The sequence below is a fragment of the Chelativorans multitrophicus genome (genome assembly GCF_011317445.1).
GTDB lineage: Bacteria > Pseudomonadota > Alphaproteobacteria > Rhizobiales > Rhizobiaceae > Chelativorans > Chelativorans multitrophicus.
On sequence record NZ_JAAAPL010000002.1, the window covers coordinates 113,194 to 778,588 of the forward strand.

Below are 665,395 nucleotides of genomic sequence, written 5' to 3' on the forward strand. Positions count from 1 at the left end.
GACTAGCACGAGGTCCCGGACCCCAGCTCACATGCCGGTCTGTCTCGGGGTGGCCGACCCCCGGCCGGGCGGAACGCACCAAGGCCAGGATCGCTTCCACAACGGTCTCCGGCACAGGCATCCGGCGGATCAGCATCTGGATTTCCTTGAGCCGAACCGGCGTCAGCACGTTCGCGGGGCGGGCCTCTTCGACACCCGTCGTTTCCAGGAGAATGCGCCGTTCGGCCTCGAGTTCCGGATAGAGAATATCGATCTGCATCAAAAAGCGGTCGAGCTGGGCTTCCGGAAGCGGATAAGTGCCTTCCTGCTCCAGCGGGTTCTGCGTCGCGAGGACGTGGAAGGGCGAGGGCAGGTCGTAGCGCTGGCCTGCCACCGTCACATGATATTCCTGCATGGATTGGAGCAGCGCCGACTGGGTTCGCGGACTGGCGCGGTTGATCTCGTCGGCCATCAGGAGCTGTGCGAAGATCGGGCCGGGCAAGAAACGGAAGGAACGCCGACCGTTCTCGCCCTGCTCCATCACTTCCGAGCCGAGGATATCCGACGGCATCAGGTCCGGCGTAAACTGGATGCGCCGGGCATCGAGCCCCAGCACCACGCCAAGCGTTTCAACCAGTTTTGTCTTGGCCAGTCCGGGCACACCCACCAGAAGCGCGTGACCTCCGGCCAGAAGCGCCACCAGCACACGCTCGACCACTTCCTCCTGGCCGAAAATAACCTTTCCGACCCCCTCTCGCACACGGGCGATGTCTGCCAGCGCAGCCTCCGCCTGGGCCACCATTTGTTCGTCGCTGATTGCCTTCGGGCCGGTCGCATGGTCTCTGGCGATGATGCTCATTCGGCTTGGTCCTCGCGCTCTGCCAGCGTGGCGAGGCTGCAATACTCAGGGCAAGGAATCGCAGCGGGCCACCTCGGAACGAACTTAGATGAGTTCGTATAGCTGACAAGCCGGATAACAGTGACTATTTCGTGACGAGAGCCGAAACCGGGATGGAGCATATGGCGAAAGGCACGATGGCAAAGCCGCAGGGGGCGGAGGCGCTTTCCGCCCTGATTGCCCGTGCGGCCCGCGCCGGGAAGGGGCCTCCTCCCGTCGAGCGCTGGGATCCTCCCTTCTGCGGCGATCTCGATATGGAGATCAGGGCGGACGGCACATGGTACTATCTGGGCACGCCGATCGGCCGTATGCCGCTTGTGCAGCTTTTTTCCTCCGTGCTGCGAAAGGACGAGGACGGCAAAACCTATCTCGTGACGCCCGTGGAGAAGGTGGGGATCCGCGTGGAAGACGCGCCTTTCCTCGCGGTGGAACTCGCGGTAACCGGAAAAGGCGATGCCCAGGCGCTCACCTTTCGCACCAATGTGGGCGATGTGGTCGAGGCGGGGCCGGAGCACCCAATGCGCTTTGCGCAAGAGCCGGGAACGGGAGGCATGAAGCCCTATGTGCATGTGCGAGGGCGGCTGGAGGCGCTTGTCGCACGATCAGTAATGTACGAGCTCGTGGCGCTCGGTGAAGAAATGCATATCGGCGGCAGACGCATGTTTGCTGTCCGCTCCAGGGGCAAGGCCTTTCCCGTAATGTCCATGGAAGAACTGGAGGGCTCACTCGCATGAGCACTCAGGACGTCTCCCTCTTTTCGGCCGAGGACTTCCGGCGGCGGGCCGCGGCCCAGGATCCCGCGCTGGCGGGCGAGGCCTATGGCGACCACCGGCTGAATCCGGATTTGAAGCAGTTTTTCCTGCGCGACGGGCTGCATGACGCTGCCGTGCTTGTTCCAGTGGTGAACCATGCGGGCGGGGCGACGGTCATCCTTACGGAACGGTCGAGCCGCTTGCGGCAGCATTCGGGACAGATCGCCTTTCCTGGCGGGCGCATAGATCCGACCGATTCCTCGCCTGAGGATGCGGCACTTCGCGAGGCGGAGGAGGAGATCGGGCTTGACCGGGCCCTTATCCAGGTCGTCGGGCGCATGCCCGATTATGTCACCGGCAGTGGCTATCGCATCCGCCCGGTGCTTTCGGTGGTGCAATCCGATTTTGCCCTGGTTCTGAACACCGACGAGGTGGAGGATGCCTTCGAGGTGCCGCTTTCCTTCCTGATGGACCCTGCCAATCATCGGCGCGAAAGCCGCATTTGGCAGGAGAGGGAACGCTTTTTCTACACAATGCCTTACGGCGAGCGCTTCATATGGGGAATCACCGCCGGCATTCTGCATATGCTTTATGAAAGGCTCTATGCCCGATGACCACGATCGCCGGTGCTCCCTGGCTCGATCAGCAGGGCCTTCAGCCACTGCTGGAAATCCTCAACGAAGGCGGGGAAGAAGCCCGCATCGCAGGCGGCGCTGTCCGCAATGCGCTTCTTGGCGAGGCGGTGACCGATATCGATATCGCCACCACCAATCTTCCCGACGAGACGATCCGCCGGGCGAAAGCAGCGGGCTTCAAGGTCGTGCCGACCGGCTATGAACACGGCACGATCACCGTAATCGCCAAGGGCACCCCTTACGAGGTTACAACCCTGCGCGCGGATGTGGAAACGTTCGGGCGGCACGCGCGCGTGGTCTTCGGGCGTGATTGGAAAGCGGATGCGGAGCGGCGGGACTTCACGATCAATGCGCTTTACGCGGAGCCCGGTGGCCGGGTGGTCGACCTTGTCGGCGGCCTGGCGGATCTGCAATCGCGCACTCTCCGCTTCATCGGCGAGCCGGAAAAACGCATCCGTGAAGATTATCTGCGTATCCTCCGGTTCTTCCGCTTCTTTGCCTGGTACGGCTCGGGCCGGCCGGATGCGGAGGGCCTAAAGGCCTGCGCGCGGCTGAAGGACCGGCTTTCGGGCCTCTCCGTCGAGCGCATCTGGATGGAGTTGAAGAAACTTCTGGCCGCTCCAGATCCCTCGCGCGCGTTGCTTTGGATGCGGCAGACGGGCGTGCTTACGCAGGTTCTGCCCGAAACGGAAAAATGGGGCATCGACGCGATTCACTCGCTGGTCGAGACGGAGCGGGCGCTCGGCTGGCCGGTGGAGCCTCTCCTGCGGCTGGCCTCGATCGTGCCCCCGGACCCGGAGCGTATCGAAAAGCTCGCAGCGCGACTGCGCCTTTCCAAGGCGGAGGGTGCCGCCCTGGTATCCTGGGCAGAGTCTTCCCAGCCGGACCCGTCGCTGAAGGAGGGAGAGTTCCTGAAGCTCCTTTACCGAAGCGAGGCTGGCGGCATGGCATGGCGGCTGCGGCTCGGCCTTGCTTCCGCCCGGGCGCGCGCTGTCGAGAGCGACAAGGCGCTGATCGAGGCCGCCGGCTACCAACGCCTGCTCGATATTACCGCGCGCTGGGAAAAGCCGGTGTTCCCTGTTCGGGGCAGGGATCTGCTGGAAAGAGGCTTCAAGCCGGGGAAGGAACTTGGCGCAAAGCTGGCCGAACTCGAAGAGAAATGGATTGCCTCGGGCTTTTCGCTTTCGCGCGAAGATCTGCTTTAAAAAACAGAAGGGCGCCTTAGGCGCCCCTTCCTTTGATCTGTTGAACGGCTGTCTACGCAGCGTCCTGCTGCTGGACGATCCGGGAGCGGATCGCCTCGATCATGCTCTCGCGGATGATCGTCTCGCCATGCACCTCGCGCATGTGTTCCACCGCGCGGCGCATTACCTCCGCCTCCTCTTCATGACGGGTATGCCACTCGCAACCGGGGACCAGCGATCCGCAATGAAATTCCTTCATCGTTCAAACTCCTCCGTTCTATGGCATCTCTAACCATACACGATATCTGGGGGCAGTTCCGCCCGGGACAAGATCACGTTTTGTATTTTTCCGGCGGATCTGATGGAGATCTTAAGCGCAAGTGATTGAAATCGCGGTCTCTTAGCGGGCAGTGGCTAATTCATTCCGCCGCCAGCCGGCCCTCCAGAAAGGCGCCGGATTGCCGCTTCCAAAGCTGGGCGTAAAGGCCCTCGTCGCGGATGAGGTCTTCGTGCCTGCCTTCTTCGACAATGCGGCCGTGGTCGAGAACGATCACCCGGTCGAGGGCAGCGATAGTGGAGAGGCGGTGGGCGATGGCGATCACCGTTTTTCCTTCCATCAACTGTTCGAGATTGTCCTGTATCGCCGCCTCGACCTCCGAATCGAGGGAGGAGGTGGCCTCGTCCAGGATCAGGATCGGTGCGTTCTTCAGCATCATGCGTGCGATGGCGATGCGTTGGCGCTGTCCGCCGGAAAGTTTTACCCCACGCTCGCCCACATGGGCATCATAGCCGCTGCGGCCGGCAGGGTCCCGCACGCCCATGATGAAATCATGCGCGCGGGCGCGCTTCGCCGCCGCGACGACATCCGCATCGCTCGCCCCCGGCCGGCCATAGGCGATGTTGTCGCGGATCGAGCGGTGCATCAGGATCGGTTCCTGGCTGACGACCCCGAACTGGCTGCGGAGAGACGCCTGCGTCACCTCGCGGATATCCTGCTCGTCGAGCAGGATGCGCCCGCCCTCCACATCGAAGAGGCGCAGCATCAGATTCACGATGGTCGTCTTGCCGGCGCCTGAGGGACCAACCAGCGCCACGCGCTCGCCGGGCTTGATGTGGAGGTTCAGGCCCTCGATGATGCCGCCCTCGCGACCGTAGTGGAACGAAACATCATCGAAGCGGATGTCTCCCTTGGCCGGCGGCATGGTGCGGGCATCGGAAGCATCGCGGATCGCGGGCGGGCGCGAAATGGTGCCGGTCGCGTCCTGCACCGTGGCGTAGGACCGGATGAGCCCGTTGATGTTGAACATCACATAGCCCGACATCTGGTTGAGCCGGAACATGAGGCCCATTACGGTCGCGATCTCACCGGTGCTGGCGGTGCCGTTCATCCAGCTCGTCACTGAAAGCGCGCCCACGGCCGTGATCATGATACCGTTGATGATAGTGATCGCGGCGCGCACCCGCGTGACCGCGCGCCCCAGCGCCCAGATGGCGTTGAGCAGGTTCATCATGCTCTCGCGCACATAGCCGTGCTCGCGCCTGCCGCTGTCGAAGAGCTTGACGGCCATGATGTTGGTGAAAGCGTCGACCATGCGGCCGTTCATCGCGGAGCGTTCGTCGGCCGTGCGCCGTCCAGCACGCCGCAGAGGCGGCAGCAGAAGCCGCGCCACGGTGAGATAGGAGACAAGCCAGACAAGGAGCACGACCCCCATCAGCGGATCGAGCGTGGCAAGAATGGTGCCGGCCAGCACGAAGAAGGTGAGGAAGCTCCACATGGTCTGTAGAGTGGAGGTGATGAAGTCGCCGGTTGCTTCCGCGCCTTGCAGGATCTTCGTGGCGATGCGGCCGGCGAAGTCGTTCTGGTAGAACTCGTATGGCTGCTCCATCACCCGCCGGAAGGCTTGCCAGCGCACGCGCTGATAGAAGGCGGGGGAGATTACCTGCTGTTCCACGATCGTGTTGGCGACCATCACCAGCGAGCGCACCACGAGGACAAAGAAGGCAAGCGCCGCCAGCTGCGGCCAGTGATCGGAAAGAAAAGTGGCGGGGGAGGAGCGGTCGAGCAGATCCACAAGCCATCCGAGAGCCCAATAGAGCCCGGCGTCCACGATGGCCGCGAGGGCTCCCGCCACCAGAAGCAGGGCAAAGGGCAGTTTTGCCTGTTTCGCGAAGAAGAGGATGAAGTCGCGGGCGTTCTCCGGCAGCACTTCACGGTCGGTGTCGCCGAAGGGGTCGATCACCCCTTCGGCACGCCGCCAGAGCCGGTTGCCGAGATCGCGCCTGAGATCCTCTTCCGCGTTCACTCGGCTGCCTCCGCCGGCTCGAGTTCCAGAAAGCCGCCCGACTGCCGCCGCCAGAGCTGGGCATAAAGACCACCTTTGTCGATCAGTTCCTCATGCGTGCCTTGTTCGAGGATGCGGCCCGCGTCCATCACCACCAGCCGATCCATGGCGGCGATGGTGGAAAGGCGGTGGGCGATGGCGATCACGGTTTTTCCTTCCATCAGGCGGTAGAGATTCTCCTGGATGGCCGCTTCGACCTCCGAATCGAGCGCGGAGGTGGCCTCGTCCAGGATAAGGATCGGCGCATCCTTCAGCATCACGCGGGCGATTGCTATGCGCTGGCGCTGGCCGCCGGAGAGCTTGACGCCGCGTTCGCCCACATGGGCATCGAAGCCCGTGCGCCCTTTGATATCGCGCAGGGCGTGGACAAAATCCAGTGCAGCGGCGCTTTCCGCAGCCCTTCTCACCATTTCGTCATCGGCGTCTGGCCGGCCATATAGAATGTTGTCGCTGACGGAGCGGTGCAGCAGGGATGTGTCCTGCGTTACCATGCCGATCTGCGCGCGAAGCGAATCCTGCGTTACCCGCGAAATATCGGTCCCGTCGATCAGGATGCGGCCGCTTTCAAGATCGTAGAAGCGCAGCAGAAGGTTGACCAATGTCGACTTTCCCGCGCCCGAGCGGCCCACAAGCCCTACCTTCTCGCCGGGCTGAATCGTCAGCGAGAGATCGTCGATGACCCCGCCCTTCTTGCCGTAGTGGAAGCGGATGCTTTCGAAGGTGATCTCACCTTTGGGGACGACGATCTCCTTCGCCTCCGGTTCGTCCTCCACGACGCGCGGCTGCGAGATGGTACCTATGCCGTCCTGCACGGTGCCGATGTTTTCGAACAACATCGTCATCTCCCACATGATCCACTGCGACATGCCCCAAAGCCGCATCACAAGCGCTATCACCACCGCGACCGCCCCGACGGTGACGATCTCGTTCAGCCATAGCCAGAGCGACAGGGCTCCAACGACGAAAAGGCAGGCTGAGTTCAGCATATAGAGCAGGCCGTAGAGACCGGTGATCAGCCGCATCTGGCGATAAGCCGTATCGAGGAAGCCGTTCATGCTCTCGCGCGCATAGGACGCCTCGCGGCGCGCATGGGAGAACAGCTTTACGGTCTGGATGTTCGTATAGCTGTCGACGATACGGCCGGTCATCAGCGAGCGTGCGTCTGCCTGTTGCTGTGAAACCTTGCCCATGCGCGGAATGAAATGCCGCAAAAGCAGGATGTAGCAGACGAGCCAGACCGCAAGCGGGGCGGCCAGGCGGTAATCCGCCGCGGCTGCGATGATCAGCATGCCGGTGAAATAAACCGTCACGTAATTGAAGACGTCGATCAGCTTGATCACGCATTCGCGTACGGCAAGCGCCGTCTGCATCACCTTGGTGGCGATGCGGCCGGCGAACTCGTCCTGATAAAACGCCATGGACTGCTTGAGCAGGTAGCGGTGCACCTGCCAGCGGATGCGCATGGGATAATTGGGCATCAGCGTCTGGTGCAGCAGGAACGAATGAAGCCAGACGATGGCGGGCAGGAAAAGGAGCACGACCAAGGCCATGCCGGCGAGCTTCCAGCCCTCGGTCTGAAGAAATGTTGCCCTATCGTGCTGCGACAGCCAGTCGACGATGTTTCCCAGAAAGGCAAACATCAAGACCTCAGCGATGGCGATCATCGCCGCGACGACGGCGGATGCAGCGATATAGGGCCACGCGCCTTTCGTGAAATGGAGGCAGAAGGCGACGAGAGTCTTTGGCGGCTCCTGCGGCTCTTCTGCCGGGAAGGCATCAAGGCGCTGTTCAAACCAGCGAAACATCATTCAATCCTCGAAGTCTAACGGTGCCCTTTGCGCGGGGTGAGTGGTGCGCCGGGCTTGCTGTTCCTGATCCGGGGTGCGGCCTGTTCCTGGACGGGCGGCTTCCTGCCGCCTGTTTCGGGGGGAGCCTTCGACCCGGGATGACCCAATTGCGGCCTTGTGCCAAGCGCCGCGGCGAAAGCTCCTGACAGGGTCATGGCGGGAGCGCTGCCGACCGTAACCGGAGGAGCGGCGGCTTCGGCCAAAGAGACCAGGTTTTCAGGAGCCTTGGGCTCCTTGGGGAATTTGGCAGACATTTGCGAATCCTTGAGAATTTCCGGAACGGGTTCCGGCGGATTCGCTCTTACGTCTGTGAAGTCTGGAGAAGCTTCGGAACGAAAACCGCCGTCAGGCCGCGTGCCCAAGCCAGGGCCGCGGGCAGGTAAAGGAAATCATTCGGATATCCATGTCTGCCTCCGACGGTTTACGTTTCGGTAGCCGGCGTTATATCCATTCAGGCGCGACATGGCCAGACGCTTTGGCAAGGCAGTGGTGCCTCAACCGCCGGCTGTGGCTTTCGCGTGACAGTAAGGGACAACATGCCGCAACTGGGCTTCCGTATCGCACTTTTCCAGCCCGACATTCCGGGCAATACCGGCGCGATACTGCGCCTTTCGGCCTGTCTTGGCCTGGCCGTCGACCTGATCGAGCCGGCCGGCTTCGACCTTTCCGACCGCGCACTGAAGCGGGCGGGCATGGACTATCTGGAGCTTGCCGCGCTTCGGCGCCATGCCTCGTGGGAGGATTTCAATAGCTGGCGGCACCAGGAAGCGCGCCGGATCATCCTGTTCACGACGGCAGGAACGGTTCCTTACCAATGTTTTTCTTTCCGGGACGGGGACATCCTCATGTTCGGCCGGGAATCATCCGGCGTGCCGGATCATGTCCACAACGCAGTCAATTATCGCCTGGTCATTCCAATGAAGGAAGGAACGCGCAGCCTGAATGTGGCGATGGCCGCCGCGATGGCCTGCGGTGAAGCGGTGCGGCAGGTGCGCTGAGGCTTCCCGCAGGAAGGTATCAATCCGCGCTCGGCAGGCGCCGCATGGTGAATTCGATCACATCGCCCGGACGCTCGGCCCAGCTTTCGATTTCCGTCCAATAGGCCTGCTTGGGCCAGCGCTCCAGCCATTCGCGGGCCTTGGCGCGCGCTTCCTGGCGCGGCAGAGCGAAGGTTTCGCGTACAAATCCGTCGCGCGGCAGGCGCTTGGCTTCGCCCTTTGCGCGCTTTTTGTCGAGGCTGCGCTTAAGCCCTTCAAGCGGTGGTTTGGCGGGTACTCGCACAAAAGAACTCCTTGACCCGGCACATAAGGAGATTAGGGATCGCACCGTGAAATTGCGAGTCATTTGTCGCCGCCAGTGGTCGGGGAGGGCGGCGCATAAGAGGAACGCCATGGAACAACCCCATATCCCGGCGGGACTGCCCGAAGACGTCGAAAACAAGAAGGAAGCGGCGCGGGCGTGGTTCGAAACGCTGCGCGACAAAATCTGCGCCGCGCTGGAAGGATTGGAGGACGAGCTTTCCGGCCCTCATTCGTCCTATGCTCCCGGACGCTTCGAGCAAACGCCCTGGCTGCGCCAGGAGGGCGCGGGCGGGGGCGGCGTAATGTCCATCATGCATGGCCGCGTGTTTGAGAAAGTGGGCGTGCACACCTCAACCGTGCATGGGGAGTTTTCGCCCGAATTCCGCCGGCAGATTCCGGGAGCGGAGGAGGATCCGCGCTTCTGGGCCTCCGGTATTTCCGTTATCGCCCACCCGCAAAATCCTCATGTCCCCACAGTGCATATGAACACGCGCATGGTGGTGACAACCCGGCAATGGTTTGGAGGCGGGGCCGACCTCACGCCGATGCTCAACCGCCGGCGCAGCCAGGAGGACCCGGACGCAATTGCCTTTCACAAGGCAATGCGTTTCGTCTGCGAACGGCACGCAGCGGTGGCCGACTACGAGAAATTCAAAAACTGGTGCGAGGAATATTTCTTCCTGCCGCACAGGAACGAGCCACGCGGGATCGGCGGCATTTTTTACGATTGGCTCAAGAGCCCGGAAGAGAATGGAGGGTGGGATGCGGATTTCGCCTTCACCCAGGATGTCGGGCGCGCCTTTGTGATGGTCTATCAGCACATCGTGCGGAAGAACTTCAACACCAACTGGACCGAGGCCGACCGGGAAGAACAGCTCATTCGCCGCGGGCGCTATGTCGAATTCAACCTGCTCTACGACCGCGGCACGATTTTCGGGCTCAAGACCGGCGGGAATGTCAACTCTATCCTGTCCAGCCTGCCGCCCGTGGTGAAGTGGCCGTAGGCATCAAGCCTTCAGCATTGCGAGCTTGAGCCCAAAGCCGACGAAAATCGCTCCGGTGATTGCTTTCAGCCAGCGCTGCACCCAAGCTCTTCTGCCAACCCCCTTGAATACGGAGAAGAGCAGAACGAGGCTGGAAAACCAGACCACATTTGTGAGTGCGTGGATCGTCACCAATACGAATCCCCATTGGGCTTCCGCTCCGATCGGGATAAACTGGGGGAAGGCCGCCAGGTAGAACATCGAGACCTTCGGGTTCAGTGCGTTGGTGAGGAAGCCTTCCGCCACTGCGCGGGCGAGGGTGCGGCGGCTTTTGGCCGGTGCGATATTCGCTGGGCCAATTCCCTTCCATGCCTGCCAGAGCGCCTTTAAGCCGACATAGCTGAGATAGGCGGCGCCCAGCATCTTGACGATAAAGAAGAGCTCCGCGGACTGTACGAGAATGATTGAAATGCCGAGCACTGAAAGGGTTCCGTGCAGGTAGAAGGAGGCGAAGAACCCGGCGATGTTGGCGAAGCCCGCCGCCCTGCCCGAGGTCGGAACGGTTTTGGCGATCAGAACGCCGTTCGGCCCCGGCGAGAGGACGAGAAGGGCCGCGACGATGGCAAAGGTGACGATCTCTAGCAGACTCATCGGAGATTACCCTTCAAGTGCCGGATATCGACCCGGTTGTTCGGAAGTCGAATTCACGGGAATGATGACATTCGCTCCATCGCGCACCATATTGCGGGTTCGCAATTCCGTCGAGATTTGGTGCGAAAAGAGATTTCATGCTGCGTCCTCCAGGCTCCGGAAACGTCCGTCTTCCGCAAACCGGGATCGGCGCGCTCGACTACGAGCTCGCCGGGGAGATGGCGGTCTCTCTCGGAAATGCCGGAAAACGCGCCGAGGAAAGTCTTGCAAGGCTTGCGGCGCACGCGGGAGGGGAGGCGGAGCGCCGCGATCTTCTGCGTGAAGCTGCAGACGCGGTCTACGCCTATTTTATCCAACGTGAGCTATGTGGCCTGAAGCGGCATGACGACATTGTGCGTCAGATGGCGATCCCGCGCGCCGTTCTGGCGCGGCTTGGCGCTCGTTAAAGCCTTATGCGCGTTTGAATCCGCCCGGTTTGGGTGCCGCGCGGCATTTTCCCCGCGACAATCTGCCCTGTCGTCCAAGGGCGTCTGGACAAGTCCAGGCGTCGAGCATAGAAACCAACGCCAATTGCCGGGGGAACACGTCCGCTCGTCGCGGAGACACTTGATGGGCGCGTGATTTTCCTCGCTTCTTCCGGCAGGCATGAGGTGAAAGGACCACAGTCCCGTGAGCGATACCGATTCGACCCACATCCCGGAACACAGCCGTCGCGATTTCCTTTACGTAGCCACCGGCATGGCCGGGGCCGTCGGTGCGGCTGCAGTCGCATGGCCGTTCATCGACCAGATGCGTCCCGATGCCTCCACGCTCGCTCTGGCGTCCATCCAGGTGGATGTGTCGGCCGTGCAGCCTGGCATGTCGCTGACGGTCAAGTGGCGCGGCCATCCCGTTTTCATCCGCAATCGGACCGAGCAGGAAATTGCGGCGGCACAGGAAACGCCGCTCGATCAGCTCAAGGATCCGGTCGCGCGCAACGACAACCTTCCGGCCGATACGCCGGCGACGGATCTTGCGCGTTCGGCAGGCGAGGGCAAGGAGAACTGGCTCGTCATGATCGGCGTGTGCACCCATCTTGGCTGCATTCCGCTTGGCCAGTCGGGTGAGTATGGCGGCTGGTTCTGCCCATGCCACGGTTCGGTCTACGATACGGCAGGGCGCGTCCGCGGTGGACCTGCGCCGGAAAACATGGCCATTCCGGCCTTTCAGTTCATCTCCGACACGGTCGTTCAGATCGGTTAGGCGAAGGGGGCGCATTTCATGAGCGGTGGACATTCTACCTATACACCCAAGACGGGCTTCGGCCGCTGGATAGACGCCCGCCTTCCGCTGCCGCGTCTCATCTATGATTCTTTCGTGGCCTATCCTGTGCCGCGCAACCTGAACTATGCCTATACGTTCGGCGGCATTCTCAGCCTTATGCTGGCGGCGCAGATCCTGACCGGCGTGGTTCTTGCAATGCACTACGCGGCAAACACCGAGCTCGCATTCGGGTCGGTCGAAAAAATCATGCGCGATGTCAATTCCGGCTGGCTGCTGCGCTATCTGCACGCCAACGGCGCCTCGTTCTTCTTCGTGGCGGTCTATGTGCACATCTTCCGCGGCCTCTATTACGGTTCCTATAAGGCGCCGCGCGAGCTGCTGTGGATCCTCGGATGCATCATTTATCTTCTCATGATGGCGACCGCCTTCATGGGCTATGTGCTGCCTTGGGGCCAGATGAGCTTCTGGGGCGCGACGGTGATCACCGGTTTCTTCTCGGCCATCCCGCTGGTCGGCGACTGGATCCAGCAGCTGCTCCTCGGCGGGTTCGCGGTGGAAAACCCCACGCTCAACCGCTTCTTCTCGCTGCATTATCTGCTGCCGTTCATGATCGCGGGCGTCGTCATACTCCATATCTGGGCGCTGCATGTCACGGGGCAGACCAATCCGACCGGCATCGAGGTGAAGCAGAAGACCGATACGGTGGCCTTCACGCCCTATGCGACCATCAAAGACGGCTTTGCCATGGTCGTGTTCCTGTTCGTGTTCGCCTATTTCGTCTTCTACATGCCGAACTATCTCGGCCATCCCGACAACTATATCGAAGCCGATCCGCTGAAGACGCCGGCCCACATCGTGCCTGAGTGGTACTTCCTGCCCTTCTACGCGATGCTGCGCGCCATCACCTTCAATATAGGCCCGATCGACTCCAAGCTCGGCGGCGTGCTCGTGATGTTCGGCTCGATCGCACTGCTGTTCCTCACGCCATGGCTGGATACGTCCAAGGTTCGCTCCGCGGCCTACCGGCCCTGGTACAAGATCTTCTTCTGGCTGTTCGTTGCGGATGCCATCCTGCTGGGCTGGCTTGGCTCTCGTCCGGCGGAAGGGCTTTATGTGGCGATGGCGCAGATCGGGACTCTTTACTACTACGCCTTCTTCCTGGTCGTCATGCCGGTTCTCGGTTTGATCGAAACGCCACGCCGGCTTCCCAACTCGATCACCGAGGCGGTGCTGGAGAAGAACAAGGCCGGTTCCTTGGCCGCCCAGCCGGTCAGCCAACGCTAAGCGATGCGCAAGGGGATTTTGGAAATGAGAATGTTTCTCCACGCTCTGGGGGCTCTCGGGCTTGGTCTTGCGCTCGCCACCTCAGCCGGGGCTCAGGAAGAAGAAGCGACGCCGCATTATCCGCTGCACCATCCCGAACCGCAGGAATGGTCTTTTGCGGGGCCGTTCGGAACCTATGACAAGGGGCAGTTGCAGCGCGGCTTCAAGGTCTATCGCGAGGTTTGCTCCGCCTGCCATTCACTCGACATGGTGGCGTTCCGCAACCTGGAGGCTCTGGGCTATTCGGATGAGCAGGTGCGCGCCATCGCGGCCGAGTACCAGATACAGGATGGTCCGAACGAGGCGGGCGACATGTTCGAGCGTCCCGGCACGCCTTCGGACTATTTCCCGTCGCCATTCGCCAACCCGGAGCAGGCAGCGGCATCCAATAACGGCGCTCCCCCACCCGATCTATCGTTGATCGCCAAGGCGCGCGGCGTGGAGCGCGGGTTCCCGACCTTCATCTTCGATATCTTCACGCAATACGCCGAAGGCGGGCCGGACTACATCCATGCTCTGTTGACGGGCTATGACGAAGCCCCGCCGGAGGGGCTCCAGGTTCCTGAAGGCACCTATTACAATCCTTATTTCATCAGCGGTCCGGCTCTTGCCATGCCGCCTCCGATCTCCGACGGCCAGGTGACCTATGACGACGGGGCTCCTGAAACGGTCGATCAGTATTCCCGCGACGTCTCGGCATTCCTGATGTGGGCTGCGGAGCCGCATCTGGAGGCACGTAAGCAGACCGGCTTCACGGTGGTGATTTTCCTGCTCCTTTTCGGAGGGCTGGTCTATCTCACCAAACGCAAGATCTGGGCCGAACTGCACTAGCAGTAGGCCTGAAATCGGAACAAAGGGCGCCGAGTGGCGCCCTTTTCTTTGCCGGCAGGAAGAGGCACAAAAGGACAAACGGGGGACTTGGCCTCAATGAAACAGTCGCTTGAAGATACCCTACTGGCCGCCATCCGCACCATTCCCGACTATCCGAGGCCGGGAATCCTCTTTCGCGACATCACTACGCTGCTTGGTGACGCACGCGCCTTCCGCCGGGCCGTGGATGAACTCGTCCATCCCTATGCCGGCGCGAAGATAGACAAGATCGCAGGTATCGAGGCGCGCGGCTTCATCCTGGGCGGTGCCATTGCCCATCAGCTCTCCTCGGGCTTTATCCCCATCCGCAAGAAGGGCAAGCTCCCGCACGAGACCGTGCGCGTCGCCTACAGCCTGGAATACGGGCTCGACGAGATGGAGATGCACATCGATGCCGTCTCGCCGGGCGAGAAAGTCATCCTTGTCGACGATCTGATTGCGACGGGCGGGACGGCGGAGGCTGCCGTGAGGCTCTTGCGGCAGATGGGAGCGGAGATTGTGGCTGCATGCTTCGTCATCGACCTGCCGGATCTCGGCGGCCGTGCAAAGCTGGAAGCGGAAGGCGTGGATGTGCGCACGCTGGTTTCGTTCGAGGGGCATTGAACGGTTCCGGGTTTATTTGGTAACGAGCGACCTATCGACCCAAACGAGAACCGAACTTTTCCGTGTCGGCCGACTTTGGTCACAACAGCATTTGTGACGCGATCGCGGCGATAATGATCCCGATCCGATCACTGCAAATCTGAAACTCGGCCCGCGTGTTCTATACGAAAGGGAGGCGGTTGAGTTACCAGCAGATCTTCATCTTCGCACTGTTGGGCGCGGTGTTCGGCTTTCTGGTGTGGGGAAAGATCCGCTATGACCTGGTCGCCTTTACCGCCCTCATCGTCGGCGTGATGGGCGGTGCGGTCGAGCCCGGCGATGCGTTTGCCGGGTTCGGCCACGAGACAACGCTGATCGTCGCCTTCGTGCTGATCGTCTCGCGCGCGATGATCAATGCCGGAGTGGTCGAGATGATCGCCCGGTATGTCATCTCGGCCTCTCGCTCGCTGTCGGCCCATATCGGCGTGATGGCTGTGATAGGCGCGGCGCTGTCGGCCATCATCAACAATGTCGCGGCCATCGCAATCCTGATGTCGCTCGACATCGAGGCGGCGAAGAAGGCCCAACGCTCTCCCTCGCTCTCGCTAATGCCGTTGTCCTACGCCACTATTCTCGGCGGCATGGTGACGATGATCGGGACACCGTCCAACATCGTTATTGCGCAGTTCCGAGAGCGTGCTCTCGGCGAGCCCTATTCGATGTTCTCCTTCACGCCGGTCGGCCTGGTCGTCGCCGTCGCCGGCATTGCCTTTGTGGCGCTGGCCGGCTGGCGCGTCATCCCGCAACGCGAAGGCCAGGCAACGGCCACGCTCGAACCAGAAAGCGACCTGTTCGTTGCCGAGGCGCAGGTTCCAGAAAACTCCGAGGCGATCGGCAAGACCACCGGTGATTTCGCCGAACTGGGCGACGAGCATGACGTTACCGTGCTTGGGCTGGTCCGCGGCGGCAAACGCCTCGCTGGCTTTGCCAGGCGCGAGACGATCCGCAAGGGCGACTTCCTTGTGCTCGAAGGCGAGCCTGCTGCCGTCGAGGCCTTCGCCGGCGCGGCGAAGCTCGATCTGTCCGGACAGGATGAGCATGGCGGGTTGACGGGTAAGTCGATGAGTCTGGTCGAAGCGATTGTGCCGGAAACGGGCCGCGCCGTCGGCCGCTCGGCAATGGACCTCCGCCTGCTCGCCAATCGTGGCGTGACCCTCATTGGCGTTTCAAGGCGAGGTAAAAGGTTCCGGGAGAGGGTGCGCAAGCTGACGCTCCAGCCGGGCGACGTACTGCTCCTGCTCGGGCCCGAGCGGCGGCTTTCGCAGGCCACGGAATGGCTGGGCGTCCTGCCCCTTGCCGACAGGCAGCATACCGTCATCCAACGGCGCAAGGCGTTGCTCGCCATCGGCATTTTCGTTGCCGGTGTGGGCGCCTCTGTCGCCGGCCTTGTCACGCTGTCAATCGCGCTCGCCTGCGTCGTAGCGGCCTATGCGATGGTCAGCATTGTTAATGCGCGCGAGATCTACGAATCGGTGGACTGGCCGGTGATCGTGCTGCTCGGCTCGCTCATTCCGCTCGGCGTGGCGTTCGACGAGGCCGGCGGAACCGAACTCATCACCGCCGCCATTGTCGGCCAGACTGACGGGCTTCCCGCCTGGATGATCCTCGCTGTCGTCATGATGGTCACGATGGTGCTTTCCGATTTCCTGAATTCGATCGCCACCTCCCTGATTGCCGCTCCGATCGCAGTCGGTGTGGCCCAGGGTGTGGGCGCATCGCCCGACGCCTTCCTGATGGGCGTGGCTGTTGCCGCGACCTGCGGCTTCCTCACGCCGATCGGCCACAAGAACAACACCATCATCATGGGCCCTGGCGGCTACCGTTTCGGCGATTACTGGCGCCTCGGCGCGCCGCTGGAAATTCTCACCATTGCCGTCGCAGTCCCGGCGACGCTATTCTTCTGGCCGGTGTAGAGAAGGCCCATCCGCCGCCTTGAACAGGGTCCTTCTACACGACCTTCAGGAGGACGGCGCTTTCGAATTCCAGTACTGCCTCGCCGCGGCTGTTGAAGGCGCCTCCCTTCTGGGAGACCAGCCGCCATCCCGGCCGGGATGCAAGCGGTCTGTGGCCGAGTATCGTCCGTGTGAAAGTTATCGTGTCGCCGGCATAGACGGGCCTAAGCCATTTGAGCTCGGAGAAGCCGGGGGAGGGGCCGAATTCCGGTCGAGGGCCGGAGCCCGTCCAGGTGACGGCGCTGTCAAGGAACGCGAGATTGTACCGCATCCACATGGTGCATGTGTGCCAACCGGAAGCGCAGAGGCCGCCCAAGAGGCTCTTCCTTGCCGCCTCTTCGTCCATATGGAAAGGCTGGGGATCATATTTCGCCGCAAAGTGCTTGATCTCTTCCGCGGTAAAAGTGTGGCTGCCGAGCGTGACCGCTTCGCCGACCTTCAGGAAAGCATCCAGGTTCATTCGGCAGCTCCGGAATCGCGCAGGCTGAACAGGATCGGATTCTCACATTCCATCACTGCTTCGCCGCGCTGGTTTCTCACCACGTGACGAAAGGTAACGACGCCAATCCAGGGGCGCGATTTCAACCGCCGCCTAGCAAGAACGGTGGAGGTTCCACTCAATATATCGCCGGCCAGAACCGGCTTTATCCAACGCATTCCGGTAATTCCCGGCGAGCCTTGAGACGTTGAATCAAGAAGAAAGGAATCGCACATCATCCGCATGAAGACGGAGCATGTGTGCCAACCGGATGCCGCCAGGCCGCCAAGCAGGCTTTTGCGCCCGGCCTCCTCGTCCAGGTGCATCGGCTGTGCGTCGAACTCGCTCGCAAATTCAATTATTTCTTCGCGCGCCATAACTCGGGAGCCGAGGTCGAACACCCGGCCCTCCGTCATGTCCTCATAGGCCCATTGCTTGGTCATTCGGGAATCCTCGACCAGACCCGGTCTTCGGGAACGTAGCGCGCTTTACACGTTGAATTTGAACAGCATGACATCGCCGTCCTGCACGACATAGTCCTTGCCTTCGTCGCGCGCCTTTCCGGCCTCCCGTGCGGCGGTTTCGCCGCCCAGCTGCACGAAATCGTCATAGGCGATCGTTTGCGCCCGAATGAAGCCGCGCTCGAAATCCGTATGGATCACGCCGGCTGCCTGAGGCGCCTTGGCTCCCTTCTGCACGGTCCAGGCTCGGGCTTCCTTCGGGCCGGCGGTGAAGAAGGTTATGAGGTCCAAAAGCTCATAGCCGGCACGGATGAGCCGGTCGAGCCCGGGCTCATGCAAGCCCATGGCTTCCAGATACTCGGCAGCTTCCTCTTGAGGCAGCTGGGCCACCTCGGCCTCGATCGCGGCGGAGATGATTACGGTCCTGGCGCCCTGTGCCTCGGCCATTTTCTCGACGGCCGATGTGTGAGCATTGCCCGTCGCCGCGTCACCTTCTGCGACATTGCAGACATAGAGCACCGGCTTGGAAGTAAGCAGGTTGAGCGAGCGGAGGATCCGCATTCCCTCCGGGTCGAGCTCCGCCGCAACGAGGCGTACCGGCTTGCCGTCCTGAAGCAGCTTGAGCGCTTCTTCCATTACGGGAAGGATGGACATAGCCTCCTTTTCCTTGCCGGTGGCGCGCTTCCTGACCTGCACGATGCGCCGCTCAAGGCTTTCCAGATCCGCCAGCATCAACTCGGTTTCAACCGTATCGGCATCGGCTACCGGATCGATGCGGCCCTCCACATGGGTGATGTCGTCGTCCTCAAAGCAGCGCAGCACATGCACGACGGCGTCCACCTCGCGAATATTGGCGAGGAACTGGTTGCCGAGCCCTTCGCCCTTGGAGGCGCCGCGCACGAGGCCGGCAATATCGACGAAGGAAATGCGCGTCGGCACGGTCTCCTTGGATGCCGCGATCTCGGCGATCTTTTTCAGGCGCGGGTCGGGCACGGCCACCTCGCCCGTATTGGGCTCGATGGTGCAGAAGGGATAATTCGCGGCCTGGGCGGCAGCTGTCTTGGTCAGCGCATTAAAGAGCGTCGATTTGCCGACATTGGGCAAGCCGACGATGCCGCATTTGAAACCCATGGATTATCTGTCCTGTCGTTTTTGGTAGCCGTTCAAGTAATGCTGGGAGGGGCTATGGGCGAAGGAACCGACCATCGTCAAGCCCGGAAAAGCTTTCAAATCCTGCCTTTGGCCTTCCGGACTTATTCTTTACCGCCGAAGAGCTTCTTCAGCATGGCGGCCATCGGGCCGCTTGATGGAAGTTCCGCCGGCGGCGCCTTTGGCCGCGCCTGGCGGATGTGGCTGCGCCCCTTCTGAGCCGGTTTCTCGCCGGCCATCTCGATGTCCGCAGCCTTACCCTGCACGGCTAGGCTGGCCTTGTTCATGAAGCCGGACTCGTCGCCCGTGATGAGCAAATCGACATTTTCCGCCATCGCATCGAGCAGCGGATCGAGCCAGGCATGATCGGCCTTGGCAAAATCGCCGAGCACATGGGGCGTAACCCGCGCCTTATCACCTGGATGGCCGATGCCGATGCGCACGCGGCGGTAATCCTGACCGCAATGGGCGTCAATGGATTTAATGCCATTGTGGCCGCCGCTGCCGCTGCCGCGCTTCACTCGCACCTTGCCGGGAGCAAGATCAAGCTCGTCGTAAAATACAATTATGTCGGACGGCTGAAGCTTGTAAAAGCGCATGGCCTCGCCGACAGCCTGGCCGGAAAGGTTCATGAAGGTCTGCGGCTTCACGAGCAGCAGTTTTTCGGTGCCGACCCTGCCTTCGGCTACGAGCGCGCTGAATTTTTTCGACCAGGGCGAAAAGGAATGGCGGCGAAAAATAGCATCCGCCGCCATGAAGCCGACATTGTGCCGGTGGTTTTGGTATTGCGGACCCGGATTGCCGAGCCCAGCAAGGAGAAGCATGGATTGCCTCCCATGGGGAGGGGAGGATTACTCCTCGCCCTCTTCCGCCTGTCCCGCTTCTGCTTCGCCGCCTTCGGCTCCCTCGGACTTCAGGCCGGCGGGAGCAGCGACCGTGGCAATGGTAAAGTCGCGGTCGGTGATGGTGGGGACAATGCCTTCCGGCAGCTTCACCGCAGAGATATGCACGGAGTCGCCGATATCGAGCCCGGTCAGATCAACTTCAATGAAGTCAGGAATGGCATTGGCCGGGCAGGTGAACTCTACCTCGTGACGCACGATGTTGAGCACGCCGCCACGCTTGATGCCCGGCGCTTTCTCATCGTTGATGAAGTGAACCGGCACGTTCACTGTCACCACCGTGTTCTTGCCTACGCGAAGGAAGTCCACATGCATGGCGAAGCCGCGGACCGGATCGAGCTGATAATCCTTCGGCAGGACCTGGATCTTTTCGCCATTCAGATCGATCGTAGCGACGGTGGTCCGAAAACCGCCCGCGTGAATACGCAGGAACACTTCCTTGTAGGGAAGGGTGATCGAGAGCGGGGGCTGCTTGTCGCCGTAGATTACGGCGGGAATCTTGCCGTTGCGCCGAATTGCCCGGGCGGACCCCTTACCGACCCGTTCGCGCGCCTCGGCCGTCAGTTCGTATGACTGGCTCATGGCTTTACCTTTTCTTTGCGGAGCGCTTTCGGGCCTGCGAAGCCGCAAACCCCGAAAACGAGAAAGCCGCCTGCAGCGCTCGCAGCGCCCGGCCGGCCTCCATCCGCGCTGCCTCCAAGGGTGTCTGCACGGACCGCGCGTCTATAGCGCAAGCCCTTTGGGGGCGCAAGTCCGGGACTTCTTCCCTTCAATCCTTCCTGAGACGTGCTACCTCTATTGCATCTGTGGAGTATCCGCCATGGCTGTCCGCATCGTCCGTCTGGGGTCATCTCGTCATCCGGGGGAGGGCGTCCGCATCGGCACTGTCCGGCGCCCGCCTCGCGGCGTGCGAAAGGAGCGCTATGCGGCGGATGACTGGTACGATGTCTGGTACCCGGAGCTTTCGCCCAGTCCCGAACTGGTGTCCCGCGCCCAGGCAGCGCTGACGGAAAGCGAATGGAAAGCGTTCTCCCGCGCATTCCGGGCAGAGATGAGCGAACCGGCAGCACGGCACACGCTCGATCTCCTGGCGACGCTTTCAAATAAGGCGGATTTCTCGATCGGCTGCTATTGCGAAGATGAAGCGCGCTGCCACCGCTCCATCCTGCGGTCTCTCCTGGCCGAGCGCGGCGCGGCGATCGAGTAATGTCTTAGTTGAAGAGGCTCGAAACCGATTCTTCCGAAGCCGTCCGCGAGATTGCCTCTCCGATTAGGTCGGCGATCGTTATGGCGCGGATATTATGGGCGGCTTCCACCGACGAGGTCGGCTGAATGGAGTCCGTTATCACCAGTTCCTTGAGCTTCGAACCGGTGATCCTTGCCACGGCTCCGCCCGAGAGCACGCCATGGGTGATATAGGCCGTAACGCTCGTCGCTCCATTGGCGATCAGTGCTTCGGCAGCGTTGCAGAGCGTGCCGCCGGAATCGACGATATCATCGATCAGCAGGCAATCCCGGCCATGAACGTCGCCGATGACGTTCATCACCTCCGACTCGCCGGGACGGTCGCGGCGCTTGTCGACGATGGCGAGCGGGGCATCGATGCGCTTGGCGAGCGCGCGGGCGCGCACGACGCCGCCGACATCGGGGGAAACGACCATCACGTTTTCAAGCTTGTAATGGGCCTTCACGTCACGCGCCATGACCGGCACCGCGTAGAGATTGTCCGTCGGAATATCGAAGAACCCCTGGATCTGGCCGGCATGGAGGTCAAGCGTCAGCACGCGGTCGGCGCCGGCCTGGGTAATCAGATTTGCCACCAGCTTGGCGGAGATCGGAGTGCGGCCCGAAGTGCGGCGGTCCTGCCGCGCATAGCCGAAATAGGGAAGCACTGCCGTGATGCGGCGGGCCGAGGAGCGGCGGAATGCGTCGATCATGATGAGCAGTTCCATCAGGTGATCGTTCGCCGGATAGGAGGTGGACTGCAGGACGAAAACGTCCTCGCCGCGCACATTCTCCTGGATTTCGACAAAGATCTCCTGATCTGCGAAACGGCGGACCATCGCCTTGCCGAGTGAAATGTTGAGGTAGCGGGCAATGGCCTCGGCCAGCACCCGGTTGGAATTGCCCGCAAAAAGCTTCATGGAGTGATCCCGGCCGACGCCACGTTTCAATCCGGGCTTTTAGCGGCGTTGCCAATGATTGCAAGGGCGAATAGCCGATACACACTTCGTTTGGTGCGGCTGAGAGCTCTGCTTGTTCAAATACCACTAACCGTTGGTTGCATTCAGCGGTCGACTAATCGTTGCTCATGTCCGTGTCGAAGTTCCTTGAAGCCAGGCGGCCAGCTCGTCGATCGTCCGATCGGCGACGGCGTTGATATTGGCGGCGTTCACCGCCGTCCAGCCTTCGCCGGTACCGCTGGCCTTCTCCTGTCCCTGGATACGGTGCAGGCGGTTGCCCGCCGGATCAAGCACATCCCAGACGAAAATGATGGTGGTTCCTTTCTCGTCATTGATGGTCGAGAAATATCCCTTCAGAACATGGGTAGCGGCTTGGCCCTCGGAGGAGATGGTAAGGCCGCGCTGCCTCCCGCGCGCGGAGAGGCGGCTGGATAGCGGTTCCAGCGTTTCGGCCGCGGCTCCGATTACCGGTGCGAACTGGATACGGGCATTGCGTGCGATCGCGGCCACTGACTGGCCTGTCTGCGCACCGACGGTGCTTTGGTCCGTTAATGTCGTGGTTGTGGGCGCTGTTGTGCCTGCGCTGCCGGGCGGGGGGAGGGCTTGCGCGTCAGAGGACGGACTGGAGGTCTGAGATGCTACCCGTGCAGCGCCGGCAGTTGAGAGATCGATCGCGTCCGTTCCGCTGCATCCGGCAGTTGCAGCCGCGAGCATCAGAAGCCATGCCCTTGTTTTCCCGCGCACCATTTTTATCCCCGCGATGATAGCCCCCCGAGGCATTCCATCCCTTTCAGCTCCTACTTTATGATTAAATCGAGGCCATGGCGAGAAAGCATTTCCGGTGAGGAGTCGGTTGTAAGATAGGTGCGCCCCAGGCACATGGCGGTGCCTGAATCGGAGTCCATGATGATCATGTGGGCAAAAAGCGTCATGTCCGGCGCAATCGGCTCGGGATTGCCCGCGTAGAACATCTGCGGTTCCATCCATGACGGCGAAAAACGCGCGCCCAGCGAATATCCACAGGCATTCAGCCGATGGCGCGTCAGATCATGCGCTTCCATTACCTTCGCGTGGGCATCGAAAACGTCGCCGAAGGTTTTTCCCGGCGCCATCACCTTTTCGCAGGCAAGAAGCGCGGCCTTTGCGGCCTCGAAAAGCTCCTGATGGCGCCGCGAAGCCTTGCCCGTGAGAACAGTCTGCATCATGGCGGCGTGGTAGTGATGATATACGCCGGCCCATTCCAGCGTCAGCTGGTCGTTTTTGCCGAGTTTCCTTCGCCCGGCTTTATATCGGCACAGCAGCGCGTCGGCGCCCGAGCCGATGACGAATTCATTCCCGGGATAATCCCCGCCGCCCGCCAGGATCGCACCTTGCATCGCGGCAAGGATAGCCGCCTCGTCGCCGCCCTGCTTGATCAGCGGAGCCGCGGCATCCAGAGCCTCGTCGGCCAGCCTTGCAGCGTCCCTTACCTTTTCGATTTCAGCCGGGCTTTTCAACAGACGCAGCCGGGGCACGAGGTCGGACGCATCCTCGATCTTGGCAAAGGTCTGGAGCTGCTCATCTAAAAGCTTGCCGTTCCTGGCGGTCAGCCCGTGCGTGTCATATTCCACACCGATTCGCATGCCGAGCAGGTCGAGGTCGTTCAGGAGGTTCCGCAGATCGAGTGCGGGGTTGGCGCCGTAACGATCGTTCCAAACGATGATATTGTCGATGATGGATGTATGCCGCGCCTGACGCAGATCGGCAGAACGCGTGAGCAGAACCATCGAGCCGTCGGCTTTCACCACCAGGCATTGGAAGAAGCAGAAGCCGAATGTGTCATAGCCGGTCAGCCAATACATGCTGTCCTGGGCGAAGAGCAGCATGGCATCCAGTTTGCGTTCCGACATTTCTATGAGCAGCCTGTCGCGGCGTGCGTCGAATTCGGCACGTTCGAAATGCAAGGCCATCAGGATACCTCCAGGCAAATCGCCGAGATCTGGCGTCCGTAGTCCGGTTCGCCGCGGTGGGCGGCCCTGCGGTAGGAGAAGAAATCGTCCTCCTGCGCATAGGTGCAGCGCCCGAGCGCTTCGGCCTTAATCCCGGCCCGGGTGAGACGGTCTATGGTGTAGAGATTGAGGTCGAACAGCGCGTGGCCGGACTTGCCGGAGTCCCGGAAATAGCGGGCGTTATCCTCGTCCGCCCCGATGAAGCGCTGTATATATTCCGGCCCGACTTCATAGTTTTCCTGGCTGATCGAGGGGCCAAGCACGGCTGCGATATGCTCTCGGCGGGCGCCGAGCCGTTCCATGGCGTCGATCGTGTTTTCAAGTATACCGGTCAAGGCGCCTTTCCAGCCGGCATGGGCAGCACCGATCACCCCTGCCTGCGTATCCGCAAAGAGAACCGGCCCGCAGTCGGCTGCAAGCACGCCGAGCGCAACACCGGGCTTGCGCGTCACCAACCCGTCGGCATTGGGGCGGGAATCGATGGGAAACGGATCCTCGACCGTTACCACTTCCGCCGAATGGCATTGATGGATTGTAACCAGGCGCTCCGCCGGTACACCCATGGCCGCAGCCACCCGGCGCCTGTTTTCACGAACCGCTTCAGGAGAATCGGTCGAGCCGAGGCCGACATTGAGGCTGTCGAAAATCCCTGTGGATACACCGCCGCGGCGGGTAAAAAAGCCATGCCTTACACCCCCGGCACGAGCGCCAAGGAGGGGTGACCGGACGGGCTCCGGTCTGGTCATGTCAAGCATGCGCTGCCTTCCGGTCTGTTTCGGAGCGCGGATCGTGGGGGAAGGAAAGGGGCAATGTCAATCAGGTTTGATCTTGCAGTCTAATGCTCTCGACAGCCAACGCGTGGCAGCTATCTGCAACCTCGCCTAAAATGGCGGCACCTCGATTCCCACCGGCAGAACCGCCATCGCCTTGAACAATTCCCCCATCTCCTGCGGCCCTGCCAGTCTTTCGACCTCACCCCGTATGCGTTGCTGCTCCTCGGCGCTCTTGCCGGCGCCGAGCCGCCCGGCGCGTTCCAAAAGCCCGAGATCCAGCAGGAATTCGCCTTGCGGCATCAGCCTGGTTTCGAGCCCGTGCGTGCGGGCGACACTGCCGAGGGCTGCAAAATCGACATGCGCCGTCAAGTCCGCCTCGCCGGGGTGGGCGAGCGGGTCGTCATAGGCATGGCGCCGCACCGCCTGCAATGTGTCACCCAGCGCGGGATCGCTGTACCCATAGTCGATGAAAAGTCCCGCGCCGAACTGCCGCGACAGCCGCTCCGCGATCACGTCCATCAGCGCCTCGCGGGCGGGTGCAGTCTCGAAGATGGTGCCTTCAGGCGCTTGTTCCGCGTCCTTCGGCAGAAGCGAAGGATCAAGGGCGCCCGGACCGATCCCAAAAGCGAGCGCGCCGTCGTCGGTGTGCCCCACCACGCGCTCGCGCCAACCGGCAGGCGTCTTAACGTACTCCTTTATTGGCACGGCGTCAAAAAGCTCGTTGCCGACGATGAATAGCGGCCCGTCCGGCAGATCTTCCACGCGCGAAAACCAGGCCGGTTTTGCCTGTGCCTCTTCCAATGTCTTCTTCTGAATAGCTGTCAATCTCGGGCTTACTTCGATCATGGCGAAGCGGTGCGTGCTCACGAGCTGTGGATCCAACTTAGAGAGCGTGCGCAGGATATCCTTCATCAGAGTGCCGCGCCCGGGACCGATCTCGGCGAAAAGCGGGCTATCCGGTGTGCCGCACGCCTTCCAGGCAGCATATAGCCATACGGCCACAAGCTCGCCGAACATCTGGCTCACCTCCGGCGCGGTGGTGAAGTCGCCGGCAGCGCCGAAGGGCTCGCGCGTGGTGTAATAGCCGTCATCCGGGTCGAACAGGCAGAGCGCCATATAGGCGTCGATGCCCATCGGGCCGGTTGCCTCAATGAGCCGAAGGATGCGCTCGTGCAGCCTCGTCATATCTCCTGCCGTGCCGGGGCCGGCTTGCGCGCTGTCAGCATGGCCCAGATCCCCGCGGCGACCATCGGTATCGAAAGCACCATGCCCATCGTGAGCCAGCCTCCGAAGAGGTAGCCAAGCTGCGCATCGGGGACACGGAAGAACTCCACAAAGATGCGCGCCAGTCCGTAGCCGCAGATGAATGCCCCACCGATGAAGCCCGGCGTCTTGAGCTTCAGCATTCCATGGGTGAGCACGCGCAGCACGAGGAAAAGAACCAATCCCTCGAGCGCTGCCTCGTAGAGTTGGCTCGGATGGCGCGGCAGCGGCCCGCCATCGGGGAAGATCACGCCCCAGGGCATGTCCGTCGGCCGGCCCCAAAGCTCGGAATTGATGAAGTTTGCGACCCGCACGAGACCAAGGCCTACGGGAGTGGCGGCCGCGACCGTGTCGAGCATGCTCCATGGATTTATGCTGCGTGAAAAGGCGAACAGCACCATCGCGGCAATCGTGCCCAGCATGCCCCCATGGAAGGACATGCCGCCCTGCCAGATCGCGAAAATATCCAGTGGATTGTCGATGTAACGCGGCAGATCGTAAAAGAGGACATAGCCGAGCCTGCCGCCGAGCACTACGCCTGCGGCGGCCCAGAGGACGAAGTCGTCAAGATCCTCAGGCTTCATGGGCGGGACGTTGTTCGCCCAGAGCCTCGGCGTGCTCACGAGGCGCTTGGTGTACCACCATGCAAAGAGGATACCGGCCACATAGCCCAGCCCATACCAGTGCACCGCAAGGGGACCGATCTGGAATATAACCGGGTCGATGTTCGGGAAGGGCAGGGCTGTCAAAGGCAGCAGAAGATAGTCGATCAAGCGTGCCTCCTGTCCTGGTCCTGGCCCCGCGAAGCTATGGGCAAGCATTGCGGCGCGGTCAAGTCCGGCGCATGATGGCTTGCATTCGCGGCTGGCCCGTCTTACGTCAAATATCAACAGGAGCACCGACATGACCAACGGCCCCAACCGGATCCTCGATGAGTTCGCGAAGATGGTGACCGATGCTGCCGGGGCCGCCCAGGGCGTGCGCCGCGAATTCGAGAATCTCTTCCGCGCCCAGGCGGAACGTATGCTCAACTCCATGGATCTGGTTCAGCGGGAAGACTTCGAGACCGTGCGCGAAATGGCCATCAAGGCCCGGGAGGAAAACGTGGCGCTTCTTGCCCGTATCGAGCTCCTCGAAGCGAAGCTGGCCGCCGCCTCGACCACGGATTCTGCCATTGGCGGCGCCAGCGGCTCCACGCGTTCAAAAAAATAGTTATCCTCATCCAGCCTGTGAGCAACGGCAAAAAACGCTGGCGTGAGAGTCGGTTGCGTTGCAGTTTGCATCGAGCTTAGAAGCTTGACTATCCACACAGACCGGCGAGATGGAGAAAAAAGGGCTGGTCAGGCGTTCCACGATCAATAGACTGAATTTGCTTGATGATTCGAATTGATCATCGGTCGGGCTGGGGCGGGCCCTGTCGTGTGTCTTTGCGTGTTCACGCTCCGCTCAAGTGTCGTACTCGGTCGCGTGCCTGAACCGCATGTGTCACATGGCGGGCGTCTGACGGCGCTCCCGAAGAATGGGAAAGCAGATTTATGAGCCTTCTTGAATTCGACATGACCCGTGGCGCCCATCCTGTGGACGTTATCGAGCATGTCGCCCACTCGAACGACTGGAGCTTCGAGCGCAATGGCGACGACGAAATCGCCATTGCCGTGGCCGGCACCTGGACGGATTATCACGTCTCCTTTTCCTGGATGGAAGAGTTCGAGGCCCTTCACGTTGCCTGCGCGTTCGATCTGAAGGTGCCGGAGAAGCGGACGCTAGAGGTCATGCGGCTCATCTCCCTCATCAACGAACAGATGTTGTTCGGCCATTTCGACCTGTGGGAGCGCGAGGGTGTCGTCATGTTTCGCCAATCGCTGGTGCTCGCCGGCGGGCTGGAACCGACGGGCCAGCAGGTCGAGGTAATGCTCAACAGCGCCCTTGAAGCCTGCGAATGCTACTATCAGGCTTTCCAATATGTCATCTGGTCCGGCACGAGTGCTCAGGACGCGCTGAACAGCGTGCTGTTCGAAACCTTCGGCACCGCCTGAGAGAAGCGATGAAGCGGGCGCCTGAGATCGCCTACGCCGATTTCGAAAAGGTCGATATCCGTGTTGGCACGGTTGTCGAGGCCGAGTCGTTCCCCGAGGCGCGAAAGCCAGCCCTTAAGCTGAAGATCGATTTTGGGCCGGATATCGGCGTGAAGAAGTCCTCCGCCCAGATCACCGTCCACTATACGCCACAGGAACTTATCGGGCGGCAGGTGATGGCGGTGTTGAATTTTCCGCCGCGCCAGATCGGCAGGTTCATGTCCGAAGTGCTCACGCTCGGCTTTGCCGATGAAAAGGGAGCCGTTGTGCTGGCGACGGTAGACAAGCGCGTGCCTAACGGCAGCCGGCTGCACTGATCCTGTCGGCAGGTCCAATTCTCCACACCTTCCTTACCAGATGATGCGGGATCGCCCGGCCGAGGGAACGATTTCATGGCCCGTGGCGTTCGTCACCGCATTTAGGAGAGCAAGAGTGGAAACCGCGGTCGAGCTCACAGCAAGCGCGCGTCTCTTCGCCGAGCGGGCAGAGCTTTTTCCACAACTGGGGCGCCTGCAGCTGGACGAATGGGTGTCCAAGGGAGACCTTATCGAAATTCCCTCTTCCAGCCAGGCGGAGACATTCGTCGTGCTTGCCCGCCGAATTCGCATGGCTGAAGATGGAAGCCGCAAGCTCATATTCCTGCTCGATCATCCCATGCGTTCAGCTTAGGGCATCGCCATCTTAAGGCGATCAGGTATGGAATGCATGCCTTCGGCAATATCACCGGCAGCACTCGCCCCCAACGCAAAGGTCCGCCACGCGAAACGCTGCGGGCGGACCTTTGTCAGCTCAGAATAAAGGTTGAGCGCGTCCGAAAGCGGGACGCGGCTTAGCTCCTGCTGGTGCCTGCACCGTTAGCATTGCCGGTTGGTGCATTCGCTGTGGCGGCCGGCTGGTTCTGCTGCACTTGCGGCTGCTGTTGCGGCTGGGCGGTTAGCCCCCTGTTGCGCACATCCCTGACGGTGTTGACGCTATCGGCGGGCTGGAATGCGATTGGGTACAGTCCGGTCGCTGGGCCAATCTTGGGCATTGCTGATTGCCTTCACTGGAGGATTGCCGAAATTGAGATGGGAAAACCTGTCTCAAGCAAAGACTCTCAGATCGAAAGCCAATTGCGGTATAGCTTTTCCAAATCCTCACATGTGCGTGGCTGGAATAGGAACGCGGTATACGCAGTTCAATGGCAATCGTTCTTGCGCATCCTAAGATATGGCGCGGTGGCTTGCCTAGGCCGGTACGCGCACCACGACGCGCAAGCCACCCAGCGGGCTGTCCTCCAGCGTGATGTCGCCACCGTGGCTTCGGGCAATGTCCCGAGCGATGGAGAGGCCCAATCCGGTGCCGCTTTCGTCCTGGTTGCGCGCCTCGTCGAGCCGGACGAAGGGCTTGAAGACCTCCTCGCGCTTGTTCTCGGGGATGCCGGGGCCATCGTCATCGATGGTTACCACCAGCGTCCCGTCAAGGTGGCGGGCATTCACTTCCACGCTCGATGCGTAGCGAAAGGCATTGCCCACCACATTTGAAAGCAGCCTCGAAAAGGCGTTGGGCCGCACATGCACCTCCGGCCTTCCAAGAAGAGATGCCTTGAAAGAGCAGCCGCGCATCTTGGCTTCCTCGTCCATCTTTGCAAGGCAGGAAGCCAGGTCGAACCGGCCGGCTTCCTCCTGCGCTTCACCGCGGGCAAAAGCCAGATAACCCTCCAGCATGAGGCGCATTTCCTCGACGTCCTGATCGAGCGCCTTGATATCGGTTCTGTTGCGGGCAAGCGCGAGTTGAAGCTTGAAGCGGGTGAGGATCGTCCGCAGGTCGTGGCTCACGCCGGTCAGCATGGCCGTGCGCTGCTCGATCTGCCGCTCGATACGCTCCCTCATTTGCAGGAACGCAGTGCCGGCGCGGCGTACCTCCTCCGCACCCCGCGGGTGGAAATCGCTGGTGGGCCTTCCCTTGCCGAAGCTCTCCGCGGCTTCGGCGAGCTGCAGGACGGGGCGGATCTGGTTGCGCAGAAAGGCGACCGCGATGGCAATCAATACCAGCGAGGTTCCCACCATCCAGAGCAGGAAGATGTGTGTGTTGGATGCATAGGCCTGGCTGCGCCGGGCAAAAACTCGCAACACCTTGTCATTCAGCTGGATGCGGATTTCGATGATGTTGGAGTTGCCCACCGTATCGAGCCAGAAGGGCCGGTTGATCTGGCGCGTGATTTCCTGGCTCAGCGTCTGGTCGAGAATGGAGAAGAAGGGCTTCGGCCCGGGTGCGGGGAGGGGACCGGCAGGTTCGATGCTGATCCTCAGCTCCAGCCGCTCCTGGGCAATGCGGATGATGTTCTCGTAATTGTCGCTCTGCGGGTAGGTCTCGATGATGTCTATGATTGCGGCGATATCGCGTGTCACCGCCTCGGAGAGCCGCTGCGTCACCGTCTGCCAATGCCGCTCCATGAAGGAGTAGGCGATCACCGCTTGCAGCAGGATCATCGGGGCGATCATGATAATGAGAGAACGGGCGTAGAGCCGCTTCGGCATATAATGCGAGACGGTGCGCCAGAAACGCCGCCATGCGCGCCGGGTCACTATGATTGCGCGGCGAACGCGTGTGGAAGGGCTGCCGCCTTCTGTGAAGGATAGATCGAATTTCGCCATTTGCACCCTGCGCTGCCCGCTATCTACCCGACCCGGACGCGGCAGTCTAACCGCCTTTGCCTAGAGCGTCACGGCGCAGAAATGGGGCTTGGTGCGTGGCAGGAGACGGCAGGGGAGACTCCGGTCTTTCAACCGGAGTTGCGAGGCTGCCAAAATAGCTTTTCAGGCGGAAACTTGCCTGCCAAGAACCTTCGTCTGACGGGCAGCTATAACGGGTTCCGGGATCAGGATGCCGGTTTTTCTTGCGAATGCGACGAAGGTGCCGCGTGCGGTCTCGGCATCGATCATGCCGTCAAGGGCGGCCCTGCACGCCTTAAGGGCGATCGAATGGGCCCTGTCGCGCCGGCTGTACGGCCATTCGGCAAGTAGAGCATAGCCCTCTGCCACAGACGACACGCTGGTTGGAAACCCAAGTCCCACGAAGATCGTAACCGGTACTTCGAACGAACTGTTCTCCATCCCCTGCTCCTTTCGGATTTGACTTGCCGCCCGACCGCCTTGGCGGTCGGGCTCGACTTTCAAAGCCGCCTCAGGCGGTCGATGGGCGTCCGCGGGCGAACCAGAGTTCCAGACCCGCCAGCACGGCGACGATCAATCCCGCTATAACATGTGCATAGACCGCCGCGGCCACGGTGGCGAAGCCAAGAACCCAGGGTGAGACGATCGCCCAGACGCCGAGAATGAGATTTACCCATTCCTCCCATTCGGCGAAGGCGACGAGCGCTCCTGCGGCGACGAGCGCGATGAGGGCGCCAGCCACCCAGGCATTCCAGGCGGCTGCCGGCTCGCCCGTAAAGCCAAGTATCCATGGCGTCAGCGCCAATGCGATGCCCACAACGAGATTGGCTACATCGAGGGCTGTTTCCTCTGTCTTGCGTGTGACACCGTTCATTTCGATGCTCCTTTTCATCCAGCTTGCAGAACCACAATCCGCACGTACTCGCGGGTAGGGCTTCAGCTTTTGCCGCTAGCCGGGCAAGCCGCCGCAGCGAGGCCCGGGTGTGCCTCAGCCATGGTTCCGCGAGGCTGTCGACCACAGCCTGAAACGAAATTGACGTCAGGAGGACATGAAAGCCGATCCAGGCCGGAGATCGGCCAGGAGAAGGGAAAGACTGCTACCCTCATAGCCACATCCTCCTTGCGAGCAACATGGATACGAGCAACACCGAAAAGCCTGAGACTCAGGCAGCTTGCCGTTCCCGCGAGGCAACGGCTTAAAAAATCTGGGTGCTTTTTCTTCGGCTTTCAAGGGCGGGAGGGCGCTGTGTTCGGCAAGCCGAACGCGCACTGGGCCCGCTTACTCAATGCTCAGGCGATAGCCGATTCCGCGTACGGTCTGCAGCCAGATCGGGTTGGCGGGATCGCGCTCGATCTTGCGGCGCAGCCGGTTGATCTGCACGTCGATCGTGCGTTCGCCCACCTCCGAATCCTCGCCCACCAGCTCGTGGCGTGGAATGGTCTCGCCTGCGCGCTCGGCAAAGATGGCCATGATTTCACGCTCGCGTTCGGTCAGTTTCAATAGCTCGCCGGCGCGTTTCAGCTCTCGCCTGGTGATCTGGAAGGTGTAGGGACCGAAGACAATCTGCTCCAGCTTCGGCGTGGTCGGCTGTCCACCACGGCGAAGGATATTGTTGACGCGCAGCACGAGTTCACGCGGGTCGAACGGCTTTGGCAGATAATCGTCGGCGCCCGCTTGCAAGCCCGTCACGCGGCTTTCGGTTTCGGAAAGCGCCGTCAGCATAAGAATTGGCACGTCACGTTCCTGACGGAGGCTGCGCGTCAGCCCCACGCCGTCCTCACCCGGCATCATGACGTCAAGGACGAGGAGGTCGAAATCCAGGCCGGCAAGCTTTCGGCGCGCTTCGGCGGCATTTGCCGCCACCGTCACCCGAAACCCTTCTTCGGTTAGGAAACGCTTGAGCAGCGTGCGAATGCGCGTGTCATCGTCAACGACGAGGAGATGCGGCGCATCGTCCGCCGGCGCATTCACCTCGGCAACGATGTCCTCACGGGTAATCATGGCTAGGTTCCTCCCTCGCCCGTGCCGCTGCTGGAGTGAGACCGGTCGAGCTGTGCACGCAGCTCCGGATTCACCATCGCTCTAAGGAACCGCTCCACTTCCGCCCGATCCTTGATTCCAGCCTCTTCCAGTGCAGAACGGATGCGGCGGGACTGTGGCAAGGCCAGTTCCACGGCCAATTCGTGGCCTTTTTTCGTGACATATAGCTCCCGCTGGCGACGGTCGCGCGGGCCTTGAACCTGCACAATGTAACCGGTGTCGATCAGCTGCTTCAGCACACGGGCGAGACTCTGCTTCGTGATCCGGAGAACGTCAAGGAGCTCGGCAACCGTGAGGCCCGGCCAGTGATTGACGAAGTGCAGTACCCGGTGATGCGCCCGCCCGAAGCCATAGCTGGCAAGAATTGCGTCCGGATCGGAAGTGAAATCACGGTAGGCGAAGAAGAGCAGCTCGATCAAGGTGACGTCGAGTTCCTCGGTCGTTGCCTGCGGCTCACGATACTCGGTCGACTTTATCGGGCTCTTCATCACACGCCTTTTCGCCTCCACAATTACGTCAGCCATATTGACATATTTAGGGGCCCTTTGTAATTTCTGCCAAGCTTTACGCCTTATAGCGAACAAAAAGAGCGTGTTGAGACTGTTTTTCCGGAACTTTCCTCAGGTTGGGCCAAAACGGTTTGCTACGGGAAGTGATGTTCCGGCATAATCCGGTTTTCGCCCGCACTTGTGGGTTTTTTCCAGGGCAAAGGGCCCGAAGGAGACTTAGGATGGCATCTGTTCCTTTCGATCAGCTGGATGGCTTCATCTGGATGAACGGCGAGTTCGTAGAGTGGGCGGATGCCAAGATTCACGTGCTCACCCACGGCCTGCATTACGCAAGCGCCGTATTCGAGGGCGAGCGCGCCTATGGCGGGCAGATCTTCAAGCTGACTGAGCATTCGGAGCGGCTGCACGAATCCGCGCGCGTCATGGGGTTCCGCATTCCCTACACGGTCGCCGAGATCGATGAGGCATGCCGGCAGCTTCTCGCCAAGCAAGGGCTGCAAGACGCCTATGTGCGTCCGATCGCCTGGCGCGGCAGCGAGATGATGGGCGTTTCAGCTCAGAACAACCGCATCAATCTCGCAATCGCCATCTGGGAATGGCCGAGCTATTTCAACCCCGAACAGCGGCTCAAGGGCATTCGCCTCGATATGGCCGAATACCGCCGGCCGGATCCGCGTACGGCGCCTTGGAAAGCGAAGGCCGCGGGGCTTTATATGATCTGCACGCTTTCCAAGCATGCGGCGGAGGCTAAGGGCTACAGTGATGCGCTGATGCTTGATTGGCGCGGACAGGTGGCTGAGGCCACCGGCGCCAATGTCTTTTTCGTCAAGGACGGAAAGCTGCATACGCCGGCTCCCGATTGCTTCCTGGATGGAATCACCCGGCGCACCGTGATCGATCTGGCGCGCCGGCGCGGCATCGAGGTGGTTGAAAGGGCGATCCAGCCGGAGGAGCTGACGGGCTTTGAACAATGCTTCCTCACGGGAAGCGCGGCGGAGGTGACGCCTGTCTCCGAGATCGGGCCTTATAACTTCCAAGTGGGTGAAATCACTCGCGTTTTGATGGAGGATTACTCCGAGGAAGTGCGCCCGAGGCAGCGTCTCGCAGCAGAATAAGGACGCCTGGTCCGCGCTGATGCGCGCGGGCGGAATCCTCTCCTGATTTGACTTTGATCGAATTCGGCGTTTCATGATGACGCCGGCACAATAAGGTCGGCTATTTAAGGAGAGGGCTAAGATGGAAGCTTTTGTTCCCATCCTTGTTCAGGCTATATCCGGCATCGTCGCCGGTGAAGCGGTGAGCGCGGCGTTCAAGAAGGCCGCGATGAGCCAGTTGCCGATCATCATCAGCGGCATTGTCGGAGGCGTCGGTGGAGGCGCGTTGCTGTCGGGAGTGGGCGGCGATGCGGGCGCACTCAGCGGCACGCTTGCACATGTCGTCGGGGGAGGTGCTGGTGGCGCTATTCTCACCGCCGTCGTCGGCGCTGTTATGAACTCCATGAAAAAAGCCTGAAACGGCCATCATCTTCGGGCGGGCGGCGCAGGCCGCCCGCTTTCAAGGGAGTAAGCGGCTAGAGCAGTAGGGCGGTAGAGGCCTCCCGTTTCGATTGCTAACTACCCTGTTTCCCAAAATTCCCCTTTGCCGCGCCGCGCTGATCCTTTATTCCCTTGCCTATGAGCACGCTCAGAGCCGGCATTGTCCCCGTCACCCCATTTCAGCAGAACTGCACGATCCTCTTCGATGAGGAGGAGAAGCGCGGAATTGTGGTCGATCCCGGCGGCGAGGTAGATCGCATCCGTGCTGCGATCGAGCAGAACGGCCTTACAATCGAAGCGATCTGGCTGACCCATGGTCATATCGATCACGCCGGCGGCGCCATGGATCTGAAGGACGCTCTCGGCGTGGAAATCCTGGGGCCGCACGAGGCCGAACGCGACCTGCTTCTCAATCTGGCCGCCCAGGGCAGGATGTTCGGGCTTGCCGAGCCGGTGCGCGATGTCACGCCGGACCGGTTCCTGAATGAAGGAGATGTGGTCTCCTTCGCCGGCCATTCCTTTAAAGTGTTCCACTGCCCGGGCCATTCGCCAGGGCACGTCGTTTTCTACAATGACGCGGCGAAGTTCGCCCATGTGGGCGACGTGCTCTTTCAGGGCTCGATCGGCCGCACCGATCTTCCGGGCGGCGACCACGCCGCCCTCATCCGCTCCATCAAGGACAAGCTGCTGCCGCTGGGCGACGATATCGGCTTTCTCTGCGGTCATGGCCCCGGCGGGCGCTTCGGGGGAGAACGGCGGACAAATCCGTTTCTCATAGGGCAGTAGCGGGAAGGGCAGCAGGGATGTAAGGGAGCGTCCCTACTGCCTATCGATTGCTGGCCCAGCGGGTCGGCCTCTAGACCGAAGTGCTTTCGGACGCCTGATCTTACCCGATATCGCAGAAGTGGCGACGCCCATCATATCCGAGATAGGTGCCGGAGCTCGGGTCGAAGCTGCGGTAGCGCATGCTGCAGGCCCGGTACCATTCCGGCGTCCAGGGTTCGGCGCCGTAGTAGACCGGGGCAGGGCGATACACGGGCGCTGGCCGGTAATAGCGTGGCGCCGGCGGGTCGATATAGACGCGTTCGGAATAATAGCGCGGCTGTGAAAGAGCTCCGCCTACGATCGCGCCGACGGCAAGGCCAGCCAGGCCGGCCGCGAGTTCGTCGCCGCGATCGCGATGTCGCCGCCAGTGGTCCGCATAGGCCGGAATGGTCACGAGGGTGGTCGCTGCCACGGCGAAACCCAGGATTGTGCTCTTGAGGATCCGGTTCATCTTCATCTCTCCTGTCTAGCGCGATCATCAGATCGAGCGCTTTGCCCAATGTTATGAGTCCGTTTCTGAACGGCATCTGAACGATAAACGCGGCAGGATGTGGGCCGGTTGCCTTTTTCCCGTGGTCCAGCGCACCGGCCAGGGGCTGAATCGGTTCTTGGCAAAGTAGACTTGCGGCGTACTTGAAAGAATGCGCGGCGATGTAAAAGAAGGTGAATGAAGAAGTGGCCCCCGGAAGGGCCACTCTTAAGTGGTGTGCGACTTCAACCGGCCCGGCAAAAATGCCGGCGGCCGTCATAGCCGAGGAAGGTGCCCGACCGCGGATCGAAGCTGCGGTAGCGGAGGCTGCAGGCGGTATACCAATCGCGCGTCCAGGGCGTCAGGCCGTGGTAGGCGGGCGACGACCGGCCATAGAATGGCCTCTGCTGCAGATATTCCACCGTTCGGTAGCCCGGAGCAGGAGCGCGATAGACCGGGATAGGCCGGCGGTAGGCCGGGCGCTGATAATATTCCACCACTCGGTAAGTGGGTGCCGGCCGATAGATTGGGGCTGGCAGCCGGTAGACCGGCGCTGGCCGATAATACTCCACGATCTCTACGGCAGGTGCCGGATCATAACCCAGGGCTGGCCGGGGATTTACCGGGACGGGCTGGTAATAATATGGGGGTGGAGCATAGCTGGGTCGAACATAGACCGGTGCAGGCGGGTCAATATAGACGCGCTGGGGGCGCGGCTGCGCAAGCGCGCCGCCGACAATCGCGCCGATCGCCACGCCTGCAAGACCAGCCGCAAGGGCATCGCCGCGGTGACGCCTTGCCGCTTCGGCGGGGAGGCTCGAAAGGGCGGTAGCAGCAATAACAGTAGATAAAACAGCATTCTTCATAAAACGATTCATATCCATCTCCTTTTTCGCGCGGCTAGGACCGCGCGGTGGAGGCCGGATATGGATTCGGAAAGAGGGCTGGAATGGGGGCGTCCAACTGCACTTTCATTCACATCGCCGTGGGTGGGCCGTGAACAAAAACGCCGGCTCGAAAGCCGGCGCTGAAACCTTTTTGGGCTGCCGTCCGCGGCCTCTTACCGGTCAGCCGATTGTGAGATTAACAGCCTTCGGTCCCTTGCCGCGCTTGTCCGGCTCGGTATCGAAGGTGACCTTTTGGCCGTCCTCCAGACCAGGCAAGCCGGAAGCCTGCACGGCCGAAATGTGGACGAACACGTCCTTTTGGCCATCATCCGGCGTGATGAAGCCGAAACCTTTGGCATGATTGAAGAACTTTACGGTACCGCTCTGGGGCATTGGAAGGGATCCTTTTCTCCCGGTCATCAAAGTCTGCGGACCATGGTTTTCGGCCTATGGCCCAAGTGTCTCGGTCGTTTACTGGGGGAGAAGAAACAGTCAGCTCGCGCGCGATCCCTGCCGGATTTCTTGTGACACGCGACTTCCCGGAAGCCTGTGCCGGGGCATGCTATTCCAGTCTCCGGGCCGGCAAATGCCCGAACGACCAAAAGTTTCCCTCATTTTCACAGTTCCGGCAAGAGAAAGTTTTGGATCGGCAAGGCCCGTGGGTCCCCGGCCGGGTTACTCGACGCTCGAATTCTTGGGCCGACCGCGCAAAGAAAAGGCGCGGTGGTTGCCCGCCGCGCCGCATATCATCGATCGCCGCAGAAGCGGCGGGCCGCTTACGCCGCCGAAAGGTTCACCGCCTTCGGGCCCTTGCCCATACGGTCCGGCTCTACATCGAAGGAAACCTTCTGGCCGTCGACGAGCGAGCGCATGCCGGAGGCCTCGACCGCGGAAATGTGGACGAAAACGTCTTTCTGTCCGTTGTCGGGGGTGATGAAGCCGAAGCCTTTGGTGGCGTTGAAGAACTTAACGGTGCCAGTCTGGGCCATGGGGGGAAACTCCTTTTCCCATTTTAAGTAATGGCGTCTGTGCGACGTGCACAGGTTCGCCGTCGCCGCGAGTTATGATGTCGGGAAAAGGTCGTCCAAAAAAGCGTCCAGTTCTCCGGGTCTGCAATCCCCGGGCGTTTCACCTTATCGCATGAAAACATCTCCTAAGCAAGAAGGCGGCGTCGATGGCCCTCGTTGATCCTGATGACTGTGCCGGAACGGCACACCGCCGCTGGGTCATGCGAAGCGGGCTGCGAGGACGCCTCGCTGGACGATTTCGCCTGTCCATTGGCCCGCGCGGGCGAGGGCGCGCGCCGCAGTGTTGGGCGCGAACTACGCTACAGGACCTGAAATTCCAACCGCAGCGCTCGCACGCTTAGAGCCTGATGTGTCATGGTGGGATCTGGACTTTGAGCGTGCACAGCTTACACATTTCCTTCGGCCCAAGGATATTGGAGCATAAGCACCGCATGTGGGACGTGCAGCCCCGGCGAAAGACAACGGTGATCCCATGATCCTCCCTCTCATTCTCCTGATCGTTTTTCCCGATACCGCTGCTGCCCAGGAGAGCTCCTGGAAATTGGAGCACGGCGCTGCCTTCGCTGCACCGTCAGAGAGCAACAGCAACATCTATCGGCTGGAGATCGGCTGCGGAGAGCCTTACCGCCTTGCCGTCTACACCGACAACGGTCCTGTTCTGACGGCTGACGGGCAGGGTGCGGACGACTATTTCTACAAGCCTCGCCGCATCGAGGCGGAGGTTGATGGCAGCACCTTCCCGTTGGTTGCAGCCGGATCGGATGATGCCGTCGTGCTGTTCGGGGAGGGGACCGCAGAGCAGGGCTTTATGGCAGATCCCGACCCTGATCTGCTTGCGGCAATCCGTCGAGGCGCCGAGCTTACGCTCTTCTTCGACGTTACGTCCGCGCCGAATGGCGAAACCGACTCGCCCTACGAAACCTTTGCCCGCTTCCCGCTTCAAGGATCGGGCGAGGTGATCGCCCAGGCGCTCGCCGGCTGCTGACCTTCCTGACAGCCTCCTGTCAGCAGCAGCGGCATGGAGTTTCCTGCTCGGCCTCCTGCCCCTTTCCATTTGCGCCGCCAACCTCCATATTCGTCGCCATGGCCAACTCTCCGAGAAAGAATACCGGTGGCTTCCGTGAGTCACCCCAGCCCCCGCTGTCAGGCACGCCGCTTTCCGCTTCCATTTCCGATTGGGCGGCCGATATCGCGCGTGAGGCGGAGAAGCCGGCCAAGCCACGAAAGAAGATTCCCGAGCGCTCCGCGGCGCCGGGCAGAACCGGCCGCGGCACCTCAATGGGAGGCGCTGCCTCGGCGCGCGATCGCGCGGCCGCTGGGCTGATGCCCATCGCGGGCCTGGATGTTACACTTGAGGAGGCGGAGCGGATCGCCCCTGGTGGCGTTACGGCCACCGTCGCGGCACTGTCGAACCTTATCGAGGGCGGCGACCCCAACCTGAAATCCGCCTGGGTGCCGCACCGCCCCCCGCGGCCGGAAAAATCCGAGGGTGGTATCCCCTTCCGGATGGCGACGGAATTCAAGCCCTCGGGCGACCAGCCGACAGCTATCCGCGATCTGGTCGAGGGCATCAGCACCAGCGAGCGCACGCAGGTGCTGCTGGGCGTCACCGGCAGTGGAAAAACCTTCACCATGGCCAAGGTGATCGAGGAGACGCAACGCCCGGCGCTCATCCTCGCCCCTAACAAAACGCTGGCCGCCCAGCTCTATGGCGAGTTCAAGTCCTTTTTCCCGGACAACGCGGTCGAGTACTTCGTCTCCTATTACGACTATTACCAGCCGGAGGCCTACGTCCCGCGTTCGGACACCTATATCGAGAAGGAATCTTCCATCAACGAGCAGATCGACCGGATGCGCCACTCGGCCACTCGCGCCCTGCTCGAACGCGACGACGTCATCATCGTCGCTTCCGTTTCCTGCATCTACGGTATCGGCTCGGTCGAGACCTACACGGCCATGACCTTCCAGATGGCGGTGGGCGACCGGCTCGACCAGCGCCAGCTTCTGGCCGACCTCGTCGAACAGCAATACAAGCGCCGCGACGCCGATTTCACCCGCGGCTCCTTCCGCGTGCGCGGCGACACGATCGAGATCTTCCCGGCCCACCTTGAGGATCGCGCCTGGCGCATTTCGCTCTTCGGCGACGAGATCGAGGCTATCACCGAGTTCGACCCGCTCACCGGCAAGAAGACCGACGACCTCAAGTCGGTCAAGATTTACGCCAACTCGCATTACGTCACCCCGCGCCCCACGCTCAATCAGGCCATCCGGCAAATCAAGGAGGAGCTGAAGCTGCGCCTCGTGGAGCTGGAAAAAGCCGGGCGCCTGCTGGAAGCCCAGCGTCTTGAACAGCGCACGCGCTTCGATCTCGAAATGCTGGAGGCCACCGGCTCCTGCGCCGGGATCGAGAACTATTCGCGCTATCTCACCGGACGCAATCCAGGCGAGCCGCCGCCAACGCTCTTCGAATACGTGCCGGACAACGCGCTCGTTTTTGTCGACGAATCCCATGTCACCGTGCCGCAGATCGGCGCCATGTACCGGGGCGACTTTCGTCGCAAGGCCACGCTTGCCGAGTATGGTTTCCGCCTGCCGTCATGCATGGACAACCGGCCGCTGCGCTTCGAGGAATGGGATGCCATGCGCCCGCTCACCGTCGCGGTGTCGGCCACGCCCGGCAATTGGGAGATGGAGCAGTCGGGCGGCGTCTTCGCCGAGCAGGTCATCCGCCCCACCGGCCTTATCGATCCGCCGGTCGAGATTCGTCCGGCCAAGTCCCAAGTCGACGACGTTCTGGGCGAGATCCGGGAGACCACCAAAGCTGGCTACCGAACCCTCGTCACCGTGCTGACGAAGCGCATGGCTGAGGACCTTACCGAATATCTGCACGAGCAGGGCATCCGCGTACGCTATATGCACTCCGACATCGACACGCTGGAGCGCATCGAGATCATCCGCGACCTCCGCCTCGGCGCCTTCGACGTGCTGGTGGGCATCAATCTTTTGCGTGAGGGCCTGGATATTCCGGAATGCGGCCTCGTCGCAATTCTGGACGCGGACAAGGAAGGATTCCTGCGTTCTGAAACCTCGCTCGTCCAGACCATCGGCCGCGCGGCGCGCAATGTCGATGGCCGCGTCATCCTCTATGCCGATCACATCACCGGCTCGATGGAGCGCGCGATCGCCGAGACGAACCGCCGCCGTGAGAAGCAGCTCGAATATAACGCGGCGAACGGCATCACGCCGGAATCGATCAAGAAGAACATCGGCGACATCCTCGGCTCCGTCTACGAGCGCGACCACGTGCGCGCCGAGATCGGCGGCGCCAAGGGCGACGACCTGAACAATCTCGTCGGCAACAATCTCCAGGCCCATCTTGAATATCTTGAGAAGGCCATGCGGGATGCCGCCGCCGACCTCGATTTCGAGGAGGCGGCCCGCCTGCGCGACGAGATCAAGCGCCTGCGGGAGACGGAGCTTGCGCTTCTGGACGACCCCATGTCGCGCGACGCGGGCGTGGAGAACACGCGGGACCGCCGCCGTCAGGCCGCAAAGGGCAGGGGCTCTGCCGCGTCGCCGAAAGGCAGCCCGGATAGGCCTCTCTTCCGCAAGCCGGAACTGGACGAGATGGGCAGTTCGGGAGCCCACGCGGTTCCCGCTGGCCAGACCCTCTTCCGGAAGAACTCGTTGGACGAGATGACCGTGCGGCGCACGGAGAAGCCGGTCGGCAAGACGCTGCCGGCCACGCCTCCCGACGAGGATCTCATCGCGCCCCGCCGGAGCAAGGTCGGCGCAGGTTCCTACGAGGATCCGGCCGACGAGCGCCAGCGTAAGCGCCGGTCACGGAAGACCGGCAGGCCCGGGCAGTAGGCGCGCGGCGCCCCCCTTCGGGGGCGCATAACTCCCGGTTGATTTCTCAATCCTGCCGCGGCGTTCCACGATGCTGCTTTTGAAAGCTAAATGCCGCGGTTTTCTCTTCTCCTTGCGCTGTGGCTGGCATCATTTTCGCCGGCAAACGCCGCCCTCCTGGATATCGCCAAAGCAGGCAAGAGCCTGCAAGAAGGTGTTTCCGCGCCGGCAGGTCGCGAGAGCATGCTCCTTTTCGGTGGTGCCTTTACGTCCGTCGATCTGCGCAACTCTTTGCCATGGAGGGTTCCGCCGTCCTCGGGCGAAGTTTTCCTCGGGGCCGCCTATTCGCGAAACTGGCACAGACTCCCTTTGAAATTCGTCTTGGGCTGGGAACTCGGCGGGGGCTACCGCTTCGGCGGCGGAAGCGCTTCCTCGGCGGAGGCTTGGGCTGGCCTAAGGGTGGAGTATGTTGGGCTGCCTCTCGGTGACTTCACAATCGTCCCGGCCATGACCGCGGGCTTCAGCCTTATCTCCGAAAGGCTCGCCATCGAGAGTATGCGCGAGCAAATCCATAGTGGTTCGGCGCGGTTCCTCGGCTACCTCGGACCGGAACTCTCGTTTCGTCTCAACAGGCAGCCCAATATCGACCTGGTTTATCGGCTGCATCACCGCTCCGGCGCCGGCGGTCTGTTCGGCGGCATGCGCGAGGGTGCGAATGCCAACACGATTGGGATCAGGATCAGGTATTAAAGCAGTTTGAGGAGAGGTGGTGGCCGCTTTTCCGGTCGAAATTGCGCGAAATTATCCAGCTTCAGAAACCGCAGCGGGTCGAAATGAGAGGACCGCGCCTTCATTCCAAGCGGATTATGAAAGGCGCGGCCCCAGTCCCGCAACCTCATTGGGCGTGGGCTGCGGGCCCGCCGCGTCTCGGCGACCCGAGGGGGCCCGGGGAAGACGAGGACCGCGGCAGTCTTGCGCCGTCTGGCCTTGGCGGGGGCTGTAACGGCACTCCTGCCTGCCTTGCGGATTAGCAGGCAGAGAGGGGCCGCGATGCAGTCAGCGGGCACCCTCACAAAATCTCATATCAAAAAATTCGGATGTTTCCTCAAAAATTTCAAAAGATCCCAATTTATTTCTAAATGTATCACCGGGCGCGGTCATTCCTCCGGCTCGGTGGTAAAGAGCAGCGGATAACCCGCTTTCCGGCCTGCATCCGTCGCACGCGTTGCTTTCGTCTCAGCAATATCCTTGGGGAAAACGGCGACGACGCAGGTTCCGCGCCGGTGTGCGGTGATCATGACTCGGTATGCCTGATCCTGATTCAGCCGGAATTCCGCCTTCAGCACCCGCACGACGAATTCGCGGGGCGTAAAATCGTCGTTGACGAGGATCACCTTGTGAAGCTTCGGCTTGTCGACTTTCGGCTTCGTCTTGGTGCGTGGCTTCAGGACGATGTCGCTCATGAAGCACTCCGTGCGGAGTGATGGATCACGCTAACTGCCGCTGAAATTTACCCTCTGCGGTTCTTGGATTTGAACACGACGTCCGGCCTAAAGTCCAGGCGAACGACGGTATGGCGATTTTCGGGGTCGGCAGCCGTGAAGTCACCGATGGCCGCAATCACACAATCCGTTGCCGCCGGAATCAGAACAGCTACGGAGTGTTGAGCGGTTCCGCAGCCTTTCCAACTGAAGTTCAATGCTTTGGTGTCAGGCGGCGCCTTCCAGCCCGGCGTTGACGAGGCCGAGCGGTGTGCGACGGCCCAGGGTCCAGGAGCGGATGACATTGCTTGCCACGCGCTCGCGGCTCGCGATATCCGCGCGCCCGATGCCGAGCTCCTCGCACACAGCTTCCACCGCACTGCAAATTTCCGCCATGTCCTTGGCGTCATAGACGCCATTGCCGGCTGCATTTGACGGAAGCATATCCGTCTCCTTCCCTGTCTGGCGCGCTTCTCGCCTCTTCGGCGGCGCGCACCGCCTTTTTCCTCTCACGGGATGGCATCTCTGCACAATGATGCACAATTATGGCGGATGGATGAAGGTTGATTCGCCGCGTAAGTACGTCAAGCGCAAAAATGCTGGAAGTGTTGCGTCTCAGCATCAATTAGTTTTTCGCCTATTCGCAATCCGTGCTTGAGGCGGCTCGAAGCTTCGCTTTTCAACCCCGCAAGCAGAGGCATAGAATTCCTGTCACAAATAGCGGATAAGCCGCCTAATGATTGGCGATAGAGGTTCGATTCGATGAAGATTGCTGTTCTCGGCGGCGACGGATTTGTCGGCTGGCCGACTTCCCTCCATCTTTCCGCACGAGGCCATGAAGTCCATATCCTCGACAATCTCTCCCGTCGCTGGATAGACACCGAACTCGGCGTGCAATCGCTGACGCCGATGGATTCGATTCAGGAGCGTACGCGAATTTGGCACCAGGAAACGGGTCGTCGCATTCGTTTCCATTTGATCGATCTTGCGGGGGACTATGAGATCCTGAAGCGCTGGCTTGCCGAGCATCGCCCGGACGCCGTCATTCACTTCGCCGAGCAGCGCGCAGCGCCTTATTCGATGAAGAGCGACCGCCACAAGAACTACACGGTGAACAATAACGTCAACGCAACCCATAACCTCCTGAATGCGCTGGTCGAGGTCGGGCTCGATGCGCATCTCGTGCATTTGGGCACGATGGGCGTCTACGGATATTCGAGCGTCGGCGCGGCCATCCCCGAAGGCTATCTGCCGGTCGGCGTCGAGACGCTTTCGGGCGAAACGGCCACGCAGGAAATCCTCTATCCCGCCAATCCAGGCTCCATTTACCACATGACCAAATGCCTGGATCAGCTCCTGTTCCAGTTCTATGCCAAGAATGACGGCCTTAGGATCACCGATCTCCATCAGGGCATCGTCTGGGGCACCCATACGCAGGAAACCAAGCTGCACGCGCAGCTTATCAACCGCTTCGATTATGACGGGGACTACGGCACCGTCCTCAACCGGTTCCTCATTCAGGCGGCGATCGGTTATCCGCTCACTGTGCATGGTACCGGCGGGCAGACCAGAGCGTTCATCCACATTCAGGATTCCGTACGCTGCATTGAGCTTGCTCTGACGAATCCTCCGAAGCGGGGAGACCGCGTGAAGATCTTCAACCAGATGACGGAAACGCACCGGGTCCGCGATCTGGCCGAGCTTATCGCCCGCATGACCGGGGCCAAGGTCGCCTATCTTCCCAACCCCCGCAAGGAAGCGCCGGAGAACGATCTGGTGGTGGAGAACGAGCAATTCCTTAAGCTCGGCCTCAATCCGACAACCCTGGCGGAGGGGCTGCTGTCCGAGGTGGTCGACGTGGCGAAGAAATTTGCTTACCGCGTAGACCGCAGCCGAATCCCTTGCGTCTCGGCTTGGACCAAGGACCTGGCGCCTACGCTCGAACGCGACCCGGAAGGCAAGCGGCTGAAAAGCGTCGGGTGAGGGCGGGTCGAGGGTGGTGAAAGAACGTTCTGCTTTGCCCAATGGCTAAGGAATACGCCTACGTCACCCTCGTCACCAATGCCGACTATGCGATGGGCGCAACGGCGCTGGTGCGTTCCCTTCAGCGCACGAATACGTCCGCCGAAATCGTGGTGATGCATACCGGAGGGGTGGATGCGGCTGCATTGGCGCCGCTTGGCAGGCTCGGCGCGCTGCTGCTCCAGGCGGAGCTCCTTCCCACTTCCGCGGCCTTCAACGAGCGCCATCAGCGCGCGCGGCTTCATTCGAACGCCCCTTTTACCAAAGGCAACAAGCCTGCCTTCCACACGCCGCTCGATAATTTCGCAAAGCTGCGCCTTTGGCAGCTCACGCAATATAAGCGCGTGGTCTTCATCGACGCCGATGCAATCGTCATCCGCAACATCGACCGGCTGTTTTCCTATCCCGAGTTCTCCGCCGCGCCCAATGTCTATGAAAGCCTTGAGGATTTCCACCGGCTCAATTCCGGGGTTTTCGTAGCGCGGCCGTCGGCTGAAACCTTTCGGGCCATGCTCTCCGTCCTTGACCAGCCCGACGCATTCTGGCGCCGCACGGACCAAACCTTTCTGCAGACATTTTTCCCGGACTGGCATGGCTTGCCCGTCTTTTTCAACATGCTCCAATATGTCTGGTTCAATCTGCCGGAGCTTTGGGACTGGAACTCGGTCTCGGTGGTTCATTATCAGTATGAAAAGCCGTGGGAGAGGGATCACGCCAAGGCGGAGGCGCTGAAGCCGCTGATTGACCTCTGGCATTCCTATTATTCCGGTGAAGACATTCCCGAGGCCGGATTGCTGGCCAATCCGCTGAAGCCATGAGCGCAACGCGCAGCTTTGTTTCCGGCGGAACAGGCTATGTCGGCCGCTTCATCGTCGAGGAACTTTTAGCGGCCGGCCACCAGGTCACGGTAATGGGGCGCCATCCACCGTCGAAAGGGTTTTTTTCCGGGCCGGTGAGCTTTCTGCCGTTGTCACTTGAGCCAGCCGGGGCATCGCCCGAGCTTTTCCAAGGGGCGGATTTCTTCGTTCATGGCGCGTTCGACCATTTGCCGGGAAAATACCGCGGCGGCGAGGGTACCGATCCGCAAGCCTTCCGCCGGCGCAATCTCGACGGCAGCATTGCGCTTTTTCAGGCGGCGAAGGCGGCAGGCGTTCGCCGCGTCGCGTTCCTCTCGAGCCGGGCTGTCTATGGGACACAGCCTGCGGGGACATTGCTCGGCGAGGAGGATGAGGCCCGCCCGGATACGCTCTACGGACAAGTGAAGCTTGAGGCTGAGCGCGCCCTGGCCGGTCTTGGTGCGCCGTCTTTCCATGGTGTCAGCCTGCGCATTACCGGCGTCTACGGGCCTGCCGGCAAAGGGAGGCGGCACAAATGGGCGGACCTGTTCGAGAACTATATGGCCGGGCAGGCGATTGACTCTCGCATAGCCACTGAGGTGCATGGGCAGGATGTGGGCCGGGCGGTGCGGCTTGTGCTGGAGATGCGGGATCCGCCCCCCTTCAACCTCAACGTTTCGGATATCCTTGTCGACCGGCACGATCTTCTCGCCATGGTTCAGAAAGGGACTGGCAGCGTCCATCCGCTTCCTCCAAGGGCAGACAAGCAGGCGGTGAACGCCATGCGCACGGAGCGCCTGCGTTCGTTGGGCTGGCAGCCAGGCGGTCTGGCGCGTCTGGAAGAGACGGTGGCAGGTTTTTCAGCGGCATTGACACGGCAGTGACAGCGGAATGTGATTTTACTGCTTCAGAAATTGAGTCAGGATTTTGAGGGATTGATTCCGAATCTTCGCGCAAACTATTGAAAACAAGGAAATTCTTATGGCTGAAACCTCTGCCGCCCCGCGGGGCGAGCTTACGATTCGCACCCAGGCGATGCCCGGAGATGCCAATGCCGCCGGAGACATTTTCGGCGGCTGGGTGATGTCGCAGATGGATCTGGCAAGCGGCATTAGGGCAGCGGAACGGGCGCGCGGGCGCGTCGTGACGGCTGCCGTCAGGGAAATGCACTTTCGCAAGCCGGTTCAGGTCGGTGATACGCTTTGTGTCTATACCCAGGTGACGAATGTTGGCCGCACCTCTATCACGCTAAAGGTGGAGGCATGGGCACAGCGTTACCTGTCCGACGTCATGGACCTGGTCACCATGGCGGACTTCGTCATGGTCGCGCTTGACGGGACCGGCCGGCCGACACCGGTGCCGCCCGAGTTCTGATCCCGTATCAGCCGTTATTGCGATCGAAGCGGGTCCGAGCTTCCTGGATGCGATAGCGATTTTCGCTTACCCATTCCGCAAGCGCCCGGATGGGGATCAGCAGCTCATTGCCGAGATCGGTCAAGCGATAATCCACCCGCGGGGGGATCGTCGGATAGATGGTGCGGGTGACGAAGCCCTCGCGCTCCAGGTTGCGCAGCGTGGTCGTCAGCATTTTCTGCGAGATGCCGTCGATTGCGCGGCGCAGCTCGTTAAAGCGCATGGTGCCGTTGCCGAGGTGTTTCACGACCTGCATCGTCCATTTATCGCCGACAAGGCTCAAGAGTTCGCTGATGGGCCGGCACGCATCCGAATTTTCCCTGTCCACAACCGGCGCGGCATCGGCATCAATGGTTGACTGTAGGTGACCAGGTTTCAAAAAAGTGCCTCCTTGTGCGACCGGCACAGGTTTCCAATATAGCGTGAGTATCCTTCCGATACTAGCCAATCATGAAACGAGGACGGAATAGTGTCAAAGCTGAAGACGGGAATTATTGTTGGATCGACGCGCGAGGGCCGCTTTGCGGACAAACCGGCCCAATGGATTTTTGACCTGGCTCGTGAAAGAAACGAGCTCGATGTGGAATTGATCGATTTGCGTGACTATCCGCTGCCCTTCTTCGAGGACGCGACGTCTCCCGCCTATGGTCCTTCGCCCAATGCAGTTGCTCAGCGGTGGCAGAAGAAGATCAACTCCCTTGACGGGTTCATCTTTACCGCGGCGGAGTATAATCGTGGGCCGACCGCTGTTTTGAAGAACGCATTGGACTGCGCCTATAGCGAATGGAACAACAAGCCTGCCGCCTTCGTGGGCTACGGCGGAACGGGCGGAACGCGCGCCGTGGAACAACTCCGGCTCAATGCAATCGAGCTGCAGATGGCGCCGATTCGGTCTGCCGTTCATATTCTGCTGCCGGATTTCATGGCGGTGCTGCGTGGCGAAAAGACGCTTTCCGAAATGGCGCACTTGAATGCGGGAGCCAACGGCATGCTCGACCAGTTCATCTGGTGGGGGAAAGCATTGAAGGCCGCACGCGCGGCCAGCACGGAGGAAGCACAGGCAGCGTAACGTATTTGCCGCAGGTTCATCTTTGCCCCCGCCTCCTCCGGCTTGCCAGCCGGAGGAGGCGACTTGCTGCAAGTTGATCCTACTCGATGTTTTCGATCCCTGCGGAACCATCGGTCTTGCTGGCCAGCACGCGGTCGACTCGCCGGCCGTCCATATCAACGACTTCGAAACGCCAGCCCATCGTTTCCACCACTGTCCCCGTCACAGGGAGCTCCTGTGTGTATGAGAGCAGGAAACCCGCAAGCGTGCTGTAGCCGCGGTCCTCGGGAAGCTTGATGCTGAGGCGGTCGGCCATCTCATCGGCCGGCATGAGGCCAGGCAGCAGCCAGGAGCCGTCCTCCCGCTGCACGACATCGGCCTCGCCTTCATCGATATCCGCCCGGAATACGCCCGCGATGGCGCCCAGGATGTCGGCGGGGGTGATGACCCCCTCGAACGTCCCGTATTCGTCATGGACTAGTGCCATGGGAACTTCCGCCTGACGCAAGGTTACGAGCACGTCGAGGGCATCGGCGAAATCGTGAACGATGGGGGCGGGCCGGACGAAGCTGGCCGGATCGACTTTTTCTTCCGTCAGGTATGCGACTAGCAAGTCGCGGGTTTTAACGACGCCGATCAGCTTGTCCACCGAACCCTCGGCGGCAGGCAAGCGCGTATGCGGCGTTTCGCGCAGCATCTTCTCGATCGCTTCGTCGGGAGCGAGGAGGTTCAGCCAGTCCACGTCCCCCCTGGGGGTCATGATCGCGCGGGCGTTTCGGTCGGCAAGCCGCATCACGCCGGCGATCATGTGCTTTTCTTCGGTCTCGATCGTCCCCGTATGCTCCGCTTCCGCGATAAGCGTTCTGATCTCCTCGTCGGTGACGCGGTTCGCTTCCTCCGATCCCTGCCCAAGCAGCGCAAGAACGCCACGGCCGGATATGTCCAGCAACCAGACGAGCGGAAGGGCGACCTTGGCGAGCATAGCCATGAAGGGCGCCACCTTTGCCGCTATCGTCTCGGCATGTTTCAGCGCCACCTGCTTCGGCACCAATTCACCGATCACAAGCGAGACATAGGTGATGAGTGCCACGACAATGCCGACACCCAGGGGATTGGCGATGCTTCCGGGCATTCCAAGGCCCGCCAGCCAGGCGGATAGGCGCACGCCGATCGTCGCCCCGGAAAAGGCGCCGGAAAGCACCCCCACGAGCGTAATGCCGATCTGAACGGTGGAAAGAAATCGGCCCGGCTCAGAGGAGAGCTCCAGGGATCGCGCGGCGCCTCGATCGCCCCTGTCGCTGCGGGCCTTCAGACGTGCGGGACGGGCGGATACGACGGCCAGTTCCGACATGGCCATAAAGCCATTAAAGAGAATAAGGGCGAGAAGAATGGCGATTTCAACAAAGAGCATGATTGACTCTGGTTGGGAGCGTGATGGCTCAGCAGAAGCTACCCGCGCCAAGATAGGACATTGCGGATGGTCCTGCTACCTGCAGGCGCGATAGCCGTTCCGCCGAGCCTTTATGTCAAAATGAAAGTGGTCGCGGTGGTCGGCATCATAGCCCGGCCCAAGCACGGTCGTAAAATAGTCGCAGCCCTCGGCGCGCACGGTGTTGAGCAGGCCCCTCTGGCGGAACGCAAAGAAGCCCGGGCGACGGACGTCGATCTCACGGCCGTTCTTGAGCGTAACGCTCATGATGTCGATCGCATTGCCCTTGGAATGCTCTGAAGCCACGGAGGTGCCGCGAATGCGCCGGCAAGAATAGCTTGAACCCTGGTGAATGGTGCCGATGCCGGAGAGATAGCGTCTGCGGGCGGCAGGCGCGAGCTCGTTCTTCGTCCAGCGCGCAACTGTCAGTGCCATCTGGCAGGTAAGTGTGGCGGATGGCTTCAAGGCGACCCCGCCCGAGAAACCGCTGACCGCAACGGGATGCTCGATTTTGCAGCTCCCGCCCTCATCGATTGCCGGAAGATCGCGATAGCTCACCCCTAGCCGCTGCAGTTCCTGACGGCACGCCACTTCCTCGGCGGGCATGAAGGTCATCGCTTCGCCCGGCGGGCTTGCCATCGCTGGCGGCTCGGGCTGCGCCGGCACGGGATAGCTCATCATCATCGGATTGGAGGGGACGAGGTTTTGCAGTCCACCGCCGCTTATGGCGCCGGTCGAGACGCCGACATCCACGTCGGGTCGCAGAACACTATCAACCGAGCAAGCCGAAGCGGCTGCAAAAGCGATGAGCACGAGTGCGCTTCTTGCAACCCGGGGCAGGCGGAAAGGCCACTGACGCCGCCACTCGTACTCGTACACGCTACGCATCTCCGCTTCGGCTCGCCGGTCGAAGTGAAGCTAGTGGGGAATGGTAAACGAATACTCAGCGCCAGCGTGAATCTTGTGGCGAAAATGCGGCGGTCAGCGGCAATAGGCCTTGCGCCTTTTCTTCGTATCGAAGTGGAAATGGTCCTCATGGTCGGCGTTCGTGCCAGGACCGAGCACAGTCGAGAACGGCCCGCACGCGGCTGCGCGCAAAGCTTTCAGAAAGGCAGCCGGTTTTCCACCGTCGCCATATTGCCCCACCTTGATCTCCTGTTTGTCAGAGAAAACCAATCCTGAAACATCCAGCGCCTTGCCGAAAGCGTGTTGAGAAAGATCCTTCCCATCGCCGATTGGCCGGCAGACATAGCCGGACGCCTGCTGCACGGTCTCGATATCCGCCTCGAAGTGCTTGCGGGCCAAAGCCTTTCCTTCCGATTGGAAGAAGCGGGCAGCGGCCAACGCGGTGCTACATTCGAGCAAGGCCGGCGGTTCGAGCCGCATGCGTTTGGACAGCTTTGTCACCTCTATGGGATGGGGAAGGGAGCACCCCCCATCCGCAGTCACATTGGAAGCATCGGTAAATTCAACCCCCAGCGTCCGAAGCTCTTTGCGGCAAGCCTTTTCCGCGGAGGAGAGCGGCGCCTGTTCCTGCCTTTCCTTAGCTGCCTTCGGCAAAACGTCCCCGCGCGGTTGCGGTATCGGCGCCTGGTCTGGAAGCTGGACACTTCCGGCCGCCGCAAAATCGATCGCGAAAAGCGAAGCGTGGAAGATAAGCAGCAGGAGCAGGCGTGGAAGAGCCCTGCACAGGAAGGTTTTCCGCTCAGGCGCCGATGGCGGCAAGTCCATCATCCAGCCAGTCGCCGAGCATGGGCATGCCGAGGAGGTAGCTTGCCAACCGGCTGTTCACCCGCCCTCGTGCATCGGCCACTGCCTGCGCCCATTCCGCTGCCTCAAAATCGCCGCGCCCGATCCAGGCAATCGCCACCAGCTCGGCCGCCTCGTCCACATTGAGATCCGCTACGAGCGAGCGGAACTCCTCTTCCGACTGGTCTTCCTCTTCTTCCTCCGCAAGCCCGTCGTGATGGTGGCCTTCACGTGCATCCTGGCCGAACTCGATCTCGTGCTCTTTTCCGTCTTCGTAATCTTGCTTTACGGCGGCGCTCAAGGCACGAGCCATCTCCGCAAGGCGGCGCACCGTATCGGTGTCAAGCGACAGCTCCCATTCCTTCTCAACCGATTTCTTCATGAGGTGCGCTCCGCAACCCGCTGACGGCGTGCATCATAGCGCATCTTGGGCTGGATGCACCTCAAGCTGCGCGGCCGCTCCGCGACAAAGGTAAAGCGCCGGGCGAGCAGCGGGCTATCGCCCTGGATTTTCTGCGCCGAATAAAAATTTGCGTGAAAATATGGAGTACATTGCTATATTTTACTGGAGTCGAACGAAACGGTTCCGTGGCCCTGGCTTTCGGACCGTTTTCTTTTTGTGTGTCGCCGGCCCGGCGGGCCTATGAGGTCAGGAAGGTGTGAGAAATGAACAAGGTCCCAATGACCCTGGCTGGATACGAGTCGCTCAAGGAAGAATTGCGTTGGCGCCAACAGGAAGAGCGGCCGCGCATTATCGAGGCGATCGCTGAGGCTCGTGCGCACGGTGACCTCTCAGAAAATGCCGAATACCACGCGGCCAAAGAGGCCCAGAGCCTCAATGAAGGCCGCATCAGCGAGCTTGAGGATCTGATCGCGCGCGCCGAAGTCATCGACGTGACAAAGCTTTCAGGCGATACGGTGAAGTTCGGCGCCACCGTCGTCCTCGTCGACGAGGACACCGAAGAAGAAAAGACCTATCAGATCGTCGGCGATCAGGAGGCGGACGTGAAGTCGGGCCGCATCTCCATTTCCTCGCCGATCGCCAGGGCGCTGATCGGGAAGGGCGTTGGCGACTTGATCGAGGTCAACGCGCCGGGTGGCGCGCGTGGCTATGAGGTCTTGCGCGTTCAGTACGGCTGAGCTGGACGGTCATGGGGGCTCATGCCGGTCCGGCTTCCGCCGCCGGTCACCTTAATATCCACGATGTGGAGGTGGTGGCGCCAAACCTGAAGCGCCACCTCTCCGGCGTCACCAGCACGATTGTCCAACTCATCCCGCTTCAGGCGCGGGATCTTGGGATTGCCGCCTTCGGGCCGGGACTGCCTTCCAACCTTCCCAAAATGCGCTGGTGGCAGCTGCCGGCGCTGCTTTCGCGGCCAAAGCGCAGATCCTTCCGGATTTGGCATGCGCGCCGCAATGTCGAGATGGTGACAGGGCTGATCCTGAGGGATATCTTGCGCGCGCCCATGCGCCTCGTCTTCACCTCCGCCGCTCAGCGCCACCATAAGCCGTTCACGCGATGGCTGATCCGCCGCATGGATGCGGTCGTGGCCACCAGCGCGCGCTCGGGTTCATTCCTCGAAGTGCCGCACCGGGTGATTATGCACGGGGTGGACACGGAGCAGTTTCATCCGCCGCGCGGAACGGATGACGCATGGGAATCCACAGGGCTTCCCGGCCGCCATGGTATCGGCTGCTTCGGACGTATCCGGCATCAGAAGGGTACGGATCTGTTCGTACAGTCCATGATCGAGCTTCTGCCGAAATATCCGGACTGGACCGCGGTGGTTCTCGGCCGCGCGACCGTGGAACACAAAGCTTTCGCGGATGAGCTCGAAGCCCGCGTGCGCGCGGCTGGCCTGTCGGAGCGCATTTTCTTCCTCGGCGAAGTGCCGGACGTGCATCCCTGGTATAGACGCCTCAGCCTCTATGTGGCGCCCTCGCGCAACGAGGGCTTTGGGCTGACACCCCTGGAGGCGATGGCATCCGGAACCGCCGTGGTGGCGAGCGACGCGGGCGCTTACGAGGAAATCGTCATATCTGGCGAAACCGGCATGGTGGTGCCCGCCGGTGACGGCGCTGCCCTTACCGCCGCGATCGAGCCCTATCTAGCCGACCCGGCACTCGCCGAACGGCACGGAGAAGCTGGGCGCGCGCATGCCGTGAATAATTTTGCGCTCGCCGGGGAAGCCGCCGCGCTGCGCGAGGTTTATGAAAGCCTCTGGGATGGCGAAAAATGAAGGTCGAGGCGTTCGTCATCCATCTCGCCCGCGCCACGGGGCGCGCGCCCCAGGTGGAGCGTTTGCGCCAGAATCTTACGATTCCGGTCACGGTCATAGACGCCGTCGACGCCGAACAGCTTTCCGAGGAGGAAATTGTCCGGGTGTACCGGCCGGGACTTCACCGGCCCCGCTATCCTTTTCCCTTGCGCCGCACCGAGGTCGCCTGCTTTCTCTCGCATCGCAAGGCATGGCAGACCATCATGGAACGCGGGCTCGATGCGGGTCTGATCATCGAAGATGACGTAGAGCTTCTGCCCGGCGTCCATCATCTTTTCGACAGCGGGCTTGCATGCGCGACGACAAAAGATGTCCTTCGCTTTCCGAAGAAGGCGAGGGAGCGCGGGGCGGCCCTCAATGAAAATGGCGCGAACCGCATTTTTGAGCCTCGTTTGGTCGGGCTGGGCATGCAGGCCCAACTCGTCGGCCGCGACGCCGCGGGTGAATTGCTCGCATTCACGCGTGAATTCGACAGGCCCGTGGACACGACGATCCAGATGCGCTGGCTGCATGGCGTGCGTGTATTGAGCTCTTCTCCCGTCGCAATCCGCGAAGTGGCGGCGGCACTCGGCGGGACCACCGTCCAAGGAAAAGGAAAATCGCACGCGGAAACGCTGTTGCGTGAAATGCTGAGGGCGCGCTATCGGTTTTCCGCCAAGCTGTTCGACGTTCTAAAAAGCGGGCCGAGCAACCGGGTTCGGGAGAGTTGATTCCGCATGGCTAAGAAGAAAAGATTGTTCATCGTTGGCAACGGGCCAATGCTTTTCGACATGACGGAACGCGTGAATGCCAGCGATCACGTCGTGCGCTTCAACGAGCCTAAAACCTCCTTCGGAATGAGCGGCACCAAGACGAACTGGTTGTTCGTCTCCAATACCGGCAAGCCGATGGAACGGCGGCTGCGAAATCCCGATTATCCCACCTCGCCGATCGTGCAGGCGGCAGAACTCGTCTTCCTGGTGAATCACCCGATCACCGCCGACAAATATCTTCAGAAGCCAAAATTGCTTTCCCGCCTGAAGGGACGTCGTGCGGATTATACCTGGGAAGGGCTGATGATGTATGGCAAAGCTGGTAAGACAGTTGCCGTTTTGCCGCCGGCCTTCTACGAAGCGAGCTGCCGCGATTTGGGCATTGAGCCCGAGGATTCAACCAAGCAGCGCATATTCCCCAGCACCGGATATATCGGTATTCGATATGCGCTGGAAAAGCTGCCGGCGGATGAGTGGGAAGTCGAGATCGCAGGCTTCAGCTGGCAGGGCTGGCAGAAGCATGCCTGGGATCACGAGCGGGCGTGGATCGAGCGAAAGGTTGCAGAGCGCGACATTCGCGTTTGGCCTTCAAAGAACGACACCAGACGCAGACATTCGCAAGGAGGGATGATGGAAACGAAACTCGACATCTATATCGGCTGGGATTCACGCGAGCCGATCGCCTATGACGTTGCCAAGAAGACGATCCTTGATCGCGCGAGCGTTCCTGTCGAGGTGCATCCGATCAAGCTTTCCGACCTGGTGGAAAAGGGCGCGTATACGCGCGATATCGATCCGCTCGCGTCCACCGAGTTCACCTATTCCCGTTTCTTTACGCCGTGGCTTGCCGGCTACAAGGGCTGGGCCCTGTTCTGCGATTGCGACTTCCTGTTCCTCGATGATGTGGCGAAGTTGCTTGAATACCGCGATTCCTCCAAGGCCGTGCTGTGCGTGAAGCATGACTATACGCCGAAGGCCACAGTGAAGATGGACGGCAAGGTGCAGACCACCTATCCGCGCAAGAACTGGTCGTCCTTCATGCTCTTCAATTGCGAGCATCCCTCGACGAAGACGCTCACGCCGGAGGTGATCAACCGCGAGACCGGCGCTTATCTTCACCGCATGCAGTGGGCCAAGGACGAGGAAATCGGCGGCATCCCCGAGGCCTGGAACTGGCTGGAGGGCTGGAGCGAGAAGCCGGAGAGCGGCACGCCCAGCGCCATCCATTTTACCAATGGCGGACCATGGTTCAAGGATTGGCAGAACGTCGACTATGGCGATCTGTGGCGCGCGGAGGCGGACAAGGTCGATCCGAACTGGAAGCCGATTTGATATGTTGATGCTATCGGTCGGGTGAATAAGGGCCAGTGTGCTGCATTCCAGATGAAGATCTTCCTCATCAATCTAGACCGGCGGCCCGACCGCCTGCGGCACATGACCGAGATCCTCGACGGGCTCGGCCTGCCGTTCACGCGCCTATCTGCGGTAGACGGTATGCAGCTCCCGATGGAGGAGGTGCAGCGGTTGGGGAGCTTGCTCCCAGGCGCTACGGCTTGTTTTCTCAGCCATAGGGAGTGCTGGAAGCGTGTTGTCGATGAGGCGCTTCCGCATGCAGTCGTCCTGGAAGACGATTTGCACCTGGCGCCGGATGCGGCCTCTTTGCTTAGCCATGGGGAGTGGGTTCCAACGGAGGCTGATGTTGTCAAGCTGGAGACGAGGCTTTGCCGCACTCGTGTTGACAAAGGTGTAGCAGCCGCCATCGGTAGCAGAAGCCTTCACCGGCTGAGAAGCAGTCATATGGGTACGGGGGGGTATATCGTCACTAGGAAAGGGGCGGAAAGACTGCTTGCACTGAGTGAACGCCTGGAGGCTCCGGTCGATCATTTCATGTTCAATGCAGGATTGCACTCGGCAGCTTCGCTGACGACTTTCCAAATGGTCCCGGCCGTTTGTGTCCAGGATTCCTATATTGGGCGGCAGTCGATGGTGCTTGGCATCGAAAGCGACCTGCTTGACGAACGGCCACCCACCAAACCGCGGGGGATCCGCAAGCTCTGGCGGGAGCTAAAGAGGCCGTTTTTTCAGTTTTCAGGGTTTGCCCAAAGACTGGCATCTGGCCTTTTGACGGATAAGAAGTGGGTGTTCGTGAAGTTTGCCTGATCTGCCGCATTCCTGATGCTGGAATACCGGCGCCATCTCGGTTCACCCGATCGCCACCAGTCCTTCGTCCTTCACTTGCCGGATGGTGAGCGCGGTGCGGACGGTGTCGACATTCGGTGCGGAAGTCAGTTCCTCGATAACGAATGACTGGAAGGCGCCGAGATCGGCTGCGACGCAATGCAGCAGGAAGTCCGAATCGCCGGAAACCATCCAGGCACGCCTCACGATGGGCCAGTTGCGCGCCCGTTCGGCAAAGGTCCTAAGCTCCGCTTCAGATTGATGATGCAGCCCTACGAGGCAAAAAGCCACCACGTCGAAGCCGAGCACGGGACTGTTGAGAAGCGCACGGTAGCCCTTGATGATGCCGCCTTCTTCCAGGCGGCGCACCCGGCGCAGGCAAGGCGGAGCGGAAATACCGACCCGCTTGGAGAGCTCGACATTCGTGATGCGGCCATCCTTTTGCAGCTCGCGCAGAATTTTCCAGTCAATGGCGTCGAGATCGGCCTTTAACGGCATTGATAGCCCCTCAGCGCGTTCTCCCGCGCACGAATCTGTCGCAGTTGCGCAACAAATTTACGCCAAGCTCCTGTGTTCGCCAAGCACCGAGGCTAAGGGACGTTCCCATGGATGAGATTTCTTGAAACTTTCCTGTGCGGTATCGCCAAGCTGTTGGCAAACCGTCCTTCGCCTTGCAGAAAGTGGTATGCGATACTTAGATCTACGCAGCTGTATGCCTTTTGCGCTGCATGCCGAACCAGGAAAGGACCCGAGCCATGACCACCCGCCACGCGCCAGTTCTGATAATCGGATCAGGACCGGCCGGCTACACTGCGGCCATTTATGCCGCGCGCGCCATGCTGAAGCCTCTTCTGGTTTCCGGCCTGGAGCAAGGCGGTCAGCTCATGATCATGACGGAGGTGGAGAACTATCCCGGTTTCGCCGAGCCCATTCAGGGCCCGTGGCTCATGGAGCAAATGCGGCTGCAGGCGGAGCATGTGGGCACGGAGATCGTGAATGATCTGATCGTGGAAGCGGATATCCGGTCGCGGCCCTTTCGGCTGAAGGGCGACTCCGGCACGGTTTATACCTGTGATGCTCTCATCATCGCCACCGGCGCAAAGGCGAGATGGCTCGGGCTGCCATCAGAAAATACTTTCATGGGCTTCGGTCTTTCGGCTTGCGCGACCTGTGACGGCTTTTTCTATCGCGGCAAGGAAGTTGTCGTCATCGGAGGCGGCAACACGGCGGTCGAAGAGGCTCTTTATCTCTCAAATCTGGCAAAGCGTGTAACCGTCATCCACCGGCGCGGCGAATTCCGGGCCGAGCGCATCCTGCAGGAGCGGCTCCTGCGGAAGGAAAACGTGGAAATCATGTGGGATACGGTCGTGGACGAAATCCTCGGCGAAACCCCAAAGCCACCTCTGCCGCCATCCGTCACCGGCATTCGCGTTCAAAACGTGCAGACGGGCGAGGTGCGCGACCTTCCGGTGGACGGTGTTTTCGTCGCCATCGGCCACGCGCCTGCCGTCGAGCTATTCGAAGGCAAGCTCAAGCAGAAGCCGAACGGGTATCTCTGGACCGAGCCGAATTCGACCCGCACGGATGTGCCCGGTGTCTTTGCGGCGGGCGACGTTGCCGACGATGTCTACCGGCAGGCGGTAACGGCGGCAGGGCTTGGCTGCATGGCGGCGCTGGAGGCGGAGCGATATTTGGCGGAATTGGAGACGCACCGCGAGGCCGCCGAATAGTCCGGCTCAGCTGCGCGCCTTATAAAAGCGAGGGGATCGGGCGTTGGATTGGGACAAGCTACGTGTATTCCATGCTGCCGCGGCGGCAGGATCCTTTACGCACGCCGCGGAGTCGCTCCATCTGTCGCAGTCAGCGATTTCAAGGCAAGTAAGCGCGCTTGAGCAGGAACTTGGAGTGAGCCTGTTTCATCGCCATGCGCGCGGCCTCGTGCTCACGGAGCAGGGGGAAATGCTCTACCGCACCGCGCACGATGTCCTTATGAAGCTCGAGACGGTGAAGGTGCGGCTTTCGGAGGCCAAGGACCGTCCCTCGGGCGTGCTGCGCGTCTCGACCACCGTCGGCTTGGGTAATGGATGGCTGACGGAGCGCCTGCCGGAATTCGGCGCGCTTTACCCGGACATCCAGCTCCAGGTGATCCTCGACAACGAGGAGCTTGACCTTACCATGCGGCAGGCCGATTGCGCCTTGCGCATGCGGCAGCCGCAGCAGCCGGATCTGATCCAGCGCAAGCTCTTCACGGTCCATTTCCATCTATACGCATCGCCTGCCTATCTGAACCGCTACGGCAAGCCTAACTCGATCGACGAATTGGATCGGCATCGTATCGTGATCTTCGGCGAGACGGTGCCGCCGCATTTGAGCGACATGAATTGGCTGGAGACGGCCGGCAGGCCGGAAGGATCGAAACGCGCCGCCGCGCTCCAGATCAACAACATTCTTTCAATAAAGATCGCGGTACAGCGAGGGGCCGGCATCGCCATCTTGCCGGATTATGCCGTGGGCAGCGACAGCGGCCTTGTGCAGCTTTTGCCGGAAACTGAAGTGCCGTCCTTCGACACGTATTTCTGCTACCCGGACACGATGAAAAATCAGGCAAAAATGCAGGTCTTCAGGGACTTCCTGATTTCCAAATCGAGAGGCTGGATCTACTAGGCCGCGGCGATTCTACAATCGGCTGCGCCGCAGCGAAATTCCGCCGGTTCTAGGACTCACAGGGGACTGTAGATCGCTCAATCTGTGCATCGTGCTTTCCGGGAAGCTGAAAACGGAGAAGAACGACCCGAAAAAGTGCGACGTCTTTGCATCGTCCTTGGCCGCCCTGAATGACGAAGGGGCTGAAAAACCAACGTTTTTTCAAGCCATGCAAGCAATGCATATCTGAATTGCAAAAGTAAGTGGTTGTTATTTGTGCAGCCAATGCTCATATCTCAATCACTCCCTTGGGGCGTTCTCCTCCCATTAGCCCCTGGGTGAGTGTTCCCCTCTGGAGGTTTCGCCTTTATGGCACTCCAACGATTGGGCCGGATCTCTTGATCCGGCCTCTTTTTTTTCTTCATTCAGCTATCAGTTGGCGCCCGCTCTCTCCGCCAGAGTTCTGGTCGTGAGACACGAACCATTCAGGTTTCCAGGCTTGTTCAGGCGGCCTTACCCCGGCTGTTCAGCGCATCGTCGGCCAGCCTTCCCGTCAGCTCCGCCATGTGGTCGAAAGCAGCACGGTATCCTGCCACGCCCGCCGTGGCCGAGCGGAGCTCGATGATGAGGTTTCCCATTTCCGCTTCCGGCACCATGGCTTCGACCACGTCCCATCCCGGCCAGCCTGGGCGTGTGTTAAAGCCCAGAATCTGACCGCGCCGCTGCGAAAGGATCGCCGTCGCGCGCGCCGTGGCATCGGAAGGCGTGTGAACCTCCACCTTAAGAATCGGCTCGAGAAGAACCGGGCCAGCGGCCGCAAGACCCTCCTTCATGGCGAGGCGGGCTGCCTGCTGGAACGCCATGTCGGAAGAATCGACGGTGTGATAGGAGCCGTCCGCCAGATTGACCGAGATGTCGACCACGGGAAAACCCAGCGGCCCCGCCTTGAGGGAATCGCGCACTCCTGTTTCAACCGATGGAATATATTGCTTGGGGACCACGCCTCCGGTGATGGTCTCGGTAAATTCAAAACCGCTGCCGCGGGGCAGGGGCTTGATGTCGAGAACAACGTCTCCAAACTGTCCGTGGCCGCCAGACTGCTTCTTATGACGGCCGCGTTGCGTGACGGCCTTGCGGATCGTCTCGCGATAGGGAATGGAGGGTGGGCGTATCTCGACCGCGACCTGATATTTCCCTTCCAGCCGTTCCCTTGCCATCCGCAGGTGCATTTCGCCCTGGCCTCCCAGGATCGTCTCGGCCGTATCCTGGCTTTGCTGCAAGAGCAGGGAAGGATCTTCCTCCTGAAGCTTCTGGAGCGCGGCTGAAAGCTTCACCTCGTCCTTGCGATCGCGTGGGCTGACAGCCACAACAAAGACTGGATGGGGCGGAGTCGGTTTGGCGAGCTGCCGGGCGGCGCCCTTGCTTGTCGAAAGCGTATCGCCGGTGGTAGCGCCATCGAGTTTTCCGAGGGCCACAGTGTCGCCTTCACCTGCGGAGGCAAGCTTTGTCTGGTCCCGGCCTATGAGGCTGTATATACCCGAAATCCTGCCGGCATCCGGAAGCTCCGTGCCATCATTTATGGTGCCGGAGAGAATGCGGCAGACCGAAATCTTGCCGCCGTGACCGGTATGAATCGTCTTCATCACCTGCAGGGTTGCGCTGCCATCACCATTTGAATGGCCCAGCCGCTTTCGCGTCTCCGTCACGTCGGCCACGTCATGCCTGATCGCCTTTAAAAGCCGCAAGATGCCGTTGCCTTTTTCGGCCGAGCCTATCAGGACCGGCGTGACGGTGCCTTCACGCACATCCGCCGCCAGATCGTCGAAAATCGCATCGCGCGGCGGCTCGATCTCCTCCAATAGCTGCTCCATCAGCTGGTCGTCATGATCGGCCAGCGTTTCCAGCATGGAAAAGCGAGCTTCGATCTCCCGTGCCTTCTCGTCATCGGGGATGGGGGCGATCTCGCTTTCAGCGTGCTCGCGATAGATGTAGGCCCGCTCAAGAGCCAGATCGATGGAGCCGATCAAAAGGCCGTTCTTGCGCAGCGGTATATGGCGCAGGAGCAGCGGCGGACTGCTGGCGGGCTGCAGCGCCTTCAATGTTTCGCGCACGCCAATGGCGCTCTTGTCCAGCTTGTTCAGAAACAGCATGCGGGGAATGCCGATATCGTCCAGCCGGCGCAGGATAAGCTGGAGCATCGGAAGCTTGTGGTCCTCCGCATCGATCACGACCACCGCTGCGTCGGCGGCAGCCAATACCGGCCCGGCCTCCTCGGCGAATTCGATGGAACCGGGACAATCGACGAAGGTGATGCTTTCTCCCATGAAGCTCGTGGTGGCAAAGCTCGCTTCGACGCTCATCGTGTGGGTGCGTGTGTCTGCGCTGGGGCCGCCTTGGCCCGAAATCGCGCCCGTGCGTCGCAGGATGGCTTCAAAAAGCGTTGTCTTTCCGCTGGCAAGGGGACCGAGAATGGCGATGCATTTCGGTCCCTTGAACCTGTCTCCGGCTCGGTTACCCATAGGCCGACTCCTTTCAAGCGTCCTCCCATGAGCGGCGGCCGGCCCCCAACAGCCGTCGCACCGCAGCACCGACTAATGTCGAGGCTGCGCAACTCATCGTCCCACGGGTTGCTCCTATCGGCAAGAGGGAAGGAGAAGTTGTGAATGGATCTGCCAATCCTAGCCGTGCTGCAGATTCAGCTCCCAGGTCTGCCCTACGAGGTCCTTTCCGAAAGAGCGATGCTGTTCTTCCTTCACGAGCCGAAAGCCCGCCGCCTGATAGATGCGGCGTGCCGAGGCAAGGACGTCATTGGTCCAGAGCGTGAGCGTCCGGTAGCCTTTGCTCCTCGCAAACGCGATGCATTCGTCAACGAGCCGCCGGCCGATCCCAAGCCCGCGTGTGGCGGGCTCCACATAAAGCAGCCGCAGCTTGGCGATCTCCTCCGATTGCCTGACGAGAAAGACGGAGCCCACGACCTTGCCGTCCCGCTCGGCGATCCAGGAGGCCTCGGCGTTCGGATCAAAATTCCGCACGAATTCGCCGAGTATCTGCGCCACCAGCGCTTCGTAAGTTTCGTCCCAGCCGTATTCCTGATGGTAAAGAAGGCCCTGGCGGTGAGTGATCCAGCCCACATCGCCCACGCGCAGAGGGCGAAGGATATACGGCACCCTCGGCTCGGGCGCGTTTCCCAGCAGCCGCTCGACCGTTGTCATGGCCTCGACCAGCGTTTCACGCTCGGACGGGGGCAGGGGAGCGAGCGCGGCGATAGCGAGCTCGCGGGCGGCGCGGTCAAGCGGCTCGAATGTGTTCCGGCCGGCTACCGTCAGTTTTAGGTGAGATTGGCGGGCATCATCGGCGGAAGGCGTGCGCTGAAGAAGTCCGCGGCTCTCGAATTTTTTGAGAATGCGGCTGAGATAGCCCGCATCAAGCCCAAGCGTGCTGGCGAGGGCCGTGGCAGTCAGGCCGTTTTTGTGCGCCAGCTCAAACAGAACGCGCGCCTCCGTAAGCGAGAACTCGCTCCTGTACATGCTCTCGGCAAGCACCCCGATTTGGCGGGTGTAGAAGCGATTGAACTGACGAAACGCAGCGAGCTGATGCTCGCTGGGAGCCTGAACGTGCTGCATGGCCTATCCTCCTAATGGTAAGTATCAATTAATTGCTTGATCCAGTCAAATAAATATTTGACATAGTCTACTAGTGGCGGGGAACTTCGGCTCGTCAACAACGTGAGGATGGACGGCGCCGCGATCTGGACAATATTTCCTTCTATCATCAAGCCATTGATAACGTTATGATTTTTGGAGATTTTTATGATATTCGTTGAAAGTGAATTCGCGCCTTTGCGAACGGTGGTGCTCGCCGAGTCACAAATAGCCGCGCCCCAGCAGTTGCCGGATCCTGCCGAACTTGCCTTTCTCAAGCCGGAGTTCCTTGCCTTGGCGCCAGCGATGCTTGGCAAGGATTTCGCCGATGCCTTTCCTGAACGTCAACGTGCCTGGGAAGGGGAGCGCGCGGCATTTGCGGCCGTGCTCGTCAAGCATGGTGTCGAGGTGCTGCGTCCGCGGCGATTGACGCCGGCAGAAATCGCAGCGGCCGCTGGTCGAGGTTATGCCAATTTTTTCGCCCGCGATCCCTTCTTCACAATCGGCGGGTTTGTGATCGAAGGGTCGCTGCGGTTCCCACATCGGCGAGATGAAGTTCTCCCCATCCGTTCGGTCATCTATGAGCGCGTATATTCAGACGACTGCATCTATGTCGCAGCTCCCCGGCCTGAAATATGCGATCCGGACGATAAGAGGCTCGGGCCAGGGCCCTTTATCGAGGGAGGTGATGTCCTCGTGCTCGGCAAACACGTCTTCGTCGGAGACTCAGGGCTTGCGTCCAACGGCCTCGGCGCGCGTTGGCTGAAGAAGCTGCTCGCGCCCCACGGATATGAGGTGGAAGTGGTACGGCTCAAGCCGGATGTACTTCATCTCGATTGCGCTCTGGGCCTTGTTCGAGAGGGCCTTATGGTGGTCTGTCCATCAGCGTTCGTGAGCGGGATTCCGGAGAAGCTGCGTTCATGGAACCGCATCGAGGTTACGGAAGATGAAGCGCGGCAGCTTGCGACCAATGGCTTGCCGCTCAGCCCGGACGTCTATGTTACAGACCCGGAATTCCGCCACCTCGGAGACCGGATCGGCGAATACGGAGTGCAGGTCGAATATATCGATTTCAGCATCTCGCGTGCCTTTGGCGGTGCTTTCCGGTGCAGCACCCAGCCATTGGCCCGCTATGCCTAGCGTTGGCAAAGGCCAGCGCCAGCAATGCACATGCCCTCCCACTCGGGGAGGGCATGTGTTCTAGCGAAGGTTCGCGGTAAAGCGCTGGATGCGGCTGCAGGCCTCTTCCAACAGCGCGTCCGAAGTGGCGTAGGAGATGCGGAAATTGGGGCCAAGGCCGAAGGCCGAACCCTGGACCACGGCAACGCCTTCAGTCTCCAGAAGTTCGGAGACGAAATCGGTGTCGCTTTCGATCAGCTTGCCGGAGGGCGCCTTTTTGCCGATCGTGCCCGCGCAGGAAGGATAGACGTAGAACGCACCTTCCGGCACCGGGCAACTGATGCCTTTCGCCTGGTTGAGCATCGAGACCACGAGATCGCGGCGCTCCTGAAAGACCTTTTTGCTCTGGTGGATGAAGTCCTGCGGTCCGGTCAGCGCCTCCAGCGCCGCAAACTGGCAGACGGTGGCCGCTCCAGAGGTCTGCTGGCCCTGGATCATGTCCATGGCCTTGATGAGCTCGATCGGTCCTGCCGCATAGCCGATCCGCCAGCCCGTCATGGCATAAGCCTTCGAGACGCCGTTCATGGTGAGCGTGCGTCCGTAAAGCTGCGGTTCCACCTCGGCAATGGTGTGATAGGTGAAATCGCCATAGGTCAGGTGCTCATACATGTCGTCGGTCAGAACCCAGACATGCGGATGCTTAAGCAGCACATCGGCCACCGCCTTCAGTTCCTCGCGCGTATAGGCTGCGCCTGAGGGGTTCGATGGCGAGTTCATGATAAGCCACTTGGTTCTGGGCGTGATCGCCCTTTCAAGCACCTCCGGCTGGAGCTTGAAGTTGTCTTCCAGCCGGGTCTCCGCGAAGACCGACGTGCCGCCGCAGATTGACACCATCTCGGGATAGCTCACCCAATAGGGCGTCGGGATCACCACTTCATCACCGGGGTTCAGTGTCGCCATGAAGGCGTTGAAGAGGATCTGCTTACCACCCGTTCCGACGATGGTCTGCTTCCAGTCGTAGTCGAGATTGTTCTCGCGCTTGAACTTTGCGGCGATCGCCTCGCGCAGAGGCTGAATGCCGGAGACGGGCGGATATTTCGTTTCGCCGCGCTTGATGGCTTCGATCGCGGCCTGTTTGATATTGTCCGGCGTATCGAAATCCGGTTCGCCGGCCCCCAGTCCGATGACATCGCGACCCTGCGCTTTGAGCTCCCGCGCCTTCTGGGTGACGGCAATGGTGGCGGAGGGCTTCACGCGTGAAAGAGCATCGGCAAGGAAAGCCATTGGCTGGTTTCTCCACTGGGAATTGATGTGTTCCGCTCGGCTCGCGGGACACGCCTTAATGTCCGATCGCGCGTCAATTCGCAAGGCACCCCTTTTTTGCGCGGTCGCTAAAAATGCAATTAAGTTTTTTAAGGGGGCTTTATAGGACCGGTGCAAATGTCGCGTCAGTGATTCCAAGGCGCAACGGCGCACCGCGCGAAAGCTCTGATTTGCATGATCGGTCTTTAGCTCGGGATGCGTGCTGCGAAGCAAATGACGGACGCATGACTGAAGCGGAAGACCTTGCCCGGCGTATTGATGAGGCCATCCTGGTCGATGAAATCGGGGTCGAGACCGGACGCTATGGCCCTTATCATCTCAAGACGCTCTACCAACCCATATTTGCGAACACTTCGCAGGGTCTCATTCCGTGTGGGGTGGAAGGCCTGGCCGGCCCTCAGAGGGAGGGACAACCGGTCGCCACCCGCGCCTTTTTCGCCGAAGTGAGCGCCGCGGAAGACAGGCTCTTCGTCGAAAGCCTTTGTCATACGCTGCATCTCAGGAATTATCCCAATATCGGCGTGGACGGTTTGATGCTTTTCATCAAATATTATGCGAGCGCCGATCTCGGCCTGGATGCCGCCAAGCGGCAGGTCGCCGAAATGGTCCGTTTTCTGGATGAAATTTCGGTCGATCCCGCGTTGCTCGTATGCGAGATCGCCGAGACCGCCGATGAGGGACTGATGACGCAGATCGCGACGGAGTTGCGTCAGCGCGGTATCCGCATAGCCGTGGACGATTTCGGCGTCGGCCGCTCCACTCTTTCGCGGGTAAGGCTGCTTGATCCGGAAGTAGTCAAGGTCGACGGCGGATGGTTCCGGCGCATCGCAGATGTCGCCATGGCTGCGAAGCTTCTCAACTCCCTGGTGGATGCCTTGCAGCGGGAGGGCCGTCAGGTGCTGATCCAGGGTATCGAGACGGCCGCCCAATTGCGGGTGGCAATCCAGACAGGCGCCGATTTCGTCCAGGGATACCTGCTCGGGCGTCCGAAGCTTGCCGGCGCCATCTTCGATACCAGCCCGTTGCATATCGAAGGCCTGTTTGCCTCCGGCGACAGGGTGGTGCCGTTGTTCGCGGCGCCTGGCCGCTCAGTCTGAGCGGCTCATTTCCAGATCCAAGCCCTCCGATTTCGGGCATCCATTGCCCGATCCTCGCCCACGGCAACAGGCAGCCTCAATGGCTAATGCCTGCGGCAGTGGTCGAATCCCGCTTCCTCAGGCTGCCTTGAAAGACCTTTGCTGCGCCGGCGTTCGTTCCTTCGCCTGCCGCACGATCTCCAGCACCGCATTGAGCTCATCTATATCGACATAGAATGCGTGTGCGAGGCGGATCGGGATCAATTCTTCCGGTATGCCGTGCGCCAGCATCTTCTGGACCGCAATCAAAAGTTGCGCCCGCTCGACAAGGCGGATCTTAAAATTGTCCTCCGAATGGGACCGCATGTTTGCCTCATGGTGACATAGAGGTGGGGCAGCCAGGAAACGACTGCCGTCATCTTCCTAAAACACGCGACAAATACGGACACAGGATGACGTCGCGAAACGCACGCATCGCGAATCACAACCTAAGATTAAGCCTGGGAGGACTCGCGTGCAAGCCGTTAGTGCAAAAGGAGAAAAGGAGCGGATGGGACGAGGCAGTCTGTGGATAGCCTGTTCAAAACGCGAAGGACGCCTGAGCCGGCGGCGCGTTGGGGGATGCAGCTTTTTCCAGCGCGAGCATTTTTTGTTTCGTAGCGGTCCCTCCGGGAGCTGAAAAGCCGCCCAACTTGCCGCCGGCGGCGAGAATCCGGTGACAGGGAATAATCAATGGGACCGGGTTGCGGCTGAGTGCCACACCCGTTTCGCGTGTAGCGTTGGGAAAGCCGGCGTCTGCGGCAAGCCCGCCATAGGTGGTGGTCCGCCCGTAGCCTAGCTGACGCGCCGTCCGATAAATGGCGCGCCGGAAAGCATCGATGCCGTCAAGATCCACCGGATACGCGGAGAAGTCTTCATGGCTGCCCGCAAAATAGCGTTGCGCCGCCGCGACAGCCTCGAGTGCGAAGCCTGAGGGCTGCGCCGCACCGGAAACGGAGAGGCGGCCCATCATGCGCTCCTCCGCCGCTTCGGAAGCGCTCATGGGCAGCATGAAACGGGAGATGCCCCGCTCGTTCCAAGCGATGCCGCAGAAGCCGAATGCTGTCTCAAAGATGTGGTGAAGGGTCATCTGGCGACAGTCCGCAATCGATTGGTGCAAGGAATAGCTTCGTCTCGGGTACAAATCAAGAACAAACACCCCGCGTTGGCGTATTGGTGAAACGCAATTGAACGGGGCTCCCTGATAGGCTATGCAGGTTCGGGGCGCGGAGGCAAAGTGAACGGGGAGCTTGTGGGACGTTGCCATCCATTATCCGAGCCGTAGGCATCTGCGCTTTTCTCTCCATTCCATTTCTTGCAGGATGCAGCAGCACTGGTGAAAGTGCCGCCGCACTCGCGCTGGCCGAAGGCGGAGCGCCGGCGGTGGACAGAGCCGCTACGGAGGACGCCGAGGCCGTTTCCAACAGCCTTGCGGCCGAGCAGCACCAGGAGATTGAGGGCGTAACGGCGCTTGCGACTCCGAGCCCACGGCCCGATAGGGGAGCCATGGCGGCGGTCAACGCTGTTGCCGACGCAAACACGGCCGGCGCCGCAGAGCCGGTCAAGGCGGTGGCCTATGCGAATCCGGGGCGGGACAAGCTTGCGGCCGTAACGGCGCTCGAAGAGAGCGGGAAGGTGCGCCCGGTCGCGGCGCGGAGCCCCGAACTCGATGCCCTGATCGCCCGCTATGCCGCGCTTTACGAGGTGCCGGTGTCGCTGGTGCGCCGTGTGGTGAAGCGCGAAAGCAACTTCAATCCCGCGGCCCGCAATCGCATCTATTGGGGGCTTATGCAGATCCGGCACGATACGGCGCAGACCATGGGCTACCGTGGACCGGCGCACGGGCTGCTCGATGCCGAAACAAATCTCAAATACGCCGTCAAATACCTGCGCGGGGCATATATCACCGCCGGAGGCAATGAGGAACAAGCCGTGCGGTTCTACGCTCGCGGCTATTATTACGATGCCAAGCGCAAGGGGCTGTTGAGGGAAGCCGGGCTCAGGAATTAAGCCCATGCCCTGCCTTCCCAAAGCGGAGCTTAGAAACGTATTTTCAGGCGCGCATCAAAGGTATTCGTTCGAGCGTCTGCGCTGAAACTGCCATTATAGGAAACGCTCATCGTCGCCCTTTCGGCCACGCCAAGATCGAGCCTGACACCTAGAACCGCTTCGTTCCTGACGCGCGGCAGGCCCGTCGTCGTAAAGCTTGGAACACCGTCAAGCTTAAGCTCGGATGTCGGGCTTTTGCCGCCCAGGGCATGCCGCCACCCGACGCTTGCATTGAGCTTTGCAGGAACCGGCAGCTTCTCCAATTCCATAGAAGCGCGAAGCCCTGTGGTTGCTGAGGTCGTGTTGAACGTCTCCCTTTGAGACGAGAGCCCCACAGTGCCGCCTTCGCTGAATGCGCCGGTCCGCAGGGTCACATGAGCCAGATTGACGAACGGCTCGAATTTGAATTCCTCCTTGTCCACCTTCCATGAGACTTCGCCGAAAGCCTGGAACAAGCCGCCGTGATACTCGGCATTGAGCTGTTCCTTCAGCCCGGGAAAATCGATCTTGCGCCAGGTTTCAAGGTTCAGCCAGCTATAGGCCAAGCCTGCGCGGAGACCCAATGCGTTCAAGACCCCGCCGCCATAGAGCCCTAAATGATAGCCTTTCATATCGGTGGTGGAGGATCGATCATCGACCGAATAATCACCCCAGCCCATTCCTGTGAGCATGCCGACCCGCCATCCATCGCCGACCGGCAGGTCGCCGCCCATGAGGAAGCCACCGCTGCCGCTTTCCAGAGCGGCGGCATTGCCGTCGGCATCCAAATGACCCCATCCGCCATAGGCGGCGCTCCAGACGGTAAACCGTTCACTGTTCGACGGGCTCGCCTCCGTGCCGTCCGGCCCATAGGCCAAAATGGGCAGGCTGAGCGCTCCCGCGCCGCCAGTAGCGCTGCGCAAGCGGTCGTTTGCCGCGTCGCGCACATTGCGGCTGCCCTCGACAATGGCCGTTTTCTGGGTTGCATAGATCTCGCCGGAGAGCTGGTCGAAGGCCTTTCGCGCTCCATCCAGGCTCTGTCGGGAGACATGCTTCCATGCCGTTGCGTATGGCGCATGGTCGAGCGCGTTTGCGACAGCTGATTGGTTCGGCGAGGTCGCTGCGCTGGCCAGGGTCGTCCCGTTCGGCACGAAAGAGAGCGTAACGGCATCGCCGTAGAACAGATAGGGGTCGAGGAAAGGGGATATGCTGTTGGTCGTGATCGAGCCAAAAGTTCCGCTGACGCCGTTCTGAGCAGTGATGATGTCGAGTGGAACCAAGGGCGCGAGGCCGTCCTTCAGCCTGATATCTATAGTGCCGCTTTCGAGAGTGACGGAACCCTTTTGCGTGTCTGGATCCTCCCTGAGTTGCGGCATGTCCATGACATTCAGCTGATCCGCCAGGTCTCCCGCCACATCGATGCGGTACGTCGAGGCAGCGGAAAGCGAGACATCTCCATTAACCAGCATCTCGCCGACGTAGCCGTCGGCAATGCCCGGGGCAAGCGTCCCGGACGTCGTCAAGTCCCCGGCGATCATCGAGCGGTCGCCGCGCAGCGTGGCGCCGGTAAGGACCTCAACGTCGGAGCCGAGTGAGCCCAGGAGCGTAAGCTCGCCGCCGAACACTCTTGTGCCGCCGCTATAGGTGTTCACGCCGAGAAGGATCAGGTTGCCTGCTCCGCGCTTGATCAGACCGCCCGGGCCGGAGATATCGCCTTCCCATACCGAGTTGTACCCTCTGGTATTGACATCGAAAGTCGGGCCGAAGAGCGGATCGCCGAAATATTTGGGGCCGAGGACCGCCCGGCCGAGGTCAAACATGCCTCTGCCATAGATCTCTTGCGGACCGATGGGCCGGGCGGTGGTCAGAATCAGTTCGATGATCTGGCGCGCGGTCATATAGGGAAAGGCCTGGCGGAGCACTGCGGCGCCGCCGGCAACTACCGGGCTTGCCATTGATGTCCCGGCTTTCGGGCCGTAATTGCCGCCGGGAAGCGTGGAGATAATTGCGGAGTATTCAATCGTTTGCCCCGGTTTCGGGGAATCACCGCCGGGTGCGGCAAGGCACCATTGCCATGCCAGCCCGCAGCGGTTGCTATAGCCGGCAATGGTTCCATCCCGGCCCGTGGCGACCACGGCGATCAGGGAGCCGGCGAGATCCGAGAGATCGAGATCGTCGAACTCAGGGTCCAGAGGATCGGCGTAGTCATAGGTGTCCGGATCATCTATGTCCGTCGCGTCTATCAAGATGTCGAAGACACCCGCACGCAGATTTTCTGCCGTGATCAGCGGTAGGAAGCCAATTCCTGTTGGGTTTGCCGCCTGGTCCGGCTGCTCCTCGAATTCGTTACCCGCAGCAAAGACGAGAACGACATCGGCATTTGCCGCGGCGCTCACCGCCACGGCGTCCTCCCTATAATCTGTCCCCTCCATGGACTGGACGATGGGGCGCGGCATGACACGATAATTGGGGTTCTCGTTTTCGTCATCCAAGTCCGGGGACGGAAAGGCAGGTGGGCCGTAGCTGCCGTTTATCACCTTCGCACCATTGCTGGCCGCGTAGAAAAGCGCATTGTTATCAGGCGAAACGAATGGTCCTTTCTCGCTCCCGGGCTCCGCATCTCCGATGGCCTTCAAGGCCATGAGTTCTGCGCCATAGGCAACGCCCATATTGCCGATTCCGTTGCGGGCGGCGCCGATTATGCCGGCCACATGCGTGCCGTGGCCGTCCGGGTCGAAAACGTTCAGAGGGTCGATATCCAGGAAGGAGTAGGACAGAGGTGAAATCCGGCCGAAAAATTCGGGGTGGTGAATGTCGAGACCAGAATCGACCACAGCCACGAGTATGCCGCGGCCATCATAGCCCCGCTTATAGGCCGCTTCGGCGTTGATAGCGCTGAGATACCAGCTTGCATCGAATTCGAGCCGATAGGCCTCCTCAGTCTGCGCATGCAGATTGCCGGGGAGAGTCGCAATGCATGCGCAGATTGCGGCAGAGCTGACGCCCTTCGACAGGGTCTCGAACACATTCATTCCAATATCCCCAGTGAAAATGGCTGATGATCCGTGGATGGGGCCAAGATTGAAGCGAAGCTTCGTTATTTGCGACTGACTCCCAGCTTAGCTAAGGCTGGCTTCAGGCCTCTAATCGTGGCACTGGGGTGTTGACGCATTTGAGCCCGGCGTGAGCGCCGCCGGGCTCGCGCCGCTTCAAAAAACGGCTGGACTGACATATGTCTCTGCGGCTTTGTCGGATCAGGCGGGGCTGATGCGTCTTGAAGATGAATTCGCGGCCTGAAGGAGATGGCATGAACGAGACAGTGAAGGAGTTCGTTTCGGCCGAAGGGCATGCGGCGCTCGCGATCTCGGTCCGCGGCCTGGTCAAGCACTTCCGCGATGTCAAGGCCATCGACGGCATCGACCTCGATGTGCCGCGTGGGATGATCTTTGCCATTCTCGGGCCGAACGGAGCGGGCAAAACCACGCTGATCCGGACGCTCGCGACGCTGATTGCGCCGGACGCGGGTTCGGCGAGCGTCATGGGGCATGACCTTCTTTCGCAGCCGCAGGCGGTGCGGGCCTCGATCGCGCTGACCGGCCAGTTCGCCTCGCTCGACGAGGACCTGACCGGGCGCGAAAACCTGATCATGCTCGCCCGCCTCTGGGGCTTTCGCGGAAAGGCCGCTAAGGCACGGGCGGACGAGCTTCTTTCGGCCTTCGACCTCACGGACGCGGCCAGGAAGCAGGTAAAGTCGTATTCGGGTGGCATGCGGCGCCGGCTCGATATCGCCGCGTCCCTCATCGTCACGCCGGGGATCCTCTTTCTCGACGAGCCGACCACCGGCCTCGATCCCACGGCGCGCCAGGGCGTGTGGCGGATGATCAGGCAGCTCGCGCAATCGGGAGTGACAATCCTGCTCACCACGCAATATCTGGAGGAGGCGGACCAACTCGCCGCCCGCATCGCCGTGATCGACCACGGAAGAAAAATCGCGGAGGGGACGAGCCGCGAGCTTAAGGCTGCAATCGGCTCCGGTTTTCTGCATGTGGCGCCGGCCGACCAGTCGCAGCTCGACGAGGCGGCGGCGATCCTTGAGGCGCGGCTTGGCAATGTGGTGCAGCGCAGCGCCGAGGGCGCGCAGCTCTCGGTCGTCGCGGGTTCCGCCAGGGAGGCGAACGAGGCGCTGGCGGCGCTGATCTCGGCTGGCATCGAGCTTTCCGACTTTTCGATGGGCTCGCCAAGTCTCGATGAGGTCTTCTTCGCGCTTACGGGCGCGCCAGCGGAAAATCATGAGCAGAAGGAAGCCGCCCAATGAGCGAGATTCAACAAGCCCTGCTCACCAATGTGCAGCGGCCGACACCACCTTCGGCAATTTCCAACGCGCTCGTCTTCGGCTGGCGCGCGGTGCTGAAGTTCAAGCACGTGCCGGAGCAGCTCTTCGACCTTGTCATGACGCCGCTGATGTTCACGCTGCTCTTCACCTTCGTGTTCGGCGGCGCGCTGGCTGGCTCACCGGGCGAATATCTGCAGTTCTTCCTGCCGGGGATTCTGGTGCAGACGGTGGTCTTCAACTCGGTCTATTCCGGCATGGGGCTTTCGACAGACCTCTCGAAAGGGCTGTTCGAGCGCTTCCGGTCGCTCCCCGTCTGGCCGCTCGCGCCCTTTGCCGGGCTGATGGTGGGCGATGTGCTGCGCCATGTGATCGCGGGCGCCATCATCCTCGGAATCGGCCTCATCCTCGGCTACAGGCCGGAAGCGGGAATCGGGGGCGTGCTTGCCTCCTTCCTGCTCTTGATCGCCATCGGCTTCGGTACGGGCTGGATCTTCATTGTGCTGGGGTTGATCATCCGTACGCCCATGACGGTGATGACGATCGGCTTCACCTTTATCTTCCCGCTGGTCTTCGCCTCCAATATCATGGTGCAGCCGGAAACCATGCCCGGCTGGCTTGCGGCCTTCGTCAACCACAACCCGGTGTCCTTCATGGCTACGGCGCTGCGCGGGCTGATGGCGGGCACGGCGACGGCACAGGAGGTGTTGCTGGCGCTTGCCGCGCCGGTTAGCCTGACGATCGTGCTGGCGCCGGTCGTGCTGTGGCTTTACCGGCGCCATTAAGGCATCCGAAAAAATGCGCCCGCCACGGAGCGTGACGGGCGCAAGTTCCTGAAGGACCATTACTGGCAGTTCGGCTGGCCTGGCGCGCAGGGCATAACCTGGCCGGGCGCTGCTTCCCGGGGCTCTTCCTGCTGGCCGGGGGCAACCTCGTTCGCCGGTGCTTCCTGCTGGCCGGGCGCGAATTCGCTTGCGCCCCTGATGCTGCCGGTGGTGCCTTCGTCCGTTCCGGTGGCATCGTCCTCGGTACCGGCCGTGCCCGTCGTATCCTCTTCGGTATCGACCGTGCCGGTGGCGCCATCGTCAGAAGCACCATTGTCCGCGGTGGCGCCTTCATCCGCCGCCGTTCCGCCGTCCGTTGTGCCCTCGTCGGCAGTACCCTCATCGGCCGCCGTGCCGTCATCGGTGCTTCCGGTGGTCACATCGTCATCGGTCGCGCCGCCGGCTGCCATCTCCTGCTGGACAACCTGCGTCAGCTCCTGCGATCCGGTCACGGCCGCGCAAGAGGCGTCGCCGCTCTCGACCTGTGCTGAAAGCACGCCCACATTGACATCGCAGACATTTGCCGCCACCGACACCGGCAACTGGACGGTCACCGGAATGTTGTTTTCCTCGACATTCAGGTCGACGGCGATGTCCTGCAGGACGTCTTGGATATTGACGTTGACCAGGCCTTCCAGATCGGATTGCGCCGCGGCCGGTCCGGCGCAGAGCGCCAACACGGCAGGAACGACTAAAAGTTTTCTCATTACGTTGCTCCTTGGTAGGTTTCGCGTCCCTCCTGCCAAATGAACAACCGAATCAACCGGTTGTTCCGATCAGGCAAAGAAGGAGAGGAGCGGCGCGTCTGGCCGATTGGCAAAGGCGCTCCTTATTCGGGTCATGCGAGGCCTTCGCGACGTTCGAGAACCAGTCGCCATTCTCGCTTTAGGATAGCGGCCTGTTATGATGTGCGGCGAAAACGAACGGGAGGACGGAATGGAGATCAAACGAAGCGGATCGCAGCCCTCCGGCACGGGCCCAGCGGATTATTTCACCGGATCGGTGCGGCTCGACCCGCTCTTCACCGCGCCGGACCCCGCGCGGGCGGTGGGGACGCTTGTCACCTTCGAGCCGGGCGCGCGCACGGCCTGGCACACGCATCCGCTCGGCCAGACATTGATCGTGATGTCCGGCCTCGGGCGTGCACAGCGCGAAGGCGGGCCGATCGAGGAAATCCAGCCGGGAGACGTGGTCTGGTTTCCGCCGGGCGAGAAGCACTGGCACGGCGCCAGCCCCACCACTGGAATGGCGCATATCGCCATTCAGGAGAGGCAGGACGGCGCGACAGCCGAGTGGCTGGAGCACGTCACCGACGAGCAATATGGCGGGTGAGGGATTCTCTGTCGTAAGGATCCCCTCTCTTGCGACAAGAAATCGCTATCTCCCCCGCGCGAGGGAGATATCGCCGGCATTGCCTCACCGCTGCTCTTCGACGTTGGCGATTGGCAGCGGCGTTTGTGCAGGGGCTTATCTCCCCCCTTGTGGGGGAGAAAGCAAATTCTTGGGTTTGGCGAAGCCAAGCCCTTAGAATTTGCAAGAGAGGGGGATTCTAAACGATCCTCCCCTTCGCCTCATGTAGGATGGTGAGGCAGATGCCGCCGAGGTTCTTTTCCACCTCGTCGTTCCAGAAGCGCAGTGTCTTGAAGCCCCGGGCTTCAAAATGCCTGTCGCGCACGGCGTCTCGTATCGCGCCCGAATGCTGCCCGCCATCGACCTCCAGGATCAGCCGCGCCTCGAAGCAGACGAAGTCGAGGATGTAGCCGTCGAGCGGCACTTGCCGCCTGAATTTTAAGCCTTCGAGTTTCTTGTTGCGCAGCGCTTGCCACAAAAGGTTTTCGGCCTTCGTCGCGTCGGCCCGCATGGTGCGGGCATATGTGCGGTGCGGCGGCGGAACAGCTTGGCGCATGATATTTCTCCCCCTGTGGGAGAGAACAGCGCCGGCGCCCATATCTCTTCCCCTTGCGGGAGAGAAAGCGATTTCAACGTCTTAGGCAAGCCGCAGGCGAGGCTCTAGCGTTAGAAATCGCAAGAGAGGGGATCTTGGCGGTACGCTGAGAGGCACCCCCTCTCTTGTCTTTTCCAAGCACTTGCTCGGGGACAAGCCCGCTCGCAAGTGCAGGAAAAGACTTTCTCCCCCGCCAAGGGGGAGATAGCGCCGGCATCAGCCTTGCTGCCAATCTCAGACGTCTGTGATTTGCGGAAGCGATGGCGCACGCGCCAATCTCTCCCCTTGTGGGAGAGAAAGCAAATTCTTGGGTTTGGCGGAGCCAAGCCCTTAGAATTTGCAAGAGAGGGGATATTCTGCATCGCCGTGGCCCCCCTCTCTTGCGATTTCTAACACTTAGCCTCCGCTTCGCTCCAGCTAAGATGTTGAAATCGCTTTCTTCCCCACCAAGGGGGAGATATCGCTGGCATTACCTCGGCGCCAATCGCGGACGTTGGTGATTTGCGGAAGCGTGAGCACAGAATGCCGGATCGCCCTGTAGGCGCAAAGCGCGCAATATCAGTTGGTGTCAATTCGCAGATGCATTTGGTCACTCGAAAGTCGCTTTCGACTTGTTCCAGTTTAAGCGGCCCAATGTTTCAGCATCACATTAGATAGGGTGTCGCGTGCTGCAACCATGCGCTGATGCCATTCGTTCTCCTTGTCGAGGACGATTGCGCATTCGCCTTCCCTTTTTCCCAGCAAGACTGGGTTGCTAAGCCGCGAGAAGTACCAGGTAGTTGCCGCAGCGTAGAAGATTGTGCGTGGCGAGTGCGCTGACGCCACTCCGAACAAAGCGGGTGCGACCACCTTTTCATCGTCGAGCTTATGGCTCAAAGCCGTCAGTACAGCAGCTAAATAGGACAGGTGTGACGACTGCGAGAGTATCTCATATTCTTCCCGACGCCAGGTCGTCATCATGTCAACAAGATCTTTATCGAGTCCGATCTTCTTCTCAATGGCAATGATTCTCTCATGCAACCTCTTTGGTGAGGCCGTGGAGTGCCAGAAATCCTTTATCCGTGGATCTGAATCGGCAGCGACGTAGGCCTCCCCTAACGCACGATCATGCAATACTGCGATGCAGAGAAACAGCGTCTCGACATATGTGCGCAAGAGAGCGCGAGCAGGTGTGTCCAGTCCGGAAATCACGAGAGATCGGATCGACACACCGAACGACACCGCAGCCCCCGTTAGCGCCCACGCTGCTCGCGTATGCTCGTTCGATGGGCCGGGTTCGTCCGCGGAGCTAAGTGCGATGTGCACATACGAGAGAAACTCCAGGCCAAACTCGAAAATTGCCAAGTGCGGTTGAAATGCTGTCGTCGTGGCAGCGCGCGCCAGAGTTTCAGCTTCTAGCAGAAGCTCATTAAATCCGTCACGAGGCAAGGGATCGCGGTGCATGTCAGCGTAGATCGCGCACCAGCGCTCTTCGATTTCATCGTAAATGCTCACTCGTGCAACACCGCCTTGCTGATCTTGTATGAGCATTCTCGTCAGTAGCTCTGACAGCTAACCGTATTCCCGTATGCTTGGCAGTTGGTCACGGATGGCGGCCGATACTGCTGACCTCGAAATGGAAAGCCAGGCATGCGGCCGTCTGATGGTCCGCATTGGAATGTCATTCCATACCAAGTGACGGGTCCTGGCAGGATATCTGCCACCAAGCCACCAGCATGACTCTCGCTATCCAATACCTGATACGATCTGCCATTGCAGGCCCTGCTGGCTTGCTGAAAGCAAGCCTTGGGCGATTGACTGCACTTAACGGACGTTACAGCCGAACCAGACGGCCCAACGTAGGACTCTTGAGTGGGCGCAACGCAACTCGTCAGCAGAACCAAAGGCAGAATGTAAAGCGGGGTCTTCTTCATTTTCGACATCAGTGACAGATGTCTTATTCGTATCGTGAAGTTCACGACAAGGCCAGAGAGCTTATTATTTCTGATGTTCTTCACACCACCCTTCCGCTCGCAGATCGACCTTCCCTCAAAAAAAGGGGTGGGAGGGCGCTCAAAAATACCCCTGCAGCGGCCTGACCTCTAAACTCCCGGCCTTCAGCGCGGCGATGGCCTCGACCACGGCGTTGGCGCCAGCCATCGTCGTGTAGTAGGGCACCTTCTGCATCAGCGTCGCGCGCCTTAGCGATTTTGAGTCCGAGACTGCCTTCTGGCCGTCGGTCGTGTTGAAGACGAGCTGGACCTGCCGGTTGCGGATCGCGTCCTCGATATGCGGGCGGCCTTCGAGCACCTTGTTGATCTTTTCCGCCTCGACGCCGTTCTCGCGCAGGAAGCGCGCCGTGCCCCCGGTGGCAAGGATGCGGAAGCCGAGATCGGAGAGGCGCTTGACGGCGGGGAGAACGCGCGCCTTGTCCTCGTCGCGCACGGACACGAACAGCGTGCCGGAGCGGGGCAGGTCCACGCCCGCGCCGAGCTGGGCTTTCGCAAAGGCCAGCGCATAGTCGCGGTCAAGCCCCATGACCTCACCGGTGGACTTCATCTCGGGGCCGAGCAGGATGTCGACGCCGGGGAAGCGGGCAAAGGGGAAGACGGCTTCCTTCACCGCGATGTGGCCGAGATCGTTGGCGTTGGGCAGCGAGCCATAGGTGGTAAAGGCCTGCTCAAGCGTTTCGCCGGCCATGACGCGCGCGGCGATTTTTGCGATGGGGCGGCCGATGGTTTTCGCCACGAAGGGCACCGTGCGCGAGGCGCGCGGGTTGACTTCCAGCACATAGACGTCGCCGTTCTTGACGGCATATTGCACGTTCATGAGGCCGCCCACATTGAGCGCCTTGGCGAGCGCGGTGGTCTGGCGTTCAAGCTCGGAAACGATTTCCGGCGAGAGGGAGTGGACGGGCAGCGAGCAGGCGCTGTCGCCCGAATGGATGCCCGCCTCCTCGATATGCTCCATGATGCCGCAGACGAACACCTCCTTGCCGTCGGACAGGCAGTCGACATCCACCTCGATGGCTTCGGAAAGATAGGTGTCGAAGAGGAGGGGGTTTTTCGAAAGCAGCGTGTTGATCTGGCCGGTCTTGTCGGCCGGGTATTTCTGGCGGATTTCCTCCGGCACCAGGCCGGGCACGGTGTCGAGCAGGTAGGTCTGGAGGCGCGCGTCGTCCCAGACGATCTGCATCGCGCGGCCGCCGAGCACGTAAGACGGGCGCACGACCAGCGGGAAACCGAGTTCGCCCGCCACGACGCGGGCCTGCTCGACAGAATAGGCGATGCCGTTTTTCGGCTGCTTGAGGCCGAGCTTCTGCAGGAGCTTCTGGAAGCGGTCGCGGTCTTCCGCAAGGTCGATCATGTCGGGCGCGGTGCCGAGAATGGGGATGCCGGCCTTTTCCAGCGCGTCGGCGAGCTTGAGTGGGGTCTGGCCGCCGAACTGGACGATGACGCCGACGAGCTCGCCCTCCTGTTGCTCGGCGCGCAGGATTTCAAGCACGTCCTCGGGCGTCAGCGGCTCGAAATAGAGCCGGTCGGAGGTGTCGTAGTCGGTCGAGACCGTCTCCGGGTTGCAGTTGATCATGATCGACTCGAAGCCGGCATCGGCGAGCGCAAAAGCCGCGTGGCAGCAGCAGTAGTCGAACTCGATGCCCTGGCCGATGCGGTTCGGCCCGCCGCCGAGGATGACCACCTTGCGGCGGTCGGAGACGCGGGCCTCGTCGGCGGGGGCGCCGGCGAAGGGCGTCTCGTAGGTGGAATACATATAGGCGGTGGGCGCGGCAAACTCGGCGGCGCAGGTGTCGATGCGCTTGAAAACCGGGTGGACGCCGAGGGATTCGCGAATCCTGCGAACCTCTTCCGCGTCTTTCTTCACCAAGGACGCGAGGCGGGAATCGGAGAATCCCATGCCCTTTAGCATGCGCAGATTGGACGCGTCCTGCGGGAGGCCGTGCTCGCGGATGCGCTCTTCCATGGCGACGATGGCCGCGATCTGCTCCAGGAACCAGGGGTCGATGTGGCACATGGCGTGGACATCGGCCACCGAGGTGCCCATGCGGATGGCCTGGGCGACCATGCGCAGCCGGTCGGGCGTCGGCGTGCCGAGCGCGGCGCGGATGGCGTTCTTGTCGTCGGGGCCGTTGTCGCCCAGGCCCGGGATTTCGATCTCGTCGAGGCCGGTCAAGCCGGTTTCGAGGCCGCGCAAGGCCTTCTGCAGCGATTCTGCGAAAGTGCGGCCGATGGCCATGACCTCGCCGACGGACTTCATGGCCGTGGTGAGGACGGGATCGGAGCCCGCGAATTTCTCGAAGGCGAAGCGCGGGATCTTGGTGACGACATAATCAATCGAGGGCTCGAACGAAGCGGGCGTGGCGCCGCCGGTGATGTCGTTCTCAAGCTCGTCCAGCGTGTAGCCGATCGCCAGCTTGGCCGCGACCTTGGCGATGGGGAAGCCGGTTGCCTTGGAGGCGAGCGCCGAGGAGCGGGAGACGCGCGGGTTCATCTCGATGACCACCATGCGCCCGTCTGCCGGGTTGACGGCGAACTGGACGTTGGAGCCGCCCGTTTCCACCCCGATCTCGCGCAGCACCGCGATCGAGGCGTTGCGCATGATCTGGTATTCCTTGTCGGTCAAGGTCAGCGCCGGGGCGACGGTGATGGAATCGCCGGTATGGACGCCCATCGGGTCGAGGTTTTCGATGGAGCAGACGATGATGCAGTTGTCCGCCTTGTCGCGGACGACCTCCATCTCATACTCCTTCCAGCCGAGCACCGACTCTTCGATCAGCACTTCCGTGGTGGGGGAGGCGTCGAGACCCGAGGATACGATGTCGAAGAATTCGGTGCGGTTGTAGGCGATGCCGCCGCCGGTGCCTCCCAAAGTGAAGGAGGGGCGGATAATGGCTGGCAAGCCCACCACGTCTAGCGCCTGGGCGGCGATCGCCATGGCGTGATTTATGTAGCGCTGCTTGCGGTCGCCCTCGCCGCGCTGCCACTCGGCTTCCAGTGCATCAAGGGCGGCGTCCAGCTCGGGGCCGGTGTGTTTCGCGCGCAGTTCCGCGCGTTCGACCTCATGCTTTTTCCGGTCGGCATCCTTCACTTCCGTCGCGTTGGCGAGCATGGATTTCGGCGTTTCGAGGCCGATCTTCGCCATCGCCTCGCGGAATAGGGCGCGGTCCTCGGCCTTATCGATGGCCTCCGCATTGGCGCCGATCATCTCGACGCCGTAGCGCTCGAGCACGCCCATGCGGCGGAGCGAAAGGGCCGTGTTGAGCGCTGTCTGGCCGCCCATGGTGGGCAGCAGCGCATCCGGTCTCTCCTTGGCGATGATTTTGGCGACCACCTCGGGCGTGATCGGTTCGATATAGGTGGCGTCGGCCAGCTCCGGATCGGTCATGATGGTGGCCGGATTGGAGTTGACGAGAATGACGCGGAAGCCCTCCGCCCGAAGCGCCTTGCAGGCCTGGGTGCCGGAATAATCGAACTCGCAGGCCTGGCCGATGACGATGGGGCCGGCCCCGATGATCAGGATCGACTTGATGTCGGTGCGTTTGGGCATGGATGGTCCATTCTCGTGGCGCTTGCGCGGACGACCGGTACGGGCGAGCCCGGCCGGCGCAGCGAAGGAGTTTTTTGTCAGGCTAGGCGCGCCTTATAGGCAAGTCTTCGCGGACAGGGAACCCCTAAAAGAACGGAAGCGCACATGCCTATTTCGACTGAGGCGAGGCGGCATGACTGCACGCATCCTGAAATCCCCCACACGGACCGGTTTTCGCCGGTCGGCTCAGCGCAATGAAGGTGGGGGACGCCGCTTAATCCAGCGTAAAGTCGAAGCGGTAGGTGGCCGAGACGCCGACGCTGAGCTGGTTGGGCGAGCCGCGCCGCTCGACAAGCGGGGAATCGGCCGCCGGGCCCAGCAGGCGCACATATTCGGTAAAGAAGCTCGTGGTGATCTTGTCGGTGGTCTTCCAGGTGATGGCAGCACCGGCGCCGACCGATTTGATGCCGCCGCCCGGCGTGTAGCGGGGCAGGCCCGAGCGCGCGGACTCCCCGGCGCTGACGCCGTAATACGCGTCGAAATAATCGGCGCTCGCAAGGGAGAGGCGCGGGCCGCCGGATACACGAACCGTGGGCGAGAGATCGTCGAAGACATCCACGGCCACGTCCGCCACAACGCCGCTGTGGGAGCGGATGCCCCTCCTCACCTCGCCGCGCAGGCGGACATTGTCGGTGGGATAGACTTCTACGAAGCCGCCGGCCTCCACGCCGAACTTTACCGGGTCGAGACCCTTAAGGGCATCGTCCGTTTCCTCGTCCCGGCGAAAAACGAGCTTGCCGGCAATGCCTGCCCGGAACACACTGGTGTCCACAAAGCCGAAGGAAGCGCTGTCATTGCGCGAGGAGAAACGAACGGCCGAGCCCTGCCGGCCGAGCGAGATGACGGGCGAGACCTTGAAGATCCAATCCTTGGAGCCTTCAAAGCTCGGAGCCACCAGCCCCGCGGCGCCAATGGTCAGCGACCAGTCGCCGGACCAGAAATGGTTTCCGGCCTGCTGTGCTTTGGCCGCCGACGGGAAAAGGATGGAAAGCGCAGCCGCAACGGCCGCCAGACGACGCTTCGACAAAATGGACTCCGAAGACTGCAATAGATTGCCGCCGCATAGTCCGGGGATTGTAAAAATTAATTAAACTTGAATCGATTTGGGGAGGGACCCACGCTTATTTCGCGGTTGCCCGTCTTTTCATCGGGGGCAGGCCGACCGCCGTGGCGATGATCGAGTCAAGGAGGCCGGGAAAGCGCGCGTTGAGATCGGCGCGTCTGATGGTGATCAGCCGTGACGTGCCACGCGGTTCAACCCGCACGATGCCGGCTTCCCGCATCTTGGCGAGATGGTAGGTGAGATTCGATTTGGAGGTGAGGTCGGTAAGATGGGAGCAGGTCAGCGCCTTGCCGTCCTGCCGGGCAAGATCGCCCAGGATGGCTAGCCGCGTGGGGTCGCCCAAAGCAGCGAGAACGGTGGCTAGATTGATCTCCTCAACGGCCGGATGCGGCAACATGGCATCGAAAAGTAATCGATCCAGGCCGCGATGCAAGCCGGACCGACGGAACGACAGGGTAGGCGGGCTACTGCACCCGCCGGGTTTCCGGCGCGAAGGTGCTAAGTCCCAGCCATTGCTGCATGGCGCGCGCGATTTGTGGGTCGCCGATGAGTTCGAGCCTGCCTGCCTCGACCTCCTTGCGAACGATGCTCAGGCCCATCCAGACAGCCGTCATGCTGCGCAAGGAACCCGTCACGAGCAGGTCGACCTCGAAACCCGGATCGAAACCGCAGAGATCCACATTGCCCGCGTCGACCACCAGCCACCAGTTCTGCCGCGAAGGCGGAAGCTCCGGGTACTGAAATTGAATCGTACAGCGTTTCGGCGGCAGCGGCTTGGGATTGAGATTGCGCCGCATGTCCCACATGAGAAGAGACGGGTCTAGATTCTTGAGCGTCAGCTGCGATTCCACCCAGCGCTGGCCCCAGAAGCCGATGCCAAGGATGATCGGGCGCAAATCCTCTCCGGCCTCTGTGAGCCGGTATTCCATCGGGCCGGCCTGGCTCGGCGCCGTGCGGACGATCCCGGCCCGCTCCAACTCTTTGAGGCGCTTGGATAAAAGCGCGGGCGACATGCGCGGCACGCCGCGGCGTAAATCGTTGAAGCGCGTGGTGCCGCACATAAGTTCGCGGATGATGAGTGTCGTCCATCGCGAGCATAGAATTTCCGAGGCCATCGCCACCGGACAGAACTGCCCGTAACTCCCACGATCCTGCGTTGCGGTCACCCTTGGCGCCAACGGCAGAGAATACCGCAAAAGAAGCAGCGCTGGAATGGCTGCAGTACAGTTCGTGAACTAGACCGCCCCGTGGCGCTGCGCGATCCTCCAGGTCTCAAAACCGGAGGAGTAACAATGTCCACTGCTTCAATAGATACAACCGGCGACGGCGCCGCGGCGGTCTCGATCGCGAGCCCGGTCGCCATAGCCCGGGAGCTTTTGCCGACGCTCGCCGAACGGGCGGAGCGTTTCGACGAAACCGACAGCTTCGTCGCGGAGAATTACGCACTTTTAAAGGAAGCCGGGCTGGTGGAGGCCGGCGTTCCCGCCGAGCTGGGCGGCGGCGGCGCCGATGTCGCGGAACTGGCCGAAATGCTGCGCGTCATGGCGCATGCCTGCGGCTCGACCGCGCTCGCATTTTCCATGCACACTCATCAGGTTGCGATTCCGGCCTGGCGGTGGCGTCATCAGCAGGTAGCGGCGGTGGAACCGCTATTGAAACGGGTCGCGACAGAACGGCTGATCCTGCTTTCCAGCGGCGGGTCCGACTGGATCGGCGGTTCGGGAAAGGCCGTCAAGGCCGATGGCGGTTATCGGGTGACGGCGCGCAAGGTTTTCACTTCGGGCGCGGAAGCGGGCGATATACTCATGACCGGAGCCGTCTATGAAGACGAGTACGGGGTGCAGTCCGTCATTCATTTCGGCGCTCCGATGAAGTCTTCCGAAGTGAGGGTGGTGAATACCTGGCGGACGCTCGGCATGCGCGGCACCGGCTCACAGGACGTGGTGCTGGAGGAACTTTTCATCCCGGATGCGGGTGTCGCCTTCACGCGCAAGGCCGGGGAATGGCACCCGGTTTTCCAGATCATCGCCACGATCGCCTTCCCCCTGATCTATGCCGCCTATCTGGGCGTGGCCGAAAGCGCCCGCGATATCGCGATCGATCTTGCGAAGCGCAAGGAGCCGAGGCCCTACACCCTCGATCTTGCGGGGCGGATGGATACGTCGCTCAGGGCGGCACAGCTCGCGCATCGCTGGATGCTGGAGACGGTGGCGAAAAATGCACCGTCGGCGGAAAGCGTCAACGAGGTGATGATCGGGCGTTCGCTCGTCGCCGAACATGCCATCCGCACGGTCGAACTGGCGCTGGAGCTTTCCGGCGGGGCAGGCTTTTACCGGCGCAACGGGCTGGAGCGGCGGTTCAGGGATATCCAGGGCGCACGGTTCCACCCGCTGCAGACGGGACCGCAGGCGCGCTATGCCGGCGCGATTGCGCTGGGCCAGCCGGTGACGCAGATCTACTGAACGCGACGGAAAAGGGGCGGGGCGCTGCCGGTCGCAGCGCCCCGCATTCTATTGCCCGCCGACGAAACGTCCGACGAGTCATTAGTAAGCCCTTGTGCTAAGTGTTTCTTGATGATACTTAGCTTTATGGCTAAGCATTCGGGACATTTGGACGGCATTTTTCAAGCGCTTGCCGACCCTACGCGCAGGGCCGTGCTCATGCGGCTCGGCAACGGCCCGGCCAGCATCGGCGAGCTGGCAGAGCCTTTCGATATGGCGCTGCCCTCCTTCATGCGGCACATCCAGTTCCTGCAGAACAGCGGTTGGATCAACACGCGCAAGGAAGGCCGCGTGCGGATCTGCACCCTCGAAAAACAGCAGTTCGCCATTGTCGAAGATTGGCTTTCGGAGCAGCGCGCACTGTGGAACGCGCGCACCGACCGGCTCGAGCAGTTCGTGACCTCGAAACAGAACAAGGACAATTCTCGATGAGCAATTCCTTCGATCCCGCTCTCGACCTGAAGATCAGCAGGATCATCAAAGCGCCGCGATCAGCGATCTGGAATGCGTGGACGGACCCAGCGAGCTTGGAGCAATGGTGGGTGCCCGCTCCGGCCAAATGCAAGGTGGTTCAACTGGATGTGCGTCCCGGCGGATCATTCGTCACCGAAATCAGCGAAGGCGGCGGTCCCTTCGCGGCACATCTGAATGCCTGCTTCCTTGCCGCCGACGAGCTTGAGCGCATCGTCTTCACGAATGCCCTCGTAGGGGGCTGGAGACCGGCAGAGCAACCTTTCATGACGGCGATCATCACGATGCGGGATCACCCTGCCGGGACCGAATACCAGGCGCATGCGATGCATAAGAACCCAGCCGACCGAAATATGCATGAAGAGCTGGGTTTCTATGACGGCTGGGGCACGGTTACGGAGCAACTCGCGCTAATTGCGGAGCGGCGGACGCAGTAGGAAGAGTGCGGCGTCTCAAGCGATGGGCTTGACCGCCTCGAACAACGCCACGTCGATCGTGTGGCTCCCGTCCGGCTCCGTTTCGTAGTGGCGCGTCGCGATCTCGGAGACCGAGGTCTGCAGGGCGCGGATGGCCTCCACCTGGATTTTCGGCGTGTTCATGCGCTCGACCCACGACTTGAATTCGAGCCGCAGCCGGAAACGGCTGGAGGATCGGACCGGCAGGCCGGCGCGGGCAAGGGCGGCCTCCCATTCGGCGCGCGAATAATTGCGCACATGGGAACAGTCGCGCAGAAGCTCGATCGCCTGGAAGAAGGTGTCGATGATCGGGACGCCAGCGGTCACAGTATCGAGGATGATGACGCTTCCGCCGGGCTTCAGGACGCGCGCTGCCTCACGCAGGCCTGCATCGAGATCGCGCCAGTGATGGGCGCTGAAGCGGCTCAGCACTGCATCGAAGCTGTCGGCCTCGAAAGGAAGGCTCTCGGCCACGCCGCGCGCGGTGGCTATGTTGGCCAGCCCGCGCTCGCGGGCGGTGCGGCCCACCACCTCCAGCATCTCCGGCGACAGGTCGTAGGCGACCACCTCGCGCACCAGCGGGGCGATGTGGAAGGTGACGTGACCGCCGCCGCAGCCGAGATCCAGCACGCGGGCGCCGCTTTTGCCGGCCATCCTGGCGACCAGCGACTGCAGGTCCTCGCCCTGCGCATGGACGGCGCTTTTCAGATAGGCTTCAGCACGCGAGCCGAATTGGCCGCCCACCAAGGCTTCATGGCTCTTGTCACCGGACATGATTTCTTCTCCGCTGTTTGATGTCGCTTCAGTCATAGCAGCAGATTCACACCAGTTTCAGATGCAAAATTATACTGGTATAAGCCGCTACCATGATGACCGGAAGAACAGCGGAGCAGCGGCGGGAAATTGGCGATTTCGTCCGCGCGCTGAGGGAAAAGCAAAAGCCGGCGGATCTTGGGCTGGCCGCGGGCAGCCGCCGCAGGACGCCCGGCCTGCGGCGCGAGGAGGTGGCGCAGCTCTGCGGCCTCAGCGTCACCTGGTACACGTGGCTGGAGCAGGGAAGGGACATGTCGCTTTCCCCGGCGGCGCTGGCGTGATTTGCCAACGCGCTCAAGCTCGGCCGGGCGGAGCGGGCCTACCTCTTCGAGCTCTCTGGAAGGCGCGACCCGGAGCAGGGCGGCAAGGAGAAGGAGCCCATCCCGCCGGCGGTGCTTGCCACGCTGGAGAGGATCGACGCTCCTGCTTACCTGCTTGACCTCACCTGGACAGCACGCGCCTGGAACGGCGAGGCCGAACGGCTCTTCACCGGCTGGCTTGACCGGCCGGGCGACCGAAACCTCCTGCGCTTCATCTTTCTTGAACCCCAAGCGCGCTCTTTGATTCGCGATTACGAAAACCGCGCGCGGCGTGTGGTGGCGGAGTTTCGCGCCGATGTGAGCGCGCATATGGCCGACCCCGCCGTTCGGCACCTCATCGACGATCTCCGGCGGGAAAGCCAGGATTTCCAGCGCTTCTGGAACGAGCATTGGGTGCTCGGCCGCGAGGGAGGCGAGCGGACCTTCAATCACCCGAGAGACGGTTTCCAGCGTTACGAGCAGGCGACCTTCGCGGTCTCCGGCCATCCGGATCTGAAACTGACGGTGCTGATCGGCGCTCGAGACGCTACAGCCAGCCAGGTCGCTTGAAATAGACAAGTAGAACGTTGGGCAGGAAGCGAATATCAGTCCCGGAGGTGCCGAAGTACTTCCATTAATCTTTCATTCGCCGTAGACCATTATCGAAATGCCTCTATATGCCCATGGCGCCAGGGGCCGGATCGCGAAACGGAGAAAATTGCGCATGCGCTGGAGGGGCCGCCGCCAAAGCAGCAATATCGAAGATCGTCGGGGGGCCGGTGGCATGCGGCGGGGCGGACCCATCCGCTTGCCGGTCGGTGGCCGGGCTGGCGGCGGCGGGATCGGCACGATCATTATCCTCGTCATTCTCTTCTTCGGGCTGAGGGCGCTCGGCATCGACCCGCTGCAGATGCTGGAGCAGGGAACGGGACAGGTGACGACGCAGCAGGCCGGCAATGACGAAGCAAGGCAATTCGTCGGCGTGGTGCTTGCCGACACCGAGGATGTGTGGGGCCAGATCTTCCAATCGGAAGGAGCCGATTATGAGGAGCCGCCGCTTGTGCTTTTTTCAAGCCAGGTGAATTCGGCCTGCGGCTTCGCATCGGCCGCGAGCGGGCCGTTCTACTGCCCCGGAGACCGGAAGGTCTATCTCGATCTCAGCTTCTTTAACGAGCTTGCAAGGCGCTTCGATGCGGCCGGCGACTTCGCCCAGGCCTATGTGATTGCCCATGAGGTGGGGCATCATGTGCAGAACCTGACGGGCGTTTTGCCCCGCTTCAACCGTATGCGCGCCAATCTCAGCGAGGGGGAGGCCAATGCCATGTCGGTGCGCGTAGAGCTCCAGGCCGATTGTTATGCCGGGGTTTGGGCCTATCACACCAACCAGCAGGGCCTTCTGGAACAGGGCGACATCGAGGAGGCGCTGAATGCCGCCTTTCAGATTGGCGACGACACGCTGCAAAGGCGCACCCAGGGATATGTGGTGCCGGAGAGCTTCAATCACGGCACGTCGGAACAGCGGAGCCGGTGGTTCAGGCGCGGATTCGAAAGCGGCAATCCCACGGATTGCGATACGTTCAATGGGCCCATCTGAGTTTGTGGCGGCTGTTGATTTTGGCTGATCTTATGGGGGAATCGAAATGGTGAGGCCTGGCACGATCGCCGCCGTCCTGACGTCGCTTGCCGCCGGCATGGCAACATCCCAGGCTCCCGAGTTCGCACAGCAATACAGGCAGCGGCTCGAAGGTGCACGGCAGGAGCTCACCCGGGTGGTGGGCGAGTTCGATGAGGACGCCAGCCGCAATGATCTCGATCGCCAACGGGCGCTGGCGCTCCAGGAAACGTCGCAAGAAGCCTTCATACGTGATCGTGCGCAATCCATGCGCAGGGTGATTGCGCGCGCGGAACATCTCGACCAGCAGGCGGCCAGGCTCGCTGAGCTACCACGCGTCCTCCGACCTGTCGCGGTGATCACTGACCCGGACGGCACGGTCTTCGCGGGCACAATGCGCGATTTCGAGCCAGCCGTGCCGCTCACGAGCCATGGATTGATCTGGACCGCGGTCGGTCTTCTCCTGGGTTTCGGCTTCTTCCGCCTGATCACGTTGCCGTTTCGCAGGCGGCGCACCAAGCCGGCAGAAGCACGCCAGTAAATGGCAAATTCGATTCAAGTTGATCGCCTGCGCTAAGAAGCATTTAAGTACTGTCGGATAGCGTGCCCAGCGCAACGGGAAGTTGTGGGGCTATGCTATCCATCAGAAGGCTTCGTTCGGCGTGTTCTGCCCTCTGCCGGGACCGCAGAGGCAATTTTGCCGTAATTCTGGCTCTGTCCGCGCTGCCGGTTTTCGGCGCTGCCGGACTCGCGGTCGACTATACCAATATGAGCCGCACCCGATCTGAACTGCAGAATGCACTCGATGCCGCCGTGCTTGCCGTGGCCCAGCGCGGGGACAAGATCTCCGATGCGGAGGCCCGCAGCATAGCGGCGTCCTTCCTGACGGGAAATCTCTCCTCCGCCTATAAGAACATGGCGGTGGAGCGGAACGGCACCTCGGTCAAATTGTCGGCTGAGGCAACCATGCCGCTCAGCTTCGGCGGGCTGATCGGCCGGAAGGAGGCTACTGTCGGTGCTTCGTCGACCGCAGATATGGCCTTTGCCTATTATGAAATCGCACTGGTGCTGGATACCACCGGCTCCATGCGCGGTGGCAAGCTGCAGGCCATGAAGGAGGCCGTCAACGGGCTGATCGACGATCTCTCGTCGCGGGTGACCGATAAAGAGCGGCTTAAATTCGCGCTGGTTCCGTTTGCGTCCTTCGTGAATGTGGGGCCGCAGTTCGGGCCGGAGTTCGACAGGAACGGAAGGATTGTGCCCGGGACCGGTGCGGACTGGCTGGATCTGCAGGGGATCAGTCCTATTTCGCAGCTGGACTTGTTGCCGGGCCTTAGCCGCTTTGAAGTTGCTCACCATCTCGGCCAGGACTGGAAGGGCTGCGTGGAGACGCGAATGCCCACAAGTAGCTCCGCCTATGACGTGGACGACGCGCCTGTCGTGGCAACGGACCGGTACAGCCTCTTCGTCCCCACCTTCGCGATCGACGAGCCGGACGGCGGCCGACTCTACGCCAACAACTATATTGCCTCCAATACATCAGCGTTCGGAAACTCGGCCGTAGCGATAGCGCGGAGGCTGCTGAGATATGGGCTCGATGACGCTGCCCAGGCGGCTTTGACCGGCGCGACAAACCTGATCGGCCTCGATATCAGGCCGGAAAGGTGGCGGAAGGTCGAGCATGAGTACAGCGATGGAAGGGGCCCTGCCTATGGGTGTCTCTCACGGCCGATAACGCCGCTTTCAAATGACTATGCTGCCCTGAAAAGGGAGGTCTCTCGGTTCACCGCCGACGGCAACACGAATATCATGGAGGGAGTTGCCTGGGGCATGCGGGTGCTCTCGCCCCGGGAACCCTTTACCGAGGGAAAAGAGCCGGCAAGCGATGTCGAGAAGATCATGATCGTATTGACCGACGGCGCGAACAATATGGGCCTGTCAAACAACAGAAACCACGCGCTCGGCTCTTCCTATTCGAGCTTCGGCTATCTCGTGGAGGACCGTCTTACGCGCGAGCGCAGCCAGCGCCGGGTGACGGAGGAGATGAACAGGCGGACTCTTGCGGCCTGTGAAAATGCAAAGCGGGAATATACGCCCAGCAAGGAAGACGATGTCACCATTTACACAATCCGGCTCGAGGAGCCGGACGTGGCGACCGGCACACTGCTGCAGGAATGCGCGACCGGCCCCGGCTACTACTTCGATTCGCCCTCGCGTACGCAGCTCAACGCCATTTTCAAGGAAATCCGCGACGGGATTACAAAGCTGAGGCTTTCCTTCTGAGGGACTAGGAACCCCTCTTTGCTCAAAACGGCTGGCGATGCGCTGACGCCTATCCTTTAGCCGAAACAAAAAAGGCGGCCCGGAGGCCGCCTTCTTGATGAGAAGTTCGCTCTCAGCGCTCTGCCAGCGCCGGCTCGCCCTTCTTCTCGCGCACCAGATTGATGAATCGGCGGAAAAGGTAATGCGAGTCCTGCGGGCCGGGGGAGGCTTCCGGATGATGCTGCACCGAGAAAACCGGCCGGCCGGCGAGGCTGATGCCGCAATTGGAGCCGTCGAAAAGGGAGACATGCGTCTCCTCCACTCCTTCCGGCAGGCTATCGCTATCGACGGCAAAGCCGTGATTCATGGACACGATTTCCACCTTGCCGGTGGTGAAATCCTTGACGGGGTGATTGGCGCCGTGATGGCCCTGATGCATTTTGACCGTCCTGGCGCCCAGCGCCAGAGCCAACATTTGATGGCCCAGGCAAATGCCGAAAACCGGGGTCTCCGTCTTGAGCAATTCACGGATCATGGGCACGGCGTATGCGCCCGTGGCCGCAGGATCGCCGGGGCCGTTCGACAGGAACACGCCGTCAGGCCGCATGGCCAGAATATCCTCGGCGGAAGCGGTGGCCGGCACGACGGTGACCTTTGCGCCCAGGCTGGACAGCATTCGCAGGATATTGCGCTTCACGCCGTAATCGACGGTGACGATGTGATAGGGCGTCTCGCGGGCCTCGGCATAGCCCTCGCTCCAGACCCAGGGGGTCTCAGTCCAAGTGGACGACTGGCCGGAGGTGACGACCTTGGCCAGATCGAGCCCTACAAGACCACCCCATTCGCTGGCTTCCTTCTTCAGCGCTTCCACATCGAAGCGCCCGTCCGGCGCGTGGGCGATAACGGCATTGGCAGCGCCTTTCTCGCGAAGGAGGGAGGTGAGCGCGCGCGTGTCGATGCCGGCAAGCGCCACGATACCGCGCCGCTTCAGCCAGCGGTCAAGATGCTCTCCCGCGCGGTAGTTGGACGGATCGGTGACGTCGGCCTTGAAGATCGCGCCGACAGCACCGGCGCGCGCGGCGGGATTGAGATCCTCGATATCCTCGTCATTGGTGCCCACATTCCCGATATGCGGGAAGGTGAAGGTGACGATCTGGCCCGCATAGGACGGGTCGGTGAGAATCTCCTGATATCCGGTCAAGGCAGTGTTGAAGCACACCTCGCCCACCGCCGAGCCGGCCGCACCCAGGCCTCGGCCCTCGATCACCGTGCCGTCGGCCAGGACCAGAAGTGCCGTCGGCCTGGTTTCACTCCAAGGCGCGGTTGATGCCATGTCGCTCTCCTCATTACTCTCGCAGGGCTTGAAAAAAGGCCCGTGGCAGGCCATATGGCGCACGAAATGCCGACTGCGACGGCTAAACCGCAACCTTCGCCCGCGCGCCACATTTAATGTCGATGCAGGCGGCGGACAATAGGAAACAGCCGGGATGCGGTCAATTGCCCATCCAACAAGCTCGCGCGATTATTTATCGCAATTCTTCCAGCTACTTAGCCGGGAAGAAAGGGTTTGCCTCGCAAGCATGTCGGCGCTATGGTCGCGCACGCGACGGGAGATATAATGCCATGCGCGAGAAAATCGCTCAGGCGCTAAAAGACGCATTAAAGCAACAGGATAAGCGGCGAATTTCAACGCTGCGCCTGATTCAGACAGCCATCAAGGACCGCGATACCGCCAACCGCGATTCCGGAAAAGATCCGGTCAGCGATGCGGAGATTCTCGATGTTCTGATTCGCATGATGAAGCAGCGGAAGGAGTCCGCGCGGAGCTTCGAGGAGGGCAACCGCCTCGAACTTGCCGAGCAGGAGCGCCAGGAAATCGGGATCATCAACGAGTTCCTGCCCAAGACTCTTGGGGAAGACGATATGAAGAAGGCTTGCGCGCAGGTGGTGCAGGAGATCGGCGCGGGCGGCCTTCGCGACATGCGCCGCTGCATGAACGAGCTGCAGAAGAAATTCCCCGGGCAGATGGACTTGGGCAAGGCGAGCGGCATCGTCAAAGGCATGCTCCAGTAGATTCGAGGGCAGGGAATCCGCCTGCCCATCCCACGGGTGCATGGTTGGTGCGCCGATCCTCTATTGCAGCGGCCAGACCACCATCAGCGTCGGCACCGCGACCAGAATAACGATGATCGAGAGGGGAAGGCCGAGCCGCGGATAGTCGGAGAAGCGGTAGCCGCCGGGACCCATGACCAGTGTATTGCACTGATGGCCGATGGGGGTGAGGAAGTCGCAACCGGCGCCGATGGCGATGGCCATCAGGAAAGCTTCCGGCCTGTAGCCGAGGGTGGTGGCGAAGCCGGCGGCAATCGGCGCCATTACGAGCACCGTCGCGGCGTTGTTGAGGAACGGGGTGACCGCCATGGCCGCCACCATGATGAGCGCCAGAGCGCCGTAGCTGGGCAGAAGCGCGCCGATACCTGCAAGATTCGAGGCTATGATGTCGGTCGCGCCCGTGGCGCGCAGCGTATCGCTGACCGGGATGAGTGTGGCAAGCATCACCAGGATGGGACCGTCGATCGCGCTATATACATTGCGCACGGGGATGACGCGGAAAAGCACCATCATTACGGCGGCCGTGAAGAAGGCGAGATGCACGGGCACAGCGCCGATGGCGGTGGCGCCGATGGCGGCAAACAGGATGAGAAGGGGGACCACACCACGCCGCACACTGCCCAGCAGCAGGGGGCGCTCGGCCAACGGCAGCAAACCGAAATCGCGCAGGAACTCCGGCAGGGACTTCTGGTTGCCCTGAAGCACGACCACATCGCCAAGGCGCAGGGTGATCGTGCCCACGCGCTGGTTGAGGCGCTCGCCCTGGCGGCTCACCGCTAGCAGATTCACATTGAACCGGTCGTAGAGCAGGAGCGACTGGGCCGACCAGCCGATGAGATTTGAGTTTTCGCCGACGACAGCCTCGATGGCCGTGACCTCGAAGGCGGGATCACCGCCATTTGCCACGTCCCTGTCACTCGAAATCTTCAGCTTGGCCTGGGCGATGAGGCGATCGAGCGCTTCGTGCTCGCCTTCCATGAGCAGGATATCGCCGTCGCGCAGCACCGCATCCGGCAGCGGCGCAATGCGCAGGCCGTCGGCGCGCAGGACGTTTGTGATGGCAACGTCCCCGGCCGAGATCTTGAGGAGGTCGCCAAGCGTCTTGTTGACCACCGTGGATTCCTTCGCCACCCGGGCTTCGGCCACGTAATTCTTGATGACGATCGCTTCCTGGAGAGAGCTGTCCTTGCGCTCACGCGTCGGCAGGAGCCAATAGAATAGAATGAGAAAAATGGAACCCGCGATGGTGAGCGCGAAGCCCACCGGCGTGAAATCGAACATCGTGAAAGGCGTGCCGGTGATGTCGCCGCGCAGGCGGGATACCAGGATGTTGGGTGAGGTGCCGATCTGGGTCATCAGCCCGCCCAGCAGGGACGCAAAGGCCATCGGCATCAGGAAAGTGGAAGCGCTGGTATTCGAGCGCCGCGCGAATTGGAACGCGACCGGGATCATGATCGCCAGCGCCCCGATATTTTTCACGAAAGCCGACATGAAGGCGACGGTGAGCACCAGCAGCGCCACCTGAGCGCGCACCGACGTTACTGTTGGTGCATAGCGGTGGATGGTCAGTTCAAGGATGCCGCTGCGCGCCACCGCCGCGCTGACCAGGAGCGCGCTGCCGACAATGATGACGATGTCGTCGCTGAAGCCGCTGAAGGCGCGATCGACCGGCACGATGCCGACCGCAACGCCCGCCAGGAGGGCGAGCGCGCCGACAAGGTCATAGCGGAAGCGGCCCCATATGAAGGCCGCCATGGCCAGGCCGATCACCGTGAAGGAGAGGATCTGCGGCAACGTAAGCATCAGAAGCTTTGTCGATGAGCCATGGAACCAGCATGTGTCATTTCGTTTCTGCCGCCGCAAATACCGTTTAATAAAAAACTGCGCATCTGTCCGCTCGAACTTTGCGACGCCGCATTCCCCGGCTGCTGGTCAGGTCTCGCCAACGTAGAAATCCGAAGAGGGATCCCTTACCACCATGTCACGAATGCGGTTCCAGAGATATTGCCTCAACTCGACATAATCGCGCTGCATCTTGATATCATCGTTCCAGCGCGGCCGCGGCAACGGCACCTCGATCGTTTCGACGATGCGCCCCGGCCGGGGCCCCATCAGAACGATCCGATCTGCCATGATGATCGCCTCGTCGACGCTGTGGGTGACGAAGAGCACAATTCCCCTGCGCGCCGACCAGAGCCGCATCATCTCCATCTGCATCAGCTCTCTCACCTGAGCGTCGAGGCTGGCGAATGGTTCGTCCATCAGGAGGATCTCGGGCTCTGTCGCGAGCGCGCGTGCAAGCGCGGCGCGCTGCTTCATTCCTCCTGAAAGCTCGTGCGGATAAACGTCAGCAAAGCGTGAGAGGCCCACGAGCTTCAGATAATATTCCACGCGGTCGTTCCGCTCGGCCTTATCGATGCCCTGCAGCGACAGGCCAAATCCGACATTGTTTCGGACTGTCAGCCAGGGAACAAGGCGGAACGACTGAAAGACGAAGCCGATGCGCGGCCCCGGCTTCGGCGGCTCCCCAAACACGAGCACACGGCCCGAATCCGGCTGGATGAGCCCGTTGATCATCCTGAGGAGCGTGGTTTTTCCGCAGCCGGACGGGCCCAGCAGCGTAACGAAGCTGTTGGCCGGAAGATCCAGGGAGACGTCTTTGAGCGCCTCCACCGGGGCCAAATCCTTCGCCCGCTGGAAAGTCTTCGATACGCTGGAAACGATAACCGATGGCGCCGGGCTCATGACACCGCCACTGGCCGCCGGGCCCGCCTGATCATCTGACCGCTAGCGAACAGGCTGATCTGCTCCTTCAGCCTTTCCGAGCTTTTGAAGCGCTTCGTCGATGACGGAAAAATCCACCCAATCCTCAAGACTGACTTTCTGCACGCCTTCGAAGTCGGGGCTCTCGTAAGCCCATTGCGCGGTATACTCCAATTCCTCGCGGTTCAGGCCGCCATTGACGCTCCAGCTATCGGTAAATGCTTCGGCGAGCGCTTCCAAGTCGTTCCGGCTGACATCGTCGCGCGCTTTTGCCATGGCATCGACCCATTTGGCGGAATCTGCTGCGAAATCGCGCGAAGCGGCGATGAGGGCCCGGGTTACGGCCACAACCTCGTCTCGGCGCTTTTGCAGCACCTCGTCGGTAACGACGTTCACCTTCTGGACGACCGGCGCCGCCGAGTAGTAGTCATCCTGATCGATCAGGACGTGCAGTCCGTCCTTGTCCGGCAGGGAAAGCCACACGCCGATCGAAATGGTCGTCGCGTCCACCTGCCCGGCGGCAAGCGCCTGAGCGCGGACATTCGGCTGCCCGATCCCGACGAAGCCAAGTCTTTCCGTATTCACGCCCTTGGTTTGCAATACCTTGGTGCTCAGGGTGTGATCCAGGCTGCCAAGCCGCCCGATGGCAAAATTCCGGCCGGAAAGCTGATCCGGCGTTCTGATCTCGGATTTCGAGGCGATGAGAAAAGGAAGCGATTTGTTGGGCGAGACCACCGCCTTGATCCCCAATTGATCCCGCGCGACGAGCTGCAGCGCGGAATCGATCGAAATATTGGCCATGTCGCCTTCGCCGGCACGCAACGCTGCGAGCGCCGACGGCGTCTGCTGCACACGTACCAGCTCGACATCGACGCCCTCGCGCTCGAAATAGCCAAGCTCCGCCGCCAAATCCATCACCGAATTTGGAACGAGCGGCGCCACGAGGTCGGTGACGATCAGGCGAAAAGGCTCCGCCGCAGCACCTTGCGTGAACATCTGAAAAGCCGCCGCGGCAAAAAAAGCCAGCCTTAGGCAACGGTTCGACCTGGGCATTGGATTTCCCCTCCTAGGCAGTAAAGCGTGAACGGCTCAAGCCTCGATAAAACAATCATTGAACTTATGGCAAGCGCCTCGCCCGCAAAATGCAAGCCTCAGTTCCCGGCGGTGACGCGCCAGCGGCCCGACCAGGCTTCGAGCGCCCTCAGGCCTTGGCTCACGAGACCGCCGATGAGCGCCAGCGCCAGCACCACGACGAAATAGCGGGCCATCTGAAACGTGTTTCCATAAAGCGCTAGCAACCCGCCCAACCCGCTGGCGGCCGTGTAGAGCTCGGCAACGACCGTGTTGATCAATCCGATTGTGGCACCGATCCGCAGCCCCATCACCACGAAGCCGAGCGCGCCTGGAAGCATGATGCGCCAATAGATCTGAGAGCGCGTCGCGCCCATCGAGCGCGCCATTTCGATGAGCTCGGCATCGCTGTTGAGGATGCCGGAATAGGTGCCGATCAGGATGGGAATAACGGCGCCGAGAAAGACGACCGCGATCTTGGCCTCAGGACCGAGACCAAGAAAAAGGATGATAAGCGGGATGAAGGCCACGCGCGGGGTCGCCATAAGCGCGCTTACATAGATGTCCAGGGTGCGGCCGAGATCGCGTATGCCGCCCATCAGCATTCCGATTGGAATGCCAACGATGACAGCCAGTAGGTAGCCGGTGAAATAAATGGTCAGGCTGCTGAGCAGCGGCTCGGAAATTTTCCCGTCGCGCATCAATTCGAGCGCGGCCGATGCCGTGCTGAGCGGCGTCGGGACCAGGTTCGGGCCGACCGCGAACGATGCGGCCCACCAGATGAAAAGAAAAAGCGCGAGGGCCAGGAGGCGATAGAGGGTTATCATAAGAGCTGCGAATCCGGCGCGCAGTAGCGCTTTTCAGGCTGCATGAGGCGCATTGAGCAGAAATGCGGTCCATACGTCCAGCTCAAAAGTAATATCGGGCGCGAGCGGCGGGAGATCTGTTTGGCCCCAGGAGTGTTGGTGGCGCAGGTGTCGTTCAGCTGAGGTTGCCGGGTGCGCATCAATGTTCGCCTTTATGGCCGGAACGCTTGACACGGCCTCCAGGTTTGGCTTTCCAAGAAGCGGTGGCGGGCCTGAAAGAGCGAAGAAGAGCCGCGTTGATTAGTCCTGCTGGGCAGGAAAAGGAGTGAAAATGCTGAGGATCGGGACGATTGTGGTTGCTGCGTCTCTTGCAGGGATGGCTTTCAGCCTTCCGGCAGTTGCGGCGGACCACGAAATAAAAATGCTCAACAAGGGCGCGGATGGCGAGGCGATGGCCTTTGAACCCGCCTTTTTGAAAATTGCACCGGGCGACACCGTCACCTTCGTCGCCACCGATAAGGGGCACAACTCGGAAACCATAAAGGGCATGGCCCCCGAGGGAGCCGAGACGTGGAAGGGCAAGATCAACGAGGAGATCAAGGTCACATTCGATCAGGAGGGAGTCTACGGCTTCCGGTGCCTGCCGCATTTCGGCATGGGGATGGTCGGGCTGATACAGGTTGGCGATAATCCCGCCAACCTCGAAGAAGCAAAGGGCGTCAAACTGCCGAACAAGGCAGCCAAGCGGATGGCCGGCTACTTTGAGCAGGTCTCAGCTACGCAGTAGGTGTTTTCGCCTCCCGGCGTGACTACGCCGGGAGGCATTCGCCGGTGACCGCGCTTTGTCGGCTGTCTTTTAGAGCCCAATAGAGTTTCTTTCCTCCCGCGCTAACAAAGCGCCATCTGCCCTGTCCGCCCTTGATGGTGTATGCTGAATTCCCGGCTATCAGGGAGGAGACGATGGCTACCAGCGTTAAGGAATTGATGTCGGCCGCCAATTCAGCGGTTCCGAAGATTTCGGCTGATGAGGCACGTAAGCTTATCTCGGAAGAGAATGCGCTTCTCGTTGACGTGCGTGACGCTCCCGAACTGCAGGCAAGCGGAAAGATCAAGGATGCCCTCCACGTCTCGCGGGGCATGCTGGAATTCCGCGCCGATGCGGACACCCCGTATTACAACGCGGAGTTCAGAAAGGATCGTCCTGTCATTCTTTATTGCGCCTCGGGCGGGAGATCGGCCCTAAGCGGCAAAGCGCTAAAGGACATGGGATACGAGAGAGTTTACAATCTCGGCAGTTTCAAGGATTGGGCCGAGAACGGCGGCGACGTGGAACAGATGTGAACCTGAATTCCGTGGGTTCCTCGGCCGGGCAGGCCGGTGTCTGCTCGGCCATCCTTAGTGAGTCGATTGAGGATCGCGATTAATTGCGGTTTTGATGCTGCAAGACCGGTGCCCCAAAGCACTACCTGCGGATTTTCGCAGTTTCGGCTACGTCCTCTTCCACGACGACCTGACCTTGAGCCGCCAGGAAGTTTCCGACATGGCGGAGCCCGTCGAAATGATCGCAGAAGACTTTCACGACAACCAAAAGGGGCACTGCAATCAGCGCCCCGACAATTCCCCATAACCACGACCAGAATGCCACCGCGATGAAAATGGCGACTGCATTGAGCTCGAGTCGTCTGCCGAGGACGAGGGGCGTTACGAACTGACCCTCAAGAGTGTTGCAGAGCGCCACGTAGAGCGGCGGCAGCATCGCAAAATAAAGACTTTCGAAAGTGACGAGGGAAATGATCGCAACCAAACCGAAGGTAACGATCGCGCCCACATATGGAAGAAAGTTAAGCACGGCAGCCGCAACGCCCCACACCAGCGCGTTGGGCACGCCGAGGCCCCACAGGCCGATTCCCACTGTCACGCCAAGGGCACTGTTGATGAGCGCGATCGTCAACAGGTAGCGCGAAACTTCCCGCTCGACATCAAACACGATGCGCAGCGCCCGCTTCTTATCGCTCAGCGCGCCGAAGGACTGCACGATCTTTTCATAGAACAGGGTTCCCGATGCCAGCAGGAAAAGCGTCAGAACCAGGGTGATACCGACTGTCGTGGCGACCGAAAGCAGATTTCCTGCCGCGCGCGAAATGATGCCGGGCTGTGCGATGACGACCCTCTGAACGCCGGGTTCATCTGCCGCCTCCGTCGCTTCCTTGATCTGCTCGGACGCCTCCATCACATCTTCGAGCGGGCGGCGAAGCTCGGCGACGCGCTGGCGCAGCTCAGATCCGATCCGGGGAGCGTCATCAACCAACTCGATAACGGGGCCGCTCATCGCGTATCCGAGCATGCCAATCGCGCTCCACGACGCGAACACCAAAAGCGTTGCCGAAAGAGCTGCGGGAATTCCACGCTTACCCAAAAAGCGGACGATCGGCGTGAGCGTCATCGCCATGAGAAAGGCGATGACGACCGGCATGAAAAAGTCGCGTGCAAAATAGAGGCCGGCCACAAAAAGGATGAGGAAGACGCCGACGAGCAAGTAGCGGATTGCGCGGGTCTCGTAAGAAGAGTCCCCGTCGTGATCCTGTCCTTCGGTGGCCTTTCCTCCCGAATGGGCCGCCACGAGAACCCCTCCCAGAAACCTGAAGCACGCTGCTTCCGATTTTGCCGAACGCCAAAGCTCGTCGGCAGTTCCAACCGGTGGCGTTGCGCCTTAGGCCGGGAGCTTCGAAGGGTTGCCTCTCCCTTGACGAGCTTAGCGGGCGATCGTCATCAATCGGTGTCGCCTTTGTCCTCGCCTTGCGGTGTTGCCGCATGCCGCTGCCGGTCGATAACGCCTTGCTCTGCCTTGTGGAAATATTGGGAGCAGACGAGCCAGCCTTTCAGGGGCCGGAGCAAAAGCAGGCATGCGCCCACCGTAACCGGCAAAGTGGTGAAGAGATGCGCCCAAATGGGCGGCTCGAAGGTGAATTGGAACCAAAGGGCAAAGGCAAGGGCAGGGACGGCGGCGATGCTCATGGCGAAGAATGCCGGCCCGTCCGCAGGGTCGGCAAAGCTGAAATCCAGGCCGCAGACCTCGCATCGCTGCGCCAGCTTCAAATATCCGTCGAACAGATGGCCTTCCTGGCATCGAGGACACCTTCCTCTAATGCCGGTTATCGCCGGGATCTCGGTCTGGTTGTATTTGGGAGCGCTCATCAGGACACCTGAACCATAACCACTAAATTCGAGTTTTGGTTCCTAGGCCGGGCCGTGTCCATTCTACATTTTGGCGCGCGGCGAATGAGGGAGAGGCATCGATGGCGAAACACCAGATCACGTGTTGAAAACGTTGTTCTGGTGGGCCCGGAGGGACTCGAACCCCCAACCAAGCGGTTATGAGCCGCCGGCTCTAACCATTGAGCTACAGGCCCGGTGACGCTCAATTAGTGGGTTTTCGCGCAAGGCACAAGGCCAGAGAGCCTTGATTGGATCTCCTCCACCGAAACCTTCGAGCAAGGCAATGTCTCGGCGCCGCAATCGGTTCATAATCGGCATTTACTGAGATTCGCATCAACAACTCGAGGAGATTGCCATGACCCGATCCTTCATTCCGCTGGCGCTTGCCGCCTCATTTTTGGCGGTGCTGCCGGCGGGAGCGCAGGAGCAAGACAGAGAGCCGAGAATTTCGGTTACAGGGGAGGGGAAGGCCAATGTCGCCCCTGACATGGCTGTCATCAATCTCGCCGTGGTGCGCGAGGCTGCGACCGCCCGCGAGGCGATGGACGCGAACAACCAGGCCATGGTGGCCGTGATCGCGGCGCTGAAGGAGGCAGGCATCGCGGAGCGCGACCTGCAAACCAGCGGGCTCTCGATCGAGCCGCGTTATGTCTATCCAAACGACCAGAATGGCGAGAAAGAGCCGCGCATTACGGGATATCAGGTGACGAACGGGCTTACCGTGCGCATCCGGGACCTGAAGAGAGTTGGCGAGATCCTCGACCGCTCGGTCACGCTTGGCGTCAATCAGGGTGGTTATATTTCTTTCACCAATGACGATCCTTCCGCTGCGATGAACGACGCCCGCAAGCGCGCGGTGGAAGATGCCATTTCCAAAGCCCGTACGTTGGCGGAAGCGGCAGGCGTGAAGCTGGGCGACGTGGTGCAAATCTCCGAAAACATGGTTGGAACACCGCCGCCCCGGCCGCTCGGCGCCAAGATGATGCGGATGGAAGCGGATCAGGCGGTCTCCGTGCCGGTCGAGGCTGGCGAAAGCACTTATACGGTGCAGGTCAACATCACCTATGAGCTGGACCAGCAATAGGAAACGCTCAAAAAAATCAAAACGCCGCCGGGAGACCGGCGGCGTTTCTCTTTTGAAGCGGCGTCTTCTCAGCGACGGTCAGCGTGCGCGAATCACCGGGCAATGCGGCGCGCGGGCGAAGACGATGCTCCCCCGGTCGTAACGCGTGCGGCCCGTCACGCGAATCGTGTTGCGGTTTGCCCGCTGGACGCGCACATCGCGCAGCCCCATCCGGTATGCCTTTTGCACCGCGTCGCGCGGGCTGCAGGACCTCGCCCGGCGCGGACGGTGGCGATCGCGGCGATCGTGGTCGCGGATATAAATGCCGGCGCGGGCATCTCCGCCGCCAAAGCTGAAATAGATCCCGTCGGCGTGGGCCGCCGCCGGCATTGAAGCCAGGGCACCGAGACCCACAATGGCGGAAAGTGCGGCGATCTTGATTTTTCGAAACATGAGGCTCTCCATTATCCGTGGCAATCGCCGAGGCGAATGAGAGCACAGTGCCAGCGCGCTCCTGAACGGGGAGCCAATCCACCATTCATTTTCGGTTCAGGCTGGGATCAATCCGCCCGAAGCGCCGCCGACAGTCGCGCAGGATCGCAGCAGACCGTGACGCGGGAGATCAGGCCCTCGTCGTCGATATCGAAGAAAAGGCCGGCGGCCATGCGGAAGGGCTGACCGCGCGCAGGGGGAAAGCCAGGAAGGGTGGCAAGGTAAGTGCCGATCAGCGTGAACTCGGCCGCCGCGCGAAAGCCGCCGGCGGCTGTCATGATGGCGATGTCCTTCGCTTCCGCCTGAAGGAAACGAAACAGGTTCGCAAGCTGCCAGCGCGCCTTATCGGCCCCGATCTCACGCGCAGCTGAGGGAATATCGACGGCCACATCTTCCGAAAGGCAGGCCATCATGGCTTCGACGTCCCGCGCGTTGAAGCTTGCGAGGGCGCGGGCGATCAGGGCCCCGGTTTCCGTTGCGCTCATGGCTCTTCCTCCAGAAGATGCTGAAAATATTCTTCCACGTCTGCAAGCTGGTCCTCCAGCGCGCTGACACGGTTACGCATGGATATTCCAGCCTCGTGTACCGTTTCCGCCCGGCCCGAGACGAGCGGATGCCACCAGGGAAGATCCTTCCCTTCCGCCAGCAGCCGGTAGGCGCAGGTGGAGGGAAGCCAGGTGATCTCGCCGACATTTGCGGGAGTGAGGCGCACGCAGTCGGGAACGCGCGCGAGCCGGCCCGCATAATCGGTGCAGCGGCACGTGCCGGCGTCGAACAGGCGGCAGGCTACGCTGGTCCAGTGAATCTCGCCGGTATCCTCATCCTCCAGCTTGGCAAGGCAGCATTTGCCGCAGCCGTCACAGAGGGATTCCCACTCGGCTTCGCTCATCGCCAGGAGCGGCTTGTTTTTCCAGAAGGGTTCCATCGCTTTCGATGTGGCCCTGTGGACGACGAAGGTCAAGCGCGCAATGGCCTTCTTTCTGCCGCTTCCGGGAACCAAGCGGGAAATCGCAGATTTACCCCTGCGGAAGGGACGCCACCAGGAGCAAGAAGAATGAAGAAGTCGAACCGGTTTTGGGCAGGGACCGCTCTATGCCTGCTGATGGCATCGCCGATCGCTGCGAAGGCCGAGATGCGCCTCGCCTCTGGAGTGCGCCCCAGCACGATCAATGCGCCGCTGATGTTGGCGCAGGCCGAAGAACCGGCCGGAGAAGGCCAGGACGCCGGATGCCCGCCCGGAACCGTGGCCGCCGAAGGCGGATGCGTTCCGGAAGAGCAGGCGCCCGCCGAAGAGGAAGAGGAGGCGCCTGCGCCTGAATCAGAGGCCCAGCCTGAGCCGGCACCGGAGCCCGAAGCGGCTCCCGAGCCTGAACCTGAGCCTGAGGCGGCTCCCGAGCCGGAGCCTGAACCTGAGGCGGCTCCTGAGCCAGAGGCCGAGCCTGAAGCAGCTCCCGAGGAAGCTCCTGCAGAAGAACCTCCGGTGATGGAAGAGCAGCCCGCCCAGCCGGCGGAGGAGACCGAGCCAGCCCCCGAGGAGGCGCCGCCCGTCGAGGAAGAGGCACCGGCTGAAGAGCAGGCTCCCGCCGAGGAAGCCGCGCCCGAGGAAGAAGCGCCTCCCGCCGCCGAGGAGCCTGCTGCCGAGGAAGCTCCGGCCGAAGAACAAGCTCCGCTAGAGGAGCAAGCGCCGGAAGAGGAGCAGGCACCCGCGACAGAAGAGGCTCCGGCGATACAGGAAGCTCCCGCAGAAGAAGAGGCGCCTGCCACCGAGGAGGCCCCGGCGACTGAAGAAGCCCCGGTGGAACCCGAGGCAGCACCCGCCGAGGAAGAAGCCGCGCCGATCGAGGAGGAGCAGGCGGAACCAGAAGCGGCTCCCGAGGCGGAGCAGCCGGCGGCAGAGCCCGATGAAACTCTCGAAGACGAGCAGCCAATCGAGGAGGAGGCGCAGCCAGGTGCCGAAGCACCGGCGGAAGATCAGGAAGCCTTGCCTGAAAACGCCGCTCCCGTGCTCGACAGCCAGAAGGAAGCCCAGCCCGCAGGAGAGGCCGAAGAGCCTGCGCAGCAGCCTGCCGAAGGAGAGGCCGCACCCACCGATGAGCCGCAGGAACAGGCTGAGCCCGCGCCGGATGCTGCTCCCGCGCTGATCCCCGAATCGGATGCACAGGCACAGGAAGACCTGTTCGATCCCCAACAGGTGCAGCAGGAAATTCGCACGCTCGTCGAAGAACAGGGCCAACGGATCGAAATGGGCCAGACGCCCGAGGACCGAAGAGTGCGCCGGCGTGAAATCTTCCAGCCGCGCGAGAATGCCCGCGTGGTCGAGGAGTATAATGACAACCGCACGATCATCGAGATCAACAATCAAATCTATGTAGACCGCCCCGATTACGACCGCCTCGTGCGTCGCGACGATACGGTCTATTACGAGGAACTGCGCAACGGGCGCGTGCGCGAGGTGGTGGAGCGGCGTGACGGCACGAGGGTGATCACCGTGCGCAATCGTTATGGCGACGTCATCCGCCGGGTGCGCGTTACGCCGGACGGACGCGAATACGTGCTCGTCTACGTGCCGGAGGACCGGTACGACGACGTGCTGGAATTCCGCGATCCGGGCGCCGATCTGCCTCCGCTGAGACTCACAATCCCCGTCAGCGAATATATTCTCGAGGCGGAGCAGGTGGACGATCCGAACGTCTATTACACGTTCCTCGAGCAGCCTCCGGTGGAGCCCGTGCGCCGCTTGTATTCGCTGGAGGAAGTGCGCTACTCGGCCCGCGTGCGTGACATGGTGCGGCGTATCGATCTCGACACGATCAACTTCGAGTTCGGCTCGGCCAGCATTGCGGAAAGCGAGATCCCGAAGCTGGAGGGTGTAGCCAACGCCATGCTTGAAGTCCTTGAACGCAATCCGGCAGAGACCTTCCTGATTGAGGGTCATACGGACGCTGTGGGTTCGGACGTTGCGAATCTGGCGCTGTCGGACCGCCGTGCAGACGCCGTGGCCGAAGCGCTTTCCAATGTCTTCGGTATTCCGCCGGAGAACCTGGTGACGCAGGGCTATGGCGAGCAATACCTGAAGATCAACACTCAGGAACGTGAGCGGGAAAACCGTCGCGTCGCCATCCGGCGCATCACGCCGCTTGTCGCGCCGGTGGCGAGCAACCGTTAGCTCCTGCTCCTCTGCGGAGCCTGGGATGCTCGGCTGGTTCCCTCCCTCCGCAGGCCGGGCAGACCGTGCGGAAGCCTCGCCAGGACCGCTGGCGAGGCTTCTTTTTTAGGGAATACGCACCTCAGGGGGCGGCGGCTGGATGCTGGGCACCCTCAACTGCTCATCGAGCGGCGGGGGGCGATTTAGCGTCGGCCTGCAATTTGGGAAAACTCCTATCGTTCCTTGCGGGCAGAACGACTGCACGGCCGGCCGGCAAACGGGGTAGGCGCCTATCGTGCCCGGAGGACATTGCTGCTGCACCTCAGGTATCGTGCAGCGACCGTTGACCAGGATCGAACCGATCGGGCAGGTGGGCTGGATCTCGCGGTGGCGCTGGCCACCGCCCAATGCAGGGTTTTGCGCGTAGGCCGCGGTGGAGCAAAGCGTCAGGCTAACGAGCAGTCCCGGCGTAATAAGCCGGCAGATATCCGCCGCGATCGAGCGACATCTTCGCGAAATGCCGAAGGCCATGAAACTTCCCATGTTCTTGATGAATAATGTGCTGTCCCTTGAGGGATAGCGGCTGTTCATGGCGGAATTCAAGCAGGCTCGGCTGCGCCGTACGTTCTTCAGACGAAAAAGCGGGCGCTGTAGACCATTGATTTATGCGCGTGCTTTCGGAAGCCCGGTTCCGGTTTTCAGGCTGATGCGTCAGCGCCCGCGTTCGAAGCGAAGCGAGACCGTCAAGCGGCCGCCTTTGTAGCCCTGGGGCGGACGCGGATAAGGTATGGCGCGTCGCGTCGCAGCCAGGGCCTCCTGGTCGAAAACGGAGTAGCCGGAGCTTTGGGAAATGCGCGCGCCCATGAAGCCGCCGTCCGGGCTAAGCGTGATGGCGATGCCCACCCTTCCGGAAAGACCCTGGCGTTGGGCGCTCTGCGGATAGCGCTTGTAGCGTCCGATATGCCGGATGAGCCGGGCCGTATAAGCCTGGAGCTCGCCGGCCGTCGCGCCGCCACTCCGGCCCCCGTCAGAGCCGGCCGACGAACGGCTTGCAGGCTTACGCGCCGCTGTTGCGGGCTCTTGGGCGGTGGCGGTCTGCTTGCGCGTGGCTACGGGCCGCTGTTGATCGCGTGTCTTCGCTCGCGCGGGAGGCGCCGGCTTTGCTTTCTGCTGCGTGGGCCGCGGCGCCGGAACGGGAATATTCTCGGTCGGCAGGACTACGCTGGCGACCGCCGCAGGTTCGAGGGTTCGCTTTTCCTCGGGCGATGACTGCTGCGGGGATTGCTCCCGCTCGGGGCTCGCCGGCTTTTCGTGCGTTGTCGGCGGCGGTTCGGCGTCCGCTTCCAAGGTCTCCTTGGGCGATGACCGTTCGGGGACGGAAGGCGCGTCCTGCGCCTCCTGCAACGGGGGCGTTTCGTCAGGAGTACCTTCGCTTTGCCGGGCAGAGGCTGCCTGCCGTTGCGAATTGGCGGCTTCAGCCCCGGCAGTCGGAGAGGGCGGTTCCTCAAGCACGATCTCGACGCTGATTGCGTCCGTAGCCGCCTCGGCGCCTGGCCTTGCTAAATGTTCCAGAAGAAATGCAAGTACGCCCGTATGGATCAGCGCCGACAGGCAGAGCGCCAGGACGAGGCCGGCCGAATAGAGCCGGACCCGATGCGGGGCGGCAGGTTCCAACAAGGTGGACAAGGCCGGCCCGCAGTCCTCTGCGGGTTCCGATAGGTCGAGATCCACAGGGGGAGCATGAGTGGAACCAGGGGCAGGTTCTCGCCGCGGCGGCTCGACCGGTTCGGCCTCGGCGTGTTCAGATCTGCAAACGATCTGCGGCCACACAATCATCGTGCAATCGTTAGCCCCGTCGGGGCAAGGATAAGCCCCTCTTTGTCGCGCGCGAAATGGGCCGTGACGCCGTAAATATCGGCGAGGCGTTCGGGGGTCATGACCTCGCCGGGAGAGCCCTCCGCGGCAACCTGTCCTTCCTTCAGCATCACCACGCGGTCGCACCAGCGCGCGGCCAATGTGAGATCATGGAGAGAGACCAGAATGGTACGCCCCTCGCTGGCGAGACGGCGCAAAGCCAGCATCATCATGATCTGATGCGCCGGGTCGAGACCTGAAGCCGGCTCGTCGGCAATGAGAGCGGGCGTGGCCTGAGCAACCGCGCGCGCGATGAGCACGCGGGCCTGTTCGCCGCCGGAAAGCTCGGTCGCGGGCCGGCCCGCCAGCCCTGCGATGTCCATGAGCGCCAGGGCGTCCTCAACAATCTTTTCGTCCGCTTCTGTCGGGCTCACGCCGAAGCGGCGCCAGGGAAGGCGCCCGAGCCTTACGAGATCGCGCACCGAGAGCCGCCAGCCGACGATGCGTGCCTGCGGCAGATAGGCAAGCAGCCTGGCGCGGGCTGCGGGGGACAGCGACGGAAGATCCTCGCCGTCGAGCCGCATCCTGCCCGAGGCCGCGACAAGGCCCGCCAGCGCGCGCATGAGGGTGGATTTACCGGCTCCATTGGGGCCGAGAAGACCCACCACCTCGCCGGCGGCAAGGGCCATCGCTATGCCTCGAAGCACTTGGCGGCCGGAAAGAGCCACATCGAGATTCTCGACCTCAAGCCGCATAGAAGACCTCCCGGCGGGAGCGCACCACCAGCCAGAGGAAGAAGGGCGCGCCGATAAGCGCCGTCAGCACGCCCACATTGAGTTCGCCCGCGGGCAAGACGAGGCGGACGGCCACATCAGCCGCCAGAAGGAGGACGGCTCCGCCAAGGCCTGCCGGGAGCAGGAGGCGGCTCGGCAGGCGGTTCGTCAGCGGCCGGATGAGATGCGGCACGACCAGGCCGACGAAACCAATCGTGCCTGCCACCGCGGTGGCAGCGCCGACACCGAGCGCGGTGCCCATCACGATCAAAAGGCGCGTGCGTTTCATGTGGATGCCGAGGCTTGCCGCCGCCTCCTCGCCAAGCGAAAGCGCATCGATGGCGCGGCCGGACAGGGCGATCAGCAGCCAGCCGGCAGCCATGAGGGGGAGCGCGAGCCAGACATGCTCCATGGAGCGGTCCTTCAGCGAGCCCAGGAGCCAAAAGATGATCTCGTAACTGGCGAAGGGATTTGGCGAAAGATTGAGCACGAGGGAGGTGAGCGCGGCGGAAAGACTGGAGAGCGCCACGCCCGCCAGGATGAGCGTGAGTGTGGAGCCGCTGCGCGCGGCGAGCGCCAGGAGGAGGAGAACGGCCACCACCGCGCCCAGCAATGCGCCGGCGGGGAGGGCATAAAGCGTGCTGCCCGCGAGCCCTGAATAGAAGATAAGGACAGCGCCGAAAGCAGCCATGGCAGAGACGCCGATAATGCCGGGCTCGGCCAGGGGATTGCGCAGAAACCCCTGCAGGACCGCGCCGGAGATACCCAGCGTGAAGCCGATGCCGAGGCCGAGCAAGGCGCGGGGCAGGCGGATCTCGCGCATGATGATCCCCGCCGCCTCTCCGCCGCCTGCGAAAAGCCCCCGCACGCTTTCCGAAATGCCGAGCTCGGCCGGGCCGACGGCCATAGAGGCCACAAAGAGCGCCAGCATCAGCAGGCCAAGAATGATATTGAGGACGGCCGGCCTCATCGCGTTTCTCCGCAGGGTGCGATATCCTCGCGCAAGGATGCCAGCGCCCTGACGGCTTCCATCGTGAAGGGACCGCCGCAGGACCATGTGCCCCTTGGCACGAAAGGTCCAATGCGCGTGCCTTCAAGCGCGCGCAGGGCCGGGTGATAGGGCACCTTCGCCCCGAGGGAAGGTTGATCCTCCTCGCCGGCGCGGGTGATGATGACATCAGGTTTTTGCGGCACGATCAGCTCAATCGGCATCGGCGCCATGCCGGCAATTCCGGCTTCCGCGGCAAGATTGCGGAAGCCCGCCGCGGCTAGGGCGGAGTCCGCCAGTGTGCCGCTTCCGGCGGCAACGCCCCCTTGCTCGAAGGCAATGGCGGTGGGCTGTTTCCCGCATTGGCGTGATTCGATCTGTGAAAGCTCCGCCTCGAAGCCTTTTGCCATTGCTTCGGCCCGTGCGTCCTGCCCGAGAAGCGCGCCCATGCGGCGGATATCGTCGGGAATGGTTTCCACCGTCTGGATGAAGCTGAACTCTTCCACGCGAAAGCCGAGCCGCTTCAGGAGCCCGGTCGTGTTGTGCAGGGAATAGGTGCCGGTGACGACGAGGTCGGGCTTTTCCAGGAACACTTCCTCGGCGCGGCCGTGATTGACGGGGTAGGTTTCCGCCTCCTCGTGCATGGCGGATAGAGACGGATCGCGCGAGAGCAAGGAGATTGAAGTCAACTGGCCCGGCGCAGCGAGCGCCATCGCAAGCTGGTCCGTGCAGAGATTGAGCGACATCACGCGAGCGGGTGCCTGGGCAAGCACGGGGGCGGATGAAAGTGCCAAGGTCATGAGGCAGATCGTGGCCTTGCGTAGCGTTCTTCGCACCCCCCTCTTACCCGCTGTCATCACGGCCCGAACTTCGCCTTGAACCCGGCGAAGGCCGAAATGCCGGGCGATCCGTAGCCGTAGACGGTCTGATAATCCTGGTCGAGCAGGTTTTCCACCCGCAGGTAAAGCTCCGTATCCTCCGTGGGCTTGTAGGCGACCTTGGCGTTCAGGAGCACGTAATCGTCGAGTTCCACGCGCTCATAGGTGCCGAAGCTCGGCGATATGAAATCGACCGTATCAAGCGCGATCTTGGCAGAAGCGGATACGGTCCACTTCTCCGCGGGGCGGGCCTCGGCGAGGAGCCCGATCATATGCCGGGGGATGCGCGGCCGGCGCTCGTCGTCGGCTTCCACCGCGGTGGTGTAGGTGTAGTTCCCCCCAAGGGAGAGCCAGTCGTTGACTTCATAGGCCAAGCCCATTTCGACGCCGCGACGCCTCGTCGTGCCTTCGAACTGGATGTAGGTATCCCTGATGAAATCGTAATCGATGAGGTTATCCGTATCGAGCTGGAAATAGGTGAGGCTGGCCGTTCCCCGCCCGCCCATGAAGCTTTGGTCCATACCGACGTCCCAGGAGAAGCTTTCCTCCGGCTCTAGATCGGGGAGGGGAACCGTCGGATCGTAGCTCACATAGTTGTTCTCGTAGAGGCTCGGGGCGCGAAAGCCCGTGCCGATGGAACTGCGCAGCTTGGTGCCCGTCGACGGGAAGAGATACGCAACCGCGCCGCGATAGGTGGTGTAGCCGCCGAAGCGGCTGTGATCGTCGTGGCGAAGGCCTGCGGTGACCGTCAGATTTTCGATCGGCTCGGCGATCACCTGCCCCCAGATACCGGCGATCCAGTCGGCATCACGGGTATCGGTGCCGTAATTATTGGTGATATGCGCCTGCCGCCTCTCATAATCGGCGCCGAACTGGAGCGTCAGGCGATCGTTGACATCAAAGGCGCCCTGATAATCGAGCTTGCCGCGGCGCCCGTTGAACTCGCCTTCGAAGGGGCCAAAGATACTGACGCTCGAAATATCCCTGTCGATTTCCGACAGCTGACCGGAAACCGTGTTGCGGAACCGGCCCTCCATCAGATCGAAGGAAATGCCGGCCCTGCCAGCCATCTGGCGGGAATGTCCCTCGTTCATCTCATTATCTGTCGGCGGCAGGCCCGAATCGTCGAAGGCGCCCTTGCTGTTGATGAGGAGGCCCGAGCCGAAAATGGTGACATTGTCGCCCATTTGCTGCTCGCCCGCAAAGCTCGCGGTCACGTTCTGATAGAAATCATCCTCCAGGCTGGATTGGCCGGGGTCGATCAGCGGGTTGCCATTGACCAGCGCGGCTGAGATGCCGCCCGTGTAGAGACCGGCGATATCGAGGGACATGCGGCCCGTTTCCGTGACATTGGACAGGCCATAACTTGCCCGCCCCGTCTCGTTCGAGCCGCCCTCGACCAGCACGCGGTGGGTGGTGCCGACGGGATCGTTACGTAACGTGGATATGTCGATGACGCCGGCAACGGCATCCGCGCCGTAAAGCGTGCTCTGCGAACCCTTGAGCACCTCGATATGGCTCACGCCGCCGATCAGCAGATGCTCAAAGGACGGCTGAACCTGGGTGGCGGATGGATCGGAGATATCGATGCCGTTGAACAGGGTCTTGATGTATTTTTTGTCCGCTCCGCGAATGGACAGCGAGGTTTCCTTGCCCACGCCGCCCTGGGTGGCGACATAAAGGCCGGGCAACTCGTTCAGGTAATCGGTGAGCAGAGGGCGGGACTGGGCCTCGATGCTGTCCTCGTCGATGACTTCAACCGTTGAACCGGCCCCGGACAGCGCCGTGGGCGCGCGATTCGGCGTTACAACGATTTCCCCCAGGTCGATGTCCTGAGCGCCGGCGGAGCCCGCCAGAAGGGTGGCAAGCGCGGATGCGCCAACTGTAAGGCTGGATGCAGTGCGTCGTCTAATCATATCGTCCCCCAATACCCCAAGGATGCTGGAGGAGCGGCCTGTCTGCCTGGTTCCCGCCAGCGATGACATCGTTCGCCACCACTGCGAAACCACAGCCCCGGAAGCTGCCCGCATCCGGACGGTGACGACCCAAGGCAGGTTTCCTGGCTTGCGCTTCGACGGCGTCCTCGCCTTCCCAGGCCGAAAGGGCCCAGTGGCATGTTGAGGAAGCCTCAGCGCTGACAGTTGCGGGAGCAGCTATGGCTCGGGCGGAAAATGCCCTTCCATATTCCCTTTTAACCCCGTTTGCGGACGGGGCACCTCAGGCACGGCCGAGACTTATCAATGCGCCATGACCCCGTCAATCGGGATACCATCGTGCCGCGCAATGTATAGGCAAGAGGTTCGCAGTATCGGCCTAGAATGCGGGCAATTAGTCCCATGTTTTCGGCAGTGAAGATCCTCTCCGTGTCTTTGGTCGAGGCAAGTGACAGGGCGCTGTCAGGAGAATAGCGCTTTGACAATGCGGGCAGGGTAGCGGAATGTTAAGGCGTCACCGCGGTCGAGATGGCAGCGATATTCGTATCAAGGGGAGTGCCTATGAAGTTCTTCAGGAGCAACGACGGAGCTGTCCCCACCCGCATAAAAGCTTTGGCCGAGAAGGCACGAGCCGGCCGAATCGACCGCCGGGAGTTCCTGGCCCTTGCCAGCACCTTCGGCGCCACCGCGGCCGGTGCGTATGCGATGGCCGGCCTTACGCTGCCCCGTCCCGCATTGGCGCAGGAGCCGAAGAAGGGCGGCGTGCTCAAGATGGCCATGTGGGTCAAAGACCCCAAGGATCCGCGAACGGCGGACTGGTCCGAGATCGCCAACGCCATGCGGCAGACGCTGGAGCCGCTCGTCAAATATACCGCCGACTTTACGTTCGAAGGGCGGCTGCTCGAAAGCTGGGAGGTGAACGAAGAGGCGACGGAATATGTCCTCCATGTCCGCAAGGGCGTGACCTGGAACAATGGCGATCCGTTCACCGCTGACGATGTGATCTACAACATTGCCCGCTGGTGCGACGAAACCGCCGAGGGCAATTCCATGGCCGCCCGGCTGACGTCGCTGATCGATTCTGAAACGAAGAAGGTTCGTGATGGAGCGGTGGAGAGAGTGGACGACCACACGGTGCGTCTCGTCCTGCAAAAGCCGGAAATCTCCATCATCGCCAGCTTCACCGATTATCCGGCGCTCGTGGTGCACCGGAGCTTTGACGAAACCGGCGCCAATTTCGTCGCCAACCCGATCGGCACCGGCCCGTTCGAGCTCGTCTCTTATGAGGTGGGCAATCGCGTTGTGGTGAAGCGCCGCGAGGACGGTAAGTGGTGGGGCGGGGACATATATCTCGACGGCGTGGAATTCATCGACTACGGCACGGACCCTTCCGCGATGGTTTCTGCCTTCGAGGCGGGCGAAATCCACACCAATTACGAGACCAGCGCCGATTATGTGGAAATTCTGGACGGTCTGGGCCTGGTGAAGAGCGAGGCTCTTACCGCTGCGACGATTCTCGCGCGAACCAATGTCAACAACAAGCCTTACGACGATCAGCGCGTGCGAAGGGCGCTGCAGCTTGCGGTGGACAATGCCACCGTGCTCGCGCTCGGCTATGGCGGGGCCGGCGAGGTGGCGGAGAACCATCATGTCTGCCCAATCCATCCGGAATATGCGAAGCTTCCGACGGTTGCGCGCAATGCCGACCAGGCCAAGCGGCTCATGCAGGAAGCCGGGCAGACCGATTACGAGCATGTGCTTATCACCGTCGATGAGGACTGGCACAAGAACACCGGCGATGTGATCGCCGCGCAGATCCGCGAGTCGGGCTTCAAGGTGAGGCGCGAGGTGCTGCCAGGCCCGACCTTCTGGAACGACTGGATGAAATATCCCTTTTCCATGACGAACTGGGCGATGCGCCCGCTGGGAATTCAGACCATTGCGCTCGCCTACCGCTCTGATGGATCGTGGAACGAGTCCGGCTACTCAAACCCGGACCTCGACGCGCTCATCGACGAGGCGCTCACCATCCCGGATCCGGAGGAGCGCCAGGGCGTGATGAAGAATATCGAGCAGCATATTCAGAATTCCGGCATCATCATCCAGCCGTACTGGCGCAAGGTTTACAACCACTCGGTGGAAGCGGTGAAGAACCACAAGATTCATCCGAGTTTCGAGGTGGATTTCGGAAGGGTGTGGCTGGACGAAGCGTAGGTTACGCTGAAAGGTCTGCCGGCAGAGGCAGCGGAGCGGATATTTGGCAGGCTTCATAATCCGCCGCCTAGGGACCATGGCGCTTGCGATGTTGTGCCTATCGCTGGCGGTGTTTTATCTCGTCGATCTGGAACCCAATCTAAAGCGGCTGGCCATCAGTCAGCTCAATATGCGCTCGTCCACCGAAGAGCTGGAGAGCTGGCTGCAAAGGAATGGCTACCGCCAGAACTTCTTTGTCCGTTACGGACAGTGGTTAGGAGTGATTCCGGAGCAGCCGCGCCCGGATCCGGCGACGGGGAAGGCCATGCCGCGCTTCTCCTTCTGTCCGGAAGGGGGCCAAGCAGGGTATTCGGGCGTCCTGCAGGGTGATTTCGGCTGCTCGACCAAGTTCAAGGTGCCGGTCATTCGGAAATTGGTTCCGGCGCTGAAGGCGACCGGGATCCTGATGTTCTGGGTGATGGCGGTGATGGTGCCTGCCTCGCTCTTCCTCGGCGTTCTGGCGGGCATGCGCGAAGGCAGCCGGACCGACCGCACGCTCTCCGCGGCCTCCATCACCACGGCGGCCACGCCTGAATATATTTCCGGCGTCCTCTTCACCGTCGTTTTTGCCTCCTGGCTCGGCTGGCTCAACGGCTCGGCAGCGTCGGCGACCAATCAGGGCATCAGTTTCTACAATTTCACCCTGCCGGTGATCACCATGGCGCTTTACGGCACTGGCTATATCGCGCGGATGACCAGGGCTTCGATGGCGGAAGTGATGACCCAGCAATATATCCGCACCGCCAGGCTCAAGGGGCTGAGCTTCGGCGCCGTGGTGGTCCGCCATGCGCTGCGCAACGCGCTGATTACACCCTTCACGGTCATCATGCTGCAATTTCCGTGGCTGCTTACGGGCGTGGCGGTCGTCGAGGTGATGTTCCGCTATCAGGGGTTCGGATTTACCCTGGTCGAGGCGGCGGCCAATAACGACATTGACCTGCTTCTCGCCTGTTCGCTCATTTCCGTGTTCGTCGTGCTTTCGACACAGCTTGTTTCCGATCTTGGATACGCGCTGCTCAATCCGCGCATCCGGGTACAGTAGAGAACGCCGATGCAATATGAGACGATCGGCGCTTTCGGCATTCTCATCGGCATCGTCGTGCGATTCTGGCCGGTCTGGATCGCGCTCGCGATCGTCGTCACCTTCAGCCTTACGTTCAGAAAGCGCCTCGGCCTTTACGGCCAGCTTTACGGCAATCGGGCCGGTATCGCAGGCTTGATCCTTTGCCTGTTCTGGCTGTTCACGGCCGTTTTCGCCTCCATGATCGCGCCGTTCGAGCCGCTGCAGCAGATCGCGATCATGAAGGATGCGCCGCCGGGCGCCCTCGATCCGGATACGGGCGCGGTGTTCCTTCTCGGGGGGGACCGGCTGGCGCGCGACGTCTTCTCGCGCATGGTCTTCGGCAGCCAGATCGTTCTCGTCATCGCGCCCGCCGCCACACTCTTTGCACTGATCGTCGGGACAATGCTGGGTCTGCCGGCAGGCTATCACGGCGGCAGGATCGACAATATCCTGTCGTTCCTCGCCAATCTGGTGCTCGCCTTTCCGGTCATCCTGCTTTTTTATCTGCTGGTGACACCCGGCGTTCGGGAAACCTCGATCCCACAATGGCTTGCGGGCTTTTTCCTCATCTTTCCGGTGATCTTCTTCTGCACGCTATTCTGGACGCGCTATTCAAGCCGGCCGGGGCTTCTTGCACCGCTTCTCGCGATCACGTTTCTTCTCGGCGGCTGGCTTTATGCCGGGCTTGTGTTCCGTGCCGATCCGTTGGGGCTGATTTCACTCGCGCCCAACGAACTCAATATCTTCGTGGCGGTGGTGTTTGCCTCGAGCCCCGGCGTGTTTCGGATCGTGCGCGGCCTCACCATGGAGATCAGGACGCGTGACTATGTGGCGGCGGCCCAAACCCGCGGCGAGCGGCCATGGTACATCATGCTATGGGAGATACTGCCGAATGCGCGCGGGCCGCTCATTGTGGATGCATGCCTGCGCGTTGGCTACACGACCATTCTTCTGGGCACTCTCGGCTATTTCGGCCTCGGCCTCACGCCGGAAAGCCCGGATTGGGGGACGGCGATAAAGGAATCAAGCCGGCTCCTGCGTGCCCATGTCCACCCGGCGCTGCCGCCGGTCGTGGCCCTGATGTCCTTCGTGCTGGGCCTCAATCTGCTCGCTGACGCGTTGCGCGAGCAGGCATTGAAGGATTGAGAGCGATGAACGGCGCAGCGCCTATCCTGGAAATCGAAAACCTCTCCATCTCCTTCTTCACGCAGGCAGGGGAGGTGCCGGTGGTCAAGGATTTTTCCAGCGCCATCATGCCCGGCGAAATCATGGGGGTCGTCGGCGAATCCGGCAGCGGTAAGTCCACGCTTGCGCTCGGCATCATGCACGGCCTTTCGCCCAGAGGCAGGATCGTCGGGGGACGTCTTATCTTCAAAGGCCGCGATATGGCTTCCATGAAGGAACACGAGCTGCGGCAGATCCGCGGCAAGGAAATTGCCATGGTCTATCAGGAGCCCATGGCGAGCCTCAATCCGGCGATGAGGATCGGCGCCCAGCTGATGGAAGTGCCGCGCGTGCACGAGCGCGTCTCGCGGCGTGAGGCTCTGGAGCGAGCGCTGGACATGGTGAGGGCGGTGCAGCTTCCCGACCCCGAGCGCATCATGCGGGCCTATCCGCACCAGCTTTCGGGCGGGCAGCAGCAGCGCATCGTCATCGCAATGGCGCTTCTGTCCAAGCCGTCGCTGCTCATTCTGGACGAACCCACCACCGCGCTCGATGCCACCATCGAAGCCGGGATCATCGAGCTCATCAAGGAGCTGGGCCAGAAGCACGAGATGGCGATGCTTTTCGTCTCGCACAATCTCGGCCTGATCCTGGAGACCTGCGACCGCGTTGCGGTCATGTATTGCGGCGAAGTGGTGGAGACCGGCGCAGTGCGCGATGTGTTCGAACGCATGCGCCATCCTTACACGCAGGGGCTTTTGCGTGCGATGCCGCTGCCTACAATGGATAAGAACGCGAGGCCGCTGGTTGCCATTCCCGGGCAGCAGCCCGCCCCACAGGAGCGGCCCAAAGGTTGCAATTTCGGCCCGCGCTGCCCGCATTTCCGCAAAAGTTTCTGCGATGCGGCAGAAATCCCGATGGTGGTGGTAGACAAAGCGGCGGAGCATTCGTCGCGCTGCATACGCGTGGGAGAAATCGATTGGGATGCGCCGCCCGGCAAGGCCGCCGCGCACGAGCCTGTCGTACCGGGTTCTCCTCTGCTCAAGTTCGAGAATGTCAGAAAGTACTACCGGGAAAGCGCAAACGGTTTCTTTGCTGAAAAAGAGCGCGTGGTGAGAGCCAACGAGACCATCAGCCTGGACGCGCGGGAGGCCGAAACGCTGGCGATCGTCGGCGAATCGGGAAGCGGGAAATCAACCCTGGCGAAAATGCTGGTGGGCCTGGAGACCGCGACCAGCGGCCGGATCATTTTCCGCAACACGGATATTCAGGATATCCCCGTGGAGGCTCGGGACAGGGAGACCGTCGCCGGCATCCAGATGGTGTTCCAGAACCCGTTCGACACTTTGAATCCCACCCAGCCGGTGGGGGCGCAGATCATTCGCACTCTGGAGAAGTTCAGGATCGGCGGCAGCGCCGGCGAGCGGCGCAAAAAAATGCTGGCGCTGCTCGATCTGGTGAAGCTGCCGCGTTCCTTTGCGAACCGGATGCCGCGCCAGCTTTCAGGGGGCCAGAAGCAGCGCGTCGGCATCGCCCGCGCGTTTGCCGGCAATGCAAAGCTGGTGGTGGCGGACGAGCCGGTCTCGACGCTGGATGTGTCGGTCCAGGCGGCCGTTACCGATCTTCTGATGGACATTCAGCGGCGAAACGGGACGACCATGCTCTTCATCAGCCACGATCTCTCGGTCGTGCGCTATATCGCCGATCGCGTGGTGGTCATGTATCTCGGCCATATCGTGGAGCAGGGGACGACGGAGCAGATATTCTCTCCGCCCTACCATCCCTACACCGAGGCTCTGGTTTCCGCCGTGCCGCTTGCTGATCCGCGCGCCAGGAAAAGGCGCATCGTGCTCAAGGGCGAGATACCTTCTCCAATCGATCCGCCGCCGGGCTGCCCGTTCCAGACCCGCTGCCCGCATAAGCATCTGGTGCCGGACAGGCTCTGCGAGCGCGAGCTGCCGCCCTTTCGGGACCTCGGCGGCGGGCATCGCAGCCTTTGCTGGCTGGGCGATGAGGTGCTCGGCAAGATGAAACCGGTGATCCAGCATCAGCCCGGCCCGGCTCCAGATTAACTCAGATCATCTTTTCGGCGCGGTCAGGGCAAAAGCGGCCCCCTGCGGGTCCATGCACTGCAGGATCCAGCTTCCGCCAGGCACTTCCATCGGGTCCATCAGAATTTGCCCGCCGCTTGCCTTCACGCGCCGGGCAGCGTCCTCGATCGCCTCAACATTGAAATAGAACTGCCAGAAGGGAAAGGGGATCTGCGCGTGCTTGTTCATCATCCCGCCGATCGGATCGCCTCCGGCAGCAAAGAGCTGATAGGTTCCCATGGGCCCCATGTCCATCGCATCGGCCTTGGTCCAGCCGAACTGGCTGGAATAGAACTCGAAAGCCTTCCGCCAGTCGGACGTATAGAGCTCGTGCCAGCCGACATGGCCGGGCGTACCGGCAGGTACGGGCGGCTGGTCGGGCCCCATGGGCTGTAGCAGCATGAAGATCACGCCCTGGGGATCCGCCACCACGGAAAAGCGGCCGACTTCGGGAATATCGGCCGGCTCGCGGTGAACGGTGCCGCCGGCGTTTTTCACCCCATCCGTCGCGGCATCGGCATTGTTGGTATAGATGTAGCCGAGCCACATCGGCGGGCTGCCGGAGCTGCGGACCTCATCGGGCATTTCCATAATTCCGCCAATGCCCCGCTCGCCTGCATTCATGATGATATAAGGGGGACTGCCGGGCGCCTGCCACTGCGAGGCTTGCCAGCCGACCACCGTTGTGTAGAAAGCCTCGGCGGCCTTCACATCCGTGGTCATCAACTCGTACCAAAAGAATGATTTTGGGGCAGGCATAATGGGCCTCCTTTTCGTTGATAGGCACCCTCGGCGCAATCACCCCCGGGCTCGCCAGGCGGAGGTCATAATACGATGGTGGGGACAGGCCAGCCAGACAAACAATCGTGTTAGTGCAGCCAGCTATTCTTTTGCGGGCGCGGCGTTTACATGGAATTTGACTGATTGATAAAAAAACAATCTGTGTTACCGTTCTCAAAAAGAAGAAAGGGGAACGGTATGGCTCAGCGCCATTATGAGGACGGCATCGTCTCGGGCCGCTTCTCGCCGGAAGACTATGCGCAGAATTTCTCCGATCTTCATCCCGCCCTCGACACGCATGAAGCTCGGGTGGAGGCGGATCGCTGTTACTTCTGCTACGACGCGCCCTGCATGCGGGCCTGTCCGACAACGATCGACATTCCACTGTTCATCAGGCAGATCTCTACGGGCAATCCTCTTGGCGCGGCAAGGACAATTTTCGATCAGAACATCTTTGGCGGCATGTGCGCCCGTGTCTGTCCCACCGAGACCTTGTGCGAGGAAGCCTGCGTGCGCGAGCATGCGGAGGGAAAGCCCGTGCAGATCGGGCGTCTGCAGCGATTTGCGACGGACGCGGCAATGGCGCGCGGCAAGCGATTTTATACGCGGGCGGCGGCGAGCGGCAAAAAGGTGGCGGTTGTCGGCGCCGGGCCAGCAGGGCTTGCCTGCGCACACCGTCTTGCCATGTATGGCCACGAGGTGACGGTATACGAAGCGCGGCCCAAGCCCGGCGGGCTCAACGAATACGGCATTGCCGCCTACAAAACGCCCGGCGGCTTCGCGCAGGCCGAGGTGGACTACATCCTTTCCATCGGCGGCATCACGATCGAGCACGGCAAAGCGCTCGGTCGCGACTTTACCCTTGCCGGCCTTGCGGCGGGCTCTGATGCGGTGTTCCTGGCCATGGGGCTTGCGGGCGTGAACGCCCTGCGTTGCGAGGGCGAGGAAGCGGATGGCGTGGAAAACGCCGTCGACTACATCGCAACGCTTCGGCAGGCAGACGATCTCTCGAAACTTCCGATCGGCCGGCGCGTCGTCGTCATCGGCGGCGGCATGACGGCAATCGATGCCGCCATTCAGTCCAGGCTCTTAGGCGCCGAGGAAGTGACTATCTGCTATCGCCGCGGCAAGGAGCATATGAACGCTTCCGAATGGGAGCAGGAGCTTGCCGCTGCCAAGGGAGTCACCATCCGGCATTGGATGCAGCCACGCCGGGTGATCGCGGAGGCGAACCGCGTCAGCGGCATAGAAATGGAATATACCGCCATTGTCGACGGCAGGCTGATCGGCACCGGCGACACGCTCATCCTCAAAGCCGACCAGATCTTCAAGGCCATCGGGCAAAGCTTCGATCCGGCGGTGCTGAATGGCGGTGGCGATGCGATTGTATTCGAGAAGGACCGTATCCGGGTGGATGGTGAAGGCCGAACCTCCATGCCGAAAGTCTGGGCCGGTGGAGACTGCATTCTGGGCGGTGACGATCTGACTGTTTCAGCGGTCGCCCAAGGCCGGGATGCAGCGGAAAGCATTCATCGAAGTCTGATCGCATGAATCCGAGGGTGCCATGTTTGTCAAATTCGCTGAACTGCCCGTTTTCAATCAGGATCGCGCCGTTTCTTTCTACAGCGAAAATCTCGGCTGCACGGTCGCGCGCGATACGCCCTATGCCAAGGACGGCTGGCGCTGGGTGGAATTGAAGCTGCCCGGTGAGAGAACTCAATTGTTGCTGACGCGACGGGGGGATGACGAACCGTCCGACAAGCCGGTTCTGGTGCTCGTTGAAGATGACGTGAAAGCTCTCTTCAAGCGCCTCACGGCCAAAAAGGTGAAAATCATCACCGCCCCGAAGGACGCTTCCTGGGAGCCGGGGGTCGTTTTCGCCGAGTTTCGCGACAGCGAGGGCAACCGCATCGTCGTGTCCTCTTCTTAAAGGCCAGGGAGAAAACTCATGGCTGACATCCGCTCCAACTTCCTCGGCATCAAATCGCCGAACCCGTTCTGGCTCGCTTCTGCCCCGCCCACGGACAAGGCCTATAATGTCGAGCGTGCCTTCAAGGCCGGCTGGGGCGGCGTGGTGTGGAAGACGCTGGGCGAGGAGGGGCCGCCGGTCGTCAATGTGAACGGCCCGCGCTACGGCGCCATCTGGGGCGCGGACCGGCGCCTGCTCGGCTTTAACAATATCGAGCTCATCACCGACCGCGATCTCTATTTGAACCTTACCGAGATCAAACAGGTGAAGCGGAACTGGCCGGACCGGGCGCTTATCGTCTCGCTCATGGTGCCCTGCGAGGAGGAGGCCTGGAAGGCCATTTTGCCGCTGGTCGAGGAGACGGAGGCCGACGGCATCGAGCTCAATTTCGGCTGCCCGCATGGCATGAGCGAGCGCGGTATGGGCTCCGCGGTCGGCCAGGTGCCGGAATATGTCGAGATGGTGGTGCGCTGGTGCAAGCAGCACACGCGCATGCCCGTCATTACCAAGCTCACGCCCAACATAACGGACATTCGCAAGCCCGCGCGCGCCGCCCATGCCGGTGGCACGGACGCGGTCTCGCTCATCAACACCATCAACTCGATCACGGCGGTCGATCTCGACAGTTTTGCGCCGGAGCCCACCATCGACAGCAAGGGCACACATGGCGGCTATTGCGGGCCGGCGGTGAAGCCCATCGCGCTCAACATGGTGGCCGAGATCGCGCGCGATCCGGAAACGCGCGGGCTGCCCATCTCTGGCATCGGCGGGATCACCACATGGCGCGACGCCGCGGAGTTCCTGGCGCTGGGCGCCGGAACCGTGCAGGTGTGTACCGCCGCCATGACCTATGGCTTCAAGATCGTCGAGGAGATGGTCGAGGGGCTGAAGAACTGGATGGACGAGAAGGGGCACGCCACGCTCGACGACATTATCGGCCGCGCTGTGCCGAACGTGACGGACTGGCAGTACCTCAACCTCAACTACATCACCAAGGCGCGCATCGATCAGGATCTCTGCATAAAGTGCGGGCGCTGCCATATCGCCTGCGAGGACACATCGCATCAGGCGATTACGTCGGTGGTGAACGGCGTGCGCTACTTCGAGGTGAAGGAGGAGGAGTGCGTCGGCTGCAATCTCTGCGTCAATGTCTGCCCCGTGGAGAACTGCATCACCATGGTGCCGCTGGCAGCCGGCGAGATGGACCGGCGGACCGGGCAGGTCGTTCCCGGCGATTACGCCAACTGGACCACACACCCGAACAATCCAATGGCGAAGGTGGCGGCGGAATAACTTCTGTCCAAAATAGCTTTTCGCCCCGGGGATGCGGTTTGCGCCTATTGCGGATCTAAAATATCCAGGATAAGTGATATCCATGATGGGTGGCGAGCCATGAAGCTGAGCGACGGCGTTGAGGCGGCGATTCACTGCGCGGTGGTGCTTGCGCAGCTGGAAGGGGAGGGTACGCTTCCCGGCAGCGCGCTTGCCGAACTGTACGGGCTTTCACCGAGCTACCTGCTCAAGCATTTGCAAGCCCTGGCCGCGGCAAAGATCCTCGAATCCGTCCCTGGCCCGTATGGCGGCTATCGCCTCGCGAAAGCGCCGGAGCGAATTAGCCTGCTCGATATCGTCCTTGCTGTCGAAGGGCCCAAACCGGCTTTTCGCTGCGCTGAGATAAGGCAGCGCGGACCGGGCGCTCTGGAGCCATCCGCCTATGCGAAGCCGTGCGGCATCAATGCTGCCATGCTTCGGGCGGAACGCGCCTGGCGGGCTGTCTTGGCGGAAACGAAGCTTTCCGAGATCGTCGACGGCTATAAGGCCGAGGCCGATCCGCGCGCGATCGCATTCAACTGCGGCTTTGTGGCCCGTCACCAGCGGCCGCAGGATAAAAAGCCCAAATAGAAGGAAAGAATGCATGCAACCGCGTCTTAATTTTCATCAGGCTTCTCCGGAAATCATCAAAAATGTTCGCGCGCTGAACAAGGCCGTCGACGAGTGCGGCTTGGATAAGATGCTGCTTCATTTGATCAAGCTGCGGGCCTCGCAAATAAACGGCTGCTCCTACTGTGTTGACATGCATAGCCATGAGGCGCGGGAAGATGGCGAAAGTGAGCAGCGGCTTTATCTGGTGTCCGCCTGGCGCGAATCGCCACTCTTTTCAGAGCGTGAGCGCGCGGCGCTAGCCTGGACCGAGAAGCTGACGCGGCTTGCTGACGGCTTGGTGGAGGACGAGGCATTCGAGGACGTGAGCAGGCATTTTACCGAGGACGAACTGGTGAAGCTCTCGGTTGCCATCGGCATGATCAATGTTTGGAACCGCCTCTGCGTGCCCTTCCAGAGCATCCATCCGATCAGGGAACAACGTCTCGCCGCGGAATAGACGCGGCCCCGCTAAGCCTTGCTGGCGGCGAAGGAAATGCCGCCGGCGAGCTCTCCGGCGATTCTGAGCGAGGCACCTGTTGCGACCACCATTTGCGGCAGGAGCATCCATTCAAGCGTCCATGCCGACCCCGAGCGCTCGTTTTCATGCACCAGGGCGTGGTGCATGCCGGAGAGGAGCGTGGCATTGAAGCGTGCAAGCGAAACAAGAATTTCGGCTTTCACGGGGTTTTGCTTGTGAGGCATGGCGGAGGATCCGCCGCCTTCCGCAAGCTTCACCTCGCCCACCTCGTTCTGCGCCATCAGCGTCACGTCCTGTCCCATCTTGCCGAGGCTGCCCGTCACCAGCGACAGCAAGGAGGCGAAATCGGCTATCCCGTCCCGCTCGGAATGGCGGGCGTGGGCGACGAGGTTGAGGCCGAGCTTTCGCGCGAGACGCGCTGCCACCGCGGGGCCCTTTTCGCCGAGCTTTTCGAGCGTTCCCGCGGCGCCGCCGAAGGTGAGGATCGTCACGGATTTACGAACGATTTCGAGCCTGGCGCGGTGGCGCATCAAAGGCTCGCGCCAGGAGGCGATTTTCCGGGCGGCGGTGACCGGTATGGCGGCTTGCATGCGCGTGTGCGCCATGACCTCTACGCCGCCGTCGCGCCTTTCCAGCGCATCGAGGCTTTCGATCACCTCATTCAGCCGGGTGGCGAGCAGGGCGGTTGCCTCGATAAGACGCATCGCCAGCCCTGTATCGATGGCATCCTGGCTGGTCGCTCCGAAATGAAGTCGGGTGCGGTGCTCGGCAGAGAGCTTCTGGCGCAATTGGTCGAGCAGAGCGGGGATGACGACCCCGTCGCGCGCAATACCTCTGCTGAGGGCGCCCACATCCGGCTTGAATTGCTGCACGGCGGCCGCAATGGCTTCTGCCGCCTCCTGCGAAATGACGTCTTCCTCGGCTTCCGCTTCCGCAAGTGCTGTCTCGAAGCGAAGGATGGCCGCGAGTTCCGCGGCTACTGAGAAGAGCGCGGCGAAGGCCTCGTCGCCCACAAGTCCGGAAAGAATGGGGTGGTCGAAGACGCTGACGCTCATTCCGCCTCACACATCAAAGAACACGGTTTCCTTCTCGCCCTGCAGATGAATATCGAAATTGTAGGTGTCCCCAGTGCGCGGCGCAATCAGAGTCGGAACGCGGTTCTGGTGTTCCAGGGCCGTGAGCACCGGATCGGCCGCATTGGCCTCCGGTTCGTCGCCGAAATACATGCGCGTCTGCAGCCCAAGATTGATACCGCGCGCAACGATCCAGATCGAGACATGCGGCGCCTGCAACCGGCCATTCGTGAACGGAACTCGGCCAGGCTTGATCGACTCGAAGGTAAAGACGCCAGTTTCCTTGTCGGATGCCTGCCGGCCCCAGCCGGTGAAATGGGGATCGGCTTTGCCGCGCGGCTCCGATGGAGAATTATAAAGACCGGCGGCGTCCGCCTGCCAGATCTCGATCAGCGCGTCCCTGACGATGGAGCCGGTGCCGTCAATGACCCGCATCTTGTAGGTGACGCGCTCTCCCTTGGTCTTCTCGTCCACCATGCGCGCGCCGAGGTCTTCGGGGAAGACGCCGCTTATATCGCAATAGTTCGGCGTAAGCCCGATATGGACGTAAGGACCGGCCGTCTGCGAGGCGGTCTCCTTCAGCCTTGGCAGTGACTGCACCATGATCAGTTGCCCTCCAGCTTGTTCTCGAACAGCGTCGAGCGGCGCCCGCGCAGCACGATGTCAAATTTGTAGGCCCGCGCATCCATCGGTACCGTCGATGCCATGTCGAGCGCGGCAACGAGACCTTCAATCGCCTTCCTGTCCGGTATTGTACGCACGATCGGACATTGCCAGATCATTGGATCGCCTTCGAAATACATCTGCGTGATCAGCCGCTGCACGAAGCCGTGGCCGAAGATCGCAAAGTGGATGTGTGCCGGCCGCCAATCGTTGATGCCGTTCGGCCACGGATAGGCTCCGGGCTGAATGGTGCGGAACCAATAATTGCCGTCCTCGTCCGTAATGGTGCGTCCGCAGCCGCCGAAATTCGGATCAAGCGGGGCGAGATAGCCGTCCTTCTTGTGGCGGTAGCGCCCGCCCGCATTGGCCTGCCAGAACTCGACCAGGACATTCGGCACGGGCCTGGCGTTCTCGTCCAGCACACGGCCATAAACGACGATGCGCGGCCCGATGGCGCTCTCGCCGGGCTTGGCGTAGTTGACCGTCAGATCATTGTCGAGCGGTCCCAGAAGGCTGCGGCCGAAAACCGGCCCGGTGATCTCGGTAAGCGTGTTGCCGAAGGAAACCGGCGCGCGCTGCGGCGAGCGCACCACCGTGCTCTTATACCCTGGCGAGAAGGCTGGCGGCTGCCAGGTACGGTCGCGCTGGAAGAAGCCGCCCGTTTCGGGTCTTTCGTTCTTCATTCCTTTTCTCCCGATTGCATTTCGGCAAGCGTTTGCTTGATGATCTTGATCGCGTGGTTAGCCGAGGGCACCCCCGCATATATGGCGACATGCATCATGGCCTCGCGCAGGTCGTCGACCGTAGCGCCAGTGTTCGCCGTTGCGCGCACATGCATGGCCAGCTCGTCGTAGTGACCAAGGGCAGCCAGCAGGGCGATCGTCACCATCGAGCGCTCGCGCTTGGTCCAGGTCGGCCGTGACCAGACATGACCCCAGGCGGCTTCGGTGATCAACTCCTGGAATGGCGCGTCGAATTCGGTCTTGTTGGCTTCGGCGCGGTCCACCCAGGCATCACCCAGAACCGACCGGCGCGTGGCCATGCCTTCGGCATGACGCTTCGATTTTTCTTCCGTGCTCATCTTCTTCCTCCCAGGGGATGGAGACGCCGGCAAGCCACCGCTCCCGGCTTCAGCTTGCATGTTGTGCGGCGGACATTGGAACCAGGCAACACCTGCAGCAATGGACTTTCTTCGCCATTTATTGCACTTTCCGATCATGAAATGAGGATGAAATGGCTGGGAAGAACGTCCCCAATTACCGTCTTTATCGCGAAAAATCAGGCGAATCGGAAGGATTCTGGCTGCACAGCGAGACATTGTCTTTTCGCAGCAGCGTGCACAATTGGGAGATTTCACTGCATCGGCACCAGGCTCTCTTCCAGATCTTCGTGCTGGAGGCCGGTGAAGGGGAACTCCTGGACGGAAAGGAACTGCGTTTCTTCAAGGCGCCGGCTGCGATCTACATCGCGCCGGGCGCAACGCATGGTTTCCGCTATTATACGCGAGACGCGGATGGTCTCGTGATCACGGTGCTGGCCGACCGCCTGTCGCCCGTTCGGGCCGCGGACTCGGCCATTTCCGCCTTTCTTTCAAAAACCCAGATCACGCCGCTCGAAGGGTTCGGACTGGATGGATCGCATGTCGCACCCCTTGCCGCGCGTATCCATGAAGAGCTGCATCACGCCGGGCCGGGCAGCGACATTCTGCTCGATGCGATGGTGACTGAGCTTATCCTGCGGCTCGCGCGGACAGGAGCGCAGGCGGAGCCCACTGAGGAGCCCTTCGCGGCGAAGGCACGTGACCGCCAGCGCATGCACGCCCTTTCCGCCTTGCTTGCCGCGCATTGCCGGGAGCACCGGCCTGTGAGCTTTTATGCCGAGAAGCTGGGGCTTTCGCCCGCGCATCTCAACCGTATCACGCGGCGTGAGGCTGGAGCGAGCGTGCTGGAGCTTGCCGCCCGTCATCTCTTGAGAGCCGCGCGGCGGGAACTCGTCTTCACGCCGACGCCGGTTCAGGCGGTGGCCTATTCGTTAGGCTTTCAGGATCCGGCCTATTTCAACCGCTTCTTCAAGCGCGAGACAGGCATGACTCCAGGCGCCTTCCGCGAGGCCGAGCGGAAGAAGCTCGTCGCTTGATGCGCCATTGCGGCGGGGACGTTCAGGCATGGATCCTCGGGTCAAGCCCGAGGATGACGATGGCATAGGACGTCTGCTAAACGCGGACGCCGGAGACCTGCATAAGCCTTTTCACCTCCTCATCCTCGGGGTTTGACCCGAGGATCCATGCCCGAACGGTGAACATGAACACTGACGAGCAGATGGTTGAAGAAAAGGGGCGGTTGCCCGCCCTTTCTCGAATCTTATCGGGTGCTTACAGCTTGTCCGTGATCTCGTGCGTGAAGGCTCCTTCGGGCTCCTTCGTGATCACGGGGTCGGAGCCGCCCTGGAGAAGCGAATCCACCGTTTGCCGATAGGCATCCTCGTCGAGCTTCGGGCTGTCACCCAGGAGCTTGGCGATCTCGCCCATCATACGCTTCTGGTGCTCTTCCGTCTGGGCGCCCGTCGCATCGTTGTCGAGCACGATCATCGCCGCTTCGTCCGGGTTTTCCTTGGCCCATTGCCAGCCCTTCATCGAAGCGCGAACGAAACGCACCATTTTGTCGGCGAAGGCAGGATCCTGAAGCTTATCCTCAAGCACATAGAGGCCGTCCTCAAGCGTCGCGACATCCTCGTCGGTGTAATTGAAGACCACGAGATCCTCGGGAGTCAGCCCAGCGTCGATGATCTGCCAGTACTCGTTATAGGTCATGGCCGTGATGCAGTCGGCCTGCTTCTGCAGGAGCGGGTCGACGTTGAACCCGATCTTCTGGATCGTCACGCCCTCGGGCGAGCCGTCACGCGGTATGCCCAGCTTCGAAAGCCAGCTGAAAAGCGGATATTCATTGCCGAAGAACCAGGTGCCGAGTGTCTTGCCCTTGAAGTCTTCGGGCTTTTCGATGCCGGTTTCCTTGCGGCAGACCATGTTGAGGCCGGAGCGGGCGAAGGGCTGGGCGATGTTGACCACTGGAACGCCCTTTTCGCGCGCGGCAAGCGCCGAGGGCATCCAATCCACCATCACGTCAGCGCCGCCGCCGGCGAGCACCTGCACGGGAGCGATATCCGGGCCGCCGGGCTTGATCTCCACATTGAGGTCTTCTTCTTCGTAGAAGCCCTGGTCCTGGGCCACGTAATAACCGGCGAACTGGGCCTGCGTCACCCATTTGAGCTGCAGGGCGACATCATCAGCCGCAAGCGCCGAAAACGCAGTGAGCGAGAAGGCGCCTGCGAGCAATAATGTATTCGATCGTTTCATTATCATTCCCTCTGAAGTTTGAGCTGCCTGTGTTCATCCACCGCGGATGGAGGGGTGCCAGAAGGTGACGGCCCGCTCGATGAGCGCGACCAAGCCATAGAAGAGCGATCCCGCCAGCGCGGCGATCGCGATTTCGGCCCACACCATATCAATGTTCATACGACCGACCTCGGTGGAGATCCGAAAGCCCATGCCGACGATGGGCGTGCCGAAGAATTCGGCCACGATAGCGCCGATCAGCGCCAGAGTGGAGTTGATCTTTAGCGCGTTGAAGATGAAAGGCGCCGCCGCCGGCAGGCGCAGCTTCAGCAGCGTTTGCCAGTATGAGGCGGCATAGGTGCGCATCAGGTCGCGGTCGATCGCGCTGGAGGCAGCCAATCCTTCGACGGTGTTCACGAGCATGGGGAAGAAGGTCATCACCACGACAACGGCCGCCTTGGAGGGCCAGTCGAACCCGAACCACATGACCATTATCGGCGCGATGCCGATGATCGGAAGCGCCGAGACGAAATTGCCGAGGGGCAGAAGTCCGCGTTTCAGAAAGGGTGAGCGGTCGACCGCAATCGCGGCAAGGAAGCCCGAGCCGCAGCCGAGCGCATAGCCGATCAGCACCGCTTTGAGGAATGTCTGCTGGAAATCCGCCCAGAGCGTCGGCAGCGAATTGACGAGGCGCTCCCAGATCATCGAGGGTGGAGGGAGCAGCACCGTGGGCACGCCAAGGCCACGCACCAGCCCCTCCCATACGACGAGCAGGGTGATGCCGAAGACGGCGGGGACGAGGAGGGCGACCGCGCGGCGCGCATGCTCCGTCCGGGCGTCAAGCCGGACAAGCCGCTCGTTCAGCAGCCAGGCAGCGGCCCAGAAAGCGAGAGCGCCTGCGACCGTCAGGTTCATGGCTTCGCTCCCATGCGGTGCATGACGAGGCGCTGCACGAGGCCCACCAAGGCGACGAGCACCGCTGCCAGGGCAGCGGCCATAAAGAGCGCGGCCCAGATCTGCACCGTCTGGCCGTAATAGGAGCCGGCGAGAAGCCGTGCGCCCAGCCCCGCGACTGCGCCGGTGGGCAATTCGCCGACGATAGCACCGACAAGGCTGATGGCGACCGCCACTTTCATGGAGGTGAAGAGATAGGGCAGCGCGGAGGGCCAGCGCAGCTTCCAGAATGTCTGCGGACCGCTTGCATTATAGGTGCGCATCAGGTCGATCTGGATGGCTTCCGGGCTCTTGAACCCTTTCACCATCCCGACCACCACTGGGAAAAAAGAGAGATAGGTGGAGATCAGCGCCTTAGGCAGCAGGCCCGATATGCCCACGGCATTGAGAACCACGATAATCATCGGCGCGATCGCCAGGATCGGGATCGTCTGGCTCGCAATCACCCACGGCATGACGGACTTGTCCATGGCGCGGTTGTGCACGATGCCAACGGCAATAAGGATGCCGAGCGCCGTGCCGATCGCAAAGCCGAGCAATGTGGACGAAAGCGTGATCCAGGCGTGTTTGAGGAGGCTGCGGTTGGATGTGGGCCGCACATCGACAACCGTCTTCCAGATCTCCGCCACAACCTGATGCGGAGCCGGGAGGACCGGCCGCTCCTGGGCCATGGTGTCGCGCACCAGATCCGCCGCGGTCCATTCGGCGCCGGTGCGCTGATAGGTGTCGATCTGCCAGGGCGCGTTCAGATAGATGGTAAAGCCGTACCAGATCGCGACGATGGCGGTGACGACGATCAGGACCGGCAGGGTGTTGCCTTCACTGAGGCGGCGGAACACGGCGCCGGTTGTGGCCGACGCGGAGCCCGGGGCGGCGATGGGGGCGGAGGCGGTCATGTGGCGGGCCTCGATCGCTCACTCATCGCTGTGCCCCGCTCTCAAGCCTTCCCGCACGCGGTGGGCGATCTCAAGGAATTCCGGCGACTCGCGAATATCCAGCGGCCGCCGCTCCATCGGCAGCGGCGACTCGATAATATCGGTCACTCGGCCGGGCCGCGGTGACATCACCACGATGCGTGTCGAGAGATAGACCGCCTCGGGAATGGAGTGTGTGACGAAGCAGATGGTCTTGCTGGTGCGCGCCCACAGCTCCAAGAGCTGCTCGTTCAGGTGGTCGCGCACGATTTCGTCCAGCGCGCCGAAGGGCTCATCCATCAGAAGGAGGTCGGCGTCGAAGGAAAGCGCGCGGGCGATGGAGGCGCGCTGCTGCATGCCGCCCGACAGCTGCCAGGGGAATTTGCGCGCGAAGCCGGAGAGATTGACGAGTTCCAGCGTGCTGGCGATCCGCCGCTTCTGCTCCTCCGCCGAATAGCCCATGATTTCCAGCGGCAGTGCGATATTCTTCTCGATCGTGCGCCAGGGAAACAGGCCCGGTGCCTGAAAAACATAACCGTAGGTGCGCGCCTTGCGCGCTTCCTCGGGCGAAAGGCCGCCGACGCGTAATTCACCTGCCGTGGGCTGCTCAAGGTCCGCGACCAGGCGCAAAAGGGTTGTCTTGCCGCAGCCGGATGGGCCGATGAAGGAAACGAACTCGCCGCGCCGGACCGCAAGATCGACATTGGACAGGGCCTGGACCGGCCCGTCATTCGTTTCGAAGGTGAGGCTTACATTACGGGCCTCGACGATGTTCTGTGCTGAATGCACGCACGTTCCCCGATTTCTTCTTCTGTGTTGACGTCGGTGCGTTTTCTTGTCGGAAGCAGGTTCTCCTCGTCCGCGGCGGGAATGCATTCCCGTCAGTTGCGATCATTCAACGATTTCCGCCGTCTCCACCACAGCATGGAAAAGCACATCGGCGCCAGCCTGCGCCCATTCCTTGGTGATCATCTCGGCTTCGTTGTGGGAGAGGCCGTCGACGCAGGGGCACATGACCATGGCCGTGGGGGCCACGCGGTTGATCCAGCAGGCATCATGCCCGGCGCCGGAGACGATATCGCGGTGCGTGTATCCGAGCCGTTCGGCGGCCTTGCGGATTGCCTCGACGCATCCCTTGTCGAAGGTGACGGGATCGAAATGCCCGACCTGCTCGATTTCGGAGGTAATATCCATCGCATCGCAAATGGTCGCAATGCCCTGTCGGATGCGCGCATCCATCATGTCGAGCACTTTTTTGTCGGGCGAGCGAATGTCTATGGTGAAAACCGTTTGGCCCGGGATGATGTTGCGGGAATTGGGATAGACCTCCATGTGGCCGACGGCGCCCACGGCGTGGGGCTGGTAGTCCATCGCCACTTCATGGACGAGCTCGATCACGCGGGCCATGCCGAGCCCGGCGTTGCGCCGCTTGGGCATGGGCGTCGAGCCGGTATGGCTCTCGCGGCCGGAGAGCGTCACCTGGAGCCATTTGAGCCCCTGGCCGTGGGTGACGACGCCTATATCAATCCCCTCGTCCTCCAGAATCGGGCCTTGCTCGATGTGGAGCTCGAAGAAGGCCTTCATCTTGCGGCCGCCGACCGGCTCTTCGCCCTTCCAGCCGATGCGCTCCAGCTCGTCGCCGAAGCGCTTTCCCTGCGCATCCCTCCGGTCATAGGCCCATTCGAGATCATGCATGCCGGCAAAGACGCCGGAGGCGAGCATGGCCGGGGCGAAGCGGGTGCCTTCCTCGTTGGTCCAGTTGGTGACGACGATCGGGTGCTTCGTCTTGATGCCGAGGTCATTGAGGCTGCGGATCACCTCCAACCCGCCGAGGACGCCCAGCACGCCGTCATAGCGGCCGCCCGTCGGCTGCGTATCGAGATGGGAGCCCACATAGACGGGCAGGGCATCGGGGTCGGTGCCCTCGCGCTGCGCGAACATAGTGCCCATGGCGTCCACGGAGACGGACATGCCGGCTTCCTCGCACCACTTCTTGAAGAGGTGCCGTGCCTGGCCGTCTTCGTCGGTCAGCGTCTGCCGGTTGTTGCCGCCGGCGATGCCGGGGCCGATCGCGGCCATCTCGTGAATGGAATCCCAGAGGCGGTCCGCATTGATCCTCAGATTTTCGCCGGGTGCTGCCATTTGGTTCCCCTCGTCTTTTCTGGGCTTTCGTTCCGGCTCACATGCAGGCCAGCCCCGAAGGGCCGGCGCTTAATCTATAGATCGCAAAATTTCCCTTACATGGTCCACGATCTCGTCAATCTGCCCCTTGGTGATGATAAGCGGGGGTGACAGCGCGATAATGTCGCCGGTCGTGCGTATCAACAGCCCCTTCTCGAAGCCCTTCAGGAAGGCGGAGAAGGCGCGCTTGGTGGGCTGGCCTTGTATCGGCTCCATTTCGATCGCGCCGACAAGGCCGATATTGCGGATGTCGATCACATGCGGCTCGCCCTTGAGCGAATGCAGCGCATCCTCCCAGTGCTGGCCCAATTCCTCGCCGCGCGTGAGCAGGCCTTCCTCCCTGTAGGTTTCGAGGGTAGCGAGGCCGGCGGCGCAGGCGATCGGGTTGCCCGAATAGGTATAGCCGTGGAAGAACTCGATCATGTGCTCCGGGCCGTTCATGAAGGCGTCGTGGATCTCCTTCTTCACGAACACCGCGCCCATCGGGATCACGCCGTTGGTGATACCCTTGGCCGTCGTCATGATATCGGGCACCACGCCGAAATAATCGGCCGCAAAGGGCGTGCCCAGGCGGCCAAAGCCTGTGATGACTTCATCGAAGATGAGCAGGATGCCGTGCTTGTCGCAGATCTCTCGGAGCCGCTTCAGATAGCCCTTGGGCGGCAGGATCACGCCGGCAGACCCGGCCACCGGCTCGACGATGACGGCGGCGATGGTGGAGGCATCGTGAAGCGCCACGATCCGCTCCAACTCGTCGGCAAGCTCCACCCCATGCTCAGGCACGCCGCGTGAGAAGGCGTTCTTCCCCGGCAGGTATGTGTGCGGCAGGTGGTCTACGCCGGCCAAAAGCGTGCCGAACATCTTGCGGTTGTTGACGATGCCGCCAACGGAAATGCCGCCGAAATTAACCCCGTGATAGCCGCGCTCGCGGCCGATGAGACGCGTGCGCGAGCCGTCACCCTTCGCCCGGTGATAGGCAAGGGCGATCTTCAGCGCAGTCTCGACGGACTCCGACCCGGAATTGGTGAAGAAGACATGATCCATGCCTTCCGGCGCGATATCCACCAGACGGCTTGCGAATTCGAAGACGATGGGATGACCCATCTGGAAGGCAGGAGCATAGTCCAGCTCGCCCGCCTGATGCCTGATGGCTTCCGTGATTTTCGGCCGGCAGTGGCCGGCATTGACGCACCACAGCCCCGCCGTGCCGTCGAGAAGCTTGCGGCCGTCATCGGTCGTATAATGCATATCCTTGGCCGAGACGAGCATACGCGGCGCCTGCTTGAACTGCCGGTTGGCCGTGAACGGCATCCAGAATGCGCTGAGATCATTCGGTCTTTTGGGTCGCTCAAGCATTACCAAGCCTCCTTCTACCTCTTTTTGTCCTGGTCAAGCTTGGTACTCCCCGGAAAACGATACGCAATTTTTGACCGTTTGGACAATCGTTAACACCGCCAATAGGGCGGTCAAGCGGCATTGTAAGGATTTGCACTTGCCCCCGCGCGTTCCAGTCTGTCAGATGCGACTGTGCCAGAAGGAGGAAAAATCGGGGAAATGTCCAGGACAGGCGCCATCGTGGATGAGCCCGCCAAGCCGAAGCGGACGCGAATCCAGCGTGAAAGGCGTGAACTCATCCGGGAGGCGGCTCTTGAGGTTTTCTCGCAGCACGGCTTCCGCGGCTCCACGATCGACCAGATCGCCGAAGCTGCGGGTATGTCGAAACCGAACCTGCTCTATTACTTCAAAAGCAAGGAGGCGATCTTCGTCACCCTCATCGACCGGCTGATGGAAGCATGGCTGGCGCCCTTGCGGGAGATGAATGCGGACGGCGATCCAGCCACCGAAATCCGCTCCTATATCCGGCGCAAGGTCGAGATGGCGCGCGACTTCCCGCGCGAAAGCCGGCTGTTCGCCAACGAGATCCTGCAGGGCGCGCCGCGCATCATGCCGCTGCTCGAAGGCGAGCTGAAGGACCTGGTGGACGAGAAGGCAGAGATCATCCGCCAATGGATTCGGCAGGGGAAGCTAAGGGAGGCCGACCCCCACCACTTCATCTTCGCCATCTGGGCCACCACCCAGCATTATGCCGATTTCGACGTGCAGGTGCGTGCCGTGCTGGGACCGGAAAAGGGCGGGGAAAGCCGCTTCGAGGACGCGGCGGCATTTCTGGAGAAGCTGTTTTTGGGGTGAGATCTCCCTTCCGGAGGGGATAGATTTCTTGGTACAGCAAGAAAGATGACGAATTCGGAGGGTTGTCTCCAAGAGAGTATCTTAGGGGAAAAAGTTGGGAAGAGAGAGGGCGGATAGGTCCCATGGCCTTCAAAGGTTCGGGGTACTCAAACCGTGAAGATCCGTCAGAACCTTGCACGTTTTACGAGCGAACATTTGGTCATGCGCTTTGCAGAGATCGGGATCGAGCAGGATAACGCGTTGCTTCGAAACGAAATTGGCAGTTTCAACAAGCTTTATGACGAAAAGGCCGCTATCTTGGCAGAATTGAAGAGCCGAGAAGGCGACCAGCGAACGCTCTTGCTCCGGTTATATAGCCATCCCAATATGCAGGTGCGTCTCAATGCTGCTAAGGCGACGCTGGCTATCGAACCAAACGAAGCACGCAAACAGTTGGAAGCAATCGCAGCGTCAGGCCAAGGTCCGCAGGCCGGCGATGCCGGAATGTCACTGTGGACGCTCGACGAAGGGATTTTCAAACCAACCTGATACGATCTCTAGCGGAGAGAGTAGGTGGTTTCCGCCTGCCGACGAGCCGGTCATACTATAGGATCATATTTCGACAAGGCTGAGCCCCTTGACGTACTCCGGCGCAGTGCACACCAGCCACGGCCCGCCTATGACGTTCACCATATCGTCGAGAAGACGCCTGCTGAAGCCATGACGAAGTGCAAACAGGAAGGCCTTAAAACGAAGGGCATGCTGGATGCTATCAAAGAAGGGCGGTACATGCCGGAATGACGGCGTCTCGGGCGACAAAGATGAAACCAGGAGCACTTTCCACCGAGGAACTCGTTGCCGCGCTTCGCGGAAATCAGCATAGCACAGTATAATGCAAATCTCGACCTTGATACCCGCCGCTATAATCGCCTCTTCGATCAGATGATGATTATTTCGGATGAGTTAAAGCGGCGGCCCGGGGACCACCGCAGATATCTATCGTCGCTGTACCAACATCCTAATACAAAGGTGCGGGCGAAGGCTGCAATCCATACGCTTGCAGTGCTTCCCGAAGAAGCTCGAAAGGTGCTGGAGGAGGTCGGCAGCTTGAAGGGTTATTCTGGACCCATGGATGCGCGTGGGATTTTGAGGGCATTGGATGAGGGAACGTATGTCCCTGAATAGAGTGCAACCGGCACGAACTGCAATCCCCTACACGGTATGACGGGTGTTACGCCATTCCCGATCCAGGCTGACTTTTAATCGATGTTCTAGTCGCCCTTGCATCTTCTCGACCTGCCCCTAGTTCCCGGCACATGAACGATCAGTATTCCGCCATGGCTCTTGGTATGGCGCTCGGCATCGGCGTGGGCGCGGCAATAGGCGCGGCGATGGACAATGTCGCCATTGGAATAGCCGTCGGGATTGCACTCGGGGCGGCCGCCGGCGCCGCCTATCATGCCAGAAGAGGCGGTTAGGCGGCGCTCACATCCCCTGAGGTCAGAAGAATTATCGCCCCTCACGGATCTGCGTCAGCGTCTTTGTCGGCGTGATCGCTTCCGGGTCGAGCTTTATCTCAATGATCGCCGGCTTTCCGCTTTCCCGCGCGCGCTCGAAGGCAGGCGCGAAATCCTCCGTCTTCTCCACCGTCTCGCCATAGCCGCCATAGGCGCGGGCGAGCGCCGCAAAGTCAGGGTTCTTCAAGTCGGTGCCGGAGACACGGCCGGGATATTCGCGCTCCTGGTGCATGCGGATTGTGCCATAGGTCCCGTTATTGACGACGATCACGATGATGGGCAGGTCATGTTGCACGGCGGTGGCAAATTCCTGCCCGTTCATGAGGAAACAGCCGTCGCCCGCGAACGCCACCACGAGGCGGTCTGGGAAAAGATCCTTTGCCGCCACCGCGGCCGGCGTGCCGTAGCCCATCGAGCCCGATGTGGGCGCGCTCTGCGTGCCATAGCGGCGGAAGCGGTGGAAGCGGTGGATCCAGGTCGCGTAGTTGCCCGCGCCGTTGGTGATGATCGCATCCTCCGGCAAGACGCTTTCGAGGTGGTTCCAAATCGGTCCCATATGCACGGCGCCGGGGCCGGTCTCAGGCGGTGTCGACCATGTGAGATAGGCGCCGTGGAGTCGCGTCGTCTCATCGGCCCAGTCGGGCGTGGCGCCGGGATCGAGTTCCGCGAAAGCCGCGGCGAAGGCCGCGGGCGAGGCATTGATGGCAAGCGTCGGGCGGTAGACGCGGCCGAGTTCGTTCGCGTCGGGGTGCACATGCACCAGCTTCTGGTCGGGGTAGGGGCTCTTCAGAAGCGTGTAATCTGAAGACGGGATCTCCCCGAAACGTCCGCCGACGAGCAGCACGAGATCGGCGCTCTTGATCGCCTCGGCCAGCTTCGGGTTCGGGCCGATGCCGATATCGCCTGCATAGCAGGGGTGCAGGTGATCGAACAGCATCTGGCGGCGGAAGGAGACGCCTACGGGAAGCGCCCAGCGCTCCGCCGCCTTCTGGAAGGCCGACACGGAGGCTTCGTCCCAGCGGGTGCCGCCAAGGATGACGAAGGGACGTTTCGCTGTGCCCAGAAGCTCTTCCAGCTTCTGCATCTCGTGATGGCCGGGGCGGGTTTCCACCGGCGTATAGGGCAGGGCGGCGGGCGCCTCAGCCGTTTCCGTCAGCATGTCCTCGGGAAGGGAGATGACCACCGGGCCGGGCCGGCCGGAGGTGGCGACCGAAAAGGCGCGCGTGACGATTTCGGGAATGCGGGCCGGATCGTCGATTTCCGTCGCCCATTTGGCGAGCGGCCCGAACAGGGCGCGGTAATCCACTTCCTGAAAGGCCTCGCGCTCGCGGGCATGGCTTGCCACCTGGCCGATGAAAAGGATCATCGGCACCGAGTCCTGCCTTGCGATATGGATGCCGGCCGTCGCGTTCGTGGCGCCTGGCCCACGCGTGACGAAGCAGATGCCGGGGCGGCCGGTGAGCCTTCCGTGGCAATCGGCCATCATGGCCGCGCCGCCTTCCTGGCGGCAGACGATGGTGCGGATCTTGGAATCGTGGAGCGCGTCGAGCACTGCCAGATAGCTTTCGCCCGGCACGCAGTAGAGGCGATCCACGCCATTTGCTTCCAAGGCTTCGACGATGAGTTGACCGCCGCTCTTCACGTGCTTTCCTCCAGTTCGCGCAGGATTTCCTCGGTATGTTCGCCCAGCCGCGGGCTTGGGCGCGTATAGGCAAGCGGGGTTTGCGACATGACCATCGGCGCGCGCACGGAGGGAAGCGCGTTGCCGTCCGCGTCCTTCAGGTCGAGCCGCATTCCGCGGGCGATGGTCTGCGGGTCGGCGAACATGTCGGCGATCGTGTTAATGGGGCTTGCCGGCACGCCCGCCTCTTCGAGGCTTTTAAGGAGCAGATCGCGTGCGAATGTCTTCAGCCTCAGCGCGATTTCGCTCCTGAGCCGCTCGCGGTTGGCGACGCGCGCGGCGTTGGTGGAGAATTCAGGATTGGCCGCCAGTTCCTCGCGGCCTATTACGGCGCAGAAACGCTCGAACTGCCTGTCATTGCCGACAGCCAGGATGAAATGCCCGTCCACCACCTCGAAGACCTCGTAAGGGGAGATATTGGGATGCGCATTGCCCATGCGGACCGGGGCGATGCCGGAGACCAAATAATTCAGGTTCTGGTTGGCGAGCACCGAAACCTGCGTATCGAACAGCGCCATGTCGATATGCTGCCCCTCGCCGGTCTTTTCCGCGTGGCGGAGCGCCGCCTGAATTGCGATGACGGAATAAAGGCCGGTGAAGATATCGGTGACGGCAACACCCACCTTCTGCGGCTCGCCGTCGGCGGGCCCGGTGATCGACATCAGGCCGGACATGCCCTGTATGATGAAATCATAGCCCGCACGCGGAGCATAGGGTCCATCCTGCCCGAATCCGGTGATGGAGCAGTAGACGAGGCGCGGGTTGATCGCCTTCAGGCTCTCGTAATCGAGGCCGTATTTTTTTAGGCCGCCGAGCTTGAAGTTCTCGATCAGCACGTCGGCCGAGGCGATCAGCTTCAGGAGAACCGCGCGGTCTTCCTCCCTCGTGAAATCAAGCGCGATCGAGCGCTTTCCCCTGTTGCAGGAATGAAAATAGGCGGCCGAAAGGTTCTCTCCGTCCTTTCCCGTCACGAAGGGCGGGCCCCATTTGCGGGTGTCATCGCCCCCGTCCGGGTTTTCGACCTTGATAACTTCGGCGCCGAGATCGGCCAGAAGCTGGCCTGCCCAGGGGCCTGCGAGAATGCGGGCAAGCTCGATGACACGGATATTGGAAAGCGGCGGTTCGGCCATCGTCCTTGCTGCTCCATTCTCTCGGTGAGAGGCACGGAAAGGGCGATTTCGCCCCCCAACGCCATGAAACATCAAAGCCCTACCGTCGTTTGTGTTGGAAGACAACTGGTTGAGGCAGGAGGACAGGTCATGCAGATCCAGGAAATCATGACAAGGTCGGTCGATCTTATCGACCCCAACGCCACCATCCGCGAAGCCGCCCGCAAAATGCGCGAGGACAATGTCGGAGCCCTGCCGGTGGGCGAAAACGACCGGCTGATCGGCATGGTAACCGACCGCGACATCACGGTTCGCGCGGTGGCCGAGGAACGGTCTGCCGGCAATACCAGTGTGCGGGAGGTTATGTCGGAAAGGGTGGCCTACTGCTATGAGGATGACGATGCGGAACGCGCAGCCGCAGTCATGGCGCGGCATCAGGTCCGGCGGCTGCCGGTGATCAATCGCGATAAGCGGCTCGTTGGCATCGTGGCGCTCGCAGATCTCGTCCGCGGGGATGGCCTGGCCGCCGGACACGCGTTGGAAGGCATATCGGAGCCGAGCGATCAGCCGAGGCTGATGTAGAACTGATAGCGGGCGCTTTCAGGTTCGCGACAGCACCTTTTCAGCCCAGTTCGCGAAATCGCGCATGATGAGATTTCGATTCAGCTCGTTGAGAGGTTCGTGCCGGCTTTCCGGGTAAATCGTTGTTTCCAGGTCTGAAAAGCCGTTCCTGCGAAGGCGCTTTTCAAGCCTTCTGAGCGCAATGCCTCCCGCTGTCGAAGGGTCCGCGCCGCCCCCCGTAAGCTGGATCGGAAGCGTCTTCGGGATCGCCCGGAGCGCACGGTCGTTCACCGCTATCAGATTGAAATTGAAGACAGCGCGCCATAAGCCCACCGTCGCATCCCAGCCGCAGAGCGGATCGGCGATATAGCGGTCCACTTCGCTTGTGTCTTGCGAGAGCCAGTCGAAGGGCGTTCGCGCATCCGGGACAGCCTTCGCCCAGGCGCGGAAGGTGAGGCGCGGCATGATCCGCGAGGGAACGTCCGAGCCGAGCCGGAAGCGCTCCCAGGCAAGGAAGGCCTTTGCCGCCTGCGCTTCGATCCGCGTCGCGAGCGGCATGTTCCAGAGTGCTGCCGCGCGCACGCGCTGCGGATGGCGTGCCAGAAAGGCAAGCGCGATCATCGCCCCCATGGAATGGCCGAAGAGGATGACCGGCAAGCCCGGATGCTTCTCGGCGATATGGTCGTGGACGGCCAGAACGTCCGCCAGCACGTTATCCGCCGCGGGCTCCGGCCCGAAAGAGCCGAGCGCCGCCCGCGGCGCCTCAGTATGGCCGTGGCCTCGGTGGTCATGCGCGTAAGTATGGAAGCCGTGCCCTGCAAGAAATGCGGCGAAGCGGCCATAGCGGCCGGCATGCTCGGCCAATCCGTGATTGATCTGGACGACAGCGCGCGGACTGCCTTCGGCGCCTTGCATGTAAAGCCGGAGCGTTGCCCCGGTCGGGCTGTTCAATGTCGTCTCGGTCTTGAATGCCACGTTGCTCCCCGGGCGTCTTTGGCCTACATACGCGGCGAAAAAGCAAACAGGGGGTAGTGAATAGCAAGTAGGGAAAGATGTGGCCCCGAGCGCCTGTTCGAGATCCCTATTGGCTACTTCCTATTCGCTGTTTGCGTCCATTCCCACACCACGGAGCAGTTTCGCCCCCATGGCACGTCAATTCATCTATCATATGGCCGGTCTCAACAAGGCTTACGGAGCCAAGAAGGTTTTGGACAATGTCCACCTTTCCTTCTACCCCGACGCCAAGATCGGCATTCTGGGGCCGAACGGTGCTGGTAAATCCACCGTGCTCAGGATCATGGCAGGGCTCGACAAGGAGTACACGGGCGAGGCCTGGCTCGCCGAAGGCGCCACTTCCGGCTATCTGCCGCAGGAGCCGCAGCTCGATCCGGCGCTGGACGTGCTGGGCAATGTGATGCAGGGCGTGGCGGCCAAGAAGGCGATCCTCGACCGCTACAACGAACTGATGATGAACTATTCGGACGAGACGGCCGATGAGGCCGCCGCGTTGCAGGACAAGATCGACAGCCAGAATCTTTGGGACCTCGATTCGCAGGTGGAAATGGCGATGGAGGCGCTGCGCTGCCCCGCGCCCGATGCCGACGTGAGCAAGCTTTCCGGCGGCGAGAAGCGTCGTGTGGCCCTTTGCCAGCTTCTGCTTCGCCAGCCCGATCTCCTGCTGCTCGACGAGCCGACCAACCATCTCGATGCGGAGACGACGGCCTGGCTCGAAAAACACCTGCGCGAATATCCGGGCGCGGTGCTGATCGTCACACACGACCGCTACTTCCTTGACAATGTCACCGGCTGGATTCTCGAGCTCGACCGGGGCCGCGGTATTCCGTACGAGGGCAATTACACCGCCTATCTGGAAGCCAAAGCCAAGCGCATGGCGCAGGAAGGCCGCGAGGAGGCCGCCCGGCAGAAAGCGCTGGCCCGCGAGCGCGAGTGGATCGCGGCGAGCCCCAAGGCCAGGCAGGCCAAGAGCAAGGCCCGTATCCGCGCCTATGACGAGCTGGTGCAGGCCGCCAATGACCGCCGCCCCGGCGAGGCGCAGATCATCATCCCGTCCGGCGAGCGGCTGGGCAATGTGGTGATCGAGGTGGAGGGGCTGTCGAAAGGTTATGGCGACCGGCTGTTGATCGACAATCTCAGCTTTCAGCTGCCGCCCGGCGGCATCGTCGGCGTGATCGGCCCCAACGGCGCCGGCAAGACCACGCTCTTCCGCATGATCACCGGCCAGGAGCAGCCTGACCAGGGCACGATTCGTGTCGGTGAGACGGTGAAGCTCGGCTATGTGGACCAGAGCCGCGACACGCTCAATCCCGACAAGAGCGTCTGGGAAGAGATCTCCGGCGGCAATGACGTCATAAAGCTCGGCAAGCACGAGGTGAATTCCCGCGCTTATTGCTCCTCCTTCAACTTCAAGGGCGGCGATCAGCAGCAGAAAGTCGGAACGCTTTCGGGCGGCCAGCGCAACCGCGTTCATATGGCAAAGCTCCTCAAGGAGGGCGGCAACGTCATCCTGCTCGACGAGCCCACAAACGACCTCGATACCGAGACGCTCGCCGCACTCGAGGACGCGCTGGAGAATTTCGCAGGCTGCGCCGTGATCATTTCGCACGACCGCATGTTCCTCGACCGGCTTGCCACTCACATTCTCGCCTTCGAGGGCGATAGCCATGTGGAGTGGTTCGAAGGCAATTTCGAGGAATATGAGGCGGACAAGATCCGGCGGCTGGGGCCGGACAGCGTCAATCCGAAGCGGGTCACGTATAAAAGGCTGACGCGATAAGCTAAGATTTGCTTAGGAACCAAACGGCTCCTTCGGCGTTAGAGAACCTAATGCGTCTGGCGGGGACCGAGCGATGACAATTTCACAGCATCAACCGGAAGAACGGCTCCCGCTTTGCCGCCTGGCATTCCGCGCCGTTCCATGGTGATGAACAATATGTCCGCCGATTCCAGCAGTCTCGAAGGTCTCCGTGTCTTTATCGTCGAAGATGAGGCGCTGGTCGCCATGAATCTCGAGATGATTCTGGAGGATCTTGGTTGCCTTGTCGTTGGCCCCGCCATGCGCTTCGACCGCGCCGAGGAGATGGTGGATGGCGATCTGGCCGCCGATATCGCCATTCTGGACGTCAATGTCAGCGGCAAGCAGGTCTTCCCGCTGGCACACCGGCTCGCGGACAGGATGCCGGTAATCTTCGCCACCGGCTACGACCAGTCGGGAATACCCGCCGAGTGGCACAGCCGCCCCATGCTGCAAAAGCCCTACACGAGCGATGAAGTGATGCGCGTTCTTTCCCAAGCGTTAGGGGATAAGTAAGCCTAGCCTCGTTGCGCCGTCGCAAATAAACCTTATTCCATTCCCTTCCTCGGCAGTAAGCGGTATCCAACAGGATGGAGCCGAGTGCGGCTTCGGTGCGAAGGGCATGGAAGATGCTACGCCGGATTAGCGAGCGTGAGTCGGAAAATCCTGCACCAGACCGGGAGCGGGAAGGATTTGGCCGCGTCTGCCTTTCCGGCCTCGGCGTCGAGATTCCGCGCGCAGTCATTTCCAACGAAGAACTCGTCGACAGCTTCAACCGATGGGTGGAAACACAAAATATCCGCAGGGCAGCGCTGGGCGAGGAGCCGCTGCCGCGTTCCGATGCGGATTTTATCGTCCAGGCGTCGGGCATCCGGCAGCGCCATGTTTATGAGCGGGAAGGCATTCTGGACCCGGCGCGGATGGCTCCGCGCATTCCGGCAAGGCGCGACGACGAGCTTTCCGTCATGGCCGAGTTCGGTCTCAAGGCCGCGCGGAAGGCGCTCGATCATGCGCGGCTCTCCCCGCGCGATATCGATCTCGTAATCTGCTCCGCCGCGCATCATCAGCGTCCCTATCCGGCCATCGCCATCGAAATCCAGCAGGCTTTGGGCGCCGAAGGCGCTGCATTCGACATGGGCCTCGGCTGCTCCTCGGCACTTTTGGGCCTCCACACGGCAGCCAATCTGGTGCGGACCGGCGCGCACCGCCGCGTGCTCGTGGTGACCCCGGAGCTGATCACGGCACATCTCGACTTCCGCGACCGACAGACGCATTTCATCTTCGGCGACGCAGCCACCGCCATGGTGGTGGAGGGTATGGATTCCGGCGGCAGCTATTCCGGCCGATTTGAAGTGATCGATACGCGGCTCTGGACCCAGTTCTCAAGCAATATCCGCACGAATTTTGGGTTTCTCAGCCGCCTCGCCCAGGACGATCCCTATAACCTCGCCGTCGAAGGCCAGCTCATCAAGCAGGCGGGCAGCAAGGTCTTCAAGGAGGTCACACTGGCGGGGCACCAGTTCATCGTGGATTTCCTGGGCGAATATGGGCACACGCCGCTCACCATGCGCCGATTTTGGCTGCACCAGGCGAATGCCCGCATGAACAAGATGATTCTCAAGCTCGCTTTCGGCGAGGAGGTGGGGCAGGACCGTGCGCCCACCGTTCTTGAACGGCTCGGCAATACGGCGGCCGCGGGCGCCATCATCGCGCTCGCTGAAAATTACGAAGACATGCAGCCCGGCGAATTCGGCCTCCTCTGCGCCTTCGGCGCCGGCTATTCCATAGGCGGCGCGCTGTTAAGGATGATGTAAGGGCTCCTGCGCGATGCCCTTGCGTGATGCGCACGCATTCAGGACCGAGGAAAGCTATTCGTCCTCCTCATCCGGCTCCAGCAGCCTTGTCGCGCGCCATCGGGTCAACACCTCGTTGATCTGGTCCACCACGAAGAAGCGCGCGGCGTCGCGGTCGTAGCCCTCGGCGAGGAGCTGATCGTAATCGCTGTGCTCATGGCGCACATGGCTGACGGTCGCGAGCCATACTGCCACCGAAGCGGGCAAGGAGCGGAGCTTGCGGTCATTGGCAAGCGCGCGAATTTTTTCGGTATCCGAGAATGGCGCCTGCGGCAGCAGCGCCGTCAGAGCTTTGTTCACGGAGCGCTGGCGCGTGGTGGAGACCTTCATCCCATTCTCCTTTTCAGTCGGATATAGGAGAAAGGCGGTCATCAGTAGGCAAAAGACGGGCGCCGCCTTAGATGTTCACAAAATGATCGGTGGCGGGCATGCATGCTTGCCAAGGAGAGCAGGCTCATATAAACATATCTTTATATGTTTTTGGAGAAAGCGATGCTGACGCGCCCGAGAATTCAGCTCGACGTGATGGTCGATATCCTGAAGGCTGCCGCCGAGCCCAGCCGGCTGCGCATTCTGGTGTTGCTTTCCCATGCCGACCTTACCGTCTCCGACCTGACCGAAATCCTGAACCAGTCGCAGCCGCGCGTCTCGCGCCATTTGAAGCTCTTGCTCGAAGCGGACCTCATCGCGCGCTATCAGGAGGGTTCCTGGGCATTCTTCCGCCTCTCCGATACGGAGACCGCGCGTGAATTCGTCGATAGCGTCGTGGCGCGCGTCGACCGGGCCGATCCGGTGGCTGACCGCGACCTGGAACGCCTGGAGGCGATCAAGCGGCGGCGGCAGGAGAGGGCGGTTGAATATTTCCGCAGGAATGCGGTGAGCTGGGACCAGATCCGCTCGCTTCATGTGCCGGATGCAGCCGTCGAAGCAGGCCTAAGGGCGATGGTGGGCGAAAAGAGTTTCCAATCCATGGTGGATCTCGGCACGGGCACCGGCCGGCTTCTTGAAATCTTCGCGCCGCTATATCGACGCGGGCTCGGCATCGACTTGTCCCGTGAAATGCTCGCGGTTGCGCGCGCCAATCTGGAGCGCGCGGGCATAGCGCATGCGCAGGTCCGGCAGGGCGATATCTATGCGCCGCCGGTGGAACGCGGCGCCCATGATCTTGTGACCATTCATCAGGTGCTTCATTATCTGGAAGATCCCGCCGCCGCGATCCGCGAGGCGGCTCGGCTGCTGAAACCCGGCGGACGGCTGGTGATCGTCGATTTCGCGCCACACAATCTTGATTTCCTGCGGGAGGAACATGCGCATCTGAGGCTCGGCTTTGCCGACCGTCAGATCGCCGAATGGCTCAAGGAAGCCGAACTCGACCTTGAGACCACCCGCAGTTTCGTGCCGGAAGGCGGGACAAAGAAGGGACTGACAGTGAAAATGTGGCTGGCCCACGACCGGCGCGTCGCAGTGGCATCAGAAGAAATCACCGCGCGCAAGGAGATGGCGTGATGACGAACTACCGATTCGCGCGGCGGCACGAGGCGGCCGAGAAGATCCGCGTATCCTTTGAATTTTTCCCGCCGAAGAGCGATGAGATGGCGGAAAAGCTGTGGGAGACCGTAGTGCGTCTCGCCCCGCTCCAGCCCGCTTTCGTGTCGGTCACTTATGGTGCCGGCGGCTCGACGCGCGAGCGAACGGCCCATACGGTGCGCCGGATCCTGCAGGAGACGGAGCTGACCCCGGCGGCGCACCTTACCTGCGTGGATGCTTCGCGCGAGCAGGTCGATGGCGTCATTTCCGAATTCGCCGCCATGGGCGTGAAACGTTTCGTGGCGCTGCGCGGCGATCCCGTGGAAGGTGCCGGTGCAGCCTATCGGCCACATCCGGACGGCTACATCAACGGGGCGGACCTCGTCGGCGCGCTGGCCCGTCAAGGAGATTTCGACATCTCGGTTTCCGCCTACCCGGAAAAGCATCCGGAAAGTCCCGACTTCGCAACCGATATCGAGATGCTCAAGCGCAAGGTGGACAATGGCGCCACGCGCGCGATCACCCAATTCTTCTTCGACAACGACGTCTATGATCGATACGTGGAGCGCGTGCGCCGGGCAGGCATTTACGTGCCGATCGTGCCGGGAATCCTGCCCGTCCATAATTTTACGCAGGTTGTCCGCTTCGCAAGCCGCTGCGGCGCGTATGTGCCGCCTTGGCTGGCCGAGCGCTTTCATGGCCTGGAGAACGATCCCTCGACGCATCAGCTGGTGGCGGCGGCGGTCGCGGCCGAACAGGTGCTGGACCTCGTTGAACGCGGCGTCAGCGATTTCCACTTCTATACGATGAACCGGGCTGACCTTCCTTTTGCCATCTGCCACATGATCGGCGTCAGGCCGGCGGCGCAGCCTTCAGGCGAGGTAGCCGTCGCCTAAAAAAACGGAATTGAAAAAGGCCGGGTTTTCACCCGGCCTTCCCGTCTATTCAGCTTTGGCTCTTGCGGCTGTAGCTGCTTACGGCAGGACCCCCATGATGAGCGCTCCGATGAATGCGAAGGTCACACATATCGCAAGCGCATTCAGTGGCCGTGTCAGTCCCATAAGCAAAGCCTCCTCTGCTGACTGGAAGGCCGGATTCTAGAAATTAATGAACCGTTGCCAAGAAGATTAATTGTTGCAGTGCAGCGAAATTGTGGAATGATTTTCCAAAGACTCGCGTCTGAGGCTTGATTCGGCTGGAGAATGTTGCCCCCATCACAAAATATTTACGAGCAATATTAGGAGCGGCAATTTACCGATGTAAACATGTTGGGCGGAGATACCCAGCCCTCTTGATTGCGGCACTGGCAAGACGGGCCTTGCTTTTCCGGGTGAACTTGACGGCGGCGGTTTCCCTTGCAGCAACCGCGGACTAGTTTCTTCCAGCACCGGAGAACCCGCCATGCAGCGATTCGAGACCGCCCGCGACGTTGCGCTCAACATGCGCCCCGACGAATCCGTCTATTGCTTCCGGCCGGAGGTGCTGAAGGCGGATGCGCGCGGCTTCATGGGCCTTTTCCCCGGCAAGACCGCTTATGCCGTGAAGACCAATGGTGAGCCGCTTGTGTTGAAGACGCTGGCTGAGGCCGGCGTTACCGCCTTCGACGTGGCGTCGCCAGCGGAGTTCGCCGCCGTGCGTGCCGTCGCTCCATCAGCCGAGATGCTCTACATGCATCCCGTCAAGGCGCAGGCGGATATCCGCCTGGCGCTCGAAGGCTATGGCATCCGAAAAATCGCCGTGGATCACGAGGACGAGGTGACGAAGCTTACGCGCGTCGTGCGCGCGCTCGATATCGATCCGGGCAGGCTCACCGTCTTCGTGCGCATCCAAACCAAGGGGCAGGCGACCTATGAGCTCTCGAAGAAGTTTGGCGCGGGGCCGGCCCAAGCGGTACAGCTTCTGCAGCGTCTTCATCGCAACGGCTATAAGGTAGGCATCTGCTTTCACGTCGGCAGCCAGATCGAGGAGCCCTATGTCTATGAGCGGGCGCTCGCCTCGGCAGATTGGGTGCGGGGCAGGGCGGGCGTGCCGCTTGCGGCGCTGGATATCGGCGGCGGGTTTCCGGCTGAATACGGCCACGACCCAAATCGCCGAAAGTCCGAAATGCCTTCGCTGGAAGAGCTCATGGCGCGGGTGAGGGCCGACATTGCCGAATGGGGCTTCGATACGCTGCCGCTGGTGGCCGAGCCCGGCCGCGTGATCGTCGCACGCGCCTTCTCACTGATCGTGCGGGTGCTTCTGCGCAAGGGCAGGCGGCTCTACATCAATGACGGCATCTGGGCATCATTGTCCGATTCCTGGACGGGCAAGATAACGCTGCCCGCCCGCTTCATCCCCGACCCGGCCATTCGCTCGCGCAGCGGCAGTGCCGAGAATATCGTGCCGTTTCGTGTCTGCGGCGCGACCTGCGATTCGGTCGACATTCTCTCACGGCCCTTTTGGCTCCCCGAAACCGTCGACACGGGCGACTGGATCGAGATCGGCCATATCGGCGCCTATTCCATGGCGCTGCGGACCCGCTTTAACGGATTTTATCCCGACACCTTCGTCGAGGTGGAAAGACCATTCGACGAAGGCGCTGCTCCTGAGGGGATGGCGAGCCTGGAGACGATGGCCGACTAAGGCCGCAAGGCAGTATGCTTATGGTGCCTGGACAACCCTAGTGAGTTGTCTTTCCCTACTGTCCTAGCCCGATCAGCAGCGTCTGCGTTGGCCATCCATCAGCGGGAAGGCCCTGCCGGAGTTGCTCCTGGCGAACCGCCTCGCGCGTGTTGAAGCCTAGGATGCCATCCACCTCGCCCACGTGATAGCCGAGGGCCTGAAGCTTCTGCTGCAGGATTTTCATGTTTTCCGGCTCCAGTCCCTGCTCGGGATTGCGCGCATCGAAGGCCGGTGCGCCGGCATAGCGCGAGGCCAGATGCGCTGCCGTGAGCGTGTAGATCAGCGACTGGTTCCATTCGAGATAGATGTCGAAATTGTCGTAGGCGAGAAAGGCCGGCCCCTTGTAGCCCATGGGCAGCACCAGCCCGGCCATCAGGCCGTCCGCGGGAAGGGGGCTGCCGTCACGGCCGGTCACGCCGAGCGTTGCCCATTCGGAACGCGGGATCTTGTTGACGCGGCCTGTCTCATGCCAGTCCAGCGTTTCTGGCACGCGCACTTCGTCCAGCCACGGCTGGCCGGCCTTCCAGCCGAGTTTGGCAAGCTTATTGGCCGCCGTCAGAATCGCGTCGGCAGCACTGCCTTTCAGGTCGACGCGGCCGTCCCCGTCACCGTCGACGCCTTTCTCCAGATAGTCGCTCGGCAGCACCTGGAGCTGGCCGATTTCGCCCGCCCAGGCACCCGTGGTATCTGTGGTGACGAGACCCCGGTCGACGAGCTTCAGGAAAGCCACAAACTCGGGACGGAACAGCTCCGGCCGGCGGCAGTCGTGCGAAAGCGTCGCCAGCGCGTTCAGCGTGTTGAAATCGCCCTGAACAGCGCCGAAATCCGTCTCCAGCGCCCAGAAGGCGGCGATCACCGGCCCCGGCACGCCATATTCGCTTTCGGCGCGCTGGAACACGCTGGCATATTTTGTCAGGTTTGCCGCGCCCCGCTGCATCCGGTCGCGGCTGATCATCCGGTTCGCGAATTCGCGGAAGGTTTGCGTGAAAACCCCCTGGGAGCGATCCCGGTCGAGAACGCGCTGGTCGATTCGCGCGCGCTGAAGCGCGTCGAGACCTGCAGGGCCGACGCCCTGACTCTGCGCCTCTGCTTCGACGCCCGCGCGCCAGGCCGCAAAATCGCCGCCGCATTGCTGGGCCGCCGCCATGGAAGGCAGCGAAAGCGCAAGAACCGCTCCAAGCAGGCCATATTTCACTTGCATTCCTCTACTCCTTACTCGATCGGGCCGCTTCACCCGGCATGGGCCTTGAGCCAGCCCCTCCAGGCTGCCGCATTTCCGTGGAACACGTTGATGTCCGCGTTCCCCTTGATGCCGGGCAGCACGCCCGTTCCCGTATATTGCCAAAACACCCACGGGTGGTTTTCATATTTCTCGTCCGGATGACCGGCGACCGAGCGCAGCCAGAACGGATAGCCCTTGAAGCGCCACAGGCCGTTGTCGTCGAAGAAATCGATAGATGTGTAAATAATAGGGCGCTTGCCGTAATGCCGTTCGATTATGTCGAGGAAAACCTGCATTTCCGCGCGAACCGTCTCGGCCGGCGGCCTTAGCTTGCAAGAGGGGGAGAGATGGTTCCACTCCATGTCCAGCACGGGCGGGAGCGCCGAATTATCTCTTGGAACATGCGATATGAACCAACGCGCCTGCTCGATCGCCGGCCGGCAGAAGTAATAGAAGTGGTAGGCGCTGCGTGGAATTCCCGCCGCCCGCGCTTCCTGCCAGTTGCGGTGGAACATGTCGTCCACCCGGTCGCCGCCCTCTGTCGCCTTGATGAAGGCGAACTGAATTCCGCCCCGTCTCAGGGCGTGCCAGTCCACCACACCCTGATATTTCGAAACATCCGTGCCATGGACCGGATAATGCCAGGGCGCACGGCCATCCCACTCGTGCGGGTCGTTGTCGGCAAAGCGCAGACCGCCGGACGGCGCCGAAGCGGAGGGGGCGAGATCGGAAAAATCGTAGCTCAGGCTGGAACAGCCGGCGAGCAGAAGCGACGTCAGCAAAAATGCCATCAGGCGCATGTTAGAGAGGGCCTCCCGGTGCGCGAATCGCTATCATGATCTTTTTTTTATGGGATAGGCTATGCGGAGAACTCTTTCCATCACCAAGTGGGTTTTGAGCCTCGTCATCCTGGTTGCGGCAGTGGCAGCCCTTTGGTTCTGGTACACCCCGCCCGAACTGATCCGCGTCGGCTCCAATTATGCGGCCAAGATCATCTGTTCCAACGTTTTCCTTGCCAATCGCGATCCTTCGGCGGTGCTGGACGAAGATGTGCAGGCGCCGGGCAACCCGCTTCTCAGGCTGATGCGCGTTGAGGTCGATGCCGCCCATGCTACGGTGCGCACCGGCCTTTTCGGATCGATCGGCGATGGACTTGCTCTTTTTCGCGGGGCAACAGGATGCGCCGCCGTGCCGGACGGGGATCTGGCGGCAGCGCGCGGCATCGTCGCGGATCTGCCGACCGCCACGGGCAACGTGGAACTTTGGCCGGCGGGAGACCGTATCGAAGTCTCGGCCAACCCTGCCATGGCAGAGGTTCTCGACGATCCAGGCATGACCGGGCCGGGCATGCGCGCCATCGTGATCGTGCGCGACGGGCGGATCATCGGCGAGCGGTTCGGGCCGGGTGTGGAGGGATACGACCAGCCGCTTATCGGCTGGTCCATGACGAAAACGGTGAACGCGGCCATTGTCGGGACGCTGGCCGGGGCGGGAAGACTTTCGGTCGAGGAGGGGAACCTTCTTCCCCAATGGGCGGGTGACAGCCGGGCAGAGATAACGCTGGCTCAATTGCTCGGCATGGAGAGCGGGCTTGCCTTCAACGAGAATTACGGAAACGTCAGCGACGTCACGCGCATGCTCTTCCTGGAGCCGGACATGGCGGCCTTCGCGGCCAACCAGCCGCTGCTTTACCGGCCAGGAACGCATTTTTCCTATTCGAGCGGCGCCAGCGTGATTGTCTCTCGCATATGGCAGAACGCCTTTGAAAATCCGGAGGAGGCGTTCGCATGGCCGCGTGAGGCGCTGTTCGAACCCATCGGGATGAACACGGCCGTTTTCGAGACCGATGCGCGGGGCACCTTCGTCGGTTCCTCCTATCTCTATGCTTCCGCACGCGACTGGGCGCGCTTCGGCCAGTTGCTTCTACAGGACGGGGTCTGGAACGGCCGGCGCATCCTGCCGCAAGGCTGGGTGGAATGGATGGCCAGGCCGACGGAGGCTTCCGACGGCGATTATGGCAGGGGCGTCTGGCTGCACGGACCGCGCGTCGGGTTTTCACCCAGCCCAGACCCCGATGCCGGGTTCGACCTGCCGCAGGATACCTATTGGCTGATCGGCCATGACGGTCAGGTGATTGCGATCATTCCTTCACGGCGGCTTGTTGTCGTGCGCATGGGTCTGACACCCTCAAAGCTCGCCTATAAGCCTCAGGCGCTGGTGGAGGCAATGGTGAAGGTGCTGGATGCGGAAAGTGGCGGGGACGATTAGCGCCGCATGCTTTAATGACCGATCTCCCGAAACGGCTTACCAGTGCAACATTCCTCAAGCGGCCGCGTTGGGGAAGCATGTTTTTCTTCTTCTCAAATCGCATCGGCTGTTTAGGATCGCTCATTATCTCGGTCGTGTTGACGCTCGTGGTGCTGTCGGTGCTCGGCGTGTTCTGACCGCGCAGTTCACCTTGATGCGAGAGACTGCCTAATCCTCCGCCTCATAGCCGGATCACTTGCCGCCCTTGCTGGCGGGTTTGTGCGTGTGGTGGCGATCTCGTTCACCACCGCCGCCGGATACGCGGCTCTGGTTACGCCGGTCATCGTCTGCGCCTGGTTTGGGCACACGGAGCGGCTCTTTTGCATTTTCGTGCGCCGCGCCAGGCCCTCCTTGCCGGATGCTGGCAGGCGTCTTTTTCGAGGTGGACATCTGTCTGCTCCTCTCAGCGGTCCTGCTGATAACCTTGGTGCGTCGTATTCACCTTCGAGTTGCCCTGCTGGGCCTGCCGGTCGGGATCCGGGGCTCCGTGGGTGCCGTGCTCAGTGTCATCGGGGCGGGGAGGATTCGTGCCGCCGGGTCCTTTATGACTCTGGTTTTCCGGCGGGACAGGGGGCAGCTTGCTCGACATTGCGGTATCTCCTTTGAAAGTAAAAACCGCGTTCGGCGAGGCAATGTTCCAGGGACGGTCCCCGAGGAACCTTCCTCCTTATCGATCAGTTCGGTCGTTTCGAATGGAGGATGCACCATGCCCACAAATCCACATCCGGATGACCCGGCAGAAGGCTCGCGCGAAGTGATCGATCGCCAATTGGAACGGTCAGAACACAAGAAGGGCGAAAAAGCAGAAAAGAAGCAGGGCTCCGAAACGGATCAGAAAGGAGCCAAGCGAGGCGGCGTCGGGAGCGAGGAAGCCGGCCGCGACTAGGGGAGAGCGCTCAGCGGGCGCCGCGGTCAGGATACCTGAACGATCGCATGCACCGCATAGCCGCCGAAACGCGAATCAAAACTGAGGCTTGCGCGACGTTTTTTGCACTCCGATTCAAGTACCTCGCGCAGAGAATCGCGCGGGGTGACATGAAAGGCTTCAAGCCAGCGATGCAGGCCGTGGCGGAACCAGCCGGGCAGGCGCTCCTGCCGTCCGAAATCCACGATGTGAAGAGAACCACCCGGCTCAACGCAATCAAGGGCTGCTGAGACCGTCCGCTCCCAAGGCGGGATCATAGACAGCGCGTAAGAGAGGAAAACGCGGTCGAAGTGCTGGCGACCAAACAGTGCCCCCGCATTGAAAGCGGACGCGTCGCCCTGGGCCAGCCGCACGATATCGTGGATATGCTCGCGGTGGAGCCGCTTCTGCGCGGTTTGCAGCATCACGCTGGAAATATCGAGCCCATAGAAAAGCGCTTTCGGGTAGCGCTCCGCAGCGAGCGCCAAGTTCCGGCCCGTGCCGCAGCCCAGTTCCAGCACCGACCCGCCGCGCGGCACGCCCAAGCCCGCGATCAGGTCGTCGCGGCCGAGCAGGTAAAATTTGCGGGTGAGGTCGTAGATATGGCGCTGATGGCGATAGACGCCGTCCATCAGGCGCGCATGGGAAGGGCTGTCGGCGGCCGCGCTCATGCGTCGTTCTTCACATAAAGGTGGAAGCCGCCATAGATAGCGGAGCGGTCATGCGCGGACAGCTCGCGCGAGCGCGCGAACTTGTAGCTCCACTGGTCGAGGAGCGCATCCGAGAGGCGACCTGAAAGCAGGGTCGGCTGTGCGGCGGTGCGGAAAATGACGCGGGCACCGGGAGCGGCCGTGCGCGTGATCTCGCTCCAGAGCGTGTTGAGTTGCTGGTCGTTCATCCAGTCCTGGGCGTCCAGAAGCACAAAACGGTCGACGCTGCCTGCGGGCTTTCCCGCCAGAAGCTCCACGAAATTGGCGTGGTGAACCGAGACACGGCCAGTATTGGCGCGGATCGTCGCGAAATTCTCGCGCTTGAGATAGGCAGGCAGCTCCGCCTCGCCCTCGCGCGGATAGCGGCGGGCGAAAGCGGCCCAGGCAAAGTAGTTCTGCTTGAGCGGGAAATGGCAGGCGAGCTTTTCAAGCCGTGTGGAAAGCACCTCGGCCATGTTGCCGTCGCCAGAGCCGAGCAAGGCGTCATACTGCGCGGGAGGAATGCCCAGCCCGAAGAGCGAGGCCTTCCGCGAGGTCGCCCAGCGGATGAGCGGCTTTTCGAATAAAGGCTGCAACTGCTCGTCAAAAAAGCGGCGCTGCTCGCGCAAATTGACCGATTGCATGATTTCCGAAGGATCAACGCCGTGGAACTTTGCCACACGGTGGCCCATGGATATGAAGAAGCCGAGAAGCCCTGTCCGGTAAAAGTCGCGGCCAAAAGCGGAAATCCGCCGCCGGCCCATGAGATCGCGTCCTTCCCAATAGCGGCGGGAGGGAGCATCGAGCTTCTGCGCGATGAAACGGTCATAGGCCGGCACATTGGCGCTATGGCCGGGCTCGCCGAAGAAGCGCAGCACATCCTCGAAGTTGGGGAGCGCGGCGAAGGCGGTGAGCTTCAGCCTGTTGAGCGCCACATGAGCGGCGTTGAGGTCCACGACGTCAATATGCGCGGGCGAGCGCGTGAGATAGGCGAGCATGTTGCAGCCGCCAGAGGCGATCGTTACCACCCGGTGGCCTTCGCCCAGCTCCATGGCGGCCATATCCACTTCGGGATCTTCCCAGATCTGCGGATAGACCAGTCCGGAGAAAAGCAGCGCGAACAGCCGCTCCGAAAGCCCGTCTTTGGAAAAAAGCTTGTTCTGGTAGACGGCCTTGCCGATGCGGCGGCGGGAGGAGAAGCCGATATCGGCGGAAAGATCTGTCATCGCCTAGAGTCCCCTTGGGCATTCCCCGACCGGTTAGCGCAACTCGATGACAGGCGATTGAAGAAGATGTGACGCTGTGTGACGGCGCTGTGGATCAGCGCCGATGCTTAAGAGAGAGAGCCGGCAGCAGCCCTCATGATCGATGGGTTTGCCCTCTCAACCCTTCCCAAATCCTCCCGCGGTGGGCGTGGTGACGATCACCGCCTCGCCGGCCTCGATCTTGGTCTGGTCGCATCCCTTCAAGACTTCGATGCGGCCATCCTTGCGGCGCACCTCGGTTCGGCCCAGTTGTCCATCGCCGCCGCCATCGATGCCTCGCGGCGCAGTGGTGCGATGGGAGGAGAGGATTGCGCATTCCATATTTTCGAGGAAGCGGATCGTGCGCCTGGTTCCGTCACCCGCATTCCACTTGCCCTTGCCGCCCGAGCCGCCACGGATATGGAAGTCCTCCAGCAGAACGGGGAAGCGCAGCTCAAGGATCTCGGGGTCCGTGAGGCGGGAGTTCGTCATATGGGTGTGGACGCCCGACGTGCCGTGAAAGCCTCGGCCGTTGTTCATGCGGCCGGCGGGGGAGCCTGAGCAGATCGTCTCGTAATATTGATAGGTCTCATTGCCGAAGGTGAGATTGTTCATCGTCCCTTGGGCATTCGCAAGCGCGCCCATGGCGGCAAAAAGCGCGTTCGTGACGTGCTGCGAGGTCTCCACATTGCCCGCCACTACGGCGGCCGGATAGGAGGGGTGCAGCATGCATCCCTCGGGGATGACGATGTTTATCGGCCGCAGGCATCCGGCATTCATCGGGATCGAGCCCTCGACCATGACGCGGAATGCATAGAGCACCGCCGCGCGCGTGACCGGCTCCGGCGCGTTGAAATTGTTCTCCTCGACCTTCGAGGTGCCGGTGAAATCAACGGTTGCTTCCCGTTTCTGGCGATCCACGGTGATTTTCACCTTGATCACCTGGCCGGTGTCCGTGGGGTATTCGTAAGAAGATTCGTCCGGCAGGCGCTCCAGCACGCGGCGCACGGCTTCGGCCGCGTTGTCCTGTACATGGCCCATATAGGCCTCGACGACATCCAGCCCGAAATCTGCCACCATCTTCTTCAATTCGGCCGCGCCTTTTTCGTTGGCGGCGATCTGCGCCTTCAGGTCGGCGATGTTCTGGTGCGGGTTGCGGGCGGGGTAGGGGTGGTTCGTCAGGAGCTCGTAAAGCTCCTTCTCCCGAAACCTTCCCCGCTCCACCAGACGGAAATTGTCGAAGAGCACGCCTTCCTCGTCCACGGTCGTGGCCAGCGGCGTCATGGAGCCGGGCGCCGTACCGCCCACATCGGCGTGATGCCCGCGCGAGGCCGCCCAGAAGAGGATCTCCTTACCCTTCTCATCGAACACCGGCGTCACCACCGTAATGTCCGGCAAGTGCGTGCCGCCGTTATACGGCGCGTTGAGTGCGAAGACGTCGCCGGGATGGATATCGCCCTCGTTCAGGCGGATGATCGTTTCCACCGAACGGTCCATCGAGCCCAGATGCACCGGCATATGCGGAGCATTCGCCACCAGCGCGCCATGGCGGTCGAAGACGGCGCAGGAGAAATCAAGCCGCTCCTTGATGTTCACCGAATAGGCCGTGTTCTGCAGCGTTACGCCCATCTGCTCGGCGATGGACATAAATAGGTTGTTGAAAACCTCCAGCATCACAGGATCGGCTTCGGTGCCGATCGCGGCCTGGCGCGCCTTCTTCTCCACTCGGCGCATCAGCACATGGTTGCGCGCGGTGATTTCGGCCTGCCAGCCCGGCTCCACCACGATGGTCTGATGGTCCTCGATTATAAGCGCGGGACCCGCGACGCGATTGCCGGGCGAAAGCTGCGAACGCAGGAAGATGCCGGCATCGTGCCACGCGCCCTCGCAGAAGATCTGCCGTGTGAGATGTGGCGCCGGCGTCTCGTCGTTCAGGGGGAAAAGCTGCTCCTCGGGCGAAGCATGCCCCGTATCGACGCCTTCGACATTCACCGCTTCTACGATAAGGGGTTTATCGTCATAGACGAAGCCGAATTGCGCTTTGTGGGCTGCCTCGAAGCGCTTCCTGGCCTCCTCCAGCGACCGGTCGTCGAAGGGAATGGAGAGCGTGGTGTCGGTGCCCTCATAGCGGATTTCCAGCCGGATGCGCCACTTGGTCGAGCCGGACTCGATCCCCTGTTCCTTGAGTTCGCTGGAAACTTCGGTCTGCAGCTCCGAAATCATCGCTTCGATGTCGGACCGCGCGGCGCGAGACAGCGGCCTCAAGAGCGCTTTCTGGCGTGAGGCGGAAACGGTCGCCAGCCCAATTCCATAGGCCGAAAGTAGGCCGGAGAAGGGATGGATCAGCACGGCTTCCATGCCCAGCGCGTCCGCCACCAGGCAGGCATGCTGCCCGCCAGCCCCGCCAAAGCAGTTGAGAAGATAGCGTGTCACGTCGTAGCCACGCTGGACGGAGATCTTCTTCACCGCATTGGCCATGTTGTCCACGGCGATGGTGATGAAGCCTTCCGCCACCGCTTCCGGGCTGCGTCCCTCGCCGATCTTATCGGCAAGTTCGGAAAAGCGCCGGCGCACGATTTCCGCGTCTAGCGGAAGGTTCTGCTCAGGCCCGAAGATCGCGGGGAAGAAGTCCTGCTGGAGCTTGCCCAGCATCACATTGGCGTCGGTCACGGCAAGCGGCCCTCCGCGGCGATAGCAGGCAGGACCGGGATTGGCGCCCGCCGAATCCGGGCCGACCTTCAGCCGCCCGTCCTCGTAATGCAGGATCGAGCCGCCGCCCGCCGCCACCGTGTGGATGCGCATCATCGGCGCGCGGATGCGCACGCCCGCCACTTCCGTGTCGAAAGCCCTCTCATATTCGCCCTCGTAATGGGCGACATCTGTCGAGGTGCCGCCCATATCGAAGCCGATGACCTTATCAAAGCCGGCGATGCGCGCCGTCTCCACCATGCCGACCACGCCGCCGGCGGGGCCGGAAAGGATCGCATCCTTGCCCTGGAACATGTTTGCGGCGGTCAGCCCACCCGAGGACATCATGAATTTGAGGCGGGGAGTGTGCGGCTGGCCGATCTCCCCCACGAGGGGGGATAGGGGACCCATTCCCAACTCTCCTCCCACCAGCCGCACATAGCGGGCGAGGATCGGCGAGAGATAGGCATCCACGACAGTCGTGTCGCCGCGCCCGACAAGCTTGATCAGCGGCGAGGTCTCATGGCTGACGGAGATCTGCGTGAAGCCCAGATCGCGTGCAAGCTCCGCTGCCTTCTGCTCATGTGCGGGGTATTTCCAGGCATGCATGAAGACGATCGCCACCGCCGCAATGCCCTCGCGCCGTGCCTGCTCCATCTGGTGCCGCACGGATTCCAGGTCGAGCTCCGTCTCAACGAGGCCGTCCACGCGCACGCGCTCCGGCACCTCGACAACCCGTTCATAAAGCTGCTCGGGCAGGATGATCTCCTTGGCGAAGATGTCCGGCCGCGCCTGGTAGGCGATACGCAACGCATCGCGAAAGCCCCTGGTGATCAGGAGAAGCACGCGGTCGCCCTTCCGCTCCAGGAGAGCATTGGTGGCGACAGTGGTGCCCATCTTCACTTCGCCGATCCTGTCGGAGGGGATACGTCCGTGCGGCGGCAGGCCCAGCAGTTCGCGTATGCCCTGGATGCCGGCATCGCGATAGGCTTCTGGAATTTCCGACAAGAGCTTCCGTTGGTAAAGGCTACCGTCGGGATCCCGGCCGATTACATCGGTGAAAGTGCCTCCACGATCGATCCAAAAGTCCCATTTTCCGGCAGCCATTCATTCTCTCCAAACGACGACACGAGGCAAACAGCAATATGTCGCTCGGAACGTCAACACCCAGTGCAGCAGCCGCCTCGGCGGTCGGGAACCATAACAGACTGTCATCGAATGTGAGGAAACCGCGCTGGTTTCCGCGCATTTCCGAAGCGGCTGCCCAAAGATTGGGCTGCATTGGCAAGGGAGACATATTCCATGAAGAAGATCCTGACCGGTCTGGTTTGCGGCGCTGCCCTGCTGGGCTTGGCCGCTTGTGGCGATTCCGACAACACCACCACGCAGAGCGTGGAGCCGGATGGAACGCAGACCTCGCCCACCACGCCTCCGGCAGCTACGCCTCCGGCCGACACCGGTGGCACGACGGGCGGCGATACGGCGCAGTAAGAAACGGAAAGTGCCTGAAGCTCCCGGTATCTCGCCGGCGGAAAATCCTTGAGTTATGCTCGGATGGCTTCAGGAAAGAGCAGAAGGGCCGGATATCCGGCCCTTCTCTTCAAGGAAAGGTCGATACCACGTCCCCGCGCAAGAGAACTGAATTTTCCGCACCGGCCCGAGTGCGACGAAAAGCTGCCTCGAAATCAGCCTCAAATGACCTTAGAAGTGCGGATCAGATGTCTATGCTCCGCCGCATTTCCGAATATGTCGCATCCGCCTCGAGCGGCGCGCTTTCAGCTATCATCGAGGCTGTCCGCACGATTTTGCAGGGAGATCCGGAGCTGCGCAGGCGCGTGGCATTCTCCATCGCGATGATCGCCCTTTCCGCCAAGATGGCCAAGGCAGACGGTGTTGTGACCCCTAACGAGGTGCACGCCTTCCATGACATCTTTTCCTTTCCTCGTCATGAAATGCACAATGTCACGCGCCTCTATGATCTCGCCAAGCAGGATGTGGCGGGATTCGAGGCCTATGCGAGGCAGATGGCGGGTCTCTGCGGGTCGGGCTCGGCGGATTGCCCGATGCTGGAAGACATCCTCGACGGGCTTTTTCACATCGCCAAGGCGGATGGCGTTTTGCATGAGCGCGAGAACAGCTTTCTCGCGCGGGTGGCTGACATTTTTTCCATCAGCGAGAGCCATTACGCCCGTATCCGTGCGCGCCATGTCCTGGGAGACAGGGCGGATCCTTACGTCCTGCTGGGGGTGAGCCCCGACATGCCGTTCCCCGAAATCAAACGGCGTTATCGCGAGTTGGTGATGGAAAGCCACCCGGACAGGCTGGTTGCACGCGGAGTGCCCATGGAGTTCCTGGCCATTGCTAATGCCCGGCTTGCGGCGATCAATGCCGCTTTCGAGCAGATCGAGAAGAGCTGGCTACCGGTATGACCGGTTTTCCGCCCGATTTTCCCGAGGCGGCGGTGCGGCCCTCTCCAAATTTCGGCGAGAGGCGAAAGGGGCGCAAGCCCGATGCTATCATCTTGCACTACACCGGAATGACGAGCGGCCAGGCGGCGGAGGATTGGCTTTGCAATCCGACCAGCGAAGTTTCTTCGCATTATCTGGCGCACGAGGATGGGCGCGTGGTCCAGATGGTTCCCGAAGCAGCGCGCGCCTGGCATGCGGGCAGGGGCAGCTGGAAGGGCGAGGACGACGTCAATTCGTTCTCCATCGGAGTGGAGATCGTCAATCCGGGTCACCAGTTCGGCTATCGCGACTTTCCCTCTGTCCAGATCGACGCCGTGGCCGCTCTTTGCCTGGATATCTGCCGCCGGAACGCAATTCTGCCACAAAGGGTGCTCGCCCATTCCGACACCGCACCCGGCCGCAAGGTCGATCCGGGCGAAAAATTTCCATGGAAGCGACTCGCCGAGATGGGCGTTGGCCATTACGTCGATCCGGAGCGGGTCACCGGCGGCGAGGTGCTTGCGCCCGGTGATCGGGGCTCTGCGGTCGCGGGGCTACAACGCCGCTTGGCTGAATATGGCTACGGAATTGAAAAAACGGGCGTTTTCGATGCCGAAACCGAAACGGTCGTTGCTGCGTTCCAGCGGCATTTCCGCCCTTCAGCCGTCAATGGCATTGCCGATTCTTCGACATGCTCGACACTCGAAAAGCTGATTTTGGCCCTGCCGAAATAGATGAATTAAGCGGCCTTTTCGTCGAGATATTACAACCTGTATTGTTTTTTTATCAAGTCAGCCCTTTTTGGTTCATCTTCCACCTTAAAACCGAGCCTCATCGGTGGCGGGCGGTATCACTCCGACCGACAAAAGAGAAACCAAGAAACGCAGTTGTCGAAACAGCGGCGATAAAAAACGGGTAACTATGAAAATCAGGGTCTTTATTGCGACAGCAATCGCTGTCGGGGCGATGACTATTGTCTCGAGTGCAAAGGATGCTTCTCCTAGGGAAAGTTTAGCGACGGCAAATGCAGAAGCTGCTCCTAGCACTCTGTCGCAAGCAATGAAGCGGGCGCAGGCCAAAAGCGCCGGGGGCGGTCAAGAGAAGGCGTTGGACGAGACGATCACTGCTTCCACGCGGGTGCCGAAGCAGCCCGCGAAACAGGATGGGCGCCCCTTTCACTCGATAATCTCCCGCTATGCGGCTCAATATGGCGTGCCTGTTTCGCTCGCCCACGCGGTGGTATCGCTGGAAAGCAGCTATCGCCCCACTGTCAGGGGAAGAGCGGGCGAAATCGGCCTGATGCAGATCAAGCCGGCAACCGCGCGAATGATGGGCTATACCGGTTCCGCAAAGGGCCTTTACGAGCCCGAAACCAACATCAAGTACGGCATGAAATATCTGGGTAAGGCATTTGAACTGGGGGGCGGTAAAACCTGTTCCGTCATCTTGAAATACAATGCCGGCCATGCGGCAAAGCGCATGAACCCCGTTTCCTCTGCTTATTGCGCAAAGGTTAAGCGCCTGATTGGCGGGAAATAAGCAAAGCCCATTGCCTTTTGCCTTCGGAATGCCTTTATACGCACTACCAGCCGGTCGGACGGCCGCACGCGCAAGCGCCGAAAGGCCGCGCGTGAGGAAAGTCCGGGCTCCACGGAAATACGGTGCCGGGTAACACCCGGCGGGGGTAACCCTAGGGAAAGTGCCACAGAAAGCAGACCGCCCCGCCGGTAAATCGGCCTTTGAAGCCGGCCTCGGTTCGAAGGCCGATTTACAGGCGGGGTAAGGGTGAAAGGGTGGGGTAAGGGCCCACCGCGTTTCTGGCAACAGGAACGGCACGGTAAACCCCACCGGGAGCAAGACCGAATAGGAACGGCGCGAAGGGCAACCTTCAGGGCATTTCCGGCCCGGCCGTTCGGGTAGGTTGCTTGAGGCCGGCGGCGACGCCGGTCCCAGAGGAATGGCCGTCACGTCGCGCCGTCTCGGCGGCGCGGCCATACAGAACCCGGCTTACAGACCGGCTGGTATTTATTCATTTCAGTTATTTGCAGATCTTTCCTCCGGCGGGGATACATATTCTTCCCGCGTTCGAATATCGCTCGAGCGCCCGCGATTGGGCAGGTCTGCCGCCAGGCGACGCCCCCCTCCGTCCGTTCTCCTAACCCTTTGTTAGCGTTAACGCCGCATAATCAGGCCTCGTTGTGAAGCCCGGAGAGCTCGGTTTCCGGGCGCCTATTGTGGGGCTTGTTCCCGTTGACGCCCATGATGTCCCATGCTATCCCATGACTTCATCAGTTTTCGTTTCAGTCAGGCGTCGAGGGGTGTTCTGCCCGCGGTTTGGGCGGGTGCGGGTGTGCATTTGCGCGTGAGGGCGCGCAGATCGCTTGAGGAGCCGCAATTTCCTGCGGTCGGAGCAATGCAGAGGGGCAGGACGTCGCCAGTCGCCGTCATAGGATATGGACCGGTTTTTATCGAGCGCCGTCAACAAGATCGACACGAAGGGTCGGGTTTCCGTTCCGGCGCATTTCCGGTCCGTGGTGCAAAGGCGCGGCTTTGCCGAACTCTACGCGTTGCGTGCCCTGGACGTTCCGGCAATGGATGTCGGCGGGCCGGATCTGCTCGACCGGTACGAGCAGCGCATTGCGCTGGAGGATCCGTTTCTGCAAACGGCGGACGACATGTCCTTTTTCGTGCATGGGGATGGCAGCTTCCTGAAGCTGGATCAGGACGGGCGGATCAGCATTACGGATTTCATCCGGGAGCACACAGGCATCGCCACGGAGGTGGCGTTTGTGGGGCGCGGATTGTTCTTCCAGATGTGGGAGCCGGAGCGGCTCAAGGCTCATGCCGCGGCCGTGCGGTCGAGGCTTCTCAAGCTGCGGCAGCAGGCATCAGAGGCGCGGGCTGCGGCCCTGCCGGAAACATGACGGGCTCTGGCGGATATGGCGCTGGCGCCGTGCCGGCTCCTCATCTTCCGGTTCTTCTGGCGGAGGTGCTGGAAGCGCTTGAGCCCGCACGGGGCAAGCTGATCCTCGACGGCACGTTCGGCGCGGGCGGTTACACCCGCGCATTGCTGGAAGCAGGAGCCGACGTGATCGCGATCGACCAGGATCCCGACGCGATTGCCGGCGGCAAACCACTTGCCCAGGAGTTCGCCCCAAGGCTGCGGTTGGAGCGCGGGCGTTTTTCCGAGATGGAGGAGATTGCCGGAGAGATGCTCGACGGCATTGTGCTCGATGTCGGGGTCTCGTCCATGCAGCTCGATCAGGCCGAGCGCGGCTTCTCTTTTCGCAGGGAAGGGCCGCTCGACATGCGTATGGGCCAGGAGGGAACAAGCGCGGCCGACGTGGTCAATAAATTCAAGGCGGGCGATCTGGCCCGCATCTTCGGCCTTTTGGGCGAGGAGCGTCACGCAGGCCGCATTGCCCGCGCCATTGAAAAGGGCCGCGCCGAAAAACCGTTTCGGACGACGGGCGATCTGGCGGAGCTGGTTGAGCGTGTCATCGGCCATAGGCCGACTGACAAAATTCACCCGGCGACGCGCGTCTTTCAGGGATTGCGCATCTTCGTCAATGACGAATTGGGCGAACTCGCCCGCGCGCTCTTCGCCGCCGAGCGGCTTTTGAAGCCGGGCGGCATTCTCGCCGTGGTCACTTTCCACTCTCTTGAAGACAGAATCGTGAAGCGCTTTTTGCAGGCCAGATCGGGACCGCAGGCACAATCGCGGCATCTGCCGGAAAAAGCCGCGGCGCAGCCGGTATTCGAGAAGCCGATGAAGCCAGTCTCTCCCGGCGAGGCGGAGACGGCGGAAAACCCTCGCGCCCGCTCTGCGCACCTGAGGGCGGCGCGGCGCACGGCTCATCCGGCTGGCGTCCAGGATTTCAAACTGTTCGGTGTTCCTGCGCTGTTCGTCACTGAACAGCTCGGCGAGAAAGCAAGGTAGGCGCATGTTGTTTCGGACCAGCGACGTCGTCCTGATTGCGGTGATGCTCTCGGCAGCCGCGTTCACCTACAAGACCAAGCATGACGCGGAAGCCATGATGGACCGCATCGGCAAGCTGGAAACGAACATTCAGCTCGAGAAGGATTCGATCGACATTCTCAAAGCCGATTGGAGCCTGTTCACCCAGCCCGGGCGTCTGCAGAAGCTGGCTGAAGCATACCAGACCGAACTCGGGCTTCAGGTGACGCAGGCGCAGCAGATCGTCGATTTCTCGGCGCTCGGGAGCATTCCCTTCCCGGTCGACAAAGTGGGCGATCTGATCGCTGAACTTGGTGTTGCCGATCCCGCGCAAGAAATCGATCCCACCGCAACCGGCGGAGTACGCCCATGAAGCTTCTTCCCTGGCGTTTCAAGCGCTCCGCGCCGACTGCGGAGCAAGCTTCGATCGTGCTGCAGGGGCGGCGAAAGGCGACGTCCGGCCGGGCGCAGAGCCGCATTGTCCTGGCGATGGCCATGATCCTCGGCATTTACGGTGCGATCGGCGCCAGGCTTGTGCATCTGGGGCTGATTGAGGAGGCACCCGTCAACCTGCCGCAAACAAGACCCACTGCCTCGCGGCCCGATCTGCTCGACCGGAACGGCGAAGTGCTCGCCACCGACATCAAGACATCTTCGCTCTTCGCGGAGCCTCGCCACATCATCGATATCGATGAGGTGATCGAGAAGCTGCAAAAGGTGCTGCCGGACCTCGACTATGAGCAGACCTACCGCAGGCTCGACAGCGATGCCGGCTTCGTCTGGCTGCGCCGGCAGCTTTCGCCGCGTCAGCAGAGCGATATCCTGGCGCTGGGTATCCCCGGCCTCGGTTTTCGCACCGAGAAGACCCGCTTTTATCCCGGCGGCGCGACCGCTTCGCACATCCTGGGGCTGGTCAACATCGATAACAAGGGCATCGCCGGCATGGAGCAATATGTCGACGATCAGGGCCTGGCGGATCTTCAGGCCTTGGGCCTCGCCGGACCGGACACGCTCGAACCCGTTCGCCTCTCCATTGATCTGAGAGCGCAATACATCCTTCACGACGAGCTCTCCCAGGCCATGGACCGCTATCACGCGATCGCGGCGGGCGGCGCAATCCTCAATGCGCGCACCGGCGAGGTGGTGGCGATGGTCTCGCTCCCGGACTACGATCCCAACAATCCCTATAACGCGCTTGAGAAGGACCGGATCAACCGCATGACGGCGGGCGTGTTCGAAATGGGGTCCACGTTCAAGCTCTTCACGACGGCCATGGCGCTCGATTCCGGGCATGTCAAAATGACCGACCGTTTCGACGCGTCGCGTCCGCTGCGCCTCGGCGGTTTCACCATCAATGACTTTCACGGCAAAGGGCGTGTGCTGTCTGTGCCGGAGGTGTTCATCTATTCCTCCAATATCGGCACGGCGAAGATGGCCGATGTGGTCGGCATTGAAGGGCACCGCGCATTTCTCAAGAAGGTCGGCCTTCTCGACAAGATGAAGACCGAGCTGCCCGAGGTTGCTCAGCCGACCGAGCCCAAGGTGTGGAAGAAAATCAATTCCGTGACCATTTCCTTCGGCCACGGTGTGGCCACCACGCCGCTTCAGACGGCGGTTTCCGCGGTCGCCATGGTCAATGGCGGCAAGCTCATTCCGCCCACCTTCCTGCCGCGCACCGAGGAAGAAGCGCAGGCCGTCGCCACCCAGGTGATCTCGCCGGAAACCAGCGCCCAGATCCGTTACCTCTTCCGCCTCAACGTGCAGAAGGGAACGGGCGGCTCCGGTTCGCGCGCCGATGTGCCCGGCTTTTATGTGGGCGGCAAGACCGGCACCGCGGAGAAGGTGGTCAACGGCCGTTACTCAAACGACAAGCGCTTCAACGCCTTCCTCGCGGCCTATCCGATCAACGATCCGGAATATGTCGTTGTGGTCATTTTGGACGAACCGAAGGGCGAAAAACCCGGCATGTCCGCCACATCCGGCCTCAATGCCGCACCAGTTGTGGGGAATGTTATCCGGCGTACCGCGCCGCTACTTGGCGTGGAGCCGGATTTCAGCCATGAAAGTGACGCTTTGCTGGTCTCCTACCGGTGATTCCGGACACAACGAGCGGAACGGACCGCAGAGAGTACTGGGATGCGATGAAGCTGGGCGAATTTGCCGATATCCTGCCGCTGAGCGGATCCATAGCGGGTGAAACGACGATCTCCGGTCTTGCATCGGATTCCCGGCGGGTGAACGCCGGGGATCTTTTCTTTGCGTTGCAAGGCTCAAAAGCCGACGGCGCCGCCTATGCGGCTGATGCCGCGGGCCGGGGCGCCGTGGCCATCATCGCCAGGCCGGGGACGGTTGGCGATGTCGGGGTGCCCGTCATCGAAGCCGATGATCCCCGACATGTGCTGGCGCTTGCTTCAGCCCGGCTCTATGGCGCTCAGCCTGCCACTATGGTCGCAGTGACCGGAACCAGCGGGAAAACCTCGGTCGCCGCCTTCACGCGCCAGATCTGGGAGAAGGCGGGCCTTGCCGCCGCCTCGATCGGAACCACCGGTGTCGTGGCCCCCGGCCGCGATGAATATGGCGAGCTTACAACGCCCGATCCGGTCTCCCTTCACAAGCTCCTGCGCGAGCTTGCGGATGCGGGTGTCACCCACGCCTCCATGGAGGCTTCGAGCCACGGGCTCGACCAGCGCCGGCTCGACGGTGTGAAGCTTGCCGCGGGCGGCTTCACCAATCTGGGCAGAGACCATATGGATTACCATCCAACGGTCGAGCACTATCATCAGTCTAAGATGCGGCTGTTCAAAACGCTGCTGCCAAAGGGCGCTCCTGCGGTCATCTTCGCCGACGATCCGTGGTCGGAACCTACGGAAAAGGTCGCTCTTGCGGCGGGCCTCCAACTTCTCACCGTCGGCCGCAGGGGAACCTTCCTGACGATCAAGCGCGTAGAGCACGAGCGTCACCGGCAAAGGACGGAGATTGAACACGAGGGCATGATCTATGACATCATGCTGCCGCTCGCCGGCGATTTCCAGGTCGGCAACGCGCTCGTGGCGGCGGGGCTCGCCATCTCCACGGGTCTTCCCGCCGACAAGGCCGTTGCGGCGCTGGAGCACCTGAAAGGTGCTTCCGGGCGGCTGGAACTCACCGGCACAACGGAAGACGGCGCGCAGATCTATGTGGATTACGCGCACAAGCCCGACGCGCTTGAGAATGTGCTCCAGGCGGTGCGGCCCTTCACGACCGGCCGCGTCATCGTCGTTTTCGGCTGCGGCGGCGACCGCGATCCCGGAAAGCGGCCAATCATGGGGGAAATCGCGCGTCGGCTTGCGGATGTGGTGATCGTGACCGACGATAACCCGCGCTCGGAAGTACCCGCGGAGATCCGCAGGGCGATCCTGGAGGCGGTGCCGGAGGCAACCGAAATCGGCGACCGGCGCGAGGCCATACGGACCGCTGTCGCGATGCTTAACTCAGGCGATACATTAATTGTCGCGGGCAAGGGCCATGAAATCGGCCAGGAAATCGCGGGCACAAAACTCCCGTTTTCCGATCACGAGGAGGTGCGGCGGGCGCTGAAGGAGAGGACTGCGTGACGCTTCTATGGACTTCGGACGACCTTGTGGCGGCTGTCGGCGGCCGCCCCTTCGGGGCGCTGCCCGAAGGCGTGACGGGCATTTCCATCGACAGCAGAACCCTCCAGCGTGGCGAAGCCTTTTTTGCCATCAAGGGTGACCGTTTCGACGGGCACGACTTTGCCACCCTGGCCATGGCCGCCGGCGCCGGCCTGCTCGTCATTTCGGAGGAAAAGCTTCCGGCGCTGGGGCGGCTTACCGTGCCGAAGGTCGTGGTTCCCGATGTGCTGAAGGCGCTGCGCGACCTTGCCGCCGCCGCCCGCGCGCGCAGCCGGGGCAAGGTGATCGCCGTCACCGGTTCAGCGGGCAAGACCACCACCAAGGAGATGCTGCGCCACGCTCTCTCGAGCGTGGGGACGGTGCATGCCGCCGCCCGCTCCTTCAACAATCATTGGGGTGTGCCCCTCTCGCTCGCCCGTCTGCCTGCCGGTGCAGATTTCGCCATTTTCGAGATCGGGATGAACCATGCCGGGGAGATCGAGCCGCTGACGCAGCTCGTAAAACCCCATATAGCGATCGTTACGTTGATTGCGGCCGCGCATCTCGGCCATTTTAAAAGCCTGGACGAGATCGCCGAGGCCAAGGGCGAGATCTTTGCCGGCGTGGTCCCCGGTGGCCACGCGATCATCAACCGGGACGACCAGCGCTTCAAACTTCTTGCCGATATGGCGGCCGAAGCGGGTATCAGGAATGTCTGGGGCTTCGGCGAGAATGTGCGTTCCCATTTCCGCCTGGCCCAGCAAGAGCCCCAGGGCGATCATTCGGTGGTCACGATAAAGGTCGCCGGTCAGGAGCTCATCGGCCGGATCGGCGCGCCCGGGCGGCACATGGTGCAGAATGCTCTCTCGGTGATCGGCGCGGGATATCTCGCCGGCGCGGACGTGTCGAAGCTTCTTGCCGCGCTCGGCGATTTCTCTGCCGAGGCGGGAAGGGGCAAGCTCCATCATCTGGGGATCGGCGAGGGCATGTTCACCCTCATCGATGAAAGCTACAACGCCAATCCCGCCTCCATGAAGGCAGCCTTGCAGGTGCTCGACAGCTCGCCCGTTTCGAACGGGGGGCGCCGCATCGCCGTGCTTGGCGATATGCTTGAGCTGGGCGTCCATTCGGAAAAGCTGCACGCGGCGCTTGGCGATATCATCGCCGGAACCAAGACGGATATCCTCCTTCTGGCAGGGACGGAGATGAAGGCGCTTGCGGACAATGCGCCGCCCGGCCGCCTCGTAGAGTACCGGCCGACAGTGGAGGAATTGCAGCCGCTTCTCCTTGAGCTGCTGCAGCCCGGAGATGCGATCATGGTGAAGTCGTCGAACGGCATCGGCCTGTCCAGGCTGGTCGACGTACTTTTGAAGAATTATCCGGCGGCGGTCGATGAACCGGGCCGGGTTTGATAGCGCGGACAGGCGCGGGGGCTGTTTTCGATGTTGATGCTGCTGGTTGCACTCGCCGATGAATTCTCGGTGCTAAATGTTTTTCGCTACATAACCTTTCGCACCGGAGGCGCGCTGATAACGGCTGCATTCATCGTCTTCCTCTTCGGGCCAGCGATCATCAGCTCGCTGCGGCTTCGCCAGGGCAAAGGCCAGCCGATCCGGGCTGACGGGCCGCAGACCCATTTCAAGAAGGCCGGCACGCCCACGATGGGCGGACTGATGATCTTTTCCGGTATCCTGGGCTCATCCATTCTGTGGGGCAATCTGTCCAGCGTTTACGTCTGGGTGGTGCTGATGGTCATGGTCGGTTTCGGCGCCATCGGCTTCTACGACGATTATCTGAAGGTCACGAAGCAGTCGCATCTGGGCTTTTCCGGGAAATCCCGTCTGGCGCTCGAATTCGTGATAGCGGGCTTTGCCGCCTGGATCATCATGAGCGCGGGGCAGGAGCCGTTCTCCTCCTCGCTCACTTTCCCATTCTTCAAGGAACTGCTGCTCAATCTCGGAATCTTCTTCATCCCCTTCGCCGCCTTCGTGATCGTCGGCGCAGGCAACGCGGTCAATCTCACCGACGGCCTTGACGGGCTCGCCACGGTGCCGGTGATGGTGGCGGCCGCCTCCTTCGGCGTGATCGCCTATCTGTCGGGAAATGCGATCTTCGCGGATTACCTGCAGATCCATTTCGTGCCGGGAACGGGCGAACTCTCGGTCATCCTTGGCGCGGTGATCGGCGCCGGGCTCGGCTTCCTCTGGTTCAACGCGCCGCCGGCGGCGATCTTCATGGGCGATACCGGTTCGCTGGCGCTCGGCGGGCTTATCGGCACCGTGGCGGTAGCGACCAAACACGAGATTGTGCTTGCCATTATCGGTGGCCTTTTCGTGATCGAGATTCTGTCCGTCATCATCCAGGTCGCCGTCTTCAAGATGACCGGCAAGCGCGTCTTCCTCATGGCGCCGATCCACCATCACTTCGAAAAGCTCGGCTGGACGGAGAGCCAGGTCGTGATCCGGTTCTGGATCATTGCCGTCGTCCTGGCGCTGATCGGGCTTTCAACGCTGAAGCTGCGGTAGGGGGTGGGAATGGTCCGGCTGTGTATCCAGGTGGGGCTTTTCCAATGATCCCCGCCACCACCTTCCACGGCAGACAAGTCGCGCTGTTCGGCCTCGGCGGTTCGGGCATCGCGACCGCCCAGGCGATTATGGCCGGCGGTGGCGAGGTGCTTGCCTGGGACGATAATCCCGAAAGCGTGGCCAAGGCCAAGGCCGAAGGCATTAAGACCGGTGATCTGCGCGATGCGGACTGGCGCTCAATCCACACGCTCTTGCTCGCTCCCGGCGTGCCGCTCACCCATCCCCACCCGCATTGGAGCGTGGAGCTGGCGCGATCGGCGGGCGTCGAGATCATCGGCGATATCGAGCTTTTCGTGCGGGAGCGGCGGATGCATGCCGCGCACGCCCCGCTGGTGGCGATCACCGGCACGAACGGGAAATCGACGACGACGGCGCTCACGGCCCATGTGCTGAAGGCCGCCGGACGCGATACCCAGATGGGGGGCAATATCGGCCGCGCGGTGATGACGCTCGATCCGCCCGTTGCGGATCGTCATTACGTGCTCGAATGCTCCTCCTATCAGATCGACCTTTCGCCGACGCTCAATCCCACTGCCGGCGTGCTCCTCAACATCACGCCCGACCATCTCGACCGGCATGGCACGATGGAGAATTACGCTGCCATCAAGGAGCGGCTGGTGGCGGGCAGTGACACGGCGATTATCGGGGTGGACGACGAATATTGCCGCGCCGTCGCCGACCGGCTGGAGAAGGCTGGCCGGAAAGTTTCGCGGATTTCCCTGACCGGCACGCTGGAGGACGGTTTCTTCGCTGATGGAACCCAGTTGTTTCGCGCCGGGCAGGGCAAGGCCGAGCCGCTTTTCTCGCTCGAAGGCATCGGGTCCCTGCGCGGCCGGCACAACGCCCAAAATGCGTTGGCCGCGGCGGCCGCATGCCTTGCCTGCGGTCTCTCGCCTGCGGAAATCCAAACGGGGTTCAGGAGCTTCCCGGGGCTTGCTCACCGCATGGAACAGGTGGGCAAGTTGGGACACGTGCTCTTCGTCAACGATTCGAAGGCCACCAATGCCGATGCCTCGGCTCCGGCCCTCTCGTCCTTCCCGCGCATCTATTGGATCGCCGGTGGATTGCCCAAGGCCGGCGGTATCGCGAGCCTGAGACAGTATTTCCCGCGCATCGCCAAGGCCTATCTCATTGGCGAGGCGGCACCCGCCTTTGCCGCCACGATCGGAGAGGCGACAAATTACGAGATCTCCGGTACCATCGCAGCCGCAGTTCAGCACGCCGCGCGGGATGCGGCCGATGATCCCGCCGGCGATGTGGTGGTCCTGTTGTCACCGGCCTGTGCGAGTTTCGATCAGTTCAGAAATTTCGAGGTCAGGGGTGAAGCGTTTCGCGATGCGGTGCGCGCCCTGCCGGGCATTGAGCTTATTGGGGAGAAGAGGGCATGATCAGCCGTACCGACCGCTCCATGGTGGCGAACTGGTGGTGGACTGTCGACCGATGGTTCCTTGCCGCATTCCTCTTTCTCATGGGACTCGGCGTCGTGCTTTCCTTCGCCGCGAGCCCGGCGGTGGCCGAGCGCATCGGCCTTGAGAGCTATCATTTCGTGACACGCCAGATCGTCTACATGATCCCGGCGCTGGTGGTTCTAATCGGCATTTCCTTCCTCAATCCGCGCCAGGTGCGTCGGGTCGCCCTCGCGATGCTCTGCATCGCGCTCCTGCTCATGGTGGCGACGCTCTTTTTCGGCATGGAGGTTAAGGGCTCGCGGCGCTGGATCCATCTTTTCGGCCTGTCGATCCAGCCTTCCGAATATATGAAGCCTGCTTTCGTGGTGATCTGCGCGTGGCTCTTCGCCGAGCACGCGCGGCAGCCGGAGATTCCCGGCAATCTCTTTGCCATGCTGCTCCTCGGTCTCGTCGCGGCCTTGCTTGTCGCCCAGCCGGATCTCGGGCAGACCATGCTCGTTCTTGCCACCTGGGGCGCGATGTTTTTCATCGCCGGCATGCCATGGCTGTGGATCCTCGTGCTCGGCGCGCTGGGCGCTGCCGGTGCGGTCGCCGCCTATGTCGTTTTTCCGCATGTGGCCGAGCGTATCGATCGCTTCGTCACCGGGGAAGGAGACACCTATCAGGTGGATATGAGCCTGGAGGCGCTGACGCGCGGCGGCTGGCTCGGCCAGGGTCCGGGCGAGGGCTCAGTCAAGCGCATCCTGCCCGACAGCCACACAGACTTCGTCTTCGCCGTGGCGGGAGAGGAATTCGGCCTCATCATGTGCCTCATCATCCTCGCCCTTTTTGCCTTCGTCGTGCTGCGGGGGCTTTCGATCGCGCGGCGTCAGGAAGACGATTTTACGCGCTATGCGCTTTCCGGCCTCGTCGTGCTTTTCGGCCTGCAATCCATCATCAACATGGCCGTCAATGTCCGCATGATGCCGGCCAAGGGCATGACGCTGCCATTCATCTCCTATGGCGGCTCCTCGCTCATTGCCATGGCCATCTCGATGGGTTTTGTGCTGGCGTTGGCGCGCCGCCGGCCGGAGAAGCGCCGGCCGGTGAGCTTCTCCGCTATTTCCGGCAGGGCCGCGGCTGCGGGCTGAAATGGCTGGACGAACCATTCTTCTCTCCGCCGGTGGGACGGGCGGCCATCTCTTTCCGGCAGAGGCCCTAGCGCATGAATTGCGGGCGCGGGGCTGGTCGGTGCATCTTGCCACCGACAAGCGCGCGACCCGCTTTGCCGGCACATTTCCCGCTGACGAAATCCACGCGATAGACTCCGCAACGTTCGGCTCGCGCAATCCCTTAGCACTTCTCAAAAGCGGGCTTTCCATCTGGCGCGGTTTCAAACAGTCCACCGCCTTGATCAACCGCCTGAAGCCGGCGGCGGTGGTGGGATTCGGCGGCTATCCCACCCTGCCGCCGCTCTATGCGGCGACCAGGCGCCAGGTGCCCACCCTTGTTCATGAGCAGAACGCCGTAATGGGCCGCGCCAACAAGGCGCTCGCGCCGCGCGTGACGGCCATTGCCGGGGGATTCCTGCCCGAGAGCGACGGCCCCTTCGCATCGAAGACCGTCCTGACCGGCAATCCGGTTCGCCCAGCGGTCATCCAGGCGTCCGGCACACCCTATGCGCCTTCCAGCGGGCGAGGGGTCTTCCGCCTGCTCGTCTTCGGCGGCAGCCAGGGCGCGCAGTATTTCTCGCAGGTGGTGCCCGAGGCCGTCCGCCTGCTGCCTGCGACCCTGCGGTCCCGACTCAGGATCGTGCAGCAGGCTCGACCGGAGGACGAAGGACCAGTCCGCTCCGCCTACGACGAACTGGGCGTGAAGGCGGAGGTTTCCCCCTTCTTCACCGATCTTGCCAGCCGAATCGCCGATGCGCATCTGGTTATTTCCCGTTCAGGCGCTTCCACGGTATCCGAGATTGCAGTCATAGGCCGTCCGGCCATTCTCGTGCCTTATCCTTACGCGCTCGATCACGACCAGGCCGCCAACGCGACTGCGCTCGAACGCGCGGGCGGCGCAGAGATCGTGCCGCAGGAGAAGCTTTCGGCCGAGCGGTTGCGCGGGCTCCTGGAAGTGGCCATGGGTGCGCCGGATAAACTCGCCGCCATGGCCGCGGCGGCGAAAAGCGTCGGCCGGCCGGATGCTTCGAGATTGCTGGCGGACGTTACGGAAGCTATTGCATCGGGGGAGACTGTTACAGAGTTCAAACGGAGAAGAAGCGCATGAAAATGCCGCAGACAATCGGAGTGGTGCACTTTGTGGGCATCGGCGGCATCGGCATGAGCGGCATCGCAGAGGTTCTGCACACGCTCGGCTACCATGTGCAGGGCTCCGACCAGGCCGAAAATGCCAATGTGGTGCGCCTGCGCGAAAAGGGCATCAAAGCCTTCATCGGCCATGCAGCGGAGAATCTGGGCGATGCGGAGGTCGTGGTGATCTCCAGCGCCATCAAGCGCGACAACCCGGAATATGTCGCCGCGCGCGAAAGGCACCTTCCCATCGTGCGCCGCGCGGAAATGCTCGCCGAGCTCATGCGTTTCCGTCAGGCGGTCGCCATCGGCGGCACGCACGGCAAGACCACGACCACCTCCATGGTGGCCGCCCTCCTGGATGCGGGCGGGCTTGACCCGACGGTCATCAATGGCGGTATCATCAACGTCTACGGCACCAATGCCCGCATGGGAGAGGGCGACTGGATGGTGGTGGAAGCCGATGAGAGCGATGGCACCTTTCTCAAGCTCCCCGCCGATATTGCGGTGATAACCAATATCGACCCGGAGCATCTCGATCATTACGGCTCCTTCGACAAGGTCCGCGAGGCCTTCCGCCAGTTCGTCGAGAACGTGCCGTTCTACGGTCTCGGCGTCATGTGCATTGATCACCCGGAAGTGCAGGCGCTTGTCTCCCGCATCGAGGACCGGCGCGTCGTCACCTATGGCGAGAACCTTCAGGCGGATGTCCGGTTCGAGAACCATCGGATGGAGAACGGCCACTCCGTATTCGACGTCATCATCCGCGCGCGCAAGAGCGATGCTGTGAAAGCAATGCGCGACCTGCGCCTTCCGATGCCCGGCCGGCACAATGTATCCAACGCCACCGCCGCCATTGCCGTCGCCAACGAACTTGGTATGGGCGAAGAGGCTATCCGCAAGGGCCTTGCCGCCTTTGGCGGAGTCAAGCGCCGTTTCACGCTGACCGGCACCTGGAATGGCATCAGCATCTTCGACGATTACGGGCATCACCCGGTGGAGATCCGCGCCGTGCTGAAAGCTGCGCGCGAGGCCACGTCGGGCCGCATCATCGCGATCGCCCAACCGCACCGCTATACGCGGCTGCGCGATCTGTTCGATGAATTCTCCGCCTGCTTCAACGATGCCGATACGGTTTTGGTGGCGCCGGTCTATGCGGCGGGCGAATCGCCGATCGCCGGCATCTCCTCCGAAGCGCTGGTGGCTAGTCTGCGCGCTGCCGGGCACCGCGATGCACGCTTTATACCGGGCCCGGAAGCGATTGCTCCCATCGTGCGCGAGGCGGCCAATGAAGGCGATTTCGTCGTCTTTCTCGGCGCGGGCAATATCACTCAATGGGCCTATGCCCTGCCCAAGGAACTCTGTTCGTGACCCGCGGCTCCGTACTCCTTGAAAAGCTCGGCGACCGGCTATCCGGCCTGCGCGGGCGGCTCACGCCGGATGCCGGCATGGACAAGATCACCTGGTTCCGCGCGGGTGGAGAGGCGGACCTGCTTTTCCAGCCGCAGGATGAGGAGGATCTCGCGGCCTTTCTTAAAGCGGTGCCTGAAGAAATCCCGGTGACGATTGTCGGCATTGGCTCCAATCTTCTGGTTCGCGACGACGGCATGCGCGGTTTCGTCGTGCGGCTTTCAGCCAAGGGCTTTGGTGAAGCCGAGGTGATTTCGCCCACCCGTATCCGAGCAGGCGCGGCGATACCGGACAAGCGGCTTGCCGCCTTCGCGCTCGAAGCAGGCATCGGCGGCTTCCATTTTTTCCATGGCATTCCCGGAGGTTTGGGCGGTGCGCTGCGCATGAATGCCGGCGCGAATGGCGTGGAGACGAGCGAACGTGTCGTGGAGGTGCGCGCGCTCGACCGTCGGGGCGAGCTGCACGTGTTTTCCAATGCCGAGATGGGGTATTCCTACCGCGCATCGGCGGCATCGCAGGGGCTTATCTTCACATCGGCTGTGCTTGAAGGCTACGCGGAGGATCGCGAGGCCATCCGGGCTGCCATGGATGCCGTTCAGCATCATCGCGAAACGGTCCAGCCCATCCGGGAGAAGACAGGAGGCTCGACCTTCAAAAACCCGGAGGGCACCTCCGCCTGGAAGGAGATCGACAGGGCCGGCTGCCGCGGCCTGATGATTGGCGGCGCCCAAATGTCGCCCATGCATTGCAATTTCATGATCAATACCGGCACGGCAACCGGCTACGATCTCGAATATCTGGGCGAAACGGTTCGCGCACGCGTTTTGGAGAATTCCGGCATAAAGCTGGAGTGGGAGATCAAGCGTATCGGCGCCTTTAAGCCGGACCATTCGGTCGATCCGTTCCTCGGCCAATTGCTTTAGTTTCTCAGGGGTGTGCTGTCGGCACTTGAATGCCGATCCGCATGTTCACCGTTCAGGAGCACCGGGGCTCTCGTTGCGCGGAGGCTATGGCTGCGTCTGCCGCGTTGTCACCCCAAGGTCCGCCGCGGCCGTGTTCACTGTTTTTGGTCTCCCGAAAGGGGCATGCGTCGATCACTTTTGGCAAATTTTAGCAAAAATTGAATCCTTCGGAATCTCAAGGCCTTGCCACGGAATCAACTCTCTGATTCTTTAGCTAGAAGTATTTCCTGATTTGAGTCGGCGCGTTTGTAGCCGGGGGCTTTCATCCAAGTGGCAGTTTTGTGTTGCGAGAGCGCTGCGCTTGTCGCGGCTGGGAAAAGGGCATCGGTGAATGAAGAAAAAGCACGTGGCCGTGCTCATGGGCGGGTTCTCGTCAGAGAGGCCTGTTTCACTGTCTTCAGGCAATTCCTGCGCCGACGCCCTGGAGGCGGAGGGCTACCGCGTCTCGCGCGTTGACGTCTCGCGTGATGTCAGCCGTGTCCTTTCTGAATTGAAGCCCGACGTCGCATTCAATGCGCTGCATGGTCCCTTCGGTGAAGATGGTACCGTTCAGGGCGTATTGGAATATCTGGGAATTCCCTACACGCATTCGGGCGTGCTCGCTTCGGCTCTCGCCATGGACAAGGACCTGGCGAAGACCGTCGCTAAATCCGCCGGTATTCCAGTGGCTTCCTCCCGAGTCATGAACCGCTTCGAGATCGGTGATAAACATCCGATGGAGCCGCCTTATGTCGTCAAGCCGGTAGCCGAGGGGTCAAGCTTCGGCGTGGTGATCGTTCGCGAGGGACAATCGCATCCGCCGCAGGTCCTGGGCTCTGCCGAATGGGGTTATGGCGAGCGTGTCATGGTCGAGCGCTATATCCCCGGGCGTGAGCTCACCTGCGCGGTCATGGGGGACCGGGTGCTCGGGGTCTGCGAGATCGTTCCGGTCGGGCACAGCTTCTATGATTACGATTCGAAATATGCTCCGGGCGGATCAAGGCATGTTTGTCCGGCGGAAATTTCACCGAATATTTACCAAAAAATAGAAAGACTGGCCCTTAAGGCGCACCAAGCGATTGGTTGCCGGGGCGTGAGTCGTTCGGACTTCCGCTATGACGACCGGCTTCCTGGGGAAGAAGGGATCGTCTGGCTGGAGATCAACACGCAGCCTGGCATGACACCAACCTCCTTGGTGCCGGATATCGCCGCTCAGGCGGGGATTGGCTTTGGGGCACTCTTGAGTTGGATGGTGGAGGACGCGTCTTGTCCGCGGTGAGCTCAGTGGGGAAGTGGCGCTCCGGCGTTGCCGGCTTCATATTGCCGCGCCTGCTGCGCAGGCCGATGCGCGTGCTTCAGCGCCTGAGCGAGCGGGAGCTTCCGCCTTTTGCGGCGAGCGGGGCGAGCTTTGCCTTGTTTGCGCTGGCCGGCCTCTATGGCGTCGTGGAGGGCGGTCATTCAGAAGCGGTGCTGAAGGCCATTACCTCCCGTGTGGGCTTCGCCATCAATGACGTGCAGGTGTCCGGGAACGAGGAGACGTCCGAGATCGACGTGCTGCAGCAGGTCGGGCTCGATGGATGGACCTCGATGGTGGGCTTCAATGTGCGCGAGGCCCGGGCGCGGATCGCGGAACTTCCCTGGGTCGAAAGCGCAACGGTTCGCAAGGTTTATCCGTCGACGCTCGCGATCGAGATGGTCGAGAAGGCGCCTTTTGCCCTGTGGCAGCAGGGGAACCAGCTTTCCATTATCGAAGCGGATGGCGACGTAATTGCGCCCTTTGCCGGCGGGCGTTATGCCATGCTGCCCGTTGTCATCGGCGAGGGTGCCGACAAGGCCGGGCCCGACTTCGTCTCGAAGGTGCAGAAGGTACGGGGGCTTGAGGGGCGCGTGAAGGCGTATATCCGCGTGGCCGGCAGGCGGTGGGATCTTCGGCTCGACAATGGCGTGACGATCAAACTGCCGGAGAAGGATGTCGAGACGGCGCTCGCTGAGGTCTCGCGGCTCGATGCGGAATATTCGCTCCTCTCCCGTGACATTACAACGGTCGATCTCAGATTGCCGGATCGGCTGACCGTGGCCCTTGCCCCGGAGGCGGCTGAAGCGCGTAAGAAAGAGTTCGAGGAAATGGAGCGGAAACGCAAGAAGGGAGCCAGGACATGAGCTGGCTTCTCGGAAAAGGCGGAGCGGCCCAACGTTCAGGTATCATCACCGTGCTCGATGTGGGGTCGAGTAAGGTTTCCTGCATCATCGCCAAACTGTTGCCCGACGAAAATATGCGCGCGCTGCCGCATCGCACCCATCGCATTAGGGTGGTGGGCATCGGTCATCAGAAATCCCAGGGTGTGAAGTCCGGTGTGGTGGTCGATCTCGACCGCGCGGAGCAGGCGATCCGGCTTGCCGTGGACGCTGCGGAGCGGATGGCGGGCCTCACGGTCGACTCGCTCATCGTCAATGTTTCAGCGGGGCGGATCCGCAGTGAGACCGCATCCGCCACCATCAATCTCGGCGGGCACGAGGTGGCCAATGCCGATATCGCGCGTGTGCTGCTTGCGGGTGCCCGCCAGGCCCTGCGTGCGGAGCGCGAGGTGGTGCATTCCCTAGCTGTCGGCTTCTCGCTCGACGTGGAGCGCGGCATTCGCGACCCGAGGGGCATGATGGGCGATGCGCTCGGCGTCGACATGCATGTGGTCACCGCCGATGCCGTGCCGCTGAGAAATCTGGAACTGTGCATCAATCGGGCGCATCTGTCGGTCGAGCGCATGGTCGCGACGCCTTATGCCAGCGGGCTCGCGGCTCTGGTCGACGACGAAGCGGAGATGGGAGCAGCCTGCATCGACATGGGCGGCGGCACCACGACCATGTCTGTGTTCGTCGACGGCAAGTTCGTTCACGCCGATGCCATCCCCGTGGGCGGCAATCATGTGACGATGGATCTGGCGCGCGGCCTCTCAATAAGGCTTTCCGATGCTGAGCGGCTCAAGGTCATGCAAGGATCCGCACTGCCCGTGACCACCTCCGATGACCGCGAGATGGTCTCGATACAGCCCATCGGCGGCGACGAGATGGACCAGCCGTTGCAGGTGCCGCGCTCGGTCATGACCCGCATCGTTCGGGCACGGGTCGAGGAAACCCTGGAGCTGGTTAGGGACCGGCTCAATCGTTCGGGTTATGGCGCCCTGGTCGGGCGCCGGGTTGTGCTCACGGGCGGCGCAAGCCAGCTTTCGGGGTTGCCGGAAGCCGCGCGCCGGCTTCTGGGCAGGAATGTTCGCCTCGGGCGGCCGCTTGGTGTCGCCGGTTTGCCGGAGGCGGCTAAGGGCGCGGCCTTTGCAGCGCCTGTCGGTCTTTTGATCTATCCGCAGGTTGCGGAATTCGAGAGCCGGGCGGCGGCAAAGGGTGGCCTGTTCATGCGTGCCACAGGGACAGCAGGCAGGTTTCAGCGTGTCGGACAGTGGTTCCGAGACAGTTTTTGACGGGGGAAAGCCATCAACACCGCGGCGGCGAGGCAGCGGGCAAGGCGGAAAGGACGAAACTTATGACCATCAATCTTAAGAAGCCGGACATTACCGAGCTTAAGCCGAGGATCACGGTCTTCGGCGTTGGAGGCGGGGGCGGCAACGCAGTCAACAATATGATTACCGCGGGGCTTCGCGGCGTGGAATTCGTCGTCGCGAACACGGATGCGCAGGCCCTGACCATGTCGAAAGCCGAGCGCATCATTCAACTCGGCGCCAATGTTACAGAGGGACTTGGCGCGGGGTCTCAGCCGGAGGTGGGCCAGGCCGCGGCCGAGGAATGCATCGACGAGATCATGGATCATCTGTCGCATACGCATATGTGCTTCGTCACCGCCGGAATGGGCGGCGGCACGGGCACGGGTGCTGCCCCGGTGGTGGCGCGGGCCGCGCGCGAGAAGGGTATCCTTACCGTCGGTGTGGTCACCAAGCCGTTCCATTTCGAGGGGCAGCGGCGCATGCGCATCGCCGATCTGGGCATCGAGGAGCTGCAGAAATGCGTCGATACGCTCATCGTGATCCCGAACCAGAACCTCTTCCGCATTGCCAATGACAAGACCACCTTCGCCGACGCCTTCGCGATGGCGGACCAGGTGCTCTACTCGGGTGTTGCCTGCATCACCGATCTGATGGTGAAGGAAGGCCTCATCAATCTCGACTTCGCCGATGTGCGCTCGGTCATGCGCGAAATGGGCAAGGCCATGATGGGCACGGGCGAGGCTTCCGGCGAAGGCCGCGCGATGGCGGCGGCGGAAGCTGCGATCGCCAATCCGCTGCTGGACGAGACCTCCATGAGGGGTGCCAGGGGCCTCCTCATCTCCATCACCGGCGGCCGCGACCTCACCTTGTTCGAGGTGGACGAGGCTGCGACCCGTATCCGCGAGGAAGTCGACCAGGATGCGAACATCATCCTCGGCGCGACCTTCGACGAGGAGCTGGAGGGCGTCATCCGCGTTTCGGTCGTCGCCACGGGCATCGACAAGGCTGCGCACGACATTTCCGCGCCGCCCTCGGCAACTCGCCAGCCGCCGCGCCCTCAGGGCCTGTCGAAGCCCACGGCCGGTTTCGAAACGCGCGCTCCTGCCCCGCAGCCAGCTCCTCAGCCGGCAAGGGAGATCCAGCCCGAACCACAGGCGGACGCCCATCACGAGATGGTTGCTGACGCCCTCAGGGTTGCGCAAGGAGGCGGTGCACCGGCAGCCCAATCTGCCGGGTTCCAGCCGCAGAGCAAGCTTTTCAGGCCTGCCGCCCCTGCGCCGGAGCCGGCGCCCATGCGGGCGGCCGCCGTCGCGCAACATCAACCCCAGCCGCAGCCGGTTCATGCTGAGCCTGCGCCCGCGCCGCGCATGCCTCGCGTGGAGGACTTTCCGCCGGTCGTCCAGGCGGAGATCCAGGCTGGCGCTGCGCATGCCGCTCCCGAGCAGGAGGACCGCGGCCCGATGGGTTTGCTGAAGCGCCTGACAACCGGGTTGTCGCGCCGCGACGAGGATAGCCACGCCGGCCAGGCTCCCGAGCCGCGCTTGCGCCAGGCCGATCCGCGCCGTACCGCGCCGGAAAGCAACATCTACGCGCCGCGCCGCGGTCAGCTCGACGAGCAGGGCCGGGTCGTACAGCCAAGGGCCTCGCAGGAGGATGACCAGCTCGATATCCCCGCCTTCCTGCGGCGCCAGGCGAACTAGCGCATTGGGCCGAAGGCGGCACCGGTTGTCGGAAAGGGCGCACGACGCTGAAGGTCTGCGCGCAAGTGATGGAGCGGAGGCGGGCGCATTCCGCTCCATGACGTGCCTTAACATTGGTTAAACGAAAACCGGGCGCGCGAGCGCCCGGTGTCGTTTGAAAAAGCTTTGGAAACAAGGGATTGGGCCTAGTTCGCGAATCAGTTAGCCGGTAACAGAGGGTAAGAAAGCGTGATTTGGCGCGGGCCGGCGGCATCACTATGTTCCTGCTGTTTTCAGGCAGGGTGCCTTCAGCAGGCCTGCCAACGTACAGAGCCGGCCGGAACATGAGACACGGGCAAAGGCTGTGGGCAAGCTCGCTGGGGGTAGAATTGCTGGAATATCAAACGACTCTCAAGTCGCGCTTTACGCTGTCCGGCGTCGGTGTCCACACCGGCAAGGCCGTATCCATCCATTTCAGTCCCGCCGAAGCTGATACCGGCATTGTCTTTCAGCGCATCGATAGTGGCGCGTCTGGAAAGGTGATCCGCGCCCTCGTATCGGATGTTGGCGCAACGGACCTTTGCACTGGCCTCGGCGATCCGGCGGGCGACCATGTCGCCACCGTCGAGCATCTGATGGCCGCGCTGCTCGGCATGGGCGTTGACAATGTCTCGATCGAGATAGACGGTCCCGAGGTGCCCATCATGGATGGCAGCGCCGCGGCTTTTGTCGACGCTTTTACGCAGACCGGCCTCGTCCAGCTTTCGGAGAAGCGGCGCTATATTCGCATCGTGAAGCCGGTGCGGTTCGAATCAGGAAGCTCATGGGCCGAGTTCCAGCCCTATAACGGCACGCGCTTCGAAGTGGAGATCGATTTCGAAAGTCCAGCCATCGGGCGCCAGTCCTTCGCCACCGATTTCACGCCCGAGATCTTTAAACGGGATATCTCTCGTGCGCGCACCTTCGGTTTCATCAAGGATGTGGAGCGGCTTTGGGCCGCGGGATATGCGCTTGGCTCTTCGCTCGAAAATTCCGTGGTGATCGGCGAGGATCACCGCGTGATCAATATGGAAGGGCTGCGTTACCCGAACGAGTTCGTCCGTCACAAGATGCTGGACGCCGTGGGCGATCTGGCGCTTGCAGGGGCGCGCTTCATCGGCTGCTTCCGCTCCTATCGGGGCGGTCATCGCGTCAATGCGGCGGCGCTGCGCCATCTGCTCACAGACCGTTCCGCGTTCGAAATCGTGGAGGCAACTCGCGTGGGCCGTGGCCGCGGTGCCGAAATGATCGCCGTCAACGCGCCGCTATACGCGCCCTGGATGCTTTAGGGGCGCTGCTTTCTTCTGTGGATTGCGGGGCGGCAATACCCTCTCAATCCACAGACACAGATGGTCCCTCTGGTCTTTCGCCACAAAAATGTGCCAATAGCGCCAGATAGCGTTGCCGCGTCTTTGCTTTCTGCATATGACTGCGTGCACATCTTGGTTCCCCCATCCAGAGGAACGGACTGCGAATGCTTTTGACACGCCCTGCCAGCAGTCTCCGCCGGCCACGGCTCCCCGCGTTGGCTTTGGCCGCGCTCGCCGCTCCCCTTTTGCTCGCCGGCTGCAACGCCGAAAAAGATCTGGACCTCTCGACCTATGTCGAGCAGACCGAGCCCGCCGACGTGCTTTACAATCAAGGCCTTGCCAATCTCAATGCCGGCCGCATGAGAGAAGCGATCGCGAAATTCGAGGCGGTCGACCGGCAGCATCCCTATTCGGAGTTTGCCCGCAAGGCGCTCATTATGAACGCCTTTGCCAATTACCGGCAGGGTAAGTATACCGAGGCGATCAATGCCGGCAAACGCTATGTCACGCTCTATCCTACGAGTGAGGACGCGGCCTATGCCCAATATCTCGTAGGCCTCAGCTATTTCCGCCAGATCAAGGACGTCACGCAGGATCAGCGTGAGGCACGGCTGACCATCGAGGCCATGCAGCAGGTGGTCGATGTCTGGCCCGAATCGGAATACGTGACCGACGCCCAGGCGAAGATCCGCTTTGCGCGCGACCAGCTCGCAGGCAAGGAGATGCAGGTCGGCCGGTATTATCTGGAGCGGCGCGAATATATCGCTGCCGTGCGCCGGTTCCGCGGCGTGGTGGAGAATTACGGCAACACGCGCCATGTCGAAGAGGCGCTGGCGCGGCTGGTGGAAGCCTATCTTGCGATGGGCATTGCCTCCGAGGCGCAGACCGCCGCAGCCGTTCTCGGGCATAACTTCCCAGACAGCCAGTGGTACAAGGATTCCTACACGCTTCTGCAGTCCGGCGGCCTTGAGCCGCGGGAAGACAGGGGTTCCTGGATTTCCAGGGCCGCGTCGATCATTACGGGGGGCTAGCGCCCGGCGCGCCGATGCTGTCGCACCTTTCGATCCGCGATATCGTCCTGATCGAGCGGCTCGACATCGATTTTTCGGCTGGGCTTTCGGTGCTGACCGGCGAGACCGGTGCGGGCAAATCCATCCTGCTCGATTCGCTCTCGCTTGCGCTTGGGGCCCGAGGGGATGCGTCGCTGGTTCGCCATGGGGCGGAGCAGGGGCAGGTGACAGCCGTTTTCGACGTGCCGCTGATCCATCCCGCGCGGGAGATCCTGCGTGATAACGCCATAGACGACCAGGGCGACATCATCCTGCGCCGCACACAGGCGGTGGACGGACGCACCCGCGTTTTCATCAACGATCAGCCGGCGAGCGTGGCACTGATGCGGCAGGTGGGCCGTGCGCTCGTGGAAATTCACGGCCAGCACGACGAGCGGGCGCTGGTGGATGCGGCGGCCCATCGCGATCTCCTGGATGCGTTCGGCGGTCTTGGCGCCCGTGTGGATGCCGTGCGCATGGCTTGGCGTGCCTGGCGGCAGGCGGAGCAAGAGCTTGCGCGTCACCGCGCCCGGGTGGAGGCGGCAGCGCGCGAAGCCGACTTCCTGCGCGCGTCCGTGGATGAGCTTTCCAAGCTCGACCCACAGCCGGGCGAGGAGACAGAACTTGCCGAAGAGCGCGCGCGCATGATGCGGGCGGAGAAGATCGCCGCCGACATATCCGACGCGCAGGAGGTGTTGTCCGGCAACAATTCTCCGGTTCCTGCGCTCGCGAGCCTTTTGCGCCGGCTTCAGCGAAAATCGCAGGAAGCGCCTGGCCTGCTCGAGGAGATCGTTGCCTCCCTCGATGAAGCGCTTCTATCGCTCGACGCCACCCAGAGTGCCGTAGATGCCGCCATGCGGGCGAGCGAGTACGATCCCGACCGGCAGGAGAAAGTCGAGGAGCGTCTGTTCGCGCTGCGCGCCGCCGCCCGCAAGCACAATGTGCTGGTGGATGATCTTGCCGCCTTGCGCGACCGGATGGACGCGGACCTTGCCGATCTCGACGCGGGCGAGGAAAAGCTTCTCCTCCTTGAGAAGGAGGCTAGGACCCGCCGCACTGCCTATGACGAGGTCGCGGCGCTTTTGTCTGAGGAGCGGCGGCGCGCGGCGGAGGTGCTGGCCGAGGCCGTCATGGCAGAGCTGCCGGCGCTGAAGCTGGAGCGTGCGCGCTTCATCGTGGAGATCCAGAGCGAACCGGACGATCGAACGGAAGAGGGGATCGACCACGCGGAGTTCTGGGTGCAGACCAATCCCGGCACGCGGCCAGGCCCGATCATGAAGGTCGCCTCGGGCGGCGAGCTTTCGCGCTTCCTTCTTGCCCTAAAGGTCGCCCTAGCAGACAGGGGCTCTGCCCCTACGCTTGTTTTCGATGAGATCGACACCGGCGTGGGCGGCGCCGTGGCCGATGCCATCGGCCAGCGCCTGGCGCGCCTGTCGGAGCGCATCCAGGTGCTTTCCGTAACTCATGCGCCGCAAGTGGCCGCCCGCGCAAGTACGCATTACCTGATCGCCAAGGACGGCGGTCATGACCGGGTGACCACCGGAGTTTCCGTGATGGACCTCGTGCAGCGTCAGGAGGAGATCGCACGCATGCTCGCCGGCGCCACGATCACGGACGAAGCCCGCGCTGCCGCGGAGCGCCTTTTGCGCGAGAACGCTGCCGTGGCCGGGTAGGAGATTTTCCAGGTCCAGGGCATGGACATTCGGGACGAGCCCGAGCATGGCGACTGGCATGGGGCGTATCTGGCAGCTATTCGCATCGCTTTGAGACCGACTTGTCATTCCATGGCGGTATAGGCGGTGCGAACCGCTTGAGCGTCTGGCCGCAAACGCCATATGTTGGCAGCCAAACGAATCCGGATTGCCGCCCATGACCACAGCCAGGATCCCCGTCGATGAACTGACGGAGGAGCAAGCCAAGGACGAACTTGCCCGTCTTGCGCAGGAGATCGGGAGGCATGACCGGCTCTATTACTCAGAGGACGCGCCGGAAGTCTCCGATGCCGAATATGACGCGTTGCGGCGGCGCAATCTGGCCATCGAGCAGGCGTTCCCGAATCTGATCCGGGCGGATTCGCCGTCGAAGCGAATCGGAGCACCGGCAGTCGAGAAATTCGAGAAGGTCCGGCACAAGGTGCCGATGCTCTCGCTGGACAACGCTTTCACCGATGACGACGTCGTCGACTTCGTGGCGCGTGTCCGCCGCTTTCTGAAGATGGAGCCCCATGCGCCGATCGCCATGACGGCGGAGCCGAAGATCGATGGGCTGTCCCTTTCGATTCGCTATGAAAACGGGAGGCTCGTCTCGGCTGCAACGCGCGGCGACGGGCAGGTGGGCGAGAATGTCACCGCCAATGCCCGCGCCGTTGCCGATATTCCTAATGTGCTTTCCGGCGATTTTCCCGAGATCCTGGAAGTGCGCGGCGAGGTCTACATGACCCATCGCGATTTTCTGGCGCTCAACGAACGCCAGCGCGCGGAGGGCAAGCAGACCTATGTGAACCCGCGCAACACGGCGGCAGGATCGCTCCGCCAGCTGGACGCGTCGATCACGGCGGCGCGACCGCTCAAATTCTTCGCCTATGCATGGGGCGAGGTGAGCGAGATGCCGTCTCAGACCCAAATGGGAATGGTCGAAGCGCTGAAAAGCTACGGCTTTCGGACCAACAAGCTGATGTGCCTTTGCGAGACTGCGCGAGAGCTGCTGGAGCACTATCATGCCATCGAGGAGCGCCGCGCCACGCTGGGCTATGATATCGACGGCGTCGTTTACAAGGTGAACGATCTGGCGCTGCAGCAGCGGTTGGGATACGTCTCCCGCAGCCCGCGCTGGGCCATTGCGCATAAGTTTGCTGCCGAGAAGGCGTTCACCATTCTGCGCGATATCGACATCCAGGTGGGCCGCACCGGTGCGCTGACGCCTGTGGCGCGGCTGGAGCCAGTCACGGTGGGCGGCGTGGTGGTGACAAACGCCACGCTGCACAATGCCGAGGAGATCGAACGCCTCGGAATCAAAATCGGCGATACGGTCCAGGTGCAGCGTGCGGGCGATGTCATTCCGCAGATTCTCGGTTATGCGGAGGATCGCAGACCAGCGGATGCGAAAGAATTCGTCTTCCCCAGCGTCTGCCCCTGCGAGCTCAAGACGCCGGTCGTGCGCGATTCCACGGCGGGAGGCGGGGAGGGCGTGGTGCGGCGCTGCTCGGGCGAGTTTGCCTGTCCCTTCCAGCGCATCGAACATCTGCGTCTCTTCGTCTCCCGGCGCGCTTTCGATATCGAGGGATTGGGCGAAAAGCAGATCGAGTTCTTCTTCCGCGACCCGGACCTGCCGGTCAAAAGCCCCGCAGACATCTTCACACTTGCCGAGCGCGACGCGCAGAACATCAAAAAGCTCAAGGACAAGGAAGGGTGGGGCACGGTCTCGGCCGGAAATCTCTTCGCGGCCATCGAAGCAAAGCGGACTATCCCGCTCGACCGCATGATCTATGGGCTGGGTATCCGTCACGTGGGTGAGCGCACCGCCGTTACGCTGGCGCGCGGATATGGTTCATGGAAGGCCTTCCACGATTCGGCTCTTGCGATTGCCGGCGGAGATCTCTCCGCACGGGAAGAGATGGACGCGCTGGAGGATATCGGCGATGCCGTCATAGACGCGATCGCCACTTATTTCGCAGAGGAGCACAATTGCCGGCTTGTGGAGGCGCTCGCCGCGCAGGTCAACGTGCTGGAGGCGGAGCGGCCGGTTGCCGATTCGCCGGTGGCGGGCAAGACGATCGTCTTTACCGGCGCGCTCGAACGCATGTCGCGCGACGAGGCGAAAGACATGGCCGAGCGGTTGGGAGCCAAGGTGGCCGGTTCGGTCTCCTCAAAGACGGATCTGGTCGTGGCAGGGCCCGGCGCTGGCTCCAAGCTCAAAAAGGCAGCCGAGCTCGGCATTGAGGTCATCGACGAGGATATGTGGTTCCAGAGGATCGGTGCATAGGACGATACATCACCGCTGTTCATCCTCCCCTCAAACGAATTGATGTGACGGGTCAGTATCACTGACCTACCTTCCGCGCGGAGGTTTCAATGAGTGCAGAATGTTTGGCCGAACCACGGCCATCGAGTTACTTCCTTTCCGGCGTGCGGGAGAGTATTCCCATTACCCTGGCGGTCCTGCCATTCGGGCTGCTGTTCGGCGCGCTCGCGACAGAGCACGGCCTTTCCCTTTTTGAGACCGTACTGATGAGCGCCACGCTTTATGCCGGCGCCAGCCAGATGGTGGGGATCGAGCTCTTTGACGCCCCCATCGCGCCGTGGGTGGTTGTGCTGTCAATCGTTGCGGTCAACTTCCGGCACGTGCTCTATTCGGCCACCATCGGCCGCTATCTCGACCACTGGACACCGCTGCAGCGCGCCTTCGGCTTCTTTTTCCTCATTGACCCCCAGTTTGCCGAAGCCGAGCGCAGGATGGAAAACGGCCGGAGGATAAGTTTCGCCTGGTATATGGGGCTGGCCCTTCCGGTCTATATCGGCTGGGTTGGGGAGTCTTGGCTGGGCGCGCTCTTTGGGCGGTTGATCCCGGATGCCCATGCATTCGGGCTCGATTTCATCCTGCCCATTTATTTTCTCTCGATGGTGATGAGCTTCCGCAAGCGGCCGCTATGGCTGCCGGTCGTCGGTGTCAGCGCCATTGCCTCCATAATCGCCTACCGGACGATCGGTTCACCCTGGCACATTTCTATCGGCGCAATTGCCGGAGTAATGCTTGGCGCGCTTCTCGCATCGACGGCGACGAAGGAGCAAGAACAGTGACCGCTACAACCACATTCTGGATCATCATCGTCGGCGCGGTCTTCACCTATCTCACCAGGATCGGGGGCCATCTGGTGCTGTCCCGCTTTGATCGCGTCCATCCGCGCGTGGAGGCGGGGCTGAACGCCGTGCCCGCAGCGGTTCTGACGAGCCTCGTCGCGCCTGCCGCCATGGAAGGCGGGCCGGCAGAAATCGCGGCGCTCGCCACCGGCGCGGTCGTTTCGTTCCTCGGCGGCGGCATGATGACGATCTTTTTCAGCGGCGGCGCCGTGCTGATCGCGTTGCGGCATTTTTTGAGCTAGACGGGCGACGTTGCCTGCTCTAGCCAGTCCGCTGTTTCGCCGTCGACCAATGGACCGATCTCCTCCCAGACGCGCCGGTGATAGGTATTGAGCCAATCGCGTTCCTGCTCTGTCAGCAGAGCGGGATCGATCAGCCTACGGTCTATCGGGACCAGCGTTAGGGTTTCGAAGCCGTGCATGTCGATCTCGCCGCCTGGAATCGGTTCAGGGGACGAGACGACAATCAGGTTTTCGATGCGGATGCCGTAATGTCCCTGACGATAATAACCCGGCTCGTTGGAGATGATCATGCCTGACAGCAGCTTCTCCTTCCCGGTTCGGGCAATCCGCTGAGGCCCCTCGTGCACGCCGAGATACGATCCGACGCCATGGCCCGTCCCATGACCATAGTCGAGACCGGCTTTCCAGAGATTCGCCCGGGCAAATGCGTCGATATCCAGGCCGCGTGTGCCGGGAGGGAAACGCAACATCGAGATGGCAATCATCCCCTTCAGGACCAGCGTGAAGCGGTTGCGCATCTCCTCGCTCGGAGAACCGAGGGCTATCGTGCGGGTCACGTCCGTGGTCCCGTCTTGAAACTGGGCTCCGGAATCGACCAGAAGAAGCTCTCCGGCGGAGAGCCGGCGGTTGGTCTTTTCCGTCACGCGGTAATGCACGATTGCACCATTCGGCCCGGAGCCGGATATAGTGTCGAATGAGATGTCGCGGAGGGGCATCTGAGTTTCCTCGCCCATGCGGCGGCGGAATTCCTCCAGTTGCTTCACAATCGTGATCTCGTCCAAGGTTTCAGGCTTCTGCGCGTCCACCCAGGCAAGAAACCGCGCAAGTGCGGCGCCGTCCCGCAGATGTGCTGCGCGCGCGCCCCTCAGCTCCGTTTCATTCTTGATGGCGCGGGGAAGCGTGGTCGGATCGGTGAAATCCACGACCGAGCCGCCGTTTTCTTCAATGAGAAGGCGCAGGCGCTCGGATGCGAGCCCGAAATCCAGCCCGAACTTCACCTTCTCGCCGGCAAGGGAGGATAATGCCGGCTCAAGCTCAGACGGCGTATGAAGATCCGCAAGGCTGGCGAGGTAGGTTTTCGCTTCACCATCAAGCTTCCTTGCGTCGAGGAAGAGTTTTGGCCGAGCCGAAGCGGAGAGCACCGCGAAGCCAAGCGACAACGGCGTATGGGCCACGTCTCCGCCTCGAATGTTGAAAGCCCAGGCCAATGAAGCCGCATTTGTAAGAACGGTATGGTCGACGGCCTCCTCCGCCAGGCGGGAGGCGAGGCGCTTCAGCTTCTCCTCCGCCGGTTCGCCCGCGAATTCCAGCGGGTGGATGCGCACGGGCTCGGCGGGAGGCGCAGGACGATCTTCCCAAATCGTATCGATGGGATTGCGATCGAGCGGTACGAGCTCGACCCCGATCTTGTCCGCGACCTTTCTCAGGCCCGTCACATCGTCGATCGTGTGTAGCCATGGATCGAAGCCGACCCGCGACCCCCTTGAAGGATTGGCCTTCAGCCACTCGCGCGGTGGATTTTCGACGAGATTTTCGATCTCAAATAGGTTTGGATCCACCTGTTCGCGCGCCTGCAGCGTATAGCGGCCATCCACGAAGAGAATGGCCCGATCCCGCAGAATGAGCGCCGCGCCCGCCGAGCCGGTAAACCCGGTCAACCATGCCAGCCGCTCGGCGCTGGACGGAAGGTATTCGCTCTGATGCTCGTCGCTGTGGGGAACAAGGACTATGTCGTGCCCGGCCGTGGCCATCAGCGCCCGAAGGCGCTCCAGCCTTGGTCCCGCCTGCGTGGGATCGGACTTGCTATCGAAGGATTGGAACATGGGAGCGTCCTGTCGGCAAAGATTTGGCGACCCTAAACGGCCTCGCGGGCACAAGCAATCGGACCAATGAGCCGTTCCAAAGGCGCTCATGCTGCGTTGCAGCATTTACTTCGCATATGCAAAATAAGATGGCAGTCATGCGTATTACGCGCTGGTAAGTAACGACAGCATTGCTTACCTATTTTCCCGTGGAGGACGGATTGCACAGGCATAGGAGACTTCACATGGCACGGGTCGGCGGATATTTTCGTAGCGCATTTAACGCTTTAGTTGCGGCGCGGCAGCTTCAAGCTGCGCGCTATGTTAATGGCGCGCTGCTGATGCTCGACGACGAGAGCTTAAGGGCTCTCGGTTACGACCGTAAGGAGCTGCAGCGCAGGAGTTCCGCATTTCCTTACTGACTTCTGCTCAGATAGATTGAAGAAGGCGGCTGGAAACGGCCGCTTTTTGTTTGTGATCAACGCTTCATATGGATGGTAACCCATTCTTCGCGATGAAGCGTGGTGAGGTGCCTGAAGCCTTGGCCAACATAGCCGGCAATGACTTGGCGGCGCTGGTGTGTGAGAATACCCGAAAGGATCAGCGAGCCGCCTGGCGAAAGGTGACGCGCCATTGCCGGCGCCAATCCGATAAGCGGTCGGGCAAGGATATTCGCCACAATAAGGTCGAAGGGCATGCGGCGCGCAAAAGCCGGGTGATGAAAGCCTGGGGCAGCGGCGGTCTCGACCCATTCCGCCGCTCGGTTCAGCCGTACATTCTCGCGAGCCACGCGCACGGCTACCGGGTCGATATCGGTGGCGAGCACCGGGATATGCGCCAGGCGCGCGATCGCGATGGCAAGGACAGCGCTGCCCGTCCCAAGGTCAAGCGCATTTCGTGGATGCTCGCGCGGGACCACACGGCTGATCATTTCCAGGCAGCCGGAGGTGGTTCCGTGATGGCCGGTGCCGAAGGCGAGGCTTGCTTCAATCTCGATGGGGATCTCGCCGGCGCGGTGTTGCCCTCTTTCATGGGAACCATGAACGAAGAAGCGGCCAGCGCGCACCGCCTTGAGGCCAGCCAGCGAATGAGCGACCCAGTCGATCTCCGGCAGTTCTTCCGTCTCGATCTCGCTCAGGCCGGCAATGGAAGTAAGGCATGAACGCATGCGATCGGCCACGCCTTCCCAATCCTCGGAAGCATAGATGGAGACCTCGTGGATGTCGCGCTCCTCATCAAGCTCGCGGATAGCGAGCGGAAGGCCATCCTCTTCGAATGCCGCTTCCAGCCGGGAAAATGCTTCCCTGGCGGGGGCGCCGTTCGAGCGAAAAAAGAGGCGTGTCTGAGGCATTGGGGGAGATGAGAATGAGGCGGATCAGCCTTCCCTTATCAGCCGGCGAAGCTTTGCGATAGCCGTTTCCTGGTTCTCTTCGTAGGATATGGTGCCGAAGAAATCGCCGCTGCTGTCGAGGAGCATTACAGAGGCGGTGTGATCCATCGTATAGCCGCCCCCTTCCAGCTCGACCTTACGAAAATAGATCCGATACGCTTTCACCATCTCCTCGACTTTTTGAGGATCGCCGGTGATGCCGACCACCCGATCGGAAAAATTGCTGAGATAGGTCTTCATCACCTCGGGCGTGTCCCGCTCGGGATCGACGGTGACGAAAAACGCCTGCAAATCCTTCCCCTCGTCGCCAAGCTGATCCAGCCAGCCCTGCATCTCGAAAAGAGTGGTCGGACAAACGTCGGGACAATGGGTGAAACCGAAGAAGAGGGCGGTGGGGCGCCCCTGGAGCGCCTTCTCGGTGATCGGCTGCCCCTCGTGATCGATAAGCTCGAAGGGCGCGCCGAACGCAACCGCCTGGTTCTGGCCGCTGTAGAAATTGAAAGCGATGGCGCCGAACGCCCCCGCTGTAAGAAGGATGATGCCAACCAAGATATAGCGCATCATGAGATAACCACCTGGTTCCGAGTTTGATTTAGAAGCACCAGGCGAGGCCTGCTTCCGCGAGGGAAAGGAAAATCGCTGCCCCATTGTCGACCCACATGGCGAGCCCAAGCCCACCCAGGCCCGCCAGCAATGTGCCCGCAGCGGCAAGTTTGAAAAGAAACGAAGTGTTTTCAGGCATCGGCCACATGAATGGAACATAATCCCGGATCGTCGCGTAGCAAAGACGCAAACTGTCGCAAAGCGGCGTGGCTTGCTTGCAGAGCCAAGCCTTCCTAGAGAGGTGTTATGGACGACCTCCGTTTCACCGACCCCGAACCGCGTATCCATCCGACAGCGGAGCTGAAATCCTGCCGGCTTGGACGTTACACAGCCATCTGCGAGCGCGTGATCCTGCGCGAGGTCGTCGTGGGCGACTTCACTTATCTGGAGCGGCACGCGGAGGGCATTTATGCCACCATCGGCAAATTCTGCTCGATCGCCGCGAATACGCGTATCAATGCGCTGGAGCATCCGATTGAGCGGATCACCACGCATAAACTGAGCTATCGTCCGAATGAATATTTCCGCTATCGCGGTGTCGACAGCGGGTTTCTGGAGCGCCGAAGGGCAAAGCAGGTGACGGTCGGCAATGATGTCTGGATCGGACATGGGGCCGTAGTCTTGCCCGGTATTTGCATAGGGCATGGGGCGGTTATCGGCGCCAATGCGGTCGTGACGCACGACGTGGAGCCATATGCCATAGTCGCCGGCGCGCCGGCGCGGATCGTTCGTTATCGGTTTGCGCCGGAGACTGCCGAGCGACTCCAGTCGCTTGCATGGTGGGACTGGTCCCTCGACCGCCTGTTCGAGGCTGTGCCGGATATGCAGGCGCTATCGATCGACGAATTCCTGCGAAAGTGGGGAGAATAGACAGCTTGTCATTTTATGTACGGAACACCGTACCCTCGCGGAAGTTGGGCTGATGAAACCGAAGCAAGGAGCAGATCATGGCGCGCCTTCTTGCACTCACGAATCGTGTGGTAGTATCGGTGGCGATCGCGTGTGCCTTATCTACCGAAGTCTTAGGACAAGAATCCGGTGCCAGTATACGGCAAGAACCCGGTGCGGGCGTTGATACCGATGCGGGCACGACCGCCGCGACAGGCGCTACAGATTTCGGCACGGTAATCTCAGCCATCCAGAGCAGCCGCGAACTCTCACAGCAAATCAAGAACTTAAACGATGTATCGGATGTAAGAATCATTCGTGTAAGCGATATCGCAAATGAGGATAGCGCCGCCGCGCTCGACAATGCCCTGAGGCAAAACCGGGAGGATGTCGAGGCGCTGCGTTCGGCTATCCAGGAAAACGCCCAGCTATCCGAACAGCTTCAGCAGGACGATGTGCAAGCAGACGATGTGCTTGCAGCGGTCGACACGGGAGGACAGCTTGTCGTCTACATCCGTTAGGTTGTGGAAGGCGAAGGAACAGAATGTAACGTTTGCAGCAATGCAAATTGTTTAAGCTTTGCACGTCTTTTAGGCTAATACGGCTTCATATTATATTGACTTTTATGTCATTTATATTGCCATATTCAAGCTAGCTTACCGCGCTTCGGCGCGGCAGCAGATGGGGCGACTACATGCAAAAGAATTTCCTGGAACTGAAGCGCCAGCTCGCGGAGCTTTCGGAGACGATCAACAAGTTCGAATCCGAAGCGGTGCAGCTTCGGATTGTCGAGCTGCTGTTTGACCAAACCGGCAGCACGAAATTGACCTTGGAGGAGAGTCCCCAGGCATATGAGCCTGGACCAAGCCGTAGCCGGCGCGCCGAGAGCACTGTGAAGTCGCGTCCGGCGCCTCGGGCCAGCAGGCAGCGCGGCGAGGATACAACGCCGAGCGCCAGCGGCGCGGTGGCGGCACTGGGCAAGCTCGTCGGCAGCGATTATTTCGCTAAGAAGCGGACGATCGGCGATATCGTCAATCAATGCCAGCAGGAATATGGCGTTCAGTATAAGTCGAATGCCTTTTCCGGCCCGCTTTCGCGGCTTGCCAAAAAAGGTGTGCTGAAGCGCGAGAAGAGCAGCGAAGGCAACTACGTTTACTACAAGTAACGCAGGAGCCGGCAGCTCTAGCCGATTGCATCAATGCGGGAGGCGCTCCACGAAGCCATCGAGGACGCGCTTCTGTCCCGCTTTGTCGAAATCGACGGTGAGCTTGTTTCCGTCCACCGCGGCAACGTTGCCGTTGCCGAATTTCAGGTGGAATACCCGATCGCCGACCTTGAAGGCCGACGGACCATCAGAAACGGATTTCGCGACAAGCTCACCCTCGATGGTCCGGCCCTTGACCGAGCCTTTGCCAAGACCGTAGCCGGAGTCCGGCTCGCCATAGCCGATACGTTCCACCTGATGGCCTGAGCGCGATCCCCAGTTTCGCGCGGTTGCTTCCGTGCGGTTTTTCTGGGCGCGCTGCCAGCCCGGCGTGGCGTAGCTGTTGGAGAACACCTCGCCCATATTGTCGAAGCGCGATGAGCCGTAGGGGTTTGGCCGGCCCGGCTGCCGGTCCGCAATGGGACGCCCATAGCCCCCGAAGCTTCCGCCGTCATCCGTAACCTCCACATGCTTTTCCGGCAGTTCATCCAGGAAGCGTGAGGGAATCGTGGACTGCCAAAGCCCGTGAATGCGGCGGTTGGATGTAAACCAGATGTGCAGGTTCTTCTTCGCCCGGGTGACGCCGACATAAGCAAGGCGGCGTTCCTCTTCGAGCCCCGATCGCCCGCCTTCATCCAGGGATCTTTGATGCGGAAAGAGACCTTCCTCCCAACCCGGCAGAAAGACCGTATCGAATTCCAGACCTTTGGCCGAATGCAGCGTCATTAGGCTCACGGCGTCGAGTTCCTCGTCGCGCTCGGCATCCATCACCAGCGCCACATGCTCCAAAAAGGCGCGCAGGCTCTCATATTCCTCCATGGAGCGGATCAGCTCCTTGAGGTTTTCCAGCCTGCCCGGCGCCTCGGCCGAGCGGTCGTTCTTCCACATGTCGGTGTAGCCCGATTCCTCGAGAATCGTCTCTGCGAGCTCGATGTGCCGCGTGCGGTCGAGAAGGCCCTGCCAGCGCTCGAAGCTTTCCACCAGATTGCGCAGGGAGGCTCGCGGCTTCGGCTTCAGTTCCTCCGTCCCCACCAAGTCTCGCGCCGCTTGGAGGAGGGGCACGCCGCGCATGCGCGCCACGTCGTGAATCTGACGCACCGCGGATTCGCCCAAGCCTCGTTTCGGCACGTTGACGATGCGCTCGAAAGCAAGATCGTCAGCGCCTTGAGCGACGACGCGGAAATAGGCGAGCGCGTCGCGGATTTCCTGCCGCTCGTAGAAGCGGGGGCCGCCGATGACCCTGTAGCTCAGGCCAAGTGTAACGAACCGGTCCTCGAACTCGCGCATCTGAAATGAGGCCCGTACAAGAATTGCCATGTCGTTCAGAGCATGACCCTTGGCTTGCAAAGCCTCGATCTCCTCACCGAGAGCACGCGCCTCCTCCTCGGAATCCCAAGCGGCATGCACCTTCACCCTCGGTGCGTCGGGATCGGAGTGCTCGGTGAAGAGCGTCTTGCCTAACCGGCCCTCATTGTGGGCGATGAGGTGGGAAGCGGCTCCCAGAATATGCGCGGTCGAGCGATAGTTGCGCTCCAGCCGGATCACCGTCGCGCCCGGAAAATCCTTCTCGAAACGAAGGATGTTGTCCACTTCCGCGCCGCGCCAGCCGTAAATCGACTGATCGTCGTCGCCCACGCAGCAGATATTGACCTTGTTTGCGCTCGCGCCGCCCGGCCGCTGCCCCGGACTGGCTCCGGGGCCGCCGGCCGCGTGTGCTTGCGAAACGTCGCCCAGTGCGTGGCCGCGCGCTCTGCCTTCGGCTGGAAGACCGCCCGTGCCTGGGCTGCCGGGCCGCTGTGCGAGAAGACGAAGCCACATATATTGGGCGGTGTTCGTATCCTGATACTCATCAACCAGGATGTATTTGAATTTGGCGTGATATTCGCGAAGCACATCCGGGTGTTCGCGGAAGATCCGGATCGGGTGCAGCAGGAGATCGCCGAAATCGGTGGCATTGAGCGTTTTCAGGCGCTGCTGATAGGCGGCATAGAGCGCGCGCCCCTTGCCGTTGCCGAAGGCCCGGGCATCCCCCTCCGGTATATCGGCGGGGCCGAGACCCTTGTTCTTCCACCCGTCGATCATCATGGCCAGCTGCCGCGCCGGCCAGCGCTTGTCGTCCAGCGCCTCGGCCTGGATGAGCTGCTTTAAAAGCCGGACCTGATCATCCGTATCGAGAATGGTGAAAGAGGAGGTGAGGCCCGCAAGTTCGGCGTGGCGGCGCAGCAGCTTTACCCCGATGGAGTGGAACGTGCCCAGCCACGGCATGCCCTCGATCGCCTGGCCCACGAGAACGCCGATTCGCGTCTTCATTTCGCGCGCGGCCTTGTTGGTGAAGGTGACGGCGAGAATTTGCGACGGGTAGGCGCGTCCCGTCGCGAGGATGTGGGCGATGCGTGTGGTCAGGACGCGGGTCTTGCCGGTGCCCGCGCCCGCGAGCACCAGAACCGGACCCTCTGTGGTTTCCACGGCAAGGCGCTGTTCCGGGTTGAGCCCTTCGAGGTAGCGGGGGGCCTGAGCCTGGCGCGCGGCCATGGCGCGCGCGGCGATGCCGCCCTCGCGCGGAGCGGGGTGGGGTGCTTCGTCATCGCCGAAGAAAGGCAGATCGTCTGGAAAACCTGGCATTACCGTCGCATATGGTGATTCGAGGCCTAGGCCCCAAGCGTTTTCTTTTTGTACCGGTTTGCGGCGCGTGGGCCAAGGCCGGCCTTGGAGGAAATGAGAGCTTTGCTCCTCACGCGGGGTTGATTGGACCAGAACTGCCCCCTTCGTCATCTTCGTTTCTTCCGGAAAGGCGAGTGAAACGAAAACGGGAGTGAGCCGGATGTCCAAACCTCAAATCACACAAGCGATGATCAAGGCCTATGACGAGTACACGCATCTGACACTCGACCGCCGCGGCTTCATGGAGAAGCTTACAAAGCTTGCGGGATCGAGCGCAGCCGCGGTGGCTATTGCGCCGCTTCTGGCTGCCAATGCGGCTCGGGCAGCAATCGTGCCGGAGGACGACGCCCGGCTGAATGCGGAGGATGTCACCTATCCTGGCGCGGAAGGCGAGATGAAGGGGTATTTGGTGCGGCCGGCCGATGCGCAGGGACCTCTCGGGGCTGTGATCGTCATTCATGAAAATCGCGGCCTCAATCCGCACATCCGCGATGTGGCGCGGCGAGTGGCGTTAGAAGGATTCGTCGCGCTCGCACCGGACTTTCTGTCGCCGCAAGGCGGCACACCGGAAAACGAGGACGAGGCGCGGCAGCTTTTCAGCCAGCTCAATCCGGACCAGGCGGTTGCAAACGGCGTTGCCACCATCACCTTCCTTGAAAATCACGACGGCACGAACGGAAAGGTGGGCGCGGTCGGCTTCTGCTGGGGTGGCGGGACCGTGAACGCACTTGCTGTCAACGCGCCTTCGCTGGATGCCGCCGTGGCCTATTACGGCTCCCAGCCCGATCCAGAGCAGGTGGAGGAGATCAGTGCACCGCTGCTTCTGCATTATGCGGGGCTGGATGAGCGCATCAATGCGGGTATCGAGACCTTTCGCAGTGCGCTCGATGCAGCCGGGAAGGAATACACCATCCACATGTATGAAGGCGTGAACCATGCCTTCAACAACGACACCTCGGAAGCGCGGTACAACAAGGAGGCAGCCGATCTTGCCTGGGACCGCACAATAGCGTTTTTCAAGGAAAAGCTTGCCTGAAAAAGCGAGGGGCGGGTTATGCCCGCTCCCTTTCCTCCCGCGCCCGACGAAGAACGGCACGCGCGAAGATTAGGTCGATCGGAATAGGGTCGCCTGAATGTCGGACGCGAAATAACTCGTCCTCCAGCGTTCTCAGCGCGCGCCAGAAATCACAATCGGTGATGCTCCGATCCCGGGCAAGCTGGCCCGACATCTGATCTATATCCACCCTCAACGAGCGCTCCTCCTGAATGGGCCGGGCCGTTGCGCCGGCGAATCGTCCGTGGAGACAGTCAGATTGTGAGGCCGCGGCGCAGCGCTTCAAGGAAGCGGAAAGGCGGAAGCTGTGCAAAGAGCCTTATGGTAAACGAGCGGTTAACAAGCCGCCATTCGGGATGATACTGGACATGGCGGCAAATTGCTGAACACTGAAGGAAGGAGCCTTCGCGGCCGGAGGAAGACATGAACACAGCCACCATGTTGCGCAACGAGGCCGGGATTGCGGCTGTGCTGGAACGGCTTGCCGCGCGCTTCGGCCCGAAACTGCAGACGGGGCTCGCCATCCGCGCTCAGCACGGGCACACAGTCACCTATATTCCCACCCAGGCCCCGGACGGGGTGCTTTACCCGCAGAACCTGCAGGAGGTGCAGGAGGCGGTCCGGATCTGCGCCGAGTTCCGCGTGCCGATCATTCCCTTCGGGACCGGGACGTCGCTGGAGGGCCATGTCAACGCGCCGGCGGGCGGCATTTCCTTCGATATGTCAGAAATGAAGCGCGTGCTCGCGGTGAACCAGGAAGACCTCGATTGCACCGTGGAAGCAGGCCTCACGCGGGAAGAGCTCAACCAATATCTGAGGGATACCGGGCTTTTCTTTCCCATCGATCCGGGCGCCAATGCGAGCCTTGGCGGAATGGCCGCCACGCGTGCGTCCGGCACCAACGCCGTGCGTTACGGCACGATGCGCGAGAATGTGCTTTCGCTAACCGCGGTGCTTGCCGACGGGCGTGCCATCACGACGGCAAGGCGGGCGCGCAAGTCCTCTGCCGGCTACGATCTTACCCGGCTCCTTGTGGGATCGGAAGGCACGCTCGGCATCATCACCTCGCTGACGGTGAGGCTTTACGGCATCCCGCCGGCGATTTCCGGAGGGGTTTGTCCCTTCCCGAGCGTGGAGGCGGCATGCAACGCCGTGATCATGACGATCCAGATGGGAATTCCGGTGGCGCGGATCGAACTGGTCAATGCGCTGGGAATGCGCGCCATCAATGGCTATTCCAATCTCGATTATCCCGAAGGTCCATGTCTCTTCGTGGAGTTCCACGGGACGGAATCCGGTGTCCATGAACAGGCGGAGATGTTCGGCGAGATCGCTTCCGAGTTTTCGGGTGGTCCATTCGTCTGGACATCGGCGGCCGAGCAACGGCAAAAGCTTTGGAAGGCCAGGCACGACTTCCACTGGGCGAGCTTGAAGCTGCGGCCGGGAAAAAAGGCGCTGACCACCGATGTGTGCGTGCCGATCTCCCGCCTTGCCGAATGCATTGTCGAGACAGAGGCCGATATCGCCGAAAACGGATTGGTCGCGCCGATCGTGGGCCATGTGGGTGACGGCAATTTTCATGTATCGATCATTATGGATACGGAAGACCCGGCCGAGATCGAGCGCGCGCAGGCGTTTGTCGCCCGGCTCAATGCGCGGGCGCTGGCGATGGATGGCACCTGCACGGGCGAACACGGGATCGGGCAGGGCAAAATGCGTTATCTGGAACAGGAGCACGGGGCAGGGGTTGAGATCATGCGCTCCATCAAGCAAACGCTTGACCCGCAAGGGATCATGAATCCTGGAAAGATCCTGGCTTGAGTGGCACATAAGCTGACGGCCTGGTGAAATTGTGGCTATGGCGCTCTCGGCAAGCCCCAAGACAGGGAAGGGGAGGTAGGACTGGCGCGGCTGTTCGTGATCATCGGTGGACTTGTGGTGCTGGTGCTGACCGCAGCTCTGGTAGCGCCCTATTTCATCGACTGGACATCCTATCGCGCCGCCTTCGAGCGGGAGGCCAGCCGCATCCTCGGCCGTGAAGTTCGTGTGGAGGGCACCGCAAGAGCGCGCCTCCTTCCATTCCCTTCCGTCACCTTCACCGATGTCGTCGTGGCAGGAGCCGAACCCGGCGATCCGGCGATGACGGTCGATGAATTCTCGATGGATGCGGAACTTGCTCCCTTCCTGCGAGGAGAGCTCCTTATCTTCGACATGCGGCTGGTGCGGCCGAGCGCGAGCATCGAGATCGCATCCACGGGGCAGGTCGATTGGGCTGTGCGGCCTTCCTCACCTTTTGACCCGAGCCAGATAAGGCTTGAAGGTGTGACCGTCTCGGCGGGCACAATCACCGTTCTTCAGCACGCAAGCGGACGAACGGTAACGCTCAGCAATATCAACAGCGAAATCTCCGCGCGCAGCCTCGCCGGGCCCTGGCGGGTAACAGGAACATTGCAGGTAAACGGCCTTCCAGTTACGCTCACGGCTTCCACCGGAACAGCCTCGGACGGGGCCATGCGCGTCCGGATATCCGCGCAGCCGCGGGATTATCCGGTTTTGATCGAAACGGATGGCGAAGCGCGGCTTGATCAGGAACAAGGGAGATATTCGGGCACATTCCGCTTTGTTAACGCAAACCCCTCGGAAGAGGCGCAGGAGGCTTCAGCGGCAGCGGTGAACCCAGGCAACCGCGTGGCGGGTCGTTTCAGCCTCGATCATCAGCGCCTGGCCATCGATGAATTCCGGTTTCAAACCGGGCCAGAGGACGCCCCCTATACGGCAGACGGAACCGCCGCTGTGGATTTCGGCGCCAACCCGTCCTTCTCGGTGACGGCCGACGGGGCGCAAATCAGGCTGGATGAGTCGCAGGCGGAAGCGGGCGTCATCTCCGGCCTTTCCGCCGACGAACGTTTTGCTGCTCTAAGGGCATTCATCACAAATCTACCAAAACCGGCCATTCCGGGATCGATCGCCCTGAATCTGCCCGCCATCGTTGCGGGCGACACGACCATCCGGGACATTCGCATCCGGGCGCAACCCGCCGAGGAGGGCTGGAATATCGCGTCCGCCGCCGCGACGCTGCCCGGCCGCACGCGCTTCGAAGGGGAGGGCCTGCTTACCACGGGGGCAGCCCCCTCGTTTTCGGGAAGAATGCTCCTGGCGGTAACTCAGCCTTCGGGCTTTGCTGCCTGGGTGGCGCGCGATGTGGACGAGGCGATCCGACACCTTCCCGCGGCCGGTTTCAGCGCGGATGTCTTGTTGAGCAAGGAGCGGCAGCGCTTCGACAATATGGAACTGATCCTCGGCGATGCGCGCTTCCGCGGCGCTATAAACCGTCAAAGCCCGGAAGATGCGCGCCCGTCTTTGATGCTGAAGCTCGGCGGCAATCGACTTGATTTGGAGGGAATGAGAGCATTTGCATCGCTTTTCATCAGCGATGCCGGCCGCAACAGGCTGGGCGACCATAATGTCGACCTGGATATCACGGCCGGTCCCGTTTCCGCCCAAGGATTTACAGCCGAACGCCTGGATGCGGCGATGCGCCTGCGCGAGGGCACTCTCGAAATCGACCGCTTTACCCTGACCGGATTGGCCGATGCGAATATCAGTGCCACCGGAACCGTGAGCAATATTGGCGCCGAGCCAACGGGGAAGCTTGACGCATCAGTGATCGCCGTCGATCTTGCGCCGCTTGCCGAACTTCTCGCGCAGCGCTTCCCCGACATGCCTTTTATTTCGGCGCTTAGCAGCAATGCCGCCGCATATCCCGGACTTCTTGCGGATAGTGAACTCAATATCATCGCCAACACGGAAGGCGGACTTTCCGCTGCCATCAAGGGAGTTTCGGGAGGCACGGCGGTGGATCTGTCCGTGTCTGGCCAAGGTGCGCTCACCGATCTTGCCAATGCGGAACTCACGACCCGCCTAACCGCCCAAAACGAAAACGCATCCGCGCTCTACGCGCTTCTAGGCTTTCCAGCACTGCCTCTGGGCTTCACCGGTGCGGCACAGGTGGAATGGCTTGCTGAGGGTATTCCAGCGCGGGGTATGGAGACGGAGTTCAGCTTCTCGGGGCAGGGTCTCGACGCGAGCTTCAACGGGCAGGTACGCGCCGGCGAAAGCTTGGCGATCCAAGGAAATGCCCGGCTTGAAGCCGACGATCTGGAACCGTGGCTTGCCGAAGCGGGCATCTCGTTGCCGGGATTTGGCTATGGTCTTCCAGCAGTGCTTTCAGCAGGCTTGGACGGCGGCGACGGTCTGCTCGTTATCAGCAATCTGCAAGGGGCGGTCGCGGAGAGAAATGTGAGCGGCGATCTTAATGCCGAGCTTCGCGAACGCGTGCCGCATCTGACAGGCTCCCTTACCATGGCCGGCTTTGACCTCGGCCTTGCGGCAGAGATGGTGGCAGGCAGCCGGGCCTTCGAAGCTGGAGAAGGGGCGTGGCCGCAAGCGCCCTTCAGCGGCAATGAGATCTCGCCATTTACGGCCGATGTCGAACTCACCGCACGTGAACTTTGGTTCGGAAATTCCGCCGCCGCCAATGACGCGCATATGCGGCTGAAGATCGGTCCAGAGGGTTTCGCCGTGTCTGATTTCACCGGGCAGATTTTCGGCGGAACGATGGAAGGATTGGCCGAATTCAGAAATGACGCCGGTACGGGACTGTTTTCGGCACAAATGTCGCTGCGCGATGCTCCGCTTGAGGCAGTCCTGCCGGGCAGCGGAATATCGGGACACTCCGATGTCAGCGCCAGCGTCACTGCAAGCGGCAAGTCCGTTGGCGCAATGGTCTCCGCGCTTTCCGGCTCAGGATCGGCGTCCCTAAGGAATCTCATCGTCTCCGGCATAAATCCGGCGGCGATCGCCCCGATCCTCGAAGAGGCTGACAGTCTTGGCGTCGAGATCAACGGGGAGAATGTAAGAGCCTTCGCGCCGGCACTCGTCAGGCGGGACCGGCTTTCAGCCGGGAACGTGGACCTGGCATTCACCATCGCCAATGGCGTGGCGCGAATGCCGCCGGTGCAGCTTGAAAGCCGGGGCACGCGCATGAGCGTCGAGGCGGCAGCCGACCTGAGGGACGAGACGGTTTCGGCCTCAGGAACGATCACCTACGATCCCGGCCTGGAAGCCGTGGCAGGGTCGGAGCCGGCGGTGCGTTTCGCCCTTAACGGGCCGATCGGAGAGGCGCAACTCGAGCTCGATACCGCGCCGCTGGCGCAATTCCTTACCCAGCGCGCGCTTGAGCGCGAGCAGGCGCGGGTGGAGCACATGCAGGCTGTTCTTTTGGAGCGGCAGCGGCTGCGGCGAGAAGCCAGTTATTTTAGGGCCTTGGAAGCGCAGCGTCAGGCGGCAGAAGCCGAACGTGTCCGGCTTGAGGCGGAAGCCGAGCGTCAACGGCAGGAGGAAGAGCGCAGAAGAGCCGAGGAAGCCAGGCTGAGGGAGGAGGAGGCGCGTCGACAGGCGGAGCAGCCTCGCCAAGGGGCAGGGGAGTTGGAGGATTCTCCACCGCTCGGCGCCGAACCTGGGCCAGTCATTCCACAAGCACCGGTTCAAACGCCGCTTCCCGAAGCGGAGAGAGATTCGCCGGTGGAACGCAGACCGCTGCCCCCTCCGGTACAGGGCAACGAACCTCGGTCGGATATGAGTCCAGGTGACGCGGCAGAAGAGGGGCTACACCCGCAGCCCGTCTTGCGCGCCGATGAGCTCACCGTGGAAAAGCTGCTGGAATTGCTGGAGCAATAATCTAATCCCGGCTCTTATCCTCGCACGCCCTTCGCTTGACCTCGGCCAGCACATAAAGACGCAGCGCAGAAGACAGGTTGGTGTTCCGCGACTGAGAAGCGTCGATCTCGCCGATCAGAGCGGCCACGGGCTTTCCCTGCGCCGCCGCGATGCGTTCAAGCTCACTGTAGAAGGCATCTTCGAGCGAAAAGCTCGTCCGATGGCCGCGAATTGTTACGGAGCGCTTTTTGGGCGCGCTCATTTGTCTTCGTCAGGGGAAACTAAGCGGCGGTGTGCTTCCAGTCTCGCGGCGTCGAGCGCCTCGGCGCGACGATCGGCCTCGCGCTTTGCGCGCGGCTGGCCGAAGCGGGTACGATTTTCCGCAGCGATTTGCTCTTTCTGCGCCCGGTTTTTCCGTTTTCGAACGAGACGAAGATTTACGAGCTCGCCCATCGCCTACTTCTTGCGGAATGCATCCAGCGAGACGACTTCCGCACCCTTGCCTTCGGCTTTTTCTTCCGCGGGGGCCTCATTGCCCTCCGTCTTGCGCTCGGCTGCCGGCTTGCGCTTGGCTGGTTGCTTCGCTTCTTCCTTGAGCAGCGTCGGTTCTGCAGGTTCAGCGTGCGGCTGCTCCTGCTTCACCTCGAATTCGACTTCGAAGCTCGCCGAGGGATCGTAAAAGCCGCGAACGGCCGAGAAGGGTATCTCCAGCTTCTCGGGAATGTCGGAGAACGAGAGAACGACCTCAAAGCCTTTCTCGGTCACTTTCAGATCCCAGTACTGGTACTGGATGACGATCGTCATCTCTTCCGGATAGCGCTCCTTCAGGCGACTGGAGATCCGCACACCCGGCGCATTGGTCACAAAGCGGATGAAAAAATGATGATTGCCGGGCAGCCCAGCCTGCGCCACCTCCTGAAGCACCTTGCGCACAACACCGCGCAGCGCCTCCTGAACGAGAATGTCGTAGCGAATGCGGTCCTCGGGCATGGGCAGTCGGATATCCTGAATCGATGGCGCTCATCTTAGGTCTAATAAAGCTTGGCGCAGTCGTAAATCCGATAAAAGGGCGAGGGAGCCAAAAAGAGCGGCAATCGCCGGCAGCATTCGGGGCCGAGCATCCTCGAGAACGCACAAAGACGCCTAATTTGAAAAGCTGCGTACCCGTGCGAACCGGTTCCGGCTTTCCGGGTGTGCTAGGCTTCCTGAGAGGCTGTCGCGCGAACCGGCCTGTCAGCCTTTCGCCCGAAGGCACGAAGGAAAGTGGAAACTGCGCGCCGCGCCGCTGCGAGAAGCTCGTCATCCGTAAGGGATTTGCCGAACATGCAAGGCATGTTCAATTCGGCATTGTTAAGTGCCATGAATTGCCGCGCGGCGACATCCGGGTCATCTATGTCGAGGTAGCCTGCATGCGCGAGACGGGCAAGCCGTGCCGCGAGCGAGGATTCGATCTTTCCCGGCCCTTCCTTGCGCCACACGTCGAACAGCTCGGGATAACGCTCGCCTTCGGCGATAAGCATCTTGCGCAGAAGCTTTCCTTCCCGGCCCCAGATGCAGTTCTTGTTTAGCCGCAGCGCGAAAGCCACGAGATCCGCTTCGAGATCGTCAGGCTGATTGGGAAAGGTGTCGAGAATCGCAAAGGCGCGGGTGTTGATCCGGTCGGTGATCTCCCGCAATGCCGCCGTGAACAACTTATCCTTGTCGCCGTGATGGTTGTAGATCGTCTGACGGGAAACGCCAGCTTCCGCAGCTATCAGATCGATGTTGGCACCTGCAAAGCCCTCACGGCAGAAAACAGTCGCCGCGGCGTCAATTATCGACTGGCGCTTTGCAGCGTGTCCGCGCGGAGGGAAAATGCTGGTGCAATTCTCTCTGATCATAGCTCCTATATAGAGCTGATTGACGAATTAGACAAGGTTGTCCAAAAGAGATAGGGCTTATCTGATCTTCTTTCCGCGCAGGGCTGCCAATACTGGAAAAGCGGAGATCAAGTCCGCCAATGTGGCTGCTCAGCCCGCCTCAAACCGGATCCGGGGCTGCAGCAGCCAATCCTGTGAAAATGTTGGTCAGGCGTATCTCTTTCCCTCGGCTGTGCGCATGAAGTAAGCGAGGTCCAGCGATGGGGGATTATGGCCAAGCACCGAAAGAATGCTGTGCGCTTGCCCGCGGTGATGCGTTTGGTGGTTGAAGAAATGCGAGAGGGCAGGAGCCAGGCGTTGCGATACCGGCTCGGGCTTAACAATCGTCGAGTAAGTGATGTAAGCGCTGAGTGCGGCCTCGTCCAGGGTGCCAAGCCAACTCAGGATCCGCTCGTCCTCGGCTTCCCGCGCAAGCCTCAACGACGGCAGTGCGGAGTCGATGATGGCGTTGAGCCGGTCCGGAGCGTCGCCACTCCCGGTGAAGCGCTTCATCCAGATGCGGTCGGCGACCAGGATATGGTTGAGCGTTCCCATCATGGACTTGAAGAAAACGCCTACGTCACGCGCGAACTCTTCGGCGGTCAGTTCGCCCGCCGCGTCGTAAAGAAGCCGGTTCGCCCAGCGGTTATAATTCGCCATCATCTCGAAGTGTCTTTTCACGGGCTGCTCCACTGTTGCCGATCGGGTTATGATTAGCCCGATCCCTGTGCGAGGACACATGAAATCCGCTCATCTTTCCCATGCGCAGAATTGATCGGAGTTGTGGCGGGTGCTTGCTGGCCGGATGAAGGTTATGGCCCCATCCCCTTCACAGCGGGCGTTGTCGCCGCTATAGACCCGCAATCCCTTATTTCCCTTATGCGAAGGATGTGAAATGGCGATCGAACGCACTTTTTCCATGATCAAACCGGATGCCACCAAGCGCAATCTTACCGGCGCAATCACAAAGATGCTGGAGGATGCAGGCCTGAAGGTCGTGGCCTCCAAGCGCGTCTGGATGAGCCGTCGCCAGGCTGAAGGTTTCTATGCAGTGCATAAGGATCGCCCCTTCTTCGACGAGCTTTGCGAGTTCATGTCTTCAGGTCCGACGGTGATCCAGGTTCTCGAAGGCGAGAATGCAATTGCCAAGAACCGCGAGGTGATGGGCGCGACAAACCCGGCAAATGCCGCCGAGGGCACTATCCGTAAGGTTTTCGCGCTTTCCATCGGCGAAAACTCGGTGCACGGATCTGATGCCCCGGAAACGGCCGAGCAGGAAATTCGTTACTGGTTCTCGGAAACTGAAATCGTCGGCTGACTGCCGTAGGTTCAGCAGAAAGCCGGGCTCTGCCCGGCTTTCTTATTTCTTCCAGCGCTCAAGGGCGTTTTCGTCTTCCGCCTTGGCTTCCACCCATTGGCCTGGCCCGGCATCCGTCAGATGCTCCTTTTTCCAAAAAGGCGCTCTCGACTTCAGATAATCCATCAGGAAATCCGCAGCCTCTAATGCTGCTTTCCTGTGCGACGAGGCGGTTACCACAAGCACGATGTTTTCGCCCGGCCTGATCTTGCCGTAACGGTGGACCACGGTCAGCCCGGAAAGCTGCCAGCGCTCTGCCGCTTGACGGGCGATGCGGGTCATTTCGGCTTCAGCCATGCCGGGATAGTGTTCAAGCTCCAGTGCTGCCAAGCGACCGCCTTCATCGCGGCATTTTCCGGTGAAGGTGACGACCGCACCCACATCCCTGCGGCCATCCGTCAGCCGATCGATTTCAACGGCGAGATCGAAATCCTCCGCCTGCACGCGAATATGGGGCTCGCAGCCCATGCTCACCCTCCCGTCATAGGCGGGAACAGCGCCACCTCGCCGTCTAACGGCAATCGCGTTTGATGGTCAGCATGCTCGTGATCGATGGCCACGCGGATCACCTGCGGGTGTTCGAGCGCTGCCGCATAGCCTGCGCCGCGCGCCCTCAGCCATTGAAGAAGCTCCGCAACCGTCCTCACCTCACCTGGCAAGGTAACCTCCTCGGTCTCCTTACCAATGCGCTCCCGGACCCATGCGAAATAGATGAGCTTCATGCTATTCCTCGATGATATGCTTCAAGCCGGCGCGGAAATAATCGTAGCCGGTATAGAGCGTCACGAGCGCGGAAAACCACAAAAGCGCGATGCCGGTCTCGGTTATATAGGGGACGATCTTGTCACCGGCAGGGCCGGCGAGGAGGAAGCCGATCGCCACCATCTGGATGGCTGTCTTCCATTTGGCAAGCTGTGTTACCGGCACGCTCACCTTCAGCCCGGCAAGATATTCTCTCAAGCCCGATACCAGGATCTCCCGGCACAGGATGACGATCGCGGCCCAGAGCGTCCAGCCTGCGATCGTGCGATCCGTATCAGCGGCAAGAAGGAGAAGGCAGGTTGCCACGAGCAGCTTGTCGGCAATCGGGTCCAGCATTCTGCCGATATTGGAGGTTTGCTTCCAGCTTCGCGCGAGATAGCCATCCAGGTAATCGGTGACGCTTGCGGCGAGAAACAGTCCAAGCGCCGACCAGCGGGCAAAGTCGCTGGATTGCAGCCGCCCTTCAAGAAAGAAGCAAAGCACAATCAGCGGCACCGCCATGATGCGCGCATAAGTGAGCAGGTTTGGAAGGTTGAAGGCGCGTTGTTGCGACATGGATTGCTGGCTCATTGTCGGCCTAGTCAAATCAGACCAGGTAGACCGCGGTCAAGCGGCTGGTCACTAGCCACTCTCATGAAAGTGATTGTAAATCAGCCGGGCTATGGATTCCGATATGCCGCCCACCTCCATCAGGTCTTCGACCGCCGCCCGGCTGACTGCCTTGGCGGTGCCGAAGTGATGAAGAAGAGCCCGCTTTCGGCCAGGGCCGATTCCGGCAATCTCATCGAGAGGGTTTTTCACCATCTCCTTCTTGCGGCGCGCGCGGTGCGAACCGATGGCGAAGCGGTGCGCTTCATCCCTTAGCCGCTGCACGAAATAGAGGACGGGGTCCCTCGGCGGCAGCGTAAAGGGGGGGCGGCCCTCCATGAAGAAGCGCTCGCGCCCGGCGTCGCGGTCAACGCCTTTTGCGACACCTATGGCGGTGACGAGATCGGCGATGCCGAGATCGTCCAGTATTTGGCGGACGGCCGACATCTGGCCTTGGCCACCGTCGATCAAAATGAGATCAGGCCAGGCGGGGAAGGAAGCGTCGGAATCTTCTGCCTCGCTGCCATTGCCCGGCAGACCTTGCTCTTTGATGAGGCGGGCGAAGCGCCGTTGCATCACCTCGCGCATCATGCCGAAATCGTCGCCCGGCGTGATCTCCGCCGAGCGGATATTGAACTTTCGATACTGGTTCTTCACAAACCCTTCCGGACCCGCCACGATCATCGCGCCCACCGCGTTGGTGCCCATGATGTGCGAATTGTCGTAGACCTCGATCCGCCGTGGCGCGGCCTCCAGGCCGAAAGTCTCTGCAAGCCCCTCAAGCAGCCGCGCTTGTGACGATGTTTCCGCAAGGCGCCTTCCCAACGCTTCGCGCGCATTCTGCAGGGCGTGATCGGTCAGGTCCTTCTTCTCCCCCCGCGCCGGAACTGAGACCTGCACCTTGCGTCCCGCGCGGGCCGAGAGCGCTTCGGCCAAAAGGTCTTGATCCTCGACGGGATGGGAGAGGAGGATCAATCGCGGGCACGGCTTGTCGTCGTAAAACTGTGCCAGGAAGGAACCCAGCACCTCTCCGTGGCCGAGCGCCGGGTCCGCTTTCGGGAAATAGGCCCGGTTGCCCCAGTTCTGGCCGGTACGGAAGAAGAAGACCTGGATGCAGGTCTGACCGCCTTCCTGATGGATTGCAAAGACGTCCGCCTCTTCCAATCCCTGCGGATTGATGCCCTGGTGGCTTTGCACATGGCTCAGGGCGGCAAGGCGGTCGCGATAGATCGCGGCGCGTTCGAAATCGAGCGCCTGAGAGGCCTCTTGCATCGCGGTGGCGATCTCCGCCTTTACCGTGCTCGAGCGGCCAGAAAGAAAGTCCTTCGCCTCCTTCACGAGCGTGGCGTAGTCCTCAACGCTGATCTCTCTCGTGCAGGGGCCGGAGCAGCGCTTGATCTGGTAGAGAAGGCAAGGCCGCGTGCGGCTTTCGAAAACCGAATCGGTGCAAGTGCGCAGCAGGAACGCTCTTTGCAGTGAGTTTATCGTCCGTCCTACCGCGCCAGCGGACGCAAACGGCCCGAAGTAATCGCCTCTGCGCGACCGCGCACCTCGATGCTTGAAAATGCCTGGAGCCGGATGGTTCCCCGTCAGCAGGATATACGGAAAGGACTTGTCGTCCCGCATCAGCACGTTAAAGCGCGGACGCAATCGCTTGATGAGATTGGCCTCGAGGAGCAGCGCTTCCGTCTCGGTGCGCGTGACGACGAACTCCATCGTCGCGGTCTCGCGGATCATCCGCTCGATGCGGTTCGAATGCCCACGTCCCTGGGCATAGTTCGTGACCCGCTTCTTCAGGCTGCGTGCCTTGCCCACGTAAAGCACATCGCCCTCGGTATTCACCATGCGGTAGACGCCGGGCGCGTTTGGAAGCCGTTTCACGACGGCCTGAATCACCTCCACACCTGTGGCGGCCGTTTCCGTGCCGGCGCGGTCCCATTCCAAGGTTGAATCTTCTGCGCTTATGATCGTGTTGCCGAGATCTGCCGCGTTCAAGACGCGTCTCCACTTAAGTCGTTCCATGTGAGATGCTTCCCGCCATCGAGGGCAATCATCTGCCCAGTGATGGAGGGTGTCTCCCATAGATAGCGAATCGTGGCGCCGAATTCAGGTAGTTCAGGCCCGTGACCTAACAGAATCGCTTCGGTTTGGCGGCGGAAGCTTGCATCCGCCTCGCCCTCGTCGGGCAGCGTAGCGCCCGGACCGATCGCGTTCACCCGAATGCGCGGCGCGAGCGCCTGCGCCATGGTCCGGGTCGCCATCCATAAAGCCGCTTTCGAAAGCGTGTAGCTGAAATAGCGCGGCGTGGGCCTCCACACGCGCTGATCGATCATGTTCACTATTAGGCCTTCGCGATCTTCCGGTAATGCCCGGGCGAACTCCTGGGCGAGAATTGCTGGTGTCTTCACGTGTAGAGCAAAGTGCCGCTCCCAGACCTCGGCGTCAAAGTCGATGACCGAATCCTGTTCGAAGACGGAGGCATTATTGACGAGCAGGCGGATGGGGCCAAGCGCCTTGGCCGCCTCCTTCATCAAGGCTCTTGCCTGCGTGGGGTCAGCAAGGTCTGCCTGCAGAAGATGCGCCCGGCCGCCTTCATCCGACACCTCGGCGGCAAGTCTTTCGGCCTCAGCGCGGGAGTTCCGATAGTGGATGCCGACGGCAAAGCCGTGAGCGGCGAGGTCGAGGACAATTGCGCGTCCAACTCTCCTGGCACCGCCGGTTATGAGAACGGTCTTTTCTGCCGACTGCTTCCGCGTAGTCACTTCGTATTATTTCCGCCGTTGCAAATATATACTTCTTTCTCTCAAGGCCGCGCTGGCTTCCAGAAGCATGGCAAGCGTGGCTGAAGCCAATATGGTTAGCAGATACTTAATTGATCCGCATGCACTGATCAAAATTGTTGCGTTCTGGCCACACTGGGAAGCTCCTTCCAGAGAGGGAATACACGTTCTGCGGTTTAGCCATTTTGCAGCCATCTTGTAGCCATCTTTCGCGCTTTATCCATCGGGCTGGCGGAACCGGGCGCTCGTGAAAGCATTACAGGCGCACGGTTGGGGTTAAAAGGGCGAGTTGTCTGCTGCGACAAGCGTTCTTTCCCGAAATATTGCTCATGTGGCTAAGGAGATCACAATGAAGGTCAACAAGAAATCAATGCTAGGCTTTGCAGCCGCCGCCGCGATCGTCGCCGGTGCGATGCCAGCATATGCTGCGGACGTTATCATGGAGCAGCCGCCAGCACCGCCTGCCGCTCCGATGGAAGTGGCTCCGGTTGCTACCTGGGCCGGTCCCTATGCCGGTATCGCGCTTGGATACGGCTTCTCGGGTGAAGTGTCTGCGGACGGGGCTCCCGGCGAAGTGGAAACCGACGGCTTCGTCGGCAACGTCTTCGGCGGCTGGCAAGGTCAGTCCGGCCAGTTCGTGTACGGTGTCGAAGGCGACATCGGATACAACGGCATGGAAGGGAGTGAAGGCGGCGTGGACGTCGAGCACGGCGTTGACGGCTCGCTGCGTGCCCGTCTTGGCTATGCGGCCACTGACAATGTACTGCTCTATGCCACGGGCGGCGGCGCTGCCAGCCGGCTTGAGGCATCCGGCGGCGGCCTGACCGAATCGGAAACCGCGGTTGGCTGGACGGCCGGTGCGGGCGTGGACGTGAAGCTGACGCCGAAGTCCTTCGCGCGCCTCGAGTACCGCTACACCGATCTCAGCGCCGAGTTCGACAGCGTGGATGTCGACACGACGAGCAACAAGGTCATGCTCGGCGTCGGTATGCAGTTCTAAAAAAAAGGCGGCAAACGCCAAACGAAGAAGCCGGGCACTGCCCGGCTTTTTCTTTTCATCTCCTTCGGGAGGGGATGAAACAGGCCTTATCGTGCCGGCGGCATGGTTATTTCCGGTCTTCGGCAGGCATTTTGATCAACTTCGCCGCAAGAGCGGAAGCTTAGATCGTGCGTCAGGCAAATGCGCACCTCCCGCAGATAGCGTCTGTCGCAGGTGACCGCGATTCCCGACGGAGGCAAATCCAGATTGGCGGCAAGGAACTGCTGTTCAATGTCGGCGGGTGAAACGGAGCGCGTCTCATCAAGACGGGAAAGCTCGGCAGGGATATTGATCCGCTGCCGCGCCTGCCGCAACAGAGCGAAATAGTCGCTTTGCCCAAGCCCGCTGCACGAGCCGTGCTTGCGCCATTGATGGCCCATCAGGCCGGCGGAAGGCACAATGTCGCGATAAGCCTTCACCAGCCGGCCGGGAACGCGCTCGGGCTGGCGTGTTCGGCAGAATTCAGGATATCCCTTCTCATATTGCGGCCAGAGCCCATGCACGACAAAGGCATAAGGCCGTGTTGAACCACATTGCTCATCATTGGCCTCAGTGCCTTCCGCCGCGCAATAGCTGGGCGACCAGGAGAGCGAGAGCACGTAGAAATCGAAGATGCCGGGCTCAGAGCCCCGCTCGCCAGCCTCCGCCGATGATGCCATGGCTGCGGCAAAAAAGAGCGCGGCACCCCATCTTCGCATTCTATCTCCGCTTTTTCTTGATCCGCACCGGCTGGGCACAGGTCCTCCTGTACCAGAACGGAAGCATCAAAGTGGGGAGCAGGAGCGGCAGATAAAACAGAACTAAAAGGTCCATAATGAAAATCCCAAACTCATAACGGTCTTCAAGGGCAATAGCCGTGTGTATGGGACAAAAAAAAGAACACCGGGTTTTTTCCCGAGGGAAAATGAAGCTAAAAGCTTAGCAAAGCCGGCGCCTTTTGGGAACTGGCGGCTCTCAGCGCAGAACGCGGCAGGCGCCGTTATAGACATTCCAGCGGTCGAAGCCGAGCACGCAAAACTCCACATTGTCGCCCAGGCCCGCAAAGCCCTGGCCATATTCGATCAGGTACCAGATGGGCCGATCCTGCCCATCCGACAGCCGCGCGGTCGCCTGGCAATAACGCCGCTCGATCGGGCTGTTGTAGGTGGCGGGTTCGTAACGCGTCAGGCGCGCGCCGTAAAAATCGACGATGCCGACATTGGGAAGATTGGGTACATGGGTAACCTGGTGACGGAAGCGGCTCTGAATTGTGCCGCGCACGCTGGTATGGCCGCAGATGGCATCCTCCGCGCCGTATACGCCGACTCCGGCGCCGATGAAATCGGCGGCCAGCGCCGTCTGCGTCAAGGCTGAAAACGAGAGCGCGAAACCTGCGGCAAGGGCCAGTAGGCGTGCCATGGACTGTCTCCTGTGATCCCCGAACTCCGGATCTCAGTTTCCGTCAGGCATCAAGTCCGGTCAAGATGGCTTGGCTTCGCTGGCGAGTTGTTTCGTGTAGAACCGTCCCATTCCGCCGTGACCAAGCATTTCCGCCAACGCGGGAAGCAGGATTCCAAGCTCTTCCTTCAGCGCATAAGGCGGGTTCACCACGATCATACCGGAACCGTGGAGCCTGGGCTCGGAGGAGGGCGGCTGGATTGTGAGCCCGATATCGAGAATGTCCGGCACGCCGCTTTGCGCCAACGCTTCCCGGAAACGGTCTATCTCGGGAAGGTCCTTAACCGGATACCAGAAGGCGTAGATGCCGCCCGGCCAGCGCCGGTGCGCCTTTTTCAGCCCCTCGACCATGCGCCCAAACTCGCCCTCCTTCTCAAAGGGTGGATCGACCAGCACCAGCCCGCGCTTTTCCTTGGGTGGAAGATGGGCGCCTAGGGCCAGCCAGCCGTCGAGCTCGATGACGCGCACCTGGTAATCGCCTGCGAAATTCTCCTTGAGTGCTGCCGCGTCCTGTGAATGCAGCTCCATCGCCGTCAGCCGATCCTGCTTGCGCAGGAGGTGCCGGACGATTGTTGGCGAGCCGGGATAGATGGTGATCCCACCGGCTCTGTTCACGGCGCGGACGGCAGCGAGCAAAGGTTCGAGGAGATGGGCCGCGTTCTCGCCGAGTGGCTGCGCCATGAGCCTGCCGATGCCGTTGAGCCACTCGCCCGTTCTCTGCGCTTCCTCCCCTGAAAGATCGTAGAGGCCTACGCCTGCGTGCGTATCGATCACGCGGAAAGGCTTTTCCTTGCGCTTCAGATATTCCACGATGCGGACAAGCACGGCGTGCTTCACGACATCGGCAAAGTTTCCCGCATGGTAGGCGTGGCGGTAGTTCATCGGTTCCCGTCCGGCTGAAATCCATCATCCTGACTGATGGATCATGTAAGCGCTTTTCACGGGTTTGGCCCTACTCCGATGAGGGCAAAACCGCTAGTCTCCAGCGCATGAACACACACTCATCGCTTCATATCGGCCATTCGGCCTGTCCGCATGACTGTCCTTCCACCTGCGCGCTCGATGTCGAGGTGATCGCCGGGCGCATCGGCCGCGTCCACGGCGCCAAGGACAACAGCTATACCGCCGGCGTCATCTGCGCCAAGGTGGCGCGCTATGGCGAGCGCGTGCATCATCCCGACCGCCTTCTGAAGCCTCTGGTGCGCGCGGGCGCCAAAGGGGAGGGTGTGTGGAAGGAGGCGAGCTGGGAGGCGGCGCTCGACCGCTTGGCGGAAGCTTTTCTGGAGGCTGAAGCGAATTACGGCAGCGAGAGCGTCTGGCCCTATCATTATGCGGGCACGATGGGCCTGGTGCAGCGCGATTCCATCCATCGCCTGCGCCACGCCAAGCGTTATTCCGGGCAGTTCGACACGATTTGCACAAACCCCGCCTGGGCGGGCTATGTGATGGGCACTGGCGCGCTTCGCGGTGCCGATCCGCGCGAGATGGCCAAGGCCGATTGCGTGGTCATCTGGGGCACCAATGCGGTGGCGACCCAAGTGAATGTGATGACGCATGCCGTGCGCGCCCGCAAGGAGCGTGGGGCGAAGATCGTCGTCATAGACGTCTATGACAACGCCACCATGAAGCAGGCCGATCTCGGCATCATCGTCCGGCCGGGCACGGATGGGGCGCTCGCCTGCGCCGTCATGCATGTGCTCTTCCGCGATGGCTTGGTCGACCGGCCGTATCTGGAAAGATATACGGACGATCCCAAAGGGCTGGAACAGCATCTTTCCACGCGCACGCCGGAATGGGCGGAAGCCATCACTGGCGTTCCGGCGGCTGAGATCGAGGCTTTCGCCCGGCTGGTGGGCGAGACGAAGCGCACCTTTTTCCGCCTGGGTTACGGTTTCACCCGCAACCGGAACGGCGCGGTTAACATGCATGCCGCCCTTTCGATCGCCGCCGTTACCGGCGCGTGGCAATATGAAGGCGGCGGCGCCTTCCATTCCAATTCCGGCATTTTCGGCCTCGACAAGTCGCTGATCGAGGGGACAACCTTTGCCGATCCGTCGGTGCGCTCGCTCGATCAGTCGCAGATCGGCCGGGTGCTGACCGGCGATGAGGCGGCGCTTCACGGCGGGCCGCCGGTCACGGCGATGCTCATCCAGAATACCAATCCCGCCAATGTCGCGCCGGAGCAGCGGCTCGTGAAGCGCGGCTTCCTGCGCGAGGATCTCTTCGTGTGCGTGCACGAACAGTTCATGACCGACACGGCGAAGCTCGCCGACGTGGTGCTGCCCGCCACGATGTTCGTGGAGCATGACGACATTTATCGCGGCGGCGGCCATCAGCACATCCTGCTCGGGCCCAAGCTGATCGACGCGCCCGGTGAAGCGCGCGAGAACATCTTCGTCATCGACGAGCTCGCGAAGCGGCTTGGCGTGGCGCATCTGCCCGGCTTCGGCCTTTCGGCGCGCGAGCATCTGGACTGGACGCTCGGCCGAAGGGGGCTTGGCACTTTCGACAGTTTCCGCCACGAGCGCTGGGCCGACGTGCAGCCGGATTTCGAGACGGCGCATTTCCTTACCGGCTTCGGCCATCCCGACGGGAAATACCGCTTCCGCCCGAGCTGGAAGGGGACGCCCGGGCCGAACCATCCGCCCGAATCGATCGGCTTCCAAGGACCGCACGAGAGCCTGCCCGAATTCCCCGATCATGTGGATTTCATCGAGGCGGCCGATCCCGAGCATCCCTTCCGTCTTGCCACATCGCCGGCGCGCAGCTTCCTGAATTCAAGCTTCACGGAAACGCCGGGCTCGAAGAAGCGGGAGGGCAGGCCTGAACTGATGTTGCATCCGGAGGATGCGCTGGCGCTCGGGATCGCCGAGGGTGACCGGGTGGAGATCGGCAACGGCCGCGGCGAAGTGGTGCTCCACGCCAAGATCTTTGACGGAGTTCGCCGGGGCGTGGTTATTGCCGAAGGCATCTGGCCGAACGGCGCGCATGAGCGCGGCGAGGGCATCAATGTTTTGACGGGCGCCGATGCCGTGGCCCCCTACGGGGGCGCTGCCTTCCACGACACAAAGATCTGGGTGAGGGCGGCTCACGCGGCGTGATCCGCCCTTATCCGGCCATGCGGATCTAATCTCTGCTTCTGGTTATTGGCCGCTGTAAAGCTGAAATGCGTCTTGCCGCAGGGCGTGGCGCGAATCTGCTCGTGTGTAAAACATGTGGCCGCCTTCGTAGTTTTTCCGCAGGACCCGGCCCAACGGCTCGAAGGGCCGCAATTGGCGAAGAATCAACTCGGTCCCGAAATAGGGTGTCACGAGATCCGTATAGCCGTGAACGACGAGCACCCGGAATTCCGGATCAAGGGCAAGCACATTTCGCAGCGCACTCACCGCTTCCGGCTGCTCTTTGCCTTCTCCCCATTCCCAATCGAGATTGCGGGCGAGAAGATGATATGGGCGTTGCGGTAACCACTGCAGGTTTTGCCGGTAGTGGTTCAGCATGGCGCTGGTGATCGGCGCAAGCATTGCATCCAGAACCGGTTCCGGCCCGTTTTCGAGTATCGAGCCATGGTCGGGCGCGTCCGCAACAATCGTCGTGTCGTAAAAGCTGGCGATACGTCCACCGTCCCTCAGAAGTTCACGGGTAAGAACTTCCATGTCAATTCGCCCTTCGAAATCCCGCAAAGCATCAGGAGAAACGCCCGTCAACTCGGCGACACGGCCGACAATCCGCGCCTTGGCAGCCTCATCCTGTGTACCGCGGAGCAGATCGGTGACGAAGGGACCTGCGGCATATGCTTCGGCTTCGCGCTGTGCGGCTTCCGAGAAAGCGCCACGGCGCTCCAGCGCTGCGGCCACGAGGGAAGGCAGATACGACGCCTTAGCCAGAGGGGAATAGTCGGGCTGGTCGAACCAACCGAAATCCAGAACTGGTGATACGAGCGTCAGGCCTTTGAGCGCGACGCCATATCTCGTTTGCAGCGCCTCGGCCACGCGGGGACCGCGGAACCCTCCATAACTCTCGCCAACAAAATATTTAGGCGAGACAAGGCGGTCGTTCTCCACCAGCCATTGTCTGATGAACCGGGCGAGCGCGTCGACATCGCCCCTGACCGAGTAATAGCGTTCGCGCAATCTATCGGTCGGATCTATCAGCCTGCTGAAGCCCGTTCCGGCGGGATCGATGAAAACCAGATCGGTAAATGACAGCCATGTGTCCGGGTTTTCGACCAGAGCGATGGATTGTGAGGGGACGATCCTCTCGCCACTCATCGGCAAGAGCCACGGGCCGATGGCGCCGAGATGAAGATAGGCGGAGGCAGCTCCCGGGCCACCGTTGATGGCGAAGGTGACAGGGCGGTTGGCCTTGTCGGCGCCTTCCTTTGTATACGAGACGAAAGCGATCTCGGCTTCGGGGCGATCGTTTGTGCCGGTAAGAGTGATGGCGCCAGCCGTTGCCTGGAAGGGTAGCTCTTCCCCATCAATTTGCAGCCGATGCAGTGTCCGGCGGGCTTCAGGCAACCGGCTTTGCTTGTTTTCCGAGGAGGCTTCGGCAGGGCGCTCTTCTTGTTCCGAGGTCTGCTGGCTGGAAGGCTCAGCCTCCTCTTGGGCATGGAGAGACTGCGTGGAAATCAGCAGCACCAGGGCTGCGGCGGAAAGGAGGCGTTTGAAATCGATGAACATTGTCAATGGTGCTCAACTTATGGATCGGGCGCCTAATGGCTCGTCCTAAGTAAGCTATATTGTCGTTTGTTCTATGGCAGAACGCCTCACGCGCGGATCACAATTCGTGCGGATCCAACGGGTGTGTCTGCGAGCCAGCCGAGCTTCAAGTCAATGATCACAGCTTAAGGGGTCAGGCGCGCGAGGTCTTCGAGATCGGCCGTCTCCTCCACCGATGAAGGGACCATGAGGCTTGCCTGAGCGCCCCAGCCAATATCCACGGTGGGGGCAAAGAAAGTCCTGCCTTCTTCCACGCGCGCGCGGCCCGAAGCAACAAGAGAGAGCGCCAGCGGGTACAAACGGTGCTCGGCCTTCAGGACCCGCTCTGCCAAAGAAGCTTCGTCGTCGCCGGGCAGAACCGGTGTTGCCGCCTGCGCGATAATCGGGCCTGCATCCATTTCATGCGTCACGAAATGCACCGTGCAGCCATGGATCCGCATGCCGGCGTCCAGCGCCTTCCGGTGTGAATCGAGGCCTTTGAAAAGCGGCAGCAGCGAAGGATGGATGTTGATCATCCGCCCTTGCCAGCGCTCGACAAACTCAGCGCTCAACATGCGCATGAATCCGGCGAGGCAGATCAGCTCCACGCCATGCTGCCCGAGCGCTTCTTCAATGGCTGCTTCGTGGGAGGCTTTGTCGGGGAAATCACTCCGCGGCACGGCTATGGCCGGGATTCCGGCCGCCATCGCTGCCGCGAGCCCCGGCGCATCCGACTTGTCGCTGAGAACACAGGCGATCTCCGCCGGAAAATCGGCTTCGGCCGCGGCGCGGATAAGCGCCGTCATGTTGGAGCCTCGCCCGGAGATAAGGATCGCTGTTTTCTTCCTCACCCTCATAGCTCCAGCGCTCCTTGATAGATCACGCCCTTGTCCCTCCGTGGCACGATGCTGCCCAGGATCTCCACGTGCTCACCTTCCTTTTGCAGGACGGCCGCAACTTGTGCGGCCTGGCCGGCAGCGACAACCGCGATCATGCCGATTCCGCAGTTGAACGTGCGCAGCATCTCCTGGGCGGCCACGCCACCGCGCTCGGCGAGCCAGGAGAAGACCGGGAGGACGTTTACCGCCTCCAGGTCGATCTCGGCCGCATAGGCCGGGGGAAGGACGCGGGGAATGTTTTCTGGAAATCCGCCGCCGGTGATGTGTGCCAATGCCTTGATGCCATGTGTCCTTGCAATGGCGGAAAGTATGGGCTTGACGTAAATGCGGGTGGGCGTGAGCAGCGCCTCTGCAAGAGAGCGGTCGGAATCAAATGGGGCGGGATCGTTCCAATCAAGCCCGCTCACCTCTACGATTCTGCGCACCAGGGAGAAGCCGTTGGAGTGAACGCCCGTGGATGCAAGGCCGAGGATCACGTCGCCTTCAACGATATCATTGGTCGGCAGAAGCCGGCCGCGCTCGGCGGCACCAACGGCAAAGCCTGCCAGATCGTAGTCGCCGTCGCGGTACATGCCCGGCATCTCGGCGGTCTCGCCGCCTATCAGCGCGCAACCTGCTTGCCGGCATCCCTCGGCGATGCCGGCGACAATTGCGGCTCCCTGGTCGGGATCGAGTTTTCCGGTCGCGAAATAATCGAGGAAAAAGAGAGGTTCTGCGCCCTGCACCACGAGGTCGTTCACGCACATGGCCACGAGATCGATGCCTACGGTATCGTGCTTTCCCGCCTCGATTGCGACCTTTAGCTTGGTGCCAACCCCGTCATTGGCGGCAATCAGGATGGGATCGGTAAAACCGGCAGCCTTCAGATCGAAAAGACCGCCGAACCCGCCAATCTCACCGTCCGCGCCTGGGCGGCGTGTCGCGCGCACCAGCGGCTTGATCTTTTCCACGAGCGCGTTGCCCGCGTCGATGTCCACGCCGGCATCGGCATAGCTGAGCCCAGTTTTTTTCCTGCTCATGGCATTTTCCAGTCGCGCTTTTCGTTCTCGGGCTATTGGCACGAAGGCCACTCCGCCGCAAGGAGCCCGTCCAGGCGGCACACAGAGTTTGACCAAATCTCACTCTTGCGGTGCCACGCAAGCACAGCCATTTATTCCGGCACGCGCTGCGTCGTCGAGGATAATGAAGGGGCTATCAGAGAGGAACCGGATTGACCATTCCCAATTTCATTACGCTGTTGCGCTTCCTGCTCGTTCCCGCGGTTATCTTCGCACTTCTCACCGGTGAGGTGGAATGGGCGTTTGCCGGGTTTGTTTTTGCGGCTGTTTCAGACGGGGTCGACGGTTTCATCGCCCGCCAGTTCAACCAGAAGAGCGAGTTGGGCGCCTATCTCGACCCGATGGCGGACAAGCTGTTGCTCGTCAGCGTCTTCGTGGTTCTGGGATATATGGGAAACCTGCCGCTTTGGCTGGTTGTGGCCGCTGTCTCCCGTGACGGGCTCATCGTCGGCGGCGTTCTCCTTTCCGCCGTTATGGATCAACCCGTGGCGATGAAGCCGCTGTTGATCTCGAAAGCCAATACACTGGTGCAACTCCTGCTCGCCGCGGTGGTGCTCGCAGGACTTACCTTTGATTTCTCGCTCGGGCTCCTCTATCCCGGTCTCGTCTATTTTTCCGGGCTCTTGACCGTGGCCTCAGGCGCGGCCTATCTCGTGAACTGGATCAAGCATATGGGCGGTCATGTCGATACCGGCACCTCGGGACAGTGAGGCGGCGCCGCGCCGGGCGCTCGTTCGGCACGTCAGCTTTTGGCTCATCGCCGCCGCGATCCTGATTCTCTTTCTTTATGTGTTCAGTTCCATCCTGCTGCCTTTCCTGGCGGGAATGGTGCTTGCATATTTCCTCGATCCGATCGCTGACCGGCTGGAGCGCGTCGGCCTCTCGCGTTTGGCCGCCACGGTTCTCATACTCTGCGCGTTCATTATCCTGCTGGTGATCGCGTTGATGGTGATCATCCCGGTTCTCGGAAACCAGCTTACGGATTTCACGATGCGCCTGCCGGATTACCTCACCCGGCTTCAGGCGCTCATCACAAATATCGATCCGGGATGGTTCGAGGAGAGGATCGGCGTCAATCCCCAATCGCTGCGGGAAGGGTTGAGCACGCTCCTCACGCAGGGCGCCGGTTTCGTGGCCACGCTGTTCAAATCCATCTGGAGTTCAGGCGTGGCGCTCGTCAATCTGGTGAGCCTTTTTGTCGTCACGCCCGTGGTGGCCTTCTACATGCTGCTCGATTGGGACCATATGGTCTCCAAGGTCGATAGCTGGGTGCCGCGCAAGCAGGTGGAAACGGTCCGCCAGATCGCGCGCGATATCAATACCGCCACCGCCGGTTTCGTACGGGGGCAGGGGACCATCTGCCTCATTCTCGGCTGCTTCTATGCCGTCGGGCTGACGCTGGTAGGCCTCAATTTTGGTCTTCTCATCGGTTTCTTCGCGGGCCTGATAAGCTTCATCCCTTTTGTAGGTTCGCTCGTGGGGCTCGCGCTTTCCATAGGAGTAGCCCTCGTTCAGTTCTGGCCGGAATGGTATTGGGTGCTGGCGGTAGCGGTCATCTTCTTTGCGGGACAGTTCGTTGAAGGAAATATTCTCCAGCCCAAGCTCGTGGGCCGGAGCGTCGGCCTGCACCCGGTTTGGCTGATGTTTGCTCTTTACGCCTTCGGTTTTCTCTTCGGCTTTGTCGGCCTGCTGATTGCCGTGCCGGCATCCGCGGCGATCGCCGTTCTCGTCCGCTTTGCAATTTCCCGCTATCTCGCTTCGCCATTATACGGTGGCCATCCGTCTCTTCCGGCCGAGCAGAAAGGCCGTGATCTTTGATGGCAAGAGGCCTGTCGCCGCGGCAATTGCCACTCGATCTCGCCCATACCGAGGGCCGGTCGCGCGAAGACCTCGTGGTCACGCCCGCCAACGAGCTTGCAGTCGCATTGGTGGAGAGCTGGCCCGATTGGCCCGCTCCGATCGTGGTACTGGCTGGTCCGGCCGGATCCGGCAAGACCCATCTCGCCGACATCTGGTGCGACCAATCGGGCGCCTTTCCCGTCTCAGCCACGGCCATCGAAACGGAGGCAATGGCCGCCGCGGAGCATGGGCCGATCCTGATCGACGACGCCGACAGTCCCCTGCTCGACGAGACCGGCCTCTTTCATCTGATCAATATGGTGCGCGGCAGTCATACGCACCTGCTTCTCACCGCACGGCACTTGCCGTCCGCCTGGGGCGTGAAGCTGCCGGATCTGCTTTCGCGGCTGAAGGCGGCGGCGGCCGTCGAGATCCGTGAGCCGGACGACATGCTGCTCACCGGCGTTTTCATCAAGCTTTTCGCGGACCGCCAGGTGGCGGTGGAGCCTCATGTCGTGCAATTCATGCTCCGCCGCATGGAGCGCTCGCTTTCCGCCGCCCGGCGCATCGTCGAGCGTCTTGATCGGGTGGCGCTTGAACGCAAGATCCGCATCTCCCGGACCCTCGCAGCCGAAATTCTGGAAGGTATGGACGAGGGGCAGGGCAGTCTCGACCTCTAACCATGCTTTGCGCTTTGTGAAGACAAATCAGTCGGCATAGGGAACACGGGCGAGTATTCGAGGTTCGGTTGCCGTGCGTTGAAAGGCACGAAACGAACTTCATCGGGAGAATTAAAACATGAAAAGGCTTCTTTTGAGCTCCGTGGGCGTTCTGGCGCTTACAGCGGCAGCAGCCGGCGTCGCCTCGGCACAATCCAGCACGAGTACGACGACTGGAATGGCATCGGCAACAAGCATGACCTGCGATCAGTTCGCTGCACTGGAATCGGATCAGCAGGAACGCGCCCTTTATTTTATCGCCGGCTACCAGGCAGCTCAGGGAGCGTCGGGAACTTCGGCCAGCGCGGGATCGTCGACGGCCACTCCATCGACTGACACGACAGCTTCCGCCGACACCACCACTCCGGGCAGCAGCACGACGGGCAGCAGCACGACCGGTAGCGGCGCGTCTGGATCCTCCGATACGACCGCTTCTGCGGATACCGGAAGCACCGTACCTGGCTCAGGCGCGACCACTGGCAGCACTGCGGGCTCGGCCGACACCACCACTTCTGCAGAAGCCACCACGCCAGGCTCGGCAGCAGACACCGACACAACGACCACGGCTGGCACTTCCGCCAGCGCTGGCGACTCCAGCTTGAGCGGCATGGGCATTCAGGAAATTCCGGTAGATACCGTCATGAGCTTCTGCCAGGACAGCCCGGATGCAATGGTCACCGAAGCCATCGACCAGCAATCTGGCACGGGAACAGCGCAGTAATAAGGGTATGTTCCCTGCCACCATCAAACCCGCCGCTCCGCGGCGGGTTTTTTGTCGGTCCCCGCGCCTTCAGCGCTGAAACGCGGCTTGTCTTTTGTACATGGCTGTTTATGACCGATACATGGACTCTTCCGCAGGGCAGCAACAAGCTGAAAAACTGGAAAAGATGACGCCAGCCCGTCAATGGCTGCTGCTGATATTGCTCTCGGTTGGTTTGGCCTGCGTTCTCAAGCTGCTGCAGTTTCCGGCGGCAGCCTTACTTGGCCCGATGTTTTCAGCCGCGGTTCTCGGGATTAATGGAGCGAGCATAAGGGTGCCCTCGCTGCCCTTCGTGGCTTCACAGGGCGTCATCGGTATTCTCATCGCCATGGCGATCGAGCCAGCCGTCCTGGTTGGGTTGGCGGATAAGTGGCCGCTTGTTTTGGTCGTCGTTGTTTCCACCGTCCTAGCTTCCAGTTTTCTCGGCTGGATGATCAGCCGCTGGGGAATTCTGCCGGGCAGCACAGCCGTATGGGGGTCGGCGCCTGGGGCTGCTACGGCGATGGTGCTCATGGCCGCAGCCTTCGGAGCCGACCAGAGACTGGTGGCTTTTATGCAATATCTGCGCGTGATGATGGTTGCGCTCGCCGCGGCCGTGATCGCGAGCATTGTTGCGACAGGCCCCGAAGCCGCGTCGGAGGGCACCATATGGTTTCCTCAGCTTGACTGGCCGGCGTTTCCGGTCACGGTCTTTGTTGCCGCTATCGGAGCTGTCTTGGGGTGGCTCCTTGGCCTGCCGTCGCCCTTTTTTCTAGGCTCGATGATATTGGGCGTAGCGCTGCACTTAGGCACCGGGTTCCAATTCCAGCTTCCCCCGTGGCTTCTCGTGGCGGCTTACACTTTCATCGGCTGGACAATTGGTCTCAATTTCACCCGGACCATCGCCAGGCACGCGCTGCGGGCATTGCCGCAAATCATTGGATCCATCTTGGCGCTGATGGTCTTTTGCGGCGGGCTTGCACTGCTGCTCAATCAAATATTGGGAATCGACCTGCTTAGTGCCTATCTTGCGACCAGTCCTGGCGGCATGGATTCCATAGCGATCATCGCAGCCGCATCCAATGACGTGAACATGTCCTTCATAATGACCATGCAGATGGCACGCTTTCTCTTCGTCCTTCTGTTCGGTCCCGCGATTGCCAGGCTGGTTGCCGGGGCCGTAAAGGACTAGCGTTATTTCTGCGGAGCGAAGCTCAAGCAGCTCCTGCTCATCGCCGCGCCATCAGCCGCGCCCGACAAACGGCATCTTCGTCGCCATAACCGTCATGAACAATATGTTGGTTTCGAGAGGCAGATTGGCCATGTGAAGCACGGCATCGGCGACATGCTTCGGATCCATCGTGGCCTCGACGGCCATCTCTCCATTGGCCTGCGGAATGCCTTTGGCCATTGGCATCGCCATATCGGTCAGCGCATTGCCGATGTCGATCTGACCGCAGGCGATGTCGAAAGGACGTCCGTCTAGCGCCAAGGTCTTGGTCAGACCAGTGATCGCATGCTTCGTGGTCGTATAGGGCACCGAGCCCGGCCGCGGCGCGTGGGCCGAGATCGAGCCGTTGTTGATGATGCGTCCGCCCATCGGGCGTTGCCGACGCATCAATCCGAATGCGGCGCGCGCGCAGAGGAAAGATCCGGTGAGGTTGACGCCGAGCACTTCGAACCAGGTCTCGACCGGTATCTCGTCGATGGGGGCGCCCTTGGATCCCATTCCAGCATTGTTGAAAAGCAGGTCGAGCCTTCCGAAGCGTTCCTCGATATTGCCGAATAGCGCCTCCACCTCGTTGGCCTTTGAAATGTCACAGGGGAGGGCGACCACGCGGGATGGGTCGCAGGTCGAGGCAGCGGCGCTTTCCAGCATCTCCCGGCGCCGCCCGGTGGTCACCACCATCCATCCGTTTTTCACGAGCGCTGCGGCGGTGACCGCGCCAATACCCGAGCCTGCGCCCGTAACAAGTGCAATGCGTGCTTCACTCATGAAACGCCCCTTTTCAGAAAGTCCAGAGTTATGCAGATCGGGACGGGAGGCAAGCCCAGGCGTTCCAACCCCCGTGGCAGCCCGGCTGGCATCGGCCTAGTGGATGATCGCCTCGCGGACACCAAAAGCGCCCGTCCGCACGCGAAGCGAACACGCCAATCAACCCGCTACACAGCGCTCGCGTCGTGTTGCATCGGTCCGGGAGCTAGTGCAACACTGCACTAACAGCGAAGGAGGACACCATGTGCCGAAACATCAAGCCGCTGTTCAACTTCGAACCGCCAGCCACCAAGGACGAGATACACGACGCGGCCCTGCAGTTCGTGCGCAAGATCACTGGATCCACTCAGCCCTCACAAGCCAATGCAACCGCGTTTAATAATGCGGTGGAGGAGATCCAACGATCTGTGCACAAGCTCTTGCAGGCTCTGGAAACCAAAGCACCACCCAAAGACCGCGAGGTCGTTGCTTCCAAGGCGCGCGAGCGCGCTAGGCAGCGTTATATGCGCGCCAGCTGAGCTATTCGCATTCTGCGCGCAATTGCAGGGTAGACAAAGAAGAGATCGACGTGCGCATGTTTTAGGCGCCGCCGTCTCAGTGGAGATCCGTCCTTGTGGTCCAGCCCGAGCGTGGCGATCTGCGATGATGGCGGCCCTGCCGTCAACCCGCCGCGGTATACGCTGTCTTGACCACGGTGAAGAATTCCGCGGCATACGTGCCCTGCTCGCGCGGCCCATAGCTGGAGCCCTTGCGCCCCCCGAACGGCACATGGAAGTCCACCCCCGCCGTCGGCACGTTGACCATCACCATCCCCGCTTCGGCATTGCGCTTGAAATGCGTTGCATATTTGAGCGAAGTCGTGACAATACCGGCACTGAGCCCGAACTCCGTGTCATTCGACGTCGCCAATGCCTCCTCATAGTCCTTGACGCGGATCACACTCGCTACTGGCCCAAAAATCTCTTCGCGGCTGATCCGCATGGAATTTGTTGCTTCGGTAAACAGGGCTGGCTGTAGGAAATACCCTTCCGTTTCCTTTTGCACCCGCTCGCCCCCAGCTACCAGCTTGGCGCCCTCCTGCTTTCCGATCTCGATATAATCGGTGTCCTGCTTGAGCTGGTTGGCATCCACCACCGGACCGATATCGATGCCGGGCTCCAGCGCGTTGCCCACTTTGAGCCCGCGGATGCGTTCCGCTAGCGCCTCGACGAACCTGTCGTGGATGCCCTCGGTGACGATCACCCGCGAACTGGCCGTGCAGCGCTGCCCGGTCGAGAAGAACGCCGACTGCGTCACGCTTTCCACCGCCACCTTCAGGTCCGCGTCGTCCAGCACCACCGTGGGGTTCTTGCCCCCCATTTCCAGTTGGAACTTGCGGCCCAGTTCCACCGAGGCGGCCGCAACGCGCTTGCCCGTCCCCACCGAGCCGGTGAAGGTGATCGCGGTCACGTCACGGCTTTCCAGCATGGTCTGGCCCACCACCGAACCCTTGCCCATTACGAGGTTCAGCACGCCCTTAGGCAGACCGGCCCGCACCAGGATATCGACAATCGCCCAGGTCGAGCCCGGCACTAGATCCGCCGGCTTGACCACCACGGTATTGCCATAGGCCAAAGCCGGGGCGATCTTCCAGCTCGGGATGGCAATGGGGAAGTTCCACGGCGTGATGATCCCGATCACCCCGATCGGCTCGCGGGTAATCTCGACCCCGATGCCGGGGCGGACTGATGGCAGCACTTCGCCGGCCAGCCGCAGCACTGCTCCAGCGAAAAAGTCAAAGATCTGGCCAGCCCGGGTCACCTCGCCGATGCCCTCGGGCAGCGTCTTGCCTTCTTCCCGGCTCAGCAGTTCGCCCAGTTCGTCCTTGCGGGCGAGGATCTCGTCGGCGGTCTTGCGCAGGATGGCATGACGCTCCAGGATCCCCGAGCGCGACCAGGCCGGGAATGCCGCCTTGGCTGCCGCGATTGCCTGTTTGGTCTCCTCGGCGCTGGCCTGCGCGTAGATACCCACCACGTCCTTGATATTGGACGGGTTGATGTTCTCCTTGCCCTCTCCCCCAACCCAGGCGCCGTCGATCAGGTTCTGGTGCAGTGTGGTCATGTCGGAATGCCTTTCAGAAGTGATGAAGCGATGGTCTGTGCCGCCCGGTCCGCCTGCCCGACGATAGCCAATCCGGCGGCAGCCGCCTGACCTCGTTGATGCAGCGTGATCCGGCCCGCTTCGACATCTGCACCAGGGGCGGCGCTGCGATGACCGAGGCGCGCAGATCGGCGGGTCAATTCGGCCGGGTGCAGAACAGGGATCATTGCACGCCTCGCAACTGGTCGATGGCAACATAAGCGCCGGTGGCAGCCGACTGCCGCAACGCGGCGGTGATATAGACGCCGTCGAGCGCCCTTTCACCGGCCACCAGCGTATGGGCGGGACGCGCCGAGTCGGCCAGTGTCCAGGCCAGGTCCTGAAACACGTTGAGTGGCGGATGATCGGGGATCGGCGCTGCCACCACCGCCTCTGGCACCACCCAATCGGCGACAGTGTCGCCCTCGATGGTGGCGCTGCCAAGAGAGCCATGCACCTGCGCGCGCTTCAGCGTGCCGCCGCCATAGCGCCCGTCGGGCAGATTGCTGCGATAGGTGGTGGTCACGGTCAGCGTGGCGAACGAGCCGTTGGTGAAACGGATCACAGCGCTGGCTGCGTCCTCGGCCGGAATATCGTGCCCAACTGTCGCCGAAAAGGCGAACACGCCCTCAACCTGTCCCTGATACCATAGCAGATGATCGATCGGGTGTACGCCCTGGTTCTGCAGGCAGCCGCCGCCCATCGCGGCGATGCCGCGCCAACCCGACCCCTCGTCGTAATAGGCCTGCGAACGCTGGCACTTGTTGACATAATCGCCCTGGATCAGCGGCCCGAGGCGGCCTTCGGCAATCGCCTTGTAGATGCGATAGGCGCCCGGCACATAGCGCGTGTCGAACTCCACCACCAGTTGAACCCCGGCCTCGCGCGCCGCCGCCAGCATCGCCTCGCCTTCCGGCACGTCAACGGCGGTGGGCTTGCTGACGATCACATGCTTGCCGGCCCGCAGCGCCGCAATGGCGATTTCGCCGTGCATGTCGGTGGAAGTATAGACCCCCACCACATCGATATCCGGCCGGGCGATCAGCGCGCGATAATCCAGGACTGGCACACAGTTATGCCGCTCGGCGACCGCCCTGGTCCGCGCCTCGTCGCGGCCGCAGACGGCGATCAACTGCGCCTGCGGCACCGCGGCCAGCATCCGGCAGCGGGATTCGCCAAAGGCGGTTCCCACGATCCCCACGCGCATCATGACCGGCTCACTTGATCTCGTTGCCGGCGATGAAGTCCCAGTCGATATCCCAGCCCATGCCCGGCCCCTTGGGAACATGCACGAAGCCCTCGGCGTCCATCGGGTCGTCGATGGTGGCCAGCCACGGCGTCTTGGATTCGTACTTGATAAGCGGATGCAGCAGGCCGCGTTCATAGAAACGGCCGGGGATCTGCATGGCACCAAGCGCATGCAGCGTCGCAGCGCCGTTCTGATGGAGCTCGATCGACATGCCATGGGCTTCGGCCAGATGGATGGTCTTCATCATCGGCGTGATGCCGCCGACATCAAGCACGCCGGTGCGCAGGATATCGCAGGCGCCCGCCAGCACCCATTCGGCCCGGGTCCAGATCTGCCCCGGCGCAGTTTCGGGACCGCAGATCGGCAGGTCGAGCTCATCGCAGAGCCAGCGATAGGAGCTGATGCTGGCCTCGCGCATCGGCTCTTCCATCCACAGAAACCCGAGTTCCTCGAGGCCTCGACCGAGCCGCTTGGCCTCCTGCCGGCTATACTGGTGATAAGGGTCGAACATCAGGTGCATCTCGGGCCCGACAGCCTTGCGCACCGCAGTGGCCATGGCCAGGTCGCGGTCGACGGAGGGGGCGCCGGGTACCGGCGGCATCCAGGGGTGCATCTTGTAGGCGGTATAGCCCTCTTCCTTGCACTGGATGGCGAAATCGGCATAGGCCTCGGGGCTGGTCAGCCCGCCCTTGAGGTCGGCATCGCCCACCATGGTGCTGGCATAGGCCGGGATCTTGTCGCGAAAAGCGCCGAGCAATTGCTGAACTGGCAGCCCTACCGCACGGCCGGCCAGATCCCACAGCGCCACATCGACCAGCGCCATCATCGCGTCGCTCAGCGTCGCGCCGTTGCCGCGCTGCAGCTCGGAGAGCTTCTGCCAGATCTTTTCGCGATAGAGCGCATTTTCGCCGATCAGCATCGGCACCAACACGCGGTCCACCAGTTCGGGCTGCATGCCGAAGGCATAGCCCTTGGCGCCGCCGCGCGTCTCGATTTCGAGCAGCGTCTGCCGGGCGGTATTGGCTGGTCCGGGATGCGAATGCCCGAAGGCCCGCCGGATCTGCGATGTATAGGAGAACACCCGCACACCGATCCGGGTGATTTCCATGTCCTTGTCGAATTGCATAGTCAAACCGCCATTTTCTTGAGGTCGTGGGGGGCCACTTCGTTGATCAGGGGTTCACCCCGCATCAACCGGCCGATATTGTCGCCGATCAGGCGGATCGCGCGCTGCCGCGTGCCGAAGGTGGTGCCGGAATTGTGGGGCGTCATCAGCATGTTGAACTGGTGCAGCGGCAGGTCGGCCGGATAGCCGTCGCGGCCGGTCCCGTCCTCTTCCTCGCGCCACCAGCCGTCCATCGCCGCGCCGGCCAGATGGCCCGATTGCAGCGCCTCGTAAAGCGCCCGCTCGACGATCAGCGGACCCCGGGTGATGCACACCAGGTAGCTGCCGGGCTTCATCGCCGCGAACCGTCCTGCATCCATCAGCCCATTGGTGATCGAGGTCAGCGGCGCGGTGACCAACACATAGTCGGACACTGCCAGTGCCTTGTCGATATCGGCATAGGTGTGGGCGAAGGCCAGGTCATGGTCCTCATGACGTTCGGGGTGCAGCGTCACCATGCCGACCTGCATGCCGAAGGCCCTGGCCCGGACAGCGGTCGCCTTGCCGATGCTGCCGAAGCCGACGATGCAGAGCGTCGAGCCGAACAGCTCCGGGCCCCGCTGGCTCTCCCATTTGCCGCGGCTGGTAAGCGCGGCATGCGAGCGCAGCACCTGGCGCGACAGCATGACCATGGCCATGATTGCATATTCGGCGATCGGTATGTCGCCGGCATGGGCCGTCGCTATCCGGATACCGCGCTGCTGCATCAGGTCGGGGATGCCGTTGCGCATCAGCAGGTCAACGCCATGGCCCGTCATGTGCACCAGCTTGAGCCGGGTCGCCGCATCGATGAAGGGCCGGTTGATCACCCGCATCAGACCGGTCTGCACGTCGATGCTCGGCGCCAGTTTCAGCTTCTCTTCGACGGTCAGTTTGCTGCCGCCCTCGATCACTTCGATACCGGCGGGCCAGGCATCGATGACCGTCTGCTCCACCGGCGGAATATCCCAGTCGACCAGCACGCGCATAGCTAAGACTCCAGTTCAGTGCGGCTCCGGGCCGCGGTCGTAAGGTCGGAGGATCGGCCCGGCGCCGCTGCGACCTCGCCCTCCAGCGAAGGCGAGGAGTCGAGCAGCAGGCGCGTATAGCCATTGGCCGGAGCGGCAAACAGCTTGGCCGTTTTTTCCAGCTCGACAATTCTGCCCTGGTACATCACCGCCACCCGGTCGGCGAGCAGGCGAACCAGCGCCAGATCATGCGAGATGAAGATGCAGGTGAAGCCAAACTCCTGCTGCAGGCTCATCAGCAGCTTGATCACCTGCGCCTGGATCGACACGTCGAGTGCCGAGACCGGCTCGTCGAGGATCAGCAGGTCCGGCTGCAGCGCCAAAGCGCGGGCGATGGCGACGCGCTGGCGCTCGCCGCCTGACAGCCGGGCCGGGTGATAGTTTGCGTAGCTTTCCGGCAAGCCGACCTGGCCCAGCAGTTCGCGCACGCGCTCGCCCCACTGGCTGCGCTTGAGCACGCCCTTGTGCACGCGCCAGGGCTCGGAAATCAGCTCAGCTACCTTGCGTCGCGGGTGCAGCGAGGCATAGGGATCCTGGAAGATCATCTGTAGGTTCTGTCGCATGCCGCGCATTTCGCGCGCCGACAGCGAGAACAGGTCCTTGCCGCGGTAGCGCACGCTGCCCGACGAGGCCTCGACCAGCCGCAGGATAGTGCGCGCCAGCGTCGACTTGCCCGAACCGGACTCCCCGACCACGGCCAGGATCTCGCCTTCGGCCAGATCGAAGTCGACATTGTCGAGCGCAGTATATTTGCCGAAATGCTTGGTCAGCCCGCTGACCTGCAGCAGTGGCGTGGTGTGCCCGTCAGTGCGCATCGAGCAACTCCTCGGCGAAATGGCAGCGGCTGTCGCGGCCGGGGGCAACCTGGCGCAGCGCCGGCGCTTCGGCGCGGCAGCGCGACACGGCGCGCGGGCAGCGGTCGGCAAAGGCGCAGCCGGTGAAAACCATGGTCTTGTCGGGCGGATTACCAGAGATGGGGTGTAACTGTGACCAGTGGCTCACGCTGCCCGGATTGGAGTTGAGCAGCGCCCGGGTATAGGGATGGGCCGGCCGGGCATAGAGCGCGTCAATCGGGCCGCGCTCGACGATGCGCCCGGCATACATCACCACCAGATAGCTTGCCACCTGCCGCGCCACCGCCAGGTCATGGGTGACGAACAGCAGCGCCATGCCGCTCTCGCGCTGCAGCTTGGCAATCAGCTTGAGGATGCCGGCCTGCACGGTGACATCGAGGGCGGTGGTCGGCTCGTCGGCGATCAGCAGTTGCGGCTTGAGTGCGATGGCCATGGCAATGCAGATGCGCTGACGCATGCCGCCGGAGAACTGATGCGGATAGCTGCTGAGCCGCTTTTCGGCGCTGTCGATGCCCACCTGCTGCATCAGCGAAATGGCCTCGGCCCGCGATTTCTCCCGCGACCAGCCGAGCCGGACCATCAGGATTTCCATGATCTGCTCGCCCACCGAGAATACCGGGTTGAGCGCATCAAGAGAATCCTGGAACACCATCGCCAACCCGGGACCGCGCACGTCCTGCAACTCGGTTTCGCTCAGGCCAACCAGTTCTCGCCCGGCGAAGCGCACCGAGCCGCTCACCTTGCCGGGCGCGTTGATCAGCCCCATTACGGCCTTGCCTGTGACGCTCTTGCCCGAGCCGGATTCGCCGAGGATGGCGACGCTTTCGCCCGGCCCGATGCTGAGGTCGATGCCGCGGACGGCGTTGATGGCGCGGCCGGCGGTGCGGAACTGCACCGTCAGGTCGTGGATTTCAATCAGTGCCTCGCCGGGCTGCTGCATGATTTTGGCGGCGGCAGTCATTTCAGGGCGTCCTCCTGGCGGGCGGTAGCGGCGGCGAGCGCGCCGGCCTGTAGGGGATCGCCGCTGGCGCGCAGCCAGTTCGACAGGAAATTGGCGGCCAGCGCAGTGATCACAATTGCCATGCCGGGGAATACCGTGGCCCACCAGGCCCGGGTCAGGTATTCGCGACCCTCCGAAACGATGGTGCCCCAATCGACATCGGGTCGCTGCAATCCGACGCCTAGAAAGCTCAGGCCCGCCGCCGCCAGCATGACGCTGGCCAGTTCGAGCATGGAAACGGTCATTACCGTAGGCAGCACCAGCGGGCGGATATCGCGCCAGATGATGCGCAGGTTGGTGGCGCCGATGGCCCGCGAAGCCTCGACGAATACCCGCTCGCGCAGTTCGAGGGTCTGGGCGCGGGCCACCCGCAAATAGATCGGCAGGCGCGACACCGCCAGCACGGCCACGAGATTGAAGATGCTGGGTTCGAGCACGAACAGCACCGCGAGGGCCAGAAGCAGGGAGGGCACGGTAACGATGATGTCGCTGACGCGCATCAGCGCCGCATCGACCCAGCCGCCAACAAAGCCGCTGATCATGCCGATACTGGTGCCCACCACGGCCGCCAGGCCGACCGCGGCGCCGGCGACGATGAAGCTGGTGCGCGCGCCGACGATCAATTGCGCCAGCATGCTGCGGCCCAGCCCGTCGGCGCCTAATACGTAAATCCAGCCGTGCTCGAGGCTGAACGGGGGGAAGAAGCGCAGGCGCAGGCTCTGGAAGTTCGCCGTTTCCAACGCCAGCGGGGCGCCGATCAGCGCGATCAGCACCAGGGCAATCAGCACTAGCGCCGAAATCAGCGCGATTGGCGAACGAACCAGAAGGCTGAGCCGTGTCTGGGCGAAATAGGCCTTGATGCGCGCGCCGGTCGAGGCCGGCGATGCAGGAATGGGTTGGGTCAGATACATGTCAGGAAATCCGGATCCTTGGGTCGGCCGCCGCGTAGATCAGGTCCACGAGGAAATTTAGCAGGATGACGGCAATGCCGACGACGAAGACCCCGGCCTGGATCACGGCGAAGTCGCGGTTATAGACAGCGTCGACCAACACCTGGCCGATGCCGGGCCAGGCAAACACCGCCGAAACGATGACCGCGCCATTGACCATGCCGCCGGCCCGGTCGCCGGCCACGGTGATGATCGGCAGCGCGGCGTTGCGCAGCGCATGGCGGAAGGCCAGCCGCTTCCACGAATAGCCGCGAGCCCGGGCATTTTGCACATATCCGGCATTGAGCGTTTCCAGCATGGCGCCGCGCACCACCTGGGTCAGCACGCCTACCGGATGCAGCATCAGCGTCGCCACCGGAAGGATCCAGGAGAGCAGGCTCGCCTGCCCGGAAGTCGGCAACAATCCCAGATTGACCGACAGCACCAGGACGCCGACCAGCGCGAACCAGAAATCGGGGATCGAGGCGGTCAGCAGCGAGAATAGCGTGATCAGCCGGTCCTGCACCGAATGGGGGTGCAGGGCCGCGACGGTTCCGAGGGGAATGGCGGCGAGCAGGGTCAGCGCCATGGCCACCGCAGCCAGCAGGATGGTCTGCGGCATGGCCGATAGGACCGCCACGGCAGCCGGCCGTTGCTGATACAACGACTGGCCAAAGTCGAGCCGGAACACATTGCCCACGAATTGCGCGAACTGCTGCGGGATCGGCTGGTCGTAGCCAAACTGCCGGTTGAAGGCCTCCATCATTTCGACGGAGGCGTCCGCCGGCAGGTAGAGCGTCGCCGGACTTCCCGTTAGCCGGGCCAAGAAGAAGACAATGACCATCACTCCCGCAAGCGCGATGAGGCTTGTCGTCAATCTGAGGCTGAGAAACTTCAACATATCGTGCCTGGAACCCTGTGCCGGCCGGTCGGACCGAGACTACTGCTTGTGCTTGACGTCGGACAGATGCAGTTCGATGTCGGTAAAGCCATCCGCCTCGTAGGCAATGCGATCCGAGGTCAGCAGCAGCCCCTGCAGGGCCGCAACCGGAATGACCAGTTCCTGGTCATAGGCATATTGCGCGATCTCGCGATATGCCGCGGCCCGGTCTTCGCCGCTGGCCTTGGCCGCGGCCGCCAGCTTGGCATCGAGTTCGGCATTGTCGACCACGCTCAGCCGGCCGCCGCTGCCCAGGAAGTTCGGGAAGGTCAGCGAACCGTCGCCCGAAATGTTGTTGTGGCTCGAGGTGAGCAGGTTCACCGGCTGGGTAAGCGAGTCCGGCTTGCGAGCCCAGGGGCTCCAGCCGACGGTATCCACCGATTTCAGCGTGACGGTGAAGCCGGCCTGCTGGATCATCTGCTGGATCGCCTGCGAGACTTCCTCGGCGCCGCTGAACAGGTCGGTGCGGGCCACCAGCGTGATCGGCGTATCGACGGCGACGCCGGCCGCCTTGGCTTCCGCGAACAGTGCCTTGGCCTTTTCGAGATCATAGGGCATGCCGGTATAATCGGGCACGTAGCCATTGATCAGCTGTGTGACCAATTGCCCGGTCGGCGTGCCCGAATTGTCCATCAGCACTTCGGCCAGCGTGGCCTTGTCTATCGAGGAGGCGATGGCCTGGCGCACGCGCAGATCGTCCAGCGGCGGCTTCTGCAGCATCGGGCGCAGGTAGAACACGCCGTTGGTCAAATATTGCTGGGCATTGGCCTGGCCTTCGGCCTCATGGGTGGGGATATCATAGGCGATATCGGCTTCGCCGGTCTTGATCATGCTGGCGCGGATGGTGGCCTCGGCCCGCCAGACATAGTTGGCTTCGGCGATCTCGGGGGCTTCGCCCCAATAGCCGTCAAACGCCGATAGCGTTATCGACTGGCCGATCTCGCGGCCGGCAAACCGGTAGGGACCGGTGCCGATCGGGGTGTCACTTTTGGCGGCTTCCGGAGTCTTGGGGGAGGGCAGATCGATATAGGCGATGCGTGCCGGCAGGATCGGGTCGGGCTCTTCGGTGGTGATCCGTACCACCATGTCGCTTTCGACGGTCGCGGTGGTCTTGGTGGGGAACAGCGACAGGGTCTGGCACGTCAGGTCCGGGTTCATCGAGCGGTTGATGCCGAACGCCACCGCGGCCGCATCCAGCGGCGTGCCGTCGTGGAAGGTGACGCCCGGCCGGATGGTGAAGAGCCAGCTCTTGTTATCCGGACTAGACCATTCGGTGGCGAGCAGCGGGCCGACCGCGCCCGACTGTGGGTCGAGCCGCGTCAGCGCCTCGACGACATTGCCGCGCAGCACCCGGGCATTGGCCCTAGTGCTGTCATCGCAGGCATCGACCGAGGTCGGCTCGGCCGGCATCGCCAGGACGATGGACCCTTCGGCGGTGAGGGCCGGTGCTGCCGCGAAGGCAAGTCCGGCCTGCGCAGCCAGCAAGGTCCAGGCCAGGCCGGATTTAGACAGGTTGATCATGCGTAATTCCTCTTCCTATGGCGCCCGACGCGCGTCGGATCGATGCAGTGAGCAAGGTTCCGCTACTGACGGAGAGTCACCTCGGACAGATGCAGTTCGATGTCGGTGAAGCCGTTGGACTGATAGTTCACCCTGTCCGACAGCAGCAGCCGGCTTTGCAGCTCGGCGACCGGAATAACGATGTGCTCGGCGTAAGCTTCCCGGGCAATATCGCGATAGGCCGCGGTGCGGGCATCGCCCGACAGCACTGCCGCAGCGGCCAGCCTTGCGTCCAGGTCCGCATCGTCGGCCATGCTGAGGCGCCCGCCGCTGCCGAAATTGTTCGGGAAGGACAGCGATGCGTCGCCCGAAATATTGTCATGCGCCGACATCAGCAGGTTGACCGGCTGGGTCAGCGAATCCGGCTTGCGCGCCCAGGGGCTCCAGGCCACCGAGTCGACCGCTTCCAACGTCACCGTAAAGCCCGCCTGCTGCAGCATCTGCTGCAACGCCTGGGCGATTTCGGTCGAGCCGCTGAACAGGTCGGTGCGGGCGATCAGCGCGATCGGGGTCTCCACCGGCACGCCATCGGCCTTGGCCTCGGCCAGCAGCGCCTTGGCCTTTTCCACGTCATAGGGCACGCCGGCGAAGTCCGGCACATTGCCGTTGATCAGCGGGGTCACCAGTTGGTCGGTCGGCTTGCCCGAACGCTCCATCAGCACTTCCGTCAGCGTCACCTTGTCGATGGCGGCGGCAACCGCCTGGCGAACCCGCACGTCGTCCAGCGGCGGCTTGCGCAGCATCGGACGCAGGAAGAACACGCTGTTGGTGGAATATTCCTGGGCGTTGGGCGCGCCTTCGGCTTCATGGAACGGAATGTCGATGGCGATATCGGCTTCGCCGGTTTTGACCATGCTGGCGCGAATGGTCGGCTCGGACCGCCAGAGATAGGTGGCGGTGGCGATGGCCGGTGCATCGCCCCAATAACCCGCATAAGCATTGAGCACAATCGACTGGCCGATTTCGCGCGAGCCCAGCTGATAGGGGCCGGTGCCAATCGGGGTGTCGGTCTTGGCGTTTGCCGGGGTGGCCGGCGAGGGCAGGTCGATATAGGCGATGCGCGCCGGCAGGATTGGATCGGGCGTCTCGGTGGTGATGCGGACCACCATTTCGCTTTCGACCGAGGCAGTGGTCTTGTTGGCGAACAGCGACAGGGTCTGGCAGACCAGGTCGGGATTCATCGAACGGTTGATGCCGAACACCACGGCCTCGGCATCGAGCGGGGCGCCATCGTGAAAGGTGACGCCGGGGCGGATGGTAAACAGCCAGTTATTGTCGTCGGCGCGGGTCCATTCGGTCGCCAGCAGTGGCTGTACAACCCCGGTCTGCGGATCGAGCCGCGTCAGCCCTTCTACGATATTGCCGCGCAACACGCGGGCATTGGCATTGGTGCTGTCGTCGCAGGCGTCGAGCGACGTCGGCTCGGACGGCAGCGCCAGGGTTATCGAGCCCTCGGCGGCGAAGGCCGGCGCCATGGCCATAGCCAGTGCGGCCTGCGCCCCCAGAAGCGTCCAGACGATGCGGCGTTTCCCCAGTTTGGTCATTTTTTATCTCCTCCCATGCGCATCCGGCCCGGCCGGAGCAAGATCAGCGCCGCGTTTCAAGCGCGGTGCGGGAATGTGGCGATAGGGGGTCGCGCTCCGCGCAAACCGGCTCCTGCACCTCTTCCTTGGCGACGGAACCTAGTCACCCACGCCGCACTCGTCAACACTTATCATATATCTTTTGCTAAAACACGGTTTCTTGTCTGAGGACTCGGTTTGTGCAATTATCTTGCGGCACACGTGAAGGAGAGCGCATTGGTGGAAATGGTTCCCGCAGGCCGCCCCAGCGGCAACCTGGTGAAGCATGTCAGCGAGAATCTGCGCAACGAGATCGCTTCCGGCCGATTCGAAGTCGGCGACAAGCTGCCGTCGCAATCGCTGCTGACCGAACGCTTCGAGGTAAGCCGCACCGTGATTCGCGAGGCCATTGCCAGCCTGCAAGCCGACGGGCTGCTGGAAGCGCGCCAGGGTGCCGGGGTTTTCGTCGTCGCGCGCGCCGCGCCATCGCCCTTTCCATTCCAGACCGTCGATCACGCGCGGGTTTCCTCGATCCTCGAAATGCTCGAACTGCGTTCGGCGATCGAGATCGAGGCCGCCGGCCTAGCCGCTCTGCGCCGCTCGCCGGCGCAGGAAGAGGCCATTTTCCGCGCCCATCAGGCCGTTGCGGCGCTGATCGCCAACGGCGAACGCTCCACGGATGCGGACTTCGCCTTCCATCGCGCCATTGCCGGGGCCACCAATAATCCCCGCTTTACCGAGTTTCTCGACCTCCTGGGCCCCAGCGCCATTCCGCGCGCCAATCTGCAGGTCGATGGCGGCGAAGGTATCCGTGCGCCCTATCTCGAGAAGATTCTCGACGAGCATAAACAGATCGCCCAGGCCATTTCATCCGGCGACGAGAAACTGGCGCGCGAGACGATGCGAACTCATCTAAAGGGCAGTCAGCATCGCTACCGGGCATTAATTCAGAACGACATGGCGTAACTTGTCATATCTCTATTGACGCTTATCCTATAAATTTGCTAGTGCCCGAACTACTGCGGACGCACAACAGATAAAGGATGGCGGAATGGAACCCCAGGATCTCAAGACGGTGCTCGGAGCGGGACTGCTCTCCTTTCCGGTCACCCCTTTCGGACCCGACGGCGGGTTCAACGAAGCCGTCTATCGCGAGCATGTCGGCTGGCTCGCCAGCTTCGAGGCTGCCGCGCTGTTTGCCGCGGGCGGTACCGGCGAATTCTTCTCGCTGGCCCCCGATGAAATCCCCGCCATCGTGCGCGCCGCCAAGGCGGCGGCGGGCAATACCCCGATCATTTCGGGCTGCGGCCATGGCACCGAGGTCGCCATCTCTATCGCCAAGGCGGCCGAAAAGGCCGGCGCCGACGGCATCCTGCTCCTGCCGCATTACCTGATAGACGCACCCCAGGCCGGCCTCTACAACCACATCAAGCGCGTCTGCGACTCCATAGGCATCGGTGTCATGGTCTATAACCGTGACAATTCGATCCTGCAGGCCGATACGCTCAAGCGCCTCTGCGACGTCTGCCCCAATCTCGTCGGCTTCAAGGACGGATCGGGCGAACTCGGCTTGGTCCGGCAGATCTCCGCCACCATGGGGGACCGCCTCACCTATCTGGGCGGCATGCCCACCGCGGAATTGTTCGCCGAGGCCTATCTGGCGGCCGGCTTCACCACCTATTCCTCGGCCGTGTTCAATTTCGTCCCGGAGCTGGCCGTCCGCTTCTATAAGGCCCTGCGCGCCGGCCGCCGTGCCGAATGCGAGACGCTCCTCAAGGATTTCTTCTATCCATTCATGGCCATACGCAATCGCAGCAAGGGCTATGCCGTGGCCGCGATCAAGGCGGGCGTGCGCCTGCGCGGCTATGATGCAGGCCCGGTCCGCTCGCCGCTCGTCGATCTCACGTCCGAAGAGATGGATATGATGGCCTCATTGATGGCTTCGGTCGACCGATGAAGATCACTGCCGTCCGCACGCATCTGCTCGATCACGAACTGGCGACGCCGTTCGCCAGCGCGACGATGCGGTTCGGGCGGCGGACCCATGTGCTGGTGGAGATCACCTGCGACGACGGCACCATCGGGTGGGGGGAATGCCTCGGCCCGGCCCGGCCGAATGCGGCGATCGTCGAGGCCTACGCTGCCTGGCTGATCGGCGCCGACCCGCTCGAAACCGAAAAGATCTGGCTGACGCTCTACAACGCGTTGCGCGACCAGGGACAGCGTGGCCTGACCGTGACTGCGCTTTCGGGCATCGACATCGCGCTCTGGGACATCAAGGGCAAGCATTTCGGCGTGCCGGTCTCGACCCTGCTTGGCGGGCGCTTTCGCGACAGCGTCCGCGCTTATGCCACCGGCTCGTTCAAGCGCGACGGGGTCGACCGCATCGCCGACAACGTCGCCGAAATGGTGCGCCATCGCGATGCCGGCTTCCATGCCGCCAAGCTCAAGATCGGCTTTGGCCCGGACGAGGACCTGGCGGTGATCCGCGCCGTGCGCGAGGCCGTTGGTCCCGACATGCGGCTGATGATCGATGCCAATCACGGCTATGACGTGCTGGAGGCGATCAGCGTTGGCCGGCAGGCAGCGCAATACGGCATCGATTGGTTCGAGGAGCCGGTGATCCCTGAACAGCTCTCTGCCTATCGGGCGGTGCGCGAGGGCCAGCCGATCCCGGTGGCCGGCGGCGAGACCTGGCACACCCGCTGGGGCATGCGCGAGCCGATCGAAACCCGCGCTGTCGACATCATCCAGCCCGATCTCGCAGGCTGCGGCGGCTTTACCGAGGCTCGGCGCATCATGGATATGGCCGCGCTTCACAATGTGCGGCTGATCCCCCATGTCTGGGGCACTGCCGTTCACATCGCGGCGGCGCTGCAATTCATGGCGGCTCAAATCCCCAGCCCGCCGCGCCATGCCCCGCTGGAGCCGATCCTGGAATTCGACCGTACCGACAATCCATTCCGCCAGGCCATCGTCACCCGCCCGCTCGACCATGTTGCCGGCGTGGTGATTATTCCCGACGGCCCGGGCCTTGGCATCGAAATCGAGCGTGACGCGCTTGAACGCTATCGTCCAAAGGACCTTTGATGCTGCACCGCAAACTGACCGGCACTCCCCCACATACAGCGCTGCCCAAGGGCGCGGTCGACACTCAGGTACACCTCTACTTGCCTGGCTACCCGGCGGCCCCTGGCGGCAGCCCTATTCCCGAGGGCACTCCAGGCCCGGCCGAATATCGCCAGGTTATGAGTTGGCTCGGCATAGAGCGCGTCATCGTCACCCAGGGCAACGCGCATCAGCGCGACAATGCCAATCTCTTGGCGAGCCTTGCCGCGATGGGCGATATTGCCCGCGGCGTCGCCGTCATCGCCGGCGATACGAGCGACGCTGAATTGCAACGGCTCCAGGCTGCGGGCGTTGTCGGCGCCCGGATAATGGACTTGCCGGGCGGCGCCATTGGCCTTGCCGATCTCGAAGCCGTCGATGCCCGCGCAGCAGCTTTCGACTGGTGCCTGGCAGTGCAGTTCAACGGCTCCAATATCCTCGAGCACAAGACCCGTCTCGCTGCGATTAGCAGCCGCTGGATTTTCGATCACCACGGCAAGTTCTTCGCCGGCGTGACGCCCAAGGGGCCGGAGATCGATGCCGTTAAGCGATTGATCGATGGCGGCCGCTGCTGGTTCAAATTCGCCGCCTGCTACGAATCCTCGCGCACCGGCGGTCCGCTTTACGAAGACATCGCGGCAGTCGCCCGTGAGATCGCCGGCTATGCCCCCGAGCGTATCGTCTGGGGCACCAACTGGCCGCACAACCAGATGCAGACCACCGCATCCTATCCCGATGACGGCGCCTTGCTCGACCGCGTGCTGGGATGGCTGCCGGACGATCGTGCCCGCCAATTGGCCTTGGTCGACAATCCGGAGCAGCTGTTCCGCCTCCCTTCCGCATGATGTACTACCGGGTGCGCTTGAACGAGCCCGGCTTCGGCTGAACGCCAGCAGATTGGGGTTAGTCACTTCGGCAGGCATGGAAGCGTATAAGGCTCCGCCTGCTAAAGGCCTTCCCAACCTTTGATGGGGGGCCACAGCTGCTATTCCCACGACCTAATCGATGTCGGCTTCGGAGACTAGAGAAAGGGCCTGAACATCCAAATGGCGGCGGCTGCCGAACGAGAGTTATTCGCGACCCAGCTGAAGCAGACCGGCTGGCTGAGGGCTGGCCAGTGCAGTGACATGCCTATTCAGCGCTCGTCACAGGCCGTGCTATTTCGCTCTTATCGGAAGATCCGGCATAGGGATGTGGGCTGCGGCGGATCCTCTCCGGATGAGCTCTGCTTGTTATTGGGGAAGCATACGCGTTGTGATGCGCGAGAGCGAAGGTGAGCTCCCAGGAAATTCCGTCAGGCTTGTAAGCCATCTGCGCGGTGCCACCCTCCGCGGAGGTGCTGCGTTGAATGAGATTGGAGCCGAAACCTCTTCGCGACGAAGGTGTTTTCGCGAGCGCCACCCCGCTCTCCACCCATCTGACACACAAAGCCTTACCCGCAAGATCCCAGCTCAATGCAATGCGACCTTGTGGAGCGGCGAGAGCGCCATGTTTCTGGGCATTGGTGGTAAGCTCGTGCAAGATCAGCCCAAGATGCAGCGCCAGCTGCGGAGGAAGATGTACCTCAGGGCCCGAAACCGCAAACTTGTCTTCCTCTATGAGATTCAGTTGCTGCTGATCTTGAACAAGCTTGGTCAGATAGGCCCCCTCCCAATTCGCCTCGCTAAGCAGCGAATGAGCGCGTGCCAATGACTCCAGACGGGCCATGAAGCTGGCCTTGAAATCCTCCGGGCTTTCCATGTGGCGCAAGGTTTGGCTGGCGATCGCCTGCACAGTGGAAAGCGTATTTTTCACGCGGTGATTAAGCTCACCGATAAGCAGCTGCCGCGTCGCCTCCGCACGGTTGCGTTCTGTCACGTCCAGTATTTGCGCATTGACCGACATTACGGCGCCACCCCGATCCGCAAGCACCGATATGAACCACTCGCTGTCGATAACGCTGCCATCGCGGCAGGAAACCCGGCACGCAAAGACGCTTCCCGGCTCGCCTCCCGTCAAGATTCCCCCCGTCACGTCCATCAAACGCGCGACGTCTTCCCTCTGTAGCCATCCCAGTTCCACCAATTTCTGCCCGAGCACCTGCTCAGCGCTCCAGCCGAACATGCGCTGCGCGCTCTTCGACCATGAGTTGAAGCGGAAGTTCGGGTCGAATTCGACAACGGCTAAAGGAGAGTTGTCGCTGTGCGCCTGTAATACGCTGAGGGCTTTCGACAGTTTCTCCGCGCTTCGGCTCAACTCGTCCCGCTGTCGCGCGAGTTCTTGGCGTTGGCGGGCTAGCTCGAAGAAAATGGCCGCCTTGTTGCGAAGGATCTGCGGATCGACCGGTTTCAGCAGATAATCGACCGCTCCAGCCTCGTAGCCTCGGAAGCGGCGCCTTTCGTCCGTTGCGACGGCGGTCAGGAATATGATCGGCACATTGCGTGTGCGCTCTGTGCTGCGCATCAGCTCCGCGAGTTCAAACCCGTCCATCTCCGGCATCTGCACGTCGAAAATGGCAAGGGCGAAGTCATGCACCAGAAGCATTTCCAGCGCCTGCCTACCGGAACGCGCCATGAAAAGTTCGAGCCCATCCCGGCGCAGCAGCCCATCGAGAGCCAAAAGGTTCTCGTCGACATCGTCCACCAACAGGAACCTGACGTTTTCAGGCGACTGCATGATCAACCCTCCGGGAAGACGTATCATGCGTCGTCATGCGGTAAATCCGCTCCTGCCCGGCGAATTCCTGGAAGGCTGCGCCATGGCTGGAAAATCGCAGGCTTTCCTTCGTACCGAGTCCCAGAAAGCCTCCGTGGGCAAGCGAATCCTTGAACAGGCCGATGGCCCGGTCCTGCAATTCCCTGTCGAAATAGATGAGTACGTTGCGGCAGGAGATGAGGTTCACCTCCGCGAAGACAGCATCGGCGGCAAGATTGTGCTCGGCGAAGACCGTTCTGAAACGCAGCGTCCTATCGAAGACCGCCGCACCATAGGCTGCTGTGTAGTACTCCGATAGTGAGACTTTGCTTCCTGACAGCCGGTGGTTTTCGGTGAAGAGCGCTATGCGGTCCAATTCGTAGATACCTGCCTCGGCTTTCCGCAGCGCGTCGGGATTTATGTCGGTGGCGTAGAAAATGGTCCGCTGATCGAGACCCTCTTCGCGAAAGAGTATGGCGAGCGAGTAAAGCTCTTCTCCGGCAGCACATCCTGCTACCCAGACTTTCAGCGAGGGATAGGTCTTCAGATGGGGTAACACGGTTTCCCGCAGCGCGCGAAAATACGCCGGGTCACGAAACATCTCGCTGACTTGAATCGTGAGGTGGTTCAGCAGATCTGGAAGGATGGACGAGTCGTGCAGAACCTTATCCTGCAGCATGGAAAGGCTGCGGCAACCGAAATGCTGCTGAGCGCGCTTCAGCCGGCGTGCGATGGACAATTGAGAGTAGCCTCTGAAATCATAGTGATAGCGCTGGCGGATCGCCTCCAGCAGCAAACCTATCTCGATCTCCTCGGTCGACGTCGTCATGTGCGATGGTCCTTAACGGGGCATCCATACGCGGGCAAGCGAGAGCAGCTTATCCACATCGAGTGGTTTTGCCAGATAATCGTTGGCTCCGGCCGCAAGGCATTGTTCCTGATCCCCCGGCATAGCCTTGGCCGTAAGGACGATGATCGGCAGGTTTTTCCACCTCTCGCGCTTCCTGATCTCGCGCGTGGCCGTCAGCCCATCCATTTCCGGCATCATTACGTCCATGAGGACCAGATCGATGGCTGGATTGCCCTCATCCGCCATCTTTTCCAGCGCCTGCAGCGCCTCGCGTCCGTTCCGGGCGATCTGCACGGCAGCACCGTGGCCCTCGAACACACTCATGAGGGCGTAAACGTTCCGGATGTCATCCTCAACGACGAGGATGCGCCGACCTTCCAGCGCAGCGTCGCGGTTGAGCGAGCGCACCAGCATCTCGCGCTTCCGTTCCGGCAGTTCGGCGACCATCTGATGGAGGAAAAGCGTAACCTCGTCGAGAAGCCGCTCGGGAGATTTCGCGCCCTTGATGATGATTGACTTCGAAAATTTCCGCAGGCGCAGTTCCTCGTCTGGCGTAAGATCGCGGCCCGTATAGACGATTGTTGGAGGGAAGGAGTAAGCGTCTTCGGCGCTGAGTTGCTCGAGGACCTCGAAGCCGGACGCATCCGGCAGGCTCAGGTCGAGCACCATGCAGTCGAAAGTCTCCGCCTTTAGCTTGCCAAAGCATTCGGCGGCCGATGCCGCGGCGATTGTCTCCACGTCCTGCGACGACAGCAGCAGCTGAAGCGCCTCAAGCTGTGTCGCATCGTCCTCCACGATCAGAACGCGCCGCACCGTCTGCGCCAGTTGTTTTGCAAGGCCGGTGAGCGCACGTTCCAGTTCCTCCCGCTTTACAGGTTTCAGCATGTATCCGGCAGCGCCGAACGAGCGGGCGGTACGCGTATAATCGCTCACGGAAACGACATGGACAGGAATATGCCTGGTGCGAACGTCATGCTTGATCCTATCAAGCACCGACAGGCCGGTGTGATCGGGAAGGCCAATGTCGAGAATGACACCGGCAGGCAGATATCGGCGGGCAAGAAGAACGCCTTCGTCCGCCGTTTCCGCGACGAGACATTCGAAACCCAGCTCATGCGCGAGGTCCATGAGGATGCGGGCAAAGGCGGGATCATCCTCCACCACCAGGATGACGCGACCGCCCGTCAGTTTGTCGCGATCGTCTTCAATGATGCGGGGCCGCGCGGGAACCGTATCGATCTTCTCCGCTTCTGATTCTGCCGCAGCCGGAGCAGCTCTGGACACAACGGGAGTCCGCCTGCCTGCCCCTGCTGATTTCTGCACGCTGGCGGCATCGTAAATCTTGGGGACGACCAAAATGAACGAACTGCCTTGACCGACTGTGCTCTCGACCCGAATCTCCCCACCAAGGACCCGCGTCAGCTCACTGCTGATGGACAGCCCAAGGCCCGTTCCGCCGTACTTTCGGTTGATCGAGCCGTCCGCCTGGCGGAAGGCCTCAAAGATCGCCTGCTGCTGGTCCTCCGGAATCCCAATCCCGGTGTCGCGGACGGCAAAGGCAATGCGGCCGTCCTCTTCTTCCGCTACGCTCAGAACGACCTCGCCCTTTTCCGTGAACTTGATGGCGTTGGAAAGGAAGTTCTTAAGCACCTGTTCGATCCGCTGAGGATCGGATTCGATCCGATCGGGCGTACCAGGCACCGTCTCGATCCTGAAATTGAGACCCTTTTCTGAAGCGCTCGACTGAAAGGTAGCCCGCAGCTTTTCGAGCATCGGCTCAACGCGCACGCGCTCAATCTGCAGTTCGATGTGGCCTGCCTCAATCTTGGAGATGTCAAGGATATCATTGATCAGGTTCAGCAGATCGTTTCCCGCCGTCTCGATCGTCTCGGCGAATTTTACCTGATCGGAGGTGAGATTGCCCTCCCGATTGTCGGCAAGGAGCCGGGCCATGATGAGCAGGGAGTTTAGCGGCGTACGTAACTCGTGCGACATGTTGGCCAGGAACTCGGACTTGTAGCGGCTTGCCTCCTCCAGATCGCGTGCCTTGGCCTGCAGGGCACCCTGCGCGCGGCTCAGCTCATCGCGCTGGACCTCGAGAAGCTGCGTCTGCTCCTCTAGTTGCGCGTTGCTCTGTTCAAGTTCGGCCTGCTGCTCCTCTAGCCGTACCTGCGAGTCCTGCAGCGAGCGGCTCTGATTCTCCAGTTCTTCATTCGCGCTGCGAAGTTCTTCGCTTTGCGTCTGAAGCTCCTCGGCCTGACGCTGCGTCTCCTCAAGAAGCTCCTGCAACTGGGCGCGATACCGGGCTGAGCGCAGTGCTATCGCCATTGGTTCGGAGATACGCTCCAGGAGCTCGCCTACCTCCTCGCCCGCTTCCTTGAGGAAGCCCAGTTCAAGGACAGCGTTAACCTCATCGTCGACGGAAGCCGGTGCAATCAGCAGATGGCGCGGCTTGGCTCGCCCGAGGCCGGAGCCGAAATAAAGATAATTCTCGGGCACGTCGCGAAGCACGAAGCTGCGCCGGTCGGCAACGGCTTGACCGAGTAGCCCGTCCCCCGGTTTGAAACGGTCCGGAATCGGCGCGCCCGCCGGCACGCCGTAAACACCGGATCGCCCAAACGTCGATCCGCGGCGGACGTAAAGCGCACCAGCCTGGGCATCGAGATACTCGGCGAGGAAGGCTAGGATATTCCCGCTGAGCTCCTCGATCTTCTGATTGCCGCTGACGCTCCGGGCAAGGTGGACTTGCCCGGCCTGTAGCCACTCCTGCTTTTGAATCGCCAGCTTGTTTCTGATGAAGAAATACCCGGTCAGCGCAATGATCCAGCTCGTGAGCGCGCCGAGCACACGGTTCGTACGTGCAATATCTGGATCCACGCCCGCGGGCGCATAGAAGAAGCCTATGACTACAAAGAAAGAGACCACGGTTGCCGCGGCGACTGGCACGACTGGCCTTGAGACGAGGTAACACAGCGCTATCGGAAAAAGATAGATCACCCAAATCGCGGTACCGAGCGGGAAATACAGATCTGCGATGAACGTCAGCGCCATGAGGCCGGCGATGGCACTGTATAGTAGCAACTCCGTTCTGCTTTCGGCGAATTTCATGCGACTACCCGAAATGCTGACCACCACGCGATCACTTATTCTCAGAAGAGAACTGCCGGGGAGAATGGCACATCAGCTATGATGCGAGAAATGAACTAGGTCAACAGTATGGCTGCGCCAATAAAGTGGAGGCGCTGGAAAGGAAACTCTTTCAGTTCGGAGTTTAATGGCCTCACCAATACCGCCTCGCCGCAATGCACGCACCAATGCGCTTCTCGCGGGCACGTCTTATTCGGACAGAAACGGCCAGCATACATGCCACACGCTGCGGCTTTCAGCTGAAAAAGATGCAATCTCCGCTTCCGGGCGGCCTGGAAGCCAGTGGACCGCTGAGCGCTCGCTGGGGACCTAAATTGACTTGCAGATTGATGCCAAGTGATCTTGCGCGATTTGCCAACCGAAATTGTGCGCTGCTTGGGTGGGGCAGGGTGCTTTACGTCCATTCCCGAGCGATGGAACGAGCCGAAGAGGGTAGCGCGTCACCTAAGCAGCGATCATCACGAAGCATGCGCGGTCCCCCCGCACCACCAATGACGACACTCCCGCCTGTACCCCGCCGGGAGTTTTGTTTTTCAGCCTTTCTATTGGCTTGCTGATTGGTCCAATCCAAAATGGTGCGCAATTTCGCCGTGCAGCGTGGCGAGAATCGTTCCACGTTTCGATCCCGGCGTCAGGACGATCTTCTCGATCAACATCCGCAGGGCCTCGCCGCTTACGGCCGCTCGTCCGGCCGAGCGCGCCCGTGTGAACGGCAACCTTCTTCGCATAGACGGTGGAAGCGCTCGGCAGCAGGTCAGAGACATCCTCGGGAATGTCAGCGACAAGCTCCGTCAGTTCTTTCTTGCGTGCCTCCAAAAGCAGCCATTGGACTGTCGCTCGCGGGACAGGTCGTTGAGAGATCGTCCCTGGCTGTCTCGCCCTTCGCTTCCCCTGCCTTGTAGGTAGCATGATGCACGCCGTCGGACTTCAGTATGGACCTAATCTTCGAAAAGATTAAGGGAAGTTCCGCGCGGCACATGCAAAACAACGCATTGGCCAAGGCAGCATGGTACTCGATGCAAGCATTTAATTCCTCGAAACACCATAACTTGCACGGGAATCCATAATTATCCTCGGAGCGGCTTGAGTGCCACGGGGATATTTGTGGCTATACGGTTTTCCTGCGAGCTGCCGCCCTCGACCGTCATGTTCGGAAATCATGATGGTGAAGGTCGAAGGTCACGCCGCGGGTAAGTTAGTGCGCACTAGGCGGCTTTCCGAAAGTCATGGCAATCCACACGACACATGGGATACTTGGACCTTGTGGTGGAGCTAGCCACGGAAAGCCTGACGCAGTTCGGCCACAGGTTCGGGGCGCCGTCCCCGATCCATTCAGCTATAATCGGCGCTGGCGAGATTGCACGAAGAGGACGGCTTCTCCCGAAAGTACAATGGTGCCGCAACATGTACATGTGGTATCCAGGTAAACGCGATTGCGCTCGGGCTCGAGCCTCGTGATGCAGACTTGAGCCTTCACCGCGGATCTCGGCGTCACCGGCGCGCGAAACTCGAGTGTCTGTTTGATGTAGACATTGCCTGGCCCGGGGAGGCGGGTGCCCAGCACGGAGGACACGATACCGGCAGTCAGCATTCCGTGTGCAATCCTGCCGCCAAAACGTGTTTGTCGTGCCCATTCCTCGTTCATATGGATCGGATTGAAGTCGCCCACGGCGGTTGCAAACATCTCTATGTCGTCGGTCGTGATCGTCCTTTCGATGCTTGCTGACATGCCAACAGTCAGGTCTTCGAAATAAAAGCCCTCGGAAACAGTGCTCATCGTATGAATTCTCCATCGAAATCCGGGGTGTCTGCAAGAAGCCGCTCCAGCCGATACCTGACATCTTGAGGAATTGGTGCCGGCTTATCGGCCGCGTAGTCTATATGCACATATGTGCAGCGCCCAACAGAACAGACGGATCCATTCTGAATGATCACTTCATTGACCTGGAAACTCGTTCGCCCGATGGCACGGATCCATGTCAAAACACTAACTTCTGAAGCCAAATAGATCTGGCGCTTGTAACGTATCTCCATCGATATCAGAGCTACCGCCCAACGATCAAACGACAATTCGGGTGTAATGGCGCGAAAGATCTCTCGCCGGCCGGCTTCGAACCATATTGCAGAAGTGACATTGTTGATGTGTCCTGCCCCGTCTGTCTCCGATACCCGAGGGACGATTTCTGTTCTTATGGCCTGGTCAGGTATCACCGCATCCCCTTTCAGTGTTATGCATACGATTGCATTTCATTGCCGTCGATTCTCCCTTAGCAGGCCAATGCTCGCGAGAAAACCCCATAAACCTCAAAGTATGGTGCTTGCATCCGTATGCATTATGTGCAAAGACTAGCCTCACCGCGTTCGACCAACAAGGGAGGAACCTCGATTGTCGTACGAATTGATCAAGGTCGATGTGCAGGCCGGAATTGGTTATCTGACCTGGAACCGGCCGCGAGTTCATAACGCGATCTCGCCTGAAGTGATGACCGAGACGATGGATGCACTGTCAGTGCTGGGTGAACGGGACGATGTTCGCGTCATCATTTTGTCAGGTGAAGGTAAATCATTCAGTTCCGGTTGCGATATAAGTGTTAAGGCGGACAGGGGGACGGAAGGCATCGACGAGTGGCGCATACGCTATCAGAAGAGTCTGCAGTTCATGCTCAGTTTTTGGCGGTGTCCCAAGCCGATCATTGCCTCGATTCATGGCTATTGTCTGGCTGGCGGCTTTGAAGCGAGCCTTGCCTGCGACATCTCCGTAGCCGCTGAAAGTGCGCGCTTTGGCATGCCGGAAGCTAAGATGGGCTCACCGAGCATTTTGCTGATGTTGCCGTGGCTTGCTGGGCCCAAAATGGCGAAAGAGATTTTGATATGCGCTGAGGATACCTTCTCCGCGGCCCGCGCGAAGGAAGCGGGTATCGTCAATCACGTCGTTCCGGATGAAGAGCGAGAAAGTTTTGTCCGAGAGATTGCAAATCATATTGTCGGATCATCGCCCGTAGCCGTTGCCTATTTTAAGCGCGCGATCAATCAGACCTTTGAAATTATGGGCTTGATGCCCGCGCTGGAGGCCAACGTCGAGGCTGCCGCAAGCATGAAGGGCATTGTTGACAAAGACCGAGATGAGTTTTTGCTTATCAGGAAGGAGCAGGGGCTCAAGGCAGCCGTCGCCTGGCGTGCCCAGCGGGTTGGTGCGCAATGAGCGTTGCTCGCTCGCAGGGGGGGCTAGTTGCAGGAGTGGGGCGTGGCGAACAGTTGAACCTACGTTCATTTCGCAATCGCCCGGCCCTCTCTCTGCTTCCGCTTGTTCCCGCCTGGGTATTTCTGCTCCTCTTCTTTGCGCTGCCGCTGATCTTCGTTACCGGCGCCAGCATCTTCGATGAGAGTGGAGCGCTTTCGCTGCAGAACTTTGTCCGGCTTGTGGAAACGCCGGTCTATTGGCGCATTCTCCTCAACACTCTGGACATTGCGTTCTGGACGGCCTGTATCACGGTCGTAGTCGGTTATCCGCTGGCGCGCATGCTGGCTTCCGGGGAGCGCAGTGGCACCAGTTTTTTGATGATCGCCATCATGGTTCCGCTCTGGACCAGCTTTCTCGTTCGCGCGCTGGCCTGGATGCTGGTCTTGTCCAGATATGGTGTCATCAACAGCACGATGCTGTCTCTCGGTTTGCTCGATACGCCGGCGCGGCTGGTTAATAATTACCCAGCGGTGCTGCTGGCGATGGTGCACGGCATGCTGCCCCTGGCCGTGCTGACGATGTATTCGGTTATGCAGAACATCGACCCGGCCCTGTCTCGGGCAGCTTCGACGCTTGGTGCCCGCTCTGGCAATGCGTTCTGGCGAGTCTACTTCCCTCTGTCGCTGCCAGGGGTGGCTTCAGCTTGGCTCGTCGTCTTCGTTTCTGCACTCGGAACCTTCATCGTGCCGGTCCTGCTTGGTAGTCCGCGTGAAATGATGATCGCCGGCTCCATCGTCGAGCAGATCAACAATAACTTTAATTGGGGCTTTGCGGGCGCCCTGACAGTGATGCTGTTAGGGGCAACCCTCCTCGTTTATCTCGTTTTTGAAAGAACCCTAGGTAGCTCAGTTTTATCAGGCGGCGCCGTGAGTGCGGCAACGGGCAGCGGTCGCAGTGGACGCATCCAGCAAAGGATCAGGCCGCTTGGTGGTCGTATTCTCGCCTTTGTTGGCGCAGTGACGGTCCATTTCGAGAAGATCCTCGATTCGATATTGGGTCAGCGACAGGCCGGAAGCGGCTTACTCCTGAAAATCACGGCCTGGCTGCTGGTCGCCTTCCTGATCCTGCCAGTCGTCTTCGTGATCCCGGTTTCTTTCTCGGAAGATCGCTTCTTCAGTTGGCCGCCAGTCGGATTCACGACGGAATGGTTTGCAACGTATTTCACCTCGACGGTGTGGATGCAAGCAACTCTCAATTCCGTGCTGTTCGCTTTTGTCTCGGCTATCGCATCGATGGTGATTGGTATTCCTGCCGCGTTGGTGCTGGCACGTAGAAGCGTACCAATGCGGGCGCTGCTGATGATGCTGGTTCTGATGCCGATCGTGCTGCCGAATGTTATCGTGGCAGTCGGGCTGTTCTATATCTTTGCCTATGTAAACATGGTGGGAACCATTTGGGCGATCATCATCGGCCATACAGTTCTCAATCTTCCCTATGTGATCATCACTGTCATGGCGGTGCTCAAGAACTATGACGTCCGTCTAGATCACGCCAGCTGGACCCTCGGCGCTGGAAAGCTGCAAACCTTCCGCTTGGTGACGATGCCAATCTTGAGAGCAGGCATCACAGCAGCGTTCCTCTTTGCCTTCGTACGCTCCTTTGACGATCTCTCGATTGTTCTCTTTCTCGGAGCAGGACAGCTTAGCACGCTACCTTTGCAGCTATGGTCTACTGCCCTGGTCGGTATTGATTCAACCCTCGCGGCAGTATCGACGGTCATTTTCGGGGCTGTTTGCATTGTAGTGATTGTGGCAATCCGCATCGGATCAAAAAAATAGCCTGAACGGCTAATATGGTTTCTTTAGTGTGGAGGAGAAAACATGAAGACGATTGAACTATCACGAAGGAATGCTTTGAAGGTGATCGCAGGATCGAGTGCTTTATTAGCCGCGCCGGCGATACTCTCACGTTCTTATGCGCAAGAAGGCGGCTTTTCCGTCGGTATTCCCGGAGGTTACGAGAAGGCTTTCCAGACTGCGTTCCTCGACCCCTATGAGCAGGAATTCGGGATTAAGCCGACGCCCATCCTCGCTGGCACCTCGACCGTCGAGATCAAGGCCCAAGTCGAGACGGGCAAGTTCTTCTATGATGTCCGCTTTAGCGTGGCGGCGACCGGTAACGAGGTTCTTGCCGAGGCCGGTCTGCTCGAGCGGATAGACGACATCGATTCGGAAGATGTCCAGGCAATCTATGGTGCCTTGCCGGAAGCACAGCGTAGGCCGACCTTCCTTCCCCACGGCTTGTCGGCACAGGTCATTGCTTTCCAGGACCATCTGGATTTCAAGGACTATGCCGATATTTGGGACGTCGAGAACCTCCCCGGTGCGCGGGCTCTGCGGGGTCAAGGTAAGGATACTATCGAAGCCGCACTGCGTTCCATGGGTAAGCGGCCGAGCGAGACTGCCTCATTCCTCGCGAACGAGGATGGGTGGAAGCAGGTATTTGCTCGGCTGGACGAGATAAAGGACCACGTGACCAACTGGTGGGAGGAGGATTCCGACATCACCCGGCTGCTTGGCGCGCGCGAAGTTGATGTAACTGCTTTCCCGCATCACCGAGCAATGGCCGCCGTCCAAAGCGGTGCCAGGATCAAGTACAACTATAGCCAGAGCATGACGACCGCGCTTGGCTGGGTGATCCCAAAGAACAGCCCACAGGCCGAGGCGGGACGCAAATTCATCGCATTCTGTTCGCGCCCCGACCGTATTGCCGACTTCACAATGGACGTGCCGATGGGGCCGATGCACCCCGATGTCATGGCCCTGCTGGATCCGGCTTTTGCGGTAGCTCTGCCCACCCACCCCAACAACGTCGAAAACATTGAATCCGAGGATGTGGCATTCTGGCACAAGAATCAGGGCCAAGCCAACGAGCGCTTTAAGGAGTGGTTACTCGGATAGCACAGGTCTGTCCGAAGCGGCATGCGGCCAGGTCGCCGTATGCCGCCTCAGGACCCGCGACTGACAGACCGTCGCGACGCGATGCGCCGCGGAAGCTCCCGCAACTTCGGAGCGCTCATAGCGCGAGCCGGTAAGGAATTTTCGAATGGATTTAAAGCTAAAGATCGAGGGAGTGAGAAAATCCTACGGGTCTGTCAGGGCCCTGAACCCCATCTCAGTGGATGTGCCGGCGGGAGAATTTCTGACGCTGCTCGGTCCGTCTGGGTCGGGTAAGACTACTTTGTTGCAGATCTTGTCCGGGCTCGTAGTACCGGATGATGGCGCCATTTGGATTGACGAGAAGCTCGCGACCCATCTGCCGCCCTCTCAGCGCGATATCGGCATGGTATTCCAAAACTATGCCCTGTTCCCTCATATGACGGTCGCTGAAAACATTGCCTTTCCGCTCCAGATGCGCGGCATGAAGAGCGCTGACATCGCGCCGAAGGTGCGTAGAATTCTAGAAATCGTTCAACTGCCGCACATGGCCGATCGGTTTCCGAGAGAGCTTTCTGGCGGGCAACAACAGCGTGTAGCGTTGGCTCGCTGCGCTGTCTACGAACCGCCAATCATACTCATGGACGAGCCCCTGGGCGCTCTCGATAAGAATCTGAGAGACCAAATGCAACTAGAAATAATCCACCTGCACAAGGCGCTGTCGACCACCATTCTCTACGTCACCCATGACCAGGAGGAGGCGATGGCCATGTCCGACCGCATTTGCCTGATGAAGGATGGGCAAATCGAACAGATCGGCACGCCACGTGATCTCTACCGTGCCCCGCGAACGGAATTCGTCGCCAATTTCTTCGGTCGATCGAACGTCTTCAAGTGCACCGTTAAGAACCGGTTTGAAAACACAGTGCTGCTGGATGCGCCCATCGGACCGATGATTGCTACGAACAGCTCAAGGGAAGAGGAGGCCAGGAAGGGGCAAGACGTATCTGTCGTCGTCAGGCCGGAAGATGTCCGCTTCCTGAAAGACAACGAAAGCGCTGACAATGAGATCGTTGTCAATCTCAGGCAGAGGGTGATGACAGGGGCGACTACACGATATCTGGCGGAAAGCAAGGACAATACACCGATAGAGATATTGTCTTTCAGCTCGACAGGGACCTTAACCGTCGGTGACGAGTGCCGGGTAGGATGGTCCAAGGAGAACGTTACCATCGTCCGCTGAGCGCCCGAGTATCGGCAAAGCACTTCACAAACTGAAAATAGCGCCGTTAGAAGGAATAGATATGTTTAGCAGTATGTCGAAGCTCTTTTCTCCTAAGAGCGTGGCCGTTATCGGGGCGAGTGAAAGGGCAGGGAACCTGGGGGGCAGGTTGGTTACGGCTCTAAAGAAAGGTGGATATCAGGGCGAAATCTATGCAGTTCATCCAACCGCGAGGGAAGTCTTTGGAGTACCCGCCTTTCCGCGTATCCGTGATATCGGGAGGACTGTTGACTTTGCCGCCTTATCCGTACCGGATAGCCAACTGCTGAACGCTTTCGGCGAGGCTATAGAAGCAGGCGTGAAAGGCTTTCAAATCCCGAACCGTGGATATGATGAGGAACGCAAGTCACTGACCTATATTCCTGACACTCTGCGGGAGATGGGCCTTGCAGCCGGCGTCGCGGTATGCGGGCACAACTGCATGGGGTTCATGAATGTGCGCGACAGCGTGCGAATGACGCATAACCCACCTCCGGGGCTGGATCTTACACCGGGGGGTGTATGCATCATTTCTCATAGCGGTTCGAGCTGGTCGGGCATCACCGGCAGCCAGCGCGACCTTGCGCTGGAAATCGCGGTCTCGGCAGGCGCGGAGGTCGTCTCCGGCTTTCCTGAATATATTGAATATTTCCTCTCTTTGCCGACGACGCGCGTGATCGGGCTGGTTTTCGAGACAATACGGCGCCCTGAAGAATTCCTCGCCGCCGTTGGGCATGCATTTCAGAAAGGCATTCCGGTAGTGCTGCTGGCGCTGGGCTCCACCGATATAGGCGCGAAGTTTACCGAGGCCCATTCGGGAGGGCTATCGAGCCCGCGCCAGGTCCTGGATGCAATCGGCCGCAAATACGGGGTCATCGTCACAAAGACGCTTGATGAGCTCCTAGATTGTATCGAAGCCTTTCGCACTGAGCGGATTCCCACGGCTCTCGGCGCCGGCGTCATCAGCGATTCCGGCGGGGAGCGGCAGCTCATTGCCGATGTGTCGAGCTGGACGAATTTGAAACTAGCCGCCTATGAGGACAAGACCAACGAGCGCCTGACCGAAATTCTGGAAGACGATGTCGTGATCGGCAATCCGCTCGATTCCATGGGGGACGCGCCCATGGCAAATTCCGGAATCGCCATTTCAAAGGACCCCTCGGTTGGCGCCGTCGTCATCGGCAACAATCTGGTCGATGGCCGTCAATTCATGATCGATGTCTCGAATTCGACAACAAAAATCCACGAGAATACCGAGAAGCCGGTCTTCATCTTCGGCAATATCAGTACCTCGGTTTCGCGCCCCGGCGCGCGTAATCTGCGAATGAAGGGCATCCCAGTCCTTATGGGAACCGAATCCGCTTGTTACGCCATCGGGTCGTTCCTGGCATGGCACGAGAAGCGTCGAAAGCTGGCTGAGACGGCGGAGAAAACTGCCGGGGAGACCAGGCACACCAAAGTGTTGCCGAGGCTGCCGGATGGCTTCACGCAGGGCAAGAGCTATGCGCTACTTGCCGAATGCCGCCTGCCAATGGCGCCCATTCTAGAATCGGGCAATCTCCAGGATACGCTGAAAAACGCCCAGACGCTCGGCTATCCTGTGGTGTTGAAGACCGCGAATGCGAATATCGCGCATAAGTCGGATGTCGGAGGAGTTGTCCTAGGTATTCGCGGCGAAGAGGAACTCACCAGGCATTATATGGAAGTCGCTGAACGGTGTGGGCCACAGGTGTCCCTGCAGCCAGCTCTGTCAGCCGATTATGAATTGATCGTCGGTATGCATCGCGACCCGCGTTTTGGACCAATCATCACGCTGGGCTTGGGTGGTGTGTTTACTGAAATCCTGCGCGACAGCGTCAATCTCTTGCCGCCGGTCGCTTATGAAGAGTTCGAAGAGAGCCTTGAGGCCTTGCGCGCCGCACCCGTCCTGCGCGGCGCCAGGGGGCAGAAGGGGATTTCTCTTCCCGATCTTTATGACGTGGTTCTCAAGATTTCCGAGCTTGCGATCCAGAATCCCCGGATCACCGGCATTGACCTCAATCCAATCATGGTGCGGCACGGAAAGCTGAACATTGTCGATGCGCTGATCACGGTCTGAAATCGCACCGGTGGGGGGCATTCGTCTCCCACCCAGCAATTCTGCGAGCGGCGTTATTGCGAAAGAAGGCAAGCAAATGCACGGCGAATTCGGCTACGCGGTGATCGGGGGCGGCCTGGTGGGCGCCTCACTCGCCTATGGCTTGGCAAAGCAGGGACAGAAGGTTGTGATGTTAGATGAGGCCGATATTGCCCGCCGGGCCTCTCGCGGCAACTTCGCCCTGGTCTGGGTGCAAGGAAAGGGTGCCGCGTTCCCAGTTTATTCGGACTGGACCATATCCTCGGCTTTGGCGTGGAGTGGATTTGCCGATGAGCTCGAAGAATTGACCGGCATTCGCCTTTATCACCGGCGTCCGGGCGGCTTTGTCCTTTGCCTGAGCGAGGACGAGCTAGCCTTTCGCGCGGAGGAGCTCGGGAAGCTCAAAGCCTATAATGCTGGCTATCCCTTCGAAATCCTCAGCCGTGAGGAGCTTGTGAACCTTCTGCCCCAGATTGGGCCAGAGGTGGTCGGCGCCTCCTATTGCGCTCTCGACGGCGACGTCAATTCCCTCATGCTGCTGCGCAGCCTGCATACGGCGTTCGCCTTGGTTGGCGGAACCTCTCTTCCGGGCAGCAAGGTGGTGGATATACAGTGCAACAGCAATGTCTACCGCCTCAGTACCCTGACGGGCAAAGTGTATGCCAACCGGATTATCCTTGCGGCCGGACTGGGCAATAGAGAACTCGGCAGCATGGTGGGGTTCGATGTTCCGGTCCGGGCGCAACGGGGCGAGATCATGGTGACGGAGAAGATTGCGTCGTTTCTTCATTACCCAATGCATGTCATTCGGCAGACAAATGAGGGCGGTGTGATGATCGGCGACAGTCATGAAGAGGCCGAGGATTATAATTCGGTCAGCATTCCCATCCAGTCCGGTATGGCGAGCCGCGCGGTTCGGATGTTTCCATGCTTGGAGCCTTTAAACGTTGTGCGCATGTGGTCAGCCTTGCGGGTCCTTAGTTGTGACGGTTATCCGATCTACGCCCATTCAAACACGCACCCGGGAGCGTATCTAGTAACATGCCACAGCGGCGTGACGCTGGCAGCCGCACACGCACATCGATTGGCGCCATCCATCCATTCCGGGTCCTGGGATCCAATTATCAGTTCCTTCGGATTGGAGCGTTTTCATGCTGAGGCGGCTTGACGATTTCTCGACCCAAACGGTCCGCATCAGCATCGATGACCGGACAGTCGAGGTTCAGGTCGGTGACTCTGTCGCGGCGGCTCTGCTTCTCTCTGGCGTGACCACGACTAGGACCACCGTCGTTTCTGGCGCGCCGCGTGCGCCTTATTGCATGATGGGCGTGTGCTTTGAATGTCTCGTGACAATTGACGGGGTGGCCAACCGACAGGCCTGCATGGTCAAAGTGGAAAAGGGTATGAACGTTCGAACCCAAATCGACCGGCATCCGGGGAGGACGACCTAGTGATCAGCTTGCAGTCCTTAATGAATCTCGACGATCGTTATGAGCTGATCGTGATCGGTGCCGGGCCAGCCGGAATGGCTGCGGCGATAGAGGCGACGCGGAATGGCGTCAAGACGCTGGTTTTAGACGAGAATGGCGCGATTGGAGGGCAGATTTACCGCTCGATCACCACCGCGACACCGAAGCGCCTAGCAGTTCTCGGAAAGGACTATGCAGGGGGCGCAGAGCTCGCCCGGACCTTTACTGAATCGGGTGCTGCTTACCTGGCAAAAGCTACCGTCTGGCGGCTGACTGCCGACCGCGAACTTGGAGTTTCGCATGATGGCATGGCCAAGCTGATAACGGGAGAGCGGGTCCTGGTGGCCACTGGTGCCCTGGAGCGGCCATTTCCAATTGCTGGATGGACATTGCCCGGCGTCATGACCGCCGGCGCTGCGCAGATACTGCTCAAGGCGAGTGGCGCCGTTATGGGGCCAAAGATGGTTCTGGCAGGAAGTGGTCCGCTTCTCTGGTTGCTAGCCAGCCAGTATCTTGCTGCCGATGTTCCCCTTCTCGCTATCCTTGACACGACTCCCCGGAAAAATGTCCTTAGAGCCATTCCGCATCTGCCTGGTTTCATGGCCTCGCCTTATTTCAGAAAGGGCTTAGGCTTGGTCACTAAGGTCCGGCGGGCCGTACGAGTCTACAAGAATGTCGATAAACTGAGAGCAGAAGGGAGCGAACGGGTCGAGCGCGTGCGGTTTAGCGCTTCCGGGAAAGAGCACTCTTTGGAACTCGATCACCTCCTGCTGCATCATGGAGTCGTGCCCGAGATGAACCTTCTTCGTTCCGTTGGCTGCGAAATGGCGTGGGACGAGGAGCAGATATGCTGGCATCCGATCGCCAGTGCTGGCGGCGAGACATCTATTCCCGGGATCTATGTCGCTGGCGACGGACGGGCGATCTACGGCGCTGAACTGGCGCGATTTGGCGGAAGACGTGCCGCTCTGGAGATCTCGAAGTCCCTGGGAGCAATCGACGGCGCGGCCTTCGAGCATCTTTGCGCCCAGCTTGAGCAGGAGAGCCGGCCCTTTATCCGGGGGCGTTTTTTCCTCGACCGGATGTTCAGACCGCGACGAGAGCATCTCACACCTGCCCACGATGCCCTTGTATGTCGTTGCGAGGAAGTCTTGGGCTCGACCCTCCACGATACAATTTTCCGTCTGAAAGTTCTCGGCCCCAATCAGCTAAAGGCCTTTCTGCGGAGTGGAATGGGCCCATGCCAAGGACGTCAATGCAGCCTAAGCGTCACGCAAACGATAGCAAAATTGCGCGGTGTTTCACCCGAAGATGTTGGCGCCTATCGTATCCGGCCACCTGTCAAGCCCATCACTGTTGGGCAGATAGCCAATTTGCAAACGAGGCACAAACGCGGCCTTGAGTGTCTCCAATGAAAAGTATCAGGAAAGGAAATACGTTGATCAATAGACGATACAGAACGCCCATTATGCATCGTGCCGTAATCAGCTCGGACGTTATCTATTTCGGCGGCGTCGTCGCGGACGATGTGTCAGACGGCATGTTCTCGCAGATGGAACAGGTATGTAAAAAGATCGAACGCATGTTAGGCGAGTTGGGTTCGAGCAAGGAGAAACTGCTCCAGGCTACTCTCTATATCACCGACATGTCGCTTAAAAACGAAATGAATGATGCATGGACGGGATGGCTCAGTCCGGAGAATCTGCCGAGTCGCGCAACCATCGGTGTTGCCGATCTGGGAGAAGGCGTGCTCGTAGAAGCGGTCGTGACAGCCCGCCAATGAGGTTGAACGAGGTAAACTGTGTCTGACGCGGTGAATAGTTCACAACCTAGTGCAAAGACGCCTGTCACCGCGCGGGATGTCGCCCGCAACGCGGGTGTCTCACAGTCAACCGTTTCACGCGCCTTCGCCAACAGCCAATTGGTCTCGAGAGAAACTCGGGACCGGATATTCTTGGTTGCCGAACAGCTTGGTTACCAGGTCAATATCATGGCACGCGGTCTGAGCACGCAAAAATCGGGGCTCATCGCTGTTGTCACGGGATCAACCCGCAACCCCTTCTATTGGGACGTGCTTCGTTTGGTTGACGAACGCCTGCAGGCCAAGGGCATGCACGTCATGCTCATGACAGTAAAGGAGAGCGAGAGCACCGATTCGGCAGTGCGGAAAGTCCATCAGTATCGAGTCGACGGCCTGCTTGTCCTATCGGCGGAACTGTCATCGAAGGCGATTGACGAATGCAGAGAGTTCGGGCTGCCGGTAGTTCTGTTCAATCGCTATGTCGAAACGGGCAAAGTCTCTGCCGTGGCCTGTGATAACATCGTCGCTGGGAAGGACATCGCCCAGTTTCTCTACAACACGAATCACAAGCGGTTCGCGTTCATCTCTGGTTTGGAAGACAGTTCGACAAACAAGGACCGCTTTCAGGGATATCGGGATCAACTGGCAAAGCTTGGATGTCCGCCTCCGCTCGTCGAAGGAGGAGATTTTACATACGAGAACGGCCGGCAGGCGGTGAAAAGGCTGATGCTTCGATCCGAACGGCCAGATGCAATCTTCTGCGCTAATGACATCACAGCTATCGGTGCATTGGACGGCATAAGGGTGGATCTTGGGATGAGGGTGCCAGAGGATGTTTCGATTATTGGCTTTGACGATATTGCGATGTCCTCGTGGTCCGGCATTGAACTGACTACCATGCGCCAGCAGACAACGCGGATGGTGGATAGTGCGCTGGAGATTTTGCTCCGGAGGATTGATGCCCCAGAACTGAAGCCGGAATTTCGGTTGGAGCCCGGAAAGCTAATGATCCGCCGAACCGTGCGGTTGGATCGGCAGCCCTAGCCCGACCAGGGCGCGGGAAGAACCACAATTAGCTAGTCACAAGGAGACGACAGCCGGAGTAGGGCTTCGTCCCAGGGAGAAAGTCATGCCTAAATACTTGAAGAGTTCTGGCACGCCCCGAGGGAATGTCAGCAATCTCAAGGTGCGACAGACGGTAGAACGTATCATCGAGGATGTCGAACGCGAGAAAGACTTGGCTGTCCGGCGCCTATCAATAGAGTTTGATGGATACGACCGTCAGACCTACAGGCTATCTGCACAGGAAATCCAATATTGCATCGATTGGTTGGCCAAAGAAGATCTGGACGATATTCTTTTTGCACAGGAGCAGGTCCGGAACTTCGCCAGGAAGCAGCGCGATTGCCTGCTTGACCTGGAAGTCGAAACCTATCCTGGCGTTGTGTTAGGCCACCGCAATATCCCGATCGCCAATGTCGGCTGTTATGTACCGGGTGGCAAGTATCCGCTTCTGGCGTCTGCGCACATGTCCGTGGTGACCGCAAAGGTGGCCGGAGTCGAGAGGATTATCACATGTGCTCCGCCGGTGAATGGTCGTCCATCTCCTGCGATCGTAGCGGCTCAACATCTGGCAGGCGCGGACGAGATATATTGCCTGGGAGGCGTACAAGCGGTTGTCGCTATGGCCTTGGGAACCGAATCCATTGCCGCCGTTGATATGCTTGTAGGTCCTGGCAATGCGTATGTCGCAGAAGCAAAACGCCAGCTATATGGGCGTGTCGGAATTGATCTGTTTGCGGGCCCGACGGAAACGCTGATCATTGCCGATGAAACGGCTGATGCCCTTACCTGTGCTACCGACATCCTCGGCCAAGCCGAGCACGGACCAGATTCGCCGGCCATATTGCTGACGACGAGTGAGTCCTTGGCTGTTGAGACACTGCGTCAAATCGAAGAACTACTCTCGGTGCTTCCCACGGCGGAAATCGCTCGGAAAGCATGGGAGGCTCACGGCGAGATCATCATCTGCAAGGACGACGCCGAACTTGTCGTCGAAGCCGATCGTATCGCGTCGGAGCATGTGCAGGTTATGACGCGTGATCCGGACTATTTCTTGGAAAATATGCGCAACTACGGCGCTCTTTTTCTTGGCGAACGGACAAATGTGGCCTATGGCGATAAGGTCATCGGCACCAACCATACGCTGCCGACGTTGGGCGCTGCGCGATATACCGGAGGACTGTGGGTTGGGAAGTTTCTGAAGACGTGCACCTATCAGCGCGTGCTCACTGACGAAGCTTCCGTGTATTTTGGCGAGTACTGTTCCCGGTTGAGCATGCTTGAAGGATTTGTCGGTCACACGGAACAGGCCAATATCAGGCTGAGACGTTTTGGTGGACGATCTGTGCCTTACGGGACTGCTGCAGATCGTGTCATCGGGCCCCATGGCTAGTTTGTATCGTTTCCGCTTTAAGAACCATTATAGAGCTTCGGTGGCGATGCCGTAGCCCTATCTCCGCCGGATCGATGTATTAGAATCATCCAAGCGGTTCGCGAAGCTACGAAGCTGGGGCCGCTGGTGAGCTCGGCCTATGCCGAAGGGATAAGTTCGCGTTGCTCTTAAATGCGTCCTTACCTCAGAAGGCGATTTTGGGGAGGCGCCGGTGGGTGTGTGTGATTCAGACCTAGCCGCTCCTTTCGCTCTTCGATCTCCCGGCGCTGCTGCATGTCAGGATGATCCCAATCCCGAGGATTCGGTATCCACGACGGTGGCGGCACGTAGCCGAGCGCCTCGGCCCAAAGGCGCTTCGCGCGTGGCTGGCGTTTGGCTTCGGGCACGGGCTGCACCTGTTCCATAATTGTCTTCTCGATCTCGCTATACTGCTGGGCGACGTGCCGGCGCAGCTCGACTGCCTGCAATTCCAGTTCAAATCGCTGAGGATCATCTGCCCGCAGGTTGGCAACGGCCTCGAGCTTGTCCAGGAGCTTACACTCCGTGTCGAGCAGAAATGGTCGGAAGAGGCTGAAAACGTCCTCGCTCATGTACCCCATCCCGTAACGCCCCGTGCAGGGTTTAATAGGCCCGGTGCTTAATGGTCATCGGGCCGTCGATCAGCACCTGGTGCCAAAGCACGGCTCCTTGCGTGAGCTTCAAAGAATATAGGTTGGCCGCACGCTATTGGCGACACTTCCATCGATGATGGAGTGATCATAACCGGATCTGCCGGTTTGCTGATTGCAGCCTGAACAACACGCGCAAAAGGGCTATCTTGGCAGATAGCGCGCTGCGCTTAGATATGCGGTATTTTGCGACGCGCCAGCCTCGGCACAGCCCGCCAGCAGCACGGCCATCAATGGAAGTAGCCTCACCCTTCGCTTGAGAATTGCATCGCCCCAAGCTCGAGGCACAGTGTGTCTACACCGCTGCACACTCAAGGCTGGTCTGATGTTTGTGGCAGGGTGCTTCACGTCCATTCCCGAGCGATGGAACGAGCCGAAGAGGGTAGCGCGTCACCTCAACGTGCCAGTGCGCGCCTGAACATGAGTTTGAGAATTTGGGGAGGATCAACTAAGTTCCTGGTTCTTGGTACGCCCAAGGGGAATCGAACCCCTGTTTCCGCCGTGAAAGGGCGGCGTCCTAGACCGCTAGACGATGGGCGCGCTCAAGACGAGGCGGGTTATAGTAAGCTTCCTCTATTCCGGCAACCCTGTGGGCACGCATAAGGCAAAGATTTTTTTGCGATAATGATTTCCCGGGCAAAGCTCGGCTCCGAATGCCGGGAAGGGCTGCTAGGATTGGTAATCGTCCAATCGGTCCAGGGTGTTCAGCCGCGACGGCCGCAGCGCCAGTTCCAGTCCCGCTCCGGCCCGACATCCACATGGACCGCGTTGGTATGACAATAGGTGCCGACTCCGCCGCGGCCGGGAAGCGAGCGTGCAAACTGCGCCAACTCCCATTTGCTTACGCCTTCGACGACGATATCGGCTGCCGCACAATTCATATGCTGAGACCGGGGAGCACCGCGCACACGCCGATTATAAGCAGGGCTGCGATAGCCCGAAGTCACCACAACGCGCTTGCCGAAGCGGCGCTCGATCGTTTTGAGCACATGCACAAGCTTCGGTTTGAAGCAGGAGACATCAACGCTCTCGCGTTGCTTGAGCAGGCCGTTGGGCGCGAGGCGCGCTAGGCCCGCCGCCGAGGCAACTTGATAGTAGCCCTCTTCCTGCTCGTAAATATCAACGTCACCATCATCGTTGAGCGTGCCCAGCCGGATCTCGAAGAGCTGCTCGCCGGGACGTACGCCAGGCAGCGCGTCCATGCTGTACATGGCCGCCTGGGTCGGCGAGGTCGACGCAAGGGTAATTATCGGCTTGGCAGATTTCTCCTTCTCGCCTGCTTTTACCTCGGCGCTTGGCTGTGATTCGGCAGCATTCGTTTTCGCAGTCTGATCTTCTTCGCTCGGGAAGGGCACCTGAGGCTTGGCGGCGGAAGAGCCGAAAAATGCGGACAAGAAGCCGCGCTTTTGCGAGAGGCTTTGCTGCTCGGTCACGGCTGCCGTTTGCTTTGCTGGATTCTGGCCGTCTTGCACCACAGGTGCTTCGGAGGCAGTTTTCTCAGCTTTGGGCTGGGGCGAAGCCGTGTCGGCCGCAGCCACGGGCTGGCTTTCGGCCTCCTCGGCACCGACTTTCTTCTCTGCCTCGTCTGAAACTGTCTTTTGCTGGGCATCGGCAGGCGTCGCGGCGGGCGAGGAAAAGAGCCCGGCGAAGAGGGAGCGCTTGCCCGAGGCCGGCGCGGTATTATCACGGGCCGGGGCGGCGGATTGCGACGGCACTTCCTCCTGCCCTCCCTCCTGAGCGGATGCTCCAGGGCGATTCGTCGTTTCCGCCTGAGCGGTTTCGGCTTGCGTCAATTCAGCCGTGTTCGCGGCAGACGCCGTTTGGGCGGGCTGCGAATCAGAAGCCCGCTGCGGGCGGTTTTGGGGAAGCGAAGCTTGCCCTTCACCTGCACCGGATGTGTCCAGGTTAAGGCTCTCAAGCGTTGGGCTGCCATAGGAAGCGGGGGCAAGGTCCAGCTGCGCATCGGAGTCGGAGACGGAGCACGAAGCCGTCAAGATGCAGGCGAATGCGACGCCCAAGAAACTGGGTGCGCGCGAATATTCACGATTCGCGTTTCCCGCCGAAGCAAGCTTGCTGGCAGCCAAGAGCCTTCCTTCCCGGCAATTTTCGGGGAAACCTCCCCCCTCTCACGCTCGCACTATTGCGCAATCAAAAGAACGAAGGCAGTGGTAGCCAAATTATCCCTTTATAGCAATATACTTAAGCTGAAACGGGCCCATGCCCGCCGCCTAGCCGTCTTCAAATAATGTTCCAGTCTGTTGCAACTATTAGACGGCCATCTTTACATATTCGCCCGGTGCGTCTGCGAGCCATTTCCTTCGCCGGTCGAGCTTGCGCGCTTTCACCCGTTCATGTGAGTTCTTTTCGATCCAGGCGTGCCAATGCGGCCACCATGAACCAGGGTGCTCCTGGGCTTTGCTCATCCATTCTTCGAGGCTCCCGGCAAGGGCGGCTTGCCCTGTCCAATGCCGGTATTTGCCGGGTTCGGGCGGATTGACCACGCCGGCTATGTGGCCGGAACCGGCAAGCACGAATTCCACCGGCCCGCCAAAAAGCCGGCTGCCGAACAGGACGGATTTTGCCGGAGCGATATGATCCTCGGCAGCAGCGAGGCTAAAGACCGGGATCTTGATATCCGCGAGAGACAATCGGCGCCCGCCCAGTGTGGCCAACCCCTTCGCCAGATTGTTCTCCAGATAGCAATTGCGCAGGTAATAGGAGTGGTTGGCCGCTGTCATCCTGGTGGAATCGGCGTTCCAATAAAGCAGGTCGAAGGGAAGCGGCTCTCGCCCGCGCAGATAATTGTTGACCACGTAAGGCCAGATGAGATCGCGGGCGCGCAGCATGTTGAAGGCGCTCGCCATACGGTTGGCTTCGAGAAAGCCCCGTTCCTCCATCGCCTGTTCCAGCGCCGCGACCTGTTCCTCGTCGACAAAGACTTTCAGGTCGCCCGCAAAGGTGAAATCCACCTGGCTGGCGAAGAATGTGGCGGTGGCTATGCGATCATCCTTTTGCTGAGCCATGAGCGCCAGCGATGCTGCGAGGAGGGTGCCGCCGACGCAATAACCGACCGCATTGATCGCCTTTTCCCCGGTCTGCCGGGCAATCGTCTCCAGTGCGAACTCGATCCCCAAGCTCACATATTCGTCCCAGCCATAGGTCGCGTGCCGCTCGTCAGGGTTTACCCAGGAGATCACGAAAACGGTATGGCCCTGTGCGACGGCCCAGCGAATGAACGACCGCTCCGGTTTAAGATCGAGCACATAGAATTTGTTGATCCAGGGGGGAACGATCATCAACGGCCGCCGTAGCACCGTTTCGGTCGACGGCTCGTACTGGATGATCTCCGCGAGTTCGTTGCGCGCCACAACCTTGCCTGGCGTGGCCGCAACGTTCTTGCCAAGCTCGAACTTGCTGCGGTCGGTCTGGCGCAGCCGGATCTCGCCTTTGCCGGCCATCACGTCCTCGACCAGCATCCGCATGCCACGCACGAGATTGTCGCCGTCCGACTCGAAGGTTTCGCGCAGGAGCTGCGGGTTTGTGAGGACAAAATTCGTGGGAGAGAGCGCTTCGCTCAGCTGTGTCACGTAGAAGCGGGCCCTCTGCCGGGCCGTCTCGTCCAGTCCTTCTGCGTTTTCCACAAGATCGGCCGCCCAGCGCGCGGTCACCAGATAGACCTGCTTCAAGAAATCGAAAAACGCGTTTTGTGCCCATTCCGGATCTTCGAAGCGCCGGTCGCCGGGCTCCGGCTCCACGGCATCAATCGTCTCGCCGCTCAGCCTTCTGATCGAGTTGACCCAAACCGTCATGTAGGCGGAAAGGAGCTTCGTCTGCGCCTCGACGGCGCGCGCGGGATCCGAAAGCCAATATTCCGTCAGCTTCGAGAGGGTGCGAACCGCTTCCTGATAGGGCTGCGGCATGCCGGTCGTGCTTTTGCCCGCTTCGCGGGCGCGAACCCAAACGGCGGCCGCCTTGCCGGCTTCTTCCACGGCTCGGGCGAGGTTGAGAGCGAAGCGCTCCGGATTCCGAACGGTGTAGGCTTCGGTCGGGTCGGGCGTTTCGCGGTCGTCCTTATTTTCCCCGCTGGCCATTCTTGATGCTGGACCTCCCGAAGGGCGCTATGATAGCGCTGATTCAAACCTTGTCCATGTTCACGGGAACATATGAAAATCATGGCCCGCATACGACATTTTTCCGCAGCAGGCCTTGCGGCTCCATGTCTCATATCCTTGCTGATTTCGGGCTGCGCCGGGACGGGTTCGCGATCGGTTACGGCATCCCCCACCCAACCTGACGGCTATCCCAATCTCAACATGCCGATGGAAGCCGCCGCACCACAGATCTCGGCGGAGGAAAAGACGCGAATGACCGAGGAGCTTTCGGGCAAGCGCCTGAGGCCGGAGAACAGCCAGGCATCGGCCGCCGAGACTGAAAGGCTGCGCCGTCTTGCCCTGGAGCGCCAGCAGGAGATGCTGAGCCAGATCGAGTCTCCCGCTGATCGGTGAGTTCAAGAAGCTATCGACCGTTCTGGCGAACGGGTGTATAGGGCGCAATCAGCAATCCGGAACATCGCCATGGAAGAGTTTCACAAGGTCCGCCGGCTTCCGCCATATGTGTTCGAGCAGGTCAACAGGCTCAAGGCCTCAGCCCGCTCGCGCGGCGCCGATATTATCGATCTAGGCATGGGGAACCCGGACCTGCCGACGCCCAAGGCGATCGTGGACAAGCTCTGCGAGGTGGTGCGTGATCCGCGCACGCATCGATATTCGTCTTCGCGCGGCATTCCGGGCCTTCGGCGCGCTCAGGCTGCGTATTATGCCCGCCGCTTCGGCGTGAAGCTCAATCCAGATACGCAGGTCGTCGCCACGCTCGGCTCCAAGGAGGGCTTCGCCAACATGGCCCAGGCGATCACCGCGCCGGGCGACGTGGTGCTTTGCCCCAATCCGACCTATCCGATCCACGCTTTCGGTTTCATCATGTCGGGTGGAGTGATCCGCTCGATTCCCGCGGAGCCGGACCATAATTTCATTCCGGTGCTGGAGCGGGCGGTACGGCATTCGATCCCCAAGCCACTGGCGCTCATCCTGAACTATCCGTCCAATCCGACGGCTTGCCTGGCCAGTCTTGATTTTTACAAGGATGTCGTGGCCTTCGCGCGCAAGCACGACATCATCATCCTTTCCGATCTCGCCTATGCCGAGATTTATTTCGATACCGAAGCGCCACCTTCTGTCTTGCAGGTGCCGGGGGCGATGGATGTGGCGGTCGAATTCACATCCATGTCGAAAACCTTCTCCATGCCAGGGTGGCGCATGGGCTTTGCGGTGGGCAACGAGCGGCTGATCGCTGCGCTTTCCCGCGTGAAGTCCTATCTCGACTATGGCGCTTTCACCCCCATCCAGGTGGCTGCCACCGCCGCCCTTAATTCCGACGGCACGGAAATCGAGGAAGTTCGCTCCGTCTATCACCGCCGGCGTGACGTAATGGTGGATGCATTTGGCCGTGCCGGCTGGCAGGTGCCGCCGCCGCCAGCCACCATGTTTGCCTGGGCTCCAATACCGGAGCCGTTTCGCCAGCTTGGCTCGCTTGAGTTCTCCAAGCTCCTGGTCGAAAAGGCCGATGTGGCGGTCGCGCCTGGAATCGGCTTCGGCGAGCATGGCGACGATTACGTGCGCATTGCGCTTGTGGAGAACGAGCACCGTATCCGCCAGGCGGCGCGCAACATCAAGCGCTTCCTTGCCACGGCGGCGGAGCACCCCAGCAACGTCGTCCCGTTTGCGGCTACCCGCTAAGCGGCTGCAAAATCATAATAGTTGAAGGAAGGCATTAAACATGGCCGACGCCTTGCGCATAGGAATTGCGGGTCTTGGTACCGTTGGCGCGAGCGTTGTCCGCATGCTGGGCGCCAAGGGGGCGGAGCTGACGCGGCAATGCGGCCGCGAGATAGCGCCCGTGGCCGTATCCGCGCGTGATCGCTCGCGCGATCGCGGCATTGATCTCGGCAATGCGCAATGGTTCGATGATCCGGTCGAGCTGGCGCGTTCCGCCGAAATCGATGTCTATGTCGAACTGATCGGCGGCGAGGATGGTGCCGCTTTTGATTCCGTGCGCGCCGCGCTGGAGGCGGGCCGTCATGTGGTGACCGCCAACAAGGCCCTGCTTTCCAAGCATGGGGTCGATCTTGCGGCCATTGCGGAAGCAAACGGCGTGCTTCTCAATTACGAAGCCGCTGTTGCGGGAGGGATTCCCGTCATCAAAACAATGCGCGAGGCGCTGGCGGGAAATCATGTGAGCCGGGTTTTCGGCATCCTCAACGGCACCTGCAACTACATCCTTACGCGTATGGAGGCGGAGGGGCTCTCATTCGAGCAGTGTTTGAGCGAAGCCCAGCGGCTCGGCTATGCGGAGGCCGATCCCACCTTCGATATCGAAGGGCACGACACCGCGCATAAGCTCTCAATTCTGACCAGCATTGCCTTTGGCTGCCGCATTTCGGCGGATGATATCTATCTGGAAGGCATCTCGAACATCACGCAGGCGGATATCCGGGCGGCCGGCGAGCTTGGATACCGCATCAAGCTTCTCGGCGTTGCGCAGAAGACAGAAAGCGGGATCGAGCAGCGTGTGCACCCGACCATGGTGCCCACCAGCTCCGTTATCGCCCAGGTTCACGGTGTCACGAATGCGGTCGCCATAGAGACGGACATGCTCGGAGAACTGCTTCTCTCCGGCCCTGGCGCCGGCGGCGATGCCACGGCCTCGGCCGTTATCGGCGACCTGGCGGATATTGCAAAAAGCCGGCCGGGGTTCCAGCACGGTCCGGTATTCGGGCGGCCAGCAAAGGAACTTGCCCCCTACAAGCGCGCCGCCATGCGCTCACACGCGGGCGGATACTTCATCCGCTTATCCGTGCACGACCGCATCGGCGTCTTTGCCGCGATTGCCAAGCGTATGGCGGACAACGAGATTTCGCTTGAGTCGATCGTCCAGCATGGCGATGTCACTCACGCCGACCAGAAGACGGTGATCCTCGTCACCCATGAGACGACGGAGGCGGCGGTCCGCAGGGCCGTGGAGTGCGTCACCGAGGACGGGCATTTGCTCGACCTGCCGCAGGTGATCCGGATCGAACGAGCGGCCTAGACTTTTTTCTTCACTGCCAGCTGCCCGGACCGCAGGCGGTTCAGAGTCGGTCAGGCATGATTCTCGGGCTTTTACCCCGAGGGTCCATGCCTGTGCCTTGTCGTGGCTGGCGCCAAATTTCCAATTGCACCTCGCACGGCCACGCAGAATTGCACCGTCCATAGAAAGTTTATTGCAGCGCACCTAGATGCGCTTGTTTTATAAGCATGCTCATAATATATGCCACTTATGAACTCGACAGGCTCTCAAAACACACAGCAAATCGAGCGGCTCACTTTCCTGCTCCACAACATTCCGCGGCTCATGCGCAAGCGCTTCGAGGGCCGCGACAATGAGCACGGACTTTCAGCTGCCCAGTGGCGGCTTTTGGCCTGGACGATGAAGGAGGACGGCGCGACGCAGGCAAGGCTTGCCGAGCTTCTGGAGATCGAGCCGATCAGCGTTTCCCGCCTGATCGACCGGATGGAGGAGGGCGGCTGGGTCGAGCGGCGCCAGGGTTTGGAAGATCGGCGTATTCGAATGGTTTTCGCCACGCCCAAGGCGCGGGAGGCCCACAAGGGAATAAAGAAGCTTGTTCAGCAGGTTTTCGAGGAGGCGCTGACGGGTCTCGACGAGGAGGCGCGCGCCGCACTGGTCAGCGCTCTCGAGACAATTGCCGAAAATCTCTCCGACAGCGAGCCGATATGCGGCTCGGTGCAAAAGGCTGCAGAAGAGGTCGTATCGAAATGAACGCTATATCCAACCCAGAGGCAAAGGCGGAGCCGGTCGAGGTCGAGCAGCAGAAGGCAGGACCGGTGGCTTTGCCGCAACCTGCCGATCTCAAGCCGAAGAAGAAAAAGAACCGCCTGCGGATGGTGCTGATGCTCGCGGCACCGCTTGCGCTTGCCGTTGCGGGAACATGGTGGTGGGTGACCAGCGGGCGATATCAGGAGACGGACGACGCCTATCTGCAGCAGCCCAAGCTTTCGATCGCCTCCCAGATCGCGGGCCGCGTGGTGGAATCCAATGTCGCGAACAGCATGCACGTGGAAGCCGGCGCGGTGCTTTTCAAGGTAGACCCGGAGCCCTACCGAATCGCGCTTGCGCAGGCGGAAGCTGCTCTTGAGGGAGCGCGCCTGCAGGTAGAGCAACTGCGCGCCTCATACAGCCAGGCCGAGGCTCAGGCGCGTGATGCAGACAGCGAAGTCGCCTATCTTGAGACGCAGCTTAAGCGCCAGCAGGATCTTTCGGGGAAGGGTGTGGCGTCCCAGTCATCGCTGGATCAGGCAGAGCGCAACCTGCAGAAGGCGAGGGAGAGCCTAAGCGCTACGCGGCAAGCTGTTGCGAGCGCCCTGGCCGCACTTGGCGGCAATCCGAAAATCGAGACGGACAAGCATCCGACGGTGCTTTCGGCTCTGGCAGCCCGTGACAAGGCCGCTTATGAGCTGGCTCAGACGACCGTGAGGGCTCCAGCCGATGGCATCATCGCCCAGGCGTCGGATTTCCGCAATGGCCAGTTCGTCAGCACAGGCACGCCTCTGTTCTCCCTGGTGGAGACCAGAAGCTCCTGGGTCGAGGCCAATTTCAAGGAGACGCAGCTTACCCACATGAAGCCGGGCCAAAAGGCCGAGATCGTCTTCGATACGTATCCGGACCGGCCGCTGGAAGCCACCGTCGAGGATATCAGCGCGGGAACGGGGGCGGAGTTCTCCCTGCTGCCTGCCCAGAACGCTACCGGCAATTGGGTAAAGGTGACGCAACGCATTCCCGTTCGCCTCAAGCTTCAGATCGAAGAGCCTGAACTTCTGCTGCGCACCGGCATGAGCGCCACCGTGACCGTCGATACCGGGGTTTCACACGGCTTTCCGGGCCTGACTACGGCGCACGCGACCGAATAGGACCGCTTCACACGAGATTGGAACATCACAATGGCTGAAGCTGCCTCAGCTGCGCACGAGGCTGTCCCGCATCGTGGGCTGATCACCGTCGCGATCATGCTCGGCACCATCATGCAGGTGCTGGATACGACGATCGCCAATGTGGCGCTGCCGTCGATGACGGGCGATCTTGGTGCTTCGCCGGACACGATCACGTGGGTGCTCACATCCTATATCGTGGCCGCCGCCATCATGACGCCGGTCACGGGATGGATTTCCGATCGCATCGGCCGCCGTGAGTTCTTCCTGGTCTCGATTGCCGGTTTCACCATTTTCTCAATGTTTTGCGGCGTTGCCTGGAACCTGGAGGTGATGGTTCTCTTCCGGCTTTTGCAAGGGGTGTTCGGCGCCGCGATCGTGCCCCTTGCACAAACCTTTCTCCTCGATATCAACCCCAAGGAGAACCACGGACAGGCAATGGCCGTTTTCGGCGCGGGCATTATGGTGGGCCCCATCATCGGTCCTACGCTGGGCGGCTGGTTAACCGAGACGCTTAACTGGCGCTGGGTGTTCTTCATCAATCTGCCGGTCGGCATTCTCTGCCTGCTGGGCGCTGCGGCTTACCTTCCACGCGCGGCCCGCCGCCTGCGGGGGTTCGATTTCTTCGGGTTCGCCATGCTATCGCTCGGCGTCGGCGCGCTGCAGCTCATGCTTGATCGCGGCGGCGAGGTCGATTGGTTCGCCTCGCCCGAGATCTGGATAGAACTGGGGCTGTCGATCACCGGCTTCTGGCTCTTTGCCGTTCACACGCTGACGGGCGAGAATACGTTCATCGACCGCCACATCTTCCGCGACCGCAATCTCGTGACGGGGCTCGTGTTCATCTTCGTGGTGGGCATCATCCTGCTCGCGAGCCTTGCGCTTTTGCCGCCCATGCTCTCGCGCATCTTCGGCTACACGACGATGCTTACGGGGCTTATCATGGCGCCGCGCGGCATTGGCACGATGATTTCGATGATCATGGTCGGCCGGCTGGTGCGGGTAATCGACGCGCGAATCCTGGTGGCTGCGGGCCTGTCGCTGACGGCCTGGTCGCTCTACCTCATGACCGGCTTCTCGCCGCAGATGGATGGACGCCTGATCATCGAATCCGGCATCATCCAGGGCATTGGGCTCGGGCTTGTTTTCGTGCCGCTATCGACGATCACATTCGCCACCCTCGACCCGAAATACCGTACCGATGGCGCCAGCCTTTTCAGCCTGACCCGCAATATCGGCTCCAGCATCGGCATCTCGGTCGTCACGGTGCTGCTTGCGAACAGCACACAGCTCAACCATGCGGAGCTTGCCACGCACATTACGCCTTACAACGCGAACCTATGGACGGTTATGCCAGGCGCAGCCCAGGGCGATCCGACCTCGCTGTCGATTGTCGACCAGCTTGTAACCCAGCAGGCGCTGATGATCTCCTATATCAACGATTTCAAGTTCATGATGATCATAACGCTCTGCGCCATCCCTCTGGTTCTTCTACTCCGGGTGCCGAAGCGCAAAAGCGGCAGCGGAGAGGCGGCGGTGGCGGCGATGGAATGAGTGGCTGCAAAGCTGAACATGAAAAAAGGCCGGTCCAGGACCGGCCTTTTGGATTCATAAGAGACCTGAATGATCAGGCGTTCTCTTCGCCTTCTTCCTGCTCGATCTCCGCTTCAGGATCGAAGAAGGCTTCCGGACGGGCGCTCTCGTTGATCTCCTCGCCGTAAATCGCTTCCGCGGAATCGAGCGTCTCACCGCGCGCCTGGCGTTCGGCCTCGTCGGCCGAGCGGGCGATATTCAACGTCACGGTCGCGACCACTTCGGGATGCAGCGCGATGGCCACATTCGTCAGGCCGATGGTCTTGATGGGCTGATTGATATCCACCTGGTTGCGGCCGATCTTGAAGCCTTCGGAAGCAACCACGTCGGCAATATCGCGGGCCGAAACGGAGCCGTAGAGCTGGCCGGTCTCGGCGGCGGAGCGGATGACCACGAAGCTCTTGCCGTCGAGCTTCTCAGCCACGGCCTGGGCTTCGCTCTTGCGCTCAAGATTGCGCGCCTCAAGCTCGACACGCTGCGATTCGAACTTCTTGCGATTGGCATCGTTGGCGCGCAGCGCCTTGCCCTGCCGCAGCAGGAAATTGCGGGCGAACCCGTCTTTCACGCGCACGACATCGCCCATCTGGCCAAGGCGCGGAATGCGTTCCAGAAGAATGACTTCCATTATCCGTTTCCTTCTCATCGCCCTCGGAGGGCTTGAAAAAGGCAGGCCAGGAAACGGCGCCACAGGGCTGGTTCGCTGTCCTGCCGGGTTGGCAGTTAGAGGCCGGTCGCCTCAACTCGGGTCTAAAGCTTGCCTCTTCCGCCCCCGAAGCGGAGAGGGGAGCGGGCGCTCAAAAAGCGCCCGCAGCCGGAATTACTTCACCACGTAAGGCAGAAGGCCGAGGAAGCGGGCGCGCTTGATGGCGCGCGCGAGCTCGCGCTGCTTCTTCTGGCTCACCGCCGTGATGCGGGACGGCACGATCTTGCCGCGCTCGGAAATGTAGCGCTGCAGGAGCTTCACGTCCTTGTAGTCGATCTTCGGCGCGTTGGCCCCGGAGAACGGGCAGGTTTTGCGGCGACGGTGGAAAGGACGCCGCGTGGGGATCTGGTTAATATCGACCATTATTCGTCTCCCTCATCCTCGCGCGAGCGGCGCGGGCGGTCATCCTCACGCGGGCGGCGCGGCCCGCGATCGTCGAAATCGCGGCGCGGGCCCCGATCACCACGATCTCCGCGCTCGCGGTCGTCGCGGCGCTGCAGCATGGCCGAGGGGCCTTCCTCATGCGCCTCGACACGGATGGTCATGAAGCGCAGGATGTCTTCCGAAATGCCCATCTGGCGCTCCATCTCCTTCACGGCTTCCGCCGGTGCGTCGAGATCCATGAGCGTAAAATAGGCCTTGCGGTTCTTCTTGATGCGGTATGCGAGGGACTTAACACCCCAGTTCTCGATCCGGCCGACCTTGCCGCCGCCGCTCTCGATCACACCCTTGTACTGTTCCACAAGGGCGTCGACCTGCTGCGCGGAGAGATCCTGCCGGGCAAGAAATACATGTTCGTAGAGAGCCATTCTCTTGCCTTTCTCCTTCTTTTTCTGCCCGTTCCAGCGGCTAAAGCCTCAGCGACTTCTCTGTTCCGGGACGAAGCCCGGCCGAAGAAAGGCGCATTCAAGACGGTCGAGAGCGGAGACACGGGAGGCGGAAGCCTTCTTGCTTCGCAGCGGGCGAATAATCGCCCGGCCCTCCGTTCAGCCCCCGGCTGGGACCGGCAGATCGCGCGCTTATACAGGGTTTTGCCGGCGATGCAAGCTTGGCCTACTGCTTTTGGCCGCTACTCCTGCAGCACAGACTGACGTATCTATATCGCCATGGTGAGTTCTTAGGTGGAGTTTTGCTTTGACCGAGGCGGAACGTCACGACGCATGGCAAGCAGGCGACAGCTACGACATCTATATGGGGCGGTGGAGCCGGCAGATTGCGCCGCTTTTTCTCAAATGGCTTAATCCCGATGAGGGGCTGCACTGGTTGGAGGTGGGCTGCGGAACCGGCGCGCTTACGGCCGCCATCGTGGATCAGTGCCGTCCCGGAAGCCTGATCGCGATCGATCCTTCGGAGGGCTTCATCCGGAAAGCCCGCGTAAATGTGCCCGATCCGCGCGTCGAGTTCCGGGTGGGGGACGCGGAAGCGTTAAGTCTGACAACTGATAGCCGGGATGCCGCCGCATCCGCGCTCGTGCTTAACTTCGTTGCGGACAGGGAAGCGGCCATAGGCGAAATGAAGCGCATGGTGCGGCCCGGTGGCCTGGTCGGTTTTTACGTATGGGATTATCCAAACGGCGGCATAGAGTTCATGCGGCGATTTTGGACCGCAGCAGTTGCCCTTGACCCAAATGCGCGCGACCTCACCGAGGATCGCCGTTTTCCATTCTGCACATCGGAAGGACTGATCGCGCTGGCGCGCAAGGGCGGGCTGCATGCGGCCGAGTGCATCTCCATCGAGGTGCCGACGGTTTTCAAGGATTTCGAAGATCTATGGCGGCCCTTCACCTTGGGTGCTGGGCCGGCGCCGGGCTATTGTGCCAGCCTGGAGCCGGATGCCCGCGAACGCCTGAGGGCGAAGCTGGAGCAAACGGTATCCCCCGAGCCGGACGGATCCATTCGAATGAAGGCCCGAGCCTGGGCGGTAAAAGCTGTCGTCTGAAGCCGCCCGAAGGCCGGGCGGCCGATACTCTCATGCTGGTGGCAACTACAGAACCCTGTAGACCGTCCAATAGGTGGAGCCGGAAACGATGTAAGGCTCCATTTCCTTGCCCCACTGCTTGTGGGCATCAATCCTGCCGATGGTGTCAAAGAACCGCTCCAGCTGCGCCAGGCTTTCCACCGTGTGGTCGATCTCCAATACGGCTTCCTTGGCGCCGATGGAGCCAGTCCGCAATTGGACATTCATCTGGTCGGTTCCCGCTTGGGTGCCGATTTCCTCGATCCAGCGGCGCATGAGGTCCACGACGGTCTGCTTGTGGCCGAAACGGGCTTCGACATGCCAACGCGCGGTAAACATCTGTCATCCTCCCTTGGCTTTACGCCTCTTTATTCATCCCATGCCTGCACGACCGTCTGACGGGCGATCTTGCCGTCCTTCAGCTCCAGAGTCGCCATGCAGAAAACCTTGACGCCGTCGGGATAGGTGCAGTTCTCCGTAAAGGCGATCCGGTCGCCCTCAGAGATGCTCGTATCCACCTCGTGCGTCATCGCGCGGCCGCAAACATCGTCCCAAAAATCCGTGATCGCCTCGCGCCCCCGCACCTCGAGAGGCCGGCTCGGCGGATTGTTGCGGTCTATGATGCGCATGAGCGCGTCGTCGGTGTAAAAGCTGGAAAGCGTCCGGCCATCGCGGTTCTCGATCGCCTGCTTCAGGGAAGAACCAGTGACAACTTCTTTTGTGAGCATTGTCTCCTCCACTTGTCGGAGAACGGTGTGCCTGGCGCCAGGCGGGCGCTTTCAAGGACGCCGCAGCCGGGCTCGTCGAATGTGCGAAATCGCGATCCGGGACGAAGCGCCTCCAGCGCCTCGTTCCGGCATTATAAGCCTGGTGCGGCATCGCCGTTCTCACCACGCATCGGGAGCGCGGTTGCGCTTCCACGAAGTGATGAGACTATATCACTTTGATGCCGTCGACGGGGTGAAGATTAGGATTAATCCTAGTCGCTTAAGCCTTGAGCCGATATCCCGTCCTGAAAATCCACCACACCAGCGCGATGCAGATCGTCAGGAAAACGCAGATCATCGCGATGCTGACGCCGACGCTCACATCGGCGGTCTCGAAGAAGCTCCAGCGGAAGCCGCTGATGAGGTAGAGCACGGGGTTGAAAAGCGTCACATCGCGCCAGAAGGGCGGCAGCATGTCGATGGAATAGAAGGATCCGCCGAGGAAAACGAGAGGCGTCACGATGAGCAGCGGGATAAGCTGCAGCTTCTCGAAGTTATCCGCCCAAATACCGATGATGAAACCGAAAAGGCTGAAGGTGACGGCGGTCAGAACCAGGAAGAGCGCCATCCAGAAGGGGTGTTGGATCTCGAGTGGCACGAAAATATGCGCCGTCGCCAGAATGATGATGCCGAGGATCAAGGATTTGCTTGCGGCGGCTCCCACATAGCCGATCACGATCTCGACGAAGGAAACAGGCGCGGAAAGCACCTCATAGATGGTGCCGACGAATTTTGGGAAATAGATGCCAAAGGAAGCGTTGGCGATCGAGTTCTGAAGCAGCGTCAGCATCATCAGGCCGGGAACGATGAAGGCGCCATATTGGACGCCGTCCACCTCCTCGATGCGGCCGCCGATTGCCGCCCCGAAAACCACGAAATAGAGGGATGTTGAAAGAACGGGCGAGACCACGCTTTGGAGGAGCGTGCGCCGCATGCGCGCCATCTCGAAGAGATAGATGGCCTTGATCGCTTCGAAATTCACCGCGCTTCCTCCACAAGACTTACGAAAATATCCTCGAGCGAACTCTGCTGCGTATCGAGGTCTTTGACGGATATGCCGGCGCGGTTGAGGTCGGCGAGGAGAGAGCCGATCCCGGTGCGCCCGGCCTGTGTGTCGTAACGGTAGATGAGGCGGCGTCCGTCATCCTCTACCTCCAGGTCGTAGCCCGATAGGGTTTCGGGCAACGGGCCGATGCCGTTGCTCAGTTCAAGGGTGAGCTGCTTCTTGCCCAGCTTGCGCATGAGCTCCGTCTTCTCGTCGACCACGATCAGCCGGCCCTTGTTGATGACGGCTACCCTGTCGGCGATTTCCTCGGCTTCCTCGATGTAATGGGTCGTCAGGATGATGGTCACGCCGCTGGCGCGCAGCCGGCGCACGAGTTGCCACATGTCCTTGCGCAGCTCCACGTCGACGCCCGCGGTGGGCTCGTCCAGGAATAGGATGTTGGGCTCATGCGCGAGCGCCTTGGCGATCATGACGCGCCGCTTCATGCCGCCGGAAAGCTGCAGGATCTTGTTGTCCTTCTTCTCCCACAAGGACAACTCCTTCAGGATCCGCTCGCAGAGTGCGCGATCGGGCTTCTTGCCGAAGAGCCCGCGGCTGTAATTCACGGTATCCCAGACAGTCTCGAATGTCTCGACATGCAATTCCTGCGGTACAAGACCGATGAGCTTGCGGGCCGCACGATAGTCCTTGATGATGTCGTGCCCCTTGACCGTAACCGTGCCGCCGCTCGGATTGATGATGCCGCAGATGAGGGAGATCAGCGTGGTCTTTCCGGCGCCGTTCGGCCCGAGGAGCGCCAGGATCTCGCCGTCGCGGATATCGAGATCCACGCCGTGGAGGGCCGTGAAGCCCGAATCATAGACCTTCGAAAGATTGGAAATGGAAATGGCGTGCTGCATGAGACCTTCGCAGTAGAGATGGGAAAAAGGCACAGGTTCACGCTATGGGAGGGTGCGCTGTCCGCGCGGCCCCGCCAAAACGCGCCACATATACGCAACTTGCCTGCCACTTGCCATAGAAAGCAAAAAACAGACTGACATTTACTGACGGGATCAACATCGGCCGCATAAGAGACTGCTTGAGTGAAGGTGCTAGGGCCTCCGTTCCGCTTCCTTGTTCACGGCGAAAGCCGGAACAAAGCGCGAGGGCCGATGTTCGGTGGCGCCATGTCCATCGGATCCTGGAATAGCCCTGTCAGTGTCCATGCGGGACGGCATGGAAGCACCCGTTGCCTGGTGGGCGACACGATGCGCGCTGCCGAAATCCTGACTTCACATTGGCCCTCCCATGCATTCCGCGGGCCGAAATACACAGCAGCTTGCAGGGCGTGCCGGGATGTGCTGGTAGGCGATGCAGCGCCTGAAATAGCGCGGCAGGCCTTTATCGAAGCGGCCGAGGAGGCCGACATTCTGGCGCGCTGAAATCGCTGGCTCAAACCAATCCTTCCCAAGCGCCGCTTCCGGCCGGCGGGCGGCCGCGAAAGCTCCAAACCGAAGAGAAATTCGGCCGGTCTCCTTGATATAAGGGGGAGGGGCGACTATCTGTGGTAAATCGATCTTGCTGACCAAGCTTGTTATCGCGCAAACCAACGCGTTCAACGATCTTCCTCTCAACATCGATTTATGAGCCGGCCGCATCGCGCGGCGCGGAAAACGATTTGAAAGGAAAATCGCCATGACCACCGGAACCGTCAAGTGGTTCAACGCCACCAAGGGATTTGGTTTTATTCAGCCGGACAGCGGGCAGCCTGATGTGTTCGTACACATTTCGGCCGTCGAGCAGGCGGGGATGCGCAGCCTTGTTGAAGGGCAGAAGATCGACTTCGAAGTCGTGCGTGATCCGAAGTCGGGCAAGTCGGCCGCAGCGAACCTGCAGGCGGTCTAACTTGGTCTCCGGCCTTTGACCACGGATGTACTGGCATTGGCCGTCGAGGCGCAAGGAAAGGCCGGGTTCTTCCCGGCCTTTTTAGTTTTCAGCACGGAGCAAGCAAATGGTCACAAAGGATAATCTTTTTAGGAAGAAGGGCACGAGCGCGGAGAACAAGGCCGCCACGACCGACAGAGCCTTTCGAGATATTGTCGAGGCTGAAGCTCGCAGCAGGGATGCCAAGACCGCGCGGCTTCGGCAGGCCCGGCTCGAAAAGGAAGCGCAGGAGCCGGTCGTGCCGGAAAAGCCGAAGAAGAGCCGAAAATCCAAGGCCAGCTGATCCCTTCCTTTTGAGGTTCTGGCGTGGGTCTCCGAGCCAAGCTCGGGGATGACGAGGAGGAGAGGGTTTCGGCAAAACTTCAATGCTGCCGATACCGCATATACCGCATGCAATCCGTCATGCTCGGGTTTGCCCCGTGCATCCGTGCCTGGATGTGAAAATCAGCGCAGGCTATCCGAAAGGATATCGCGGGGGCTAGGGAGCAATTCCCCCCTCTCTAGCGATTTCTAACACTTGGCTTTGCCAAGATGTCGAAATCGCTTTCTCCCCCACAAGGGGGGAGTTAGAGCGCGTCGAGCCATTACCTAACGAAATAATCGATGTTGGCGATTGGCGGCAAGGCTGATGCCAGCCTCATCTCTCCCCCGGTGGGAGAGAAAGCAAGTTGTTGGGTTTGGCAAAAAGCCAAGCCTTAGAATCTGCAAGTGAGGGTATACCGGAACTGGGGTATCGGCCCCAGCCTGAGGATGACGAGGAGGAGAGGGGGGCTGGCAACTGGCTTCACTAAGCTAAATTGCCTGCTTCCCCAATTGTTCGGCAGCATCGTCTCCGCTAATCTCACAATTGCGATTAGCAGAGACGATATTGCAATGTATCTCTCCCCCAAGAAGGGAGCGGCGCCTCCCGCGCGCTCTGCGCGTCAGACGCCGATTGCTTGCTTCACGCGCTCGCGCGTGAAGGGCAGATCGTAAAGCCGCACGCCGGTAAGCTGGCGAAGCGCATTGCCGATCGCCGCCGGTGTCGGGCCCTGCGCAGCTTCGCCAGTGCCGAGGAAAGGTTGTCCCGGCGAATTGACGACGTGCACCTCCACGCTGTCCGGTGCGCTCGGAAAGCGCAGGATCGGGTAGCTCGACCAGTCCGTGCTGGTGACGCGCGTGTCGTCGAAGGTCACCTGCTCGTAAAGTGTCCAGCTTGTCGCCTGGATGATGCCGCCCTCCGTCTGGTTGCGGATGCCGTCGGGGTTTACCGCCTCGCCGCTGTCGATCGCGGAGACCGCCCGCACCACGCGCGTCCGGCCGGTTTCACGCTCCAGCTCAAGCTCAACGGCGACGGCAAGATAGGCTGCCAAGTTCTTGTAACGCGCGAAAGCGAAGCCGCGCCCCCGATCACCCTTCGGCGCGCCGGAAGACCAGCCGAATTCCTCCGCGGCCTTCTCCACCACAGCGCGGGCCCGCTCGTCTTCCAGGTGGCGCAGCCGGAACTCCACCGGGTCCATATCCGCGAGGAGTGCGAGTTCGTCCATCGCGCTCTCTATCGCGAACACGTTTGCATAGGCGCCCAGGGCGCGCAGTGCCGAAACCCTGAGGGGCATTTCCGGCACGAAATGCCAGAGAACCCGGCGGTTCGGGAAGGCATAGAGCGGATTTGCATTGCGATCGCCATTGCCCGACTGGCTAATGTTGAACCGTGGCGCCGGGACCGAGAAGGCCTGCGCCCGGTGGCGCGCTGGAAGCAGATTGCCGGCACCGCCGGGGCGACTGGAGTGGACATTGCTCCACAGATCGTAATTCCAGCCGGTGATCCGCCCGTCCTCGCCGACGCCGGCGCGGATCTTCATCAGCATCGCCGGACCGAACGGCTCCCAGGCATGTTCGTCTTCACGCATCCACTGCACCCGGATCGGCCGTCCAGGCACCTCGGAGGCGATCAAGGCTGCATCCGCGGCCGCATCGTCGGCGCCGTTATGGCCATAGCAGCCAGCGCCTTCCATGTGGATGACGCGCACATTGGCGAGATCCATGCCGAGCATTTCGGCGATCGCTTCCTGATCGGGATAGACGCCCTGGGTGTGCGACCAGACCGTAAGCCGTCCGTCGACCATGCGCGCGACGGCGCAGGAAGGCCCGATTGAGCCATGGATCTGGTAGGGGCGCCGGAATGTCGCCTCGAAGATCTTGCCGGAGACCTCCGGCGAACCCTCCTCGGCCACCGTCCCGATATCGCCCTTGGTGGCCTCCAGGAACGCCTGCAGGTTGTTCTGGTCTGGCAGAACGGCCTGTTCCGACCAGCGCGCCGCCTGCTGGAGGGCGCGCATGGCGTTGACGGCCTCGAACTCACGCTCGGCGACCACGGCGAGAAAACTTCCGTCGCGCACGATCGAGATCACGCCGGGCATCTGTTCGACCGAGGCGGTGTCGACATCCTGCAGCTGCGCGGCAGGGCTCGGCGGCCGGACCACGCGTGCATGCAGCATACCCTCCAGGCGCAGATCCTGGACATAGGCGACGCCGCCGGTGACCTTCGCAGGAATATCAACGCGCGGAATGGACTGGCCGATCACGCGAAGTGCATCCGGACTCTTGAGAAGAGATTCCGGTTGCGCTTCAACGGCGAGCAGCTGGCTGGAAACCAGTTCGCCGTAGCCGATCGTCCGGTCGTCCTGAGCGACGATTGTCTTGGCCTCGGCCCTGAGCGTTTCAGGCGGCACGTTCCAGCGGCGCGCAGCCTCGGCGATCAGGATCTCGCGAACCTGGGCCGCGGCGTTGCGGATCGCCGTGCCGGAGTTCTGCATCGATTGGCTTCCGGCGGTGAAACCCTCGTCCGGCGTGCGGCCGGTATCGGCGGTGACAAGGTTGATCTCGCCGGGCTCGACCTCCAGTTCTTCCGCAGCCACTTGCCGGAGCGCCGTTTTGATGCCCTGGCCGAGCTCGATCTTGCCGGTGAACACCGTGATATCGCCATTGGCGTCAATGCGGATCCAGGCATCGAGCCGCCGCGCATCATCGAGGCTGCCGGGCAATTTCGGGGGCTCGGGCGCGGCCGCGGGCTGCTGCTGCGCCAGCACATGCGGGGCAAGCGCGAAGCTGACGACGAGTGCGCCGGTGCCGGTCAGGACGCTGCGGCGGGTGAGCCCTTTGCGGGTGAAGCCGTCTTTTGGAACAATGGTCATTATCCGGCCCTCCTCTCGCTCGGGGCAGCCGCTTGCTGCATCAACTCGCCCGCACGGCGGATCGCCGCCATGATGCGCATATGCGTGCCGCAGCGGCACAGATTGGTCATGAGCGCGTCGCGGATTTCCCGGTCGCTGGGCTGCTGGTTTCTGGTCAGCAGCGCATGAGCGCTCATCATCATGCCGGGAATGCAATAGCCGCATTGGGCGGCCTGCATCTCGATGAAGGCGGTTTGCAGCGGACCGGGCTCCTCGATCGTGCCCAGCCCTTCCACCGTGGTGATCTCCCGGCCTTCCATCAGCGAGACAGGGGTGACGCAGGACAGGACCGCTGCGCCATCGACCACCACCGTGCAGGAACCGCACTGGCCGAGGCCGCAGCCGAACTTGGCGCCGTTCAGCTCAAGATCGTTTCGCAGCACATAAAGAAGCGGCGTCGCGGGATCGACATCGACCTCGTGCGTTTCGCCATTGACGTTCAGGGATATCGCCATGACCTACTCCTCCGCGCCATCGCTGGCGCCTACGTTTTCCGGCCCTCTTTCGATGCCGTCTGCCGGCAGGATAACCACTTTGTACTCGCCCGAGCGCGTACGGGCGACCAAATCGACGAGATTCTCCCACGCCGGCGCATCGGAATATTGCTCACGCATATGAGCGAGCAGGTCGGCCACGTCCTGATCGCTGAGCACATTCGCGAAAGCAGGCATCACCGCGCTCGCCTGTCCATCGGACGGCGGCAGGCCGAAGAGCACCACATTCACGATATTCTGCGGGTTGGGCGCATTTACGGCGGTGCTGAGAGAAAAGCGTAGACCGCCAAAAGGCTGGGGCTTGCTGCCATTATGGCAACCCGCGCAGGCGCTGGCGTAGATGAGGGCGCCTCGGTCCTGCGGATTGCCGGCTCCAGCCTGCGTGTCGACCGCCGGCGCAGCCTGCACCTCGCCCGGCCCTTCGGCAGCCTGCGCCATCAATTCCTCGGCGCGGGCGCGGCGTGCCTCATCCGGCTCGCCCATCACCGAGGCGACATAGGTCGCAATGGCAACGATGTCGCTGTCCGGAAGAAGGCCGAGATTGCCGGTGACCTCGGCCATCGGGCCGCGGGAGACGCCATGCCACTGATGCCAGCCATTGCGCAGGTAGAAGGCCAGGCTGTCCGTGTCCCACGGGATAGGCGCGGGCGAGTTTGCGTTTATGGCATAGGCCTGCCAGCCTTCCGCCTCGCCGCCGCCGAAATGACGGTCCGATTCGACGGCGCCGAACCGGTTGCGCGGTGTGTGGCAGGCCCCGCAATGGCCAAGACCCTCGGCCAGGTAGGCGCCGCGGTTCCACTCCTCGCTTTGTGCCGTATCGGGCTGGAACGGTCCCTTATCCAGGAAGAGCAGCTTCCAGCCGGCAAGGATCGGCCGCAGGTTGTAGGGGAAGGGCAGATCGTTTTCGGGCGGTGTGGAGCGCACCGGCTCGCGCGTCATGAGAAAGGCATAGAGCGCCCTGTTGTCCTCGTCCGTCACCCGTGTGTAGTGATCGTAGGGAAAGGCGGGGTAGAGATGGCGGCCCTCCCGGTCCACCCCTTCGCGCATGGCGCGCTGGAAGGCTTCCTCGCTCCAGTTGCCAATGCCCGTCTCAGGATCCGGGGTTATGTTCGTCGAGTGGATCGTGCCGAAGGGCGTGGGAAGCGCCAGGCCGCCGGCAAAAGCAGGCTGGCCAGGCACCGTGTGGCAGGCGATGCAGTTGCCGACGGCTGCAAGCCGGGCTCCCTGCTGGACGAGATCCTCGCTGAAGGAGGACGGATCGGCGGCCGCGACCGGCTTGATCTCGCTGCGCCATGCAAGCGCAAAAAATCCCACTGCCACGATGAGGATCAGTATCAGAACCGCCGCCAGGATACGTGTAAAACGCATCGATCGGTCTCCTCGCCCGTCTGCACCACTGCGAAAGTCAGCCGGGAGGCCGGCCACTTCGCTATATATGCCGCATCCCGGCTAGGTCGTCAGACGCCGGGATCGGAGGGCCTCGGCTAGCTTACTCGCCAGCTGCTTCTGGCCAAAAGGCTTCGACAGGCGTGGGAACTGGGCCCTCGTTGCGTGAGAAAGCTCCGCGTAACCCGTCGCAATGATGACCGGAAGATCCGGCCAGCTCACCTTGATTGCGCCCGCCAGTTCATCACCCCGCATACCAGGCATCGCCTGGTCGGTTATAACGACATCGATATTGTTATCCTGCCGCAGCGCGTTCAGCGCTTCCTCCGCGTCAGAGGCTTCGATCACTGTATGCCCGAGATCTTCCAGCATTGCCGCTGTGTTGAGAAGTACCAGAGGATCATCATCCACAACCATGACCACCGCGGGCCGGGGGAATTCCGATGAGGGAGTATCGCGCGGCTCCTCACGCATTTGGGCCAGCTCTTCGGCATCGATTGCTGGCAACCACATCTCCGCTGTCGTGCCTTCTCCCTTTACGCTTTTCAGGGACAGCCGTCCGCCCGATTGCTCCGCCAGCCCCTGCACCATCGACAGCCCAAGGCCAGTACCCTTGCCAATGCCCTTGGTGGTGAAAAAGGGGTCCGTTGCGCGAGCAAGCGTCTCCTCATCCATGCCTTCTCCTCGGTCTTCAACCGAAAGGCAAACATAGCGGCCGGGCGCAAGCCTGGCGCCCGGGCCGCCCGAGATCGTCTCCTCGCGCGCGGATATGATCAGAGGGCCGCCGGAGGGCATTGCATCCCGTGCGTTGATCGCCAGATTGAGGAGCGCCGATTCAAACTGGTTGGCATCGGTATGAACCTTGGGAAGCGTCGGTGGAAACCGCGTCTCGATCCTGATCAGCGGTCCGAGCGTGCGCTGCAGAAGATCACTGATGCCGTGAACCAGTTCAGGAAGATCGACCGCGGTGCGCTTCAGTTCCTGACGCCGGGCGAAAGAAAGCATACGCTGGGTCAGCGATGCGCCGCGCTGAGCTGCCTGAACCGCGTTGTCGACAAGCGAGCGGATTCTTTCGTCATTGTCGGGCAGCTTGCGGCGAAGGAGGTCCAAGCTGCTCAGAATGACCATGAGCAGATTGTTGAAGTCGTGCGCCACGCCGCCGGTGAGCTGGCCGATCGCCTCGAGCTTCTGTGCCTGGAACAATGCTTCGCGGGCCTCATCCAGAGCGCGCTGGGCTTCCTTCTTCTCCGTAATATCGCGCGTGACCTTGGCAAAGCCGATGAGTTCACCCCGTTCGTCGCGGATCGCATCGATAACCACGCTCGCCCAGAACCGCGAACCGTCCTTGCGGACCCGCCAACCCTCCTTCTCGAAATGTCCTTCCTTGGCGGCGGTCTTCAACCCCCGTTGCGGCTCTCCTCGTTCCCGCTCGTCCTCCATATAGAAGCGCGAGAAATGCTGGCCGATAATCTCGCTGGCGTCGTATCCTTTGATACGCTTGGCGCCTGCGTTCCAACTGATGATGCGGCCGTTGGGGTCGAGCATGAAGATGGCATAGTCGGTCACGCCTTGGACCAGAATGCGAAACTGCTCCTCGCTCTGCTTGAGTGCTGTCTCCGCCGCTTTTCGCTCGGTCAGGTCACGGGTGATCTTGGCAAAGCCGATCAGCCTCCCGGCGGGGTCGCGGATGGGATCGATGACCGCATGCGTCCAGAAACGCGAGCCGTCCTTGCGAAGGCGCCATCCCTCCGCCTCGTAACGGCCTTCAGAAGCCGCAACGGCAAGGGCCTTTTGAGGGAGTCCCGCCTCTCGATCCTCCGGAGTATAAAATTGTGAGAAGTGCTGTCCGATGATTTCGGACGCCTCATACCCTTTGAAGCGCTGCGCGCCGGGATTCCAACTCACCACATAGCCGTCGATATCGAGCATGTAGACGGCGTAATCGGTGATCGCCTCCACCAGAAGGCGATATCGATCTTCCGCCGACCCCGAAAGAAGCTCCCGGTTTGCACGCAGCATTATTTCCCGCCCATGGCATTGCGGTCCCACGATTCAACAGTGGGGAACGCAGGAAAACACGAAAAGGTTGCCCCTCGCTTATCGTAAAATGCAGAAAAAGTGCATTCCGAAAGCAGCATATTCGTTCCCAGTTCCGTGGCCGCAACCGAATCTGCCGGCAATGGGAGGATCAGAAGCGGTGATTTTCCTTCTTTTCGCGCCGCCGGCGATGCCACCACACCTCTAGCCGGCGCCGTAGCCGCCTCACGGCCGGAATGTCGTAGGAGAGCACGAACAGGCCGAGCGGCACCATCCAAAATCCCAGGATCGGGAGAAAGCCGAATAGCCCGAGCAGGACCAGCAACATGCCGATCGCGATTCGCGAAGCGCGGGCTTGAGGCATCGGGATGCGGCGGCCGGCAAAAGATATGTGATGTTTTCTTCCCTGCTCGGTATTCATCCCCATGTCCGGTCCGTCGCCTTTGCGCATATTTTTCTCATCGTCTTTTTCTTTGCCGCGCCCCCGGCTGTTGCTCCTTGCAACGGCCCCAGCGCGTATCCCATATGTAGTGCGAACACGGAAAAGGTGAGGCTTATTTCCGGCTTTGCGAAAAAATTACAGAAACCAGCTTTGCAAAGCTGGAATCTGTTTGCTATAGGCTCGCCACACGTCAGAGCGAGGCATTCCCCGGTAGCTCAGCGGTAGAGCAACCGGCTGTTAACCGGTTGGTCGCTGGTTCGAATCCGGCCCGGGGAGCCACTTTATTTCCTTTTGGTTTGCTCGCAATTCCCTCAAAGCTTTGATTTTCCTACACAATACGCAGAAAAGGCGTCGCGGGGCGTTTTTGTGCGCCGATTTTTGCTAATCATTTCGCTAAACAATTTGCCATACATCGCCGGCTTGTGTAGGTTGACGAAAACAAAGTACCTCGCCAGGGCATTTAGAAGTGAAGCTAGTTCGTCGCCATCGCACGTTCCATATCGTCCGCCGCGTGCCGAAGCGCTATCAGCCGGTAGAGCCGCGCAAGCAGGTTTGGATTTCCCTTCACACCGACTCTGAGACCGTCGCCCAGCAGAAAGCGCCATCCGCATGGCAACTCATGCTCGACGGCTGGGAGGCCCGCCTTGCCGGCGCGACCGACGATGCGGAACGCCAGTTTGAGGCGGCGCGGGAATTAGCTGCCGTTCGCGGCTACCGCTATCTATCCGCTGATAAGGTCGCCAAGCTGCCGCGCGAGGAACTGCTTGAACGCGTCGAAGCCGTCACCAAGCTTTCCGGCGATGCCGCACAGATCGAAGCCCGGGCCGTGTTAGGAGGCGCGCGCGAACCGGGTATCAAGATCAGTCGCGCCCTCGAACTCTATTGGACGTTCGCCAAGCAGGACACATTCGGCAAGTCCGAAGACCAGCTTCGCCGATGGGAGCACCCCCGCAAGCGGGCCATTGCGAACCTGATAGAGATCATCGGCGACAAAGAGCTTGCCGACATCACCCCCGACGACATGCTTGATTTCCGCCAACACTGGCTAGACCGTATCGCTGCCGGGGACGCGAAGCCCGACACGGGCAACAAAGACCTACAGCACATCGGCAATATCCTGCGGACAGTCGTCAAAATGAAACGGCTAGGGCTTGTCCTTCCGCTCGATGGCCTCAGCTTCCGGGCGGACAAAGAACGCACCCGTCCGCCCTTCTCCGTCGATTGGATAAAGACCAAACTCCTCGCCCCCGGCGCGCTCGACGGGCTCAATACGGAAGCCCGTTGCATCCTGCTAGGCATGGTCAATACCGGCTACCGCCCGGGCGAGGCGGCAGGGCTCTTGCCGGAGCATATCCGCCTTGACGCGGACGTTCCGCATATCAGTATTGAACCGGTCGGGCGGCAGCTAAAGAACAAGGTTTCGGAACGCGTCATACCCCTTGTCGGCGTGTCGCTGGAAGCTTTCAAGCAATGCTCGAACGGCTTTCCGACCTACCGGTTCAAGGACAAGATCAGCGATACCGTGAACAAGTTCCTTCGGAAGCATAAACTCCTCGAAACGCCGGAGCACTCGCTCTATTCGCTCCGGCACTCTTTCGAGGACCGAATGCTTGCGGCTGGGATTGATGAGCGCATCCGGCGCGACCTATTCGGGCACTCCCTTGGCCGGGAGCGCTACGGCGAAGGCGCTACGCTGGCGCACAAGCGCGACGTGCTTCAAGCCATCGCGATTTGAGCGATTGCCCGGGCGCGGGCGACAGGATCGCGCTTCGCCTCTTCGGCTGCTATCTCCGCTTCAAGGCGAGTGAAGATAGGCGCATATATAGAATCCTCGACCACAAGCCGCGCCACGGTCTCACGGGCGGCATAGAGCCGTTTCAGTGTCGAACCGTGATCGTCGGCTATGTGTGAGGAATGAAGCATTGATTTTATTAGCTAATTTCTTGCAACGCGTTGCAAGTTTCCGAGTTCGCGGGAAATTCAGCGATTGCCCCGCACCTTGTCCAGCAGCATGAGGAAAAACGCGCGGGCGAACACCGCTGGCCAGATAACCACAAGCAGAACCAGCGCGACCAGAGCAGCAAGATCAAGCTGCCGAAGGGCGGCTAGGGCATTCTGAGAATCTGCGTGCGGCGTTCCGTGCATCGATGCATTTCGAATTGCGCCGCCGATGAACATCCAAGCTCCAGCCGTCCAGAGCGCCGCCACCAGCGCAACCATTGTGAGCGTGCTCATTGAACTGTGTCTCCGTGGGCCGGCGAGATAAGCCGGTACGCATGACTTAGAGCCTCTTCGAAGCTCATCGGGTTTGTGGCGGCGCGGCGGATATCCTGCGCGATTTCAAGAAATTTTTCCCGGTGCGGTTCGTGGGGCGGTTTAATCGCCTTTGTTTCAGTGCAAGCTTTCATTTGAAGTCCCCGTTGTGTCGGCATTGCTCACGGGAACCAAATTACCGCGCCGACTTAATAGAGCGCAAGAGGGGATCAAAATATATGTAGGCAACAAAACTGTGTTCTACATGCGGCGGCAAAGTACGAAGTCTTAGTCAACAGCATAGATCGAGACCCCAAGGGGAACATGTACTGTAAATCGCCTGTCCGCCGTGCTATGGGAAAAGTGCGCGGTTCGACCGCCTTGCGCGAGGTGGCGGACTTTTTAGGCGGGGGCGGCTCCACACTTTTTCCTTTGGTCGGGAGTGGGCCGCCCCCGCAGACCAAAGGAAATCCGAAATGGCGAACACGGCAGAAGTGTATTCTTTCCCCGGCAGAGGCGCGGGGAATAACGATTCAAGCAGTACAAAAAATCCGGCTAGGAAAAAGCCTAGAGAGTGGCGCAAGCACGGCCATTATGGGCCGGATAACAACGGATTGGATGACGCGTTGGCACAACTAGGTGCCGTAAGGCAGTTTTGCCGTGAATGGCTGGAACTTCCTGCCCGCGAAGTCAAGATGCTACTCTTCATCTTTGGCGAAACTGTATTGTGGGGAAAGCCGGAAAAACTATTTACCCATGAGTTCATCGAGAAGGGTTTTGACGGTCCAAAGGGGAACAGAGGAACGGGTATCGGCAGAACCCAATCTAAAGAGATACTGGCCTCCCTCGAAGCCAAGGGATTGATTGCTGTGAATCGCTCCGGACTTAAAAAGGGAATGATTATTCGCCCAAACATAGACTGGAACCCCCCGGCCGCGCCCGCCATCCCAGATGCACCCCCGGAGGGAGTACGGATACGTCAACGCCCCTCTGATCGAAGGTCTCTTGAGACGTCCACGCTAGAGCGAACCATGCGCAACGCATTAATGCGAGAATACACCAAGGTTCCCGCAGCGAACATGAGGCCGTGGACGGAACACCAACATTCTATGGTCGCGCAAGCAATTAGAGGACATTGGTCTGGCATGGGAGTCGAGCAATGCCACGCGTTCATTGATTGGCTAGTGGAGCGCTGGGCCGGCCTTGGTGAGTTTTATACCATGCCACAATACCCGGACATAGATTTCATCTGCATCCACGGCAGAGTGCTCCGTTTGGAGTTCGAAAATGCTCAAAAATGAAGGGTTCTGCTGGTCGGAAATCCGGCCACTCACCGGTCGGAAATCCGACCCCAATATAGAAGAAGGGTAGAAGAAGGGGATTTTAGAAAGAGATTTTAGTAGCTCCGGAACGCCCGCTTACGCGGTCGCCCGGCCTCGTCTTCCGGCTTTTCTTTTTCTGAGGCGAATGTCCGGCAGCGTCAGCGCTCGATTTCCCCGGCGAAAAAAAACCGACCCCGGTTCCGCCGGCCACCACCAATCTGAGTCGCCCTGAACAATGAAAATTGCACCCGGTTGCAAAATCGGTCGCAAGACAGAATAGGCAGGAATTTATCGTCTGTTTTAAAAGCAACTAGTTGACTAATAAAGTGTATCTTGCTATCGATTAAAGTATATTTTAGATCAATACCTTGACAAATCCGCCATTTTTGTGGGATTTATCTTTCCGGCTCGTTGTGGTTCGGGCTTAAGAGCGGTGCCGCGTTCCCTCGCCCTTTCTGGCGCGGCACCGATCCTTTCCACCCCGGAGAAAGATATTGTCCCGCTTCAGTTTTTTCCGCCGCGCCACACAGACAGCCGCCGACGCGGCGACGGAACAGCGTTCGCTTGCCGGCCCTGAAGATTGGTTGATTGAGTTATTCGCCGCTGCCCCGGCGTTGTCTGGCGTATCGGTCTCACCGCACACCGCCCTTCGCGTTCCCGCCGTCCGTGCTGCCGTCGAACTGATCGCGGGCACCACCGGCACCCTGCCGGTAAAGGTTTTCCAATCGGCTGACGGCACGAGCAAGGAAGTCGCACACGATCATCCGGCAGCGTCGATTGTCCATCGCGACGCCAATCCCTGGACATCGGCCGGAGCGCTTCGCTCACAACTCACCATGGATGCCATGTTGAACGGCGGCGGCTTTGCTTTTGCGAACCGTGACCGCGATGGCCGTGTTGTCGAACTTGTCCGGTTATCTCCGACCGCCGTCATGGTCGAAACAGACACCCTGACCGGCGAGCCGCGTTTCCGCGTCACGGAAGGCCGTGGGCAACACATCTACGGATTTCGAGACATTATCCATATTGCTCCGCTCGCATCGCTGGACGGCGTGAAGGGCGAAGCGCCTATCCGCTCTGCCCGTGAGGCCATCGGGCTTGCCGTCACGCTCGAAGCTCACGCGGCACGGCTCTTCGCCAATCAGGCCCGCCCCTCCGGTATTTTGAGTTTCGCCAAGAGCTTGACCGCAGACGCGGCGGCAAAGATGAAACAGTCTTGGCAGAGCATGACCGCCAACGGCGGAACCGCCGTGCTTGACGCAGACGCTACTTATACGGCGCTCACCCTCAAATCTACTGACAGTCAGTTCCTTGAGCTTCGCCAATTCCAGATTTTGGAGATCGCGCGAGCATTCAATGTGCCTCCTACGTTCCTGGCCGATTTCTCTCGCGCTACATGGTCGAACATCACGGAAGCCAACCGGCAGCTCGTGACGTTCTGTCTTATGCCTTGGTTCCGGGCATGGGAGGCCGCTTACCGCCGCGTCCTGCTTTCGGACGAAGATCGGCAGGCAGGCATTACCGTTGAGTTTGTCGTGGACGGCCTCTTGCAAGGCAACGCAACCGAGCGGGCCGAAGCCGTCGCCAAATGGCGGGCCGCTGGCGTTATGACCGCGAACGAAGCCCGCCGCCTCGAAAACCTTCCCGCCATGGATGGCGGCAACAAGCTGGAAAATCCCTATACTTCCACGGGCAAGGCCGAAAATTTGCAACCGGTTGCAAAAAAGGAAAAGGCCGATGCCTGACCTTCCGACGCATCGCCGGTTTTTCGGGGACCGGGAACACGATTTCCGGCTTACGCCCGAACTCATCATTGAGCTTGAACGCGTCACGAATACGGGCATCGGCGGCCTGTTCCGCCGTTTCTTACAGCGTGATTTTCGGCATTCCGAGCTTTTGGAAATGGTCCGCCTTGGCTTGATCGGTGGTGGAGCCGACCCGAAGGAAGCAGCCGCACTTATAGCCGCCTACGCCGTGCCGCTCCCCGTGATGGAGCTTTATGTGCTGGCACTCACCATCATCGAAACAGTCATGTTCGGGCACGCGCTGGATACTGCCGAGAAGAAGGAGGCGGAGAAATGACTACGAATTTTGCAACCGGTTGCACAGAAATCCGTAGTGCCCACCCCGGCGACACGCTGGACGTGGAAGTCCGCTTTTCGTCCGTTGGTGAAGGTGGTGAGATCGAAGGCACCGCCGTCCGCTTCAATGTCGTGGACAGCTACAGGACGCAGTTCGCGCCGGAAGCCTTTGCCAATGTGCGCGGGCCGATACCAATGTTGTGGTCGCATGACCCGGCGCAAGTGATCGGCTCTTGGTCTTCTCTTCAGGTGCGCGGCGAAGCCCTGACCGCCAAGGGCAAGCTTAACCTTGCCGTCGTCAAAGCGCAGGAAGTCCGGTCCCTCTTGCAGGCCAAGGACGTATCCGGCCTATCCATCGGCTTCCGCACCGTGAAGGACGAACGCCGCGCGAACGGCGTTCGCCGGATCACAGAAGCCCGTCTTCATGAGATTTCGATTGTCGCTTTTCCATCCGTTCCGGGGAGCGGCGTGACCTCCGTCCGAGAAACAGGCCGCGAGAGCGCAGCGGCCTTTGTTGCAACGTGCCGCAAGGCCGCGCTCGCTCTGAAAGGAAACTGACATGACCAAGCATATGAAAATCGAAACGCGTTCCGAACCGCTCGAAATCCGCAGCGATGAGAACACCGACCCCGTTGCAGCCGCGACGGCGGCGGTCGAGGAACTTCGCTCCGCGTCGGAACAATTCCGCACGTCGCAGGCCGAAGCCCTTCGCGCTGCAAACGACCGCATTGCCGCGCTCGAAACCCGCCTTTCCCGTCCGAACGTCCAGACCGAACAGCGCAACGAGCCAAGCATCGAACAGCGCGCCTTCAACAATTTCCTGCGCTTCGGCAATACCAATCTCAGCGCCGACGAACAGCGCGCCCTCACGGTCTCGACCGACGCGGCAGGCGGCTTCCTTGTGCCCGATAATTTCGTTGCCGAGATGCTGCGCAATGTCGTCCAGTTCTCGCCCGTGCGTCAGTATGCGCGCGTGATGAACGTGGCCGGCGCGAACGTCCGCATGCCGAAGCGCACCGGGACCATGACCGCCGCGTGGGTTGCTGAGACCGGTGACCGCGCCAGCACCCAACCGGCCTATGGCGAGGTGGAACTGACCCCGTTTGAAGCGGCATGCTACGTCGATATCAGCAATCAGTTGCTGGAAGACAGCGCGTTCAACCTCGAAAGCGAACTCGCATTCGACGCGGCGGAAGAGTTCGGCCGGCTGGAAAGCGTTGCATTCGTCGCCGGAGACGGCACGGGCAAGCCGAAGGGCATCCTCGCGGATACGGGCATCGCAACCGTAGTGTCAGGCAACGCCTCGACGCTGGGCACCGCACCAGCCGACAAGCTGATTGACTTGCTCTACAAGCTCGCACCGGCCTATCGCCGCAATGCAACGTGGGCGCTCAATTCCACGACGCTGGCATTGGTGCGCAAGCTGAAGGACAGCCAGGGTAATTTCTTGTGGCAACCGGGCATCGCCAACGGACAGCCAGAGACGATCCTTGGCCGTCCCGTCGCCGAGATGCCTGACATGCCGGACGTGACGGCGGACGCCCTGCCAATCCTGATCGGTGATTTCCAGCAGGGATACCGGATCGTGGACCGGGTTTCGCTCGCCGTCCTGCGCGACCCCTACACCATGGCGTCCAAGGGTCAGACCCGGTTCCACATGCGCCGTCGCGTCGGCGGCGGTGTAGTGAAGGCCGAAGCCTTCAAGGCGCTGAAAATCGCCGCCTCCTAATCGACAGCACGGGCGGCGGGGATAAACCCTGCCGCCTAACCCCTGAAACCCGATTGAACGCCGTGACGGCAGTCCAGTCCCTTAGAAGGATTTTTTCCATGATCAGCGCAACAGCGAAATCGAAAATCAGCATCGGCACGACCGCTGCCGCAACCGACGCAACCAGCTTCGCCGCAGATACCTACACGCCAATTAGCAATGTGGAAGACATGGGCGAAGTCGGCAGCGAGGCCGAAATCCTTGTCGGCAAGTACGTTGACCAAGACTTTGTGCGGAAGTTGAAGGGAAGCCGTGACAACGGCACGATGACAATCGTCGTGGGCCGCGATGCCGCCGACGCGGGGCAACTTGCCCTCAGTGCCGCCGAGCAAAGCAGCCTGCCTTTCAACTTCAAGGTGGAGCTTAACGACAAGCCCAATCCGACCGGCACCAACAGCGTTTTCTATTTCAAGGCCATTGTGGGGAGCGCCCGGCATTCCCTTGGCGGCGCCGACGATATCACGAAAACCACGTTCGCACTGGCTATCAGTGGCGCGATTATCGAAGTTCCCGCCACGGCAGGCGCTTAGTTCGAGAACTTTGCAACCGGGTGCAAAATCCCATGAGCATCGCGAATGACATAACCATCACGATAGGCGGGGAGCAAATCACTCTCCGCCCGTCATTGCGTCATGCTATCCGCCTAGAACGACGCGAAGGTTCCTTTGCCCGGCTCATGCGTGAGGTGGCGGAAGACAGCTTGTCAGCGGCACATGAGATCATTGGGCCGCATTGTCCGCACCTCTCCCCGGCTGACGTTCTCGACGCGGGCTTGTCCAACCTGAAATTCCCTTTGATCGCCTACATCGGCAGATGCACGGGTATCGAGACCGAAGACGCTCCCGCCGAAGGTGAGGACAAGGGCAGCGCCGAAGGCAAGACCGTCACCATTTCCGAGCACCTTAACGGGCTCTACCGCACCGGCACCGGTTGGCTAGGCTGGACCCCAGCCGAAACCCTCGACAGCACCCCCGCCGAAATCATCGAAGCCTACAAAGGCCGGATGGAGATGTTGAAAGCGATCTTCGGCGGCGGGGAAGACAAGCCCAAACCAGAAACCAAAGCCTTTACCGACGACAATGTGAAGTCTGCTTTCCGCGCGTTGGGCACTGTCATCCAGACGGCGGCGGGAAAGGCGGAATGAGATGCCTATGCGTGCTCCATCCCTTCGCGCTTGCGGTTGCGTCGTCGCTCCCGGTCAGCGTTGCAAGCACATGATCGATGCCGACCGCGAACGTAAAGCCCGTCACGACCAGCAACGCCCCACCGCACGCCAGCGCGGCTATGATAGCAAGTGGGAAAAGGCGCGGGCAGAATACCTTGCAGCCAATCCACGTTGTTTCATGTGCGGCCAACCTTCCCGCGTCGTGGATCACAAGACCCCGCATAAGGGCAATCGCAAGCTCTTCTGGCAGCGATCGAACTGGCAATCCCTCTGCACGCCCTGTCATAGCTCGAAAAAGCAAAGCATGGAGGCGAGGCAATGACTCCCGCCGAACGCGCCCGCAAAATCGAACAGGAAGAGTTCGCAGCGGAGTGCAGAGCTGCCCGCGCCCGCGCGCTCGCCTATTCCAAGGAATGCCGACAGCTAGAAGCCGCAAAGGTCGAAGCGTGGATGCGCGACAGATGGGAAAATCCCGCCACGGTTCGTTTCAACACAATTCGATGTTTTGAGCGCTCCAAGTTCTACACCTTCGATGGCAAAGCCCTGACACTAACCCAGTGGGCAGCAGAAACCGGCATCCCCCTTCAGACGCTTAGATACCGCATTGACAAAGGATGGCATCTCCAACGTGCTCTTACCGAGCCGGTTATGAACCGGGCGCAACGCGCCAAGCTTCACCGCCGCAATGTCGAGATCATCCGCAACATGGTCCAGCACTTCAGGAAAGCCCAGCGCACACCCTGTCATTCCACCCGCGACCAACGGGAGGAACACACATGCAGCAGCTAGAATGTATAGTAATCACGTATCGGCAGAGGTGTGTCATTGAACTTGAACAAATGATCGCGGTTTTTCTGACAGGTCTTGTAGTCGCCTTGACCCGTGATGTAGCTGATCTGCTTGTCACTATTCAGGCAGACGGGGCAAATGAAGTGGATGGGTTGTCCGTTCGCCATATCGCCCTTGAGCCTGAAGACTACATCCTGTTGGCTTGTTTGGAAAAGCTCGTATCGGGCCTTTTCGTTCTCAAATTCATCCTGCCGCTTCAATTCACGACTAAGCACTTTGAGTGCTTCGCTAAGCTGAACGTTCATCATGTTGGCAGCGGTGAGTTCGCCAGCGAGCGCATTCAACAGCTTATTGGCTTCTCCACTATCAGGCGTCTTGCCGGACGAAAACAAGTTCCTGACTGCCTCGACGGTGGAGACCGCCTTGCCGGTTGCTCCCAAGGCCGTGGTCGCAAGGCCAAGCACGCTTTCAATCTGACTGAAGTCCATTCGATCCCCCTCCGCAAGCGTTCACTGACGCCGAAACAATACCTTCACCAACAGCCAGCGAGCAAGCACGGGCCGGGGGGTACTCGACAATTTCCCACCGTCCCTTGGGGACCGGCGTGGGGAGGCACGCGCGCGATTTGCAATCAGAAAAGTTGATGGGTAGGACGTTATGATCAATTCCATTGAAGATACAAAGGCCTTCCTCAACGTCACCGGCAGCGATGACGACGCGCTGATTACGTCTCTGATTGAAGCTGCCGAAAGCTGGATTGACCGTTGGCTTGCAACGCCGATGGCCGAAATGGCCACAGTGCCCGCCGACCTGAAACACGCGGTCAAAATGCTTGTCGGGCACTTCTATGAGAACCGGGAAGCAACCTTAGTCGGCGTCACTGCCGAGGAAGTCCCCTTTGGCGTGTGGGATATCGTCAACCAACACCGGGCATGGAGCTTTTAAAATGGCGAAATCCGCACAGCTTGCCCGCCTACAACAGCGCCTAGACGCCATCCCGAAGGCCGTTAAAAAGGCCGTGGAACCGGCGCTGAAGAAATCCGGCGATGAGATGGCCGCAAGCATGCGCCACCTCGCTCCCGTCGACACCGGGGAGCTTCGCGATAGCATCGAAGTCACCGCGCCGGGACAATCGACACCGCGCTATTCCCAGCCGGGCGGTTCCCGCGAGGCGGCAGAGAATGAAGTGCTGATCACTGCCGGAAACAGTGACGTGCGTTACGCTCACCTAGTCGAATACGGCACGGCAGACACCGAAGCGCAGCCGTTCTTTTGGCCGGCCTTCCGGCTGAATAGGAAGCGGGCGACGAACCGCATAAAGCGCGCCATCTCCAAGGCCGTGAAAGAGAATTGGGGGAAGTGATGGAGCCGAGCTATACCCTCACAGTCGCGATACATGCCCGCTTGGTCGCATCATCCGCCGTCACGTCTCTTGTGCCGGCAACGTCCATCGGCGACCACAACGGCCTACCGACGACCTTTCCATGCGTCATCATCGGGGAAGGGCAGACCTTGCCGGACGATGGCATTTCCCGCAACCGGCATGAAGTCTTCGCGGACCTTCATATCTGGCAAACCGAACTAGGGCTGACCGGCGCGAAGAATATCGCTGGGGCCATCCGTGCCGCCCTGTCCGATGGCCCGCTTACCGCCACTGGACTGCATGTCGTGGGCCTACAAATTGCTTCGACCCGGTTTCTTCGCGACCCGGACGGCAAACACTCTCACGGCGTCATGTCGATCCGCGCGCGTGTGATGGAGGTGGCGTGATGCGTGCCGGGAAGCTCGACAGGACGATTACAATTCAGCGGTTCACCGAGACCTATGACGAAGTAGGGACACCCGTACAGGAGTGGGCGGACCTCGCCACCGTCCGGGCGCAGATCATCCAAGTCACGACCGAGGAGTTCACGCGCGGATGGGGAGCATCGTCGGAAGCCGCCATCGTCTTCCGCATTCGCCATATCAACGGTCTCACACTTGCCGACAGGGTTTCCTATGGCGGCAAGACCTATGACTTGAAAGAGGTGAAGGAGATCGGCAGGCGGCGCGGTCTCGACCTTCGCGCGACGGCGGCGGAGGGCTGAAAATTGCAACCCGTTGCAAAATCCGAACCGATGATCAGGAGGCGCACCCGCCCGTTGCAACCGGTTGCAAATTCCTTCCCTGATATCCCCGACCCGTTCGGCTACGGGCAGCGGGCCGTTGATTTCCTTCGATCCCTAAAGCACCCGAAATCCCGCCTTCCAAATAAGGCATTCCAGCTTGACCCCTGGCAGGAAGAAATCGTCCGCGTGATCTACGGCCCGTGCGATGAACACGGCAATCGTATCGTTTCCGATGTTGTGATCCTGATCGGCAGGGGCAACCGCAAGACCTCGCTCGGCGCGGCTCTTTCCTTGCTTCACACCCACGGACCGGAGGCCGTGCCGGGCGGCGAAGCCATCTTCGCGGCCGGCGACAAAAAGCAGGCCCGTATTGCCTATCAGGAAGCCCTTGGCATTCTCCACGCCGGAGACGCAGACCTATGGAAGAAGGGGCAGGCGAACCGGGCAACCGACCCGACGAAGACCATCCGCATTCAGGATTACCGGAACACGATCCAGTTTCCGAACGGCTCTTTTCTCGAAGCCATATCGAACGATCACGGCACCCAGCACGGGCGAACGCCGGCCTTTGCCCTTTGCGATGAATTGCACGCATGGGCGCGGCGCGATCTTTGGGACGTTATCGACACGGGCTTGACGAAGACCGCCAACAGCCTTCGCGTCACCATCACCACGGCAGGCCGGGGCCAGGATACTATCGGTCATGAAGTGATCGAACGTGCCCGCAAGATCGCGCGCGGCAAGATCATAGAACCCAGCACCTTAGCTTTTCTCTTTGAAGTGCCCGCCGAAGCGGATTGGCGCGACGAAAGCCTATGGCCGCTCGCCAATCCGGGCATCCCTCACGGTTATCCGCCGCTCGACAAGCTCCGCCAGAAAGCCCGCGTTGCCGAAGACAGCCCCGGCGCGCGTGACGCCTTCAAAATGCTGCACCTCAATATGTGGCTCGACCGCAGCACGTCGCCCTTTGTCGAAATGTCGATTTACGACCGGGGCAATAAGCCTATCAACGTTGAAGCCCTTGCCGGCCTGCCGTGCTGGATAGGCGTGGACCTTGGCATGACGGATGACCTTTCCGCCGTTGTCGCTGCCTTCCGCGACCCCGACCTTGACGAAGGTTATATCGTCCTTCCGTTCTTTTTCATGCCCGCCGACAATGTGGAAAAGCGGCAGACGCAATCGGGCTTCCCCTATGCCGAGCATGTAGCCGAAGGCCGGATTACCACCACGACCGGGAACGTCACCGATTACCGCGTGATTGAAGACGCCATCCGCGATCTTTGCGAAACCTATCAGGTGCGGGAAATCGCCTTCGATCCGCACTATGCCGGGATGCTCATGAACAACCTGCTTGAAGACGGCTATCCCGCCGTTTCCTTCCGGCAAGGCTGGGTCACCATGGGTCCGGCCATCAAAGAGCTTGAACGGGCAATCCTCGCCGGGCGCTTCCGCCACGGCGGTCATCCCGTGTTGCGATGGAACTTCGCCAACATCGCTATTCAGGACGACGGTAAGGGCAACAAGTCTTTCAACAAGGCCAAGTCCACCGAAAAGATTGACGGGGCCGTAGCAACAGCCATGGCCGTTGCCCGTGCCGCTGCCGGCGAAGGCGATGTACGTTCGATTTTCGATGACCCGAAGGTCACCGCTCAAGACCTTGTGTGGTGAATTTTGCAACGGGTTTCAAATCTGAGGTAATCCCATGGCAACCGAAGAAGAACGCCTTATCGTCTCGCTTGAAGCGAGGATGAACCAATTTGAGAAGAATTTCGCGAAAGCCAACCGCACCGCAAACGACAATTTCGCCAAGATCGAGCGCCGCGCGAAGGAGTCGGGCGACCGACTTGAAACCTATCTTGGCAAGTCCACGGCCAATATAGCGAACAACTTCGCGGCGCTCGCCAGCAAGGCGACCATCGGCGTTACCGTTATGGCCGGCATCGTCACGGCATTTCGGCAGGTGGCAGGTTCCATTGCCGAGGTGGATAGGGAAGCCCGCAAGGCTGGAGTGACGGCGAAGACTTGGCAGCAATGGCAATATGTTGCGACCGCGACCGGCGCGAGCGTTGACGGCGTTACCGATGCCTTGAAAGAGTTGAACATTCGCGGTGACGAGTTCGCCAAAACTGGCAATGGCAGCGCGAAAGCCGCTTTCGAGGCGCTAGGCTACACTGCCGAGGAAGTCGCGAAGAAGCTGAAAGACCCCAGCCGGTTTCTTGACGAGATCATAGGTAAGCTTCAGACGCTCGACGCCGCCGCACGCACCCGCATCCTTGATGACATGTTCGGCGGCACTGGCGCTGAAGAAATGGCTAAAGTTCTTGGTGCGTCCGTGGCAGAAATCCAGCGCATGCGCACCGAGGCCGCGACCTTCACTGATGAGCAGATTGAAGCGGCAAAGAAGATCGATGCCGAGTTCAACAAGATTTGGCGCAATTTTACCGTCTACGCGAAAAAAGCAGCGATTGAGAGCGTCGGCATTCTTGGACAGATCAAAAGCTTCCTTGGTGGTGAATGGCTTCCCGGCTATGACCAGATGGAGGAAAATCGCCGCTATTACGGTTCCGACGAGTTCCGGCTGAAGCGCCTTCAGGATGAGCGCGCGAACCTTTTGCGACAGATCGAGGACACGGAATCTTTTCCAGACAGTCAGGCGAAGGATTTCAACCTGCAATCTTTCCGCCGACAGCTTGAAGAGGTTGACGCGGAAATTGCGAATCTGACCGGCACGGGGGAGGGGCTTGACCAATCCCTTGACCAGCTTGGGGACACGACGCAACAGACAGGCGGCACCTTCGATAGCGCCGCGACCAGTGCAGCGAACTTCCAAACAGCGCTGGAAGAGCTGAAGGAACTTGTGCCGGACCTGAAGGCCGAACTGGACACGCTCGCTCAATCCGACGCGATTGAAACCGCCTACCGGAAAGCTGCCGATGCTGCAAAGAACCGACAGGAATATGAAGCGGCAGGCCGTTGGCGGGACCGTGCTAGGGCATCGGCAGAGATCGAAGCACTTTCCGGCGATGTCATGGCACGGGGTAGGAAGGTCTACAGCCTTCTACGCGACCAAGGACTAAGCCATGCCGCTGCCGCTGGCATCACCGGCAATGCATACCAAGAAAGCCGTTTTGACCCGACCGCAATGGGCGACGGCGGTACGTCTCACGGCCTGTTTCAGCATCACGGTCCCCGAATGAATGACCTGTTGGCCTTCGGAGGCCGAGACAATGCCGCTATGCAGGTGGCCTTTGCCGTGCAGGAAATGCGCCGCAGCGGCCTGTTTGGCCGCATTAACTCTCTGTCCGATCCTGCTGAAGCTGCACGACTGTTTATGACTGAGTTCGAGCGTCCGCACCCCGACCATGCGAACCTCGCCGCACGACAAGGGTTTGCCCGCGTTGCTGGCGGCTGGGGCGATCCCGGCATGTGGGAAATGCCGAAGATTCCGGCCCCGGATATCGACCCGTGGGAAAACCTTCGCGAAGTTACCAGCGGCGTTAAAGACAACTTGTCCGATACGACCACGCAGGCCGAACAACTCGGCAGTATCGCCGGGACGGCTATTTCCGGCCTTGTGAGTGCCCTTGCAGACGGCAAAATTACCGCCCAAGAGTTCTCGCAAATTCTTGCCCAGATCGCGCAACAGCTCCTCCAGATGGCGTTTAGCGGCATGCAAAAAGGCGCTCTGGCAGGCGGCAACAACTTCCTCGCCGGCCTGCTGGGTGGTCTATTGGGCTTCTCTGGCGGTGGCAAGGTCTCAGGACCTGGCACCGGCACAAGCGACAGCATTCCCGCCCGTCTCTCCGATGGCGAGTTTGTGGTGAAAGCATCCGAAGCCCGCAAGCACGGCGCATTGCTCGAAGCCATCAACTCGGGCCGCGTGGCATCCTTTGCCGAAGGCGGTCACGTGGGCAGCACAACCGGCCTTGCCCGATCAATTGCCTCAACCAACAACACCACCTTTGCCCCGTCCATTGCGATCAATGTGGAAGGCGGTTCGCGCGGACCGGAAGCCGACAAGGCCATGGCAGAACAGATCGCCAAGGAGACGCGTGCCGCAATTCGCAAGGAAATGGCCGAGTTCGCACAAGACCAGATGCGGGCCGGCGGTCTCTTCAGTCAGAGGAAGACACACTAATGGCCTACCCTGTTTTCACCCCACCCGGCATCGTCGACATTTCTCCCGGCTCCACACTGACCGTAAAGCCCCGCGTGCGCCGGGCAGGGTTCGGCGACGGTTATTCGCAGCGCACGGGCGACGGGCTCAATGCGATCAATCGGGAATGCTCTGCCGTCTTCTCTGTTCTGACGAGTGATGAAGCCGACGCCTTGACTAGCTTCTTTGAGGAACGCGCCGGCTACAAACCGTTCCTATGGACTCTTCCGGGTGAGTCGGTCGAACGGAAATGGATAGCCAGTGAGTGGCAAAAAACGTACGCGGACGGGGCCATTGATATCAGTGCGGCTTTCGAAGAGGTGTTCGACCCGTAGGGCGGTGTTTTTTGCACCGGTTGCAAACGGTTGTGAACGAGCCTTTAGATTTAGCTTTCCCCGCTCAGCCACCTCTCTTCCAAAACTGCCATCGGGCCGGCTTGTGTTGGTATTCTGCTATCTCTCGGTAGTGATGGGGAAAGCCAGGATCAAGCCGAAATTCCTCGCCGTAGAACAGCCGTTTATATGGCTCGCCACCGTGCTCAAAGTGACAAAACAGGTGCGGCTTGTTGTAATAATCGTCGCCGTCGAAGTTTACCGACTCGATAGATTCGTAAGGCACTTCGCCCAAAAGCATCACCTTTACAGCGCCGTCAGGCTTGCGTGACTCGTACTCCTTCCACGTTCCGCCTTCATCAACAAGGTACGTCCATCGGAGCCCCAACAACACGCCGCCCTCGTATGTACCCATGAGGCCAACGCGGAACCATGGGGAAATGCCCTTGGGATTCTCTTCGGTGTTTGGATAGTCATCGAGACGGTTCACATCGTGCACGATGCAGTCACCACGATAGTCCTTACGCGCAGCATTAAGGAAATAGTCTCGGAAGATTGGACGCCATTTGTCACGCGCGGCAATGCGCTCCTCAGGACTCAGGCGGGGCTTTTGGGGCGAGAATGGCCAAAAGCTGCCGACAACGCCGCCGATACCGGCAATTATGCCTATTGCAGGCTCAAAGGAGGGTTCTGCGTAGAACCAAAAGCAAAACCCTATGAGTGCAGCGGTTGAGCAGATGAAGACTATCCAGCTTTGCACTTTTGTCATTGTCCGCACGATCCAAGCCCCTATTGGTGTAGAGGTTTAGCGGTGCGGTGCGTGAAGGTAAACTGGCAGGCTGGTCATAGATCGGCGGTCACTGCCTGCGAATGCGGTCCAATGGTGAACAGGATCAAACGAGGTATGCAGTTTGCTAAACATTTTGCTAATCAAAATGCTCTACTTTGACGACCTAAATATTTGACATTACAGGTGATCATCTATGACATGGCTCTGGCCCGGGGAGCCACTTTCTTCCATTAAGTATCTGATTTACCCGGCGGTCAGCGGTTTTTGGCCGGGCAGGGCACGTGCACGGATGCCACTGGTTAACGCCTGGCTAAGGGGAAAATTAGGATTCTCCTCATAAGGGTCGGGTAAAAAGTGGAGTTTCCATGCGCGCCGCGGCCCTCATCTTGCTGCTCGCACTCGCGGGATGTGCCAGCACCCCCAGCAATATCAACAATGTCTGCGCCGTCTTTAGCCAAAAGGACGGCTGGTTCGGCAATTGGTATAGCGCCGCCAAGCGCGCCGAAAGGACCTATGGCGTGCCGGTCCCGGTGCTGATGGCAACTATACGGGTCGAATCCGGCTACAAGGCCCATGCAAGGCCGCCACGTAAGAAGCTTCTTGGCTTTATACCGTGGAAGCGCCCGTCGAGCGCCTACGGCTACTCTCAAGCCCTGAACGGAACCTGGGCCCAGTACAAGCAGGAAACCGGAAGGTGGACGGCGGACCGCAACAGTTTCAGCGATGCGGTCGACTTCGTTGGCTGGTATCACCAGCGCAGCCACCGTCGCAACGGCATTGCACTCAACGATGCCTATAACCTCTACCTGGCATATTATGCGGGCCAGGAAGGCTACGCGCGCGGCACCTGGAAGAACAATTCCCATATGAAGGAGGCGGCCGGGAGAGCAGCGAGCATGGCGAATAGCTATGCGACGCAACTTGCCGGGTGCTACTGATCGGCAAGTTTGGTGATCCCCAGGATAGATGCTGCGGCCCTTTGCCCGAAGTTGCGGGCGATTGCCCCATCGGATACTCTCAATCAGCGGGAGGCTTTCTGCTGTCCCAATGGCGAAGCATGAAAAATCCACAACACGATAATCAATCCGGCCAGAACAGGATCCGTCTCAGCGAGGTGGAGGAAGCACAGCTTCGCGCCTGGGTGGATGCCGGATACATGTCGCCCGAAGAATACAGGGCAGAAATGGAGCGGCGTCGCTCCCAACTTTCGAAAGACGGTGCTTGTGATTTTGATTGCCGGGCGCTCCGTTGCCGGTTCAGTGTTTCCCGCTAACCTATTCTCCTTGCTAATAATTTCGCTTCAGCTCGCCTAATTGGCGTGACTGCTTTTGCCCGCCTTTCCGGCGTTTTCACCATAGCCAGACTTCCGTTTTTTTGCCGCCGGAGGTGCCTGCTTATGGAAGCTGTTAACCTTCATTTTTTATTGCCTATGGGGAGAGTCGCGTCAGGATTCGAGTCTACCGTCATGCAGTTTTCCCGTAAAAATTTCCGAACTCAAGCATTGCGCCACCACGCCCCGACAGCCGTGGAGAATCACGAGAAGGCCGATCTTTCGCGGGCGCAGCCTGCTTCCGCGGAACCTCGCTTGAGCGGGAAGACAGCGCCGACAAATCAGGCCGCTTTGCAAGACCGCGAGCCACTCGAACGGCAAAGCCTGGATAAGGCAGGCTCCGGGCAAAGCAGGATTGCCGAACCCGGCGCACGGTCGTTGCTGAGGCAGGTCGAGGACAAGTTCAGGGACCAACCCTGGCAATCTTATTTCTACCTGGCGCCTAATGTACGCTTCACCCGAACGCCGGAACGGCGGCCCGCCGCGGAGACGGACCAAGAAGCCACGGCTGCAAGCCGGGAATCAGCGACTTTCACCGGGCGCATTGCGAGCAGCACCGCTCGTGAGAGAACACCGGCCAAGCCGGTCGAGGTGCCGCCGAGCGCGTACGCCTTCGGCTCGCTGCTGGGGCAGGGGCTGGAGCTTTCGGCATTGGCGATGAAGCCGAGGGCGAAAGGTTATGCTTCCGTAAGCGTGGAGCAGGGCGGCAGTTGGCGCGAGGGGGGAGTTTCCCCGCAGCCGGAAGACCGGAATGCCTCGAAAAGGAGCTGTTCTGCTGCGCGTGCGGCATGCTGGCGCGATCTTTCCGACCATGCATTCTTCGAGCTGATGCCTTTCGATGAGTCCGAGGACTGGGTCCCGGCTTCTTTCAGGCAGGTAGCCGTAAAGACGCAGGCCCAACGATCCGCAGTTCCGGCAGCGGCCCGACAGGTCAGGCTCCCGGTTGCCGGCGCATCCGAGATCACGTCGCTGTTCCGGGTGATCGAATGCTCTCCACCTCCCGCTTCGGACGCCGTGAATGCACCCTTGCCGGAACCCAAAGCCGAGGTTCGGTACGAGACGAGCACCGCGGCGACGGAAGAGCGGATCATGGCGGCCGACGCGGCAAGCAGGGAGAACGCCGCGCGCGAGCGGGACCGGCAAGCTGCGGGACGGGTAGTCCCTTTCCCGCCGGCTCCGATGAAGAGGGCTTCTGCCCCCGTGGTCGTTGCTCCCAGGCATTCTCTGGCGGCGGGCGGCTCCTATGAATTTCCCTCTGAAGAATTGTTGCAGAACCCGCCGGAAGGGCAGGGCTTCTACATGACCCAGGAGCAGATCGAGCAGAATGCCGGGCTCCTGGAGAATGTTCTGGAAGATTTCGGCGTGCGAGGCGAAATCATCCATGTCCGCCCCGGCCCGGTGGTGACGCTTTATGAATTCGAGCCGGCGCCAGGGGTGAAATCCTCGCGCGTGATCAACCTGGCCGACGACATCGCCCGTTCCATGTCGGCCGTGTCGGCGCGCGTGGCTGTGGTGCCGGGCCGCAACGTGATCGGCATCGAGCTGCCGAATGTGGAGCGCGAAACCGTTTATCTGCGCGAGCTGATTCAGTCGGGCGACTTCCACAAGACCGGCTACAAGCTGGCCCTGTGTCTCGGCAAGACGATCGGCGGAGAGGCGGTTATCGCCGAGCTCGCGAAGATGCCGCACCTGCTCGTGGCTGGCACGACCGGCTCGGGAAAGTCGGTCGCCATCAACACTATGATTCTGTCACTGCTCTATCGGCTGCGGCCGGAGGAGTGCCGGCTGATCATGGTCGATCCGAAAATGCTGGAGCTTTCCGTCTATGACGGCATCCCGCATCTGCTGACGCCCGTGGTGACCGATCCGAAGAAGGCGGTGACGGCGCTCAAATGGGCGGTGCGCGAGATGGAGGACCGCTATCGCAAGATGGCGCGGCTCGGCGTGCGCAATATCGACGGCTATAACCAACGCGCCGCCACGGCGCGCGACAAGGGCGAGCCGGTGCTCATCTCCGTCCAGACCGGCTTCGACCGTTCAACCGGTGAACCCATCTACGAAGAGCAGGAGATGGACCTTGCGCCCATGCCCTATATCGTCGTGATCGTCGACGAGATGGCCGACCTGATGATGGTCGCGGGCAAGGAGATCGAGGGGGCGATCCAGCGCCTTGCGCAGATGGCGCGGGCCGCCGGCATCCATCTGATCATGGCAACGCAGCGTCCCTCGGTCGATGTGATTACAGGCACGATCAAGGCCAATTTCCCAACGCGCATCTCCTTCCAGGTGACGTCGAAGATCGACAGCCGCACGATCCTCGGCGAGCAGGGTGCCGAGCAGCTCCTGGGCCAGGGAGACATGCTGCACATGTCCGGCGGCGGGCGCATCGTGCGCGTGCACGGCCCCTTCGTCTCCGACGAGGAGGTGGAGCAGGTCGTGGCGCATTTGAAGACGCAGGGACGCCCGGAATATCTGGACACCGTCACCGCCGATGAGGAGGAGGAGCAGGCGCCGGAGGAGGACAGCGCGGTGTTTGACAAGGGGGCAATTGCCTCCGAGGACGGCAACGAAATCTATGATCAGGCGGTCAAGGTGGTGCTGCGCGACAAGAGGTGCTCCACCTCCTATATCCAGCGCAGGCTGGGCATTGGCTATAACCGCGCTGCCTCGCTGATCGAGCGGATGGAGAAGGAAGGCCTGGTGGGCAAGCCCAACCATGTCGGCAAGCGGGAAATCCTCATGGGCGGCCGGGATGTGGGGCCGAGCAGCGGCGACGGAGATTGACGCGACTTGCCGGCTGGGCGGGAGGATATTACATCCGCCGCGGCCGGCGGGTTTCCGGCAGCAGGGGAAATCGTCAAGAACGGGCGGTCTCCGCTTGACGCCGTAGGCGGCGCAACCTATTGAACCTCCCGTCGCTTCCAAGCGGCAAGGCCTCGTGGCGGAGTGGTTACGCAGAGGACTGCAAATCCTTGCACCCCGGTTCGATTCCGGGCGAGGCCTCCAAGATCTTCCAGAACAGACGCTCAACTATCGAGAGTTTGCAACGCTTCCTGGGGAGCAATTTTCATGTTGCAAACCGGCGCGATCACAATAGCGCCTTCGCTAATTCCGGTGACCATCCGCCCGGATTTCAGCAGGCGTCGACATCTGATTGAGGGAACCACCCGTCGCATGCGCTGTTTCAGAAGCTGAGGCAAGAAACAGGATGCGCGGCATGAAATACTTCCTCGCCTTTGTGAGCGGCTTCTGTCTGACCCTCATTGTATTCGTGAGCGGTTCGGCCCTCACGATCGTGTACCTGACCGCAGAGCCGGTACCCGTTCGCCCGTTCTCCGCAAGTGCTTCCCACCCATGGACCAACGAACCCGTAAGGATCACGGCAGGCAAGAACGAAACCCATAAGCCTACACCGCCCGAGTCCGGCACGGCGAATGTAGCGATGCAAGCGCCCTATCCCGGGGAGGTTCAGAACAATGAGCCGGATCTCGAGCCGGCGATAGACCCGCTCACGACAGCCTCAGCCGGGCAGGAGGCAATGCCGCGGCCCATGCCTGAACAGAGCGCGGCCCATATCGCATGGTGTTCCGAGCGATACCGCTCCTATGACCCCGTTGATAACAGCTACAACGCTTATAGCGGAGAAACACGCGAATGCGTTTCCCCATTCTCCAAAGCTTCCATCGCCGCGAACTCACCGGGGCAAGTACGGAACATCGTCAGCGCGTCCTCTGAGGAAGCTTCCGCCTTCGACAGCGCGGCCACTATGCAGGAAATGCCGGGCGCTTACCTGGACCCGGAACACATCCGGGCATGCTTTGCCAGATACCGTTCCTACCGGCCGGAGGACAATACCTATCAGCCCTATGGCGGCGGACCACGACGGCAGTGTGACTGACATGACCCAGGCTAAAACGCGGCGCTCGCGCTGCCAGCGCAGGTTGTGCTCCGCTTCCATTTGTGTTCTGCTGTCTTCATAAAAAAGGAGACCCAGATGCAATGCCCAATTGACGGATCCGAGTTGGTAATGAGCGAGCGCCAGGGCATTGAGGTCGATTACTGCCCGAAATGCCGCGGCGTATGGTTGGACAGGGGTGAGCTGGACAAGATCATCGAACGTGCGGCCGACGAAGCTTTGCCTGCGCAATATGATGCGCGCTCGCGTGACCGCGATGAGGGCCGGTATCGCGATGATCGCCAATATGGCAGCCATAGCAGCCAACGCCCTTACAAAAAGAAGAAGTCATTACTCGGCGAAATCTTCGATTTCTGAGCTTTACGCCGCCTGCTTAGGCTTCCTGACATTTGGCGCCGGGCGTTTTGCCCTCCCTTGAAGCGGGTGTGGCGGGCGTCTTTCGCCGGGGAGCCGGCGCCGGCTTTGAGGCGCATCGGATGGGCCTGGGGCAGGCTTTCCGGATAAGCAAAACTTCGCTCCGATCATAAATTCTGCTTGGCCGCACAGGCCGGGAACATGCGGCATCCCCTGCGGTTCGCGACGTACCGCCGCTTTGCGGTTCATCCCGAACCAGAGGAGAGCAGGATGTTCTTTCGCACGAACCAATTCCAGTACAATGCAAAGCCGGAAAGACCGGATCCGGTCTACGCCAAAAAGCTGCAGGAGGTGCTGGGCGGCCAGTGGGGCGAGATCAGCGTCATGATGACCTATCTCTTCCAGGGCTGGAACTGCCGGGCGCCGGCAAAATACCGCGACATGATCCTCGATATCGGGACCGAGGAGATCGCGCATGTGGAAATGCTCGCGACGATGATCGCGCGGCTCCTGGAAACATCTCCGGTGGAGGCAAAGGAGGGGGCCGCGAAGAACTCTGCAATTGGAGCCGTGCTGGGCGGCTCGCGCCTGGAGGACGTGATCGTCTCCGGCATGAACCCGCAACATGCGATCGTCTCGGGGCAGGGCGCTACCCCGACCGACAGCGTCGGCTATCCGTGGACGTCCCGCTACACCATCGCTTCAGGCAATCTGCTCGCGGATTTCCGATTCAACGTAACGGCCGAATCGCAGGGGCGGCTGCAGGTGTGCCGGCTCTATGAGCTGACCGACGATCCGGGTGTGCGCGATATGCTCTCCTTCCTGATTGCGAGGGACACGATGCACCAGAACCAATGGCTGGTGGCGATTGCCGAACTTGAAGCGGACGGGCTCGATACGACGCCGGTGCCGATGAGCTTTCCGCAGGAGAAGGAACTGGCGGAAGTGGCGTATCAGTTCTGGAACTGCTCCGGCGGAGCAGAAAGCCAGGAAGGCCGCTGGGCAGCGGGGCCGGCGCCCGACGGGAAGGGCGAATTCGAATATCTCGCCGATCCGCAGCCCATGGGCGAGATCGTGGAAGAGCTGGAGCAGGGCGATCCCCTGCTGCATGGAACGCCCAAAACGCCCATGCCGCCCTCGGCCACTTGACCCTGCGGAAGTAGGAAGAAGTTCCGCAAAACAGGAACAATCGAGCACGTTTCTCGTTCTCGCAATCCGGCAAGACTCGGCCGGATTGCAAGACGGACGACTATCCATGACCTCGCCCACAGCACATCTACCGCCTGCGGACAAGCTCAGCAGCGCCCTCGAACGCAATATCGAGGCGATCGAAAAACGGCGTTCGGAGGAGGCCGATCAGTTGAAGCTGGAGGAGAGGATCGCCCAGGCGATCACCCGCTTCACCGGCAGTATGCGCTTCGTCTATTTGCATCTCGCGGTCTACGGGTTCTGGATCGTTGCCAATCTCGGGCTCATTCCCGGCGTTCCGCGCTTCGATCCCAGCTTTGTGATGCTGGCGATGGCCGCCTCGGTGGAGGCGATCTTTCTTTCGACCTTCGTGCTGATCAGCCAGAATCGCATGGCGGCGGCGGCAGACAAGCGCGCCGATCTCGACCTGCAGATAAATCTGCTCACCGAGCACGAGATCACGAAGCTGGCGGAGATGATCACTGCCATCGGGGAACGGCTTGATTCAAAACCCTTGTCGGACCGCGAGGTTGGGGAGATCAAGAGTGATATCGCGCCCGAAGCCGTTCTGGATGCCATCGAGGCAAAGCGCCAGGAGGAGAACGAAGATGCCGATTAGTCGCGCCGGACGATGATCGGCCGGTAGAGCACCAGCGGCTCGTTCCATCGATCCATCTCTGCCATGCGAAAGCGATATTCCGCCTGCCGGTTGAGGTCTATGCGCTGCAAACATTCCGCGAACGCGTCCGTATTCGGGCGGAAGCCATAGGAGCGGCATTGCTGCTCGTCCAGCGCTCGTCTTTCCGCTGGCGTAAGGGTTTGGCAGCCCGCCAGGCCTGCCAGAAGAACCACTCCAACAGCCGCCGGGAAACGCATCGGCTTGCCTCCAAAAAGTACCATCTCGCACTTCTAGCCGGCGCAAGCCGGCGGTCGCGAATTATACCAGCTCCGACAGGACCAGTATCGTAAGAAAGCCGATGCCGATCGCAATGGCCGAGGACTGCTGGTATTGATGTTCCTCCGCTTCGGGAACGAGATCCGTGACGGTCAGATAGAACATTCCCCCTGCTCCCATGGCAAGAAGCAAGCCGAGAACGGGTGGCGGGAGCCCTCGGAAAGCAAACCACCCGAGCATTGCCGAAGCGAAAAGCGACAGCGCGATGACTGCCGTCCATTTCAGGATGCGCAGGCGATAGCCCCTCTTGGTTTCCTCGCGCACCAGCTCTCCGATACTGAGCGCTTCGCTGATATTGTCGACGAAGATCGCCGCGCCAACGATGAAGGCGACGCTGGGATCGATCGCCGCGCTCACGCCGATAGTAAGACCTTCGATCAGCTCCTCCGCGCTGGTGGCCCCGGCAAGAACGGTCACCTGGCTTCCGCGCGGTTTGTGGCGGCGGTGAAACGATCTGACGGCGCCGATCTGGTCCGCCTCCTCGCCGGCCATCCGTCCACGATTGACGAAGAGATCGAGGAGATAAACCAGCAGGAAACCGATAACGAAGCCACCGACCGTTACGGTGAGCGAGGACTGTTCGATCGCCTTCGGCATCATTTCGAAGGCGAAGGTGCCCAGAAGAACCCCGGCCGCGAAGCCGACGGCGACCGAGAGCAGAAAGCTGCTCGGACGCAGATAGATGGCGATCAAGCCGCCGGCCGTGGATGCGAGCGCAGCCGCAAGCGCGACGAAGAGAATGATGAGGCCCGGTCCATCCATTGACGATTCCGCGAGACGAGAGCTGAACGGGCTCGCGGCGTGGGATGTTCCGGCTGACCAGCGCGTCCTTTTTGCGACTGATGAGATGTGGCGGAGTATCAGAACCAGACGCCGCCGGAGCCTGACGACAACTTTACCGCCGCGACTGCGCGGCTTTTACCAGCCTGCTACGGGCAGGATGATAGCGAGTGGGGACCAGTCATTGCACACGCGGCTTTCGAAACAGCTCGCTCGTCTCCAGGAGGCCTTCGAGGTCTTTCATCCGGTCGCGGGTGGCCTTCCATGCCGAACTCTGTATCGCCTCAATCAGCGCCTCCACGACAAACAGCATGACGACCGATGAATCCCATGCCGAAGGGACTTCGGTTTCCACGCGAAAGACGACCGTCGCCGTCTTGGCGACAGGGGATTTCCATCTGTCGGTGAAGAGGATCGTATGAAGGCCTCGCTCGGCTGCAATCCGGCTAAGCGTCTCGATTTCGCGTTCGTAGCGCCGGATGTCGAAGATCACCAAGACATCGCCAGATCTCATATTGAGGGCATAGTGCGGCCACGTGCTGGGAGTGGGCGCAATCAGCGTGACATTGGGGCGTATCACTTGGCAATGGGTGAAAAGGTACTCGGCCAGCGATTTGGTGATGCGTCCGCCGACGATGTAAACGTGGTTGCGCTGTTCCCTGAGAAGATCTCGCGCGCGGTCGAAATCGCTCGTCCTGATGCCCGACAGCGTCCCTCGCAGGTTCGCGATTGTCGCGTCGGCAAAGCGATTTAGGATATGCGCGTCCGGGGCGTCGGCGGTCCACCTGTCGTGTTTTGCGATGGGGTTCGACAGGGTGGTCTCGAGTTCGTGATGGATGTGCATCTGGAAGTCCGGAAAGCCCTTAAACCCGAGTTTCCTGACCATACGAACCACTGTCGGAGTCGATACCGATGCTTGCTCGGCGATCGTCGTGATCGAACCGAGCGCCGACATCGGATAATTTGCCACAAGCGCATTGGCCAGCTGCCGCTCCGATCGTGTCAGGCGATCGAAACTGGATTTTAGGATGTCCAGAAATGTTGAATCAGTGCTCAATGTGGTCGTCCCAATATCCTTCGCGGTTTTCGTATCATCCCTGCGCGCTTCCCTCAACATTGGTGAAGAGAATTTTTCAAACCCATGTTGACTCGCGGGAAATTCTGAATGATTAATTTCAAATCGATGTGACATTGATAGGTTTCGGGCGTGAGCGCACTACTTGGCGTCGACGAGGGGAATCCGGTCGCGGTCGAAGGCCAGGGGGGCCGTTCGCCGGTCCTGCTTGTGTGCGAGCACGCGTCCAATGTGATCCCCCGGAGTCTGGGGAACCTCGGGCTCCCGGAAGAGCTGAGGTCCAGTCACATCGCCTGGGACCCCGGCGCGCTCGAATTGTCTCGGTTCCTTTCAGGCAAACTCGACGCATGCCTGATCCACCAACGGTTCTCCAGGCTTGCTTACGACTGCAACCGTCCGCCCGACGACGACAGCGCCATACCGCAGGTGAGCGAGATATTCCCGATACCGGGGAATATTGCCGCGGGCCCTGCGGACAGGCAGGCGCGCGTCGACAGTATCTATCGACCCTTCGAGGCCGCGGTTGCGCAGGAGATCGCATGGCGCATCTCCTCGGGCAGGCCTTGCGTGCTGGCGACCATCCACACTTTCACGCCGGTCTTCAAAGGTGTGCGGCGCGAGACGGAGATCGGCATCCTGCACGACAGTGACGCGCGCTTCGCCGACAGGGTGATCTCTTCGCTTCAGCGCGGTTCGGTGTTCGTCGTCCGGCGCAACGATCCCTACGGGCCGGACGACGGCGTGACCCACACGCTGATCGAGCACGGTGTGCGCAACGGGCTTGAAAACGTTATGATCGAGGTGCGCAGCGATCTGCTCGCGGATGAGAAATCGCGGGCGCAAGTGGAGTTTCATCTCCTGCGCGCCCTGGTCGATGCCCTAGGCCCGGTAAATACCTGAGTCAGAGCGATCCGTTCGCGGACGAGCAGCAGCAAGGAAAGCATATGTCCGGATATTCATTTGAAGACCTGAAGGCGGATGTCAGCGCGGGACGTATTGACACCGTCATCGCCTGCCAGGTCGACATGCAGGGCAGGCTGATGGGCAAGCGCTTCCATGCGCAGTTCTTCATTGATGGCGGCTATACGGAAACGCACAGCTGCAACTACCTGCTGGCCACCGATCTCGAAATGGAGACCGTGCCGGGCTACAAGGCAACGAGCTGGCAGGCCGGCTATGGCGATTACGTGATGAAGCCAGACTTATCGACGCTCCGGCGGGTCCCGTGGCTGGAGGCGACCGCGATGGTTCTGTGCGACGTGCTCGATCATCACAGCCACCGCGAGGTCTCACATTCCCCGCGCGCGGTGTTGAAGGGACAGATTGCCCGGCTGGAGGCTATGGGCTTCCAGGCATTCATGGCCACCGAGCTGGAATTTTTTCTGTTTAATCAAAGCTACGAAGAGGCGAGGGAACAGGGATATCGCGGTCTCCGCACAGTGGGTGGGTACAACGAGGACTATCACATCTTCCAGACCACCAAGGAGGAAGACGTGATGCGCGCCATACGGAACGGCCTCCAGGGGGCGGGCATCCCTGTCGAGAACACCAAGGGCGAAGCCTCGGCCGGGCAGGGCGAGGTCAATGTGCGCTACGCCGACGCGCTGACCATGGCCGACCGCCACGTCATAATCAAGAACGCCTGCAAGGAGATCGCCTGGTCCCGGGGCAAGTCGATCACCTTCCTCGCAAAATGGAACGCGAATGCCGCCGGCAGTTCGTCACACATCCACCAGTCGCTGTGGAGCGCCGACGGCAAGACGCCGATGTTTCTCGACGAAGGAGCCGAGTTCGGCATGTCGTCGCTGATGCGCCATTATGTGGCCGGTCTGCTGGCCCACGCCTCGGAGATTACCGCTTTCCTTGCTCCCTACGTCAATTCCTACAAGCGCTTCGTCGCGGGCACGTTCGCCCCCACCAAGGCTGTATGGAGTAGGGACAACCGCACGGCGGGGTATCGCCTCTGCGGCGAGGGCACCAAGGGCATCCGCATAGAATGCCGGGTCGGCGGTTCCGACCTCAATCCGTATCTGGCGATGGCAGCCCTGATCGCCGCCGGCATCGACGGTATCGAACGCGAGTTGCCCCTGGAGGCGCCGTTCGTCGGGGACGCCTATGGCGGTACGCAGGTCCGGGAAATTCCGAAGACGCTGCGGGAGGCGACGGTCGCCTTGGACGAGTCAAGCCTGCTGCGCTCGGCCTTCGGCGACGAGGTGGTCGACCACTATGTCAGGGCGGCCCGCTGGGAGCAGGAAGTCGCCGATAAGCTCATTGCCGACTGGGAGATCGCCCGCGGCTTTGAACGTTGCTGAGAGACGTCCAACAAGCATTCCAAAAGCGACGGCAGGAGTAAAGTCTGTGACGATTCTGAAGTGTATCTCGCCCATTGACGGGTCCGTCTATGCCGAGCGCCCGGCCCACTCTTTAGAGGAGGCGAGCGCTGCGGTTGCCAGGGCGCGAGCTGCCCAGAAGGACTGGGCCAGACACCCTGTCGAAGAGCGCGTGAAGCTGGTGATGGCCGGCGTCGCCCGGCTGAACGAGATGAGCGACGAGGTGGTGCCGGAACTTGCCCACATGATCGGCCGTCCGGTCAGGTATGGCGGCGAATTCAGAGGGTTCAACGAGCGTTCCAACTATGTTGCGTCCATAGCCGGCCAGGCTCTCGCGCCCATCGTGGTGGAGGACAGCGCATCCTTCACGCGCCAGATCGTCCGCGAGCCGCACGGCGTCGTGCTGGTCATCGCGCCCTGGAACTATCCCTATATGACGGCGATCAACACGGTCGCGCCGGCGCTGATGGCCGGAAACACGGTACTTATAAAGCATGCCTCGCAAAGCCTACTCGTCGGCGAGCGCATGGTCCGGGCCTTTGTTGAAGCAGGTATTCCAGAGGATGTCTTCCAGAACCTGTTCTTGGACCACCAGACGACCGAAAGCCTGATCAAGGCCAGGCATTTCGACTTCATCAACTTCACGGGCTCCGTCGAGGGCGGGCGCTCGATCGAACGGGCGGCGGCCGGTACCTTCGTCGGGCTCGGCCTGGAACTCGGCGGCAAGGATCCCGGCTATGTGATGGAGGATGCCGATCTCGACGCTGCGGTCGACACGCTGATGGACGGAGCCATGTTCAATTCCGGGCAATGCTGCTGCGGCATAGAGCGCATCTATGTCCATCACTCCTTGTATGACGATTTTGTCGAGAAGTCTGCCGCCTGGGTGTCGAACTACAAGCTTGGCAATCCACTCGACCCGCAGACATCACTCGGGCCTATGGCGCACGAGCGCTTCGCCGCCGAGGTGCGCGCACAGGTCCGCGAGGCGATCGCGGCGGGCGCGGTTCCGGTTGTCGACGCAGGCAAGTTTCCCGAGGATGACGGCGGGGCATATCTCGCGCCGCAAATCCTCACGAATGTCGACCACACGATGCGGGTGATGCGCGACGAGACGTTCGGCCCGGTCGTAGGCATCATGAAGGTGTCAGGTGACGATGAAGCAATCGCTCTCATGAACGATTGCCAGTTCGGTCTGACCGCCTCGCTTTGGACGAGGGATCCGCAACGTGCATCGAATATCGGCGCGCAAATCGAGACCGGCACCGTCTTCATGAACCGCGCGGACTACCTGGATCCGGCGCTCTGCTGGACGGGCGTCAAGAATACGGGTCGCGGCGGGTCGCTGTCGGCGATAGGTTTCCACAACCTGACCCGTCCAAAATCCTACCATCTCAAGAAAGTCACCGCATGAGCATCACAGCAAACTGGAGCTACCCGACGGCAGTCAAATTCGGCGCGGGCAGGATCAGGGAACTTGCCGAGCATTGCAAGGCCGTTGGCATGAAGCGGCCCCTGCTTATCACCGACCGCGGTCTTGCGCCGATGGCCATCACGCAGAACGCGCTGGACATCCTCGATGCGGCCGGCCTCGGACACGCTTTGTTTGCCGATGTCGATCCCAACCCGAACGACAAAAATCTCGAGGCGGGCGTAAAAGCCCTAAGGGACGGGGATCATGACGGCGTCGTGGCCTTCGGCGGCGGCTCGGGTCTCGATCTAGGCAAGGCGGTTGCCTTCATGGCCGGGCAGACGCGGCCGGTGTGGGACTTCGAGGACATAGGCGATTGGTGGACGCGCGCCTCGGTCGAGGGCATCGCACCCATCGTCGCGGTGCCGACCACGGCCGGTACCGGTTCGGAAGTTGGCCGGGCATCGGTCATCACCCACTCCGAGACACACACAAAAAAGGTGATCTTCCATCCAAAATTTCTCCCTGCAGTGACGATCTGCGACCCCGAGCTGACGGTCGGGATGCCAAAGGCCATCACAGTGGGAACCGGAATGGACGCCTTTGCCCATTGTCTCGAAGCGTATTCCTCGCCGTCCTATCACCCGATGAGCCAGGGCATCGCACTGGAAGGCATGCGACTGGTGAAGGATAACCTCCCAGAGGCCGTCAAGGACGGCTCCAACATCGAGGCCCGCTCGCACATGATGTCCGCAGCGGCGATGGGCGCGGTGGCCTTCCAGAAGGGCCTGGGTGCGATCCACGCGCTGTCTCATCCCGTCGGCGCGATCTACAACACGCATCACGGCATGACCAATGCCGTCGTGATGCCGACGGTCCTTCGCTTCAACCGGCCGGCCGTGGAGGCGAGGCTCGCGACGGCGGCAGCCTATCTCGGGATAAAGGGCGGCTTCGACGGCTTCTATGATTTCGTGCTCGCGCTGCGGGCCGAACTCGGCGTCCCGGACAAGCTGTTCCAGCTTGGCGTCGGCACGGACCGTATCGACGAGATGGCGGCGATGGCGATCGTCGATCCGACGGCGGGCGGCAACCCGGTGGAACTTACGCTGGAGGCGGCCAAGTCGCTCTACGCCGAGTGCATCTGACTATCGACCCCGAGCCGGGTTGAACCTGCCAGTGAGGTCTTCGCCCGCGCCGGCATCAAGGACATCCTTGTCGAACCAGGTGTGCGGCGCAGCCAAGATCGACCGCCTCGCACGCATCCCAAAGCTCGGCGCGCGCGTCATCGACTTCGGCTGCTGCCGCTCAGGCGCCGGCCTGATGTTCCCTGAGCTTCTCGAGCGCGTTTTGCGTCCAGATAACATTGTCACGGGCGGCGCGCTCCGCCTCGCGATGATTTCCCGTGGCGATCGCCTCTGCCATTTGCTTGTGCAGCGGCACCGCATCGCGGAACACGCCGGGAGTGGAGGTCGTCATCGCGATCTGCTGCCGCATGATGTGGCCGATCAGCGTTCCCGTATAGACGAGCAGCCTGTTTCGGGATGCGCGGAAGACAGCCAGGTGGAACTGCAAATCCGCGTCCTGCGCACGCTCGTCGGAGCTGCGGTCCGATATGCGGTCGCTTTCCTCCGCCAGGATCCTGTAAAGCTCAAGTATTTCTCTCCGGTCGGCCTCCGTCGCATTCTTAGCGGCGGCGCTTGCAGCTGCCGGCTCAAAGATCAGCCGGAATTCCAGAAATTCCCGGACGTAGTTTGTCCGTGGGCCGAATTCCCAAAGCCAGTTGAGGACGTCGATGTCCATGACGTTCCAGTGGTGCTCGGGCTCCACGCGAATGCCGATCTTGGGTTGGGCAGAGATCAAGCCTTTTTGGCTGAGCACACGCAGCACTTCGCGCACGACGCCCCGGCTGGCGCCGAGCTGCTCGCAAAGTTTCGGTTCCGGCGGGATGACACCGCTCTCGCCGAACCGGCCGCTGACAATCTGCCGGCCGAGCTGGTTGAGCGTGTGCGAAAAAAGCGAGGGCCTTCGAGTAAGCTCCGGCATGCGCGACTCCGAGTAGGTGCGTGGAAAACCTCTACATATCAATTTTGCGGTTGACACAATCCTCTTATCATATGAGTAAATAGGCTACTCATATCATAAGAGGAAAGACCCCTACGGTGCCCCTCCCGATGACCGTTGAAACAGCACCGCCTTCAGTGCTTCCGAGGCTGCCGGAAGACGGACGCACCTATGTCGTCGTGGTCGGAGCGGGCATTGTCGGACTGTCGTCGGCTCTCTGGCTGCAAAAGGCAGGGCATGCGGTCGCGATCGTCGACCCGGAACCGCCGCTGCCCGGGTCCGGCTACCTGAATGCGGCAAGCTTCGGCAACGCCTGCACCGTGGCGCTCGGCGCTTGCATACCCGTCGGAACCCCCGGCATCTTGCGCGAACTGCCCAGCATGCTCCTGAAGCGCAGCAGTCCCCTGTCCATCTTCTGGGGTGATCTGCCACGGCTTCTGCCCTGGCTGATCGATTTCCTGCGGTCGTCCACTCAAAAGGAATTCGATCGCATCGTCGGCGTCCTTGGGAAGCTGATGAGGCTGGCGGAGGCGGGACACAACCCGCTTTTCGAAGAAGCGCAGGCGACGCATTTGAAGAAATCGGATGGATGCCTGTACCTCTACCGTTCTGAACGCAGCTTCCAGCGGGCGCAGCGCGACATCGAGCTGCGGCGGCGCGAGGGCGTGCGCATGGAACTGCTCGATCGGAAGGCGGTCAAGGAACGGGAGCCGCATCTGGCGCCGCTCTACAGCAATGGGCTGCTGTTCAACGACGCTTACAGGATAGACGATGCGCTGCAGTATGCGCAGGCCCTCGCCGCGTTGTTCCAGAAGAAGGGTGGCAAGTTCATCAGGAGCCGCGCTCGCGCGATCGAGCCGGGCGAGCAAAGCCTCGCCGTGCATTGTGAAGACGGGCACACAATCAAGGCGGATCGCGTGGTTGTCGCGGCGGGCGGATGGTCGCGCCACCTGGCGCTCACCTTGGGCGACAGGATACGGCTCGATGTCGAGCGCGGCTATCACGTTCTCTTCCCGCGCGACGGAAGCCTCCTGGGTGCTCCGACGTGCTACCCGGAGCACGGCTTCTACATGACGCCGCTCGGCGAGGGGCTGCGGTCGGCAGGCACTGTGGAGCTTGGCGGCCTCGGCAAGCCGGCGCGGCCAGAAAGAACCGAAATCATCGAGAGGATGAGCCGCGTTCTCCTGCCGGGGCTGAGAGACTCCGGCAGGAAATGGCTCGGCTACCGCCCATCCATGCCGGATTCGCTTCCCGTGATCTCGCGGTCGCCTTCCGATTCGAGGGTAACTTATGCGTTCGGCCATGGGCACATAGGGCTCACGCTCGCCGGCATCACCGGGCGGCTGGTTTGCGACCTTGTCGGCGGTCGGACTCCGGTCATCGATCTTCATCCGCTGCGCGCGGATCGTTTCTAGGACACGCGCGGAAACAATTCACGCAGGGAGGAAGAAGTATATATTGAAGGAAAATGTTATTGCAAAGAATACAATGATAAATGTGGAATTCTATTTGTAAGTTTTCCAACATAATTCGAACCATGGGTGTGGACATCAACATGAATGGGAGCAGACAGATGAAATATTGGAACGGTGCAGTAGCTGCGATCGCGGTCCTGATGCTTGGAGCCTCGCCATCGAGCGCTGAAGACAAGCCGGAAAGCATCATCGTAAACACCTCGGGCGGCGAGAACGGCCCGATGCTCAGGGAAGCCTACTTCAACGATTTCGAGGCCACGACAGGCATCAAGATCGTCGACTCGAGCCCGGCGGATTTCGGCCGGCTACGCGCGATGGTCGAGAGCGGCAATGTGGAGTACACAGTCACCGAGGTGGAGTCGGAGGATGCTTGGCGCGCGATCGAGATGAACCTGCTGGAGCCGATCGACGATGAGATTGTCGACCGCTCAAAATTTCCACCGCAGACGTTGAACCCCTACCTATATCCGATCTCCAGCTATTCTACCGTGATCGGCTATTCGACCGAGGCCTTCCCGGAAGGTGGTCCCACGAACTGGAAGGAGTTCTGGGACGTCAAGACGTTCCCCGGCCCACGTTCCATGCGCAACCACCCGATCGACAATCTAGAAGCGGCATTGCTTGCCGACGGTGTGGCTCCGGAAGATCTCTATCCGCTGGATCTGGATAGAGCCTTCGCCAAGCTCGACGAAATCTATCCGCATGTCACGACGTGGTGGACCACCGGCGCGCAGCAGGCCCAGCAGCTGATCGACGGAGAGGTCGTGATAACCACCGGCTATAACTCGCGCCTTTACAGCGCCATCCGCAAGGGCGCCCCGATCAAGATGGAATTTGGCGGCGGCATCCTCAAAGCGGCAGCCTATGCGATCCCAAGGGGCGCTCCGCACGCTGAATGGGGCCAGAGATTCCTCGCCACGATGGCCAAGCCCGAGAACCAGGGCAAATACGCGCTGGCGTTCGGCCTCTCCGGCCCGGATCCGGACCACGTGAACTATGTCCCGGAAGACGTGCGCCAGTTGCTTCCGCTGCATCCGGACAATCTCAAGAAGCAGGTCTGGATGGATCAGGAGTGGTGGCTGGAGAATGGCGAGGCGGTGTCCGAACGTTGGACCGAGTGGATGCTGAGCCACAACTGACACCGAAGCACAGGCCTCTATGGGTTCAAACTTGTAGGACGTTCCATGCCCGATTTTCGCAATACTTCGGCACTCAAGCTCGAGAACATTAGGAAGACCTTTGGGAGCGTTGAGGCCCTGAGCTCTATCAACCTGGAGGTGAGCGCCGGCGAGTTTCTTACGATTCTCGGGCCGAGCGGATCGGGCAAGACGACTCTTCTGAGGCTGATAGCGGGCTTCGTGACGCCGGATTCGGGCAGCCTCACCATCTTTGGCGAGGATATGACCATGGCTTCGGCCGGGAAACGGCAGATCGGGATGGTGTTCCAGAACTACGCACTGTTCCCGCATCTGACGGTTCTGGAAAACGTAATGTTCCCGCTGGAAATGCGCAAGCATTCCCGGCGGGAAGCAGCCGAGAAGGCGGCGGCTGCGCTCGCTGCCGTGCACCTGGATGCGTTCGGGGATCGTTATCCAAAGCAAATCTCAGGCGGTCAGCAGCAGCGCGTGGCACTGGCTCGTGCAGTGGTCTTCGAGCCGAAACTGCTGCTGCTGGACGAGCCGTTCAGCGCGCTCGACCGCCGATTGCGCGAATCCATGCAGAGGGAGGTCAGGCAGTTGCAGGCCTCTCTCAACCTGACGACCATCTTCATCACGCACGATCAGGAAGAAGCCCTGTTCATGAGCGACCGCATCGCCGTCATCGACGGCGGCACGATACAGCAACTCGGTACGCCGAATGAGATCTATTACCACCCGAGGTCAATCACCGTCGCCGAGTTCATCGGCGACTCAAACATACTGGAGGGGACGGAAACTCCTGATGGCCTGCGCACGCGTTCCGGCATGCTGCTGCGGCGAGCCTCGTCTTCGAATAGCGGGCGTGTCCTCATCCGCCCGGAAGCGATCAGGATCTCGCGTGAGCCTGCCGATGGCGTTGCGATGAACCAGTTCAAGGGCAAAATCGCAAACCGAACCTTTGTCGGTGGCTTTACCATCTATCAGGTCGACGTTCACGGCGGTGACACACTCACGGTCCGCTGCCTGGCGGACGAAGAGACTATGTTCGACACCCACCAGGAGGTTCACCTCAGCATTCGCGAGGCGGATTGCCGCCCCGTACCGCGGGACGCAAAGGAGCCGCGCGGATGAACCAGGGTTTCCAGGCGATCAAGGCCCAGGCAGGCTCACTGGCGCTTGTAAGTCCCGCCCTCCTGCTGCTCGGGATCCTGTTCTTCTACCCGATCCTTCTTTTGTTCTTAACGACCCTCGAACTGGAGAACATCGGCAATTATGCGCAGGTGGTGAGCAGCGACACCTCCATGCAGGTTTTCTTCAACACGCTGCGCATCGCCGTCATCGTCACGGTAGTCGATCTGGTCCTCGCATATCCGCTGGCGGTCTACATCTCGCGCCTGTCGCCGACAGCAAAGACGTTTGCCTTTTTCCTGGTGCTGATCCCGCTGTGGACGAGCCAGCTCGTGCGCACCTATGCCTGGATGGTCCTTCTCGGGCGCAACGGACCGATCAACAACGCGCTTGTCTGGCTGGGCATAGTCGATGCGCCGATCAGGCTGGCCAACAGCGAGTTCGCGGTCATCGCCGGCATGACGCATATCCTGCTGCCATACATGCTGCTGCCGATCTACAACTCAGTTTCCAAAATCGATCCATCGCTCTTCGACGCGGCGCGCGGGCTCGGCGCCGGAGCCTTCTCGACCTTTACGCGGGTGCTGATGCCGCTGAGCATCCAAGGTGTCCTGGCGGGGGTCAGCCTTGTGCTGGTGCTTTCGCTCGGCGTGTTCATCATGCCGGCCTTGCTGGGCGGTGGCCGGGTTCCCGTCATTGCGCTCCTCATCGAGCAGCAGGCTGGATCGTTTTTGAACTGGGCGATGGCTGGAACCCTGTCCGCGGTGCTGATGGTCATCGTGATGATCACGTTCTTCATCATTAAACTTGCTACGCGACTGTTTGTCAGGGGACGGGCCGATGCCGCATTCAGTTAGCATACAGAAGGCGTCGGGGTGGCTGGGCAACGGGCTGCTGCGGATCTTCTCCTGGATCGTGTTTCTCTTCCTCGTGTCGCCGCTTCTTGTGGTTGTGCCGATATCCTTCAGCGGCGGATCCTATCTTCGCTTCCCGCCCGAGAGCTATTCGCTTCGCTGGTACGCGACCTATTTCGGGTCGGAGACCTGGATCGACGCCACCCTCCTGAGCATACTGGTCGGAGTCGTGGCGACGGTCCTGTCGGTTGCCTTTGGGTTCCTGTTTGCGCTGGGTATCACGCGCGGATTGAGAAAATGGTCCGGAGCGCTTGAGAAACTGGCGCTGGCGCCAATGATCGTACCGTCGATCGTCTATTCCGTCTCCATGTACGCGCTGTTCGCCGACCTCCGCTTGGTCGGCACCTGGTACGGCATCGCATTGGCCCATACCGTACTCTGCCTGCCCTTCGTGATCATCGTCCTGACCGCCGGGTTGAAGGAATTCGATATCGATCAGGAAACGGCCGCGATAGGGCTTGGAGCGAGCCGGCTGGTCGCGATCCGGCGGATCACCATACCGCAGATCCGATCGAGCCTGTTCTCGGCGGCGTTTCTCGCATTCATAACCTCCTTCGATGAGCTGGTCGTGGCGATGTTCCTTTCGGGAACGTTCGGCACCCTTCCCAAGAAAATGTTCGACAACATCCGCTTGCAGATCGACCCCACGATCGCCGCGGTCTCAGTGCTCGAAATCGCAATGGTCGTGATCGTCATGTTCGTGCTGCTCCGCATGAATAAAGGAAAAGCAGGCCGCCTGGCTTGAAAGCAATGGAAACAGAGATGGAAAACATGCGCCCCGCCCTTACGACGTTTAATGGGCGATCCTTTGACGTGGCAATTATCGGAGGAGGGATAAACGGATGCTCCGCTGCGCAGCATCTCGCGGCGTCCGGCTATAAGGTGCTGCTGGTCGAGAAGCATGATTTCGCCAGCGGCGCAACCAGCCGATCTGGGCGCATCCTGCACTGCGGATTGAGATTCCTGGCGCCGGAGAAATCCGTCTCGGAATTCCTCTTCGCGCCAGGAAAGCTGCTAATGAAGCTGCGGACGGCGAGTGACATGGCCGTTGCGCAGGGTGAACTCTACAAGACCATCCGGGCTTATCTGCGGCCTATGGACATCGCATTGCCCATCTACAAGCATGCCGGCTATCGGGGCTGGCATGTGGATATCGGAGCGGCTCTCGTGCGGGTGATGAATCGTGGCCGCAGCCCGATCAATTATCGCCGATGGAAAGGTGCCGCGTCGCCTCATCCGTTTGTAAAGCATCTCGTCAATCAGGACGACATACGCTCCGTCGTGGCCTTCACCGACCAGCAGTTCAGGTGGCCCGAGCGCATCGCACTCGATGCATGCCTGAACGCGGAAGACATGGGCGCGGTGATCCGCAACTACACCAAGGTGGTCCACCTGGAGAAAACTGGCAAGACCGACTGGAAGCTGACGCTGGAGGACAGCGAGCACACAGCCTCCGTCAACGCCCGCTATGTCCTGAATCTTGCAGGCATCGAGATCGACCGCACCAACCGCATGGTTCCCGGCCTGGATAATATTCCTCCTCGCGTTCGCGCGATGAAGGGCGTCCACGTACTCATTCGCCTGCCCGAAGAATTCCGCGGTCATGGCATAGCCGGCGAAAATTCCGAGGGTGAGCATATTTTCTGCCTTCCCTGGGGCGATTATCACTACCTCGGGCCGACTGAGACGTTCTACGACGGACATCCGGATGAGGTGACCCCGCTGGACGAGGACATCGATTTCATCATCCGCGAAGCACAGGCTTTGCTTCCCGGCTTGCCGATCAAGGAAGCAAAAATTGAAATGGCCTGGGCTGGCGCGCGGCCGATTACTTTTGACCCCAGCAGGGCGAAGGGCAAGCGCCTGCCGTTCAGCATCTTCCACGACATGGTAGACCATGGCGCGCGCAATCTCCTGGCGGTGACCTGGGGCATCATTGTCAACCATCGGCAGACCGCCCGGAAGGTCACCCAGAAAGTCAAAGGTGTGCTGGGCGCCGCCGGTCCGGCTAAGACGATAAACTATTCTCCGCGCGGGATACCGGCCCTGACGCCGACATCATCACAGGCGGAAATCGAACGCGCTGTGCGTCACTTCTTGACGGCAGAGCACGCTACCAGCGCGATTGATATCCTTTGCCGCCGCACTCCACTCTTCTGGGACAAGGCAGTGACGCTGGACTTCCTGGGTAGGATCGTCGACGCGATGGGGGTAATCCTGCAGTGGTCAGAGGAGAGAAAGCAGGCGGAACTGGACAGCTTCGCCGAGTATGTGTGGCGTAACCACCGAGTGAAGCTTCCGTCCTAAGACCTTCAGGCATTATGAAATTTTAACATCGCGTGCGATGCGTAGCCTGGTTGGGTTGGCAGCTTAATGCACGAATGCGTTTGGTTCAAAATCGGCGTGAAGAGCCTCGCCGATTCCGAAATTGTCTGGGATGCCGTCTGCAAGGCGATCAAGAAGATCGCCGCCTTGCTGCGCGCCACGGTCTACCGGTTAAGATTATGAATTCGGCATGGCGTTGGGGGCAGAGCGCAGATCGGCCGGATCGCAGTTGCGGAAATGTTTTACGAACTCGGCGGCGAAGGAGATGATGTGCTCAGCAAAGGCCGCCCCGATCTCAGCGCTAGACAGCCGTGAGTTCCCGCCGATCAAGCCGTGCGGATTGACGTCAAGCGCGTCCAAGGGAACGGCCACCTCGCAGCCTTGGAACGATATTGCCGACAGGCCGACCGGCTCATGCCCGAAGGCCTTCGCGGCCTCGCTCGTTTTCTGAAGATCCGGTCGCATCAGCTCGGGAAAGTAATGCCAGTAGACCGAGGTGATCGGGTCGGCCCCATGGCCACCGGCGCGCTCGGCAAGATCCCCGTGCAGCCTCGTCCAGAGTTCGTGCGGTATGGCCTTCCAAATATTGATGGAGGGAATGATCAGGCCTGTACGGATCTTCAATTCGCGCACGGTCTGGTCGATCAGGCCCGCATTGCCGGTGTGACCGTTGAATAGCACGATCCGCCGCAATCCGTGATCCAGGAAGGCTGCAATCGTATCCTCCAGCAGCGCGCAGAAGGTCGCCGGCCGTAGCTGGATACCGCCTGCCATGCCTCGGAAGACATCGGCATAGCCGAACGGGATAGTAGGAGCGGCGATCGCTCCGGAGCGTTCGGCGACGGCGGCCGCAAGACGTTCGGAGAGCATGAAATCGCCCATGGGCGCGTGCGGCCCCTGTTCCTCCTGGCTGCCGAGCGGAACGAGGATGACCGGGTCCTCCGCCATGCGCTCGCGAAATTCCACGAAGGTCATGTCCTTTAGCTGATGTTTCTTCATTGGCCGGCCAATAGCTCCAGGCTTGATTTGCGTGTTGGGGCGCCGCCGGGATTGAGGCAGGCATGGAGGTGATGCTTGGGCCCCGCCAGGACCGGAGTCCCGGCGGCGCAAGCGGGAAGCGCGAACGGGCAGCGCGGGCGGAACGGGCAGCCTTCCTCCGCGACCTCGGTGCTGTCCACGTCGGCCTCCCACGACCAGTCGGGCTTCAGGCGGTCGTCCTCCGCCGAAACGGTTGGGATAGAGGCCAGGAGCTGCTGCGTATAGCGGTGGCGCGGCCCGGAAAACACGTCCGCGACGGCGCCTTCCTCGACCACCAGGCCGCGATACATCACGATCACGCGGCTGGCGAGCACGCGCACGACGCTCAGATCATGGGTGATGAAGAGATAGGTCAGGCCCAGCTCCTCCTGCAGGTCCTTTAGAAGCCGCAGGATATGTGCCTGCACGGAGACGTCGAGCGAGGAGGTGGGCTCGTCGAGCACCAGCAGCTCCGGGTCCGTTGCGAGCGCGCGGGCAATGGCCACGCGCTGCCGTTGCCCGCCCGAAAGAGCTAGCGGCCGCCGGTCCTGCAGCTCGGGATGAAGGCCTACCTTTTCCAGAAGCTCGCCGATCCGCCGGCGCCGTTCGGATCGGCGGCAGACATTGTGGACCGAGAGCGGCAACCCGATCGCTTGGCCGATGGATTTGCGCGGGTTGAGCGTGGAGTAGGGATTCTGCTGCACGAGGCCGATCTGCCGGCGGTCCGCCTTCGAGCGCCGGCCGGACAATGGCCTGCCCGCCAGGACGATCTCGCCGGCGGATGGCTTCTCGATGCCCAGAATGAGGTTGGCGAGCGTCGTCTTGCCCGATCCGGATTCGCCGACAATGGCGACGGTCTCTCCCTTGCCGACCGATAGATTGACGCCCTTTAGAGCCTTCACCTCGGAGCTGCCGACGTGAAAGGTCTTCGCGGCCTCGCGTATCTGGAGCAGCGGCTCGCTCATGCCGGGTTTACCTCGTGGATGCAGGCGACGCCGTGGCCGGCATGCCGCCACATGGGCACCGGAGCTTCGCATTCGGGCCGGGAGAACTGGCACCGCGGGCGGAAGGCACAGCCTTCGGTGAGCGCGGTGAGATCCGGCACCGAGCCTTCGATAGCCTCCGGGAGCCGGTCGGACGAAAGCCGCGGGACTGAGGCGAGCAGGGCGCGTGTATAGGGATGGCGAGGATTGGCGAAAAGCGCATCCGTCGGCGCACTCTCGACGATCCGCCCCGCATACATTACGCAGACGCGGTCGGCGAATTTGCGGACGACGCCGAGATTGTGGGAGATGAACAGGATCGCCGTGCCGTAAGCCTGGGAGAGGTTGGCCATGATGTTCAGGGTCTGCTGCTGGACCGTCACGTCGAGCGCGGTGCCCGGCTCATCCGCGATCAACAGCTTCGGCCGGCTCGCCAGGGCCATGGCGATCATGACACGCTGGTTGAGGCCGCCGCTCAGTTGGAAGCTGTAGCTGTCCAGAACGCGTTCGGGATCCGCAATGGAGACGTCCCGGAGGGCCGTGCGCATGCAGCTTTCCGCCTCGGCGGTGCTGAGCCGTCGGTCAAGACGCGTCAGAACGGCGGCGAATTGCTGCCGGATGGTGAAGACCGGGTTGAGAGCGGCCATCGGGTCCTGGAAAATCATGGTGATGTCGCGCCCCCGGCGGCCTTTGGCGCGGGCGGGAGATTCCTTGAGGACGTCGGAGCCGTCTAATTGCAGGTTGCCGCTGGTGCGGATGCGCCGCTGCGGCAATAGCCCCATGATCACACGTGCGGTTACGGATTTTCCGCTGCCGGATTCGCCAACCAGCGCCACGCGCTCGCCCGTTCCGACCGTCAGATCGACGCCACGCAGGACGCTGACCGGGCCGTCATGGGTCTCGAAGGTCAGTCTCAGGTCATCTATCCGCAGGAGATCTTCCATGTCTTATCCAACGATATCGAAGAGATCGCGCAGGCCGTCCGCGACCAGGTTGAACCCGAGGACGATCACGAAGATCGCGAGACCCGCGGTGATGGAAAGCCACCATAGGTCGGGAAGGTATTGGGAGCCTTCCGATACCATGGTGCCAAGGTCGGGGGTGGGCGGCGGAGCGCCCATGCCGAGAAAGCTGAGGCTGGCTCCGAGCAGGATCACGAAACCCATGTCCAAGCTCGCCTTGGTCAGCAGGTTGGGCGCACAGTTCGGCAGGAGCTCGCCAAACATCACCTTCAGGGGAGAGGCGCCCACAACTTCGGCAGCGGTCACGAAACCCTCGTGCCTCAGCGAGCGGACGATGCCGTAGACCAGCCGCGCGTGCCAGGGCCACCAGGCGACTGCCATGGCGATCATTGCCAGCATCTGCGACGGCTGGGAGATGCCAAGGATGGCCATGGCCAGCACCAGCGAGGGTATGGCGAGGAAGATGTCGGTGACACGCATCAGCACGCTCTCCACCTTGCCGCCGAGATAGGCCGCTACGAGCCCGACGATGGTGCCGAGGGAAATCGCCAGGGATACGACGACCGCTCCGAGCATCAGGGAGTTGCGGAAGCCGAAGATAATGCGGCTCAGCACGTCCCGGCCCACGCTGTCCGTGCCAAGCCAATACTTCGCGCTCGGCGGCTTGTTTGCGTCGGCGAAGTTCACCACCACGCCGGCATGCTCTGGGTAGGGCGCCACATAGGGAGCGAAGAGGGCGCAAAATAGCACGAGCGCGATGAGCGCCGCCCCAAACACCGACAAGCGGTTGCGGGCGAAGCGGCGCCATCCGCGCCATCTGGGATCAGCCTTGCTCATGAGGCCTTCAACCTGATCTTGGGGTCGATAAAGGAGACGATCGTGTCGATGATCATATTGATCAGCACGAAGAAGACCGAAATCAGCATGACCACGGCGATCACCGCGTTAAGATCCTTGCGCATAATGGCATTGACGCCGTATTTCGCCATTCCGGGCCAATGGAAGATCGTCTCGACGATGAAGGCGTTGCCGAGCAGCGCGACGATCTGCATGCCCAGGATCATCAAGGTCGGGATGATGGCCGGCCGCAGCGCCCATTTGAGCGCGATCGAGCTTTCAGCCAAGCCGTAAGCCCGCGCGAACTCGACAAAAGGCCGATCGTAGCTATCGACCATGTTGGTGCGGGTGAGGCGCGAGATCTGCGCCAGGCCAGGGAGGGAAAGGGCCACCGCCGGCAGCACGATATGGGCAAGCGCGTCACGGAAAACCTGCCACTGGCCCGCCAACAGGGCATCGACCGTGTACAGCCCGGTGACGGCCGGCGGCGCCGTCAGGCTTTCCGACAGCCTGCCCGTGAGCGGCAGGAGACCGAGCCAGAAGGAAAGAAGCAGCATCAGGAAAAGGGCCCAGACAAAATTGGGCAGAGCCACGGCCAGCAAAGAGAGGATACGCGCAGCATTGTCCGGCCAGCGGTCCTTGAAGTGGGCGCTGGCAATTCCCATCGCGCCGCCGATCAACGTCATGGCGACGCCAGCGAAGATCACTAGCTCCAGCGTGGCAGGGAAGGTGGCGGCAACGTCCTGCGAAACGGGATTGTCGGTATAGAGCGACCTGCCAAAATCGAAGTTCAGCGCACCCTTCATGAAGCGTATGTACTGCTCGGCGATGGGCCGGTCGAAGCCCATCTGCTGGCGCATGGCCTCCACCTGTTCCGCGCTCGCCTCCGGCCCCAGTGCAAGGCGCGCCGGGTCGCCCGGAATGACACGCGCGAGTAGGAACATCAGTACGGAAACGCCGATGACGACGATGATGCCGCTCATCAGCCGGTTGAAGAGAAAGCGCGTCATACCGAGGGCCCTTTTTCCACTAGGGAGGGCAGGGGTGCGCCGGGCTCGATCGTGCGCTGCTTTGATTCGAAACAATCCGGGTGACCTGGAGGCGAAATGTACCGCGCCCCAGTTTCCCCGATCGAATTCTGCTTTGATGACGTCAACTTCCCTGACCAGTCGCTCGTATGTTGAAGATGGCGGTTGGAACGCTCCGATCGAAATGTCGGCGTGGCTCCGGCTTTCGCCGGAGCGCTAGCCGAGCCGCGCCGAAACGGATTTGCCGGACCGAAACAGGCAAGGAGATTTCCATGCCTGCCCGTCGCCGGTCAAACATCCATTGTCATCCTGTCGTACCGGTAATTGCCGGCCATGATCGGAATGGACTGCTTCGGGTCTTCGAAGCCCGGCACATGCAGGTTTTCCCGGAATGCCACGAGATCGATGGCCTGGTAAAGGAAGACCGACGGATACTCGTCCGCGATCACGCGCGCCAGCTCCTTGTAAAGCTCGTGACGCGCCGCGGGATCGGTGGTTTGGCGGCCCTTTTCGAGCGCGGCATCGATTTCCGGTTTTTGCAGCCAGTGCATGGAAAGATAGGTGCCTGCCGCCGAGCTGTGATATTCGGCCCACAGCATGGAGTCCACGTCCGTTGTCGAAAGAGAGGTCGCCACACAGGCAAGGTGGGGCGTCGCTTCGGGACTGGTGGCCATTTCCACGATCTGAGGCCACGGGGCGGAGGTGATATTCACCTTCATTCCGAGCTCGGCCAGATTGGCCTGCAGCAGGAGCGCGAACTTCTCCTGCAGCGCTACCGACTTGAACCAAACGAGATTGAGCTCCAAGGGCTGATCGGCATATTTGGACTCGGCGAGTGCGGCCTTTGCCGCCTCGATATCGCGCTTGATCAGGGGTACACCGGGATCATAACCCATGACATCCGCCGGGATCGGGCCGCGGATCGGCGTACCCTGCTGCTGGCCGGCCACATCAAGAAGCGCGTAAAGCTGGTCATAGTCGAAGGCAAGCGCGATCGCTTTCCTGACATTCACGTCATCGAGCGGCGCCTTCTGCGTGTTCATCTTGAAGTGAAAGATGGTGGGCTTGCGGTCTTGGCCGATAGAAATGCCGTCCGACTGCGAAAGCGCGGCGACAATCTCCGGCGGCAGCGGCAGGCGCGTAAGGTCGATCTCGCCTCGCGGCATGAGCTGGCGCACGGTCACGGCCTCGACGCCGAATTTCGAGCGCACCACCTCGGGCGGATTGGGCGCAAAGCCCGCGAAATAATCGGGATTGATCTCCATCACCGTTTCGTTCTGGGAATCATGCCTGGCGATTTTGTATGGTCCGCTGCCGGCGTCGTTGCTGCTCAGGAATGCCTCGCCGTAGTCACCGAACTCCCCGAATTCGCCGTCCTTCAGATTGGCCGTCACGAGCTTTTTGTTGACTATAGCAAGGCGCACCAGCGCTGCAAGGAAGGGTGAAAACGGCTCGCGCAGCCGGAAGATAACCTTGTTGCCATCCTGCTCGGCTTTCTCGACAGCGGCCAAGAGGAACGAGAAGCCACGCTTCATCGTGATCATGCGGTTGGCGGAGAAGACAACATCCTCGGCCGTCAGCGGCGAACCGTCATGGAACTTGATGCCGTCGCGAATGGTGAAGGCGTAGACCTTGCCGTCCTCCGAAATCTCCCAGGATTCCGCCACGGAAGGCTCAATCTCTCCACCGGGCGCTGGACGCACCAGAAAGTCGTAAAGATTGAACATGAGGATGGAGCCCGGAAAGTCCACGGGCTTGTGCGGGTCGGCCTGACCGATATTGCCGTCGGCCAGACGCAGCGTTCGCTTATCGGCGGCTGCCGCGAAGGGCATCGTCGGCCCGACGCCGAACGTTATGCCGGCCGACGCCGTTCCGGCCAGAAGTTGCCTGCGCGTGAGCATGAAATTCGACATTCCTGTTCCCCTTCTCAAGCTAGAATCGCCGGCATTAAGGAAGCAAGTCTCGCCTTGGAGCGGGGCGCCGCTTCCGGCTGCCTTTTATGGCTTCGTCGGGCGCGCCGGTTCTCCAGGGCACCTGCCTCGATCCTGCAAGCTTATCAAGCCAGTGTGGGCCTAAGAATACGTGGCAGCACTTACAGCCGGCATTCGTTGGCACGATGGACGAGGCCTGGGCAATGTCTATACTCGGGCGAAAGCAATGATGCCAAGAGAGGCTAAATGGAGTGTCCGGCCCGGAATGTCGTTTGATGGCATGAAAAAGCGAGTCTGCTTCATAACGCTCGGCCAGTCACCGCGGCCGGAGCTTATCTCGGAGGTGCTGGAGCATATTCGCGAACCGATCGACTACACGGAAATCGGCGCGCTGGACGGCCTTTCGGACGGTGAGATCGAGCCGCCGCGTTCGCTGCGCGATACGCCTCTCGTGACGCGGCTGGCCAGCGGCGAACAGGTCGTCGTCTCTTCGGAGTTTATCAACAGGCGGCTGGATATCGTGACCGCCCAGATCGACCGGCTGGGGCACGATCTGCTTGTGCTGCTCGCCAGCGGCATCTTCCGCAAATTCGAGACGTCCACCCCACTCATCCACGGCCAACTGGCGGTGGATGAATGGATCGCCTCCTTCATCCTCGGCACGGCACAGCTTGGCGTCGTTTTTCCCCTACGGAAACAAGCCTCCGATCCGGTGACGCTCCATGACTACGGCATCCTCATCCAGAACTACCAGACCGTGGCCTATTCCGGCGAGGCAAGCCGCATCGACGAGACGGCGCTCCTGCTCAGGGATGTCGATTTCATCCTGATGCATTCGGTCGGGTACACCAAGGAGATGGCCCAGCAGTTGGCGAGCGAATCGCACAAGCCGGTGGTCACGGCCAGACGTGTCATCGCCGGGGCCCTCCACCTGCGGCTTATGGAAATGGGCAGCACGGCCCATCACAGCTTTGCTCAGGCGAGCGAGCTCGACCTGATAAAGCGTCTGCCGCGGCCGGAAGAACCGCTTACCGGCCGCGAGCAGGAAGTGCTTTCGCTCGTGCTCGAAGGCCGTTCCAATAAGGAAATCGCCAAACAGCTCGGGATCAGCCACCGGACGGTTGAGATCCACCGGTCACGCGCCATGGCGAAATACAACGCGACGACGGCAATGCAGCTCATCCGCCGCGCCATGATCGAGAATCCGGGCTAGCTTTGTCTTTTCGCCTCCTACGTGCCGGCACGTATTTTGCGGCAGGTGGCTTTCATCTACGCTTTGGCAACTCCGCAAAGATCCACCCAAGGGAGGTGTCATGAGGAAAGCGGGCGAACAGATGAAGCTCGGGGCGTTTCTGACCGCGACCGGCCAGCATATAGCCGCCTGGCGTCATCCCGACGTGAAGGCCGACGCCGGCGTCGATCTCCAGGAATACATCCGGGTGGTGAAGATCGCCGAGCGCGGCAAGTTCGACATGATGTTCCTCGCCGACAATGCGGGCATTTGGAGCCGCGAGCTGGAGTCCGACGGACGCAGCTCGCGCGCAGCCTATTTCGAGCCGATCACGCTGCTTTCGGCGCTCGCAGCGGTCACGGAGCGGATCGGGCTTGTCGCGACGGCTACCGCGACCTTCAACGAGCCTTACAACGTGGCGCGTAAATATGCCTCGCTCGACCATCTGAGCGGGGGCAGGGCGGGCTGGAACCTTGTCACTTCGGCGAACGAGGCCGAGGCTTACAATTTCGGCTTCGACGTTCACCTGGCGCATGCGGACCGCTATGCACGGGCGCGCGAGTTTGCCGAAATCGTCATCGGCCTGTGGGACAGCTGGGAAGATGACGCGCTGATCCTCGACAAGGAGGGCGGGCGCTTCTTCGATCCGCAAAAGCTCCACATGCTCAACCACAAGGGTGAGCGGTTCTCCGTCCGAGGCCCACTCAACGTGCCGCGCACGCCACAGGGCCGCCCCATCATCGTGCAGGCGGGCTCCTCCGACGCGGGCATGGATCTCGCCGCCTGGTGCGCCGACGTTGTCTTCACCGCGCAGCCGGCCCTCTCCGACGGAATCACCTTCTATAGGGAACTGAAGGAGCGGGTGCGGAAGGCAGGCCGCTCGCCCGACGATCTGAAAATCATGCCTGGCCTTTCGCCTGTCGTCGGCCGGACGCGGGAAGAGGCGCAAGCGAAGTTCCAGGAACTGCAGGACCTCATCGATCCCGTCGTCGGCCTCGGCCTCCTGTCGTCCATGGCCGGCCACGATCTTTCCGGCTATCCGATCGACGGACCCTTCCCGGACTTGCCGGACAACAATACCGGAAAGGGCCGGCTGAAGGTGCTGAAGGACACGGCCGCTCGAGAGAACATGACGATCCGCCAGCTCTATACAAGGATCGCCGGGACGCGCGGGCACAATCTCGTCATCGGCACGGCGGAGGACATCGCCGACCAGATGGAAGAATGGTTCACCTCCGAAGCCGCCGACGGCTTCAATATCATGCCGCAAGCGCTGCCGGGCAGCCTCTCCGACTTTGTCGACTTCGTCATCCCCGAACTCCAGCGGCGGGGTCTTTTCCGCAGGGAGTACGAAGGCAGCACGCTGCGTGAGCATTTGGGCTTGTCGTGGCCGCATACGCGCCACGTGCTCGCCCGCGATGGCCGAAACGCAAAGCCCGATGCGGCGGAATAGGGCGGGGACCCCGACGCATTCTCCAGGGGTGACGGATTCGCCATCACGCCAAACGCGTCTCCCAACAATCTGAAGGAAAAGCAGTTTGACAAGAAAGATCATCGGTCTGGCGGGAAGCATACGCCGGCCTTCCAAGACACGGGCGCTCGTAACCAGCCTTGTCGCCGAAACGGCGCGCCAATGCGGCGGCGCGAACGCCGTTTACGACGTGCTCGATCTTATGCCGGATCTCGGCACCTGCCTCTTCCGCTCGGACGCATCACCGAAACTCGAGCGGATCCTGCAGGAAATCGAGTCGGCCGACGCGCTCATCGTCGCAAGCCCCGTCTACAAAGGCTCCTATGGGGGCCTTTTCAAGCACCTGATCGACCTTCTCGATCCCAACAGCCTTCTGGAAAGGCCGGTCCTGATCGCCGCCACCGGCGGCGGCCAGCGGCACGCGCTAATGGTGGAGCATCAGATGCGGCCGCTCTTCGGGTTTTTCGGCGCCTCCAGCGTGCCGCTTGCGGTCTATGCGTCGGATACGGACTTCAAGGACGGCGAGCTGACGGATGAGCCGACGAGGCAGAGATGCGTGATGGCCTGCCGGCAGCTCTCGAGCCTCATCAAGCATCGTATCCCCTTTGAAACAGACCCGGCAGAGAAGCGCTGGGCGTAGGCGGCAACTGGGACCAGGACAAGATGTACCGATTGGGAATCGATGTCGGAGGGACGAACACGGACGCGGTCATCATGGCCGGCCGGTCCGTCCTTGCGGGCGTGAAGGCTGCAACCACCGAGGATGTCACGAGCGGCGTGATCGAGGCGATGGAGGCGGCTATCTCCAAGGCCTCCGTCGAGCGCTCGAAAATAACCCATGTGATGATCGGCACGACGCATTTCACCAATGCAGTGATCGAGCGTAAGCACGTCAATCCGGTGGCGGCGATCCGTCTCGGCCTGCCGGCCACCGCCTGCCTGCCGCCTATGGTGGACTGGCCGGCGGATCTGCGCGAGACCGTCGGCGGGCACCGGTACCTGGTGCGCGGCGGCTACGAATTTGACGGCCGCGAGATCGCGCCGCTCGACACGGACGAGCTTGACCGGATCGCTGCGGACATTCGCGCCAAGGACCTGACGGCCGCGGCGATCACCTCCGTCTTCAGCCCGATCAACGCCGCGATGGAGACCGCCGCACGCGAGCACCTCATGAAGCGCTGTCCCGGCCTGCGCGTGGTTGTCTCCAGAGATATCGGCCGCATTGGCCTGCTCGAACGCGAAAGCGCGGCTATCATGAACGCCAGCCTGCTCGAGCTCAGCGGCCGCACGGTCGATGCCTTCGGAAGGGCGCTCCAGGCGGCAGGACTCAACTGCCCCTTCTTCATCACCCAGAACGACGGCACGCTCATGGGCGCTGATGTCGTGCGGGAATTCCCGGTCCTTACCTTCGCATCCGGTCCCACCAATTCTATGCGCGGGGCAGCCTTCCTAACAGGGGAAAGCGATGCCATCGTCGTCGATATCGGCGGGACGACCACGGACATCGGGGCTATCCAGCGCGGCTTCCCGCGCCAGGCATCGACGGTGGTCGATATCGGCGGTGTACGCACGAATTTCCGCATGCCTGACGTTTTCTCCATCGGGTTGGGCGGGGGCTCGCTCGTCCAAGGGACAAGCGATGCAGTGAGCGTCGGGCCGCAATCCGTCGGCTATCGCATCACGAAGGAGGCGCTGGTGTTCGGCGGCGGAACGCTGACGGCGACCGATATCGCCGTCGCGGCCGGCCGGGCATCGATCGGCAATCCCGCAGCGGTCGCCTCGCTTTCCGGCGAACTCGTAGACGAGGCTCTGGCCGAGATCGTGCGGATGCTGGAACGAGGCGTGGAGCGCAGCCGCATCTCGCCCGAGCCGATACCAGTGGTCGCGGTGGGTGGCGGCTCCATCCTCATGCCGGAGAGGCTCGGCGACCTGCGCGTAATCCGTCCGGAGAACTTCGCCGTCGCTAACGCGGTGGGGGCTGCGATCGCGCAGGTGAGCGGCGAGGTGGACCGCATCTTCTCGCTCGCCAACGGGCTTACCCGCGAGACCTGCCTGAAACAGGCGGAGGAGGAAGCGCGCGAGAAGGCGATGCGCTCCGGCGCCGCGCCGGCGACGATAACCGTCATCGAACGCGAGGACGTGCCGCTCGCGTATCTTCCCGGCAATGCCACCCGCATCCATGTGAAGGTGGTCGGCGAGATGGACGGCGTACATGCTTGAACGCACGAGCGGCTTTCTTCTCGACGAGCGGCAGATTGATGCGCTGGAGATCGGCGCCGCGATCCTGGGGACCGGCGGCGGCGGCAATCCCTATATCGGCAAGCTGCGCGCCCGCGAGGCGCTGCGGCAGGGCTTCAAGATGCAGATTGTGCCGCTCGAGACCCTTCCCGACGACGCCGTCGTCGTTTCCGTGGGCGGCATCGGCGCGCCGCTCGTCTCGCATGAGCGGATCAAGGAGGGGAAGGAAGGGCTCAGGTGCATCCGTGCGCTGGAAGAGCGGCTCGGCGTTTCCATCGATGCCGTCGCCTGCGAGGAGATCGGCGGGCAGAATGCGATGGAACCGCTGATCACCGCTTCCGCGGCCGGGCTCCCGGTCGTCGATTGCGACGGGATGGGGCGCGCGTTCCCCGAGATGCAGATGACGACCTACTCAATCTACGGCCATCGATCGACGCCGAGCGTAATGTGCGACCTGCACGGCAATGTGGTGATCTTTGAGCACGCGATCTCGGAAAAGTGGCACGAGACCATGGCGCGGGCCTGCGTCGTGGCCCAGGGCGGTGCGTCGACGCTTGCAAGCGCGCCGATGTCGGGAAAGTTCCTGAAGCAGTTCGCCATCCCCGGCTCTTACAGCCGGGCCATGGCACTCGGCGAAGCCGTCATGACGGCGCGGCGCGCGCATGCTGATCCGATCTGCGCCATATGCGAGAGCGAAAATGGGAGAATGGTCTTCCGGGGGAAGATCGCCGATGTCAGCCGTACGATCGCCGGCGGCTTCGTGAGAGGCAAGGTGCACCTTACCGGCTTCGATCAGTACGAGGGAGACGAGGGCTCGGTTCTCATCCAGAACGAAAACCTCGTGTTTCTGCGCAATGGCGCGGTCGAAGTGGTCGTTCCCGACCTCATCGTGATTCTCGACGTGGATAGCGGCGAGGCCATCACCACCGAGATGCTTCGCTATGGCCAGCGCGTGGCCGTTCTCGCCCTTCCATGCCACCCGTTGCTCCGCTCCGACGCGGCGCTGGAGGTGGTCGGACCCAAGGGATTCGGCCTTGAAGGGATCGATTACAGGCCAATGTGCGAGCAGGAACGGGAGAGGGTGGCTCGATGACATCATTCCAGGTGATGCCGCAGGACATGGAAGCGATCGCGACGGGCGGTGCGTTTCTCGGCACGGGCGGCGGTGGAGACCCGTATATCGGCAAGCTGATGGCGCAGTCCGTGATGGCGGAGAAGGGGCCGGTGACGGTGATTTCGCCCGACGACGTCGAGGACGACTGGCTTTGCCTGCCAGTGTGCATGATGGGCGCGCCGACCGTAATGGTGGAGAAGCTACCCAACGGATCGGAGGCCGGTTTCGCCCTGGCGCAGCTCGAGGCCTTTCTCGGGCGCAGGGCCGACGCGCTGATCTGCATCGAGGCCGGCGGGCTCAACTCGACAATTCCCTTCGCCGTCGCCTCCGCCACCGGCCTGCCGCTGATCGACGGCGACGGGATGGGCCGGGCCTTTCCGGAACTGCAAATGGTGTCCTTCACCATGCACGGCGTCTCGGCAACGCCCATGGTGCTGGCCGACGACAAGGGCAACAGCTCCATCATCAACGCGATCTCCAACCGCTGGACGGAGCGTCTCGCCCGATGCCAGACCGTGGAAATGGGGGGAGCGGCCCTGGTGGCGCTCTACCCGATGAGCGGGGCAGAGGTGAAGCGCGGCATCCTTCGCCACACCCTGTCGCTTATCAAGGAGATCGGCGAGACGATATCGGCGGAGCGGAATGCACACCGCAATCCCGCAGAGGCGCTGATCAGGCGTCTTGGCGGCAAGCGCCTGTTTTCCGGCCGGGTCGCCGATATAGACCGGCGGACCGTAGGCGGATTTGCGCGCGGGCAGGCGCTATTCAAGGGAATGGAAGCGGACGAGGGGAAGAGCTTCCGCGTCGATTTCCAGAACGAATTCCTGATTTGCCGAGGCGACGATGGCGCCCCGATGGCGATAACGCCCGACCTGATCTGTGCGCTCGACGCCGACGGAGGCCTTCCGGTGACCACGGAGCAGCTCCGCTACGGCCTGGCCGTGACGATGATCGGCCTGCCCTGCGACGAGCAGTGGCGGACGCCGGCCGGGCTCGATCTCGTGGGTCCCGCCTATTTCGGCTACGATCACGAATACGCGCCGTTACACAGCCTGTCCTGATGTCCGAGGCGCCGGATCGGCGCCGACAACGTGCTTGATCCGCCCGATCATAATGGCGGCCTGACAATGATCTTCCTGGCTGTGAACGCCACCTCGATCAAGGTGCGCCTGGGAGGCCTGCCGATGAAAGGCGCGCTCCGCGCGAAATTGTGGTTTCATTGGTTTCCTTGCCAGTATGAGGAGGCGAACCAATGAACCTCAGAAGCATCCCCGTGGCGCAGCTCTTGGAGTTGCTGGCGGTGGTCCGGTGTGGCAGCATCAATCGGGCCGCTCAGGAGCTGAACACCACCCAGCCTACGCTGACCAGAAGCATCAAAAGGCTGGAGGACCGGCTGAGGGTGCCTCTGCTTCAACGAACCGCACATGGCGTGACGCCATCCGAATACACCAAAGCGATGCTCCCTTTCCTCCAGAGCATCGAGAGCGACTTCAGGAAAGCCTTGGCGGAAATTGAGGCTGCCACCGGAGCCGGCGCGGGCAAGATCTGCATCGGCTCGACGGCCATGGTGGCAAACAAGATCGTCCCGCAGGTGCTTGCCCGGTTTGTCCCGCGCTGGCCGCATCTGACCATCGAATTCGTCGAGGACCGCAAACCCGCCCTGCTCGAAGGATTGCGGAGCGGCAAATACGATTTCGTCATGGCCCTTATGAGCCCCGAGGAGCAGGCGCGGGACATCCTGCAGCAGGAACTCTTCACCGACACGCTCGTGGTCATTGCCCGCCCGGGCCATCCTCTTACCAAGCTTTCGTCCCTGTCCGTGCGCGATATCGTCCAGTGCAAATGGATCCTGCCTACGGAGGGGCTCGACCTGCGCAGCCGCCTGGAGAATTTCTTCCGCAACGAAGGACACGACGTGCCGGCGTTCCCGGTCGAAACGACGCTCTTCACAGCGATCGTCGCTCTTGTGAAGAGCACCGACCGGATCTCCGCGATTCCATCCGTGGTCGTAAGGGACGAACTGCTCAGCGGCGAGCTTGTAGCGCTGCGCGGCCCTTGGAACTTCATCCACCGCTCGTTCAGCGCCTATTTCAGGCGCGGGCATACGCTCTCTCCTTCCGCCCGCGAGCTGTTCCGGGAAACCCGCCGATATATTACCGAACTCGGCGTCAACGTTCAGAAGGCGGCTGCCGAATAGGTCAGAGGGCACTTCTGCTGCGCTAATGGAGGATGGCTATACACTTCAGGCATAACCCCGTGCCTCAATGCATTGGCGAAATGCTCCAGCTTGGAGTGAACTCCAATATGGGTTCCGGTCGGAATTCGAGATGCAGCAGCCGCAAGAGGGAGTGATGTCGTACTACGAATTGTCCGCCGATGAGGATTTGAACATCCTTAGACTGCATGAAAAGGCGATTGTGTTCGACGGTGCCTTCCCGATGCTCGGCTTCTACAAGGCGCCTGAGGAGGAAATCGACGCTTTCCTTAAGGGCGGCGTGACGGGCGGGAACGCGACGCTCTCTTCCGACGAGACCGATTTCTCCGGCGCGATCGCGAATTTCCGCAACCTGAAGGCTCTCATTTCGCGCAATAGCGATCGGATGGCCCTTTGCACCCGTGCGGCCGATATCGAGCGTTGCAAGCGGGACGGCAAGATTGGCATGGTTCCCTTCTTCCAGAATCCCAAGCCGATTGCCGACCGGCTGGCCGATCTGGAGATTTTCTACGAGCTGGGCCTGCGCGTATTCCAGATGACATACAACAATCTGGGCTTCATCGGCGCCGGCTGTTGCGAGCGCAACGATCCGGGGCTGAGCAATTTCGGCATCGAGGTGGTGAGCAAATGCAACGAGCTCGGCATTCTGCTAGACATCTCCCATTGCGGGCCGGCGACATCCTGGGACACGCTGAAGTTTTCCAAGGCGCCCGTGGTCGCCAGCCATTCGGGTGCATATGCCCTTGCGCGCGCCTTCGGGCGCAATAAGCCCGACGACATGTTAAAGGCGGTGGCTGACACGGGTGGACTGGCAGGCATTCCCTTCTTCCCCTGCCTCGTGAAGAGAGATCCGGAGACGCATGTCGTGCAGCCCTCCACCGTCGAGGACGTCATCGACCATATCGACCACGCCGTCGAGATCATGGGCATAGACCATGTTGGAATTGCTTCCGACATGTCCTCCCATCTGGCGCGTACCCTGGAGCTTACGCGAGACTCGGTGCTGCGCACCACGCGACTGCGTCATCCGGAGGTTTTCGGCGTCGGGCCTACCGATCGCTACGATCCTTATCCGGCAGGTTTAGACAGCCATGCCAAAATGCTGAACCTCAGCCGCGGGCTCCACAAACGCGGCTATGCCGAAGGCGATATCATAAAGATACTCGGGGGGAACTGGATGCGCGTCTACAGCGCAGTGTGGAAGGACTAGAGGGGAAGGCAGGGTGAACCTGACCGTCACAAAAACCGACAAGGGGAATTCGTGAGGAGAACAATGCGATGAACACATCCATTCTCAACCGGCTGCGGCGCTGCTTTTCGCTGTTGTTCATATCGGCGCTGGCCGGCCTTTCCGTGTTGCCGGCCCAAGCGGCCTGGCCGGAGCGCGCGATCGAAATCATCGTCGCCTACGCTCCGGGCGGCGGGTCGGACGCGATCGCGCGCATCGCCGCGCGCATCATGTCGCGCGAACTGGGCGTGCCGGTGAACGTCGTCAACATGCCGGGCGGCAACCAGCTGCCGGGGATCGAGGCGGTGATGCGGGCAGCGCCCGACGGCTATACTCTTCTTCTGGAAACACCCGCGACGAGCTCGATCAAGGCGACCATACCCGACAACCCGGTCGATCTGCAGGCGCGCACCTATGGCCCTCTCATGGCCGCCCAGGGCGCGCTCATCATGGTCAAGGGCGATTCCCCCTGGAACAGCGTCAGCGACATGGTCGACTTCATCAAGAACAATCCCGGAAGCTTCACTTATGTCCGGCTTGGTGGATCCACCTATTCCGATCTCGTAACCCAAGGACTTTTCTCCGTGGCGGGCATCGATCCCCAGACGGTGAAGCCGGTCGACTACAGTGGGAATGGTCCCGGCAACATTGCGGTCGCGGGCGGTCACGTGATGATGTCCGGCGGCTCGATCAATCCGCTGATCTCATCGGGCGATCTCAAGGTGCTGGCGATCGCCGGTCCTGAAAGAGCCACCGCGCTTCCCGATGTTCCGACCCTCGCCGAGTCGGGCTATCCGGTCGATTTCGTCGCTTATTTCGGATTCTCGGGACCGGTCGGTCTGCCTGAAGAGGTGCTGAACCGGCTCGATGAGGTCGTCCAGAAGATGAGCGGGGACGACAGTTTCCGCAAGGAGATCGAAGCGATCGGCTTCTATCCGCGTTTCCTGCCGGCGAAAGAGGCGCGCACCTATATCCTCGATGAGGCGGAGGAATATCGCGCGCTGGCGAAGCGATGAACGAGTCAGGAGGGCAGGCGGATCGCTGCGGCCGCCCCCCTGCATCCGTCGATCCCAACTTGCGGAGCAACCGCGATGTCCGATGAGCAGACCGTGCGCTCGCGCCTGGTGAAGAATGCTGAAATCGGCATTCTTCTGCTCCTTGGCGCGGTGGTGACCGGCGACGGAATCCGCTTCGTCCTGGTCACGCGGCATCTGCGCGCGCTCGAAGTGGGCGGCTACCAGATTCTTCTCGGCCTGCTCCTCATCATCCTGACGCTTTTCTATGCCTTGAAGCCGCTGGCGGAGAACTGGCGGATTTCCGAGGGCAATCGGAACACGGCGATCGGCTATGGCCTGCTCGTTGCATATGCCGCTTCGCTTCATGGCCTCGGTTACATCATCAGCACGCTTATCGTGGTTGCCGCCTATATGCGACTGCTGGGTGGGTACCGAATGGCAAGCAGCCTGGCGGTAGCGGCCATCTTTGCAACCGCCTCCGCCTGGCTCTGGACCACGCTGATGATCAGCCTCCCACGCGGCTATTTTTCCACCTGGATTTTTTGGTAGGGAACGGAGCCGCACATGGACGCCTTTCTAGCCGGTATCCTCGCCGCCTGTTCTCCCCAGAACCTGGCGTTTGCCTTCATGGGATGCCTGATCGGGACGATCGTCGGCGTTCTGCCCGGCATCGGAGCCGTTTCCGCGGTTGCCATTCTCTTCCCGTTCACGGTCTATCTGCCGCCGGAGGGGATGATCATCGCGTTAATCTCCATCTACTACGGCTCGATGTATGGCGGGTCGACGACTGCGATCCTGATGAAGGTTCCCGGAGAGGTTTCCTCCATCGTCACCGCTATCGATGGTTATGAGATGACGAAGCAGGGGAGGGCGGGGCCGGCACTTGCAATAGCCGCGATCGCTTCCTTCCTCGCCGGTATCATCGGCACGATCCTGGTAGCGACGCTCGGCCCTTCCACGGCGCGCCTGGCGCTCGGTTTCGGCCCGGCGGAGTATCTGGGGCTCAGCATATTCAGCCTGACCGCGATCGCCGCCCTTTCAGGACGCTCGCTGCTTCGCGGCGCCATCATCGCCGTGGTCGGCCTGATCCTCGTTTCGGTGGGCTATGACGAGGCCGCCGGGCTGGCGCGCCTGACCTTCGGCACGACCGCGCTGCAGCAAGGCTTCAATATCGTGCCCGTGATGATCGGCCTCTTCGGCCTGGGCGAGATGCTGCGCATCTATGAGGAGGAGACCGGACATTTCAGCAAGGTCAGGATCGAAAAGCTCATGCCCAGCCGGGAGGAATGCGCCCTCGGGCTGGCTGCAGGGGCGCGGGCGACAGCCCTGTCGTTTCCTCTCGGCCTGCTGCCGGGCATGCTGCCTTCGGTTCTGTCCTTCCTCGCCTATACTCTCGAAAAGCACTTTTCCAAGACGCCGGAAAAGTTCGGCAAGGGCGCGGTGGCCGGCGTTGCGGCGGCCGAGGCCTCGAACAATGCGGCGGCGATGGGCAATCTGCTGCCGCTGATGGCGCTGGGCGTCCCCACCGGACCCACCATGGCGCTGATCCTGGGCGCCCTGACCGTCTATGGCCTCGCGCCGGGGCCGATGCTGTTCATAGCGCAAGCCGATTTTGTGTGGACCGTCATCGGCAGCTTCTTCGTTGCCAATGTGATCCTCCTCGTCCTCAATCTTCCCCTCGTGGGCGTCTGGGTCCGCATCGCCGCGATTCCCAAGGCGATCCTCACGCCGGCGGTGATGGTCCTTTGCCTGGTGGGCGCTTTCAGCGTGCGCAACAGCATGTTCGATCTCTGGGTGTGCGTCGTCTTTGGCTTCCTGGGCTGGTTGCTGACGCGGGCCAAATGGCCGCTGGCGCCTTTGGTGCTGGCCTATGTGCTGGGACCGATGCTCGAGAGCTCGGCCCGCCAGGTCATCGAGCTCTCCCCCCTCGTGCTTTTGGAGCGGCCGCTCTTCTGGATGTTCATCGTCCTTGCGGCGCTCTCGCTCTGGTTCAGCCGCCGCCTCTGGCGCGCTATCGAATAAGGTCGGACGGAAATGCAAAATGGGAAAAAACAGAACGTAGCTGTCGTGGGAGCGGGCATTGTGGGCGTATGCAGCGCCCTCTGGCTGCAAAGGGAAGGCTACGACGTCACGCTCATCGATCCCAATCCGCCGGGCAGCGGCGCTTCCTACGGGAATGCCGGCGCCTTCAGCCCTGCCTCCGTGGTGCCCATGGCAATGCCCGGCGTGCTGCGCCATGTGCCGGGCTATCTGCTCAATCCCCATGGTCCCCTCGCGATCCACTGGGGATATCTGCCGAAGCTGGCGCCCTGGCTCCTGCGCTTCATCCGTTCCGGCCGGCGCGAGCGGGTGGACAAGCAGGCAGCGGCACTGGCGGGCCTCCTCGGTCCCGTTTTCGACTGTCTGATGCCGTTGGCGAAGCAGGCTGAAGCAACGCATCTCATCCGGCGCGACGGCTTTCTCTATGTCTATCGAACCGAGGCCGCGCTCCGCGGCGATGCCTATGGCTGGGAGCTACGGCGCCGGCACGGGATCGCCTTCGATATCCTCGAAGGCCCTGAAATCAAGGAGTTCGATCCGGCGCTCTCGCCCGACTACCACGCCGCGCTTTTCGTGCCCGGGAACGGCCATACCGTCGATCCGCAAGGCCTCGTTCAGCATTTGGCGAGGGCGGTGGAAAAAGCCGGCGGGCGGCATTTCAAGGCGAGCGCGGAGGATTTCAAGCGTGACGGATCGGCTGTTAGGGCGGTGTTGACCGATAGGGGCGAGGTGGCCTGCGATTTCGCCGTGATCGCCGCCGGCGCCCGGTCCGCGCGGCTTGCCGCCCGGTTGGGCGAGAAGATCCCGCTCGACACCGAACGGGGGTATCACCTGATGCTCAAGTCGCCGGAGGCGATGCCCAGGGTGCCCGTCCTCGAGGCCATGCATAAATTCGTTGCAACGCCGATGCAGGCCGGGCTGCGGATAGCGGGAACCGTCGAGTTCGCGGGCCTCGATAGACCGCCCAACATGGATCGTGCGCGCCGCCTGCTGCGTCCTGCAAGGGCGCTGTTTCCCGCCTTGCGCGAGGACTACCCGGAATCGGAAATGTCCAAGTGGATGGGATTCCGCCCCAGCCTGCCGGATTCTCTTCCGGTGATTGGCCGGTCGAAAGCTTCGCCGGGCATCGTCTACGCCTTCGGACATGGGCATGTGGGCATGTGCGGCGGACCGATGACGGGCAAACTGGTCGCGGAAATGATCGCCGGCCGCCCGACATCCATCGATATCGCGCCTTTCAGCCAATCGCGCTTCTGAGCCGCCTCGCTTTTTGCGGCGACTGCCACCACCTCCTGATAAAGATCGGAACGTCTCGAATGCGCATCTTTGATTGCCGCCTTAGACCTCCCTTCGGGGAGTTTCTTACCACCAGCTACTTCACCGACGTGCCGCGGATCACGCGGATGGCAGCTGAAATGGGCCTGGAGGCGCCCGCGTCGCTTGCGGAAACCTCAATGGAACTACTGTTCACGGAGATGGATGCGGCCGGCGTTGGAGTGGGGCTGGCAGCGGGCCGTATTTCGCCCGGTTTGGGGAACGTGAGCAACGCCAGCGTCCGTGAGCTTTGCCGGCTGTGGCCGGACAGGTTCGTGGGCCTTGCGGTGGTGGATCCTGGCAAGGCGGCCGAGGCATCGGCGGAGATTGACCGCGCCATGCGCGACGGCTTCAAAGGCGCACTCATCGAACCGGGATTGCTGGGAAACGCGCTGGCGATCGACGACAGGCGCATCTACCCCTTCTATAGCCATTGCGAGGACGCAGGCATCCCGCTTTTCATCATGGCCGGAGGAAATGCGGGACCGGACCTGAGCTTCACAAATCCCGAGCACCTCGATCGTGTTGCGGCCGATTTCCCGCGTCTCAAGCTGGTGTCGTTGCATGGCAGCTGGCCATGGGTGCTGCAAATCCTGCATGTGTGCCTGCGCCGGCAAAACGTGTATCTGTGTCCAGACATGTATCTGGCCGGCCGCATGCCGGGGTTCGAGGAATATGTCCGCGCTGCAAACGGCTTCCTCAGCGACCGGTTGCTCTTCGGCAGCTCCTATCCCGTGCTTGCGCTGGACCGAGCCGTCAAGAGCGTGCAGCAAATCGGTTTCCGTCCGGAGGTGCTCGAGCGCATTTTCTTCCGCAATGCCGCAGCATTGCTGGGGCTGTGATGGCATCTTTCCGGTGGCTCAGCGTCCGCCGAGCGCTCCCGTCAATTCCTGCGCGACAGACGACACGAGCGGGCCAACCGCTTCGATGCGCTCGTCCGTCAGGCGGCTGACATGACCGGAGACGGAGATGGCGCAGAGAGGTTCGCTGTTGGCACCGTAAACCACGGAGGCGACGCACCGCACGCCCCGGGCCAAGCCTTCGTCGTCGATGGCGTAGGCGCGACGCCTGGTGACATGCAGGTCGTCACTGTAGCAGGGGCCCAGGGCATCCGTGCTCACCGCCATATTTGCGATGACGGCTCTGACCTCTTTCTCCGGATAGGCGGCGAGGATGGCCTTGCCCATTCCCGAACAGTGGATGGGCATGCGGCCGCCCACCTTGGCCACCGAAAGTCTTGCCTCGCGGCTCTCGATCTGCGCCAGAACGACCACGTCGTGGCCTTCGGCAATGCCGAGATTGGCGGTCTCATGCGTCAGGTCCCTGAGCCTGCGCATGTATGGGATGGCGGAGGCGACGAAGGCCCGCTTATGAACGAAGGCGCTCGCCACCAAATAGGCCTGGCGGCCGATATACCAGCGTCCATCATGCCGATTGAACTGCACGAAATGCCGCTTTTCCAATGTGGTGAGCAGCCTGTGAGTGGTCGAACGGGAAAGCTCTGCGACCGCGGTGATCTCCCTCAGGCGCATTCCCGATCCGTGTTCCGCCAGCACCTCCAGGAGGGAGATGGCGCGCTCGACGGATTGAACGGTCCCCAGCCGTTCATTGGAGGTGGCCTCCTCAGGGAATTCCGGTGCACCCATCGCGTCGATGCCTCCGTAGAATGCTTCCAACTCTCGGGTATCGGTACCACCTCAGTAAAGTACACTTCTACATTCAAATCAATATTTTTAATTGCATACAGAAAGAAATTCCGCCGGGGGGCTTCCGCTGACGGCTATCGGGAGGGGAGCGGAAAGGTGCGTGACATCAGCCGGTTCATGCGCCAACGAAGCGTGAAACCGCGCACGGCGAGGAACGCGAGGAAGGCGATCCATAGTCCATCGTTGCCGAGCCAGGGGATAAGGGTGAAGATGAGCAGCAGGTAGCAGGCCGAAGCGACGAGCATCATGTTGCGGATGTCGCGCGCCCAGGTCGCACCTATGAAGACGCCATCCATGACGAAGGCAAGACTGCCGAGCGGGGCAGTCAGTAGCGCCCAGTGAAAATAGGCGTGAGCGAGCGCACGTACATCAGGACTTGCCGTCATGAGCGCGATGATCGGGTCTTGAACGATGAGATAGACCGCCGCCACAGCAAAGCCCGTCGCAACGCTCCAGAAGACGGAGAGGTTTACCGATGTTTCGAACATGACGCGGTCACACCCGCCCACCGCCCTTCCGGCAAGGTGCTGGGCGGCGACGGCAAGCCCCTGGATCATCGCGCCGGAAAAATAGAAGAGGTTCATCAGCACGACGTTGGCTGCGAGCATCGCCGTGCCAAAAGCGGCACTCTCCCGCGTGAAGAGAGCGATGCTGAAAAAGCGAATCATGGATCGCAGAAGAATGTCTGCATTGATGCTGAGTATCCGCTTCAGTTGGCGCATGTCCGGCAGGGCTGAAAGCACTGCCCGTGCCTTTCCATGAAGAGCGCGCGCTATCAGAATGCCGCCGGCGAGAGCGGTGGCCGTCTCTGCGGCCACCGTCGCCAGCGCCGCGCCGGCAACACCCCAATCGAAATGGAGGACGAAAGCGATACTGAGTATTGCGTTGACGAGGTTGAGCACTGCCTGGAGGGCAAGGCCCGGCAGGAAAGAGCCCTGGCCGAAGAGCCAGCCCACCAGCGCATAATTGACGAGCAGCAGCGGCGCTGACCAGACGCGGATGCCGAAATAGACCATTCCGGCTGCCCTTACATCCTCGCCGACGCCGAGCAGGGAAAAGCCGGCATAGGCAATCGGCCACTGTAGCGCCACTGCGATGAGGCCTGCCGCGAAAGCCAAGCATATGGCGCGGAGCGCATGCGCGAGCATCTCTATCCCGTGTCCCGCCCCGAACGCTTGCGAAACCATGGCAGTGGTGGAGGAACGCAGGAAGTTGAAGGTGAAGAAGACGAGGTTGATGATCACGTTGGCGGCAGCGATGCCGCCGATCAGGGCTTCGTTCCCCAACTGCCCGACAACTGCAGTGTCAACGATGCCGACCAGGGGTGTCGATATCGATGCCAGGGTGATTGGCAACGCAATCTTCAGCACCTGGCCATGGGTAACGGTGGTGGCAGGCATCTGCGAACCAGGGGAAGATTCCTGGTCAAGCCGTGGCTGGTCAATTGTCATCGGGCGGCGCTCCCGCTTCTTTTGAACGGGCGCACCCTGCCGCACCCAGCGCAGCAGGATGCGGTCATACGATCAGTCGCACTCGCTGCCGTTCTGCCCATTCACTCAGGATTGGACCACTTTGCACGGTGTGTCGAAGGCGGCGCGATCTGCTCCCGCATCGCGGGAATCCTTGCAGCGCGCTATCGACTGCGCTGTTGATTGAGTTTAGCCGGTTTCTGACATGCGCCGTGCCAACCGGCCGGTGCCAGCGGAGGTGGCTTCAGCATGGCGGTTCAGCATGCCGATACGATCGTCGTCGGGGGCGGCTTGGTTGGCGCCGCCATAAGCTACGGGCTGGCGAAAATCGGGCAAGGCGTCATCGTCCTCGACGAGGGGGATGTGGCTTTTCGGGCGTCCCGCGGCAATTTCGGGCTCGTGTGGGTGCAGTCGAAAGGCGACGGCATGTCCGAATATGCGCGTTGGACACGCCGCTCGGCCGACCTCTGGCCGGAATTCGCCGGAGAGCTCGCCGGGGAGACCGGCGTATCGCCGCATTATTACAAGGCTGGAGGAGTGCATACCTGCCTTTCTGAGGAGGAACTGCAGGCCCGTACCAATCTCATCGAACGGATGCGGCAAGTGCATGGGCCGGAGCGCTATGAAGCAAGGGTCCTCGACCGCCGCGAGCTTGCCGAGATGCTTCCCGGCTTGGGTGAAGCAGTCATTGGCGGCTCGTGGTCCCCGCACGACGGCCATGCGAGCCCGCTTCACCTCTTGCGAGCGCTGCATGCTGGGCTCCTGCAAGGGCGCGGACGCTATCATGCCGACGCCCGTGTGACCGCGATAGCAAGGGACGGCTCGGGTTATCGCGTCACGACCGCCGCCGGGGTGTTCGCGGCGGAGAGAGTGGTGCTCGCCGCTGGCCTTGCTAACCGCGCGCTCGCGCCAATGGTGGGGCTCAGCGCGCCGGTCTCTCCGCTCAAGGGGCAGATTCTTGTCACGGAGCGCGCAGCGACGGTCCTGCCTATGCCAACCGCCTTCGTTCGCCAGACGGAGGAAGGCACATTCCTCATGGGAGACAGCTACGAAGACTCGGGCTTCGATACCGCGTCGCGGCCAAACGTCATGGCGGAGATTGCCAGACGCGCCGCCCGCACCTTTCCATTTCTCAGAAAGCTGCAGGTCGTGCGGGCCTGGGCCGCGCTCCGCGTCATGTCCGGCGACGGGTTTCCCATCTACGAGCAATCGCGGACTCATCCGGGCGCCTTCGTGGTGAACTGCCATTCCGGCGTCACTCTGGCAGGCGCTCATGCGCTGGCGCTCGCGCCGATGATCGCGCGCGGCCGCCTTGATGAAGAATTCGCCGCCTTCAGCGCAGGGAGGTTTGATGTTCAAGCGCATCGCGACGTCGCGTAAGGCAAGGCTCTCTTTCGATTTCGAAGGGCACAGACTCGAGGCGGAGGACGGCGATACCGTGGCGGCCGCGCTGCTGCTTGCCGGCGAAAGGGTCCTGCGCAGCACAGCGGTTTCAGCGTCCGAACGCGGGCCCTTCTGCCTCATGGGCGTGTGCTTCGAATGCCTGGTCGAGATCGACGGGATCCCTAACCGGCAGGCCTGCATGGTGAAGGTGCTGCCAGGTATGCGGGTGCGCCGCCAGCGCGGCGCGGCGCGGGTGGGAAGCACATGAGCGCATATGATGTCGCGATAATCGGCGCCGGCCCCGCGGGTATGGCCGCGGCGGTGGAGGCATCTCGCGCCGGCTTTTCCGTAGTCGTCTTCGATGAGCAGGACGCGCCTGGCGGGCAGATCTATCGCGCCATCGAGCGGGCGGATGCGGGGCGGCTGGCGCTGATGGGTGAAGATTATGCCAGGGGTAGAGCTCTTGCCGAGGCTTTCAGGACGAGTTCCGCGGTCTACATGCCAGGCACGATTGTCTGGAATGTCGATGCGTCGCTCCGTATCAACTACAGCGGCGCGACTGGCAGTGGCGAAGTCACTGCGGGATCGGTGATCATAGCCACGGGTGCCATGGAGCGCGCCACGCCTTTGCCGGGCTGGACTCTGCCGGGCGTGATGACGGCCGGCGCGTTGCAGATCCTGCTTAAGGCGCACGAGCTCGTCAGTGACGATACGGTATTGGTCGGCTGTGGCCCTCTCCTTTTCCTGGTGGCACAGCAAATGACGGAGGCTGGATCGCCTCCCAGAGCGGTCGTCGAGACCACAGCGCCTGGCGCGCTCCGCCGGGCGCTGCCGCATCTCTTCGGGGCGTTGCGCGCTCCGGCCTATCTGAGGAAAGGCTTGGCCATGATCCGGCAGCTCGCCCGCGCGGGCGTGCCGGTCTATCGCCATGCGCAGGCGGTTGCGATCGAGGGCCGCGAGGCGGCGGAAGCCGTCAGCTTCACGATCAAAGGCCAGCGCCATCGCATTTCGGCGGGCACCGTGGGCCTGCACCAGGGCGTGATACCCAACCAGCAGATCACGCGCCTCCTCGGTTGCGAGCAGGATTGGAGCGCAAGTCAGCGCTGTTTCGTGCCTAGGCTGGATCCGTTCGGCGAAACGAGAATCCAGAATGTCTACGTCGCCGGCGACGGAGCAGGAATCGGCGGCGCCGTTTCCGCCGCTCTCGGAGGGAGGCTCGCGGCCCTGCGCATCGCCGCCAGGGCGGGCAAGGCTACTACGGGCGAAGCCCGGTCCGTAATGGCGCGGCTCGCGCGCGATCGGGCGATCCGCCCCTTCCTGGAGGCGCTCTATGCGCCGTCCGATGAAGTGCTTGTGCCCGCGGATGATACGCTCGTGTGCCGCTGTGAAGAAGTAACCGCCGGACAGATCCGCGAAGCCGTGGCGCTTGGGGCGCCCGGGCCAAATCAGGCGAAGGCCTTCCTGCGGTGCGGCATGGGGCCGTGCCAAGGCCGCATCTGCGGCCCCGTGGTCACGGAAGTCATCGCAGCGGCGCGCCGGACCCCGCAGGATGCTGTTGGGTACTACCGCATCCGCCCCCCGCTTAAGCCACTCTCCGTAGCCGAGATAGCGGGCCTGGCGCCGGCTGCGGAGGGCCAGCCCCTGGACTAGGGCCGTGCTGCTGAATCTGCAATTTCCATCAACACCAGCGAACAATGAAGGAGAAGGTTATGATCAAGCGTCACATGCAGACACGCATCAACCATCGGGTGGTCGAGCACAACAGGGTGCTCTATTTTGGCGGCCTTATTGCCGATGACCTGAGCGTCGACATGAAGGGCCAGACACAGCAGATCTGCCGCAAGATCGACGAACTGCTGCAAAAGGTGGGCTCCTCAAAGGCGCATCTGCTCACGGCGATGATCTACATCTCCGATTTCTCGCAGAAGGAAGGAATGAACGAGGCCTGGCTCGAATGGCTGCCCGGTGAGCTTTTGCCCACCCGTGCGACCATCGGCGTCGCTGACCTCGGCGAAAACGTCCTGATCGAGGTGGTCGTGTCCGCAGCCAAGACTGCGTAGGAATCCGGGTCCGCCGGTCAATGGCTGCCTGGTCCTACGATGCGGGAATCCAGCCGTGGCTCCATTGACAGGGCGGTCATCTCACGAAACTCTGCTTGCCGTGCTGCAAAACAAGCAACAGTAAAAACGCAGCGAAGAACGTATTGTGTTGAAAAACAATACGGGGAACACTCGCAGTCGTGATCCGGTATTGAGAAGTCGTACAACAAAAAATCTCAATTCGGGTCCGATTTGCATCGGGTTAATAGAAATATGTACTCGTATGGATGGGAGTAATACATGAACATCCGACTACATGGTCTAACAACAATTCTATCTGCATTGGTAGTGTTGACGGCGCCGACCGCTGTCCTTGCTCAGGACAATTTGGTCACCGGGGAGTTGATCACGACCGTCAATTCGGGCACGCCCGGAAAGGGCGGTGAGGTTACCTTCGCAGTCACGCGCGACATCACCAACTGGAACGTCACCTCGGCCCTCGGCAACAACGCCGTGGTCCGCACGGTAACGCTGCCAATCGTTCCGTCGGCTTTCATGGTGCAGCCGGACTTCACCCTGAAGATGAACACCGACCTCCTGGAGAGCGCCGAGCTTACATCGACCGATCCCCAAACCGTGGTCTACAGGATCAGGGAAGATGCGGTGTGGAGCGACGGCGTCCCGATAACGGGCGACGACTTCATCTATTTCTGGAAGACGCAAAACCGCCGCGACTGCCCGGAATGCCTGATCAATGCGAGCTATGGCCACGACTTCATCGAAACGCTCGAGCAGGACGAGACCGGAAAAGTCGTGACGGCGACATTCAGCGAGCCGTTCCTGGGCTGGCAAGGACTTTTCATGTTCCTCTATCCGGCTCATCTAGCCGAGAAGCACGGCGACATCGCGGAGAGCTACAACAACTTCCTCTCCAATGAGGTGCCGGCCTGGTCGGGCGGACCCTACATGGTCGAGTCGTTCGATCCGGGGCAACTCGTCACGCTTGTGCCAAATCCGAAATGGTATGGCGAAAAAGGGCCTTATCTGGACAAGCTGAAATTCCGGATCATCACCGATTCAACTCAGCAGCTGACGGCGCTCGAAAACGGCGAGGTCGATGTGATCTATCCGCAGGGCGCCACCCAGGACATGGTCGAGCAGGCGGCGGGCCTCGATTATCTCGGCATCGATTTCCAGATGAATCCGTCCGCCAACTGGTATTTCATGGGCCTCAACTCCAAAGCCGGCCCGATGTCCGACATCGCGCTGCGCAAGGCGGTTCTGACGGCTATTGACGCCGGTGACCTGAAGGCCAAGACCGCTGATCCGTATTTGCGCAACTGGCCCCATATGGGCAGCGTGATGTTCCTGCCCAACCAGGCAGGTTATGCCGACCGCAGGGGAGCGCGCGGCTACGGTACGGGGGACGTGGAGAAGGCGAAGGGGATCCTCTCCGAGGCGGGCTACAAGCTCAGCGGAGGCAGTCTGCTGGATCCCTCCGGCAAGCCTGTATCCACGCTTCGGCTTAGCTTTCCGCCCGGCTATCCGGCGGCCAACGACATGGCACGACTGATCACAGGCTATATCGCCCCGCTCGGCCTCAAGACGGATTTGTTGACCGGCCCGAACGCCACCGCCGACTATCTCCTGAGCGGCAATTTCGACCTTCACCTCAACTATTTCTCGCAGCAGGTCTTTCCCGCGGTGAAGGCGGGGCAGATTTTCCTCAGGGATACCCGTCAGAACTATTTCGGCTTCAATGATCCGAAAATCGAGGAGATCATCGGCAAGGCTGCGGCAGCCTCGTCAATAGAGGAATCTGCCGCAATCCTGTCCGAGGCCGACGAGCTCGCGATGGATTACGCGGCGCTATTCCCGATCTATCAGTTGCCGACGGCGCTGATCTACAAGGAAGCGATCCTCAACCTGCGCGACAATCCGAACCAACTTGGTCCGGCCTACAACACGGCCGAATGGGGTTTAGCGGAGTGAATGGGCGGAAGGGGCCGGGCAGCTTCCGGCATGACGGCCCCTTCACCCAAATCGTTCCGCCGATGATTTTCCAAGCTGCAGGGAGTTGAGCTTGCTAGCCTATCTGGTCAGGCGACTGCTTGTCATGATCCCGATGATGCTGATCGCCAGCTTTCTCATGTTCGTCGTCATCAGCTTCTCCGGCGATCCGCTCGCGGGATTGAAGACCATGCAGCCGCCTCCGCCGCCCGAGGTGCTGCACGCCATGGCGGTCAAGTTGAGGCTCGATCAGCCACTTCTCGACCGATACTGGATGTGGCTCTCCGGCCTGTTCGTCGGGGATTTCGGGCCGAGCATTCACAATATCGATATCGGTGCGGAGCTCGTGAAGCGCCTTGGTGTTTCGCTGCGGCTCCTGGCGCTCGGCATCGTGCTCGCATTCTTGATGGCTGTCGCGGCGTCGGTTATCGGCGCAGTGCTGCAGTTTTCCTGGGCCGACCATATTATCAGCTTCGTCGCCGTCGCGATGATATCGATGCCGGTGTTCTGGCTTGCGCTGCAGCTCAAGCGGCTGGCGATCAGCATCAATCAGGAGCTTGGGTTCAGGCTGCTCTATACGTCCGGGGATGGCGCGGGCATGACGGCGAGCACACCGTGGGATCGGGTGCTGCTTCTCATCGGTGTGCTGGCGCTCCCCACGATCGCGCTTTCCATGCAGGCTTGCGGGAAATGGAGCCGCTACGGCCGTGTGGCCCTAATCGACGCGTTAAACAGCGAATATGTGAAGCTTGCCAGGGCCAAGGGCCTTTCGGAGACGCGCGTGGTGCTGGCGCACGGCCTGCGAACCTCGCTTGCGCCTATGCTTACCGTTGTGGCTGCGGGCGGCGCCGTCATTCTCGGCGAGTCCGTCGTCACCGAGACGGTCTTCCAATGGCGCGGGATGGGAGACCTCCTCGTCACCGGAATCCAGAACAACGACGTCTATGTCGTTCTCGGCTGGCTGCTGGTGGCCGGTCTCATCATCATGGTCTTCAATCTGATTGCGGATATCCTCTATGCCGTCCTCGACCCCCGCATCCGCTATGAGCGATAGAGCAGTGGAAATAGGACAGGCGCCTGCGCAGGAGCAGGTCTACCGTCCCTGGCGTGCCATTGCGCGCAAGTTCTTTAGCTACAAGGCATCAGTCGTCTCGCTCGTCATCCTGATCCTGATCGTGCTCTTCGCCTTCGCCGGCGGGCCCTTGTGGAAATATTCCTATGCCGTATCGACGTCCGACCTGTCGGCGCCGCCGAGCTGGGAGCATCCCTTCGGGACCGATCATCTGGGCTACGATCTCATGGCGGGCGTGATGCGGGGCACGCAGCGCTCGCTCTCCATCGCTGGAACGGTGGCGGTGCTCGCCACGCTGATCGGCTCGATCTGGGGTGCGGTCGCCGGCTATGTCGGCGGCTGGGCGGACTCGCTCCTGATGCGGATCGTCGATCTCATCATGATTTTCCCACTCCTGGCGGTCGCCGCCTTCCTCGCCCGGCAGTCTCAGGGCGGGGAGCACGGCTGGCTGCTGGTGGCGCTCGTGCTGGCGACCCTCTCATGGACGGTGCTGGCGCGTGTCGTGCGCTCGGTAGTGCTCTCGCTTAGAACGCGCGAATTCGTCATCGCGGCGAAGATCGCCGGAGCGGGGCCGGTGCGCATCATCTTCCGCCACCTGCTTCCGAACACGGTGGGGCCGATCATCGTCGCGGCCACGGTGCTGGTGGCGAGCGCCATATTGTCGGAGACCGCTCTTTCCTACCTCGGCTTCGGCGTGCAGCCTCCGGACACCTCGCTCGGGCTCCTGATCAACCAGGCCCAAGGTGCGATTTCTACCCGCCCCTGGCTCTTCTACTTCCCGGGGCTCTTCATCATCCTGATCGCGCTCTGCGTGGCCTTCATCGGAGACGGCTTGCGGGCCGCCCTCGATCCCAAGCAGCAGAGGAAATGAGGCCCCATATGAGCGAGAGCGTCCATATCGCGGGCGGCACCGGCGCGCCGCTGGTCAGCGTCTCCGGCCTTACCGTCAGCTTCGACCGGCACAGGGAAGAGCCGATCGAGGCAGTGCGCGACGTAAGCTGGTCTATCGGATCGGGCGAGGTGCTGGCGCTGGTCGGCGAATCCGGCTCGGGCAAGTCGGTCTCGGCGCTTGCCGTCATGGGCCTCCTTCCCAGGAACGCGCGCGTGGCCGGCTCCATACGCTGGCGCGGGGAGGAACTGCTCGGTGCCTCCGAGAAGCGGCGCCGGGCCCTGCGCGGCAGCCGCATCGGCCTCGTGCCGCAGGATCCGATGACGTCGCTCAACCCCGTCTACACCATCGGCGCACAGATCAGGGAAGGCATTAGGGCCCACCAGAAGCTGAGCGAGAGGGAGATGGCCGAGCGCACGCTGGAGCTTCTCGAAACGATGGGCATCCCGCATGCGCGCGAGCGTATGAACAGCTATCCGCACGAGCTTTCAGGCGGCATGCGCCAGCGCGTAGTCATCGCCATGGCGATGGCGAACAACCCCGATTTGATCATTGCCGACGAAGCGACCACCGCGCTCGACGTGACCGTGCAGGCCCAGGTGCTGGATGCGCTCAAGAAAGCACAGGCGCTCACCGGGGCGGCGCTGCTTCTCATAACGCACGACCTTGGTGTGGTGGCGGGCCGTGCAGATCGCGTCGCGGTCATGCAGCGCGGCGAAGTGGTCGAGCAAGGCACGGTGGATGAGATTTTCTACCAGCCAGCGTCATCTTATACACGCAAGCTGCTCCACAGCATCCCCCGATTGAACCACACGCCTGACCTGAGTGCCCCCAGCGATGTCGCGCCCGATGCCGAGGTGATCCATTCAGCCTTTGAAAGGAAGGTCGGTGCTGAGGGAGCTCCGATCCTATCGATGCGGAATGTCGGGAAGCATTTTCCCGTCTATTCGCGCGGCGTTATTCGGGGCAGGGTGGGGGTGATCAAGGCCGTCGCCGGCGTCGATCTCGACGTGGAGGCGGGCACCACGCTCGGCATCGTCGGCGAGTCGGGTTCGGGAAAGACGACGCTCATCCGATCGCTTTTCAACCTGGAGCCAATCACCCACGGCACTATTCTGTTCGATGGCCAGGACGTTCACCGAATGCCGCCGCGCGATAGGCGGCGGATGCGCAAATGCGTGCAGATGGTCTTCCAGGATCCATATGCGTCGCTAGACCCGATGATGACGGTCAGGGACATCCTGATGGAGCCGGCGGTCATCAACCGAATGGATCGCAAGCTCGCTGAGCGCCGCGTCATGGAGCTGCTCGAGCGGGTGCACCTCAAGCCGGAGCACGCCGCGCGCTATCCCAACGAATTCTCCGGCGGGCAGCGCCAGCGCATCGCCATCGCGCGTGCGCTGATGCTGTATCCGCGGCTCCTGGTGCTCGACGAGCCCGTCTCCTCTCTCGACGTGTCTATTCAGGCAGAGGTGCTGACGCTTCTCAAAGAACTGCAGAAGGACCTCAACCTTTCCTACCTCTTCGTCTCGCACGATCTTTCGGTGGTCGCTGAGATCGCCCATTCCGTGATCGTGATGTATCGCGGCCGCATCGTCGAGCGCGGCCGGGTCGACGAGCTCTTCCGCAATCCGAAGCACCCCTACACACGCGCGCTGCTTTCGGCGGTTCCGATCCCAGACCCGAGGACGGAGCGTCGGCGCGAGCGGATCGTCTTCAATAGCGACACCCTTGCCAGCCCGATCACGCCGGTCGAACGGACCGGAATGTGGCGGCGTCTTTTTGGCGGCAGAACCCAGGAGGCCTCTTAATGCGCAAACGCAGGATGTATCTTGTCAGCTGGCTGAACTCCTCGGGGGTTCTCCCCAATTCCTGGAATGAGGGCCGGGGAAACCGGGCGAGGATCTTTGACCTGGAGAATTATATCCGCAGCGCCGAGATCGCCCGGCGCGGCCGGATCGATGCCTTCTTTCTAGCCGACCAGCCGCAACTAACCCCCAACCCGAAGGTTCGTCCTGAGTATCCGTTCGACCCTATCGTGCTTGCGGCAGCGATCACAGGCCGCGTGCCAGACATCGGCGGGATTGTGACTGCCTCCACCAGCTTCAGCCTGCCCTACACGCTCGCCAGGCAAATCGCCTCGGTGAACCTGCTTTCGGGCGGCCGCATCGGCTGGAACGCGGTCACAACCGCCAACCCCGCCGTCGCGGCCAACTACGGCGCCGCGATTGCCACACATGACAATCGCTATGAGCGGGCGGAAGAGTTCCTGGAGGTTGTCCATGGCCTTTGGAACAGCTGGAAATTCCCGTGGGATGAGGCGATCGGCCCCAATCCAAATCCGTTCGGCGAAGTGATGCCGATCAACCATGAGGGGAAATATTTCAAGGTTGCGGGTCCCCTCAACGTGCCTTTGCCGCCTTACGGCCCGCCGGTGGTCGTGCAGGCAGGCGGCTCGGACCAGGGCAAAAGGCTCGCCAGCCGTTTCGGCGAGATCATCTATGCGTTCCTGGGGAGCAAGCCGGCCGGCCGGCGCTTCGTCGCCGAGGCGCGAGCGGCCGCTCGCGCGCAGGGCCGCCCCGAGGGCTCCACGCTGGTCCTGCCGAGCTTTGTGCCGCTGATCGGGTCGACCGAGGCAGAGGTCAAGCGGCTCGTCGCCGAGTACGAAGCCGGGCTCGATCCGGCCGAGCAGCGGATCGAGGCGCTGTCGAAGCAATTGGGCATTGATCTTGAAAGGATCAACGTTGACCAGGTGCTGCAGGAGAAGGACTTCAATCTTCCGAAGGAGTCCGCCACGCCGATCGGCATCCTGAAATCCATGGTCGACGTCGCTCTCGACGAGAAGCTTTCACTGCGGCAACTGGCTTTGCGCATGCGGCTGATTGCGGGCACGCCGGATCAGGTCGCCGACCGTCTCATCGATTGGTGGCAAGACGAGGCGGCGGATGGATTTGTGATCAATGCCCCGCTGCTACCCGACGCTCTGGAGATTTTTGTCGATCAGGTCGTACCGATCCTGCAGTCGCGAGGCGTTTTTCCCCGCAGCTACACCGAGTCGACCTTGCGTGAGAGGTTGGGTTTGCCTCGAAATCCGCTAGGTTGACCAAGCGAAAATCATGGTTTGTTCCACATCTGCATACATTTACAAATACAAAATTGTATGCTTTATTTGGGCTGTGAGTGGATGCCACCCATGCGTTTAAGAGGAAGCGGAAATGACCTACTCCATCGTGGCTATCTCCGGCAGTCCATCGCGCAACTCAACCACTGCTAAGCTGGCAGAGTATGCTCTGGCACACGTTTTGGCGCGAAGCGACTCGCAAGGCAGGCATATTCACGTCATCGACCTCGATCCGAAGGCGTTGCTCCGCGGCGACTTGAGCAATGCCAAGCTCAAGGAAGCAGTGGATGCCACCTGCAACGCGGACGGGCTCATCGTGGCGACGCCGATCTACAAGGCTTCTTATACGGGTCTGCTGAAGGCTTTTCTCGACATCCTCCCGCAGTTCGCTCTTGCCGGGAAGGCTGCGCTGCCGCTTGCCACAGGCGGCAGCCCTGCGCATGTGCTCGCCCTAGATTACGGATTGCGGCCCGTCCTGCACTCGATGGGCGTACGCCATGTGGTGCAGAGCTTTTTCCTCGTGCAGTCCCAGTTTTCCGTCGTCGATGGAAAACTGGCCGTTGAGGACGACGTGGCGTCGCAGCTCAACAACGCCATCGATCATTTCCGTCTTTCGCTGTCGTCGGAGCCTTCGACGCGGCATCTGGGTCACCCACGCCCCTCGCTCGATGCGACGCGCGCGGCCTGACATCACTTGAACTGCGCCAAATCTTGCGCGTTAGAATTCGGCTCCAACATAGATGTCGGCGATGCCGGCTCGAATAACCTCGACAATCTCGTCATAGCGGCGGTTGATCATGGTGGCGATACGCTTTGCACAGGCGTCCGCATCGCGCCGCATCAGCATATCGATGAATTCGCCGTTGTGACGGACACCGGGAGGAGGGGGGCGCAGGCGTAAGTCGATCCAGCGCACAAAATGAATGCGCCCATTGATCTGCTCGAGTGCCTTCACCAACTCTGCGTTGCCCGTCATTCTCGCAATGCGCAAGTGAAACTCCTCGTCATCGCGGGGGTTCTGTAAGGTCGGCTTCTCCCTCCAATTTGCCGCCTGGTCGTCTGCGAAGAGCTTCAGCGCCTCAAGCTCCTCATCGCTTGCGCGCTCACAGGCCAGACGCACGATCCCTTGCTCGAGAATGGAGCGAAGCTCGAATAGCCCCTGAATTTCGGTTGGATCCAACTCGCGGCCGATAAAGCCGCGATTGGGAGCGACGCTGATATAGCCTTCGGAGGACAGGCGGTTCAGCGCTTCGCGAAGCGGCGTGCGGCTCACCTGCAGCTGTTCCGCAAGGAGGACCTCGTTGATCCGTTCGCCGGGCCGGAAGCGGTAGGTCATCGCCATCAGCTTGACCTCCTCATAGACACGATCCGTGATGCTGCCGCTCTTTTGTCCAGCGTCGGGATTGCTGTGCTTCGGGCGCGTCGCGTTTTTTACGCTGCGCTTGCTGTTGGAATGCACCGGCCGTTCTCCCTGTCTGCCATCATTGAACGTGTGACGGTCTGATTCTATTTCTAAGCATACCATTCTGTGTTCAATAGAGTATGCACAAAAATCCCCCCGTGGCCGACCATCCGTGAATTGCCTAATATCGGCCTAGGAGGTGAGCCGCGACTTTTTGTTCAAGCTGCCTTGAACCTTCCCACAGGGTGGGAATTTTCCGTCTCCTGCCGAGGTTTTCCGTCGCTGGCCGTTGGAAAATCACCCCTGCCAAGTATCGTCGGCAGTATTCCTTGACTCGTCACTCAAACATTGGTCGTGAAACGCATGCGTGTGCTGATCATTGGCGCAGGAATTCTTGGAGCGAGTGCTGCCTACCACCTAGCCCGCCTCGGGGCGCAGGTGGAAATCATCGATCAAAATCATCCGGGCAAGGCGACTTTGGCGGGCGCCGGAGTCGTCTGTCCCTGGGCAACGGAGGCGGACGATCCAGACTGGTATCTACTCTATGCCCGGGGCGCTCGCTATTACGGCACGCTGATCGAGGAACTCAGGGGGCAAGGTGAGACGGAGCTTGGCTATAGTAGGGTAGGCGCGCTCGTGCTGGCCGAAGACAGGGCACGGCTCGACACGATCGAGGGCCGGATTAGCCGCCGCATCAAAGATGCACCCGAAGCGGGCACTGTGCGACGGCTCGGTGCTGGCGAGGCGAAAAGGTTGTTCCCTCCGCTGCGTGACGATCTGGAAGCAATCCACATTCCCGGCGGCGCGCGGGTCGATGGCAGGCTGCTTGCCGCGTCAATGCTGCGCGTTGCCATTTCGTCGGGCGCGACCTTGCGGAACGATTATGTCTCCTTGCGCCTGAATGATGGACGCGCGGAATGCCTTGGCAGCGATGGCAGGCCCATTCCCGCCGACGAAATTATCGTGACCGCCGGCGCATGGGCAGCGCAGATCCTGGCGCTGCTCGGGCTCCGTCATCCAGTTGTGCCTCAAAAGGGGCAGATTATTCATCTGCATCTGCCGGGCGTAGCCACGAGCGGATGGCCGGTCGTCCTGCCGATGAACAGCTACTATATGCTAGCCTTCGATGACTCGCGCGTTGTGGTCGGGGCAACGCGCGAGGACGGTTCAGGTTTCGATTACCGCGTGACCGCGAGAGGCCAATTGGAGGTGCTGCAGGCAGGACTTGGCATCGCACCGGGGCTTGCTGACGCCACTCATATTGAAACGCGGGTAGGTTTTCGGCCGGCGGGCTCCGCCATGAGACCGATCCTTGGACGCGTACCGCAAATCGCCGGCCTCACGATCGGCAATGGTCTCGGAGCCTCAGGTTTGACGGTAGGCCCCTTTGCCGGTCATCTGCTGGCCGGCGTGGTGATGGGCGAGCCCGCCGAGGTTCCCCTGGAGCGTTATAGCCCCACGGGGCCTGAAGCCGGCTGACCAAGCCTTGGCGTCGTTAGTGTCCACCGTGCCTCCGAAACCGATACCGGCTTTGGGGCTAGAACCGCCTGGTGAGGACGAAGATCGCCCCTTTGACCAGCGCGAAGACCACGCCGCCCGCGACAACGGCAGAGATTACGGCGAGAAGGACGCCGCAGATGACCCAAAGACCATCTCGGCCGAGAATCCCAAAGGAGAAAACGGAGATAGAGAGGGCCGGCAGCATGTTGCCAAGCGGAACCGGCAGAAAAAGGACGATCGCGAGCACCAGGCAGACGGCTCCGACCAGACGCTCCGCGGCCGGACTTACGAGAAATACCAGGCGCGGGCGCAGCAGGCGTTCGGCACGGCGCAGCCACGGCGCCGCACGCTCGATGAATGCTGCAAAATCCTCGCGCCGGATCGAACGGCTTCCAATGAATTTCGGCAGCCAGGGGCGCTGTCCCAGCATGAGCTGGGCGGCAAGATAGACGAGAGGCAAGCCGAGCAGGCCAGAGGTTCCCGGCGGCGTGGGCAGCACATTGGGAAGAGCGAAGACGAGCATGAGCGCGCCAAAGGCGCGGTCGCCCATCGCGACGACCAGATCGTTGACGGATATGCGCTCGCGCGCCGTATCCTCCGCCATTGCCTGCAGCAGCCGGGAGAAGCGGCGCGGCGATTTGCGGCCCTTTCTAGCGGCGGCTTCTTCCCCCATCCTGCTTTCCAGCATCACCTTCTCTCGTAAGACCTGCTGCAACGGCACCGGTCTATCCTGTTTTGGTGACCTGAATTTGACGCAGCCGTCTTAAGACTTTCATTCCCGAAGCGGATAAACTTTCGCGGATTTTTGGCCGCGGGATAACCGAAGCCGCGAGCCTATAGGCGATAGGGACTTGTTTTTTGCGGTCTTTGTCGTTAATCGCCCCGCAACCAAAGTCCACAACTACGCCGCCCAAGGGAATCTGAGATGGCCAAAGGTAAATTTGAGCGCACGAAGCCGCATGTGAACATCGGGACGATTGGTCACGTCGACCATGGGAAGACGTCTCTGACGGCCGCGATCACGAAGTATTTCGGTGAGTTCAAGGCTTACGATCAGATTGACGCGGCGCCTGAGGAAAAGGCGCGCGGCATCACGATCTCGACGGCGCATGTGGAATACGAGACGGAGAACCGGCACTACGCGCATGTGGACTGCCCCGGCCACGCGGACTATGTGAAGAACATGATCACGGGCGCGGCGCAGATGGACGGCGCGATCCTTGTTGTTTCGGCCGCCGACGGCCCGATGCCGCAGACGCGCGAGCACATTCTTCTTGCGCGCCAGGTGGGCGTTCCGGCGATCGTGGTGTTCCTGAACAAGGTTGACCAGGTGGACGACCCGGAGCTTCTGGAGCTGGTGGAGCTGGAGATCCGCGAGCTTCTGTCGAAATACGAGTTCCCGGGCGACGACATTCCGATCGTCAAGGGCTCGGCGCTTGCGGCGCTTGAGGATTCGAACAAGGAGATCGGCGAGGACGCGGTGCGCCAGCTGATGGCCGAGGTCGACAAGTACATCCCGACGCCGGAGCGTCCGATCGACCAGCCGTTCCTGATGCCTATCGAGGACGTGTTCTCGATTTCGGGCCGCGGCACGGTGGTGACGGGGCGCGTTGAGCGCGGCGTTGTGAAGGTGGGCGAGGAAGTCGAGATCGTCGGCATCCGTCCGACCTCGAAGACGACGGTGACGGGCGTGGAGATGTTCCGCAAGCTGCTCGACCAGGGGCAGGCGGGCGACAATATCGGCGCGCTTTTGCGCGGCATCGACCGTGAGGGCGTCGAGCGCGGGCAGGTTCTTGCCAAGCCGGGCTCGGTGACCCCGCACACGAAGTTCAAGGCCGAGGCCTATATCCTGACCAAGGAGGAGGGCGGGCGCCACACGCCGTTCTTCACCAACTACCGGCCGCAATTCTATTTCCGCACGACGGACGTGACGGGCGTCGTGACGCTGCCGGAAGGCACGGAGATGGTGATGCCGGGCGACAATGTGACGATGGACGTGACGCTGATCGTGCCGATCGCCATGGAGGAGCGCCTGCGCTTCGCCATCCGCGAAGGCGGCCGCACCGTCGGGGCCGGCATCGTCGCCAGCATCACAGAGTAAAGAGGCAAGGCATCCGGCGCGGCGCTGGCTTAGCCCGCGCCGCAAGCCGAACGAGGAACTGAAGAATGAACGGACAAAATATCCGTATCCGCCTCAAAGCGTTCGACCACCGGGTGCTCGACGCCTCCACGCGTGAGATCGTGTCCACGGCCAAGCGCACCGGCGCGAATGTCCGCGGCCCCATCCCGCTGCCGACGCGGATCGAGAAGTTCACGGTGAACCGCTCGACGCATATCGACAAGAAGAGCCGCGAGCAGTTCGAGATGCGCACTCACAAGCGCCTTCTCGACATTGTGGATCCGACTCCGCAAACGGTGGACGCGCTGATGAAGCTCGATCTCGCCGCCGGTGTCGATGTCGAGATCAAGCTCTAAGAGGCGGAAGAAAGAGGACAGGACCCCGCGCGAGGCGAGAGCCGGTAGGCGGGAAGTCTGAAAGGAAATCGAACCGATGCGTTCAGGTGTTATCGCACAGAAGATCGGGATGACGCGCGTCTACAATGAGACGGGCGAGCACATTCCCGTCACGGTTCTGCGCATGGAAAACTGCCAGGTCGTCGCCCAGCGTACCGAGGAAAAGAACGGCTATACCGCTGTTCAGCTCGGTGTCGGGCTGGCCAAGGTCAAAAACACGTCCAAAGCTTTGCGCGGCCATTTTGCTGCTGCAAGCGTGGAGCCGAAGGCGAAAGTGGCGGAATTCCGCGTATCCCCGGAAAACCTGCTCGACGTGGGCGCGGAGATCACGGCTGATCATTTCGTGCCGGGCCAGAAGGTGGATGTGACGGGAACCTCCATCGGCAAGGGTTTCCAGGGTGTCATGAAGCGCCACAATTTCGGCGGTGGCCGGGCCACCCACGGTAACTCCGTTTCGCACCGCACGCACGGCTCGACCGGTCAGCGCCAGGACCCCGGCAAGGTGTTCAAGGGCAAGAAGATGGCCGGCCATATGGGCGACCGCCGCGTGACGACGCAGAACCTGGAAGTCGTTTCAACCGACACCGAGCGCGGCCTGATCCTGGTCCGCGGCGCCGTTCCGGGCTCGAAGGGATCGTGGATCATGGTGCGCGATGCCGTGAAGGCGCCGCTGCCCAAGGAGGCGCCGCTTCCGGCTGCCATCCGCGCCAGCAACAACAATGCCGAGAAGGCTGCAGCAACCGCCGCCGGCGAGGGGGCAGAGTGATGGATCTGAAGGTAACCACCCTGGCGGGCAAGGATGCCGGCAAAGTTGAGGTCTCAGACGAGATCTTCGGGCTCGACCCGCGTGAAGACATTCTTCATCGCGTGGTGCGCTGGCAGCTGGCCAAGCGCCAGCAGGGCACCCACAAGGCCAAAGGCCGCGCGGAGATCGCCCGTACCGGCGCCAAGATGTACCGCCAGAAGGGCACGGGTCGCGCCCGCCATTCGTCGGCGCGCGCTCCGCAGTTCCGGGGCGGCGGCAAGGCTCATGGCCCGGTGCCGCACAGCCATGCCCATGACCTGCCGAAGAAGGTGCGGGCACTGGGCTTGAAGCATGCGCTTTCGGCCAAGGCCAAGTCGGCTAACCTCATCATTGTCGACGATCTGGCAATCAAGGAGGCGAAGACCAAGGCGCTGGTCGAGAGCTTCGCCAAGCTTGGAGTGACCAACGCTCTCATGATCGGCGGCGCCGAGATCGACGCCGGTTTCAAGCGCGCGGCCGCCAACATTCCGAATATCGACGTGCTGCCGATCCAGGGCATCAACGTCTACGACATCCTGCGCCGCGGTACCCTGGTGCTTTCCAAGGCTGCGGTCGAGGCCCTCGAGGAGCGGTTCAAATGACGGATCTTCGCCATTACGACGTGATCGTGAGCCCGGCGATCACGGAAAAGTCGACGATGGCCTCGGAGAACAACCAGGTCGTCTTCAATGTGGCCCGCAAGGCGACAAAGCCGGAGATCAAGGCGGCGGTGGAGGCTCTCTTCAACGTCAAGGTCACCGGTGTGAACACGCTGGTGCGCAAGGGCAAGGTGAAGCGTTTCCGCGGCACCGTCGGACGGCAGAGCGACGTGAAAAAGGCGATCGTGACGCTGGCCGAGGGCCAATCCATAGACGTCGCGACGGGTCTTTGAGAGGCCGCGAGGATTAAGACATGGCACTCAAGAATTATAAGCCGGTAACGCCGGGCCAGCGCCAGCTGGTGATCGTGGATCGCTCCGGCCTTCACAAGGGCAAGCCCGTCAAGGGGTTGACTGTGGGTTTGACGTCCAAAGGCGGGCGCAACAATTACGGCCGCATCACGGCCCGTTTCCAGGGTGGCGGTCACAAGCGCACTTACCGCCTGATTGATTTCAAGCGCCGTAAGTTCGACGTCTCCGGCGTCATCGAGCGCCTGGAATACGATCCGAACCGGACAGGCTTCATCGCGCTGGTGCGCTATGATGACGGTGAACTCTCCTACATCCTGGCGCCGCAGCGCCTGGCTGCAGGCGATCGCGTGATCTCCTCTGCGCAGAGTGTGGACGTGAAGCCGGGCAACGCGATGCCATTGGCTGCGATGCCCGTCGGCACGATCGTGCACAATGTGGAGCTGAAGCCGGGCAAGGGTGGCCAGATTGCGCGTTCGGCCGGTTCCTACGCCCAGCTCGTCGGCCGCGACCAGGGCATGGCGATCCTGAGGCTTAACTCCGGCGAGCAGCGCCTCGTGTCCGGCACCTGCATGGCGACGGTCGGCGCGGTCTCCAATCCGGACCACGCGAATGTGAGCCTCGGCAAGGCCGGCCGCAAGCGGTGGCTCGGCAAGCGTCCGCACAATCGCGGCGTCACCATGAACCCTGTCGACCACCCGCACGGCGGCGGTGAAGGCCGCACCTCCGGTGGCCGGCATCCGGTCAGTCCGTGGGGCAAGCCCACCAAGGGCCGCAAGACCCGGTCCAATAAGGCGACCGACAAGTTCATCATGCGCTCGCGCCATCAGCGCAAGAGCTAAGGAAAGGTAACGGCAAGTGTCCCGTTCAGTCTGGAAAGGCCCGTTCGTCGACGGCTATCTGTTGAAGAAGGCCGACAAAAGCCGCGAAAGCGGCCGCAAGGAAGTGATCAAGACCTGGAGCCGGCGCTCCACGATCCTGCCCCAGTTCGTGGGCCTCACCTTCGGCGTCTATAACGGCCAGAAGCATATTCCGGTATCCGTCTCGGAAGAGATGGTGGGCCACAAACTCGGTGAGTTCGCTCCGACCCGCACCTATTACGGCCACGGCGCGGACAAGAAGGCAAAGAGGAAGTAACCATGGGCAAGGCCAAAGCGCCGCGCAGGCTTGCGGACAACGAAGCGCGCGCAGTTCTGCGCACGATCCGCGTCAGCCCGCAGAAGCTGAACCTCGTTGCTGCGCTGATCCGCGGCAAGAAGGTAGCGACCGCACTCGCTGACCTCGAATTCTCGCGCAAGCGGATCGCGGATACGGTGAAGAGGACGCTCGAGTCGGCGATAGCCAACGCGGAGAACAACCACAATCTGGATGTAGACGCGCTGGTGGTGGCTGAGGCCTATGTCGGCAAGTCGATCGTCATGAAGCGCTTTCACGCCCGCGGCCGTGGCCGTGTCAATCGCATCGAGAAACCCTTTTCGCATCTGACGATCGTCGTCCGCGAAGTCGAAGAGCAAGTGGAGGCCGCCTGATGGGCCAGAAAGTCAACCCGATCGGTCTCCGTCTCGGCATTAACCGCACCTGGGATTCGCGCTGGTTTGCGAATACCAACGAGTATGGCCAACTGCTGCACGAGGATCTGAAGATCCGCACTTATATCGAGAACGAGCTGAAGCAGGCTGCGATTTCGAAGGTGGTGATCGAGCGTCCGCACAAGAAGTGCCGCGTGACGATCCATTCGGCGCGCCCGGGCCTCATCATCGGCAAGAAGGGTGCGGATATCGAGAAGCTGCGCCGCAAGATCACGCAGATGACGAATGCGGAGACGCATTTGAACATTGTGGAAGTGCGCAAGCCCGAGATCGACGCGCGTTTGATCGCTCAGTCGATTGCCCAGCAGCTGGAGCGCCGCGTCGCTTTCCGCCGCGCCATGAAGCGCGCGGTGCAGTCGGCCATGCGCCTCGGCGCGGAAGGCATCCGCATCAACTGCACCGGCCGTCTGGGCGGCGCCGAGATCGCGCGTATCGAATGGTACCGCGAGGGCCGCGTGCCGCTGCATACGTTGCGCGCCGACATCGATTACGGCACAGCCGAGGCAAAGACTGCTTACGGCGTCTGCGGCGTGAAGGTTTGGGTCTTCAAGGGCGAGATCCTGGAGCATGACCCGATGGCTTCTGAGCGCCGAGCGGTCGAGGGTGCCGGTGACGGCGGCGGCCAGCGCCGCCGCGAGAACGCCTGAGCCGGAATTTTGGAGTAGATAAAGATGCTGCAACCAAAGCGCACGAAATTCCGTAAGCAGTTCAAAGGCCGGATCCACGGCGCGGCGAAGGGCGGAACGGACCTGAACTTCGGGGCTTTCGGCTTGAAGGCCTTGGAACCGGAGCGTGTCACAGCGCGCCAGATCGAGGCTGCCCGCCGTGCCATCACGCGCCAGATGAAGCGCCAGGGACGGGTGTGGATCCGTGTGTTCCCGGACGTTCCGGTAACCGCGAAGCCCACCGAGGTTCGTATGGGTAAGGGCAAGGGGTCGGTCGAGTTCTGGGCCTGCCGGGTGAAGCCTGGCCGTATCATGTTCGAGATCGACGGCGTTGCCGAGGATATAGCGCGCGAGGCGTTGAGGCTCGGTGCCGCAAAGCTCCCGATCAAGACGCGCTTCATTCAGCGCATCGCAGAGTAGGAGAGGCAACGCCATGAAGGCCGCTGACGTAAGGGCGATGACGACCGACCAGCTCGACGATGAGCTGGCGAACCTGAAGAAGGAGCAGTTCAATCTTCGCTTCCAGAAAGCGACGGGACAGCTCGAGAAAACCGCGCGGGTGAAGCAAATTCGCCGTGACATTGCGCGCATCAAGACAATCGCCGCCGAGAAATCGGCCGGCAAGAAGGCCTAAGGAAAAGCGAGAATGCCAAAGCGCGTTTTGCAGGGCACCGTGGTGAGCGACAAGAACGACAAGACCGTTGTCGTCCGCGTCGAGCGCCGGTTCGCGCACCCGCTTCTCAAGAAGACGGTGCGGCGCTCCAAGCGGTACAAGGCACATGACGAGAACAATATGTGCAAGGTCGGCGACGTAGTGCTGATCCAGGAGACGCGCCCGATCTCCAAGGATAAGTGCTGGGTCGTGGTGAACGAGAATCAGGCACAGTAAATTTGGAACAGGCGGGGAAGGCGGTTTGAAGCCTGACACCCGGAAAAGAGAATAGAAGGCGGCCAGTCATGATTCAGATGCAAACAAACCTCGACGTGGCGGATAATTCCGGCGCCCGTCGTGTCATGTGCATCAAGGTGCTCGGCGGCTCGAAGCGGAAATATGCCTCCGTCGGCGACATCATCGTCGTTTCGGTCAAGGAGGCCATCCCGCGCGGCCGCGTGAAGAAGGGCGACGTGATGAAGGCGGTGGTGGTTCGCACCGCCAAGGATATTCGCCGTCCCGATGGGAGCGTCATCCGCTTTGACAGCAATGCCGCCGTTCTGGTGGACAATAAGAGAGAACCGATCGGCACCCGTATCTTCGGACCGGTTCCGCGCGAGCTGCGCGCCAAGAACCACATGAAGATTATCTCGTTGGCGCCGGAAGTTCTCTAAAGGAGCCGGAGAAATGCAGAAGATCAAAAAAGGCGACAAGGTTGTCGTGCTCTCCGGCCGCGATAAAGGCCGTACGGGCGAAGTTTTGAAGATGATGCCGAAGGAAGACCGCGCGCTGGTGCGTGGCGTTAATCTGGTGCGCAGGCATCAGAAGCAAACGCCTCAGGCTGAAGGCGGCATCATAACAAAAGAGGCGCCGATCCATGTATCGAATCTGGCGCTGGCCGATCCCAAGGATGGCAAGCCGACCCGAGTGGGCTTCAAGATCCAGGAAGACGGCAAGAAGGTGCGCGTGGCGAAGCGCTCAGGAGAATTGATCGATGGCTAAGGCAGGATACCAGCCACGCTTGAAGAAGCACTATGAGGAAGCGATCCGAAAGCAGCTCCTCGAGACCTTCAAGTATGAAAACGAGATGCAGGTTCCGCGCATCGATAAGGTCGTTATCAATATGGGGGTCGGAGAGGCGACGGGCGATTCCAAGAAGCCGTCGGTAGCCGCCGAGGACCTCGCGCTGATCGCCGGCCAGAAGGCGGTTATTACCCGGGCGCGCAATTCGATTGCCGGTTTCAAGGTGCGCGAGGGCATGCCCATCGGCGCCAAGGTGACCCTGCGCAAGGACCGCATGTACGAGTTCCTGGACAGGCTCGTGAATGTTGCGCTCCCGCGCGTCCGCGACTTCCGGGGCTTGAGCCCCAAGAGCTTCGACGGCCACGGCAACTTCGCCATGGGCATCAAGGAGCACATCGTGTTCCCCGAGATCAACTACGATAAAGTCGATCAGATCTGGGGAATGGACATCATCGTCTGTACGACCGCCAAGACCGACGACGAGGCGCGCGCCTTGTTGAAGGCTTTCAACTTCCCGTTCCGGCAGTAACGGCAGGCGAGAAAAAGGAAATTTTCATATGGCAAAGACTAGCGCAGTCGAGAAGAACAATCGGCGCCGGAAGATGGCCGACCGTTACGCCAACAAGCGTGCGGCTCTAAAGGCCATCGTCATGGACCAGGGCAAGCCCATGGAGGAGCGCTTCAAGGCGCAGCTTCAGCTTGCCGCGCTTCCGCGCAACTCGTCCAAAACGCGCATCCGCAACCGCTGCGAAGTCACCGGCCGGCCGCGTGCTTTTTATCGCAAGCTCAAGATGTCGCGTATCGCGCTTCGCGAGCTGGGCAGCCAGGGGCTTATCCCTGGTCTTGTCAAATCCAGCTGGTAAGGGAGGCGACCTATGTCCGTGAATGATCCTCTCGGCGATATGCTGACCCGCATTCGCAATGCGATCGGGCGCAAGAAGACCACGGTCTCCACGCCGGCGTCGCGGTTGCGTGCCCGGGTGCTCGACGTGATGAAGGCGGAAGGCTATATCCGCGATTACACGCAGGTCGATTACGACAACGGCAAGTCGGAGCTGGAAATCCAGCTTAAATACCTCGAGGGCGCCCCGGTCATCCGTGAGATCGCGCGCGTTTCGAAGCCCGGCCGCCGTGTTTACGTATCGGTGAAGTCGATTCCGCATGTCGCCAACGGCCTTGGTATCGCGATCCTATCGACCCCCAAGGGTGTGATGGCTGACCACGAGGCCCGCGAGAAGAATGTCGGCGGAGAGTTCCTCTGCCAGATTTTCTGATCCGGCTGGACGACAGACAGAGAACGAGGACAGAGCAATGTCTCGTATAGGCAAGAAGCCGGTTCCGGTGCCACAGGGCGTGACAGCAAATGTCGATGGCCAGGTGGTTACAGCCAAGGGACCGAAGGGCGAACTGAAGTTCGTCGTTAACGACGATGTGCTGGTGAAGTTGGAAGACGGTGCGATCGCCGTCGATCCGCGCAACGAGTCGAAGATGGCCCGTTCGAAGTGGGGCATGTCCCGCACTCAGATCGCCAACATCCTCACCGGCGTGAAGGACGGCTTTGAGAAGCGGCTGGAGATCAACGGCGTCGGATACCGCGCGGCGATGCAGGGCAAGAACCTGCAGCTTTCGCTGGGCTTCAGCCACGATGTGAGCTATGAGCCCCCGACGGGAATCACGATCACCGTGCCGAAGCCGACGGAAATCGTCGTTAGCGGCATCGATAAGCAGGTCGTGGGGCAGGTTGCTGCCGAGATCCGCAAGTATCGTGGGCCGGAGCCTTACAAGGGCAAGGGCGTGAAATACGCGGGCGAGACGATCGTCCGTAAGGAAGGCAAGAAGAAGTAAGGACGCGAGCCATGGTGTCGAAAGTATCCGTTACGCGGCGCGCCGGGCGCGTCCGCCGAAAGTTGAAGGCGGTTGCCACCGAGCGGCCGCGGCTTTCGGTTTACCGTTCGTCGAAGCATATCTATGCCCAGGTGATCGATGATGTGAAAGGCCACACGCTTGCGGCGGCCTCATCGCTGGACAAGGACCTGAGGGAAAAGCTCAAGACCGGAGCCGACGTCGATGCCGCTGGAGTGGTTGGCAAGCTGATCGCCGAACGCGCCAAGAAGGCCGGCATCGACAAAGTCGTGTTCGACCGGGGTCCCTACATCTATCACGGCCGCGTTAAGGCGCTGGCTGATGCCGCCCGCGAGGGCGGGCTGGAATTTTAAGCCGCTTCGGGCGAAAAGCCCGGAGTTTTCCTCAACCCGTGCTACCGGAAAAGAACAAGGACAAGGACAATGGCACAGCCACGTAGGGACGACCGCAGGGAGCGCGAAGAGCGCGACAGCGAGTTCGTCGACAAGCTCGTTCACATCAACCGCGTTGCCAAGGTGGTCAAGGGCGGCCGCCGTTTCGGCTTCGCAGCACTCGTCGTGGTCGGTGATCAGAAAGGCCGCGTGGGCTTCGGACATGGCAAGGCCCGCGAGGTGCCGGAGGCCATTCGCAAGGCTACCGAGAGCGCCAAGCGCGATTTGATCTTCGTGCCACTGCGCGAAGGCCGTACCCTTCATCATGACGTTGGCGGCCATCATGGCGCCGGCCGCGTGCTGATGCGCGCCGCCAAGCCCGGCACTGGGATCATCGCCGGCGGCCCGATGCGCGCCGTCTTCGAGACTCTGGGCGTACAGGACGTGGTGGCCAAGTCGCTTGGATCGTCCAACCCGTACAACATGGTACGGGCGACTTTCGACGCGCTGAAGCGCCAGATGCACCCGAAGGACATCGCCGCCCAACGCGGTATTAAGTATTCGACCCTGCAGGCGCGCCGCGGCACTGCCGTCGCAACCGAGGAATAGGGCTGGACGCGGCTTCTCACCGAGAGGGCAGGGGAGCCGCCGGGCTTTGAGGATTGATGAAGATGGCTGAGAAGAAGAAGGGCAAGACGATCACGGTCGAGCAGATCGGAAGCCCCATCCGCCGCCCCAAGGAGCAGCGCGCGACGCTAGTCGGCCTGGGGCTTAACAAACTGCATCGCCGCTCGACGCTGGAGGACACGCCTTCGGTGCGCGGCATGATCGCCAAGGTAGAGCACCTCGTGCGCGTCGTCGACGAGGCCTGAGAGAGCGGGACGAGAGATCATGAAACTCAACGAACTCAGGGACGCTGAAGGCGCAACAAAGGCCCGCAAGCGGGTCGGGCGCGGTATCGGCTCCGGCTCCGGCAAGACCGGCGGCCGCGGCGTCAAGGGACAGAAGTCGCGCTCGGGTGTTGCCATCAAGGGCTTCGAAGGCGGCCAGATGCCGCTCTACCGGCGCCTGCCGAAACGCGGTTTCACCAATATTTTCGGCAAGGACTACAACGAGGTCTCCCTCGGCCGCATCCAGGCTGCAATCGATGCCAACAAGCTCGATGCAGCGGCGACGATCGACGGCGCTGCCTTGCTCAATGCCGGCGTGATTCGCCGTCTGAAGGACGGTGTGCGGGTGCTTTCCGGCGGTGAGATCACGGCAAAGGTGACGCTGGACGTTGCCGGTGCCTCCAAATCGGCTGTGGAAAAGATCGAGAAGGCAGGCGGTTCGGTCAAGTTGCCGGAAAAAGCGGCCTGAAGATCATGAGCAAGCGGCGGTAGGGACAATCCGCCGCTTGCATCCAGTCCGTCCCGGGCCTATCTCGGGTTTCGGCACCATGCACAAAGCGGTCTCGGCCGATTTGCTGCGTGATCCGCCCAGGAGTGAGCGGCTCGGTGCTCCCAGCGCGGTTGTTCTGTTCTTTCGGCGCTGTCGGGTAAGGGCGTTCACTTTTCCAGTCGCGCATAAGCGTGACGAAGCGGAGAATTCTTCATGGCATCGGCAGCCGAGCAACTTGCCTCGAATTTGAATTTTGCGGCCTTCGCCAAGGCGGAGGATCTTAAGAAGCGCATCTGGTTCACGCTCGGCGCGCTGCTCATTTATCGCCTCGGCACCTATATCCCAATGCCTGGCATCAACCCGGATGCCTTCGCTCAAGCCTTCCAGCAGCAATCTGGCGGCGTGCTCGGCATGTTCAACATGTTCGCGGGCGGCGCGGTCGAACGCATGGCGATCTTCGCGCTGGGCATCATGCCCTACATTTCCGCGTCCATCATCATGCAGTTGCTCACTTCCGTCGTGCCTTCGCTGGAGCAGCTCAAGAAGGAAGGCGAGCAGGGCCGCAAGGTCATCAACCAATATACCCGTTACGGCACCGTGCTTCTTGCCACGGTGCAGGCCTATGGCATCGCCATCGGGCTTGAGGGCGGACAGAACATCGTTGCCGATCCCGGCTGGTTCTTCCGCATTTCCGCCGTCATCACGCTGGTCGGCGGCACCATGTTCCTGATGTGGCTGGGTGAGCAGATCACGGCGCGCGGTATCGGCAACGGTATATCGCTCATCATCTTCTCCGGCATCGTTGCCGGCCTGCCGACCGCGATCGGGGGAACGCTGGAACTCGGCCGCACGGGCGCAATGTCCACGGGCCTGATCCTTGCCATTATCGTGATCGCTATCGTCGTTATCGGCGTGATCGTCTTTTTCGAACGCGCCCAGCGCCGGCTCCTGATCCAGTATCCAAAGCGCCAGGTCGGCAACCGCATGTTCCAGGGCGATACCTCCCACCTGCCGCTGAAGCTGAACACCGCCGGTGTCATTCCGCCGATCTTCGCCTCCTCGCTGCTGCTTTTGCCGGCAACCATGGCAGGCTTCTCGGATACGACGCAGCTTCCCGGCTGGGCAGGCACTCTTCTTGCCACGCTCGGTCACGGACAGCCGCTTTATATGATCCTTTATGCGGCGCTGATCGCTTTCTTCGCCTTTTTTTACACGGCCATCGTCTTCAATCCCAAAGACACGGCCGATCAGCTGAAGAAGCATTCGGGTTTTATCCCAGGCTATCGTCCGGGCGAGCGCACGGCGGAATATATCGATTACGTGTTGACCCGCATTACCGTGGTTGGCGCCATTTATCTCGTCCTGGTGTGTCTGCTTCCGGAGTTTTTGATCTCGGCGACCGGTGTGCCCTTCTATCTCGGCGGCACGTCGCTTTTGATCGTCGTCAGCGTCACGCTCGATACGGTGGCGCAGGTTCAGGGGCACTTGATCGCTCACCAGTATGAAGGTCTGATCAAGAAATCGAAACTCCGGGGGGGCAAGAGGGGACGATGAGGCTTATACTTCTCGGGCCGCCGGGGGCGGGCAAGGGAACCCAAGCGCAGATCCTGGTTGAAAAGCTGCACATTCCGCAACTCTCCACGGGAGATATGCTGCGCGCTGCGGTGAAGGCCGAGACCGAGATCGGCAAGAAGGCCAAGGCGGTGATGGATGCGGGCGAGCTCGTGTCCGACGCCATCGTCAACGCCATCGTGGCGGAACGGATTGATCAGCCCGACTGCGCGAATGGTTTCATTCTAGACGGCTATCCACGTACGCTGGCGCAGGCCGATGCGGTCGAAGCGATGCTCGGCGAGCGCGGCCTGAAGCTTGACGCGGTCATCGAACTCGTGGTCGACGATAAGGCGTTGGTTGGCCGGATCATGAAGCGGGCGGAAGACGCACAAGCCGCGGGCCAGCCGGTGCGCCGTGATGACAATCCGGAGGTCTTCGAGGAGCGCCTGCGCGAATATTACAAAAAGACGGCGCCGCTGGTCGGGTATTATTATGCAAAGGGCCTGCTGAAGGGCGTCGACGGCATGGCCTCGATCGATGAGGTGACGCGGCAGATCGAAGGGATCCTGGCAAAGGCGTAATCCCTTGCAGGGTCAGGGCAGCGGAACGCGAGCCCTGCCGGGCAATCGCGGTTGACGCTGGTCCTTTTATCGACTATAGCGGCGCATCTCCTAACGAGACGCTCTGTTGGCCGGGCCTGTTTGGCTCGGCTTCGTTATTGAGAAAAGAAAATGCTCGCAAGGGCCGGCCTCCACCGGACGCGAGCCAACCCAGCGCCGGTGTGAGTGCCGGCCCAGATGGAGAAGAAGATGGCCCGTATAGCCGGCGTCAATATCCCGACAAACAAGCGCGTCGTGATCGCGCTTCAATATATTCACGGCATTGGGCCGAAGCTTGCCCGCGAAATCACTTCCAAGGTCGGCATCCCGGATGATCGTCGCGTGCACCAGCTCACCGACGCCGAGGTTCTTGCGATCCGCGAGGCCATCGACCGCGACTACCAGGTCGAGGGTGACCTGCGCCGCGAAGTCTCCATGAACATCAAGCGCCTGATGGATCTTGGCTGCTATCGCGGCCTGCGCCATCGCCGTTCGCTGCCGGTCCGCGGCCAGCGCACGCATACCAATGCGCGCACGCGGAAGGGGCCTGCGAAGCCGATCGCGGGCAAGAAGAAGTAATTGAGCGAATAGCGAGATCGCGAATAGCGAATAGGAATAACCCTACTCACTATTCGCTACTCCCTAATCGCTTCTTTGGTGTAGCCGCTGGCATTACGGCGGTGCAGAGATCGACTGAAAGGAAGAATATGGCCAAGGAAGCCGCACGCGTTCGCCGTCGTGAACGTAAGAACATCTCGTCGGGTGTTGCGCATGTCAACTCGACCTTCAACAACACCATGATCACCATCACCGATGCCCAGGGCAATGCGATCGCCTGGTCGTCTGCCGGTGCCCAGGGCTTCAAAGGCTCGCGTAAGTCCACCCCCTTCGCCGCTCAGGTAGCGGCAGAGGATTGCGCCCGCAAGGCGCAGGAGCATGGCATGCGCACCCTCGAGGTTGAGGTTTCCGGACCGGGCTCCGGTCGTGAATCGGCGCTGCGCGCCTTGCAGGCGGCCGGTTTCACCATTACATCCATCCGCGATGTGACCCCAATCCCGCACAACGGATGCCGCCCGCGCAAGAAGCGCCGGGTTTAACACCTGTTTGCCGTAAGAGCTCCTTCGGGCGCTCCTCTGCGGTTTCCAGAACGCCCGCCACGATTGGATGGTGGCGGGGTAACGGAAGGAAAAACTATGATCCAGAAAAACTGGCAGGAACTGATCAAGCCCAGCAAGATCGAGTTCACGTCGAAGGGCCGTACCCAGACCAACCTCGTGGCCGAGCCGCTCGAGCGCGGCTTTGGCCTTACCCTTGGCAATGCGCTGCGTCGCGTTTTGCTTTCGTCGCTGCGCGGCGCGGCTGTCACCGCGGTGCAGATCGATGGTGTGCTGCACGAGTTCTCCTCGATCGCCGGCGTGCGCGAGGACGTGACCGACATCGTGCTTAACATCAAGGAAATCGCCATCAGGATGGAAGGCGACGGGCCGAAGCGCATGGTTTTGCGCAAGCAGGGCCCCGGCGCCGTCACTGCCGGTGACATCCAGACAGTCGGCGATGTCGAGATCCTGAACCCCGAGCATGTGATCTGCACCCTTGACCAGGGCGCCGAGATCCGGATGGAGTTTACGGTCAACACGGGTAAAGGCTATGTCCCGGCCGACCGCAACCGCGCCGAGGATGCGCCGATCGGGCTCATTCCCGTCGACAGCCTCTATTCGCCGGTCAAGAAGGTCTCCTACAAGGTCGAGAACACCCGTGAGGGTCAGGTCCTCGACTATGACAAGCTGACCATGACGATCGAAACGGATGGCTCGGTGACCGGCGAGGACGCGGTGGCTTTCGCCGCACGCATCCTGCAGGATCAACTTGGCCTCTTCGTCAATTTCGAGGAGCCGCAGAAGGAAGTCCCTGCAGAGCAGGTTACAGAGCTCGCCTTCAATCCGGCGCTGCTCAAGAAAGTGGACGAGCTGGAGCTTTCGGTTCGTTCCGCCAACTGCCTCAAGAACGACAACATTGTCTATATCGGCGACCTGATCCAGAAGACGGAAGCCGAGATGCTGCGCACGCCGAATTTCGGGCGCAAGTCGCTCAACGAGATCAAGGAAGTGCTGGCCTCGATGGGGCTCCACCTCGGCATGGAAGTGCCGGATTGGCCACCAGACAACATCGAAGAGCTCGCCAAGCGCTACGAAGACCAGTATTGACCCCGGCGGGCCGCGCGCCCAGGGAATTGAAGGAGACAAGCCATGCGTCACGGTAAAGCCGGCCGCAAGCTCAACCGGACCTCTAGCCACCGCAAGGCCATGTTCGCAAATATGGCGGCTTCGCTCATCGAGCATGAGCAGATCGTCACCACCCTGCCCAAGGCAAAGGAGCTTCGTCCGATTGTGGAGAAGCTCGTCACGCTTGGCAAGCGCGGCGACCTCCATGCCCGCCGCCAGGCGATCGCTGCTATTCGCAGCGAAACCCTGGTGCGCCGTCTCTTCGATACGCTCGCCCCGCGCTATGCTTCGCGCAATGGCGGCTACACGCGCATCATGAAGGCGGGCTTTCGCCATGGCGACAACGCGGCGATGGCCGTGATCGAGTTCGTCGATCGCGATCCGTCGGTCAAAGGCGCTGCCGACCGCGCCCGCGTCGAGGCAGAAGCTGCCAATGAGGAAGCCGAAGCAGCGTGATTTCGCGGCTCTCGTGTCGAGAAATTGAAGGGGCCTCAGGGCCCCTTTTGCTTTTGGCCTATCCGATTGGCCCCTTGAAGATGAAGAAGGCGCCAAGGCAGATGAGCCCGAAGCCGACGGCATGGTTGATGGTGAGCTGCTCGCCCAAATAATAGACGGAAAAAACCGCGAAAACCGAAAGGGTGATCACCTCCTGCATGGTCTTCAGTTCCGCCGCGCTGTAAACGGCGTGGCCGTAGCGGTTGGCAGGCACGGCAAAGCAATATTCGATGAAAGCGATGCCCCAGCTCGCCAGGATCACGAGAAGGAGCGGCTTGCTTCCGAATTTAAGGTGGCCATACCAGGCGAAGGTCATGAAGATGTTGGAGATTGTGAGCAGCAGGATGGGCGCCAGATAAGGCAGGGCCATGGACGTCCTCGAAGAGATCCGACGGGTCAAATGCGATGAGAAGACTTGATGATTCGCTGGATAAAACCGAAATGGAATCTAGACGATTGGAAAACAGCAATCATCCGCCGTTTTGCGGCGCACTCGTCCGGCGTCGTTGGCCTTTTCTTGTGCACAATCCTATCCGATGATGCGCGAACCAGTGGCCCAGGGAGTCCGATGAAAGTGAGATTTTTTGTTCTTCGCGTGCTCTTCGTTCTTTGTGCGCTTTCACTGCCGGCCCATGCGCAGGACCGCCCGGCAGAATCGCTGCTTGATCCGCTGAGGCAGCTCCTGCGCGGCGGCGAAGACGCTTCCAAGCCGACGACCGGCGAGGCCCAGCGCCGCGTCCCCTTCAGCCAGCAGGAAATCCAGCTCTCCTTTGCGCCCCTGGTTCGTCAGGTCGCACCCGCCGTTGTCAACGTCTATGCCTCGACGCGTGTGCAGGCTCGCTCGCCCTTCATGGGAGATCCATTCTTCGAGCGCTTCTTCGATTTTCCGCAAATGCCTCCGCGCGTGCAGTCCTCATTAGGCTCCGGCGTGCTGGTCGATGCCTCCGGCATCGTGGTGACCAACTACCACGTGATCCGCGAGGCGGATGAAGTGAAGGTCGCACTCGCCGACGGACGGGAATTCGAAAGCACTATCCTGCTCAAGGATGAAGGGCTCGATCTCGCCGTTTTGAAGGTCGAAGGCTCGGATCCTTTCCCGGCCGCCGCGCTCGGAGATTCGGAAGCGCTTGAGGTCGGTGACCTAGTTCTGGCGATCGGCAACCCCTTCGGCGTCGGCCAGACCACGACGAGCGGCATCGTCTCGGCCGTGGCGCGCAGCTTGGGTGGCGTTTCCGACTTCGGCTTCTTCATACAGACGGATGCGGCCATCAATCCCGGCAATTCGGGCGGTGCGCTCATCAACATGGCCGGCGAGGTGATTGGAATCAACACGGCGATCTATAGCCGCTCGGGTGGGTCGATCGGGATCGGCTTCGCGATTCCGGCGAACATCGTGCGCGCCGTGGTCGAATCGGCGAAAAACGGTAAGGACTTCTTCGAGCGTCCTTATTTGGGCGCGAGCTTCGATCGGGTGACGCCCAATATCGCCGAGGCGCTCGGCATGGCCAGGCCAGCGGGTGCTCTCGTCACCAATATCGCCCCGGACAGCCCGGCCGCCAAGGCGGGACTGAAAAGCGGCGACGTTGTGGTTGCGGTGGACGGCAGGCCTGTGGATACGCCTGAGGCGCTGGATTACCGCCTCGCCACCGTACCAATCGGCGAGACGGCCCAAGTGGAGGTGCTGCGCAATGGCGAGGAGATGGCGCTTTCCATGCCGGTCGAACGCGCGCCTGAAGGCGATGGCAGGGAGCTCGAGATCGGTGGCGTAGGGCCCTTTGCCGGCGCCAGGGTGGCGGAGGTGTCGCCGGCGCTCGCCCAGCGCCTGCGTCTCCCGGTTACTGGAAAAGGCGTTGTCATCACGGATCTGGCGCGCAATTCCCCCGCCGCCAGCATCGGCCTGCGACCCGGCGATATCGTGCGGGAACTCAACGGGGAGGAAGTCACCGATGCCGCGCAGATGAAAGCGCTCGCGGAGGCCGATGGCCGCTGGTGGCGGTTCACCATTGATCGCGGCGGGCAGATTATCCGGCAGACGATGCGGTTCTAGCGCATCGGACCGAGAGTGATACCGGTTGGAGAAGTCCGATGCTGAAACAAAGAGATGGATCGCCACCTCCGCGCCCGGAAGGGTGTATGGCGATCTAGTGAGCATATGAGCGACCTTTTCAACAGAAGTGAGCCTCACGCTCCGGCCGAAGTGGGCAAGCCGCTGGCGGACCGGCTGCGGCCGAAACGGCTTGACGAAGTGGTGGGCCAGGAGCACCTGACGGGCCCTGAGGGGGCGCTCACGCGCATGATCCGCTCGGGCTCGCTCGGCTCGCTCGTTTTCTGGGGACCTCCTGGCACCGGGAAGACTACAGTCGCCCGGCTGCTTGCGGGGGAAACCTCCATGGCATTCGAGCAGATCTCTGCGATCTTCTCCGGCGTGGCCGACCTCAAGAAAGTCTTTGAAGCCGCACGCCTGCGCCGCAGCCAGGGCCGGCAGACCCTTCTGTTCGTCGATGAAATTCACCGGTTCAACCGCGCGCAGCAGGATTCCTTCCTGCCGGTGATGGAGGACGGCACTGTTGTCTTGGTGGGCGCGACGACGGAAAATCCGTCTTTCGAGCTCAACGCGGCGCTTCTCTCGCGCGCCCGCGTGCTCGTTTTTCATTCGCTCGAAGCGAACAGCCTCGAAAACCTGCTTCAGCGCGCCGAGGAGGCGGAAGGGCGCAAGCTGCCGCTTACGGAGGAGGCGAGGGCGGTGCTGCTGCGCATGGCCGATGGCGACGGGCGAGCCGTGCTGACGCTTGCAGAAGAGGTCTGGCGGGCCGCCAATGAGGGCGAGGTGTTCGATGCGGAAGCCCTGCAGCGCATCGTCCAGCGCCCCGCGCCGATCTACGACAAGGGGCAGGACGGGTATTACAATTTGATTTCCGCGCTGCACAAGTCCGTTCGCGGCTCGGATCCGGACGCCGCGCTCTATTATCTCTGCCGCATGTTCGATGCCGGCGAGGATCCGCTTTATTTGGGGCGCCGGCTCGTGCGCATGGCGGTGGAGGATATCGGTTTGGCGGACCCGCAGGCGCTGGTGATCGCCAATGCCGCCAAGGACGCTTACGACTATCTGGGCTCGCCCGAAGGCGAGCTCGCGCTCGCGCAGGCCTGCGTCTATCTCGCCACCGCGCCGAAATCGAATGCCGTCTACACCGCATTCAAAGCCGCTATGAGGGCGGCAAAGGAGCATGGCTCGCTGCTTCCTCCCAAGCACATCCTTAATGCGCCGACGAAGCTCATGAAGGAAACGGGCTACGGCTCAGGCTACCAGTACGACCACGATATGCCCGATGCCTTCTCGGGCCAGGACTATTTTCCCGAAGCCATGGACAGGCAAAGCTTCTACAATCCGCCCGATCGCGGATTCGAGCGCGAGATCCGCAAGCGGCTCGAATATTGGAAGAAGCTCAGGCGGGAAAGGCAGGGCGGTGAGCACTAGATTTCATCTCTGATGTTCGAATCGCTTCCCTGGCCGGTATCAATGGCTTCTTTGGTTTGTGCCTGAACATTCCAACTCACCAGCGGCCAAATATTGTTTAGAAGCGCGAGAGGCAGAAGAGCTCTTCGTGAATCCAGCAGCCTTTCTGAGGCAATCCAAAGGGGGAACGGATTTGTATCATCTGATGCTTGTTTGCCTCGGCGGCGCCATCGGCGCGGGCATGCGCCACCTAACCGTGACTGCCGCGGGCCGTGCGCTGGGCACCGCCTTTCCGTGGGGCACTCTTGCGGTCAACGTGGCCGGCAGCTTCGCCATGGGCCTGCTCGTGGAGGCACTTGCCCGCAAGTTCAGCGTGTCCAACGAGATCCGGCTTCTGCTGGCGCCTGGCATGCTTGGTGGATTCACCACGTTCTCTGCCTTCTCGCTTGATGTGGCCGTGCTTTGGGAACGCGGAGCTCAGTCGGCGGCGCTGGCCTACGTGTTGGCGAGCGTGGCAGGCTCGATCCTTGCCCTATTCGTCGGATTGTGGCTCGCAAGAAGCATTTTGTAATGGTATTGCCGCCATCGAAACGGTGATGAGATGGCAGGCGTAGAACAAATCGAAGTGGATAGCGGCGAGGCCGGGATGCGGCTCGACCGCTGGTTCAAGACCCACTACCCGGGCCTTGGCTTCGGGCAGCTTCAAAAATTGCTTCGCACCGGCCAGGTGCGCGTTGATGGCGGCCGCGCCAAAGCCGATACGCGGGTTCAGGCCGGGCAGATGATTCGTGTGCCGCCGCTCGCCGTCGACCACAAGGGCGCGCCCGCCACCATCCGCACCATGCGCGACCGCGGCGACGCGGAGGTGCTCTCTCAGATGCTGATCCATGAAGACGAGAAGGTATTCGTCTTCAACAAGCCTGCGGGCCTTGCCGTGCAAGGCGGCTCCGGCGTCAACCGCCATGTGGACGGCATGCTGGAGGCCTGGCGCAACAAACGCGGTGAGAAGCCGCGGCTGGTGCACCGCCTCGACCGCGATACTTCAGGCGTGCTCGTGGTCGCGCGTACGCGGCTTGCGGCCGTAAAGCTCACCGAATCATTCCGGGCGCGCGAGACGAAGAAGATCTATTGGGCGCTTATCAAAGGCGTGCCGAAGAAGGCGGAAGGTCGCATCTCCACTTGGCTCGTGCGAGAGACCACGCCCGATGGCGACCGAATGCGCATCGCGAAGCATGGAGAGCCGGGAGCAGATCATGCCGTCTCGACCTACCGGCTTGTGGAACAGGCTGGAACGGCGCTCTCCTGGCTTGTGATGGAGCCCTTTACCGGTCGCATGCACCAGCTTCGCGTACATGCCGCACATATCGGCTGTCCCATCATCGGTGATCCCAAATATTTCGAGGCCGACCAGAATTGGGAACTGCCGGGAGGCATTCAAAACCGGCTCCATCTCCATGCCCGGCGCATCATCATCCCGCATCCCGACGGCGGCAGCATCGATGTGACCGCCGAGATGCCGCCGCATATGCAGCAGAGCTGGAACCTGCTTGGTTTCAATGAAGCGGCGGCGGAAGAGGAAATCTAAACCCTATTTCCTTGGATGCGGGTGACGACCCTTTCCACTTACCTATATAAAGCCTCATGCGTGACATTCTGAACGATCTTGATCATGGGCGGCAATTTTCGGATCCCGATCCGATCCGCCGGGCGCAGAACCAGATGCGCCAGCCGATGCCGAAGCGGTTCTACGAACGCGTGGAGGTGAGCGGAGAGGGCAATGCGTGGAAGGTTCTGCTGGATGGGAGGGCGGTTCGCACGCCCGCCGGCGTTGAGCTGGTCTTGCCCAATGAAGCCGCCGCAAGCCTGATCGCCGGGGAGTTTGCCGCTCAGGGCGAACAGATCGATCCGATGAGCATGCCTGTCACGAGGCTGGTCAATACCGCTATCGACGGTGTTGCGGCCGATGTACAAGCCGTGATGGAAGACATTTTGCGCTTCGCATCCACGGATCTTCTCTATTATCGCGCCGACGCGCCTGAACGGTTGATCCAGCTGCAGGCTGAGGCCTGGGACCCGGTGCTTGATTGGGCCGAGGCCCAGCTCAGCACCCGGTTTATACTCGCCGAAGGCGTGATGCATGTGGAGCAGCCGCGCTCGGCCATTGCAGCCGTCGGCGCGCATCTGCGGCCTCGCGCCGACCCGCTGCGGCTCGCCGCACTCCACGTCATGACAACGCTCACCGGCTCGGCCATCCTTGCGCTGGCCGTCGAGGCGCACGCGATCGAGGCAGAAGCTGCCTGGGAGGCTGCGCACGTGGACGAGGACTGGAATATCTCGCAATGGGGCGAGGATGCGGAAGCTTCCGCCCGCCGCGCCGCGCGAAAGCGCGACATGATGGGCGCAGTGGCGCTACTCGCCGCTCTATCTTAAAAAGGTCGCGGTTCAACCGCTTGTAAAGAAAAACCTCCTCCGCTCGAATGTGAACGGAGGAGGTTGTCATCTCAGAGCGCGAATCGGGTCACCGCTTTGCGATCGGCACGTAATCGCGCTGCGGCGCACCGGTGTAGAGCTGGCGCGGACGTCCGATCTTCTGCTGCGGATCCTCGATCATCTCCTTCCACTGCGCGATCCAGCCAACCGTGCGGGCGACGGCGAAGAGCACGGTGAACATGGTCGTCGGGAAGCCGAGCGCCTTCAGCGTGATGCCGGAGTAGAAGTCGATATTCGGATAGAGCTTCTTCTCGATGAAGTATTCGTCGGTGAGGGCGATGCGCTCGAGCTCCATGGCGATGTCGAGCTGCGGGTCGTCCTTGATGCCAAGCTCCGACAACACTTCATGACAGGTTTTCTGCATGATCTTCGCGCGCGGGTCATAGTTTTTATAGACCCGATGACCGAAGCCCATGAGGCGGAAGGGATCGTTCTTGTCCTTGGCGCGGGCGATATATTCCGGGATACGGTCCACACTGCCGATTTCCGCGAGCATATTGAGCGCGGCCTCATTGGCGCCGCCATGGGCGGGACCCCATAGGCAAGCAATTCCGGCTGCAATGCAGGCGAACGGATTGGCGCCCGAGGAGCCTGCAAGCCGCACCGTCGAGGTCGACGCGTTCTGCTCGTGATCGGCATGCAGGATGAAAATGCGGTCCATCGCCCGTGCGAGGACCGGATTGACCTTATATTCCTCGCAGGGAACAGCGAAGCACATGTGCAGAAAGTTAGCCGCGTAGGAGAGCTCGTTGCGCGGGTACATGAATGGCTGGCCGATATGGTATTTGTAAGCCATGGCCGCAATGGTCGGCATCTTTGCGATCATGCGGATGGAGGCAACCATGCGCTGGTGCGGGTCGGAGATATCCGTCGAGTCATGGTAGAAGGCGGAGAGGGCGCCCACTACGCCGCACATGACGGCCATCGGGTGCGCATCACGGCGGAAGCCGGTGAAGAAGCGCGACATCTGCTCGTGAATCATCGTGTGCCTGGTCACGCGTAGGTCGAAGTCTTCCTTCTGCGCCTTTGTCGGCAGTTCCCCGTAGAGGAGCAGATAGCAAACCTCGAGAAAATCGCCTTGCTCGGCGAGCTGGTCGATCGGATAGCCGCGGTGAAGCAACAGGCCTTCGTCGCCATCGATATAGGTGATCTTGGACTCGCAGCTTGCCGTGGAGGTAAAGCCGGGATCGTAAGTAAACATCCCGGTCTGCTTGTAGAGGGACGAAATGTCGAAAACACCGGGTCCGATCGATGCCTGGCGCACTGGGTATTCGCTGCTATTCCCACCAAGTTCAAGTGTCACCGTCGAATTCGCCATCGCACATCACCTCTCTGTCTTGAAACTTGGGCAGGAATGTCGTCGCCGCGACAAGCGGCAGGCAACCGCCAGCACGGCTTTAAGGTGCCTCTAGCTAGCGCATTTGCCACACCCTGCCAAGCTTGACAGGGCCACTTTGTTGCGCCGCAGCATATCCAGTTTGCTGGACCTCATTTTTCAACCGCTTGGTCGCGAATGCGGCCGAGCGATTCTTCGCGCCCGAGTACCGCCAGAACATCGAAGATGCCGGGCGAAGTGGTGCGGCCGGTGAGCGCCGCCCGCAGCGGCTGGGCCACCTTGCCCAGCTTGCGGCCGGTATTCTCCGCAAAATTGCGCACGGCCGCTTCGGTGCTTTCAGCCGTCCAGTCGCCAAGCCCTGCCATTTCTTCGGCAAGGGTGGCGAGCATGGCTCGAGCATCACCGTCGAGCAGTTCGGCCGCCTTATCGTCGATGGTAAGCGGACGCTCGGCAACAAGAAAGCCCGCGCCATCCAACAGCTCCAACAGGGTCTTGGCTCTTTCTTTCAGGCCGGGAAGGGCCGAGCGAAGTTGACCACGCCTCTTCTCGTCCAGCTTATCCAGAAAGGCTTGCCCTCCCTCCAGGTGAGGAAGCGTCGCAATAAAAATTCCGAACAGCGCCTCATCATCCATTTGGCGCATATGGATGCCGTTGAGCGCCTCCATTTTCTGGAAGTCGAAGCGCGCGGCCCCCTTGTTCACGTCGTCGATATCGAACCATTCGATCATCTGCTCGGTCGTCATCACTTCATCATCGCCGTGGCTCCAGCCAAGACGCGCGAGATAGTTGCATAGGGCCGAGGGGAGGTAGCCCATCGCCCGGTAGGCTTCGACGCCAAGCGCACCATGGCGCTTCGAGAGCTTTCCGCCGTCAGGCCCGTGGATCAGCGGGATATGAGCCATTACCGGAATGTCCCAGCCCATTGCCCGGTAGATGATTGCCTGGCGCGCCGCATTGGTGAGATGGTCATCGCCGCGAATGACATGGGTGACCCCCATGTCGTGATCGTCCACGACCACCGCATGCATGTAGGTCGGCGTGCCATCGGAGCGCAGGATGATGAAATCGTCCAAATCCTTGTTGGGGAAGCGGACGTCGCCCTGCACGCGATCGTGAATGACCGTCTCGCCCTCCAGCGGCGCCTTGATGCGGATCACCGGTTTCACCCCGCTTGGGGCTTCGGCCGGGTCCTTGTCACGCCATGTGCCGTCGTAGCGCGGCGGCCGTCCTTCGGCGCGCGCCTTTTCGCGCATGGCCTCGATTTCCTCCGGTGAGCAGTAGCAATAATAGGCCTGCCCTCGGGCGACGAGTTCCTCGGCCACCTCCTTATGACGGCTCGCCCGCGCAAACTGGGAGATCGGCTCTCCGTCCCAGGTAAGCCCCAGCCAGGCAAGCCCGTCCAGGATCGCGGCGGTTGCCTCCGGTGTGGAGCGTTGCCGGTCCGTGTCTTCGATCCTCAACAGCATCCTGCCCCCGGTATGGCGTGCATAGAGCCAATTGAAAAGGGCCGTGCGGGCGCCGCCTATATGAAGAAAGCCGGTGGGCGAGGGCGCAAAGCGAGTGATGACGGGCGTTTTCATTGTTCTTTCCGGATATGTTCAAGCTGTGCCTTATGCCACAGCCGGCGCGGGTGGAAATCGGCTGCCCGTCATGTAGCATAGGCAAGGTCAGGCGCAAGCGCCTGCGGGGGAAGAGAGGGGCATGAGGGGCGAACCGACGGCTGAGGCCGAAAGCGAGCGTTTTTATGAGCGCGCCGCAGGGCGGGACATTCCCGCCGCCAGCGCGATTGCCCTTGATGCGCACCAAGACGACGGGGGAAGGGAGATCGACTGGGCGCGCGGCCCGACCATTGTTTCCTTTCGCGGTTTCCTCAATTCGCTTTCCGCGCATATTTCATCTGAATTGGCACGGGAACACAGCCGAGGAGCAGCCTTTCTCTGCCTGCCGGTTCTGATGGCTGCAGGCGTGGTGACCTATTTCGCTCTGCCTGAGGAACCCGCTTTCCCGCTCCTCCTTCTTCTCAGCCTTCTGTTGATCATTGTGTGCTGGCTCTCTCGAACAAGGCCGGGCTTGCTCATATGTTCAGGCGCGGCGCTGGCCTTTATGCTCGGGGCCGGGGCGGCCAAGATAGAGACATGGCGCGTCCAGACAGCTGTCCTTGGCTCGGAGGTTACCACGCGTGTCATCGGTCAGGTTGTCAGTGTGGAGCATCAGGCGAATGGCCGGGCCCGCCTGATTCTGGACGTTCTGGGAACGGAGCGGCCGCAACTTCGCTATGCTCCAGAGCGCGTCCGGTTGACCGCTCGAGAAGCGCCGCCCGAACTGCAGCCAGGCGATATCGTGGAAGGGCTGGCGCGTCTGATGCCGCCTTCCGGTCCGGTTCGTCCGGGGAGCTATGATTTTTCTTTCGTGAGTTACTTCACTGGAACCGGCGCTCTCGGCTTCTTCATGACGGGACCGGAGCGCATCGAGGCTGACCGCCAAGTCTCAACCCTTGCGAAAATTGCACATTCCATCGAGGGGGTGAGGCTGGCTCTTGCCGAGAGGATCCGCACCCATGTCGGCGGGGCGGAAGGCGAGGTGATCGTGGCGCTGATTACGGGGTACCGTCCCGGCATCCCCGAAGAGGTTAACGAATGGCTGCGGCGATCCGGCCTGGCGCATATCCTTTCCATTTCGGGCCTGCACATGGCCCTGGTCGCGGCCACGGTCATGTTCATCCTTCGCGCCGGTGCAGCGCTTTTCCCGGGATTTTCCTCACGCTTCCCGGTCAAGAAATATGCGGCAACGGCTGCACTCCTATTCTGCACCCTCTACCTCTTCCTTTCGGGAACGGCGGTGGCGGCCCAACGCAGCTACATCATGCTGGCCGTGATGCTTGCTGCGCTTATTTTCGATCGGGCGGCACTCACCATGCGCAATGTGGCGATCGCGGCGCTCATCATCATTATTCTATCACCGCACGAGGTGGTGGGACCGAGTTTCCAAATGTCCTTCGCCGCCACCGCTGCGTTGGTGGCGGGCTATGCGGTCTGGAGCGAATGGCGGCGCCATCGCCGGACCGGTCACAAAGGGGATTATCCGCTTGCTTATAGGGCCGGGCGCATCGCGATAGGATTCACCATAGGGATGGCGGCTACCTCCCTCATCGCGGGCACAGCCTCGGCACTCTTCGGCGTCTGGCACTTCCAACGCGTTACGCCCCTGGCTCTTCCCGCAAATCTGGCGGCCGCTCCCTTCGTATCGATAATAGCCATGCCTGCCGCGGTTGTCGCAATTCTGGCGATGCCCTTTGGCCTGGATGGAATCTTCTTCAAAGCGATGGGGGAGGCGATAACCGCCGTCATCGTAATCGCGAAATGGTTTTCCGATCGCTCGCCGGTCGATGCCGTCGGCATGATCCCTTTGTCGGCGTTTTTCGCGCTCACGGCCGCACTCGTCATTCTGGTTGTTTCCACTACGCGGCTGAGGCTAATAGCAGTGCCGCTTTGCGTATTGGGCTTTGCCCTCCTGGTGACACGACAATTGCCGGATGTTCTTATCAGCGAGGATGCCCGTCTCGTTGGCGTCCGCGGGGAACACGGGATACTGGCAGTCAACCGTCCCCGGCCCAACGCCTTTACCACGGATGATTGGATGCGGGCACTCGATACCGGGACTACGCTAAAACCGGTAAGCGCGGCTGACTGGGTATCGGGACTGGCCTTCTCCTGTGCAGACGGGCTCTGCATGGCGCGTCACGTCAGCGGTGCGCTTGTGGCGCACGCCGAGACCGAAAGTGCTGCGGAAACTGTTTGTCTATCGGCATCGCTCATCGTCATCGATGACGCGGCGGCGCAGAATCCATGCGGGCCAAGCGAAGCTGTGGTGTTGACAAAACGAGATCTGGCGCGTTCGGGAAGCGCCAGCATCCATTTCGATCGTGAAGGAATGGCTCTGCGCCCCGAGATTACCTTTGCGATCGGAGAACCGTGGCGCCCATGGCACGCTCACAGAGCCTGGTCTCGCGCCTCCCGCGGGTTGCGGTCCAATCTCAAGACTACTCAGCTGGCGCCCGCGAAACGGTAGTCGCGGTACCTACCCTCCGGTAAGGGAACAGGATGTGTTTAATTCTTCCCACCCTCGAAGGGGCGGGATGGCCTTGCGAATGCCACGATTGGGAAGGAAACCGTCCCTGAATTTTTCAAGGATATTCTGAGCATTCATCCATGAAGCTTAAGGATCGTTTTGGCCGCGACGGTGCCTTTCTCTTCCGGTGGCGGAGCTATCTGCCGCTCGCCTTCCTAACATTTGCCATTCCTGCCTTCTTCCAGACGGTCCAGACGGAAGATGTGATGGGTGAGGAGCTATCCCATGCGTGGGTCTTCTTCTGCATGGCGATTTCTTACACGGGCCTCCTCGTACGCTGCCTGACGATCGGCTTCATACCGGCCGGGACCTCTGGGCGGGGGACGAAGCGTCAGAAGGCTGAAGTCCTTAATACCACGGGCATGTATTCGATCGTGCGCAACCCGCTTTATCTTGGCAATTTCCTGGCCATGCTCGGCGTGGTCGTGTCGCTCATGGTGTGGTGGCTCGTAGCCATCTTCGTCCTTGCCTATTGGCTCTATATCGAGCGCATCATTTGGACCGAAGAAGAATTTCTGAGCGCTCGCTTTGGCAAAATCTATGACGATTGGAGTGCGCGCACGCCGGTATTCATTCCGAATTTCGCATTGTGGAAACCCGCCGCCCTCCCGTTCTCACGGAAAACCGTGCTGCGCCGGGAATATCACGGCGCACTTGCCATCGCCGCAGCCTATTTCCTTATAGAAGTGATCCTCGACATCGGCATCAAGCGGGAAAGCTGGAGCATCTGGGTGGTTGAGGACTACCTGTGGGTCTATCTTCTGCTGGTCTGCAGCGTCCTCTATACGACACTGATGGTGCTGAAAAAGCGGACGCGACTCCTCAACGTCTCAGGGCGCGAATAGCCCGGAACGGGGAAGGCCCTCACTGCCCGCTCCCGTTTAGTACCGGCGAATCAGTCCCACCAGCCTGCCTTGCACCTTCACGCGATCAGGTCCGAATATGCGTGTTTCATAGGCAGGATTGGCAGCCTCCAGCGCAATCGATGCGCCTTTGCGGCGAAAGCGCTTCAAGGTGGCTTCCTCTTCATCCACCAAAGCAACGACGATGTCGCCGGGATTTGCCGCCTGGGTCTGCCGAATGATGACCGTATCGCCGTCGAAAATGCCGGCTTCGATCATCGAATCGCCCTTGACCTCCAATGCATAGTGCTCGCCGCCGGTGATCATGTCCGGTGGGACGCCGATCGAATGAGTCCGGTGCTGAATGGCATCGATCGGCACACCCGCGGCGATCCGCCCCATGACCGGAATCGAAACAACGCTCGTTTCGTCGTCATTATTGGCGGCGGGCCTAGGCGCGGGAGAGCTACGGCCCTGGCCGCCTTCGATGACGCTGGGCGAGAATTTGCGCGGCGCCGCGAGCCCTGGAGCGATCGAATCGGGAAGCCGCAACACCTCCAATGCACGGGCGCGGTTCGGCAGGCGGCGAATGAAGCCGCGCTCCTCCAGTGCCGTAATCAGCCGGTGAATACCGGACTTGGAGGCAAGATCCAGTGCCTCTTTCATCTCATCGAATGAGGGCGGTATGCCCGTCTCCTTGAGACGTGCATGAATGAAAAGCAGCAGCTCGTGCTGTTTGCGCGTAAGCATGGGACCCACCCGGAATCAGTCATAAACAAACCCAGAACATACACTATATGTTCGAGTTGTGTTCCGCAACATCAAAATCAAATGGTTATTCCCGCGCACTCTCAGCGCAGCATCAAAACCGTGCACAGGGTGCCTGCTTCTGCCGCTGGAGCATGCGGCTCGCGGATTATCAGGCCGTTGGACCTGGCGAGCGTTGTCAGCATGGACGAATCCTGCGTCTCGAAAGGGGTAGCGACGGAACCATCCGTGTGCTCTTCGACGAGAGCGCGAAGATAATCCTGCCGCTCGTCGTTCGCCTTGAGAGCCTTGCCGAGCTTGGCGGGACGAAGATCCGCGCGAAAGATTCGGCCCGAAAGCCGGGCGATCATCGGACGCAGGAAAAGATGGGCGCAGATGAAGCTGGAGACGGGGTTGCCTGGCAGCCCGAGAACGCGCGTCTCTCCAAAACGGCCGAACATCAGCGGCTTTCCCGGACGCATGGCGATTTTCCAGAAATCCAGTTCCATGCCTTCGTCTGTAAGCACTTGACGCACCAGATCGCGCTCTCCTACCGACGCGCCGCCCAGCGTAACGACGATATGCGCCCCCGCCTCAAGAGCGCTTCGGGCCGCGCCGGCGATCGCGTGCTGTTGGTCCGGAACGATCCCGAGATCGAGCACATCGGCGCCATCGAGCTTTGCCAGGGCGCCAATTCCAAAATGGTTCGAGGCAATGATCTGATCGGCCCCCGGCACGGTATCGGGTGGAACCAGCTCGTCGCCGGTCGCGATCAGCGCCACCAGAGGACGACGGACGACAGGCAACTGCGCATGTCCGCCAGCCGCAGCAAGCGCAATGGCTGCCGGGTCGAGCAGCCGGCCTTTTCCAAGGAGAACATCGCTCTCCTTGAAATCGAGTCCCGCGATGCGGATATGGCGGCCGGGGAGCGCAGGCTCCAGCGCGCTGATACGGTCCGCTTCCAGCGCAGAGGCGTTTTCCTGGAGGAGAATTGTATCTGCCCCGACGGGAACTGGCGCGCCCGTAAAGATGCGCACGGCTTCTCCAGGCCCGACACGGCCGGAAAAGCGCAGTCCCGCGGCGGATTCACCGATAACGGCCAGCGTGGCAGGCGGGCTCTCGATATCAGCGGCGCGAACGGCATAACCATCCATGGCGGAGGCATCGAAAGGTGGCTGCGTGCGCCGCGCTTTCAAATCGCATGCAAGGATACGCTCTGCCGCCTCGGCAAGCGGCACTTCCTCGGCAGGAAGGATATCTATTCCATCAAGCGCACGCCGGAGGGCATCTTCAACGCGAAGCAGCGCCATGACCGGCGTCCTCCATGCGCCAGGTTCCCGACTTGCCGCCCCGCTTCTCCACAAGGCGGATGTCCGTGATGACCATGGCCTTGTCCAGCGCCTTCGCCATATCGTAGATCGTGAGGCAGGCGACGGACACGGCGGTCAACGCTTCCATCTCCACGCCTGTTTTGCCGGTGATACGGGCCGTCGCCTCGACGCGAAGCCCCGGCAGCGATTCATCCGGAGCGATCTCCACCGCAACCTTCGTAAGCGCCAGGGGATGGCAAAGCGGGATCAAATCATGTGTCTTCTTGGCGGCCATGATCCCGGCGATCCTCGCGACAGCGATCACATCGCCCTTTTTTGCATCCCCTTTGAGGATTGCCTGGAGCGTCTCGGGCGCCATGACCACGGCGCCGGCTGCAATCGCCGCGCGCTCGGTCTCCTGCTTGGCGCCGATATCGACCATCTCAGCGCGGCCATCGGCACGCAGATGGGTTAGCCTGCTCCCGGCTTCATTGGCCATCAGCTCACTGCCTCGATATTCCGCTGTAGGCCAAGAAGGCTCCGCGTTGCGGCCTCGACATCGTTCTGGCGCATCAGGCTTTCGCCCACAAGGAATGTGGAAATGCCGACTTTCTTGAGCCGGAGACAATCGGCGTGGGTGAAGATACCGCTCTCACCCACGATGACTCGATCCTCCGGCACCAGAGGCGCGAGGCGTTCGCTGGTTTCCAGGGTCGTTTCGAAGGTGCGGAGATTGCGGTTGTTGATGCCGATCAAGGGCGAGGGGAGTTTTAGCGCCCTTTCCAGCTCGGCTTCGTCGTGGACTTCCAGCAGGATGTCCATGCCGAGTTCGCCCGCTGTCTCCGAGAGATTGATAGCCTCGTCATCCGAGACGCTCGCCATAATGATCAGGATCGCATCCGCGCCCCAAGCGCGTGCTTCGAACACCTGATAGGGCTCGAACATGAAGTCCTTGCGCAGGGCAGGCAGGTTCGTGGCAGCCCGCGCCGCAGTCAGGAACTCGGGCGCGCCCTGGAAGGAGGGACGGTCCGTGAGCACGGAAAGGCAGGCAGCTCCACCGTCTTCATAGGCTTTTGCAAGAGTTGGGGGATCGAAATCGGCTCGAATGAGGCCCTTGGAGGGGCTTGCCTTCTTCACCTCCGCGATCAGCGCGAACTGCCCTGCAGCATGCTTTGAGCGCAGCGCCGCCGCAAACCCGCGTATGGGAGCGGCATCCCGTGCCCGTGCAGCCTGCTCGGCCAGAGGTAGAGCTTGCTTCGCAGCCGCAATCTCCTCGCGCTTGTAAGCTTCGATCTTTCGAAGAATGTCAGCCATGATCCTAAGTTTATCCTCAGGGTTTCCGGTTGGAAACCTCGACGAGCTTCTCGAGCGCGGCCAGCGCCCGGCCACTTTCGATCGACTCCGAGGCGAGGGCGACAGCGTCTTTCAGGGTCTCTGCCTTGCCCGCGACGATCAGCGCGCCGCCGGCATTCAGAACGGCGATGTCGCGATAGGCGTTCCGTTCGCCCTCAAGCACCCGGCGCAGAGCCTTGCCGTTATACTCGCCGTCGCCGCCCTTGAGGGCCGCGGCCGCAGACCGCTGCAATCCAACCTCTTCGGGGGTGATTTCGAAGGTCCTCACCTCGCCATACTCCAGGGAGGCCACCCGGGTGACGCCGGCGGTCGTCATTTCGTCAAGCCCGTCTCCGTGCACGACCCAGGCCTTTTCCGTTCCCAACTGCCGCAGGACATGCGCCAGAGGCTCCACCCATTGGGCCGAGAAGACTCCGACGAGCTGCCTTTTAACGCCCGCCGGATTCGATAGAGGCCCTAAGAGATTGAAGATCGTTCTGGTGCCGAGCTCCACACGCGTCGGCCCCACATGGCGCATCGCCGCGTGGTGGCTGGGTGCGAACATGAAGCCGACACCGGCCTCGGCGATGCAGGCGGCTATCTGGTCAGGCCCGAGCTCGATATTGACGCCGAGCGCGACGAGGCTGTCGGCTGCTCCCGATTTCGAGGAGAGTGCGCGGTTGCCATGCTTGGCAACCGGAACGCCGCAGCCGGCGACTATGAAGGCTGCGCAGGTCGAGACATTGTAGGTTCCCGAAGCGTCGCCCCCGGTGCCCACGATATCGACCGCTTCGGCCGGAGCGGTGACCGGCAGCATCTTGGAGCGCATCGTATCGACCGCGCCGCTGATTTCATCCACCGTCTCGCCGCGCACGCGCAGCGCCATCAGAAATCCGCCGATCTGGCTTGGTGTGGCCTCGCCGGACATGATGATCCCGAAAGCTTCACGCGCTTCGGCAAAGCTCAGCGCAGCTCCGGAAGCCACTTTGGCGATATGTGCCTTGAGATCAGCCATTGGTCAGAAGGCGAGTGCTTGCTGCATTGCCGTGCGATTTACCGTGACGCCATGCTCGGCCTGGAGGCGCGTCACGAGCTGGTCGAGAAGGTCGTTTTCCAAGCCCTGATTGACCGCGGTCTTGATGTCGTCCGGCAAGGATTCGGCCGTCGCCGAGGCGGGCTCGAACACCTCGGTCACCTGGAAAATGAAACGCGCGTCCCCTGCCGGATTGGCGACGGTGCCAGTTTCTCCCTTCGCCACACTGAAGACGGCTGCCACGCCGGTCTGTCCAAGATCTGCGTCGCTTGCTTCACGCTTCAGGCCTCTCTTGACCATCTTCTCCTGGCCAAGTTCCGTGCTGATTTCATCAAGCGTCTTGCCGTTCTTTATCTCTTCCTGCAGCGCCTTTGCACGGGCGTCGAGCCTGGAAGTGACTTCCGCCTCGGTCCAATCCTCGAGGACGCGGTCGCGGACCTCAGAAAATTCCCGGTCGCGCGCGGGCACGATTTCGGCAACTTCATAGAAGAGGAAACCACTGCCGGTCAGGTTGATGGGAGCATTCTCGACCCCCACTTCCGTCTGGAACGCCTCCGCGAGCAGCGCCGGCAGGTTGGGGACATCTTCCACGCGCGTGCCGTCCGGTTTGTTGCCGTCCCTGTCGACCGCATCAATCGTGCCTACGGTCAGGCTGAGCCGCTCTGCCGCTTCCTGCAGTGTATCGCCTCCGGCACGTGCGTCTTCATACTGGTCGTAGGTGTCGAGCAGCAACCGGTTCGCTTCATCCAGCGCCAGCTGCTGACGAATTTCTTCTTTAACCTGGTCGAGCGGGGTCACGGCTTCCGGCGTGATCTCCGTCACGCGGAGCAGCACGGGGCCGAAGGTGCCCTGCACCACATCGCTCACCTGATCCTCGGTAAGCGAGAAAACCGCATCGGCGATAACCTGGTCCGGTATGTCAGCACGCGTCAATGTGCCGAGGCTGACATCCTGCAGCTTCTTTCCCTGCCGCTCAATCAGGTCCTCGAAAGTGGTTCCAGTGCGCATGCTCTCGCGCGCGGCCGTGGCTTCCTCGGCGGAAGCAAAGGTCAATTGTTCGACCTGGCGCCGCTCAGGCGTCGTGTATTGCGCCTGATTCTGCTGATAATAGCTTTCGACCTGCTCGTCCGAAATCACCGACGGGTCGGCGATGTCTTCAGCTTCAAGCTTCACATACTCGATCTTTCGGTACTCGGGCGCGGCGTAGTTATCCTTGCGCTCCTCAAACCAAGTTTGAAGCTGTTCGTCGCTGGGCGGCTCCACTGGCTCAACCGCCGAGCGGGGCAGGGCCACATATTCAATTGTACGGTCCTCGCCCCGATAACGCGCAAGACTGCGCAGCAGTTCGTCGGGCGCGGAAACGCCACTTGCGACGGCATCGATGATTTGCTGCCGTACCGCCGCTTGTTCGCGGTTCTTGAGATAGTCCTCAGGCCGCATGCCGATCCGGCTCAGCACGAACTCGAACTGACTTCTGTCGAATCTTCCGTCCAGACCGCGGAAAGCAGGATCAGAAGCAGTAAGCTCGGCGAGCTTATCCTTGGAGACGCCGAGGCCGATTTCCCGCGCGGTTTCGTCCAGCACCGCCCCCGCGGACAATTGGGAGAGAACCTGCTCGTCGATGCCGAAGGCTACGGCTTGCTCCCGCGTCAGGCGAGTGCCGAACTGCCTTGAAAGTTCGGCGATGCGCCGATCATAGGCCAGGCGATAGTCAAGAGCTGAAACACTTGTGCCACCGGCGGTAATGACGTCGCCGCTGGTACCGGTGAGCATCGAACCGGAAATGCCCCAAACCGCAAAACTCACGACAAGAACTACGAGCAGGAGTTTTGCAACCCAGGTGGTTGCCGCTTTTCGAAGACTATCAAGCATGTGGTCTCTGCTGTCCGTAGGTGGAAATTGGCTGCTGTTCGTTTTCTCTAATTGGGAATAGCGCTCTGGAACACAGCTGTCGATTGCTTTGTGGCGTCTTTTTGGTACTGAACCTTCCCGTGCACAACCATTGGACACGGAGATGTCATGACACCCACAATCCGCCCCCTCATCGCCGGTAATTGGAAGATGCACGGCACTGAGAGCTCACTGGGTGAGTTGAAAGCCATCGGCAGCGGTTTTGTGGAGGCCGCGGGAGCGGGAGCGGACGGTGTCATTTGTGTGCCGGCAACGCTGCTGGCGCGCGCATCCGACATATTGGCGAAAACGCCGGTTGCGACGGGTGGCCAGGACTGCCATCCGGCGACCAGCGGTGCCCATACGGGCGATATTGCCGCTGAGATGCTGGCCGACTGCGGCGCGAGCTACGTAATCGTCGGGCATTCGGAACGCCGCACCGATCATCATGAGGCCGATGAGGATGTCGCAGCCAAGGCGGAAGCCGCCTGGCGCGCCGGCCTCACTGCCATCATCTGCATCGGGGAAACCAAGATACAGCGCGAGGCGGGCGAAACGCTGTCGGTGCTTTCCCGGCAGATTGCCGGTTCCGTTCCGCCGGGAGCTACGGCGAAAAATTCCGTAATCGCCTACGAGCCGGTTTGGGCCATAGGTACCGGCCTCACGCCGACGGTGGAAGATGTGGCCCAGGCGCACGCCCATCTGCGTGCCGAGCTTGGAATGAAGCTGGGTATTGAAGCCGATGGGATGCGGCTTCTATACGGCGGGTCGGTGAAGCCGTCGAATGCGGGCGAACTGCTTTCCATACTGAACGTGGATGGGGCGCTGATTGGCGGCGCCAGCCTCAAGGCTGCCGATTTCCTCGCGATTTCGGCGGCTGTTAAAGGCAAATAAGCTTCAAGCGAAGAGTTCTGCTTGCAACGGTGCACAGCTTGCCTATCTGTGCCCGATAGGGCTTGGAAAACGGCCTAAAGCCGTGTAATGAGCCGCGTCCGCGGTAGAGAAGCGGGCAGCGTCTGGCGCCGGAAGGAATCATGCATCAGGTCATCCTTGTCATTCATTTGCTCATAGTCATTGCGCTGGTCGGCGTGGTCCTGATGCAGCGTTCAGAGGGCGGTGGGCTCGGAATCGGCGGTGGCTCCGGCTTCATGACGGCACGCGGTGCGGCGAACGTGTTGACGCGCACGACGGCGATTCTCGCCGCGGCCTTCTTCATCACTTCGCTGGCGCTCTCGCTCCATGCCCGCTACGGTGAGCGGCCGACCGATATCTTCGACCGGCTGCCGCAGGACCAGACACAGCCTCAAGGTGCGGGCGGCGGCATTCTCGATCAGCTTGGAGGCGGTACCACGGCGCCCGCGCCTGCCGAGGAGCAGGCTCCCGCAAGCGAAACGGCTCCCGCTCCTTCAGAACCGCAGAGCGCGCCGGCGCCAGCCGAGCCTGAGACTGCGCCTTCCGGGCAATCGGGCTCATCGTCCGGGCAGCCTGTAAATCCGGAATCGCAGGTGCCGACCAGCCAATAGAGTCGCTTCCCGCGAACGATCTTGCGGGCGGTCTTCAAGCCGCCCGCGCGAATGCGTCGAACCCGTTATACATAGAAAAGAAGCAGGCATGGGCATTTTGTTGTGGCGGAATCGCTCGCGCCGAGCTATGCGATGAGTCCCATGGCGCGATATGTTTTCATAACCGGCGGCGTGGTTTCCTCCCTCGGCAAAGGCATTGCATCGGCGGCTCTCGGCGCGCTGCTGCAGGCACGCGGGTACCGCGTCCGATTGAGGAAGCTCGATCCCTATCTCAACGTCGATCCCGGCACGATGTCGCCGTATCAGCACGGCGAGGTTTTCGTTACCGACGACGGGGCGGAGACGGATCTCGATCTCGGGCATTACGAGCGCTTCACAGGGCGCTCGGCCAACAAGCGGGATAACATCACCACGGGCCGCATCTACCAGAATATCATCGAGAAGGAGCGGCGCGGCGATTACCTCGGCGCCACAGTGCAGGTGATCCCTCACGTCACTGACGAGATCAAGCAATTCGTACTCGAAGGCAACGAGGAGTTTGATTTCGTGCTCTGCGAAATCGGCGGCACGGTGGGCGATATCGAGGCGATGCCCTTCCTCGAAGCCATCCGCCAACTTGGCAACGAACTGCCGCGCGGCAACGCCGTCTACATCCATCTGACGCTGATGCCCTGGATTCCGGCGGCGGGCGAGCTCAAGACCAAGCCCACCCAGCACTCCGTCAAGGAGCTTCGCTCGATCGGTATCGCACCCGATATCCTGCTCGTGCGGGCCGACCGGCCGGTTCCGCCTGAGGAGCGACGTAAGCTCTCGCTCTTTTGCAATGTGCGCGAATCGGCCGTCATCCAGGCCCTCGATGTGGCGCATATCTACGATGTTCCGATGGCCTATCATAAGGAAGGCCTTGATTCGGAGGTGCTTGCCGCCTTCGGGATCGACCCTGCGCCCAAGCCGCGGATGGAGCGTTGGGAGGAGGTCTCGAACCGGATTCACAATCCGGAAGGCGAGGTGACGATTGCAATCGTCGGCAAATATACCGGCCTCAAGGATGCCTATAAGTCGCTTAACGAGGCGCTTACGCATGGCGGCATCGCCAATCGGGTGCGCGTGAAGCTGGATTGGATCGAATCTGAGATTTTCGAGAAGGAAGATCCGGCGCCGTGGCTGGAGAAGGTGCACGGCATTCTGGTGCCCGGCGGCTTTGGCGAGCGTGGCTCCGAGGGCAAGATCCTGGCAGCGAAATTCGCGCGCGAGCGGGAAGTGCCCTATTTCGGCATATGTTTCGGCATGCAGATGGCCTGCATAGAGGCTGCCCGCTCGCTCGCGGGCATCGAGAAGGCGTCCTCCACCGAATTCGGACCGACAAAGGAGCCGGTGGTTGGCCTGATGACCGAGTGGCTGCGCGGCAACATGCTGGAGAAGCGCACGGCGGCCGGCGATCTGGGCGGTACGATGCGGCTCGGCGCTTACGAGGCACGGCTCCAGCCTGGCTCAAAAATCGCGGAAATCTACGGCAGCGAAGAGATATCCGAACGCCACCGCCATCGCTATGAGGTCAATATCGGCTACCGCGAGAAGCTTGAGGCGTGCGGACTTGTCTTCGCCGGCCTTTCGCCTGACGGCGTGCTGCCGGAAACGATAGAGTACCCAGACCACCCCTGGTTTGTCGGCGTGCAGTACCATCCGGAACTGAAGAGCCGGCCCTTCGAGCCGCACCCGCTTTTTGCTTCCTTCATCGCCGCCGCCGTGGAGCAGTCGCGTCTGGTTTAGCGCCGCGGAGATGCCGAACATTCCCGAGGACGGGTTCGTTTTGATGCGCTTGCGATTTTGAGACCGCTCAGGCAAGGATCCCGATCTTGACCTGGGGATCCGCGCCTGATTATCGGGGCTTTGCCGGCAGTCGAAAGTAGCTTCGATTGGCCGTTGCCCGAGGGGGCCGCCAGATGGAGTTCGAACAATGATACCCAATCCACGGGTGGAAATCGGCCAAGCCGTCTTCGCCAACGACGCCCCGCTCGCGCTGATCGCGGGACCTTGCCAGCTCGAAAGCCGCGAGCATGCGTTCGAAATGGCCGGCCGGCTGAAGGAGATGGCGGAAAAGCTCGGTCTCGGTTTCGTCTACAAGACGAGCTTCGACAAGGCGAACCGCACCTCGCTGCTGGGCAAACGCGGAGCCGGCCTGGATGCTGCGCTCCCGATTTTCGCCGATCTCCGGCGTGAGCTCGGCGTGCCCGTGCTCACCGATGTCCACACGGAAGGGCAATGCGAAATCTTGGCGGATGCTGTGGATGTGCTGCAGATCCCGGCTTTCCTTTGCCGGCAGACAGACCTGCTCGTCGCTGCTGCCAAGACGGGCAAGGTCGTAAACGTGAAAAAGGGACAATTTCTGGCACCCTGGGACATGAAGAATGTCGTCGCCAAGATCACGGCTTCCGGCAATCCGAACGTGCTGACAACCGAACGCGGCGTCTCCTTCGGCTACAACACTCTCGTCACCGACATGCGCGCCCTACCCATCATGGCGGAGATCGGCGCGCCCGTGATTTTCGATGCCACCCATTCGGTGCAGCAGCCGGGCGGGCAGGGGAGCTCCTCCGGCGGCGACCGGCGCTTCGTGGAAACCCTTGCGCGGGCTGCGGTGGCGGTCGGCGTGGCTGGCGTCTTCATTGAGACTCATCAGGACCCCGATAATGCCCCCTCCGATGGGCCGAATATGGTGCAGCTCGACAAAATGCCGGCGCTCCTGGAGCGGCTGATGGCCTTCGACCGGATCGCGAAGAGCAAGTGAACCGGTAGCCTTCAGGCCGGAGAGGATGCGCCAAAGCGCTTCCCAAAGCAGCGCAACCGCATTGTCTTTTTTGTCGTGTAGGGTAAGAGGAGCGCAATTTTCCACGCTCCAAGCCAAGCTAAAAGGACAGCACCATGACTGCCATTGTCGACATCGTCGGACGTGAAATCCTCGACAGCCGCGGTAACCCCACCGTCGAGGTCGATGTCGTCCTGGAAGACGGTTCTATAGGCCGCGCGGCGGTACCCTCCGGCGCCTCGACGGGCGCGCATGAGGCTGTGGAATTGCGTGACGGTGGACCGCGCTACCTCGGTAAAGGCGTTGCGCGGGCGGTTGAAGCGGTCAACGGCGAGATTTTCGAAGCCATCGGCGGCCTTGAGGCGGAAGACCAGATTCACATCGACCGCACCATGATCGAGCTCGACGGCACCCCCAACAAGAGCAGGCTTGGCGCCAACGCCATCCTTGGCGTTTCCCTTGCGGTGGCGAAAGCCACTGCGGCTGCTTCCGGCCTGCCGCTCTATCGCTATGTGGGCGGCGCCTCGGCGCATATCCTGCCGGTGCCGATGATGAATATCCTGAACGGCGGCGCGCATGCGGACAACCCGATCGATTTTCAGGAGTTCATGATTATGCCCGTCGGCGCGCCGACGCTGCGCGATGCCGTGCGCTGGGGTTCGGAAATCTTCCACACCTTGAAGTCGGGGCTAAAGGCCGCCGGCCACAACACCAATGTGGGTGACGAAGGCGGTTTCGCGCCGAACCTGAAGGACGCCAATGCCGCGCTCGACTTCATCATGGCCTCCATCGAGAAGGCCGGCTTCAAGCCCGGCGATGAGGTGGCGATCGCGCTCGACTGCGCCGCGACCGAGTTCTTCAAGGACGGCAAATATGTCTACGAGGGCGAGGGGCAAACGCGCGATGCCCAGGCGCAGGCGGAGTATCTTTCAAAGCTCGCCGGCGAATACCCCATCATCTCGATCGAAGACGGCATGGCGGAGGACGATTTCGAGGGATGGAAAGCGTTGACCGATCTTGCCGGAAGCAAGGTGCAGCTCGTGGGAGACGATCTTTTCGTCACGAATGCAGCGCGCCTCAAAGACGGAATCAATATGGGGATTGCCAACTCGATCCTCGTAAAGGTCAATCAGATCGGCTCGCTGACCGAAACGCTGGAAGCGGTCGAAACGGCGCATAAAGCGGCCTATACTGCGGTGATGTCGCATCGCTCCGGCGAAACCGAGGATTCCACCATCGCCGACCTGGCGGTCGCCACCAATTGCGGGCAGATCAAGACCGGCTCGCTTGCCCGCTCCGACCGGCTCGCCAAATACAACCAGCTTATCCGTATCGAAGAACAGCTTGGCCGCGCCGCGCGTTATGCCGGGCGCACCGTGGTGCGGGGCTAAAGTTTCACGGCCCGGGGTAAAACATCCGGCGGAAATATTGCGACAGCGAAGGGCTGGACAGGGGTGCGCGGCAGATTGCGCACCCTTTGTCGTCCGCTAGTGAACGTTTTAGCGCTTGCCGCTTCAGTCGTTAAATTTATCAAAGAATTTTATTTAACTATCGGCGCAGGTCAGGTCACCCAGTCAGGCATTGATCCTTTGTTGGGTGTTATGATGACGAATATCCCGCAGGCGCTGCCGAAATCGCATGTAGCGGGCCGGTGATTTGCCGGCACGCTCTTCGGTTCGCAGGCATCCCTGCATTGCAATTGGAGGCGAGGCCCCGTGAGCACGGGAAGGCATCCTTCCAAATGTCGATGCAGCCTAAACTCTCCATTAAGCAAGCTGTGGTCAGATGCGGTGGAAGGAATTCGCCGCATGTGGACCCGCCATCACAAACGACGCAATACCGGCAGGCTGATCGTGCCTGCGGTGACTGCGCTCGTGCTTTCGTATTTCGGCTTTCATGCCTACCAGGGAGAATACGGCCTCAACGCCAAGGCGCAGCTCGAGCAGCGTGTGGCGTCTCTCGAAGCAGAGCTGGAGGCGTTGCGCAAAGCCCGTGGCAAGTTGGAGGAGCGAGCCGGCCTGCTCAGCGGCGATATGATCGAGCAGGACATGCTGGATGAGCAGGCGAGGCGAGCGCTGAATCTCTCGAAAGAAAACGAGATCGTCATCTTTTACAGGTCGAAATGAATTAACCGACATCAGGTTAATTTCTAAACTCCAAGTACTTTCAGCCACTTAGATAGCATAGCAGCCATGCATAAATCGCGTGGCGCAGGGTGTTATGTTCTGATAGCTTCCAATCCGCCAGGGGAGGGGTTAGCCGCAGCGCTGCACTCCCGCCATGGACTACATGGATGTCCTGCGGCAATATGTCGAACCCGAGCGGGCGGCGTGTTGTCAAGACGATCTAGGGAGCGAAACAGATGGCGAGAGCCGCCACCAAGACCTCTGCCAAACCGGCGCCTGCAAGGGCGGGAACCAGACCCGCCAAGAAAACCATCCCGATGCTGAACGACACTCCGGTTCTCGATATACCGAAGCCGGAAGAATTCACGAAGGAGCAGGAACTTTCCTCGTTCCGCGAGATGCTGCTCATCCGGCGCTTCGAGGAGAAGGCCGGTCAACTCTACGGAATGGGCTTTATCGGTGGCTTCTGTCACCTCTATATCGGTCAGGAAGCGGTCGTCATCGGCATGCAGATGGCGATGAAGGAAGGCGACCAGGTGATCACCGGCTACCGTGATCACGGGCATATGCTTGCCACCGGCATGGACCCGCGCGGCGTGATGGCCGAGCTAACCGGCCGGCGAAGCGGTTATTCCAGGGGCAAGGGCGGCTCGATGCACATGTTCTCCAAGGAGAAAAATTTCTTCGGAGGCCATGGCATCGTCGGCGCGCAGGTCCCGCTTGGAACGGGTATAGCGCTTGCCAACCGCTATCGCGGCAATGACAGCGTTTCGCTCACCTATTTCGGCGATGGCGCGGCCAATCAGGGGCAGGTCTATGAGAGCTTCAATATGGCCTCGCTCTGGAAGCTGCCGGTCATCTACATCATTGAAAACAACCGCTACGCCATGGGGACGGCTGTATCCCGCTCTTCCGCGGAAACCAACTTCGCGCATCGCGGCCTGTCTTTCAAAATACCCGGCGTCCAGGTGGACGGAATGGATGTGCGCGCGGTGAAGGCCGCCGGCGATATGGCCGTCGAATGGTGCCGTTCGGGCAAGGGGCCGATCATCCTGGAAATGCAGACCTATCGTTATCGCGGACATTCGATGTCCGACCCGGCCAAGTACCGCTCGAAGGACGAAGTGCAGAAGATGCGCTCGGAGCATGATCCCATCGAGCAGGTGCGCAAGCGCCTTCTGGACAAGAAGTGGGCAAGCGAAGACGACTTGAAGGCCGTGGACAAGGAGGTGCGCGACATCGTCGCCGATGCGGCCGATTTCGCGCAATCCGATCCCGAGCCGGATCCGTCCGAGCTCTATACCGATATCCTGATCTAAGGGGGGAGTGTACCTATGCCCACGCAGATACTCATGCCCGCTCTCTCTCCGACCATGGAAGAGGGCAACCTCTCAAAATGGGTGAAGAAGGAAGGCGATAAAGTTGCCCCGGGAGACGTGATCGCCGAGATCGAGACCGACAAGGCAACCATGGAAGTGGAAGCCGTTGACGAAGGCACGCTCGGCAAGATCCTCGTTGAAGAGGGCGCGCAGGGCGTGCGAGTCAATACGCCAATTGCCATACTGCTCGCCGATGGCGAGAGCGCCGACGATCTCGGCAAGGATGCGGTCACGCCGCCCCCAGCCCGCGCCCAGGCCCCGGCCGAAGTTCATGCCGACCAGCAGGCGGAAGGCTTTCCCAGGCCCGCCGCCACGCCGAAGGCAGCCACGCAGCCCATGCCCTCCGATCCGGATATCCCGGAGGGTACGGAGATGGTCGAAATGACCGTGCGCGAGGCGCTGCGCGATGCCATGGCCGAGGAAATGCGGCGCGATGCTGATGTCTTGATCATGGGTGAGGAAGTTGCCGAATACCAGGGCGCCTACAAGGTGACCCAGGGCCTGTTGCAGGAATTCGGCGCCAAGCGCGTGATCGACACGCCCATTACGGAGCATGGTTTCGCTGGAGTTGGCATCGGCGCGGCTTTTGCCGGGTTGAAGCCCATTGTCGAGTTCATGACTTTCAATTTCGCCATGCAGGCGATGGACCAGATCGTCAACTCGGCTGCCAAGACGCTCTATATGGCGGGCGGGCAGATGGGAGCGCCGATCGTCTTCCGCGGACCGAATGGCGCGGCGGCGCGCGTGGCCGCCCAGCACAGCCAGGATTATGCCGCCTGGTACAGTCACATTCCCGGCCTGAAGGTCGTGATGCCCTATACCGCGGCAGATGCAAAGGGCCTGCTGAAGGCTGCGATTCGCGATCCAAATCCGGTGATCTTCCTCGAAAACGAGATCCTCTACGGCCAGAGTTTCCAGGTACCGAAGCTCGATGATTTCGTGCTGCCTATTGGCAAAGCGCGGATTCATAAGCAGGGCCGGGATGTAACGATCGTCTCTTTCGGCATCGGCATGACCTACGCCATCAAAGCCGAGGAGGAACTGCGGGGAATGGGCATCGATGTCGAGATCATCGACCTGAGGACCATCCGGCCCATGGATCTCGATACCGTCGTTGAATCGGTGAAGAAAACAAACAGGCTCGTGACCATCGAAGAAGGTTTCCCGCAATCCTCCGTCGGCGACCACATCGCTTCCAAGGTGATGCAGCGCGCTTTCGATTATCTGGATGCGCCGATCATCACCATAGCAGGCAAGGATGTGCCGATGCCCTATGCGGCCAATCTGGAGAAGCTCGCTTTGCCGAGCGTGGTGGAAGTGGTCGAGGCGGTGAAAGCCGTCACCTACCGGGCCTGAGGAGGAGTAAGCCATGCCGATCCAGATCACCATGCCGGCCCTCTCGCCCACCATGGAAGAGGGCAATCTTGCCAAGTGGCTGGTTAAGGAGGGGGACAGCGTTTCGCCCGGCGATGTGATCGCCGAGATCGAGACCGACAAGGCGACGATGGAAGTGGAAGCCGTTGACGAGGGCACCGTGGCCAAGATCGTCGTGCCCGAGGGCACACAGGGCGTGAAGGTGAATGCGCTGATCGCCATTCTCGCCGGTGAGGGTGAGGACGCGGCTCAAGCGGCGAAGGCGAGCGGAAACGGTGGCGCGGCGGCGGCTCCCGAACCCAAACCGGAGGCAAAGCCCGAGGCGACGCCTTCCGCGTCTAAGCAGCCGGAAGAAGCGGAGAACCGGCCTGCGCCTGCCGCTAAACCGGCCGCCCCACAACCCTCCGCCGATAAGGACGGCCGCGTTTTTGCCTCGCCGCTTGCCCGCCGCATCGCCAAGGATGCCGGCATTGATCTGTCGGCCATATCCGGTTCCGGCCCGCGCGGACGCGTGGTGAGAGCGGATGTGGAGGCTGCGATCAGCGGCGGAACTGCAAAGCCTGCCGCGGCGGCGCCCGAAGGGCCAGCTCCGGCTCCCAAGCCCATGTCGGACGAAGCGGTGCTTAAACTGTTCGAGGAAGGCTCTTACGAGCTCGTGCCGCATGACGGCATGCGCAAGACCATCGCGCGCAGGCTGGTCGAGGCGAAAAGCACCATCCCGCATTTTTATCTCACGCTCGACTGCGAGATCGATGCCCTTCTGGCGCTCCGCAAGCAGCTCAACGACGCCGCGCCCATGGTGAAGGCGGAGGCCGGCGAAAAGCCCGCATACAAGCTCTCGGTCAACGACCTGATCATCAAGGCTTGGGCGTTGGCGCTGAAAGCGGTGCCGGAGGCAAATGCGTCCTGGACCGAGAGCGCGATGATCAAGCACAAGCACGCCGATGTCGGGGTCGCGGTCTCTATTCCCGGAGGGTTGATCACGCCCATTGTAAAAAGGGCCGATGAGAAGACGCTGTCAGTTATCTCCAACGAGATGAAGGATTTGGCCGCTCGCGCCCGCAACCGCAAGCTCAAACCGGAAGAGTATCAGGGGGGCACATCGGCCATTTCCAACCTGGGCATGTTCGGCATCAAGGATTTCGCGGCAGTGATCAATCCGCCACATGCGACAATCCTTGCGATCGGCGCGGGCGAGGAGCGGCCTGTGGTCAGGAACGGAGAGATCAAGATTGCCACGGTGATGTCAGTCACGCTCTCGACAGACCACCGCGCGGTGGATGGGGCGCTCGGAGCTGAACTGCTTACCGCCTTCAAACGGCTGATTGAGAATCCCTTCGGAATGCTCGTCTAGGTCTTTGCCTGCCGTTCTTCGGGAATGCGGGGTCTGGAGGAGATAACGAGGTTGCTCGTATGAAGACCATCCTTTGTTACGGTGACTCCCTCACTTGGGGCTATGATGCCGTCGGACCCTCACGGCATGCTTATGAGGATCGATGGCCCTCCGTACTGCAAGGCCGCCTCGGTAGCAGTGCGCGGGTGATCGCCGAGGGGCTTTGCGGCCGCACAACTGCGTTTGACGACTGGGTCGCTGGTGCGGACCGGAACGGTGCGCGCATCCTGCCGACGCTTCTTGCGACCCATTCACCGCTTGACCTCGTTATCGTCATGCTCGGGACGAACGACATGAAATCGTTCGTTTGCGGGCGCGCTATCGGCGCCAAGCAGGGGATGGAGCGGATCGTCCAGATCATCCGCGGGCAGCCTTATTCCTTCAATTATAAGGTACCGTCGATTCTTCTCGTGGCGCCGCCGCCGCTGTGCGCTACCGAAAACAGCGATTTCGCGGAAATTTTTGAAGGTGGCATGGCTGAATCGCAAAAGCTCGCGCCGCTTTATGCCGCGCTGGCCCAGCAAACCGGATGCGCCTTCTTCGATGCAGGCACTGTGGCCCGCACGACACCGCTCGACGGTATTCACCTCGATGCTGAAAACACGCGCGCCATTGGTGCCGGCCTGGAGCCGGTGGTCCGCCAAGCGCTTGGATTGTGATTAAGGAGTTTTGCGTGGCTGAAAGCTATGACGTCATCATCATCGGCTCCGGGCCAGGGGGGTATGTGACCGCCGTGCGGTCGGCGCAACTGGGCTTAAAGACCGCGATCGTTGAACGCGAACATCTGGGGGGCATCTGCCTCAACTGGGGTTGCATTCCCACAAAGGCGTTGCTGCGATCGGCGGAAATCCTCCACTACGCGCAGCACGCCAAGGATTACGGCCTGAAGCTCGATGGCTCGATCGCGCCCGATACGGCTGCTGTGGTCGACCGTTCCCGTAAGGTCTCGGCACGTCTCAACACCGGCGTTGGCTTTCTGATGAAGAAGAACAAGGTCGACGTCATCTGGGGCGAGGCAAAGATAAGCAAGGCCGCGAAGGCGAATGAGCCGGGCGAGATCGTGGTTTCCAAACCGTCAAAGAAGGCGATGGAGCCGCAGCACCCGGCGCCGAAGAACACCCTGGGCGAGGGGACCTACAAGGCCAAGCACATCATCCTGGCCACGGGCGCCCGGCCGCGCGTGCTGCCCGGTATCGAGCCGGACGGCAAGCTCATCTGGACCTATTTCGAGGCGATGGTGCCGAAGGAAATGCCGAAATCGCTCATCGTCATGGGCTCCGGCGCCATCGGTATCGAGTTCGCCAGCTTCTACCGCACCATGGGCGCGGACGTGACCGTGATCGAGCTCTTGCCGCAGATCTTGCCGGTTGAAGATGCCGAGGTTTCCAAATTCGCCCGCCGTCAGCTTGAGAAGCAGGGCATGAAATTCCACGTCGAGGCCAAGGTCACGAAGGTGGAGAAAGGGGCAAACCAGATTACTGCCCATGTGGAAATGAAGGACGGGAAGGTGGAAAAAATCACTGCCGACCGGCTCATTTCCGCGGTGGGCGTGCAGGGCAATGTCGAGAATTTGGGCCTGGAAGCGCTTGGCGTGAAGGTCGAACGCGGGACGGTCGCGGTCGATGGCTACGGGCGAACGAATGTGCCCGGCATTTATGCGATCGGCGATGTGGCGGGGCCGCCGATGCTTGCCCACAAGGCCGAGCATGAAGGGGTGATCTGCGTTGAGAAGATCGCCGGCGTGCCCGGTGTGCATGCGCTCGACAAGAGCAAGATTCCGGGCTGCACCTATTGCCAGCCGCAGGTGGCGTCTGTCGGCTTGACGGAAGAAAAGGCGAAGGAGGCGGGTCGCGACATTCGTGTCGGCCGCTTTCAATTCGGCGCCAATGGCAAAGCAATCGCACTTGGCGAAGATCAAGGTTTCATCAAGACGATTCTCGACAAGAAAACCGGCGAGCTTCTTGGCGCGCACATGGTTGGCGCCGAAGTAACGGAGCTCATCCAGGGCTTTGTTGTCGCGATGAACCTGGAAACCACCGAAGAAGAACTTATGCACACCATCTTCCCTCATCCTACGCTTTCGGAGATGATGAAAGAGAGCGTGCTCGACGCGTATGGTCGGTCGTTGAACGCTTAAGGGCGGGACCGGGCAGCCGGGCCAGCTTTACTTGGATGATTGATCCGAAACCAAAGCAGGGAGACTTCGTATGGAGGGTCTTGGTTGGATTTTGACAATTATTGTCGGCGGCCTTGCGGGTTGGATAGCCGAAATGATTATGAAGACGAATACCGGAATTCTGGCAAATATTATCATCGGCATTCTGGGCGCCGTCATCCTTAATGCTATTCTTGTGGCAGTTCTTGGTTATACTTTCGGTGGTGTTATCGGACAGCTCGTCGTCGCCATTATCGGCGCGTGCATCCTGATCTGGCTTTACCGGCTGATTCGCGGCCGTTCCTGACACTGCCGTTAAAAAATGCGCCCGCCTGCGGAACAGCAGGCGGGTCTTTCGTATCCGTCGGAAACGCTTATATGAGACCGGCGAACAGAAAGTAGACAATATGGTCACCGTCCTCGACACCGTCTCCAAGCCGCGCCCGCGCCATCCCGAGAAGGCGCATCGGCCCGATCAGGAAGTTCTGCGCAAGCCGGACTGGATCCGTGTCAAAGCGCCTACCTCCAGGGGCTATTTGGAAACGCGCGAGATCGTGAAGACCAACAAGCTTGTCACGGTCTGCGAGGAGGCGGGCTGTCCCAATATCGGCGAATGCTGGGACAAGAAGCACGCGACCTTCATGATCATGGGTGAGATCTGCACCCGTGCCTGCGCCTTCTGTAATGTCGCGACGGGCATTCCCGGCCCGCTCGATCCGAACGAGCCCGCCAACGTGGCGAAAGCTGTCCGCGAGATGGGGCTGAACCACGTCGTCATCACCTCCGTCGACCGGGACGATCTGAATGACGGGGGCGCGCAGCATTTTGCCGACGTGATCCAAGCGATCCGTGCGGCGACGCCGCAGACCACCATCGAGATCCTGACGCCGGACTTCCTGCGCAAGGACGGCGCTTTGGAGTTGGTCGTGGCCGCCAAACCAGATGTCTTCAACCACAATCTGGAGACAGTCCCCTCGAAATACCTGACGGTGCGCCCTGGCGCCCGCTACTTCCATTCCATCCGGCTCTTACAGAGGGTGAAGGAGATCGATCCTTCGATCTTTACGAAATCCGGAATTATGGTCGGGCTTGGCGAGGAGCGAAACGAGGTGCTTCAGCTGATGGATGACCTGCGCTCGGCGGATGTCGATTTCATCACAATCGGGCAGTATCTCCAGCCCACTAAAAAGCACCACCCAGTGAAGAAGTTCGTGACGCCGGAAGAGTTCAAATCCTACGAGACCATCGCCTACACCAAGGGCTTTCTAATGGCTTCCTCCAGCCCGCTCACGCGATCTTCGCACCATGCGGGCGAGGATTTCGAGCGCTTGCGCGCCGCGCGCGAGGCACGGCTCTCCCTGGCGAAGACGGCTTAAGACGCTTAATGCCCAAGCACGAGACGGTTCGAAGGGTCAGTCATCCACCCGATCAGATGTTCGCCCTGGTGGCGGATGTGGAAAGCTATCCCGAATTCCTGCCGATGTGCGAGGCGCTGACGGTGCGTTCGCGAAAGGAACGCGACGGAATAACCATATTGGTGGCCGACATGACCGTTGGCTACAAGGCCATCCGCGAAACCTTTACGAGCCAAGTCGTGCTGAAGCCCGCGGAAAGCACCATCGATGTGCGTTATATCGACGGGCCGTTTCGCTTCCTGCAGAACCACTGGCGTTTCGATCCCGCTGGCGAAAATCAGACGGATGTGCATTTCTTCATAGAATATGAATTCAAGAGCCGCATGCTCGGCATCTTGATGGGAGCGATGTTCGACCGCGCTTTCCGCATGTTCTCCGAAGCGTTCGAGCGTCGCGCCGACCAGATTTACGGCCGCATGGCCTGAGCCGCAGCGAGGAGAAGCCGCAGCGCAGTGATAACGCTCTCGCGGCGGATTGCGGCGCGGCCGAGATCGGCAAACTCCCGCTTTTCCGCTGTCGCGCGGGTGTCTTTCGTCGCGACTGCGAACCACACGAGGCCCACGGGCTTTTCAGGCGTGCCGCCCCCGGGTCCCGCAACACCTGTTATCGAAACGGCAATATCGGCATTCGAATGGGCGAGTGCGCCCGCTGCCATCTCGCGCGCCGTTTCGGCCGAAACGGCGCCGAAAGCAGCGAGGGTTTCGCTGGAAACGTCCAGCATTTCGGCCTTCGCCTCGTTCGAATAGGTAACGAATCCGCGCTCAAAGATTTTGGAGGAACCCGCAATGTCCGTTAAGGCGGCGCTTACCAAGCCGCCCGTGCAGGATTCGGCGGTGGCGAGCTTCAAGTCGCGCTCTTCGAAAACGCGTAGAACCTCCCGTGCCAGTTCTTCGCTATCTTCCATCGAAAGCTCCGCCGATCAGTTTCCCAGGGAGCCAGGGTAGGCGACCGTAGCCGTGGCGATCGCCGCGATCCCCTCGGCCCGGCCAATGAAACCGAGCCCCTCATTGGTAGTCGCCTTGACGGAAACGCGCTCCGGCGAAATCTGCAACATATCCGAAAGTTCCGCCAGCATGGCCTCGCGATAAGGCCCGATGCGCGGCGCCTCGCAAATGAGCGTGACATCAGCATTGGCGATGCGCCCGCCGCGCGCACGTAGGAGATTGACCGCGTGTTCGACAAAAATGCGGGATTTTGCGCCTTTCCATTGCGGGTCCGAGGGCGGAAAGTGGGTGCCTATATCGCCGGCCCCACAGGTGGCGAGCAGCGCATCTGTAAGGGCGTGCAGACCCACATCCGCATCGGAATGACCCATCAGGGTTTTGCCGTGAGGGATTTGAACACCGCACAGAGTTACATGGCCACCCGGACCGAACCCATGCACATCATATCCATTGCCTACCCGGATATCCGGCAACTCCGTCATGGCGGGTCCTAACCTTTGGTCGGCCAGAGCAATATCCTTGGCCCATGTGAGCTTCACATTGTCCGGCGAGCCGCTGACAAGGCGGACCGAAATGCCTGCCCATTCAGCGATAGCTGCATCGTCCGTGAAATCCGAACGGCCGGACTGCCAAGCTTTCTGGTGTGCCTCATAGATCGGGCGAAAAGGGAAGCCTTGAGGAGTCTGAGCGGCAAACAGACCGTCGCGCGGCACGGTGCCCGTTATGATGCCGTTCACACCCGAACGTTTCAGCGTGTCGGACACCGGAAGTGCGGGAAGGGCACCGCTGTCCTCACCCACGGCCTCTATGACGCGCTCAATCAATGCTTCATCGATGAATGGCCTTACGCCGTCATGGATAAGCACGATATCAGGCTTCACCTCTTCGAGCGCGGCAAGCGCAAGCCGCGTCGATTCCTGCCGTGAGGCTCCGCCATGAACGGCGCGGATATCGCCATCCAGTCCTTCGCGTGCCTGGTTGAAGAGGGAGCTATCCTCTGGATGGACGGCAACGGCGATTGTGCCGACGCGTTTGCTCTTCGCCAAGACTTCAAGTGTGTGGCGGATGACAGGCTTGCCGCCAATCAGCCGGTATTGTTTCGGGCCGTTCTGGGCCTGGCCGGCCCGCTCGCCGCGCCCTGCAGCAACCACCACAACGGCAACTCGACGGTTGCGCCTATCCTTTTCAAAAGGTGCGTTCATGCCGAAGACGCATAATTGCGGCAAGGTTGAAAAGCTACCGGATTCTCTGCCATTACAACGCAGCTATTGCGCAACACGCACGAAATGTCTAACAAATGGGCATTCAGCAAGGATGCCTTATTCTTGAGCAACAGTGCGCTGCAAATCCTTTCCCAACCGCTTCAGGTCGGCGCGGTCCGGCTGCGGAACCGCGTGTTCCTGGCGCCTATGTCCGGTGTGACGGATCTGCCGTTTCGCATGCGCGCTTATGCGCATGGCGCCGGGTTGGTCGTATCCGAGATGGTGGCCAGCGGTGAGCTGGCGAAGGGCAGGGCGGAGAGTGCAAGGCGCATCCGCCGGCCCGATATCGACGTCCACATGGTTCAGATCGCCGGTCGCGAAGCGCGCTGGATGGCCGAGGCGGCGCGCATCGCCGTGGACGAGGGTGCGGACATCGTCGACATCAATATGGGCTGTCCGGCCAAGAAAGTGACGGGCGGCTATTCCGGCTCCGCTCTCATGCGCGAGCCCGATCACGCACTGTCGCTGATCGAGGCGGTGGTAAAAGCCGTGGATGTGCCGGTGACAGTCAAGATGCGGCTTGGCTGGGATGATGCGTGCCTCAACGCGCCCGAGCTTGCTCGCCGGGCTGAAGCCGCCGGCGTGGCGATGGTGACGGTTCATGGGCGCACGCGCTGCCAGTTCTATACCGGTCAGGCAAATTGGAAAGCGATAGCGGAGGTCAAGCAGGCGGTCTCCATCCCGGTCGTCGCCAATGGGGATGGCGAAGGACCGTTGGAGGCTGCGACTATGCTCACCCAATCAGGCGCTGACGCCGTGATGATCGGCCGGGCGCATTACGGCGCGCCGTGGAAGGCCGGCGCGCTGGCGCATGCCGCAGACGGCAGTGCGGCGCCTGGCGTACCGGCCGGTACGGCCGAGATGGCAGATTATGTTGCGGCGCATTACGTGGATATGCTTTCGCATTACGGCACGGGGCAGGGAACGCGCCACGCAAGAAAGCATATCGGATGGTATCTGGACCGTCATTCAGCCCCTGATCCCGCTTTGCGGCGCTCGATTATGACGGAAACGGACCCTTCTAAGGTGCTCCACCTTATTGGCGGGATATTTTCTCAACCGGGTCTCGTGCAAGGGCTAGCCGCATGAACGCTAAAACGTCCGGCGTGGCGCAACTCGCCATCGATTCCATCGGTCACCCGGTGGTGATGGTAGACGAGAACGGCTTTTTCACCTTCGCCAATGCGGAGGCGGAGAATTTCTTTCGGCTGAGCGCCACGATGCTTGCGCGCCACCAACTTGCCGATTTCGTACCGTTCGGCAGCCCGCTGCTGACGCTCGTCGAGCAAGTGCGCGAGCGACGCGCGCCCTTCAATGAATATCGCGTCGAAATCTCCTCGCCCCGTCTCGGACCGGACAAGATCGTCGATATCTATGTGGCGCCCGTTTCAGAGCTTCCAGGCTCGGCAGTCATCATGTTCCAGGAACGGTCAATGGCGGAAAAGATCGACCGGCAGATGACCCATCGGGGCGCTGCCCGGTCCGTCACAGGGCTTGCCGCCATGCTGGCCCATGAAATCAAAAACCCACTTTCCGGGATACGCGGTGCGGCGCAGCTCCTCGAACATGTGGTTTCAGATGAGGACCGTGCGCTGGCACGCCTGATCACCGAGGAGACGGACAGGATCGTCGCGCTTGTCGATCGCATGGAGGAGTTTTCTGACGAGCGTCCCGTCGACCGCGAGCCGGTGAATATCCACGTCGTGCTTGATCATGTGAAGGCGATCGCCAAGAACGGCTTCGCCAGGCACATCAACATAATCGAAGAGTACGACCCCTCGCTTCCGCCCATTTTTGCCAATAGGGGCCAACTTGTTCAGGTCTTCTTAAACCTCATCAAGAATGCCTCGGAAGCTATTGGAAACGCTTCAACTGGCGAAATCAAGCTCTCCACTGCCTTCCGGCCCGGCATCCGCTTTTCCGTGCCCGGAACGCGTGAACGGGTCTCCCTGCCGATGGAATTCTGCGTCCATGACAACGGTCCGGGCGTCCCCGAAGACATTCAGGCGATTATTTTCGACCCGTTCATCACCACGAAGCCGAACGGCTCCGGGCTGGGATTGGCGTTGGTCGCAAAAATCGTCGGAGCGCATGGCGGCGTGATCGAATGCGATTCGTCCTCACGCGGAACGACTTTCCGTGTGCTCATGCCGGCGTGGCGTGGCGATCCGCCGTCGTTGGTGGCGGGCCGGCGGAAGAAAACGGATGCGAAGGCATGAGCGCACAAGGCAACATTCTGGTGGCCGATGACGACGCGGCCATTCGCACGGTCCTCAATCAGGCGCTGTCGCGCGTGGGGCACCAGGTCCGCGTGACGTCGAATGCCGCGACGCTTTGGCGCTGGGTTGCCGCGGGCGAGGGGGATCTAGTCATTACCGATGTGGTGATGCCGGACGAAAATGCCTTCGACATGCTTCCGCGCATCCGAAAAGCGAGGCCGGACCTGCCGGTCATCGTCATGAGCGCACAGAACACCTTCATGACTGCGATTCGTGCGTCGGAGGCAGGCGCTTACGAATACCTGCCCAAGCCCTTCGATTTGACGGAGCTTCTGGGCATAGTCGGTCGGGCTCTGGCAGAGCCGCGCAGCAAGGCAGTCGAGACGCGGACGAACGATACGCCGGAAGCGATGCCGCTCATCGGCCGCTCGCCGGCCATGCAGGATATCTACCGCATGCTTGCCCGCATGATGCAGACGGATCTCACCGTCATGATCACCGGCGAATCGGGGACTGGCAAGGAACTCGTCGCGCGGGCTCTACATGAATTCGGCCGCCGCCGTAACGGCCCCTTCGTCGCTATCAACATGGCGGCCATACCCCGGGACCTGATCGAGTCGGAACTCTTCGGCCACGAGAAAGGGGCTTTCACGGGCGCGCAGCAGCGCTCTTCCGGTCGCTTCGAGCAAGCTGAAGGTGGCACGCTTTTCCTCGATGAAATCGGCGATATGCCCATGGAGGCCCAAACGCGGCTCCTGCGAGTGCTCCAGCAGGGCGAATACACCACGGTGGGCGGACGCACGCCGATCAAGACCGATGTGCGAATCGTTGCTGCCACGAACAAGGATTTGCGCGCGCTTATCAATCAGGGGCTTTTTCGTGAAGATCTCTTCTACCGCCTGAATGTCGTCCCGCTGCGGCTGCCGCCGTTGCGCGAAAGGTCGGAGGATATACCCGATCTGGTGCGTCATTTCTTTGCACAAGCGGAACGGGAAGGACTCCAGCCCAAGCGCATCGCCACGGGCGGGGTCGACGCCATGATGAAATATCCATGGCCCGGCAATGTGCGCGAACTGGAAAACCTAGTGCGCCGGTTGGCCGCGCTATACCCCCAGGACGAGATCTCCGAGGAAATCATACTGGGCGAGCTTCATGGTGGGATGCCGGCCGCCAATTCGCCTTTGAATGATGGAGCGGGGCAGGACCTGCCACTTGGGCAATCCGTGGAACAATATCTGCAGCGCTATTTCCGAGGCTTCGGTTCAGCGCTTCCGCCGCCGGGCCTCTACCACCGCATTCTGGCCGAGGTGGAGTATCCACTGATCCTTGCGGCTCTCGCTGCCACCCATGGCAATCAGATCCGGGCGGCCGAACTGCTTGGGGTCAACCGCAACACACTGCGCAAGAAGATCCGCGATCTTAGCGTCGATATCTATCGGACGGCCAAAAACCCCTGAATTGAGACCACAGCTTTAGGCGCAGCAACAAGCTCGTTGCAAAATCGCCACATTGCGTTGCATATCTGCAACGCAAAGACTCTGCAGGTGGGATAGGGATGAACAGAGGGGCGCCCATAACGGCTGGCAAAGCCTCTTATCAGACAGGCGCATCCAACGACGGTCGCCGCCTGATGGCGCTGCCCGGCATCATTGCCACGGCAGGGGCACTGGTGACGGCTGCCATCTCCTTTGCCGTGCTGCTTGGCCTTCTTCAGCCCTACATCACGCCGGATGCGCGTACGACTCTGGTCCTGATCGGCATCAATGCCGCCTTCATTCTCATCCTCCTTGGCCTGATTGGTCGCGAAGCACACCGGATCTACGCCGCGCGGCGCGGCGGCAAGGCTGCAGCGCGGCTGCATGTGCGTATCGTCGCCATGTTCTCGCTGGTGGCGGCGATCCCGGCGATCCTCGTGGCGGTGGTCGCATCTATTACGCTCGATCTTGGCCTTGACCGCTGGTTCGAGCTCCGGACCCGTGTGATCGTCAATTCGTCGCTGTCGATCGCGGATGCCTATGTGCGCGAGAACGCCGGCACGCTGCAGGGTACGACGCTTTCGATGGCGATCGACCTCGACCGCTCCCGCTCGCTCTACAATCTTGACCGCAACGGCTTCCGGCAATTGCTTACGCAGCAGACAATCGGGCGGGGACTCGCGCAGGCGGCGCTGATCCGCGAGGATGCATCGGCGATTATAGCCGCAGACATTCCGGATATGGCAATTCCAACGCCGCGCGAGGGGGCCTTGCGACAGGCAGCCGATGGCCGGCCGGTGCTTTTCGATCTGCCGCCCGGCAATCTAATCGCGGCCATCGTAAAGCTTCATAATATCCCCGACGCCTATCTCTATACCCTGCGCGAACTCGATCCGCAGGTCATCAAGGCGCAGCGGCTTGTGGCCGCCAATACAGGGGAATATCGCTCCCTGGAGGCAAACCGCTTCAGTACGCAGGTTGCCTTTGCGCTGCTATACCTGATCGTTACGCTTGCCATAGTGCTCGCCGCCATCTGGACGGGCATAGCCGTGGCCGACCGGATTGTGCGTCCGATCCGGCAGCTTATTGGAGCGGCAGATGCGGTTTCGATGGGCAATCTGGACGTGGCTGTGCCGGTGCGCGGCTCCGATGGTGACGTTGCCTCCCTTGGCGACACCTTCAACAAGATGACGCTCCAGCTCAAGACGCAGCGCGACCAGCTCATCTCGGCGCGCGACATGATCGACGAGCGCCGACGCTTCACGGAGGCGGTGCTCTCGGGCGTCACGGCCGGCGTTATCGGCGTGAACGCCAATGGGACCGTGTCGATCGTCAACCGCTCGGCCGAGACCATGTTAGGGATCGACGGCGAGAAAACGATCGGGAAGAATCTTTCCGCCGTGCTGCCTCAGTTGGGCGCGGTTTTCGAGACCGGACGCTCAACCGGCAGGAAAGTGTACCGGGACCAGGTGACCTTCTATCGGCAGGGAGCGGAACGCACCTTCAATATCCAGATCACGACGGAGGAGGCGGTCGGTGAAACCCAGCAGCGTTCCTATGTGGTCACCGTGGACGACATTACCGACCTCGTCCAAGCGCAGCGTTCCACTGCCTGGGCCGACGTGGCGCGACGAATCGCGCATGAGATCAAGAACCCGTTGACGCCGATTCAACTTTCCGCCGAGCGCATCCGTCGGCGCTTCGGGAAGGTGATTACGGAGGACCGCGCCATTTTCGACCAATGCACGGACACCATTATCCGGCAGGTCGGTGATATCGGTCGCATGGTGGACGAGTTCTCTGCCTTCGCGCGTATGCCGAAGCCCGAGATGAAGCGACTGGACCTTCGCGAGCCGCTTCGTGAAGCTTCCTTCCTGATCGAGGTGAGCCGGCCCGACATCAAAATCGAGAACGACCTTGGCGGCGTGCCGCTGGTGGGGCGTTTTGATACCAGGCTGATGAGTCAGGCTTTTGGCAATGTTATCAAGAACGCGGCGGAAGCTATTGATGCTGTACCTCAAGAGGAAAGGCGCCCAGGGGCGATCCGGGTTTGCGCGCGCGACATCGGAAATGCAATCGAGGTGCTTGTGATGGACAACGGCAAGGGCCTGCCGCGAGAAAACCGGCAGAGGCTGCTGGAACCCTACATGACCACGCGCGAGAAGGGCACAGGGTTGGGACTTGCCATCGTGAAGAAGATTATCGAGGACCACGGCGGCAAGCTGGAGCTTCTCGATGCGCCGCAGAGCTTTCATGAGGGCGTGGGAGCAATGATTCGGATGGTCTTGCCGGTCACGCAAGCGGATGCGGGGAATGGGGCAGGGACGGATAATTCGGTAGACAGGACGGAAAAGGTCGACAATGGCGTCTGACATACTAGTCGTCGACGATGAGGAAGACATTCGCGAATTGGTCGCCGGAATCCTCAGCGACGAAGGACATGAAACCCGAACGGCGGGGAATAGCGATGCGGCACTGGCAGCGATTGCAGAGCGTGTGCCGCGGCTGGTTCTGCTTGATATCTGGCTTCAGGGCTCAACCCTCGACGGGTTGGCGCTCCTCGATAAGATCAAGGAGATTCATCCCGATTTGCCGGTGGTGATGATTTCCGGGCATGGCACCATCGAGACCGCCGTCTCTGCGATCAAGCGCGGCGCTTATGATTTCATTGAAAAGCCGTTCAAGGCCGACAGGCTGATCCTCATCTGCGAGCGCGCGCTCGAGACTTCCAAACTTCGCCGCGAGGTGCTGGACCTCAAGAAACGCAGCGGCGAGAGCTTTGATCTTGTCGGAAATTCGCCAGCGATCAATCATCTGCGCCAGACGATCGAGCGTATTGCGCCCAGCAACAGCCGCGTCATGCTGATCGGTCCCTCAGGCTCGGGAAAGGAGCTGGCGGCGCGGGCGATCCACGCCCTGTCGAACCGGGCCGGCGCTCCCTTCGTGACCTTGAACGCCGCCTCCATCACGCCGGAACGCATGGAGATCGAACTATTCGGAACGGAATCGAATGGCGGGGAACGTAAGGTTGGCGCGCTTGAAGAAGCTCATCGAGGTACGCTCTATCTCGACGAGGTTGCAGACATGCCGCGCGAGACGCAGGGAAAAATCCTGCGCGTGCTCATTGACCAGCAATTTGAGCGGGTAGGGGGTACGAAGCGGGTCAAGGTCGATGTACGCATCATCTCCTCGACGGCCCGCAACCTGGAGCGCATGATCGAGGAAGGGCGGTTCCGCGAGGATCTCTACCATCGCCTGGCCGTGGTGCCCGTCGCGGTTCCCGCGCTTTCGGAACGGCGCGAGGACATTCCGTTGCTTGTCGATCATTTCATGCAGCAGATTACAAGCCAGGTGGGAATCAAGTCGCGCCGGCTCGGCGAGGATGCCATGGCGGTTCTCCAGGCGCATGACTGGCCAGGCAATATCCGTCAGCTGCGAAACAATGTCGAACGGCTGATGATTCTGACGCGTGGCGACGACGGTGATGACCCGATCACAGCCGACCTCCTGCCTTCGGAAATTGGCGACGTGATGCCGCGTGTTCCCACCCAATCGGACCAGCATATCATGGCTCTGCCCTTGCGTGAGGCCCGTGAGCTGTTCGAGAAGGAATATCTTCTTGCGCAGATCAATCGATTCGGCGGCAATATTTCTCGTACTGCCGAATTCATAGGGATGGAGCGTTCGGCGCTGCACAGGAAACTGAAGTCGCTGGGCGTCTGACGGCCCTCGGAGAATGGAATGAAAGTCATCATTTGCGGCGCGGGCCAAGTGGGCTATGGGATTGCCGAGCGCCTTGCGGCCGAGCAGAACGATGTCTCCATCATCGATACCTCGCCGGATCTTGTCCGCTCCGTACGGGACACGCTGGACGTGCGCGGCTTCGTCGGCCATGGCGCCCATCCCGATATTCTGGCGGCCGCGGGCGCTCAGCAGGCGGACATGATTATTGCCGTGACCCTCTTTGACGAGGTGAACATGGTCGCGTGCGAGGTCGCGCACGCGCTCTTCAATGTGCCGACGAAGATCGCCCGCATCCGTTCGCAGGCCTATCTTCAATCGCACTACATGGATCTTTTCTCGCGAGAGAACCTGCCGATCGACGTCATCATCTCCCCGGAGCTGGAGGTGGGCGAGATGGTATTGAGGCGTATCGCCCTGCCGGGTGCAACGGACGTGGTCTCCTTCGCCGAGGGGCATGTGGCGATGGTTGCAATCGAGTGCCTCGAGGAATGCCCGGTTATCAACACACCGCTTTCGCAGCTAACGGAGCTGTTTCCGGATCTGCCATCCACCGTCGTTGGCATCTCTCGCGGGGGGCACCTCTTCGTTCCCCGCTCGATCGATCAGCTGATGGCGGGTGATCTGGCCTATGTGGTCACCACCAAGGATCAGGTGCGGCGAACGCTCGGCCTTTTCGGTCACGATGAGAAGGAGGCAACGCGCATTGTAATTGCCGGTGGCGGAAATATCGGCCTTTATGTTGCTCGTGCGCTCGAGCAGAAGCAGAGCCGGACCAAAGTGAAGCTGATCGAGAGCAATCATGCCCGGGCGGTGACCGTCGCCGACCAGCTGCGTCGCACTGTCGTGCTGAATGGCAGCGCTCTCGAACAAAAGCTGCTGCTCGAAGCCGATATCGACCATGCCGACCTGATGGTCGCGCTGACGAACGACGATCAGGTGAACATTCTCTGCAGCGTGATTGCGAAGCGGCTGGGATGCCGGTCCAATCTTGTCCTGATCAACAACCCTACATATCACGACTTCGCGCGGACGCTTGGCATCGATGCCCATGTGAACCCTCGGGCGGTGACGATCTCACGCGTGTTGCAGCATGTGCGGCGTGGACGCATCCGGGCCGTCCACAATATCGATCGTGGAGCTGCGGAGGTGCTGGAGGCCGAGGCACTCGAGACATCGCCGCTTGTCGGGCCGCCGCTCAACGAACAGGAACTGCCTGACGGGATGCGCATCGGCGGCGTTTATCGCGACGGCCAATTCATCAGGCCAAGCGGATCGCTGCGGATAAAGCCCAAGGACCGCGTCGTCATCTTTGCGCTTGCCGATGCCGTAAGGCAGGTGGAGCAGCTGTTCCGCGTCAGTTTGGAATTCTTTTGATCATCGGCTGTCTTTAAGGAGTCTGGAATGCCGCGCATCGCCTATGTGAATGGCCGCTATGTTCATCATGCGGACGCCGCCGTTCACATTGAAGACCGGGGTTATCAATTCGCCGACGGGGTTTACGAGGTCTGTGAGATCGCCAGAGGCTATATCATAGACATGACTCGCCATCTCGATCGGCTCGACCGGTCCCTGCGCGAGCTTGGGATCAGCTGGCCGATGAACCGCAAGGCATTGGAGCTCGTCCTGCGCGAGGTGGCGCGGCGCAACAAGGTGAGCGATGGGCTCGTCTATCTACAGGTCACGCGCGGCGTGGCGCCGCGCGATCACTTTTTTCCCGCGCCTGATACAAAGCCGGCAATTGTCGTGACCGCCAAGCGGCTCAATCCCGCAATCTCCAACAGCCGTGCCGAGACGGGCGTGAAGGTCATCACCGTTCCCGAAAACCGGTGGGAGCGGGTGGACATCAAGACGGTCGGGCTTCTGCCCAATGTGCTCGCAAAGCAGAAGGCGCGTGAGGCTGGGGCGGCCGAGGCATGGTTCATCGACAGCGACGGCTCTGTGAAAGAAGGCGCTTCCACCAACGCCTGGATCGTCACCACTGACGGAAAATTGATCACACGTCCTGCGGAATTTGGCATCTTGCGCGGCATAACGCGCACCACTTTAATGGATTTGGCCGCTAAGATGGGGCTCGAGGTGGAGGAGAGGGCGTTTTCAGTCGAGGAGGCCCAGTCAGCCCGTGAGGCTTTCATTACCGCGGCTTCCACGGTCGTAATGCCGGTTGTCGAAATAGATGGCCGGCCGGTGGCGAATGGTCACCCGGGATCTCTTACCTTGTCGTTACGTCAGTCGTTTTTTGACGTTGCGGAAAAGAGTCCTGCCTGTTAACCCACTCCAGTAAGCCGATGCGCAAGAGGCGTTCGGCGCGGGCGCGGCAGGAGGGCAGTTGCCGCGCTTGACGGGCGGGATCAGTTTTGCGCTACTGCCAGCGAAGCGCAGGGGATGAAAAAAAACAATGGCGGAACGTTCCCAAAATCTGCAGGATTTATTTCTCAACACCGTTCGCAAGAGCAAGAACCCGCTGACGATATTTCTGATCAACGGCGTGAAATTGACAGGTGTGGTTACATCGTTCGACAATTTCTGTGTTCTTCTGCGCCGGGATGGGCACTCACAGCTTGTCTACAAGCATGCGATCTCCACGATCATGCCCAGCCAGCCGGTGCAGCTGTTCGAGGCGGAGGAAGGTAGTCGGGAAGGCTGATTGGCAGGAAAACCCAAGGCGCACCATGCGGCGGGAGTCGCCCAGGATGGGGCGGGTGCTTCAGCGCGCACCAAGGCTGTCGTCGTAGCGCCTAGCGTTGCGGCGCGTGCTCGCGCTGCCGTCGAGGATGGTGAGCAGCGGCGGCATATACCACTTTCGCCTCAGGCCAAACTGGACGAGGCTGTAGGGCTTGCCGAGGCAATCGATCTCGAGATCACCCACAGTGAGTTTTTCACGGTCGCGCAACCGCGGCCGGCAACGCTGATCGGTGCGGGCAAGGTCAAGGATCTGGCGAATATCGTGGCCGAGACGGGCGCGGAGCTCGTCATCATTGACCATCAGCTTACCCCGGTTCAGCAACGGAATCTGGAGCGCGAGCTCAAGGCCAAGGTGCTCGACCGCACCGGTCTGATACTCGAGATTTTCGGACGTCGCGCGCGGACGAAAGAGGGGCGTTTGCAGGTTGACCTCGCTCATCTCGAATATCAGCGCGGCCGGCTTGTTCGCAGCTGGACCCACCTGGAGCGGCAGCGCGGCGGCGGCGGCTTCATGGGCGGCCCAGGCGAAACGCAGATCGAGGCGGATCGCCGCCTCCTGCAAGAGCGTATAATCCGCATTAAACGTGAGTTGGAGACCGTCCGTCGCACTCGTGACCTGCATCGCACCAAGCGGCGCAAGGTGCCTTTTCCCATTGTTGCGATTGTTGGCTACACGAATGCCGGCAAATCGACGCTCTTCAACAGGCTTACCGGCGCCTCGGTGCTGGCGGAGGATATGCTGTTTGCCACGCTTGATCCGACGCTGAGGCGCGTTCGTTTCCCGCACGGGACCGTCGTGATTCTTTCCGATACGGTCGGCTTCATCTCCGACCTTCCGCCGCATCTCGTGGCTGCTTTCCGAGCAACGCTCGAAGAAGTGGTGGAAGCGGATGTCATCCTGCACCTGCGCGACATTTCCGATCCCGACACGGCGGCCCATGCCAGAGACGTGGAACAGGTGTTGGCGAGTCTCGGCGTGGATACCTCCGATCCGGCCCGTGCGGTCGAGGTTTGGAACAAAATCGACAGGTTGAGCGAGGCTGATCGCGAGCGATTGTTGCGCGACGATATCAACAAAACGGCGCCTATCGCCATCTCGGCCATAACGGGTGAGGGAATTGAGGACCTGATGGCTCTTGTCGAGGAGCGTCTTTCAGGCGAGGTTTCCGAAGTCCTTTTTACCCTTTCTTCCGAACAGATGGGACTGATGGATTGGATTTACCGGCACGCCCGAGTCACGAACCGGAAGGACAACGAGGACGGCGGCTCCACAGTGAAAATTCGCGCTACTCAAGCGGCGCGTGAGGAAATTAGCCGGAGATTATCTAGGAATAACAAAGGGTAGGGAGGATTATTTAATCTTCTTCGCTTCCTGCCAGTGCGCTTCCATTTCCTCAAGTGAGGCAGCGCCGAGCGCCTTACCTTCTTCGCGCAAGCGCCGTTCGACAGAATGAAAGCGGGTGCGGAATTTCTCATTGGTGCTTCGTAGCGCGCTCTCGGGATCGACACCCAAATGCCGGCCGAGATTGACCGTTGCAAAAAGGAGATCCCCGAACTCCCCCGCAATGGCTGGCTGCCTGCCTGCCTCCATTTCCTGCCGCAGTTCACCGATCTCTTCCTCTATCTTGTCGAGAATCGGTCGGGCGGCACCCCAGTCGAAACCGACACGTGACGCTTTTTCCTGAAGCTTCAGCGCTCGCATCAAGGCGGGCAGGGCGACCGTCACATCGTCCAGGTAGCCGCGCTCGGTCTGCCCGCCGCGGCGCCGGCGCTCGGCTTTCTCTTCCGCCTTGATGCGTTCCCACATGCCCTTGGCCATCCCGGCCTCACGTGCATCGTCATCCCCGAACACATGCGGGTGGCGGCGGATCATCTTCGTCGTGATCGCCTCGACGACATCGCCGAAGTCGAAGTGACCGGCTTCCTCCGCCATGCGGGCGTGGAAAACGACCTGAAGAAGCAGATCACCCAGCTCGTCACGCAAGTCTTGCATATCATCGCGCTGGACGGCGTCGAGAACCTCGTAGGCCTCCTCAATCGTATAGGGTGCGATGGTCGAAAAATTCTGCTGCACGTCCCACGGGCAGCCGGAATCCGGATCACGGAGCGCGGCCATGATCTCGATCAGTCGGGAAATGTCCTTGGACGGTTTCATCGGGCGAGGGCTCCGTATGGTGATGGCGAAGCCGTATCGCGCATCCGCCCGGTTCTCAAGCTTCTCGGTCGCGCAATGGCGGAGGATTGTCATTGAATTTCAAAAAACAGTACACCGTCGGAGCGGATTGCATAAGATAGATTATGGAACTTAGATGTCGTTCTCCCATAGTCCGTGATGACGAGAGCCCGCGCATCAGTTAGCACCGTGCGGTGATCCGCGGATCCCGAGGCCGGGCTCGGATTGGCGATTATCGTTGGCTATTTCCGGGCATCACGACACCTGTCGAGGCGATAAAACTTTTCTGCGTTGGCGCCGAATACCATCAACCGCTCCTGATCAGTGAGGTCCGACAGAAGATCATCTGTCGCAGTCACGACCTCATCATAGGATGCGGCGAGAAGACAAACCGGCCAGTCGGATCCAAACATCACGCGCTCAGATCCGAAACACGAAATGACATGATCCACGTAAGGTCGCAGATCGTCTTTGGACCAGGTTTCCCAGTCCGCTTCTGTCACCATGCCGGAAATCTTGCACCACACATTGGGACGTTTCGCGATGTCGGAGATGAGATCCTTCCAGGGCTGGAGCGCGGATTCGGCAATCCGTGGCTTACCAATGTGGTCAACGACAAGCCGTGCATCCGCGGGCAGCGAGTCCGCGCAAGCGATAGCCGCGGGCAGTTCACGCTCTTTGACGAGAAGATCATATGCAAGCCCAGCCTCATGGACGCGCCTTATACCGCTGACAACATCTGGGCGGGTGAGCCATGCGGAATCCTCCTCGTCGTGAGCCTGATGGCGGATGCCGACGAGGTATCTCCCGCCTGGCTCATCCTTAAGCGAGGCAAGCGTCTCCGGCAGCTCGGGCGACGTCAGGTCGGCCCATCCCACGACGCCGCAAACGAAATCGGTTTCCTCGGCCACAGCGAGGAACTCCCGCGTTTCGCCGAGATCCGGGACGGTCTGCACAGTCACCGTCCCGGAGATTCCGGCTGCGGCAAGCAGCGGACGCAGATCCCCCGGCCCCATCGGTCGCCGGATCACCTCCATCTCCGGGCCCTGCATCCAGTAGTAGTCCCTTTTGCGAGGATCCCAGAAATGGTGATGGGCATCGATCCGCATTGCGCAAGTTCCTTCCTTGAATTGAACGATAGAGCGCGCCGCCATCACCGCTTAGTGCGGGACGGGCGCATCCGGGCTCAAGAGTCCTTCCGCCTTGAGCTCATCCCACAGATTATCGGGAATGGTGGATTGAAGAGCGGCATTGTTCTCGTCCCACTCAGCCTTAGTGCGCACTCCGGTGAGGATGCTCGTCACGGCAGGATGCGCGAGCGGAAACTGGATGGCCGCTGCTTTCAGCGAAACTCCGTGGCGCTCGCACACCGACTTCAGCGCCAGAGCGCGTTCGATCAGATTGTCAGGGGCAGGCACGTAGTTGAAAGTCGCGCCGCGCACTGGATGCGCCAGCAAGCCCGAATTGAACACCCCGCCGAGGATAACCCCTACCCCCCTGCCCTGGCATTTCGGCAGAAATTCAGGCAGGGCCGTCTGGTCCAGCAGCGAGTAGCGTCCGGCGAGCAGGAAACAATCGAACCGGCCGTGATCCATGAAACGCGAGAGCATTTCCCATTGGTTCATGCCGGCCGACACGGCTGAGATCGTGCCGTCGCTGCGCAACCTGTCGAGCGCGCGAAAGGCGCCGTTCACGGCATCTTCGAAATGGTCGTCGGGATCGTGGATGTGGAGGATGTCGACGCGGTCGACCTTCCAGCGTCGCAGGCTGTCCTCGAGCGATCGCATTACACCGTCATAGGAATAATCGAGCTCGAGGTGCATGTCGGGATTGGCGAGGTAGAAGGACTGGTTGTCTCCGAAGATCTCGGCGCCACTGCGCTTACCCGGACGGACCAGCCGTCCGACCTTGGTGGACAACACGAAATCTTCGCGGCGCCGTCCTTTGAGCGCCCTCCCGGCGCGCTCCTCTGCGAGCCCGTAGCCGTAGAAGGGTGCGGCGTCTATGAAGCGGACCCCGTCTTCGAACGCCGCGGCGATGGCCGCCTGCGCATCTTCCTCCGAAACTTCGGAGAGCAGATTACCGATCGGAGCACAGCCGAACCCGACGCGGGTGAGCTCCAAGCCGGTCGTTCCCAACGATATGCGTTCTCCGGCATTGACCACGGCGTCTCTCCTCTTATTCGGCTGCCGCGCTTTGCGTCCGGGCGTCATTGTCCCGGTGAATCGCAGTCATCAGGCGATCACTCATCTCGTCGTACTGGCGCGAGTTCGGCATTTCCGTAATGATCCGGTAGTCATTCATGACGTAGATGCGGTCGGCCAGCTGGACCATCTCCGACAGCTCGCTCGAAATCAGCAGGATCGCGGCTCCATCTTCGGCAAGCTTCCAGATCAGGCGATGCAGATAACCCTTGGTGCGGACGTCGACGCCCACCGTCGGCTCGTCGATGATCAGGATGCGGGCATCGGCTGCGAGCCATTTCGCAACGCTTACCTTCTGCTGGTTTCCACCGGAGAGATTGCCGACGGCCTGGTCGAGGCTCGGCGTCTTGACATTGAGCCGTTCGACGAAAGGGAGGATTGCCGCCTTCTCAATCCCGCCCCACAAAAACCCGAGCCGCTTCGCAATGCGATGCCAGACCGTAATCGCCGTGTTGCGGGCGACCGACTGCGTTAGGATCAGACCTTCGCCCTTGCGGTCCTCGGAAACATAGCCGATGTGCCAGTCGCGCAAGGCATCAAGGGGGGCCCGTATGCGTGCGGGGCGGCCCTCCATCTCGATCCTGCCCGACAGGACGGGATAAGCTCCGATGATCGACTTTGCGAGTTCGCTGCGTCCGGCGCCCACCAGACCATAGAGTCCGACGACCTCGCCTGCGCGGACGTCGAGATTGATTCCCTTGTGCCCCGCGCCTGTCGCCAGGTCTCGCAGGGCGAGCCTGATTTCGCCGAGCTTTGCCGTCCGCTCGCCAAGGTCCGTGACGGCACTCTCGCGGCCCACCATCAACGTCACGATATCCGCCTTGGTCATCCCCTTGAGCGGCCGGTCGTCGCAAGCGTTCTTCCCGTCCCGCAAGACGGTGATGCGATCGCACAATTGGGTCAGCTCTTCGAGCTTATGGCTGACGAACAGGATCGCCTTGCCCTGGTCGCGCAATCGCCTGAGGATGGTGAGAAGGCGTTCCACCTCGTGTTCGCTGATGGAAGCGGTAGGCTCGTCAAGCAGCAGTATCTTGCTGTCGAGCGACAGCGCGCGCCCTATCTCGACAAGCTGCATCTGCGCGACCGAGAGGTAGCGCACCGGTGTTCCCGGATTAATGTGGAGGTCGAGGAGATCGAGCCAGGGCTGTGCTTCCCGCCGCATTTGCGCGTGCTGCACCAGGCCGTTGCGCACAGGCAGACGGTCGAGGAACATGTTCTCGGCGATCGAATAGCGCGGAATGAGATTGCGCTCCTGATGCACCACAGCGATGCCGGCCGCGAGAGACTCGTGCGGCGAGTTAAATTTCACCGGCTCGCCATTGAGGCGTATCTCGCCTTCGTCCTGTCGCAGCACCCCCGTCAGAAGCTTTATCAGCGAACTCTTCCCAGCGCCGTTCTCGCCCACGAGCGCGTGGATCTCGCCCGCACGCAAAGTCAGGTTCACCCCATCGAGTGCTTTGACGCCCGGAAAGGCTTTCGTGGCGCCGCGGACTTCCAGGAGCGGTGTCATCAGTGCCCTCCCCTCCTCAACAGCGGAGAGGACCGCGCGGAGTTACGCCAGTGATTGAAGAGGACCGTAAGCAGGATCAGCGCGCCAAGGAAGAACGGGATGTAGAAGGGATTGGTACCGGCGAGGATCAGGCCGTTCTCCAGCAGGACAACAATCAGCACAGCAATCATCGTGCCGATGACAGAGACATGGCCGCCCGTCAAAATGGCCCCGCCTATGACAGGTGCGGCGAACGACGCCAGCAGCCAGTCCGATCCGATCGTAGGCTCGGCGGTGCCGAGACGCGCCACGGCCACCATTCCTGCAATGGCGGCGAGAGCGCCGGAAAGGGTGTGCGCCATGATGGTCGTCCGCATCAGCGAGATGCCGGCCAGTTCCGCGGCGGCGGGATTGCCGCCCATCGCCAGCATCTGTCGGCCGGCTCTCGTGTGGTGGAGGATGACGGCGACTGCAACCATCGCGATGAGGGGAATAAACAGGATAAGGGGTACTGGCCCCACGTAGCTGTCGTACCAGGCCTTGAGGGCTTGTGGCATGTTGTAGAACGGAATGCTCTTGGTGATGCCGTAGTTCAAGCCGGTGAAAACAGAAAGCATCGCAAGCGTGATGATGAAGCCGCTGATCTTCGTCCAGGCGATGAGCCAGCCACTGAGCGCGCCGCAGGCGATGCCGACAGCGAGGCCTGCCAAAAAGGCGAGCGGGATGGACACATGGTAGAGCTCCAGCAGCGCGCCGAACAGAATTGCCACAAGGCCGCCGATCGCTCCGACTGCCAGGTTCATCTGGCCGATTGCTATCACCACCATCTGTGACAGCGCCACGAGGCTGGTCACCGACAGGATGCGCAGGATCACGAACAGGTTGTAGCTGCTCAAGAAATTGCTCGATATCATCGACAGCACGAGGATGCCGACAAATGCCAGGACGAGGAGCGGCAGCCACTCGATATTCAGGATGCGATCGCCGAGCGACTGTTTCATCGACTGACCATTCCTCTGCGTTCGGCGGTGACGCTGCGCCAACGATCGATGCCGACCGCTGCCAGCAGGGCGAGGCCGAGGAAAAACTGGATCCAGAAACCGCTGACATTCATCAGGATCAGGCCGTTCTGCAGCACTGACAGAAGAATTGCGCCGAGGACGGCGCCGACAACCGAGACATAGCCCCCCGCCAGGAGAGTCCCGCCCAGCAGCGGGGCAAGAAATGACGGCAGCAGCCAGTCCTCACCGATCGAGGGCAAGGCCGAAGCCAGCCGCGCCGTGACAAGCACGCCCGCGATCGCGGCCAGCAGGCCTGACAGAGCGTGCGTTATCACGACAATTCGGTTGACGGGCACACCTGAAAGGCCCGCCGCCACGCTGTTAGCTCCGGTGGCGAGCATCTGCCGTCCCAGTTGCGAATAGTTGAACAGCGCCACCAGGCCAATCGCCAGCGCCAAGGCCACGAAAAGGAAGTTCGAGAAGGAGCCGATGCGCCCCTTCGCCAAGCCTGAGAAATCCACAGGCAGGTTTCGGAATGCCTCGGCCTTGGTGAGAATGAACATCAACCCGAAATAGAGGCTCGCCGTGGCGAGGGTGATGACGAAGCTGTGCAGGCCGGTGCGGACGATCAGGATACCGTTGATTGCGCCCAGCACCATGCCAGTCAGCAGCGCCACGATGATCGCCAGCGGTATGGGCAGGCCGACGCGCTCCAGCGCGAAGCCTGTCACCATTGCGGCGCAGGCGCCTATCGCGCCTACCGCAAGATTCATGTGACCGAGGCCGAGAACCGTCATCATGGAAAAGCCAATGATGATGTCGACAGCGAGATTGCGGGTGAGTGCGAAAAGATTGAACGGCGACAGAAAGCTCGGAATAAAGATGCCGATGCCGGCAATCAGCGCAATGATCAGTATGAGCAGCCCGCCTGCATTTGCCAGGCGCCACAGCCGCGCGCCCGAAAACCAGGAGGCGGCCGGCGTGGTGGCGCCAGATTCGGCTACATGTAACATCGGCAATAACTCGTTCGATTTGTCGCGCGGCGCGTGTGGCGGCACGAGGCCGCCAGGCGCAGACTATCGGAGCGTCAGCTGCAGGCGAGGTATTTGGCGTCGAAGCCTGCAATGATGTCGTCCGCGATCTTCTTCAACTCGTCGCGGTAGGTCTGGAGGTTGTCCTTGCTTATGAGCAGAGTGCCGCTGTCGATAAAGGTCGCATTCTGCGGGTTCTCGTCGAACACCGCGTCGGCCTTCATCGTGCAGCCCTCATGCATGCGCTTTAAGGCATAAGCGGCGATGTAGGCCTGGCCGTAGGGGTTCTGGGCCATGGTGCCCTGGATGACGCCCTTGTCGATCGCGTCGAGCACGATCTTGTCGTCGTCGATCCCGATCATCTTGATCCGCGCATCGTTGAGGTTCTCGAGCGCACGGGCCGCGATCACCGAGGATACGTAGCCGGTGGCTATGATGCCGTCGATGTTGGCGGCGTCGGCGGCGAGCACGCCATTGATCTTGGCATCGCCGGTCTCTTGGCTGTCTGTGTCGGTGACATGCTGATAGAGCGTGACGTCGGGACCGGCTTCCTCGATTGCCTTATCTATGGCGGCGATACGCAATTGCGTGTTCGGGTCCACTAGCCGGCTGCCGGCGTGCATGATCTTGCCCTTGCCGCCCATTGCCTCGATGAGTGCCTTCGTGCCGAGATAGGCCGAACGATAGACGTCGGTGGCAAGGCAGAATTTCGCGGGACTCGGGCTCTGCGTGCAGCCGCCGATGACGACGGACGGGCTGCCGAAGGAGTCGAGTTCGGAGATCATTTCATTTGTGCCCGTCGCGTCTCCGGGGAAGATACCGAAGGCGTTGTAGCCCTGTGCCGCGAGACTTTCGAGCAGCTTGTTCTGCATGTCGAGCTGCCACTCCTGGGGCACTGCATACGTCGCTTCGGCGAGGCCAAAATCCTTCTTGGCGTCCGCTGCCGCCTGCTCCCAAGGAGCAAAGAAAGGATGTGGACCCCCTGGCACGAGCGCGAGCTTAACGTCCGCGGCCACCGCCGCACCGGTCAAACCGGAGATGGCGGCTGCCGCCACGGCGGCAGTCATCAAAATCTTGAACATGTCATTCCTCCCAGTTGGCGACGGTTCGACACGGTTTACAGCGTGAGCCATCGACCCGATCATCCTACTGGGAGTCAGTCAGGAGGTAAAGCACATTTTGAAAGGTGCGGTCACATAGTAATCACTAATCGCCTGGGGTTGAGCTGCGCATCGCGTCGGATAGTTCTTTCGTGGCCTTCTGGAGGATCGCGGCGAGTTCGCGCATGCGCTCAGGGCTCATGCGTGTGATCGGACCGGCGAAATTGATACCGCCCAAGAGCTTGCCGTGGGCGCCGAAGAGCGGGGCTGCCACGCAGCACATATCGTCTGCAAATTCCCGGACGTCGAATGCGTAGCCTTGCTGGCGAATTTTTTCGAGTTCCCGCAGCAGGTCATCCGGATTCGTCAGTGTTTGGGGGGTAACCTTCGGCAACGGACGCGACAGGAAGCGCTGAATGAAGCGGTCGCTCTGCTGTGCAAGCAGGACCTTGCCGATCGAGGTGCAATGCAGGTCCGACCTGTCGCCGATCTTGAACGCTACCGAGAGGAGATGAGAGCCCTTCGATTGCAGGCGAATGACCGCTTGATCGCCATCCAGGACGGAAAAGTTCGCCGCCTCCTGGGTTAGCCTTGAAAGTTCTGCGAGCTTCGACCGTATGAGGTCGTCTGGCCCGGTATTGGCCAACAGGAAACGACTTATTGAGATGAGTTTGTAGGTAAGGCCATACTTTTTCGTCTCTTCCGAGCGGACCAAGAAACCCGCATCGACCAAGGTGGTCAGCAGCCGATAGGCCGTACTGCGATCGAGTTCTACGACGGAGGCGATGTCGGACAAGGCTATCCCGCCCTCGTGATTGCCGATTTCCTCCAGCATCTTCAGCGCCTTGAGGACGGTCGAGCTCTTCTTAACACCCCCAACCGTCATGGGATCCTCCAGGAACCGGCAAATACCGTGCACGCTGCACTCGGCAACTAATACGGGCTCGCCAGGATTTTGAAAAGCGCACAGTCACATTGTAATCATCACGTCACCGGGTTCATAATGCGCTGTTCAGCCTCCGTAATTGCCGTGGCACCGATGTGCGGCGTCAGTTCCAGTCTGTAGCTTGCGCTCTCGCCGTGGCCCAGCATCTTGAATTCCTTGCGGGCGTGCCAGTCAGCCCTGGAGCCGGCATGGGTCGTGGATGGCTCAATGGCCATGACGTAATTGCCTGATTGGAAGAACTGCCATTGGAACAGCGCCGGCATCGCGCGTCCGTCATAGGCGATTTCCAGCGCAAGCCCTGTGGAGCCACACGGATGCTGGAAGTCGTCATTGATCAGCGCCGCGCGCGCCGTGCCGTCAGCCTCAAGGCGGACGTGGTGGTCGAAAACCTGCTGGGTGGTCGGGTGACGAGGACCGGCTTGTTCGAACGCTCCGCTCTCGTTGTCTTCGCCTGCTCGGAGCGACCACGGCGTTTCAGAAATCGGGCTGACCAGCCTCGACCCTGCATTCAAGAGCGGCCAGCCCAGGTTGATGTGCCAAAGATAGGCATGCGGCACGGTGTTGTAGGATAGGTTCCGGACGGTATCGGTATAGATCACGCAATTAGTGCCAACCTCCACTTCAATGCGTCTTGCGAGGAGGAAGTTTTCGCCGAACACGGTTGCCTGCCGCACTTCGCCGCTCGCGTAGAGGAACGCCCTCTCTCCTTCCCAACGCACGCCGTAGCCAGTGAGAAGCGCAGGGGTGTAGCTGATGCGCGAGTGAAGTGGGAACGTAATCTCGGGCCGCGGCGGATGATTGAAATGTGCTGCGCTGTCCGTTTCTGGAGCGTGGATGTGGTCGAGCCCACATGAGTTCATGAGACCGGAGAAGGAGCGGGCCCAGCTGAAACCATCTTCGGCATCGAACTCATGCAGCCACGGACTTCGCAAGTCCGCTGGCGAATCCCAGCCGATCGGTACGCCAAGATAGTTCATGCGGCTGAGGTCCATTGCCCGGTCAACCTGCACCTCAAACATCAAGCCTGAACCGGAGCGGAAGATAAGGACGCGGTTGCCTCGCTGCAGACCGTTTTCCTGCGTTACCAATTCGACGCCGAACACCTGGCTGAATGCTCCGACATGTGACGTTATCTCGTCGAGCGGAATATCTCGGCCTAATATCTTCATGGCTACCCTCACCTCTGCTGATCGGCCTTCCAGGTTTGAGCCAAGCATTTGAGGTGCGCAATACCATCTGCTACCGTTGGCCGGCAGGTGATCCTTAAAGAAAGTGTGTTTGCAGTCTGCCGAGAGCGTCCTGTCGTCCGCCGAGCATTTTCCAGCCCGTTGCTTGCTGCTGGCTCCCGAGATCGTCTGTTTGGGAACGCTTTGAAGGCCAGCTTCGCCTGTTTGCGGCCGCTTCCGCGAAAAGCGCCGCTACAGTCGGGCGCTCCGGCACCGCGCCAGCAAAATGCGAGTAATGTGAACCAGGTTCAGGACTATGAAGAACACGTTCCAGGCGACCGCGTTCAGCATCGGAACGGGCTGGCTGTAAAAATAGACAGCAAGGCAGCCTGCTGCCGTCAGGGTGAGGACGCGCAGGCGCAGCAGATCCATGGTGAAGTAGGCGATCACATATAGAATATTGGCCGCGTTTATCAGGACATCCATGGGAGCACTTCCAATATCTGTGGCTAGAGGCAGCGCCCGGCAAAAGGGTGCCGGGCGCCGACGTCATTCGCCGCCGAATTCAGCCTTGAAGGTTTCGAGATCGATTTGCAGTCCGTTGAGCACCGTGCTCCAGTGGCGGACATAGCCCGCAAGCGCGACCGCCTCTGCGATTTCCTCATCGGAAGCGCCGCGGTCCCTGGCCATTTTGCTCTCCAACCAGATGCAGTAGCGACAGGGAATCTGCGCCGCCACCGCGAGGTTGATGAGCGACTTGACCTTCGGTTCGAGCACAGTGTTGCCTTCGCCGAAGTCGAGGCTCTTGGTGATGGCCCAGGCACCGGCGACCGCCGATTTCGGATAGGCCTTGAAGTGGGTCGGGACGATTCCGAGGGTGGCCTCGATTTCCTTGTAGGTCTGTTCTGCCGTCGGCACTTCCTGCGCGACGGCGAATTGCGCCGCGATTGTAGTCGTCGCAGCGATGGCGAGAATTGCCAAAGTCTTCCTCATTGTCGGGTCTCCTGTTCTTCAGTCTTGGGTTAGAAGGGGTACAAAGTTGTCTGCTCCGCGCCCCCCTTCACGCCGCGAAGCTGTCTACCGCCCGCCCGAGGCGGTGACGTTCTGTCCGGAGCGGATCCGAAATGCTCGCCGCCAAGCTCCTCAAAGCCGCGCTTCGAGGACAAGGTTGAACGGCGTCTCGAAAGCGCGGCGGAAGCGGGTGAACCCCGCTTTGCGGAACACCTCCGCCAGCCGCGCCTCGCCGGCCTGCGCGCCAAGTACCAGCCGGCCGCCGTCGGAAATCGCATGCGCGACGCAGATCGTGGTGGAGGCGGCGTAGTACATCCTCGCCACGGGCGAGACGTTATCCTCCACCCGGTCGTTGGCGAATGGCTCAACGAGCATTACGGTGCCGTCGGGTGCGAGGGCTTCGGCGGCATGCGCAGCCACGGCCACCGGATCGCCCATGTCGTGCAGGGCATCGAAGAAGCAAATCAGATCGTAGCCAGCACTTGGATAATTGTCGGCACGCGCCGTCTCAAATGTTATGCCGCTGGTCACCCCGGCTTCCGCCGCGATGGCAACCGCCTCCTTCAGCGACTTCTCGTGCGAGTCGAAACCGCAAAAGGTGGAGGCGGGAAAGGCCTTGGCCATCAGCACTGTCGAATGGCCATGGCCGCAGCCGACATCTGCCACCAGCGCGCCGGCCGTGAGTTTGTCGACGACTCCGTCCAGCGACGGCAGCCATTCCTGAACGAGACTGGCCTTGTAGCCGTTGCGGTAGAAGGCGGCTACACCGCAGGCGAGGCGCCCATCGTGGTCTCCCCAGGGAATCCCTCGGCCGGTGCGGAAGGCATGCACAGCCTTTTCCTCGTCGGCCCACATGGATGCCGGAACGGCCCACGCATTGGGAAAGAACGCGGGACTGTCCTCGTCGGCGAGGACCATCGCCTGTTCGGGGGTCAGTTCGTAGGTATTGCTGATCGGATGATAGGCAACGTAGCCGCCCGCGACCTGGGAGTTGAGCCACTCGCGCACATATCGCTCAGCACAATCAGCGCGGGTGGCAAGCTCGCGCGCGGTAAGCGGACCGGCCCCGGCCATAGCCTTGTAAAGACCGAGGCGGTTGCCGAGGCTGATCATCACGCCGCCGTAACCGGCGGAAAGGTCTTGGAAGGAACGTGCAACGAGCGCATCGAGCTTCGCAGTATCAAACGTTTGGCGGTGGGTGTGGTCCATCATCTTACTCTCTCCTGTGCATGTGCTCAGGTAAGACCCGAGGCTGGCGATAAATCGCAGGGAGAGATGCGGGACGACAGAGCGAGATTTTCCAGAATCGGGCTGTTTCTGCCACTCGGCAGCAATCATTTATGTTTGGCGCAGCAGCTTTCTCGGAGGTATTCTCGCCACAAGGGCAACCGCCATGCAACTCGACATCGCAGCCTCCAGAAGTGAGCCGGTCCATGTGAGCCTCGTCGCCATCCCCGAGGCCGTTATCTCAACGCTCTCCGGCATCTTCGACGTGATCAACGGCCCTGCCCTGATGCAGACCTCCGGTGATGAACTCCCGAAGCCCTTTCGGGTGGAGATTGTGGGGCTTCGGGAAGGCCCACTGGAACTCGCCAGCGGTGTGCCTGTGACCGCGCATCGAAGCGTTGCGGAGGTTGAGGCCACCGACATCGTCATCGTTCCCTCAATCCTGCTGGGGCCGGAAGGCTGGCAAAAAGGGCGGTACCCAGAGCTCGTTGACTGGTGTCGCGCGATGCACGAGCGCGGTGCTCTTCTCTGCTCCGCCTGCTCCGGCATATTTCTGCTCGCCGAGACCGGCCTCTTCGACGGAGTGGATGCGACGGTGCACTATGGCTACGCCCGTACGTTCGCTTCCTCCTTCCCCGACGTATGCATTCACCCGGAGCGGGTGCTCGTTGTTTCCGGCAAACGGGAGGAGCTGATTACCTCTGGCGCGTCCATGACATGGCATGATCTCGTGCTATACCTGATTGCCCGCCACGCGGGGACGACGGTGGCGCAGGACGTCGCGCGCTTTTTTGCGCTGCAATGGCATCAGGACGGGCTTGCGCCCTACATCGTCTTCGAAGGCCGCAAGAACCATGGCGATCTGGCGATCCAGGCCGCCCAGGACTGGGTCGCCACCCATTTCTCGGTCGTCAATCCTATCGAAGAAATGATCCGACGCTCAGGGCTGACGGAGCGCACCTTCAAGCGACGATTTACGAGCGCGGCAGGGTTAAGCCCGATCACATATGTGCAACGACTGAGAATAGAAGATGCCAAACGCCGGCTCGAGCGCACGGAAGTCTCCGTGGACGAGATCAGTTGGCAGGTCGGCTACGAGGAACCGGCGTTTTTCCGACGCCTCTTCAAGCGCTTCACGGGATTGGCACCCGGAGCGTACCGTCGTCGCTTCAAAATTCCTGACTATGCTAGACCGAACACGCAACCGGTGCGTTCGACAAATGGCTTGTCGGAGGGATCGGCTGCCGGCTGAACATGGGCATCCTGATCTCCAGACGCGAAAAAGACGCACTAGACGAGTGTTTTTGGCAGTGGGGAGTCAGCGCTTTGCGTTGTTGTTCTGGGAGGTGCTCTTGAGCGCCCTACCCCAAGAAGCGCTGTAGCCCAGTGCTTCGGGAGCTATGCTGGCAGGATGCCGCCCAGGCGCTTAGCACGGCGCACGCGCTGTCAACGTGCGCGATACCGCGTCGGCCCAGCCGGCAAGCTTCGCCTTGCGCTGCCTGCCATCCATCTGAGGCTCGAAACGGCGCTCGAGCGCCCAGCTCTTGGCAAATGTTGCCCTGTCAGGCCAGATGCCGGCCTTGGAACCGGCAAGCCAGGCGGCCCCCAGCGCGGTTGTCTCCGTGATTGTCGGGCTATCCACCGGCGCGTCGAGAATGTCGGCGAGGCACTGCATAGTCCAGCTGGAGGCGACCATGCCGCCGTCCACCCGCAGCACCGTTTTTCCGAAGGTGTTGCCGCAATCCCTTTTCATAGCCACGAGAAGATCGTGGGTCTGGTAGGCGACGGATTCCAAAGCCGCGCGCGCGAATTCCGCCGGGCCTGAGTTGCGGGTCAGTCCGAAAATCGCGCCGCGCGCATCGGCGTCCCAGTGCGGCGCGCCAAGCCCCACAAAGGCCGGCACGAGATAGATCTGCTGCGTTTCGTCCGAACGCTCCGCAAGCGCTCCGCTCTCCGCGGCCTTGCCGATCACCTTGATCCCGTCGCGCAGCCACTGCACGGCGGCACCCGCGATGAAGATCGAGCCCTCCAGCGCATAGGTAGTCTTGCCGTCGAGCCGATAGGCGATGGTGGAAAGCAGCCTGTTCTTGGAGCGGATGAGCCTTTCGCCCGTGTTAAGCACGGCGAAGCAACCGGTGCCGTAAGTGGATTTCAGCATGCCAGGCTCGAAGCAGGCCTGCCCGATGGTGGCCGCCTGCTGGTCGCCGGCCACTCCAAGGATCGGGATCTCGGCGCCGAATATCTTCTTCTCCGTCACCCCGAACTCCGCCGCGCAGTCCTTCACTTCCGGCAAAAGGGCTGTCGGAATGCGCAGGATCTTCAGAAGGTCGGCGTCCCAGGCATTCTTCGAAATGTTGTAGAGCAGCGTGCGCGAGGCGTTAGTCGCGTCGGTTGCGTGCATCCTGCCGCCCGTCAGCCGCCAAATGAGATACGTGTCGATCGTGCCGGCCAGAAGCTCGCCCTTCTCAGCGCGCCGGCGCGCGCCTTTGACATTGTCCAGCAGCCAGGCAAATTTGGTGCCGGAAAAATAAGGATCGAGCAGCAACCCTGTCTTGCGGGTGAATTTCGGCTCCAGCCCGGCCTTCTTGAGCTTCGCGCAGAGGGGGGCGGTGCGGCGGTCCTGCCAGACGATGGCGTTGTGAATGGGCATGCCGGTCGCCCTATCCCAGATTACCGCCGTTTCGCGCTGGTTGGTGATGCCGATCGCGGTGATCCGGGAGGCCTCCAGCTTCGCTTTCCTGAGCGCCGTCTTCACCGTCGCCACGACGCTCTTCCAGATGTCCTCTGGGTCGTGCTCGACCCAGCCGGAGGCGGGGTAGTGCTGCGGAAATTCCTTCTGGCCCACCGCCACGATCTTCATCGCGCCGTCGAAGATGACGGCCCGGCTCGATGTCGTGCCCTGGTCAATCGCCAAAATGTACCCTGTCATGCTTCCCCCGCGTCCTCTCACGAATGGAGGCGGCTCATCGCCGCCTCCATAGCCACCGGTATCAGTGGACCTGCGGCTACTGCCAGCTCCTTACCAACTCGTCATAATTGACGGTGATGGGTTGTTCCTTCTCGTTCTCGATCTTCAGCTGCGGCGCAAGATTGCCCTTCGAAACGGCATCCTTGTTCCAGTACTCAAGATCGTGCTCCTCGGCGAGTTTCGGGCCGATATCGCCCTGGATGCCGGCGCGCTCCAGGCGTTCCAGAACCTGCTCCTGCTCCGCACAGAGCGTGTCCATTGCCTCTTGCGGGGTCTTGGCGCCGGAGGCTGCATCGCCGATCGCCTGCCACCAGAGCTGCGCCAGCTTCGGATAGTCGGGCACATTCGTGCCGGTCGGAGACCATTGCACGCGGGCAGGCGAACGATAGAACTCGATCAAGCCGCCGAGCTTCGGTGCGCGCTCGGTGAAGCTCTCGTGCTGGATCGAGGACTCGCGGATCAGCGTCAGGCCCACATGGCTCTTCTTCACGTCCACCGTCTTGGACGTGACGAACTGTGCATAAAGCCATGCGGCCTTGGCGCGGTCGTCCGGGGTCGACTTGAGGATCGTCCAGGAGCCCACGTCCTGATAGCCGAGCTTCATGCCTTCCTTCCAGTAGACGCCATGGGGGCTGGGCGCGAAACGCCATTTCGGCGTGCCGTCATCATTCACCACCGGCAGGCCCTCCTTGACCATGTCTGCCGTAAAGGCGGTGTACATGAACATCTGCTGCGCAATCTCGCCCTGAGCCGGAACGGGACCGGACTCGGAGAAGGTCATTCCCTGCGCCGCGGCAGGAGCATAGGCTTTCATCCAGTCCAGATATTTCTGGATGGCATAGACGGCGGCCGGGCCGTTGGTGTCGCCGCCGCGGGCCACGCAGGAGCCGACGGGCCGCGAATTCTCGTCGACCTTGATGCCCCATTCGTCAACCGGCAGCCCGTTGGGCAGGCCCTTATCGCCGTTGCCGGCCATGGACAGCCAGGCGTCGGTGAAGCGCCAGCCGAGCGACGGGTCCTTCTTGCCGTAATCCATATGGCCGTAGACTTTTTTGCCGTCGATCTCACGGCCGGTGAAGAACTCGGCAATGTCCTCGTAGGCCGACCAGTTGACCGGCACGCCGAGGTCGTAGCCATACTTCGCCTTGAAATCGGCCTTGTTCTTCTCGTCGTTGAACCAGTCGTAGCGGAACCAGTAGAGGTTTGCGAACTGCTGGTCCGGCAGCTGGTAGAGATCGCCGTCCGGCGCCGTCGTGAATTTCAGGCCGATAAAGTCTTCCAGATCGAGGTTGGGATTGGTGACATCCTTGCCTTCATTCGCCATCCAGTCGGTCAGGCTGCGTGCCTGCTGGTAGCGCCAATGCGTGCCGATCAGGTCGGAATCGTTGATATAGGCGTCATAGATATTCTCGCCCGACTGCATCTGCGTCTGCAGCTTCTCGACCACATCGCCTTCGCCGATCAGGTCATGCGTGATTTTGATGCCGGTGATGGCGGTGAAGGCCGGCGCCAGCACCTTGGACTCGTATTCGTGTGTCGTGATCGTTTCCGACACCACCTTGATGTCCATGCCCTGGAAAGGTTGCGCCGCATCGATGAACCACTGCATCTCCGCTTCCTGCGCGGCGCGGTCAAGCGTCGACAGATCGCCGATCTCGGCGTCAAGGAATTGCCTTGCTTCCTCCATGCCTGCCATGGCGCTGCCCGCATTTATCAGAAGTACGAGCGCCGAAGTCGTCATTAACAAGTGCCGTTGCATTGGTTTCCTCCCTAGCCGAACGATGCACCATTGACGGGGCGCCGCGGGCTTGCGGCACCCCGGAATTCTCCTCTAGACCGATCGAAACACGCCTATCGCGTAGATGACGGAGAGAGCGAGAGCCCACCACAGGCTGGGGCCGACGAGCCCAAGCCATGCTAGATTGATGAAGGCTGCGCCGAGCAGAGAGACGAACAGCCGGTCGCCGCGCGTCGTCTCAAAGCGCAGCACGCCGACGCGCGGATTGCCGCCGGGCGAAAGATATTCCCATACGCCCATGCTGATGAGCAGCAGCGCGATGACGATGAAGAAGGTGGCGGTCGGCCATGTCCAGGCCATCCATGAAAAGCTCATCACACCCTCCCCAGGGCGAAGCCCTTGGCGATATAGTTGCGCACGAACCAGATCACGAGCGCGCCGGGAATGATGGTGAGCACCCCGGCCGCGGCCAGCACGCCCCAATCAAGACCGGAAGCCGAGACCGTACGGGTCATCGTGGCGGCGATCGGCTTAGCTGCTGTCGTCGTCAGCGTGCGGGCGAGCAGGAGTTCCACCCAGGAGAACATGAAGCAAAAGAAGGCGGCGACCCCGATGCCGCTTGCGATTAAAGGCATGAAGATCTTCACGAAGAAGCGCGGGAAGGAGTAGCCGTCGATATATGCGGTCTCGTCTATCTCCTTGGGCACGCCCGACATGAAGCCTTCCAGGATCCAGACCGCAAGCGGCACGTTGAACAGGCAATGCGCCAGCGCCACCGCAATGTGCGTGTCGATCAGCCCGAAGGCCGAATAGAGCTGGAAGAAGGGCAGCGCGAAGACCGCCGGCGGCGCCATCCGGTTGGTAAGCAGCCAGAAAAACAGATGCTTGTCGCCTAAAAACCGGTACCGCGAGAAGGCGTAGGCGGCCGGCAGCGCTGCGGCGACCGAGATGACGGTGTTCATCACCACATAGATGATCGAATTGATATAGCCCGAATACCAGGCCGGATCGGTGAAGATGACACGGTAATTGCGCAAGGTCGGGTTCTCCGGCCACAGCGAGAAGGTATTGAGGATTTCCGTATTGGTCTTGAAGCTCATATTGATGAGCCAATAGATCGGCAGCATGAGGAACAGAATGTAGATCGTCGGCACCAGCCACCAAAAGCGGGACTGCCTACCGCGCCGCAGCATGGTCTGGCCGATCTCGGCCTGTGCCTCGCCTACCGCCGCCGCGGCAGTGGTCCGCCGCATCGCGATCGTATCCGCCGCAGCGGTGCTGTTCTTGCCCGCCGCCATCAGCCCTTCTCCGTGCCGTAATTGGTCATGACCGTGTAGAAGACCCATGACATCAAAAGAATGATCAGGAAGTAGATGATCGACATGGCCGCCGCCTCGCCGAGATTGAATTCGCCGATGGCGAGCTTCACCAGGTCGATGGACAGGAATGTGGTGGTGTTGCCAGGCCCGCCACCCGTGAGCACGAACGGCTCCGTGTAGATCATGAAGGAGTCCATGAATCGCAGCAGGATGGCTATGAGCAGCACCCGGTGCATCTTGGGCAGCTGGATGTAGCGGAACACCGCCCAGCGGGACGCGCCGTCGATTTTGGCCGCCTGATAATAAGCGTCCGGGATCGAGACGAGGCCGGCGTAACACAAGAGCACGACGAGGCTTGTCCAGTGCCAGACATCCATCAGGATGATCGTCACCCACGCGTCGATTGGATCGTTGACATAGTTGTAATCGAGGCCAAGGGCGTAAAGTCCCCGTCCCAGCAGGCCAATATCGATGCGCCCGAAGACCTGCCAGATCGTGCCCACCACGTTAAAGGGTATGAGCAGCGGCAGCGCCATGAAAACCAGGCAAACCGGCACACCCCATCCCCTGCGCGGCATGTTGAGCGCGATGAAGATGCCGAGCGGCACCTCAATGGCGAGGATGATCGCGGAGAAGGCGAGATTGCGGCCCATGGCGGCCCAGAAGCGGTCGGAAGCCAGGACCTCCTCGAACCACTCCGTCCCCGCCCAAAAGAAGACGTTGTTTCCAAACGTGTCCTGCACTGAGTAGTTGACCACCGTCATCAGTGGAATGACGGCCGAGAAGGCCACCAGCGCCAGCACCGGGAGCACCATGAACCAGGCCTTGTTGTTCCAGGTCTTCATGGCCGGCCTTCCATATCCACGCGCCAGGAATCGGCATAGAGATTGAGGTGGGCAGGATCGAAGATGACATGCGGCTCCGCCGGCACCTCCGCATCCTCACCGATGATCGCGGCGATTGCCTGCCCTTCGAGCTCGGCATGCACGATTTTCTTGCGGCCGATATCCTCCACCTTGGAGATTGCGACAGGCATGCCCTGCCGCCCAAGGCGAACGAATTCCGGGCGGATGCCGAGCTCGATGCGCTGCCCCGCCAAAGGCCCGGGGCGGCCAGGAAGCGCTATGGACTGGCCCCCGACGCGCGCCGCTGCGCCATCGATTGCCGCGGGCAGCAGGTTCATGCCGGGCGAGCCTATGAAATAGCCGACAAAGGTATGCCGCGGCCGCTCGAACAATTCCTCCGGCGTGCCGATCTGCACGATCTCGCCCTCGAACATCACCACCACCGTATCGGCGAAGGTCAGGGCCTCCGTCTGGTCGTGCGTGACATAGACCATGGTATGGCCGAAGCGATGGTGCAGCTCCTTGAGTTGCGTTCGCAGCGCCCATTTCATGTGCGGATCTATTACCGTCAGCGGTTCGTCAAAGAGGATCGCGCTGACGTCGGAGCGTGCCAGGCCCCGCCCGAGGGAGATCTTCTGCTTCTCATCCGCGGTCAAACCCTGCGCCTTGCGCCTCGCCCGGTGCTCCAGCCCGGTCATGGCCAGGATTTCGCGCACGCGCCTGTCCACCAAATCCTCGGGCACACGCCGGTTGCGCAAGGGGAAGGCGAGATTGTCGTAGACCGTCATCGTGTCGTAGACGACCGGGAACTGGAACACCTGCGCGATGTTGCGCGCCTCAGTCGGTAAGGCGGTGACATCGCGGCCATCGAAGAGGAGGCGACCTTCGGAGGCGTGCACCAGGCCAGAAATGATGTTGAGGAGGGTCGTCTTGCCGCAACCGGACGGACCGAGCAGTGCATAGGCCCCGCCGTCCTCGAAGGTGTGCTGCACGCGCTTGAGCGCATAATCGGCGTCGGATTTCGGCTCCGGCAGGTAGGAGTGGCGGATGTGGTTGAGCTCGATGCGCGCCATTCTTCTCTCCCTCAGGCCGCGCGCCGGGCGACCGCGGAAACCGAACGCCCCGCCTGGTCGAAGACCATGACGTGACGCGTGTCGATGAAAACCTCGATCCGCTCGTCCGGCTCGAAAATATGGACCCCCGGCGCGAGCATCACCCACCGCGCATCGGCAAAGGACAAATGCACGAAGCTTTCCGAGCCGGTAATTTCGGTCACCACCACCTTGGCTCCGACCGGGACGGCGTCTGCCGTTGCAGGCTCAAGCGAGAGGTGGTGGGGCTGAAAGCCGATTGTGTAAGGCCCGTCCGGAATGCCTGAGAGCGCTGCCGGAACAGGGAGATCGACCCCGCCATCGAGCTGGAAGGAAGCCCCGTTCTTCCGCAGCACGATGGTGTTGAGCGGCGGATCGGCGAAGGTTCGCGCCGTCAGCAGATCGATGGGCCGACGGAACACCTCGATGGTCGGGCCGAACTGAGTCACCCTGCCCTGCGATAGCGTAGCGGTGTTGCCGCCGAGAAGCAGCGCTTCGGAAGGCTCGGTCGTAGCATAGACGAAAATAGCGCCGGACTGGGCGAAGATGCGCGGCAGTTCCTCGCGCAGTTCCTCGCGCAGCTTGTAGTCGAGATTGGCGAGCGGCTCGTCCAGGAGCACGAGCTTGGCGTTCCTCACGATGGCCCGGGCAAGCGCGGTGCGCTGCTGCTGGCCACCGGAAAGCTCAAGCGGCATCCGATCGAGATAGGACGTCAGCCGCAGGAGTTCGGCCGCCTTCCTTACCTCGCGATCGATGGTCGTCCTGTCGGCGCCGGTCACGCGCAGCGGCGAGGCGATGTTTTCGTAGACAGTCATCGACGGATAGTTGATGAACTGCTGGTAGACCATGGCGACGTTGCGCCGCTGCACCGGCACGCCGGTGAGATCGGCGCCGTCGAACCAGACGGACCCGGAGGTCGGCGTCTCCAGCCCAGCCATCAGGCGCATAAGCGTCGTCTTGCCCGAAAGGGTGGGGCCCAGAAGCACGTTAAGTGTGCCATGCGCGAGCGCCAGCGACACATCCTCGATATGCGTCTCCGCCCCTACCCTCTTCGTGACATTCTTGAGCTCGAGCATTGCGCCTCCTCCCCAGGGGCCTCTCTGATCTTTCCTACTCGGCTGCCTCGTGCCGTCTGCGGCTGGCGAGATCCTCCATGAATTCCTCCAGGGTCACGACCTCATTCGGCGCAAGGCGCAGGCCACGTTTCGTGCGGCGCCAGAGTACGTCCTCGGCCGTGCGTGCCCACTCCTGCTCCATCAGATACCGGACCTCCGCCTCATAGAGGTCAGCCCCGAAATGAACCCCCAGATCGTCGGTCGACCGCGCCTGCCCGAGAATTGCGCGTGCCCGCGTGCCATAGCGGCGCACCAGCCGGCGCGCGTGACCGGCATTGAGAAACGGGTAGTCGCGCAGGAGTCCTGCGATCTGCCCATCGAAACCGTCGACCGCGAAATCTCCTCCCGGCAGCCGCGCATCGGCCGTCCAGGCCTGTCCTTTGCGGCCGAGCAACTCTTCGATTTTTTCCAGCGTGGCTTCGGAAAGACGCCGGTAAGTGGTGATCTTGCCGCCGAAGATGTTGACGAGCGCGGCATCGCCGTCCCCCTCCTCCACGCGCAGCACGTAATCGCGGGTGGCTTCCTGCGCCTTGGAGGCGCCGTCGTCGAAGAGCGGGCGGACGGCGGCATAGGTCCAAACGATATCTTCCCGACGTACCGGCCTGGCGAAATACTCGCTCGCCGCCGCACAGAGATAGTCGGTCTCGGCAGGGCTGATCGCCGCGTCCCGCGGCTCGCCGTCATAATCCTGATCGGTCGTGCCGATCAGCGTGAAATCGTCCTCATATGGGATTGCGAAAATGATGCGGCCGTCGCGGTTCTGAAAGAAATAGGCGCGTGGATCGTCTGAAACCTTCGGCACCACGATATGGCTGCCTTTGACCAGCCGCACATTATGCACTTCGTTCCGCCCCATCGCGGAGGCCAGCACCTTGTCCACCCAGGGGCCGGCGGCGTTCACGACAAGGCGCGCCCGAACCTCGGACCGCGCGCCGCTCGAGACATCGCGCAGCGTTGCCCGCCATCGGCCATCCTCCCGGCGCGCGTCGACCACCTCGGTGCGGGTGGCGATCACCGCGCCCCGGTCGGCCGCGTCCCGCGCGTTGAGCACCACCAAGCGGGCGTCGTCGACCCAGCAATCGGAATATTCGAAGGCGCGGGAAAAGAGCGGCTTGAGCGGCTTGCCGGCAGCATCGATGCGCATATCGATCGTACGCGTCTTGGGAAGGAGCTTGCGCCCGCCGAGATGGTCATAGAGGAAGAGGCCGAGACGCAGCAGCCAGGCTGGCCTCAGCCCCTCATTATGCGGCAGAACGAACCGTATCGGCCAGATAATGTGCGGCGCGTTGCGCCACAGCACCTCGCGCTCGAGCAGCGCCTCCCGCACAAGCCGGAACTCATAGAATTCGAGGTAGCGCAGGCCGCCATGGATGAGCTTGGTGGAGCCGGACGACGTGCCGCTTCCAAGGTCGTTCATTTCCGCGAGAAAGACGCTGTATCCCCGGCCTGCTGCATCCCGCGCGATGCCGCAGCCATTGATGCCGCCGCCGATAACAAGAATGTCATGGACCGGAGTGCCGTCCAAGCTCTTCTCCCCGCGCGCCACTGAAGGCGTCGTGTAATACGAAAGCAAAAACGAGTTAATTCGAAATTATTGCGAGTGTCAAACGAAAATGGAAGCGAGTTTCTCGCCTTCAATTTGCACGGGCAGTTTCGATCAGCTCGACCTCCGCCGCCTGACAGATTGCGCGTATCGCTTCCAACTTGCAGCGATTGGTAATGAACGTGTCGACCTGTGAGAGATGGCCGATCCGCACAGGGGCGGTCCGCTCGAATTTGGTCGAGTCTGCCACGAGGATCACATGCCGCGCGTTGGCGATAATGGCCTGAGCCACCTTCACTTCACGAAAATCGAAATCGAGCAGGGCGCCGTCATGGTCGATCGCAGACGTGCCGATCACGGCATAATCCACTTTGAACTGCTTGATGAAGTCGACTGCCGCCTCGCCGACAATGCCTCCATCCGACGAGCGCACGACCCCGCCGGCAATGATTACCTCGATCGACGGGAGCACCCGCAACCTGTTGGCGACATTAATATTGTTCGTGATGACCAGCAGCCCTTGATGGTCGAGAAGAGCGTGGCCTACGGCTTCCGTCGTCGTGCCGATATTCATGAATAGCGATGCGTTATCGGGGATGATGCGGGCAGCAGCCTGGCCTATAGCCTCCTTCTCGCCGGCCGAGATCTTGCGCCGCGCTTCATATTCCATATTCTCGATGCCGGACGGGAAGACAGCCCCGCCATGGATGCGGGTCAAAAGCCTTTGATCGCAGAGATCGTTCAAATCCTTGCGGATCGTCTGCGGCGTGACATTGAACCGGGCAGCCAGATCGTCGACAAGCACCCTCCCGCTATCCTTGGCGAGCTGGACTATTTCCGCATGGCGGGGCGGCAGAAACATGGATTCCCCCAATTTCGTTTTGCCCCAATATACAGAAAAACGAAAGAAACGAAACTGGATTTGGAAGGAATTTTGAAGCGTTGCGCGCGAGGCTTCAAAGCTCGACCGCTGGCGACGGCATCTCACATGGGCGCTGGTAGCAGAGTGCTTCGGCCGCTATTCCCCGCTCCGTCAGTCCTCCAAACTGATAGGCGGAAGCCGGAAAATCTATTGACGAATGTCTATTCGACCATCCTGATGTCGAGCTTCACTTTTGCGTACCAGTCGGCGACGGCTCGAATTTCTTCATCGGTCAGTTCTGATGCAATTGGGGTCATCACGTCATGCACCCGATTGCCGTTGCGAAAAGCCTTCAACTGAGTATCGATGTATATATTCGTCTCACCAGCAAGATTGGGCGCATCTTCGATTAGATGGATCCCGTCCGCGCCGTGGCAGCCTACGCAAGCCTCAGGCGCTTCCGCGGGATCAGCCGTGAGCTCCGCCGTGACTTCGTGGCCGGAGTACCATGCAGCGAGGTCGGCGATCTGCTGGTCGCTTAACGTGCGCGCAACAATCGTCATCATTTCGTGCTCGCGCGTCCCATCTCGGAATGCGGTCAGCTGCGCGCGGATATAGCTTTCGGGCTCACCGCCTATGTGCGGTGCGATCGGAATTTGCGCATAGCCGTCGAGACCGTGGCAGGTGCGGCATTGGCCGGCGGCTTGCCGGCCAGCAGCCCTATCGCCTTGCACCTGGGCCTGAGCGCTCTCGGCGAGCATCAGCCCGCCGAGAAACAGAAGAGCCAATCGTCTCATTGGCGCGCCGGATTATAGGCGATCCGCCAGATCGCGCCGGCGAAGTCGTCGGAGACGAGCATCGAGCCATCAGGCAGGAAGGCGATGTCCATCGGACGGCCGTGGTACTCGCCGGTTTCCTGATTTAGCCAGCCGTCAGCGAAGACTTCCGTTGAGGTTGCATTGCCTTCTTCGTCAAGAGCCGTGAACATCACCCGTGCTCCAACAGGCACCGTTCGGTTCCACGACCCATGCTGGGCCGAGAAGATGCCTCCGTGGTATTTCTCGGGAAACGAGTTGCCACGGTAGAAGCTCATGCCGAGGTCGGCGGCATGGGCGTCCATTTCCACTGCAGGCGGGACGAACTCAACCCCTTCGGGGCGCGGCACGTTCTTATATTCGGGTATCTCGATCGCGCCGTTCACCCAGGGGAAGCCGAAGTGCTGGCCTGCCTCTGTCTGCCGGTTCAATTCGCCTGGCGGGATATCGTCACCCATACCGTCGACCTGGTTATCGGTAAACCAGAGGTCGCCATTTGCCGGGTTGAAGTCATGGCCAACAGAGTTTCGGATGCCGCGGGTATAAACCTCGCGCCCCGTGCCGTCCGTATTGATGCGGATAATGCCGCCGATGCCGATTTCGTCGTACATCTCGTGCTTATCCACCGGCTGCACATTGTGCGGCTGTCCGAGTGAGATGTAGAGCTTGCCATCAGGCCCGACGCGGCAAACCCGGGCGGTGTGGTTGAAACTCTCTTCCTCTGGCGGGATTAGCTTACCCTGCTCCACGACGACGCCGACGGCCGGATCTGGACCTTCAAAGAAAAACTCCGCTGCTGGGAAGGCAAGAACCCGGTTGCGCTCGGCGATGTAGAGGAAGCCGTCGCGCGAAAAGCAGGGGCCGTTGGGAATGTCGAAGGTTATGGACGGCGCGAAGTCCTTGACCTCGTCAGCAACCCGGTTGCGGTCGCGGTCGACCACCGACCATACTTTGTCCTTGCGCGTGCCGACGAAGGTAACCGTACCTTGCGGCGCCACGGCCATCGATCGCGCGTCCGGCACGACCGCATAAAGGCTCACCTCGAAACCTTCGGGCACGTTTATGTACTGAATGATTTCCTTCAACGCGTCTGCCCGGTCGCCTTCCTGGTCGACGAAGGTGAAGCTGGCATCCGTACGCTGCATGCTCGACAGCTTGTCCAAGTTTTCCTGCGCCGCGAGCGGTGCGGCCAACATGCTGTTGAGCAGAAGTCCTGACACAAGTTTCCTGCTGATCATGGTTCTCCTCCCAGAAGGTTCTGCCACACGATCGATAATGGCTATCGTTCGGTTGCGAACCTTGGCCAGAATTCAACTTGCCGTGGGTTCTGTCAATCTGACTCTGCGTGGGCCTGGCCAAGCGATGCTTAAGCAGCCGTGCTTGCCTCGTTATTGCTGTCAATCATCCAGACACAGCCCATTCGGAAGAAAACACCGACAATGGGCGTCGTCTATCCGCCCGCACCGCCTTTGCAATGACGGTCTTTCCGCTGAAGCGGCGCGACGAAACCGAGCGGCCGCGCTCGGACATAATGAATTCCGTCGCCGGAAGGTCTGCAAGCAGGAGGCCGGTGACAAGCGCCTCGGCAATAACGCCAGCGCCAATAAATCGCAGCCTCAGATCAACCGCCCCAGGTATCCGAGACGATGAACCCAAACGGGAAGGGATCGTCGGGATCAAGGCCAATCTGCGAAATGCCGTAAATCCAGCTCTGGCCGGAAACACGGTTTCGCGTGGCGACATACGGTCCCACGCGCGTCTCTTCGACGAAAAGCGTGGTGAACTCACCGCCAATCGTGGAACGGGATACCACCTTGTCTCCCGGTCTCACGCGCCCTTCGTGGTAACGTACCGCCATATTGGCATTCGACCCAGTGCCGCAGGGAGACCGGTCGACGCGCCCCGGAGGCAGCGTCGTACAGGTGCGGATGGCGCCGTCGGCCTCTTGCGCGCGGAACATGAGATAGGCAATGCCGTTGATTTCCGGTGTTTCAGGGTGAGCAACACTGACCTCGCGCGTGATGAGATCGCGCAGGGCAACGCCGCTCACCGCCAGCTCGCGTGCATTATGCGGAGCTATCTCAAGCTTTAGCTGGTCCGCATCGACCAAGGCGTAGAAGACGCCGCCGAAGCACAAGTCGTATCGGACCGGCCCCCATTGCGGCGTTTCGATCACGACATCCTTCTGCACGACAAAGGAAGGCGGCATATCGAGGGTGACGCGGATGACCTTGCCCCTTTCGCAGGTCGCGACCGCACGCACGAGACCTGCGGCCGTGTCGAGCGTGACGATCGTCTGCGGCTCGGCCATTTCCTTCATGCCGGTCTCCAGAACGGCGGTCACGGCGCACATGGCATTGGAGCCGGACATGGCGTGTGCCTGGTCGGGCTGAAGAACGATGAAGCCGAAATCAGCCTCCGGCCGCGTGGCTGGGGTCAGCAGCACGAAAGATCCGGCCGGGCCGCTGCGCGGCTCCGAACACAGGAAGCGCCGCAAGCTGTCATCGACCGTGTTGAAGTGGTTGAGCTTGGCGGCCATGGTCGCGCCCGGAATGTCGAGCACGCCGCCGGTGATCACCCGGCCGATTTCGCCTTCACAATGGACGTCGACCGTCTGAAGTGTTCGCTTCCAGCGCATGAGATTAGCCTTTGATGTCTCAGTCCCGGGGCTTCGGAGATTGTAGGTCGTGATCTGCTTGGTTTCGAGGTCGTTGTTCAATTCCCATTCGCCGAGCTCGCGGCGGGGAAGCGCTGATGCACACGTGCAGCGCATGATGAGCTCCGCCTTGAACTCTGCAATCATCGCGGTCGAAGTGCCAATGCTTTATGCGCGAGGCGCCTTGTAGATGTCGTTGAAGGTCTCCCGCAAGACGTTCTTCTGCACCTTTCCCATGGTGTTGCGCGGCAGATCGGGGAGGAAATGCACGGTCTTGGGCTGCTTGTACTTGGCCAGCCGCCCTTGCAGCGCGATCAAGACGTCGCTGGCGCTAATGGTACTGCCCGGTGAACGCACAACGACCGCAGTGACCCCCTCGCCAAAGTCCGGATGCGGTAGCCCGATCACGGCGCTCTCTTTTACACCGTCGATTTGATCTATCTCGGTCTCCACCTCTTTGGGATAGACGTTATAACCGCCCGTTATGATGAGGTCCTTGCCGCGCCCGACGATGTGGATATAACCCCGCTCGTCAATCTTGCCGAGATCGCCGCTGATGAAGTAGCCGTCTGCCCGAAATTCGGCCGCTGTCTTTTCCGGCATGCGCCAATAGCCCTTGAACACGTTCGGGCCTTTGATTTCGATCATGCCGATTTCGCCGGTTCCCAGCACCGCACCGCTTTCCGGATCTGTAATTCGGATGGAAACGCCAGAAAGAGGGAACCCGACCGTTCCGGCAATGCGCTCACCGTCATAGGGGTTGGAGGTGTTCATGTTGGTTTCGGTCATGCCATAGCGTTCGAGAATGGCGTGACCGGTGCGTTCCGCAAAAGCATGATGCGTTTCGGCCAGTAGCGGCGCCGAACCGGAAATGAACAGTCGCATGTTGGCGGTCTTCTCCGCCGACAACGCCTCACTTTCAAGCAGACGCGTATAGAAGGTGGGAACACCCATCAGGCAGGTGGCCGTCTCCATCAGGCCCAGCACTGCTTTGGGATCAAACTTTGGCAGGAAATCCATCGACGCGCCGGACAGCATGATCACGTTGGAAGCGACGAACAGACCGTGCGTGTGGAAGATCGGTAGGGCATGGATTAGCCGGTCTCCCGCTGTGAAACGCCAGTGCGAAATCAGCGTCTTGGCGTTCGAGAGCAGGTTGTCGTGCGATAGCATGGCTCCTTTGGAGCGCCCGGTTGTGCCCGAGGTATAAAGAATAGCCGCCAGGTCGTCCGGGCCGCGCGGGATATCGGCAAAATCCGCCGGCGCGGCAAGATCGGCCACCAGCGATCCACCTCCAAATTCGTCCAGGGTCTCGACGCGTCCTCCATGCTGCCGGGCTAGCGAGGCAATGCCGGCACCGGCCGACGGCGTGGCCACCACCAGCGCCGGCTCTGCATCGCCGATGAAATATTCCAGTTCGGCCTGCGTATAGTCGATATTGAGAGGCAGATAGACGGCGCCGGCGCGCAGGCATGCCACATAGAGGATCAGCGCCTCAGGACTTTTTTCCACCTGAACGGCTACCCGATCGCCGGGCTTCACCCCTAGCGTCACCAACCGATTGGCCATGCGGGCCGAAAAATCGAGCAGGTCGCCATAGGTCCAGACCCGGCCGGACGGCGTGAAAATAAACGGTGCCTCGCGCCGGTTCGCAGCCGTAGCAATGGCGTCAAACATATGATTGGTCATAAAAGGATCTCCTCCTAATGTGCCCCGACGCTCTCCGCCCCTGAGAGGAACTGGTGGACACTCCGCTCCTTCACGATTGCTGAAGCCAACCAGACCAGACCCGCGAAATAGCTGCGCGAAAAGGCAGCAACCTTACCGGCCCGCCGTGCTGCCCTGCATGACCGCGCCTACCCCTCATCCGGTGCGGCGATGCTGCTTATCTTGCGTCAACCTTTCCGTAAAATCAAAGGTCTAGCGCCTCAACTTCAAGCGTCATCCCATCATAGGCCGGATCGACATTGTCTGGCGTCTCCTGCCGGACCGCCTCATAATCGAGAGGCGTGTGCATATGCGTGAGAATGGCGCGGCGGGGCGCCAGCCGCCCGATCCATTGCAGCGCCTCACCTAGAGACAAATGGCTGGGATGTGGCCTGTATTGCAGCGCGTCCAGCACCAATATCTCCAGGCCCTGCAACAGGGGCAGAGTTTCGGGCGGAAAGTCGCTGACATCCGAGCAATAGGCGATATTGCCGACGCGAAAGCCGAGCGAGCGGATATCGCCATGGATCTGGGGCAATGGCGTGAAGGTTAGCGGACCGCCCTCGCCCGAAACTGTGAAGGTCTGCTCGTGACGAATGAGATGAGGAACGACTATGGGCGGATAGTTGCTGCCGGGCAGCGTCTCAAAGCAATAATCAAAAGCGTCCTTGAGCCTCTGCAGCGTCTGCTCGTCTGCGTAAATGTCCATGAGTTGGCGCTGCGCCAGGACATAGCTGCGCAGATCGTCAATCCCATGGATGTGGTCTGCATGGGGATGCGTGTAGACGACGGCGTCAAGGCTCGTCGCCTTCGCTGCGATCATCTGTGTGCGGAAGTCGGGGCCAGTATCGATCACCACGCGCGTGACACGGCCATCGGGCCTTATCCGTTCGACCAGGGCGGCAGCGCGCAGGCGGCGGTTCTTCGGGTTGCTCGGGTCGCAAGCACCCCAGTCGCCAATGATGCGCGGGACGCCGGGGGATGAGCCGCAACCCAGGATCGTCAGGCGAATGCGGTCCCCCACCTTCAGGCGCCTTTCTGCCCTGAGGGCGGAACTTTGGTAAACAGGCGGAAGAAGTTTCCGGTCGTAAGATGAGCTACTTCCTCGGGCGATAGTCCGATTGTCTCGGCAAGAACCGCGGCTGTATGCGCCACGAAAGCAGGCTCATTGCGCTTACCACGATGCGGTACTGGAGCAAGGTAAGGCGCGTCAGTCTCGACAAGCAGCCTCTCGCGGGGAACGAAAGCCGCAATCTCCCGCAGCGCCTCGGACTTCTTGAACGTCAGGATCCCGGAGAAGGAGATATATCCGCCAAGCTCCACACCGGTGCAGGCCAGCGCTGGACCGGACGAGAAGCAGTGGAGGATGAAGGGAAAAGCGCCCTTCCCTGTCTCCTCGCCAAGGATCGCGGCCATGTCGTCATCGGCATCGCGGGCGTGGATGACGAGCGGAAGCCCGGTGCGGCGCGCCGCCTCGATATGCGTGCGCAACCCCTTCGCCTGCTGATCGCGCGGAGATTTGTCATAGAAATAGTCGAGACCCGCTTCGCCAATTCCGACCACTTTGGGATGTTCGGAAAGACGGATCAGATCCTCCGCGGTGACATCCTCCTCCTCCGCAGCGTTGTGCGGATGCGTGCCCACGGTGCAATAGACATTGTCGTACTGCCCCGCGATCGCGCGGATCGAGTCGAAGTTCCTGACGCGGGTGGAAATGGTGACCATCAGGCCCACGCCGGCATCGCCAGCGCGGGCGATGATCTGGTCCCGCTCCGCTTCGAAATCCGGGAAATCCAGGTGGCAATGGCTGTCGACCAGCATTCAGCCCTCCTGCCCTTCCTGCTCCACATAACGCGGGAAAACCGGTTGAGGCGCCGGCAGCGGCGTTCCCGGCGCGAGCATCGCCGTCTCTCCTACATCGGCAAAACCGCGGCGATCCTGAGGCACGGAAAGCAGATCGAGGAGTTTCTCGGCCGAGCTGGGGATGAAGGGCTGGCACAGAATGGCGATGCGCCGCAATGTCTCGGCGGTGGTGTAGAGCACCGTTTCCATGCGGGCCGGGTCCGTCTTGCGCAGCGCCCACGGCTCCTGTGCTGCAAAATAACGGTTTGCTTCCGCGACCACATCGAAGATGGCCGCAAGGGCAGCGTGGATCGCCTGTCGGCCCATTGCTCCTCTCGCGGTTGCAAGCGCGGCTTCGGCCTGGTCGAGGATTGCTCGATCCGCCGCCGAGAGTTCGCCTCTCGCAGGCACTTTGCCGTCGCAGTTCTTCGCGATCATGGAGAGCGAACGCTGCGCCAGGTTGCCGAGGTCGTTTGCAAGATCGGCGTTGGTGCGGTTGACGATCGCCTCATGGCTGTAGCTTCCGTCCTGACCAAAGGGAACTTCCCGCAGGAAGAAATAGCGCACCTGGTCGAGGCCGTAATGTTCGATCATTGTGAAGGGGTCGATGACATTGCCAACCGACTTCGACATCTTCTCGCCGCGGTTGAACAGGAAGCCGTGACCGAAGACGCGCTTTGGCAGCGCGATACCGGCCGACATCAGGAATGCGGGCCAGTAGATGGCATGAAAGCGGATGATATCCTTGCCGATGATATGAACGTCGGCGGGCCAGTAGCGCCAGCGCTCCGCATCCTGATCGGGATAGCCGAGGGCCGTGATGTAATTGGTCAGCGCATCCACCCACACATACATCACGTGCTTCTCGTCGCCCGGTACCGGCACACCCCAGTCGAAAGTTGTGCGTGAGATGGAAAGGTCCCTCAAGCCCGAGCGCACAAAGCTGACGATTTCATTCCGGCGCTCGGCCGGCCCGATGAAATCCGGATTTTCCTCGTAGAGCTTCAAGAGACGTTCCTGATAGGCGGAGAGGCGGAAGAAATAGCTTTCCTCTTCCACCCATTCCACCGGCGTGCCCTGTGGCCCGTAGCGGACGCCGTCCTCGCCCACCCGCGTCTCGTCCTCGCCGTAATAGGCCTCGTCGCGCACCGAGTACCATCCGGAATAGCCGCCCAGATAAATGTCGCCCCTATCGGCCATCGCCTTCCAGATTGCCTGAGAGGCGGTGCGATGGCGCTCTTCGGTCGTACGGATAAAATCGTCGTTCGAGGCATTCAGCAGCTTGGCCATGCGCTGGAATTCCGGCGCATTGCGGTCTGCCAGCTCGCCGGCGGTAATCCCTTCCTTGCGCGCGGTCTGCAGCATCTTGATGCCGTGCTCATCGGTGCCGGTCAAAAACATCACGTCCTTGCCGTCGCAGCGCTGGAAACGAGCCAGCGCGTCCGTCGCGATGAGCTCGTAGGCGTGGCCAATGTGGGGGCGCCCGTTCGGATAGGAAATGGCCGTGGTGATGTAGAAAGTCTCGCGGGTCATCAGGAGAATGCTCTAGGTCGATATTGCTTGCGCCCAGATAGCGTATCGCGGCGGGGATTGCCATGCTTTGGGTGCCTAGCCCGCCATCAGAACATGCATGGCATTGTGCAGGCGGTTGAGAGAGCTCACAACGTGCTGTTTCCGGTCGAGGTTGAAAATCTCGACTTGGCGGATCGTTTCCGCCAATTCTTCCCAGAAATTTGCAAAGCGCTCGGCCTGCGCGATGTCGCCCGCTGAAGCACTGTGTGACGCCGCGTTGGCTACCCGGTCGAGCACAGCCCGGTTAAAAAGGTCGAACTGCACCTGGCGTTCCCGCCCTGTGGCAGCCTCCGCAAGCTTGTAAGCCGCGGGTACATCGAAACGGCGCTGCTCGAGAAGGTTCTCGATCGCCTGCTCTATTTCCAATCCACCAAATTCGGTGAGCAGGATCGCATCGCGGGCACTTCCCTGAGCGCGTTGGATGAGGAGACGCCTTTCTTCTTCAGTTTCGGGCAGGCTCGCGCCCAAGCTTTGTAGAAGTTTCTCCAGAAGCCCGGGCGAAAGCGGATCGAGCTTATAGACCTGGCAGCGTGAGCGGATCGTGGGCAGGAGCCGGCCGAAAGAATGCGTGATCAGAATGAAGATCGTGCGCGGAGGTGGCTCCTCCAGGTTTTTCAGCAATGCATTTGCAGCATTGGCGTTCATGTCGTCCGCGGGGTCGACAATCACCACGCGATAGCCGCCGTCCGGGGGCGTCAGGGAGAGAAATCGAGCCACCCGGCGTATTTCGTCGACGGTAATCACAGTCTTGAATTTCTTGTCTCGCTCGACAAAAGGCCGAGTCAAGTGAAGGACGCCGGGATGGGCGCCCTGCGCCGCAAGCCGGAAATCCTGCGAGTTCGTATCGATGTCGGAAAAATCCAACGGTCCCAGGCGGTGATCCGGATTGGTAAAGAGATGATGCGCCAGGTGGAAGGCAAGCGTTGCCTTTCCAATGCCGGGTCTTCCAGCAAAAAGGAGTGCATGGTGGAGCTTGCCGGCCCGATAGGCGCTGGCAAGCATTGAGCGTGCGTTTTCGTGGCCGACAAGGAGCGGGTTTTCCGGCGGTTCCGGGATATCCGGCAGAGAATCGTGCTGTTCAGGCGCGCGGCGTTCAAACACTGCCCGCCTCCGTTGGTTCCGAGAGCCCTGCTCTATCAAATATGACTCGCAAGACAATCTCGGTCACATTCTCCGAAACCGCGTCGGCTGATCTTGAGGCATCGATCACGACGCAGCGTTGCGGCTCCCTGGCCGCGATATTCAGAAATGCTTCCCGCCGCCGTCTATGAATCTCCAGGTTTTCCTTTTCGAACCGGTCGGCTGTTGCCTTTCCGCGTCGTTCCGAAGCGCGGCGCAGGCCTTCTTCGGGATCAATATCGAGAATGACGGTGAGGTCGGGTATCAAACCATTGACGGTCACACGCTCGAGTGCCGCCATGAAATCGGATGCCAGCCCACCCGTGACTCCCTGATAAACCCGGGAGGAATCAAGAAACCGGTCGCAGAGAACGATTGCGCCGCTCTCGACCGCAGGGCGAATCACCTGCTCCACATGATCGGATCGCGCCGCGGCGAAGAGGATTGCCTCCAGCGTCGCGCCGAAAGGTTCGGCAGCGCCTGAAAGCAACACGTGGCGGATGGCTTCCGCGCCGGGCGAGCCGCCTGGCTCGCGGGTCGTCAAAACATCTCGCCCCTCACGGCGCAGCCGGTCCGCCAGCAGGTGGATCTGCGTGGACTTCCCTGCGCCCTCCCCTCCCTCGAACGTGATAAAAAAACCTCGCGGCACCATTTCCTCGTACACGCATCTGCTTCGGCATGTCCTACATAGACGTGCGCGCCGCCGACGTCCAACGCCGAACCGGTTTGGCAAAATGGGACGAGGCGTTAAGCGCAAATCCAGCTGCGCTAACGCATCCACCCCACCAGAAGCTCCTCCACGGCGCCAAATGCTCTTTGGCGGAGCGTGCCTTTGACGACGGATTCAGCTGCGAGGAGCGGTATCTCCTGGCTTAACGTGTCGCCGATCCAGATTTGCAGGTTTCCAACCGCAACTCCCTCCTCTACGGGAGCGGAGATCGGCCCATTGTAGACAATTCGGGCAGAGAACGATTGAGACTCGCCCGTCGGCACAAGCGCCCATAATGGACCAGCGGCGCGAAGAGCTACAGTGCCCTTTGCGCCCCCATAGACATTGGCATCCCCGATTATCTCACCGGCGGTGAAGAGCTGGCGCCGCTCGAAAGCGCTGAAGCCCCATTCGAGCATTTTGCGCGTTTCTTCTGGGCGCTCCTGTTCTTCCGGGATTCCCGCAAGAACGGCGAAAAGCCGTTTGCCGTTGCGCTCCATCGAAGCCGCGATCGCATAACCCTGGCCTTCCGTGAAACCGAGCGCCAACCCATCCGCTCCAGTCCCAAGCCGTAAGACGCGGTTCCGCTGACGAATGCGGTTCCATTCGAAATCCTCTTGACCGAAATAGCGGTAATATTCGGGGTACTCCCGCCAGAGATGCCGGGATAAAAGTGCTATTTCGCGGACTGTCACCTGCTGCCCTTCGGCCGGCAAGCCGGTAGGATTGACGAAAACAGATCTAGTTAGCCCAAGGGCGCGGGCGCGCTCCGTCATCAATCGCGCGAATGCATTCTCGGAACCGGCCATCCCCTCGGCAAGTATGATGCAGCCGTCATTGGCCTGCTGCACGATAATGCCCTGCAGAAGCGCCTCGATGGGAACCCTGGAGTTCACCGCCGCGAACATGGTCGCGGTTCCTGACGGAGCGCCGCCGGTGCGCCAGGCATGCTCGCTCACCTCAAATTCCCGCTGCATGGAAATCCGACCGGTCTTCAGCGCATTGAGCAGAAGCTCTGCTGTCATGAGCTTGGCCAGCGAAGCGGGGGGGAAAGGCTCATCCGCATTTTTGGAATAAAGGATGGCGCCGGTCTCGCCATCCAGGAGGAAAGCCTGCGCCGCCTTCGTCTCAAAGCTTTGGGCACGCGCGAAAGGGAGTGGCACGAAGGCAAGGACCAACAAGCTCAATGCAGAGGCCAGTCGAATCAAGGTAATCCCCTCCTGCCTGTTCTGCGCTAGAATCTAGACGCCGGGCCGGCTATTCAAGCCCGCCCGGCGCAATATGGCAAAACTAAACTGGCAAAGCTCAATCGCGTATGGCGAATGCGTCCGTTGCTCCCGCCGCCCAGGCGGCCTGCAGCATCTCATCCATCTCAGCGCGACCGTCCGGCACCAGTGAGAGGACATAGACGCGACCCTCGGGGCCTGCCTTCTCCTCCATCAGTAGCCGCCCGAGTTTGGAAAGCGAGCGCGTGACCTGCCCTGCTTCCTCGCGCGAGTTCCACGTGCCGATATTGATATAGGGGGCATGGATCGCTTGACCGGCGTTCCCGCCACGGTCCGCCCACCAGCTTACGATCAGCTTCTCGTCAAGATCTGATTTCAAAACTGAGTCAAAGACTTGCGTGGCAGAATTCACCCGTTGGTTGGCATAGGAGAGAAGTGCGAGATCGACTTGCTCTGCAGGAACAGGAGAAGCGGCGGGCCTATCCGGCACGATCGGACCAATGGCTGGCAGCGCGACGGTACCACCGGTCTCTACCAGTCCTGGCTGGTTTGCGAAGGCCAGCGTTGCTGCCGGCGCGGGTTGTGTTGGCGTTGGTCCGGCCATCGCCACCATCACGCCGGTTGGCAAACCGTCCGACGGATCAGGCGCAGCGCCGCCGGGACGGTAGGAGGCAAGAAGGAAAGAATCGTCGCGGCCCTCCAGAGGCGCCGGCCCAACATATTCCACCTGCACGCGAGCGACGCCCGAATGCGTGTAATCAAGCAATTCAGCGGCGCGTTTCGAAAGATCGATGACGCGTCCCTTTGCGAAAGGGCCTCGATCGTTCACACGGACGATAACGGAACTGCCGTTATCCATATTGGTGACGCGCGCATAGCTGGGCAGCGGCATCGTGGGATGAGCTGCCGTCAAATGGGTCATGTCATAGATTTCGCCGTTGGCAGTGAGCCTGCCGTGGAACGCGTCGCCATACCAGGATGCCGCACCTTCGGCCCTGTAGTCAGGATCTTCCTTCGGACGATACCAGCGCCCCTTCACCTGATAGGGCTTGCCTACCTGATAACGGCCACCGCCGCGCGGCAACTTGGAGGCGCCATAGGCTACGCGAGGGCTTGCCTTCACGCCGTATTTCGATTCGGGGAAGTACTCCTTCGAGCTTTTGAGGGAAACCTTCTCAACAGCACTGCCGCAGCCGGCCAAGAACACCGATAGAGCGACGATGCCGACACAGGCCAGACCGGTGTTGACCCGTTTTCCCCTCAAATTCCGCCCAGCGATCACCTGGTCCTTCCCCGAAAAAAACACTTTCAAAAGACGCCCCTCAGACTGCGCATGACCCGCGTTGCCGGATCCCTCTCATGCGCACGAAATCGTTATAACCTTCTGAATCAACTATGGCAGTAAATTGGCGAAAATAAGTGTTACATATGATGAGCGGCGCGATCAGCCCGCTTCTCAATCCCTGCCTCGGGGCAAGTGAAGCAGCCGCAACCGTCGTAAAAAGACCTGACGACAAGCCGACTACCTCAAATTGATGGAAGCTTCCGCTTCTTCAACGTCCATAAAATAATAGCTTCCAGCGCGAAGCAAAGCTGTATATATTTCGCTTCTGCAAGTAGGAACAATGGGGAGGAGAGGGTTTCATGCCGCACTTGGCAAACCTATACTTCAAGACGGCTATAGTCTTTCTTCTGGTCGGAATAGCTATGGGATTGCAAATGGCAATCTCCGGCGATCACAATGTTATCGGCCCGCATGCTCACGCAAATCTTCTTGGTTGGGTAACCATGGCAATTTTTGGGAGCTACTACGCGCTGAACCCGGCAAAAGCCCAGGGAAGGCTGGCGATGCTTCAGTACTGGGTCTATACAGCGGGCGTTGTGGTCATCGTACCATCGCTTTACATGCTTTATCTTGGCTATGCGTTTTTTGAACCGCTCACGGCGATAGCCTCACTCGTGATCCTTCTCGGCGTGGTTCTTTTCGCGGTGGTCATCTACGCCAAGGAGCCGGCTCCGCGCTCGATCCCGGGAGGAGCGGCGGTCTGAAGGCTTACCGCCAAACTCAAATCGCCCTGACAATCGCTTTGTAAGTGCCTGGGTGCCTTGCGTGCACCCGGGCATCTTCTATCGCGGCAAAAGCCGCGGCGCTGATGATATCGGTGGCAGGCTATACCTCTTGCTATTTTTGATCCGCCCCTATCCAATTCCGGGCCAAGTCGCTCGCTTCGGTAGTGATCGAGCCCTCACCGTGGAGAGCATAGCTTGCGCGTAAATCCTCTATTTCGCGATCGATCATCGAGGACGAAATAGAAGCTTTCCTTTTATGACTCCGCTCGCCGGTTGCAGGGACTGAGGGAGCTGAGGAAATCGGCGCCGCCGCAGCACGGCTGGGAGTGGGTTTCACCTCGATCGCGGCCTCGTTCGCCCTCGTCGATCTCGACGCAAACGCTTCTTGATCCGCTTTCCATCGAGCGATTCGAAGTGCCTCGCCTTCTTCCGCACGTTGAGCTCTCTTGGCATCAAACTCGGCATTCTCGCGTGCCAGTTGCGCAAAAATGCTTTCCCGCCGGATGTCGGATATCCGCCTCTCGATGCAACGTTGAGCGTAAGTCGTCACCTTCGCCGACACATTTGCGGTGAGAAAATCGTCATTCAGCGACGACCCGCTACGCACCTGCTGCAATACTCTACGCTTTTCCAGATAGAAGGGCTGCTGCGCCAATGCCCCCCGCAGCTCCTTAACGGCGTTCCTTATAGACTTTTCTCTGTCGGGAAGCCCAAATCGTGAGGTGATGGATCGGTCGATGATCTTTGACGCCTCCCTTGAATTCAGGAAGCGTTCAACGGCATCATTTTCTTTGGCTGGCTCCTCAACATACACACCCTTCTCAAGCAATGCATGGCGCATACCATCCGCGGTGGAACGCCTCAGAGCATCGCTCTCTCTGTCCTCTTTCCGCCTGTAATCATCGACTATCCAGCCAAGGCGATTTTCCAGCTCAACGATCCGGCGCTCTTGATGCTTCAGCGATGATTTAATCTCGCGATAGCTCCGTTCAGCCTCCAGTTCGGGTTCTCGCTGAACCTTGACCCGAACCCAATTCCAAAATCCCGTCCGATTGGCCATGGTCAATTCTGACTTCAGCCTCGTCTTTTCAGGCTTCAGCCTGGCTGCTTCAGCCCGCAGGCTTTTGATCTCCTGCAGCAATGGTTCCAAAGCAGCGTCGCGCGATGCCTTCAGCTTTTCAACGATGCGAGATCGTCCCTTCAAGAAGTTCTGATAACCGGCTTCAAGAATTTGCAATGCATCGCCCGCCAGGAAAGAGGTGCTACCCTGAGGGTTAGCGCGAAGTTCAAACTCCCTCAGAATGGACTCTGCGCGCGCGGCAGCGCGGCTCGGATCAGAAAGACCAATCACACCAGACTTAATCTGCCTCTGGGCTAGATCCTTGACGTGCTCAATGCGCGATAAAAATCCTGCTATCGCGTCATCGGACAATGACAGGTGTTCTGTGTGGCAGAGTGCGCGCCACTCCGAAGCCGGGATCGATAGGAAACGCCGCCATGTCTCGTCGGTAAATACCTCATCCATGCGTATGTTTCGAATAGCGCTCTCATGCGTGGCCGAGCTTCGCGGGGAGAAGGTATTTTCATGGTCTATGAGCATCAAAGTCGCATCGCCGCTCCACATGCGATTGCCTTGATTGTCGTCAAGCTGATTGACCAGATAATAAAACAGCTTGGCATTGCCCGGAATTTCTACTCCGCGCACTTTTTTCTCGCTTGCGGAGATTTTCTTTTCTTCGGTGTATCCTTCTAACAAGGGCTGAAGAATAGATCTTTTTCTTGCTATGGTGGGAGGAACGAGATGGACTCCCAGTTTCTCGCTAACCCGATATGCCAATTCCTCCAGAAAGGCTGCCTTCGGAGATTGCATCCTCTTCATGACAATCGGGATTTCGCTTCCCTCTATTTTATATAAGCTGTTGTTATATCTGCTTTTAAAGGGAACCTGCCTTGAAAGGTCTGCTGCTTTCAGCAGGCGTTCAATCCGCGCATTGATCAGCGGCACCAAAGATCGGTTTTCCCGTCTTGCGGTAGACAGGGTGTCGAGCAGCTTCGTCGGCGGCAAAGATTCCAGACTCAGAGCGCCTGAAACTCCTGGAAATGCCGGGCGGCAGAGAGTCGTCTGCGGCGCGCCCTGAGGCGCTGCTGGCTGTGCGGGCAGGATTTCCATTGACTTATGGAGGCGTAGAGGGCCGGGAGCCGGCAATGGCTGTGTGCCTCCAACTGAGGAGATGCACGGCAAGGAAAGCGAACGGGCGGGAAGCGGCATGGCAGAAAATCCTTGTGGGGCCGGTTCTACATGCCATCGGATAACCAGAGCCTCTAATAGGGATTTTGGAATTGAGCAGCATTTATCGGTAGGATCGTGCACACCCAGTCGAAGCTTCATCCGCCCGACACATCGCCGTAACCTCTATGCACAAGATGCCGAGAATGCGGAGAGAACCAGCGGAACGAGTTGACGCGGCAATTGGAGGCGCGGTAAAGGCTCAATGGTAAAATGCGTTCGGCAGCAAAATGGTAGCAGCGTGAAATTGCTCCACCGGAAGACCAGAAAAGCCAACGAAATCAACGTTTGGAGGGATGGCCGAGCGGTTTAAGGCACCGGTCTTGAAAACCGGCGTGGGCGCGAGTCCACCGTGGGTTCGAATCCCACTCCCTCCGCCACAAACCGCTGAAGCGGTCAGGAACCGAACGCTTTCAAAGGGACGATCATGAACGATAGCTTTGAGGCATATGCGGTCGCCGTTATCATCGCATTCGGAGCCATTACGATCGGTGGCCTGATGGCCGCGACCATCGCCTTCGGCGAACGCGACGGCTTCCTGTTCTCCCTGGGAGCCGGGGCTGCGGCATGGCTTGCCGGCTACGCAATCTTTTTCGACCGACCGAAGTCCTATATCGCCTTTCTTGCTGTATCGATTCTCATGAGCATCGCGGCAACGCTCATCCTGGCGTTTTGAGGCTGGAGAACTTCACAGGCAGCGATGGTTGATAATGCTGGCGCTTCAGAAGCGATAGCCGATCCGCAGGCCTGTGGCTTCGGCGCCGTTGTTGTCACCGCATAGGCTCGCGTTGGAGAAATGGTCTGTGTAGGCCTGCAGCGTCCAGCGCTCACCCACATCATATCCGATAGCCGCGCCCAAATGAAAAAGAGCCCGGCATCCCAGAGCCTTATAGGTGGTCGGATCGTCCAAATTCTTAGCCGTTGTTACGGCGCCGCCCAGGCTGGCACTCAGATAAAAGTTGCCGACGAGGTGGAAATCCCAGCTAAGGCCTGCATAGGCAAAATGGATCGGGTCATCGGCAATGGCCGCATCGAAACCGATATAGGGACGCGGTGAGCCGATGCGCTCCAGAAAGGCGGGGGCGCTGAACAAGAACTCGCCATTGATGACCGTGCCGCTGAAATCATCAGTTGAAAAGAAGCCGCGGTCATAGGCCATCACGCCGAAGCGCAGCTCCCGCCAGTCGGAATGGATGCCGGGCTGCAGAAACCTCGTAGGCATCTCCTCTGCATGTGTGTTCGAAGGAAGCGCTGCCCCTATTTGAAGCAGGCAAAAGAGGAAACGACCCCGCATTTTTCCCCCACCGTCTCGATCGAAGGGGACGGTATAGGCATGTCAGCCTAAGCGTGCCCCGATTCGTGCAAAGTCTATCAGAGATTGAGCTGGGCGGCGAAGGCGGCATACCCCCGAATAGCCAAGAAAAACGACAGCGCGAGGCGCACCAATTCCGGTCTTCGTGCGTTAGGCAGTCATGGAGAGAAACATGGCTGGGAAACGAAAGATAACGACGGGCGCGAACGACAGGCCAGTGGACGAAAGCATCGCCCAAACCGGTGAAGGATTGCCCGACGATAGCGGGCACGCGCTGAGCACCGACGAAGCACAAGTCGCCCGTGCTCGGGAGTCGTTGAAGCCGGAAAAGCTGACGTCGGGCCAACAGGCTGGCAATCCGGATGCGGTGCCGGAGGGCACGCCCGGTGCGGGTGAAAATATCTGTCGGCGCTGCCGGGGCTCCGGTGAAATTGGCGGAAGCCCCTGCCCCGATTGCGGCGGCTCCGGCAAGGTGATCACGCCGATTGGGGGAGCCTGAGGCTCGCCACAGACCGGGATTGCGATCTGGACCTGACGCCTTCTATTTTATCAACAGGAGCGGAACCGATGGCCAAAAAGAAGGCGCCGGGCGACGAGACTGAACCGGGGACCAGGCAATCGGCCGAAAATATCTGCAGGCGCTGTTCTGGAACCGGTAAAGTCGACGGTAGACCCTGCCGGGATTGTGGCGGCTCAGGACGGGTTACGGTGATTGTCGGCGATGCCTGACCAAGACTGGTGGCACCAGATGCAATCCAGTGGTCACCATTTAACGCTGTAACTGGCGGAAAAGAGTGCAGCCCAGCCCGCATCCACCGCGGCACCGGTTTCAACGCCTTCAGTGATTTCGGCGGAGGAGAGATAGGAGATGCCGCCTCCAAGCCGCAATTCGCCGCCCCACTGATCCTTTAGGCTGGCGCCTGCGGCAAGCAGCCATTTGTCCTTGCGCAGGTCATAGCCGGTACTCACGCCGCGGTCCCACTGGAGACTGACAAGGCCCGACACTCTTTCGTTGAAGGCGTGCCCAACGCCGCCGGTAATCGTCCAGCCATCCCGCCAGTAATATTCGTTCCGGCTTTTCAAGTCGCCGATGCCGGGAATGCCGGTCGAAACAGAGAGGTCAAGCGTCTCGTTGACAGACCAATCTGTCCATTTGACCGAACCGAAAGCCAGCCACCCTGGCGCAATGCCGGATTGAAGCCTCAATTCCACGCTTTGCGGTAGTTCACCCGTGGCAAAAGCCGGCAGCTCGGCCCCGGGAATAAGGGGTGTTCCGCCGGAGCCGGTGGCATTGTGAGTTGTGCCAGAGCGATAAAGAAGCTGCGCGCGAAGGGCGATATCCGGAATCTCATAGCCGATACCGGCGCGCCAGCCATAAGCGTCGCTGTCGAGGCCGATCTCCATCGGGACTGGTCCCAAGCCGGGCAAAGTGGGTAGCGCATCAAGGGTGTAATCGAGCTTTTCGATAAAGGCTCCCCCCAACAGCGAGAGGCGCCCTCGACCCATGTCGAAGAACGCGGCGCACGTTGCGCCGAACTCGGTCACGATGAAGGACTCCGATAGCTTACCGCTAACGCCGTAAGGGACCGCGAAGCTGGAGCTGGCGCCATTGGAATCCGTATAGGTTCCCGCGCATGCAAACTTGTCATCGACGCCGAACTTTACGGCCGCCGACGGGATGACATAGGTGTCAAGGTAATTTTCGCCGATTAGCGCCGGATTGGGAGCCGCCAGCGGTGCGGCGCGATATTCCTGATGGGGCACGGCAATATAGGCCCCAGCACGGAAATTGACGTTCCCCTCCTCGAAGAGGATGTCCGTATCCGCGGTGCCTCGCGAGAACCCTCCGGCTTGAGCGCTGCCGACGATAAATGGGAAAACCACAAATGAGTATGCAAGATGACTGAATCGCATACGAGCCCCTCCATTGGTGCGACACTATCGCCGAAATGATAGCGCGGCCACCGATTAGGCCATTTGCGATGTTGAGAACTAAAATTTTGTGAGGATAATAGCTTAATGGATACTTGGTATTCCTGAAGCCGTGGGCTCCATTTAAGGGCCCGAACCCTAAACTCCTTTAAATCCGGGCTGTGGAAGCAGGAAACCCTCTAAAAAAGGCATGTTGCAGTAGGGCAACATGGAGGGGAAATCTGAACTGCGCGCCGTAAAAGCGCGCAGTTGCTAATCTCGAGAGGACCGCCTCACATCCCGCTCCGCACCTGCGCCAGAGCGACGGCCAGACGCGACCTGGACTCGGAGAATTCGGCAAGCTTTTCCCGTTCCGCCGCAACGATTTCCTCCGGAGCGTTCGCCACGAACTTGTCGTTACCAAGCTTCTTTTCCAGGCGATCGATCTCATTGCTCATCCGGGCGACTTCCTTCTCCAGCCTTGACACCTCTGCCTTGAGATCGATGAGGTCTCCGAGCGGCAGGCAAAAGGTCGCCTCGCCTATGACAAGCTGTGCCGAGCCCTTTGGAGGCTCGCCGGCAAACCCAAGCTCGCCCACGCGCGACAGACGGCGGATTGCGGGCTCATGCCGCGCGAGCCTTTCACGCGTCGTCGCGTCGGCTCCCACCGCAATAAGTGGCGCGACGGCAGCGGGGGGCACATTCATCTCCGAGCGAACGGAGCGAATTCCCGAAACGAGGTCGATCAGCCAGTTGACATCCTCCGCGGCGGCCTTGTCCTCAAAAGCCAGCTTGGGCCAGCGCGTAAGCGCGAGAACATCCGGGCGGCCGCCCTCGCCGCCGGTCAATGACCAGAGCTCCTCGGTGATGAACGGCATCATCGGATGCAGGAGCTTGTATATCTCGTCCAGGACATAGGCGACACAAGCGCGCGCTTCCGCCTTCGCCGTCTCGTCGTCCCCCGCGAAAACAGGCTTCAACAACTCGAGATACCAATCGCAGAAGAGACTCCAGACGAAGCGATATGCTCCGCCCGCCGCATCGTTGAAGCGGTAGGAGGTAATGCCCTCTGTAATCGCACGGCTCGCGCGGGTCAGCTCCGTCAAGATCCACCGATTGACGGCAAGCTTGGCCTGCTCCGGCTGGAAATTGGCATCCCGCGCCACACCGTTCATCTGCGCAAAGCGCGTCGCATTCCAGAGCTTTGTCCCGAAATTGCGGTAGCCCGCCACCCGAGCCGGGTCGAGTTTCACGTCCCTGCCCTGCGCTGCCATAATGGCGAGCGTGAAGCGTAGTGCGTCCGCCCCATATTGATCGATGAGTTCCAGGGGATCGATGACGTTGCCCTTGGACTTCGACATCTTGGCGCCGTTCTTGTCACGCACAAGCGCGTGGACATAGACGGTATGGAAGGGCTCCCTGCCGGTGAAGTGAAGGCCCATCATCATCATCCTCGCCACCCAGAAGAAGATGATGTCGAAGCCGGTCACCAGCACCGAGGTTGGATAGTAGGTAGCAAGCTCCTTGGTCTTTTCGGGCCAACCAAGGGTGGAGAATGGCCAGAGCGCCGAAGAAAACCAGGTATCGAGGACATCCTCGTCACGCGTCAGGATCTCTCCCGGCTGGAAGTTCTCCAGCTTCTCTTCCACCCATGCCTTCCAGGGTCCCTCATGTGAGAGATAATGCTGTATAGCCGCTTCCAGGGCCGCTTCCTCATCCTTCTCCACGAATACCTGGCCGTCGGGCCCATACCAGGCAGGAATCTGGTGACCCCACCAAAGCTGCCGTGAAATGCACCAGGGCTGGATGTTTTCCATCCAATCGAAATAGGTCTTTTCCCAATTCTTGGGCACAAAAACGGTACGACCCGCTCGCACGGCCTCGATCGCCGGCCGGGCAAGCGTCTTCGCATCGACATACCATTGATCGGTGAGGAATGGCTCGATGGGCACGCCGCCGCGGTCGCCATGGGGAACGGCATGGGTGTGTGGCTCAATCTTGGCGAGATAACCGCCCTCCTCCATCGTTGCGACGATCCGCTTACGCGCTTCGAAGCGTTCGACGCCTTGAAGTTGCTGCCAAAGCTGGCGCTGTGCGTCCGTCGGCGCGAGCCCTTCCAGGAAATCCTCATTGTCAAGAATGTTGATGGACGCGTCCGGCATCATCACGTTGATGATGCGCAGGCCATGGCGCTTGCCCACTTCAAAATCGTTGAAATCGTGCGCGGGCGTGATCTTGACTGCACCGCTACCTTTCTCGGGGTCGGAATACTCGTCCGCCACGATGGGAATTCTGCGCCCGACAATGGGAAGAAGCACATGCTTCCCGATTAAATGCTGGTAGCGCTCGTCGCTGGGATGCACCGCCACGCCGGTATCGCCGAGCATGGTTTCGGGCCGGGTCGTGGCAACGGTAATGAATGTGGAGGGGTCATCCGCATCAAAGGGCATTCCCTCAATGGGATAACGCAGGTGCCAGAGATTTCCCTTGATCTCGATCTGCTCCACCTCGACATCGGAAATGGCGGTCAGAAGCTTGGGGTCCCAATTGACGAGACGTTTGTCCTTGTAGATCAAGCCTTGTTTGTAGAGGGAAACAAAGACCTCGATAACCGCCGAAGACAGACCTTCGTCCATCGTGAAGCGCTCACGGGACCAGTCGCAGGAGGCACCGAGCCGCTTCAATTGCGTCAGGATGGTTCCGCCGGATTGCTCCTTCCACTCCCAGACCTTTTCCACGAAACTTTCGCGGCCAAGGTCGCGGCGGTGAATCTGCCGCTCCATAAGCTGCCGCTCGACCACCATCTGAGTTGCGATTCCGGCATGGTCCATTCCGGGCTGCCAAAGCACGTTCTTGCCGCGCATGCGCTCGAAACGGACCATGATGTCCTGCAGGGTGTTGTTGAGCGCGTGCCCCATATGGAGCGAGCCGGTTACATTGGGCGGCGGGATGACGATCGTGAACGCTTCAGCACCTCGCTCGGCGCCTGCGCCTGCCCTGAACGCCCCCTCTTCCTCCCAGCGTTCCGAAATTCTCGGCTCGACACCGGCCGCGTCGTAGGTTTTTTCCAGCATAGAATTGGTCCGTGCTTCGGCGACTGCGCCGCGTTGCAGCTATTCTGCAACTGCTCTGTGGTGCTGGGTGTAAAGCCGAAGGGTGCGAACGTGTCAACAGTGCAGCATTCTGCAACCACGCTGTGCGACAAGTGGTTCGTGCAACTGCGCGGCCGCTCGTCAACGGTGGGAAAACCGCTGTTACTGCCAGCCCTTAAATGCCTCGAGCAATGCGCTCGATCTCCTCGCGAACGAGACGTTCGACCAGTTGCGGCAGATTGTTGTCCAGCCAATCCTGCAACATTGGCTGCAGCATCTCCTCCGCCATTTGGTCAAGCGTCTTCCGCCGGTTCGCGATGAGCGCCTCATTGAGTTCTTCAAACGCGGCTGCCACCTTGCGCCCCGGAAGCCGCGAAATGATCGGTCGACGTTCCAATTCGGCAGACTGGGGGTGCAATGCCGGATTTACGGCCTGCTGCTGGTACCCCTGAGGAGCACCCTGGCCTTCCGCCGGAGGCATTTGCGCGTTCGCAGCAACGGGAATGGGAAAATCCTCCTCCTCGTCTGCATCTGATTCGAACCCTTCCGCCGCGGCCGATTCATTATTTGGCTGAGAGGTCTCTTCCGTCCATTCGGATTGGTCCTGTGCCGGCTCATAAGTGGACTCCGGGCTGAGCGGCGCAACGGCAGAAGGTGCCAGAGAACGAAAGCCCTCAAGATCGGCGAGGCTGCGGAACGCGGTTTCATGGTCGCGAGGAGCCTCGTCCTTACGCCCAGTTTCACTGTCCTCTATGATGCGCCGGATCGATGCGAGAATTTCCTCCATCGAGGGCTCACGCTGTTGTGCGGTGCTTGCCTGTGCCATCGTGCCGCCGTTCTCATGTTCGTCCCCTGCCCCTATCGAGCACGAGACCGTTTCGAATCATGATCTTAGCCTAGCGAAGGCACGCGCGGGTGAGAATCCCTGCAAGAAGGTTCGCGCTCTTTTCGCACAGAAATGACCAAGAACGGGGCAAAACGGTTATGGAAGGTTTATCAGCGCCCGTCCGGCGTCCTCAAGCCGTACCACTTGTCCTTGACGGCGTTGTAGTGCTCTTGCGGGTCATAGGTTGCGACGTTGAGACCCAATCTGGATGGAGAAAGGCGCCCAATAGCAGAAACGATAGCGTAGCTCGCCACGACGACGTTACGCTGCGCGTTGACAAGCTCTATGCGCGCGTCGATGACATCGGCCTGCGAATTGAGGACGTCCAGCGTCGTACGCTGACCGACATCGCGTTCCTCGATGACGCCGCTCAAGGCAAGCCTGGCTGCATTCACCTGCTCGCGGTTTGCAGCCAGTGCCTCCCTTGCGGCCTGATATTGTGTCCATGCGGACGTCACAGCCTGTCGCACCTGATCACGGGTAACGTCCACGTCAATCCGCGCTTTGCCAAGCGATTCCTTTGATTGCCGGACGCGGGCGGAAGCTTCGCCACCCTGGTAAATCGGAATTGTGAGGTTGAGCCCGATCGAGGCACTGTTCTGGGTGCCATCGTTCGAGCCGGCAAGGCCGCCAGCGCCAGCCGCACCGGAAGTGTCGGTCCGGGTCGTCGTGAGGCTGGCCGATGCAGAGAGGTTGGGCAGGAGCGTACCTTCCGCGGACTTCACGCTGAAGGCTGCAGCGTCGACCTGGTGAAGCCTGGCCGCGATCGCCGGATGTTCTGCAAGTGCGATGGCCGTGGCTTGATCGATCCCGGCCGGAAGCAATCGGCTCAGCGGTTCAGGGGCCTCGAGGGTTCCCGGATCATCTCCCACCAGCTGACGATAGGTCGCGGCACTTGCTGCCGCCTGCGCCCTTGCCGCCGCAAGCTGGGCCAGCGCCAATTGCCGGCTGGCTTCCGCCTGCGCCACATCCGTACGCGTGCCCTCGCCCACATCCAGCCGCGAACGAGCGGATCGGACCTGCTCTTCGAGGAATTGAAGGTTTTCTGACCGCAGCGCGGCGATCTGCCTGTCGCGGATCACATCCATATAGGCTATCGCGGCGTTGAGAAGCAGGTTCAGTTCGTCATTGCGCAAACTTTCGTTTGCGGCGCGAACCTGCGCCTCGGATGCGCGCACGTTATTATGCGTCTGAAATCCATCAAAGATCGGCTGTTGAAGCGAGATGCCGAACTGCCCTGTGCGAATCTCGGTGCTGTCCCGATTCTGCAGCTGCAAAGAACCGGTGCCGCTCACCCTGGGCCGCATTCCGGATTTGGCGATCGCAACATTTTCATCCGTTACGCGGACGGTCGCGCGCGATGAGTTCAGGCTGGAATTGTTCTGGTAGGCTTTCGTCAGCGCTCCGAGGATCGTTTCTGCACTCGCCGGAAGCGGGGACAAAATCACAGATGTCGCAGCCAAGGCAGCCACAATACGGCTTCGCAAGAATGTCACGACCTACCTCACCTCCTGATTCGGACGTCCGTGACGTCCAGCTGTTTCTGGCGTAGCGGCCGGGAGGTGTTCCCCCAAATCGACGGACTCGCCCCACATAGGCAGGACGTTACACCATCTAACTGATCAAATCCGTTGCGCTTCAGCAACAACGCTCCGATCAAAGATTAAAATACGAATCCTTTTTCGATCTCGAAGCCCGGCAAGGGCTTCACGGCAGCATTGAAGTCGGCGCGCGACGACAGCAAGCATCCTTCCTTCAGGAAGAGATGGGCTCTTGCCGCATTCCCCCTTCCGATCACCGCAACCAGGCGCCCTCCTTCGGCCAACTGAGCAAGTAACGAATCAGGAACATAATCCACGCCGCCCCCGATGAAAATTACATCATAAGGGGATTCATTCACGTAACCCTCGTTCAGCGCCCCGGTAACGACGGTAGTGTTCATGCAACCGAGCTCGGTGAGCAACGAGGACGCCGTTTCCGCAAGAGCAGAATCGCACTCCAGCGCGACCACGAAGCTTGCGATCTTGGACAAAACCGCTGCGGAATAGCCGGTCGCACATCCGACATCGAGCACAAGGTCGCTCGATCGCACCTCCGCTAGCTGTACCAATTTGCCGAAGCGGGCGGGTTCCATGAGGTAGCGCGGCGGATTTCCTCCGGATGCCGGGGAAATTTCCAGGTCCTCATCCATATAGGCAAGTGTCTTGCGGCGGCTCGGCACAAATGCTTCGCGAGGAATCTCACGCATGGCCTGGATCAGAGGCACATTCGTTACATCCTGAGTGCGCAGCTGCCCCTCGATCATGGTCTCGCGCTGCACTGAAAAATCGGCATTCATTTTGGTATTCCCGATCCTGCGCGCGTCGCGCACCACAGTTCACTTCCGACTCTTGCCATCCCTGGTTGGGCTGCGCCCGTGATGTGGCAAAAAATGGCGTGGCGGTCAATCAACAGAAAGGGCGTACGAAGATCGCGCGGGTATTCGCGAGGCGCCGGGAACCGGCTTCGGCCTTCGCCGTTCCAAAGGGAAAAGGAGACTGCCCGTGAAAGTCCGTGAGCTTGTGGAGAAGCTTAAAGATCTACCTCAAGACGCTCCCATTTTCGTTGCCGAGGTCGATGAAGCCTTCGCTGCCGACATCATTTCCGTCGACCTGGTCGAAAACGCGCGCACAGGTATGCGGAAGGACAATCGGCCTGAGGCGGTCGAGCTTGCCGAGGGAAACGAAAAAGTCATTGTTATCCGCTGGTAGGCGCTCCGCCGGTGAATCGCTGCAAATTTGGGCAGGGCTGCGCCGCCTGGGCCAAGCCGCGGTCTTTCTGCGTTTGCAGGTTATCTTTTCACATGTCTGACCGCTTGAAGTCCGCGTCGTGCTGGCCTTCGGCCACCGAAAGTATTATTGCGAACCGTGCCGATCGTTTTGAAAGCCACGGTATCCATGGATCCATTTTACCCCGGGAGTGATCAGCCGGCGATGCCCCGTCATCAACCATGCTGGAATTAAAGGAGCATGGGGAGCGTCGCGAACTCAGACCGAAACCAAGCATCAATCTGGAAACCATCCAAGTGCACGGCGCAATAATCCGGGCCGCCGCTTATGTGGCCTCTATCTTTTCGATCTATATCGCCGGGGCGATGCTCATTCCGGCGGCAGTCGACCTTTATTACGGTCATAGCGATTGGCAGGTCTTTGCCGTCTGCGCCTTCACCACGGGGGCCATTGCGCTGACGGTGGCGGCGGCGACGCGGGACAGGACGCCGGTTCGCTCGACACGGCTGGCCTTCATAGTCGTCGTGGTCTTGTGGTCGACCTTGGGGATTGTCGGCGCCTTGCCGCTTTATGCTGCATCGCTGAAGCTCGATTTCGCCGATGCGGTTTTCGAATCCGTTTCCGCAATCACGACCACTGGCTCCACGGTGGTCGTCGGTCTCGACACTCTTCCTCCTGGCGTGCTGCTCTGGCGCTCGCTCCTGCAGTGGATGGGCGGATTGGGCGTCGTCGTGCTGGGACTCTTTCTTCTACCGATGCTGAATGTCGGCGGGTTTTCCTATTTCCGCATCGAGTCGTCCGATATCGAGGACCGGCCCTTCGAGCGTTTGAAGAGCTTCCTTCGCGCGCTTATAGGCGTTTACGTTTTCCTGACGGGGGTGTGCGCCATCGCCTATGCGGCCGCCGGAATGAGCACCTTCGACGCAATCAACCACGCCATGACCACGCTCGCCACGGGCGGGTTTTCAACGCATGATGCTTCCTTCGGCTTTTTTGAAGACAACAATGTACTGCTGTGGGTGAGCACTATCTTCATGATCCTGGGTGCCCTTCCCTTTTCAATCCTCATCCTGTTCGTGGTGCAGGGAAGGCTTGATGCCCTTCGTGATCCGCAGATCCGCGTCTTCCTCGGCTATCTGGTCGTCATTGTCCTGGCCCTTGCCGTGCAGAGACGGATCGCCGATGACGTCCCATTCGCCGAAGCGGTGACCACGGCTGCTTTCAACATCACGTCCATCGTCAGCACGACAGGCTTCGCCAGCGAGGACTACACACTCTGGGGACCATTCGCCGTCACGATTGCTTTTTTTGCTACGTTCCTGGGAGGCTGTTCCGGTTCGACAACCGGTGGAATCAAGGCATACCGCTTCTTCATTCTTGGACGCATGCTGCGGAACGAACTGCGTATCCTGATTTACGGCAGTTCGGTGCAACCGCTCAGATACGGCAACCGTGCCGTGGACGCGGAAATGCAGCGGTCGATTGTCCTTTTTTTTATTGCCTACATTGCCCTTTGGACCGCTGGCACAATCGCACTGGCGGCGAGCAATCTCGATCTTGTGACCGCCGCTAGCTCGATGCTGACTGCAATCTCAAATGTCGGACCGGGAATTGGCCCAATCGTCGGGCCTGCAGGCAATTTCCTCCCGCTCAGCGATTATGCCAAGTGGGTGCTGATTGTCGCCATGCTACTGGGGCGGCTTGAGATTTTTGCCGTGCTTGTCGTTTTTACGCCGACCTTCTGGCGCGCCTAACGGGAAGCCCTGAAAGGCGAAGGGTGTTTTGGCTTCATGAGAAAATTGTTATTGTTTTTCGGTCGAAATGGGTCCATTCCAGAAATATAATTCTAATGGAGAATTCCATGGATCGCCTTGATCGAAAAATACTCCGTCTGCTGCAGGAGAACGCCACGCTCGCGGTGGCGGACATAGCAAAGAAAGTCGGACTTTCGACCACACCATGCTGGAGAAGGATCCAGAAGCTGGAAGAAGAAGGCGTGATCCGCAGGCGGGTGGCGCTGCTCGATCCGGCCAAGGTGAACGCGCGAGTGACGGTCTTCGTGTCCATTCGCACGAATGCGCATAGCCATGAGTGGCTACGCCGGTTTTCCGAGGTGATCAAAGAGTTCCCGGAGGTGGTGGAATTCTATCGCATGAGCGGCGACGTCGACTATCTGCTGCGCGTCGTCGTGCCGGACATCGCGGCTTACGACGCCTTCTATAAGAAGCTTATCTCCAAGATCGAGATCCGGGACGTGTCCTCTGCCTTCGCCATGGAGCAGATCAAGTACACGACTGAATTGCCGCTCGACTATCTTGTGCTCGACAAGGAATCTGCAAGCGCAGCGGTTTAACGGTCTAAGAAAATGGCCCGAATAGGTCGGGCCTTTTCCACCTTTTCTTATCTCTCAAGCCGCGCCAGCAGCGAGGATGTGTCCCAGCGGCGGCCGCCCATCTCCTGAACTTCCTTATAGAACTGATCGATGAGCGCGGTGATCGGCAGCTTGGCTCCGTTGCGGTCGGCCTCGGCAAGGCAGATTTCAAGATCCTTGCGCATCCAATCGACGGCGAAACCGAAATCATACCGGCCTTCATTCATCGTCTTGTGGCGGTTCTCCATCTGCCAGGAACCAGCGGCCCCTTTTGAGATCACCCCTACCACCTGCTCGATATCAAGGCCGGCCTTCTTGCCAAAATGAATGCCTTCCGCGAGACCTTGCACGAGGCCTGCAATGCAGATCTGGTTCACCATCTTGGTCAGCTGCCCGGCGCCTGATGGCCCCATCAGGCCAACCATGCGGGCATAGGCTTCGATCACCGGCTTTGCCTTTTCGAATGCTGCCTTATCGCCGCCGCACATTACGGTAAGGGCGCCGTTTTCCGCACCGGCTTGGCCGCCGGAAACAGGCGCGTCGATGAAGGAGCAACCGCGCTTCTCCGCATCAGCAGCAAGTTCCCGAGCTACTTCGGCAGACGCGGTGGTATTGTCGATGAAGATCGAACCCTGCTTCATTGTTCGGAATGCGCCTTCGGGCCCGGTGGTGACCCCTCGCAGGTCCTCATCGTTGCCGACACAGGCGAAAACGAAATCCTTATCCTTTGCGGCTTCGGCCGGCGTCTCCGCCAGTGCCCCGCCATGCTCGCCCACCCATTTTTCCGCCTTTGCGGTTGTGCGGTTGTAGACCGTCACATCATGGCCGCCGCGGTTTTTCAGATGTGCGGCCATGGGGTAGCCCATTACGCCAAGCCCGATGAATGCAATTTTCGCCATTCGGCTGTTCCTCCTTGTGCAAAGTTAGCGGCCCAGATGTCGCGTCAGTCGGCGCTCAATGCGCTCAGTCGCGATCCGCAGCAATTCAACGAGTACGAGATAGATGAGCGCGGCCCAGATATATGTCTGAAAGTCGAAGGTCCGGGAGAAGGCGCGGCGCGTCTCACCCATCAGATCATACACTGTGATGATCGCCACGATAGCGGATCCCTTGATCATCAGAATGATTTCGTTTCCATACGGCCGTAGCGCAACCAGCAAAGCCTGAGGCAAGATGATCTTCCGCAAAGTCTGCCATCGCGAGAAGGCAAGAGCGGCTGCCGCCTCCCATTGGCCGCGGCCAACGCTTTCTACCGCTCCGCGCAGGATCTCAGCTTGGTAAGCTGCGGTATTGAGCGTGAAGGCGAAGATGGCGCAGAACCAAGCATCGCGGAAGAAGGTCCAAAGCCCAACGGCCTCCAGTTGCGGCCGGAAGGAGCCGAGACCGTAATAAATGAGAAACGTCTGTGCAAGCAGGGGGGTGCCGCGGAAGAAATAGACATATGCATAAGCGAGGGATGAAATTACCCGGCTTTCGGCTCGGCGTCCAACGGCGATAGGGACCGATAGGACGGCGCCTGCCAAAATAGAGATCACTACAAGCTGGATGGTGACCCAAAGACCGGAAACATAATTCGGTGTGTATCGCGAAATGAGCTCCGGATTCCAGGAATTTAGCAGAAAATAGAGCACTCCCAAGCCAAGCAGCACCCATCCGCTTAGCAGCACTAGGCCTGTAATGCGTGCCAAGGTCCAACGCCTGACCGGCAGGGGTGGCGGCATATCGTCCAGCTCTGCCGTGCGGGGAAGGCTCATCGCGACGGCCCGCTGGAAGAAACCCGCCGCTCGATAGCCGAGAACGCAAAGGAAGAGAGAACGGAAAGGCCGAGATAAAGCAGGCAGGCAATGCCGAAGAACAGAAAGGCTTCCTTGCTCACGCGGGCCGCAATGCCCGTCTGGCGCAGGATATCGGCAAGCCCGATGACAGACACCAGCGAAGTCTCTTTAAGAAGGATAAGCCACAGATTGGAGAGGCCCGGTAAAGCCAGCCGGATAAGTTGCGGCAAGATGACCAGCTGCATGGTGCGCCGGCGGGAAAGCCCCACCGCGTATGCACCCTCGTATTGGCCGCGCGGAATGGCGCGGAAGGCGGATACGAACACTTCGCTGGCGTAAGCGGAAAAAACCGCCCCGAGCGCCACGATACCGGCCACGAAAGCGTTGATCTCTATGGTGGCAGTTGCGCCCAGAACGCGCGTGATCTGCTGCACCGCGATCTGCGCGCCGTAAAAGACCAGGAATAGCGTCAATAGCTCAGGCAAGCCGCGGAAAATTGTGGTGTAGATATTGGCCGCAAGCCTAAGGCTAGGCTCCTCCGATGTCTTTGCAAGCGCGACCGTGAAACCGGCTGCAAGGCCGAATGGAAGGGTCACGAGCGCCAGCGAAATGGTGACGAGCACACCCAAGGCGATTTCGTCACCCCACCCTGCCGGGCCGAAACTAAGGAGGGTCAGAACGCCATTCATCTCCCGGTCGTGCCCGTCATTACCTCAATGCCAACGACGCCAGTTGGCTTCTTCAGCGGGAACCCGCGTGTTGAACTGCGTCGGCTTGCGCAGGTAAAGCGACGGGATTTCTCCCGCCCGCGGCAGCCTAACCGCCGTAAACGTCGAACTCGAAGTACTTGTCATTGATTTCCTTGTATTTTCCGTTTTCGCGGATGGCTTGGATAGCGGCGTTGAATTTCTCGCGCAGCTCATCCTCGCCCTTGCGGATGGCTATGCCGATTCCCTCGCCGTAGATTTCCTCGACAGGCGTGAGCGTGCCCAGCACCTTACAGCACTCCCCATCGGGCGTGCTTAGCCAGTCCTGCAGGACGATTACGTCATCGACCACAGCGTCCAGACGCCCGTTCGTCATGTCGAGCTTGTATTCCTCGGCGGTCGGATAGAGCTTGACCTCGCTTTCCTGGAAAGTCGCCTCGGCAAAATTGCCATGCGTCGTGGACGCTTGGGCGCCGATCGTCCTGCCAGCGAGATCTTCCTTCGTCACGCCGGCGATATCAGAATCTTTCGCCACGACGATAGCCGGCGGCGTGTTGTAATATTTCTCTGTAAAGTCGACCTGCTGCTTGCGTTCGTCAGTGATCGACATAGAAGCGATGATGGCGTCGAATTTGCCTGCCTGAAGCGCGGGGATCATGCCATCCCACTCCTGCGTGACGAATTCGCATTCCGCATTCATCTCCTCGCAGAGCGCGCGGGCGATATCGATATCAAACCCTTCGAGGTTTCCATCGGCGGTGAGATTATTGAAGGGTGGGTAGGCGCCCTCGGTTCCGATTTTTAGCTGCATCCTTTCCTGGGCTTGGGAGGCGCTGGCCGACAGTGCCACGAGCGCGGCGGAAAGAATGAGTGCAATACGTCCGGTGATACGCATCATCTCCCTCACTGTTCTTGTTCCGGTCACCTTCTCAGGCGCCCGCTTTGGAGCTGATATTCCCATTCTTCCGGAAGGAAATGCAACGGGAAAGAGTAAGGCTGCGGTGGCCCATTCAACAATTCGCCCGGGGGCGCCTACCGGGTTGGCTCCAAAATCGCTCCCCTGAATGCGTCGGAAAACTCGAAAGGGGCAAGAATCCCCTGCGCTTTTTTCTTGGTCAGGAACGATTTCCAAGCCAACGCAACAAGCCGCTAGACGGTCACCGCTACCTGACTTACCCCACGTTCAGTTTTTTCGGATCGATAAATGGCCAGCAATGAAATCGGCGATCCCGGCAACATCATCTAGGTCGTAGCGAGGGAGGCTTGTTTCGACCGGGTGATCGCTGGCAAGCGCGACGATTCCCGGCACAAGGTCAGCAAGCGGCGATCGATCGCGAGCGCCGAGCCGTCGGCACTCGATTTTTGGATGCGGCTCCTTCTTGAAGCCTTCGATTAGCACCAGGTCGCAGGGTGAGAGCCGCGCCAGGATATCGGCGAGGTTTGGCTCTCCTTCCTCTCGCAATTCGTGCATGAGAGCCCAGCGACGGCTTGACACGATGGCCGTTTCACTCGCGCCTGCCTGCCTGTGGCGGAACGAATCCGTGCCGGGCTGATCGATGTCGAAAGCATGGTGCGCGTGCTTGACGGTTGCCACCTGAAGGCCCCGTCGCACAAACTCCTCGGTGAGCCTGACAGTTAGAGTAGTTTTACCGGAATTCTTCCAACCGGTGATGCCAAAGACCTTCACGTTTTCATCTCCCCGGCGATCCTCTCCGCCGCCTCCTGCTCCTTTCAAAGAAGGGGCAGAAACCGGCACCGGAATTTAGCACAAGCAGGCCCCGGTACTTTTTGCCTTCGCATACGTACCGAAAAGCCTCTGGCAGAGTGACGCTCCCGGCCCTAACCCTGTCATGGTCCTTCCTTTTCAGAGCTCTCCCTTAGTCCTGGCAACCCGTATCACGTAAAGTGTGGCCGCAATGCCAAGCGACGACGAAGCTAACATCAGGACCATCAACGGGTAGGCGCCGGTTTCCTGTGACAGCAGCCCGCCGGCAAGCGTCGCCAAAGCTGCTCCGACGCCGATCTGCAAAGCACCGCCGAGACCGGATGCGGAGCCCGCCAGGTGCGGTCTGACGCTCACCATGCCGGCAGTCGCGCTTGGAAGCGCAATGCCATTGCCCATACCGACAAAGAATGTTGGGCCGAAGAAGGAAAGAGGATGATCGTAACCGCCAAGGAACAGGACGATCGACAATCCCATGCCCAGCGCGGCGATCGCATTTCCCGATAGCATCATTCGATTGATGCCGATAGCGCGCGAATAGCGGCCGGAAATGAAGTTGCCAAGCATGTATCCGAGCGAGACGACGCCAAAATAGAGCCCGTAGGTGAATGGAGAAAGGCCGAGGATCTCTGCCGCCACATAGGGTCCTCCGCCAAGAAAGGCGAAGAACGTGCCTGAGGCGAACCCCGCCGTAGCCACATAACCCCAAAAACGGTGTGAGCGCACCAGCTCGCGATATCCCCGGAACTGGGCTGTCAAGCTAGACGAGCGATGCCTATTCGTTTCGCCAAGATCGACATAGATCAGGATAAGGGCAACGATCCCAAAGCCGAATGTGAGGAGGAAGGTGGAGCGCCAGCCGTAGGCCTCGTCCAGAATGCCCCCTACCAGCGGCGCGACCATCGGGCCCAAGGTCATGCCCATAGTGACATAGCCAATGCGGCTGGCCGCCTCGTCAGTGCCCACAATATCCCGCACGATCGCGCGCGACAGAACCAGGCCGGAAGCCGAAAAAGCCTGCAGAACACGGCAGGCAAGCAGCGCCTCTATGGTCGGTGCATAGGCCCCAGCAAGTGTGGCGATGCAGAAGACCGCAAAGCTGACCAGCATCACTGGCCGACGGCCAAAGCGGTCCGAGGCCGGGCCGATCCCGAGTTGCAGCACCGCGGTAGCGGCGAGATAAAGAGAAACGGTCATCTGCACGATGCCGTAATCGGCGCCAAATTGCTCGGCCATGCCCGGCAGGGATGGTAGAAATATATTGGTCGCTGAAGATGCCGTGGCGGCCACGGCGACAAGCGTCAGGATGTGCGGTGGCGTCGTCTTGTCGAATGTGGGGATGATCATATGCGGCGATCGTGGACAGGCTTTGTATCGAGCCCGCTCGTAGTTATGGCAGGCGCAGTGCTTTCGGTGATCGGAAGATCATGGCCGACGATCCGCTCCCGGTACAGCGCATAAAGCCCTGAGCCGACAACCAGGGCTGAACCGAAGAGCATCAGAGCGTCCGGAACATCGCCGAAGACCAGAAAACCTAGCAAGATCGCCCACAGAAGCGAGGTGTAGCGAAAGGGAGCCATGAAAGAGATGTCCCCCTGCCGCATTGCCTTGATCACGAACTGGTAGCCGACCACGACCAAAATGCCCGCAAGGAAAATCGAGAGCGCCGACGGCACCTCGACCGGTTGCCATCCGCCGGTAAAAGGCAATAGCGCGGCGCCGGACAAGGTGACGCCCGCCGAGGTCGCAACTGAAACCCCAACAGAAGGGATGTCCTGGGGGATTAGCCGGGTGGAAAGGTCACGAACGGCACAGAACCCCACGGTCAAAAGCGCGAGCAGCGACCAGGCGCTGAAATCGCCCAGTCCCGGACGGACGATGATCATAACGCCAACAAACCCGACACTGATCGCGCTCCAACGCCGCCAGCCGACCGGCTCCGCCAAAACCATCGCCGCCCCCATCGTAACGGCAAGCGGCAATGCCTGTAGCACCGCAGTAACATTGGCTAGGGGCAAATGGGCCAGCGCAAAAATGAAAGTAGTCGTACCCCCTATTTCGCAAGCGACACGGGTGAGGATGGACCTGTGGGCAAGAAACTTCAGTGAAGGGAAGCCATCGGTACGGAAGATAAGAATACAGAGCAGCGAGGTGGCAACGACGCCCCTCAGCAAGATCACCTGCCCCATCCCCATTTGGGGCAGGACCGATTTCGTCAAGGTGTCGTTGGTGGTTAAAGCGGCCATGGCAATAGCCATGTAAAGCGCACCACGCAGATTTGCGTTAAGGGCCACTTTGGCTCCGAAAGGAAGACTCGTAAGTATCGCTTATGACCGATAGCTGCCGAAAGCAATCGGTCCAGATTAGCGAAAATGATTGTCAGCCGCCTGTTACACTCATGTGGCGTGAAACGGCGGGACGGCGGGTGCGCCGATCAATGACGAAATCGTGGCCCTTTGGTTTGCGGGTGATCGCTTCGTCGATGGCGCGTGAGAGAAGTTCGTTTCCCTCCGAGGTGCGTAGGGGTGTTCGCAGATCGGCAGCATCCTCCTGTCCAAGGCACATATAGAGCGTGCCGGTACAGGTGACGCGCACACGGTTACAGCTCTCGCAGAAATTATGGGTGAGCGGCGTGATAAAGCCCAGTCTCCCGCCGGTTTCCGACACCGAGACATAGCGAGCGGGGCCGCCGGTCTTATAGGGTATATCGGTAAGGGTGAATTGACGCTCAAGGCCAGCGCGAAGTTCCGAAAGCGGCAGGTATTGATCCGTGCGGTCGACATCCACCTCGCCAAGCGGCATCGTCTCGATGACGGTCATGTCCATGTTCCGTCCATGGGCCCAGCGCATGATTTCGGGTATTTCCGCCTCATTGAAGCCGCGGAGGGCGACGGTATTGATCTTTATCTTGAGACCTGCTGCCTGCGCGGCATCGATCCCCCGACCAACGCGGTCAAGAACGCCCCAGCGCGTGATCGCGCGGAACTTTTCCGGATCGAGAGTATCCAGCGAAACATTGACCCGCTTGACGCCGCAATCGGAAAGTTCGGCGGCGAAACGCTCAAGCTGCGAGCCGTTTGTCGTAAGTGTCAGCTCCTCAAGAGCGCCCGACTTGAGATGACGCGAAAGCTGACGCATAAGATGCATGATATTCTTGCGCACCAGGGGCTCGCCGCCCGTGAGCCGCAAGCGCCGGACACCCTTCTCGATGAAGACGGTGCAGAGCCGATCGAGCTCCTCCAAGCTCAAGAGATCCTTCTTGGGAAGGAAATGCATATCTTCCGCCATGCAATAGACACAGCGGAAATCGCAGCGGTCCGTCACCGAGACACGCAGATAAGTAATAGCCCGGCCAAAAGGATCGATCATGCTGCTCAGGTTCATTCAGTCCTCCTACACGATCCCACTTCGGATCGGGAGCGTCGTTTTTCAAGCAAGGCTAGCATCCTCCGCTTATACCCCGCAATGATTTCGATCTGATCTTTTCACGCTGCCACAAAAGAAGGAAGCCTCTCATGAGACCGCCAAAAGAACTGCGGGTGTCAAAGGATCGTAAGATCCTTACGGTGAGCTTTCCCGACGAGGCGCCACTATCGATGAGCGCAGAGCTATTGCGCGTCTTGTCGCCATCCGCGGAAGTTCAGGGCCATTCGCCGGACCAGAGGGTGATCGTGTCCGGCAAGAAAGATGTGGAGATTGCTCGCATCGAGCCGGTTGGGAATTATGCAATTCGCATCGTGTTCAATGACGGTCATGAAACCGGACTATACAGCTGGAGCTATCTCGCCAAGCTGGGCCATGAACGCGAGCAGCTTTGGCATCGCTATCTACAGGAGCTTCAAGAGAAAGGGCTAAGCCGTGAACGTTGAGGGGTTGCCGTCCCAATGCGCACGCTTGCGCGGCGCTGGCAACCGCATCGTAGTACGTCGCGTTCGCCACGCCGCCTGGTGATTGGCCTCAAATCCAGGGCCATTTCCTGCCCTCGCGCTTGGGGTTCAAATTCACGAGGCGGTTAATTGTTCTTTACTATTTAGTTACAGAACCGAGCCATCGTGCTGGTTCAGACTCCGCAGAATCGATGTAGTTTTGGTGGCTGAAGCCACAACGTCGGTCGTGCCGGCAGCCGGCAAAGGGGTCATCCCAGTTCTGTTACTCGGCGGGAGAAGAACAAGTGAGGAAATGGATTCTGCAATCAGGAAGCTTGTCCGCGCTTGTTTTTGCAGCGACGCTGTTCAGCTCGACGCATCAGGCCGCCGCAGAGCGCTACCTGTTTGATATGCTCTTCAACAACAACCGATCTCAGGATCGGGCGGTGCAGCCTTCGCCCAATGGTGCAGCGGGACAGAATTCAGCGCCGAGGGCCGGCAGACACGAAAGGCCAGTCGTCCGCAGGCCCCTTCCGCAGGTCTCGGCCCCCAGCTTCTACAGCTTCAAACCGGATCCTCTTGTAAAGGTCGACTTCGCCGCGATTTCATCAGTGCTTCGCAATCCCGCGGGGGAAGCGGTCGATACGCGCTTCACGGAAGCGCTGGACGGCCTTTCAGATTTCGATCTGCGCGCGGAAGAACGCATCGCTGCGGCTCTGGTTCAGTACTACGCCCAATCCCCTCGCTTCATCTGGGTCGATGAGAATGGCCCGAACAAGCGGGCGGACGAAATCCTCGATGTTCTGGCGGATGCGGATGCATTCGGGCTTTCGCACATAGACTATGCCATTCGTGCACCCATTGCCGTGCAGCCGCAGGCTCCATCCTCATCGGCGCGCATGAAGGCACTTATCCGGTTTGAGATGACGCTTTCCGCGCGCGCCCTGCGCTATGCTCGCGATGCAAGACTCGGCCGCCTCGATCCAAACAAGCTGTCGGGCTATCACGACTTCAAGCGTAAGCCGTTGGACGAGAAACTTGTGCTGGAAATCCTGGCGTCCAGCGCGGAACCTGCCACTTACCTGCAGTCGCTTCATCCCCAAAACGAACTCTTCAACGCTTTGCGGGACGAATTGAAGAAGCTTCGCACCGAAGCGGAACAGGAAAAGGAAGAGATTGTCATTGCACCGGACATTCTTGTCCGTCCCGGCGCGAGCCATCCTGATTTTTCCAAGGTCCTGCTCGCGATAGAAAGCAAAGCCGACGACGATTTCAGGGCCGAGCATGGCGCCGTGCTGACCGCCCATTTGGGAAGCCAGACCTATGCGGAAGAGCTGATCCCCATCATCAAAGCGGTGCAGAGACAGCACAAGCTCAGCCCGGATGGCATCGTGGGACAGCGCACGGTGAGAGCGCTAACTGGCGAGTCCGCGTCCAGCCGCATCGAGAAGGTGCTCCTGTCCATGGAGCGGCTGCGCTGGCAACCGTCCTATCTGGGCAGCGCGCGCGTGATGATCAATGTTCCATCTTTCACCGCCAGCTATTTCGAGAATGGAACAGAAAAGCTCTCAATGCGGGCGGTGGTCGGCCAGTCCTCCAGCCAAACCTATTTTTTTCATGATGAGATCGAGTATGTCGAATTCAACCCTTATTGGGGCGTGCCGCGATCGATCATTGTCAACGAAATGCTGCCGAAGCTTCGCCGCGATCCCGGCTACTTGGATCGTGCGGGCTATGAGGTGTTCGATTCACGCGGCAGGCGTGTAGCGTCCTCCGCAATCAACTGGGCTGTCTATGGGGCCAATGTCCCCTATGGTGTGCGCCAACCGCCGGGTGCGAGCAATGCCCTTGGCCGGCTCAAGATCATGTTCCCCAACTCGCATGACATCTACATGCACGACACGCCGCAAAAATCGCTGTTCGCGCGCGACAGCAGAGCATTCAGCCATGGCTGCGTGCGCCTGGAGGATCCGGGTGCCATGGCGGCCGCCGTGCTCGGGATTTCCAGCGAGGAGGTTGCTGCCGAGATCAATAAGGGCCGGAACATGCGCCGGAACGTGCCAAGCAAGATACCGGTCTATGTCGGCTACTTCACCGCCTGGCCCGAAACCTCAGGATCGATTTCCTACCATGCGGACATTTATGAGCGCGACGCGCATCTGAAAAAGGCTCTGTCCCGGATTGAAGAGGTTCGCACGGAGGGGGCAGATCCAGTCCTGGCCGCGCAGAACGGCGATCTCCAGCAATCTCATAGCCTAGATATCCAGGCGGCCGAGCAGCACGTACGCTAAAATATGGCGACAGCAAGAATTCGTGGGAGCGCTGCGATAGAGGCGGCAGCCTCTCACTGGTCAAGTATTTGGTTCAAGCGCCCGCGCTTGGCCGGGAGGCCATCTCTCCATACCAGCGTCTGGCATGCACAAGTTCCTCCGGCACGTCTATGCGGGCGGGTTTCATAAACTGAACAGCAACAAAACCGGTAATATCGGCGATGCTGAATTCATCACCGGCAATAAAAGGACGCCCGGCGAGTTCGCCATCGAGAAAACGGAGAAATTCCGTCGCCTTGGATTTGCTCGCCTCGCCCCATGCCGGCACCTGCGGCACTTCCCATCCCTTCATGGCCGGGTGCAGGTGGCGAAAGGCCGCCGAGACCGGGATAAAGAGGCCGAATTCGATGCGCCGCTGCCACATCTCCACCCTCGCTCTGGTAAGCGCATCGCGGCCGAAGAGAGCGGGCTCAGGCGACTGCTCCTCGAAGTAGCGGCAGATCGCGACGCTTTCCGTGATCACGGTGCCGTCGTCTAGTTCCAGGATCGGCAGGCGTTGCAGAGGATTGAGCCGGGTGATTGCCTCCCCTTGATGCTCCCGCCGTGCCATATCCACCGGTACCGTTGGAACCTGAATTCCCTTCTCAGCAAGAAAGATGCGCACACGCCTCGGGTTGGGTGCCCTCCCGCCGTCATAGAGCTTCATGTGTCCCTCCCCGTCCTTTCGCCTCACGTCATTCCGGAGACTTGCCGCAAAAAGTTGACGAGCCGTCCGAGCCAGTCGTGCGGCGTTTCGTTGGGCGAATTGTTTCGAGTGCGCCAGTCGCGCGGATCCTCGAAGGCACCTGCCCAAAGCCCTTTGCCAGCCCGTTTCGCTTCGGCTTCCGAAAGGGTGTAATCACCATAGGAAATCGCCCAGCCGGTTTCCACCATTGTCTGGCCGAGATCGCGGCCCCCCGCCTCGCATCGCGCAAGAAGACGCCCGTAACGGTCTCGCTCCCAGCCGCTGCAGGAAAGAGAACCGGAGTTCGTGAGTTGGCTCAATGCCTGTCGGGCCCGCTGCCCGCACGCATAGGACAGACCTTCCAAGGAACACTGCTGATCAAGTTCAGGGGCATCGATCCCGCGGAGACGGATGCGCTCACCATTTATCGTGAGACTGTCGCCGTCGTTAATCCTGAAAGATCCTGAAAGATGGCGCGTGGCGACCTGGTCCAGCCTCGCAACCGTAAGCGCCAGAAGCGTGAGTATTCCCGCTGAAAGAAGGATATCGGCCCATCGGTGCGGCCGCCTCGGATTCCGTCTACTACGCCAATAATTTCTACGACTTACACGCATTAACTGAAGGGTCTCTTAATTATTCGCCGGTATTTATGGAACCATGCCGGAAATGCGACGCGTCCGATGGTGTTGAATCAAAACCAAATGGCGGACAAGTTCATAGTGAACCGCACGAAACCGCATCGCAACAGCGACGTGGCAAAGGCTGTTCGGCACACGCGCGACCAGCTCTCGCGGAAGGCTGGTAATCGCTCCTTCGACAGGGAAATGCTGAAGATCCATGCGCGCACGATCATCAGCAGCGCACCTGCGGTTCTCTTCGTCCTGCTGCTGATCGGCGCCGCCGGCTACGCGGTGGGCCCCGCGCGCGAAATGGCCATCTGGGGAATGCTGGCGGCGGCAGGCTATACAGCGCTTTATCTTTTCGCGCGGTATATCGACAAGCGATCCATCGACCAGATCGATGCGCGCAAGGTGCACGTTCAATTCCTGCTTTTGCATTTTTTCAGCGGCATCAGCTGGATCTATCTCGTATCGTTCGAGTGTCGTTGCGGCTTCCTGAATTTCTCGTTTTTCGTAGCGATTGTACTTCTGATGATGATTGCAGCCACGGCGCTTGTTTGCTCCTCCCTGCGCGGCGCCGTCCTCGCCACTTTTGGCCTGCCAGTTGCCATACATGCACTGCTGCATCTGGAATTTCCCTTGGGCGTAGAACCAGTTATGACGCTGTTGCTGGTTCTGTCCCTCCCATTTTTCGGGCATGTTGCGCATCATCGCAACCAGGCGGCCATCAGCCTCCTAAGCTTCCGTAGCGAGAATGAATCCCTCATCGCAGAACTGGAGACGGCGAAGGCTGTATCCGACGAGGCGCGCCACCGTGCGGAAGAGGCCAATTTGGCGAAGTCCCGCTTCCTCGCTTCGATGAGCCACGAATTGCGGACGCCGCTCAACGCAATCCTCGGGTTTTCGGAGGTCATGGCGAAGGAAGTGCTCGGCCCCGTCCAGAACGTGACTTATCGGGAATACGCCAAGGATGTCCATCAATCGGGACAACATCTGCTCGAACTGATCAACGAGATTCTCGACCTTTCCCGCATTGAGGCCGGACGCTACCAGCTCAACGAGGAGCCGCTTGCGCTTGCCGACATTGTCCATGAATGCTGCCGGATGATGGATCTCAAGCTGAAGGCGAAGGATATAAAGCTTGTCCAGCAGTTCGAACCTTCGCTGCTGAACCTTATGGCCGACGAGCGGGCGGTGCGGCAGATTTCGCTCAATCTGCTTTCGAATGCGGTGAAGTTCACGCCGTCCGGAGGGGAAATCCGCGTTCGGGTCGGCTGGACGTCCGGAGGTGGCCAGTACATTTCAATCTGCGACAACGGCCCCGGAATTTCGGAAGAAGAGATGCCGCTTGTCCTTTCCGCCTTTGGTCAAGGTTCCGTTGCGATCAAGAGTGCGGAACAGGGAACCGGACTGGGACTGCCAATCGTCCAGGGTTTGACACATCTGCACGGAGGGCTATTGCGTTTGAAATCAAAGCTGCGGGAAGGAACCGTCGCAACTGTGATCTTTCCACGAAGTCGTGTGGTCGAGGAAGCCGTCGCGCCGCCAGTCCGCCAAAAAAAGCGTGCCGTTGGCTGAAGTTTCAGGCGCGCAGCCGCGCGTTCACCTCCGCCCTCCGCGCCGAGATTTCACTCGCTCCCCGGACCACCCCTGCGGCAAGAGCGCCCGCGACACCGCCGCTGCTCAATCCTTCAACGTTAAGAACCGGTTTCAGGCCGATAAGTGCCGCCGCCTTGCGATGCCCACCCGTTTGGGCCGCTGCCAGAAGGCAGTGCTCCAGCGCATTCTGATTCATAGCATAGAGAACAGCCGCCGCCGCTGTCGCGATAGGTCCATCGAGGATCACCGCAATCTTCTGCGCCCGCGCTGCGATAATAGCGCCGGCGAGCGCTGCGGTTTCCCTGCCGCCCAGCCGCCGCAGTGCTTCCAACGGGTCGCGGAGATGATCTTGGTGAAGTTCCAGCGCTTGATTGACGAGTGAGAGATCGTCCGCGCCGAACTCTGCCCATTCGGAGATATCCTGATTCAAAACCGCGCAAAGGAGCGCCGAGGCCGAGAGCTCGCCGGCGGCGTTTACCGTGCCCAGACAGATGAGGTCGGGGCCGGCTGCGATCGCTTCCATGCCAAAAGCCATCGTGGCGGCTGCGGCCCGCTCTTCAAGCGCGGGGCCTGCTGAAAAGTCTGCGACAGGCAGCTCCAGCGCCAAGTCAAACACATTCAGCCCGAGATTGTAGTCGGCGCAAAGCTGGCTTACGGGCGCGGCGCCCGCCGCGATCGCCTCCACGCGGGATTGCGCTTCGCCTATCGGATCGGCCATGCCTCTTTTTCCAGACACTGCGTGCGTCGCTGCGAAAAGCGCTACCATAGGGCGCGATACGCGCGCGGGGGCGCGACCGGTAGCGGCTGCAAACCATTGGGCGACATCCCGCACCTGCCCCAGCTCGTGCCCGTCCGCCGCCAGATCGGCTTGCACTCGCGATGCTGCCGTCTGGTCCATGGCAGGAAGTCCGGCAATCAAGTTACGGATATCATCGAAGGGCAAGCCGTTCGTCATGTCATTGTCTCCTGGGCTGGCGCCGGGCATAACGGCAGGATGCGGCTGTGGCAATGCCGCGGCTTGCGTCGACCCGTCACGCCCCCCATCTGCAAGTGCGGAGGAACCTATTCAGATGGCTATCGAATCTCCCTGCATCCTGGTCTGCTCCATAAATGAGAAATCCGGCTACTGCCTTGGCTGCGGGCGCACGCGTGACGAAATCGCCGGCTGGCTGTCCATGACGCCGGGAGAGCGCCGCGCGGTGATGGACGGACTGCCGGCAAGGCTTGCAGATCTTGAGCGCACCACTCTCGCAGAGCCGTTCCGGGCGATGCCATCCGGCAGGCGCGTGGAGAGGGCATGAGCCATGCGGCTGTTCTGGATCGTCATCGCCGTCATGCTTGCAGGCGTGGGCCTGCTGGTCGCCTCTCACGACAGCGGCACCGTCTTTGGCATCGCCAGCGATTCTTTCGCTTCGATGCTTTACCTTGGCCTGTGGGCGGCGGTGCTCATTGTCGGCGTTTTTGCTGCCCGCACACGGTTCCATCATGCCGCGCGTGACCTCGCTTACTGGCTGCTTATCCTTCTGGTGCTGATGACCGGATATCAATACCGCTATGAATTGCAGGATGTGGCGAGCCGGCTTACGGCCGGATTGATCCCCGGCAGCCCGATAAGCCTTTCGGATTCTTCACGCGCCGCCGTTATGATCGACAAGGCGGTCAATGGCCATTTCGAAGTGAGGATTCTTGCCAACGATGCCGCGGTCCGCGCCCTGATCGATACCGGCGCCACCACCACGGTGCTCACGGCGCAGGATGCCGCGCGAGCGGGAATCGATGTCGTCGCACTTTCTTATTCCTGGCCGGTGATGACCGCGAATGGGCGGGCAATGGCAGCCCGCGCCCGCTTGGACACGCTGCGGATTGGCCCCATCGAGCGTCACGACGTGACAGTTCTTGTGGCGGAGCCTGGCTTGCTTGAGCAAAGCCTGCTTGGGATGCAGTTCCTGAGCAGCCTCTCGAGCTTCGAAATGCGGGGTGACCGCCTCATCTTGACTGACTAGGCGCTGCCCACGGACAGCGCCTTACGCCGCTTCATGGCGTGCGGCCGGATCGATTTCCGCCAGCGCGCGAAGCAGCACGTCCGGGCCTGCCCTGGGCCGGGTCGCCTCCGTTGAAAGGATTTGCCGGAAACGCCGAGCGCCTGCACGACCATGGAACAGGCCAGTCATATGCCTTGTGACATGGGCAAGGCGCCCTCCCCGCTCAATATGGCGCTGGGCGTAGGCCGCCATCGCTTCCACCACCTCGGCGAAGGAGACGGGCTCATTTTGGCCGCCATAGATGCGGGAATCGACTTCCGCAAGAATGCCCGGCGTATGATAGGCAGCGCGGCCAAGCATCACGCCATCCATATGCGCAAGGTGATTGACCGCTTCGTCAATGGTCTGGATGCCGCCATTGATTCCAACAAACTTGCCCGGATATTTTTTCTTGAGCCGGTAAACCCGGTCATAATCGAGCGGAGGAATCTCGCGGTTTTCACGCGGGCTCAAACCCTGCAGCCATGCTTTCCTGGCGTGCACCCAAAGGGCATCGGCGCCCGCGGCGAAGACCAATTCAGCGATCCGGTCCAGTGCCTCCTCGGGATCCTGATCGTCGACGCCGATGCGGCATTTCACCGTCACCGGCACGTCCACGCACTCTTTCATGGCCGCCACGCAAGCTGAGACCAGTTCAGGCGTTTTCATCAGACATGCGCCGAAGGTTCCTGATTGCACCCGGTCCGACGGACAGCCGACATTGAGATTGATCTCGTCATAGCCGAAGGAGGCGGCAATCCGCGCGGCCTCCCCCAGTTTTCCCGGCTCGCTTCCGCCAAGCTGCAACGCGACAGGATGCTCCGCCGGATCGTAGGCGAGAAGGCGTTCCCTGCTGCCGTGGATGATCGCGTCCGCGACGATCATTTCGGTGTAGAGGAGCGCATCTTTCGAAAGCTGGCGATGGAAGAAACGGCAATGGCGATCCGTCCAGTCCATCATTGGAGCGATGGCCAGAACTCGCCCGTCGTAGTGATGAAGATGTCGATCTACGCCGTTGCTCATGGAACCCATGCTCAGGAGGTCAAATGCATTCGCCGAATGAGGCTTCTACTCCCATATAGGGCCGACTGGAGCAAGCCGCAGCTGCTGCTCGGCACTGTTGGGGAAATTGCCAGATAGGAATTTGTGATCTTTTCTATTGCTTGATGCTCACGCCGTATTCACGCGTGATTAAACGCTGACCGCGTTTTGGCGCAAATCAAAATGAACGGTGTCTACAAATATAAGCACTATCTACTGCAATGCGTAACATTTTAAAACTATTCTGCTCATCCAAGCGCCTACACCCGTCGATGCCATAAGGAAACTGTATATTGGGTAAAGCGACGCTTTGATAATGCATCTGGCTTTGATTTTCTTGAAGAGTAGCGCGATGGCAAATATCAGGCAGACCTTCGAGGAGGCTGTGCGCTCTGCCGGATCCTAACGGAACATGATCAAAATCGATGTTCAACGCGTTGTCAGGGCTGGAGGCGCGCCCTAGATTCGATGCTCTCCCTGCGGAGAAGGAGCGCATTATGTATGCTGCGCAGTTTGCCCTGCCGGTTCGCCTCATCATGAGAACGGGCGAGCCGGTGACCGAGATTTACAGCGCCGAAGAGGCTCTCGACCTGCTGATGGCCTGGCCCACTCAGGAAGGACCCATCTTCAACCGTGCTCTGGAGAGTTGCCTTGCAGCGAGCGCCGAGCCCATGCTGGCTGAAGACGCGCGACGGTATTTCGTCGCTTTCGCCAACGCCTCCGGGTTGATGGCCAGAGATGTCCCTCTCGACAGCCTTTACGAAAATGGTGAGCTAAAGCCGCTTTACCGCTGAGTTGCCTTGCGAGGATGAAGGCTTTAGGAGCGGCGCGGAACAATATCGCCTCTTTGGCGTTTGAAATTGAGTTGGGGTTTCTTGCGAGCAAGTTCCATGCAGATCAGTGCTGTCCGTTCCCACGGCCAGAGAAGCCGGAATGGGCTGGAGAAAAGAGGCGGTGAGCGCCGCGCACCTGCGCTGCAGCATCGGCTGTTCCACAAGCCTGTCGTGATCGAGCGGCGCCGAATCGATCGTGACCGGGTGGTTGTGAACACTAAAATCGCGCTGGATTCACTTCTTCACGAATGGCCGCTACCAGAGTGCTCACAGCGCATGCGGGCGTTGAAGGCCTGCTTGGCTGTTATCCGTGGCGAGCTGCCGCCGGCTGCTGCCCGCCGTGCTTTCGTCGCGGCGGCAAAGGCCGCCAAGATCCTGCGCGAGGAGTAGCTTTCTCATTATAAGCGACGGTCGCGCCAGAAGGCATTTTACTTGCGTGCCGATTATGCTATTCGCCCTTTCATGCCCTTGTAGCTCAGTTGGTAGAGCACCTGATTTGTAATCAGGGGGTCGCGGGTTCGAGTCCTGCCGGGGGCACCACCATCACGCTGATGATGCCTCTTTCCGGGCGCAGATCATAAAAATCTTTTCAGCACCTCTGGCAGCATTTCTGGCAGATCCTCTGCTATCAGCCCGGGCCCAAAGGCCCTCGCCGCTTCCGCATGAAGATATGCGGCTGCGGCTGCCGCCTCGAAAGCCGGCATTCCCTGCGCCAGGAGACCTGTAATCATGCCGGCCAGTACATCGCCGGAACCAGCCGTGGCAAGGTAGGGTGTCGCGTTGGTGTTGATGACGGCATTGCCATCTGGCGCTGCAATGACCGTGTCGGGACCTTTGAGCAGGATAAGCGCCCCGCTGCGCGCCGCTGCCGCCCGCGCTTTGCCGAGCTTTGAAAGCTGCTCGTCGGCCGCAAGATCGGGAAAAAGGCGGCTGAACTCGCCCAGATGCGGCGTCAGCACGAGATTACCCGGGGTTCCCGCGGCCTCAGCGAAAAGCAGTTCCGGTTCTTCGGAAAAGGCGGAAATACCGTCGGCATCCAGAACAAGATGCGCTGGAGCTTCCTCGCTGGAGCGGAGGACGGCTGCGGCGAACACACGCGCTTTTTCACTGACGCCGAAGCCGGGGCCCAGCAGATAGGCTGAAGCCTTCCTGCTGCGTCGAAAGACGTCAAGTTCGTCCACGGCTTCGACGCGCTTCAGCATGATCGAGGTCAGATGCATGGCGTGGACAGCAAGGGCTGTCGCCGGCGACAGCAATGTCACGGCTCCTGCCCCGATCCGCGCTGCTCCTCGCGCAGCAAGCCTCGCGGCGCCCGTGGCCGATGGGCCGCCGGAAAAAACGGCAGCATGGCCTCGCTCATATTTATGCGTTTCGATATGGGGCCGCGGCAGAAGCGCCTTCCAGAACTCCGGGGCGTTTTCGCGACAACGGGGGCGGATCGTTTTCAAGACATCTTCGGGTATGCCGATATCGGCAACCACCACCTCGCCGCACAGCGTGCGGCCCGGGTAAAGGAGGTGTCCAGGCTTCTTGCGGAAGAAGGTGACCGTAACCTGGGCCGGGGCAGCGGTGCCAAGGATCTTTCCGCTTTCCCCGGAAACGCCTGAAGCCAGGTCGATCGCCATCACGGGGGACTTTGCCGCGACTGTCTTTTCCAGCGCTTCGGCGTAAACTCCCTCCACGGGCTTGGCGAGGCCCGCGCCGAACAGCGCATCGACGACCAGCCGGCCCGCTTCCGGTGCGAAATTTCCGAGCGTGCCAACCCGCATGGGCCATTCGGCAGCCGCTCGAGCAGCATCCGTACCGGGACGGGGCTCCGTCTCCCGCCAGATCCGCACATCGAGCCCGCGCTCGTGCAGCAGGCGGGCGACGATATAGCCATCACCGCCATTGTTGCCCGGACCGCAAAGCACGTCGAAACCGGTGCGATCGGCGAACCGTGCCAGAATTTCGGCCGTCACCGCCGCGCCGGCATTGCGCATCAAATCGTAGCTTTCGAGCGGCCCAGCCTCGGCGGCAAATCTATCGGCGCGCCCCATTTCTTCAGGTGACAGAATCTCATGCATGGCATCAACCCGTTGCGGGACGCATACTGGCGCTAATCGGCACCGCCGTAAATAAAGCACCGCGGGCGCCTAATTCTTGGGCATCATGCATGAAAATTAGGCACCTCGCTAAGCTGTTCCCCTGGCGCAGGCGTGCCTGCGGCTGATCATCTTGCGGCCAGATCCCACTTCTATGCGACGGTCGGCCTCCAATGCAAAAGTTTGCCATGCTCACAACCACCGTGAGAGGACTTGGCACGGTTCCTGCATTCGAATGGGCGAAGCGGGGTTCTCCCGTTTTACAAGCAATCGGAGGCCGCCGAACCATGAAGAAGATCGAGGCGATCATCAAACCTTTCAAGCTCGACGAAGTGAAGGAAGCTCTTCAGGAAGTCGGGTTGCAAGGCATCACCGTCACCGAGGCCAAGGGTTTCGGACGTCAAAAGGGGCATACCGAGCTCTATCGCGGGGCGGAGTATGTCGTGGACTTCCTACCCAAGGTGAAGATCGAGGTGGTGCTGATCGACGAAATGGTAGACGCGGCCATCGAGGCCATTCGCAAGGCCGCACAGACGGGGCGCATCGGCGACGGAAAGATCTTTGTCTCCAATGTGGAGGAAGTCATCCGCATCCGCACCGGCGAAACCGGGCCTGATGCGGTCTGAACCGGTCCTTTGGCCGATCGCAAGAGAATTGTCATTTACAGGGGTTGAAAAGGTATGACCACAGCACAGGATATTCTGAAGCAGATCAAGGACAACGACGTTAAGTTCGTTGACCTGCGCTTTACGGATCCGAAGGGCAAACTACAGCATGTGACGATGGACGTCGTCGCCGTAGACGAGGACATGTTCGCCGACGGTGTCATGTTCGACGGCTCATCGATCGGCGGCTGGAAGGCCATCAACGAATCCGACATGGTGCTGATGCCAGATCCTGAGACGGCTCATGTGGATCCCTTCTTCGCCCAGTCCACAATGGTGGTCTACTGCGATATTCTGGACCCGATCTCCGGGGAAGCCTATAACCGTGATCCGCGCGGCATTGCCAAAAAGGCCGAGGCCTATTTGCGCGCAGAAGGCATCGGGGACACCGTCTTCATAGGTCCGGAAGCCGAGTTCTTCGTGTTCGATGACGTGAAGTACAAGGCTGATCCCTACAATACCGGCTTCAAGCTCGACTCCTCGGAGCTGCCGTCCAACGACGATACCGATTACGAGACGGGAAACTTGGGCCATCGGCCGCGTGTTAAGGGCGGGTACTTCCCGGTACCGCCTGTCGACTCTCTGCAGGATATGCGCTCAGAGATGCTCTCTGTGCTGACCGAGATGGGTGTGGTCGTTGAGAAGCACCATCACGAGGTGGCCGCAGCCCAGCATGAGCTTGGCCTCAAGTTCGACACGCTGGTGCGCAACGCCGACAAGATGCAGATCTACAAGTATGTTGTGCACCAGGTTGCAAATGCCTACGGCAAAACGGCCACCTTCATGCCGAAGCCCATCTATGGCGATAACGGCTCGGGCATGCATGTGCACTTGTCGATCTGGAAGGACGGCAAGCCCACCTTCGCCGGCAACGAGTATGCCGGACTTTCCGAGTCCTGCCTCTACTTCATCGGCGGCATTATCAAGCATGCCAAGGCGATCAACGCCTTCACCAACCCGACCACCAACTCCTACAAGCGTCTGGTGCCGGGCTTCGAGGCGCCGGTTCTGCTTGCCTATTCGGCCCGCAACCGCTCGGCCTCCTGCCGTATCCCCTTCGGCACTTCGCCCAAGTCGAAGCGCGTCGAGGTCCGGTTCCCTGACCCGACGGCGAACCCCTATCTCTGCTTCTCGGCCCTGCTGATGGCCGGTCTGGACGGCATTAAGAACAAGATCCATCCGGGCCAGGCCATGGACAAGGATCTTTATGACCTGCCGCCGAAGGAGCTGAAGAAGGTCCCGACTGTCTGCGGCAGCCTGCGCGAAGCGCTGATGAGCCTCGACAAGGATCGCGGCTTCCTCAAAGCCGGCGGCGTCTTCGATGACGACCAGATCGATGCCTATATCGAGCTCAAGATGGCTGAGGTGCTGCGCTTTGACATGACCCCGCATCCGGTCGAATTCGACATGTACTACTCGGTGTAAGCAAACTCGCAGATCATAACGATGAAGCCCCCGGACAACCGGGGGCTTTTTTTAATTCAATCGCCGCGACCGAAGTGCCGTTACGGCACGCCGGGAGCGCCTACATCACGCTACGGGACCAGTCGACGATTTCACGCGTTGCCGCATTGAATGCCTGATTGAGAGCTGCCACGAACGCCACGTCCCCGCTTCCGACAACCGGTGCGCTGGTCGTGAAATCGCGAGACGCACGGACTTGGCCGGTGCGGTCGTCGAGAACACGCACGAAAAGCTGAACTTGGGCCAAACCGTTCCCCACCTGCACCTCGAAGGTGCGGATATCGACGATCACCTGATAATCGATCGCGAGCCCTTCACCGGGCCTTCCGACGCCGGCAAAGCTGCCGGATTTCTGATAGGCTTCCACCAGTCCCGACTGCACCAGCCGGGGCAGCCGGTCCGACCAGCGTGCGCCACCTAGAAGCTGAAGCGCGCCAGTCGATGTGCGGATGGCGATGTCCTCACCATCCAATATTTTCAATGCTTCCGGCTCCGGAACCAGGACCTGAGTGCGCGCGCGCCTGGCGGCAGCGAGCTGAAGCGCCGGCGCCGTAAGATCATAGACGTCTACCGGGGCGGGACCAAAGCCCGGGATAGCGGCGCATCCGCCGAGCATCAGGCTCAGGATCACCAGCCCGCTATAACCCCGCTTCAAACCCAACCGCTTGCTCCCGAAAGACGGATTCGGCCCCGTTCGATCCTTCTTGCGGATGATGCTGAAACTGTCAACGGCGCGCCCGCCCGTCATAGCGCCGGATGGTGCCATCTCCACCGGTAATGATCCGTTGCGGATTCTGCTCCAGGTCGCTGACGGCGCTTTCGATGCGTGAAATGGCACGGCGGGCGTCGCCGACAAGAGCTTCTACATCGCGCAGTCCCTGGCCGGAAAAACGCGTGAGCCCATCGGTAATTGGCCCGAGCCGCGCGTTCAGCGTATCAGCCGTCTGGCGGAAAGCTCGCAAAGTAGAGCTCGCCTCGGCAAAAAGATCCTGCCCTTCGCCAGATCCAAGCATGCCGTCGAGCTTCGCCAGCACACCATCGACACGGACCGAAGCTGCATTGAGCCTGCTTGCGAGCTCCCTGGCATCGGTAATGAACTGATCAATGTCGTCCGTTCTATCGCTGACGGTTTCGGCCACCTCCGCGATTTCGGCAGAAGCCTTGTTGATCGCCTGGCTTGCTTCCTCGAAGTTGCTCAGGGTTTCCGTTAGCTGATCCGGATCAATACCGGCCACGAGCCGGTCAACACGCTGCAGCGTTTCGCCCGCCTGTGTGGAGAAACTCGAAAGAGAGCCGAGCGCGTCATTCACACCGGTGGCGATTGTGTCGAATTGGCCGCTCACATCACCTAGACGTTCGGTGAAAGTCCCGAGATTTTCGACAATCTTCGAGATTTCGTTCCGATCGACCGAATTGATCAGCTCTTCTGCCGAGCTCAGTGTCGATTCGAGCTGGCCAGATACGCCGGAGATGCTTTCCGAAAGTTCGCCCACATTCGCCAGGAAGTTATCGATGCCTTCGGAATTACGCGCCAGGGCATTCGAGAATGCTTCAACATTGCGAACTGTCTGCGTCAGCGGCCCGCGAGCATCGGAGACGAAATTCTCGAGCTCACCTACCACGGAGTCCGCGCGCGACATCAGGCTCTGCGCGCTTTGCAGCAGATTGCTGACGGCTGAAGGGTTGGCCGTCATCACCGCGATCGTGCCTTGCTCTTCCGCAAGCGTGATCAGCTTAGGCTCCTGCGGATTACCTCCCGTAAGATCGATATTGGCTTGTCCGGTGGTCAGGCTCGCCAGCCCGACATCGGCCTTTGTCGATGGGGTAATCGGCGCAGTGCGGTCAACACGCGCATCGGCGATGGCGATCCCCGGATTGTTTCCGTCGAGATAGACCCGCTCCACGGTGCCGACCCGCACCCCGTTGAAGAGAACCGCGCTTCCCGTTACAAGGCCGGCCGCCGAACCAGGGATTCGAAACCGGATCGGAGCGGTATTGCTGTTGTTGCCCACGCCTGCTGTCCAGTAGACGAAGCCGAACGCCGCCAGGATTGCGACGATCGTGAATATTCCCACGATGACGTAATTTGCTTTTGTTTCCATTATTTAAGCATCTTTATTCATCTTCAGCGGACGACCTGCCGGGCGCGCTTACCCCGGAAATAGGATTTCACCCAGGGTTCTTCGCTCCTCATCATGTCCTCCACGGTGCCTTCCACGAGCACCCGCTTGTTGCCCAGCACCGCGATCCTGTCACATACGGTGAGGAGACTATCGAGATCATGGGTCACCATGTAGACGGTTAGTCCCATCGTATCGCGCATTTTCGCGACGAGCTCGTCAAATTCGGCAGCTCCTATCGGATCCAGGCCAGAGGTCGGCTCGTCAAGAAAGACGATGTCCGGATCGAGAGCAAGCGCGCGGGCGAGCGCGGCGCGCTTTATCATACCGCCCGAAAGCTCCGAGGGAAACTTATTGGCGGCGTCGCGCTGGAGCCCCACAAGCTCCAGCTTGAGCAATGCAAGCTCATCCATGAGCCTGCGCGGCAGGTCGAGATATTCCCGCATGGGCACCTGAATGTTCTCAAGCACCGTCAAGGCGGAGAACAGCGCACCATGCTGGAACAGCACGCCCTGGCGCATGTCGATCAGCAAACGCTCGGCGTCCGTGAGTTCGGCAAGATCCTGGCCATACATGCGGATCGTGCCGCCCTGCTTCGGAATCAGCCCCAGGATCGTCCTCAAAAGCACGGATTTGCCTGCACCCGAAGCGCCGACAAAACCAAGGATTTCGCCGCGATAGACGTCCAGCGACAGTTGATCGAGCACTGTCGTGCGCCCGAAGCGTACCGTCACATCGCGGGCCTGCAGCACCACGTCGGAACCATGCACGGCTTGATTCGAATTGCCTTCTCCTTGCAAAGGAGTTTGATGGGCTTCGCCTTCGTGAGTTACCCCTGCCATTTTAGAAGTCGATCGCTGCGTAGAACATGGCGAAAAGGCCATCGATAACGATGACGAGGAAAATCGTTTTCACGACGGAGGCGGTCACATGCTTGCCAAGCGATTCCGCGCTGCCGCCCACCTTCATGCCTTCCACTGAAGCGATGATGCCGATGATGAGGGCCATGAAGGGGGCCTTGATCAAGCCGGCGAAGATGCTCGTCAGGTCGATCGCATCGTGGAGGCGCTGGATGAAGGTGGCGGGCATAATGTCGGAATAGAGCCAAGCCACCAGAATGGCGCCGCCGAGGGCGGAGAAATTGGCGACGATCGTGAGGCAGGGTACCGCCACTACGAGCGCGACGAGGCGAGGAAAGACCAGCACTCCGACCGGGTTAAGCCCGATAACGGTCAGTGCGTCCACCTCCTCGCGCATCTTCATGGATCCGATCTCGGCGGTGATGGCGCTGCCCGAACGGCCGGCGATCATGATTGCCGTGAGCAGCACGCCGAGTTCGCGCAGAATCAGGATTCCGACGAGGTCCACAACGTAAATTTCAGCGCCGAACCACCGCAGCTGGAAGGCGCCCTGCTGCGCGATAATCGCGCCCACGACCGCCGACATCAGCACGATGATGGGAATCGAGCCAACGCCCATGCGGTCGATCTGGTTGGCGATGGCCGCGGGATTTACGGCATGGCCGCGCCCGAGCTTCATCTGTGCGCCGCTGATCGTGGCTCCCAGAATGTGCATCCCGTAGAGCACATCATCCTTGATGTCGTAGATGGTGCGGCCCATGGCTGCCAGGATGTTGACGATCAGATTGCCCCGCCGCCCATCCTTCGGCACGTCCGGCTCTTGCGCGGTAGGCTCGATCGCCGCAAGCAGGATGGAGGCAGCCTCCGACTGGCCGCTTATCTCGACCTGCGCTCCATTCTCCTTCTGGGCAGCGGCGAGTCGCGACACCAACCATGCGCCGGCAGTGTCGAGATGCCCAACATCTCCGAGATCGATGATGAAATGCGTCAGACCCTTGCGAGCGCGCAGCCTGCGCATGGGATCATCGACGAGGCTCACGGTGCGCGTGGTCCAATTGCCTGACAGCCGGCAGACAAGCGCGCCGTTTTCCTCGCGCAATTCCAGGTCCGGCGCGGTTGGATCGCGCTCCTGGGCAGTTCCGTTTCTCCGGGTCATAATGCTGAAGACCATGGGGAGAATCCTTAAAGCGGAGGAACCAAGAAGAAAACGTCTTTACCCATGAAAGCAATGTATAGAATGAAATGAACCGCCCCTCCCTCGACCGTGTGAGGTTTTCATGTCACGCTCTATCGCTCTTGAGATCGAAAGCTTCCCGATTTCCGGTGTGTTCAGGATCTCCCGCGGCGCCAAAACCGAGGCGCAGGTGATCACCTGCATCATTTCCGACGAATCGGCCACAGGTCGAGGCGAGTGTGTTCCTTATGCGCGTTACGGCGAATCGCTGGAGAGCGTTGCGTCGCAAATCGAGGAACTGCGCGAAGACATCGCCAACGGTATCGATCGGCATACGCTGCGGAAGCGGATGCCTGCGGGAGCGGCGCGAAACGCAATCGACTGCGCGCTTTGGGATTTGGAAGCGAAACGGATGGGCCGGCGCGTGGCTCAGGCCGTCTGCGCTGCGCCCCCTCAGCCGCTTGTGACAGCTCAGACGATTTCACTGGGCACGCCGGAAGAAATGGCGGCCCAGGCGCGCCAGCATGCTTCCCGCCCTCTTCTGAAGATCAAGGTCGGAAGCGATGATGATGCGGCACGTATTCGCGCGGTGGCTTCTGCGGCCCCCCAAAGCCGCCTCATCATCGATGCCAATGAAGGTTGGAGCGAAGCCAATGTGGAAGAGAACCTATGGATCGCCGCTCAAAACCGCGTTGCTCTGGTGGAACAGCCGCTTCCTGCGGAGAAGGATGGCTTCCTGCGTGAGATCGCACATCCTGTTCCAATCTGCGCGGACGAGAGCCTGCATACAACCGCCGATCTGGACCGGCTTCGCGACCTCTATGATGCGGTCAACATCAAGCTAGACAAGACAGGCGGGCTATCGGAGGCTCTTCTCCTGCGCGATCGTGCAAAAGAGCTCGGTTTCTCCATAATGGTGGGCTGCATGGTGGGCACATCGCTCGCCATGGCGCCGGCCGTGTTGCTTGCGCAGGGGGCGGAATATGTCGATCTCGACGGACCGCTTCTGCTCGCACGCGACCGTGTGCCGGGCCTTGACTATGATGGCGCGGTCGTCTCACCACCAGAGGCGGAACTGTGGGGTTAAGCATCGGCCCGAGAACCGGCGTCGATTTCGGAAAGCACGATGCGTAGATCCAAAGTTTACAACGTCATTTGTGCTTCCTGAAGGACGCGCGGCGCTGTTAGGGGATCAGGCCGCCTCGGGCATCTCTTCCTCGACCGGTGCGCGGGGACGATGGCTGACGGAGGGTTCTTTCGCAGTCTCGATCTTTGCCCAGGTGAGGATCTCGAAATTTCCGTCGTGGTCTTCCGCAAGGGCCGTGCAGCTTTCCACCCAGTCGCCTGCATTCATATATTGAACGCCCCTCACCTCCTCGATCGCGGCATGATGAATGTGCCCGCAGATCACCCCGTCCACCTCGGAGCGCAGGGCCTCCTGCGCGAGCACTTCCTGGAAGGAGCTGATGAACTTCACCGCCTTCTTCACCTTCACCTTGGCCCAGGATGAGAAGGACCAATAGGGCTGGCCGGTAGCGCGGCGGAACGCGGCCACTGCCCGGTTCACCACTATGGCTGCGTCATAGGCCCTGTCGCCCAGATAGGCGAGCCAGCGTACATTGTGGACGACGGCGTCGAACTGGTCACCGTGAATGACGAGGAAGCGCCGCCCGTCCGCTCCTTCATGGATGACCCGGTCTGCTACAACGATGCCGCCGAAATGAACCCCCTGGAACGGACGCAGGAATTCGTCGTGATTTCCTGCGATGTAGAAAATCTTCGTTCCTTTGCGCGCTTTGCGAAGCAGTTTCTGCACCACGTCGTTATGATCTTGCGGCCAGTGCCATGAACGTTTGAGCCGCCATCCGTCGACGATGTCTCCGACAAGGTAGATCGTTTCCGCATCGTGATGGCGCAGGAAGTCGATCAGGAATTTTGCCTTGGCCGGTTTGGAACCCAGATGGATATCCGACAGGAAGAGTGTCCGGTATGTGCGTTGCTTGGTCGGGAGCATGGGCAAGTTCTGCTATGGCCTTTGCGCTCCCTATGCCCCGATTCATGTCACAGGGATGTGACGGTTGCCATGCCGGATTCGCGGGAGTAGACGATCAGGGAAAGCGAAAAGGGATGAGCTGATGGATTTGGGTATCGCCGGGAAGAACGCTATCGTATGCGCATCAAGCCGGGGGCTCGGCCGCGGTTGCGCCATGGCTCTGGCGGAAGCAGGCTGCAATCTGGTCGTCAACGGCCGCGACCCACAGAAGCTGCAGGAGACGGCGGAGGAAATTCGGGATCGGTTCGGCGTTTCGGTGACTGCGGTTGCGGCGGATGTCTCGACTCACGAGGGCCAGAAGGCGCTGCTCTCCGCATGTCCTGCGCCGGACATTCTCGTCAACAACAATGCCGGTCCGCCGCTCAAGGATTTTAGGGCGCTCACGCGGGAGGAACTCCTCAAAGGCGTGACGCAGAACATGGTTACCCCGCTGGAGCTGATCCAAGCCACCGTGACGGGAATGACCGAGCGGGGCTTCGGGCGCATCGTCAACATCACCTCGCTTTCGGTTTACATGCCGATTGCCGGCCTTGATCTCTCCTCCGGCGCGCGGGCTGGCCTTACCGCCTTTCTTGCTGGCGTTGCGCGCAACGTGGCGGGAAAAGGGGTGACGATCAACAATCTTCTGCCGGGAAAATTCGGAACCGACCGACTCCACAGCAATATCAAGAATGCTGCCGAAAAAGCCGGCCGCTCATTTGAGGAACAGGCAGAAAAGCAGGCTTCGGAGGTGCCCGCCGGCCGCTTCGGCACGCCGGAGGAGTTCGGGCAGGTCTGTGCCTTTTTGTGTTCCGTCCATGCTGGCTATCTGACCGGCCAGAATATCCGGCTCGATGGCGGCCTCTTCCCCAGCGCATTCTGATCAAACAAGCTGGCGCGTTCGCGGCCAATCACTGTTTCGGAGAGACATTTGAAACGCTTGCGTTTTAGGAATAAGGGCGCGAAAAAGCCGGCAGTTCTTCACGGGCGGGACAGTTCGGGACGTTTCGACGGCGGGTGACGAATGCGGCTAGGCGTGAGCGGCTTGGGGGAGCAGCACCAGCATTTTGTCGCGCTGATTTGAATTTCACCATATCCGACAATGAGGAAGGGGCGCAGCCGAAAAGGGCCATGGTTGTAAAGAAAACACGTTCGGACTTGGATGAGGCTGCTCTTTTTTTTCATCGTTATCCCGTGCCGGGAAAGCTGGAAATTCAGCCGACGAAGCCCCTTGGCAACCAGCGTGACCTCGCGCTCGCCTACTCTCCGGGCGTGGCTGCGCCGTGCCTTGCGATTCACGAAGATCCGGCAACCGCCGCCGATTATACCTCGCGGGCAAATCTGGTGGGTGTGGTATCCAATGGCACGGCCGTGCTTGGCCTTGGTGATATCGGACCGCTCGCCTCAAAGCCCGTGATGGAGGGCAAGGCAGTCCTCTTCAAAAAGTTCGCCGGCATCAATGTATTCGATATCGAGATCGATGCGCCGGATGTGGACCGCATGGTGGAGACCATCTCGGCACTGGAGCCCACCTTCGGCGGGATCAATCTGGAGGACATCAAGGCGCCCGAATGCTTTGAGGTGGAAGAGCGCCTCAAGGAGCGCATGAAAATCCCGGTTTTCCATGATGACCAGCACGGCACCGCGATCATCGTTGCGGCTGCGGTGCTCAACGGGCTGGAACTTGCCGGAAAGGATATCGCCTCCGTCAAAATCGTCACTTCCGGCGCGGGCGCAGCGGCGCTAGCTTGCCTCAACCTGCTCGTCTCGCTCGGCGTGAAGACGGAAAATATCTGGATCACGGACCGGCATGGTGTCGCCTATCGCGGGCGCGTTGAGGAAATGGACCGGTGGAAGGAACCCTATCTCAAGGACACTGAGGCGCGCGAGCTTGCGGATGTCATCGATGGCGCGGATGTGTTCCTCGGCCTTTCGGCAGGCGGCGTGCTGAAGCCCGAGATGCTGAAGGGCATGGCGGAGCGGCCGCTCATCCTGGCGCTCGCCAATCCCAATCCGGAGATCATGCCGGACGTTGCGCGCAAGGCGCGCGCGGATGCGATGATTTGCACAGGGCGGTCGGATTTCCCGAACCAGGTCAACAACGTCCTTTGCTTCCCTTATATTTTCCGGGGCGCACTCGATGTCGGCGCCACGGCGATCAATGAAGAGATGAAGCTTGCCGCAGTGCGCGCCATCGCCGCGCTCGCCCGCGAGGAGCCTTCGGATGTGGCCGCCCGCGCCTATTCAACCGAGACACCAGTCTTCGGGCCGGATTTTCTCATCCCCTCGCCTTTCGACCCGCGGCTGATCCTCAGGATCGCCCCGGCGGTGGCGAAGGCGGCCATGGAGTCGGGCGTGGCGACCCGCCCGATTGAGGAAATGGATGCCTATCTGGACCGGCTGAACCGGTTCGTCTTCCGCTCCGGGCTTGTCATGAAGCCTGTCTTCTCGACGGCTAAGCAGATCGGACGAAAGCGCGTCATCTACGCGGACGGCGAGGATGAGCGGGTGTTGCGTGCGGCCCAGGTGGTGCTGGAAGAGGGACTTGCGCAGCCGATCCTTATCGGCCGCCCGCATGTCGTGGAAATGCGTCTGAAGAGATACGGCCTCAGGATCAAGCCTGGCGTCGATTTCGAGATTATCAATCCGGAAGACGACCCGCGTTACCGAGACTATGTAGATCTCCTCATCCGGATTGCGGGTCGGCGCGGCGTGACCACGGAGGTGGCGCGCACACTCGTGCGGACCAACGCCACCGTTATCGCTGCGCTGGCCATCATGCGCGATGAGGCGGACGCGATGATCTGCGGCCTTGAAGGCCGTTTCGAACGGCATCTTCGATATGTAGAGGCGATCATCGGCCGGCGCGAGGGCGTACAGGACCTTTCCGCGCTGTCGATGCTCATTACACAGCAAGGCGTGGTGTTTCTTACCGATACCTATGTGACGCTCGACCCCTCTGCGGCGGAGATCGCGGAAATGACGGTTCTTGCCGCGGAGGAGATCCGCCGCTTCGGCATAGACCCCAAGGCGGCGCTTCTCTCGCATTCAGATTTCGGCTCGCGCGACTCAGCAAGCGCGATGAAAATGCGAGAGGCCGTCGGCATCTTGCACCGCATCGCGCCGGATCTCATCGCCGATGGCGAAATGCACGGAGACGCCGCACTTTCAGAGGAGCTGCGGCAGCGCGTCTATCCGCATGCGCTGCTGAAGGGGGAGGCAAACCTGCTTGTGTTCCCCAACCTGGATGCCGCCAACATCACGCTTACGACGCTAAAGGTCATGACGGATGCGCTCCATGTAGGGCCGATCCTGCTCGGCATGGCCCGGCCGGCTCATATCCTCACACCTTCCGTCACCTCGCGCGGCATCGTTAATATGACGGCGCTTTCCGCGGTGGAGGCTCTACAGAGCCAGAACAGACAACTGAATCTGCCAGGCTAACACACGATTAATAACGGCCTGATACACTTCCGTTTATCATCTGCGGTCCCTGGAATGAGCCGCAGATGATCTGTCGGCGGGGTGTGTTATGCGTCTTTCAGAAAAGCGGCTTCGCGTCCAATTGCTTATCGTGGGAACAATGCTCTTTGTCGACGTCACCGGCGCGATGGGCCAGCCTGCGGGCTATGTGGTGATCGCCGGTGCCGGCCAGAAGAGTGCCGATCAGGAGAAAACCTCCTCCATTCAACCGCCTGGCGATTCTTCCTCCTTCCAGGAGATCCCGGATGCGAGCGCTGTTCCTGTGGAACAGCGGATTTTTTCCAGGGACTCTTCCGCTCGGCCCATGACGGAAGCGGAGAAGAATGTCAGGGTTGTCGGGCCAAAGTTCTTTCCCGACCCAGAAGAGGCAATAAATCTGCGAGCTCCGGCCCGGACTCGCGCCCGGTGAGTGCGAGGCGCAAGGGCCTGAAAAGTGCTTTGCCCTTGCGTCCTGTTTTCTCTTTCACCTTTTCCGTCCAACTGCGCCACGTCTCGCGGTCCCATGGCTCTGGTGGGAGTAGGTCGAAAGCCTCATTCACGAAATTGCGGTCGTCCTCGGTGAACTCCGTCGGTTCCGGGCCCTTCATGACGATATGCCACCATTCGGCTGCCTCGGAGAGCTTATCGATATTGCCGCGCACCGCATTCCAGAACGGCTCGGCTATCGATCCTTCGACCCCCATTGCCGCCAGGCGCGGAGCGGCTGCTTCGAAGGGCATTGCCTGAATGAGGGATCGGCTCAGAGCCTCCAGCTCCGCCGGATCGAATTTTGCTGAGGATTTGGAGCTGGATGCCGGTTCGAAATGGGCCGCAAGCTCTTCCATGTCGCGATAGGCTGTCACGGCCTCCGACGTGCCGATAAGCACCGCGAGCGATGCAACGGCCATCGGTTCTATACCGGCCTTCCTCAGGCTTGCAATCGAGAGAGCGCCAGTGCGCTTGGAAAGCCCCTCGCCGGTGACGGTGGTCAACAGGTTATGATGACCGAAGCACGGCGCCTTCGCGCCCAAAGCCTCAAAAAGCGCGATCTGTGCGCCGGTGTTGGTCACGTGGTCGTCACCGCGGATCACGTGGGTGATACCGAGATCGATATCGTCCACCACCGACGGCAACGTGTAGAGAAATGTCCCGTCCTCCCTGACGAGGACCGGATCCGACATCGAGGCCAGATCGACCGTCTGCGGGCCACGGATGACATCATCCCAATGGATCTCGGTGCGCCCGGTCGAAAAAGGATCGCTGTCGAAATTGGGGAGAAGGAAGCGCCAATGCGGCTTCCTGCCTTCCGCCTCATAGGCCGCCTTCTGCTCTTCGGTGAGCTTCAACGCCTCACGGCCATAGATCGGCGGCAGCCGGCGCGAGAGCCTGATCTTGCGGCGAAGCTCCAGCTCCTCCGCCGTCTCATAGCAGGGGTAAAGACGCCCCGCTTCCTTCAGCTTTTCCACCGCCTGATTGTAGAGACCAAACCGTTCGGACTGGCGAACCGTCAGGTCCGGCTTGATGCCTAGCCATGCGAGATCGATCTCTATCTGATCGGCGTATTCCCTGCGTGAGCGCTCGACATCGGTGTCGTCGAAGCGCAGCACGAAGCTTCCCCCTGCCCTTCTGGCGAACAGCCAGTTGAAGAGCGCCGTGCGTGCGTTGCCGATATGGATCTGCCCCGTCGGTGACGGCGCGAAGCGAACTGTTACAGTCATGGCGCGGAGGTAGCCGACGCCTCGACCATTTGCAAGGATCGCATCTGGAGCCGCCGCGAGACAATGAGCATAAGGAGCGCGGCCCCCAGGCAGTAAAGCCCCATCGTCGCGATCTGCAGCGGATAGGATATGCCTATGTCGATAAGATATCCCGTCAGACCCGGCGCAGCGCCCGTTGCAAAAACGAGAATGGCGACGATCAGTGCCCGAACGGCTCCGAGGTGGCGGACTCCATAGATTTCAGGCCAGAGGGCGCCGAGAAGCGTGGATGAGAAACCATTCGACATGCCGAGCAGCCCCATGAAGACGAACACGCTCCATTGAGCATCGAAAGTCGCGAGCACAAAGCATGCTATGGCCAACGGCAGGAGGAAGGCGGGCAGCATCGCCACGGCCGAGAAGCGGTCGATGAGTTGGCCGGAGATCAATGCAAATACCACTGTCATGCTTGCCGACACGGTGAAAGCCGAGGCAAAAATTTCCAGCGTCCAGCCCCTCAAGTCCACAAGATAGACCTGGTGGAACGCGATGGTGGTGCCAATAAAGCCCGGCGCCATGACGCCCAAAAGCAACAGGTAGAACAGGGGATCGCGAACCACCTCGGCGCGTGTCCAGTAACGTCCGGTCGTAACTCGCGCCGGCGGATCGCTGGCCCTCGGTGTGCGCTCCACCGCCATTAGGGAAGATATGACAGGCAGTGCGATTAGCAGAAGGAAACCGGCCGAGATAAACCAGCCGTTACGCCAGCCGACAAGGGCGGTAAGCGTCACGAATATCAATGGAAGAATCGCCTCCCCGCCATTCAGGCCAAGCGTAGTGATGGAAACAGCACGCCCGCGCTGGGCGGAAAACCACCGCCCCATTGCCGTGAATGCGTTCTGCGTCATCATCCCCTGCCCGAACAGCCGCAGGAGATAGATCGTCAGGCAAAGCAGAGCCACAGAGTGAGACAACGCCATGGAGATACATGCAAGCGCTAGCATCGGGACGATGATCAGCGTCACGGTCTTTGGCGAATAGCGGTCGACGATTTGCCCGAACTTGGTCAGCGTGAATGCGCTGGCGAGGGTGGCCAGCATGTAGATCATGCCGAAGGCGCCGTGAGAGAGACCGTATTCTTGCCTGATGTGGCCAGCGGAAATGGAGATAAAGAATGTCTGGCCGAAAGAGGAAAAGAAGGTGAGCAAAAAGCCGCCGGCGAGCCAGCGGGCGTTTTCACGAAGAAAATGGAAAAAGGACATCAGCTTCTGCTTGGAGAACCGGACTGCTTGGCCCAGCCGTATACGGGCAAGACCCGCGGGAATTAAGGCAGTTGCTGCGGAGACGCAAGCCATCGCCAACCACTGTTACACAGAGTTTCCTGCACTGGCGCAACGCTGCTTGCGTAAAACATAAGTGCGTGCTTATATATTGCTATGAACGAGTCGGATGTCTTTCGTGCCCTTGCGGATCCGACCAGGCGCGCGGTCCTGGAGCGGCTGCTCGATGGCGAGAAGAACGCAAGCGAATTGCGGGAGGGACTCGGCATCTCACAGCCAGCGGTTTCGCAGCACGTGGCGGTGCTGCGGAGCGCAGGCCTGATCGCGGAAAAGAAGAGTGGGCGGCATGTGCATTACAGCCTGGCGCCTGATGGGCTTGCGCCTGTGTTCGACTGGCTCACCCGTTACCGCTCGTTCTGGCCGGCCCGTGTCGACAGGCTGAAGACGCTTCTGAAGGAGATGGATCAATGACGCCCATGGACGAGGTTCGAACGAAGCCGGACGAGGTGGTCGTGGAATGCGAAATGGAGACCTCGCCCGAGAAGCTGTGGCGGGCGCTCACGGAAGAGGCGTTTCTGTCCGACTGGCTGGACGCCAGCCCATCGGACGGCGGACTGGAGGGGCCAAGCTACCGGCTCATCGAGGCGGAACCATATAGCCGCGTCAGCTATGCCTGGCATGATCCCGACCATCCCGAAGCGCCGCCGATGGTCACCATCGAGCTTAAGCGGCTGCCGGCCGGCCGCACCTGGTTTCGGCTGACGCACGGCCCGCTGGCAATCGTAAAGCCTGTCATGGCTGCGAACGCGAACAATCCGCCGCTGGCGATGGCGGTCTAAAGGGCAAATAGCGAGTAGGGATAGCGGGCGGAGTGCTTCGCCATTCTATTCGCTGCCCCCTATTCGCTTCCCAGTATCCAAACAAAACTCAAGGAGGTTGCGCCATGCGCGACACGATGAATCTCATCCCCATGGTCGTTGAGCAATCGGCGCGCGGAGAACGTTCCTTCGACATCTTCTCCCGGCTCCTTCGCGAGCGCATCATCTTCCTGAACGGCCAGGTGGACGACAATTCCGCCGCGCTCGTCTGCGCGCAGATGCTGCATTTGGAAGCGGAGAACCCGAAAAAGGAAATCGCTTTCTACATCAACTCGCCTGGCGGCGTGGTCTCCAGCGGCTTTGCCATCTATGACACGATGCAGTTCATCAAATGCCCCGTCGCCACGCTTTGCCTCGGCACGGCGGCATCCATGGGTTCCTTCCTGCTCATGGCGGGCGAACGCGGCATGCGTGTCGCCCTGCCCAATGCCAGCATCATCCTGCATCAGCCGCTTGGCGGCTTTCAGGGACAGGCTTCAGACATTGAACGCCACGCACAAAATGTCATGAGGCATAAGCGCCGCATGATCCGGCTTTACGCGGAACATTGCGGACGCGCGGAGGAAGACGTGGAACGCACGCTCGACCGCGATTTCTTCATGACTGCGGAGGACGCCCGCGAATGGGGCCTGGTCGATCACGTCTATCGCCGGCGCGCAGGAGACTTGCCGCTCATCGCGCCAAGCTCATAGGCCCCTTCGCGCCTCAACGGGGAATCCGCAGGAAGTCGTTGTCATCGTCCCAGGGATCGAGGATGCACCTATAGCCGATGCGGCAGGATTGCGTATCGCGCGTCGATATCCAGGCATCATCGGCAACGTGTCCCACCGGACAGAAGCGTTCACCGGCGACATACCGGTCATAGGTGAAACGCCCCGTGGTGAAGACCACGGCACCGTTTTGCTGAACGAGCGCGCGGGCCTCTCCGCAGGAAAGCTGGCGCGCGTCCACGCGGCCCTGTGCTGCCGAAAAGGTCGCCGAGAACCCCAGCAGGGCCAGCGCTGCTATACCCTTACGCGCAAGTCTTGATCTTTGCATCGCCTGTCCTCAAACTTGTCCAAATGGCAAATCCGCTTTATCTGCCTCCCAGCAGGGCTGCTGGAATTACGCTGCAGCATCCAAAATGCGGTCACCATGGCAGGAACATGACCGCTTCACCCACACTATCGTGAAGTCATGGCCGGCGAAGCAGAACCTCTTTCATCACTCGATTGTTCGGCACTGAAACCGAACAGCATAGCGATCTTCCTCGATTTCGACGGGACCCTTGCGGATATCGCCGAACGCCCGGACGAAGTTTCCGTTCCCCCAACCACGCGCGAGGCGCTCGCGCGCCTTCTGAAGAGCACCGACGGCGCAATTGCCATTATCACCGGCCGGCCGATCGAGGTCATCGATCATTTTCTGGCGCCTCTCCTCCTGCCGGTGGCCGGTGTGCATGGGATGGAGCGCAGGACCGCCGGCGGACAACATGTCGGGAGCGTAATTGATGAGGAGGAGCTTTCGGCAGTGCGCGCTAAACTGCAGGCATTCGCCGACTCGCATGAGGGGCTTCTGCTGGAGTTAAAGCACGGTTCGCTGGCTCTTCACTATCGGCAGCGACCCGACCTCGAAGCCGCCTCGATAGCAGCCGTGCACGCGGCGGCGAACGACTCAAAGGGGCTTCATCTCCTGCATGGCAAGATGGTGCTTGAGGTGAAGGGCGGGAAGGCAACGAAGGCCGATGCTCTGACCGCCTTTATGCAGGAGGACCCTTTTCGCGGACGCACACCCCTTTTTGCGGGGGATGACGTCACCGACGAGGATGCCTTCAACCAGATCGCGCATATAAACGGGTTCTCCATAAAGATCGGAGGCGGTAAAACATCTGCCCGATTTAGGGCTGATGAAGCCAGCAGTTTTCGCGAATGGCTCGAACGCCTGGCCGCGAGGTTCGAGTCCCGGGACTATTGAGGATAGAGCTATATCATGACGACACTTAATCTCGGAATTATCGGTAATTGCAGCTTTTCCGCCCTGGTCGATCCACAAGGCAGGATCGTGTGGTGTTGTCTGCCTCGTTTCGATGGAGACCCCGTCTTCAATGCGCTCCTGGCCGGCCAGGATGATCCCTCTGAGGGGCTTTTCTCGATCGCTCTCGAAGGCCTGACGGAGACGGAACAGCACTATGACAGCAATACGGCCGTGCTGGTGACGCGGCTGCATAGCGCCTCGGGCTCACTTGAGATCATCGATTGCGCACCCCGGTTTTTCTGGCGCGATCGCATTTTCCGCCCGCAGTCCCTGGTCCGCCGTATCCGCCCGCTTTCCGGGACGCCGCGCATTTCCATCCGGGTGAAGCCCACATTCTGCAATGGAACAGTGCGCCCTCAGACCACGCGAGGGTCCAATCACCTGCGCTATGTGGGGCCGGATATCACGCTGAGGCTCACCACCACTGCGCCGATCGATTACGTCCTCGATGAAACCTTTTTCACCCTTTCCGCGCCGATCGATTTCATATTCGGACCGGACGAGACGATCGAGGGTGGAGTTGCGCACACGGCACGGGATTTCGAGGAGCGTACCTCCGCTTACTGGCGCGGATGGGTAGCCAATCTCGCGCTGCCCTTCGAGTGGCAGGACGCGGTTATCCGCGCTGCCATTACGCTCAAGATGTGCACCTATGAGCCAACGGGCGCCATCGTCGCCGCGATGACGACGAGCATTCCCGAAGCTCCCGATAGTGGCCGCAACTGGGATTATCGCTTTTGCTGGCTGCGCGACGCCTTTTTTGTGGTGCGTGCCCTGAATAGCCTGGGCACCGTGCAAACCATGGAGAATTACTTCCGGTACCTGATGGATATCGTCGCCGATGCTGATGACGGCCACTTGCAACCGGTGTTCGGCATTGGCCGCGAAAGGCAGCTAACCGAAAATATCCTTGAAAATTTTGCCGGCTATCGCGGAATGGGGCCGGTGCGGTTCGGCAACCAGGCCTTTGAGCATTACCAGCACGATGTCTATGGAAACGTCATCCTCGGCGCGGCGCAGATTTTCTTCGATCGCCGTATAGAGATGAAGCCGAATATGACACATTTCCGGCTTCTGGAGCACGCCGGAGAGCAGGCCTTTAGGCTGCACAACGAGCCCGACGCGGGGATGTGGGAACTCCGCTCACGGTCGCGCGTTCACACTTCCTCCAGTCTCATGTGCTGGGCGGCGTGCGACAGGCTGGCCCATATCGCGGCGCAATTGGGGGAGGCCGCGCGCGTGCGGTACTGGAGAGAGCGTGCAGACGAAATCAAGGAGCGGATTCTTGCCGAATCCTGGTCGGAGAAGCGCAAGGCGTTCGTGGAGAGTTTTGGAGGCGAGACGCTCGACGCGAGCGTTCTGCTGATGGCCGAAGTGGGCTTCATTGATCCGCGCGATCCGCGCTTTGTGAGTACCGTGGACCAGCTCGAGAAAGCCCTTGCGATCGGCCCTCACATGATGCGTTACGAGGCAGCCGACGACTTCGGCAAGCCGGAAGTGGCCTTCAACATTTGCGCCTTCTGGCGGCTCGACGCCCTCGCCAGGATCGGCCGCCGCGATGAAGCGCGCGAGATTTTCGAAGCGCTGCTGAAAGCCCGCAATCCCCTCGGGATTCTTTCCGAGGATACTCACCCGGTTACAGGGGAGATGTGGGGCAATTACCCGCAGACCTATTCGATGGTGGGTATCATCAATGGCGCCCGCCGGCTTTCCAAACCATGGGAGACAGTAGTGTGAAAAGGCTTGTCGTCGTCTCGAACCGCGTAGCGGACCTGACAAGGACGTCCCAGGCCGGCGGGCTTGCGGTCGGCCTTGCGGATTCGCTGCGTCAGCGCGGCGGCGTATGGATGGGCTGGGACGGGCAGACGCTGAAATACGAGGAGGAGCCGGAGCCGCGCATCCGCAAGATTGGCGAGGTGACCCAGGCGACCATTCCGCTCACCGAGCAGGACTATGCGGAATACTATCTGGGCTTTGCCAACAGCGTTCTATGGCCGCTCTTTCACTACAGGCTCGATCTGGTGGAGTACAAAACGGCCTTCCTGGAAGGCTATCGGCGCGTGAATGCGAAATTCGCAAATGCGCTGGTGTCGATTCTCCGTGACGACGATCTAATCTGGATCCATGATTACCATCTTATTCCGCTCGCGGCGGAGTTGCGCGAGCGCGGCTGCAAGCAGCGTATCGGTTTTTTCCTGCACATCCCCTTCCCGCCCCCGGAAATTCTCGCCGCTGTTCCCCGCCACCGTTGGCTGGTGGAGTGCCTGCTGAAGCATGATGTGATCGGTTTTCAGACGCATACGGATCTCAACAACCTTCTGCGCTATGTCGAGGATCATCTGGGTTGTGAAATTCTGGCCGACGGGCGCATCAGGACGCGCGAGCGCGAGGTGATCGCCGGTTTCTATCCCATCGGCATCGATGTGGATGCCTTTGTGGGCATGGCCGAGAAGCCGAATGACGAGGTGCAAATCGAAACCAAACGGCGCGAGATCCTTGGACGAAGGCAGATTATCGGCGTCGACAGGCTGGACTACACGAAAGGCTTGCCGGATCGATTGCGCGCCTTTGCCCGCCTTCTGGAGCTCTATCCGGAGATGAGGAAATCAGTCGCGCTGATGCAAATCGCCACGCCCACACGCGAAGAGGTCGAGGCCTATGTGGATATCCGCAAGGAATTGGAGGCTCTGTCCGGCGCCATCAACGGCCGCTTCGCCGATTTTAACTGGACGCCTGTGCGTTACATCCACGGCACCGTGCCGCGTGACGCGCTGGCAGCTCTCTACCGGGCGAGCCAGGTGGGCTTTGTCACGCCGCTTCGTGACGGGATGAACCTCGTCGCCAAGGAATATGTCGCCGCGCAATCCATGGATGATCCGGGCGTGCTCGTTCTATCAAAGTTTGCAGGGGCAGCGGAGGATCTGCACGAGGCGCTGATCGTCAACCCGTATGACGTGGACGACATGGCTCGCAATCTTTGCCGCGCGCTCACAATGCCGCTGGATGAACGTCAGGAGCGCCAGAGGGCTCTTATGGAGCGCATACGAAAGCACGATTCCGCCCACTGGCTGAACTCCTTCATGGATGCGCTCGAAAAGGGCGAGACAAAAGAGGACGAGGAGTAAGAGCCTCAATCCTTCTTTTTGTTCGGCAGCTTCTTCCGCTTGGTGTGAGCCAGTTCCTCAAGCTGCTTCTCGCTCATGGATTCTTCCATACTCTTGGAAGGGCCCTTGAGCTTGGATTTTGGCGTCTCGCCGCGCTTGGCTGAAAGGGCAGCGCCCGCCGCTTTCTGTTGCGCCTTGGATTTCGCAGGCATGGTCGCCTCCTTTATAGAGCTTTCCCGAAAATCCGCCGCTCGCAGGAAAGTTCCGCAAAGGAGCGGAACAGGACGACCGGCCATCGTGTTCCTGACAGGAATGGAAAGCACGAGGCAGGACTATGAGCGAGCAAACACTTCCCAAACAGGAGCAGGAGCACCAGCCGGGCAAAGAGCATCAAATGCATCCGCGGCCGGAATTCACGCCTCGGTATCGCGGCTCGGACCGCTTGAAGGATAAAGTGGCGGTGATTACCGGCGGAGATTCCGGCATTGGCCGCGCGACCGCCATTCTCTTTGCTCGCGAGGGAGCCAAGGTGGCTTTCCTCTATAGGGACGAACAGAAGGATGCCGAGGAAACCGAACGGCTGGTTGCCGCCGAAGGCGGCGATGTCTTCTCAATGCCAGGAGATGTCGGGGAAACCGAGACGGCTGAGCGCTTCGTCAAAGCGGTGATCGAGCGGTTCGGGAAGATCGATGTCCTCGTGAACAATGCCGCCGAGCAGCATTATCAGGAAGAGCTGACTGATATCTCAGACGAACAGCTGGAGCGCACCTATAAAACCAATATCTTCGGTATGTTCCGAATAACGCGGGCTGCCCTTCCGCACATGCAAGAGGGCTCTTCCATCATCTGCACAACCTCCGTTACCGCGTTCAAAGGACAGGATGTCCTGATGGACTACGCTTCGACCAAGGGGGCCATCCTCGCCTTTGTGCGTGCGCTATCGGGTAATCTTGCTTCGAAGGGAATCCGCGTGAACGCGGTCGCGCCGGGTCCGATCTGGACGCCGCTCATCCCGGCATCTTTCCCCGCCGAGAAGGTCGCCAAGTTTGGCGGCAACGTGCCGCTCGGACGGCCGGGTCAGCCCAATGAAGTGGCGCCTTGCATGTTGTTCCTCGCCTGCGAGGATTCATCCTACATCACTGGCCAGACGCTGCATCCGAACGGCGGAACGCTTGTGGGCGGATAAGCTTCCGCCCTCTTAACGGTCCTGCTTCCGGTCGCTTTGCTCCCCTGAAACGGATGAGGTTCCCGGAGGCGGCGACCGGCATCAAGTTTTCAGCCTCTCCCACCCCTCATCGGGCGCAAAACGCTCGCCATATTTTTCCTCAAGCTGCCGCAGCTTAGCGGTGATCTCGCTCACTCCGCGCGTGCGCGCGTAAAAAAGCGGACCGCCTCGAAACGGCGCAAAGCCGGTGCCAAAAATCATGGCGCCGTCTATTAATTCTTCTTCGTTTACAAGATTCTCGCGCAAACATCTCACAAGCGTGTTGAGCATTGGAAGGATCAACCGGTCGGCCGCTTCCGCGTCAGCGCGGGGGATCTGCGCCCCTTCCGCCGCTTTTACCTCTTCTTTTCTGATCTTGCCTTTCTCATCGTAGGAGTAGAAGCCCCGTCGGGCTTTGCGTCCCGTCTCACCCGCCTCAACCTTCTGCACGAGCCAGGACGGGATTTCGGGCATCGGATCAGGCGACTGCTCCTTCAGCATGCGCGCCACTTCGAGGCAGATATCGAGCCCGACCTGGTCTGCCAGCTCGATCGGTCCCATGGGCATACCGAAATTGCGGGCAGCCCGGTCAATCACGTCTATCGGCACGCCTTCGTCGAACATGACGAAGGCCTCGACCAGATACGGCATGAGCGCACGATTGACGAGGAAGCCCGGCGCGCTCTTCACAGGCGACGGCAGGCGAGAGATATCTCCGCAGAAGGCGCGCGCCCGCTGGAGCGCATCTTCGCTCGCCCCCTCATGGGCGACGATCTCAACCAGCTCCATTCGCGAGACAGGATTGAAGAAATGCAGGCCAATGAAGCGCTCCGGGAAAGGCAAGCCCTCGCTCAACGTCTTCAGCGGAATGCTGGAGGTATTCGTGGCAAGGATCGCTCCTGGTTTCATGCGCGGTGCAATCGCCTCGTAAACCCTGCGCTTCACTTCCGCCTTTTCGGCAACCGCTTCAATGACGAGGTCGGCCTTTGCGAAACCCGTTCCATCGAAATCGGGCGTCAGACGGTCGAGCGCGTCGCGGCGCTCCAGGCTCGAATGAAGCTTTTTGTCAAACAAGGAGGACGCCCGACCAACGGCCTTCGCGATCGCCTTCGGGTCCAAGTCCGTCAGCGTCACCCGCATGCCCCGCGATGCGCACCACGCTGCGATATCGCCGCCCATGGTGCCTGCGCCGATGACGTGAACGCGCGCGATGCCGCTCTCGCCCTTGGCAAGCGACTTCAACCGCTCACGCAGGAAGAAAACGCGGATCAGATTCTGGGACGTCTTGCCCAAGAGAAGCTCGGAGAAGGAGCGGATCTCGGCGCGCTGCATGGCCCTTGCGTCGCCGCCATGCTCTTCCCAAAGGTCGATAAGGCGATAGGGGGCGGGGTAGTGCTTCCTGGGGGCGCGCTTCTCCGCTTCGGCCCGCATTCGGCCCGCCGCGAGGCGCCGGGCAGGACCCAGGCGGAACACACTGTTCTTCCAGCCGCCGGAGGCGCGATTGAGATTTCCGGCAATGGCAGCTTTCACGGCGTCGCGCACATGCCGCTCTTCCACAATCTCGTCCACCAGGCCAAGCGCCTTCGCCTTCCTGGTGTGAACGCTGCGGCCCGTCAACATCATGGTCATCGCTTCGACCGGATCAATGAGAGAGGTAAGCCGGAACGTGCCTCCCAATCCTGGATGAAGACCCAGCAATATCTCGGGAAAACCGAAGCTCGCGCCATTGACGGCGATGCGGTATTTGCAGGCGAGCGCTATTTCTAGGCCGCCACCCAGACAATGGCCGTGAATAACCGCAACGGTGGGCATCGCGAGAGCCGCCAGCCTATCAATGATGTCATGCGCGCGCTGGATGCGCTTCTCGACTTCCCCGGCGTCTCGAATGTCGCGAAAATCCCGGATGTCGGCACCGGCGGCAAAGCCCCCTTTCTTTGCGGAGCGAATGACGAGGCCCCGAGCGTTGAGGCTTCGAAGATCCTCCAGAACCGTATGAAGTTCCGCCATCACCGCTTCCGATAGCGTATTGGCGCTCTCGCCCGCGCGATCGAGGACGAGCCAGACGATGCCCTCCTCGTCCCTGCTGTAGCGCCAATGCGAAAGCCGGCGCATCGGCTCTCCCTCGGGGCCGAAATAGTCGTTGCGATCCTGAAGGAGCTTCCAGACCCTGCGCGAGACAGACATCAGACCACCTCCAAAAGCATGGCGCCGCCCTGCCCGCCCCCGATGCACTCGGTGGCGATGCCACGCTTCAGACCGAGCCTGCGCATGGCGTTGGCAAGATGAAGCACAATGCGGTTGCCGCTGGAGCCCACCGGGTGGCCGAGGCTGATCGCCCCGCCGTCGACATTGAGCCGGTCACGGTCAACCGTACCGAAGGGTACGCTGAGCCCCAGCACCTCGCGGCAATATTCCTCATCCTCCCATGCGGCGAGGCAGGCGAGAATCTGAGCGGCGAAGGCCTCGTTGATTTCCCAAAGGTCGATGTCCTCGCGCGCCAGGCCACGCCGCTTTATGAGTTCGGTTGAGCAGATGGTTGGGCCCAAGCCCATGACGGATGGATCAAGCGCGGCCCATTCGCTGTCCACGATGCGAGCGATCGGGGTGAGCCCGTATTTTTCGATCGCCTCCTCGGATGCGATCACGACCCAGCTCGCCCCATCGGTGATCTGGGAAGAATTGCCGGGCGTCACGCGTCCGTGAGGACGTTCAAAGACAGGTTTCAACCTTGCGAGCTTCTCAATCGAGCTATCCGGCCTTACGCCGTCGTCATGGTCGTAAAGCGTGCCGTCGGCTGCCACCGAGGCAATAACCTCGCCCTTGAGAAAACCTTCGGCCTGGGCGCGCGCGAGCCTGCGATGGCTTTCGAGCGCATAGGCATCAGCAGCCTGCCGGGTAACGCCGAAGGCATGGCCGATGATCTCCGCGGTCTGCCCCATGCTGAAATCGGTAATTGGGTCGGTTAGCCCGCGTTCGAGCCCGATGATGGGTTTCGCCATGTCCGGACGGAACGCGCCGAGCGCGGCGGCCCTGTCCCAGGCGGTCTTTGCCGTGGCGAACTGTGCGAACCAGCCGGCGGCCTTTCTGGAAAGAACGAGCGGTGCGTGGGACAGGGCTTCAGCGCCGCCAGCCAGGATCAAGTCGGCCTCGCCGCCTTCGATCAGGCGGAAACCCGTATCGATCGACTGCATGCCCGAGCCGCAATTGATCTGCACCGTGAAGGCTCTCATCGCCTCGCCCATGCCAAGCCGAAGGGCGGCGACGCGGGCGGGGTTCATCTCATCGGCGAGAACGTTCACGCATCCCAGGATGACAAGGTCGAACTCCTCCGGCCCGAAGGAAAGCCGGTCGAGAAGAGGCCTGCCGCATTGGACGGCAAGATCGACCGGCGTGAATGGACCCGGTTTACCTCTCGCCCTCAAAAAAGGGGTGCGGGCGCCGTCTACCAGATAGACCGGCTTCCTGCCCCTCCGCTCGTCTTTTCCTTCGGGGTTGGTCGTTGCGGCTGCAACGCGGCGGGCGGCCCGTGGCCGCACAGCCGGCTCGGTGCCTGTATTGGCTGCCTCTGACATATTCACCCTTCGATTCGATCCGGGCCGTAGCCTTCGGAACAATAGAGCCCTTTGCCGGCTTTGCCCACCGGGGTCAGGCCAAGCCTCACAAACCTCTCATGCCGTCCTCCGCTTCCTGAGGAAAATGGCCTGTTCCAGGAAACCACTTGGCGATCCATTGGTTCGAAGGGCATTTCCGATGAAAAAGGAGAAAGATATGACGGTCGACAAAGCCCGCCAAGCGCGCAAGCCAAGCGGGTCTACGAAGCTTCGACAGACAGATCTCGCCAATGATCGAATGGGTAAAAACAGCCTGCAAGGTGATGATCAGCTGAGCGTGCGCAATCAACGCCATGCTTCACCGGATGCACGCACTGATCCGGACGAGGTTATGGAGAGCTTCACAAAAATGAACAAGGAAGAGCGCGCCCGCGCTGATCTTGGCAAAGGCAATAGGAGCGGCAAATGAGAACATCACCGCTGGCCTGCGCGCTCCTGTTTTCATGCCTTCTGGTACAGCCGTCGCTCGCCCAGGCCCCGACCGGCCCCAACAATTCGCGGGGCGCTGCCGACGATGTCGATAGGGACGAGTCCCCGGTGATTGTCAGTCCCGACCGGGCTGGGGGCCAGTCACAGGAGAATCCGAACGACTTCCGCAATGAGCTTGAGAGTTTCGTCCAGGTCCGAGGCACTTGGGCGAGCGATCAGGCCGCCTGCGCTTCCGCCGAGGGGGGCAGCGGCCAAGGTCTTTATATCACCGACACGATGATCCGCTCCGAGGGAGCGACCTGCAGCGTCCGTGATGTGGAAACAACGGGCGATACGGCGCAGGTCTATACCAGCTGCACAATCGGCGGTGAGCAAAGCGAGCGCACCTTCACGCTTCAGAAAACGGGTGCGGATACGCTCTCCGTCACCTCCCCCGTTGAGGGCGCGGAGCGCACACTCACCGTTACCCGCTGTCCCGACAAATAGTGGCCTGATGGCCACGCCGGGGCAAAAAGCACGGCAGAGCCATACCTCGCCCGCTTGATGGCCTCCTGAAAATTGCGGTACTGCTAGGCTCGCTGCCATCTGCCGTCAGCTCGTTGCTGTGGCAGCACATGGTGGTGGGGCAAGCGGGGACATTGAGAGCTAGCTGGCAAGCGCAGTTTTTTGCCGGCCGGGAGGGATATTGAGCAACCGCACTGCCAAGCCTTACCGGATCTCCGTTCTCGTGCGGGCGACTGTCCTTGTAGGCGCCGCGGCGATAGCCGTCCCGCCTCCGTCCGCCGCACTGGAGATTTTCGGCTTGCGCCTCTTCGAGCGCAACACGCCGGAAGAGGAAGTCATAGGCACGCCCCAGCCCTATATGGTGGATTTCGTCGTCCAGGGTGGCGACAGGGATATCGAACGGGTGCTGCAACGCGCCTCCCGGCTTTGGGGCGACCGGGAAGAACCGGCCTCGGGCGCAGCAGGGCTTATCGCCAAGGCACGCGGAGATTACCGACGCCTTCTCAACGCGCTTTATTCCGTGGCGCGATATGGCGGGACGATTTCAATTACCATCGACGGGCGCGAGGCAGATGATCTTCTCCCCGATGCGCAACTGGCTAGCCCAGCTTCCGTGCGTGTCGTGGTTGATCCAGGTCCCTTGTTCCACTTCGCGGATGCCCGGATAATAAACCAGGCACCTCCCGCCACCAACCGTCGCGACAGGGTTGAAAACCCGGCGGATCAGGGCTTTCGCGTCGGCGAACCAGCGCGCAGCGGAGTGATCATTGAGGCCGGCGAGCTTGCAGCCGATGCCTGGCGGCATCATGGCTATGCCAAGGCAAACGTGATCGAGCGGCGGATCGTCGCCGCCCATACGAACGACACGATCGATGCAGAGCTGACGGTGGATCCCGGACGGCATGCGGTTTTCGGGCCTGTCACCGTAAGCGGCACGGAGCGCATGGACCCCGACTTTGTCGCGCGCCAGACCGGCATCATACCTGGTGCGGAATACGATCCCGACGAGATGAAGGAGGCGCGCGACAACATCTCCAGGCTCGATGTCTTCCGTTCGGCGCGTATTCAGGAGGCGGAAACCATCGGCGCGGACGGAAGCCTGCCCATACAGGTGATCGTCCAGGAACGCCTGCCGCGGCGCTTTGGCGTCGGCGGCTCCTATTCCACCGTGGACGGATTGGGGCTGGAGGCCTTCTGGCTGCACCGAAATCTTTTCGGCCGCGCGGAACGACTGCGCATCGAAGGAAAAGTCGCCGGCATAGGTCCGACCATCGATCCCGCGGAATTGACCTATCGTGTGGGAACGACCTTCACGAAACCCGGCATCTACTATTCGCCCAATACGGATTTCGTCGCCTCGATCTATGGCGATCGCGAGGTGCTGGACATCTACACGCGCACCGGGGTGACCGCCGAAGCGGGACTCACCCACCGCTTCACGGACCAGATCACTGGCAGGCTGCTCGCCAATGCCGCATATGCGACCTTCGATGACGATTTCGGCGAGCGCGAGTTCGTCACCGCCGGGTTTCTGGGCGGGATCGTCTACGATTCGCGGGACAATCCCGCCGACGCGACAGAGGGCATCTTCGCCGAACTGACGGTGGAGCCCTTCTACGAGTTCAACTACGGCAACGCCGCCGCGCGCCTCACAGCCGAGGGGCGGACCTATTACAGCTTCGATGAGGACAGCCGGTTCGTTGCCGCCGGACGTCTGAAAATAGGAGCGCTCCTCGATCCCCCTCTTGCGGAGACGCCGCCCGACAAACTGTTCCTTGCAGGCGGAGGCGGTTCTGTGCGCGGCTATGCCTATCGCAGCATCGGCGTTGAAACCGCCGAGGGCACCACGGGTGGCCGCTCGCTGATCGAAGCCTCCGCGGAGCTGCGCGTCCGGGTCACGCAGTCCATCGGCCTAGTCGGGTTCGTCGACGCGGGTTACGTGGATGACAAGGCATTTCCTGATTTTTCGCAGGATCTGCGGGTCGGCGTCGGCGCTGGACTGCGCTATCTAACCGGCTTCGGACCCATCCGGCTCGACTTGGCCGTACCGCTCGACCCGCGCGGGGACGATCCGGATGTGGCCTTTTATGTCGGCATAGGACAGGCATTCTGATGCGCTTTCTCATTGCCCTTCTCATGGCTCTCGCGATCTTGCCGGCGCTTGCGCAGGACGCGGTTCAGGATACGCCCGAGGAGGAGCGCTCGCTTTTCCTGTCCTTCATCGAAAACCGTCTGTCCACGCCTAACCGGCAGATACGGATCAGCGGCATTCAGGGTGTCCTCTCGTCGGAAGCGACCATCGGCCAGATCACCGTTGCCGACCGGCAGGGCATTTGGCTGCGGATCACCAATGCCACGATCGACTGGAGCCGCTCGACGCTGCTCCTTCGGCAGAGGCTCGAGATCTCCCGGCTGGCGGCCGAGTCGATCGAGGTTACGCGCCGGCCGCTGCCGGATGCGAATGCCCTGCCCTCGCCCGAAGCCAGGTCCTTCGCCGTTCCCGAATTGCCCATCGCCATCAATCTCGGTCAGCTGGAAGTGGCTTCGGTGTCTTTCGGGCAGAATGTCTTCGGACTGGAGTCAAATCTCTCCGTCGCGGGCCGCTTGCGTCTGGAAGGGGGATCGCTGGACACCGCCTTGGATGTTACCCGCCTCGATGGCCCCGGCGGTCAATTGTCACTTCAGACAGTTTACGACAGTGCGGCAGATCGGCTCGATCTTGATTTCGCCCTGACCGAGCCGCAGAACGGCGTTGTCGCCAATCTTCTCAACATCGAGGGCCGCCCGCCCCTTTCGCTCACGCTGGCCGGCTCAGGCCCGGTGGAGAATCTCGATTTGTCGATGACGATCGAGGCGTCGGGAGAGCCTGCGCTTTCCGGTACGGCTCGGTTTCGCCGGCAGCAGGAGGGGCTTGGGTTCACGGCGGATGTGGGTGGCCCCATCGCGCGGCTGGTCCCGGCGCGATTTCGCGGCTTTTTCGGCGCTGAAACCAGCCTGCAGGCGCAAGGCGTAGCCAAAAACGGCGGCGGCTTCAGACTTGATCGCCTGGATGTTGCCAGCGCTGCGCTCAGCCTTCAGGCAAGCGCAGAAACGGCGGGGGATGGGTTCCTGAACTCGCTCGCGCTCGATGCGAATATTGCCGACGCTGCCGGCTACCAGGTGCTCCTTCCCGTGAGCGGGGGAGAGACGTCTCTACGAACCGCCAGCTTGGCTGCGCGGTTCGGTGCGGCTGGAGGCGAGAACTGGAACGCCTCTCTCAATATCGAGAACCTGCACACCGGCACGTTTGCCGCCGAAAACGTGACGCTGACCATTGAAGGCATCGCGGCCGATCTTGCGACACCGGCAAACCGCCGCATCACCTATGACGGTCAAGGCGCGGTCACGGGTATCACGGCCGAGCGCGCGGATATCGCGCAGGCGCTGGGACGGGAAATCCGGCTCAACGCGGAGGGCGCATGGCAAGCCGGCGCGCCGCTTGCTATCGAAAATGCCCAGCTTTTGGGCAACGGTCTTGTCGCCACACTCTCCGGCACTTTGCTCGAATACGCCTTCCGCGGAGAGATTGGCCTGCGTGCCTCCAGCATCGCGCCATTTTCGGCGCTCGCTGACCGCAATCTGAGCGGCGGCGTGGATCTCAGCGCCGAAGGTGAGGTTCAGCCGATCAGCGGTGCTTTCGACCTGACGCTCGACGGTACCGCAGATGAATTGCGCGTGGGCATAGAGGCGCTTGATCCCCTTCTGACCGGCCAAACGCGGCTCACAGGGCGCGTCGCGCGCAGCACGGCAGGCTTTTCGGCGGAAAATTTCCGCATTGCCAGCGATCAGATGCAGCTCACTGCGGATGGCACATTTTCCAGTGAGGCTGCCGATTTTCGCTTCGACACAACGCTGGAGAATCTCGCCACGATAACAGAGCGTGCGCAAGGGCGGCTGACCGCCAGCGGCCGTGCCTCGGGCAGCGCGGGGAATCTCAACCTCACCTTTGCCGCGCAGATACCGAACGGTCGCCTTTTGGACAAAGCGCTCGACGATGCCCGCCTCGGTTTTGACGGCACGCTCCAGGGCGAAGCTCTTACCGGACAGATCACAGGACAAGCGACACTCGAAGGCGCCCCTGCCAATCTGCGGGCGGATGTCTCCGTCGCGTCAGGCGAACGGCGCCTGAACGGCATAGATTTTTCAACGCAGGGAGCGCGGCTGACGGGAGATATCGCCCAAAATTCGGCAGGGATGCTTACCGGAGAGCTTATGCTCGATGCTTCCGATATCTCCACTGCCGCCGCCCTCTTCCTGACGGAGGCGCAAGGCGCCCTCGATGCGCATATCTCCCTCGAACCGCTGGATAATCAGCAGCACGCGAGCATCGATGCATCAGCTACACGTCTGAGACTGCCGCAATTCTCCCTGGAGAGCGGCGAGGCGGAGGCGACTATCGACGATCTTTTCGGCGTGCCGGCCGTGCAGGGCGGCCTGCAGGCAAGCGGGTTGAACGCAGCCGGGATCGACGTGAGAACACTATCGGCCAATGCCCAGACGAGCGGCGATGCGACCGACTTCTCGGCGCAAGCCGCTCTTACGAATGGTACGGATGTGGTTGCGCGCGGGGCCCTCGCACCGCAGGAGGGAGGCTACCTTCTCACGCTTGCCGAAGCCTCGCTCGTCCAGGGGCCCGTTTCAGCCCGCCTCCTTCAACCCGCGCGGATTTCGGTGCGTGGCGACACATTGGCCTTCGATCCCCTGCAGCTGGACGTGGCCGGCGGACAGCTGACCGCGCAGGGCGAGATCGGACAGACGCTCAATGTTGCCCTTGGTCTCACGCGCGTGCCCTTGTCGATCGCCAACAGCATCCGGCCGGACCTTGCCTTGGGCGGCACGCTGGATGGAGAAGCGACCATTTCCGGTACGCGCCAAGAGCCTCAGGTAAATTTCAGGCTGAGCGGCCGGGACATCGCCGCTGCTGCGCTGCGCGAGGCCGGTGTCAACTCGCTTGCGGTCGAGGCAAGCGGCAGAACGCGCGGCGAGATTTTGAGCCTCAACGCTCAAATGACGAGCCCGAACGGCCTAAACGCCACCGTTCGAGGCGATGTGCCCCTGGCGCGCGGTCAGATGGCCGTCGACATCGACCTGCGATCTTTTCCCCTGTCACTCCTCAATGCCCGCATTCCCGGCCAGGATATCGGCGGCACGCTCACCGGTTCTGCGCGGTTAACCGGAACTCTCGACAACCCGGCCGCTACCTTCAATGCTGAAGCAGCCGGACTTACCGCCCGCGCGCTTACCTCGGTCGGCGCAGCACCCTTGAACGCCAGGGCGTCCGGAAGGTTCGCCGGTCGTACGCTTGAACTCCAATCCTTGAGCGCGTCCGGTCCCGGCGGCCTTTCCATCTCGGGGAGCGGCCAAATCCCGCTTGCCGGCGGAGGGCTCGCGCTCAATTTGCGCGGCAGCGCGCCGCTTTCCCTTGCCAACCGGCTGCTCGCGGAGCGAGGCACGCAGTTGATGGGGACCGCAACAGCCGATCTTCGGATCGACGGCAGCATTGCCGCCCCTGCGATATCGGGAAACATCTCCACGGCCGGGGCATCGGTTGTCGATCCTGGATCGAACCTGCGCCTCGCGAACATCAATGTAGCAGCGGTTCTGTCGGGCGACACGGTTACGATCCGCTCGGCCTCGGCCGCGCTGGCGGCCGGAGGCTTGCTCTCGCTTTCCGGCACCATCTCCACCAGCGCAGCAGCGGGTTTCCCGGCAGACCTGATGCTGCGGCTCAATGAGGCCCGCTATGCCGATGGTGAGATGGTGACGGCCACCGTTAGCGGCGGCCTGCAACTCACGGGTCCGATCACCCGCGATCCGCTCCTATCCGGCAATATTGAAGTCAGCCGCGCGGAAATTCTGGTGCCGGACGGGTTCGGCGGGAGCGCTGCATCTATCGACGTGCAGCACCTCAACCCTCCGCCGGCGGTGGAACGGACCCTCGAGAAGGCACGCGTCGCCGACGACGGCACGCCGATGCCGAGCCAGCGCCCCAGCGTTATGCGCCTCAACGTCAATATCAACGCGCCAGCACGCATCTTTGTGCGCGGGCGCGGCCTCGATGCGGAACTCGGCGGCTCCGTGCAGGTGACTGGGCCGGTGACCTCCGTCCAGCCGGTGGGCGGCTTCCGTCTGATCCGAGGCCGCCTTTCCATCCTCACGCAGCGCATAACCTTCGATGAAGGCACGGTGAGCCTCGTGGGCGACCTCGATCCGTTTCTTGATTTTGTTGCCCGGTCCGAAGGCCGCGACATAACGGTCTTCATCACCGTCCGCGGCCGTGTCTCGGAGCCTGAGGTCATCTTCTCCTCTCAACCCGAGCTACCGCAGGATGAGGTGCTGGCCCGTCTCCTCTTTGATCGTGGGGTAGATCAGCTCTCGCCCTTGCAGCTGGCGCAGCTTGCAGCCGCGGCGGCCGAGCTTGCCGGCGGGTCCGATACATCGTTTTTGGGTTCATTGCGAAGCGCCATTGGGCTCGACGAGCTCGACATCGTCACCAACGAACGCGGTAACGCTGCAGTGCGCGCCGGCCGTTATATCCAGGAGAATGTCTATGTCGGCGTGGAGGCGGGCGCGGGAGGCACGACCCGCGGAACGATAAATCTGGATATTACCGAGAATTTAAGGGTGCGCGGGGGCTTGGGAACGGGCGGGCAATCAGATCTCGGTATTTTCTACGAGCGGGATTATTAAACAACCCCAAGCACTTCCTGGAAACCGGATAAAAAAATGCCGGCGTTTTAGCGCCGGCAAACGGCACGCAATTGTGGGGTTGGGGGGCGGGGGGAGTGCGTGCCGTCCCCCTACAAATGCCTGGACCGCGGGAAGGTTCCCAAAGTTCTAAAAAATTTATTCAGACCGCAATTTCGCAGGACAGAAGGAGGAACCGCTTGCCGGGTGGCGTGTTCGACAAGGTACCTGCGATGGAGACCTAGGATGCATAGGGACACCCTGAAAATCTATCGGCTTGTACCGGACGCGGCCGAAACGGATCCCAATTGGGATCTTGCCGAACCGGCAGGCGAGGTGGTGGTTAGAGCCCGTTCGGAGGCCGACGCACGAATCCTGGCCACCGAAGCGGAGGTGGACTTTCTGGATACGCAAGCCAAGCCAGGCGACGGCGTCTCGACGAGCTTTGCTAGCGCGTTCCGCGATCAAAGGCTTTACCGCGTCGTGGAAGACGATAGCGGCAGCTTTCCTGTTGAAGGACCTCGGCAAGTTCTAAGCGGGCTGTCGCGCCGGGATCCCATCAAGCATGGATACTGAGATGGAGGACTGAACGGAGTGAAAGGGGAAGGTTCACCGCGACACCTTCACGCGATACACTGTAGTCAACGTCTCCTCGGGAGCGAGGGGGTCGCTTAGTTTCCAGCGGATCTCCTTGTAGTCCTCAGGTCCAGCGGGAACACGCACTTCCGTCCCGTCAGGCTTTTTGATCGTCTTGCGGGCGGGCAAGGTCTGCCAGGGCTCGCCCGGCACTAACACCTCAAAGGTGGCGTCGTCCAACACCTTGAGGGCATCAGTGGTAAAGATGGTATTGTCCGGAATAGGCCCGTTTATCACGAGGCCTGCCAAGGGCGTATCCGAAAGATTTGTATAGGTGCCCGTATATTGAAGCACGTCACCGGGCGATGCCGTTTTTGCGGATATCAGCATCTCTTTTTTGGTTTCCGCATCGAATTCGACGCGCTGGACGACGAGTTTAGCCTCTATCGGGCTCTGAGAAGCCTCTTGGGCAACTGCTGAAAAAGGCGCGATCGCAAATCCAGCAGCTATAAAGAAAGCTCTGATCCAATGTTTCATTTGGCTCTCCTTGGTTTCAAATGCGCGATGGTCTTTGCGGCTTTGTCCTCGCCGTATTTTCATCCGCAGAAATCGGGTGAAGGTTCACGCAGCAATCACGCTTCCTGCATTAATGGTGAAATAACAAAGCAGTGACGGGGGAACTGGTCTTCACTCTTCGATTTTGACGCTGAAGCGGAATTCGCCCTGGTCATAGGGCTGGACGGGGCCATTGCAGCTCCAGGCGATCCGGCCCTTGTAGCCGGGGGTCCCGCCGCTGGGGGGCGCGTCGACCTGACAGGGCGCGCCGCTGGGGGAGCGGAAAACGCTGACCGGCGGGGAAAGGCTCGTGAAGCTGGGGGTGGCGTCCTCCACCTTCACGTCGGTGACGACCGCGCCGGCGGGATTGGTGAAGATGACCTGATATTGCAGGATGTCTCCCGGTGAGCCGTTGCTTGTTTCAAGCCAGGGGGCGTTCGGGCCGTCGGCGGTAATGTTGCGGACCCGCTTGGTGAGCGCGAGCTTGCCCGAACTGCTGACCTTCACCGTGTCGTGGTTCACGGCCGGGTCGAGCGTTGCCAGGGTGTTGCCGACCAGGGTGGTCGTGGCGGTGAGGTCGTATCGCAGTTCCGCGCCGGCGGGCGCGGCGTCCTTTGCAAAGACCCGCACGATGACGCAGACCGAGACGCCCGCGGTGACCGCATAATCGGCCGGAGGAGGACCGCCCAGCGTGCCGTCGCAATTGGGGTCGAAGTGGAGCGTGGGATCAAAGAGCGAAGCGTCCGGCGTGCCGATGATGTTGGCCAGCGCGAAGTTCACCTCGCTGACGGTTGTGGCCCAGTATTTGTGCTTGATCAGCACCGCCTGCCCCGGCAGCACCACTTCGTCCGTGTCCTCGAGCAGGGAGGGCAGCGCGATCATGCCGAAGGTGACGCCGGTATAGTTCGTGTTGGCGGCGACCCTGAAGCGCAGCATGTCATAGGTGGGCGGGGAGAGGACCGGGTTGGTGGTCGTGCCCGGCCGCTGGCTGACCCCGGCATGGCCGGTCAGCGGGTCGCGGTAGAGACACACCTCGCTGTCGGCCGGTACGCCGGTGAGGTTGAGGGCGAAATTGCCGGCGCCGTCGCTGACATCGCTGCCATAGGTAAGCGAGCCGCAGTCGGTGAGGCGCAGCAGCACGCCCGGCAAACCCCGCTCGCCGCCATTTTGGGCTCCGTCATAGGCCGTCCCGCCGCTGGCGCCATTGTCGAGGATGACTTGGCCGGAGACCGTGAGCCCGGTCAAGGTGTCGGCGAAGACGCAGGAAAGATCGGCCCCGGGCTTCACATTGGCCGCCGGGATGATGAGGGTCCTGCCGTCGGTGATATAGCCGATGATCGGCAGTATCGGATTGCCGGTCTGGCCGGCGTTCAAATCCGAGCAGGCGACGCTGGCCAGCGTCCAGGCCAGGGGAACGGTCTCGACGATCTCGGTCAGGGTGTCGGCCTTGGAAAGGGCCCTGAACGGGCCGAATTGCAGTGTTTTCGGCGCCGTGGTCACCACCGTATAGCTGTCGTCGGTTGGAAAGCCGTTGGCGTTGGCGGGCGAGCCGTTGAAGGTGAAGCGGCCGATGCCGCCCTCCGTCACCTTGCCGACGCGCACCCGGGTGCGCGCATTGGTGGCGGTGCAGGTGTAGTTGTTGCCATAGACAAAGGTGTTCGCCGGCACGGTCCAGCTATAGGGCTGGCCGGCCGTGCCGGGCGGCGTCGGCGCGGCCGGAAACACCATGGCATTCGGCGTGACGCCGTTGTTGCCCGTCGTGGCGATGCATTCCAGCTTGAGCGGCTGCCAGTCCGCCACCGCCGCCTCGGTCAAGACGGTGGCGGCGGCCGTGTTGCTCAACACGACATAGGCGCTGAAGCCGGTGGTGGCGTTGATGGTCAGCGTGCCGACGCCATTGGTGCCCGTCAGCGTGAAGTTCTGGTTGAAATTCGGCGGAAGCGTCACCTTCGCATAGCGTATCCGCGCCGCCTCATTCGTGAAGGTGCAGGTATAGTCGTTGCCGTCGACAAAGGTGTTTGCTGGAAGCGAATGCGTATAGGCGGTGCTCACAGCGCCAAGCGTCCCGGTGTTGAAGACGACGTCGTTCTGCGTCTCGCCATTGATCGACGTCTCGGCGCGGCATGCGAGAGTGAACCCTCGCCAGCCCGTGACCGGCGCTTCGCCCAGGGTGGTAATGGCTGCCACATTGGTCAGCGGCCAATAGGAACTCGCGGCTGCGGTGGCATTGATGGTCGTGGTGCCGATCCCGTTGCTGGCCGTCGCATTGACTGTAAATGCCTGGTCGATGCCAGGCGGCTGCGTTTCCTTGGCAAGCCGCACCCGGGTGCGCGCATTGGTGAAGGTGCAGGTATAATCATTGCCGGGCACGAATGTATTAGCGGGCACGGTGGAGCTGTAGTCCGTTCCGCCCGTGCCAGGAGTCGGGTTGATGAATGCCTGACTGCCTGAAACCTCCCCGCCCCAGCCAGTATCGGCCACGCAGGCCATGCTCCTGCCGCGCCAGCCCGCCACCGCCACTTCGACCAAAACGGTGTTCACCGCCGGGTTTGTAAGCGTCTGATAGGGACTGAAGCCCGTTGTGGCATTTATCACGGTCTGAGGCAGACCGTTGGCGGCATTGATGGTGAAGTTCTGGTTGATGTTCGCCGGCTGCGTTACCTTTGCATAGCGCACCCGCGTCCGGTCATTGGTGAAGGTGCAGGTATAGTCGTTGCCCAGCACAAAGGTGTTGGCCGGCGCGACCGAGGTGAAGGTGGAGCCTGCCGCGCTCGGCGTCTGGTTGTCGTAGACGACATTTCCCGCCACCACGCCGCTGTTGCCGGTATTGGCGACGCACCTCAGGCGCGCGCCGCGCCAGCCCGCCACCGCCTGCTCGGTAAAGGTGGTGCTTGCCGCTGGATTGGTTAGCCTTTGATAGGTGCTGAACCCGGTCGTGGCGTTGATCACCGTCTGCGGCAGCCCGTTGGCGGCGCTGATGGTGAAGTTCTGGTTCACGTTCCCCGGCACGGTTGTCTTCGCGTAGCGAATGCGCACTATTGGATCGAAGACGAGGAGGCCATCCGCCGTGTCATTGGCGGTGTTGTAATCGTTGTTGGTGGTGTCGCTGTCATTGTCGGGCACGCTCCGGCCAAGCGAAACTGAGGCTGTATAAGTGCCGCCCGCTGTCGGAGAAACCACAGTCACCGGGAAGGAAAAACTGATGGAGCCTCCGACCCCTCCCGGAGACGTGGAGCCTGCCAACGGGGTTGGATTAAGGGCGCAGGTGACAATCCTGTTGCCACTGCTCCCCGTGCAGTTTGCCGGGAGTGTGCCCGCCCTCCAGCCGGTAGGGAGGGTCGTGACCAAAGTAAATCCATCATTGCCGTCGGTGGCGCCCGGCCCCAGGTTCCTGGCCGTTACTGTGACCGGCTGCTCTTGGCCGTAAAAATTGTAAGCCGTGGATGGAGGTGTGATGGCGACCGCTATGTCGGGAAGACCGTTCACGTTCAGCGTGCAGGAGGAGTCCTGTTCGTTGCCGAGCGTGATGCCAGTGGTACAGGTTCCGGAGGTAACATAGGTGTTCGCGGAAATGCCGCTGGGGCGCCGGCTGACCTCGGCCCGGTAATTGCCCGCGGGCAGGACATAGATCTCATATGGCGCCTGAAAGACATTGGAGTTGGCGCTGGCGGTTGCATAGGGCGTACGATTTGCACCCGACATGCCCGCGTTGTTGTTGAGTACGGTGGTCCCCTGCATGAGATTTACGAGCCAGCCGGTGGCGCCGATCTGCTTGTCCCATGCAAAATCGCTGAAGGTCAGCACTGCTGAATGCCGCGCCTGCCTCAAAGTGGCGCAATAGACATTCACGCCGTCCCAGCCCTCGCCGCCCCCCTGCAGATGGAGGCCCGAGACCAGCGTTGTGTCGTTGCGCGTGCAGAAAAGGCCGCGGAATACGTGCGCCGGTTGACCAGCCGCACTTTCGATCACTCCTACTTGGTAAGCCGAGCCGGTGGCGGTTCCGTTTACCCTCGCCCACGAATTGCTGTTCATATAAAGGGGGCGGCAGACGATATAGAGCGCGGACGTCCATGCCCATTGTCCTGACCAGTCACGGTCCCATCCGCCGAACTGTTGCGCGATCGTGTTCGCTGGACAGACCTCCCACCGAACCGTATTGGCGAAGGGGTAACTGGTCGACAGCACATCGGGAGTAGAGCCGGGACTGAGGTTCACCACGCTGACGGTCGTCCCGTCAGTAATGAGGCCGCCGCAGTAAAGGCCGATTTGAACGGTCATGCCGTGCGTACTTGCGCTAGGAGCGGACATCGATTTGTCGACGTGGTACACGCCGCGCAAGACGGTGCCGGAAGGACACTGCATCGGGCCGGTGTTCCACGAATCCTTGTTGCTGCCGATGGTGCCCGTCGGGACCATGCCCTGCTGGATGCCTACAGTGCCGACGCCGGCCTGGGCGCGCGCCTCTTCCTGCTGCGCGAAAAGGGCAGCCATACCCGCCACCAGAAGCATGGCGAGGCTTCTCGCTCGCCGCCGCCCCATTCCTGCTGTTCCAGCCATTCTCAGCGTTCGCTCCGTTTGCATCCTCTTTGTTTCCACCTGCCGATAGGACGGGGAGAAAGGGGATCGGCCCCAAGGCACCGATGGCATGACTGAGCGCCCCTGGACGCAGATCAACTAAGCTCCCGGCAGGCTTTCGAGGCGGCTTGGCGTTCTCCAGTCCCTGTACTCATGTGAGGGCTCACACGCCGGGATTTCCGCGGTTCAAGTTTTCGGTACATCAGTCCCGACTTGCAGGCAGTAAGCGCCACCGAGGGTGTGAAAGTAAAATAAGCCGGATGTGCTGCGGGACTCGTCCAGGATTCGAGCTTGGCTAATTGACGTTCGGAACCGGGGAATGCCTCCCGTGCAGAGTCTCCTAGCCGCTGGCCGGCAGATGCGCTTGCATGCGAGCCCTGAAAGCTGGCACACCACCGCATCGTCCTGATATGTAAATTCAATGACTTACCCTGTCCTTCGTGCGTCCTGACGGATGCGGGACGGTCTAAGACGTGCGCAACCGTTGCAGGCGGTTGCAAACAGGGGCCGAACATCTATATTCCGCGCAGTTTTTCTCGGGCTGACGCTCAGCCTCTGATCTCAGGAGTGGTTCATGTTTGTAACACCGGCATATGCTCAAGCGGCGGCGGGAGCACCGGATATGCTGATCAGCATTCTGCCTTTTGTGCTGATCTTTGTGATTATGTATTTTCTTATTATCCGGCCGCAGCGCCAACAGATGAAGAAGCGCGCGGAAATGCTCGCCAATGTGCGTCGGGGAGATACGGTCGTCACAGGCGGCGGTCTCGTGGGCAAGGTGACCAAGGTCATCAATGACAGCGAGCTTGAGATCGATCTCGGCGGGACGAAGGTGACAGCCTTGCGCTCAATGCTGGCAGATGTACGTGTGAAGGGTGAACCGACGGCGACCGAAAAGGCCGTTAAATAGCCCGCTTCAAGCGGGATTCTGGGGCTGGCCTGCATGAAAGGCCGGCCTGAACGACAAGAGACAACATGCTACATTTCTCGCGCTGGCAGACATTCTTCATCTGGCTCGTGGTGGCTCTCGGGCTGGCATATGCAGCTCCCAATGTGCTTCCGCAGTCATGGTTGAGCTCGCTGCCGAGCTGGGCTCCCACGCGCCCGATGACCCTCGGGCTGGATCTGCAGGGCGGCTCGCACATCCTTCTGCAGATCAATCGCGACCAGCTCATCAACGAGCGTTTGACAAGCACGCGAGATGAAGTGCGGCGTGTGCTGCGCGACAGCCGTATCGGCTACACCGGCCTTTCTTCATCCGGCCGTTTCGTACAAGTGCGCATTCGCGACGCAGGCGAGATCGAGGCTGCGAAGCAAGCGCTTGGAGAGTTGCTGCAACCGGTGACGGGCGGGCTGCTTGGCACCAGTTCCATTCAGGAACTGGAGATGGCTGAGCCGGAGCCCGGCCTGTTGCGGCTCACCCTTACCGACGATGGAATTCAGTATCGTCTTTCCGCCGCGCTCACGCAGTCCATCGAGGTCGTGAGCCGCCGCGTGAACGAGCTTGGCACGACTGAGCCCGTCATCCAGCGCCAGGGGGACGACCGAATCCTGGTCCAGGTTCCGGGTCTCCAGGACCCTCAGCGCCTGAAAGATATCCTGGGCACAACGGCCAAGCTTACTTTCCAGATGGTCGACCAGTCCGTGCCGGTGCAGGAGGCGATCCAGGGCCGCCCGCCCGCCGGCACGACGGTGATGTACACCCGCGACAACCCGCCCGTTCCCTTTCTCATCGAGGACCGGGTGATCGTTTCCGGCGAGAATCTCGTCGATGCCCAGACGTCCTTCGACCAACTCACGAATGAGCCGGTCGTTACGTTCCGCTTCGATACCAGGGGCGCGACGCGGTTCGGCCAGGCCACCCAGGAGAATGTCGGCAGGCTTTTCGCGATCGTTCTTGACGGGCATGTGATTTCGGCGCCGCAGATCCGCGAGCCCATCCTCGGCGGCACGGGGCAGATCGCGGGCAGCTTCACCGTCCAGAGCGCGAACGACCTTGCGGTGCTTCTGCGCGCCGGCGCCCTGCCGGCGGACCTGACCATTGTCGAGGAGCGGACCGTTGGTCCTGGACTTGGCCAGGATTCCATCGACGCGGGCAAGATGGCGGCGATCATCGGCTCGATTCTCGTCGTCGTCTTTATGTTCGCCGCCTATGGCTTTCTTGGCCTCATCGCGAATGTGGCGCTGGTCGCCAATATCGCCCTTATTGTTGCCGTGCTCTCCGTGCTTGGCGCGACGCTGACACTGCCGGGCATTGCCGGCATCGTCCTCACGATCGGCATGGCTGTCGATTCCAACGTGCTGATTTACGAGCGCATACGCGAAGAGCGACGAGCCGGCCGCACCGTGATCCAAGCCTTCGATTCAGGTTTCCGGAAGGCGCTTGCGACGATTATCGATTCCAACATCACGACGCTGATTGCTGCCGTGGTCCTGTTCTTCCTTGGCTCCGGTCCCGTGCGCGGGTTCGCGGTGACGCTCGCCATCGGCATCGTGACGACGGTCTTCACCGCCTTCACGCTGACCCGTTGGCTGGTTGCTGTTTGGCTGCGCCGCAGCCGCCCGAAGGAACTGCCGCGCGGCTATATCCGCCTTGTGCCGGAAGTGACGCGCATCCCCTTCATGAAGGTGCGACTGCAGGCTTTCGCCTTCTCATTTATGCTCTGTATCGCGTCAGTAGCGCTGCTTTTCATCGTCAAGCCGAATTTCGGCATCGACTTTACCGGCGGCACGCTGATTGAGGTCCGGGCCAAGTCCGGCGAAGCCGATATCAGCGATATAAGACAGCGGCTTTCAGCGGCGGGGATCGGCGATGCGCAGGTGCAAGGTTTCGGAACCGAAACCGATGCGCTTATCCGGATCGGCGCCGCGCCAGATTCAGGCGAGGAATCCGGCAATATCCTCGTCCGCAATGCCCAGCAGGCGGTTTCGTCGGACTACGATATCCGGCGAACGGAGGTGGTGGGCCCAACCGTCTCAGGCGAGCTGGCGTGGGCGGCGGTCATAGGTGTCCTCGCGGCCATGGCCGGAATTTTGATCTATGTCTGGATTCGTTTCGAGTGGCAGTTCGCACTCGGTGCGATCATTGCCACCGCAAACGACATCATCCTGACGCTCGGCTTCATCACCATCACGCAGCTCCAGTTCGATCTTTCGACCGTGGCGGCGATCCTCACGATCGTCGGTTATTCGCTGAACGATACCGTCGTCATCTATGACCGTGTCCGCGAGAATCTCAGGCGCTTCAAGAAGATGCCTCTGGGGCAATTGCTGGATTTATCAGACAACGAGATGCTGTCACGCACGGCGATGACCTCGGTCACGACGTTCCTGGCGCTTCTTGCCCTGTTTATTTTCGGCGGAGAGGTGATCCGCTCCTTCGTGGCTTCGATGCTTTTCGGTGTGTTTATCGGCACCTTCTCCTCAATCTTCGTCGCCGCGCCGATCCTCATCTTCTTCAAGCTGCGGCCGGTGAGCGGCCCGGTGGTGGACACGGAACCGGCCGCCGCCGACACCGAGGCGGCCCCACACGTTCCGTCACGCTGATGGCGGGGGGAATCGAGATACGCGCGGCCCACTTCCCTGGCCGCGCGCCGATAGATGGCTACGGCAATGGGGGCTTCCGCTTCGCGGATATGTCCCATCGCGGCTCGCTGCTCTGCCTGCCCTCCGGCATCTATGGGTGGGTGGCGAAGGATGTGGACTCGCTCGCAGAAGAGGATTTCGCGCGGCTTTTGGATGAAGCGGGCGAAATCCAGATCCTGCTTGTGGGCACCGGCCAGACGCTGAAGCCCCTGCCGCAGGGGTTGCGCCAGCGGCTGCAGGTAACGGGGATGGCAGTCGAGATCATGTCGACCGGGGCTGCCGCCCGCACCTTCAATGTACTGCTGGCGGAAGAGAGGGCGGTAGCGGCGGCGCTGATCGCCGTCGACTAAGATGACACCCTCCGGCGCCGAAATGGCCGTACGCGTTCGCCAAGCCGATCCGGACCGCTATCTTGCCACACTCTATGCGCCCGTTGAAAAGCGTGGCGCGCTTTTCGCTCTTTATGCCTTCAATGCCGAGATCGCGGCGGTTCGTGAACGGGTGAGTCAGCCGCTCCCCGGCGAAATTCGCCTGCAATGGTGGCAGGATGCGCTGGAAAACCCGGAAGATCCGGCGGCTGCCGCGGGCCACCCCGTCGCGGCAGCCCTCCTCGATACGATCCGCGCCCACCATTTGCCTGTCGAGACGTTCCGAAACATGATCGAAGCACGGGTTTTTGACCTCTATGACGATCCGATGCCAAGCCGTACCGATCTGGAAGGCTATTGTGGCGAGACTGCCTCGGCGCTGATCCAGCTTTCGGCCCTCGTCCTTGATCCTGAGGCGGCGGGCAGCACCGCTGCGCTGGCCGGTCATGCCGGCTGCGCCCAGGCAATCGCAGGGCTTCTGAGATTGTTGCCGATCCATCGGCGCCGGGGGCAATGCTATATTCCCCACGACCTTCTGCAGGCGGCTGGCACCACGCGCGACGGCATAATATCCGGCGAGGACCGCGCCGGTTCTGCCCGGGCCATTGCCGCGATGGTGGCGCTCGCGCGGCATCATCTCAGCGCATTTACAAACGGGGCGGGCGAGCTGCCGGCCTCCTTGCGTCCTGCCTACCTGCCGCTGGCGCTCACCAAGGCCTATCTGGATCCTATCGAATCGGGGGCGGTTGATCCGTTGTCTGAAAGTGCTTCACTTTCTGTTTTGCGCCGGCACTGGCTTCTTCTGAAGCATGCGATGCGCGGCTGGTAGAGCAACCAGCGGAGTTTAAGCCGGCCTCTTGTGCAAATCTGGCGTGCATAGACTGCAATTTCGCCACTCTTCCTTTGCTCCAATGCGGCGTTTTCATTACCGTTTTTTTGCAACGGAGAAATTGACAATGACGGCGCTGACGGAGTTCAAGAACGGAAAAACCGGCTTGCGGTACGTCATCCTAGAGATGCTGACCGGTCTAAGGGCAGCATTTCTGCGCTTCCCGGTTCCATCCCTTTTTCTTGCTGCTGCTTCAATCCAGGCGGCACTGCTGATCGCCGATGTCCATCTCTTCCGCTTCGTGGCGGAATCAGAGGCGTCGGAAGTCTTTGTCGTCGGTCTCGTGGCCGGGGCGCTTGCGGCACTTGCGGCGGCCCTTTTTGGGGAGGCTCGCGGTCTTTCCGCGGTGGCGCGGATCGCGGTGGGTCTCGCCGCCGGGTTCTTTGCCGCAGCTCTGGTGTCCTTTCCGGAAACATTCCTCTCGATCGAGTGGGCACTGGTGGGCGCCTTGATCGGCCTCGTTCTCGTTGCACCATTTATCGGGCGCGGCACGAGCGGCTCATTCTGGATGTTTTCGGCGCATGCCGCCTTCGCGGCGCTCCTGGGCCTGTTGACCCTGTTGCTTTTTGCCGGCGGCATCTCGGCCATCATGGCGAGCCTCACGGTTCTCTTCGGCTTTGAAGTGCCTGACGATCTTTACGCTTATGTCTGGGCTTTCACCGGCCTTTTCGCGGCCCCTGTCTTTGCGATGGGACAGTTTCCCGACCGGTTTGACGAGCAACCCAATCAGGTGATGACCGGCTTTATGGATCGCGGCATGCGGGCGTTGGGCGATTTTATCGCCGCTCCCCTGCTTATCGTCTATGCGCTGATCCTGCACTTCTACGCCCTGAAGATCGTGGTGACAGGCGAGGTGCCTGAGGGACAGATCGGCTGGCTGGTGCTTGTCTACGGTCTTTGCATCTTCGGCGCGCTTCTGGTCATCAATCCGTTTTTCGACCAGGCCCGGACCCCGACGCGGTTTTTCCTGCGAGTCTGGCCCTTTTTCCTGCCGGTGCCGCTGGTTCTCCTGTTTTATGCGCTGGGTGTAAGGATCAGCACCTATGGCGTGACGCCGGAACGCTACCTTCTGGGGCTTTTCGGGCTGATAACCGCGCTCATTCTGGTCATTCAACTTGTACCGCGCCTGCGGGGTGACATCCGCGTCATCGCTGGTGTCCCTGTCGCGGCGCTTATCCTCGGCGGCTTCGGGCCACAGGGGGCGGTGGGGGTTTCCATCCAAAGCCAGTCCGCCCGGTTTCTTTCCATTGTCGAGAACCCGCCGGTGGAAGGCCCGCGCCATGATGAAGCATTGGCTGCGCTGCAATTTCTGAACGGCCAGCGCGCCCTGGATCGAGTGGCGCCGGAAGGCACAGACACGTCCTACAAGGATGGCGAGGGCTATCGGGCGACCGCCTCGGCATGGGGATTGGATCCGCTGCAACCGAGCAAGGGGCCGAGGGGCTTCTCATTTGCTTCCGGGTCAGACCCCGCGGTCTTCGCCGTAACCGGTTTTGATGTCATCGCACAAAATGTCATGCTTGCCGTGGGAGCTGATGCTGCCGTTTCGATCACGCTGCCTGCGGGATCCAAGCTCGATTTTACGCTCGAGCCGGATGCCATTGTCATTGGGACGGGCGAGGAAAAAACGCGCTTTCCCGTCTCCGCGAGCGATATCGAGCAAATGGCGAGGGAGAGTGCGGCCAACGAGCCTGTCCGGCTTCCCCTGCAATCCGCCGGCCGGCAAATTCTGTTCCTGCCTTCCTACATTTATGCAGATATCGACGAATCTTCACGCCTGCAGAATCTGCAGGGCACCGTCCTGCTTCGTGCCCAGGACTGGTAACAGAGTTTATTCGGCAGCCGCGCGGGTCGGAACACCAAGCCAGTCGCTGCAATCGGCAAGAGCCCGCGCGGTGATCGCGCGCTTCTTTGCAAGCGTCTTTTCCTTGCCGCGCAGGCGCTTCCCCTCCGGTTTCGGCAGTTCGACCGGCGGGAAAAGTCCGAAATTCACGTTCATCGGCTGGAAGGAGCGCTTGCCCGGCTCGTCCTCGGACAGGATATGGCCGCCGGTAATGTGGCTGATGAGCGAGCCGAAGGCCGTGGTGGCCGGAGGGGGCATCATCTTCCGTCCAAGGCGTGCAGCGGCTGCAAAACGCCCGGCCATGAGTCCCATGGCCGCGCTTTCCACATAGCCCTCGCAACCGGTGATCTGGCCGGCAAAGCGCAGGCCGGGCCGTGATTTCAGCTGCAGCGTGATGTCGAGCAGGGCGGGGGAGTTGATATAGGTGTTGCGGTGCAGGCCGCCGAGCCGGGCGAACTCCGCGTTTTCCAGTCCGGGTATCATGCGGAAAATACGCACCTGCTCGGCATATTTCAGCTTCGTCTGGAAGCCGACCATATTGTAGAGCGTGCCCAGCGCATTGTCCTGCCGCAACTGCACGACGGCATAAGCCTTTTCGTCCGGCTTGTGTGCGTTTGTCAGGCCCATGGGCTTCATCGGGCCATGGCGCAGCGTCTCGGGCCCGCGCTCGGCCATTACCTCGATGGGCAAACAGCCGTCGAAATAGGGCGTTCCCTCCCACTCCTTGAAGGCGGTCTTTTCGCCGTCGAGGAGCGCCTGTACGAAAGCTTGGTACTGCTCCTTGTTCATGGGGCAGTTGATATAATCCTTGCCGGTGCCGCCGGGGCCAGCCTTGTCATAGCGCGACTGGAACCAGCAGGTGTCCATGTCGATCGTGTCGAAATGCACGATCGGTGCGATGGCGTCGAAGAAGGCCAGCGCCTCCGCTCCCGTCTCCTGGCGGATTGCCTCGGCGAGCGACGGCGCGGTGAGCGGGCCTGTAGCGATGATCGTCTGATCCCATTCGGAGGGCGGGAGACCGGCCACTTCCTCGCGCACCACCGTGATCAGCGGATGGCCGTGGATTGCCTGCGTCACCGCGTCCGAGAAGCCGTCTCGATCGACCGCAAGCGCGCCGCCTGCCGGCACCTGATTGGCATCTCCCGCGCGCATGATGAGCGAACCTGCCAGGCGCATCTCCGCGTGCAGCAGTCCGACGGCGTTGGTCTGCGCATCGTCCGAGCGAAATGAGTTGGAGCAGACAAGCTCCGCCAGGCCGTCCGTCTTGTGGGCGTCGGTGCCGCGCACGGGACGCATTTCGTGGAGGATGACCGGCACGCCTGCCTCCGCCGCCTGCCAAGCCGCTTCCGAACCCGCGAGCCCGCCGCCAATGACATGAATGGGTTTTGTCGTCATGCGCTGGAGATAGGCCGAACCGCGCGCCAATGCAACGCGGGAGAAAGCCTGCAAGTCTGTGTGGGGAGAATACAAAAAACAACACCCGCCGGGGGAGGAGGTCCGGCGGGTGTCGTTTTGATCGACCGGCGTTTCGGGAGGAGGAGAAAGCCGGCCGTTTATCCGTCGAGACGGGAGGAGGATATCTCGACGAAACTCTTAATTGTGCTAGACCGACTTGCGGGCCAGGTAGGGGATGTCGCTGCGGGCGATCCCAAGATCGCTGAGTTCGCGGTTGGAAAGGCGGCTCAGCTCGTTAACCGTCTGCCGGTAACGGCGCCAGTTACGATAGGTGCGCATCAGGTTCATTTTCTTGCTCGTTCGCTTGGTTCGTTCAACCTTTGTGACCCCTAGATAGTCTCGGCCGAGGGCGAGGGGAAGTGCGATTGTTGCATGGCAGCATTGCAAATTGTGCATCGCACCATACATCCGCCACAGAGCCGCCAGGAAGCGGCTGGGCGCCGCCATCTTCCTTAATGCCGAACATGCCGGGAAAGCGGCGACCCAAAGGCGAGCCCGAATGCGCCAGAGGAAAAAGCCGCCTGAAGGCAAATTTCCTTTGATAGCCGCAGCCCAGATGATATAGAACCCCGCGCTTTCGAGGGGCGCCAGCCTCGAAGCGGGTGTGGTGGAATTGGTAGACACGCCAGATTTAGGTTCTGGTGGCGAAAGCCGTGGGGGTTCAAGTCCCTCCACCCGCACCAGGCCACCCCTGGACACGGATTTTCGGCAGGCTGGCGGCGGGTGCCGCGGAGCCGCTGGCACGAATGAACATAAAGGTTTGATGAATGCAGGTTAGCGAGATTCTCAACTCCGGTCTTAAGCGCGAGATCAAGATCACCGTGCCGGCCGAGGACATGGAAGCCCGCCTCATGGCGCGCCTGGAAGATGCCAAGAACAAGGTGCGGCTGAAGGGCTTCCGGCCTGGCAAGGTGCCGTTGCAGCACCTGCGCCGCATGTACGGCAAGTCCTTCATGGCCGAGGTCGTGAACGAGATCCTCAACGATTCCTCGCGCACCATCATCTCCGACCGCGGTGAAAAGCCTGCGATGCAGCCGGAAATCTCCATGACGGAGGACGAGAAGGTGCTCGCCGGCGCGGCTGATTTCGAATTCTCGCTTTCCTACGAGGTGATCCCGCCGATCGAAATCAAGGATCTCGCCGGTATAAAGATCACGCGTCCGGTCTATGACGTGCCGGACGAGGAGGTGGACGAGCAGGTGAAGCGCGTTGCCGACTCCGTCCGCACCTATGAGGCGAAGAAGGGAAAAGCCGAGAAGGGCGACAAGGTCACCCTCGATTATGTCGGCAAGCTTGACGGCGAGCCATTCGACGGGGGCTCAGCCAACGACTCGGAAGTCGTGATCGGCCACGGCCAGTTCATCCCGGGCTTCGAGGACGAGTTGATCGGCCTCAAGGCTGGCGACACGAAAACCTTCAAGATCACATTCCCGGAAACCTACGGGGCTCAGCATCTGGCTGGCAAGGAAGCTGAATTCGACGTCACCGTGAAAGAGGTGGCCGCGGCCGAGGAACTGGTGATCGACGACGAACTGGCCAAGAAGCTTGGGCTCGAGTCGGCAGAGAAGCTGCGCGAGATCATCCGCAGCCAGCTCGAGAACCAGTACGGCCAGATGACCCGCCAGAAGGCCAAGCGCCAGCTGCTCGACGCGTTGGACGAGAGTTACAAGTTCGAGGCGCCCTCCAAGCTGGTCGAGGCGGAGTTCAACAATATTTGGTCGCAGGTTACGCGCGACCTTGAGTCTGCCGGCCGTACTTTCGAAGACGAAGAGACGACCGAGGACGACGCGCGTCAGGAATATCAGCGCCTTGCCGAACGCCGTGTTCGCCTGGGCCTGGTGCTCGCGCAGATCGGCGAAGAGGCCAGTATTCAGGTTTCCGACGACGAGATGCAGCGGGCGCTCATCGAGACGATCCGCCGCTATCCCGCCCAGCAACAGCAGGAGATCTACGACTTCTATCGCCAGAACCCGCAAGCGCTGGCGTCGGTACGCGCTCCGCTCTTCGAGGAGAAGGTGGTCGATCAATTGCTTTCGCAGGTCGATGTGACCGACCAGAAGGTCAGCCGCGACGAACTCCTGGCCGAGGATGAGGCCGAGGGGGAAGAAAAGAAGGCTGCGGGCGAGACCAAGAAGAAGGCGGCACCTAAGAAGAAGGCCGCCAAGAAGGAAAGCGCCGCAGAATAGGCGTTTGCGAAAAACCAAAAAACCCCGGTTCGCCCCGGGGTTTTTTATTTCACGATTTTCAAGTCATGCCGGCTGCGCCTTCAGGCGCGGCAGCGGCGGGAAGGCCAGGGCCACAGCAGCCGCGCCGAGCCCGACCATGGCCGAACCGATGAACAGCCAAGCATAGCTTTGGAACGTATCGTAGATCCAGCCGCCGGCCAGCGGCCCGAACGCCATCCCGATGCTTGAAAGCATCGTTGCCGCACCGAGTACTGTTCCCAGTATGCGCTGTCCGAAATATTCGCGGGCCAGCACGGCATAAAGGGGCATGACGCCGCCATAGACAGCGCCGAAAATCGTCGCAAGAAGATAGAATTCCTCAAGCCGGCTCACGAAAAGATAGGCGCTGATTGCGACGGCCTGTAGCGCCAGTCCGGCAACAAGTATCTGCTTCACGCCGATCCGGTCTGCCAGGACGCCGAAGAGGATCCGCCCTCCGAGACCTGCAAGCCCCTCGACGCTGTAGATGCTGACCGCCGCCATGGGGGCTATGCCGCAAACCATGGCGTAGCTCACCATATGGAAGATTGGACCTGAATGAGCCGCGCAGCAGGCGAAGAATGTGAGACCGAGCACAACAAATTGTGGCGAGCGCAGCGCCCGTGCGACGGAAAAGCCGCCACTTTCGCCCGAGAAGCCGGAGGCGTGCGCGTCTTGAACAGAGGGCGGGGGGCGGCGAATGAGAAGGGCGGCCGGGACCAGCAGAACCCAGGCGAGAAGGCCGATGAGGAACATTGCGGTGCGCCAGTCGTAGGCAGAGATGAGCCAGCGCGCCAGCGGCGAGATCGTCATCGGCGCCACGCCCATCCCAGCGGAAACCAGCGAGACCGCAAGACTGCGATTCTTGTCGAACCACGCGGTGGTCGCGCTGATCATCGGCGCGAAAAACGCGCTTGCCGACAGGCCGACGAGGATACCGTAGGTCAGCTGGAATTCCATGAGCGAGGCTGCGCGACTGGCCAGGACCAGAGCAAGACCCAGAAGTACAGCGCCCGTCAGCACGACGATGCGCGCTCCAAAGCGATCGCTCGCCGCGCCCCAGGCGAACCCGCCGAGGCCCATGACAATGAAATTAAGTGTCATCGCGCTTGAAATGCCTGCGCGCGACCAAAGCGTTTCGGAGGCGACGGGCTCAAGGAATATCGCCAATGAGAACATCGCCCCGATCGCGACGCATCCCATCAGCGCGCCTGCACCGACAATCACCCAGCGATAAGAATGGCTCATGTGAATTTCCCTGTGACACGCCCCATTCGCGTGCTGCACGGCGCGTCACGATCCGCGCAGCACCCTCCGAGGACGTATCACCGGGACCGGATTCGACATCGCGGCTCGCTCAGGCGAAGATTTTTTGTGCGCCTCGAACCGGGCCGGGTTTCAGAGCAGCTCAGCCAGATGTTGGCCAGCCTTAATAAGCTTCCGTGGATTTATGGGGCGGTGGTTCTGGCGGATCTCATAGTGGAGATGCGGCCCGGTGGAACGTCCGCTGCTGCCGACGCGACCGATGACACCGCCATTGTCGATGCGATCCCCGATCTTCACCAGCACGTTGCTCAGATGCGCGTAGCGCGTCCTGATTCCGTTGCCGTGGTCGACCTCCACCATGCGCCCGTAGCCACCGTTCCAGCCTGCCTCCACGACAATGCCGGAAGCAGCCGCGCGGACGGGCGAGCCGGGGGACGCCCGGAAATCCATGCCCGCATGATAAGCGGTTCGCCCAAGAAGCGGATCTCGGCGCATGCCGAAACTGCTTGTGACCTGAGCTCCAGGCACCGGATGAGCGATCGGTATGCGGCGGACCTTGCGCTTTAGCGCTTCAAGACGGCTAAGCGCCTCATCAAGCTCCCGCGCCTTATCCTCAAAAGGGAGCGTGGCCGAGACGGGCAAAAGCGGACCGCCGGCGTTTTTCTGATCGGGAGTTGAAATGCTGATCCCGGCTGCATCGAGGGCTTCGCCAATGGCTTCGATGGTCCGGTATGTCTCTTCGGTCAGCCTGTCGACACGCTCGACCTGATCTGACTCAAGATTCTGAAGTGATTGATCCAGGGCCTGAAAGAGCTCGTTCGAGTTGTCGAGCGGGTTTTCCTTGCGAATAGGCCAAGGCACCTTTGGCGTCGCCACGCTGGCAAAGGCATTGCCTGCAATGGCCACATGTTCGATGCCATTGTCCTCCTTCTTCTCCGCCGGGTTTTCTATCTGTGGGCGCGGGGTGGGCACAGGAATAGGTTTGCTTGACGCATTCAGCTGTTCCGCCCGCTCCAGGAGAGGACCAAGCCAGCTGTGGCGCTCCGTCAGCCGCTCTTGCCTGCTGAGCAGTTCCATGATCTTGCGCTCCAGGGCCTGCTGCTCGCTGGATTGATGGGTGGCGACGCGGTTGAGTTCCGCTCGAAGTGAGGAAATTCGCTCCTCATAGGCTCGCTGCATGCGAGCTTGAAGCACCACGGGCTCGCCTTGCGTTCCCGTGCTCGGGGCGAGCAGGTAAAGAGCCAAAACGGCGCCCGCAACGGCCACCCCGGCCAATGCCGTGGCGCACATGCGGATCATCCAAGGCTTGACAATCCAAAACCGAACATCCTGCCCGCGGGCGACAACAATGGTGAGGGGACTTAAAGGATTGTCAGGCCCGTCGAAGCGCCCATTGCCTGTCATCAGCTTCACGGATCGACTGCCTGCTGCAGATTTGCCGAGAACGCCGACTAGACAGTATTAAGGTTAACAAATCCTTACCGCGCGGAGGCGGGGCTCCTGCTGACGCTATGAATCGCGGAGGGCTTTTGCCGCCTTCAGCACCGCATCCACATGCCCCTTGAGCTGAACTTTGCGCCACAGCTCCGCAATGCGGCCCTCGGCATCGAGCAGGAAGGTGCTGCGCTCCACCCCCATATATTTGCGGCCATACATGCTCTTCTCCACCCACACGCCATAATCCTGCACCACCTTTTTCTCCGGGTCAGCGACAAGGCTGATGGAGATATCGTGCTTGGCCTTGAACTTGTCGTGGCTCTTCACGGTATCGGGAGAAAGCCCGACGATGGAAATACCCAGCGCTTCGAATTCGTCCTTCCGGGCCGAGAATTCGATGGCCTGCGCCGTGCATCCCGAAGTGTCGTCCTTGGGATAGAAATAGAGAACCACCGGTTTTCCGCGCAAACTCGACAACCGAAACGTGCGGCCGCCATCCTGCGGCAGCTCAAAATCGGGAGCTATGTCTCCTTTTTCGACGATGGCCATGATCTTACCCTTCTTCCCTGATTATGCCCGCATTGAATTCTTCCAGCCTCGGAAACTTGACCTCATCCGGGCCAAGCATGCCTATAATGGTTTGAAGCGGATTCGTCGCGATCGGTCCATAAACTTTGACGGGAACCTTGGTGGCGCAAGAGACAGGTGAGCACGAGAAAGTGCAGTTCCGGCGGGAAGAAATAACCCCCCTGGGGAGGTTCCCTTCCGCCTGCCTGCCACCGCCCAGAGGTTGCCGCAGTCGCCGCTCGCTTTTTCGGCGCTGGCTGGTCCGTCCCGCGGCAATCATCGCCGTGTTTCTCCTCGTGGCCGGCACGGTCTTTTACGCTGTGGGCGTGGATGCCATCGGCAATGAGCGGCTGCGGCTGCAGGCCGAGCAGGCAATAGAGAGATTGGCCGGCGTGGATGTGGATGTCTCGATTGGCAGCTTACATCTTGGTCTAGGCCGGACAAGCCTCTTTGCGCTGGAGGTCCGTGACGCGGAGATCATCAGGGCTGACGACAAAAGGCCGATCGCCGAGTTCAAGACGCTGCGCTTTGGATTGCGGGCCATACCGCTGCTCAGCGGCCGGATCGAGCTTGCACGCGTGGCAATGGCTGATGCGCTTCTCACCCCCGCTGAGATGTCGGCCGGAACGGGGCCGACGCTGACGGAGTTTCTCGCGCGCCCGTCGCCCATTGGTCCCGAGGAACTGAGGACGGCGATTTTCGACGCGATCGATCGTGCATTCGAGATCACAAGGGGGGCTGGTCTCTCCAGCATTAGCCTTTCCAATGTGGGCCTTCTGGCCGGCGGCCGGACGATTCCCGGCCTTCTTCTGGAAAGTTTCGAGATCACGCGCAGCAACGACACGGATCTGGCGCTGGAGGGCGCCGCCCGGTATCGCGGGCGCGATCTTACATTTGAGGGCAGGGCCCATCGCGACCCCAATACGAACACCCTCTCAAATGTCGAATTGAAGATATCCGCACCGGAGGGGGAGGAAGCTTCCTCGACAGAGGAAGGCCTTCTGCGCTCCATAGGGGCGTTCGATCTCGCGCTTTCCGGTAAGGCCCCAGTTGGAAAGGAGAGAGGTTTCCTGCGCATCGACGTTGCCGCGGACGGCATATTGCTCGATTTCGGCGACGATGAGCTTGCTCTGGATCGCGCCTCGGTCGGAATCGCCGCGGGCGCGGACGACGACGTTTTCTCGGTGCTTCAGGCCCAGATCCAGGCAGGCAGGACGCGCATTAATCTCCAAGGCACTTTCGGCCCGGAAACCGTGACCAGCGGTGCCGCAGGCTACCGCATGGACCTCGTCTCGCGCGATTCGGTGCTTGCGCCTGCGGATTCACCGGAGGCTCCGCTGCCCTTTGCCATGCGGCTCCAGGGACGATTCGATCCAGCGACGATGCAGTTGACCGCTGATCCAATCGATGTGCGTTCGGCGGAGGGAGAATTGAATGCGAGCGCCGAGCTTACTCTTGCCGAGGGGAAGTCTCCCGGAATCAAGCTCAATCTTCAAGTAAGCAGCATGCCTGCCGCGCATGTGAAGCAGTTCTGGCCATGGTTTGCAGCGCCCGGCGCGCGCAATTGGACGCTGGAAAACGTCTTCGGCGGCACCGTGCGCGATAGCGGGATGACCCTTGAAGTGCCGCCGGGGCGGCTCGGCAATGGTGTGCCGCTCGGGCCGAAGGAGGTTTTCGGGCGCTTTGCCCTATCCGATACCCGCTTCAATATCGCCGGCGAGATCCCTCCGGTGCGGGACGCGGATGGATATGTCGAATTCCACGGGACGGATGTGAAAGTCGGCCTTTCCTCGGGCCGGGTATATATGGCAAGCGGCCGGACAGTCGATGCGAAGGATGGCACCCTCACAATCGACGCATCGAAGACGCAGCGGCGCATCGGCAATCTGGAGATAAACGTGGCGGGCGAGGCGCCCGCAATATTGGAGTTCGTCTCATACAGGCCGATTGCGGCCTCGCGCTTCTACGATCTCCAGCCGGACGACCTGAAAGGCAAGATGTCGGGCCATGTAAGTGCCGAAATCCCGCTTCAGGCAGGGATCGCCTTGGATGAACTCGATTGGCGTGTGGCGCTCGACTATGAGAATCTCTCCGTCGCAAAGCCATTCGAGGGTCAACAGGTGACCGATGCCAAGGGCAGCTTGCTGGTCGAGCCCACCCACGCTGAATTTCGCGCCAGCGCCAAGCTCAATGGAATCCCCGCGGATCTGCACATCGTCGAGCCGTTCGGTCATGCGCAAGTGGAGAAGGTGCGCCATGTCGAACTTAAAATGGATGACACTTCCCGCGAGAAACTTTTCCCCGGGCTTGGAACGTTGGTCTCCGGCCCTTTCACCCTTGTCTACGACCGCGAGAAAGACAATCGTGAGAAGGTCAGCTTGAAGCTGGACTCGGCGCGCCTCGATGTGCCCTGGATAGGATGGCGCAAGGGCGCGGGCATTCCCGCCATGGCTACGTTTCACCTGAAGCGAGATGGGCAGGCGACCGAACTCAGCGACTTCTCGCTCGTGGGGGAGAGCTTTTCGCTCGCCGGCCATATTCGCTTGAATGGGCCTCACCTGCAGGAAGCAAGTTTTCAAAAGGCGCGGTTCAACCGTGGCGACGATTTCTCCGCGACGATCAGGCGAAACGGCAATGGATATTCCGTTTCTGTAAAGGGCGCAGCCTTTGATGCACGCGCATTGATAAAACAGGTCTTTGGCAATCGGCAGACATCGGGAGCCGGCAACGGCGACGGCGACGCCACCCCGGTGAGCGTGAAAGCCTCTCTCGCACAAGTCAGCGGGTTCGGCGGAGAGACCCTGAGCCAAGTGGAATTTACCTATGCCAGCGACGGCAGGAAGCCGGACGAGTTGACGCTTGGGGGCGCAACCCGGTCCCACGGGGGCCTGAAGGTCAGCAAGACATCGCAGCCGGGAACAACGGGTATCCATGCCTCCTCCAGCAATGCCGGCGCCGTGTTCCGATTCCTCGATTTCTATGAGCACATGGAAGGCGGACAGCTCAGCGTTGCGTTGCAGGGCGCGAACAACGAGGCCCTGGCGGGGCAAATCGACATACGCGACTTCTGGATCGTCAACGAGCCGAAGATGCGCTCGCTCGTGGCGGCGACGAAGGAGAACGGGCGCGTCGACACCACGCGCGTCTACTTTGAAAGCGGGGCGGCCGCATTGGCAAAGGGCAGGGGGAGCCTCAATATCGCCGAGGGCGTGGTTCGCGGGCCGGTCATCGGCTCGACTTTTCAGGGCATGCTTTATGATCCCAACGACAGAATGGATCTGACCGGAACTTTTATGCCGCTTTACGGAGTCAATCGCATCTTCGGCGAACTGCCCCTGATCGGCCAGATCCTCGGCAACGGACGCGACCGCGGCCTGATCGGGATCACGTTCCGGCTAAGCGGTGCCGTCGAAAACCCCAGACTCGAGGTGAACCCGCTTTCCGCGGTCGCCCCTGGCTTCCTGCGCGAGATCTTCGAGTTCCGCTGAGCCGAAAGAAGACCCTATCAGCGCGGGCGCAGAAGGACGTGCTTCTTGCGACCGAAGGAAAGCTTGACGACACCCTCTGCCGTAATGTCACCGGCGCCGATGGTTGCGCGGTCGTCGGTAATGGTTTCGTCATTCACACGGATCGCATTGTTGGCGATCGCGCGGCGCACCTCGCCGTTTGTCGCGGCAAGACCGGCAAGGACCACCGCGTTCAGAACACCGATGCCCGCCTCCATTTGTGCCCGCGGCACCTCGATCGTGGGCAGGCTTTCGGCAAGCGCGCCTTCCTCGAAGGTCTTGCGGGCCGTCTCCGCCGCTTCTTCCGCCGCAGCGCGCCCGTGCAACATGGCCGTCACTTCCGTGGCCAGGATCTTCTTGGCTTCGTTGATCTCAGCACCGCCGAGCTTCTCCAGACGGTCGATCTCGTCCAAAGGCAGCGTGGTGTAGAGCTTCAGGAAGCGGCCGACATCCGCATCCTCCGTGTTGCGCCAGTATTGCCAGAAGTCATAAGGGCTCAACATTGCCGGATCCAGCCAGACGGCGCCGCTCTCGGACTTGCCCATCTTGGCGCCGGACGCGGTCGTCAGCAGCGGAGAGGTAAGCGCGAAGAGCGTTGTATCCTCCATGCGCCGGCCGAGATCGATGCCGTTGACGATGTTGCCCCACTGGTCCGACCCGCCCATCTGCAGGCGGCAGCCGTAGCGGCGCTGCAGTTCCACGAAGTCGTAGGCCTGGAGAATCATGTAGTTGAATTCCAGGAAGGAAAGCGACTGCTCCCGGTCGAGCCGGAGTTTTACCGACTCGAAGGACAGCATCCGGTTAACCGAGAAGTGGCGGCCGACATCGCGCAGGAAGGTCACGTAATTGAGATCGAGCAGCCAGTCGGCATTGTTGGCCATGATCGCATCGGTAGGGCCATCGCCGAATTTAAGATAGCGGCTGAAGGACTTCTTCATGCCGGCTAGGTTCTGCCCGATGGCTTCAGGGGTAAGCAGCTTGCGCGCTTCGTCCTTGAAAGACGGATCGCCGATCATCCCGGTGCCGCCGCCCATCAGCGCGATCGGCCTGTGCCCAGTCTGCTGGAGCCAGTGGAGCATCATGATTTGAGTGAGATGCCCGACATGGAGACTGGCGGCCGTCGGATCATACCCGATATAGCCTGTCACGGTCTCGCGCAGGAACAGCTCATCCAGGCCCGCCTCGTCGGAGATCTGGTGGATGAAGCCGCGCTCGGACAGGATGCGCAGAAAATCTGACTTGAAATCGGGCATTGCAAAATCCCTTCGCGGGAACGGGCTGGGAAGATGACCGCGCGTTTAGCACCACTCACGCGCCGCGCACAAGCGGACCGCGAGCCAGAGAAGTCCGGGCACGCATCATAGTCCGTCGATCAAAGGGAAATGATGTAAAAAGAACGCGCTCAACTAGAGGCGCGGCAAATAATCCAAAAGTGGGTTTCCTCAACCAAACCGGTTGGGGAGCGCAACCGCCAAAGGGCAGTCCCGGTCTTGATGCCGGGCTGCCGAAAAGCACGTGTCAGGCGGTGGCCTTGGCCTTTTTCGCGGCGGGCTTTGCGGGAGCCTTTGCTGCGGGCTTTGCAGGAGCTTTTGCTGCTGTCTTCGCGGCAGTTTTCGGCGCGGCCTTTGCGGCGGTTTTCGGCTTGGCTGCTGCCTTTACGGAAGGCTTCGCCTTCTCCGCCGATTTTGCAGGCGCCTTGGCGGCAGCTTTGGCCGGAGTCTTCTTGGCGGCGGGGGCGATTTCCTCGATCGTTGCCGAAGCCACGTTCTTGCGAAGCGATTCAATCGCCTTTACCGCTGAGGCTTTCGCCTTGTAGCCTTCGGAACTGAACATCACCTCGCCATTGTTGGCGCGGAACCGAAAACGCGTTTCGCCTTTCTTGTCTTTATAAAGTTCAAACTTGCTCACTGCGGTATTCCCCCATTGGTGCTGATTCGCCACAGCCGAAGCGTCTCACGCAGTAAGCTGGCTGTCGAGCCGCAGGCGTTGTTTTTAGCATTTAAGGCTATAATTCGCTTAAGGGCGCCCTCATCTCAGGCGCTTTGGACGGGGCTCCGCCAATTCGCCTCTGAGGCGCCGATCGAGATATTCAGAACATTCTTCGATCAGAACATCCGAAGTATTGGAGAAGAAGTGGTTCGTATCGGGAATGATCTTCTGCGTGATCGTTATGCCCTTCTGCGACTGCAGCTTGTCGACAAGCGTCTGAACATCGGCGGCAGGCGCAACCCGGTCGGCCGATCCGTGAATGATGAGCCCGGAGGAAGGGCAAGGGGCGAGGAAGGAGAAATCGTAGATGTTGGGCTGCGGCGCGATGGAGATAAAGCCCTCGATCTCCGGCCGGCGCATGAGAAGCTGCATGCCGATCCAGGCGCCGAAGGAATAACCGGCCACCCAGCAGCTCTTGGAATCGGGGTGCAACGACTGCACCCAATCGAGCGCCGCAGCGGCATCCGAAAGCTCGCCGGAACCGTGATCGAACGCACCCTGGCTGCGCCCGATGCCCCGGAAATTGAAACGCAGCACCGTGAAACTGCGCTGCTGGAACATATAGAAGAGATCGTAGACGATCTTGTTGTTCATCGTGCCGCCGAATTGGGGATGCGGATGCAGGATGAGCGCGATCGGCGCGTTCTTTTCCTTCGACGGCTGGTACCTGCCTTCAAGACGACCGGCTGGACCAGTAAAAATAACCTCGGGCATAATTACTCCACCTAGACCCTCTGCCACACGCCGCATAGCGATTGGGCCACTTCGCGGCAGGCCTTGACGTAAGGCCGATGCCTCCATAGAAGCTAGTTTAGAACTGTTCAAAACTGAGCGGCCTTGTTGCCGCCCGTTGGCAAGCCGGGTAGATAGGACGGCCTGCCTAGGAAATTCAAGGAAATAACGCCTTCGCCGTCACAATTGTGGCAGAAGGTAACATGGATGAGTATGGCCGGACAGCGCATCTATCTCGATTACAATGCTACGGCGCCGCTCAGCGAGGCTGCTCGGCGCGCGGTGATCGATGCATTTGACGCGGCGAATCCCTCCTCCGTGCATGCTGAAGGCAGGGCGGCGCGGCAGATGGTGGAGGCCGCTCGGCGCGACGTGGCGGCGCTGGTGAATGGAAAGGCGGCGCATGTGGTCTTCACCTCGGGCGCGACCGAGGCGGCGGCCATGCTCCTCTCCCCCGACTGGACCATGGGCCGGGCACCCCTCACTTTCTCGCGGCTTTATGTGAGTGCGACCGACCATCCTTGCGTGCTTTCCGGCGGCCGCTTTGCCGCGGAGACGGTGGAGAAGATACCGGTAGGATCGGACGGGATCATTGATCTTGGCGCGCTTGAGCGCGCGCTGGCCGCTCATAACGGGACGGAGGGCCTGCCTCTGGTCGCCAGTCATGTGGCGAACAACGAGACCGGCGTGATCCAGCCGATCGAGGAAATCGGTGCGGTGGTGAAGAGGGCGGGTGGAGTCCCGATCTTCGACGCCGTCCAGGCGGCAGGACGCATTCCTCTCGATTTATCGGCAGGATATGCCGACTTCTTCATTCTTTCCTCGCATAAGATCGGCGGGCCGAAGGGCGTGGGCGCGGTTGTGGGCGCGTCCGACCTGATGATGCCCCGCCCCCTGGTGACAGGAGGAGGGCAGGAGAAGGGCCACCGCGCCGGAACGGAAAATGTGGCTGCCATCGCGGGTTTCGGTGCGGCCGCCCGCGAAGCGGCGGCGGCCGTTTCCGCCATGGATGGCGTTTGCGCGAAGCGCAGCCGCATCGAGGCAATCCTTCGGTCTGTGTTGCCTGATGCGGTGATCTACTGCGAAAAGGTGCGGCGCCTGCCCAACACTGTCTTCTTTTCCATTCCGGGCATGAAGGCGGAGACGGCGCAGATTGCCTTCGATCTTGCTGGAATCGCAGTTTCGGCAGGTTCGGCGTGCTCGTCGGGCAAGGTCGGACCGAGCCAGGTGTTGCAAGCGATGGGCTTCGGCGATCAGGCCGGCGCACTTCGTGTTTCGATCGGCGTTCAGACGACGGATGCGGAAATAGAGGCTTTTGCAGAGGCGCTCGAAAAAATTGTTGCGAAACGCAAGATGGCGACCGCAGCAGCTTGAATAATTTGGAGCTTTTTCTGCAAAAGAAAAATGGAGTAAATGGCACATATTTTCTGGCCGCATGGGTGAATTCGATGGGTGCGCTTCCTAAATAGGGGGCATGCCACAATGTAGGGTAACTGCCGGACCTTGAATCCGGCGTGATGGAGAGACGCTGATGCCTGCAGTGCAGGAGACGATCGATCAGGTCCGGTTGATCGATGTGGACCAGTACAAATACGGATTCGAGACGCTCATCGAGAGCGACAAGGCCCCCAAGGGGCTCAATGAGGATATCGTCCGGCTGATTTCCGCCAAGAAGGGCGAACCGGAGTGGATGACCGAATGGCGCCTCAACGCGTTTCGCCGCTGGCTCACAATGGAAGAGCCGAGCTGGGCGCGCGTCAGCTATCCGAAGATCGACTTCCAGGACATCCATTATTATGCGGCGCCCAAGACCCAGGCTGGGCCGACCTCGCTGGACGAGGTGGATCCGGAGCTGCTGCGCACCTATGAAAAGCTCGGCATTCCGTTGAAGGAGCAGGAAATCCTGGCGGGCGTGCGAAAGCCGGCCGAGGGCGAGGACGCGGGCGATAACGTCTACGCCTCGGGCCGCGTGGCGGTGGACGCCGTTTTCGATTCCGTCTCGGTGGTGACCACCTTCAAGAAGGAACTCGCGAAGGCGGGCGTCATCTTCTGCTCGATCTCGGAGGCCATCCGCGAGCATCCGGAACTCGTGCGCAAATATCTGGGCTCGGTCGTTCCGCCCACGGACAATTTCTACGCGACGCTCAACTCGGCGGTCTTTACGGACGGTTCCTTCGTCTATGTGCCCAAGGGCGTACGCTGCCCGATGGAGCTTTCCACCTATTTCCGCATCAACGAGAAGAATACGGGCCAGTTCGAGCGCACGCTGATCATCGCCGACGAGGGCGCGTATGTCTCCTATCTGGAGGGCTGCACCGCACCGCAGCGCGACGAGAACCAGCTGCATGCGGCGGTGGTGGAGCTTGTGGCGCTCGACGATGCCGAAATCAAATACTCGACGGTGCAAAACTGGTATCCGGGCGATAAGCAAGGCAAAGGCGGCATCTACAACTTTGTCACCAAACGTGGCGATTGCCGGGGCAAGAACTCCAAGATCTCCTGGACCCAGGTCGAGACCGGCTCGGCCATCACCTGGAAATATCCGTCCTGCCTGCTGCGCGGCGAAGGTTCACGCGGCGAGTTTTATTCGATCGCGGTCTCAAACGGGCATCAGCAGATCGATTCCGGCACGAAGATGATACATCTCGGCAAGAACACATCGAGCCGCATCATCTCCAAGGGCATTTCGGCGGGTAACTCGAACAACACCTATCGCGGCCAGGTTTCCGTGCACCGCAAGGCGGAGAACGCGCGCAATTTCACGAATTGCGATTCGCTGCTCATCGGCAATGACTGCGGCGCCCACACCGTGCCCTATATCGAGGCGAAGAACTCCACCGCCCAGATCGAGCACGAGGCGACCACGTCGAAGATTTCCGATGATCAGAAGTTTTATGTGATGCAGCGCGGCATCCCCGAGGAGGAGGCGATTGCGCTGATCGTCAATGGTTTCGTGAAGGATGTCATCCAGGAATTGCCGATGGAGTTCGCCGTCGAGGCGCAGAAGCTGATCGGCATTTCGCTTGAAGGTTCGGTCGGCTGAGTGGGCCGCAGACAGTTTGGGATAGGAATTATGCTTGAGATCAAGAACCTGCATGCCCGCATCGCCGAAGACGGCACAGAGATCCTGCGCGGGGTGAACCTTGCCGTGAAACCGGGCGAAGTGGCTGCCATCATGGGCCCGAACGGCTCCGGCAAATCCACGCTTTCCTATGTGCTCGCCGGCCGGGACGACTATGAGGTGACCGAGGGCGATATTCTCTTCAAGGGGCAATCCATTCTGGAGATGGACCCGGCCGAGCGCGCCGCCACGGGCATTTTCCTCGCTTTCCAATATCCGATGGAGATACCGGGCGTGGCCACCATGGAGTTCCTGAAGGTGGCCATGAATGCCCAGCGCAGGGCGCGCGGCGAGGAGGAGCTGAAGATCCCCGAGCTTCTGAAGCGCGTGCGCACGGCCGCGCAAGAGCTCGACATGGACATGAACATGCTGAAGCGCCCGCTCAATGTAGGTTTTTCCGGCGGTGAGAAGAAGCGCGCGGAGATCCTGCAGATGAAGCTCCTGGAGCCTTCTCTCTGCGTGCTGGACGAGACCGATTCAGGGCTCGACATCGATGCGCTCAAGATTGTGGCAGAAGGCGTCAACGCGCTGCGCTCGCCCGATCGCACCATCGTCGTGATCACGCACTATCAGCGCCTGCTCGACTATATCGTGCCCGATTCCGTGCATGTGCTTTATAAGGGCCAGGTTGTGAAGTCCGGTGAAAAGGAATTGGCGCAGGAGCTGGAGAAGAACGGCTATGCCGGGCTGATCGGCGAGGCGGCCTGAGGGCAGAGATGATGAATTTGCAGGTTCAGGTAAGACATACCGCCGCCGAGGAGGCGCTGCTTTCGGCCTATTCGGAGCGCGCCGCCAGCCTTCCCGGAGACGAGCGGACCGCAGAGAAGCGCGAGCAGGCGGTTGAGATCCTCAAAAAAGGCCTGCCCAATCGTCGGGTGGAAGCCTGGCACTATACGGATCTGCGCCGGCTCCTTTCCACGGTGCCGGCATTTGAGGCGGCTACCCATTTGGAGCAGCGCGAGCCCCTTCTGCCGGGCTCGGTTGTCCTGCCGGTTCTGAACGGCATTGCCAAGCCGATGCAAGAGCTGAGCGACGTGTCGGTTGCGACGGTGACGAATGAGCTCACCGACGGCAGCCTCGCGGCGCGGCTGGCGCTCGCGGGGACCGACGACGCCATAGGCGCGATCAACGCCGCCTTCGTGACGGATGGTTTCGCGCTCGACATCCCGGCCGATGCCGCGCTGGGGCATCCTATCGAGCTCCAGAACGTTCAGGCAGGCGGCCAGGTGCACACGCGTTTCGCAGTGCGCGCGGGCGAGCGCGCCAAGGCGACGATCGTGGAGCGCCAGCTTGGCGATGGCGCGGCGCTGGTCTCCTCCGTAAGTCATCTGGACGTGGGCGATGGCGCCGAGGTTGTTTACCTGATCATTCAGGAGCAGCCAGACGATGCCCGCCATCTCGGCCAGATTTATGTGAAGATCGGCAAGGACGCGAAGCTGACTTTGTTCGTGATGAACACCGGCGGCAAGCTGGTGCGCCAGGAGCTGCGGATTATCGCGGAAGGCGAGGGCTCGGAGTTCCGCCTGCGCGGCGTCAATCTGCTTGCGGGCGACACGCATTGCGACGTGACAATGATACTCGACCACGCCGCGCCGCACACGGTCTCCACGGAAACCATCCGCAATGTGGTGACGGGTAAGGCGGAAGGCGCGTTCCAGGGGCAGATTCGCGTGGCGCGCGACGCGCAGAAAACCGACGCCAAAATGGCCTGCAATACGCTGCTCCTGTCGGACGAGGGCGGATTTTCCTCCAAGCCCGAGCTTGAGATTTTCGCCGATGACGTGGCCTGCGGCCACGGCGCGACTGTGACGGAAATCGAGCCTGCGCATCTCTTCTACCTCATGGCGCGCGGCATCGACGAGAAAACGGCGCGCGGGCTTCTGGTCAAGGCTTTCGTGGCCGAGGTGATCGAGGAGCTGGAAGACGAGCAGGTCGTCGAAGTGCTCGAAGGCAAGCTCGACGCGTGGTTTGCCGCGCACGGGTGAGGCAGACACTCCAACCGCCTTGTTTCGCGCGGCACCTCTTTCCCCTTGAGGGAATGGAAATCGCGGTAGCGAAGCCGAACGGGCGAGGGAGCGCTTGCAGCGCTGAACGCTGAAGCGGATCGGATATGGATCAGAAACTCGAAAACAACATCTATGACGTCGAGGCGATCCGCCGGGATTTCCCGATCCTAGCGCGCGAGGTCTACGGCAAACCGCTCGTCTATCTCGACAACGCCGCTTCTGCCCAGAAACCGCAGGCGGTGATCGATGCGGTCACGCAGGCCTATTCCAACGAATATGCCAATGTGCATCGCGGGCTTCACTTCCTCTCCAACGCAGCCACGGACGCCTATGAGAAGGCACGCGAGACGGTAAGGCGGTTCCTTAACGCCGGAAGCGCGGAGGAGATCGTCTTCACGAAATCCGCCACGGAAGCCATCAACACCGTCGCCTATGGCTATGCCATGCCGCGGATCGGGGAGGGCGATGAGATCGTGGTCTCCATCATGGAGCACCATTCCAACATCGTGCCCTGGCATTTTCTGCGCGAACGGAAGGGTGCCAAGCTCGTCTGGGCGCCGGTGGCCGACGACGGCAGCTTTCACATCGACGAATTCGAGAAATGCCTGACGGAGCGGACGAAGCTCGTCGCCATCACGCATATGTCGAATATGCTGGGCACGGTGACGCCCGTGGCCGACATCGTGCGAATCGCGCATGAACGGGGCATTCCCGTGCTGGTGGACGGGAGCCAGGGGGCCGTGCACCAGCCGGTCGATGTCAGGGCTCTCGATTGCGATTTTTATATCTGCACCGGGCACAAGCTCTACGGGCCGTCAGGCATCGGCGTTCTCTATGGCAAGCGTGAGAAGCTTCAGGAGATGCGCCCCTTCCAGGGCGGCGGCGAGATGATCGAGGACGTCTCGGTTGACAACGTCACCTATAACGATCCGCCGCATCGCTTCGAGGCCGGCACGCCGCCCATCGTGCAGGCGATCGGGCTTGGAGCCGCGCTCGACTACATGGAGGCGATCGGCCGCGAGAAGATCGCCGCCCACGAGGCGGAAATTTCGAAATATGCGCATGAGCGGCTTGGCCAGATCAATTCGCTGCGCGTTTTCGGCACCGCGCCAGGCAAGGGGGCAATTCTCTCCTTCGAGCTTGCCGGACTCCATGCCCATGACGTGGCGATGGTGATCGACCGCTCCGGTGTTGCCGTACGCGCCGGTACGCATTGTGCCCAGCCGCTGCTCAAGCGTTTCGGCGTGACCTCGACATGCCGCGCCTCATTCGCCATGTATAATACGAAAGCCGAGGTGGATGCCTTGGCCGAGGCGCTCGACAAGGCGCGCAAATTCTTCGGGTGAAAATATGAGCGAAGCCGAAAACAAGCCGGAAACCGGCGAAAGGGAAAAGGCTGCGGACGCAGTATTCACTTCGTCGGCCATTCCGCAGGAAGAATTGGCGCGCATGACGGATGACATCATCGGTGCGCTGAAGACGGTTTATGATCCGGAAATCCCGGCAGACATCTACGAACTCGGCCTGATCTATAAGATCGACATCGAGGACGACCGCTCGGTGAAGATCGATATGACACTGACGGCACCCGGCTGCCCCGTTGCGGGCGAGATGCCCGGCTGGGTGGAAAACGCCGTAAGTGCGGTGGAAGGTGTCGGCAATGTCGAGGTCAGCATGGTGTTCGATCCGCCCTGGACGCCCGACCGCATGTCGGAAGAGGCGCAGGTGGCGCTAGGGTGGTATTGAGGGCGGCGGCGCTTGCAACGTACCGCTTTCCGGACCATTTTAGAATGAGAACCTTCCGCGAGCCTTGAACTCGCCGTGAACGGAGAAACAGATGGGTCGATTTCAGGTGATGACGATGACCGACGCCGCGGCTGCTCGTGTGCGCGAAATCGTCGAGACGCGCGAGGGCGCGCACGGCATCCGCGTGGGCATCAAGAAGGGCGGCTGTGCCGGAATGGAATATACGATCGATCTGGTCACCGAGCCCAACCCGAAGGACGACCATATCGAGCGAGATGGCGTTCATGTTTATGTGGCGCCGGAAGCGGCTCTTTTCTTGCTCGGCACCGAAATGGATTTCGAGGTGACGCGGATCCGGACGGGCTTCGTCTTCAACAATCCCAACCAGAGCTCCGCCTGCGGCTGCGGCGAATCGGTCGAATTGAAGCCTGCCGATCTGAAGGCATTAGCCGAGGCAAGGGAAACGGGCGCGGCCTGAGGCCAGGCTTTTCAAGCTGCTAATACCCCCTCTCTTGCGTTTTCCATGCACTTGCTCGGGGCAAGCCCACTCGCAAGTACAGGAAAACGCTTTTTCCCCCGCCAAGGGGGGATAGGGTGCTTGCGCCCTCGCCGTCAATTGTCTTCGTGGCGGTTGGCAACGAGTCCCCAACGGCTAAGTGTTAGAAATCGCAAGAGAGGGGGTGCTAATCAATAGTTCTCCTCACTTCACCCACATGCCTGTCCTCTTGTGCCAGTCGGCGATGGATTCTGCCGGATAGAGATCGAAGGTAACGTCACCTTCCCGAATATCCGGCTCAACCCAGTTGGCCTTGTATTTGAGCATGAGGTGCACGCGGCTGGGCGGCAGGGGAAGATCCGTGTCGATGGCCGAGGCAAAGGGATGCACAAGCTCCGGCCAGGTGGGATCGTAGAGCCAGAGGGCCGACCCGCATTCCCGGCAGAACCGGCGCTCGCCGGTGGAAATTTCGCAATGCGGGCGCTCGTCGTCCTCGATCTCAGCCCGGTAGAGCCCCAGATGCTTCTCCCCCTCGATTGCAAGGGTCGAGGAATCCGCCCCAAGATTGATTGCAAATCCCCCGCCGCCCTGCTGCTTGCGACAGATTGAGCAATAGCAGAGCTGATAGGGGACCGGCGTGTGGCTTTGCACCGAGAATTTCACTGCGCCGCATCGGCACGAGCCTTTCAGAAGCATGGGCATGGCTAGACTCCGGACAAGCACGACGGCCTAAACTAAGAGCCTAGACGGGATCTGTCAGCAGAATCGCAGCCAGCTCCTGACAAGGATGGCGGAAGCTGCCATGGTGCTCCGATGACCGAAGACGATATCCGTGATCTTTTCGCAGGCCTTGGCCCGGTCAGCATCCGGCGCATGTTCGGCGGCAAGGGCATCTATTATGACGGCTTGATTATCGCTGTGGAACTTCGCGGCGAACTGATGCTGAAGGGCGACGAACTGAGCGCGCCTGACCTCGAAACCGCGAGGGCGCGGCAATGGACCTATGTCGGCTCGCGGCACGGAAAGACGGTCTCAATGCCGTACTGGTCGGTACCCGACGGCGCGTTTGACGATCCTGACGAATTCACCGCATGGGCGCGCAGGGCTTACGAGGCAGCGCTGCGGGCGCAGAAGTAGCGGTCTCCGGCCGATGGCAGGACTCAAACCTTGCCTGGCACCTTCATGAAATCAGGGATGTCGTCGCCGAAGCCCAGCGTCTCCGTTTCGCGCTCGGGCCGTTCCCGACGGCGCCCGCGCTGCTCTTCATTGGTGCTGCGGATCATGTCCTTGCGCTCACGCCTGCGGTCTTCCCGCCTGGGGGCCGGTTTCTCGGAAGGACTGACGGCCTCTTCGACGGGCTCCTCCGCTCGCCGGCTTTTCCCTTGGTCGCGCTTTTTTCCGCCGCGTTCGGCGCGGCCGCCGCGCCGGGGCTTTTCATCCGCTTCGTCCTCGACGGTGAGGGTGGAAAGATCACCGTCGAGCCACTCGATGTCCTGACCGATCAGCTTCTCTATTCCATCGACATATTTCCGGTCCGCGCGGGTGACGATGGTAAACGCCTTGCCGGAACGGCCGGCGCGGCCGGTGCGGCCGATGCGGTGCACATAGTCTTCCGAGTGGGTGGGTACGTCAAAATTGAAGACGTGGCTCACATCAGGGATATCGAGGCCGCGCGCGGCAACGTCGGAAGCGACGAGGAGCTTGAGCTTACCTTTGCGGAAGTTCTCCAGCATCATCATGCGCGCGCGCTGGTCCATATCGCCGTGCAGCGCACCGGCGTCGAATTCGTGGCGGACCAGCGAACGGAAGAGGGTAGCCACTTCCGTCTTTCGATTGCAGAAAATGATCGCGTTCTTAAGCTCGTCGCCTTCGGCGCGGATCAAATCGCGCAGCTTTTCCCGCTTTGCCCAGGGCTTCGAGCCGGATTTCACCAGGCGCTGGGTGATATTGACCGCGGTCGAAGCGGGTTTTGACACCTCGACGCGCACCGGCCCCTGGAGGAACTGTTCGGTTAGCTTGGTAATTTCGGGCGGCATGGTGGCCGAGAAAAACAACGTCTGCCGCGTGAAGGGGATGAGCTTGCAGATGCGCTCGATATCCGGGATGAAGCCCATATCGAGCATGCGGTCGGCTTCGTCGATGACAAGGATCTCCACCCCCGTCAGAAGCAGCTTGCCGCGCTCGTGATGATCGAGCAGGCGCCCTGGGGTGGCGATGAGCACGTCGGCACCGCGTTCCAGCTTCTTTTCCTGCTCGTCGAACGAGACGCCGCCAATGAGCAGCGCGATGTTCAGCCGGTGGTTCTTGCCGTATTTGACAAAATTCTCCTCCACCTGGGCGGCGAGCTCTCGCGTCGGCTCCAGGATCAGCGTGCGCGGCATGCGCGCGCGGGCCCTGCCGCGCTCCAGCCGCGTGAGCATGGGCAGGACGAAGGAGGCGGTCTTGCCCGTACCGGTCTGGGCGATGCCCAGAACATCCTTGCCCTGGAGGGCATGGGGAATGGCGCCTGCCTGGATGGGCGTGGGCACCGTGTATCCCGCATCTCCGACAGCAGCCAAAACCTTGGGCGAAAGGCCTAGGTCGGAGAACGTCACGGTTTCCTGGGCGGTTTCCTGTAAATCTGACACGTGATGAATGTCTTTGCTATGCTTAGCGTCGCGGCGCGCAGTTTTCCGGCCGTCATGACCTGTGATCGGGGCCTAAGGTGTGGTGCGGCCGATGTCAACAACAAGTATTGCACCGCAGGCGCTGTTTTTCGCCGCGTCCCTTCATACGGCAAGAATTGGCTAGTAGCGGAATTGTTCCGACAGGATGCGCTCATTCCACGAATGGCTGGCATCGAAAAGGATCGTCGCGGTCATATCAAGGGATTCCTGCACCGTTACCTTACGAACGGACTTGATTTCCGTATGATCGGCCACTGCGTTGACCGGCCGCTTTTCGGGTTCAAGTATTGTGAGCTCCACATTCGACTTGTTGGGCAGAAGCGCCCCCCGCCAACGTCTCGGGCGAAACGGGCTCACGGGCGTCAGGGCCAGAAGAGGCGCATCGAGTGGCAGGATCGGGCCATGCGCCGAGAGATTATAGGCTGTCGAACCCGCCGGGGTCGCAACCATGATCCCGTCACAGATAAGCTCCTCCAGCCGCACGTTGCCGTCTATGGCGATGCGGATCTTTGCAGCCTGATAGGATTGACGCAGAAGCGATACCTCATTGATGGCAAGAGCCCGGAAAATCTCCCCGTTTTGATCGATCGCCGTCATTTCCAGCGGGCGAACGGTTTCCGCGATGGCCTCGGCGATGCGTTCATGCAGGCCATCTTCACGGTACTCGTTCATAAGGAAACCGACCGTGCCGCGGTTCATGCCATAGATCTTCTTGCCGGTGCCCATGGTCTCGCGCAATGTCTTCAACATGAAGCCATCGCCCCCAAGCGCGACAATCACATCGGCGTCCTCCGGCCTCTCCTGCCCATAAAGGGCGGAAAGCGTCGCGGCGGCCGTGGTCGCGTCTTCGGTCTCGGCCGAAACGAAGGCAAGGGCTAGCGAGGAGAGCTTGTTCATCCAAGTTCGCGTCCCGTTCTGGGGCATGGCCCACGGGTGGTAGCACGCTCACGAGGCGGTGCAAAGCGGCTGAGAGAAGAGCTTTTGGTGAGCGCGCAGGGATTCGAACCCTGGACCTACTGATTAAAAGTCAGTTGCTCTACCGGCTGAGCTACGCGCTCGCACGTGGCAGGAAATGCCGCCCGCGAATTGCGGCGGAACATAGTGGGGCCTATGCGGCCGGTCAACCGGAAAAGCCGAGATGTTTATAACAATAAAAGCCCAAGGCGCGCCCTCGGGAACGGGGGCCTGCCTGCGGCGCAATGCCACGAGATGGTGATTGGAGCTTGGCCGGCCATCCCGCTATATCGTGGCGACCAAAGAGGTTGAGCGGATGGCGATCGATATCGGCTATACGAGCGCGTTTGCGGCGGGAGCGCTTTCGTTCCTGTCGCCATGCGTGCTGCCGCTCGTGCCGCCGTATCTGTGCTATATGGCGGGCGTGACGGTGGAGGATTTTCGCCGGCCGGAAGGTGCCGCGGCGGCCAGATTGCCGCTTTTGGCAGCGGCACTCACCTTCGTGCTCGGATTTTCAACCGTGTTCGTCGCGCTTGGCGCCGGCGCCTCCACCATTGGAGGATTTTTGCGCGCCTGGCAACAGGAACTCGCCATTGCCGCGGGGATCGTGATCATCCTCATGGGGCTCAACTTCCTGGGAATCCTCCGGATACCGCTCCTTTCGCGGGAAGCACGGCTTCACATGGAAGCAAAGCCGGCCAATATCGGCGCCGCCTATCTCATGGGGCTTGCCTTCGCCTTCGGCTGGACGCCCTGCATCGGGCCGGTGCTCGGGCCAATCCTCACGCTTGCCGGCGGAAGGGAGACCGTGGGCGAGGGGGCCTTGATGCTCGCCGTCTACTCCGCCGGGCTCGGCATTCCCTTCATCGTGGCGGCCTTGTTCTCGGATGCCTTCATGCGCTTCCTGCAACGCTTCCGCATGCATCTTGGCAGGGTAGAAAAGGCAATCGGCGGCCTCTTGGTGCTTGCGGGCGTTCTGTTCCTCACGGGCGGCATGCAGAACATGGCCTTCTGGTTGCTCGAAACTTTCCCGACGCTCGGAACGCTCGGCTGAAGCCATTTTGCGCCGGGCGCGGTGGAGTGATAGAGATCGTTCCCAATTGCCGATTCAACGGATATCTCGCATGACCAACCGCACCTGTCTCGCCGTCATTCTCGCCGCTGGCGAGGGAACCCGCATGAAGAGCACGCTTCCTAAGGTGCTGCACAAGATCGGCGGACTGGAAATGGTGGGCCATGTCATGAACGCCGCATCCTCCGCTGGCGCGGACGCGCTGGCGCTGGTCGTGGGCAATGGCGCGGAGCAGGTGCGCGCGTTCGCTGAAAAGCAAACCGCCGACCGTCGGGATATATTTGTCCAAGAGGAGCGGCTTGGCACCGCCCATGCGGTTCTCGCCGCGCGAGAGGCGATGTCCCGTGGCTATGACGACGTGCTCGTCGTCTTTGGCGATCATCCGCTGCTTGATCCATCGGTTCTCCTCAGCGCGCGTGAAAAGCTCGCCGAAGGCGCGGCGGTGGCCGTGCTCGGCTTCCGCCCGCCGGTTCCGACCGGCTACGGGCGCCTGATCGAGAAGGAAGGGCGGCTCGTCGCAATCCGCGAGGAGAAGGACTGCTCCGAAGAGGAGAGGAAGATCACCTTCTGCAACAGCGGTGTGATGGCGATTGCCGGCAAGCACGCGCTCGCCCTGATCGATCAGGTAAAGAACGAGAATGCCAAGGGCGAATATTATCTCACCGATATCGTTGAGATCGCCAACCGCCAAGGCCTGCTCGTGGTGGCTAGCGAGGCCGGGAGGGAAAGCGCAGTTGGCATCAACAACCGCGCGGAACTTGCCGAAGCAGAAGCCGTCTGGCAGCAGAAAAGGCGGCGGGAACTCATGCTTTCAGGTGTAACCCTGATCGCGCCAGAGACGGTCTTCCTTTCCTACGATACGCAGATCGGCCCGGATACGGTGATCGAGCCGAATGTCTGGTTCGGGCCGGGAGTCCGGATCGCGTCCGGCGCGCATATCCACGCCTTCTCGCATATCGAGGAGGCCGTGGTGGAAACCGGCGCGACGGTTGGCCCCTTTGCACGGTTGCGGCCGGGTGCGCAGGTTCAGGAAAAGGCAAAGATCGGCAATTTCTGCGAGATCAAGAACGCGCGTATCGAGCCGGGCGCCAAGGTGCCGCATCTTTCCTATATCGGCGACGCCACGGTGGGCGCGGGCGCCAATATCGGCGCGGGCACCATCACCTGCAACTACGATGGATTTCTGAAACACCATACGGAAATTGGAGCTGGGGCCTTCATCGGCACCAATTCCGCGCTGGTGGCGCCGGTCACGATCGGCGCAGGCGCCTATGTTGCCTCCGGCAGCGTGCTGACGGAAGACGTGCCAGCCGATGCGCTTGCCTTCGGGCGCGCGCGGCAGGCGACCTACGAAGGACGCGGGAAAGTGCTGCGCGATAAGCTAGCCGAAGAGAAGGCGAAAAAGTCGGGCGGTTGAGGCAGTTTTTCCTGCCTTGCAAAAGGGGTGCTCGTCTCGCGCTCGTTTCCGACGCGACTGTGGTGGATCACGGCGTTAACTGGCAAAAGGCTTGACGTTCGTCGGCTCTTGCGCCACCACCTGCGCCCCAACAGAGCATGGAACAGGGAGAACCGCTGATGACGATCGCCTTCACCTTCCCGGGGCAGGGAAGTCAGGCCGTCGGGATGGGCCGCGACCTGGCGGAGGCATTTCCCGAGGCGCGCGACGTCTTTCAGGAAGTGGACGAGGCGCTCGGGCAGTCGCTTTCCAAGCTGATGTGGGAAGGACCGGAGGAGGAATTGACGCTGACCGCGAATGCGCAGCCGGCGCTGATGGCGGTGTCCCTGGCGGCTATCCGCGTGATGGAAAAGGCCGGGCTCCCGCTCAAGGACAAAGTGGCGTATGTGGCCGGCCATTCGCTGGGGGAATATTCGGCGCTTGCCGCGGCAGGGACCTTTTCTCTCCTCGACACGGCGCGGCTCCTGCGCATACGCGGCAATGCCATGCAGGCCGCCGTGCCGGTGGGCGAGGGCGCGATGGCCGCCATTATCGGCCTGGAGACGGCCGACGTGGAAGATGTTTGCCTGAAAGCCGCCAATGGGAGCGTATGCCAGATCGCCAATGACAATGGCGGCGGGCAGCTCATCATTTCCGGCGCGAAAGCGGCGGTGGAGGAGGCCGCACGGCTTGCAGGCGAGCGGGGCGCCAAGCGCGCAATCATGCTGCCTGTTTCGGCTCCCTTCCACTCCGCGCTGATGGAGCCCGCTGCCGTGCGCATGCGCGATGCGCTGGCCGAGGTGGAGAAGCATGCGCCTTCAGTGCCGGTCATCGCCAATGTCACCGTCAGCCCCCTGAGCGATCCTCAGGAGATCGCGGAGCGGCTGGTTGAACAGGTGACGGGACGTGTACGCTGGCGCGAGACGGTGGAATGGTTCGCTCAAAACGGCGTGGATACGTTATACGAAATCGGTTCCGGCAAGGTGTTGACGGGCTTGGCACGCCGCATCAACCGTGATCTCAACGCATTAGCAGTGAATACACCGGCAGACATCGAAGCAACGCTGAAAGCGCTTCTTTGATTCGAGTTCAGAAAGGGACGCCATGTTTGATCTCAATGGCCGCAAGGCTCTCGTCACGGGAGCAACCGGGGGCATCGGCGAGGCGATCGCCAGGGCGCTTCACAAGCAGGGCGCGATTGTGGGCCTGCACGGGACGCGGGTGGAAAAACTCGAAGCGCTTGCAGGCGAACTTGGCGAAAGGGCAAAGATATTTGCCGCGAATCTTTCGGACCGCGATGACGTGAAGGCTTTCGCCGAGCGCGCCGAATCAGAGCTCGAAGGGATCGACATTCTCGTCAACAATGCAGGGATCACCCGCGACGGGCTTTTCGTGCGCATGAGCGACGAGGACTGGGACGCGGTGATCGAAACCAATCTGACTGCCGCCTTCAGGCTCACCCGCGCGCTGACGCATCCCATGATGCGCCGCCGCTGGGGCCGCATCATCAACATTTCCTCCGTGGTGGGCGTGGCCGGCAATCCAGGGCAGGCGAATTATTGCGCTTCCAAGGCCGGTCTCATCGGGTTTTCCAAGTCGCTCGCCCAGGAGGTCGCCAGCCGCAACATCACGGTCAATTGCGTGGCGCCGGGTTTCATTGAGACGGCGATGACGGACAAGCTGAACGAGAAGCAGCGCGAATCCATCATGGGCGCCATTCCCATGAGGCGCATGGGCTCAGGAGAGGAGATTGCCACGGCTGTGGTCTATCTTGCCTCCGAGGAGGCGGCCTATGTTACCGGCCAGACCATTCACGTGAATGGCGGGATGCTGATGGTCTAAGAGTGTGTGGCGGGCTTTGCCGCAGCGCAAATTCCGTGTTATGGCCGCGCCCGAGTGAGGCAGGATTCGCTGCAAGGTCGGCAAAAGAAAGCTTGGAAAGCCGCTGAACCAGCCATCTTTTCAGCTTGATTAGCGTGAAACCTGCCGCTAACGAAGACCGGAAATTCATGAAGTCGAGGGTTCACAGATGAGTGATACTGCAGAGCGCGTCAAGAAGATCGTTGTTGAGCATCTTGGCGTAGACGCCGACAAGGTGACCGAACAGGCCAGCTTTATCGACGATCTGGGCGCGGACAGCCTCGACACCGTTGAACTGGTAATGGCCTTCGAGGAAGAATTCGGTGTCGAGATCCCCGACGACGCGGCCGAGACGATCCTCACAGTCGGCGACGCTGTGAAGTACATCGAAAAGGCCACAGCCTGAGGCCCAGGCCTTCTGCGCAGCAAGGACTTGAGGCAATTCAGAAGATGAGACGCGTCGTCGTCACCGGCGTAGGACTTCTTTCGCCGCTCGGGCTCGGCGCGGAGCACAGCTGGAACAAGCTGCTTGCCGGCGCGAGCGGGGCGAAGCGCATCGACACATTCGAGGTCGATGATCTGCCCTGCAAGATCGCCAATACGATCCCCCGCGAAGGCGAGGGCGGATTTGATCCCCAGGCTTTCCTGGAGCCGCGCGAGCTGCGCAAGATCGCAGACTTCGTGGCCTACGGAATCGTGGCTGCCGATCAGGCGCTTGCCGATTCGGGCTGGCAGCCGAACACCGAGGAAGAACGCTGCGCGACCGGCGTTCTCATCGGCTCCGGGATCGGCGGCATCGACGGGATCGCCGAGAACGCGCTGCTTATGCAGGAGCGCGGCCCGCGGCGCATCAGCCCGTTCTTCATCCCCGGCAACATCATCAATATGGTCTCCGGTCAGGTGTCGATCCGGCATGGGCTGAAAGGCCCCAATCACGCTGTCGTCACCGCCTGTTCGACCGGCGCGCACGCCATTGGCGATGCCTCGCGGCTGATCATGTTCGGTGATGCGGATGTCATGCTGGCGGGCGGCGCGGAATCGCCGGTAACGCGGCTTTCGATTGCCGGCTTTTCTGCCTGCAAGGCACTCTCCACGAGCTTCAACGATACGCCGGAGAAGGCTTCCCGGCCTTATGACCGTGACCGGGACGGATTCGTCATGGGCGAGGGGGCCGGCGTGGTGGTGCTCGAGGAACTGGAGCATGCCAAGGCGCGCGGGGCCAGGATCTATGCCGAGGTGGTCGGCTATGGCCTTTCCGGCGATGCCTATCATATCACTGCGCCGTCGGAAGACGGCGACGGAGCGTTCCGCTGCATGGCGGCGGCGGTGAAGCGCGCCGGGCTGACTCCGGCCGAGATCGACTATATCAACGCGCACGGCACCTCCACCATGGCCGATACGATCGAGCTCAAGGCGGTGGAGCGGCTGGTCGGGAATGCCGCCAGCAGGATCTCCATGTCGTCCACCAAATCCTCGATCGGCCATCTTTTGGGCGCGGCCGGCGCGGCGGAAGCGATTTTCTCGATCCTCGCCATCCGGGACAATGTGGCCCCGCCGACGATCAATCTCGACAACCCCGAGGTCGAGACACCGATCGACCTTGTTCCGAACGAGCCGTGCAAGCGCCAGATCGATGTGGCGCTTTCAAACTCATTCGGCTTCGGGGGCACGAATGCGTCCCTGGTCTTCCGGCGATACCAAACCTGACCTTTCGGCTTAGATGCCGGAAAAATGACGCTATTCTGCTGCAAATCGTGTAGATGATTCTGCAAACGAGAACATGTTGCTCGGTAGGGAGATCCGCCTGACGTGACTGACAGGAACGACCAGCCGTCGAGGACTTTCGTATTCAGTTCGGGCCGCGACGCACTTCGCCCTGAGGCTGCCACGCCGCCGCCGCCGAAGCGTTCACGGCAGTCCCGTAACCAGTTTATCGTCTTCCTGAATTTCGTCGTCTCTTCCATCGTTTTCGTGCTGGTGGTCGCCGGCATCGCCTTTTACTTCGGCAAAAGCGCGTTCGAGGGGCCGGGACCTTCCACCACGACGCAGACCGTTTTGATCAAGCCCAATACGGGCGTGCGGGAGATCGCAAGCATTCTGGAGAGCGAAGGCCTCATCAGCGATGCGCGGATCTTCATGATCGGGCTCAGGGTCCACGGCGCCGATAGCAAGCTCAAGGCAGGCGAATACGAGATCAAGGCTGGCGCTTCCATGCAGGACATCATGGAGCTCCTGGAGAGCGGCAAGTCGGTTCTCTATTCGCTGACCATTCCCGAAGGGCTTACGGTGGCGCAGGTCTTCGAGCGCATCGCCAAGACCGAAGAACTTGCAGGCGAGTTGCCGGAAGAGCTGCCACCTGAAGGAAGCCTTGCCGCCGATACCCTGCGTTTCACCCGCGGGCTTTCCCGCAAAGAGGTTGTCGAACGGCTGAAAGCGCAGCAAGAGGAACTGGTGCAAAGCATTTGGCAGCGGCGATCCGAGGATCTCCCCATCGAGGATATCAACGCGTTCCTGACGCTTGCCTCGATCGTGGAGAAGGAGACCGGGCGCTCGGACGAACGCTCGCGCGTGGCCGCCGTTTTCCTCAACAGGCTGAAGCGTGGCATGCGGCTTCAATCAGACCCCACCGTGATCTATGGTATCTTTGGCGGCCAAGGAAAGCCGGCGGAACGGCCGATCTACCGGTCCGATCTCGACAAGATGACGCCCTATAACACCTATCTGGTAAAAGGGCTGCCGCCGACGCCCATCGCCAATCCGGGGCGGGCGGCGCTGGAGGCTGTGGCCAATCCGTCGCGGACCGAGGAACTCTACTTCGTGGCCGATGGTAATGGCGGCCATGTCTTTGCTTCCTCGCTTGACGAGCACAATGAAAACGTAGCCCGCTGGCGCAAAATCGAGCGCGAGAGAGCCGCCGCTGCAGAGAAGGCCGCATCTGAGGTGCAGCCTGCGGCAGCGGAAGGCAGCGAAGTGGGCGAAAACTGACGAACGCTTTCGGGCGGAGCAGCGGGCGGCGGGAATGACGATACAGAGTATGACGGGCTTTGCCCGTGCCTCCCTGGCGGATGAGATTATGTCCGTGAATTGGGAATTGCGCTCGGTGAACGGCAGAGGGCTGGAGCCGAAGCTGCGGCTGCCGACGGGACTTGAGCGCCTGGAGCAGCCGGCCAAGAGCCGCATCGCGAAGCGCTTCTCGCGCGGCAATATCCAGGCCAATCTTTTCGTCACACGCGGTGCCGCGCTGCGCCGGCCGGTGGTGGACGAGGAACTCTTGGCGGAACTCGCGCGCCTGTCACGGCACCTCGTTGAGGAATATGGGGTCGCCCCTGCGCGGGCGGATGGCCTTCTGGCTCTGCGTGGAGTGATGGATCTGCCCGACACGGTTCTGGATGAAGAGACAGGCGAGCGGCTGGACGCACTGGCGCTTTCAGCGCTCGACCAGGCGCTGGACGAACTTGACGCCGCACGGCGCGAAGAAGGATCGTCGCTCACGGTGGTGCTTCTCGACCACATCGCCGCCATAGAGGCGCTGACGCTCAAGGCGGAGGCGGACCCTTCTTGCGAGCCGGCGAGTATTCGCCAGCGCCTGCAGGAGCAGGTAAGGCTTCTGCTTGATGCGGCACCGGCGCTCGATGAGGGGCGGCTGCTTCAGGAAGCCGCCTTCCTGGCGACAAAGGCCGATATTCGCGAGGAGATCGACAGGCTGAAAACGCATGTCGCGGCCGCGCGAGCACTCATCGAGGCGGGGGGACCGGTGGGGCGCAAGCTCGATTTCCTTGCGCAGGAATTCAACCGCGAATCGAATACACTCTGCTCCAAGTCAAACGCCTCTTCCGTCACGGCGATCGGCCTTGAATTGAAGGCTGTCGTCGATCAGTTTCGGGAGCAGGTGCAGAATTTGGAGTAGCAATGGAATCCGCCTCGCCATCCGCCACGATCCGCCGCAGGGGAGTGATGCTGGTTCTCTCCTCGCCTTCGGGTGCCGGCAAATCGACCATTGCAAGGAGTCTGCTCGAGAACGATCACGAATTCGAGCTGTCGGTGAGTGTCACCACGCGCCCGCGCCGCCCCAGCGAGATCGAGGGTGTGCATTATCATTTCAAGACGCAGCGCGATTTTGAGATGATGCGTGATGGCGGCGATCTGCTCGAATGGGCCGAGGTGCATGGCAACTGCTACGGCACGCCCCGCGGCCCAGTCGAACGGGCGATCGCGGGTGGACGCGACATGCTCTTCGACATCGACTGGCAGGGGGCCGCGCAGTTGCGCGAAAAGATGCCGGACGATATCGTCTCCGTCTTCATCCTGCCGCCGACCATGAAGGAATTGCTGGCGCGCCTCACAAGGCGGGCGGAGGATACGCCCGAGATCATTGAGCGGCGCCTAAGGAACGCCCATCACGAGATCGAGCAGTGGCGAGACTACGATTATGTCGTCATAAACGACGATCTGGACCGCGCCTTTGCATCCGTCCGCGCGATCGTGTCGGCGGAGCGTCTACGGCACGAGCGGCGGCCGGGACTTGAGGATTTCGTGGCGGGGCTTTTGGCGGAGAGACCGGAATAGGATTGCTGGATCTTCCTGTTCGCCTCTCTTCCTCGATCGCTGGTGACGGGTTCAGGTTCAGGCATGGATCCTCGGGTCAAGCCCGAGGATCCATGCCTGAATGCTGAAGAAGGTCGGGCGATAAATTTTCAGAGCTACCCACGGGCTGGACTTTTCGCCATAGGCCGCGCTGCACTTCATATCTCCCGTGCCAGCCGCACGAATTCCTCCACCGAGAGGGTCTCGGCGCGGCGGGTACCATCGATGCCCGCTTTTTCCAGCAGTGCTTCACCGCCGACGGATAGAAGGCTCTGGCGCAGCATTTTTCGCCGCTGCCCGAAGGCGGCTTCGGTCGTACGCGCCAGCCGGCCAACCTCGACGGTCAGGGGATCTGCCCGCGGGACGATCTTGACGACGGAAGAAATTACTTTGGGAGGTGGTGTGAAGGCCTGCGGCGGCACATCAAAGGCGATCCTGGCTTCGGTCCGCCAGCCAGCCAGAACCCCGAGACGCCCATAGTGACTGCTTCCGGGCTTCGCGACGATCCGCTCGGCGACTTCCCGCTGGAACATGAGCGTCATCGATTCGTAGAAGGGCGGCCAAGTCTGCGGTGTCAGCCAGCGGATAAGAAGCTCGGTTCCGATATTGTAGGGAAGATTGGCGACGATTTTTACGTCGCCTGAATTTCCCGCGAGCGCGGCGAAATCCGCTTTCATGGCGTCGCCGGCGACGATCTCAAGGCGACCGGGATAATGCGCGGCGATCTCCTCAAGGGCCGCGATGCATCTCTCGTCGCGCTCGATCGCCACAACGCGCCTTGCTCCTTCCATCAGGAGCGCACGCGTGAGGCCACCTGGGCCGGGGCCCACCTCCAGCACGGTGGCATTGTCCAGCCCGCCGGCGGTGCGGGCGATGCGGCGCGTGAGGTTGAGGTCGAGAAGAAAATTCTGGCCCAAGGCCTTTCTGGCGAAAAGACCATGCCGCTCGATGACATCCCGCAGCGGCGGCAGACCGTCCATGCTCATGCGTTGTGCTTCGCAGTGTTGTCGGCGAGGAGGCGCGCAAGGCGGATTGCCGCGATCAGGCTATCGGGCTTCGCGACACCCCGGCCCGCAATGTCGAAGGCGGTGCCGTGATCCGGCGAGGTGCGGATGAAAGGCAGCCCCAGCGTGACATTCACGGTCTCGTCAAAGCCGATGGTCTTCACCGGAATCAGCGCCTGATCATGATACATGCAGAGCGCTGCATCGTAAGTTCGCCGCGCGGCGGCGTGGAACATCGTATCTGCCGGCAATGGTCCGAATGCATCGATACCCTTCGCACGCAAGGCTTCGATGGCCGGCGCTATGATGTCGGCATCTTCCCGCCCCATGGAGCCACCTTCGCCCGCATGAGGGTTGAGTCCGGAAACGGCCAGGCGCGGGGCGCGAACGGCAAAACGCTCCGCCAGGTTCCGCGCGACAATCTCGCCCGTTTTTTCAATCAGATCGGCTGTCAGGCTCGCGGGGACATCTGCGAGGGGTTGATGCACCGTTATCGGGACGGTCCGCAGTTCCGGTCCTGCGAGCATCATCACAGGCCTGGATTTTTCGCCCGTGATCTTCTCGGCCAGGTAGCCCAAGAACTCCGTATGGCCCGGGAACCCGAAACCTGCATCATAGAGGGGCTTCTTGGCGATTGGGCAGGTTACGACGCCCGCAGCACGGCCCGATAGCGTATCTTCGACCGCGCGGCTGATTGCCTCGATCACACCCGCCGCATTGGCGGCGAGGGGATGCCCCGGCAGGTCATCGAGACTGTTTTCAAGCGGCACGACGGGGAGGGCACGACCAAAATGCGCCGCCGCGGTTTCCGGCTCGGCCTCCACGATGGAAATATCAAGCTTCAGCAGGCGGATGCGGGCGGAAAGGAGCGCTGGGTCGCCCAGCACGTAAAAGGGCGCCAACTCTTTCTCGTTCCGCTTAAGCCAAGCCTGGAGGAGGATTTCCGGGCCGATCCCCGAAGGATCACCAATGGTCAGCGCGAGTGAGGACATGGGAAAATCACGCTGACCTTGTTAAGCGGCATGATTGATGCGTGCCTGTCTCAGCGGCGGACTATTCGAGCCTTCTTACGCAGCTCCGCCATATACTCCTTCGCGGCATCTTCGAAGGACCCGTCCCCTGCTTGCTGGCTCTGGAAGACCATGCGGGCAACGTGATCGTCCGAAACTTCGCGCGCGCTGCAGATGCCGATGAATTCGACGCCGCGCTCCGTCTCGCGTATCGGCGTGGCATTGCCTGGCCGCGTATTGGAAATCTGATCCTTCCACTCCGGCGGGAGTTCCGGGGCCAAGACCCGACCCATATCACGCACCGTGACGTCGATCAGACCCTTGGCGAACTGAACCGTATTCGCGCAGCCGTTGAAGCGGTCGCGCATCGCCTGGGCCTCTCGCTTGCGCTTGGCCAAAAGCTGCCCGCGCTGCGCGGCTGGCACAACGAAGATGACCTGCTGCAGCATGTATTCGGTCGCTGTCGGCTTCTGCCCGCCCTGCTGCAGCATCTTTTGAACCACATCCTGCTCGGAAAGGATGGTGCCGGAGCGGGAGCGGCTCTGCATTACGCGGCCCCAGCCGATCTGTGTGCGAATGAATTCCTTGAAATGTTCCTTCCCGACGCCAGCCTGACCCAGAATTTGGTCGAGCTGAGCCACGGTCATGTTGTTGGATCCCGCGAAATTCCGGTAGGACTCATCGACCATTGCCTGAGTGATATTCACACCGGAGCGCGCCATCTCTTGCTGGCGCAGCGTCTGATCGATCATCTCCTCCGCCGCGAGCTCGTTGACGTTGCCCTTGCGCTGCATAAGCCTGAGCAGCGCTGCCCGGCGCTCGATATCAAAGCTCGTGATCGGCCGGTCGTTAACGACGTAGCGGATTTCCGTGGCATCAACAGGGAGAATGGTGGCCGCGCCTATGCCAAGCGCGAGCACCGCCGCCAGCGCAACCATTGCTGTGGATCGGCATATGCTCCGCACAGACATGTTCCATTCTCCTTCACATCATATGAAATTCAGCAATCGTGAATTTAGCATCGCTTTCTTGATAGGCGAAACTATGACGCTGTCACAATGCCTATTGCTGAACGAAAGCGTTCGAGGAACTGCCGAAATCACCCAAAGTGCGCAATGAAATATTGAAGCCAAAGCTGTTTTCGCGTTCGCCGCTACTGATATTGCGCTCTTGCGAGAATGTCATCAGATAGGTGAAGCATTCGTCGTCATAGGCGAAGCCGAAGGAATTTTTCACGAGCGTGCTGCTCTCAAGATCGTAGGTTCCCGATGCGAAGCCACGCCAGTTCTCATGGAAGCGAATCGAGGTCGAGGCGGTTACTTCCCGCCGGTCTTCCGCAAAACCGTAGCCCGGCTGCGCATCGATAAAGGCGTATTGCACACCCGCCGTAACCGCGCCCACCGTGCCGGCTGCACGCACATCCGCGCGCCTCAGCTCAAAGCTCCGCTCGTCCAGCCTGGCGCCGGTCGAGAAGGAAATCCCGTTCGGCAACGTTACTCCGATCAATCCCACATAGTCGGAAACGTCCGTCTCGAGACCGGAATAGGCGCCGACATTTACAAGGTCGGGTGATGCGTAGGGATTATCCCCCGCCAAATGATAGGATTGGCCGAAAAGGCCATGCGCGGTCCAGCCGTTACCGAAGCTCCCCGAGTAGCGGAAGCCGACATTCGCGCGCGTACCACCCTCCATGCGATCATAGCCGGAAAATTTGTCGCGCTCGAAAAGCGTTGTAGCGTCGAAGACGAGCGACTGCGCATCCTCATTGGGGATGCCGAGCCTATCGCGATAGGGCTCATCCGGCCGTGCGAAGAGCTGCACCATCGGTTCGATGATGTGCGCCGAACCGGCCGCCGCAAATAGAATGGGCCAACGCGCCTCTATGCCCGCCGTCGCCATAGAGCGGTAATAGGCAGACTGGATATCGGCTTCGGCGCCGGCGCCATTTGCGAAACTTTGGATCCTTTCGGCAGCATCCTGCGAATAATCCGTGAAAATCGAATCGCCGCGCGCGTGCAGGATCGGGGTAAGGACGAGGCCAGCGCTGGTGATGAAGGAACGCCGCCACTCCGCCTCTGTGGTCAGGCGGCCGGAATTGCCTTGAAGACCCTGCAGCTTCCTGGTCCCATCGCTCATTGTGTACATGCCCTCTTCGCGGTGGAGCGCCTGGGCATTCACATCAAAGGTGAGTTCTCCGCCCGCAACCTCCCGGTCGGGCGTATAGGTGTAATCGAGATTGGGCAGGACGAGCGGCTGCGAGTCGTTGCGGCCATTCACCGAGTTTTCCTGCACCTGGAACCGGTAGCCCCTGAGATCGAAATAGTTCCGGTCGTTGAGGCCCGTAAGGTAGACTTCGTCACGGTGCACCGACGACGAATAGCCCTCAATTTCGTAAGTCTTGGCGAAGTTCTTGTCCGACTGGACCATCACGTTCCAGCCGGCGGACCAGCGGGAATTAATCCGGAAATCGCCCTTGGAGGCGATCATGCCGCGATCGGTCTGACGTGAGTCGACCTCGTTCGGCGCCCATTCCTCCGGCCGCTGCTGGTCGATGCCGGCCACGCGCAGATTGTATTCGCCATTATTGAATCTCTGCCGCCACTCGGCTTCGCCCAGAAAGCCCTGCTTGGTGTAGCCTGTGACCGAGGCGGTGAGATCGAAGGTGGGGGAAAGCGCGAAATAGTAGGGAACCTTAAGGCCATAGCCGAGCTCGCTGCCGCCCTGCACGCTCGGCATCAGGAAACCGGACTTCCGCTTCACCGTCGGATCGGCCACTTCCAGGAATGGAAGATAAGCGATCGGCAGGCCGAAGAACTCGAAACGCGCATTCTCGAAACGCACGGTCTTCGCCTGGCCGTTCCAGATGATTTTCTGCGCCTTGATCTGCCAGAGCGGTGGCCGATTCGGGTTTTCCTCGCAGGGTTCGCAGGCGGTGTAGACGCCTTTGTTAAAAGTGGTCAGCCTGCCGCCTTCGCGCACGGCGCTCTCGGCGCCGAAATAAGTCCTGTCGACCGTTTCGACCCTCAATGCCCGGACGAAGCCTTCGCCCAAATCGTCCGTCAGGTCGACCTCTTCGGCATGGAAGCGATTGCCGTCCTGGTCGATGATCTCGACATTGCCGCTGCCAATGACACGCGAGGTGCTGCGGTCATAGGTGACGCGCTGCGCCACAACGCGATAGCCGCCATACTCGATCTGTACCCCGCCCACGGCGGTGATGGTATTGTTGTCGTTGTCATAGACCAGGGTGTCGGCCGCGAGCAGCATCTGCGCGTCCTGAGGCAGGTCGCCTTGGTCGATGCCGGCCACCTGAGCGGCGGCAGCAGCGGCGAACGCCAGCAGTGCGACGGCCGCAACACCTGTCTTGAAGCGCAGACGCGTCAAATGAGCGACCGCGCGGCTCTTTCTCACCGCAGCCGCCATTAACCGTCCTCTCGGAATAAAAGGAAAGTAACCCCGAAAAACATTGCCACCATAACCGGAGTCCAGGCCGCAATAGGAGGCGGCACGAATCCGGCGTCACCAAACGCCCTCACCAATACGGAACTCACATAAAGCAGAAACCCCGCCACGACGCCACCCAGAATCACAGTTGCGGACTGTCCCATCCTCGTAAATCTCATCGACACGGTGGCCGCGATCAGCGTCATGGCCACAAGCAGCGGCGGCAGCGTGATCAGTGAATGGAGCTGCATGGCGAAGGCATTGGCGCGCAACCCGAAGGAATGTGCGGTTTCGATCATGCCGGGGAGGGCGAAGATGGAAACCGCATCGGGATCGGTGAGTTCCTGGCCCACGAATTCCGGCTTCAGATTCGTGGGCACCCGGGCGGTTGCTATTTTTTCGGGTGCGTTGCCGCCTTGCCGCCGCACCACGTCGACAAGTTCCCAATAGCCATCGCGCAGGAAAGCGCTTGCCGCATCAAGGCGCTCGGCGATTCGATCATCGCCGATGATGAAGAACACCGGCCGCACGAGTTCCGTCCCGCCGGCCAGCGCCGCGTCGGCGCCGATAATCGTCTCTCCTTGATCTGTGCGCTGCTTGATCCAGCGTTCTTTCGCGTTGTTGGATGTATCCGCGCCGCGCACCGTTGCCTCCAGCATCTGGGCGCTCGCAAAGGCGCGCGCGGCGATGGGATTCAGCACCAGTACCGTCAGAAGCCCGAAGACGAAGGCGCCGAATGCGATCGGGGTCAGAAACTGCCAGGCCGAGATGCCGGCGGCGCGCGCGATCACAAGCTCGTATTTGCGGTTGAGGCTGATAAGCGTCGCGATTGCGGCAACAAGGCCGATAAAAGGCACTGCCTGCTGCATGATGATGGGAAGCTGCAGCGCGGCCAGGCCCAGCGCCCAGCTTGTGGTGAAGCCCTCAAGATCTCCCGCGCGGCCGGTAATCTCCGTGAAGGTCACGATATAGACGAGGGCTGCGACGCCAATGAAATTCCATGCCGTGATCACGGCATAGCGACGGAAAAAATATCTGCCGAGAGTGGGGCCGATCATGCGCGCTTTCCAGCAACCGGCCGCAGCCGATTCATCGTATCGGTTACCTTCTGGCCCATGGAGACGAGCTGCTCAATCCAGCTCGTGGGCAGTTCCATCACCCGGTTCGTCGCGATGAACCAGCAGCAGAGCAGGATCGTGCCCAAGGGCGCAGCATAGAGCAGATAGGTATAAGCTGGCACTGTCTCGGCCTCATTGCTCGCATAAAAGCCTGCCCAGCGGACAAGGAGTCCGATCGTCAGCGTCGTGACCATCGGGTGAAGCCGTGTTTCGCGGAACGAGCGTGCATCCCCCGCCACGGCGATGCCGATCAACGCGAAAACGATGGGGTAAAGCCATTCGGAAAAACGCGTGTGCAGCTCCGCCCGGAAGCTCTGGGGATTCTTGGCAAAAAATTTGTCGTTCGGATCGGGCTCGAGAAGCTCGCTGAGATAGCGGTCCTTCGGAAAGAGCGTGGGCACGCCCTCGCCATTGGTGAATTGCGACAGATCGAATGCGTAGGAATCGAACCGGATGACCGACACGTCACCATTCGCCACCTGCCGTTGCACCTCGCCTTCGAGCAGGACGAGAATGTTGCCGCCATCGCGTTTGACGGTCGCACCGCGCTCCGCCCGATAGGCGAGTTTCAGGTTCGGATCGCGGGAATCAATCACGAAAATCCCGCCAAGCTCGCCGTTCGGCAACCGCTCGGAGATCTGTACGAAGATTCCGTCCACCACTTTCCTGAACGAGCCTTCCCGAAGCACGGTGGTGATCAGGTCCGCATTGGCGTTTGCAAGGATGGTCCGCATCTTCTGGCGCGAATAGGGCTCCAGAGTGTTGTTTATGGCGAAGGCGGCGATGCTCGCGATGATGGCGATGATGAGTATCGGCCATATGATTGTCGATCGCGGGCTGCCTGCCGCGCTGATGACGACCAGTTCCGAATCGGCGTTCATGGTCGCAAGCGTCTGCGCGACGGCGATGCCGATGACGAAAGGCATGATGACCGGAACCACGGATGGAAGCGTGAGGAACGCCACCGTGAAGAAGGTTGCCGCCGACTGGCCGCTGGAGGTAACCAGATCGAGCCGGTTCAGCACCTGTGTCGTCCAGACGATGACGAGCAGCCAAGCAAGCGACGCGGCGAAAATCGCCAATGTGCGTCGGAGAATGTAGCGCTCAATCACCTTCATCGGCCGACATGAAACCTTATGTTTGGGCCACAATAGGGCGTCTTGGAAATGTCCTGTGCCGAGAAGCACACCGATTCGCTCCACCGCGAAACCGCAGCCGGCAATCGTCCCCGATAGCAATGTGAGGCCGGCAGGCCTAAAGAACCGGAAAAGAACGCAGTAAATGAAAACTTACCCGCAACCCTAAGCCCCAAATTCCTTTACACAGGTTTGGATATTCCTTCCACCCCTTGTCAAACGATTCAAAAGCGCCAAGATCGCGCCACCCTCCGTTTTTCACGCCACAGGATACCCAATGACCGAGAAACCGACGATCGCCTTCGCCAAATTTGCCGCGCCCAAAAAAGGCAGCGTTATCCTGCTTGTGCCGGAGGGCGGGAATCTCGGCCAGGCCGCAACGGCAGCGGACCCGGCCGGCGTGATGCCTAAGGTTTTCGCGGCCGCCGAGTTCAAGGGCAAGCTGGCGGCCACGGTCGAGGCGCTGGCACCACAGGGAACGGCCTATGATCGGGTAGCCGTGATCGGAACAGGCAATCCAAGCGCGCTTACGGAACAATCCTGGCTTCAGATCGGCGGCGCGGCGGCCGCCGCGGCAAAGAACGCGGGAGAGGTGACCGTGATAGCGGACGTGGCGGGATTGGAGCTCTCCGCGCGCGAGGCGGCCAATATCGGGCTCGGCATTCTCCTTCGCTCCTATGTCTTCGACAAATACAAGACCCGCAGGGATGAAAACGGCATCAAGGCAAGGGACAAGAAATTCACCATCCAGTGCGCCGATCCCAATGCGGCAAAGAAGGCCTTTGCGGAAGCATCTGCCCTGGGGGACGGCGTCTATCTTGCCAGGGACCTCGTCAATGAGCCGGCCAATGTGCTGGGTCCGGTGGAGTTCGCCGCTCAGGCCAAGGCATTGGAGTCGCTCGGCGTGAAGGTCGACGTCCTGACTGAAAGGGAGATGAAGAAGCTCGGCATGGGCGCGCTCCTGGGCGTCGCGCAAGGCTCGGTTCGCCCGCCGCGACTCGTCGTCATGCAGTGGAACGGCGGCAAGCCGAAGCAGAAGCCGGTGGCTTTTGTGGGCAAAGGAGTCGTGTTCGATACCGGCGGCATTTCCATCAAGCCCGCCGCCAGCATGGAAGACATGAAGGGCGATATGGCGGGGGCGGCGGCCGTCGTTGGCCTCATGCACGCGCTGGCCGCCCGCAAGGCAAAAACCAACGCGGTGGGAATCATCGGACTCGTCGAGAACATGCCGGACGGCAATGCCCAGCGGCCGGGCGATATCGTCACCTCCATGTCCGGCCAGACGATCGAGATCATCAATACGGATGCGGAAGGCCGGCTCGTGCTTGCCGATGCTCTCTGGTACTGCAAGGAGCAGTTCAAGCCGCAGTTTATGGTGAACCTCGCCACGCTGACGGGAGCCATCATCGTCGCGCTCGGGAACAGCCATGCCGGCCTCTTCTCCAATGACGACACGCTATCAGAAAGGCTCACCGCGGCCGGACAGGCGACTGGCGAGAAGGTGTGGCGCATGCCTCTGGGCAGCGAGTACGACAAGCTGATCGACACCAAAAACGCCGACATGAAGAATACCGGCGGACGCCAGGCCGGCTCGATCACCGCCGCACAATTCCTGAAGCGTTTCGTGGACGATACGCCCTGGGCGCATCTGGACGTGGCAGGCACGGCGATGGGGTCGCCGTCATCGGAGATCAACCAGTCCTGGGCGTCGGGCTTCGGCGTGCGGCTTCTGGATCGCCTCGTGGCGGATCACTACGAGGGTTAGGCCCAGTAGGGCAGTAGGGGGCGTATTCATTACCTTGAGATTTGGTCGCCTTGCCTGAACATTACCGTCTTACCAGCGATCAAACATATTGAGCTGGTAAAAGCATGCCCCTACTGCCCTACGTCATCAATTTGCAGGCAGCGCGCGCCATGGAAGTTCTCTTCTATCACCTGACCGAATCAACGCTGGAAGAAGCGTTGCCTCCGCTCGTGGAAAAAAGCCTCGAGCGGGGCTGGCGCGTGGGGATCCAGACGGCGAGCGAGGAGCGGCGTGACGCGCTCGACGCCTGCCTATGGACCTTCCGGGACGACAGCTTCGTGCCGCATGCGACAGATCGCGAGCCGCATGCAGCGGAGCAGCCGGTGATTCTCACCACCGCGCCGGCCAACCCCAACGGGGCCTCAATCCGCTTTCTTGTCGAGGGCGCGGAGCCTGGATCTCTCGACGGATATCAGCGCGCCGTTTTCCTTTTCGATGGGCACGACACCAGTCAGCTCGACGCCGCGCGGGCGCATTGGAAGGCGATGAAGGCCGCAGGCCATGATGTTACCTACTGGCAGCAGGGCCCTGACCGTCGCTGGCAAAGGAAGCGTGAGCGGGGGGAATCGGCAATAAGGCAGTAGGGCCCTTAAACATCCGGGGGGGGGAGACGTTCAGGCATGGATCCTCGGATCAAGCCCGAAGATGACGAGGAGGGAGGATTTCCGCCAATCATCTACGCTGGCGACTGGCGGGAATGCCATTGCATTCGTCATCCTCGGGCTTGATCCGAGGATCCATGCCTGAACATCAACGCGCCACGGCGGTCAAGAACAGGTGAAGTAGAGCTCGTTCCGAGTTACGGTTGAGATGTCTCAACCTACTGCCCTACTGCTTAATTCCTTACTGCCCAATCTACTCAGCCACCCCTTCCTCATATTCCGTCGAAAGCTCCAGCCACTTCTCCTCCTGGCGCGCGAGCGCTTGCGCCAGGTCCGCGCGCTCCTTGCCGAGCGTGGAGATCTTTCCCGGGTCGCGGGCATAAAGGCCGGGATCGGCCATTTGGGCCTCGATTGCTTCGATGCGCTTGCGTGTACGCTCGATCAGCCCTTCCGTGGCCTTGATTTCCTTGGCGAGCGGTTCGAGTGCGGCGCGACGTTTCGCAGCTTCCCTCCGGCGGTCGGCCTTCGACGCCTTGTCGGCTTCGCGCCGCTCGCGGTTGCGGCTTCCTCCACCGGTCGTCAGCGCGCGATAATCTTCCATGTCGCCGTCGTAAGGCTGCACGGTTCCGTGGTTCACGAGCCACAGCCGGTCGGCGCAGGCCTCGATAAGGTGCCGGTCGTGGCTGATGAGGATCACAGCCCCCTCGAACTCGTTCAACGCTTCCACCAATGCCTCGCGGCTGTCGATGTCGAGGTGGTTGGTCGGCTCGTCGAGGATGAAGAGGTGAGGCGCCTCGAAGGAGGCAAGCCCCATGAGCAGCCGCGCCTTTTCGCCGCCCGAAAGCTCCTTGGCCGGCGTATCCATCTTCTCCGTCGAAAGGCCGAACTGGGCCACACGCGCGCGCACCTTCGCTTCGGGCGCATCCGGCATAAGCCGGCGCACATGCTGGTGCGCGTTCTCCTCCGGCCTCAGGTCATCAAGCTGGTGCTGCGCAAAAATCGAGACCTTCAGGCCCGGCGCGAGCGTCATCGTTCCGCTTTCAAGCTTGAGCCTGCCGGCGATCAGCTTGGCAAAGGTGGACTTGCCGTTGCCGTTCGACCCCAGAAGAGCGATGCGGTCGTCATTGTCGATGCGCAGCGTCAGGTTCTTCAGGATTGGCCGGCCGGGTTCATAGCCCACCGCGCCGCTATCGATCGCGACGATGGGAGAGGCGACTGTCTTTACCGGATTAGGGAACCGGAACGGCCTGACATTCTCGTTCACCGTGGCCGCGATGGGCTTCATCCGCTCCAACGCTTTCAGGCGCGATTGCGCCTGCCGCGCTTTGGACGCCTTGGCCCGGAAGCGCTCCACAAAGGCTTCCATATGCTTCTTCTGCGCTTCCTGCTTGGTGCGCATCTTTTCCTGCAATTCGGCCTTTTCGGCATATTGCCGGGCGAACTGGTCATAACCGCCGCGCCAGAAGGTGAGCTTCTTCCCCTCCAGATGCACGATGTTGTTGACCGCATGGTTCAGGAGGTCGCGGTCGTGGCTGATGAGCAGCACCGTGTAGGGATATTTCGCCAGGTAGCCTTCCAGCCAGAGCGTGCCTTCGAGGTCGAGATAGTTGGTGGGCTCGTCGAGAAGCAGGAGATCGGGCTCGGCGAAGAGCACCGCCGCGAGCGCCACACGCATACGCCAGCCGCCGGAAAAGGAGGAGGCTGGGCGCTTCTGTGCTGCCGGACCGAAGCCAAGGCCGGCTAGGATCGCCGCGGCGCGTGCCTCCGCGGAATGGGCGTCAATATCGGCAAGCCGGGTTTGAATCTCGGCGATGCGGTGCGGGTCCTCGGCCGTCTCTGCCTCCCGCATCAGCCGGTCGCGCTCGGTATCGGCCTTGAGCACTATGTCGATCAGCGGCTCCTCGGTGCCGGGGGCCTCCTGTGCCACCTGGCCGATGCGCGTGCCCTTCGGCAGGCTGATCGAGCCCGTTTCCGGCGAAAGCTCGCCCGTGATGGCGCGGAAAAGCGTCGTCTTGCCGGTGCCGTTTCGGCCGACAAGGCCGGCTTTCGTGCCGGCGGGCAGCGTCAAGGAGGCCTGCTCGATGAGGAGCCGGCCTGCAACGCGGAGCGAGAGATCATTGATGTTCAGCATAGCCGCGCGGTTTTGGCCGAGGCCGCCTGCGCTTGCAAGCCCGTTCAGCGATTTTCCGGAGCGCTGATCTCGGCCCGGCTATCCCTTGGCGCAATTCAGGACGAACTCACAGCGCTCGTCCACGGAAAGGCGGGGGATGCAGACCAGCCTGTAACCAAGTTCAAGATATATCGCTCGCATGGCCTCATAGGTACGTTCAGCTTCGTCGAGGGTTTGCTTTCGCTCCGAATCCGTCGAGAAGATTTCCGGCCATGGCGGGAGGATGAACACAGTCTCGCTATAGCGAAAGCTCTCCGTTGCGCGACGCAGGTGTAGCGGGACCGGAAGGCTGGAAAGGCGCAGGTAGCCGACCGTGTCGGGAATCCCGCGGTCGAAGAATGTGAACTTCGACGGGTCCGCCGATTCGAAGGAACGCAGGTCCCATGCGAGCATCAGCTCGGCAAAAAGCGCGGGATCTTGATCGGGAAGGGCGGGACCGCCGATCGCCCGCTGCGCTCGGATGATCGACCGGCCGGCCTCTGGCGCGATCGCAAAACCATCTTTTGAAAGGCGTTCCAGCAGGGTGGTCTTGCCCGCGCCTGGGCCCCCGGTGACGACGAAAAAATTGCGGCGGTGCTGCGGCACTGCGGTTGGCATGAAAAGGCTCCCATTGGAAATAGGCGCAGACGCAGAAGCGGCGTCTTGCAGCAAAGATTGGAATGTCGGGGATAAGAAGGGGAGAGAAGTGGAGGCTTCTGTTGCCAGGTGCCTCCGAACCCCGCTCAGGCCTGCGACGGCCTGAGACTTGAATTGAAGCTATCGCGCTGCATTAAGCAGCGAGACGTGCTTCCGCATAGTTGTCGTTGGCAACTATAAGGTTCGGTCCGATAACGGTGGTACCATGCCGAGCGAAAGTCCGATCTTTACACCCTCGTCGATCCTATTTCGCCCCCATCAGAAGCCGCCCTTCGCATCGCATGGGCCGGCGGTTTCTGGTGGAGGCGCCGGGTACCGCCCCCGGGTCCGAATGGCTTATTGCATCGTCCGTTTATCGCCATAGTCGGCCGAAACCGACAGACCCAATATAGGCATGAGATCCGGCCGATGAAAGGGGGGGCGGCCGTCTTACAGCGCCATTTTTCGTTGACTTCTCGATACCTTGCACCGAAGGTCAGCCTGCGGGGGCGCCCGGGGGACGGGTGCTGGTCGGGCGGGTAGCACGGAGAGGAAGGATTTCTCATGTCTAACTATCTTGCGGACGTACAGAAATATGATGCCAGCGCCGATGCAGCGGCGGTGGACAAAATCGTCAAGCATCTCGGTATTGCGCTGCGCAGCCGGGACGCTTCTCTGGTTTCTTGCAGCGACCCTGAAGAGCTTGCCCGTGTGCGTGAAAAGTGGTGCGTGAAATCGCTCGGCGAGACAGATGCGGCGCGCTGCGATTCGGTCATCGAGAAGGTCTGTGAAACGATGTCGGCCGACCACTCTAAAAGCCGCGTGACCTTTTATTACCTCGTCGCGAAACATCTAGGCAAACTATCTTCGCTTTAAAGCCGGTACTCCACCGGCGGGCATTTTTCCGCTCGCCGGTTCGGCTTATGCTGCTCCGCTAAAGACCTCCGATTCGGTTCCCCATGCGCCAATATCTCGATCTGCTTGCCCATGTGCTCGAAAACGGCATCGACCGCGAAGACCGGACTGGCACCGGCACGCGCGGCGTCTTCGGGTATCAGATGCGCTTCGACCTTTCGGACGGGTTTCCGGTGCTGACCACGAAAAAGCTGCATCTCCGGTCGATCATCTATGAGCTTTTATGGTTCCTGAAGGGCGATACCAATATCCGCTACCTTCAGGAGAACGGTGTGACGATATGGGACGAGTGGGCCGATGAGAACGGCGACCTCGGGCCAGTTTATGGCGCGCAGTGGCGATCCTGGCCCGCGCCGGACGGGCGGCATATCGACCAGATTGCGAATCTTCTCAATGGATTGAGGGAAAATCCTTATTCGCGGCGTCACATCGTGACGGCCTGGAACCCGGCTGAGATCGACGGGATGGCCTTGCCGCCCTGCCATTGCCTTTTCCAATTCCATGTGGCCGAGGGGCGTCTCTCATGCCAGCTCTACCAGCGCTCGGCGGACATCTTCCTTGGCGTGCCCTTCAACATCGCCTCCTATGCGCTGCTTACCATGATGATCGCGCAGGTTACCGGCCTGAAGCCGGGCGACTTCGTTCACACGCTTGGCGATGCGCATCTTTACAAGAACCACTTCGACCAGGCGCGCGAGCAGCTGACGCGCACGCCGAAGCCGCTGCCGACGATGTGGATCAACCCGGAGGTGGATGATCTCTTCGCCTTTGGCTACGAGGATTTTCGTTTGGAGGGCTATGTGGCCGATCCGACGATCCGCGCGCCCATCGCCGTATAGGCCAACAGATTGCGAGCGTCGAATGAAGCTTTCTCTCGTCGTGGCTGTCGCCAATAACGGCGTCATCGGCCACCAAGGTGATTTGCCGTGGCGGTTGTCCACAGATCTGAAGCGCTTCAAAGCCGTGACCATGGGCAAGCCCATAATCATGGGGCGAAAGACCTGGCAGAGCATAGGGAAGCCGCTCCCGGGACGCCAGAATATCGTGATTAGCCGCAATCCCGCTTTCACGGCGGAAGGGGCGTATGCCGCCGGTTCGCTTGACGAGGCGATCGCGCTGGCCGGCCGGCAGGACGGTATCGAGGAGATCTGCGTCATCGGAGGCGCAGAAATTTACCGGCAGGCGCTTTCTCGCGCCGATATCCTCCATGTTACTCATGTCGAGGCCGACGTGGAGGGCGATGCCGTTTTTCCCGAAATCGATCCGCAGGTTTGGCGGCCCGTTCATAGCGAAAGCGTGCCCGCCGGCGAAAAGGATGTTTACCCAACGCGCTATGTGATTTACGAGCGGCGGCAGGCGGTCTGATGCGGATTTGGGAAGCGGCGGCATGAAATGGCCGCACGACATTGAGCGGCTGCGTTGAAAGCCTGCTTCCCGACACCTATAAATGGCCGAACGGCAATGTCGCGGCTTGCAGGGCCGCCGGCACAGGAAAAGGAACAATAATGCCCTGGAACAATCAAGGTGGCGGTGGCCCTTGGGGTGGAGGAAATGGCGGGGGACCTTGGGACCAGGGACCCCGTGGACCAAGCGGCCCTCAATCTTCGCCTCCGGATCTGGAGGAGATCATCCGGCGCGGTCAGGACAAGCTGCGTCGCGCACTACCCGGCGGGGGCGGGCGCAGCCCGGCCATGGTAGCCCTGATAGCGCTGGTGCTTGTTGGACTCTGGCTCTTCAAGTCCATCTACACCGTGCAGCCGGATGAAATTGCCGTCGAGCTGCGCTTCGGAAAACCCAAGGCTGAATTGTCCGAGCCCGGCCTGCATTTTCATTGGTGGCCGGTCGAAACCGTCGATACGGTTTCCATTGCCGAGCGGCTGGTCGATATCGGCGAGATCCGCAGCGGCGCTTCCTCAGGCCTGATGCTTTCCGGCGACCAGAATATCGTCGATGTGAAATTCTCCGTTGCTTACCAAGTGGACGATCCGATCGCCTATCTCTTCCGTGTCGACGATCCCGACGGGATGGTTCGGCAGGTGGCCGAAAGCGCCATGCGCGAAGTGGTAGGCCGCCGTCCGGCCCAGGATATTTTCCGCGATGACCGCCAGGGCATCGCCCTGGATGTGCAGAACATCATTCAGCAGACGCTCAATGATTACGGCACCGGTGTTCGCGTCAACGCCCTTTCGATCGAGGATGTCGCTCCCCCGCGCGAGGTGGCCGATGCCTTCGACGAGGTGCAGCGCGCCGAACAGGATGAAGATCGCTTCGTGGAGGAATCGAACCAGTACGCGAACCAGCAGCTTGGCCAGTCCCGCGGCGAAGCGGCGCAAATTCGGGAAGAGGCCGCGGCCTACAAGAACCGGGTTGTGCTGGAGGCGGAAGGTGAGGCGCAGCGCTTTCTTTCCGTCTACGAGGAATACGCTAAGGCGCCTGATGTGACTCGGATGCGCCTCTATCTGGAAACGATGGAGAACGTGTTGCGCGGCTCCAATAAAGTGCTCGTTGAACCGGGCTCGGGACAGAGCGTTCTGCCATATCTCCCGCTGCCCGAACTTAGGCGAACCGCGCCGCAGGCGTCCACCACACAAAATTCAAACCAGCCTGGCGTTCAGGCGCAAGGGGGGAATAACTGATGCAGAACCGTCTTCCCTTCATCGCCGTTCTTGCAGCGCTGGTGCTGTTCCTGCTCTATTCCTCCGTGTTCGTGGTGAACGAACGGCAGCAGGCGATCGTCCTGCGCTTCGGCGAGATCGTGCGGGTCGAGCGCCAGCCCGGCCTTTATTTCAAGCTGCCCTTCGCCTTCGCCGGGGCTGATAATGTACAGGTGATCGAAGACCGCATCCTGCGCTTCGACCTCGACGATATCCGGGTTCAGGTATCCGGCGGCAAGTTCTACGAGGTGGATGCTTTTGTCGCCTATTCGATCAATGATCCGATGCGTTTCCGGCAGGCCGTTTCCGGCAGCATTCAGCTCGCTGAACAGCGTCTGCGCACCCGTCTCGATGCGGCGCTTCGGCGCGTTTATGGTCTGCGTGGCTTCGAGGCGGCGCTCTCGGAAGAGCGTGGCTCCATGATGCGCGAGGTCGCCGATCAGCTTCGCCCGGATGCGGCGTCGCTCGGGGTCGAGATCAGGGACGTCCGCATTCGCCGCACGGATTTGACCGCTGAGGTTTCGCAGCAGACCTATGACCGCATGAAGGCGGAGCGCCTGGCCGAGGCTGAGCGCCTGCGCGCGCGGGGTCGTGAGGCGGCGGCGAGAATTCGCGCCCGCGCCGACCGTGAAGTGGTGGAGATTCTTGCTGCCGCACAGCGAGAGGCGGAGATCCTGCGTGGTGAAGGTGAAGGGCAACGCAACGCCATCTTTGCCGAGGCGTTTCAACGCGATCCCGGCTTCTTCGAGTTTTACCGCTCGATGGCGGCCTATCGCGAAGCGCTCGATCCTTCAGGAACGACCATGCTTCTTTCGCCGGATTCCGATTTCTTCCGCTTCTTCGGTTCTCCGAGTGGAAGAAACGGCGCCGGAGGCGAGCAAGATGCCGGCGGACCGTTGACCGGTGCGATCCCACCGGCCCAGGGGCAGGAACCTGCCCCCCGCTCTGCGCCAGCACCGGCGCAATAGGCAGAGCCGCGTTTGATGCGTCGTGCGTTTCCGGGGGGGCGGGTGCGGTGACTGACTTCATAGCCGCGCTCGGGCTCGTCCTTGTCTTTGAAGGACTGCTCTATGGTGCCTTGCCGCGGCTGGCCAAGCGCATGGCCGCGGACGTAATCGAAATGCCGGAAGGAGTAATGCGCGCAATTGGGCTTGCCGTGATGGCGGGCGGGGTCTTCGTCGTCTGGCTCGTGCGCGGATGACTTCTTCGCTGGCGCGACGGCGGTGCAAGGTTATATAAACTAGGAAGCTGTGAGGGAATTGGACTGGGGCCGTGCCGCAGCGCAAATCCCGAGCAGGCTGTAGCCGCAAACGCGCCGCATTCGGGCTTGAACATGCATGCATCTGGCCATCGGAGACTTGCCTATGCCCCGTGAACTCTCTCGAGCCGCCTGCAGGATCCTGGTGACCGCCGCCCTGCCGGTTGCCGTCGCGGCGATGCCCGCGATCGGGTTTGCGCAAACTGGCAACGGCAACACGGTTATAGAGCCAAGCCAGCAGCAGGCGCCGACTCAACAGCAGCCGGAAGGCGCTCCCGAGCAGCCCGCCCAGCCTGAAGGCAGCCCCGAACAGCTGCCTGCGCCCGGCGGGGACACGGAGCTTCTGCCGGTGCCGGATACCGGCACACAGGGAATGCGCGCGCCGCAAACCGGCATTCGTCCGCAGCACGGGCCCGACTCCGTCGCCGATCTGGCTGAAAACCTGCTAAAGGCCGTCGTCAACATCTCGACCTCCCAGAATGGCGGCTCGCGACGCGGACGCGTTCCTATGCCACGGTTGCCGGAAGGCTCGCCCTTTGAGGAGTATTTCGGCGAATTCTTCGACGGTGAAGGAGGCCAGCCACGTACCCCAGGACCTGGCGCTTCGCTGGGGTCTGGCTTTGTGATTGATGGCGAGGAAGGGATCATTGTCACCAACAATCACGTTATCGTGGATGCCGACGAAATCACTGTAAATTTCTCGGACGGCTCCGCGCGGAAGGCTGAGCTTGTGGGCGTCGACACGAAGACGGACCTTGCGGTCCTCAAGATCGACCCTGAGGGCGCGGCGTTGTCGGAGGTTCATTTCGGCGATTCCGAGACGATGAGAATCGGCGACTGGGTGATGGCGATCGGCAATCCGTTCGGGTTTGGGGGGTCCGTGACCGTCGGAATCATCTCGGCGCGCAACCGGCAGATCGGGTCGGGCCCCTATGACGACTACATCCAAACCGACGCGGCCATTAACCGCGGCAATTCCGGCGGGCCACTCTTTAACATGGCGGGAGAGGTAATCGGTATCAACACCGCCATCATTTCCCCTTCGGGCGGCTCCATCGGCATCGGCTTTGCCATCCCCTCGAACCTGGCGCTCAACGTCGTCGGCCAGCTTCGGGAATTCGGCGAGACGCGGCGTGGCTGGCTGGGCGTGCGCATTCAGCCCGTCACGGATGAGATTGCCGAAAGTCTGGGCCTAGATGAGGCGGCGGGCGTTCTGGTGAGCGGGATCGAGAAGGGTGGACCGGCCGACAATGGCCTCTTGCAGGCGGGCGATATCATTGTCGGCTTCAATGGCACCAAGGTCGCGGATGACCGCCAACTGCGCCGGTTGGTGGCGGAAAGCGGAGTCGGCAAAGAGATCGATCTCGAGATCCTCCGTAAGGGGGAGCGGGAAACCGTTAAAGTGACGCTGGGACGCCTGGAAGAGGAAAGCCAGCCGGCATCCGATACACAGGGCGAGGACACCGAGGAGGAGGGCTCACCCCTCGCTTCAGCCCAACTGTTGGGAATGACGATCAAGGAGTTGGACGAGGAAGGCCGCAGTCAGTTCAACTTGCCGGAAGACGTAACGGGCGTGCTTGTCGCGGAAGTGGAAGCAAATTCCGCCGCCGCCGAGCAGGGCATTCAACCCGGTGACGTGATCGTGGAAATAGCACTCCAGTCGGTATCTTCGCCTCAGGATGTGCTCGACGAGGTGGAAGCGCTGAAGCAGCAGGGACGCAAGAACGCCCTCCTCATGCTCTCTTCAAAATCGGGCGAGCTGCGTTTCGTTACGCTAAGGATGAACTGAACGCCGCCAGTCTGCGGAGGCGATTCGGTAAAGGACGTGACGCTTGAGCCACGGATGGGTGTCGGGCACGCCGGGGTGATCGAAGTCCCCGCCAACGATCTCGCGCATGCCGATGCGCCTCATGACGGCGATGGAACGCGCGTTGTTCCATACGGCGAAGGAAACGATCTCCTCAAGATGGAGCGTTTCGAAGCCGAAGCTCAGCCAGGCGCAGGCGGCTTCCGTCGCATAGGATTTGCCCCAGAATTCCGGCGCAAGCCGCCAGCCGATCTCCACCGTTCCGTCCGGCAGCGAGGGAATGCCGACGGCAGGACGCAGCCCGATAAAGCCGATGCACGCACCGTCCGACTTCAGTTCCGCGGCGGCAAAGCCATATCCGAGCCGGGAGATCTCATCCCGCAACCGGTCGAAGAGGGCGTCGGATGCCGCGCGGTCGCGTCTGAACGGAAAGAACTCCATCACCTTTTCATCGCAATTGATGCGATGAAAAAGGCCGCGGTCGCGCTCCTCCCAATTGCGCAGGATGAGACGGTCGGTGGTGATCGGGTTCATCGCGCAAAATCGTTGCGGCTATATCCCTGGAGATAGAGAAGCGCGGTAAGATCGCCATGGTCGATGCGGATATGCACCTCGGCTGCGACGGCGGGTTTCGCGTGGATTGCCACGCCGGTCCCCGCAAGCCTCAGCATATCGAGATCGTTGGCGCCGTCGCCCACAGCCATCACCTCGCTTAAATCCAGTTCGAGGCGGGCGGCAATCTCCAGGAGGGCAGCAGCCTTCGCCTGTCTGCCCAGGATCGGTTCCACCACCGTTCCCGCCAGTTTGCCGCTTTGAATGACAAGCTGGTTGGCCCGGTGCTCGTGGAAGCCGAGCAGAGCCGCGATCCGGCCGGTGAAAATGTCGAAACCGCCTGAAACGAGCGCCGTATAAGCACCGGCATTGCGCATGGTGGCGATCAGTTCGCGACCGCCTGCGGCCAGTGTTATCCGGCCGGTGATCACCTGCTCGATGACTTCCAGCTGAAGGCCTTCAAGAAGCGCCACGCGCTCGCGCAGGGCCGGCTCGAATGCGATTTCCCCGTTCATCGCGCGCGCTGTGATGGCCGCCACATGATCCTTGATGCCTATTTCGTCGGCCAGCTCATCGATGCATTCCTGATCGATCATGGTGGAATCCATGTCGGCGATGAGCATTTTCTTGCGGCGAGCCTGAGATGGCTGTACCGCGACATCCACTGGGGTGCCGGCCACGGCCTCGCGCAGGATTGCTTCTGCTTCTTCCTGTCTGGCGTCGTCGGGAAGCATTAGATCGCAGGCGATGGATTCATCCAGCCATCTGACTTCGCTTGCACCGACAGCGCGGCTCGCCATATTCGCCAGGGGCAGGCTCACGGCTGGTGACCGCGGGTTGGAGATGAGCGTTGCGACGAGGGCCATGAAAGAATCCGCCGAAAGTGGAAAACCGATGTTGAAAGGCGCCACCCTGATAGCCGGGCCTACGGCCAGCGGCAAGTCGGCGCTGGCGCTTCAAATGGCGCGGGAAAGAGATGGCGTCATCGTGAACGCGGACTCGATGCAGGTTTACTCAGTATTGCATCTCCTGACCGCGCGGCCCGGCCCGGAGGAACTCGCCATGGCGCCGCACCGGCTCTATGGTCACGTTCCTCCAAGCAAGCCTTATTCCACCGGCCGCTGGATCAGCGATGTGAGAGAGCTTATCGAGGCGGAAGCGCTCGCAAGGAGGGCGGTTATCTTTGTGGGCGGCACCGGGCTTTATTTTCGAGCGCTGACCGAGGGGCTGTCGCCGATGCCGGAGATACCCGAGGCGGTGCGAATACGCTGGCGCAAGCGGCTGGCGGAAGAAGGAGGAGAGGCGCTGCATCGGCTGCTGGGCGAAGCAGATCCCCTTGCCGCCAGCCGTATTCGCCCTTCCGATAGCCAGCGCATCGTGCGTGCTCTGGAAGTGGTGGAAGCCTCCGGCCGGCCGATCAGCTATTGGCAAGGGCAGGCTTCACATCCGCTGGTTGATATGACCTCCTGCCGAAAGATCGTTCTGATGCCTGACAGGAACACGCTTGCGAGCAGGATCGAAAAGCGTTTCGATCAGATGCTGCGGCACGGCGCCGTGGAAGAGGTGAAACAGCTGCTTGCGCTTGATCTGCCCCCTTCCATGCCGGCGATGAAGGCGATCGGCGTACGCGAGATTTCAGCGGTATTGGCAGGTGAAATCAGCCTAGATGAGGCCGGTTCACGCGCCATCGCGGCGACCAGGCAATACGCGAAGCGGCAAATAACGTGGTTTCGTCATCAACTCGGGCCGGATTGGGAGCATATGCCCGTTTGAGATTGGCAGCCGGGTATCTCTCTGGTGGAAAAATTATGGAAAGCCACAATCTTCAGTTTTCAATTAATTTCATATAAGCCCTCTCTGTGCCAACAACTTACAGATGTATTTTGCGTGGGTGGGGGCATGCGTTTCCATAAGGCAGAATCCGCATTTTTTGTTTTCATCGGTCTGGTTCTCTCGGCCGGCGTCACGCTGGCTGGCGCCTATGGCGTCATGAGCACCAGTACCCACGCGGCGCTTGCGAAAGAAATCGACGAGTTTGCCTGGCTTTTGCTCGCGACGGGCATATTGCTCGGCGCGGCAATCATTTTCGGCCTATTCTTCATTTATCCGATCATTCGGACCCAGGTGAAGGTGGAAGGCAAGCTTCGAGCCATGACCGAGACGTTGAGCGCGTGGTCGGAATCGCTGGAATACGCCGCCTTCACGGACAGTCTCACCGGAACGTATAATCGCCGGTACTTCGATGATGCCCTGGCCGAATATTTGCTGGAGTTCGGCCGCATCCATAAGCCTGTGGGGCTGATCATCCTCGATCTCGACCACTTCAAGCAGGTTAACGACGCCTATGGTCATGATATCGGCGACGAGGTTTTGCGCCGGGTCGCCCGCTGTCTGCAAGAGCTGACGCGCCATGATGACGTGGTGGCGCGTCTCGGAGGAGAGGAGTTCGCAATCCTCGCGCCGAATATGGACGAGCAGGGGCTGGCGAAACTGGGAGAGCGCGCTCGCCAGGCCATATCGGCGCTGGCCGTGAATGCGGGCAATATCCGGCTTCGAATCTCAACCAGCGTGGGCCTGGCAGTGTGGGACGGGAACGAAAGTGTGGAGGAATTTTATCGCCGCGCTGACCGCATGCTCTATCAGGCGAAACGCATGGGAAGGAATCGCGTTTGCGCCTGAGGAGCCTCGGATCTCGCCATCGCTGACTAGCGCTGGTTTCTTTCGTCCTCCACCAGATCGTCAAGGAGGCGGCTCATTTCCTCCTCGATCGAGGTTTCCTGGCGTTGGGGCACTGGTTCGGTCGTGGGCGCCTGTTGTCGCGGCGCGTCCGAAGCGGGCCGGATCTCTTCAAGAAATGCGGTATCGATCTCGTTTTCACGCGTGAGCGCCGGGGGACCGTCCTCACGCAACCCGCCGGTGGGTCCGGTGGGCGGGGTTTGTAATTGGTCCGGGCGCGCCGCGGGCGCTTCCGTGGGGCGGGGGCGTTGCTCGACCGGCAGAGGAGGAGGAGCAATCGGCGCTTCCCGGCGCTGCTGCTGTTGAGGTGCGGCGGCAGGTTCGCTGCGTGGAGAAGGAGATTCCGGGCGTGGAGCAAGATTCCGGACTGGAGAGGGCTGGCTCCTCTGCGCTTCCGTCGGGCGCGGCGGCACCGGCGAGGTGGGCGAAAGCGAAGGAGCAGGCCGCGCCTGCTGCGGTTCGCGCCGCTGCTGTTGCGCGGCCGCTGCAGCGGTATATGGGCGGATGTTCTGCTCCACCACAATGTCTGTCGGACCGCCAATCAAAATGAGATGCTCGATCTCGTCGCGGCGCACGAGCACCAGGCGCCGTCGCTCGTCGACAGCGGCCGCATCGATCACGGCAAGCCGCGGCACGCGATGACGTCCCCCCAATACGAAGGTTCCGGCGCCGCGGTTACGAATGATACGGATGACGATCAGCAGAATGACGAGGAGGACAAGTGCCGCAATCGTCCAAATCGCCGCTGTGGCAAATCCTCCACTCATCATACCGCCGAGCGACTCATTCATCAAATTTCCAGTCTCCGTTGATCCTAAAGGATCTATAACTAGGCGCTGATACGGGATGCGGCAACCCGGAATCGCCCATTCCACGGGGATTGACGGCCTGAAGCGCCCAGCCACCTTGCGCCGTCACACGGCACTGATATATGCGGATGCAAGGATGGGGCCGCGTAAACCGGCGCGAGGGAAGGGATGGCCAAACAAAATGGCACAGAAGCGGAGACGGCTCCCATCATCGACCAGGGGATAAGGCCGGGCATTCTGACACGGCTGATCGTCTTTATCGTCGTGCTGACCGGCTCCGCGCTGGTGATCGGCCTATTCCAGGATCGCCTGGGCGACAGCTTCCTGCTTGGCGTGCTCGGCGTGCTCGCCATGATCGGCGTCGGCTATCTCTTTGCCAGCGCGATCGGGCTCATTCAAATGGCGCGCCGCTCGTCCGGGGACGAGCTTTCCCGGTCCTTTGTCGATTCCATGCCCGAGGGCCTGCTGGTGGCCGACACCAAAGGGCGAATCCTCTATGCCAACAGCGCCTATGCGCAGCTTACCGGCGCGGGCTCGGCGACCGACGTCAAGGCGATTGAAGCACTGCTGTCGGACAACACGGAAGCCGCCCCTACGCTCGAAAGGCTGGCGGCGGGCCTGCGTGACGGAAAGGCCGGAGACGGCGAGTTCCGGCTTTCGCGGCCGATCCGGCCAGGAGCCGAGCCCGGCGCGCGCTGGTATCGCGTCTGGGCGCGCATCTTCAAGGTGCCTGGCCACCGCATGCCGCTTTCAGCGTGGCAGATCACCGACATTTCCAGTGAGCGCGCGGAACAGGAGCGCTTCTTCCTCGACCTGCAGAAAGCAATCGACCACCTCGACCAGGCGCCGGCAGGCTTTTTCGCCGCCGATGCCGACGGGCGCATCACCTATCTCAACGCGACGCTGGCGGAGTGGCTGGGAGTGGATCTTGCCAATTTCGTTCCGGGCCAGATTTCGTTGGCGCAGATCGTAGCGGGCGACGGGATGGCGCTTGTCCAGGCGGTGAAGGCCGAACAGGGCGAATGGCGCAGCGCCGTCATCGACCTCGACCTTGCCACGATGCGCGGAGAGGTTCTGCCGGTGCGGTTCCTGCATCGGGTCAGCGGTTTGCGCGACAGCTCGCCCGGTCCAACCCGCACGATCGTGCTCAATCGCACTCTGGGCGAGGATTCGTCGGCGGATCTGCGTGCGTCCGAGGTGCGGTTCACGCGCTTCTTCAATTCGACTCCCATGGCGATCGCCAGTGTCGACCAGGAGGGGCGCATCCTGCGCACGAACGCGCCGTTCCTGTCGCTCTTCTCGACCGTCGTCGATCGCGATGCGGTCGATCGGCGCATCCGGCTCGACATGGTTATGCATAAACGCGACCGCGAGGCTTTCGCGCTTGCGCTCGAAAAGGCGAAACAGCGTCAGGCGGATATCTCGCCCATCGACACGGTGCTTCCGGACAATGAGGAGCGTCATCTGCGCTTCTACGTGAATGCCGTGGCAGATCCCGGAGGGGAGGCGGCCGAAGAGGCCGCCATTGTCTACGCGGTCGAAACCACCGAGCAGAAGGCGCTTGAGGCGCAGATGGCGCAAAGCCAGAAAATGCAGGCGGTGGGTCAGCTTGCAGGCGGGATTGCACACGACTTCAACAATGTGCTGACCGCCATCATCATGGCTTCCGACCTTTTGTTGACGAACCACCGGCCGTCAGACCCGTCTTTCCCGGACATCATGAACATCAAGCAGAATGCCAATCGCGCGGCCTCGCTGGTGCGCCAGCTTCTGGCTTTCTCGCGGCGGCAGACATTGAGGCCCGAGGTGCTGAACCTCACGGATGTTTTGGCTGACATCCGGATGCTGCTTTCGCGGCTCGTCGGCAACGATGTTTCGCTGTCGGTCGAGCATGGGCAGGATCTTTGGCCGGTAAAGGCTGATATCGGCCAGTTCGAACAGGTGATCGTAAACCTGGCCGTGAACGCGCGCGATGCAATGCCCGAGGGCGGACAGCTGAAGATCCGCACAAGGAACGTAACGGCCGAGGATTGCGCAAAGTACCCCTATCGGGAACTTCAGCCGGCCGATTATGTGGTGGTGGAGGTGGAGGATACGGGCACCGGCATTGCGCCTGATGTGCAGAAGAAGATTTTCGAGCCGTTTTTCACCACGAAGGAGGTCGGCAAGGGCACGGGCCTCGGCTTGTCGATGGTTTACGGGATAGTTAAGCAGACCGGCGGCTTCATCTACTGCGATTCGGAGGTCGGGAAGGGGACCACATTCCGTATCTTCCTGCCGCGCCACCTGCAGATTGAGACGGAAGCGAGCCAGGAAAGGGCAGGCGCGACCGCCAAGGCAAACGGCGCCACCGAACCGGCACAGAAGGCAAAGCAGGAAAGCCGCGATCTCTCCGGCTCAGCGCGGGTGCTTCTGGTCGAGGACGAAGATGCCGTCAGGATGGGCAGCGTGCGCGCACTCACCTCGCGCGGCTATGAGGTCCACGAAGCCAGTTCCGGAACGGAGGCTCTGGAGATTTTCCATACGCTCGAGGGCAAGGTGGACATCGTCGTTTCAGATGTGGTGATGCCGGAGATGGACGGACCGACGCTGCTGCGCGAGTTGCGCAAGGTCCAGCCTGGAATCAAATTCATTTTTGTCTCGGGCTATGCTGAAGATGCGTTCGCCAAGAACCTGCCCGAGGACGCCATTTTCGGGTTCCTTCCGAAGCCGTTCTCCCTCAAGCAGTTGGCGACTACTGTTAAAGAGATGCTTGAGCAGGACGCGTAGGCGTTATCCCTACACCTCTACCGGCTGGTGCACGCGGTTGCGGCTGCCGAAAACGCGCAGATAACGCTGGATCTCCTCAGGCCTGCCGGTTGCCTTTTCCGGATTGTCGGAGAGCTTCACGGCGGGACGGCCGTTGGCACTGCTTACCTTGCAAACAAGCGATATCGCTTTCAGCCTGTCGATCTTTTCGGGGGCGCAGCCGTCGAAGTCGTTTGTAAGATTGGTTCCCCAGCCGAAGCTCAGGCGGGAACGGCCCTTGAAGTGCCGATATGTCTGCTCGATTGTATCGACGTCGAGGGCGTCGGAAAAGATCAGCAGCTTTTCCCGCGGGTCCCGGCCATGTTGCTCCCACCAGGAGATGATGCGCTCGCCGCCTTCGATGGGGGGCGCGCTATCGGGGCGGAAGCCGGTCCAATCCGCGACCCATCCCGGTGCGTCCTCAAGGAACGATTCGGTTCCGAACGTATCCGGCAGCACGATCAAGAGATTGCCGCCGTAATAGCTCTGCCAATCCTTGAGGACCTGATAGGGCGAGGCTTTCAGTTCCTCGTCGGAGCTGCTTAGCGCCGCAAGAACCATCGGAAGCTCGTGGGCATTCGTTCCCAGCGCTTCCAGGTCCGTATCCATGGCCAGCAGCACATTGGACGTGCCGGTGAAGGATTCGCCGATTCCTTCCTTCAAGGCCTCCACGCACCAGCGTTGCCATAAAAAGGAATGGCGGCGTCGCGTTCCGAAGTCGGAGATGCGAATGTCCGGGTACTTCTTCAGGCGTTCGACCTTTTCCCAGACCTTCGCCTTGGCGCGAGCGTAGAGCACGTCCAGGGCAAAGCGGCCAAGGGTGCGCATGGCCGCGCGTGAGCGCAATTCGTTGATTATGGCCAGAGCCGGAATTTCCCACATGGTGGTTTCCATCCAGCGGCCGTAAAAGTGAAGTTCAAACTGACCGTCGCGTCGCCTCAGCTCATATTCAGGCAGTTGGAAATCGGCGAGCCAAGCGAGGAACTCGGGGCTGAAGATCTGCTTGCGACCGTAGAAGGAATTGCCGGCGAGCCAGATCATCTCCTTTTTTGAAAAGCGGATCGTGCGGGCGTGGTCTAGCTGCGCACGCAACTCGGCCTCGTCTATTTCGTCGGCAAGGCGGACGCGATGGTTCCGGTTGGTCAGCGAAAAAGTGGCGTCCACATCCTGGTAGAGGCCCCAAATCATTTGGAGCATCAGAAGCTTGTAAAAATCCGTGTCGAGCAAGCTGCGGCAGATGGGATCAAGCTTCCAGGTGTGATTGTAAACCCGGCGTGCGATATCGGTAACGGTCATGACGCCCTTCGCGCTTGGCCAATTCCGGACCGGCAGGAGCAGATCCTGACGTCCATATTGAGCGCAACCCACACCTCCATGGCGCAAATGTCAATCTGGAGGAACGCGGACCGAGACGGAACAATCCAATGCTGGCTGGCGTTCCTTGCCGGCATAGGCTGCCCGAATGGTCGTTCGAACTCCTAAAAAATTGTGACCGTACCGGGCGAGATTTAACCCGGGGCGATTTTGAGGACCGATCATGGACGGCTTGATTTCAATCCTGCCAACAACCGGCCTAGCGGCCAGCCTGCTATTTTGCCTTTCGGTGTTGCCATCCGCTGGCCTTGCGCATGAAGCGAAATCGGGATGGGTCTACCCATATGCCTGTTGTTCCGACAATGATTGCCGTGAAGTGCCGGCCAGTCTCGTTTCCGAGCGTCCGGAAGGCTATGTCATAAAGCTCACGGGTGAGGTGGTCGCTTACTCGGACAAGCGCGTGCGGCAATCCCCGGACGGTGTTTATCACTGGTGCTCGATCGCAGGCGCCGACACAACGCGCACCATCTGCCTCTTCGTGCCTCCCAGATCGTTCTAAGCGCGCACGGAAATCCGGGAGTACCTGGAGGCTCGTCTTGCGTCAGGCACCGTCACGCGGGTCTTCCGATCCGTTGGAGGAAGAGTCGCGTGCCCTTGATCTGGTGGCCTTAGCCCCGTCGATGACTCCGAAATCCTGAGACTTTGCTCCTGTGGCAACCCGAAGAAAGCCACCGGACGCAAGACCCCGCCTCAACAGTTCACGGACTGCGGCGGCCCGGCTCGGCATGCGATTCTCAAATCGAAAGTCCTCAAGCGCCTTCAGTTCCTCGGCGCTCAGCATGATCTGCAGACGTTCTGGTCGCTCGAGCGCAGCCACCTATAGCCTCCTAACTTTGCTCACTGCGTCGTCTGTGGATTCAGGATTCGTCGTCACTTTTCAAGGTAAATGGTACAGCCAAAAAATTAGTCAAGTATGGCGAATGAGTAAGTGGCTAGCTTGGGTGCGGCAATGCAGGACAAGCAATGGTAGACTTCTACTAACTATTTGAAGGAACAGGGAAATTCGATTGCTTATGCAATAGTATGCGGCTATTATCTTCCTTTATCGCGGCTTTCTATCGGCCGCGAGCGGAGCCAGGAGGCCCCCATGCCCCGATTGTCCATAAAGCTCCTACAGGAATTGCACGCTGCGGTTCGTCGGGCTCTTGAACGTGATCGCCTGCTGAATGTGCCGGCGATTGCCTGGCAGATGAAGGCGCTGTTTCCCAACGAAAATATCAGCATCGCTGAACTGGAGGCGGAGGTGATGGCCGCCGGGATGGCGATGGACGCGGCGATGTTGTTTGAACGGCCCGAATCCTATCCGGCGCACCCTCCACTGCGCGACCCCGAGGGGACGACCCTGCATTGATGCTCAAAGGGGAATGTTGTCGTGCTTCTTCCAGGGATTTTGCAGATCCTTGCCACGCAGCATTCGCAACGCGCGGGCGATCCGCCGACGGGTGGAGTGCGGCATGATCACCTCGTCCACATAGCCGCGCTCCGCCGCGACAAATGGTGAGAGGAAACGCTCCTCGTATTTTCGGGTGTGCTCTGCAATCTTTTCCACATCTGCGATGTCCTTGCGGAAGATGATCTCGACGGCGCCCTTGGCGCCCATCACGGCGATCTGCGCCGTCGGCCAGGCGTAGTTGATGTCGCCGCGCAGATGCTTCGAGGCCATGACGTCATAGGCGCCGCCGAATGCCTTGCGCGTTATGACCGTTATTTTCGGCACCGTAGCCTCCGCATAGGCGAAAAGGAGCTTGGCGCCGTGTTTGATCAGTCCGCCATATTCCTGCGATGTGCCGGGCAAAAATCCCGGCACGTCGACAAAGGTGACGATCGGAATATTGAAGCAGTCGCAGAAGCGCACGAAGCGCGCCGCTTTTCGCGACGCATCGGAATCAAGCACGCCGGCCAGCACCATGGGCTGATTGGCGACAAAGCCGACGGTGCGCCCCTCGATGCGCCCGAAGCCGGTGACGATATTTCTGGCGAAGTGTTCCTGTATTTCGAAGAAATCGCCCTCATCGGCGGTTTTCAGGATCAACTCCTTAATGTCGTATGGCTTGTTCGCATTGGTCGGGATCAACCGGTCAAGGGAATGGTCCGGCTCGCCGTCGCCTGGACTGAATTCTATATCGGGAATGTCCGCCGTGTTCGAGGAGGGCAGGAAGTCGACCAGTCGACGCATCTGGAGCAATGCCTCGATATCGTTGTCATAGGCGCCATCCGCGATCGAAGATTTTACCGTGTGGACGTGAGCGCCGCCCAGCTCCTCCGCTGTTACCGATTCATTGGTGACGGTTTTCACCACATCCGGTCCTGTGACGAACATGTAGGACGTGTCGCGGACCATGAAGATGAAATCCGTCATGGCCGGAGAATAGACGTCGCCGCCCGCGCAAGGGCCCATTATCACGGATATTTGCGGGATTACTCCGGAGGCCAGAACATTGCGCTGGAATATCTCGGCATAACCCCCGAGCGCTGCAACGCCCTCCTGAATCCGGGCGCCACCTGCATCGTAAAAGCCAATGACCGGCGCTCGATTCTTGAGTGCCATGTCCTGGACTTTCATCACTTTTTCCGCATGCGCCTCCGAGAGGGAGCCGCCGAAAACAGTAAAATCCTTGGCAAAGACGAAGACCGCACGGCCATTCACCGTGCCCCATCCGGTTACCACTCCGTCACCGGCGATCTTCGTCTTCTCCATGCCGAAATCAGTCGAGCGATGTTCGACGAACATGTCGAACTCCTCGAAGGAGCCCTCGTCCAGAAACACTTCGAGGCGCTCGCGTGCGGTGAGCTTTCCCTTGGCGTGCTGGTGCGCGATGCGCGCCTTTCCGCCGCCCTCGCGTGCCGCCGCACGCCGCCTTTCGAGTTCCTCAAGGACGTCCTTCATGTGCCCTCCCTCAGACAGAGCAGGCAGCAGCAGGGCAGTGGGGGAACTTGCTCGGTTTCCTATTCGAGGCCCTGCTGCATGCTGCCTTACTCCCTTATTCCCTTGATGCTACCACGCCCCCGTGTTCGGCATAGAGGCCCACGGCTCGGCCTTGGGCTTGGCTTCGCCCTTCTGCAGAATCTCGATGGAGATGCCGTCGGGTGAACGGATGAATGCCATGTTGCCGTCACGGGGAGGACGGTTAATGGTGATGCCTGCGTCCATAAGGTGCTGGCAAAATGCGTAAATGTCGTCCACCTCATAGGCCAGATGGCCGAAATTGCGGCCGCCTTGATAATCTTCCGGATCCCAGTTGTAGGTCAATTCCACGAGCGGCGCCTTGTGGCGCTCGGCTGCTTCGACGTCCTCTGGAGCGGCGAGAAAGATCAGCGTAAAGCGCCCTGCCTCATTCTCAATGCGCCGCACCTCCTTCATGCCGAGCTTGTTGCAATAAAAATCCAGCGATTCACCGATATCGCGTACGCGGACCATCGTGTGCAGGTAACGCATGGGCTCTCCTTTTCTTCTTCCGGTTCGATAGCAAGATAGAGCGCTGGCGCATGAAGCGCCAATGGGCAATTCCCCGTTCCCACTTATGCCGGAATTATGCCGAACGCACAGTATTTCCGGGTGCTGTTGAAAATCCCGAGCGGGCCTTGCTAAGTCGTGAGAGGGGGATGCAATCTTGATGAGGACAGAATCAATCCACCGGACTTGGGAAGGCAAGACGAAATGGAGGATAAATCCTCGACCGATCGAGGGCTTGCAGAGAACGAAGCCCGGGGGGCGGGCAATAGTGAAAATGTGTCCGATGCAATCGAGGTTGCCGGCGCAATAAAATGGTTCGATGTGGCCAAAGGATTTGGCTTCATCCTTCCCGACATCGCCGAGTTCGGCGACGTTCTCCTGCATGTGTCCTGTCTTCGGCGTGACGGATTCCAAACCGCGTTGAGCGGCGCCCGCGTCGTCTGCCTGGCCAAACGGGGCGACAAGGGGATGCAAGCCTTCAGGGTCGTCTCGATGGATATGTCAACCGCGGTTCATCCCGCGGAGGATCAGGCGCCGCGCACGCGCATCACCGTGGCCCCGGAAAGCGGGCTGGAAAGGGCGCTGGTAAAATGGTTCAACCGGACAAAGGGCTTCGGCTTCCTCACGCGCGGGGAAGGGACGGAGGATATCTTTGTGCATATGGAGACGCTGCGCCGGTTCGGCGTGACGGAGCTAAGACCTGGGCAGGTCGTGCTGGTGCGGTTCGGGCGAGGCGATAAGGGCCTTATGGCTGCCGAAATTCATCCTGATATTGGCACTTTGCCGGTTTCCCACTGACGTCCCGGGCAGGCGAAGCGCCCAGAGGAAAACCCGATGCGTCTCTTCCTGCTGATCCTGCTCCTTTTTCCCTTAGGCCTGACTTTCAGTTCGAACGCCCGGGCGGAGCAACCGATGCTGCTGCAAGTGCATCCGGCTCCGCTCGTGGCTGAAACGGCCAGCGGTGAGAAAAGCTTTTCGATCGAAGTGGCGGATGACAATTCCGAACGCCAGCGGGGGCTTATGTTCCGCGAAACCATGAAGGATGATCGGGGCATGCTCTTCGTCTTCCCGGTGAGCAGGCAGCATGGGTTTTGGATGCAGAATACCCCCATGCCGCTCGACCTTCTGTTCATCGGGGAAGACGGAAAAGTGAAAGCCATAGAGCAGGGGGTGCCGTTCTCGACGGACAGTATTTCGCCCCCGGTCCAGGCGCGGTTCGTGCTTGAACTCAAGGCCGGAACGGCGGAAAAAACGGGTATCGCCGTAGGCGATCGTCTCCATCATCCGCTCATCGACGCGGTGGCTGGTGAAAGCTAGGCAGCAGGCGGTAACGGGGCAGATGCAGTTTTTCAGTCACGACGGTTTCGAACTCGCCTTCATCGACGAAGGCGAGGGTGACCCGATCCTTCTAATCCATGGCTTTGCCTCCACCCATTTCGTGAATTGGGTGGCGCCTGGCTGGGTGAAAACCTTGAGGGATGCGGGCTACCGCGTCATTGCGCTCGATAATCGCGGGCATGGCCGCTCGACCAAGAGCCACGTCCGGCAGGACTATACGCCGGATAAAATGGCGGACGATGCGGCGGCGCTTCTCGATCATCTGGGGATCGAGCGCGCGCATGTCATGGGTTATTCCATGGGCGCGCGCATCGCTGCCTTCCTCGCGCTGGCCCATCCGAATCGCGTGGCGACGCTGATCCTTGGAGGGCTCGGCTTTGGCATGGTGGAAGGCGTGGGTGAGTGGGACATCATCGCAGATGCACTGCTTGCTCAAGATCCAGAGAGCATCACCCACGCGCGCGGCCGGATGTTCCGCAACTTCGCGGACCAGACGAAAAGCGACAGGCAGGCGCTTGCGGCCTGCATCTCCACGTCACGGACCTTGCTTGGCGCGCATGAAGTGGCGCGGATCCGGCAGCCGGTATTGGTGGCGGTGGGTACAAGGGATGACATAGCGGGAAGACCCGAATCTCTCGCGGCCATGTTGCCGCAGGGCGAGGCATTCTCGATCGTCGATCGCGATCACATGCTTGCGGTGGGAGACAAGACCTTTAAGGCGCGGGCGCTCAAATTCCTGGCCTCACACCCGCTTTGAGAGGCGCAATTTGACAACATGCTGTTGTCGAAGCATCAGGCGCGAAGCTGCCCTCCAATGGTTGGGTGTCGGAGAAGATTCATGATGAACAATGTTCAGCAAAAGCGCACTCAAGGTGTCGACGACCTGATGGCGCGGCCGGGGCTGGGCTATCGCATCGGCCAGGCAATCGTGGACTGGGCCGAACGGTTGAACCTAAAATATGCGGTGACCGGCAGTCCGCCGGTCTATGATAACGAAACCTTCCCATGGGCGGCGGAGATCGAACGTGAGTGGACGCTGATCCGGGCCGAGCTCGACCGGGTTCTCGTGCGCAAGGACGAACTGCCCGGCTTCCATGAGATCGTGTCGGAAGTGCGCTCCATCTCAACGGATCGTAACTGGAAGTCTTTCGTATTCTGCGGCTATGGCTCGGTCTCAGAAGATGCCGTCAGCACATGTCCGGAAACATGGCGCATCCTGCAAAGGATCCCGGGTCTGAAGGCGGCCATGTTTTCCATCTTTGAGCCCGGCAAGCACCTGAAGCCCCACCGCGGGCCATATAATGGCGTTCTGCGGCTGCATCTCGGCCTCAAGGTACCCGCCGAGCGGGACAAGGTGGCGATTCGTGTCGCCGACCAGGTCTGCCACTGGAAGGAGGGCAAGGTCCTGATCTTCGACGATGCGTATGAGCATGAAGCCTGGAACCATTCCAGCGAAACACGCGTGGTGCTGTTCGTCGATTTCGTGAAGCCAACGCGCTTCCCGGCAAGCCTGGTGAACTGGCTTCTCCTGAATCTTGCCCCTTTCACGCCGTTCGTGCGGGAAGGGTACAAGGCACAGAAGCGCTGGGAGAAGCTGTTCTTCGCCGGTGGTAATCTGCCGCGATGATTTAACGGCCCAAGGCTGAGGAGATATTCTCAATCGCGCCAATCGTGCGGGGTGCACTTCCATTTGATGGAAAGGCGGGATTTTGGGATTTAATATTCCCGCATGGTACCCTAGATAGGGCTGACGCGCTGCCGGAAATGGAGTTTACGATGACGGCCAGACAAGCGGTTCGTTCGAATGCGCCGCAACAGATCGACCCGATTTGGTCCGAGATCCGGGCCGAGGCACGGACTGCGGTCGAGAATGACGCATTGCTCGCAGCTTTCCTTTATTCCACGATCCTCAATCAGGCGACCCTTGAAGACGCCGTCATTCATCGGATTTCGCAGCGGCTCGATCATGCGGATCTCAGCGCGGATCTTCTCCAGCAGACGTTCCTTGCCATGTGGGAAGATCAGCCGGACTGGAGCAGCATTCTGCGAGTCGACATTCAGGCCTATTACGATCGGGATCCGGCCTGCGACCGGTTTTTGATGCCGGTGCTCTATTTCAAGGGATTCCACGCCATTCAGACACATCGTCTGGCCCATTGGCTTTGGGGCAAGGGCCGCAAGGATTTCGCGCTTTACCTGCAAAGCCGCTCCTCCGCCGTGTTCCAGACGGACATTAACCCCGCAGCGACAATCGGGCGCGGGATCTTCCTCGACCATGCCACGGGCCTCGTCGTCGGCGAGACAGCCGTCATAGAAGACGATGTATCAATCCTCCAGGACGTAACGCTGGGCGGAACCGGCAAGGAAACGGGCGACCGTCATCCGAAGATCCGTCACGGAGTGCTGATTGGCGCCGGCGCCAAAATCCTCGGAAATATCGAGATCGGCCACTGCACGAAGGTCGCCGCCGGATCTGTCGTCGTCAAGCCCGTGCCGCCCAACAAGACGGTGGCGGGCGTCCCCGCACGTATCATCGGAGAGGCTGGCTGCAACGAGCCGTCACGCGCTATGGATCAGCTTCTGCTTGAGGAATAGCAGCTTTTTGGTGCGGCCGGAGGTGGCGGGGTTTACAGCCGCGCCGCGCCCATGTCAGAAGCGGGCATCACAGCCCAAACGCGGAGAAGTTTGTTGAAGCCGGAAGAAATCAGGAAGCTCGACGCCTATTTCAAGCGCACCTTCCAAAACCCCGCCCTGCAGGTGAAGGCGCGGCCGCGCAAGGAGGATTCGTGCGAACTCTATGTCGGCGATGAGTTCCTCGGCATCATCTTCAAGGATGAGGAGGAGGGAGAGCTCTCCTACAACTTCTCCATGGCCATCCTCGACGTGGATCTCGATTAGTCTTGTGAGCTGATATTTCCGCCCCAGGCGGTGCGAGAAAAAGCGGATGCCGATTTATTCGCTCGACGGTCATGTTCCTCAATTTGCAGATGATGCAACAGGTTGGGTCGCGCCCGATGCGACCCTGATCGGGGAAGTGATCATTGGGCGGAATGTCGGCATCTGGTTCGGAGCCGTGCTGCGCGGCGACAATGAGCCCATCACGATCGGCGACGACTCCAATGTGCAAGAACACACGGTGATGCACACGGATAGGGGTTTTCCGCTTACCGTCGGGCGTGGATGCACGATCGGGCACCGGGCGATTTTGCACGGCTGCACGATCGGCGACCACTCGCTGATCGGCATGGGAGCGACCGTGCTCAACGGCGCACGGATCGGCAGTGAATGCCTGGTTGGCGCAGGCGCGCTCATCACCGAAGGCAAGGTTTTCCCGGATCGATCCCTGATCGTCGGCGCACCGGCAAAAGCGATCCGCGTGCTGGACGACAAAGCCGCAGCTCAGCTGCGCGCCTCGGCCGCTTCATACGTCGAAAACGCCGAGCGTTTTCGGCGCGGCCTCAAGCTCGTCACCCCTTAACTGCTGAAACTTCTTCATCCCGGCAGTCTGCCGAGAAACGCAGTTTGCGTTGCTCGCGCGGGAGTGAACTTTTTGCCCTCCGCAAAAAAGCGGAGCCGGCCCCAGGGGAGGGGGCCGGCTCCTAACCCGGTCGATGGGGACGGGGAGGTGGGGACTCGACCGGGTTTCCCGGAAGCTCGTCAGCGGGAGGTTGAGATGCTGCCGACAGCGGTTGCGCGGCCGTCGGAGATGGAAACCCAGCGTGAGGCATCGCGCGCCGATTGGCGCTTGAGGAATTGGTATTCGGTTTCGGACCAGCGCAGGATCCGCGGCTCCATGTTGTCGAGGATGAAATCACCCATGCTGGTGTTGACCGTGAGAACGGCGTGACCGTCGCCATTCGGCTGGCGGACGACCGTAACGAGCAGGTCGGACGCTGGTATACCCGCCTTGATCAAAAGCCGGCGCTTCTCGAGAACATAGTCCTCGCAATCGCCGTATATGTCGGGATAAGACCAGAACTCTTCCACGCCCCACAGATCTTTATCGGTGCTTGGCATCACCGATGTGTTGACGGTGTTGTTGATCTCGACCAGCAGCGCCCAGAGGTCGCGGGTCAATTCGACCGGCGTCGGGTTTGCATTTTGCTGGCGGCACTCCGCTGGCGCGCGGCGGCAGAACTCATAATGGCCGACCGGTTGGGAAGTAATCTCCCCTGTGGGCATGAAGTCACCGGCCGAGTGAGCCACCGTTGCCAAAGAAACAAACAATAACCCCGCGAAAAGCGGCAAACCTTTTTCTAATTGCATGATCCGTCTCCCCGTTATGGAGACACCATGGCAGACGCGAATTTATGCAGGGCAAAAAGAGGAGGTAGAAATAAGACTATATTTTAAACTACTTTGAAATGGATATGTATATAGGAGTTAACGCCAAGGTTGCTAAATGTTAATCATAACAAAATCTGAAAGAGCGCCTGAAGCAGTCTAAAGGCCGGAAATACTGGGAACGCGGTAATTTTCCAGCGCACGCAGCGTTAGCCGGCTCTGCAATCGATGAATGTGGGGCGTTCAGCGTTACGCGAATTGCGCGAGCAGCGTAGCCGGCTCCTGGATCAAAGAAAATTCCAGGGCAAAGCCATTTTCGAAATGGCGGGTGACGCGACCGCGCAAATTCGCAAGGAAAACCTGGGTGCCGATCGCCGGTCTAGGTGCGGTTTCAATCGCGGCGCCGGAAGCGGAGAGATCGACGATGCGGCAGGGATGCTCGTACCCATCGGGCGTTCGTATCGTGCTCATCGGGTTTGCTGGTGTAACCCGCTCGTAGCGCCGATCTTCCGGTAGATCGAGATCATGCCGGTTGGCGAGCCAAGTCAGTTGTGACGCCAGCTTGTCGCGCTTCCTCTGCGAGGCCTTGATCGTCATCTCAAAGCCATCTTCGAAGATGCGCGCAAGATAGCCTTCAACGCGACCGATATGGTCGAGATATGCGACGATCCGTTCGCCGACCTGCCCTGCTTGCGCTGCCTTAAGCGCGACGCTACCGGGCGACATATCGACGACGCGGCAGGAATGCTCCGAGCGGTCCGGGAGCATATAGCGGCCATATATGCTGATCTTGACGCGCTGAAAGCGGCGCCTTTCGGTGCGCAGGGCTGTCTGGTTCGCTTCAACGACCATGGTCACTCGCTTTTCCGTCGACCAATACCTAGTCGACGAAACGGCCAATCCTAGCAATGTTTGGTTAAAATCGGGTAAGCCGCTAGCGGCGGCGGCCCCCATCGAAAACCAGCAGATGGCGTATGCGGCGGGCATTGCCGCCAAAGGCATCCGCCAAAGACTCGCTGTCCGGCAGGAGCGAGGGAACGGTAACCGGCCTGCGGCTTGTAAGCAGGAGGGGCTCACGGTCCGGATTGATGAGCCGGAAGCTTTCAAGACGATTTTCGAGAATTGGATCAGCGCCAAGCCAGAATGGTTTGTGGATCGGCTGCAGCGTACCCAATGCGCGGGGATGGCTATCACCATCGATTGGCAGAATCAGGAGCTCAAAGCCGTTCCGACGCCCTTCGTCGGCCACCCCCTCGAACGTGATATAGAGAACCGATTTATCAGCTATGAAGCGACGCATGATTCGCGCGATTGCCTGCTGATCATCATCCGCCCAAAGCGATGTGAAGGAACTTCCTTTCAGCTCCCGGCCATAGGTGGCGCACATGCGCGTGCCGGCCAGGCGGAACAGGACTGTTCCGCGTGCATTGCGTTCCAGGATAAAGGTGTCCGGCAAGAGGGCCTTTATCTCGCCTGGAGCGATTTCGGTCCTCAGAGGCGCCGGTCTGCCCGCCCGCAACCTGTTCCAATATTGGAACAAGTCCATTGATCCATCCTGAAACATACTAAGCCGTCCCGTTTTGAGATTTTGTTATTGTCCCAGAGGTGAACAGAAGCGGCCCCCTGCACACCTCAATGCAGAACAAGCAGGTTGCGTGCCAGCCTTGACCGCCGTTCTTCACGGGAACGGAAGATGATGGTTTATGAGGAGTAAATACCTTGAATTTTAACTTCTTTTTCCGTTCTGACTGCGAACGCCCAAGTGCTCCGGCACCGGCGGTTTCGGGCGGCCGGCGACGGCCCTGGCACGGCCCTTGCTTCTCCTAAAGGAGGGACAGGGGACTCGGCCGGGGCAGCCGTCCAGCGCAAATGCTGGGCGGCTTCTGTTTTTCCGCTATGTCTGGTAGGCACGCAGAAACAGCCGATCAGGGACATGACCGAAACCGCCGCCGAAGAAAAAGCCGAACCCAAGGAAGAACAGCGACGCCGCGAGCCGGTATTCAATCTCGCCGGCGTTGTGATCGCCATCATTGTTCTTTGCACGGGCATTCATCTGCTACGGGTCTATGTGCTCAGCCCTGGCGCCGACGACCGGCTACTCTTGCATTTCGCGTTTCTTCCCATTCGCTACAACGGCGATTACCCCATAGATTTCTATGCTCTCGTCAGTCCGATAACCTATTCTTTCCTGCATGGCAGTTTCGCGCATCTCGCCGTCAATATGATCGCGCTCGCAGCCTTCGGCTCTCCGCTGGCGAACAGGATCGGAGCTGTGCGCTTCCTGTTGTTCTGGTTTGCGGCAACGCTGGCGGCTGCCCTTCTTCACCTCCTCTTCTATCCAAGTGATGCTTCGCCGCTTGTCGGTGCGTCCGGCGCCATCTCCGGGATGTGGGGAGCTGCGGCCCGTTTTGACTTCCGGGTGGATCGCACGGCCGAGAAGCCTGGCTTTTTCGGGCCGGTTCTGCCGCTTTCGGCTGTCGTGCGCTCGCGCATGGCGCTCGTGTTCATCGGGGCGTGGTTCGTCACCAACATTGCCGTGGGGGTGACTTCGGGCACCAATGGCGAGCCGGAGATCGCCTGGATCGCCCATATTGGCGGCTTTCTTTTCGGCCTATTTGCCATCCGCTTCTTCGACAGGCACCCGCCGATGAAGCACCCTGCCTGAGGGCGTTCACTTGCAAAGCCGGACTATTGGGAGCAACATCTGTTCATGGGGACGTTACGGGCGGTTGGCTAGGAGGAGATCGCATGACGGTCAAAGCCATACTGGATACCAAAGGGCGCGATGTGGTGACGATCGCGTCGGAGAAGACATTGAGGGAGGCGGTCGAACTTTTGACAGAGCGGCGCATCGGCGCCGTGGTGGTGATGGATGGCGCAGGGCGCATCGGCGGCATCCTTTCCGAACGCGATATCGTTCGGGCGCTCGCGCGTGAGGGCGCTGCGGCCCTCGATATGGCAACTTCAGCTTTTATGACGGCCAAGGTGAAGACGTGCCGCGAAAGCCACACCGTGAACGAGGTCATGCAGATCATGACGCAGAGCCGCTTTCGCCACCTACCGGTCTAGGAAAGCGGACAGTTGGTCGGCATCGTCTCGATCGGTGACGTCGTGAAGCGGCGAATCGAGGAAGTGGAACGCGAGGCGGAGGAGATCCGTACCTATATAGCGACGGCGTGAAGAGAGGCCGCCGACCTGACGGCAGCCTCGGTTTGTCTTCAACGATTGTCGGTTTGCGAACGGACGAGCTGTAGGCCCCGCCGCGTGATACGGTAAGGACCACCGTTCGTCGAAGCGATCGCACCTTTGCGTTTGACCTTGCGAAAGAGGGCGAGGTCCAAGCCAGGCAAATGCCACCCATCGCGGGTGACACAGGAAATTTCGGCGATGCGGCCGTCCTCGTCCTTTTCAACCTGGATGCACCCGCCTTGAGCCAAAATATGAAGAATGCGCTGTTCCGCGCGTGAGATGTCCATTTCTGATCCTGGAAACCTGTGGCGCACACGCGCCAAAACACGTCGCCGCGCAGCCTGAAAGGCAGCGCGGGGCTCAGGTTCAGCCCTGGCCCGAAGGGGCGCAGGGCCTCAGCAGGTTTCCAGTCTGGTAGACATCAAAACTCCATCTGCGGGCAGCGCTCATAGCGCGATTTAGCGGCTTGCGAAAGCCTTGAGCCTTGTCAGGCTGCCGCGATTGTTTTAGCGAACACGGCTGTAGTTACGTCGTAGCGAAACCCGCTACATGTTTCTCCCAGAATCCGACTGCATGGACCCATGACAATCATCGATACGCGCACGCCCGATCCAAAGCGGCTCATTCCCGGCGCCACCGGAGACTGGGAAGTGATCATCGGCATGGAAATCCATGCCCAGGTGACGTCTCGCGCGAAGCTCTTTTCCGGCGCCTCTACTGAGTTCGGCGCCGAGCCAAACGCCAATGTTTCGCTGGTGGACGCGGCCATGCCCGGCATGCTCCCCGTCATCAACGAGGAATGCGTGAAGCAGGCGATCCGCACCGGGCTTGGGCTGAAGGCGCAGATCAATCATCGCTCCGTTTTCGACCGGAAGAACTATTTTTATCCGGACCTGCCGCAGGGCTATCAGATCTCGCAATACAAGCAGCCGATCGTGGGTGAGGGGATCGTAATCGTCTCCGTCGGCCCGGCCAAGGACGGCAGCTTTGAGGAGATCCAGGTCGGCATCGAGCGCCTGCATCTGGAGCAGGATGCGGGCAAGTCGCTGCACGACCAGCACCCGACCATGTCCTATGTGGACCTGAACCGCTCCGGCGTGGCGCTGATGGAGATCGTGTCCAAGCCGGACATGCGCTCCGCCGATGAGGCGAAGGCCTTTCTCACCAAGCTGCGCAGCATCCTGCGGTATCTGGGGACCTGCGACGGCAATATGGACGAAGGCTCCATGCGTGCGGACGTGAACGTGTCGGTGCGCCGGCCGGGCGAGCCCTTCGGCACGCGTTGCGAGATCAAGAACGTAAATTCGATCCGCTTTGTCGGCCAGGCGATCGAATCGGAGGCGCGGCGGCAGATCGCCATTCTCGAGGACGGCGGCGCGATTGACCAGGAGACGCGGCTTTTCGATCCCGGCAAAGGCGAAACGCGTTCGATGCGCTCGAAGGAAGAGGCGCACGATTACCGCTACTTCCCCGACCCGGACCTTGTGCCGCTCGTTTTCGACCAGGCCTATGTGGATGCACTTGCCGCCGAGCTGCCGGAGCTTCCGGACGAGAAGAAGGCGCGCTTCATGGCGAGTTTCGGCCTGTCCGAATACGATGCTTCTGTACTCGTCGCGGAGAGGGCGACCGCCGCGTATTTCGAGAAGGTCGCGGCCGGCCGCGACGGCAAAGCGGCGGCGAACTGGGTGATCAACGATCTTTTAGGTGCCTTGAACAGGACAGGAAAAGATATTGAAGATACACCGGTTTCTCCCGATCATCTTGGCACGATCATCGACCTGATCAAGGACGGCACGATCTCTGGAAAGATCGCCAAGGACCTGTTCGAGATCGTCTGGAACGAGGGCGGCGACCCGGTAAGGATAGTGGAGGAGCGGGGCCTGAAACAGGTGACCGACACCGGTGCCATTGAGAAGGCGGTGGACGAGGTAATTGCTGCCAATCCGGACAAGGTGGAACAGGCGAAGGCTAAGCCAACGCTCGCTGGCTGGTTTGTCGGCCAGGTGATGAAGGCGACCGGCGGCAAGGCCAACCCGCAGGCCGTCAACGCGCTGGTGAATCAAAAACTAGGGATCGAATGACAGGAGCGGGGCGCACGCGTAAAGGCCAAAGCGCGTGAGGCCCTTGCGTTCGGGCCGCCGCGCCGCCATAAGCAGCGCAAAAGGTCTGTCACTGCCGCACGAGGAATGCCATGAAACAGTTCCTGCTCCAGTTCTTCACCTGGTGGAACGGCCAGACTTTGGGCACGCGCTTCCATACCTGGCGCAAGGGTGAGCGTGTGGGTGAGGACGAATTCGGTAACGTCTACTACCAGGGCGGCACCGATTCGGAGGGCCGCACCCGCCGCTGGGTGATCTACAACGGATATGCGGAAGCATCCGCGGTGCCGCCGGGCTGGCATGGCTGGCTGCATCATAAAGTGGACACGCCGCCCACGCAGGAAGACTTCAAGCCCTATGAATGGCAGAAGCCGCATCTGCCCAACCTTACAGGTACACCCGCGGCCTATCGTCCGCGCGGTTCGGTGCTCACCAATGAGGGGCGCCCGCGCGTGACCGGTGATTACGATGCGTGGACGCCGGGTGGCTGAGCAAATTTATCGCCACATTTGCACAATAACCCGGAGTGTGATCGATCAATCCGGGCAAGGGACGGGAAGCACATGAGGGGAGCAAAAAGCATCTCTCGGGATGCGGTGAGAACCGCCGCAGCGGCGATGGCCGCGGTCTTCCTGGCTTTTCCGGCTCATGCAGAGCGAATCAAGAACCCGGTCGCGGAATTCAGCGGGATCGACAAGATCACCGGCCGCATCACCAATTTCGACGTCTATATGGACGAGACTGTGCAGTTCGGCGCGCTACAGGTCACGCCGCGCGTTTGCTACAGTTCGCCGGAAACGGAAGAGCCGAAGACGGACGCTTTCGTCGAGGTGAACGAAATCACGCTTGACCGGCAGATCCGGCGCATCTTTACCGGCTGGATGTTTGCCGAAAGTCCGGGTGTCAACGCGATCGAGCATGCGGTGTACGACGTGTGGCTGAAGAGCTGCAAGCAGAACTCCGACGTGCCGCCGCCGGCGACGAACTAGCTCCTTTTCCCTTCAGAATTTCGCCGTTTCTTCCAGCGCTTCGGCGAGCATCTGTTCGTAGCGCCTGCGTGGGACGTCGATCGCCCCGAAGCGCCTCAGGTGATCGGTGGTGAATTGGGTGTCCAGCAAAAGAAAGCCGCCGGCCTTCAATCGCTCGACCAGATGCACCAGGCAGATCTTGGACGCATTGGGTTCGCGCGAGAACATGCTTTCGCCGAAGAAGGCGCGCCCAAGCGACACGCCATAAAGGCCTCCGACCAGCTTGCCTTCGCGCCAGGCCTCTACGGTGTGGCAATGGCCGCGCTTGAAGAGTTCCGTGTAAGCCACGCGAATCGGCTCGTTGATCCAGGTTTCGGCGCGTTCCGCCGACGGTTCGGCGCAAGCGTCGATGACGCCGGTGAAATCCGTATCATAGCGGACCTCGTAAGGCTGCCGGCGCAGGAGCTTCCTGAGGCTTTTGGGAACATGGAACTTATCGAGAGGGATAATGCCCCGCATTTCCGGACGGACCCAAAAGACCTCGGGATCGTCCGCGTGTTCGGCCATCGGAAAGACGCCGGTCGCATAGGCGCGCAGAAGCAAATCCGGAGGGATATGGAAACCGGGGGCGAGGGGGCGCGTCATAACGGCGCCTGAAGATTATTCATTGGCTGCGAGATGGTTCTCCAGCCAATGGATGTCATAATCGCCGTTTGCCACATCAACATTGCCCACAAGCTCACGAAAGAGCGGCAATGTTGAATTGATGCCGTCCACGACGAATTCGTCAAGGGCACGGCGAAGGCGCATCATGCATTCTACGCGGTTGCGGCCATGAACAATGAGTTTGCCAATGAGGCTGTCGTAATAAGGAGGAATGCGATAGCCGGAATAGACCCCCGAATCGACCCGCACGCCAAGGCCGCCCGGCGTATGAAAATGGGTGATCGTGCCGGGCGAGGGGACGAAAGTGCGTGGGTCCTCCGCGTTGATCCGGCATTCAATGGCATGACCATGAAACCGCACTTCTTCCTGACGGACGGAAAGGCCAGCGCCCGATGCTACCCGGATCTGCTCATGCACCAGGTCGATCCCGGTGATCGCCTCCGTCACCGGATGCTCCACCTGAAGACGCGTGTTCATCTCGATGAAGTAGAATTCGCCGTTCTCATAGAGGAATTCTATGGTCCCCGCGCCGGAATAGCCGAGCTCGGCCATCGCATTTGCGACCGTCTCGCCGATTTTCATGCGCTGTTCCACGTTGAGCGCGGGCGAGTTTGCCTCCTCCCATACCTTCTGGTGGCGGCGCTGCAGGGAGCAATCGCGCTCGCCGAGATGGACAGCATTGTGGGCGCCGTCCCCCACCACCTGAACCTCGATGTGGCGCGGCTTTTCCAGATATTTTTCGATATAGACGGCGTCGTCGCCAAAAGCTGCGCCGGCCTCGGTGCGAGCAGTCGCAAGCGCCTCCGCCAGCCCGGCTTCGTTGCGGGCAACCTTCATCCCGCGCCCTCCGCCGCCGGCCGAAGCCTTGATGAGCACGGGATAGCCAACTTCGGCGGCGATTCGCTTCGCCTCGCGCTCGTCGCGCACCGCGCCTTCCGATCCCGGCACGACAGGAATGCCCAATCGCTTGGCCGTACGCTTGGCTTCGATCTTGTCGCCCATAGTACGGATATGTTCGGCCGAGGGGCCGATGAAGGTCACGTTGTGCGCGGCCAGGATTTCGGCAAATTTCGCGTTTTCGGAGAGAAAACCGTAGCCCGGGTGAACCGCATCCGCCCCGGTGATCTCGCACGCGGCAAGAATCTGATGAATATTAAGATAGCTTTCGCGTGAGGCGGGAGGACCGATACAAACGCTTTCGTCCGCAAGGCGGACATGCATGGCATCCGCATCAGCCGTGGAATGGACCGCCACGGTCTGAATTCCCAATTCCTTACAGGCGCGCAGCACCCGGAGCGCGATCTCGCCGCGATTGGCGATGAGGATCTTCTGGAACATCAGGGATCCCGCTACTCGATCACGACCAGAGGCTCGCCATATTCGACCGGCTGTCCATCTTCAACCAAGATGGACTTGACCACGCCGGCGCGGGGCGAGGGGATCTGGTTCATCGTCTTCATGGCTTCGATGATCAACAGGGTCTGGCCCTTCTCCACCGCCTGGCCCACTTCGATAAAGGGTTGTGAGCCGGGCGCGGCGGCGCGATAGGCGGTACCAACCATGGGCGACGGTATTGCGTTCTTGGCATCCTCGAGGGCCGGCGACGGCGCCTGCTCTTGCGCGGCGGCCGCAGGCATGGTCTGAGCCTGGCCGGAGGTGAAAGCGGGTACCGTGGTCTGGATCACGGAAGACTGCCGCGCAACGCGAATGCGCATCCCATTGTCTTCCACCTCGATTTCCGTAAGGCGCGTCTCGTCGAGAATGTTCGCCAATTCGCGAATGAGCTGCTGATCCACACCGTTCTTCTTCATCGACATCTTATCCCCTTGGCCTCAGCGACCAATTATAACCTTGCCGCCAGTGCCTGAAGCGCCAGCGTATATCCGATCGGTCCGAGACCGCAGATCATCCCCGCCACGACCGGAGCCGTCATCGTTCTGTGCCGGAACGGCTCGCGCGCGTGAATATTCGATAGATGCACCTCGATCACCGGTAGCGGGCTCACCGCCCTGATCGCATCGTGGAGCGCAATCGACGTATGCCCGTATGCTCCGGGATTGAGGACGATGCCGGCGCCGCGCTCGCCAGCTTCATGAATCCAATCGATCAGCATGCCTTCGTGGTTGGACTGGCGGAATTCGACCTCCAAGCCAAGACCTGCTGCAGCGGCGCGGCAGTCCGCCTCGATATCGGCCAGGGTCTTGCCGCCATAGATTCCGGGCTCACGCTTGCCGAGCGTGTTCAGGTTCGGTCCGTTGAGAACGTATACCGTTTTCGCCATTATCTAGTCCCGAGGCATTCCGCTGGCCCTCTATAATCGGCTTCGGCGGCTGCGGAAAGAGCGCAAATACGCTATTCCCCCGTTCCAGGCAGGGACAAAGAGGCGGAAATGCGGCAAGCTCTACTGCCGCGCCGCCGCAATCTTTTCGGTCAGGTGGTCAGCACCGAGCGCGCCATAGACCACCTCGTTGCCCAGGACATAGGAGGGAGTGCCGCTGATTTGCAGCTGGCTTGCGAGCTGATAGGTCTCCGAGAAGCTTGCCTCGATTGCCGGATCCTTCATCGCCTCGCGCAGGGCAGCTTCGTCCGCTCCCAATTCCAAGGCTATCCGAATTGCAGTCTCCTCGTTTGCGCGTCCTTGCCCACCCAGGAGACGGCGGTGAAATTCGCCGTATTTTTCCGGCTCAAGCTTTTGAAAAGCCTTGGAAACAACATGGGCTGCGTGAGAATCAGGACCGAGGATCGGAAACTCTTTCAGCACAAAGCGCAGGTTCTTGTCCTTGGCAACCAGCGCTTCCATATCGCTGAGCGCCCGTTTGCAATAACCGCAGTTGTAGTCGAAAAACTCAACGATGGTTACATCGCCATCGGGATTGCCGACAAAGCCGTCGCTTGCCTGATGGAAGAGCTTGTCCGCCGAATTGGCGATTGCCTGCTGACTTGCCGCGGCCTGTTCCGCCTTCATCTTCGCTTCTAAGGCGGATTGGACCTCCAGAAGAATCTCGGGATTGGCAAGAAGGTATTCTCGTACGATTCCTTCGACCTGCGGGCGGGTAAGGGCAGGCTGGCCGGTCGACTGCTCCTGCGCATGAGGCTGATTCGTTCCGGCGGCGGCGATCAGGACCGAAGCAAGTGATGCGGCGAAAAGCGAGTTCTTCATAATCTTCCCTTGATTGGCCTGGATAGCCCTATCTGTTGCGGCGGCGACCCAAACCTGGGCGTCGCGCAAAGAATATCACTTCCTGCCTGTTTCACGAAATTCGATGATATCCTGGGCCCGCACCCATTCCGGCGAGCCGCGCTTCAACTTCATCTGAGCGCGCGCCGCCATGACTTTGGCATCGCGATAGGCGCCGGCATGGAAGTAGCCTTCGGCGGTGGCGAGTTCCGCCGACCCGATATCTCCAAGCTGCCCGTATGCCTGGGCGAGAAAACGGTAGCCGTTGACATATTCGGGCTCACTCGTCAGGCCGGCTTTCAGCTCCGACGCCGCGCGGCGCACGAGGTCCGGCTGGCCGGTTGCAAGCAGTGCCTGGCCGTGACCCACCTGCAGGAGACCGGATGGCGGGGCAAGCCTGACTGCAGTCGCATAGGCCTCAGCGGCCTCACGCGGCCGATTGACCTTGATCAGGATTTCGCCGCGCAGCTCGTGAAAATATGGGTTGTTGGGCTGGGCGGAAATGAGCTGGTCCACCTTGGCAAGAGCAGAACGCGGATTGCCATGAAGATAGCTGTTGATCGCATCCGCATAAAGGATCGGCAAGCCTCCGGGGTTCTTCCTGAAAACGCGTGCAATGGCGTTTTGCCCCGCCGTATAGGAGGCAATCTTGGCGCGCGCCAGTTCATGGCGGAGCTGCAGGGCCGGTGCATCGACCCGGTCGTAGAAGCGGCTCTGCTTCACGAGCACTTCAAGATTGGCGATACGGTCGCGCGGCATGGGGTGGCTGGTCTGGTAGGGATCCACATTGACACCGGCGAGCGCCAGATCACCCGCCATGCGTTGGAAGGTGATGAGCATGCCGCGGCCGGACTGGCCGGTGCGCTCCAGATACTCGATCGCCGAACGGTCGGCCGTGATCTCTTCCGTGCGCTGATAGGCAAGCAGGCTTCGCCGCGCCGCCTCGGAACCGCCCATGGCCAATCCCATGCCCGCCTGGGCAAGATCGCCCTGATTGCTTGCCGCTGCCGCCACCCCGGCGCCGATCCCGAGCAGAGTGGCCACAATCGCCATGGTTTGGGCGCGCGCGAGCTGTTCGCGCAGCCTATGTTGATGGCCGCCGGCGAGGTGGGCCACCTCGTGAGCGATCACGCCGATAATCTCATTGGGCGTTTCCGCTGTAAGCAGCGCGCCCGTATGGATGAAGATGCGCCTTCCGGCCACGAAAGCGTTGAAACGATGGTCGTTGACCAGCACGATTTCGATGCCGGACTGACTGAGACCCGCTGCCTGAAGGATTGGCTTGGCGTAATCGGCTATCAACGCCTCGATCTCGGCGTCCCGCACGATCGGTACACTGCGCTGCGCCGCGGCCGGCGACGCGCTTGCAAACATGGACGCCACGGTCAGGATTACGGTCAGTATTCGAAATATGAGCACAGCAGCAAATCGGGTTAAATTTACCGTCGTCCGTACGGATATGTCATTATCATGGCAATGAGAAGGCGGCGCGAACTGCATCACGCAAGGCTTTCGTAACGCCAGGTTCCTCAAAAAATGCCTGGCCCCCTCGCATCGGCTTGAGAAAAAACGGATTTTTGGAAGGCACTTTGCGCGGATTCTATTATTTGCTGCATCCTTGTGTGCCGTCCTAAGGAGCGTGGGGCGCTGTGGACATTTTCAAGGAGAATAGCCGGGCAGGGTGCCCGGCTATTTCGTTGCTACCTCGTCCTAAAAGAAGCTCTTGCGCTGCCACCACCCGGTCTTTCGCGCCGGTGCTTCACCGCTTTCCCCGGTAGATGTAACGACGGGTTTTGGCTTTTCCGAAGTGTTGGCAGCGGTTCGCCTTGATGGCTTGGACGGCTTGTCTTCGGGCTTGTCCTCGACCAGAGCTTCGACCGTTGGGGCGGCTGGCGCGGGTTCTTCGTCCTGCGCCACCGGGGCTGGCTGCGCGATCTCGTCGGCAGCCGCATCCTTTTTCGCGCGGGTCTTTCGGCGCGGTTTCTTGGCTGGTTTCTCTTCCACCACCACTTCTTCGGCGGAAACCTCCGCAACAGGCTCTGCCTCCGCCGCTGCCGCTTCGCTCGTCGCCGCTGCCGCTTCGCTCGACACGGCTTCGCTCGCCGCCTCTGCCTGAATTTCGCCCGCCGGTTCCTCTGACTGCGCCGTTACCGCATCTTCCGGTGCGGCTTCCTCGTCCCGGCGATTGCGCTTGCCGCCGCGCTTTCCGCGGTGGCGCTTCTTGCGAGGTCCACCGTCGCCAGCCTCGACGTCTGCCGCCTCCGCTTCCGTTTCGGCGGCGGTGAGATCGGCCTCGCCCGTCTCGGCTGCCGGCTCCGAGATTTCCTCTGTTACCGCGGAATGCGGCGCAGCTTGCTCGGCGGCACGGTCCTTTCCTCCACGCCGACGGCGGCGGCGGCGCCGCTTGCGGCCAGGACCGCCCGGCTCCTCGGCTGCCGTCTGCTTCTCCTCCAGTTCCTCCGTCTCTTCGACGTAGGTTTCCTCCTCCGCTTCATCCTCGACTTCCGGCACGGCCTGGACGACCGCTCTCGACGCCGGAACGCGGGTGGAGGGCTGGCCTTTTACAATGGCGTAGTGCTGGGTTCCCAACTCCTCGTCCGTCTCGATCGTGATCTCCACGCCAAACCGCGACTCCATCTCGACGAGCGTCGCGCGCTTGTGATTGAGAAGGTAGAGAGCCGTCGAAGTGGGGGTGCGCACGGTGATATCGTGGCGTCCATCCTTCAACAGATATTCCTCGATGGCGCGCACCACGAGCAGCGCAACAGACGAATCGGAACGCACATGGCCGGTGCCGCCGCAATGGGGGCAGGGCTGCATTGTGCTTTCCAGAACGCTTGAACGGATGCGCTGGCGCGACATCTCCAGCAGGCCGAAATGCGAGATGCGCCCCACCTGGATCCGGGCGCGGTCGCTCTTCAGACATTCTTTCAGACGCTTTTCGACCGCGCGGTTGTTGCGGTTCTCCTCCATGTCGATGAAGTCGATGACGATCAGTCCCGCAAGATCGCGCAGGCGAAGCTGTCTCGATATCTCTTCCGCCGCCTCCAGATTGGTCTGGAGGGCGGTGTCCTCGATGGAATGCTCCTTTGTCGAGCGGCCGGAGTTTACGTCGATGGCGACAAGGGCTTCAGTCTGGTTGATGATGATATAGCCGCCTGACTTTAGCGTCACCTGCGGCTGCAGCATCTTATCCAACTGAGCTTCGATGCCGTTGCGCGCGAAAATCGGCACGCTGTCGCGGTATGGCTGCACAGCTTTCGCATGGCTCGGCATCAGCATGCGCATGAAATCCTTGGCCTCGCGATAGCCGTCTTCACCGGCCACCAGGATTTCGTCGATATCCTTGTTGTAGAGATCGCGCACCGCGCGCTTGATGAGGCTGCCTTCCTCATAAACGAGGGCAGGGGCTATGGATTCGAGCGTCAAAGTGCGCACCCGCTCCCAAAGCCGCATCAGATATTCGTAGTCGCGCTTGATTTCAGCCTTGGTGCGATTGGCACCGGCCGTGCGAAGGATTACCCCCATGCCTTCCGGTACATCGAGGCCCTTGACCACCTCTTTGAGCCGCTTGCGGTCCTGGAGATTCGTGATCTTGCGCGAGATGCCGCCGCCGCGCGCGGTATTCGGCATCAGCACGGAATACCGTCCGGCGAGCGACAGATAGGTGGTGAGAGCCGCGCCCTTGCTGCCGCGTTCTTCCTTAACCACCTGCACCAGCATGATTTGCCGGCGCTTGATCACTTCCTGGATCTTATAGTTGCGACGCACGGGGCGCCGGCGATTCTGCGCTTCATCAAGCGCGTCCTCGGCGCCAACCGTATCGACCTCATCCGATCCGTTCGCTTCATCCGAGCCGTTGCCATCGGCAGCAAGCGGCTCGGAGACGGTATCGTCCCTGACAGCTTCCGGCTGCGCCACATCCTTGCCTTCGGACACAACCTCGTCGGTCTTAGCATCACGACGACGACGCTTGCGGCCGCGCCCGGCCTGCGCCTCGCCTTCCTCCGCTTCGTCGGCCGCGCGGGCTTCCTCGGCTTCGGCTTCCAGAAGCGCCTGCCGATCGGCAACGGGAATCTGGTAATAATCAGGATGAATTTCGCTGAAGGCGAGGAAGCCGTGGCGGTTTCCTCCGTATTCAACAAAGGCAGCCTGCAGGGAAGGCTCTACGCGTGTCACCCGCGCAAGGTAGATGTTTCCTCTGAGTTGCTTCTTATCTTGTGATTCGAAATCGAACTCTTCGATACGGTTACCGCGCAGGACAACAACGCGGGTTTCCTCCGGGTGGGAGGCGTCTATCAGCATCTTGTTTGGCATAAAATCTTTTCTCCCCGGCAAGAATCCAGTGCCGGATGGAAGCGTTCCGCTTCTCTTCCTGGCTCTTCTGGATTCTCATGCCGGACAATCTGAAGCCTGCCGGTCGGGGTCTTGATGCAGAAGAATGCCGGGCCGCCGCTATACCGCTGCGGATTTTTCCGGGGCAACTCCTCACTGCGCTTAACGCCATAGCATCGCCTGGCAGGACCGTTTCAACCATAGCCCGGATCAACGGGCCGCCTTTTGCTCGTTTGAGCCGGCGCGGGGAACTTCCCGGCCGTTTTCCTCGCTTAAGGGTTTCGGCCAAGCCGCAAACACCTTGAAGAAATCCTCTGAGCCATCATCCGCGCCGGCATCAAGTTCCGGAAACTCGCCCGCCAAATCCGTACCTTACCAGGTTCGAGGTCCCGCCGATGGGCGCTACAATGGTTCAAAACTGCTTTTATGATTTGACACCGTCCATGGCAACCCTGAAATCATCGCCCGGTCCGATCGCGCAGAACGGAACCTGGTTGCCTTGAAGCGGCCCAAAGCTTCGTTTAACGGCGCGTAACGGTTGCCAAATCGAAGTGGGGACTTACGTGGCGGAACGGCCGACTCCAAAAGCCATGCGGGCGCATCGCGCGAGGCGAGAAACACGGCACGGACCGCATGCTTCCGGCCCTTTTCTTCTCTTGCTTTTCCTTCTGACGGCCTTCTGGGGGCCACCAGCATTCGCCCAAGCGGTTCAACCGCTTGTCGCCTATGATCATACGATGGCCGGTGATGCGAACCGTGTGCGGATCGTACTCAACTTCGACCGGAAACCGGAAGTCAACTGGTTTCTCCTGCGCGCGCCGCACCGGCTGGTGGTGGATTTTCCCGAAACGGATTTCGGCATCGAGGAGAAGGAGACCGAGCCCCGGGGGCTGATCTCACGCGTTCGCTATGGCCGGATGGCGCCTGGCCATTCGCGGATGATCTACACCATGCCGGGCCCATTCAAGGTCGAGGAGGTCTCGGTGCTGAAAAACGAGACCTCGCCGGGTTACCGGATGATCGCCGATATCGTTTCAGCTTCGGAGAGCGATTTCGAATCGGCAATGCGCGAGCGCCTTGCCGCTGCGCCAGATGCAGGAACTGCAAAGGAAGTGGTGAAGCAAAAGCCGACGGATGACCGCTTCATGATAGCGATCGATCCCGGCCACGGCGGAATCGACGGGGGAGCGCGCGGCGTGAGCGGCACCTTCGAAAAGACGATTACCCTTACTTTTGCTCAGGAACTCAAGAAGAGCCTCGAGGCAACCGGCAAATACAATGTCGTGCTTACGAGAAACGAAGACGTTTTCCTGCGGCTCGACGAGCGGGTGCGAATTGCGCGCGAGAACGAGGCCGACCTTCTCATTTCCATCCATGCCGATGCGATTTCAATGCGCGATTTCCGCGGCGCCACGGTTTATACCTTGTCGGATCGGGCCTCCGACGCGGAGGCGGCGGCAACGGCTGCACGGGAAAACCTCTCCGACGAGCTCGCGGGCTTGACGGCAGAGGAGGAGCAGGACCATGTCGCCGACATTCTATTCGACCTCATTCGCCGGGAGACGCACGCCTTCTCCATCCATTTTGCCCGCACCTTGCTCGACAGCCTCGGCGAGACGGTGCACCTGGTCGGCAATCCCCTGCGTTCAGCAGGTTTTCTCGTTCTCAAGGCGCCGGATGTGCCCTCCGTTCTCGTTGAGCTCGGCTATCTGTCAAATCCGGAAGACGAGAAACAGATGAAGGACCCGGCCTGGCGCGCGAAGGCAGTCGATTCGATCCTTCGGGCGATCAACATATTCGCTGCCGCGAGGGCGGGTGGATAAGCCGATCCGTTGCAATCTCACAACGCTCTCGCTTCTTTTTGCGTTGGCAAACGATAAAGGCTGGCGGGCTGCCTAATTTTGCTCACAAGACGCAGGCAGGTGATGCGCATCGTCGTGATTTCACCTCCGGGCGATTATAGTGCTATCATTGCCGCGGGAGGAGTAGCCGGGCTACCGGTCACACTGGAGCGAGCATGTTACGTCTCTTAGGATATTTTTTCGGCATCGGCATTGTCTTTGCGCTGATTGCTGCTGCAGGTGTGGCACTCTATGTCGGAGATCTGTCGAAAGACCTGCCTGATTACGAAGTGCTGGCAAAGTATGAACCGCCGGTGATGACCCGCGTTCATGCGTCCGACGGTTCGCTGATGGCGGAATTCGCCCGCGAGCGGCGCCTTTACCTTCCGATCAAGGCCATTCCGGACCGTGTAAAGGCCGCATTTCTTTCGGCTGAGGACAAGAGCTTCTATTCCCACCCTGGCGTTGATCCGGCGGGTCTGGTCAGCGCTGTGTTCACCAATCTGCAGAATATCGGTACCGGGCGCAGGCCGGTCGGTGCATCCACGATCACGCAGCAGGTGGCAAAGAATTTCCTGCTGAGCTCTGACCAGACGATCGAGCGGAAGATTAAGGAGATGATTCTCGCCTTCCGTATCGAGCAAGCCTACTCCAAGGATCGCATCCTGGAGCTTTATTTGAATGAGATCTTCTTCGGTCTTGGCGCATACGGAATCGCCGGCGCGGCATTGGCCTATTACGACAAGCCTGTTTCAGAACTCAGCATAGCGGAAGCCGCATACCTCGCCTCGCTGCCCAAAGGGCCTTCGAACTACCATCCTTTCCGTCATACCGATCGCGCCCTCGAGCGCCGCAATTGGGTAATCGATCGGATGCACGCGAACGGCTACATCACCGCCAAGGAAGCCGCGGAGGCGAAGGCCACCGGCCTCGACGTGAAGCCGCGCGAACGTGGCAATTATCTCGCCGGCTCTGAATATTTCACCGAGGAAGTCCGGCGTGAGCTTATCGCGCGCTATGGAGAGGACGCCCTTTATGATGGCGGCCTCTATGTACGCACTACGCTCGATCCAAAGCTGCAGCTTCTCGCTGAGAAAGCCTTGCGCCACGGCCTGATGAAGTACGATACCCTGCGGGGCTACCGCGGGCCGGTGAAGCATATCGATATCTCCGGCGATTGGGGCGAACCGCTGGCCGAAGTGCCCGGTCTGCGTGACGTATCCGAGTGGGCTTTGGCCGTTGTCCTTGAAGCTTCCGGCAACGATGTGAAGATCGGGATACAGCCCAAGCGCGAGATCTCCGGCGAGCTGTCGAAGGAGCGGGAAACCGGAACAATCGACACTGGCGATATCGGCTGGGTGCTCCGTCACGTGGTCGATGGGAAGCTCCTCAAGGCAAAGTCGCTGGAAGACGTGTTCGAGCCGGGCGATGTGATCTATGTCGAGCGCAAAAGCGAGGGACAGGATACGTGGCTGGTTCGGCAGGTGCCGGCAATCGGCGGCGCGCTGGTTGCCATGGATCCGCACACCGGCCGCGTGCTTGCAATGGCGGGAGGCTTCTCTTACGCGGCCTCCGAGTTCAACCGCGCCACGCAGGCCTACCGCCAGCCCGGCTCCTCCTTCAAGCCCATCATATATGCCGCGGCACTCGACAACGGATACACGCCCGCGACGGTGATCATGGACGCGCCGCTCACCATCCATGTCGGAAACCAGGTCTGGGAGCCGAAGAACTATGGCGGCGATTTCGCCGGCCCCTCCACGCTGCGCACAGGCATCGAGCGCTCGCGTAACCTGATGACGGTTCGGCTAGCGCAGGATATGGGAATGGATCTTGTCGCCGAATATGCGGAGCGTTTCGGCATCTATGACGACATGCCGGAGCACATCGCCATGTCGCTGGGCTCGGGCGAGACGACGGTGATGCGCATGGTCTCGGCCTATGCGGTCATGGCCAATGGCGGCAAGTTCATCCAGCCCTCGCTCGTCGATCGCATCCAAGACCGCTACGGCAGGACCGTCTACAAACACGACACGCGCGAGTGCGAGGGCTGTGCCGCCGATGCTTGGAAAAATCAGCCCGAAGCCGAGCTGATCGACAATCGCGAGCAGGTGCTTGACCCGATGACCGCGTACCAGATCACCTCCATCATGCAGGGCGTGGTGCAGCGCGGCACGGCAAGCAGCCTGGCGGAGCTCGGCCGCCCCATTGCGGGCAAAACCGGTACGACGAACGACGAGAAGGATGCCTGGTTCATTGGCTATACGCCGGACATGGTCGTAGGCGTTTTCATGGGATACGATCAGCCGAAGCCCATGGGCAAGGGTTCCACCGGCAGCGGCCTGGCGGCACCGGTCTTCAAGGAATTCATGGCGGATGCCCTGAAGGACATGCGTCCCGTGGACTTCCAGGTTCCCGAAGGCATGCAGCTCATCGCCATCGACCGGAAGACCGGCATGCGGGCTCAGGAAGGTGCGCCCGGCACCATCCTGGAAGCCTTCAAGCCCGGCACCGGCCCGGCGGACAGCTATTGGGTCATCGGCATGGAGAGCTCCCAGGTGAGCACCGGCGCGAGCAATATCTCGCCCGAGGCAAACCGGGCGATCACCTCCGGGGCAGGCGGCCTCTTTTAGCCCTTTGCAAAGCCCCAAAGCGGTCCTATCGCAGATGGGGCCGCTTTTTCTTTACACGCGGTGCTTCGATACATAAGTTCCGCCGCGAGTCGGGTGACGAGCCGGCATCTTCAAAGGAAAGAAACCATTCATGCGTGCGGAAACCGCCAATCTGATCGATGAAATCAAGCAGGCCATAAGCCTGCTGAGGAGGTATCTTTGACTGGGACGAGGCGGTAAAACGGCTCGAATACCTCAATTCCCGCGCCGAGGACGGCAACCTGTGGAACGATCCGCAGGAAGCGCAGAAGCTGATGCGCGAGCGCCAGTCTCTCGAAGAAAACATCAATGCGATCAATGGTCTCAGCCGATCTCTTGATGACAATGTAGAGCTGATCAAGCTCGGAGAGGAAGAAGGGGACGCGGGGATCGTCGAGGAGGCGGAATCCGCTATTCGCTCGCTGCGCGGGGAGATTTCGGCGCGCCAGATCGAGACGCTTCTTTCCGGAGAGGCCGACGCCAACGACACATATCTGGAGGTTCATGCCGGCGCGGGCGGCACGGAAAGCCAGGACTGGGCCTTGATGCTGCTTCGGATGTATACGCGCTGGGCGGAGCGGCGGGGCATGAAGGTCGAGACGCTTGAGGTGCATGACGGTGAGGAGGCCGGCATCAAATCGGCCACCATTCTCGTCCACGGCCACAATGCTTACGGCTGGCTCAAGACCGAATCGGGCGTGCACCGGCTGGTGCGGATCTCGCCTTTCGACAGCAATGCACGCCGGCACACGTCATTCGCGAGCATCTGGGTTTATCCGGTTATCGACGATTCGATCGAGATCGAAATCCCGGAATCAGAGGTGCGGATCGACACCTATCGCTCTTCCGGCGCTGGCGGACAGCACGTGAATACGACGGATTCGGCCGTGCGCATTACACACATCCCGACGGGCATCGCAGTCGCCTGCCAGCAGGAGCGCTCGCAGCACAAGAACCGGGCGAAGGCGTGGGAGATGCTGCGCGCTCGGCTTTATGAGCTGGAGCTCAAGAAGCGCGAGGAGGCGGCGAACGCCACCGAGGCGTCAAAGAGCGACATCGGCTGGGGGCACCAGATACGCTCCTACGTGCTGCAGCCATATCAGCTCGTTAAGGATCTGCGCACCGGTGTGGAGAGTCCTAGCCCGCAGGACGTGCTGGACGGGGACCTGGACGAATTCATGAAGGCTTCGCTTTCGCAGCGTGTGGGCGGTGTTGAGCCGGCGGAAGTTGCGGATATCGACTGACCTTACGCACGACGTCTGTGTACCCTCAAAAACCATAATTCCATTTGAGGCCTGTAGCTTGTGCGGTAGTGCTGTATAGCTGACCGGAGCCGGCGCCGAGATCGGCTCGATCATTCATTGCGAGATGTCCATAGGGGATCGAAAATGTGTGGAATTGTGGGGATCATCGGGCAAACGCCGGTCGCACCACTCATCGTCGATGCGCTGAAGCGGCTCGAATACCGCGGTTATGACTCCGCGGGCGTAGCCACGGTCGAGCATGGCAGGCTCGCCCGCCGGCGCGCGGAAGGGAAGCTGATCAATCTGGAAAAGCGTCTCGACGAAGAGCCGCTTGGCGGGCTGATCGGCATCGGTCATACGCGCTGGGCCACCCATGGCGTTCCCAATGAAACCAATGCGCATCCGCATTTCTCCGGCGACGTGGCCGTGGTCCATAACGGCATCATCGAGAATTTCGCCGAGTTGCGCGACGAGCTCATCGCCGACGGTTTTACCTTTGCCTCGCAGACGGATACGGAAGTTGTGGCGCATCTGATCGAGCGGGAATTGCGTCGCGGAAAAAAGCCGAAAGATGCAGCTTTTACGGCGCTCCGGCACCTGCGGGGCGCCTTCGCGCTTGCCGTTCTGTTCCAGGGCGACGAAGACATGATCGTCGGCGCTCGCAATGGGCCGCCGCTCGCTGTCGGTCATGGCGAGGGCGAGATGTTCCTGGGCTCCGATGCGATTGCGCTCGCCCCCTTCACCGATGCCATCACCTATCTGGAGGACGGTGACTGGGTTGTGGTGCGCCGTTCGGGCATGGAAATCTTCGATATGGAAGGCAACCCCGTGGAGCGGAAGCGGCAGCAGTCGATCGGCACCAGCTTCCTGGTCGACAAGGGCAACCATCGGCATTTCATGGAGAAGGAAATCCATGAACAGCCGGAGGTGATCTCCCACACGCTCGCCCATTACCTCGATTTCGTCAGTGGCGGCGTGAAGCCGTTCGAGACTCCTTTCGACCTGGCTCGGGTCGACCGCCTGGAGGTCTCGGCATGCGGCACGGCCTATCTGGCTGGACTTATCGGCAAATATTGGCTGGAGCGCTATGCAAGGCTGCCGGTCGATATCGATATCGCATCCGAGTTCCGTTATCGCGAGATGCCGCTTTCCAAAGGAAGCGCGGCGCTCTTCGTTTCACAATCGGGCGAGACCGCCGATACGCTCGCCTCGCTGCGTTATTGCCGGCGTGAGGGCTTGCCCATCGCCTCGATCGTGAATGTGCGCGATTCGACCATGGCGCGTGAGAGCGACGGTATTTTCCCGACACTTGCGGGGCCGGAGATCGGGGTGGCCTCTACCAAGGCGTTCACATGCCAGCTTGCGATCTTTGCTGCCCTGGCCGTGCGGGCGGGGCTCGAGCGTGAAACCATCTCCAGGGAAGAGGCCGGACGGCTCGTGCGCGCCTTATCGGAAGCGCCACGCTATGCCGCTCAGGCCCTGAAGCTGGAAAACCGGATCGAACAGGTCGCGCGCGAGATGTCGCGGGTGCGCCATGTGCTCTATCTCGGCCGTGATACGAGCTATCCGCTGGCTCTTGAAGGTGCGCTCAAGCTCAAGGAGCTCTCCTATATTCATGCCGAGGGCTATGCCGCGGGTGAGCTCAAGCACGGGCCGATTGCACTCATTGACGAAAACATGCCCGTGATCGTGATTGCGCCATACGACCGCATTTTTGAAAAGACCGTTTCGAACATGCAGGAGGTTGCAGCCCGCGGTGGACGCATCATCCTCATAACGGACGAGGAGGGTGCTTCACGTGCTTCGCTCGACGATTTCGAGACGATCGTGATGCCAACCGTCCCGGAATTCATAGCCCCCATCATCTATGCGCTGCCGGTCCAGATGCTCGCCTACCATACAGCCGTCGCGCTGGGCACGGATGTTGACCAGCCGCGCAACCTCGCTAAGTCGGTGACGGTGGAATAGCGGCTAGCGGCTCCTTTGCTCTGGACGCGGGATAGCGCGGTCACGTAAGGTTTCCGCGTGTCACAGCTTTTTCACCTGCCGAACCAGATACAGGGTGCCGCTCTATGATGACGCGCCTGCGCAACTATTTTCTGACGGGGTTTGTGGTCGCCGCTCCGCTGGCGATCACCGCCTATCTCGTCTGGGGGTTTATCGGCTGGGTGGATTCGTGGGTGAAACCCTATATCCCCGCCCGTTACAACCCCGACAACTATCTGCCGTTCGCGGTCCCAGGCTTCGGCCTCATCGTCGCGGTGGTGCTGATCACGCTGATCGGCTTCCTGACCGCGAACTTCATCGGCCGGACCATCGTTTTCTACGGCGAATATATCCTCGACCGAATGCCGTTTGTGCGCAGCGTTTATAAGACGCTGAAAAACATCCTTGAGACTGTGCTGCATGAACGATCCGATACGTTCAAAAAAGTCGGTCTCGTCGAGTATCCGAGAAAGGGGCTCTGGGCGCTCGTCTTCATCGCCACCGAGGCGCGCGGCGAAGTGATGGAAAGGACGGCGACTGACGAGGACCCGACCATCGCCGTGTTCCTGCCCACCACCCCCAATCCCACGTCGGGCTACTTGCTTTATGTGCCGAAAAGTCAGGTAATAGAGCTGTCGATGACCGTGGAGGATGGCGCCAAGCTGATCATTTCGGCTGGGCTTATCTCGCCGGAATACCAGCAGCAGAAGATGGAACTGCTTGCGGACGAAGCGCAGAAAGCACGCCGAGTCGCCCGGCCGGGGAACAGCGGCGATTCGCTGGGCAAGTAAGCTAGCCTGCACGCAGGAGCCGCACCGCTTCGTCCTTGCCGAACAGATAAAGGAGCACGCGCAGCGCCCGGCCGCGCTCGCTCGCAAGCTCGGGATCGCGCGAGAGCAGAAGGCGGGCATCGTCCCGCGCGGTTGCCAGAAGCTCGGCATGGAACTCGAGTCTTGCAACCTGGAAACCCGGCGTGCCGGACTGGCGGGTGCCCAGAAGGTCGCCTTCGCCGCGCAGTTTCAAATCCTCTTCCGAAATCAGGAAGCCGTCCTCGGTCTCACGCAGGATGGCAAGCCTGCGTTTCGCCACTTCGCCCAAGGGCGGTTTGTAGAGAAGGACGCATGAGGAGGGCTTATCACTGCGTCCGACGCGGCCGCGCAGCTGATGAAGCTGGGCGAGGCCGAATCGTTCGGCATGCTCGATAACGATGATGGTCGCATCCGGCACATCGACGCCCACTTCAACCACCGTAGTGCCGACGAGGATGCGCGTCTGCCCATCCTTGAAGGCGCGCATGGCCTCATCCTTCTCCCGCGCCGCCATACGGCCGTGGACAAGGCCGACCGCATGCCCGAATACATGCTTGAGCGAGGCGAAACGGTCCTCTGCCGAGGTAAGCTCGATCGCATCCGACTCCTCGACAAGCGGGCAGATCCAGTAGATTTTCTGGCCCTCAACGATCGCGTTTTGCAGGCGTTCGATCAATTCGTCTAGCCGGTCCGTCGGCATGGTGACCGTGCGGATCGGCTTGCGGCCTGCCGGCTTCTCCGTCAGCCGAGACACATCCATATCGCCGAAGGCAGACAGCACCAGTGTGCGCGGGATAGGGGTCGCGGTCATCACCAGCATGTCCGGCGCGTCGCCCTTGGCGTTGATCGCCAGCCGCTGATGCACACCGAAACGGTGCTGCTCGTCGATGATCGTCAGCACGAGGTCATGAAACTGCACCGTCTCCTGGAAAAGCGCATGCGTACCGATCACGAAGGAGACCTCGCCGGAAGCAATACGGGCGAGAATTTCCTGGCGCTCGCGGCCCTTCTCGCGCCCGGTAAGCAGCGCAGCTTTGAGGCCGGCCTTTTCGGCGAGCGGAGCGACGGTTGCAAAATGCTGACGGGCAAGCAGCTCCGTCGGCGCCATCAGGGCGGATTGGCCGCCGGCCTCGGCTGCGCGTGCCATGGCAAGCAGCGCCACCACCGTCTTGCCCGCGCCCACATCGCCCTGGAGGAGCCTCAGCATGCGCTCGTCCTTGGCCAGGTCGGCAAAGATATCGGCCACGGCGCGTTCCTGGGACGGCGTGAGCGAATAGGGAAGCGCGTGCTTTATTCTTGCAGCAAGCATGCCATCGCCATTCAGCGGACGCCCAGCGAGTTTTCGTGTCCGTGCGCGGACAAGCGCAAGTGAAAGCTGACTCGCCAGCAATTCGTCATAGGCGAGCCGCTGCCATGGTGCGTTTTCTGGGGAGATATCCTCCACATTTTTGGGATCGTGGAGGCGATCAAGCGCGGCGCGGAAGGAGGAAAATCCGAGCTGTGTCTTGAGCGCTTCGTCCTGCCACTCCGGCATATCCGGCACGCGGGCGACAGCCTGCGCGATAGCGCGGCGCAGCACCTTGGGCGATAGGCCGGCAGTGAGCGGATAGACTGGCTCGAGGGGCGGCAGGCTCGCGGCTTCCGAGGCGGGCACGATATAGTCCGGGTGGACCATGGAAGGCCGGCCGTTGAACCATTCCATGCGCCCTGAAACCAGCACCTCGCTACCCACCGGAAACTGCTTCTCCAGATAAGCCGGGTGCGCATGGAAAAAGGTGAGCGTGATCTGACCCGTCTCATCGAAGGCGAAGACGCGGTAGGGCACGTTCTTCTTGCCGCGCGGGGGCGGCTGATGACGGTCTACCGTGAGCCTGAGCGTTACGATCGCGCCTTGTGGCGCATAGGCTACTTCCGGCCGGTTTGTGCGGTCGATCAGCGAATGCGGCAGCACGAAAAGCAGATCGCCCACGCGCAAGGGGCGATTCGCCAGGTCTGCCGGCACCACATTGGCGATCAGCCCGGCCGTGCGGCTGCCGATGCCTTCGAGCGCTGTTGCAGGGGCAAAGAGAGGATCGAGAAGCGAAGGACGCATGGACGAGAGCTTAGCGGCAGGTGAGGGCAGATGAAATGCTTCCGAGAGGCTGACTTTCTACAGATGAAACGCTATATGCCCTCTCTCATCGCGAAAGGCACGCCCATGACTGGAACAATGCGTTCAAGCGCCAATCTCGAACCGCGCAGGCGCCGCATCCTGGTGCGCTCATGGCGGCGCGGCATGCGAGAAATGGATTTGGTGCTCGGCGGTTTCGCTGACGCGCATATAGAACAGCTTTCCGATGAGGAACTGGCGCAGTTCGAGGCCTTGCTCGATGTGCCGGACGCGACACTTCTGCAATGGGTCACCGGAGAAATGCCGGTGACCGCTCCCCATGATACGGCGCTCTTTGAGCGTATTCGCGCCACCTGTGGCGCGACGATCACCTGACAGAACATCGAAATGAACGAGCTGATAGATCCCATCGGCCTTGCGCGCCGGAACGGCCCCGCAATCGTTGACGGAGTTGCCGACGGTTACGAGCCCTTTGCGCTGGCGCGCATCTCCGCTGAAATTGCGCCTGACGGGCCGCTGATCTTTGTGGTGCGCGACGGGCAGCGCTTGCCGCTCATCGCGGAGGCGCTGCAGTTCGCAGCGCCCGGCCTGCCGGTGATGACGTTGCCGGCCTGGGACTGCCTGCCTTATGACCGGGTCTCTCCCGGCGCCGATGCCGCCGCCCGCAGGCTCGATGCACTTTCGGCCATGGCTGCCCTGAAAAAGAATCCGCATCGCGCCGTGGTGCTGGTTAGCGCAAACGCGGTTCTCCAGCGCATGCCGCCGGCAAAGCACATCGCGGCACAGGGATTTCGCGCCAAGCCCGGCAACCAGGTGGACATGGAGGCGCTCATCGGGCGGCTGGAGACGGCTGGCTTCGAGCGCGTTCCCACGGTGCGCGATATGGGCCAATATGCCGTGCGCGGCGGCATTCTCGACCTCTTCGCACCCGGCTGGGAAGAGGCGCTGCGGCTCGATTTCTTCGGCGACACGCTCGATTCCATCCGTGCTTTCGACGTGGCCACCCAGCGCACGACAGGTCAACGCACCGAGGTGATGCTGCAGGCCATGAGCGAGGTGATGCTGACGCCGGACACGGTAAGCCGCTTCCGCCGCCACTATATCGAGACGTTCGGTGCGCCCTCGCGCGACGACGCGCTCTATGCCGCGATATCGGAAGGGCGGCGCTTCTCCGGCATGGAGCACTGGCTGCCGCTCTTCTATGACGGGCTGGAGACCGTGTTCGACTATCTGCCGGACGCGCCGCTCGTCTTCGACCATCTGGCGCAGGAGGCGGTGAACGAACGGCACGCGCTGATCAACGACCATTATGAGGCGCGAAAGCGCCAGCTCTCCGAAGGCGCGGGGCTTGGAGATTCTGTGCCCTATAAGCCGATCGAGCCGCAGCAGCTCTATCTCGATCCGCAGGAAATCTTAGCGGCGGCCGAAGCGCGGGCTTTCATTCAGCTCACGCCTTTCGCCACGCCCGAGGCTGGCGGCGCCAAGGTGTTCCATGCGGGTGCTTTGGCGGGGCGCAGCTTCGCCGAGCGCGCCGATCCTAACGCCAATGTCTTCGACCATGTGGTCAAGCATATCGGAGAAAGGCGGGCGCACGGGAAGCATGTATTGATTGCCGGCTGGAGCGAGGGTTCGGCCGACCGGCTGAGCCAGATCCTAGCCGAGCATGGGCTAGGCGGCGTTGCGCGCGTGACAAGCCTGGGCGAGCTCGCCAAATTGCCGAAAGGGCAGGCGGGGCTTGGGGTCCTGCCGCTGGAGACGGGTTTCGAAACCCCGAAGCTGGTCGTTGTCGCGGAACAGGATATTCTAGGAGACCGGCTCGTGCGCCGCTCCAAGCGGCGTAAGCGGGCGGCAGATTTCATCTCCGAGGCAAGTGCCCTGTCGGCAGGCGATATCGTCGTCCATGCCGACCATGGCATCGGCCGTTTCGTCGGCCTCAAAACGATCGAAGCGGCAGGGGCTCCGCACGAGTGCCTGGAAATCCACTATGCCGGCGACGACCGGCTTTTCCTGCCGGTCGAAAATATCGAGCTACTGTCGCGCTATGGCTCCGACTCTGCGGAGGCAACGCTCGACAAGCTCGGCGGTGGTGCATGGCAGTCGCGTAAGGCGAAGCTGAAGAAGCGCCTCCTCGAAATGGCGGGCCAGCTGATCAAGCTTGCCGCCGAGCGGCAGATGCGCCCGGCAGCGAAGATCATGCCGCCCGAGGGGCTTTATGGCGAATTCGCCGCACGCTTCCCTTATGAAGAGACGGACGACCAGCAGACCGCCATTGATGCTGTCATCGAGGATTTCAGCTCCGGCCGGCCCATGGACCGACTCGTTTGCGGCGATGTGGGCTTCGGCAAGACCGAAGTGGCGCTCAGAGCCGCATTCCTGGCGGCCATGGAGGGCCTTCAGGTGGCGGTGGTTGTGCCGACCACGCTGCTCGCCCGTCAACATTTCAAGACCTTTCGCGATCGCTTTGCGGGGCTTCCCGTGACCGTGCGGCAGGCCTCGCGCCTCGTCACGGCCAAGGAACTCGCGGAGACGAAAAAGGGGGTGGCGGACGGCACAGTCGATATCGTTGTGGGCACGCACGCTCTGCTTGGCAATTCGATCCAGTTCAAAAATCTGGGGCTGCTGATCATCGACGAAGAGCAGCATTTCGGCGTGAAGCACAAGGAGCGGCTGAAGGAGCTGAAAGCGGACGTGCACGTGCTGACGCTCTCAGCCACGCCGATCCCTCGCACGCTGCAGCTTGCGCTCACGGGCGTGCGGGAACTCTCGCTGATTGCCACGCCGCCGGTCGACCGCATGGCCGTTCGCACCTTTATCTCGCCCTTCGATCCGCTCGTCATCCGCGAGACGCTCCTGCGCGAGCGCTATCGCGGCGGCCAGAGCTTCTATGTCGTGCCGCGCATCTCGGATCTGGCGGAGGTGAAGGAATTCCTGGCGGAGCAGGTACCGGAGCTCAAGGTTGCGACCGCGCATGGCCAGATCGCCGCGGGTGAACTCGACGACATCATGAACGCCTTCTATGACGGCAAATATGATGTGCTCCTCTCGACCACGATTGTGGAATCGGGCTTGGATATTCCAACGGCAAACACGCTGATCGTGCACCGGGCCGACATGTTCGGCCTGGCGCAGCTTTACCAGCTGCGCGGCCGTGTGGGGCGCTCGAAGGTGCGTGCCTATGCGCTCTTCACGCTGCCGGCCAATCGCACGCTCACACCGACGGCCGAGCGGCGGCTGAAGGTGCTGCAGTCGCTCGACGCGCTGGGCGCCGGGTTCCAGCTTGCAAGCCATGACCTGGATATCCGCGGAGCCGGCAATCTTCTGGGAGAAGAGCAGTCGGGCCACATCAAGGAAGTGGGCTACGAGCTCTATCAGCAGATGCTGGAGGAGGCGGTGGCAGAGCTGCGGGGGACCGGCGAGACGGCCGATACAGGCTGGTCTCCGCAAATCACCGTCGGTACAGCGGTCATGATCCCCGAGCATTATGTGCCCGACCTCCAGCTTCGTCTCGGCCTTTATCGCCGGCTTGGCGAGATCGAGACGCCGGAGGAGATCGATGGTTTCGGCGCCGAACTTATCGACCGCTTCGGGCCGATGCCGGAGGAAGTGCAGCACCTTCTCAAGATCGTCTACATCAAGGCGCTCTGCCGGCGGGCGAATGTGGAGAAGCTCGATGCCGGGCCGAAGGGCGTGGTGCTCCATTTCCGCAACAAGGAGTTCCCGGAACCGGCTGGCCTGGTTCGCTTCATCGGTGAGCAGGGGCAGTTGGCCAAAATCAGGCCGGACCAAAGCGTGGTCTTCATCCGGGACTGGCCGACACCGGAAAAGCGGCTTGCCGGGGCCGCTGTCGTGATGACGCAGCTTGTGCGGCTGGTGGAGAAGCAGGCGGCCTAGATAAGGGCGACCACGAGGCCCGCCAAACCGAGGATCGCTCCCGCAGCACCCAAAATGACCGACCAGAACGCGAGCCAAGCCGGAATCCAGATCGAAGGATTGTTGGAGTCCAGATACCAGCGAAGCTGACCGAGCCTGCCTGCCTTGGTGAATGAGAAGTCGTAGGTCTGATCGAACATGACGCCGAGGTCGAGACGCGTGTCCAAATCCATCTCGATGGCACCTTCCTCTTCCGTACCTAGAACGGAAACGTAGGAGGAATTGCCGTTAACGGACAGTTTGACGACGTGGTTACGGCCAATTCCATTGCGGTGTTTCTTGTGGATCCGGACGATATCGCGAGCCGTATCCGGCACGCGCGCCTTCATAACCCGCAATGTCACATTGCTGATATCGCTCATTTTCCGCTGCCCCCGCGGTGAACTATTCCTGTGGGTTCTCCAACTCGCCCTTTTCCTTTGCCTCGCTCACCTTCGTGATCGCGTCCGAGAGCGCTCTAGGTGGCTGAGCCCCCATCAACGCATATCGGCCCTCGAGCAAAAAACAGGGGACACCGGTGATGCCCATGCGCTGGGCCGTCTCCACCTCCGCCTTCACCTCATCGCGGTCCGCCTGGGTGGGCAGCAGCGTTTCGACCAACGAGGCGTCCATGTCCGCCTGCCGCGCGGCCTCGATCAGCACGGCATGATCGCCGATGTTCTGTCCCTCTTCGAAATAGAGGCGGAACAGGCGCTCCACGAGCCTGTTCTGCACGTCTTCGCCTGCCGTCGCAGCCCAGCGGATCACCCGATGCGCGTCAAGCGTATTGGGTGCGACCTTAATGGCTGCGAAGTGGTAGGAAATGCCGGCAGCCGTTCCCATCTCGCGCAGGCGATCATGCGCCGCCTCGATGCGTTCCAGGCTGCCGAATTTCTGGACCATGTAGGCTTTGCGGTCGAGGCCTTCCGACGGGATCGTAGGATCGAGTTGATAGGGGCGCCAGCGCACCATGACGTCGATATCCCTGAGATCGGCCAGCGCAAGCTGGAGATTTCGCATACCCAGGAAACACCAGGGACACACGACATCGGAGACGACATTGACGCTGAGGGCTGGCTTGTCGCTCATCACGTGTTCCTATTTCGGTTTGCGCCACCAGGTGGAGAGGTCGTAACCATTCAGGGGCGATACTTCCGGATGCTCCAGATAATTCCAATAGGCGATCCACACCTTGTCGCTCTGCTGGGTGGGGATGACATAGGCGCCGGAAATGAGGAGCCGGTCGAGCGCGCGCACCGCGGCCACATAGGTCTCCTTGTCGCGCGCGTTCAGCATGGCGTCGATCATGGCATCCACGGCGGGGTCGGCCACGCCCGCAAGGTTGAAGGAGCCCTCCACCTTTGCGAATTCCGAGCCCCAGCGGCCGATCTGCTCGATGCCGGGCGATAGCGTGCCCGAGAAGCCCACCGAGGCGATCAGCATGTCGAAATCGTAGGTCTGCTTCCGCTGCTGGATCTGTGCATCGTCCAGCATGCGCAGCGAGACCTGAATACCCAGGCGGGCAAGTGCGCGCTGAAAGACGGCGGCGAGGCGTTCCTGTTCTGCCGAAACGATGAGGATCTCGAAGGTGAAGGGATTGCCCTGCGGGTCCATCAAGACGCTGCCATCGAGTTTGTAGCCTGCCTCCTGCAGGATGCTCATGGCCTCGCGCATGGTCTTGCGGTCGATCTCTACCGCCTTATCCGCGTCCTTGCCGTAGGTGCCGTCCATCACATCAGGCTGCACCTTGTCCTTATAAGGGGCGAGAAGCTGCGTCTCCTTCTCGGTCGCGGGCGATCCGAGCGCGGAAAGCTCCGATCCCTGCCAATAGCTAAGCGTACGATGATACTGGCCGTTGTAGACGTTCTTGTTCACCCAGCCGAAGTCGTAGAGCATCGAAAGCGCGCGGCGCACGCGCGGATCGGCGAATTTCTCCCGCCGGGTGTTGAAGAAGAAGCCGCTGACGGCCGGCGGGATTTTCACGTCGAAGGATTTGGCGACGATCTCGCCGCTCTGCGCGGCAGGGAAATTGAAGTCGCGCTCGATGCTGTTCGGGTCAAGGCCCGTATAGTTCGAACCGGCATAGACAGAGCAAAGGCCTTTTTTGAAGGCTTCGAACTGCGCATTGCCGTTCAGGAAATATTCTATGGTGATCCGATCGTAGTTCTGGAAGCCACGCATGGCGGGCACTTCCGCGCCCCAATAATCTGGGTTCCGCTTGAAGACGATGCGCTGGCCAGGCACGACCTGATCGATGACATAGGGGCCGCTGCCGATAACTGGCTTCAGCGTTGTTCTGTCGAAGGTCTCGCGGTCAAAGGCATGGGCTGGGATAACAGGCGTCAGCGCCACGATCAGCGGGAATTCGCGGTCCGACTGGTCGTTGAAGGTGAAGCGGACGCTGTATTCACCGGTCTTTTCGATCTTTTCGATCTTTGCCATCCGGCTGGAATAGGGGGGACGGCCCTTCTCGGCGAAGGTTTCATAGGTGAAGATAACGTCCTCCGGCGTCACCGGCTCACCATCGGACCATTTGGCATTCGGGTCGAGGTGAAATTCCGCATAGGTACGATCCTCGTCCATCTCCACTGAATTGGCGAGCAGGCCATAAAGCGAAAACGGCTCTGCGTCGTTGCGGCGCATAAGCGGCTCGAAAACGAGGTTCCCGAAGATCGTGTCGATCACGCCGCGTGCGGTGGAGCGCATGCTCTTCAGGATGAAGGGATTGAGGTTGTCGAAGCTGCCGACCACGCAATAAGTGATCTCACCGCCTTTAGGCGCATCCGGATTTGCATAGGGAAAATGTGTGAAATCGCGCGGAAGCGCCGGCTGACCGTTCATAGCTATGCCGTAAAATGGCTTGTCCTGCGCAGCTGCCTCGGTCATGAGCAGGGCAGCCGTGAAAATAATGGAGATAAAACAGCGTAATAACATCAGAAAACCTCGTAAGCGTCGTCTCCGACTCGCGTAGCGATTATCCTTGGCGCGACCGGAGGCGCTTGTCCATTGTAGCGCCTCCGTTTGCCCATGCCACCAAGACATGGCGGTATTGCGGGAAAGTGTGGTTTGGCCTCTGGATTCATGCGGGAAGGCATTGTAACACGCACGCAAGCCTTGCTGTCGCCGCATTCGGCCAACAGTAGGAGCCTAAGGGCATCAGCCCAGGCTGGATTCGAGAGGAAACGGGAAGAATGATGAGCCTTAGAGCGAAAGCATATGGCTTGGCTGCGATGATCGGTGTGCTGGCGGGTGCCGGCTTTACCAACACGGCGCTTGCTCAGCAGGAGCCGCCGCAGGGCTGGTTCAAGGCCTGCACCAAGCAGGAGGACATTGATGTTTGCAATGTGCAGTTTCTCCTGCGCGCAGACAGCGGCCAGCTTTTGACCAGCGTCAATCTGATCGAGGTCAAGGGCAAGGTGAACCGGCGGGTGCTGCAGATTGCCGTTCCGACGGGCCGCCTGATTCCGCCTGGGGTTGGTCTGCAGATCGACGGCGGCCAAACGCAGAAGATCGATTATGCCATCTGCGTGCCCGACCGCTGCGTGGCCGAGGCCCAACTGACGGACCAGATCGTGGCGTCGTTCAAGAAGGGTTCGGAGCTGACGCTCACTTCCGTGAACTTCCAGAACCAGCCTAACCCCATGAAGGTCACGCTCAAGGGCTTCACGGGCGCTTTCGACGGTGAGCCGCTGCAGCAGGCGGACCTCGATGAGCGGCAGAAAAAGCTCGAGGAGTTCGTGAGCAAGAACAATCAGGAATTCGCCGAGAAGCTGAAGCAGGCCCAAGAACAGGCCAAGCAGTCGCAGTAGCGGTTGCCAGCAGGCGGACCATCAAGAAAACAGGGCCGGCAGGCCCTGTTTTTCTTTTGCGGATCGGGGATAAGCGCCGAAGCTCAACCCCGGCGCCTAGTTCGTAGATTTTAATGGCACAGCCGCAGTCGGGGTGTGTATTTGCCGTCTCCCGTCTGGATGAACATCTCGAAAAGCTGGGGATGGCGCACCGGTTCTCCGGACTCATCTTCGAGCAGGTTCTGCTCCGAGACATAGGCCACATACTCCGTCTCTTCGTTCTCGGCGAGGAGATGGTAGAAGGGCTGATCCTTGGACGGCCTGACCTCCGCGGGAATGGCCTGGTACCATTCCTCGGTATTGTTGAATTCCGGATCGATGTCGAAGATGACACCGCGGAAGGGGAAGAGCCGGTGGCGAACCACTTGACCGATGGAAAATTTAGCCGTTTTGATCTTCTGCATTGCACAAAGCCTTTCCCTTTATTTGGCGTCGCTTTGACTGCAATTCAATCCCGATATCGAGGCGGAGCGTTCCTTCTTCCGGCGATAGCCGACTAAGCGCGACGAGCAAGGCGGGGTAGAAGCGCGGCGAATCCGCTGCCAGGCGACATGCCCTCGCGCATGAAGACGCCACGCATGATCGGCAGGCTTTCCAGAAGGCCAAGGCCGGCGCTCCTTAGGAGCTGGGCCGGAAGCATGTCCGACAGCAAGGTGGCATTTATGAAATTGACGGCGCCCGATCGGGCTGTCACATCCGGCCGGCGGCGCGCATCATATTGGGCCAGGGCGGAGGTCGAGCCGGGATCCTCCGGGTTGCTGCGCACAACTTCCACCAGATCCATCACATCGCGCAGACCGAGATTGAGCCCCTGCGCCGTGATCGGCGGAAAGACATGGGCGGCCTCACCGACAAGTGCGATGCGCTGCGCTCCAAAGCGCATCGGCAGCACAGAGGCGAGGGGGAAAAGCTGCCGGCCGGGTTCGATCGTCACCTTGCCCAGGAAGGACTGCTGGCGCTCTTCGAGCCGCTGCGATAATGCCGCCTCATCCAGCGCCATCAATTCTTCGGCCTGCGATGGGCGCGTCACCCAGACGAGACTGGAGCGGAAACCACCCGGCAGCGGCACCTGCGTGCAGGGGCCGTGCTCCGTGTGGAACTCGGTCGAGGTGAAGCCATGATGCCGCGAATGGGTGAAATTGAGCACCATCGCGCTCTGCTGCAGCTCGCGGCGCCGGGTTGTGATGCCCGCGGCCTGCCGGGCGGGCGAGTTGCGCCCGTCGGCAGCGACAGCAAGGGCGGCGCGCAGGATCGTTCCGCCCGAAAGCTGTGCTTCGACCTGGTCGGCCGCCGGCCGCCAATTCGCCACCGTTTCCTCTTTCCAGACGATGTTCTTCTCCTGGCGGACCTTGCGAGCAAGCGCGGCATTGAGTTCAAGGTTTGGAATATTCAGACCGAAGAATTCCTCGCCGATTTCGGCGGCACGGAAGGTGACAGCCGGACTGCGGATCAGCCGGCTCGTCGCATCGACGATGCGCATGGAGGCAAGCGGCGCGGCGACATCGCGGAGATCTTCGGCCAGGCCGAGGCCTTCCAGGAAAGCGAGCGCCGGTCGCATCAGCGCAGTCGTGCGCCGATCATCGGCTGCAGGCAACGGCCCGGCAACCACAACGCTGCGGCCGATACGGGCAAGCGCCAATGCGGCGGCTAGGCCGGTGGGGCCCGTCCCCGCAACAAGTATCGCGTCCATGACCTTTTCTTTCATTGCGGCCTCGTGCCGGCTGATAGCGCTGGAGATATAGCAGTCGATCGAGGCAGATCAAACAAGGGCGGCGGCAGGCCGAGCGAAGGGTGAGGGAATCGGAACAAAGCGCAGGTTTTCCACATGTTTCACCTGATGATACTGTGCACCGGTCCAAGAGCGTGTAAGGAAATGACCGATCGGCGCCGGAGGGGCAGGATGAAGGAACCGTGGGGGACGATACTGGCGCAGACGACCGGCCGGGCGCATGCTGAGCCCGTTCCTCTCCTCGGCAGGCCTAGAGCGATCAGAGGCTTTGACTGATGGCGCCGATAAGGAAGAAGAAGGTCACCGCACCGCAGGCGAAAGCCTTTTCGGTCCATCTTCTGACGGCATCCGGTTCCTTTCTGGCCTTCCTGTCGCTGGTCGCGGCGAGCGAGGGGCGATGGACGGCCATGTTCTGGTGGCTCGGCCTGGCTCTCCTGGTAGACGGGATCGACGGTCCCATTGCGCGCAAGCTGCAGGTGAAGGATGTGCTGCCCACCTGGTCCGGCGATCTGCTGGACAATGTCATCGACTATGTCACTTATGTGCTGATTCCCGCCTTTGCGCTTTATCAAAGCGGTTTCATGGGCGCGGGACTCTCTTTCCTTTCGGCCGCCATCATTGTCATTTCCAGCGCCATCTATTACGCCGATACCGGCATGAAGACGGAGGAGAACTTCTTTAAGGGTTTCCCGGTCGTCTGGAACATGATCGTATTCACCCTCTTCGTCATCGGACCGGGTGAATACGTCTCGTTCGGCGTGGTCTTGGTGTCAGCCATTCTTACCTTCGTGCCCGTTCACTTTCTTCATCCCGTACGCGTGGAGCGGCTGAGGGTTTTGAACCTGGGTGTCTTTCTTGCCTGGTGCGCATTCGGAGCGGTGGCCCTGCTGCAGGACCTGAAGGCGGGTGAGTGGGTGAAGGCCGGGATCGGCGCAACGGGGCTATATCTCTACTGCATAGGGGCCATCATGCAGGCGATCCCCCGGCTTGGAAGAAAGGGAGTTTGACGGTGGTGAAAGCGATCCGATTGCGCGAAACCGGCGGGCCGGAGATTCTGAGGCTGGAGGACTATGATCCTGGAAAGCCCGGGCCCGGCGAGGCCCTGATCGAGCAAAGGGCGATCGGCCTTAATTTTATCGACGTCTACCACCGCACGGGCCTTTACCCGACAGCAAAGCCTTTTACGCCCGGCAGTGAGGCTGCGGGTGTCGTCCTGGAGGTGGGCGAGGGCGTGGAGGACCTGAAGCCTGGCGATCGGGTTGCCTATTGCGTGGCCACTGGCGGCGCCTATGCCGAGCAGCGGCTTGTTCGCGCAGACCGGCTTGTGCGCGTGCCCGACGCGGTTTCGGACGAGCAGGCGGCAAGTGCTATGCTGAAGGGGCTTACCGCCTGGTACCTCCTGCGGCGAACATTTCCGGTAAAGGCAGGCGATACGATCCTTTGCCACGCGGCCGCAGGCGGCGTCGGGCTTGTGCTGGGCCAGTGGGCAAAGCATCTCGGGGCCAAGGTTATCGGTACGGCCGGTTCACCGGAAAAGGTGGAGCTTGCGAAGGCGCATGGTTACGACCATGTGATCGACTACACGAAAGAGGATTTCGTTGCTGCCGTGGGAGAGTTGACCTCAGGCGGCAAATGCGACGTTGTCTATGACTCGGTCGGCAAGGATACCTTCCCCGGTTCGCTCGACTGTCTGCGGCCGTTCGGCATGTTCGTCAGCTTCGGCCAATCCTCGGGCGTCGTGCCGCCGTTCAGCATCAACCTCCTGGCGCAGAAGGGGTCGCTCTTTGCGACACGACCGAGCCTATTCACCTATATCGCGGCAAGAAAGGACCTGGAGGAGGGCGCCCAAGAACTCTTCTCCATGATCGAAAGGGGTGCGGTGCAGGTGAGGGTGAACCAGCGCTATCCTCTTGCCGATGTGGGCAGGGCGCATAAGGATCTGGAAGCGCGGCGCACGACAGGCATGACAGTACTTATTCCAGGCTGAATAGCTTGAAGCACTTTCAACCCGGCGAACTCTATTGCATTGCCAGGAAGCGTGTCTACGATGAACCTGGGAACAAAAAAATGAACGGGAGATTTTGTGCGATCAGCACTTGAGGACCGGAGGGTGCCGCTTCTCGAGGCGCGTGGCCTGACGAAAATCTTCGGAACGCTCAGGGCCTGCGACCATATCGACCTGAAGATCGGCAGGGGGGAAATCCACGCGCTTCTGGGAGAGAACGGCGCGGGAAAATCGACACTCGTCAAAATGCTTTTCGGCGCGCTGGAACCGACCGAAGGCTCGATACTCTGGAAGGGCGAGCAGGTGGCGGTCTCCAGCCCCCGCGAGGCGCGGCGTATCGGCATCGGCATGGTCTTCCAGCATTTCTGCCTCTTCGACGCACTCACGGCGTCGGAAAACATCCTGGTTTCTCTGGACGATCCCGCTCCAGCCGGCGCGGTGACGGCCCGCGCCCGCGACATCTCTAAGGCGTATGGTCTACCGGTCGACCCCAACGCTCATGTGGGCGATCTTTCCGTTGGCGAACGCCAGCGCATCGAGATCATCCGCTGTCTTTTGCAGAATCCGGAACTGATCATACTTGACGAGCCGACCTCCGTTCTCACTCCTCAGGAGGCGGACAGGCTGTTCGAAGCGCTGGAAAAGCTCAAAGAAGAAGGTCGCTCAATCCTCTACATCTCGCATCGTCTGGAAGAGGTGAAACGCATCTGCGACCGGGCGACCGTGCTGCGCCAAGGCAAGGTGGTGTCCGAATGCGATCCGCGGAAGGAGACCGCGTCCTCGCTCGCGCGGATGATGGTCGGCAATGAGGTGCAGCCTGTGGTACGGGACAAGCCCGCCGTGCAGAGCGAGGCGCTTTTGGAAGTCCGCGATCTCGACCGGAAGGCGGGCCATCCGTTCGCCGTTGCGCTGTCAGGGATCAATCTATCCGTACGCGCGGGTGAGATCCTCGGTGTTGCCGGCGTTGCCGGCAACGGGCAAGGTGAGTTGTTCGAGGCCGTTTCCGGCGAGGCTTTACAGGAGCGGGCGGACCAAGTGCGCATTCGCGGCAAGGATGCCGGCCGCCGGGATATTTCCGAGCGCCGTCTCATGGGCGCGGCCTTCGTGCCGGAAGAGAGGCTGGGCCATGCCGCCGCGCCGGCCATGACGCTGTCGCAGAACCTGCTGCTCTCTCGCTATCGTACCGACGCGCGGGCATTTCTCAACCGCCTCGGGATGATCCGCAACAGCCTCATCGCTCATGCCGCTCAACGCGTCTCGAGCGCGATGGATGTACGCAAGGGTGTGGAAGATCCCGAAGCTTCCGCGCTTTCTGGCGGAAACCTGCAAAAATTCGTGATCGGACGCGAGCTCGACCGCCAGCCGCTGGTCATGGTCGTCAATCAGCCGACCTGGGGCGTCGATGCGGGAGCTGCTGCGCGCATCCGCCAGGCGCTCATCGACCTTGCCAAAAGCGGCTCCGCGGTGCTTGTCATCAGCCAGGATCTCGACGAACTCTTCGAGATCTGCGACGCGATTGCCGTCATGCACGGGGGAAGGCTCTCCGCACCCATTCCAATCGGCGACGCCACCTATGAGAAGATCGGTTTGCTCATGGGCGGCGCGGAGCCGGGCCATGCCGCTGTTTCGCAGGCGGAGGCCGTCTGATGCGCATCGAGCTCGTAAAAAGGCCACAGCAGTCAGTTCTCTTCAGCGTGCTTTCGCCATTTATCGCGCTGGCGCTCACCTTGATCGCTGGGGCACTGCTGTTCCTTCTCCTCGGCAAGGATCCAGTCAACACGCTCTACGTCTTCTTTATCGAGCCGCTGCGAGAGACCTGGTCTCTGCACGAGCTCGCGGTGAAGGCCGCGCCCCTGATTCTCATCGCAATCGGCCTTTCCGTGTGCTTTCTTTCCAACAACTGGAATATCGGCGCTGAGGGGCAGTTCATCATCGGCGCAATGGCGGGATCGATCCTGCCGGTGATGTTTCCGGACTTCCAATCCTGGATCGTCCTGCCTCTGATGCTTCTCATGGGCATCGCCGGCGGAGCGGCCTATGCGGCAGTTCCGGCCGTTCTCAAGGTTCGGTTCAACACCAACGAGATCCTGACCAGCCTGATGCTGGTCTATGTGGCCCAGCTTTTCCTCGATTGGATGGTTCGCGGACCCTGGCGCAATCCGGAAGGCTTCAACTTTCCCGAAACGCGCAGCTTTCACGAATATGCCATTCTGCCGGAAATCTGGTCCGCCTCGGGCCGGGCGCACTGGGGCTTCATCTTCGGGCTGGTGGCCGCGCTGGCATTGTGGTTCATGATGACGAAGACGTTGAGGGGCTTCGAAATAAAAGTGCTCGGCCAAAGCCCCCGTGCAGGCCGCTTCGCCGGCTTCTCTCAAGGGCGCATTGTTTTCTTCGCTTTTCTTTTGTCCGGTGCGCTCGCGGGTCTTGCCGGCCTTTCGGAGGTTTCCGGTGCGATCGGGCAATTGAGGCCCGTCATCTCCCCGGGCTACGGGTTCACCGCGATCATCGTCGCCTTCCTGGGCCGGCTCAATCCGCTCGGCGTCGTAGCCGCAGGGCTGGTGCTGGCGCTCACATATCTCGGCGGGGAGGCGGCGCAGATCTCGGTCGGCCTTTCGGACAAAGTGGTGCGCGTCTTCCAGGGCATGATCCTGTTCTTTGTGCTGGCGGGGGACACGTTCATCCATTACCGGATCCGCTTCGTCTCAGCGCCCGCAGCAGCGGCCGGGGAGGCCTCGCGCGCAAATGTTTGAAGCGATCCTGATCACAATCGCCACCGCTGCGACGCCGCTTTTGCTGGCTTCAATGGGCGAGCTCGTCGTCGAGCGTTCGGGCGTGCTCAATCTTGGTGTAGAGGGGATGATGATCATGGGCGCGGTGACCGGCTTCGGCGTTGCGGCCATGACCGGTTCGGCCTGGCTCGGCGTTTTCGCCGCAGCCATCGTGGGCACCCTGTTCTCCCTGCTCTTCGGATTCCTGACGCTGACTCTCGTTACCAACCAGGTGGCGACCGGCCTGTCGCTGACGCTTTTGGGTCTCGGTCTCTCCTCCATGATCGGGGAGAGCTTCGTCGGCCGCGCCGGTGTGCGGCTCGGCGCGCTCGATATCCCTTACCTCACGGAAATCCCCTATATCGGGCGGCTGATCTTCGGTCAGGACCCGCTATGTTACATCTCCTTGCTTTTGACGGCGGGTGTCTCCTGGTTTCTGTTCCGCACGCGCGCCGGACTGACGCTCCGCTCGGTCGGCGACAATCACAGTTCCGCCCATGCACTCGGCATCCCCGTGATCCGCATCCGTTACCTCGCGGTCATGTTTGGCGGTGCCTGCGCGGGATTGGCGGGAGCCTATCTTTCGCTCGTCTACGTGCCGCAATGGGTGGAGAATATGACGGCCGGCCGTGGCTGGATTGCGCTGGCGCTGGTGGTTTTCGCCTCCTGGCGTCCATGGCGCGTTCTGGCCGGCGCCTATCTGTTCGGCGCCGTCACAATCGGCCAACTGCATGCGCAGGCGCTCGGCTACGGAATCCCCCCGCAACTGCTTTCTTCTCTTCCCTATCTGGCGACAATCATCGTTCTCGTTCTAATCTCTCGGAACAGACGACTGACGATGATGAACACACCGGCTTCACTGGGGCGGCCGTTCGTTCCGGATCGCTAGCAAAGGCGGATAGGCCCCAGGGCAAACTGAAAGAGGACAACGGCAATGAAAAGAATACTGGCAGCCCTGGCGGCTTCCGCGGTGCTCGCGGTTCCAGGTGCAGCATTGGCGCAGGACAAGGTCAAGGCGTGCTTCGTCTATGTGGGCCCCAAAACCGACGGCGGTTGGACCGAGGCGCATGACAAAGGTCGTCTTTTTGTGGAGGAGCAACTCGGCGACAAGGTCGAGACGGCTTTTGTGGAGAATGTCGCCGAAGGTCCGGACGCCCAGCGCGCCATCGAGCGCTTCGCCCGCGCGGACTGCGATATCGTCTTCACCACCTCATTCGGCTTCATGGACGCCACGCTGGCGGTCGCCAAGAGGTTCCCGGATGTGAAGTTCGAGCACGCCACCGGCTACAAGACCGCCGAAAACATGGCGACCTACAACTCACGTTTTTATGAGGGCCGCTATATCCAGGGCGTTATCGCCGGGCATATGTCGGAGAAGGGGGAGGCGGGCTATGTCGCTTCCTTCCCAATTCCGGAAGTGGTGATGGGCATCAACGCCTTCATGCTGGGTGCCCAGTCAGTCAATCCGGACTTCAAGCTGAAAGTGGTGTGGGCCAACACCTGGCACGACGCGGCCCGGGAGGCGGATGCCGCCAAGGCGCTGATCGACCAGGGCGTCGATATCATCACTCAGCACACCGACTCGACCGCGCCCGTGCAGGTGGCGGCCGAGCGTGGCATCAAGGCCTTCGGCCAGGCGTCCGACATGATCGCTTTCGGACCCGAGACGCAGCTCACCGCCATTGTGGACACCTGGGGCGCCTATTACGTCAAGCGCATCCAGGCGGTGATCGACGGCACCTGGGAACCGGGCGCAATCTGGGAAGGACTGAAAGAGGGCATCTTGACCATGGCGCCCTACACCAACATGCCGGACGATGTGAAAGCGACTGCCGAAGAGACCGAAGCGAAAATCAAATCCGGCGAGCTTCACCCGTTCACAGGCCCCGTCAACAGGCAGGACGGAACGCCTTGGCTTGCTGAGGGCGAAGTCGCGGACGACGCCACGCTGCTCGGCATGAACTTCTACGTGGAAGGAATCGACGACAAGCTGCCGAACTGAAGCGGACGTTCAGTCACCATAACGAAGGGCGGCTTCGAAGCCGCCCTTTTCCTTGCCAAGGCCCTCCTGACAGCAGGATGTCAGGAGCATCCTGATATGGTGGCCGTGTTCAAGGCAAGGAGAGAAACATGCTTACGTTCTACCATGCGCCTTGGTCGCGCTCTTCCGCCATCCTCTGGCTTCTGGAGGAACTCGGTATCGATTATCGGATGGAACTCGTGGACATTCGCGCCGGGGCACCTGAGGAGTATCGCCTGATCCAGCCCAGCAAGAAAGTGCCGGCGATCGATCACGATGGGACCATTGTTACGGAGCGCGCCGCCATTGCCATTTATCTGGGTGATGCTTTCCCCGAAGCCGGGCTTGCGCCGGCGATCGGCGATGCCGATCGCGCCGAGTATCTTACGATGCTCGTCTATCACGATGCGGTCTTTGACCCTGTCATATCGGCCAAGGTGAAAGGGCTGAGCTATATCAGCAACGACTACTCATTCGGCCTGTTTGACGACATGGTGGCCAATATGGAACGCAAGCTGTCACAGCGCCCGTTCGTCGCCGGAGACAGGTTCACCCTCGCCGACGTGATCTTCGGAGCGGGCATTAACTTCACCATGAATATTCTGAAAGGACTGCCGGAGCGACCGGTTTTCAAGGATTATCTAGCACGCGTGACGGATAGACCGTCCTATAAGCGCAGCCAGGACCAGGATGCTGCGCTTGCCGCACAGGTGCCTGCATTTCAGGCAATGTTCGCACAGAAGGGAATGTAGCAAGCGCCTTCAAACTGGCGCGGATCACCGCTCTGCGGCGGATTTCCGCGCCTCGCCTGGCTCAACCCCGATGGCTCGCTCCCGCCAATCCGGCTCCTGAGAATTATGAAACCATCAGCGCTCCGTTGCACGACGGCAACACTTTCTCAAGATGCAATAGGCTAAAAGGGGGTGGGGACAGGTCGCCAATTTCCCGCCATAAAACAGGCGCACCGAGAAATCTCTCGAATGCGCCATCCATAGTTGTGCGTTTGGAGATTGACGGCCGCGAGGCGGTGAAGGTGATGATGGACGCTCGTGCGATATCGAAGGAAAAGCTGCCCAGCCGCTACGTTACCGTAGGGCCGGCGCGGGCGCCGCACAGGTCTTATCTTTACGCGATGGGGCTCTCGGCGGAAGAGATCGCTCAGCCGCTGGTCGGCGTGGCGACGTGCTGGAACGAGGCTGCGCCCTGCAACATCTCGCTGATGCGCCAGGCGCAAGTGGTGAAAAAGGGCGTCGCGGCAGCCAAAGGCACGCCCCGCGAGTTCACAACGATTACCGTTACTGATGGCATCGCCATGGGCCACCAGGGCATGAAGGCGTCGCTGGCCTCGCGCGAGGTAATCGCGGATTCTGTGGAACTCACCATGCGCGGCCATTGCTATGACGCGCTTGTCGGCCTTGCGGGTTGTGACAAATCCCTGCCGGGGATGATGATGGCCATGGTGCGCCTCAATGTGCCGTCGGTCTTCATCTATGGCGGTTCGATCCTGCCTGGCACCTGGCGCGGGCGGCAGATCACCGTTCAAGACGTTTTCGAGGCGGTCGGCCAGCATTCGGTTGGCTCCATTTCCGACGACGAGCTGATGGAAATCGAGCAAGCCGCTTGTCCCTCGGCCGGTTCCTGCGGCGCTCAATTCACGGCCAACACCATGGCGACCGTTGCCGAGGCGATTGGGCTGGCGCTTCCTTATTCCTGCGGTGCGCCTGCGCCTTACGAGATGCGCGATCGCTTCAACTATGCCGCCGGCGAGAAGGTGATGGAACTGGTGGCCAAGCAGATACGGCCGCGTGACATCGTGACCCGGAAGGCGCTTGAAAACGCCGCGGCCGTGGTTGCCGCGTCGGGGGGCTCCACCAATGCGGCATTGCATTTGCCGGCCATCGCTCATGAAGCCGGGATTGAATTCGACCTTTTCGACGTCGCGGAAGTGTTCAAGAGAACACCCTATGTCGCCGATTTGAAGCCGGGCGGCAAATATGTCGCCAAGGACATGTTCGAGGCGGGCGGCATTCCGCTGCTCATGAAGACCTTGCTCGACCATGGCTATCTGCATGGCGACTGCATGACCGTCACCGGCCGCACGCTTGCGGAGAACATGGAACGCGTCGAGTGGAACGATGCGCAGGACGTGGTTTATCCGGCTGACAAGCCGCTGAGCCCGACGGGCGGCGTCGTGGGCCTTAAAGGCAATCTCGCGCCGGATGGGGCAATCGTGAAGGTTGCAGGCATGAAGAACCTGCGCTTCTCCGGCCCCGCGCGCTGCTTCGATTCGGAAGAGGAATGCTTCGCCGCGGTTTCCGAGCGCCGCTATAAGGAAGGCGAGGTGCTGGTGATCCGCTACGAAGGTCCGAAAGGCGGGCCGGGCATGCGTGAAATGCTCGCCACCACCGCGGCCCTTTACGGGCAGGGCATGGGCGACAAGGTGGCGCTGATCACGGACGGGCGGTTTTCAGGCGCGACCCGCGGCTTCTGTATCGGTCATGTCGGGCCGGAAGCAGCAGTGGGCGGGCCGATAGGGCTTCTCAATGACGGCGACATCATAACCATCGATGCGGTGGCAGGCACGATCGACGTGGCGCTCGGCGAAGCGGAACTGGCCGAACGCCGCGCTGCCTGGAGGCCGCGCGAAAGCGAATATCGGTCCGGCGCGATCTGGAAATACGCGCAGGGCGTGGGCCCGGCGCGGTATGGCGCGGTGACGCATCCCGGCGCCCAGAAAGAAACGCACTGCTATGCGGATATCTGAGCAAATCATAGGCCGGCTCATCGCCGGGGCCCTCCTGTTGTTCGGGGCGCTCGGTCCCGCGGCTGCGCTTGACGAGAAGGCCGTCGTGCAGCAGCCCTCGCGCAATCCCCTTGCCGTGTTTCGCTTCGGCTTTTCGGCCTACAAGCGCGGAGAGAAGCAGGAAGCGGTCGAGGCCTATCGCTATGCTGCCGAAAACGGGCAGGTGGGCGCACGCTGGAAACTCGCCCGCATGTATGCGGAAGGTGACGGCGTAGCGCGCAACGATTACGAGGCGTTCAAGTTCTTTTCAGCGGTCGCTCAACAGGACGTGCAGCCTGGAAGCCGCGAGGAAAGCTATGTCTCGGATGCGCTGGTGGCGGTGGGCAATTATCTGCGGCGCGGCATACCCGGCTCACCGGTTGCCGCCAATCCCACAATCGCGCTTGAATACTACATGCGGGCGGCCGCCACCTATCGCAATGCGGATGCGCAATTCCAGCTCGGCCGTATGTTCCTCTCCGGCGAGGGCGGTGCGAAAAGCGTGCAGCAGGCAGCCCGTTGGCTGCAGCTAGCGGCTGAAAAGGGTCATGTGGGAGCACAGGCCACGCTTGGCAATCTCCTCTTCCAGAGCGGCAAGGTGGTGCGGGGGCTGGCTTTGATGACCACGGCGCTGGACACTGCGCAGAAGCGGGCACCTGCCGATATCGCCTGGATTCGCGCGATGCAGGAGGAAGCTTTTGCACTTGCGGGCGAATCGGATCGCCGCACCGCAATTGCGCTTGCTCAAGACTACTTGGCGAACGGGCTAGAGTAGGCAGCCACCGGCTTCTCGAAGCAATTCTAGGCCGCGATTCGCAGGTCCACCACCACCGGAACGTGGTCCGACGGCTTTTCCCATGCGCGCGTGTGCTTCTGGACGGAAGCGGAGGCGATCCGGTCGGCAGCTTCCGGCGACAGCATCAGGTGGTCGATCCGGATGCCGTTGTTCTTCTGCCATGCCCCTGCCTGATAGTCCCAGAACGTATATGTGCCCGGCTCGTTGGTTGCGGAGCGCAGCGCGTCGGTGAAGCCCAGATTGCAGAGGCGGCGGAAGGCCTGCCGGCTCTCCGGCTGGTAGAGCGCGTCCCCCAGCCAGTTCTCAGGGTTCTTGGCATCCGCCGGTTCGGGAATCACATTATAATCACCGGCCAGCACCAGAGGCTCTTCCAGCATCAGCCGGCGCTTCGCCCAAAGCTCCAGCCGGTCCATCCAGGCGAGCTTATAGGCGAATTTCTCGCTGGCGATGGGATTGCCGTTGGGCAGGTAGAGCGATGCCACGCGCAGCGCACCGCCTTCGGTTGAGAACACACCCTCAATGAAGCGCGCCTGTTCGTCGCCGTCATTGCCCGGCAGGCCGCGGCTGACCTCGTCGAATCTGAGTTTTGAGAGAAGGGCGACGCCGTTGAAACCCTTCTGCCCGTGGGTTTCAACATGATAACCCAGTGCCTCAATCGGCTCACGAGGGAACTGCTCGTCAAGAGACTTGATCTCCTGAAGGCACACGATGTCCGGATTGGCCTCCTGCAGCCAGTGCACGAGGTTTTCGATGCGCGCCTTGACGCCATTGATGTTCCAGGTGGCGATTTTCATGAGCACGAATCCAGAACTGCACCGCGGGAGCAGCACACTAGCTCAATTGGGCCGCCCGTCAAAGCGGCGATGCCGTAGTCGGCAAGTTCCCAAGGAACAACCGGTAGATGCGAGCGTTGGGTGCGAGGTTTGCTCAAGGAGACCCTCGCATGCGCCTGATCATTGCTGCTCTCGGACTTTACGGCGTGTACCGGTTCCTGCTCCGCCGGCCACGGCGCGGTCCGCGCGCATTGCTTCCTGACCTGCGGGAGCGGCCGAGGCGCCCCAGGCGGGTGCGGCAGGTGGTTTATAGACTGGTCGAGCATGATGGCGGCTGGGCTTACAAGGTCGGCGACGTGTTCTCCGAGTCCTATCCGACGCGCCAGGAAGCGGTGCGGGCAGCCGAGCAGGCCGCAGCTGCCCACAGGAGCGAAGGCAGTGACACCCTGATCGAATACCAGGATCGGTATGGCCGCTGGCACGAGGAAGTGGAGAGTGGGGACAGTCGACCGGAAACCCGGGTAGAACCGGCGGCCCATGGTCGGCAAGCGCAGGAAGAAAGGGCAAATGGCACAGAACAACCGCGGACCTAAAGGGAAAAGAACCGACCGCCGGGCAATCCTGATCACCGCGATCGTCGTGCTGATAGCGTTGGTTCTTTTCGTAATTTACGATGGCGGGTTCCGGACCGCGTCAGACACGATGTCGGGCGGACCAGACGAGGACACGATCGCGCCGCAAACAGAAGAGACAGCACCGGAAAGTCCTGGCGTGCAGTGACATTTGGGGCCTGGCGCCAGCGTTCTGACCGACCTTATCGGTTTATGCGGAACGATTCCCGCTTTCGCTCGTTGGGAGGCGTAGCGGAGGAAGGACGTTGCAAATCATCGATACCGTTGTTTCACGGGAAGGTAAGAACAGCGCATGGGTCAATGTGGTGTTTCTGGGAGACAGCGGAGAATCAGTGTCTGTGCGTGTACCCTGCACCATGCCTGCAGGCACTGAGATAGGGCGCAATTTCATCGTGAAGCGAGCCACCGTGCTCCTGCGCACTCTCGTTGATTGTGATGCCTTCAATACGCTCGGAGAAAGAGCGTGGTCACCCCACAAAGGCCGTTTCGGCGTGCCTGCTGATCCTCTCACTATCCGTGATACGGTGGGGTCTTGGTCCAGAACTGGTAAGGAATGATTCCGGTCGGCGCTTCAGGGCGCTGCCGGAGGATTTTGCCATATCGAGGCCGGAAACATCATACGCGGTCTGGAAACCCTGCGATTTTATCCCATATTCAGCCGAACGGAAATTTTTCGCGGCGAGTGATCGTTGGTGGCCGGCATTGGCGCAACATAATTGCTGATGCGGGGTTGACGGGTGAGCCGGTTGCGCGTATTACCCGCCGCGTCTGAGCCGATGTGAGGCCTTTCTTTCCGGGACGACGCGTCCTGGAGCTTGAGCCTCAAACAGGGTTCGTTTTAACGAGCGACAGACTTCCGGGGCAAGAAGCGGAATCCGCTTCCTCTGCATGTGTTCGGGCCGGACCGCGTAACCGCGGTTTGATGCCCGAATTTGCATTAGGAACGATGTTTTCGTGCGAAATGGAACCTGGGTTCGCTTAGGACACGAGATTGTAACAAGGGAAGGTTTGATGCCGACCGTAAACCAGCTGATAGCCAAGCCGCGCAAGGCGCCGGTAAAGCGCAATAAGGTGCCCGCCATGGAGGCGAACCCGCAGAAGCGGGGTGTGTGCACACGCGTCTACACGACGTCGCCCAAGAAGCCGAACTCGGCCATGCGCAAGGTGGCAAAAATCAGGCTTGCCAATGGCTTCGAGGTGATCGGCTATATTCCGGGTGAAGGTCATAACCTGCAGGAGCACTCCGTGGTGATGATCCGCGGCGGCCGCGTGAAGGATCTTCCCGGTGTGCGCTACCACATCATCCGCGGCGTGCTGGACACGCAAGGTGTGAAAAGCCGTAAGCAACGCCGTTCCAAGTACGGCGCGAAGCGTCCGAAGTAAGGTTTCCCGGCTTCGGCGCTTTTTTCTTTTAAGTGCCGGGCCTTGAAGGTGAGAGACGAAGAAGATGTCCCGACGTCACCGTGCAGAAAAGCGCGAGATCAACCCGGACCCGAAATTCGGGGACACGGTTGTCACCAAGTTCATGAACGCCATCATGTTCGAGGGCAAGAAGTCCGTCGCCGAGCGGATCGTCTATGGTGCGCTCGACCAGGTGCAGGAAAAGACGAAGCAGGAGCCGGTGGCGGTTTTCCATCAGGCGCTCGACAATGTCGCGCCGCATGTGGAGGTTCGCTCCCGCCGCGTCGGCGGCGCCACCTACCAGGTCCCCGTCGATGTGCGTCCGGAGCGCCGTCAGGCGCTCGCCATCCGCTGGCTGATTTCGGCTGCGCGCGGGCGTAATGAGAAGACCATGGTCGAGCGCCTTTCCGGCGAGTTGCTGGATGCTTCCAGCAATCGCGGCACTGCGGTGAAGAAGCGCGAGGACACGCACAAGATGGCCGAGGCCAACCGCGCATTCTCGCATTACCGCTGGTAAGCGAGATAAGAAGAAGAGGACCTCACGATGGCCCGCGAATTCAAAATCGAAGACTACCGAAATTTCGGTATCATGGCGCATATCGACGCCGGCAAGACGACAACGACCGAGCGCATCCTGTACTACACGGGCAAGTCGCACAAAATCGGCGAAGTCCATGACGGCGCGGCCACCATGGATTGGATGGAGCAGGAGCAGGAGCGCGGCATCACCATCACGTCTGCCGCGACCACGACCTTCTGGAAGGGCCGTGACGAGAAGCTGCGCCGCTTCAACATCATCGACACGCCGGGCCACGTGGACTTCACGATCGAGGTGGAACGTTCGCTGCGCGTGCTCGACGGCGCCATCGCACTGCTCGACGCCAATGCAGGCGTGGAGCCGCAGACCGAGACGGTGTGGCGGCAGGCCGACAAGTATCACGTGCCGCGCATGATCTTCTGTAACAAGATGGACAAGATTGGCGCCGACTTCTACCGCTCGGTGGAGATGGTAAAGAGCCGCCTTGGCGCCACGGCCGTCGTCATGCAGCTTCCCATTGGCGCCGAGAGCGATTTCAAAGGCGTCATTGATCTCGTTGAAATGAAGGCGCTCATCTGGCGTGACGAGACGCTGGGCGCCGCCTGGGACGTGGTCGAGATCCCGGCCGAATTCAAGGAAAAGGCCGAAGAGTATCGTGAAAAGCTGATCGAGGCTGCCGTCGAGATGGATGAAGGCGCCATGGAGCGCTACCTCGAGGGCGAGATGCCATCGATCGAGGAGATCCGCGCACTCGTCCGCAAGGGCACGATCGAGGTCAAATTCTTCCCGATGTTCTGCGGCTCGGCCTTCAAGAACAAGGGCGTGCAGCCGCTGCTTGACGCGGTGGTCGACTTCCTGCCCTCGCCGATCGACATTCCCGCCATCAAGGGTGTGGATGCCAAGACCGAGGAGCCGATCGAGCGTCATGCGGAGGATAGCGAACCTCTCTCGATGCTCGCCTTCAAGATCATGAACGATCCCTTCGTGGGTTCGCTCACCTTCTGCCGTATCTATTCAGGCGTGCTCAAGAAGGGCGTCTCGCTTGAGAACACTGTGAAAGGTAAGCGCGAGCGCATCGGCCGCATGCTGCAGATGCACGCAAATTCGCGAGAGGATATCGAGGAAGCCTATGCGGGCGATATCGTGGCGCTCGCCGGTCTCAAGGAGACCACCACGGGCGATACCCTCTGTGACCCGCTGAAGCCGGTTATCCTGGAGCGGATGGAGTTTCCTGAGCCGGTCATCCAGATCGCCATCGAGCCGAAGACCAAGGGCGACCAGGAAAAGATGGGTCTTGCGCTCAATCGCCTGGCGGCCGAGGATCCTTCCTTCCGTGTCAAGACGGATGAAGAGAGCGGCCAGACCATCATCGCCGGCATGGGCGAGCTTCACCTCGACATCATTGTCGACCGCATGAAGCGCGAGTTCAAGGTCGAGGCAAATATCGGCGCGCCGCAGGTGGCGTATCGCGAGACGATCACCAAAACCGCCGAGATCGACTACACCCACAAGAAGCAGACAGGCGGCTCGGGCCAGTTCGCGCGTGTCAAGATCGTCTTCGAGCCCAATCCCGACGGCGAGGATTTCCTGTTCGAGTCCAAGATTGTCGGCGGATCGGTTCCAAAGGAATATGTCCCCGGCGTCCAGAAGGGCATCGAGAGCGTTCTTTCCTCCGGTCCGATCGCCGGATTTCCGATGCTGGGCGTGAAGGCGACGCTGGTGGATGGCGCCTATCACGATGTCGACTCCTCGGTGCTCGCCTTCGAAATCGCCGCCCGTGCGGCTTTCCGCGAGGGTGCGCAGAAGGCGGGTGCTCAGCTCCTCGAGCCGATCATGAAGGTCGAGGTCGTGACACCGGAAGAGTATGTGGGCAGCGTGATCGGCGACCTGAACTCGCGGCGCGGTCAGATCCAGGGGCAGGAGGCGCGCGGCGTTGCCGTCGTCGTCAATGCCATGGTGCCGCTCGCCAACATGTTCAAGTACGTGGATAATCTGCGTTCGATGTCGCAGGGCCGCGCCCAGTACACGATGCAGTTCGACCATTATGAGCCGGTCCCCAGCGCTGTGGCGCAGGAGATCCAGAAGAAGTTCGCGTGATCGCCCGAAGGGCGCACTAACAGAAGGCCTGACAAGGCAGAAAGTAACGGAGACCTCACATGGCCAAAGGTAAATTTGAGCGCACGAAGCCGCATGTGAACATCGGGACGATTGGTCACGTCGACCATGGGAAGACGTCTCTGACGG

Annotated in this window: 643 protein-coding genes, 8 tRNA genes, 2 other RNA genes, 2 pseudogenes and 1 riboswitch (1 of these 656 cut by a window edge); of the genes and pseudogenes, 372 read left to right on the plus strand and 283 right to left on the minus strand. The window is 60.9% G+C overall.

Annotated elements, in window-relative coordinates; translation table 11 throughout:
* Positions 1 to 838: the 5' portion of an AAA family ATPase gene (locus tag GNP00_RS11165; protein ID WP_011581513.1), read on the minus strand. It extends 185 nt beyond the left edge of the window; only the first 838 of its 1,023 coding nucleotides appear in the window; it begins with the start codon at positions 836 to 838; the stop codon falls past the left edge of the window.
* 161 nt (positions 839 to 999) lie between these two features.
* Here GNP00_RS11165 and GNP00_RS11170 point away from each other — a divergent pair, with 161 nt between their 5' ends.
* The 3 genes from GNP00_RS11170 to GNP00_RS11180 are packed head-to-tail and all read left to right on the plus strand — an operon-like array spanning position 1,000 to position 3,469.
* Positions 1,000 to 1,611, plus strand: a complete 612-nt coding sequence (locus tag GNP00_RS11170) for a DUF1285 domain-containing protein (RefSeq protein WP_011581512.1) — start codon at positions 1,000 to 1,002, stop codon at positions 1,609 to 1,611.
* Positions 1,608 to 2,243: a CoA pyrophosphatase gene (locus GNP00_RS11175; protein ID WP_011581511.1), complete on the plus strand. Its 636-nt coding sequence runs from the start codon at positions 1,608 to 1,610 to the stop codon at positions 2,241 to 2,243. Before GNP00_RS11170 ends, GNP00_RS11175 begins: the two co-directional genes overlap by 4 nt.
* Positions 2,240 to 3,469, plus strand: a complete 1,230-nt coding sequence (locus GNP00_RS11180) for a CCA tRNA nucleotidyltransferase (RefSeq protein ID WP_011581510.1) — start codon at positions 2,240 to 2,242, stop codon at positions 3,467 to 3,469. The genes GNP00_RS11175 and GNP00_RS11180 overlap by 4 nt, the downstream gene beginning before the upstream one ends.
* A gap of 52 nt (positions 3,470 to 3,521) precedes the next feature.
* Here the strand turns inward: GNP00_RS11180 and GNP00_RS11185 are convergent, their stop codons facing one another.
* The 4 genes from GNP00_RS11185 to GNP00_RS11200 form a co-directional block, all read right to left on the minus strand.
* The gene (locus tag GNP00_RS11185; RefSeq protein ID WP_011581509.1) at positions 3,522 to 3,707 is read right to left on the minus strand and encodes a DUF1059 domain-containing protein; all 186 of its coding nucleotides are present in this window, start codon (positions 3,705 to 3,707) and stop codon (positions 3,522 to 3,524) included.
* 160 nt (positions 3,708 to 3,867) lie between these two features.
* Positions 3,868 to 5,751 (minus strand): ATP-binding cassette domain-containing protein, encoded by a 1,884-nt coding sequence (locus tag GNP00_RS11190; protein WP_011581508.1) that lies wholly within the window; start codon positions 5,749 to 5,751, stop codon positions 3,868 to 3,870.
* Entirely contained in the window at positions 5,748 to 7,595 is a 1,848-nt protein-coding gene (locus tag GNP00_RS11195; protein ID WP_083764596.1) for an ABC transporter ATP-binding protein, read from the minus strand. Before GNP00_RS11195 ends, GNP00_RS11190 begins: the two co-directional genes overlap by 4 nt.
* A gap of 17 nt (positions 7,596 to 7,612) precedes the next feature.
* Positions 7,613 to 7,891, minus strand: coding sequence for a hypothetical protein (locus tag GNP00_RS11200; protein ID WP_041544732.1), 279 nt, complete (start codon positions 7,889 to 7,891; stop codon positions 7,613 to 7,615).
* 282 nt (positions 7,892 to 8,173) lie between these two features.
* On the opposite strand from GNP00_RS11200, the gene GNP00_RS11205 reads away from it, so the two are divergent.
* Positions 8,174 to 8,635: a tRNA (cytidine(34)-2'-O)-methyltransferase gene (locus GNP00_RS11205; protein WP_011581505.1), complete on the plus strand. Its 462-nt coding sequence runs from the start codon at positions 8,174 to 8,176 to the stop codon at positions 8,633 to 8,635.
* Positions 8,636 to 8,654: 19 nt separating this feature from the next.
* Here GNP00_RS11205 and GNP00_RS11210 read toward each other — a convergent pair whose 3' ends face one another.
* A complete protein-coding gene (locus GNP00_RS11210; protein WP_011581504.1) occupies positions 8,655 to 8,918 on the minus strand; it encodes a hypothetical protein in 264 nt (87 codons plus the stop codon).
* A 109-nt stretch (positions 8,919 to 9,027) separates the two neighbouring features.
* Between GNP00_RS11210 and hemF the strand changes: the two genes are divergently transcribed.
* A complete protein-coding gene (gene hemF / locus GNP00_RS11215; protein ID WP_011581503.1) occupies positions 9,028 to 9,942 on the plus strand; it encodes an oxygen-dependent coproporphyrinogen oxidase in 915 nt (304 codons plus the stop codon).
* A 3-nt stretch (positions 9,943 to 9,945) separates the two neighbouring features.
* On the opposite strand, the gene GNP00_RS11220 is transcribed toward hemF, so the two are convergent.
* Positions 9,946 to 10,572 carry a LysE family translocator gene (locus tag GNP00_RS11220; RefSeq protein ID WP_011581502.1) on the minus strand — a complete coding sequence of 209 codons (627 nt, stop codon included), beginning with the start codon at positions 10,570 to 10,572 and terminating at the stop codon, positions 9,946 to 9,948.
* Between the two features lie 137 nt (positions 10,573 to 10,709).
* Between GNP00_RS11220 and GNP00_RS11225 the strand changes: the two genes are divergently transcribed.
* The 6 genes from GNP00_RS11225 to GNP00_RS11250 all read left to right on the plus strand — a co-directional run bounded on the left by GNP00_RS11225 (position 10,710) and on the right by GNP00_RS11250 (position 16,583).
* A complete protein-coding gene (locus GNP00_RS11225) occupies positions 10,710 to 11,018 on the plus strand; it encodes a DUF6665 family protein (protein ID WP_011581501.1) in 309 nt (102 codons plus the stop codon).
* A gap of 223 nt (positions 11,019 to 11,241) precedes the next feature.
* On the plus strand, positions 11,242 to 11,814 hold the full coding sequence (gene petA / locus GNP00_RS11230; protein WP_011581500.1) for a ubiquinol-cytochrome c reductase iron-sulfur subunit: 573 nt from the start codon (positions 11,242 to 11,244) through the stop codon (positions 11,812 to 11,814).
* 18 nt (positions 11,815 to 11,832) lie between these two features.
* Positions 11,833 to 13,119, plus strand: a complete 1,287-nt coding sequence (locus GNP00_RS11235) for a cytochrome b (RefSeq protein ID WP_011581499.1) — start codon at positions 11,833 to 11,835, stop codon at positions 13,117 to 13,119.
* Positions 13,120 to 13,143: 24 nt separating this feature from the next.
* Positions 13,144 to 13,989, plus strand: coding sequence for a cytochrome c1 (locus tag GNP00_RS11240; RefSeq protein ID WP_011581498.1), 846 nt, complete (start codon positions 13,144 to 13,146; stop codon positions 13,987 to 13,989).
* 96 nt (positions 13,990 to 14,085) lie between these two features.
* A complete protein-coding gene (locus GNP00_RS11245; RefSeq protein ID WP_011581497.1) occupies positions 14,086 to 14,631 on the plus strand; it encodes an adenine phosphoribosyltransferase in 546 nt (181 codons plus the stop codon).
* Between the two features lie 179 nt (positions 14,632 to 14,810).
* A complete protein-coding gene (locus GNP00_RS11250; protein WP_011581496.1) occupies positions 14,811 to 16,583 on the plus strand; it encodes an SLC13 family permease in 1,773 nt (590 codons plus the stop codon).
* 34 nt (positions 16,584 to 16,617) lie between these two features.
* On the opposite strand, the gene GNP00_RS11255 is transcribed toward GNP00_RS11250, so the two are convergent.
* The 5 genes from GNP00_RS11255 to GNP00_RS11275 form a co-directional block, all read right to left on the minus strand.
* Complete coding sequence (locus GNP00_RS11255; protein ID WP_011581495.1) at positions 16,618 to 17,082, minus strand: MaoC family dehydratase; 465 nt, start codon at positions 17,080 to 17,082, stop codon at positions 16,618 to 16,620.
* Positions 17,079 to 17,543 (minus strand): MaoC family dehydratase, encoded by a 465-nt coding sequence (locus GNP00_RS11260; protein ID WP_166016057.1) that lies wholly within the window; start codon positions 17,541 to 17,543, stop codon positions 17,079 to 17,081. The genes GNP00_RS11255 and GNP00_RS11260 overlap by 4 nt, the downstream gene beginning before the upstream one ends.
* 45 nt (positions 17,544 to 17,588) lie before the next feature.
* On the minus strand, positions 17,589 to 18,692 hold the full coding sequence (gene ychF / locus GNP00_RS11265) for a redox-regulated ATPase YchF (RefSeq protein WP_011581493.1): 1,104 nt from the start codon (positions 18,690 to 18,692) through the stop codon (positions 17,589 to 17,591).
* Between the two features lie 122 nt (positions 18,693 to 18,814).
* Entirely contained in the window at positions 18,815 to 19,534 is a 720-nt protein-coding gene (gene pth, locus GNP00_RS11270) for an aminoacyl-tRNA hydrolase (protein ID WP_011581492.1), read from the minus strand.
* Between the two features lie 27 nt (positions 19,535 to 19,561).
* On the minus strand, positions 19,562 to 20,194 hold the full coding sequence (locus GNP00_RS11275) for a 50S ribosomal protein L25/general stress protein Ctc (protein WP_011581491.1): 633 nt from the start codon (positions 20,192 to 20,194) through the stop codon (positions 19,562 to 19,564).
* 238 nt (positions 20,195 to 20,432) lie between these two features.
* On the opposite strand from GNP00_RS11275, the gene GNP00_RS11280 reads away from it, so the two are divergent.
* On the plus strand, positions 20,433 to 20,819 hold the full coding sequence (locus GNP00_RS11280; protein ID WP_011581490.1) for a DUF488 domain-containing protein: 387 nt from the start codon (positions 20,433 to 20,435) through the stop codon (positions 20,817 to 20,819).
* Between the two features lie 4 nt (positions 20,820 to 20,823).
* On the opposite strand, the gene GNP00_RS11285 is transcribed toward GNP00_RS11280, so the two are convergent.
* The 6 genes from GNP00_RS11285 to lgt all read right to left on the minus strand — a co-directional run bounded on the left by GNP00_RS11285 (position 20,824) and on the right by lgt (position 26,592).
* Entirely contained in the window at positions 20,824 to 21,756 is a 933-nt protein-coding gene (locus GNP00_RS11285) for a ribose-phosphate pyrophosphokinase (protein ID WP_011581489.1), read from the minus strand.
* Between the two features lie 165 nt (positions 21,757 to 21,921).
* Complete coding sequence (locus GNP00_RS11290; protein ID WP_157038072.1) at positions 21,922 to 22,305, minus strand: hypothetical protein; 384 nt, start codon at positions 22,303 to 22,305, stop codon at positions 21,922 to 21,924.
* A 287-nt stretch (positions 22,306 to 22,592) separates the two neighbouring features.
* Positions 22,593 to 23,744: a M24 family metallopeptidase gene (locus GNP00_RS11295; RefSeq protein WP_011581487.1), complete on the minus strand. Its 1,152-nt coding sequence runs from the start codon at positions 23,742 to 23,744 to the stop codon at positions 22,593 to 22,595.
* Positions 23,744 to 24,538, minus strand: a complete 795-nt coding sequence (gene pgeF / locus GNP00_RS11300) for a peptidoglycan editing factor PgeF (protein ID WP_011581486.1) — start codon at positions 24,536 to 24,538, stop codon at positions 23,744 to 23,746. Before pgeF ends, GNP00_RS11295 begins: the two co-directional genes overlap by 1 nt.
* A gap of 126 nt (positions 24,539 to 24,664) precedes the next feature.
* A complete protein-coding gene (locus tag GNP00_RS11305) occupies positions 24,665 to 25,741 on the minus strand; it encodes a class I SAM-dependent methyltransferase (RefSeq protein ID WP_011581485.1) in 1,077 nt (358 codons plus the stop codon).
* Complete coding sequence (gene lgt, locus GNP00_RS11310) at positions 25,738 to 26,592, minus strand: prolipoprotein diacylglyceryl transferase (protein ID WP_049764936.1); 855 nt, start codon at positions 26,590 to 26,592, stop codon at positions 25,738 to 25,740. The genes GNP00_RS11305 and lgt overlap by 4 nt, the downstream gene beginning before the upstream one ends.
* Positions 26,593 to 26,722: 130 nt before the next feature.
* On the opposite strand from lgt, the gene GNP00_RS11315 reads away from it, so the two are divergent.
* The 4 genes from GNP00_RS11315 to GNP00_RS11330 all read left to right on the plus strand — a co-directional run bounded on the left by GNP00_RS11315 (position 26,723) and on the right by GNP00_RS11330 (position 28,563).
* A complete protein-coding gene (locus tag GNP00_RS11315; protein ID WP_011581483.1) occupies positions 26,723 to 27,031 on the plus strand; it encodes an accessory factor UbiK family protein in 309 nt (102 codons plus the stop codon).
* 323 nt (positions 27,032 to 27,354) lie between these two features.
* Positions 27,355 to 27,855, plus strand: a complete 501-nt coding sequence (locus tag GNP00_RS11320) for a type III secretion system chaperone family protein (RefSeq protein ID WP_011581482.1) — start codon at positions 27,355 to 27,357, stop codon at positions 27,853 to 27,855.
* An 8-nt stretch (positions 27,856 to 27,863) separates the two neighbouring features.
* A complete protein-coding gene (locus GNP00_RS11325) occupies positions 27,864 to 28,211 on the plus strand; it encodes a tRNA-binding protein (RefSeq protein WP_011581481.1) in 348 nt (115 codons plus the stop codon).
* Positions 28,212 to 28,326: 115 nt separating this feature from the next.
* Positions 28,327 to 28,563 carry a hypothetical protein gene (locus tag GNP00_RS11330; RefSeq protein ID WP_041544730.1) on the plus strand — a complete coding sequence of 79 codons (237 nt, stop codon included), beginning with the start codon at positions 28,327 to 28,329 and terminating at the stop codon, positions 28,561 to 28,563.
* Between the two features lie 160 nt (positions 28,564 to 28,723).
* Here GNP00_RS11330 and GNP00_RS11335 read toward each other — a convergent pair whose 3' ends face one another.
* The 6 genes from GNP00_RS11335 to GNP00_RS11360 form a co-directional block, all read right to left on the minus strand.
* Complete coding sequence (locus GNP00_RS11335) at positions 28,724 to 28,924, minus strand: hypothetical protein (RefSeq protein ID WP_041544729.1); 201 nt, start codon at positions 28,922 to 28,924, stop codon at positions 28,724 to 28,726.
* Between the two features lie 196 nt (positions 28,925 to 29,120).
* Entirely contained in the window at positions 29,121 to 30,530 is a 1,410-nt protein-coding gene (locus tag GNP00_RS11340; RefSeq protein WP_011581479.1) for a sensor histidine kinase, read from the minus strand.
* Between the two features lie 162 nt (positions 30,531 to 30,692).
* Complete coding sequence (locus tag GNP00_RS11345; protein WP_011581478.1) at positions 30,693 to 30,989, minus strand: DUF982 domain-containing protein; 297 nt, start codon at positions 30,987 to 30,989, stop codon at positions 30,693 to 30,695.
* A 70-nt stretch (positions 30,990 to 31,059) separates the two neighbouring features.
* On the minus strand, positions 31,060 to 31,422 hold the full coding sequence (locus GNP00_RS11350) for an SPW repeat protein (RefSeq protein WP_011581477.1): 363 nt from the start codon (positions 31,420 to 31,422) through the stop codon (positions 31,060 to 31,062).
* Positions 31,423 to 31,827: 405 nt separating this feature from the next.
* Entirely contained in the window at positions 31,828 to 32,550 is a 723-nt protein-coding gene (locus tag GNP00_RS11355) for a response regulator (RefSeq protein WP_011581476.1), read from the minus strand.
* Between the two features lie 2 nt (positions 32,551 to 32,552).
* The gene (locus GNP00_RS11360) at positions 32,553 to 33,077 is read right to left on the minus strand and encodes a MarR family winged helix-turn-helix transcriptional regulator (protein WP_011581475.1); all 525 of its coding nucleotides are present in this window, start codon (positions 33,075 to 33,077) and stop codon (positions 32,553 to 32,555) included.
* 242 nt (positions 33,078 to 33,319) lie between these two features.
* Here GNP00_RS11360 and GNP00_RS11365 point away from each other — a divergent pair, with 242 nt between their 5' ends.
* From GNP00_RS11365 to GNP00_RS11375, 3 genes are all read left to right on the plus strand, one after another.
* Positions 33,320 to 34,213 (plus strand): branched-chain amino acid aminotransferase, encoded by an 894-nt coding sequence (locus GNP00_RS11365; RefSeq protein ID WP_041544727.1) that lies wholly within the window; start codon positions 33,320 to 33,322, stop codon positions 34,211 to 34,213.
* Between the two features lie 121 nt (positions 34,214 to 34,334).
* Positions 34,335 to 34,610, plus strand: coding sequence for a hypothetical protein (locus tag GNP00_RS11370; RefSeq protein ID WP_011581473.1), 276 nt, complete (start codon positions 34,335 to 34,337; stop codon positions 34,608 to 34,610).
* Between the two features lie 161 nt (positions 34,611 to 34,771).
* A complete protein-coding gene (locus GNP00_RS11375; protein WP_011581472.1) occupies positions 34,772 to 35,419 on the plus strand; it encodes an MBL fold metallo-hydrolase in 648 nt (215 codons plus the stop codon).
* A 100-nt stretch (positions 35,420 to 35,519) separates the two neighbouring features.
* Here the strand turns inward: GNP00_RS11375 and GNP00_RS11380 are convergent, their stop codons facing one another.
* The 4 genes from GNP00_RS11380 to GNP00_RS11395 all read right to left on the minus strand — a co-directional run bounded on the left by GNP00_RS11380 (position 35,520) and on the right by GNP00_RS11395 (position 37,803).
* Complete coding sequence (locus GNP00_RS11380) at positions 35,520 to 35,909, minus strand: BA14K family protein (protein ID WP_011581471.1); 390 nt, start codon at positions 35,907 to 35,909, stop codon at positions 35,520 to 35,522.
* Between the two features lie 263 nt (positions 35,910 to 36,172).
* Positions 36,173 to 36,805: a BA14K family protein gene (locus tag GNP00_RS11385; protein ID WP_011581470.1), complete on the minus strand. Its 633-nt coding sequence runs from the start codon at positions 36,803 to 36,805 to the stop codon at positions 36,173 to 36,175.
* A 189-nt stretch (positions 36,806 to 36,994) separates the two neighbouring features.
* Entirely contained in the window at positions 36,995 to 37,207 is a 213-nt protein-coding gene (locus tag GNP00_RS11390; RefSeq protein ID WP_011581469.1) for a cold-shock protein, read from the minus strand.
* A gap of 383 nt (positions 37,208 to 37,590) precedes the next feature.
* Positions 37,591 to 37,803 carry a cold-shock protein gene (locus GNP00_RS11395; protein ID WP_011581468.1) on the minus strand — a complete coding sequence of 71 codons (213 nt, stop codon included), beginning with the start codon at positions 37,801 to 37,803 and terminating at the stop codon, positions 37,591 to 37,593.
* Positions 37,804 to 38,314: 511 nt separating this feature from the next.
* Between GNP00_RS11395 and GNP00_RS11400 the strand changes: the two genes are divergently transcribed.
* From GNP00_RS11400 to GNP00_RS11410, 3 genes are all read left to right on the plus strand, one after another.
* Positions 38,315 to 38,827 (plus strand): hypothetical protein, encoded by a 513-nt coding sequence (locus tag GNP00_RS11400; protein WP_011581467.1) that lies wholly within the window; start codon positions 38,315 to 38,317, stop codon positions 38,825 to 38,827.
* A gap of 98 nt (positions 38,828 to 38,925) precedes the next feature.
* Positions 38,926 to 41,712 carry an excinuclease ABC subunit UvrB gene (gene uvrB, locus GNP00_RS11405; RefSeq protein ID WP_166016059.1) on the plus strand — a complete coding sequence of 929 codons (2,787 nt, stop codon included), beginning with the start codon at positions 38,926 to 38,928 and terminating at the stop codon, positions 41,710 to 41,712.
* A gap of 90 nt (positions 41,713 to 41,802) precedes the next feature.
* The gene (locus GNP00_RS11410) at positions 41,803 to 42,441 is read left to right on the plus strand and encodes a hypothetical protein (protein ID WP_041544726.1); all 639 of its coding nucleotides are present in this window, start codon (positions 41,803 to 41,805) and stop codon (positions 42,439 to 42,441) included.
* Positions 42,442 to 42,848: 407 nt separating this feature from the next.
* Here the strand turns inward: GNP00_RS11410 and clpS are convergent, their stop codons facing one another.
* Positions 42,849 to 43,154 carry an ATP-dependent Clp protease adapter ClpS gene (clpS, locus tag GNP00_RS11415; RefSeq protein ID WP_011581464.1) on the minus strand — a complete coding sequence of 102 codons (306 nt, stop codon included), beginning with the start codon at positions 43,152 to 43,154 and terminating at the stop codon, positions 42,849 to 42,851.
* A 246-nt stretch (positions 43,155 to 43,400) separates the two neighbouring features.
* On the minus strand, positions 43,401 to 43,616 hold the full coding sequence (locus GNP00_RS11420; protein WP_011581463.1) for a hypothetical protein: 216 nt from the start codon (positions 43,614 to 43,616) through the stop codon (positions 43,401 to 43,403).
* A 318-nt stretch (positions 43,617 to 43,934) separates the two neighbouring features.
* Between GNP00_RS11420 and GNP00_RS11425 the strand changes: the two genes are divergently transcribed.
* From GNP00_RS11425 to GNP00_RS11440, 4 genes are all read left to right on the plus strand, one after another.
* On the plus strand, positions 43,935 to 45,155 hold the full coding sequence (locus GNP00_RS11425; RefSeq protein ID WP_011581462.1) for an NAD-dependent epimerase/dehydratase family protein: 1,221 nt from the start codon (positions 43,935 to 43,937) through the stop codon (positions 45,153 to 45,155).
* A gap of 41 nt (positions 45,156 to 45,196) precedes the next feature.
* Positions 45,197 to 46,012, plus strand: a complete 816-nt coding sequence (locus GNP00_RS11430; RefSeq protein WP_011581461.1) for a glycosyltransferase — start codon at positions 45,197 to 45,199, stop codon at positions 46,010 to 46,012.
* Positions 46,009 to 46,914: an NAD-dependent epimerase/dehydratase family protein gene (locus GNP00_RS11435; protein ID WP_011581460.1), complete on the plus strand. Its 906-nt coding sequence runs from the start codon at positions 46,009 to 46,011 to the stop codon at positions 46,912 to 46,914. Before GNP00_RS11430 ends, GNP00_RS11435 begins: the two co-directional genes overlap by 4 nt.
* A 97-nt stretch (positions 46,915 to 47,011) precedes the next feature.
* Entirely contained in the window at positions 47,012 to 47,404 is a 393-nt protein-coding gene (locus tag GNP00_RS11440; protein ID WP_011581459.1) for an acyl-CoA thioesterase, read from the plus strand.
* Between the two features lie 7 nt (positions 47,405 to 47,411).
* Here GNP00_RS11440 and GNP00_RS11445 read toward each other — a convergent pair whose 3' ends face one another.
* Complete coding sequence (locus GNP00_RS11445) at positions 47,412 to 47,822, minus strand: winged helix-turn-helix transcriptional regulator (RefSeq protein WP_011581458.1); 411 nt, start codon at positions 47,820 to 47,822, stop codon at positions 47,412 to 47,414.
* A gap of 90 nt (positions 47,823 to 47,912) precedes the next feature.
* Here GNP00_RS11445 and GNP00_RS11450 point away from each other — a divergent pair, with 90 nt between their 5' ends.
* Complete coding sequence (locus GNP00_RS11450) at positions 47,913 to 48,512, plus strand: NAD(P)H-dependent oxidoreductase (protein WP_166016061.1); 600 nt, start codon at positions 47,913 to 47,915, stop codon at positions 48,510 to 48,512.
* Positions 48,513 to 48,591: 79 nt separating this feature from the next.
* Here the strand turns inward: GNP00_RS11450 and GNP00_RS11455 are convergent, their stop codons facing one another.
* From GNP00_RS11455 to GNP00_RS11470, 4 genes are all read right to left on the minus strand, one after another.
* Positions 48,592 to 49,902, minus strand: a complete 1,311-nt coding sequence (locus GNP00_RS11455; protein ID WP_011581456.1) for a hemolysin family protein — start codon at positions 49,900 to 49,902, stop codon at positions 48,592 to 48,594.
* 75 nt (positions 49,903 to 49,977) lie between these two features.
* Positions 49,978 to 50,799 (minus strand): extensin-like domain-containing protein, encoded by an 822-nt coding sequence (locus GNP00_RS11460; protein WP_011581455.1) that lies wholly within the window; start codon positions 50,797 to 50,799, stop codon positions 49,978 to 49,980.
* Between the two features lie 102 nt (positions 50,800 to 50,901).
* Entirely contained in the window at positions 50,902 to 51,654 is a 753-nt protein-coding gene (locus GNP00_RS11465) for an extensin-like domain-containing protein (protein ID WP_049764766.1), read from the minus strand.
* On the minus strand, positions 51,626 to 52,051 hold the full coding sequence (locus GNP00_RS11470; RefSeq protein ID WP_011581453.1) for a DUF3775 domain-containing protein: 426 nt from the start codon (positions 52,049 to 52,051) through the stop codon (positions 51,626 to 51,628). The genes GNP00_RS11465 and GNP00_RS11470 overlap by 29 nt, the downstream gene beginning before the upstream one ends.
* A gap of 284 nt (positions 52,052 to 52,335) precedes the next feature.
* On the opposite strand from GNP00_RS11470, the gene greA reads away from it, so the two are divergent.
* The 5 genes from greA (at position 52,336) to GNP00_RS11500 (ending at position 56,860) form a co-directional block, all read left to right on the plus strand.
* Positions 52,336 to 52,809: a transcription elongation factor GreA gene (gene greA, locus GNP00_RS11475; protein WP_011581452.1), complete on the plus strand. Its 474-nt coding sequence runs from the start codon at positions 52,336 to 52,338 to the stop codon at positions 52,807 to 52,809.
* Between the two features lie 11 nt (positions 52,810 to 52,820).
* Positions 52,821 to 53,909, plus strand: a complete 1,089-nt coding sequence (locus GNP00_RS11480; RefSeq protein ID WP_011581451.1) for a glycosyltransferase family 4 protein — start codon at positions 52,821 to 52,823, stop codon at positions 53,907 to 53,909.
* Positions 53,906 to 54,658, plus strand: coding sequence for a glycosyltransferase family 25 protein (locus tag GNP00_RS11485; protein ID WP_011581450.1), 753 nt, complete (start codon positions 53,906 to 53,908; stop codon positions 54,656 to 54,658). Before GNP00_RS11480 ends, GNP00_RS11485 begins: the two co-directional genes overlap by 4 nt.
* 672 nt (positions 54,659 to 55,330) lie before the next feature.
* Positions 55,331 to 56,032, plus strand: coding sequence for a hypothetical protein (locus GNP00_RS11495; RefSeq protein WP_041545429.1), 702 nt, complete (start codon positions 55,331 to 55,333; stop codon positions 56,030 to 56,032).
* Positions 56,033 to 56,083: 51 nt separating this feature from the next.
* Positions 56,084 to 56,860: a glycosyltransferase family 25 protein gene (locus GNP00_RS11500; protein ID WP_011581448.1), complete on the plus strand. Its 777-nt coding sequence runs from the start codon at positions 56,084 to 56,086 to the stop codon at positions 56,858 to 56,860.
* 42 nt (positions 56,861 to 56,902) lie between these two features.
* Here the strand turns inward: GNP00_RS11500 and GNP00_RS11505 are convergent, their stop codons facing one another.
* Positions 56,903 to 57,376, minus strand: coding sequence for an Lrp/AsnC family transcriptional regulator (locus GNP00_RS11505; protein WP_011581447.1), 474 nt, complete (start codon positions 57,374 to 57,376; stop codon positions 56,903 to 56,905).
* A gap of 257 nt (positions 57,377 to 57,633) precedes the next feature.
* On the opposite strand from GNP00_RS11505, the gene trxB reads away from it, so the two are divergent.
* Together trxB and GNP00_RS11515 are read left to right on the plus strand one after the other, a co-directional pair.
* Positions 57,634 to 58,608 carry a thioredoxin-disulfide reductase gene (gene trxB, locus GNP00_RS11510; protein WP_166016063.1) on the plus strand — a complete coding sequence of 325 codons (975 nt, stop codon included), beginning with the start codon at positions 57,634 to 57,636 and terminating at the stop codon, positions 58,606 to 58,608.
* Between the two features lie 43 nt (positions 58,609 to 58,651).
* Entirely contained in the window at positions 58,652 to 59,542 is an 891-nt protein-coding gene (locus tag GNP00_RS11515; protein WP_011581445.1) for a LysR family transcriptional regulator, read from the plus strand.
* A gap of 482 nt (positions 59,543 to 60,024) precedes the next feature.
* Here the strand turns inward: GNP00_RS11515 and GNP00_RS11520 are convergent, their stop codons facing one another.
* Both GNP00_RS11520 and GNP00_RS11525 read right to left on the minus strand, forming a co-directional pair.
* Entirely contained in the window at positions 60,025 to 62,040 is a 2,016-nt protein-coding gene (locus GNP00_RS11520; RefSeq protein ID WP_011581444.1) for an elongation factor G, read from the minus strand.
* A 159-nt stretch (positions 62,041 to 62,199) separates the two neighbouring features.
* The gene (locus GNP00_RS11525) at positions 62,200 to 63,144 is read right to left on the minus strand and encodes a bifunctional helix-turn-helix transcriptional regulator/GNAT family N-acetyltransferase (RefSeq protein WP_011581443.1); all 945 of its coding nucleotides are present in this window, start codon (positions 63,142 to 63,144) and stop codon (positions 62,200 to 62,202) included.
* Between the two features lie 186 nt (positions 63,145 to 63,330).
* Between GNP00_RS11525 and GNP00_RS11530 the strand changes: the two genes are divergently transcribed.
* The gene (locus GNP00_RS11530) at positions 63,331 to 64,302 is read left to right on the plus strand and encodes a dimethylarginine dimethylaminohydrolase family protein (protein ID WP_011581442.1); all 972 of its coding nucleotides are present in this window, start codon (positions 63,331 to 63,333) and stop codon (positions 64,300 to 64,302) included.
* 60 nt (positions 64,303 to 64,362) lie between these two features.
* Here GNP00_RS11530 and GNP00_RS11535 read toward each other — a convergent pair whose 3' ends face one another.
* Positions 64,363 to 65,565 carry a pyridoxal phosphate-dependent aminotransferase gene (locus GNP00_RS11535; protein WP_011581441.1) on the minus strand — a complete coding sequence of 401 codons (1,203 nt, stop codon included), beginning with the start codon at positions 65,563 to 65,565 and terminating at the stop codon, positions 64,363 to 64,365.
* A 263-nt stretch (positions 65,566 to 65,828) separates the two neighbouring features.
* Between GNP00_RS11535 and GNP00_RS11540 the strand changes: the two genes are divergently transcribed.
* Positions 65,829 to 66,701: an EAL domain-containing protein gene (locus tag GNP00_RS11540; protein ID WP_011581440.1), complete on the plus strand. Its 873-nt coding sequence runs from the start codon at positions 65,829 to 65,831 to the stop codon at positions 66,699 to 66,701.
* Positions 66,702 to 66,818: 117 nt separating this feature from the next.
* On the opposite strand, the gene GNP00_RS11545 is transcribed toward GNP00_RS11540, so the two are convergent.
* Positions 66,819 to 67,046: a hypothetical protein gene (locus tag GNP00_RS11545; protein WP_011581439.1), complete on the minus strand. Its 228-nt coding sequence runs from the start codon at positions 67,044 to 67,046 to the stop codon at positions 66,819 to 66,821.
* Between the two features lie 214 nt (positions 67,047 to 67,260).
* The gene (locus tag GNP00_RS11550) at positions 67,261 to 67,809 is read right to left on the minus strand and encodes a methylated-DNA--[protein]-cysteine S-methyltransferase (RefSeq protein ID WP_041544724.1); all 549 of its coding nucleotides are present in this window, start codon (positions 67,807 to 67,809) and stop codon (positions 67,261 to 67,263) included.
* A gap of 170 nt (positions 67,810 to 67,979) precedes the next feature.
* Here GNP00_RS11550 and GNP00_RS11555 point away from each other — a divergent pair, with 170 nt between their 5' ends.
* Positions 67,980 to 68,729, plus strand: a complete 750-nt coding sequence (locus GNP00_RS11555) for a lytic transglycosylase domain-containing protein (RefSeq protein ID WP_011581437.1) — start codon at positions 67,980 to 67,982, stop codon at positions 68,727 to 68,729.
* 29 nt (positions 68,730 to 68,758) lie between these two features.
* On the opposite strand, the gene GNP00_RS11560 is transcribed toward GNP00_RS11555, so the two are convergent.
* Entirely contained in the window at positions 68,759 to 71,779 is a 3,021-nt protein-coding gene (locus GNP00_RS11560; protein ID WP_011581436.1) for an autotransporter domain-containing protein, read from the minus strand.
* A gap of 275 nt (positions 71,780 to 72,054) precedes the next feature.
* Here GNP00_RS11560 and GNP00_RS11565 point away from each other — a divergent pair, with 275 nt between their 5' ends.
* Entirely contained in the window at positions 72,055 to 73,062 is a 1,008-nt protein-coding gene (locus GNP00_RS11565; RefSeq protein ID WP_011581435.1) for a daunorubicin resistance protein DrrA family ABC transporter ATP-binding protein, read from the plus strand.
* Positions 73,059 to 73,862, plus strand: a complete 804-nt coding sequence (locus tag GNP00_RS11570) for an ABC transporter permease (protein ID WP_011581434.1) — start codon at positions 73,059 to 73,061, stop codon at positions 73,860 to 73,862. The genes GNP00_RS11565 and GNP00_RS11570 overlap by 4 nt, the downstream gene beginning before the upstream one ends.
* 59 nt (positions 73,863 to 73,921) lie before the next feature.
* Here the strand turns inward: GNP00_RS11570 and GNP00_RS11575 are convergent, their stop codons facing one another.
* Entirely contained in the window at positions 73,922 to 74,608 is a 687-nt protein-coding gene (locus GNP00_RS11575) for a prolipoprotein diacylglyceryl transferase (RefSeq protein ID WP_011581433.1), read from the minus strand.
* 229 nt (positions 74,609 to 74,837) lie between these two features.
* Here GNP00_RS11575 and GNP00_RS11580 point away from each other — a divergent pair, with 229 nt between their 5' ends.
* Positions 74,838 to 75,233 (plus strand): (R)-mandelonitrile lyase, encoded by a 396-nt coding sequence (locus GNP00_RS11580; RefSeq protein ID WP_041544723.1) that lies wholly within the window; start codon positions 74,838 to 74,840, stop codon positions 75,231 to 75,233.
* 217 nt (positions 75,234 to 75,450) lie between these two features.
* On the opposite strand, the gene GNP00_RS11585 is transcribed toward GNP00_RS11580, so the two are convergent.
* The 6 genes from GNP00_RS11585 to GNP00_RS11610 form a co-directional block, all read right to left on the minus strand.
* Complete coding sequence (locus tag GNP00_RS11585; protein WP_011581431.1) at positions 75,451 to 75,807, minus strand: endonuclease domain-containing protein; 357 nt, start codon at positions 75,805 to 75,807, stop codon at positions 75,451 to 75,453.
* A gap of 660 nt (positions 75,808 to 76,467) precedes the next feature.
* Positions 76,468 to 77,376 carry a hypothetical protein gene (locus GNP00_RS11590; RefSeq protein WP_011581430.1) on the minus strand — a complete coding sequence of 303 codons (909 nt, stop codon included), beginning with the start codon at positions 77,374 to 77,376 and terminating at the stop codon, positions 76,468 to 76,470.
* 522 nt (positions 77,377 to 77,898) lie between these two features.
* Positions 77,899 to 81,387, minus strand: coding sequence for a carbamoyl-phosphate synthase large subunit (carB, locus tag GNP00_RS11595; protein ID WP_011581429.1), 3,489 nt, complete (start codon positions 81,385 to 81,387; stop codon positions 77,899 to 77,901).
* A gap of 253 nt (positions 81,388 to 81,640) precedes the next feature.
* Positions 81,641 to 82,453: a MipA/OmpV family protein gene (locus tag GNP00_RS11600; protein WP_011581428.1), complete on the minus strand. Its 813-nt coding sequence runs from the start codon at positions 82,451 to 82,453 to the stop codon at positions 81,641 to 81,643.
* Positions 82,454 to 82,547: 94 nt separating this feature from the next.
* Entirely contained in the window at positions 82,548 to 82,886 is a 339-nt protein-coding gene (locus GNP00_RS11605; protein ID WP_011581427.1) for an ArsR/SmtB family transcription factor, read from the minus strand.
* 67 nt (positions 82,887 to 82,953) lie between these two features.
* Positions 82,954 to 83,604 (minus strand): winged helix-turn-helix transcriptional regulator, encoded by a 651-nt coding sequence (locus GNP00_RS11610; protein WP_166016113.1) that lies wholly within the window; start codon positions 83,602 to 83,604, stop codon positions 82,954 to 82,956.
* Between the two features lie 177 nt (positions 83,605 to 83,781).
* Between GNP00_RS11610 and GNP00_RS11615 the strand changes: the two genes are divergently transcribed.
* The 3 genes from GNP00_RS11615 (at position 83,782) to GNP00_RS11625 (ending at position 85,898) form a co-directional block, all read left to right on the plus strand.
* The gene (locus tag GNP00_RS11615; RefSeq protein WP_011581425.1) at positions 83,782 to 84,951 is read left to right on the plus strand and encodes an acyl-CoA dehydrogenase family protein; all 1,170 of its coding nucleotides are present in this window, start codon (positions 83,782 to 83,784) and stop codon (positions 84,949 to 84,951) included.
* A 126-nt stretch (positions 84,952 to 85,077) separates the two neighbouring features.
* A complete protein-coding gene (locus GNP00_RS11620) occupies positions 85,078 to 85,422 on the plus strand; it encodes an ArsR/SmtB family transcription factor (protein ID WP_041544721.1) in 345 nt (114 codons plus the stop codon).
* Positions 85,419 to 85,898, plus strand: a complete 480-nt coding sequence (locus GNP00_RS11625) for an SRPBCC family protein (protein ID WP_011581423.1) — start codon at positions 85,419 to 85,421, stop codon at positions 85,896 to 85,898. Before GNP00_RS11620 ends, GNP00_RS11625 begins: the two co-directional genes overlap by 4 nt.
* A 15-nt stretch (positions 85,899 to 85,913) precedes the next feature.
* Here the strand turns inward: GNP00_RS11625 and GNP00_RS11630 are convergent, their stop codons facing one another.
* Entirely contained in the window at positions 85,914 to 86,690 is a 777-nt protein-coding gene (locus tag GNP00_RS11630) for a class I SAM-dependent methyltransferase (RefSeq protein ID WP_011581422.1), read from the minus strand.
* A 92-nt stretch (positions 86,691 to 86,782) separates the two neighbouring features.
* Between GNP00_RS11630 and GNP00_RS23715 the strand changes: the two genes are divergently transcribed.
* The 5 genes from GNP00_RS23715 to GNP00_RS11650 all read left to right on the plus strand — a co-directional run bounded on the left by GNP00_RS23715 (position 86,783) and on the right by GNP00_RS11650 (position 90,923).
* Positions 86,783 to 87,010, plus strand: coding sequence for a helix-turn-helix domain-containing protein (locus tag GNP00_RS23715; RefSeq protein WP_343037185.1), 228 nt, complete (start codon positions 86,783 to 86,785; stop codon positions 87,008 to 87,010).
* A 111-nt stretch (positions 87,011 to 87,121) separates the two neighbouring features.
* Complete coding sequence (locus GNP00_RS23720) at positions 87,122 to 87,598, plus strand: MmyB family transcriptional regulator (protein WP_343034326.1); 477 nt, start codon at positions 87,122 to 87,124, stop codon at positions 87,596 to 87,598.
* A 154-nt stretch (positions 87,599 to 87,752) separates the two neighbouring features.
* Positions 87,753 to 88,622 carry a KPN_02809 family neutral zinc metallopeptidase gene (ypfJ, locus tag GNP00_RS11640; RefSeq protein ID WP_011581421.1) on the plus strand — a complete coding sequence of 290 codons (870 nt, stop codon included), beginning with the start codon at positions 87,753 to 87,755 and terminating at the stop codon, positions 88,620 to 88,622.
* A 46-nt stretch (positions 88,623 to 88,668) separates the two neighbouring features.
* Entirely contained in the window at positions 88,669 to 89,181 is a 513-nt protein-coding gene (locus GNP00_RS11645) for a DUF2937 family protein (protein WP_011581420.1), read from the plus strand.
* Positions 89,182 to 89,273: 92 nt separating this feature from the next.
* Positions 89,274 to 90,923 carry a pilus assembly protein TadG-related protein gene (locus tag GNP00_RS11650; RefSeq protein ID WP_011581419.1) on the plus strand — a complete coding sequence of 550 codons (1,650 nt, stop codon included), beginning with the start codon at positions 89,274 to 89,276 and terminating at the stop codon, positions 90,921 to 90,923.
* Between the two features lie 112 nt (positions 90,924 to 91,035).
* Here the strand turns inward: GNP00_RS11650 and carA are convergent, their stop codons facing one another.
* On the minus strand, positions 91,036 to 92,235 hold the full coding sequence (gene carA, locus GNP00_RS11655) for a glutamine-hydrolyzing carbamoyl-phosphate synthase small subunit (protein WP_011581418.1): 1,200 nt from the start codon (positions 92,233 to 92,235) through the stop codon (positions 91,036 to 91,038).
* A 290-nt stretch (positions 92,236 to 92,525) separates the two neighbouring features.
* Here carA and GNP00_RS11660 point away from each other — a divergent pair, with 290 nt between their 5' ends.
* Positions 92,526 to 92,975: a GatB/YqeY domain-containing protein gene (locus GNP00_RS11660; RefSeq protein ID WP_011581417.1), complete on the plus strand. Its 450-nt coding sequence runs from the start codon at positions 92,526 to 92,528 to the stop codon at positions 92,973 to 92,975.
* A gap of 60 nt (positions 92,976 to 93,035) precedes the next feature.
* On the opposite strand, the gene GNP00_RS11665 is transcribed toward GNP00_RS11660, so the two are convergent.
* The 4 genes from GNP00_RS11665 to GNP00_RS11680 form a co-directional block, all read right to left on the minus strand.
* The gene (locus tag GNP00_RS11665) at positions 93,036 to 94,817 is read right to left on the minus strand and encodes an SLC13 family permease (RefSeq protein WP_011581416.1); all 1,782 of its coding nucleotides are present in this window, start codon (positions 94,815 to 94,817) and stop codon (positions 93,036 to 93,038) included.
* 129 nt (positions 94,818 to 94,946) lie between these two features.
* Positions 94,947 to 95,759, minus strand: coding sequence for an ABC transporter ATP-binding protein (locus GNP00_RS11670; protein WP_011581415.1), 813 nt, complete (start codon positions 95,757 to 95,759; stop codon positions 94,947 to 94,949).
* 42 nt (positions 95,760 to 95,801) lie between these two features.
* Entirely contained in the window at positions 95,802 to 96,830 is a 1,029-nt protein-coding gene (locus GNP00_RS11675) for an ABC transporter substrate-binding protein (protein ID WP_011581414.1), read from the minus strand.
* Positions 96,831 to 96,928: 98 nt separating this feature from the next.
* Positions 96,929 to 97,675, minus strand: a complete 747-nt coding sequence (locus GNP00_RS11680; RefSeq protein WP_011581413.1) for an ABC transporter permease — start codon at positions 97,673 to 97,675, stop codon at positions 96,929 to 96,931.
* Between the two features lie 310 nt (positions 97,676 to 97,985).
* Between GNP00_RS11680 and GNP00_RS11685 the strand changes: the two genes are divergently transcribed.
* Positions 97,986 to 98,441, plus strand: a complete 456-nt coding sequence (locus GNP00_RS11685) for a pseudoazurin (protein WP_011581412.1) — start codon at positions 97,986 to 97,988, stop codon at positions 98,439 to 98,441.
* Positions 98,442 to 98,614: 173 nt separating this feature from the next.
* Complete coding sequence (locus GNP00_RS11690; RefSeq protein WP_011581411.1) at positions 98,615 to 98,995, plus strand: rhodanese-like domain-containing protein; 381 nt, start codon at positions 98,615 to 98,617, stop codon at positions 98,993 to 98,995.
* Between the two features lie 121 nt (positions 98,996 to 99,116).
* Here GNP00_RS11690 and GNP00_RS11695 read toward each other — a convergent pair whose 3' ends face one another.
* The 3 genes from GNP00_RS11695 to GNP00_RS11705 form a co-directional block, all read right to left on the minus strand.
* The gene (locus GNP00_RS11695; RefSeq protein WP_011581410.1) at positions 99,117 to 100,274 is read right to left on the minus strand and encodes an AI-2E family transporter; all 1,158 of its coding nucleotides are present in this window, start codon (positions 100,272 to 100,274) and stop codon (positions 99,117 to 99,119) included.
* A gap of 149 nt (positions 100,275 to 100,423) precedes the next feature.
* The gene (locus GNP00_RS11700; RefSeq protein WP_011581409.1) at positions 100,424 to 100,849 is read right to left on the minus strand and encodes a DUF983 domain-containing protein; all 426 of its coding nucleotides are present in this window, start codon (positions 100,847 to 100,849) and stop codon (positions 100,424 to 100,426) included.
* 139 nt (positions 100,850 to 100,988) lie between these two features.
* Positions 100,989 to 101,064 (minus strand) — tRNA-Ile (locus tag GNP00_RS11705).
* 161 nt (positions 101,065 to 101,225) lie between these two features.
* Here GNP00_RS11705 and GNP00_RS11710 point away from each other — a divergent pair.
* A complete protein-coding gene (locus GNP00_RS11710; RefSeq protein WP_011581408.1) occupies positions 101,226 to 101,954 on the plus strand; it encodes an SIMPL domain-containing protein in 729 nt (242 codons plus the stop codon).
* Positions 101,955 to 102,032: 78 nt separating this feature from the next.
* Here the strand turns inward: GNP00_RS11710 and GNP00_RS11715 are convergent, their stop codons facing one another.
* The 3 genes from GNP00_RS11715 to GNP00_RS11725 form a co-directional block, all read right to left on the minus strand.
* Positions 102,033 to 102,386: a hypothetical protein gene (locus GNP00_RS11715; protein ID WP_041544719.1), complete on the minus strand. Its 354-nt coding sequence runs from the start codon at positions 102,384 to 102,386 to the stop codon at positions 102,033 to 102,035.
* A gap of 107 nt (positions 102,387 to 102,493) precedes the next feature.
* Positions 102,494 to 102,910: a nuclear transport factor 2 family protein gene (locus GNP00_RS11720; protein ID WP_011581406.1), complete on the minus strand. Its 417-nt coding sequence runs from the start codon at positions 102,908 to 102,910 to the stop codon at positions 102,494 to 102,496.
* Positions 102,907 to 103,350, minus strand: coding sequence for a YcgN family cysteine cluster protein (locus tag GNP00_RS11725; protein WP_011581405.1), 444 nt, complete (start codon positions 103,348 to 103,350; stop codon positions 102,907 to 102,909). The genes GNP00_RS11720 and GNP00_RS11725 overlap by 4 nt, the downstream gene beginning before the upstream one ends.
* Positions 103,351 to 103,479: 129 nt before the next feature.
* Between GNP00_RS11725 and GNP00_RS11730 the strand changes: the two genes are divergently transcribed.
* Positions 103,480 to 105,591: an OmpA family protein gene (locus GNP00_RS11730; RefSeq protein WP_011581404.1), complete on the plus strand. Its 2,112-nt coding sequence runs from the start codon at positions 103,480 to 103,482 to the stop codon at positions 105,589 to 105,591.
* A 105-nt stretch (positions 105,592 to 105,696) separates the two neighbouring features.
* Here the strand turns inward: GNP00_RS11730 and GNP00_RS11735 are convergent, their stop codons facing one another.
* From GNP00_RS11735 to GNP00_RS11760, 6 genes are all read right to left on the minus strand, one after another.
* Positions 105,697 to 106,101 carry a hypothetical protein gene (locus GNP00_RS11735; protein WP_157038071.1) on the minus strand — a complete coding sequence of 135 codons (405 nt, stop codon included), beginning with the start codon at positions 106,099 to 106,101 and terminating at the stop codon, positions 105,697 to 105,699.
* Positions 106,102 to 106,281: 180 nt separating this feature from the next.
* Positions 106,282 to 107,256, minus strand: a complete 975-nt coding sequence (locus GNP00_RS11740; protein ID WP_011581402.1) for a TonB family protein — start codon at positions 107,254 to 107,256, stop codon at positions 106,282 to 106,284.
* Between the two features lie 146 nt (positions 107,257 to 107,402).
* Positions 107,403 to 108,179, minus strand: a complete 777-nt coding sequence (locus GNP00_RS11745) for an ABC transporter ATP-binding protein (protein ID WP_011581401.1) — start codon at positions 108,177 to 108,179, stop codon at positions 107,403 to 107,405.
* Positions 108,169 to 109,167 (minus strand): FecCD family ABC transporter permease, encoded by a 999-nt coding sequence (locus GNP00_RS11750; protein ID WP_011581400.1) that lies wholly within the window; start codon positions 109,165 to 109,167, stop codon positions 108,169 to 108,171. The genes GNP00_RS11745 and GNP00_RS11750 overlap by 11 nt, the downstream gene beginning before the upstream one ends.
* Positions 109,164 to 109,985 carry an ABC transporter substrate-binding protein gene (locus tag GNP00_RS11755; RefSeq protein ID WP_207621434.1) on the minus strand — a complete coding sequence of 274 codons (822 nt, stop codon included), beginning with the start codon at positions 109,983 to 109,985 and terminating at the stop codon, positions 109,164 to 109,166. The genes GNP00_RS11750 and GNP00_RS11755 overlap by 4 nt, the downstream gene beginning before the upstream one ends.
* A 56-nt stretch (positions 109,986 to 110,041) precedes the next feature.
* Positions 110,042 to 111,979 (minus strand): TonB-dependent receptor plug domain-containing protein, encoded by a 1,938-nt coding sequence (locus GNP00_RS11760; RefSeq protein ID WP_011581398.1) that lies wholly within the window; start codon positions 111,977 to 111,979, stop codon positions 110,042 to 110,044.
* Between the two features lie 116 nt (positions 111,980 to 112,095).
* Positions 112,096 to 112,299, minus strand: a riboswitch (cobalamin riboswitch).
* A 259-nt stretch (positions 112,300 to 112,558) separates the two neighbouring features.
* On the opposite strand from GNP00_RS11760, the gene GNP00_RS11765 reads away from it, so the two are divergent.
* From GNP00_RS11765 to GNP00_RS11780, 4 genes are read left to right on the plus strand one after another with little or no spacing between them, the layout of a single operon-like run.
* Positions 112,559 to 114,211: an ABC transporter substrate-binding protein gene (locus GNP00_RS11765; RefSeq protein WP_011581397.1), complete on the plus strand. Its 1,653-nt coding sequence runs from the start codon at positions 112,559 to 112,561 to the stop codon at positions 114,209 to 114,211.
* 43 nt (positions 114,212 to 114,254) lie between these two features.
* A complete protein-coding gene (locus GNP00_RS11770; RefSeq protein ID WP_011581396.1) occupies positions 114,255 to 115,292 on the plus strand; it encodes an ABC transporter permease in 1,038 nt (345 codons plus the stop codon).
* A gap of 9 nt (positions 115,293 to 115,301) precedes the next feature.
* The gene (locus GNP00_RS11775; protein ID WP_011581395.1) at positions 115,302 to 116,459 is read left to right on the plus strand and encodes an ABC transporter permease; all 1,158 of its coding nucleotides are present in this window, start codon (positions 115,302 to 115,304) and stop codon (positions 116,457 to 116,459) included.
* A gap of 5 nt (positions 116,460 to 116,464) precedes the next feature.
* A complete protein-coding gene (locus GNP00_RS11780; protein WP_011581394.1) occupies positions 116,465 to 118,549 on the plus strand; it encodes a dipeptide ABC transporter ATP-binding protein in 2,085 nt (694 codons plus the stop codon).
* Positions 118,550 to 118,555: 6 nt separating this feature from the next.
* On the opposite strand, the gene GNP00_RS11785 is transcribed toward GNP00_RS11780, so the two are convergent.
* Complete coding sequence (locus tag GNP00_RS11785; RefSeq protein ID WP_166016065.1) at positions 118,556 to 119,326, minus strand: VOC family protein; 771 nt, start codon at positions 119,324 to 119,326, stop codon at positions 118,556 to 118,558.
* Positions 119,327 to 119,545: 219 nt separating this feature from the next.
* On the opposite strand from GNP00_RS11785, the gene GNP00_RS11790 reads away from it, so the two are divergent.
* From GNP00_RS11790 to GNP00_RS11810, 5 genes are all read left to right on the plus strand, one after another.
* A complete protein-coding gene (locus GNP00_RS11790; RefSeq protein WP_166016067.1) occupies positions 119,546 to 120,898 on the plus strand; it encodes an NAD(P)-dependent oxidoreductase in 1,353 nt (450 codons plus the stop codon).
* A gap of 13 nt (positions 120,899 to 120,911) precedes the next feature.
* Positions 120,912 to 121,277, plus strand: a complete 366-nt coding sequence (locus GNP00_RS11795) for a VOC family protein (protein ID WP_011581391.1) — start codon at positions 120,912 to 120,914, stop codon at positions 121,275 to 121,277.
* 18 nt (positions 121,278 to 121,295) lie between these two features.
* Positions 121,296 to 122,609: an NAD-dependent dihydropyrimidine dehydrogenase subunit PreA gene (preA, locus tag GNP00_RS11800; protein ID WP_011581390.1), complete on the plus strand. Its 1,314-nt coding sequence runs from the start codon at positions 121,296 to 121,298 to the stop codon at positions 122,607 to 122,609.
* A 99-nt stretch (positions 122,610 to 122,708) separates the two neighbouring features.
* On the plus strand, positions 122,709 to 123,218 hold the full coding sequence (locus GNP00_RS11805; protein WP_011581389.1) for an RrF2 family transcriptional regulator: 510 nt from the start codon (positions 122,709 to 122,711) through the stop codon (positions 123,216 to 123,218).
* Between the two features lie 13 nt (positions 123,219 to 123,231).
* Positions 123,232 to 123,696 carry a carboxymuconolactone decarboxylase family protein gene (locus GNP00_RS11810; RefSeq protein ID WP_011581388.1) on the plus strand — a complete coding sequence of 155 codons (465 nt, stop codon included), beginning with the start codon at positions 123,232 to 123,234 and terminating at the stop codon, positions 123,694 to 123,696.
* 11 nt (positions 123,697 to 123,707) lie between these two features.
* On the opposite strand, the gene GNP00_RS11815 is transcribed toward GNP00_RS11810, so the two are convergent.
* From GNP00_RS11815 to pcaC, 4 genes are read right to left on the minus strand one after another with little or no spacing between them, the layout of a single operon-like run.
* A complete protein-coding gene (locus GNP00_RS11815) occupies positions 123,708 to 124,772 on the minus strand; it encodes a 3-carboxy-cis,cis-muconate cycloisomerase (RefSeq protein ID WP_011581387.1) in 1,065 nt (354 codons plus the stop codon).
* A 6-nt stretch (positions 124,773 to 124,778) separates the two neighbouring features.
* Complete coding sequence (pcaG, locus tag GNP00_RS11820; RefSeq protein WP_011581386.1) at positions 124,779 to 125,393, minus strand: protocatechuate 3,4-dioxygenase subunit alpha; 615 nt, start codon at positions 125,391 to 125,393, stop codon at positions 124,779 to 124,781.
* Positions 125,394 to 125,395: 2 nt separating this feature from the next.
* Positions 125,396 to 126,136 (minus strand): protocatechuate 3,4-dioxygenase subunit beta, encoded by a 741-nt coding sequence (gene pcaH / locus GNP00_RS11825; protein WP_011581385.1) that lies wholly within the window; start codon positions 126,134 to 126,136, stop codon positions 125,396 to 125,398.
* Positions 126,133 to 126,534, minus strand: coding sequence for a 4-carboxymuconolactone decarboxylase (gene pcaC / locus GNP00_RS11830; protein ID WP_011581384.1), 402 nt, complete (start codon positions 126,532 to 126,534; stop codon positions 126,133 to 126,135). The genes pcaH and pcaC overlap by 4 nt, the downstream gene beginning before the upstream one ends.
* 152 nt (positions 126,535 to 126,686) lie before the next feature.
* Here pcaC and GNP00_RS11835 point away from each other — a divergent pair, with 152 nt between their 5' ends.
* A complete protein-coding gene (locus GNP00_RS11835) occupies positions 126,687 to 127,589 on the plus strand; it encodes a helix-turn-helix domain-containing protein (protein ID WP_011581383.1) in 903 nt (300 codons plus the stop codon).
* A gap of 235 nt (positions 127,590 to 127,824) precedes the next feature.
* Here the strand turns inward: GNP00_RS11835 and GNP00_RS11840 are convergent, their stop codons facing one another.
* The 6 genes from GNP00_RS11840 to aptA form a co-directional block, all read right to left on the minus strand.
* Entirely contained in the window at positions 127,825 to 128,805 is a 981-nt protein-coding gene (locus GNP00_RS11840) for an ABC transporter substrate-binding protein (protein ID WP_425483014.1), read from the minus strand.
* Positions 128,806 to 128,838: 33 nt separating this feature from the next.
* Complete coding sequence (locus GNP00_RS11845) at positions 128,839 to 129,699, minus strand: ABC transporter permease (protein ID WP_011581381.1); 861 nt, start codon at positions 129,697 to 129,699, stop codon at positions 128,839 to 128,841.
* Complete coding sequence (locus GNP00_RS11850; RefSeq protein ID WP_011581380.1) at positions 129,696 to 130,634, minus strand: ABC transporter permease; 939 nt, start codon at positions 130,632 to 130,634, stop codon at positions 129,696 to 129,698. Before GNP00_RS11850 ends, GNP00_RS11845 begins: the two co-directional genes overlap by 4 nt.
* Before the next feature lie 18 nt (positions 130,635 to 130,652).
* Positions 130,653 to 131,441 (minus strand): ATP-binding cassette domain-containing protein, encoded by a 789-nt coding sequence (locus tag GNP00_RS11855; protein WP_011581379.1) that lies wholly within the window; start codon positions 131,439 to 131,441, stop codon positions 130,653 to 130,655.
* A gap of 102 nt (positions 131,442 to 131,543) precedes the next feature.
* Positions 131,544 to 132,794 (minus strand): Zn-dependent hydrolase, encoded by a 1,251-nt coding sequence (locus GNP00_RS11860; protein ID WP_011581378.1) that lies wholly within the window; start codon positions 132,792 to 132,794, stop codon positions 131,544 to 131,546.
* Between the two features lie 69 nt (positions 132,795 to 132,863).
* Positions 132,864 to 134,189: an omega-aminotransferase AptA gene (aptA, locus tag GNP00_RS11865; protein WP_011581377.1), complete on the minus strand. Its 1,326-nt coding sequence runs from the start codon at positions 134,187 to 134,189 to the stop codon at positions 132,864 to 132,866.
* Positions 134,190 to 134,387: 198 nt separating this feature from the next.
* Between aptA and GNP00_RS11870 the strand changes: the two genes are divergently transcribed.
* The 4 genes from GNP00_RS11870 (at position 134,388) to GNP00_RS11885 (ending at position 136,480) form a co-directional block, all read left to right on the plus strand.
* Positions 134,388 to 135,023 carry a TetR family transcriptional regulator C-terminal domain-containing protein gene (locus GNP00_RS11870; RefSeq protein ID WP_011581376.1) on the plus strand — a complete coding sequence of 212 codons (636 nt, stop codon included), beginning with the start codon at positions 134,388 to 134,390 and terminating at the stop codon, positions 135,021 to 135,023.
* A gap of 153 nt (positions 135,024 to 135,176) precedes the next feature.
* Positions 135,177 to 135,551, plus strand: coding sequence for a DUF2019 domain-containing protein (locus tag GNP00_RS11875; protein ID WP_011581375.1), 375 nt, complete (start codon positions 135,177 to 135,179; stop codon positions 135,549 to 135,551).
* A 306-nt stretch (positions 135,552 to 135,857) separates the two neighbouring features.
* Positions 135,858 to 136,187, plus strand: coding sequence for a DUF2019 domain-containing protein (locus GNP00_RS11880; RefSeq protein WP_011581374.1), 330 nt, complete (start codon positions 135,858 to 135,860; stop codon positions 136,185 to 136,187).
* Positions 136,188 to 136,318: 131 nt separating this feature from the next.
* The gene (locus GNP00_RS11885) at positions 136,319 to 136,480 is read left to right on the plus strand and encodes a glycine zipper domain-containing protein (RefSeq protein WP_011581373.1); all 162 of its coding nucleotides are present in this window, start codon (positions 136,319 to 136,321) and stop codon (positions 136,478 to 136,480) included.
* 31 nt (positions 136,481 to 136,511) lie between these two features.
* Here the strand turns inward: GNP00_RS11885 and GNP00_RS11890 are convergent, their stop codons facing one another.
* Both GNP00_RS11890 and GNP00_RS11895 read right to left on the minus strand, forming a co-directional pair.
* On the minus strand, positions 136,512 to 138,161 hold the full coding sequence (locus GNP00_RS11890; RefSeq protein WP_011581372.1) for a thiamine pyrophosphate-dependent enzyme: 1,650 nt from the start codon (positions 138,159 to 138,161) through the stop codon (positions 136,512 to 136,514).
* The gene (locus GNP00_RS11895) at positions 138,158 to 139,330 is read right to left on the minus strand and encodes a CaiB/BaiF CoA transferase family protein (protein ID WP_166016069.1); all 1,173 of its coding nucleotides are present in this window, start codon (positions 139,328 to 139,330) and stop codon (positions 138,158 to 138,160) included. Before GNP00_RS11895 ends, GNP00_RS11890 begins: the two co-directional genes overlap by 4 nt.
* A gap of 129 nt (positions 139,331 to 139,459) precedes the next feature.
* Here GNP00_RS11895 and GNP00_RS11900 point away from each other — a divergent pair, with 129 nt between their 5' ends.
* The gene (locus tag GNP00_RS11900) at positions 139,460 to 139,891 is read left to right on the plus strand and encodes a CBS domain-containing protein (protein WP_011581370.1); all 432 of its coding nucleotides are present in this window, start codon (positions 139,460 to 139,462) and stop codon (positions 139,889 to 139,891) included.
* Between the two features lie 18 nt (positions 139,892 to 139,909).
* Here GNP00_RS11900 and GNP00_RS11905 read toward each other — a convergent pair whose 3' ends face one another.
* Positions 139,910 to 140,845, minus strand: a complete 936-nt coding sequence (locus GNP00_RS11905) for an alpha/beta fold hydrolase (RefSeq protein ID WP_011581369.1) — start codon at positions 140,843 to 140,845, stop codon at positions 139,910 to 139,912.
* A gap of 169 nt (positions 140,846 to 141,014) precedes the next feature.
* Between GNP00_RS11905 and ettA the strand changes: the two genes are divergently transcribed.
* The 3 genes from ettA (at position 141,015) to GNP00_RS11920 (ending at position 144,496) form a co-directional block, all read left to right on the plus strand.
* The gene (gene ettA, locus GNP00_RS11910) at positions 141,015 to 142,664 is read left to right on the plus strand and encodes an energy-dependent translational throttle protein EttA (protein ID WP_011581368.1); all 1,650 of its coding nucleotides are present in this window, start codon (positions 141,015 to 141,017) and stop codon (positions 142,662 to 142,664) included.
* Positions 142,665 to 142,820: 156 nt separating this feature from the next.
* Positions 142,821 to 143,198: a response regulator gene (locus GNP00_RS11915; RefSeq protein WP_011581367.1), complete on the plus strand. Its 378-nt coding sequence runs from the start codon at positions 142,821 to 142,823 to the stop codon at positions 143,196 to 143,198.
* Between the two features lie 113 nt (positions 143,199 to 143,311).
* Complete coding sequence (locus tag GNP00_RS11920; RefSeq protein WP_011581366.1) at positions 143,312 to 144,496, plus strand: beta-ketoacyl-ACP synthase III; 1,185 nt, start codon at positions 143,312 to 143,314, stop codon at positions 144,494 to 144,496.
* 54 nt (positions 144,497 to 144,550) lie between these two features.
* Here the strand turns inward: GNP00_RS11920 and GNP00_RS11925 are convergent, their stop codons facing one another.
* Positions 144,551 to 144,865, minus strand: a complete 315-nt coding sequence (locus GNP00_RS11925; protein WP_011581365.1) for a DUF2293 domain-containing protein — start codon at positions 144,863 to 144,865, stop codon at positions 144,551 to 144,553.
* Positions 144,866 to 145,027: 162 nt separating this feature from the next.
* Here GNP00_RS11925 and GNP00_RS11930 point away from each other — a divergent pair, with 162 nt between their 5' ends.
* The 3 genes from GNP00_RS11930 (at position 145,028) to GNP00_RS11940 (ending at position 148,684) form a co-directional block, all read left to right on the plus strand.
* Entirely contained in the window at positions 145,028 to 146,041 is a 1,014-nt protein-coding gene (locus GNP00_RS11930) for an ArsR/SmtB family transcription factor (protein ID WP_011581364.1), read from the plus strand.
* On the plus strand, positions 146,041 to 146,958 hold the full coding sequence (gene metF, locus GNP00_RS11935; protein WP_011581363.1) for a methylenetetrahydrofolate reductase [NAD(P)H]: 918 nt from the start codon (positions 146,041 to 146,043) through the stop codon (positions 146,956 to 146,958). Before GNP00_RS11930 ends, metF begins: the two co-directional genes overlap by 1 nt.
* A 505-nt stretch (positions 146,959 to 147,463) precedes the next feature.
* Positions 147,464 to 148,684, plus strand: a complete 1,221-nt coding sequence (locus GNP00_RS11940; protein ID WP_011581362.1) for an alanine racemase — start codon at positions 147,464 to 147,466, stop codon at positions 148,682 to 148,684.
* Between the two features lie 55 nt (positions 148,685 to 148,739).
* On the opposite strand, the gene GNP00_RS11945 is transcribed toward GNP00_RS11940, so the two are convergent.
* The gene (locus GNP00_RS11945; RefSeq protein ID WP_011581361.1) at positions 148,740 to 149,924 is read right to left on the minus strand and encodes a lytic murein transglycosylase; all 1,185 of its coding nucleotides are present in this window, start codon (positions 149,922 to 149,924) and stop codon (positions 148,740 to 148,742) included.
* Positions 149,925 to 149,953: 29 nt separating this feature from the next.
* Positions 149,954 to 150,745: a glycoside hydrolase family 25 protein gene (locus GNP00_RS11950; protein WP_011581360.1), complete on the minus strand. Its 792-nt coding sequence runs from the start codon at positions 150,743 to 150,745 to the stop codon at positions 149,954 to 149,956.
* A 61-nt stretch (positions 150,746 to 150,806) separates the two neighbouring features.
* Here GNP00_RS11950 and GNP00_RS11955 point away from each other — a divergent pair, with 61 nt between their 5' ends.
* Both GNP00_RS11955 and GNP00_RS11960 read left to right on the plus strand, forming a co-directional pair.
* Positions 150,807 to 152,213, plus strand: a complete 1,407-nt coding sequence (locus GNP00_RS11955) for a serine hydrolase domain-containing protein (protein ID WP_011581359.1) — start codon at positions 150,807 to 150,809, stop codon at positions 152,211 to 152,213.
* A gap of 14 nt (positions 152,214 to 152,227) precedes the next feature.
* On the plus strand, positions 152,228 to 152,389 hold the full coding sequence (locus GNP00_RS11960; RefSeq protein WP_157038070.1) for a hypothetical protein: 162 nt from the start codon (positions 152,228 to 152,230) through the stop codon (positions 152,387 to 152,389).
* Between the two features lie 55 nt (positions 152,390 to 152,444).
* Here the strand turns inward: GNP00_RS11960 and GNP00_RS11965 are convergent, their stop codons facing one another.
* On the minus strand, positions 152,445 to 152,642 hold the full coding sequence (locus GNP00_RS11965; RefSeq protein WP_041544717.1) for a hypothetical protein: 198 nt from the start codon (positions 152,640 to 152,642) through the stop codon (positions 152,445 to 152,447).
* Positions 152,643 to 152,958: 316 nt separating this feature from the next.
* Here GNP00_RS11965 and GNP00_RS11975 point away from each other — a divergent pair, with 316 nt between their 5' ends.
* The gene (locus GNP00_RS11975) at positions 152,959 to 153,138 is read left to right on the plus strand and encodes a hypothetical protein (protein ID WP_041544715.1); all 180 of its coding nucleotides are present in this window, start codon (positions 152,959 to 152,961) and stop codon (positions 153,136 to 153,138) included.
* Between the two features lie 26 nt (positions 153,139 to 153,164).
* Here the strand turns inward: GNP00_RS11975 and GNP00_RS11980 are convergent, their stop codons facing one another.
* The 3 genes from GNP00_RS11980 to GNP00_RS11990 form a co-directional block, all read right to left on the minus strand.
* The gene (locus GNP00_RS11980; RefSeq protein WP_011581357.1) at positions 153,165 to 153,827 is read right to left on the minus strand and encodes a class I SAM-dependent methyltransferase; all 663 of its coding nucleotides are present in this window, start codon (positions 153,825 to 153,827) and stop codon (positions 153,165 to 153,167) included.
* Positions 153,824 to 155,071: a BtaA family protein gene (locus GNP00_RS11985; protein WP_011581356.1), complete on the minus strand. Its 1,248-nt coding sequence runs from the start codon at positions 155,069 to 155,071 to the stop codon at positions 153,824 to 153,826. Before GNP00_RS11985 ends, GNP00_RS11980 begins: the two co-directional genes overlap by 4 nt.
* A gap of 156 nt (positions 155,072 to 155,227) precedes the next feature.
* Complete coding sequence (locus GNP00_RS11990; protein WP_011581355.1) at positions 155,228 to 158,884, minus strand: hydantoinase B/oxoprolinase family protein; 3,657 nt, start codon at positions 158,882 to 158,884, stop codon at positions 155,228 to 155,230.
* A gap of 195 nt (positions 158,885 to 159,079) precedes the next feature.
* Here GNP00_RS11990 and GNP00_RS11995 point away from each other — a divergent pair, with 195 nt between their 5' ends.
* From GNP00_RS11995 to GNP00_RS12125, 27 genes are all read left to right on the plus strand, one after another.
* Positions 159,080 to 159,268 carry a hypothetical protein gene (locus GNP00_RS11995; protein WP_041544714.1) on the plus strand — a complete coding sequence of 63 codons (189 nt, stop codon included), beginning with the start codon at positions 159,080 to 159,082 and terminating at the stop codon, positions 159,266 to 159,268.
* A gap of 227 nt (positions 159,269 to 159,495) precedes the next feature.
* Complete coding sequence (locus tag GNP00_RS12000) at positions 159,496 to 160,206, plus strand: J domain-containing protein (RefSeq protein ID WP_011581354.1); 711 nt, start codon at positions 159,496 to 159,498, stop codon at positions 160,204 to 160,206.
* A complete protein-coding gene (locus tag GNP00_RS12005) occupies positions 160,203 to 160,958 on the plus strand; it encodes an N-acetylmuramoyl-L-alanine amidase (protein ID WP_011581353.1) in 756 nt (251 codons plus the stop codon). The genes GNP00_RS12000 and GNP00_RS12005 overlap by 4 nt, the downstream gene beginning before the upstream one ends.
* A 187-nt stretch (positions 160,959 to 161,145) precedes the next feature.
* Positions 161,146 to 161,763: a lytic transglycosylase domain-containing protein gene (locus GNP00_RS12010; protein ID WP_166016117.1), complete on the plus strand. Its 618-nt coding sequence runs from the start codon at positions 161,146 to 161,148 to the stop codon at positions 161,761 to 161,763.
* A 46-nt stretch (positions 161,764 to 161,809) separates the two neighbouring features.
* Positions 161,810 to 162,250: RNase P RNA component class A (rnpB, locus tag GNP00_RS12015), an RNA gene on the plus strand.
* Between the two features lie 427 nt (positions 162,251 to 162,677).
* On the plus strand, positions 162,678 to 163,148 hold the full coding sequence (mraZ, locus tag GNP00_RS12020; RefSeq protein ID WP_011581351.1) for a division/cell wall cluster transcriptional repressor MraZ: 471 nt from the start codon (positions 162,678 to 162,680) through the stop codon (positions 163,146 to 163,148).
* Positions 163,145 to 164,164, plus strand: a complete 1,020-nt coding sequence (gene rsmH / locus GNP00_RS12025) for a 16S rRNA (cytosine(1402)-N(4))-methyltransferase RsmH (RefSeq protein ID WP_011581350.1) — start codon at positions 163,145 to 163,147, stop codon at positions 164,162 to 164,164. Before mraZ ends, rsmH begins: the two co-directional genes overlap by 4 nt.
* A 7-nt stretch (positions 164,165 to 164,171) precedes the next feature.
* Entirely contained in the window at positions 164,172 to 164,555 is a 384-nt protein-coding gene (gene ftsL / locus GNP00_RS12030; protein WP_041545417.1) for a cell division protein FtsL, read from the plus strand.
* Entirely contained in the window at positions 164,552 to 166,276 is a 1,725-nt protein-coding gene (locus GNP00_RS12035) for a peptidoglycan D,D-transpeptidase FtsI family protein (RefSeq protein WP_011581348.1), read from the plus strand. The genes ftsL and GNP00_RS12035 overlap by 4 nt, the downstream gene beginning before the upstream one ends.
* 47 nt (positions 166,277 to 166,323) lie before the next feature.
* The gene (locus GNP00_RS12040; RefSeq protein WP_011581347.1) at positions 166,324 to 167,775 is read left to right on the plus strand and encodes a UDP-N-acetylmuramoyl-L-alanyl-D-glutamate--2,6-diaminopimelate ligase; all 1,452 of its coding nucleotides are present in this window, start codon (positions 166,324 to 166,326) and stop codon (positions 167,773 to 167,775) included.
* Positions 167,772 to 169,205 (plus strand): UDP-N-acetylmuramoyl-tripeptide--D-alanyl-D-alanine ligase, encoded by a 1,434-nt coding sequence (locus GNP00_RS12045; protein ID WP_011581346.1) that lies wholly within the window; start codon positions 167,772 to 167,774, stop codon positions 169,203 to 169,205. Before GNP00_RS12040 ends, GNP00_RS12045 begins: the two co-directional genes overlap by 4 nt.
* Positions 169,206 to 169,235: 30 nt before the next feature.
* Positions 169,236 to 170,318, plus strand: a complete 1,083-nt coding sequence (gene mraY, locus GNP00_RS12050; protein ID WP_011581345.1) for a phospho-N-acetylmuramoyl-pentapeptide-transferase — start codon at positions 169,236 to 169,238, stop codon at positions 170,316 to 170,318.
* Positions 170,319 to 170,362: 44 nt separating this feature from the next.
* Entirely contained in the window at positions 170,363 to 171,766 is a 1,404-nt protein-coding gene (murD, locus tag GNP00_RS12055; RefSeq protein ID WP_011581344.1) for a UDP-N-acetylmuramoyl-L-alanine--D-glutamate ligase, read from the plus strand.
* On the plus strand, positions 171,763 to 172,917 hold the full coding sequence (gene ftsW / locus GNP00_RS12060) for a putative lipid II flippase FtsW (RefSeq protein WP_011581343.1): 1,155 nt from the start codon (positions 171,763 to 171,765) through the stop codon (positions 172,915 to 172,917). The genes murD and ftsW overlap by 4 nt, the downstream gene beginning before the upstream one ends.
* A gap of 1 nt (position 172,918) precedes the next feature.
* Positions 172,919 to 174,046 (plus strand): undecaprenyldiphospho-muramoylpentapeptide beta-N-acetylglucosaminyltransferase, encoded by a 1,128-nt coding sequence (murG, locus tag GNP00_RS12065; RefSeq protein WP_011581342.1) that lies wholly within the window; start codon positions 172,919 to 172,921, stop codon positions 174,044 to 174,046.
* Positions 174,043 to 175,440, plus strand: coding sequence for a UDP-N-acetylmuramate--L-alanine ligase (gene murC / locus GNP00_RS12070; protein WP_011581341.1), 1,398 nt, complete (start codon positions 174,043 to 174,045; stop codon positions 175,438 to 175,440). Before murG ends, murC begins: the two co-directional genes overlap by 4 nt.
* On the plus strand, positions 175,404 to 176,402 hold the full coding sequence (gene murB, locus GNP00_RS12075; RefSeq protein WP_085953091.1) for a UDP-N-acetylmuramate dehydrogenase: 999 nt from the start codon (positions 175,404 to 175,406) through the stop codon (positions 176,400 to 176,402). Before murC ends, murB begins: the two co-directional genes overlap by 37 nt.
* 370 nt (positions 176,403 to 176,772) lie before the next feature.
* A complete protein-coding gene (locus GNP00_RS12080) occupies positions 176,773 to 177,699 on the plus strand; it encodes a D-alanine--D-alanine ligase (RefSeq protein WP_011581339.1) in 927 nt (308 codons plus the stop codon).
* A gap of 5 nt (positions 177,700 to 177,704) precedes the next feature.
* On the plus strand, positions 177,705 to 178,580 hold the full coding sequence (locus tag GNP00_RS12085) for a cell division protein FtsQ/DivIB (RefSeq protein ID WP_011581338.1): 876 nt from the start codon (positions 177,705 to 177,707) through the stop codon (positions 178,578 to 178,580).
* Positions 178,577 to 179,890, plus strand: coding sequence for a cell division protein FtsA (gene ftsA, locus GNP00_RS12090; protein ID WP_011581337.1), 1,314 nt, complete (start codon positions 178,577 to 178,579; stop codon positions 179,888 to 179,890). Before GNP00_RS12085 ends, ftsA begins: the two co-directional genes overlap by 4 nt.
* Positions 179,891 to 179,952: 62 nt before the next feature.
* The gene (gene ftsZ / locus GNP00_RS12095) at positions 179,953 to 181,611 is read left to right on the plus strand and encodes a cell division protein FtsZ (protein ID WP_011581336.1); all 1,659 of its coding nucleotides are present in this window, start codon (positions 179,953 to 179,955) and stop codon (positions 181,609 to 181,611) included.
* A gap of 323 nt (positions 181,612 to 181,934) precedes the next feature.
* A complete protein-coding gene (lpxC, locus tag GNP00_RS12100) occupies positions 181,935 to 182,918 on the plus strand; it encodes a UDP-3-O-acyl-N-acetylglucosamine deacetylase (RefSeq protein WP_011581335.1) in 984 nt (327 codons plus the stop codon).
* A 185-nt stretch (positions 182,919 to 183,103) separates the two neighbouring features.
* Positions 183,104 to 183,970: an outer membrane protein assembly factor BamD gene (locus tag GNP00_RS12105; RefSeq protein ID WP_011581334.1), complete on the plus strand. Its 867-nt coding sequence runs from the start codon at positions 183,104 to 183,106 to the stop codon at positions 183,968 to 183,970.
* Positions 183,971 to 183,984: 14 nt separating this feature from the next.
* The gene (gene recN / locus GNP00_RS12110; RefSeq protein ID WP_011581333.1) at positions 183,985 to 185,661 is read left to right on the plus strand and encodes a DNA repair protein RecN; all 1,677 of its coding nucleotides are present in this window, start codon (positions 183,985 to 183,987) and stop codon (positions 185,659 to 185,661) included.
* Between the two features lie 196 nt (positions 185,662 to 185,857).
* Positions 185,858 to 187,969: an NAD-dependent DNA ligase LigA gene (gene ligA, locus GNP00_RS12115; RefSeq protein WP_011581332.1), complete on the plus strand. Its 2,112-nt coding sequence runs from the start codon at positions 185,858 to 185,860 to the stop codon at positions 187,967 to 187,969.
* An 89-nt stretch (positions 187,970 to 188,058) separates the two neighbouring features.
* Positions 188,059 to 188,784: an AzlC family ABC transporter permease gene (locus tag GNP00_RS12120; RefSeq protein WP_011581331.1), complete on the plus strand. Its 726-nt coding sequence runs from the start codon at positions 188,059 to 188,061 to the stop codon at positions 188,782 to 188,784.
* Entirely contained in the window at positions 188,781 to 189,086 is a 306-nt protein-coding gene (locus tag GNP00_RS12125) for an AzlD domain-containing protein (protein ID WP_011581330.1), read from the plus strand. Before GNP00_RS12120 ends, GNP00_RS12125 begins: the two co-directional genes overlap by 4 nt.
* Here GNP00_RS12125 and GNP00_RS12130 read toward each other — a convergent pair.
* Positions 189,083 to 190,909 carry an aminopeptidase P family protein gene (locus tag GNP00_RS12130; RefSeq protein WP_011581329.1) on the minus strand — a complete coding sequence of 609 codons (1,827 nt, stop codon included), beginning with the start codon at positions 190,907 to 190,909 and terminating at the stop codon, positions 189,083 to 189,085. The genes GNP00_RS12125 and GNP00_RS12130 overlap by 4 nt on opposite strands.
* A 224-nt stretch (positions 190,910 to 191,133) precedes the next feature.
* Here GNP00_RS12130 and GNP00_RS12135 point away from each other — a divergent pair, with 224 nt between their 5' ends.
* Complete coding sequence (locus GNP00_RS12135; RefSeq protein WP_041544713.1) at positions 191,134 to 191,310, plus strand: hypothetical protein; 177 nt, start codon at positions 191,134 to 191,136, stop codon at positions 191,308 to 191,310.
* 56 nt (positions 191,311 to 191,366) lie between these two features.
* On the opposite strand, the gene GNP00_RS12140 is transcribed toward GNP00_RS12135, so the two are convergent.
* From GNP00_RS12140 to GNP00_RS12150, 3 genes are read right to left on the minus strand one after another with little or no spacing between them, the layout of a single operon-like run.
* Positions 191,367 to 192,239 carry a 50S ribosomal protein L11 methyltransferase gene (locus tag GNP00_RS12140; protein WP_011581328.1) on the minus strand — a complete coding sequence of 291 codons (873 nt, stop codon included), beginning with the start codon at positions 192,237 to 192,239 and terminating at the stop codon, positions 191,367 to 191,369.
* 24 nt (positions 192,240 to 192,263) lie between these two features.
* Positions 192,264 to 192,842: an SCO family protein gene (locus GNP00_RS12145; protein ID WP_041544712.1), complete on the minus strand. Its 579-nt coding sequence runs from the start codon at positions 192,840 to 192,842 to the stop codon at positions 192,264 to 192,266.
* Between the two features lie 28 nt (positions 192,843 to 192,870).
* Complete coding sequence (locus tag GNP00_RS12150; protein ID WP_166016071.1) at positions 192,871 to 193,020, minus strand: hypothetical protein; 150 nt, start codon at positions 193,018 to 193,020, stop codon at positions 192,871 to 192,873.
* A gap of 107 nt (positions 193,021 to 193,127) precedes the next feature.
* Between GNP00_RS12150 and GNP00_RS12155 the strand changes: the two genes are divergently transcribed.
* The 3 genes from GNP00_RS12155 (at position 193,128) to GNP00_RS12165 (ending at position 194,934) form a co-directional block, all read left to right on the plus strand.
* Complete coding sequence (locus tag GNP00_RS12155) at positions 193,128 to 193,751, plus strand: DapH/DapD/GlmU-related protein (RefSeq protein WP_011581326.1); 624 nt, start codon at positions 193,128 to 193,130, stop codon at positions 193,749 to 193,751.
* A gap of 77 nt (positions 193,752 to 193,828) precedes the next feature.
* Positions 193,829 to 194,290, plus strand: coding sequence for a hypothetical protein (locus GNP00_RS12160; protein WP_011581325.1), 462 nt, complete (start codon positions 193,829 to 193,831; stop codon positions 194,288 to 194,290).
* A gap of 173 nt (positions 194,291 to 194,463) precedes the next feature.
* Positions 194,464 to 194,934, plus strand: a complete 471-nt coding sequence (locus tag GNP00_RS12165) for a hypothetical protein (protein WP_011581324.1) — start codon at positions 194,464 to 194,466, stop codon at positions 194,932 to 194,934.
* A 30-nt stretch (positions 194,935 to 194,964) separates the two neighbouring features.
* Here GNP00_RS12165 and GNP00_RS12170 read toward each other — a convergent pair whose 3' ends face one another.
* Complete coding sequence (locus GNP00_RS12170; RefSeq protein ID WP_011581323.1) at positions 194,965 to 197,595, minus strand: ATP-dependent helicase; 2,631 nt, start codon at positions 197,593 to 197,595, stop codon at positions 194,965 to 194,967.
* Between the two features lie 199 nt (positions 197,596 to 197,794).
* On the opposite strand from GNP00_RS12170, the gene GNP00_RS12175 reads away from it, so the two are divergent.
* From GNP00_RS12175 to GNP00_RS12185, 3 genes are all read left to right on the plus strand, one after another.
* Positions 197,795 to 198,670, plus strand: coding sequence for a dienelactone hydrolase family protein (locus GNP00_RS12175; protein ID WP_011581322.1), 876 nt, complete (start codon positions 197,795 to 197,797; stop codon positions 198,668 to 198,670).
* A 441-nt stretch (positions 198,671 to 199,111) separates the two neighbouring features.
* A complete protein-coding gene (locus GNP00_RS12180; protein WP_011581320.1) occupies positions 199,112 to 200,509 on the plus strand; it encodes an FAD-binding oxidoreductase in 1,398 nt (465 codons plus the stop codon).
* A gap of 96 nt (positions 200,510 to 200,605) precedes the next feature.
* Entirely contained in the window at positions 200,606 to 204,427 is a 3,822-nt protein-coding gene (locus tag GNP00_RS12185; protein ID WP_011581319.1) for an AsmA family protein, read from the plus strand.
* Position 204,428: 1 nt separating this feature from the next.
* Here the strand turns inward: GNP00_RS12185 and GNP00_RS12190 are convergent, their stop codons facing one another.
* The 5 genes from GNP00_RS12190 to GNP00_RS12210 form a co-directional block, all read right to left on the minus strand.
* Complete coding sequence (locus GNP00_RS12190) at positions 204,429 to 204,668, minus strand: ribbon-helix-helix domain-containing protein (protein ID WP_011581318.1); 240 nt, start codon at positions 204,666 to 204,668, stop codon at positions 204,429 to 204,431.
* Positions 204,665 to 204,859: a DUF4169 family protein gene (locus GNP00_RS12195; protein WP_041544710.1), complete on the minus strand. Its 195-nt coding sequence runs from the start codon at positions 204,857 to 204,859 to the stop codon at positions 204,665 to 204,667. The genes GNP00_RS12190 and GNP00_RS12195 overlap by 4 nt, the downstream gene beginning before the upstream one ends.
* 3 nt (positions 204,860 to 204,862) lie before the next feature.
* Complete coding sequence (locus tag GNP00_RS12200; protein WP_011581317.1) at positions 204,863 to 205,396, minus strand: SspB family protein; 534 nt, start codon at positions 205,394 to 205,396, stop codon at positions 204,863 to 204,865.
* A gap of 206 nt (positions 205,397 to 205,602) precedes the next feature.
* Positions 205,603 to 206,286 carry a TetR/AcrR family transcriptional regulator gene (locus GNP00_RS12205; protein WP_011581316.1) on the minus strand — a complete coding sequence of 228 codons (684 nt, stop codon included), beginning with the start codon at positions 206,284 to 206,286 and terminating at the stop codon, positions 205,603 to 205,605.
* Positions 206,287 to 206,472: 186 nt separating this feature from the next.
* The gene (locus tag GNP00_RS12210; protein ID WP_011581315.1) at positions 206,473 to 206,985 is read right to left on the minus strand and encodes a DinB family protein; all 513 of its coding nucleotides are present in this window, start codon (positions 206,983 to 206,985) and stop codon (positions 206,473 to 206,475) included.
* A gap of 214 nt (positions 206,986 to 207,199) precedes the next feature.
* Between GNP00_RS12210 and ndk the strand changes: the two genes are divergently transcribed.
* Positions 207,200 to 207,622, plus strand: coding sequence for a nucleoside-diphosphate kinase (ndk, locus tag GNP00_RS12215; protein ID WP_011581314.1), 423 nt, complete (start codon positions 207,200 to 207,202; stop codon positions 207,620 to 207,622).
* A gap of 42 nt (positions 207,623 to 207,664) precedes the next feature.
* On the opposite strand, the gene GNP00_RS12220 is transcribed toward ndk, so the two are convergent.
* The 5 genes from GNP00_RS12220 to GNP00_RS12240 all read right to left on the minus strand — a co-directional run bounded on the left by GNP00_RS12220 (position 207,665) and on the right by GNP00_RS12240 (position 211,773).
* On the minus strand, positions 207,665 to 208,129 hold the full coding sequence (locus GNP00_RS12220) for a molybdenum cofactor biosynthesis protein MoaE (RefSeq protein WP_011581313.1): 465 nt from the start codon (positions 208,127 to 208,129) through the stop codon (positions 207,665 to 207,667).
* A 2-nt stretch (positions 208,130 to 208,131) separates the two neighbouring features.
* On the minus strand, positions 208,132 to 208,383 hold the full coding sequence (gene moaD / locus GNP00_RS12225) for a molybdopterin converting factor subunit 1 (protein WP_011581312.1): 252 nt from the start codon (positions 208,381 to 208,383) through the stop codon (positions 208,132 to 208,134).
* A 1-nt stretch (position 208,384) separates the two neighbouring features.
* A complete protein-coding gene (gene pgsA, locus GNP00_RS12230; RefSeq protein ID WP_041544709.1) occupies positions 208,385 to 208,978 on the minus strand; it encodes a CDP-diacylglycerol--glycerol-3-phosphate 3-phosphatidyltransferase in 594 nt (197 codons plus the stop codon).
* Positions 208,979 to 209,044: 66 nt separating this feature from the next.
* Positions 209,045 to 210,955 (minus strand): excinuclease ABC subunit UvrC, encoded by a 1,911-nt coding sequence (uvrC, locus tag GNP00_RS12235; protein WP_425483015.1) that lies wholly within the window; start codon positions 210,953 to 210,955, stop codon positions 209,045 to 209,047.
* A gap of 47 nt (positions 210,956 to 211,002) precedes the next feature.
* Positions 211,003 to 211,773 carry an SDR family oxidoreductase gene (locus GNP00_RS12240; RefSeq protein WP_011581309.1) on the minus strand — a complete coding sequence of 257 codons (771 nt, stop codon included), beginning with the start codon at positions 211,771 to 211,773 and terminating at the stop codon, positions 211,003 to 211,005.
* A gap of 367 nt (positions 211,774 to 212,140) precedes the next feature.
* On the opposite strand from GNP00_RS12240, the gene GNP00_RS12245 reads away from it, so the two are divergent.
* The gene (locus GNP00_RS12245) at positions 212,141 to 212,791 is read left to right on the plus strand and encodes an outer membrane protein (protein WP_011581308.1); all 651 of its coding nucleotides are present in this window, start codon (positions 212,141 to 212,143) and stop codon (positions 212,789 to 212,791) included.
* Between the two features lie 86 nt (positions 212,792 to 212,877).
* Here GNP00_RS12245 and GNP00_RS12250 read toward each other — a convergent pair whose 3' ends face one another.
* From GNP00_RS12250 to GNP00_RS12260, 3 genes are all read right to left on the minus strand, one after another.
* Entirely contained in the window at positions 212,878 to 213,528 is a 651-nt protein-coding gene (locus tag GNP00_RS12250) for a ribonuclease T2 family protein (RefSeq protein ID WP_011581307.1), read from the minus strand.
* A 256-nt stretch (positions 213,529 to 213,784) separates the two neighbouring features.
* A complete protein-coding gene (locus GNP00_RS12255) occupies positions 213,785 to 214,228 on the minus strand; it encodes a hypothetical protein (protein ID WP_011581306.1) in 444 nt (147 codons plus the stop codon).
* Positions 214,229 to 214,288: 60 nt separating this feature from the next.
* On the minus strand, positions 214,289 to 215,149 hold the full coding sequence (locus GNP00_RS12260) for a 23S rRNA (adenine(2030)-N(6))-methyltransferase RlmJ (RefSeq protein ID WP_011581305.1): 861 nt from the start codon (positions 215,147 to 215,149) through the stop codon (positions 214,289 to 214,291).
* 107 nt (positions 215,150 to 215,256) lie between these two features.
* Here GNP00_RS12260 and GNP00_RS12265 point away from each other — a divergent pair, with 107 nt between their 5' ends.
* A complete protein-coding gene (locus GNP00_RS12265; RefSeq protein ID WP_011581304.1) occupies positions 215,257 to 217,368 on the plus strand; it encodes a molybdopterin oxidoreductase family protein in 2,112 nt (703 codons plus the stop codon).
* A gap of 42 nt (positions 217,369 to 217,410) precedes the next feature.
* Here GNP00_RS12265 and GNP00_RS12270 read toward each other — a convergent pair whose 3' ends face one another.
* The 3 genes from GNP00_RS12270 to purM all read right to left on the minus strand — a co-directional run bounded on the left by GNP00_RS12270 (position 217,411) and on the right by purM (position 220,882).
* Entirely contained in the window at positions 217,411 to 218,946 is a 1,536-nt protein-coding gene (locus GNP00_RS12270) for a S10 family peptidase (protein WP_011581303.1), read from the minus strand.
* A 164-nt stretch (positions 218,947 to 219,110) separates the two neighbouring features.
* Complete coding sequence (gene purN, locus GNP00_RS12275) at positions 219,111 to 219,821, minus strand: phosphoribosylglycinamide formyltransferase (protein ID WP_011581302.1); 711 nt, start codon at positions 219,819 to 219,821, stop codon at positions 219,111 to 219,113.
* Positions 219,818 to 220,882, minus strand: coding sequence for a phosphoribosylformylglycinamidine cyclo-ligase (gene purM / locus GNP00_RS12280; RefSeq protein ID WP_041544708.1), 1,065 nt, complete (start codon positions 220,880 to 220,882; stop codon positions 219,818 to 219,820). Before purM ends, purN begins: the two co-directional genes overlap by 4 nt.
* Before the next feature lie 191 nt (positions 220,883 to 221,073).
* On the opposite strand from purM, the gene GNP00_RS12285 reads away from it, so the two are divergent.
* From GNP00_RS12285 to GNP00_RS23880, 4 genes and pseudogenes are all read left to right on the plus strand, one after another.
* The gene (locus GNP00_RS12285) at positions 221,074 to 221,631 is read left to right on the plus strand and encodes a CDP-alcohol phosphatidyltransferase family protein (RefSeq protein ID WP_011581300.1); all 558 of its coding nucleotides are present in this window, start codon (positions 221,074 to 221,076) and stop codon (positions 221,629 to 221,631) included.
* A complete protein-coding gene (locus tag GNP00_RS12290) occupies positions 221,603 to 222,739 on the plus strand; it encodes an AI-2E family transporter (RefSeq protein WP_011581299.1) in 1,137 nt (378 codons plus the stop codon). The genes GNP00_RS12285 and GNP00_RS12290 overlap by 29 nt, the downstream gene beginning before the upstream one ends.
* Positions 222,739 to 223,440: a DnaA regulatory inactivator HdaA gene (gene hdaA / locus GNP00_RS12295; RefSeq protein ID WP_011581298.1), complete on the plus strand. Its 702-nt coding sequence runs from the start codon at positions 222,739 to 222,741 to the stop codon at positions 223,438 to 223,440. Before GNP00_RS12290 ends, hdaA begins: the two co-directional genes overlap by 1 nt.
* A gap of 118 nt (positions 223,441 to 223,558) precedes the next feature.
* Positions 223,559 to 223,717: pseudogene (locus GNP00_RS23880) on the plus strand (hypothetical protein); the annotation flags it as partial.
* A 38-nt stretch (positions 223,718 to 223,755) separates the two neighbouring features.
* Here GNP00_RS23880 and GNP00_RS12300 read toward each other — a convergent pair.
* On the minus strand, positions 223,756 to 224,094 hold the full coding sequence (locus tag GNP00_RS12300; RefSeq protein WP_157038068.1) for a hypothetical protein: 339 nt from the start codon (positions 224,092 to 224,094) through the stop codon (positions 223,756 to 223,758).
* 227 nt (positions 224,095 to 224,321) lie between these two features.
* On the opposite strand from GNP00_RS12300, the gene GNP00_RS12305 reads away from it, so the two are divergent.
* A complete protein-coding gene (locus GNP00_RS12305; protein ID WP_041545414.1) occupies positions 224,322 to 225,410 on the plus strand; it encodes an AbrB family transcriptional regulator in 1,089 nt (362 codons plus the stop codon).
* Between the two features lie 51 nt (positions 225,411 to 225,461).
* Here GNP00_RS12305 and GNP00_RS12310 read toward each other — a convergent pair whose 3' ends face one another.
* Positions 225,462 to 226,214, minus strand: a complete 753-nt coding sequence (locus GNP00_RS12310; protein WP_011581295.1) for an SDR family oxidoreductase — start codon at positions 226,212 to 226,214, stop codon at positions 225,462 to 225,464.
* A 242-nt stretch (positions 226,215 to 226,456) separates the two neighbouring features.
* Here GNP00_RS12310 and GNP00_RS12315 point away from each other — a divergent pair, with 242 nt between their 5' ends.
* Positions 226,457 to 226,732: a DUF2277 domain-containing protein gene (locus GNP00_RS12315; RefSeq protein ID WP_011581294.1), complete on the plus strand. Its 276-nt coding sequence runs from the start codon at positions 226,457 to 226,459 to the stop codon at positions 226,730 to 226,732.
* 142 nt (positions 226,733 to 226,874) lie between these two features.
* On the opposite strand, the gene GNP00_RS12320 is transcribed toward GNP00_RS12315, so the two are convergent.
* From GNP00_RS12320 to GNP00_RS12370, 11 genes are all read right to left on the minus strand, one after another.
* Positions 226,875 to 228,314 (minus strand): aldehyde dehydrogenase family protein, encoded by a 1,440-nt coding sequence (locus GNP00_RS12320; RefSeq protein ID WP_011581293.1) that lies wholly within the window; start codon positions 228,312 to 228,314, stop codon positions 226,875 to 226,877.
* Positions 228,311 to 228,520 (minus strand): hypothetical protein, encoded by a 210-nt coding sequence (locus GNP00_RS12325; protein ID WP_041544706.1) that lies wholly within the window; start codon positions 228,518 to 228,520, stop codon positions 228,311 to 228,313. The genes GNP00_RS12320 and GNP00_RS12325 overlap by 4 nt, the downstream gene beginning before the upstream one ends.
* Complete coding sequence (locus GNP00_RS12330; protein ID WP_011581292.1) at positions 228,517 to 229,542, minus strand: Gfo/Idh/MocA family protein; 1,026 nt, start codon at positions 229,540 to 229,542, stop codon at positions 228,517 to 228,519. Before GNP00_RS12330 ends, GNP00_RS12325 begins: the two co-directional genes overlap by 4 nt.
* Positions 229,543 to 229,549: 7 nt before the next feature.
* On the minus strand, positions 229,550 to 230,689 hold the full coding sequence (locus GNP00_RS12335; protein ID WP_041545412.1) for a mandelate racemase family protein: 1,140 nt from the start codon (positions 230,687 to 230,689) through the stop codon (positions 229,550 to 229,552).
* Positions 230,690 to 230,709: 20 nt separating this feature from the next.
* The gene (locus GNP00_RS12340) at positions 230,710 to 231,714 is read right to left on the minus strand and encodes a 2-hydroxyacid dehydrogenase (protein ID WP_011581290.1); all 1,005 of its coding nucleotides are present in this window, start codon (positions 231,712 to 231,714) and stop codon (positions 230,710 to 230,712) included.
* Between the two features lie 2 nt (positions 231,715 to 231,716).
* Positions 231,717 to 232,568: an ATP-binding cassette domain-containing protein gene (locus GNP00_RS12345; RefSeq protein WP_011581289.1), complete on the minus strand. Its 852-nt coding sequence runs from the start codon at positions 232,566 to 232,568 to the stop codon at positions 231,717 to 231,719.
* Positions 232,558 to 233,568 carry an ABC transporter ATP-binding protein gene (locus GNP00_RS12350; protein WP_011581288.1) on the minus strand — a complete coding sequence of 337 codons (1,011 nt, stop codon included), beginning with the start codon at positions 233,566 to 233,568 and terminating at the stop codon, positions 232,558 to 232,560. The genes GNP00_RS12345 and GNP00_RS12350 overlap by 11 nt, the downstream gene beginning before the upstream one ends.
* Positions 233,565 to 234,518 carry an ABC transporter permease gene (locus GNP00_RS12355; RefSeq protein WP_011581287.1) on the minus strand — a complete coding sequence of 318 codons (954 nt, stop codon included), beginning with the start codon at positions 234,516 to 234,518 and terminating at the stop codon, positions 233,565 to 233,567. The genes GNP00_RS12350 and GNP00_RS12355 overlap by 4 nt, the downstream gene beginning before the upstream one ends.
* Before the next feature lies 1 nt (position 234,519).
* Positions 234,520 to 235,437 carry an ABC transporter permease gene (locus tag GNP00_RS12360; RefSeq protein WP_011581286.1) on the minus strand — a complete coding sequence of 306 codons (918 nt, stop codon included), beginning with the start codon at positions 235,435 to 235,437 and terminating at the stop codon, positions 234,520 to 234,522.
* Between the two features lie 39 nt (positions 235,438 to 235,476).
* The gene (locus GNP00_RS12365; protein WP_011581285.1) at positions 235,477 to 236,997 is read right to left on the minus strand and encodes an ABC transporter substrate-binding protein; all 1,521 of its coding nucleotides are present in this window, start codon (positions 236,995 to 236,997) and stop codon (positions 235,477 to 235,479) included.
* A gap of 62 nt (positions 236,998 to 237,059) precedes the next feature.
* Positions 237,060 to 238,580 carry an ABC transporter substrate-binding protein gene (locus GNP00_RS12370; protein ID WP_011581284.1) on the minus strand — a complete coding sequence of 507 codons (1,521 nt, stop codon included), beginning with the start codon at positions 238,578 to 238,580 and terminating at the stop codon, positions 237,060 to 237,062.
* A 264-nt stretch (positions 238,581 to 238,844) separates the two neighbouring features.
* On the opposite strand from GNP00_RS12370, the gene GNP00_RS12375 reads away from it, so the two are divergent.
* The 4 genes from GNP00_RS12375 to GNP00_RS12390 all read left to right on the plus strand — a co-directional run bounded on the left by GNP00_RS12375 (position 238,845) and on the right by GNP00_RS12390 (position 242,551).
* On the plus strand, positions 238,845 to 239,564 hold the full coding sequence (locus GNP00_RS12375; RefSeq protein WP_041545406.1) for a FadR/GntR family transcriptional regulator: 720 nt from the start codon (positions 238,845 to 238,847) through the stop codon (positions 239,562 to 239,564).
* Between the two features lie 85 nt (positions 239,565 to 239,649).
* On the plus strand, positions 239,650 to 240,555 hold the full coding sequence (gene kdgD, locus GNP00_RS12380) for a 5-dehydro-4-deoxyglucarate dehydratase (RefSeq protein ID WP_011581282.1): 906 nt from the start codon (positions 239,650 to 239,652) through the stop codon (positions 240,553 to 240,555).
* Positions 240,552 to 241,688, plus strand: coding sequence for a mandelate racemase/muconate lactonizing enzyme family protein (locus GNP00_RS12385; protein WP_011581281.1), 1,137 nt, complete (start codon positions 240,552 to 240,554; stop codon positions 241,686 to 241,688). The genes kdgD and GNP00_RS12385 overlap by 4 nt, the downstream gene beginning before the upstream one ends.
* On the plus strand, positions 241,688 to 242,551 hold the full coding sequence (locus tag GNP00_RS12390; protein WP_011581280.1) for an amidohydrolase family protein: 864 nt from the start codon (positions 241,688 to 241,690) through the stop codon (positions 242,549 to 242,551). The genes GNP00_RS12385 and GNP00_RS12390 overlap by 1 nt, the downstream gene beginning before the upstream one ends.
* A 286-nt stretch (positions 242,552 to 242,837) precedes the next feature.
* Here the strand turns inward: GNP00_RS12390 and GNP00_RS12395 are convergent, their stop codons facing one another.
* The 5 genes from GNP00_RS12395 to GNP00_RS23885 form a co-directional block, all read right to left on the minus strand.
* Positions 242,838 to 244,361 carry a sensor histidine kinase gene (locus GNP00_RS12395; RefSeq protein WP_011581279.1) on the minus strand — a complete coding sequence of 508 codons (1,524 nt, stop codon included), beginning with the start codon at positions 244,359 to 244,361 and terminating at the stop codon, positions 242,838 to 242,840.
* Positions 244,348 to 245,208: a CheR family methyltransferase gene (locus tag GNP00_RS12400; protein ID WP_011581278.1), complete on the minus strand. Its 861-nt coding sequence runs from the start codon at positions 245,206 to 245,208 to the stop codon at positions 244,348 to 244,350. The genes GNP00_RS12395 and GNP00_RS12400 overlap by 14 nt, the downstream gene beginning before the upstream one ends.
* A 12-nt stretch (positions 245,209 to 245,220) precedes the next feature.
* Positions 245,221 to 248,337, minus strand: a complete 3,117-nt coding sequence (locus tag GNP00_RS12405; protein WP_011581277.1) for a response regulator — start codon at positions 248,335 to 248,337, stop codon at positions 245,221 to 245,223.
* Positions 248,338 to 249,712: 1,375 nt separating this feature from the next.
* Positions 249,713 to 250,153, minus strand: a complete 441-nt coding sequence (locus GNP00_RS12410) for a MaoC family dehydratase (protein ID WP_011581275.1) — start codon at positions 250,151 to 250,153, stop codon at positions 249,713 to 249,715.
* Positions 250,150 to 250,587 (minus strand): acyl-CoA thioesterase, encoded by a 438-nt coding sequence (locus tag GNP00_RS23885; RefSeq protein WP_011581274.1) that lies wholly within the window; start codon positions 250,585 to 250,587, stop codon positions 250,150 to 250,152. Before GNP00_RS23885 ends, GNP00_RS12410 begins: the two co-directional genes overlap by 4 nt.
* Before the next feature lie 175 nt (positions 250,588 to 250,762).
* On the opposite strand from GNP00_RS23885, the gene GNP00_RS12420 reads away from it, so the two are divergent.
* The 11 genes from GNP00_RS12420 (at position 250,763) to hisD (ending at position 263,595) form a co-directional block, all read left to right on the plus strand.
* Complete coding sequence (locus GNP00_RS12420) at positions 250,763 to 251,578, plus strand: enoyl-CoA hydratase/isomerase family protein (RefSeq protein WP_011581273.1); 816 nt, start codon at positions 250,763 to 250,765, stop codon at positions 251,576 to 251,578.
* 53 nt (positions 251,579 to 251,631) lie between these two features.
* Positions 251,632 to 253,395 (plus strand): ABC transporter permease subunit, encoded by a 1,764-nt coding sequence (locus GNP00_RS12425; RefSeq protein ID WP_041544705.1) that lies wholly within the window; start codon positions 251,632 to 251,634, stop codon positions 253,393 to 253,395.
* 42 nt (positions 253,396 to 253,437) lie between these two features.
* Positions 253,438 to 254,517: an extracellular solute-binding protein gene (locus tag GNP00_RS12430; RefSeq protein ID WP_011581271.1), complete on the plus strand. Its 1,080-nt coding sequence runs from the start codon at positions 253,438 to 253,440 to the stop codon at positions 254,515 to 254,517.
* A 145-nt stretch (positions 254,518 to 254,662) separates the two neighbouring features.
* Positions 254,663 to 255,736, plus strand: a complete 1,074-nt coding sequence (locus GNP00_RS12435) for an ABC transporter ATP-binding protein (RefSeq protein WP_011581270.1) — start codon at positions 254,663 to 254,665, stop codon at positions 255,734 to 255,736.
* A 61-nt stretch (positions 255,737 to 255,797) separates the two neighbouring features.
* Complete coding sequence (locus GNP00_RS12440) at positions 255,798 to 257,852, plus strand: acetate--CoA ligase family protein (RefSeq protein WP_166016073.1); 2,055 nt, start codon at positions 255,798 to 255,800, stop codon at positions 257,850 to 257,852.
* 76 nt (positions 257,853 to 257,928) lie between these two features.
* Positions 257,929 to 259,038 carry an NAD(P)/FAD-dependent oxidoreductase gene (locus tag GNP00_RS12445; RefSeq protein ID WP_011581268.1) on the plus strand — a complete coding sequence of 370 codons (1,110 nt, stop codon included), beginning with the start codon at positions 257,929 to 257,931 and terminating at the stop codon, positions 259,036 to 259,038.
* Positions 259,022 to 259,321: a (2Fe-2S)-binding protein gene (locus tag GNP00_RS12450; RefSeq protein WP_011581267.1), complete on the plus strand. Its 300-nt coding sequence runs from the start codon at positions 259,022 to 259,024 to the stop codon at positions 259,319 to 259,321. Before GNP00_RS12445 ends, GNP00_RS12450 begins: the two co-directional genes overlap by 17 nt.
* A 20-nt stretch (positions 259,322 to 259,341) precedes the next feature.
* Positions 259,342 to 260,754 (plus strand): FAD-dependent oxidoreductase, encoded by a 1,413-nt coding sequence (locus GNP00_RS12455; protein ID WP_041545402.1) that lies wholly within the window; start codon positions 259,342 to 259,344, stop codon positions 260,752 to 260,754.
* A gap of 53 nt (positions 260,755 to 260,807) precedes the next feature.
* Positions 260,808 to 261,122, plus strand: a complete 315-nt coding sequence (locus GNP00_RS12460) for a RidA family protein (RefSeq protein WP_246259380.1) — start codon at positions 260,808 to 260,810, stop codon at positions 261,120 to 261,122.
* Positions 261,123 to 261,140: 18 nt separating this feature from the next.
* Complete coding sequence (locus GNP00_RS12465) at positions 261,141 to 262,184, plus strand: substrate-binding domain-containing protein (RefSeq protein WP_011581264.1); 1,044 nt, start codon at positions 261,141 to 261,143, stop codon at positions 262,182 to 262,184.
* An 85-nt stretch (positions 262,185 to 262,269) separates the two neighbouring features.
* Positions 262,270 to 263,595 carry a histidinol dehydrogenase gene (hisD, locus tag GNP00_RS12470; RefSeq protein WP_011581263.1) on the plus strand — a complete coding sequence of 442 codons (1,326 nt, stop codon included), beginning with the start codon at positions 262,270 to 262,272 and terminating at the stop codon, positions 263,593 to 263,595.
* 179 nt (positions 263,596 to 263,774) lie between these two features.
* Here hisD and GNP00_RS12475 read toward each other — a convergent pair whose 3' ends face one another.
* The 4 genes from GNP00_RS12475 to GNP00_RS12490 all read right to left on the minus strand — a co-directional run bounded on the left by GNP00_RS12475 (position 263,775) and on the right by GNP00_RS12490 (position 268,354).
* Positions 263,775 to 264,185, minus strand: a complete 411-nt coding sequence (locus tag GNP00_RS12475) for a hypothetical protein (protein WP_041544702.1) — start codon at positions 264,183 to 264,185, stop codon at positions 263,775 to 263,777.
* A gap of 542 nt (positions 264,186 to 264,727) precedes the next feature.
* Positions 264,728 to 264,803: transfer RNA gene (locus tag GNP00_RS12480), tRNA-Glu, on the minus strand.
* Between the two features lie 164 nt (positions 264,804 to 264,967).
* The gene (locus GNP00_RS23390) at positions 264,968 to 265,978 is read right to left on the minus strand and encodes a YcbK family protein (protein ID WP_343034324.1); all 1,011 of its coding nucleotides are present in this window, start codon (positions 265,976 to 265,978) and stop codon (positions 264,968 to 264,970) included.
* Between the two features lie 552 nt (positions 265,979 to 266,530).
* A complete protein-coding gene (locus GNP00_RS12490) occupies positions 266,531 to 268,354 on the minus strand; it encodes a PHA/PHB synthase family protein (protein ID WP_011581260.1) in 1,824 nt (607 codons plus the stop codon).
* 81 nt (positions 268,355 to 268,435) lie between these two features.
* On the opposite strand from GNP00_RS12490, the gene GNP00_RS12495 reads away from it, so the two are divergent.
* The 6 genes from GNP00_RS12495 (at position 268,436) to GNP00_RS12520 (ending at position 274,855) form a co-directional block, all read left to right on the plus strand.
* Complete coding sequence (locus GNP00_RS12495) at positions 268,436 to 268,768, plus strand: hypothetical protein (protein WP_157038066.1); 333 nt, start codon at positions 268,436 to 268,438, stop codon at positions 268,766 to 268,768.
* A gap of 69 nt (positions 268,769 to 268,837) precedes the next feature.
* Positions 268,838 to 270,055: an LL-diaminopimelate aminotransferase gene (locus tag GNP00_RS12500; RefSeq protein ID WP_011581258.1), complete on the plus strand. Its 1,218-nt coding sequence runs from the start codon at positions 268,838 to 268,840 to the stop codon at positions 270,053 to 270,055.
* 40 nt (positions 270,056 to 270,095) lie between these two features.
* Entirely contained in the window at positions 270,096 to 271,406 is a 1,311-nt protein-coding gene (locus GNP00_RS12505) for a homoserine dehydrogenase (protein WP_011581257.1), read from the plus strand.
* 219 nt (positions 271,407 to 271,625) lie between these two features.
* Positions 271,626 to 272,135 carry a MarR family winged helix-turn-helix transcriptional regulator gene (locus GNP00_RS12510; RefSeq protein WP_011581256.1) on the plus strand — a complete coding sequence of 170 codons (510 nt, stop codon included), beginning with the start codon at positions 271,626 to 271,628 and terminating at the stop codon, positions 272,133 to 272,135.
* Positions 272,132 to 273,283 (plus strand): HlyD family secretion protein, encoded by a 1,152-nt coding sequence (locus GNP00_RS12515; protein WP_011581255.1) that lies wholly within the window; start codon positions 272,132 to 272,134, stop codon positions 273,281 to 273,283. Before GNP00_RS12510 ends, GNP00_RS12515 begins: the two co-directional genes overlap by 4 nt.
* A 30-nt stretch (positions 273,284 to 273,313) precedes the next feature.
* A complete protein-coding gene (locus tag GNP00_RS12520) occupies positions 273,314 to 274,855 on the plus strand; it encodes a DHA2 family efflux MFS transporter permease subunit (protein ID WP_011581254.1) in 1,542 nt (513 codons plus the stop codon).
* A 73-nt stretch (positions 274,856 to 274,928) separates the two neighbouring features.
* Here the strand turns inward: GNP00_RS12520 and rplI are convergent, their stop codons facing one another.
* The 3 genes from rplI to rpsF form a co-directional block, all read right to left on the minus strand.
* A complete protein-coding gene (gene rplI / locus GNP00_RS12525; RefSeq protein WP_011581253.1) occupies positions 274,929 to 275,519 on the minus strand; it encodes a 50S ribosomal protein L9 in 591 nt (196 codons plus the stop codon).
* A 192-nt stretch (positions 275,520 to 275,711) separates the two neighbouring features.
* A complete protein-coding gene (rpsR, locus tag GNP00_RS12530; RefSeq protein WP_011581252.1) occupies positions 275,712 to 275,960 on the minus strand; it encodes a 30S ribosomal protein S18 in 249 nt (82 codons plus the stop codon).
* On the minus strand, positions 275,960 to 276,406 hold the full coding sequence (gene rpsF / locus GNP00_RS12535) for a 30S ribosomal protein S6 (RefSeq protein WP_011581251.1): 447 nt from the start codon (positions 276,404 to 276,406) through the stop codon (positions 275,960 to 275,962). Before rpsF ends, rpsR begins: the two co-directional genes overlap by 1 nt.
* Before the next feature lie 325 nt (positions 276,407 to 276,731).
* Between rpsF and GNP00_RS12540 the strand changes: the two genes are divergently transcribed.
* On the plus strand, positions 276,732 to 277,535 hold the full coding sequence (locus GNP00_RS12540; protein WP_011581250.1) for a class I SAM-dependent methyltransferase: 804 nt from the start codon (positions 276,732 to 276,734) through the stop codon (positions 277,533 to 277,535).
* A gap of 45 nt (positions 277,536 to 277,580) precedes the next feature.
* Here the strand turns inward: GNP00_RS12540 and GNP00_RS12545 are convergent, their stop codons facing one another.
* The 4 genes from GNP00_RS12545 to GNP00_RS12560 all read right to left on the minus strand — a co-directional run bounded on the left by GNP00_RS12545 (position 277,581) and on the right by GNP00_RS12560 (position 280,225).
* Complete coding sequence (locus GNP00_RS12545) at positions 277,581 to 277,892, minus strand: hypothetical protein (protein ID WP_011581249.1); 312 nt, start codon at positions 277,890 to 277,892, stop codon at positions 277,581 to 277,583.
* Between the two features lie 29 nt (positions 277,893 to 277,921).
* A complete protein-coding gene (locus GNP00_RS12550) occupies positions 277,922 to 278,281 on the minus strand; it encodes a nuclear transport factor 2 family protein (RefSeq protein ID WP_011581248.1) in 360 nt (119 codons plus the stop codon).
* Between the two features lie 259 nt (positions 278,282 to 278,540).
* The gene (locus tag GNP00_RS12555; protein ID WP_011581247.1) at positions 278,541 to 279,302 is read right to left on the minus strand and encodes an ABC transporter permease; all 762 of its coding nucleotides are present in this window, start codon (positions 279,300 to 279,302) and stop codon (positions 278,541 to 278,543) included.
* Positions 279,299 to 280,225, minus strand: coding sequence for an ABC transporter ATP-binding protein (locus GNP00_RS12560; protein ID WP_041544700.1), 927 nt, complete (start codon positions 280,223 to 280,225; stop codon positions 279,299 to 279,301). Before GNP00_RS12560 ends, GNP00_RS12555 begins: the two co-directional genes overlap by 4 nt.
* Positions 280,226 to 280,492: 267 nt before the next feature.
* Between GNP00_RS12560 and GNP00_RS12565 the strand changes: the two genes are divergently transcribed.
* The 3 genes from GNP00_RS12565 (at position 280,493) to GNP00_RS12575 (ending at position 281,532) form a co-directional block, all read left to right on the plus strand.
* Positions 280,493 to 280,747 (plus strand): DUF982 domain-containing protein, encoded by a 255-nt coding sequence (locus GNP00_RS12565; protein WP_011581245.1) that lies wholly within the window; start codon positions 280,493 to 280,495, stop codon positions 280,745 to 280,747.
* 253 nt (positions 280,748 to 281,000) lie between these two features.
* Complete coding sequence (locus tag GNP00_RS12570) at positions 281,001 to 281,210, plus strand: cold-shock protein (RefSeq protein WP_011581244.1); 210 nt, start codon at positions 281,001 to 281,003, stop codon at positions 281,208 to 281,210.
* Between the two features lie 106 nt (positions 281,211 to 281,316).
* The gene (locus GNP00_RS12575; protein WP_041544699.1) at positions 281,317 to 281,532 is read left to right on the plus strand and encodes a hypothetical protein; all 216 of its coding nucleotides are present in this window, start codon (positions 281,317 to 281,319) and stop codon (positions 281,530 to 281,532) included.
* Between the two features lie 640 nt (positions 281,533 to 282,172).
* Here GNP00_RS12575 and GNP00_RS12580 read toward each other — a convergent pair.
* From GNP00_RS12580 to GNP00_RS12600, 5 genes are all read right to left on the minus strand, one after another.
* Positions 282,173 to 284,422, minus strand: coding sequence for a xanthine dehydrogenase family protein molybdopterin-binding subunit (locus GNP00_RS12580; protein WP_011581242.1), 2,250 nt, complete (start codon positions 284,420 to 284,422; stop codon positions 282,173 to 282,175).
* Entirely contained in the window at positions 284,422 to 284,916 is a 495-nt protein-coding gene (locus GNP00_RS12585; protein WP_011581241.1) for a (2Fe-2S)-binding protein, read from the minus strand. The genes GNP00_RS12580 and GNP00_RS12585 overlap by 1 nt, the downstream gene beginning before the upstream one ends.
* A 3-nt stretch (positions 284,917 to 284,919) precedes the next feature.
* Complete coding sequence (locus GNP00_RS12590) at positions 284,920 to 286,323, minus strand: cytochrome c (protein WP_011581240.1); 1,404 nt, start codon at positions 286,321 to 286,323, stop codon at positions 284,920 to 284,922.
* An 81-nt stretch (positions 286,324 to 286,404) separates the two neighbouring features.
* Positions 286,405 to 288,360: a hybrid sensor histidine kinase/response regulator gene (locus GNP00_RS12595; RefSeq protein ID WP_011581239.1), complete on the minus strand. Its 1,956-nt coding sequence runs from the start codon at positions 288,358 to 288,360 to the stop codon at positions 286,405 to 286,407.
* A 169-nt stretch (positions 288,361 to 288,529) separates the two neighbouring features.
* Entirely contained in the window at positions 288,530 to 288,829 is a 300-nt protein-coding gene (locus tag GNP00_RS12600; protein WP_166016075.1) for a hypothetical protein, read from the minus strand.
* Between the two features lie 195 nt (positions 288,830 to 289,024).
* On the opposite strand from GNP00_RS12600, the gene GNP00_RS12605 reads away from it, so the two are divergent.
* Both GNP00_RS12605 and GNP00_RS23725 read left to right on the plus strand, forming a co-directional pair.
* Positions 289,025 to 289,099: transfer RNA gene (locus GNP00_RS12605), tRNA-Asn, on the plus strand.
* Between the two features lie 187 nt (positions 289,100 to 289,286).
* On the plus strand, positions 289,287 to 290,555 hold the full coding sequence (locus GNP00_RS23725; RefSeq protein ID WP_011581237.1) for a tyrosine-type recombinase/integrase: 1,269 nt from the start codon (positions 289,287 to 289,289) through the stop codon (positions 290,553 to 290,555).
* Here GNP00_RS23725 and GNP00_RS12615 read toward each other — a convergent pair.
* Both GNP00_RS12615 and GNP00_RS12620 read right to left on the minus strand, forming a co-directional pair.
* Positions 290,537 to 290,743: a hypothetical protein gene (locus tag GNP00_RS12615; protein WP_041544698.1), complete on the minus strand. Its 207-nt coding sequence runs from the start codon at positions 290,741 to 290,743 to the stop codon at positions 290,537 to 290,539. The genes GNP00_RS23725 and GNP00_RS12615 overlap by 19 nt on opposite strands.
* Before the next feature lie 57 nt (positions 290,744 to 290,800).
* Positions 290,801 to 291,055: a hypothetical protein gene (locus GNP00_RS12620; RefSeq protein ID WP_011581236.1), complete on the minus strand. Its 255-nt coding sequence runs from the start codon at positions 291,053 to 291,055 to the stop codon at positions 290,801 to 290,803.
* Between the two features lie 494 nt (positions 291,056 to 291,549).
* Here GNP00_RS12620 and GNP00_RS12625 point away from each other — a divergent pair, with 494 nt between their 5' ends.
* The 9 genes from GNP00_RS12625 to GNP00_RS12665 all read left to right on the plus strand — a co-directional run bounded on the left by GNP00_RS12625 (position 291,550) and on the right by GNP00_RS12665 (position 298,198).
* Positions 291,550 to 292,374: a hypothetical protein gene (locus GNP00_RS12625; protein ID WP_011581235.1), complete on the plus strand. Its 825-nt coding sequence runs from the start codon at positions 291,550 to 291,552 to the stop codon at positions 292,372 to 292,374.
* A gap of 515 nt (positions 292,375 to 292,889) precedes the next feature.
* Positions 292,890 to 294,140: a phage portal protein gene (locus GNP00_RS12630; protein ID WP_011581233.1), complete on the plus strand. Its 1,251-nt coding sequence runs from the start codon at positions 292,890 to 292,892 to the stop codon at positions 294,138 to 294,140.
* Positions 294,133 to 294,477 carry a gene transfer agent family protein gene (locus GNP00_RS12635; protein WP_011581232.1) on the plus strand — a complete coding sequence of 115 codons (345 nt, stop codon included), beginning with the start codon at positions 294,133 to 294,135 and terminating at the stop codon, positions 294,475 to 294,477. Before GNP00_RS12630 ends, GNP00_RS12635 begins: the two co-directional genes overlap by 8 nt.
* Entirely contained in the window at positions 294,474 to 295,034 is a 561-nt protein-coding gene (locus GNP00_RS12640) for an HK97 family phage prohead protease (protein ID WP_011581231.1), read from the plus strand. Before GNP00_RS12635 ends, GNP00_RS12640 begins: the two co-directional genes overlap by 4 nt.
* Before the next feature lies 1 nt (position 295,035).
* Positions 295,036 to 296,205 (plus strand): phage major capsid protein, encoded by a 1,170-nt coding sequence (locus GNP00_RS12645; protein WP_011581230.1) that lies wholly within the window; start codon positions 295,036 to 295,038, stop codon positions 296,203 to 296,205.
* A 98-nt stretch (positions 296,206 to 296,303) separates the two neighbouring features.
* Positions 296,304 to 296,774: a hypothetical protein gene (locus GNP00_RS12650; protein ID WP_011581229.1), complete on the plus strand. Its 471-nt coding sequence runs from the start codon at positions 296,304 to 296,306 to the stop codon at positions 296,772 to 296,774.
* A 32-nt stretch (positions 296,775 to 296,806) separates the two neighbouring features.
* Positions 296,807 to 297,388: a hypothetical protein gene (locus GNP00_RS12655; protein ID WP_011581228.1), complete on the plus strand. Its 582-nt coding sequence runs from the start codon at positions 296,807 to 296,809 to the stop codon at positions 297,386 to 297,388.
* Positions 297,389 to 297,458: 70 nt separating this feature from the next.
* Positions 297,459 to 297,731 carry an HNH endonuclease gene (locus GNP00_RS12660; RefSeq protein ID WP_343034323.1) on the plus strand — a complete coding sequence of 91 codons (273 nt, stop codon included), beginning with the start codon at positions 297,459 to 297,461 and terminating at the stop codon, positions 297,729 to 297,731.
* Positions 297,728 to 298,198 carry a hypothetical protein gene (locus GNP00_RS12665; protein ID WP_011581226.1) on the plus strand — a complete coding sequence of 157 codons (471 nt, stop codon included), beginning with the start codon at positions 297,728 to 297,730 and terminating at the stop codon, positions 298,196 to 298,198. The genes GNP00_RS12660 and GNP00_RS12665 overlap by 4 nt, the downstream gene beginning before the upstream one ends.
* On the opposite strand, the gene GNP00_RS12670 is transcribed toward GNP00_RS12665, so the two are convergent.
* Complete coding sequence (locus GNP00_RS12670; protein WP_011581225.1) at positions 298,195 to 298,686, minus strand: hypothetical protein; 492 nt, start codon at positions 298,684 to 298,686, stop codon at positions 298,195 to 298,197. The genes GNP00_RS12665 and GNP00_RS12670 overlap by 4 nt on opposite strands.
* A 169-nt stretch (positions 298,687 to 298,855) precedes the next feature.
* Between GNP00_RS12670 and GNP00_RS12675 the strand changes: the two genes are divergently transcribed.
* The 7 genes from GNP00_RS12675 (at position 298,856) to GNP00_RS12705 (ending at position 304,797) form a co-directional block, all read left to right on the plus strand.
* Positions 298,856 to 299,143 (plus strand): head-tail connector protein, encoded by a 288-nt coding sequence (locus GNP00_RS12675; RefSeq protein ID WP_011581224.1) that lies wholly within the window; start codon positions 298,856 to 298,858, stop codon positions 299,141 to 299,143.
* A gap of 1 nt (position 299,144) precedes the next feature.
* The gene (locus tag GNP00_RS12680; RefSeq protein ID WP_011581223.1) at positions 299,145 to 299,561 is read left to right on the plus strand and encodes an HK97-gp10 family putative phage morphogenesis protein; all 417 of its coding nucleotides are present in this window, start codon (positions 299,145 to 299,147) and stop codon (positions 299,559 to 299,561) included.
* On the plus strand, positions 299,561 to 299,968 hold the full coding sequence (locus tag GNP00_RS12685; RefSeq protein ID WP_041544697.1) for a DUF3168 domain-containing protein: 408 nt from the start codon (positions 299,561 to 299,563) through the stop codon (positions 299,966 to 299,968). Before GNP00_RS12680 ends, GNP00_RS12685 begins: the two co-directional genes overlap by 1 nt.
* Positions 299,968 to 300,285 carry a phage head closure protein gene (locus GNP00_RS12690; RefSeq protein WP_011581221.1) on the plus strand — a complete coding sequence of 106 codons (318 nt, stop codon included), beginning with the start codon at positions 299,968 to 299,970 and terminating at the stop codon, positions 300,283 to 300,285. Before GNP00_RS12685 ends, GNP00_RS12690 begins: the two co-directional genes overlap by 1 nt.
* A gap of 30 nt (positions 300,286 to 300,315) precedes the next feature.
* The gene (locus GNP00_RS12695; protein WP_049764757.1) at positions 300,316 to 301,974 is read left to right on the plus strand and encodes a terminase large subunit; all 1,659 of its coding nucleotides are present in this window, start codon (positions 300,316 to 300,318) and stop codon (positions 301,972 to 301,974) included.
* Between the two features lie 262 nt (positions 301,975 to 302,236).
* A complete protein-coding gene (locus tag GNP00_RS12700; RefSeq protein ID WP_157038064.1) occupies positions 302,237 to 304,444 on the plus strand; it encodes a phage tail tip lysozyme in 2,208 nt (735 codons plus the stop codon).
* A complete protein-coding gene (locus GNP00_RS12705; RefSeq protein ID WP_011581218.1) occupies positions 304,444 to 304,797 on the plus strand; it encodes a phage tail protein in 354 nt (117 codons plus the stop codon). The genes GNP00_RS12700 and GNP00_RS12705 overlap by 1 nt, the downstream gene beginning before the upstream one ends.
* Before the next feature lie 64 nt (positions 304,798 to 304,861).
* Here the strand turns inward: GNP00_RS12705 and GNP00_RS12710 are convergent, their stop codons facing one another.
* On the minus strand, positions 304,862 to 305,563 hold the full coding sequence (locus GNP00_RS12710) for a hypothetical protein (RefSeq protein WP_041544696.1): 702 nt from the start codon (positions 305,561 to 305,563) through the stop codon (positions 304,862 to 304,864).
* A gap of 386 nt (positions 305,564 to 305,949) precedes the next feature.
* On the opposite strand from GNP00_RS12710, the gene GNP00_RS12715 reads away from it, so the two are divergent.
* The 7 genes from GNP00_RS12715 (at position 305,950) to GNP00_RS12745 (ending at position 312,991) form a co-directional block, all read left to right on the plus strand.
* A complete protein-coding gene (locus GNP00_RS12715; protein WP_011581216.1) occupies positions 305,950 to 306,522 on the plus strand; it encodes a transglycosylase SLT domain-containing protein in 573 nt (190 codons plus the stop codon).
* A 527-nt stretch (positions 306,523 to 307,049) separates the two neighbouring features.
* Positions 307,050 to 309,698 (plus strand): DNA translocase FtsK, encoded by a 2,649-nt coding sequence (locus GNP00_RS12720; protein WP_011581214.1) that lies wholly within the window; start codon positions 307,050 to 307,052, stop codon positions 309,696 to 309,698.
* A gap of 148 nt (positions 309,699 to 309,846) precedes the next feature.
* Positions 309,847 to 309,920 (plus strand) — tRNA-Cys (locus GNP00_RS12725).
* Positions 309,921 to 310,131: 211 nt separating this feature from the next.
* On the plus strand, positions 310,132 to 310,812 hold the full coding sequence (locus GNP00_RS12730) for a BA14K family protein (RefSeq protein ID WP_041545395.1): 681 nt from the start codon (positions 310,132 to 310,134) through the stop codon (positions 310,810 to 310,812).
* Between the two features lie 96 nt (positions 310,813 to 310,908).
* On the plus strand, positions 310,909 to 311,187 hold the full coding sequence (locus GNP00_RS12735; protein ID WP_011581212.1) for a TFIIB-type zinc ribbon-containing protein: 279 nt from the start codon (positions 310,909 to 310,911) through the stop codon (positions 311,185 to 311,187).
* 267 nt (positions 311,188 to 311,454) lie between these two features.
* Complete coding sequence (locus GNP00_RS12740; protein WP_011581211.1) at positions 311,455 to 312,333, plus strand: manganese catalase; 879 nt, start codon at positions 311,455 to 311,457, stop codon at positions 312,331 to 312,333.
* 106 nt (positions 312,334 to 312,439) lie between these two features.
* Entirely contained in the window at positions 312,440 to 312,991 is a 552-nt protein-coding gene (locus GNP00_RS12745; RefSeq protein ID WP_011581210.1) for a DUF1003 domain-containing protein, read from the plus strand.
* Here GNP00_RS12745 and GNP00_RS12750 read toward each other — a convergent pair.
* The 3 genes from GNP00_RS12750 to GNP00_RS12760 form a co-directional block, all read right to left on the minus strand.
* A complete protein-coding gene (locus GNP00_RS12750; protein WP_041544695.1) occupies positions 312,988 to 313,248 on the minus strand; it encodes a hypothetical protein in 261 nt (86 codons plus the stop codon). The two genes, GNP00_RS12745 and GNP00_RS12750, sit on opposite strands and share 4 nt — an antisense overlap.
* A 61-nt stretch (positions 313,249 to 313,309) precedes the next feature.
* Positions 313,310 to 314,089 carry a ZIP family metal transporter gene (locus tag GNP00_RS12755; RefSeq protein WP_011581208.1) on the minus strand — a complete coding sequence of 260 codons (780 nt, stop codon included), beginning with the start codon at positions 314,087 to 314,089 and terminating at the stop codon, positions 313,310 to 313,312.
* Between the two features lie 199 nt (positions 314,090 to 314,288).
* Positions 314,289 to 315,164: a MurR/RpiR family transcriptional regulator gene (locus tag GNP00_RS12760; RefSeq protein ID WP_011581207.1), complete on the minus strand. Its 876-nt coding sequence runs from the start codon at positions 315,162 to 315,164 to the stop codon at positions 314,289 to 314,291.
* A 150-nt stretch (positions 315,165 to 315,314) separates the two neighbouring features.
* Here GNP00_RS12760 and GNP00_RS12765 point away from each other — a divergent pair, with 150 nt between their 5' ends.
* The 4 genes from GNP00_RS12765 to GNP00_RS12780 are packed head-to-tail and all read left to right on the plus strand — an operon-like array spanning position 315,315 to position 320,068.
* Positions 315,315 to 316,082 (plus strand): N-formylglutamate amidohydrolase, encoded by a 768-nt coding sequence (locus tag GNP00_RS12765; protein WP_011581206.1) that lies wholly within the window; start codon positions 315,315 to 315,317, stop codon positions 316,080 to 316,082.
* Positions 316,083 to 316,126: 44 nt separating this feature from the next.
* Positions 316,127 to 317,494 (plus strand): glutamine synthetase family protein, encoded by a 1,368-nt coding sequence (locus tag GNP00_RS12770; RefSeq protein WP_011581205.1) that lies wholly within the window; start codon positions 316,127 to 316,129, stop codon positions 317,492 to 317,494.
* A 46-nt stretch (positions 317,495 to 317,540) separates the two neighbouring features.
* Positions 317,541 to 318,926, plus strand: coding sequence for an aldehyde dehydrogenase family protein (locus GNP00_RS12775; protein ID WP_011581204.1), 1,386 nt, complete (start codon positions 317,541 to 317,543; stop codon positions 318,924 to 318,926).
* Complete coding sequence (locus GNP00_RS12780; RefSeq protein WP_011581203.1) at positions 318,923 to 320,068, plus strand: iron-containing alcohol dehydrogenase; 1,146 nt, start codon at positions 318,923 to 318,925, stop codon at positions 320,066 to 320,068. Before GNP00_RS12775 ends, GNP00_RS12780 begins: the two co-directional genes overlap by 4 nt.
* 160 nt (positions 320,069 to 320,228) lie before the next feature.
* Here GNP00_RS12780 and GNP00_RS12785 read toward each other — a convergent pair whose 3' ends face one another.
* A complete protein-coding gene (locus tag GNP00_RS12785; protein WP_011581202.1) occupies positions 320,229 to 320,966 on the minus strand; it encodes a FadR/GntR family transcriptional regulator in 738 nt (245 codons plus the stop codon).
* Positions 320,967 to 321,094: 128 nt separating this feature from the next.
* Between GNP00_RS12785 and GNP00_RS12790 the strand changes: the two genes are divergently transcribed.
* From GNP00_RS12790 to GNP00_RS23600, 7 genes are all read left to right on the plus strand, one after another.
* The gene (locus GNP00_RS12790; protein WP_011581201.1) at positions 321,095 to 322,399 is read left to right on the plus strand and encodes an NAD(P)/FAD-dependent oxidoreductase; all 1,305 of its coding nucleotides are present in this window, start codon (positions 321,095 to 321,097) and stop codon (positions 322,397 to 322,399) included.
* Positions 322,400 to 322,557: 158 nt separating this feature from the next.
* Positions 322,558 to 323,598 (plus strand): ABC transporter substrate-binding protein, encoded by a 1,041-nt coding sequence (locus tag GNP00_RS12795; protein WP_041544694.1) that lies wholly within the window; start codon positions 322,558 to 322,560, stop codon positions 323,596 to 323,598.
* Between the two features lie 45 nt (positions 323,599 to 323,643).
* On the plus strand, positions 323,644 to 324,729 hold the full coding sequence (locus tag GNP00_RS12800) for an ABC transporter ATP-binding protein (RefSeq protein ID WP_011581199.1): 1,086 nt from the start codon (positions 323,644 to 323,646) through the stop codon (positions 324,727 to 324,729).
* Entirely contained in the window at positions 324,726 to 325,583 is an 858-nt protein-coding gene (locus GNP00_RS12805) for an ABC transporter permease (protein ID WP_011581198.1), read from the plus strand. The genes GNP00_RS12800 and GNP00_RS12805 overlap by 4 nt, the downstream gene beginning before the upstream one ends.
* Complete coding sequence (locus tag GNP00_RS12810) at positions 325,567 to 326,385, plus strand: ABC transporter permease (protein ID WP_011581197.1); 819 nt, start codon at positions 325,567 to 325,569, stop codon at positions 326,383 to 326,385. Before GNP00_RS12805 ends, GNP00_RS12810 begins: the two co-directional genes overlap by 17 nt.
* A gap of 17 nt (positions 326,386 to 326,402) precedes the next feature.
* Positions 326,403 to 327,947: an FAD-dependent oxidoreductase gene (locus GNP00_RS12815; RefSeq protein ID WP_166016077.1), complete on the plus strand. Its 1,545-nt coding sequence runs from the start codon at positions 326,403 to 326,405 to the stop codon at positions 327,945 to 327,947.
* 66 nt (positions 327,948 to 328,013) lie between these two features.
* Entirely contained in the window at positions 328,014 to 328,148 is a 135-nt protein-coding gene (locus tag GNP00_RS23600; RefSeq protein WP_281352159.1) for a hypothetical protein, read from the plus strand.
* On the opposite strand, the gene GNP00_RS12820 is transcribed toward GNP00_RS23600, so the two are convergent.
* The 6 genes from GNP00_RS12820 to GNP00_RS12845 all read right to left on the minus strand — a co-directional run bounded on the left by GNP00_RS12820 (position 328,143) and on the right by GNP00_RS12845 (position 334,705).
* On the minus strand, positions 328,143 to 328,964 hold the full coding sequence (locus GNP00_RS12820) for a creatininase family protein (RefSeq protein ID WP_011581195.1): 822 nt from the start codon (positions 328,962 to 328,964) through the stop codon (positions 328,143 to 328,145). The genes GNP00_RS23600 and GNP00_RS12820 overlap by 6 nt on opposite strands.
* The gene (locus GNP00_RS12825) at positions 328,961 to 329,947 is read right to left on the minus strand and encodes an oligopeptide/dipeptide ABC transporter ATP-binding protein (RefSeq protein ID WP_011581194.1); all 987 of its coding nucleotides are present in this window, start codon (positions 329,945 to 329,947) and stop codon (positions 328,961 to 328,963) included. The genes GNP00_RS12820 and GNP00_RS12825 overlap by 4 nt, the downstream gene beginning before the upstream one ends.
* On the minus strand, positions 329,944 to 330,909 hold the full coding sequence (locus tag GNP00_RS12830; protein WP_011581193.1) for an ABC transporter ATP-binding protein: 966 nt from the start codon (positions 330,907 to 330,909) through the stop codon (positions 329,944 to 329,946). The genes GNP00_RS12825 and GNP00_RS12830 overlap by 4 nt, the downstream gene beginning before the upstream one ends.
* A gap of 3 nt (positions 330,910 to 330,912) precedes the next feature.
* Complete coding sequence (locus tag GNP00_RS12835) at positions 330,913 to 331,764, minus strand: ABC transporter permease (protein ID WP_011581192.1); 852 nt, start codon at positions 331,762 to 331,764, stop codon at positions 330,913 to 330,915.
* Positions 331,761 to 332,774: an ABC transporter permease gene (locus GNP00_RS12840; protein WP_011581191.1), complete on the minus strand. Its 1,014-nt coding sequence runs from the start codon at positions 332,772 to 332,774 to the stop codon at positions 331,761 to 331,763. Before GNP00_RS12840 ends, GNP00_RS12835 begins: the two co-directional genes overlap by 4 nt.
* Positions 332,775 to 333,082: 308 nt before the next feature.
* Positions 333,083 to 334,705: an ABC transporter substrate-binding protein gene (locus GNP00_RS12845; protein ID WP_011581190.1), complete on the minus strand. Its 1,623-nt coding sequence runs from the start codon at positions 334,703 to 334,705 to the stop codon at positions 333,083 to 333,085.
* A gap of 298 nt (positions 334,706 to 335,003) precedes the next feature.
* Between GNP00_RS12845 and GNP00_RS23400 the strand changes: the two genes are divergently transcribed.
* The 14 genes from GNP00_RS23400 to GNP00_RS12915 all read left to right on the plus strand — a co-directional run bounded on the left by GNP00_RS23400 (position 335,004) and on the right by GNP00_RS12915 (position 349,432).
* The gene (locus GNP00_RS23400) at positions 335,004 to 335,936 is read left to right on the plus strand and encodes an AroM family protein (RefSeq protein ID WP_011581189.1); all 933 of its coding nucleotides are present in this window, start codon (positions 335,004 to 335,006) and stop codon (positions 335,934 to 335,936) included.
* A 100-nt stretch (positions 335,937 to 336,036) separates the two neighbouring features.
* Complete coding sequence (locus GNP00_RS12855) at positions 336,037 to 337,407, plus strand: LLM class flavin-dependent oxidoreductase (RefSeq protein ID WP_011581188.1); 1,371 nt, start codon at positions 336,037 to 336,039, stop codon at positions 337,405 to 337,407.
* 85 nt (positions 337,408 to 337,492) lie between these two features.
* Entirely contained in the window at positions 337,493 to 338,065 is a 573-nt protein-coding gene (msuE, locus tag GNP00_RS12860; RefSeq protein WP_011581187.1) for an FMN reductase, read from the plus strand.
* 23 nt (positions 338,066 to 338,088) lie between these two features.
* Entirely contained in the window at positions 338,089 to 339,645 is a 1,557-nt protein-coding gene (locus GNP00_RS12865; protein ID WP_011581186.1) for a hydantoinase/oxoprolinase N-terminal domain-containing protein, read from the plus strand.
* Entirely contained in the window at positions 339,638 to 340,756 is a 1,119-nt protein-coding gene (locus GNP00_RS12870) for an S-methyl thiohydantoin desulfurase family protein (protein WP_011581185.1), read from the plus strand. The genes GNP00_RS12865 and GNP00_RS12870 overlap by 8 nt, the downstream gene beginning before the upstream one ends.
* Positions 340,753 to 341,838 carry an S-methyl thiohydantoin desulfurase family protein gene (locus tag GNP00_RS12875; RefSeq protein WP_011581184.1) on the plus strand — a complete coding sequence of 362 codons (1,086 nt, stop codon included), beginning with the start codon at positions 340,753 to 340,755 and terminating at the stop codon, positions 341,836 to 341,838. Before GNP00_RS12870 ends, GNP00_RS12875 begins: the two co-directional genes overlap by 4 nt.
* 30 nt (positions 341,839 to 341,868) lie before the next feature.
* Positions 341,869 to 342,033 (plus strand): hypothetical protein, encoded by a 165-nt coding sequence (locus GNP00_RS12880; protein WP_157038062.1) that lies wholly within the window; start codon positions 341,869 to 341,871, stop codon positions 342,031 to 342,033.
* Positions 342,030 to 342,974 (plus strand): LysR family transcriptional regulator, encoded by a 945-nt coding sequence (locus GNP00_RS12885; protein WP_011581183.1) that lies wholly within the window; start codon positions 342,030 to 342,032, stop codon positions 342,972 to 342,974. The genes GNP00_RS12880 and GNP00_RS12885 overlap by 4 nt, the downstream gene beginning before the upstream one ends.
* A 154-nt stretch (positions 342,975 to 343,128) precedes the next feature.
* The gene (locus GNP00_RS12890; RefSeq protein WP_011581182.1) at positions 343,129 to 344,202 is read left to right on the plus strand and encodes a dipeptidase; all 1,074 of its coding nucleotides are present in this window, start codon (positions 343,129 to 343,131) and stop codon (positions 344,200 to 344,202) included.
* Between the two features lie 68 nt (positions 344,203 to 344,270).
* On the plus strand, positions 344,271 to 345,236 hold the full coding sequence (locus tag GNP00_RS12895; RefSeq protein ID WP_011581181.1) for a tripartite tricarboxylate transporter substrate binding protein: 966 nt from the start codon (positions 344,271 to 344,273) through the stop codon (positions 345,234 to 345,236).
* A 75-nt stretch (positions 345,237 to 345,311) separates the two neighbouring features.
* Positions 345,312 to 345,785 carry a hypothetical protein gene (locus tag GNP00_RS12900; RefSeq protein ID WP_011581180.1) on the plus strand — a complete coding sequence of 158 codons (474 nt, stop codon included), beginning with the start codon at positions 345,312 to 345,314 and terminating at the stop codon, positions 345,783 to 345,785.
* A gap of 15 nt (positions 345,786 to 345,800) precedes the next feature.
* Positions 345,801 to 347,258: a tripartite tricarboxylate transporter permease gene (locus GNP00_RS12905; protein ID WP_011581179.1), complete on the plus strand. Its 1,458-nt coding sequence runs from the start codon at positions 345,801 to 345,803 to the stop codon at positions 347,256 to 347,258.
* A gap of 12 nt (positions 347,259 to 347,270) precedes the next feature.
* A complete protein-coding gene (locus GNP00_RS12910) occupies positions 347,271 to 348,533 on the plus strand; it encodes an NAD(P)/FAD-dependent oxidoreductase (RefSeq protein WP_011581178.1) in 1,263 nt (420 codons plus the stop codon).
* A gap of 59 nt (positions 348,534 to 348,592) precedes the next feature.
* A complete protein-coding gene (locus GNP00_RS12915) occupies positions 348,593 to 349,432 on the plus strand; it encodes an amidohydrolase family protein (protein WP_011581177.1) in 840 nt (279 codons plus the stop codon).
* Between the two features lie 18 nt (positions 349,433 to 349,450).
* Here GNP00_RS12915 and GNP00_RS12920 read toward each other — a convergent pair whose 3' ends face one another.
* Together GNP00_RS12920 and GNP00_RS12925 are read right to left on the minus strand one after the other, a co-directional pair.
* Complete coding sequence (locus GNP00_RS12920; RefSeq protein WP_011581176.1) at positions 349,451 to 350,236, minus strand: IclR family transcriptional regulator; 786 nt, start codon at positions 350,234 to 350,236, stop codon at positions 349,451 to 349,453.
* Positions 350,237 to 350,370: 134 nt separating this feature from the next.
* Complete coding sequence (locus tag GNP00_RS12925) at positions 350,371 to 351,747, minus strand: MATE family efflux transporter (RefSeq protein WP_011581175.1); 1,377 nt, start codon at positions 351,745 to 351,747, stop codon at positions 350,371 to 350,373.
* Positions 351,748 to 352,014: 267 nt separating this feature from the next.
* On the opposite strand from GNP00_RS12925, the gene GNP00_RS12930 reads away from it, so the two are divergent.
* The 10 genes from GNP00_RS12930 to emoB all read left to right on the plus strand — a co-directional run bounded on the left by GNP00_RS12930 (position 352,015) and on the right by emoB (position 362,967).
* Entirely contained in the window at positions 352,015 to 353,145 is a 1,131-nt protein-coding gene (locus GNP00_RS12930; protein ID WP_011581174.1) for an NAD(P)/FAD-dependent oxidoreductase, read from the plus strand.
* On the plus strand, positions 353,117 to 353,416 hold the full coding sequence (locus GNP00_RS12935) for a (2Fe-2S)-binding protein (protein WP_011581173.1): 300 nt from the start codon (positions 353,117 to 353,119) through the stop codon (positions 353,414 to 353,416). Before GNP00_RS12930 ends, GNP00_RS12935 begins: the two co-directional genes overlap by 29 nt.
* On the plus strand, positions 353,413 to 354,798 hold the full coding sequence (locus tag GNP00_RS12940; protein WP_011581172.1) for an FAD/NAD(P)-dependent oxidoreductase: 1,386 nt from the start codon (positions 353,413 to 353,415) through the stop codon (positions 354,796 to 354,798). The genes GNP00_RS12935 and GNP00_RS12940 overlap by 4 nt, the downstream gene beginning before the upstream one ends.
* A 59-nt stretch (positions 354,799 to 354,857) precedes the next feature.
* Positions 354,858 to 355,208, plus strand: a complete 351-nt coding sequence (locus GNP00_RS12945; protein ID WP_011581171.1) for a RidA family protein — start codon at positions 354,858 to 354,860, stop codon at positions 355,206 to 355,208.
* Positions 355,209 to 355,487: 279 nt separating this feature from the next.
* Positions 355,488 to 357,179, plus strand: coding sequence for an ABC transporter family substrate-binding protein (locus tag GNP00_RS12950; RefSeq protein WP_011581170.1), 1,692 nt, complete (start codon positions 355,488 to 355,490; stop codon positions 357,177 to 357,179).
* A gap of 91 nt (positions 357,180 to 357,270) precedes the next feature.
* Complete coding sequence (locus GNP00_RS12955) at positions 357,271 to 358,251, plus strand: ABC transporter permease (RefSeq protein WP_011581169.1); 981 nt, start codon at positions 357,271 to 357,273, stop codon at positions 358,249 to 358,251.
* Complete coding sequence (locus GNP00_RS12960) at positions 358,241 to 359,140, plus strand: ABC transporter permease (protein ID WP_011581168.1); 900 nt, start codon at positions 358,241 to 358,243, stop codon at positions 359,138 to 359,140. Before GNP00_RS12955 ends, GNP00_RS12960 begins: the two co-directional genes overlap by 11 nt.
* 8 nt (positions 359,141 to 359,148) lie before the next feature.
* Positions 359,149 to 360,969: an ABC transporter ATP-binding protein gene (locus tag GNP00_RS12965; RefSeq protein WP_011581167.1), complete on the plus strand. Its 1,821-nt coding sequence runs from the start codon at positions 359,149 to 359,151 to the stop codon at positions 360,967 to 360,969.
* Positions 360,969 to 362,261, plus strand: a complete 1,293-nt coding sequence (gene emoA / locus GNP00_RS12970; RefSeq protein WP_011581166.1) for an FMNH-dependent EDTA monooxygenase EmoA — start codon at positions 360,969 to 360,971, stop codon at positions 362,259 to 362,261. The genes GNP00_RS12965 and emoA overlap by 1 nt, the downstream gene beginning before the upstream one ends.
* 112 nt (positions 362,262 to 362,373) lie before the next feature.
* Positions 362,374 to 362,967 carry an NADH-dependent FMN oxidoreductase EmoB gene (emoB, locus tag GNP00_RS12975; RefSeq protein ID WP_011581165.1) on the plus strand — a complete coding sequence of 198 codons (594 nt, stop codon included), beginning with the start codon at positions 362,374 to 362,376 and terminating at the stop codon, positions 362,965 to 362,967.
* Positions 362,968 to 362,997: 30 nt separating this feature from the next.
* On the opposite strand, the gene GNP00_RS12980 is transcribed toward emoB, so the two are convergent.
* Positions 362,998 to 363,738: an FCD domain-containing protein gene (locus GNP00_RS12980; protein ID WP_011581164.1), complete on the minus strand. Its 741-nt coding sequence runs from the start codon at positions 363,736 to 363,738 to the stop codon at positions 362,998 to 363,000.
* A gap of 306 nt (positions 363,739 to 364,044) precedes the next feature.
* On the opposite strand from GNP00_RS12980, the gene idaA reads away from it, so the two are divergent.
* The gene (gene idaA / locus GNP00_RS12985; RefSeq protein WP_011581163.1) at positions 364,045 to 365,160 is read left to right on the plus strand and encodes an iminodiacetate oxidase IdaA; all 1,116 of its coding nucleotides are present in this window, start codon (positions 364,045 to 364,047) and stop codon (positions 365,158 to 365,160) included.
* 58 nt (positions 365,161 to 365,218) lie between these two features.
* Here the strand turns inward: idaA and GNP00_RS12990 are convergent, their stop codons facing one another.
* The gene (locus GNP00_RS12990; RefSeq protein WP_425482950.1) at positions 365,219 to 365,854 is read right to left on the minus strand and encodes an exopolysaccharide biosynthesis protein; all 636 of its coding nucleotides are present in this window, start codon (positions 365,852 to 365,854) and stop codon (positions 365,219 to 365,221) included.
* A gap of 252 nt (positions 365,855 to 366,106) precedes the next feature.
* Here GNP00_RS12990 and tuf point away from each other — a divergent pair, with 252 nt between their 5' ends.
* From tuf to rplQ, 28 genes are all read left to right on the plus strand, one after another.
* On the plus strand, positions 366,107 to 367,282 hold the full coding sequence (tuf, locus tag GNP00_RS12995; RefSeq protein WP_011581018.1) for an elongation factor Tu: 1,176 nt from the start codon (positions 366,107 to 366,109) through the stop codon (positions 367,280 to 367,282).
* Between the two features lie 65 nt (positions 367,283 to 367,347).
* Positions 367,348 to 367,656: a 30S ribosomal protein S10 gene (gene rpsJ / locus GNP00_RS13000; protein ID WP_011581017.1), complete on the plus strand. Its 309-nt coding sequence runs from the start codon at positions 367,348 to 367,350 to the stop codon at positions 367,654 to 367,656.
* Positions 367,657 to 367,732: 76 nt separating this feature from the next.
* The gene (gene rplC / locus GNP00_RS13005) at positions 367,733 to 368,461 is read left to right on the plus strand and encodes a 50S ribosomal protein L3 (RefSeq protein WP_011581016.1); all 729 of its coding nucleotides are present in this window, start codon (positions 367,733 to 367,735) and stop codon (positions 368,459 to 368,461) included.
* Positions 368,461 to 369,081 carry a 50S ribosomal protein L4 gene (rplD, locus tag GNP00_RS13010; protein ID WP_011581015.1) on the plus strand — a complete coding sequence of 207 codons (621 nt, stop codon included), beginning with the start codon at positions 368,461 to 368,463 and terminating at the stop codon, positions 369,079 to 369,081. Before rplC ends, rplD begins: the two co-directional genes overlap by 1 nt.
* Positions 369,078 to 369,371 carry a 50S ribosomal protein L23 gene (locus tag GNP00_RS13015; RefSeq protein WP_011581014.1) on the plus strand — a complete coding sequence of 98 codons (294 nt, stop codon included), beginning with the start codon at positions 369,078 to 369,080 and terminating at the stop codon, positions 369,369 to 369,371. Before rplD ends, GNP00_RS13015 begins: the two co-directional genes overlap by 4 nt.
* A 20-nt stretch (positions 369,372 to 369,391) precedes the next feature.
* Positions 369,392 to 370,228, plus strand: coding sequence for a 50S ribosomal protein L2 (gene rplB / locus GNP00_RS13020; RefSeq protein ID WP_011581013.1), 837 nt, complete (start codon positions 369,392 to 369,394; stop codon positions 370,226 to 370,228).
* Positions 370,229 to 370,244: 16 nt separating this feature from the next.
* Positions 370,245 to 370,523, plus strand: coding sequence for a 30S ribosomal protein S19 (gene rpsS, locus GNP00_RS13025; RefSeq protein ID WP_011581012.1), 279 nt, complete (start codon positions 370,245 to 370,247; stop codon positions 370,521 to 370,523).
* 2 nt (positions 370,524 to 370,525) lie between these two features.
* The gene (gene rplV / locus GNP00_RS13030; protein WP_166016079.1) at positions 370,526 to 370,915 is read left to right on the plus strand and encodes a 50S ribosomal protein L22; all 390 of its coding nucleotides are present in this window, start codon (positions 370,526 to 370,528) and stop codon (positions 370,913 to 370,915) included.
* Positions 370,915 to 371,622, plus strand: coding sequence for a 30S ribosomal protein S3 (gene rpsC / locus GNP00_RS13035; RefSeq protein WP_011581010.1), 708 nt, complete (start codon positions 370,915 to 370,917; stop codon positions 371,620 to 371,622). Before rplV ends, rpsC begins: the two co-directional genes overlap by 1 nt.
* Before the next feature lie 24 nt (positions 371,623 to 371,646).
* Complete coding sequence (gene rplP, locus GNP00_RS13040; protein WP_011581009.1) at positions 371,647 to 372,060, plus strand: 50S ribosomal protein L16; 414 nt, start codon at positions 371,647 to 371,649, stop codon at positions 372,058 to 372,060.
* Positions 372,061 to 372,073: 13 nt separating this feature from the next.
* Positions 372,074 to 372,274 (plus strand): 50S ribosomal protein L29, encoded by a 201-nt coding sequence (gene rpmC / locus GNP00_RS13045; protein ID WP_011581008.1) that lies wholly within the window; start codon positions 372,074 to 372,076, stop codon positions 372,272 to 372,274.
* Positions 372,275 to 372,286: 12 nt separating this feature from the next.
* Complete coding sequence (gene rpsQ / locus GNP00_RS13050; RefSeq protein ID WP_011581007.1) at positions 372,287 to 372,529, plus strand: 30S ribosomal protein S17; 243 nt, start codon at positions 372,287 to 372,289, stop codon at positions 372,527 to 372,529.
* 68 nt (positions 372,530 to 372,597) lie between these two features.
* Positions 372,598 to 372,966, plus strand: a complete 369-nt coding sequence (gene rplN, locus GNP00_RS13055) for a 50S ribosomal protein L14 (protein ID WP_011581006.1) — start codon at positions 372,598 to 372,600, stop codon at positions 372,964 to 372,966.
* 13 nt (positions 372,967 to 372,979) lie between these two features.
* On the plus strand, positions 372,980 to 373,294 hold the full coding sequence (rplX, locus tag GNP00_RS13060; RefSeq protein ID WP_011581005.1) for a 50S ribosomal protein L24: 315 nt from the start codon (positions 372,980 to 372,982) through the stop codon (positions 373,292 to 373,294).
* Positions 373,287 to 373,844: a 50S ribosomal protein L5 gene (gene rplE / locus GNP00_RS13065; protein WP_011581004.1), complete on the plus strand. Its 558-nt coding sequence runs from the start codon at positions 373,287 to 373,289 to the stop codon at positions 373,842 to 373,844. The genes rplX and rplE overlap by 8 nt, the downstream gene beginning before the upstream one ends.
* A 28-nt stretch (positions 373,845 to 373,872) precedes the next feature.
* Positions 373,873 to 374,178 (plus strand): 30S ribosomal protein S14, encoded by a 306-nt coding sequence (rpsN, locus tag GNP00_RS13070; protein ID WP_011581003.1) that lies wholly within the window; start codon positions 373,873 to 373,875, stop codon positions 374,176 to 374,178.
* Positions 374,179 to 374,190: 12 nt separating this feature from the next.
* Positions 374,191 to 374,589, plus strand: a complete 399-nt coding sequence (gene rpsH / locus GNP00_RS13075) for a 30S ribosomal protein S8 (RefSeq protein ID WP_011581002.1) — start codon at positions 374,191 to 374,193, stop codon at positions 374,587 to 374,589.
* A 37-nt stretch (positions 374,590 to 374,626) separates the two neighbouring features.
* The gene (gene rplF, locus GNP00_RS13080; protein ID WP_011581001.1) at positions 374,627 to 375,160 is read left to right on the plus strand and encodes a 50S ribosomal protein L6; all 534 of its coding nucleotides are present in this window, start codon (positions 374,627 to 374,629) and stop codon (positions 375,158 to 375,160) included.
* An 11-nt stretch (positions 375,161 to 375,171) separates the two neighbouring features.
* Positions 375,172 to 375,531, plus strand: coding sequence for a 50S ribosomal protein L18 (gene rplR / locus GNP00_RS13085; protein ID WP_011581000.1), 360 nt, complete (start codon positions 375,172 to 375,174; stop codon positions 375,529 to 375,531).
* 69 nt (positions 375,532 to 375,600) lie between these two features.
* Positions 375,601 to 376,158 (plus strand): 30S ribosomal protein S5, encoded by a 558-nt coding sequence (rpsE, locus tag GNP00_RS13090; RefSeq protein ID WP_011580999.1) that lies wholly within the window; start codon positions 375,601 to 375,603, stop codon positions 376,156 to 376,158.
* Positions 376,159 to 376,220: 62 nt separating this feature from the next.
* A complete protein-coding gene (gene rpmD / locus GNP00_RS13095) occupies positions 376,221 to 376,421 on the plus strand; it encodes a 50S ribosomal protein L30 (RefSeq protein WP_011580998.1) in 201 nt (66 codons plus the stop codon).
* Between the two features lie 19 nt (positions 376,422 to 376,440).
* Positions 376,441 to 376,908: a 50S ribosomal protein L15 gene (gene rplO / locus GNP00_RS13100; protein WP_011580997.1), complete on the plus strand. Its 468-nt coding sequence runs from the start codon at positions 376,441 to 376,443 to the stop codon at positions 376,906 to 376,908.
* Between the two features lie 234 nt (positions 376,909 to 377,142).
* Positions 377,143 to 378,483: a preprotein translocase subunit SecY gene (gene secY, locus GNP00_RS13105; protein ID WP_166016081.1), complete on the plus strand. Its 1,341-nt coding sequence runs from the start codon at positions 377,143 to 377,145 to the stop codon at positions 378,481 to 378,483.
* Positions 378,480 to 379,064, plus strand: a complete 585-nt coding sequence (locus tag GNP00_RS13110; RefSeq protein WP_011580995.1) for an adenylate kinase — start codon at positions 378,480 to 378,482, stop codon at positions 379,062 to 379,064. The genes secY and GNP00_RS13110 overlap by 4 nt, the downstream gene beginning before the upstream one ends.
* Positions 379,065 to 379,292: 228 nt before the next feature.
* Positions 379,293 to 379,661, plus strand: coding sequence for a 30S ribosomal protein S13 (rpsM, locus tag GNP00_RS13115; protein WP_011580994.1), 369 nt, complete (start codon positions 379,293 to 379,295; stop codon positions 379,659 to 379,661).
* A 128-nt stretch (positions 379,662 to 379,789) separates the two neighbouring features.
* On the plus strand, positions 379,790 to 380,179 hold the full coding sequence (rpsK, locus tag GNP00_RS13120) for a 30S ribosomal protein S11 (protein ID WP_011580993.1): 390 nt from the start codon (positions 379,790 to 379,792) through the stop codon (positions 380,177 to 380,179).
* A 96-nt stretch (positions 380,180 to 380,275) separates the two neighbouring features.
* Positions 380,276 to 381,286, plus strand: coding sequence for a DNA-directed RNA polymerase subunit alpha (locus tag GNP00_RS13125; RefSeq protein WP_011580992.1), 1,011 nt, complete (start codon positions 380,276 to 380,278; stop codon positions 381,284 to 381,286).
* A gap of 42 nt (positions 381,287 to 381,328) precedes the next feature.
* Complete coding sequence (gene rplQ, locus GNP00_RS13130) at positions 381,329 to 381,760, plus strand: 50S ribosomal protein L17 (RefSeq protein ID WP_011580991.1); 432 nt, start codon at positions 381,329 to 381,331, stop codon at positions 381,758 to 381,760.
* Positions 381,761 to 381,818: 58 nt separating this feature from the next.
* Here rplQ and GNP00_RS13135 read toward each other — a convergent pair whose 3' ends face one another.
* Positions 381,819 to 382,169 carry a DMT family protein gene (locus GNP00_RS13135; protein WP_011580990.1) on the minus strand — a complete coding sequence of 117 codons (351 nt, stop codon included), beginning with the start codon at positions 382,167 to 382,169 and terminating at the stop codon, positions 381,819 to 381,821.
* A gap of 198 nt (positions 382,170 to 382,367) precedes the next feature.
* On the opposite strand from GNP00_RS13135, the gene GNP00_RS13140 reads away from it, so the two are divergent.
* The 5 genes from GNP00_RS13140 to GNP00_RS13160 all read left to right on the plus strand — a co-directional run bounded on the left by GNP00_RS13140 (position 382,368) and on the right by GNP00_RS13160 (position 387,683).
* Positions 382,368 to 383,846: a DegQ family serine endoprotease gene (locus tag GNP00_RS13140; RefSeq protein ID WP_011580989.1), complete on the plus strand. Its 1,479-nt coding sequence runs from the start codon at positions 382,368 to 382,370 to the stop codon at positions 383,844 to 383,846.
* Between the two features lie 105 nt (positions 383,847 to 383,951).
* Positions 383,952 to 385,274: a replication-associated recombination protein A gene (locus GNP00_RS13145; protein ID WP_011580988.1), complete on the plus strand. Its 1,323-nt coding sequence runs from the start codon at positions 383,952 to 383,954 to the stop codon at positions 385,272 to 385,274.
* Between the two features lie 172 nt (positions 385,275 to 385,446).
* Positions 385,447 to 385,824 carry a fluoride efflux transporter CrcB gene (gene crcB / locus GNP00_RS13150; RefSeq protein WP_011580987.1) on the plus strand — a complete coding sequence of 126 codons (378 nt, stop codon included), beginning with the start codon at positions 385,447 to 385,449 and terminating at the stop codon, positions 385,822 to 385,824.
* A gap of 30 nt (positions 385,825 to 385,854) precedes the next feature.
* Positions 385,855 to 386,838 carry an RluA family pseudouridine synthase gene (locus tag GNP00_RS13155; protein WP_011580986.1) on the plus strand — a complete coding sequence of 328 codons (984 nt, stop codon included), beginning with the start codon at positions 385,855 to 385,857 and terminating at the stop codon, positions 386,836 to 386,838.
* Positions 386,839 to 386,894: 56 nt separating this feature from the next.
* Positions 386,895 to 387,683 carry an ATP12 family chaperone protein gene (locus GNP00_RS13160; protein ID WP_011580985.1) on the plus strand — a complete coding sequence of 263 codons (789 nt, stop codon included), beginning with the start codon at positions 386,895 to 386,897 and terminating at the stop codon, positions 387,681 to 387,683.
* Between the two features lie 88 nt (positions 387,684 to 387,771).
* Here the strand turns inward: GNP00_RS13160 and gltA are convergent, their stop codons facing one another.
* Entirely contained in the window at positions 387,772 to 389,061 is a 1,290-nt protein-coding gene (gene gltA, locus GNP00_RS13165; protein ID WP_011580984.1) for a citrate synthase, read from the minus strand.
* A gap of 170 nt (positions 389,062 to 389,231) precedes the next feature.
* Positions 389,232 to 390,659 carry a glutamate--tRNA ligase gene (gltX, locus tag GNP00_RS13170; RefSeq protein WP_011580983.1) on the minus strand — a complete coding sequence of 476 codons (1,428 nt, stop codon included), beginning with the start codon at positions 390,657 to 390,659 and terminating at the stop codon, positions 389,232 to 389,234.
* A gap of 121 nt (positions 390,660 to 390,780) precedes the next feature.
* Here gltX (GNP00_RS13170) and GNP00_RS13175 point away from each other — a divergent pair, with 121 nt between their 5' ends.
* Together GNP00_RS13175 and GNP00_RS13180 are read left to right on the plus strand one after the other, a co-directional pair.
* Positions 390,781 to 393,147, plus strand: a complete 2,367-nt coding sequence (locus GNP00_RS13175; protein ID WP_011580982.1) for a ComEC/Rec2 family competence protein — start codon at positions 390,781 to 390,783, stop codon at positions 393,145 to 393,147.
* Positions 393,148 to 393,287: 140 nt separating this feature from the next.
* Positions 393,288 to 394,052 (plus strand): methyltransferase family protein, encoded by a 765-nt coding sequence (locus tag GNP00_RS13180; protein WP_011580981.1) that lies wholly within the window; start codon positions 393,288 to 393,290, stop codon positions 394,050 to 394,052.
* 36 nt (positions 394,053 to 394,088) lie between these two features.
* Here the strand turns inward: GNP00_RS13180 and lexA are convergent, their stop codons facing one another.
* The 6 genes from lexA to GNP00_RS13210 all read right to left on the minus strand — a co-directional run bounded on the left by lexA (position 394,089) and on the right by GNP00_RS13210 (position 400,343).
* The gene (gene lexA / locus GNP00_RS13185) at positions 394,089 to 394,799 is read right to left on the minus strand and encodes a transcriptional repressor LexA (protein WP_011580980.1); all 711 of its coding nucleotides are present in this window, start codon (positions 394,797 to 394,799) and stop codon (positions 394,089 to 394,091) included.
* A gap of 101 nt (positions 394,800 to 394,900) precedes the next feature.
* Entirely contained in the window at positions 394,901 to 396,106 is a 1,206-nt protein-coding gene (locus GNP00_RS13190) for a molybdopterin molybdotransferase MoeA (RefSeq protein ID WP_011580979.1), read from the minus strand.
* Positions 396,087 to 396,605 (minus strand): cyclic pyranopterin monophosphate synthase MoaC, encoded by a 519-nt coding sequence (moaC, locus tag GNP00_RS13195; protein WP_011580978.1) that lies wholly within the window; start codon positions 396,603 to 396,605, stop codon positions 396,087 to 396,089. Before moaC ends, GNP00_RS13190 begins: the two co-directional genes overlap by 20 nt.
* On the minus strand, positions 396,605 to 397,420 hold the full coding sequence (gene trpC, locus GNP00_RS13200) for an indole-3-glycerol phosphate synthase TrpC (RefSeq protein WP_011580977.1): 816 nt from the start codon (positions 397,418 to 397,420) through the stop codon (positions 396,605 to 396,607). The genes moaC and trpC overlap by 1 nt, the downstream gene beginning before the upstream one ends.
* Before the next feature lie 16 nt (positions 397,421 to 397,436).
* Positions 397,437 to 398,453: an anthranilate phosphoribosyltransferase gene (gene trpD / locus GNP00_RS13205; protein ID WP_011580976.1), complete on the minus strand. Its 1,017-nt coding sequence runs from the start codon at positions 398,451 to 398,453 to the stop codon at positions 397,437 to 397,439.
* Positions 398,454 to 398,456: 3 nt separating this feature from the next.
* A complete protein-coding gene (locus GNP00_RS13210; protein ID WP_011580975.1) occupies positions 398,457 to 400,343 on the minus strand; it encodes a peptidyl-prolyl cis-trans isomerase in 1,887 nt (628 codons plus the stop codon).
* 147 nt (positions 400,344 to 400,490) lie between these two features.
* Between GNP00_RS13210 and tpiA the strand changes: the two genes are divergently transcribed.
* The 14 genes from tpiA to GNP00_RS13280 all read left to right on the plus strand — a co-directional run bounded on the left by tpiA (position 400,491) and on the right by GNP00_RS13280 (position 414,957).
* Positions 400,491 to 401,255, plus strand: a complete 765-nt coding sequence (gene tpiA, locus GNP00_RS13215) for a triose-phosphate isomerase (protein ID WP_011580974.1) — start codon at positions 400,491 to 400,493, stop codon at positions 401,253 to 401,255.
* 140 nt (positions 401,256 to 401,395) lie between these two features.
* On the plus strand, positions 401,396 to 401,884 hold the full coding sequence (secG, locus tag GNP00_RS13220; protein WP_011580973.1) for a preprotein translocase subunit SecG: 489 nt from the start codon (positions 401,396 to 401,398) through the stop codon (positions 401,882 to 401,884).
* Positions 401,885 to 402,025: 141 nt separating this feature from the next.
* Complete coding sequence (gene pyrG, locus GNP00_RS13225; RefSeq protein WP_166016083.1) at positions 402,026 to 403,654, plus strand: CTP synthase; 1,629 nt, start codon at positions 402,026 to 402,028, stop codon at positions 403,652 to 403,654.
* A gap of 187 nt (positions 403,655 to 403,841) precedes the next feature.
* Positions 403,842 to 404,672, plus strand: a complete 831-nt coding sequence (gene kdsA / locus GNP00_RS13230; RefSeq protein ID WP_011580971.1) for a 3-deoxy-8-phosphooctulonate synthase — start codon at positions 403,842 to 403,844, stop codon at positions 404,670 to 404,672.
* Positions 404,673 to 404,806: 134 nt separating this feature from the next.
* A complete protein-coding gene (gene eno, locus GNP00_RS13235; protein WP_011580970.1) occupies positions 404,807 to 406,081 on the plus strand; it encodes a phosphopyruvate hydratase in 1,275 nt (424 codons plus the stop codon).
* Between the two features lie 417 nt (positions 406,082 to 406,498).
* Positions 406,499 to 406,816, plus strand: a complete 318-nt coding sequence (locus GNP00_RS13240; RefSeq protein WP_011580969.1) for an FtsB family cell division protein — start codon at positions 406,499 to 406,501, stop codon at positions 406,814 to 406,816.
* 236 nt (positions 406,817 to 407,052) lie between these two features.
* A complete protein-coding gene (gene pdhA / locus GNP00_RS13245) occupies positions 407,053 to 408,135 on the plus strand; it encodes a pyruvate dehydrogenase (acetyl-transferring) E1 component subunit alpha (protein WP_011580968.1) in 1,083 nt (360 codons plus the stop codon).
* A 15-nt stretch (positions 408,136 to 408,150) separates the two neighbouring features.
* Positions 408,151 to 409,551 carry a pyruvate dehydrogenase complex E1 component subunit beta gene (locus GNP00_RS13250; RefSeq protein ID WP_011580967.1) on the plus strand — a complete coding sequence of 467 codons (1,401 nt, stop codon included), beginning with the start codon at positions 408,151 to 408,153 and terminating at the stop codon, positions 409,549 to 409,551.
* Positions 409,552 to 409,564: 13 nt separating this feature from the next.
* The gene (locus GNP00_RS13255; protein WP_011580966.1) at positions 409,565 to 410,923 is read left to right on the plus strand and encodes a pyruvate dehydrogenase complex dihydrolipoamide acetyltransferase; all 1,359 of its coding nucleotides are present in this window, start codon (positions 409,565 to 409,567) and stop codon (positions 410,921 to 410,923) included.
* A 59-nt stretch (positions 410,924 to 410,982) separates the two neighbouring features.
* Positions 410,983 to 411,621, plus strand: coding sequence for an SGNH/GDSL hydrolase family protein (locus GNP00_RS13260; protein WP_011580965.1), 639 nt, complete (start codon positions 410,983 to 410,985; stop codon positions 411,619 to 411,621).
* A 14-nt stretch (positions 411,622 to 411,635) separates the two neighbouring features.
* The gene (gene lpdA / locus GNP00_RS13265; RefSeq protein ID WP_011580964.1) at positions 411,636 to 413,099 is read left to right on the plus strand and encodes a dihydrolipoyl dehydrogenase; all 1,464 of its coding nucleotides are present in this window, start codon (positions 411,636 to 411,638) and stop codon (positions 413,097 to 413,099) included.
* A gap of 70 nt (positions 413,100 to 413,169) precedes the next feature.
* A complete protein-coding gene (locus GNP00_RS13270) occupies positions 413,170 to 413,424 on the plus strand; it encodes a GlsB/YeaQ/YmgE family stress response membrane protein (RefSeq protein ID WP_011580963.1) in 255 nt (84 codons plus the stop codon).
* A gap of 52 nt (positions 413,425 to 413,476) precedes the next feature.
* Positions 413,477 to 414,493, plus strand: a complete 1,017-nt coding sequence (lipA, locus tag GNP00_RS13275; RefSeq protein WP_343034345.1) for a lipoyl synthase — start codon at positions 413,477 to 413,479, stop codon at positions 414,491 to 414,493.
* A gap of 8 nt (positions 414,494 to 414,501) precedes the next feature.
* Complete coding sequence (locus GNP00_RS13280) at positions 414,502 to 414,957, plus strand: type II toxin-antitoxin system RatA family toxin (RefSeq protein WP_011580961.1); 456 nt, start codon at positions 414,502 to 414,504, stop codon at positions 414,955 to 414,957.
* Here the strand turns inward: GNP00_RS13280 and GNP00_RS13285 are convergent.
* Together GNP00_RS13285 and GNP00_RS13290 are read right to left on the minus strand one after the other, a co-directional pair.
* Positions 414,939 to 415,436 carry a CinA family protein gene (locus GNP00_RS13285; protein ID WP_011580960.1) on the minus strand — a complete coding sequence of 166 codons (498 nt, stop codon included), beginning with the start codon at positions 415,434 to 415,436 and terminating at the stop codon, positions 414,939 to 414,941. The two genes, GNP00_RS13280 and GNP00_RS13285, sit on opposite strands and share 19 nt — an antisense overlap.
* Before the next feature lie 15 nt (positions 415,437 to 415,451).
* Positions 415,452 to 416,678 carry a bifunctional 2-C-methyl-D-erythritol 4-phosphate cytidylyltransferase/2-C-methyl-D-erythritol 2,4-cyclodiphosphate synthase gene (locus tag GNP00_RS13290; protein WP_011580959.1) on the minus strand — a complete coding sequence of 409 codons (1,227 nt, stop codon included), beginning with the start codon at positions 416,676 to 416,678 and terminating at the stop codon, positions 415,452 to 415,454.
* 84 nt (positions 416,679 to 416,762) lie between these two features.
* On the opposite strand from GNP00_RS13290, the gene dusB reads away from it, so the two are divergent.
* From dusB to hflX, 9 genes are all read left to right on the plus strand, one after another.
* Positions 416,763 to 417,827 carry a tRNA dihydrouridine synthase DusB gene (dusB, locus tag GNP00_RS13295; protein ID WP_011580958.1) on the plus strand — a complete coding sequence of 355 codons (1,065 nt, stop codon included), beginning with the start codon at positions 416,763 to 416,765 and terminating at the stop codon, positions 417,825 to 417,827.
* A complete protein-coding gene (locus GNP00_RS13300) occupies positions 417,824 to 418,957 on the plus strand; it encodes a two-component system sensor histidine kinase NtrB (RefSeq protein WP_011580957.1) in 1,134 nt (377 codons plus the stop codon). The genes dusB and GNP00_RS13300 overlap by 4 nt, the downstream gene beginning before the upstream one ends.
* On the plus strand, positions 418,954 to 420,414 hold the full coding sequence (gene ntrC / locus GNP00_RS13305; RefSeq protein ID WP_011580956.1) for a nitrogen regulation protein NR(I): 1,461 nt from the start codon (positions 418,954 to 418,956) through the stop codon (positions 420,412 to 420,414). Before GNP00_RS13300 ends, ntrC begins: the two co-directional genes overlap by 4 nt.
* Positions 420,415 to 420,512: 98 nt before the next feature.
* A complete protein-coding gene (locus GNP00_RS13310; RefSeq protein WP_011580955.1) occupies positions 420,513 to 422,804 on the plus strand; it encodes a sensor histidine kinase NtrY-like in 2,292 nt (763 codons plus the stop codon).
* Positions 422,794 to 424,155 (plus strand): nitrogen assimilation response regulator NtrX, encoded by a 1,362-nt coding sequence (gene ntrX, locus GNP00_RS13315; RefSeq protein WP_011580954.1) that lies wholly within the window; start codon positions 422,794 to 422,796, stop codon positions 424,153 to 424,155. The genes GNP00_RS13310 and ntrX overlap by 11 nt, the downstream gene beginning before the upstream one ends.
* Positions 424,156 to 424,173: 18 nt before the next feature.
* Positions 424,174 to 425,550, plus strand: coding sequence for a Trk system potassium transporter TrkA (trkA, locus tag GNP00_RS13320; RefSeq protein ID WP_011580953.1), 1,377 nt, complete (start codon positions 424,174 to 424,176; stop codon positions 425,548 to 425,550).
* Positions 425,551 to 425,577: 27 nt separating this feature from the next.
* Positions 425,578 to 426,444 carry a D-amino-acid transaminase gene (locus GNP00_RS13325; RefSeq protein WP_011580952.1) on the plus strand — a complete coding sequence of 289 codons (867 nt, stop codon included), beginning with the start codon at positions 425,578 to 425,580 and terminating at the stop codon, positions 426,442 to 426,444.
* A 127-nt stretch (positions 426,445 to 426,571) separates the two neighbouring features.
* Entirely contained in the window at positions 426,572 to 426,820 is a 249-nt protein-coding gene (hfq, locus tag GNP00_RS13330) for an RNA chaperone Hfq (protein ID WP_011580951.1), read from the plus strand.
* Positions 426,821 to 428,203 (plus strand): GTPase HflX, encoded by a 1,383-nt coding sequence (hflX, locus tag GNP00_RS13335; protein WP_011580950.1) that lies wholly within the window; start codon positions 426,821 to 426,823, stop codon positions 428,201 to 428,203. It abuts the gene before it with no gap.
* Positions 428,204 to 428,209: 6 nt separating this feature from the next.
* Here hflX and mazG read toward each other — a convergent pair whose 3' ends face one another.
* The 12 genes from mazG to GNP00_RS13395 all read right to left on the minus strand — a co-directional run bounded on the left by mazG (position 428,210) and on the right by GNP00_RS13395 (position 440,191).
* Positions 428,210 to 429,013 (minus strand): nucleoside triphosphate pyrophosphohydrolase, encoded by an 804-nt coding sequence (gene mazG, locus GNP00_RS13340; RefSeq protein ID WP_011580949.1) that lies wholly within the window; start codon positions 429,011 to 429,013, stop codon positions 428,210 to 428,212.
* A gap of 260 nt (positions 429,014 to 429,273) precedes the next feature.
* The gene (locus tag GNP00_RS13345; RefSeq protein WP_011580948.1) at positions 429,274 to 430,140 is read right to left on the minus strand and encodes an amidohydrolase family protein; all 867 of its coding nucleotides are present in this window, start codon (positions 430,138 to 430,140) and stop codon (positions 429,274 to 429,276) included.
* A 51-nt stretch (positions 430,141 to 430,191) separates the two neighbouring features.
* Complete coding sequence (locus tag GNP00_RS13350) at positions 430,192 to 431,196, minus strand: aldo/keto reductase (protein ID WP_011580947.1); 1,005 nt, start codon at positions 431,194 to 431,196, stop codon at positions 430,192 to 430,194.
* Positions 431,197 to 431,209: 13 nt separating this feature from the next.
* A complete protein-coding gene (locus tag GNP00_RS13355; protein WP_011580946.1) occupies positions 431,210 to 432,745 on the minus strand; it encodes a sugar ABC transporter ATP-binding protein in 1,536 nt (511 codons plus the stop codon).
* Positions 432,745 to 433,725 carry an ABC transporter permease gene (locus GNP00_RS13360; protein WP_011580945.1) on the minus strand — a complete coding sequence of 327 codons (981 nt, stop codon included), beginning with the start codon at positions 433,723 to 433,725 and terminating at the stop codon, positions 432,745 to 432,747. Before GNP00_RS13360 ends, GNP00_RS13355 begins: the two co-directional genes overlap by 1 nt.
* Positions 433,722 to 434,738, minus strand: coding sequence for an ABC transporter permease (locus GNP00_RS13365; protein WP_011580944.1), 1,017 nt, complete (start codon positions 434,736 to 434,738; stop codon positions 433,722 to 433,724). The genes GNP00_RS13360 and GNP00_RS13365 overlap by 4 nt, the downstream gene beginning before the upstream one ends.
* A 74-nt stretch (positions 434,739 to 434,812) precedes the next feature.
* Complete coding sequence (locus GNP00_RS13370) at positions 434,813 to 435,838, minus strand: substrate-binding domain-containing protein (protein ID WP_041544674.1); 1,026 nt, start codon at positions 435,836 to 435,838, stop codon at positions 434,813 to 434,815.
* Between the two features lie 124 nt (positions 435,839 to 435,962).
* On the minus strand, positions 435,963 to 436,742 hold the full coding sequence (locus GNP00_RS13375) for an IclR family transcriptional regulator (RefSeq protein WP_166016085.1): 780 nt from the start codon (positions 436,740 to 436,742) through the stop codon (positions 435,963 to 435,965).
* 98 nt (positions 436,743 to 436,840) lie between these two features.
* Positions 436,841 to 437,971: an aldose 1-epimerase family protein gene (locus GNP00_RS13380; protein ID WP_011580941.1), complete on the minus strand. Its 1,131-nt coding sequence runs from the start codon at positions 437,969 to 437,971 to the stop codon at positions 436,841 to 436,843.
* Positions 437,972 to 438,220: 249 nt separating this feature from the next.
* Positions 438,221 to 438,454, minus strand: a complete 234-nt coding sequence (locus tag GNP00_RS13385; protein WP_011580940.1) for a hypothetical protein — start codon at positions 438,452 to 438,454, stop codon at positions 438,221 to 438,223.
* Positions 438,455 to 438,517: 63 nt separating this feature from the next.
* On the minus strand, positions 438,518 to 438,961 hold the full coding sequence (locus GNP00_RS13390) for a carboxymuconolactone decarboxylase family protein (RefSeq protein WP_011580939.1): 444 nt from the start codon (positions 438,959 to 438,961) through the stop codon (positions 438,518 to 438,520).
* A gap of 150 nt (positions 438,962 to 439,111) precedes the next feature.
* On the minus strand, positions 439,112 to 440,191 hold the full coding sequence (locus GNP00_RS13395) for a class I SAM-dependent methyltransferase (protein ID WP_166016086.1): 1,080 nt from the start codon (positions 440,189 to 440,191) through the stop codon (positions 439,112 to 439,114).
* A 181-nt stretch (positions 440,192 to 440,372) separates the two neighbouring features.
* On the opposite strand from GNP00_RS13395, the gene GNP00_RS13400 reads away from it, so the two are divergent.
* The gene (locus tag GNP00_RS13400; protein ID WP_011580937.1) at positions 440,373 to 441,458 is read left to right on the plus strand and encodes a GlxA family transcriptional regulator; all 1,086 of its coding nucleotides are present in this window, start codon (positions 440,373 to 440,375) and stop codon (positions 441,456 to 441,458) included.
* 174 nt (positions 441,459 to 441,632) lie between these two features.
* On the opposite strand, the gene glpK is transcribed toward GNP00_RS13400, so the two are convergent.
* The 20 genes from glpK to GNP00_RS13500 form a co-directional block, all read right to left on the minus strand.
* The gene (gene glpK / locus GNP00_RS13405) at positions 441,633 to 443,135 is read right to left on the minus strand and encodes a glycerol kinase GlpK (protein ID WP_011580936.1); all 1,503 of its coding nucleotides are present in this window, start codon (positions 443,133 to 443,135) and stop codon (positions 441,633 to 441,635) included.
* 76 nt (positions 443,136 to 443,211) lie between these two features.
* Positions 443,212 to 444,933 carry an ABC transporter substrate-binding protein gene (locus tag GNP00_RS13410; protein WP_011580935.1) on the minus strand — a complete coding sequence of 574 codons (1,722 nt, stop codon included), beginning with the start codon at positions 444,931 to 444,933 and terminating at the stop codon, positions 443,212 to 443,214.
* A gap of 72 nt (positions 444,934 to 445,005) precedes the next feature.
* Positions 445,006 to 445,287, minus strand: a complete 282-nt coding sequence (locus GNP00_RS13415; RefSeq protein ID WP_011580934.1) for a DUF2160 domain-containing protein — start codon at positions 445,285 to 445,287, stop codon at positions 445,006 to 445,008.
* Positions 445,287 to 446,105, minus strand: a complete 819-nt coding sequence (locus GNP00_RS13420; RefSeq protein ID WP_011580933.1) for a carbohydrate ABC transporter permease — start codon at positions 446,103 to 446,105, stop codon at positions 445,287 to 445,289. Before GNP00_RS13420 ends, GNP00_RS13415 begins: the two co-directional genes overlap by 1 nt.
* A 104-nt stretch (positions 446,106 to 446,209) precedes the next feature.
* Complete coding sequence (locus tag GNP00_RS13425; RefSeq protein ID WP_011580932.1) at positions 446,210 to 447,076, minus strand: carbohydrate ABC transporter permease; 867 nt, start codon at positions 447,074 to 447,076, stop codon at positions 446,210 to 446,212.
* Complete coding sequence (locus GNP00_RS13430; protein ID WP_011580931.1) at positions 447,073 to 448,149, minus strand: ABC transporter ATP-binding protein; 1,077 nt, start codon at positions 448,147 to 448,149, stop codon at positions 447,073 to 447,075. Before GNP00_RS13430 ends, GNP00_RS13425 begins: the two co-directional genes overlap by 4 nt.
* An 11-nt stretch (positions 448,150 to 448,160) precedes the next feature.
* Entirely contained in the window at positions 448,161 to 449,243 is a 1,083-nt protein-coding gene (locus tag GNP00_RS13435; RefSeq protein WP_011580930.1) for an ABC transporter ATP-binding protein, read from the minus strand.
* A gap of 34 nt (positions 449,244 to 449,277) precedes the next feature.
* Positions 449,278 to 450,807: a glycerol-3-phosphate dehydrogenase gene (glpD, locus tag GNP00_RS13440; RefSeq protein WP_166016088.1), complete on the minus strand. Its 1,530-nt coding sequence runs from the start codon at positions 450,805 to 450,807 to the stop codon at positions 449,278 to 449,280.
* 109 nt (positions 450,808 to 450,916) lie between these two features.
* Positions 450,917 to 451,687 carry a DeoR/GlpR family DNA-binding transcription regulator gene (locus tag GNP00_RS13445; RefSeq protein ID WP_011580928.1) on the minus strand — a complete coding sequence of 257 codons (771 nt, stop codon included), beginning with the start codon at positions 451,685 to 451,687 and terminating at the stop codon, positions 450,917 to 450,919.
* A 221-nt stretch (positions 451,688 to 451,908) separates the two neighbouring features.
* The gene (locus tag GNP00_RS13450) at positions 451,909 to 452,484 is read right to left on the minus strand and encodes a c-type cytochrome (protein ID WP_011580927.1); all 576 of its coding nucleotides are present in this window, start codon (positions 452,482 to 452,484) and stop codon (positions 451,909 to 451,911) included.
* The gene (locus GNP00_RS13455; RefSeq protein WP_011580926.1) at positions 452,481 to 453,740 is read right to left on the minus strand and encodes a PQQ-dependent sugar dehydrogenase; all 1,260 of its coding nucleotides are present in this window, start codon (positions 453,738 to 453,740) and stop codon (positions 452,481 to 452,483) included. The genes GNP00_RS13450 and GNP00_RS13455 overlap by 4 nt, the downstream gene beginning before the upstream one ends.
* A 383-nt stretch (positions 453,741 to 454,123) precedes the next feature.
* Complete coding sequence (locus tag GNP00_RS13460) at positions 454,124 to 455,140, minus strand: proline racemase family protein (protein WP_011580925.1); 1,017 nt, start codon at positions 455,138 to 455,140, stop codon at positions 454,124 to 454,126.
* 186 nt (positions 455,141 to 455,326) lie between these two features.
* Positions 455,327 to 456,847 (minus strand): malonate--CoA ligase, encoded by a 1,521-nt coding sequence (locus GNP00_RS13465; protein ID WP_011580924.1) that lies wholly within the window; start codon positions 456,845 to 456,847, stop codon positions 455,327 to 455,329.
* Positions 456,848 to 457,070: 223 nt separating this feature from the next.
* Positions 457,071 to 457,889, minus strand: a complete 819-nt coding sequence (locus GNP00_RS13470; protein ID WP_011580923.1) for an MBL fold metallo-hydrolase — start codon at positions 457,887 to 457,889, stop codon at positions 457,071 to 457,073.
* A gap of 2 nt (positions 457,890 to 457,891) precedes the next feature.
* Positions 457,892 to 458,686: a TatD family hydrolase gene (locus GNP00_RS13475; RefSeq protein WP_011580922.1), complete on the minus strand. Its 795-nt coding sequence runs from the start codon at positions 458,684 to 458,686 to the stop codon at positions 457,892 to 457,894.
* Positions 458,687 to 460,240, minus strand: coding sequence for a methionine--tRNA ligase (gene metG, locus GNP00_RS13480; RefSeq protein WP_011580921.1), 1,554 nt, complete (start codon positions 460,238 to 460,240; stop codon positions 458,687 to 458,689).
* A 75-nt stretch (positions 460,241 to 460,315) separates the two neighbouring features.
* Positions 460,316 to 461,380 carry a DNA polymerase III subunit delta' gene (locus GNP00_RS13485; protein WP_011580920.1) on the minus strand — a complete coding sequence of 355 codons (1,065 nt, stop codon included), beginning with the start codon at positions 461,378 to 461,380 and terminating at the stop codon, positions 460,316 to 460,318.
* The gene (tmk, locus tag GNP00_RS13490) at positions 461,373 to 462,050 is read right to left on the minus strand and encodes a dTMP kinase (RefSeq protein WP_011580919.1); all 678 of its coding nucleotides are present in this window, start codon (positions 462,048 to 462,050) and stop codon (positions 461,373 to 461,375) included. The genes GNP00_RS13485 and tmk overlap by 8 nt, the downstream gene beginning before the upstream one ends.
* Before the next feature lie 116 nt (positions 462,051 to 462,166).
* Positions 462,167 to 463,315: a D-alanyl-D-alanine carboxypeptidase family protein gene (locus tag GNP00_RS13495; protein WP_011580918.1), complete on the minus strand. Its 1,149-nt coding sequence runs from the start codon at positions 463,313 to 463,315 to the stop codon at positions 462,167 to 462,169.
* Positions 463,316 to 463,412: 97 nt separating this feature from the next.
* Entirely contained in the window at positions 463,413 to 464,615 is a 1,203-nt protein-coding gene (locus GNP00_RS13500) for a septal ring lytic transglycosylase RlpA family protein (RefSeq protein WP_041545341.1), read from the minus strand.
* Between the two features lie 362 nt (positions 464,616 to 464,977).
* Here GNP00_RS13500 and GNP00_RS13505 point away from each other — a divergent pair, with 362 nt between their 5' ends.
* A complete protein-coding gene (locus GNP00_RS13505; protein WP_011580916.1) occupies positions 464,978 to 465,382 on the plus strand; it encodes a heme-copper oxidase family protein in 405 nt (134 codons plus the stop codon).
* A 133-nt stretch (positions 465,383 to 465,515) separates the two neighbouring features.
* Here the strand turns inward: GNP00_RS13505 and GNP00_RS13510 are convergent, their stop codons facing one another.
* Positions 465,516 to 467,573 carry a hypothetical protein gene (locus GNP00_RS13510; RefSeq protein ID WP_157038056.1) on the minus strand — a complete coding sequence of 686 codons (2,058 nt, stop codon included), beginning with the start codon at positions 467,571 to 467,573 and terminating at the stop codon, positions 465,516 to 465,518.
* 407 nt (positions 467,574 to 467,980) lie between these two features.
* On the opposite strand from GNP00_RS13510, the gene GNP00_RS13515 reads away from it, so the two are divergent.
* Both GNP00_RS13515 and GNP00_RS13520 read left to right on the plus strand, forming a co-directional pair.
* Positions 467,981 to 468,070, plus strand: a tRNA-Ser gene (locus GNP00_RS13515).
* Between the two features lie 47 nt (positions 468,071 to 468,117).
* Complete coding sequence (locus GNP00_RS13520; protein WP_011580914.1) at positions 468,118 to 468,366, plus strand: hypothetical protein; 249 nt, start codon at positions 468,118 to 468,120, stop codon at positions 468,364 to 468,366.
* Between the two features lie 45 nt (positions 468,367 to 468,411).
* Here the strand turns inward: GNP00_RS13520 and GNP00_RS13525 are convergent, their stop codons facing one another.
* Positions 468,412 to 468,912: an acyloxyacyl hydrolase gene (locus GNP00_RS13525; RefSeq protein WP_166016090.1), complete on the minus strand. Its 501-nt coding sequence runs from the start codon at positions 468,910 to 468,912 to the stop codon at positions 468,412 to 468,414.
* 262 nt (positions 468,913 to 469,174) lie between these two features.
* On the opposite strand from GNP00_RS13525, the gene GNP00_RS13530 reads away from it, so the two are divergent.
* Positions 469,175 to 469,501: a hypothetical protein gene (locus GNP00_RS13530; protein ID WP_041544672.1), complete on the plus strand. Its 327-nt coding sequence runs from the start codon at positions 469,175 to 469,177 to the stop codon at positions 469,499 to 469,501.
* A gap of 263 nt (positions 469,502 to 469,764) precedes the next feature.
* Here GNP00_RS13530 and GNP00_RS13535 read toward each other — a convergent pair whose 3' ends face one another.
* The 5 genes from GNP00_RS13535 to GNP00_RS13555 all read right to left on the minus strand — a co-directional run bounded on the left by GNP00_RS13535 (position 469,765) and on the right by GNP00_RS13555 (position 477,229).
* Positions 469,765 to 470,916, minus strand: a complete 1,152-nt coding sequence (locus tag GNP00_RS13535) for an outer membrane protein transport protein (protein WP_011580911.1) — start codon at positions 470,914 to 470,916, stop codon at positions 469,765 to 469,767.
* A gap of 290 nt (positions 470,917 to 471,206) precedes the next feature.
* Positions 471,207 to 473,987 (minus strand): valine--tRNA ligase, encoded by a 2,781-nt coding sequence (locus tag GNP00_RS13540; RefSeq protein ID WP_011580910.1) that lies wholly within the window; start codon positions 473,985 to 473,987, stop codon positions 471,207 to 471,209.
* Between the two features lie 193 nt (positions 473,988 to 474,180).
* A complete protein-coding gene (locus GNP00_RS13545; protein ID WP_041544671.1) occupies positions 474,181 to 474,831 on the minus strand; it encodes a PopZ family protein in 651 nt (216 codons plus the stop codon).
* Between the two features lie 170 nt (positions 474,832 to 475,001).
* The gene (locus GNP00_RS13550) at positions 475,002 to 476,387 is read right to left on the minus strand and encodes a TolC family outer membrane protein (RefSeq protein WP_011580908.1); all 1,386 of its coding nucleotides are present in this window, start codon (positions 476,385 to 476,387) and stop codon (positions 475,002 to 475,004) included.
* Between the two features lie 167 nt (positions 476,388 to 476,554).
* Positions 476,555 to 477,229, minus strand: a complete 675-nt coding sequence (locus tag GNP00_RS13555; protein ID WP_166016093.1) for a protein-L-isoaspartate O-methyltransferase family protein — start codon at positions 477,227 to 477,229, stop codon at positions 476,555 to 476,557.
* 205 nt (positions 477,230 to 477,434) lie between these two features.
* On the opposite strand from GNP00_RS13555, the gene GNP00_RS13560 reads away from it, so the two are divergent.
* From GNP00_RS13560 to GNP00_RS13570, 3 genes are all read left to right on the plus strand, one after another.
* Positions 477,435 to 477,641 carry a sugar phosphorylase gene (locus GNP00_RS13560; protein ID WP_166016095.1) on the plus strand — a complete coding sequence of 69 codons (207 nt, stop codon included), beginning with the start codon at positions 477,435 to 477,437 and terminating at the stop codon, positions 477,639 to 477,641.
* A 239-nt stretch (positions 477,642 to 477,880) separates the two neighbouring features.
* Positions 477,881 to 479,413, plus strand: coding sequence for a TrkH family potassium uptake protein (locus GNP00_RS13565; RefSeq protein ID WP_246259445.1), 1,533 nt, complete (start codon positions 477,881 to 477,883; stop codon positions 479,411 to 479,413).
* Between the two features lie 107 nt (positions 479,414 to 479,520).
* On the plus strand, positions 479,521 to 480,012 hold the full coding sequence (locus GNP00_RS13570) for an Lrp/AsnC family transcriptional regulator (protein ID WP_011580905.1): 492 nt from the start codon (positions 479,521 to 479,523) through the stop codon (positions 480,010 to 480,012).
* 47 nt (positions 480,013 to 480,059) lie between these two features.
* Here the strand turns inward: GNP00_RS13570 and GNP00_RS13575 are convergent, their stop codons facing one another.
* The 8 genes from GNP00_RS13575 to moaA form a co-directional block, all read right to left on the minus strand.
* Positions 480,060 to 480,929 (minus strand): NAD(P)-dependent oxidoreductase, encoded by an 870-nt coding sequence (locus tag GNP00_RS13575; protein ID WP_011580904.1) that lies wholly within the window; start codon positions 480,927 to 480,929, stop codon positions 480,060 to 480,062.
* 24 nt (positions 480,930 to 480,953) lie between these two features.
* On the minus strand, positions 480,954 to 481,784 hold the full coding sequence (locus GNP00_RS13580; protein WP_041544669.1) for an ABC transporter permease: 831 nt from the start codon (positions 481,782 to 481,784) through the stop codon (positions 480,954 to 480,956).
* Positions 481,781 to 482,494 (minus strand): ABC transporter permease, encoded by a 714-nt coding sequence (locus GNP00_RS13585; RefSeq protein ID WP_011580902.1) that lies wholly within the window; start codon positions 482,492 to 482,494, stop codon positions 481,781 to 481,783. Before GNP00_RS13585 ends, GNP00_RS13580 begins: the two co-directional genes overlap by 4 nt.
* A gap of 127 nt (positions 482,495 to 482,621) precedes the next feature.
* A complete protein-coding gene (locus tag GNP00_RS13590) occupies positions 482,622 to 483,407 on the minus strand; it encodes an ABC transporter substrate-binding protein (protein WP_011580901.1) in 786 nt (261 codons plus the stop codon).
* Between the two features lie 288 nt (positions 483,408 to 483,695).
* Positions 483,696 to 484,199: a molybdopterin-guanine dinucleotide biosynthesis protein B gene (gene mobB, locus GNP00_RS13595; RefSeq protein ID WP_011580900.1), complete on the minus strand. Its 504-nt coding sequence runs from the start codon at positions 484,197 to 484,199 to the stop codon at positions 483,696 to 483,698.
* Between the two features lie 177 nt (positions 484,200 to 484,376).
* Positions 484,377 to 485,582, minus strand: coding sequence for a multidrug effflux MFS transporter (locus GNP00_RS13600; protein WP_011580899.1), 1,206 nt, complete (start codon positions 485,580 to 485,582; stop codon positions 484,377 to 484,379).
* Positions 485,579 to 486,529 (minus strand): EamA family transporter, encoded by a 951-nt coding sequence (locus tag GNP00_RS13605; protein WP_011580898.1) that lies wholly within the window; start codon positions 486,527 to 486,529, stop codon positions 485,579 to 485,581. The genes GNP00_RS13600 and GNP00_RS13605 overlap by 4 nt, the downstream gene beginning before the upstream one ends.
* An 85-nt stretch (positions 486,530 to 486,614) precedes the next feature.
* Entirely contained in the window at positions 486,615 to 487,619 is a 1,005-nt protein-coding gene (moaA, locus tag GNP00_RS13610; protein WP_011580897.1) for a GTP 3',8-cyclase MoaA, read from the minus strand.
* A 131-nt stretch (positions 487,620 to 487,750) separates the two neighbouring features.
* On the opposite strand from moaA, the gene GNP00_RS13615 reads away from it, so the two are divergent.
* A complete protein-coding gene (locus tag GNP00_RS13615; protein ID WP_011580896.1) occupies positions 487,751 to 488,104 on the plus strand; it encodes a gamma-butyrobetaine hydroxylase family protein in 354 nt (117 codons plus the stop codon).
* Positions 488,105 to 488,406: 302 nt separating this feature from the next.
* Positions 488,407 to 490,392: a L,D-transpeptidase scaffold domain-containing protein gene (locus GNP00_RS13620; RefSeq protein ID WP_011580895.1), complete on the plus strand. Its 1,986-nt coding sequence runs from the start codon at positions 488,407 to 488,409 to the stop codon at positions 490,390 to 490,392.
* Positions 490,393 to 490,465: 73 nt separating this feature from the next.
* On the opposite strand, the gene GNP00_RS13625 is transcribed toward GNP00_RS13620, so the two are convergent.
* Together GNP00_RS13625 and GNP00_RS13630 are read right to left on the minus strand one after the other, a co-directional pair.
* On the minus strand, positions 490,466 to 491,077 hold the full coding sequence (locus tag GNP00_RS13625; protein ID WP_011580894.1) for a glutathione S-transferase family protein: 612 nt from the start codon (positions 491,075 to 491,077) through the stop codon (positions 490,466 to 490,468).
* Positions 491,078 to 491,100: 23 nt separating this feature from the next.
* Positions 491,101 to 491,709 (minus strand): thermonuclease family protein, encoded by a 609-nt coding sequence (locus GNP00_RS13630; protein WP_011580893.1) that lies wholly within the window; start codon positions 491,707 to 491,709, stop codon positions 491,101 to 491,103.
* A gap of 66 nt (positions 491,710 to 491,775) precedes the next feature.
* Here GNP00_RS13630 and GNP00_RS13635 point away from each other — a divergent pair, with 66 nt between their 5' ends.
* The gene (locus GNP00_RS13635) at positions 491,776 to 493,293 is read left to right on the plus strand and encodes a sensor histidine kinase (protein ID WP_011580892.1); all 1,518 of its coding nucleotides are present in this window, start codon (positions 491,776 to 491,778) and stop codon (positions 493,291 to 493,293) included.
* 4 nt (positions 493,294 to 493,297) lie between these two features.
* On the opposite strand, the gene GNP00_RS13640 is transcribed toward GNP00_RS13635, so the two are convergent.
* A complete protein-coding gene (locus GNP00_RS13640) occupies positions 493,298 to 494,269 on the minus strand; it encodes a nicotinate-nucleotide--dimethylbenzimidazole phosphoribosyltransferase (RefSeq protein WP_011580891.1) in 972 nt (323 codons plus the stop codon).
* Positions 494,270 to 494,384: 115 nt separating this feature from the next.
* On the opposite strand from GNP00_RS13640, the gene GNP00_RS13645 reads away from it, so the two are divergent.
* Together GNP00_RS13645 and GNP00_RS13650 are read left to right on the plus strand one after the other, a co-directional pair.
* Positions 494,385 to 494,615 carry a DUF1289 domain-containing protein gene (locus GNP00_RS13645; RefSeq protein WP_011580890.1) on the plus strand — a complete coding sequence of 77 codons (231 nt, stop codon included), beginning with the start codon at positions 494,385 to 494,387 and terminating at the stop codon, positions 494,613 to 494,615.
* Between the two features lie 3 nt (positions 494,616 to 494,618).
* On the plus strand, positions 494,619 to 495,317 hold the full coding sequence (locus GNP00_RS13650) for a TIGR02281 family clan AA aspartic protease (RefSeq protein ID WP_011580889.1): 699 nt from the start codon (positions 494,619 to 494,621) through the stop codon (positions 495,315 to 495,317).
* 21 nt (positions 495,318 to 495,338) lie between these two features.
* Here the strand turns inward: GNP00_RS13650 and dusA are convergent, their stop codons facing one another.
* Positions 495,339 to 496,367: a tRNA dihydrouridine(20/20a) synthase DusA gene (gene dusA / locus GNP00_RS13655; RefSeq protein WP_011580888.1), complete on the minus strand. Its 1,029-nt coding sequence runs from the start codon at positions 496,365 to 496,367 to the stop codon at positions 495,339 to 495,341.
* A gap of 506 nt (positions 496,368 to 496,873) precedes the next feature.
* Here dusA and GNP00_RS13660 point away from each other — a divergent pair.
* From GNP00_RS13660 to GNP00_RS13670, 3 genes are all read left to right on the plus strand, one after another.
* Positions 496,874 to 497,170, plus strand: coding sequence for a DUF982 domain-containing protein (locus GNP00_RS13660; protein ID WP_011580887.1), 297 nt, complete (start codon positions 496,874 to 496,876; stop codon positions 497,168 to 497,170).
* Positions 497,171 to 497,266: 96 nt separating this feature from the next.
* Positions 497,267 to 497,599 (plus strand): DUF982 domain-containing protein, encoded by a 333-nt coding sequence (locus tag GNP00_RS13665; protein WP_246259447.1) that lies wholly within the window; start codon positions 497,267 to 497,269, stop codon positions 497,597 to 497,599.
* Between the two features lie 74 nt (positions 497,600 to 497,673).
* Positions 497,674 to 497,749, plus strand: a tRNA-Thr gene (locus tag GNP00_RS13670).
* 35 nt (positions 497,750 to 497,784) lie between these two features.
* Here the strand turns inward: GNP00_RS13670 and GNP00_RS13675 are convergent.
* Entirely contained in the window at positions 497,785 to 499,275 is a 1,491-nt protein-coding gene (locus GNP00_RS13675; protein WP_011580885.1) for a bifunctional ADP-dependent NAD(P)H-hydrate dehydratase/NAD(P)H-hydrate epimerase, read from the minus strand.
* Between the two features lie 305 nt (positions 499,276 to 499,580).
* Between GNP00_RS13675 and GNP00_RS13680 the strand changes: the two genes are divergently transcribed.
* Complete coding sequence (locus GNP00_RS13680; protein WP_011580884.1) at positions 499,581 to 499,919, plus strand: P-II family nitrogen regulator; 339 nt, start codon at positions 499,581 to 499,583, stop codon at positions 499,917 to 499,919.
* A 54-nt stretch (positions 499,920 to 499,973) separates the two neighbouring features.
* Entirely contained in the window at positions 499,974 to 501,383 is a 1,410-nt protein-coding gene (gene glnA / locus GNP00_RS13685) for a type I glutamate--ammonia ligase (RefSeq protein WP_011580883.1), read from the plus strand.
* Positions 501,384 to 501,483: 100 nt separating this feature from the next.
* On the opposite strand, the gene GNP00_RS13690 is transcribed toward glnA, so the two are convergent.
* The 4 genes from GNP00_RS13690 to GNP00_RS13705 form a co-directional block, all read right to left on the minus strand.
* Positions 501,484 to 502,083: an ABC-type transport auxiliary lipoprotein family protein gene (locus GNP00_RS13690; RefSeq protein WP_246259448.1), complete on the minus strand. Its 600-nt coding sequence runs from the start codon at positions 502,081 to 502,083 to the stop codon at positions 501,484 to 501,486.
* 64 nt (positions 502,084 to 502,147) lie between these two features.
* Positions 502,148 to 503,524: an MlaD family protein gene (locus tag GNP00_RS13695; protein ID WP_011580881.1), complete on the minus strand. Its 1,377-nt coding sequence runs from the start codon at positions 503,522 to 503,524 to the stop codon at positions 502,148 to 502,150.
* Positions 503,525 to 503,547: 23 nt separating this feature from the next.
* Positions 503,548 to 504,384, minus strand: a complete 837-nt coding sequence (locus GNP00_RS13700) for an ABC transporter ATP-binding protein (RefSeq protein WP_011580880.1) — start codon at positions 504,382 to 504,384, stop codon at positions 503,548 to 503,550.
* A 1-nt stretch (position 504,385) separates the two neighbouring features.
* Positions 504,386 to 505,573 (minus strand): ABC transporter permease, encoded by a 1,188-nt coding sequence (locus GNP00_RS13705; protein ID WP_011580879.1) that lies wholly within the window; start codon positions 505,571 to 505,573, stop codon positions 504,386 to 504,388.
* Between the two features lie 106 nt (positions 505,574 to 505,679).
* On the opposite strand from GNP00_RS13705, the gene dgcA reads away from it, so the two are divergent.
* Positions 505,680 to 506,663 carry an N-acetyl-D-Glu racemase DgcA gene (gene dgcA, locus GNP00_RS13710; protein WP_011580878.1) on the plus strand — a complete coding sequence of 328 codons (984 nt, stop codon included), beginning with the start codon at positions 505,680 to 505,682 and terminating at the stop codon, positions 506,661 to 506,663.
* Between the two features lie 105 nt (positions 506,664 to 506,768).
* On the opposite strand, the gene GNP00_RS13715 is transcribed toward dgcA, so the two are convergent.
* Positions 506,769 to 507,590 (minus strand): UDP-2,3-diacylglucosamine diphosphatase, encoded by an 822-nt coding sequence (locus GNP00_RS13715; RefSeq protein ID WP_011580877.1) that lies wholly within the window; start codon positions 507,588 to 507,590, stop codon positions 506,769 to 506,771.
* Positions 507,591 to 507,711: 121 nt separating this feature from the next.
* On the opposite strand from GNP00_RS13715, the gene GNP00_RS13720 reads away from it, so the two are divergent.
* Both GNP00_RS13720 and GNP00_RS13725 read left to right on the plus strand, forming a co-directional pair.
* The gene (locus tag GNP00_RS13720; RefSeq protein ID WP_011580876.1) at positions 507,712 to 508,491 is read left to right on the plus strand and encodes an SDR family oxidoreductase; all 780 of its coding nucleotides are present in this window, start codon (positions 507,712 to 507,714) and stop codon (positions 508,489 to 508,491) included.
* A 248-nt stretch (positions 508,492 to 508,739) separates the two neighbouring features.
* Positions 508,740 to 511,052 (plus strand): NADP-dependent malic enzyme, encoded by a 2,313-nt coding sequence (locus tag GNP00_RS13725; protein ID WP_011580875.1) that lies wholly within the window; start codon positions 508,740 to 508,742, stop codon positions 511,050 to 511,052.
* 365 nt (positions 511,053 to 511,417) lie between these two features.
* On the opposite strand, the gene gltX (GNP00_RS13730) is transcribed toward GNP00_RS13725, so the two are convergent.
* Together gltX (GNP00_RS13730) and GNP00_RS13735 are read right to left on the minus strand one after the other, a co-directional pair.
* Positions 511,418 to 512,788: a glutamate--tRNA ligase gene (gene gltX / locus GNP00_RS13730; RefSeq protein WP_011580874.1), complete on the minus strand. Its 1,371-nt coding sequence runs from the start codon at positions 512,786 to 512,788 to the stop codon at positions 511,418 to 511,420.
* Positions 512,785 to 514,029: an MFS transporter gene (locus GNP00_RS13735; RefSeq protein WP_011580873.1), complete on the minus strand. Its 1,245-nt coding sequence runs from the start codon at positions 514,027 to 514,029 to the stop codon at positions 512,785 to 512,787. Before GNP00_RS13735 ends, gltX (GNP00_RS13730) begins: the two co-directional genes overlap by 4 nt.
* Positions 514,030 to 514,203: 174 nt before the next feature.
* On the opposite strand from GNP00_RS13735, the gene GNP00_RS13740 reads away from it, so the two are divergent.
* The 3 genes from GNP00_RS13740 to GNP00_RS13750 all read left to right on the plus strand — a co-directional run bounded on the left by GNP00_RS13740 (position 514,204) and on the right by GNP00_RS13750 (position 515,617).
* A complete protein-coding gene (locus GNP00_RS13740) occupies positions 514,204 to 514,518 on the plus strand; it encodes an ArsR/SmtB family transcription factor (protein ID WP_011580872.1) in 315 nt (104 codons plus the stop codon).
* Positions 514,515 to 514,886 carry an SRPBCC family protein gene (locus GNP00_RS13745; protein WP_041544668.1) on the plus strand — a complete coding sequence of 124 codons (372 nt, stop codon included), beginning with the start codon at positions 514,515 to 514,517 and terminating at the stop codon, positions 514,884 to 514,886. The genes GNP00_RS13740 and GNP00_RS13745 overlap by 4 nt, the downstream gene beginning before the upstream one ends.
* A gap of 104 nt (positions 514,887 to 514,990) precedes the next feature.
* A complete protein-coding gene (locus tag GNP00_RS13750; protein ID WP_011580870.1) occupies positions 514,991 to 515,617 on the plus strand; it encodes an ATP-dependent Clp protease proteolytic subunit in 627 nt (208 codons plus the stop codon).
* Positions 515,618 to 515,630: 13 nt separating this feature from the next.
* Here the strand turns inward: GNP00_RS13750 and GNP00_RS13755 are convergent, their stop codons facing one another.
* Positions 515,631 to 515,963, minus strand: coding sequence for a hypothetical protein (locus GNP00_RS13755; RefSeq protein ID WP_011580869.1), 333 nt, complete (start codon positions 515,961 to 515,963; stop codon positions 515,631 to 515,633).
* Between the two features lie 138 nt (positions 515,964 to 516,101).
* On the opposite strand from GNP00_RS13755, the gene otsB reads away from it, so the two are divergent.
* Genes otsB through otsA form a run of 3 tightly spaced genes read left to right on the plus strand, consistent with a single transcriptional unit; the run spans position 516,102 to position 520,063 of the window.
* Complete coding sequence (gene otsB, locus GNP00_RS13760; RefSeq protein WP_011580868.1) at positions 516,102 to 516,878, plus strand: trehalose-phosphatase; 777 nt, start codon at positions 516,102 to 516,104, stop codon at positions 516,876 to 516,878.
* Between the two features lie 15 nt (positions 516,879 to 516,893).
* Positions 516,894 to 518,675, plus strand: a complete 1,782-nt coding sequence (locus GNP00_RS13765) for a glycoside hydrolase family 15 protein (protein WP_011580867.1) — start codon at positions 516,894 to 516,896, stop codon at positions 518,673 to 518,675.
* Positions 518,672 to 520,063, plus strand: coding sequence for an alpha,alpha-trehalose-phosphate synthase (UDP-forming) (gene otsA, locus GNP00_RS13770; RefSeq protein ID WP_011580866.1), 1,392 nt, complete (start codon positions 518,672 to 518,674; stop codon positions 520,061 to 520,063). Before GNP00_RS13765 ends, otsA begins: the two co-directional genes overlap by 4 nt.
* A gap of 5 nt (positions 520,064 to 520,068) precedes the next feature.
* Here the strand turns inward: otsA and GNP00_RS13775 are convergent, their stop codons facing one another.
* The gene (locus GNP00_RS13775; RefSeq protein WP_041545326.1) at positions 520,069 to 520,254 is read right to left on the minus strand and encodes a DUF3008 family protein; all 186 of its coding nucleotides are present in this window, start codon (positions 520,252 to 520,254) and stop codon (positions 520,069 to 520,071) included.
* A gap of 122 nt (positions 520,255 to 520,376) precedes the next feature.
* Between GNP00_RS13775 and GNP00_RS13780 the strand changes: the two genes are divergently transcribed.
* Positions 520,377 to 521,228 (plus strand): SDR family oxidoreductase, encoded by an 852-nt coding sequence (locus tag GNP00_RS13780; RefSeq protein WP_011580864.1) that lies wholly within the window; start codon positions 520,377 to 520,379, stop codon positions 521,226 to 521,228.
* Between the two features lie 81 nt (positions 521,229 to 521,309).
* On the opposite strand, the gene GNP00_RS13785 is transcribed toward GNP00_RS13780, so the two are convergent.
* Together GNP00_RS13785 and GNP00_RS13790 are read right to left on the minus strand one after the other, a co-directional pair.
* Positions 521,310 to 523,430, minus strand: coding sequence for a 3-hydroxyacyl-CoA dehydrogenase NAD-binding domain-containing protein (locus GNP00_RS13785; RefSeq protein ID WP_011580863.1), 2,121 nt, complete (start codon positions 523,428 to 523,430; stop codon positions 521,310 to 521,312).
* The gene (locus GNP00_RS13790; RefSeq protein WP_011580862.1) at positions 523,430 to 524,818 is read right to left on the minus strand and encodes an acetyl-CoA C-acetyltransferase; all 1,389 of its coding nucleotides are present in this window, start codon (positions 524,816 to 524,818) and stop codon (positions 523,430 to 523,432) included. The genes GNP00_RS13785 and GNP00_RS13790 overlap by 1 nt, the downstream gene beginning before the upstream one ends.
* Before the next feature lie 196 nt (positions 524,819 to 525,014).
* Between GNP00_RS13790 and GNP00_RS13795 the strand changes: the two genes are divergently transcribed.
* The 5 genes from GNP00_RS13795 (at position 525,015) to GNP00_RS13815 (ending at position 533,092) form a co-directional block, all read left to right on the plus strand.
* On the plus strand, positions 525,015 to 525,266 hold the full coding sequence (locus tag GNP00_RS13795) for a hypothetical protein (RefSeq protein WP_041544667.1): 252 nt from the start codon (positions 525,015 to 525,017) through the stop codon (positions 525,264 to 525,266).
* Positions 525,263 to 525,772, plus strand: coding sequence for a hypothetical protein (locus GNP00_RS13800; RefSeq protein ID WP_011580861.1), 510 nt, complete (start codon positions 525,263 to 525,265; stop codon positions 525,770 to 525,772). Before GNP00_RS13795 ends, GNP00_RS13800 begins: the two co-directional genes overlap by 4 nt.
* 199 nt (positions 525,773 to 525,971) lie before the next feature.
* Positions 525,972 to 527,903 carry an autotransporter assembly complex protein TamA gene (locus GNP00_RS13805; RefSeq protein ID WP_011580860.1) on the plus strand — a complete coding sequence of 644 codons (1,932 nt, stop codon included), beginning with the start codon at positions 525,972 to 525,974 and terminating at the stop codon, positions 527,901 to 527,903.
* Entirely contained in the window at positions 527,903 to 532,519 is a 4,617-nt protein-coding gene (locus GNP00_RS13810) for a translocation/assembly module TamB domain-containing protein (RefSeq protein WP_011580859.1), read from the plus strand. The genes GNP00_RS13805 and GNP00_RS13810 overlap by 1 nt, the downstream gene beginning before the upstream one ends.
* Positions 532,520 to 532,762: 243 nt before the next feature.
* Positions 532,763 to 533,092 carry a hypothetical protein gene (locus tag GNP00_RS13815; protein WP_011580858.1) on the plus strand — a complete coding sequence of 110 codons (330 nt, stop codon included), beginning with the start codon at positions 532,763 to 532,765 and terminating at the stop codon, positions 533,090 to 533,092.
* A 33-nt stretch (positions 533,093 to 533,125) separates the two neighbouring features.
* On the opposite strand, the gene GNP00_RS13820 is transcribed toward GNP00_RS13815, so the two are convergent.
* Together GNP00_RS13820 and GNP00_RS13825 are read right to left on the minus strand one after the other, a co-directional pair.
* The gene (locus tag GNP00_RS13820) at positions 533,126 to 533,629 is read right to left on the minus strand and encodes a hypothetical protein (protein WP_011580857.1); all 504 of its coding nucleotides are present in this window, start codon (positions 533,627 to 533,629) and stop codon (positions 533,126 to 533,128) included.
* A gap of 150 nt (positions 533,630 to 533,779) precedes the next feature.
* Entirely contained in the window at positions 533,780 to 538,204 is a 4,425-nt protein-coding gene (locus GNP00_RS13825; RefSeq protein WP_166016100.1) for a prealbumin-like fold domain-containing protein, read from the minus strand.
* A gap of 592 nt (positions 538,205 to 538,796) precedes the next feature.
* On the opposite strand from GNP00_RS13825, the gene yajC reads away from it, so the two are divergent.
* The 5 genes from yajC to GNP00_RS13850 all read left to right on the plus strand — a co-directional run bounded on the left by yajC (position 538,797) and on the right by GNP00_RS13850 (position 544,889).
* On the plus strand, positions 538,797 to 539,132 hold the full coding sequence (gene yajC / locus GNP00_RS13830; protein WP_011581134.1) for a preprotein translocase subunit YajC: 336 nt from the start codon (positions 538,797 to 538,799) through the stop codon (positions 539,130 to 539,132).
* Between the two features lie 65 nt (positions 539,133 to 539,197).
* Entirely contained in the window at positions 539,198 to 541,768 is a 2,571-nt protein-coding gene (secDF, locus tag GNP00_RS13835) for a protein translocase subunit SecDF (protein WP_011581133.1), read from the plus strand.
* The gene (locus tag GNP00_RS13840; protein WP_166016102.1) at positions 541,768 to 542,157 is read left to right on the plus strand and encodes an Mth938-like domain-containing protein; all 390 of its coding nucleotides are present in this window, start codon (positions 541,768 to 541,770) and stop codon (positions 542,155 to 542,157) included. The genes secDF and GNP00_RS13840 overlap by 1 nt, the downstream gene beginning before the upstream one ends.
* Before the next feature lie 22 nt (positions 542,158 to 542,179).
* Positions 542,180 to 543,004 (plus strand): phytoene/squalene synthase family protein, encoded by an 825-nt coding sequence (locus GNP00_RS13845; protein ID WP_011581131.1) that lies wholly within the window; start codon positions 542,180 to 542,182, stop codon positions 543,002 to 543,004.
* Positions 543,005 to 543,131: 127 nt separating this feature from the next.
* Positions 543,132 to 544,889 (plus strand): DUF4153 domain-containing protein, encoded by a 1,758-nt coding sequence (locus GNP00_RS13850; protein WP_011581130.1) that lies wholly within the window; start codon positions 543,132 to 543,134, stop codon positions 544,887 to 544,889.
* Between the two features lie 6 nt (positions 544,890 to 544,895).
* On the opposite strand, the gene trmFO is transcribed toward GNP00_RS13850, so the two are convergent.
* Both trmFO and GNP00_RS13860 read right to left on the minus strand, forming a co-directional pair.
* Entirely contained in the window at positions 544,896 to 546,302 is a 1,407-nt protein-coding gene (gene trmFO, locus GNP00_RS13855) for a methylenetetrahydrofolate--tRNA-(uracil(54)-C(5))-methyltransferase (FADH(2)-oxidizing) TrmFO (protein WP_041545383.1), read from the minus strand.
* A 207-nt stretch (positions 546,303 to 546,509) separates the two neighbouring features.
* Positions 546,510 to 546,650: a DUF1127 domain-containing protein gene (locus GNP00_RS13860; protein WP_011581128.1), complete on the minus strand. Its 141-nt coding sequence runs from the start codon at positions 546,648 to 546,650 to the stop codon at positions 546,510 to 546,512.
* Positions 546,651 to 546,960: 310 nt separating this feature from the next.
* On the opposite strand from GNP00_RS13860, the gene GNP00_RS13865 reads away from it, so the two are divergent.
* A tRNA-Leu gene (locus tag GNP00_RS13865) sits at positions 546,961 to 547,045 on the plus strand.
* Between the two features lie 84 nt (positions 547,046 to 547,129).
* Entirely contained in the window at positions 547,130 to 548,548 is a 1,419-nt protein-coding gene (gene tig / locus GNP00_RS13870; protein WP_166016104.1) for a trigger factor, read from the plus strand.
* Positions 548,549 to 548,611: 63 nt separating this feature from the next.
* On the opposite strand, the gene GNP00_RS13875 is transcribed toward tig, so the two are convergent.
* The 3 genes from GNP00_RS13875 to GNP00_RS13885 all read right to left on the minus strand — a co-directional run bounded on the left by GNP00_RS13875 (position 548,612) and on the right by GNP00_RS13885 (position 551,818).
* A complete protein-coding gene (locus GNP00_RS13875; RefSeq protein WP_011581126.1) occupies positions 548,612 to 549,814 on the minus strand; it encodes an MFS transporter in 1,203 nt (400 codons plus the stop codon).
* Between the two features lie 150 nt (positions 549,815 to 549,964).
* A complete protein-coding gene (locus GNP00_RS13880; RefSeq protein ID WP_011581125.1) occupies positions 549,965 to 551,236 on the minus strand; it encodes a M23 family metallopeptidase in 1,272 nt (423 codons plus the stop codon).
* Between the two features lie 105 nt (positions 551,237 to 551,341).
* Positions 551,342 to 551,818 (minus strand): peroxiredoxin, encoded by a 477-nt coding sequence (locus GNP00_RS13885; RefSeq protein ID WP_011581124.1) that lies wholly within the window; start codon positions 551,816 to 551,818, stop codon positions 551,342 to 551,344.
* A 140-nt stretch (positions 551,819 to 551,958) separates the two neighbouring features.
* On the opposite strand from GNP00_RS13885, the gene GNP00_RS23730 reads away from it, so the two are divergent.
* The gene (locus tag GNP00_RS23730; protein ID WP_166016106.1) at positions 551,959 to 555,324 is read left to right on the plus strand and encodes a DUF3971 domain-containing protein; all 3,366 of its coding nucleotides are present in this window, start codon (positions 551,959 to 551,961) and stop codon (positions 555,322 to 555,324) included.
* A 17-nt stretch (positions 555,325 to 555,341) separates the two neighbouring features.
* Here the strand turns inward: GNP00_RS23730 and tyrS are convergent, their stop codons facing one another.
* The 3 genes from tyrS to GNP00_RS13905 all read right to left on the minus strand — a co-directional run bounded on the left by tyrS (position 555,342) and on the right by GNP00_RS13905 (position 558,045).
* Positions 555,342 to 556,595, minus strand: a complete 1,254-nt coding sequence (gene tyrS, locus GNP00_RS13895; protein ID WP_011581122.1) for a tyrosine--tRNA ligase — start codon at positions 556,593 to 556,595, stop codon at positions 555,342 to 555,344.
* Between the two features lie 265 nt (positions 556,596 to 556,860).
* Positions 556,861 to 557,250 carry a YegP family protein gene (locus GNP00_RS23890; RefSeq protein ID WP_011581121.1) on the minus strand — a complete coding sequence of 130 codons (390 nt, stop codon included), beginning with the start codon at positions 557,248 to 557,250 and terminating at the stop codon, positions 556,861 to 556,863.
* Positions 557,251 to 557,370: 120 nt separating this feature from the next.
* The gene (locus GNP00_RS13905; RefSeq protein ID WP_011581120.1) at positions 557,371 to 558,045 is read right to left on the minus strand and encodes an alpha/beta hydrolase; all 675 of its coding nucleotides are present in this window, start codon (positions 558,043 to 558,045) and stop codon (positions 557,371 to 557,373) included.
* A 231-nt stretch (positions 558,046 to 558,276) separates the two neighbouring features.
* Between GNP00_RS13905 and GNP00_RS13910 the strand changes: the two genes are divergently transcribed.
* The 7 genes from GNP00_RS13910 to sufA all read left to right on the plus strand — a co-directional run bounded on the left by GNP00_RS13910 (position 558,277) and on the right by sufA (position 565,414).
* Complete coding sequence (locus GNP00_RS13910) at positions 558,277 to 559,437, plus strand: cysteine desulfurase family protein (RefSeq protein WP_041544684.1); 1,161 nt, start codon at positions 558,277 to 558,279, stop codon at positions 559,435 to 559,437.
* 157 nt (positions 559,438 to 559,594) lie between these two features.
* The gene (gene sufB, locus GNP00_RS13915; protein WP_011581118.1) at positions 559,595 to 561,106 is read left to right on the plus strand and encodes a Fe-S cluster assembly protein SufB; all 1,512 of its coding nucleotides are present in this window, start codon (positions 559,595 to 559,597) and stop codon (positions 561,104 to 561,106) included.
* Between the two features lie 30 nt (positions 561,107 to 561,136).
* Positions 561,137 to 561,892, plus strand: a complete 756-nt coding sequence (gene sufC / locus GNP00_RS13920; protein ID WP_011581117.1) for a Fe-S cluster assembly ATPase SufC — start codon at positions 561,137 to 561,139, stop codon at positions 561,890 to 561,892.
* 11 nt (positions 561,893 to 561,903) lie between these two features.
* On the plus strand, positions 561,904 to 563,169 hold the full coding sequence (gene sufD / locus GNP00_RS13925) for a Fe-S cluster assembly protein SufD (RefSeq protein ID WP_041545380.1): 1,266 nt from the start codon (positions 561,904 to 561,906) through the stop codon (positions 563,167 to 563,169).
* A 125-nt stretch (positions 563,170 to 563,294) separates the two neighbouring features.
* Positions 563,295 to 564,536: a cysteine desulfurase gene (locus GNP00_RS13930; RefSeq protein ID WP_011581115.1), complete on the plus strand. Its 1,242-nt coding sequence runs from the start codon at positions 563,295 to 563,297 to the stop codon at positions 564,534 to 564,536.
* Between the two features lie 4 nt (positions 564,537 to 564,540).
* Entirely contained in the window at positions 564,541 to 564,936 is a 396-nt protein-coding gene (locus GNP00_RS13935) for an SUF system Fe-S cluster assembly protein (protein ID WP_011581114.1), read from the plus strand.
* A 91-nt stretch (positions 564,937 to 565,027) separates the two neighbouring features.
* Complete coding sequence (gene sufA, locus GNP00_RS13940) at positions 565,028 to 565,414, plus strand: Fe-S cluster assembly scaffold SufA (RefSeq protein ID WP_011581113.1); 387 nt, start codon at positions 565,028 to 565,030, stop codon at positions 565,412 to 565,414.
* A gap of 222 nt (positions 565,415 to 565,636) precedes the next feature.
* Here sufA and GNP00_RS13945 read toward each other — a convergent pair whose 3' ends face one another.
* The gene (locus GNP00_RS13945; RefSeq protein ID WP_011581112.1) at positions 565,637 to 566,134 is read right to left on the minus strand and encodes a GFA family protein; all 498 of its coding nucleotides are present in this window, start codon (positions 566,132 to 566,134) and stop codon (positions 565,637 to 565,639) included.
* A 111-nt stretch (positions 566,135 to 566,245) separates the two neighbouring features.
* On the opposite strand from GNP00_RS13945, the gene GNP00_RS13950 reads away from it, so the two are divergent.
* The gene (locus GNP00_RS13950) at positions 566,246 to 566,569 is read left to right on the plus strand and encodes a TfoX/Sxy family protein (RefSeq protein ID WP_011581111.1); all 324 of its coding nucleotides are present in this window, start codon (positions 566,246 to 566,248) and stop codon (positions 566,567 to 566,569) included.
* Between the two features lie 23 nt (positions 566,570 to 566,592).
* Here the strand turns inward: GNP00_RS13950 and GNP00_RS13955 are convergent, their stop codons facing one another.
* The 3 genes from GNP00_RS13955 to GNP00_RS13965 form a co-directional block, all read right to left on the minus strand.
* Positions 566,593 to 568,026 carry a DEAD/DEAH box helicase gene (locus GNP00_RS13955; protein ID WP_011581110.1) on the minus strand — a complete coding sequence of 478 codons (1,434 nt, stop codon included), beginning with the start codon at positions 568,024 to 568,026 and terminating at the stop codon, positions 566,593 to 566,595.
* Positions 568,027 to 568,218: 192 nt separating this feature from the next.
* Positions 568,219 to 568,995 carry an NAD kinase gene (locus tag GNP00_RS13960; protein WP_011581109.1) on the minus strand — a complete coding sequence of 259 codons (777 nt, stop codon included), beginning with the start codon at positions 568,993 to 568,995 and terminating at the stop codon, positions 568,219 to 568,221.
* Positions 568,996 to 569,080: 85 nt separating this feature from the next.
* Positions 569,081 to 569,156: transfer RNA gene (locus GNP00_RS13965), tRNA-Lys, on the minus strand.
* A 212-nt stretch (positions 569,157 to 569,368) separates the two neighbouring features.
* Here GNP00_RS13965 and GNP00_RS13970 point away from each other — a divergent pair.
* The 9 genes from GNP00_RS13970 (at position 569,369) to gmk (ending at position 577,985) form a co-directional block, all read left to right on the plus strand.
* Entirely contained in the window at positions 569,369 to 570,106 is a 738-nt protein-coding gene (locus GNP00_RS13970; protein ID WP_011581108.1) for a cytochrome c biogenesis CcdA family protein, read from the plus strand.
* Between the two features lie 70 nt (positions 570,107 to 570,176).
* Positions 570,177 to 571,541, plus strand: a complete 1,365-nt coding sequence (gene glmU, locus GNP00_RS13975) for a bifunctional UDP-N-acetylglucosamine diphosphorylase/glucosamine-1-phosphate N-acetyltransferase GlmU (RefSeq protein ID WP_011581107.1) — start codon at positions 570,177 to 570,179, stop codon at positions 571,539 to 571,541.
* A 158-nt stretch (positions 571,542 to 571,699) separates the two neighbouring features.
* Complete coding sequence (gene fabD, locus GNP00_RS13980) at positions 571,700 to 572,641, plus strand: ACP S-malonyltransferase (protein ID WP_011581106.1); 942 nt, start codon at positions 571,700 to 571,702, stop codon at positions 572,639 to 572,641.
* A 22-nt stretch (positions 572,642 to 572,663) separates the two neighbouring features.
* On the plus strand, positions 572,664 to 573,401 hold the full coding sequence (fabG, locus tag GNP00_RS13985; protein WP_011581105.1) for a 3-oxoacyl-[acyl-carrier-protein] reductase: 738 nt from the start codon (positions 572,664 to 572,666) through the stop codon (positions 573,399 to 573,401).
* A 187-nt stretch (positions 573,402 to 573,588) separates the two neighbouring features.
* Complete coding sequence (locus tag GNP00_RS13990) at positions 573,589 to 573,825, plus strand: acyl carrier protein (RefSeq protein ID WP_011581104.1); 237 nt, start codon at positions 573,589 to 573,591, stop codon at positions 573,823 to 573,825.
* 44 nt (positions 573,826 to 573,869) lie between these two features.
* On the plus strand, positions 573,870 to 575,126 hold the full coding sequence (gene fabF, locus GNP00_RS13995; protein ID WP_011581103.1) for a beta-ketoacyl-ACP synthase II: 1,257 nt from the start codon (positions 573,870 to 573,872) through the stop codon (positions 575,124 to 575,126).
* Between the two features lie 102 nt (positions 575,127 to 575,228).
* Positions 575,229 to 576,404 (plus strand): endolytic transglycosylase MltG, encoded by a 1,176-nt coding sequence (gene mltG / locus GNP00_RS14000; RefSeq protein ID WP_011581102.1) that lies wholly within the window; start codon positions 575,229 to 575,231, stop codon positions 576,402 to 576,404.
* Positions 576,405 to 576,438: 34 nt separating this feature from the next.
* Entirely contained in the window at positions 576,439 to 577,326 is an 888-nt protein-coding gene (locus tag GNP00_RS14005) for a YicC/YloC family endoribonuclease (protein ID WP_011581101.1), read from the plus strand.
* Positions 577,327 to 577,328: 2 nt separating this feature from the next.
* The gene (gene gmk, locus GNP00_RS14010) at positions 577,329 to 577,985 is read left to right on the plus strand and encodes a guanylate kinase (RefSeq protein ID WP_011581100.1); all 657 of its coding nucleotides are present in this window, start codon (positions 577,329 to 577,331) and stop codon (positions 577,983 to 577,985) included.
* A 176-nt stretch (positions 577,986 to 578,161) separates the two neighbouring features.
* On the opposite strand, the gene rsmA is transcribed toward gmk, so the two are convergent.
* From rsmA to lptF, 6 genes are all read right to left on the minus strand, one after another.
* On the minus strand, positions 578,162 to 578,989 hold the full coding sequence (gene rsmA / locus GNP00_RS14015) for a 16S rRNA (adenine(1518)-N(6)/adenine(1519)-N(6))-dimethyltransferase RsmA (RefSeq protein ID WP_166016108.1): 828 nt from the start codon (positions 578,987 to 578,989) through the stop codon (positions 578,162 to 578,164).
* Positions 578,986 to 579,999, minus strand: a complete 1,014-nt coding sequence (gene pdxA / locus GNP00_RS14020) for a 4-hydroxythreonine-4-phosphate dehydrogenase PdxA (RefSeq protein WP_011581098.1) — start codon at positions 579,997 to 579,999, stop codon at positions 578,986 to 578,988. Before pdxA ends, rsmA begins: the two co-directional genes overlap by 4 nt.
* 50 nt (positions 580,000 to 580,049) lie before the next feature.
* Positions 580,050 to 580,988, minus strand: coding sequence for a peptidylprolyl isomerase (locus GNP00_RS14025; RefSeq protein ID WP_011581097.1), 939 nt, complete (start codon positions 580,986 to 580,988; stop codon positions 580,050 to 580,052).
* A gap of 91 nt (positions 580,989 to 581,079) precedes the next feature.
* Positions 581,080 to 583,440, minus strand: a complete 2,361-nt coding sequence (locus GNP00_RS14030) for an LPS-assembly protein LptD (RefSeq protein WP_011581096.1) — start codon at positions 583,438 to 583,440, stop codon at positions 581,080 to 581,082.
* Positions 583,440 to 584,519: an LPS export ABC transporter permease LptG gene (lptG, locus tag GNP00_RS14035; protein WP_011581095.1), complete on the minus strand. Its 1,080-nt coding sequence runs from the start codon at positions 584,517 to 584,519 to the stop codon at positions 583,440 to 583,442. The genes GNP00_RS14030 and lptG overlap by 1 nt, the downstream gene beginning before the upstream one ends.
* Positions 584,516 to 585,697 (minus strand): LPS export ABC transporter permease LptF, encoded by a 1,182-nt coding sequence (gene lptF / locus GNP00_RS14040; protein WP_041544682.1) that lies wholly within the window; start codon positions 585,695 to 585,697, stop codon positions 584,516 to 584,518. The genes lptG and lptF overlap by 4 nt, the downstream gene beginning before the upstream one ends.
* Before the next feature lie 295 nt (positions 585,698 to 585,992).
* Here lptF and GNP00_RS14045 point away from each other — a divergent pair, with 295 nt between their 5' ends.
* Both GNP00_RS14045 and GNP00_RS14050 read left to right on the plus strand, forming a co-directional pair.
* Entirely contained in the window at positions 585,993 to 587,480 is a 1,488-nt protein-coding gene (locus GNP00_RS14045) for a leucyl aminopeptidase (protein ID WP_011581093.1), read from the plus strand.
* A gap of 149 nt (positions 587,481 to 587,629) precedes the next feature.
* Complete coding sequence (locus GNP00_RS14050) at positions 587,630 to 588,103, plus strand: DNA polymerase III subunit chi (protein ID WP_041545378.1); 474 nt, start codon at positions 587,630 to 587,632, stop codon at positions 588,101 to 588,103.
* A gap of 271 nt (positions 588,104 to 588,374) precedes the next feature.
* Here the strand turns inward: GNP00_RS14050 and GNP00_RS14055 are convergent, their stop codons facing one another.
* The 3 genes from GNP00_RS14055 to ssrA all read right to left on the minus strand — a co-directional run bounded on the left by GNP00_RS14055 (position 588,375) and on the right by ssrA (position 591,345).
* Positions 588,375 to 590,252: an ABC-F family ATP-binding cassette domain-containing protein gene (locus tag GNP00_RS14055; protein WP_011581091.1), complete on the minus strand. Its 1,878-nt coding sequence runs from the start codon at positions 590,250 to 590,252 to the stop codon at positions 588,375 to 588,377.
* 78 nt (positions 590,253 to 590,330) lie between these two features.
* On the minus strand, positions 590,331 to 590,888 hold the full coding sequence (locus tag GNP00_RS14060) for an AAA family ATPase (protein WP_011581090.1): 558 nt from the start codon (positions 590,886 to 590,888) through the stop codon (positions 590,331 to 590,333).
* Positions 590,889 to 590,975: 87 nt separating this feature from the next.
* Positions 590,976 to 591,345: a transfer-messenger RNA gene (gene ssrA / locus GNP00_RS14065) on the minus strand.
* 125 nt (positions 591,346 to 591,470) lie between these two features.
* On the opposite strand from ssrA, the gene GNP00_RS14070 reads away from it, so the two are divergent.
* The 7 genes from GNP00_RS14070 (at position 591,471) to GNP00_RS14100 (ending at position 597,522) form a co-directional block, all read left to right on the plus strand.
* Positions 591,471 to 591,782, plus strand: a complete 312-nt coding sequence (locus GNP00_RS14070) for a DUF2853 family protein (RefSeq protein WP_011581089.1) — start codon at positions 591,471 to 591,473, stop codon at positions 591,780 to 591,782.
* 83 nt (positions 591,783 to 591,865) lie between these two features.
* Positions 591,866 to 592,660, plus strand: coding sequence for a thymidylate synthase (locus GNP00_RS14075; protein WP_011581088.1), 795 nt, complete (start codon positions 591,866 to 591,868; stop codon positions 592,658 to 592,660).
* Between the two features lie 22 nt (positions 592,661 to 592,682).
* Entirely contained in the window at positions 592,683 to 593,186 is a 504-nt protein-coding gene (locus tag GNP00_RS14080) for a dihydrofolate reductase (protein WP_011581087.1), read from the plus strand.
* A gap of 140 nt (positions 593,187 to 593,326) precedes the next feature.
* Positions 593,327 to 594,457 carry an FtsH protease activity modulator HflK gene (hflK, locus tag GNP00_RS14085; RefSeq protein ID WP_011581086.1) on the plus strand — a complete coding sequence of 377 codons (1,131 nt, stop codon included), beginning with the start codon at positions 593,327 to 593,329 and terminating at the stop codon, positions 594,455 to 594,457.
* The gene (gene hflC, locus GNP00_RS14090) at positions 594,457 to 595,443 is read left to right on the plus strand and encodes a protease modulator HflC (RefSeq protein WP_011581085.1); all 987 of its coding nucleotides are present in this window, start codon (positions 594,457 to 594,459) and stop codon (positions 595,441 to 595,443) included. Before hflK ends, hflC begins: the two co-directional genes overlap by 1 nt.
* Positions 595,444 to 595,490: 47 nt before the next feature.
* Positions 595,491 to 595,676, plus strand: a complete 186-nt coding sequence (locus GNP00_RS14095) for a DUF2065 family protein (RefSeq protein WP_011581084.1) — start codon at positions 595,491 to 595,493, stop codon at positions 595,674 to 595,676.
* A 430-nt stretch (positions 595,677 to 596,106) separates the two neighbouring features.
* Positions 596,107 to 597,522: a DegQ family serine endoprotease gene (locus GNP00_RS14100; protein WP_011581083.1), complete on the plus strand. Its 1,416-nt coding sequence runs from the start codon at positions 596,107 to 596,109 to the stop codon at positions 597,520 to 597,522.
* Here GNP00_RS14100 and GNP00_RS14105 read toward each other — a convergent pair.
* Together GNP00_RS14105 and serB are read right to left on the minus strand one after the other, a co-directional pair.
* Positions 597,508 to 598,074 carry a GNAT family N-acetyltransferase gene (locus tag GNP00_RS14105; protein ID WP_011581082.1) on the minus strand — a complete coding sequence of 189 codons (567 nt, stop codon included), beginning with the start codon at positions 598,072 to 598,074 and terminating at the stop codon, positions 597,508 to 597,510. The genes GNP00_RS14100 and GNP00_RS14105 overlap by 15 nt on opposite strands.
* Positions 598,071 to 598,958 (minus strand): phosphoserine phosphatase SerB, encoded by an 888-nt coding sequence (gene serB / locus GNP00_RS14110; RefSeq protein WP_011581081.1) that lies wholly within the window; start codon positions 598,956 to 598,958, stop codon positions 598,071 to 598,073. The genes GNP00_RS14105 and serB overlap by 4 nt, the downstream gene beginning before the upstream one ends.
* Before the next feature lie 28 nt (positions 598,959 to 598,986).
* Here serB and miaA point away from each other — a divergent pair, with 28 nt between their 5' ends.
* Both miaA and GNP00_RS14120 read left to right on the plus strand, forming a co-directional pair.
* Positions 598,987 to 599,865, plus strand: a complete 879-nt coding sequence (miaA, locus tag GNP00_RS14115) for a tRNA (adenosine(37)-N6)-dimethylallyltransferase MiaA (RefSeq protein WP_011581080.1) — start codon at positions 598,987 to 598,989, stop codon at positions 599,863 to 599,865.
* Positions 599,866 to 599,991: 126 nt separating this feature from the next.
* The gene (locus GNP00_RS14120) at positions 599,992 to 600,771 is read left to right on the plus strand and encodes a GGDEF domain-containing protein (RefSeq protein WP_011581079.1); all 780 of its coding nucleotides are present in this window, start codon (positions 599,992 to 599,994) and stop codon (positions 600,769 to 600,771) included.
* A gap of 26 nt (positions 600,772 to 600,797) precedes the next feature.
* Here GNP00_RS14120 and GNP00_RS14125 read toward each other — a convergent pair whose 3' ends face one another.
* Positions 600,798 to 601,619 (minus strand): flagellar biosynthetic protein FliO, encoded by an 822-nt coding sequence (locus GNP00_RS14125; protein ID WP_011581078.1) that lies wholly within the window; start codon positions 601,617 to 601,619, stop codon positions 600,798 to 600,800.
* A 186-nt stretch (positions 601,620 to 601,805) separates the two neighbouring features.
* Between GNP00_RS14125 and cckA the strand changes: the two genes are divergently transcribed.
* Positions 601,806 to 604,406 carry a cell cycle histidine kinase CckA gene (cckA, locus tag GNP00_RS14130; RefSeq protein WP_011581077.1) on the plus strand — a complete coding sequence of 867 codons (2,601 nt, stop codon included), beginning with the start codon at positions 601,806 to 601,808 and terminating at the stop codon, positions 604,404 to 604,406.
* A gap of 9 nt (positions 604,407 to 604,415) precedes the next feature.
* Here the strand turns inward: cckA and pncB are convergent, their stop codons facing one another.
* Positions 604,416 to 605,720 (minus strand): nicotinate phosphoribosyltransferase, encoded by a 1,305-nt coding sequence (gene pncB, locus GNP00_RS14135; protein WP_011581076.1) that lies wholly within the window; start codon positions 605,718 to 605,720, stop codon positions 604,416 to 604,418.
* 241 nt (positions 605,721 to 605,961) lie between these two features.
* Between pncB and GNP00_RS14140 the strand changes: the two genes are divergently transcribed.
* Positions 605,962 to 606,297 carry a hypothetical protein gene (locus GNP00_RS14140; protein ID WP_011581075.1) on the plus strand — a complete coding sequence of 112 codons (336 nt, stop codon included), beginning with the start codon at positions 605,962 to 605,964 and terminating at the stop codon, positions 606,295 to 606,297.
* A 42-nt stretch (positions 606,298 to 606,339) separates the two neighbouring features.
* Here GNP00_RS14140 and GNP00_RS14145 read toward each other — a convergent pair whose 3' ends face one another.
* Complete coding sequence (locus GNP00_RS14145) at positions 606,340 to 606,615, minus strand: hypothetical protein (protein ID WP_011581074.1); 276 nt, start codon at positions 606,613 to 606,615, stop codon at positions 606,340 to 606,342.
* A 270-nt stretch (positions 606,616 to 606,885) separates the two neighbouring features.
* Here GNP00_RS14145 and GNP00_RS14150 point away from each other — a divergent pair, with 270 nt between their 5' ends.
* Entirely contained in the window at positions 606,886 to 607,149 is a 264-nt protein-coding gene (locus GNP00_RS14150; protein WP_011581073.1) for a hypothetical protein, read from the plus strand.
* A 3-nt stretch (positions 607,150 to 607,152) separates the two neighbouring features.
* Here GNP00_RS14150 and GNP00_RS14155 read toward each other — a convergent pair whose 3' ends face one another.
* On the minus strand, positions 607,153 to 608,685 hold the full coding sequence (locus GNP00_RS14155) for an acyl-CoA carboxylase subunit beta (protein ID WP_011581072.1): 1,533 nt from the start codon (positions 608,683 to 608,685) through the stop codon (positions 607,153 to 607,155).
* 108 nt (positions 608,686 to 608,793) lie between these two features.
* Positions 608,794 to 609,234, minus strand: a complete 441-nt coding sequence (locus tag GNP00_RS14160; protein WP_011581071.1) for a VOC family protein — start codon at positions 609,232 to 609,234, stop codon at positions 608,794 to 608,796.
* 222 nt (positions 609,235 to 609,456) lie between these two features.
* Between GNP00_RS14160 and GNP00_RS14165 the strand changes: the two genes are divergently transcribed.
* The 7 genes from GNP00_RS14165 (at position 609,457) to GNP00_RS14195 (ending at position 614,068) form a co-directional block, all read left to right on the plus strand.
* Positions 609,457 to 610,050: a cold-shock protein gene (locus GNP00_RS14165; RefSeq protein WP_011581070.1), complete on the plus strand. Its 594-nt coding sequence runs from the start codon at positions 609,457 to 609,459 to the stop codon at positions 610,048 to 610,050.
* Positions 610,051 to 610,086: 36 nt separating this feature from the next.
* Positions 610,087 to 610,569, plus strand: coding sequence for a DUF192 domain-containing protein (locus tag GNP00_RS14170; protein ID WP_011581069.1), 483 nt, complete (start codon positions 610,087 to 610,089; stop codon positions 610,567 to 610,569).
* A 22-nt stretch (positions 610,570 to 610,591) separates the two neighbouring features.
* The gene (locus GNP00_RS14175; protein WP_011581068.1) at positions 610,592 to 611,347 is read left to right on the plus strand and encodes an alpha/beta fold hydrolase; all 756 of its coding nucleotides are present in this window, start codon (positions 610,592 to 610,594) and stop codon (positions 611,345 to 611,347) included.
* An 81-nt stretch (positions 611,348 to 611,428) separates the two neighbouring features.
* Positions 611,429 to 612,217, plus strand: a complete 789-nt coding sequence (locus GNP00_RS14180; RefSeq protein ID WP_011581067.1) for an aspartyl/asparaginyl beta-hydroxylase domain-containing protein — start codon at positions 611,429 to 611,431, stop codon at positions 612,215 to 612,217.
* A 149-nt stretch (positions 612,218 to 612,366) separates the two neighbouring features.
* Positions 612,367 to 613,185 (plus strand): serine O-acetyltransferase, encoded by an 819-nt coding sequence (cysE, locus tag GNP00_RS14185; RefSeq protein ID WP_011581066.1) that lies wholly within the window; start codon positions 612,367 to 612,369, stop codon positions 613,183 to 613,185.
* A gap of 93 nt (positions 613,186 to 613,278) precedes the next feature.
* Positions 613,279 to 613,488 (plus strand): DUF3126 family protein, encoded by a 210-nt coding sequence (locus tag GNP00_RS14190; RefSeq protein WP_041544679.1) that lies wholly within the window; start codon positions 613,279 to 613,281, stop codon positions 613,486 to 613,488.
* Between the two features lie 46 nt (positions 613,489 to 613,534).
* Entirely contained in the window at positions 613,535 to 614,068 is a 534-nt protein-coding gene (locus tag GNP00_RS14195) for a gamma carbonic anhydrase family protein (protein ID WP_011581064.1), read from the plus strand.
* Positions 614,069 to 614,247: 179 nt separating this feature from the next.
* Here the strand turns inward: GNP00_RS14195 and GNP00_RS14200 are convergent, their stop codons facing one another.
* From GNP00_RS14200 to GNP00_RS14210, 3 genes are all read right to left on the minus strand, one after another.
* Positions 614,248 to 614,856 carry a transglutaminase-like cysteine peptidase gene (locus GNP00_RS14200; RefSeq protein ID WP_011581063.1) on the minus strand — a complete coding sequence of 203 codons (609 nt, stop codon included), beginning with the start codon at positions 614,854 to 614,856 and terminating at the stop codon, positions 614,248 to 614,250.
* A gap of 267 nt (positions 614,857 to 615,123) precedes the next feature.
* Positions 615,124 to 615,726, minus strand: a complete 603-nt coding sequence (locus tag GNP00_RS14205) for a PilZ domain-containing protein (RefSeq protein WP_041544678.1) — start codon at positions 615,724 to 615,726, stop codon at positions 615,124 to 615,126.
* 82 nt (positions 615,727 to 615,808) lie between these two features.
* Positions 615,809 to 616,438, minus strand: a complete 630-nt coding sequence (locus GNP00_RS14210) for a PAS domain-containing protein (RefSeq protein ID WP_011581061.1) — start codon at positions 616,436 to 616,438, stop codon at positions 615,809 to 615,811.
* A 369-nt stretch (positions 616,439 to 616,807) separates the two neighbouring features.
* Here GNP00_RS14210 and GNP00_RS14215 point away from each other — a divergent pair, with 369 nt between their 5' ends.
* On the plus strand, positions 616,808 to 617,539 hold the full coding sequence (locus tag GNP00_RS14215; protein WP_011581060.1) for a rhomboid family intramembrane serine protease: 732 nt from the start codon (positions 616,808 to 616,810) through the stop codon (positions 617,537 to 617,539).
* Between the two features lie 83 nt (positions 617,540 to 617,622).
* Positions 617,623 to 618,054 (plus strand): annotated as a pseudogene (locus GNP00_RS14220) (CBS domain-containing protein).
* 38 nt (positions 618,055 to 618,092) lie between these two features.
* Here the strand turns inward: GNP00_RS14220 and GNP00_RS14225 are convergent.
* On the minus strand, positions 618,093 to 618,350 hold the full coding sequence (locus tag GNP00_RS14225) for a YjhX family toxin (RefSeq protein WP_011581059.1): 258 nt from the start codon (positions 618,348 to 618,350) through the stop codon (positions 618,093 to 618,095).
* A 294-nt stretch (positions 618,351 to 618,644) separates the two neighbouring features.
* On the opposite strand from GNP00_RS14225, the gene gatB reads away from it, so the two are divergent.
* From gatB to GNP00_RS14240, 3 genes are all read left to right on the plus strand, one after another.
* Positions 618,645 to 620,144: an Asp-tRNA(Asn)/Glu-tRNA(Gln) amidotransferase subunit GatB gene (gene gatB, locus GNP00_RS14230; RefSeq protein ID WP_011581058.1), complete on the plus strand. Its 1,500-nt coding sequence runs from the start codon at positions 618,645 to 618,647 to the stop codon at positions 620,142 to 620,144.
* A gap of 110 nt (positions 620,145 to 620,254) precedes the next feature.
* The gene (locus GNP00_RS14235; RefSeq protein ID WP_011581057.1) at positions 620,255 to 620,653 is read left to right on the plus strand and encodes an NADH:ubiquinone oxidoreductase subunit NDUFA12; all 399 of its coding nucleotides are present in this window, start codon (positions 620,255 to 620,257) and stop codon (positions 620,651 to 620,653) included.
* 126 nt (positions 620,654 to 620,779) lie between these two features.
* On the plus strand, positions 620,780 to 621,151 hold the full coding sequence (locus tag GNP00_RS14240) for a DUF2155 domain-containing protein (RefSeq protein ID WP_246259468.1): 372 nt from the start codon (positions 620,780 to 620,782) through the stop codon (positions 621,149 to 621,151).
* Between the two features lie 12 nt (positions 621,152 to 621,163).
* Here the strand turns inward: GNP00_RS14240 and aat are convergent, their stop codons facing one another.
* From aat to GNP00_RS14275, 7 genes are all read right to left on the minus strand, one after another.
* Complete coding sequence (gene aat, locus GNP00_RS14245) at positions 621,164 to 621,775, minus strand: leucyl/phenylalanyl-tRNA--protein transferase (RefSeq protein ID WP_011581055.1); 612 nt, start codon at positions 621,773 to 621,775, stop codon at positions 621,164 to 621,166.
* 15 nt (positions 621,776 to 621,790) lie between these two features.
* Positions 621,791 to 623,134, minus strand: coding sequence for an acetyl-CoA carboxylase biotin carboxylase subunit (gene accC / locus GNP00_RS14250; protein ID WP_011581054.1), 1,344 nt, complete (start codon positions 623,132 to 623,134; stop codon positions 621,791 to 621,793).
* 11 nt (positions 623,135 to 623,145) lie between these two features.
* A complete protein-coding gene (accB, locus tag GNP00_RS14255; protein ID WP_011581053.1) occupies positions 623,146 to 623,613 on the minus strand; it encodes an acetyl-CoA carboxylase biotin carboxyl carrier protein in 468 nt (155 codons plus the stop codon).
* Positions 623,614 to 623,639: 26 nt separating this feature from the next.
* Positions 623,640 to 624,077 (minus strand): type II 3-dehydroquinate dehydratase, encoded by a 438-nt coding sequence (aroQ, locus tag GNP00_RS14260; protein WP_011581052.1) that lies wholly within the window; start codon positions 624,075 to 624,077, stop codon positions 623,640 to 623,642.
* Positions 624,078 to 624,197: 120 nt separating this feature from the next.
* On the minus strand, positions 624,198 to 624,956 hold the full coding sequence (locus tag GNP00_RS14265) for a DsbA family protein (RefSeq protein ID WP_011581051.1): 759 nt from the start codon (positions 624,954 to 624,956) through the stop codon (positions 624,198 to 624,200).
* A gap of 75 nt (positions 624,957 to 625,031) precedes the next feature.
* Positions 625,032 to 626,348 carry a M48 family metalloprotease gene (locus GNP00_RS14270; protein ID WP_246259450.1) on the minus strand — a complete coding sequence of 439 codons (1,317 nt, stop codon included), beginning with the start codon at positions 626,346 to 626,348 and terminating at the stop codon, positions 625,032 to 625,034.
* Between the two features lie 336 nt (positions 626,349 to 626,684).
* Complete coding sequence (locus tag GNP00_RS14275; protein ID WP_011581049.1) at positions 626,685 to 629,291, minus strand: Rne/Rng family ribonuclease; 2,607 nt, start codon at positions 629,289 to 629,291, stop codon at positions 626,685 to 626,687.
* A 581-nt stretch (positions 629,292 to 629,872) separates the two neighbouring features.
* Here GNP00_RS14275 and GNP00_RS14280 point away from each other — a divergent pair.
* The 5 genes from GNP00_RS14280 to GNP00_RS14300 all read left to right on the plus strand — a co-directional run bounded on the left by GNP00_RS14280 (position 629,873) and on the right by GNP00_RS14300 (position 637,822).
* Entirely contained in the window at positions 629,873 to 631,132 is a 1,260-nt protein-coding gene (locus GNP00_RS14280; RefSeq protein WP_011581047.1) for an N-acetylmuramoyl-L-alanine amidase, read from the plus strand.
* Positions 631,133 to 631,326: 194 nt separating this feature from the next.
* Positions 631,327 to 633,783 carry a penicillin-binding protein 1A gene (locus tag GNP00_RS14285; protein WP_011581046.1) on the plus strand — a complete coding sequence of 819 codons (2,457 nt, stop codon included), beginning with the start codon at positions 631,327 to 631,329 and terminating at the stop codon, positions 633,781 to 633,783.
* Positions 633,784 to 633,913: 130 nt separating this feature from the next.
* Positions 633,914 to 635,045, plus strand: a protein-coding gene (prfB, locus tag GNP00_RS14290; protein WP_157038059.1) for a peptide chain release factor 2 whose coding sequence is annotated in 2 segments (ribosomal slippage) — positions 633,914 to 633,979 and positions 633,981 to 635,045 — 1,131 coding nt in all. Because the reading frame shifts where the segments join, the coding sequence is not laid out codon by codon here.
* Between the two features lie 144 nt (positions 635,046 to 635,189).
* Positions 635,190 to 637,013, plus strand: coding sequence for a glutamine--fructose-6-phosphate transaminase (isomerizing) (gene glmS / locus GNP00_RS14295; RefSeq protein WP_011581044.1), 1,824 nt, complete (start codon positions 635,190 to 635,192; stop codon positions 637,011 to 637,013).
* Between the two features lie 104 nt (positions 637,014 to 637,117).
* On the plus strand, positions 637,118 to 637,822 hold the full coding sequence (locus tag GNP00_RS14300; RefSeq protein WP_011581043.1) for a DUF502 domain-containing protein: 705 nt from the start codon (positions 637,118 to 637,120) through the stop codon (positions 637,820 to 637,822).
* 1 nt (position 637,823) lies between these two features.
* Here the strand turns inward: GNP00_RS14300 and recG are convergent, their stop codons facing one another.
* Complete coding sequence (gene recG, locus GNP00_RS14305; protein WP_011581042.1) at positions 637,824 to 639,932, minus strand: ATP-dependent DNA helicase RecG; 2,109 nt, start codon at positions 639,930 to 639,932, stop codon at positions 637,824 to 637,826.
* Between the two features lie 105 nt (positions 639,933 to 640,037).
* Between recG and GNP00_RS14310 the strand changes: the two genes are divergently transcribed.
* Together GNP00_RS14310 and mfd are read left to right on the plus strand one after the other, a co-directional pair.
* A complete protein-coding gene (locus GNP00_RS14310) occupies positions 640,038 to 640,325 on the plus strand; it encodes an FAD assembly factor SdhE (protein ID WP_041545358.1) in 288 nt (95 codons plus the stop codon).
* 12 nt (positions 640,326 to 640,337) lie between these two features.
* Positions 640,338 to 643,841 carry a transcription-repair coupling factor gene (gene mfd / locus GNP00_RS14315; RefSeq protein ID WP_011581040.1) on the plus strand — a complete coding sequence of 1,168 codons (3,504 nt, stop codon included), beginning with the start codon at positions 640,338 to 640,340 and terminating at the stop codon, positions 643,839 to 643,841.
* On the opposite strand, the gene GNP00_RS14320 is transcribed toward mfd, so the two are convergent.
* Genes GNP00_RS14320 through GNP00_RS14330 form a run of 3 tightly spaced genes read right to left on the minus strand, consistent with a single transcriptional unit; the run spans position 643,838 to position 646,793 of the window.
* On the minus strand, positions 643,838 to 644,242 hold the full coding sequence (locus tag GNP00_RS14320) for a hypothetical protein (RefSeq protein ID WP_011581039.1): 405 nt from the start codon (positions 644,240 to 644,242) through the stop codon (positions 643,838 to 643,840). The genes mfd and GNP00_RS14320 overlap by 4 nt on opposite strands.
* Before the next feature lie 22 nt (positions 644,243 to 644,264).
* Positions 644,265 to 644,948, minus strand: a complete 684-nt coding sequence (locus GNP00_RS14325; protein WP_011581038.1) for a DsbA family oxidoreductase — start codon at positions 644,946 to 644,948, stop codon at positions 644,265 to 644,267.
* A gap of 9 nt (positions 644,949 to 644,957) precedes the next feature.
* Complete coding sequence (locus GNP00_RS14330; RefSeq protein ID WP_011581037.1) at positions 644,958 to 646,793, minus strand: extracellular solute-binding protein; 1,836 nt, start codon at positions 646,791 to 646,793, stop codon at positions 644,958 to 644,960.
* A 257-nt stretch (positions 646,794 to 647,050) separates the two neighbouring features.
* On the opposite strand from GNP00_RS14330, the gene GNP00_RS14335 reads away from it, so the two are divergent.
* Entirely contained in the window at positions 647,051 to 647,668 is a 618-nt protein-coding gene (locus GNP00_RS14335; RefSeq protein ID WP_041544677.1) for an invasion associated locus B family protein, read from the plus strand.
* A gap of 110 nt (positions 647,669 to 647,778) precedes the next feature.
* Here GNP00_RS14335 and hspQ read toward each other — a convergent pair whose 3' ends face one another.
* Positions 647,779 to 648,111: a heat shock protein HspQ gene (gene hspQ, locus GNP00_RS14340; RefSeq protein WP_011581035.1), complete on the minus strand. Its 333-nt coding sequence runs from the start codon at positions 648,109 to 648,111 to the stop codon at positions 647,779 to 647,781.
* A 92-nt stretch (positions 648,112 to 648,203) separates the two neighbouring features.
* Positions 648,204 to 649,412 (minus strand): UbiH/UbiF family hydroxylase, encoded by a 1,209-nt coding sequence (locus GNP00_RS14345; protein ID WP_011581034.1) that lies wholly within the window; start codon positions 649,410 to 649,412, stop codon positions 648,204 to 648,206.
* Positions 649,413 to 649,711: 299 nt separating this feature from the next.
* Between GNP00_RS14345 and pcsA the strand changes: the two genes are divergently transcribed.
* The 9 genes from pcsA to GNP00_RS14390 all read left to right on the plus strand — a co-directional run bounded on the left by pcsA (position 649,712) and on the right by GNP00_RS14390 (position 659,786).
* On the plus strand, positions 649,712 to 650,443 hold the full coding sequence (gene pcsA / locus GNP00_RS14350; protein ID WP_011581033.1) for a phosphatidylcholine synthase: 732 nt from the start codon (positions 649,712 to 649,714) through the stop codon (positions 650,441 to 650,443).
* Between the two features lie 2 nt (positions 650,444 to 650,445).
* Positions 650,446 to 651,423, plus strand: a complete 978-nt coding sequence (locus GNP00_RS14355) for an NADPH:quinone reductase (protein WP_011581032.1) — start codon at positions 650,446 to 650,448, stop codon at positions 651,421 to 651,423.
* A gap of 96 nt (positions 651,424 to 651,519) precedes the next feature.
* Positions 651,520 to 653,088 carry an ATP-binding cassette domain-containing protein gene (locus GNP00_RS14360; protein ID WP_011581031.1) on the plus strand — a complete coding sequence of 523 codons (1,569 nt, stop codon included), beginning with the start codon at positions 651,520 to 651,522 and terminating at the stop codon, positions 653,086 to 653,088.
* Positions 653,088 to 654,191 carry an ABC transporter permease gene (locus GNP00_RS14365; RefSeq protein WP_011581030.1) on the plus strand — a complete coding sequence of 368 codons (1,104 nt, stop codon included), beginning with the start codon at positions 653,088 to 653,090 and terminating at the stop codon, positions 654,189 to 654,191. The genes GNP00_RS14360 and GNP00_RS14365 overlap by 1 nt, the downstream gene beginning before the upstream one ends.
* Complete coding sequence (locus tag GNP00_RS14370) at positions 654,184 to 655,098, plus strand: ABC transporter permease (RefSeq protein ID WP_011581029.1); 915 nt, start codon at positions 654,184 to 654,186, stop codon at positions 655,096 to 655,098. Before GNP00_RS14365 ends, GNP00_RS14370 begins: the two co-directional genes overlap by 8 nt.
* A gap of 45 nt (positions 655,099 to 655,143) precedes the next feature.
* Complete coding sequence (locus GNP00_RS14375) at positions 655,144 to 656,211, plus strand: BMP family ABC transporter substrate-binding protein (RefSeq protein WP_011581028.1); 1,068 nt, start codon at positions 655,144 to 655,146, stop codon at positions 656,209 to 656,211.
* A 128-nt stretch (positions 656,212 to 656,339) separates the two neighbouring features.
* A complete protein-coding gene (locus GNP00_RS14380) occupies positions 656,340 to 656,981 on the plus strand; it encodes a glutathione S-transferase family protein (RefSeq protein WP_011581027.1) in 642 nt (213 codons plus the stop codon).
* Between the two features lie 287 nt (positions 656,982 to 657,268).
* Complete coding sequence (gene ilvD / locus GNP00_RS14385) at positions 657,269 to 658,993, plus strand: dihydroxy-acid dehydratase (RefSeq protein WP_041545353.1); 1,725 nt, start codon at positions 657,269 to 657,271, stop codon at positions 658,991 to 658,993.
* Complete coding sequence (locus GNP00_RS14390; protein WP_011581025.1) at positions 658,980 to 659,786, plus strand: tetratricopeptide repeat protein; 807 nt, start codon at positions 658,980 to 658,982, stop codon at positions 659,784 to 659,786. The genes ilvD and GNP00_RS14390 overlap by 14 nt, the downstream gene beginning before the upstream one ends.
* A gap of 26 nt (positions 659,787 to 659,812) precedes the next feature.
* Here the strand turns inward: GNP00_RS14390 and xth are convergent, their stop codons facing one another.
* Positions 659,813 to 660,601 (minus strand): exodeoxyribonuclease III, encoded by a 789-nt coding sequence (gene xth / locus GNP00_RS14395; protein ID WP_011581024.1) that lies wholly within the window; start codon positions 660,599 to 660,601, stop codon positions 659,813 to 659,815.
* 149 nt (positions 660,602 to 660,750) lie between these two features.
* Here xth and GNP00_RS14400 point away from each other — a divergent pair, with 149 nt between their 5' ends.
* The 7 genes from GNP00_RS14400 to GNP00_RS14430 all read left to right on the plus strand — a co-directional run.
* On the plus strand, positions 660,751 to 661,173 hold the full coding sequence (locus GNP00_RS14400) for a DUF2188 domain-containing protein (RefSeq protein ID WP_246259453.1): 423 nt from the start codon (positions 660,751 to 660,753) through the stop codon (positions 661,171 to 661,173).
* Complete coding sequence (locus GNP00_RS14405; protein WP_041544675.1) at positions 661,148 to 661,360, plus strand: hypothetical protein; 213 nt, start codon at positions 661,148 to 661,150, stop codon at positions 661,358 to 661,360. The genes GNP00_RS14400 and GNP00_RS14405 overlap by 26 nt, the downstream gene beginning before the upstream one ends.
* 97 nt (positions 661,361 to 661,457) lie before the next feature.
* Entirely contained in the window at positions 661,458 to 661,769 is a 312-nt protein-coding gene (locus GNP00_RS14410) for a hypothetical protein (protein WP_011581022.1), read from the plus strand.
* A gap of 454 nt (positions 661,770 to 662,223) precedes the next feature.
* Entirely contained in the window at positions 662,224 to 662,595 is a 372-nt protein-coding gene (gene rpsL, locus GNP00_RS14415; RefSeq protein WP_011581021.1) for a 30S ribosomal protein S12, read from the plus strand.
* 64 nt (positions 662,596 to 662,659) lie between these two features.
* Positions 662,660 to 663,130 (plus strand): 30S ribosomal protein S7, encoded by a 471-nt coding sequence (gene rpsG / locus GNP00_RS14420; RefSeq protein ID WP_011581020.1) that lies wholly within the window; start codon positions 662,660 to 662,662, stop codon positions 663,128 to 663,130.
* Between the two features lie 27 nt (positions 663,131 to 663,157).
* Complete coding sequence (gene fusA, locus GNP00_RS14425; protein ID WP_011581019.1) at positions 663,158 to 665,248, plus strand: elongation factor G; 2,091 nt, start codon at positions 663,158 to 663,160, stop codon at positions 665,246 to 665,248.
* A 59-nt stretch (positions 665,249 to 665,307) separates the two neighbouring features.
* A partial coding sequence (locus GNP00_RS14430; RefSeq protein WP_235911641.1) for a GTP-binding protein occupies positions 665,308 to 665,395 on the plus strand: 88 nt, incomplete at its 3' end.

Bases quoted from the DNA above. Each gene is read 5' to 3' on its own strand.
- GNP00_RS11170 (WP_011581512.1), top strand. From the start codon at position 1,000: ATGGCGAAAGGCACGATGGCAAAGCCGCAGGGGGCGGAGGCGCTTTCC.
- GNP00_RS11175 (WP_011581511.1), top strand. From the start codon at position 1,608: ATGAGCACTCAGGACGTCTCCCTCTTTTCGGCCGAGGACTTCCGGCGG.
- GNP00_RS11180 (WP_011581510.1), top strand. From the start codon at position 2,240: ATGACCACGATCGCCGGTGCTCCCTGGCTCGATCAGCAGGGCCTTCAG.
- GNP00_RS11185 (WP_011581509.1), bottom strand. From the start codon at position 3,707: ATGAAGGAATTTCATTGCGGATCGCTGGTCCCCGGTTGCGAGTGGCAT.
- GNP00_RS11195 (WP_083764596.1), bottom strand. From the start codon at position 7,595: ATGTTTCGCTGGTTTGAACAGCGCCTTGATGCCTTCCCGGCAGAAGAG.
- GNP00_RS11200 (WP_041544732.1), bottom strand. From the start codon at position 7,891: ATGTCTGCCAAATTCCCCAAGGAGCCCAAGGCTCCTGAAAACCTGGTC.
- GNP00_RS11205 (WP_011581505.1), top strand. From the start codon at position 8,174: ATGCCGCAACTGGGCTTCCGTATCGCACTTTTCCAGCCCGACATTCCG.
- hemF (WP_011581503.1), top strand. From the start codon at position 9,028: ATGGAACAACCCCATATCCCGGCGGGACTGCCCGAAGACGTCGAAAAC.
- GNP00_RS11220 (WP_011581502.1), bottom strand. From the start codon at position 10,572: ATGAGTCTGCTAGAGATCGTCACCTTTGCCATCGTCGCGGCCCTTCTC.
- GNP00_RS11225 (WP_011581501.1), top strand. From the start codon at position 10,710: ATGCTGCGTCCTCCAGGCTCCGGAAACGTCCGTCTTCCGCAAACCGGG.
- GNP00_RS11235 (WP_011581499.1), top strand. From the start codon at position 11,833: ATGAGCGGTGGACATTCTACCTATACACCCAAGACGGGCTTCGGCCGC.
- GNP00_RS11240 (WP_011581498.1), top strand. From the start codon at position 13,144: ATGAGAATGTTTCTCCACGCTCTGGGGGCTCTCGGGCTTGGTCTTGCG.
- GNP00_RS11245 (WP_011581497.1), top strand. From the start codon at position 14,086: ATGAAACAGTCGCTTGAAGATACCCTACTGGCCGCCATCCGCACCATT.
- GNP00_RS11255 (WP_011581495.1), bottom strand. From the start codon at position 17,082: ATGAACCTGGATGCTTTCCTGAAGGTCGGCGAAGCGGTCACGCTCGGC.
- GNP00_RS11260 (WP_166016057.1), bottom strand. From the start codon at position 17,543: ATGACCAAGCAATGGGCCTATGAGGACATGACGGAGGGCCGGGTGTTC.
- ychF (WP_011581493.1), bottom strand. From the start codon at position 18,692: ATGGGTTTCAAATGCGGCATCGTCGGCTTGCCCAATGTCGGCAAATCG.
- pth (WP_011581492.1), bottom strand. From the start codon at position 19,534: ATGCTTCTCCTTGCTGGGCTCGGCAATCCGGGTCCGCAATACCAAAAC.
- GNP00_RS11275 (WP_011581491.1), bottom strand. From the start codon at position 20,194: ATGAGCCAGTCATACGAACTGACGGCCGAGGCGCGCGAACGGGTCGGT.
- GNP00_RS11280 (WP_011581490.1), top strand. From the start codon at position 20,433: ATGGCTGTCCGCATCGTCCGTCTGGGGTCATCTCGTCATCCGGGGGAG.
- GNP00_RS11285 (WP_011581489.1), bottom strand. From the start codon at position 21,756: ATGAAGCTTTTTGCGGGCAATTCCAACCGGGTGCTGGCCGAGGCCATT.
- GNP00_RS11295 (WP_011581487.1), bottom strand. From the start codon at position 23,744: ATGGCCTTGCATTTCGAACGTGCCGAATTCGACGCACGCCGCGACAGG.
- pgeF (WP_011581486.1), bottom strand. From the start codon at position 24,538: ATGCTTGACATGACCAGACCGGAGCCCGTCCGGTCACCCCTCCTTGGC.
- GNP00_RS11305 (WP_011581485.1), bottom strand. From the start codon at position 25,741: ATGACGAGGCTGCACGAGCGCATCCTTCGGCTCATTGAGGCAACCGGC.
- GNP00_RS11315 (WP_011581483.1), top strand. From the start codon at position 26,723: ATGACCAACGGCCCCAACCGGATCCTCGATGAGTTCGCGAAGATGGTG.
- GNP00_RS11320 (WP_011581482.1), top strand. From the start codon at position 27,355: ATGAGCCTTCTTGAATTCGACATGACCCGTGGCGCCCATCCTGTGGAC.
- GNP00_RS11325 (WP_011581481.1), top strand. From the start codon at position 27,864: ATGAAGCGGGCGCCTGAGATCGCCTACGCCGATTTCGAAAAGGTCGAT.
- GNP00_RS11335 (WP_041544729.1), bottom strand. From the start codon at position 28,924: ATGCCCAAGATTGGCCCAGCGACCGGACTGTACCCAATCGCATTCCAG.
- GNP00_RS11340 (WP_011581479.1), bottom strand. From the start codon at position 30,530: ATGGCGAAATTCGATCTATCCTTCACAGAAGGCGGCAGCCCTTCCACA.
- GNP00_RS11345 (WP_011581478.1), bottom strand. From the start codon at position 30,989: ATGGAGAACAGTTCGTTCGAAGTACCGGTTACGATCTTCGTGGGACTT.
- GNP00_RS11350 (WP_011581477.1), bottom strand. From the start codon at position 31,422: ATGAACGGTGTCACACGCAAGACAGAGGAAACAGCCCTCGATGTAGCC.
- GNP00_RS11355 (WP_011581476.1), bottom strand. From the start codon at position 32,550: ATGATTACCCGTGAGGACATCGTTGCCGAGGTGAATGCGCCGGCGGAC.
- GNP00_RS11360 (WP_011581475.1), bottom strand. From the start codon at position 33,077: ATGAAGAGCCCGATAAAGTCGACCGAGTATCGTGAGCCGCAGGCAACG.
- GNP00_RS11365 (WP_041544727.1), top strand. From the start codon at position 33,320: ATGGCATCTGTTCCTTTCGATCAGCTGGATGGCTTCATCTGGATGAAC.
- GNP00_RS11370 (WP_011581473.1), top strand. From the start codon at position 34,335: ATGGAAGCTTTTGTTCCCATCCTTGTTCAGGCTATATCCGGCATCGTC.
- GNP00_RS11375 (WP_011581472.1), top strand. From the start codon at position 34,772: ATGAGCACGCTCAGAGCCGGCATTGTCCCCGTCACCCCATTTCAGCAG.
- GNP00_RS11380 (WP_011581471.1), bottom strand. From the start codon at position 35,909: ATGAACCGGATCCTCAAGAGCACAATCCTGGGTTTCGCCGTGGCAGCG.
- GNP00_RS11385 (WP_011581470.1), bottom strand. From the start codon at position 36,805: ATGAATCGTTTTATGAAGAATGCTGTTTTATCTACTGTTATTGCTGCT.
- GNP00_RS11390 (WP_011581469.1), bottom strand. From the start codon at position 37,207: ATGCCCCAGAGCGGTACCGTAAAGTTCTTCAATCATGCCAAAGGTTTC.
- GNP00_RS11395 (WP_011581468.1), bottom strand. From the start codon at position 37,803: ATGGCCCAGACTGGCACCGTTAAGTTCTTCAACGCCACCAAAGGCTTC.
- GNP00_RS11400 (WP_011581467.1), top strand. From the start codon at position 38,315: ATGATCCTCCCTCTCATTCTCCTGATCGTTTTTCCCGATACCGCTGCT.
- uvrB (WP_166016059.1), top strand. From the start codon at position 38,926: ATGGCCAACTCTCCGAGAAAGAATACCGGTGGCTTCCGTGAGTCACCC.
- GNP00_RS11410 (WP_041544726.1), top strand. From the start codon at position 41,803: ATGCCGCGGTTTTCTCTTCTCCTTGCGCTGTGGCTGGCATCATTTTCG.
- clpS (WP_011581464.1), bottom strand. From the start codon at position 43,154: ATGAGCGACATCGTCCTGAAGCCACGCACCAAGACGAAGCCGAAAGTC.
- GNP00_RS11420 (WP_011581463.1), bottom strand. From the start codon at position 43,616: ATGCTTCCGTCAAATGCAGCCGGCAATGGCGTCTATGACGCCAAGGAC.
- GNP00_RS11425 (WP_011581462.1), top strand. From the start codon at position 43,935: ATGAAGATTGCTGTTCTCGGCGGCGACGGATTTGTCGGCTGGCCGACT.
- GNP00_RS11430 (WP_011581461.1), top strand. From the start codon at position 45,197: ATGGCTAAGGAATACGCCTACGTCACCCTCGTCACCAATGCCGACTAT.
- GNP00_RS11435 (WP_011581460.1), top strand. From the start codon at position 46,009: ATGAGCGCAACGCGCAGCTTTGTTTCCGGCGGAACAGGCTATGTCGGC.
- GNP00_RS11440 (WP_011581459.1), top strand. From the start codon at position 47,012: ATGGCTGAAACCTCTGCCGCCCCGCGGGGCGAGCTTACGATTCGCACC.
- GNP00_RS11455 (WP_011581456.1), bottom strand. From the start codon at position 49,902: ATGCTCTTTGTTGAAATCGCCATTCTTCTCGCCCTTATTCTCTTTAAT.
- GNP00_RS11465 (WP_049764766.1), bottom strand. From the start codon at position 51,654: ATGATGGACTTGCCGCCATCGGCGCCTGAGCGGAAAACCTTCCTGTGC.
- GNP00_RS11470 (WP_011581453.1), bottom strand. From the start codon at position 52,051: ATGAAGAAATCGGTTGAGAAGGAATGGGAGCTGTCGCTTGACACCGAT.
- greA (WP_011581452.1), top strand. From the start codon at position 52,336: ATGAACAAGGTCCCAATGACCCTGGCTGGATACGAGTCGCTCAAGGAA.
- GNP00_RS11480 (WP_011581451.1), top strand. From the start codon at position 52,821: ATGGGGGCTCATGCCGGTCCGGCTTCCGCCGCCGGTCACCTTAATATC.
- GNP00_RS11485 (WP_011581450.1), top strand. From the start codon at position 53,906: ATGAAGGTCGAGGCGTTCGTCATCCATCTCGCCCGCGCCACGGGGCGC.
- GNP00_RS11495 (WP_041545429.1), top strand. From the start codon at position 55,331: ATGGAAACGAAACTCGACATCTATATCGGCTGGGATTCACGCGAGCCG.
- GNP00_RS11500 (WP_011581448.1), top strand. From the start codon at position 56,084: ATGAAGATCTTCCTCATCAATCTAGACCGGCGGCCCGACCGCCTGCGG.
- GNP00_RS11505 (WP_011581447.1), bottom strand. From the start codon at position 57,376: ATGCCGTTAAAGGCCGATCTCGACGCCATTGACTGGAAAATTCTGCGC.
- trxB (WP_166016063.1), top strand. From the start codon at position 57,634: ATGACCACCCGCCACGCGCCAGTTCTGATAATCGGATCAGGACCGGCC.
- GNP00_RS11520 (WP_011581444.1), bottom strand. From the start codon at position 62,040: ATGGGTAACCGAGCCGGAGACAGGTTCAAGGGACCGAAATGCATCGCC.
- GNP00_RS11525 (WP_011581443.1), bottom strand. From the start codon at position 63,144: ATGCAGCACGTTCAGGCTCCCAGCGAGCATCAGCTCGCTGCGTTTCGT.
- GNP00_RS11530 (WP_011581442.1), top strand. From the start codon at position 63,331: ATGATATTCGTTGAAAGTGAATTCGCGCCTTTGCGAACGGTGGTGCTC.
- GNP00_RS11535 (WP_011581441.1), bottom strand. From the start codon at position 65,565: ATGGCTTTCCTTGCCGATGCTCTTTCACGCGTGAAGCCCTCCGCCACC.
- GNP00_RS11540 (WP_011581440.1), top strand. From the start codon at position 65,829: ATGACTGAAGCGGAAGACCTTGCCCGGCGTATTGATGAGGCCATCCTG.
- GNP00_RS11545 (WP_011581439.1), bottom strand. From the start codon at position 67,046: ATGCGGTCCCATTCGGAGGACAATTTTAAGATCCGCCTTGTCGAGCGG.
- GNP00_RS11550 (WP_041544724.1), bottom strand. From the start codon at position 67,809: ATGACCCTTCACCACATCTTTGAGACAGCATTCGGCTTCTGCGGCATC.
- GNP00_RS11560 (WP_011581436.1), bottom strand. From the start codon at position 71,779: ATGAATGTGTTCGAGACCCTGTCGAAGGGCGTCAGCTCTGCCGCAATC.
- GNP00_RS11565 (WP_011581435.1), top strand. From the start codon at position 72,055: ATGAACGAGACAGTGAAGGAGTTCGTTTCGGCCGAAGGGCATGCGGCG.
- GNP00_RS11570 (WP_011581434.1), top strand. From the start codon at position 73,059: ATGAGCGAGATTCAACAAGCCCTGCTCACCAATGTGCAGCGGCCGACA.
- GNP00_RS11575 (WP_011581433.1), bottom strand. From the start codon at position 74,608: ATGAGAAAACTTTTAGTCGTTCCTGCCGTGTTGGCGCTCTGCGCCGGA.
- GNP00_RS11580 (WP_041544723.1), top strand. From the start codon at position 74,838: ATGGAGATCAAACGAAGCGGATCGCAGCCCTCCGGCACGGGCCCAGCG.
- GNP00_RS11585 (WP_011581431.1), bottom strand. From the start codon at position 75,807: ATGCGCCAAGCTGTTCCGCCGCCGCACCGCACATATGCCCGCACCATG.
- GNP00_RS11590 (WP_011581430.1), bottom strand. From the start codon at position 77,376: ATGCTCATACAAGATCAGCAAGGCGGTGTTGCACGAGTGAGCATTTAC.
- carB (WP_011581429.1), bottom strand. From the start codon at position 81,387: ATGCCCAAACGCACCGACATCAAGTCGATCCTGATCATCGGGGCCGGC.
- GNP00_RS11605 (WP_011581427.1), bottom strand. From the start codon at position 82,886: ATGTTGCCGCATCCGGCCGTTGAGGAGATCAATCTAGCCACCGTTCTC.
- GNP00_RS11610 (WP_166016113.1), bottom strand. From the start codon at position 83,604: ATGGCCTCGGAAATTCTATGCTCGCGATGGACGACACTCATCATCCGC.
- GNP00_RS11615 (WP_011581425.1), top strand. From the start codon at position 83,782: ATGTCCACTGCTTCAATAGATACAACCGGCGACGGCGCCGCGGCGGTC.
- GNP00_RS11620 (WP_041544721.1), top strand. From the start codon at position 85,078: ATGGCTAAGCATTCGGGACATTTGGACGGCATTTTTCAAGCGCTTGCC.
- GNP00_RS11625 (WP_011581423.1), top strand. From the start codon at position 85,419: ATGAGCAATTCCTTCGATCCCGCTCTCGACCTGAAGATCAGCAGGATC.
- GNP00_RS11630 (WP_011581422.1), bottom strand. From the start codon at position 86,690: ATGTCCGGTGACAAGAGCCATGAAGCCTTGGTGGGCGGCCAATTCGGC.
- GNP00_RS23715 (WP_343037185.1), top strand. From the start codon at position 86,783: ATGATGACCGGAAGAACAGCGGAGCAGCGGCGGGAAATTGGCGATTTC.
- ypfJ (WP_011581421.1), top strand. From the start codon at position 87,753: ATGCGCTGGAGGGGCCGCCGCCAAAGCAGCAATATCGAAGATCGTCGG.
- GNP00_RS11645 (WP_011581420.1), top strand. From the start codon at position 88,669: ATGGTGAGGCCTGGCACGATCGCCGCCGTCCTGACGTCGCTTGCCGCC.
- GNP00_RS11650 (WP_011581419.1), top strand. From the start codon at position 89,274: ATGCTATCCATCAGAAGGCTTCGTTCGGCGTGTTCTGCCCTCTGCCGG.
- carA (WP_011581418.1), bottom strand. From the start codon at position 92,235: ATGGCATCAACCGCGCCTTGGAGTGAAACCAGGCCGACGGCACTTCTG.
- GNP00_RS11660 (WP_011581417.1), top strand. From the start codon at position 92,526: ATGCGCGAGAAAATCGCTCAGGCGCTAAAAGACGCATTAAAGCAACAG.
- GNP00_RS11665 (WP_011581416.1), bottom strand. From the start codon at position 94,817: ATGCTTACGTTGCCGCAGATCCTCTCCTTCACGGTGATCGGCCTGGCC.
- GNP00_RS11670 (WP_011581415.1), bottom strand. From the start codon at position 95,759: ATGAGCCCGGCGCCATCGGTTATCGTTTCCAGCGTATCGAAGACTTTC.
- GNP00_RS11675 (WP_011581414.1), bottom strand. From the start codon at position 96,830: ATGCCCAGGTCGAACCGTTGCCTAAGGCTGGCTTTTTTTGCCGCGGCG.
- GNP00_RS11680 (WP_011581413.1), bottom strand. From the start codon at position 97,675: ATGATAACCCTCTATCGCCTCCTGGCCCTCGCGCTTTTTCTTTTCATC.
- GNP00_RS11685 (WP_011581412.1), top strand. From the start codon at position 97,986: ATGCTGAGGATCGGGACGATTGTGGTTGCTGCGTCTCTTGCAGGGATG.
- GNP00_RS11690 (WP_011581411.1), top strand. From the start codon at position 98,615: ATGGCTACCAGCGTTAAGGAATTGATGTCGGCCGCCAATTCAGCGGTT.
- GNP00_RS11700 (WP_011581409.1), bottom strand. From the start codon at position 100,849: ATGAGCGCTCCCAAATACAACCAGACCGAGATCCCGGCGATAACCGGC.
- GNP00_RS11710 (WP_011581408.1), top strand. From the start codon at position 101,226: ATGACCCGATCCTTCATTCCGCTGGCGCTTGCCGCCTCATTTTTGGCG.
- GNP00_RS11715 (WP_041544719.1), bottom strand. From the start codon at position 102,386: ATGTTTCGAAAAATCAAGATCGCCGCACTTTCCGCCATTGTGGGTCTC.
- GNP00_RS11720 (WP_011581406.1), bottom strand. From the start codon at position 102,910: ATGAGCGCAACGGAAACCGGGGCCCTGATCGCCCGCGCCCTCGCAAGC.
- GNP00_RS11725 (WP_011581405.1), bottom strand. From the start codon at position 103,350: ATGGAACCCTTCTGGAAAAACAAGCCGCTCCTGGCGATGAGCGAAGCC.
- GNP00_RS11730 (WP_011581404.1), top strand. From the start codon at position 103,480: ATGAAGAAGTCGAACCGGTTTTGGGCAGGGACCGCTCTATGCCTGCTG.
- GNP00_RS11735 (WP_157038071.1), bottom strand. From the start codon at position 106,101: ATGGCCTTCGGCATTTCGCGAAGATGTCGCTCGATCGCGGCGGATATC.
- GNP00_RS11745 (WP_011581401.1), bottom strand. From the start codon at position 108,179: ATGCGGCTTGAGGTCGAGAATCTCGATGTGGCTCTTTCCGGCCGCCAA.
- GNP00_RS11750 (WP_011581400.1), bottom strand. From the start codon at position 109,167: ATGAGGCCGGCCGTCCTCAATATCATTCTTGGCCTGCTGATGCTGGCG.
- GNP00_RS11755 (WP_207621434.1), bottom strand. From the start codon at position 109,985: ATGACCTTGGCACTTTCATCCGCCCCCGTGCTTGCCCAGGCACCCGCT.
- GNP00_RS11760 (WP_011581398.1), bottom strand. From the start codon at position 111,979: ATGATTAGACGACGCACTGCATCCAGCCTTACAGTTGGCGCATCCGCG.
- GNP00_RS11765 (WP_011581397.1), top strand. From the start codon at position 112,559: ATGAAGTTCTTCAGGAGCAACGACGGAGCTGTCCCCACCCGCATAAAA.
- GNP00_RS11775 (WP_011581395.1), top strand. From the start codon at position 115,302: ATGCAATATGAGACGATCGGCGCTTTCGGCATTCTCATCGGCATCGTC.
- GNP00_RS11780 (WP_011581394.1), top strand. From the start codon at position 116,465: ATGAACGGCGCAGCGCCTATCCTGGAAATCGAAAACCTCTCCATCTCC.
- GNP00_RS11785 (WP_166016065.1), bottom strand. From the start codon at position 119,326: ATGCCTGCCCCAAAATCATTCTTTTGGTACGAGTTGATGACCACGGAT.
- GNP00_RS11790 (WP_166016067.1), top strand. From the start codon at position 119,546: ATGGCTCAGCGCCATTATGAGGACGGCATCGTCTCGGGCCGCTTCTCG.
- GNP00_RS11795 (WP_011581391.1), top strand. From the start codon at position 120,912: ATGTTTGTCAAATTCGCTGAACTGCCCGTTTTCAATCAGGATCGCGCC.
- preA (WP_011581390.1), top strand. From the start codon at position 121,296: ATGGCTGACATCCGCTCCAACTTCCTCGGCATCAAATCGCCGAACCCG.
- GNP00_RS11805 (WP_011581389.1), top strand. From the start codon at position 122,709: ATGAAGCTGAGCGACGGCGTTGAGGCGGCGATTCACTGCGCGGTGGTG.
- GNP00_RS11810 (WP_011581388.1), top strand. From the start codon at position 123,232: ATGCAACCGCGTCTTAATTTTCATCAGGCTTCTCCGGAAATCATCAAA.
- GNP00_RS11815 (WP_011581387.1), bottom strand. From the start codon at position 124,772: ATGAGCGTCAGCGTCTTCGACCACCCCATTCTTTCCGGACTTGTGGGC.
- pcaG (WP_011581386.1), bottom strand. From the start codon at position 125,393: ATGGTGCAGTCACTGCCAAGGCTGAAGGAGACCGCCTCGCAGACGGCC.
- pcaH (WP_011581385.1), bottom strand. From the start codon at position 126,136: ATGAAGAACGAAAGACCCGAAACGGGCGGCTTCTTCCAGCGCGACCGT.
- pcaC (WP_011581384.1), bottom strand. From the start codon at position 126,534: ATGAGCACGGAAGAAAAATCGAAGCGTCATGCCGAAGGCATGGCCACG.
- GNP00_RS11835 (WP_011581383.1), top strand. From the start codon at position 126,687: ATGGCTGGGAAGAACGTCCCCAATTACCGTCTTTATCGCGAAAAATCA.
- GNP00_RS11840 (WP_425483014.1), bottom strand. From the start codon at position 128,805: ATGAAACGATCGAATACATTATTGCTCGCAGGCGCCTTCTCGCTCACT.
- GNP00_RS11845 (WP_011581381.1), bottom strand. From the start codon at position 129,699: ATGAACCTGACGGTCGCAGGCGCTCTCGCTTTCTGGGCCGCTGCCTGG.
- GNP00_RS11850 (WP_011581380.1), bottom strand. From the start codon at position 130,634: ATGACCGCCTCCGCCCCCATCGCCGCCCCGGGCTCCGCGTCGGCCACA.
- GNP00_RS11860 (WP_011581378.1), bottom strand. From the start codon at position 132,794: ATGGCAGCACCCGGCGAAAATCTGAGGATCAATGCGGACCGCCTCTGG.
- aptA (WP_011581377.1), bottom strand. From the start codon at position 134,189: ATGCTTGAGCGACCCAAAAGACCGAATGATCTCAGCGCATTCTGGATG.
- GNP00_RS11870 (WP_011581376.1), top strand. From the start codon at position 134,388: ATGTCCAGGACAGGCGCCATCGTGGATGAGCCCGCCAAGCCGAAGCGG.
- GNP00_RS11885 (WP_011581373.1), top strand. From the start codon at position 136,319: ATGAACGATCAGTATTCCGCCATGGCTCTTGGTATGGCGCTCGGCATC.
- GNP00_RS11895 (WP_166016069.1), bottom strand. From the start codon at position 139,330: ATGGCCGAACCGCCGCTTTCCAATATCCGTGTCATCGAGCTTGCCCGC.
- GNP00_RS11900 (WP_011581370.1), top strand. From the start codon at position 139,460: ATGCAGATCCAGGAAATCATGACAAGGTCGGTCGATCTTATCGACCCC.
- ettA (WP_011581368.1), top strand. From the start codon at position 141,015: ATGGCACGTCAATTCATCTATCATATGGCCGGTCTCAACAAGGCTTAC.
- GNP00_RS11915 (WP_011581367.1), top strand. From the start codon at position 142,821: ATGTCCGCCGATTCCAGCAGTCTCGAAGGTCTCCGTGTCTTTATCGTC.
- GNP00_RS11920 (WP_011581366.1), top strand. From the start codon at position 143,312: ATGCTACGCCGGATTAGCGAGCGTGAGTCGGAAAATCCTGCACCAGAC.
- GNP00_RS11925 (WP_011581365.1), bottom strand. From the start codon at position 144,865: ATGAAGGTCTCCACCACGCGCCAGCGCTCCGTGAACAAAGCTCTGACG.
- GNP00_RS11930 (WP_011581364.1), top strand. From the start codon at position 145,028: ATGCTGACGCGCCCGAGAATTCAGCTCGACGTGATGGTCGATATCCTG.
- metF (WP_011581363.1), top strand. From the start codon at position 146,041: ATGACGAACTACCGATTCGCGCGGCGGCACGAGGCGGCCGAGAAGATC.
- GNP00_RS11940 (WP_011581362.1), top strand. From the start codon at position 147,464: ATGCAGCGATTCGAGACCGCCCGCGACGTTGCGCTCAACATGCGCCCC.
- GNP00_RS11945 (WP_011581361.1), bottom strand. From the start codon at position 149,924: ATGCAAGTGAAATATGGCCTGCTTGGAGCGGTTCTTGCGCTTTCGCTG.
- GNP00_RS11950 (WP_011581360.1), bottom strand. From the start codon at position 150,745: ATGCGCCTGATGGCATTTTTGCTGACGTCGCTTCTGCTCGCCGGCTGT.
- GNP00_RS11955 (WP_011581359.1), top strand. From the start codon at position 150,807: ATGCGGAGAACTCTTTCCATCACCAAGTGGGTTTTGAGCCTCGTCATC.
- GNP00_RS11960 (WP_157038070.1), top strand. From the start codon at position 152,228: ATGACCGATCTCCCGAAACGGCTTACCAGTGCAACATTCCTCAAGCGG.
- GNP00_RS11965 (WP_041544717.1), bottom strand. From the start codon at position 152,642: ATGTCCACCTCGAAAAAGACGCCTGCCAGCATCCGGCAAGGAGGGCCT.
- GNP00_RS11975 (WP_041544715.1), top strand. From the start codon at position 152,959: ATGCCCACAAATCCACATCCGGATGACCCGGCAGAAGGCTCGCGCGAA.
- GNP00_RS11980 (WP_011581357.1), bottom strand. From the start codon at position 153,827: ATGAGCGCGGCCGCCGACAGCCCTTCCCATGCGCGCCTGATGGACGGC.
- GNP00_RS11985 (WP_011581356.1), bottom strand. From the start codon at position 155,071: ATGACAGATCTTTCCGCCGATATCGGCTTCTCCTCCCGCCGCCGCATC.
- GNP00_RS11990 (WP_011581355.1), bottom strand. From the start codon at position 158,884: ATGGCTGCCGGAAAATGGGACTTTTGGATCGATCGTGGAGGCACTTTC.
- GNP00_RS11995 (WP_041544714.1), top strand. From the start codon at position 159,080: ATGAAGAAGATCCTGACCGGTCTGGTTTGCGGCGCTGCCCTGCTGGGC.
- GNP00_RS12000 (WP_011581354.1), top strand. From the start codon at position 159,496: ATGTCTATGCTCCGCCGCATTTCCGAATATGTCGCATCCGCCTCGAGC.
- GNP00_RS12005 (WP_011581353.1), top strand. From the start codon at position 160,203: ATGACCGGTTTTCCGCCCGATTTTCCCGAGGCGGCGGTGCGGCCCTCT.
- GNP00_RS12010 (WP_166016117.1), top strand. From the start codon at position 161,146: ATGAAAATCAGGGTCTTTATTGCGACAGCAATCGCTGTCGGGGCGATG.
- mraZ (WP_011581351.1), top strand. From the start codon at position 162,678: ATGGACCGGTTTTTATCGAGCGCCGTCAACAAGATCGACACGAAGGGT.
- rsmH (WP_011581350.1), top strand. From the start codon at position 163,145: ATGACGGGCTCTGGCGGATATGGCGCTGGCGCCGTGCCGGCTCCTCAT.
- GNP00_RS12035 (WP_011581348.1), top strand. From the start codon at position 164,552: ATGAAGCTTCTTCCCTGGCGTTTCAAGCGCTCCGCGCCGACTGCGGAG.
- GNP00_RS12040 (WP_011581347.1), top strand. From the start codon at position 166,324: ATGAAGCTGGGCGAATTTGCCGATATCCTGCCGCTGAGCGGATCCATA.
- mraY (WP_011581345.1), top strand. From the start codon at position 169,236: ATGTTGATGCTGCTGGTTGCACTCGCCGATGAATTCTCGGTGCTAAAT.
- murD (WP_011581344.1), top strand. From the start codon at position 170,363: ATGATCCCCGCCACCACCTTCCACGGCAGACAAGTCGCGCTGTTCGGC.
- ftsW (WP_011581343.1), top strand. From the start codon at position 171,763: ATGATCAGCCGTACCGACCGCTCCATGGTGGCGAACTGGTGGTGGACT.
- murG (WP_011581342.1), top strand. From the start codon at position 172,919: ATGGCTGGACGAACCATTCTTCTCTCCGCCGGTGGGACGGGCGGCCAT.
- murC (WP_011581341.1), top strand. From the start codon at position 174,043: ATGAAAATGCCGCAGACAATCGGAGTGGTGCACTTTGTGGGCATCGGC.
- murB (WP_085953091.1), top strand. From the start codon at position 175,404: ATGGGCCTATGCCCTGCCCAAGGAACTCTGTTCGTGACCCGCGGCTCC.
- GNP00_RS12080 (WP_011581339.1), top strand. From the start codon at position 176,773: ATGAAGAAAAAGCACGTGGCCGTGCTCATGGGCGGGTTCTCGTCAGAG.
- ftsA (WP_011581337.1), top strand. From the start codon at position 178,577: ATGAGCTGGCTTCTCGGAAAAGGCGGAGCGGCCCAACGTTCAGGTATC.
- ftsZ (WP_011581336.1), top strand. From the start codon at position 179,953: ATGACCATCAATCTTAAGAAGCCGGACATTACCGAGCTTAAGCCGAGG.
- lpxC (WP_011581335.1), top strand. From the start codon at position 181,935: ATGAGACACGGGCAAAGGCTGTGGGCAAGCTCGCTGGGGGTAGAATTG.
- GNP00_RS12105 (WP_011581334.1), top strand. From the start codon at position 183,104: ATGCTTTTGACACGCCCTGCCAGCAGTCTCCGCCGGCCACGGCTCCCC.
- recN (WP_011581333.1), top strand. From the start codon at position 183,985: ATGCTGTCGCACCTTTCGATCCGCGATATCGTCCTGATCGAGCGGCTC.
- ligA (WP_011581332.1), top strand. From the start codon at position 185,858: ATGACCACAGCCAGGATCCCCGTCGATGAACTGACGGAGGAGCAAGCC.
- GNP00_RS12120 (WP_011581331.1), top strand. From the start codon at position 188,059: ATGAGTGCAGAATGTTTGGCCGAACCACGGCCATCGAGTTACTTCCTT.
- GNP00_RS12130 (WP_011581329.1), bottom strand. From the start codon at position 190,909: ATGTTCCAATCCTTCGATAGCAAGTCCGATCCCACGCAGGCGGGACCA.
- GNP00_RS12135 (WP_041544713.1), top strand. From the start codon at position 191,134: ATGGCACGGGTCGGCGGATATTTTCGTAGCGCATTTAACGCTTTAGTT.
- GNP00_RS12140 (WP_011581328.1), bottom strand. From the start codon at position 192,239: ATGCCTCAGACACGCCTCTTTTTTCGCTCGAACGGCGCCCCCGCCAGG.
- GNP00_RS12145 (WP_041544712.1), bottom strand. From the start codon at position 192,842: ATGATGCGCTATATCTTGGTTGGCATCATCCTTCTTACAGCGGGGGCG.
- GNP00_RS12150 (WP_166016071.1), bottom strand. From the start codon at position 193,020: ATGCCTGAAAACACTTCGTTTCTTTTCAAACTTGCCGCTGCGGGCACA.
- GNP00_RS12155 (WP_011581326.1), top strand. From the start codon at position 193,128: ATGGACGACCTCCGTTTCACCGACCCCGAACCGCGTATCCATCCGACA.
- GNP00_RS12160 (WP_011581325.1), top strand. From the start codon at position 193,829: ATGGCGCGCCTTCTTGCACTCACGAATCGTGTGGTAGTATCGGTGGCG.
- GNP00_RS12165 (WP_011581324.1), top strand. From the start codon at position 194,464: ATGCAAAAGAATTTCCTGGAACTGAAGCGCCAGCTCGCGGAGCTTTCG.
- GNP00_RS12170 (WP_011581323.1), bottom strand. From the start codon at position 197,595: ATGCCAGGTTTTCCAGACGATCTGCCTTTCTTCGGCGATGACGAAGCA.
- GNP00_RS12175 (WP_011581322.1), top strand. From the start codon at position 197,795: ATGTCCAAACCTCAAATCACACAAGCGATGATCAAGGCCTATGACGAG.
- GNP00_RS12180 (WP_011581320.1), top strand. From the start codon at position 199,112: ATGAACACAGCCACCATGTTGCGCAACGAGGCCGGGATTGCGGCTGTG.
- GNP00_RS12190 (WP_011581318.1), bottom strand. From the start codon at position 204,668: ATGAGCGCGCCCAAAAAGCGCTCCGTAACAATTCGCGGCCATCGGACG.
- GNP00_RS12195 (WP_041544710.1), bottom strand. From the start codon at position 204,859: ATGGGCGAGCTCGTAAATCTTCGTCTCGTTCGAAAACGGAAAAACCGG.
- GNP00_RS12200 (WP_011581317.1), bottom strand. From the start codon at position 205,396: ATGCCCGAGGACCGCATTCGCTACGACATTCTCGTTCAGGAGGCGCTG.
- GNP00_RS12205 (WP_011581316.1), bottom strand. From the start codon at position 206,286: ATGATCAGAGAGAATTGCACCAGCATTTTCCCTCCGCGCGGACACGCT.
- ndk (WP_011581314.1), top strand. From the start codon at position 207,200: ATGGCGATCGAACGCACTTTTTCCATGATCAAACCGGATGCCACCAAG.
- GNP00_RS12220 (WP_011581313.1), bottom strand. From the start codon at position 208,129: ATGGGCTGCGAGCCCCATATTCGCGTGCAGGCGGAGGATTTCGATCTC.
- moaD (WP_011581312.1), bottom strand. From the start codon at position 208,383: ATGAAGCTCATCTATTTCGCATGGGTCCGGGAGCGCATTGGTAAGGAG.
- pgsA (WP_041544709.1), bottom strand. From the start codon at position 208,978: ATGTCGCAACAACGCGCCTTCAACCTTCCAAACCTGCTCACTTATGCG.
- GNP00_RS12245 (WP_011581308.1), top strand. From the start codon at position 212,141: ATGAAGGTCAACAAGAAATCAATGCTAGGCTTTGCAGCCGCCGCCGCG.
- GNP00_RS12250 (WP_011581307.1), bottom strand. From the start codon at position 213,528: ATGCGAAGATGGGGTGCCGCGCTCTTTTTTGCCGCAGCCATGGCATCA.
- GNP00_RS12255 (WP_011581306.1), bottom strand. From the start codon at position 214,228: ATGGCACGCCTACTGGCCCTTGCCGCAGGTTTCGCGCTCTCGTTTTCA.
- GNP00_RS12260 (WP_011581305.1), bottom strand. From the start codon at position 215,149: ATGAACTACCGCCACGCCTACCATGCGGGAAACTTTGCCGATGTCGTG.
- GNP00_RS12265 (WP_011581304.1), top strand. From the start codon at position 215,257: ATGAACACACACTCATCGCTTCATATCGGCCATTCGGCCTGTCCGCAT.
- GNP00_RS12270 (WP_011581303.1), bottom strand. From the start codon at position 218,946: ATGTTCATCGATTTCAAACGCCTCCTTTCCGCCGCAGCCCTGGTGCTG.
- purN (WP_011581302.1), bottom strand. From the start codon at position 219,821: ATGAGGGTGAGGAAGAAAACAGCGATCCTTATCTCCGGGCGAGGCTCC.
- purM (WP_041544708.1), bottom strand. From the start codon at position 220,882: ATGAGCAGGAAAAAAACTGGGCTCAGCTATGCCGATGCCGGCGTGGAC.
- GNP00_RS12290 (WP_011581299.1), top strand. From the start codon at position 221,603: ATGTCGATACCGGCACCTCGGGACAGTGAGGCGGCGCCGCGCCGGGCG.
- hdaA (WP_011581298.1), top strand. From the start codon at position 222,739: ATGGCAAGAGGCCTGTCGCCGCGGCAATTGCCACTCGATCTCGCCCAT.
- GNP00_RS12300 (WP_157038068.1), bottom strand. From the start codon at position 224,094: ATGCCCATGCCGCTCAAGCTGGAGTCGCCAGCGCTGGCGGAAGTGCCA.
- GNP00_RS12305 (WP_041545414.1), top strand. From the start codon at position 224,322: ATGGACTCTTCCGCAGGGCAGCAACAAGCTGAAAAACTGGAAAAGATG.
- GNP00_RS12310 (WP_011581295.1), bottom strand. From the start codon at position 226,214: ATGAGTGAAGCACGCATTGCACTTGTTACGGGCGCAGGCTCGGGTATT.
- GNP00_RS12315 (WP_011581294.1), top strand. From the start codon at position 226,457: ATGTGCCGAAACATCAAGCCGCTGTTCAACTTCGAACCGCCAGCCACC.
- GNP00_RS12320 (WP_011581293.1), bottom strand. From the start codon at position 228,314: ATGACCACACTGCACCAGAACCTGATCGACGGCGCCTGGGTTGGGGGA.
- GNP00_RS12325 (WP_041544706.1), bottom strand. From the start codon at position 228,520: ATGATCCCTGTTCTGCACCCGGCCGAATTGACCCGCCGATCTGCGCGC.
- GNP00_RS12330 (WP_011581292.1), bottom strand. From the start codon at position 229,542: ATGATGCGCGTGGGGATCGTGGGAACCGCCTTTGGCGAATCCCGCTGC.
- GNP00_RS12335 (WP_041545412.1), bottom strand. From the start codon at position 230,689: ATGGAAATCACCCGGATCGGTGTGCGGGTGTTCTCCTATACATCGCAG.
- GNP00_RS12340 (WP_011581290.1), bottom strand. From the start codon at position 231,714: ATGCGCGTGCTGGTCGACTGGGATATTCCGCCGGTGGAGCAGACGGTC.
- GNP00_RS12345 (WP_011581289.1), bottom strand. From the start codon at position 232,568: ATGCGCACTGACGGGCACACCACGCCACTGCTGCAGGTCAGCGGGCTG.
- GNP00_RS12350 (WP_011581288.1), bottom strand. From the start codon at position 233,568: ATGACTGCCGCCGCCAAAATCATGCAGCAGCCCGGCGAGGCACTGATT.
- GNP00_RS12355 (WP_011581287.1), bottom strand. From the start codon at position 234,518: ATGTATCTGACCCAACCCATTCCTGCATCGCCGGCCTCGACCGGCGCG.
- GNP00_RS12360 (WP_011581286.1), bottom strand. From the start codon at position 235,437: ATGTTGAAGTTTCTCAGCCTCAGATTGACGACAAGCCTCATCGCGCTT.
- GNP00_RS12365 (WP_011581285.1), bottom strand. From the start codon at position 236,997: ATGATCAACCTGTCTAAATCCGGCCTGGCCTGGACCTTGCTGGCTGCG.
- GNP00_RS12370 (WP_011581284.1), bottom strand. From the start codon at position 238,580: ATGACCAAACTGGGGAAACGCCGCATCGTCTGGACGCTTCTGGGGGCG.
- GNP00_RS12375 (WP_041545406.1), top strand. From the start codon at position 238,845: ATGGTTCCCGCAGGCCGCCCCAGCGGCAACCTGGTGAAGCATGTCAGC.
- kdgD (WP_011581282.1), top strand. From the start codon at position 239,650: ATGGAACCCCAGGATCTCAAGACGGTGCTCGGAGCGGGACTGCTCTCC.
- GNP00_RS12385 (WP_011581281.1), top strand. From the start codon at position 240,552: ATGAAGATCACTGCCGTCCGCACGCATCTGCTCGATCACGAACTGGCG.
- GNP00_RS12390 (WP_011581280.1), top strand. From the start codon at position 241,688: ATGCTGCACCGCAAACTGACCGGCACTCCCCCACATACAGCGCTGCCC.
- GNP00_RS12395 (WP_011581279.1), bottom strand. From the start codon at position 244,361: ATGCAGTCGCCTGAAAACGTCAGGTTCCTGTTGGTGGACGATGTCGAC.
- GNP00_RS12400 (WP_011581278.1), bottom strand. From the start codon at position 245,208: ATGACGACGTCGACCGAGGAGATCGAGATAGGTTTGCTGCTGGAGGCG.
- GNP00_RS12405 (WP_011581277.1), bottom strand. From the start codon at position 248,337: ATGAAATTCGCCGAAAGCAGAACGGAGTTGCTACTATACAGTGCCATC.
- GNP00_RS12410 (WP_011581275.1), bottom strand. From the start codon at position 250,153: ATGAGCACTGTTTCCGAGGGCTTTTATTTCGAAGACCTGACTGTTGGC.
- GNP00_RS12430 (WP_011581271.1), top strand. From the start codon at position 253,438: ATGAAGACGATTGAACTATCACGAAGGAATGCTTTGAAGGTGATCGCA.
- GNP00_RS12435 (WP_011581270.1), top strand. From the start codon at position 254,663: ATGGATTTAAAGCTAAAGATCGAGGGAGTGAGAAAATCCTACGGGTCT.
- GNP00_RS12440 (WP_166016073.1), top strand. From the start codon at position 255,798: ATGTTTAGCAGTATGTCGAAGCTCTTTTCTCCTAAGAGCGTGGCCGTT.
- GNP00_RS12445 (WP_011581268.1), top strand. From the start codon at position 257,929: ATGCACGGCGAATTCGGCTACGCGGTGATCGGGGGCGGCCTGGTGGGC.
- GNP00_RS12450 (WP_011581267.1), top strand. From the start codon at position 259,022: ATGCTGAGGCGGCTTGACGATTTCTCGACCCAAACGGTCCGCATCAGC.
- GNP00_RS12455 (WP_041545402.1), top strand. From the start codon at position 259,342: ATGAATCTCGACGATCGTTATGAGCTGATCGTGATCGGTGCCGGGCCA.
- GNP00_RS12460 (WP_246259380.1), top strand. From the start codon at position 260,808: ATGCATCGTGCCGTAATCAGCTCGGACGTTATCTATTTCGGCGGCGTC.
- hisD (WP_011581263.1), top strand. From the start codon at position 262,270: ATGCCTAAATACTTGAAGAGTTCTGGCACGCCCCGAGGGAATGTCAGC.
- GNP00_RS12475 (WP_041544702.1), bottom strand. From the start codon at position 264,185: ATGAGCGAGGACGTTTTCAGCCTCTTCCGACCATTTCTGCTCGACACG.
- GNP00_RS12490 (WP_011581260.1), bottom strand. From the start codon at position 268,354: ATGGCCAGCGGGGAAAATAAGGACGACCGCGAAACGCCCGACCCGACC.
- GNP00_RS12495 (WP_157038066.1), top strand. From the start codon at position 268,436: ATGGCCCGCATACGACATTTTTCCGCAGCAGGCCTTGCGGCTCCATGT.
- GNP00_RS12500 (WP_011581258.1), top strand. From the start codon at position 268,838: ATGGAAGAGTTTCACAAGGTCCGCCGGCTTCCGCCATATGTGTTCGAG.
- GNP00_RS12505 (WP_011581257.1), top strand. From the start codon at position 270,096: ATGGCCGACGCCTTGCGCATAGGAATTGCGGGTCTTGGTACCGTTGGC.
- GNP00_RS12510 (WP_011581256.1), top strand. From the start codon at position 271,626: ATGCCACTTATGAACTCGACAGGCTCTCAAAACACACAGCAAATCGAG.
- GNP00_RS12515 (WP_011581255.1), top strand. From the start codon at position 272,132: ATGAACGCTATATCCAACCCAGAGGCAAAGGCGGAGCCGGTCGAGGTC.
- GNP00_RS12520 (WP_011581254.1), top strand. From the start codon at position 273,314: ATGGCTGAAGCTGCCTCAGCTGCGCACGAGGCTGTCCCGCATCGTGGG.
- rplI (WP_011581253.1), bottom strand. From the start codon at position 275,519: ATGGAAGTCATTCTTCTGGAACGCATTCCGCGCCTTGGCCAGATGGGC.
- rpsR (WP_011581252.1), bottom strand. From the start codon at position 275,960: ATGGTCGATATTAACCAGATCCCCACGCGGCGTCCTTTCCACCGTCGC.
- rpsF (WP_011581251.1), bottom strand. From the start codon at position 276,406: ATGGCTCTCTACGAACATGTATTTCTTGCCCGGCAGGATCTCTCCGCG.
- GNP00_RS12545 (WP_011581249.1), bottom strand. From the start codon at position 277,892: ATGTTTACCGCGCGTTGGCATGTCGAAGCCCGTTTCGGCCACAAGCAG.
- GNP00_RS12550 (WP_011581248.1), bottom strand. From the start codon at position 278,281: ATGCTCACAAAAGAAGTTGTCACTGGTTCTTCCCTGAAGCAGGCGATC.
- GNP00_RS12560 (WP_041544700.1), bottom strand. From the start codon at position 280,225: ATGCAGCACGCCATTTCCATTTCCAATCTTTCGAAGGTCTATGATTCG.
- GNP00_RS12565 (WP_011581245.1), top strand. From the start codon at position 280,493: ATGTCCATCGGATCCTGGAATAGCCCTGTCAGTGTCCATGCGGGACGG.
- GNP00_RS12570 (WP_011581244.1), top strand. From the start codon at position 281,001: ATGACCACCGGAACCGTCAAGTGGTTCAACGCCACCAAGGGATTTGGT.
- GNP00_RS12575 (WP_041544699.1), top strand. From the start codon at position 281,317: ATGGTCACAAAGGATAATCTTTTTAGGAAGAAGGGCACGAGCGCGGAG.
- GNP00_RS12580 (WP_011581242.1), bottom strand. From the start codon at position 284,422: ATGACCATTGTTCCAAAAGACGGCTTCACCCGCAAAGGGCTCACCCGC.
- GNP00_RS12585 (WP_011581241.1), bottom strand. From the start codon at position 284,916: ATGGCGATATCCCTGAACGTCAATGGCGAAACGCACGAGGTCGATGTC.
- GNP00_RS12590 (WP_011581240.1), bottom strand. From the start codon at position 286,323: ATGCGTTTTACACGTATCCTGGCGGCGGTTCTGATACTGATCCTCATC.
- GNP00_RS12595 (WP_011581239.1), bottom strand. From the start codon at position 288,360: ATGCTGCGTGCAAACCGGGAGCTTCTTTCGGGGTCGGCGGAAGATCGA.
- GNP00_RS12600 (WP_166016075.1), bottom strand. From the start codon at position 288,829: ATGCGCAAAGGCGACGGACCGGACATGGGGATGAATACCGAGCAGGGA.
- GNP00_RS12615 (WP_041544698.1), bottom strand. From the start codon at position 290,743: ATGCTTCATTCCTCACACATAGCCGACGATCACGGTTCGACACTGAAA.
- GNP00_RS12620 (WP_011581236.1), bottom strand. From the start codon at position 291,055: ATGAGCACGCTCACAATGGTTGCGCTGGTGGCGGCGCTCTGGACGGCT.
- GNP00_RS12625 (WP_011581235.1), top strand. From the start codon at position 291,550: ATGGCGAACACGGCAGAAGTGTATTCTTTCCCCGGCAGAGGCGCGGGG.
- GNP00_RS12635 (WP_011581232.1), top strand. From the start codon at position 294,133: ATGCCTGACCTTCCGACGCATCGCCGGTTTTTCGGGGACCGGGAACAC.
- GNP00_RS12640 (WP_011581231.1), top strand. From the start codon at position 294,474: ATGACTACGAATTTTGCAACCGGTTGCACAGAAATCCGTAGTGCCCAC.
- GNP00_RS12645 (WP_011581230.1), top strand. From the start codon at position 295,036: ATGACCAAGCATATGAAAATCGAAACGCGTTCCGAACCGCTCGAAATC.
- GNP00_RS12650 (WP_011581229.1), top strand. From the start codon at position 296,304: ATGATCAGCGCAACAGCGAAATCGAAAATCAGCATCGGCACGACCGCT.
- GNP00_RS12655 (WP_011581228.1), top strand. From the start codon at position 296,807: ATGAGCATCGCGAATGACATAACCATCACGATAGGCGGGGAGCAAATC.
- GNP00_RS12660 (WP_343034323.1), top strand. From the start codon at position 297,459: ATGATCGATGCCGACCGCGAACGTAAAGCCCGTCACGACCAGCAACGC.
- GNP00_RS12665 (WP_011581226.1), top strand. From the start codon at position 297,728: ATGACTCCCGCCGAACGCGCCCGCAAAATCGAACAGGAAGAGTTCGCA.
- GNP00_RS12670 (WP_011581225.1), bottom strand. From the start codon at position 298,686: ATGGACTTCAGTCAGATTGAAAGCGTGCTTGGCCTTGCGACCACGGCC.
- GNP00_RS12675 (WP_011581224.1), top strand. From the start codon at position 298,856: ATGATCAATTCCATTGAAGATACAAAGGCCTTCCTCAACGTCACCGGC.
- GNP00_RS12680 (WP_011581223.1), top strand. From the start codon at position 299,145: ATGGCGAAATCCGCACAGCTTGCCCGCCTACAACAGCGCCTAGACGCC.
- GNP00_RS12685 (WP_041544697.1), top strand. From the start codon at position 299,561: ATGGAGCCGAGCTATACCCTCACAGTCGCGATACATGCCCGCTTGGTC.
- GNP00_RS12690 (WP_011581221.1), top strand. From the start codon at position 299,968: ATGCGTGCCGGGAAGCTCGACAGGACGATTACAATTCAGCGGTTCACC.
- GNP00_RS12695 (WP_049764757.1), top strand. From the start codon at position 300,316: ATGATCAGGAGGCGCACCCGCCCGTTGCAACCGGTTGCAAATTCCTTC.
- GNP00_RS12700 (WP_157038064.1), top strand. From the start codon at position 302,237: ATGGCCGGCATCGTCACGGCATTTCGGCAGGTGGCAGGTTCCATTGCC.
- GNP00_RS12705 (WP_011581218.1), top strand. From the start codon at position 304,444: ATGGCCTACCCTGTTTTCACCCCACCCGGCATCGTCGACATTTCTCCC.
- GNP00_RS12710 (WP_041544696.1), bottom strand. From the start codon at position 305,563: ATGACAAAAGTGCAAAGCTGGATAGTCTTCATCTGCTCAACCGCTGCA.
- GNP00_RS12715 (WP_011581216.1), top strand. From the start codon at position 305,950: ATGCGCGCCGCGGCCCTCATCTTGCTGCTCGCACTCGCGGGATGTGCC.
- GNP00_RS12720 (WP_011581214.1), top strand. From the start codon at position 307,050: ATGCAGTTTTCCCGTAAAAATTTCCGAACTCAAGCATTGCGCCACCAC.
- GNP00_RS12730 (WP_041545395.1), top strand. From the start codon at position 310,132: ATGAAATACTTCCTCGCCTTTGTGAGCGGCTTCTGTCTGACCCTCATT.
- GNP00_RS12735 (WP_011581212.1), top strand. From the start codon at position 310,909: ATGCAATGCCCAATTGACGGATCCGAGTTGGTAATGAGCGAGCGCCAG.
- GNP00_RS12740 (WP_011581211.1), top strand. From the start codon at position 311,455: ATGTTCTTTCGCACGAACCAATTCCAGTACAATGCAAAGCCGGAAAGA.
- GNP00_RS12745 (WP_011581210.1), top strand. From the start codon at position 312,440: ATGACCTCGCCCACAGCACATCTACCGCCTGCGGACAAGCTCAGCAGC.
- GNP00_RS12750 (WP_041544695.1), bottom strand. From the start codon at position 313,248: ATGCGTTTCCCGGCGGCTGTTGGAGTGGTTCTTCTGGCAGGCCTGGCG.
- GNP00_RS12755 (WP_011581208.1), bottom strand. From the start codon at position 314,089: ATGGATGGACCGGGCCTCATCATTCTCTTCGTCGCGCTTGCGGCTGCG.
- GNP00_RS12770 (WP_011581205.1), top strand. From the start codon at position 316,127: ATGTCCGGATATTCATTTGAAGACCTGAAGGCGGATGTCAGCGCGGGA.
- GNP00_RS12780 (WP_011581203.1), top strand. From the start codon at position 318,923: ATGAGCATCACAGCAAACTGGAGCTACCCGACGGCAGTCAAATTCGGC.
- GNP00_RS12785 (WP_011581202.1), bottom strand. From the start codon at position 320,966: ATGCCGGAGCTTACTCGAAGGCCCTCGCTTTTTTCGCACACGCTCAAC.
- GNP00_RS12790 (WP_011581201.1), top strand. From the start codon at position 321,095: ATGACCGTTGAAACAGCACCGCCTTCAGTGCTTCCGAGGCTGCCGGAA.
- GNP00_RS12795 (WP_041544694.1), top strand. From the start codon at position 322,558: ATGAAATATTGGAACGGTGCAGTAGCTGCGATCGCGGTCCTGATGCTT.
- GNP00_RS12800 (WP_011581199.1), top strand. From the start codon at position 323,644: ATGCCCGATTTTCGCAATACTTCGGCACTCAAGCTCGAGAACATTAGG.
- GNP00_RS12805 (WP_011581198.1), top strand. From the start codon at position 324,726: ATGAACCAGGGTTTCCAGGCGATCAAGGCCCAGGCAGGCTCACTGGCG.
- GNP00_RS12810 (WP_011581197.1), top strand. From the start codon at position 325,567: ATGCCGCATTCAGTTAGCATACAGAAGGCGTCGGGGTGGCTGGGCAAC.
- GNP00_RS12815 (WP_166016077.1), top strand. From the start codon at position 326,403: ATGGAAAACATGCGCCCCGCCCTTACGACGTTTAATGGGCGATCCTTT.
- GNP00_RS23600 (WP_281352159.1), top strand. From the start codon at position 328,014: ATGCACGAATGCGTTTGGTTCAAAATCGGCGTGAAGAGCCTCGCCGAT.
- GNP00_RS12820 (WP_011581195.1), bottom strand. From the start codon at position 328,964: ATGAAGAAACATCAGCTAAAGGACATGACCTTCGTGGAATTTCGCGAG.
- GNP00_RS12825 (WP_011581194.1), bottom strand. From the start codon at position 329,947: ATGAGCGAGCCGCTGCTCCAGATACGCGAGGCCGCGAAGACCTTTCAC.
- GNP00_RS12830 (WP_011581193.1), bottom strand. From the start codon at position 330,909: ATGGAAGATCTCCTGCGGATAGATGACCTGAGACTGACCTTCGAGACC.
- GNP00_RS12835 (WP_011581192.1), bottom strand. From the start codon at position 331,764: ATGAGCAAGGCTGATCCCAGATGGCGCGGATGGCGCCGCTTCGCCCGC.
- GNP00_RS12840 (WP_011581191.1), bottom strand. From the start codon at position 332,774: ATGACGCGCTTTCTCTTCAACCGGCTGATGAGCGGCATCATCGTCGTC.
- GNP00_RS12845 (WP_011581190.1), bottom strand. From the start codon at position 334,705: ATGTCGAATTTCATGCTCACGCGCAGGCAACTTCTGGCCGGAACGGCG.
- GNP00_RS23400 (WP_011581189.1), top strand. From the start codon at position 335,004: ATGAAAAAGCGAGTCTGCTTCATAACGCTCGGCCAGTCACCGCGGCCG.
- GNP00_RS12855 (WP_011581188.1), top strand. From the start codon at position 336,037: ATGAGGAAAGCGGGCGAACAGATGAAGCTCGGGGCGTTTCTGACCGCG.
- GNP00_RS12865 (WP_011581186.1), top strand. From the start codon at position 338,089: ATGTACCGATTGGGAATCGATGTCGGAGGGACGAACACGGACGCGGTC.
- GNP00_RS12870 (WP_011581185.1), top strand. From the start codon at position 339,638: ATGCTTGAACGCACGAGCGGCTTTCTTCTCGACGAGCGGCAGATTGAT.
- GNP00_RS12875 (WP_011581184.1), top strand. From the start codon at position 340,753: ATGACATCATTCCAGGTGATGCCGCAGGACATGGAAGCGATCGCGACG.
- GNP00_RS12885 (WP_011581183.1), top strand. From the start codon at position 342,030: ATGAACCTCAGAAGCATCCCCGTGGCGCAGCTCTTGGAGTTGCTGGCG.
- GNP00_RS12890 (WP_011581182.1), top strand. From the start codon at position 343,129: ATGTCGTACTACGAATTGTCCGCCGATGAGGATTTGAACATCCTTAGA.
- GNP00_RS12895 (WP_011581181.1), top strand. From the start codon at position 344,271: ATGAACACATCCATTCTCAACCGGCTGCGGCGCTGCTTTTCGCTGTTG.
- GNP00_RS12900 (WP_011581180.1), top strand. From the start codon at position 345,312: ATGTCCGATGAGCAGACCGTGCGCTCGCGCCTGGTGAAGAATGCTGAA.
- GNP00_RS12905 (WP_011581179.1), top strand. From the start codon at position 345,801: ATGGACGCCTTTCTAGCCGGTATCCTCGCCGCCTGTTCTCCCCAGAAC.
- GNP00_RS12910 (WP_011581178.1), top strand. From the start codon at position 347,271: ATGCAAAATGGGAAAAAACAGAACGTAGCTGTCGTGGGAGCGGGCATT.
- GNP00_RS12915 (WP_011581177.1), top strand. From the start codon at position 348,593: ATGCGCATCTTTGATTGCCGCCTTAGACCTCCCTTCGGGGAGTTTCTT.
- GNP00_RS12920 (WP_011581176.1), bottom strand. From the start codon at position 350,236: ATGGGTGCACCGGAATTCCCTGAGGAGGCCACCTCCAATGAACGGCTG.
- GNP00_RS12925 (WP_011581175.1), bottom strand. From the start codon at position 351,747: ATGACAATTGACCAGCCACGGCTTGACCAGGAATCTTCCCCTGGTTCG.
- GNP00_RS12930 (WP_011581174.1), top strand. From the start codon at position 352,015: ATGGCGGTTCAGCATGCCGATACGATCGTCGTCGGGGGCGGCTTGGTT.
- GNP00_RS12935 (WP_011581173.1), top strand. From the start codon at position 353,117: ATGTTCAAGCGCATCGCGACGTCGCGTAAGGCAAGGCTCTCTTTCGAT.
- GNP00_RS12940 (WP_011581172.1), top strand. From the start codon at position 353,413: ATGAGCGCATATGATGTCGCGATAATCGGCGCCGGCCCCGCGGGTATG.
- GNP00_RS12945 (WP_011581171.1), top strand. From the start codon at position 354,858: ATGATCAAGCGTCACATGCAGACACGCATCAACCATCGGGTGGTCGAG.
- GNP00_RS12950 (WP_011581170.1), top strand. From the start codon at position 355,488: ATGAACATCCGACTACATGGTCTAACAACAATTCTATCTGCATTGGTA.
- GNP00_RS12960 (WP_011581168.1), top strand. From the start codon at position 358,241: ATGAGCGATAGAGCAGTGGAAATAGGACAGGCGCCTGCGCAGGAGCAG.
- GNP00_RS12965 (WP_011581167.1), top strand. From the start codon at position 359,149: ATGAGCGAGAGCGTCCATATCGCGGGCGGCACCGGCGCGCCGCTGGTC.
- emoA (WP_011581166.1), top strand. From the start codon at position 360,969: ATGCGCAAACGCAGGATGTATCTTGTCAGCTGGCTGAACTCCTCGGGG.
- emoB (WP_011581165.1), top strand. From the start codon at position 362,374: ATGACCTACTCCATCGTGGCTATCTCCGGCAGTCCATCGCGCAACTCA.
- idaA (WP_011581163.1), top strand. From the start codon at position 364,045: ATGCGTGTGCTGATCATTGGCGCAGGAATTCTTGGAGCGAGTGCTGCC.
- GNP00_RS12990 (WP_425482950.1), bottom strand. From the start codon at position 365,854: ATGGGGGAAGAAGCCGCCGCTAGAAAGGGCCGCAAATCGCCGCGCCGC.
- tuf (WP_011581018.1), top strand. From the start codon at position 366,107: ATGGCCAAAGGTAAATTTGAGCGCACGAAGCCGCATGTGAACATCGGG.
- rpsJ (WP_011581017.1), top strand. From the start codon at position 367,348: ATGAACGGACAAAATATCCGTATCCGCCTCAAAGCGTTCGACCACCGG.
- rplC (WP_011581016.1), top strand. From the start codon at position 367,733: ATGCGTTCAGGTGTTATCGCACAGAAGATCGGGATGACGCGCGTCTAC.
- rplD (WP_011581015.1), top strand. From the start codon at position 368,461: ATGGATCTGAAGGTAACCACCCTGGCGGGCAAGGATGCCGGCAAAGTT.
- GNP00_RS13015 (WP_011581014.1), top strand. From the start codon at position 369,078: ATGACGGATCTTCGCCATTACGACGTGATCGTGAGCCCGGCGATCACG.
- rplB (WP_011581013.1), top strand. From the start codon at position 369,392: ATGGCACTCAAGAATTATAAGCCGGTAACGCCGGGCCAGCGCCAGCTG.
- rplV (WP_166016079.1), top strand. From the start codon at position 370,526: ATGGGCAAGGCCAAAGCGCCGCGCAGGCTTGCGGACAACGAAGCGCGC.
- rpsC (WP_011581010.1), top strand. From the start codon at position 370,915: ATGGGCCAGAAAGTCAACCCGATCGGTCTCCGTCTCGGCATTAACCGC.
- rplP (WP_011581009.1), top strand. From the start codon at position 371,647: ATGCTGCAACCAAAGCGCACGAAATTCCGTAAGCAGTTCAAAGGCCGG.
- rpmC (WP_011581008.1), top strand. From the start codon at position 372,074: ATGAAGGCCGCTGACGTAAGGGCGATGACGACCGACCAGCTCGACGAT.
- rpsQ (WP_011581007.1), top strand. From the start codon at position 372,287: ATGCCAAAGCGCGTTTTGCAGGGCACCGTGGTGAGCGACAAGAACGAC.
- rplN (WP_011581006.1), top strand. From the start codon at position 372,598: ATGATTCAGATGCAAACAAACCTCGACGTGGCGGATAATTCCGGCGCC.
- rplX (WP_011581005.1), top strand. From the start codon at position 372,980: ATGCAGAAGATCAAAAAAGGCGACAAGGTTGTCGTGCTCTCCGGCCGC.
- rplE (WP_011581004.1), top strand. From the start codon at position 373,287: ATGGCTAAGGCAGGATACCAGCCACGCTTGAAGAAGCACTATGAGGAA.
- rpsN (WP_011581003.1), top strand. From the start codon at position 373,873: ATGGCAAAGACTAGCGCAGTCGAGAAGAACAATCGGCGCCGGAAGATG.
- rpsH (WP_011581002.1), top strand. From the start codon at position 374,191: ATGTCCGTGAATGATCCTCTCGGCGATATGCTGACCCGCATTCGCAAT.
- rplF (WP_011581001.1), top strand. From the start codon at position 374,627: ATGTCTCGTATAGGCAAGAAGCCGGTTCCGGTGCCACAGGGCGTGACA.
- rplR (WP_011581000.1), top strand. From the start codon at position 375,172: ATGGTGTCGAAAGTATCCGTTACGCGGCGCGCCGGGCGCGTCCGCCGA.
- rpsE (WP_011580999.1), top strand. From the start codon at position 375,601: ATGGCACAGCCACGTAGGGACGACCGCAGGGAGCGCGAAGAGCGCGAC.
- rpmD (WP_011580998.1), top strand. From the start codon at position 376,221: ATGGCTGAGAAGAAGAAGGGCAAGACGATCACGGTCGAGCAGATCGGA.
- rplO (WP_011580997.1), top strand. From the start codon at position 376,441: ATGAAACTCAACGAACTCAGGGACGCTGAAGGCGCAACAAAGGCCCGC.
- secY (WP_166016081.1), top strand. From the start codon at position 377,143: ATGGCATCGGCAGCCGAGCAACTTGCCTCGAATTTGAATTTTGCGGCC.
- GNP00_RS13110 (WP_011580995.1), top strand. From the start codon at position 378,480: ATGAGGCTTATACTTCTCGGGCCGCCGGGGGCGGGCAAGGGAACCCAA.
- rpsM (WP_011580994.1), top strand. From the start codon at position 379,293: ATGGCCCGTATAGCCGGCGTCAATATCCCGACAAACAAGCGCGTCGTG.
- rpsK (WP_011580993.1), top strand. From the start codon at position 379,790: ATGGCCAAGGAAGCCGCACGCGTTCGCCGTCGTGAACGTAAGAACATC.
- GNP00_RS13125 (WP_011580992.1), top strand. From the start codon at position 380,276: ATGATCCAGAAAAACTGGCAGGAACTGATCAAGCCCAGCAAGATCGAG.
- rplQ (WP_011580991.1), top strand. From the start codon at position 381,329: ATGCGTCACGGTAAAGCCGGCCGCAAGCTCAACCGGACCTCTAGCCAC.
- GNP00_RS13135 (WP_011580990.1), bottom strand. From the start codon at position 382,169: ATGGCCCTGCCTTATCTGGCGCCCATCCTGCTGCTCACAATCTCCAAC.
- GNP00_RS13140 (WP_011580989.1), top strand. From the start codon at position 382,368: ATGAAAGTGAGATTTTTTGTTCTTCGCGTGCTCTTCGTTCTTTGTGCG.
- GNP00_RS13145 (WP_011580988.1), top strand. From the start codon at position 383,952: ATGAGCGACCTTTTCAACAGAAGTGAGCCTCACGCTCCGGCCGAAGTG.
- GNP00_RS13155 (WP_011580986.1), top strand. From the start codon at position 385,855: ATGGCAGGCGTAGAACAAATCGAAGTGGATAGCGGCGAGGCCGGGATG.
- GNP00_RS13160 (WP_011580985.1), top strand. From the start codon at position 386,895: ATGCGTGACATTCTGAACGATCTTGATCATGGGCGGCAATTTTCGGAT.
- gltA (WP_011580984.1), bottom strand. From the start codon at position 389,061: ATGGCGAATTCGACGGTGACACTTGAACTTGGTGGGAATAGCAGCGAA.
- gltX (WP_011580983.1), bottom strand. From the start codon at position 390,659: ATGAAAACGCCCGTCATCACTCGCTTTGCGCCCTCGCCCACCGGCTTT.
- GNP00_RS13175 (WP_011580982.1), top strand. From the start codon at position 390,781: ATGAGGGGCGAACCGACGGCTGAGGCCGAAAGCGAGCGTTTTTATGAG.
- GNP00_RS13180 (WP_011580981.1), top strand. From the start codon at position 393,288: ATGAAGCTTAAGGATCGTTTTGGCCGCGACGGTGCCTTTCTCTTCCGG.
- lexA (WP_011580980.1), bottom strand. From the start codon at position 394,799: ATGCTTACGCGCAAACAGCACGAGCTGCTGCTTTTCATTCATGCACGT.
- GNP00_RS13190 (WP_011580979.1), bottom strand. From the start codon at position 396,106: ATGGCGCTGCTTCGCGTTGAAGATGCCCTCCGGCGTGCGCTTGATGGA.
- moaC (WP_011580978.1), bottom strand. From the start codon at position 396,605: ATGGCCAATGAAGCCGGGAGCAGGCTAACCCATCTGCGTGCCGATGGC.
- trpC (WP_011580977.1), bottom strand. From the start codon at position 397,420: ATGGCTGACATTCTTCGAAAGATCGAAGCTTACAAGCGCGAGGAGATT.
- trpD (WP_011580976.1), bottom strand. From the start codon at position 398,453: ATGGCTGATCTCAAGGCACATATCGCCAAAGTGGCTTCCGGAGCTGCG.
- GNP00_RS13210 (WP_011580975.1), bottom strand. From the start codon at position 400,343: ATGCTTGATAGTCTTCGAAAAGCGGCAACCACCTGGGTTGCAAAACTC.
- tpiA (WP_011580974.1), top strand. From the start codon at position 400,491: ATGACACCCACAATCCGCCCCCTCATCGCCGGTAATTGGAAGATGCAC.
- secG (WP_011580973.1), top strand. From the start codon at position 401,396: ATGCATCAGGTCATCCTTGTCATTCATTTGCTCATAGTCATTGCGCTG.
- pyrG (WP_166016083.1), top strand. From the start codon at position 402,026: ATGGCGCGATATGTTTTCATAACCGGCGGCGTGGTTTCCTCCCTCGGC.
- kdsA (WP_011580971.1), top strand. From the start codon at position 403,842: ATGATACCCAATCCACGGGTGGAAATCGGCCAAGCCGTCTTCGCCAAC.
- eno (WP_011580970.1), top strand. From the start codon at position 404,807: ATGACTGCCATTGTCGACATCGTCGGACGTGAAATCCTCGACAGCCGC.
- GNP00_RS13240 (WP_011580969.1), top strand. From the start codon at position 406,499: ATGTGGACCCGCCATCACAAACGACGCAATACCGGCAGGCTGATCGTG.
- pdhA (WP_011580968.1), top strand. From the start codon at position 407,053: ATGGCGAGAGCCGCCACCAAGACCTCTGCCAAACCGGCGCCTGCAAGG.
- GNP00_RS13250 (WP_011580967.1), top strand. From the start codon at position 408,151: ATGCCCACGCAGATACTCATGCCCGCTCTCTCTCCGACCATGGAAGAG.
- GNP00_RS13255 (WP_011580966.1), top strand. From the start codon at position 409,565: ATGCCGATCCAGATCACCATGCCGGCCCTCTCGCCCACCATGGAAGAG.
- GNP00_RS13260 (WP_011580965.1), top strand. From the start codon at position 410,983: ATGAAGACCATCCTTTGTTACGGTGACTCCCTCACTTGGGGCTATGAT.
- GNP00_RS13270 (WP_011580963.1), top strand. From the start codon at position 413,170: ATGGAGGGTCTTGGTTGGATTTTGACAATTATTGTCGGCGGCCTTGCG.
- GNP00_RS13280 (WP_011580961.1), top strand. From the start codon at position 414,502: ATGCCCAAGCACGAGACGGTTCGAAGGGTCAGTCATCCACCCGATCAG.
- GNP00_RS13285 (WP_011580960.1), bottom strand. From the start codon at position 415,436: ATGGAAGATAGCGAAGAACTGGCACGGGAGGTTCTACGCGTTTTCGAA.
- GNP00_RS13290 (WP_011580959.1), bottom strand. From the start codon at position 416,678: ATGAACGCACCTTTTGAAAAGGATAGGCGCAACCGTCGAGTTGCCGTT.
- dusB (WP_011580958.1), top strand. From the start codon at position 416,763: ATGTCTAACAAATGGGCATTCAGCAAGGATGCCTTATTCTTGAGCAAC.
- GNP00_RS13300 (WP_011580957.1), top strand. From the start codon at position 417,824: ATGAACGCTAAAACGTCCGGCGTGGCGCAACTCGCCATCGATTCCATC.
- ntrC (WP_011580956.1), top strand. From the start codon at position 418,954: ATGAGCGCACAAGGCAACATTCTGGTGGCCGATGACGACGCGGCCATT.
- GNP00_RS13310 (WP_011580955.1), top strand. From the start codon at position 420,513: ATGAACAGAGGGGCGCCCATAACGGCTGGCAAAGCCTCTTATCAGACA.
- ntrX (WP_011580954.1), top strand. From the start codon at position 422,794: ATGGCGTCTGACATACTAGTCGTCGACGATGAGGAAGACATTCGCGAA.
- trkA (WP_011580953.1), top strand. From the start codon at position 424,174: ATGAAAGTCATCATTTGCGGCGCGGGCCAAGTGGGCTATGGGATTGCC.
- GNP00_RS13325 (WP_011580952.1), top strand. From the start codon at position 425,578: ATGCCGCGCATCGCCTATGTGAATGGCCGCTATGTTCATCATGCGGAC.
- hfq (WP_011580951.1), top strand. From the start codon at position 426,572: ATGGCGGAACGTTCCCAAAATCTGCAGGATTTATTTCTCAACACCGTT.
- mazG (WP_011580949.1), bottom strand. From the start codon at position 429,013: ATGAAACCGTCCAAGGACATTTCCCGACTGATCGAGATCATGGCCGCG.
- GNP00_RS13345 (WP_011580948.1), bottom strand. From the start codon at position 430,140: ATGCGGATCGATGCCCATCACCATTTCTGGGATCCTCGCAAAAGGGAC.
- GNP00_RS13355 (WP_011580946.1), bottom strand. From the start codon at position 432,745: ATGACACCGCTCCTGGAAGTCCGCGGCGCCACGAAAGCCTTTCCGGGC.
- GNP00_RS13360 (WP_011580945.1), bottom strand. From the start codon at position 433,725: ATGAAACAGTCGCTCGGCGATCGCATCCTGAATATCGAGTGGCTGCCG.
- GNP00_RS13365 (WP_011580944.1), bottom strand. From the start codon at position 434,738: ATGTTACATGTAGCCGAATCTGGCGCCACCACGCCGGCCGCCTCCTGG.
- GNP00_RS13370 (WP_041544674.1), bottom strand. From the start codon at position 435,838: ATGTTCAAGATTTTGATGACTGCCGCCGTGGCGGCAGCCGCCATCTCC.
- GNP00_RS13375 (WP_166016085.1), bottom strand. From the start codon at position 436,742: ATGACGGTTGGGGGTGTTAAGAAGAGCTCGACCGTCCTCAAGGCGCTG.
- GNP00_RS13380 (WP_011580941.1), bottom strand. From the start codon at position 437,971: ATGAAGATATTAGGCCGAGATATTCCGCTCGACGAGATAACGTCACAT.
- GNP00_RS13385 (WP_011580940.1), bottom strand. From the start codon at position 438,454: ATGGATGTCCTGATAAACGCGGCCAATATTCTATATGTGATCGCCTAC.
- GNP00_RS13390 (WP_011580939.1), bottom strand. From the start codon at position 438,961: ATGAGGAAGACTTTGGCAATTCTCGCCATCGCTGCGACGACTACAATC.
- GNP00_RS13395 (WP_166016086.1), bottom strand. From the start codon at position 440,191: ATGATGGACCACACCCACCGCCAAACGTTTGATACTGCGAAGCTCGAT.
- GNP00_RS13400 (WP_011580937.1), top strand. From the start codon at position 440,373: ATGCAACTCGACATCGCAGCCTCCAGAAGTGAGCCGGTCCATGTGAGC.
- glpK (WP_011580936.1), bottom strand. From the start codon at position 443,135: ATGACAGGGTACATTTTGGCGATTGACCAGGGCACGACATCGAGCCGG.
- GNP00_RS13410 (WP_011580935.1), bottom strand. From the start codon at position 444,933: ATGCAACGGCACTTGTTAATGACGACTTCGGCGCTCGTACTTCTGATA.
- GNP00_RS13415 (WP_011580934.1), bottom strand. From the start codon at position 445,287: ATGAGCTTTTCATGGATGGCCTGGACATGGCCGACCGCCACCTTCTTC.
- GNP00_RS13420 (WP_011580933.1), bottom strand. From the start codon at position 446,105: ATGCTGCGGCGCGGTAGGCAGTCCCGCTTTTGGTGGCTGGTGCCGACG.
- GNP00_RS13425 (WP_011580932.1), bottom strand. From the start codon at position 447,076: ATGAAGACCTGGAACAACAAGGCCTGGTTCATGGTGCTCCCGGTGCTG.
- GNP00_RS13430 (WP_011580931.1), bottom strand. From the start codon at position 448,149: ATGGCGCGCATCGAGCTCAACCACATCCGCCACTCCTACCTGCCGGAG.
- GNP00_RS13435 (WP_011580930.1), bottom strand. From the start codon at position 449,243: ATGCTCGAGCTCAAGAATGTCACGAAGAGGGTAGGGGCGGAGACGCAT.
- GNP00_RS13445 (WP_011580928.1), bottom strand. From the start codon at position 451,687: ATGTTTCTGCCGCCCCGCCATGCGGAAATAGTCCAGCTCGCCAAGGAT.
- GNP00_RS13450 (WP_011580927.1), bottom strand. From the start codon at position 452,484: ATGAGACGATTGGCTCTTCTGTTTCTCGGCGGGCTGATGCTCGCCGAG.
- GNP00_RS13455 (WP_011580926.1), bottom strand. From the start codon at position 453,740: ATGATCAGCAGGAAACTTGTGTCAGGACTTCTGCTCAACAGCATGTTG.
- GNP00_RS13460 (WP_011580925.1), bottom strand. From the start codon at position 455,140: ATGCGCTGGAAGCGAACACTTCAGACGGTCGACGTCCATTGTGAAGGC.
- GNP00_RS13465 (WP_011580924.1), bottom strand. From the start codon at position 456,847: ATGACCAATCATATGTTTGACGCCATTGCTACGGCTGCGAACCGGCGC.
- GNP00_RS13475 (WP_011580922.1), bottom strand. From the start codon at position 458,686: ATGCTGGTCGACAGCCATTGCCACCTGGATTTCCCGGATTTCGAAGCG.
- metG (WP_011580921.1), bottom strand. From the start codon at position 460,240: ATGACCCGCGAGACTTTCTACATCACCACGGCCATTTCCTATCCGAAC.
- tmk (WP_011580919.1), bottom strand. From the start codon at position 462,050: ATGGTGCCGCGAGGTTTTTTTATCACGTTCGAGGGAGGGGAGGGCGCA.
- GNP00_RS13505 (WP_011580916.1), top strand. From the start codon at position 464,978: ATGCCGCACTTGGCAAACCTATACTTCAAGACGGCTATAGTCTTTCTT.
- GNP00_RS13510 (WP_157038056.1), bottom strand. From the start codon at position 467,573: ATGGAAATCCTGCCCGCACAGCCAGCAGCGCCTCAGGGCGCGCCGCAG.
- GNP00_RS13520 (WP_011580914.1), top strand. From the start codon at position 468,118: ATGAACGATAGCTTTGAGGCATATGCGGTCGCCGTTATCATCGCATTC.
- GNP00_RS13525 (WP_166016090.1), bottom strand. From the start codon at position 468,912: ATGCCTACGAGGTTTCTGCAGCCCGGCATCCATTCCGACTGGCGGGAG.
- GNP00_RS13530 (WP_041544672.1), top strand. From the start codon at position 469,175: ATGGCTGGGAAACGAAAGATAACGACGGGCGCGAACGACAGGCCAGTG.
- GNP00_RS13535 (WP_011580911.1), bottom strand. From the start codon at position 470,916: ATGCGATTCAGTCATCTTGCATACTCATTTGTGGTTTTCCCATTTATC.
- GNP00_RS13540 (WP_011580910.1), bottom strand. From the start codon at position 473,987: ATGCTGGAAAAAACCTACGACGCGGCCGGTGTCGAGCCGAGAATTTCG.
- GNP00_RS13545 (WP_041544671.1), bottom strand. From the start codon at position 474,831: ATGGCACAGGCAAGCACCGCACAACAGCGTGAGCCCTCGATGGAGGAA.
- GNP00_RS13555 (WP_166016093.1), bottom strand. From the start codon at position 477,229: ATGAATGCCGATTTTTCAGTGCAGCGCGAGACCATGATCGAGGGGCAG.
- GNP00_RS13565 (WP_246259445.1), top strand. From the start codon at position 477,881: ATGCTGGAATTAAAGGAGCATGGGGAGCGTCGCGAACTCAGACCGAAA.
- GNP00_RS13570 (WP_011580905.1), top strand. From the start codon at position 479,521: ATGGATCGCCTTGATCGAAAAATACTCCGTCTGCTGCAGGAGAACGCC.
- GNP00_RS13575 (WP_011580904.1), bottom strand. From the start codon at position 480,929: ATGGCGAAAATTGCATTCATCGGGCTTGGCGTAATGGGCTACCCCATG.
- GNP00_RS13580 (WP_041544669.1), bottom strand. From the start codon at position 481,784: ATGAGCCTTCCCCGCACGGCAGAGCTGGACGATATGCCGCCACCCCTG.
- GNP00_RS13585 (WP_011580902.1), bottom strand. From the start codon at position 482,494: ATGAATGGCGTTCTGACCCTCCTTAGTTTCGGCCCGGCAGGGTGGGGT.
- GNP00_RS13590 (WP_011580901.1), bottom strand. From the start codon at position 483,407: ATGCGTATCACCGGACGTATTGCACTCATTCTTTCCGCCGCGCTCGTG.
- GNP00_RS13600 (WP_011580899.1), bottom strand. From the start codon at position 485,582: ATGATCATCCCCACATTCGACAAGACGACGCCACCGCACATCCTGACG.
- moaA (WP_011580897.1), bottom strand. From the start codon at position 487,619: ATGAACCTGAGCAGCATGATCGATCCTTTTGGCCGGGCTATTACTTAT.
- GNP00_RS13615 (WP_011580896.1), top strand. From the start codon at position 487,751: ATGAGACCGCCAAAAGAACTGCGGGTGTCAAAGGATCGTAAGATCCTT.
- GNP00_RS13625 (WP_011580894.1), bottom strand. From the start codon at position 491,077: ATGAAGCTCTATGACGGCGGGAGGGCACCCAACCCGAGGCGTGTGCGC.
- GNP00_RS13630 (WP_011580893.1), bottom strand. From the start codon at position 491,709: ATGCGTGTAAGTCGTAGAAATTATTGGCGTAGTAGACGGAATCCGAGG.
- GNP00_RS13635 (WP_011580892.1), top strand. From the start codon at position 491,776: ATGGTGTTGAATCAAAACCAAATGGCGGACAAGTTCATAGTGAACCGC.
- GNP00_RS13640 (WP_011580891.1), bottom strand. From the start codon at position 494,269: ATGACGAACGGCTTGCCCTTCGATGATATCCGTAACTTGATTGCCGGA.
- GNP00_RS13645 (WP_011580890.1), top strand. From the start codon at position 494,385: ATGGCTATCGAATCTCCCTGCATCCTGGTCTGCTCCATAAATGAGAAA.
- GNP00_RS13650 (WP_011580889.1), top strand. From the start codon at position 494,619: ATGCGGCTGTTCTGGATCGTCATCGCCGTCATGCTTGCAGGCGTGGGC.
- dusA (WP_011580888.1), bottom strand. From the start codon at position 496,367: ATGGGTTCCATGAGCAACGGCGTAGATCGACATCTTCATCACTACGAC.
- GNP00_RS13660 (WP_011580887.1), top strand. From the start codon at position 496,874: ATGTATGCTGCGCAGTTTGCCCTGCCGGTTCGCCTCATCATGAGAACG.
- GNP00_RS13665 (WP_246259447.1), top strand. From the start codon at position 497,267: ATGCAGATCAGTGCTGTCCGTTCCCACGGCCAGAGAAGCCGGAATGGG.
- GNP00_RS13675 (WP_011580885.1), bottom strand. From the start codon at position 499,275: ATGCATGAGATTCTGTCACCTGAAGAAATGGGGCGCGCCGATAGATTT.
- GNP00_RS13680 (WP_011580884.1), top strand. From the start codon at position 499,581: ATGAAGAAGATCGAGGCGATCATCAAACCTTTCAAGCTCGACGAAGTG.
- glnA (WP_011580883.1), top strand. From the start codon at position 499,974: ATGACCACAGCACAGGATATTCTGAAGCAGATCAAGGACAACGACGTT.
- GNP00_RS13695 (WP_011580881.1), bottom strand. From the start codon at position 503,524: ATGGAAACAAAAGCAAATTACGTCATCGTGGGAATATTCACGATCGTC.
- GNP00_RS13700 (WP_011580880.1), bottom strand. From the start codon at position 504,384: ATGGCAGGGGTAACTCACGAAGGCGAAGCCCATCAAACTCCTTTGCAA.
- GNP00_RS13705 (WP_011580879.1), bottom strand. From the start codon at position 505,573: ATGGTCTTCAGCATTATGACCCGGAGAAACGGAACTGCCCAGGAGCGC.
- dgcA (WP_011580878.1), top strand. From the start codon at position 505,680: ATGTCACGCTCTATCGCTCTTGAGATCGAAAGCTTCCCGATTTCCGGT.
- GNP00_RS13715 (WP_011580877.1), bottom strand. From the start codon at position 507,590: ATGCTCCCGACCAAGCAACGCACATACCGGACACTCTTCCTGTCGGAT.
- GNP00_RS13720 (WP_011580876.1), top strand. From the start codon at position 507,712: ATGGATTTGGGTATCGCCGGGAAGAACGCTATCGTATGCGCATCAAGC.
- GNP00_RS13725 (WP_011580875.1), top strand. From the start codon at position 508,740: ATGGTTGTAAAGAAAACACGTTCGGACTTGGATGAGGCTGCTCTTTTT.
- gltX (WP_011580874.1), bottom strand. From the start codon at position 512,788: ATGACTGTAACAGTTCGCTTCGCGCCGTCACCGACGGGGCAGATCCAT.
- GNP00_RS13735 (WP_011580873.1), bottom strand. From the start codon at position 514,029: ATGTCCTTTTTCCATTTTCTTCGTGAAAACGCCCGCTGGCTCGCCGGC.
- GNP00_RS13740 (WP_011580872.1), top strand. From the start codon at position 514,204: ATGAACGAGTCGGATGTCTTTCGTGCCCTTGCGGATCCGACCAGGCGC.
- GNP00_RS13745 (WP_041544668.1), top strand. From the start codon at position 514,515: ATGACGCCCATGGACGAGGTTCGAACGAAGCCGGACGAGGTGGTCGTG.
- GNP00_RS13750 (WP_011580870.1), top strand. From the start codon at position 514,991: ATGCGCGACACGATGAATCTCATCCCCATGGTCGTTGAGCAATCGGCG.
- GNP00_RS13755 (WP_011580869.1), bottom strand. From the start codon at position 515,963: ATGCAAAGATCAAGACTTGCGCGTAAGGGTATAGCAGCGCTGGCCCTG.
- otsB (WP_011580868.1), top strand. From the start codon at position 516,102: ATGGCCGGCGAAGCAGAACCTCTTTCATCACTCGATTGTTCGGCACTG.
- GNP00_RS13765 (WP_011580867.1), top strand. From the start codon at position 516,894: ATGACGACACTTAATCTCGGAATTATCGGTAATTGCAGCTTTTCCGCC.
- GNP00_RS13775 (WP_041545326.1), bottom strand. From the start codon at position 520,254: ATGCCTGCGAAATCCAAGGCGCAACAGAAAGCGGCGGGCGCTGCCCTT.
- GNP00_RS13780 (WP_011580864.1), top strand. From the start codon at position 520,377: ATGAGCGAGCAAACACTTCCCAAACAGGAGCAGGAGCACCAGCCGGGC.
- GNP00_RS13785 (WP_011580863.1), bottom strand. From the start codon at position 523,430: ATGTCTGTCTCGCGCAGGGTCTGGAAGCTCCTTCAGGATCGCAACGAC.
- GNP00_RS13790 (WP_011580862.1), bottom strand. From the start codon at position 524,818: ATGTCAGAGGCAGCCAATACAGGCACCGAGCCGGCTGTGCGGCCACGG.
- GNP00_RS13795 (WP_041544667.1), top strand. From the start codon at position 525,015: ATGACGGTCGACAAAGCCCGCCAAGCGCGCAAGCCAAGCGGGTCTACG.
- GNP00_RS13800 (WP_011580861.1), top strand. From the start codon at position 525,263: ATGAGAACATCACCGCTGGCCTGCGCGCTCCTGTTTTCATGCCTTCTG.
- GNP00_RS13810 (WP_011580859.1), top strand. From the start codon at position 527,903: ATGCGCTTTCTCATTGCCCTTCTCATGGCTCTCGCGATCTTGCCGGCG.
- GNP00_RS13815 (WP_011580858.1), top strand. From the start codon at position 532,763: ATGCATAGGGACACCCTGAAAATCTATCGGCTTGTACCGGACGCGGCC.
- GNP00_RS13820 (WP_011580857.1), bottom strand. From the start codon at position 533,629: ATGAAACATTGGATCAGAGCTTTCTTTATAGCTGCTGGATTTGCGATC.
- GNP00_RS13825 (WP_166016100.1), bottom strand. From the start codon at position 538,204: ATGGCTGGAACAGCAGGAATGGGGCGGCGGCGAGCGAGAAGCCTCGCC.
- yajC (WP_011581134.1), top strand. From the start codon at position 538,797: ATGTTTGTAACACCGGCATATGCTCAAGCGGCGGCGGGAGCACCGGAT.
- secDF (WP_011581133.1), top strand. From the start codon at position 539,198: ATGCTACATTTCTCGCGCTGGCAGACATTCTTCATCTGGCTCGTGGTG.
- GNP00_RS13840 (WP_166016102.1), top strand. From the start codon at position 541,768: ATGGCGGGGGGAATCGAGATACGCGCGGCCCACTTCCCTGGCCGCGCG.
- GNP00_RS13845 (WP_011581131.1), top strand. From the start codon at position 542,180: ATGGCCGTACGCGTTCGCCAAGCCGATCCGGACCGCTATCTTGCCACA.
- GNP00_RS13850 (WP_011581130.1), top strand. From the start codon at position 543,132: ATGACGGCGCTGACGGAGTTCAAGAACGGAAAAACCGGCTTGCGGTAC.
- trmFO (WP_041545383.1), bottom strand. From the start codon at position 546,302: ATGACGACAAAACCCATTCATGTCATTGGCGGCGGGCTCGCGGGTTCG.
- GNP00_RS13860 (WP_011581128.1), bottom strand. From the start codon at position 546,650: ATGAACCTGATGCGCACCTATCGTAACTGGCGCCGTTACCGGCAGACG.
- tig (WP_166016104.1), top strand. From the start codon at position 547,130: ATGCAGGTTAGCGAGATTCTCAACTCCGGTCTTAAGCGCGAGATCAAG.
- GNP00_RS13875 (WP_011581126.1), bottom strand. From the start codon at position 549,814: ATGAGCCATTCTTATCGCTGGGTGATTGTCGGTGCAGGCGCGCTGATG.
- GNP00_RS13880 (WP_011581125.1), bottom strand. From the start codon at position 551,236: ATGACAGGCAATGGGCGCTTCGACGGGCCTGACAATCCTTTAAGTCCC.
- GNP00_RS13885 (WP_011581124.1), bottom strand. From the start codon at position 551,818: ATGGCCATCGTCGAAAAAGGAGACATAGCTCCCGATTTTGAGCTGCCG.
- tyrS (WP_011581122.1), bottom strand. From the start codon at position 556,595: ATGCCCGATTTCAAGTCAGATTTTCTGCGCATCCTGTCCGAGCGCGGC.
- GNP00_RS13905 (WP_011581120.1), bottom strand. From the start codon at position 558,045: ATGCCCGAGGTTATTTTTACTGGTCCAGCCGGTCGTCTTGAAGGCAGG.
- GNP00_RS13910 (WP_041544684.1), top strand. From the start codon at position 558,277: ATGGCCGGACAGCGCATCTATCTCGATTACAATGCTACGGCGCCGCTC.
- sufB (WP_011581118.1), top strand. From the start codon at position 559,595: ATGCCTGCAGTGCAGGAGACGATCGATCAGGTCCGGTTGATCGATGTG.
- sufC (WP_011581117.1), top strand. From the start codon at position 561,137: ATGCTTGAGATCAAGAACCTGCATGCCCGCATCGCCGAAGACGGCACA.
- sufD (WP_041545380.1), top strand. From the start codon at position 561,904: ATGAATTTGCAGGTTCAGGTAAGACATACCGCCGCCGAGGAGGCGCTG.
- GNP00_RS13930 (WP_011581115.1), top strand. From the start codon at position 563,295: ATGGATCAGAAACTCGAAAACAACATCTATGACGTCGAGGCGATCCGC.
- GNP00_RS13935 (WP_011581114.1), top strand. From the start codon at position 564,541: ATGAGCGAAGCCGAAAACAAGCCGGAAACCGGCGAAAGGGAAAAGGCT.
- sufA (WP_011581113.1), top strand. From the start codon at position 565,028: ATGGGTCGATTTCAGGTGATGACGATGACCGACGCCGCGGCTGCTCGT.
- GNP00_RS13945 (WP_011581112.1), bottom strand. From the start codon at position 566,134: ATGCCCATGCTTCTGAAAGGCTCGTGCCGATGCGGCGCAGTGAAATTC.
- GNP00_RS13950 (WP_011581111.1), top strand. From the start codon at position 566,246: ATGACCGAAGACGATATCCGTGATCTTTTCGCAGGCCTTGGCCCGGTC.
- GNP00_RS13960 (WP_011581109.1), bottom strand. From the start codon at position 568,995: ATGAACAAGCTCTCCTCGCTAGCCCTTGCCTTCGTTTCGGCCGAGACC.
- GNP00_RS13970 (WP_011581108.1), top strand. From the start codon at position 569,369: ATGGCGATCGATATCGGCTATACGAGCGCGTTTGCGGCGGGAGCGCTT.
- glmU (WP_011581107.1), top strand. From the start codon at position 570,177: ATGACCAACCGCACCTGTCTCGCCGTCATTCTCGCCGCTGGCGAGGGA.
- fabD (WP_011581106.1), top strand. From the start codon at position 571,700: ATGACGATCGCCTTCACCTTCCCGGGGCAGGGAAGTCAGGCCGTCGGG.
- fabG (WP_011581105.1), top strand. From the start codon at position 572,664: ATGTTTGATCTCAATGGCCGCAAGGCTCTCGTCACGGGAGCAACCGGG.
- GNP00_RS13990 (WP_011581104.1), top strand. From the start codon at position 573,589: ATGAGTGATACTGCAGAGCGCGTCAAGAAGATCGTTGTTGAGCATCTT.
- fabF (WP_011581103.1), top strand. From the start codon at position 573,870: ATGAGACGCGTCGTCGTCACCGGCGTAGGACTTCTTTCGCCGCTCGGG.
- GNP00_RS14005 (WP_011581101.1), top strand. From the start codon at position 576,439: ATGACGATACAGAGTATGACGGGCTTTGCCCGTGCCTCCCTGGCGGAT.
- gmk (WP_011581100.1), top strand. From the start codon at position 577,329: ATGGAATCCGCCTCGCCATCCGCCACGATCCGCCGCAGGGGAGTGATG.
- rsmA (WP_166016108.1), bottom strand. From the start codon at position 578,989: ATGAGCATGGACGGTCTGCCGCCGCTGCGGGATGTCATCGAGCGGCAT.
- pdxA (WP_011581098.1), bottom strand. From the start codon at position 579,999: ATGTCCTCACTCGCGCTGACCATTGGTGATCCTTCGGGGATCGGCCCG.
- GNP00_RS14025 (WP_011581097.1), bottom strand. From the start codon at position 580,988: ATGTCTGTGCGGAGCATATGCCGATCCACAGCAATGGTTGCGCTGGCG.
- GNP00_RS14030 (WP_011581096.1), bottom strand. From the start codon at position 583,440: ATGGCGGCTGCGGTGAGAAAGAGCCGCGCGGTCGCTCATTTGACGCGT.
- lptG (WP_011581095.1), bottom strand. From the start codon at position 584,519: ATGATCGGCCCCACTCTCGGCAGATATTTTTTCCGTCGCTATGCCGTG.
- lptF (WP_041544682.1), bottom strand. From the start codon at position 585,697: ATGAAGGTGATTGAGCGCTACATTCTCCGACGCACATTGGCGATTTTC.
- GNP00_RS14045 (WP_011581093.1), top strand. From the start codon at position 585,993: ATGACCGAGAAACCGACGATCGCCTTCGCCAAATTTGCCGCGCCCAAA.
- GNP00_RS14050 (WP_041545378.1), top strand. From the start codon at position 587,630: ATGGAAGTTCTCTTCTATCACCTGACCGAATCAACGCTGGAAGAAGCG.
- GNP00_RS14055 (WP_011581091.1), bottom strand. From the start codon at position 590,252: ATGCTGAACATCAATGATCTCTCGCTCCGCGTTGCAGGCCGGCTCCTC.
- GNP00_RS14060 (WP_011581090.1), bottom strand. From the start codon at position 590,888: ATGCCAACCGCAGTGCCGCAGCACCGCCGCAATTTTTTCGTCGTCACC.
- GNP00_RS14070 (WP_011581089.1), top strand. From the start codon at position 591,471: ATGTCTAACTATCTTGCGGACGTACAGAAATATGATGCCAGCGCCGAT.
- GNP00_RS14075 (WP_011581088.1), top strand. From the start codon at position 591,866: ATGCGCCAATATCTCGATCTGCTTGCCCATGTGCTCGAAAACGGCATC.
- GNP00_RS14080 (WP_011581087.1), top strand. From the start codon at position 592,683: ATGAAGCTTTCTCTCGTCGTGGCTGTCGCCAATAACGGCGTCATCGGC.
- hflK (WP_011581086.1), top strand. From the start codon at position 593,327: ATGCCCTGGAACAATCAAGGTGGCGGTGGCCCTTGGGGTGGAGGAAAT.
- hflC (WP_011581085.1), top strand. From the start codon at position 594,457: ATGCAGAACCGTCTTCCCTTCATCGCCGTTCTTGCAGCGCTGGTGCTG.
- GNP00_RS14100 (WP_011581083.1), top strand. From the start codon at position 596,107: ATGCGCGCGCCGCAAACCGGCATTCGTCCGCAGCACGGGCCCGACTCC.
- GNP00_RS14105 (WP_011581082.1), bottom strand. From the start codon at position 598,074: ATGAACCCGATCACCACCGACCGTCTCATCCTGCGCAATTGGGAGGAG.
- serB (WP_011581081.1), bottom strand. From the start codon at position 598,958: ATGGCCCTCGTCGCAACGCTCATCTCCAACCCGCGGTCACCAGCCGTG.
- miaA (WP_011581080.1), top strand. From the start codon at position 598,987: ATGTTGAAAGGCGCCACCCTGATAGCCGGGCCTACGGCCAGCGGCAAG.
- GNP00_RS14120 (WP_011581079.1), top strand. From the start codon at position 599,992: ATGCGTTTCCATAAGGCAGAATCCGCATTTTTTGTTTTCATCGGTCTG.
- GNP00_RS14125 (WP_011581078.1), bottom strand. From the start codon at position 601,619: ATGAATGAGTCGCTCGGCGGTATGATGAGTGGAGGATTTGCCACAGCG.
- cckA (WP_011581077.1), top strand. From the start codon at position 601,806: ATGGCCAAACAAAATGGCACAGAAGCGGAGACGGCTCCCATCATCGAC.
- pncB (WP_011581076.1), bottom strand. From the start codon at position 605,720: ATGACCGTTACCGATATCGCACGCCGGGTTTACAATCACACCTGGAAG.
- GNP00_RS14140 (WP_011581075.1), top strand. From the start codon at position 605,962: ATGGACGGCTTGATTTCAATCCTGCCAACAACCGGCCTAGCGGCCAGC.
- GNP00_RS14150 (WP_011581073.1), top strand. From the start codon at position 606,886: ATGCCCCGATTGTCCATAAAGCTCCTACAGGAATTGCACGCTGCGGTT.
- GNP00_RS14155 (WP_011581072.1), bottom strand. From the start codon at position 608,685: ATGAAGGACGTCCTTGAGGAACTCGAAAGGCGGCGTGCGGCGGCACGC.
- GNP00_RS14160 (WP_011581071.1), bottom strand. From the start codon at position 609,234: ATGCGTTACCTGCACACGATGGTCCGCGTACGCGATATCGGTGAATCG.
- GNP00_RS14165 (WP_011581070.1), top strand. From the start codon at position 609,457: ATGGAGGATAAATCCTCGACCGATCGAGGGCTTGCAGAGAACGAAGCC.
- GNP00_RS14170 (WP_011581069.1), top strand. From the start codon at position 610,087: ATGCGTCTCTTCCTGCTGATCCTGCTCCTTTTTCCCTTAGGCCTGACT.
- GNP00_RS14175 (WP_011581068.1), top strand. From the start codon at position 610,592: ATGCAGTTTTTCAGTCACGACGGTTTCGAACTCGCCTTCATCGACGAA.
- GNP00_RS14180 (WP_011581067.1), top strand. From the start codon at position 611,429: ATGATGAACAATGTTCAGCAAAAGCGCACTCAAGGTGTCGACGACCTG.
- cysE (WP_011581066.1), top strand. From the start codon at position 612,367: ATGACGGCCAGACAAGCGGTTCGTTCGAATGCGCCGCAACAGATCGAC.
- GNP00_RS14195 (WP_011581064.1), top strand. From the start codon at position 613,535: ATGCCGATTTATTCGCTCGACGGTCATGTTCCTCAATTTGCAGATGAT.
- GNP00_RS14200 (WP_011581063.1), bottom strand. From the start codon at position 614,856: ATGCAATTAGAAAAAGGTTTGCCGCTTTTCGCGGGGTTATTGTTTGTT.
- GNP00_RS14205 (WP_041544678.1), bottom strand. From the start codon at position 615,726: ATGGTCGTTGAAGCGAACCAGACAGCCCTGCGCACCGAAAGGCGCCGC.
- GNP00_RS14210 (WP_011581061.1), bottom strand. From the start codon at position 616,438: ATGTTTCAGGATGGATCAATGGACTTGTTCCAATATTGGAACAGGTTG.
- GNP00_RS14215 (WP_011581060.1), top strand. From the start codon at position 616,808: ATGACCGAAACCGCCGCCGAAGAAAAAGCCGAACCCAAGGAAGAACAG.
- GNP00_RS14225 (WP_011581059.1), bottom strand. From the start codon at position 618,350: ATGGACATCTCACGCGCGGAACAGCGCATTCTTCATATTTTGGCTCAA.
- gatB (WP_011581058.1), top strand. From the start codon at position 618,645: ATGACAATCATCGATACGCGCACGCCCGATCCAAAGCGGCTCATTCCC.
- GNP00_RS14235 (WP_011581057.1), top strand. From the start codon at position 620,255: ATGAAACAGTTCCTGCTCCAGTTCTTCACCTGGTGGAACGGCCAGACT.
- GNP00_RS14240 (WP_246259468.1), top strand. From the start codon at position 620,780: ATGGCCGCGGTCTTCCTGGCTTTTCCGGCTCATGCAGAGCGAATCAAG.
- aat (WP_011581055.1), bottom strand. From the start codon at position 621,775: ATGACGCGCCCCCTCGCCCCCGGTTTCCATATCCCTCCGGATTTGCTT.
- accC (WP_011581054.1), bottom strand. From the start codon at position 623,134: ATGTTCCAGAAGATCCTCATCGCCAATCGCGGCGAGATCGCGCTCCGG.
- accB (WP_011581053.1), bottom strand. From the start codon at position 623,613: ATGTCGATGAAGAAGAACGGTGTGGATCAGCAGCTCATTCGCGAATTG.
- aroQ (WP_011581052.1), bottom strand. From the start codon at position 624,077: ATGGCGAAAACGGTATACGTTCTCAACGGACCGAACCTGAACACGCTC.
- GNP00_RS14265 (WP_011581051.1), bottom strand. From the start codon at position 624,956: ATGAAGAACTCGCTTTTCGCCGCATCACTTGCTTCGGTCCTGATCGCC.
- GNP00_RS14270 (WP_246259450.1), bottom strand. From the start codon at position 626,348: ATGTTTGCAAGCGCGTCGCCGGCCGCGGCGCAGCGCAGTGTACCGATC.
- GNP00_RS14275 (WP_011581049.1), bottom strand. From the start codon at position 629,291: ATGCCAAACAAGATGCTGATAGACGCCTCCCACCCGGAGGAAACCCGC.
- GNP00_RS14285 (WP_011581046.1), top strand. From the start codon at position 631,327: ATGTTACGTCTCTTAGGATATTTTTTCGGCATCGGCATTGTCTTTGCG.
- glmS (WP_011581044.1), top strand. From the start codon at position 635,190: ATGTGTGGAATTGTGGGGATCATCGGGCAAACGCCGGTCGCACCACTC.
- GNP00_RS14300 (WP_011581043.1), top strand. From the start codon at position 637,118: ATGATGACGCGCCTGCGCAACTATTTTCTGACGGGGTTTGTGGTCGCC.
- recG (WP_011581042.1), bottom strand. From the start codon at position 639,932: ATGCGTCCTTCGCTTCTCGATCCTCTCTTTGCCCCTGCAACAGCGCTC.
- GNP00_RS14310 (WP_041545358.1), top strand. From the start codon at position 640,038: ATGACTGGAACAATGCGTTCAAGCGCCAATCTCGAACCGCGCAGGCGC.
- mfd (WP_011581040.1), top strand. From the start codon at position 640,338: ATGAACGAGCTGATAGATCCCATCGGCCTTGCGCGCCGGAACGGCCCC.
- GNP00_RS14320 (WP_011581039.1), bottom strand. From the start codon at position 644,242: ATGAGCGATATCAGCAATGTGACATTGCGGGTTATGAAGGCGCGCGTG.
- GNP00_RS14325 (WP_011581038.1), bottom strand. From the start codon at position 644,948: ATGAGCGACAAGCCAGCCCTCAGCGTCAATGTCGTCTCCGATGTCGTG.
- GNP00_RS14330 (WP_011581037.1), bottom strand. From the start codon at position 646,793: ATGTTATTACGCTGTTTTATCTCCATTATTTTCACGGCTGCCCTGCTC.
- GNP00_RS14335 (WP_041544677.1), top strand. From the start codon at position 647,051: ATGATGAGCCTTAGAGCGAAAGCATATGGCTTGGCTGCGATGATCGGT.
- hspQ (WP_011581035.1), bottom strand. From the start codon at position 648,111: ATGCAGAAGATCAAAACGGCTAAATTTTCCATCGGTCAAGTGGTTCGC.
- GNP00_RS14345 (WP_011581034.1), bottom strand. From the start codon at position 649,412: ATGAAAGAAAAGGTCATGGACGCGATACTTGTTGCGGGGACGGGCCCC.
- pcsA (WP_011581033.1), top strand. From the start codon at position 649,712: ATGGCGCCGATAAGGAAGAAGAAGGTCACCGCACCGCAGGCGAAAGCC.
- GNP00_RS14365 (WP_011581030.1), top strand. From the start codon at position 653,088: ATGCGCATCGAGCTCGTAAAAAGGCCACAGCAGTCAGTTCTCTTCAGC.
- GNP00_RS14370 (WP_011581029.1), top strand. From the start codon at position 654,184: ATGTTTGAAGCGATCCTGATCACAATCGCCACCGCTGCGACGCCGCTT.
- GNP00_RS14375 (WP_011581028.1), top strand. From the start codon at position 655,144: ATGAAAAGAATACTGGCAGCCCTGGCGGCTTCCGCGGTGCTCGCGGTT.
- GNP00_RS14380 (WP_011581027.1), top strand. From the start codon at position 656,340: ATGCTTACGTTCTACCATGCGCCTTGGTCGCGCTCTTCCGCCATCCTC.
- ilvD (WP_041545353.1), top strand. From the start codon at position 657,269: ATGGACGCTCGTGCGATATCGAAGGAAAAGCTGCCCAGCCGCTACGTT.
- GNP00_RS14390 (WP_011581025.1), top strand. From the start codon at position 658,980: ATGCGGATATCTGAGCAAATCATAGGCCGGCTCATCGCCGGGGCCCTC.
- xth (WP_011581024.1), bottom strand. From the start codon at position 660,601: ATGAAAATCGCCACCTGGAACATCAATGGCGTCAAGGCGCGCATCGAA.
- GNP00_RS14400 (WP_246259453.1), top strand. From the start codon at position 660,751: ATGCGCCTGATCATTGCTGCTCTCGGACTTTACGGCGTGTACCGGTTC.
- GNP00_RS14405 (WP_041544675.1), top strand. From the start codon at position 661,148: ATGGCACAGAACAACCGCGGACCTAAAGGGAAAAGAACCGACCGCCGG.
- rpsL (WP_011581021.1), top strand. From the start codon at position 662,224: ATGCCGACCGTAAACCAGCTGATAGCCAAGCCGCGCAAGGCGCCGGTA.
- rpsG (WP_011581020.1), top strand. From the start codon at position 662,660: ATGTCCCGACGTCACCGTGCAGAAAAGCGCGAGATCAACCCGGACCCG.
- fusA (WP_011581019.1), top strand. From the start codon at position 663,158: ATGGCCCGCGAATTCAAAATCGAAGACTACCGAAATTTCGGTATCATG.